The following is a 922746-nucleotide window of genomic DNA, read 5'->3' as shown; positions in this document are numbered from 1 at the left end:
GAATCTGTCGGTGCGCTGATCGTTGTGGTCATCGCCGCCACCGGGATTGTGAACTACCTCTTCATCGCTGGCCTGGAACTGTCATTGGGCACCTACGGTATTCTACTGTTCGCTAAAATCATGCTCTTTGGCGGCATGCTCGTACTCGCTGCCCTGAACCGCTTTCATTTGGGGCCGATTCTCAAACGCTCGATGCAAAATGGGCAGTATCGGGTGGCGGGCAACACCTTGCGGCGCAGCGTCATGGCCGAACTGATTGCTGCGGTGTTGATTGTGGGATTAGTGGCGTGGCTCGGAACCTTGAGCCCGGAAACAGACATCGGCGATCTGTAGCGGGTAGCCGATTTTCCTGAAATGTTCACTACACTCCCCCATTCAATACCAACCATCACAAAAGCCCAATAACAATGAAAAATGTCAAAAGCCCCCTGCTGCTCAGCGGCCTGCTCGCGCTATCGCTCGGCGTCCAGGCACAGGAAGGACCCTCGCACCTGGACAACGTCATTCAACAAGGCCAATTGCGCGTTTGCACCACAGGCGATTACAAACCCTACACCTACAAAGCCGAAAACGGCGAATACTCCGGCATCGACATCGCCATGGCCCAGTCCCTGGCCGACAGCCTCGGCGTCAAAGTCCAATGGGTGCAAACCACCTGGAAAACCCTCATGCCCGACATGCTCGCCGGCAAATGCGACATCGGCATGGGCGGTATCTCCGTCACCCTGGATCGACAGAAAAAAGCCTTCTTCAGCACCACCCTCGACGTCGACGGCAAAATCCCCCTGGTGCGCTGCGAAGACCAGACGCGCTATCAAACCATCGACCAGATCAACCAACCCACCGTTCGCCTGGTCGAACCGGCCGGCGGCACCAACGAAGCCTTCGTCCACGCCTTCCTGCCCAAGGCGCAACTGAAACTGCACGACAACGTCACCATCTTTCAGGAGCTGCTGGATAAAAAGGCGGACGTGATGATCACCGATGCCTCAGAAGCGCTGTACCAACAGAAACTCAAACCGGGATTGTGTGCGGTCAATCCGACGCAGTACATGCAGTATGGGGAAAAGGCTTACCTGCTACCGCGCGATGACATGACGTGGAAGTTGTATGTGGATCAGTGGCTGCACTTGGCCAAGGTGACGGGGAATTATCAGAAGGTGTTGGGGCAGTGGATAGCGGTGCCAGAGGGTAAGTAACCTTCAGGCTAGCAAGAATCTGTGGCGAGGGGATTCATCCCCGTTGGGCCGCGAAGCGGCCCCCTTGCGCCTGTCGCCACAAATTTAGAGGTCCAGGCTTAAGCAAATAGCATTGCTCCCTACCGCCGCCCTCTCCATTGCGATGTTAGACCGCTGGTATCCAATCAGTCGTCGTGCAGCAAACCCGAACTGTACTCACCAAAGCTGTTACCCAGCGCACTGCCATGGAAACTCATCTTCTCAGGGTTGTTGGAGGGCCCCGGGCCAAAGCCGCTAGAGGGTACGCGTTCTTCGGAATAGCGGCTTGCGGTACTCACCCCGGAACAAGCGCTCAACAGCACAGCACCGGCGATTAGCGTGGCTTTGGCGAGGTTTGAAATCATTTTCGGTGTCCTGTTGGGTGAAGGCGTGTTGGCTTGAATTTATGCCTCCATCCTAGGCTGCGGGGCGGGTGGGGATTATGAAACTTTGCTGGGGGACAGCGTTGGTTCAGGTGGGGTGGTTTCTTGAAGAATGAGCCACTCAGTCAAAAAGAGCACCGTCCTACACGACGCTAGGAATTGTCCGTACACTTGCGCATTGCTGTGCCTTTGTCATGAGACCTATAGTCCGAGCGCGCCCAAATGGCGTATCGGGTTTGGCGACTCGATGCCTTGGTACAGAAGCCTCCGAGTATTTCTCGGAGCGCTTTTGAACGCACTTGACTGCCTTTTTTTGGTGGCTGTGCGTGGGAGACCTTAGGGTCTGCCGGTTTTACCATGGCCCGGTTCGCCAACCCGCGTACAGCTACCACCCTATTGTTTGGCGACGATTGAGTGGTAGGCCTTTCCTCCTACATGGTGATCACTCATGAATGAATACATGGCTTTAACCAGCAACGCCGACGACCTCCCCTCCCTATACGTCAACACCACACAGCCGCTCCACTCCCTGCTCAGCACAGCCAGTTACAGAATTCGGGCCGTAACGCAGATCCTTGAAAACCTCGCGATGCGCGGTGACATCACCACCGACTCGGTGATTCTCAGTGACTTCGCGTTGCTGTGTTGTGTGCCGTTGCGTGATGGGTGCGATGTGCTGGATGTGATTGCGCGGCGTATGGATGCTGAGCCGTCCTGATGTGAAAAGGGGGCGTCCACAGCGGATGCCCCTTGACCCATCCCACAGAACCCATGCATTTCCTCCCCCCCTTTAACGTGCTTTATCGTTGGTTTTCCCAGCCTTTGTAATGCCACAGCCTGTTCATGGTGCAATTTTCAAGCAAACGTTGCGATGCAGATGAGCATGGAACGGGAACCGTCGAGATACACCGCGCGACAACCTGCTGGAAAAAAGGGGACGGATTTATTTATCCGTGAAAAAAATAAAAAAAAATCCGTCCCCTTTCCCCCCCTTTCCCCCTTAGTGTTACTGCGATCCGCCTGTGGTATGACCCTTGTCTTCCAAAGTGCTTGCAAGCAAAACCCTGTACCACGTGGACAGCCGGCTCGGCAGGGGTGATCGTAGAAGTGTATATCCAGCTTATTTAGCTATTGCGAATATTGCGAATTGATCAAAAAAACTGTCATATTTACCAGTCGAAGATTCTGTAGTAACACCGAATAATAATCCTTACGAAATCTAGCTCCACGTACCGTGGAGGGAGTTAAACGGTCTCTGAACGAAAGAAAAATGCTTACGTAACACCGTAGACGCGAATCAATGTTTGGTGCCGGTTACGAAGTGAAATCGATACGCGCTAGCAGATGCAGTTTAGCCATTCGATACGTATGTGGCGGTTGCCAGGCATCGCTCTGACAAATGAGGAATAGCATCGTGTCAAACTTCAAAATGAGTCCAATCCCACCTCACATACCATCTAGTCAAATCATCGAGATAGTCAAGTTTGCCGGGTTGAATTTCACCAACGCAGTAGTTTACTCCAACCCCAAACCAGCTATCGAGTTTAAAAATGCCACGTTTCGTGGTATGCCCTTGTCCGCGGATTCTATTGCCGAATTCGTGGGTGCTGTGAAGGAAGTTCTGCGGAAACGTGCAGAGGAAAGCGCGAGCCTGGCATCAACGAAGGCCCCAATGATTTCACCTACAGATGATGCAGTTGAGAGCGCGAAGAAGGAAATTGCATTGTGGTTCCCGGTAGGAGGTACAACATTTGAGTCCGCCCTTGAACCCTGGATCTACGAGTAGCGAAAGGTTCAGACAATAGAGGAGCAAAGGGGACACCCATTAGCCGGTCTCGAGTCAAGGTTAAAAGCAGAGCAAAGGGGATGGACTTTTTTATGAATTAATAAATCCGTCCCCTTTTCGCCCAGTCCTTTTCGCCCGAAATGTGCGGGTGTCGTCTTCCGACACATAAGCTTGCAGCGAGTCGGGATAGACGGTGGTGCTGGCGCCGAAGCAGATCGACCCGCAGCACCTAAGGCCTGGCTTGCCTGGAACGGTCGCCCAGGATTACTTCAGTTTCGCCACCATGGCCACGGCGACTGCCTTGGCCGACTGTGGGTTCTGACCGGAAATGACTTCGAGGTATTCGATCACGTTCTCAGCAAAGGGGACAGATTTATTTTTCGAAAGAGCACGTCACAGAAATTAATCTGTTTTTCCCCTTTACCGGTGACGCGCAAGCCCCTCGAGTAAACCGCAACGGTACCGTAATCAAGCAGACGCTGGCGGTCACAACCAGATCAGTGCCCTATCAGTTCTGCTAGTACGGAAGCCGAAACTATTGCTGTATAACCAAAACCATCTCCAAAATCCCCAGCAGGCCGATATCGATGGTTCAATCGATTCTATTGGCAACAAGCCAGAACCAATCCGTCCTAGCGGAAGTGATTCAGGGTGGCGTCAACCGATTGAAGTATTGCGCCTACGGGCATCTCAGCGCCGAGCGCCGAACGTCGAGTCATTTAGGCTTTAATGGAGAGCTTCGGGAGTCGTGCATACGCTGGTACATGCTCGGCAATGGCTATCGCGCCTACAACCCGGTACTGATGCGTTTTCACAGCCCTGACAAATGGAGTCCTTTTGGCGCTGGCGGTATAAACCCATACATGTATTGCGTTGGAGATCCAATTAATTACCGGGATCCAACAGGTCGTGCAGGGGTATTCAGTATTGGTTCGTCGTTTTTCAGAACCTTGGCAGCACCAACAGGTGCAATGGCGGCGACGTCAATCACCGCCGGGATAGCCGCGATGGCGGTAGAGATCAGCGACCCTGGATCACCTATCGGTACAGCACTCGTCATAGTCAGCGCGGCTGCAGGTTTAGGTGCGGGTTATAGGGCACTGGGTGGCTTACACAGAAAACCTGCAATGCAGAACAAAATACCTGGCCTCAACAATCTTGGCTCAAAGCCCATCCCCATCGAGCGTCCTCCCTCACATCACTCATTGTTTTCGGACTCATCGCCTGGTAGGCAACCAATCACAACAAAGACGCAAAGTACTCATGACTCTCGCACTCAACTAACCAGGGATACGCTTCAGGGCACAACTGCCAGAGAACGCAAAAATTATTGGCCTGACGCGCAAGCGCAAGAAAGGGAGCGCCAACGACTGCTGGAAATCCAACGACAAGAATTAGTCCGGCAACAGGAAGTGGCTGAACTCCAAGCTGAACTTAACCGTGTAACTGCGATGGAGGAACGAAATCGGATAAGAAATACAAGACCTCCCCTACAACGTCAAAACGCCAATATGCCAACGTAGAGCAAAGGGGACAGAATTATTTTTCGGCAAAAAAGCGGCAACAACGGAGACGGGTTTGTTTTTATGGATTAATAAATCCCTCCCCTTTTCGCTGGTCCCTTTTCGCACTTGGATTCTGAGCATTAAATGAAACTTCTTATTTTTGGCCAGCCCTATTTCTGATCCAAGACCGATACGTAAATATGCAGACCAACTTAAGGTGGTACACCCATTAGCCTTTGACTCGCGACCGGCTAATGGGCGCCCCTACTCACAGCCTACTTTCAGGCTACCAACGAGTTTCTAGAATTGTGCAGTCACTTTCACGCCTAATACAGGCTAACTCCAAAAGATGTAAAAGTGAAAGGCGGTTTAGTCGGAGGAGCCGCCACCGGCCGCTCCGATGGATTTGGCAGTGCTCCGGTGACAGTGCCTGCTACCGCCAATACTATTCCGCTTATGAAAAACTTAGGTGTAGGCATGAGCATGCCTTGCTCACTAGAGGTTTTCACAAAAAGATTAGCCACTTCACTTACCCGAACTTCTTTTGACCCTGCACCTGAATCAATAAGCACAAATGAGCCATCGTTACTATATGAAACTAACTTCCCAGCATGAATTTGACCGGATTTTGATTCGAGCTGAATCGAATCCCCTTTCTCCAAGTTCAATGTAACCTGCCCTTCGATCGACATTTTCACTTTAAGTGACCTCCAGTTTTCAAGCAGGCTTCAGCGTGCCTTCGTTATTGAAGTCTGCCTACTGTCACAAATAACAGGGCTTAAGATTTAATAGAAATAAAACTGTCTTTCTTATGGCGCAGGAAATCGGAGAATGGCCACTTATCTTGCAGTGATTCAGCCGCGTGCCGCTATTACTTAACTGTCCAAGCCCCATCCCCCCATTCCTGTTAAACTCCCCCACCTCCCAGCCTCACCGATTCCAGATCCCCAATGTCCGTAACCACCACAACACCCGCCCCACTCTCCCGCCGTTTCTCCGTCGCCCCGATGATGGATTGGACCGACCGCCACTGCCGTTTCTTCCTGCGCCTGCTGTCGAAAAACGCCCTGCTCTACACCGAAATGGTTACCACCGGTGCGCTCCTCAACGGTGATCACGAACGTTTCCTGCGCCATAACGAAGCCGAGCACCCGCTCGCGTTGCAGTTGGGCGGCAGTGTGCCGCTGGATCTCGCGGCGTGTGCGCGCATGGCCCAGGACCACCGTTACGACGAGGTGAATCTGAATGTCGGCTGCCCGAGTGATCGGGTGCAGAACAATATGATCGGCGCGTGCCTGATGGGGCATCCGCAGTTGGTGGCTGATTGTGTGAAGGCGATGCGCGATGCAGTGTCGATTCCGGTGACGGTGAAGCATCGCATCGGGATTAACGGGCGAGACAGTTACGAAGAGTTGTGCGATTTCGTCGGCACGGTTCGCGAGGCCGGGTGCACGAGTTTTACTGTGCATGCGCGGATTGCGATTCTGGAGGGATTGTCACCGAAGGAGAACCGGGACATTCCACCGTTGCGTTATGACGTGGCGGCGCGGTTGAAGGCGGACTTTCCGGAGTTGGAGATTATTCTCAACGGCGGGATCAAGACGCTGGAGGCCTGCCACGAGCATTTGCAGACTTTCGACGGGGTGATGCTGGGTCGCGAGGCGTATCACAACCCTTATGTGATGGCTGAGGTGGATCAGCAGCTGTTCGGCAGCACGGCACCGGTGATCACGCGTGCCGAGGCGCTGGCGCAGTTGCGGCCGTATATCGCTGCGCACATCGATGCGGGCGGTTCGATGCACCACATCACGCGGCATGTGTTGGGGCTGGGTACCGGGTTTCCCGGGGCGCGCAAGTTCCGGCAGTTGTTGTCGGTGGATATCCACAAGGCCAAGGAGCCGTTGGCCTTGCTGGACCAGGCGGCGCAGTTGCTCGAAGGGCGTTAGGGATTAATCTGCACCCGGTTGCGGAGTTCGCAGCCGGGTGCACATGTTCAGACCGCCGCTGCTTCAGTCCAGTTGATCCAACCGAATATCCAGGTCGCCAGGATCAGCAGACCGAATGCGATCCGGTACCAGGCGAATGCGGCGTAACTGTGGTTGGCGATGAACTTGAGCAAGCCACGAACGGCGATCATGGCGAACAGGAACGCCGTCACGAAGCCGAGGGCGAAGACTGGCAGGTCGCCGGCCTGGAACAGGTCCCGGTACTTGTAGCCGGAATAGACGGCGGCCCCCACCATGGTGGGCATGGCCAGGAAGAACGAGAACTCGGTCGCGGCCTTGCGTGACAGACCAAACAGTAGCCCACCGATAATGGTCGATCCTGAGCGGGAGGTGCCCGGGATCATCGCCAGGCATTGTGCGAAACCGACCTTGAGGGCGTCAGGCCAGCGCATATCGTCGACATGATCGACGTACACCACATGGTTGCGCTCTTCGGCCCACAACATGACGATGCCGCCCACCACCAATGCCATCGCGACGGTGATCGGATTGAACAGGTATTCGTGAATTTTATCGGCGAACAGCACCCCCAGAACAACGGCCGGCATGAAGCCAATCAATAGATTCAAGGTAAAGCGCTGCGCATTGCGCTGGGTAGGTAAACCGCTGACGACTTCGAGGATTTTGCTTCGGAACTCCCAGACCACCGCCAGGATGGCGCCCAGTTGAATAATGATATTGAACGCCATTGCGCGTTCACCACCGAAGTCGAGCAAGTCCGCGACAATAATCTGGTGCCCGGTACTGGAGATGGGCAAAAACTCGGTGAGCCCTTCAACCAACCCTAAAAACAACACCGATACAGTGGTCCACAGATCCATCAATCCCCCGTAAGACCCTCACGATAATCGCATGAAAGGCCTGTTGACTATTCAAACACCTTGAATTCACTGCAACAGGGCAAATTAATCCTGACAATGACCACTTGGCGAGCGCGAGAGTAGAACGCATCAAGCCGCGCGTTAAAACCCTTTGTTATCAAATGTCTAGCACCACAACTAACGGGAGAAAAGTTATATATCCGTTATCAGTGCGAAATACCTCTAACGGAAAAAGCCTGAGCTTATGCCAAAAAATTCAAAGTCTCAGGGGCTGATAATTTCCCGTAATAAATTACAATCGCCACCCGCTTTCAGCCATGCGTCAAGCTTATGGCGCCGGAAAACCGGGATATCGGGAAAAAGATGGCACAGTGCTATGCCGCTTTAATCTGCAAGATGGAGCTCAAGAGCATTTCCTCCCAAGCCTCAAGAATGCAAACGATCACGTCAGAGTCGCCCGCAATGTTAAAAAAACCTGTCGACCGCTTCAAATTTCGATGAAATGTTACCAATTGTCAGTCACAAATGAGAATCGGTGCTTTAACATCCAAACGTCAGCACCCAGCCGAGTCATAGCATGATGCTTACAGGGACCAAAACGACCTCATATCACAATCTAGCAAAGGAGCAGACAGGGATTCTCACTATTGGGCGTACCCACATGCTGGCAGAAGAATTCAGAGAACTACTCACCAAGCACACCGATCTCGATATACCCGTAGTAGCAACGTGCTATAGCCACTCGTTCAATAGACACAAACACCCGGAGTTGTACCGTGCGATTTTTGTGATTATTGATAGTCCACAGGCGGTTATCGACAGCATTGCCCTGATTGAGGATCTGCGCTCCGAGAATATGGGCTCGATCATTTTTGCGGCCATCACGGGGCCAGGCACCTACAACAAGATGAAATATTATCTTGCAGGCGCCGATTACTGCATCAAGTTCACCGGTACACCGGAGGAAAGCACCGAGGTATTTTCCGGAATTTTCAGTAGCCCGGAATGGCAGAAAAAAGACATTCTGCTTTTAGACCCCACGCGCATGTGCCTCATTGGGGACGATAAAAAGCTGGATGTATCGTTTGCGGAAATGCAGATTCTTGAGGCGTTCTCACAAACGAAAAGCCACATTTTGAGTCATGATGAAATCGCCAACGTCATGGGCCTTAATATAAATTTTTATGACCCAAGAGCCTTGGAAAAATCGATCAGCCGCCTTCGCGGCAAGATAAAAGGCATGTATGGCACCAACGCCATTCAGAGTATTCGCGGGCATGGATATCGCTTAATCAGGGGCTTGATTTCTACAACCTGATGACTATGCAACGGAGTTTTTGCATTATGAACGCAACTGAATGCGTGCCTCGCTTTGAGCGTGCGAATCACTATTTGTCTCGACAATTGATTCTTACACGCGATGACTGCCCCTTTGGCAGCGAGATCAGAATAAAATCTGACGACAGTCAGTTCCTGTCCGCCCTTGCCTCTTACGCACCGGCGACGAATGAGATGAATGCCATCTACAGTGAAGCGCTGATGCAGACCCGTCTGATCGCCTTCTCGCTGAAAGATCGCAATATCTCCAGCCAAAACAAATACCTCAGCCGCCGCTTTGTCTGCCTGGAGCAGTCAGCGCTCGCCGACGCCGCTCTCACCGAAGAGCTGATCCAGTGCAGCGAAGCCCTGCGTGGCTTTGGCCAGACACTGGTGGTCGCGTTAAATGAACTCCCCCTGCCAGCGGTCAACTTCAGCGATAAAAAGAAGATTCTCCATAACGTGTATCTACTAAAAGATCACGGCATCGAAATCGCGCTCGATGGTTACAATATCTACGATGAAAGTATCGAGATATTTACAACCTTGAATCTATTTGACTATATCAAGATATCCATATCGGCCCTAGACTTGAGCCTGAAGCTCACGAGTAACCCGGAACTCTTCAATCGCCTCTACGAGCGCATGACCGCCCAGGCTCATAACACCAAAGTCTGTTTTATAGCGGACAGAGTCGAGCATGCCGCCAGCCACGTACTGGCGCGAGCGTTGCCCTTTGATTACTTTCAAGGGAGCCATTACTCCCCTGCCGACAACCTTTAACCAATAAATCAGGCGTGCAATTCAGGAGAGCGACATGGAAAGCAGCACAAACCTCCCGAGAAAATATTTTGTCGTAGTAACTCATAGCCCCGCACTGCAACTTGAGCTGGAGGCACTGTTATCGAGCAAACGCTATAACTCGTTTGGTACTTCCCAGGCAAAAATGTTCGTTGAAGGCGTGACCCCACCCTCCTCAGCCCCCAAACTCATGGAGTTTATTTACCCGCACGTGGAAAGAATGGTTTCGCCTGTTATCAAGCATGATACACAGCGCATTCTTTCGACGTTCAATTCCCAGTGGCAAGCGGTTCAACCCACTACTCAGCGCATCAACATCACCTCGATTGCAGAGCAAGCCAAGGATGACGCCCCGGATCGCTCCGCCGACGAAGCCTGGCGCTTAAGCAATGGCAACGGCGCACTGATCAAGGATGATATCGAAATTGTCCTGACTGGCCTGGAAGCCACACTGCTCAAGAAAATGCTTCATCATGATGATCGCGTGGTCAGCAAGGATGATCTTATCCGCAGCATCGGCCGAGAACCTGAACACTATCGAGGTCTCGAAATGTGCCTGAGCCGACTGCAGGAGAAGTTCAAGAATGCCAGCAATGGAGAACGACTATTTCGGGCAGTCAGAAATCGTGGCTATTGCCTGATACAAAAGATCGTACGCGGGAAAAGCCTGACCTGAGCTAACAAAATGCTCACACTGGCCGTGCACTACAATAACAATAACGCACACCGGTTTCCCTCCCCCCTGCCTCCCCTTCCTTCTAATAAGTACCTCTATAGCCCAAGTCACATTGTCGACTTTTTATAACGCCTCCCCACTATATTAACCCGCGGCACTAATCTCCTCGTTAGAAGTCGTCAGACAGTATTCAAACCAATAACTTAATCTATTTACTGACGACACCGCCGCCCTGGCTCTTCAGTTCGTCAGCGCATGGCCATCTTATAAGAACAATAACGCTGCCAGATCAACTTTGGTTCTTGTCTGTCGACACGCAAATGGACGTATTTTGGGGATATCGCATGGTTAACAATCTTCGTATCAATCGAAATACCACTCTCAAAGGATTGACCTTCTGGGGACAGTGGGCATTGGGTCAGGGCTTTGTTGTCGCCCTGTTACTTCTATTGGTTTATAACCAGACGGGAACGGTAGAATTTTATTATCGCGTCTGCGCAGCACTTACAGTACTGGCATCTGTGCCAGCTTATACATGGTGTGGTGTTTACGCTAAAAAAGACAACTTCCTTGAAGGGCTGATCAGGCTATTGATGGGTTGGGCAATGACCTTGGCAGCGTTGGCTATTGTCGCCTTCCTGTGCAAGGCCAATGAACTGTTTTCCCGCCAGATCATTCTGGTCTGGGCTGTCGGCAGCTACATTGGGCAGGCACTGTTGTATGTCCCGTTGCAGGGTTTCTCGAAGTACTACCAGCGCTCGCTTCAACGCGAACGGAAAACACTCATCGTGGGTACGGGCGAGCTGGCTATGGGCTTGGCCAACAAACTTCGTTCCCTTGAGCATTTCCCGTTGGTGGGCCTGGTCAGTTCGGACGCCACTCCGCTGCTGGAGATGGGTGCGCCACCTGTCGTAGGTCCGCAAGAGGAACTCCTGGAGTTGATCCAGACCCACGATATCCGCCGCCTGTACATCACGCTGCCCCTGAGTGAAGCAGCACAGATCGAAGCCATGTATGGCGACTTGCTGGATGCCCACGTCGATGTTGTCTGGGTGCCGGACTTGAACAGTCTGACCCTGCTCAATCACTCGGTCAGTGACGTGGACGGCCTTCCGGCGATCCACCTGAATGAAAGCCCGCTGACCAGCCAACCCACCGCCGCACTGAGTAAAAGCCTGCTCGACAAAAGCGTGGCGCTGATGGCCATCATCGTCCTCAGCCCATTGCTGTTGGCGATTGGCCTGGCGGTCAAGCTTACCTCCCAGGGGCCGGTGTTTTTCAAGCAGGATCGGCATGGCTGGAACGGCAAGGTGATCCAGGTCTGGAAGTTTCGCTCGATGCGCGTACACGATGACCGCGAGGTGAAACAGGCCAGCCGTAACGACTCGCGGATAACGCCGGTAGGACGTTTTATCCGTCGCACCTCAATGGATGAGTTGCCGCAGTTGTTCAATGTCCTGCAAGGCCACATGGCCCTTGTCGGACCTCGTCCACATGCCATTGCTCACAACGATTACTACTCCGGCAAGATTCTCGCCTACATGGCTCGCCATCGAATCAAGCCGGGGATCACCGGGCTGGCTCAAATCAGCGGTTGCCGTGGCGAGACCGACACCCTCGACAAGATGCAGAAGCGCGTCGAGATCGACCTCAAGTACATCAACAACTGGTCGTTGTGGCTGGATCTGAAAATCCTGGTGAAGACGCCCTTCACCTTGCTGTCAAAAGACATTTATTGACGGCAGAACTCTATTTGATTGTACGCCAGCAGATTAATCAGGGGACGAAGGTCCCCTTTTCGCTTGATCTGGCGTAACTCGAGACCAACAACTGGCCATGTAAGGAAGACTCGGATGATCGCGAGTAAACAATATGCCAAGCCCGCCTGGTACCTGATTCACTGCAAAGCCAGGCAGGATGAGCGCGCCGAGGAAAATCTCCAGCGCCAGGGTTATCAATGCTATCGCCCGACCTATCGACGTGAACGTCTCCTTCGGGGCAAGCGGCAGACCCTCTGCGAGTCGCTGTTTCCCGGTTACCTGTTTATCCAGCTCAGCCTGCACGACAACTGGGCGCCATTGCGCTCGACGCGTGGTGTATTGAGAACGGTCAGTTTCGGCGGCCAGCCTGTAGCGATTGCTGATGACGTGATTGATCATCTGCAACTGCGCGAGCGCGAACCGTCGGCACAAACGTTGCTGACACAGGGCGACCTGGTGCGGATCAATCAAGGGAGCTTTGCAGAGCTGGAAGCGCTGTTTCTAGCGATGGATGGTGATGAGCGGGTTGTGTTGCTGATGAACTTTTTGCAGCGCGAGCAGCGTATCAACCTGCCGCTGTCGAGCATCACCAGACTGTAGGAACATCAAGGCGCTGTATGGAAGTGGCCGAGCGCAGGCAACTTCTGAACAGCGCCTCGCTCTTCGCATTCCCTTCCGACTGACGAAAAAAAGCGATCTGCAGAGTTTCTCTCCCCTGCAGATCGCCGATTTTTATTCAGTAATCTTCTCAAAGTTGCGATAGAACAGGTCACTGTCACGGCTATCGGTCATTGTGTGCAGCGAATAACTACGATTGAGCCGTGCACCACCGTCCCGGGTCAAAGGTGCCCAAACGATATTGGCGCGACGCATCGTCGACATGCTCATCAACTCGTCGAAAGGGATGGAGATGTAGATTCCCTTGTCGAAACTACCCTCGCCATACTCTTCTTTAGTCGCCGTGGTCAGCGTGACCCAACCACCGAATCGCACCCCGTTACTGAACTCACGGGACAGGTCGATCGTGGTGCCCCAGTCGCGAGCCAAGTACCGACCAACACTGACGGCCGCCTGGGCTTCGAAAGGCAGATCGGTGTAGCCAGTGATGTGCCCCGTGACGGTCGAGTAGTCACGCAAACCAAAACCCTGGTCGAAGTTTCGCTGGCGAACGAAGTTCAGGTCTGCGCCAACAGACCAGCGCTGACCAGCAGGACGAAACAGCACTTCACCGCCGACACCGGCAAACATGGACTCCAGATAGCCCCCATAGACCATGCCATACACGTCTTTATCCAACTGCTTGGCGTGGTTGAGCTGGAACGTTGGCATGGTGACGTCAGAGGTCGTCAGATACTGACGCAAGTCGGTGCGCACTCGAGGTAAACCGCTCGGAGCGTCGTAGGTAAACTTGTCAAAGTTATTCACCAAGTTGACGCTCAGCAAACCACTCCACCAGGTGTTACGGGTGAAGCGATACTCCGCGTCCGCATCGGCAGTGACCTGGTAGAGCAAGCCGTCAGGGCCACCGATGTTCTGCTTGTACCCCAGACCCAGTCCATAAGAGAAAGGATCACGCGCCTCGGTGTACAGCGTGGTCTCGGTATGCGGTACGGCGGCGTTGACCTCGGTTGCACGATGCAAGTCTTGCAGCGGCTCTTCGTTTTTGACCACCTCGCGGAAGGTATCGCGGGGCACACTGGTTTCTTCCAACGGCATGTCGTATCGCTTGTTCACCAAGGTGAACCAATCGATATCGTCGTTGACGCTGTTGTCGAGAATCCGGCTGGCGCGGCCGACAGCTTTAGCCGAATAGAAGTAACGGGACTGCTCGCCATACACCAACAATTCAGAGCCACGCTGGGTGATGCGCTCCACTTTATAGCCGGCGTTATTTTGCAGGCGTTGGGACACATTGGCCCAATTGACCTGATCCGCAGAGGTGACAGGCGCCTTGGCCGGGAGGGGTTCCGCGGGCGGGTCGTAGGTCTTTGCCGGCGACTTGCGGCTGGCAAAGTTGGTGTGCAGCGTGATACCAAACATGGCGGTATTGCCACGCTCCCAGGCAGCGCTGAGATCAATCGAGTCTGTCAGCTTGTACACGGCACCGATGTTGATGGGTGAGTCTTGTTTGATGTCGTTGTCACGCGGCTCGTTTTTATAGTCATTGCCTTCATATTCGAGTTTCAGACTGAGGGGTGCCCAAGGTGTTTGGTAAGCGACACCGCCGAACAAGGAAGGCGTACCTCTAAAATAATTCGCATTGAAGTCGCCCGTCCCTTCGCCGGGTGGACGTGTATCAAAGCGGTCATCGACCCACCCTAGAGGGTTTTCGAAATCGCCTCGATTCCCCATGTACCCCCACGCTACGCCGCCACTGAAGTCAAAGTTGCCAAAGCGTTTGTTGGCAACGAAATATTCACTGGAGAATAACCCTGTACCACCGATGTCCTGGAATCCTAGAGCCACTTGAGGAAGCCAATGACTTTCCTGCCACAAACGAACTTTGGCATCAACGGCCTTATCCTTGTAGCTTTGATCGCCACTGAGTGACTCGGGGCCGTATGGCCGGTTGGTAATGGCGGTATAACGAAACGAGCCCTCAAGCCATTCAAAGGGCTGTAGCGAAAGGCTATAACGAGTATAGGGTTCAGTTCGACTGGCATTGACACTCAGCTCGCCGGCAGGCGCCATGCGCGCAGTGGGTGTTTGCAACAAGCCCACGCCGCCGAAATCATTCTGGGTATAACGCGGTTCTCCATGAGCCAAACCACAAGGCAACAACAGGACCGCTGCAAAACGTAACTTCAAGGGGCCACCTCAGCCACAGGTTGAGTGGCGAGGAATTCGGCCAACTGCTGATTGAGTTCAGGTGTAGGCGGATCAAGGTCATCGCTCTTGATCGGCACCAGGATTTTGCTGCCGGCGGCGGGCCAGTGCCCTTCTTCCCGATTCCACAAGGCAATGCCTATCCGTTGCGTGTGACCATCGGGCTGGATAATCCACAGGTAATCCATCTCGGCTTCGGTGGAGGGCGGGCAGGATTGCAGATAATCACGTGCCTCTTGCATTGCGCGATAAGGCAGCCGGCAAGGTTTCGCGACCGCGCCCAACACTTCCACAGCATCGGGGCGAGATGGATACACAAGTTGGTCGCCGTCATCGATACGAGCGTTGAGGGCAAACCCGACCTCGACGGCAACAGGGTCAAGTACGGCAACCTGGCGCCCCGTAACCGGTAATTGCCCAATCTCTTCATAGAGCTGGTCGGCCAACGCCGCCCGGGCAGGCTTGCCAAACAGCAAGGCGCCACGCTGCAGTACTTTCAAATCAAACAATACCCCGACTTTCAGCCGGCGCTGTTCTTCCAGCAAGGGCTGGCGCAACCAGGCGGCACCCAACCAGTAACTTTCAGCATTGGGTTGCGAAGCAGTAATAACATCCAGCAAACGGGCTCCCGGCTGGATCTTGAATTGGCCAGGAGTGCGAACGTCACCACTGACAGTGACGTCGGCATGGCTCAGACCTGAGCCCGCTAATAACAAGCCGGCAAACACTATGTTCAGAGGCTTCAATGAGTAACTCCCTGTTCAGAACGCAACTGAATGACCTTCAGGGAAATGTGCGGCGTTATATGCTGCTCGCTCTGAATGACGAAACCATCCTGTGGCCTGACCCAGTAACGATTGACTGCGTGGAAATCTATTTGAGGCGCATCAATGCGCTCATCAACACGGAGCAAGGCATACGTCTTGTCCATCACCTTGATGTCCTCGATGCCTTCCTGGGTAAACCGGCTGGTCACGGCAATCCCGACGCGGTAGCCGTCATAGATATCGATCCAGCGGGTGCTGCTAAAGCCCTCGGGCAGCCGGTGCAGCCCATGCTTGAACGGCGACTCGCCCTCCCAGCGGGTACCATCGAGATTGATACCAAGCCCGACACTGCGCACGATCAACCCATCGCGCATCAACAACACCTGCTTGCCGGATGCAACCCAGAATTGCAGGTCGCCACGCTGGCGAATCATCGCCATCACGCCCTCACTGGAGGACGTGGTGACTTTAATTTGAGGATAGGGAACAGCATCCACCTGGGCCTGGGTCAACTCCAAAGACTCGGGCCCCACAGTGGACGCTTTAAGGGTATCGAAAGAGGCTTTCATCAGTGGGTTACACCCACACAGCATGAAAGCCATCGCCAGGAAGGCGCTCTTACGCATAATTATCACGCTGAAATGGGCCTTATCTGTTGCTGGCTTCGCTCAAGTTGTTCTGTGTCGCAGCACCGATACCGATGATGGACGCAGAAGGCACCAACTGGCTGATAAAGCGATTCCAGCGGGTAACGTTGGCAGGCCCGACATAGACCACATCCTGTGCTTGCACATCAAAACGCGTGGCCAACGCCATGGCGGAAGGTGATTCGGCTTCCAATTGAAAAATCTTCGCCGGTTCCTTATCGAGGTTTTCAACACCCCGGATCACATAAACGGCATTGCCATTGGAGGTTGCCTGATTCAAGCCACCCACCGTCCCCAACACATCGGACAGGTTCATGGTTTTGGTTTTGAAGCTCAGGGCCCGAGGCTGGGTAACTTCACCCATGACATAGATCCGCTTGCGATCGTTGTAAGGCAGATACAACTGGTCACCCGCCTTGAGATACACATTCGGCAACTGGGAGTTGTTCTGACGATTCAGCGCATCCAGATCCAACTTATATTCGCGACCATCACGGGTAAGGGTCAGGTTCGAAAGGTCAGCGTTCAAAGGATCGATTCCGGCGGCCCCCACAGCCTCCACAACACTCAGTTGCGTTGTGGTGAGTGGCTGCTGCCCCGCCCTCAAGACCGCACCGGAAACCACGATTTTCTGACTGGCGAACCGCAACACACTGACATCTACCTGAGGGCTTTCAACAAACTGCGACAAACGACTTGAAATATAGGCACGCAGCTCTTCGATCGTTTTGCCTGCAGCAGGAATATTGCCAACGTAGGGGTAAAAAAGATTGCCGTCCGGGCGAACAAGACGCCCGTTAGCATCGATTTGCTGTTGTGGTCCCGAAGGCGCCGTCAACTCTGGATGGTCCCAAACGGTGATAAACAGCAAGTCGTTGGCACCAATCCGGTAACTTCCAGGTGAGTAGCTCAAAAGCTCTGAGGGAATGGTTTCGCCCACCTGAGTGGCCGAGTTCATGGCAATCAACTTAGGCGTGATGGGGATCAGCTCAACACGACTGCTCTCAGGTGTCCCATCACGAACGATTTGACTAGTGTCCATATGTTGACCGGGGGAAAACATACAGCCTTGCAGAGTAATACTTGCCAGTATGGCAACAGAAAAATTACGAATCATATTGACACTACGCTAGTTGAGAGCACACCCAAAAAAACAAGGCCACCCAGGCAACCCTGTGTGACCTTGTCCAAAACGCTACTACAATTTCAATTAGTCGTCCCGGTAGTACCGGTGGTACCACCAGTACCACCAGTACCACCATTGGAACTTCCGCCACTGTTAGATGCAGCTACCACGCCGGCGACCACTGCAGCGCCGACCAGCAAGCTTGTACCGACAGTGACTGAACCCACCAACGGAGTGCTCAGTGTCAGCGGTTCTTCTGCCGCAATTACTGAGGTACTCAAGATTGTCAACAACGAGATAGCAAATAGCTTTTTCATATCAGACTCCTAATTTTAGATACAGGGTTTGATACTAAGTACCAAAAACGAAAGAGTGAGCAGACGCCGACAAATACAACCATCGAACGACTGCGACGCCCCTCCTTTTTTCCTTCTGTAGATCATCTCACCGAAAGATCATTGATACCAGTGATCGCGTCGAGCTCAATCAGTCGCGCAGAGCGAAGGTTAGTTTCAAAAACCAACGTTATCTCTCTTTTCTCCATAAAACTCAGCGATTTAGCAGCGGTTTTGTTACGTTTCACTAGAATATAACAGTCGAGTGTCGAGCGTAATGTTAATAAATGTCAGATTCAGGAACCGTGAAAACCCCCTGCATCATCATTAAATGCAAAACTAAAAAAACACCACCTTCCAATGGGTCGACCGGCGAACAGCCGAGATAAATCTTATAGACATCAGCTAGCACTTCCAAAGACACACAGCAATGTTATATTCATGATAAGAAACAGTTATCTATATTGCCGTTGTTATTTTTGGTCAGCAAAAATAATGACATACCAAAAAAAAAACATGTTAGAAATTAAGAGCATCGAAATTATATAAAGAATACTTTTCAAAGAGCATGACAAATGCCTCCAGGCACGTAAAATCTTTAGCCACACAAGTTAAGAGCAAAGATAACATTGCGAGCAGTAATTTTAACAACCGTCGTTAGAAACTGAAGCCCCGAATAGACGCAGGGGGTTCCTATAACATCGGATTAATAGCTTGGAGCACCCGACAGCTCCAGAGAGTTTTCAGGATTAATACTCTAGATCCTGGGGCGGTAGCATTCCTTTTTTTGAATTTATTCATATGCCCGCGCCCCACCTATACCCAAGCGCGACCTAAGTGATTGCGCCGATTGCGCCGACTCAAACCATGACTCACTTCAGCAGAGTAGCGATATGATTCCTATTATTTTATCCGGCGGGACAGGATCTCGCTTATGGCCCCTCTCTCGTCAACTGCGCCCAAAACAATTTCTTCCTTTGGCCAATGAAACATTCTCGATGCTGCAAGCGACTATCCAACGACTGGACGGATTAGACCTGCAAGCACCACAGCTCATCTGCAATGAAGCACATCGCTTCCTGGCAGCAGAACAACTGATCAAACTCGGGATAGAAGACTTTCGCATTTTGCTAGAACCTGTTGGACGGAACACAGCCCCTGCAATAGCGATTGCGGCCATACAAGCTGTCGCTACGAACAGCGACCCCATCTTATTGGTACTTGCAGCGGACCACTTGATCGAAGACATTACAGAGTTCCATGCAAGTGTGAAGGCAGCCATCCCACTGGCTGAAGAAGGTAAGCTTGTAACTTTCGGCGTGGTGCCTAAAACACCAGAAACGGGATACGGTTATCTCGAAATAGGCGAAAAAATTGGTGAAAAAGGGTATCGAGTAAAACGTTTCATTGAAAAGCCGGACGCGACCACCGCCAAAAATTACATCGAAAGCCAACGGTATCTTTGGAACAGCGGAATGTTTATGTTCAAGGCCAGCCGTTATCTTGAGGAACTGGCAAAGTATCGTCCAGAAATTTTATCCATCTGCCAATCCGCATTGAGCCGCGGTTCCAAAGATATGTATTTCACTCGTGTGGATAGTGAAATTTTTGCAACCTGCGCCGATGAATCCATTGACTACGCAGTAATGGAAAATACCACCGAGGCCGTGCTGGTCCCACTGGATGCAGGTTGGAGTGATGTGGGTTCCTGGAACGCTTTGTCGAAGGTTTCAACCAAAGATGAAGCAGGCAATACCTGTAAAGGGGACGTGTTGATGGAAGGCACTTTGAATACCTACATCCATGCCAACAATCGCCTGGTAGCAACGTTAGGCATTCAGGATCTCGTCATCGTAGAAACGAAAGACGCTGTGTTGGTGGCTCACAAATCCCACGAGCAGGACATCAAGAAACTGGTTGAACAACTGAAACACTCAGGACGGCATGAACACATTAATCATCGAGAAGTTTACCGTCCATGGGGAATGTACGACTCTATAGATAACGGCCCCCGCTACCAGGTAAAACGCATTACCGTACAACCTGGCGCAAAACTCTCAGTTCAGATGCATCATCATCGGGCAGAACATTGGATTGTTGTGAGTGGCACCGCGAAGGTTACAAACGGTGAAAAAACTTACCTCGTCGCCGAAAACGAATCCACCTATATCCCTATCGGCCAAATTCATGCCTTAGAAAATCCAGGTGTGATTCCGCTAGAGTTAATTGAGGTACAGTCCGGCTCATATCTTGGAGAGGACGACATTGTCCGCTTTGAAGATAAGTACGGCAGAGCTTAGCTTCACACGACTGCGTATCTATCTAAAATTTTTTAGAACACACTCGACATCTAAGCGTACCCGATCCGATAACCATCCAGGATGAGAGGCGAAAGCTGCCTTGTTTAAAAGTATTTTGATCGTCTGCACCGGCAACATTTGTCGAAGCCCCATGGCTGAAATAATGTTTGCACAGCTTTTAGAGGAAACTGATATAAAAATCAGTTCTGCCGGTTTAGGCGCGCTGGTCGACCACCCTCTTGAGTCAACTGCGTTAGCTGTGTTGGCGCAACACGGCCAAACGCCTCCGGTCCATAAAGCGCGTCAATTAACCCCTGCGCTGTTAGGGGATGCAGATCTTGTGCTGGTTATGGAAAAACGTCAGTTATCCAGTGTACTCCAACTGTCTTCCGAAGCTCGCGGAAAGGTCTTTCTGCTTGGCAAATGGCAAGATGAACGTGAGATACCAGACCCCTATCGCCAGGGACGGGCTGCATTTGAACATGCACATGCCTTGATAAAAGAGGCGGTACAAGCGTGGGCCACACGATTAACTCCGTGAAGTCCTCCTTCCCATACCAATATCATATAGAAGTCCATACATGCAGCAGCCGCCAATAAATACCGTTAGCCAAAATGAAAGCGAAGAAATTGATTTGCTTGATTTGTTAGGCACCCTGATAGACTACAAATTCGTTATCGCTGGAATCACCAGTGTATTTATGATTGGCGGATTAGCCTATGCAGTATTGGCCGCGCCTGTTTTCAGGGCAAATGCCATCATCCAGGTAGAACCCAAGAAAAATGATGTGCTCGGGTTCAATGATATGAGCAGCCTCTTGGGTGGAGAGTCACCTTCCGGAACCGAAATTGAACTTATCAAATCCCGATCCGTTCTGGGAAAAGCAATCGACAACTTAAAACTAGACATCCTGAGTGAACCTAACTACTTCCCTGTTTTTGGCAGATTCATTGCAAAAAAATATACGGGAGACACCCCCGATTCTATCGCCAAACCTTGGTTTGGTATGAATGGATATAATTGGGGGGGAGAATCGCTAACAGTTTTTAAGCTCGATGTGCCCCCGGGCTTGCTTGGAGAAGAACTTACACTGACATCAAAAGAGAAAGGTAACTACGATCTATTTGATGAGGACGGTAATCTTCTGGTGAGTGGACACGTTGGAACCAAAACAGAAAGCAATGGGATCGAAATCCTGGTTTCTGAGTTGCGTGCTAACCCGGGTGCTACTTTCTCTGTAATGCGTGAACCGCGCCTGAACAGTATTAAAGACTATCAGGAAGCTCTAGATGTGAGCGAGCGCGGCAAAGACTCAGGCATTTTAGGGCTAGCCCTGGAAAGTACCGACCCGAAAAAAGCAGTCAAAACATTGAACGAGATCGCACGGCTATACGTGCGTCAGAATGTCGAACGTACTTCCGCGGAAGCTGCAGCCAGTCTTGATTTTCTAAAACAACAGCTACCTCAGGTACGTAAAGATCTAGAGGAAGCGGAAGACGCGCTTAATAAATATCAGACTCGGAGCAAATCCATTGATATCAGTCTGGAAACCAAAGCCATCCTGGACCAGATCGTTGCGCTTGATACAAGTATTTCGGAACTGAAGCTTCAACAAGCAGAGATGGACAGAAAGTTCACTGCCCAACACCCTGCTTATAGAGCGCTACTTTCAAAAATTGATGAGTTGAGCAGCAAACAAAGCGGGCTTTCCAAGAGAGTCGAAAGCCTTCCCGCAACCCAACAAGAGTTGTTGAGTCTCACTCGAGATGTACAAGTCAGTACCGAAATATACACCCAATTACTGAACCGATCCCAAGAGCTAGATATTGTTCGTGCCGGCTCCGTAGGCAACGTACATATAGTAGACGATGCAGATGTTGATCTGAGAGAACCTGTCCGCCCCAAAAAAGCTCTTGTAGTACTCATGGCGACTCTATTGGGCGGTTTCCTTTCAATTATATTCGTAATGCTCCGCCGGGCAATCAACCGAGGGATTGAGAGTGCGGAATTGATTGAGCAGTTGGGATTGCCTGTGTACGCGTCTGTTCCATTCAGCACTTTACAAAAATCAGCAGAGACTAGTTCTAAAAAGACAAAGGCAGAATCTCACGCTCAGATACTTGCTATAAGTCAGCCCACGGATCTGGCGGTTGAGGCGGTCCGAAGCCTGCGCACCAGTCTGCACTTCGCCATGCTGGAGGCAAAAAATAACCGTCTTATGATCTCTGGCCCCAGTCCGTCTGTGGGTAAAACTTTTGTCTCTTCCAACCTCGCCGCGCTGATCGCACAGTCTGGGAAACGTGTATTGATTGTCGATGTTGATATGCGCAAGGGATATCTCCACAAGTCCTTCGGCAAACCAGCGGAAAAAGGTCTATCCGATATTCTTACCTCGCGTTGCAGTTTAAACAGTGCGCTTCATGAGACCGAAGTGCCAAACCTGTTCTTGATTAGCCGTGGGCAAACCCCACCGAATCCCGCAGAGCTCCTGATGCACAGGAACTTCACCAACTTCCTTGAAGAAGCCAGTGAACAATTCGATCTTGTCATTCTCGACACACCCCCCATCTTGGCGGTGACTGACGCGGCTATCGTAGGGCGCCACTCAGGAACGTCGATGATTGTTACACGATTTGGGATGAATCCGGTCGGCGAAATAAAACTTACGATCCGGCGATTCGCACAAAATGGAGTCGTCTTGAAGGGTGCGATTCTTAACTATGTAGAAAAACGAGCGACATCAAAAACTGGTTACAACTCGTATGGCTACTATCAATATTCCTATGTAACTGACAAAAAATAAACTTAGTTTCACTTTAACCTCACAAAACATTAATCGCCGCTACGCCAAATCGGCGTGCGGCGAACCACGCCTGCCATTTGAATCTCTGGTGCACAACAGTGTTCCGCGCAAGGCGCGTGGCCTGATAAATCTCGATCTTACCCCCCTTACGGTGAATAATATGAAAGTTACTGTTTTTGGCACCGGTTACGTCGGACTAGTACAGGGAGCCGTTCTTGCCGACGCCGGACACAACGTCATATGCATTGATGTTGACGCAAAGAAAATTGAACGTTTAAAACAAGGAATCATCCCAATATTCGAGCCAGGACTAGAAGAATTAGTTAAGAAGAATTTCAACGCGGGCACCCTCCAATTTTCGACGGATGCCGCACTCGGGGTAAGTCACGGAACCATTCAGTTCATCGCGGTTGGCACGCCTCCCGACGAGGATGGATCGGCAGATTTGAAACATGTGCTCGCTGTAGCCGAAACCATTGCCGAGAACATGGTTGAACACCGCATCATAGTAGATAAATCCACCGTCCCCGTAGGCACTGCACAACGCGTAAGTGACCGAATCTCGGAAGTGCTCGCTCGGCGCGACGTGAAAATTTCATATGATGTAATCTCCAATCCGGAATTTCTAAAAGAAGGTTCGGCAGTAAATGATTGCATGCGCCCTGACCGTATTATTATCGGAACAGAAAGCGAAAAATCCGAAGAGCTAATGCGCGAGCTTTATGCCCCCTTCAACCGCAACCATGAAAAAATAATAGTAATGGATGTGCGTAGCGCAGAACTGACAAAGTATGCGGCAAACTGCATGCTTGCAACGAAAATCAGTTTCATGAACGAAATTGCGAACTTGGCTGAAATGCTCGGGGCTGATGTCGAAATGGTCCGCAAAGGTATTGGCGCGGATCCACGAATTGGATATCACTTCATTTACCCAGGCGTAGGCTATGGTGGCTCCTGCTTTCCAAAAGATGTTCAGGCTTTGATAAAGACAGCCACATCTATTGACTACGACGCAAAGGTTTTGAAAGCTGTTGAAAATAGAAACAACGAACAGAAAACCACTCTATTCTCGAAAATTCATAAGCATTTCAAAGGCGATCTGTATGGCAAGACATTTGCCTTGTGGGGGCTGAGTTTCAAACCCAACACCGATGATATGCGTGAAGCACCGAGCCGAGTGATTATGGAAGCACTCTGGGCTGCGGGCGCAAAGGTCCAGGCTTTTGATCCCGAAGCGATGGAAGAAACACAACGGATTTATGGTGATGTTGATAGCTTGATACTTTGTGGCACCAAGGAAAGTGCTTTAAAGCAATCAGATGCGCTGATTATCGTTACTGAATGGCAAAACTTCCGGGCTCCTGATTTTGACATGATCAAATCTCAACTAAAAAACCCGGTTATTTTTGATGGCCGTAATTTGTTCGACCCTAAAGCAATGAAAAACAAAGATTTGACTTACTATTCCGTAGGGCGAGCGTGATGAAAATATTAGTAACCGGCGTCGCCGGTTTCATTGGCTATCATGTTACGAAAAAACTGATTGCTCAGAACCACGTGGTCTATGGTATTGACAACCTCAATGACTACTACGACCCACAACTGAAAAAAGACAGGCTCGTTGACTTACAACAACACTGCGAAATGCTTGAAAAAAGCAATAATTTCACATTTGAACTAATGGACCTGGTGGACTCGCCGGCCATCAACTCATTATTTGCAAATAATAATTTTGATCGAGTTATACATCTTGCAGCTCAAGCGGGAGTCCGTTACTCGATAGAAAACCCAAAAGCCTATATTGACTCGAACATTGTGGGCTTTATGAATATCCTGGAAGCATGCAGAGCACAAAATACACCGCATTTAGTCTATGCCTCATCCAGTTCTGTTTACGGAATGAACAACAAAATACCGTTTTCAACTACTGATTACACAGACAACCCCATTAGTTTGTATGCAGCCACAAAGAAATCAAATGAAATAATGGCGCATTCCTATAGCCACCTTTTCGATATACCGACAACTGGTTTACGCTTCTTCACCGTATATGGTCCATGGGGTAGGCCAGACATGGCATATTTCTCCTTCAGCAAAGCAATCTGCATGGGCGAGCCAATTAAAGTATTTAATAAAGGTAAAATGGAGCGTGATTTCACCTATATAGACGACATCGTCAACGGTATCGTTAAGGTCATGGATAAAATTCCGGCCGCGCAACCTAATACCAAAACACAATCCACTGCCAGATACAAAATATACAACATAGGAAATAACAATCCGATTACCTTGGAGAAGTTCATTTCTTCTATTGAGAACGCGCTGGGAAAAAAAGCGATAAAAAAAGAACTTCCAATGCAACCTGGAGATGTACCTCGTACTTATGCTGATGTAGACGACTTGATCAAGGATGTAGGCTTCAAACCTTCAACAACAATAGAAACTGGAATGGCAAAATTTGCTGATTGGTACTTGAAATATAGCACCGGAGAAAAGAGTAGCATCAATGAAAACTAGGAGCCTGATAAAATCAGACATCATTGCAGTCTATAGCACAATAAGTTTTAAAACCCTTATTAAATCATTTTTCAATCCAAGTATTCACGCATGCGTGCTAACACGATTAGTACGCAGCAAAAACAAGGTATTCAGTGCCATTATCAGAAACTTGCTGATCTCGAAGCACTCAATTGATATCAGCTCAACCGCCATTATTGGTCCTGCCTTGAGACTTCCCCACCCAATTGGAATAGTAATTGGAGACAATGCTGTTTTGCATGGCAACATTACAATATACCAGAACAGTACCATTGGCTCAAAAAACGGCTACCCCGAAATTGGTAATAACACAATCATTTACCCCAATAGCGTCATTGTCGGACCGATTAACGTTGGAGAGCATTGCGTCATCGGTGCTGGTTCCTTTTTAGACAAAAGCCTTACAGCTAACACTGTCTTTCATAGATAGTAAAAGCATGTCAGGCGCTGTAAACCGAAAATTGAGGGAACAATGATTAAGCACAGTGCAGCGTGGATGATGATGGGAAATGGTATCTATGCCATTAGCCAAGCCGCGATCTTGGCTATTCTGGCAAGACTGGTTAATGTCGAAGCGGTTGGAATGTTCAGCTTTGCTTTGGCGATAACTGCTCCCATTATGCTACTGTCCAATATAGGTCTGCGCACTCAGATCATTACCGACACGCAGAACTGTTACTCGCTTAGTCAGTATCAAAAACTTCGTCGGCTCTGTAGTGCCGTTGGTGCCAGTCTCTGCGTTGCTATCGCTGCAGTCATGTCATCAACAACAGAACTCATCATTGTCGTCATCCTGGTAGCCTTCTCAAAATCCGCGGAAAACCAATCCGAACTGTTTTACGGCGTCCTGCAAAAGCAATACAAGCACCGCATCGTTGCGATTTCTCTGGCCATCAGAGGCATCTTGGGTGCAGCAAGTCTTGCTGCGGGAACCTATTATTCAGGAAGTATAATCACGGGCGTTATTTGCTACACGATTACCTGGTGGGTAGTTTGCATATTTTATGATAAAAAATGGACAAGCCGAAACATCACTAGCACTGGTAATAGTGAACATACTCGATACGCAGATCTCATGCCACTTGTGTATGCAGGTCTGCCACTAGGTATCTCCGCACTACTTATAAACCTGAGCATCGGAATCCCACGAATTTTTATCGGCCAATCTGATGGCATGCATGCAATTGGCATATACTCCATCATGGCCTTTATAGTGCAAACCGGAAGTCTGGTTATCAACTCTACCGGACAGGCCATTCTTCCAAAGCTTGCAGTACAATTTAGCCAGAAAGACACTAAAGCATTCCTAACCCTGACAATCAAAGCTTCGCTTGTTGTACTACTCTTGAGTGCTTTCGGTACGTTGGGGTCATTTTTCTTCGCCGACTATTTTTTAGACTTGGCTTTCGGCAGCGAAGTTTCCAGCAATGCATACTTACTAACCTTGATGTTCGCTATCTCACCAGTTCAATACCTTACCAGCTTACTGGGATACGCCATCTCTTCTACGAAACGTAATATATCTCTGGTTACCGTACAAGCACTGGCATCTTTATCAGCGTTGATTGCATCGTTTATTTTGATTCCGCTGTATGGATTGCAAGGTGTCGTAGCCGCTACATTATTTGCAAATAGCGTAGCATTATCGGGGTATATCATAACGCTGATAACCGCTCTTAAATCTGAGTTCCCGAAAACCTCACAACAACTTTCCGAACAAACCAAATGAACAGAATATCTTCCTCAACCATATCGTTCATTTGCTGTGCAAGTGTCGCTTTCATACTGATAATTATATTCGGCGAATCAGCCATCGGAATCCCCTTGGCTGTGGGCGTATTAACATCCTCTATATTCCTCAAGGATACCGTCGACTGGGCTCGTGCGCGGCTGGATAGTTTTGACCCTGGCGCCATTCTTGGTCTAGCAGGTCTGATGTATTTCCTTATCAGCCCGGTTTCCCAAGTCTCGTGGGACTTCTGGCCATATTTACCAGCCCTGACTAACGATTCGAGCTGGATTTCGTTTTGGTCTGTGTTAAACCTGTTCGGCGCTCTAACTTATAAGTTTTTCTCGCGAGTAAAAATAAAACGCAATAGCCCGACATACGTAACACCAGCTACATTCAATCATAAAAGATTTATATTCTTATCTTTAGCGCTTCTAGCAATATGCGCTATTTGTCAACTCTACATATATGCAAGTTTTGGCGGCATTCTCGGATTTATTGCTACGTTTACCGCAAGACAAGCTGCGGGAATTGAGGACGAAGATCCTTTCGCCGGCATGGGCATGCTTATGCTTGTCGCCGAGAGCTTTAAATTTCTTATAGCCATGTTTGTAATATATTGCATAAAAGATAAAAAATGGGCAAAGAGCAACTACTGCTTTGCAATGATTATGACTGGCCTGTTGATAACCTTCATTCTATTTGGAGGGTTACGTGGCAGCAGGAGCAGCACTCTATTTTCCTTGGTATTTGCGGCAGGCATGTACCATTTCTGGATCAGGAAACTACCAGTTAAAATGTTATTGGTGGGTGTTGCTTTTTCACTAGCGTTTGCAACCTCCTATTATTGGTACAAAATCGCAGGTGCGGATGGACTGAGTGCCATTGTGGACACCAGTGCCCGTCAAAGTTTCCACAGCAGTCGTCAAAACGTCGACCAATACCTGGTAGTGAGAGACCTAGGGCGAATGGATATGCAAACCTTAGCTCTTAAAAAAATCGTATCGGGCGAACAACCCCTGTCCTTTGGCAGGACCTATTTGGTTAGTATCATTTCAAGCATACCAAAATCAATTTTGCCTTATATACCAGACCAAATAACTAAAGAAAAAACAGAACTTATTCATGGTCGCGGCAGTTATCAACGCGGTGAAGCCAGGCAGACTACACTTGTACTTGGGCAGTTTGGCGAGTCACTCGTTAACTTTGGCATTCCCGGCATTTTTATATTTTATGCAGCGCTAGGCCTGTTTGTCGGAAAAATCAGAAGCCTGATAAAGCACTTACCTGATCGTGATATTAGATTGCTACTGATCCCTGTAACATGTTTGATCCCCCTGCTAATGATTGGCACCGACATGAATGTGCTTTTAATGCAACTTGTTCGCTATTTGACAATACCGTTAATCCTTATAACTTTATGCCTGAAAATAAGGAAAAACAATAACGCTCCCTCCCCTATCAGCCTGCCTGCTCCTCTGGGCCATGTTGGATAGAACTCGCTACCACTTTGACTGCTGATTAATTTTAAGCGCGCACGTCAGTTAGGATATCCAGGACAAGAGCCTGATCCTACGTATGCCCTTTTATGTTTAAATTCGTACATGGACGCAAACGATGCTCAATACCCCCCCCAAAAACTTCCTTATATGCACCGCAAAATTCAGTGACAATCTAGGAGACGGAGTAATATCGGACTGCACTGAGTACTTAGTAAAAAGGGCCAGTCCGGGAGCATCTATCAACCATATAGATATCGCTGGTCGAGTCGAGTACCGCTCCAGCGCAAAGCAAGATATAAAAATCACTAAAAAGATCTTCTTTTTCATCCCCCACATCCTGCAACCACTCATGACATTTGTAGCGTGGCATTTGTTTATGAAAAAACGCCTGGATGCCGCATGGTCTAAAAACGCGCCGGAGGAGAGTTTTCTATTGCTCTTTGGCGGTGGACAGCTTGTTAGCGACCTGGCGCTAAATTTCCCATTGAAATTTCACCATCTTATTAGTAAAACAAAGTCAATAAACGCAAAATTGGCGACAAATGCAATTGGTGTTTCTTCCAAAATGTCTTCCTTGGGAAGGCGCCTGTATAACTCATCTTTTAGCTCCGACAAGTGGATTCATCTGAGTGTTAGAGATCAGGAAAGTCAAAAAGCGATGCAGACGCTCGTCAACGACTCTAAGAGTGTAGCCCTTACTGTCGATCCTGCATTATGGACAAAAGAGTGCTACAGCCTTAAAAATGAACGAACACGAGACAACTCTGAAAATATCGGTTTGGGCATTGCGCACCCAGTAGAACTTTCAGCTCACATCGAAAAAAATAAAAAAATACCTACTGACCTGACACTGAAATTCTGGACTGACTTAGCTATAAAACTTGTGGAAGCAGGCAAAAGCCCTATCTTATTTTCTAATGGTTCTGTGGAGGATGTTTCATTCTGCCAAGAGGTCTACTCAAACCTCGCACAGAAGGGATATGCCTCAAAAGTAGAGTTGAGCGCCACACCACTCAAGCCAGTAGATCTGGTCAAAAATATCAATAGATTTCACGCAGTAATCTCCCACCGCCTTCATGCGAACATCATTGCAAACTCCTTACTCATCCCGACAGTACAGTTGGGCTGGGATGCGAAAGTGAAGTCGTTCGCAAAAATGATGGGGCGAGAATCTTCCTGTTTTGAACAATTACCCAGCGCATCCGTAGCATTTGATGCAATCGAAAGCATTTTACAAACAGGTATAGATGAATCACATCTGAACAAGTTAAAGCAAATTTCATTAGACAATATAAGTGAAATTGTAAAAAGGTATGAGGCATGAAGATTTATCTCATCAGGGATGGGGTTTTTACAACAACTAATGGTCGCCCGGCCTCCAATCTACTACATTATGAATCCTACGGCCGACGGTACCTTTCAGTTTTCTCTGAAGTTATTATTGTAGGGCGACTTTTTGAAAAGCAAGACCCGACCGCCCTGCCTGTTGATGGTCCCAATGTTAGCTTTTTAAAACTGCCTGGAGGACATGGGCCAATCGGGTTAATCAAGAGCCTGCCTACAATCTTGAAAACTGTTTTTTCTACAACTTCTCCAGGTAGTGCTTATCTCTTGCGGGTACCTGCAAATGTTCCCAGCATCTACGCTTTTGTGCTCTGGCTAAAAAGAATCCCTTTTTGCATCGAGGTCTGCGCAGACCCATTTGATTCCTATAGCGCCAAAGCCTTAAACAATCATCCCCTTAGTAGTATCTTCCAAAAGTTTTTTGTTGGCTTGGTTAAATGGCAATGTCGAAAGGCTGTGGCGACGGCTTATGTTACAAGGAATGCTCTACAACTGAGGTACCCACCCGGCACATCCGCTACATCGTATTCATTTACGTCGATAGACCTCTTCGAGGAAGCTTACGCTTTAAAGGCCAAGAAAATGGATGTTCTCAAAACATCCGCCCCGCACATTGTCTTAACAGGCAACATGCAGGGAAAAATGAAAGGGCATGATACGTTATTAAACTCGTTAGCGATTATTCACACGAAAGGCATAAAAGCAAAGCTCACGATTATTGGATATGGCAACAATGAGCCACACTATAGGAAGATGTGTAAAGACCTGAACCTGGAAGACTATGTTACGTTTACAGGCAAAATGTCTTCCGGGGAGCCTATCAGGAACATACTGGACACCGCGGATTTATTTGTCTTGCCATCACGCCAGGAAGGATTGCCCAGGGCGTTGCTGGAGGCTATGGCCAGAGGTTTGCCAGCGATTGCAACGCGCGTCGGAGGAACGCCTGAATTGCTGGATGAAATTGCGCTTGTGCCTCCGGATGATGAAGATCTTCTGGCTCGTAGAATTGTAGAGTTCCTATCTTCTCCCGAACTCCTGCATGCTCAGTCTTCCAGAAATCTGGCAATTGCCAGAACTTACAATGCCACTGTAATTCAGAACGCGAGAAACAACTTCCTCAACACTATGAAGAAGCTATCAAGCGCAATTGCTTGAATAACAGAATTATTTAATTTTCACAAAGAGACTTACATATGAAAGTAGCCATTATTCATGACTGGCTGGTAACTTTAGGTGGCGCCGAAAAGGTGTTGAAAGAAATACTTTCGGTTTACCCAGACGCAGACATCTACACTGTGGTTGATTTTCTGACAACAGAACAACGCACAGAGATATTTAACAAAAAAACTACGACTTCATTTATTCAAAAATTACCGTTTGCCAAGAAAAACTATCGATCCTACCTGCCTCTGATGCCTCTTGCGATCGAGCAATTTGATCTATCTGATTACAATCTGATCATCAGTAGTAGCCATGCGGTCGCTAAAGGAGTCATCACGGGACCGGATCAACTGCATATTTGTTACTGCCATTCTCCAATCCGTTATGCGTGGGATATGCAAGCTCAGTATCTAAGAGATGCCGGGTTAAAAACGGGCATAAAGGGTTGGCTGACTCGTACGCTGTTACACCGCATCCGTATTTGGGATCATCGCACCTCAAATGGAGTTGACCACTTTATTTGCAATAGCGATTTCATTTCCAGAAGGATATGGAAAATATATCGCCGCAAGTCGACTGTCATTCATCCGTCAGTAGCAATTGAAAACTTTGATGTGATCGAGAAAAAAGAAGACTTCTATCTAACCGCTTCGCGCCTGGTACCTTACAAAAAAATCGACTTGATCGTAGAGGCGTTCAAACAAATGCCGGATCGAAAACTTGTCGTCATTGGCGATGGACCTCAATTTAATAAAATCAAGGAGAACGCAGCGCCAAATATTGAAATATTGGGGTATCAGGAATTCTCGGTATTGAGAAGCTATATGGAGCGTGCGCGCGCTTTTGTTTTCGCCGCAGAGGAAGATTTTGGAATTATTCCCGTAGAAGCGCAGGCCTGCGGTACGCCGGTAATCGCCTTTTCAAAAGGTGGAGCACTGGAAACTGTAATTGACGGTGAGACTGGCATCTTCTTTCCTACCCAGACCGTGGAGGCAATTCAGCAGGCTGTCGAAAACTTTGAAAAATCATTCATTTTCTCCCCCTCGCTAATCAGAGCAAATGCAGAAAAATTTTCCAGCCAGAATTTTCGTAACGATCTAAGAAACTTTATTAATCAGAAAATGACCCAGCCGATTCCAACAACTGCACCGACAGTGGAACAGATATAGTCAGTTTTCCCAGTTCATTCAGCACACCATTATCAACCGTCTCCCAGAACACCCAAGATCGCACTGATAGCAAAGATCTGTAACGCACGCCTCCATATTATTTACCTTGACAGAGTTTCTTGCGATCGCCCACATCAATTTCGGGACCGCCAAATAAATGAATACACTATCAAGATTCGGAGTAATCGTTACTTTCATTGTTTCCCAGTACTCAGCTCACGCATCCAATGCGCCCCCCAACTTGTCGTCGGATCAGAAAGCAGTACACGTATTAGAAAGATTGGGCTATGGCCCATCACCAGAAGACATACAGAATGTTTCAGCCATTGGTATAGAGCAATACATCCTCCAACAACTAAACCCCGAAAGTATAAAAAATCCTGATTGGCTCAGTGAGCGCCTATCCAGGATCGACGCTATCAATTTGGACCAAACAACAATATACAGAAAGTACAGCTCCCAGGCTTTCAAAGCAATTCAAACTGATACTACTGCGCGCAAGGCATTTATTCGAGACAGAACGAATTTCGTGAATCAGGTTCGAGACGCAAGAATACTTAGAGCTCTTTACAGCCCTGCGCAACTTCAAGAAGTAATGGTAGATTTTTGGTATAACCACTTTAATATCTGGGAAAGCAAAACCCCCACGAATGGTGCTATTCTTGGTGCTTACGAAAACGATGCCATCCGGCCCTATGCGCTTGGTAAATTCAAGGATTTACTTCTTGCAAATGCCAAACAAATGGCGATGCTTTACTATTTGGATAATTGGCGAAACAGGTACGCGCCCACCGGCAAAAAAGGTGTCAATGAAAATTACGCCAGAGAGGTAATGGAACTCCATACCTTGGGGGTTAATGGTGGTTATAGCCAGGCGGACATCAAGGCATTAGCGAGATTATTGTCTGGCTGGACCTACATTGCCGATCCCAACGCTCCAAATGCAGGAAATTTTCTGTTTGATTCAGAGCATCACGATCCCAACGAAAAGCAGTTTTTGGGTATTTCATTTCCTGCCGGCGGTGGTTATAGCGAAGGCGAACAAGCTCTGTTAAATCTCGCCCAGAGCCCAAAAACTGCACAACATATTGCTCATAAACTCGTTGAGCTTTTCGTCAATGACGCGCCACCTCAGCTACTCGTTAACAAGGTGGCTCAACGGTATATTGAAAGCGACGGAGATATTAAAGAGCTCCTTATAGTGATTTTTAAGAGCGATGAATTTTGGTCTCCGGAGAATTACAAGGTGAAATTCAAGACACCGTTTAGCTATATGCTCTCCAGTTTGAGGGTTGCGGGGCTACCTCCAATTCAAGACTCCAGGCTATTGCAGAGTTGGCTTAAACAATCGGGAAATGGGCTCTTTGCGTGGCCGGCACCGGATGGCTATAAAAATGTGGAGAGTGCGTGGTTATCTCCAGATGTCTTGATGAATCGGGCAAACTTTTCCTACAAATTGGCAGCAGGCTGGATGTCACTCTGGGGGCGGAACCCAGAAGGTGGCAATCCTCAACCCAATGACCAAAACTTGCTTTCAACTATCGGCTCAGGGATATCACCGGGAACAATAGCAAACATCAAGCGGGCTCCCCAAGATGTTCATTCAGCTTTGATTCTCAGTAGTCCTGATTTCATGTATCGATAATAAAATCCGAGGATTGCATAATGAATCGCAGGGGTTTTTGTAAGCTTTTCGGTGCCGTCGGATCCTATAGTTTATTCAACTCGTCGTTTGCAGCTCTTCCATCCGATTCGTCAGATTCAAAAGCACGCCTGGTTGTCGTAATGCTCCGTGGTGCTGTAGACGGATTAAGCATATTGATCCCTCACGCTGAAAGAAACTACTACCGACTACGAGAAAAGACAGCGATTGCTTTATCGGGAATGGACGGCGGAATGCATAAATTAAATAGTGCATTCGGCCTTCACCCAGCGCTTTCATCGCTGGTTCCTCTTTGGCATTCAGGGCAACTCGCATTTATTCCTGCGTCAGGGTGCCCAAGCGAAACCCGCTCGCACTTTTCAGCGCAATTTAATATGGAGTGTGGCATTCCAGATGCCGAGCGCTCAGTCGACGGTTGGATGAATCGCCTTGCTGTAGAAAACAGTATTGATTTGGATGAAATGAATGCTGTCAGTTTTGGTGCAACGGTCCCCCAGATTTTGTCGGGAAAAAAGCCTATCGCTGTCATTAACTCTCAAGACAATTACGGAACTCGTTTACCCGTTGACAGAACAGACTTTCGAAACTCCTTGGCATCACTTTATTCGCAGAATCCCTCACTACATCATGACTATATCCAAGGCTTGAAATTTCGCGAAGAAATAATTAAGTCCATCAATACACCTGAGCTAGACAAGGAGGCATTGATGGCAAACAATGGCGCAGCACCTCCTACGCTTTTCTCCAGAGACATTCATTTACTCAGCTCTTTAATCAACACTCAGCCAGATTTTCAGTTTGCTTTTATGCAGCTAAGCGGCTGGGATACGCACGTTGACCAAGGTGGTGCCAAGGGGGTTCTTGCGACCAACCTTTCCCAGCTAAGTTACGGACTTTCGCTCCTTCCAAAACTGCTTGGTGACAATTGGAGATCTACTACTGTAGTCGTCATGTCAGAGTTCGGTAGAACAGCCAAAGAAAATAGCACGGGTGGTACAGATCATGGCCATGGAAATGTGATGATGGTTCTTGGAGGGAATGTTGGAGGAGGTAAAATTTACGGTGAATGGCCCGGCCTTTCAGATGATGTACTTTTTCAACAACGGGATGTTGCCATTACCACTGACTTCCGACACGTACTCTCGCACATTTGCCAAGGCGGCTTAAAACTTTCCGATAATCAGCTATCTGCTATTTTCCCTAGATTACCTGACTTCCCCGCCACTTCTTTGAAAGGTCTAATCAACGGGTAGAAATCAGAGATCGAGAACCCCAAGTTCGGAATGAGTCGGACTGAGCGCGCCGATCAAACAAATGCTGAAAAATAACACTCTTTAGTTTTTGCCTAGACAAAACCTAACATTCCTCATTCTTTATATGCACCCTGACATAAGTTATGGTATTTGTTTCGCCACCCTCATTGATAGCAACGCAATAATGCAATGTTGTTATTTGTTTTTCTATCGCATAGTTAACAGGACCCCTACATGATCCGTAAATGCCTATTCCCCGCAGCCGGCTATGGCACTCGCTTTCTACCTGCCACTAAGGCCATGCCCAAGGAAATGCTGCCGGTCGTGAATAAGCCGCTGATCCAATACGGCGTAGAGGAAGCACGCGATGCGGGCCTCCAGCATATGGCTATCGTTACTGGTCGTGGTAAACGCGCTTTAGAAGATCACTTCGATATCAGCTACGAGCTGGAACATCAGATTCGCGGCAGTGATAAAGAGAAGTTTTTGTCGGGTACTCGCGAGCTGATGGAAACGTGCACGTTCTCTTATACCCGTCAGGTGGAGATGAAGGGGCTGGGGCACGCCATTCTCTCTGGTCGTCCGTTGATCGGTGACGAGCCCTTTGCAGTGGTGCTGGCTGACGACTTGTGTCTGAACCTGGAAGGTGATGGTGTGCTGTCCCAGATGATCGCGCTCTACAAGCAGTTCCGTTGCTCGATCGTGGCGATCCAGGAAGTGCCCAACGATCAAACGCACAAGTACGGAATCATCGCTGGCGAGCAGATTCGCGAAGGCATTTATCGGGTCAACAGCATGGTTGAAAAGCCTAAACCGGAGGATGCGCCGTCCAATCTGGCGATTATTGGCCGCTATATTCTGACGGCCGATATCTTTGACTTGATCGCCGATACCGAGCCCGGCAAGGGCGGTGAAATCCAGATCACTGATGCTTTGATGAAGCAGGCACAAAATGGTTGTGTGCTGGCTTATAAATTCGAAGGTCATCGTTTCGACTGCGGCGGAGCGGAAGGCTACATCGACGCAACCAATTTCTGTTACGACAATTTGTATAAGAACGGCTTGTAAACGTTACTTTTCAGCTCTTGGGTGCCGCGTTTCCAAGCGGCCGTAACCCTTTGCAAGGCGGATCACCATGAACGCATCCAGATCACCAATCGACGCTGCCTATACATCGCTGGATCCTTTTGCCTCCGGCAATATGGTTTTGGGGCAGAAGTTCACCGAGGGCAATAGTGGATTGATGACCTGGTTGCGGACGTACGAAAGTGGTACCAGTTCTTCTTCACCACAACCTAGGTTGTTGGTGGAACGCATCGGGCTCTTTCCTTCTTCGGGGGAGATTCGATGCGCAGTCCGCAGCCCGATTGCCGTCCTGGAGCATCTTTGGTCACTGTATGCCGATAAGGCACTGGACGCTGAAGAGAAAGGTGGCTCGGGATTAAACCTGACGTTCGCTGAATGGCGCTTCAGGATTCGTCTCTCGGAAAGTCAGCTCGAAATCCTGCTGAATGTTGAGAGCCGTGGCGATGTTGTGCTGATGCAGTTGAAAACTGCAGAACTGCTGGCTCGAATTGATGAGAAAAACAGCAGTGAGTCCTAGCTCCCTCCCCCAGGTCTTGCAATGAAGTCGGATCTACAACCTCGTCGCCTCGCCTGAAGTGCGCCAATGAGGTTGCATAAACGCTTTTTCGGCCCCCGACAAAGTCACGGCAACAGAGTTCAAGACACCCTCAGCCGTGTACTTTGGAATGCTCGTACTCAACATGATGACCGCAATCCCCACCACCAGAACTGGCAGGGGCATTTTGCGGATTTGCCTTTTCTCCAGCCTGAAAAGAAATACACAGGCCGCTGCTGATCCCACAACCGCCCCGGCAATAGCTTCTGACAGAGGATGGATCGTCTGTCCGACATACTGGACGCTGAACCACCAGGTCGACAGCAGCCCTCCACCAAGAGCCAGCCATCGAAGGCGCTGATCCAGTTGGCGCAACAGCAAACTCAGTACAACGGTCGACACCAGGCAAGCATTCATCGCATGGCCGCTGATCACCGCGATATCCAGGCTTTCCAGGCCGATTCCCCAGCCCTTGAAAAGCACTTTGCTGAGACCAACGACGGTATAGGCTACGGACAGCACGCTTAGCCACAACAGGGCGAGTTTTCTTGATGCGGTGCACCACAACCAACCGGCGACAACCAGCGCTGCCGGAAGCATCACCGTGATGCCAGCGTATTGCGCAATGTATAGTTTTGACTCCAACCTACTTCCTCTCGCCTCGTGCAGACTATTTTGGATATGAGCAACATGCTCGACAGATAAAAATCAACGATCCAAAAAGCACTTGAGGCGATTCTCTACAACAGCCACAGAATAGCTCGCGATGTGCATCGCCAGCCCCTCCTCCACCAGCGCCTCAAGCAAGGCAACTTGTGCCGCGAAGCGTTGGTCGCGTTTGAGCTTTCGAGCAGCGTGCATCTGATCGATCAATACATGAGTCACTTGATAAGGGGTGTTGACTCTGAGGCGCCCCAGCCAGACGGGAAGTCTTTTTTCGCTCCTGGTTCGCCTGATATCCAGTACGCCCGTCGCCTTCTCCGAACAGGTTTTCGACCCTTCCACGATTTCTTCAAATACGTCGGTCAACTTTTTTAATGCGTGGCCCAGAAGTAAGTCATCAAGCGCATCCAAAAAAATCTACCTCTTCACTTTGTGAAGTGACTTCCAGTCAATACATACTCGCCATTATCACACTACACGCTATTCTATGTGGTTATTTGACTTATTCTAACACCCCTTCGCCAGATAACATCTTCATCGACTGGACTGGCTTATATAAGTTGCATTGACGTTTTATAACATCATAAATAACAACCAGACTAAAATACTGCCTGGTATATACGTAATGACTACTAGCACTAATGGAATACAGGTGTCAGAGAAGCCCGATGCATGGGTGTTAACCGTCTGATGCGTTGAACCTGTGATCCCGCTTGGCATCTTATTCACGGATACACCGCCCCACCTTTCAAACACCTGTTTTCAGGTTGTTGCCACTGGGGCCACCGATACACGTTCACACCCTTGAGCAGCTGTCAGCGCTCGGGTAATGTCATCAGACCCATAGGACAGAGCACGCCCATGACTTCCAAGCTGGAACAACTCAAACAAATGACTACCGTGGTTGCCGACACCGGCGACTTCGAAGCGATCGCTCGCGTTAAACCGGTGGACGCTACCACCAACCCTTCCCTGCTGCTCAAGGCCGCGGCCATTCCCGCATATGGCGAATTGCTGAATGCTTGTGTCAGTGACTGCAAGGGCGATGTCGGGCTGGCAAGTGACCGTTTTGGCGTCGCGGTGGGGCAGGAAATCCTCAAGGTCATTCCTGGCCGTATTTCCACCGAAGTGGATGCGCGCCTGTCGTTCGACACTGACGCCGTATTGAAGCGTGCGCACCGTCTGATTGAGCTGTATGAAAAAGCCGGCATCGGTCGCGATCGCGTGCTGATCAAGATCGCCTCGACCTGGGAAGGCATCCGCGCTGCGGAGATCCTGGAAAAGGAAGGCATCCAGACCAACCTGACCCTGTTGTTCTCCTTCGCTCAGGCCGCAGCCTGCGCTGACGCCGGGGTGTTCCTGATTTCGCCATTCGTGGGCCGTATCTACGACTGGTACAAGAAAGCCACTGGCAACGAGTACACCGGTGCCGATGATCCAGGCGTGCAGTCGGTGACACGCATCTACAACTACTACAAGGCCAACGATTACAAAACCGTGGTGATGGGCGCCAGCTTCCGTAACCTGAGCCAAATCGAGCAGTTAGCCGGTTGCGACCGTTTGACCATCAGCCCGGACTTGATCGACAAACTGGCAGCGGATACCGGCAAGCTGGAACGCAAACTGGCCCCGGGGCATACCGGTGAAGCGCGCTTGAACCTCAATGAAGCGCAGTTCCGCTGGTTGTCCAACGAGGACGCCATGGCGACCGAGAAGCTGGCTGAAGGGATTCGTCAGTTTGCTCGTGACCAGGAGAAGCTTGAGGCGTTGCTGCAGGCCAAGCTGTGATCTGAGCCGTTGGAATGCAAAAAGGGCGAACCCGGGTGGGTTCGCCCTTTTTTGTGTCTGTCGCGCGGAGGGTTGGCTTTGCGCTGGAAGATGTGCCGGTAAGGCTGACGCCTTCGCGAGCAGGCTCGCTCCCACAGTGGATTTGTGGTGCTGCCCGGTTAAATGGTTAAACGAAGAACCTGCTCGCGAAGGGGCCACTGCGGCCCACATCACGTCAGCGGATCAATGCCGCTCCAGCGCATTCACCAGGTCGTGGAACGCTTCACGATTGGAATCGTTCAGGCCCATGAGGATCTTGTGCGCTTCAAGCACCTTGATCCGCACCACCTCTTCAGACTGGTCCTGATCCGGTAAGTCATCCAGGCATTCAGGGCAAGGCACAGGCTTGTCGACGATGTTAAACACCTGCTCGAAGCCCATGGACTGCAACAGACGGGTGATGTCTTCGTGGGTGGTGACGACGGTCGGCAGCAGGCCGACCTTTTGCCGCGACAGGATTGACAGCTTGGCCAACAAGCCAAGCGTGGTGCTGTCGATGCTGCGGGTTTCGGTCAAATCAATCACGATCGCGTTGAAATTCATCGCGGTGAAGATTTTCTCAATAGTCGCATCCAACGCCGAACACAGGGTCAGGCGAACTTCACCGACGAACTTGAGGACGAAAGTGCCATCCTGCTCGGCGAACTGGATTCTACCGGTACTCATTAAAGATTCCTGCTCAACACCAACAGGGCGATATCATCCGGCATCTCCCCTAGCGTGGCCAATCCAAAAACCTGCCGCAGACCATCCAGGCTGCCGCCCGCTGCCTTGACCCGTTGGGGCAATGCAGCTTCTTTTTCTTTGAGTGTGGGCTCTGGCAAAAGGTCCAGAATGCCATCAGACATCAGCGTCAGGCTGAACGCCGGTGGCAACTCCAGCACGTGGTCTTCGTAGGTAGCTTCGTTGAAGAGGCCCACCGGGAGACCACGCCCTTCCAGATAACGAACACTGTCGGGTGTGTACAACACAGGCAACGGTAAATGACCACCGATGCTATAGGTCAACAAACCTGTCTCCTCGTCGATGACTCCACCGACCATTGTGACGTGTTTACCCAGCTTACAACTGATCAGGCCCCGGTTGATATGACCAAGAACCTCTGAAGGCTTGAATTCTGGCAAAGTGCCGCTGCGCTTGGATTCGAACAGCAAGCGCGTGGTCATGAACTTCAGCAGCACGGTGACGAAGGCTGAAGAGGCGCCATGACCGGAAACATCCGCCAGGTAGAACGCAACCCGACGCTCGTCGACCCGGAAATAGTCGACGAAATCGCCCGACAGGTACAGCGACGGGATGATCTGGTGAGCAAACTTGAACTCGTCGATGGCCCAGGGACTGACCGGCAGCATGTTCATCTGCACCTGGCGACCGGCGTTCTGGTCTTCCTGGAGCAGGTTCAGGCTGGCGGCGAGCTCGCGGTTGGCCCTTTCCAGCTTCTCGCGGTAACGCTGGTTTTCCAGCAGCAGGCGCGCGCGATCCAGGGCCCGACGCACAGAATGCTCAAGCACAGCCAGGTCTTCGAGAGGTTTGATCAGGTAGTCCGCCGCACCCAGGCGCAGCGCTTCGACCGCATCGTTCATTACGCCGGCACCCGACACCACGATCACCGGTGTTTGCGGTGACAGCTCGGTTACCTGACGAATGAGTTCGAGTCCACCCATCTGCGGCATGCGCAGATCGCAGATGACCAAGTCGGGCTTGTCTTGCTCGAATACCTGAAGACCCTGCTGACCATTGCTGGCCTGCAAGACGCTGAAACCACTGTCTTCCAAATAGGCGGCGAGGCTCGCGCGCACTACTTCGTCATCATCGATTATCAGCAGCGTGGCACTGGTTTTTGGCATGTGGGCAAACGGCGCCAGAATTAGGTTGGCGTAGCGGCTCGGGTGTTGACCCGGCTCACACTACTGGATTCGCTTTCTAGCCTCTCTGTCGCACCGTTTTCGAGCGTTTGCCCTACACACATGTACACCAGAGGTGCCCTTCTAAGGCGCAGACGGTACTCCCATCCGCGAGGCGTTTCAAGCTCACGCCGATGGTCGCTTGACGTCTACACTCTTCAAAGCACCGGGAGTTATAAGAACCATCAAAACCGTAACCCAACGGAAGGACCAAGGCCATGAGTCAAACCAGTCGGGACTATAGCGAAAAGCGCGATTTCATCCGCATGCGGGTCGATGCCGATGTATCGCTGATTCATGAGGGGGATGAGGTACCCGCCGTCTGCATCGACCTTTCCAGCAGCGGGATGCAGCTGCAGGCGCCGCGTTTGTTCACGGTGGGCGACCGGCTTAGCGTGCGTATCGAATCCGAGCACGCCGCGCTCAAAGGGCTCGAAGCCGACACCGAAGTGGTGTGGGTGAAGGAGCAACTCGGCAGCGGTCAGAAACTTGGCCTTACAATCCTGAAGATGAGCTAACCCGTTCCAGACGAAAAAAGGCAGCCCGAAGGCTGCCTTTTTCGATATTTCGGTCAGGATCAGAAATCGTCTTCGACCTGGCCGTCCTTCACCTTGAATTCGCGGTTCTGCAGGTAGGCATTACGAATGAAGGTGTACTTGTCGCCTGTGATCAATTTCTCGGTGGACAGCAAGTTCGCCCGGGTATCAACAATGTTCAGCGCGAAAACCGAATTACGCACCGGCACATCGTTCATGTAGCGATACGGGCCGGTGTAGCTGTCGACAAGCTTCGAGGGCGCATCACGCAAGGTGCTAGGGCCAAGCAGCGGCAGCATCACATACGGACCGCTGCCTACACCCCAATAACCCAGGGTCTGGCCGAAATCTTCGTCGTTACGTTGCAGGCCCATCCGGGTGCCGACATCGAAGAAACCCAGCAGGCCGAAAGTGGTGTTGAAGATCACTCGGGCAGTGTCGACACCTGCTGCCGCGGGTTTGGCCTGCAGGATATCGTTGGCGAGGTTGGTCACATCGCCGATGTTGCGAAACATGTTGTGGATGCCATCTTCAAGGAACTGCGGCGTCACGAACTGGTAACCCTGGGCCAATGGCTTCAGTGCATAGGTATCGAGCACGTCGTTGAACTTGTAGATCGGACGGTTGATGCTTTCCCAAGGATCATCTTCCGACGCTGCCTGGGCAACGAACGGAACCAGCATCGCGCTGGCGCACACACAAAGCTGAGCTAGATGATTGCTCCAGCGCATAGAAAACTCCTTGGATTTGTACAGTCGCCGGGCGCTTGGCTCGACGCAAAGACCGCTAGTATAAGACGTAAACGCCGTTTAAGGCAGCATCGCAGCCGCGCGCCTGCGCATGATGCCTGTCGATTGTGAGCGATTCACATCCATGTCATGCAACTGTCACCGACGATCCCTAGCTTTGAGGCTATTTCAGGGACGTTGACATGCCGCACGCCGAAACATCACCTCAAACCGCGCTAAACCTGACCGCCGTGCTCTTCGGTCTCAGTGGTTGCCTGGTGGATTTCGGCGCGCGTACGCGTCTGCTTGAGGGCTATTCGATCGAGCACGCCGAAGCCACCCCTGGCGCTCTCGACAGTTTGCACAGCTTGCAGCGCCAGAAGATTCCCTGCGCCTGGCTCGATGAATTGCCCCCCGCCCTCAGCCATTCTCTGGCCGTAGCGCTGCCGGGATGGATCAAACCCTCGCTGCCATCGCAACAACTTGCAACAATCAATCCTTGGCCGGCTCCGAATGCATGCTGGCAAGCGCTGATGTCGCTCAACGTCGAGCGACTGGATGGCTGCGTGCTGGTCAGCGGCGAACCGCGCTTGCTGCAATCGGGACTCAACGCCGGCCTGTGGACAATCGGTTTGGCGTCCTGTGGCTCGCTCTGCGGGCTTTCACCCACGCAATGGCAGGCATTGTCTCAGCAGGAACGGGACATCAAGCGCGGCAAGGCCACCATGCAACTCTTCGGCCTGGGCGTGCATTCGGTGATCGATCATCTGGGTGAACTCGACACCTGCCTGGCTGATATCAGTCTGCGTCGGCTCAAGGGCGAAAAGCCCTGATCGCCGCCTCACACTTATGAAGGCATGCAGGTTGGGCGGGAGTGGATTAATCTTAGGGAAGCCATAGATCTTTGGCGTACTGCTGCGGTCTATGCCAGTGCCTATCGATAAAAGGAAGAACGCCATGTCTGCCCGCGAACTGCAAGAACAGCTCAATGCCCTGCGCGAGCAATTGGAACAGAATCCTCCGCTGACGGAAGCCGAGCGCGAAGACCTGCGCGCACTGATGCAACAGATCGAACTTGAGCTTGAGATCGAAACCAAGACCAAGGACGTCAACCTCGCCGATAACGTCAATCTGGCCGTCGAACGCTTCGAACTCGAACACCCGACCCTCGCCGGCACCCTGCGCCAGATTGGCCAGGCCCTGCACAGTATGGGGATCTGAATCCACCGGATGCAAAAAAAGCCCTGCTGGCAATAGCAGGGCTTTTTTATATCTGAAACTTCAAATGCCCCCCAGTGGGAGCGAGCCGGCTCGCTCCCACTGGGAATCACTGTTACTGACGGACCAGGCGATGGTTCGGCAACTGCACCTCTTCAGTACTGCGATACGGATTGATATCCAGCCCGCCACGCCGCACATAGCGCGCATACACCGTCAATTTCTCCGGTTTCAGCAAACGCTGCAGATCGAGAAAGATCCGCTCCACGCACTGTTCGTGGAAGTCCGAGTGCTGACGGAAGCTGACGATGTACTCCAGCAGACTGGCGTGATCCAGCGCCGCGCCGCGGTACTCTACCGCCACACTGCCCCAGTCCGGCTGACTGGTCACCGGGCAATTGGATTTGAGCAAATGGCTGTGCACGCTCTCTTCGACAACGCGCGATTCGTCACAACGCAGCAGCTCCGGACGCGGATGCTCGTAGTTGCTGACGCTGATATCCAGCTCATCGATGCACACGCCCGGCAATGCCACGACACCTTCGGCCTCGACATCCTTCAGGCTGCGAACACGCACGCCAACCGGTTTGCCGGCAGCCGCTGACAGGTCCTTGACCAGCGTCGCCTCAAGGCTCGCCGTGTCGGCAAACGGCGTCTGGTTCAGGGAGTTGAGGTACAGCTTGAACGACTTCGATTCGATGATGTTCGGTGAATCCGCCGGGATGCTGAATTCGCCGATTGCCACCACTGGCTTGCCCGACGGCAACAGCCACGACAGTTCGAAGCAGTTCCAGAAGTCCACGCCCTTATACGGCAGGGTTTCAGCCGTCAGGCCCAGCTCGGCCCACTTTGCGGTACGCGGGATCGGGAACAGCAAGGACGGTGTGTAAGTGGCGATGTATTCGCTGGATTTGCCCAGCGGCGAGTGTTCGGCTGCGGGATGCATGGCGGAAACCTGACTGAAGAATCAGCGGATTCTAACAGCCTTTGCTCCCGCCTTTGAGCGCTTACTGACTGACTGTCAGTTTGCCGACCATGCCGGCCTGGTAATGACTGGGGATATTGCAGGCAAACTCCTGGTTGGTGGCCTTGCTGAAAGTCCAGGTCAGCTCAGCGGTTTTACCCGGTTCCACCAGCACGCTATTGGGGTCATCATGCTTCATGCCATGCCCCATGGCACTGTGGTCCATCGCCTTCACGCCTGTAGACGTGAGCATGCCGCCATGCTGCATCTGCAGCATCTCCTTCTGGTGCCTGGCGTGCATCGCCGCGTCACCGAGGTTGAATTCATGTAACAACTGGCCTTTATTCACCAGCACGAAACGCACGGTCTCACCGGCCTGGATGGCGATGTCCCTGGGGGTGAACGACATATCGCCCATCACCACTTCGACACTGCGGCTCGCCTTGGCCGCCGAGGCAGGTTGGCCGAAGTCATAGGTATGCCCTCCTGACGCCCACACCGGTGAACTCAATGCCAACATACAGGCGGCCAGCGCCACGGTTTTGCGCAAAAACATCGTCTTACTCCAACAAAATAAGGTTCAGCCTGTGAAAAACTCTAAACTGCCACCGCTGCCCGCAACCTGACAGTCAGATGACAACTTTGTCAGGTTGGCCTGCACCGTCGCCACCCACGGTATAAAGCCTTCGTTCCATCAAGATGCCTGAGTCGCCCATGAAACTGCTGATCGTCGAAGACCAACCGAAAACCGGCCACTACCTGCGCCAGGGCCTGACCGAGGCCGGTTTCAACACCGAGCTGGTGGCTGATGGCAACACCGGCCAGCAACTGGCGCTAAGCGGCGAATACGCCCTGCTGATTCTCGATGTGATGCTGCCCGGTCGCGACGGCTGGCAGATTCTGCAAGCGGTGCGCGGGGCAGGTCTGGACACGCCGGTCCTGTTTCTGACCGCACGGGATGCCGTGGAAGATAGAGTTCACGGCCTGGAACTCGGTGCCGACGATTACCTGGTCAAACCTTTCGCCTTTTCCGAACTGTTGGCTCGGGTGCGCAGCCTGTTGCGCCGAGGCAGCGCTACGCCCCAGGAAACCACCCTGCAACTGGCCGACTTGCGTCTGGACTTGATCCGCCGTCGAGTGGAGCGCAGCGGCCGGCGCATCGACCTGACCGCCAAGGAATTCGCCCTGCTGGAAATGCTCCTGCGCCGTCAGGGCGAAGTGCTGCCCAAATCGCTGATTGCGTCCCAGGTCTGGGATATGAATTTCGACAGCGATACCAATGTCATCGAAGTCGCCATTCGCCGTTTGCGCCTTAAAATCGACGATGAGTTCCCCAACAAACTGATCCACACCGTACGCGGCATGGGTTACGTACTTGAAGAGCGCCTCGCCTGATGCGTCGACTTTCGCTGAGCAGTCGTTTGGCATTGCTGTTTGCGGCGTGTACGGCGGTGGTGTCGCTGTTCGCCGGGGTGCTGTTCAGTCGCGCCAGCGAAGTGCACTTCATTGAACTCGATCAGCAACTGCTGGATGGCAAGCTGATTGGTTTGCGGCGCGCGCTTCACGACATTCAATCAAGCGACAGCGACGTCAGACTGGCCGATGAGTTGAGCCGGCAAGCCGATCTGTCGCTGCGCATCACCGGTAGCGATGGTAAACGCTGGTATGACAGCTCGGCGAATCTGCCTGACATACTCCCGCAAAAACCCGGGCTATCGACACTCAACAACGACGGTACCGATTACCGCGTCCTAAATGCCCCCTTGTTTACCGACAAGCCTGATTCGCCGCAATTGACCCTGCTGCTGGACATCACCCATCACCAGCACTTCCTGCAGCGCATGCAGCATTTGATCTGGTTGACGGTGGGCTTGTCGGCCCTGGCCACCGCGTTGCTCGGAGCCTGGGCAGCCCGCAGCGGCTTGCGGCCGTTACGACGCATGAGCGCTGTCGCCAGTGGTGTTTCGGCGCAATCGCTCAACGCACGCTTGCCGACAGAAAACATGCCGCCGGAATTGGCGGAAATGGCCCACCATTTCAACGCCATGCTCGGACGTCTCGACGATTCCTTTCAGCGTCTGTCGGCGTTCTCCGCCGACATTGCCCACGAGTTACGCACCCCGCTGTCGAACCTGCTGACCCACACCCAGGTCACTCTTACCCGCCCACGCCCCATTGAGGACTATCGCGAAGCACTGCATAGCAACCTGGAAGAGCTGCAATGGATGGCGCAACTGGTCAACGACATGCTTTATCTGGCGAAAGCGGATCACGGCCTGTTGATGCCCAAGCGCGAACCGCTGGACCTGGGGGAGGAAGTGGATGTTTTACTGGAGTTTTTCGCGCCGCTGGCCGAAGACGCCCGGGTGAATTTGAGCCGTGACGGCAATGCGCGTATCGAGGGCGACCGCAGCATGCTGCGACGGGCGCTGTCCAATTTGCTGGACAATGCGTTGCGGTTTACCCCGGTCGACGGCGAGATACTGATTCGAATCGACGACCAGCCCAAAGGCTTGAGCCTGATAGTCGAAAATAGCGGTGACGGGATTTGCGAAGACTTGCTGCCGCGCCTGTTTGACCGTTTTTACCGGACTGATCCGGCGCGTCATGAGGGCAGCAGTGAGCATGCGGGGTTGGGATTGGCAATTACCCAGTCGATCATCCGGGCCCATGGTGGGCAGATTCGTTGTGAATCGGATCAGGGGTGGACGCGGTTCGTGATCGAGTTACCAAAGGCAGATTGAGGCCGGCGGGTCCGGCCTCTTCGCGAGCAGGCTCGCTTCCACAAGGATCGTGCAGTACCTGTGGGAGCGAGCCTGCTCGCGAAAGCGGTCTTGCAGCTTACGAATAGCGCAACGCAGTAGCCGGCTCGATCTTCGCCGCGCGCCAGGCAGGGTAAACGGTGGCCAGAAAGCTCATGATGAACCCCGCCGAGCAGATCAACAGCACATCCCCACCCTGCAATTCAGACGGCAAGTTGCTGACGAAATACACATCGGAGCTGAAGATGTGCTGGCCGCTGACCCGCTCGATCCAGCCCACCAGTTCACTCACGTTCAGCGCAGCGATCACGCCAAGCACACCACCGATCAGCGTGCCGACAATCCCGATCACCGTGCCCTGTACCATGAAGATCGCCATGATCTGCCGCGGCGTGGCGCCAATGGTGCGCAGGATCGCGATGTCCGCGCCCTTGTCGTTCACCACCATGATCAGGGTTGCGATGATGTTGAACGCCGCAACGGCAACGATCATCAGCAACAACAGGCCGATCATGGTTTTTTCCATCTTCATCGCACTGAACAGACTGCCCTGGGTGTGGGTCCAGTCGTCAGCCTTGTAAGCCTCGCCCAGGCCAGTGGCAATGGTGCTCGACACCTGTGGCGCGGCGTACAGGTCCTTTACCGCCAGACGCACGCTCTGCACCTGATTTGCTTCCCAGTGCTGCATTTGCGCGGCGTCGGCGACGTGGATCAACGCCATCGAACCGTCCAGCTCGGCACCGACCTTGAACACACCGACTACGTTCAGGCGTTGCATACGCGGGGTAATGCCACCCGGTGCAGTGCTGACTTCCGGCACGATCAGAGTGATCTTGTCGCCGACGTTCAAACGAAAGCGCCGTGCCGTGATTTCGCCGATCACCACACCAAACTCACCCGGCTTCAAGGCATCCAGCCGCCCCTGGACGATGTGCTTGGCCACGATCGACACCTGACCTTCCAGCGCCGGATCGACGCCACTGACCTGGATCGGCTGCATGGTGCCTTTGTAAGACAGCATGCCTTCCATCTCGGTGAACGGCACGGCTGCGGTAACTTCCGGATTCTTCATTGCAGCGGCGGCTACCGGTCGCCAATCATCAATCGGGTTGACGCCGACGATGGTCGCGTGCGGCACCATGCCGAGGATGCGCGAACTCATTTCGCGCTGGAAGCCGTTCATCACCGACAGCACCACGATCATCGCCAGTACGCCCAGGGCGAGGCCGATCATCGAGGTCATCGAGATGAAGGAAACAAAGCGATTGCGGCGCTTGGCGCGGGTATAGCGCGTGCCGATAAAGATCGATAACGGTCTGAACATTCGCTGGGGCACCGTATAAAAATAAAAGACCCGACGCCTTCTCAGGCGTCGGGTTTCGACCAATCAGATAGGGGTCAGGCAACCTTCCTGCAAATGCAGGACGCGATCCATCTGGCGGGCCAGGTTCATGTCGTGAGTCACCACCAGGAAGGCTGTGCGCATCGAAGTGCTGAGTTCCAGCATCAAATCCTGAATGCCTTCGGCGGTGTGTGAGTCGAGGTTGCCGGTCGGCTCATCGAGCATCACCAGGCCCGGATTGTTCACCAGGGCGCGGGCGATGGCCACGCGCTGGCGTTCACCACCTGACAGCTCCGCCGGCTTGTGTTCCAGTCGATGACCCAGCCCCACTCGCTCCAACAATGCGGTAGCACGCTTGCGAGCTTCCGGAATCGCGGTCTTGCCGATCAACAACGGCATGCAGACGTTTTCCAGTGCAGTGAACTCGGGCAACAGGTGGTGGAACTGATACACGAAGCCCAAGGCACGGTTACGCAGCAGGCCACGATTCTTTTCGCTCAGTGCCGAAAGTTCTTCGCCGTCGAGCCAGACGCTGCCCTTGGTTGGCGTATCGAGGCCGCCGAGCAAATTGAGCAAGGTACTTTTGCCCGAACCCGACTTGCCGACAATCGCCACGCGCTCACCCGGGTGCAGTTCCAGCTGCAAACCGGCCAGTACCTCCACCGACTCCGGGCCTTCCTCGTAGGATTTGCCCAGGTTGCGGCAGCTCAAGATTGCTTTATCACTCATGCCCGACTCACTCATAACGTAGCGCCTCCGCAGGCTGGGTGCGCGCGGCACGCCAGGCTGGATACAGGGTGGCGAGGAAACTCAGGACCAACGCCGCGGAGCAGACCATCACGACGTCCTGGCTCTGCACCTGCGACGGCAGGTAATCAATGAAGTACACGTCGGCGTTGAGGAACTTGTGCCCGATCAGGCCTTCCAGCGCCGAGATCGCGGCGCTGACATTCAGTGCGGCAAAGATCCCGACCACTGCGCCGATGGCCGTGCCGACTACGCCGATGACCGTACCCTGCACCATGAATGTGCGCATGATGGTGCCCGGCGTAGCGCCGAGGGTGCGCAGAATCGCGATGTCACCCTTCTTGTCGTTCACCACCATCACCAGCGTGGAGATGATGTTGAAGGCGGCGACGGCGACGATCAGCAACAACAGCAGGCCGATCATGGCTTTTTCCATGCGGATCGCCTGATACAGGTTGCCGTGGGTGCGGGTCCAGTCGCGGGCGTAGTAATGATCCTCACTCAGTTCCCGGGCGATGCTCCACGCGGTGCGCGGCGCCTGGAACAGATCGTCGAACTTCAGGCGAATACCCTGGACCTGATCCGGCTTCCAGCGATGCAACCGCGCCAGATCCTGAAGATTGGTGATACCCAGGTAGCCGTCGATTTCGCCGGCGCCGACGTGGAAGATGCCGACCACGGTGAAGCGCTTCATGCGCGGGAACATCCCGGCCGGGGTCACGGTGACTTCCGGTGCCACGAATGTCAGCTTGTCACCGACCGCCGCGCCGAGCTTGGCCGCCGCCTTGTCGCCGATGACGATGCCGAACTCGCCGGGCTTCAGGTCGTCGAGTTGGCCCTGCTGCATGAAGTGATCGATGATCGAGACCTGGCGCTCCAGCGCCGGGTCGATGGCATTGAGCAGGACTTTGGAAACCTTGCCGTTGTTGGTCAGCAAACCCTGCATCTGGGTGAACGGCGCCACGGCCGTCACCTGCGGGTTCTGCTTGACCTTGGTGGCCAGGCCTTGCCAATCGCTGATCGGCTCACCGGCCTCGATGGTCGCGTGGGGCACCATGCCCAGTACGCGGGTACGCATCTCATGATCGAAGCCGTTCATGACCGACAGCACCACGATCATCACGACCACACCAAGGGCGAGCCCGATCATCGAAGTCAGGGAAATGAATGACACAAAATGATTGCGACGCTTTGCACGGGTATAACGCGTGCCGATAAATACGAAGAGAGGTCTGAACATGTCGGGGCTTGTTCGGAGGGAAAAGGAACGTCCTTGTGGCGGGGGTCGATAACCAGCTTTACACTCAGACCACCGCCGCTACCATGGGTTCGCCATGTCGACATTAGATGAAGAAGATCGCCGCGAATACTACCGTATCGAGGACACGATCGCACTGGAAATTCGGCCCCTGTCCGCTCTCGAAGCCGCAGGCCAGGAAGTGTTGCAGGATGCTTCCCCACTCTTCAATGTGCTCAGCGAACTGCACCTGAGCGAATTCGAGTCGCAACACCTGTTGCGCCAGATCAGCGAGCGCGACCGAACCCTCTCGGCGTTCCTGAAATCCCAGAACAAGCGCATCGATTTGCTGAGCCAGGTGATCGCCCTCACCGTGCTCGGGCAGATCGGCGAGCCGCAACCGGTGATTATCTCGGAGGGTGGCATTGATTTTCAGCACCCCACCCCGATTGCCGCCGGCGCACGCCTGTCGGTCAAGCTGGTGCTGATGCCGCAAGCCCTGGGCCTGCTACTGCGCGCCCGCGTGACCCATTGCGACCGCAAAGGCGATGGTTACGATGTCGGCACCGAGTTCGAACACCTGACCGATGCCCAGCGACAATTGCTGGCCCGCCATATTTTGCAGAAGCAGGCCCAGGAACGACGCCAGGCCCGCGAACTACTCGAATCAGGCAATTAATTTAAGGAAGAACCGTGACCCTCATCTACGGCCACCGCGGCGCCAAGGGCGAAGCACCGGAAAACACCCTGACCGGTTTTCAGGAATGTCTCAAGCATGGCGTACGCCGCTGTGAACTCGACCTGCACCTGTCCAGTGATGGCGAGCTGATGGTCATTCACGACCCGACGCTCAAACGCACCACCGATCGACGCGGCAAGGTGGTGGAGCATACCGCGGCGGAACTGGTGACCTACGACGCGCGCAAGGGCGGGCCCGGCTGGATCAAGCCCTGCCCGATTCCAACGCTGGAAGAACTGTTCGAAAAATGCGATTTCGATCACTGGCAACTGGAGGTCAAAAGCGCTTCACGCACCCGCGCCGCGACCACCGTACTGGCCATCCGTGAAATGGCGCAACGGCATGGCTTGCTGGACAAGGTGACCATCACATCGAGTTCGCGCGAAGTGCTGAAAGCCGCCGTGGACCTGGTACCGGATGTGTCCAGGGGACTGGTGGCCGAATACGCCTGGCTCGACCCGCTGAAGGTCGCGGCAAGCTATGGCTGCGAGATTCTGGCGCTGAACTGGACCCTGTGCACGCCGGAACGCCTGCAGAAGGCGCAGCGACAGGGGCTGCATGTGTCGGTGTGGACAGTCAACGAGCCCGCGCTGATGCGCAGACTCGCCGACTTCGGCGTTGACAGCCTGATTACAGACTTTCCCGGTTTGGCCACTGCCACGCTCGAGAATTGCTGAAATCGGTCTCCCCGGCCGGCTCAGGCCACCGGCCGGAGCCACTCAAAAAAGCCGGTTGAGCCCGTCGTACGCCGCGACCCGATAGGCTTCGGCCATGGTCGGGTAGTTGAACGTGGTGTTGACGAAGTACTTCAGGGTGTTGAGTTCGCCCGGCTGGTTCATGATCGCCTGGCCGATGTGCACGATCTCCGACGCTTGATAACCGAAGCAGTGAACGCCCAGCACTTCCAGGGTTTCACGGTGGAACAGAATCTTCAGCATGCCTTGCGGCTCGCCGGCGATCTGTGCACGCGCCATGCTCTTGAAGAACGCCTTGCCCACTTCATAAGGCACTTTGGCCTGGGTCAGCTCCTGCTCGTTCTTGCCGATCGAGCTGATCTCCGGAATGGTGTAGATACCGGTCGGCACGTCATTCACAAAGCGCCAGCTGCCGTTATCGACGATGCTGCCGGCGGCCGAACGGCCCTGGTCATGGGCGGCACTGGCCAGGCTTGGCCAGCCGATCACATCGCCTGCGCCGTAGATATTCTGAATGCCGGTGCGGTAAGCCTCGTCGACTTCGATCTGGCCACGGCTGTTGACCTTCACGCCGATGTTTTCCAGACCCAACTGATCAGTGTTGCCGGTGCGGCCGTTACACCAGAGCAGGGCGTCGGCCTTGATCTTCTTGCCGGACTTCAGATGCAGGATCACGCCGTTGTCCACGCCTTCGACGCGGTCGTAGTCTTCGTTGTGGCGAACCGTGATGTTGTTGTTGCTGAAGTGATAGCTCAGGGCCTGGGAAATTTCCGAGTCGAGGAAGCTCAGCAACTGACCGCGGTTATCCACCAGCTCGACCAGAACACCCAGGCCGCTGAAGATCGATGCGTACTCACAACCGATCACGCCGGCACCGTAAACGATGAGTTTGCGCGGGGTGTGACCGAGGCTGAGGATGGTGTCGCTATCGTAGATACGCGGGTGGTGGAAATCGATGTCGGCTGGACGATACGGACGCGAACCGGTGGCGATGATGATGTGCTTGGCCACCAGTTTTTCGACCACGCCATTGGCGCAGACCACTTCGACGGTTTGCTCATCGGCAAAGCTGCCGGTGCCGAAAAACACGTCGACGCGGTTACGGGCGTAGTAACCGGTGCGCGAAGCGACTTGTTTGGAGATGACTTTTTCAGCGCTTTTCAGCACGTCCGGAAACGAGAACCAGCGTGGCTCACCAATGGCCCGGAACATCGGGTTGGTGTTGAACTGCATGATCTGCCGGACCGAGTGACGCAGTGCCTTGGACGGGATGGTACCCAGGTGGGTGCAGTTACCGCCGACCTGGCGACGGCTATCGACCATCGCCACCTTGCGCCCTGCTTTGGCGGCGTTCATTGCCGCGCCCTCTCCCGCCGGGCCGGAACCCAACACCACCACGTCGTAGTTGTAGACAGCCATGCGTACTCCTCAGAACAGGCCGTGGCGCCATCGGCACCTGCGGCTAAATCACGCCGATCTGTGGCGTGAAGGAACAATTTGGGGCCAGTGCAGAACCCGGACACAGTCTATAGAAGCGTCAACGCCGCGCACATTAACCCTTGGTCGCGTCGTAGGCTACTTTTGCCTGCACCAGAACGCCAGTTTTCAATGCTTTAACGCCGCAATCACTCGGTTTCCCCGCCGCTGAGGCGTGCAAAAGCGCGACTGGTGCGCGTGACGAAACCTGTGTCGGCACGAATCACAAAAAATGCGCCGATATCGTGTTTTTCTGCGTAATCCCAACCGCGCTCCGGGCCGAGAATCAGCAACACCGTAGATAAGCCATCGGCCATTAACGCAGAAGGATGAATCACCGTGACCGAGGCCAGCTTGTGTGAGACCGGTGAACCGGTCCGGGCATCGAAGGTATGGGAATAACGCCGCCCACCCTGCTCGAAATAATTGCGGTAGTCGCCGGAGGTGGACAGGCCATAACCGTCGATGGCGACGATGCGCTCGGCCACTTGCTGATCGTCGCGAGGTTCCTCCAGGGCAATGAGCCACCGAGAGCCATCGGGTTTCCTGCCAGCCGCCTTGAGCTCACCGGTGGCTTCAGCGAGGTAATTGTGAATACCCAGTGCTTCGAGCCTGGCGGCAATCCTGTCGACCGTATAACCGGCGGCAACGCTGTTGAAATCGAGTTCGACGGCGGCATCCTTGCACAGTTGATCGCCATCGATACGTAGATGTGCGTGACCCACTCGCTGCCGCACCTCGGCAAGCGCTTCGGCAGTCGGGACTTTTTCCTCGCGAGCCTGAGGGCCGAATCCCCAGAGATTGAGCAGCGGCTCCACAGTCAAATCGAACGACCCTTGGCTTTGCTCCGACAACAGCTCGCCAACGCGAACCAATTCGAGGATCGACGCGGGCATTTTCTGACATTGGTGGGCGGGAAGCTGGTTAAAGCGGGCGATATCGGAGTCGCTGCGGTAGGTCGACATTTGTCGGTCGATTTCAGTCAGGATTGTTTCGACTTCGACCTGGACTTGTGCAGGAGCGGGAAGACCGGCGTGGCGTACGTACTTGATTGAATACGTGCTGCCCATGGTCGGACCGCCGAAAGCCCCCAGGGAGTCGCTGTTGTCGCAGCCTGAGAGGATGCCAGTCAACGCTACTATTCCAAACAGCCGCCAGTTCAACGAACCTCCTCCCATGGAACAACTCCGGCACAACGCCAATTCCGACCATTATGCGATAGAAAGGTGGGAAGCCTGGGTAAGCGGCGTATCAGACACCCTCACGCCGGCTGAGATTTCCCCTTCGCGAGCCCGCTCGCGGAGGGGGTCGGGCCAAACAACACCCCCGTGGCTCCATCGCACAAACAAAAACGCCCCAACCAAAGTCGGGGCGTTTTCGTTTGCAGCTAGCTAAGGCTTAGCGCGGGAATGCTGGCGGGTTTACACCGGCCATGTCTTCCATCACGCGAACCACCTGGCAGCTGTAACCGAATTCGTTGTCGTACCAGACGTACAGAACAACGCGGTTATCTTGAGTGATGGTCGCCTCGGCATCCACAACGCCAGCGTGGCGCGAGCCAACGAAGTCGGTGGAAACCACTTCCTGCGAGCTGACATAGTCAATCTGCTTGTGCAGATCCGAGTGCATGGCCATCTGGCGCAGGTACTCGTTGATTTCTTCGCGGGTGGTGGCCTTTTCCAGGTTCAGGTTCAGGATAGCCATCGACACGTTCGGCGTAGGTACGCGAATCGCGTTGCCGGTCAGCTTGCCCTTGAGCACTGGCAGTGCCTTGGCGGCAGCGGTGGCGGCACCGGTCTCGGTGATTACCATGTTCAGCGGCGCGGCGCGGCCACGACGGCTGCCCTTGTGGAAGTTGTCGATCAGGTTCTGGTCGTTGGTGAACGAGTGAACGGTTTCGACGTGGCCATTGACGATGCCGTACTTGTCGTTGACTGCCTTGAGCACCGGCACGATGGCGTTGGTGGTGCAGGAAGCCGCCGAGATGATCTTGTCGTCCGGGGTGATTTCGCCATGGTTGATGCCATGAACGATGTTCTTCAGCGCGCCCTTGCCAGGTGCAGTGAGGATTACGCGGGCAGCGCCCGGGCAGGCCAGGTGCTGGCCCAGGCCGTCAGCATCACGCCATACACCGGTGTTGTCGACGATCAGAGCGTTTTCGATGCCGTACTGGGTGTAGTCGACTTCGGTCGGGCTCTTGGCGTAGATAACCTGGATCAGGTTGCCGTTGGCGGTAATGGTGTTGTTGGCTTCATCAATGGTGATGGTGCCATCGAACGGACCATGGACCGAGTCACGACGCAGCAGGCTGGCACGTTTGACCAGGTCGTTCTCGGCGCCCTTGCGGACAACGATGGCACGCAGACGCAGGCCGTCGCCACCACCGGTTTTCTCGATCAGGATGCGCGCCAGCAGACGGCCGATACGACCGAAGCCGTAGAGGACAACGTCGGTGCCTTTGCGGCCGGAAGCGTTCTGCTGACCCACCACGTCGGCCAGTTCTTCACGGACGAACTGCTCGGCAGTACGGCCATTGGCTTCGGCCTTGAATTTGGCCGCCAGCTTGCCCAGGTCTACCGAAGCGGCGCCGAGCTTAAGCTCGCTCATCGCCTTGAGCAGCGGGAATGTTTCGTGGACGGACAGCTCGCTGTCGTCGGACTGACGGTGACGAGCAAAGCGGTGAGCTTTGAGAATCGCAATGACTGAACGATTGATCAGGCTGCGGCCATAGATCGAACTCACCACGTTGTTATTGCGGTAGAGCTGACCGATAAGCGGAATCATCGCTTCTGCGAGTGCTTCACGGTCGATCCATTCACCAAGACACTGGTCGGGCTTCTGAGTCACGGGAACCTTCCACATGTAGGGGCAGAAAAAAGGGGCTACATTATGCCGCCCCGAGCCTCACGTAGCAATGCGCGCTTGTCGCACTGCCCGTAACAAAATCCTGTTCAAAAAAATTACGCTCCGCTGAAGCCCAATAAAACCGGGGCCTCCAGCATCGTCAATTTTTTGTGGGCAGCGCTACCTTGTCCGTAACCATCCGTAACACCGACTCGATTTACCACTACATGCTGGCTAATTTTCACGAATAATCGGCCTGATTTTGTCATTACCACTACATTTCGCTCCAGCCGCGTAATAGACACATCTGCAACTGACAGCCGGCACCCGAGACCGCTACAATTACCGACTTTGTCGCAACGCTTGGAGCTCAACCTTCCGTGCCCGTTCTGCGTCTACCGCATCTCCCTGCCGCGGCAGGTAAACAGCATTGGGGCAACCTGCCCGGTGCTTCCCTGAGCCTGGCCATCGCCGAGGCCGCCAGCGCTGCCAAGCGCTTTACCCTGCTGCTGACCGCCGACAGCCAAAGTGCCGAACGGCTGGAACAGGAGCTGAGTTTCTTCGCCCCGGATTTGCCTGTGCTGCATTTCCCCGACTGGGAAACCCTGCCCTATGATCTGTTCTCGCCGCACCAGGACATCATTTCCCAACGCATCTCGGCGCTCTATAGATTGCCGGAGCTGAGTCATGGCGTATTGGTGGTGCCCATCACCACTGCCCTGCACCGCCTCGCACCGACCAAATTCCTGCTCGGCAGCAGCCTGGTGCTGGATGTGGGCCAGAAGCTCGATGTCGAGCAGATGCGCACCCGGCTGGAAGCCACGGGTTATCGCTATGTCGACACCGTGTATGAGCATGGCGAGTTCACCGTGCGCGGCTCGCTGATCGATCTGTTCCCGATGGGCAGCAAGTTGCCTTATCGTATCGACCTGTTCGACGACGAAATCGAGACCCTGCGCACCTTCGATCCGGAAAACCAGCGCTCAATCGACAAGGTCGATTCGGTCAAGCTGTTGCCCGCCAAGGAATTCCCGCTGGAGAAGGAAGCCGTCACTCGCTTCAAGGCGCGGTTTCGCGAGCGCTTCGATGTCGACTTCCGTCGCTGCCCGATCTTCCAGGACTTGAACAGCGGGATTACCCCGGCCGGGATCGAGTACTACCTGCCGCTGTTCTTCGAGGAAACTTCGACGCTGTTCGACTACCTGCCTCAGGACACCCAAGTGTTCTCGCTGCCGGGCATCGAACAGGCCGCGGAAAACTTCTGGAACGACGTGCGCAATCGCTATGAAGAACGTCGCGTCGATCCCTCGCGTCCTTTATTACCGCCCGCCGAGCTGTTCCTGCCGGTGGAAGACTGTTTCGCACGCCTGAAAAACTGGCCGCGCGTGGTCGCCAGCCAACAGGACGTGGAAACCGGCGTCGGCCGTGAGCGCTTCCCCGGGCGCGAACTGCCGAACCTGGCCATCGAAGCCAAGGCCACCCAGCCACTGGCGGCACTCTCGGGTTTCCTCGACGAGTTCCCCGGGCGCGTGCTGTTCACCGCCGAATCCGCGGGCCGGCGTGAAGTATTGCTGGAGCTGCTGGAACGCCTGAAACTGCGGCCGAAGACCGTCGATAGCTGGCCGGATTTTGTCGCCGGCAAAGAGCGTCTGGCGATCACCATTGCGCCACTGGATGAAGGTTTGCTGCTGGACGATCCGGCCCTGGCACTGGTTGCCGAAAGCCCGTTGTTCGGTCAGCGCGTGATGCAACGCCGTCGCCGCGAGAAACGCGCCGATGCCAACAACGATGCCGTCATCAAGAACCTCACCGAACTGCGCGAAGGCGCACCGGTAGTGCATATCGATCACGGTGTCGGTCGCTACCTTGGCCTCGCGACACTGGAAATCGACAATCAGGCCGCCGAGTTCCTCGCCCTGGAGTACGCCGAGGGCGCCAAACTGTACGTGCCGGTGGCCAACCTGCATTTGATCGCCCGCTACACCGGCAGCGACGACGCATTGGCACCGCTGCACCGCCTCGGCTCCGAGACCTGGCAGAAAGCCAAGCGCAAGGCCGCCGAACAGGTGCGCGACGTGGCAGCGGAACTGCTCGACATCTATGCGCGTCGTGCTGCCCGCGAAGGCTATGCCTTTGCCGATCCGAAAGCCGATTACGCCACCTTCAGTGCCGGCTTCCCGTTCGAAGAAACCCCCGACCAGCAAACCACCATCGAAGCCGTGCGCGAAGACATGCTCGCTCCGAAGCCGATGGATCGCCTGGTGTGCGGCGACGTGGGCTTCGGCAAGACCGAAGTGGCGATGCGCGCGGCGTTCATCGCAGTGCATGGCGGGCGCCAAGTGGCGATTCTGGTGCCGACCACCCTGCTCGCCCAGCAACACTACAACAGTTTCCGCGACCGCTTTGCCGACTGGCCGGTGACCGTGGAAGTGATGAGCCGCTTCAAGTCGGCCAAGGAAGTGAATGCCGCGGTCGCGGATCTGGCCGAAGGCAAGATCGACATCGTCATTGGCACGCACAAGCTGCTGCAGGACGACGTGAAGATCAAAAACCTCGGTCTGGTGATCATCGATGAAGAACACCGTTTCGGCGTGCGCCAGAAAGAACAGCTCAAAGCATTGCGCAGCGAAGTCGACATTCTCACCCTGACCGCCACGCCGATTCCGCGCACGCTGAACATGGCGGTGTCGGGCATGCGTGACCTGTCGATCATCGCCACACCGCCGGCCCGCCGCCTGTCCGTACGGACTTTCGTCATGGAGCAGAACAAGAGCACGGTCAAGGAAGCCCTGCTCCGCGAGCTGCTGCGCGGCGGCCAGGTGTACTACCTGCACAACGACGTGAAGACCATCGAAAAATGCGCCGCCGACCTCGCCGAACTGGTGCCGGAAGCGCGGATCGGCATCGGCCACGGCCAGATGCGCGAACGCGAACTCGAACAGGTGATGAGCGACTTCTACCACAAGCGCTTCAACGTACTGATCGCCTCGACCATCATCGAGACCGGCATCGACGTGCCGAGCGCCAACACCATCATCATCGAGCGTGCCGACAAGTTCGGCCTGGCGCAGTTGCACCAGCTGCGCGGCCGGGTCGGACGCAGTCACCACCAGGCCTACGCGTATCTGCTGACACCGCCGCGCCAGCAAATCACCCCGGACGCAGAAAAGCGCCTGGAAGCGATCGCCAATACCCAGGACCTTGGGGCAGGCTTCGTCCTTGCGACCAATGATCTGGAAATCCGTGGTGCCGGCGAATTGCTCGGCGATGGCCAAAGCGGGCAGATCCAGGCCGTCGGATTCACGCTGTACATGGAAATGCTCGAACGTGCCGTGAAGTCGATCCGCAAGGGCGAACAGCCGAACCTCGATCAACCGCTGGGCGGTGGCCCGGAAGTCAACTTGCGCGTACCGGCGTTGATTCCCGAAGACTATCTGCCGGACGTTCATGCACGCTTGATTCTTTACAAGCGCATCGCTTCGGCCACCGACGAGGATGGCCTCAAGGATCTGCAGGTGGAGATGATCGACCGTTTCGGCCTGCTGCCGGAGCCGACCAAGAACCTGATACGCATCACCGCCCTGAAATTGCAGGCCGAGTTGTTGGGCATCAAGAAAGTCGACGGCGGCCCGCAAGGCGGTCGGGTCGAGTTCGCGGCGCAAACACCGGTCGACCCGCTGACCCTGATCAAACTGATCCAGAGCCAGCCAAAACGCTACAAATTCGAAGGTGCCACGATGTTCAAGTTCATGGTCCCGATGGAGCGCCCGGAAGAGCGCTTTAATACTGTAGAGGCGCTGTTCGAGCGCCTTATCCCGAAAACTGCTTGAAGGACGCCGCATGCGACTGTTTCGCTCACTGACCCTGTTGTTAACGCTGGTCGCCCCCTCGGTGTTTGCCGATGATCTGTATCAGATTGAAATGATTCTGGTGCGGCAGAATGCCGTGCCGGCGATTGTCACCCGCTCTGCGCCGGAAGACTGGGACGCCGGCGCCCAACACATCAACCCCGACAGCCTGCGCACGCCGAGCCTCAATAGCGAAGTGGAAAAGCTCACCGCCAGCAAGGAATACAGCGTGCTGCTGCACAAGGCGTGGCAACAGACGCTCGGCGAGACGCCGGTCAAGGTGGCGGTCAGCGACGGCAAGGAACAGTTCGGCCAGTACCCAATCGAGGGCACCCTGAACCTGACACTTGGGCGCTTCACCGATGTAGACGCCGATTTCTGGGTCAACCAGTTCAACGACGAAGGCCTGGTCACCGCCAGCGAGCGCCTGAAACAGGAAAGCCACACCAAGAACGGCCAGCTCAATTTCCTCGACAATGGCCACCTGGGCCTGCTGATCAAGATCACCTCGTTGACGGCGCCCGCTCCCCGGGAAGCCCCTGAAGTCGTCCCGGACTGATCGAGCCCCCCCCCATGTCCGCGACCCTGAGCAAACCCCTGGCACCTTCCTGGGTCAGCCGATTCAAGGAACAGAGCCTGGAGCGTGGTCGCCGCTACGCGCTGGAGAACCGCGTCAGGATCGTCGAGGCCGGCGACGCTACGATCATTGCGGCCTGCGAAGGCTCTGGCGGTAACGTTTACCGCCAGACCATTCGCTTGCGAGAGTCAGCCAAAGGCACGTTGCTGATGATCGACGCCACCTGCACGTGCCCGGTCCACAGCAACTGCAAACATTGCGCGGCGGTCTTGCTGCAAGTGCAGGAAACCCTCGCCTACCCCGCAGCGGCCAAAGACGCCGAGCTTCTGGAAAAACTCCAGGCCGTGCTGGAAAACCGCAGCCCCAAGGCTCCGCCGCAAGTGCTGGTGGACAACGTGCAACCGGTTCCGCGCCTGTGGCTGGCCAGCATCGAGTTCAGCGCCTTCGAACCGCGCAATGGCCGCATGCAGCGCTACATCCAGCACCGTGCGGCGTTGTCCTTCAGCTATCTGGATGAGTACGTATCCGGGCAGAAAAACGCCGACATCCTGATTCGTCAGGAGACCCAGACGCTGCGGATAAAACGCCACCCCGAAGTGGAACAGTCCTACAGGGAACAGTTACGCATCCTCGGCTTCAAGATCGCCACCCGCCAAAGCAAGGCCTTGCCGGAAAGTGCCGGCGAACTGTTCGAGATGGTCAACGACAGCGCCTGGCTGACCTTCACCCTCAACGAACTGCCGAAGCTGCGCACCCAGGGCTGGGAGTTGCAAATCAACGAGGACTTCGGCTTCGACCTGACCGCGGTGGATGACTGGTATGCCACAGTCGAACAGGCGCCGGAGCGCGACTGGTTCGATCTGGAACTGGGGATCATCGTCAACGGTGAGCGCCTGAGCCTGTTGCCGATCCTGTTGAATCTGATGCGTTCGCACACCGAAATCCTCAACCCGGAACGCCTGGCCCGACGTCGCGATGACGAACTGATTCTGGTGAACATCCCCAATCGACCGAATTCCGAGTTCGGCCCGCTGCAAGTCGCCCTGCCCCTCGGCCGATTGAAACCGGTGCTGGCGACCCTCGGCGAGTTCTATCTGCAAGAGCCGGGCGAAACCACGCTGCGCCTGAGCAAGGCCGACGCCACGCGCCTGAATCCACTGGAGGACTTACCACTGTTGTGGGAGGGCGGCGAACAGATCCGCACCTTTGCCCAACGCCTGCGCGACATCAAGGATTACACCGCCAGTGTCCCGGAAGGCTTGAACGCAACGCTGCGCCCCTATCAGCTGGAAGGCCTGAGCTGGATGCAGTCGTTGCGGCAGCTGGAGGTCGGCGGGATTCTCGCGGACGACATGGGCCTGGGTAAAACCCTGCAAACCCTGGCGCACGTGCTCAGCGAGAAAAACGCTGGACGTCTCGACCGCCCGTGCATGGTCGTGATGCCCACCAGCCTGATCCCCAACTGGCTCGATGAAGCAGCGCACTTCACGCCGCAGCTCAAAGTGCTGGCGTTGTATGGCGCCAGTCGCAAAAAGCATTTCGAAAACCTGGCCGATTACGACCTGATCCTGACCACCTACGCGTTGCTGCCCAAGGATGTCGAACGCCTGGCGGCGCAGCCGCTGCATGTCCTGGTACTGGATGAAGCGCAATACATCAAGAACCCGAACAGCAAGGCCGCCCATGCCGCCCGTGAGCTGAACGCCCGTCAGCGTCTGTGCCTGAGCGGCACGCCGCTGGAAAACCACTTGGGCGAACTGTGGTCGCTGTTTCACTTCCTCCTCCCAGGCTGGCTTGGCGATGTGAAGAGCTTCAACCGCGATTACCGCGTGCCGATTGAAAAGCGCACCAGCGAGGTACGACTTCAGCACCTCAACGGTCGGATCAAACCTTTTCTGTTGCGTCGAACCAAGGAACAGGTGGCCACCGAGCTGCCACCGAAAACCGAGATCATTCACTGGGTCGAACTCAACGAGGCCCAGCGCGATGTATACGAAACCATGCGCCTGGCCATGGACAAGAAAGTCCGCGACGAGATCACCCGCAAGGGCGTCGCGCGCAGCCAGATCATCATCCTTGAGGCACTGCTGAAACTGCGTCAGGTGTGCTGCGATTTGCGCCTGGTCAACGACGCTGCGCTGCCGGCTCGCGGTAGCACGTCAGGCAAACTCGACAGCCTGATGGAAATGCTCGAAGAGTTGTTCGAAGAGGGCCGCCGAATCCTGCTGTTCTCGCAATTCACTTCAATGCTGTCGTTGATTGAAGACGAGCTGAACAAACGCGGTGTTGCCTACGCCTTGTTGACCGGACAGACCCGCGATCGGCGCACGCCGGTGAAGGACTTCCAAAGCGGCAAACGTCAGATCTTTCTGATCAGCCTGAAGGCAGGTGGCGTCGGCTTGAACCTGACGGAAGCAGACACTGTCATTCACTACGACCCGTGGTGGAACCCGGCGACAGAGAACCAGGCGACCGACCGCGCTTACCGCATTGGCCAGGAAAAACCGGTGTTCGTCTACAAGCTGATCGCGCGTGGCACGGTGGAGGAAAAAATCCAGCATCTACAGAAAGAAAAATCCGACCTCGCGGCCGGTGTGCTGGATGGGCGTCAGGCCGGGGACTGGAAACTGCAGAGCGATGATATCGAGGCGTTGTTTGCGCCTTTGCCGGACAAGCTGGAAAAACGTTGAGTTCGTCAGTGCCTGGCAAACTGCTTTCGCGAGCAAGCCCGCTCCCACACTGGTTTTGTGTTGCCTCCATTTTCGGGGCATAACACAAATCCAATGTGGGAGCGGGCCTGCTCGCGAAGGGGGCGATTCGGTGTTATGACTGACTCAGCCCTTGAGCACCCGCGCCAACGTCGATTTCACCTTGCCCATCCCGTCATGCAGAGCTTGCTCGATCTCGGCCATGGTGATCACCGCCGTCGACTTGCCCGCCGCCGGGTTCACCACCAGTGCCAGACAGGCGTAATCCAGCTCCAGCTCACGGGCCAATGCCGCTTCCGGCATTCCTGTCATACCGACGATGTCGCAGCCATCACGCTCCAGGCGTGCGATTTCAGCGACGGTTTCCAGCCGTGGACCCTGGGTGCAGGCATACACGCCGTGACTGCTGTATCCAACGCCTTCAACCGCCAGTGCCGCGATCAATTGCTGACGCAGCGGTTCGCTGTACGGATAGCTGAAATCGATGTGCGTGACCTGTTCCAGGTCATCGGCAAAATAGGTGTGCTGGCGACCGCTGGTGTAGTCGATCAGTTGATGCGGCACGCAGAAATGCCCGGTGCCCATCGCCGCATGAATCCCACCCACGGCGTTGACCGCAATAATAGCTTCGGCCCCGGCCTGCTTCAGTGCCCAGAGGTTGGCGCGGTAGTTCACCTGATGCGGTGGAAAACGGTGTGGATGGCCGTGACGAGCGAGGAACAACACTTCCTTACCGGCATATTCGCCGATCTGCACGTCGGCCGAAGGCGCGCCGTAAGGGGTATCGACCGCCAATGACTGACGGATGCTCAGGCCTTCGAGCTGAGTCAGGCCGGTACCACCGATAATCGCGTAAACCGTCATAACGAACAGTCCTTAATCAATCAATTGAGCTTCTTTGAGCGCGCCGACGGCTGCCAGCCAGCGCGGATCCTGACGGTAATCGGTGCGCGCATACGACTGACCGCGCATCTTCGCAATCCGTGCAGACGGCTTGATCTTCATACGTTGCGCGGCACTCAGGGCCAGTTCGGCGGCCGCGCGATCATTGCACACCAGGCCCATGTCGCAACCGGCAGTCAGTGCCGCTTCGATGCGGCTGGCGGCATCACCGACTACATGAGCGCCGGCCATGGAAAGATCATCACTGAAGATGACACCGTCAAATTGCAGCTCGCCGCGCAGGATGTCCTGCAACCATCGACGGGAGAAGCCGGCAGGCTGAGCATCGACTTGCGGGTAAATCACGTGGGCCGGCATGACAGCTGCCAGCTGTTTGCTCAATTTAGCGAACGGCACCAGGTCGTTGGCACGGATTTCGTCGAGGCTGCGCTCGTCGTTCGGGATCGCGACGTGGGAATCCGCCTCGGCCCAGCCGTGCCCGGGAAAATGCTTGCCGGTGGCGGCCATGCCGGCGCTGTTCATACCACGAATGAACGCACCGGCCAGCAGCGCCGCACGCTCCGGATCACCCTCGAACGAGCGAGTGCCGACCACGGCACTGCGCTGGTAATCGAGGTCCAGCACCGGGGCGAAACTCAGATCCAGGCCAACAGCCAACACTTCGGTGGCCATGATCCAGCCGCATTGCTCGGCCAGATACTCGGCATTGGGGTTGTCGGCAATCGCACGCATGGCGGGCAGCCGTACAAAGCCCTGACGCAGACGCTGCACCCGTCCGCCCTCCTGATCCACCGCCAACAACAGGTCGGGGCGAATGTCGCGAATCGCAGCGCTCAATTCGCGGACCTGGCGCGGGTGTTCAATGTTGCGGGCAAAAATGATCAGACCGCCCACTTCGGGTTGGCGCAACAATTGGCGATCTTCAGCCGTCAGCCAGGTACCGGCGACGTCCACCATCAACGAGCCTTGCAGGCCAGCAGTCATAGAGATTCCTTGATAACAATGAATCCCGCCCACACGAATTCGCCGCCGCGGACAGTGCCCGGCAGATCGGCGATATCAATGGGAAACGGATTCAGAACGAGAGTCGGCATGGGCGGCTAGCTTAACGGATGTCAGCTGCCGCGCCCACCCGTGCGCGGTCAAACCTTGGCGGCAACCGGTGTCGATTTGCTGCGCGGACGCAGTTGCGCACTGGCCATGGCCGTATCGGTGACACCGGATTCGGCACGCATACCGGCCGCGAGGAATGGCACCATCAACCGCATGACCTGCTCGATGGAGGTGTTTACCCCGAAGTCGGTCTCGGCAATTGCACGCAGGGCCTTGATGCCGGACATGCTGAAAGCAGCCGCGCCGAGCATGAAGTGCACGCGCCAGAAGAGTTCGATCGGTGGAATGCGCGGTGCAGCTTCGTTAACCAGCATCATGTAGCGACGGAACACCTTGCCGTACATGTCTTCCAGATAACGACGCAAATGCCCCTGACTCTGACTGAAGGCCAGGCCCAGCAAACGCATGAAGATAGACAGATCGTTGCCGCTGCGCGGTTGAACGACCAGGGCCTGCTCGACGAGGATTTCCAACAGTTCTTCGAGCGTGGGCTTGATTTCAGGCTTGGCCTGACGTCGCTCCAGCTCTTTATCGAGGCTGATGCAGAACGGTCCGAGAAAACGCGAAAAGACCGCTTGTATCAGCGCCTTTTTCGAACCGAAGTGATAGTTCACCGCTGCCAGATTGACACCGGCCTTGCTGGTGATCAGACGCAATGAGGTTTCAGCGAAACCTTTTTCCGCGAACAACTGCTCGGCAGCATCAAGAATGCGTTCAACGGTTTCCGACTGGGCCATGGCTACTCCGCCTGACAAACACTTGTTTGAAACATACGTTTCAACCTGTGCCTTGTCAAGTCTGGCAGTTCGTTTTGGGAATGGTCGGTCAGACATTTAACCATACAACCGCACAGCTTCAATCAACTGGCTGTTCGACCGTCCGGCGGCGACTGAAAAAACGGGCATTGCCAAGATCGCTTCACTGTATATAATCCCAGTCACTGTATAAAAAAACAGAGCGATCAATATGCTAAAGCTGACGCCACGCCAAGCCGAGATCCTGGCCTTCATCAAACGCTGCCTGGAAGATAACGGCTACCCGCCGACCCGCGCGGAAATCGCTCAGGAACTGGGTTTCAAATCGCCCAACGCCGCCGAAGAACACCTCAAGGCGCTGGCCCGCAAGGGGGCGATCGAAATGACCCCGGGCGCATCCCGCGGGATTCGCATACCCGGGTTTGAAGCCAAGGCCGATGATTCCAGTTTGCCCATTATTGGCCGGGTGGCGGCCGGTGCGCCGATCCTCGCCCAGCAACATGTCGAAGAGTCCTGCAACATCAATCCTTCGTTTTTCCATCCGCGCGCCGACTATCTGCTTCGCGTGCATGGCATGAGCATGAAGGACGTGGGTATTTTTGACGGCGACTTGCTGGCCGTCCATACCACCCGCGAGGCCCGTAACGGCCAGATCGTGGTGGCACGTATCGGCGACGAAGTGACCGTCAAGCGCTTCAAGCGTGACGGCAGCAAGGTTTGGCTGATTGCCGAGAACCCTGATTTCGCCCCTATCGAAGTGAACCTTAAAGATCAGGAACTGGTGATCGAAGGCTTGAGTGTCGGCGTCATTCGCCGCTAAAGGAGGCTCCATGCAGTTCCCACACACATCACAGCAAGCCCAACTGCCTCTGCTGTTCGAAGCATTCCTGGCGCAGCCGCTGGCTCCGATCCTGCAGGAAGTGGTCGAGTCGCCATGGAGCACCGAACCCGAAGTCTTCAGTGAATTGTCCCTGCGTGGGGCCGCCGGGAACTGCCTGAACCTTTTGGCACCGATCCTGCGGGAGTTGAGCCAGGATCAAGATGCGCGCTGGCTGACACTGATCGCCCCACCCGCCAGCCTGACCCAGGCCTGGTTGCGGGACGCCGGCCTCAATCGCGAGCGCATCCTCCTGCTACAACCACGCGGCACCCAGAGCGCCCAGCAGCTGACTTGCGAAGCCCTTCGTCTTGGCCGCAGTCATACGGTCGTCAGTTGGCTCACCCCACTGAGCACAAGTTCGCGGCAACAGCTGATCAGCGCTGCCCGGACCGGGGACGCACAAAGCCTGAATATTCGACTGGGTTAACTGGCAAGTACGTGCACGCTAAACAGCGCAGGGGCTTCTCCAAGGATAGAGAAGCCGATCTGAAGCGGTATTCGAAAAAATTCGACGGACGGGAATCAATGAAGAACCCGCGCGCCCTCATCCTTCTCGAATTCGCCCTCAACCAGGCGTCCAGCCATCTGAACGCCGACGCTCAACATCGCTTTGGCGACCTCTACGTGCTGGCCTTGCAGGAATGCTTTGGCGTCCTCGGAGAAATCCAAAGTAACCAGAGAACCCTCGTCCTCAGCCCTACGCAGCTCGATACGGCCGTCTGGTAACTCGACAATTTCTAGAAAGGACGTTGGCATATAGGTTTGTTCTCCACGAAAGGCGGCGATTATATAGGCATCAGCAAGGCTTCGCTCGGGATCTTGACCAGATGCCATCACGAAGAGAAATTTCCGACAACATTCTTCCCGATACGGACCGCCTTGCGTGTCGTCCGTCAAAAATTCAGTCTTTCAGCACTCGTTCAAGCCTTCGCGAAAGCGGATCGCCAGGCTTTTGAGGTTCTGACGCCAACTCTCCAGCTCTTCTCGACTCAACTCTTCAGGCGCCTTTTCTTCATCCAGGTTTACCGCCAGGATCAAAGGCTGCGTTACATCGCCCTTGGGTTTGTGCGGCGCCCTAGGCGGTTGAAACAGCGCGGCATGGGCCGCCAGCAGCTTGGCCAGCCAGGTTTCCGGGTTGTTGGCCAGCTCGACCATCTCGGCCATTTCCGGAATGGCGATGCTTTGCAGCACTTCGCGGCTCAGCAATGATTCGGCCCGGGATGCATTGGCCTGGGGCAAACGATAAAAACCGGCGATTTCATGGCACAGCCCCAGCAACGCTCCGTACAGGTGAAACAACGCCGATTCGCGGCCAGCCTGAATCAGCGCCAGGGAATTCATCGCCCGCCCCTCTTCGGCCTTGGCGAGCGCTTCCAGCGACAGGCCGGCGAAATAAATCTTCTGGTTGGTACGGGTATAAAGTTCGTGGGCCATGACGGCAGCCTCCACAACGAAATAATTGCTTCACGCAGGTCAGACAGTGTCATGGATCATCCAAGTCGACCGCAAGCACAAAACAAAAAGGCCGCATGAAAACCCGAGGGTTTCATGCGGCCTTTTCCCTGTAGCGAAGGAGTTTGCTCCCATTGGCCGACGGGGTCGGCCCACTACAAGCTTGCGCGCTTAAGCCTTGGCTGCCGCACGCTTGTCTTCAACGGTCCACTTGCCACCGTCGAAATACGCCTTCCAGCCAGTCGGCTTGCCGTCGACTTCTGTCTGCACGTATTGCTCCTTGGTCTTGCGGCTGTAGCGAATCACGGCTGGGAGCCCGTCCGGATCCTTCTTCGGCGCGTCGCACAGGAAGTGGTATTTAGGATCGATCTCATCCTTGTGCGGGATGATTTCCATGACCAGCGGAGCACGAGTCTCGCGGTTTTTCGGGAACTGACTGGCCGCCAGGAACAGCCCGGAAGCACCGTCGCGCAGGATGTAGGTGTCGTTGACCTTTTCGCATTTCAGCTCAGGCATCTTCACCGGATCCATTTTCGGCGGTGCCGCATCACCACTCTTCAGCAGTTTTCGGGTGTTCTTACAGGTTGCGTTGGTGCAACCGAAGAACTTGCCGAAACGGCCAGTCTTGAGCTGCATCTCGCTGCCGCACTTGTCGCATTCCAGGCTCGGACCTTCATATCCCTTGATGCGATAGGCGCCTTCTTCGATTTCGTAGCCGTCGCAATCCGGGTTGTTACCACAAATGTGCAACTTGCGCTTCTCGTCGAGCAGGTAGGCATCCATCGCCGTGCTGCAGATTGGGCAGCGGTGCTTGCCACGCAATACCAGCGACTCCGACTCACCCTCGTCATCCGCAGCGATCTCATCGCCCGGCACCAGATTGACGGTAGCCTTGCAGCGCTCTTTCGGCGGCAGGCTGTAGCCCGAGCAACCGAGGAACACGCCGGTCGACGCGGTACGAATCTGCATCGGACGGCCGCAGGTTGTGCACGGAATGTCAGTCATTACCGGCTGATTGGCACGCATGCCGTTGTCCGGGCTTTCGGCCACTTCGAGTTTCTTCTTGAAGTCACCGTAGAACTCGTCGAGGACGTTTTTCCAGTCACGCTCGCCCTGGGCCACGTCATCGAGATGCTCTTCCATGCCGGCGGTGAAGCCGTAGTCCATGAGGTTGGAGAAACTCTCGGCCAGACGTTCAGTAACGATGTCGCCCATCTTTTCCGAGTAGAAACGACGGTTGTGCAGCGCCACGTACCCGCGATCCTGGATGGTCGAAATGATCGCCGCATAGGTCGAAGGACGACCGATGCCGCGTTTTTCCATTTCTTTGACCAGGCTGGCTTCCGAGTAACGCGCCGGCGGCTTGGTGAAATGCTGGGTCGGATCAAGCTTGATCAGCTTCATCGCGTCGCCCTGGGCCATGTCTGGCAGAACATCGTCATCGCCTGGCCTGGCGATTTGTGGCATGACGCGGGTGTAACCGTCGAACTTGAGGATACGGCCCTTGGCACGTAATTCGAAGTCGCCGGCACCGACGGTAACCGTGGTCGACAGGTATTGCGCCGGCAGCATCTGGCAAGCGAGGAACTGGCGCCAGATCAGCTCGTAGAGCCGCTCTGCATCACGCTCCATGCCCGACAGCTTGCTTGGCTCGGTGTTGGCGTCGGACGGACGAATCGCTTCGTGAGCCTCTTGTGCGCCTTCCTTGCTGCTGTAGACGTTCGGAGTTTCCGGCAGGTACTTCTTGCCGAACTCACCTTCAATATAGGTACGCGCCATCGCCACGGCATCGACCGAGAGGTTGGTGGAGTCGGTACGCATATAAGTGATGTAGCCGGCTTCGTACAAACGCTGGGCCATCATCATGGTCTTCTTCACACCGAAGCCCAGGCGGTTGCTCGCGGCCTGCTGCAGGGTGGACGTGATGAACGGTGCCGACGGCTTGCTGCTGGTCGGCTTGTCTTCACGCTTGACGATGCTGTAGCTGGAAGCCTTGAGCTTCTCCAGCGCGGCCATGGCCTGGGCTTCGTTGAGCGGCTTGAATGCTTCGCCCTTCTCGCGAGCGACGTCGAAACGCACGGTCGCGCCTTTGGCGGTACCGAGGTCGGCGTGAACCTCCCAGTACTCTTCCGGGATGAACGCGCGAATTTCACGCTCACGCTCAACCACCAGCTTCACCGCTACCGATTGCACGCGACCGGCGGACAGGCCACGGGCGATCTTGGCCCACAACAGTGGCGAAACCATATACCCCACAACGCGATCGAGGAAACGACGCGCCTGCTGGGCGTTGACCCGGTCGATGTCCAGCTCGCCTGGCTGGGAGAAGGCTTCCTGGATCGCCTTCTTGGTGATTTCGTTGAACACCACGCGCTTATAGCGGCTGTCGTCACCACCGATGGCTTCGCGCAGGTGCCAGGCAATGGCTTCCCCCTCGCGATCCAAGTCGGTTGCGAGATAGATGGTGTCAGCATCCTTGGCGAGCCGGCGCAGCTCTTCGATCACCTTTTCCTTGCCTGGAAGGATCTCGTACTTGGCTTTCCAGCCATGATCGGGATCGACGCCCATCCGAGCGACCAGTTGCTTGCGCGCCTTTTCTTTTGGCGACAAGGCCGGCGCTTCACCCGCAGCAGCCTTGCCGCGCTTGGCGGCTGGCTCTTTGCTGGCGCTAGCCGAACCGCTGGTGGGCAGGTCTCGGATATGGCCGATACTCGACTTCACCACGTATTCGTTGCCCAAATACTTGTTGATGGTCTTGGCCTTAGCCGGGGATTCCACAATGACCAGCGATTTGCCCATGGATCAGAAAATTCCTGAATTCTAGAAGTGAAAGGCGATTGGCGCCTGACGCGGCACCGCTATATATAGTGGCTACAAGGTGAGGTCAAGCGCAGGGTTTTGCGCGCACTCAGCTTATGGCTTGGTAAAAAGGCTCTCTTCGGCTTGCACCAAAGCAAAGCGTGGCACCTGTTCGCCGTCAACTTCGACTGACTCCAGGAACATGCTCAAGGGACGCACCCAAAAGCCGTAATCGCCATACAGGGCTTGGTAGAAGACCACTTCTTCCTCGGTTTCCGAATGCCGCGCGACACTGAATACGCGGTACTGCGGACCTTTGTAATGTTGGTAGAGCCCTGGTTGTATCGGCATGCTTTGGCCCTCACTCAAATTTTTTCAAAATAAAAACAAAAATAAATCCGGAAAAACAAAAACCGGGGCACTTGGCCCCGGCTTCCGTCAACGAAACGCTTAGACGCGTTCGAAGACGGTGGAGATGCCTTGGCCGAGACCAATGCACATGGTGGCCACCCCGAAGGTGCCGCCATTCTGCTTCATCACGTTCAGCAAAGTGCCCGAGATACGCGCACCGGAGCAACCGAACGGGTGACCCAGGGCGATCGCGCCGCCGTGCAGGTTAACCTTCTCGTTCATCTTGTCGAGTACTTTCAGATCTTTCAGCACCGGCAGGGCCTGTGCGGCGAAAGCTTCGTTGAGCTCGAAGAAGTCGATATCGTTGATGCCAAGGCCTGCGCGCTTCAGTGCTTTTTGTGTAGCCGGTACTGGACCATAGCCCATGATCGCCGGATCCACACCTGCCACTGCCATCGAGCGAATCACCGCCAGAGGCGCAATGCCCAGGTCCTGTGCACGCTGCGCCGACATCACGATCATGCACGAAGCACCATCGGTGATCTGCGACGAAGTACCGGCAGTCACGGTACCGCCTTTCGGATTAAACGCTGGCTTCAAGGCCGCCAGGCTTTCCAGGGTGGTTTCCGGACGAATGGTTTCGTCGTAGTCGAACAGTTTCAGGAAACCGTTCTCGTCATAGCCCTGCATCGGGATGATTTCGTCTTTGAACTTGCCTTCCACGGTCGCCTTGTGGGCGAGTTGGTGGGAGCGCACGCCGAAAGCGTCCTGTTGCTCGCGAGTGATGCCGTGCATCTTGCCCAGCATTTCAGCGGTCAGGCCCATCATGCCCGAGGCTTTCGCCGCGTACAGGGACATGTGCGGGTTCGGATCGACACCGTGCATCATGCTCACGTGACCCATATGCTCGACGCCGCCGACGACGAATACGTCACCGTTGCCGGTCATGATCGCTTGCGCGGCAGTGTGCAGCGCGCTCATGGACGAGCCACACAGACGGCTGACGGTCTGGCCGGCCGAAGTGTGCGGGATCTGGGTCATCAGCGATGCCATGCGGGCGATGTTCCAGCCCTGCTCCAGGGTCTGGTTCACACAGCCCCAGATCACGTCTTCGACTTCGTTCGGGTCGACCTTGACGTTGCGTTCCAGCAGTTTGCTGATCAGGTGCGCCGACATGTCTTCGGCGCGGGTGTTGCGGTGCATGCCGCCCTTGGAGCGGCCCATCGGAGTACGACCGAAGTCGACAATCACGACGTCTCTAGGATTCAAGCTCATAAGTTCACTCTCACTCTAGTTGGGGGCGCTTAACCGAAGAAGCTCTGGCCGTTCTTGGCCATTTCGCGCAGCTTCGCGGTCGGGTGGTACAGCGCGCCCAAATCAGCGTACTGGTCAGCCAGGGCAACGAACGCGGCGACACCGATCGAATCGATGTAGCGCAGCGCACCGCCACGGAATGGAGGGAAACCGATACCGTAGACCAGACCCATGTCGGCTTCGGCAGCAGTTTCGACAATGCCGTCTTCCAGGCAACGCACGGTTTCCAGGCACAGCGGGATCATCATCCAATTGATGATGTCTTCGTCAGTGACTTCGCGCTGTTCAAAGACGATTGGCTTGAGCACTTCCAGTACCGACGGATCGGCAACCTTCTTCTGCTTGCCCTTCTTGTCCGTCTCGTAGGCGTAGAAACCCTTGCCGTTCTTCTGACCCAGGCGCTTGGCTTCGTAGAGCACATCCACGGCCGAACGGCGATCGTCTTTCATGCGATCAGGGAAGCCTTCAGCCATCACGTCACGACCGTGGTGGCCGGTGTCGATGCCGACCACGTCCATCAGGTAAGCCGGGCCCATCGGCCAGCCGAATTTTTCCATGACCTTGTCGATGCGTACGAAGTCCACACCGGCGCTGACCAGTTTGGCGAAACCGCCGAAGTAAGGGAACAGTATGCGGTTGACCAGGAAGCCCGGGCAGTCGTTGACCACGATCGGGTTCTTGCCCATTTTCTTGGCGTAGGCAACGGTGGTGGCAACCGCCAACTCGCTGGACTTCTCGCCACGAATCACTTCCACCAGCGGCATCATGTGCACCGGGTTGAAGAAGTGCATGCCGACGAAGTTTTCCGGACGCTTGAGGGCCTTGGCCAGCAGACTGATGGAAATGGTCGAGGTGTTGGAGGCGAGGATGGTGTCTTCTTTGACCTGCTCTTCGACTTCGGCCAGAACGGCTTGCTTGACCTTCGGGTTCTCGACGACCGCTTCAACCACCAGGTCTACGTGACCGAAATCACCGTACGACAGGGTCGGGCGAATGCCATTGAGTACTTCAGCCATTTTCGCGGCGGTCATGCGGCCTTTATCAACGCGACCAACCAGCAGTTTGGCGGCTTCGGCCAGACCCTGCTCGATGCCGTGCTCGTTGATGTCCTTCATCAGGATCGGCGTACCTTTGGAAGCCGACTGATAAGCGATACCGCCGCCCATGATGCCGGCGCCCAGTACGGCAGCCTGCTTCACGTCCTTGGCGATTTCGTCGTAAGCCTTGGCCTTTTTCTTCAGCTCCTGATCGTTCAGAAACAGGCCGATCAGGCTCTGCGCGGCAGAGGTCTTGGCCAGCTTGACGAAACCTGCGGCCTCAACTTCCAGCGCTTTGTCACGACCGAAGTTCGCGGCTTTCTGGATGGTCTTGATCGCCTCGACCGGCGCCGGGTAGTTCGGGCCGGCTTGACCTGCGACGAAGCCTTTGGCGGTTTCGAAAGCCATCATTTGTTCGATGGCGTTCAGCTTCAGCTTTTCCAGCTTCGGCTGGCGCTTGGCCTTGTAATCGAACTCACCGGAAATGGCGCGTTTGATCAGTTCCAGCGCGGCGTCCTGCAGCTTCTCAGGCGCAACCACGGCATCGACGGCGCCGACTTTCAGCGCGTCTTCAGGACGATTTTCCTTGCCGGCGGCAATCCACTCGATGGCGTTGTCCGCACCGATCAGGCGCGGCAGGCGCACGGTACCACCGAAGCCCGGGTAGATGCCCAGCTTGACTTCCGGCAGACCGATCTTGGCCTTGGTGGACATGACGCGGTAGTCCGCCGCCAGGCACATTTCCAGACCGCCACCCAACGCGATGCCATTGATCGCGGCGACAGTCGGGACGTTGAGGTCTTCGAAATCGCTGAAAATCTTGTTGGCTTCGAGATTGCCAGCAACAAGCTCTGCATCCGGCAGCTTGAAGTTGTCGACAAATTCGGTGATGTCGGCGCCGACGATGAAGACGTCCTTGCCACTGCTGACGATCACACCCTTGATCGAAGCATCTGCCTTGATGGTGTCTACGGCCTGACGCAGTTCGTTCAGGGTTAGACGGTTGAACTTGTTGACGGACTCACCCTTGAGGTCGAACTTCAGTTCGACGATGCCACTTTCAAGAGCCTTAACCGTGATGGCTTTACCTTCGTAAATCATCAACTGATCTCCACGATATGGAAGCTGAACAGTACACGTCGGACGCAGGCGAATGGCTGGCAGGGACGTCAATCGTCAATGCTACGCCTATCCACCCGGCACACCCGCCAACGCGATAGTCGGGATTCTGTAGGAGCGTTCTGAAAAACAAACGCTCAATTCATACGCCCGTTTGATTTGGGTACGCCACCTTCACGGAATTTCCGACAATTGTCAATCGCCCAAAATGCGGGTTGAAAGGCGACTTTGCGGTCATTTCTGTAAGACGAAGGCCTGCAACACACGGCTGCATGTGGAGACATTCATAGGATCAATCTTTAGAAATGTCGCCCTAATTCACTGCAACCCGTGTTGAACAGGCTAAGCTGGCGGAACTTCAGGTAAAAATATGAACGCTTCAGGCGAATGCCAAGCGTATGATCAGCCCAAACCGAATTACCGGCCTGCCTGGCCACCCCCCGCCCGATGATGTTGTCGGGCTTTTTATTGCCTGCGAAAACAGCGATGCGCGTCTCTGTGGGAAGGTCGGAATCGGTTTCAGGCGAGGGCTTTGAGGGTGGCGTCGATGTGCTGCAGCACCTCTGCTTCGCCCTTTTCGCCCCAATACAAAGCGATCATTTGTTTGTCGGCTTCGACCTTGTAGACATTACCTGGCAATTTTTCGAAATGATTAAGCAGCGCTTGATCGTCACAAAGCTCCTGCCACTGGTTCACCCACAGACCTGGTGATTTTTGCCAGTAACTCCAGCAGGCAGGTTGAGTACCGCGTCGTGGCCGGTGGTACTGCGCGCACGGGTTTGGTGGCTCCTGACCGAGCCAGTGCGGCCATTCTTGAGGTGCCAGTTGCATGGCCAGCCCGATGCGTCGCGCCTCCATTCGCAGCGCCATTCGACCACTCTGGTGGCGGGACGGCCGCAACCATGCCAGCGGGCTGAGCACCACCAGCAGGATTGACACCACTATCCAGACCGTCATATCTGTACTCCCGATTCTTGATGGGCGTATTCAGTCACATTGAAACCAATACGCTTGAAACCAGCCATACTTACCAATAATGCAATCCTCAGGAGGAGCACCTCATGCCCTACAACCATATTCTGGTCGCTGTAGATCTAACCGAAGAGTGCGACCCTGTAATCCACCGTGCTCGCGAACTGTCGGTGAGCAATGGCGCGAAATTATCCCTGGTGCACATTGTCGAGCCGATGGCCATGGCCTTTGGCGGTGACGTGCCGATGGACCTGTCACAACTGCAACAACAGCAGTTCGATCAGGCCAGGGAGCGCCTCGACCGGTTGATCGTGAAATACCCGGAGCTATCCAAGGAATACAGCCACCTGACCTACGGCCAGCCACGCCAGGAAATTCACCACCTGGCCAAGGAGCAAGGTTGCGACATGATAGTGGTGGGCAGTCACGGCCGGCATGGCCTGGCACTGCTGCTTGGCTCCACCGCCAATGACGTACTGCACGGCGCGCCTTGCGATGTGCTGGCGGTGCGCCTGCAAAACAAAAGCTGACAGCCCTGCCCACTGTGGCAGCGAGCCTGCTCGCGAATGCGGAGTGACAGTCAACATATTCGTTGAATGTTGCACCGCTTTCGCGAGCAGGCTCGCTCCCACATAGGCTCTACAGCAGCCTGAAGATTGCATATGAAAAGCCCGGCGCTCATCACTGAACGCCGGGCTTTCTCATGGCCGGATCAATCAGGCATCCAGCTCGGCCCAGCGCTCGACCATCACATCCAGTTCAGCCTGCAACTGCGAAAGTTGAGCGATCACTGCAGCGGTTTCCGTAGCCGGACGCAGGTAGAAACCAGCATCCGCCATCTGCGCTTGCACGGCAGCGATCTGCTGCTCCATGACTTCGATCTGTCCTGGCAACGCTTCCAGCTCGCGTTGCAACTTGTAGCTGAGCTTCTTCTTCGCCACCGGCGCTTCGACAGTGGTCGCGACCGGCGCAGGCTCGGCCTTGACCACCGCAGAGTTCAAGTCGGCCTTGCCGGATTTGCTTTCGGTTACGCCCAGCAGGCGCGGCGAACCGCCCTGACGCAGCCAGTCCTGATAACCGCCGACATATTCGCGGACCTGGCCTTCGCCTTCAAAAACCAGAGTGCTGGTCACCACGTTATCGAGGAATGCCCGGTCGTGGCTGACCATCAGCACAGTGCCATTGAAGGTCAGCAAGACCTCTTCCAGCAGTTCGAGGGTTTCGACGTCGAGGTCGTTGGTCGGTTCGTCAAGGACCAGCAGGTTCGCCGGCTTGCTGAACAGCTTGGCCAGCAACAGACGGGCACGCTCACCACCTGACAGCGCCTTGACCGGCGTGCGGGCACGTTGCGGACTGAACAGAAAGTCGCCGAGGTAACTCAGCACATGGCGGCTCTGGCCGTCGATATCGATGAAGTCGCGGCCTTCGGCGACGTTGTCGATCACGGTTTTTTCCAGATCCAGTTGATGGCGCAATTGGTCGAAATAGGCGACGTCGATCTTTGTCCCCTCTTCCACCTTGCCGCTGGTTGGCTGCAAGCCGCTGAGCATCAGCTTCAACAGCGTGGTCTTGCCGGTGCCGTTGGCGCCGAGCAGACCGATACGGTCACCGCGCTGCAACACCATGGAGAAATCCTTGATCAGGAACGGTCCGCCCGGGTGAGCAAAGCTCACATTCTCGAGCACCATCACCTGCTTACCGGACTTGTCGGCGGTTTCCAGCTGAATGTTGGCCTTGCCGGTACGTTCACGTCGCTCGCTACGCTCCACGCGCAAGGCTTTCAGTGCACGTACACGACCTTCGTTACGGGTACGACGGGCCTTGATGCCCTGGCGAATCCACACTTCTTCCTGGGCCAGACGCTTGTCAAACAGCGCGTTGGCGGTAGCTTCGGCGGCCAGTTCGGCTTCTTTGTGCACCAGGAAACTGGCGTAGTCGCCGTTCCAGTCGATCAGCCCGCCGCGATCCAGCTCGAGAATGCGGGTCGCGAGGTTTTGCAGGAAGGAACGGTCGTGCGTGATGAACAGCACGGCGCCCTGGAAATCCTTCAGCGCTTCTTCGAGCCAGGCGATCGCACCGATGTCCAGGTGGTTGGTCGGTTCGTCGAGCAACAGCAGATCCGGCTCGGACACCAAAGCCTGGGCCAGCAGGACGCGACGACGCCAGCCGCCGGACAACTCGGCGAGGGTCTTGTCGGCCGGCAGTTGCAGGCGGCTGAGGGTGCTGTCGACCAGGGTTTGCAAACGCCAGCCATCGCGGGCTTCGAGGTCGTGCTGGACGTGCATCAGCTTGTCCAGGTCGGCGTCGGTGACGATGTTCTGGCTCAGGTGGTGGTACTCGGCGAGCAGCGCTCCGACACCGTCCAGGCCTTCGGCCACGACGTCGAACACTGTCCGCTCGTCGGCTACCGGCAATTCTTGCGGCAATTCGCCGATCTTGAGCCCGGGTGCGCGCCAAACGGAGCCGTCATCGGGCTTCTGGTCGCCCTTGACGAGCTTCATCATGCTGGACTTGCCAGTGCCGTTGCGGCCGATGATGCACACCCGCTCTCCACGGGCGATCTGCCAGGACACCTTGTCCAACAACGGCATAGCGCCGAAAGCAAGGGACACATCGCTGAATTTGAGCAGGGTCATGAGCTTCTCCAAAAACCGGGCGCGCATTCTACCTGAATCGAGGCTTCAGAAGGCCGGCAATTTCACTGTTGGCGCACTCTGCACTACAAATGTTGCGAACTGATGCAGACAGGTCCGCAAAGCTTTCGCCCGCTGCTGGCAAAAGGCTAAGCTACGGATAATCAGTGTGGGCATCGCCAGCACTTGTCATGGTTTTTCTGTCCGGACGTCTCATGCGCAGTCGCCTTCTTAATCTTTTGTCCTGTTTCTTACTTTCTGCCGCTGCCGTTCAATCCGCCCAGGCGGTGGACCTGTCTACCCAACGCCAATATTACGATGAAGCCAAGCGCGCTCTTGCCAAGGGCGATACCGGCCCGTATTTCCGTTACAGCAAGGCCCTGGCCGACTATCCGCTGGAGCCGTACCTGGCGTATGACGAGCTGACCGCGCGCCTGAAAACCGCAAGCAATGCTGAAATCGAAAAATTCCTCGCCGAACACGGCGACCTGCCCCAGGCCAACTGGATGAAGCTGCGCTGGTTGCGCTGGCTGGCCGATCGCGGCGACTGGGCGACCTTCGTCAGGTATTACGACCCCAAAATGAATTTCACTGAACTGGACTGCCTGAACGCGCAGTACCAGATCAGTCACAATCTCAAGTCAGAAGGCTACGCCAACGCCAACAAGCTCTGGCTGACCGGTAAATCCCAGCCCGAGGCCTGCGACGCCTTGTTTGGCATGTGGGCTGCCGAAGGCCAGTTGACTGAACAGAAACGCTGGGAGCGCGCCAAACTCGCCGCCCAGGCGCGCAACTATCCGTTGGCCAACAGCCTGGTCAATGGCCTGACCACCCTCTCCCCCCGCGGTCGTCTGTTGATCGATGTGGCGCAAAAACCCGAACTGCTCAACAACCCTTCGCGATTTACCCCGGCGGACGAGCCGATGTCAGATGTGGTCAGCCTTGGCCTGCGCCGTCTCGCCCGTCAGGACCCGGACAGGGCCATGGCGCTGCTCGACGGTTATGCCAGCAGCATGCACTTTTCCCGCGACGAAAAAGTGGCGATCGCCCGGGAAATCGGCTTGACCCTCGCACGCCGTTTTGACAGCCGCGCGCTGGATGTGATGACCAAGTACGATCCGGAATTGCGCGACAACACCGTGTCCGAATGGCGCCTTCGCCTACTCCTGCGCCTTGCCCGCTGGGACGATGCTTATGAACTGACCCGCCGCCTGCCCCAGGATCTGGCCACTACCAACCGCTGGCGCTACTGGCAGGCCCGCAGCCTGGAGCTCGCACAGCCGCAGAATCCGGAAGCGCTGACTCTTTATAAAAACCTCGCCCGCGAGCGTGACTTCTATGGCTTCCTCGCCGCCGACCGTTCACAGTCACCGTATTCGCTGAACAACAAACCGCTGGTACTGAGCCAGGCGACCATCAATAAGGTGCGCAACACCCCTGGCATACGCCGCGCCCTGGAGTTCCATGCCCGTGGTCAGATCGTCGATGGTCGCCGCGAGTGGTATCACGTCAGCCGGCACTTCAGCCGTGACGAAATGGTGGCCCAGGCAAAGCTGGCCTATGACCTGAAATGGTATTTCCCGGCGATCCGCACCATCAGCCAGGCACAGTACTGGGACGATCTGGACATCCGCTTCCCGATGGCCCACCGCCATGCACTGGTACGTGAAGCCAGGAACCGCGGCCTTCATTCGAGTTGGGTGTTCGCCATCACCCGTCAGGAAAGTGCCTTCATGGACGACGCCCGTTCCAGCGTCGGCGCCAGCGGCCTGATGCAACTGATGCCCGCTACCGCCAAGGAAACCTCACGCAAGTTCAGTATTCCGTATGCCTCCCCACAACAGCTGTTTGAACCGGACAAGAACATCCAGCTCGGTGCCGCATACCTGAGCCAGGTCCACAGCCAGTTCAACGGCAACCGTGTCCTCGCCTCTGCCGCCTACAATGCTGGACCCGGTCGCGTGCGTCAGTGGCTGCGCGGCGCGGATCATTTGAGTTTCGACGTGTGGGTGGAAAGCATCCCGTTTGACGAAACCCGCCAGTACGTGCAGAACGTACTGTCGTACTCGGTGATCTACGGCCAGAAACTCAACTCACCCCAACCGCTGGTGGATTGGCATGAGCGGTATTTTGACGATCAGTAACCGGTAATGCCGGTTACGTAGGAGCTGCTGCAGGCTGCGATCTTTTGATCTTGCTCTTGAAAATGCCCGTATCGTTTGATTCGGGCATTTTTGTTTCTGGGTTGAGAGATCGCAGCCTCGTATCACTCGACAGCTCCTACACAGCTCCTACACGTGAAGATCGAGTTCGGTCGTGCCATCACTGAACTGCAACGCCGCCAACCGCGCATACAACGCATTACTGGCAATCAACTCCTGATGCGTACCCACTGCCACCAGCTTGCCTTGATCCATCACCGCGATGCGGTCGGCGTTTTTGACCGTCGCCAGGCGATGGGCGATGACCAGGGTGGTGCGGTTTTTCATCAGGCTCGGCAGGGCCTGCTGAATCAGGTGTTCGCTCTGGGCATCAAGGGCGCTGGTGGCTTCGTCGAGCAGCAGGATGGGTGCATCCACCAGCAGTGCCCGGGCGATGGCCAGGCGTTGGCGCTGGCCACCGGACAAACCCAGGCCTGCGTCACCCAAGTGCGTTTGGTAACCGTTGGGCATGGCTTCGATGAAGTCATGGGCGTACGCAATTTTTGCCGCTTCCTGAACCTGCGCCAAGGTCGCCGTCGGATTGCCGTAGCGGATGTTGTCTTCAATGCTGCCGAAAAACAGCGCCGGGGTTTGCGAGACCAGAGCGAAACAGCGACGCAAGTCCAATGGATCAAGGCGGGTCAGTGGTACACCATCCAGCAAAATACGCCCCTCAGCCGGGTCATAAAAACGCAGCAGCAAGTCATACACCGTCGACTTACCGGCACCGGATGGCCCGACCAAGGCCAGGGTTTCGCCGGCCCTGACCGTCAGATTCAAGCCATCGACCGCGTAGCTTTCGGGGCGTGACGGGTAGGAAAAGCGCACGTCCTGCAGCAACAGATCGCCCTTTACCCGCGTGGGCAGTGTCACCCGATCGGAGACCGGTGGCAGGATAATGTTTTCCGAACGCAGCAATTCGGCGATCCGCTCCGCCGCGCCGGCCGCGCGCTGCAACTCGCCAATCACCTCGCTCAAGGTTCCGAACGCACTCCCCACAATCAGGCTGTAGAAGACAAATGCCGCCAATTCGCCCGCAGAGATCCGCCCGGCAATCACATCCATGCCGCCAACCCAGAGCATGACGCCCACTGCGCCTAACACCAGTACGATTACCAGGGTGATCAGCCAGGCCCGCTGGAAAATACGCTTGCGCGCGGTATCGAACGCCTGTTCCACGGTCGCGGCAAAACGCCTCTCGTCCTGGCTCTGATGGTTGTAGGCCTGCACGGTCTTGATCTGCGCAAGGGTTTCGGACACATAACTGCCGATGTCGGCGATCCGGTCCTGGCTCAGGCGCGACAGGTTGCGAACGCGGCGACCGAAAATCAGGATCGGCGCGATCACCAGCGGCAAAGCGACCACTACGATGCTGGTGAGTTTGGGGTTGGTGATAAACAGCAGGACGATCCCGCCGATGACCATCAGTAGATTACGCAAGAACATCGACAGTGAAGAGCCGATCACCGATTGCAGCAGCGTGGTGTCGGCGGTCAGTCGTGACTGGATTTCGGAGCTGCGGTTGTTTTCGTAGAAGCCCGGATGCAGATAAATCAGATGATTGAACACCTGGCGACGGATGTCAGCGACACAGCGCTCACCGATCCACGACACCAGGTAAAAACGCGAAAAAGTGCCAACCGCCAAACCGATCACCAGCAACATAAATAAGCCGATGGACTGGTTGAGCAGGTGCGGCGATTGGGTCATGAAGCCCTGATCCACCAGCAAACGAATCCCCTGCCCCATGGACAGGGTAATGCCCGCCGTGACGACCAGCGCGAGCAAGGCACCGAAAGCGTGCCAACGATACGGTGCGATGAAACGGCTGGCGAGGCGAATCGCGCGGCGGTGTCGAACAGAGAGCATTGGCATTATCCAGATGGGAGCAAGTGACAGGTTTACCCTACACCGCTCAATGGGGTGGAACTTGGTAAATCACAATGAGTCAGGTTAATTATGACCGTCAACACTAGGGCCTAGACGCTATTGGTCTAAAGTCCGGCTGGCAAGGACGCGGTATTTCTGGTGGACTGGTGTTGCCGCCATGAAACGATCGCAGGGAGTTGTCACGGCCCGGTCACCTGGCGGTTCTACAGTAAGCACACAACCTGATGAGGAGACAGGCCATGTCCTTGCAAAACAGCAGCGATGTCACCGTTCCAGTGATCCGCCCGAAACGAGATGAGTCTCTGGGTTGCTCGATTGTGGATGATAAGGGCCGCGAAGTACCGATCACTGAAGACATGATCCAGGAAGCCTGCCGCGACCTGGAGAAACGATTGGTCAAGCCTGCCGAACAAAAGTGATATAGCCACCGTCTTCTTGACCCGGCCCTGGTTGGCCGGGTTTTTTATGGGTGTTTCTGACAGATTTGTGGTGCGGCCCTTCGCGAGCCTGTTCGCGAAAGGGCCAACTCGATCTCTAGACTGCAGTCGCCCCCAACGCCGCCACAATCTTGCGCAACTGCGGCGCATCCCCGTCGATCCGCACCTGCAATCCGTCGATCTCGCGCCGCGACGGGTAGTTCTTGCGCAATACATCGAACGCCGCCCGCTGTTCGCTTACGCTGCCGACAAGACTGCGGCGGAAGTCCGCATCGTCACGGCGCGGGTCGTACACACCACGGCACAACATTGCCAGCGCCCAGGCCGGATCACTTTCAGCGTTCAACGTCACCTGCGACAACCAGGGGGCGGGCAACAGCTCGCTCAAGCTGACCCGGGCAGGTTGCCCGAGGAAATCACAATAGGCCTGATAGATCTGCGCCGTGCCGCGCTGCTTGCCATCCAGGCTGTACCCGGCAATGTGCGGCGTCGCCAGCACGCAGAGTTCAGCCAGCGCCACATCGACTTCCGGCTCGCCTTCCCAGACGTCCAGCACCGCTTGCAGATCTTCGCGCTCCAACAGTACATCACGCAGCGCGGCGTTATTGACCACCGGACCACGACTGGCGTTGATCAGCCAAGCGCCAGTCTTGAGTTGCTTGAGACGTTTTTCATCAAACAGATGCCAGGTCGGCTGATTGCCACGCTTGTTCAATGGCGTGTGCAGGCTGATCACGTCGCACTGCTCGATGATCTCTTCCAGGCTGACGTAATCTCCACCCTCGAAAGCGTGCCGTGGCGGGTCGCAGACCAATACCTTCCAGCCCAGCCCCTGCAAGACTTTGACCAGCCGCCCACCTACCTCGCCGGCACCGACCACACCGTAGGTACGTTGAGTCAGGTCAACGCCTTCGATTTCGGCCAGGGTCAGCAGACTGCCGAGCACATAGTCGACCACCCCCCGGGCATTGCAGCCCGGCGCGCTGGACCAGGTGATGCCGGCCTGCTGAAAGTAATCCAGGTCCAGGTGATCGGTGCCGATGGTGCAGGTACCGACAAACCGCACCTTGCTGCCTTCGAGCAGCGTGCGGTTGACGTTGGTCACCGAACGCACCAGCAGCACATCGGCCTGTTCGACGGTAGCTCGGTCGATGGAACGTCCCGGCACCCGGCGGATTTCGCCGAAACCTTCGAAGAAGGCATCGAGCAGGGGGATATTTTCGTCGGCAACAATCAGCATGGCAGGCTCCTTTGGCGGATCGGCAGTGTAGGCGGAGATAGCCGTAATGAGCCAGCAGGCATTGTTAGGACGCCACAGTAACGGTGTCCGGTACAAGGCATGACCGATGATTACAAATCCGCAACACAGTCTTTTCCTGACCGATACGTCAACGCGTAGAATGCGCTGCCTTGCGCATCAAAAACCTTGGACGCTTCGCTTGTGAATTCCGTGACTGAGACTACCGCCACAACCGCCACTGCGCGCACGACCCCGGTTCGCCAAGAACTCAAAGGCCTGCTCGGGCTGGCTCTGCCGATCATGGTCGCGCAATTGGCCACTACCGCCATGGGCTTCGTCGATGCCGTGATGGCCGGCCGTGTCAGCCCACGGGATCTCGCCTCGGTGGCCCTGGGCAACTCGATCTGGATTCCGGTTTACCTGTTGATGTCCGGCGTTCTGCTGGCCACCACACCCAAAGTCGCCCAGCGCTTTGGCGCTGCACAACTTGACGAGATCGGTCCTCTGGTCCGCCAGGCCATGTGGCTGGCGTTGTGTGTCGGGCTGATCGGCAGCGCCCTGCTACTCAGCGCCGAGCCGATCCTGCATTGGATGAAAGTCGATCCACAGTTGATCGAACCGAGCATGGGCTACCTGCACGGAATCGCCTTCGGTTTGCCCGGTATTGCTTTCTATTACGTACTGCGCTGCTACAGCGACGGCATGGGCCGCACCCGGCCGAGCATGGTCATCGGGCTGTGCGGGCTACTGCTGAACATCCCGCTGAACTATGCACTGATCTACGGCCATTTCGGCATGCCGGCCCTGGGCGGCGTCGGTTGCGGCTGGGCCAGCGGTATCGTGATGTGGTTCATGGCGTTGAGCATGGCCGGTTGGACCTGCTGGGCGCCCTTCTATGCCCGCACACGCGTGCTGGTTCGTTTTGACCGCCCGCAATGGACGGTGATCAAGCGCCTGGTGGGCATCGGCCTGCCAATCGGTATCGCGGTGTTCGCCGAATCCAGCATCTTTGCGGTCATCGCACTGCTGATTGGCAGCCTGGGCTCTACTGTGGTGGCCGGGCACCAGATAGCCCTGAACATTAGCTCACTGCTGTTCATGATTCCTTATTCCCTGGGCATGGCGGTGACGGTAAGGGTAGGTCAGGCGTTGGGCGCCGGTAATCCTTATCAGGCACGCTTCGCGGCGAAGGTCGGGCTGGGCGCCGCACTGGTGTTTGCCGCGTTCTCGGCCAGCCTGATCATGCTACTGCGCGAACCTATCGCTTCGATCTACACGCCTGACAAGACCGTGATCCAGATTGCGTCAATGCTGATTGTCTATGCCGCGCTGTATCAATTCTCCGATGCCATCCAGGTGATCTGCGCTGGCGCGCTGCGGGGCTACCAGGACACCCGGGTGACGATGATTCTGACGCTGTTCGCCTACTGGGGCATCGGCCTGCCGGTGGGTTATGTGCTGGGCCTTACCGATTGGCTCGGCCCGGCCAGCGGTCCGAGCGGGTTGTGGGAAGGTCTGATCGCAGGCCTGAGTTGCGCAGCACTGATGCTGTCGATCCGCCTGACACGCAGTGCCCGCAAACGGATTCGTATCAGCCGTTCAGTCGGATGAGACTCAATGGCTAGACAAAAACTGTGGGAGCGAGCCTGCTCGCGAAGAGGCCATGTCAGACGCCCTCACGGGTGACTGACAGACCGCATTCGCGAGCAGGCTCGCTCCCACATGTTTTGCATTGTTGTTAATCGGACTTCTTGCGAATCCAGTACAGGTAGGTACCGGCATCTTCGTGCTGCGCCACCAGTTCGTGGTCAAGAAACACACAGAACTTGGGGATGTCGCGACGGGTCGACGGGTCGGTGGCGATCACCTTGAGCAGGCCGCCAGGCACCAGGTCGCGGATGTGCTGGTGCAGCATCATCACGGGCTCCGGGCAATTGAGACCGGTGGCGTCGAGGGTGCCGTCAACCGGCGTGTCAGTCATTTCGCTCATGATTCACTCCTGAAACTTGCCGGCATTGTCGCGCATTGCCGGGTGTTCGGTCATCTGTGGCATTACGCCGCCCCCCTTGTGGGAGCGAGCCTGCTCGCGAAGGCGGTGTGTCATCCAACATAGATACTGACTGACCGGACGCTTTCGCGAGCAGGCTCGCTCCCACAGGGTATTCGCTGAGTGTCAGCGGGACTTGGGCTTTTTCACATCGAGCCGGCGAAGGTGGCAGGTCACTTCTTCACGGTCGTGGTACAGCTGCTTGCAACCAATCTCCACGCGAATGCCCCGCGCCTTGAAGCCGTCGGCGATGCGCTCCAACAGGCGCTTGACTTCGGCATATCGCTGTTTCATCGGCAATTTGAGGTTGACCACGGCTTCGCGGCAATGGCCTTCGCCGATCCACTCTTCCAGCATCGCGGCGTTGCGCGCCGGTTTCTCGACGATGTCGCAGACCATCCAGTCCACAGGCTGCTTGGGCTTGAAGGTAAAACCGTCGGCCATCAGATGCTGTACCAGACCGGTGTCCATCAGGCTTTCGGCCATCGGGCCATTGTCGATGGCCGTCACCAGCATGCCGCGATTGACCAGTTGCCAGGTCCAGCCACCGGGCGCGGCACCCAGGTCGACGCCCGTCATGTCGCTGTGCAGACGCTCGTCCCACTGGTCACGCGGGATGAAGTGGTGCCAGGCCTCCTCCAGCTTAAGGGTCGAACGGCTGGGCGCCTCGCGCGGAAACTTTAAACGCGCAATGCCCATCGGCCACATCGCCGAGTTGTTCGACTCCGCCAGGCCCATGAACACTTCGCGACCACTCTTGAAGGTTAGCAACAGGCGCGGCTTATGGGCGTCTTCCACCAGTTTGCCGGCGGTTATCAGCGCCTTGCGCAGGTGCACTTCGAACTTTTTGCAGAAGTTCGACAGTTCCTTGCCATCGTTGGTGTCGACCATTTCCAGCCACAGGCTGCCGCAGGTCGGGAAGTCCGCCAGGTGCGCGAGGATCACGCTGATGCGGTCGGTTTCCGGCAGGTCGATAAAGATCCCGCGAGCCCATTGGCGCGGGAAGATCAACTGATCGAAACGCTGGCCGCGCATCAGGCGTTCGGCGCCGTCTTCTTCGGTGCAGACAAACTCGGCGCAGGCGCTGGCGGTCTTGGCCTTGGCATAACCGGCCACGTTCAGCCGTGCGGCGAGGTCGGAAATCTCGGAACAGACTTCGCCTTCGAAGCCCGGCCGGCAATGCATAAAGAGGGTGTTCATTCTTACTCCTGGGCAGATGGCGAGACATTCGCCACTGCGCGATGCCCAGACTTGCGCTGGAGCAAAGCCTGTCACGAAAACCGGCGCATGATAGCCGACTTCGGAACCTCGAACTTAATGATAGAGTCCAGTTATTAGCCAGCTACCTAAAACAGGGCTAGGTTTAATGCTCTGCCCGTTCCCCTCAGTCCGTAGCCGTGCGGACGTAAAGGAGTGATCGTAATGCCGTCTCTCGATAGCTTGAACACCCTTAAAACCCTGCAAGTCGATAACAAGACCTACCACTATTTCAGCCTGCCGGATGCCGCCAAGAGCCTGGGCGACCTGGACCTGCTGCCGATGTCGTTGAAAGTGCTGCTGGAAAACCTGCTGCGCTGGGAGGATGAAAAAACCGTCACCGGCGCCGACCTCAGGGCGATTGCCGCCTGGCTCAAGGAGCGTCGCTCCGACCGCGAAATCCAGTACCGCCCGGCGCGGGTGCTGATGCAGGACTTCACCGGCGTGCCCGCCGTGGTTGACCTGGCCGCGATGCGTGCGGCGATGGCCAAGGCTGGCGGCAACCCGCAACGGATCAACCCGCTGTCGCCGGTGGACCTGGTGATTGATCACTCGGTGATGGTCGACAAGTTCGCCACCAGCAGCGCCTTCGAACAAAACGTCGACATCGAAATGCAGCGCAATGGCGAACGCTATGCGTTCCTGCGCTGGGGCCAAAGTGCCTTCGACAATTTCAGCGTGGTGCCGCCGGGCACCGGTATCTGCCATCAGGTGAACCTGGAATACCTGGGCCGCACGGTCTGGACCAAGGACGAGGACGGCCGCACCTATGCCTTCCCGGACACATTGGTGGGCACCGACTCCCACACCACCATGATCAATGGCCTTGGCGTCCTCGGCTGGGGCGTCGGCGGCATCGAGGCGGAAGCGGCGATGCTTGGCCAACCGGTGTCGATGCTGATTCCAGAAGTGATCGGCTTCAAACTCACCGGCAAACTCAGGGAAGGCATCACCGCCACCGACCTGGTGCTGACCGTGACGCAGATGCTGCGCAAGAAAGGCGTGGTCGGCAAATTCGTCGAGTTCTATGGTGACGGCCTCGCCGATCTGCCGCTGGCGGATCGCGCGACCATCGCCAACATGGCCCCGGAATACGGCGCCACCTGCGGCTTTTTCCCGGTAGACGACGTGACACTGGAGTATCTGCGTCTGTCCGGCCGCCCTCTCGAAACCGTGAAATTGGTCGAGGCCTACAGCAAGGCGCAAGGCCTGTGGCGCTTGCCGGGCAAAGAGCCGATATTCACCGACAGCCTGGCGCTGGACATGGCCAGCGTCGAAGCCAGCCTTGCCGGACCGAAACGCCCGCAGGACCGGGTTTCGCTGCCGAATGTCGCGCAAGCGTTCAGCGACTTCATCGGCCTGCAGGTCAAGCCCACCAGCAAGGAAGAAGGTCGCCTTGAAAGCGAGGGCGGGGGCGGTGTCGCGGTGGGTAACGCCGATCTGGCCGGTGAAGTGGACTACGACTTTGAAGGGCAAACGGTGCGGCTGAAAAACGGCGCGGTGGTGATTGCGGCGATTACGTCCTGCACCAACACGTCCAACCCAAGCGTGATGATGGCCGCCGGCCTGGTGGCGAAGAAAGCCGTGGAAAAAGGCCTGCGCCGTAAACCCTGGGTGAAAAGTTCGCTGGCCCCAGGCTCGAAAGTGGTCACCGACTACTACAAGGCGGCTGGACTGACGCAATACCTCGACGAACTGGGCTTTGCCCTGGTCGGTTATGGCTGCACCACCTGTATCGGCAACTCCGGCCCCCTGCCGGAACCGATCGAAAAAGCCATCCAGAAAGCCGATTTGACCGTAGCTTCCGTGCTGTCGGGTAACCGTAACTTCGAAGGCCGGGTCCATCCACTGGTAAAAACCAACTGGCTGGCCTCACCGCCGCTGGTGGTTGCTTATGCGCTGGCCGGTACCGTACGCATCGACCTCAGTCGCGAGCCCTTGGGCGAGGATCAGAACGGCAACCTGGTTTACCTGCGCGACATCTGGCCAAGCAGCCAGGAAATCGCCAATGCCGTGGACCAGGTCAACACCGCCATGTTCCACAAGGAGTATGCCGAAGTCTTTGCTGGCGACGAACAATGGCAGGCCATTGAAGTACCGCAAGCGGCCACCTACGTCTGGCAGGCGGATTCGACTTACATCCAGCATCCACCGTTCTTCGATGACATCGGCGGACCGCCACCGGTGGTCAAGGACGTGACCGGTGCCCGTATCCTTGCGCTGCTCGGCGATTCGGTGACCACCGATCATATCTCCCCGGCCGGCAACATCAAGGCTGACAGCCCGGCGGGTCACTACTTGCGGGAAAAAGGCGTCGAGCCTCGGGACTTCAACTCCTATGGCTCTCGACGCGGCAACCACGAAGTGATGATGCGCGGCACCTTCGCCAATATCCGCATTCGCAATGAAATGCTAGGTGGTGAAGAAGGCGGCAACACGCTCTACATCCCGACCGGGGAGAAACTGGCGATCTATGATGCGGCCATGCGCTATCAGGCTGCAGGCACACCGCTGGTGGTGATCGCCGGGCAAGAATACGGCACCGGTTCGAGCCGTGACTGGGCGGCCAAGGGCACTAATCTGCTGGGCGTCAAAGCGGTGATTGCCGAGAGTTTCGAGCGCATTCACCGCTCCAACCTGGTGGGCATGGGCGTGCTGCCGCTGCAATTCAAACTTGACCAAAACCGCAAGACGCTGAATCTCAGAGGCACTGAAACCCTGGCCATCCTCGGGTTGACCGGCGTCGAACTGACGCCACGGATGAACCTGACCCTGGTCATCACCCGTGAAAACGGTACCCAGGAGAAAGTCGAAGTGCTGTGCCGAATCGATACGCTCAATGAAGTGGAGTACTTCAAGTCGGGAGGGATTTTGCATTACGTGTTAAGGCAGTTGATTGCCTCGTAATTTAACGCTGACAACGACATCGCCTTCGGGCGGTGTTTTTGATTGAGCGCTAGACCTAACAATCGCCAACCTTATGCTCACGGTGTCATGCACAACATATAACCACTGTGGGAGCGGGCTTGCTCGCGAATACGGTATGCCATTCAGCATTTGAGTCGACTGACACGCCGCCTTCGCGAGCAAGCCCGCTCCTACAATGGACCGAGGTAAACCGTAGAATTTCAGATACAAGGATATTCAATGCTGACTCTGCCATGGACCCACCTGGCCCTCCTCTCCCTCGGCTACGGCATGGCGCTGGCTTACGGCCACCTTGGCGGGTTCACCACGATCTCCGTCGCGCTGTTACTGATTGCCGGTTTCTCCGTTCGCCAGCAAACACTTCCACTGGGCCGCTACCTGGGCCACGGTCTGTTCATCGTGCTGGCCCTGGCCTTGGCGACACACTGGCTACCCGGTTTCTACAACGGCCGCGTCATTGACCCGCAACGTTTCACCGCTGACGCCGTGCCGTTTTCCATGTACCTGAATCTGGACAAACCCCTGATCGGTTTCTGGCTGCTGCTGGTCTGTCCATGGATCGTCGGCCGGCGCTCGCTGCGGCTGTTCCTGTATGCCACCGCCCTGGCACTGATCCTGAGCGCCGTGTTGGCCCTGGGCGGTGCGCTGGTGCTGAATGTCATCGATTGGGCGCCGAAATGGCCGGAGCAGGCCTGGCTGTGGCTGCTCAACAATCTGTTGCTGGTGACGCTGGTCGAGGAAGCGTTGTTCCGCGGCTATATCCAGGGCGGCTTGAGCCGATGCCTGGGCCACCTGCCTTATGGCGAAAACCTCGCCCTGCTGCTCGCTTCGCTGGTGTTCGGCCTGGCGCATGTGGGTGCCGGCTGGCAATGGATATTGCTGGCGAGTCTGGCCGGTATCGGTTATGGCCTGGCTTACCGCTTCGGTGGGCTGGCGGCGGCCATCGCCACGCATTTCGGTTTGAATCTGCTGCATTTCAGCCTGTTCACTTATCCGATGCTTGCCAGCTGACGCAAGGGTCATTTTGCGACGCATAACTGATTACCGAAAAATAATCTCAACAAATCGCAATGGATGCCGATAGAGCACTTGAAAGCCTTGCGGATTAAAAAGCCATGCGTAACAACCAGCCAATTACACAACGCGAGCGGACCTTCCCGGCCCAGCAACGGTTGATTTCCACCACTGATGCCAAGGGCATGATCACCTACTGCAACGACGCCTTCGTCGAGATCAGCGGGTTTTCTCGTGAGGAACTGATCCGTGCGCCGCACAACCTGGTGCGTCACCCCGACGTTCCGGCCGCGGTGTTCGCACACATGTGGGCGACACTGAAACAAGGCTTGCCATGGATGGGTATTGTCAAGAATCGCTGCAAGACCGGTGACCACTATTGGGTCAACGCCTATGTGACGCCGATCTTCGAAAGCAATCAGGTGATCGGTTACGAGTCGGTGCGGGTCAAACCCTCCGCCGAACAGATCCGCCGTGCCGAAGCGCTCTACCAACGCATCAACCAGGGCAAGCCGGCCGTTCCCGCCACCGACAAATGGTTGCCGGTCCTGCAGGACTGGCTGCCATTCATTCTGGTCAGCCAGTTGAGCTTCATGATCGGTGCCTCGCTCAATTCCCAATGGGGATTTGCTTTGGCCGCCGGCCTTTCGGTGCCGCTTGGCCTGATGGGCCTGAGCTGGCAGCAACGCGGCATCAAGCGTTTGTTGCGGCTGGCCGAGCAAACCACGTCCGACCCATTGATCGCGCAGATGTACACCGACAGCCGCGGCGCCCAGGCGCGCCTGGAGATGTCGATCCTCAGTCAGGAAGCGCGCCTGAAAACCTGCCTGACCCGCCTGCAGGACACCGCCGAACACCTCACCGATCAGGCGAAACAGTCCGATGCCCTGGCACACAACAGCTCCACTGGCCTGGAACGCCAACGCGTCGAAACCGAGCAAGTAGCCACCGCCGTCAATCAGATGGCCGCCACCACGCAGGAAGTTGCCAGCCATGTGCAGCGCACCGCCGATGCGACTCAGGAAGCCAATCGCCTGACCGGGCGTGGTCGTGATATCGCCGGGGAGACCCGCGAAGCCATTCAGCGCCTGTCGGTAGTGGTCGGGGAAACCGGTCTGACCGTGACCCAACTGGCCAAGGACAGCGATGAAATCGGTGGCGTGGTCGATGTGATCAAGGGCATCGCCGACCAGACCAACTTGCTGGCGCTCAACGCCGCCATCGAAGCGGCCCGTGCCGGTGAGATGGGGCGCGGCTTTGCGGTCGTGGCTGATGAAGTACGGCAACTGGCACAACGCACCAGTGAATCCACTGGTCAGATTCATGCGCTGATCGCCAAGCTGCAGCAGACCGCCGGGACGGCGGTGCAAACCATGGAAGCCGGGCATCGCCAGGCTGAAGAAGGTGTGGCTCGGGTACTGGAAGCGGATCAGGCACTGGTGGGGATCAGCGAAGCGGTGGCCAACATCACCGACATGACCACCCAGATCGCTGCCGCGACCGAAGAGCAAAGTGCCGTGGCCGAAGAAATCAGCCGCAATATCAGCAACATTTCCGAACTGGCTGACCAGACTTCGGAACAGGCGCAGAACTCGGCTTTGTTGAGTGAAGAGCTGACCAAAACCGCGAATACCCAGTATTCGTTGGTGGAGCGGTTTAACCGCTGATCGATGCTGTAAATAAATAACCCGGACGGTGAAAACCTCCGGGTTTTTTATTGCCAGTCTTAAAGTGATGTTGTCTGTTCGGGCCTCATCGCGGGCGAGCCCGCTCCCACAGGGTTCTGCATTGATCACAAAACAGCGCAACACCGCCAATCACTGTGGGAGCAGGCTTGCCCGCGAAGAGGCCATGACCGGCACCGCAAATCTCAATGGAGAAATGCTGCAACCTTGCTCGCCGCAGCCGCCAGATGCTGTTCATGCGTAAACCCCGAAACCTTCAACGGCTTCAAATCATGATCCCCCGCCACCAGCCAGAACACCTCGATATTCGGCGATAACACATACCCTTCCACCGCCTGGCGATTGCCCAACGCATCCCGCTCGCCCTGCACGATCAACGTCCGCGTCTTCAATCCGGCCAAATGCTCGACCCGGGGTTTCTCGGGCTTGCCCACCGCATAAAACGGATAGCCCAGGCACACCAGCGCATCGACGCCTAATTCATCCGCCAGCAAACTGGCCATCCGCCCGCCCATGGACTTGCCGCCGATGGCCAGCGGCCCGGCGACATGGCGTCGCACCTCGGCATACACCTCGCGCCAGCATTCAAGCAGCTTCGGTGCCGGATTGGGTGGGCGCTTGCCGCCGTCAACACGCCGTTGCGCCATGTACGCAAACTCAAAGCGCAACACATTGACGCCAAGCGCCGCGAGGCGTGCAGCCATGTCGTTCATCCAGCCACTGTCCATAGGTGCGCCGGCGCCATGGGCGAGGATCAGCGTCGCCGACGCCGGCGCCACGGCGGCATTCCATAACCATCCATGATCCTGCACGCACCGCGCCCATTGATCCCCGTCAATACCGGCCTTGTGCTGTTTGTCCATGCTTGCCTCGCTTTTAGTCTGCCTATAACTCCAGGCGAAGGGTGCGCTGCCGGCGCTTCCTTCGGCTGAACCGTGGATGGGGAACCATGAACACTTCTATCAGTACCGCCTACAACTACAAGGTGGTCCGCCAATTCGCCATTATGACGGTGGTGTGGGGCATCGTCGGCATGGGGCTCGGGGTTTTTCTCGCCGCCCAGTTGGTCTGGCCCGAACTCAACTTCAATTTGCCCTGGACCAGTTTCGGGCGTTTGCGCCCGCTGCACACCAACGCGGTGATCTTCGCTTTCGGCGGCTGCGCCTTGTTCGCCAGTTCGTTGTACTCCGTACAAAGGACTTGCCAGACCCGCTTATATGCTCCCGCAGTTGCCGCGTTCTGTTTCTGGGGCTGGCAACTTGTGATCCTGCTGGCGGCTATCAGCCTGCCGTTGGGCTACACCAGTTCCAAGGAATACGCCGAGCTGGAATGGCCGATCGACATCCTGATCACCATCGTCTGGGTCGCATACGCCATCGTGTTCTTCGGCACGGTGATGCAGCGCAAGACCAAGCACATCTACGTCGGTAACTGGTTCTTCGGCGGGTTCATCATTACTGTCGCCATCCTGCACATCGTCAACAACCTTGAGTTGCCGGTGAGTTTTACCAAGTCCTACTCGCTCTATGCCGGTGCGACCGACGCCATGGTGCAGTGGTGGTACGGCCACAACGCCGTGGGCTTTTTCCTCACGGCCGGTTTCCTCGGCATGATGTATTACTTCGTGCCCAAGCAGGCCGAACGCCCGGTGTACTCCTATCGCCTGTCGATCGTGCACTTCTGGGCGCTGATCACCCTGTACATCTGGGCAGGTCCCCACCACCTGCACTACACCGCGCTACCTGACTGGGCACAGTCGCTGGGCATGGTGATGTCGCTGATCCTGCTGGCGCCGAGCTGGGGCGGCATGATCAACGGCATGATGACCCTGTCGGGTGCCTGGCATAAATTGCGCAGCGACCCGATCCTGCGCTTCCTCGTGGTCTCCCTGGCGTTTTACGGCATGTCGACCTTCGAAGGGCCGATGATGGCGATCAAGACCGTCAACGCCCTCTCCCACTACACCGACTGGACCATCGGCCACGTTCACGCTGGCGCGCTCGGCTGGGTGGCGATGATTTCCATCGGCGCGCTGTACCACATGATCCCGAAAGTCTTCGGCCGTGAGCAGATGCACAGCATCGGCCTGATCAACGCGCACTTCTGGCTCGCCACCATCGGCACCGTTCTCTACATCGCTTCGATGTGGGTCAACGGTATCGCCCAGGGCTTGATGTGGCGCGCGGTGAACGAAGACGGCACGCTGACTTACTCCTTCGTCGAAACCCTGGTGGCCAGCCACCCGGGCTTCGTCGTGCGGCTGGTGGGCGGGGCGATCTTCCTCAGCGGCATGTTGCTGATGGCTTACAACACCTGGCGCACCGTGCGGGCTTCGCAGCCTGCTGAAGTCGCCGCTGCCGCGCAGATGGCCTGAGGAGTCCGCCATGAAACACGAAACAATCGAGAAAAACGTCGGCCTGCTGATGTTGCTGATGGTCTTCGCCGTGAGCATCGGTGGCTTGACCCAGATCGTCCCGCTGTTCTTTCAGGACGTGACCAATAAACCGGTGGAAGGCATGAAGCCGTACACCGCGCTGCAACTCGAAGGTCGCGACATCTATATCCGCGAAGGCTGCGTCGGTTGCCACTCGCAGATGATCCGCCCGTTTCGCGCCGAGACCGAACGTTACGGTCACTACTCGGTGGCAGGCGAAAGCGTCTGGGATCACCCGTTCCTCTGGGGCTCCAAACGCACCGGGCCGGACCTGGCGCGGGTCGGCGCGCGCTACTCGGATGACTGGCACCGCGCGCATTTGTACAACCCGCGCAACGTGGTACCGGAATCGAAAATGCCCGCCTACCCGTGGCTGGTGGCCAATCAGGTCGACAGCAGCCATACCGAAACCAAGCTCAAGGCCATGCGTACGCTGGGCGTGCCCTACAGCGATGAAGACATTGCGGGCGCGACCGAATCACTCAAGGGCAAGACCGAGATGGACGCACTGGTCGCCTACCTGCAAGTGCTCGGCACTGCGATCAAGAGCAAGAGGTGACACATGGTCTTTGAAGTCAGTACTGGCATGATCCGCGGCCTGGGCACGGTCGTGGTGTTCGTGGCCTTCGTCGGCCTGACCCTGTGGGTGTTCAACGGCAAGCGCGGCCCGGAATTCGCCGAAGCACGCCTGCTGCCGTTCGCCGACGAGCCGCCCTCGCAAAGCAGCCCTCAACAAGAAACCGCCGCAAGGAGTACCCGGCCATGACCACCTTCTGGAGTACGTGGATCTGCGTACTGACCATCGGCAGCCTTATCGGCCTGACCTGGTTGCTGATCGGCACCCGCCGGGGCGAAACCAAGGGCAGCGTCGACCAGACCATGGGCCACAGCTTTGACGGCATCGAGGAATACGACAACCCATTGCCGCAATGGTGGTTCATGCTATTCGCCGGCACCTTGGTGTTCTCCGTCGGCTATTTGATTCTCTATCCGGGCCTGGGCAACTGGAAAGGCATCCTGCCCGGTTACGACAACGGCTGGACCGGCGTGCACGAATGGGAAAAGGAGATGGACAAGGCGGACGCGAAGTTCGGACCGATCTTTGCCAAATTCGCCGCCATGCCAGTGGAGGAAGTGGCCAAGGACCCACAAGCACTGAAAATGGGCGGTCGTCTGTTCGCCTCCAACTGCTCGGTATGCCATGGCTCGGACGCCAAGGGAGCATTCGGCTTCCCCAACCTGGCGGACAGTGACTGGCGCTGGGGCGGCAACGCCGAAACCATCAAGACCACCATCATGGGCGGGCGCATGGCGGCGATGCCGGCCTGGGGGGAAGTCCTCGGCGAGGCCGGTGTGAAAAACGTCGCGGCTTATGTGCGCCACCAACTGGCTGGCCTTCCTCTGCCTGCGGACAGCGGGGCCGACCTGCAAGCGGGGCAGCAAGCGTTCAGCACCACCTGCGTCGCCTGTCACGGGGCGAACGGCCAAGGTACTGAAGCCATGGGCGCGCCGAACCTGACGCACCCGGCCGGTTTCATCTACGGCACCAGCCTGACCCAGCTTGAACAGACCATCCGCCATGGTCGCCAGGGTCATATGCCGGCGCAGAGCGAACTGCTCGGTAACGATAAGGTGCAACTGCTCGCGGCTTACGTGTTCAGCCTTTCAAAAGGTGATGAGCAGCTGAGCGGCAAGCTTCAAGCTACAAGCGACAAGTAAGAGCAAAAGCACAAACCGCAAGCTACGAGCTCTAACTTGGAGCTTGTAGCTTGCGGCTTGCAGCTGCTTCTTTTTGTCGCACCCTCCATGAGTCTGCCTTTCGGTTCCCCGGATTCGGGTCTAAGCTTCCTGCGATGCGGACTGGCCAGTGCCGGTTCCAGGTCGACCCTGAACGATGTGTTCGACGAATCTGCCCGATGACAGGCCGCAAAGGCTGGTGGATACCGGCTGTCGCGCTAATTGCCCTCGGTCACTCAATCGTTGTGTTTGAACACACCCCGTTACATCCGACCTGACCCCCTCGCCTGATCAGTTTTCCGGGACGTTTTGTCCGCGGCCGATTTTGTCCTTACGCGGCGCATGGAAAGGCCGCAGAATCAGCATTTGAACGCATTGACCCAGGTCATGGCGCGTTGCAATGACCCTACGCTTTCTACATACTTGCGGCCGATTTTTAATCCTAATAAAACACCCAAACCGTGGAACCTTAGAATGAGCACAGCAATCAGTCCGACTGCTTATAACTATAAGGTAGTCCGCCAGTTCGCCATCATGACGGTGGTCTGGGGGATCCTTGGCATGGGGCTCGGTGTCTTCATCGCCTCTCAACTGGTCTGGCCGGAATTGAACTTCGGTCTGCCCTGGACGAGCTTTGGACGCCTGCGCCCGTTGCACACAAACCTGGTGATTTTCGCCTTCGGTGGATGCGCACTGTTTGCCACTTCCTACTACGTCGTGCAGCGAACCTGCCAAACGCGACTGATTTCCGACAGCCTCGCCGCCTTCACCTTCTGGGGTTGGCAAGCGGTGATCGTCGGCGCCATCGTTACCTTGCCGCTGGGTTACACCACCACCAAGGAATACGCTGAGCTGGAATGGCCCTTGGCTATTCTGCTGGCCATCGTCTGGGTCACTTACGGTCTGGTGTTCTTCGGCACCATCGTCAAGCGCAAGACCAAGCACATCTATGTGGGCAACTGGTTCTACGGTGCCTTCATCGTCGTGACGGCGATGCTGCACATCGTCAACCACGCTTCCCTGCCCGTCAGTTTCTTCAAGTCGTACTCGGCCTACTCGGGTGCGACCGACGCGATGATCCAGTGGTGGTACGGCCACAACGCCGTAGGCTTCTTCCTGACCACCGGCTTCCTGGGGATGATGTACTACTTCGTGCCGAAACAGGCCGAGCGTCCGATCTATTCCTATCGCCTGTCGATCGTGCACTTCTGGGCGCTGATCACCCTGTACATCTGGGCAGGTCCGCACCACCTGCACTACACCGCTCTGCCGGACTGGGCCCAGTCCTTGGGCATGGCGATGTCGATCATCCTGCTGGCACCGAGCTGGGGCGGCATGATCAACGGCATGATGACCCTGTCGGGCGCCTGGCATAAGCTGCGCACCGACCCGATCCTGCGCTTCCTGGTCGTTTCCCTGGCTTTCTACGGCATGTCGACCTTCGAAGGCCCGATGATGGCGATCAAGACCGTGAACTCGCTGTCGCACTACACCGACTGGACCATCGGCCACGTACACGCCGGCGCCCTGGGCTGGGTAGCGATGATTTCGATCGGCGCGATCTACCACATGATCCCGAAACTGTTCGGTCGTGCACAGATGCACAGCGTCGGTCTGATCAACACGCACTTCTGGCTGGCCACCATCGGTACCGTCCTGTACATCGCTTCGATGTGGGTAAACGGCATCACCCAAGGCCTGATGTGGCGTGCAATCAACGATGACGGCACCCTCACCTACTCGTTCGTCGAAGCGCTGCAAGCCAGCCACCCTGGTTTCATCGTCCGCGCCCTGGGCGGTGCGTTCTTCGCCGCCGGCATGCTGTTCATGGCCTACAACGTGTACCGCACCGTACGCGCCTCGAATCCGGCTGAAGCCGAAGCCGCCGAACAGATCGCTGTAGTTGGAGCTCACTGATGAAGCATGAAGCAGTCGAGAAGAACATTGGCCTGCTGGCCTTCTTCATGGTCATCGCCGTCAGCGTCGGCGGCCTGACCCAGATCGTTCCGCTGTTTTTCCAGGACGTCACCAACAAGCCGGTCGAAGGCATGAAGCCTCGCTCCGCCCTTGAACTGGAAGGCCGCGATATCTACATCGCCAACGGTTGCGTCAGCTGCCACTCGCAGATGATCCGCCCGTTCCGTGCTGAAACCGAACGTTACGGCCACTACTCGGTCGCCGGTGAAAGCGTCTGGGACCACCCGTTCCTGTGGGGTTCCAAGCGTACCGGTCCGGACCTGGCCCGTGTCGGCGGTCGCTACTCCGATGACTGGCAGCGTGCGCACTTGTACAACCCGCGCAACGTGGTGCCCGAATCGAAAATGCCGGCCTACCCGTTCCTCGTGGAAAACAAGCTCGATGGCAAAGACACCGCGAAGAAAATGGAAGTCTTGCGCGCGCTCGGCGTCCCTTACACCGACGAAGACATCGCCGGTGCCAAGGATGCCGTGAAGGGCAAAACCGAAATGGACGCGCTGGTGGCCTATCTGCAAGGCCTGGGCACCATCATCAAAAGCAAACGGTGATCTAAATGGATATCGGGATGATTCGTGGCCTGGGCACCGTTGTCGTGATGGTTGCCTTTATCGGTCTGGCCTTGTGGGTGTTCAGCCCCAAGCGCAAGTCGGAGTTTGAAGACGCGACCTTGCTGCCTTTCGCGGATGATCCCGAAGCCATCAAGCACGTCGAGCAAGCTTCTAGGAGTAACAAAGAATGACTACATTCTGGAGTCTGTACGTCACAGTCCTCAGTCTCGGTACGATCTTTTCCCTGACCTGGCTGCTGCTGTCGACCCGCAAGGGCCAGCGCACCGAGTCCACCGAAGAGACGGTTGGGCACTCCTTCGACGGGATCGAGGAGTACGACAACCCGCTGCCGAAATGGTGGTTCATGCTGTTCGTGGGCACCATCATTTTCGCCCTGGGTTACCTGGTGTTGTACCCGGGCCTGGGCAACTGGAAAGGCCTGCTGCCAGGTTACAACTACCTGGACAACGAGAAGCAGACCGCGTTCGCCAACGGCCAGACCGGCTGGACCGGTGTTCACGAGTGGGAAAAGGAAATGGCCCGTTCGGACGCCAAGTTCGGTCCGATCTTCGCCAAGTTCGCTTCCATGCCAATCGAAGAAGTGGCCAAAGACCCGCAAGCCCTGAAGATGGGTGGCCGCCTGTTCGCCTCCAACTGCTCGGTCTGCCACGGTTCCGATGCCAAGGGCGCTTACGGCTTCCCTAACCTGACCGACGCCGACTGGCGTTGGGGCGGCGAGGCGGAAACCATCAAGGCCACCATCATGGGCGGCCGTCACGCGGTCATGCCGGCGTGGGCTGAAGTGATCGGCGAGCAAGGCGTCAGCGACGTTGCTGCTTTTGTCCTGACCAACCTCGACGGCCGCAAGCTGCCGGAAGGCGCCAAAGCTGACCCGGTTGCCGGCCAGAAGCTGTTCGCTGCCAACTGCGTGGCTTGCCACGGTCCGCAGGGCAAAGGCACCCCAGCCATGGGGGCTCCTGACCTGACCCACCCTGGCGCGTTCATCTACGGTTCGAGCTTCGCTCAACTGCAGCAGACCATCCGTTACGGCCGTCAGGGCCAGATGCCTGCGCAAGAGCAAATGCAGGGCAACGACAAGGTTCACCTGCTGGCCGCTTACGTCTACAGCCTGTCTCACGGCGAGAAGGCTCCGGCGGAAGGTGCCCAGTAAGGCAAACGCTTGATGCAACAAAAAAACGGCCCCACCAATGGGAATTGGCGGGGCCGTTTTGTTTGAGCGATTGAGCCAGCCAACGCAAAACCGTCCATAATTCACAAGTCAATTGATACAGGTCATTACACGGTCAGTTGATTTCCACCAACGTGACCAAAGGTCGCACCCTTGGGCTAGAGCGACAGGCGTATCATTGCGCCACTGCAACACCCCTTTTTGACCGCGGTCGGCACGCACTGACCGAGGCATTTTTCCACTGCCGTGGGATGCAACCGATGAGCAACCAGATTCCGGTACACGACGTTACCCCGCCCGCCAAAAACGGGAACAACACCGTCGACCTCTACGCCTCTCGAGAAAAGATCTACACCCGTGCCTTCACCGGTATTTTCCGCAATCTGCGGATCGCCGGTGGTGCTGTGCTGTTCCTGTTGTATTTCGGTACGGTCTGGCTGAACTGGGGTGGTCACCAGGCTGTCTGGTGGAACCTGCCGGAGCGGAAATTCTTCATCTTCGGCGCTACTTTCTGGCCACAGGACTTCATCCTGCTGTCGGGCATGTTGATCATTGCCGCATTCGGTCTGTTCTTCATCACGGTGTATGCAGGCCGGGTCTGGTGTGGTTATACCTGTCCGCAGAGCGTCTGGACCTGGATTTACATGTGGTGTGAAAAGGTCACCGAAGGCGACCGCAACCAACGCATCAAGCTCGACAAGGCGCCGATGAGCGCCAACAAATTCCTGCGCAAGTTCAGCAAACACACAATGTGGCTGCTGATCGGTTTCGTGACCGGCATGACCTTCGTCGGCTACTTTTCACCGATCCGTGAGCTGACCATCGACTTCTTCACCGGCGAGGCCGATGGCTGGTCCTATTTCTGGGTCGGCTTCTTCACCCTCGCCACGTACGGCAACGCCGGCTGGCTGCGCGAGCAGGTGTGTATTTACATGTGTCCGTATGCGCGCTTCCAGAGCGTGATGTTCGACAAGGACACCTTGATCGTTTCGTACGACCCGCGTCGTGGTGAAGGCCGTGGCCCACGCAAGAAAGGCATCGACTACAAGGCTCAGGGCCTGGGCGACTGCATCGACTGCACCATGTGCGTCCAGGTCTGCCCGACCGGCATCGACATCCGTGACGGCTTGCAAATCGAATGCATCGGCTGCGCCGCCTGCATCGATGCCTGCGACGCCATCATGGACAAGATGGAGTACCCACGCGGCCTGATCAGCTACACCACCGAACACAACCTGTCCGGCCAGAAAACCCATAAACTGCGTCCGCGTCTGATTGGCTATGCCGTGGTGTTGCTGGCAATGATCAGCCTGCTGGTGACCGCGTTCTTCATGCGCTCGCTGGTGGGTTTCGACGTCAGCAAGGACCGTGTGCTGTACCGCGAAAACGCCGAGGGCCGGATTGAAAACGTCTACAGCCTGAAGATCATGAACAAGGATCAGCGCGACCACACCTATGTGCTGGAAGCCACCGGCCTGCCGGACCTCAAGCTGCAAGGCAGGCGCGAGATCAAGGTCGCAGCCGGCGATATCGTCAGCCAGCCGGCCGAGTTGTCCGTGGCCCCGGAACACCTGCCATCGAGCACCAACGAGGTGAAATTCATCCTCAAGGATGCCGACGACGCCAGCATTCACGTTGAAGCCAAGAGCCGATTCATCGGCCCACAAAATCGTTGAGAGAAGTGATCATGCCCGCAGCAACTGCCGCAAGTCCCTGGTACAAGCACCTTTGGCCATGGATCATCATCGGGATCCTGGCCTGCTCGGTGACCCTGACCTTGTCCATGGTGACCATCGCGGTGAACAACCCGGACAATCTGGTCAACGACAACTACTACGAGGCCGGCAAAGGCATCAACCGCTCCCTCGACCGTGAACTGCTGGCGCAGACCCTGTTGATGCGCGCCAGCGTTCACCTGGATGACGTGACCGGCGAAGTCGATCTGCGTCTGAACGGCAACAGCCAACCGAAAACCCTTGAGCTGAACCTGATTTCGCCGACCCAGCCGGAAAAGGACCGCAAGATCGTCCTGACCCGCAGCGAAACCGAACAGGGCCGCTACATCGGTCAGTTGAGCGACAAGATCGAAGGCCGTCGCTTTGTCGAATTGCTGGGAACTCAGGACGATCACATATGGCGCATGTTCGAGGAAGAACTGGTCAGCCATGACAAAGACCTGCTGCTCGGTGATGAACCGTTGCAGGGTGCGGAAGACCTGAAGAAGTAAAAAGCTGCGCTTCGCGCATTCGCGAGCAGGCTCGCTCCCACCGTTGATCACTGTCGTGCTTGATGTTTGAGTACACCGATGATCCATGTGCAAGCGAGCCTGCTCGCGAAGAGGCCCTTTCTGATGACCCGGATTCAGCGGTACCAGTGAATATCCAATGACCACCCCAACCCCCTGCTACCACTGCGCCCTGCCCGTCCCGGCCGGCAGCCGTTTCACAGCGGCGGTCCTGGGGCAAACCCGCGAATTCTGCTGTCCGGGTTGCCAGGCTGTGGCCGAGGCGATAGTCGCGGGCGGGCTGGAAAGCTATTACCAGCATCGCAGCGAAGCGTCGGCCAACCCCGAAGCGCTGCCGGTGCAATTGGTGGATGAACTGGCGCTGTACGATCGCGCCGATGTCCAGCAACCCTTTGTCCGCCATGAAGGCGAACTGGCCGAAACCACGCTGCTGATGGAAGGCATCAGTTGCGCCGCCTGCGGCTGGTTGATCGAGAAACGTCTGCGCGCCCTGCCGGCAGTGGCCGAGGCACGACTGAACCTGTCCAACCATCGCTTGCACGTACGCTGGGCGGATGCGCAGTTGCCGCTCAGTCAAGTGCTCAGCGAGCTGCGCCAGATCGGCTACGCCGCCCACCCTTATCAAGCCGACCGTGCCAGCGAACAATTGGCCAGCGAGAACCGCCTGGCATTGCGCCAGCTCGGCGTGGCCGGTCTGTTGTGGTTCCAGGCGATGATGGCAACCATGGCCACCTGGCCGGAATTCAACATCGACCTCAGCCCTGAGCTGCACGCGATCCTGCGCTGGGTCGCGCTGTTCCTCACCACCCCGATCGTGTTCTACAGCTGCGCGCCGTTCTTCAAGGGCGCCATGCGCGACCTGCGCACCCGTCACCTGACGATGGACGTTTCGGTGTCGCTGGCCATTGGCAGTGCCTACATCGCCGGGATCTGGACCTCCATCACCGGCGTCGGCGAACTGTATTTCGATGCGGTCGGCATGTTTGCGCTGTTCTTGTTGGCCGGGCGTTATCTGGAGCGCCGCGCCCGGGAACGCACCGCCGCCGCCACCGCGCAGTTGGTCAACCTGCTACCGGCCTCCTGCCTGCGCCTGAGCGGCGACGGCCAGAGCGAGCGGATCCTGCTCAGCGAACTGCGGGTGGGCGACCAGGTGCTGGTGCACCCGGGCGCAATCCTCCCGGCTGATGGCAAGATCCTCGACGGCCAGTCGAGCATTGACGAGTCGCTGCTGACTGGCGAATACCTGCCGCAACCCCGTACGCCAGGCGACGCCGTCACTGCAGGCACCCTGAACGTCGAAGGCGCGCTGACCGTGCAAGTCCAGGCGCTCGGCCAGGACACGCGCCTGTCCGCCATAGTCCGTTTGCTGGATCGTGCCCAGGCGGAAAAACCACGACTGGCGCAAATCGCCGACCGCGCCGCGCAATGGTTCCTGCTGCTGACGCTGATCGCGTCCGCCTGTATTGGCCTTTTGTGGTGGGAGCTGGACTCGTCGCGAGCCTTCTGGATTGTGCTGGCGATGCTCGTTGCGACCTGTCCCTGCGCCCTCTCCCTGGCGACACCCACCGCGCTCACCGCCGCCACCGGCACCCTGCACAAACTCGGTTTGCTGCTGACGCGTGGCCATGTGCTCGAAGGCCTGAATCAGATCGACACGGTGATTTTCGACAAGACCGGCACCCTCACCGAAGGACGTCTGGCGCTGCGCTCGATCCGCCCCTTCGGCCCCCTCGACAGCGATCAATGCCTGAGTCTGGCCGCCGCTTTGGAAAACCGCTCCGAACACCCGATCGCCCGCGCCTTCGGTCGCGCGCCACTGGCGGCCGAAGACGTCCACAGCACGCCGGGCCTCGGCCTTGAAGGACGGGTCGGCGAACAGCGCCTGCGCATCGGCCAAGCCGGGTTTGTTTGTGAACTCAGCGGTGCCATCGTGCCATCGATGCCGGATGAGCCTGGCCAATGGCTGCTGCTCGGCGACCAACAAGGCCCCCTGGCCTGGTTCGTGCTCGATGACCGCTTGCGCGTCGATGCCCCGGCCCTGCTGGCCGCCTGCAGGGCACGTGGCTGGCGCACATTGTTGCTGTCGGGTGACAGCTCGCCGATGGTCGCCAGTGTCGCCGCCGAACTGGGTATCGACGAAGCCCGCGGCGGCTTGCGCCCCGATGACAAATTAAAGGTTCTGCAACAGCTGCATCAGCAAGGTCGCAAGGTGTTGATGCTCGGGGACGGGGTCAACGATGTGCCAGTGTTGGCCGCCGCTGACATCAGTGTCGCCATGGGCTCGGCCACCGATCTGGCAAAAACCAGCGCCGACGCTGTGTTGCTGTCCAATCGCCTCGATGCACTGGTGCAAGCCTTCAGCCTGGCCCGGCGCACTCGTCGGGTAATCATCGAGAACCTGCTGTGGGCGGCGCTGTACAATGGCCTCATGTTGCCGTTCGCCGCCCTCGGCTGGATCACGCCGGTGTGGGCTGCGGTCGGCATGTCCATCAGTTCGTTGACCGTGGTGCTCAACGCCCTGCGCCTGACTCGCCTGCCGAGCGCGCCGGCTGTCGGTACCACGCCAGAAACCCGTCCGCTGCCGGCCTGAGCCGCGCGGGCATGGAGTCCAGATGCCAGCTCTTTACGTGATGATCCCGGCCGCGCTGCTGATCGTGGCCATCGCTATCTACATCTTCTTCTGGGCGGTCGACAGCGGTCAGTACGATGACCTCGACGGCCCGGCCCACAGCATCCTGTTCGATGATCAGGATCCGAAGCACACCGCCGCCGTCGATGAGGCCAGCGGCCATCCGGCCAAACCCGACGACAAGGCCCCACCCCATGCTTGAATTGGCGCCGTTGCTGGTGTCTGCGGTGATTCTCGGTCTGCTCGGTGGTGGTCATTGCCTGGGCATGTGTGGCGGCTTGATGGGCGCACTGACCCTGGCGATCCCCAAAGAGCAACGCAGCCGCCGCTTTCGCCTGCTGCTGGCGTACAACCTCGGGCGAATCCTCAGCTATGCCGCCGCCGGCCTGTTGATCGGCCTGGCCGGCTGGGCGGTGGCCAACAGCCCGGCGGCGCTGTTCATGCGCGTGTTCGCTGGACTATTACTGATTGTCATGGGTCTGTACCTGGCGGGCTGGTGGAGTGGGCTGACGCGCATCGAAAGCGTAGGACGCGGGCTGTGGCGGCATATCCAGCCGGTGGCCAACAAACTGCTGCCGGTGTCGAACGTCCCCCGCGCACTGCTTCTGGGAACGCTCTGGGGCTGGCTGCCTTGCGGTCTGGTTTACAGCACCTTGCTGTGGTCGGCCAGCCAGGGCAATGCACTGGACAGCGCATTACTGATGCTGGCATTCGGCCTCGGCACCTGGCCGGTCCTGCTTGCCACAGGGCTGGCGGCGGAACGGGTGACGGCATTGTTGCGCAAACGCAGCGTGCGCATGACCGGTGGATTGCTGGTGATACTGTTCGGTATCTGGACCTTGCCGGGGCCGCATCAGCATTGGCTCATGGGGCATTAGATCGGCGGTGCGCCCTTCGCGAGCAGGCTCGCTCCCACAGGGGAGCGCATTCCAAATGAGGGAGCGAGCCTGCGCGCGAAGAGGTCCGCACCAACGCCACAGATCCCGACCTTGATGCAAATCAAGATCCCCACACCTCCCGCCCCCTAGACTGGCCGCCACTGCCAGCCTATTCCGGGGGATGCCCGCATGATGCTCGACGCCATTCGTTGGGATACCGATCTGATCCGCCGTTATGACCTGGCGGGACCGCGCTACACGTCCTATCCGACCGCCATGCAGTTCCATGGCCAGGTCGGTACCTTCGACCTGCTCCACGCCCTGCGCGACAGCCGCAAGGCCCAGCGCCCGTTGTCGCTGTATGTCCACGTGCCGTTCTGCGCGAACATTTGCTATTACTGCGCCTGCAACAAAGTCATCACCAAGGATCGTGGCCGCGCCCTGCCCTACCTGCAGCGCCTGGAACAGGAAATCCAGCTGATCGCCTGCCATCTCGATCACGCGCAAAAGGTCGAGCAACTGCACTTTGGTGGCGGCACGCCGACGTTTCTCAGCCACGACGAACTGCGCCAGCTGATGGCGCACCTGCGCAAGCATTTCCATTTGCTGGATGACGATTCCGGCGACTACGGCATCGAAATCGACCCTCGTGAAGCCGACTGGTCGACCATGGGCCTGTTGCGCGAACTGGGCTTCAATCGGGTCAGCATCGGCCTGCAAGACCTCGACCCAGCCGTGCAGCGCGCAGTCAATCGCCTGCAAAGCCTGGAGGAAACCCGCGCGGTGATCGACGCCGCCCGCACCCTGCAATTTCGTTCGATCAACATCGACCTGATCTACGGCTTGCCGAGACAGACCCCGGATAATTTCGCCCACACCGTGGAAGAAGTCATCCGCCTGCAACCGGACCGGCTCTCGGTCTTCAACTACGCGCACCTGCCGGAACGCTTCATGCCGCAACGGCGGATCAACAGCGATGAGTTGCCGACGCCAGCGCAGAAGCTGGAAATGCTGCAGCGCACCATCGAACAACTGACCGGCGCCGGTTACCGCTACATCGGCATGGATCACTTCGCCCTGCCTGACGATGAACTGGCGATTGCCCAGGAAGAATCGACCCTGCAACGCAACTTTCAGGGTTACACCACCCACGGGCATTGCGATCTGATCGGCTTGGGCGTATCCGCCATCAGCCAGATCGGCGACTTGTACTGCCAGAACAGCAGCGACTTGAACCAGTACCAGAACGCGTTGGACTCTGCGCAACTGGCCACCAGCCGCGGCTTGTTGTGCAACGCCGATGACCGCCTTCGGCGTGCTGTGATACAACAGTTGATCTGCGATTTCAGTCTGGAGTTCGCCCAAATCGAACAAGCCTTCAACATCGATTTTCAAGGCTATTTCGGCGAACTTTGGCCGCAATTGCAGAGCATGGCCAAGGACGGCCTGATTGAGCTGGATCGCGAAAAAATCACTGTGTTGCCGGCCGGACGCTTGCTGGTGCGCTCGGTGTGCATGGTGTTCGATGCGTACCTGGAACACCACGCCCGCCAGCGGTTTTCACGGGTGATCTAGTGGTGCGACAAAAGCGCCATGCACTGGCCCCGGTATACTCTGCTGAGTTACCCTTACGTCTTATGTGTGTTCTCCCACAAGGATTGAAGAAATGTCCGAGCCAGTAAAACTGCGCGCTCATAACCAGGCCCATTGCAAGGATTGCAGCCTGGCCCCGCTGTGTTTGCCGCTTTCGCTGAATCTGGAAGACATGGATGCGCTGGACGAAATCGTCAAACGTGGCCGCCCGTTGAAAAAAGGTGAGTTTCTGTTCCGCCAGGGCGACACTTTCGACTCCGTTTACGCGGTACGCTCCGGCGCTCTCAAGACCTTCAACCTGAGCGATGCCGGTGAGGAACAGCTCACCGGCTTCCACCTGCCGAGCGAACTGGTCGGCCTGTCGGGCATGGACACCGAAAAGCACCCTGTCTCGGCACAGGCACTGGAAACCACTTCGGTCTGTGAAATTCCCTTCGAACGCCTCGACGAACTGGCCCTGCAATTGCCGCAGTTGCGCCGTCAGTTGATGCGGGTGATGAGTCGCGAGATTCGTGATGACCAACAGATGATGCTGCTGCTGTCCAAAAAGACCGCCGACGAACGCATCGCCACCTTCCTGGTCAACCTGTCGGCACGTTTCCGCGCCCGGGGCTTCTCGGCCAATCAGTTCCGCCTGAGCATGTCGCGCAACGAAATCGGCAACTATCTGGGCCTGGCGGTGGAAACCGTGTCGCGGGTGTTCACGCGCTTCCAGCAGAACGAGCTGATCGCCGCCGAAGGCAAGGAAATCCGCATCCTTGACCCGATCCAGCTGTGCGCTTTGGCGGGTGGTTCGATCGAGGGCTGATTCAAGATGTTGCGGCTGAGCATAAGGGGTCAGCCGCCGTTATAATGCGTCGTTTGCAGCCCTGCCAGGACACCCCCAACGATGGCCTTCGACTCTTTCGACATCAAAGCCCTTATCCGCCCCGTGACCGACTTCCCCAAGCCGGGTGTGATTTTTCGCGACATCACTCCGCTGTTCCAGTCGCCCACGGCCTTGCGCCTGGTGATGGACAGCTTCGCCCATCGTTATGTCGAAGCCGATTTCACCCATATCGGCGCCATGGACGCCCGTGGCTTTCTGATCGGTTCGGTATTGGCCTATCAGCTGAACAAACCGCTGGTGCTGTTCCGCAAGCAAGGCAAACTACCGGCCGATGTCCTGGCCGAAGGCTATGCGACCGAGTACGGCGAAGCCTTTCTCGAAGTGCACGCCGACAGCCTGTGCGAGGGCGACTCGGTGGTGATGTTCGATGACCTGATCGCCACGGGCGGCACCCTGATTGCGGCAGCGAACCTGATTCGCCGCATGGGCGCCCGGGTTCATGAAGCGGCGGCGATCATTGATTTGCCGGAGTTGGGTGGATCGCAGCGTCTCGAAGATATGGGGATTGCGACGTTCTGCCTGACTCAGTTCGCCCTTACCGACAAGTAAGTAACGTCTGTACTGACGTCATCGCCGGCAAGCCAGCTCCTACAGTCGACTTTTGTCATACGCAAAATATGTGTACGCCGAAGCGCCCCTGTGGGAGCGAGCCTGCTCGCGAAAGCGTCAGTAGTCACACCGCAAATCTCAAAGCCCCATCTGCTTGCTGATGATTTCGTTCATCACTTCCCGCGTCCCGCCCCCGATCGAAAGTATCCGGTTATCCCGGTACAGCCGCTCCACCAGACTCTCGCGCATGTAGCCCATTCCGCCCAGGATCTGCACCGCGTCGTGGGTAATCCTGTCCGCCGTGTCGGTGGCGAAATTCTTGGCCATGGAGATCTCTTTGATCACACTCTGCCCCGCAGCCATTTTCGCCGCCTGCCTGTAGGTGAATTCCCTTGAGACTTCCAGTTCTGTGGCCATTTCGGCGAGGCGGTGCTTGATCACCTGAAACTTGCCGATGGGCTTGCCGAAGGCCTCACGCGCCTGTGCCCATTTCAGGCTTTCCTCCAGGGCCAGCTGCGCCGTCATGTTGGCCATCAGGGCCAGCGCCAGGCGTTCGCTCTGGAAATTGCCCATGATGCAGGCAAAGCCCATGTTCTCGCTGCCGATCAGATTGCCCACCGGCACGCGGCAATCATCGAAGAACAGCTCGGCGGTGTCCGATGCCCACCAGCCCATTTTCCTCAACTGCCGCCCCACGGTGAAACCGGGGGCGCCCTTCTCGATCAACAACAGGCTGATGCCCGCGAAACCCGGCTCACCGGTGCGCACCGCGACCGTGTAGTAATCCGCGCGTACGCCACTGGTGATAAAGGTTTTGCTGCCGCTGACCCGGTAAACATCGCCGTCACGCACGGCGCGGGTTTGCAGGTTGGCGACGTCGGAACCGCCGCCGGGTTCGGTGACGGCCAGGGCGCTGATCTTTTCGCCGGACAACACCCGTGGCACGACGTGGTCACGGACTTGTGGCCTGGCCCATTTGAGAATCGGCGGCAGACCGATATCCAACGACCCCAGCCCCGCCACCAGGCCACCTGAACCACAGCGCATCAGCTCTTCGCTGGCGGCAACCTTGGCGAACAAATCACCCTCATGGCTCCCGCCGAGCGTTTCCGGGTAACCGATCCCGAGAATCCCCGCCGCGCCAGCCTTGAGGTAAAGCTCACGGGGAAAGCTTTCAGCTTCTTCCCACTGATCGATGTCAGGAAGAATTTCGCGCTCGACGAATCGTCTGACGCTGTCGCGGACCAATTGGTGGCTGGGATCGAAGTATTCCTGAAAGGCAGGCATCGGCGAACTCCACTGAAGGGTTCAGCGAAGTTAACCGAGCGCTTGCTTGGTTTTCAACAGGATTGTTTGAATCAGAGGGCCGAGGCGCACTCTTCGCGAGCAGGCTCGCGAAGGCGTCATAACAGACGACACACAAACTAAAGCGAAATCGGCTTACGCCCCGCAAACGAATGCGCCAGTGTCCCGCCATCCACCAGCTCCAGCTCACCCCCAAGCGGCACGCCATGGGCAATGCGCGAAGCGATCAGGCCTTTGCTGCTGAGCAACTGGGCGATGTAGTGCGCCGTGGCTTCCCCTTCCACCGTCGGGTTGGTGGCGAGGATCACCTCGGTGAACGTACCCGCTTCCTCGATCCGCGCCATCAACTGAGGAATGCCGATGGCTTCCGGGCCCAGGCCATCGAGGGGCGACAGGTGCCCCTTGAGTACGAAATAGCGACCGCGAAAACCGGTCTGCTCCACGGCGTAGACATCCATCGGTCCTTCCACCACGCAGAGCAGCGTATCGTCGCGCCGGGTATCGGCGCACTGCGGGCAAAGATCATCTTCGGTCAGCGTGCGGCACAAACGGCAATGGCCGACCCCTTCCATGGCCTGGCTCAGGGCCTGCGCCAGTCGCGAGCCGCCGCTACGATCGCGCTCGAGCAACTGCAACGCCATGCGCTGGGCGGTTTTCTGACCCACACCTGGCAAAACGCGCAAGGCATCGATCAGTTGGCGAATCAAAGGGCTGAAGCTCATGGGGGAAAAATCCGACAAAACAACGAGACGCGGTTTATACCCGCGCCTCTGTTAAGCGTCAAATTGCAGCATCAATTAATTCTGGGCGACCCGCACCACCAGTTTGCCGAAGTTGCGTCCTTCCAGCAGGCCGATAAACGCCTGGGGCGCATTTTCCAGGCCATCGACCACATCTTCGCGGAATTTCACCTTGCCGTCGCGCACCCACGGCGCCATGGCGCTGGCGAACTCAGGCTGACGGTCGCCGTAATCGTCGAACACGATAAAGCCCTGAATCCGCACGCGCTTGGTCAGCAGCGTGCGCTGCAATTGCGGCAGGCGATCCGGTCCGCTCGGCGCATCGCTGGCGTTGTAGGAAGCAATCAGGCCACACAGCGGAATCCGCGCCTTGGGGTTGAGTAACGGCACGACTGCGTCGAACACCTTGCCACCGACGTTTTCGTAATAGATGTCGATACCTTGGGGGCACGCTCGAGCCAGTTCATCGACGAAGTCCGGGCTCTTGTGGTCGATGCAGGCATCAAAACCCAGCTCTTGGACCACGTAGCGGCACTTGTCCGCGCCCCCCGCCACACCGACAACCCGCAAGCCCTTGATCTTCGCGACTTGGCCAACCACCGAGCCCACCGCACCGGATGCAGCCGCCACCACCAGGGTTTCACCGGCCTTGGGTTGACCGATGTCCATCAACCCCATATAGGCGGTCATGCCCGGCATGCCCAGGACGCCCAGGGCCATGGACGGGCTGGGCAGCGTCGAGGGAATCGGCATGATGCTGCGACCGTCATTGATGCTGTGGCTTTGCCAGCCCGTGGCACCGACCACCAGATCGCCTTCCTGAAACTTGGGGTTGAGCGAGCGCTCGACCCGACTGACCGCGCCGCCGGTCATCACCTCGCCGATTTCCACCGGGGTTGCATAGGACGGTGCATCACTCATGCGTCCGCGCATGTACGGGTCCAGCGACAGATAAAGGGTTTTGAGCAACACCTGACCGTCCGCCAGATCGGGTAGCGCGACCCGTTCCAGGCGAAAGTTCTCCGGCGTCGGCGCGCCGACCGGGCGCGAGGCCAGGACGATGCGTTGGTTGAGGGTCAATGGATCGGACATGTCAGCGTCTCCTTTGGTCGATGAGTTCGGGGTATGGGGAGCAGACCTTTGTGGCAGTGCGGTGTTCGATGTTTCAACTTTAAGACCGGGTTGTCTGCTTCGCGAGCAGTCTCACTCCCACATTGGAATTCGATCACCTGTGGGAGCAACCCTGCTCGCGAAGGCGATTTAACAGGCTATGCATTTCCAACAGCTGGAAATAAAAATGCCAGGCGCAATGCCTGGCACTTTCATGTAGCCCATCCGAAGCGCTTTGGCGAATCAGAACGGCAGTTTCATGCCCGGTGGCAGTTGCATGCCGGCAGTCATGCTGCCCATTTTTTCCTGGCTGTTGGCTTCGATCTTGCGCACCGCATCGTTAACGGCGGCAGCGACAACGGCTTCCAGCATTTCCTTGTCGTCTTCGCTCATGCCTTCAACCAGACTTGGGTCGATGCTCACGCTCTTGACGTCATGACGACCGGTCATCACCACGGTGACCATATCGCCACCGGCTTTACCGGTGACTTCGGCGTTGGCCAGCTCTTCCTGCATCTTGGCCATTTTTTCCTGCATCTGCTGCGCCTGCTTCATCAGGCCGGCCATGCCACCTTTCATCATGGTATTCACCTCAAAAGTACTTGGATTAAAACGGCGCCCGGTGCTTGTGGCCGCACGCCTTCAGTTATTAGCCCTGACTGACCAGGGCTTCGACAGGTTCAATAGTATCGTTACGGATCACCGCACCGAACTGCTGCATCATTTGCTGGATGAACGGATCGCCGTGGATCGATTCCTCGGCCTCGCGCTGACGGTCGGCACGACGGCGCGACGCCGCCTGGGCCGGGGTCTCCTGCTCGGGTTTGATCAGTTCCATGGTCAGGGTCAGGGTTCGCCCGTGATACTGGTTCAACGCATCGTTGAGGCGACGCTGTTGCGTGGCGTTGAACAGGGCGCTGTGGGCCGGGTCCAGGTGCAACAGCCAATGGTCGCCATCCACGGCGATCAAAGTGCAGTTGGCGGCGATACTGCCGGTCATGCCGGAGATCGACAGTTTCGGGAACAGTTCCAGCCATTGCAGGGCCAACCCCGTAGCCGGCGCGGCGGCAGGCTCAGGCTCGGGCTCCGGTGTCGGCTCGGCGGCATGTTCGCTGGCCAACTCATCCAGGTAGCTGTAAGCCGAGTCCATGTCCGGCTCGATGTAGTCCTCGTCCAGCGGCGGCTCGTCGTCCAGGTCCATGCCCGGTGTGGCGGCATCGACTTCGGCCACGGTCGGCTCAGGGATCGGCGCCGCGGCCCACTCTGGAGCGTCCGGTACCGCGCTGTCCGGCGTCGGCAACGGCATCGGCGGTAATTCGGGTTGTTCAGCGGCGGTTTCCAGCACGGGCTCGACCGCCGGCTGCTGGACCGGGGCCGGCTCGACCGGGTCGTTCCACGGCAGGTCGACGACTTCTTCGACCACCACTGGCTCGACCACCGCCTGCGCGATCACCTGCGGCACAACCGGTTCAGACACGGGCGCAGGCTCCGGTGTGACGACTGGCGCAGGTACGACGGGTGCAACTGCCGCAGCGACTACCGGCGCAACTACGGGCGCGGCAGCCACGGATTTGGCGGAATCAACTGTGGCCTGGCTGATCCCCACTGGCTTTAGCGGTTGCCTCGGGGCGTCCGCGGTGTCGGCGGGCCGGAACGCAAGCATGCGCAACAGCACCATTTCGAAGCCGCCTCGCGGGTCCGGCGCCAGCGGCAAGTCGCGACGACCGATCAGCCCCATCTGGTAGTAAAACTGCACGTCTTCGGCTGGCAGGGCCTGGGCCAGTGCCAATACCCGATCACGGTCGCCATGACCGTTGTCGACACCCTCGGGCAAGGCCTGGGCGATGGCGACACGGTGCAGCACGTTGAGAATTTCCGAGAGCACGCCGTTCCAGTCCGGACCCTGTTCGGCCAGATGACGGACCGCTTCGAGCAACGCCTTGGCATCGCCTTCGATCAACGCATGCAGAACGTCATAGACCTGACCGTGATCGAGGGTCCCGAGCATCGCCCGCACATCGGCGGCCATGACCTTGCCTTCACCAAAGGCAATCGCCTGGTCGGTGAGACTCATGGCATCGCGCATCGAACCGTCGGCGGCGCGGCCCAGCAACCACAGGGCATCGTCTTCAAACGGCACGTTCTCGACACCCAGCACGTGGGTCAAATGCTCGACCACCCGCTCCGGCGTCATGTTCTTCAGGGAGAACTGCAGGCACCGCGAGAGAATCGTTGCAGGAAGTTTCTGCGGGTCGGTGGTGGCCAGGATGAACTTGACGTAGGGTGGCGGCTCTTCAAGGGTTTTGAGCAGCGCATTGAAGGAATGGCTGGAGAGCATGTGCACTTCGTCGATCAGGTAGACCTTGAAGCGCCCACGGCTCGGCGCGTATTGCACGTTGTCGAGCAGCTCGCGGGTATCCTCGACCTTGGTGCGGCTGGCGGCGTCGATCTCAATCAGGTCGACGAAACGGCCCTCATCGATCTCGCGGCATACCGAACACTCGCCACAGGGCGTGGAAGTGATACCTGTTTCACAGTTCAGACATTTGGCGATGATCCGCGCGATGGTGGTCTTGCCGACCCCGCGCGTCCCGGTAAACAGGTAGGCGTGGTGCAGCCGCTGGCTATCCAAGGCATTGATCAGAGCCTTGAGCACATGGGTCTGGCCGACCATTTCGCGGAACGAGCGCGGACGCCATTTACGTGCAAGAACCTGATAACTCATCGAAAACCATCGCAACGAAAGAAGCAGAAGCGGCTAATGCTAGCGGAGCAAGGCCAAAATTGCATCCGGTGCGCTCGTCTAATCTGGGTAAGCTACGTTTTGCAGGCTTTTTGTTTGGAAGAAAGCGGAGCGTTTATGCGGCTGGCCTTGGTTGCACTGCTGTCGTTCAGCCTGAATGGCGTCGCCGCGCAAGCGCCGTTGCGCTTTGTGGTGCCTGACAGTTGGGCGATGCCGATGGTGCAGCTTGAACATGGCCGGCCGACCCAGGGCATTTTGTATGACGTGATGCTCAGCCTCGCGACCCAGGTTGGCGTCCCGGCGCAGTTCCACGTTTTGCCCCGAGGGCGCGTGCAAAGTGCCATGGAGCATGGCGAGGTCGATGTCCGCTGTTATGCCGCGCAATCCTGGTTGCCGAACCCGTCCGGCGACTATCTCTGGAGTATTCCGCTCTTCACTCAACCTGATTTACTGATCAGCCGCCCTGCCCCGCAGACTTCGGTGAAACCGCAGAACTTGCCGCGACAGTCCATCGGCACTGTGCTCGGCTACAGCTACCCGACCCTGCAACCATTGTTCGATGCCAATCAGCTGCAACGCGACGACGCCCGCAACCAGGAGCAGGTGCTGGAAAAACTTCACGCCGGGCGCAATCGCTATGCCGTCAGCAATCAATGGACGCTGGACTGGTTCAATCAGCGGCTGTTGCCGGGCCGACAACTGCAAAGTGTGGCGGTGCTGCAGAAGCAAAGCGTCGGTTGCTATGTACGCAATGATCCGAAGGTGCCGGTACAACGGATTCTGCGTACGTTGGTGCGCATGAAAATGTCCGGGGAGATTGATGACATCATTCGACTTTATATTGGTGGCAAGCCGTAATTCTGTGGGAGCGGGCTTGCTCGCGAAAGCGGTGTGTCAGGCACAATAATATCGACTGATACTCCCTCTTCGCGAGCAAGCCCGCTCCCACATTTGGTCTTCGTTACCCTTTCAAGCAGTTTGATCCAATGACCGCCACTGGGGCGGCGCAACAAACCCTGCCACCCAACCCGGCACTTCCACGGGCGGCATCGGCCGCGCAATGAAGTATCCCTGAGCCACTTCGCAACCCAGCTGCAGCAGCAACTCCCCATGCTCGACGCTTTCCAGCCCTTCGGCAATCACCTGCCGCCCGAATGCCCGCGCCAGGCCAATGATCGCGGTAGTCAGCGCAAGGTCGTCACGGTCATGCAGGATGTCGCGCACAAAAGATTTATCGATCTTGATGGTTTGGGTGCGCAGACGCTTGAGATAGCTCAGGGACGAATAGCCCGTGCCGAAATCCCCCAATGAGAACTGCACCCCCAGCGCCTGACAGGCCTGCAAGCAGTCGCTCACATGCTGGATGTTCTCGATGGCGACCGACTCGACAATTTCCAGGTCCAGCCGTTGCGGCGCAACCCCGACATGCCTTGCCAGCACACCCTTGAGCCGTTCGACAAAATCCGCCCGCTGAAAATGCCGCGCCGCGATGTTGACGCTCACCGGCCAGTCATGCCCGGCGTGCCGCCATTGCTCCATCTGCGCCAGCACCTGATCCATCACCCACTCACCGATATCAACGATCAGGTCGGTCTCTTCGACCACCGGTAAAAACTCACGGGCAGGTACGATGCCATTTTGCGGATGCTGCCAGCGCAGCAACGCCTCGAAACCGACGACTTCACCACGACGCATGTCGACCTTGGGCTGGAAATGCAGCCGCAACTCGTCGCAAGCCAGCGCCTGACGCACCTGCTCGACCGTCTGGTGGGTGGCCTTGACCTCTCGATCCCGGGACACATCAAATAAATGAAAGCGCTTGCGACCACTCTGCTTGGCCACGTACATCGCCTGATCGGCGTGGCGCAACAGCGTTTCGGCATCTTCATTATCATGGGGGAACAACGTGACGCCGATGCTGGCAAACACATTGATGTCCTTGCCACTGAGCGAATAAGGCGCGCAGATCGCTTCCAGCACCCGGTTCAGCGCCGCGTGCAATTCCGGCAAGTCGCGCACGTAACGCAGCACCAGTACGAACTCGTCACCGGCCAGTCGCGCCACCACATCTTCGCCACGCAGGATGCCACGCAATCGTTTGGAAACTTCCACCAATAACAGATCGCCGCTGGCATGCCCGTAGCCGTCGTTGACGGCCTTGAAACCATCGAGATCGAGCATGCACACCGCCAGCGGGATGTTTTCCTGCCGCGAGATTTCCAGCGCCTGGTCCAACAAATCCGAGAGAAACGCGCGATTGGGCAACCCGGTCAGCACGTCATGTCCGACCCGCCATTGCAGGGAATGCAGCAGTTGACGCTTTTCGCTGATATCGAAACGAATCGATAAATAACGCTCGATGCGTCCTGTGGTTTTATCGAGCACCGGCACCATGGTGCTTTCGACCCAATACAGGCTGCCATCCTTCGCGCGGTTGCAGATTTCGCCCTTCCAGACATTGCCCAAGGCAATAGTGCGCCACATTCCGGCGAAGAACTCGGCCGAGTGCATGCCGGAATTGAGCAGGCGATGGTTTTGCCCGAGCAGCTCCTCACGGCTGTAGCCGGAGATCGCGCAGAATTGATCGTTGACGTGGGTAATCCGACCGGTCGGATCGGTCTCGGAAAAAATCGCGGCGGCATCCACGGCCCTGCGGTACTTCTCATCCATGAGTCAGACTCGCTTTTGCTGGCGGTGGGACCCGTTTAAGGCAGCAGCACCAATACTGGTAATATTTTGCAAGGCTTCAGTGACAAGCTCGGGCTCTCACAACCCTGCGAGGGGGCGCGATAATGGCTCACTCGCATTGTTCGAACTTGCTGGAACAAGTCACTAAACCACCCTTTTGGGCGGCGATTCTACGAAACACATCACATTTTGCAAAGCAAGGTGATGGATCATGCAGTTGTCTAATGCAAAAATCTATCGTTAAGTTCTTGATTCTGAATGGGAATTGAGCGATGCAAATTTCAAGTTTGGGTCCGGCCATTCGGCGCTACCGCAAGGTCGCGGGGCTTACTCAGGCTGAACTTGGCGAAAGAACCGGTTTTGACCCCAAAACCATCAGCCGCTTCGAAACCGGCACCTACACCCCCAGCGTGGATGTACTGTTCTTGCTTGCCAATGTGCTGGGCGTGAAGCTGAAAGCCTTTTTCGTCGATCCGGGCGATGAAGATGAACAGCGGGCGTATCTGTTCGGTGTCATACATAAAGCCACCCCGAAGGATCTGGGAAAGCTGATCGCAGCGGTTGACCAGGCCTTGTCCAAGCCTTGATGCCAGAAAAGAAAAAGGAGGCCGACTTGTCGCACTGACAGATCGGACTCCTTTTTATGTCGCTACACAAACTGGAAGCGACAAAAACCGCAATGGACAAACTCCATGGCAGCGCAATTAAAATTCGGATAACGCGAGAGAGGACTCGCTTGGCGTTAAGGTGGCGACCCCACCAGCCACACCCCGGCACACAATGTCACCGCTGCGGCTGCTCCCTTCCAGGCCTGACCGGGTTCACGGCTGATCGTTGCGGGGGGACCGATGGGGTCACCATAACGACGCTCACCTGTCGGCGAGCCGCGCCATTGTACCTATCTGAGACGAAGTTACAACCGTTCGGGCGGATTAAAAAATATAGCTGCTTCAAGGACATGCAGAACGCCTGAAAGATCACGGCCTGCGGCCCGCCTTCACAGGTCCTGTACGACCTCATCCGCCCTGCCGCCCTCGCGCTGGATGACCAGATGAATGAAGTGCAGCTTGGCGATCACCGCCGGTGGCAGCACAAAGGGATAAAAATCCGGCTGCCCCATGCTGCGCGACAGTTCATTGAGCATGCCGGCCAGCTCGATCCAGGCATTGACGAAGGAGAGAAACGCCGCGCCGCCGGGATGCTGCGAATCGTAGAGGGTATCCAGCGGAAATGGCTGGTAGTCGAAGTCCATTTCCCGGGCACTCATGCCAAACCCCAATGCCGTATCTACCGCGTCCATCATGTGCAGGTAGTGCGCCCAGGTTTCCGCCCAGTCTTCCCAAGGGTGCATGGTGGCGTAGGCGCTGACGCAGTGCTGCTGCCAGTCAAGCGGAGCGCCTTGCTGATAATGCCGCTCCAGGGCGTCGGCATAGCTGGCGCGCTCATCGCCGAACAGCCCGCGAAACGGTTCCAGCCAATCGGTATTGGCAATCAACCGGTCCCAGTAGTAGTGCCCGACTTCGTGCCGAAAATGCCCGAGCAACGTGCGATAGGGTTCGTGCATCTGCACCCGTACCTGTTCGCGATGGGCGTCATCGGCTTCTTTGATATCAAGGGTGATCAGGCCATTGGCATGGCCTGTGGTGGGCGGCTTGCCTTCGAGGTCCACACCCATGAAGTCGAAGGCCAGCCCCGTCTCTTCGTCTACCGTCTTGGGGATTACCTGCAGACCCAGGCTGATCAACTGCGCGATCAGGCGTCGCTTGGCGGTTTCCACCTTGCGCCAGCGTTCGTGGTTCTCGGTGATCGATAGATCGGGAATGGTGCGATTCAGGCTACAGGCGATGCACAAGGCGTCCTGATCATTGGCGCGCAGCAGCCAATTGCAGGCGGCAGGGGAATCGAGGTTGGCGCAGCGGCGAAACAGGCCGGCGTCGGGATCGACATCAAGTGTCCAGGTATCCGATTGCACACCCGGCTGCAGAGAGGACAAGCGACTCTGCTGCGGCTGATAGCCCAAGACTGCCGAACAGGCCAGGCACTGACTGTTGCGAAAGAACAGCGACTGCCCGCAACGACAGGGCCAAACCTTGCTGTTGCGCGAGCTTTCACCCATGAAAGGCGCGGCGATGCGCGAGCTGAGCTGTTCGAAGAACCGGTACATGGCGATCTCTCCCTGGGGCTTGCCAAGACTAGATCATTCCCGAGAGGTGATCGTTCCCGTTTTTTGCGGGGCTGTTGAAATCACCTTCGCGAGCAGGCTCGCTCCCACAAAGTAACTGTGGGAACGGGCTTGCAAATGACGTCAGATCGAAATGCCGTGATCCTTCAGGAACCCGACAAACGCCTCTTCATCCAGCACCTTGAGCCCCAGCTCATTGGCCTTGGTCAACTTCGACCCCGCCCCCGGCCCTGCCACCACGCAATGGGTCTTGGCCGATACCGAGCCGGCGACCTTGGCGCCGAGGCTTTCGAGCTTGTCCTTGGCCACATCGCGGCTCATCAACTCCAGGGAACCGGTCAGCACCCAGGTCTGACCGGCCAGCGGCAAACCTTCCACGACTTTCTTTTCGCTGTGCCAGTGCATACCGAAATCGGCCAATTGCTTTTCGGCCGCGACCGCAAGCAGGCGATTGTCCTCGACGGCAAAAAACTCGCGAACCGAATTGGCCTGCTTCTCCGGCAGCGCCTGGCGCATGTCCAGCCAGTCAGCGTCGATCACTCCTTGCAACGAACCGAATCTGTCGGCCAGCTTCTGCGCCCCGCCCGGCCCGACCGAAGGAATGTGCAGCTTGTCGAGGAAACCACCGAGGGTAGTGCTGGCGGCAAATTCGGCGCCCAGTTCGCCCTGATCCTGAATCTGCAAGCCGTGCTTGAGCAGATCGGCGATGACTTGCTGGTTATGCGCATCCTCAAAGAAACTGTGAATCTCATGGGCCACTTCCAGGCCGACATCCGGCAAGTACGTCAGCACTTGCGGCAGCGCCTGCTGCACTCGCTCCAGCGAGCCCAGGGAGCGCGCCAGTACCTTGGCCGTCTCTTCGCCGACATCGGGAATCCCGAGGGCGTAGATGAAGCGCGCCAGGCCCGGTTTCTTGCTGTCCTCGATGGCAGCGAGCAGCTTCCGGCTCGACAGTTCGGCAAAGCCCTCCAGATCGACAATATCCTCGAACTTCAAGGCATAGAGATCAGCAGGCGAACTCACCAGTCCCTCATCCACCAGTTGCTCGACGCTCTTGTCACCCAGGCCTTCGATGTCCATCGCCCGACGGGAAACGAAGTGAATGATCGCCTGCTTGAGTTGTGCCCCGCAGGCCAATCGCCCGACACAGCGATACACCGCGCCTTCGCTGACCGTCTCGCGCCCCTTGCTGCGCTTGACCAGTTGCGTGCGTTCGACATGGGAACCGCAGACCGGGCATTGCTCCGGTATCTGCACCGGCCGCGCGTTTTCCGGACGCCGCTCGGTGACCACTTGCACCACTTGCGGAATCACGTCACCGGCGCGGCGAATGATCACCGTGTCGCCGATCATCAGCCCCAGACGCGCCACCTCATCCATATTGTGCAGCGTCGCGTTGGCCACGGTGACACCCGCGACCTTGACCGGTTTCAGGCGTGCCACTGGCGTAACCGCACCGGTGCGGCCGACCTGGAATTCCACGTCGAGCAATTCGGTGAGCTCTTCCATGGCCGGGAATTTATGGGCGATGGCCCAGCGCGGTTCGCGGGCGCGGAAACCCAGCTCACGCTGAGAGGCGATGCTGTTGACCTTGAACACCACGCCGTCGATTTCATAGGGCAACGCGTCGCGACGTTCGCCGATGTCGCGGTAGTAATCCAGGCATGCATCAATGCCGTTCGCCAGTTTCAACTCATGGCTGATTGGCAGGCCCCAGGCTTTGAGCTGCTGCAGATTGCCGATGTGCGTGTCGGCGATGTCCGCAGACACCTGGCCGATCCCGTAGCAGCAGAATTCCAGTGGCCGATTGGCGGTGATCTTCGAATCCAGTTGGCGCAGACTGCCCGCCGCCGCATTGCGCGGGTTGGCAAACGTCTTGCCGCCGACTTCCAGCTGTGTGGCATTGAGCCGCTCGAATCCAGCCTTGGACATGAACACTTCGCCGCGCACCTCCAGGGTCGCCGGCCAGCCCGTACCGTGCAGCTTGAGCGGGATGTTACGCACGGTACGTACGTTGACACTGATGTCTTCACCAGTGGTGCCGTCGCCTCGCGTAGCACCACGCACCAGCACACCCTCCTGATACAACAGGCTGACCGCCAGGCCATCGAGTTTGGGTTCGCAACTGTATTCAACCGCCGCACCGCCACCGAACAGGTCGCCGGCCGGCAGGTCCAGCCCCTCCGTTACCCGGCGATCGAATTCGCGCATGTCGGTTTCTTCGAAAGCGTTGCCGAGGCTGAGCATCGGCACTTCGTGGCGCACTTGGGTGAATGCCGACAACGCCGCACTGCCCACCCGCTGGGTTGGCGAGTCGCTGGTGATCAATTCCGGATTGGCGGCTTCAAGCGCCTTGAGCTCATTGAACAACCGATCGTACTCGACGTCCGGGATGCTCGGCTCGTCCAGCACGTGATAGCGATAGTTGTGCAGATCCAGCTCGGCACGAAGCTCTAGAATGCGGTTTTTGGCGGCGGTCATGGGTGTTCTCTCATAAAGCAAAAGAGCAGCCGAGGCTGCTCAATCTATTTTGCCGATCGTCCCGCGCCGGGCGCAGGGACAATCTTTTGAATCAACGCTTCTGGGTCAGTGCGCGACGCTCGAACTCAACGATGCGCTGACGGTAGTGCTCGATTGTCTGCGCGGTCAGTACGCTGCGCTGATCGTCTTTCAGTTCGCCGTTGAGTTCTTGCGACAGCTTGCGCGCCGCCGCCACCATCACATCGAAGGCCTGCTTCGGATGGCGCGGGCCTGGCAGCCCCAGGAAAAAGCTCACCGCCGGTGTGCTGAAGTGGTCGATGTCATCCAGATCGAAAACCCCTGGTTTGACCGCGTTGGCCATGGAGAACAGCACTTCGCCATTACCCGCCATGCTTTCGTGACGATGGAAGATGTCCATTTCGCCAAAGCGCAAACCGCTTTCCAGAATATTCTGCAACAGCGCCGGGCCTTTGAAACCTGCCGCATCGCGGCAAATCACGCTGATGACCAACACTTCTTCAGCTTGTGGCTGTTCTTTGTCGCTGACCGAAGGCGAAGCCTTGGTGTCTTCGACGAAATCATCGTCGCGGCTGCTGAAGCTTGGGCCGCCATCCAGATCGAGACTCAGATTCATATCGCCCTGGGACGGCTCGCCACCACGCTTGCCACGCTTGGAACCCGATTCACGAGGCTCGCGTGCCGGCATGCTCACCGACGGCAGATCCTGCTCGTCCAGCTGCGGTTCCTTGTGGTTGTCCAGCACGCGGGACGGGCCCAACAGCTCGGCGCTGGTGTCCTCGTCCGGCAGGTTGGACAGATTTCGGTCAAGACGGAATTTCAGTTTTCCCTTGCCGCCGCGCATGCGGCGCCAGCCATCAAAAAGAATACCGGCAATGACAATAATGCCGATGACGATCAGCCACTCGCGCAGACCGATTTCCATGTAATCCCGTGCCTCTATAAAAAATGCTGAAAAATAAGGGGTTTACAACCTGTAAACCGCTTTAAAACGTGGCGCCAACTCTATGTTCTGACAGGCGTTTTGCCCACGTATACGAAAAATTGACATTAAACTAGCACGACCAAAGGCAACTTTACACCGTCTGTCACTATGGCTTCAGCGAATATGTCGATTGGCCAGCAAGTCAGGACAAGTAAAAAAGTCCTATAAGCCCGTAGTATCCATCCTACAGATACAAATCAGGCATCCACCATCGCCATCGCCTCCTCGACATCCACTGCCACCAGTCGCGAACAACCAGGCTCGTGCATCGTCACCCCCATCAATTGTTCGGCCATTTCCATGGCGATCTTGTTGTGGGTGATATAGATGAACTGCACCGTCTGCGACATCTCCTTGACCAGCCGTGCGTAGCGTCCCACGTTAGCGTCATCCAATGGCGCGTCAACCTCGTCGAGCATGCAGAACGGCGCCGGGTTCAACTTGAAGATCGCAAAAACCAGGGCCAATGCCGTCAGGGCCTTTTCGCCCCCGGAGAGCAAATGGATGGTGCTGTTCTTCTTTCCGGGCGGCTGCGCCATGATCGTCACCCCTGTATCGAGTAGATCTTCGCCCGTCAGTTCCAAATACGCGCGACCTCCACCGAAAACTTTTGGGAAAAGCGCCTGTAAACCGCCATTGATCTGATCAAAGGTATCCTTGAAGCGGTTGCGGGTTTCCTTGTCGATCTTGCGAATCACGTTTTCCAGTGTCTCAAGCGCTTCCACCAGATCGTCGTTTTGCGCATCCAGATAACGTTTACGCTCGGATTGTTGCTGGTATTCGTCAATGGCCGCGAGGTTGATCGCACCGAGGCGCGCAATCCGTGCCGCTATGCGTTCAAGTTCTTCTTCAGCGGCCTTTTCGCTGGCCTCGGCGGTCAGCGTGGCGAGCACGCCATGCAGATCGTAACCGTCTTCTAGCAACTGGTCCTGCAAGGCTTTGCGTCGCACGGTCAGGGCTTGCCATTCCATGCGCTGATGTTCGAGCTGACTGCGGATCAACTGCGATTGCTGCTCGGCCTGGCTGCGGCGCTTCTCGGCGTCGCGCAGTTCGCGGTCGGCGTCTTCGAGAGCGATCTGCGCGGTCTTGAGTTCTTCGTCGACGGTCATGCGCTTGTCGAGCAACTCTTCAAGTTTCAGGCGCAATTCTTCCAGTGGTGCCTCGCCCTCCTCCAGATTGAGGCTCAACTGCTCACGCTTTTCGGTCAGGCGTTCGGACTGCATCTCCAGTCGCTCCAGCGCCTGACGCGTCGAATCGTGCTGCGCCCGCAGGGAGCCGAGGCGCACCGCCAGTTGATGGGCGTGATCCTTGTGTTGCCGCGCTTCTTGACGCACCCGGTCCAGCCGCTCGCGCAAGCTGTCGCGCTGGGCCAACAGTAACTCGCGCTGCTCGGTGTCCAGCGCCATGCTGTCGAGGGCTTCCTGCAATTGCAGGCGCGCTTCGCCGATGTGCTCGTGCTCCAGCGCCCGCTGTTCATTCAACTCGGCGAGTTCTTCATCGAGTCGGGTGCGGCGCAAGGTCAACTGTTCGGCCTTGGCTTTGCCAGCCGATAATTGGGCTTTCAATTCACCTTGCTGACGGGCTTCGTCTTGCAGCAATCGACGCAAGTGTTCGCGACCGTTTTCCTGCTGGCGCTGTTGCGCGCGCAGGTTTTGAAGCTGGGTTTCCAGGGCTTCGACGGCAGCTTCACGCTCTTCACGCTCAAGGCTCAACTGCTGGATTTCCTGCCCCCGGGCCAGAACGCCGCTTTCCGCTTCGCTGGCACGCCGCACCCGCAGGAAATGCCGGCCGACCCAATAACCGTCGCGGCTGATCAGGCTCTGCCCTGGGGCCAACTGACCACGCAAGGCCAGGGCTTGCTCAAGACTCTCGACCGGTCTGACCTGACCCAGCCACGGCGATAGATCAATCTGCGCTTCGACCTTGTCGAGCAAGCTGCCCGGCACACGCACGCCATCGCTGGCTGGACTGAGCAAACGCAGATCACCCTGGGTAAATCCGGACAGATCGAAAGCGTTGAAATCGTCCACCAGCACCGCTTGCAGATCGGCACCCAGCACGGTTTCCACCGCCAGCTCCCAACCGGCTTCAACGTTCAGACCTTCGGCCAGCCGAGGGCGGTCCGCCAGATGTTGATCGCGCAGCCACTCGGCAGTACCGGTGCCTGGATCGAGGGCCGCTTGCTGCAAGGCTTCCAGCGACGCCAGACGCCCGTTGAGCCGTTGCAAATCACCCTGGGCCTGTTGCTGCGCCGACAGGGTTTGCTGCAATTGCTGGCGCAGTTGCTCGAGCTTTTCGACCTGAGCTTCTTCACTGGTCTGCAGATCTTCCAGGGTCGCCTCGGATTCAGCGAGTTGCTCGCTGAGTTCCATGATCGCCGCGTCCTCCGGGTCCGCCGCAAGCAAGGCACGCTCTTCACCCAGACGCTTCTGGCGATCGGCCAGACGCTCAAGGCTGGTTTCCAGCTGCTGGATTCGCGATTGCTGAACTTCGGCCTGACGCCGCGGCTCGGCGGCGGTCAGGTTGAACGTATCCCACTGCTCCTGCCAGCCATGCATGGTGGTTTCGGATTCTTCAAGTGCGGCGGCGGCTTCTTCGGCAGCGGCGCTGGTGACGTCCAGCTCGGGGGTGAGCATGTCCAGCTCTTCACCGAGGGTCAGCAGCAAGGTACGGTCATGGCCCAGGTGCGACTCGGTTTCCAGGCGCGCGCGCTCGGCTTCTTTCAAATCGTCCTGCAGCTGGCGCAAACGCTGCTGACCGTGCTGAATGCTCTGCTCAACCCGGGCGATATCGCCACCGACCGAATAGAAGCGTCCCTGCACCAGATTGAAGCGTTCTGACAGGTCATGGTGCCCGTCCCGCAAGCGTTCGATACTGGCATCGGCATTGCGCTGCTCGGCCACCAAGGCTTCGAAACTGATTTCCTGGGTGCCGAAGATCCCCTCACGCTGGCCGACCTGATCGTTCAGATCCTGCCAGCGCAGGGCTGACAGTTGCGCTTTGAGTTGACGCTCCTCGCCCTTGTATTCCTGGTACTTCCTGGCGGCCTCGGCCTGGCGGTGCAAGCGTTCAAGCTGACGCTCCAGTTCTTCACGCAGGTCAGTCAGTCGCTCCAGGTTTTCATGGGTTCGACGAATGCGGTTTTCGGTTTCGCGCCGACGCTCCTTGTACTTGGAGATGCCCGCCGCTTCCTCGATAAAGTTGCGCAGGTCTTCGGGCTTGGACTCGATCAGCTTGGAGATCATCCCCTGCTCGATGATCGAATAACTGCGCGGCCCCAGGCCGGTGCCGAGGAAGATGTCGGTGATGTCACGGCGCCGGCATTTGGTGCCGTTGAGGTAATAGGTGGTCTGGCTGTCGCGGGTCACTTTGCGGCGAATGGAAATTTCCGCATAGGCCGCATATTCACCGAGCAGTGTGCCGTCGGAGTTATCGAACACCAGTTCGATACTCGCCTGACTCACCGGCTTGCGACTGGTGGAGCCATTGAAGATGACGTCGGTCATCGACTCGCCACGCAAGTTCTTGGCCGAGCTCTCGCCCATTACCCAGCGCACGGCATCGATGATGTTCGACTTGCCGCAACCATTGGGCCCGACCACCGCCGCCATGTTACTGGGGAAGTTCACCGTGGTCGGGTCGACAAAGGATTTGAACCCCGCCAGCTTGATGCACTTTAGACGCACGCTCAGGCATCCGTCAGGGCTGAGATCACCAGATCGCAACTGCGCTGGCCATAAGCCGTCAGCACTTGGCGAATCTGTGGAAAGTCACGGGCGATCACCGCGGCGAGCAGGCGTTCGAACAGCTCCAGGTACTCGCTCATCGAGGCCTTGCGCTGATCCAGCGCCAGGAAATAGGCACGGCTCATGGCCGGCTGCAGATTCTCGACGGTTTCCTGCAGATAAGGATTGTCGGCAAACGGATACGTAGCGCGCATCACGTTGAAACTGTCGTCGACGAAGGTATGGATGTCCTGACGTTCGTAACTGGCGGTCAGGCGCTGCTGAATCTGCACGAATGGCGCCAGGTCGGCCTGGACTTTCCAGCCAGTGGCCACGGCGTTGGCCAGCAGGATGTACATCTCGCTCATCAGCGCGCACAGGCTTCGCACCTTGTGCGCGGTGAGTTCGGTCACGTGGGCACCCCGTCGCGGCAGGATCGCGATCAGGTGGCGACGCTCGAGAATCAGCAAGGCCTCGCGGACAGAACCACGGCTGACGTCGAGCGCCTGCGTGACCTTCTGTTCCTGGATACGCTCCCCGGGCTTCATTTCACCGCGAATGATGCGTTCGGCGAGGTGGTGAGCGATTTGCTCGGCGAGGCTGTCCGGCGCCTTGAACGTCATGGTTGTCCTTCAAACTCTTCGATTTGCACAAGCGGCGCAGTGTAGCGCAATTGATACGTCATGGCGCAGGGCCCGGGCGGCGGTTTTTGGCACGATTCAAGCAAAAAGCAGCCTATCCCGCGAGGGTCAATACTGTAGGAACGAGTCGTTGATCGACGAAATGCATTTTCCTGACCTTTAAGTCAGAAAATCATTGACCGGAAAGTCAGACCTGCTAAATTCGGTTCAAGTCGGTTAACAACAATAATGAGTCTGCGAGGCCTTCCGTGATCCAGTTTTTACTAAACCAGGAACTCCGTAGCGAGCACGCCCTGGACCCGAACCTGACCGTGCTCAATTATCTGCGCGACCATGTGGGCAAACCCGGCACCAAAGAAGGCTGCGCCAGCGGTGACTGTGGCGCGTGCACCGTGGTGGTCGGCGAGTTGCAGACGGATGAATCGGGCCGCGAACTCATTCGCTATCGCAGCCTCAATTCGTGCCTGACGTTCGTTTCTTCCCTGCACGGCAAACAACTGATCAGTGTCGAAGACCTCAAACACCAAGGCGAGCTGCACAGTGTGCAGAAAGCCATGGTCGAGTGCCACGGCTCGCAATGCGGCTTCTGCACCCCCGGTTTCGTGATGTCACTGTTCGCCCTGCAAAAGAACAGCGATGAACCGGACTCGCACAAGGCCCACGAAGCCCTTGCAGGCAACCTGTGCCGCTGCACCGGTTATCGGCCGATTCTGGAAGCGGCCCAGCAAGCCTGCTGCGGCAAAAAACCGGACCAGTTCGACGCCCGTGAAGCCGAGACCATTGCCCGCCTGAAAGCCATCGCCCCCACCGATATCGGCGAACTCAACAGTGGCGACAAACGCTGCCTGGTGCCGCTGACCGTGGCCGATCTGGCCGACCTCTACGACGCTTATCCACAGGCACGCCTGCTGGCCGGCGGCACGGACCTGGCACTGGAAGTGACGCAGTTCCACCGCACCCTGCCGGTGATGATCTACGTCGGTAACGTCGCCGAGATGAAGCGCATCGAACGTTTCGACGACCGCCTGGAAATCGGCGCCGCCACCGCCCTCTCCGACTGCTACGACGCCCTTAAGGCCGAGTACCCGGATTTCGGCGAATTGCTGCAGCGTTTCGCTTCCCTGCAGATCCGCAACCAGGGCACCCTGGGCGGCAACATCGGCAATGCTTCACCCATCGGTGATTCGCCTCCCCTGTTGATTGCCCTCGGCGCACAGATTGTGCTGTGCAAGGGCGAAACCCGCCGCACCATAGCCCTGGAAGATTACTTCATCGACTACCGCGTCACGGCGCGTCAGGAAAGCGAGTTCATCGAGAAGATCATCGTACCCCGCGCCAGCGCCGAGCAACTGTTCCGCGCCTACAAGGTGTCCAAACGTCTGGACGATGATATCTCGGCGGTTTGCGCGGCTTTCAATATCCGCCTCGAAAACGGCGTGATTGCCGAGGCCCGCGTGGCTTTCGGCGGCATGGCGGCGATTCCGAAACGCGCCAGCGCCTGCGAAAACGTCCTGCGCAATGCGCCGTTCAACAGCGCCACTGTCGAACGCGCCTGCGCCGCCCTGGCCGAAGATTTCACCCCGCTCTCGGACTTCCGCGCCAGCAAGGAATATCGCCTGCTCAGCGCACAGAACCTGCTGCGCAAATACTTCATCGAACTGCAAACACCGCACATCGAGACTCGGGTGACCGCTTATGTCTAACCATCACGCCGTAGAGAAGACCCAGGCCGAACTGGCTGAACTGTTCGCCAAGGACCTGACCACCGGTGTCGGCCGCAGCGTCAAGCACGACAGCGCCGCCAAGCATGTGTCCGGTGAAGCGCAGTACATCGACGACCGCCTGGAATTCCCCAATCAGCTGCACGTCTATGCGCGTCTGTCGGACCGTGCCCACGCGAAAATCATCAGCATCGACACCTCGCCCTGCTATGCCTTCGAAGGTGTGCGCATCGCCATCACCCACGAAGACGTACCGGGCCTGAAAGACATCGGTCCGCTGATGCCCGGTGACCCATTGCTGGCCATCGACACGGTGCAGTTCGTCGGCCAGGTGGTGCTGGCCGTGGCCGCCCGTGACCTGGAGACCGCACGCAAAGCCGCCATGGCCGCAGTGATCGAATACGAAGATCTGGAACCGGTGCTGGACGTGGTCGAGGCCTTTCGCAAAAAGCATTTCGTGCTGGACAGCCATACCCATGAACGCGGTGATTCGGCAGGCGCGCTGGCGACGGCGAAAAATCGCATACAGGGCACATTGCACATCGGTGGCCAGGAGCACTTTTACCTGGAAACCCAGATCTCTTCGGTAATGCCTACCGAAGACGGTGGCATGATCGTTTACTGCTCCACGCAAAACCCCACCGAAGTGCAGAAGCTGGTGGCTGAAGTCCTGGACGTGTCGATGAACAAGATCGTCGTCGACATGCGTCGCATGGGCGGTGGTTTCGGCGGCAAGGAAACCCAGGCGGCGAGCCCGGCCTGCCTGTGTGCAGTGATCGCGCACCTGACCGGCCAACCGACCAAGATGCGTCTGCCACGGGTCGAAGACATGCTGATGACCGGCAAACGCCATCCCTTCTATGTCGAATATGACGTGGGTTTTGACGACAGCGGGCGCCTGCACGGCATCCAGCTGGAACTGGCGGGCAACTGCGGCTGCTCGCCGGACCTGTCGAACTCGATCGTCGACCGGGCGATGTTCCACTCGGATAACTCGTATTACCTGGGCGATGCGACCATCAACGGTCATCGCTGCAAGACCAACACCGCCTCGAACACCGCTTACCGTGGTTTCGGCGGCCCGCAAGGCATGGTTGCCATCGAAGAAGTGATGGACGCCATCGCCCGCCATCTGGCCCTCGATCCGCTGGCGGTGCGCAAGGTCAACTATTACGGCAAGACCGAGCGCAACGTCACCCATTACTACCAGACCGTCGAGCACAACATGCTCGAGGAAATGACCGCCGAACTGGAAGAAAGCAGCCAGTACGCCGAACGCCGCGAAGCAATCCGTCGCTACAACGCCAACAGCCCGATCCTGAAAAAAGGCCTGGCGCTGACCCCGGTGAAATTCGGCATTTCCTTCACCGCCAGCTTCCTCAACCAGGCAGGCGCCTTGGTGCATGTCTACACCGACGGCAGCATCCACCTCAACCATGGCGGCACGGAAATGGGCCAGGGCCTGAACACCAAGGTTGCGCAGGTCGTGGCCGAAGTGTTCCAGGTGGAAATGGACCGCGTGCAGATCACCGCGACCAACACCGACAAAGTACCGAACACCTCGCCGACCGCAGCGTCCAGCGGTGCGGATTTGAACGGTAAAGCTGCACAGAACGCTGCCGAGACCATTAAGAAACGCCTGGTGGAGTTTGCTGCGCGGCAGTACAAAGTCAGCGAAGAAGACGTGGAATTCCACAACGGCCATGTGCGGGTTCGCGATCACATCCTGACCTTCGAAGCGTTGATCCAGCAGGCGTATTTCGCTCAGGTGTCGCTGTCGAGTACCGGGTTCTACAAGACCCCGAAAATCTACTACGACCGCAGCCAGGCCCGTGGTCGTCCGTTCTATTACTTCGCGTTCGGCGCAGCGTGCTGTGAAGTGCTGGTCGACACCCTGACTGGCGAATACAAGATGCTGCGTACCGACATCCTCCACGACGTCGGCGCCTCGCTGAACCCGGCCATCGACATCGGCCAGGTCGAGGGCGGTTTCATCCAGGGCATGGGTTGGCTGACCATGGAAGAACTGGTGTGGAACAACAAGGGCAAGCTGATGACCAACGGCCCGGCCAGCTACAAGATCCCGGCCGTGGCGGACATGCCGCTGGACCTGCGGGTGAAGCTGGTGGAAAACCGCAAGAACCCGGAAGACACGGTGTTCCACTCCAAGGCCGTAGGCGAGCCGCCGTTCATGCTCGGCATCGCCGCGTGGTGCGCGATCAAGGACGCGGTTGCAAGCCTTGGCGACTACCGGCATCAACCGAAAATCGACGCACCGGCGACGCCGGAGCGGGTGTTGTGGGGCTGTGAGCAGATGCGCAAGTTGAAGGCGGTGAAGGCTGTCGAAGCCGAGACTGAGTTGGCTTCGCTCTGAGACCGAGATGCGGCCTTCGCGAGCAAGCCCGCTCCCACATTCGGAATGCAATCCCCCTGTGGGAGCGGGCTTGCTCGCGAAGAGTCCGGAACAGACAACAGAGATGTTGAGGTGTTTATGTACAACTGGATCGACGCCCTCGCCGACCTGCAAAACCAGGGTGAGCCCTGCGTCTTGGTGACCATCATCGAAGAGCTCGGCTCGACGCCGCGCAATGCCGGCTCGAAGATGGTCATCAGCGCCAGCCAGTCGTTCGACACCATCGGTGGCGGGCACCTGGAATACAAAGCCATGCAGATCGCCCGCGAGATGCTTGCCAGCGGCAAACAGGATACTCACCTGGAGCGCTTCAGCCTCGGTGCCAGCCTGGGCCAGTGCTGCGGTGGCGTGACGGTGTTGCTGTTCGAACCCATGGGCCAGGTCCAGGCGCAGATCGCCGTGTTCGGTGCCGGCCATGTCGGCCGGGCGCTGGTGCCATTGCTCGCCAGCCTGCCCTGCCGCGTGCGCTGGATCGACTCGCGGGACGCCGAGTTCCCCGAGCAGATCCCCCACGGTGTGCGCAAGATCGTCAGCGAAGAACCCGTCGATGAAATCGACGACCTGCCCGCCGGCAGCTACTGCATCGTCATGACCCACAACCATCAGCTCGACCTCGAATTGACAGCTGCGATCCTCAAGCGCAACAACTTCGCCTACTTCGGCCTGATCGGTTCGAAGACCAAACGGGTGAAGTTCGAACACCGCCTGCGCGACCGTGGTTTTGACAGCACGGTGCTGCAACGCATGCGCTGCCCGATGGGCATCGGCGAAGTCAAAGGCAAGTTGCCCGTGGAAATCGCCATCTCCATCGCCGGCGAGATCATCGCCACCTATAACGCGAATTTCGGCCAGCACAGCGCCAGCGCCGGATCGTCGATTGCCAAACTGCTGCCCGCTTCTCGCCGCAGCCAAGCCTCCAATTGATAAGCCTGAAAACCGGGAATCCCATGCCTCTGACTCGCAAAGCCTACCGCGCCGCCATCCTGCACAGCATTGCCGATCCCGCTGAAGTGGGTATCGAAGCCTCCTACGAGTATTTCGAAGACGGTTTGCTGGTGGTCGACAACGGCAAAATCAGCGCCCTTGGTCACGCCAGCGAGCTGCTGCCGACCCTGCCCGCCGAGATCGACATTACCCATTATCAGGACGCGCTGATCACCCCCGGCTTCATCGACACCCACATCCATCTGCCGCAAACCGGCATGGTCGGTGCCTACGGCGAGCAACTGCTGGACTGGCTCAACACTTATACGTTCCCGTGCGAAAGCCAGTTCGCCGACAAGGCCCATGCCGATGAAGTCGCGGACATTTTCATCAAGGAATTGCTGCGCAACGGCACCACCACCGCACTGGTGTTTGGCAGCGTCCATCCGCAGTCGGTGAACGCGTTCTTCGAAGCCGCCGAGCAGTTGGACCTGCGAATGATCGCCGGCAAGGTGATGATGGATCGCAACGCCCCGGACTACCTGACCGACACCGCCGAATCCAGCTACGTCGAAAGCAAGGCGCTGATCGAGCGCTGGCACGGCAAGGGTCGCCTGCACTACGCGGTCACCCCACGCTTCGCACCGACCAGCACCCCGGAACAGCTGACCCTGGCGGGGCAGTTGCTCAGTGAGTACCCGGATCTGTACATGCAGACCCACATCAGCGAAAACCTCAAGGAAGTCGAGTGGGTCAAGGCGCTGTTCCCGGAGCGCAAAGGCTACCTGGACGTCTACGATCACTACCAGTTGCTCGGCGAGCGCTCGGTGTTCGCCCACGGCGTGCATCTGTGCGACGACGAGTGCGCGCGATTGGCCGAAACCGGCTCTGCCATTGCCTTCTGCCCGACGTCAAACTTCTTCCTGGGCAGCGGTCTGTTCAACCTGCCGATGGCCGAGAAGCACAAACTCAATGTCGGCCTGGGCACCGACGTCGGTGGCGGCACCAGTTTCTCTCTGCTGCAAACCCTGAACGAAGCGTACAAGGTCATGCAACTGCAAGGTGCACGCCTGAGCCCGTTCAAGTCGCTGTACCTGGCGACCCTCGGCGGTGCGCGTGCGCTGCGCCTGGAAGACAAGATCGGCAACCTGCAACCGGGCACCGACGCCGACTTCCTGGTGCTGGATTACAACGCTACGCCATTGCTCGGGTATCGCTTGAAGCAGGCCAATAACATTGCCGAGACATTGTTTGTATTGATGACCCTGGGGGATGACCGGACGGTGCTGCAGACCTATGCGGCGGGGAATCTGGTGCATCAGCGATAAGGTTTTTCAGGCAAAAAAATCCCCCGTCGCTTTACAGCCCGGGGGATTTTTGTTGCCTGTCGTGCCGCCATCGCCAGCCTGCTGGCGATAGGCGCACCAAGGCCCATCAGATTTTCGCCGGCGACCGCCCTGGCTTTTTGCTCTGCAACAAATGCGAAAACACCGCATGCAAATCATCCGACGCACTTTCTTCGTCGAGGTTGAGTTTGCTGTCGATGTGATCCATGTGGTGCATCATCAAGTCCACCGCCAGCTCGCCGTTGCGCGCTTCGATCGCATCGATCAACTGGGTGTGCTCGTCGTAGGAGCAGTGGGAGCGGTTACCGGTTTCGTACTGGGCAATGATCAGCGACGTCTGGGACACCAGACTTCGCTGGAAACTGATCAACGGCGCGTTTTTCGCCGCCTCGGCCAGTTTCAGGTGGAACTCGCCCGACAGGCGGATACCGGCACCCCGATCGCCGCGGGAGAAACTGTCGCGCTCGTCGTTGACCATCTGGCGCAACTCGGCAATTTGCTCGGCGGTGGCGTGTTGCACCGCCAGCTCAGTGATCGCACGCTCTACCAGACGTCGGGCCATGAACACCTGACGTGCCTCTTCGACGCTCGGGCTGGCTACCACGGCGCCGCGATTCGGACGCAACAGCACCACGCCTTCATGGGCCAGGCGCGACAGTGCGCGGCGAATGATGGTGCGGCTGACCCCGAAAATTTCCCCCAGCGCTTCTTCGCTCAACTTGGTGCCGGGCGCCAGACGCTGTTCGAGGATAGCCTCGAAGATATGCGCGTAGACAATATCGTCCTGGGTACCGCTGCGGCCGGCTTTGCCTGCTCGCGGTTGTTTCTTGAGGGGTTGCAACTGTTCGTTCATGGGCACTCGAGTCGGGAGAACTGCGGCGAATTGACCGTGACTGTAATACGGCACAGTGGGTCGCTGGCAAGTATCGCGTAAAAAACACTGCAATTGTACACAATGGATGGTGGCAACACGACTGTACGGCTGTTTGTCGCTTCTGCTGTATAGCAACGGCTGCTTACATTTGAGTTTAGGCTAAACCCGAAATCCACCGTTCAACGCAATATCCCTGTGGGAGCGAGCCTGCTCGCGAAGGCCGCGTGTCAGTCAACGCAGTAGTCGGCTGATCCACCCCTTTCGCGAGCAGGCTCGCTCCCACAGGGCTCAGCGTCGATTCGTACATCTTTTTCAGAACCAGGAACGCGCTGTCATGAACGACGCCACGCACACCCAACTCCGCCCATTGGCCGATACCTCCCCTTCGGCCATCGTCGCCGGCTTCATCGCCATGATGACCGGCTACACCAGTTCCCTGGTTCTGATGTTTCAGGCCGGGCAAGCGGCGGGCCTGACCAGTGGGCAGATTTCCTCGTGGATCTGGGCGATTTCCATCGGCATGGCGGTGTGCTCGATCGGCCTGTCGTTGCGCTATCGCACGCCGATCACCATCGCCTGGTCGACCCCGGGCGCGGCATTGCTGATTACCAGCCTGGGCGGTGTGAGCTATGGCGAAGCCATCGGGGCCTATATCACCTGCGCCGTGCTGGTGACGATCTGCGGTTTGACCGGCAGCTTCGAGCGGCTGATGAAAAAAATTCCCGCGTCACTGGCGGCGGCGCTACTGGCGGGGATCCTGTTCAAGATCGGCAGCGAAATTTTCGTCGCCGCCCAGCATCGGACCGCGTTGGTGCTCGGCATGTTTTTCACCTACCTGGTGGTCAAGCGCCTGTCACCGCGCTACGCGGTATTGGCCGCGTTGCTGATCGGCACCGCGTTGTCGGGGTTCATGGGACTGCTGGACTTCAGCGGTTTTCGGCTGGAAATGGCCACGCCCGTCTGGACCACTCCGAGCTTCTCCTTCGCCGCAACGATCAGCATCGGTATCCCATTGTTCGTGGTGGCAATGACCTCGCAAAACATGCCGGGCATCGCCGTGTTGCGTGCCGACGGCTACAGCGTGCCGGCTTCACCGCTGATCACCACCACAGGTATCGCTTCGTTGCTGCTGGCGCCCTTCGGCTCCCACGGGATCAACCTCGCGGCCATCAGCGCGGCGATCTGCACCGGACCGCATGCCCATGAAGATCGCAACAAACGCTATACCGCAGCGGTCTGGTGCGGAGTTTTCTATGGGATCGCAGGGGTGTTCGGCGCGACACTGGCGGCCTTGTTTGCCGCACTGCCCAAGGAACTGGTGCTGTCGATTGCCGCTCTGGCGCTGTTCGGCTCGATCATCAATGGCTTGAGCATCGCCATGAGCGATGTAAAGGAACGTGAGGCGGCGCTGATCACCTTCATGGTCACGGCATCGGGGCTGACGCTGTTTTCCATCGGGTCGGCATTCTGGGGGATTGTGGCGGGGGTGGTGACGTTGGTGATCCTGAATTGGCGCAAGGCCTGAGGACCTCAAAAGCTTCGCGGGCAAGCCATGCACCAGAAAAAACAGGCATAAAAAAACGGCGACCCTCGGGTCGCCGTTTTTTCAAAACATCAAGCGACCGGATTGATCGGCTTTTCCGGGTACCAGACGTCCAGCAGCGGGCTGACTTCAACGCTGGTCAGCTCGGTGCGGCCCTTGAGCCAGGCTTCAACGGCAGCGCGCTGTTCAGCGCTGACCGAGCCACGCTTCTGCAGGCAAACCAGACCGTAGTCGTCGCCGCCAACATAACCCAGGCCGTTGGCTTCCATGGCTTCTTTGAGGAACGCATCGAGGAAAGCATCAATGGCTTCATCAGCCAAATCTTCTTTGAAATCCAGGTTCAGTTCGAAACCCAGCTCTTGAAATTCATCGACGCACAGTTTTTTGCGCAGACGCTGGGAACGGTTAGTCGCCATTGGAACAATCCTCATAAGTAATAACGGCCGGCACTTTAGCAGTTTAAGCCGCCGATTGCCCGCCTCTGAACGGCGCGCACCCTACCGCCGGTAAAAAAATAGCCGATAACAAGACCAAGGCACGGCACAAGCCACGACACCTTGGGGCATAATGCCGAAACTTTCATGACCGCTGAGGGCTTTTCATTTTCATGCCCTCGTCTTTTCTCCCTCGGCTGTAGGGTTTTATTTCACATGATCAAATCGTTGCGTCCACTGCTGCTGGCTGGCCTACTTTTCCCACTGGCCCTCCCCGTTTCCGCTGAACCGATCAACACCGCGCTATCGCCCAACGTTGAAAAAGCCCTCAAAGCCAGCAAGTTGCAGGACAATGCCCTGTCGTTGGTGATGATTCCACTCAACGGCCCGGGCACCCCGACCATTTTCAACGCCGACGTATCGGTCAACCCGGCCTCGACCATGAAACTGGTCACCACCTACGCGGCCCTGGAAATGCTCGGCCCGAACCACCAGTGGAAAACCGAGTTCTACACAGACGGCACCCTCAGCGGCGGCATCCTCAACGGCAACCTCTACCTCAAGGGTGGCGGCGATCCGAAACTGAACATGGAAAAACTCTGGCTGTTGATGCGCGATCTGCGCGCCAATGGCGTGACCCAGGTCACCGGCGACCTGGTGTTGGATAAAAACTTCTTCACGCAACCGCAACTGCCGGAGTTCAACGACGACGGCAACGATGAGAACAAGCCGTTCCTGGTCAAGCCCGATGCGTTGCTGGTCAACCTCAAGGCCCTGCGCTTCGTTGCCCGCAACGATGGCGGTCGAGTGCTGATTTCCGTGGAACCGCCGATTGCCAGCATCCGCATCGAAAATCAGGTCAAAGCACTCAATTCCAAACAGTGCACCGGCGGTGTGCGTTACAACCCGGTCACCCAGGCCGATGGCAGCGTGACCGTCACGGTCGGCGGTCAATTGGGCGAAGGCTGCAGCTCGCAGACTTACCTGTCGCTGCTCGACCATGCGACCTACACCGCCGGTGCCGTGCGCGCGATCTGGAAGGAACTGGGCGGCAGCATTCAAGGCCGGGACGTTCTGGCGCCAACGCCGAAAGACGCCAAGGTACTGGCCCGGGCATTCTCGCCGGACCTGGCGGAAATCATCCGCGACATCAACAAATACAGTAACAACACCATGGCCCAGCAGTTGTTCCTGAGCCTCGGCCAGAAATTCCGCACCGACGCCGATGGCGACGACGCCAAGGCTGCCCAGCGCGTGGTGCGTCAGTGGCTGGCCAAGAAAGGCATCACTGCGCCGCATCTGGTAATGGAGAACGGCTCCGGCCTGTCCCGCTCCGAGCGCGTCAGTGCCCGGGAAATGGCTTCGATGCTGCAAGCCGCGTGGCGCAGCCCTTACGCCGCCGAATACATCAGCTCGATGCCGATTGCCGGTACCGACGGCACCATGCGTAAACGCCTGAAGACCACCGCGATGCGCGGTGAAGCCCACGTCAAGACAGGGACCCTGAACACTGTGCGGGCGATTGCCGGTTACAGCCGCGACGTCAACGGCAACACTTGGGCCGTGGTGGCGATCCTCAACGACAAGGCCCCGTTCGGCGCCTCGTCGGTGCTCGATCAGGTGCTGCTGGACCTGTATCGCCAGCCGAAAACGCCGCAAACCGCTTCGGTTCCATAAGACACCACAGAACCACTGTGGGAGCGAGTCGGCTCCGGGCGGCGCTCCGACGAAGACGGCAGCACATTCAACATGGATGTGTCTGATAGACCGCTTTCGCGAGCAGGCTCGCTCCCACAGGTAAAGCAAGCTCGTGACTAGTTCATCTCTCCCTGCACCCGATCCCTTCCCGCCTGCTTCGCCGCATAAACCCCCGAATCCGCGCGCAGCAATAGCGCATCCGCGCCCTCGCCGACCCGCCAGCTGGCAATCCCGAAACTGGCCGTGACGACCCCCACTTCGTCGATCGGTGCATTGCGCAGGCTTTGCCACAATTCCACCGCCAGCAGATGGGCCTGTTCGCCGCCGATGTCCGGGCACAGCACCATGAACTCTTCGCCGCCCAGACGGCAGAACACATCTGTGCGGCGCAGTCGTTGACCAATGCGCTCACACACCGCCTGCAACACCCGATCACCCACCGCATGGCCGTGCTGGTCATTGATGCGTTTGAAGTGGTCGATATCGAGCATGATCACCGACAGCTCGCCGCCACCACGCTCCACCCGGGCCATCTCGCCGGTCAGGCGCTCCTGGAAATAGCGGCGGTTGTGGATACCGGTCAGGGCGTCGGTGACCGATAGCGCGCGCAGCTCTTCTTCCACCCGCTTCATGTCGGAAATGTCCGAGATGTAGCCATGCCACAGTACGCCGCCACCGGGGAGTTCCTCCGGCGTCGCCTCTCCGCGGACCCAACGCAGGCCTCGCTGGGGCAGTTGCACTCGGTATTCCTCGCGCCAGGGACTGAGGGTGTCCGCCGAAGCGCGGATCGACGCACGGACACGAGTCGTGTCCTGGGGATGAATGCGCGTGAAGATCGCTTCAGCATTGAGCAGCAACACATCCGGTTCGAGCTCGTAGATCTCGCGAATACCGTCGCTGGCATAAATGACGCTGAAACGACCGTCGAACTCCATCTTGAACTGGTAAATCCCGCCGGGCACATGGGCGCTGAGCTTCTTCAACAACAGGTCCCGAGCTGCCAACGCCTCATGCACGCGTTTGCGTTCGGTAATGTCGATGCATACCGCCAGGTGCCCAACCCACAGGCCTTGTTCGTCGAGCACCGGAGTGGCCAGCATGTTCACCATCAAATGGCTGCCATCACCCCGCACCAGCGTCCACTCCCGCGCTTCATACCCACCCTCGATGCTGTTCTCGACCAACATCGCGTGGCAGGGTGGCACCGGCTTGCCGAATCGCGCGCTTAACTCGGCCGAACGTGCGGCGAGTTCCCGGGGCAAGTGCAGGTTTTCCAGGGTCATGTGCCCCACCACTTCGGCGGCGGCGTAGCCGAGCATTTGCTCGGCGCCGGCATTGAAGGTGCTGATCACCCCGCGCAGGTCCGTGGCGATGATCGCCACCTGGGTGGCGGCATTCAGCACCCCGCGCAACTGACCATGGGTGCCGCGCAGTTCCTGTTCGCGGGCGCGCAGTTCCTCGGTCCGTTGCTCGACCATTTTCAATGCCCGTTGTCGCTGGCTGACCAATACGTAGAGCAAGGCACTGAGCAGCACACTGAGCAAGCTTCCCAGCACCACCAGGGTGGTCACCGACGAATGATTGGCCTGCAGGAATGCCTCGCTGGGCTGGATATCGACTTGATAATCGTGATCAGCCAGGCGCAACAGCCGGGTCGCGGACAACTCGCTGACGGCGGGAGCGTTCGGCGACTCGAACAGTACTTCGTGCTGTTCATCGGTGGATAAGTCGAGGATGCGCACCGACAGATAATCACGACCAGACTCCGGCAAGCCGTCAGCCAGCAGCTGACGCATGCTGATCACCGCCATCACATAACCGAACGGCTTTCCGGTTGCGCCATCCGGGTGGTTGCGCAGCATGACCGGCGCGACCAGCAGTACACCCCGGGCATAGGCCGGTTCGATGCTGACCAGGTGCATCGGTTGCGACACCGCCATGCGCCCGTGCCGGTCGGCCCGTTCGAGGGTGGCGCGCCGCATCGGCTGCGCCAGCAAATCGTAGCCGAGCGGTGCGCCGAGTCTGCTTTGTGTCTGGCTGTACACCACCACCACATACTCATCCCGTTTGGCAGCCAATTGCAGTTGGCCGTCGGCATTGAGTTCGCGCAGCGTAAAACCGCTCAGGCCCTCATCCTGCACACGGCGCTCGAACGCCGCCCGCTGATCGCCACTGACCCGTTCGGCGAATGAATACGCCTGGGTGCGATGCAACAGAGGTAGGGTGTAGCCGTTGAATTCTTCTCGGGAAACCGAATCGGAATTGGCGAAGAAGCGGCGCAGACCATCGAGGCGCTGCTCCTGATCTTCGAAACGTTCTTCGATACGGCTGTAACGTTCACTGGCCAGCAGCTGAAAACGTTGCCGCAATTGATGTTGAAACAGATTGAGCGTCGACCAGGCCAGTAATCCCGTGAGAATCCCGCCCACGAGCAATACCAGGAGCGCGACCAGCCAGGCCGAGACATCTTCGCGGATAAAACCCAGGATTTTTGGGCGCACGGCGTGCAACGACATAAATACAACTCAGAACGCCAGGTGCGGGAAAGCCCTTTGGCCTTGAGTTGAGTTATAGCTATTAGCCACTAATTTGACCAGCGCTGAAAGAATCCAAGAGCCTTTAAAAACAAGGCTCTGTGGGTCCAGTCTTTTCGGGTATCAACGGGCCGTGATTTTCCACGCGCGGTGGATCTTGGCGTTGCGCGCAAAATCCGGATCGATGGTCTGGGCGGTGATCTCTTCGATCGCATAACGCTCGCAAAGATTGGGTTCCAGCTCGAACTTGCGGAAGTTGTTGGAGAAGTACAAAACCCCACCGGTGGCCAGCCGCGCCATGGCCAGGTCAATCAATTGCACCTGGTCACGCTGCACGTCGAAGATGCCTTCCATGCGCTTGGAGTTGGAGAAGGTCGGCGGATCGATGAAGATCAGGTCGTACTCGTCACGGCTCGCCTCCAGCCAGGCCATCACATCGCCCTGCTCCAGACGGTTCTTGTCGGAGAAACCGTTCAGCGACAGATTGCGCCGTGCCCAGTCCAGATAGGTCTTCGACAGGTCGACGCTGGTGGTGCTGCGCGCGCCGCCCTTGGCCGCATGAACACTGGCGGTGGCGGTGTAACAGAACAGATTGAGGAAGCGCTTGCCGGCCGCCTCTTTCTGAATGCGCAGGCGCATCGGCCGGTGGTCGAGGAACAGGCCGGTATCGAGGTAATCGGTGAGGTTCACCAGCAGCTTCACGCCACCTTCGTTCACCTCGACAAACTTGCCCTGCGCCGCCTGGCGCTCGTACTGCCTGGTACCACTCTGGCGCTCGCGGCGCTTGACCACCACGCGGCTCTTGTCGATGTTCAACGCCTGCGGAATCGCTGCCAGGGCATCGAACATGCGCGCCGAGGCTTTTTCCGGATCGATGGATTTGGGGGCGGCGTATTCCTGGACGTGGACCCAATCCTGATACAGGTCGATGGCCATGGAATATTCCGGCATGTCGGCATCGTAGACGCGGTAGCAGTCGATACCTTCACGCTTGACCCACTTGCCCAGGGCCTTGAGATTCTTTTGCAGGCGGTTGGCAAACATCTGCCCGCCTTCGCTCAGGCGAGGCTGCTCGACCACCGGCGCGGGGGCCGGAGTTGGCTTGATCGGGTTGCCGTTCTTGTTGTATTTGCGCTCTTGCGGCTCGCTCGGCGCCTGATCATATTCAGCCTGCTCACGCTCGGCCTGACGCTGTTCCGGGGTGCGACGTTCGCCGGTGACGAATTGATCCGGCAGCACTTTGATCAACAGCAGTTTGCACGGCAAGGCGCCGTTCCAGAACGAATACTGCTTGTGGCTGCGGATGCCCATGCGCTTGCCCAGGTCTGGCGCGCCAGTGAACACCGCAGCTTCCCAGTTCAGACAGGCCTGACGCAGACGCTCGCCGAGGTTCTGGTAGAGGTAGAGCAGGCTCGCCTCGTCACCCAGACGTTCGCCGTAGGGAGGGTTGCAGATCACCAGGCCTTTCTGGTTCTGGTCCGGACGCGGCTCGAACGTCGCGACTTCGCCCTGGTAGATTTTGATCCACTCGCTCAGGCCGGCACGCTCGACGTTATTGCGACCCGGTTGAATCAGGCGCGGGTCGGCTTCGTAACCGCGAATCCACAGCGGTGGCTTGGCCAGACCGGCGGCGGCGCGCTCGGCGGCTTCTTCATGGAGTTTTTTCCACAGCGCCGGCACGTGGCCGAGCCAGGCGGTGAAACCCCATTGCTCGCGGCGCAGGTTCGGCGCGATATCGGCAGCGATCATCGCCGCTTCAACCAGGAAGGTCCCCACACCGCACATCGGGTCCGCCAGCGCGCCGCCTTCGGCCGCGATACGTGGCCAGCCGGAACGGATCAGGATCGCTGCCGCGAGGTTTTCCTTCAGCGGCGCCGCGCCTTGCTGCAAGCGATAACCGCGCTGGTGCAGGCTGTGGCCGGACAGATCGAGGGACAGAATGGCTTCGCCACGGTCCAGACGCAGATGGATGCGCAGGTCGGGGTTGAGTTTGTCGATGGACGGACGGTCGCCCTGCGGCGTGCGCAGTTTGTCGACGATGGCGTCCTTGACCTTCAGCGCACCGAAGTGGGTGTTGTCGATACCCGAGCCATGACCGCTGAACTCGACTGCCAGGGTACCGTCATTGAGCATATGGTCTTGCCAGTCGATGTCGAGTACGCCGTGATAGAGATCTTCGGCGTCTTTCATCGGGAAACGCTTGAGCACCAGCAGCACCCGGTTGGCCAGGCGCGACCACAGGCACAGGCGATAAGCGGTTTCCATGGTGGCCATGCCGCGCACGGCAGAGGTGTGCTCACGTGCTTCCTCAAGGCCAAGCCCGACGGCTTCCTCGATAAGCAGGCCTTCAAGGCCTTTTGGGCAAGTGAGGAAGAGTTCGAAATGATCGGACATGAGGATTTCTGTGCCTTTGGCTGAGTGAACCGGCAACGCATTGCCGGCCCGGTTTTCAATCAGGCGCTTTTCTCGAAGAGCGCCCGCGTGGCACGAAGGTGTGCCGTCCCACCCTTGCTGCTCGGGTTAAAAGAGCTTAGATGCAAGGACAGATAAAAAAGTTGATGCAACAAAATGTCATAAGTCGACCCTTCGTCGAATAATCCCCACTGCAACGCGAGGCATTCTCACCAAAGGATCAACCGCTTCATCCTGCGGGGGGCCGATCATACAGGGCTTTGATCAATAAATACGCGGCGAACATCGTGTTACTTATGGCCATACCACATTAACGGTTACGTGCTTATGACAAAACGATCATTCCCTCGATGTGACGCATTGGTTAGAACTCAATACAGGTTGGCGCCGCAATGACGTCAACACCTTGGCTCGCCACGCTGGCAGCGAGCCCCCAACGGCAGAGTTTTTCTGCCTGACCTCGATTGAGGTCGACGCGATAAAAACAGTCAACAAGTGAGGGCTACACCCTATGAGAAGACTTAAGCGTGATCCGTTGGAAAGAGCATTTTTGCGCGGATATCAATATGGCGTTGGTGGCAAATCCCGTGAGCTTTGCCCATTTACTCTACCGTCGGTACGCCAAGCCTGGATTAACGGCTGGCGAGAAGGACGCGGCGACAATTGGGACGGTATGACCGGCACTGCGGGAATCCACAGACTCAACGAACTTCACGCCGTCGGCTAACACAGGGCACAACACTCCGACATACAATCTGATTACGCAACGAATTAACCACGCACGTCCCATCCGGACGGCGGGCTACGGCCCAGGGGCTCCTTCGAGGAGCCCTTTTTTATGCCCGAAAAACTACAGATGCTCATTGTGGCGAGGGGATTTATCCCCGTTCGGCGGCGCAGCCGTCGCAAAACCTGCTTGCGGGGTACTGTTGAAGAAAAACAAGGGCCGCTGCGCGACCCAACGGGGATAAATCCCCTCGCCACAAAAGCCCCTTGCGTTAGCGCAGGGCGGCGATAGCGTCGACCGACTCGCGAATCAATGCCGGGCCTTTGTAGATAAAACCCGAATAGATCTGCACCAGGCTTGCGCCCGCGGTGATTTTCTCGGCCGCGTGTTTGCCTTCGGTGATGCCGCCTGCCGCGATGATCGGCAAGCGACCGCCCAGCTCGGCCGCCAGCACCTTCACTGTGTGGGTGCTCTTGTCGCGAACCGGTGCGCCCGACAGACCGCCCGCCTCGTCGCCATGCTCCATGCCTTCGACGCCCACGCGGCTCAGGGTGGTATTGGTCGCGATGACCGCGTCCATACCGGTCTCAATCAATGCCTGGGCGACCTGGGCGGTTTCTTCGTCGGTCATGTCCGGGGCAATCTTGATGGCCAGCGGCACGTGTTTACCGTGACGCAGCGCCAGTTCCGCGCGACGTGCAGCCAGGTCGGCCAGCAACTGCTTGAGCGAGTCGCCGAATTGCAGGCTGCGCAGGCCCGGGGTGTTCGGCGAGCTGACGTTGACCGTCACGTAACTGGCTTGGGCGTAGACCTTGTCCAGGCAAATCAGGTAATCGTCGACCGCACGCTCGACCGGCGTATCGAAGTTCTTGCCGATGTTGATGCCCAGCACGCCCTTGTACTTGGCCGCCGCCACGCGGGCCAGCAGGTGATCGACGCCGAGGTTGTTGAAACCCATGCGGTTGATGATCGCCTCGGCTTCCGGCAGACGGAACAGGCGTGGCTTCGGGTTGCCCGGCTGAGGACGCGGGGTGATGGTACCGATTTCGACAAAACCGAAACCCAACTGCGCAAAGCCGTCGATGGCTGCACCGTTCTTGTCCAGACCCGCCGCCAGACCTACCGGATTCGGGAAGTCCAGGCCCATGACATTCACCGGCATCTTCGCCGGTGCCTTGCACAGCAAGCCGTTGAGCCCCAGACGCCCGCCCGCGCCGATCAGGTCCAGGGACAGATCGTGGGAAGTTTCCGGGGAAAGTTTGAACAACAGCTGACGGGCCAGGGTGTACATGGGCGGGTTGGACTCAGGGCGGCGAAAAGTGGCGGCGATTATAGCCGGGCACAGGTCCACAGGCGAGGCGCAAGCGAAAAACAGCCGGCGATGGCATATGCCTTGCACCTCCTCAGTCATCAGCACCCATGCCAACGACGGGATGCGTGCCAGGACAATGGCGTCGTTAGCCGGACTTGCGTGTGCAAGGAACCGGGACGACGCTTTTTTTTGCAAGGTGAACACGTGATGAACGAACCGTCAGCCGGCCCTCTGGCCTGGGTCAATGGCAGCGATGCCCCGGAAAAGACAGACATCAATCTGGGCTTCATGGCCCTGAGCGACTGCGCCTCGGTGGTGGTTGCCGCCACCCAGGGGTTCGCCCAGCCCTACGGCCTGACCCTGAACCTGAAGCGCCAGCCGTCCTGGGCCAATCTGCGGGACAAACTGGTCAGCGGAGAGCTCGACGCCGCCCACAGCCTGTACGGCTTGATCTATGCCGTGCACCTGGGCATCGGTGGCGTGGCCGCGACTGATATGGCCGTGCTCATGGGCCTGAACCAGAACGGCCAGAGCATCAACCTCTCCCACGGTTTACAGGGCCTGGGCGTGACCGGTCCTGAGGCACTGCACCGACACGTGCACCAATCTCGCCCAAAACTGACCTTTGCTCAGACCTTTCCCACCGGCACCCACGCCATGTGGCTGTATTACTGGCTCGCCAGTCAGGGCATTCATCCGTTGCAGGACGTCGACAGCGTGGTGGTGCCGCCCCCGCAAATGGTCGCGCACCTGCAAGCGGGCCGCATCGACGGTTTTTGTGTCGGCGAGCCCTGGTCCGCCAGAGCGGTGCAACAGAATCTGGGTTTTACCCTGGCGACGACCCAGACCATCTGGCCCGATCACCCGGAAAAAGTCCTGGGCTGCACCCGCGCCTTCGTCGAGCAATACCCCAATACCGCTCGGGCGCTGGTGATGGCAATCCTGCAAGCCAGCCGTTTCATCGAAGACAGCGCCGAAAACCGCCGCAGCACCGCGCAATTGCTCAGCGCACCGCAGTACCTCGACGCCCCGCTCGACTGCATCGAACCGCGTCTGCTGGGCGACTACGCCGACGGTCTCGGCAATCGCTGGCAAGACCCGCACGCCTTGCGTTTCCATGCTGATGGCGAGGTCAATTTGCCGTACCTGTCCGATGGCATGTGGTTCATGACCCAATTCCGTCGCTGGGGGTTGTTGCGCGACGATCCGGATTACCTCGCGGTGGCCCGTCAGGTCCAGCAACTAGACTTGTATCGAGAGGCTGCCAGTGCCGTCGGAGTCGCTTCTGCGGGCGAAGCAATGCGCAGCAGCCAGCTGATCGACGGCAGGGTCTGGGACGGGTCTGATCCGGCCGGTTACGCCCGCAGTTTCAAACTGCATGCCATGAGCGACAGCTCGCCCCTTATCGCCAGCCGCTGACAGGAGACTGCGAATATGTTGCGTATCCTGCTGATCAACGACACCGCGAAAAAAGTCGGGCGCCTGAAAGCGGCCCTGATCGAAGCCGGCTTCGAGGTGATCGACGAGTCCGGGCTAACCATCGACCTGCCCGAACGCGTCGAAACGGTGCGTCCGGACGTGATTCTGATCGATACCGAGTCACCCGGCCGCGATGTGATGGAGCAAGTGGTGCTGGTGAGCCGCGACCAGCCACGGCCGATCGTGATGTTTACCGACGAACACGACCCCGATGTGATGCGCCAGGCGATCAAGTCCGGGGTCAGCGCCTACATCGTCGAAGGCATTCATGCACAGCGCTTGCAGCCGATTCTCGACGTGGCCATGGCGCGTTTCGAAAGCGACCAGGCCCTGCGCGCGCAACTGCACGCCCGCGACCAGCAACTGGCCGAGCGCAAGCGTATCGAGCTGGCCAAGGGGCTGCTGATGAAAATGAAGGACTGCAACGAAGAAGAGGCCTATACCCTGATGCGCCGCCAGGCCATGAGCCGTCAGCAGAAGCTGATCCAGGTGGCGGAGCAAATCATTGCCATGAGTGAGTTGCTTGGCTGAAACCTGGAGTGAATGTTCTATCGCCTTCGCGAGCAGGCTCGACGCAATTCTCCCTGTGGGAGCGAGCCTGCTCGCGAATGACCGCAACACGGTCTCAAACTGTTGGCACAAATCTCGCTAGGTAATCGCTACAGGTAACCAACGGCGGTTGCCCCACCTACGACAAAGACGTCGCTCACCCCATTTGCCCCTGGCGAATCGGGTAGCGGCGTTTTTTTGTTTTGGCCCCATAGCTCGGGGCCGGTGGTGCGGCCCTGAGGCGCCCCACCTGCATGAATCCCGTTCGAGACTCCTATCAGCTGAGGTGCGCGATGAATTCAAGCTTCTGGAAATCCGGCCATACCCCGACCCTGTTCGCGGCCTTCCTCTATTTCGATCTGAGCTTCATGGTCTGGTACCTGCTCGGCCCCCTGGCGGTGCAAATCGCCGGTGACTTGCACCTGACCACCCAACAGCGCGGGCTGGTGGTGGCCACGCCGATTCTGGCCGGCGCGGTGTTGCGCTTTGTGATGGGCATGCTGGCTGATCGCCTGTCACCGAAAACCGCCGGCATCATCGGTCAAGTGATCGTCATTTGTGCGTTGTTCGGTGCCTGGAAGCTCGGGATCCACAGCTACGAGCAAGCGCTGCTGCTGGGCCTGTTCCTGGGCATGGCTGGCGCCTCTTTCGCTGTCGCCCTGCCCCTGGCATCGCAATGGTATCCACCGCAGCATCAAGGCAAAGCCATGGGCATCGCCGGGGCCGGTAACTCGGGCACCGTGCTGGCCGCGCTGATTGCGCCAGTGCTGGCAGCGGCGTTTGGCTGGAGCAATGTATTCGGCTTCGCCTTGATCCCGCTGATCCTGACCCTGATCGTCTTCGCCTGGCTGGCCAAAAACGCCCCCGAGCGGCCGAAAGCCAAGTCGATGGCCGACTACTTCAAGGCGCTGGGCGACCGCGACAGCTGGTGGTTCATGTTTTTCTACTGCGTGACCTTCGGCGGCTTCATTGGCCTGGCCAGTGCCCTGCCCGGTTATTTCAACGACCAGTATGGCCTGAGCCCGGTGACCGCCGGTTACTACACCGCGGCCTGCGTGTTCGGCGGCAGCCTGATGCGTCCTTTGGGCGGCGCCCTGGCTGATCGCTTCGGCGGCATCCGCACCTTGCTGGCGATGTACACCGTAGCGGCAATCTGCATCGCGGCCGTGGGTTTCAACCTGCCAAGTTCCTACGCGGCCCTGGCACTTTTCGTCTGCACCATGCTCGGTCTTGGGGCAGGCAACGGTGCGGTGTTCCAGTTGGTTCCACAACGCTTCCGTCGGGAGATCGGGGTGATGACCGGCCTGATCGGCATGGCTGGCGGCATTGGCGGTTTTGCCCTCGCCGCCGGCATGGGTGCGATCAAACAAAGCACTGGCAGCTACCAGATGGCGCTGTGGCTGTTCGCCAGTCTCGCTGTTCTCGCCTGGTTCGGCCTGCATGGCGTGAAACGTCGCTGGAGAACCACCTGGGGCTCGGCCGCTGTAACCGCTGCGCGCGTCTGAGGCGCCCATGAGCCTGCAACTGAGTTTTGCCGAAGCCAGCGCCATCGGTCCGCGCGACGAAAACCAGGACGCCCTGCGCCTGGTGACGCCGGCCCCGGCGCTGGCAGCCAGCAAGGGTTACCTGTTTGCCATCGCCGACGGCGTCAGCCAGTGTGCCGATGGCGGCCTGGCCGCCCGCTCTACGCTGCAGGCCCTGGCACTGGATTACTACGCCACCCCGGAAACCTGGGGTGTCGCCCAGGCACTGGATCGCCTGCTGATCGCACAGAATCGCTGGTTACAGGCCAACGGCAGTGGGCAACCGCTGCTGACTACGGTCAGTGCCCTGGTCTTGCGTGGCCGGCGCTTTACCCTGGCCCACGTCGGTGATTGCCGGGTGTATCGCTGGCATGCCGATCAATTGCAGCGGGTCAGCGAAGATCACGTGTGGAATCAACCGGGCATGCAGCATGTGCTCAAGCGGGCGTTGGGGCTCGATCAGCACCTGGTGCTGGATTTTCTCGACGGTGAATTGCGTCAGGATGAGAGCTTCGTGCTGCTCAGCGATGGTATCTGGGCGGTTCTGGGCGATACCGCGATTGCCGCCATACTGCGTGATCAACCGGATCTGGACCGCGCCGCGCAGACGCTGGTGAAGGCCGCGCACCTGGCCGGCAGCCAGGATAACGCCAGCGCTTTGCTGGTGCGGGTCGATGCCCTCGGCGAAACCAGCATTGGCGACGCGCTGATTCAGTTGCAGCAATGGCCGCTGCCGCCGACGCTGAAACCGGGCCAGGACTTCGAGGGTTGGCAGGTCGAAGCCATTCTCGGCCAGAGCCAGCAGTCACTGCTTTATCGAGTGCGTGACAGCCAGCAACAACCCTGGCTGCTGAAAACCCTGCCCAGTGCTCTGCATGATGATCACTTGGCCGGGCAAGCCTTGTTGTCGGAGGAATGGTTTCTCAAGCGTGTGGCCGGGCGACATTTTCCCGAGGTCCATGCCGCCAGTCAGCGTCAGCATTTGTACTACGTGATGCGCGAGTATTCCGGCTCCACCCTGGCGCAACTGCAGGCGCGGATCGGGACGTTGCCGCTGCCCCAGTGGCAGGACCTGGCCGAGCGGCTGCTCAAAGCGGTCGGCCTGCTGCATCGACGCCAGATCCTGCATCGAGACATCAAACCGGAAAACCTGCTGCTGGGGGACGATGGCGAGTTGCGCCTCCTGGATTTCGGGCTCGCTTACTGCCCCGGCCTGTCCGAAGACCAACCCTCTGCCCTGCCCGGAACCCCCAGCTACATCGCACCGGAAGCGTTTCGTGGTGAAGCGCCGACAGCGCAACAGGATCTGTATGCGGTCGGTGTGACCCTTTACTACCTGCTCACCGGGCATTTTCCCTACGGCGAAATCGAAGCTTTCCAGCGCCCACGGTTCGGCGTGCCCGTCAGCGCCAGCCGCTACCGTCCAGACCTTCCGGAATGGCTGGCGCTCGGCCTGGAACGCGCGGTAGCGGCGGATCCGGCTCAGCGCTTTGAAACCGCGGAAGAATGGTTGCTGCAGATAGAACAGGGGGAGCGCCGCAGCTTGAGTGTGCGCCCGCGACCTCTGCTGGAGCGTGAGCCGCTGAAAGTGTGGAGAACGTTGGCGCTGGTGTCGCTACTGATGAATCTGGCGCTGCTGTTTGCGGTATTTCATGGCTAAGCCTGCTCGCGAAGACGAACTGAACGTCGCTGCAATTGTTTCGACCTGCTCTATTACCGTTTCACAATGAGGAAAACACGATGAACGCAAAAGTCTGGCTGGTCGGTGCAGGCCCTGGTGATCCGGAATTGTTGACGCTCAAGGCCGTGCGGGCATTGAGAGAAGCGGATGTTGTGCTGATCGATGATCTGGTGAATGACGCAGTCCTTGAACACTGCAGCAACGCGCGAATCATTCCCGTAGGTAAACGCGGCGGCTGCCGCTCGACGCCACAAGCGTTCATTCACCGCCTGATGCTGCGCTACGCGCGCCAAGGCAAATGCGTGGTGCGGCTCAAGGGTGGCGATCCGTGCATTTTCGGGCGTGGCGGTGAAGAGGCACAGTGGTTGCGCGAGCGCGGGGTTGAGGCTGAACTGGTCAATGGCATCACCGCCGGGCTCGCGGGTGCCACACAATGCGATATTTCGCTGACCCTGCGCGGTGTAGCGCGCGGCGTGACACTGGTGACGGCCCATACCCAGGACGGCAGCAGCCTGAACTGGCAGGCGCTGGCCCAAAGTGGTACGACCCTGGTGATCTACATGGGCGTGGCCAAGCTCAGTGAAATACGTGAACAACTGTTGGCGGGCGGAATGAAAGCCGACACGCCGGTGGCGATGATCGAAAACGCTTCACTGCCGCAACAGCGGGAATGTCGGAGCGATCTGACAGACATGGAAGAAGCTGCCCACGCCTTCGAGCTGAAAAGCCCGGCGATTCTGGTGATTGGAACCGTAGCTGCCAGAGCAACGCAATCCCTATGGGAGCGTGACTTGTCGGATCGCAGCACCGCCGCGATAAGGGCGGATCAGTCAGCCTGAATCATCCGGAGCCACCCTCTGCGTCACCAAATCCCAAATCGCAGACAAAGAAAAGCCCGGCCTAAGCCGGGCTTTTCTCAGAGCTGCGGGCTAATTACTTAGCTTGAGCTTCAACCTGCGCTTCTACGCGACGGTTTACAGCACGACCAGCGTCAGTGGCGTTGTCAGCAACCGGGCGGGATTCGCCGTAGCCAACAGACTGAACGCGGGACGATTCAACACCGTACTGGTTGGTCAGAACTTGCTTAACGGCGTTTGCACGACGCTCGGACAGTTTCTGGTTGTAAGCGTCAGGACCGACGGAGTCAGTGTGACCTTCAACAGTGGTGCTGGTGGATGGGTACTGCTTCATGAAGTCAGCCAGGTTTTTGATGTCGCCGTAGCTGTTAGGCTTGACTACCGACTTGTCGAAGTCGAATTTCACGTCCAGCTCTACACGTACGACTTCAGCAACTGCTGGGCAGCCATCAGCGTCAACGGTAACGTTGGCTGGGGTGTCCGGGCACTTGTCGACGTTGTCGCACACGCCATCGTTGTCGCTGTCGGAGCAGACTTCAGCAGGTGCTGGAACCGGAGCAGCGGCTGGCTTGGAGCCGCCACCGAAGTTCACACCGATACCGACGCTAGGAGCCCACTCAGTGTTGCCCTGGTCGATGTTGTATTGAGCTTCAACGCCGGCACGGGCGTAGAAGTTGTCGGTGAAGTACAGCTTGGCGCCGCCACCAACGTTGGCGAAAGTGGAACGGTCACGGCCGTTCGAACCGTTCTGGTCGATGCTCTGGTCGGAGAAACCGGCCGAGACGTAAGGACGCAGCATGTCGCCTGGGTTGTTGAAGTGGTACAGAGCGTCCAGAGCGGTGTTAGCGCCTTTTACGTTCTTACCGTCGTCAGCACGGACGTTGTGAACTTCGTCGTAGCCCAGACGCAGTTCAACGTCGTCGGTCAGGAAGTAACCAACCGAGCCACCGAACAGGTTACCGTCGTTTTTGAAGTTACGGGTGCTGTCAAAGTACTCTTTCTTGGCGAAGCCTTCGATTTCAACTGCGCCTTGGCCCTGTGCCAGAGCGCCGATCGAAGTGGCGGCAATAAGAGAACCAATGGCCAAGCCCAAGGTGTTTTTCAGTTTCATCCGTTAAATCCCCATCTGGTGATTGTGAAGCAGTCCCGCAAACCGGGGGACAACTCGGCGGCAAGTCTATCAGAACTTGCCTACACGTAAGAGATATTTGCGCCGAACTAAGTTTCGGCAACGCCTGCAAATTTCTCACGCAATTTATCTAGAGCGCGTTTGTACCGCATTTTTGTTGCACTCAAGCCCATGTGCATGATGTCTGCGATCTCCTGAAATTCCAGCTCTGCGACAAATCGTAGCACCAGAATCTCGCGGTCGATCGGGTTCACATACACTAACCAGCGATCAAGTCCGCCCTTCTCCTCGGGTTTCGGCGCCTTTTCTTCGGACGCTTCTTCGAGGGGGTCCAGACTCAATGCGTCCATCAAGCGACGCTTTCGCCGTTCCTTCCGATACTGTGTGATGCACTCGTTGTACGTGATGCTATATAGCCATGTCTTGAACTTCGATTTGCCCTCGAAGTTCTTCAAGCCATACAACACCTTCAACATCACTTCCTGACAGACATCGTCTGCATCGCGATCGTTCCCGAGATATCGTGCACAGACGTTAAATAATGTTCTCTGGTAACGCCGCATCAGTTCTTCATAGGCGCGTGTAACATGAAACAGCTCGGTATGCGAGCGCGCGACCAACTCCTCATCAGAGAGCTCGCGGGGGTCGTAGCGCGTGGATAACGATTGGGCTTTATTCAAAACAAGTCGGGCCGACAGTCAGGTCAATGTCCACCGCAGCCTGCGTCTGCAGGCTTTTTTGCGGCGGCATACATTAGCAGGGTTTGCCGGGTTAGCGGCTACTCACATGCTGCTCAAGGAGGATCCGATTGGAAAGAGAGACTAGCTCACCTTCATCGGTCAGCAATGTGGTTTTAACCGTGCCGATCTCTTCGATCTGCCCTTCGACCTCGCCAACACGCACTTGTTGCCCAACCTGGTACAACTCACGCACATAGATTCCCGCAAGAATCTGACCGGCAATTTCCCGGCTTCCCAACCCCATGGCCAGCGCAACCGCCAGACCAACGGTAATCAAAACGATGACGATCACATGGTTGAGCAGGTCAGTCTTGACCTCCAACTGGCTGATCGCTACCGAGATACTGATGATGATCACCAGGCCCTGGGCAATTCGTCCCAATCCGGAAGCGTAGTCCAGGCCTACGCCTTCCGCGGCGCCGCGCACCAGGCCATTGGCCAGTTGCGCCAGCAGGACACCCACCAGCAGCACCAGCGCTGCACCGAATACCTTCGGCAAATACAACGCAAGCATATCCAGCGTAGCTGAAACTCGCTCAAGTCCAAGGGATTCTGCGGCAGAAACCAGAAAAATCAGCAGAACGAACCAATAAACGATTTTACCGATCAGCGTGGAGATCGGCACCTGGAGGCCGGCGCGTGACAGCAGCTTGGTCAGGCCGGTACCGCCCATCAGGCGATCGAGGCCCAGTTTGGCGAGCAATTTGGACAGCAGCGTGTCCAGCAGCTTGGCCACGACAAAACCCAGCAGCAGCACAACCAGTGCGCCAAACAGGTTCGGAATGAAGTTCGCAACCTTGGTCCATAACGCAGTCATTGCAGTGACGAGGCTCTGTGTCCAGAGATCAAGTTCCATATTCAATCAGCCTTATCAGCAGTGCGAGCGGTAGGTTTACGAAGACGGGACACCGGCGTCACGTGGGCCGAGCCGTTATTCAGAGCAATCATCAGCGCGGGCAGCCAGCGGCCCAGCAGGCTGAACAGATCACCGGCGCCGACCTGGCGGTTGGCGGTTTTCAGGACGCGACCAAGGCATGCATCGTCGTCCCGGGTGGACGGTGATGCCTTGAGCATGTCACGCAAAGACTGTTCAAACGGATCGTGCATACGCACCTCTCGTGATGTCTGTGAAAGACGCGGTCAAATTTGGTCGGGTCACATGGGTCACTTTCAAACCCAGCGCAAACGTCGGAATAACCACCACTGCCCGAGCGCCACCGAAATCATCAGCAGGCAGGCGACGAGGAAGCCATAGGGGCTTTCAGAAAACGGAATGCCCCCGACGTTGATCCCCAAAAGACCGGTCAGAAAACTCATCGGCAGAAAGATCCCGGTGATGATCCCGAAGCGATACATCGTGCGGTTCATGCGCACGCTCAATCGTCGATCTTCAGCCTCCAGGACCAGCCCCACCCGCTCCCGGGTCAATTCCAGCTCCTCGAGATAGCGGGTCAGGCTGTTGTTCAATTCGTTCCAGTAATCGCCATCGTCTTCGACGAACCACGGCAATTTGATGCGCGTCAGTTGACCAAAAATATCCCGCTGCGGAGCGAGAAATCGCTTCAACGCAGCCGCCCGGCGACGGATCTGTAAAACCTCTCCATGCTCGGGTGTATACCGTTCGTCGGCATCCAGCTTTTCTTCTTCCTCATCGACCACTTCCGAGAGGCAACTGACCAGATCCTGCACCTTGTTGGTGAGGTACTGCGCCATATAAAGGATGAGTTCAGAGGCGGTTTTCGGTCCCTTGCCATCCGCCAGTTGCACCAGCAACTCTTCGGTGGCGCGCAATGGACGCAAACGCAGGGAAATCACCCGCTGGGCGGAGCCGAAGATCCGTACCGACACCATGTCTTCAGGCTCGGCGCCCGGATTGAGGTTTACCCCGCGCAAAAATAGCAGCAGTTCGCTGTCCGAAAGCTGTAGAAGGCGCGGACGGGTGTTTTCTTCCAGCAGGAGGTCGCAGCTGAACTCGCTCAGACCGCTGGTCTTGCGCAGCCAGGTCTGGGTTTGCGGGTGACTGCGATCCCAGTGCAGCCACAGGCTTTCATGGGCCTGCAGCTGCAAGTCATCGAGTTCTGTCCGGGCTATCGAACGCGCACCGCCTTTACCGTCCAGCACAAGGGCATGTACCAACCCCCACTGCGCGTTTTCTTCCTCAAACATCCGCATTCCATTCTTCAAAAAAGTCGGCTGAATCTTACTCAGGCATTTTCAGCGGGCTTGGCGAAATGATCACGCCATTGTTGTCCGCATAGATGTAGTGGCCTGGGTGGAAGGTCACGCCGGCGAAAGTCACGGCAACGTTGAGGTCGCCGATGCCGCGCTTGTCGGTCTTCATCGGGTGACTGGCCAGCGCCTGCACCCCCAGGTCGGTTTGCGCGATAACGTCGACGTCACGGATGCAACCGTAGATCACCAGCCCTTCCCAGCCGTTATTCGCCGCCTTCTCGGCCAGCATGTCGCCCAGCAGCGCCCGACGCAGGGAGCCACCGCCATCGACCACCAGTACCTTGCCCTTACCGTTGAGTTCGACCTGATCCTTGACCAGCGAGTTGTCTTCGAAGCACTTGATGGTCACGATTTCGCCGCCGAAGGAATCACGGCCGCCGAAATTACTGAACATCGGTTCCAGCACCTGCACCAGCTCCGGGTAGGCGTCGCACAGGTCAGGCGTGAGGTAATGGATCATCGAGAAACTCCTGTAAAGAGGAAGACGGGACGAACATCACTGATGATTCAATCATCAAAAATGACTGGAACAGCTCAATCCGTCATATCTTAGCCGCAAGCCGATCAGAGCGAAATGCCCCTGACAGAGCGTCCAGCTTAGATCGTCGTGGTTAAATCCGCTTGATTGCCCGGCAGCGGTGTTTGTTGGTCCGCCAACCAGCGGGCCACCAACGGCCAGACCTCAGCCTGGGCGGCTTTGCTGACCAGCATTTCCACGTGACCGAAATTGTCGCCGAAGCCCTGATCGCGACCCAGATTGATAAATTGCTTGTGCTCGGAACCCATCTGATCGAACAACTTGCGACAAGCCCAGGCCGGATCCTGATGATCGCCCGCGGCGCTCACTGCCAGCACCGGCAACCTGACCTCGGCCAACCCTGCCCACCAGTCCTTGTCGGCATCGCCAAAGCGACCGAACAAGCCGTACCAGCGCATGCTTTCCAAGGCCAGACCGATCGGCTCGTCTTCCGGGCCGCGCTTGAGTCGTGAACCGGACAGCTGGGCAAAACGCTTGAGAATGAAACGCCCGCTCCACTCGACCGGCGGAATTTTCAACGGCCAATAGGTGCGGCTGACTTGCGTGCCGAAAAATGCCGCGGACGCCACCACCGGCTCGCCAATGTAACCACCACCCAGCGCTGCCGCCAGGGTGATGCCGCCCAGCGAATGGCCGATCCAGTGCGGGACCTGGCCGCTTTGCTCGCGAACGAATGCGCCAATGGCCGGCAGATCGTAACGCGCATAGTCGGCAACGCGGTTCTTGCGATAGTTCTGGTTGCGCTGGGACAAGCCGTGACCGCGCATTTCCGGAATCCAGACATCGAATCCCAGGCGCGTCAGATAAGCCCCCAGCCCCAGGCCCTTGGGGGAAAACCAGAAGCGTCGATTGGAAAAACTGCCATGCAACAGAATCACCGGCACGCCGCGCACGGAGTGCTCATCGGCCATGCCCAGGCGCGTCACAGCCAACTCGACGGTACTGTCAGGGCTGTTGGCGGGCTTCAATCGATAGACATCTTCGCTCAGATCACCGCGCCGTTCGGCGCTGATCAGGGCGACAGGAAATAGGTGGCTGCTGCTTTGCATAGTCTCTTGCACAAAAAAGGGCGGCATCCGGATGGAGCCCGCCCTGCTTGAATCTCTAAAAACAGCCGCCCCCCTGTAGGAGCACAGCTTGCTGGCGATGGCGATTTTGAAGACGCCATCGCGGGCAAGCCTCGCTCCTACAGTGAGCGGGCCGTTCACACACGATCAAGCCGAAGCCTGACCCTCAGCCAGGAAGAACCAGGTTTCCAGTACGGAATCGGGGTTCAACGAAACGCTTTCGATGCCTTGTTCCATCAGCCACTTGGCCAGGTCCGGGTGGTCCGAAGGACCCTGACCGCAAATGCCGATGTACTTGCCGGCCTTGTTGCACGCGGCAATGGCATTGGCCAACAACTTCTTGACCGCCGGATTACGCTCATCGAACAGGTGCGCGATGATCCCGGAGTCACGGTCCAGGCCCAGGGTCAGCTGGGTCAGGTCGTTGGAGCCAATGGAGAAACCGTCGAAGAATTCGAGGAATTCTTCAGCCAGGATCGCGTTGGACGGCAGTTCGCACATCATGATGACGCGCAGACCGTTGTCACCACGGGCCAGGCCGTTTTCGGCCAGCAGATCCACTACCTGGCTCGCTTCGCCCAGGGTGCGGACGAACGGCACCATGATTTCAACGTTGGTCAGGCCCATCTCGTTGCGTACGCGCTTGAGGGCGCGGCATTCGAGCTCGAAGCAGTCGCGGAACGATTCGCTGATGTAACGCGAGGCGCCACGGAAGCCCAGCATCGGGTTCTCTTCTTCCGGTTCGTAGAGCTTGCCGCCGATCAGGTTGGCGTATTCGTTGGACTTGAAGTCCGACAGACGCACGATGACCTTTTTCGGCCAGAACGCGGCGGCCAGGGTGCTGATGCCTTCGACCAGTTTATCGACATAGAAGCCGACCGGATCGTTGTAACCGGCGATGCGCTTGTCGACGCTTTCCTTGATATCCTGCGGCAGGCCGTCGTAGTTCAGCAGCGCCTTGGGGTGCACGCCGATCATGCGGTTGATGATGAACTCCAGGCGGGCCAGGCCCACACCGGCGTTCGGCAACTGCGCGAAGTCAAAGGCGCGGTCCGGGTTGCCGACGTTCATCATGATCTTGAACGGCAGCTCCGGCATGGCGTCCACGGAGTTTTTCTTGATGTCGAAGCCCAGTTCGCCTTCGAAGATGAAGCCGGTGTCGCCTTCAGCGCAGGAAACGGTCACGCCCTGACCGTCTTTCAACAGCTGGGTGGCGTTGCCGCAACCGACCACGGCCGGGATACCCAGCTCACGGGCGATGATCGCTGCGTGGCAGGTACGGCCGCCACGGTTGGTGACGATGGCGCTGGCGCGCTTCATGACCGGCTCCCAGTCCGGGTCGGTCATGTCGGACACCAACACGTCGCCTGGCTGGACCTTGTCCATCTCGGACACGTCCTTGATGATGCGGACCTTGCCGGCGCCGATGCGCTGGCCAATGGCACGGCCTTCCACCAGCACGGTGCCGGTTTCCTTCAACAGGTAACGTTCCATGACGTTGGCCTGGGTGCGGCTCTTCACGGTTTCCGGACGGGCCTGCACGATGTACAGCTTGCCGTCGTCACCGTCCTTGGCCCATTCGATGTCCATCGGGCACTGATAGTGCTTCTCGATGATCATCGCCTGCTTGGCCAGCTCGCTGACTTCGGCGTCGGTCAGGCAGAAACGCGCGCGATCGGCCTTGTCGACATCGACGGTTTTGACCGAACGACCGGCCTTGGCCTCGTCGCCGTAGATCATCTTGATGGCCTTGCTGCCCAGGTTGCGGCGCAGGATCGCCGGGCGACCGGCGGCCAGCGTGCCTTTGTGGACGTAGAACTCATCCGGGTTCACCGCGCCTTGTACGACGGTTTCACCCAGGCCGTAGGCGCCGGTGATGAACACCACGTCACGGAAGCCCGATTCGGTATCGAGGGTGAACATCACGCCGGCGGTGCCGGTTTCGGAACGGACCATGCGCTGTACGCCGGCCGACAGGGCTACCAACTTGTGGTCGAAGCCCTGGTGCACGCGGTAGGAAATCGCGCGATCGTTGAAAAGGGAGGCGAACACCTCTTTGGCGGCGCGAATGACGTTTTCGACACCACGGATGTTCAGGAAGGTTTCCTGCTGACCGGCGAAAGAGGCATCCGGCAAGTCTTCGGCAGTCGCGGAAGAACGCACGGCCACGGCCACATCAGGGTTGCCGGCGGACAGCGCGGCGAATGCGGTGCGGATTTCAGTGTTCAGTTTTTCAGGGAACTCGGCTTCCATGATCCATTGACGGATCTGGGCACCGGTCTTGGCCAGTGCATTCACGTCGTCGACGTCCAGGGCATCGAGGGCATCGTGAATCTGCTGATTCAAGCCGCTCAGTTCCAGGAAATCACGATAAGCCTGAGCGGTCGTGGCGAAGCCACCGGGCACCGATACACCGGCACCTGCCAGGTTGCTGATCATCTCGCCCAGGGATGCGTTCTTGCCCCCCACATGCTCAACATCGTGTTTGCCGAGCTTATCGAGGGAAACTACGTACTCTACCAAGGTGATCTCTCCACTAACTGTGTTGGAAAAGCTCAGAAGCCGGTCGCTCGGGGGAGCGTTTGCCGGCTGTATGGCCTGGACCTGGAAAATAAGTGAGAATGCGGGCCATTGGCGGCCGACAAATCGCGCCTATCATATCCAAGAATGCTCATTAGCTTAAGGCCCAAGGTGCAAATGAAACGATCTGCTTTCTTTATCTCCGATGGCACCGGCATTACTGCCGAAACCCTGGGTCAAAGCCTCCTGGCGCAGTTCGAAAACATTACCTTCAGCAAAGTCACGCGGCCGTACATCGACAACGTGGACAAAGCGCGGGCCATGGTACAACAAATCAACAAAGCCGCCGAAAACGACGGTTTTCGCCCGATTATCTTCGATACCATCGTCAATCAGGATATTCGTGAGATCCTCGCAACTTCCAATGGTTTCATGATTGACATTTTCTCGACCTTCCTGGCACCTCTCGAACAGGAACTGACCGAGCATTCTTCCTATACCGTCGGCAAGTCTCACTCCATCGGTGCCAACACCAACTACATGGAGCGCATCGAGGCAGTGAACTTCGCCCTCGACAACGACGACGGCGCCCGCACGCACTATTACGACAAGGCCGACCTGATCCTGGTAGGCGTGTCGCGCTGCGGCAAAACCCCGACCTGCCTGTACATGGCCATGCAATTCGGTATCCGCGCGGCCAACTACCCGCTGACCGAAGACGACATGGAACGCCTGCAATTGCCCAGCGCGCTGCGCGCCCATCATCACAAGCTATTCGGCCTGACCATCGACCCGGACCGACTCACCGCGATCCGCAACGAGCGCAAGCCCAACAGCCGCTATTCGAGCTACGCCCAGTGCGAGTTCGAAGTGCGCGAGGTGGAAAACCTGTTCCGCCGCGAGAACATTCCGAACATCAACTCCACGCATTTTTCCGTTGAAGAAATCTCCGCGAAAATTCTGGTGGAGAAAGGTGTGGAGCGGCGGTTCAAATAAATCTCTATTGCCTGTTCCGGCCTCATCGCCAGCAGGCTGGCTCCCACAGTTGATTTGTGTTCACCGCATATCCCCTGTGGGAGCCAGCCTGCTGGCGATTGAACGATAACGCGGTCCCCTAGATAACAAACAAATCCACAAACCGATTCACCGCTGTCGCCTCAAGCTTCTGCTGATCCTTGCACAACGCAAAAATCTCCTCGCTGCGCTGCCCGGTGAATCGTGTCAGCAAGTTCGCCTTGAACTTGTCTTCCAGCAACGGAATGCCCTCGGCACGGCGCCGACGGTGACCAATCGGGTACTCCACCACCACGTTCTCGGTGCTGGACCCGTCCTTGAAAAACACCTGCACCGCATTGGCAATGGAGCGTTTGTCCGCTTCCAGGTACTCGCGGGTGTAACGCGGGTCCTCGACGATGACCATTTTGTCGCGCAGCACATCGATGATCGGATGCGCCTTGTGGAAGTCATCTTCGTAGTATTCGGCCACCAGATTGCCGAAGGCCAGCGGCACGGCGGTCATGTACTGGATACAGTGATCGCGGTCGGCGGCATTGGCCAAGGGGCCGACCTTGGAAATGATGCGGATCGCCGATTCGTGGGTGGTGATGACGATTTTGTCGATTTCGTGCAGGCGATTACGGACTTGCGGGTGCAGGGTCACTGCCGCTTCGCAGGCCGTTTGCGCGTGGAACTCGGCAGGAAAGCTGATCTTGAACAGCACGTTTTCCATCACATAGCTGCCGTACGGGCGAGAGAAACTGAAGGCACGCTTGTCGTCGGCCTTGAGCGCCAGATCGTTATTGGTGTGGCTGAACAACACGTCGTAGAAGCCCCACTGCCTGGCGCTCAAGACACCAGGAATACCCATCTCGCCCCGCATCGCGATGTCTGCCAGACGCACGCCACGGCTTGAGGCATCACCGGCCGCCCAGGATTTGCGTGAGCCGGCATTCGGCGCATGACGATAGGTGCGCAACGCCTGGCCATCGGCAAAGGCGTGGGACAACGCCGACAGCAGTTGCTCGCGGTTGGCCCCCATCAGTTTGGCGGTGACCGCGGTCGACGCGACTTTCACCAGAATGACGTGATCGAGGCCGACACGATTGAACGAGTTTTCCAGAGCGATCACGCCTTGAATTTCATGAGCCATGATCATGGCTTCGAGCACAACGCGTACAGTCAGCGGTGCATCGCCATTGGCCAGGCGTTTTTGTGACAGGTGGTCGGCCACCGCGAGAATGCCGCCCAGATTATCTGAAGGGTGCCCCCACTCGGCGGCGAGCCAGGTGTCGTTGTAGTCGAGCCAGCGCACGATGCAGCCGATGTCCCACGCGGCTTTCACCGGGTCCAGACGATAATGGGTGCCGGGAACCCGCGCGCCGAACGGCACGACAGTGCCTTCGACCACAGGTCCCAGGTGCTTGGTGCATTCGGGAAAGCGCAGCGCCAGCAGGCCGCAGCCCAAGGTGTCCATCAGGCAGTTGCGGGCAGTGTCCAGGGCTTCTGCGGATTCGATCTTGAAGTTGAGGACGTAATCGGCAATGTCCTGCAGGACCTGGTCATAGTCCGGACGATTGTTCAGGTCAACGTTGGCGCTCATGTTCGATTCACTCTGCAAGTGGTTCGTTGATGGGACCTCGGTTCAAGTCAATCTCAGTGGTGGCAAATTTTTATTGTTCACATGCAATCCACTGTGGGAGCGAGCCTGCTCGCGAAAGCGGTGTGTCAGTCGACATTTATATTGAATGTCAGTCCGTCTTCGCGAGCAGGCTCGCTCCCACATTGGTTCAATGTCGGATCAGAAAGAATCGCCCGGCACGCGAACGTAGCCTTCCATCAACACCCGCGCACTGCGACTCATGATGGCTTTGTTCACAGTCCATTCACCCTCGACCTGGCTGGCTTCGGCGCCGACGCGCAAGGTGCCCGACGGGTGCCCGAAGCGCACGGCATTGCGTTCGACACCGCCCGCCGCGAGGTTGACCAAGGTGCCGGAAATCGCCGCCGCCGTACCGATTGCCACCGCTGCGGTGCCCATCATCGCGTGGTGCAGCTTGCCCATGGACAACGCGCGTACCAGCAGGTCGACATCACCGGCGGCAATCGCCTTGCCGCTGGACGCCACGTAGTCCGCAGGCTTGGCGACAAACGCCACCTTCGGCGTGTGCTGCCGCTTGGCCGCTTCATCAATGTTGGAAATCAGGCCCATGCGCAGTGCGCCGTAAGCGCGGATGGTTTCGAACATCAACAACGCTTTCGGGTCGCCGTTGATCGCGCCCTGCAACTCGGTGCCGGTGTAACCGATGTCTTGGGCATTGACGAAAATGGTCGGAATGCCGGCGTTGATCATGGTGACTTTGAGCGTGCCGACGCCCGGCACGTCCAGATCATCGATCAGGTTGCCGGTGGGGAACATCGAACCACCGCCACCCTCTTCTTCCGCTGCCGGATCGAGGAATTCGAGTTGTACTTCGGCAGCCGGGAAGGTCACACCGTCGAGTTCGAAGTCGCCGGTTTCCTGCACTTCACCGTTGGTGATCGGCACGTGGGCGATGATGGTCTTGCCGATGTTGGCCTGCCATACACGAACCACGGCAACGCCGTTGTGCGGAATGCGACTGGCATCCACCAGGCCATTGCTGACGGCGAACGAACCGACCGCCGCCGAAAGGTTGCCGCAGTTGCCGCTCCAGTCGACGAAAGGCTTGTCGATGGACACCTGTCCGAACAGGTAGTCGACGTCGTGATCGGCCTTGGTGCTTTTCGACAGGATCACGGTTTTGCTGGTGCTGGAGGTCGCGCCACCCATGCCGTCGATTTGCTTGTCGTAGGGATCCGGGCTGCCAATAACGCGCAGCAACAGAGCGTCCCGGGCCGGGCCCGGAACCTGTGCCGCTTCGGGCAGGTCCTTGAGGCTGAAGAACACGCCTTTACTGGTGCCGCCACGCATATAGGTGGCGGGAATTTTGATCTGCTTGGCAAAATGAGCTGCGTGAGACATGAGTGCTCCTTCAAAAACAGGCACGGGACCAAAGTCCCATGCCCGTACAGCCTGTATTAGACGGCAACCGCCGACTCTTCGAGGAAGTCCTGGGCGAAGCGTTGCAACACGCCGCCCGCCTCGTAGATCGACACTTCTTCTGCGGTGTCGAGGCGGCAAGTCACTGGCACCTCGACGCGCTCGCCGTTCTTGCGATGGATCACCAGCGTCAGCTCGGCGCGCGGCGTGCGATCGCCGATCACGTCGTAGGTTTCGCTGCCGTCGATGGCCAGGGTGTGGCGGTTGGTGCCCGGCTTGAACTCCAGCGGCAACACGCCCATGCCTACCAGGTTGGTGCGGTGAATGCGCTCGAAACCTTCAGCGGCAATCGCTTCCACACCCGCCAGACGCACGCCCTTGGCCGCCCAGTCGCGGGACGAACCCTGACCGTAGTCGGCACCGGCGATGATGATCAGCGGCTGCTTGCGATCCATGTAGGTTTCGATGGCTTCCCACATGCGCATGACCTGGCCTTCCGGCTCCACGCGTGCCAGCGAACCCTGCTTGACCTTGCCGTTTTCCTGGACCATTTCGTTGAACAGTTTCGGGTTGGCGAAGGTCGCGCGTTGCGCGGTTAGGTGGTCACCCCGGTGAGTCGCGTAGGAGTTGAAGTCCTCTTCCGGCAAGCCCATTTTCGCCAGGTACTCACCGGCGGCGCTGTCCAGCATGATGGCGTTGGACGGCGACAGGTGATCGGTGGTGATGTTGTCCGGCAATACCGCCAGCGGGCGCATGCCCTTGAGCGGACGTGCCCCGGCCAGCGCACCTTCCCAGTACGGCGGACGGCGGATGTAGGTGCTCATCTCGCGCCAGTCGTACAGCGGCGCCACTTTCGGGCCGGTGTCTTCGTGGATGGCGAACATCGGGATGTAGACCTGACGGAACTGCTCCGGTTTGACCGACGCTTTCACCACGGCGTCGATTTCTTCGTCGCTTGGCCAGATGTCTTTCAGGCGGATTTCCTTGCCATCGACCACGCCCAGCACGTCTTTCTCGATGTCAAAGCGGATGGTCCCGGCGATGGCATAAGCGACCACCAGCGGTGGTGAGGCGAGGAACGCCTGCTTGGCGTACGGGTGAATCCGGCCGTCGAAATTGCGGTTGCCGGACAGTACGGCAGTGGCGTACAGGTCGCGGTCGATGATCTCTTGCTGGATCACCGGATCCAGCGCACCGGACATGCCGTTGCAGGTGGTGCAGGCAAAGGCCACGACGCCGAAGCCGAGCTGTTCCAGCTCATCGGTCAGGCCGGCTTCGTCCAGATACAGCGCCACGGTTTTCGAACCTGGCGCCAGGGACGATTTGACCCACGGCTTGCGGGTCAGGCCGAGCTTGTTGGCGTTGCGCGCCAGCAGGCCGGCAGCGATCACGTTGCGCGGGTTGCTGGTGTTGGTGCAGCTGGTGATGGCCGCGATGATCACCGCGCCGTCGGGCATTTGGCCGGGTACGTCTTCCCACTTCCCGGAGATGCCTTTGGCCGCCAGATCCGACACCGCCACACGGGCGTGCGGGTTGCTTGGACCTGCCATGTTGCGTACTACCGAAGACAGGTCGAAGGTCAGGCCACGCTCGTACTGCGCGCCCTTCAAGCTGTCGGCCCAGAGACCGACCTGCTTGGCGTAGTTCTCGACCAACTGCACCTGCTCGTCTTCGCGACCGGTGAGTTTGAGGTAGTCGATGGTCTGCTGATCGATGTAGAACATCGCCGCGGTGGCGCCGTATTCCGGGGCCATGTTGGAAATGGTGGCGCGGTCGCCGAGGGTCAGCGCGGAGGCGCCTTCACCGAAGAATTCCAGCCATGCACCGACCACTTTTTGCTTGCGCAGGAATTCGGTCAGCGCCAGCACCATGTCCGTGGCGGTGATGCCCGGCTGCAGCTTGCCGGTCAGTTCGACGCCGACGCTTTCCGGCAGACGCATCCACGACGCGCGACCGAGCATCACGCTCTCGGCTTCCAGGCCACCGACGCCGATGGCGATCACACCCAGCGCATCGACGTGCGGGGTGTGGCTGTCGGTGCCGACGCAGGTGTCGGGGAATGCAACGCCGTCGCGCACTTGAATCACCGGAGACATTTTCTCCAGGTTGATCTGGTGCATGATGCCATTGCCCGGCGGGATCACGTCGACGTTCTTGAACGCCTTCTTGGTCCAGTTGATGAAGTGGAAACGGTCTTCGTTGCGACGGTCTTCGATGGCGCGGTTCTTCTCGAACGCCTCGGGATCGAAGCCGCCACGCTCGACGGCCAGGGAGTGGTCGACGATCAGTTGCGTCGGCACCACAGGGTTCACTTGCGCCGGGTCACCGCCTTGCAAGGCGATGGCGTCACGCAGGCCGGCGAGGTCCACCAGTGCGGTCTGGCCGAGGATGTCGTGGCACACCACGCGGGCCGGGAACCATGGAAAATCGAGGTCGCGCTTGCGGTCGATGAATTGCTTCAGGGACTCGGTGAGCGTGGCCGGGTCACAGCGACGCACAAGGTTTTCCGCCAGCACGCGGGAGGTGTACGGCAGGGTGTCGTAGGCGCCGGGCTGGATGGCCTCGACCGCCGCGCGGACGTCGTAGTAATCCAGATGGCTGCCGGGCAGCGGTTTACGGAATTCTGTGTTCATCGGTCAGGACTCGGTCACGGTAAATACAAAAAGGGTGGGGCCTGGCACAGTTCCTGAAATGGACTCGGTCTAATGTGGGAGCGGGCTTGCTCGCGAAAGCGGTGTATCAGTCGACATCAATGTTGAATGTCAGTCCGTCTTCGCGAGCAAGCCCGCTCCCACAATGGCCACCGGTTCATTCAGTAACCAGCGCAGTTGCCCCCACCATTCAGCGTTGTTCGATTGGCACGAACTTGCGCTGTTCGACGCCGACGTACTCGGCGCTCGGGCGGATGATGCGGTTGTTGGCGCGTTGTTCGTACACGTGGGCAGCCCAGCCGGTCAGGCGCGAGCAAACGAAAATCGGTGTGAACAACTTGGTCGGGATGCCCATGAAGTGGTACGCCGAGGCATGGTAGAAGTCGGCGTTCGGGAACAACTTCTTCTGTTCCCACATGGTGGCGTCGATCGCTTCGGAAACCGGGAACAACACCTTGTCGCCCACTTCAGCGGCGAGTTTTTTCGACCAGCCCTTGATCACTTCGTTACGCGGATCATTGTCCTTATAGATCGCGTGGCCGAAGCCCATGATCTTGTCCTTGCGCGCCAGCATGCCGAGGGTGCCCTCGACCGCTTCCTCTGGCGACGAGAAGCGCTCGATCATTTCCATCGCCGCTTCGTTGGCGCCACCGTGCAGCGGACCGCGCAGCGAACCGATGGCCGCGGTGATGCAGGAGTACAGGTCCGACAGGGTCGATGCGCAAACCCGTGCGGTGAAGGTCGAAGCGTTGAACTCGTGCTCTGCGTAGAGGATCAACGACACGTTCATCACTTTGACATGCAGCTCGCTCGGCTTTTTGCCGTGCAGCAAGTGCAGGAAGTGACCGCCGATGGACGGCTCGTCGCTCACGCAATCGATGCGCTTGCCTTCGTGGCTGAAGCGATACCAGTAGGTCATGATCGCCGGGAACGCGGCCAGCAGGCGATCGGTCTTGTCGTGCTGCTCGCAGAAGTCTTTCTCTGGCTCCAGGTTGCCCAGGAACGAGCAACCGGTGCGCATCACGTCCATCGGATGGGCGTCGGCAGGGATGCGCTCCAGCACTTCTTTCAAGGCTTGCGGCAGGTCGCGCAGCTTGCTCAGCTTGCTGATGTAGGCTGCCAGTTGGGCTTTGCTCGGCAATTCGCCGTACAGCAGCAGGTAAGCGACTTCTTCGAATTGAGCGTCAGCCGCCAGTTCGCGAACGTCGTAGCCGCGATAGGTCAGCCCTGCGCCCGACTGGCCCACGGTGGACAGTGCGGTTTGCCCGGCAACCTGGCCACGGAGCCCGGCGCCACTGAGTACTTTTGCTTCGGCCATTGCTGCCTCCAATCTTGAATTTATTAGGGAGTTATTCGACTTACTTCTTCGCCGCAAACAACGCATCGAGCTTCTGCTCGAAGGTGTGGTAGTCGATGCGATCGTAAAGCTCCATGCGCGTCTGCATGGTGTCGATGACGTTTTGCTGCGTGCCGTCGCGGCGGATCGCGGTGTAGACGTTTTCCGCCGCCTTGTTCATGGCACGGAAGGCCGATAGCGGATACAGCACCAGGGACACGTCGGCAGCGGCGAGTTGCTCGGTGGTGTACAGCGGTGTCGCGCCGAATTCGGTGATGTTGGCCAGGATCGGGGCTTTCACGCGGCTGGCGAACAGTTTGTACATCTCCAGTTCGGTGATGGCTTCCGGGAATACCATGTCGGCGCCAGCCTCGATGCACGCCGCCGCGCGATCCAGAGCGGACTCCAGGCCTTCCACGGCCAAGGCGTCGGTGCGAGCCATGATCACGAAGCTGTCATCGGTACGGGCATCGACGGCCGCTTTGATGCGGTCGACCATTTCCTGCTGCGACACGATTTCTTTATTAGGACGGTGACCGCAACGCTTGGCGCCGACCTGGTCTTCGATGTGAATCGCTGCCGCGCCGAACTTGATCATCGATTTGACGGTACGGGCGACGTTGAACGCCGAAGAACCGAAACCGGTGTCCACGTCCACCAGCAGTGGCAGATCGCAGACGTCGGTGATGCGGCGCACATCGGTTAACACGTCATCCAGACCGGTGATGCCCAAGTCCGGGACACCGAGGGAGCCGGCAGCGACACCGCCGCCGGACAGGTAAATCGCCTTGAAACCGGCACGCTTGGCCAGCAGCGCGTGATTGGCGTTGATCGCGCCGACCACTTGCAATGGATGCTCGCTGGCGACCGCATCGCGGAAACGCTGGCCTGGAGTGCTCTTGTTGGAACTCATGACTCACCTCGTTTGGCTGTCGGATTGACGCCGTCCTGGTAGTGACGGGCGATGTTGCGTTTGGAAGCGCCGATGTGACGGCGCATCAACAACTCGGCCAGTTCACCGTCACGGTCGGCGATGGCATCGAGAATTCGGTGGTGTTCGGCAAAGGCCTGGTGCGGGCGATTGGGCGTGGTGGAAAACTGGATGCGATACATGCGCACCAATTGATAGAGCTCGCCACAGAGCATTTGCGTCAGGGTGCGGTTACCGCTGCCCTGGATGATTCGGTAGTGGAAGTCGAAATCGCCTTCCTGCTGGTAATAGCCTCGGCCAGCCTGGAACGCTTCATCGCGCTCGTGGGTTTCGAGGACGCGCCGCAGTTCGTCGATTTCTTCGACGCTCATGCGCTCGGCCGCCAGACGACAGGCCATGCCTTCGAGCGATTCGCGGATTTCGTAAAGCTCCAGCAGCTCCGCGTGATTGAGCGACACCACCCGTGCCCCGACGTGCGGTACGCGCACCAGCAGGCGCTGCCCCTCCAGCCGGTGGATGGCCTCGCGTAGCGGACCGCGGCTGATGCCATAGGTACGGGCCAGCTCCGGCTCGGAAATTTTGCTGCCAGGAGCGATCTCGCCCTTGACGATAGCCGCCTGAATACGCCGGAAGACGTTCTCGGACAGTGTTTCCGAATCGTCCTGGACGGTAAGCGGCGGATCGAGTTGCTCCAGCATATTGTCGACACCTTTAAAACCAATGCGGCAAAAACTAGCGAAAACAGCGGCCGCAGTCAAAGGATAAATAGATATTGTCGACAATCGTCTAATAACCGCTTGCACCAACACGATGCAGCAACTCTGGTTATAGCCGCCCGCCAGCGCTGGCGCCATCAAACCACCGTGCTAGAATGCCGCCCGCATTTGTTTGTCACATCTGCACTGTCTGTCATAAATAGCTGATAGGCATACGAGGAGCTTGCGCAGCAATGCCAGGGTCTTGAATCGAAATACAGACCGCTGCGCACCAGGATTTATGAGACTCAAGCCCTTCTCCACATTCCTTTGTTTTCTTTGCCTGCCCGGTTTTGCAGTGGCGGGGGAAAAGACTGTGTATGGCCTCAATGAGTACGCGTCGCTGGGTGGCATCGACCTTGAAGTCGCCGCCAAACTCGATACCGGGGCGAAAACCGCTTCCCTGAGTGCCCGCGACATCAAGCGTTTCAAACGCAATGGCGAATCCTGGGTACGCTTCTATCTGGCCATCGACGCCGCCCATTCGCACCCGATCGAACGACCGCTGGCCCGCGTCAGCAAGATCAAGCGCCGCGCCGGTGACTACGATCCGGAAGAAGGCAAGAAGTACACCGCCCGTCCGGTGATCGAACTGGATATCTGCATGGGCTCGGCCTTACGCAGCATCGAAGTGAACCTGACCGACCGTAGCGCGTTCCAATACCCGCTTTTGATCGGCTCCGAAGCGCTCAAACGCTTCGATGCACTGGTCGACCCCAGTCTTAAATACGCTGCCGGCAAACCCGCCTGCGCCACCGACGCTCATACCGCAGAGTAATTCCAATGCGCTCTCTTACCCTTCATCTGAAAATGCTGATCGCCATCCTGGTGGTGCTGGGCATTTCAGTCACGGCCTATCAGATCTTCGTGCTGGGCATTCCCGTGACCGAAGACGCCACCGACGACTTGTGGAACATCGACGCCAAGGTCGAGTTCGTCGCCAGTGCCAAGGACCCGGTCAAGATCCAGATGTTCGTGCCACCGTTGAGCCGCGACTACGTCAGCCTCAACGAAAGCTTCATCTCCAACAACTATGGGGTGGCGGTCAACCGCGTCGACGGCAACCGCAAGGTCACCTGGTCGGCACGTCGGGCCAAAGGCAACCAGACCCTTTATTACCGCCTGGTGCTGACCAAGCGCTACAGCGCCGAAAAAACCAAGATCAAGGGTCCGACTTTCCGCGACAGCATCGCCATCGAAGGCCCGGAAAAAATCGCCGCCGAAGCCCTGCTCGCGCCGATCCGCCAACACTCGGCCGACGTCGAAACCTTCGTCGGCGAAGCGATCAAGCGTGTCAACAATGTCAACGACGACAACGTGAAGCTGCTGCTGGCAGGCGATCCGTCCACCGCGCAAAAAGCCAGGATCGTTGAACTGGTGCTGTCCATCGCCCATGTGCCGGTGGAAAAGGTCCACACCATTCGCCTGGTGGCCGATCAACCGCAAACCCCGGAACTCTGGCTGCGCAGCTTCAACGGCACCGACTGGCTGTACTTCAACCCGGAAACCGGCGAACAGGGCCTGCCGACCGACCGCCTGCTGTGGTGGACCGGCGATGAAAACCTGATCACCGTCGATGGTGGCAAGAAAGCCACCGTCACCTTCAGCATGAACAACAGCGAAATGAACGCCATTCGCCTGGCCAAGCTGACCGACGAAAACACCGACGCCAACTTCCTCGAATACTCGCTGTACGGCTTGCCGCTGCAAACCCAGCAAACGTTCATGATCATGGTGATGATCCCGATCGGCGTGCTGGTGATCCTGATCCTGCGCAACCTGATCGGCCTGCAGACCCTCGGCACGTTCACCCCGGTGCTGATCGCCCTGGCCTTCCGTGAAACCCAGCTTGGCTTCGGCATCGTGCTGTTCACGATCATCACCGCCCTGGGGCTGTCGCTGCGCTCCTACCTGGAACACCTGAAACTGCAAATGCTGCCGCGGCTGTCGGTGGTGCTGACCTTCGTGGTGGTATTGATCGCGGCCATCAGCCTGCTCAGCCACAAACTCGGCCTGGAGCGCGGGTTGTCGGTGGCGCTGTTCCCGATGGTGATCCTGACCATGACCATCGAACGCCTGTCGATCACCTGGGAAGAACGCGGCGCCAGCCATGCCATGAAAGTGGCGATCGGCACCCTGTTCGCCGCCACCCTGTCACACCTGATCATGAGCGTGCCGGAACTGGTGTATTTCGTGTTCACCTTCCCGGCGATCCTGCTGATCCTGGTGGGTTTCATGCTGGCGATGGGTCGCTATCGCGGCTACCGCCTGACCGAACTGGTGCGTTTCAAGGCCTTCCTGAAAAAGGCTGATGCCTGATGTTCGGTTTCTGGAAGACCTGGAAGGCCCTGGAAGCCCGGGGCATCATGGGGATCAATCGGCGCAACGCAGACTATGTGCTCAAGTACAACAAGCGCAGCCTGTACCCGATCGTCGATGACAAGATCATCACCAAGGAACGCGCCATCGCCGCCGGTATCCATGTGCCGGAGCTGTATGGGGTGATCTCCACCGAAAAGGAAATCGACAAGCTCGACGAGATCATCGGCGAGCGCAGCGACTTCGTGATCAAACCGGCCCAGGGCGCGGGCGGCGACGGCATCCTGGTGATCGCCGACCGCTTCGAGGGGCGCTATCGCACGGTGTCCGGCAAGATCATCAGTCACGAGGAAATCGAGCATCAGATTTCCAGCATCCTCACCGGGCTGTATTCCCTCGGCGGACACCGCGACCGGGCGCTGATCGAGTACCGGGTGATTCCGGACCAGATCTTCAAAAGCATCAGCTACGAAGGCGTGCCCGATATCCGCATCATCGTGCTGATGGGTTATCCGGTCATGGCCATGCTGCGCCTGCCGACCCGCCAGTCCGGCGGCAAGGCCAACCTGCACCAGGGCGCCATCGGGGTCGGTGTCGACCTTGCCACCGGCCTGACCCTGCGCGGCACCTGGCTGAACAACATCATCACCAAACACCCGGACACCACCAACGCGGTGGACGGCGTGCAACTGCCCTACTGGGACGGCTTCATGAAACTCGCCGCCGGTTGCTATGAGTTGTGCGGCCTGGGCTACATCGGTGTCGACATGGTGCTCGACCAGGAAAAAGGCCCACTGATCCTCGAGCTCAATGCCCGACCAGGCTTGAACATCCAGATTGCCAATGATTGCGGCCTGACCTTGCGCACCCATGCGGTCGAGGCGCGACTGGAAGAGCTGAAAGCTCGCGGCGTGACCGAAACCGTCGAAGAACGCATAGCGTTTGTGCAGGAGATGTTCGGGCATATTCCGCCGGTTGAAGGTTGACCCCTGTACTTGTGAATTGATTTGGCTTTTTGTGGTGAGGGGATTTGTCCCCTCGCCACAGGTTTCTCATCACCGATCATACTGCCGCATCCGATCTACCAATCCCCGACATCCCCTCTAGGAGCAATTCCCCGAGGGGACTACAATCGCCACCCCGCCTCGATGGCCGATCCAACCCGCCCATGCTGACCTGTTCCGTACACCCCCTGCCCTATCGCGCCAACCCCGCCGACTATTTCGCGGCTATCCGTCATGCCCCCGGTGCCGTACTGCTCGACAGTGGCCGCCCCAGCGCCGAGCGTGGCCGGTTTGACCTGCTCAGCGCCTGGCCGCTGGAACAACTGACGGTAGCGCCTGACGAACGTGGCGGCAGTTTCCTGCAACGCCTGCGGGATAATCTGACTCGACTGGGTGAAGCATCGTTGCCGGCACCCTATGAGTTGCCGTTCGCGGGCGGTTTGATCGGCTACCTGAGCTATGACTTCGGCCGCCACCTGGAAAATCTGCCAAACCAGGCGCAGGACGACCTGCAACTGCCGGATGCGCGTTTCGGTCTGTACGACTGGGCGCTGATCAGCGATCACCACCAGGCCACCAGTCAACTGGTGTTTCACCCGACGCTGGCCGACAGTGAGCGCCAACGCTTGATCCAGCTGTTCAGCCAGCCCGCCGCTGAGGCCGTCGGGTCGTTCACACTGCAAGCGCCTATGCAGCCCGACCTGAGCGTTGATCAGTATCGGCAGGCCATCGAGCGCATTCAGCAATATATCCAGGCCGGTGACTGCTATCAGGTCAACTTTGCCCAGCGTTTTCGCGCGCCCTGTCAGGGTGACCCATGGGCGGCGTATTGCGCGCTGCGGCTGGCGTGCCCGACGCCGTTTTCCGGCTTCCAGCGCTTGCCCGACGGTGGCGCGGTGCTGAGCCTGTCACCTGAGCGTTTTGTCAAAGTCAGCGAACGTCATGTGGAAACCCGTCCGATCAAAGGCACGCGCCCTCGTGGCCTGACCCCGACTGAAGATGCGGCCAATGCCGCCGAACTGCTGGCCAGCCCCAAGGATCGCGCGGAAAACCTGATGATCGTCGACCTGCTGCGCAACGACCTCGGTCGCACCTGCCGCACCGGGTCGGTCCGAGTCCCGGAACTGTTCAGCCTGGAAAGCTATCCCAATGTGCATCACCTGGTGAGCAGCGTGACCGGCGAACTGGCGGATGAACGGGACGCGCTGGACCTGATCGCCGGCAGCTTCCCCGGCGGCTCGATTACCGGTGCACCGAAGATCCGCGCGATGCAAATCATCGACGAACTGGAGCCGACCCGCCGGGGGTTGTATTGCGGCTCACTGCTGTACCTGGACGTACGCGGCGAGATGGACAGTTCCATCGCCATTCGCAGCTTGCTGGTCAAGGATGGGCAGGTGTGTTGCTGGGGCGGTGGCGGGATCGTCGCCGATTCCGAGTGGCAAGCGGAGTATCAGGAGTCGATTACCAAGGTCAAGGTGTTGCTCGATACTTTACAGAGCCTTTAAAAGCATCGCGGGCAAGCCCGCTCCCACAGGGCAAACGTAATACCTGTGGGAGCGGGCTTGCCCGCAAAAGCGTCCTCCTGGACGACTACAGACTCAAGGTACGGTTCGACGCCTTGATGAACTCCTGCTTCAGCTCTTCAAAACTGTGCACCGCCGGAAACTGCGGGAACTCGCGAATCACGTTTTCCGGCGCATGGAACAGAATCCCCGCATCCGCCTCACCCAGCATCGTGGTGTCGTTGTAGGAATCCCCCGCCGCAATCACTCGGTAGTACAGGCTCTTGAATGCCAAAACCGACTGACGCTTGGGATCTTTCTGACGCAACTGATAACCAGTGACCCGCCCGGCATCATCGGTTATCAGGCGATGGCACAGCAAGGTCGGGAAGCCCAGTTGACGCATCAGCGGCTGGGAAAACTCGTAGAAAGTGTCCGATAGAATCACTACCTGGAAACGCTCGCGCAGCCAATCGACGAACTCGGCCGCACCGTCCAGCGGCTTGAGCGTAGCGATCACTTCCTGGATATCGGCGAGTTTCAGGCCGTGTTCGTCGAGAATCCGCAGGCGCTGCTTCATCAACACGTCGTAGTCGGGAATGTCCCGGGTAGTGGCCCGGAGGGATTCGATCCCGGTTTTTTCGGCAAACGCGATCCAGATTTCCGGGACCAGCACACCTTCAAGATCCAGACAGGCAATTTCCACAAGACACTCCCATTGTATTGTTTATTGAGTCGAGCGAGCCCGAACTCTAGCGGCTCCACCCCCACCGCGCAACGCAGAGGACGCCCCGGCCGGCGCAGCTTTTTGTTACCATCGACCCCATCTAGAGCGCCCAGCGCCACCGACCTGTAGGAAGCCGCCCTGATGAGCCCAACGTTCGACATCGTGGAACTCGCCACGACCTATGCCAACAAATCTGCCCAGGACATCCTGAAACTCGCGTTCGCCGAGTTCGGCGATGACTTGTGGATATCTTTCAGCGGCGCCGAAGACGTGGTGCTGGTGGACATGGCCTGGAAGCTGAACAAGAACGTCAAGGTGTTCAGCCTCGACACCGGTCGCTTGCACCCAGAGACCTACCGCTTCATCGATCAGGTGCGCGAGCACTACAAGATCGACATCGAACTGGTGTCGCCGGACTACACCAAACTTGAACCGTTCGTGAAGGAAAAGGGCCTGTTCAGTTTCTATAAGGACGGCCATGGCGAATGCTGCGGCATCCGCAAGATCGAGCCGCTGCGCCGCAAGCTGTCCGGTGTGAAAGCCTGGGCCACCGGCCAACGGCGTGACCAGAGCCCCGGCACCCGCAGCGCTGTCGCGGTGATGGAAATCGACACCGCGTTCTCCACCCCGGAGCGCACCCTGTACAAATTCAACCCCCTGGCACAGATGACCAGCGAAGAGATCTGGGGTTACATCCGCATGCTGGAGCTGCCGTACAACAGCCTGCATGAGCGCGGTTTCATCAGCATCGGCTGTGAGCCGTGCACCCGCCCGGTGCTGCCAAACCAGCACGAGCGTGAAGGGCGTTGGTGGTGGGAGGAAGCGACACAGAAAGAATGCGGGCTGCATGCGGGGAATATCATCAGCAAATCCAAGGCCTGATCCGGAACTTGTGATATCCAATGTGGGAGCGAGCCTGCTCGCGAAGGGGGCGGTACATCCAACATTGGAGTCGCCTGACATAGCGCCTTCTCGAGCAGGCTCGCTCCCACCGTTTGATTTTTCCGCCCTAGAAATGTGTACACACGAATGTCACCATCAGTGCCATTTATGTGTGCACTTTTTGTTTCCGCGCACCCAAAAGTTACATTTCCCCGCCTGACTTGCGTTGCTTCGCGCGCCTGAACATCCAACCGGCAAAATAAATACTTGGGCAATCGGTCAGCTTATATCGTCCGATTTTCAGCGCTTTAGCGCCTTTTGATAACAAAACGAAATGAGCAACGACATCCATAGATTCAGGACTGGCACAGATCTGGCTTAAGTGCATACATGTTTTGTATACAATCACCTCAAAACATAAAAACACTTTAGATCCGCAAGCCTGAAGCGCCCTATCCCGTACAGGCTGCAGATGCCCCGTAACCAATGATATTCGCCACCCGCGACGAAGATTTGTCGAGCCAACGCTCATGCACAGTCATCTCGGGTCGAGCATCAGGAGCCTGCCGGAATGCGTACAAGCCTCTCCAACAACAATATTGCGCTGGATCTGCCCTCCTCCCCTTCCACTCAAACCACCGGTGATCAAACACTGCAAAGCCCCGTTGCACTCAGCCCCCGCCTGCATAACAAAGACCTGGCGCCGACCAAGGCTGAAGGTCGACGCTGGGGCAAATACAGCATCTTCGCCCTGTGGACCAATGACGTTCACAACATTGCCAACTACTCGTTCGCCATCGGCCTGTATGCCCTGGGCCTGGGCGGCTGGCAGATTCTGCTGTCGCTGGGGATCGGCGCGGCGCTGGTGTATTGCTTCATGAATCTGTCCGGGTACATGGGACAAAAGACCGGTGTGCCATTTCCGGTCATCAGCCGGATCAGTTTCGGCATCCACGGCGCTCAAATTCCTGCATTGATCCGCGCCGTTATCGCCATCGCCTGGTTCGGCATTCAAACGTACCTGGCCTCGGTGGTCTTTCGTGTCTTGCTGACCGCCATCCATCCCGGATTCGCCGACTATGACCATGACTCGATCCTCGGTTTGTCGACCTTGGGTTGGGTGTGTTTCGTCGCGATCTGGTTCGTGCAATTGGCGATCCTCGCCTATGGCATGGAAATGGTGCGGCGTTACGAGGCGTTTGCCGGGCCGGTGATTTTGCTGACCGTCGCCGCCCTCGCCGGGTGGATGTACTTCCAGGCCAATGCGACCATCGCCTGGTCGATCCGCGAACCGCTGACCGGCGCCGAGATGTGGCGCAATATCTTTGCCGGCGGCGCACTGTGGCTGGCGATCTACGGCACCCTGATCCTCAATTTCTGCGACTTCGCCCGCTCCTCGCCGTGCCGCAAGACCATCAAGATCGGAAATTTCTGGGGCCTGCCGGTGAACATTCTGGTGTTTGCCGCCATTACCGTCCTGCTGTGTGGTGCGCAATTTCAGATCAATGGCCACATTATTGAAAGTCCTACCGAAATCATCGCCTCGATTCCCAACACCTTCTTCCTGGTTCTCGGTTGCCTGGCCTTCCTGATCGTCACCGTGGCGGTCAACATCATGGCCAACTTCGTCGCCCCGGCCTTCGTACTCAGCAACCTGGCGCCCAAGTACCTGACGTTCCGCCGTGCCGGCCTGATCAGCGCAGCCATTGCCGTACTGATCCTGCCGTGGAACCTCTACAACAGTCCGCTGGTGATCGTGTACTTCCTCTCCGGTCTCGGCGCCCTGCTCGGCCCGTTGTATGGCGTGATCATGGTCGACTACTGGCTTGTACGAAAAGGCCGGATCAACGTGCCGCAGTTGTACAGCGAAGACCCGAACGGTGCTTATTACTACAGCCGCGGAGTCAATTTACGCGCCGTGGCGGCGTTCATTCCCGCCGCCTTGATCGCCATCGTCCTGGCGCTGGTGCCTGGTTTCCACAGCGTATCGCCGTTTTCCTGGCTGATCGGCGCCGGGATTGCCGGAATGCTCTATCTGATCATCGCCAAACGCCAACCTCACTACGCCGACGTCAGTGGTGAATCCATCGCTGTCGACAACGTCAGCCACTGATCCCGACGCGGCCCGGCAGCGTCGGGCCGCAGAACTACCCCGTTATAAGGACTTCCCATGCGAATTCTCGTGGTTAACGTCAACACCACCGAATCCATCACCCAGGCCATCGCCCGTTCGGCACAGGCCATTGCTTCCCCCGGTACGGAAATCGTCGGCCTGACGCCGCACTTCGGTGCCGACTCTGTCGAAGGCAACTTCGAAAGCTACCTGGCCGCCATTGCCGTCATGGACCGAGTGATGTCCTACGACCAGCCCTTCGATGCGGTGATCCAGGCCGGGTACGGCGAACACGGCCGCGAAGGCCTGCAGGAACTGCTCAACGTGCCGGTGGTGGACATCACCGACGCGGCGGCGAGCACCGCGATGTTTCTCGGCCACGCCTATTCGGTGGTCACTACCCTCGATCGCACCGTGCCGCTGATCGAAGATCGCCTGAAACTGTCCGGGCTTTGGGATCGTTGCGCGTCAGTGCGGGCCAGTGGATTGGCGGTGCTGGAACTGGAACATGAACCGCAACGCGCGCTGGAGGCCATCGTGCATCAGGCCGAACTGGCGGTGACCCAGGACAAGGCCGAAGTGATCTGCCTGGGTTGCGGCGGGATGGCCGGGCTGGATGAGCAGATTCGTCGGCGCACCGGCGTGCCGGTGGTGGATGGCGTGACGGCGGCGGTGACCATTGCCGAATCGCTGGTACGGTTGGGGTTGTCCACTTCCAAGGTGCGGACGTATGCGACGCCCCGGCCGAAGAACATCATTGGCTGGCCGGGGCGGTTTGCCCGATAAACCGAGTCGTCCCCGTCGCGAGCAGGCTCGCTCCCACATTGGATCTGTGTCGCTCACAAATCCCCTGTGGGAGCGAGCCTGCTCGCGAATAGCCAGTGCACGACCCAGAGCCAGACTCAGATGGCACTGAACCGCCGCCCCAACCCCTGCTCTGCAAACTGCTCAATAATGAAATCGACAAACGCCCGGGTCTTGCCCGGCAAGAGTTTGTGCTCGGCGTAATAGATCGAGATATTGCCGTCATCGACATACCAGTCCGGCAGCACCCGCTGCAATGTCCCCGCCTGCAGATAGCCCACGGCGAACGGCATGCTCACCAGCGCAATGCCCAGGCCCTGGGTCGCCGTGGCGCAGGCTGCTTCCGAATCGCTCATGGTCATCCGCGCTTTGAGGGTCAAGGGGCTGTGCTGCTGACTGCGGCTGGTCAACTGCCAGGAACGCACGCGGCCCGTCTGCGGTGAGCGAATCAGGATGCCTTCGTGCTGCTGGAGATCATCCGGCTCATTGATCGTTTCACGCGCCGCAAGGTAGTCGGCAGAAGCCACCAACACACGATGGGCCGGCGTCAGTTTGCGCGCCACCACGCCTTGGGGCAGTTCGAACCCGCCACCAATGGCGGCGTCGAAGCCCTGGCCGATCAGGTCAACCTGACGATTATCGAAATGCCAGTCCGGGTTGATTGCGGGAAAGCGCCGCAAAAACTCCCCGAGCAGCGGCACGATGTACAAGCGTCCGAACACCGTGCCCATGCTGACTTTCAACGTCCCCGCCGGACGTCCCTCGGCGCTGGCAAGGTTGGCCACGGCATTCTGGATCGTGTGCAAACTGGCACTGACTTCGCCGAGAAACACCTGGCCGGCCTCCGTCAGCGTCAGGCTGCGGGTGCTGCGCTGGAACAGCCGCACCCCCAGTCGCGCCTCAAGCTTGGCCACGCTTTTGCCCACCGCCGCCGGGGTCAGGCTCAAGCGCCGGGCGGCTTCGGCGAAGCTGCCGACCTCGGCGCTGCGAACAAAGCATTCGATACTGCTGAAGGTTTCCATAGGCGCCACTATAAACTTCTGGTTTACACAGACTATCGCAATTACCGTCTACACAGCGTGCAATCGGATATCGATACTAGGCTCCATCAACCGGGACATCCTGCCTCGGGACTTTGGAGATCGATATGACTACTCAGAACCTCAGCGGCAAAGTGGCATTGATTCAAGGCGGCTCCCGCGGCATCGGCGCTGCCATCGTCAAACGTCTGGCCGCTGAAGGCGCGACTGTTGCCTTTACCTACGTCAGCTCCACGGCCAAGGCCGAAGCACTGCAGAACAGCATCATCGCCGACGGCGGCAAAGCCCTGGCCATCAAGGCTGACAGCGCCGACGCCGAAGCCGTCCGCAACGCCGTGAACGCGACGATGGAAACCTTCGGTCGACTGGACATCCTGGTCAACAACGCCGGCGTGCTGGCCGTCGCCCCCCTGGAAGATTTCAAACTCGAAGATTTCGACCAGACCCTGGCCATCAACGTCCGTAGCGTGTTCATCGCCACCCAGGCCGCCGCCCGCCATATGACCGAGGGTGGTCGAATCATCAACATCGGCAGCACCAACGCCGACCGCATGCCCTTCGCCGGTGGCGGCCCCTACGCCATGAGCAAGTCGGCGCTGGTCGGCCTGACCAAGGGCCTGGCCCGCGACCTCGGCCCGAAAGGCATCACCATCAACAATGTGCAACCCGGTCCGGTCGATACCGACATGAACCCGGCCGAAGGTGATTTCGCCGACAGCCTGATCCCGCTGATGGCCGTCGGGCGTTACGGAAAAGTTGAAGAAATCGCCAGCTTCGTTGCTTACCTCGTCGGTCCCGAGGCTGGTTACATCACCGGTGCGAGCCTGACTATCGACGGTGGTTTCGGCGCCTGATAACGGTCAGCCAACCACAACCCCTGTGGGAGCGAGCCTGCTCGCTCCCACAGGGGGTTTTATGTCAGGTCCAATCGAGCGCCGGCAAGCCACAGGCACTTGGCCTGAACGCCTTGAGCGTACGAAGAATCCCATCGGCGTGCGCGTACTTTTCATCAGCCATTGCCGCATCCGGGATGGCAATCGCCGTCATCCCCGCCGCCTTCGCCGCCGTGACACCAAACGGCGAATCCTCGAACACCAGGCAATCTTGCGGGGCGACACCCAGGCGTCGCGCCGCCGTCAGGAAGATATCCGGTGCCGGTTTGGCCGCGCCGACTTGCGGGTCATCCGCAGTGACGATGGTGTCGAACAGTGCGAACCAATCGCGATGCAAGGTGGTTTTCTGGCCAAACGACTGGCTCGACGAACTGGTTCCCACCGCGATGGGAATGTTGTTGGCCTTCAGATGCCGCACCAGCTCCTGTGCGCCAGGCATCGCCTGTGCGGTAGCAAAACGTTCGCGCATCAGCGGTTCGCGGATCACCAGAAACTCTTCGGCGCTGATCGGCAGATCAAGCGCCTCGACCACGTAACGCGCCAGGTCCCCGGCGCCACGACCGATGATGTTCTGCTTGATGCTCCAGTCGAATGTCCGCCCGTAGCGACCCGCAATGATGGACGTGACCTCGGTATAAATGCCCTCGGTGTCCAGCAGCAAGCCGTCCATATCGAAAATCACGGCCTTGATCGGGCCGAACTCATTGAGCGCTGCATTCATCGCATCTGATCCGTTTTCAATGACATCCCAGGCGGCTCGGGTGCGGCCGGCTCAGTGACTGATTAAAGGGTTCAGCAGCATAGCGAGCGCGGTTGGCATAGAGCAACGGGCAAAATCCGAGCGCTCTCGATGCGGTACCGATGATTTAACGAATCGCCCTACACGAAACACCTCCTTTCCCGACTTCTTTCCTGATTGATCCGCCGCAGAGTTTCGCGCTCCTTCATTCGAGCGAAACACTGCGCATGTTCGATCCTGACAAGCTGCTGGCCCTGAACAACACCATCGGCTTGCTGGTGGTCGCCGCGATGAACCCGGAACAACCGGACATCGAAGCGCTGCTCGGTGATTTTCGCCTCTGTCTCAATAACTACGAAGCCTGGGCGGAGAGCTTCTGGACCGGCGGCGCACTGGATGTCGAGCAGGTGTTCAAGGTCGGCAACGACGTTCGCCTCAGCGCACCGAAGCATTCCACAGCGCCCGTCAGCTCCACCGTCGCCCAGTGCCCCGCCAGTGGGCCGCTGACCCTGGTGCATCTGTTTGAAGCCGCACGCTTCATCCCCATCGGCAATACACCCGTCGTGCTCGAACCACTGATTTGCGAAGGCCCGGACGGGCCAGTGTTTGGCGCACCGATACACGACACCATCGGCCCCAGCGGCATCCTCGAAATCTCCGATTGCTGGCGTGGCAATCGTTATCGCATCACCTTTTTTCCCAACGTCACCAGCGATCACGTCAAGGCCCTGTATGCCTCTTACGCAGGCGTCGTCAGTGAGCTGGAAGGCTGGCTGCGCGAGGAGTGGGCGAGCGAGTTTCAACCGCTGTGGGACGGGTTTTCCAAGGCTGACTTCATTGAACGCTACGGCCAGCTGCGACAGGCCGATTGGCACGGTGTCGAGCACGCGTTGCACGGTTTGTGGGACGACGTGAAGCAGCTCTACGCCCTGGTCGCCGACCTGCAGGCCAACAGCGCAAAACTCCTTGAATACCTGACCGAGGCGGAACTTGAGGCGCTGCTGGCGGCTTCGTCCGAGTCCATCGCCAACCTGTTGCTGGTGCTGAGCGACGAGCCCTTGATGTTCATCCATCTGGCCGCCTTCACCAGTTGGTTGAAGCTGTTGCCGCCGCAGTACATCGCCGAAGTCGTGGCGGAAGTTCGTACGGAGTTGCTGATCAGTTTCCTGCTGGTGTGCTTGACCGGTCCTACAGGCCTGAAGCTCGGCATCAGCGCCAAAGTACTCAACAAAATGAAGTCCGAGCGCGCCAGACGCTGGCTGGCCGCGGCGGGTTTGCGGCTGGCGGAGCTGACGAGTCGCTCCGATCTGAGCGCTCACGCGGGCGTGCTCAAGCCATTGTCGGTGAATGCGCGGAAGGCACCGTCAAAGCCTGCACCCGCCATTCCATTGCAGATCAGCACGGCGGGGTCGACCGATCTTTTGGTCAATAATCCGGTCGCCATTGCCCGTAACAAATCTACTGCCACGACGCGTTTGAGCCGGCAGGAACCTCACGACGACGCGCCGAAACAGGCGAAAAACCTCAACGGCGACAGCGCCGACACCGCCGCCCACACCGCCACCCACGGCTGCCCGGTGTCGCTGGTCAGCGGCGAGGAACTGCTGACCCTCAGCGACGGCACCCTCGACGGCATCTTGCCCTTCGACTTCACCCGGCTGTACCGCACCAGCGCCGTGGAGCTCGACAGCGGCCTCGGCTTTGGCTGGAGCCATTCGCTGAGCCAGCACCTGGAGATCGACGGTGACATCGTCACCTGGGTCGATCCGGAAAACCGCCGCACGCCGTTCCCGCTGCCGAGCCTGGCCCGCCCGGCGATCCACAACAGCCTGTCGCGGACGGCGATCTACCTCGGCGATCAGCCCGACGAACTGATCCTGGCGCTGGCCGGCGAGTCGCCGCGTTTTTATCACTTTCACGACGGCCGCCTGAACGCGATCAGCGACGCCTACGGCAACCGCTTGAGCGTGCAGCGCGATCTGGCCGAGCGCATCCAGCGCCTGGACAACGGCGCCGGGCGCTGCTTGCGGCTGCGCTACGAGCGCCGCCATTTGATCGCCGTCGACTACCAGTGCTTTGACCTCGGCGATGACCAGCCAGCGGCCTGGGTGACGCAACAGACGCTGGTCAGCTACCGCTACGACGCCCGTGGCCGGCTGATCGAAGCGACCAATGCCGCCGGTGACAGCGAGCGCTACGACTACGACGAACAGCACGTCATCCTGCAGCGGCAACTGGCCGGCGGCGCGAGTTTCTACTGGGAGTGGGAGCGCGCCGGCAAGGCAGCCCGGTGCATCCGCCACTGGGCGTCCTTTGCGCAGATGGACACCCGCTACAGCTGGGATGACGACGGCGGCGTGACGCTCAAGCACGCCGATGGCAGCGAGGAAACCTACGTCCACGACGCGCAGGCGCGGCTGGTGCGCCGGGTCGAGGCCGACGGCGGTGAGCTGCTTAAGGCTTATGACCAGCAAGGCCGCTTGATCGCCGAGCAGGACGCCCTCGGCGCGGTCACCGAATACCGCTACGACGAGGCCGGACGGCTGATCGCGCTGCTGCCACCGGACGATGAGCCAACGTCCTACGAATACCGCAACGGTTTCCTGCACGCCCGTTATCGCGGCCAGGCCAAGTGGACCTATCGGCGCAATGCCCAGGGCGATATCACCTGGCTGATCGACCCCGACGGCCAGAGCACCTACCACGAGTACGACGCGCAAGGCCGCCTGCTGTTGATCCGTTACCCGGACCACAGCTTTCATCGGTTCGCCTGGAACCGCCTCGGCCAACTGCAGGAAGAAACCCTGCCCGACGGCGGACGCCGGCAGTATGCCTACGACGCGCTGGGGCGGCGGACCACGCTCGAGGACGAATTCGGTGGCGTCACCCGTTACCAGTGGGACGCCATTGGCCGACTGCAACAGACGATTCTGCCGAACGGCGCCCGCCGCACCGTCAGCTACAACGCCTACGGCCGGGTCACCGCCGAGCGCGACGAACTCGAGCGCGTCACCCGCTACGAATACGCCGACGACCTGCACCTGGTCAGCCGGCGGATCAACCCCGACGGCAGCGAACTGAAGTACCGCTACGACCACGCGCGGCTGTTGCTGACCGAGATCGAAAACGAGGCCGGCGAGCGTTATCGGCTGGACTACACGCCGGGCGGCTTGATCCGCCAGGAAACCGGCTTCGACGGCCGGCGCACCGCCTACGCCTACGACCTCAACGGCCGGTTGCTGGAGAAAACCGAGTTCGGCGATGACGGTTCGCAGCTGGTCACGGCCTATCAACGCGACAGCGCCGGACGCCTGCTGCTCAAGACCTTGCCCGACGGGGTCCAGATCGCGTACCGCTACGACCGCCTGGGGCGCCTGGTCAGTGTCGACGACGGTCAGGAACATCCGCTGGCGTTCGACTACGACGCCCATGACCGGCTGATCACCGAACACCAGGGCTGGGGCACCCTGCGTTACGGCTATGACGCCTGCGGTCAGCTGCAGCACCTGCGCCTGCCGGACAACAACCGCCTGAAGTACCACCGGGCCCAGGGCGGTGCGCTGACCGCCATCGACCTCAACGGCACACGCCTGACCACCCACAGCGTTGTCGCGGGTCGCGAACAGAGCCGCCAGCAAGGCGCATTGCTCAGCGAATACGCCTACGACGACCAGGGCCGCCTGCACGCCCACGCCGTCAGCCAACAGCAGCGCCCGCTGTACCGTCGCGACTATGCCTACGCCGCCAACGGCAACCTCCTGCAGGTCGACGACAGCCGCCACGGCCAACGCCGCTACCAGTACGACCCGCTCGACCGCCTGAGCCACGTCCGCCACGCCCGTGATCAGGACCCGGAACACTTCAGCCACGACCCGGCCGGCAACCTGCTGATCCACGACCGTCCCGGCCCCTGGCACCTCAAGGGCAACCGCCTGCGGCGCCACGCCGACCGCCATTATGACTACGACGCCTTCGGCAACCTGATCCGCGAACGCCGCGGGGATGCCGTCACCGAGTACCGCTACGACAGCCAGCACCGCCTGATCGGCCTCCAGCTGCCAGACGGCCGCCAGGCGGCCTACCGCTACGACGCCTTCGGCCGGCGCATCGCCAAGACCGTCGACGGCCACACCACCACCTTCTTCTGGCAGGGCGATAACCTCATCGCCGAAAGCAGCCCAACCCACTACCGCAGCTACCTCTACGAACCCGGCAGCTTCCGCCCCCTGGCGCTGCTCGACGGCAAAGGCCCGAAAAAAGCCTGCCCGTTCTACTACCAACTCGACCACCTCGGCACCCCGCAGGAACTCACCGACTACGGCGGCGACATCGTCTGGTCGGCGAAATACACCGCCTACGGCAAGCTCAGCCAACTGACCTACGGCGGCGGCGAACAACTCGAGCAACCGCTGCGCTTCCAGGGCCAGTACTTCGACACCGAAAGCGGCCTGCACTACAACCGCCACCGCTACTACCACCCGGACACGGGACGCTACCTGACCCCCGACCCGGTGAAGCTGGCGGGTGGGTTGAATGCCTATCGGTATGTGCCGAATCCGACGGGGTGGGTGGATCCGTTGGGGTTGAGTGATAGCTGTCCATCCCCAAACAAAAAAGGAAAGATAGAATGTCCTCTACCCGATGACGTGAGCAAAAGCTCAGTCAATGAAGGAAGTCCAATCCTTCCTAAACTATTGTCAAAGGAAGAGGCGAAGCGCCAAGTGCTGGCTTGGGAGAGGCAGTACGACATGCACACAGTTTCGAAACATGGACCTGAAATACCCGATGTGGCTCTAAAACAAAGGTCAATTGATGGCTCCCATCCAACTATAAAAGGTCGTAAAGAAGAGATTAATGCTAGTTCTCAATTTACTTGTTGGACTTTACAGTGTCAGGCCATTGGATATGCTTTATCTAAAATGGACAAAGATGTACCTGAGCCGACTGATTACGATAAAAAAGGCAATCCTATAGTAAGGGTTGAAATACTTGGAGCAGGACGAGGTTATAAGCCAAACCAAAAGGATTTGGATAACCCTAAGTTTGTCGAGGTGATGAATGGGGTCGAGGTTAGGTTCGACAAAAATAATATAAAACGGCCATTCACAGCTTTTCCAAGAAAATAAGGCGGGATTATGAAGTCACCCTTTAATAACGTAGATCTGCGATGGGAACCGCAGCTGTCATATCTGCTGGCGGGTATTGATGTATGTGATCGTGGCGAAGGAGTTAGAGAAAAAATTCGGAGGTATAATCCGAATTTCCGCCAGGACCGGAGCGAAGTAATTGAAAAAATAATATTGCCTGATTTGGACTATTTGAGCTATAGGCATCGTTTTGCTCTCCATAAATTGCTTGAGAGAACTTTGGCTGATAGCGAGTTCGAATTTTCGACGCTGTTTGAAGCTGATTACGATGAATACAGTGCTGTCGCATGGGATGAAACAGAGATAGAAGACCCCCGTGGTTTTTTTGAAGATATATTTAGGATGTCGGCTGAAAAGTGGAAGGATGATCTGCAAAAGGCAGGCTTGGAAGATCAATCAACTTGGTGATGAGAGCTTTTTCAGTCCTACGAAATTTCCGGTCAAAATCCTAGGAGATTTCCTTCAAGTTCTATCGGTTTCCGTGAGCTGGTGCGAGGCACATTCCATGGATAGTCTTTGGCTGCCCCCGCAAAAGCGGTGGCAGGGTGTAGGAACCCTTGAAGACTAGAAGAACGCTTTGGCGTCGGTATCTGAACTGCGGTTGGCAATGTGCATCCGTAAGATCATTTGCGGCGGCTGTGCGCGGGCACGCTTCGGTGTGGCCGAGTGCTCTGGTCTCGCGTATAGCTGCCACCCAGACCTGTAGGAAGGTCGGTGGGGCGTCCATTTCGCTACCAGAGGTTTGATCAATGAAAAATACCCATCTCGATCCACCCTACGAAAAACCAATCCCCCACCCCGAAAACCGCTTCATGGCGCTCACCAGCAACTGCTGCGAAATGCCCACTCTGTTCGTCGATACCCACGCGCCGCTCGACGTTTTGACCGACGCTGCCAACTATCGAATCCGCGCTGTCACCCAGGTGCTGGAAAACCTGTCCATGCGTGGATCGGTGGAGTGTGAGTCGTTCATTCTCAGTGATTTTGCGTTGCTGTGTGCCATTCCCTTGCGGGATGGGTGTGATGTGTTGGATGTGGTGGGGCGGCGGTTGCGGGGGCGGGCTTCAGGGGCTTAGTGGGGGAGTTAATCCAAAACATCTGCATTGGATGACACGGCCTCTTCGCGGGCAAGCCCGCTCCCACAGGGTTTTGTGTTGTACGCAAGGATAGTGAACCCTGTGGGAGCGTGGCTCGCCCGCGAAGAGGCCAGTGCAGTCACCGATGCCCTATCAGTATTTCAACTTCAGGCTCCAGGCACTGCAGGAGTTCGCCACCGCGGCCGCAGATATCGTTGAAGGGGCTATTTTGTGAAAAATAACATGTGACCTCTTCCGAAACTTTTATTCGTACATTAATCGAGTAATTGAGCTTAGCTAACGACTCGCCCCTTTTTTTTCAGTCGGGGTTATATTGAAACGAAAAGCATCAGATGTAACACCATGCTTTGAGGTGGTTTTAGTTTTTACATCGAGATAAGAGACTCCCTGATGGGTATCGAATATATACAGGATATGCAGAGAAAATGAGTACACGATTTCCAGCAGTATTTCAATTTTTGGCAGGACATTTCCACCAAGATTGGACTGTGGAACATCAAACGCCTGAGCAGGTGATTGATGCCTTTTTGACCGATTCTGGTTCACTTGAAGTGAGGAATGTACGACAAGAACTGGGAATGCTGCTTGAGCAGGGAATGGATGAACCGCTATTAAAGGAGTTCTTGTTGCGAGAATTAAGTTGTTACTACTGCTATTGGAATGAATGGGAGTCCGGCCAGTCTTGGTTACGACACATCTTTGATAGATTGAAGGGGGAAACTTGACCGGCGTTATTGACTGACAAACACAACGAAAAACTTCGAAAAAACCCTAGAAGATTTCCTCCAACTTGTTCCGCTCTAAAGGGCTCCGCAGATCTTAGTGATCTGTAAAACTGATCGCTTCCAACGAGCTTCCCATTTTAGTATTACAAGCCAAAAGCCCAGCGATCTGCCGGGCTTTTTCTCACGGACTTAATCAAATTACCCCCCTGAACTCTCCTCACTTCCCCCCGAACTACCTGATCCTCCAGACCCACTCCCAGAACCACTCCCCATCGAACTTCCACCGGTCCCTGCCCCTCTGCTCTCCCCCGCACTAGTACTACTCCCATTGGCATCCCCACCATTCCCACCACCAATAGTCCCCGGCGGCAGGGCAGTCTCGGGCCCCGAGCCCGCGTTCATTTCCGTGGATGGCGGCATGCCGCCCTTGTCGACTGGTGCATCGTTGCCGGCCAATGCCCCCCATGAACCGAGTGACAACAATCCGGCCACTGTCAGGGCCGTGAATTTTGACTTGATCATGGTGCGCTCCTTTCAAAGTGGCTTACCTGACTTCTGGCAGCAGCCACTTTTCAGGTGTGCCATTCAATCGACGGGCGGCATGGCATCGAGGGGCGCGAATCAACTGGGTTCGCTGGAACCCTCTTTATCGGCAATGTCCGGGTCTTCCGGGGTCCCCTCGACGTCGGTGCGTCTGACGTCTTCATTGGGGACTTGCTCGACACCCGCGTCCTCGTCGGGTGGACGCTGATCGCGGCTCAAAGGGTCGGTCGGTGAAGGCAGCGGATACTCGGGGGTATCGTCAACGTCGGTGTCTTTTGGATCAGCGCTCATGGTGCACCTCGCAAAGAGCCTTGAAGGCAGGCCCTGGAATTTCGAGGCGGCAGCGATGCTGCGCGTTCGATCAGGCAGACAATCGGTCAATCTTGCGACAGAAACGAAAAACCCGGCGCATGGCCGGGTTTCCGTTGTCGGCAATGCCGACTCAGTGGTGTTTATTTTTGTGTTTATGCTTGTGCTTATGTTTGTGGCCGCCACCGGAATGGCTGTCGTTGTCGCTGCCCAGGTTGTTGCCGACAGCGCCACCCGCTGCCCCACCCAGGCCCGCACCGATGGTCGAGCCGGTTGAGCCGCCGATGCTGTTGCCGATCACTGAACCGCTCGCCGACCCCAGACCACCGCCGATCGCCGCTTCAGTACGGCTGCCCTTGGAGGCGCCGACCGCACTACCGGCCGCGCCGCCCACACCGGCACCAATCGCAGCGCCGGTACTGCCGCCCAATTGTCCCCCGACCACATTACCCAGCGCTCCGCCGAGTCCACCGCCCACCGCTGCGGTGCCGTCACCGGCCGCCATCGCCAGCGGTGAGAGCAAGAGCCCGAATACCAGGGCAGGCAACATAAGACGTGGAGCCTGGTAGCCATTAACTTCCTTGCCTTTGCAATTCGCTGTCATAGCGTGCCTCGAGTTTCTCAGGGGTGTAGAGCTTTGAGCGGCTAAACACAAAAACGTTCGCTGAGCGGTATCAATCAACCCGCGATAGCCCGGTCGGCCGACAGTTTGCCAGCCCCTTCGATCAATACCGCGATGCTGCCACCGAGCAGGGCCAGGGCGAACTCATAGCCGTTGTTGGCCATGAACAGACCGTTACTGATGTGTACCGAGAAGATCGCCACCAGCGACAGGAACGTCAGGCCCAGGGCTGCCGGGCGCGCCAGCAGGCCGATGATCAGTGCCAGACCGCCGAAGAACTCGGTCCCGCCCGCCAGCGTCGCCATCAGGTAGCCCGGCGCCAGGCCGATGCTTTCCATGTACTGCGCGGTGCCGGCCAGGCCGTAGCCACCGAACGCTCCAAAGAGCTTCTGCGCGCCGTGGGCAGCGAAGATGATACCGACGAAAATTCGCAGAACGGTCAGGCCGTAGCCGGCGCGGGTAAACAGAACCTTGTTGATCAGTGTGCTCATGCTGTGTCATCCATTGGTGAGTGTGTGTTGGTTGGCCGCCATACTAATCAGTAAATATCATATTTAAAGCGCAAAAAACCGCTACAACACTTCAGTTTATTCGATCATTTACGCAGGACAACCTTTTGCCCCTGGGGCTCCAACGACTCCCGCTCCCGATCGAACGCCAAGTAATACTTGTTCACGCTATTAACATAGCTGACAGGTCCCATTCCCACCTGCTCCATCGCGACGCGCTCAACCTGAAAGAACCACTGATTGGGATTCAAGCCCCGCCGCCGCGCCTCGGCACGCATCCCCTGAACCCGCTCCGGGCCGATGTTGTAGGCCGCCAACACAAAGGCCATGCGCTCTCGCTCGTTGAGCTTGGGACTGGCGAAAAACTTGCGGCGAATCATCGCCAGGTACTTGGCTCCGGCCTGCACATTGGCATCGAGTTCGTGAATATTGCTGACCCCTACCCGCTGGGCCGCGGAGGGCGTGATCTGCATCAGGCCGGTCGGAGCGCCGCCGCTGCGGGCCTTGGGTTGCAGGCCGGACTCCTTGAACGCCAACGCCGCCAGATTCAGCCAGTCCATGCCTTGGGCGTCGGCGTGTTTCTGCAGCACCGGGCGTAGTTTTTCCAGACGCTGGCGGTCAGCCTTGGCCAAGGGATAATGGACTTGATAGAGACGCCGGTAGATCCGCAGAAAGGCCGCGTCCTGATCCGACGGCTTTTTGTAGCCGCCGAGGAATCGGTCAATGCTGGCCCGCAGCATTGATGCATCGCGGCGCACGAACCAGTACTCCTCGCCCGGGTCGCTGATCTGCACCTGCCGGTCCAGGCGCAACTTCGGCAGGATCTTGCCCCAACGCTCGGCGATCGGTTGCTCGACGATGGTCAGGTGAAAGATCCCGCCCTGGACCATCTCCAGCACATCCTCGACTGCCAGGCTCGGGTCGACCCATTCGATATTCACCGGCGGCAGCTTGTTCAGGGCCAGTTTCTGATTGATCTGGCTGACCGCATCGCCGGCGGCACTGCCGGTGGGCAGCGCGAGGGTTTTGCCCGACAGTTGTTCGAGGCGGGTGTAGCGACGTTCACCCTTGATGCCCACCAACACCAGGGGAATGTTGCTGGCAATCGGTTCACTGGTGCTGACGGCGAAACCCGGGCGCAGGTCGAGCAATTCCCCGGGAGCTACCAGGTCGCCCTCCCCGCGCTGCAATGCGCCGAGCAGTTGATCCTTGGCCTTGGGGATGATCTTGAGGGTGATTTCCTGACCGTCACGGGCGTGACCGTTGAGGTACTGTTCGAAGGCGCGCAAACGGTGATATTCGACGCCAATGGCCTGGCCCTGGACTTCGCCGGAACTGTTGCGACTCTGGTTGACCAGCACGCGCAACACGCGACTGCTGCGGATTTCCGTCAGGTCGCGCACCTTGACCGCCGGCACGGCTTGCAGCGGTCCGGGCAGACGCGCAACCGCCGACATCGGCAGCAGCAGCGAACAACACAGCAGGAGCAAAACCGAGGGACGAATCATCCACTCTCCGGAAAGAATTCGGGTCGATCGCATGGGTATGTTCATGCAATCAAAATGTCTGAAACCGGGCGCCTGAGACGCTGGCAAAGTGCGAAAGACTGGCACAGTGATGGCACCTTGACCATCCCGTCCTGTCTCGCGGAATCAAAAGACAGCTATAACTCGTTGTAGTTCTTGGTTTTTCTTATAAATCTACAGCTCTGATATGCTTTCCGGCCTTTGGTCCGAGGTAGCACCATGCAACTCATCGATATCGGCGTCAACCTGACCAACCCCAGCTTTGCCGACAAACACCAGGCTGTACTCGAGCGGGCCTATGCCGCCGGGGTCTGCCAATTGGTGCTCACCGGCACCAACGTCGAGGGCAGCGAGCAGGCATTGCAGTTGTGCCGGCAACTGGATGAAAGCGGGCAACGGCTGTTCGCCACCGCCGGCATTCACCCCCACGCCGCCAGCGACTGGAACGCCGACAGCGCCCGCCACCTGCGCAGTCTGCTCAAGGAGTCGAATGTGGTTGCCGTGGGTGAATGCGGCCTGGACTTCAACCGTGATTTCTCGCCCCGCCCGCAACAGGAAAAAGTCCTCGAAGAGCACCTGGCGCTGGCGGTCGAGTTGCAGTTGCCAGTGTTCCTGCATGAGCGCGATGCCAGTCAGCGACTGCTGGAGATCCTGCGCGACTACCGCGACCAATTGCCGGCGGCGGTCGTGCACTGCTTCACCGGGGAACAAAAGGCGCTGTTCAGTTACCTCGACATGGACCTGCACATCGGCATCACCGGCTGGATCTGCGACGAACGCCGGGGCACGCATCTGCATCCGCTGGTCAAAGAGATCAAGCGCGGACGCCTGATGCTCGAAAGCGATGCACCATACCTGCTGCCACGCAGCCTGCGTCCAAAGCCGAAAAATGGTCGCAACGAACCGGCGTATCTGACGGAAGTGCTGCGGGAGGTGGCGTTGCACCGCGCAGAGACTCAGGAAGACCTGGCGGCGCACACCACCACCTGCGCACGGGCGTTTTACGGGTTGCCGACTCTCCCCCAGTAAACGCTCCCACAATGGGAAGGCGCTGCCTGTTGATCCATATCAAGATTCGGCACCCCGAGCAGCGGCACAATGATGGCACCTTGCCAACACTGTTTCCGCTATCAGAGAAGACCTCCATGGGTGCCTGGCTTAGCCATATCTCGCTGAAATACAAATTCTGGGCGGTGAATGCCGTCGCCTTCGTCACGACCCTGCTGTTGGTGCTGTACGCCGTTCAACTCGAACAGCAGGCACGCAACCATGCCGCTCAGGCGTCGGCCCAGGCCCAGGCGCATTTGCTCAACGCCTGGCCTGCCGGGCAGCCTATGCCCAAAGCCGAGAACCTGTTGACCTTCAGCCGCGGCCAGGCACCGGTACTCGGCGGGCAACCCCTACCTGAGTTAACCAATGCAAAGGGCTGGGTCGAGATCGACGCCCTGCCGATTTTCGGTGACAACCTGCTCATTGGCGCCGAGGTATTCACACGCGCGGACGGCCAGCAGGTCGCGGTGATTGCCCGGGGGCCGAGCCTGAGCCAGGTGTTCGGCGAGCGCTTCACGAACTATGCCGTGGCGGTGTTCATCCTGATGCTGGCGATGCTCGGCGCGTCGCAATTGCTGATCCGCTTCCTGCTCAGCCAACTCAATACCTTGAAAGACGTGATGCTCCATGTCGAAAAAACCGGCGACCTCTCGGCTCGCGTGCCGCTGGCATGCAACGACGAAGTCGGGCAAATGGCCAATGCGTTCAATGCCATGCAGGCCGGTTATCAACGGGTGGTCAATACCGTCGCCAGCACGGCTCGTCAACTGGACGACGGCGCCGCACGGCTGGCGGCAAGCATGAATGAAGTGCGCCACGGTATGTTGGGCCAACAAAGTGAAACCGATCAGGCCGCCACCGCGATCAACGAAATGACCACCACGGTCCACCATATTGCCCAGCATGCCGGCGCCACCCGCGACCTCTCGCAATCGGCCGATACCCTGGCCGGCAGCGGGCAGGCGGTGGTCATGCGTGTACAGCAGTCGATTGCCGGCTTGTCCACCGGGGTGCAGCAGACTGCCGAGATGATTCAGCGTCTGGCCGAAGACAGCCAGAAGATCAACGGTGTGGTCAATGTGATCCACAGCATTGCCGAGCAGACCAATCTGCTGGCGCTGAACGCCGCGATCGAAGCAGCCAGGGCCGGTGAAATGGGCCGTGGCTTTGCGGTGGTCGCCGATGAAGTGCGCAACCTGGCCAAGCGTGTGCAGACGTCCACTGACGAGATCACCGTGATGGTGGCGGCGCTGCAGGCCGGCACCCGGGATGCCGTGGACTTCATGCAGGAGAGCTCGTTCAAGGCCGACGACTGCGTGCAACAGGCGCAAGAGGCTGGCACTGCCCTGGTGCAAATCACCGGGGCGGTGGCGCAGATGCGTGAAAGCAATACCCAGATCGCCGTGGCGGCCGAACAGCAGAGCCAGGTGGCGGAAGAGATGAACCGGGCGGTGGTGAGCATCCGCGATGTGACAGAGAACACCGTGCAGCAGACGGTCGCTTCGGCGATTACCAGTAATGAGTTGGCGTTGTTGGCCGGGGAATTGAGCAAGGCCATAGGGCAGCTCAAGCTGTAAGGGCCTGCTCGCGAAGGGGCCCGCCAGGTCAATATCAATATTGCCCATGGCCCCTATCACTTCGATAGCGATCCTTGATTCGCCGCCCGCATTGGCCGGGCCTATCCTTCAATCATGTAGTTCACATGGATTCGAGGATCAGCATCATGGGTAAACGTCACCCCAATCTTCCCGCCTGGCAATGGCGTGCCTACCCGAACAATCACCAGCACCCGACCAATCTGGTGCTGCACCTGATCGCCGTGCCGCTGTTTATCGTCGCGTTTCTGTTGGTTGTTTCCGGGGTGTTCGGCCTGAATCTGGCGAACGTCGCCATCGGCGTCATAGGCGTGATCGCCGCATTGGGGTTGCAGCGTCACGGTCACAGCCTGGAAGCGCAAGCGTCCGAACCGTTCAGTGATCGCAAGGATGCGGTGTCGCGCCTGATGGTCGAGCAGTTCCTGACCTTTCCGCGGTTTTTCCTCAGCGGTGGCTGGTGGCGCGCCTGGCGTGAGCGCCACCGCCGTCACTGATCAGGCAAAGACGGTCACCGTCTGCCGGCTCATGGCAATCAAGCGGCCTTCGACATCCCACAGATTCGCCGCGGCATGGCCGTAGCCGTCGGTGGCGTGTTCGGTTTCGACGAGGTATTTGCACCAGTCCAGCGTGCTCAGCTCCAGCAAGGGCTGGACGAATTCGATGGTCCAGGTCAGCGTACTGCCCATGGCCGGTTTCTTCAGGTGCGGCATCACGGCCGGTGGCCAGGCGTCCACCAGCGCCAAAATGTGGGCCTCGCTGATCGCCTCTTCCTTCACATCACCACGCAAGCGCACCCAGCCGCCCATCTGGCGCGAGGTGTTGCCGGTGAACGGCAGCCCGCCGACACTCCAGCGCATCGCCAGATGACGCATGAACTCCGGGATCACGCCTTCAATGAACGGCAGTTCCTGGCAGTCGTCCCAATGCTTCATTTCCGGCGCCGGATGCGCGGTCACGGCCACTTGCGAAGCCCGCGAGGCGCCGAAGCTGCCCTGGATCATGGTCACCACCTGCCCCTTCTGCATTGCCCGGCCCAGCACCTGGCTGACGGCCTTGCCCTCGCGCAACACATCGACTTCAAAACTGACCGGCACTTCGGGTTCCACCGGGCCAACGAAGGTGATCGCCAGCGAGCGCACCGGACGATCCGCCGGCACCTTTGCGCGCATGGCTTCGTACTGCAAGGCGGCCACCAGGCCACCGAAACTGGCCCGCCCCTGCGCCCATCCGGCCGGGATGGTCAGCTCCAGCGGTTGACGGCGGACAGCGTCGAGCAGATCGGAAAAGCGCATGGAAACCTCAGGGGCGAAAAAAGGATGACGGGATCTTAACCAGCCGGCGAAGGCTGTACAGCGCGTATTCCGGCCAAATTCACCGGCAGATGAGCCGCACCGCTACTCATGCCATACACAAAGATCCTGTGGGAGCGGGCTTGCTCGCGAAAGCGGTCTGTCAGTCACATCTAGTTTGGATGTGCCGCCGTATTCGCGAGCAGGCTCGCTCCCACAAGGGGAATGTGGTGGTATCAAGGTTTGAAACAGGCCTTGTCGAGTTTGTCGAGGACGCGGTCGGAGCGTTCTTCAGCCTCGGCCATTGTGGTTTTCCAGGTCGCGACGCAGGGATGCAAATCCGCTTCTTTCTCTGCCATGGCCAACCATTGCAGACAATCATGCCAGTCCCCCAAAGCGCCCTGCGCCGCCTTGAGCCTGGGCAACGCCGCTTTCGGCAAACGATCCAGCTCGGGATAGGCCTCGATGCCATAACGCACGCGTTTGATCAAAAGGCGTAAACGATGACGGTCGTGGGCCGGATCGTGCAGGGCTTCGTCGAGTTTTTTCCACTGTTTGGCCAGGCGTTTTTCGATGCGTTTGCCCAGGCCCTTGAGCATCCCCTGACGCTGGGCCGCCCGCAAGAAACGCGGAAAGGCGTCGAGGATCATCAGCAACTGCGCGAGCTCCGTGCTCGTCGCCACTGCCGGATACGCCTGGGCCATCTGCGCCATGCGCCGTTGCGCGGCTTCGGTTTGCTCATGCTCGAGCAGGTAGGCCGCCAGCACCTCGCGATCGCGCAATGGCGTGGTCAGGTCGCCGACCCCGGAGGCCGCCGTCTCCAGCTGTTCGACACCCGGCAAGCCGCGCAATGGCCGCAGCAGGCTGCGCAACCGGCGCACCGTGGTACGAAGGTCGTGCAAGGCTTCCGGATCGGTGCGGGCACTCAAGCGGGCCTGACACGCCAGCAGACGAACTTCCAGACCCAGGACATGGGCCACCAAGCGGTCAATCATGGGGTTTACTCCGTAAACAGCTGCAAGCGGCAAGCTTCAAGCGGCAAGTTCAATAGCAGCGCAGTGAAACTTGCCGCTTGTAGCTTAGAGCTTGTAGCTGCTTTTAGCGCCCCGCGCGGGATTCGCGAATATAGAAGCGCGCCTTCTCGGCTTTCTTGGTGCAACCTTCAAAGCCTTCGAATTGCTGTTGGGTCTTGGCCGCGGTCAACAGCGACAGGGCTTTGGAGTAGCTGACGGTCCCGGCGAACCCCTCGGCCTTGGCCAGGTCCAGTTCACGCCACGCCGCGTCCAGACTGCTGCCGCAGCTGTCGCGATAAGCGGTTTTACCGGCGCAACCGGCAAGTGCCAGGGCAATCAATGGCACACAGATCCAGGCTTTCATCACTCACACCTCAAAGATAAGAAACAGTCATGCAGGTAGGACGGTCCGGCACGGGAAAAGTGCCGTCCATCGCCTGCGCAAGCTATAGCGCTGGCGAGAATAATCAAGTGCCGCCATAACAATAAAACGACGCACTCGCTTCACTGAGCGACCTTGACGATTGAAGCGCGACCCTCGATGGGCGCATTGTTGAACCATTCAAACGAGGGCGATTCATGAAAAAGCGTGTCGCACTGGTGTTGGGCTCGGGAGGAGCCCGGGGTTATGCCCATATTGGCGTCATCCAGGAGATTGAACGGCGTGGCTACGACATTGCCTGCATCGCCGGTTGTTCCATGGGAGCGGTGGTCGGCGGGATCTACGCCGCCGGCAAGCTGGATGAGTATCGCGACTGGATCGAAAGCCTGGATTACCTCGATGTACTGCGCCTGGTGGATGTGAGTTTTCGCCTGGGCGCGATCCGCGGGGAAAAGGTGTTCGGGCAGATCCGAAAGATTGTCGGCGAGATCAATATTGAAGACCTGCGCATTCCCTACACGGCCGTGGCCACCGACCTGACCAACCAGCAGGAGATCTGGTTCCAGGAAGGCTGCCTGCACCAGGCCATGCGCGCCTCGGCTGCGATTCCCAGCCTGTTTACGCCGGTGATGCAGGGCAATCGCATGCTGGTGGATGGCGGCATTCTCAATCCGTTACCGATCGTGCCGGTGGTCTCGAGCCATTGCGACTTGATCATCGCGGTCAATCTCAACTCCACCAACCAGCGTCACTATCAACTGCCGGTAATCCAGCGTCCCGCCGCGTTCAAGACTCGCTTCGACAGCCTGATCAATTCGCTCGGTTCGAAGCTGCCCTTCCGGCGCAAACCCGCCGAGCAGCTGTTGCTGCTGGAAAAAGAAGCGTTGATGGCGCAAGCGGCCGACATCAACCCCTGGGTCGAATCCGCCGAACCCGAAGCCCAGCAACCGGCCGCCGCGCCTGAACACGACGGTGCGCCGAAATCCGCCACCGGCTCGTTCATCATCGACAACGTGGGACCTGCATCCTTGCTGGATCTGATCAACCAGAGCTTCGAGGTGATGCAGACTTCGTTGGCGCAGTACAAGATCGCCGGTTATCCGCCGGACATCCTGATCAACGTGCCGAAGCGGGTGTGCCGGTTTTTCGAGTTTTACAAGGCGCCGGAGCTGATCGCGCTAGGACGGGAGATTGCACGAGACACCCTTGATCGCTATGAGAATGATCGGGATTCCTGAGGTTCTCGAGTGAATGATTCAGCACAAACTTAAAGGCCACCCTCACTCAACAACCGATACCCCACCCCGGCCTCCGTCACGATAAACCGTGGTCGCGTCGGATCATCCGCCAGTTTCTGTCGCAAATGCCCGACCACGATCCGCAGGTAATGGCTGTCTTCGGTGTGGGTCGGTCCCCAAATGTCCTTGAGCAGTTGCTGCTGGGTGATGACCCGTCCCGGATGGCGCGCCAGTTGCGCCAGCACGGCGTATTCCTTGCGGGTCAGCGCGACTTCGCTACCGTCGAGCAACACTCGGCGATACGCCAGGTCCACCGTCAGCGGGCCGAAGCTCAGCGCGGCTTGCTGGGCTTCACCCACCGGTGCCTGTCGCAGCAGCGCGCGGATCCGCGCCAGGAATTCCTGGATACCGAAGGGCTTGGTCACGTAATCGTTGGCGCCCCCGTCCAGCGCTTCAACCTTCTGCCCTTCGCCGGCACGCACCGAGAGCACCAGCACCGGCGCCACCGACCACTCGCGAAACTCACGCAACACCTGTTGGCCGTCCATGTCCGGCAAACCGAGGTCGAGTACCAGCAGGTCCGGTTTGTTCAGCGCGGCCTGGGCCAGCCCTTCATTACCGGTGCCCGCCTCCAGCACTTTGTAGCCTTGGGACACGAGGCTGATGCGCAGGAATTTACGGATCTGCGGTTCGTCGTCGATGACCAGGATGGTCGCGGTCTGGCTCATGGATTCACATCAATCTGAAGAGGTGGAAAAGAGTAGCGCAAGCACCATCAGGCTTCACCTTCGGCACTTAACTTTCAAACGCCGGCTGAGCCTGCAGGGGCAGGTGCAAGGTGATGCAGGTGCCGCGTCCTTCGATACCGTCGGCGACGCTGATCCGCCCGCCGTGGGCACCGACCATGCCCTGACAGATTGCCAGCCCCAGACCGGTGCCCTGCCCGCCGCGATCGCCGCGTGCGGCGGTGTAGAACATGTCGAAAATCTTCTCCCGCTCCGCTTCCGGGATCCCGGGGCCTTCGTCACTCACCGAGAAAAACAGCTCGCTGTCGTCAGCCCCGGCGCTCAATTGCAAACGACCGTGGGCCGGCGAGAAGCGCGCGGCGTTTTCCAGCACATTGATCAATGCCTGTTCGATCAGTGCGGCGTGGACGTACAGCAACGGTAACTCCGCCGGCACCTCGACACTGACCTGCAACGGCGCCAGCACCGTGCGCAGGCGATTGAGCGCGCTGCCAACAATGTCCGCCGGTGATACCCAATCCCGCGACAGTTTCAGCGCGCCGTGACCGAGGCGGGTCATGTCCAGCAGATTCTGGATGTAGCGATCGAGGCGTTCGGCTTCATCACGGGTGCCTTCGAGCAGCTCGCGGCGATCCTCCAGCGGGATCGCCTCGCCAAGGGCCAGCAGGCTGTCGATGCTGCCGCGCATGGAGGTCAGCGGTGTACGCAAATCGTGGGATACCGAGGCCAGCAAGGCACTGCGCAGTTGTTCGGTTTCACCGTGCAGCCGCGCCGCTTCCAGGTCATCGGCCAGTTGCGCGCGGGCCAGCGCCTGTGCCAGTGGCTGGCTCAGTGCAGTCAACAAACGCCGACGCTGGCCGCTCAAGATCTGCCCCTCTTTCGCACAGACGCCGAGCAGCGCCAGCGGTCCCTCCTCCACCGACAACGGCCACCACCACCAACGGCCGAACGGCAAGGTGCCGGTGCCCGCGCCCGCCGGTTGATCGTGCTGCCAGGCCCAATCAGCGGCAGCACGCTCGGCTTCGGTGAATTCCAGCGGGCCACCGGTTTCGACTTTCCAGCCACTCTGGCCATCACGATTAAGCAGGCACAGTTGCAGATCGCTCCAGCCCTCTAGGTGATGAGCGGCGGCATTGATCACAGCCTGACGGTCAGTGGCGGCGGTGAGTTTGCGCGACAGGTCGAGCAGTTCGGTCGTTTCCTCCTGGGTGTCGCGCAAGGCCTGCAACTGGCGCCGTTGTCGTGCCGCGAGGTTGCCGGTGAGGGCCGCCATCAGCAGGAAGAACAGCAAGGTCAGCACGTCTTCTTCGCGCTGGATGTGGAAGGAAAAGTTCGGCGGAATGAACAGGAAGTCGTAAGTCAGAAACGACAACACGGCACAGGCCAGCGCCGGGCCGAGGCTGCTGCGCACCGCCACCAGCAAAACGGCGGCGAGGAACACCAGGGAAATATTCGGCAGCGGCAAGACACTCGCCACCGCCCAGGCCAGGGCGCTGGCGAGCACGGTCGCGATCAGCGCCAGTGCGTAGTCGAACCACACCAGCGAGTGAACCGGACGTAGTCGTGGCTGATCCTGTTCGTGATCGCTGTCGATGACGTTGATTTCCAGCCCGCGTGCATGACGCAACAATCGCGCCGCCAAACCACCACCGAACAGTCGACGGCGCAATCGCTGGCGGGACTGTCCGACCAGCACCAGGCTGGCGCGACGCTCGGCGGCGTGCTGGATCAGGGTCTTGGCCACTTCGCCGGCCCGCAGCAACACCACTTCGCCGCCCAGGCGTTCGGCCAGTTGTTGGGCACTTTGCAGGCGCAGGCGCGATTGCTCGTCACGCACACAGCCAGTGTCCACGTGCACCAGGCTCCACGGCAGATGCCGGCGCTGGGCGACGCGGCTGGCGTGGCGCACCAGACGCTCGGCCTGGGCGTCGCCATCGACGCCGACCAGCAAGCGCCCGCGCACGGCGGGCGCCGCCTGACCGAGCTGACGATACCCCTGGGCCAGATCGTTATCGACCTGAGCCGCAGCGGTTTGCATCGCCAATTCACGCAACGCGGTGAGGTTGGTCTGGGAGAAGTACGCATCGATGGCCGCCCGCGCCTGCTCCGGCACATACACCTTGCCGTCGCGCAGACGCTCAAGCAGCTCGCGTGGGGGCAAGTCGATCAACAGCAATTCGTAGGCTTCTTGAAGCACCCAGTCCGGCAGCGTTTCGCGGATCTGCACGCCGGTGATGCCACGCACCTGATCGTTGAGGCTCTCCAGGTGCTGGACATTGACCGTGGTGTACACATCGATGCCGGCGGCGAGCAGTTCCTGGATGTCTTGCCAGCGTTTGGCGTGACGACTGCCGGGGGCATTGGTGTGGGCCAGTTCATCCACCAGCACCAGTTTCGGTTTGGCGGCAAGCAAGCCGTCGAGGTCCATTTCTTCGAGCATCACGCCACGGTATTCCGAGCGCACCAGCGGTTGCTGCGGCAAGCCGCCGAGCAGCGCTTCGGTCTCGGCGCGGCCATGGGTCTCGACCACACCGGCGATGAGCTTCACGCCTTGACGCAGTTGAGTGTGGGCCGCTTGCAGCATGGCGTAGGTCTTACCAACCCCGGGCGCGGCGCCCAGAAAAACCTTGAGCCGGCCACGGCCGTCGCGGGGCAGGTTGGCTAACAGCGCGTCGGCGCGGCCGGAGTCGCTCATGTTTGGGATTCTCTTATTTCAGATGTTCATGTAGTGGCTGTTCTGGCGTCTTCGCGAGCAGGCTCGCTCCCACAGGGGTACGCATTCCCATGGGGGAGCGAGCCTGCTCGCGAATGGCCGCACCGCCGATCTACAACTTTTCCAGCGCCCTGTTCAGCGCCAGCACATTCACCACCGGCGGACCTACCAGCGGTTGTTCGATGTGGGCGTCCAGCAGGTTTTGCAGGGTCGCGACCGGCAGGTTGCGCGCCGCGGCGACACGCGCCAGTTGATAGGCAATCGCGGCCGGTGGCAAGTGTGGATCGAGACCGCTGCCGGAGGTGGTGACCATCGCCAGCGGCACCGGCCCCTGACCGGGCACCAACCGTTTGTTGGCGTCGTCGATCACGCGAGCGGCCAGGGCCGGGTTGCTCGGCGACAGGTTGCTGGCGCCGCTCGACACGGTGGCAAAGGCACCAGCCGATGGCCGTGGGTGGAACCAGGCGTCACCGACAAAATCCTGGGCAATCAGCGAAGACCCACGGACCTTGCCGTCGGCATCGCGGACCAGGCTGCCATTGGCCTGATCGGGGAACGCAACCTGGGCCACGCCGGTGACTACCAAGGGATAGGCAACGCCGGTGATCAGGGTCATCAGAACCAGCAGGCTCAGGGCCGGGCGTATCATTGTGGACATTTCAAAATCCTCGAATTCAGTGAACAAATACGGCGTTCAGTCAGATGCATCGTGTCGTGTTCTTCGCGAGCAGGCTCGCTCCCACAGGGCAATGCGTTGCTTTTTGCGGGAGCGAACCTGCGCGCGAAGGCGGTGTGTCTGGCACACCGCTCACGGGTCAAACCAGATGCAACGCCGTCAGCAGCATGTCGATGGCCTTGATGCCCACGAACGGCACCAGAATCCCGCCCAGGCCATAGATCAGCAGGTTGCGGCGCAGCAATGCCGCCGCGCTCGCCGCTTGCACCCGCACACCGCGCAATGCCAGCGGAATCAGCACGACAATGATCAAGGCGTTGAACACGATCGCCGAGAGAATCGCGCTCTGCGGGCTGCTCAGGTGCATGATGTTCAGCACGCCGAGTTGCGGGTAGATCGCGGCAAACAGCGCCGGCAGGATCGCGAAGTACTTGGCCACGTCGTTGGCGATGGAAAACGTCGTCAACGCGCCGCGGGTCACCAGCAACTCCTTGCCGATCTGCACCACATCCAGCAGTTTGGTCGGGTCGCTGTCGAGGTCGACCATGTTGGCCGCTTCGCGCGCGGCCTGGGTGCCGTCGTTCATCGCCATGCCGACGTCAGCCTGGGCCAGCGCCGGGGCATCGTTGGCGCCGTCGCCGCACATGGCGACCAGGCGACCGTCGTTTTGCTCGTGACGAATGCGCGCCAGTTTTTTCTCCGGCGTGGCTTCGGCCAGCACGTCATCCACCCCCGCTTCGGCGGCGATCGCCGCAGCGGTCAACGGGTTATCGCCGGTCACCATGACCGTGCGGATCCCCAGCTTGCGCAACTCGGCGAAACGTTCGCGGATGCCGGGCTTGACCACGTCCTTGAGGTGGATCGCGCCCAGCAGTTTGCCGTCGACGCAGACCAGCAACGGCGTACCGCCACTCTGGGCAATCCTGTCGATTTCCCGGGACAGCGGCGCGGCCAGATCGGCGCGTTTGAGACCGACGAAGGCCAGCAGCGAATCCACCGCGCCCTTGCGATAGACACGGCCCTGATAGTCGACACCCGACAGCCGGGTTTCGGCACTGAACGGCACGGCAGTCAGCAACTCAGCGGCCGGCTCAGGCTGCGGTTGAGTGCCACGCAGGTACTCGACGATGGATTTACCTTCCGCCGTGTCGTCAGCCAGCGAGGCAAACAAGGCGCCCTCGGCCAGTTCACGGGCCGTCACCCCTGGAGCCGGGACCACAGCGGTGCAACGACGGTTGCCGAAGGTGATGGTGCCGGTCTTGTCCAGCAGCAGGACATGCACGTCCCCCGCCGCTTCCACGGCGCGACCGGACTTGGCAATCACATTCAGACGCACCAGGCGATCCATCCCGGCGATACCGATGGCGGACAACAGGCCGCCGATGGTGGTCGGGATCAGCGTGACCAATAACGCCACCAGGAATACCAGCGGCAGGCTGCCGTTGGCGAAGTGCGCGAACGGTTGAAGGGTCACGACCACCAGCAGGAAGATCAGGGTCAGGCCGATCAACAGGATGTCGAGCGCCACTTCATTCGGGGTTTTCTGGCGTTTGGCGCCTTCGACCAGGGCAATCATGCGGTCCAGTGTCGACTCGCCGGGGTTGGCGGTGATCTTCACCAGCAGCCAGTCAGACACCAACCGGGTATTGCCGGTAACGGCCGAACGATCGCCGCCGGACTCGCGGATCACCGGTGCCGATTCACCGGTGATCGCCGCTTCATTGACCGCGGCGATGCCTTCGATCACTTCGCCGTCACCGGGGATCATCTCCCCGGCTTCGACGCGCACCACGTCGCCCTTGCGCAGGCTGGTGGCGGGCACCACCTGGAAGGTGCCGTTGCTGGTTTTGCGGCGCGCGCTCAAGCCTTCGCTGCCGGCCTTGAGGCTATCGGCGCGGGCCTTGCCGCGACCCTCGGCCAGGGCCTCGGCGAAGTTGGCGAACAGCACGGTGAACCACAGCCACACGGCGATCTGCGCCGCGACGAAGGTCGGCACTGCCGTGTCCGGGACGAAGCACAGAACGGTGGTCAGGATCGCCGTCAGTTCGACCACCAGCATCACCGGTGCGCGTTGCAATTGCCGAGGGTCGAGCTTGACGAAAGCTTGCAACAACGCCGGGCGCCAGAGGGCCGAGATTGCGGTTTTCGGTTGTTCCGGTGCCTTGACGACGGCGGCTTTAGTAGCGGGCATATTCATTTGTCAGATCCTCAGAAGCCCAGGCTCAAATGTTCAGCAATCGGACCCAACGCCAGGGTCGGCAGGAAGGTCAAACCACCCACCAGCAAAATGGTCACGGTCAGCAGGGTCACGAACAGCGGGCCGTGGGTCGGGAAGCTGTTCTGGCCGATCGGTGCGGGTTTCTTCATCGCCAGGCTGCCAGCCAGGGCCAGGACCGGAAGGATGTAGCCGAAACGACCGATCAACATGCCCAGGCCCAGCATCAGGTTGTGGAACGGCGTGTTGGCGCCGAAGCCGCCAAACGCGGAACCGTTGTTGGCACTGGCCGAGGTGTAGGCGTAAAGCAACTGACTGAAACCATGGGGTCCTGGATTGCTCACCGAGGCCACCGGGCCGGGCAGACTGGCGGCAATCGCGCCGAGCACCAGCACGCCGATCGGCATGACCATCAGGGTCACCACCAGCAATTGCACTTCCTTGGCTTGCAGCTTTTTGCCGAGGTATTCCGGGGTCCGGCCGATCATCAGGCCGGCGAGGAACACCGCGATCAACACGTTGAGCAACATCCCGTAGAGCCCGGCACCGACACCGCCAAAGATCACTTCGCCGACCATCATGTTGACCAGCGCCACCATGCCGCTGAGCGGATTGAGGCTGTCGTGCATGCCGTTGACCGAACCGTTCGATGCCGCCGTCGTGGTGACTGACCAGAGCACGGTGGCCGTGGTGCCAAACCGGGCTTCCTTGCCTTCCAGCGGCGCGGTCTGTTCGACGGCGACGTTGTTCAGGGTCGGGTTCGGTTGGTATTCGGCCCACAACGAAGTCGCACCACCGATCAGGAACAACGCCAGCATGCAGGCGATGATCGCGCGGCTCTGACGCAGGTCCTTCACGTAGTGGCCGAAGGTGAAGACCAGCGCGACGGGAATCAGAATGATCGACGCCAGCTCGAACAGGTTCGACCAGGCCGTCGGGTTCTCGAATGGATGCGCCGAGTTGACGCCGAAGAAACCACCACCATTGGTACCCAGTTGCTTGATCGCAATCTGGCTGGCGGCAGGACCGAGCGGGATCACCTGATCGACACCCTGCACCGTCACCGCATTCACGTATTGTGCAAAGGTTTGTGGCACGCCTTGCCAGACCAGGTACAGCGCCAGCAACAGGCACAGCGGCAGCAGGCCGTAGAGGGTGGCGCGGGTCATGTCGACCCAGAAGTTGCCCAGGGATTGGGCGGACTTGCGACCGATGCCACGGCAAAGCGCGACCAGCACAGCGAGGCCGGTGGCGGCGCTGACGAAGTTCTGCACGGTGAGGCCGGCCATCTGGCTCAGATAGCTCAGCGATGCTTCACCGCTGTAGGCCTGCCAGTTGGTGTTGGTCATGAAACTGATGGCGGTATTGAATGCCAGCGTCCACTCCTGGCCCGGCAGGTTTTGCGGGTTCAGGGGCAGATGGTCCTGGAACAACAGGATCGCGAACAGAAGGAGGAAACCCGCGAGGTTGAAGGCGAGCAAGGCCAGGGCGTACTTCTGCCAGCTCTGTTCGGCCTGCGGATCGACCCCGGCCAACCGGTAACAACCCCGTTCGACCGGACCGAGGATCGGCGTCAACCAGGTGCGCTGGCCTTCCATCACGTTGTAGTAGAAGCGCCCGAGAAACGGCGCCGGGACCAATACCACCGCGAAAAACGCGAGGATCAGCCAATAGTCATAACTGTGCATAGCCGCTCCTAGTTCCGGTCCGCGCGCAACAGCGCAACCAACAGATAAATGAACAGCCCCACTGCCAACAGCAGTGACACCCCGTCCAGAACGCTCATGGAAGTTCTCCGTGTTACGGCGTATTGCCGCGTGTGGGTTCATTGTCGGAAGGAAGGCTGTAAAGGAACGAGATCGAGGGCGCGCGCGGGGAATAAAGAAAGCGTAAAGAGTGGGATTACGCTGGGGTTACAGCGGTGTTTTGACGAGCTTTCCAGATCGGCCCTCGTACCGGTCAGCACTTTGAGCAAGAATGTGAGCCATCGCGCTTATTGCTGGAGAAACACCATGAATGTAATCACCACCGACCTGCCCGGTGTGTTGATCATCGAACCCAAGGTATTTGGTGATGAGCGAGGTTTCTTTTACGAGAGTTACAACGCAAAGGCTTTTGCGGATGCGACAGGACTAAGCCCTCGATTCGTTCAGGACAATCATTCGCGCTCTCGCAAAGGTGTGTTGCGAGGCCTGCATTACCAACTGGAAAACACCCAAGGCAAATTGGTTCGCGTGACAGCAGGTGAGGTACTCGACGTGACAGTAGATATACGCCGTAGCTCGCCACATTTCGGCAAATGGATCGCTGTGCATCTGTCCGCCGAGAATCGTCGCCAGCTTTGGATTCCCGAAGGGTTTGCCCACGGTTTCGTGGTGTTGAGTGATTTCGCCGAGTGCCTCTACAAAACCACCGACTACTACACACCGTCGGCTGAGCGCAGCATTCGCTGGAACGATCCGGACCTGGCCATCGACTGGCAACTGGATGAAGCACCGCAACTGTCCGCCAAGGATCAGGCGGCTGCGTTCTTCAGGGAGGCTGACGTGTTTTCCTGAGCCCGGGCATCTGCGTCTGTCAGAGGCTTGATGCTGAATTTGCCGCCGTCTTCGCGAGCAGGCTCGCTCCCACAGGGGATTTTTATTGCTCACAAATCCAGTGTGGGAGCGAGCCTGCTCGCGAAGGCGGCAGAACATCCACTGACGCCCCCAACTGGCGCACAACGAAGACACATCCAGCAACAAACATCCCCGATACGACGCCTTTTCACCCATAACGACGACGGTCACAACGCTGGCACGCCCACTGCACACGCCCTCCCCGAGCTTTCCAAACCGTTCAGGGAGTAAAGGCATGAACACACAACTCAAACCCACGCTGGGCACGCTACACCTGTGGGGCATTGCGGTCGGGCTGGTGATTTCCGGAGAGTATTTCGGCTGGAGTTATGGCTGGGGTGTGGCCGGGACGCTGGGCTTTCTGGTGACCTCTTTCATGGTCGCCACTATGTATACCTGCTTCATCTTCAGTTTCACCGAACTGACTACTGCGATTCCCCACGCCGGTGGTCCCTTTGCCTACGACGCCGTGCCTTTGGCGAGAAAGGTGGATTGATCGCCGGGCTGGCGACGCTGATCGAATTCGTCTTCGCGCCGCCGGCCATTGCCCTGGCAATCGGCGCTTACCTCAACGTGCAGTTCCCTGCCCTCGACCCGAAACAGGCCGCGGTCGGCGCGTACGTCGTATTCATGGGTCTGAACATCCTTGGCGTGAAACTGGCGGCGACCTTCGAACTGGTGGTCTGCGTGTTGGCGGTCGCTGAGTTGCTGGTGTTCATGGGCGTGGTCGCCCCGGCCTTCAGCTTCAGCAACTTTGCCCTCAATGGCTGGGCGGGTTCGGATGTGTTCGGCGCACCGGCGATTGCCGGGATGTTCGCGGCGATTCCGTTCGCGATCTGGTTCTTCCTCGCCATCGAGGGCGCGGCCATGGCCGCCGAAGAGGCCAAGGACCCGAAACGCACGATTCCCAAGGCCTACATCAGCGGCATCCTGACCCTGGTGTTGCTGGCCATGGGCGTGATGTGCTTCGCCGGTGGCGTCGGCGACTGGCGCACCCTGTCGAACATCAACGACCCGCTGCCGCAAGCGATGAAAACCGTGGTCGGCGAAAGCTCCGGCTGGTTGCACATGCTGGTGTGGATCGGCCTGTTCGGGCTGGTGGCGAGCTTCCACGGCATCATCCTCGGCTACTCGCGGCAGTTCTTCGCACTCGCCCGTGCGGGTTACCTGCCGGCCTCCCTGGCGAAACTGTCGCGATTCCAGACACCGCACCGGGCGATCATCGCCGGTGGCGTGATCGGCATCGCCGCGATCTACAGTGATGGTCTGATCAATCTGGGGGGCATGACGCTGACGGCAGCGATGATCACCATGGCCGTGTTCGGCGCCATCGTGATGTACATCATGAGCATGCTCAGCCTGTTCAAACTGCGTAAAACCGAACCGAACCTGGAGCGCACCTTCCGCGCGCCGTGCTACCCGCTGGTGCCGTTCATCGCACTGGTGCTGGCAGTGGTGTGCCTGGTGGCCATGGCCTGGTTCAACACACTGATCGGGCTGATTTTCCTCGGCTTCATGGCGGTGGGTTTTGTGTATTTCGTGCTCACCGCACAACTGCGTGCGGATGCACCGGCGGATGCGATGCTGACCGGGCTTTAAACAGTCGCAGTGCTGTTGGCCTATCAGGCATAGAATTGAACCACTGCGAAAATCATTCGCTCAAAAGTGGTAGGCACGATCGATTGGCGAAACCCGTCAATCGGCCTGCCCTTAAGGAGAACCCTATGCCTTGGTATGCCTGGTTGATTCTGATCGTTGCAATCGGCTCGATCGTTGGCGGCTTGATGATGCTACGTGACACCGCCAACAAGGTTGAACTGACCGATGAACAACGTAGACGCGTGGCTGAACGCAACGCGGAAGCGGACGCCAAGGATGCGCAGGACCGCTGAACAAAACAGTGAACCGGCCTTTTTGCAGGAGCATGGCTTGCCCGCGATGGCGACCTTGAGATCGCTATCGCGGGCAAGCCATGCCCCTACAGGGCCGAATTACTTTTCCCAATCCGCCTTGGCAATGTGCAAGCCATGCAAACCCTTGTACGCCGCACGTTCCGGCTGGCTCCAGCCCTCCAGCAACGCATCCTCCAACCGATAAATTTCCACCCCCAGCGGACGACATACGCTCAAAGGGTCCTGCGCATCCGGGCCCCACATGGCCAACGACAGATCACCGCCCGGGCAGGTCGAGAGCGCGCACAGCAGATCGATCTCGGCGAAGAACTCCAGATAGTCGCCCTTCTGCGCCGGACAGGCTTTCATGAAGTACATGTCGTCGTGATTCAGGCCCGTGCACTGAAAGATGTTCAGCACGTCGTGCACATCGAATTCAGTCAGGCCATGGGGCAGGACCGCGCGGGTCAGGTTGGAGTGGCAGTGATGATGGAAATCTTCGCCGGTGAGCATTTTGTTCACATAGGGATCGCAACGGGTGCCGAGCAAATCGTGCAGGCGACCGCCATGTTCATCGATGCCGTAACCCGCCAGGCTGTCATCGGTGATGGTCACCAGCGGCCGCAGAAAAGGCAGGTTCGACCACAACCGATCATGGGTGCTGACGTGCGCGCCCTGCAGCTGGCGAGTGCGCGAAGCCCACAGGCGTTCGCGCGGATCGTGGGCATTCCACACGTTGAAGTCGCCCACTTGCGGACCGACGGGCGTCGTCACCCTGAACACATGTCCGGCCGGAACATGCCAGGCGCGGCCGGTGCGAATGGGTACCTCGAACGACTCGATCAGCGTGCGCCCATCCTTCGTGTCGCGCACCCGCTCGTAAAAGGCCTTGTCCACCTGCAAGGCCGAGCCTTTGCTGACTTGATAGGCCGCCGGATAGTCTTTGTACATGGCACGAATCCTCGATCAGTGATGGGAAGAAGGTGTCAGCATTTGCAATAGCAAATGCTCGGAATCATCGAGATACAGGCTCATCGCCTCCTCGGCGGCGCGTTTGTCACCCTCGACCAGCAGCTCATGGATCAGTCGGTCGCGAGCCAGCCAAGGCGCTTGAAAACTCGACTCATCGGGAGCGGCGCAGAACACCAGACGCAATTGCGCGACAACGTTGGTGAAGAACTCATCGAACAACGGACTGCGCAGCAACCCGACGATGTGTTGATGAAAGGCCAGGCTGTGGGTACCGACGGCACGCCAGTCTTCGCGCTCCCGGGCCAGCTCGGTGGCTTCCAGGGCTTCGAGCATCCGGTCGGATTGATAGTCGCGCAGCGGGCGACTCATGTTGATGGCCTGCAGTTCCAGGGTGCGCCGAACCTTGAACAGATCCCGCACATCGTCAAAGTCCAAGCGGCGAACCATGACGCCTTTGTTGCGCACATAACGGGTCAGGCCTTCCTGCCCCAGGCGATGCAGGGCTTCACGAATGGTATTGCGCGACGCGTTGTAGGCCGACACCAGATCGTTTTCCACCAGCGCCATGCCAGGCAGCAAACGACCGCCGATAATGTCCGCGCGCAACTCCAACGTGATGTGATCGGCCAGTGAAAGTCCGCTGCTCATGCTCAGTGCCTCAGAATTGTTCAACAATCATGAAGCAATGAGTAGTCACTATTCGTGCCAGTATTTCTGCGCGTTTGAACCAAGTTCGACGCTTCTGCATGCTTTTTAGAAGTAGAAGTACAGTCACCATCCAATTTTCATTGGTTAATATGGCGCATTGATGTGGAGATATCAGATGCGTTACTCGCAGGACCATAAAGCCCAGACCCACCAACGCATCATCAAGGAAGCCTCAGAACGCTTTCGCCGTGACGGTATCGGCGCGACCGGCCTGCAACCTCTGATGAAAGCGTTGGGTTTGACTCACGGTGGTTTTTACTCGCATTTCAAATCCAAGGACGAGTTGGTAGAAAAGGCATTACAAGCTGCCGGCGATCAGGTCGCCGGCATTTGCGCCGAGCTGTTTGCCCAGGATCGCCCGCTTGAAGCGTTCATCGATGCCTATTTGTCTGAATGGCACCAGACTTCGCCCCACGAAGGCTGCCCGCTGCTGACCATGTCATCGGAACTCGGTATGCGCGGGCAGCCGAGCCCGACCTCAGACGAGGTACTGAACGCCCGGCTTCAACAGATACAAGGCACGCTTGAAGGTGAAAACGTGGTGGACCGAAGCATCGTCATCATGTCGACACTGGTGGGGGCGCTGCTGCTTTCGCGCAGCGTCGAGAATCCCGAATTTGCCCGGCAGATTCTCGACGTCACGCGGACTCACCTGAACGAGTCCCAGGCCTAGCCGTTCCAGCGCTTGAACAACACGCTGGCATTGACCCCGCCAAAGCCGAAGCCATTGGACAAGGCGTACTCGATGGCCATCGGCCTGGCCTGACCATGAACGATGTCCACACCCTCGGCAGCAGGGTCCGGGTTATCGAAGTTGAGCGTCGCCGGTACGACCTGATCACGGATCGCCAACAGGGTGAAGATCGCTTCAATCCCGCCTGCCGCGCCGAGCAAATGCCCGGTGGCGGACTTGGTCGATGTCACCGCGATCTTGTTTTGCGCACCAAACAGTGACTTGATTGCCGCCAACTCCCCCAGATCGCCAACCGGTGTCGAGGTCGCGTGGGCATTCAGATGCTGAACCTGCTCCGGCGAAACGCCGGCCTGAGCCAATGCCAGCGACATCGCGCGACGCGCACCGCTGCCATCCTCGGGCCCCGCAGTCAGGTGATAGGCATCGGCGCTGGTGCCGTAACCCACCAGCTCCGCCAGGGGTTTAGCGCCACGGGCCAACGCGTGCTCCAGGGACTCGATCACCAACAGACCGGCACCCTCGCCCATGACAAAGCCATCACGGCCACTGTCGAAGGGGCGTGAAGCACGCTCGGGGGTGTCGTTGTACCCACTGGACAAGGCGCGAGCGGCAGCAAACCCGGCCAGGCTGACCCGATCGATCGCCGCCTCCGCGCCGCCACACACCGCGATGTCCGCTTCACCGCAACGAATCAGCCGCGCCGCGTCGCCAATCGCCTGGACCCCGGCCGCACAGGCCGTCACCGGGGCACCCAGCGGCCCTTTGAAACCGTGCTGGATCGACACATGGCCCGCCGCCAGATTGACCAGAAACGACGGGATGGTGAACGGCGACAAGCGCCGAGGACCACGGCTGTCCGTGGTGCGCACCGCATCGGCAATAGCCCCGAAACCACCCACGCCGGAACCGATGATGGTTGCGGTGCGCTCCTGGGCATCGGCGCTCTGCGCCTGCCAACCCGCCTGCTCCAACGCCTGGCGCGCCGCTTCCATGGCGAAGAGAATGAAACGGTCCATCTTCTTCTGTTCTTTGGGCGGTGTCGCCACATCCGGATCGAACCCCGCTTCGGGATCCTCCTGAATCGTCGGCACAACGCCGCCGACCCGGGCCGGCAGATCGGCAATCACCTCATCCGGCAAATTACGCAAACCGGAGCGCCCGGCCAACAGACGCTGCCAGACCGCTTCGACTCCACTACCCAGCGGAGACACCAGGCCCATACCCGTTACAACCACTCGACGATCACTCATACCGCAATACCTCGTGCCGATTTATCGCGCTTCATTTGTAACGCGTAGCGGCTTTGCTTTTGGAAAGATTAGGCGCCATCACGTGACGGGCCGCGACAAAAGCATCCCAGTCAGCTGCATCCGGCAAGGACGGAATGGTGACCAACTCACCCTGATCCAGGCCCGACAGCGCGGCGTCGACCATCTCGCCCGCCTCCATGACCATCTCCGCCGGGATCTGCGAAGCATCAATACCGGAACGCTCCCAGATTTCAGTACGCGTTACCCCTGGCAACACAGCCTGGACCTTGACCCCGGTGCCATCAAGCTCGGCGTTCAATGATTGGGTAAGGCTCAACACGTAAGCCTTGCTGGCGCTGTAGGTGGCATTGAAACGCTCGGGAAACAACGCCACCACCGACGCGATGTTGACGATAGTACCCCGGCCCGCCTTGGCAAAACCGGCCGCTGCAGCCGAAGCCAGGCGCGTGACCGCTGTCACGTTCAACTGGATCATTCGCTCCAGCTGATCGGTGTCGGCATTGGCCAGCAAACCATCGGCCGCCACGCCGGCATTATTCAACAGCAGGCTGATACTCGAATCACTGCGCAACCGTTGCTCAAGCTTGAGCACATCATCCTTTTGCGTCAGATCCGCCTTGAGCACCTCGACCTGAACGCCATACTCGGCGCGCAACTTACTGGCCGCCTCGTCGAGCCGCTGCTGATCGCGAGCCACCAGCAACAAATCAAAACCACGCGCGGCCAGACGCTGCGCGTAAACCGCGCCGATGCCGGAAGAAGCACCGGTGACGAGGGCCGTACCTTGAGACTGGACAGAATTCATGACTTCGCTCCGCAGGAGATGCTTGTGGGAAGACCAGACGCCTGGGCTTTAGGGCACCAGGACGGGAAACTCATTTATTATAGGCATAATTTAATTTGCATATGATAGCCATAATTTTCATAAGGCCGATAGAAGGCAATGCCTGGTAGCGTTCGCCGCAAAGCAAAAAGGCCGGTCAATGACCGGCCCCTTGGCGTTGAATAATCAGCTTAGTTCACTTCCAGCTTCTCGCGATTGCGATCCAGAATCGCCTTGCCGATGCCTTTCACTTCCAGCAACTCGTCCACCGACGCAAACGGCCCGTTAGTTTCACGATACGCAACAATCGCTTTAGCCTTGGCCTCGCCGATACCGGACAACTCGCGCTGCAAGGTGGGCGCATCAGCGCCGTTCAGATCGACCTTGCCGCTCTGTGCCTTAGGCGACACTTCTTGCGTCAGCGGCGCATTACCCGCCTCCCCCTTCACTGCGGGCGCGGAAATGGCTGCCGTCGAGACACTGGTGAGCAGGGCGAAAACCAGAGAGTAGAAAAAACCAGTACGCATAATGAAGCTCCATGACATCGGTTGAGAAAGCAGCTTTTCCGAAGCTGCCTTCCAAACTTAGGCGATGTCTGGAGCCTGTCAAAAACGTGTCCGTTACAGGATATGAAACAATCAGGGTTCGAGGCGACGCTGTTGGTAGATCCAGTCTACGATCTCGCCATCAGGGGTGTAACCGCTGACGGTGTCGCGCAGGAGTTGACGGACGCGCGCGTAATCGTCCTGATCAACGGCGACCAACAACTCGCGCAAACGGCCCTTGAGTACATCCCAGGGCAAATGATCCTCGTTGGCGCTCATGATCATCGGATGCTGGGTTGCCGAAACGTTGTCGCCAATCAGCAACTCCTCGTAAAGCTTCTCGCCAGGACGAAGGCCGGTGAATTCGATCGAGATATCGCCTTGCAGGTTTTTCTCCGAACGCACACTCAAACCGGATAAATGAATCATCTTCTCCGCCAACTCGACGATCTTCACCGGCTCACCCATATCGAGCACGAACACATCGCCGCCCTGCCCCATGGAACCGGCCTGGATCACCAACTGCGCGGCCTCGGGAATGGTCATGAAATAACGGGTGATCTTCGGGTGAGTCACTGTCAGCGGCCCACCGGACTTGATCTGGCTATGAAACAGTGGAATCACCGAACCGGACGACCCCAGTACATTGCCAAAACGAACCATCGTGAAACGAGTCTTGTTGACCCGGGACACATTGGCCTTGTCGCCGAACAGCACCGGTGCGATCTCGCGGCTCAAGGCTTGCAGCGTCAACTCGGCCAGGCGCTTGGTGCTGCCCATCACATTCGTCGGACGAACCGCCTTATCAGTGGAAACCAACACAAAGTTGGACACACCCGATTGCAACGCTGCCTGAGCGGTATTGAGCGTACCAATGACGTTATTCAGCACGCCCTCGGCGATGTTGTGCTCAACCATCGGCACATGCTTGTACGCCGCAGCGTGATAGACCGTGTCCACACCCCAGGTCTTCATGACATCCAGCAGTTTGTCCTGGTGACGAATGGAACCAAGGATCGGCAACAGCTGGACAGGAACCGACTCGCGACAGCCGCGCTGCTCCAATTCCGTCAGAATGCTGTAGAGATTGAATTCACTGTGATCGAACAGCAAAAGCGTGGTCGGGCCAAGGGCGAAGATCTGTCGGCAAAGCTCCGCACCGATCGACCCACCGGCGCCGGTCACCATGACTGTCTTGCCTTTGATACAACGCTCCAGCAAATCCGGCTGCGCCGGCACTGAATCGCGCCCGAGCAAGTCGGCGATGTCCACTTCCTGGATGTCTTCGACCTTTACCCGGCCACTGGCCAGGTCAGTAAAGTTGGGGACGCTTCGAATGTGTAGCGGGAAACGCTCAAGAAAAGTCAGAATTTCCCGACGTCGAGCACGGGTAGAAGATGGCAACGCCAGAAGAATTTCCTGGGCACCCGTCTCATTGATCATTTGCTGAATGTGCTTGGGCTTGTAGACCTGCAAGCCGGCAATCGATCGATCCGCGATACTCGAATCATCATCGATGAAGGCCACAGGACGCATCACCCGGCCCATGCGAAGCGCGGCGACCAACTGATTGCCTGCCACACCTGCACCGTAGATCGCCACCTTGGTCAAGCCGTCATCGCGATTGGTAAACGGTACGTGGTGAGCCCCGGTGAACCAGTCGCCCATGAAATATTGACGCATGCATAGGCGTAGGCCGCCAATGATGACGAGGCTGAGCCACCAGTAGTTGAAGACGATGGAACGAGGTACGACGGTTTCGTGATTGCTGTACCAATACACCACGACAGCGAGAATTAGCGAAGAAAGACTGACCGCTTTGATAATGGCAATAAGCGCGTCATTGCCGAAATAGCGCATGACGGCGCGGTACATGCCGAAACGAATAAACAAGGGGATGGCAACGATCGGCGCACAAACGAAAAGCCAGAAATGCACCCTGATAGGGTTGTACATATCGTCCAGACCCAGGCGCACAATAAAGGCCAACCACAAGGCAGCCCAGACCAGCACAATGTCCGTCGCAACCTGAATCAACCTTTTTCGGCGTCGGGGGAGCCCTACCAGGTACCCTCTGATTTTATCCATAAATTCTTCAAACACCTCAATTACTCCTTTCAGCGGCCCCTAGCCGTTGTGATGTCTCAAGGGCGCTTCGCGGTCACTCTAAACCTAAATGACATACTAGTTACTGCTTAGTTCTTGGCCACTGGAACTTCCAGATCTCCGGCGCGGAACTTTATGGCCAACACGATCAACGGTACGTATGCCACTATCACCCCCATCGCCCCGTCCAGTCCAAATTGTGTGACGCCCACAGCTATCGGCAGCAACCAGAAAAGATTGATCACACCAACCGCAAGAGTCACTGGCAAGTGCTTGCCGAAGCGACGTGAAGCGAACTGGTAGGCATGACTACGATGCGCCTCATAGATTTTGTCGCCTCTGAGCAAGCGACGAAACAGCGTGAAAGTCGCATCGACAATAAAAACGCCTAGCAAGATCAACCATGCCCATAGCATCGGCTCACTCACCCAAGCGGCCTGTAGGGACAGCCCTCCAAGGATTATGCCGAGAAACCCGCTCCCGGCGTCCCCCATGAATATACGTGCGGGGGGGAAATTCCAGTACAAAAAACCGGCCACAGACGCTGCGAGTAGCAGCGGCCCCCAGATCAAGTTGCCCAGGTCGGACAACCAATAGAGCAAACAAACCCCAAGGCAGGCACAAATGGCCTCGACACTGGCGATGCCATCTATGCCATCCATGAAATTGTAGAGATTGAGCAGCCACACCAGATAAAACGCTGCCAGCATATGACCAACCCAGCCCAGATCGACGGAGGAACCAAACAGCTCTATTGGAGGCAACCCACCGATCCAGCCCAGTAACCAGATTGCAGCAGCGAAATGACCCAGCAATCGCCAGCGTGCGGCGATATGGCCGTGGTCGTCCATGAACCCGATCAGTGCAATCGCGATACCAGCGCCCGCATTCGCTATGAAAGCCGCAGTGAACATCTGCCCAGTGGCATACAGCCCTCCCAGCGACAGGACAAACGCCACGACAATTGCAACTCCACCACCGCGTGGTGTTGCAACTGTATGAGAGCTACGGGCGTTGGGAATATCGATCAGGCTCCGAGATATTGCATACCTGCGTAATGCTGCCGTGAGCAAAAAGGAAACACCAAAAGCCACCGGAATGAACCACCCGTAACTCATTGTTTGCGAGACTCCAGAAAATGCGCCGCCGTTGATTTCAATCCGTCATCCATGCTGCAGGGCGGTCGCCACCCCAGTAAGTCATGGTTTTTCCTGATATCGACCTGTAACGAACCGAATAGTCGTTGAGCTACCGCACCACGCCCCAACAAACTGGCCAGAGAAACCAATAGTGCTCCGGGAATGGGCAGCAACCAGGTTTTCGCCCCCAGAGCAACGACAAGGCGCCGCATCAACTCGGTCGTTGAAACATCTTCACCGTCGCTGACCAGGAAGACCTGATTCGCTGCACGGGGGTGATCAACACAGGTAGCGACAAGATCGACGACATTCGACAAAGATACAAGACTTCGCTGATTGGTCACCGCGCCAAATGGCAGAGGAATACCTTTTGAAAGCCAGTGCATCATCTGTCTAAAGTTCGCGCCTACACCGGGTCCGTATATAAGTACCGGGCGGATAATGACAACTTCAATTAATCCACTTTCTGCAAGTTTCAGCAGCTGTTGTTCGGCTTCGTATTTGGAAATCCCATAAGCATCCATAGGGAGCGCTGCGTCATCTGCCAAAAACGGCCGTCCGAACGGGGTAGTTTCCCCGTTGACTTTAATGGAACTGATAAAAATAAATCTTTTTACCCCGGCCGCGACAGCTTGATTGGCAAGCTGAAGCGTGCCTTTGACATTGACGGTGCGAAATTTTTCGAGCGATTGCTCCGCGCTTTCGTGCATGACATGCACCCGTGCCGCTGCATGCACAACTGTATCGACACCGGCCAGTGATGTACTCCAGTCGGTAGTTTCATCAATATTGGATATATAAGTCTTTTCTACTGAATCGGGTAACCCGCTATTGATATTTCTTAGCGGGGCCACAACCGATGTATCGGGTAAAGCGCAAAAACGTTGTATCAAGGCACGCCCAAGAAACCCCGTCCCTCCGGTCACCAGTATTCTTTTCGACATTTCAAACCGATTCAGAAAATAGATAGCAAAAGATTAATCTATCACGAAAGGCCTTGGTTTTGAGTGGTGATGTTGCTTTCCCCTTGCCCACTCAAGCCCCCGAATCCATTGCTGCCGACGCGTCCTCCCCTTCTATCGGGACGATTTGCCATCAGAGCTGTTGGAGTAAGGCCCCGGGGAAGATAGAATCCAACGTTATTTTTACTGAAAGCTCGCCTGGAATAACCTGGGGCACCTTGCCTGACCCGGTGACCGGAACATTTCGAGTCAAGGTAATACACCATATTCAGCGGATTACGCCTCGAAGGGAGCCTATCGATGCAACAAATCAACAACCTCAACGCGAAAATTGCAAAATTCCGGGATCAGATTGATGCCTCCATTCAGCGCGTGGTGTCCAGCGGCTGGGTGGTCCTGGGTCCAGAGGTCAAGCGTTTTGAAGCATCGTTTGCCGAATACCTCGGTGCCGCTCACTGCATCACCGTCGCCAATGGCACCGATGCGATCGAACTGGCACTCAAGGCACTGGGCGTCGAGAAAGGCGACATCGTCGCGACGGTGGCCAACGCCGGCATGTACACCACCACATCCGTGCTGGCCATTGGCTGCGTACCGGCCTTCATGGATGTCGACTTCGACACTCAAGTAGTAACCCTTGCCGAAGTCAAACGTGCCGTTGATGCCGGCGCCAAAACCGTCGTCGTGACCCACCTGTATGGTTTGGCCATCCCGGAAATCCAGGAGATCGCCACGTTCTGCGCAGACAAAGGGGTTGCGCTGCTGGAAGATTGCGCGCAGGCCCACGGTGCCCGCGTACACGGCAAGCGTGTGGGGACCTTCGGTGACGCTGCGAGTTTCAGCTTCTATCCGACCAAGAATCTTGGCGCCCTGGGCGACGGTGGGGCCGTGGTTACCAACTCAGCCACTATTGCCCAGCAGGTTGCGCAATTGCGCCAGTACGGCTGGTCCTCGAAATATTGCGTGGAGCTGGCCGGTGCCAGAAACAGTCGCCTGGACGAAATGCAAGCCGCCATCCTCTCCGAGTTCCTGCCGCATCTGGACGAGGGCAATGCGCGACGCCATCAAATCGCCGAGCGTTATCGCAATGAAATCCAGCAGACCGACCTTGTTCATCCGCAGGGCGACAACGATGCCTGGGTTGCTCACCTGTATGTCATCAAGAGCCCGAAACGCGACTCGCTGCAGCAGCACCTGCGCGGCCTGCAAATCGCCTCGGAAGTTCACTACCCGATTCCGGACTACCAACAACCCGTCTTCAAGAATGTCCATGCCGATGCCCACCTGGCCAATACCGAGCGCCTGGCCCAAGAAATTCTGACCTTGCCTTGCTACCCGGAAATGGAAGACGCCGAAGTCAGCGCGGTCATCAAAGCGGTAAATGGATGGGTTGCATGACCTACTCGATCATCATCCCGGTCTACAAAAACGCTGAATCCATTCCACGTTTGCTTCAGGCGCTCAGCGAAATCAATGAAACCCTGAACAACAAGATGGAAGCGGTGTTTGTCGTTGACGGCAGCCCGGATGCATCGTTTGCGTTGATTCAAAAAGAACTGCCAAACCTGCCGTTTGCCGCACAGTTGATTGCCCATTCGCGCAACTTCGGCTCATTCCCGGCCATCCGTACCGGCCTGATGGCAGCCAACGGCGAATACTTCGGCGTTATGGCCGCCGACCTGCAGGAGCCGCCGGAACTGCTGATCAGCTTCTTCCAGGCATTGGCGAACGATGAGTGCGACGTGGCCATCGGCACGCGCAATGCCCGCAAGGACCCACTGTTCAGCCGATTGGCCTCCTCGATGTTCTGGGGCCTGTATAGAAAGCTGGTCGTGCACGACATGCCGAAAGGTGGCGTCGATATCTTCGGCTGCAACAACGCCTTCAAAGAGCAACTGCTGAAACTGGAAGAGTCCCGCTCGTCATTGATCGCACTGATCTTCTGGCTGGGTTTCCGCAGAAAGTTCGTGGACTACGATCGCCAGGTTCGCCAGGAAGGCAAGTCCGCGTGGACCTTCAAGAAGAAGCTGGAATACATGATGGACAGCGTCTTCGCGTTTACCGATTACCCGATTCGCTTGTTGATCAAGATGGGGGCGATCGGGTCAATGATCTCGGCGGTTATAGGCCTGCTGGTCATCATTGCCAGGATACATGGCACGATCGCGGTACCCGGTTATGCCGCCACCATGGTCGTGGTCTTGCTCCTGGGCACCTTGAATCTGCTCGGCCTGGGCCTTGTCGGCACCTATGCCTGGCGAGCCTATGAAAACACCAAACAACGACCGTTGGCTGTCGTGAGTCTGCAATTGAACAATAGGGAGCAAATTGACCATGTCTAACCCGACCATCCATCCCAGCGCAGATGTGAAAAGCACCAGCATCGGTCAAAACACTCGTGTCTGGCAGTATGTTGTCGTCTTTCCCAATGCCGTGATCGGTGCAGATACGAACATCTGCTCCCATTGCCTGATTGAAAACGATGTCGTTATCGGCGACAGGACTACTATCAAATCCGGTGTTTACGTATGGGACGGCTTACGGATTGGCAACGATGTGTTCGTCGGTCCTAACGTCACGTTCACCAATGACAAATTCCCCCGTTCCAAGGTTTATCCAGAGGAATTTCTGCCGACGACGATTCAAGACAAGGCGTCGATCGGTGGTGGAGCCGTCATCCTTCCTGGTGTAACCATCGGGATGGGAGCGATGGTTGGAGCGGGTGCGGTGGTCACCAAGTCCGTGCCTCCGTATGCGATCGTCACAGGCTCACCGGCGCGCATTACCGGTTACGTAGAAAATACCGAGTCCAGTGAAAACAGCAATAAGCCAAAACGCCTTGCTGATTCGGTAGCGGAAGAAGGGATTACGCGAGTTGGCGTGGGTGACGTCACCCTTCACAACTTCAAGTACATCACCGACATGCGAGGTGATTTGTCGGTTGGCGAGTTTGAAAAAGAAATACCTTTTGTTCCAAAACGCTACTTCCTGGTGTTTAACGTACCCAGTCAAAAAACACGCGGTGAGCATGCTCATCATAACTGCCATCAGTTTTTGATTTGTGTGAAGGGCAGTTGCGCCGTAGTGGTTGATGATGGTCAAAACCGTGCAGAGGTAATGCTTGATGCGCCGAATAAAGGTATTTATCTGCCGCCTTTAACATGGGGTATTCAGTATAAGTATTCCGAAGATGCAGTCCTGTTGGTATTCACTTCGGATTACTATGATGCAGATGATTACATTCGGGATTATTCTAAGTTTTTGAAAATTACAGGTTCGAAAAACTAGTGGGCATTACCGTCTCAAAAGAAAATATACGTCAATGGGTTACCTTTCTGATAGGAGGGGGTCTGAACACCCTCCTGACTTATGGAATCTATTTACTGCTGAATATATATATAAGCTACCAAAAATCTTATGTAATTTCATACACAAGCGGAATCATCTTCTCATACTTGTTTAATGCGCACGTCGTCTTCAATGTAAAAAAATCATGGAAAGGATTGATAGCTTATCCTTTAGTTTATTTACTCCAGTATGCATTAGGCGCTTTGATGCTTGGCCTTATGGTGGAGAAATTAGAAATACCGAAAGAAATAGCCCCGCTTTTAATCATTGTCCTGCTTCTGCCTGTTACTTACTTGCTGAGCAAAACAATACTTAAAGCTACAGAGCAGCCCAAGATAGGAACGGACCAGTAGAGACCAAATGACAAACCTGACAGAGCAACTAACACCTCAAAAATTTTCTCCCCCTCACTCTTGTGTAGGAATGAAGTTCTGGATAGCGCAAATCTTACCCGTTGCTATTTTGGTCTTCGCACTGTGGTTACCCTTTGGGTTTTCGTTGATCGGCTTGATTGAGGAGTGGGGTTTGTTAGGATCGTTTACGACTAATGGACTCTTTTTCTTGACTGACACTTCTAGCCCCTTAGCCGCCCATGCGCTACGACCGTTGACAATCCTCCCGCAAGCCATCGCTTACTATTTAGACCCCTACTCGTTCAATTACTGGAATGCGCTCCTTGCACTCGCCTTGTGTGTTAAAGGATCAAGCCTGAGCTACATTACAAGTAACGTTACCGGCTCAGTGAAATGGGGAGTTATCGCCGGACTGCTAATCGTCATATACCCAGCCGATACAATGCAATTATCCTTTAGAGCGCTTCACATAAATTGGGCACTTAGTAGCGTATTGCTGGGAACCGCGATATTCATCGCTGCCCTGCAAGCAAAATCAAAAATCTTACCCTATGTACTAAGTTTCATATCCGCAGTGCTATTGCTGGCTGCCTGCGCAATGTATGAGGCATCATTATTGCTTACAGCGGTTCCTTTTATAGCGATACTTATTAAATCAAACTTTAGATCAGCTATTCCACAGTTTCGCCAACACCTATGGAAGCACATTATCTGGCTGATGGGCGCAATTACCTATATCGCCTACGTCATTCACACAGCGCCATTGGTTAATAGCTATCAGAGTGGAATCGCTGGGAGCACCAGCGTTATCACAACGCTCATGCACTCCCTTCCCAATTTATTCTCGATAGGCTTACTGAGAACGACCTTTGGGGGTTGGTATGATGCAACACGAATAACTGCAACGGAATTCAGCACTTACTGGTACATCGCAAGTGTGACCGCTGTAATATTTACAACCCTCTTTATATTGCTATTCGGTGACAAAAAAACGAAGCCCGCCGAAATTAAGGTCTCCGCAATAGTTTCGTTCCGACTATTTGTTGCCGGAATCATTTTAGTAATTGTGGGGTATGCGCCTTTTCTACTATCGACATCACATCAAGCCATCAGCCAACGCACGTTCCTGTTCGCAAGTCCTGGCGGCGTATTCGTAACACTCGCCGTACTGATTGCCATCAGCAAAGCCAGCAAAAATGTGGCAGGCCTGTGCGTCGCTCTAATTTTTTTTATCGGACTGTCAAGCCAACTCTATCAATTCCACCATTACATTAAAATATCGGACAGGCAACGTAATATTCTAAAAAATATCGTCGAAAACTTTGACGGTAAAATCGATAACAAAACACTGGTCGTCATCGACAAGACAAATCAAATCAATAACACATGGTTGTTTTTAAACGAAAACCTGCAGGCCACTCTTACCTACATCTACGGACATCCTTTTAGCGCGCTGGAGGTATGCCGCGAAGATGGCAGTGAATGGCAGCACAATGACAGTGTTGGCCGAAAGGGTACCTGTGAGGAGACCACCAATAACTGGATCTTTCACTACCCGACTTCTATAAGTGGCCCAGGGTTCGAACCCACCAAAAGGTTGGAAGACAAAAAGCTATCTAAATCTCAGACCATCTCTATTACTGTCAATCCAGACGGGACTCCGGAGGTAGATTCAAGCCGCGCGGAAATGTTACGCAATGACCAGGGCCGCACTGGCGCGATCTATCGTGGTTTTATCGACAAGCCTGACTATCAAAATCATTGGATTGGTTTCACTGACGAAGAGTTCAGCGAGCATTACTTTTGGGGGTTTGGTAACTGGTGGAGTATGGAATTGCCAATCGCAGGCTCTGGTTGGCGCGAAGCTGAATGGACTGTTGGCAAATTCCAGCATAACGCCACTGCTTGGAAAACCAATGAAAAAGCGTACCTCGACTTTAAGTTTAAACCTTTATCAGCGCATTATCGTTTAAAAGGGCAGTTTGATCCAATCGTCAATTCTTCAATAAAGGCCAGCATGAAAATTGAAATAAACGGCGTTGATACTCCACTCCAATGGAACGACGCCAATCAATTTGAAACCGAGCTCGTCAAAAATCAGCTCAGGGATGGGATCAACACCATTACCTTCATGAGTGACGTTGATGAAAACTACTACGGCTTCGCAGGAAGATTAGACTGGATTGAAATAAAAAAACACCCCTAAAAAACCAATAATCGTTATAGCAACATCAGAATTTACTCCCAGTAAGCACCCGAGTTAAGAACAAAGAAAAGGATAATCAATGGAAATGCTGTCAAAACTAGAGAGTAAATCCACTCTCTATTCGTCGCTCAATAGCCAACCACAGTTCTATTCCTTCTTCGCAGTATTTTTGGTGCTGTTCATAACTCACCAATTTTTTGGTATCGTCGACTATCCCTATGACTCGACAACCTATTGGAATCTAAGCACTCCTGCGTTCATTGCAAACTTCCCGGATATCGTTAGAGGCTACGTCTACGCCTACTTGCTCTTTCCAATACATGCCTTAACCGATGCTTTTAACGATACAGACCGTATCATTTTTAGGGTCAGCACCTCTGCGATCTATGCATACCTTTTAACTGGCCCGATAGCAAACTTTTTCCTGCAGTGCTTCGGTGGTCGCCTTACCGTGATACGCCGGATCGTATTCGCATTGCTCGTAATTGCAGTATTCCCGGGGTTATTCCTTTATCCTTTGTCCGATATGCCCGCAGCATTAGCCCTGATTATTGCAATTGCATTCGCAGACTGTGCAAAACGAAAGTACTGGCTAGCGTTCCTGGTTTTTTCCGGCGCAGCTGCTAGCGCAGCGTACAACATCCGCACCATCTACCTTTTCGCCTTCCTTGCGCTGCTGTTTTTCATTCCTTTTGTCTTCCTGCGTAGCAAATCATGGAGTTCTCGTGGGCTTGGGATGGTCGCTTTTATTTTAGGGGCTTTTGTTGTAGCTCTGCCGCAAATGTCCATAAACAAACGAATTCATGACGTCGCTACACCGTTGGTGTTCGCTACCGTCAAAGGCAAATCCTTGATGGCGACACAGTTGTATTGGGGAGTGACGATACAACGCTACGAAACCTATAATGGTGGAGACACGCCTGCACCTAGCCTCTACTATAGGGATCCCGCCGGAATTGCGTTGCGCTCACTTGATGAATCGCTATTCACAGACGATCCAACTATTGGCGGTTACATCTCGATGGTTGCGAAACACCCGATCCAATTTCTTGGCATCTACGGAAGACACTTTATTAATGGCATAGATGTTCGCGACGGGTTGGTTTACGTGACGAAGTCTTCGACCAATAAAAGTGTGATAGCGTTTCTCTGCTACAGCTTGTTCTTTTTTGGGGCACTGATTTTTTGTACAAGAAAGAAACCTGGATGGATTGAAGTCGCTTATCTCGCCCCTCTGCTTATCCCAGTGCTGGCGATTCTTCCAGGAGCAGTCGAAACCCGATTCTTCATGCCTCTCTATCTGGTTTTGTTTGGTGCGATCGCAACTCAATTTGAATGGGCAGACTTTTCTAATCTTCTAAAAAAGCATTGGTTGCCAATTCTCGCCGGTTATGCGTTGCTCGCTGCTTCGTTTCTGTCTGTAACCACCGCAGCCATGGCTTGTGTATCGTATAGCCTGCCTTAATCTATAATTGCGTCTGACGCATTGTAGTCATCGTGAACAATAGAGTTTTTCATGGAATCTTCTATGGCCACCTGATGGCCATAGAAGAAGGCAGCTAACCTACAACTTAAACGCACCAAGCAACCAAGCAACCAAGTAACTCAAATAATTCAAACAATCCAAACGAGGCAATCCAATTATACTTACTTGGTTTTTACTCTTAGAAAATACTGACTTGAAGACTTAATACTTCGAACCGCTATCACTTCCATGTAGCCTTCGCAATGACTTCTATCTAGAATAGATTTGATAGCAAGGCAATGGCAACCCTGAACTCTAACGAAGTTCACAATCACCTCACCTACTCGCATGTCAATGCTGTGTCTATTTTATTGACAATTCAGAAAAATCCCGATCTACAAAGAAGATATCCACACCATCATTGCTCTTGGCAAAATTTTGGCCAACTTTTTCAAAGGCATGAGTATTGCGACTGCCAACTGCACAATAGAGCGCCTAGTCATTTTTCTGGGAAAAATACTCGAAGCATATTGGGTCAACGATCGATTGCGTCAGATTACCTTTCACAACAAATTTCTGTAAAATACTGCGATTTAGGAGGCTAGGATGTCGACGCGAAACGAGAGATTCGAGACGATCTCAGCGCTTACTGGACTGAGATTCATTGCTGCGTTGATGGTGTTCTTTTCTCATTATCCCTTAATTGGGCTTGGTAGCTTCCCAGAGAGAATCATGGCTTCTGGGTATGCCGGAGTTACTTTCTTTTTTGTATTATCTGGCTTTATCATTACCTACAACTATATAGACAAATTCGAATCAAAACCTTTACATAATACCCCTATGTACCTCTGGGCGAGATTCAGCAGAGTTTATCCGCTATATATCTTGACCATGCTTTTTGTTTGGTTACAAAAAGATGCAGTCTCCCCGCTAACAATTTATCTTTTTGCCGCGCAAGCTTGGCACCCAGACGCTAGCGTAATAGGAGGCCTTAATAGCCCTGCCTGGAGTATTAGCGTAGAGGCTTTTTTATATCTATGTTTCCCAGTTCTAATTCCCTTATTCAAGCGCATAGGCATTCTCCGACCTAGCGTTAAAATGGCAGCAGCGGCCCTTCTCGTCGTTGTCGTCCAGCTATCTTTGGCGGGATACTTAGCGTTACCTCCAAGGCACGACTTACCTTTTACAGATCCCAATTCTGCACATCGCTGGCTGTATAACTTTCCGCTTACGAGAATTCTGGATTTCACTCTTGGAATTTTTGCTGCCGCTTATTTCTGCAGAAGCAACCAAAACAAAAATCATGAGAAACATTGGAGTTACGCTGCCTACAGCTCAATTATTTCCATAATTGCTCTGATGGCATCAAAGGCCAACTATCTATCTTCATTCAGCTGGGATGCATCATACGCCGGATTATTCGCCCTACTTATACTCGCAATAGCAAAAACAAGTGAAAGCTTTCTGAGCAGACTTTTATCAATCAAACCAGTTGTTTTATTAGGCGAGGCTTCGTTCGCCTTTTACTTAATACACATTATTGCACTACCTTTATTTGCATTGAACACCCACAGATCATTTTTCACCGGAATAGTATTTGAGTTTTTATTTTTGGGGTTGATAATCACCATGTCGATCGGGATGCATTTAACTGTAGAAAAACCATGTAGGTGGTGGCTGATGAAATTGGTGAGAGGTCGCGATGCGCAGCCTACTTTCGCTTCTAAAAACTCATTAACTGAAAACACCAAGCAATGACTCAAAAAATATTCGAGTTTAACTTGTACTTTTTAGTGGCAGTTAAAAACCACACAATAAATTTTCAGGGAACAGGGGAAACAAATCTTCAACCATCTAGCGATCCAAGGCACCTTCGGCAGTAGTGTACTGCTGTTAGTGCGTGTCTTCAGATGGTTATTTCTATAACCATGTACTTGTACGTGGCCTAGTGTTTTTATGGTAGAAAACTACCGCTCATGATTTTAGCCCGTTATAAAATACGGCATAGCGCGAGCAAAAATTTATTACATATAAACTCTTACTGCGCCTCGCATATTACTCCTATAGTGAATGATAAATTTCACTATAGGATTTGACCATGTCATCCGCCCTGAAATACTCCTCATAACGCATAAGAGCATTCTCTCCCATTTTTACGGCTCTCAATGGGTCCTCCCACAACTTCGTCATTGCATCTGCGAGAGACGCACTGTCTCCTGGAAGTGCCACGCAACCGGTTTCTCCTTCGATGTTGATGTAGGTCGTGCCCGTACCAATTTCACAGGAAATTAGCGGCTTTCCATACATCGCCCCTTCCAGCAAAGAAATACCGAAGGCTTCAGACCTTAAGTGAGAGGGGAATACCAAAGCAAAACATAACTTCAACAGGGCTGCCTTATCGTTATCAGGCAAGGCACCGACAAAAAAAACATTATTCAGATTCGCGTTCTTTGCCTTCTGTTTTAGCTCCATTTCCATGGGCCCTTTACCCATGATTACAATAGGCAGCTTTGTCTGCTGAGCAGCATCCAATAAAAAATCGAGCCCTTTGTAATAACGAAGTGCACCAACAAAAAGAAAAAACTTCTCTCCCAACGTTTCACGCCAATGATCCATTGATGTGCCTGTCACCTCAGGGTACGTGTTCCGATCTATGCCGATAGGAACAACCTTAACCTTGCTTTTGTATTTCGACAGCACATCACTGCTTGCAACGTAGTTAGGGGAAGTAGCAACAATCACATCCACACTACGAAGAAATGCATGCAGTAGTGGACCGTAGAGCTTGAGCAAGGACTTCTGTTTGACGATATCCGAGTGATACGTCACAACGGTTGGCTTCTTGATCCTTGTCAGGAAATGCACCATATCCATGAAAGGCCACGGAAAATGGTAATGGATAATGTCCGCTTGCTCTGCGAGCTCGGCGAAATCCTTGAAAGCTCCGATCGAGAATCCAGTGGATGCAAACTGAAAGTTTTCATATGAACGATGCGTTACATGGTTTGCGAGCTTTTCGTTACGCATAGCGCCACGAGGACTGAGGTACAAAACCTCAGACTCTATTCCGTTTTGTATGCCGCCTTCAGCGAGCTGAAAGATGACCTGCTCTACCCCGCCCATGGTGTCGGGGTAGTACGTCTTGAAAAAGTGCAGGACTTTCAACGTTTGCCCCCGAGAACCTTCGCAGGTACGCCCACATAGGTGCCGGCAACCTCAAGATTACGATGAGCACACGCGCCAGCTCCCAGCATGACATCGTCCGTTATCTGAAGGCCGTCGATTACCGTTGATCCGGCGCCCAGGAAACAGCGGTCGCCGACACGACTCCGACCGGCAACGACGGCGCCCACGGAAACGTGGCTGAATTGGCCCACGATGCACTCATGCTCAACGATAGCTCCAGTATTGATAATGCAGCCGCGCCCCACCGAAGCCATCGGCCCTACATGTGCATGATGAGCGATGAAACTTCCTTCGCCGATCAGCGCCCCGATGCCCACGGTTGCACTGGGGGCAATGAGTGTGCCCAATCGCCACCCCTGCTGAATGGCCCAATCGCATTGCTCCACTCGTTTCTTGTTATCTCCGGCAGCCGGAATAACAACCCAATCTGCGGGCAATTCAAAATCCATCGACGACTTGACTGGAAAAGAAGTAAAGGACTCACCCGGTCTGGCATTGTTGTCGATAAAGCACAGCTGTGATACCCCCGAGGCGAGCGCAACATCGGCCACGCTGCGGGCGTGACCACCAAATCCCAGAATAAGCATCCCTGTGATCGAAGTCATATATCGGCCTCTGAAGGACTAACATCACCCGCAGAAATAGTTTCAAGCACCTTTATGTGCTCATTTACAACATCCGTCCAGGTTCGCTGAATCAAATGCTGATAGATGTCTTTCTGTAGCAACAAAAGCTCATCTCGATGCGAAAGCGCCCATTCGATACGGCGCGCCATGTCTTCCCAGTCATAGGGGTCGAAAAATGTCGTTTCTTGAAGCTCTGGCTGATTGAGTATCTCTTCGGTAACCGGGATGCGAGCCATGACTACCGGGGTGTCGACCGAGAGTGCCTCGGTAAAAGTGAACGGACATCCACCTTCGCTCAGGCTGGGATTCACTGCCAGATCGGCCAATTTGTAGCAAGCCGCAAGCTCCTGCACGGTCAGGCCATGCAAACACAGAACATCATTTTCCAGGTTATGTTCTTCAATAAATTTTTTGACTGCCGGATAACGTTCCGGATCACCCGTCAATATCAGTTTATGGCTGATAAATTTTTTCCGCAAAAGAAACTCATACGTTTGCAACAGGACAAGCAGATTTTTATTAGGCCTGAATTGACTGGCATAAAACAAAAACTTGAATGATGTATTAGCGAATCCAACTGTATAGTTCTTATTAGAAGATTTACGCATTGCACTGGCCAGCAGCGTCTGGGCATAGTGGAGCGATGTAGCTTCCAGATCAACAAATCCTCTCGTAGTCACCCACTGGTTCAACATATTAGGCGCATGATGAATCACAGATACATCAGAAGCGCGTATTGAATATTGGTCGACCAATGTATCCCACTTGATTGCATTACTGTAGGTGACGTAATGCTGACCTGTCTGGATTGATTTTCGAACCTCCTCGTAGGTCTGGAAGAAGCGTTCCCCTCCCACATTTGAAAATCCAACAGGAAAATCTGAAAGCACCACATCCGGTACACACATAAGCCTTGGGCGATCAATTTTATTGAATGCGGGCCAAAAAGCGGTAGGGCTGTACCATGCTTTTACTTCTACCAGGTCATCAATCAATTGAAGCATACGCTCTGACTCGATTCGCTCCATCATCTTGTAAAGACGAAAGATGAATGCATTGTCTTTCGGTTCGTCCACTGCAACCTGAGCACGAGACGAATAGCGCCTGATAGGCCTCATCAACCTTCTTGCAACAAACCCAAACTTCATCAAGACCTGTATAAATAGACCCAGGATGAGAATGGGACTTAACAGACCAACAACACACGCTAGCAAAATACCCTCGAGGACAAGAAGTGAAAGTCCCGAGTACGTATTGGTAGTCACCAATCGATGCATTACATATTCAGCAACAGCTGTTTGCGCCTTTGTAAAACCATTGAGCAATCGCTTGAAGATACCTGGTTTGCGCTTGCGCTTTTTTCGAGCGACATAGGCCTCATAAACCTCAAGAATCATTGGCTTTTTGGCGGGACTAACCACTTCAAAACAATCTTTTGGAACACCTTCGCTCTTAAAAAGATCCTCAAGCCCCTCTTTGGACCAGCTCGGGCATACAAGTGTAAAGCGTACATCCTCTCGCTGACCTGCGCCCTTCAGAAAAGCGGCCAGATAGCGACCCAGACCTTCATGGCGCAGATCCAAACCTGGTGCGTAAGCCAGGTAAATACCGTATTTTTTTATAGACACTCTCGTATGACTCCCCAATACTCACCCGCCAACTGTTCAACGCCTTGTTTTGCCAAAAGCTCAGGCGATGGAAGCAGGGCCTTCTTGGATAAGTAAGTCAACTCCATTTCTTTTAATTTATGAGCCATTTCCATGTAGTCGCCGGCATCCATCCACGACAACTGTAATGAAAACTGCTCATCCATCTCACGCATCGCGGGATAGTTGCTACTGAGCGCAGGCACTCCGAGGCCAGCAGCCTCGACAACGCTGAATGTGCCGTTATCTATTTTCCCTGCGTGCCATACGAAAGTCGCACTCGCCAAGGCGCAGCGATACTCAAAGTCAGGAAGCTCACCTAGCCATCTGACTTTTGCCTTCAGCTTGTCGCTCGAACCAACAAGAGCCGAAAGGAATTTCAGATGCGGTAACTCACTCTCTAGCAAGTTGACCGTATTAACCCCTGTCACATGACACTCAAGCTGTCCTGACAGATTTTCGTAGTAAAACTTAAGAGCCTTGAATGCATTCTCGTGATTTTTATGTGCCCCTGCATTAGTAGCCCACAAAAAATAAGCTTCAACTGGAGGTGCCAGTACATCTGTGTCAATTTTAGAGAACTCGGGCGCCAACATAGGTACTTTTGCTATGCGACCGATCTCTACTCCGGCATATTGAATCGCATCCTGCTTCGTGAACTCAGTAGTTACCAGAACCTTTTGCGCTCTTCTGACCGCACTTATGAAATTCTGGTCACCCGCAGGAGACAGGACTTTTTCATAACGCTGAAGATAATCGTAAATCATGAAAATGCATGGTCGTACCGGTAACAACGGCGCAACCACTCGATCAGAAACCACGATCCAGGCATCACAATCCAAAAGCTGCTTTATACCGTCATCGGGAACGACATACCTTCCGGAGTCCGGTTCCCAGCCTTCGTGACCGGCGTACCGCATCGCTCTGCGCGCTGTCTGTGCATCAAGGGATTTCCACTGAAAAGAACGCTGTTGAATTCTTTCGTCTTTTTCCGATGGATCTTCTGAAGAGTCGATTGAAGACCTCAAGTGCAAGAGAACTACGTCAACATCTTCTCCCCACTGACGGCTCCCTGCATGCAACGCCTCAGCCAGAAGCCGGGCGCCTCGAAGACTCCCTCCCCTGTACTCGACCGGTACTACTACCGCTATTTTTTTACGCTTGGCTGGCCTTTCACTTTGCTCCAACCGACTTATTTCCAACTCTTCCAGTATCTCTTTGAAACTGTTCCGCCAAGCGGCTTCACAATTTTCTGCGCGCATGGGCTCGAGCATGACCGCCTGGCTACTGCGTACCTGCTCAATAAACTTCCAGTCATCCTTCAAGATACGACGGATCTTCTCCCTCGCTTCTTTGACCGTTTCACATCGACCAGGAAGCGTCAAACCGCCCATTCTATCGAGAATACCCCCGCCCATGAAAATAAGGGGCATGCCAACTCGAATGGCTTCGTACGGATGATAATGAATATGATTGGGCTCACTTGAGTGATAAAACATCACTCGAGACTCTCTCATATTATTTTCATGCTCTTCATTAGTCACGAAGCCCAATACATCTGGATCACTCACATCTATCGGTTGGGAGCCGCCGATTTTGTACGGAAACCCTTGCATATCCGAAACAAAATCTTCATAGACTTTTTTGTAATAGCTACTAAAACCGATATCCGGACATACGAAAAAAATATGTTTCTGGCTACCCTTCCAGACATCATTGACAGCGCAATTATTAAGACCCAGCGGTAAAAACGACTTTCTCTTTTGCAGATAAAGGGCCTCTGAGTCTGCAAGATGCTCGTATGCAATCCCCAGCCACAGGCGTCGACCCAGTTTTTTGACAGACTGAGTTCCCAGCGTGAGCACCTTAACTACTTCCGTGTAACTTAACGTTTTGTCCAATCCGTAAGCACGCCAAATGGCCGCACCGCTGAATGAACGAGAAACTTCATTCATGAATCCTTTGGAATGACAAATGAAAAAACAAACATCGAAATATTTATTGGCAATATCCCAAGCTTCTTTCGAAGGCGACACATACCAATTCTGCTCATTCAAAATTGCAAGATCCCCAGCGGGAATCGTAAGGTTGGCGTCTTCAGACCAATCGATACTTGCCGAACGAAAGCCGATCTCCTGCGGAAATGACTTTGGAAGAAAGAACTCGGCAATCCCAAGGGTTTTGAGCATCTGGAGTTCGAACTTTCTCGCAGATCCATGGTTCAGCAACCACATAACACGAAACGGTTTAGTTCGCATCAGCAAGTCCATTTATTTTTTTGTATTCAGCTATAGCGCTTGATATCTCACCGTCATACAACAGTTCACCATGGTGGAACACCAACCCACGAGTACAAATGGATTGCAAGGCTCCAAAGTCATGAGACGCCAACACGAGTATTTCAGCTTTCTCGATCAGGCTGGTAATGCGCACTTTGGCCTTCGCCATGAAATTTGCATCACCCGCACCGATCACTTCGTCCAACAGCAAAATATCACCACCGACAGTGGTTGAAATTGCAAACGCCAGCCGTACTTGCATCCCGGCCGAGTAGGTCTTTATCGGATAGTCGATGAACTCGCCAAGATCGGCAAAGGCTACTATTTCATCAATTTTCTCTCGCATGAATTTTGGGGACAGACCAAGCAACAAGCCGCGATAGAGAATATTCTCACGCCCCGTCGCATCTGGTTCGAAGCCCAGGCTCAAGTCGAACAAGGAACGAACCTGCCCCTCTACCACCAGTTCGCCACTGGAGATGGGGTACAAACCGGCCACAGTCTTCAGGAAAGTACTTTTCCCTGCGCCATTGTGCCCCAGTAACCCGACCCTCTCGCCGCTGACGATTTGAACGTTTATGTTCTTGAGCGCGTGAATATCGGCTACATGCTGGGTAGCCTGCTTTTTCGAGAACATATTTGCCATCAATGACTTCAGTGAACGCTCTTTATAAGCCGCAGATGCGTAATGAAGATTGACGTTCTTGACATTGATCTGATTGATTTTGTTGGTTCTCATAGGTAAAAAATCACCTTCCGCTCGGCTTTGTAACCCACGTACATCGTGATCAGCCCAAAGAACAGAGCGGTGCCCAAACTAAACGTGTAATTGGCAAGCGTTGGCCATTCGCCCTGCAACAGCGGCGCCCTGAACAACTGAAGAATGTGGTAAATCGGATTGTAGTCGACCAAGGCGTGGAGCCCGCCGTTTTGAAACATTTTCGCTTCAAAGTACACGGGGGATACGAACCATAATGATTGCATCACAAGTCCAAGAGCATGGGGCACATCACGAAAGCGAGTACTGATATAGGATAGGAGTGTGGACACAGGCCATGCTATCAATGCGACGACAGGAAATATTGTCAAAGTCGCTAGCCAACTCCATCCGAAATTCTGCGGCATCATGATCGCAACCCACACAAAGAGGGAAACACTGGCGAGCATGAGCACAATCGAACTACCGAGTACAGTTCGCAGGGTATAAATAGCCAAGGGATGATTACATTGCTTAATGTAGGCATCTGCTTGAACGAAAGACAATGAGCCGCCGATTGTATTAGCGGAAATGAACTCCCATACGATAATGCCGGAGAGAACATAGGGAGCGTAGGTCAGGACATCAGTATTGAACAGTCGGCTGAATACCAGCGTCAGGAGCAACGTCATACCCAGGGGCTGGATAATTGACCATGTCACCCCCATGAACGATCTGCGCCAGCGGGAGCGCAAATCGGCTAAAGCCAGATGCACCCAAAAATATCGGGCAGCCCAAACGCGAGAAAAATACGAAAACATTACTTCCCCTGAATAATTAAATTCGAAAGCCTGGACATTAATTGTCCTCTTTGAATTTTATGAGAATTGAGGCTGTCGCCAGCCTCAATTCCAAAGCAACATCAGCTGGCAAAGTAAGATCGAATTTCGTCTACTACTTGCTGTACCTGTTCGCGAGTCAGCGTCGGATAGCTCGGTAGGTTCATCCCTCGCGAACTAAGGTCCTGCGCGACCGGAAAGGTTTCATCCGTCTTGCAATGTGGCATGGTGTTAGCTGGAGCAAATAGCGGACGTGTTTCGATGCCTTTGCTCTTCAAATGATCACGCAGGGCCTGACGCCGGCTAGCGTCATCCAGCACCACCGAGCACATCCAATAGGAGTGACGGGTTCCTGGCTGCTCTGCATGCATCTGCAATGGAAGGCCTTCGAGCGCTTCACGGTACCAGTCCGCGACCTGCCGCTTGAGTGCGATGATCTCGTCAGCACGTTCCAATTGAGCAAGGCCAATGGCGGCGCAGATGTTGGTCATTCGGTAGTTGTACGCCAACTCGTCATGCCAGTATTCACGAGTCTTGGACACGCCTTGGCTTTTCAGGTGGCAGGCCCGATCGTGAACGTCCTTGTTCTTGCAAACCACCATCCCACCCTCACCGGTGGTAATGGTTTTGTTGCCAAAGAAACTGAAGGTAGCGACATCACCAAAGGTGCCAACATGCTGATCTTTGTACAGAGAGCCAAAAGCTTCTGCACAGTCTTCGATCAGCAGCAGATTGTGCTCTTTGCAAAGCGCGACGACTTCGTCCATGTCACAGCTCAAGCCGTACAAGTGCACGACCATGACAGCCTTGGTTTTCGGCGTGATACGACTGCGAATGTCAGCAACGTCGACGTTCCAGGTATCCGCCAAAGATTCGGCATACACGACTCTCGCACCGGTCTGCATGATGGTGTTGACCGACGCGACATAGGTCAGCGTCGGAACAATCACTTCATCGCCAGGCCCAAGCCCCAATGCCGCCATTGCCAGGTGAAGGGCAACGGTGCCGTTGCTCACTGTGGTCGCGTGTTCTGCACCAATGTAACGGGCGAACTCGCTCTCAAAACGGGAGATAAACTCTCCACGAGAAGAAATCCAGGTCGAATCGAGACACTGGTTTACATATTCCTTTTCGCGACCGCCCAGGAAGGGCTGATATACAGGAATCATCCCAGCCCCCTTTATTCCTGACCCTGGAAATATTTAAAGCCGTGTTCAGCGACCAGCTTGTCGCGTTTGGCTTCACGCAGATCTTCACGCATCATTTCTTCTACCAGTTCATTGAAGGAGGTAGTTGGTTCCCAGCCCAATTTGGCCTTGGCTTTGCTTGGGTCACCCAACAGCGTCTCAACTTCGGCAGGACGGAAATAACGCGGGTCGACGGCAACGATGCATTGGTTGGTTGCGACGTCGTAACCTTTCTCGTCTACACCGCTACCTTCCCAACGAATCTTGATACCGGCTTCATTCGCTGCAACTTCAACAAATTCTCGAACGGAATGCTGTTCACCGGTCGCGATCACGAAATCTTCCGGAGTTTCTTGTTGCAGCATAAGCCATTGCATTTCCACGTAATCACGGGCATGACCCCAGTCACGCAGGGCGTCCATGTTACCGAGGTACAGGCAATCTTGCAGACCGACCTTGATACGTGCCAAAGCGCGGGTGATCTTGCGAGTTACGAAGGTTTCACCGCGGATCGGCGATTCGTGGTTAAAGAGAATACCGTTGCAAGCATACATCCCATAGGACTCACGATAGTTCACAGTGATCCAATAGGCGTACATCTTGGCGACGGCATATGGGGAGCGTGGGTAGAAGGGCGTGGTTTCTTTCTGAGGAATTTCCTGCACCAGACCGTATAGCTCTGACGTGGATGCCTGATAGAACTTGGTCTTCTTCTCAAGACCGGCAATGCGGATTGCTTCAAGGATCCGCAGCGTACCCATGGCATCAGTGTCAGCAGTATATTCTGGAGACTCGAAGGACACCGCAACGTGGCTTTGCGCCCCGAGGTTGTAAACTTCATCCGGCTGTACTTCCTGCACGATGCGAATCAAGCTGCTCGAATCGGTCAGGTCGCCGTAGTGCAGATTCAGATCATAGCCTTTCTTATGCGGGTCATGGTAAAGATGGTCAATACGATGAGTATTGAACAGGGAGGCGCGGCGCTTGATGCCGTGAACCGAATAACCTTTCTTGAGCAGGAACTCGGCGAGGTAAGCACCATCTTGACCAGTAATACCCGTAATCAACGCTACTTTCTTGTCGCTCATTTTTTCACCAATTTAAATTAATCAATCGAACAGTAAGTCCCTATTAGAGAATCAGCTTATCGCCGATCCCCCACCTTCCCTCTGGAAGTGAGACCCATTTTTTTCATTCCATACATTTACTGTTCAGCAATCCCTCAATTTCTTTGACTTTTAACGCTACCAGCGCTGGATCCCTTCTGCTTTCCACATTCAATCTCAACAAAGGTTCAGTATTTGAACCTCGGAGATTGAACCGCCAGTCAGGAAAATCCAGACCAATCCCATCTGTTTGATCAAGGTGAGGCGCCTGAGGCAGGTAGTGTTTCAAGACCTCCTCCAGCGCCACAGCCACATTGCTCACTCGATAGTTGATTTCACCACTGCATGGGTAAGCGGCGATACGCTCATCAACGAGTTGGGATAATTTTTTGCCCGAGACAGACATCAGCGCAGTCACTAGCAGCCAGGGAATCATGCCGCTATCGCAGTAGGCGAAATCCCGGAAATAATGATGAGCACTCATCTCACCGCCGTAGATCGCATCCTCCAGACGCATACGCTCTTTTATGAAGGCGTGCCCGGTCTTGCATTGTACTGAAACACCACCCGCCAATCGAACCTGGTCGATCGTGTTCCAGGTCAGTCTCGGGTCATGAATGATCTTTGAGCCGGGGTTCTGCTTGAGCAGCATCTCGGCCAGCAAGCCCACCAGGTAATAGCCCTCGATGAAGCGGCCGTGCTGGTCGAAAAAGAAGCAACGATCGAAATCGCCATCCCACGCCAGCCCCAGATCGCAGCCACTTTCCAGCAGCGCTTGCCGTGTCAAGTTACGGTTCTCTGGCAACAGCGGATTGGGCACACCGTTAGGAAAGTTGCCGTCGGGCTCGGCATTGATCACCACCCATTCAAATGGCAGCTTTGGGATCAACGCTTGCAACACCGGTCCGGCCGCGCCATTACCTGCGTCTGCAAGGATTTTCAGCGGTTTCAAATCAGCCATGTTGACGTAGGTAAGCAGATGCTCAACGTATCGAGTCTTATCAAGCTCGAATCGAACCTCGCCGGGAGTTGACGCCAACGCCCCCAGATCACCACTCTCCACACGATCGCGTATGGCATTTAACCCTGTATCGCCGCTGATTGGCCGTGACTCGGCCTTCACCAGCTTCATCCCGTTGTAACCCTTGGGATTGTGGCTCGCGGTGATCATCACCCCACCGTCCGCTTTGAAGGCACTGGTGGCAAAGTAGACTTCTTCAGTACCGCACAAACCGATATCAATGACGTTCGCACCCGCTTCCAGCAATCCGCGAGTCATCGCCTCGGCCAGCATCGGGCTTTCGAGTCGCATATCTCGTCCCAGCACAATATTCTTGCCCTGCAACTCGGCAACCATGGCCCGGCCGATCCGGTACGCAACTTCTTCGCTGAGATCGGATGGCACTTGGCCGCGAATGTCATAGGCTTTGAAACACTGGGTCTTGATAGGGGTATTCATACCACTCTCTTACTGAAGTATGTGCGATGCAGGTGCCGAACCGGACCTCCATGCACGCGTCAGATGGAAATGCATCAGGTCTTGGCAAAAAGCAAAAAAGCCTGGTCGGTGAAAACCTCACCAACCCGGCTTGCGATGCGATGGAAACTGTTATTTGTCGGTGCGACCGTAATTGTCTTCGAAGCGCACGATATCGTCCTCACCCAAATAGTCGCCACTTTGCACCTCAATAAGCACCAGGTCTATGACCCCTGGATTCATCAGGCGATGCTGGTGACCAGCACGGATAAAGGTGGACTCGTTGGTGTGCAGCATCAGCTCCTGCTTGTCGTTGATGACCACAGCCGTACCACTGACAACGATCCAATGTTCGCTGCGATGATGATGCATCTGCAGGGACAGGGACGCCTTGGGTTTCACCACAATACGCTTGATCTTGAAACGCTCGCCGTTTTCAAGTGTCGTGTAAGTGCCCCAAGGGCGATGCACGGTGCGATGCAGCAAGTGGACCGTATGGCTGCAGGCCTTCAGCTGGTTGACGATATGCTTAACATCTTGGGCATGATCCTTATGCGCGATCATCACCGCGTCGGGTGTATCGATCACTAACAGGTCTTCAACGCCCACCAGCGCCGTCAGACGACCTTCGCTGTTCACGTAGTTGTTACGCGACCCGTGGGACAACACTTCACCTTCAAAGCGGTTGCCATTCTCATCAGGCTCCGTGAGCTCACTGACAGCATTCCAGGAACCGATATCACTCCAACCAATGTCACAAGGGATGGTCGCCACTTTGGATGAACGTTCCATCAACGCATAGTCGATGGAAATATCCGGAACCTCGGCGAAGGCGTCTGCATTGAGCGCAAGGCAGCGATACTTGGAAGATGAGGTGAGGCGCGATTGCTCGATAGTGTTGGCTACCGCCGCCACGACGTCAGGAGCATGTTCACGCAGTTCTTCAAGTACCGTTCCGACCCGGAAGCAGAACATTCCGGAGTTCCAGTAATAGTTACCAGCGCTGACATAACCTTGAGCCGTATCAAGATCGGGCTTTTCAACGAAGCGGGCGACCTTCAGCCCCCCCTTCAATGGTGCATCCTTTTGCGCTTCGATATAGCCAAACCCTGTTTCGGGGTAGGTTGGCTGAATACCAAAGGTAACCAACCATCCCTCGGCAGCCAGCGCAGTGGCATTGGCCACGGCCGCGGCAAATGCTTTTTCGTCTTTGATCAGATGGTCTGCGGCCAGCACCAGCATCTGAGCGTCCGGACCATGGGTGGCTTCCAATTGCAGCGCAGCGGCAGCAACAGCTGCGGCCGTATTACGACCGAAGGGCTCCAGAATGAATCCTTGAGCATGTTTGGCCTTATTGACTGCGCCGTACTCGTCTTCCGTCTTGAACAGGAGTTCACGATTGGTCACCGTAAGAATCTCCACAACACCTTCCAGGCGCGCAGCACGGAGGAAGGTCTTCTGGATGAGATTCTGGCCATCCGGCAGTTCCATGAACGGCTTCGGATGGGCTTCTCGAGAAACGGGCCACAACCGGCTGCCCACTCCGCCAGACAAAATTACGGGAATCAGTTCCATGCGCTAAATCCTTAATCCCCTTCTGGCAGATGCAACCAGTAAGCGGGGCTCAGTTATGTTTCCAGTCATTCCTGCATCGTGATCAATGCAAAATCTTGCTTGGAGCGACCACAAGGGGAATAGCTCGACTTCGATCCAAACCTGTCGGGCTTACCCTGACGCGTCTCACTGATCGATCCGTTCTACCAGTCATCGGAAATTGATGCCCTGCCCCTCTGCAACCAGAGGGCTATCCGATATTGAAGCTTTCCTGAAGGAAATCAGATCAATCGAGATTGAGATGCGATATCGAGCAGGATCAGACAATTCTTGTCGGCCATTCTACAGGGACTGCCGACATTTAATAACTAACGGGCCGACAGGAGACAAAAAATCATTTGAAAACAAATAAATACCTGCCATCAAAATAACATCAACTGTCAGCGCCCATCAAATTTCAGCGCGGGTGAGTCTCCAGAAGTTTTTCAAGATACTGACCATAACCTGTCTTCCCCAGACGCTCAGCCTGAGCGGCCAACTCGGTCGCCGTTATCCACCCCTTGTTGTACGCAATCTCCTCCAGGCAAGCCACCTTCAGACCTTGGCGCTTCTCGATGGTATGTACGAAGTGACTGGCTTCCAACAACGAATCATGGGTACCTGTATCCAGCCAGGCGAAGCCGCGACGCAGCATCTCCACCCTGAGCGACTTCTGCTCAAGGTAAACACGGTTGATATCCGTAATTTCCAGCTCCCCCCTTGGCGAAGGCTTGATGTTCTTCGCGATCTCCACGACCTGGTTGTCGTAGAAGTACAACCCCGTCACTGCATAGTTGGATTTTGGGTTCTGCGGTTTCTCTTCAATACTCAGGACCTGGCCGCCTTCATCGAATTCCACAACACCGAAACGCTCCGGATCGGACACGTGATAGCCAAATATGGTCGCACCATTAGCCTGATTGCCCGCCGAGCGCAGGTGCTCGGTGATCTGGCCATAGAAGATGTTATCGCCCAGGATCAGGCAGCAAGGGTCCTCGCCAATGAACTCTTCGCCAATGATAAAAGCCTGCGCCAGACCATCCGGGCTAGGCTGCTCGGCATAACTGAGCTTGATGCCATACAAGCTGCCATCTCCCAGTAATTTGCGAAAATTCGGAAGATCGTCCGGTGTGGAGATAATCAATATTTCACGCATGCCTGCGAGCATCAGCACCGACAGCGGATAGAAAATCATCGGCTTATCGTAGATGGGAAGCATCTGCTTGGAGACACCAAGGGTCAGCGGATGCAAACGTGTGCCGGAGCCACCAGCCAGGATGATACCTTTTCGATTCATCGTGCTCATTTATTCAGGACTTCCCTAAGCATTCGGGTTACACCACTTTGCCAATCCGGCAAGTGTAGAGAAAAATTGTCACGCAGCTTCTGAGTATTCAAACGAGAGTTCAGAGGCCGGCGTGCAAGTGTTGGATAGGCGCTTGTTTCAATCGGATTGATCGTCATCACGGCGAACTGCTCGCCATTGGCCCGGGCAAAATCAATGACGTAACTGGCATAGCCGTGCCAGGACACTTCACCACTCGCTGCCAAGTGGTAAAGCCCCTGCAGTTCAGGGCGCTGAAGGACTTGCTGAATTGCCAATGCGGATACATCAGCTATCAGGTCGGTACCGGTAGGTGCACCAACTTGATCCGCAACGATATCCAGCGTGACGCGCTCCTTGGCTAATCGCAGAATTTTTCTGGCGAAGCTTTCACCACGAACACCATAATTCCAACTGGTCCTGAATATCAGAAATCTACAGCCGGACTGAATAATGGCCTGCTCGCCAGCCGCCTTGCTAAGCCCGTAGCGATTCAATGGAGCAACGGCATCAGTCTCTGTCCAGGGCGTTGAGCCTTGGCCATCGAAGACGTAGTCGGTCGAGTAGTGAACCAATAAGGCATTCAGAGATACGGCCTCTTCAGCCATGACCTGACACGCTTGACCGTTAACCCGGTCCGCCAGTTCGATCTCGAACTCCGCATTATCCACAGATGTGTAAGCAGCAGCATTCACAATGAGCCCAGGTGCATATCGCCGGATTGCGGCACGCAAAGCACGTGGATCAGCAAGATCGACCGCACTGTGATCCACGGCGATCAGCTCGCCGAGCGGAGCCAGGGAGCGTTGAAGCTCCCAACCCAACTGACCGTTTTTTCCGAGCAGAAGGACTCTCATGCCTTGTTCGAGCGGCTCGCATAGTTCTGGTCGATCCACTGCTGATAGCTGCCACTTTTCACATGGGCAACCCATTCAGCGTTCTCGAGGTACCACTCGACGGTTTTACGAATTCCGGTTTCAAAGGACTCTTCAGGCACCCAGCCCAGCTCTCGCTGGATCTTGCCGGCGTCAATAGCGTAGCGCTGATCGTGGCCCGGGCGATCTTGAACGTAAGTGATCAGACTGGCATGGGGACGATGTGCCGAGTCGGGGCGCAGTTCGTCGAGCAGCGCACAGAGAGTATGCACCACCTCAATATTTTGCTTCTCGTTATGGCCGCCAATGTTGTAGGTCTCACCGATAACGCCTTCAGTCACGACCTTGTACAAGGCGCGGGCATGATCTTCAACAAATAGCCAATCGCGAACCTGATCACCTCTGCCATAGACCGGCAATGGCTTGCCTTCCAGTGCGTTCAGAATGATTAGCGGGATCAGCTTCTCAGGAAAATGGAAAGGGCCATAGTTGTTCGAGCAATTGGTCACCAGAATCGGCAGGCCGTAGGTACGACTCCAGGCACGAACCAGATGATCAGAACTTGCCTTGCTTGCAGAGTAAGGCGAACTCGGCTGATAAGGCGTGGTTTCGGTGAAAAGATCTTCTGGCCCCTCGAGATCGCCATAGACTTCGTCGGTCGAAATATGATGAAAGCGAAAGGTGGTTTTCCGGCTTTCATCCAGCGCGGCCCAATAGTGCCGCGCAGCCTCCAGCAACGTATATGTGCCAATTATGTTGGTCTGGATAAACTCAGACGGACCGGAAATCGAACGATCAACGTGGGACTCCGCAGCCAGATGCATGATGGCATCCGGTTGATGGTCGTGCAGGATACGGTCGATTTGATCGCGATTGCAGATATCGACATGCTCAAACACATAACGCGAATCATCACTAACACTGCTTAATGATTCGAGATTACCTGCATAAGTTAGTTTATCGACGTTAACGACAGAATCGTTAGTGCTGGAGATGATGTGGCGAATGACTGCCGAACCAATAAACCCGGCGCCACCGGTAACTAGAATTTTCACGCGGTACCATACCCTTGCGTCGCTGACAGAGCCACCAACTGCACGCTGCCTAATCCATGAATGCAAAAGCCATCAAGTCAGCCGAGGCTTTCGACCGAGACAATCTAAACCGATATGCGAATATGCCACTATCGAACAAGCACAGCATTTTACAGCTTAATGACGGTTTTACTATTGGATATAGACAAGCTGTGGACGGTTTGAGCGCTCCCACCTCCATGTGGAAGTCAAGCAAGGCGCCTGCGAGATGCTCTGGATGCACGTCCCAGAAACCAGCTGACAATCGGCCCGACCACCATGCCAATGAGCAAGGCAACCACCATGACCACCGATACCGGAAGTTGCGGACCGGCCCAGCCCAGGAATAGCAGGGTAACGGATTGCTGATTCTCGAGAACGAACGCCAGGATCACCAGAACCAGCAACAGGACGAACACCGCGATCAATACGCGCTTGAGGTTACGCATGAGCGGCTCCTTGTAGAGTGGCGACGATCAAAGCCCTTCCTCTTCTTCCTCGTTCACACGGTCGCGCAGTTCTTTGCCTGGCTTGAAATGTGGCACGAACTTGCCGTCGAGGCTGACGGACTGACCGGTTTTTGGATTGCGCCCTACGCGCGGTGCGCGATAGTGCAGAGAGAAGCTGCCAAAGCCGCGGATCTCGATGCGATCACCGGTGGCCAGACATTGGGACATTTGCTCAAGCATGGTCTTGATGGCCAGCTCCACATCCTTGGATGAGAGCAGCCCTTGATGGGTGACAATTCGTTCGATCAACTCCGACTTCGTCATATTTTTCCCTTCTTTTTCAAGCAGCTAGGAAAATCGCTCCCACGGTTTTAGCATGCCCTAACGAATTTGAACAGTCCAAGTTTTGACATCTCCCTGCACACCGCGCAATACCCGGTTTTCAGGCCCGCGAGCCATAGCGTTCACCTGCATATAACCAACATGGTGCGCGTCAGGTATCCCGCCGGATTGAAGCCGAAGGGGAAGTCATCCTCATCCTTGGCATCATCAGACCTTGTCACAACCTTGTAGCCGGCCCCCTTGCACTCCTTCGCCGCTCGTTTGCGGCACTTCTCCCAACCCGACCCCAGCCCCGAACAATCAACCTCAATACCACTGACCCCGCGCACTGCATGAGTCTTGGCACTGGTGGTGCACCCCGCCAGTGCCAGCATTGCTATCGCTACTACGAGCTTGTTCATTCACTTCCTTATGCCAGGCGCTCGGCCCGACCGTCGTTCGCTTCAGAATAAAGACTAGCTGTAATTAAACGATTGATCCCGCTAAAGAAAGAGACATCCTATAACGGCCGTTTGTTTCACGCTCAACCAAAGCCAGGCCATACACCCCATGACCCCGGTCAAATTCCAGGCATAAAAAAGGGCGACCGAAGTCGCCCTTTTTTTACAGAAAGTCAGAACTTAGTTCTGTTTTTCCGCTTGTGCAGCACGCAGCAGGTCACCCAGGGTGGTGGCTACTGGAGCGTCACCAGCTACTGGCTTGTCGCGCAGGCTCTGGATGGCTTCTTTCTCGTCTTCAACGTCTTTCGACTTGATCGAGAGCTGGATTACACGGCTCTTGCGGTCAACGCTGATGATCTTGGCTTCTACTTCTTCGCCTTCTTTCAGAACGTTACGCGCGTCTTCAACGCGGTCACGGCTGATTTCGGAGGCTTTCAGAGTTGCTTCGATATCGTCGGCCAGAGTGATGATGGCGCCTTTAGCGTCAACTTCCTTCACGATGCCTTTAACGATGGCGCCTTTGTCGTTCTCTTGAACGTACTCGGAGAACGGATCGCTTTCCAGTTGCTTGATACCCAGGGAGATGCGCTCGCGCTCTGGGTCAACCGACAGGATAACGGTGTCCAGCTCGTCGCCCTTCTTGAAGCGGCGAACGGCTTCTTCGCCCACTTCGTTCCAGGAGATGTCGGACAGGTGAACCAGACCGTCGATGCCGCCGTCCAGACCAATGAAGATACCGAAATCGGTGATCGACTTGATGGTGCCGGAGATCTTGTCGCCCTTGTTGAACTGGCCAGAGAAGTCTTCCCATGGGTTCGACTTGCACTGCTTGATGCCCAGGGAGATACGACGACGCTCTTCGTCGATGTCCAGAACCATAACTTCCACTTCGTCGCCGACTTGTACGACTTTCGAAGGGTGGATGTTCTTGTTGGTCCAGTCCATTTCAGAAACGTGTACCAGACCTTCAACGCCTTCTTCCAGCTCAGCGAAGCAGCCGTAGTCGGTCAGGTTGGTTACACGAGCGGTAACGCGAGTGCTTTCTGGGTAACGGGCTTTGATAGCAACCCATGGATCTTCGCCCAGTTGCTTGAGGCCCAGGGAAACACGATTGCGCTCGCGATCGTACTTCAGAACCTTGACATCGATCTCGTCGCCAACGTTGACGATTTCGGAAGGATGCTTGATACGCTTCCAAGCCATGTCGGTAATGTGCAGCAGGCCATCGACGCCACCCAGATCGACGAATGCGCCGTAATCGGTGAGGTTCTTGACGATACCTTTGACTTGTTGGCCTTCCTGCAGGGATTCCAGCAGAGCTTCGCGCTCGGCGGAGTTCTCGGCTTCCAGGACGCTGCGACGGGAAACGACAACGTTGTTGCGCTTCTGGTCGAGTTTGATGACCTTGAATTCCAGCTCTTTGCCTTCCAGGTGCGTGGTGTCGCGCACTGGACGGACGTCAACCAGAGAACCTGGCAGGAACGCACGGATGCCGTTAACGTCGACAGTGAAGCCGCCTTTAACCTTACCGTTGATAACGCCCTTGACCACTTCTTCGGCTGCGAAGGCTGCTTCCAGAACAATCCAGCATTCAGCGCGCTTGGCTTTTTCACGGGACAGCTTGGTTTCACCGAAACCGTCTTCAACCGAGTCCAGAGCAACGTGAACTTCGTCACCGACGTTGATGTTCAGTTCGCCAGCGTCGTTGTAGAACTGCTCCAGCGGGATCAGTGCTTCGGACTTCAGGCCAGCGTGAACGGTTACCCAGCGAGCCTGGTAATCGATATCAACGATAACACCGGTGATGATGGAGCCTGCCTGAAGGTTCAGGGTCTTTAGGCTTTCTTCAAAGAGTTCCGCAAAGCTTTCGCTCATTTTAATTCCTGTTGATGAGGGCGAAGAATACGCCCATCTCCACATCCCAGACGATGTGGGTCAGTTTCATTTAAAAGAAGCGCCACAGGACTATGACTGGTCCCCTGCGGCCCTCTTGGTCACCCGGCGATATCGCGAATGGCGATCTCGCTCATGATGCGTTCCAGCACCTGGTCGATGGATAATTCCGTGGAATCCAGCTGTATGGCGTCAGCCGCCGGCTTGAGCGGGGCTACCGCTCGCTGGGTGTCACGCTCATCGCGCGCACGTATCTCATCTAGCAGACTCGACAGACTAACACCATCGACTTTGCCCTTCAACTGCAAGTATCGACGGCGCGCACGCTCCTCGGCACTGGCGGTGAGGAAAATCTTCAGCGGCGCATCCGGAAAAACCACCGTACCCATGTCACGTCCATCGGCCACCAGGCCCGGCGCTTCCTGGAAGGCGCGCTGGCGCTGCAGCAGCGCCTCGCGCACCGCAGGCAATGCAGCCACCTGGGAGGCACCCGAACCGACGCTTTCCGTACGGATCACGTCGCTGACTTCGTCACCTTCCAGAATGATGCGTTGCAACTGACCGTCGGTCGCCGCAATGAATTGCACATCCAGATGAGCGGCCAGTTTCTTCAGCAATTCTTCATTGGTCAGGTCGACGCCGTGGTTATGCGCGGCGAACGCCAGCAACCGGTAAAGCGCACCGGAATCCAGCAGGTTCCAGCCCAGGCGCTTGGCCAGTATCCCGGCGACGGTGCCTTTACCGGAGCCGCTTGGCCCATCAATGGTGATGACCGGTGCAATGTTTTTCACGACTGAGCCTCTTGGGCAACGCGGATACCGACCTGCGCGCACAGCGCGAGGAAGTTGGGAAACGACGTCGCGACGTTGGCGCAATCATGGATGCGGATCGGCGCAGAGGCCCGCAGCGAGGCAACACTGAACGCCATGGCAATCCGGTGATCGCCGTGACCGTGCACTTCGCCGCCACCGATCAGGCCGCCATCGATAATGATGCCGTCCGGCGTCGGTTCGCACTTGACGCCCAGCGCCAGCAAACCATCCGCCATGACCTGGATACGGTCCGATTCCTTGACCCGCAGCTCTTCGGCGCCACGCAGCACGGTACGCCCTTCCGCGCAGGCGGCCGCTACGAACAGCACCGGGAACTCGTCGATGGCCAATGGCACCAGCTCTTCCGGAATCTCGATACCTTTGAGTTTAGCTGCCCGCACACGCAGGTCAGCCACCGGCTCGCCGCCGACTTCACGTTGGTTTTCCAGGGTGATGTCAGCGCCCATCAGACGCAGGATGTCGATCACCCCGGTGCGGGTCGGGTTGATGCCGACGTGTTCGAGCACCAGCTCCGAACCTTCGGCGATCGATGCGGCCACCAGGAAGAACGCCGACGACGAGATATCGCCCGGCACTTCGATGTGGGTCGCCGTCAGCTTGTTGCCGGATTCGACCGACGCGGTTGCGCCATTGACGGTGACCGGGTAGCCAAAGCCGCGCAGCATGCGCTCGGTATGGTCACGGGTCGGCGCAGGCTCGGTCACGGTGGTTTTTCCATCGGCGTACAGACCCGCCAGCAGCAGGCAGGATTTAACCTGGGCACTGGCCATCGGCATGGTGTAAGTCAGGCCTTTGAGCTTGTTGCCACCGCGGATGGTCATCGGTGGACGACCTTCAGCAGCGGTTTCGATCACGGCACCCATTTCACGCAGCGGATTGGCCACGCGATTCATCGGGCGCTTGGACAGCGAAGCGTCACCGGTCAGGGTGCTGTCGAAGTTCTGCGCGGCCAGCAGGCCGGACAGCAGGCGCATCGAAGTACCCGAGTTGCCCAGATAGATCGGACCCGGCGCAGGCTTCAGGCCATGCAGGCCGACGCCGTGAATGGTCACGCGACCGTGGTGCGGGCCTTCGATCACGACGCCCATGTCACGGAAAGCCTGAAGCGTCGCCAGGGCGTCTTCGCCCTCGAGGAAACCTTCCACTTCGGTGACGCCTTCGGCCAGGGAGCCAAGCATGATCGAACGGTGGGAAATCGATTTGTCACCCGGTACGCGAATCCGACCGGACAGGCGGCCACCAGGTTGAGCCAGGAAAATCAGATCGTTGGAATTCATAGCGTCCACATAGGCCCTGCGGGCCAGGATTTTACTGAAATGCTCGCGGGCAACCCGGGCGCGAGTGAAAACGCCCAACAATTGGTGCCCATCCCCTGCATCGACCGCGTCGCGCAAGGCGTCGAGGTCGCTGCGAAATGTATCGAGTGTGCGCAGGACAGCCTCGCGGTTAGCGAGGAAAATGTCGTGCCACATCACCGGGTCGCTTCCGGCAATTCTTGTGAAATCGCGGAAACCGCCCGCAGCGTAACGGAAGATCTCAAGGTTTTCATTGCGCTTGGCCAATGAGTCGACCAGGCCGAACGCCAGCAAGTGCGGCAAATGGCTGGTTGCCGCCAACACTTCATCATGGCGCTCGACCTGCATGTGCTCGACATCGGCGCCTAATTCGCGCCACAAGCGGTCGACCACGGCCAAGGCTGCCGGATCGGTCTGGTCCAGCGGCGTCAAAATCACTTTATGGCGACGGAACAGCTCGGCATTGGAGGCTTCTACCCCACTCTGCTCGGAACCGGCAATCGGGTGCCCCGGCACAAACCGCGACGGCATGCCGCCAAACGCTTCGGTAGCGGCACGCACGACATTACCCTTGGCACTGCCGACGTCGGTCAGGATCGCCCCGCCCAGCTTCATGCCTGCCAGTCGGGCCAGCAGTTTTTCCATGGCGAGGATCGGCACGGCCAACTGGATAACGTCGGCACCCTGGCAAGCCACTGCCAGGTCGTCTTCACAGCGATCCACCACGCCCAGCTCTACCGCCAGCTTGCGCGACTGCGGATCGAGATCGACCCCGACCACTTCGCGGCACAGGCCACTTTCACGCAACCCCTTGGCAAACGAACCGCCGATCAACCCGAGACCGACCACCACCAGGCGCCCGATCATAGGTTCAGCAGATTGCAACGCAGTGACATCAACCACGAGCCAGAACCTTGGTCAGCGCCTCAAGGAAGCGGCTGTTTTCCGCTGGCAGTCCAATGGTGATGCGCAAGTGATTCGGCAGGCCGTAGTTGGCCACCGGACGCACAATCACGCCTTCGCGCAGCAAGCCCTGGAACACCGGAGCGGCTTCGCGGCCGACATCGACACAAATGAAGTTGCCTTTGGAAGGAATCCAGCTCAACCCCAACTCACGAAAACCCGCTTCCAGTTGCTGCATGCCGGCTTCGTTCAGGCGACGGCTTTCAGCCAGGTACTCGGCGTCTTGCAGTGCGGCGCAGGCAGCGGCCAGGGCCAGGCTGTTGACGTTGAATGGCTGACGCACGCGGTTCAGCACATCGGCGACCACGGCAGTGGACAAGCCATAACCGACCCGCAGCGCCGCCAGGCCATAAGCCTTGGAGAAGGTGCGCGAAACCAGCAGGTTCGGGTACGCCGCCAGGAAATCCAGGCCGTCCGGCAAGTCGCTGCCTTCGGCGTACTCGATGTAAGCCTCGTCCAGCACCACCAGCACGTGCTCCGGAACGTCTTGCAGGAATTCGTCCAGCGCCTCGGTATCGAACCAGGTCCCGGTCGGGTTATTCGGGTTGGCGATGAACACCACACGGGTATTGGCATCGATCGCCGCGAGCATCGCCGGCAGGTCATGACCCCAGTTTTTGGCCGGGATGACCTTGGCCTGGGCACCCACGGCCTGGGTCACGATCGGATAGACCGCAAACGCATGCTCGCTGAACACCGCATTCAGGCCCGGGGCCAGATAGGCACGCGCAACCAATTCAAGGATGTCATTGGAGCCGTTGCCCAAGGTCACCTGATTGAGCTCGACGCGGCATTGCTCAGCCAGCAGGGTCTTGAGCGCAAAACCGTTGCCGTCGGGATAGCGGGTCAGGTCGGCCAGCTCTTCGCGGATGGCCGCCAATGCCTTGGGGCTGGCACCCAGCGGGTTTTCGTTGCTCGCCAGTTTGACAATGCTGGCCGGATCGATGTCCAGCTCGCGCGCCAGTTCGTCCACGGGCTTGCCAGGAACGTAAGGCGAAAGTTGTTGCACGCCCGGCTGTGCCAGAGCGAGGAAATTGCCACTCATTTGCTACCGCCCTTAGAGAACTGCTTTCGGGTAGGAACCCAGCACTTTGAGTGCTACTGCTTCCTGACTGATCTTTTCCAGCACACCTTTTACCAGCGGATCGCGGTGGTGGCCGACAAAGTCGATGAAGAACACGTAGGTCCATTTACCGCTGCGCGACGGACGGGTCTCGATTCGCGTCAGGTCGATGCCGTTATCATGGAACGGCACCAGCAACTCATGAAGCGCACCGGGTTTGTTGCTCATGGAAACGATGATCGAGGTCTTGTCGTCGCCGGTCGGCGGCACTTCCTGGTTGCCGATCATGAGGAAACGCGTGGAGTTATCCGGACGGTCCTCGATTTTCTCGGCCAGGCGGGTCAGACCGTACAAGCCGGCTGCCATGTCGCCGGCAATCGCCGCCGAGTTCCACTCGCCCTTGACCCGCTTTGCCGCTTCGGCGTTGCTGGACACCGCCACGCGTTCGACATTCGGGTAGTGCGCATCCAGCCACTTGCGGCACTGGGCCAGGGACTGGGCGTGGGAATAGATACGACTGATGCTGTCGGTCTTGGTGTTTTCACCGACCAACAGGTGGTGGTGAATCCGCAGCTCGACTTCACCGCAGATCACCATGTCGTGTTCGAGGAAGCTGTCGAGGGTGTGGTTGACCGCGCCCTCAGTGGAGTTTTCCACCGGAACCACGCCAAAGTTCACCGCACCGGCCGCCACCTCACGGAACACCTCGTCGATCGCCGCCATCGGCTTGCTGATCACCGCGTGACCAAAGTGCTTCAGGGCCGCCGCCTGAGTAAAGGTGCCTTCCGGGCCGAGGTAAGCCACTTTCAACGGCTGCTCGAGGGCCAGGCACGAGGACATGATTTCACGGAACAACCGCGCCATCTCTTCGTTGCCCAGCGGTCCCTGGTTGCGCTCCATGACGCGCTTGAGCACCTGAGCTTCACGCTCAGGACGATAGAACACCGGCACTTCGCCTTCGGCCAGCGAGGCCATCTTTACTCGCGCGACTTCCTGGGCGCAGCGCGCACGCTCACTGATCAGCTCCAGGACTTTCTCGTCCAGGGCATCAATGCGCAGGCGCAGTGCCTTGAGTTCTTGCTCAGACATTAGCCGTGTTCCTTCTCGAACTCTGCCATGTACGCCACCAGCGCGTTGATCGCGTTGATGTCGACGGCGTTATAGATGGAAGCGCGCATGCCGCCCACGGAGCGGTGCCCCTTGAGGTTCAGCAGGCCACGCTCGTCGGCGCCCGCCAGGAACGGCTTGTCCAGACGGTCATCCGCCAGGCGGAACGGCACGTTCATCCACGAGCGGTCCGACTTGTTGATCGGGTTACTGTAGAGACCGCTGGCATCGATGAAGTCATACAGCGTGCGCTGCTTCACTTCGTTAAGCTTGCCGATGGCTTCGACACCACCCTGCTCTTTGAGCCACTCGAACACCAGGCCGGACAGGTACCAGGCCAGGGTCGGCGGGGTGTTGTACATCGAGCCGTTATCGGCCGCGACCTTGTAGTTGAGCATGGTCGGGCACAGGGAACGGGCGTGACCGAGCAGGTCTTCGCGAACGATGTTGACCACGATGCCGCTCGGGCCGATGTTTTTCTGGGCGCCGGCGTAGATCATGCCGAAGCGCGAGACATCCATCGGGCGCGAGAGGATGTCCGACGACATGTCGGCCACCAGCGGAACATCACCGGTTTCCGGGACCCACTGGAATTCCAGGCCGCCAATGGTTTCGTTCGGCGCGTAGTGTACGTAGGCCGCGTCCTTGGACAGCTTCCACTCGTTCTGGCCGGGGATGGCGAAGTAGTCGTAGGGCTTGGCGGTAGCGGCAACGTTGACGTGACCGTAGCGCGACGCTTCTTCAATGGCTTTCTGTGACCAGATACCGGTGTCGATATAGTCGGCAGAGCCGCCTTCGGGCAGCAGGTTCAGCGGAATCTGGGCAAATTGCTGGCTGGCGCCGCCTTGCAGGAACAGCACTTTATAGTTCGAGGGGATATTCAGCAGATCACGCAGATCCTGCTCGGCCTTGGTGGCAATGGACACGAACTCATCACTGCGATGGCTCATTTCCATGACCGACAGGCCCTTGCCGTGCCAGTCGAGGAGTTCACCCTGGGCGCGCTGCAGGACAGCTTCGGGAAGCGCCGCAGGACCGGCGCAGAAGTTATAGGCTCTCTTGCTCACATCCAATCTCGCTCTGATTTGGTGGTATCACGCAATAAATCACATTATCAATCGACACCGGGTCCCTGCTGAAGCAGACAACCTGAGGGAGCGAGCCTGCTCGCGAATGCATCACCGCGGTGTTTCAGAGATACCGCGGCGCCTGCTTCGCGAGCAGGCTCGCTCCCACAGGGGATATCCATGGGTGTCGACTTTTTCCATGCGGACAAACAACAAGGGGGCGAATTTTCATCCGCCCCCTCATGTCCACTTACTCTTGTGGCTCTTCGTCAGCAGCGGCGTCGAGTTGCTGGTCTTCGGCAACGTCGTCATTCACGACCTCACCGACAAACCCGGCACCCTCTTCACCTTCAAAACCTTCACCTTCGAGTTCTTCACCCTCGACTTCCGACGGCTCCTGAACCCGCTCAAGGCCGACCAGGGTTTCATCCTTGGCCAGTTTGATCAGGGTCACACCCTGGGTGTTACGGCCCAGGCTGGAAACTTCATCGACACGGGTACGCACCAGGGTGCCCTGGTCGGAAATCAGCATGATCTCCTCGCCGTCGAGCACCTGTACCGCGCCGACCAGACGGCCGTTACGTTCGTTGCTGACCATGGCGATAACGCCCTGGCCGCCACGCTTGTACTCAGGGAACTCGGTGATCGCCGTACGCTTGCCGTAACCACGCTCGGAGGCGGTGAGGATCTGGCTGCCTTCTTCCGGGATCAGCATGGAAATCAGCTTCTGGCCTTCCGGCAGACGCATGCCGCGCACACCGCGGGCGGTACGGCCCATGGCGCGAACGTCGGATTCCTTGAAGCGCGTCACCTTGCCACCATCGGAGAACAGCATGACTTCACGCTCGCCATCGGTGATCGCGGCAGAAATCAGCACGTCGCCTTCATCCAGCTCCAGCGCGATCAGGCCGACGCTGCGCTGACGGCTGAAGGATTCCAGCGGGGTCTTCTTCACGGTGCCGTTAGCGGTAGCCATGAAGATGTAGTGACCTTCGGTGTATTCCTCGACCGGCAGCATGGTGGTGATGTATTCACCGTCATCCAGCGGCAGCAGGTTGACCAGCGGACGACCACGGGCCGCACGGGATGCTTCAGGGATTTCGTAGGTTTTCAGCCAGTACACCTTGCCCTTGCTGGAGAACAGCAGCAGCGTGGTGTGGCTGTTGGCAACCAGCAGGTGAGCGATGTAGTCCTCATCCTTGACGCCGGTGGCCGACTTGCCTTTACCGCCACGACGCTGGGCCTGGTACGCAGCCAGCGGCTGGGTCTTGGCGTAGCCACCGTGGGAAATGGTCACGACACGGTCTTCTTCCGGAATCATGTCGCCCAGTGTCAGATCGAGACGGGCGTCGAGGATTTCGGTGCGACGCACGTCGCCGTACTCGGCGCGGATCACTTCCAGCTCTTCGCGGATCACTTCCATCAGACGCGTGGCGCTGTTGAGGATGCGGATCAGTTCGCCGATCTGGTTGAGGATCTCTTGATACTCAGCCAGCAGTTTTTCGTGTTCCAGACCGGTCAGACGGTGCAGACGCAGTTCCAGAATGGCTTGCGCCTGTTCCGGCGACAGGAAGTACTTGCCGTCGCGCAGGCCGTATTGCGGATCGAGGTTTTCCGGACGGCACGAATCGGCACCGGCACGCTCGACCATCGCCACCACGGCGGAAGACTCCCAAGGGGTGCTGACCAGCGCTTCCTTGGCTTCCGACGGTGTTGGCGAGGCTTTGATCAGGGCGATGACCGGGTCGATGTTCGACAGGGCAACGGCCTGACCTTCCAGAATGTGTCCACGTTCACGCGCCTTGCGCAGTTCGAACACGGTACGACGGGTCACGACTTCGCGACGGTGACGGACGAAGGCTTCCAGCAGGTCCTTGAGGTTCAGGATCCGCGGGCGGCCGTCGATCAGCGCGACGATGTTGATACCGAACACTGCCTGCAGCTGGGTCTGGGCGTAGAGGTTGTTGAGGATCACCTCCGGCACTTCACCGCGGCGCAGCTCGATCACGACGCGCATACCGTCCTTGTCGGACTCGTCGCGCAGTTCGGTGATGCCTTCGAGTTTCTTCTCTTTGACCAGCTCGGCGATCTTCTCGATCAAACGTGCCTTGTTGAGCTGGTAAGGGAGTTCGGTGATGACGATCTGCTGACGACCACCGACCTTGTCGATGTCTTCGATGATCGAGCGGGCACGCATGTAAATGCGGCCGCGACCGGTGCGGTAGGCCTCGATGATGCCGGCGCGACCGTTGATGATCGCGGCGGTCGGGAAGTCCGGACCGGGGATGTATTGCATCAGCTCGTCGACAGTCAGCTCGGGGTTGTCGATGAGCGCCAGGCAACCGTCGATGACTTCACCGAGGTTGTGCGGCGGAATGTTGGTCGCCATGCCCACGGCGATACCGCTGGAGCCATTGACCAACAGATTGGGAATACGGGTCGGCATGACCGCCGGGATCATTTCGGTGCCGTCGTAGTTCGGCACCCAGTCCACGGTTTCCTTGTGCAGGTCAGCCAGCAGCTCGTGCGCCAGCTTGGTCATGCGCACTTCGGTGTATCGCATGGCCGCGGCGTTGTCGCCGTCCACCGAACCGAAGTTGCCCTGACCGTCTACCAGCAGGTAGCGCAGCGAGAATGGCTGCGCCATCCGAACGATGGTGTCGTACACCGCGGTATCACCGTGCGGGTGATACTTACCGATCACGTCACCGACAACACGGGCAGATTTCTTGTACGGCTTGTTGAAGTCGTTACCCAGCTCGCTCATCGCGAACAGCACACGCCGGTGCACGGGCTTCAAGCCGTCGCGCGCATCCGGCAGTGCCCGCCCGACAATTACGCTCATCGCGTAGTCGAGGTAGGACTGCTTCAGCTCGTCTTCGATATTGACCGGGAGGATTTCTTTGGCCAGTTCGCCCATGAGAAGCCTGATTCCTTTTTCTGGTGAAACCTCGTCACATCCATATGGGACGAACGAAGCTCGCCGCTGCAGGCTGAGTGCCATGCACCGACTTACGACAAATCAACGAGTTATGCCATGGATCTGCGCAGTAAAGGTCGCCCCATCGGGCAACCCTGGAAACCGCCGGATGTTATCACAAGAGCCGCCACGCACCTATCCCCCAGATGCGCATGGAGTGTAGTTAGTTGACTGATGGCAGGCTTGAAGGGGATCAGAGGGGCTTAGAGCGACTGCGAATGCAGAATCAGGAGCCGAATTACAGATGTTTATTGACTTTCAGGACCTAATCGCCAGCAGGCTGGCTCCCACGGTTGATCCGTATCAAGCACAAACTCAGCCTGCTTGCCCCCACAGTTGATCCGTGTCGATCACAAACCCTGTGGGAGCCAGCCTGCTGGCGATGGCGTCCTTTCGATCGCCACGCCCATCAATGCAGACGCTTGCGGCACATCAGTTGCGCCATTTTCGCCGTGTCCGGCCGCTCGACGATGCCTTTTTCGGTGACGATGGCATCGATCAGATCCGCAGGCGTCACGTCGAACACCGGGTTGAACGCATCGACTTCAGCCCCGACCCGCTTGCCGCCGACCTCAAGTAACTCACGGCCATCGCGCTCTTCGATCGGAATGTCGTCGCCGCTGGCCAGGTTCATGTCGATGGTTGAACTCGGCGCCACCACCATGAAACGCACACCGTGGTGCATGGCATTGACCGCCAATTGATAGGTGCCGATCTTGTTCGCCACATCGCCATTGGCCGTGATCCGGTCCGCACCCACGATCACCCAGGTAATGCCCTTGGTTTTCATGATATGGGCCGCGGCGGAATCGGCATTGAGGGTCACCGGGATCCCTTCGTTGGCCAGCTCCCAGGCCGTCAGCCGTGAGCCTTGCAGCCATGGACGGGTTTCGTCGGCGTAGACACGCTCAACCATACCCTCGATGAACGCCCCGCGAATCACCCCCAGCGCCGTACCGAAGCCGCCGGTGGCCAGCGCGCCGGTGTTGCAATGGGTCAGGATCGCCTGGGCATTGCCCTGGTGCTTGCGGATCAGATCGACGCCCAACTGCGCCATGGTCAGGTTGGCTTCGCGATCACTTTCATGAATGGCGATGGCCTCGGCCTCCAGCACCGCCAGCGGATCGGCATTGTCTTTCAGGCGATCCAGCCGGTCATGCATGCGATTCAAGGCCCAGAACAGATTGACCGCGGTGGGGCGGGAATCGGCGAGCAGCGCGAAATCCTCCTCCAGCGCGGCGTACCAGTCGCCCCCTTCAGCAATCCGGGTGCGGGCTGCCAGCACGATGCCATAGGCCGCACTGATGCCAATTGCCGGTGCCCCGCGCACCACCATCGAGCGAATCGCCTCGGCCACGCCAGCCGCGCTGGTGTAGGCAATCCAGGTTTCCTCGAACGGCAAAATACGCTGATCCAGCAGATACAGGGCGCCATCACGCCAATCGATGGCCTTCACCTTCTCCGCAGCCAACAGTCGATCGCGCATCCCACACCCCGCACTCATGAACAAAAGCCGACGATTATAGCGATCCCCCCGCGAAGACGCTCGGGTATACTTCGCCATCCTTTACAACAGCACTGGAACCGCCCCTCGATGCCGAACACTGCCGCTGCGCTCGACCTGTTATTGCTGCCGACCTGGCTGGTACCCGTCGAACCCGCCGGCGTTGTCCTCAAGGACCATGGCCTGGGTATTCGCGACGGGCGCATTGTCTTTATCGGCCCACGCGCCGCCGCCCTGAAGCTTAACGCAAGCGAAGTCCGCGAACTGCCGGACATGTTGCTCAGCCCCGGGCTGATCAATACCCATGGACACGCGGCAATGACCCTGTTCCGTGGCCTGGCCGATGATTTGCCCTTGATGACCTGGCTGGAAAACCATATCTGGCCGGCCGAGGCCAAATGGGTCGACGAGGATTTTGTACGCGACGGCACGGATCTGGCCATCGCCGAACAACTCAAAGGTGGCATCACCTGCTTCTCTGACATGTACTTCTTCCCGAAGGTTGCCAGCGAGCGCGTGCACAACAGCGGCATTCGTGCGCAGATCGCGATTCCGATCCTCGATTTCCCGATCCCCGGCGCCAGTTCGGCGGACGAAGCCATTCGTCAGGGCGTCGAGCTGTTTGGCGATCTCAAGCACCACCAACGCATCAAAGTTACCTTCGGCCCCCATGCACCCTACACCGTGGGCGATGAAAACCTGGAAAAAATCCGGGTGATCGCCGAAGAACTGGACGCCTCGATCCACATGCACGTGCATGAAACCGCCTTCGAAGTGCAGCAAGCGGTCGAACAGCGTGGCGAACGCCCACTGGCCCGCCTCGCTCGCCTGGGCATGCTGGGACCGCGTTTCCAGGCGGTTCATATGACCCAGATCAGCGATGAAGACCTGGCGCTGCTGGTAGAAAGCAACACCAACGTGATTCATTGCCCGGAATCGAATCTGAAGCTCGCCAGCGGGTTTTGCCCGGTGGAGCGCTTGTGGCAGGCCGGAGTCAACGTCGCCGTGGGTACCGATGGCGCCGCCAGCAACAACGACCTGGACCTGCTCGGCGAAACCCGCACCGCTGCGCTTCTGGCCAAAGCTGTCGCCGGCTCGGCCACCGCCCTGGATGCCCATCGCGCGCTGCGCATGGCCACCCTCAATGGCGCCCGCGCCTTGGGGCTCGAAGCCGAGGTCGGTTCCCTGGAGCTGGGCAAAGCCGCCGACATGGTGGCCTTCGACCTTTCCGGCCTGGCACAGCAACCGGTCTACGACCCTGTTTCGCAACTTATATATGCCACGGGCCGGGACTGCGTGAAGCACGTCTGGGTCGCCGGCAAGCAGTTGCTCGACGATCGTCGCCTGACCCGCCTGGATGAAGAACAACTGGTCACCAGCGCCAAGTCCTGGGGACTGCGCATCAGCGGCCGCACCGAATAACGAGGCCCCTTGTGCGGGGGCATCAGGATTTTTCAAGTTTTTCGAGGATTGAAACCATGAGCAACGTCGACTACGCCGAAATCGCCAAATTCGAGGCCCTGGCCCATCGCTGGTGGGACCGCGAAAGCGAGTTCAAACCGCTGCACGATATCAACCCGTTGCGGGTCAACTGGATTGACGAACGCGTCAATCTGGCCGGCAAAAAAGTCCTCGACGTCGGCTGCGGTGGCGGCATCCTCAGCGAAGCCATGGCCCAGCGCGGCGCCACCGTGACCGGTATCGACATGGGCGAAGCGCCGCTGGCGGTCGCACAATTGCATCAGCTGGAATCCGGTGTGAATGTCGAATACCGGCAGATCACTGCCGAAGCCCTGGCCGAGGAAATGCCGGAGCAGTTCGACGTGGTCACCTGCCTCGAAATGCTTGAACACGTGCCAGATCCATCCTCGGTGATCCGCGCCTGCTTCCGCATGGTCAAGCCCGGCGGCCAGGTGTTCTTCTCCACCATCAACCGCAACCCGAAGGCGTACCTGTTCGCCATCGTCGGCGCCGAATACATCATGAAGCTGTTGCCCCGCGGCACCCACGACTTCAAGAAATTCATCCGCCCTTCCGAGCTCGGTGCCTGGAGCCGCATGGCCGGCCTGACCGTCAAGGACATCATCGGCCTGACCTACAACCCCCTGACCAAGCACTACAAACTGGCGGCCGACGTGGACGTCAACTACATGATCCAGACCCTGCGCGAGGAGTAAGCCGATGCGAATCAGAGCAGTTCTTTTCGACATGGACGGTACCCTGCTCGACACCGCGCCGGACTTCATCGCGATCTGCCAGGCGATGCGTGCCGACCGCGGCTTGCCGCCCATGAACGACAAACACATTCGCGATGAAATTTCCGGCGGCGCCAAGGCGATGGTCGCGGTGACCTTCGCTATGGACCCGGAATCGCCGGGCTTCGAGGAGCTGCGTCTGGAGTTCCTCGAGCGCTACCTCGTGGGCTGTGCAGTCCACAGCAAACTGTTCGACGGCATGGGCGAACTGCTGGCCGACATCGAGAAAGCCAACCTGATCTGGGGCGTGGTCACCAACAAGCCGCTGCGCTTTGCCGAGCCGATCATGCAACAGCTTGGGCTGGCCGAACGTTCGGCGCTGCTGATTTGCCCGGATCATGTAAAGAACAGCAAACCGGACCCGGAGCCGCTGATCCTCGCCTGCAAGATGCTCGACCTCGACCCGGCCAGCGTGCTGTTCGTGGGCGATGACCTGCGTGATATTGAATCGGGTCGCGATGCCGGCACCCGGACCGCCGCCGTGACCTTCGGCTATATCCACCCGGATGATAATCCGCGGCACTGGGGTGCGGATGTGGTGGTCGATCATCCGCTGGAATTGCGCAAGGTGCTTGATAGCGCGCTCTGTGGCTGCTGAGAGCCGGTTTCTACCCGGGCAAGCCCGCTCCCACAGGGTATGTTGGTGGATACAAAATATGTGGACACCTTCAATCCTTGTGGGAGCGGGCTTGCCCGCGATCGGAAGCGCCGCGATCTGTCTTCTGTTTTGTGAGGTTTTTTATGTTTGATTATTCCGCCCGCCCTGACTTGCTTAATGGCCGGGTCATTCTCGTCACCGGCGCCGGTCGTGGCATCGGTGCAGCCGCCGCAAAAACCTTTGCCGCCCACGGGGCGACCGTGCTGCTTTTGGGCAAGAGCGAAGCCAACCTGACCCAGGTCTATGACGAAATCGAAGCCGCCGGCCACCCGCAACCGGCCGTGATCCCGTTCAACCTGGAAACCGCCCTACCCCATCAATACGATGAGCTGGCCGCGATGATCGAGAGCGAATTCGGTCACCTCGACGGCCTGCTGCACAACGCTTCGATCATTGGTCCGCGCACACCGATCGAGCAGCTCTCCGGCGAGAATTTCATGCGGGTGATGCAAGTCAACGTCAACGCCATGTTCATGCTCACCAGCACCCTGTTGCCGCTGCTCAAGCTGTCCCAGGACGCCTCGGTGGTGTTCACCTCCAGCAGCGTCGGCCGCAAGGGTCGTGCGTACTGGGGCGCTTACGGCGTCTCCAAGTTCGCCACCGAAGGCCTGATGCAGACCCTGGCGGACGAAGTCGATACTGTGGCGCCGGTACGCTCCAACAGCATCAACCCGGGCGCCACCCGCACCAGCATGCGCGCCCAGGCCTATCCAGGGGAAAACCCGCTGAACAATCCAACACCCGAGGAGATCATGCCGGTCTACCTGTACCTGATGGGTCCGGACAGCACCGGTATCAACGGCCAGGCATTCAACGCACAGTAATACCGTACGTCGCTTTTGTGCCGCGCCGACTTCCCGTCGCGGCATTTGAGCATCCTGTTCTTCTACAAAGCAGATTAAACTTGTGCGAAATGTCCTACGGGACTGACGGACCAGTATGACGCGCAGCCCAAAGCCGCTCTCACCCAGCTTGTAAGACAGTCTTACTGCTCAAGGGCGCGCGCCATATGAAATCACCTTCCCAGACCAACGCAATTGACTTCGACAGCGCCAAATTGCAACGCCTGGGCTTTGGTCAGCAGCAACCGACTCTGGAACGGCCAGTCAGTCTTGCGCAACTGCGCCAGCAACTGAGCATGCAGCTGCAAACCAGTCTGGAACCCCAACGCATTCTCGGGCTTTTTTTCCGTGAGGTTCAGCGCCTCGTACCACTTGATGCCTTGAGCTATGAGCACAAGAGCAGCGATCTGCGCCTGGAATTCGGCCAACGCGGTCACCACTCGATCAGCTACAGCCTCAGCCATGAAGGCGAACACCTGGGTGAGCTGGTGTTTCGTCGCAACCAGCGCTTCAGCGAGCAGGAACAGGGCAACCTCGAATCGTTGCTGGCCGCGCTGCTCTACCCGATGCGCAACACCCTGCTGTACCGCGCCGCGACTCAAAGTGCACTGCGCGATCCGCTGACAGACACCGGCAACCGCATCGCCATGGACCAGACGCTGCTGCGGGAAATCGAAGTCTCGCGGCGTCATCTGCACCCCTTGTCGCTGCTGATGCTGGACATCGATCACTTCAAGCAGATCAACGACACCCATGGGCACAGTGTCGGCGATGAAGTGCTTAAAGCGGTCGCCGCCTTGATCAAGCAACAGTTGCGCAACGTGGACATGGTGTTTCGTTTTGGCGGCGAAGAGTTCCTGATCGTACTGTCCAACACCAATCGCGAAGCGGCGGCCCTGGTCGGCGAGCGACTGCGTCTTGCAGTGCAGACCGAGGAGTTTGTGGCGGAGGGCCGTTCGATCGAACTGACCGTGAGCCTGGGTTGCTCGACCCTGCTGCCCGGCGAGTCTGCCGAGAGCTTGTTGCGAAGGGCCGATAATGCGCTGTACGTCGCCAAGCGCGAGGGGCGTAATCGGTTGACGATGGCGGGTTGAGTTTCAAGTAACAGCACAAAACAGTGTGGGAGCGAGCCTGCTCGCGAATGGTCTTTCAATCAACATCATTGTTGAATGTCAGATCGCATTCGCGAGCAAGCCCGCTCCCACAGTTTTTATTGCGTGTTATTCGGATCAGCTCTCGGCCAATGCCAATCGCTCACGGACTACCGGCGTTCGTTCCGCGTACTCCAACTGCATGCAACGCTCCAGAAACAGGTACATGTAGTCGTAGCTCTTGCACACGGCCTGACGCAATTCCACTTGCAGGGCCTTGCTCGGGTTCATGCCTGCCAGCGTGCAGATGATTTCCAGCGCTTCCCAGGGATGGGCATCGTCATACTGGGCGTGCATCTTCAGCCACTTCATGGCGCGCTTGCGATCTTCCTCGGGGAACGATGCCGCGTATACCCCATTGGAGCAGACCAGCGCCGACCACTCGCCGGTCGCCCCTTCAATGGCGTAGTTGGTCGCGGCAATGGCCACGATCAGCGAATCCGCCGAACTGGTGTGCCAGCACCAATGACTCAAGGCATGCAGTTCAGGGGCCACTTGTTGCGCTTGCAGATCTTCCAGGCTGACACCGTGTGCGCGGCTCCAGTTAACCCAATAATCGGCATGGTTCAATTCGACGCGAATGTTGCGCATCAGCCAGCGACGCGCCATGTCTTCGCCCGGATGACGGGCAAAACGGGTCTTGGTCAGGTTTTGTGCCATGTATAACGCGAACTGTTCGACCACCGGCCAGCCACCTATCAGGTACTGACGCATGGTCTTTGCACTGAGCTTGTTGTCACGCATGCGCTGATACAGTTCGTGTTCGACAACCCGGCGCTTGCTCTCGCTGCAATCCTGAATCAGGCGCTGGGCCCAGGCAGGATAACTTGCAGCTTCCATGAGGGGTCCGGTTCGGTTGAATGTGTCGATCACTGTCGAGCTCCTTTTGATTGTGATTGTTAGATCAGCGAAAGATTTCAACGGAACGTGCCAGGGGCCTTGAACAACAAAGGCTGGGGCCTGGCAGGACGACTTTGCAGGCTGTCAAAGGTAAACAATTGCGGGCGTTCTATGACATACCCTTGAGCGTAATCCACCCCAATCTCCAGCAATGCCTGCTCGATCTGAGGCGTCTCGACAAACTCGGCAATCGTACGTTTACCCATGACGTGACCGATGTGATTGATCACTTCGACCATGGCGCGGTTAACCGGGTCGTCCAGCATATCCTTTACGAAACTCCCGTCGATCTTCAGGAAGTCTACAGGCAAATGTTTCAGATACGCGAATGAAGACATACCGGCGCAAAAGTCATCCAGTGAAAAAAGGCATCCCAAGCCTTTGAGTTCATTGATAAAACGAATTGCACTGCCAAGATTGGAAATTGCACTGGTTTCGGTGATTTCAAAACAAATCATTTCAGGCGGAATGGAATAAGTAACGAACTGTTCCCGCAGGAAGTCTAGAAACGCCTCATCACCTATGGTCGTGCCTGACAGATTGATCGCACACATGGCCAGCGGCCCCTGACGTGTTTCGGCGCGGCATTGGGCAATGATCTTGAAAACATTCTGCACCACCCAGCGATCAAGGGATGTCATCAAGCCGTAGCGTTCGGCGGCCGGGATGAAACTGTCGGGAAGAATCATGCGGCCAGCTTCATCATGCAGGCGCAACAGGATTTCGATATGCCCGCTGCCCGGCTCGGTATGACCGAGGGGCGCAATTTCCTGGGCATACAGACAGAAGCGATCCTCTTCGAGCGCCATGTGCAAACGCTGCACCCAGGCCATTTCACCGAAGCGCAGGGACAACTCCGAATCGTCGGGGTGATAGACCTGAACCCGGTTACGGCCTTTTTCCTTGGCCATGTAGCAAGCCATGTCGGCAGCGCGCAACGACGCTTCGAGGGTGGTCGGATTGTGCGCGACATGCACCAGACCGATGCTCACGGTGGTCACGAAAGGCCGGCCCTTCCATACGAAATGCAGGTTTTGCACGGTCTGCCGCAACCCCTCGGCAATTTTCTCCGCCGCTTCCGGCGCACAGTTCTCCAGCAAAATGCCAAACTCGTCGCCGCCGAGCCGGGCCAGGGTATCGCCCTCGCGCAGTCCGGATTGCAGCAGTGCACAGATGTGCCGCAGCAACTCGTCACCCGCCGCATGGCCACAGGTATCGTTGACCAGTTTGAACTGATCCAGGTCGAGGAACATCAGGGCATGGCGCCCCGACTGCCGCGTCAGATTGTGCAACGCCTGTTCCAGGCGATATTCGAATTCGCGGCGGTTGGCCAGACCGGTCAAGGCGTCATGGGAGGCCTGCCAGGACAGATTGGCAATGTATTGCCGCTCCTGGGTCATGTCGTGCAACACCAGTACCGTGCCGCTGACCTTGCCGGCATTGCGGATCGGCGCGCCAACCAGCGTTACCGAGACCGTGCTGCCGTCCAGGCGTTGAATCAGTTTTGAATGCTCGCTGCCACCGCTGAGCTGACCGCTCAGTATGCGTTCGATCAGGGTGAAACCATCGGTCTGCGCGTTGTCGTCCAACAGATTGAACAGCGCCGCCAACGGCAAGCCGGTCGCCTGCTCCGCCTTCCAGTGAGTCAACGCCTCGGCAGCCGGGTTCATGTAGGCGATGGCGCCATCCACATCGGTAGTAATCACCCCGTCACCGATCGATTGCAGGGTGATCTGCGCCCGGTCTTTTTCCAACTGCAGGGCATCGGCAAAGGCGTGGCGTTGCTTGAGCAGTTTATGGGTACGCATCAAGGCCAATGCGATCAAGCCCAGGGCTGTGGCGAGGTTGATCGCCAGCAACAGGCGAAGAATCACCCGCGATCCCTCTCCCAAGGCATCACTGAAGGCTTTTGCCGCCGGGGTGACTTCATCGTTGATCGCGAAAATCTGCGCCTTCCAACGCTGGATGTCGGTATCGGAAGCCGGGCTGGCGGTGATGTGCCGGTGCATGTCGCGAGCAACGTCATCGAGCTGGACCAGATACGCGTCACCCACTGTCCAGAGGTCGATGGCTTTCTCAAGGTAGCTGAAGTGCCGGAAATTCAGGTACAGCCAAATCAGGCTGGATACATCGTCCGGATGATTGCCGCCCTTGAGGATCGCTGCGCGTGCCGCTTCGATATTCGGCGGCTGGTGGTCCAGCGCCACACGCAACTCGTGACCGCCCTGAGGCACGGCGATGGCGTTCTGGTATTTGAGAAAAATCCCTTCATCGCCGCTGTCGGCATAGAGATTGAGGTAATAGATGGCGTCTTTCTGGCCCTTGGACCACAGGCTTTCACCGGCAACGTAGCCACGGACCGCCGAAAGCACATAAAGGCTGACACCGCCCAGCAGGGCCTGAAACAGCACGACAGCGATAAATGGCCAGACGATGCCCAGCAACCGTGGCGTACCAAGAGTCCGCGTTTGATTCATGAGTTCCCTTGCATTAGCACTGCTTGATCGTCATCCGGACGAAATCGCTACCGCAAGACTAGGGGGCGATCCCGGTTCCGGCAAGCGGCAGATCTCATTGCAGTACAAACGCCAGGCCTATATATGCACTGCCAACGCAGTACCGAGGCCGTGGTGAGAATACCCACCATCGAGTGACACTGATCTAGTGCTGTTGTAAATGCCCATAAAGCTTGGCGTACAAACCACCATCGGCAATGAGTTGCTGATGGTCGCCATCTTCGGCAACTTGTCCGCCATCGAACACCAGCACCCGGTCCGCCTGTTTAACCGCTGACAGTCGATGGGCAATGATCAACGTGGTGCGGTGACTCAGGAACCGCGCCAAGGCCTGGTGCAGGTTGTATTCGGTGGCGGCGTCCAGTGCGGAGGTGGCCTCATCGAGGATCACCACTTTAGGGTCGGCCAGCACCATCCGCGCGATCGCCAGGCGTTGCCGCTGGCCGCCGGACAAACGCACGCCGGAACGCCCGACGATGCTGTCCAGGCCGTTGGGCAATTCACGAATCGTGGCGTGCAGCTGGGCGATTTCCAGCGCCTGCCAGCAAGCCTCGTCGCTGCGCTCGCGGCCCATGGTCAGGTTGGCACGCACGGTGTCATTGAACAGCGCCGGGTGCTGCAGGACCACGGCGACGTTTTCACGAACGGTTTCCAGACCGATCTCCTGCTGGGTCGAACCGCCGAAGCGGATGGTCCCGGCCAATGGCGTGTACAAACCCAACAACAATTGCACCAGCGTGCTTTTGCCACCGCCGCTGGCGCCGACGATCGCCACTTTCTCACCGGGGGCGATGGACAGGTTCATCTGGTTCAGTACCAGCTCGTCGCCGTAACCGAAACTCAGGCCCTGAACTTCGATACCCACGGTCTCGCGGCCGTTGAACGGGTCGACGCCATTGGGGTACTCAGGCTCATCGGCGCGGGACAACAGCTCGTTGATTCGCGACAGCGCACCGCCGGCGGCGTAATAGGCGTATTGCAGGTTCAGCAGTTGTTCCACCGGGCCGATCATGAACCACAGGTAGCTGAATACCGCGAGCATCTGGCCGATGGACAGGTCGGAAAACAGCACGGTGAGCATGGCGGCGGCGCGAAAAATATCGATGCCGAACTGGAACAGCAAACCGCTGGCACGGTTCGAAGCGTCGGTTTTCCATTGCGAACTGACCGCGTAATCGCGAACTTCCCTGGCGCGCAGCCCCAGTCGTCCGAGGAAAAACCCCTGACGGTTGCCGGCGCGGACTTCCTGGATCGCGTCCAGGGTTTCGGTCAATGCCTGGGTGAAGCGCGAGGTGCTGTCGTTCTCGAGCTTCTTCAGGTGCTTGACCTTTTTGCCCAGCTGCACCGTGGCGTAGATCACCAGCGGGTTGAACAACAGAATCAGCAGCGCCAGTTTCCAGTGCATCCACATCAGAATCCCTGCAGTGCCGACCAGTGTCAGCATGGCCACAAGGAAGCGACTGAGGGTTTCGCCGACGAATTTGTCCAGGGTGTCGAGGTCGGTCACCAGGTGCGTGGTCACCGTCCCGCTGCCCAGGCTTTCGTATTCACCCAGCGAGATGCGCTTGAGGCGTTCGATCAGGCGGATGCGAATGCGGTACACAATGTCCTTGGCCAAGGCGGCGAACAATCGCGCCTGCACCACGTTGAACAACAATGCCGCGCAACGCAGGGCCAGGGTCACCAGCAGCATCAGGCCGATATAGCCCGCGGCCTTTTGCCAGACCTCGGGGAGTGCGAGGTTCATGATTTTCAGCGCGGCGTCACCGTGTCCCAGCAGCACTTCATCCACCAGTAACGGCAGGAGCAACGGGATCGGTACGCTGCACAGCGTCGCCAGCACGGCCACGCCATTGGCGATCCACAGAGATTTCTTGTGATGAAGCGCCAGTCGGCGGATTTCCGCCCAGCTCAGCCGATCGACATGTTTTGCGGTTGCGACATCGTCGGGCAGGTCATGCACAGGCAGCGCGCTCCAGCCAGCGGCCGAGCAACGGAGACAGCACACTGAGCGGTTGATAGCCATTGGTCAGCAGTGCCAATTGACCATTGCGCTCAGCCAGCAAGGTGGGGAAACCGGCAATGCCCAGATCCTGGACCCAGGTGAAATCGGCTGCCGTTGCGGTGTGCATATCGGCACGGTCGAACGCGGCGGCGAATTCGATGCGCGGCAGACCGGCCTGTTCCGCCAGCTCAACCAGAACGCTGGCGCGGGTCACGTCGCGGCCTTCGGCATAAAACGCATGCTGAATCAGCCCGAGCAGCTTCCATGCACAATCCGGCGCCAGGCTGCGTGCCGTCACCAGCGCCCGGCACGCCGGCTCAGTGTCGTAGACAAATCCATCGGGCAAGGCACCGTCCAGTTTGAACGGCTGGCCGGTGGCCTCGGTAACCGCCTGCCAGTGCTCAAGGATGTAGCGCCGGGTCGACGGTTCCAGTGCCGAGCCGCTGCCGGTGCGCAAACCGCCCACCACCAGATGCACGTCCACACCCGCCGCTGCCGCCTGCTCGACCAACGCGTTGGCTACCGGAGCAAAGCCCCAGCACCAGGAGCACATCGGGTCCATTACGTAGAGCAGGCGGGCAGTCGTCATGGTATTCAGGCCTCGGAGGATGCTTGCTTGTAGTTGTAGCCGATCGGGTGAGGCATGTTGCGAGCCTTGGCCAGTTCGATCTGCTTTTGCCGATCGATGGCGCTGCGTCGGGTTTTCTCGCTCAGCGTATCCCAGCAATGCGGGCAACTGATGCCGGCGACGTAATGCTCGCAGGCGCGATCTTCGACACTGACCGGTGTGCGGCAGGCATGACATTGATCGTAGTCGCCTTCGCTCAGGTCGTGGCGAACCGTCACGCGGTTATCGAACACGAAGCAGTCGCCCTGCCACTTGGTTTGTTCCTGAGGCACTTCCTCGAGGTACTTCAGGATGCCACCCTTGAGGTGGTAGACCTCATCGAAGCCTTCGTTGAGCATGTAGCTCGACGCCTTTTCGCAACGAATGCCGCCGGTGCAGAACATGGCGACCTTTTTGTGCACGGCCGGGTCGAAGTTGGCTTTGATGTAGTCGGGAAATTCGCGAAAACTGGTGGTTTTCGGATCGATCGCACCTTCGAAGGTGCCGATCGACACTTCGTAGTCGTTGCGGGTATCGATCAACAGGACTTCCGGATCGCTGATCAGCGCGTTCCAGTCCTGCGGATCAACGTAGGTGCCGACCTTTTTATTCGGGTCCACGCCTTCAACGCCGAGGGTCACGATTTCTTTCTTGAGCTTGACCTTGGTGCGGTAGAACGGCTGCTCGTCGCAGTACGACTCTTTGTGGTCGATGTCGTCCATACGCGGGTCGTTCTTGAGCCAGGCCAACAGTCCATCGATGCCTTCACGGCTGCCAGACACGGTGCCGTTGATGCCTTCTTCGGCGATCAGCAGCGTGCCTTTGATGCCGTTGTCGACCATCGCTTGCAGCAGTGGCTCGCGCAGGGCGACGTAATCTTCCAGGGTGACGAACTTATACAGTGCCGCCACGACAATCTGTTGTGTCATGGGTAAATCTCCAGGTGGCTACCCTCGTAAGGGGTGAACCGGATGCGAAAAAAAACGCGCCGGGTAAGCGGCGCGTTTCCCATTCTATCAAAAACCCGAAGGTTAGAGGACTGGCAGATGCTTTTGTGGCGAGGGGATAAATACCCTTCTCACTGCAACCGTTCAAGCGCTAGTGCTTGCTGCCGCCGGCACAGGTCGGCGAGGCTGGAGCCGCGTCGATCTGCGCCCATTCCTCCGGCGTATAGGTATGCAGCGCCAACGCATGGAACTCGCCCATCAGCTCGCCGAGGGTGTCGTAGACTTTCTGGTGACGCTTGACGCGATTGAGCCCTTCGAACTGCTGGCTGACCACCACGGCCTTGAAGTGGGTCTGCAACCCGCGACTGTGCATATGGCTTTCATCCAGCACTTGCAGATGCTCGGGCTGAAGCAGGCCCAACGTCGATTCGATGCGTTGTTGCATGGTCATACCGAACTCCGCTTAAGGCTTTTTCTTGGCTGGAGCCGCTGCGTCTTTCGGCGTCAGCTCAGTGGTCATGTCAGCCAGCAGCTTGTTGACCACGGGCACCGCGCTTTCCAGCTTGGCCTGGGTCATCTGGGCCGATTGCTGAGTCAGCTGCGGCATTTTTTCCAGGACTTTCTTGCCCAGTGGCGACTTGTAGAACGCCACCAGGTCCTTGAGCTCGGATTCGGTGAAGTTGGTGGTGTAGAGCTTGACCATGTCCGGCTTCAGCTTGTTCCAGCCAATGGCCTGGTCGAGGGCGGCGTTGGCCTTGGCCTGGTAGGTTTCCAGGACGGCTTTTTTCGATTCAGGGGCTTTGGTTTGCTGGAAGCGCTGGGCGAACATTTGCTGTACTTGCATGTACACCGGAGTGCCCAGTTTGTCAGCATGAGCCAGGGTCAGGAAAGCCTCGGCACTGGCGTTGTGGCTGGCGGTATCGGCAAGAACCTGGCCGCTGGCACAAACCAATGCAACCGCGGTACAGATGGCACGAAGACGAGTCATCGAGTTTCCTTTTCTAGCAGGCGAGGTAAAACCCCAAGGACGTCCATTCTGCGCCTAAAAAAGTGTGTCACTCAACCCCAAGCCTTGTCGCGCCTGATTTAGAGGGGTTCAATGGACAGAATCGAGACAGATGGAACCCCGGCCGTCGATCACGGCCTAAACTGCGCAATCAGACCTACAGGAGTGTGACCGATGAGCCGTATCGAAACCGACAGCCTTGGCCAGGTTGAAGTCCCGGATGAGGCCTACTGGGGTGCTCAGACGCAACGCTCGCTGGTCAACTTTGCCATCGGCAATGAGCGCATGCCGCTGGCGGTTCTGCACGCTCTTGCGCTGATCAAGAAAGCCGCGGCACGGGTCAACGACCGCAATGGGGACCTGCCCGCCGACATCGCCCGCCTGATCGAACAGGCGGCCGACGAAGTGCTCGACGGCAACCATGACGACCAATTTCCGCTGGTGGTCTGGCAGACCGGCAGCGGCACCCAGAGCAATATGAACGTCAACGAAGTGATTGCCGGTCGCGCCAACGAACTGGCCGGCAACCCGCGCGGCGGCAAGGCCCCGGTGCACCCCAACGATCACGTCAATCGCTCCCAGAGTTCCAACGACTGCTTCCCAACCGCCATGCACATCGCCGCGGCCCAGGCGGTGCAGCAGCAATTGCTGCCGGCCATCGCCGAGCTGTCCGGCGGTATTGCCGAACTGTCGGCTCGACACATGAAACTGGTGAAAACCGGGCGCACACACATGATGGACGCCACGCCGATCACCTTCGGCCAGGAACTTTCGGGGTTCATAGCGCAACTCGATTACGCCGAACGGGCGATCCGCAGCGCCCTGCCGGCAGTCTACGAACTGGCTCAGGGTGGCACCGCCGTGGGCACCGGACTGAACTCGCCGCACGGCTTTGGTGAAGCGATCGCAGCGGAGCTGGCAGCGCTATCCGGCCTGCCTTTTGTCACTGCCCCTAACAAGTTTGCCGCGCTGGCCGGCCACGAGCCGCTGACCACCCTCTCCGGCGCGCTGAAAACCCTCGCCGTGGCCCTGATGAAAATCGCCAACGACCTGCGCTTGCTCGGCTCCGGCCCGCGCGCCGGTTTCGCCGAAGTGAAACTGCCGGCCAACGAACCGGGCAGTTCGATCATGCCCGGCAAGGTCAACCCGACTCAGTGCGAAGCGCTGTCGATGCTGGCCTGCCAGGTCCTGGGTAACGACGTCACCATCGGTTTCGCCGCGAGCCAGGGGCACTTGCAATTGAACGTGTTCAAACCGGTGATCATTCATAACCTGCTGCAATCGATCCGGTTGCTGGGCGATGGCTGCAGCAACTTCCAGCAGCATTGCATCGCCGGCCTTGAGCCGGACGCCGGGCAAATGGCTGAGCATCTGGAACGCGGCTTGATGCTGGTGACGGCGCTGAACCCGCACATTGGCTATGACAAGTCGGCGGAGATCGCCAAGAAGGCTTACAGCGAGGGGCTGACGTTGCGTGAAGCCGCGTTGCAGCTGGGGTATCTGACCGATGAGCAGTTTGATGAGTGGGTGCGGCCGGAGAATATGCTGGAGGCTGGGGCCAAGGGCTGAGATTTGTAGCGCCTGATACTCCGTCTTCGCGAGCAGGCTCGCTCCCACATTAATCTGTTGTGGGAGCGAGCCTGCTCGCGATGAACGATAATGCAGTCTAGCTGGCGGCCATCCGCACTTTCCGCGCCTTCAACCCGGCAATCAGCGACGGCCCCAACGCCACCAGCGCCGACCCCAGCACCACCAACACCGCCCCGCCATACCCCAGGCCATTGATCGTCTCGGCATGCACGTACTCCGGCCACCACCAGGCCGCCAGCGCCACGGCACCAAAAGTCACCAGCGGCGTAATCGCCAGCGTTGCGCTGACCCGCGAGGCTTCCCAATGGGCCAGGGCTTCGGCAAATGCGCCGTAGGCAATCAGGGTGTTCATGCAGCACGCCAGCAGCAGCCAGCCTTGCAACGGGTTCAGTTGCAGCGCTTCCAGCGGATGTACCCACGGCGTCAGCAACAGTCCGCAAAACAGGTAGATCACCATCATCACCTGCAGCGAATTCCACACCGTCAGCAGTTGCTTTTGCCCCAGGGCATAAAAGGTCCAGACCGTGGACGCCAACAACACCAGCAACACACCGGCGGTGTAATCGGTCAAGGAGGTGAGCAGTTCACTCAGGCGCTGATTGAAAAACAGCGCAAAGCCGATCAGCAGGATCAGCAAACCAATCCCCTGCCCCAGGCTGAAACGCTCCTTGAACACAAATACACTGGCAATCAGCAACATGATCGGGCCCATCTGCACCACCAGTTGAGCGGTGCCGGGGCTGAGCAGATTCAGGCCCATCAGATACAGCACGTAGTTGCCCACCAGGCCGAGCACCGCCATCAACACCAGCCAGCCGCCGCGCGCCCCCAGCACTTTGCGGCTTGGCAGACGCCTGGTTGCCGCCAGGTAAATGAACAGGCAGCCACCGGAGACCATCAGGCGAAACCAGGTCACGGTGACCGGGTCCATCACCAGCAATACCTGTTTGAGTTTGATCGGCAGGATTCCCCACAGCAACGCAGTCAACAAGGCCAGGAACAGACCGTAAACCCAGCGACCGGATGAAATGTGCATGCGAACCCCAAAGCCAAGTGCTTAGATCCGTCATTCTAGGCGCACTGCCGTGTAGCACACAGGGACAGTTTGCGTCTGGCCGCGAATGAAACTGTGCAGGTCGCAAGGAAGTTGTATTTCTGCATTCGGGAAAACACGCTGGAGGGACCGTTTGGGCGGGAAGTCCGGGCTTATATCGAGCGGGTGCAGTCTTTGAGTATGAATAGATAGACCGAGTCGCTGCCTTCGCGAGCAGGCTCGCTCCCACAGGATCCAATGTGGGAGCGAGCATGCTCGCGAAAGCTATCTATCAGTCAATGCAAAACCCAAAGTGTTTAGCGCACTGCTTCAAGCAACCCGGTAGCCCCCATCCCGCCCCCCACGCACATGGTCACGATGCCGTACCGCAGATTGCGCCGCTGCAACTCGCGAACGATGTGTCCGACCTGACGCGAACCGGTCATGCCGAACGGATGGCCGATGGAAATCGAGCCGCCATTGACGTTGTACTTGTCGTTATCGATCTCCAACCGATTACGCGCATACAGGCACTGCGAGGCGAATGCTTCGTTCAGCTCCCACAAATCGATGTCGCCAATCTGCAAGCCCTTGGCCTTGAGCAGCTTCGGCACGGAGAACACCGGACCGATGCCCATTTCATCCGGCTCACATCCCGCGACGGTGAATCCGCGGAAGAACGCCTTGGGCTTCAAGCCCAAAGCCAGGGCTTTTTCCAGGCTCATCACCAGGGTCATGGAAGCACCGTCGGACAGCTGTGAAGAGTTGCCGGCGGTGACCGAGCCGTCTTCAGCAAAAACCGGCTTCAAGCCGGCCAGGCTTTGCAGCGTGGTGTCGGGGCGGTTGCAGTCATCGCGATCAACAATGCCATCGAGGATCTGCACCTGACCGGTGGCTTTGTCTTCAACGCGGTATTTCACCGCCATCGGCGCGATTTCATCGTCGAACAACCTGTCAGCCTGCGCCTGGGCGGTGCGTTGCTGGCTTTGCAGGGCGTACAGATCCTGTGCTTGGCGGCTGACGCCGTAGCGGCGCGCGACGATTTCGGCTGTCTGCCCCATCGGGAAGTAGATGCCCGGCACCTGTTCCTTGAGCAGCGGGTTGATCAGGTGGTCGGTGTTGACGCTTTTCATGGTCAGACTGATCGACTCGACACCACCGGCGACGATAATGTCGCTGCAGCCCGAGGCGATCTGGTTGGCGGCGATGGCGATGGCCTGCAAGCCCGACGAGCAGAAACGGTTGAGGGTCATGCCGGCGGTGCCGATGCCCAGGCCCGACAGTACCGCAACATTGCGCCCGATGTTGTAACCCTGAGCGCCTTCGTTGGAGCCGGCGCCGACGATGCAGTCCTCGACGCTGGCCGGATCGATGCCGGTGCGCGCCAGCAAGGCGTCGACACAATGCGCCGCCATGTCGTCCGGACGGGTCATGTTGAACTTGCCGCGAAAGGATTTGGCCAGGCCGGTCCGCACGCTGTCGACGATCACCACTTCACGCATGGCATACCTCATTGTTGTTGTCGGTTAGGAATGGCCCGAGCATAAGCCCACTCAATTACCGACCGCGACAATCATTCACCCCGCGTATGCGCAACCATCGCCTCACTGCTTGCCTTTGCGCGCTCGCTTGTCGGAGTTTTCGAACGCTTCCTCCAACGCATGGTTGATCGTGCGCAAAACCTTGACCCGCGCCCAGCGCTTGTCGTTGGCCTCAATCAAGGTCCAGGGCGAGATCTCGGTGCTGGTGCGGTCGACCATGTCGCCGACAGCCGCGCGGTAGTCGTCCCATTTGTCGCGATTGCGCCAGTCATCCTCGGTGATCTTGAAGCGTTTGAAGGGGATTTCTTCGCGTTCCTGAAAGCGCTCCAATTGCGTCTGCTTGTCGATGGCCAGCCAGAACTTGACCACGATCACCCCGGCGTCGGCGACTTGTTCTTCGAAATCGTTGATTTCACTGTAGGCGCGCAACCAGTCCGCCGGACTGCAATAGCCTTCGACCCGCTCAACCAGCACCCGGCCATACCAGGAGCGATCAAACACGGTGAATTTGCCCCGCGCCGGAATATGCCGCCAGAAACGCCAGAGGTACGGCTGCGCCCGCTCCTCTTCGGTCGGTGCGGCAATCGGCACAATGTTGTACTGACGCGGATCCAGCGCCGCCGCGACCCGGCGAATCGCCCCACCCTTTCCCGCCGCATCGTTGCCTTCGAACACCGCCACCAGTGCATGGCGGCGCATGCGCTTGTCACGCATCAACCCGGAAAACCGCGCCTGCTCGGTAATCAATTGCTCTTCATAATCGTCCTTGGACAGACGCAGGTTCAGGTCGAGACTATCGAGCAGGTTCACTTGATCAACGCTGGGGAACACGGGCGCGGCGCTGACTTTCTCCGGGTGGATTTTCGGCCGTTTCAATGCGGCTTGCAGGCCTTCGAGCAGAATTTTGCCGACCGCCAGACTGCGATAGTTCGCATTCATCCCGGCGATCACATGCCAAGGCGCATAGTCACGGCTGGTGCGACGCAGAATCCGTTCGCCGAACTTCACGAACCTGTCGTAGGTTTCGGACTGCTGCCAGTCCAAAGGGCTGATGCGCCAGCTGTGCAGCGGATCATCAGCCAACGCCTTGAGGCGCGCCTTCATTTGCTTCTTGGACAGGTGGAACCAGAACTTGAAAATCAGCGCGCCCTCATCGCACAGCATTTTTTCCAGCCGCTCGGCACCGTTGATGCCTTGGTCCATCCGGGGATCCTTGATCACGCCATGGACCCGGGCCTGCAGGATCTGGCTGTACCAGTTGCCGAAAAAAATCCCCATGCGGCCCTTGGCCGGCAGCATCCGCCAATAACGCCAGGCCGGTGGTCGCGCCAATTCTTCGTCGGTTTGCTGGTCGAAGGTGCGGACCTCGATGAGACGCGGGTCCATCCATTCATTGAGCAACTTGACCGTCTCGCCCTTGCCGGCCCCTTCGATGCCGTTGATCAGAATGATCACCGGAAAGCGCTTCTGCTGCTGAAGTTCGAACTGCGCTTCGAGCAGGGCTTCACGCAGGGCCGGCACTTCGGCTTCGTAGGTTTCTTTGTCGATGGTGTGATCGATTTCGGCGGATTCGAACATGAGGGGCTCCCTTCCAGATCTGAGCAAGACTAGCGGATTGACCCTGTGGGAGCGAGCTTGCTCGCGATGGATTCAAGCGCATCGCGTTCATTCAGGAAGCCCCCGTTATCGTTAACGTCCATCGCGAACAAGCTCGCTCCCACAGGGCCCGGGGCGAACACCACGGCGCGATCGGCTAGAATGGCCGCCTTGCCGTTGCCGAGCCTGCCATGAAACCTGTAATGCCCCACGCCCAGCTCGACTGGGACGACCAAGGTCGCCCGTACTCGCGGGTGTTCGATGATGTGTATTTCTCCGACCAATCGGGGCTGGACGAAACCCGCTACGTGTTCATCGAACAGAACCGTTTGGCCGAGCGCTTTGCGGCGTTGCCGGATGGCGGTCGGCTGGTCATCGGCGAGACCGGTTTCGGGACCGGACTGAATTTCCTGTGCGCCTGGCAGGTGTTCGAACAGCATGCGACGGCCGATGCGCGGCTGCATTTTGTCAGCGTCGAAAAATACCCGTTGAGCCCTGTCGACCTGCAACGTGCCCTGGCGCTGTGGCCGGAACTCAAGGTGTTTGCCGATCAATTGCTCACACAATATGTGGCGATTCATCAGGGCTTTCAGCGCCTGACACTGGCCAATGGTCGGGTGACGCTGACCTTGCTGATTGGCGATGCCCTGGAACAGTTGCCGCAACTGGACGCGCAAATTGACGCCTGGTTTCTGGACGGTTTCGCCCCGGCGAAAAACCCCGACATGTGGACCGCCGAACTGTTTGCCGAGCTGGCACGGCTGTCAGCGCCGGATGCGACGATCAGCACCTTCACCAGTACTGGTTGGGTACGACGTCTGCTCAATGCAGCAGGCTTCAAGATGAAGCGCACGCCCGGCATCGGCCACAAATGGGAAATCCTGCGGGGCGCCTTCCTGGGCTGGCCCGATGAAGTTCCCATGCCCGCCGGGGCAAAACCGTGGTTTATGCGTCCGACGTCGCAGACCGGCGAGCGTCGTGCACTGGTGATCGGTGCCGGCCTGGCCGGTTGCGCAACGGCTGCCAGCCTCGCGGCGCGGGGCTGGCAGGTCTGCTTGCTGGAACGTCATGATGCACCGGCGCGGGAAGCGTCGGGCAATCCTCAGGGCGTGCTTTACCTCAAGCTGTCAGCCCATGGCACGGCATTGTCGCAACTGATTGTCAGTGGATTCGGTTACACCCGGCGCGTGCTCGAGCATTTGCAACGTGGCGTGGACTGGGACGATTGCGGGGTCTTGCAGCTGGCGTTCAGTGCCAAGGAAGCCGAACGTCAGGCGCAATTGGCGGCGGCGTTTCCCGAAGACTTGCTGCACACACTCGATCAAGCGCAGGCCGAGGCTCGCGCCGGTATCGCGCTGCCGGCGGGCGGACTGTTTTACCCCGAAGGCGGTTGGGTACATCCGCCTGCCCTGTGCCAATGGCAGGCAACGCAATCGAACATTCAAGTGCTGACGCATCACGATGTGTTGGAGCTGCGTCCCGTGGACGGACGGTGGCAAGCGTGGGATGGTGACAGGTTACTGGCCGAGGCGCCCGTGGTGGTATTGGCCGGTGCCGCCGAGATCAAGCGCTTTTCGTACAGCAGCGAGCTGCCGCTCAAGCGCATTCGCGGACAGATCACGCGCTTGCCCCAGACTGTTGAGAGCCAAAGCCTGAGCACCGTGGTCTGCGCCGAAGGTTATGTCGCGCCAGCCCGATCGGGTGAACATACCCTGGGCGCCAGTTTCGATTTCAACAATGAGGACCTGACACCGACAGAGGCCGAGCATGCCGGCAACCTGCAGATGCTCGAAGAAATTTCACTGGATCTGGTCGCCCGGCTCGGCGCGAACACCCTGCAACCTGAAGCACTCGACGGGCGCGCCGCATTTCGTTGCACCAGTCCGGATTATCTGCCGATCGTCGGCCCGCTCGCTGACGCGCAGGCTTTCGCCCTCGCCTACAGCGCCTTGAGCAAGGATGCCCGGCAAATACCGGACGTTCCCTGCCCCTGGCTGGATGGCTTGTACATCAACAGCGGCCACGGTTCGCGAGGACTGATCACCGCGCCGCTGTCAGGCGAATTGCTCGCTGCCTGGCTGGATAACGAACCGCTGCCATTGCCCAGGGCCGTGGCCGAGGCGTGTCATCCAAACCGCTTCGCCTTGCGCCGCTTGATTCGAGGCAAGGTCTGAGGTGTTTAATCCAGGGCAAAGCAAGTTTTCGACTCTTCAGCCTTTATGGCCGCCTCGGTCAAACGTCTCAATAAAGCGTTCTCAGCGCTGTTATATTCGTGGGTGATGCCATCGACCTGTGGACGATAGTCCATACCAAGGGTTGCTTCGTTTTTCATGGTTTTCTCCATCCGCACGTGAAAAGGTGCAGCAACGTCAGTGAACTGTCTTGCGTGATGTTCTCGCAAAAAATCGCTCCAGAACTGGCGCTCACTCATATAAGTCAGCAGTTCGGGAGAGTTTTCTGCGGTGATGATCTTGTTGCGGGCGGTGTCCAGGTCCGCAGGTGTCACGCCACCAAGCTCGGCATACCGCATGTGCCGGGGCTGGCCGACCAGATTGAGCGTCTCGGCAAGGCCGGTGCGAAAAGCCAGGGTAACTTCGACCGGATCGAGCGCAGCGTCGGCGCTTGCATGTTCCCGAGCGAGTCTGTCGAGGTAATCCAGGCGGAACAGGCGTCGCCCAAGACTTAACAGCCGGGCAGCCCGGTCATGGGCATTGGTGGCGTCTCGAATCACGGTGTGAAGATCCACTGCCACCTCAAGGTTACTGAAGATCGTCGCGGCGGCGTCATTGCAATTGGCCTTCACCGCCATCGACAGCAATTGATCGCGCAACGCCGAATCAGTCTGTATCGCCTCAATGACACGCCAGACCCGACGGGTCATGTCTTCGCGCTCAAAGCGGTTATCCGCGGTGCCCCCAACGTCTGCCAGCAATTCAAAGAACCCTGTCGAATGGGGTTCGTTTTTCAGCGCCTGCCAGGCACTGTTTCGACGGACATAGGCCTCTTCACGCTGACTTGGCATCCACAGGTCTCGAGCCCGTTGTTCATTGAGCACCGAGGCATCATCGTCGAGCAGCCCCATCCCGATACCCGTGTTGTCAAGAAAGGTTTCCAGTTTCACGCGACTCGCTGCGGATATCGGGTTATCCCGCAGGTTGATCGTTCGGGCGAATCGTGCAGTGACCTGGAACAGCCAGTCGGGCAACTCCCGGATCTGGTTACCCCGCAAGTCCACGATATTCAGATACGGCGGGCGGTTAAGGCCAACGGGCAGTTCCGTGATATGGGTATCGCGCAGGAACAGCGACTGCAAATCCAGCATTTTGCTCACATCGATCGTGGCCCCCAGGCGATTGCCGCCGAGTCCCAGCGTGCGCAGATTTCGCAGATCAGCCAGCTTGCGCAACGTGGGTTCGGTCAGTTGTATCTGATTGCCGTCCAGCCGCAAGTGCTCAAGGTGGGGCATGTGCGACAACACCTCGGGCAATCGTGTGAGTTTATTGCGATCCAGTTCCAGCGCGACAAGCCCCTTGAACGGCTTGAGGAAATACGCCAGTTCATCGCCGGCCTGCATGTCCTTGATGGACAGTCTGCGTACATGGGCGACATCCTGTTCGGTCAGCGTTGGCAATGGGCCCACCGGGTTGCGCTCCAGCGTGAGCGTTGAAGAAGGCTGATTTTGCCGCGCTACCCGCCGCCAGCAGTTTTCGATGGCATTGGCCACCTGACGTCGGCTGTTACGGACATCGTCGAGTTGCCCCGGCAGCTTCTTCATCTGCCCTACATCGTCACGCCAGGTATGCAGCACGTTACGCAGTTGCTTGAGTTGCTGCCCCAGCTCCTTGATTCGTTGTGCCCGCTGCATCTGGGTACTGCCGGCCTGGTCGAGAAATGACCTGACCTGGGTATCGGTGAACAGCGGATAGAGTTTTCTGACTTGACGTATCAAGCTCCTGGAATGAGAACTCGCATTGGGAGGGTCCGCCTGGACGCAGGCAGAAAGGTGTTCGAAGGTTTCAATGCGCTCCCCCCGCAGCACACGACCGGTATGCAAGCGATCGCCGGTGGCAGCCCTTGAGAGGCGTGAGCGTAGCGTCGCGACATCCAGGGTATCGTCGCCGGTGAGCCCCATGCCGGTACGTTGGGTGGCAGGCAATGCATCCAGTATTGACTGAAGCAGCGTTTCGCTCTGAAGCGTGGAAGACACATTGCCATTGGTTTGGGTGACCTGATAGCCGGTGGATGTCTTGACGATCACCCCGCGCGACTGAGCATTTGCTTCACCCACGCTGTCCAGCAATGCACCGGTGACTGACCCTTGTCGAACTTCAAGGCGGCAGTCGTCATTCCAACCTTGCACACGTTCCATCAGTCCGAGCGTCAGTTTATCGGTATCGGCATTGGCCAGCTGCGGGAGATACAAGCCCGTGAGTGCGCGATCCTGCCGCAAGGTGGCCTGCGACTCACTGATTTGTTGGGCGAGATCCATTCCAGGAATCTTGCGCTCACGCAGAAAATTGCGATCCCTGGCAGAGGCACTGTCCAGCAACTCCTGACACACCCGCACAGGAAGGTCGGGAGCGTGTTCACGCAATGTCGAAACGTCATCGGTGGCGGTGCCGTCCCAGGTTTTATAGAGCCCATCAAACAGTGGCTGGCGGTTACCCTTGAGGTGGCTGCCGATTTTTCTGGCCAACAGCAACGATTTCGATCCAGACGTCGCCTCCCCAATCATCGCTTCGACTTCTTTCGGATAGAGCCCTTCGATGACTGTTTCGAGCAATTGCCCTGAGTCCAGTTGCGCCCGGGAAACGTGCACACAGTTGATATTGTCATCCTTGGGCGCCGTTTCCGGGAAACGCGCGATAATCTCGTCCTCCTCGTCGAGCACTAGAATGAAGCGCTCCTGCGGCCAACCAGGCAGACGTGGCAGCGTATGCAGTTGCTCCTGAACAAAATCCGTGCTCGCGGTTTCTCCCCGTTCCATCGCCTCGATCACCTCGCTGACGCGTCGGTCGATTTTGAAGCGTTCTACGCAGTCATTCAGTCGCTGCGGCAATTTGAGGTTATTTTCATGGAGCTGGTGCAACTTGTCAGGCGTCATGTCGGTGATGTCGGCGATGGCTTCCAGATCAGTGCCAAGTTCGCTCAGGCGTTGATCAGTACGTCCCAGCGCATACGCACCGTCGTGCCACTCGTGCGCATGCTCATAAACATGCCGCCAGCCACCTTCCACGTTTCGCTCGACGGCAGGCTGGAATGCGTCAGTGCGCACAGCATGATTGAGGGTCCATGCCGTTCCCGCCGGGTTGCGAGAGACTTGATAGAGCGCTCCATCCATGACGATCGAGGTCTGTCCGGCGTGCCGATAGAGCCCTTGGGAATCAGGTTGCACGCCGGCAGGTAGCGTCCTGGTCTGTTTATACGGTTCGAGGTCGCGTTTCCATAATCCGGGTTTACCATCAGTGCGAGTGACGGCCTCAAAACCGTCGAAGAATGCCGTCTGCTCTTTCACGCCCTTACTGACAGTCGTGATAACTTTGCCGACTGCGGCAAACGCCACCAGCTGCGCAATGTTTTCCACAACATTGAGTAAATGGGACAAGGCCTCGGTCCGTTCACAGTGCGTCCAGTCCACCACGCCTTCATACACCTCGCCGACGATGTCGACGACAGCCGCCGCCAACATCAATTGGCCAATCACCGGTACGAAAAAAGCGGCGGCGTTCAACAGCAAGAGGCCGCCATCCAGCAGCATCTGTATGGTTTTTTCCCGTTGTTGTTCATCGACGTCTTCGGTCGGTACGGCAAGGATTCGCGCGTCTTCCTGAGTCTTTTTGACGAATGCACTAAAGAGAAAGTCGCCAAGGCAGGTGTCGGCGGGCGTGGCGGTTAGCGTACCCAAGACCTTGTCTTTATCGAATGAAGTAAAAAACCCGGTTTTATCGTGGCCGTGCAGGTACTGCTCGGCGAAAGATTTTCTGTAGCTTTGGGTTTGCAATTTGAGGGTGAGGTAAACCTTGAAATCATCCAGCGAATCGTATTCATACAGCGGTCGCCGGGGCTCGTTCGGCATGTAAACCACGCACCTGGCCTTGGGCTCGGTATCGATGGAGACCTTGGTAAATACCAGTGCCCCACAGATGCAAGTGTCATGAATCATCAGCCCTTGCCAAAGCACCGGCCCGCCATCAAACAGTGCGTCCCTGGCTTGACCCGCAGGGAGGTCCTGTTCGATCACCTTCAGCAGCATGGTGTAAGCGGCTTGGGTGATGTCCTTTTTCAGGTAGGCCATGTGGAGGGCGACCTGCAGGTCCAGCACCTTCAACCGCCGGATATCGGCGACAGAGGCCCGACCATCGACAGGCGCGCCTTTTTCGGGTTTGGCCGGCAACGCCAGAGCTTCGTCGATATGCTGCTGATAGCGCGCACCCAGATCGAGTTCACGACAGAGCGTTGCGAATTTCTCGGGGGTAATTTCAGATTCAGATTGGGGCTTTGCATCGATCCAAATCACTGAGCCCGCTGCCACTCCGCCGGTCTTCGCTTCCCCAGAGGTGAAGTTTTCCATGGCCGCGTGAAGCAGGCTGCGTGAGAGGATGTCCGCGTTGTTCAAATAGCCGAAAGGGAACAGTCCTGTTGACGAATATTCTTTTTTGGGAATATCCAGCCTGTCTCGCTCGACGTCGAAATCGAACGTCCATTTACCCTTGAGAAAAGCCGTCAGTTGCTCTTTGCAGAACTCGTCCAGCGGTTTGAGCTTTTCGAGCGCCGTCCTGGCCTTGGCTTGAGCCAGAAATGATTGCTCGAAATCGGCTTTCAGAGCCTGCACCACTTTCAGATCGGCATTGGCCAACCATTCAGGAATAGACGCCTGCAACACCTCGGCCTTGTCCAGATCGCCGGTGTGTTCCAACAATGCCTCGAGGCGTTGTTCTGGGGTCATGGGTACAGCCGCGGATGCAGCCTTGGGTAATTCAGGAGGCATGAGCAATATCCTTATTGCGTTAAGAGACCCCCAGTTTATGAAGCTCAACTGCCGATTAATAACTCGAATACCGGATCGAACCGGGGCGCTTCCAAGCAGCTACTCCAATGCATCACATCAATAGTTACCACCACTGAAATCCACATCTGTGCTGGGTTGGCCGTTCGGACGATAAAACCTGCTTATAACCGATCGATCTAAAACTCCCGCTACCGAGTCGGGTCAGTTTCTGAGTACCTGCCGTTTTGGCGCGGTATCGAGTGACCCTCCCCAACGGAAAAACCGGTAAGGAATTTATGTGCGGATTAGCTGGCGAGTTACGTTTTGACAATCAACCTGCAAACCTTGCAGCCGTTGAGCGAATCACCCATCACATGGCACCACGCGGCCCCGATGCCTGGGGTTTCCATAGCCAGGGGCCAATTGCCCTGGGCCATCGACGCCTGAAAATCATGGACCTGTCGAACCGCTCGGGACAGCCGATGATCGACCATCAACTGGGCCTGTCCCTGGCCTTCAACGGCGCGATCTACAACTTCCCGGAATTGCGCACGGAGCTGGAAAGCCTGGGCTACGCCTTTTACTCCGATGGTGACACCGAAGTGCTGCTCAAGGGTTTTCACGCCTGGGGTGAAGCGCTGCTGCCGAAACTCAATGGCATGTTCGCGTTCGCCATTTGGGATCGCGACGCCCAACGCCTGTTCATCGCCCGCGACCGCCTGGGCGTCAAGCCGCTTTACCTGTCGCGCACCGGCCAGCGCCTGCGCTTCGCCTCGTCCCTGCCAGCGTTGCTCAAGGGCGGTGACATCAACCCGATCCTCGATCCGGTTGCGCTCAATCACTACCTGAACTTCCACGCTGTGGTCCCCGCCCCTCGCACCTTGCTGGCCGGCATTGAAAAACTGCCGCCAGCCACCTGGATGCGTATCGACGCCGATGGCACTACCGAGCAGAAAACCTGGTGGACCCTGCCTTACGGCCCCCGCGCCGATGAGATGAATCTGACCCTCGAAGACTGGCGCGACCGGGTGCTCGACAGCACCCGCGACGCGGTGGCGATCCGTCAGCGGGCGGCGGTCGATGTCGGCGTGCTGCTGTCCGGCGGCGTCGATTCGAGCATGCTGGTTGGCCTATTGCGTGAAGTCGGCGTGGAAAACCTGTCGACCTTTTCCATCGGTTTCCAGGATGCCGGCGGCGAGCGCGGCGACGAGTTCCAGTATTCAGACTTGATCGCCAACCATTACGGCACGCAACACCATCAATTACGCATCGATGAAAAAGAGATCATCGAACAACTGCCCGCGGCATTGCGCGCCATGAGCGAGCCGATGGTCAGCCACGATTGCATCGCCTTTTACCTGCTTTCGCGGGAAGTGGCCAAGCACTGCAAAGTGGTGCAAAGCGGCCAGGGTGCCGACGAACTGTTCGCCGGCTACCACTGGTATCCGCAGGTCGACGGTGCCGACGATCCATACGCGGCTTATCGCGAGGCGTTTTTCGACCGCAGCTACGACGATTACGCCGCCACCGTACAACCGAAGTGGCTCACCGCGAATGACGCTGCGGGCGACTTCGTGAAGGAACATTTCGCACAACCGGGTGCCGATGCCGCCGTGGACAAAGCCCTGCGCCTGGACAGCACAGTGATGCTGGTGGACGACCCGGTCAAACGTGTCGACAACATGACCATGGCCTGGGGACTGGAGGCGCGCACGCCGTTTCTGGACTATCGGCTGGTGGAATTGTCAGCCCGGGTACCGGGCAAGTTCAAGCTGCCGGACGGCGGCAAGCAGGTGCTCAAGGAAGCGGCGCGGCTGGTGATCCCGAGTGAGGTGATCGACCGCAAGAAAGGCTACTTCCCGGTGCCGGGCCTCAAGCATTTGCAGGGCGACACGCTGAACTGGGTGCGCGACTTGCTGCTTGATCCGAGCCAGGATCGCGGCCTGTTCAACCCGGTCATGCTCGACCGACTGTTGACCGATCCGCAAGGTCAGTTGACCCCGTTGCGCGGCTCCAAACTGTGGCAACTGGCGGCGCTGAACCTGTGGCTCAGCGAACAAGGAATCTGATCGATGAAACCCCACGCCACGGCTATCAACCAACGCCTGTTGCGCGGTCAGGCGCCCTCTTACGAACGTCTGCAGGCGCGCCTGGCCGAAGACGGCAGCACACTGGGCGCGGCACCGATCGCGGTGCATTGCGGCTGGGGCCGGTTGCTGATCGGCCATACCTTTGCCGATGCGGCCAGCCTCGCCCACGAGTTGCTCAACGAGCAGCCCGGTGAACGCGACATCGCGCTCTACGTCGCCGCGCCCCAACAAGTGCTGGGCCTGGAACCGACACAGTTGTTCCTCGACCCGTCCGACACCTTGCGCCTGTGGTTCAGCGACTACCGCCAGGCTACCCGGGTGTTTCGCGGCTTTCGTATCCGCCGCGCGCAGAGCGACGCCGACTGGAACGCAATCAACCAGTTGTACCACGCACGGGGCATGCTGCCGGTCGATGCCACTTTGCTGACGCCGCGCCACTCAGGCGGCCCGGTGTACTGGCTGGCCGAAGACGAGGACAGCGGCGCGGTGATCGGCAGTGTCATGGGCCTCAATCATCACAAGGCGTTCAACGACCCGGAAAACGGCAGCAGTCTGTGGTGCCTGGCGGTCGATCCGCACTGTTCGCGGCCGGGAGTCGGTGAAGTGCTGGTGCGGCATTTGATCGAGCATTTCATGAGTCGCGGGCTGAGTTACCTCGATCTGTCGGTGCTGCATGATAACCGCCAGGCGAAAAGCCTTTACGCCAAGCTCGGCTTTCGCAACCTTTCGACCTTCGCCATCAAGCGCAAGAACGGCATCAATCAGCCGCTGTTTCTCGGCCCTGGTCCCGAAGCCGAGTTCAATCCTTATGCGCGGATCATCGTCGAGGAAGCGCACCGACGTGGTATCGACGTGCAAGTGGATGACGCCGATGCCGGGATGTTCACCCTCAGCCATGGCGGACGCCGGGTGCGTTGCCGCGAGTCCCTCAGCGACCTGACCAGTGCCATCAGCATGACGCTGTGCCAGGACAAGAGTCTGACCCACAAAGTGCTCAAGGCTGCCGGCCTGAACCTGCCCGCGCAGCAATTGGCGGGCAACGCCGATGACAACCTGGCGTTTCTCGACGAGTACCACAGGGTGGTGGTCAAGCCGCTTGACGGTGAGCAGGGGCAAGGCGTGGCCGTGGATTTGCAAACCATCGAAGACGTGCAGCAAGCCATCGAAACTGCCCGCCGGTTCGACAGTCGCGTGCTGCTGGAAAGCTTCCACGAAGGCCTCGACCTGCGGATTCTGGTCATCGGCTTCGAAGTGGTCGCCGCCGCGATTCGGCGCCCCGCCGAAGTGGTGGGTGATGGTCAGCATTCCATCGGCGCCCTGATCGAAGCCCAGAGTCGGCGGCGACAGGCGGCCACGGGCGGTGAGAGCAAGATCGCGCTGGACCCGGAAACCGAGCGCACCTTGAAAGCGGCCGGCTACGACTACGACAGCGTTCTGCCGGCTGGCGAGCATCTGTTCGTGCGGCGCACGGCGAATTTGCACACCGGCGGGACTCTTGAGGACGTCACGGCGATCTTGCACCCGACCCTGGTGGATGCCGCGGTGCGAGCCGCGCGGGCATTGGACATTCCCATGGTCGGCCTCGACCTCATGGTGTGTGCCGCCGATCAACCGGAGTACGTGTTTATCGAAGCCAACGAACGCGCCGGACTGGCCAATCATGAACCGCAGCCGACGGCCGAGCGGTTTGTGGATTTGTTGTTTCCGCACAGTCAGCCGGTTTCCTGACATTGATGTATTGCCCGTGCCATTGCCTTCGCGAGCAGGCTCGCACCCACAGTTAATCGCGCGAAGGCAATGGCACAGGCTACAAAAACTTTCCCTCATCGAAACCATCGATGCGCTCAACCCATCAGGAGTTTCCATGACTATTAAATATCCCGAACCGGACCTGACCTACCTGCAAAAAGTCCTGCTGGAAATGCTCGCCATTCCCAGCCCCACCGGTTTCACCGATACCATCGTGCGCTATGTCGCCGAACGTCTCGAAGAACTGGGCATCCCGTTCGAGATGACCCGTCGCGGCACGATCCGCGCCACCCTCAAGGGCAAAAAGAACAGCCCCGACCGCGCCGTGTCGGCTCACCTGGACACCATCGGCGCAGCCGTGCGTGCGGTAAAGGACAATGGCCGCCTGACCCTTGCGCCCGTCGGTTGCTGGTCCAGTCGTTTTGCCGAAGGCAGTCGGGTGAGCCTGTTCACCGACAACGGTGTGATCCGTGGCAGCGTGTTGCCGCTGATGGCGTCCGGGCACGCGTTCAACACCGCCGTGGATGAAATGCCGATCAGTTGGGATCATGTCGAATTGCGCCTGGACGCCTACTGCGCGACACGTGCCGATTGCGATTCACTGGGGATCAGCGTCGGCGACTTCGTCGCTTTCGACCCCTTGCCGGAGTTCACCGAAAGTGGCCACATCAGCGCCCGTCACCTGGACGACAAGGCGGGTGTCGCGGCGTTGCTGGCAGCATTGAAAGCCATCGTCGACAGCGGTGAACAATTGCTGATCGACTGTCACCCGCTGTTCACCATCACCGAGGAAACCGGGAGTGGCGCAGCGGCCGCGCTGCCATGGGACGTCAGCGAATTCGTCGGCATCGACATCGCGCCGGTCGCGCCCGGCCAGCATTCCAGCGAACACGCCGTGAGTATTGCGATGCAGGACTCCGGGGGGCCGTACGACTATCACTTGTCCCGGCATCTGCTGCGCCTGGCCAGCGACAACGAGTTGCCAGTGCGCCGCGACCTGTTCCGTTACTACTTCAGCGATGCCCACTCGGCGGTCACCGCCGGCCATGACATCCGTACCGCCCTGCTCGCCTTCGGCTGCGACGCGACCCACGGTTACGAACGCACCCACATCGACAGCCTCGCCGCCCTCAGCCGCCTGCTCGGTGCTTACATCCTGAGCCCGCCGGTATTCGCCAGCGATGCGCAACCGGCCACGGGGTCGCTGGACCGGTTCAGTCACCAGATTGAACACGAGACCCAGATGGAGAGTGATACGCGCGTGCCGTCGGTGGATAGCCTGGTGGGGCAGCGGGCCGATAACTGACCAATATATGTATTGTCTGGTCCGGCCCTTTCGCGAGCAGGCTCGCGAAAGGGCCGGATCAAACAATGCAACCCCGTAGGCTAGCGGCGACCTCCCATTCGCCGTAGCATCGCGCCATTGCTTAGCCGAGGTGCCCCATGCTGATTCCCCACGACCAACTTGAAGTCGACACCCTGACCCGCCTGATCGAAGATTTCGTCACCCGTGACGGCACCGACAACGGCGATGACACGCCACTGGAGACCCGCGTCCTTCGCGTGCGCCAGGCGCTGACCAAAGGCCAGGCGCTGATCGTCTTCGACCCGGAAAGCGAGCAATGCCAGTTGATGCTCAAGCACGACGTGCCTAAACATCTATTCGACTGATTTTTTCTCGCGCGGCAGTTTGAGCCGGATCCGCTCGTAGATCTCGCAACGGTGCACATTGATGTGCCGTGGAGCCTCGACACCAAAACGCACATTGTTTCCGTTGACGGCAAGGACGCGTATGGAAATGGTGTCACCGATGGAAATCAATTCGCCCACAACGCGACTGAGTACAAGCATGGCCTTCGTCCTTCAGGGGTACCGGACCTTGAAGATGCCCGGCTCAGGGCGGGCCTTCAAGGCAACGGCGGTAATCCAGACCGAACTGACAGCCAACGGCCAACTCCCCTGACGGAAATGTCTGACAAGTCATTTGAAGGAAGGCGAAATCCCTCAGGAGGCGGAGAAACGCGGACCGAACAGGATGACACTCGCCCCGATCACGCACAGCGCCACGCCGATCCAGTCCGAGCCCAGCGGACGGATCCGCTCGACCACCGCCAGCCAGCCAATCGAGGCAATGATGTAGATACCGCCGTAAGCGGCATAGGCGCGACCGGCGTAGGAAGCTTCAATGCGGGTCAGCAAGAGCGCGAACAAGGTCAGGCTGAGCAACGCCGGGAGCACCCACCAGGCACTCTTGCCCTGACGCAGCCACATCCAGAAGGCGAAGCAACCGGCGATCTCGAACAGCGCCGCCAGAAAAAACCACAGGTAATTGAGCATGCGAACGTCTCGCGAGGATGACCGATGGCGGCCACCCTAACGACGCTGTCGCTTGCGGGCAAGATCAGCCGGCGGTTTGTTTGGCCTTGGCGCGCATCTTGTCGGCCATCACGGTCATTTCGTTGTACAGCAGTTGCGGGTTTTTCTGTTTGAGTGCCCAAGCCATACGACCCTGCTCATGAGGCAGGATCATGAACTCGCCGGCAGCGACCTGTCGGTAGATGTAGTCGGCAATGTCGGCAGCGCTGATAGGCGAACTTTCCAGCAACTTGCCGACCTGGGCTTTCATGGCCGGGGTCGGACCGCGGAATGAGTCCAGCAGGTTGGTCTGGAAGAATGACGGGCAGACCACATGCACACCGACTTCCTGATGCGCCAGTTCGATCAGCAGGCTTTCGGACAACGCCACCACGCCGGCCTTGGCCACGTTGTAATTGCTCATGGCCGGGCCTTGCATCAAGGCCGCCATCGACGCGATGTTGATGATCTTGCCTTTGCTTTTTTCCAGCAGTGGCAGGAAGGCCTTGCAGCCTTTGACGACACCCATCAGGTTGATCGCGATCTGCCAGTCCCAGTCTTCCAGGGACAGTTCGCTGAAGAACCCGCCCGATGCCACGCCCGCATTATTGACGATCACATCAATGCCGCCGAGTTTCACTTCGCAGGCCTGGGCAAAGGCTGTCAGCTGACTGTAATCGCGCACGTCGCAACGCTGGGTAAATCCGTCGCCGCCGGCTTCACGCACCAGCTTCAGGGTTTCCTGCAAACCAGGCTCGCTGACGTCGGACAAGGCCAGTTGCCAGCCTTCACGCGCCCAGCGCAGCGCGATTTCGCGACCCAGGCCAGAGCCCGCACCAGTGATCATCATGCGATTTTGCATAGCAAACAGCCTTGTTGTTCCGGGGAAGATGCGTCGAGTGTAGCGAAGGATACTGCCCGACCCACGCTCCATCAGATTGCTGAATGGCCCGGGCAAACCCGGGAAGCGTCGCCGACAACTAATGCCCCTGGAAAGGAAATAATCCCTTGTTCGAAAAACATTAAAAAATTTGGAATTTTCTTCGATGCCCAACAGTCGGATTTTTTAAGCAGCTCGAATTAATCGCATTCCCGCTGACCACTAACGACTAGGTCATTCCTGAATTCTTACAGCAAGGAAATAGACATGGGCACAATTCTACTCATCATTCTGATCCTGTTACTGATCGGTGGTCTGCCGGTCTTCCCGCACTCCAGAAGTTGGGGTTATGGCCCGTCCGGTATCATCGGCGTAGTGTTGGTGGTGATACTGATCCTGTTGTTACTCGGCAAGATATGAACGTCTGAAAAACAAACAAAACCCGCAAAAAGACGATGCCAGTCAGTCAGCCTGACTGGCATCGTCTTTTTGCTTCATACGTTAGTGAATATCCCGCTGACCGGGTCGATATTGCCGCTATACGGCACACTCGTTCCGGCGGCCTTGGCAACAGTTGCCCAGATCCGCTGCATGTCGACGAAGTTCCTGCCGATGACCGGGTTCCCCGTATGGTGCGTACGATCAGCCTGCGACGTGATATTGAGATACCGCCCCGCACCGTCCCCGCTTTTCAATAGTCCGCTTGCCCCCCCCATAAGCACCAGCGGCATATCGATCATGTGTTCAGGGTCTCCATCGGCCATTTCGCTGGTAACTAAAACAAGCGTGTGTTGGAGCAATTTTTCGCTGGGCACATGTGGGTCCTGGTGCACGGCCAGTTCATCCATAAGCAGTTTCACCTGACGCACGTACCACTGTCTTGTTTCTCTCCAGAGCGCTTCACCCGCCCGACGGTGAGCACAATCATGGGGATTATTGGAAGGGCTGACATCAAGGATATTGAGCGACTCCGCCGAGCGCCCGATCTGTATCGTGGCGACGCGGGTAATCCCGCAACTCAAGGCGGTGGCCACCACTTTATGGTGCTCGGCCTGAGTGCGGGTGCGGTGCAAAGCCGAGCGATAATCCAGCTGCTCGGGGTATACAGGCTCGCACCCCACAGGTGGCCGAGTCTCTTCAAGGTCCTTGATGACCTGCTCCACCGAGTCCAGATGGATATCAAGTTTTTGCCGCTGCCCGGGGGAAAGTTTGCTTTTGATTTCCTGGATATCCGCCAGGGAGGCCTCCAGCAACTTTCCGGCCCCGGGTTCCAGCGCGCGACGAGTTTGAGCGGGCGACTTGAACAACGATTCAGCCATCAGCTTAGGGTCTTGATAGGGCATGCGCATCGTATTATTCATAAACGACACATTCCAGTTTGTGCCGTCAGTCCCGGCGTGGGGGCCGGAAAACAGACTGCGATGCGACGGTTCATTACCCGGCAGCGCTTGCCCCAGCAGAACGTCAATAGACGATTGGCTCCGTGCGTTATCACGCAAAGCCCAGTTCCAGCCGTCATGACCCACATTCCCCGGACCCAGAATAATCCCGCGCAGGTACAACGATTGGCTGCGATAAATCTCCAGCTCTTTACTGACGTCCTTCAAGGTAAAAGCCGTGGTATCCACCCCCTGTGCATCGGGATGCCACAATCCGCGTCCATCGCCAAATGGACCGCCTTGATAGGAGTCCGTTGCCAACCCATCGGGTACCACCACAAACAGGACCTTCAACTTGGGTTGCTGGGTTTGCCCCGCCAACGCCATGCGCGCCAACCCGAATTGGGTCAAGGGACCATAGACACCCGCTGCAGCCAGAGCCGCGAGAAAACGCCGACGACTTTTCAAAATGCCCATGATCAATTCCTCTCGGTCTTGTAAATGAACGCCTTGGAAGTCCCCAGGTTTCGCAGCATCTCTGTCAGTGAACCTGAGGTTTTCAAGCCATCGGCAACTGCCTTCACGGTGCCCGAGGTCTGTACATCCGATTTGTTGCCGAACACGAACCGGAAATAACTCTCGGCCATGCAGAACTGGGATGCCGGATGTCGTGGAATAATTTTGGCGATATCACGAACGTCATTGATGGGCTCGGTACCGGTCGAACTTATAAAGGGACCGGAGGCCTTGATCGGCAACATCTGTGGATATTGCTCATAGTTGTAGGCTTTTTCCTGGGTACGATAACGACCGGTCGCATCGTAGTGCTCCATCGAGGCGCCGGTGTCATTCATGAATTGGTGACATTGCCAGCAGCGCCCTCCTGACGCTTGCTCACCGTTGATCAAATCCCAGCGTTCACGGGTGGTATAAGGTCGAGCCGGAAAAACAGGACCTACAGGATCGGGCTCCACCGGGGCGCCAAACTCACGGCAGAACATCTGCTCGCGAATCATGATGCCGCGCTTGACCAATGAGGTGGCCTCGAAGTCCGACGTGGCCGCCAGAGTCCCCCCCAGATGCAACAGCCCTCCCCGTTTTTCATCCACCGCGACCTTTTGCATCGTGCTGCCCGTCACACCGCTGATGCCATAGTGCGCAGCCAGCGTTTGATTCAAATAGGTGTAACCGGGATTGAACAACTTACTCAGGGTGCCTGAACCCAGCATCATGTCTTTACTCAGCAGATACTGCTCCCGCGCCATGAGTTCAATCATTGGCTTGGTGAGTCCCGGTTTTTCCTGAACACCGCGAATGGTTTTGACGTAATAACTGATAAAGCGATTGAACTGCTCGATGCCGCGGTCCGTTTGCATCATTCGCTCAATCTCCGCGGAGATCTGTTGCGAGGTCTGCAATTCATTGCGCTGTGCCTTGGCTAACAGTTCAACATCCGGCGTCGTACCCAGGAAGCCGAAAGAGAGCGCGGTCGCGACTTCGAACGGCGTTAGTTGGTACACATCGCTTGCCATGGCTGTCGCGGTCCCCAGCTCCGAGCGATAAAGGAAATGCGGCGACATCAAGAGCGCGGTAATCAGGGCGGGCGCCCCCTTCTCGTCAAGCAGCGCCTGGTAACGCAAACGCTCCGCGTCAGTCACGGGTCGACGGAATAGCTGATAGCCCAGAGAAGTCACCAGATCGGTCCCGGCCCGGGAGATGGCCAGCGCCTTCAATCGTGCTGGTTGAGCCTTTTCGGCCACATCCAAAGCCACGTCGTACAACGCTTTGACGTCCTCTGCCTGCAGAACGCCCAAATCCGCTTCACCCGGGTATTTGAAGTCTTTTTTGGATTTGTCGGCCGGCAGCTTTTCGGGATTGATGTCCACATCCAGGATATCCTTGACGCTGGCGGTGTATTCACTCGGCGTCAGCAATCGCAATTGCCGTGCGCCATAGGACTCGCCCCGATCCAGGTAAGGTTTCCAGACCTTGTCGAACAGGTGATCGCTGATCTGGGTCGCACAGGTTAAATCGCAATGCCCTGATACCGGCATGGTCTGGATGTGACTGACCAGCGCGTCCCGCCCCGCCACGCTCCAGAGCAAGGCCTTGCTCGCACTGTCGAAATACTCGACCGAGTGACATTTCGTACAGGCGCCCGCCAGGACTGATTCGCCGAGGTTCTCGACATGTTGGTAGGCCAGGGCTGGAAGCTGCTGGTCCTCGCTGGACTCATCAATGGCCAACCGCTCCAGTTCCGGTTCAGGTTTTTCTTTTGGGTAAAACGGGTAGATGAACTTGAAGTTGCCATAGTCCAAGAGCTGCGTGGAACTGCCGCCCCATGGAACCTTTACGACCCGTGGTTCAGCATTGCTTTGGTTTTCGTCGACCAGGCTGAAGTGCCATTGAGTATCGGTGACCGAAGCAGGTTTGGCCGGTGCCTTGATCGTAACCTTGACCTCAAGCTTGACCGGCCGCTCGCGGTATTGCAGGTTGATGGACTGACTCTTGCTGGTTTCCGATAGCGTGACGGAGGTGTTGCGCACCACGGGAATCCAGTTTTTCACGTCATTGAGACGCAACTGATATTTGCCATAGGCAAGCCCCTTGAGCACCAGCGCGGCCTCGTTATCTGCCGGGTTCAATGACATCTGCACCAGCCGGCTATTGCCATCGGGTCCAATCAGGTAACCGCTGGCCATCTCGTTTTCCAGTCCATCGGGGGGCAACATCGGGCGCAACGCCAATTGAGTCGCCGGCAACCCGGTCGGGTCATAATGCACGCGGTAAATAACCCCGGCGACGTCGTCACTGATCAGCAGACTGCCATCGGCCAACTGAAGAAACTCGACAGGGCGGCCTATGCACGAGTTGTCCAGGCAATAGACATCAAAATTATTCGGATCCTGCACAAAGTCATTGATCAGCGGGATCTGGTTGACCACTCGTGAACTCTGAATGGTCAGCATCTGGATATCCATGCCCGGGCGGGCGGGAGAGCCCGCACCGTGCATCGCGACCAACAAATGTTGGGTACCGGGGGTCGTCGGGAAACCGCTCCAGAATTTGACGCCGAGCGGTGCCGTGTTGGTCCCCGACTCAAAAGCGGCGGGTACGTAATCAGAAGGGTTGATCTGTTCAAGCGACTTGTCGGAAACAATCGCGCCTGGCACCAGTGGTGGCTGGATCACACCCGGGTTCTGGTATTCCTCTTGGGTGAATCCGGGAGTGCCTTTGCCGAACCGATAAGGCACACCGAAATGCAGCTTGGGAACACTGATCACATTGACTTCATCAGGATTGGGAAAACCCTGGCGATTGTTGTCGCTGAACCATAGTTTGCCGTCCTGGGGATTCCAGTCGAAGCCAACAGAGTTACGCACCCCCGTGGCCAGAATCTCCGACTCGCCGGTTTCCGGGGAATAACGCAGGATTGTCCCATAACGCTCGTCGGCGGGGATCATGCACAGGTTGCAGGGAATACCGACCGCCGTATAAATCGACTTGTCTGTCGGATCGAGCGGGTTGATACGCAGGAGGTGTTTCTGGTGCCAGATGCGTGTGTTCGAACCCGACGCCAGGGGCGGCAACGGAAACACCTTGTCGTCTGCCGGAAAGTTGAAAACCCGCTCGGGTTTCGGGTCCTTGTAATTGTCATCCGCGTCACGCAAGACATACAGGCCACCCGTGGTCGAGTAATACAGATCGCCATCGCGATACGCCACGCCATGGGGTTCTTCCAGACCGCTGGCGATCACATAAATCCCCGTCGGCTTTCCCGCTCCATCCAGTGGCAGCGCGTAGATCATGTCGGCGATTTTTCCGTCATAGACGTACGACGGGATCGCGCTGGAACCGACATAGAGCACGTTCTTGCCCATGGCCATCTGCCGGGGCTGAACAAGACCCTGGGCAAACAGCTCGATTTTTATCCCTGGCAAACCACTGAGTTTGCTCACCTCCACCGGTGGCCGGTACTTCACCGTCACCGTTTGCTCTTCTCCCTGCGCCTCCTTGAACGAGACAATGCGCGGGGTGTTCAGCGGGATGTAGCCATCAGCGCTGTTCATGACCAGTTGGTAGTCGCAAGCTTTCAGATTATCGAGGTGGATCGTTTCGTTGGCCGTCGCGCTGATCGCAATCTCCTCGGCCTTGCAGCGCAAGGTACCAGTGACTATCTGATCGGCACGCGCAACACCGGGCACTGCCGGTTTCAGGGGCGCCTTGCCGCTGAGGGTGGCAAAACTCAAGGTCAGGCGATTGCCTTCGAAGCCGTCGCATTCACCGAGTTCTTTCCATGCATCCTTCCACGGACCGCCGGCAACCAATGGCTCATAGACCGGCAGCTTGCACCACTGCCAACTGCCGACGCCAAGTGGTGCCTCGTCATCTTTCCAGCATTCAAACTGCTGGCCGGCATGCTGAACCTGTTGCCCCTGCTCATAGAGCGCGCCCTTTTCATAATCGGGCGCGGTACAGGACTGAGGTGAGGGCGTTGGCTCTGATGTTCTGGCGAACACCACCAAAGCGATGACAGCGGCGAGTGCCACCAGCCCCACGAGCCACAGCAAACGAATCACACCGACAGACTTAGTCATGAAGCAAGCCTCACTCGTCAGCCAAGTGTTTCAACCCGTCGGACAAATCTGCTGATTCAGTGTCCCGCGGTGAACCACCTGAACCGAAGTGGCCGGCCAGAAAGAGCCAATGCCAACCCCGATGTTTCTATTGGAATGTCTTCCAATGCGGTTCCACTGCATGACCAAGACATGGCCCGAAAGCCATAGAGACAGGAACAGATCGACACTCATCCTTGCCACACTGCCCGCTATCAACGTCGCTGTTGCAAACGTCGGCTCAGGCGGCGCAAGCACCTGTATAAAACGCCCATCCCCCAGGGCTGTCTACTGTCAAAGTTGACAGGTACAAGCCTTGATTTGCCAAACACGACGTGCCTCAAAGGCATAAAAAATCCGATGCCCGGACAGGCATCGGATTCAGTTTTTCTGCTTTTGACGGTCAGGCGCAGAGGCTTGACTGATCGGTATCAGCCCCCGCGAAGCCTGACTTAGTCCGGCTTGCCATCGATGACACCGGCGGTGTTATCGATCAGGCTTTTGGTCGCCGTCTGCAGGAACGCTTCCAGTCTGGTTTTCATCTCGGCGGTACCCGGTGCATCCGGTACGACTTCGGCGTGCGGCTTGGCGCCCAGTTCGTAGCGATACATCTTCGGCGCCATGTCCTTGTCCCTTGGCAGCACCAGAATCTGGTCGACCGTCACGATGGCCGTGGTCTGCTCGCTGCCCGATGGCTTGATCACGCCAAAACCGGTATCGCCCTCAGGCAGGTTGAGCAGATCGCGCCCCCAGCACTGATGGCGCACTTCCCCGCCGATCCGGCCCATGATGGTCGGCACGATGTCGACTTGCGTGCCAACGGTGTGATCCAGCTTGCCGAACTTTTCCTGGATGCCCGGTGCGATCATCAGCATCGGCACATTGAAACGGCCCAGGTCCATTTCGGTGATCTGACGCTCGTTGCCAAAACCGTGGTCGCCAACAACGACAAACAGGGTTTCCTTGAAGTACGGCTCCTTGCGAGCCTTCTCGAAGAACTGACCCAGCGCCCAATCGGCGTAACGCATGGCGGTCAGATGTTCGTTCAGACTGCCGCGATCGGTCACACGCTCAACCGGCAATGGCGTCGGCAAGGCGTATGGGGTGTGGTTGGACAGGGTTTGCAGCAAGGCATAGAACGGTTTTTTGTCTTTGCCGTCGCGGGCCTTCAGCTCCTCCAGACCTCGATCGAACATGTCCTGGTCGGACACGCCCCAGGTCGGGTCGGAGAACACCGGATTGACGAAATCGTTACGCCCGATGAAGTTGGTCATGCCCTGGTTGCTGAAGAAACCCGACTGGTTATCCCAGGCGAAGTCGCCGTTGTAGACGTAGACATCGTCGTAGTCACGAGCGCTGAGCAACTGCGGCAGGCCAGACAACTTGTGGCTGCCCTCCGGCGTCTGCATCAGGTATTCGAAACCCGGCAGGTTCGGGAAGCACGCCATGGTGGCGAACATGCCCTGGTGAGTGTGGGTACCGTTGGAGAAGAAGCGGTCGAACAGCAAGCCTTCCTGCGACAGCTTGTCGAGGTATGGCGTGATGTTGCCGGGTGCGCCCAGTGCGCCTACCGAGTGACCGGCCATGCTTTCCATCAGGATCACGACAACGTTCTTGACCGGCAGGGTCTTGTCGGCCGGTGGCAGGTAATCGCGACGCACCGCCGCGGTCTCGCCGTCCACCAGTTTGTCGTCCTTCATCACCAGCATGTCGCGCACGGTCTGCTGTGCCATCGGTTGAGGCAGCGTGGCTTTCCAGATGTTGTCGCGATCTTCGGACATCCGGCTCTTGGCCGCCGCCACCAGCGACAGCGTGCCGTTGAGGCCCAGTTGGTTGGCGAAGTTGGAGTCGGTGGTGTAGACGTCCCCCCAACGCATCGGCGGCCCCTGACGCAAGGTGCCACGGGCCGCGACCACGCAGATCAGCAGGAAAACCACGAACACCGTGATACGTGCGTACCAGGGCGCGACCTGGCGTGTACTGATGCTGCCGCCGCTGAACGGACCACGGGGACGGGTGGCGCGGTCGGCGCCCTTGAACGCCAGGCTGAGGATCCAGGTACCTACGGCCCAGGCCAGCAGGTAGCGAACCACCGGAAAACCGTACCAGAGCATGCTCATCACGGTTTTCGGGTCTTCCTTCACATACTGGAAGACCAGACCGTTGAGGCGCTGATGGAACTCACGATAGAAGTCCATCTCCATCAGGCCCAGGAACAGCGCGACACTGGAGGCCACCGTCAGCCACAGACGGAAGAACCCGCGCGCCGCCATGGCCCGGGCACTGAACAGCGCCAGGATCAGCGGGATGCTGAGGTAGACCACCAGACGCAGGTCGAAACGCAGGCCGTTGGCGAACGCCTCGATAAAGGTCGAGGCTGGAGTATCGAGGATCATTTCACGGTTGTAGACCAGCAGCGCGAGGCGCAGCGCGGAAAACATCAGCATCATGACCAGAGCGCACAACAGCGTGTAGGCCAGATGCGATTTGACGGTCGGTTGCAGCAGGCGACTCGAGGCTCGCTGCTGACTCAGGGCGTCCGGGATTGCCATGTCGTATTAGGACCCATTGGAAGTTGAAGTTTCAAAAATACAGCTGCGCCCTGCCCTCTGTTGGCCAGTACTCGACCCCGGGGTTTGCGCGGTGCGCAAATGGTGCCCGATCAACCGCGGCATTGCCATTGATTAGTGTCCGGTATGTCGGCGCGCGCGAATTGTCTTGGAGTGTTTGTGAAAATTTTGTGCAACGTATATTCGGAAACAAATTAAAGGCTGTGGTTGGGTGGCGACCTGGGCTTTTGATGGTGTGCCTATCCGCGGTTGCCTTGTGGGAGCGAGACTGCTCGCGAAAAAAGCCCGGACACCGCGCTCGCTCAGACAGGGCGCGTTATCGTTGACGTCCTTCGCGAGCAGGCTCGCTCCCACAGGGCAATGAGCACATCTGCCAAAGCGAGGTTGGCTATCAGGCCGGCTCGCTTTGGCTTTTTGATCGAGGCCCCCGATCAAATCAAAACTTACTTCTCAGCCCGAGCCTTGAGCGCTTTCAAGGTATTGAACGGCGCATCCACCACAAACTTGTTGGCCACCATCGACGGCACGCTGCCACCCGGCTCGGTGTGCACCTGATAAGTCACTTCAACCTGATCGCCCTTCGGAACGAACTTCCAGAAGCCATCGACCTTGGCGACCCGCACAAAACCTTTTTCTTCAGGCAGATACTTGGGCACGCCTTCGAGCTTGCGGGTCAGACTGCCGTCGGCGCCTTCGAGGGTGGTGATATGCAGTACCGAATCACGCGGGGTGACCGGCCATGGGGTATTGAATTGGGTATACGTCCAGCTCTGATCACCTTCGTGCTTGAGCAACTTCTGGGTCTTGCATTCGTGAATCCAGGCACAGGCGCCCGACACGTCATCCTGCAATGCACGCAGTTTGGCGACGGTGGTTTTCATCAGGGTGACGCCCTGGTAAGCCTTGTAATCGGAACCGGCCACCTCACTCAGGGACACCTTGATGCCGTCCTCATTCTTGGCAACCTTCCAGTCTTCAGCCTGGACGATCGAGGTGGCCAATACAGCCGACAACCCACACAGAACAGCCATACGATGCAGCGAACCCATAGTTTTATTCCTTATTGTTGAAGTTCCGTGCGTAGAACACATCACGCGGCCGTCATTTGCTCCCACCAGCCAAGCAGCCGGATCGCTTCTTCGCTACTGCTTCCGCACACCTCGGGGTCGGCGTCGAATGCCGAACACACCGCAGGACGTTCCGGTTGGCCGAAAATGTTGCACAGGTTATCGGCAGACAGTTGCAGGCAACGTTCCCCGGCGGCTTTGCCATTGGGCATACCGGGAATGGGTGAACTGATGGATGGGGCAATGCAACAGGCGCCACAGCCTTCACGGCATTTCATGACGACGAGCTCCTCGCGACGGGCAATGTGTTAAAGGACGGGGCACAGAGTAACCGCTAAAACAGTTGTTTTAAATTACCGCACCGTGGGTTTTTCCCTGTTGGAGGTATGTGACTGACCAGTCTCCGACAAAGCGTCTGTCCGGCGGGTTACAAACGGACTGGATTCAGCGCTTGAACTCGAACTCCAGCGCCGCGCCTTCGACTTCCCGGCGCTCTTCATTGCGCAGTTGCAACTGCATTTCGTTGCTGATCAAGCGACCGTTGAGCTGGAACTGGCTGCTTTTATCACCGAACATTTGCGGCAACACCGGTTCGCGCTTGGGCAATGGCACCGTACCGACGGGTTTCAATTCCTCGACCATGTCCTCGGGCAGGCTCAGATCCAGGTTGGCCGAAGGAAGTCGGGTCTTCACCACCTCACTGGCCGGCTTAGACTTGGCGGCAATCGGTGGGCGCTTTTTTACCGCAGTCCCTTTCTTTTTGACCGGTGCAGTTTTTTTTGCGGGCGTCATTTTTTTCGAAGGCGTGCCAGCCGCCGGTTTCTCCTGAGCCGAAGCGGCCATAACGGATACCGGCTGAGCACTGACTAACAGGCAGATCAACAACCAGGCGGCAGTACGAATCGGTTTCATGGACCCAACGGCGCACATCGCGCAAACGACAGAGGGGACATATGCTCGCCTGTTGCAGGCGCCGTGACAAGCGCCGACAACAAGAACCCGCCCGCCCCCTCAAAAGCCGCTGGCCGTCTCCTGGCAGAGTTGGGTGGCCAGCATGCCCAAGGTCATCAACGCGCGCTCTGCCTCCCGGTTCCAGGGGATGCCACAATTCAGCCGAATACAGTGATTGAACTGCTCGGTGTTACTGAAAATAAGCCCTGGCGCGATACTGATGCCCTGTTGCAACGCACGCACGTGCAGCTCCTGGGTATTGACCCGTCCCGGCAGGCTCACCCACAGAATGAAACCGCCGGTCGGCCGGGTCATTTGTGTGCCTTCGGGGAAATATTGCTGCACTGCCAACTGGAAGGCGCTGAGATTCTTGCGGTATTCCTGACGGATGTAACGCAAATGCCGGTCGTAACCGCCATTCTCCAGATAGGCGGCAATGCCCATCTGCGTGACGCTGCAGGCCGAATGGGTGCTGAAGGTCTGCAAGCGCTGGATTTCCTGCTGATACTTGCCGGCGATCATCCAGCCGATTCGCACGCCCGGCGACAGGGTTTTTGAGAAGCTCGAACAATAGATCACCCGGTCCAGCCGGTCATAGGCCTTAAGCGCCTTGGTGCGCCCCTGCTCGAACATCAGCTCGCCGTAGATGTCGTCTTCGACCACCTGAATATCGAAATCCGATGCCAGGCGCAGCAGCTGTTTCTGCCGCTCTTCCGGCATGGTGCCGCCCAATGGGTTGCTCAGGCGTGTGGTCAGCACCAGCGCCTTGATCGACCACTGGTTGGCCGCCAGTTGCAGGGCTTCGAGACTCATGCCGGTGGACGGATCGCTGGGGATCTCGATGACCTTGAGCCCCAACAGATCGGCCAGCTGCAGCAGACCGTAATAGGTTGGTGATTCGGCAGCGATCAGATCGCCCGGTCGGGTCAGCACCCGCAGGGACATCTGCAAGGCGTCGACACAGCCATGGGTAATCACCACTTCCGACGGATCGACCACCACGCCGGCATCGCGCATGCGGATCGCCACCTGTCGGCGCAGCGGCTCGAAACCGGGGCTGAACATGTAGCTGAAGGCACGGGGGCTATGGAATCGGGTGACCTTGGCCAGTTGCTGATGCAACGCCCGTACCGGCAGATAATCGACGCTCGGCACTGCGGCACCCAGCGGGAATACACCTTCGCGGCGCGATTCGACCAATACCTGCTGGATGATGCTGCTGCGGGTGACCAGGCCAGGGCGCTCGACGCGGGCGATGTCCGGCGTCGGCGCGGTCAGGGCCGGCGTCTGGTGCACGTAGTAACCCGACTGCGGCCGGGCACGGATCAACCCTTGATCTTCAAGGTTGGCGTAGGCCTGTAATACCGTGGCATGGCTGACATTGAGCTGCGAGCTCATCTTGCGCACCGAAGGCACGCGCTCCCCTGGCTGATAGACACCTCGGCGGATGTCTTCGGCCAGTTGCTGAGCAATACGTTGGTAGAGCAAGAGATTGGTCATGACGCAGCACTCGATTTCACAGGCATTTTATTCTTGTCGGAAACGATACCGGAACAGTTTAGAAGTGTACTGGGACAGTTGCCACAATAGTCGACCGTACAGTGCAGTGTCAGCAAAATCTGTACTGCTTTTATCGGAAAGTAGACGTAAAAAAACCCGGCGCTGACTTGGCAGGCCGGGTTTTCCAGTGACGCAACCCTTAGCGAGCGGCGCCCAACTGGCCTTTTTCGTCCGAGAACACAATTTCCACCCGACGGTTCTGCGCACGGCCCCGCTCGGAAGCGTTGGCGTCCACCGGGTACTCATCGCCGTAACCTTCGACCTTGATGCGTTTGTCGTCGATGCCCAGGTCCATCAGCACATCCGCCACCGATTGCGCACGATCACGGGACAGCTTGAGGTTTTCCTGCTTGCCGCCAGTACTGTCGGCATAGCCTTCGATACGCACCACACGCTTGGGGTTGAGCTGCAAGAATTGCACGATCTTCAACACCACGCGGTTGGCGGAGTTTTTCAGCTCCGCTTCACCGGTGTCGAACAACACGTCGCCCAGGGTCATCACCAGACCACGGTCGGTCTGGGTGGTGGCCAACGCCACAATCTGTTCTTCAAGCCATTTGCCCTGTTGCTGCACGCTGAGCAGCTTGGACTCACGCAAGGCCAGTTGCAGGCGCTGCCGTTCCAGTTCGAGCTTCGCGGCGCGCTCTTCGTTGAGTACCTGATTGGTGTGCTCCCGGGCGATTTCGCTGTAGCGCTGGCTCAGGTAAGCGTAATGCGCCACGTCGGAACCGCTGCCCCAATAGCTGGACAGACGGTCGGCGCGGGCCAGGGACTCGCCGGCGCGAATCACATCCTTCGGCGCGATTCGCAATACATTGGAGTCTTCCTTGACCTTCTGGAAATCGGACCCCGCCTGCTGCAACGCCGCTTCGCTGTGCTGACCCGCGCAGCCGTAAAGGCTTACGCAACCTGCCAGGATCAAGCCACCGATAACTTTCGACCCGTAGCTCATTGGGCATCTCCCAATTGCTTGCGCAGGCGGACGATGCGGGTGTTGAGCACGTCCAATTGCGCCTCACTCTTGAGAGTCAGGACCCGAGCCTCAGCCAGACGCGCATCCAGCTCGGCCTGCTCGGCCCGCATGCGTGCGTTCCTGAAAGACTGGTCGTTCATGCTGCCCTTGGCACGGTTGAACTTGTCTTCGGCCAATTTCATTTCCGGTACTTCATCGGCCGTGGCGCCAACAGCCTTGGCTTGTTCAAGTGCCTGCTCGGTCAGGCGCATTTGTTCATTCGGCGCCGGATCGGCTGCACAACCCGCCAGAGCCAGAACGGCCAGGGCAGCGAAAAGAGGTCGAATACTCACTAAAAATCCCTACTGTTTTGGGGTACTGACAGATTGCTTCTGCTGCGCATTCCAACGTTCGATGTTGCGTTGCAGCACGGCCTCGGTCAGTCCGGACGCGGGCAATTCTGTCATCTTTTTGGCCAGCTGTCCGCGCAACCACGGATCGTTGCAGGCCGAGTTATGGGAAACCGCCAGATACAGTCCCGGCTTGTCGACCGGTTGCGCGCGAGGGACCAGATCGTTGGCCATACCCAGGGTCTGCGCCATTGCCATGCCCGAGTAGCGTCCCGCGAGGACAAATTCCACCTCACCCAAAAGCAATTTCTGAAAGGCCTGGGTCAAGTTGGCTGTACGGGACAGGGTCAATTGCTGCTCGGCGAAAGTGCCGAATGCCGAGGTCATTCGAGACTTTTCCGACAAGGCCCCGGTATGACCGTGCAGGTCCTGTACGTCGTTGTAGACCAGTGGCGAATCCTTGCGTGTCCAGACCAGGTAATCGTTTTCCAACAACGGTGGATGAATGTAGTCCAGGGATTGCAGCTCGCTGACCATCAACGGTGCATCGGCGAGCATGTCCATGCGGCCGCTGCGTACCTCGTCCAGGGCCTGAGAGCGTTTGCCGGCATACAGCAGTTCGACCTTGATGCCCAATTCCGCCGCCACGTGCTGCAACAGATCGGCACTGGCGCCAACCAGCTGCTTGGGGTTCTGCGGGTCTTGCCACAAGTAGGGTGGTGCATCCGGGCTGCCGGTGACCACCAGACGCTCGCACTTGCCCGCCGCGACGGCCAGTCCCGGCAGCAACGCCAACCCCGCCAGCATTGACCAGCCAGATACGCGATGCAGATCCATGGCGACAATCTCCCAATCAAATCCGGAACAAAAAAAAGCCCGACCAAAAGGTCGGGCTCTTTATAAGTGAAGCAGCCGGATTAGACCAGCTTCTCCAGCTCAGGGATGGCTTCGAACAGGTCCGCCACCAGGCCGTAATCGGCCACCTGGAAGATCGGCGCTTCTTCGTCCTTGTTGATCGCCACGATCACTTTGGAGTCTTTCATGCCGGCCAGGTGCTGGATCGCGCCGGAGATACCGACCGCGATGTACAGCTGTGGTGCAACGATCTTGCCGGTCTGACCGACCTGCATGTCGTTGGGTACGAAACCTGCGTCGACCGCGGCGCGCGAAGCACCCACGGCTGCGCCCAGCTTGTCGGCCAGGGCGTACAGGTGTTTGAAGTTGTCGCCGTTCTGCATGCCGCGCCCGCCGGAAACGACGATCTTGGCAGCGGTCAGTTCCGGACGATCGGACTTGGCCAGCTCTTCGCCGACGAAGCTGGAAGTACCCGCGTCGTGAGCAGCGGCAACGGCTTCAACGGCAGCCGAACCACCTTCAGCTGCAACCGGGTCGAAACCGGTGGCACGCACGGTGATCACTTTCACTGCAGCGTTCGATTGAACGGTAGCGATGGCGTTACCGGCATAGATCGGACGCTTGAAGGTGTCAGCGCTTTCTACCGAGATAATCTCGGAGATCTGGTCAACGTCCAGCTGAGCGGCAACGCGTGGCAGGATGTTTTTGCCGTTGGAAGTGGCGGCAGCCAGGATGTGGCTGTAGCCCTTGCCCAGCTCGGCAATCAGTGGCGCAACGTTTTCCGGCAGCTGATGCGCATAAGCGGCGTTATCAGCGTTCAGAACTTTGCTCACGCCAGCGATTTTCGCCGCGGCTTCAGCCACGGCGCCAGCGCCCTGGCCGGCAACCAGAACGTGAATGTCGCCGCCGATTTTGGCAGCGGCAGCCACGGTGTTCAGCGTGGCCGGGGCCAGCACTTTGTTGTCGTGTTCAGCAATAACCAAGATAGTCATTTAGATTACCTTCGCTTCGTTTTTCAGTTTCTCGACCAGTTCAGCCACCGACTTGACCTTGATACCCGCGCTGCGTGCAGCAGGCGCTTCGACTTTCACGGTTTTGTTGGTGGAGGCGGTGGAAACGCCCAAAGCGTCCGGAGTCAGCACTTCGAGAGGCTTCTTCTTGGCTTTCATGATGTTTGGCAGAGACGCGTAGCGCGGCTCGTTCAAACGCAGGTCGGTGGTGACGATGGCCGGCAGTTTCAGGGAAACCGTCTGTGCGCCGCCGTCGATTTCGCGAGTCACGGCAACCTTGTCGCCGCTGATTTCGACTTTCGACGCGAACGTGCCCTGACCGTAACCGCTCAAGGCAGCAAGCATCTGGCCCGTCTGGTTGTTGTCGCTGTCGATGGCTTGTTTGCCGAGGATCACCAGCTGAGGCTGTTCCTTGTCGACAACAGCTTTCAACAGTTTGGCAACGGCCAGGGAAGTCAGATCTTCGGCGGATTCGACGAGGATGGCGCGGTCGGCACCCAGAGCCAGCGCGGTGCGCAGTTGCTCCTGAGCGGTGGACGGGCCGACGGAGACGACGACGATTTCAGTCGCAACGCCTTTCTCTTTCAGGCGTACGGCTTCTTCCACTGCGATTTCGCAGAACGGGTTCATCGACATCTTGACGTTGGCAAGATCGACGCCGGAATTGTCCGCCTTGACGCGGACCTTGACGTTGTAATCCACAACGCGTTTGACAGCTACAAGAACCTTCATGGATTCCTCGTTACTCTCCGGTGAAAAGAAAGTCGCCTAGGCGAACCTGGCGGTTGATGCTCATGGGGCGCAAGGGCACCTCTAAAAACGCCGGCATTCGTGTCAAGTGACCATCGCTCACGATGCTCATGACCGTTCGTCAGGGGTGACCGACAAGTCATTCAATATCGCGGCGTGTAAACTGCGCGGCTAACCTGAACTGCGCATCACCTTGTACTGCCATCGCCCTGTCTTTAGAGGTGCTCTTGAAACCAATATTCAGCCTACGGCGAGCGCAAAACCGCCCGTATCTTGACCGGAACACCTATTCCGGTCAATACGGCAAAATAGCCGTTCATAACCCGCGTGACTTTGATTTCTCTGGCTTAGAGCCAATTCAAACAAACGTTTGTATTGGACCCTGAGAGTGGTGTAGATATAATGCGCCACCCAAAGAGAAAGGTGGTTGATCGATTGTCCGCTCCCGACGTTGCGCTGGGATTCATGGATGCGACACCAAACCTTAAAAATTAGAAAAAAACTGTTGAGCCTTGAGTAGGAGATAGCCTGTGGAACGCGAATACATGGAATTCGACGTGGTCATCGTCGGGGCCGGCCCCGCTGGCCTGTCCGCCGCCTGCCGTTTGAAGCAGAAGGCCGCCGAAGCCGGTAAGGAAATCAGCGTCTGCGTGGTTGAAAAAGGCTCCGAAGTCGGTGCTCACATCCTGTCCGGTGCCGTGTTCGAACCACGAGCCCTGAACGAATTGTTCCCGGACTGGAAAGAACTTGGCGCACCGCTGAACACCCCGGTCACCCGCGATGACATTTTCGTGCTGAAAAACGCCGAAAGCGCGCAGAAAATTCCGGACTTCTTTGTGCCCAAGACCATGCACAACGAAGGCAACTACATCATCTCCCTGGGCAACCTGTGCCGCTGGCTGGCCCAGCAGGCCGAGAACCTGGGCGTGGAAATCTACCCGGGCTTCGCCGCTCAGGAAGCGCTGTTCGACGAAAACGGCGTGGTTCGCGGGATCATCACCGGCGATCTGGGCGTTGACCGCGAGGGTCAGCCGAAAGAAGGCCTGTACACCCCGGGCATGGAGCTGCGTGGCAAATACACGCTGTTCGCCGAAGGTTGCCGCGGCCACATCGGCAAGCAGTTGATCAAGCGCTTCAACCTCGACAATGAATCCGACGTGCAGCACTACGGCATCGGCCTCAAGGAAATCTGGGAAGTCGATCCGGCCAAGCACCAGCCTGGCCTGGTGGTTCACACCGCCGGTTGGCCGATGGACATCATGGGCACCGAAAACACCGGTGGCTCGTTCCTCTATCACCTGGAAAACAACCAGGTCGTGGTCGGCCTGATCGTCGACCTGTCCTACAGCAACACCTTCCTGTCGCCGTTCGACGAGTTCCAGCGCCTCAAGCATCACCCGGTGCTCAAGCAGTACCTGGAAGGCGGCAAGCGTATCAGCTACGGCGCGCGCGCCATCTGCAAGGGCGGCCTGAACTCGCTGCCTAAAATGGTCTTCAAGGGCGGCGCGCTGATCGGTTGCGATCTTGGCACCCTGAATTTCGCCAAGATCAAGGGCAGCCACACCGCGATGAAGTCGGGCATGCTCGCTGCCGAATCCGTGGCTGACGCGCTGTTCGCCGACAAGGACGGCACCGAAGAACTGACCACCTACGTCGATGCGTTCAAGAACAGCTGGCTGCACGACGAACTGTTCGCCAGCCGCAATTTCGGCCCGGCGATCCACAAGTTCGGCGCCATCGTCGGCGGTGGTTTCAACTGGCTTGACCAGAACATCTTCGGCGGCAAACTGCCGTTCACCCTGCACGACACCAAGCCGGATTACGCTTGCCTGAAACTGGCGGCCGACTGCAAGAAGATCGACTACCCGAAACCGGATGGCAAGATCAGCTTCGACAAGCTCAGCTCGGTGTTCATCTCCGGTACCAACCACGAAGAAGAGCAGCCGTGCCACCTGAAGCTGGCTGACGCGAGCGTCCCGATCACCAAGAACCTGCCGCTGTACGACGAACCTGCCCAGCGCTACTGCCCGGCCGGTGTGTATGAAGTGGTGACCAAGGAAGACGGCGAGAAGCGCTTCCAGATCAACGCCCAGAACTGTGTTCACTGCAAGACCTGCGACATCAAGGACCCTGCACAGAACATCACCTGGGTGGCACCGGAAGGTGCTGGCGGCCCGACTTACCCGAACATGTAAGCCGAACGCCTGAACAACAAATGCCCCGACCTGTCGGGGCATTTGCGTTTCTGAAGCCTGCAAAAAGAAACGCCCATAAAAAATGCCCGTATCTCGCGATACGGGCATTGTCTTTTACTGACTGCTTATCGGGTTACAGAACCCACTACAGCAGCGCTTGCATCACGACGCTTGTTCTTGATGCCGTAGCAGATCCACATGAACACGACCCACACCGGAATCGCGTACACCGAGACCTGAATCCCCGGGATCAACAGCATCACGCCCAAAATGAACACCACGAACGCCAGGCAGATGTAGTTCCCGTACGGGTACCACAAAGCCTTGAACAACGGCGTCTGTCGGGTCTTGTTCATGTGCTGGCGGAACTTGAAGTGCGAGTAACTGATCATCGCCCAGTTGATCACCAGGGTGGCCACGACCAGGGACATCAGCAGTTCCAGCGCACTGTGCGGGATCAGGTAGTTCAGCAGTACCGCAATCAGTGTCACCGCGGCCGAGGCCAGGATCGAACGAACCGGCACACCACGCTTGTCGATCTTCGCCAGCGCCTTCGGTGCATCGCCCTGCTCGGCCATGCCCAGCAGCATGCGGCTATTGCAATAGGTGCCGCTGTTGTACACAGACAGCGCCGCGGTCAGGACCACGAAGTTGAGGATGTGCGCAGCAGTGTTGCTGCCGAGCATCGAGAACACCTGGACGAACGGGCTACCGCTGTAAGAGTCGCCGGACGCATTCAACGTCACCAGCAGGCTGTCCCATGGGGTCAGGGAAAGCAGGATAACCAATGCACCAATGTAGAAAATCAGGATCCGGTAGATCACTTGGTTGATGGCTTTCGGGATCACGGTTTTCGGCTTGTCGGCTTCCGCTGCGGTGAAGCCGAGCATTTCCAGGCCGCCGAAGGAGAACATGATGATCGCCATGGCCATCACCAGACCGCTGACGCCGTTCGGGAAGAAACCACCATGGGACCACAGGTTGGTCACCGATGCTTCCGGGCCTCCGTGACCGCTGACCAGCAGGTAGCTGCCCAGGCCGATCATGCCGACAATCGCCACGACCTTGATGATCGCAAACCAGAACTCGGCCTCGCCAAAGACTTTGACGTTGGCCAGGTTGATTGCGTTGATCAGCACGAAGAAGGCGGCGGCCGAGGCCCAGGTCGGGATCTCCGGCGCCCAGTAGTGAATGTATTTACCGACGGCGGTCAGCTCCGACATGCCCACCAGAATGTACAGGATCCAGCAGTTCCAGCCCGACAGGAAGCCGGCAAAGCCGCCCCAGTATTTATGCGCAAAGTGACTGAAGGAACCGGCAACCGGCTCTTCGACGATCATTTCACCCAGTTGGCGCATGATCATGAAGGCAATGAAGCCGCAGATGGCGTAGCCGAGGATCATCGACGGACCGGCGGACTTCAGTACCCCGGCCGAGCCGAGGAACAAACCGGTACCAATCGCACCACCGAGGGCGATCAGTTGAATATGGCGATTTTTCAGGCCGCGTTTCAGCTCGCCTGAATGCGAGTTTTGTCCACTCATGAAAAGGGTCTCACGCAAGGTTTGATGATGTTCTGTAGACGTTGCTGCTTGAAAAAGACGTTAAGCGGCACCGATCAAACCCCAGCGCAGGCACCAGGAGTTCAGCGTATTTACAACAGTCATGCGTCACCTGTTTGTTTTTATCTGTGACGAAATCGAACCCGACACGCTCGTGACGTGGCGGAGTGAACAAGGCGGATAGCCTTGAGGTTTGCGCAGATGCGCAGGAGGTCACAGGTAAAACGCGGCGCATTGTACACCGCCAACCCCCTGCTGCCAGACACCACGGATCAGTGAGTCGTTTGCCCGGATTGCCTGTGTCCGCCCCGAGAGGCTCGGGCGGCTGCAAAAAGGGAGTCAGGCCTTTGCGGGCCATTGACGGGATCGGTAACAAAACCGGCCCACGCTGAGAACTGGAAACGGATTGCGGCGTTCATTGCGCCTCCTTTTTCTTATGCACCTGCACGACAGGCATGGCGCGCATATCACCTTGCCGGGGCGAGGGAAACAAGCGGGTTAGAACGCTGCAATACATCGATGGATGACAGAGACGGAAGAATTTTCTTACAGCATTGGCAAGATGACGATTTCACAGGGGCAATCCATGGAATTCGTAAGTGTTTCTTTACAGGGCGTAACGCTGGTTTTCCGATCTGGACATGGTGGTGCTACCGCTGACGCCTTCGCGCGCAGGCTCGCGAAGGCGGACTGAAAAACACCACACCACTTAAGCCAGTCAAAAAAAAACGCCAACCCGAAGGCTGGCGTTTTTCACGTGTAGCTTACCGCTGCTTCACTCAGGCTTGCGACGCCCAAACCCCGGACGCTGACCAGAACCGGCCGGCGCACCGCGGCGCTTGCCCGACGGTTTGTCACCCTCGACCAGCTTGATCCCCGGACGCTTCGGCGCCGGCTTGGCCGGACGCTTGGTGTCGGCCGGACGGTCCGCTACCGGTGTACCGCGACCGGCTGGAGCGCCACGGCCTTCGCCACGCTCGGTGCGACCGTTGGCAGGACGCGGAGTACGTGGACCACGCTCACCCTCCTGGCGCGCGGCAGGCTTGCGACCCGGACGCTCGCCCTCGATCTGTGGCTCACGGTTTGATCGCGGGCTAGGCGCAGGCTCACCAGTGGCTGGGCGCAGGGTTCGCACACGATCCGTCTTGGCCATTGGCCGCGACGATTTACGCTGCATGCGCTCAAGCTTGTCTTTGCTCTTGGCGGTCATCTGCGGCATGGCCACCGGGGTCAGGCCCACTTCAGCGCTCAGAATGTCAACTTCGTACTGACTCATTTCGCGCCAGCGCCCCATTGGCAGGTCGGAGTTGAGGAACACCGGACCGAAACGCACGCGCTTCAGACGGCTGACCACCAGACCCTGGGATTCCCACAGACGACGAACCTCACGGTTACGGCCTTCCATCACTACGCAGTGATACCAGTGGTTGAAACCTTCACCACCGGGTGCCTGCTTGATGTCGGTGAACTTGGCCGGGCCGTCTTCGAGCACGACGCCCGCTTTCAAGCGCTCGATCATCTCGTCGTCTACTTCCCCACGCACACGCACCGCGTATTCACGGTCCATTTCGTAGGAAGGGTGCATCAGGCGGTTGGCCAGCTCACCGTCGGTCGTGAACATCAGCAGACCGGTGGTGTTGATGTCCAGACGACCGATGTTGATCCAGCGACCTTCTTTCGGACGCGGCATCTTGTCGAACACGGTCGGACGACCTTCCGGGTCGACACGGGTGCAGATTTCGCCATCGGGCTTGTTGTACATGATCACGCGGCGTACCGACTCGGCGGCCTCTTCGCGCTTGATCACCTTGCCATCGATGGTGATGGCGTCATGCATATCGACGCGCTGGCCGAGGGTAGCGTCTTTGCCGTTGACCTTGATTCGGCCATGGCTGATCCAGGCTTCCACGTCACGGCGCGAGCCGACGCCGATACGGGCGAGGACTTTCTGCAGTTTTTCGCCTGCTGGGCCGATTGGCTGGTCGTCTTTCTGATCGTTGATACTCATCTGGGCACCTCCCGGTGTGGTCTGTTCAGGCTGCGCCTGAAGCATTGAAAACTGTAACTTGGACGAGGGGATCGTCGAAGGGTCGCGAATCATACGCTCATGTCGGCGTTCGCGCATCAGAGACTAGCTGATCGATACAAGGTTACTGGCTTTTCCGCCGACCGGTGGGTTCAAAATCGATCCCTGTGGGAGTGAACCTGCTCGCCCCCACGGGATCGGTGTCAGTCGTCGAATTGGCGGCGTTCGGCTTCGATGGCTTCAGCCAGGGCTTGGGCTTCTGCTTCTTCGTCGCTCAATTCAGGCTTGGGTTGTTCAAGCGCAGCAACGGCGGCAAGCAGTTTTTCACGGGCCTCGGCAACGCCGAGGATGTCGTCTTCCTGCTCCGGTTCAATGTCGGGTTCTGGCTCGGGCTCAACTTGAGCAAGTTCTGCGTCCGGTTCAACGTCAGCCTGCTCCGGATCAACTTCAGGCACCTCACCATCACGCAACAGGTCATCGAAGTCGGTCTTGAGCCCCTCCTCCATGCTGTCCAGCTCCAACAGCAAAGTATGGAAGCTGGTTTCCTCCTTGGGCTCCTCCGGCTCGGCACTGGCATCCGCCAGTTCCTGCAACGAGGCCGGTACCGGCGCGTCGTCGAACTCAAGCACCGGATCAGGCTCCAGCTCGCGCAACTCGGCCAGCGGTGGCAAATCGTCGAGGTTTTTCAAGTTGAAGTGATCGAGAAACGCCTTGGTGGTGGCGAACATCGCCGGTTTGCCCGGCACGTCACGGTAACCGACGATACGAATCCACTCGCGCTCCATCAGCGTCTTGACGATCTGGCTGTTGACCGCCACACCCCGTACATCTTCGATTTCGCCTCGGGTGATCGGCTGGCGATAGGCAATCAGCGCGATGGTTTCGAGCATCGCCCGGGAATAACGTTGCGGACGCTCTTCCCACAAACGCCCGACCCACGGCGAAAACTTTTCGCGAATTTGCAGGCGATAGCCGGAAGCGACTTCCTTCAATTCGTATGCGCGGCCATCGCAGGACTTGCCCAGGAGGGTCAGCGCTTTTTTGAAAACCGCCGGCTCCGGCCGCTCGCCTTCTTCAAAAAGTTCGAACAGGCGCTCCAGGGATTGCGGTTTTCCCGAGGCCAACAGAAAGGCTTCAAGCAGCGGCGCCAGCTCGCGGGGTTCACTCAGGTTCATGATTCAACTCGTTATTCGGCTCGGGCCCGCACGTGGATCGCTGCGAACGGCTCATTCTGCACCAGCTCGACCAGGGATTCCTTGACCAGTTCGAGGACTGCCATAAAGGTCACTACCACGCCCAACCGCCCTTCCTCGGCAGTGAAAAGTTCGACAAACGGCACGAAACCGCCGCCCTTGAGCCTCTCGAGCACATCGCTCATGCGTTCGCGGGTGGACAGCGCCTCGCGACTGACCTGGTGGCTTTCGAACATGTCGCCACGGCGCAGCACCTCAGCCATGGACAGCAGCAATTCCGATAAACGCACGTCCGGCAACAGCTTGCGCGCTCGGGCTTCGGGGGCATCGAGCTTGGGCACCACAACATCGCGGCCGACCCGGCTCAGGCCATCGATGCCTTCGGCAGCAGCCTTGAAGCGTTCGTATTCCTGCAAGCGACGGATCAGTTCAGCGCGCGGATCTTCTTCCTCGTCCTCGACGGTTTCCGCCCGAGGCAGCAGCATTCGCGACTTGATCTCGGCCAGCATCGCGGCCATCACCAGGTACTCGGCGGCCAGCTCCAGACGCACCGACTGCATCAACTCGACATAGCCCATGTACTGGCGGGTGATTTCCGCCACCGGAATATCGAGGATATTGATGTTCTGCTTGCGGATCAGGTACAGCAGCAGGTCGAGCGGACCTTCGAAGGCTTCGAGAAAGACTTCCAGCGCATCTGGCGGGATGTACAGGTCCAGCGGCATTTCCATGACCGCCTGGCCATAGACCATGGCGAAGGGCAGCTCTTGCTGGGCTCCGGCCTGACTGTCGACGGGTTCTACTGCGGACATCTAGGCCTCGGCCATGAACGGCGCAGGGTCGCCGCAACCGACGCGGATCACTTCCGGCTCGCCGTCGGCGAGGCTGATCACCGTGGACGCCTTGATCCCGCCAAAGCCGCCGTCGATGATCAGCTCGACCTGATGTTCAAGCAACTGGCGCATTTCATAGGGATCGGTGAGCGGATCTTCATCGCCGGGCATGATCAGCGTCACGCTCATCAACGGTTCACCCAGCTCAGCCAGCAGCGCCAACGCGATGGGATGGCTCGGTACCCGCAGGCCGATGGTGCGTTTTTTCGGGTGCAACAGCAGCCGCGGGACTTCGCGGGTAGCGTTGAGAATAAAGGTGTATGGCCCCGGCAGATGCGCCTTGAGAATGCGGAAGGTGCCGGTGTCGATCTTGGCAAACAGGCCCAGTTGCGACAGATCGCTACAGATCAATGCGAAGTTGTGCTTTTCATCGAGCTGACGCAGGCGCCGAACACGCTCCACGGCAACCTTGTCGCCGATCTGGCAACCGATTGCGTAGGAAGAGTCTGTGGGATAGATCACCACCCCGCCGTTGCGGATGATCTCGACAGCCTGTTTGATCAGGCGCGCTTGCGGGTTTTCCGGATGAATCTGGAAAAATTGACTCACATTCTCTACCTGTTCAGACGGCGGCAATAATTGGGTCATGTTTGAACCGACACCACAGTGGTGGCAGATCTTCCGGGAGCGGGCGGTATTCACCGATCTCGGACCAGCCTCCAGGGCCATGAAAATCACTGCCGGCGCTGACCAGCAGACCGAACTCGCGGGCCAGAATCGCCAGGCTGCCCACTTGTTCGGCAGGCTGATGACCATTGACCACCTCGATCGCGTGGCCCCCTGCTTGAATATAGTCGGCAATCAGGCGGCGACGTTTGCTGCGGGTGAATTCATAGTGCCAAGGGTGAGCCAGACTGACCCAGGCCTTGGCCGCGCGCAGGGTTTCGACGGTTTCTTCCAGGGTCGGCCAGTGTTGCTTGACGTCCCCCAGCTTGCCGGCACCCAACCATTTGCGAAAGGCTTCGGCGCGGTCCTTGACGAAACCTTCGCGCACCATCCAGTCGGCGAAGTGCGGCCGGGCCGGTGCGTTGCCGCTGTCCCCCAGAGCCTGCTGGATTTCCCGGGCGCCCTCAAGCGCGCCGGGCATGCCCTTCAACGCCAGTTTGCGACTTATTTCTTCGGACCGAAGCCAGCGACCATCGTGCAATTTGGCAATCGCCTCGACCAATGGTGCGGCATTGACGTCGAAACCGTAGCCGAGCACATGAATGGTCGCGCCGCCCCAGGTACAGGATAATTCGACGCCGTTGACCAGTTGCATCCCCAGCGCATCGGCAGCGTGTCGCGCCTCATCGAGGCCTTCAAGGGTGTCGTGATCGGTCAGGGCCAGGACTCGCACGCCGTTCTCGAACGCACGCTCAACCAGAACCGCAGGCGCCAGGGCGCCATCGGAGGCCGTGCTATGGCAGTGCAAATCAACATTCACAGGGCTTTGTAACCTCAAATCAGCTGGCGCTATCGCGCGCCCATATGTTTGTTATTATGCCGCCACATCCTGCTTCTGGCTGCCACTGTGAAACAATTCATCGATTTCATCCCGCTCCTGCTGTTTTTCATCGTCTTCAAAATCGATCCACGGGTCGTCGACATTGCCGGCCATGAGGTAACTGTAGGCGGTATTTACAGCGCCACCGCGATGCTGATCATCAGTTCGCTGGTGGTCTACGGCACGCTGTTCATCAAACAGCGCAAGCTGGAGAAGAGCCAGTGGCTGACCCTTGTCGCCTGCCTGGTCTTCGGCAGCCTGACCCTGGCCTTCCACAGCGAGACCTTCCTGAAATGGAAAGCCCCGGTGGTCAACTGGCTGTTTGCCCTGGGTTTCATCGGCAGCCACTTCATCGGTGACCGCCTGCTGATCAAACGCATCATGGGCCACGCGCTGACCTTGCCGGAGCCTGTCTGGACACGTCTGAACATCGCCTGGATCGCCTTCTTCCTGTTTTGCGGTGCCGCCAACCTGTTCGTTGCGTTTACCTTCCAGAGCTACTGGGTCGACTTCAAGGTCTTCGGCAGCCTGGGCATGACATTGATTTTCCTGGTCGGCCAGGGCATCTACCTGTCCCGCCACCTGCATGACGCCGATACCACATCGCCTAAAACCGAGGACTGACATGCTTTACGCAATCATTGCCACAGACGTCGCCAATTCCCTGGAAGCCCGCCTGGCCGCACGGCCGGCCCACCTTGAGCGCCTGCAGGTGCTCAAAGGCGAAGGTCGCATTGTATTGGCCGGCCCGCACCCGGCGGTCGACAGCAATGATCCGGGCGCGGCAGGTTTCACCGGCAGCCTGATCGTCGCCGAGTTCGATTCCCTGAGCGCCGCCCAGGCCTGGGCCGATGCCGATCCGTACATTGCTGCCGGTGTCTACGCCAACGTTTTGGTCAAGCCGTTCAAGCAAGTCCTGCCGTAACTTTCTACTCGCAATCCTTCGCGCGGTGAACCTTATCGGTTCATCGTGCTCTCAATCGCTCATTATTCTCTTTTGCCGGCCGACAACTTCCCAATACTCGTATTGGAATCAGGAGTCGCGATGCGCAAAGGTCCGTTGTGTCTGATGTTGGTCACGTTGTCGATCATGGCCCCCGCCCACGGTGAAGAACACGCTGAGGGCGCCAGCTCCACGCCGCTGTCCTTGAGTGCGGGAAGCCAGATAAACGAATTGCAGCAACGCTTGAAGGAAAGCGAGCGGCAACGAGAAGAATTGAGCAAACAATTGCAGAATGCCGATAGCGAACGCGAAAGCGCCCAGCTGGCCCGGTTGCGCCAGGAAAACCAGCGTCTGAAGCTGCAACTGCGAGAAACCCAGGCCGGCAGTTCGATTCCGCGCTTGCTGACCGATCAGCAACAGTGGTTCGTCATCGGCGCCGGAGTTGCGCTATTGGCCCTGCTCTGCGGTATCTTCGCCAGTGGTGCAAGTCGAAAACGTCGACAATGGCTAAATTGAGTGAGTCATGAGCGAGCTGTTACTGATTGATGATGACCAGGAGTTGTGTGAGCTCCTGAGCAGTTGGCTGAGCCAGGAAGGTTTCCAGGTGCGGGCCTGCCACAATGGCCAAAGCGCCCGTCGTGCATTGGCCGAAACCTCCCCGGCAGCCGTGGTGCTGGATGTCATGCTGCCGGACGGCAGCGGCCTGGAGCTGCTCAAGCAACTGCGCAGCGATCACCCGGACTTGCCGGTACTGATGCTTTCGGCCCGGGGGGAACCGCTTGACCGCATTCTCGGCCTGGAACTGGGTGCCGACGATTACCTGGCCAAACCCTGCGACCCTCGGGAACTGACAGCCCGCCTGCGCGCCGTGTTGCGTCGCAGCCACCCGGCGGCGGTGTCCAGCCAGATGGAACTGGGCGATCTGTGTTTCAGCCCGGTGCGCGGTGTGGTCAGCATCGACGAGCAGGAGTTTACCCTCACCGTTTCCGAAAGCCGTCTGCTTGAAGCCCTTCTCAAGCAACCCGGCGAACCTTTGGACAAACAGGAACTGGCGCAGATCGCCCTCGGCCGCAAGCTGACCCTGTACGACCGCAGCCTCGACATGCATGTGAGCAACCTGCGCAAGAAAATCGGCCCGCACCCCGATGGCCGTCCGCGCATCGTGGCACTGCGCAGCCGCGGTTATTACTACAGCCTGTAGGTTTTGTCAGGTCCGCGGAAAATCATCTTTACCCAAGCTTTACGCTCCGCTGACCGCAGCTGACCTTGATCTCCGTAATCTGTACTCATCCGGAACGTACCGGGAATGAGACAAGGAGATTCACCATGCGCAAGACCCTTATCGCTCTGATGTTCGCCGCCACCCTGCCGACTGTTGCCATGGCCATGCCCGAAGGCGCCGGCCCTATGGGTGGCCCGATGGATGGAGGGCGCCACGGAGGTCAGATGCACGGCATGCACGGCAAAGGCCCCTACAGCCAGCTGGACCTGAGCCGCGAACAGCGCGAGCAGATCCGCAAAATCATGGGCGAGCAGATGCATGAGCGTAAGCAAGTGGTCGACAAGTACCTGGAAAAGCTCTCGCCAGCCGATCAGAAAGCCATGAAAGACGAGATGGCCGCCAACCACAAGAAAGCCGAAGCTGATGTGCGGGCGCTGCTCAAACCCGATCAACAGAAGAAATTCGACGAGATTCAGAAAAAACGAGCTGAACATCGCGCCGAATGGGCCGAGTTCAAGGCGTGGAAAGCGCAGCAGGCGCAAAAAGCGCAATAATGCGTTAACACGGGCCCAACGGTTGAACACCGTTGGGCCTGATACCACATGGATTGTGTTTGTTTGAGGATTTTCTGTGCGCTCATTGTTCTGGCGTATCCTGGCCAGCTTCTGGCTGGCCATCGCCCTGGTTGCAGGGCTGTCCATTTTGCTTGGGCACATGCTCAACCAGGATGCGTGGATTCTCAGTCGTCACCCAGGCCTCAACACCCTGCCCGAACAATGGACGCAGACTTATGAAACCCAGGGCGAAGACGCTGCCCAGGACATTCTGGAACAGCGCAAGCGCCAGTATCACATCGACGTTCAGGTACTCAATGAAAGTGGCGATCCGGTGGTACGCGGCACCTTCCCACGCCGTGCGGCGGCCTTCGAAGCGCGGCAGAACAATGATGACCGGCGCTTGCCATGGCGGCGTCTGACCGCTGAATACACCAGCGAGAAAACCGGCGATACCTACCTGCTGATCTACCGCATCCCCCACCCGGAACTCGATGCCTGGCACCGCGAAAGCCTGCTATGGCCGTTGAGTGCGCTGGGTATTGCCCTGGTGGTATTGACCTTGTTCAGCTTGTTGGTGACCTTTTCCATCACCCGCCCGCTCAGCCGCTTGCGCGGGGCGGTGCATGACCTGGGGCAAACCACTTACCAGCAGAACAGTCTGGTCAAACTGGCCAACCGCCGCGACGAATTCGGGGTACTGGCCAACGACTTCAACCGCATGGGCGCGCGCCTGCAAAGCCTGATTGGCAGCCAGCGGCAACTGCTGCGGGACGTGTCCCACGAACTGCGCTCGCCCCTCGCCCGCCTGCGCATTGCGCTGGCCCTGGCCGAGCGGGCTACTCCGGAAGAACGGCAAAAACTCTGGCCGCGCCTGACCCGTGAATGTGACCGACTCGAAGCGCTGATCAGTGAAATACTGGTGTTGGCGCGGGTCGATGCCGATAACGCCAGCGCCGAAGAGGTGGACCTGAATGCGTTGCTCACCGGGTTGCAACGGGATGCACAACTGGGTTCACCGGAGCAGAACGTTCGGCTTGAAGCCGAGCCGCAACTGAACCTCAGAGGCTGGCCGACCATGATCGAGCGCGCTGTGGATAACCTGCTGCGCAATGCCCAGCGCTTCAACCCGGAAGGCGGGCAACCGATTGAAATGCAGGCGTTGCGCCAGGGTGAGCGGATTGTGGTGACGGTGCGCGACCATGGTCCAGGGGTCGACGCCGAACATTTGAATCAGCTTGGGGAACCGTTCTACCGGGCGCCCGGGCAGACCGCAGCCGGGCACGGCCTGGGCCTGGCCATCGCCCGCCGTGCGGCGGAACGGCATGGAGGGAGTCTGGTGCTGGCCAATCATCCAGAGGGTGGGTTTATTGCCAGTCTGGAATTGCCGTTGGTGCCGGGGGCCATCACCCAACCCTGACCCCTTGTGCGAGCAAGCCCGCTCCCACATTTGGACGGCGGTACTCAGGCTTTGCCGGGCCAGGCGCTGACGAATTCCGCCAGGTCCACCTTCTCAGCTACACGTGGCTCCTTCTGCGGCGTGCCGAGGTAAAGGAACGCAATCACTTTCTCCCCTTCCGCCAGCCCCAACCCTTTAGCCACATGCGGCGAATAGGCCAGATCCCCCGTACGCCACACCGCACCAATGCCTTGTGCATAGGCCGCCAGCAAGATCCCGTGCGCCGCGCAGCCAGCCGCCAGCATCTGCTCTGACTTCGGATACTTGACGTGATCCTGCAACCGGGCAATCACCACGACCACCAAGGGGGCGCGCAAAGGACCGTTGCGCGCCTTGTCGATGGCCGCTTCGGTCACTTCGCTGTCCTGCAGCTTCGCCGCTTCAGCCAACAACTCGCCCATCTGCTCGCGCGCTGCGCCTTCGACGGTCAGGAACCGCCAAGGCTGCAAATGACCGTGATCCGGTGCCCGCATAGCAGCGGCAAACAGCACTTCGCGTTGCGCTTGAGTAGGTGCCGGCTCGATCAGGCGCGGGACGGAAACACGGTTGAGCAAAACGTCGAGAGCCTGCATCGGCCACCTCCTGAAAAAATTGTGCGGCTATTCTAGCTGTAACTACCGTGGCAATGCCCGTTTACATGCCCTGCCCCACAGGTAGAATGGCGCCCTTCCTTACTACAGCCGAGCGGATTACATGGCGTTGCCGACCTTGCGTCTCATTGGTTTCATCATCGGCATCTTCCTGATAACCCTGGCCATCGCCATGGTCGTGCCCATGGCCACACTGGTGATCTTCGATCGCACCGGCGACCTGCCGTCGTTCCTCTGGGCCAGCATGATCACCTTTGTCGCCGGTCTGGCGCTGGTCATTCCGGGGCGCCCCGAGCATGTCCATCTGCGGCCAAGGGACATGTACCTGCTGACCGTCAGCAGTTGGCTGGTGGTGTGTATCTTCGCCGCGCTGCCGTTTTTATTGACCCAGCACATCAGCTACACCGACTCATTCTTCGAAAGCATGTCCGGCATCACCGCCACGGGGGCGACGGTACTTAATCACCTCGACGACATGTCTCCCGGCATCCTGATGTGGCGCTCATTGCTGCACTGGATCGGCGGCATCGGCTTCATCGGCATGGCGGTTGCGATCCTGCCACTGCTGCGTATCGGTGGCATGCGGCTGTTTCAGACCGAATCGTCGGACCGCTCCGAAAAAGTCATGCCCCGTTCGCACATGGTGGCGCGGTTGATCGTGGCAGCCTACGTCGGCATCACCATTTTCGGCAGCCTGGCGTTCTGGTGGGCCGGGATGAGTCCATTCGATGCGATCAACCATGCGATGTCGGCGATTTCCACCGGCGGCTTTTCCACCTCGGACCTGTCCCTGGCCAAGTGGACGCAACCGGCCGTGCACTGGGTGGCCATCGTCATCATGATTCTCGGCAGCTTGCCGTTCACCCTGTACGTGGCGACCCTGCGCGGCAACCGCCGTGCGCTGATCAAGGATGAACAGGTTCAAGGCCTGATCGGCATGTTGCTGGTGACCTGGCTGGTGCTGGGCACCTGGTATTGGTGGACCACCCAGCTGCATTGGCTGGAGGCGTTGCGGCATGTGGCGCTGAACGTGACCTCGGTGGTGACGACCACCGGTTTCGCCCTGGGGGACTACAGCCTTTGGGGCAACTTCTCGCTGATGCTGTTCTTCTATCTGGGCTTCGTGGGCGGCTGTTCGGGTTCGACCGCCGGCGGGATCAAGATTTTCCGTTTCCAGGTGGCGTATATCCTGCTCAAGGCCAACCTTAACCAGTTGATCCACCCGCGCGCGGTGATCAAGCAGAAGTACAACGGTCACCGTCTCGATGAAGAGATCGTGCGTTCGATCCTGACTTTTTCGTTCTTCTTCGCCATCACCATCTGCGTGATCGCGCTGTTGCTGTCGCTGCTCGGCGTGGACTGGATGACCGCCCTCACCGGCGCGGCCAGTACCGTGTCCGGCGTCGGCCCGGGCCTGGGCGAGACTATCGGCCCGGCCGGCAACTTCGCCTCGCTGCCGGACGCCGCCAAGTGGATTCTCTCGTTCGGCATGCTGCTGGGCCGATTGGAGATCATTACGGTGTTTGTGTTGTGTATTCCGGCGTTCTGGCGTCACTGACCGGCGCAGGCATCTGCAACAACCGCACCCGGTACTCACCGGGTGTGGTGTCGAACCAGCGGCGGAAGGCGCGAAAGAAATTGCTCGGATCGGCGAAGCCCAGCAGGTAGGCAATTTCCAGCAGTGTCATGGTCGGTTGCGCCAGATACTGCTCGGCCAGTTCTCGCCGGGTGTCATCGAGCAACGTCTGAAAACTCGTGCCCTCTTCCTGCAAACGTCGCTGCAACGTGCGTTGTGACAGATGCAGAGTCTGCGCCACGGCATCACGCTTGGGTTCGCCCTGGGGCAACAAACGGCACAACACCTGGCGTGCCTTGTGGGTCACGCGACTTTCGGAAAACCGTGCCAGGTATTCACCGGCAAACCGGTCATGCAGCAGCGCCATTGCCTCGTTGGCGGTCGGCAGCGGTGCTTCCATGTCGGCGCGCTCAAAAATCAACGCATCGTATGGCGCATTGAACACCAGCGGTGCATGGAAGGCTTGTTTATAGGGTTCGATATTGACGGGTTCATCGCCCTGCACCAGCACCTTGCGCGGGTGCAGTGTGCGTCCGGTCAGCCAGCCGCACAGCGCCAGGGCGCACGCCAGCGAGGCTTCGGCGCTTTGACGGGTGGGCGGCAAATGATCGCCGTGCACCGTCAAAATCAGCGCGTAGCCCTCATCCAGCAGCCGAAAACTCAGATCGGCACTTTCGGCAATGATCCGCTGATAGCGCACCAGGCGCTGAAAGCCCTCGGCCAGGGTCTGGCTGGACATCAAGGCGTAACCGGTTACATGGAACTGCGCAGGTCGCACCACCTTGCCCATGTTCAGGCCAATCGCGGGGTTGCCGGACAGCTCAACCGCGCGCTGCCACAGCCGTGTCATGGAATCTTGCGGGAAGCGGGCATCCGGATCATCCAGTGCCGCGTAGTCGAGCCCCAGTTGTTTGAACAGAACCCGGCAATCCAGGCCGTCCATTTCCAGTGCTTTGACAATCCCCATCGCCCAGCTTGCAGAAGTCGTTCGTTCGCTCATGTCGGGTTCTTACATGATGAGCCGCATGTCACGGCCAATTTCCGAAGGATACTAAAGTGGCGCCGATTGTCACTGGCTGACACCTATGATCACTCTAGACTTAAATAAGCTACCCGCAGAACAACTTGCCGTCAGAACAATAACCACAGAGATCGCAGTCGTGGAAAACATCAGAAGATTCAACAGCTTCGCTGAGTTTTACCCGTACTACCTCAGCGAACACAGCAACAGCACCTGCCGCCGACTGCACTTCATCGGCACCACGCTGGTCATTTTCATTCTGGCGCTGACCATCGGCCGAGGCGCCTGGATGCTGTTGTGGGCCCTGCCGCTGGCCGGTTACAGCTTTGCCTGGGTCGGGCATTTCTTCTTCGAAAAAAATCGCCCTGCGACCTTCCAGCATCCCTTCTACAGCCTGCTCGGCGATTTCGTCATGTATCGGGACATGATTCTGGGGCGCGTACCGTTCTAGTTCTAAAGAGGATTGCCGATGAATGCCAATGCCCGTTTCACCCACATGAAGGATGGCACGCAGGAAGACTGGGCGATCATCGCCGCGGATTTCAGTGCCTACGCCCGACACTTGCCGTCAAGGATCGTGGCGCACCTGAAGCTACTGGAGGGTGATTTCGGTGGCTTCCCGGTGGACCGCCTGACCCACTCCCTGCAAACAGCCACCCGCGCCTGGCGTGATGGTCGCGATGAAGAGTACGTGGTCTGCGCGCTGCTCCATGACATCGGCGACACCCTGGGCTCCTACAACCACCCGGATATCGCGGCGGCGATACTCAAGCCGTTCGTGAGCGCCGAGAATTTGTGGATGGTGGAAAAGCACGGGATCTTCCAGGGCTATTACTTCTTCCACCACCTGGGCATGGACCGGCACCTGCGCGAGCAATTCAACGGCCATCCGCAATATCAGGCGACCATCGAGTTCTGTGCCAAATACGATGCGGCGGCGTTTGATCCGGCCTATGACACACTGCCGCTGAGTTTTTTCGAACCGATGATGACGCGGTTGTTTGCGCAGCCGAAGAACTCGATCTACAAGGCGGCGATGGAGGAGCATTCGCCAGCCTGATAGATCCAGCCGGACCGCTGCTCGCGAAGAGGCCCGTCCAGACGCCTTAACTTTTAAGCCAACTCCGCCACCTTCGCCGCCTTCAGCTGTGCCTCCCGCGCCTGGGCATCTGCCAGCCGATACAGCTCGATCGTGCCATCCCAATGCTCGATCAATGCCGTGCACGACTCCACCCAATCGCCACAATTGAGGTAGTCCACCTCGCCGACCTTACGAATCTCGGCATGGTGAATGTGTCCGCAGACCACGCCATGCAGCTCACGTTTGACGCATTCATGGGCGATGGCTTCTTCAAAGTCGCTGATGAAGCTGACTGCGGTTTTCACTTTGTGCTTGAGGTACGCCGACAGCGACCAGTAACCGTAGCCATAACGGGCGCGCCAATGGTTGAGCCAGCGATTGAGGGTCAGGGTGAATTCGTAGGCGGAATCGCCGAGAAACGCCAACCAGCGGTGGTAACGGGTAATCACGTCGAACTGGTCACCGTGGATCACCAGCAGATGCCGACCATCGGCGGTCACATGCACCGCTTCGTCCACCAACTGAATGTTGCCCAGGATCAGCTTCGAATAGCGGCGCAGGAATTCATCGTGGTTGCCGGTGACGTAGATCACGTCGGTACCACGCTTGCTCATGGTCAACAGGCGCCGGATCACGTTGGTGTGCGCTTGCGGCCAGTACATGCCGCCACGCAGTTTCCAGCCGTCGATGATATCGCCGACCAGGTAGATTTTGTCCGCGTGATAACCCTTGAGAAACTGCGAAAGGTGTTCGGCCTGGCAATCGCGCGTGCCCAGGTGAACGTCGGAAATCCACAAGGTCCGCACACGTTGCTTACGGCTGGGTTTGGCGAGCTCGGCGCTGGTCATGGGCAACCCTCAGGACAAGTTTTGGCAAGCTTGCGCCAGTCGGGTTAATCGACCATGACAGCGGCAAGTCAGTCCTGTGACAACGCGCGCAGCCCACCTCGGTGTAGACTGGCCCCTTGACCGGGAGACCTGCGATGCGCCCCATCCTCACACTTCGCCAGTACACCGAAGACCTGATCGTCCACAGTCACGAACACGCGCAACTGGTGTTCGGGCTGTCGGGTGCCCTGGATTTCGAGGTCGACGGGTGTGGCAGCCAGGTGGTTCAGCAGAGTTTCGTGGTGGTCCCTTCAGGGTTTCATCATGCGTGCGGCAGCGCCAACGGCAGCCGTTGCCTGGTGCTGGATGTGCCGGGTGATCAATGGCTTGGCCAATCCCTGGGCGATCATGCCGAGGCCAGTCGCCGCTTGCTCGATAACGCCGGCCGGTTATCGCTGGATGCCGGACAAAGCCAGTTGGTCCATTGGCTGGCCAACAGCCCGGTCGATGACCCGGTAATTGCGCAACAAGGCGCGGTGCTGTTGCTGGCCAGCCTCAACAACGCCAGGCCCGAGCATGTCGGTGGGCGGCGCCTGCCCTATGCGGCGCTGAATGCACACATCGACCAATACGCCGCCTACCCGCTGCAGGTGGCCGATCTGGCCCGCGTCGCCGGCCTCTCCAGCGCTCGCTTGCACGCACGGTTCGTGGCCGAATGCGGGCAGACGCCGATGGATTACATCCGCAGCCGACGCCTGCACAAGGCGGTGGGGATGCTGCGCGACTCTGCCCTGCCCATCGGCGAGATTGCCAGTCGAGTCGGCTACAGCTCCCAAAGTGCCTTTGCCGCCGCCGTGCTGCGCGAGTTCAGTGCTACGCCCGGTCAACTGCGGCGCGAGGCTGGCGACAAATAACGCGAGTCCGGCGACAGACACAACGGCGGCGGACGCGGTTAAATGGCCGGGTTCAATACGTTTACCAAGGATAGCCATGACTCCCCGCACCGCCCTTGGCGCTTTGCATATCGGCGCACTGATGTTCGGCCTGACCGGTGTGTTCGGCAAACTTGCCGCTGCATCACCGGCCATCATCGTCTTCGGCCGAGCGGCGTTCGCGGTATTGGCACTGGCGGTCTTTGCACGTTTGGCCAGTAACACCCGCTGGCAAAAACTCGAAGCCGTTGATTGGCGCCGACTGTTGCTCAGCGGCTTGTTGCTGGCCGGACATTGGGTAAGTTTCTTTATTGCGGTGAAGGTTGCCGGCGTGGCCATCGCGACCCTGGGCTTTGCCAGCTTCCCGGCCTTTACCGTCATCCTCGAAGGGCTGATCTTCCGCGAGCGGATTCGGGCCAATGAAATCTTGCTGGTGGCGCTGGTCAGTGTCGGACTGGTGCTCGTTACGCCTGAGTTCGATCTGGCCAGCGGCGCCACCACCGGCCTGCTCTGGGCGGTGGTTTCCGGCTTGCTGTTCGCCCTGCTGTCTCTGACAAACCGCGCCAGCTCCGCACGCATCCCGCCGGTGCAGGCGGCGTTGTGTCAGAACGTGGTGGTTGCCCTGTGCCTGTTGCCGGTGGCAGCACCGCAATTGAGTGCTGTGCGCACCATTGACTGGCTGTGGATCGGCCTGCTCGGGGTATTGTGCACCGGCGTCGCCCACAGCCTGTTCGTCGCCAGCCTGGCGGTGATCAAGGCGCGGACCGCCGCGGTGGTCTTCGCCCTAGAGCCGGTGTATGGCATCACCATGGCCTGGCTATTGTTCAATGAAAACCCGACCCTGCGCATGTTGCTCGGAGGCGCGCTGATCATCGTTGCGATCGTGGTGTCCAGCAGGCTCTCAAGTAGCTCGAGCAAGAAAGCCGTTGCCGCGGAAGCGGCATCTCACTGAGTACGGTCGTTGTGTCCCAGGTCACGGTCCGGATCGATGCGGTCGCGGACCCGCTGCTTGCGCACCTTGGCCTCGGGGAAACCGCCGTCGGCCTTGCGCTCCCAGATCTGCTCGTCGTCACAGAAAATGTGAAAAACCCCGCCAGTGCCGGGCACCAGAGACACTTTGCCGAGGTCGTCGCCAAAGGTACTGAGCAGCTCCTGGGCCAGCCAGGCTGCGCGCAACAGCCACTGGCACTGAGTGCAATAGGTGATGACGATTTCCGGTTTTGGGGCGGTCATGATCGGCGAAATTCCTGAGGCAGTGGGCACCATCATGATAACCGCACCAACCACTTTTGCTCCTACCGTTATCGGATGCTGACCAGCAAATTGCGGGTGGTTTGCTGGAGTTGGTCATCCCCCTCCCTGAGCAACTCGTTGAGCAGTTCGATGGCGCTGTCCATGTCACCGTCATCGATGCAGGTCCGGGCCTGTTCCAGTTTGCCCGCGTTACTGGGGTCGACCGGTCCCTGGCTTAGCGGCTCAAGCTCAAGTGACGATCCCGACGCCCTGAATTCGTCGAGAAAGCTGTCATCCAGAGGCCGTGCTGCTGGTTCGATTTCCCATTCGATTTCGGACTGCGGCAGTGCCGGTTCGCTGGATGGCGGGTTTTCAAACGGATCGACCAGGTCCCAATTCGCATCTATCGAGAGGTCATCCAGGTTCAACTGGAACTCGTCGTTGGGAATGGTCTCGGGTGTCAGGGTTGAGGGCAATGCGGTGGTGGCTGCGACAACGAGATGCTTTTGTGCATCAAACCCGGCGTTGTGCAGGCTGTTTTCTTGCACCTGCGCGTGCGGCACATCATTCGCAGGCGTCTCTTCATGCCGAGCGTGCATCGGTTGCTGCGCGAAAGCATGCTGTACCGGTTCTTCGCGACTGAACAGCGACTCATGCGGGGACGGCTGAGCGGCAGCCGATCCGAAGGTGGCCTGAACCTGTTGCCGTTGACGGCGAACCCATACAGCCAGCAACAGCAACGCCAAAAGCACCAACAGTCCGCCGACCAACAACCAGTCAGTCCCGGCTTCCTCGGCGATCACTGGTTCGGGAGTCACGGCAACGGGTGCTGCCGGTTCTGTTCTGGCTTGCTCGACCTCGGCCAATCGGGTTTGCAGCTCATTCACCTGCTTTTTCTCGACGGCGATCTGCTCATCCTGTGCCTGGAGCTTCGCGTTGAGTTGATCGACAGTTGACTGCAACTGCTGGCTTTGCAAGACACTCGCCGCCAATTGCTCGGCAAGAGGATCCGGCGCGGGTGCGGCGGCAGGTTTTGGCAGCGGTTCCCTGGGCGCAGGCGTGACGGCGGACTGGGCACTGGGAAAGGCAGAAGCCGGAAGACTGGCCAGCGGTTCATCGGCGGCAGGCTCGATGCCCGGCGTTCCCGGGGGATCGATTAAAACCGTGTACTCGCGCAGCAAGCGACCGTTGGGCTGATGGAGCTGCACGAGGAAATTCAGGAAGGGTTCGTTGACCGGTTTGCTGGACGTCACCTGGATCAGGCTGCGGTTGCCTCGCAGCACAGGTGTAAATTTCAGGTCGTTGAGGAAGAACACCCGCTCGACACCTGCGCGACTGAATTCCTCTGCCGTCGCCAGGCTGACCGACAGCTCGCCTTCCTCCAGACCCGAGGCATCCATCAGGGCAATGTCGGCGCGTAGCGGTTGATTCAGCGCCGAATGCAGGGTGATTTCACCCAGGCCCAGTGCTGGCGTCAAGGCCGACCAAGTGACAGCAGCACCGGCCAGTAACCACCTGACGCAACCCCGTACAACGACTAGCCGACTCTCAAGCATGAACATCCCTTAGGTAACCAGAACCAACTTGCACGTGATCGCACATCCGGTACGAACACGATATTGCGCAGTAGTTCTTATAGTCAGCTAAAAGCAGTCTCTCAAAAGTCTGGCCCGGCGTTGTGCCTCAAGATTTTTCCAGGTTGGCCAATATGTGCCCATGAACTCGCATGCAGACCTTCAAATCCGCCTCATCGACGCCTTCGAACAGTTCATGACGCAGTTGGGTAGCAATGGTTTCAATTTGTTCAATCAGAGGAAGTGCGGGAGCACAGAGGACGATTTTTTTCGCCCGACGGTCTTCCAGAACCGATTGGCGTTGCACCAGGCCCTGGCTTTCCAGGCTGTCGAGCAGGCGAGCCAGGGTTGGCCCTTCGACGCCGACGCTTTGCGCCAGTTCACGTTGGGTCGGGGCTTCGTCGAAACGCGCCAGGTGCAACAGCACCAGCCAGCGTGCCTGGGACAGACCGAGGCCAGCCAGACGGCGGTCCAGTTCGGCACGCCAGCCGCGCGACATCTGGGCCAGTTGCATGCCAAAGCGGTGTTGATCGGTTAACGGCATAAAACACTCATGGTTAGACTGAAACAGAGAAATACTAATTATTAGTCAGCTAAGCATGAGCCTCGACTGGAGGCAAGGCCTGTTCTGTACTGAATCGTTACATCAATGAGACGGGTCACTTAAATCTCGAATTCGGACTGCAGCGCGGCCCGAACACAGTACAAGACCCCCTCCGGCACTCGTCCTGCGAACAAGGCTGAAATCTCCGCCACCGGCGGCAACTCGCCTTCTCCGTCGAGGAATGCATCCTGGACTTCACCCATCAAGTCTTCGGGCAAATCCAGCGCCTGCTCCAGCGACAACTGCTGTTTGCCAATGGCCTCGGCGAGCATGGTGTAGACGTTTTTTTCCGAGCATTGCAACTGACCGGCGATTTGCACCGGTGTCATGCCGGCCCGCGCCAGGGTGATCAGCTCGTGGCGCACATCGGCCACCGGCTTCGGTGCTTCGACCTGACCGCCAAGTACTTCCAGGAAGGCCTCGCCATAGCGTTCCAGCTTGCGCGCGCCGACACCGCTGACCCGGGCCATTTCCGCCAGCGAGGTTGGCTGGCTGCGCAGCATTTCCAGCAAGGTCGAATCGGGGAAGATGACGTACGGCGGCACGCCATGCTCTTCGGCGAGCTTGCGACGCAAGGCGCGCAAGGCTTCCCATTGCTCGCGCTCTTCGCCACGCACCAATTGGCTGGCCTGGCTCTTGCTGGTTTTCGCCGTGGTTTGCGCCTTTAGGTCGCGGCGCAGTTCCAGGGTCACTTCCCCCTTGAGCAGCGGCCGGCACGTGTCGCTCAAGCGCAGGCCGCCGTAGCCTTCATGATCAACGTCGGCCAGGCCACGGGCCACCAACTGGCGGAACAGCGAGCGCCATTCGCTCTCGCCAAGCGCCTTGCCGACACCGTACACCGACAGGTGTTGATGACCGAAACTGCGTACCTTCTCGTTGTCCTTGCCCAGCAGCACATCCACCAGATGCCCCACACCGTAGCGCTGCCCGGTGCGGAAGATCGCCGACAACGCTTGACGCGCAGGCTCGGTGGCATCCCAGGTCTGTACGCCATCGATGCAGTTGTCGCAGTGGCCGCAAGGCTCTGGCATGTCTTCATCGAAATAGGCCAGCAGGGTCTGACGACGGCAGCGGGTTTCTTCGCACAACGAGAGCATGGCGTCGAGCTTGTGCTGTTCCAGGCGCTTGTGGCGTTCGTCTCCCTCGGAGTTCTGCAGCATCTGCTTGAGCATCACCACATCTTGCAGGCCGTAGGCCATCCAGGCATCCGCTGGCAGGCCATCACGGCCGCCACGCCCGGTTTCCTGGTAATAGGCCTCCAGGGATTTCGGCAAATCGAGGTGCGCGACGAAACGCACGTTGGGCTTGTCGATGCCCATGCCGAACGCCACGGTGGCGACCATGATCAGGCCTTCCTCGTTGAGGAAGCGTTTCTGGTGATAAGCGCGCAGCTCATTGGGCAGGCCGGCGTGGTACGGCAGCGCCGGGAAGCCTTGTTCAGTGAGGAATGCAGCGACTTCCTCGACCTTTTTGCGCGACAGGCAATAAACGATGCCGGCATCGCTGCGCCGCTCGGCCAGGAAGGCCAGCAACTGCTTGCGCGGCTGTTCCTTGGGCACGATGCGGTAAAAAATGTTCGGGCGGTCGAAGCTCGACAGAAAGCGCTCGGCGTTCTGCAGGTGCAGGCGGGTGACGATCTCTTCGCGGGTGCGCTTGTCAGCGGTGGCGGTCAAGGCGATGCGCGGTACATCGGGGAACATTTCCGCCAACTGGCCCAGTTGCAGGTATTCCGGGCGGAAGTCGTGACCCCACTGCGACACGCAGTGCGCTTCGTCGATGGCGAACAGGGCGATGTTCAGCCCTTGCAGGAAGGCCAACATGCGCGGTTGGACCAGGCGTTCCGGGGCGAGATAAAGCATTTTCACCTCGCCACGCCGGATGCGGGCCGCCAGATCGCGTTGTTGTTCGGCGCTGAGGGTCGAGTTCAATGCCGCGGCGGCCACGCCCAGCTCTTCGAGGGTGGCAACCTGGTCGTCCATCAAGGCGATCAACGGCGACACCACCACCGCCAGACCTTCGCGCAACAACGCCGGTACCTGGAAGCACAGGGACTTGCCGCCACCGGTAGGCATCAGGACCAGGGCATCGCCGCCACTGGCCACGCGCTCAATGATTGCACCCTGGCGGCCACGAAAACTGTCGTAGCCGAAGATGTCCTTGAGGACGCGTTGAGCCTGTTCGAGCATAAAAACTCCAAAAATCACCGAAACATCCCTGCAAAGGCTGGTTCAGAACCCGCAATGCTGCACCGACAAATCGTAAATGCGCATTGCATGACGCTTTACATTTCAGCCGTGACGCCAGCAGGGCATCACAAAACGCGCGAGTATACCCGAGCCCTGACCGGCAAAGGGCGCCACTGAGAAGACCCCCGAAGGCGATTGCCATGCAAAACCTGTGGGAGCGAGCCTGCTCACGAAGCGGTGGGTCAGTAAACATTAATGTTGAATGTCATGCCGCCTTCGCGAGCAGGTCGAATCGTCGCACCGTCGCTCCCACAGGGAATACGGTGCAAATATGCCGTGCGGCTGGCCCAAGCGCTCAAGAAGGCCTAGAATTCCCGCATCGAATATTCCCCAAGGTAGCCCTTTAATGTCCTTCGCTGAGCAACTAACCCGCCTGCAAGTCTTCCTCGACGCCGATGAACTGCATGACGAGGCGCTGGACTATGTGGCCGCCCACGGCTACCTCACCGCGCTGTCGATCTGTTCCGAAGCCGTTCCCGAGCGTGAGTGGATCGATGCCCTTTTCGCTGAAGAGCCGCATTACAGCAGCGAAGCCCAGCGCGAAGAGATCGAAGCAACATTGATCGGTCTCAAGGCGCATATCGCCCGTCAACTGGCCTCCGATGAAGAGTTCGAGCTGCCGTGCGATCTCGACCTGGGCGACGATCCGGACGATTCCGAACTGCGCGGCTGGTGCATCGGTTTCATGGAAGGCGTGTTCCTGCGCGAAGAAGCCTGGTTTGAAACCGCCGAAGACGAAGTCAGTGAAATGTTGCTGCCGATCATGGTCGGTTCGGGCCTGTTCGACGAGCAACCGGAGTTCTCCGACATTGCCGCCGATGCCAACCTGATGGATGACATGATCGTGCAGATCCCGGAAGCCCTGACTGCGCTGTACCTGCTGTGCAACGCACCAGACGAAAAACCGGCGATTCTCAAGCCTCGTCACCACTAAGGTCCTGCCTATGGACAACCCCATAGGCAACCGCCCCCTGATGTTGCGCTACGTGCTGCTGGCCATCGGCTGTCTGAGCGTAGCGCTGGGGGTGATCGGGATTTTCCTGCCGGTGTTGCCCACCACGCCCTTCCTGTTGCTGGCAGCCGCCTGTTTCGCCCGCAGTTCTCCGCGTTTCTATCAATGGCTGGTGCAGCATCCACGGCTTGGGCCATGGATTCGCGATTATCTCGAGGGTAATGGCATTCCGCTCAAGGGCAAGGTCTACGCCATCGGCCTGATGTGGATGAGTATTCTGCTTTCCTGTTATCTGGTACCGATGCCCTGGGCACGCGGGTTCATGCTGACCAGTGCGGTGCTGGTGACGGTTTATATTCTCAGGCAGAAGACGCTGCGCAGGTCTTGACCGCTGTTGATTGGGGGCATATCCGTTTCTTCGGTAATGGCGGCTGACGGTTTCGCTCTTACAGCGAGTCACTTGGAAGCGCCCCAAGTAACCGAGGGCTTTTGCCCCTTTCGTTCGGTGCCTCGCTCCGGCCCTGCTCCGTGGGCCCGCCGCGATCGGCCTCTCGAGGGGGCGGGCACCGCGAAAAGCCAATGCGAGGCGGCCTGACAGCCGACCTGGTTGCAGGCTTGACTGCGATCACATTGTGGGAGCGAGCCTGCTCGCGAAAAACGCCCGGACCACGCGATCCTCCAGACAGGGCGCCTTATCGTTGACGTCCTTCGCGAGCAGGCTCGCTCCCACAGGGGAATGAGCACATCCGCCAAGTCAGGTCGGCTATAAGGCCGCCTTGTTTTGGCTTTGGATCTGGGCGCCCCGTTAAACCACGATGGCCGAACGCAGGTATTGCTCCGGGGGTAAACCGGCAGGACGCCGGTTTAGCCGCGCTGGGCCAGGGATGGCCCATCGCGGCGGCCCACGGAGCAATGCCGGAGTGAGGGCATGCCGAGCCTAGGCGAGGCACCGAGTGGTGGGGCAAGAGCCCTTGGTTACTTGGGGCTTTTCCAAGTGACTCGCCGTAAGGGCGAAACCATAAGTCGCCGTTACCGCAGGAATGGATATGTACACCTTCAAAAACTACGTCGCCAGACACATAGCCTTCGCGAGCAGGCTCGCTCCCACAATAAGTCGGTGAACATCCTCAACAAACGATCCCTGTTCGCCGACGACCAGCCCTCCCCCAACCCAAACACCACCTAGACTTCACAAATCCGCACCCGAGCAGCCCGACATGCCTCGCAGTCCGCGTAGTCAAGGATGGCCAACGCCCCGGCTTGGGTTCGGCGGATGGCTGTTGCTGGCAGGTTTTCTGCTGAGCATGCTGAGCAGCGTCCGGGCCGACCGGGATTTTGCGCAGATCCTGCAAACCGCCGAAAAACGCTACGGCACCCTCGGCCCGGCACGGGAGCGAATCGAGGCCTGGAGCCAAATGCTGCAGGGCGAGCGCAATGCACCTGAGCGCGAGCAACTGAATGCGGTCAATCGCTTCTTCAATCAGCAATTGAGTTTTCAGGACGACACGCGCATCTGGCGCCAGATTGACTACTGGGCCACGCCCGTCGAATCCTTGATCAAGGGTGCCGCCGACTGTGAAGACTACGCCCTGGCGAAATATTTCAGCCTGCGTCGCCTCGGGGTTCCCAGCGAAAAACTGCGCATCACCTACGTCAAGGCGCTGACCCAGAATCAGGCGCACATGGTGCTGACCTTCTATGCCAGCCCCACTGCCGATCCGCTGGTGCTGGACAACCTGATCGGTGATATCCGTCCTGCCTCGCAGCGCAAAGACCTGCTGCCGGTGTATGCCTTCAACGCCGAAGGCTTGTACCTGCCGGGCGCCAATGGCGGTAAGCGCAGCAGCGATTCGAAAAAACTGTCGCGTTGGCAAGACGTACTGCAAAAGATGCAGACTGAAGGCTTCGCCGTGGGCGATGGCTGAAGACATCAGCAAGGAGCATTCCATGAAACTGCGCAACCAGTTGTTTCTCGCCATCTGTCTGTTCCTGCTGGTGGCGTTCAGCGGCAGTTTTTTTGTCAGCCTGGAAAGCTCTCGCGAACAGATGCTCGGCCAGTTGCGCTCCCACGCCCAGGACGCGGCCACGGCGTTGGGCCTGTCGCTGACCGCGCAGATCGATGATCCGGCCATGATGGAATTGATGGTCAGCTCGATTTTCGACAGCGGGTACTTCAACAGCATTCGAATCATCGACATCAAGGACGAGCAGGTACTGGTGGAGCGAAGCGCTCCGGCGCGGATCGAAGGCGTGCCAGACTGGTTTGTCAGCCTGGTCAACCTGCGTCATCAGGGCGGTGACGCGTTGATCATGCGCGATTGGGAGCAGGCGGCACGGGTCGAGGTGCTGAGCAATCCACAGTTTGCCCTGGCCAAGCTCTGGGACAGCACCCTTGGCAGCCTGATCTGGTTGGTCGTGTGCGGACTGCTCAGCGCCGTGTTCGGTGGCTGGCTGTTGCGTCGACAACTTCGTCCGCTCGAAACCCTGGTCAAACAAGCCGAAGCCATCAGTAAGCGCGAGTTCCTGAGCCTGCCGAAACTGCCCCGCACGCCGGAATTGAAACGTGTGGTACTGGCGATGAATCAGATGGTCGAGAAACTCAAAGCGTTGTTCAGCGAAGAGGCGGCACGCAGTGAAAAGTTACGCAGCGAGTCCTATCAGGACAGCCTGACCGGGCTGGCCAACCGACGCTTGCTGGATGAACAACTGGCGGACCATTTACTGGTCGCCGAGCAACATTGCGACGGTCATTTACTGATGTTGCGAATCAACGACCTGACCGGGCTCAACCAGCGCTTGGGCGGCCAACGCACGGATGCGTTGATCAGCGCGGTCGGCGAATTGCTCAAGCGTCTGACCCGCTTGCCGGAGCGACGAACCTGGTTGGCGGCGCGCAATCGCGGGGGCGAATTCAGCCTCTTGACGCCAGGCCTGGATGCCGAGGACGCCGCACGCCTGGCTGCCGAAATCAGTGCCACCCTGGAAAACCTGCGCCAGACCGGTGCCAGCGACTGCGTGCCGGTCGCGCATCTGGGCATCGTCGCCTACCACCCCGGCGAACCGGCCAGCGACGTGCTTGTACGACTGGATCAGGCGCTGACCCAGGCCGGTCAACACCCCGAGCAGCCCTGGGCGCTGCTGGACCACGGCGAGAGCGCACCGACCCCGACCCCGTACGAATGGCGCGGCTGGATCGACGACGCGCTGACTCAAGGCAAATTGCAGTTGTATTTTCAGCCGGTGGTGCAATGCGCCGATACCAGTGAGGTGTTGCATCACAAAGTCCTCGCCCGCCTGCTCGACCCGCAGGGGCAAGCGATTGCCGCCAGCCACTTCCTGCCGTGGATCGAGCGCCTGGGCTGGTCAGCACGCCTGGACCTGGCCATGCTCGAAGCGACCCTCGACTACCTTGCCGTCAATCGCTGGCCGCTGGCGCTGAGCCTGTCTGGCAGTACCTTGCGCGATCAATCGCAGTTGCAACTGATCCTCGAGATGCTCGAATCACTGCCGGAACTGGCGCCGTTGCTGACCCTGGAAATCGATGAACGTCAACTGCCGCCTCCTGAGCAACTGCAGCGGCTTAGTCATAGCCTGCTCGACACCGGCTACCGCATCGGCCTGCAGCATTTCGGCGGCAGCTTCAGCCAGATCGGCAACCTCACCCAACTGGGCCTGGCTTACCTGAAAATCGATGGGGCCTACATCCGGCATATTGATGAACAACGGGATAAACGGCTGTTCATCGAAGCGATCTTCAGGGCAACCAACAGCATTGATTTGCCATTGATCGCGGAAATGGTCGAGACCCAGGGCGAACTGGAGGCCATCAGAGAATTAGGGGTCTTCGGGGTGATGGGCCGGTTGATCGGGCCACCGGAGCCGATGTGATTTCGTCAGGCAGACCTGAGCGAGCCTGCTCGCGAATGCGATTGCACAATCAACAGTGATGCTGACTGAACCACCGCTTTGGCGAGCAGGCTCGCTCCCTCAGGGATTTGTGTGAGCCGGGCCCTCAGGTCATACGGTATCCACCTTCAACGAATGATCGTTGAGCATGCCGTTGATGATGGTTGCCGAGTCCGCACCGGAAATCACCCCGCCCGCCCCTGGGGTGACGCCGTAATGGCTGGCCAGGTTGACGCCTGCCAGGTCGATGGTCTGGTTCGGCGCAGCACCAGCCATGGCGCTGACGTCGATGCTGGTGACCAGTGACGCGCCGCTGCCGCTGACGGTGAAGTGCAAGTAGTCATCCAGCGAAGCCGCGGTGCCGTTTTCCCCTTGCAGCAGTTGCGACAAGTCGAGTTTATCGGTGCCTGGCGTGAAGTCGGTGATCACGTCATGGCCGCTGTTGCCCTTGAACCACTGGAAGGTGTCCGCGCCGCTGCCGCCGGTCAGGGTGTTGTTGCCCAGGCCGCCGATCAGGAAGTCGTCGCCACCCTCGCCCTTGAGGACGTCGTTGCCCAGACCGCCGGTGATGATGTTGCTGTTGTTGTCACCGGTCAGGTTGTCGTTGAAGCTCGAGCCGACGAGGTTCTCGATGCCTGTCAGGGTGTCAGTGCCGGCGCCCAGCGTATTCTGTGGCCCGCTCGTCCCCAGATTGACCGTGACGCCTGCTGTGGCATGGGCGTAGCTGGCGGTATCGTTGCCGGTGCCGCCATCGAGCAGGTCATTGCCTGCACCGCTGAACAGCAAGTCATTGCCGGCTCCGCCGTGCAGCTCGTTGTTGCCGGTGCCCGCGGTGAGGATGTCGTTGCCATCACCGGCATTGAGGATATTGTCGCCGCTGCCCGCCACCAGCGTGTCGTTGCCGGCGGTACCGGTGAGGGTATGGCCATTTTGGTAGCTGATGCTCACATTGGCGCTGTCGCTGCCGCCATGGTTGTCGTTGGCGGTATAGCTGCCGTGATAGTCCGGGGTGATGTCATGCGCCCCGGAGTAATCGAGCTTCATCGTCAGTTGGTAACCCTCGGAATTGTTGGCGCCACTGCCGCTGGGGTTGGTGAGGTTGGTGATGTGGATCTGGTACACACCGTCCGCCGCCGCGGTGATGGTCTGGCCATCCGCCAGGGCAATCCAGGCTCCGCCGTTGATGGAGTATTCCATCGCGACATGGCCGGCAGCCAGGTTGTGGTCCAGGTTGAGGGTTTCCCCCTGTTTGAGGTTGACGGTGATGCGGTCCTCATCGTTGCTGTTGGCTGCGGTGACTGGGCCCAGGTAGCCACTGATCACCAACAACGCGGTCATCGTTGCAGTATTGGCTACGAACGAACCGCGTACATTGGCCAGGCTCTGGTTGCTCGGTTTCACGCCGTTGCCGGAGAAGTCGATCGCACCGGTCCCGGTGAAGTCCGCGGCCTTGCCGACCCAGCCTGTGTAGTAGTTGCTCGGCGACGCGCTCAGCGGATCGCCATCAGGATCGGTGTCATTGGCCAGCAGCAATTCGCCCGGCACCGTGATGTTGCCCGAGAGTACGTTGGTGATGATGTGATCATCGGCGGCCACCGGTGGTGCATTCGGAATGACTTTGACCACCAGGGTCGAACTGGCGAGATCGCCGTCGTTGTCGCTGACGGTGAAGCCGATGTTTTCGGTGAGCACCACTGTGGTGGTTTTCTGCGATACGTAGCTGTATTCGCCGGTATCGAGATTCACCACCAGGGTGCCCTTGTTGTCGGTGGCGATGCTCAGGGTGTTGTTGGCCGTGTTGAAGGTGCCATGGTTGGCGCCACCGCTGAAGTTCAGTGAACCCTGGTTGCTGTTGCCTTTCGGATCGTAGGTGTAGGTGGTGCCGTCGACGGTGATGGTTTTGATGAAGCCACCATCGGCCCCGAACGTACCGCCCTCGCCCAGCAACGAACCGGTCACCGGTGCGCCGATGACCGTGCCGGAAAGCACCGAGTTGAGCTGGCCCAGGTCCGTGACGATCACCGCGTTGGTATTGGTGCCGGTGCTGCCGTCATACGCCAGCGGATCAAGGTTGGCATCGCTCACGCCGTTGCCCAGGCCAATCGCGTAGTTCTTGATGTCATTGGCCTCGAGGAATGCTTTCCACGCGGCCTCATCCGAGCTACCGATATCCCCTTCATTGGGTTTGCCATCAGAGAAGAAGTAGCCGACGTTCTGTGCGCCGGTCAATTTGCCGTTGGTGTTGAACGCATCCTGCGCCACGTCCACCGCGGCGTCGTAGTTGGTGCCACCGCCTGCCGTCAGGCCGGAGATAATCGATTTGGCCGTCGCTACATCGACCCATACCGAAGTCTTGTCGGTGGCGTTGCTGCTGAACGTCACAATCTGCACTTTGACGTCGCCCAGGTCATCGTACTTGTCGAGCAAAGCGCTGATCGCCTGCTTGGCCAGTTCCAGACGCGACAACCCCGGCACGCCGGATGCGTCGGCCATACTGCCGGACACGTCGATGACCAGAAGCAGGTTGGAATCGATCTCCACCGCTGCCACGGAACGCTCCGACGCTACGGCTTTAGGCACGTCATCGACGATGTTGACCACGATGGTGCTGGTGGTGCTGTTACCCCCCGCATCGGTGGCTTTGTAGGTGAAGCTTTCGCTCAGGGTGTTCGGACCATCGTTGGCACCCGTCGCGGTTTTCGGCGCCGAGGTCAGGGTGTAGGTGTAGGTGCCGTTGGGGTTGAGCAGGATCTGCCCGTACGTCCCGGTGGCGCTACCAACCAGGGTGTAGGTGACCGCACCGCTGGCGCCGGTGACCGAACCGACCAGGGTACCGCTGGCCGTTTCACCGGTATTGCCCGGTTCGCTGCCGGTGACGGTGCCGGCCGCCAGATCCTGTCCGTCCTTGCCCGTATCCAGGGCTTTTTCATAGACCGTCACGTCGCTGTCGGTGACGGCTTGGATATTGCTGTTGCAGACATCAATGGTGATGGTGGTGGTGCTTTGATCGCCATCGGCATCGCGCACGGTATAGGTGAACGTATCCGTAGCCCCCGGTGCAGCGACCGAGTTCGGGTTGCTGTGATAGACCGCGTTGCCGGCGGCGTCCAGGGTCAGGTAGCCGTAGTTGCCGTTGATCTGCGTATTGAGGCCACCCACTGCCGAAGTCGAGGTGTTGCTGCCGGCGCGCACGCCGATCACCGCAGCCAGGCCGTCGGCACCGCCGATGTCGTTGTCCAGCACATTGCCACTGACCGTGCCGCCTTCGATCACAGAGGCGGTGTCGGCTTTGGCGGTCGGCAAATCATCGACGATGTTGACGTTGATCTGTCCGGACGCCGTGCTGCCGTCGGTGTCGGTAGCGACCACGTTGAAGTTCTCGGTAATGCTGTTGGCACCGTTGGCATTCGGGTGGGTCTCGTTGTCCATCAGGGTGTATTTGTAGCTGACCACACCGGTGGCCGGGTCGTAGCCGGTGATGGTCAGGGTGCTGCCCAGCGGCGTGACGATCGATTGCGGAAAACCGGCGGCCACGCCTCCAGTGACCACGGCGATACCGCCGACGGTCAGGGTTTGCAGGCCATCCAGCGCGGTGACGGTGAACGTGCCGCTCTGGGTCAGCGCCGGTGCGTTGGGATGGGAGCCGTCGCTGAGGTTCTTTTCGTAGACCGTCAGCTCGCCACAATCGACATCCAGGCCCTTGATGATGACCAGGTCGTTGTTGTTATGGACGTTCAGCACCAGATTGGCGGTGCTGATATCGCCATCGGCATCCGTGAGGGTATAGGTGAAGGTTTCTGTCCCGTTGCCACCACCGTGCAGGGCTTTGAAATCCGCATCGCTGGTGTTGAGGGTGTAGGTGTAAGTGCCATTGGCATTGAGCACCAGGGTGCCGTAGGTGCCGACGAAGGTGCCAGGGGTGATCGGGCCACTGTGGGGGCCGGTCGCCACGGTATCGGCGCCTTGCACGTCGTTGGTCAGCACATTGCCGTTGAGGGTAAGCAACGACTCCGACGCCGTGTGGGCGTTGTTGTCATTCATCGCTTTGGGCACGTCATCGACGATGTCGACCACGATGGTGCTGGTGACGACGTTGCCCAGGGAGTCTGTAGCCTTGTAGGTGAAGGTTTCGTGCGTGACATTCGCGCCGTCATTGGCGTGCGGCGTCGTGCCTGGCGGGGAAGTCAGGGTGTAGGTGTAGGTGCCGTTCGGATTGAGGTGAATTTGCCCGAAAGCCCCGATAGCACTGCCGACCAGGGTGTAGGTGACCGCCCCGACGGCGCCGGTGACCGAGCCGACGAGGGTGCCGCTGGCGGTTTCGCCGGTGCTGCCGGGCTGGCTGCCGGCGACCGTACCGGCGGCCAGGTCCTGGCCGTCCTTGTTCAGGTCGAGGGCATTTTCGTACACGGTCACGTCGGTGTCGCTGACCGCTCTCAGGCAACTGTTGTACACGTCGATGGTGATGGTGGTGGTGCTTTCATCGCCATCGGCATCACGCACAGTGTAGGTGAATACGTCAGTCGCACCGGGGCCGCTCACGGCGTTGGGGTTGCTGTGGTAGACCGCATTGCCATTGGCATCGAGGGTCAGGTAGCCGTAGGTACCATTGATTTGGCTGTTCAAGCCGCCGATGGCCGAGGTCGAGGTATCCGACCCGGCACGCACGCCGACCACCGCACCGCTGGCGGCCGGACCGTCGGCGCCGCCGATATCGTTGTCCAGTACATTGCCACTGACGATACCGCCCTCCTGTACGGAGGTGGCATCGGCTTTGGCCGTCGGCAAGTCGTCGACGATGTTGACGTTGATCTGCCCGGTGGCGGTACTGCCATCGGTGTCGGTGGCGACGACGTTGAAGTTCTCGGTGAGGCTGTTGGCGCCGTTGGCGGTCGGGTGGGCCTCGTTGTTCACCAGGGTGTAGCTGTAGCTGACCACACCGGTGACCGGGTTATAGCCGGTGATGGTCAGGGTGCTGCCCAATGGCGTGACGATCGATTGCGGGAAACCGGCGGCCATGCCACCGCTGACCACGGTGATGCCACCCACGGTCAGGGTTTGCAGACCATCCAGCGCGGTGATCGTGAAGGTACCGCTCTGGGTCAGGGCCGGGGCATTGGGGCTGGTGCCGTCGCTGAGGTTTTTCTCATGGACCGTCAGTTCGCCACCCGACACGTCGAGACCGTTGAGGGTCACGCCATCGTCGTTGTTGTGGATGTTCAGCACCAGGTTGGCGGTGCTGGTGTCGCCGTCGGCATCGGTAAGGGTATAGGTGAAGGTTTCGGTGCCGTTGCCACCGCCGTGCAAGGCTTTGAAGTCCGCATCGTTGGTGTTCAGGGTGTAGGTGTAAGTGCCATTGGCGTTCAGCACCAAGGTCCCGTATTTACCGACGAAAGTGCCGGGGGTGATCGGGCCGGCATTCTCACCGACCGGCACACGATCGGCGCCTTGCACGTCGTTGGTCAGCACGTTGCCGTTCAGGGTCTGTTGGGTTTCAGATGCCGTGCCATTGCCGTCATCGACCGCTTTTGGCACATCGTCGGTAATGTTGACGTCCAGAGAACCGGTGGCGGTGTCGCCGTTGCTGTCGCCGGCCACCACGGTGAAGTGCTCGCTGAGGGTAGTGCCATCACCGGACGTATGGGTTTCGTTGTCGTTGAGGGTGTAGCTGTAGCTCACCACACCGGTAGTCGGGTTGTAACCAGTGATGGTCAGGGTGCTGCCCAGCGCAGTGGTGATCGACTGCGGGAAGCCCACGGCGACACCGCCGCTGATGACGTTGATCCCGCCGATGCTCAGGCTGGTCAGCCCATCGGGCGCCGTGACGGTGAAGGTACCGCTCTTGGTCAGCGCGCCGGGATTGCTCGCCGAGCCGTCGGCAAGGTTGGCTTCGTTGAGGGTCAGTTCGCCGCCTTTTACCGAGAGACCATCGAGGGTGACCGGATTGTTGACGACAGGCGTGATCACCGGGTCAGCGTCGGGGTCGACATCACCTTCGTGCCGCTCTTCGGGAAACTCGGGGATGCCATTGAAACCGGCGGTGGGGAAGCCAATGATCGGATCGACCCGCCCGCCCACTTCTTCAAGCAATACAAAACTGTGGCCCCCACCCAGTGCACCACCGGCCGGCCCGGTCGAACCCGGCCCGGCTGCCGTCGCTTCAGCGGTCTGCGTCGGGTCATCACCGGCAGCAATCGCTTTTTGCAGTTGTTCGACATCGGTGAGCTGTGCCTGGGTCGGTGTAACCGCCTCGGCCGTGTCCACACGGGAGGGCTGATCCGCCAATAACTGAGAGGTCATTTGCAGGCTGCTGCCCCGTCCAAGGGTCAGTTCCTGGCCATTTTGCAGATGCACCGCCACGGCCCCTTCGGCCCCGGTACTGAGCTGATCACCGGCGAACAATCGGTCGCCCTCGATCAGAACGCGACGGGTGCCGTCACCCCCTGTCGCGAACACCTGACCGATGACCTTACTGACGATACCGATGAGCGTAGCCATGTGCATTTCCTCCGTTGCCAACCGCTGTCGGCACCTTTTTTGTTGCGGAGAACATGCTCATGGATGGCTCAAACGGGTCGCCCGGCGGATCGTCTACCCGATCAGCGGCATTACCTGAGTAAGCCGCTGCCCCGGCGACGATCTCGCCCAGCGTGTTGCTCACGGGCGTCGTCTACGGTGGAAAAAAGCCCTTTGCGATCAATGGCATCGAGTTCCACATTCGAGACAACTTGCCCTGCGAGCGATGCGTAACGGTTCTGAATCACCCAAGTGACAAAAAACCGTCACCAAATTTCCGTTACACGTCCCTCCCCTCCAGCACCTCTCCGCCCTATGTCGATAAATGGATCGGAACTTTTCCCAAGCCCTGATGAGCGCCCTAAAGCTCATAAATCAAGGGCTTCGCAATTGAACAATGTGCTGGATTTTTCAGCGCGCATAAGTTTTTTTCGGCATAAGTCTTATGAGAAATACTTCTTAGATTCTCTCCAGAATGTTCTTAGCTCTGTTGTTAAAAGCATGAAACGGTTTGCCTATAAATGTCGTCAAATAATTGGCGACTCATAAAGCGCCATCAGGAATCAGGGAGATGTACCCATGCGCCTTTTAACCCCCCTCTACACCGCCATTTTATTGGCCATGGCCTGCACCTCTCAGGCTCAAGCCATGTCATTGACCGAAGCGATCCAGAGCACCATTGCGACCCACCCTGAGCTGGCGTCGCGGGTGGACAGCCGTCTGTCGGCCGATGAGGACGTGAAGGTCGCCAAGGGGGGCTTTTATCCATCGGTTGACTTGAACGCCGCCTATGGACGCGGGTACAGCGATAACACCAATACGCGCGCGTTCGGCAATCACCACACGGAAATCCTCAACTACACGCAATCGGAACTGCGCCTGCGGCAGATGCTCTTCGATGGCTTCAATACCGCCAACGAGGTCGAGCGCACCAAGGGGGTAGTCAACTCTCGGGCGTACTACGCCCAAGGCACCGCCCAGGATCTGGCCCTGCGCACCATCGAGGTTTATCTCGAAGTGCTCAAGCGCCGTGAACTGGTGACACTGGCCAAGAACAACCTGCAAGCGCATTTGCGGGTCAACGACCAGATCGGCCTGCGTACCGAACGTGGCGTCGGCAGTAACGCCGACGCCGATCAGTCCACCGCTCGTCGGGCACTGGCGGAGAACAACCTCGACACCGCCGAGGTAGACCTGGCCGACGCCGAGTCAAACTTCTACGCCGTCGTCGGGCGCATGCCCGATGAACTTGAAACCCCGCCCTCTACCCGCGGCGAGCTGCCGGCCAGCCTGCCCGAAGCCCAGCAGAGCATGGTGGAAAACAATCCCTATCTGAAATCCGCCCAGGCCGACGTGCAATCGGCCGAGAGCCAGTACGAGGTTGCCAAGTCGCCGTTCTACCCACGTTTCGACGCAGAGGCCGCGGTGGGCGCGAACAACAACATCGCCGGCGAAGAGGGCCATGACAATGAATGGCGGGTCGGGGTGGTGATGAACTACAACCTGTTCCGCGGCGGCAGCGACAAGGCGCGCCTGCAATCCAATGCACACAAGATCAATCAGGCCATGGACATCCGCAACAACGCCCTGCGCCAACTCAACGAAAACATTCACCTGGCCTGGAACGCCATGGTCAACGCCAAGAAGCAAACCCCGACCGCCCGCGAATACGCCGAAACCAGTAAACGCGTGCGCTTGGCCTATCAGGATCAGTTCGGCCTCGGCCAACGCACCCTGCTCGACCTGCTGGACAGTGAAAACGAACTCTACAACGCCAATCGCCGCTACACCGAAGTGCGCTACACCGAAGAGTTTTCGATGTACCGGGTACTGGCGAACATGGGCCAGTTGTTGAGCAAGCAGCGGGTGGTGTTGCCCGCCGATGCGATCGCCCAGACCGATGTGAAAAACGAAGCGCGTTTGCCTGAACTGAAGTAGTGCGAGGGAGCGATCAATGTGACCAGCATGGAACCTGGCAACACCGGTGTCGATCCGCGCCTGAGCTTCGATGACCCACTGCTGGACGGTCTGTTGATTCTCTGCAAACTCCATGGCGCGACGGTCAGTCGCGCCAGCCTCAGTGCCGGGCTGCCAATGGCACACCAACGCCTGAGCCTGGACCTGCTGCCACGCGCAGCGGCCCGGGCCGGTTTGCAGGCGCGCCTGCTGCGCCGCGACCTCAAGGATATTTCCCCGCTCAACCTGCCCGTCATGCTGCTGCTCAACGATGGTCGCACCGCGGTGCTGCGCCGTCATGGCGAAGACGGCCGATTGTTGATCCTGCCCAGCGAAGCCGACGGCGGCGAACAATGGATCAGGACCGAAGAGCTTGAAAAGCATTACGCCGGCCAGGCCCTGTTCGCCCGTCCACGGCATGAACTCGAAGACCTGCGCTCGCCATTGGTGCCGCGGGTTCAGGCCTGGTTTCGCGACACACTGAAACTGTCGAAATGGTTGTACAGCGACGCGGTCCTGGCAAGCTTGCTGATCAATCTGCTGGGCCTGATGGTGCCGCTGTTCGTGATGCAGACCTACGACCGCGTGGTGCCCAACCAGGCCACTTCGACCCTGTGGGTGCTGTCCATTGGTTTGCTGATCGGCACCGTTTTCGAGTTGGTGCTGCGCGTGGTGCGTGCGCACTTGCTGGACACCGCCGGGAAGAAAACCGACGTGATCCTGTCGGCGACGCTGTTCGAACGCATCACAGGCATGGCAATGAAAGCGCGTCCGGCGACCATCGGCGGTTTTGCCCAGAGTATTCACGACTTCCAGGGCCTGCGGGAGTTTCTCACCGCCGTGACCCTCACCAGCTTGATCGACCTGCCCTTTGCCTTGCTGATGCTGCTGGTAATCGGTCTGCTCGGCGGTTGGCTGGTGGTGATTCCGATCCTGGCCTTTCCGATCACCATCATTTTCGCCATGGTGATTCAGGCGCGCCTGCGCGACACCGTGCAAAAAAGCCTGACCCTGGGGGCCGAACGCCAGGCCCTGCTGATCGAAACCCTCGGCGGCCTGGAAACCCTCAAGGCTTGCAGCGCCGAAAGCGAGCGCCAGCACAAATGGGAAAGCACCCACGGCGCCCTCACCCGCCTCGACAGTCACGCGCGTAACCTGGCGGCGCTGGCCACCAACGGCACCCTGTTCATCCAGCAGTTTTCCGGCATGGCAACCATCGTCGCCGGGGTCTACAGCATCATCGCCGGCAACCTCAGTGTCGGCGCGCTGGTGGCGACCTACATGCTCGGCAGCCGGGTACTGGCCCCGCTGGGGCAAATCGCCGGGTTGATTACCCGCTACCAGCAAGCGCAACTGACCATGAAGAGTACCGACGCCCTGATGTCCCTGCCTCAGGAACGGGACGCCCGGCAACGGCCGCTGGAGCGTACACAACTGCAAGGCGCGCTGGACGTGATCGGCGTGACGTTCAATTACAACGGCCAGAGCGCCCCGGCACTGGCCAATGTCAGCTTCAGCGTAAAACCCGGTGAACGGATCGGCATCATCGGCCGCAGCGGCTCGGGCAAAAGTACCCTGGCGCGCCTGGTGATGGGGTTCTACGAACCTGCGGAAGGCCAGTTGCTGCTCGATGGTCTGGACCTGCGGCAACTGGACGTCGCCGACCTGCGCCATCAGATCGGTTATGTCGCCCATGACCTGCCGCTGCTGGCCGGCAGCCTGCGCGACAACCTGACCCTCGGCGCGCGCTACATCAGCGACGCGCGCATGCTCGAAGTGGCGGAACTGACCGGCGTCACCGAACTGGCCCGGCAACATCCGCAAGGCTTCGACCGCCCCGTCGGCGAGCGCGGGCAACTGCTTTCCGGCGGCCAACGCCAGGCTGTGCTGCTGGCCCGGGCCTTGCTCCTGGATCCGCCGATCATGCTGCTCGACGAGCCCACCAGCGCCATGGACAACAGCAGCGAAGACGTTCTGCGGCAAAAACTCCACGGCTGGGTCCAGGGCAAAACCGTGCTGCTGGTGACCCACCGCACCTCGATGCTGAGCCTGGTGGATCGGCTGGTGGTGCTGGATAACGGACGGATCGTCGCCGACGGACCGAAAGAAGCGGTCATCGATGCACTGCGCAAGGGCCGCGTCGGCTCTGCGGCGGTCTAGGAGTAGCCCATGTCTGCTGATCAAGGTTCGCGCGGCTACTTCAAAAGTTTTAACAAAAGCGCCGAAGTTGAATTCATGCCGGAAACGGCCGGCGCCTCGCTGCAGGATTCTCCGCGCTGGTCACGGGTCACCGTGTGGCTGGCGGCAGCGCTGTTGATCAGCGCGCTGCTCTGGGCCAAGTTCGCCGTGTTGCAAGAAGTGACCATGGGCGAAGGCAAGGCCATTCCGTCGAGCAAGGTGCAAGTGATCCAGAACCTGGAGGGCGGCATCGTCACCGAGATCTTCGTGCGCGAAGGGCAGATGGTGAACAAGGGCGACACCCTGTTGCGCCTGGATGACACGCGCTACCAGTCGAACAAGGGCGAAAGCGAGGCCGATCGGTATGCACTGACCGCGCAGGTCGAGCGACTGTCGGCGGAAGCCGAAGGCCGGCCCTTCAAACTGTCGGAAGAAGTGATCGCCAAGGCGCCGCAAGTGGCCGAAGACGAACGCTCGCTGTACGAACAACGGCAACGTCGACTGGCCAGCGAACAGCGCACACTGAGTGAACAACTTCGGCAAAAAACCCAGGAGCTGGCGGAATTTCGCTCGAAAGCCGGGCAATACAGTTCAAGCCTGGCGCTGGTCAATCAGGAGATGGCCATGTCCGAGCCGCTGGTCAAGACGGGCGCCGTGTCGCCGGTGGAGATCCTGCGACTCAAGCGCAGCGCTGTGGAAATCCGCGGTTCGCTGAATGCCACCACCCTGGCGATTCCCCGGGCGGAATCGGCAATGGCCGAGATCAAAAGCAAGATCGACGAATCGGAACAAACCTTTCGCTCGGAAGCGGCCAAGGAGCTGAATGAGAAACGCACCGACCTGTCGAAAATCACGGCGTCGAGCATCGCCATCGACGACCGCGTGACCCGCACTACGGTGACCTCGCCGGTCAAGGGCATCATCAAAGTATTGAAGGTCAACACCATTGGCGGCGTGGTCCAGCCGGGCAGCGATATGGTGGAAATCGTCCCCCTGGAAGACAACCTGCTGATCGAGGCCAAAGTGCGGCCACAGGACGTGGCGTTCCTGCATCCCGGGCAAAAAGCCATGGTCAAGTTCACCGCCTACGACTACACGATCTATGGCGGCCTGAGCGCCAAGCTTGAGCTGATTGGTGCCGACACCATTACCGACGACAAGGGCAACAGCTTCTACCTGATCCAGGTGCGCACCGATAAAAACCATTTGGGCGGGGATGCAAAACCGCTGCTGATCATTCCGGGGATGGTGGCGACGGTGGATATCATTACCGGGGAGAAAACGGTATTGGATTATTTACTGAAACCGGTGCTCAAGGCGCGGACTGAGGCGATGCGCGAGCGGTAGTTTCGATCAGATATTTTGGGTGATTGTTCTATCGCTTTCGCGAGCAGGCTCGCTCCCACAATGGAATGCGATCAAATGTGGGAGCGAGCCTGCTCGCGAAGAGGTTCGCACAGGCAACGACTATTTCGGCCCATGATTACGCTGAAAAACCTCCTGCCCCATCGCCGTAATCTGCCCTTCGATCAACGCCTCGAACGGCTTGAGCAACGGCTCGAATGAAGCCGGCGCTTCCAGCGTCTGCAACGCTTGCACAATCGCCTCCACCGTCGACAAGGCTCCCGGCCCCGGTGCCTTGCGCAGCCGATAACGGGACACGCCGCCCTCGGCCAGGGTCACCCTCGGCAGCGCCGCCAGCCGTGGATTGAGGTGCAATATCTTGCGCGCCTTGCGCCAGGTGCCGTCCGGTACCACCAGCAGCAACGGCTCGTCGGATGCGCTGTAAGCTTGCATCGGCTGCGCATCGTCGCCGGGAAACAGCAAACGCGCCTGGTACCCCGACTGATTCAACAACCTCGGCAAATCTTCGAATACCTCGCCGACGATCAACTCGGCATTGTTCAAGCCCAACGCCGCCAGCCGTGCGGTGTTCAACGCATGATTCACTTCGCTGGGATGTTGCAAGAGCAAGACTCGGGTGCGGCTATCGAGGCTGGGAATCAGTGGGCACAGGCAATGGCTTTGCGGACGCAGGCAGCGCGGGCATTGAATTCTGGACATCGTCTTAAACCTGATTGAGCTGCGCTTTGAGCAGATCGCGGAAAGTCTGGATCAGCGGCTCGCGGCTGCGGCCCCGGCGTACGATCATCGAAAACGGTGCCTGATAACCGAAGGTCGCCGGCAACAGCACACGCAAGTCGCCCTTGTCGGCCCAGGCCTGGGCGTAGTGCTCCGGCAAGTAACCGATGTAGGCGCCGGACAGCACCAGAATCAGCTGCGCCTCCATACTCTCCACCGTTGCGGCGCTGTGCTTGAAGCCATGGCGGGCCAGTTCAGCCTGGCTCCAGTAACCACGACCGACCATGCGCTGCTGGGTGATGACCTGCTCGGGAATGCGCCGCTCGTTGAACAGCGGATGCCGCGTGCTGCAATACAACCAGTGCTGCTCGCGGTACAGCGGCATGTACACCAGACCGCTCATGCGCGTGGAGAACGCGCCGATGGCCAGGTCGAGGCGGTTGTCCTGCACGCCCAGTTGCAGTTCGTAGGGGCTCATCACCGACAAATGCAAATGCACAGCCGGGTGTTCCTGGCTGTAGGCGCCGATGGCTTCGGCGAACGGCAAGGCCTTGTCGCTGACGGTGGAGTCGATCACCCCCAGGTTCAACGTTCCGCGCAATTCGCCCTTGAGCGCTGCTGCGTATTGTTCGAAGCCTTCCAACTCGGCCAATAGACGCAGGGTTTCCTGATGGAACAGCTCGCCCTTGCTGGTCAGGCTGAAACCGCCGCGGCCGCGATGGCACAGCACCAGGCCCAGCGCCGACTCGAGCTGGCTCATGTAGGTGCTGATGGCCGAGGTCGAGAGGTTGAGTTCTTGCTGGGCGTTGGCGAATCCCTGATGACGCACCACGCTGACGAAAATGCGCAATAGTTTCAGGTCGGGTAAAGCGTTGGCCATGGGGGCTCCGATTACAAGGTAGCGCGCGATGCTCCTGGCGATGGAGATCAACTGTGGGAGCGGGCTTGCTCGCTCCCACATGGGGTGCTGCATTCAACAACTGACAAGTCTATCTCCGTCACCCCCATTAGTTTAGAAAAATCTGAACTAAGTATTTGCCCGTAGCGATTCTTCCAGGCCACTACATTTCGCAGAATCGGCCCACAGCGGTGCCTGCGTCTGCCCGACCTGCGCAACCGACATAAATAAAACAACGACGATGAGGCCCTACCCGTGGACAAGATTCTTCACCAACCACTGGGCGGCAACGAAATGCCGCGTTTCGGCGGCATCGCCACCATGCTGCGACTCCCCCATGTTCCTACCGCTGCCGGCCTGGACGCTGCCTTTGTTGGCGTGCCCCTGGACATCGGTACCTCGCTGCGCCCCGGCACCCGTTTCGGGCCACGTGACATCCGCGCCGAATCGGTCATGATCCGCCCGTACAACATGGCGACCGGTGCGGCGCCGTTCGACTCGCTGTCGGTTGCCGACATCGGCGACGTGGCGATCAACACCTTCAACCTGCTGGATGCCGTACGGATCATCGAAGAGTCCTACGACAACATCCTCGAACACGATGTAATCCCCCTGACGTTGGGCGGCGACCACACCATCACCCTGCCGATCCTGCGTGCCATTCATAAAAAGCACGGCAAGGTCGGCCTGGTGCACATCGACGCCCACGCCGATGTGAACGATCACATGTTCGGCGAGAAAATCGCCCACGGCACCACCTTCCGTCGCGCTGTCGAAGAAGGCTTGATCGATCCGGACCGCGTGGTACAAATCGGCCTGCGTGCCCAGGGCTATACCGCTGACGACTTCAACTGGAGCCGCAACCAGGGCTTCCGCGTGGTGCAGGCCGAAGAGTGCTGGCACAAATCCCTGGCGCCGTTGATGGCTGAAGTGCGCGAGAAAGTCGGTGGGGGCCCGGTGTACCTGAGCTTCGACATCGACGGTATCGACCCGGCATGGGCACCAGGTACCGGAACCCCGGAAATCGGTGGTCTGACGACCATTCAGGCGATCGAGATCGTTCGTGGCTGCCAAGGCCTCGACCTGATCGGTTGCGATCTGGTAGAAGTCTCGCCCGCTTACGACACCACCGGTAACACCTCGCTGCTGGCCGCCAACCTGCTGTACGAAATGCTCTGCGTACTGCCTGGCGTGGTTCACCGCTGAGGATCGGTCATGAACGAACGTGATCAGGTTTTGAAAGCGGCTGCCGATCTGGTGTCCGCCTTCGCCCGAAACGATCGCGAAGCCTACTTCGGCGCGTTCAGCGCCGATGCCAGCTTCGTTTTCCACACCCTCGAACAACCCCTGTTGTCGCGCGACGCCTACCAGGCGTTGTGGGACAGCTGGTGTGCCGAGGATGGCTTCGAGGTGCTGTCGTGCACGTCGAGCAACGCTTTCGTCAGCGTGCAGGGTGACATGGCGATTTTCATCCATGACGTGGCCACCGAGCTGCGCATGCAAGGGGAGCAACACTTCAGCCAGGAGCGCGAGACGATTGTTTTCAAGAAACAAGCGTCTGGCCAAGAACAACAAGGCCTGTGGCTGGCCTGTCACGAACATTTGTCCGCTATGCCGGAAGGGCTGCCAACCCCTTAGCCAAACAGGTGACGCTCACACACGATGAGCGCGCCTTTATGATCGGAGCAGATCATGAATAACAACAACAACGAAAAAAGCCTTAGCAGCATCGAAACAAACGGGGTCGAACAGATCCCCGACAATGAACGCGACGCCCGGCCCAGTGACCTCTTTCGCTTGATCTTCGGCGGCGCGAACACCTTCGCCACCGCCGTACTCGGCAGCTTCCCGGTACTGTTCGGCCTGTCGTTCCAGGCGGGCGTCTGGGCGATTGTGCTGGGTGTGGTGCTCGGTGCATTGATTCTGGCGCCAATGGGCTTGTTCGGCCCTATCAACGGCACCAACAACGCGGTGTCCTCCGGCGCGCACTTCGGCGTACACGGGCGCATCGTCGGCTCTTTTCTGTCGCTGTTGACCGCTATCGCGTTTTTCTCGCTCTCCGTCTGGAGCTCGGGTGATGCACTGGTGGGGGGTGCCAAACGCCTGATCAATTTGCCGGAAACCGATCTGACCCTGGGCCTGGCCTACGGCCTGTTCGCGCTGCTGGTTTTGACCGTGTGCATCTACGGCTTCCGCTTCATGCTGTGGGTCAACCGCATTGCGGTGTGGGCGGCCAGCCTGCTGTTCCTGCTGGGCATTTTCGCCTTTGCTCCGGCTTTCGACAGTCAGTACGCCGGCACGGTGGCCATGGGGCAGGCCGGTTTCTGGGCAGCCTTTATCGGTGCTGCGCTGGTGGCCATGAGCAACCCGATTTCCTTCGGCGCATTCCTTGGCGACTGGTCGCGCTACATTCCGCGTGAGACGCCCAAAGGCCGAATCATGCTGTCGGTTATCGCGGCGCAACTCGCCACCTTGATCCCGTTCCTGTTCGGCCTCGCCACCGCCACTATCGTGGCGATCAAAGCGCCGGACTACATCGCGGCCAACAACTATGTCGGTGGTCTGCTGGCCGTATCGCCGAGCTGGTTCTTCCTGCCGGTGTGCCTGATCGCGGTAATCGGCGGCATGTCCACGGGCACCACCTCGCTCTATGGCACCGGGCTGGACATGTCCAGCGTGTTTCCACGGGTGCTGTCACGGGTCAAGGCCACGCTGCTGATCGGTGTGATGTCGATTGCCTTCATCTTCATCGGCCGCTTCGCAGCGAACCTGGTGCAGAGCGTGTCGACCTTCGCCGTGCTGATCATCACCTGCACGACCCCATGGATGGTGATCATGATCATCGGCCTGCTGGTGCGTCGCGGCTTCTACTGCCCGGATGACTTGCAAGTGTTCACCCGCGGCGAAAAAGGTGGCCGCTACTGGTTCACCCACGGCTGGAACTGGCGTGGACTGGGTGCCTGGATCCCGAGCGCGGCCGTCGGCCTGTGCTTCGTGAACCTGCCGGGGCAGTTCGTCGGACCACTGGGCGAACTGGCCGGCGGTATCGACATCAGTCTGCCGGTGACCCTGAGCCTTGCCTCGGTGGTGTACCTGGTATTGCTGAGCCTGTTCCCGGAATCGACTGCGGTGTTCGGCCCGAATGATCCACGCAGCAAGAGCACGGATTCGCTCGTTAAACCGGCGATGCGACAAGTCGCCTGAAATACCTGTGGGAGCGAGCAGGCTCGCTCCCACAAAGAGCAGCCCCACAGAAACGTCTTAGTTTCACCATAAAAAAGACAATCGGAGACACGCCATCATGGCTTTGGATTTATTCGTCGTACTCATCTACGCCGCCGCGATGCTGATACTTGGCTACTACGGCATGCGCAAGGCCAAGACCAACGAAGACTTTTTGGTTGCCGGTCGTAACCTCGGCCCGAGCCTGTACATGGGCACCATGGCGGCCACCGTCCTCGGCGGCGCGTCCACCGTAGGCACCGTGCGCCTGGGCTACGTGCATGGCATCTCCGGCTTCTGGCTCTGCGCCGCACTGGGTTGCGGGATCGTGGCGCTGAACCTGTTTCTGGCCAAGCCGCTGTTGAAACTGAAGATCTACACCGTTACCCAGGTGCTGGAGAAACGCTACAACCCGATGGCCCGCTCTGCGAGCGCGGTGATCATGCTGGCGTATGCACTGATGATCGGCGTGACCTCGATCCTGGCGATCGGCACCGTACTGCAAGTGCTGTTCGGCCTGCCGTTCTGGATCTCGGTACTGCTCGGTGGTGGCGTGGTGGTGATCTACTCGGCCATTGGCGGCATGTGGTCGCTGACCCTGACCGACATCGTCCAGTTCGTGATCAAGACCGTTGGCCTGATGTTCATCCTGTTGCCAATCTGCCTGTACCGCGTCGGCGGCTGGGACGAACTGGTGTTGAAACTGCCGGCGGCGAGCTTCAGCTTCACCACCATCGGTTGGGACACCATCATCACCTACTTCATGATCTACTTCTTCGGCATCCTGATCGGTCAGGACATCTGGCAACGGGTGTTCACCGTCAAGACCGCCAAAGTGGCTCAGGTCGCCGGTACGTTCGCCGGTGTCTACTGCATCCTCTACGGCCTGGCCTGCGCCCTGATCGGCATGGCCGCTCACGTGCTGATCCCGGATCTGGACAACGTAAATAATGCTTTCGCCGCCATCGTGAAGCTGTCCCTGCCGGACGGTGTCCGTGGCCTGGTCATCGCAGCCGCACTGGCTGCCATGATGTCCACCGCCAGCGCCGGCCTGCTCGCCGCCGCTACCACCCTGACCGAAGACCTGCTGCCGAAACTGCGTGGCGGTAAACAGTCGAGCCTGGGCCTCAACCGTGTCGTCACTATGCTGACCGGTGTTGTGGTGCTCGGCATCGCCCTGGTGGTGAACGACGTGATCAGCGCCCTGACCCTGGCCTACAACCTGTTGGTGGGCGGCATGCTGATTCCGCTGATCGGTGCGATCTTCTGGAAACGCGCCACCACCGCCGGCGCCATCGCCAGCATGGGCATGGGCTTCGCCACCGCCCTGCTGTTCATGGTCAAGGACGGTCTGGATGCCAACACCCCGATCTACTACAGCCTGGCTGTAGGTCTGGTGAGCTTCGTGGTGATCAGTCTGATGTCCCGTCGCCCGGCAGTGGTGGCCAGCGCCGCCTAAGCTGAACATAACAACTTGATGCTTTCTTCGACGGGTGTGGCACGGGGGTGTCCTCCCTTATTTCCTGCACCGCAGGAAATAAGGGAGGACACCCCCGTGCCACACCCGTTTTTTTTCGTCTGGAGGAAAGTTTTGATGAAGATTGTTTCTCGCGATCAATGGTTCGAGGTCAAGCAACTCAGCGACGGCATCCGCCTGATTCACGAGCCTTACATCCGCCCTTTCTACCGCTGCAACCTTTGGCATATTCAGGGCCGTGACAAGGATCTGCTGCTGGACAGCGGTTCCGGGCTCGTCAGCCTGCGCGAGCAATTGCCGTGGATCACCGAGCGGCCCCTGGTAGCGGTGGCCAGCCACTGCCATTTCGACCACATTGCCGGTCATCACGAATTTTCCGAACGCCTGGTACACCCGGCCGAAGCGCAGATCCTGGCTGCCCCTGACGGTGAAAACGATTTGAGCCGGGCATTTGTCGGCGACGACATGTTCGAGGCGCACCCCGATTGTCCATTGTGCTACGCCGAGTATCGGGTCAAGGCTGCCCCGGCAACGGGCTTGATCGAAGAAGGCGATGTACTGGACCTGGGCGACCGGGTTCTGCAAGTGCTGCACACGCCGGGACACTCGCCGGGCGGCATCAGCCTGTACGAAGCCGCGACCGAGACCCTGTTCAGCGGCGACATCATCTACGACGGGCCGCTGATCGAGGACGCCTACCACTCCAACCTCGATGACTACGCTCGCAGCCTGCAACGCTTGCGCGCCCTGCCGATCCGCACGGTGCATGGCGGGCATTTCGACAGTTTTTCCGGGGATCATCTACGCCACATGATTGACGAGTGGCAACGCTCACACGGCTGAAGCCTGCTGTACTCAAGCCCAGGGCCAATAAAACAACAACGCCCTTGAAGAGTCATCATGAACAAAGCCGCCATTCGCGCCGCCGTGCACCGCTACATCAGCCGCCTGCTGGAGGGTCAGGATGACTTCGACGACGACGCCAGTCTGGCGCAGTTGGGATTGGATAAAACGGATATCGAAGAGCTGATCTTCCATCTGGAAGATGAACTCGGCTTGACGGCGTTTACCGCCGAGGAAGACCGGATGCTCAAGACGGCCAGGACGGCGAATGACTTGAGCCGGTTTTTGATGGAGATTGGGCGGCATTGAAACCACACGCCATCACCGCCGCTACACCCTCTGTGACGAGGGAGCTTGCTCACGTTCGAGGGCGAAGCCCGCGCAAACCTGTCCAAGCGCCACAAATGAAACCGTGCAATGAAGAGGGGCCGCTTCGCAGCCCCGCGGGAGCAAGCTCCCTCGCCACAAAAGCACCCTCTCCCAACGCTTGTTCGCTTACCGGCGACGCTGCTGGCGTCGGCGTTGTTCGTCGTCGGTGCGAATTGGCACAGGTTGCAGAGGCGGTTCGATCAAACCGAGCGCGACACCCAGGTCATGCAGCCAGTTTTGGATTTTCTCTTTCATGATGCCCCCTTCAGGGTAGTGCCGAGCGACCGGAATTCTGTAGCCGCTTCGAACTGATAATAGTCCGAAGTCCTGAGCAATGCTCGCCCAAAGTGGCAATGATCTGTTACTGAATGGCTCACAATCCGACCGCATTAAATCATGCAATCGCCCGGGCTGGAATTTGCGCCGACGGATAGAGCGCCCGCTGCTCCTCGATCCACGCATTCAGGTTGGCCCCGGCCATGCCCTTGCGCCACATCAGCCAGGTCGTGGCCGTGGCAAACGGCTCAGGCAGAGGATGGACCGTCACACTTTCGCGGCCCGGCAGGCTGGCAAGCATTGACTCCGACATCAATGCCACGCCGGAACCGGCAATCACACAGGCGAGCATCCCCGGATAGGATTCGATCTCAATCGCCCGTCCCATGACCGCGTGGTCCCGGGAGTACCAGGATTCCAGGCGCATCCTGTAGGAACAGCCCTGGCGAAAGGTGAATACCGAACGCCCTTCCACGTCCCGCGCGCTGAGTACCGGCGGATGATCCGCCTCGCTGATCAGCACCAGCCGTTCCTCGCACAGCAACACACCATCGAGCATGGCCAGTTCGGGTGGACCGTCCACCAGCGCCGCATCGAGCCGGCCGGTGAGCAAACCTTCCAGCAATTCACCGCTGGGTCCGGACTGCACTTGCAAATTCACCGCCGGGTAACGCTTGTGGTAGCGCGCCAACAACGCCGGGAGGTGAATGGCGGCGGTGCTGTACATGGTGCCGAGCACGAAGTCGCCGGCCGGTTGTCCACCCTGCACCGCGGCATGGGCTTCATCGTGCAACGCGAACAGCTTGGCGGTGTAATCCAGCAGGACTTTTCCCGCAGGCGACAACTGCAAACGCTGACGCTCGCGAACGAACAGTTCGACCCCCAACTGTTCCTCCAGCTGCTTGAGCCGGGTCGACAGGTTGGACGGCACGCGGTGCAGGCGCTCGGCGGCGCGGGTGATGGACTCCTCTTGCGCCACCGCCTGGAAAATCCGCAACTGGCTGAACTCCATGACATTCTCCAAACAAGAACAAGTGGCTCACTATTGTTCTTTTTCAAAGAATGTCAATTCATCCGAGCGCGAAGGTGCTCAGGGCTGCCCAAGTGCTCTGCGCAACCGGCGACGTACCCACTGCTCAGCGCTGACAAAGGTGATGCCCAGCAGCACCAGCACCGCGCCCATGACAAAGTTCAGGGTCAGTTTTTCCCCCAGCAACACCACCCCAAACGTAACGCCAAACAACGGCGTCATGAACGAAAACACCGCCAGGTTTGCCGCCAGATACCGGCGCAGTAACCAGAACCAGATCAGGTAGCTGAAGAACGACACCACCACGCCTTGAAACAGCACACTGGCAATCGCCACGCCGGTCAAACTGACGTGGGTGATCTGTCCGCTGAGCAGCGCGATCAACAACAGACCGATGAAGCCGACGATCAACTGATAGAACAGCGTCAGGGTCACCGGCGCCTCCGACAATCGCGAAGCCCGCACCACCACCGTGGTCGCGCCCCACGCCGCACCGGCCAGCACGCCCAGCGCATCGCCCATCAACATCCGGTAATCGAGGTTGTCCCAGGACAGGCCACCGGCAAACGCAATGGCGATCCCGACGAACGCGAGGAAAATTCCCAGCCATTGCACAGGCCGCAAACGCTCGCTCGGCAATAGCCAGTGCACACCCAGCGCGGTGAAAATCGGTGCGGTGTAGAGGAATACCGACATGTGCGCGGCCGTGGTCAATTGCAGGCCTTCGGAAATGAAGAAGAACTCCAGACCGAACAAGGCGCCGGCCAACAAGCCACCTCGCCAGGTTGCACCGACCTGATTCCAACCGCCCCTCCAGCAGATCAGCAACCCCACCAGCAACGCAGACATGCCGGAACGCGCGGCCGCCTGCATGACTGGGGCAATGTCGGGCGCGGCCCACTTGATCATCACCTGCTGAACACCCCAGACCAGGCACAACCCCAACATCACTTGCAGGGCAAATCCATCGGCGCTACGCCGGGTGGCGCTCACCGGAAAACCTCGACAACGACACAATCCATGGCAGTGACTCGGCAGTAAAAACAAAACCCCGGCGCATGGCCGGGGCGAAAAAACATTCTATCGATTATTAACCAGATGGGCAGAAATTGCCCCTGTATGTGCTGCCCCAGGGGACGAAGATCAGCTCAATTCAATTCGATCAGCATGAATGACAATCTGGCCATTCTTGTACAGCGCACCGATGGCCTTCTTGAAGTTGCCTTTGCTGACGCCGAACATGCTACTGATTACGGTCGGGTCGCTCTTGTCGCTGACCGGCAGGGTGCCGTTGTTCTCGCGCAACTTGGCGAGGATCTTCGAGTTCAGGCTGGAGGCCGCTTCCTGGCCGACCGGTTGCAGACTCAGGCTGATTTTACCATCGGCACGAACTTCCTTGATGAAGCCTTTCTCTTCCTTGCCCGCACGCATGAACTTGAAGATTTCGTTCTTGTGAATCAGGCCCCAGTGCTTGTTGTTGATGATTGCCTTGAAACCCATGTCGGTGGCTTCGGCAACCAGCAAGTCGACCTCCTGGCCCGGAGTGTAGTTGGCCGGGGTCTTGTCCAGATAGCGGTCCAGGCGCGCCGTCGCGGTGATGCGACGGGTGTGTTTGTCGAGATAGACATGCACCACTGCGTATTCGCCGGCCGTCATCTGGCGCTTTTCTTCCGAAAACGGCAGCAATAGATCCTTTGGCAACCCCCAATCGAGGAACACACCAATACTGTTGACTTCAACAACTTTCAAACTGGCAAATTCACCGACTTGAACTTTCGGTTTTTCAGTCGTCGCGATAAGTTTGTCATCGCTGTCCAGATAAACAAAAACATTGAGCCAGTCTTCATCTTCGCTGGGAATATCTTTTGGAATATAACGATTAGGCAAAAGAATTTCGCCATCCGCGCCACCGTCCAGATATAAACCGAAGTTAGTGTGTTTAACCACTTGCAAACTGTTGTAACGCCCGACTAAAGCCATGTCCAATACCCTCATTGCATGGGCGGCATTCTACCCGGTTTTGCGGGCCGCGTTCGGCGGCCAGCCCACCGGCGCGAGAAATTCCTCTGCAGGCCTTGATTTTCCTGGGTTTACCGTGAGAGTCCCGCCGCTCGTCAGACCGCCCCGAGGATTTTCATCGTTGCCGACCCAGCACGGCATCCTGTTTTTGCGGACCACGTTTTTATTTAAAACAGCGACTTAGAGGCAATTATCTAATAATAATCCGCTCATTATCTCCATCCCCCTCGGTCATCCAGAGGATAATTACCAAGCAAATTGCAGGTAATTGCTGTACGATGCATGGCCAAGTTAATTTTCTACAGGTTAATGGCCGCCATGCGCGTAAAAGCATCCACCAGCAAAGCAAAGCCAGCTCCAGCCGTCGAAACCAGCGAATCGATCAACAACCAGATTGCTGCGTTCCTCAAATCCGGCGGTGAAATCCAGCAAATTGCCAAGGGCGTCAGCGGCCAGACGTTCGGCCCGTCCAAGCAGATCACCCTGGGCAAAAAATAAAAGCCCAAAAGTAATACCTCGCATCACCTGGTCCACAAGCGCTTTGAGCTTCGAAGCGCTTGGACTGGAACCCTCCCCCGCAACACCTCCCCCAAAAGACATGTACAGAAACAACGCCACAGTGCGCCGTCTATTGATCGGCTGAACTGCCGGGCTCATCCTGCGTTCACATGAGAATCAGTCCCCGAAGCCAGGCTTTCGCAAGGATTCGCCCATGTCCCGCAGGTTGAAACAGCTCGCTTTCGTGCTCACCGTGACGCTCGCTCTCGGCGCGTGCAGCCGTATGGGCCTGGCCTACCGCAACCTCGACGTAATCATCCCCTGGACGCTCAGCGATTACCTGGACATGAACGGCGAGCAAAAAGGCTGGTTGAACGAACGCCTCAAGGAGCACCTGACCTGGCACTGCACCACACAACTGCCAGGCTATCTGGACTGGCTGGATCGCTTGCAGACTATGGTCGCGACCAATCAGGTCACCGATGCCGCATTGCAAGCCCGCACCGAAGAAGCCGAACAGGCGATCGCCGAGACCGCGCGGGAAATCACCCCGTCCGCCATTGAATTGCTGCAAGGACTGGATGACCAGCAGGTCGCCGAAATGAACGAGGCCTTCGCCAATGACCAACGCAAACGCCAGGCGCTGTATCTCAAGCCGTCCCTTGATCAGCAGATCAAGGACCGAGGTGAACGCATGGAAAAACGCCTGGATGCCTGGCTCGGGCCACTCGCTCCCCCTCAGCAACAACGCGTCGTGGCGTGGTCCAACGCTCTGGGTGACCAGAATACGCAGTGGCTCGCCAACCGCGTCCACTGGCAGAAGCAATTCAGTGCGGCTGTTGCGCAACGTCACAGCCCCGAATTTCCACAGCGAATCGAGACACTTCTGGTGAATCGAGAGCGCTTGTGGACACCGGCCTACCGCGAAGCCTTCGCCAAAACCGAGGCCCAGGCGCGTTCACTGTTCGTGGACTTGATGGCGCAAAGCACGCCGCAGCAACGTGAGCGGTTGCTGACGAAAATCGAGGGAGTGCGAAAGGACTTCAGTGATTTGAAGTGTCTGAAGGCTGCACAACGAGGTTAAGCACAACATGGATCTAATGTGGGAGCGAGCCTGCTCGCGAAGCGGTTTTCCATTCAGAATCAATGTTGAATGGAATGCCCTCTTCGCGAGCAGGCTCGCTCCCACAAGGGGTACTTGTGGTTCTCAAGCAATCTGCGCCTTGGAAGCCACTTCATCAAACGTCATTTCATCCAGAGCATCTTCCTGCTCATCCAGCACCTGGCGCGGATGCTCATTACCGGGAATGCTGCCGTCGATCAGGCTCAATAACCTCGAACCGCGCATCGTCAAAATGTAATTGGAACCCGTACCCCCCTGATCCTCGGGCCGGGGTTCGATATAGCCTCGCGCCAACAGCAATTTTTCATACTCACCAGCCACAGCTTTCAAATGGTCGAGGTTTTCAGTGACCTCGCCTTCGGCTGTTTTGGCCGCCACGTATTGTTCAGCATAAGGCCGTGGCGTGAAGCTGGCTTCGCCGCGCTGCACTTCGTGCAATAAACGCTCAATCAGATCCCAGTTATAAGTCGTCATCCTGATTCAACCTCCGATGCCCGAGAGTGAGAGGGCTTCATAGGTTGTGACCGGCGTGGTCGGTAGCCGTTCAGCTCAGGTCCTTGCTACGACCGACCGGCGGTATGTCGAATTACCCCAGGGCCAAACGACTAGGCTGTGTAAGTCCCCTCCCAGCCCCACGCAGGAGAAATCACCATGAACATTCAGAATCATCCCGTCGTGTCCCGGGAAGAATGGCTCGCCGCCCGCAAACAGCACTTGGCACATGAAAAGGCCTTCACCAAGGAACGGGACAGACTCAGCGCCGAACGCCGCGCCCTGCCCTGGGTGAAAATCGACAAGGACTATCACTTCCAGGGGCCGCAAGGCGAACTGAAACTCGCCGACCTGTTCGGTGGCCGCAGCCAATTGATCATTTACCACTTCATGTTCGCCGAAGGTTGGGACGAGGGCTGCCCCGGTTGCTCGTTCCTCTGCGACCACCTTGACGGCGCCAATCAGCACCTGGCTCACCACGACGTGGCAGTAGTGGCGGTTTCCCACGCCCCGTTCGCCGAATTCCAGGCCTTCAAACGGCGCATGGGCTGGAAATTTGACTGGGTGTCATCTGAAGGCTGCGACTTCAACTACGACTTTGGCGTCTCGGCCCGAGCCGAAGACGTTGTCGCCGGCAAAGCCACCTACAACTATGAAAAGACCGACGGCTCCGAAGAAGAACTGCCAGGGCTCAGCGTGTTTTATCGCAATGAAGCCGGTGAGATTTTTCATACTTACTCGACCTACGCCCGTGGTCTGGACCTGCTGGTCGGTGCCTACAACTACCTGGACCTGACGCCCAAAGGACGCAATGAGGAGGAAATCATGGAGTGGGTAAGGCATCACGACAAGTATGAGGACGCGGTGAAATCCAGTTGCTGTCATGGCGAATAAACTGGGCGCACCGCAGGCGCTTTGTGGGAGCGGGCTTGCTCGCTCCCACAGTTGATACGTGGTGTTTTCAAACTATTGCTACGACCCAGACCAGTCGTGAGTATGAACTTTTTCAACCCTGGAGCCCTCAACCGGTTAACCCGCCTTAACCGGAACCGAGGCCTGACCGATGAAAACCCTGCTGAAGCTCACCCTCGCCGCCACCCTCGCCTGCGCCCTGCCCGCCTGGGCAACCTGTACGCCTGAAGAAGCCACCGTCAAGCGCGAACAGTTGGCCAGGGAAGTCACCAAATTGACCGAGCAGAACCCGGCCAAGGCCAAGGAAATCAACGAAGAGTTGCAGAAGATGGATCTGGAAACGGCCTCCAAGGATCTGCCGGATAAATGCCAGTTGATCGATCAGCGCCTGAAAGAGCTGGGTGTGGCTGAGAAGAAAGCCGAAACCTGACCTTTGCGTCTTATACCTTCAAACCCAGCTCTGACGACAACCGGGCCGTAACCCCCTTGATCAGGGGAATCAGCTCGGCCATTTTTTCCAGCGGCATGTAGGGCACGGTACTGGCAATGCTGATGCCGGCGACAATGCGCTTGCTGGCATCTCGGATTGGTGCCGCCACACAGCGGATCGACGGCTCGTTGTCTTCCAGATCGAAGGCGTAGCCACCGGCTACATATTCGAGCATGCGCTGCTGGAACTGCTCCCAGGACTGCTCCGGATGCTGCGGCCAGAACAGATTTTTCCCGCCTGCCGGCAGGCTGATTTCGTACAGCCGCTGCCACTCTTGCTGTGTGTCATCGAGCATCAGGGCCTTGCCGATCCCGGTGCGTGCCAGCGGCATGCGATGGCCGACCCGCGAACGCATTTCCGGGCCATTGCGCCCCGGGTTCTTGTGCAGGTACAGCACCTCATCGCCCTCGCGGATGGCCAGGTGAATGGTGTCGCCGGTCAACGCCGACAGCTCATCCAGATACGGCCCGGCCAGGGTCACCAACGGCAGCTCTTCCCGCGCCTGAAACCCCAGTTCGATCAGCTTCGGTCCCAGCAGATAACCGACTTGCGGCACTACCCGCAGATAACGTTCGTCCACCAGGCAACTGGCCAGACGATGGGTGGTGCTGCGCGTGGTGCCGATCAGCCGGGCGATTTCCTTGAGATCGCGGGCGCCACTGGCTACGGCCTGAACCACACCCAACCCGCGAAGCAGGGTCTGGGTGCCAGTCGGCGCGGCGTCCTTGGCGATTTTTGGGGCGTCTTCCTGCATATCCAGCCTTTACCGTTGAGCGAGGGAACGGGCGGCATTATGGTCGCCCGCATGCCAAGTCTACAACTTGATACGCTCGACCTTGCCCACCAGCAACACGTAGGAAAGTGCCCCCATCAACGCCAGTACCGAGATGTAGGTGATCGCCGGTGCGAATGAATCGCCCGTGGCGAGGAAACCGATGACGATCGGCGTGGCGATGGCCGACAGGTTGCCGATGAAGTTGAACACCCCACCGGTCAGACCCAGCAAGCGCGCCGGCGCCAGGGTCGACACCAGCGACCATGTGATCGAAGCCAGGCCGTTGCCGAAAAACGCCAGCGCGAGGAAGGCAATCACCAGCGGCGTCGACTCAACGAAGTTGGCACCGATGATCGAGGTGGAAATCAGCAGACCACTGATGATCGGTAACTTGCGGGCGAAACCTACCGAATAACCCCGACGGATCAGCAAGTCGGAGAAGAAACCCGAGCACAACACGCCGACAAAAGCCGCGAGAAACGGCAGCGACGCCAGCAGGCCGGACTTGATGAAGTCCATACCGCGATATTTCACCAGATAGGTCGGGAACCACGTCAGGAAAAACCACAGCGTCGAATTGAGGCAGAACTGACCGAGGTAGATGCCCCAGAGTTTGCGCTTGGTCAGGACAATGCCGAGGTCGGTCCAACTGAACTTGGCTTTGACTTTGGCTTGTTCGGACTGGATGTCGACGAGCCCACCGCCTTCGCGGATCAGCTCGATTTCGGCATCGTTGGCACCTTTGAAATCCCGGGGTTCGCGATAGACCGCGTACCAGATCACGGCCCAGATAATGCCCACCGCCCCCGTACTGACGAACACCATGTGCCAGCCATAGTGATGCTGCAGCCAGGCCAGTACCGGTGTCAGGAACGCCAGGCCGACAAACTGCCCGGAGGTGTAGAAACCGATGGCCGTAGCCCGTTCGCGCTCCGGAAACCAGGTGGTGACGACGCGGCTGTTGATCGGATAGGCCGGTGCCTCCAAGGCGCCTACCGCCATGCGCAGCACGAACAGCGCAATGAAACTGGCGGCGAAACCGAGCATCACCGTGGCCACCGACCACAGCAACAGTGCAACGCTGTAGAGAATGCGCGGCGGTACCCGGTCCACCAGCCAGCCACCGGGAATCTGCATGGCGGCGTAGGTCCAGCCGAAGGCTGAAAAGATCAGGCCGACGTGAATCGGATCGATACCCAGGTCGCTGGTCAGAGCCGGCGCGGCAATCGACAGGTTGCTGCGGTCCAGGTAGTTGATCACCACGGTGATGAACAGCAGGACCATGATGAAAAACCGCTTGCGGCTGGGCGTCACCAACGACGCCTGCCCGGTGAGGGTTTGCGGTTGCATGAGGAGAGCCTCTTCTTATGTTTATTGAGGTCGAAATCAGGGTTTATGCAGATCCCACTGCTAATGGAGATCAAACTGTGGGAGCCAGCCTGCTGGCGATAGCGGTGTCTCAGTCACCGTAAATGCTGAGTGTGCCGACCAAATCGCCAGCAGGCTGGCTCCCACAGGGGTCAGTGGTGTGTCAGGCACTCACCACTCGGCAAAACTGCCGTCGGCGTGGCGCCAGATCGGGTTGCGCCAGCGGTGGCCGACGGCCGCGCGTTCGATCACGTATTGCTCGTTGATCTCGATGCCCAGACCCGGGCCATTCGGGATCTTCACGAAGCCTTTGTCGTAGTCGAATACCCGTGGGTCCTTCACATAGTCGAGCAGGTCGTTGCTCTCGTTGTAGTGGATGCCCAGGCTTTGTTCCTGGATGAACGCGTTGTAGCAGACCGCATCCAGTTGCAGGCACGCGGCCAATGCAATCGGGCCCAACGGACAATGCAGCGCCAACGCCACGTCGTAGGCCTCGGCCATGTTGGCGATCTTGCGGGTTTCGGTGATGCCGCCGGCGTGGGACGCATCGGGCTGAATGATGTCGACATAGCCTTCGCTGAGCACGCGCTTGAAATCCCAGCGCGAGAACAGGCGCTCACCCAGGGCAATCGGCGTGCTGGTCAGCGGCGCCAGTTCCTTGAGCGCTTCGTAGTTTTCGCTGAGTACCGGCTCTTCGATGAACATCAGTTTGTAGGGGTCGAGTTCCTTCATCAGCACCTTGGCCATTGGCTTGTGCACCCGACCATGGAAGTCAACGCCAATGCCCACGTTCGGACCCACCGCATCACGTACCGCCGCGACGTTGGCCAGGGCCAGGTCGACCTTTTCGAAGGTATCGAGGAACTGCAACTCTTCGGTGCCGTTCATTTTTACCGCGGTGAAACCACGGCTGACCGCGTCTTTTGCCGCCCGCGCGGTGTCTGCCGGACGGTCGCCGCCGATCCACGAATACACGCGAATCTTGTCCCGCACCTGACCGCCCAGCAGGTCGCTGACCGACACACCCAACGCCTTGCCCTTGATGTCCCACAACGCCTGGTCGATGCCGGCCAGGGCGCTCATGTGGATCGCACCGCCGCGATAGAAGCCACCGCGGTAAAGCACGGTCCAGATGTCTTCAATGTTGCGTGGGTCTTTGCCGATCAGGTAGTCGGACAATTCTTCAACGGCGGCGGCAACGGTGTGAGCGCGGCCTTCGACCACGGGCTCGCCCCAGCCGGTGACGCCTTCGTCGGTTTCGACCTTGAGGAAGCACCAGCGCGGCGGAACGATGAAGGTGGTCAGTTTGGTGATTTTCATCTGGTTGTCTCTCTTGTTTTGTGCAGCGCGCTCGGCGCCGGAAAAGTCTTAACGCAGAGCGTTCCATGCAGCGACATAGGCCTTGGCATTAACCGACACTTGCTCAGGCGTCATACCCGGCTTGAACAAGCCGGAAGCCAGGCCGAAGCCTTTGACACCCGCGTCGATGAACACCTGCATGTTGTCCGGGGTGATCCCGCCGACCGGCGCCAGAATGGTTCCGGCCGGCAGCACCGCGAGCCAGGCTTTGACGACTGCCGGGCCCATCTGCTCGGCCGGGAACATCTTCAGCACATCCGCGCCTTCGGCCAGCGCCGCGAAGGCTTCGGTCGGCGTCGCGACGCCCGGCGACAGGTACAAACCGGCCGCTTTCGCCGCGCGCAGCACCTTGGGATCGCTGTGGGGCATGACGATCACCTGACCGCCCGCCGCCTTCACTTGCTCGACCTGCCCCGGCGTCAGCACCGTGCCTGCACCGATCAGGCAATCGGCGGGCAAGGTACTGCGCAGGATGCGGATACTTTCGTACGGCTCGGGGGAATTGAGCGGCACTTCGATGACGCGAAATCCGGCCGCGTACAGGACTTCTCCGATGGCGGCGGCTTCTTGCGGATGCAGGCCGCGCAGGATCGCGATCAGACCGTTTTGCGCCAGTGCTTGTTTGAGCATGTCAGGACTCCAGTCAGGTTTAACGGGATGGGCTGGCGGCAATCAGCCCGGCGGCGACCGCCAGTTGCCACAACCCGCGTTCGGTGGCCTGTTCGGCCAGGGTCACCTGGGCAAAACCGCAGGCGTCGAGGGCCCGGCTGTAGCGGCTGCACAGCTGGAAATTGCCGATCAGGATGATTGAAGGCAGGTGCACGCTATTGCGTCGGCGTCGTTGAACGTTGGCCAGGGCTGCCAGTTCATGTCCAATCAGCAGGCCGGACAGATAATCCGCCTGCGCGGTGGCGCTCAGTTCACCGGTCAGGCCCAGGCTGCGGGCACTGAACAGGGTCGACAGCACACCGATGTCGCCGTCCGCCGATAAAGCGACCTGCACGCCGCGATCGAAAGCCTCGCCATCGAAAGAGCCGCCGCGTTGCTGCGTGCGCCCCAGAATGCTGTGTTCGCTGAGCACGGCGAAGACTTCGCCGGTCATGAACGTATCGAAATGCACGATGCAGCCTTCGGTCACTTCCACCCATTTCGAATGGCTGCCCGGCAGGCCGATCAGCAGATCGGCGCCCGCCTCGCTCGACAGCGTTTGCAGGACGCCGAGTACCTGGGTTTCTTCGCCGCGCATGACGTTGGGCAGGTGCGAACGCTGAATCACCCCTGGCACGATGTGCACGTCGACACCGCGAAGGCTGCGCACGATTTGCAGGGAGGTTCCGAGACTGGCGACGTTCGCCGGTGTATCGCGGTAGGCCGCTTCGCGCCAGCCCTGGGCGCTGCCGACCATGCCGCAGGCAATCACCGGCAAATCGGGTTGGGCATCGAGCCAGTCACCGCAGGCCTCATCGAAGGCCAGTTCAAAACCATCGGTGCATTCGCGACCGTCGATGATTCGCGGCACCTTGGGCAGCTGCATGATCCCCGACGACAGCGAACGCTGCTCGAGCACCTGGCCACCCGCGGCAAGTTTGTAAGCACGTAATGAGGTTGTCCCCCAATCCAGCGCGATCAATTGCGCCCGCATCGCTTCACCTGTTCTGTTTTTGGCAGTGAGTGAGGCGGACTATAAACCTGGACACTTATAAATCTCAATATATAAATATCAATCCCATATATTGAGAAACAAGCAAAAAAATCGCAGCCTTCGACAGCTCCACATGGACCGCGATCCTGTTGGAGCAGCCGCAGGCTGCGATCTTTTACAAGCCGATCAATGACCTTCGGCGAACTCGCGCAGCACCTTGCCATCCATGCGATAGCGAACCCACTCTTCCTGCGGCTGCGCGCCCAGGGATTTGTAGAATTCGATGGCCGGGGTATTCCACTCCAGCACACTCCATTCAAAACGCCCGCAGTCATTGGCGCAGGCGATCTTGGCCAGATGCCGCAGCAAGGTTTTTCCCGCACCGCCGCCACGCTGTTGCGGGGTAATGTAGAGGTCTTCAAGGTACAGGCAGTTACTGCCCAACCAGGTGGAATAGCTGAAGAAGAACACCGCGAAGCCGATCGCCACGCCGTCGCGCAGGCAGATCAAACCATGGGCGGTGGCGCCTTCGCTGAACAAGCTGCGCTCGATGTCGGTCACGCTGGCAATGACTTCATGGCGGGCACGTTCGTAGTCGGCCAGTTCAGTGATAAACGCGAGAATTTGCGGAGCATCACTGGGGGTCGCCGGGCGGATTTCGATCGTCATGGACGTGCCTTGTCAGAAGTGGAAAACGCCATACTAATTCGACGCAGGATTTGTGGCGAGGGAGCTTGATCCCACATCTGCAGGAGCTTTTACTCCGGCCCGCGCTAACCCTGGCATCGCGAAGCTCGGACCTAACATAAGCGCGTTGCGTGATAGATAGATGACCTGCGCATTTATCAGGTCAAGGAACCGCGTCATGTCTACCGCAACACCTCCCGTCTCCAGCAAGTTGTTCGGCCAGTTTTGCCTGGCCAGTTACCTGCTGTCGCTGTCCTACGGTTCGACCTTTTTACTGTCGCTGCTGATCGGTTCGCACGGGGGTAACGAGCAGGATGCCGGCAGTGTGATTTCGGCAGCGATGCTCAGTACCTTTTTAGCCGTCATTGTCTGCGGTCACCTGTCCGACTTGCTCGGCGCGGCGCGTTCGGTGGCGCTGTTCGGCGTCCTGCTGGTGGCCGCCAGCCTGGGCTTTGCACTGACGCCGGGCTTCGGCAATCTATTGCTGTTTTTCGGGCTGTTGCTGGGCTTGGGCTGGGGCGTGTTTTACACCCTCGGGCCGATCATCGTCGCGAGCCTGGTCTCCCCCGCGCAGCGCGCCAAATACTTTGCCTTGCTGTCAGGCAGCATGATGGCCGGGATCGGCAGCGGCCCCTTGCTGGGGCGCGCAGCGAGTGCCTTGGGTTATCCGGTGACGGCGGCGTTCTACCTTGCTGCATTGGCCAGCCTGATCGGCGTGCTGCTGTTCTGGCGGCTGGATCGACACCTGGAAAAAGCCACGGCGCCGTCGACTGTCGTGTCGCGAATTTCCTGGCGTGCAACTGCGCAGGTGATGTCGTCCCGGGCGGTGTTGCCGATCATCATGGTCGGCCTCGGGGGGTGCGTTTTCGGTGGTCTTTCGAGTTTCCAGACCAGCTATGCAGCGGCCCGCTCGCTCGACTATTCGCTGTTCTTCCTTGGTTTCATGAGCGCCGCGATCAGCAGTCGCCTGTTGATCGCCGGCATCGTGGTCAAACGCGATCCGTTGCGCGCGTCGTGCCTGCTGTCGGGCCTGATGATGGGCTCGCTCCTGATGTTCGGCTTTGTGGTCGACGACGGCTTCAGCTACGTACTGGCGGCGGTGATGCTCGGGGTCGGTTACGGCCTGACCTATTCGGTGATCAATGGCCTGGCCGCCAACGAGGCACCGACCGGTACCACTGCACAGTCCTTGTTGCTGTTCAGCCTGTCGTACTTCATCGGCGTGTTTGGCTTTCCGCTGCTCGCCGGAAAAATCATCGTCGAGCATGGGATGGTGACGTTGCTGCTCACCCTGCTGGCGGTCGCCTCGCTCAACTGGTTGATCACCGTGGGGCGACTGATCTGGCGCCGGGGCACTAGGGCAAAGACCTTACAGCACGCCTGAACCGTTCGTCGTTCATCAGGCACCAATTCGAAACGGGGGTGGACCAACGTCAGGTAAGGACACTCAATCAAGGGAGACACCACCATGATCTCGTCCAGGCTGACCGCCCTCGCCCTCGCCGCCCTGCTGTCCCCGCTCGCCATCGCCGCGACCACCGCGTCCGGCACCGGCCCGACCAACCCGGTCGAAAGCCCCAAGGCCCCCGCCATCCAGAGCGCCCCCGGCATGAACACCAACGGCACGGGCGTCGACAGCAGCCTGCCGCCGTCCACCGGCACCGATCCACGGACACAGGGCAACGACACCGGTCGCCAAGGCGGGCTGAACCTGCCGGACACAAGGACACCCGATAACACAGGTTCTGGCGTCGGCTCGAAAACCACCACCGGTGGCTCAGGGTCCGAAGGTGGTGCCAGTCAGTAGTTCCTCGCAACACCTTCCCATCACCATGAAGAGGTAAGCATGAACGTCGATAAAAACCTGGAAAAAGAAGTCCTGACCCGCCTGTTGCACGCCCACCCGAGTGGTTTGGGCAAGGAGGTCCTGGACAATTACCGGGGGGAGAAAGTCGTGGCCAGTACCCTCGCCACACTGCAGGAACGCGGACTCATCCAGCACGGCAACGTGCAGTGCAACGAAGCCGGCGAGCACTCGCTGAACCTGCCGATCAAACTCAGCGCCGCCGGGGTTGAAGCGGCACGCAAGCTGGATGTTTGATTTATGTATTGAATATTAGGACCCCTTCGCGAGCAGGCTCGCTCCCACAAGGGATTGGCGAACGACACAAGTCCCCTGTGGGAGCGAGCCTGCTCGCGAAAGCAATGGATCAAGCGCTGAATGACTTGCTGATCAACTCATCCACCTCAGCAGGTCCCGGCGAAGTCGCCGGCCCCCACCGAGTCACCGCCAACGCCGCCGCCGCATTCGCCCGACGCGCCGCATCAAGTGCCGACAACCCTTGCGCCAATCCCGCCACAAATACTCCGGCGTGAGCATCGCCAGCACCATTGCTGTCCACTGCTTCAACCTTGAACCCCGGTACATGCCGACGCTCGGAGCCCCAGTTGATCCAACAACCTTGTGGTCCGTCACGCACCACCATCAAGACTTTCGCGGGAAGAAGCTCGGCCAGGCGATCCAGCGCTTCATCGATCTCCGACGCCCCGGTAAACCGCAGTGCCTCGACGCTATTGCTGGTCCACAGATCGATGCGCGGCAACAAGGCCTTCATCAGTGGCGCATCCGGTGAATCCACCAGCGGGCCCGGGTCGAATACCACGTTGATGTCGTCCGGTAACGTCAGCAGCCAGTCCACCAGCGCCTGCGCCTTGCCGACATGCAGCAGGCTGTAGCCGCTGACACAGACATAATCACCCGCCTCGGCCGGCACGCTGGCCAGGTCCTCGGCATTCAATTCGCCTTCAGCGCCGATGTAGGACACGAAACTGCGTTCGGCCGAAGCGTCCGTGATGGCTACGCACAACCCGGTATCGCGCTCGGCGGGATGGGCGATGCCGATGTGGATACCTTCGGTCAGCATCGCTGCGCGGGCCAGGTCGCCGAAACGCCCGGTGCCATGGCGACCGAGGTAGACCACCGGCAAGCCATTACGCTGCGCGGCAGCCATCACATTGAAGCCGCCACCGGCTTCGAAACTGGCCGATTGCGCCAGCGCGTCGCCCCCCGCTTGCGGCAATTGGTCCACCGCCATGACCAGGTCGATGATGACCTGGCCGGTGTACAGCATCTTAGGCATGAGCATTCTCGACCAGCGCAGCGCGACGATCCTTCGCCCCGCCGAGTACAAAATACAAGCCACCGGCAACCACAAAGGTCACGATCCAGCCGAGGCCGTTATGCCCCAGCCACGAGTCGGACAGGAAGCCCTTGAACCAGACGTTTTCTGCCGTGGTGCCGATGGTGGTGAAGCTGAACCCCAGCACGATCGCCACCGCCCAGGCACTGAACGCTCGCCACTCGACGCCACCGCGATACCAGTAGGCACTGCTCGGGCTGACGTCCAGAAGGTCCTTGGGGCTGTAATAGTGACGGTGGATCAGGTCAACCACGAAGATCCCGACCCACGCCGTGATCGGCACAGCCAACAGGGAAATGAAGGTGATGAACGGACCGTAGAAACTGTCGGCGATCAGCATGAAGTAGATGGAACCGGCGAAGATCGCGACGATGTCCACCACCACGGCGTAGACGCGTTTGACCTTCAGGCCGAGGGTCAAGGTGGTCAGGCCGGCGGAGTACACCGACAGGTTGTTCGACAGCAGCAGCCCACCGAATGCGGTGATCAGGTACGGCACGGCCATCCAGGTCGGCAGCATGTCACGGATGGCGATGATCGGGTCGGTGGCCTGGGCCAGGTCGTTGTTGCCCACCGACAGCAGGCCGCCGAGGGTGATCAACAGTACCAGCGGAATCCCCGCGCCGAATGCCGCCGACGCCACCAGGCGCACGGCTTTGACACTGCGGTGCTGATAGCGCGACATGTCCGCACCGGCGTTGGCCCAACCGATCCCGGTGCCAGCCGCCATGGTGCCGATCCCGATGATCATCGCGCTCATGGGGGCCGGCGTGGCGTTAAATACCGCACTCCAATCGATGGTGGCGCAGAGGAATCCGCCAACCAGAATGTTCAGCGCACCGAACACGTAGGTTGCCCACTTCTGAATCACCAGCAATGTCGCATGACCGAGGCCGGACACCGACAAAGTCAGCAGCACGAAAATCGCAATGAATACCAGGGTCAATACTGGAGCGCTTTTCGCTTCCACCGGCGAGCCGAACAGGATTGAACACAGCGACAGCAGCACGAAGGCGGCGGTGGTGGTGTTGACGGTTTCCCAGCCCAGGCGCGACATCAGCGACACCAGGGTCGGACCGATATTGCCCCGCACACCAAAGATCGCGCGGGACAGGGTCAGGCTGGGTGCACGGCCACGACGGCCGGCGATGGAAATGATCCCGACCACCGCGAAAGAACCGGCGGCACCCAGTATCGCAACGATGATCGCCTGCCAGATTGCCAGCCCGCGAAAGGCCACGAGGGTCGCGCCCAGCGGCAGCCCGAGGATGGAAATGTTGGCCGCGAACCAGACCCAGAACAGCTGCAACGGATGACCATTGCACTCGGCTTCCGGCACCGGCTCGATGCCGCGGGTTTCCAGTTGCCCGGCGCTCTGCCCGGCGTTCGATGAACTCATGAAAATGCTCCTGTTGCCATTTTTGTGTTTGTGGGCAATTAGGGAAATCGACACAACATCCCGGCCGTCCTGGCTGTGTTGGTGCGTTCCATTGCGGGTTATCAGATTGAATCGGCGGCGTGGCGTTCGCGAGCAGGCTCGCTCCCACGGCGGATTCATGTCACTTACAGACCCAGTGTGGGAGCGAGCCTGCTCGCGAAAAGGTCAGCCCAGTCAACGCAAGGCCAACAGCCCCTGCACCAGCGGCTCAAGCGCCAGATCATTAACCGCTTTGACCTTATCGATCAACGCCACCGGCCAACTCTCAAGCCCCAGACAAGCCCCAAGCATCGCCCCAAGAATCGCCGCGATGGTATCGGTGTCGCCACCCAGGCTCGCCGCCATGCACAGTGCTTCGAAGGCATTCATTTCGCCAATGGCCACTTGCTGGGCCAGGGCAAACGACACCACCACCGATTCTTGCGAAGCCACCGAGGTGCCGATCACGTCGTACAGCAAATCGGCGAGCATCGCCTTGTCGTTGTCGACGCTTATGGTCCGTGCCCAACTGATGCGCGAAGCGATTCGTCCGCCGGCCACCCAGTGGCCATGGCTTTCCGCTTGCTGGGCCATTTGCTGGCCAAGGTTCAACGCCTCGCCCAGGTCCAGGCCATTGATCCCGGCCGAGACCACCGCCGCCACCGCCGCCGCACTGGAAATGCCCAGCGTGGTGTTGTGGGTGACCTGACAGGCCTGCACCACGGCCTCGATGAAACGCTTGGGATCGGCGACATCCGAGGCAATCCCCACCGGGGTGATACGCATCGCCGCGCCATTGGTGGTGCCGTAGCGCCCCGCTTCTTCCGCCGAATGGCCAGCGAGAATCATCTCGATGGCGCGCTTGGTCGAAGGGCCGAGCAGATCCTGCGAGCCCCTGGCCTGCATTTCGGCTTCCCATTCGATCAGCCGTTGGGCGAGCAGCGCCGGTTCGATCCGGCCCTTGCCGTCGAGCAACAGCTGACCGACCAGGATCGCCTGCTCAGTGTCATCAGTGATCGAGCCTTTCGGCATGTTGGCGGCGATTGGTTGTAGAGGACCAGCGTCTTGCAGGTCGATGATTTCACCGAAGCGCACCTTGATCTCGGCACGGCTCAGGGATTGAGTCGGCATGCCCAGTGCGTCGCCCAGGGCCAGACCGTAGAACGCACCCAGGGCACGATTGAGCGCCGTCATTTCATCGTTCCAAATTGCAGGTGCATACGGAAATGCACGGGATCGAGCAGGCTTTCGACCTGCTCCATAAAGCGGTTTTGCCGGTCGTAGGTGGTGCGCAAGGCCTTGAGGAATACGGTACCGACCGGACGCCCCAACAGTTCGGCGTCTTCGGCGTTCAACGGTTCGGCGCCGATCCATTGATCGCCGCGTTCACCGATATAGCCGTAGGCGGCCAGGGTGATGGTCAGGGAGTTATCAATCAAACCGACCCGCGGCAGGCCTTCCAGGCCTCCAGTAGCGGGCATCAATGAACGTTCGAGGGAAACCAGCGTGCCGTCGTTGGAGCGGCGGCGACGGTCGAGGGTGATGAATTGGTCGGTGCCGAAACGCGGCAGCAGGTCAGGACGGGTCACCGCCTCCAGCCGCAACACTTCGGTATTGACCAGCGCGCCGCTGTCGGCCAGGGCCTGGGCCCAGCCGCTGCGCTGGTCGAGTGCCACACCGTCGAACGTGACGATAGAACCCACCCCGCTTTGCGTCGCGATGTAGTTGCGCCTTTTCAATTCGGCCAGGGCTTCACGCAAAGTACCTCGGCTGACTTTAAATTCTTGAGCCAACTGATGCTCGCCCGGCAGATGAAAGCCGTCTTCCATGAGACCACTTTCAATGCGCCGGATGAGCTCGTCGACCACCCGTTGTTTCTTGTCGAATCGTACCTGTCTAATCATGTACAAATTGATACCCGAAACGGGTTGTGGTGGGCAAGGAATTTTTGGGGGCAATGACGGAAGGAATGGTGTTTGGTTGTAACCCATGTGGGAGCGAACCTGATCGCAAAGACGTCGGCACATCCGGCATCAACGTGTCAGACCCACCGCTTTCGCGAGCAGGCTCACTCCCACAAGGGATGGAGGTCAGCGTTGCTTGAGGCGATCGATGACGACAGCCAGCAACAAAATCGAACCCCGAATCACATACTGGTAAAACGTATCGATGTTCTTCAGGTTCATCGCGTTCTCGATGATCGCCAGAATCAACACCCCGGCAATCACGTGCCGGATCATTCCGATCCCGCCGCTGAGCGACACCCCGCCCAACACGCAGGCCGAAATCACCGTCAGCTCGAAACCCTGGCCGATCATGGGTTGACCCGAGGTCATGCGCGACGCCAGGATCACCCCGGCCAGTGCGCCGATCAACCCGTGAACGGCAAAGATGATGATCTTTGTCCGGTCAACGTTGACCCCCGCCAACAACGCCGCTTCCTGGTTGCCGCCGATGGCCATGGTGTTGCGCCCGTAAGTGGTGTAGTTGAGCAACCAGCCGAAGAACAGGAAGCAGACGATGGTGATCAGGATCGGCACCGGCACGCCGAACAACTGGCCATTGCCGAACACGAAGAACGACTCCTGGGACACGCCCACCGCTTTGCCGTTGGCGAAGATGTAAGCCAGGCCACGCACGATCTGCATGGTCGCCAGGGTGGTGATCAATGCGTTGACGCGCAACTTGGCAATCACGATGCCGTTGATCAAACCGACGATCAGCCCCATCACCAGTGCCGCGCTGACACCGAGGAACACGCTATCGGTGTCGCGCATCACCACTGCCGCGACCACGCCGGCGCAGGCAATCACTGAACCCACCGACAAGTCGAAATGCCCGGACGCAAGGCAATACAACATGGTGCACGCGGCAATCCCCGTGGTGGAAATCGCCAGGCCCAGGCCGCGCATGTTCAACGGCGAGAGGAAGTTGTCGATCAGCAAGGTGCAGAGCACGAAGATCCCGACGGCCGCCAGCAGCATCACCCAGTCATCGAGAAAGCGCCTCAGGTCCATGGGTTTGCGTGCAGTCGGCAGGGTTTCGTTTTGGGTTGTCATCATAGTCACCTCTCAGTTCGCCACGCCGTCAGCGCGTTGGCGCGGCAAAGCCAGTTGCAGCAAGTTGGATTCATTGGCCTGTTCGCGGCTCAGTTCGCCGCGCATCGCGCCTTCGCACAGCACCAGGATGCGGTCGGAAATGCCCATCACTTCCATCAGGTCGCTGGACACCACGATCACCGCGATGCCACTGGCGGCCAGGTTGTGGATGATCTGGTAGATCTCGGCCTTGGCGCCGATGTCGATGCCACGGGTCGGCTCGTCGAGCAGCAACACTTTCATCGGCATCGACAGCCAGCGACCGAGAATCGCCTTCTGCTGATTACCACCGGACAGGAACTTGATCTGTTGCCCGGCGTGGGGCGTTTTCACTTTCAATGCCTTGATCTGCTTGTCGGCGTTGTCCTTTTCCCAGATCCCGCGGATCAGGCAGCCGAGGCTGGAGTGGGCACCGCGGGCACTGATGTTGATGTTCTCGGCGACGCTGGCCAGCGGGATAATGCCCTCCTTCTTGCGATCTTCCGGGCATAGCAGAATGCCGGCGGAAATGGCATCGCGAGGCGAGCGCAGTTTCAGTTCACGGCCACGCAACTCAAGGCGGCCGGCGGTGTTGCGTTCCAGACCGCTGAGCAGGCGAAACAGCTCCGTGCGGCCGGCACCGACCAGACCGAACAACCCGAGAATCTCGCCTTTGTGCGCCTCGAAACTCACCGGCTCGCGCAAGCCCGGCCCCAGCAGACCATCGACCCTCAACGCCACCGCGCCTCGCGGACGCGGGCGATAATCGTAAATGTCCTGGATGTCGCGACCGACCATGCACGTGACCAGTTGATCGTGAGTCAGCTCGCTCATGTCTTCGAAGGTGCACACGTATCGGCCGTCCTTGAACACCGTCACCGCGTCGCAGATACGGAACACTTCTTCCATGCGATGGGAGACATACAGCACCACTTTGCCCTCGTCGCGCAGGCGACCGATGATCGCCATCAAACGATCGATCTCCCGCGCCGAGAGGCTGCTTGTCGGTTCGTCGAAGGCAATCACATGGGCGCCACGGGACAAGGCTTTGGCAATCTCCACCAGTTGCCGTTGCCCGAGGGACAGCCGTCCGACTTTCTCCTGCGGATCGATCTCGTCCGCCAGGCCTTTGAGGCAGGCCAATGCTTGCTGACGCAAAGTGCGGCGATTGATCAGGCCGAAACTGGCCGGCAAGTGACCGAGGAACAGGTTTTCCGCCACAGTCATTTCCGGGACCAGGTGCAACTCCTGGTGGATCACGGCTACGCCGCTGCCAATGCTGTCGGCCGTGGACTTGAAGTCCATCGTTTGCTCGCCGATCTGCAACGTGCCGCTGCTCGGAATATAGGCCCCCCCGAGGATTTTCAGCAGCGTTGATTTGCCGGCGCCATTCTCGCCCATCAAGGCATGAACCTGCCCCGGATGGGCGACGAAATTGATATTGTCCAGGGCCTTCACGCCGGGAAAAGTCTTGCCTATCCCGTTGAAGCGCAAGCCGCCGCCTGGAGTCTGTTGCTGTACTTGTGTTTGCGCGTGCATAACCACCTCATCACACAGATCAGGCGGCCCCGTTGCCGAGGTCGCCGATGAAATCAACCGGCCTTCAGTTCCACAGGCCGATCTTTTCCAGTTCCTGCTTGAAGTTGTCGCGGGTGATCAGCGTCACGTCGTCCATGGCGGTGTATTTCGGCGGTTCTTTGCCGGTGGTGACCCACTCGTACATCATGCTGGCGGTGTTGTAGCCCTCGATGTGCGGGCTCGGCAGCATCGAGCCGTAGAAGCCGCTGTCGGGTTTCTTCAGTTCGCCAATGGCGTCGGTACCGTTGATGCCGATACCGATCACGTTCTTCGCCGCGAAACCGGCGCTCTCGGTGGCGCGCACGCCGCCCAGCACGGTGTTGTCGTTCATGCCGCCGATGATCAGGTTCTTCGCCGCACCCGGCAGTTTCACCAGCGCCGAGTTGGTGGCATCCATGCTGCCCGGCACATCGAGGGTTTTCAGGGCCGAGAACAGGATGTGGTCCTTTGGCATGCCGGCGTCTTCCAGCGCCTTGACCGAACCGTCGGTGCGTTTCTTGCCGGTATCGAGTTCGTTGTAGGTGTTGATGACCGCGTAGGTGTCTTTCCATTCCCAGCCGCGTTTTTTCGCTTCGGCGGCCATCGCACTGCCTTGCTTCTGCCCGACTTCGAAGGCGGCCATGCCCAGGTACGGAACGTCCTCCATGAACTTGCCACTGGCGTCGACGAAGCGGTCATCGACAGCAATCACCTTCAAACCGTTGAGCCTGGCCTTGGCCATGATGGCCGGGCCCAAGGATACATCCGGCGGGCAGATCACAAAGCCCTTGGCACCATTGGCCGCCAGGCTGTCGATGGCCGACAGGGTTTTCTCACCGTCCGGCACAGCGATCTTGATCAGGGTGAATCCCTTGTCCTTCCCGGCTTTTTCGGCGAACGCCCATTCGGTCTGGAACCAGGGCTCTTCCGCTTGCTTGACGAGAAAACCGATTTTCACTTCCTCCGCCGCCAGCAGCGTGCTGCTCAGGCTGACCGCGCTGACCGCCAAAGCGGCGCAGCACAGGGAACGGATTGCATGACGACGATTCATAAGCTGACTCCTTGTTATTTTTGTGAGCATTCTTCGAAAGCGTTCTTTGAAGCGGTGAAACCGTACTACCAATAGTCATATCGTATGATGATTGGATTTCAAGCGCAGTTGTGCACCTGACATCCCGCTTATTCAGTCGTGGTACATCACCGAGCGCCCCCCATCGATGGTAATGCACGAAGCATTGATGAACGGCGCCTCATCGCTGGCCAGGAACACCGCGGTCATCGCCACTTCGATCGGCTGGCCGATGCGGCGCGGCGGGTGCAGGTCGAGCGCGCGTTGACGCTCGGCATGGGGGTCGGCAAAACCATTCCAGTAGTCAACATTCAGTTGGGTTTCGATGTAGCCCGGTGCAATGGCGTTGACGCGAATACCCTTGGGCGCATATTCGATGCCCAGTGCACGGGTCAGGCCAAGCAGGCCGTGCTTGGCCACCGGGTACGGGAAGCAGCCGGGAATGATGTGGCTGGAATGGGTGGAAGCTATGTTGATGATGCTGCCGATGCCCTGTTCGATCATCTGCGGCAACACCGCCTTGCAACCGTACCAGGCGCCATCCAGGTCAATGGCGAAGCAACGACGCCAGTCTTCTTCGGTCATTTCCAGCGGGTCCCGGAACACGTTGACCCCGGCGCAGTTGACCAGCACATCAATCCGGCCGTGACGCTCCACCGCCAGTCTGGCCATGACCTGCAGGTCCTGCTGCTGCGATACGTCGGCCTTGATCGCCACGACATCGGCGCCCTTTTCCCGCCAGTGAGCCGCGACTTTTTCGACTTTCTCGGCCTGGATATCGCTGATGACCAGCTTGGCTTGCTGCGAAACAAAAGTCGCGACAATCGCTTCGCCGATCCCCTGGGCAGCGCCGGTCAGCAGTACGACTTTGTTTTTCAGGCGCTCGCCCTTGGGCGGCTCGGGCACCGGTGGCAAGGAAAGAGGTTCAGCCATGGATCAAGACTCCTGTTCGAAAGCACGACGAAAATCGGGCATCTGCGGATGTCCGGTCAAACAGCCTTGGGGAAAAACAGGCAGGCGCGAAAACGTTTCAGCACAGGGCCGTTCTGGAACGCTGGCTCCACCGGGGAGTGCGGGGACATATCGCTGCATCACTTCACCTGTTTTGTTTTTTTAAGTGTGAGTGCGTGTAACTGAGCGTGGAACGATGGTGTCGACTATAAACCCGGCTCGCGAACAATCTCAATATATAATTTATGATCCCATATTTAGGGATTTACCCGGCAAATCGGCTACAGAGTTTTCCGGGCACATCGACGCGAATCGCCAGGACCGCTCCATCCAGCGGACAATCGAGCGGACTGGCAGCGCTGGTGATGTACAGGGTTTTCAAGTCGCGATCGCCGAACACACAACTGGTCGGACGGCTGACGGGCAGCTCGATCACCCGATCGACTTTACCGTCCGGCGTCAGCCTGAGCAGGCAACTGCCGTCCCATCGGGCATTCCAGATAAACCCTTCGGCATCCATCGCCGAACCATCGGGACCGCCACGCCCATGCGGGCCAAACCAGGGCTGAGCGGGCTCTAGACTGCCGTCAGTACGAATGAAATGCCGGTACAGCGTGCCATCAAGGCTGTCGCCGAAAAACACGGACGTCGCGTCGTCGCTCCACAGCAACGTATTGGGAATACCCAGGCCACGGAGCAGCGGTGTCACCCGGGCATCGCGATCAATACGGAACAGCCCGCCGGAACGCCGCTCGATGGGCAGGTCTTCGCCCTGCTCACCGATGTTGTTTTGCATGGTGCCGAGCCAGAGCCGGCCCAGGGCATCGCAACGGGCTTCGTTGGCGCGGTTGCCCGGTTGCGGGTCGGCGACGCATAGCAATGTCAGTCTTGGTTCCAGGCCCGGTGAGTCCAGATCCAGTCGATAGACTCCACTGCTCAATGTCACCAGTGCATCGCCGCTTGCACAGGGAATGAAAGCCGATACGTGCTCCGGCATCTGCCAGATCTGCACGTTGGCACCGATCAACCGCAGCGCTTGCTTGCCGGCGATGTCCACCCAATACAGCGCCTGGGTCGGGGCATCCCAGAAGGGGCCTTCGCCGAGTTGTGCCCGGTGTTCGGTAACCGCGGTCCACGCCATGAAACCTCCTGCATTGTTCTTGTTTTTTGTGGGATCGAGCCTGCTCGCGAAAACGGAATCAGTCGACATCTATGTTTTGAGTGTGCCTGCCCCTTCGCGAGCAGGCTCGCACCCATAAGGCCTCTTCGTTGTCAGCCGGTTTTTTTATCGGCCATGACCTGCGGGTAATAACGTTTGATGGCCAGGTCGGCGTTATCGATCAGGGTCATGCAGGCCCAGACTGCCCGCGCGGTATCCCGGGCGGCAATGGCGTCGGCCATGTCCTTGTGAATGGGCAATGTGCGGCGTAACTCGTCCGGGTCGGCGGCAGACACTTCGAAACACACCGCCAGCAGCGCACCGAGGGCCGGGACCATTTGTTCGATGAATTGATTGTGGCTGGCGGCGAGGATGCACTCGTGGAACAACTGGTCGGCCCGGTTGTAATCGATGCCACTGTCCACCGCCCGCTCCAGGGCGTTGCAGGCCAACAGAATCGCCTCCACTTGCGGGGCCGTCGCGCGCTCGCAGGCCCAGCGCACCGCCATCGGTTCGATGGTGCGGCGCAGATCGAGCAAGTCATCGACGAAGTTTTCCGGCAGACCGCTGCGCGACAGCCAGCCCACGACCTGTGGATCGAACAGATTCCAGCGCCGAACCGGCAACACCCGCGTACCGACCTTCGGCCCGACTTCGAGCAGGCCCTTGGCGACCAGGGTCTTGATGGCCTCGCGGATCACTGTGCGGCTGACACCCAGCTGTTCGCCCAGATCTGCCTCGACCTTGAGGGTTTCCCCCGGCTTGACCTGGCCGGCAGCGATCCAGCAACCCAGCCAATCAACCGTCGACGCGTGAAAACTGCTGGACAATGGACACCTCAAAGTCGATCGCTAGGGATGGCCCACGCTAATCATCATACGATTGGGTGTCAAATTGATTTTTGAGGAACTACAGAAAATCCCCTGTGGGAGCGAGCCTGCTCGCGAAAGCGACTGCACATTCGACATCAATGTGTCAGATACACCGCTTCGCGAGCAGGCTCGCTCCCACAGGGATTGGTGTTACGGCTCAAGACCGATTCGGAAGAACTCGCCTGCGCTCCACACGCCGAGCCAACGCTGCCCATCGATTTCACGACTGACGGCCAGCTCCACCAGCTGATAGAACACATTGCGATGGATCAGCGCTTCGAGATTGCTGCGTATGTGGACGTAGGGAGCCGGCTCCAGTGTGTCAGGATCAATCACCACGCGTATCGGGTGTTCGGCACCCGCTTCGGCAGTCTCATCGACATTGGTGGTGAAGCGCAGGACCTGAGCCTCGCCCTCGCCTTCCACTTCCAGCGCAACGGCCACAAAGGGCGCGTCGTCGACTTTGATGCCGACCTTCTCGACCGGGGTAATCAGGAAATAATCATCGCCGTCGCGGCGAATGATGGTGGAGAACAGTTTGACCATCGGCTTGCGCCCGATGGGCGTGCCGAGGTAATACCAGGTGCCGTCGCGGGCGATACGCATGTCGATATCGCCGCAGAAGTCGGGGTTCCACAGGTGGACCGGCGGCAAGCCTTTGGTTTTGGGGATTTGCCCCAACAGGTCGTTGGCTTTTTGCGGGCCACTCATGGCGATCTCCTTGGATTACAGGTCGCTGAGCCCCAACAGACTGCGAGCATATTGCTCAAGCGGCGGGCCCATCAGGTCTTCTGGCTTTTCGTCGTGGAACGTCAGCAAACCGCCACGACTCTTGATACGTGCAGTATCAATCAAATACTGGGTGCTGGTCTCGATCAACATGATCTGAATCACACCGGTGTCGATGCCAAGACGGTCCACGGCTTCCTGATCCAGCCACTCATCCGAGTTGCCGATGCGGTCATCGGACTTGGCGAATCGGGTGTAAAGCAAGTAATGAGCACCGACGGCACGGGCTTCGCTCATGGCCTGGTCAAGGCCTTCCGGCGTGCGCGCGCGGCGGACCATCGGGAAGTATTCGACAAAACCGTCAAAGGCGACTTCAGCGATCACATTGGGACGCGGGTAAACAGCGCTGCCCGGCGGCACGAAGGCGCCTTGGGCAATGTAGACGAACGAATCGGGCTGAATGCGCAGGTTATTCACGCGGCGGCTGTCGCTGTGATCCAGCAGACCGGCGTCGCTCATATGGTAGCGAGTGCCTTCGGCCATATCGCTGACATTCATGCAGCCACCAAGCGCCAAAACGGCCAGCAGCAAAACCAGGCTACGCATCCTATCCTCCAGAGGCCGGTGACGGAAAACCGGCGAATGGCCGTGGGATGCAGCTTTTGCGCCAGCTTGTGACCAGCAACATGTCATAGACCTCTTCGCGAGCAGGCTCGCTCCCACAAAGATTTGCGCCAACCCTGTGGGAGCGAGCCTGCTCGCGAAGAGGCCCGATCAGCCGCCGATAATCTTCATGACTGTCGCACCGCCGGAAAACGCCACTTCCTGCTTGTCGCCCAAGGCTTTCACCAGCAACCTCTGCAACGCCGGCAATGCCTGATGACGCGGCTTGTCCAACAGGTCGCCGACGTAGTGGCGGTTACTCGACGAGAGACAGCCATGGAGCCATCCCGTAGAAGAAAGACGCAGCCGCGAACAGGTACGACAGAAAGGCACGCTTTCATTTGCGATTACACCAAAATATCCCCGCCCCGGTATTTCATAACGCACCGCCGTCGCGTCCACCGGCGCATCAGCCTGCAGATACTCATAGCGTTCGCCGATCAGGCCGAGTAATTGCTGAAGGCTGACGAACTGCTGCAGGAAGGCGTTTGAGTCGCTGGCCAAGTGGCCCATGCGCATCAGCTCGATAAAGCGCAGCTCATAGCCGCGTTCCAGGCAGTAATCGAGCAATGGCATCACCTGATCGAGGTTCTGACCGCGCAGCGGCACCATATTGACCTTGATCTTCATGCCGGCCGCGCGGGCCTGCTCCATGCCGTTGAGCACCGTTGCCAGATCGCCACCACGGGCAATGCCGCGAAATGCGCTGGCATCCAGGGTATCGAGGGAAACGTTGATGCGCCGAATGCCGGCGTCCACCAGCAACGGCAGTTTCTTCGCCAGCAATTGACCGTTGGTGGTCAGGCTGATGTCTTGCAAACCCATCCGCCCAACCGCTGTCATGAAGGTTTCAAGTTTAGGACTGACCAGCGGCTCACCACCGGTGATGCGCAGGCGCTCGATGCCCGCCGCCTCGATCAGATAGGCCACACCGCGTGCCATGGCCTCGGCCGACAGCTCATCCTGCGCAGCCACCAGCCGCTTGCCGTTGGGCACGCAATACGTACAGGCATAGTTGCAGGCGGAGGTCAGACTGACTCGCAAATTGCGAAAACGCCTGCCTTGACGGTCAACGATCATGATCACTCCGGCGAAAGAATATTCGGATCACTAAAACTTGACTCACAAATCAAGTTTTAGCAAGTCCCATGCCTGAGTATATTCCTGCGGTACTGCGCCAAGTAGCTAAATAATGGCGCAATCAGGTTGCTGAATGGTTTAGCTGCTCGGGGTGTCGGTGTCGCGCTTGCGCTTGTTGCCCATGCGCACACCGATGTCCATCAGGAACTGGAAGAAACCTTCCTGATCTTCCAGCACATTGCTCCAGAACGGCGAGTGATACAGCGCCACGGCACCGTGCACCAGCGCCCAGGACGCGCAGTAATGGAAGTAAGGCGGCACGTCTTCGAGCTTGCCTTCGCTGATCCGGCCCTTGATCAGCAGGGTCAGGCGCTCGAAGTTAGAAGCACGGATCTTGTGCAGCTCCTCGATCATCTCCGGTACCTGATTGCCCTTGACCACCTTTTCTTCCAGGCGGTCGAACAAGCGATAACGCTGTGGATCGCGCATGCGGAATTCGAAATAGGCGCGGGACAGGGCTTCCTTGTCCTTGTCGACGTCGGCGGAGTGCAACAACTCGTTCAAATCGCGCTCGTAATCGAGCATCAGGCGCAGGTAGATCTCGGCCTTGGATTTGAAGTGCTTGTAGATCGTGCCTTTGCCGATACCGACTGCATCAGCAATCATCTCGACGGTGACACTGTCTTCACCTTGTTCGAGGAACAGCTTGAGCGCGGTATCGAGAATTTCTTGCTCGCGGCGACGAAACTCACGGACCTTACGAGGTTCTTTATGCATAAGAAAAGGTCTGTAGGGGTCAAAATTCGAAGCCGCGTATTATGCCTAAATTACGCAAAAATGCACGGATCATCCGACCATATCTATGTTTCTTGAGTATTTCCTGCAGGGTGGCCTATTGATGAGAACTCTTCTGAAGCGCACGTATTCCAAATTTGTTTAAAAACCTTGGCCGACAAACTGGACTCGGCGAAATACTGATCAATACTTGAACTGTCGGCGAGGCATCTCCCCCAAGTGTCGCGCCGATATTGGTACCAATGGACCGCGTACCATTGTTTTACTCCTAATGGTCTTAACCCGGATTCACCCCCCAGAACCCGGGTTTTTTTTGCCTGCGATTTAACCTTTCACATGCGCCATCGGAAACAGGCGCTTGAAGTTTTCCGTCGTCTGCTCGGCAAATCGCTCGAAAGGCTCACCACGCAACATTGCCAGAAATTCCGCTACCTCACGTACGTATTGCGGCAGGTTCGGCTTGCCACGATAGGGGATTGGGGCCAGGTACGGCGAGTCGGTTTCCACCAGCAACCGGTCGGCCGGCACCTTGCTCGCCACATCACGCAATGCATCGGCATTGCGGAACGTGACAATCCCGGACAGAGAAATGTAATAACCCATGTCCAGCGCGGCCTTCGCCATGTCCCAGTCCTCGGTGAAGCAATGCAGCACGCCCGCCTGGGGCAACGCCGCTTCACGCAGCAGGTTCAAGGTATCGGCGCGGGCGCCACGGGTATGGATGATCACCGGCTTGCCCGTCTGCCGCGCGGCTTGCAGATGCAATCTGAAAGACGCTTGCTGCAATTCCGCCGCTTCCGGCTCGTAGTGGTAATCCAGGCCGGTTTCACCGATGGCCACCACCCGTGGGTGATTGAGTTCATGCAGCAGCCAGTCCAGCGCAGGTGCCGCCCCCGGTTGTACATCCAGAGGATGCACGCCGACCGAACAGTCGACATCCTCATAGCGCTCGGCCAGGGCTTTGACGTCAGCGGCGTTGTCGGCGCTGACACCGATGCACAGAAAGTGCCCTACCCCACGCTGGCGCGCCGCATCAAGAGCGGCGTCCAGGGAGCCTTCATGGGCGGCGAGGTCGAGGCGATCAAGGTGGCAATGGGAATCTACGAGCATAAAGGGCTGCAACTTACATCGTATGAGTGGGACGGTCGGACTTCGGGGCTCCGGCCAGATAGGTTTCGATTCGACTGCGCACGGGGACAACATGCCGTTGCGCGGCGCGAGGCTGACAGACTCATTCTGCTGACCTCCACTGCTGATACTCAGAGTCTAGGCCCGGACTGTCATCTCTGGGTAGGCAGGGAGGCCCATTGCACCAGCAGCGCCTCCAGTAGCAACACCCGATTGAGGTTGGCCTTGCTCAGCACCTTCTGGCGCTGGGCGAGGATCCAGTCCTGGATATTCAGGACTTTGTCCTGTCCGGTTTTCTGCGCCAGGTACTGAATGACTTTGCGCATGTCCGTCAACCCGAGCCCTTCTTCATCCTGAGTCAGCTGGTAGCGAAGGATCAGGCTCGACCAATCGCAGAACCAGTCGAACAGCAGCAACAACGGAATCGCGTTCCAGCCTTCAGCCAGTTGCGTCGGCGATTGCTGCTGCTTGAGCAACTTTTTCACCCCATCGACCACTTGCGCGCGTTGTTCGCGTACGCCCTGGGCGTGCAGGTTGACGGCGGCCAAAGGCGAACCGGCGGCCAGGGTCAGCAATTCGATGCGCTCTTCTTCCGAACAGTCCGGCAATGCCCTGGCCAGCCACGCCAGACTCATGGCCTCGCTCGGCAGCGGACAAGCCTGCTGTACGCAGCGGCTCTTGATGGTAGGCAAGAGACGACTGGGCTGGTGGCTGACCAGCAGCAATACCGTATCGCCGGACGGCTCTTCAAGACTTTTGAGCAAGGCGTTGGCGGCATTGATGTTCATCGACTCGACTGGCTCGATCAGTACCACTTTGCGACCGCCCAGTTGTGCGGTTTGAACCACGAAGCTGACCAGATCGCGGACCTGATCGACCTTGATCGCCTTGTCGGCCTCTTCCGGTTCGAGAATGTAGTTATCGGGATGACTGCCGGCCTTGAGCAACAAACAGGATTTGCATTCGCCACAGGCATCTTGCGACGTTGGGCGCTGGCACAGCAGGCTGGCCATCAAACGCTCGGCCAGCGCACGCTTGCCGATCCCGGCCGGGCCATGCAGCAAATAGGCGTGAGCATGCTGTGTACGGCCTGCCAGTTGCTGCCAGAGGCTGTCCTGCCAGGGGTAGGCTTCAGCCACGGGTCAGCTCCAGCAGACGCGGCAACAAGCCATCCAGGGAGTGCTGAACCTGCGCCAGCGGTTGCGCAGCATCGATCAGCACGTATCGAGCCGGCTCCGCGGCCGCGCGCTTGAGGAAGGCACTGCGTACCGCATCGAAGAAGGTCCTGCCTTCAAGTTCGAAGCGATCCAGGCGACCACGGGCACTGGCGCGAGCCAGGCCCACCTCAACCGGCAAGTCGAATATCAGCGTCAGGTCGGGACGCAAATCGCCCTGCACAAAGGTTTCCAGCGTGGCGATACGCTCCAGCGACAATCCGCGACCGCCGCCCTGGTAGGCGTAGGTCGAATCGGTAAAACGATCGCACAACACCACGGCACCACGGGCCAACGCCGGGCGAATCACTTCGGCCAGGTGCTGGGCGCGCGCAGCGAACACCAGCAGCAACTCAGTGTCCGGATTCATCACTTCGTCGACCGGCGCCAGCAACACTTCGCGAATGCGCTCGGCCAGAGGCGTACCACCGGGCTCACGGGTCAGTACCACCTCGATACCTGCGGCGCTCAGGCGCTCGGCGAGGTATTCGCGATTGGTACTCTTGCCCGCGCCTTCGGGGCCTTCCAGAGTAATAAACAAGCCAGTCACAGGCAGTCCTTAGTCAGAGTCATTGCGGGCTTTGCGGTGCGTTTGCTTCCGGCTCGGGGGCGGAAGCAGGTTCAGGTTCAGATTCTTGCGGCTGTACTGGCGCCAGAACCTCGGGCGCGGTATTGGGCGAAGCGGCCGGGATCGGCGCCTGGTCCTGTTCAGCCTGAGATTCGGAAGCGGGTGTGTCCGGGGCTCGAGATGTCGGCGCCTGCGCTTCCACAGGCGGGGATTCCTCTACCGGAGTTTGCGTTGTCTCGGACGCACCGACCGGCGCCGGGCTGGAGCGATAATCGGCGCGGCGCTTGAGTTGGAACTCTCGCACGGCGTTGTTATGAGCGTCCAGGTCATCGGAGAACACATGACTGCCATCACCACGCGCCACGAAATAGAGGCTGTTGCCCGCCACCGGATTCAGCGCCGCGTGAATCGCTTCGCGGCCGACCATCGCAATCGGCGTCGGCGGAAGCCCCGCAATCACATAGGTGTTGTAAGGCGTCGGTTCCTTGAGATGGGCGCGGGTCAATTTGCCGCTGTATCGATCACCGAGGCCATAGATCACTGTCGGATCGGTTTGCAACAGCATGCCGATCGCCATGCGCCGCACGAACACGCCGGCAATTTGCCCGCGCTCCTGTGGCACGCCGGTTTCCTTTTCCACCAGCGAGGCCATGATCAGCGCCTGGTAGGGCTCGGTGTACGGCACGTCGGCCGAGCGCTGGTTCCATTCCTTGGCCAGCACCTCGTCGAGGCGATCGTAGGCCGTTTTCAGCAACTCGGCGTCGGTCATGCCACGCACGAAACGATAGGTGTCGGGGAAGAAACGCCCCTCAGGGAAAATCCCGGCATGGCCGAGCTTGTCCATGACCTGGGTGTCGCTCAAACCCTTCAGGGTATGTTCGAGCTTCTCCTCTTTGGCCAGGGCCGCACGGACTTGATGAAAGGTCCAGCCTTCGACAAGGGTCACACTGTACTGCACCATTTCCCCACGCTTCCACAGGTCGATCAGACCTTCGACGGTCATGCCGGGAAGCATGCGGTATTCGCCGCTGTGCAGGGGCTGTTTAGGCAGGTTGAAGCGCCAGTAAACCCGCAGCCAGAAAGCATCCTTGATGAGGCCATCGGCTTCGAGTCGCAGGAAGGTGCGGTTGGGCGTGGTGCCTTTGGGCACCTCCAGCAGTTCTTCCTGAGCAATGTTCAGCGGCTGCACCAGCGCCGAATGAATTTTCCAGGCGCAAGTGCCCAACATCAGCCCCGCCAGAACCAGTCCGGTTTCCAGCAGCAGCAAGAATTTACGTCTCACGTATCAAGCATCCAGTAGCGCACAGGCAATGGTTTGGAGTTTACGGGTGAGCGGCCCAACCGGCCAGCTCAGTGCGGCATAGGCATGCACCGGCCAAACGCCATACACGCTGTTGCAGACAAAGACTTCGTCAGCCCATTGCAGCTGTTCAAGCGTGATATCAGTGATTTGCGTGGCAATACCCAGTGACTCGGCTTGAAACAATAATTCGGCACGCATCACACCCGCCACGCCACAGCGCTTGAGGTCTGCCGTGACGAGCACGCCATCGCGCACCAGGAACAGATTGCTGAATACACCCTCGATCACCCGACCGGCCTGATCGAGCATCAAGCCTTCGGCATGTTCGGTGTCTTGCCACTCGGAGCGGGCGATGACCTGCTCCAGCCGATTCAAATGCTTGAGACCTGCAAGCAGCGGCTGTTTGGACAACCGAGTCGTGCATGGAAACAGGCGAATGCCTTGCTCCGCATGAATCGCGGGATAAGCAGCGGGTGGATTGCCTTGCAGGATACGCCGGGCCTGAGCCGATGGATCAGGGGCATAACCTCGCAGACCGTCGCCGCGAGTAAGGATGAGCTTGAGCACCCCTTCACCCAGGGCGCCAGCGTAGGCCACCAGCTCGTTGCGGATCAGCCCGGGATCGGTAGCGATGGCCAGGCGCGAACAACCTTCTGCCAGACGCGACAGATGCCGGTCCAGCAACAGCGGTTTCCCACCGCGCACGGCAATGGTCTCGAACAGACCATCGCCGTAAGCCAGGCCGCGATCCTTCAGCGACAAAGCGTCAGCCGGCTGACCGTCGACCCAGCTGTCCATCAGCCTGCAAACCGGCGGAACACCAGCGAACCGTTGGTACCGCCAAAACCGAAGGAGTTGGACAGGACCACATCGATATCCATATTGCGCGCGGTGTGCGGCACGAAATCGAGATCACAGCCTTCGCCCGGCTCATCAAGGTTGATAGTCGGTGGCGCGACCTGACTGTTGATCGCCAGCACGCTGAAGATTGCCTCGACCGCACCCGCCGCACCCAGCAGGTGACCGGTCATCGACTTCGTCGAACTGACCGCCAGCTTGTAAGCGTGATCGCCAAACACCGATTTGATCGCATTGGCTTCGGCGAGGTCGCCCGCAGGAGTCGAAGTACCGTGGGCGTTGATGTACTGCACTTGATCGCCATTGACCTTGGCATCGCGCAAGGCATTGGTGATGCAACGCGCAGCACCTGCGCCATCGGCAGGCGGCGAAGTCATGTGATACGCGTCGCCACTGGTACCGAAACCGATCAATTCGGCATAGATGGTCGCGCCACGGGCCTTGGCGTGTTCAAGTTCCTCCAGAACCAGGGCACCTGCGCCATCAGACAGTACAAAACCATCACGGCCTTGGTCCCATGGACGGCTGGCACGGGTCGGCTCGTCGTTGCGCGTCGACAGTGCGCGGGAGGCACCGAAGCCGCCCATGCCCAGGCCGCAGGCCGCCATCTCGGCACCGCCGGCAATCATGACGTCGGCTTCATCGTACATAATGTTGCGGGCCGCCATGCCGATGCAGTGTGTACCGGTGGTGCATGCCGTGGCGATGGCGTAGTTAGGCCCCTGTGCACCCAAGTGGATGGACAGGAAACCGGAAATCATATTGATGATCGAGCCAGGCACGAAAAACGGAGATATCCGTCGCGGGCCAGTCTCATGCAACGTGCGGCTGGTTTCTTCGATATTGGTCAGACCGCCAATACCCGAGCCCATGGCGACGCCTATGCGCTCACGGTTGGCGTCGGTAACTTCCAGACCGGCGTTGCGTACCGCCTGAAAACCTGCGGCCAGACCGTACTGAATGAACAGGTCGAGCTTGCGAGCTTCCTTGACCGACAGGTATTCCTCGACATTGAAGCCCTTTACCGAGCCGCCAAAACGGGTGGAATAGGCAGAAAGGTCGGTGTGTTCGATCAGACCAATGCCACTGCGGCCAGCCAGAATGCCCTGCCAGCTGCTCGGCACATCCGTGCCCAGTGGCGACAACATACCCATACCGGTGACTACGACGCGTCTACGCGACACAGCACTCTCCTTTTTTCAAATGACGACTTTGCATCAGGCCTAAAGAAAAAACCGCACGCCATGTGGCAGTGCGGTTTTTCCATGACAGCGAGCAACGATTACAAACTATTACGCCTGGTGGGCAGTAACGTAATCGATAGCAGCTTGTACAGTAGTGATCTTCTCAGCTTCTTCGTCAGGGATTTCGGTCTCGAATTCCTCTTCCAGAGCCATCACCAGCTCAACGGTGTCAAGGGAGTCAGCACCCAGGTCTTCAACGAAGGAAGCAGTGTTGACCACTTCTTCTTCTTTAACGCCCAGTTGCTCGGCAACGATTTTCTTGACGCGCTCTTCGATGGTGCTCATACCTTGTTTTCACTCCTAATGGACAAATTCAGGCAGCTGGCCAGTGGGTAAGTGTATAGAAAGACTTTTCAGCTTTTCAACTGAAAGCTTCACTCCTCAAACCCGGTGACCCTCTGCCTATAAATAGATTGCAGCTTTATAACGGATTTTAGACAGCTCGTATGACATTTTTTTGAAGCAATCCGTCACATTTAACTTACATGTACATCCCGCCGTTCACCGGGATTGTAGCCCCGGTCACGTAGGCTGCACCGTCGGATGCAAGAAAAGCGACCACGGACGCGATCTCTTGAGCTTGCCCCAGACGACCCAGCGGAATCTGCGTCTGCAAGGCTTCACGCTGCGCTTCCGGCAATTCGCGAGTCATATCGGTGTCGATGAACCCTGGGGTTACCGAGTTGACCGTAATCGAACGCGAACCGACTTCACGCGCCAGCGCACGGCTGAAACCTTCCAGACCGGCCTTGGCGGCGGCATAGTTTACTTGGCCAGCGTTGCCCATGGCACCCACAACCGAACCAATACTGATAATTCGTCCCCAACGGGCTTTGGTCATGCCGCGCAAAACGCCCTTGGACAGGCGATACAGACTGTTCAAGTTGGTATCGACGACGTCATACCATTCGTCGTCTTTCATGCGCATCATCAGGTTATCGCGGGTGATGCCGGCATTGTTCACCAGAATTGCCGGTGCACCGAACTGCGCCTGAATGTTTGCCAACACAGCCGATACGGACTCGTCGCTGGTGACATTGAGCTCCAGGCCAGTGCCTTGAATGCCGTGTTCCTTGAGGGTGGCGGCAATGCGCTCAGCCCCCGAGGCGGAGGTCGCAGTGCCAACAACGATGGCGCCCTGACGACCCAGTTCCAGGGCGATAGCCTGGCCGATACCGCGGCTTGCGCCGGTGACCAGTGCAACTTTACCTTGCAGACTCATGCAAGTTTCTCCTGATTCAGGCCAGCGCTGCGCGGGCGGCAGCGAAAGCGTCTGGGGTATTGAGGTTGGAAGTCGATACGCCATCGGCGCAACGTTTGTTCAGACCGGCCAGCACTTTACCCGGGCCGCACTCGACCAGATTGGTCGCGCCCTTGGCTGCCAGCGCCTGGACCGACTCGACCCAGCGTACAGGCTTGTAAAGCTGTTCAAGCAGGTCGCGCTTGAGGATTTCCAGATCGACTGGCACATCGGCACTGACGTTCTGTACCACAGGAATCTGTGGTGCCTGCCAGTCGATCGCAGCGATCGATTCAGCGAAACGCTCGGCGGCCGGACGCATCAGCTCGCAATGAGACGGCACGCTGACCGGAAGCGGCATGGCGCGCTTGGCACCACGAGCCTTGCAGCCTTCGATGGCACGCTCGACCGCAGCCTTGGCACCGGCAATAACCACCTGACCCGGAGAGTTGAAGTTGACGGCACTGACCACTTCGCCTTGCGCCGCTTCGGCACAGGCCGCCAGAACATCAGCATCGTCCAGACCGAGGATGGCGGCCATGCCACCCTGCCCGGCCGGTACGGCTTCCTGCATCAGCTGACCACGGCGCTCGACCAGTTTCACCGCATCGCCCAGGCTCAGACTGCCTGCCGCGACCAGCGCGCTGTATTCACCCAGGCTGTGACCGGCTACATAAGCCGGGCGCGCGCCACCTTCCGCCAGCCACAGGCGCCACAAGGCGATCGAGGCGGTCAGAATGGCCGGCTGGGTTTTATCGGTTTGATTGAGTTGCTCTTCCGGCCCTTGCTGGGTCAGTGCCCACAGGTCGTAACCCAAAGCATCGGAAGCTTCTTTGAATGTTTCGAGGACAACCGGATGTTGCGCGCCCAACTCGGCCAGCATGCCGAGGGACTGCGAACCTTGTCCCGGAAAGACGAATGCGAGGGAAGCAGACATGTAACAAGCCCCTAATGATCTTGTCGTCGGAGAGTTGACGCCCCGCTCTGGGGACGCAAGAAACTGACAGTTGGATGGCCAATTAAACTGAGCGGTCACATTTAAGCATTGTCCGACGAAAACGCCTAAAGCAACAAATCCTCCAGACGACCGTGAATGCGTTCCGGCAGGTTTTCCTGTATCTCGATCAAGGCACGGGAAATTGCACTCTGAAACCCCAGCACCCCGGCAGAACCGTGGCTTTTTACCACAATGCCCTGCAAACCGAGGAAACTGGCACCGTTATGCCGCGCAGGCGCCAGATCGGCTTGCAGTCGTTTCATCAGCGGCAGGGCTAACGCACCGACCATGCGAGACGGCAGGCTTTTCTTGAATAGCGCTTCGATACGCCCGGCAATCATGGTCGCCAACCCTTCGCTGGATTTGAGCAGGATGTTGCCGACAAACCCGTCACACACCACCACATCCGCCTCACCACGATACAAGCCGTCACCTTCGACGAAACCGATGTAGTTGATACCACGAGCGCGTTGCAGCAAGGTTGCAGCGAGCTTCACTTGCTGATTGCCCTTGATGTCTTCGGTACCAATATTCAGCAACGCCACGCGCGGACGCACGATACCCAGGGTTTCTGCGGCAACCGAGCCCATCACCGCAAACTGCAACAGATGCTCGGCACTGCAATCGACATTGGCGCCCAGATCGAGTAACTGGCAATAACCCTTCTGCGTCGGGATCGCTGCGACCATGGCCGGCCGGTCGATCCCCGGCAAGGTCTTGAGTACGAATCGAGACAACGCCATCAGCGCCCCGGTATTGCCGGCACTGACACAAGCCTGGACCTTGCCGTCGCGCAACAGCTCAAGCGCCACACGCATCGAAGAGTCGGGTTTACCGCGAAGGGCCTGAGCAGGTTTTTCATCCATGGTGATGACTTCGGACGCCGGTGCAATCGACAGGCGCGAGCGATCCACAGCCGATTGGCCAGCGATCAATTCTTCAAGGAGGGAGGGTTGACCGACAAGGGTCAGGTGCAGCGAGGATGTAGCAGACAGGCAAGCAAGGCTGGCCTGAACAATGCTGCGGGGACCGAAGTCCCCGCCCATTGCGTCAATCGCGATGACTTGAGCGGACAAGTGATTACTCGTCAGCGCCCTTGTCGATCACTTTACGGCCACGGTATACACCTTCTGGCGATACGTGGTGACGCAGGTGAACTTCACCGGTGGTTTTTTCTACAGACAGGGTGCTAGCCTCGAGAGCGTCGTGCGAACGGCGCATGTCACGGGCAGAGCGGGATTTTTTGTTCTGCTGAACAGCCATAATTGATTAACTCCTAAACGTTTGGGTCACGCTTTAACTGCGCCAATACACTGAACGGGTTGGACCGCGTTACCTCGTCCTCGCTCGGTTCGGGCTCATCTGCTCCCGCCGGCTGCTGGCATTCTTCCGGATGATGAGCAGGCACAATGGGCAAGGCGAGCAGAAGCTCCTCCTCGATCAGTGACTGCAGATCCAATGGATCTTCGCCCAGTTCCAGCACGTCATAACCTTTCGGCAACGACTGGGTATTCGCACCCTCCTTCACCACAGCATAACTGCATTCGCTATGGATCGGCAGGGTGACCAGCTCAAGACAACGCTGGCAAACCATTTTGACTTCAGTGTCGATAAAGCTGTGGATGACCACAGATTTACGTTCATCTCGTTCAAAAACGAATTTAGCCTGCACCGTACCGACATTGTCGGAAAGCGGGTCGCAGAGTCTCTCCAAATCGGCCAGCAGCATTTCACCTTGAAGGGTGGTGCCACGATCAGCCAATTTGCGCGGGTCAACGTGAGGTGGAATCGGGTCATTCAACATAGGCGCAGCATTATAGGGATGCACCCGCCCATGTCAAAGGAAATTCAGCCCTGTCCGTCACTTGCAAGCCTCCGCTAGAATCCCCGCCTGCCCCCTGGAGATACCCATGCTGCCTTTATTACTCGCTTCCGGCTCGCTCTACCGCCGGGAATTGCTGGCCCGCCTGCAACTGCCATTCACCTGCAGCTCGCCGGATATCGACGAAAGTCATCGCCCGGGCGAGTCCGCCGTTGATCTGGTCAAACGCCTCGCCGAGGAAAAAGCACGAGCACTGGCCGGCAACCATGACGCCCATCTGATCATCGGCTCCGACCAGGTCGCCGTGCTCGGCGACAGGATCATCGGCAAACCCCACACCTTCGAAAAAGCCCGTGAGCAGCTGCTGGCCTCCAGCGGCGCCAGTGTCACCTTCCTGACCGGTCTGGCCTTACTCAACAGCCGGACCGGTCACTGCCAGGTCGACTGCATTCCCTTCACCGTGCACATGCGCACACTCGACACTGCAGGCGTCGAGCGCTATCTGCACGCAGAACAACCCTACGATTGCGCTGGCAGCTTCAAGGCTGAAGGCCTCGGGGTCAGCCTGTTTCAGAGCACTGAAGGCCCTGATGCCACCAGCCTCGTCGGTCTGCCGCTGATTCGCCTCGTAGACATGCTGCTGGTCGAAGGCGTGCAAATCCCCTGAAAAGCAAAAAATCGCAGCCTACTGCAGCCCCTACGATGGACGCGAATCCCTGCAGGAGCTGCCGTAGGCTGCGATCTTTTTCTGTAACCGGACCGTTAGCGCAACGATGGACCGTTAAACCCCATCCACATCGCCAAATGCTCAGCCACGCTGGCTCCGAGCTTTTTCGAGAAGCGATCGAACGGCGACTCCTGAACAGTGAAGTCCACCAGCTCTTTTTCGCCGATTACATCACGCGCAACATAACTGGCATTGCCCAGACCATCGATCAACCCAAGCGGCAACGCCTGTTCTCCGGACCAGACCAGCCCGGAAAACAGCTCCGGATGCTCCTTATCCTTCAGGCGTTCGCCACGCCCCTGCTTGACGCTGTTGATGAACTGCTTATGGGTCGTATCCAGCACCCCTTGCCAGAAGGCAGTTTCTTCAGGCTTCTGTGGCTGGAACGGATCGAGAAACGATTTGTGTTCGCCGGAATTATAGGTACGACGCTCGACACCCAGCTTCTCCATGGTACCGACAAAGCCATAACCGGCCGCCGTCACACCGATAGAACCCACCAGGCTCGCCTTGTCGGCGTAGATCTGATCAGCCGCACTGGCAATGTAATAGGCACCCGAGGCACCGAGATCGGAAATTACCGCGTACAGCTTGGTATCGGGATGCAATCCACGCAGACGGCGGATTTCGTCATAGACATAACCCGACTGCACCGGACTGCCGCCCGGACTGTTGATACGCAGAATGACACCCTTGACCTTCTCGTCGTCAAAAGCAGCCCGCAAACTGCCAACGATGTTGTCAGCGCTGGCCGGCTCCTTGTCGGCGATCATGCCGTTCACGTCGATCAGCGCGGTGTAGTTGCCGCTGCGTGCAGCCACTTTTTCCATGTCCATCAACGGCGAGAACAGCACCAGCGCAATAAACAGGTACACAAAGGTCAGCAGCTTGAAGAAAATCCCCCAGCGACGAGACCGGCGCTGCTCCTGCACACCGGCCAGCAGTGTCTTTTCCAGAAGCTTCCAGCTCTTTTCGTCACCGTTCTCTGCGCCCGCCTTGGCGGGCGCTTTCCATTCGTCGGCCATACCATCTACCCCGGCAAATAACCTGTTAAGCCCGCTGATTCAGCCAGGCATGCAATTCTGAAAAGCGATCAATGGCCAGCCGCGGCCCGAACAACTTCAGCGCTTCGATCGACTGGGCGCCATAACTGACAGCCACCGAGTCCATACCGGCATTGCGCGCCATCTGCAAATCGAAGGACGAGTCACCGACCATCAACGCCTGCTCCGGGCGGACGTCGCAATGAGCGAGGATCTGTTCAAGCATTAGCGGATGTGGCTTGCTGGCAGTCTCGTCGGCCGCGCGAGTGATGTCGAAGTAACCTTCCCAGCCGTGGGATTTCAGCACCCGGTCCAACCCACGACGCGCCTTGCCGGTCGCGACAGCCAGATGATAACCCTCGGCTCGAAACGCTTCGAGCGACTCGACTACACCCTCGAACAACGGCGAAGGCACGGCCTCTGACGCGATGTAATGATCCGCATAGTGCTGACGAAACGCCACCAGCTCTGCATCACCGATTTCGGGATACAACGTTCGGATCGCCTCCGGCAACCCGAGACCGATGATGCCCTTGACGGCGAAATCATCACGCAACGGGAAACCGGATCGTTCGGATGCCACGTGCATCGCTTCGACAATCCGACCAATGGAGTCGGCCAACGTGCCATCCCAATCGAAGATCAGCAGCTTGTAATCAGATGGGTGCACTCAGGCGCTCCACGGTTTTTGCCCACATTTCATCGACAGGCGCCTGAAGCTTCAGCTCGCCACCATCGGGCAGCGGCACGGTCAGCATATAGGCGTGCAGGAACAGGCGTTTACCGCCCAGATCACGGATTTCCTTGCTGAAATCGTCATCGCCGTATTTGGTGTCGCCGGCAATGCAGTGTCCGGCGTGCAGGGTATGGACGCGAATCTGGTGGGTTCGACCGGTGATCGGCTTGGCCTCGATCATGGTGGCAAAGTCACCGAAGCGACGCAGGACCTTGAACACAGTCACAGACTCCTTGCCCTCTTCCTCGTCGACCTCGACCATACGCTCACCGGAGCGCAGATTGCTCTTGCCCAGCGGCGCGCGGACTTGCTTGATCGAAGAGGCCCAATTACCACGAACCAGCGCCATGTAGCGCTTATCGACGCCATCGCCGCGCAGTGCTGTGTGCAAATGACGCAGCATGCTGCGTTTTTTGGCAATCATCAGCAGGCCGGAGGTATCCCGATCCAGACGATGGACCAGTTCAAGCTCCTTGGCGTCAGGGCGCAACTGGCGGAAGGCTTCGATAACGCCGAAGCTCAGGCCGCTGCCGCCATGTACCGCGATCCCGGCGGGCTTGTTGATCACGATCAGCGCCTTGTCTTCATAGACAATCGAGGCTTCGAGCCGCTGCAGCAGCCCTTGGGCCAAGGGCACCGGCTCGTCACGCTCAGGCACGCGAACCGGCGGCACGCGCACGATGTCGCCCGCCTGCAGCTTGTATTCGGGCTTGATCCGGCCCTTGTTCACCCGCACTTCGCCTTTGCGCAAAATGCGGTAAATCAAGGTCTTGGGCACGCCTTTGAGCCGAGCGAGAAGGAAGTTATCAATACGTTGGCCGGCATATTCCGGCGAGACCTCAAGCAGTTGTACGCCTGGAGTCGAGGGGGCAGTAGTCGTCATGGCGCGGATGATATCAATTTTTTATGGAATTGAAGCACTTAATCATTACTGCTATAGTCGCGAACGCCGCCAAAAGCGGCCTGGACAGCGGACCAACGGTCAAAAACCGACCCTGACCAACGCAATTCACCAGGACGCGAGGCCGTCCTACGGGGCTTTAGCTACGTAACGGTGGAGTTTGCAGGTGTAACGAGCGCAGGTGACATGAGGCCTGAATCACGCCGCAAAGCAGAGTTTTTCACTCGCCACGCGAGCCATATTCACGGCCAGTTCACAAAGTGCAGTCAGCTGCGAATGACCCCGAGCGAACGCTTCGGAAACAAACGCCTAAATTAGCCATGATGCGTGACCTCCCCTTTTCGGAGCTCACGGTAAATGCCAACCCGCTGCGGATTCTGCGCGCGGCAGCACCCGAATTATCAGGGATACGTGTAGGGTGGAGATGCACAACCGCTGGACTGTGTAGCAATAGGCTTTATCAAGACGCTTCATCTCGTCCACAGCCGCCGGTTGATTCCTCCTCCTGACTGAGTGCTTAAGTAGCCACAGCAAGCAGGACGCGTACGTCGCGATGCAGGCCCACATTGGCCGGACATCGCTGGACACGGGAATGGCCAACCACTCCCGACGCACCTGACACCGACCGTGAGAAGTCGTGTGTGCCGAACGCCGTTTCCGGCAGCCCGGAAACCGACGGTACTACATGAAAAGAATGCTGATTAACGCAACTCAACCTGAAGAGTTGCGTGTTGCACTGGTAGATGGCCAGCGCCTCTACGACCTGGACATCGAATCCGGTGCACGCGAGCAGAAGAAGGCCAACATCTATAAAGGCCGGATTACTCGCATCGAACCAAGCCTTGAAGCTGCCTTTGTCGATTTCGGCTCTGAGCGCCACGGCTTCCTGCCCCTCAAAGAAATCTCCCGCGAATACTTCAAGAAAGCCCCCGAAGGCCGCGTCAATATCAAGGACGTCCTGAGCGAAGGCCAGGAAGTCATCGTACAGGTCGAAAAAGAAGAGCGTGGCAACAAGGGCGCAGCCCTGACCACCTTCATCAGCCTGGCCGGTCGTTACCTGGTACTGATGCCGAACAACCCGCGTGCCGGCGGTATTTCCCGTCGCATCGAAGGTGAAGAGCGCAATGAACTGCGTGAAGCCCTGAACGGTCTGGTTGCCCCGGCCGACATGGGTCTAATCGTGCGCACTGCCGGCCTGGGCCGCAGCAGCGAAGAAATGCAGTGGGACCTCGATTACCTGCTGCAACTCTGGACCGCCATCAAAGAAGCGTCGCTGGATCGTTCCGCGCCATTCCTGATCTACCAGGAAAGCAACGTGATCATCCGTGCCATCCGCGATTACCTGCGCCAGGACATCGGCGAAGTGCTGATTGACAGCGTCGAAGCCCAGGACGAAGCCCTGACCTTCATTCGCCAGGTCATGCCGCAGTACGCCAGCAAGATCAAGCTGTACGAAGACAGCGTTCCACTGTTCAACCGCTTCCAGATCGAAAGCCAGATCGAGACCGCCTTCCAGCGCGTCGTCGAACTGCCTTCCGGCGGCTCCATCGTGATCGATCCGACCGAAGCCCTGGTGTCCATCGACATCAACTCGGCGCGCGCCACCAAAGGCAGCGATATCGAAGAAACCGCCCTGCAGACCAACCTTGAAGCCGCCGAAGAAATCGCCCGTCAGTTGCGCCTGCGCGACATCGGCGGCCTGATCGTCATCGACTTCATCGACATGACCCCTGCCAAGAACCAGCGCGCCGTGGAAGAGAAAGTCCGCGAATGCCTGGAAGCCGACCGCGCTCGCGTGCAAGTCGGCCGCATCTCGCGCTTCGGCCTGCTGGAAATGTCCCGTCAGCGCCTGCGTCCATCCCTGGGTGAAAGCAGTGGCATCGTTTGCCCTCGCTGCAGCGGCACCGGCATCATCCGTGACGTTGAATCGCTGTCGCTGGCGATCCTGCGCCTGATCGAAGAAGAAGCACTGAAAGACCGCACTGCTGAAGTGCGCGCCCAGGTGCCGATCCCGGTCGCAGCATTCCTGCTCAACGAAAAACGCAACTCGATCACCAAGATCGAACTGCGCACCCGTGCCCGCATCGTCATTCTGCCGAACGATCACCTCGAAACGCCGCACTTCGAAGTTCAGCGTCTGCGCGATGACAGCCCGGAAGCCGCCACCAACCAGTCCAGCTACGAAATCGCCGCTGCCGCTGCCGAAGTGGAAGAAGTCCAGCCAGCCGCTGCGACCCGCACCCTGGTTCGCCAGGAAGCCGCGGTCAAGACGGCTCCGGCCCGCGCCAACGCTCCGGTTCCGACCGAAGTCGTCGCTCCCGTTGCCGCACCGGTTGCCGCGCCAGAGCCAAGCCTGTTCAAAGGCCTGGTGAAGTCGCTGGTCAGCCTGTTCGCCACCAAGGAAGAGCCAGCCGCTCCGGTCGTGGTTGAAAAACCGGCTACCGAGCGCCCTGCCCGCAACGAAGAGCGCCGCAACGGTCGTCAGCAGAGCCGCAACCGTAACGGTCGCCGCGATGAAGAACGCAAGCCTCGCGAGGAACGGGCACCGCGCGAAGAACGCGCACCACGTGAACCACGCGAAGAGCGTCAGCCACGCGAAGTCCGCGAAGAAACCCCGGCGGTAGCTCGCGAAGAACGCGCACCTCGCGCGCCCCGTGAAGAACGTGCACCGCGTGCTCCGCGTGAAGACCGCAAACCACGTGGCGAGCGTGAAGAGCGTGTACGTGAACTGCGCGAGCCTCTGGATGCCGCTCCGGCCGCCGCTGCTACCGCTGAAGAACGTCCGGCCCGTCAGCCACGGGAAGAACGCGCTCCACGCCCACCGCGTGAAGAACGCCAACCGCGCGCCGAGCAAGCCGCTGCCGCCGTTGCCGAAGAAGAGCTGCCAACCAACGAAGAGCAACTGCAGGAAGAAGGTCAGGACGGCGCCGAAGGCGATCGCCCACGCCGCCGCTCCCGTGGCCAGCGTCGTCGCAGCAACCGTCGCGAGCGTCAGCGTGATGCCAACGGCAATGTGATCGAAGGTTCGGATGACTCCGAGTCGAGCGAAAGCAGCGAAGCGCCAAGCACTGCCGATCTGGCCGCCGGCCTGGCTGTTACCGCAGCCGTTGCCAGCACCGTGATCAGCGCTCCGGCCGAAGCACAGGCCAACGAGCAAGCCGAACGCGCCACTGCCGCCACCCTGGAGACAGCTCCGGTCGAAACGCCAGTCGTTGAAGCGACAACGCCGGTCGAAACCACCGCATCGCCGGAAATCGAATTGGCACCCGCGCCTGAGGCACAGCCAGTAGTTGAAGCTGCCGCCGAGCCTGCCATCGTCGCCGAAGCGCCTGCCGTAGTTGCAGAACCTGCGACCGAAGCTGTAACCGAAACCGTGACCGAAACCGTTCGTGAAGTTCGCGAAGAGCAAACCGCGTTCAACTGGGTTGCCGAGCCAGCTGTAGTCGAGTCACCAGCCGCTGAAGCCGAAGTGGCTGAGGCCATGGTCTCCGAGCCAGTGGTTGCCGCTGCCGAACCTGCTCCTGCCGTTGAAGCACCGGTTGTTGCCGAAGTGCCTGCTCCAGTGGTCGAAGTCGCGCCTGTCAGCGCCCTGACGCCAAGCGGCCGTGCGCCGAACGACCCGCGTGAAGTGCGTCGTCGCAAGCGTGAAGCCGAGCGTCTGCAGAAGGAAGCCGAACTGGCTGCCGCTGCTGCTTCGGTTGAAGCGGTTGTCGCTGAAGAACCGGCGCCAGTAGCTGCTGAAGTCATCGAGGCAGCACCTGCCCCGGTTGCCGAGGTTGCTGCCGAACCTGCTGAATCCGCGATCAACGAAGCCCCGCGCTCCGTTCAGGACGCGGTAGAGCAACACGAACAGGCCCAGGAAAAAGAGCACGAGCCTAAACCACTCGTCTGATTCCGTCGGCCACTAAAAAGCCCCGCCTGGTGAACCCAGGCGGGGCTTTTTTACATCCGCGGACTAAACACATTCCCAATGTGGGAGCCTGCTCGCGAAAGCAACATTACATTCAAAATAGATTTCGAGGGAGAGACCGCTTTCGCGAGCAGGCCCGCTCCCACAGGGATCTGCGATTACTTGAAAAACAGCTTTTCAGGCACATCCACATCCCACAACACACCGGGATCATCCACCGTTACTTCAACCACCCGCCCCTGCGCAAACAATGCCTTGGCCCCTCGGTCACCGGATAACGCCATCAACCCCGGACCAAAGTTGCGACCAAACCCCACGGGATGTCCGAATTCGCCCTCCTGCACCGGGACACTGATGCAATCATCGACAACTTGCGCCACGACCTGCCCAATGCTGGACGGCAGGATAAACGGCATATCCCCCAGCACCATCAACCAGCCATTGAGCTGCGCACACGCCGCCACCCCTGCCGCAATGCTGTCACCCATTCCGGTCGACTCGACCAGCACGATCTCGCAGCCATAGGCCTTGGCCATACGGATGACTTGCGGGCGATCCGCGGTGGTCACCAATACACGCTTGTCCAGTTCAGCCGGCAAATTCACCAGCACCTGCTCGATCACCGAACGGACAGCGCCATCGAGCCCCGTACAGTCCGCCAGCAACTTGTCCTTTTCATCGCCTGCAACCTGTCGAAACCGGCTGCCCTGCCCCGCCGCCAGAACGATGACACCGATGGGTTCGTTCATACGCCCTCCCGCAACGGCTTCTTCTGTTTCAGCTCCACACCATTCTTGATCGCCACAATCTCAGCCATCAGCGACAAAGCGATTTCCGCCGGGCTATGGCTGCCAATGTGCAGGCCAATCGGACCGTGCAGCCGCTCAATGGACTGCTGCGACAAGCCTAGTTGAGCCAGATTGTCCCGGCGTTTCTGGCTGTTGACCCGCGAGCCCAGCGCGCCGACATAAAAAGCCCTGGAGTCGAGGGCCGTGAGCAGCGCCATGTCATCCAGACGCGGGTCGTGGGTCAAAGCGACGATGGCCGTGCGTTCGTCTGTCTGAATATTCAGTACAGCCTCGTCGGGCATGCCTGAGACAAATCGGCCGTGCTGTTCTTCCCAGCCGTAGACAAATTCGCGGCGCGGATCGCAGATCAGCACTTCGAAATCCAGAAGCCGCGCCATCTCGGCGACATAACGGGACAACTGCCCCGCGCCGATCAGCAACAAGCGCCAGCGCGGGCCATAGATCGCACGCAGGGTCTGCCCGTCAAACACCAACGCATCCGTTTTGCTGGCGGGCAGCAGAACAACTTCCCCGCTTGCGATATCAAGCGAACGCGCCACGATTTCATGGGCCTCGCAGCGCATCAGCAACTCGGCGACCCATGCCGGGTCGCCTACGCACTCTTCTGTCAGCCGCAATGTGCCACCGCATGGCAAACCAAAACGCGCTGCCTCCTCGCGGGTCACGCCGTAGGTGATCAGTTGCACCGGTGGCCCATCGGCCGGGATTCGGCCGTCGTGCAACCGCGCAATCAGGTCATCCTCTACGCAGCCACCGGACACCGAACCAATCACCACGCCATCTTCACGCAACGCCAGCATGGCGCCAGGCGCCCGGGGTGCAGTACCCCAGGTCTGGACCACGCTGTACAACACCACCCGCTGACCGGCGCGACGCCACTCCAGCACGCTGCGCAAGACGTTCAGATCGACGCTGTCCATCAGGCTCCTGCCTTATTCCAGCCCTGCAGCTGGTAACGAACCGGCAGGTCGCGGATACGTTTACCCGTGGCGGCGAAGATCGCGTTGCACAGCGCCGGGGCAATCGGCGGCACACCCGGCTCGCCGACACCGCCCAACGGCACGTTACCCGGCGGTGTGACCAGGTGCACGGCGACTTCCTTCGGCGCCAGCGACATGCGCGCCACTTCATACATGTGAAAGTTGTCCTGCTGGACCTTGCCGTCCTTGAAACTGATCTCGCCCAGCACCGCATTGCCCAAGCCCATGACGCAAGCGCCCTCGAACTGCGCGCGAATCCGCTCGGGGTTGATCTGCGGCCCGCAGTCCACGGCGATATCAGCCTTGTGCACGATCAACGTGCCATCGTCTTTGACTTCAACCTCGATTACCGCCGCCACGTAGGTCACGAAGCTGTAATGCACTGCCAGACCCAGGCCCCGGCCCTTCGGCAACTCGCGCCCCCAACCGGCGGCCTTGGCGGCGGTTTCCAGCACCGTGCGCAACCGCGCGGTGTCGATCGGATAACGCTCGGGCGATTCGCCGTAGTTCCACTCTTCACTCAAGGTACGCGGATCGATCTGTCGGTCAGGGCCGAGCAGCTTGATCTGGTACTTGAGCGGGTCTTCCTTGGCCTTGTGCGCCAATTCGTCGATAAAGCTCTGAATGGCAAAGCCATGAGGAATGTTCGACACCGAGCGGTACCAGCCCACACGGGTGTGGACGGTCGCCTCGGGGTTTTCCAGGCGGATGTTGGGAATCGCATAAGCCATGTTGGTGAAACCCATGCCCAACTCGAAAGCTGCCTCGTGATTCATGTCTGGTGCGAACAACGCAGTGATGCTCGGTGCCACCGTACGGTGCAACCAGCCGGACGGCAGGCCATCCTTGTTCAGGCTGGCCTTGAGGTGTTCGACCGACACCGTGTGGAAATAGGAGCAATGGATGTCGTCTTCACGGGTCCATTGCACCCGAACCGCCTTGCCAGGGAATTCCTTGGCCAGGATGGCCGCTTCGATGATGAAGTCAGGCTTGGACTTGCGACCAAAACCGCCGCCAAGCAAGGTGACATTGAAGGTGACCTTGTCGAATGGCACGCCCAGGCGTTCGCCAATCCGTTCGCGGGTGACTTGCGGCGCCTGGCTCGGCCCCCAGGCTTCGCACACGCCATCCTTGTAACGGGCGATGGCGACCATTGGCTCCATCGGCGACTGTGACAAATGCGGCAGGTAGTAGGACGCTTCCAGCGTACTGTCGGCGTTTTTCATGGCTTCGTCGATGTTGCCGGCGTTGCGCACCACTTTGCCGGGTTTCAGGGACGCGGCTTCCAGCGCCTTGCGGTAGGCAATGGAGTCGTAGCTGGCGTTGGGACCGTCATCCCATTCGATTTTCAATGCCTCGCGGCCCTTGATCGCCGCCCAGGTATTGTTCGCCACCACGGCGATACCGCCCAGTGGTTGAAACTCCAATGGCAATGGTCGGCTCTCGATCTGCACGACCTTGACCACACCAGGGACTTTCATGGCCGCCGAGCCATCGAAACTCTTGACCTTGCCGCCATACACCGCCGGCCGGGCGATGGTAGCGAACAACATGCCGTCGAAATGCACGTCGGCGCCATACACGGCGCGACCGTTGACGATGTCGTCACCGTCGATGGCCTTGCTACCTTCCTTGCCGATGTAGCGGAATTCCGATGGCTGCTTGAGCCTCAGGCTGTCACGCGCCGGTACGGCCAAGGCACTGGCAGCAGCGGCAAGGGCGCCATACTCCAGCTCGCGACCGGAAGGTTTGTGGATGACTTTATGCAGCTGCGCATGGCATTCGCCCACCGGTACTTTCCACTGGTCGGCAGCAGCCTGTTCCAGCATGGTCCGCGCGGCGGCACCGCAACGGCGCATCGGTTCGAACCAGTGGCGCATGCTACGCGAACCGTCGGTGTCCTGGTTGCCGAAGCGTATCTCGTCGCCCGGCGCCTGCTTCACTTTGACCCGCGCCCAGTCTGCTTCCAGTTCATCGGCCACGACCATGGTCAGACTGGTACGAACGCCCTGGCCCATTTCCGAGCGGTTGCAAACCACAGTCACCGTGCCATCAGTGGCGATACTGACGTATACCTTTGGATCATCGATCCAGCCATTGGGCATACCGTCGGCGCCGAACTTCTTCTCTTTTTCTTCGGCAAAAACGTCTTGCCAGCCCCAGCTCGCAGCGACTACCAGGGCACCAGTGGCACTCACACCCTTGAGGAAACCACGGCGGCTGAGGTTGCTCAGGGCAAAATCATTCGGTAACCGGCTCATGCCTTGGTCTCCTTCAGGTGAGTGGATGCCTGGCGGATGGCGGTCTTGATACGGTTGTAAGTGCCACACCGGCAGATATTGCCGACCATCGCCTCTTCGATCTGTTCGTCGCTCGGGTTCGGATGGGTCTTGAGCAACGCGGTGGCGGACATGATTTGCCCACCCTGGCAATAACCGCACTGGGCCACGGCGGAATCAAGCCAGGCTTGCTGCACGACTTTGCCCACCGGGTCGGCGTGCAGATTATCGATGGTGGTGATGTTCTGCCCGACGACCGAACCGATCGGCGTGATGCAGCTACGCGCCGGAGCGCCTTCGATATGAATGGTACAGGCACCGCACAGGCCCATGCCGCAGCCGAACTTGGTGCCGTTGTAACCGGCCACGTCACGGATTGCCCAGAGCAGCGGCATGTCCTCGGTGACGTCGAGTTGATGGTCTTGACCATTGAGCTTCAGGGTAATCATGGGCACGCCCGCATAGTATTGGGTTATGGGGTCGAGCAATCTGCCGCCGGAAATCGGCGGTTGGCATCACGCAGATCGACTCAGGCTAAAGGGGCTCTCTTATGCCGACGGGGACGTCTGCACCGGGCCTTTGGTGGAACAAATGCATTGCATCGTTAGCTCGCTAAGTTAACGCAGCATTAACAAAAAAGCCCTGCACTTTTCATCAGTGCAGGGCTTTGGATTCAACCTTGAAAGCTTAGCTTCAATACCGGTTCGGCTCCATTTCCAGATCGACATGGAAACGTTCAGAAATGTCTTTCTGGATACGCTGCGCCAGGTCGAGTAATTGCAACCCCGTCGCGCTGCCGTAATTGACCAGCACCAGCGCCTGCAATTTGTGCACACCCGCATCGGCTTCGCGGAAACCTTTCCAGCCCGCTCGCTCGATCAGCCAGCCGGCGGCCAGCTTCATCTGCCCGTCCGGTTGCGCGTAAGCCACCAGATCCGGGTACTGGCCTTTGAGCCGGGCTACCAGCGCCGCCGACACCAAGGGGTTCTTGAAGAAACTGCCGGCGTTGCCGAGCACCGCAGGGTCCGGGAGCTTTTCGTTGCGAATGCTGCAAATGGCCAGGCTGACATCGGTGGGGGTCGGATGCTCGATACCTTGCTCGGTCAGGCGCTGACGCACCGGGCCGTATTCCAGATGCAGGTGTGCGGTGCGATCAAGGGTGAAACGCACGCGCAGGATCAACCAGCGCCCCGGCTCCTGTTTGAACAGGCTGTCACGGTAGGCGAAGTTGCATTCTTCCAGGGTGAAGTCACGCAACTCACCGCTCTGGCGATCGAGGGCAGTCAGGCCGGCGAAAACGTCCTTGATCTCTACCCCATAGGCGCCAATGTTCTGCATCGGGGCTGCACCCACGGTGCCGGGAATCAGGCTGAGGTTTTCCAGTCCCGACAGTCCATGCACCAGCGTGTGTTGCACAAACGGGTGCCAGGGTTCGCCCGCCTCGGCTTCAATCACCACTTTGCTGCCGTCGTCGCTCAGTACGCGAATCCCGCGTGTGGCCATGCGCAGCACCAGCGACGGGATATCGGCCGTCAAAAGCAAATTGCTGCCACCGCCAATCACCAGCAGCGGTACCTCATGCGCCTGTGCGTAGGCCAGGGCTTCGCGCACGTCGGCGTCACTATGGGCCTCGGCAAACAGGCGGGCCTGAACGTCCACGCCAAAACTGTTGTACGGTTTGAGCGAAACCTGCGATCGCACCTGCAAACTCATAACCGTCCCTTCAGTTCGATCACCAGCCGATCACTGGCACGCTCGATCAAGTCCAGCACCTGCTCGAAACCCTGGTCGCCGTCGTAATACGGGTCAGGGACTTCATCGACTTCAGATTCATAGCGGCGCAGGAACAGATCCAGCTCAGCCTTGCCCATGGCCGGCTGCAAGGCCTTCAGGTTGCGCAGGTTGCTGTTGTCCATCGCCAGGATCAGGTCGTACGTGGCGAAATCGGCGCGGGTGACTTGCTGGGCGCGCTGGGCCGACAAGTCATAGCCACGCAGCTTGGCTGCGGCCTGGCTGCGCCTGTCCGGTGCCTTGCCGACGTGCCAGTCACCGGTGCCGGCGGAGGCGACTTCGACTTGATCGGCCAGCCCCGCCACACGCAGTTTATGTCGCAACACACCTTCGGCGGTGGGTGAGCGGCAGATGTTGCCCAGGCAGACAAACAGAACCCGCATCAGGCCTCCAGCAGGCGACGAACGCGCTCTAGGTCTTCAACGGTGTCGACACCGGCCGGCGGCGCGATGAGCGCGTCGGCAACGTGAATCCGTACGCCATGCCAGAGTGCGCGCAGTTGTTCCAGGCATTCGGTATTTTCCAGCCAGCACGGTCCCCAGCTAACGAAGTCATGCAGGAAACCGGCGCGGTAGGCATAGATGCCGATGTGGCGACGGTAAGGCACGCCCTGCGGCAACTGTTCACGACTCTGGGCAAAGGCATCCCGCGCCCATGGCAACGTGGCGCGACTGAAGGTCAGCGCCAAGCCATTGATGTCGCTGACGACCTTGACCACATTGGGATTGAACAGGGTTTCAACGTCTTCGATCGGCTCGCCCAGGGTGGCCATGCGCGCTTCAGTGTGGACCGCCAGGTTGGCGGCGACCTGATCGATCACGCTCGGCGGGATCAACGGTTCGTCACCCTGGACATTAACCACGATGGCGTCTGGCGCCAGGCCCAGTTTCGTCGCGACTTCCGCCAGGCGATCGGTGCCGGAATTGTGATCCTCGCGGGTCATCACCACTTCGGCTCCGAATTCGATGCAGGCCGCGCGGATGCGTGCATCGTCAGTCGCAACCACCACACGCTGGGCGCTGCTTTTGCTCGCCTGTTCCCACACGTGCTGGATCATCGGCTTGCCGGCGATCGACAGCAGCGGCTTGCCCGGCAAGCGGGTGGAGGCGTAACGCGACGGAATGACAACGGTAAAGGCTGTGGTCATTTATCCAGACGCTCGTCGGTGGTCAAGGTGCGGGCTTCGGATTCGAGCATCACCGGGATACCGTCGCGAATCGGGTACGCGAGACCTGCGCCCTTGCTGATCAGTTCGGTCTTGTCGGCGCTGAGTTTGAGCGGGCCTTTGCAGACCGGGCAAGCGAGGATGTCGAGCAATTTGGTGTCCATGAACATTCCCTGGATAAATACGGTTTTAAGGCAACAGACGAGCCGGCAACAGGCGCATCAACTGTGTATCGAACCAGGCCACGAAGGCCGGCGACGGCACAGCATCGACCGCCAGGTACCACCAGTCGGCGGCGGCGAAGGCACGGCACTTCACCGCGTCCTTTTCGGTCATCACCAACGGCAATGACGGGGTGAAATTCAAGGCCTGCACGCTGTATTCGGCGTGGTCGGCGAATGCATGCGGGACTGGCTGCCAGTGTAGCGTTTCGAGGGTCTTGAAGAAACGCTGCGGGTTGCCGATCCCGGCCACGGCGTGCAGCGCCTGCCTTGGGGCAAAGTGGTCGAGGGGACGCCGTTCGCCGCTGCGCAGATTGATCAGTGCGGTCGGTTGTAACTGGAAGGCATAGCCACCCTCGCGGTCATCTGCAGCACCGTTGTAGAGTACCGCGTCGACGCTTTGCAGACGTTCGACCGGTTCGCGCAATGGCCCGGCCGGCAAGCAACGCTGGTTGCCCAAACCACGGGCGGCGTCGATCAACACCAGTTCCAGATCGCGAGCCAGGCGGTAATGCTGCATGCCGTCATCAGAGAGGATGAGGTCCAGTGGCTCGCTGGCCAGCAAGGCTTTGACGGCGCGGCCACGGTCCGGGTCGATCATCAAGGGCACACCCGTGCGCTGAACGATTAACAGCGGTTCGTCGCCGGACATTCCTGCGCTTTGATCTGACTCGACCCGCCACGGCAAGTGCGGGGGTTTGGCGCCGTAACCGCGACTGACCACACCGACCCGCAAGCCGCTGCGCTGGCAATGCTGGATCATCCACAAAATCAGCGGCGTCTTGCCGGTGCCGCCGACAGTGATGTTGCCGACAACGATCAACGGCACAGGCGGCTGATAGATGTCTCCCTCACCCGCCAGGAAACGCTGGCGCTTGTTGTTGACCACGCGCCGGTAGAGCCATTCCAGTGGCTGTAACAACTTCAAGGCCGGATGACCTCGATACCAGGCGGTGAGCAGACGATCGGACATGGCCATCAGGGCGCGGACGGCGCCGCCTCGACTGTAGTCATGCGCAAGTGGTTGAAGCCGAGCTTGCCGGCGGCGTCCATGGCGATGATCACAGACTGATGCTGGGATTTGCCATCGGCGCTGATGGACAGCGGCCGATTGGTATCGCCGTTGGATTCTTTCTGCAGGGCTTCCATCAAGCTGGCCAGGTCGCTTTTCGGCAAGATCTGGTTGTTCACCGAGAACACACCGTCGGCACTGATGGCGATGTCCAGTTGCTTGGTCTGATCTTCAGCCGGCGATCCGCTGACCGCTTCCGGCAAATCAATGCGCAACTGGGTTTCACGCGTAAATGTCGTGGTCACCACGAAAAACAGCAGCAGGATAAACACCACGTCAATCAGCGACGCGAGGTTGATGTCCACGTTCTCCCGTTGCTTGCGGCGGAATTTCACGCTTTGCCCCCAGCGAGATCCACATCTCGGTCGCCCTGGACGACTTCGACCAACTTGATCGCTTCCTGCTCCATGCCCACGACCAGCTCATCGATCCGGCGTTGCAGGAAACGGTGGAAGAACACCGAAGGGATACCGACCATCAGGCCCGCGGCCGTGGTGATCAGCGCCTTGGAGATACCACCGGCCAGTACGGCGGCGTTGGTGGCCATGCCCGTGCCCATGAACGCGCTGAAAATGTCGATCATGCCCAGCACCGTACCCAGCAAGCCCAGGAGTGGCGCCATGGCGGCGATGGTGCCCAGGGCATTGATGTAGCGCTCCAGCTCGTGGATGACCCGTGCAGCCGCCTCTTCGATGCACTCTTTCATGATCTCGCGACCATGCCTGGAGTTGGCCAGGCCCGCCGCCAGGATCTCGCCCAGCGGTGAGTTGGCGCGCAACTCCTTGAGTTTTTCTTTATTGAGTTGCTTGTCCTTGATCCAGACCCAGACCTGCCCAAGCAAGTGCTCAGGGGTCACTCGGCTGGCACGCAGGGTCCATAGACGCTCGGCAACTATCGCCATGGCCGCGATGGAGCTCAGGATGATCGGCAGCATCATCCAGCCGCCGGATTTGACCAATTCCCACACAGTGTCAGTCCCCTCGAAAAAGTGCGCCACTCTAACATAGGGGCTGGACGCACCGAAGACCGTGATGTCGCATCCGGTCGGCCTTTCATGATCCGCGGTCACTGCGCAGAGCGCCAGAAACGCGGTTCCTGGCGCATTGACCACGGCGGTTTGAAGTGCCCCAGTGCCAGACGGATGGCACCCTGCTCGGCGCTGTCATGGATCGTCATGCCACGGGCGCGGTATCGCGCAATGACGGCGGGATGGGGATGACCGAAGGAGTTTCCCTGACCGCGGGAGATCAGCGCCGCCTTGGGTTGCAACACGGCGAGCAGCGCCATCGATGACGAACTGCGACTGCCGTGGTGCGGTGACTGCAACCAATCGGTGGGCACGGCCAGCGGACCGTCAAGCAGCACTCGTTCGGCCGCAGCGTCGATATCACCGGTCAGCAGCAATCGCTCACCATTGGCTTCGATCTGCAGCACGCAGGATTTTGGATTGCTTTCCCGGGCATGCGCCCATCGCCAGAGTTCAAAGTTCACACCGTCCCACGTCCATTGTCGACCGCTCTCACATGCCCCGGCCTGCAGTTGCGTCGGCAACTCCTCGGGTTCGCCACTGATCACGTGCTTTACCGGCAGTCCCTTGGCGACCGCCCGCGCGCCACCGGCATGGTCGGCGTGGGCGTGGCTGATCAGCATCAGGTCGAGACCGTCCACGCCCAGTTTGCGCAGCGTCGGCAAAACTACGCGCTCGCCCAGGTCGTTATCACCCAAACGCGGCCCCGCGTCATAGAGCAGCGCGTGATGGCGGGTGCGCACCAGGATGGACAATCCCTGCCCCACATCCAGCTGCCAGATTTCGGCCATGCCTTCAGGCAGATTGGATCGGGGTGGACAAACCAGCAATAGCAGCAAAGGCCAACCCAACGGCCGCAGCGGAACACCTCGCGGCAACAAGAGCAGGAGCGCACCGAGTGCCCCCATGCTCCATACCCACCAGGGCACCGCCACGGGTATCCACGCGGGAACCTGCGCGGCTATTAACGCCAGGCCCTTGAAAAGCCAGTCGATCAGTCCACCGGCCAGCCACAGCAGGCCCTCCCCCACATAAGGCACGGGTAGCAGCAGGGTTCCGAGCAAGGCAGGTGGCAGCACCAGCAAGCTGATCCAGGGCACCGCCAGCAGATTGACGAGCGGCCCGCTGAGGCTGATCGGCAACCCCAGCGCCAGCAATAACGGCCCCAGACCAATGGCGATCAGCCATTGCGCACGGGTCCAGGTTTGCCACCATCGCCAGGGACCCAGGCGACCGCCGAAGGTGAAAATCAGTACCGCCACTGCCCCGAACGACAACCAGAACCCCGGTTGCAGACTGGCCAGTGGGTCCAGTAATAGAACACCATTGAGCGCCAGTAACAGCGGCCACCAGGCGCCGAGATGACGAAATCGCAAGCGCCATAACAGCACCAGGCCGACCATCAGACAGGCACGGCGCACCGGCACCTCGAAACCGGCCAACAACCCGTAACCGAGGGCGGCCGCGAATGCCAGGCCGCAAGCCCAGGGCAGCCACGGCAGACGGTTTGGCCACAGCCCATAGCGGGCAAGCCCGGCGATCAGCATATAGACCAGGCCCGCCAGCAACCCGATGTGTTGCCCGGAAATCACTAACAGATGCACGGTGCCGGTGTCCTGCAACACCTGCCAGTCTTCGCGACTGAGTCCTGTACCATCCCCCAGTACCAGCGCCGCCAGCACCCCCGTCCGCCCCTGAGCATCGACTGCCTGTAATTTCTGTCGAATGCCGTCACGCCAGGCCCCTCGCGCCTCGGCGAGTCGCTCACCGTCCTTGACGGTCCCGGTCGCGCCAATACCGCGCGCCAGCAACCAGGCCTCGTAATCGAAGGCATGGGGATTGAGCAGCCCGGCGGGTCGCTTCAACTTGACCGCCAACCGCCAGCGTTCGCCGCTGTTGACCGGCGGTCCGTCATACCAGGCCAGGCGCATAAGCGGCGGCACTTTTGCGCGCCGTGACCGGGCGTCGGCCAGTTCGAAACGCACGACGCCCTCGCCGTGCTGGGGCAGCCCCACAACACGCCCTTCGACCCAGCGAGTTTCGCCATCAAGCTTCGGTGCCAACCGATCATCCAGCGCCCATTGCGCCTGTGCACAGGCCCAACTCAAACCGAACAGGAAAAACGCCACGGGGTAGGTCCTGAACGGCAACAACATCAAACCCACCACCGGCATCAACAACCACAACCCGACCGGCGGCAACGCCGGTAAAAAACGCAGGGCCAGCAAACCCAGCGCCAACGCCACCATCCCTGTGCGCATACGCCCGTCCTAGAGAGTTCCGTCTCTAGTCATAGCGGTTTGAATGCACGACCGTCGTTATCAATTGTCACAAAGTCTGAATGGGCGGTTCATGGAATCCAGACATACTTGCCGTCTTAACCGACCGAGAAGCCCTATGCCCCGGCGCTTATTCAAACGTTACATGCCAGATCCGACCAGCATCAGGGAACACAAGTCCTTACGCTTTCTCGGCACACTGCTGCATGACCCGAACCTCTGGCACCTCAACCGCCATTCCGTCGCCCGTGCCATGGCGGTCGGCCTGTTCGCGGCGTTCCTGCCGATTCCATTGCAGATGCTGGTCGCCGCCACTCTCGCCATTTTCGTGCGCGGCAACATGCCGATTGCCGTCAGCCTGGTCTGGCTGACCAATCCGATCACCATGCCGGCCGTTTTCTTTTGCACCTATCAGACCGGCGCCTGGCTGATGGACGTACCCGCCCGCCATCTGCCGGACGAGTTGACCTGGGAATGGATCAGCGGCGAACTGTCGACCTTGTGGCAACCGTTCTTGCTGGGCTCGGTGGTGACGGGGCTGGTGCTCGGTGCACTGGCCTATTGTCTGGTGATGATGTATTGGCGCTGGTGGGTTGGACGTCAGTGGCGGCGGCGCAGGCAAAGCCGGATGTGAGAATGCAAAACGGCCTCCGATTGGGAGGCCGTTTTTTGTGGTGTCTGGAATAACGCCTTCGCGAGCAGGCTCGCTCCCACAAGAACACACGGGTACCTGCAGGAGCGAGGCTTGCTCGCGAAAAAGGCAACACGGTATTGCTTAGGTACGCATCCCCCGACCACTCACCAACAACCGCGCACAACCAATGTACAGAATCACCGTCGCCACCAACATGAACGCAATCGCCACGCTGATCCGGATATCGGAAACACCGAGGATCCCGTAACGAAACGCATTGACCATGTGCAACACAGGGTTGGCCAGGGACACGGTCTGCCAGAACGGCGGCAGCAGCGAGATCGAATAAAACACCCCGCCCAAATACGTCAAAGGCGTCAGCACGAATGTCGGAATGATCGAGATGTCATCGAAGTTGCGCGCAAACACCGCATTGATGAAACCCAGCAGCGAGAAGATCGTCGCCGTCAGCACCACCACCAGAATCGTCACGCCCAGGTGATGAACCTGCAAATGCGTAAAGAACAGCGACAGCAACGTCACGATAATCCCAACCATCAACCCACGCAGCACGCCACCCAAGGTGTAGCCGATCAGAATGGTGTGCGGAGAAACCGGCGACACCATCAGTTCTTCAATGGAGCGCTGGAACTTGCTGCCGAAGAAACTCGACACCACGTTGCCGTAGGAGTTGGTGATCACCGACATCATGATCAACCCCGGCACGATGTACTCCATGTAGGTGAAGCCACCCATGTCGCCAATCTGCCGACCAATCAGGTTACCGAAGATCACGAAGTACAGAACCATGGTGATGGCCGGCGGCAGCAGGGTCTGTGGCCAGATCCGGGTAAAGCGCCGGACTTCGCGGTAAACGATGGTATTGAGGGCTACGAGGTTGGGGCGCAGCTCGGAACTCATACCGCCACCTTCGACAGATTTTTCTCCACCAGGGACACGAACAACTCCTCGAGGCGATTGGTTTTGTTACGCAGGCTGAGCACTTCGATGTTCTGCTGTGCCAGCTGGGTGAACAGCGCGGTAATGCCCATGCTTTTGTCGACCTGCACTTCCAGGGTGTGACCGTCGAGCAACCGGGCTGGATAGCCGATCAGTTGCGGCGGCGTGCTCAGGCTATTCTTCAAATCCAGCAGGAAGGTCTCGACATGCAGTTGGCTCAACAACTGCTTCATGCTGGTGTTTTCGACGATGGTGCCGTGGTCGATGATGCCGATGTTGCGGCACAACTGTTCAGCCTCTTCCAGGTAATGCGTGGTGAGGATGATGGTGATGCCTTTTTTGTTCAACTCGGTGAGGAACGTCCACATCGATCGACGCAGTTCGATGTCCACCCCGGCGGTCGGTTCATCGAGGATCAACAGGCGCGGTTCGTGAACCAGTGCGCGAGCGATCATCAACCGGCGCTTCATACCACCGGACAGCGAACGTGACGGTACATCGCGCTTGTCCCACAAACCGAGCTGAGTCAGGTATTGCTCGGCGCGTTCCTTGGCGACCTTCGACGGGATGCCGTAGTAACCGGCCTGGGTCACGACGATGTCGAAGGTTTTTTCAAACTGGTTGAAATTGAATTCCTGGGGCACCACACCGATGCAACGCTTGAGCGCCGCCGGGTTCTTGTCCAGGTCGTGACCGAAGATATTCACCGTACCGCTGGTCTTGTTCACCAAGGTCGAGAGGATGCCGATGGTCGTGGATTTGCCGGCGCCGTTCGGGCCGAGCAAAGCGAAAAAGTCACCTTCGGCTACATCCAGATCGATACCACTCAGGGCCTGGAAACCGTTGCCGTAGGTTTTGGTTAGCTGCCGGATGGACAGAGCGGAACTCATATCGGATTTACGCACCAAGAAGGGAAGAAAGGGATAAATAGGGGCGGACGGCGATCAATGCAACCGCAACGCACTGGCACAATGGTGCTTGTCGCCGCCACACAAGTACAGTCAAGTGTGTCGATAGTGAGTATTAAGTCAACGCGGTCATGACCGCCTTGCGATACGCCGGACGCTGTTTCAACCGCGCGTACCAGGCCTCTAGATGCGGCAGTGACGCGCGCTCGATCGGCATCTCGAACCAGGCATAAATAAAACTGCCCAGGGGAATGTCGCCCATGCCGATCTGTTCACCGGACAGGTAGGGACTGGCCGCCAATGCCTGATCGGCCATTGTCAGCAGCGCGTCGCATTCCTTGATCGCAGCCTTGATGGCGGTCCAGTCCTGTTGATCTGGCGGGGTGCGCAGGACACCCCAGAATACGGTGCGAAAGGGACCTGCAAAACTGGAGGTGGTCCAGTCCATCCACTTGTCAGCGGTGGCTCGTGCTTGCAGATCCGACGGATACCACGGGGTATTCGCGGCATGCCTGGCCAACAGGTATCGAACGATGGCGTTGGACTCCCACAACACGAAACCGTCGTCTTCGATCACCGGAACGCGGCCATTGGGGTTCATGGCACGGTACTCAGGCGTATCGACGACACCAAAGGCGCCGCCCGCATCGATGGCTTCATAGGCCAGGCCTAGCTCCTCGGCGGCCCACAAAGGCTTTCTGACATTCGATGAATTTTTCCGACCCCAGATCTTCAGCATGACCGCCTCTCGATTGATGAATGCGCAGGCAGCATACGCCGGATCAGGCGCGACTCAAATCGCTCTGCATGTCCCCGAGTAGAGGTTGCAGTTGCTCGCCGAACAAGTGTGGATAGCACTTGCGCAGATGCTCGAAGAAGAACGCTTCGGGCACGTCCGTGAACTGGCCGTGATCGATCAGATACTCCATCAGTTTCTCGCCATCGCGATTGAAAGGATGGAAAACGCTATCGTTGATCCCGTCGAACTCCAGCGGCGCCACGTTGAATAAATCGCACAAGCCTTGATTGAACGCTGGCGTGGCCTTGACCCAGCGACCGTTCAGAAACAACTCGGTGTAGCCGTGCATGGCGAACACGTCGCTCTTGAGTAATTCGAGCAGACGCGGCGTCGACAAATGATTGCGCACGTCCGCCAGGCCTATCCGCGCAGGTATCGCGCAATGTCGCGCACAGCCCGCCAGCAGTGTGGCCTTGGGCACGCAATAACTCTCCCCGCTCGCCAGCGCATAACTGCCTCGCAGGGTCTGCGGATCGAGGCTGAAGGTGTACGGGTTATAGCGCACTGCCTCACGCACTGCGTAGTAAAGATGTATCGCCTGCTCGATCGGGTTGCGACGGTGGCCACGATGTTTTTCGGCGAACTCCATCACCGAGGGGTGGTCACTATCGATGAAGCGGCCGGGGCCTAGGTACTCGTGCATGCGGGCAATCTCCTGGAGAAGCCCCGAGTCTAGCGAGAGGCTCAGCACAGAGATAACGACGTTTCGGCCAAATATGGACGCTTTGTCGCCCGTTCGATGAACGATTTTTCACTGTCTGCCGCTCATCACGCCTACAAAATCATCCATGGTTTCCCACGTTTTCAATCACCCTGCTCTGACCAGCCTGTTTCGCGGATGCCGTCTAAGCTCTGTGGGTTGGTTCGCCCTGGTTTCACGGAGGATTAAATATGCTGCTGTTGTGGATACTGGTTCTGGTTGTCGGGATAGCTTATTTAGCCCACCGTCGTATCGCGCCACTGCCTGCCCTGGGCATCGTGGCTGTCTACCTGCTGGCAATGGGGGCCTTGAGCCACGCACCGGGTTGGCTGCTGCTGATTTTCTGGGTATTGATCGCCGCCGTGGCCGCACCGCTGCTACTGCCTGATCTGCGCCGCAAATTCTTCAGCGCGCCGATGTTCAACTGGTTCCAGAAAACCCTGCCACCCATGTCACAAACCGAACGCGACGCCATTGAAGCGGGCACTGTGTGGTGGGACGGCGAACTGTTCAGCGGGCGTCCGGACTGGAACAAACTGCTGTCCTACCCGAAAGCGCAATTGAACGAAGAGGAACAGGCCTTCATTGATGGCCCGACCGAAGAACTCTGCGCCATGGTCAGCGACTGGCAGCTCGGTCAAACCATGGACCTGCCGGCCGATGCCTGGACCTTCATCAAGGACAACGGCTTCTTCGCCTTGATCATTCCCAAGGAGTTTGGCGGCAAGGGTTTCTCGGCCTATGCCCACTCGCAAGTGGCCATGAAACTGGCGAGTCACAGCGGCGATCTCGCCTCCACCGTGATGGTCCCCAACTCCCTCGGTCCAGCCGAACTGTTGCTGCATTACGGCACCGATGAACAACGCAATCACTACCTGCCACGCCTGGCGCGCGGCGACGATATTCCCTGCTTCGCACTGACCGGTCCGCTGGCCGGATCCGACGCCGGCGGCATGCCCGACACCGGGGTGATCTGCAAAGGTGAGTGGGAAGGCAAGGAAACCCTCGGACTGCGCCTGAACTGGGAAAAGCGCTACATCACTCTCGGCCCGGTGGCCACCCTGCTCGGCCTGGCATTCAAGGCCTACGACCCGGATCACCTGCTGGGAGAAGAGGAAGACCTGGGTATCAGCCTGGCGCTGATTCCAACCGATCTCCCCGGTGTGGAAATCGGCCGTCGTCACCTGCCCCTGGGCGCAGCGTTCATGAACGGGCCGAACTCCGGCAAGGACGTGTTCGTGCCGCTGGAGTTCCTGATCGGCGGCCAGGACATGCTCGGCAAAGGCTGGATGATGCTGATGAATTGCCTCTCGGTGGGACGCTCGATCTCGCTGCCGGCAGTGGGCACCGGCATGGCCAAGTTCACCAGCCTGGTGACCGGCCAGTACGCGCAGATTCGCGAGCAGTTCAATGTCCCGATTGCGGCGTTCGAAGGCATTCAGGAAGCCATGGCCCGCATCGGCGGCAACGCCTGGATGATGGACGCCGCGCGCATGCTGACGGCCAACGCGGTAGATCTCGGCGAGAAACCGTCGGTGCTGTCGGCGATCCTCAAGTATCACCTCACCGAACGCGGTCGCGAGTGCATCAGTCAGGCGATGGATGTGCACGGCGGCAAGGCGATCATCGAGGGGCCGAACAATTACCTCGCTCGTAAATGGAACGGCGCGCCGATCTTCATCACCGTGGAAGGTGCGAACATTCTCTCACGCAACCTGATGATCTTCGGCCAGGGCGCGATTCGCTGCCATCCCTTCGTACTCAAGGAAATGGCGCTGGCTAACCGCGAGGACAAGGATCAGGCACTGATCGAATTCGACGGCCTGTTGCTCAAGCACATCGGTTTTGCCGTAAGCAACGCGGCCAGCACCCTGGTGCTGAATCTCGGTTTCGGTCATCTGGAACATGTGCCGGGCGACAAGCTCAGCCAAGGTTATTTCCGCGCCCTCAACCGCCAGGCTGCGGCGTTCGCATTGCTCGCCGACCTCAGCATGATGTTGCTGGGTGGCGAACTGAAACGTCGTGAACGGCTGTCGGCACGACTCGGCGATGTACTGAGCAACCTGTACCTGGCCAGCGCAGCACTCAAACGTTACAACGACCTCGACGCGCCGGCGTACATGGAGCCGCTGTTTACCTGGGCAATGGAGGAAAGCCTCGGACAGGCCGAACGGGCCATGGATGAACTGCTGAACAATTTCCCGAACAAAGTGCTGGCATGCCTGTTGCGGGTGATCGTGTTCCCGTTCGGTCGCCGCCACAAAGGGCCATCGGACAAGCTCGGTGCCGCGGTCTCAGCGGTGATCGGCCGCGCCAAGGGCGATCCGGCCCTCGAAGAAGTACTTCTGGGTTGCTACCGTCCGCAATCGAACGAAGACCCGGTCGGCGCCCTGCAACACGCCTGCAACCTGTTGAACGCTGCGCAGCCCTTGCAAAAGAAACTGCATGTGGCGCTCAAGAGCGGTCAGGTCAAACCGGTTGCCGGTGAGCACGTCATCGATGCCGCACTGGAAGCCGGCGTGCTGCAACCGGTGGAAGCGCACACCCTGCGTCAGGCCGAAGCGGCGCGGCGCAAGGTGATCGATGTCGATGATTTCAGTAAAGAGGAAATAGCGCTGACCGACGATAAGGTCCGCTGATCAAGCGAACACCGTACAGCATGTAAAAAAGGGCGCGGGAGCTTTATACTCCCGCGCCCGTTTTGCTCTTGAGGACTTATCTCGTGTCCAACATCGTTGCCGATCATCTCGTTTTGCTCGACCACCTGCGCAGCATCCTGGTCGCCGTGGGTGAGGCCGAGCAGGTTCCCGACGAAAGCCATGCCTTGTTCCTGGAGCGTTTTGACGAACTGCTTGCCCTGCTGCCGGTCGACCCGATCGAAAGCCAATACCTGGGCCAGGACATCCTGTGCCAGGTCATCACCCGCTACCCGCAAATCGCCCACCTGGTCCCCCGCGACCTGCTGTGGTACTTCGCCGGCGACTGCCTGCATTACATGCCCGATGATGAAATCGACCTGTACCAGGCGCTGGAAGAACGTCGCTTCGAAGCTGAACAGAACGACGAACCCTTCGACTGGAACCAGGAAAAACAGCTGCTGGCGTTATCGAACCAGGACAGCAAACACTGATCCTCACTCAGTCACGCCAAAAAGGCCCGCATGTTCAAGCATGCGGGCCTTTTTTATTGCCTTGCGCGCAACCCGTCAATTTCAGGCAACCGCACTGCGCAGCGAGCTTTCCTGCACCGCTCGCCCACCTGTTTCCAGCCTTTAAACCGATAGTTTTCTTTTTTACTCATGGCACTTTGGTTTGATTGAACTACCTTCAAACAATAAGAAGTCATAACGGCTCGAGTTTCAACGTTAGCTTCAGTGATCAGATAGCGGATTGGCAAAAGGAGTTACCTCACTATGATCCTGACAGGCACTTTCCGGCTCGGTACTTTCGTTGCCGGTAACTTTCCAGGGGAGCCACGTCGGCGGACAGCGCCGTCCATGGTCGCTTGCATCGCTCTGGCGGGCAGTCCAGGTTACCGGATCACTAAAAACCGTTTTAGCAAAGGTCGTTCGCTATCTACCTAGATCAGCGAGTTGTGCCCGTTTATGTGTGTGTCACGCAAAGAGTAAAGCCAGGGCCATGGATACGTGAGTCTGGCGCATTGGGGGGGATAGTCCGATCCCCGTGAAGTGATCAGACAACTGAGTCTGCCTAAAGATGGCCTATCCAGCGAGGATGTACTTTATGAGCTTTCGTACCGAGCCCGCTTTGAAGCGAATTATCCATGGCCTGTTTTGGATGGGCATCAGCGTGGATGCGGCTCAGGCCGCGACGGCCAACTGCCCGCAACTGGACAGTTGGCCGACGACGTTTGAGGTCGGCCAGGGGCTGCAGAATGAACTGCGCAGCCCCGTTCCGGTAACACAACTGGCGGTGGGTGACCCGAAAATTGCCGACGTGCAACCCAGTGGCAACAACGCTTTCATACTCACGGGTATTGCGCCGGGGACCACTAGCCTGATGGTCTGGACCGCCTGTTCGAAAACGCCGCGCCAAAGCATGGTGTTTGTCAGGGGTAAAGCCACGTCGGCGCTGACCAGCGTGCCGTCGGTACCTTCCGACGACCCGCTGTTGCCGAGCCAGGTGCAGACCGATATCCGCTTCGTTGAAGTCAGCCGGACCAAGCTCAAGGAAGCCTCCGCCTCGATTTTCGGAGTCCGGGGCAACTGGCTGTTCGGCTCGCCGAGAACCTTGCCCACCATCGGTGGCATTGTCACGCCGTCGATACCGGTGAACAACGACAACTTCAACCTCACGTTTGCGACCGGCAGTACCCTGGTGGCGCTCAACGCTCTGGAGGGCAGCGGCTTCGCCTATACCCTGGCGCGGCCAAGCCTGGTAGCGCTCAGCGGGCAGAGTGCGAGCTTCCTGGCCGGCGGCGAAGTACCGATTCCGGTGCCCAGTTCAGGCAGCGATAACGTTTCCATCGAGTACAAGGAATTCGGTATCCGCCTGACCCTGACGCCGACCATCATCGGGAAAAACCGTATCGCGCTGAAGGTGGCCCCGGAAGTCAGTGAACTGGACTTCACCAACGCCGTGAACATCGCCGGCACGGTCGTCCCGGCCCTGAACGTGCGCCGTACCGATACCAGCATCTCCCTGGCCGACGGCGAAAGCTTCGTCATCAGCGGCCTGATCAGCTCCCGCAACAACTCCCAGGTGAACAAGTTTCCGGGGCTGGGCGATATCCCGGTTCTGGGCGCGTTTTTCCGCGACAACACCATCAACCGTGAAGAGCGCGAACTGCTGATGATCGTCACCCCCCATCTGGTCCAGCCACTGGCGGCCAATGCACAACTACCGACATTGCCTGGCGAGCAGCTGCGCAATTACGACCCGAACTTCTACCGCATGTTCTTCCTGGAAAATGGCGACTTCGACAGTCTCAGTGGGCTTTCGCAATGAACCGAAACCTGAACCGGGTTAGCCTCGCCCTCACTCTTGACGGTGTCTTTGAACGCTTGTCGGGCCCGCCTTATTGCCATTGGCCAGGCGCTCAACGTGTTGTAGCCAGAGGACATTCGATGAAAGCAGTCATTGCAATAGCGGCGACATTAATGCTCGCAGGTTGTGCCAGCAATGGCATGATTTCGCGACCGCCCGAGTGTGCCAAGCCCGGTTCGGAGCAAGAATTGGCCCTGAACCTGGCCGACAACATGGCCAACGAAGGCCGTTTGTATGCCAGCCTGGCGAATCTGGAAGGATTGCCCGATAGCCTGGTGCAGGTTCGCCTGCGCAAGGCTCGGGTGCTGCGCTTGATGGGGCGTAGTGAGGCTGGGCCCTTGTACGTAAGCTTGCTCGGCACTTGCCTGGCGGCTGAAGGGGAACACGGTCTGGGCCAGTTGGCCGCCGCCAAAAATGATAACGCCACTGCTGCCACTCACCTTGAGCGTGCGGTGAAGATGGCCCCCACCGACGATAGAATGCGAAATGACCTGGGGGTCGTCTATCTCAATCAGCGACGGATCCCTGAAGCACGCTTTGAGTTCATGACCGCCATGGAGCTCAAGCAGGCAAACACACTGGCGGCACTCAATATGGTGACACTGCTGATCTACCAGGATAACTGGAAGGCGGCTGCCGAACTCGTGACCCGCGCCGACTTGAACCCCAAGCAAGTTGCAGAAGCTCAAACCCGCGCGGAAAAACTCAAAGCCACCGCGAAAAAAGTGGTGACTTCCGAAGGAGCTCGCACGACTGAGGTAGCCGATGCCTCTTCCAGTGCGATCAAGTAGAACGTACGAGGAATCGAGATGAAAACCAAAAGGCTGTTGATCGTGTGTATGGTTTGTCTGTCCACCACTGCCTGGGCTATTGAGCCGGGGCCCTCCTCGCCGTATCAACAAGGCACCGAGCAGTGGTTGCAGTTGCAGATTCGCGGTGTGGTTGCCTCCCCTAAACTGCAAACCGCCTCGGCCACCGAACGTGACCTGGCCATGCAGCGCTGGCTCAATAGCTTCAACTACCCGATTCCGGAATTTTATGACCAGGACACTGGGGGAGAAATCACTACCGGTAACTGAGGGATATCAATGGGTAATCAGCCTCTGGTGTAGTCCAGAGTGGCCTGGCTGTAAAGCCGGGCTTGATTTTGTGTGCAGGAAAGAGAGTTATCCAAACATTTTCCAACCCTGGCCGGATTACCCTGGAGCTGCCGCAGGCCGCTCCGGCAGGGGTGTGGATTCATGGCAGGAAAGTGTAGATCAGGCTCAGGTGGCAAGGCTGTCGCCGGCGACAGCCTCCGGTGTTTTTACCTCACCCGAATGCTTTGAGTACCCCGATCAGGGCCGGGCCGATAGCGACCAGAAAGAAACTTGGCCACAGGCAGAAGATCAGTGGAAATATCAGCTTGGTACCGATTTTCGCCCCCATTTCTTCGGCGGCCTGCGTACGCCGGTCCCGAAATTCATCGGCGTAGATACGCAGGGTTTCGGCCACACTGGTACCGAAGCGGATACTCTGCGCCAACAGGCTGACCAGTCCTTGTACGTCATCCAGGCCTGTGCGCACGGCCAGTTGCTTGAGCGCCTCGGTACTTGAAATGCCCGCGCGGATTTGCGCATTGACCAGGGCCAGTTCTTCAGCCAGTTCGACCTGACTGACCGACATCTCCTCAGCCACCCGTTCGATCGTCGTGGGCAGTGCCAGACCCGACTCAACGCACACCACCATCAGATCCAGCGCATCCGGAAACGCAGCTCGCAGCCGGCCTTGTCGCAACTGCTTGCGCTTGGCGACGTACAGCGCTGGCACCAACCATCCGATAGCGGCCACCATGAACACCAACAGCAGCCCCATGACCAGGGTAACCTTGGGAATCATCGGCAACAGCAGCAACGCAATACCAACCAATAACAGCGGCAATATCAAGCGCACTGCCCAGTACATCTGCACCGCCGACGAGGAACGGTAGCCTGCATGCATCAACAGGGTCTGGGTGGCTGACGTTTGAGCCGATTCGGCCGAGCCAAAGCGCTGGCCGACCCGCTCCAGCAACAGTTGCAGGTTACCCGGAGCTTCCTGCCCGGTCGTGCTGCCCAAATGACCACGCTTGATCAGCGCCAGACGACGCTGCACCGGATCCTGAAGCCCCAGCATCAGCAAGATCACGGCGAAAACCGCAAGCACCGTACTCAAACCGATCGCGCCGAGGAACATCAGGCGCGCCAACTCCTCGTTCCCTGCGACTCGACTGAACAACCCGAGCAAAAAGTCCATGACCTGTACCTCCCGGTAGCGAATACCGCTCAAACCTGAATTCGGATGATTTTTCGTATCCAGAAAATCCCGATCAACATGGCGCAGAACGCCCCGATAATGAGCTTGTGGCCTACGGGATCATTGATCAGCACAGGCATGTAACTGGGGCTGGTGATCAGGATCGCAATCGCCAGCACGAAGGGAATTGCCACCAGCACCCAGGCCGACATGCGCCCTTCCGCCGACAGGGTCTTGATTTTGCGCTGAAAGCGGAAGCGCCCGCGAATCAGCCGACTCAGACGCTCCAGCACTTCGGTCAGATTGCCGCCGGTCTCGCGATGGATGAGGATCGAGGTCACTAGCATCATCACCGTCATGCTCGGCATCCGCTCCAGCAGGCCGAGCATGGCCCGGCGCACATCGTTGCCATAGTTGATATCGGCGAAGGTCAGGCCGAACTCATGAGCGACCGGCCCCTTGTGCTCATCGGCTACCAGGCGCAGGGTTTCGTTGAATGGGTGCCCGGCGCGCAGGGCGCGGCACATGGCATCCAGCGCATCCGGCAGGCCTTCCTCGAACGCAGCGAAACGCTTGCCACGGTCGCGGGAGATTTTCAGTATGGGCAACCAGAAGGTCGCGAAACCTGCTATCAGCGCCATCCACCAGACTGACGAAACCGTCCAGATCAAGATTCCCGCCGCCCCCCCAAGCACCAGCCCGAGCAGCAATACCCGATAGGCCCGGTACTCGTGCCCGGATTGCTCAATCATTTGCGTCAATGCCTCCATAAAAGGCAGCTGCTCAAGCCTGGCCTCCAATGGCGATAAACGCGTCAGGTATTTCTGTCGCAACACGGTCTGCATGTTGGGCTGATTGTTGGCTTTCTCCAGTACATGCAAGCGGCCACGGATGCGCTTGCGCACCTTGCCGGCCTCGCCGAATACCGGCACCGCCACGCTCTGGGACAGGAGGAAGACGGCGATAAACACCATACCCAGGAACATCAGGATAAACTCACCAGGAATATTGTTCATGACTGCCGTGCCTCCATCCACTCAGGCCTGAACATCGCAAGCGGCAACTCGATACCGCGCTTGGCCAGCACATCGCGGAAAGCGGGGATCATGCCGCTGGGCCGAAAATCACCGAGTACTTCGCCGTTTTCGCCTACGCCGTGGCGCACGAAGGAGAAGATTTCGGTCATGGTGATGATATCGCCCTCCATGCCGTTGATCTCCTGCACGCTGACCAGGCGACGCTTGCCGTCCTCCTGGCGTTCCAGCTGGATGACCACTCCGATGGCCGAAGCGATCTGTTGGCGCATGGACTTGATCGGAAAAGTCGCCCCGGTCATCGACACCATGTTCTCGATTCGCCCCAGTGCATCGCGTGCGGTGTTGGCGTGGATCGTGGTCAGCGAGCCGTCGTGACCGGTGTTCATCGCTGTCAGCATGTCCAGCGCCTCGGCGCCGCGCACTTCGCCGATCACAATCCGGTCCGGCCGCATCCGCAGGCTGTTGCGCACCAACTCCCGCTGGTTCACCTCGCCACGTCCCTCGATATTCGAAGGCCGGGTTTCCAGGCGCACCACATGGGGTTGCTGCAGTTGCAGTTCGGCCGAGTCTTCGATGGTGACGATCCGCTCGTTGTGCGGAATGAAACTCGACAGCACATTGAGCATGGTGGTCTTGCCGCTGCCGGTACCGCCGGAAATCAGCACGTTCAAGCGTCCACGGACAATCGCCTTGAGCAGCAGGGCAATGGCCGGGGTCAATGCCCCCACCTGGATCAGGCTGTCGGTATTGAGCAGGTCCACGGCAAAGCGCCGGATCGACATGCTCGGGCCGTCGATGGCCAGCGGCGGAATAATCGCGTTGACCCGCGAACCGTCCTTGAGCCGCGCATCCACCAACGGCGAAGACTCGTCGATACGTCGACCCAGGCTGGAAACGATGCGGTCAATGATGTTCAGCAAATGCCGATCATCGCGGAAACGCACATCGGTGCGTTGCAGCTTGCCGAAGCGCTCGACATACACTGAGTCATGGCGGTTGACCAAAATGTCGGACACACTGTGATCGGCCAGCAGCGGTTCCAGAGGCCCCAGACCGAGCACCTCGTCGGTAATCTGCTTGATGATCAACTGGCGGCTGGAAGAACTCACCGGTGCCGAATGCTCATCGAGCAGGCGCTGGCAAATATCGCGAATCTGCCGCGCGGCCTCAGCCTGTTCAAGAGCGTCCAGCAAGGACAGGTCCATGACCTTGAGCAACTGCTGGTAGATTTTTTCTCGCCACTCGGCCTCCACCGGAGTGACCTGACTTCTGGTTTCATAAAGAATGTCCGGCGTTGAACGTTCCCACGCCATTATTTCCTCTACCGGATCCAGCAGGTCGTCACCCGGCTGGCCAGCCGACGAAGGGGCGGGTTTTCCGGATTGTTTGCGCAAGCGGTTACGAAAGTCACTGATCATGGGTCATCCCCCGAAAAAACGGTTGAAGGCACGTTTGAGCAAGCCTTTGTTTCCGGCCAACTGGTTGCCGACAAGGTCCTCGGCCATGTCGCGCAGGGCAGCGGTGATCGCCGCCCTCGGCGCATGCAGCCCCAACGGCACGCCAGTGTTCTGACTCTGGCTGACCAGGTTGAAGTCGTTGGGTAATTTCGACAGATTCGTGCAACGCAGCGCCTCGCCGATATCTTTGAGGCTGATCGCTGCCGCCTTGTCATAGCGGTTGACCACTATCTGCAATTGATCCCCACGCACGCCCAGGTCTTCGCGAAGAATCCGCACCAGGGAACTGGCATCGCGCAGATGGCTGACGCTCTGCTGCACGACCACATACACCCGATCCACCTGTTCCAGCACGGAGCCGGTGAGGTGGTCGATTTGCCGCGGCAGATCGATCACTACCCAGCCATAGCTGGCGCGAGCCAACTGCAACAGGGTGTCCAGTTGCTCGGGCTGGGCGTCCTGCGGCAGACACAGCTCACCGGCCCGGCCACCCAACACATGCAAGGTCGGGCTGAAGTGACTGCAAAAACCCCGTAGCGCGATGCTGTCCATGCCATCGATCTGATGCAACACCTCCAGATGGCTGTGCGTTTGCGCCACATCCAGGTAATGCGTCACGCTGCCAAATTGCAGGTCCATATCCAGCAACAGGGTACTGCCAGCCTTCGTGCTGAGCTGCTGAGCCAGGTTGCAGGCCAGCAAGGTTCCGCCGGAACCGCCCTTGGCGCTCATCACGGCGATCAATTTGCCTTCTGCCCCACTGCCGCTGCGAACATCCGTGACCAGGCGATTCAAGGCGGCGACCAGTTCCGCCTCGGCAACGGGCTCCGGCAGCACGTCACGGGCGCCGGCCTGCATCGCCAGGCGCATGCCTTCCTGTTCGCTCAACAGTCCGCACACCAACATCGGCGGACGCTCATGGACCGGGCGCTGCAACAGTGCAGCCAGCTCTTCACGCCACAGGTGGCTAACGCGCAACAACAACAGATCGGGCATCCGGTCCAGACCGTAAAGCGGGTCGACATGCCCGTTGCTCACCAGCCGAGTGCTCACCTCCAGGCTGGGCATGCGTTGGCAGACCCCCTGCAGGTCGCGCAACGACGCGGCATCACGGCTGCTGATCAGCAACCGTAGCCCGGCTTTGCTGGTCGAGGTGGAGACTGGAGTTTCCTTGGTATTCAGCATGGCGTGATCTCCCCAGAATCGGAATGACGCCCGAGGCTTTCGCGTGGCAACGTTGCCCTGAATGCGGGCAAGGTAATGGGCACGCCGAACCCGGGAATAAACAGATTGAAAACGAAGTTTTGCAGACTCAACTGGACGTAGCGGATGGCACGGAATCCATTGCTCCCACTCGTGTCGGTGGGATTGGCTACCAGCGCGCCGTTTGCGTCCAGATACCTCAGCGTCAGGTTGGTGGTGGCCAGACTGCCAATCAGCTGGCTCGTACCTGCATCGCTCGCGGCATTGAATATCGCCCGCCGTAGAATCACCGGATCGCTGACATCGCACACCGCCGCCAGGCGCGTACCACGCCGCACGGCTTCATCCAGCGCATTGACCGTAAAGTACAGGCGGCCCATTTCCACTACACCGAACAGCAATGTGAACACCAGCAGACCTACGATGGCGAACTCCACCGTATAGGCCCCGCGCATGTGTTTTCTATTCATCACAACGCCCTCATCACGGTAGTGGCGACCAGCGGAATGCTCAGCGCGATCGGATTACCAAAAAAGCCTGGAATCGATCCGGCGCAATTGCCGCCGCCAATCACCGGGCAGAACGTATATGTGATGGTGACCCGCACATGGTCGATGCCTACCGGAGCAACGACCACGTTGCCAGTCGTCAACCCTGACAACACAGCGGTCCCGGTGTTGGCAGGCACGCCATACACTGCTACGTTTTTTGTCTGGGTCTGCAGCGTACTGCTCAGAGCGACCGCACCAATCGTAGAGTTCCAGGCATTGCTGGCGACAAAACGGTTAGCGTCGCGGCTGGCTTGTAGCAGGATGTTGTACTGATAGAGCATGCGGCCGAACTCACCGAAGGCCAGCAACAGCAACAGCATCACCGGCAGGACCAGGGTGAACTCCACCATGGCCAGGCCTTGCTGGCGCTGCGGATGTTTAAATCCGTGAAGTCTCATGACGCCTCCTACGAGTCAGTGCTCGGAGTGCCGCTGCCGTTGAGATAGGTTTTGTAGAGCTGAATGATCTGCGGGCCGGAATCGGTTGACGGAGTGGGGCCTGCCACGTTGTCGCCTTCGCACTCCTGCACGAACTGGCCGAATATCTCCGCGTCCGTGCCGCCGCCACTCATGGGCTGCACCACGAAGTAGCAGCCAAAACCAAGGACCGGGATCGAAGTTGAACCACCCTGTTTGCCGGTGCAGTTACCCACCACGATTTTCAACATCCGGCGTTCGAACACCCCGTTGCTCTCACAGCCAGTGCCCCCTGCCACGCACGCGGCAACGCTCGCACGCCAATCGTTGTAATCCAGTATCGCGCTGCCTCCCGCCGTGAGGTCACCGTTGCTTGAGGTGACGGCTTGCCCCTGGTACTTGGCGACTGTGCCGTCGTAAGTGATCGCGGGGTTGCTTGAGGTGGTCACCATATCCGGCGGATAGTCCGCGGCACTGACCGGGCCGTTGTAGATGCCAAAGCGCGTATTCAGGCCTTGCGAGGTAGGGCCGACCTTGTTGCCAGGCGCGGTCTGGACATTTTGCCCCACATCGCGACAGATATTGCCACCTCCGGCCAGATCCTCCCTGACCTGACTGCCGCCCGAGCCAAAATCGAGCAACTGAAAGTTGCCTGGACCAATGGGCGACGAATTGCCGGCAGCCGTCTTCAATACCTGCAAATCACCAAATTGAAAGCCCCAGAACATGCCCGCGTCCGGGTCGTATTGAGTAGGGTCGCCACAGACCATCAAAGGTGCGAGATCGCATGGGCTGGTAGGGCTGGGTCCAGCGGTGGCGATGGCCGCCACCGCTTTGGTTCCCAGGCCGCCAGCGCCGAATATCTGGGCAAAGTTCCAGAAAAACCCAGTCAGGCCATAACTCGGCACTGATACCCGAACGTACTTGGCATCCGTCGGGCCGGGATAGGAGAACGGGCCATAGACGCTGCTTGCCAGTTCCACCACGGCAAATGCACCGGCGTTGCCTCCGACAGCGGTAGCCAATTCGTTGTTGCCTGTGGCATTGGCATTCTGTGTCAGCGTATAGAGCGCGGCGGTGCGCGTCGTGCTGGCACTGTTGACGCCCCCCTCCACCTGACTCAGGGTTTTGGCGCCACTCAGGGCGGCGGCGTCCACTGCATTTTGCAGGCGCGTTTTGTTCAGCATTATGTGCCCGCCGTCCAGAGCCAACGCCGCCATCATGGCCATCGCCGCCAACGCGATCACCATCAATACGCTCACCGATCCTTCCTGGCGCCTTGGCGTCGAAGAGAACGGCCGCTGAATACGAAGATTCATCATCAAGCCCTCGTTTGCCGATTCTGATCCGGATCGGCTCCGCCAATACCGTTATGCCGGGGAAGCCCTGCGCCGTGTCAGCGAATTTTGACCTGATTGGCTTCGGTCCCGCGGATAACGGTGATAGCCCCGCCAACCTCGCCACTGCTGCGCTGTACCACGCGTTTTGGTACCGCGACGGCGGCCACAGTCATGGCCGGCGCGACAGGGGCAACAGCTGCAACGGTCGCGGTTTTCTTCTCGAGGTTCAGTGGGTTACGCAACGCCAGTTGCAACTTGCCTTCCGTCTGCGCCGTGACCAGGGCTTCCGCTTCAGTGACCGACATCTCCAGCGTCACTGCGCGCACCACGACCGGCTGGGTCTTGTCGGTACCCGCTGTCTGATCCACCGCCAACACCCGCAGGTTTTCGAGGATGGTTCTGGAGGTGGCGCTGTTACTGCCGGCACTCGTGGTTTTGGTCGCCAGTACATCGACCCGGTTACCCGGCAACAGGAATCCGCCGACACCGACCACATCGTCCACGCGTACCGATATGGCGCGTTTGTCGGGGGCAATCAAAGAGGCCAGGGTGCTGCCACCCAGGTGTTCACTCAGACGCGCTCCGCGCACAATGTCGCCCCGTAGAATGTCGAACGTTGCGATCTTGCCCACGGCTTTTTCGCTGGCATCGAAGGCATCGTCCGGAACCGTATCCCTGGGCATGCGTACGGTCGTGACCTGCTGGGCCTCGACCATCTGCCCGAATGGAATCTCTACCGTGGCGACCACCACGCTTCGAAGGTTGTCATCCGGGCTGGCGTTAAGCCGTGCGCTCAGCCAGGAGTTGGCCATCCATGCAGCCCCAAGTCCCATGACCAGGGAAGCGCCTATCAGGGTAAGCGTACGAGAGCTCATGTCAGTATCTCCGTATCAAAGAAAGTCGAGCTGGACAAAGTAGTTGTGCCAGGCCCACTCCAACTCTTTCGGTGACAATGGTCCGGAACCGCCCATATAACGCTGACGATCGAGCGCCATGTTCAGGAGATCGCGGGGATGGCAAGGTACCAGGGGCATTCCTTCACTTGCATAAAGCCTTTGCAGCACATAACGCACCAGCAACGGGTCATAAGAAAGGCCCAGACGCTCGCTTTCCTGACGCCAGATCTTTTCGTACTCCTCGGGCTTCAGGTAACCGAATTGCAGCTTGTAGCCAATCCGGCGAAGGAAGGCCTCATCGGCCAGCTCCAGGGGATTGAGGTTGGTGGAAAACACCAGAATCAGATCAAATGGCAGCTCGCAATGCCGACCGCCGCCCAGGTTGAGGAAATCGCGTTTCTCTTCCATCGGTACGATCCAGCGATTCAGCAACTCGGCAGGTGCCATGCGCTGGCGCCCCATGTCGTCGATGATGAACAGGCCATTGCTGGCCTTGAGCTGTAAAGCGGCCTGGTATTGACGGGTGAAAGGGTCATAACGAACGTCCAGCTGCTCCATGCTCAATTCACCGCCAGTGATGACAATCGGGCGTTTGCAGCACAGCAGTCGACGGTCAATCCCTTCGTTGAGCATCAGAGTGTTCTGTTGAGCACTATCATCGAGCCGTTGATGCACCTGCGGATCATAGATCTCGATCACCGACTCGTTGATGACGATGGCATACGGAACCCAAATGGCCTCGGCGAACAGGCGGATCAACCGACTGCTGACATAGGTCTTGCCGGTACCCGCGGGACCATAAATCATGATGGCGCGCCCGGAGTTCATCGCCACACCCAACTGATCGAGCATCCCCTCCGTGAGCACTACGCCAGCCAGGGCATTGTGCATATCGTTGGCGTTGATACGACCATGGTGAATAGTCTGTAGCTTGATCAGGGACCGATAGGTACTCACCGGGAACGGTGCCGCGCCTATATAACCGCTACGTGACAGAGCATCGCGAGCGGAACTGCGACCACGTTCGGTCAGACCATAACGCAGCATTTGCTGGCCGCCCCCTTGCCCCATCTGGCCAAGCACTTCGACACGACCATCCTTGCGCAGAAATCCCAGGACTTCTTCAAGTACCGCACCGGTGAGCGCCAGGCGTTCCACCAGCCGCGACATGTCCAGCACGCCGGCGTCGTGCAAATGCTTGCACACCAACTCACCGAGAAAACTGTCGCTCAGACCCGTTTCGCGGATTGTGCACGGCTGAGGAGCCAGTCGTTGCACCGCTTTCCGAACGCTGGGGTAGGCATCACTATCAACTATGACGTGCATGTCTAACCTCCGAATCCACCGGCAACTTGCCAGTAGACGCTGTTCAAAGTGCCGATCAATATTGCAATCGAATATGGGAAAGGCTTGCCGGCTACTTCATCTGAAGTTGGCGCCAGATAAGCCTGCGCTCTTAGAATCAGCCGATAGCGCCCCAGGGTCTGAAGCAGTTGACCGCGAAACAGCACGATCAAAAAACCGCATACGCCACCGGCCATCAGGCTGAACATTGCAGCCCACAACGCGAATTGGAACGGTAGAAAGCTGCCGACCATGGCCATCAACTTGACGTCGCCAGCGGCCATGCCACCGAAGGCATACATCGGCAGAAACAGTGCAAAACAGATCAGGATACCCAACAGGCTGTCACCCAACCCACTCACACCACCTGAATAAGTCTGGCTGGCCAATCCCAGGACAAGGCCTAACAGGACCAATGAGTTGGGAATACGGTGGTGAAGCAGATCGCTCACCACCGCGACGCCCAGCAGTCCTAGCAGTACAACGGTCGATACCAGCAATTCCATGGACATGACGCGTCTCCCCACTGCTACTTATTATTATGGGCAAGCGTTCCCACCGTTGACCGCGGCGCACAGTGCCGTGATCTTGGTGTTGACCTGGCCACCAAGCGCCAGGAATGCAGCGGCAACAGCCACTGTAATCAACCCGCCGGCCACTGCGTATTCCACAATGGTCAGGCCATCCTCGTCTTTGACAAACTTCAGTACCGAAGTCTTGATTGCTTGCAGAGTCATTTTGATCACTCCAGCGGTCATGCCGCTCATAACGTAAGTTGGCAGGGAAGACGCGAAGCCCATCAAGAAAGTTGCGCAGTGCCCCATCAGTCATGGAGGCAGTCGGCTGTTCTTTGGGCTTCGCTACGTCCCCCAGTGGAAATTGTTTTCAGCACGCTTGACCTTTGACCGCGGCGCAAAGCGCATCGATTTTGGCATCTACTTGAGTTCCAAGCGCCAGGAAAGCAGCAGCAACAGCTACAGTAATCAACCCGCCAGCAACCGCGTATTCCACAATGGTCAGGCCATCTTCGTCTTTGACGAACTTCACTACCGAAGCCTTGATTGTCTGCATGATCATTTTGCCCACCTCACTCGAATGTTGTTTTGTCTGAGGCAGTACTTTCTGCGCTGCCTGATGCAACCCTAGTCAGGGACAAGGCATTGGCGTTAGGAAGATTTTGCACATCGTTAGGATTTTTTTGCTGGGCGGCCAAAGACGAGGCATTGGCCTTTACAGAGGTAACGGGAGGGGCAGACAAGGCATTGAAACGCAACGGCAATTGCCATTGATTCGCAAGCGACAAGCGGTAAAAGCCAGGTTTGTCGAATGCGCACCAACAAACACGCGACCGGAGCTGCCCCTCAGAAAACGCATAGAGCGAATAGAACTGAATACCGTCTTTTCTATCAGGATTAGTTCTACAGCGTAATAGCACATTGGCCATACTGCTGAGCAAAGAGAGGCATTAAGAACTCTGGAGTAAAAATAGAGACATGACGTCCCATTTCAACGGAAGGCCAACCCTACTATGGTTCGATCTGACACACGATCGGTCCAGCAAAGAACTCATCGAGCAGTTTGAGGGTACCTGCAACTGCAAAATGGCGAAAAACTCCGTGCTGCCCATCAGGGAACAGGCAGACATGATCTGCATCCATTTTGATCGCCCCGACACTTCGGGGTTGAGGCTATTGCTGGAGATCAAACGCACCACCCCCACCATTCCGATCACCATGTTCACTGTGCAGCATTCAGAGGAACTGGCTGTCTGGGCGATGCGCTCCAGCGTCTGGGAATACATGGTGCTTCCGTTCTCGGCCACCGAGAAGAAGCGTTACCTGACCGCGGTGATGCAGCTCTGCGAACTGCGCCGAAATGCCAACGGCCAGGGCAAATCATCGCAGATCGACCACTCCCCAACCCTACCGGAAAGCATCCGGCTGACCTCAGGACACCAAAAACACCAAGCGCTGAGCAGCATCATGCTGTACATCGAACAGCACTTTCGTGACAGCATCGATCAGAGGGATCTGGCGCAGCGCTGCGGCATGACGACATTTCGCTTCAGCCGCCTGTTCAAGGAAGCCAATGGACTGGGCTTCACGGATTACATCCTGGACAAGCGCATGAACTTCGCCAAAGAACTGCTCGACAACAGTCAGATGCCTATTACCAGTATTGGCTATGAGGCCGGCTTCAAGGACCCTTCCTACTTCGCTCGAGCCTTCAAGCAATTCGCAAATTGCACGCCCAGTGAATACCGTTTGGCACGCCAACTCAGAGCGGCTGCAGCTGCGCAACTGGTGCTGGATGAAAAAACCAATGAAGCGCTCGAAAGCCTGGTGCAAAGCCTCAGCGGTTGAGGCTGTTTTTTACGCACAAACAAAAACGCCGCTCAATGAGCGGCGTTTTTGTTAAATATGGAGCGGGAAACGAGACTCGAACTCGCGACCCCGACCTTGGCAAGGTCGTGCTCTACCAACTGAGCTATTCCCGCAAATGGCGTCCCCTAGGGGACTCGAACCCCTGTTACCGCCGTGAAAGGGCGGTGTCCTAGGCCACTAGACGAAGGGGACACGCTACCCGGAACACATGGTGTGTGTTTCGGTGTCCAGATCCGCATCCGAAGACTTGGTTCTGGTTTCACTCAGCCCTGCCCGAAAGCAATGCTGTTTAAAATTGGAGCGGGAAACGAGACTCGAACTCGCGACCCCGACCTTGGCAAGGTCGTGCTCTACCAACTGAGCTATTCCCGCATTGGCGTCCCCTAGGGGACTCGAACCCCTGTTACCGCCGTGAAAGGGCGGTGTCCTAGGCCACTAGACGAAGGGGACACACTACAACATTCACTCCCTGCTTCGTTTCGCTGTGTGCTTTACGCTGCAAGTGGCGCGCATTCTATGGATGGATTGAGAGGTCGTCAACCCCCTGTATTAAATTTATTTAAATCAATGACTTCGCCCTGCTTTAACGCCCCTAACCGGATTTTCCGCCACCCGGTGTTTGGCGCCTATATTCTGACACTCACCAAGGCGTTATAGTCGACGCCATCAATGATGGCGATCTGCTTCACTGTTGCCAGCATTTATAAAGCAGGACTGCGGCCGATACAGGTTGAGCCTTCTCGAACCAACTCGTCGAGCGGCCTTGGGCGCTTAAATGCCAAGCCACTACACTCGACTCGCACGCGAACCCTATAAAAGAGGTCTTACCGGTGACACCACTCATGATCACCCTGCTCGTCGTAGCCGGGATCGCATTATTGATCGCCATTGGCTACATCAACCATGTGGTGGAAAACAATAAGCTGGAAAGGGCCCGTACCAAGGTTGAGCTCAATGATCGCCTGCGACGTTGCGGAGAGATTACCGAGACCTTCCCAGGCCAGTTGATGACACCGGCGCTCAAGCTGCTGCTGACCCGCCTGGAATTGAATGTCTGCCAACGCCTGCTGAACCTGGAAAAAACCAGCGCCAACCTCAAGGCGCGGATTACCGAACTGACGTCGCTGGTTGCACAGGGCGAGTCGATACCGGTCAACAACCCGCCAGCACCGATCCAGACGGAAGCCAAGGCCAAGGACGTGCGTTTCCTGCTTGAAGCCCTGCACGGCCAGATCACCCGCGCGGCCCAGGACGGCTTCCTGCCGCCCAACGAAGCCAAGCGCTGGATCCGCGAGGTCCGTCATATTCTGGTGCTGTTGCACATCGAATTCTTCAACAACCTTGGCCAGCACTCCCTGCAACAGAACCAGCCCGGCCAGGCGCGCCTGGCGTTCGAACGCGGTGTGCAATACCTGCGCAAGCAGCAGGAACCTCAGATCTATGCCGAGCAGCTGGAGTACCTGGAAAAACTCCTGGCCCGTGCCAACGCACAAGTCATGGACCGCATCACCCCGGTGGAAGGCGAAGTGAACCAATTGACCGAAGGCCTCAAAGACGTCGAGGCCGATGCGGACTGGAAGAAGAAAGTGATCTACGACTGATCATTCGAGCAAAGTAGAAAAGCCACCAGATCAGGTGGCTTTTTTTTGCCTTGCAGGCGCAAAGCTTGCTGGCGATAACGATTGATCAGCTGTATCGATGTTGACTGACACTCAGTCATCGCGAGCAAGCTTTGCTACAGGGATCGACTACAACCGGCGACTGTCAGGCCGCCTTCGCGAGCAGGCTCGCTCCCACGGGATACGCAATACAGTTTTAAAGCCTGAAATGCCCCACCATCCCCTTCAGCTCAACCCCCAGCTGCGCCAATTCGATACTCGATGCCGCATTTCCCTGCATCGCCAACGACGACTGATCCGCACTGGCACGAATACTCGTGACACTGCGATTGATCTCCTCGGCCACCGAACTCTGCTCCTCGGCAGCAGCTGCGATCTGCTGATTCATCTGCTGGATCAACGATACCGCCGCCGCAATACTTCCCAACGCACTTTCAGTCTGCAGCGCATCACTGACCGCCAGCTTCACCAGTTCGCCGCTGCTTTGAATCTGCTGCACCGACGTCTGCGCCGCCGAGCGCAAGGCGCTGACCAACCGCTCGATTTCCTCGGTAGATTGCTGAGTCCGCTTGGCCAGTGCACGCACCTCATCGGCCACCACCGCAAAGCCCCTGCCCTGCTCGCCAGCCCTTGCGGCCTCGATGGCCGCGTTGAGCGCCAGCAGGTTGGTTTGTTCCGCCACGCTTTTGATGACACTGAGCACGGTACCGATGTTCTGGATTTCCGCGCTCAAACTCTCGATGCTCGAACTGGCCGAGGTCGCCGAATCCGCCAGTTGCTCGATGCGCGCCATGCTTTGACGTACTACGAGCTGACCGCTTTCGACCTTGCCGTCGGCTGTTTGCGCCGCCACGGCGGCCTCTTCGGCGTTACGCGCCACGTCGTGCACGGTAGCGGTCATCTGGTTCATCGCCGTGGCGACCTGTTCGGTTTCTTCTTTCTGGCTGCTGACTTCGAGGTTGGTCTGTTCAGTGACTGTCGACAGCGATTGCGCTGAAGTGGCCAGTTGTTCGATACCCGCCTGCAAACCGCTGACGATGTGGCTCAGTCCTGCTCCCATCTGTTGCATGGCCTGCATCAACTGACCGATCTCATCACGGCGGGTCACTTCGACCGTTGCGCTCAAATCCCCGGATGCAATCTGCTGCGCCACACGAATCACACTGCGCAACGGCCCGACGATCAATCGGGTGATGACCCAGGCTGCAATCAGTCCGACCAGCAACGCCAACGCTGAGGAGCCGATGATCAGCAACGAGTTCTTGTTCAACTCTGCCTGCATCGACTGATCTTCGGCGATATAGGCCTGATCCACCCGCTCCATCACTTGGGATGCGCGTTGGTGCAATTGCTGATAGACGGTCTTTTCCTGCTCCAGCAGACCGGTGTACTCGGCGAGCTTGTCGCTGAAACTGGCGATATGACCGATCACTTCATTGAGAACGGTCTGATAACCCTCATCCTTGACGGAAGTTTTCAGCTGTTCGGCCTGGGTCAACGCCTGGCTGGCCTGTTCGATCTTGCCTTGCCCCGCGCTGTCATCCCCCTTACGGCTCTGGTCCAGACGCACGCGCGCTTCGTTCATGGCTTGCAACATCAACCGTGACACCTGGCTGACCTGATTGGCCTGCTCGACGAATTGCGCACCGTCCTTGCCCTCGGATTCCTTCAGGTTGTAGGTACCGTCATCGGCAAGCCCGGACTGCAACACGTCAAGGTTATTGGCCACGCTGGAGACCGACCAACTGGCCATTTCCAGCGCCAGGTCCTTGGCCTGACTGAGCGAAACAAACTCGTCGAACGCCTTGCGATAGGCGCCAAGGGATTGCTCGACATCGTTCATTACCGGCACATTGGCGGCAGACGCAGCCTTGAGCTGATTCGCCAGGGCGATCAAGCCATCAACGCCTTCGCGCAGGGCATCGGCCGTTTTCGGGTTGCCGTGCAAGGCATATTCTTGCTCCAGCAAGCGTACCTTCAGCAATCCACTGTTGAGCGACGACATTTGCTTGAGCCCGTCGAAGCGCTGACTGATGGTTTGCAGGGACCAGACGCCGATGGCCGCCACCAGGGCGGTCAACAACAGCACCAGCACAAACCCGATACCCAGTTTTTTTGCCATACCGAGGTTGGCAAAACGTCCTTGCACGGCCGAAATCATTGCACTTAGTCCCCTGCCATTATCTGTAGATGGAGATTCGCAACGGGCCTGTGGCAACACAAGTCTTTGGCGTCGGAATAATGGCAAAAAGCTACGTTCGCGTCGTTTTCAGAACACTTGAGGTCGATTCGCAGCGCTAGCCTGAAAAAATGCCCGGGCTCGCGGATCACAAGCACAGGCCACATTGATACGCTGCCAATCAGTGGCCGCACCGGCGGGACTGAAGGCCGTCGGCGATGACAGCAACACACCGAAGCGCCGAGCCTGCGCCTGCAGCTGTGCGTAGTCCGCCATCCGCGATCGCGCCCAGATAAACAGACCTCCCACAGGCTTGCCGAACACCTCCCACTCGGCGTCTTCGAGCAACTGCAATGTGGCCTGTCGATCGCTGCCAAGGCGCTGCCGCTGCCGCTGCACCAATTGGCGGTAGGTACCATTGGCCAACAGCCAGGCCAGGATCGACTCACTGAATCGTGAGGTGCCCATGCTGCTGATCATCTTGACCTCGGCCAACCGTGCAATCACCTCGGCGCCGGCCACTACAAAACCGACCCGTAACGAGCTGCTGAGCGTCTTGGAATAACTACCGACGTAGATCACGCTGTCATCCAGTGAGGCAAGGCGCTTGCCGGAACCGTCGTACAGGTCTGCGTAAACGTCGTCTTCGATCACCCGTACACCATGCTCTTTGGCCAGTTGAAGCACTCGCTGCGCCACCCTTGGTGCCAGGCTGCAACCGGTCGGATTGTGATGAAAACCATTGATGAACAAGCCACAAGGCCGATATTTCAGCAGTAACGCCTCCAGCGCCACGATGTCCGGCCCCTGAGGCGTTCGCGGGACCTCAAGCAGGCTGACGCCTTGTAGCCTGAGCAAATCGAACAACACGGGATTACCAGGGTTTTCCACCACCACGCAGTCTCCCGGTTTGAGCAACGTCCGTATGATCAGGTCCAGCCCCTGACTGGCCCCCGCGGTGGTCAGGATTCGATTGTCCCCGACGTTGATATTCCGCTGTTTCAGGCACTTCAGAATCTGCTGGCGCAAGGCTGGTAAACCCAAAGGGGTGTTGTAGTTGAACAAGCCGGCCATGTCGGTGCGACTGACTTCCCGAATTGCGTAAACCAGGTCATCTGTTTCGCGCCAACTTTCGGGCAAGCCACCACTGCCCAATGGCAATTGGCACAAGGAAGCGCCCTGTTGCCGCACAGAGATTGAAGCCGGGGTAGCCACGACATAACCGTCAGCACGACGCGGCTCCAGCACCCCTTGTGCGACCAGCCGATCACAGGCTTCGACGACACAGGACTGACTGAGCAAATTGATTCGCGCGATTTGCCGCACCGAGGGCAAACGCTCACCTGGCACAACCTCGTTGCGATGGAGCCAGCAGGCCAACCCATCGACGATTTGCTGTACGACCGGCACCAATGCCTGTCGATCGATACTCAATTCCATGAGCGAGCAACTCCTGTCTGGTTTGCGCAAACCAGTTAATCACAGGAGTGTTCGCCGGGATGTGCGACAACGCCGCCAGAATCGCCAGTTTCAATCATTTGAAACACACTTCAGGTGGCTGCAATAAATATCCAAGGCAACAAAAAACCTGTGGGAGCGAGCCGGCTCGCTCCCACAGGTCCGGTGTTTACTCGTTAGCAGCGCTGGGTTTCAGAATGCGGTCACACCACCATCCACAGCCAGCGAATGCCCAGTGGTAAACGCCGCACCATCGCTGCAAAGGTAAAGCACCGCGCTGGCGATTTCCTCGACCTTGCCGATGCGGCCCACCGGGTGCATGGCGTTGGCGAACTCGCCCTTCTTCGGGTCGGCTTCATAGGCGCGACGGAACATATCGGTGTCGATCACCGCCGGGCATACCGCGTTGACCCGGATTTTTTTCTTGGCGTATTCGATGGCCGCCGATTTGGTCAAGCCGATCACTGCATGCTTGGAAGCGGCGTAGATGCTCATTTTCGGCGCAGCACCGAGACCGGCCACCGAAGCTGTATTGACGATGGCGCCCCCCCCCTGGGCCAACAGCAATGGCAACTGGTACTTCATGCACAACCAGACGCCTTTGACGTTGACGCCCATGATCGCGTCGAACTCCTCGGCGGTGCCTTCTGCCAGTTTGCCCTTCTCGATCTCGATGCCGGCATTGTTGAAGGCATAATCGAGACGGCCATAGGTATTGACGACCTCTTCCATCAGGTTTTTCACGTCGCTTTCTACTGTGACGTTACAGCGCACGAAGGTCGCTTCGCCGCCTGCTGTACGAATCAGCGCTACCGTCCCCTCACCGCCCGCTGTGTCCATGTCGGCCACCACCACTTTCAAGCCTTCGGCGGCGAACGCCTGGGCGGTCGCGCGACCAATGCCATTGGCTGCGCCCGTCACTACGGCGACCTGACCGGAAAACGTCATGCTCATTGTTATGCCCTCGAAGAGAAGTTTGCGGGGATCGGATTTTTTCAGTCTAGCCATGCGGCCCCTGACGCGGCAGCACTATCAGAAGGCCGGTTGGGCACCCATGAGTTGCAGTGATGGAACTGCCGTACCAACTATCACTGCACTGGATCAACCTGCATTCGCCGCATGAGCCAAACTTGCGACATCGCCCATGAAGGACTATCAACAAGGCTTCATTCATCTTGAGTCCCTGTCATGACTACCCAGACCAATCGCCAGTTCCTGCTCGCCAAACGTCCCGTCGGCGCGGCAACCCGCGAGACCTTCACCTATCAAGAAGTACCGGTCGGCGAGCCGGCGGCGGGTCAGATCCTGGTCAAGAACGAATACCTCTCGCTGGACCCTGCCATGCGTGGCTGGATGAATGAGGGCAAGTCCTACATCCCGCCGGTCGGCCTCGGTGAAGTGATGCGAGCCCTCGGTGTCGGCCAGGTCGTGGCGTCGAACAACCCCGGGTTCGCGGTCGGCGACTACGTCAATGGCGCTTTGGGTGTGCAGGATTATTTCCTCGGTGAACCGCGAGGCTTCTACAAGGTCGATCCGAAACTGGCACCGCTGCCGCGTTATTTGTCCGCGCTGGGCATGACCGGCATGACGGCTTACTTCGCCCTGCTCGACGTCGGCGCCCCCAAGGCGGGTGAGACGCTGGTGTTGTCCGGTGCAGCCGGTGCGGTGGGCAGCATTGCCGGGCAAATCGCCAAGATCAAGGGATGCCGGGTGGTCGGCATCGCCGGCGGCGCAGACAAGTGCAAGTTCCTGGTCGATGAATTGGGTTTTGACGGCGTCATCGATTACAAAAACGAAGACGTCATCGCCGGCCTCAAGCGTGAATGCCCGAAAGGTGTCGACGTGTATTTCGATAACGTCGGCGGCGACATTCTCGACGCGGTGCTGAGCCGGCTCAACATGAAGGCGCGTGTGGTGATCTGTGGCGCCATCAGCCAGTACAACAACAAGGAAGCGGTCAAAGGCCCGGCCAACTACCTGTCACTGCTGGTCAACCGTGCGCGCATGGAAGGCTTTGTGGTGATGGACTATGCCTCGCAGTTCGCCGCTGCCGGACAGGAAATGGCCGGCTGGATGGCCAAGGGGCAGCTCAAAAGCAAGGAAGACATTGTTGAAGGGTTGGAGACGTTCCCGGAGACGCTGATGAAGTTGTTCAGCGGGGAGAATTTCGGCAAGTTGGTGCTGAAGGTTTAACCCAACATTCGAAGTGCGCTAAAAAACATTGTGGGAGCGGGCAAGCCCGCTCCCACAGGTTTCGCGGAGTTTAGGCCAGCTCAGCTACAACGTTTGCCAGAGCTTTTGCAGGATCCGCCGCCTGGCTGATCGGACGGCCGATCACCAGATAGTCGGAACCCGCTTCCAGCGCCTGACGTGGAGTCAGGATGCGACGCTGGTCGTCCTGGGCGCTGCCCGCCGGACGAATCCCTGGCGTGACCAGTTGCAGCGACGGGTGCGCCGCTTTCAAGGCCTGGGCTTCCAGGGCCGAGCATACCAGGCCGTCCATCCCGGCTTTTTCCGCCAGGGCAGCCAGGCGCAGTACCTGTTCCTGCGGCTCGATATCCAGACCGATACCCGCCAGATCCTCACGCTCCATGCTGGTCAGCACGGTCACGCCGATCAACAGCGGCTGCGGACCACTGCGCTTGTCCAGTACTTCACGGCACGCAGCCATCATGCGCAAGCCGCCGGAACAGTGCACGTTGACCATCCACACACCCATTTCCGCAGCGGCCTTGACGGCCATGGCGGTGGTGTTGGGGATGTCGTGGAACTTGAGGTCCAGGAACACTTCGAAACCCTTGTCACGCAGGGTGCCGACGATTTCCGACGCGCAGCTGGTGAACAATTCCTTGCCGACTTTGACCCGGCACAGTTTCGGGTCCAACTGATCGGCCAGCTTCAGTGCGGCGTCACGGGTGGGGAAATCCAGGGCGACGATGATAGGAGTCTGGCAGGCGGACATGAGCGGGCTCTCAGGCAAGTCGAAATCGGCGCGCATTGTAGCGGAACCAGCGCCACTGCGGGACCCGATGATCGGTAAATCGTCGAGAACGCTCAGGCAAGACTAGCCTTTGCGGCAATTGTGTCGAGTTCGGTACATAGCTGACACGCCCACAACACCCTTGCCCGCTACCCTCGCCAGTCGCAACACGTCCTTACAGCACTTTGCGCCTGCGGGCCAGACGCCTATGCTGAAGCCACAACCTCGCCGCCTATCTTTGTGGTTGGCAGCCTATCCGGCAGATGAACACACGCATGCCCCCCCCACACACCTGTGAACGACGATCAAAAAGCGACCGGCGACGACAAACGCTGGAGCATTCGCGCCCTGATCGTCGACGATGACATCCCGATCCGCGAATTGATGATCGACTACCTGGTCCGCTTCAACATCCACGCCAGCGGCGTCACCGATGGCGCGGCCATGCGCCTGGCCATGCAAGCGGAGCATTTCGACGTGGTGGTGCTGGACCTGATGCTGCCCGGTGAAGACGGCCTGTCGCTGTGCCGCTGGCTACGTGCCGAGTCGGACATCCCGATCCTGATGCTCCCGCCCGCTGCGAACCCACCGACCGGATCATCGGCCTGGAACTGGGTGCCGACGATTACATGGCCAAGCCGTTCGAACCCCGGGAATTGGTGGCGCGCATCCAGACCATCCTGCGCCGGGTGCGCGACGACCGCACCGAACAACGGGCGAACATTCGCTTCGACAACTGGCGCCTGAACAGCGTACTGCGCCAGTTGATCGCAGCAGACGGCCTGGTGGTGCCGCTGTCCAACGCCGAATTCCGTCTGCTCTGGGTGTTCATCGAAGACCGTGCGCGGTGAAGGCTACCTGTTCGACGCCCGGGACATCGGCTGATGCGCGGGCGCTTCGATACGCTGTTCGGACGCCTGTTCGGCGTGCTGCTGCTGGCGATTATCCTGGCGCACCTGCTGGCCTTTGCCTGGTTTCATCATTACGGCCCACCGCCACCTCCGCCTCCACCACCGCAATTCTCCGAAGGATTCGACGGCCAACGCCCGCCGGATGACCCGCGCTTCGCCAATCGACCACCCCGGCCCTGGTTCGGTGGACCGCTGGTACCGCTGACCTTCCAATTTATCTCGCTGATCATTGCGGCCTGGTACGGCGCCAAACTGTTGAGTCGCCCGATCCAACGGCTCAGCGACGCATCATCGAGCAAGTGAAACAACGCTCGCGGATGCTCGGCGCGGTGTCCCACGACCTGCGCACGCCATTGTCACGGCTCAAGCTGCGGCTGGAACAGATCGACGACGACAGGCTGCAGGGCCAGATGCGCCAGGATCTGGACGATATGATCAGCATGCTCGACGCCACCCTCACCTACCTGCACGAACAACGCACCAGCGAGGCGCCGCAGTGGATGGACGTGCAGGCGCTGGTGGAGTCGTTGAGCGAAAACGCCCAGGACCAGGGCGCCGATGTCCAGGTCAGCGGCCACTGTGCACCGCTGCAAGTGCAGCCGATGGCGTTACGTTCCTGCGTCAACAACCTGCTGGACAATGCCCTGCGTTATGCCGGGCAGGCGCTGATTACCCTGGAGGATCATCGGGAAGAACTGTTGATCAGAGTGATCGACTACGGGCCGGGAATCGCGGCCGAGCAGCGCGAAGCGGTGTTTGAACCGTTCTTTCGCCTGGAGGGGTCGCGCAATCGCAACTCCGGCGGTGTCGGACTGGGCATGACCATCGCCCGCGAGGCGGCGGAACGTCTGGGCGGGCAGTTGAGCCTGGAAGAAACCCCGGGGGGCGGGTTGACCACCGTCATTCGCCTGCCGCGAGTTTGAATGACACCCCGACCCATTGTGGGAGCGAGCCTGCTCGCGAAGACGACGGCACATTCAACATCAATGCGGCTGACAGATCGCTTCGCGAGCAGGCTCGCTCCCACAGGGTTAGGGGTGAACCGCGGACTCAGCGCTTGCGCAGAATCACGCTACCGATCGAGTAACCGGCGCCGAACGAGCTGAGCACCGCCAGCGAACCGGCCGGCAGATCATCCTGATTTTTGTGGAACGCAATCACCGAACCGGCAGAGCTGGTGTTGGCGTAGGTGTCGAGAATCACCGGGGCTTCCTGCTCGGTGGCGTCTCGGCCCAGCAGTTTCTTGACTATCAAGTGGTTCATGCTGAGGTTGGCCTGGTGCAGCCAGAAGCGCTTCACGTCGCTGACGTTGAGCTGGTTCTCTTCCAGATGCGCACCGATCAGTTCGGCCACCATCGGGCAGACTTCCTTGAACACCTTGCGGCCTTCCTGGACGAACAGTTTGTCCTTGGCGCCGATGCCCTCTTCCGCCGCGCGGTTGAGGAAGCCGAAGTTATTGCGGATGTTGTTGGAGAACTTGGTCAGCAATTTGGTGCTGACGATGTCGAACTGGTACTTGGAGGTGGCCTGGTCGGCGCGTTCGATGATGACCGCGGTGGCAGCATCGCCGAAGATGAAATGGCTGTCACGGTCGCGGAAGTTCAGGTGACCGGTGCAGACTTCCGGGTTGACCATCAGGATCGCCCGGGCCTGGCCCAGCTGGATACTGTTGGCGGCGGTCTGGATGCCGAAGGTCGCCGAAGAACAGGCCACGTTCATGTCGAAACCGAAACCCTGGATGCCCAGCGCTTCCTGCACTTCAATGGCAATGGCCGGATAGGCGCGTTGCAGATTGGAGCAGGCGACGATCACGCCATCGATGTCCGCTGCGGTCTTGCCTGCGCGTTGCAAGGCTTGCTCGGCTGCGCCGATGGCCATCTGGCAAAGCACCGACCATTCGTCGTTGGTACGCTCCGGCAGGCGTGGCGCCATGCGTTGCGGGTCGAGGATGCCGTCCTTGTCCATGACAAAGCGGCTCTTGATGCCAGAGGCTTTTTCGATAAACGCTGCGCTGGACTCGGTCAACGCCTCGATTTCACCGCGCGCGATAGCGTCGGCATTATCGGCGTTGAATTGCGCCACATAGGTATTGAAAGACTGCACCAGCTCTTCGTTGGAGATGCTGTTGGCCGGAGTGTAAAGGCCGGTGCCGCTGATGACGACATTATGCATGGTCGTGTCTCTAATCTGTTCAGGCAGAAAGCATTGGTACCGACGTACCAATACACAAAGGGTCTATTCCCATCCTGGGGACGCAAACCTGGCATCGCTTTATTCCGTCGCGTGACCAGGTGAAGGCTCTAGTCCGCGAAACCGGCGTTTATGGTCGCGAAGTTTGCCATAAACCTTGGGTTTTGGCGCCTTTTGCAAGAACAAAGCGTTACTTGTGGGAGCGAGCCTGCTCGCGAAAGCGGTGGATCAGTCGCCGGTGGTGCCGTCTGAATTTACGCATTCGCGAGCAGGCTCGCTCCCACAGGTTCATGGCTCGACCTGGGCCCACTGCTTGCTCAGGCGCTTATCGGAAATCGGCACCTTGGTCCCCAATTGCTGGGCGAACAGCGAAACCCGGTATTCCTCCAGCCACCAGCGATACAGCTCCAGCTGCGGATCGCGCTTGCCTTCCTGAGCGTGTTTGTTGGCGCGGGTCTGGTATTGGGTCCAGAGATTGGACAATTCGCCACTCCAGACCCGGTCCTTCTGCACCTGGGTACCCAGTTTTTCGAAACGCTGCTCGATGGCCTTGAGATAACGCGGCAGCTCCTTGAGCCATTGCATCGGTGTTTCACGGACAAACCCCGGATACACCAGTTGGCTGAGCTGCTGCTTGATGTCGTTCAAAGCCACGGCTTGCGCCAGGTCGATCTTGCCCTTGAAGCGCTTTTGCAGGCCATGCCAGAGCTTGAGGATTTCCAGGGTCAACTTCGCCAAACGTTCGGCGTGTTCGGTCCAGACTCCTCGCTTGCGCTCAGCCAGCGACGCCAGTGCGGCACCGTCACGGGGCAGCGGGTCTTCGCCATCGAGAATGCAGCTATCGAGGCTGGCCAGCAGTATGTCTTCCACCAGCGCGTCGACGCGCCCCATGTCGCGGTACAGCAGGCCCAGTTCGGTCAGGCCCGGCAGCTTGCCACGCAGGAACTTCGCCGGCTCCGCCAACTGTTGCATCAGCAAGCGTTGTAACGCGCGGCGGTGCTGGAATTCGGCTTCGGCGGGCGTCGAAAAACGGCCTTCCTTGACGGTGCCACCCTCCTCCACCAGCGCCGGGTACACCGTCATCGACAGCCCGGCGATCTTCTGCTGGGTTTTCTCGGCCACGGCGGCGAATACTTTCGGCTCGACCGGTTGCTGGCTTTTCGCGGTTTGCGGCACGGCCAACGCGGCTTGGCTGGCCTCGGCGAAGCGCGCGGTAAGTTCGGCGAGGTCACGGCCTTCACCGAGGAATTTGCCCTGCGCGTCGACGATTTCCAGGTTCATCCGCAGATGGTTTTCCACCTGCTGCGCCGCTTCGGCCCAGGCTTCATCGCTGACCCGGGCGCCGGTCATGCGCAGCAGTTCGCGACCCAGTGCCTGGGGTAACGAACCTTCGGCGAAGGCCATGCGTTGCAAGGCGGCTTTGACGAAGTCCGGTACCGGTACGAAATTCTTGCGCAAGGCCTTGGGCAGGTTGCGCACCAGGGCAATGCACTTGGCCTCGATCACGCCGGGCACCAGCCACTCCAGTCGCTCCGGCGGCAGCATCGGCAACAGCGGTGCCGGTACGCGCAGGGTCACGCCGTCGCGCGGGTGGTTCGGCTCGAAGTGGTAGCTGAGCGCCAATTCCAGATCACCGATGTGCAGGGTGTCCGGGTAATGCTGGGCGGTGACTTCACTGGCCTCGCGGGCCAGCACGTCTTCTTCGCGCATGATCAGCAGCTGCGGGTCTTTCTGGCTGTTGATCCGGTACCAGCTGTCGAAGGTCGCCGTCTGGTGAATCTCCGCCGGCAGCCGCGCGTCGTAGAAAGCGAACAGGGTTTCTTCGTCGGCGAGAATGTCGCGGCGGCGGGCCTTGGCCTCCAGTTCGTCGAGCTGTTCCAGCAACTGCTTGTTGGCGGTCAGGCATTTGGCTTTCGACTGAATCTCGCCACGCACCAGCGCTTCGCGGATAAACAGTTCACGGGACACCACCGGGTCCACCGGGCCGTAGTGCACTGGCCGGCGACCGACCACGATCAGCCCGAACAGCGTGATCTGCTCGAAGGCCACGACCTGGCCACGCTTTTTCTCCCAATGGGGTTCGAAGTGGTTTTTCTTGATCAGATGCCCGGCCAGCGGCTCGATCCAGTCGGCGTCGATCTTGGCCACCATGCGCGCGTAGAGCTTGGTGGTTTCCACCAGTTCGGCGGTCATCAACCATTGTGGGCGTTTCTTGCCGATCCCCGACGAGGGGTGAATCCAGAAGCGTCGCTGGCGCGCGCCGAGGTAGTCGCCGTCTTCGGTTTTCTGGCCGATCTGGCTGAGCAGGCCCACCAGCACTGCTTTATGCAGCTTCGGGTAATCCGCCGGTTCTTTGTTGAGGCTCAGCTGCATGTCACGGCAAATCAGGCTCAACTGGCGATGGGAATCACGCCACTCGCGCAGGCGCAGGTAATTGAGGAAGTTCTTGCGGCACCAGTTGCGCAGCGGACTCGCGGTCAGCGCCTGGCGCTGCTCCTCGAACCCGCGCCATAGATTGACCAGCCCGGCGAAGTCCGAATCGGCGTCTTTCCATTGCGCGTGGGCCTGATCCGCCGCTTGCTGACGCTCCGGCGGACGTTCACGCGGGTCCTGGATCGACATGGCGCTGGCGACGATCAGCACTTCCTGCAAGCTGCCCAGCTTCGCCGCTTCCAGCAACATGCGGCCCATGCGCGGGTCCACCGGCAGCCGCGCCAGTTGGCGACCGAGCGGGGTCAGCTGGCTGTTGCGGTCCACCGCCGAGAGTTCTTGCAGCAGGTTGAAACCGTCGCTGATGGCCTTGCCATCCGGCGGCTCAATGAACGGGAACGCAGTGATCTCGCCGAGGCGCAGGTGCAGCATCTGCAAAATAACGGCTGCAAGGTTGGTCCGCAGAATTTCCGGATCGGTAAACTCCGGGCGCCCGAGGAAATCTTCCTCACTGTACAGACGCACGCAAATACCCGGCTCGACCCGTCCGCAGCGTCCTTTGCGCTGGTTGGCGCTGGCCTGGGAAATCGCTTCGATGGGCAGGCGCTGAACCTTGGCGCGGTAGCTGTAGCGGCTGATGCGCGCGGTGCCGCTGTCGATCACGTAGCGGATGCCCGGCACGGTCAGCGAGGTTTCCGCGACGTTGGTCGCCAGGACCACGCGACGCCCCGGGTGCGACTGGAAAATCCGCTGCTGCTCGGCCGGCGACAGGCGCGCATACAACGGCAGGATCTCGGTGTGCTTGAGCTGGGCCTTGCGCAGCATGTCGGCGGCGTCGCGAATCTCACGCTCGCCGGGCAGAAACACCAGCACGTCACCGGGGCTGCGGCGTTCGCTGCGTTCGTACGCGGCAATTTCGTCGAGGGTGGCGAGAATCGCCTGATCCACGGTCAGGTCGTCCTCGACGCGGTTGCCCTCTTCGTCCTGCTCCAGGGTCAGCGGGCGATACCAGGTGTCCACCGGGAAGGTGCGGCCGGAGACTTCGACAATCGGTGCGTCATCGAAATGTTTGGAAAAGCGCTCCAGGTCGATGGTCGCCGAGGTGATGATGACTTTCAGGTCGGGACGACGCGGCAGCAAGGTTTTCAGGTAACCGAGCAGGAAATCGATGTTGAGGCTGCGTTCATGGGCTTCGTCGACGATGATCGTGTCGTAGCGTTCCAGATAGCGATCGTTCTGGGTTTCCGCCAGCAGGATGCCGTCGGTCATCAGTTTGATCAGGGTGTTGGAATCGCTCTGGTCCTCGAAGCGCACCTGATAACCGACCAGCGCGCCCAGCGGCGTGCCCAGTTCTTCGGCGACCCGGCTGGCGACGCTGCGTGCCGCGATCCGCCGTGGCTGGGTGTGGCCGATCAAGCCATGCTGGCCGCGACCGATTTCCAGGCAGATCTTCGGTAACTGGGTGGTTTTACCCGAGCCGGTCTCGCCGGCGATGATCAGCACCTGATGCTTTTCCAGCGCCTTCTTGATTTCGTCGCGCTTGGCGGCGATGGGCAGGCTGTCGTCATAACGAATCACCGGCAGGCTGGCCTTGCGTGCCAGCACCTGATCACAGGACGCCTGCATGCGCGCCACCCATTGGGCCAGCTTGGCCTCATCAGGCTTCTTGCGCAGCTCAAGCAATTGCCGCCGCAACCGGTGGCGGTCGGCAAGCATGGCGTGATCGAGGTTTTTCAGCAGTTTGTCGATGGAGGGCGATTCGTCGGTCATCGGGTACGCAATTCAGTCGTCTAGTGGCGCAAGGTTGCGGATTGTCGCAGAAAAGCAGCTTCAAGCGGCAAACCTCACGCTACAAGATGAACGCAGCTTTATCTTGCAGCTTGAAGCTTGTGGCTTACAGCTGCTTCCTCCGATACGGGAACACATCAATTACCTTTCCCGCCCGAATCGCTTCCTGCAAACCCTTCCAGTAATCGGCGTTGTACAACTCGCCGTGCAGTTGATCGAACAACTTGCGCTGCCCGGAGTCGGCGAACAGGAACGGCGGAAACTCCTCCGGGAACACGTCCAGCGGGCCGATGGAGTACCAGGGCTCGGAGGCCATTTCATCTTCGGGTGTGCGCGGTGCCGGGATGTGACGGAAGTTGGCTTCGGTGAGGAAGCAGATCTCGTCGTAGTCGTAGAACACCACGCGACCGTGACGGGTGACGCCAAAGTTTTTCAGCAGCATGTCCCCGGGAAAAATGTTTGCCGCCGCCAGTTGTTTGATCGCCAGACCGTAATCGTCCAGCGCCTCGCGAACCTGCGCCTCGCTGGCGTTTTCCAGGTACAGGTTCAGCGGTGTCATGCGCCGTTCAGTCCAGCAGTGACGGATCAGCACCGTGTCGCCTTCGACCGATACCGTGGACGGGGCGACTTCCAGCAACTCCTCCAGGCACGCCGGATCAAACTTGCTCAGCGGGAACCGGAAATCGGCGAACTCCTGGGTATCGGCCATCCGCCCGACCCGATCGACGCTTTTCACCAGGCGGTACTTTTCGATCACCGTGGCACGATCGACGTTTTTCGATGGCGAGAAACGGTCCTTGATGATCTTGAATACGGTGTTGAACCCCGGCAGGGTGAACACGCTCATCACCATGCCGCGCACGCCCGGGGCCATGATGAACTGGTCGTCGGTGTTGGCCAGGTGATTGATCAGCGCCCGGTAGAACTCGGACTTGCCGTGTTTATAGAAACCGATCGAGGTGTACAGCTCGGCGATGTGCTTGCCCGGCAGGATGCGCTTGAGAAAACCAATGAACTCCGCCGGCACCGGCACATCCACCATGAAGTACGAACGAGTGAACGAGAAGATGATCGACACGTCGGCTTCGTCGGTGATCAGCGCATCGATCTGGATGCCGCGCCCCTCAAGGTGCAGCAGCGGAATCGCCAGCGGCCATTGCTCATCGGCGGTGTAGATACGTCCCACCAGGTACGCGCCCTTGTTGCGGTAGAGCACCGAGGAAAACAGCTCGACACTCAGCTGCGGGTCCTTGCACACCCAATCCGGCAGGTTTTCGCGCAGTTGCGCTTCAAGACGGCGCAGGTCGCCGGGCAGGTCGGCGTATTCCTCGCTGAAGCGGTAATCGGCAAAGATGCTTGCCAGCATGCCCGACAACTGGCCCTGGGGTTTGTAGGTACGGGTTTGCGCGGCCCTCGCCCGCCGCAGGCTCGGCCGGGTGGTGTGGATAAACATGCAGCCGTCGCTGATCAAGTCATGGCTGAACAGCCCACAGAAAATCGAGTTGTACCAGGTCTCCGACAGCTCATCGTCGAAGCGCAGGTCGATCAGGCTGATGTAGGCGCTTTTGACCAGCGGCCAGCAGCTGACGTCCAGCGTGTCGGTGTCGAAAGCGATGCGCAGTCGGTCGACCGTTTCGCTGACTTTCTCTTCGTAGAGGTTGATCCGCGCCGCCGAGGCGACTTGTGTCTCCTGCCACTGGGCCTGCTCGAAGCGTGCGCGGGCACCGTCGGTGATCTGCCGGAAGTGCTCGCGGTAATCGTCGAAGCCATCGAGGATCAAGCGGGCGATGTCGGCGGCTGGCCAATGCTGCGGCATGGTGAGACCTCTGCGGGAATTCGTGAGCCCTGAGCTTAGCCAGTGAAGCGGGTGCAGGAGAAGTGTAATTTTGCGCGCAGGTTATTTGCCCGTTTTCCGGTTGCCATGGATCAGCCGCTCGGCAACACTCTCGTCCCGATCAAGCAAGGAGAGCAGCGTGAACCCCGTCGATATAGTCCGTTTACTGTCACTGGCGGCCATCTGGGGTGCGAGTTTTCTGTTCATGCGCATCATCGCCCCGGTCATTGGCACGATTCCCACCGCGTTTTTCCGCGTATCGATCGCCGCCATCGGGCTGCTGGTGATTCTCGGATTGATGCGTATCAGCTGGGATTTCAAGGGCAAGCTCAAAACAGTGATGCTACTGGGGGTGATCAACTCCGGCATTCCCGCGACCCTGTATTCGGTGGCCGCGCAAGTGCTGCCCGCCGGTTACTCGGCGATTTTCAACGCCACCACACCACTGATGGGCGTGCTGATCGGCGGCCTGTTCTTCCATGAGCGACTCACCGGCGCCAAGCTCGGCGGCGTGTTTTTGGGGTTGTTCGGCGTTGGCGTCCTGACACGCGCCGGCCCCGTGGCGTTCGACATGGCATTGCTGCTGGGCGCCATCGCCTGCCTGCTCGCCACCACCTGCTATGGCTTCGCCGGCTTCCTCGCCCGCCGCTGGCTCGATCAGGCCGGTGGGCTCGACAGTCGTTTATCGGCGCTGGGCAGCATGCTGGGGGCGACCCTGTTCGTACTCCCGTTGTTCGGCTACAGCGTGATCAGCCAACCCCCGGTCAGCTGGGGTGGCTGGAACGTCTGGTTGTCGTTGTTGGGATTGGGACTGGTATGCACGGCGTTCGCGTACATCATTTACTTCCGCTTGTTGAGCTCGGTCGGCCCGGTGAAGTCGATGACCACGACCTTCCTGATCCCGCCGTTCGGGGTGTTGTGGGGGGCGTTATTTCTGGATGAGCCACTGTCGATGGCGCATATCTATGGCGGGGTGTTGATTGCGGCGGCGTTGTGGTTGGTGTTGAAGCCGGCGGTGAAGAAATCTGTTGAGGTGACGATCAGATAGCTCTGCGGTGCCGCTGATGCCGCCATCGCGAGCAGGCTCGCTCCCACAATGGATCTCCTGTGAACACAATACTTGTGAACACTGAGGTTAACTGTGGGAGCGAGCCTGCTCGCGAAAGCAATTGCCCAGACACTACAAGGCCGACTGACCCATCTCCCCATCCACCAACCGCCGAATCCCCAGCGGATTAGCGTTTTGCAACGCCTCAGGCAACAATGCATCCGGATAATTCTGGAAGCACACCGGGCGCAGGAAGCGGTCGATGGCCAGGGTGCCGACCGAGGTGCCGCGCGAGTCGGACGTCGCCGGATACGGCCCGCCATGCACCATCGCTTCGCACACCTCGACGCCGGTCGGATAGCCATTGAGCAGAATCCGCCCGACCTTCTCTTGCAGCAACTCCGCCAGCCAGCGGTACTCCAGCAATTCGCCCGCCTCGCCGATCAGCGTCGCCGTCAGTTGCCCGCGCAGGCCGTGCAGCGCTGCGGCCAACTGTGCGCGGTCCTCGACTTCGATGACGATAGTGGTCGGCCCGAACACTTCTTCCTGAAGCAATTCATCGCCCTTGAGCAGCAGGCTGACATCAGCCTTGAACACCTGTGGTTGCGCCTGATTGCCCTGTTGCGGCTTACCCGCCAGGTGCGTCACTCCTGGGTGTTCGTGCAGTTCGCCCAGGCCTCGGCTGTAGCTGGCCAGTGCGCCGGTGTTGAGCATGGTTTGCGCCGGTTGCTGGTTCATGCTGGCGCAAAAGGTTTGCAAAAAAGTGCTGAACTGCGGCGAACGCAGGCCGATGACCAGGCCGGGGTTGGTGCAGAACTGACCGCACCCCAAGGTCACCGAACCGGCCAGTTGCGCAGCGATCTGCTCGCCGCGCACGGTCAGCGCTTCGGGTAGCAGGAATACCGGGTTGATGCTCGACATCTCCGCGAACACCGGAATCGGCTGAGGCCGGGTCGCCGCCATGTGACTCAGGGCGTTGCCGCCCTTGAGCGATCCAGTGAAGCCCACCGCCTGAATCGCCGGATGCTTGACCAGCCACTCACCGACGCCAGCCCCATAGATCATGTTGAATACACCAGCCGGCATCTCGGTACGTTCGGCGGCGCGGATGATCGCGTCCGCCACCCATTCGGCCGTTGCCATGTGCCCGCTGTGGGCCTTGAACACCACTGGGCAACCGGCGGCCAATGCCGAGGCGGTATCGCCACCGGCGGTGGAAAATGCCAGCGGAAAGTTGCTGGCGCCGAACACCGCCACCGGACCTAGTGCGATACGGTACTGACGCAGGTCCGGGCGTGGCAGCGGTTGGCGATCGGGCAATGCGCGGTCGATCCGCGCACCGTAGAAATCCCCGCGACGCAGCACCTTGGCGAACAGACGCAACTGGCCACTGGTGCGACCGCGCTCACCTTGAATGCGCCCGACCGGCAACGCGGTTTCGCGGCACATGGTGGCGACGAACTCATCACCCAGTGCATCGATTTCGTCGGCGATGGCGTCGAGGAACGTCGCGCGTTTTTGCGCGCTGAGGTTGCGGTAGATCGGGTACGCCGCGGCAGCGGCTTTGGCGGCGGCATCCACTTCAGCTTCGCTGGCCTGAAAGAAACGGGCTGGCAAGGGTTCACCGGTGGTAGCGTCGAGACTTTGCAGTTGCAAGGTGCCGTTGGCGCTACGACGCCCGCCGATGTAGTTGTGTCCAAGTACCGATGTCATGGTTTTTTCCTTTGGAAGACTTAAAGCGCACGCACCTGACCGATTGGCAACGGTTGGGCACTTTCACCGATACCGTTTTCCAGTGGCGCACCAAACTCCTCGAGGCTGATCTGGAAACGATCACCAGGCCGGGTTTTCACGCTATCGGCGAACGACAGCGTGGCGGTGCCGAAGTAATGCACATGGACATCGCCGGGGCGCAGAAACTGTGCGTACTTGAAGTGATGGAATTCCAGGTTGGCGAGGCTGTGGCACATGTTGTCTTCGCCGCTGAGAAACTCCTTTTCCCAGAGTGTTTCGCCATTGCGGGTGATGCGGCTGGTGCCGGCCAGATGCCGAGGCAGTTCACCGACGCGCAGCTCCGGGCCATAGGCGCAAAAGCGCAGTTTAGAATGGGCGAGGTACAGGTAGTTGCGTCGCTCCATCACATGGTCGGAAAACTCGTTGCCCAGGGCATAACCGAGGCGATATGGCTGGCCGTCGTCGCCGATCACGTAAAGCCCGGTCAGCTCCGGTTCTTCGCCGGCATCCTCGGCAAACGGCGGCACAGGGAAATCCGCACCGGGACGCACGACGATGCTGCCGTCGCCCTTGTAGAACCACTCCGGTTGCGCGCCGGCCTGCCCGTGCGCCGGCTTTCCGCCCTCCAGGCCCCATTTGAACATGCGCATGGTGTCGGTCATGCCGGCTTCCACCGCGCCGTCCTGCTGGTGCATCTTGTCCCGGGCCGAGGCGCTGCCCAGATGGGTCAGGCCCGTGCCGCTGATCAGGCAATGGGCCGGGTCTTCATGGTCCAGGGGTGGCAGGATCCGGCCCTGCTGCAACAGTTGCGCGTAGTCAGGGCCCGGCTCGGTACCGCGCTGCGCGACCTCCTCTTGCAGGCTGCGTTTGGCGCGGATCGCCGCGAGTGCCAGTTCACGGGTGCTGCGAGTGTCACGCAGCACCTGAACCTGTGAGCCCTCGACGACGCCAACCTGGCGTTCACCGGCGGTGTTTTCAAATTGAATCAGGCGCATGACGGCCCTCCGGAAAGTCGTGGATTTGTGGTGAGGGATTCATCCCTCACCACAGGGTCACTCGATGATGTTGAAGTCGCTCAGGTACTCATCGGAGATTTCCAGGCCCAGGCCCGGCTTGTTGTCGTCAAGCTGGATGTAGCCGTTGACCGGTTGCGGTTCGCCCTTGAACACGTAGTAAAAGAGTTCGTTGCCGACTTCGACGTCGAACACCGGGAAGAACTCGGCCATCGGCGAGGCAGTGGTGGACATGGTCAGGTGGTAGTTGTGCATCTGTCCGGCGTGGGGAATCACCGGCACCGACCAGGCTTCGGCCATGGCGTTGATTTTGCGCGCGGCAGTGATGCCACCGACGCGGTTGGTGTCGTACTGGATGACGTCCACGGCGCGGCGTTCCAGCAGGTCCTTGAAGCCGTAGGAAGTGAATTCGTGCTCACCGCCGGAGATCGGCATGATCCCCATTTTTTTCAGCTCGATATATCCCTCGATGTCGTCGGCGATCACCGGTTCCTCGAGCCAGCGCGGTTCGAACTCGGCGAGTTTGGGCAACATGCGCCGCGCGTATTCCAGGGTCCAACCCATGTAGCACTCGAGCATGATGTCGACGTCGGGTCCGGCCAGTTCACGCAGGGCGCGCACTTGTTCGATGTTGCGACGCATGCCCGCCGGACCGTCTTTCGGACCGTAGCCGAAACGCATCTTCAGCGCGGTGAAACCCTGGTTCAGATAGCCCTGGGCCTCTTCGAGGAACAGGTCGAGGTTGTCATTGGCGTAGAGCTTGGAAGCATAGGTCCAGATCTTTTCCTTGGTGCGGCCACCCAGCAGTTTGAACACCGGCTTGTTCACCGCTTTGCCCATGATGTCCCAGATCGCGATGTCGATGGCCGAGATCGCCGCCATGCCGATGCCTTTACGACCCCAGGCGTGGCTCTGACGGTACATTTTTTGCCAGATGTATTCGTTGTCGAACGGGTCTTCGCCGATGGCGATGGGTGCCAGATACGTGTCGATGATTTCCTTGGCCACACGGGGCGCCAGCGCGCAGTTACCGATGCCGACAAGACCGGTGTCGGTCTCCACTTCAACCACCAGCCAACCGTGAAAACGGAACGAGCCCATGGCGTCGCCGCGCTCGAACAGGATGTCGCTGGCGTTAGTGCAGAAGTGCGCTTGAGGGGGGACGACTTTGCCTTTCCACTCGAAAACGCGGGTGCGGATTGCTTTGATTTTCATGGATACGGATTCCTTGCGCTGCTGGCTTCTTGTAGTTGTTGTTGAGTTGATGGAGCGACTTTAGCCAGCGCTCGGGAGTGGCGGATAATCACTTATGCGTATCCGGCGATAACCTGGGGTGATACCAAAAAACGGTTATTGGGTAGATCGAGTTATCGGGCACTCACAAACAACTGTGGGAGCGAGCCTGCTCGCGAAAGCGGCAAGACAGTCACTGCAATAGTGTCTGTCAGGCCGTCTTCGCGAGCAGGCTCGCTCCCACAGGGGTACTGCATTCGATCAGTCGCTGTTGCCCCCCATCCGGCAGGCGATCTCGAATGCCTGGCGAGTCGCGCCGACGTTGGCCTTGCCCTGCCCCGCGATGTCGAACGCGGTGCCGTGGGCCGGGGTGGTGATCGGGATCGGCAGGCCGCCCTGCACGGTCACACCGCGGGAGAAGCCCATCAACTTGATCGCGATCTGGCCTTGGTCGTGGTACATCGTGACCACCGCATCGAAAGCGCTGGCATCACCCTGGACCTTGAGGAAAATCGTGTCCCCCGGATACGGCCCTTCCGCTGCGATTCCCAACGCCTGGGCAGTGCGTACCGCCGGACTGATGATGTCCAACTCCTCGCGGCCAAAAGAGCCGTTGTCGCCGTTGTGCGGGTTCAGGCCGCAGACACCGATGCGCGGTCTTTCCAAACCGTTGCGCTTGAGTGCGGTGTCGATCAGTTGAATCGCTTCTACCACGCGCTTTTCATTCAGCAGACCTGAAACATCGGCCAGCGCCACATGGGACGTCACCCGTGAAGTCCAGAGGTTGTCGAGCACGTTGAACTCGCAGAATGGCCCGTGGAAATCCAGCAGCTCGGCGAACCAATGCAACTCGTCGCTGTGGGCCATGCCGGCCATGTGCAGTGAGGTTTTGTTCAGTGGCCCGAACAGCACCGCGTCAGTGATCCCGGCCTCGGTCAGGCGCAGGGCTTTTTCCAGCGTGTCGAGGCTGTAGCGACCGCCGATCACACTGGCTTGGCTGCGCGGGAATTCACCGATCGTATCGCCACGAAAATCATAGAACAGCGGCGTGTCGTCGACGAACGACAGCTGCTCGAGCGACTCCACGCGACGATAGGGAAACTCTGTCCCGGCGATGCGCATGCCACGACGCATTTGCGCCTCGTCGGCAATCAGGATGACATGGGCCTGGCTGCGCACTTCAGGCTCGCCGAGCAAGCGTGCGATCAGTTCCGGGCCAATACCCGCCGGGTCCCCCAGGACCATGGCGATGGTGGTTTTTTTCATGCTTCACTCCTCAGGGGTTCAGGCCACGCCCGGTCGATGGCGCAAGGTTCGCAGCGGTAAACCCGCTGCGCGTTGCTGTAGAACAGTCGCTCCTGATCGGCCACTGGCAGATCGGCGACGATGGATTTGAAACCGCTGTAAATGTCATCGAACGAGCCGCACAGGCTGTCCACGGGAAAATTGCTGGCGAACATTGCCCGTCGGGTACCGAACATCGCAATAATCTCGCGCACGACCCAGGCGTTGTCGATGGCGCGCCATGCCCGGCCAGCCTGGCCCAGGCCGGAAATCTTCACCTGCACGTTGGGCCACTCGGCCAGCCGCGCCATCGCAACCCGCCACCCCGCCAGGCCTTCAGCGCTGCGGTCGTTGGGTAATCCGGCGTGGTTGAGAATCAGGGTGATGCCGGGAAAGTCCCGGGCCAACCGTTCAGCTTCGGGCAGGTTCCACCACGGCGTCTGCAAATCGAAATGCAGCCCCAATCCTTCCAGCGCGGCGTAACTGCGCCGCCAGCGTTCGTCGCTCATCAGGCTTCGCACACGACCGAACTGCTCGGGTGACGTCGCGCCGCCGGGTTTATGCCGCACGCTGCGCACACACTTGTAACTGGCCTGTTCAGTCAACACCGCGATGGCGTCTGGATGGTCCAGCCAGGCTTGGGCGACGATCGCATTCGGCACGCCGTAGCGGGCGGCCAATTGCTCGATGAAACGGGTCTCGCCAATCGGGTCTTGCGGGTTCCATTCGGTCTCGACGTACACCGTTTGCACCACCCGGTGTTCACCGGCATCGGCGAAATAATCCTCGGGAAAATAGCGCCGCTTGATCGCACTGTAATCGCCATAGCGAAACGGGATGTTCGCCTGTGGCGCGAGCCACGGGTGATCGTTGATGGCGGGGTCCCAGAAGTGATGATGGGCGTCGATGATCGGGCCACTCCAGCGCTTATCCATGGCGTACCTCGTCGAGACTGATGAACAACGTGGCGAAGACAAACACCGCCGAACACGCTGCAAAGAACCCGAGTACAGGGGCAAATCCGCCGGTCACCTGCAGAATCACGCCCACCAGAATCGGCACCGCTATACCGCCCGTGCTGCCGGCCATGTTCATCACACCGCCGATCAGACCAACCCGCGCCGGAGCGGCCAGCAACGCCGGGAAGCTCCAGTAGAGACTGCCCCACATCAGGAAAAACGCGGTCATGGCCAACAACGCCACAGCGGCAAAAGGGTTGCTCAGGGTCGGCAACAGCAGGAATGCGCCGAGGGCCACCAGGCCGGAGAACGCCAGCAGGCTCTTGACTGCCACCCCGCGACTGACGCCCCTGCGGATCAAGCCATCGCACAGAAAACCACCGGTCAACGAACCCAACGCGCCGCAGACGAAAATCACGAACGTTGCCGCACCGATACCCTTGATATCAAAGCCTCGGGCCTGGGACAGATAACTCGGTCCCCAGGTCAGCAAACCGAAGTACACCATGGCCCAACTGGCCCGGCCGATCAGCAAACCGCTCAGGGAACGGGCAGCGATGCCCAAACCTTTTACCGGCACACGGGCGGCTTCGGCAGCCGCAGTGGCGCGTCCGGCGTTGATCTTCTCCAGCTCCTGAACATTGACCTGCGGGTGGCTGGCCGGGTCATCGCGCAGATAACGCCGCGCCAGCCAGGCCAGTACCAGTGTCGCGACACCGGCGATCACGAACGCCAGACGCCAGGAATCGAGCGAAGCAATCAGGTAGGCGATGATCAGCCCGCCGAGGGCCACGCCCAGTGGGCTGCCGCTGTCCATCAGCACCGCGCCGCGACTGCGCTCGCTGGGCGCCAGCCAGAGGGAAATCAACTTGCCGCCGGACGGAAACAACGGAGCCTCCGAAGCCCCCAGCGCCACTCGGGCGAACAGCAAAGACAAACCACCGGTAGCAAACGCCGCCAACACCTGGAACGTGCCCCACAGCCCGGTGGACCAACTGATCACCCGATGCGGTCCGAAACGATCGATCAGCCAGCCACCAGGAATCTGCAACAGGGCATAGGCCCAGAAAAAGCTGCTGAGGATCAGGCCCTGAGTGCTGGGCGACAGGGAAAATTCTTGGGCAATGGTCGGCATCGCGATGGACAGCGAGACCCGATCGATCAGGTTGACCATGGTCAGGGCGAAGATGATCGCGAAGATCCGCCAGCGCACATTGCTGGCCTTGACGGTGGAGGCCTGCGATGTTGCCGCAGCGGCGGGCGAAGCATCGGTGCCGGGCAGATGCAGGGAAGCACTGGGACGAGCCATGGTGCGTACCTCTTTATTATTTTTGTAGGGAACAACCTTATTGCAGTCTGTGGGAGCGAGCCTGCTCGAAGAATTCAAAAGCGCCGCGGTCAGTCAGTTAACAAGCGTTTTCGTTAACGACCATCGCGAACAGGCTCGCTCCCACAGACCGCGTTGGCGAGCACTATCGAAGGCTCGGTGATAACCGTCTAATCAAAACTTGAAATCAGGCGATAGCCTCGAGTTATGGCATACCGGACTTTCACTGAGCTTTCAGGGGACAGGTTCTGTTTCGACTTATTGCACATTCCGCTCTAGTCCGAAGCTTTGCGCCATTACCGCGGCGTTTGCTTCGGCGAGCTATAACCCCAGGCTATCGGTGTATGTATTGTTTTGAGTAGACGCGACGACGCAGCCTTCCCACACTCGGCCCAGGCTTGCGGCTTTACCGCACAGACAAGCCGCCCATAACAATTACAAAAACACAAAACGAGGCCCTTCCATGCGAAATGCATTCGTCCGTCGCACATCCCGTCTGTTTCTTGGCTGCACGCTGATCGCCGCAGGCAGTCTTCCCGCACTCGCTCAAGCCGCATGGCAACCTGACAAGAACATCGAAATCGTCGTTGCCGGTGGCCCCGGTGGCGGTACCGACCAGCTCGGTCGCCTGATCCAGTCAATCATCACTACCCACAAACTGCTCGACGTCAACACCATCGTCCTCAACAAGGGCGGCGGCAATGGTGCCGAAGCCTTTCTCGACATGAAGATGAACAAAGGCGATCCCGAGAAGCTGGTGATCGGCACCAATAACATCTACCTGTTGCCGCTGGTGTCCAAGCTCGGCTACCAGTGGCAGGAACTGACGCCGATTGCCGCCGTGGCCGAGGATGACTTCATTCTCTGGAGCTACAAGGGTGCGCCATGGAAAGACGCCAGGGGTTTCTACGAAGCGGCGAAGGCCGATCCCTCGAAGCTGCGCATGGGTGGCAGCCAGTCCAAGGATGTCGACCAGACCCTGACCTTGCTGCTGAACCAGACCAACAACAGCAAACTGGTGTACATCCCGTTCAAGAGCGGCAGTGAAGCCGCGACGCAATTGGCCGGTAAACATATTGCCGCCAACGTCAACAACCCCAGTGAAAGCATCAGTCAATGGCGCGGCGACCAGGTCGAACCACTGTGCGTGTTCAGCAAGGAACGCATGAACTACACCGATAAAGTCGCCGGCGATAAATCCTGGGCCGACGTGCCCACCTGCCATGAACAGGGGCTGGGCATCGATCAGTACCGCTTCCCGCGCACCGTGTTCATGCCCGGTGACATCAGCACCGAACAGCGCGCGTTCTACGTCGAGCTGATGCGCAAAGTCACCGAGACTCCGGAGTTCAAGGCCTACGTCAAGCAGAACGCACTGGTACCGACCTTCCTGGAAGGCGAACCGCTGACCGCCTACATCGAAAAAGACACGGCTCGCGTCACTCCGGTGTTCAAGGAAGCCGGCTGGCTGAAAAACTGAGTTGTTCACGGCCGTTCGCCCGCGAACGGCCTTCACCTGCTGGAGGTGATTCATGTCCCATTCTTCGGATTCACCGGCGCTGATCGGCACCCGCTGGGTTGAACTCGGCCTGACACTGTTCACCACCCTGATTGGCGTGGTGGTGATGTTCGGCAGCATCGAACAAGGTATCGGCTGGGGTGATGCCGGCCCCGAGCCGGGTTACTTCCCCTTCTATATCGGCCTGCTGTTGAGTGCCGCGAGTGTCGCCAATGGCGTATTGACGCTGGTGCGCTGGCAAACGCTCAGTGTTGCCTTTGTCAGTCACAGTGCGTTCAGCCAAGTGCTGTCGGTGTTCGTGCCGATTGCGTTGTTCGTCGGTGCGATGCCATTCACTGGCATTTACCTCGCTTCGGCGGTGTTCATCGCCTGGTTCATGTGGCGTGACACCACCCGCGCCAAGCCCTACGGCAAATGGATGATCGCTGGCGTGTCCCTCGGCGCGGTACTCGCCAGTTACCTGATTTTTGCGTTGTGGTTCAAGGTCCCGCTGGATGCCGGCCCGATGGGCGACTGGATTGCCCTGGCCGGGAGAAACTTCAAATGAGCGAATTCGATTCCCTGCTGCAAGGCATGAACCTGATCCTGACCCCGGGCCACATCGGCCTGATGGTGGTCGGCGTGCTGTTGGGCATTCTGGTCGGCGTGTTGCCTGGCCTCGGCGCCCCCAATGGCGTGGCTCTGTTGCTGCCACTGACGTTCACCATGTCGCCGGTGTCGGCGATCATTTTACTGTCGTGCATGTATTGGGGCGCGCTGTTCGGCGGTTCAATCACCTCGATCCTGTTCAACATTCCCGGCGAGCCCTCATCGGTGGCGACGACGTTCGACGGCTACCCGATGGCCCGTGAAGGTCGTGCCGCCGAAGCCCTCACCGCCGCGTTCAGTTCGGCACTGATCGGCGCTCTGGCCGGGGTCTTGTTGCTGACATTCCTGTCGACCCGGATTGCCGAGTTCGCCATGTCGTTCAGTTCGCCGGAGTTCTTCGCGGTGTACCTGCTGGCGTTCTGCACTTTCATCGGCATGAGCAAGAACCCACCACTGAAAACAGTCGTGGCAATGATGATCGGTTTTGCCATGGCGGCAGTCGGCATGGACACCGTGTCCGGCAACCTGCGCTTGACCTTCGACCAGCCGATCCTGATGACCGGCATCAGCTTCGAAGTGGCGGTGATCGGCCTGTTCGGCATCGGTGAAATCCTTTGCACGGTGGAAGAAGGCCTGGTATTTCGTGGCGAGCATGCGCGCATTACGCCGATGGTGATTCTGCGTACCTGGGCGAAACTGCCACGTTACTGGTGGACCATTGTGCGCAGCACCCTGGTGGGTTGCTGGATGGGGATTACCCCTGGCGGTCCGACAGCAGCCTCGTTCATGAGCTACAGCCTGGCACGGCGATTCTCGAAGAACCGTGAGAATTTCGGCAAGGGCGAACTCGAAGGCGTGATCGCCCCGGAAACCGCCGACCACGCCGCTGGCACCAGCGCCCTGTTGCCGATGCTGACCCTGGGCATTCCCGGTTCAGCCACGGCGGCGGTCATGCTTGGCGGCCTGATGATCTGGGGCCTGCATCCCGGCCCGACGCTGTTCGTCGAACAGCATGATTTTGTCTGGGGCCTGATCGCCAGCATGTACCTGGGTAATGTGGTAAGCCTGATCGTGGTGTTGGCCACCGTGCCGTTGTTCGCCTCGATCCTGCGCATTCCGTTCTCGATCATCGCCCCGATCATCATCATGGTGTGCGCCATCGGTGCGTACTCGGTGCACAACTCGTTTTTCGACGTGGTGCTGATGCTTGGCTTCGGCGCGCTGGGGTATCTGTTCAAGAAGCTTGGCTACCCGATTGCCCCACTGGTACTGGCCGCGGTGCTCGGCGACAAGGCCGAAGATGCATTCCGCCAGTCGATGCTGTTCTCCGACGGACAATTGGGGATTTTCTGGTCCAACCCGTTGGTGGGCAGTCTGACCACGGCGGCACTGCTGATGCTGTTCTGGCCATTGATTTCCAAGGCGCTGCAAACCCTGATGGGCCTGCGAAAATCCCCTGTCGCCAAGCCAAAATCGGTGCTTTGACACAGCAATGCTGGCAACGCCTGACATTTGTTGTCAGGCTTGCCGCAGTCTTTTCTGCGAGCGCGGCCCATGACCCGAATTCCTGTTGCCAATGTGATCCACAGTCGACTGCGTCTGCGCCAACTGCGCCTGATGCTGGCGTTGCAGGAATTCGGATCGTTGCGCCGTGCCGCCGACCACATCGGCATGACCCAGCCGGCGGCCACCAAGATGTTGCATGAAGCCGAGGACCTGCTTGGCGTTGAACTCTTCGAGCGCCTACCCCGGGGCATGCGTTCAACTCCGTTCGGGGAAACCGTCATCTACTACGCACGCATGGTCTTCGCTGAACTCAGCGGCATGCGCGAGGAACTGGTGGCGCTCGAATCCGGCAACCTTGGCCGAGTCGCCGTCGGTGCGATTCCGGCGCTGGCGTCGGGCCTTCTGACCCGCACCATCGCGACCTTGAAACAGAGCCATCCGCGGTTGTCCATGAGCATTCAGGTCGATACCAGCGACGTGCTGGTGCAGGCACTGTTGCAGGATCAACTGGACATCGTGCTGGGGCGGATTCCGGCCGGTGCCCGGGCCGAGGAATTACTGTTCGACAGTCTCGGCGAAGAAGCCTTGTGCGTGATTTGCGGCGCACAAAACCCGTTGGCGCAAGAAAAGCAACTGAGTTGGGCCGAGTTACAACATCAGACCTGGGTGCTGCAACAGCATCCCAGCCCGATGCGCTCGATCATCAATCAGGTGTTCCACAACGCACGGGTCGATATCCCCAGCAGCATCGTCGAAACCACTTCGATCATGACCTTGCTCTCATTGATCCAGCAGACCGACATGCTTGGCGTGACGCCGGTGTCGGTGGTCGAGGATTATCCCGGCCGCGATTTGCTGGCCGTGTTGCCGATCAAGTTCGAAGCGCGATTGCCCCCCTACGGGCTGATCACACGGCGTCACCGCATTCAATCGTCAGCGATGCAGGCGTTCATGAATTCGGTGCGGGCCGAGCATGCGCATTCGATCCCTTTGTAGGAGCGAGCAAGCTCGCTCCTACACACTCACACTGTTTTACGGAATACAAACACCAGACCGACGATGATCAACAGCATGCCCAGCATGCTCAACGTCGCCAAGCGATTACCGAAAAACAAGTAATCCATCACCGCCGTCACCGCCGGCACCAGGTAAAACAGGCTGGTGACATTCACCAGGTTGCCCCGGGCGATCAAGCGGTACAGCAGCAAGGTCGCCAACACCGACACCACCAGCCCCATCCACAACACCGGCACGATAAAACCGCTGCTGTGCTCGAAGTGAAAGGGTTGGAACGGTACGAAGATCCCGCACAGCAACAAACCAGCCAGATACTGCACCGGCAGCGTGCCGAGGGGATTGTCGGTGATGCGCTTCTGCATGATCGAACCGAACGTCATGCTCGCCAGCGCCAGTAAACCGAAGAGCATCCCGGCCCATGACATGCCGGCCAGACCGATGCCCTGGAAAACCACCATGATCAACCCGGCCAACCCAAGCGCCAAGCCAAACAGGCGGCTGGCTGATCGCTGACGCTCCATGATCACCACCGTGAGAATGGGTTGCACCCCCATGATGGTCGCCATCACACCGGGTGTGACTTTCAGGTCCAGGGCCAGCAGATAAAAAATCTGATAAGCCCCCAGCAACACGATCCCGGTGGACATCGCGTAGAGCATCGGCCTTCCACCCTTGGGCAACTTCAGCTTGAGCAATGGCACCAGCAACAACAGACCGCACAAGGCAATGACAAAGCGCACCAGCAGAAAGGCAAAGGGCGCCGCATGGGCCAGCCCCCATTTGGAGAAGATCGCCCCGCTGCTCCACAGCAGGACGAACAGGCTCGTAGAAGCCGCCGCGAGCGCGGACTTTTGAGTAAGGACAAACATGAGTACCACCTGTAGTCAGGCAATAAAAAGCCAACTCAGCCGAAGCTGAAATTCAGTAGTTGTGTTCAGGTGGGCGCGGGGGAACAGCAAAAAAGCTGATCAGCCCGAAACGCCAACGCCCGGCGGTGATACGACTGCGCACACCGGCGTGCTACTGACAGGTGGTGGGTAATGACTGATCTGCACAGGTTGCTGATTCCCGCACGGCACGACGCCAGCGTTGACCGCTGAATCGACTACCGCGTTGATCCGGGATGCAGGCATTGGGCTGATCTTTTGTAGAGGGATGAAAAAGTGGCTTCGGGAACTCACTGTGCGCCGACTATAACCAGCGCGAGACATGGATTGCAATGACTTGGTCAAAGGGCCAGCAACGACAGGCTTCGCTCGGATATCTAGGCTTGGGATTCACTGCAATGCCCAAGAGGGAAATGGAATGCAAGAGATCACATGCCAAGGGAACGGACTCATCTTCGGTATCAGTTGTACAAATCACAGGCCAGAAAGCTTGCCGGCATTGCCATTGCCCAGTTGCAAGATGAACTGGAACGAGCCTGCCCTACGACACTCGACTTATCGAAGGTGCGATTTGAACCGATCGACACACAGGCATTGGACGCAAGCGAGCGCTGGGATGATCCGCATTTTTCATGGCGTGAGATTGTTGGATGGAAAGCGAAGGAACCTTTGGCCCTGGATCTATCCATCTGGTTCGATGAACAACTGTGCGGGCTTTGCTTTGCCAATCCAAATAACAGTCGGCAGCGAATCCGCATCGTACGACTGGAGGGACGGCCAGGAGAGGTTCACCCTCTGAAAAAGCGTATCGCCACGCTGTCAATTCTGGTCATTGAACACTACGCGGCAATTATCGGGAGTAGATTTATTGAAGTGCAGGAGCCTCTGAAAGGTGCAATTCCTATCTATCAGCAACATGGCTTTTACTTCGATGCTGAACGACGACTTGTCAAAGCGTTGGAAAGCCTTGTATCGTAAAAACTGCTCAATTAACGATCAATAGCGGAGCGAAAATGAGTAAATCCAGTAAGAAATCTCCTTCAAAAAAACACTCATCCGCATTGGTCAGAAAGCAGACTGCTCTTGTGCTTACTGACAGCCAACGACGCATTCTACAAATACTTGCGACCGGCATCGAAGGCGAAGAACCTAACGTGCTCGCCGGACGTCGATGAATTCACAGCAAAAAACGCCCGAAAAGAGCGTTTTTTTGCTGTGATCGGACTCATCCAAACACCCAGTACCCCAACAACATCAGTACCACCACTGCCAACACCGGACGCAGCACGCGATACGCCTTGGGATTGCGCCGCTTCCATTGCTTGACCGCGCCACTGACTTTGTCACTGGAGTTCTTGCTCCACGCGTAAACCTGATTGATCCCGCCCACACGCTCGTCATCCAGGTTTTGCGGCGCAGTCGCACGGCCCAGAACAGCACTGATCGAGCGGTTGATGCGGGTCATGAAGCGGTTGCTCAGCGGCCGTTCGATGTCGCAAAACAGAATGACGCGGGTCTTGTCGGTTTCGTTCTTGACCCAATGCACATAGGTCTCATCGAACATCACGTCTTCGCCATCGCGCCAGGCATACGCCTGAGCGTCGACAAAGATGCGGCAATCGTCGGAGTTGGGGGTCGACAGGCCAAGGTGGTAACGCAGGGAGCCGGCGAACGGATCGCGGTGCGGGTTGAGATGACTGCCGCCCGGCAGCAGGGCGAACATGGCGCCTCTGACGTTGGGAATGCCGCTGACCAGCGCCACGGTTTTGGGGCACAGGAGTTCAGCTGAAGGCAATGGTTTGTCGTACCACTTGAGGTAGAAGCGCTTCCAGCCCTTCTTGAAAAACGAGCCGAAACCGGCATCGTTGTTCTTCTCGGCGGCGCGGATATACCCCTCGTCGAACAGGTGCATCGCTTCGTCGCGAATGACTTCCCAGTTGTCCTTGAGCACGTCAAGTTCAGGGAATTTGCTGCGGTCCAGATAGGGTTTGGAAGGCACGCGGGAGAACAGGTACATCAATGCGTTATAGGGCGCGAACAGCGCAGAATGGTTGACGAATTGACGCAAGACCGGCAACCGCACCTTACCGCGCAAATGCACATAAAGCGTACTGCCGAAGAACAGCAGCAACACTGACGTCTTCGCGGCAAACGAAAGGGTCATCAACATCTCCTTGATAATTGACACTTTGCACAACGCCATTTACCCGACGTTGCAGCCGGCATGATAAACACTACCCACTTCGGGAATAACCCGCCTCTTCCAACATTCAGTGTTAAGGATTGTGCAATAAACCCTTCTTGACACAAGGCGGCTGAACGTCCGCTGAACTGCATCACGCTATTGACTCAGAAACTGCTGCGCGGTCCATCGCGGGTAATCCTTGCCCGCAATGGCATCTGAATCGGCGCTGCGTACCCCAAGCGTTACTGCTGGTTCTCCTGCTCGGTAAACAAATCGCTGAACAGCATGCTCGACAAGTAGCGCTCTCCAGAATCCGGCAGAACCACCACGATGGTCTTGCCCTGCATTTCCGGGGTCTCGGCCAATCGAACCGCCACCGCCATCGCCGCGCCGCAGGAAATGCCGCACAGAATCCCTTCTTCCTGCATCAAACGCAGGGCCATGGCCTTGGATTCCTCATCGCTGACCAATTCCACCCGGTCGACCATCGACAGGTCCAGGTTCTTCGGCACAAAACCGGCACCGATACCCTGGATCTTGTGCGGGCTGGGCTTGATCTCTTCACCGGCCAAGGCCTGGGTGATCACCGGCGAAACGGCGGGTTCGACCGCCACCGAGATGATCGGTTTTCCCTGGGTATTCTTGATATACCGCGAAACGCCGGTGATGGTTCCACCCGTTCCGACGCCTGCCACCAGCACATCAACGGCACCGTCAGTGTCGTTCCAGATCTCGGGCCCGGTGGTTTTTTCGTGGATGGCCGGGTTGGCCGGGTTATCGAACTGAGCCGGCATGAAGTATTTGGACGGATCGCCGGCAACGATTTCACCCGCCTTTTCGATGGCGCCCTTCATGCCCTTGGCCGGTTCAGTCAGCACCAATTCCGCACCCAGAGCCTTGAGTACCTTGCGTCGTTCGATGCTCATGGACGAAGGCATGGTCAGCATCAGTTTGTAACCCCGAGCGGCGGCCACGAAGGCCAGGCCGATGCCGGTATTACCGGAGGTCGGTTCGACGATGGTCATGCCAGGCTTGAGTTTTCCGGTGCTTTCGGCGTCCCAGATCATGTTTGCGCCGATCCGGCACTTGACCGAATACCCAGGGTTTCGCCCTTCGATCTTGGCCAGGATGGTCACACCGCGCGGCGCGATTCGGTTGATCTGCACCAGCGGTGTATTGCCGATGGAATGGGCGTTGTCTGCGAAAATACGACTCATGGCTGGGTCCTTGATACAGCATTTATTAAGCGCATCAAGGTATGCCTGTTGCCCGCGGGCGTCCAGTCAGGTCGAACGTCCGGTTATCAGCGCAGTCAATGGCTTTAGATCGCCAGAGATTTGCCACCATGAAACGTCAATACAGCTGGCCCCTGTGGACACTCTGCGGCCTTGCTGTGCTGCTGATAACCCTGCACTTCGCCCTGCCCTGGCTGGTGCGCGACTACCTCAACGAAAAACTGTCGGACATGGGCGACTACCGGGGCCAGATTGCCGACGTGGACCTAGCCCTGTGGCGCGGTGCCTATAAAATCAACGGCCTGAAAATCGTCAAGGTCGACGGCAAGGTGCCAGTGCCCTTCGTTAATGCACCGTTGATCGATCTTTCCGTCAGTTGGCGTTCCCTCTGGCACGACCACGCCGTGGTGGCCGAAGTGCAGTTCATCAATCCCGAAGTGAATTTCGTCGACGGCGGCGCGAACAAACAGAACTCCCAGACCGGTGAGGGTACCGACTGGCGTGCGCAATTGGGAAAACTGTTGCCGATCACCTTGAACGAAGTGCGGATCAATGACGGCAAAATCAGCTTTCGCAACTTCAATTCCAAACCACCGGTGAACATGAACGCCACCAAGGTCGATGCCAGCATCTACAACCTGACCAACGTGGTCGACACCAAAGGCAAGCGCGACGCCCGTTTCGAAGGCAAGGCGCTGCTACTGGGGCATGCACCGCTGGAAACCACCGCTACGTTCGACCCGCTGAGCAATTTCGAAGACTTCGAGTTTCGATTGCGGGTCAGGGACATCGAGCTCAAACGCATGAACGATTTCGCTTCGGCCTACGGCAAGTTCGACTTCAATGCCGGCCACGGCGACGTGGTAATCGAAGCGAAGGCCCAGAAAGCCAAATTGACCGGTTACATCAAACCGCTGCTGAGGGACGTCGACGTATTCAATTGGCAGCAGGACGTGGAAAACAAGGACAAAGGGATTTTCCGCTCCATTTGGGAAGCCATCGTCGGTGGCTCCGAAACCGTGCTGAAAAACCAGGGCAAGAACCAGTTTGCCACCCGAGTCGAACTGAGGGGCAACGTACACCGGCGAGATATCAGCGCGTTCGAGGCTTTTTTGCAGATTTTGCGCAATGGTTTCATCGAAGCATTCAACGCGCGATATGAACGCCCCAAACCGGATACGGATTAGCATCGGTGTAACGTTACAGCCACCCGTTTCTTCGGTGACCGGTGGCAGCTGCAATTGCTGGCTTGCCCCCAGGCCGAGTCAAGATGTGACGCCCCATTCAGAGACTGAATAAGCCGTCTGCGTTCACAGTCGACCGGGCACCGCGTTATAGTCGGGCCTGACCATTTATTGCGCCCCGCCCTGCCTCGTTCAGGTAGGCGTTACCGTTCGAGGATTAGCAGATGAAGTTCGAAGGCACCCAGGCCTACGTCGCCACCGATGACCTGAAGCTGGCGGTCAACGCCGCCATCACACTGGAGCGGCCGCTGCTGGTCAAGGGCGAACCGGGCACCGGCAAAACCATGCTCGCCGAGCAACTGGCCGAATCCTTTGGCGCCAAGCTGATCACCTGGCACATCAAGTCCACCACCAAGGCCCATCAAGGTCTTTATGAGTACGACGCCGTCAGCCGCTTGCGCGATTCGCAACTGGGCGTGGACAAGGTTCACGACGTTCGTAATTACCTGAAGAAGGGCAAACTCTGGGAAGCCTTCGAATCCGAAGAGCGGGTGATCCTGCTGATCGACGAAATCGACAAGGCCGACATCGAGTTCCCCAACGACCTGCTGCAAGAACTCGACAAGATGGAGTTCTACGTTTACGAGACCGACGAGACCATCAAGGCCAAGAAACGTCCGATCATCATCATTACCTCCAACAACGAGAAAGAGCTGCCGGACGCCTTCCTGCGCCGCTGCTTCTTCCACTACATCGCCTTCCCCGACCGCGTCACGCTGCAGAAGATCGTTGATGTGCACTACCCGGACATCAAGAAGGACCTGGTCAGCGAAGCGCTGGACGTGTTCTTCGACGTGCGCAAGGTACCCGGCCTGAAGAAGAAGCCCTCGACTTCCGAACTGGTGGACTGGCTGAAACTGCTGATGGCCGACAACATTGGCGAAGCGGTGCTGCGCGAACGCGATCCGACCAAGGCCATCCCGCCGCTGGCTGGCGCTTTGGTGAAGAACGAACAGGACGTGCAATTGCTTGAGCGTCTGGCATTCATGAGTCGTCGCGGCAGTCGCTAAGCAGAGGCCAACGCCATGTTGCTCAACCTGTTCAATGAAATGCGTGCAGCCAAGGTCCCGGTTTCGGTGCGCGAGCTGCTGGACCTGATCAACGCGCTGAAACAGCGCGTGACCTTCGCCGACATGGACGAGTTTTATTACTTGTCCCGGGCGATTCTGGTGAAGGACGAACGGCATTTCGACAAGTTCGACCGTGCATTCGGTGCCTACTTCAATGGCCTGGAAAAGCTCGACGATCACTTGCAGGCACTGATTCCCGAAGACTGGCTGCGCAAGGAGTTCGAACGCTCCCTGACCGACGAAGAGCGGGCGGCGATCCAGTCCCTCGGCGGCCTGGACAAGCTGATCGAAGAGTTCAAGAAACGCCTGGAAGAACAGAAGGAACGCCATGCCGGCGGCAATAAATGGATCGGCACCGGTGGTACCAGCCCGTTCGGTTCCGGTGGCTTCAACCCGGAAGGCATTCGCGTTGGCGACGCCGGCAAGCGCCAGGGCAAGGCGGCCAAGGTCTGGGATCAGCGCGAGTACAAGAACCTCGACGATTCGGTGGAGCTCGGCACGCGCAACATCAAGGTTGCCCTGCGCCGCTTGCGTAAATTCGCCCGTCAGGGTGCGGCGGAAGAGCTGGACATTGACGGCACCATCGACCACACCGCTCGCGATGCAGGCCTACTGAACATTCAGATGCGCCCCGAGCGTCGCAACACGGTCAAGTTGCTGCTGCTTTTCGATATCGGCGGTTCGATGGACGCTCACGTGAAGATCTGCGAAGAGCTGTTCTCGGCCTGCAAGACCGAGTTCAAGCACCTGGAGTACTTCTACTTCCACAACTTCATTTATGAATCGGTGTGGAAGAACAACATGCGCCGTACCTCCGAGCGCACGTCGACCATGGATTTGCTGCACAAATACGGCGCCGACTACAAAGTGATCTTCATCGGCGATGCCGCCATGGCGCCCTACGAAATCACCCAGCCCGGTGGCAGCGTCGAACACTGGAACGAAGAAGCCGGTTATGTGTGGATGCAGCGGTTCAGGGAGAAGTACAAGAAGCTCATCTGGATCAACCCGTACCCGAAAGACACTTGGGGCTACACCTCGTCGACCAATATCGTCCGAGATCTGATCGAAGATCAGATGTATCCGTTGACGTTGCGGGGGCTGGAGGAAGGGATGCGGTTTCTTTCCAAGTAATCTCGTTGTCCTTTCGGGCGCCTTCGCGAGCAGGCTCGCTCCCACATTGGATCTTTGCAGTTCATGAGACCCTGTGGGAGCGAGCCTGCTCGCGAAGCTTTTAACGGTTGCCGAATCGGCGCAGATACGCGACTTGTTCGCGATGCGCCACTTCCTGCACCACCGGCCGCAAACGCACCTGCGCCCCCGGCAGGCACTGCGCCAACCGAGCCAATGCCAGCGGCGTCAACGCTCCCAACCGCGGATAACCGCCAATGGTCTGCCGATCATTGAGCAACACGATCGGCTGCCCGTCCGGTGGCACCTGGACCGCGCCCAGCGGGATGCCTTCGGAAATCATCGGTTTGCCCTGGTACTGCAACGCCGTACCCAACAGACGAATGCCCATTCGGTCGGCGCGACTGTCGAGGGTCCATACGCTATTGAACGCATCGAACAGGCTCTGCCCGCTGAACTCACCGATTTGTGCACCGAGCACCAGGTCCAAAGGTGAATCGAGGCTCAGGTCCGGTCTTTGTTCTGGCGACAACTCCCGCAGCAGCATTACCGAATTGCCCGAATAGCTCAAACACGCGCCTTTACTCAGCGCACGGCCCATGCCATCCAGACCGCCGAGTTCTTCACGGACCACCGTCGAACTGCTGCCCAATACCTTCGGCGCATCAAAGCCGCCCGGCGCGGCCAGATAAGCGCGAGCGCCGAGCAATGGCTGGGTGAATTGCAAAGCCTGACCTTTATGCAGCCTGAAGCTGCGCCACGGTGCCAGCGGCTCACCGTCCACCTGCGCGCCCAGATCCGCCCCGGCCAGCGCCAGCACGCAATCGTCTTGCGCCACCACGGTGAACCCGCCGAGGGTGATTTCGATGACCGGCGCATGCAGCCCGTTGCCCAGCAGCCAGTTGGCCCAGGACATCGAGCACCAATCCAGGCCGCCACCTTGGGTCACCCCCAAATGTCGCACGCCGAATCGCCCGGCATCCTGCAACAGACACAGCGGCGTACTCGCTTCAATCGTCAAACGGCTCATGCCAGGGCCTCCAGAGGCGTGTCGTCACCACCCAGGCTGATGAATTCGGCATGGCCGACCGCTTCAAAGCGCACAGTGTCACCCGGCCGCATCAAGCTATAGCCGTCACGGTTGCGGTCGAACAATTTGGCCGGGGTGCGACCGATCAGGTTCCAGCCGCCTGGCGATACCACCGGATAGGCCGCTGTCTGTCGTTCGGCGATGCCGACACTGCCGGCGGCGACTTTCTTGCGTGGCGTGTTCAAACGTGGCGCGGCGAGCACTTCCTCCACCAGCCCCATGAAGGCAAACCCCGGTGCGAAACCCAGGGCAAACACCTGGTACTCGCGCCCGCTGTGACGGCGGATCACCTCCTCCACCGCCAGTCCGCTGCGTTGCGACAACAGCGCCAGTTCCGGGCCGACGCTCAAGTCGTACCACACCGGCAACACATGGCAGGTGCCGCGGGTACGCGCGTTGGGCGACAAATCGATCAAGGCTTCGGCGATCAGATCCCGGGCCTGAGCCGGGCTCAACGCGGTAAGGTCGTAATGCACCATCAAGGTCGTGTAGGACGGCACCAGATCGATCAGGTGTCCAGCGAACGCGGCCCGCAGGCTTTCACTGGCCGCCAGCATCCACGGCATGTTGGCTTCGGCGATTTCATCGAACAGACGCACCATCAGGCAATCGAGCGCGACCACTTCCACCCGCAGCTTCATGGCGCACTCTGCGCATTCAACGCTTCACGAATGCGTCGTACGGCAGCCACCGAACTGGCGTTGTCGCCGTGCACGCAGAGGGTATTGGCCTGCAAATGCAGAGCGCTGCCGTCGCTGGCGGTGAGGTGGTCGCCGCGGGCAATAATCAACGCCTGCTCGATGATTTTCTCCGGATCGTGATGCACCGCACCTGGCAAGCTCCGCGAAACCAGCCTGCCGGCGCTGTCATAGGCGCGGTCGGCGAAGGCCTCGAACCACAGGGTGACGCCGTACTCATCGCCCAACTGCTGCGCCGCACTGTTGTCGCGGGTGGCCATCAACATCAACGGCAAGCTGCGGTCATAAGCGGCCACGGCCTGCAGGACCGCACGCAACTGCGCCGGGTTGGCCATCATGTCGTTGTACATCGCGCCGTGGGGTTTGACGTAGCTGACCCGGCCACCCTGGGCCCGGCAGATGCCGTCGAGGGCGCCGATCTGGTAATGCAGAATGTCCTGAAGTTCCTGGGTGGCATAGGCCATGGAACGGCGGCCGAACCCCACCAGGTCCTGATAAGCCGGATGGGCGCCAATCTGCACGCCGTGGCTGAGGGCCAGGCTGACGGTCTTGCGCATGATGCTCGGGTCGCCGGCATGGAAACCGCAGGCGATGTTGGCGCAATCGATGAAGGGCATGACTTCCGCGTCCAGACCCATGGTCCAGTTACCGAAACTCTCGCCGATGTCACAGTTCAATAGCAGGCGGCTCACGATGAACACTCCTGTAGGCTTTATTCTTTTTAGCTGCAGGACCTATCCGTTGGACAGGTCCGCAGGTTATCCGTTACTGAGCGTCGAGTTGCTTGCCACGGGTTTCCGGCAGGCTCAGGGCCGCGAGGATCACCACGCCGTAGGACACTGCCGCAAAGGCACCGATGCCCACACTCAGCGGCACGGTCTGGCTGAGCAGACCGATCAGCAGCGGGAACAACGCCGCCAGCGCACGCCCGATGTTGTAGCAGAAACCCTGGCCTGAACCGCGGATGCGGGTAGGAAACAGTTCCGTCAGGAACGAACCCATGCCACTGAAAATCCCCGAAGCGAAGAAGCCTAGCGGAAAGCCCAGCCACAGCATCACACCGTTGCTGACCGGCAATTGGGTGTACAGCAAGACGATGGTGAACGAACCGACGGCGAACAGGATGAAGTTCTTTTTGCGCCCGAGGATGTCAGTCAGATAGGCGCTGATGACGTAACCGACGTAGGAACCGACAATCACCATCGCCAGATAACCGCCGGTGCCGAGCACGCTCAGACCGCGTTCGTTCTTCAGAAAGGTCGGTAGCCAGGAGGTGATCGCGTAGTAACCGCCCAGCGCACCGGTGGTCAGCAACGAAGCACGGATCGTGGTGAACAGCATGCCCGGAGCGAAGATCTCATAGAACTTCGAGGGGTTGCTCGGGGCTTCCTTGGCTTTTGCTTCGCGATAGATTTCCGGGTCTTTGACCAGGCGGCGGACGAAGATCACGAACACCGCCGGCACGATGCCAAGGATGAACAGTGCGCGCCAGGCGTCCTCCGGTGGCATGACCGAAAACAGCAACGCATACAGAATCGCCGTCAGGCCCCAACCCAATGCCCAACCGGACTGGACCATGCCCACGGCCTTGCCGCGGTCCTTGGCACGAATCACTTCACCGATCAGCACCGCACCGGCGGTCCACTCACCGCCGAAACCGAAGCCCATCAGGGTACGCGCGATCAGCAGTTGCTCGTAGTTCTGGGCGAAACCGCAGAGGAAGGTAAAGAAGGCAAACCACAGCACCGTCAGTTGCAGCGTGCGTACGCGGCCGATGCGATCGGAGAGAATACCTGCCACCCAGCCACCGATGGCCGAAGCGATCAGGGTGCTGGTGTGAATCAGCCCGGCCTGCCCGGTGGTGATGCCCCACATGGCAATCAGCGTCGGCACCACGAAACTGAGCATCTGGGTGTCCATGCCGTCCAGGCCATAGCCGATCTTGCAGCTCCAGAAGGTGCGGCGTTCCTGCTGATTGATGTTGCGATACCAGTCGAAAGGTCCCGGGCGAGCCGTGGCTTTCGGAATGGCTGTGGTGTCGGGCGCACTCATGGCAAATCTCCGCGCTGATTTTATTGGTATTGTTCTGAGCCCCGACGACGCCTATCGTGGGAACCGGATGGCCTGATTCTTGGGCGCGTCGCCCTGCCGCGTCCAACTAATAAAAACCCGCCTTAGGCATAAGAAATCTTTATCCCATGAACCTGAAGTTTCTCGAGACCTTTGTCTGGGTCGCCCGACTCAAGAGTTTCCGCCTCACCGCCGACAAACTCTTCACCACCCAGGCGTCGATTTCCAGCCGCATCGCCGTGCTTGAAGGCGAGCTCGGGGTGAAGCTGTTCCTGCGTGATTCGCGGGGCGTGAGCCTGACACCCGAGGGTCTGAAAGTGCTCGATTACGCCGAGCAGATGATGGACACCATGCAGGCGCTCAAGCACTCGATTGAAACCCGTTCGAGCAAGGCCGGACGTGTGCGCATCGGCGTGATGGACACCGTGATCCACACCTGGCTCAGCCCGTTGGTCGCGCAGATGACCGATCACTACCCCTTGGTGGAAATCGAATTGGTGGCCGATACGTCGCTCAACCTCTGCGATCAGCTGCAAAAAGGCTTCCTTGATGTAATCCTGCAAACCGATCTGTTGCGCCAGGAAAGCGTGCGCAGCCTGGAGCTGGCCAGCCACCCCATGGGCTGGATCGTCGCCAGCAACTCGCTGTACAACCGTGAGTATTCAGGCGTCGCCGATCTGGCCAACGAGCGGATCATTACTTACTCGAAAAACTCTCATCCGCATCAGGAAGTACTCGCCCTGATGCAGGCCAACGGCGTGATCGCGCCAAGGCTCAACTGCGTGAACTCGGTGTCGGCGATTACCCGGTTGCTGCGCGATGGTTTCGGCATCGGCGCCTTGCCACCGGTGCTGGTGGCCGAGGAACTGGCGCGTGGGGAACTGACCTTGCTGGACATCGAGCAGCGCCCGCCGAACCTGCAGGTGGTGGTGTCATGGCGGGTAGGTGCGGAATGGGTCGAGGAGATTGTGGCGTTATGTCAGCAGGTGCTGGAGGGATATGCGCGCAGGGTGGGTGATAAATACATCATGCTGGCTGATTGATCGCATCGTGTGGCGAGGGGATTGATCCCTTCGCCACAAGAACCGCGTCATTCGTTACAACCCCCGCAAATCCCGCTCTTCGATCGGACGGCTCTGGCGCAGGCGTTTGCCGCCCAGCACCACCCAGTCGATCAAGCGGAACAGGCATTCGATCCCGAACGACAGCAGCAACGCACCACTCATGCCCCAGATCATCGCTTCGGGCGTCAACAAAATCTGGTAGCTGTAGCCATTCCAGGTTTCCTTGCGAATATCCGGATCAGCGGCCAGCACCACTTGCAGCAAGCGGATGTACCACGGTCCCTGCATTGCCTGGAACTGCTTGTCCAGGGCCTGCTGGCGGGTCAACAGGTTGTTCAGGCTTTCGGCGTCGCTGCGAAAGATCGGGTCTTCACTGGCACGATAATGAGCCACCAGTGCCTGCATATCGCCCTTGAAGAACTGATTGGCGGTGCCCTGGAACCCGCTCAGACCGGTCTGCGCTTCAATCAGATGCGCTTCGACGCGCTTGGCGTAATCGTTGATGAACCCTGGCACCTGGACACCGATCAACAGGCCCGCCGCGAACAACACCAGCCGTAGATAACTGAGCAACATGGGAAGCAGTCCTTATTCGGTCATGCCCTGACTGACGCATTCACCACGTCGCCACAGGCTCCATTGGCCCGGTTCGTAGCGGGTCCAGGTTTCGTTTTCGGTCAAAGGTTCGGTAGCGATCACCGTGACCACGTCGTTGGGCGTGGTTTCGGCCTGAAAGTCGACGATCACATCGACATCCTTCAAGCGCGCCGGGCCGAACGGGGCACGACGGGTGATCTGCGCCAGTTTGGTCGAGCAGTAGCAGAACAGCCAGTCGCCATCGCTGAGCAGGCAATTGAACACGCCTTTACTGCGGTATTCAGCGCAAGCGGCCACCAGGTCCGGCAACAATTCTTCGACCTCGACCGGCTCGGGGAATGCAGCACGCACACGGTTGAGCACATCGCAGAACGCCGCTTCGCTGTCGGTATCGCCCACGGGACGGTAGAAGCTGGCAGTCGGTTGAAAATCCGCCAACTGGCCGTTATGGGCGAAACACCAGTTGCGGCCCCACAACTCGCGCACGAACGGATGGGTGTTGGACAAACAGACCTTACCGACGTTGGCCTGGCGGATGTGCCCGATCACCACTTCGCTCTTGATCGGGTAGCGCTGCACCAGGTTCGCGACTTCCGACTCACTGCTGGCTGCCGGATCCTGAAACAAGCGCAATCCGCGCCCTTCATAGAAAGCGATGCCCCAACCGTCACGGTGCGGACCGGTGCGCCCACCGCGCTGCATCAGCCCGGTGAAGCTGAACACAATATCGGTCGGGACATTGGCGCTCATGCCCAGTAACTCACACATGCTTGGACTCTCGCTTCAAACCTGGGGCAAGGTTACAGACGGGGTTCGACCCGCATACGCTGGGGATTGCTCGGCACTGGCGGGCGACCGTAGCGATCATCGCCGGCACCGCCGAACGGGTGTTCTTCTTCCGGTTCGTCGACACGGGCGGCGGCTTTGGCGGCATCGGCCTGTTCCTTGCGCGCATTGGCGGCGCGTTCGATGGGGAAGCGGATGGCCACGAACACCAGGTAAATGCCGAAAGCGATCATGCCGTACATGAACAGATCGGAAATGGCCCGCCATGCGTTATTGCCGACCTTGAACAACAGGTCCAGGGCGGTAATGGCGATGGCCGGGGCGACCTTCTCCTTCACCGGGTCGATAATGGTCGGGCTGAACAGCAGCACCGCCATCAGCAACCGCAGCGGTTCACGCAGCCAACGCCACATCCAGCGGGTGATGCGCATCCACACCAACAGGCAGCCCAAAGCGGCAAAGGCGTAGAGGCCCCAAGCGATCAGATAGTCGTTCTCGGTCATGGTGTCCATGGCAAGGCAGGCAAAGAGGCGCTTATGATAACGGCTTTTCGCACGTCAGGCTTGCTCCAAGCGCAATCCATGTGGGAGCGAGCCTGCTCGCGAAAGCGGTGGTTCAGTCAACATTGATGTCGAATGTGATGACCTCTTCGCGAGCAGGCTTGCTCCCACAGGTTTCCAAGCCCACTTTTACGTACATTGATCGAGAGTCCTTCATGCCCCTATCCGCCAACGTTTCCGACGCCCCGATCGCCCGCAAGGCCGAGGGTGATGACCCGTATGCCTGGCTGCAGGAGCGCGACACCGATGCGGTGCTCGACTACCTGAAGGCTGAAAACCACTATCAGGAGGCGCAAACCGCCGATCAGGCCGGACTGCGTGAAACCCTGTTCGAGGAGATCAAGGGCCGGATTCTCGAAACCGACCTGTCCCTGCCCTCGCCGTGGGGACCTTACTTGTATTACACGCGCACCACGGCGGGTGACGAATACGCCCGGCATTACCGCTGCCCGCGTCCGGCCGACGACAGCCTGAAACTCGACGAAAGCCAGGAACAACTGCTGCTGGACCCGAACGCACTGGCCAACGGCGGCTTCTTTTCCCTCGGCGCGTTCAGCATCAGCCCGGACCACCAACGCCTGGCCTATAGCATCGACTCCACGGGTGACGAGATCTTCACCTTGTTCGTGAAGGAATTGTCCGACGGTCGCGTCAGTGAACTGGAGTTCCAGGACTGCGATGGCAGCATGACCTGGGCCAATGACAGCCTGACCCTGTTTTTCGGCGAACTGGACGACACCCATCGCCCGCACAAACTGTTCCGCTATCGCCTGGACGGCACGGCGGCCGAAGAAGTGTTCCATGAGCCGGACGGCCGCTTTTTCATGCATTGCTACCGTTCCAGCTCCGAGCAGCAACTGCTGTTGTCTGTCGGCAGCAAAACCACCAGCGAAGTCTGGGTACTCGATGCCAACCAGCCGCAGCATGCCTTTACCTGCATTGCGCCACGGGTCGAAGACCATGAATACGACGTCGACCACGGCGCGCTCGACGGCCAATGGACCTGGTTCATACGCACCAATCGCGACGGCATCAACTTCGCCCTGTACACCGCCGTCGATACCGGCGTCGCGCCCGTCGAATCCGCCTGGCACAACCTGATCCCCCATAGCGACACAGTGATGATCGAAGGCATGAGCCTGAACGCTGGCGCCATGACCTTGAGTCTGCGAGAAGGTGGCTTGCCGATCATTGAAGTCTACCCACAGGACTTGCCGAGCTACCGGGTGCAACTGCCGGACGCAGCCTACAGCCTGCACGTGCAGAACAGCCTGGAGTTCATCAGCGAGCGGATCCGCCTGCGCTACGAAGCGTTGAACCGTCCGGCGCAGATCCGCCAGCTGGAACTGGTCAACGGCGAACAGAAAGTCCTCAAGGAAACGCCGGTACTCGGCCCGTTCGACGCCGATGCCTACGTCAGCCAGCGCCTCTGGGCGACAGCGCCCGACGGTACGAAAGTGCCGATCAGCCTTGTGGTCAAACGCGAAGCGCTCGGCAAGCCGACGCCCCTGTACCTGTACGGCTACGGCGCCTATGGCGAAAGCCTCGACCCGTGGTTCTCCCACGCACGCCTGAGCTTGCTCGATCGCGGCATGGCGTTCGCCATCGCTCACGTGCGCGGCGGTGGCGAGCTGGGTGAAGCCTGGTATCGCGCCGGTAAACAGGAACACAAGCACAACACCTTCAGTGACTTCATCGCCTGTGCCGAGCACTTGATTGCCAATGGCTTCACCACCGCGCCACAACTGGCGATCAGTGGTGGCAGTGCCGGCGGTCTGCTGATCGGGGCGGTACTCAACCAAAGGCCGGAGCTGTTCGGCGCAGCAATCGCCGAAGTACCGTTCGTCGATGTACTCAATACCATGCTGGACCCGGATCTGCCGTTGACCGTCACCGAATACGACGAGTGGGGCAATCCTGAAGAACCGGACGTCCATGATCGGATCAAGGCCTACGCCCCGTACGAAAACGTCACCGCGCAAGCCTATCCGGCGACCTTGGTGATCGCCGGCTATAACGACAGCCGCGTGCAGTACTGGGAAGCCGCCAAGTGGGTCGCCAAGTTGCGCGCGACCAAAACCGACACCAATCCCCTGCTGCTCAAGACCGAACTGGGCGCCGGACATGGCGGGATGAGCGGTCGGTATCAAGGATTGCGTGACGTAGCGCTCGAATACGCATTTTTGTTCAAGGTTTTGGGGGTTGCCTGAGGAACTTGGCGCGGTACTCCGGTCTTAATTCCGGACACCGGGTCCGATGCAACAATGATCCCCTGTGGGAGCGAGCCTGCTCGTGAAGGCTATGTTTCAGTCGACATATGTGTTGAATGTAATGGCCACTTCGCGAGCAGGCTCGCTCCCACAGAAGGGATTGCGGTGATTTCAATATCAAGCCCGTAACAGACACATCAATAAAGACCGCCCGATATGTCAGAACCGACTCATCTGAACAACGAAATTCGAGACTGGCTGATGGACTGCGGCCTGTTCAACCAGTTGTTGCCAGCCGACTTCGCCGCGGCCTCGGGTTATTTCAGTATCAGCACCATTGCCCAGGGTGAAGAGATTTTCCACGAAGGCGATGCCGGCAGTTTCATGTGCATCATCCACACCGGTCAGGTGGCCGTGCAGAAGACCACCAGCGACGGGCAACTGGTGACCATTGCTACGCTGCGCAGTGGCCGCTCGTTCGGCGAAATGGCCGTACTCGATGGCGAACGCCGCTCGGCCAGCTGCGTGGCGGCGAGCCACTGTCAGTTGCTCAACCTGGGCAAGGATTCCCTGGAAAAAATGCTTAACGATGCGCCGAAAATCGCCGCCAAGATCATCCGTGCCCTCGCCGTTTCCCTCTCCAAGCGCCTGCGCATGGCCGACGGCCAATTGCTTGCGCAGCAGGTCTAACCGCCGGGCGACTTGACCTTCGGCGGATTCTGATCGATCCCTGGCACCGGCTGATCCTTGGTCGGCGGGCTGGGCATGTCGATCGGCACCAGTGGTGGACCGCCGCTGCCGGGGCCGACCTTGGGCAAGGGCGCAGGGGTGATTTGCGGATACGGCGTGGGTGTCGCTGTGCCAGGTGAACCGGGCATCGGTGCGGGACTGACGGGCGTGGTTTGCAGCGGTTGGGCCTGCACTGCAGTAATCGAGAGCGCGGCCAGTGCAATGACCGTTAGAATGGTGCGCTTCATCAATGGCTCCGTTGGCCTTGTTGTCATGTGCAGGCTACTCCCAACTGCGTCCGTTTGCCCTCCCCTCTGCCGCCATTTTCTCCTCAAGTGAGCCCCATGAAACGTTTCGTTCTACTCGACACCACCCCTATTCCCGAGAACGGCGGTGCCCTGTGCCTGTTCGAATACGGCGAGGACTTCGTCATCAAGATCCAGGGTGGTGACGGCGGACAACTGATGAACACCCGCATGCACGGCTCCGAGGATGCCTTGGCCGAGATTCCTTGTCGCAAGGTCGCAGGGCGCCCGCATTCGCGGGTGCTGATCGGTGGCCTGGGCATGGGTTTCACCCTGGCCTCGGCGCTCAAGCATTTGGGCAAGACGGCTGAAGTGGTGGTCGCCGAACTGGTACCGGGCGTGGTGGAGTGGAACCGCGGGCCATTGGGCGAGAAAGCCGGGAACCCGTTGCTTGATCCGCGCACCGTCATCCGCATGGCAGACGTGGCCAAAGTACTGCAAGCCGAGCCGCAAGGTTTCGATGCGATCATGCTCGACGTCGATAACGGCCCCGAAGGCCTGACCCAGAAGGCCAACAGCTGGCTCTACTCCGCCGGCGGCCTGAGCGCCTGCGCCAAGGCCCTGCGCCCAAAAGGCGTACTGGCGGTCTGGTCAGCCAGCGCAGACCGGCAGTTTTCCGACAAACTGAAAAAAGCCGGGTTCAAGGCCGAGGAAGTGCAGGTATTCGCCCATGGCAACAAGGGCACCCGCCACACAATCTGGATTGCCGAGAAGCTCAAGGGCTGAGCTAAACTCTGTTCATAACCGTCATTAGTCTTTTTACAAAGGTGAACCCATGAGTTCGTCCACCCCAACCAATACGTCGAAGCTGGACCGCATCCTCGCCGACAACCAGCGCGACAAGGAAATGGGTTACCGCGACAAGGCCTTGAAGATGTACCCGCACGTGTGCGGCCGTTGCGCCCGTGAATTCTCCGGCAAGCGCCTGAGCGAACTGACCGTGCATCACCGCGACCACAACCACGACAACAACCCGCAGGACGGTTCGAACTGGGAGCTGTTGTGCTTGTACTGCCACGATAACGAACACTCGCGCTATACCGACCAGCAGTATTTTGATGAAGGGTCGTTGAGCACGCCGAAGATCGCCAAGGCGACGCATAATCCGTTTGCTGCCTTGGCCGGGTTGATGAAGAAAGAAGACTGAGATTTTCAGTGACTGGGCGGGCCCCTTCGCGAGCAGGCTCGCTCCCACAGTGGTTTTGTGTACACCACATATTCCCATATGGGAGCGAGCCTGCTCGCGAAGGCGGCTGCCCAAACACCACCAATCTCAAACTGCCCCCCCTGCCCCAATCCCCGTATAATCGCGCTTTTTTCCCGAAAGGCACCCCGCTCGTGGCAGACAAACGGTACAGCTGCATTGGTTTGTATAACCCCAAGTCACCGGAGAACGTCGGTTCGGTGATGCGCGCCGCTGGCTGTTATGGCGTGGCATCGGTGTTCTATACCGGCAAGCGCTATGAGCGTGCTGCCGACTTCGTCACCGACACCAAGCGCGTCCACTACGACATCCCGCTGATCGGCATCGACGACTTGAAGAAAATCCTGCCGCTGAACTGCGTTCCGGTCGCCGTGGAGCTGGTCGACGGCGCCCGTCCGTTGCCTGAGTACACTCATCCGGACCGTGCGCTGTACATCTTTGGCCCGGAAGACGGCTCGCTGGATAAGGACATTCGAGACTGGTGCGAAGACGTGGTCTACATCCCGACCACCGGCTGCATGAACCTGGCCGCCACGGTCAACGTTGTGCTGTACGACCGTATGGCCAAGGGCCTCAATACCCGCTCGGGGCCGAAATTCCGCTGAGTTGCGGCCTATCCGATGGAACCGGCTGACCGTCCCGGCAGTCAGCTGACTATCCATTACTGAACCGAAGCCTGGAGACAGATCATGAGCGAACTCAAACGCGTAGAGCGCATCGAATCCACCCCGTTCCAGACGCATACCGACCACAACGTTCAAGGTTGGGAACGCATCGGTTCCCTGGCCGGTGGCGCAGTGATGGTGGGCAAGGGTCTGCGTCGCGGCGGCATCTTCGGCTTGATTCAAGTGGCCATCGGTGGTGTCGCCCTGGCACGCGGCATAACTGGCCACAGCTCGGCGAAAAGCCTGCTGGAAAAAAGTCGTCAGGACATGAACAACGTGCGGGCGAAAATCCAGCGCGCCGGTGAAGAGTTGAGCCAGTTGAAGGCCAATGCCGAGGCGGCGACCAAAACCGCGACCGTTACCGGGAATGAATCGTTGAAGTCGCCGAAAAGCGGGGGTTGATCCTGATAGTTCAGTGAGCCTGATTCGGCCCCTTCGCGAGCAGGCTCGCTCCCCCAAGGGATCCTCAGTGAACACATAATTTGTGAACACCAGGATCAAAGGCGGGAGCAAGCCTGCTCGCGAAGGCGCAATTACTGAAGCAACCCGGTATCAAGCACTCTGGAGGAGTCGCCAATCACGCTCTCCGAGAGCTGAACGAACTCCTTGGTATCCAGACTCCCCAGCCGCATCGCCCCGCGCAGTACATCATCCAGCGAACGCTTGTTACGAGTCTTCAGGCGAATCTCGCGATCCAGCTCCTGCATCAACACCACCGCTTTGGAAATCTGCGCCGGGCTGGCCTGCTCGCCGCGCAAAGTGGTGACTTTCTGACTGTCCTTCGCCAATCGTCCCTGCAAACTCTGGTAGCGCTCGTCACTCATGCCACCCGCGCGTCGCACCAGTTCGATGGCGTAGTACTCGGCAAAACCTTCACTGATCCAGTCACTGCGCTGCCGGTCGTTTATCCGCCCGAACAGCTGGGCCAACTCCCGCACCAGTGCACTGCTGCCGCTTTCACTGACCAGCGGCAAGCGGCTGTTCAGGTAGATCGACTCATGCGCGGCGAGACTGCCACGCCACATCGGATCATTGGCGCCGACGATCAGCAGCTTGGTGGGATGACGAGGGAATACGGCTTGCACTTGCGGCCATACGAACGTCAACAGGGTCAGCACATCCATTCGCCGCATACCCTGGCCTTGGGGCGACGCCACGGTGACTTCGGTTTCCCCCAGGCGAGTGCGGCGGCTGCCCAGATGACCGGCGAGCATCCAGCCGGTGGGCCGGTCGAACAAGCGGGAGACGTTGTCGATGCGGAACTTGTTCTTGCCGATTCGCGGCCAGGCGGTTTCGACGCTTTTCCAGCCGTTGGGCAACTCGAATTCAAGGCGTGACACCAATTCGATACCGTCTTGCTGGTCAAGCCTGGCGGCGGGTACCAGATCGTCACCGCGCAGTAACGCCCAGGTCGGGGTCATGCGCGTATCGAAGCTGCCGCTCTTGCGGCCTTGGCCGATGCGTACACGGTAGGTCAGACTGACCTGGTCGGCAGCCGGATGCCAGACACCTCGGGCGTGCTTGCCCGGTGTCAGTTGCCACTGGCCGTCGGCCTTGAAATCGCTGTATTGGCTTCCATCGCCAAGGTTGAAATCCAGACTGCGGACCGCCGAACCTTGCGCCAGCGTGAGGCGCACTTCAGCCTGGTCGCTTTGCGGCAACAGGCGTACGTGGTAATCCAGGTCGACCTTTTTCGCCGCCCACACCGGCGAACTCAAGGTCAGTAGCCCAACGAACAATGCCCGCTGCCATCCCCCAGCCATACACACTCCTTGGTGCAACATTAACTCGCTGGTCGATCAACCCGCCCGGAAAATCAGATGGTCTTCCCAGTCATCTTCGGGGACGCTGCCTTCGGCGAGCATGCGTCCTGACTGGGAAATGCGTTCGTGATGCACGGCATCGCGATCCCCGCACACCAGGTGATGCCACAACGGCAAGTCCTTGCCCTCGCTGACCAGACGATAACCGCAGGTCGGCGGCAGCCATTTGAATTCATCGGCCTTGCCCGGGGTGAGCTGGATGCAATCGGGCACCGACTCGCGACGGTTCGGGTAATCGCTGCACTGGCAGGTTTTCAGATCCAGCAGTTTGCAGGCGATTCGCGTGTAATAGACGCTGTTGTCGTCTTCATCTTCGAGTTTTTGCAGGCAGCACAGACCACAACCGTCGCACAGCGATTCCCATTCCTCTTGATCGAGTTGATCGAGGGTTTTGCGTATCCAGAACGGTTCGACTTTGGCGGCCATGGCTCAAGCATCAACATCAGGTGGTGAAAAGGCCGCCAGTCTAGTGCCCGCAGCCGCGCGGGCCAAGCACTGGCGACTGCCGGTAGATCGGGGCTTGTCAGTTTTGGCGTCGCCAAGTAGCTTTGCCAGTCGCAAGGAGCCCTACCCAAGTGCCATTAACGCGCGACCGCGTTGCATGACGGTGAACCGCCACGGCTCTCGACAGACCTCATCGCTCAGCCCAACTGCGCCCGCAGGTTCAGACGTCCCTCACATTCAAACGTAGCAAGGAATCTCTTGATGAGTGCAAACCCACGCGTTGCCGATTACGCCATCCACCCTCAGTTCACCGATCGCTGGTCGCCCCGCGCCTTCACCGGCGAAACCATCCCGCAAGAAACCCTGCTGAGCTTCTTCGAAGCCGCACGCTGGGCGCCTTCAGCGTATAACTCGCAGCCTTGGCGCTTTCTCTATGCACGTCGCGACACGCCGAACTGGGAGCGTTACCTGGGCCTGCTGAACGAGTTCAACCGCAGCTGGGCGCAACACGCCTCGGCACTGGTGATCGTGATCTCGAAGACCACCTTCGCAGTGCCTGGCGCCACCGAAGAAACCCCGGCCCTGTGGCACACCTTCGACACCGGGTCGGCCTGGGGTCACCTGGCGCTGCAAGCGAGCATCAGCGGCTGGCACACCCACGGCATGGCCGGTTTCGATCAGGAACTGACCCGCAAGGAGCTGAACATTCCGCAGGGCTACGCCCTGCACGCCGCCGTGGCGATCGGCAAACTGGGTGACAAGGCCACCCTGGCCGAGTACCTGCAAGCCCGTGAAGAGCCAAGCCCGCGTCGTCCGTTGAGCGAACTCGCTGCTGAAGGTGATTTCGCCCTGTAACCAACACCACAAAACCAATGTGGGAGCGGGCTTGCTCGCTCCCACATTTTGATCTTGGGTGGACTCAATACCCGCGTTCGAAATCCACTTCCCCGCGCAACGCCTCACCCGCCTGATACGCCCGCAGGTTCTCGACAAACAGCTTCACCATCAAGGATGGCGACGTCGGTGCCGAGCTGTGACCGGTCAGCAGCAGGCCCCAGGCCGTCCAGAACGGATGCCGCTGTGGCAGTGGCTCCTGACGGCAGACATCGATCACCGCCCCCACCAGATGGCCTTCTTTCAAAGCTTCCACCAGGTCTGCATCGACCACCGCCACACCGCGCCCGACATTGATGAACAACCCGGTCGGCTTGAATTGTTTGAACAGTGCTGCATTGTAGATATCGTGGGTGTTCGGTGTATTTGGCAGCAGATTGATCACGTAATCCACTTGACCAACCAAACGCGGCAAGTCGGACAATGAGCCGACTTCGACAAACGGCGCCTGTTCACGAGCCTCACTGGCGATGCCATACAACTCGACGCCAAAGGGTACGAGGAACTGCGCCACGGTCTGCCCGATGTCACCGGTGCCGACGATCAGCACCTTGCGCCCCGCCAGGCTCTGGCCATGGCGACTGTCCCACTTGCGCTCGACCTGGCTGACCAGCCGTGCCAGCACTTCTCGCTCGTGACCGAGCATGTAGGTCAGCACGTATTCGGCCATGACCTGGCCGAAAATCCCCACTGCGCGGGTCAGGCGATAGTGGCGTGGCAGACCGTCGGCCAACAGCGGCGTGATCCCCGCCCAAGTCGACTGCAGCCATTGTGGCTGGTGGCCTTGACGCAGCAGGGTCGCCAGCAGGTCGGGTTGGCCGAGCCAGACCGGACACTCGGCAGCCTGGCGAGCCAGTTCGGCGGAGTCACTGCTGGTCAGCACTTCCAGCTCCGGCGCGGCCTCGCGCAGGAGTTGGGCGTACACAGGGTGGTCGTGTTCGGCAATCAGAACGCGCATGCTTCAACCTTTCAAAAAACGCTGCAGACGGCCGCCGACGGAGCATCCCCGCGTCGAAGCGGCCATCGCCAAAATCATTCCAGTGTTTCACAAAGGCTCTGAACAGAGCCTGTCTGCCGGTTACATCGGGTCGTTGCGGCGCAACAGCTCTTCCGGCAAGTGCTCGATGTATTCCTCTTCGGCCGGCGGCATTTGCAGGTGATAGCCCTGCTTCTCGAGGTTTTCCAGGACGACGGTGATGTCCTCGCGCGACAGCTTGCGCTCGGGGGTCAATACCAGGTCGAAAGCGTGGATGGCTTTGCCGAAGGCGGCCATCAACGGTTCCGGTACACGCTCGAGTGCATCGCTTTTGAGCACATAGAGGTACATCTCGTTTTTCTTCGAACTGCGGTAGATGGAGCAAATACGTTTCAAGGCTGTTCTCCGGCGGTGGCCAGGCTGTCGAGCAGCGCCTGGCCCATCAATTCGCGGCGCCAGCCACGCAGCGAATCAGGCAATTGGTAGGGACCCTTGGGGAAGCCGCTCTTGAGCAGCGCTTCCAGGGTTTTCTTGCGCAGCATCAGTTCCGGTGCGATGTTCAGGCGCTCGGCCTCGGCCTGGCCGATGGCTTTCAACTGCTTGAGCAGGGCGGCGGCGTCCACCGGCAACGGCTCCGGTACGGCTGGCGGCCATTGATCTGGCGACACACTGCCAGAGCGCTTGATCAGATCAAGCAGAAACTCGCCGTCCTGACGCACGGTACGCGGGTGCATGTCTTCGATTTTCGCCAATGCGCCGAGATTGTCTGGCTGGGTGCGCGCCAGTGGCCACAGCGAGTGTTCGCGGATGATGCGGTTGCGCGGCAGGTCACGGGCACGGGCCTCAGTCTCACGCCAGGCGCAGAGTTCACGCAGCACGGCCAGTTGGGCGCGGGACAGTTTCCAGGCCAGCTTGGCGTCGCGATAGACCTCATAGGGGTCGGTCTCGCGGCGCAGGTTGGCCACCAGTTCGGCGCCGTCTTCCAGGACCCATGCATATTTATCGTCGGATAGCTTTGGACGCAGCTGTACGAAAACTTCCGCAAGGTGCACGGCGTCTTCAGCGGCGTAGCTGATCTGGGTCTCGGACAGCGGACGTTGCAGCCAATCGGAACGGGTTTCGCCCTTGGGCAGATCGATGCCGAGCACTTCCTGCACCAACCGCGAATAGCCCATGGAAAACCCCAGGTTCAGGTACGCGGCGGCCAGTTGAGTATCGAACAACGTCGCCGGCAGGCTGCCGGTCAGGCGCAGCAGAACTTCGAGGTCTTCGCTGCAGGCATGCAGGACTTTGACCACGGCCGGGTTTTCCAGCAGCGCGGCCAGCGGCTGCCAATTGTCGATGCTCAGCGGATCAATCAGATAGGCGCGCGTGCCATCGCCCACCTGCAGCAGGCCGGCGATCGGATAGAAGGTGTCGACCCGCATGAATTCGGTGTCGAGGGCAACGTAGGGCAACTGCTGCCACTCGGCGCAAAACCGGCCGAGGCTATCGTTGTCGCGAATCCAGTGAATATCGATGGCCACACGGCTCTCCCTTGAAGAATGGCCCGCAGTATATATCGCCCCCGACGATTTCCGCGCATCCACTGAACAAGAGCTTGAGCGAAAAAACCTTACACCGTGCTAGAAAAGCCGCCATTTGCCCGACACCAGTACATCAGCGACGTATTGAACGCTGTCACTCCTTGGCCAACACCCCGTCGATCACTGCCCCACGGCAACCGGAAAACATATCCAGATCCTGGTTGTAGGCCTTGCTGTTGACCTCCAGCAACCCCAGCATCGAATGAAACAGGTTGTCCTGGCTCAGGGGCTTTTCCCGGCTCAGTTGCAGGCAATGGGTGTCCACCGAAAACGACTTTTGATAGCTGTCGGAGAACCAGGCCAGCATGGCTACATGCTTCTGTTGCTCCGGTGCCAGCATGTAAGGCGTGCCGTGCAGGAACAGGTTGTATTCGCCCAGGGATTCACCGTGGTCGGACAGATACAACATGGCGGTATCGACCTTGTCCTGATTGCTGCGCAACAGGTCGATCAAGGTCGACAGCACGTGGTCGGTATACACCAGCGTGTTGTCGTAGCCGTTGACAATACTTTCGCGACTGCAATTGTTCAGCGCATTACTTTCACAGACCGGGGTGAAGCGTTCGTATTCTTTCGGATAGCGTTTGAAATACTCCGGGCCATGGCTGCCCATCTGGTGCAGCACCAGAACGGTGTCTTTATCGAGGTTGTCGATAAAATGCTGCAGGCCTTGCAGCAGGATCTCATCGCGGCATTCACTGTTGGCGCACAGCACCGGGTCTTTCAGGTTACTGACATCGTCGAGTGTCACCCGGTCGCAAGTACCCTTGCAGCCCGACTGGTTATCGCGCCAGATCACATCCAGCCCCGCCCGCTTGAGCACGTCCAGCAGACCTTCTTCATTCTTTGCCTTGCTGGCGTTGTAATCCTTGCGACCCATGTTGGAAAACATGCAGGGCACCGACACGGCGGTTTCCGTACCGCAGGAGTGCACGTCCGTGAAAGCGATCAGGCCGGCCTCTTTATCAAGTTTTGGCGTGGTATCGCGGTCGTAACCGAGGATACCGAAGTTCTCAGCCCTCGCACTCTCGCCCACCACCAGCACGGTCAGGGATTTGCGGCCATGGGTTTGCCAGGCGGGGTTTCGCTGGGCATCCTCACCGACTTTGACAAAAGGTTGTTGCGCAGAGGCGACCTGTTCGCCCAAGTAATTAAATGAGGCACCGATGTAGTTGCTGGGCACCAGCATCAAACGCAGTTCATGGTGATTACGAAACAACGACGAAAGACCTTGATAGTTAATCAATGCCACACCACCAATGACCGCAACCGATACAATACTTACCAGAACCTTACTTAATAATTCATGGTGCCAGCGACGGTAATTGATCGGCGTCACCCACACTAACCACGCCGGAAAAACACCGAGCAACACTATATACACAAGCAACTTTATCGACAGTAAGTCACGCACTTCCGTGGCATTGGTTTCTGCGAAGTTGCGCAGCATGCCTGCATCGATCAATACGCCATATTGACTCATGAAATACACAACGCCGGCGCTGATCATGAACAGCAACATCAGGACCGGCTTCAGGACAGGCCGGAATGCCAGCAGGGTCAACACTATATTGAAGGCCGCCAGGATCATTGCACCGAACGCAATGCGCATGACGATACCTTTACCGTCAGCCGCGGTGATTTCAAACAGGTGTTGCCACAACACCAGATTGAATGCGATCAATAAAAAGGCACTGGCAATGAGCGTCACCCACTCCGGGCGCACGGCTTTAATCTTCAACATGATGATCGACTGTTCCTGAAAAGAAGTGCCTTCGATAAATGTGAAAATTTCATTTACCGCAACAGCACTAACTCTAGGCAGCCAACCATCAATTTTTTGTGAAAAATAAGCCAACGATTAGTTGGCAATGGAAAAACGATTAAGACTTTCAGCTTATTTGAGAATGGTTCAGCTCGGGTTCAGCCCCGGGTAATATTTTTCTCCTCCACGCCCTGAGCCCGGCCGTTCTATCGGTAAACGGAATATTTGATTTCCAAATACCGGTGTGGACTTTTTGATTTGCCGCCTCCGGCAGGTGCGCGCCTAATCGGGTCCCTGCAAACCAGGAAATCCCACCATGAAACACAACGGTTTCGCCGTCGCTCACGCCGGCATGTTGCTTTGGGCCTTGCTGATCGCTGCCTCGTTTGCCGCTGCGGCGCAGGTCAGTCAAGCCATCGACCCGATCCTGCTGACTGGGTTGCGTCTGCTGTTTTGTGCCCTGGTGTTTTTGCCCCTGCTACTGATCAAAGGCGATAGCCCCATCACTGCCCGTGGTCTACTTGGCCATGGCGTGCTCGGTTTGTTGCTGGCGGTGTATTTCGGCTCGCTGTTTGAGGCGTTGCGCTACACCTCGGCGGTCAACACCGGAACGATGTTCACTCTGGTGCCATTGCTGACCCTGGCTTTTGAAGCGGTATTGATGCCCGACAGCCATCTGAAGCAACGGGTGGCACCTATGCTGATTGCCGCTGTCGGGGCCGTGTTGCTGGTGATGAAAGGCACCGGCCCGGGCGAACTGCCCTCGCCGTATGCATTGTCGGTGTATGGGGTTGGTTGCCTGGCGTTGGCGCTCTATTCGCCCCTGAGCCAGCGACTCAAGGCCGGCAGCCTCAAGGGGCGCGGACCGGTGGGCATGACCTTCTGGAACATGCTGTTCGGTGCGCTGTTTCTGCTGGTGTTCTGCGGCTCCAGTGGCGGCTGGCGTTCGGCGTCATTGCTGGCTATGAGTGATTTTTACTGGCTGGTGTACCTGGCACTGTTCGCCACCCTGGCGACTTTCTGGCTGCTGCACCGGGCCATTGGCGTGATCGCTCCGTCCTCGGTGATTTCCTATATCTACCTGAGCACGTTGTTTATCACGTTGTTTCACTGGTTCTGGTGGCGCCAGTCACCAATGCCGCTGGAAGTGGTGGGCGCAGCGTTGGTCGGGATCGGAATGCTGGCACTGTTGCTGTCCAGCCGACGCGCGATACCCGTCACGATCCAGAGTTGATTACTGACAGGACGTTTTCCTCGCTCCTGCATTCCGCTAGGATCAATCGCACAAGATTGCGCAGGTCAGCGCAACGAGCACTTCGAGACGGAATGGATGCTGAACAGTAACGTGCTAAGAAAGCTGGATATGCAGGACCTCATGGTGTTCGTCGCCGTGTACGAGCAAAACAGTGTCACCGAGGTTTCCGAGGCACTGTGTGTCAGCCAGTCCACCGTGAGCTACTGCCTGAAAAAACTGCGCAACAGCTTCGAAGACGAGCTGTTCATCAATACCCGCACGGGTATGCGCCCCACTTATAAAGCCGGCAGCATGTACCCCCACGTGCTGAAGATCCTCGAAAGCATCAACCTGTGCCACGCCGGGGCGTCAGCGTTCGATCCAACTTCGCAGCCAGTCACCTTCAACATTTGTGCCCCGGAATACTTCGAGCAGTTGATCCTGCCGCGTCTATTGAAGGACTTCGCCTTCGCCGATCTGCCGGTAATGATCAATATGCACAAGCTGGAAACCGACATCCCGGCCGAGGCACTGCGTGATGGCAGCCTCGACCTGGTGATTGGATTCGGCCCGAACTTTCATCGCAGCCACGGCGACTTCAACACCAGGACACTACTCAGAGATGACCTGGTTTGCGTCTTCGACCCACGCGCCACCCCGCCGGAGACGTGCTTGAGCCTGAAAACCTTTGTCGAGCGCCGGCATGTGTACCCGACCCCCTGGATGTCCACCACCAACATGGTCGACGGCTGGTTGGCGCAGCAAGCCCGGCAACGACAGATTGTCGCGCGGGCCAATAGCTACAGTGCGGCGCTGAAGATGATCACCGGCACCGATTTGATCCTCACGCTGCCGCGGCGTATCCAGCAATTGCTGGCCAAGGAGCCCCTCTTCGATCACCGTGAAGCGCCCAATGGCCTGCCGGGATTTACCCTGGACATGCACTGGAGCCAATGCGTCGATCAGGACAGCGCCAACACTTGGTTGCGCGGGAAAATCATCAAGGCCTGCGCCGAGCCGGAAATAACCTGAAACTCAAGGGCCGATGGCGGTCTTGGTGTATGACTCGCGATCGATGTCGAGGATTTCCACACAGAGCTGGACTTCAACCCCCGCCGGCCACTCACACAGATCCTTCACCACCGCCAGCAGGCTATCGGACAGCTGCTGCTTGATTTGCGGCGAGCGGCCACTCAAGAGCGCCAGCTTCACATGCACGAACGCCCGCTCGGCCAATGCCGTGCCGACCTTGAACGTATCGACCCTCACCGCCCGACTCTTGATGTCGAACTCGGCACCGAATTGACCGGAGGCCACCAGCGTATTGTTAAGCCGCATCAACGCCACATCGGTGTTCAGTTCAGGCAAGTTGGCGGTGTATTCCAGATGCAGGTGAGGCATGGCATAACTCCTGTAGGTCGGTGGAAAGTTCGTACGTGTAACACAAAGCTACCCAGTTCACTGGGACAGCGAGAAGAGATTGCGCTCCCCCATGAACGCCTCAAGTCGTGAACGCAGCCAGCGTTCGGCGGGATCGCTGTCGACATGACTGAGCCAGACCATGGATAACTCAAGGGTCGGGGTCTTGAACGGAAACGGTTCCTTGAACAATTGCCCAGATGCCGCCATCGCCTCGGCGGTGTAATCCGGCAGGCTGGCAATCAGGTCAGTACCGGCCAGCAACGCCGGCAACGAACTGTATTGCGGCACCGATAGCACGACCTGACGCGAACGGCCGATCTGCGCCAGCCACTCATCGGCAAAACCGCTGACATTGGCGATATGCGATACCAGCACATGCGGGCGCGAGCAATATTCATCGACGGTCAGCGGCGTATCAGAGGCATCGGCACGCAGCACGGAAGGATGGATGTGCCGCAACAATTTGCGCTTGGCGTTGGCCGGCAGACCGCGCGTCTGGGTGATACCGACCGTGATATCGCCCGCCGCCAGCAAGTCGGGAATCCGCCAGTAATCGACACTCTGCACCACGAACACCACCTTCGGCGCTTCCTGGCGCAACGCACGCAGCAAGGGCGGTAACAGCGCATATTCGACATCGTCCGACATACCGATGCGAAAGGTCATCGTGCTGCTGCTCGGGTCGAAATCGTGGGTCAGGCTCAATGCCACCGACAACGAATCCAGCGCCGGCGACAGGTGCCGAAAGATCTCCTCGGCCCGCGCCGTCGGCTCCATGCGGTGGCCGACGCGAATGAACAACGGATCATTGAACATCGTACGCAAGCGGTTGAGCGCCGAACTGATGGTGGGCTGACCAAGAAACAACTTCTTCGCCACCTTGGTGACATTGCGCTCAAGCATCAGCGTTTCAAACACCACCATGAGGTTGATGTCGGCCTTGCGTAGTTCATTGCGATTCATCCATTGGCCCCGCGCCCTTTAACTGCCGACAGTTTAGGGAGGTGTCGCAATCGGCGTCTATGCGACCTGAGCGAATCGCCTCAAGCATTTGCGTTTATTGCGAAAATACTCAATGAGAGCGCCCGACTGAAACGAAGCCGCTCTGATTGAGCAGCTTCACCACCGGAAGTCTAGATCTCCTTGACCGGGGTCTGATCGCAAGTCCCCTTGATCAAACTGATGGCATGCACGCAGTCAGACTTGTTGACGTAAGCCTCACCACTGGCAACCGTTTCATGATTCCCCGCCCGCAAACGCCACCGCCATTGGCCCTTACCATGCTGAACGGTGCCACGGGTTTGCCTGTAAATCTCAAAATACATTATTCGCTCCTTGCGATTACTGGTTACGGCAGATCAGTGATCTGCGAAAAACAGAGTAGCGGAGGATTTTTTGGGAGGGAGTGATTGAGTGTCAGGGGGTATTTCGGGGGGAAAGCCTGGATCGCAGGAAACCACGCACAACAAAAAAGCCCCGTAACTTTTCAGCTACGGGGCTTTTCAATGTATGGCGGAGAGATAGGGATTCGAACCCTAGGTACCGGTGAAGGTACAACGGATTTCGAATCCGTCCCATTCGGCCACTCTGGCATCTCTCCAACGGCGCGCATCATAACAACACTTTCGCCGGAAGCGAACCCCCTTTCGCGAAATATTTCTGTGCTATCAGATGCTTGCGTCGGTTAAAGCGGTACGCCCAGACGCTTGGCCACTTCTTCGTAGGCTTCGATGACGTCACCGAGGCCCTGACGGAAGCGGTCCTTGTCCATTTTCTTCTTGGTGTCCTTGTCCCAGAGGCGGCAGCCATCCGGGCTGAATTCATCGCCCAGCACGATGGAGCCGTCACTGAACACACCGAACTCCAGCTTGAAGTCCACCAGTAGCAGGCCAGCGTCGTCGAACAGTTTGGTCAGCACTTCGTTGACCTTGAGCGACAGTTCTTTCATGCGAACCAGTTGCTCAGCGGTACCCCAGCCGAATGCCACGACGTGGGATTCGTTGATGAACGGGTCGCCCTTGGCGTCGTCCTTCAGGAACAGTTCGAAGGTGTAAGGGTTGAGCTTCATGCCCTCTTCAACACCCAGGCGCTTGACCAGGCTGCCGGCAGCGTAGTTACGCACGACGCACTCGACCGGGATCATGTCCAGCTTCTTCACCAGGCACTCGTTGTCGCCCAGCAGTTTGTCGAATTGAGTCGGCACGCCGGCTGCTTCGAGTTTCTGCATGATGAAGGCGTTGAACTTGTTGTTCACCATGCCTTTGCGGTCGAGCTGCTCGATGCGCTTGCCGTCGAACGCCGAGGTGTCGTTGCGAAACAGCAGGATCAAGCGGTCAGCGTCGTCGGTCTTGTAAACCGACTTGGCTTTGCCGCGGTAGAGTTCTTCACGTTTTTCCATGATGGGCTCCGCTTGCTAAGTAGATGGGCTAGGCGATATGTCGCCAGTCGAGCCCTGAATCTTGATCGGCCAGTTGCAGCCAGTCCGGGTCGCACCCGAGGGTGTCGACAAAACATTGCCGGGCCAGCTGCGGCAGGTTGTTCTTGCTGCTCAGATGGGCCAGGACCAGGTGTTGCAGGCCTTGCCAGCCCAACTCGGCCACCAGGAATGCCGCCTGATGGTTGTTCAAATGTCCCAGTTCACCGCCCACCCGCTGCTTGAGAAAGTACGGGTAGTGACCGCGAGCCAGCATGTCACGGCAATGGTTGGCCTCGATCATCAGTGCATCGAGATCCCGATAGCCGTCCAGTACCCTGCTGCAATACGAGCCCAGGTCGGTCAACAGGCCGAAGCGCCGTTGGCCGTCACTGAATACATATTGCGTCGGCTCTTGCGCATCGTGGGCCACGGCAATGACGCCAATGCTCAAGTCGCCGATCTGCAGTTGCTCACCGCCCGCCAGAAAGCCCGCGGGTTCGACGGGTTTGCGCATCCCGCGCAAGGTGCCGCGACTGAGGTAGACAGGCAGATTGTAGCGCCGAGACAGCAAACCCACGCCATGCACGTGGTCGGCATGTTCGTGGGTCACGAGTATCGCGCTCAGCTGCGCAGGGTTCACACCCAGGCGCAGCAGGCGTTTTTCGGTTTCCCGCAGGGAGAAACCACAATCCACCAGCACGTACGTATCAGCGCTGGCTATCAGCGTGCCGTTCCCTTGGCTACCGCTGCCGAGAACGGCAAAACGCATGTGATCAGCCCAAATTGTCCTGAATCACGGTCAACACTTTGCGCGCCACGTCAGCCGGCGCCACGGTGTTGATGTTTTTCTCGACGGTGACCTGAACACTATCACCCACCTTGCTTAGGCGAACCTGATAGCGCTCGGCGCGGGCTTCGACTTCTTCCTTGTCCGGTTTGCTGCCGAACAATCCACTGAAGAAGCCTGGTTTGTCGTCCTTCTTCTCGGCTTTTTCCGCCAGGTTGATGTAGTACAGGCCCAGGCTGCGGTTAATGTCTTCAACACGCCACTCGCCCTGCTCCAGCGCACGACCGACGCTCGACCATGCACGATCCAGGTCGGAACCGACGTTCAGGACAGGGTTGCCACTGCCATCGACGTTCAGGCTGACACGGCTCGGAGTGTCGAAGTCACGGGAGGCCAGCATGGAGACCGAACCGCCCTTCTCCGAGATGCGGCTCATGCTCGCGAGCATGTCGTCGACCAGTGCCGCGTCCAGGCCGGTATTGACCGAACGATTGGTGAAAGCCACGTCGGCAGCACTGCCGGCAGGACGTTCGGCACTGACCACGTAGACTTCACTGGTATTGCGCTGAACACCCGGTTCGATACGTACCCGCACGCGAGTTTCGCTGTCAGTGCTGACGCCCGCCGCGCTCAGGCGCTTGGCCATGGCTGCCGACAGCTCGTCGGAACGCTGCCAGGTGGTGGTGAATTCGCCGGTTTGCGGGCGTTGCTCGTCCAGGCGGAAACCATTGTCCTGGAAGAACTGCACGGCCACGGGCCAGACTTCTGCCGGAGGGTTCTGCGCCAGGATCGAACGCGAATCACCGCTCTTCTGCAAGGAATAAGCGCTGGCGTCGGCGGCGGCCGACAATGGCTGTGGCCGAGGAACAACGTATTCACCCTTGGCAGTGTCATCGGCCACGTTGCGCGGGATCGGCAACAGCGGATCCAGACGCTTGGCGGTGCTGACATCCGGTGGCAGTTGCATCGGTGCAGTCTGTTGCGCTTCCAGGTAATCGCTACCACGGTCACGGAAATAACCTTCCGGGCCCCAGATCCATCCGCAGCCACTGGTGCTGGAGATAATCAAGGCAAGTGCGGAAAGTCCGGCCATTCGCTTCATGCGTAGTACTTCCTCAATTAAACCAGGACGCCGGACAGGCGCATGGCCTGGCGCAGCGGTTCGTGACATTCGGCGCTGAGCCAGGTGAGCGGCAGACGGATACCGTCCGGCATCAAGCCCATTTCATGCAGCGCCCATTTCACGGGGATAGGGTTGGATTCGATAAACAGGGTTTTATTGAGCGGCATCAGCTTTTCATGAATGGCACGCGCCTTCTCGGCATCGCCGTTGAGGGCTGCGATGCACAGGTCGGCCATTTCGCGCGGGGCGACGTTGGCGGTGACCGAAATATTACCCTTGCCGCCCAGCAGGATCAGCTCGACTGCGGTGGCATCGTCACCGGAGATCACCAGGAAATTGCTGCTGACACCGTCGATGATGGCTTTGGCACGCTTCAGGTCGCCGGTGGCTTCCTTGATGCCGATGATGTTCTTGACGGTGGACAGGCGGATCACGGTCTCGGCCTGCATGTCGCACGCGGTACGACCTGGCACGTTGTAGAGGATCTGCGGGATATCGACGGCTTCGGCGATGGCCTTGAAGTGCTGGTACAAGCCTTCCTGGGTCGGCTTGTTGTAGTACGGCGTGACCAGCAGGCAGGCGTCGGCGCCGGCGTTCTTCGCGTTGGTGGTCAGCTCGATGGCTTCGCGCGTCGAGTTTGCGCCGGTACCGGCGATCACCGGAATGCGACCATTGACCTGCTTCACTACACGCCGGATCACTTCGATGTGTTCGTTCACATCGAGGGTGGCCGATTCACCTGTAGTGCCGACCGCCACGATGGCGTGGGTGCCGTTTTGCAGGTGAAAGTCCACCAGTTTGCTCAGGCTGTCCCAGTCGAGATTACCTTGTGCATCCATGGGTGTGACCAGTGCCACCATACTGCCCGCAATCATGCAACCGCTCCTGCCGGAAAAAGAGAGCCGTAATGGTACTGGCGCCAAGATGCTTGTACAAGCGAAGTACTGCGCTGCCGCCATTCCCCTTGGCGTCGCTTTTCGCTACCCTTCAGACTTTGATCGGTACTGACAAGCTCGTACGTCGGGTTTGAGCCTCCATTTTCGGCATCACAAGCCCCATTCCAGCGTTGCCACCGCCCGCTCCTGCCATACTGGAGCACGTTGCAACCTGCGCCCGGGACTTTCTGAATTCGCATCCGCAGGCTCGCCCCCGGCAAAACAAGCCGATAGAAGTACCGACCGCTCATCGCTTTAGGAATGCTGCATGTCCACCCCCACAGTTCGCGAACAATTCCTTGTCATCAGTGCCCTCGGCGCCAACCCCATGGAGCTGACTAACGTCCTGTGCCGCGCCAGCCATGAAAACCGCTGTGCCGTGGTCACCTCTCGCCTGACCCGTCATGGCGAGTGCAGTGCGCTGGTCCTCGAAGTCTCCGGCAGCTGGGACGCCCTGGCACGCCTGGAAGGCAGCCTGCCGGTGCTGGCAAAACGACACGCCTTCACGGTCAACGTGGTGCGCAGCGCGGCCCTGGAGAACCGTCCCCAGGCCCTGCCGTACGTCGCTTATGTCAGTTCGGCTTACCGCTCGGACATCATCAATGAGCTGTGCCAGTTCTTCATGGACCACAACGTCGAGCTGGAAAACCTGACCTGCGACACGTATCAGGCTCCGCAAACCGGCGGCACCATGCTCAATGCCACCTTCACCGTGACCCTGCCGGCCGGCGTGCAGATCAGCTGGTTGCGCGATCAGTTCCTGGATTTCGCCGATGCGCTGAACCTTGATGCGCTGATCGAACCGTGGCGCCCACAAAACCCAATGTAAGGAAGCTTTCATGGCCGTTGCCATCGATCAACCGGTTGCCGACTTCGAAGCCCCTGCCACCAGCGGGCAAACCGTCAGCCTGGCGGCACTCAAAGGCAAGCAGGTGGTGATCTACTTCTATCCGAAAGACAGCACGCCGGGCTGCACCACTCAAGGTCAGGGCTTTCGCGATCAGCTTGAAGCCTTCAAAGCGGCCAATACCGAAGTGTTCGGCGTGTCCCGCGACAGCCTCAAATCCCACGAGAACTTCAAGGCCAAGCAGGCGTTCACGTTCGAGCTGATCAGCGACAAGGAAGAAGCGCTTTGCCAGCTGTTTGACGTGATCAAGTTGAAGAAGCTGTACGGCAAGGAATACATGGGCGTGGATCGCAGCACGTTCCTCATCGACAAAAATGGCGTGCTGCGTCAGGAATGGCGCGGTGTGAAGGTGCCGGGGCATGTTGATGCGGTATTGGCGGCTGCTCAGGCGCTGAACAAGGCCTGATTGATCGCACGCCCGCTCAGGCGCCTTCCCGGGCAGGCTCGGCTGCGCATTAGTGTTGTGTTCAACACAAACTTACCTGCTCGCGAAGAGGCCACGAACCTCACCGAACAAACCAGAGCCACCCGTTACAACAACGGCGCAACTATTGGCTCTTTGCGCGGCCACGCGTCCAGCACGGCCTTGAACAGGGTCGCCAGGGGAATCGCGAAGAACACCCCCCAGAACCCCCACAACCCGCCAAACAATAACACTGCACAGATGATCGCCACCGGGTGCAGGTTGACCGCTTCCGAAAACAGCAACGGCACCAGTACGTTGCCGTCCAGCGTCTGGATGATTCCGTAGACCGCCATCAAATAGATGAACTGATCGCTCCAGCCCCACTGAAACAGCGCGATCAACAGCACTGGAACGGTCACCACCACGGCCCCGACGTAGGGCACCACCACCGACACACCGACCAGCAACGCCAACAGTGCCGCGTAGTTGAGCTCCAGAACGACGAAGGCGATGTAAGTCACACCACCACAAATGAAGATCTCGATGACCTTGCCGCGAATGTAATTGGCGATCTGCCGGTTCATTTCATGGGCGACACGGGTGATCAGCGCTCGCTCGCGAGGCAGGTAGCCACGCACCCATTGACCGATCATCGCCCGATCCTTGAGGAAGAAAAACACCAGAATCGGCACCAGCACCAGATAGATCATGATGTTGACCAGCAGCGGCAGGCTCGACAACGAGAACGTCAGCGCCCATTGCCCAAACTTGCCAATCTCGCCCCGCGCCACTTCGATGGCTTGCAGCACCTGCTCGTCGGACACGAGATGCGGATAGCGTTCCGGCAGCAGCAATAATAGCGACTGCCACTTGGCGAGCATGCCCGGCAACTCGTTGAACAAGGTGATCAGCTGGTGCCAGAGCAGCGGCACCACGACCACGATGAACACCAGCAGCACGCCCATGAACAACGCAAAGACCAGCCCCACCGCCACCGCGCCCGGCACACGCAGGCGCTCCAGGGTCAGCACCAGCCCTTGCATCAGATACGCCAGCACCATCCCGGCCAGTACCGGCGCCAGCATGCCGCCCAGGGTCAGCACGGCAGTGAACGCCAGGACCAGCAGAACCGCCAGAACCACGGCCTCTTCGTCGGAGAAGTAGCGCTGAATCCAGTCGCGTAACACTTTGAACATCAATAATCCTTAAGAACAAATGCCGCAGGTTCAGGCTTTTTTCAACCAATAGCGGTACACGCCCGCCTCATCTTCTTCGCGAAGCAGCGTATGACCGGCCAATCGGGCAAAGGTGCGAAAATCGCGCTGCGAGCCCGCATCGGTGGCAATCACCTTGAGCACCGCACCACTGACCATACGGTTAAGTTCCATCTTGGCCTTGAGCAACGGCAACGGGCAATTCAAGCCACTGGCGTCCAGTTCAACGTCATGGGCTACAGCGTCGGTCATTGCATCACTCCGGTTCAGGTGGTTGAGCTGCCTAGAATATCTGGTCGCGAGGCTGGTGTCCGGCTACAGTAAGGTCTTTGTCGACTAAGGCTTTGTGCATGACTTTTTTGCGCCCTACCCTGCTGACGCTCGCTTGCCTGCTCGCCTCACCGGGCTTCGCCGACGACCTGCCGTCACTCGGTGACGCCAGTTCTGCCATCGTCTCGCCGCAGCAGGAATACCAATTGGGCCGCGCGTGGCTGGCCCTGTTGCGCAGCCAGGTGTCGCAGCTCAACGACCCCCAACTCAAGGACTATGTCGAATCCAGCGTCTACCGGCTGGTGGAGACCAGCCAGGTCAATGACCGTCGCCTGGAGTTCATCCTGATCAACAGCCCGCAACTCAACGCCTTTGCGGCGCCGGGTGGGATTGTCGGGGTGAACGGTGGCTTGTTCCTCAACGCCCAGACTGAAGGCGAATATGCCTCCGTACTGGCTCACGAATTGGCTCACTTGTCGCAGCGCCACTTTGCCCGTGGCGTTGAAGCACAGCAGCGCATGCAAGTGCCGATGATGGCCGCGCTGCTGGCCGGCATCGTGATTGCCGCGGCCGGTGCCGGCGATGCCGGGATCGCCGCCATTGCGGGTACGCAGGCTGCCGCGATTCAGGAACAGCGGCGTTTCTCACGCCAGAACGAACAGGAAGCCGACCGTATCGGCATCCTCAATCTGGAAAAGGCCGGATACGACCCGCGTTCGATGCCTTCGATGTTCGAACGCCTGGGCCGTCAATACCGCTTCGACGCCAAGCCACCGGAATTCCTGCTGACTCACCCGGTGACGGAATCGCGTATCGCCGACACCCGCAACCGCGCCGAACAGGCCAGACCGGGCGGTATCGAAGACACCCTGCGCTATCAGCTGATTCGAGCACGGGTCCAGCTGATCTATGAGGAAACCCCTGGATTGGGTGCCAAGCGTTTTCGAGCGCAACTGGATGAAAATCCGAAAAGCGATGTCGCTCGCTACGGCCTGGCAATCGCCCAGATCAAGGGTGGACAGTTGAACGAAGCCCGGGAAAATCTAAAGCTACTGCTGGCCAAATCGCCGAACGAGATCATTTACAACCTCGCGCAAATCGATCTGGACATCACCAACAATCGACTGGCGGACGCGCAAGGCCGGGTAGACCGAATGCTGACCCAGTACCCCGGCAACTATCCGCTCAACCAGGTGCGCGTCGACCTGCTGCTGAAACAGAATCGCGCCGCCGATGCCGAAAAAGCGCTGGAAGGTCTGCTCAAGTCGCGTCCGGACGATCCGGACGTGTGGTACCAGGTGGCCGAGACTCGTGGTTTGTCAGGCAACATCATCGGCCTGCATCAGGCACGCGCCGAGTACTTCGCTCTGGTCGGTGACTATCGCCAGGCTATCCAGCAACTGGATTTCGCCAAACGCAAGGCAGGCAGTAACTTCCCGCTGTCGTCGCGAATCGATGCCCGTCAGCGAGAGTTGATGGAACAGGAGCGGATGATCAAGGACATGATGGGCTGACGGCTTCGGAAATCATTGATTTTCATGCACAAAAAAACCGCCTCTTTCGAGGCGGTTTTTTATTTAGCCAGCAACCGGATTATTCAGCCAGTTTGAACGTAATGAAGCTGGCACGACCTTGGCGCAGAACCCGCATCGACACCGAACGATTCTTCGGCAACGCCTTGGCGATGTCGGTGAATTGCTGAGTGGACTCGATGGCCTGATTATTCAGGTGAGTAATCACATCGCCCGGCTGCAAGCCGATCATGGCAGCAGGACCGTCCTGAACTTCCTTGATTACCACACCGCCTTTGAGGTCAAAGGCTTTCTTTTGCTCCGCGGTCAGTTCGACGACGGAAACACCGAGACGATTACTGCTGCTCTCGACGCCCGATTTCGGTAGCGTACCCAGCTCTTTGTCTTCGTCTGGGATAGCGCCAACCGTCAGCTCGACGTTCTTGCGCTTGCCTTCACGAATCACTTCCAGGTTGGCCTTGGAGCCAGCCTTCAGCGCACCCACCAGATGTGGCAGATCGGCGGACATCACGATGGGTTGACCATTCATGGTCAGGATCACGTCGCCGACTTGCAGGCCACCCTTGGCTGCCGGGCCGTCATCCTGGATCTGGGCGACCAGGGCACCGGCCGGCTTATCCAGGCCGAACGACTCGGCCAGATCCTTGTTCACTTCCTGGATCACCACGCCCAGCCAGCCCCGGCTGACTTTGCCACCGCTTTTCAGCTGATTGGAAACGTCCATGGCCACATCGATAGGAATCGCGAACGAGACGCCCATGAAGCCGCCGGAACGGGTGTATATCTGCGAGTTGATCCCGACCACCTCGCCATTCAGATTGAACAGCGGCCCACCGGAGTTACCCGGGTTGATCGGCACGTCGGTCTGGATGAACGGCACATAGTTTTCGTTCGGCAGGCTGCGGCCGACGGCACTGACGATGCCTTGGGTCACCGTGTGGTCAAAGCCGAAAGGCGAACCGATCGCCACGACCCATTGACCGGCTTTCAGGTCCTGGGACTTGCCGAGTTTCAGCACTGGCAGATCCTTGCCTTCGATTTTCAGCAGTGCCACGTCGGAGCGCGGGTCGGTGCCGATCAACTTGGCTTTCATTTCGCTGCGGTCAGCGAGACGGACGAGAATCTCGTCGGCATCGGCAATCACGTGGTTGTTGGTCAGGATGTAGCCGTCAGGCGAGATGATGAAACCCGATCCCAGGGACTGGGCTTCACGCTGACGATCGCCGCGGGGCGTGCGCGGCTGTGGCGGCATGCCACGCTCAAAAAACTCGCGCAGCATCGGCGGCAAGCCTTCGAGATCGGGCATCTGCTGGTTCACCTTGCGGTCCGGCAGTTTCTGCGTGGTACTGATATTCACAACTGCCGGCGAAGCTTGCTCGACCAGCTGCGTGAAGTCAGGTAATTCGACCGCTTGTGCAGCGACCGCCTGACCGAGCACCAGCACGGTGGCAAAAATGGAGAGATAAGACTTCAAACGTGGTATCGACATACGGCTCCCGTTACGACGAGCATGGTTAAGCGATATGGATCAATGAACACCGGGAAAGATACGCCGGTATTTTTGTTCCGGGAACAACAAACAAGGCCAGAGCCGAGGGCTCTGACCTATAAAAAATTTGGGAGGGATTTGCAAACTGAAATGCTCACGAAACATTTCGATTTAAGCTCACTGCTTGCTGGCAGCGGCATCAGTACGCATGGATAACGCAATTCGTTCCGCGGTACCTGCCGGAATTTCGCCTACCACGGTCACCATCATCTCGCCTTGTGGTGTGGTCAAGCGCCTGGAAACCGCAACGGTGGGACCCAACTGAGTTCGAGTGTCAATGACGGCAGCGCCATTCAAAGGCTCCAGGAACACCGAAAAACGCGCCAGGCCATCATCATAGAGCAGGCTGCTGACCTGTGTTTTGGTTTGCGGATCCTTGCGCGCCGAACTGCTCGTCAGCTCAAAGCCGGGAGGCAACCAATCCGAATGCCAGACCTGTGCAGCTTTGATCGCCGAGGCCTTGTCGCTGGCAAGGTTGATTGGCTTGCAATCAGCGCCAGGCTGCAAGTCACTGTCGGAGGGAGCATCGACGGTATTGAGTTGCGTGAATTGGAAGCGCTCCAGCAACTGCCCTTTGTCGTTAAGTAGTAACGATTTGAGCGGCAGGCCGGTTTCCTTATCCAGATGCAGTTCAAACCCGTAACGGTGTTGATCGCGAGGCGTCAGTGAAACAATCACTGCCGCACGCCCGGCCACGCGCGACTTGCCGATGACAGCAAGGTCATACCAGTTCTTGAGCTTTTGTGGATCGAGTGCACGAGCTGCGGAGTTTGGCGAATCCCCCAGCCCGGCTATCAGGGTGCCGCTGACGCATTGAGTATGTCCATCAATGCGTACGACTTCCTGCGCTGAGCCGTCGAGCTGGAGCAAACGCTCGCGGACTTTGCCATCCTGGACGCGGTGCCAGATGTTATGGGTAGAAAAACTACCGTTACGCTCGTAGACAAAAGTACCGTGAAAGCTTTGCTGCTGCTCGGCCTGACCAAGACGGGTCAACCAGTCCTGAGCGTCATCGGCGTGGGCTGGAACAACAAACCAGCCACTAAGCAGAAGCGAAAGTAGAGGTATGGCGCGCATGATCCTCCTTAACGGTTTTCCAGGCTTGCTGCACGAGCGTAAGGCAGAGCGCTCTCAGTACCTTTCAGTGCAGCCTGTTGAGCGTGTTGGCGCAAGTAGCTCGGCAGACGTTGATCGTGCCAGCCCGGCTGACCTTGCAATACACCGCTGGCCATAGGGCCAGTGGATTCCGAACCCTCATTATAGCCTGCCAGAACGGCCGGGCCTTTTACTTGAGGAGCAGCCAGATTCTGTTGGGTGGACTGCTGCGCCAGTTCGACACCAGCGATCTCATCCTGATTGTACAGACGAACACCTGCCAGTACGGCAACGGTCACCGAAGCAGCCACTGCCAGGCGACCCAGGCTGCGCCATGGACCACGGGAGACTTTTGCCGGAACGGTTTCGTCAGCCAGAGCTGCAGAGACGGCCGCTGCGATATCCAGGCGTGGAAGCAACAGATCCTTGTGCATCGCTGCCCGAGCGATCTGATAACGAGCCCAGGTTTCACGGGTTTCAACATCGTCGCAGGCACTCAGTACCCGACGCAATTCCAATTCGTCCGCTTCGTTATCCATCACTGCGGACAGCGATTCCTGCAGGGCTTCCCGACTCATGGCGTTCCTCTCTTGGCTGTCGCCGCTGTCTTTAGTTTTCCTGCAACAACGGCTGCAGGGCTTTATCGATGGCCTCCCGGGCGCGGAAAATCCGGGAGCGCACGGTGCCCACCGGACATTGCATGACGCTCGCAATGTCCTCGTAACTCAGACCATCGAATTCACGTAAAGTTAAAGCCGTACGCAAATCTTCCGGCAGTTGCTGAATGGTTCGATGGACGGTGCCTTCGATCTCATCCCGCAGCAAAGCCCGTTCTGGCGACTCGAGATCCTTGAGGCCATGATCGCCATCGTAGAACTCTGCATCCTCGGAACTGACATCGCTATCCGGCGGCCGACGGCCGCGTGAAACCAGATAGTTTTTCGCCGTGTTAATGGCGATGCGGTAAAGCCACGTATAAAACGCACTGTCTCCGCGAAAATTTCCAAGTGCGCGATACGCCTTGATAAAGGCTTCCTGCGCCACATCCTGGGCTTCATGGGTGTCGTGCACGAAACGCACGATCAACCCGAGAATTTTGTGCTGGTATTTCAGCACTAGCAGATCGAAAGCACGCTTGTCGCCGCGCTGAACGCGTTCGACCAGTTGCTGATCCTCTTCCTGGGTTAGCATGAACACTCCTCGATAAGCTCGGAGGAGGCTTGCATCACTAAACGACCGGGCTTGCAAACATAGACTCGGGCTTTTCGCAAAAGTTCTCCCCCTCCAGGCAAGTTTCCTGCGGCCTCTGAACCGGCACACACGAAAAGCGCAGCGCGAGATGCCCCGGCTGCGCGAATAATCTTGTCATCGGATTCACAACAAGGATCCAATTGCAGACCCTCCACTGAAACCGACACTGTCCCTTTTATCAGGCAACCGTCTATTGATCTTGGGCCTTTGGCAAAAGTTCCAAATATTTATAGCTGTGCGAAACCGACATTGTGCAACCATGAAGCGAAAAAGACTGTTAAATCCACGATACAGTCTTCTAGTCGCCGAACGACCCATTATCCATCCGACGAAGCGTCCGGTTTTTTCCGTCACAGTAGTTTCACAATGCCATATGGACCCGGCTATTGTGCCGCTCCCCCCCTCTATATACTAGTGGGCTGTGCGGTTGCCTGACCTTGAATGTCCAGATGTCCAGCGCCTCCCCCAAACCGGGTCGCCTTGAGCGGAATCCTGAAATGAGCCAACAGTTTCAACACGATGTTCTGGTAATTGGCAGCGGTGCTGCCGGCTTGAGCCTTGCGCTGACCTTACCCGGTCATTTGCGCATCGCCGTACTGAGCAAAGGCGACCTCGCCAACGGCTCGACGTTCTGGGCCCAGGGCGGCGTTGCTGCCGTGCTGGACGACACCGACACTGTCGAATCCCACGTCGACGACACGCTCAATGCTGGCGGTGGCCTGTGCCACGAAGACGCCGTGCGCTTTACCGTCGAGCACAGCAAAGAAGCGATTCAATGGCTGATCGATCAGGGCGTACCCTTTACCCGCGATGAACAGTCCGGCACTGAAGACGGCGGATTCGAATTCCACCTCACTCGTGAAGGCGGCCACAGTCATCGACGGATCATTCATGCTGCCGATGCCACCGGCGCGGCCATTTTCAGGACATTACTGACCCAAGCCACGCAGCGGCCAAACATCGAACTGCTGGAACAGCGGGTGGCTATTGACCTGATCACGCAAAAGCGCCTCGGACTCGAAGGCGACCGCTGCCTGGGTGCTTATGTGCTCAATCGCGGCACCGGCGAAGTCGACACCTACGGCGCCCGTTTCGTGATCCTCGCTTCCGGCGGCGCAGCCAAGGTCTACCTCTACACCAGCAATCCCGACGGTGCGTGCGGTGATGGTATCGCCATGGCCTGGCGTTCGGGCTGTCGGGTGGCGAACCTGGAATTCAACCAGTTCCACCCCACTTGCCTGTATCACCCGCAAGCCAAGAGCTTCCTGATCACCGAAGCCCTGCGCGGCGAAGGTGCGCACCTGAAACTGCCCAACGGCGAGCGTTTCATGCAGCGCTTCGATCCAAGGGCCGAACTCGCCCCGAGGGACATCGTCGCACGGGCCATCGACCATGAAATGAAGCGTCTGGGCGTCGATTGCGTTTACCTGGACATCAGTCACAAATCCGAAGCGTTCATCAAGTCGCACTTCCCGACCGTCTACGAACGCTGCCTCGAGTTTTCCATCGACATCACCAAACAACCGATTCCAGTGGTGCCGGCGGCGCACTACACCTGTGGCGGCGTCATGGTCGACCAGCAGGGCCGCACCGACGTGCCGGGGCTGTACGCGATTGGCGAAACCAGCTTCACGGGCCTGCACGGCGCCAATCGCATGGCCAGTAACTCCTTGCTGGAATGTTTTGTTTACGCCCGTTCGGCGGCGGCGGACATCATGGAGCAGCTGCCGCAGGTTTGTGCCCCTGTCGCCCTGCCCGCATGGGATGCGAGCCAGGTGACCGACTCTGATGAAGACGTGATCATTGCGCACAACTGGGATGAACTGCGGCGTTTCATGTGGGACTACGTCGGCATCGTGCGTACCAACAAGCGCTTGCAGCGTGCCCAGCATCGCGTACGCCTGTTGCTCGACGAAATCGACGAGTTCTACAGTAACTACAAGGTCAGCCGGGACTTGATCGAACTGCGTAACCTGGCCCAGGTCGCCGAACTGATGATCCTGTCAGCCATGGAGCGCAAGGAAAGTCGAGGCCTGCATTACACACTCGACTACCCGAACTTGTTGCCAGTGGCCCTGGACACTATTCTGGTGCCGCCCACCTACGCCGACTGAACTTGAGCCGGACCCGCAGGCGTCGGTGCAGATCCGCCGCCTGCGAATCCCGGGGCACGCAAATGGCCCTGACTCGCCGCTCACCGCGCAAACGAAAACGCAGCACAACCAGCCATGGCAATGCCAGGCTGTCCGGCCTCATCTGCACCGGCTGCCACCCCGCTGCCTGACTCCATAGCTGCCAACCCTCGGCGTCGCGTCGCAAGCCACGGAACGCATGTGGATGCGTCAGCATTATCTGACGCGGCAGCGTCCAGGCGGCGTGCAGCAGGCAGCAAAAAGCGCCGGCCAGACAAGTCCAAAGCGGAATGGAAAGCAGAAACAACGACCCCAGCACAGACAACTGGGCCAAAAGATAGGCCGCCAGCAAATGCCGTGAGGCATGCCAGCGGCATTCGAACGAATTACTTGGGCTGGACACGATCCAGGATCATGCGAACCATGCGCTGAAGCTCTGGATCTTCCGATTCGGCACGCTCCATGAACCAGCCGAACATGTCCTGATCTTCGCATTCGAGCAACCTGACGTAGCAGGCGCGATCCACTTCGTTGAGGTGCGGATAAACCTCTTTCACAAACGGCACCAGCAACACGTCAAGCTCAAGCATGCCGCGGCGGCTGTGCCAGTAGAGGCGATTCAGTTCAACATCTTCGACCATGGAGCGCTCCTCAAATAGGCCGCAAGTATACAGCCCCGCGCCTCATCGAACAGTCGGCTTTGGTCGGTCACCGACGATCCTTTGTGAACTACCCATTTCGAGGGCGCCCCCTTATCATGTCCGCCAGACTCTTTACCCTGCGATGACCCATGGCCGATTCTGCTTTTTTCTGCACGCTGTCTCATGAAGGTGTTCTGGCGGTCCGCGGCGCGGACGCCGGCAAGTTCCTGCAAGGCCAATTGACCTGCAATCTCAATTACCTGAGCGACACCCAGGCCAGCCTCGGTGCGCGCTGCACGCAGAAAGGCCGGATGCAATCGAGCTTCCGCATTCTGTTCGAAGGCGATGGTGTGCTCCTGGCCATGGCCCGTGAACTGCTGGAACCGCAATTGGCGGACCTGAAGAAGTACGCAGTGTTCTCCAAGTCCAAGTTGACCGACGAAAGCGCCGCCTGGGTTCGCTTCGGCGTTGAACAGGGTGATGCAGCACTCAATAGCCTCGGGCTTGGGTTACCGGCAGAAACCGACAGCGTTGTGCGCCACGACGGACTGATCGCCATTCGCGTTTCGCCTGATCGTGCCGAGCTGTGGGTCGCCGCCGATCAAGCCGATGTCATCAAGGGCAAACTGTCCGCCTTGCTGGACGAAGGTGATTTGAACCAATGGCTGCTGGGCCAGGTCCGTGCCGGAATCGGCCAGGTGATGCCGGGTACCCGCGAGCTGTTCATCCCGCAAATGCTTAATCTGCAAGCCGTCGGTGGCGTGAGTTTCAAAAAAGGCTGCTACACCGGCCAGGAAATCGTCGCGCGCATGCAGTACCTGGGCAAACTCAAGCGTCGCCTGTATCGCGTGCAATTGGATGCCAGCGAACTGCCGGAACCCGGCACACAACTGTTTTCCCCAAGCCACGCCAGTTCGATCGGTGAAGTGGTGCTGGCTGCCAGCGCCGGTCAGCACATCGAACTGCTGGCGGTGTTGCAAGCCGAAGCGGCCGAGGCCGGTGAGATCCACGTCGGCGCGCTTGACGGCCCTGCCCTGCACTTGCTCGACCTGCCTTACCAACTGGACCGTGACCGCGAAATCCAGCGTTAACCGCAATACTTTGTTGCGACACCTAGAGAAACGAAATGAGTGAGCTGGCGGAAAAGGTCCAGAGGGATTTGGTTGAGGCCATCGATAATGATGACCTGGTTCTGCCGACATTACCGGAAGTGGCTTTGCAGATTCGCAAGGCCGCTGAAGATCCGGAAATCAGCATCAGCAGCCTGAGCAAAGTGATCGGCCGCGATGCCGCGCTGTCGGCGCGCCTGATCAAAGTGGTCAATAGTCCCTTGCTGCGCGCCACCCAGGAAGTCACCGACTTGCACACGGCGATCACGCGCCTGGGCATCAACTACAGCAGCAACCTGGCCATTGGCCTGGTCATGGAGCAGATTTTCCATGCCCGTTCCGAAGTAGTGGAACAGAAGATGCGCGAAGTCTGGCGCAAGAGTCTGGAAATCGCCGGCGTCAGTTATGCATTGTGCCGCAGCTATACCCAGCTCAAGCCCGATCAGGCAGCCCTTGGCGGGTTGGTGCATCAGATCGGTGTACTGCCGATCCTGACCTACGCCGAAGATCACTACGAACTGCTGTCGGACCCGGTCAGCCTCAACCATGTGATCGATCACATTCACCCGTTGCTCGGCGACAAGCTGCTCAGGGTTTGGGAGTTTCCGGACATGCTGGTGCAAGTGCCGCAGCTGTACCTGAATTTCAAGCGACAGTCCGGGCAAATTGATTACGTTGACCTGGTGCAAGTGGCCAGCCTGTATTGCCACAAAGACACTGAACACCCGATTTCGCGCATTGATCCTTTCAGCGTGCCGGCTTTCATCAAGCTCGGGATCGATCCGGACAACAAGACAATGTGCGCCGACCTGGAAGAAACGCGCTCGATGTTTTACTGATCGTTGCCCCTTCGCGAGCAGGCTCGCTCCCACAGGGATTGTGCTGCCACATAGATCCAGTGTGGGAGCGAGCCTGCTTGCGAAGAGGCCGCCTCACTCCCCGGCAATAAAACTCACCCGTACTTTCAACCCCGCCCGCTCGCCATCGTGCAGGCTGATCTGTGCCAGATGCGCGCGGCAGATCTCGCCGACAATCGCCAAGCCCAAACCTGATCCGGCCACTTGCTGGTTGCGGCGGTAAAAGCGCTCGAATACCCGGTCACGCTCATCCAGGGGAATGCCCGGGCCGTCGTCCTCGACCTCCAGCACCGCCGGCGCCGAGACCCGCAGAATGACGTTGCCGCCTGGAGGCGTGTGGGCCAGCGCGTTATCCACCAAATTGCTCAACAGCTCGTTCAACAAGGTCGGCTCGCCCCGCAGCCATACCGGCTCGTCCGCTTCCAGCGCCAGCGCCACGCCACGCTTATGGGCCAGCGGTGCCATCGCCATGCCCAGTTCACGCGCCAGTTGACTCAGATCCAGCAACTGCGCACCGCCCTCGGCAATCGCCCGGGCGCCATTTTCGACCCGCGCCAGCGAGAGCAACTGGTTAGCCAGATGGGTCAAGCGATCGGTGCTCTGAGCGGCGTTTTCCAGGGTACTGCGCCAGGTTTCGGGCTCGTTCGCCCGCAGGCCAAGTTCAAGTCGCGCCTTGAGGGCTGCCAGCGGCGTACGCAGTTCATGGGCGGCATCGGCGATGAATTGCGCCTGACGCTCGAATTGCTCACGCAGGCGTTCGGTAAAGTGATTCAGCGCACGCACCAGCGGCCACAGCTCACGCTGGACTTCCACCAATGGCAACGGGCGTAAATCATCAGACTGCCGCTCTTCCACGGCCGTGCGCAAGCGCTCCAGTGGACGCAGCGCGGCGCTGACGGCAAACCACACCAACAGCAGTGCACCGACCGCCAGCATGCCCAAGCGCAGCAAGGTATCCGCCGCCAGGCTGCGCGCCATGCTCACCCGCGCCTCATCGGTTTCGGCGACACGAATTTCCGCCATGCCATTCATGTTCGGTTCGCTGACCGGCTTGAGCAGGCTGACCACCCGCACGTTCTGCCCGCGATAGGTGGCGTTGTAAAAACGCGCCAGTGCCGGGTAGTCATCGGTGCGCGGAGTTCCGGGAGGGGGCGCGGGAAGGTTTTCGTAACCGGAAATGAGGTTCTGGTGGATGTCGTTGACCAGGTAAAAAATCCGCCCGGCGCTGTCGTAGGCGAATGTATCCAGTGCCACGTAAGGCACGTCGGCACTGAGCGTCCCGTCACGCTGTGAAACACCCGCCGCGATGGTCCGCGCCGAGGCCAGCAAGGTCCGGTCATAAGCGGTGTCGGCAGCCTCGCGACCATTCCAATAGGCGCTCAAGCCGCTGGCCAGCATCAACACCACCAGCAACAGCGCCAGGTTCCACAGCAAGCGCCAGCGCAGGCTGCTGGGCTTATGCATCGCGGCTTTCCAGCAAATAACCGAGACCGCGGAAAGTCACGATGGCGACGGGCTGACCGTCAAGTTTCTTGCGCAAGCGATGCACATAGATTTCGATGGCGTCGGGGCTGGCCTCTTCGTCGAGACCGAAGACCTGAGAGGCCAGTTGCTCCTTGCTCATCACCCTGCCGGGACGAGCGATCAGTGCTTCGAGCACGGCCTGCTCGCGGGAAGTCAGGGTCAGCAACTCCTCACCGAGGGTGAAGCGTCGGGTGTCCAGGTCGTAGGCCAGCACGCCACACCGTTGCAGCCGTTCACCGCCCAGCACGCTGCGACGCAGCAAGGCTTTGACCCGGGCTTCGAGTTCGGTGAGCTCGAAAGGCTTGGCCAGGTAATCGTCGGCGCCGAGGTTAAGGCCGTGGACACGATCCTTCACATCACTGCGTGCGGTCAGCATCAGCACCGGCAAGTTCTTGCCCCGCGCGCGCAGGCGCGCCAGCACTTCGAAACCATCCATGCGCGGCAGGCCGACATCGAGGATCGCCATGGCGTATTCCTCACTGCCCAGCGCCAGGTCGGCAGCTACGCCGTCGTGCAGCACATCCACCGTCAGCCCGGTGCTCTTGAGCGCCTGGGCGACGCTTTCGGCGAGCTGCAGATGGTCTTCGACGAGCAGAACACGCATGGATCTTTACCTCATTCAGGGATGGTCGACGCCATTCTTTGGCGCGGAGTTTACAGCCACCTCCGCTGCTGTGAAGCCCGCAAAGCCGTTAAAGCCTGATGAAAGGTTAGCGAAAGGTTGGCTGGTTAGAGTCGAGTTACGGAATGTTTCAAGTTCCGTCGCTGCTGCCACACAGCGATCCGAAAAACGCCTCGAAGCGTTTTCGACAAATAAGAACAATAAAACGGAGTACGTCACCCATGCAGTCCTTGCAGACCCAGGCTTTCGTGCCTGCCCGCCTCTCCCGTTTCAGCCACACCGCCCTTGCCAGTGCCGCCGCGCTTGCCGGCTTTTCGCCAATAAGCCAGGCCGATTTCATCGAAGACAGTTCCGCCACCTTCGAAACCCGCAACATGTACTTCAACCGCGATTTTCGCGATGGCACCAGCGCCCAACAATCCAAACGTGATGAATGGGCCCAGGGGTTCATGCTCAACCTTCAATCGGGTTACACCGACGGCACCGTGGGGTTCGGGGTCGATGCGTTGGGCATGCTGGGGGTCAAGCTCGATTCCAGTCCTGATCGTACCGGGACTGGCCTGCTGCCGACCCACGATGACGGGCGCGCGGCTGACGAATACTCCAAATTGGGCTTGACCGGCAAAGTGAAAGTCTCCGCCACCGAGTTGAAAATCGGCAGCCTGATTCCGGAATTGCCGATCCTCAAGCCAAACGATGGACGCATCCTGCCGCAGACGTTTGAAGGCGGCCTGCTGACGTCCAAAGAGATCAAGAACCTGACCTTCACCGGTGGGCGCCTGGAAAAAGCCAAGGACCGCGATAGCACCGATTTCGAGGACATCGCCCTCAACAACAAGAACAGCCGCTTCGCCGGTACGGTGGCGGGCAAGCATTTTGATTTTGGCGGCGTGGACTACAAGTTCACCGACAAAATCACCGGCAGTTACCACTTCGCGCAACTCGATGAAGTCTATAACCAGCACTTCCTCGGTGTGATTGCCTCGCAGCCGTTCGGGCCGGGGACCTTCGGCACCGATTTGCGCCTGGCCATCAGTGATGACGAGGGGGCAGCCCGTGGTGGCAAGATCGACAACAAATCCCTCAATGGCCTGGTGAGTTACGCCTTGAGCGGGCATAAGTTCAGCGCCGGCTATCAGCACATGTCCGGCGACAGCGCGTTCCCCTATGTGGATGGCGCCGACCCGTACCTGGTCAACTTCGTGCAAATCAACGATTTTGCCGGCGCCGAAGAGCGCTCATGGCAGGCACGTTATGACTACGATTTCGCCAAACTCGGTGTTCCCGGCCTGAGTTTCATGAGCCGTTACTTGAGCGGTGACAACATCAAACTCAAGAACGGTGACGAAGGCAAAGAGTGGGAACGCAACACCGAGATCAAATATGTCGTGCAAAGTGGCGCCCTCAAGGACGTCGCCGTCCGCCTGCGCAATGCCACTTACCGCTCCAATTATTCTGCTCGCGATGCCGATGAAGTGCGTCTGCTGGTGAGCTATAGCGTTGCCCTTTGGTAATTCAGTACGTCCATAACAAAAACTCCCAAGGAGACTTGAATGAACCTGTCAATGCGTAAAAAAGTAGCCCTCGCCGCCAGCTGCATGTTGTTCGCCGGCCAACTGATGGCTGAACCCAAGCGCCCGGAATGCATCGCCCCGGCGTCCCCTGGCGGCGGTTTCGACTTGACCTGCAAACTGGCGCAAAGCGCGCTGGTAAATGAAAAGCTGCTCACCAAGCCGATGCGTGTGACCTACATGCCTGGTGGTGTCGGCGCGGTGGCCTACAACGCGGTGGTTGCCCAGCGCCCGGCGGATGCCGGGACCCTGGTGGCCTGGTCCAGCGGTTCGCTGTTGAACCTGGCACAAGGCAAATTTGGTCGCTTCGATGAAACCAACGTGCGCTGGCTCGCCGCCGTCGGCACCAGCTATGGCGCCATCGCGGTGAAAAGCGATTCGCCCTACAAGACCCTGGACGATCTGGTACAGGCTCTGAAGAAAGACCCGAGCAAAGTGGTGATCGGCTCCGGCGGCACTGTCGGCAGCCAGGACTGGATGCAGACCGCCCTGATTGCCAAGGCTGCCGGGATCAACCCGCGTGACCTGCGTTACGTCGCCCTTGAAGGCGGCGGTGAAATCGCCACGGCCTTGCTTGGCGGCCACATCCAGGTCGGCAGTACCGACATTTCCGACTCCATGCCGCACATCCAGAGCGGTGACATGCGCCTGCTGGCGGTGTTCTCCGACAAGCGTCTGGACGAGCCGGAAATGAAAGACATTCCAACCGCCAAAGAACAAGGCTACGACATCGTCTGGCCGGTGGTTCGCGGTTTCTACCTGGGGCCGAAAGTCAGCGACGAAGACTACGCCTGGTGGAAAGACTCCTTCGACAAGCTGCTGGCCTCCGAAGACTTCGCCAAGCTGCGCGACCAACGTGAACTGTTCCCGTTCGCCATGACCGGCCAGGAGCTGGACACCTACGTGAAGAAACAGGTCGCGGACTACAAGGTACTGGCCAAAGAGTTCGGCCTGATCCAGTGATCGTCACTGTCTAGCGGCCACGGTCCCGTTTTGCGGGGCCGTGGCACAGGAGTTCCCCATGCTCTTACAACGCATTTTTGCTTCGGTGCTGTTGCTGGCCTGCCTCAGCCTGGTGCTGATGGCCTGGCCCTATCAGGCGCCTTTTTCCTACGAACCGATCGGCCCTCGGGCTTTCCCCTTGTTGATGCTGGGGCTGATGGGCCTGGCGCTGGTGTACATGGTGTATCGCCCCTCGCCGATCAAACACACCGATGAAGATCCACCGATGGACCGCGAGACACTGACCAAGATTGGTGTCTGCGTGCTGTTGCTGCTGGTTTTCGCCGGGCTGTTCGAACCGCTGGGCTTCATTCTCAGCAGCATGCTGGTAGGCATTCCGATGGCACGCCTGTACGGCGGACGCTGGTTGCCGGGCGTGGTGATCATCAGCCTGATGAGCGTCGGCCTGTACCTGCTGTTCGACAAAGTCATGGACGTGCCACTGCCTCTGGGCCTGCTCGACGTTCTGGAGAATTGATATGGATACGCTTGGTTATTTGAGTCACGGCTTCGGCGTCGCACTGACCCCTTACAACCTGGTGACAGCGCTCAGCGGCACGTTGATCGGTACGATCGTCGGTCTGTTGCCGGGGCTGGGGCCGATCAACGGCGTGGCATTGCTGATCCCGATCGCCTTCGCCCTTGGCCTGCCGCCGGAGTCGGCGCTGATCCTGCTGGCCGCGGTGTACCTGGGTTGCGAATACGGCGGCCGGATCAGCTCGATTCTGCTGAACATTCCGGGTGAAGCGTCCACCGTGATGACCACCCTCGACGGTTATCCGATGGCCCGCCAGGGCCTGGCCGGTGTCGCGTTGTCACTGTCAGCCTGGAGCTCGTTCATCGGTGCTTTCATTGCGACCTGCGGAATGGTGGTGTTCGCGCCGATGCTGGCGAAATGGGCGATTGCCTTCGGCCCGGCGGAATACTTCGTGCTGATGGTGTTTGCGATTGTCTGCCTCGGCGGCATGGCCGGCGACCGTCCCCTGAAGACATTCATTGCCGCGCTGATCGGTCTGTTCCTGTCGACCGTCGGCATTGATGCCAACAGCGGTGTGTACCGGTTCACCGGCGATAACATTCACCTTACCGACGGCATTCAGTTCGTGGTGCTGGTGCTCGGCCTGTTCTCCATCAGCGAAATCCTGTTGCTGCTGGAAAAAACCCACCGTGGCCAGGAAGCCTTCCAGGCCACCGGCCGGATGCTGTTCAACTTCAAGGAAGCCGCTTCGGTGTTCTGGGTGAACATGCGTTGCGGGGTGCTCGGTTTCATCATGGGCGTGCTGCCGGGAGCCGGCGCGACGCTGGCCAGCGCCGTGGCCTACATGACCGAGAAACGCATCGCCGGCCCGAACGGCAAATTCGGCCAGGGTGACAAGCGCGGCCTCGCAGCCCCGGAAACCGCCATCGGTGCCGAAGCCTGCGGCGCTCTGGTGCCGATGCTGACCCTCGGCGTTCCGGGTTCGGGCACCACGGCGGTGATGATCGGCGCGTTGTCGCTGTACAACATCACGCCTGGCCCGCTGCTGTTTCAACAGCAACCGGACATCGTCTGGGGTCTGATCGCGTCGTTGTTTATCGCCAACATCATGCTGGTGATCCTCAACATTCCGATGATCCGCATCTTCACCAAGATTCTCGCCGTGCCGAACTGGGCGCTGGTGCCGATGATCGCCATCATCACCGCCATCGGCGTGTATGCGGTGCATGCCACCACCTTCGATCTGTTCCTGATGATCGGTATCGGCATCTTCGGCTACATCCTGCGCAAGCTCGACTTCCCATTGTCGCCGGTTTTGCTGGGCTTCATCCTCGGTGGTTTGATGGAGCAGAACCTGCGTCGGGCCTTGTCGATTTCCAACGGTTCGCTGGATATTCTCTGGTCGAGCGGAATCACCATGGGTGTCTGGGGGTTGATCGTGGTCATGTTGCTGGTGCCGATTGTGCGCATCTGGCGCAAACGTTCGGTTGCTCGACGCGTTATCGCCGATGTCTGATCGGACACCGTTCAAAGCCTGGTGGGGCACACCACTGGTTGGCCTGCTGGGCGGTTACCTCGCCAGCCAGATCGGCTGGCCGCTGCCATGGATGGTCGGCTCGTTGCTGGCGATCATCCTGGTGCGCTGCCTGACGCCTTGGCAACTGGCGGAAATCCCTGGCGGCCGCAAGTGCGGCCAGTGGATCGTCGGCATCGGTATTGGCCTGCACTTCACCCCGGTGGTGATGGAGCAGGTTTTGAGTCATTTCGGCCTGATCTTCTTCGGTGCGTTGGTCACCAGCCTGTCCGCCGTGGTCGGGGTCTGGCTGATGCGGCGCACCGGAGAAGACCGCGCCACGGCGTTCTTCTCCAGCATGCCCGGTGGTTCCGGGGAGATGGTCAATCTCGGCGCCCGCAACGGTGCGGTACTCAGCCGGGTCGCTGCCGGCCAGAGTTTGCGGGTGTTGGTGGTGGTGCTGTGTGTGCCGGCGGCGTTCAAATATCTGTTGGGCGACGGCACGCCGATTTCCCACGCCGGCAGCATCGATTGGCGTTGGCTGGCGATCTTGTTTCCCGCAGGCGCATTGGCCGCCTGGACCTGGGAACGTTTGCGTCAACCCAACCCATGGTTGTTCGGGCCGCTGCTGGTGAGTGCAACGGTCAGCATCGGCTGGGACCTGCATATCGGGTTGCCCGACGGCGGCAGCCAGATCGGTCAATGGCTGATCGGCAGCGGCCTGGGCTGTCACTTCAATCGGCAGTTTTTCCGTCGCGCCCCGTCGTTCATGGGCCGGACGTTGGTTGGCACGGTGTTGACCATGTTGATTGCGACCGCGGCGGCATTGGGTTTGAGTGCCCTGACCCACCTGGATTTGCGCTCGCTGACCCTGGGCATGATGCCCGGTGGCATTGCAGAGATGAGCCTGACGGCGGAAACCCTGCAACTGTCGGTGCCGCTGGTGACGGCGATGCAGGTGATGCGGTTGCTATTTGTGTTGTTTCTGGCGGAGCCGTTGTTCAGGTACTGGAACCGGCAGCCTGAGTCCTCCTGATAGACCCAGTTGCCTCCTTCGCGAGCAAGCCCGCTCCCACATTGGATTTGCGGTGTTCACAAAACCAATGTGGGAGCGGGCTTGCTCGCGAAGGGGCCATCACAGGCAACCCATCAAACCGGCGGCAACCGCCAATCGATCGGTGTCTCGCCATTCTGTTCCAGGAATTTGTTGGTCCGGCTGAAGTGCCCGCAACCGAGAAAGCCGCGATAGGCCGACAGCGGTGACGGGTGCACAGACGTCAGCACCAAATGTTTGGTGGCATCGATCAGCTTCTGCTTGCTCTGCGCATGGGCGCCCCACAGCATAAACACCAGATGCGGTTGCTGCTGGCTGACCACTTCAATGATCCGATCCGTGAAAAACTGCCAGCCCTTGTCCTTGTGCGCGTTGGCGTTGGCGCGCTCCACGGTCATGGTGGTGTTGAGCATCAGCACGCCCTGCTCGGCCCAGCTCTGCAGGTAGCCGTGGTTGGGGATGTCGATGTTCAGGTCGCGTTTCAACTCTTTATAGATGTTCACCAGCGACGGTGGCGCCGGCACGCCCGGTTGCACCGAGAAGCACAAGCCATGGGCCTGGCCCGGGCCGTGATACGGGTCCTGACCGAGGATCACCACTTTGACCTTGTCCAGCGGCGTGGAATTGAGCGCGTTGAAGATCATCGGGCCTGGTGGATAGATTTCCTTGCCGGCCGCCCGCTCCTGTTGCAGGAAATTTCGCAACTCTGCCATATAGGGCTGGTCGAATTCCGCACGCAGTGCCTCCTTCCAGCTCGGTTCGAGTTTGATACGGTCGTCAGCAGTCATGGTCATATCCGGCAAAAACAATGGGGCGAACCCTAAGAAGCCTCTCCACGCTTGTCAATTGATCTGATGCAGATCCGGCACTTTCCCACACAGCGATCATACTTAACCCTCAAATTCCCGATCGAGGTCACGATGAATCTGCACTTCGAAGAACTCACCGGCACCGATGGCGCCCGCATCGGCGTTGCCACCCTCAACGCAGAAAAGTCGCTCAACGCCCTGTCCTTGCCGATGATCAACGCCCTGCGCGACCGACTGGACGCCTGGGCCAAGGAGCCACAAATCGTCTGCGTCCTGCTGCGCGGCAACGGCGCCAAGGCCTTTTGCGCCGGCGGCGAAGTGCGCAGTCTGGTGGAGGCCTGCCGTGCCCATCCGGGTGAAGTGCCGACGCTGGCCGCGCATTTTTTCAACTCGGAATACCGCCTGGACTTCAGCCTGCACACTTACCCCAAACCGTTGATCTGCTGGGGGCACGGTTATGTGCTCGGCGGCGGCATGGGCCTGCTGCAGGGGGCGAGTATTCGCATTGTCACGCCGAGCAGTCGATTGGCGATGCCGGAGATCAGTATCGGCCTGTATCCGGACGTCGGCGCCAGTTGGTTCCTCTCGCGCCTGCCCGGCAAGCTTGGCTTGTTTCTTGGCCTGACCGGCGCCCATATGAACGGTCACGATGCGATCGACCTGGACCTGGCCGACCGCTTCCTGCTTGATGAGCAGCAGGAAGCGCTGATTGAAGGTTTGTTGCAGCTGAACTGGCAGGAGCAGACGCCGATGCAGCTCAACAGTCTGCTCAAGGCCTTGCAGCAGGAAGCCGTCGACCAGATGCCCGAAGCCCAGTGGTTACCGCGTCGCCAGCGTATCGATGAACTGCTGGATGTCAGCGATGTGCGTTGCGCCTGGAAAGCCATCAGCGGGCTACGCGATAGCACTGACCTGCTGCTCAGCCGCGCCGCGCGAACCATGAGCGAAGGCTCGCCGCTGACCGCTCATCTGGTGTGGGAACAAATCATCCGCGCCCGGCATATGTCGCTGGCGCAGGTCTTTCAAATGGAATACACCCTGAGCCTCAATTGCTGTCGGCATCCGGAGTTCAGCGAAGGTGTGCGTGCGCGATTGATCGACAAGGATCAGAAGCCTCACTGGCACTGGCCGGATGTCAACAACGTGCCGGACGCGGTGGTGGAGGCCCATTTTCATAAGGTCTGGGAAGGTCGCCACCCATTGGCGGACTTGTCGGAGTACCAATAACAACTGTGGGAGCGAGCCTGCTCGCTCCCACAGGGAGTTGCGTTTACACCGGATTAACGGTGATTACCCCGGCCGTCGTGATCGCCACGCCCATTGCGGCCGCCTCGGCGATCGTGATTGTCGTTTCGTCCGCGACGATGATCATTGTCCCAGCCGCCACGGTTGCGACCGTCCCAACCCTGGTTCTGATGTGCCCTGTAGTCCGGCCGTGACTGATAGTGACGCGGCGCGTGCTGGTAGTAGCGCGGTGCCGGTTGATAGACCCGCGGCTGATGGTAGTAGCGCGGTGTCGGCTGGTAATACCGGGCAGGCGGCGCGTAATACCGGCGCGGTGGTGTGTAATACCCGCCGTTGTAGTAGTAAGGCCCGCCACTGGAGTAATAGGCCGGGGCCGGCGATGTATAGACTTCTGAACTGTAGTAACCGGCTCCTCCATCGGAATAAGGCACGCATCCACTCAGGAACAGACCCAACACAGCAATCAGTAGAATTTGGCGATGCATAGCGGCCTCCTGGACCGCGAGTGAGCCACACCAGCGACGCTGGCAGGCGACAGTTGAAGGTTGTGCAACTGTCGAAATATCTGACATCGATTTCGGAATCTGGTGCGAGCCGGCAACAAGTTGAAACATGTCGCCGATGAAAGGTTTTTCATCTATTCACGCGCTGATTAGTGGCGTCCCCCGCGATATCCACCGCCGTAATAACGTGGCGCGTGGCCACCCCAGTAGTAATAGCGATAGCCACCGTAAAAGCGTGGGCCATGGTAGTAACGCGGGCCGTAATAGTACGAATAAGGCGAATAACCGGGATAGTAATAAGGGGCGGGATACACGACGTCGTAGCCACCGGCGTAGTAATAACAACCGGACAATCCAAGACCCAACGCAGCACCGAGCAACAGTCGTCGAAACATGGCGGCCTCCTGAAAGACCCGCAGCCGGAACAGGCCGACTGACTCCTGTTTTGACTCACAATCCCCTATCAAGTGCACCGCCAGGCCAACCTTCGGATCAGTGGCCGAGACGTCCCATTGCGGTGCGCCGGCGCACCATCACAACGCATCCACCTGGGCCCCTGCCACTGCATCTTCCACCAATGCCCCGCGCCAGAGCACTTCAGCCGACTTGGCACGGCTCTCGCTTTAGCAACAGCGTGCAGGAGTCATCACAGGTTCGCGGCACCACAATTTGCAATGGCTGACTAGGGTTCCGGCTCGCAATCGCGAGTGACTGGTCCGAGAGTTGGCGACCTCCAGTTGAGGTTACACGGCGGGACAAAAGCCCGGGAGACAAGCCACCGTTCGCGGTGCCGCGTTGCCTCCTGCTCGCCCCTGATCAACTGGAGAACCACCATGTCCCAGCTTCGTTTACCCGCCCTCTTCGCCGCTGCCTTCGCAGCCCTTGTCAGTCTCTCTTCCCAGGCCGCGCCAAAAGACCACTTCAGTGTCTGCTGGACCCTCTATGCCGGCTGGATGCCTTGGGAGTACGCCGGCAGCCAGGGCATCGTCGACAAATGGGCGAAGAAGTACGGCATCAAGATCGATGTGGTGCAGCTCAACGACTACGTCGAATCCATCAATCAGTACACCGCCGGCCAATTCGACGGTTGCACCATGACCAACATGGATGCCCTGACCATCCCGGCGGCCGGTGGCGTGGACAGCACCGCGCTGATCGTCAGCGATTTCTCCAACGGCAACGATGGCATCGTGCTCAAGGGCGAAGGCAAGACAGTCGCCGACCTCAAGGGGATGGACGTCAACCTCGTGGAGCTGTCGGTGTCCCACTACCTGCTGGCGCGAGCCCTGGATTCGGTGGACCTCACCGAGAAAGACCTGAAAGTGGTCAACACCTCTGACGCCGACATCTCGGCCGCCTTCAACACCGATCAGGTCAACGCTGTCACCACCTGGAACCCGATGCTGTCGGACATCAAGGCCAAGCCGGCGGTGACCGAAGTCTTCAACTCCAGCCAGATTCCCGGCGAAATCATGGACATGATGGTCGTCAACTCGCAGACCCTCAAAGACAACCCGGCCCTGGGTAAGGCGCTGACCGGCGCCTGGTTCGAAGTGGTCGAGTTGATGAACGCGAAAAACGCCGCCGGTAAAGCCGCCCTCGAACACATGGCCAAGGCCTCGGGCACTGACCTGGCGGGTTTCCAGGCGCAATTGGACACTACCAAATTGTTCGCCACCCCCAAGGAAGCCCTGGCGTTCAGCACCAGCAAGCAACTGCCGGAAACCATGCGCAAGGTCGCCGAGTTCTCCTTCCAGCACGGTTTGCTGGGTGAAGGCGCCAAGGACACCAGCGCAGTCGGCATGGCTTTCGCCAACGGCGTAACCAGCGGCGACAAGGGCAACCTCAAGCTGCGCTTCGATCCGAGTTACGTGCAGATGGCCGCCGACGCCAAGTTGTAAGAGGAGAACTTGGCCATGCGCCTGATCAATCGCCACCCGGACCGCCCGAGTCGCCTGTTGCTGGTGATCCTGCCGTTCGCCCTGGTGCTGTTCGCCTACTTCATGGGTTCGGCCGAGCGGCTGACGGAAAACCCCAATGACAAGCTGTTGCCCAGCGCCGTACAGATGACCGACGCGTTGAAACGCCTGGCTTTCGTGGCCGACACCCGAACCGGTGAATATGTGCTGTGGCAAGACACCGCTTCCAGCCTGCGACGCCTGGCCATTGGTCTGGGTATCAGCGCGCTGGCCGGTCTGTGCCTGGGCATGGCGGCCGGTACGTTGCCGCTGTTCGGCGCACCGTTATCGCCTTTGCTGACGGTGCTGTCGATGGTGCCGCCGCTGGCGATCCTGCCGATTCTGTTCATCGTCTTCGGTCTCGGCGAGTTGTCGAAAGTGATGCTGATCGTGATCGGCATCACCCCGGCCCTGGCCCGTGATCTGGAACAGCGCGCCCGGGAAATTCCCGTGGAGCTGCTGATCAAGGCCCAGACCCTCGGTGCTTCGACCTGGACCCTGATGCTGCGGGTGGTGCTGCCACAACTGTTGCCGCGCCTGTTGATCTCACTGCGGCTGATGCTCGGCTCGGCGTGGCTGTTCCTGATTGCCGCCGAAGCCATTGCCTCCACCGACGGCCTTGGCTACCGGATCTTTCTGGTTCGCCGTTACCTGGCCATGGACGTGATCCTGCCCTACGTGGTGTGGATCACCCTGCTCGCCTGGCTGATGGATTGGGGGCTGAAACACCTGACCCGGCGTACGTTTCCCTGGTACGAAGGAGCACGCGCATGAGCTTCATCACCGTGAAAAACGTCTGGCAGCAATACGTCGATCAAGTGGTGCTCGAAGGTTTGAACCTGAGTGTCAACGAGGGTGAGTTCTGCACCCTGGTCGGCGCCTCGGGTTGTGGCAAGTCGACCTTTCTGCGGTTATTGCTCGGCCAGGAAAAAGCCAGTCGTGGCCAGATTCTGCTCGACGGCCAACCGCTGGCCGGTGAACCGGATGCCAGCCGTGGCGTGGTGTTCCAGCGCTATTCGGTGTTCCCGCACCTGAGCGTGCTGGACAACGTCGCCCTCGGTCTGGAACTGCCGCGTTCTCCATTGTTGGGGCGTTTGTTCGGCAGCACCAAAAAAGAGGCCCGCGAACAAGCCTCGATGCTGCTGCACAAAGTCGGCCTCGGCCACTCGCTGGACAAATACCCGGCGCAACTTTCCGGTGGCATGCAGCAACGGTTGGCCATCGCCCAGGCGCTGATCATGAAGCCGCGTGTGCTGCTGCTCGACGAGCCCTTCGGCGCCCTCGATCCGGGTATCCGCAAAGACATGCACGCCTTGCTCCTGGAGCTGTGGCGCGAGACGCAACTGACCGTATTCATGGTCACCCACGACCTGTCCGAAGGTTTCAGCCTCGGCACCCGCTTGCTGGTGTTTGACAAGATCCGCGTCGACCCGCATGCCCCCGGCGCCTATGGCGCGCGCATCACCTACGACATCCCTTTGAACAGCGACCGCCGTGCCCAACGCACCGCCGTCGACGCCCTGCCGGTGCAACTGGCGGGCACGCTTCGTACCGCTTGAGAGGATTTTTCCATGACTGATTCGACCCAACTGTTCCCGCCCTTCGCCGAGGAAATGCTTCCCGGTGGCGGCCATCGTTCGTTCGTGCTCAAACGCGGCCAATTGCTGCGCCTGACGGACATCCGTGGCGGCGCCAACGTCAGCCTGACGCTGCTCAACGCCAATGAAAAAACCGAGCGTCTGAACCTGCCCGACAGTCTCAAATGCCAACACACCGCCAAGCTCACCGCCGGCCATTGCCTGTACTCGGACATGGGCCGGGTGCTGGCCGCCATCACCACCGACACCTGCGGTTGGAGCGACAGCCTCGGCGGCGTGCTCTGCGCCGAAGAAGTCGCGGACAAATACGGTGCCGGCCGCTACCAGGAACTGCGCAACGGTTTCTTCCGCAACGGTACTGACAACCTGCTGGTGGAACTGGGCAAGTGGGGATTGGGCCTGTCCGACCTGTCGATGACGCTCAATCTGTTGAGCCGGGTGAACGTCGATGAAAGCGGACGTTTCCACTTTGTCGAAGGCAACTCCAAAGCCGGTGACTACATCGAGTTGTACGCGCCAATGGATACGCTGGTGGTGCTCACTGCGCTGCAACATCCAATGGACCCGGCGCCGGAATATGCTCCCAAACCCTTGAAACTCACCTGGATGAACGCCGACGCCAGCGTCGCCGAACACTGCCGTACCTCGCGCCCGGAAAACGAGCGCGGTTTCATCAACACCGACCGTCTGTTCGCTTGAGGATTGCTGCCATGTCACTCGCTATCGCCACCGTTCACAAGCAACCGGAAACCGCGATCTACCGCGCCACCATCCCCGCCGGCGAACCCTGGCTGATGGAGGTCAAAGCCGGCCAGACCTTGCGCATCCTCGACCTGGAAGGCAACCAGGCGGTCGACACCTTGTTCTACAGCCTCGCCAATCCGAAAGAACGTTACGACGTGCAACGCACCTTGCGTCGGCAAAACAGCGTCTACCTGAGCACCGGCAGCGTGCTGTATTCCAACCTCGGCAAGCCGATGCTGACCATCGTCGCCGACACCTGCGGCCGCCACGACACCCTCGGAGGCGCCTGTGCGCAAGAGAGCAACACCGTGCGTTACGCCTTGGAAAAACGCTACATGCACAGCTGCCGCGACAACTACCTGCGCGCCTGCGTCCACGATGGCCGACTGGGCAAAGGCGACATCGGCCCGAACATTAATTTCTTCATGAACGTGCCGGTCACTGCCGACGGCGGCCTGACCTTTGAAGACGGTATTTCCGCGCCGGGCAAATACGTCGACCTGCGGGCCGAGATGGACGTGATCGTGCTGATCTCCAACTGCCCGCAACTGAACAACCCGTGCAACGCCTACAACCCGACACCTGCGGAGCTGCTGGTATGGAACTGAATCTGAGCCGTGTGCGCCGCTGGCTGTTTGCCCTGTGCCAGGCCCGTTCCGGGCAGTGCCTCAAACCTCAAGAACACCACTAAACCCTATGGGAGCAGGCTCGCTCCCACAAGGGGGCCGGGGTGTATTTGAAATGAATTGCTTTTTCCGCCAGGGACGACCCTGGCGCTCATCGAAAAACTGCGGGACGGCCCGCATCCCCTCCAGGGGTTTTGCCATGTTCGAAAAAGTCCTGATCGCCAACCGTGGCGCCATCGCCTGCCGCGTCCTGCGCACCTTGCGTGAACTGCAGGTAAAAGGCGTCGCCGTGTATTCCGAAGCCGACGCCGCCAGCCTGCACATCCTGCAAGCCGATGAGGCTCACAGTCTCGGTGAAGGCGCGGCCGCCGGTACGTATCTGGCGGTGGAAAAAATCCTCGCTATCGCCAAGTCCAGCGGCGCCACAGCGATCCATCCCGGCTACGGTTTTCTCTCGGAGAACGCTGCATTCGCCGAAGCTTGCCAAGCCGTGAATATTGCCTTCATCGGCCCGACACCTGAGCAGTTGCGCGTATTCGGCCTCAAACACACTGCCCGCGCCCTGGCCAGGCAACACGGCGTGCCGATGCTCGAAGGCACCGAACTGCTCGACAGCCTCGACGCCGCCTTGATTGCCGGCGAACAGGTCGGCTACCCGGTCATGCTCAAGAGCACCGCCGGCGGTGGCGGGATCGGCATGCGCGTGTGCCGCAACGCTGCGCAGTTGAGCGAGTCCTTCGAAGCGGTGAAGCGCCTGGGCCAGAACAACTTCAGCGACGCCGGCGTATTCATCGAGAAGTACATCCAGCGCGCCCGGCATCTGGAAGTTCAGGTGTTCGGCGACGGTCAAGGTGACGTGATCGCCCTTGGCGTGCGCGATTGTTCGGTACAACGCCGCAATCAGAAAGTCCTTGAAGAAACCCCGGCGCCGAACCTGCCCGAAGGCATGGCCGATGAGCTGTGCGCGGCGGCGATCAAACTGGCCAAAGCCGTGAATTATCGCAGTGCCGGTACCGTGGAATTCGTGTTCGACAGCGATGCCGGCCGTTTCTATTTTCTGGAAGTGAACACCCGCCTGCAGGTCGAACATGGCGTCACCGAGCAGGTGTGGGGCGTCGACCTGGTGCGCTGGATGGTGCAATTGGCCGCTGGTGCACTGCCGCCATTGAGTGAATTGAGCATGGGGTTGAAAGCCGAGGGGCATGCAATTCAGGCGCGACTGTACGCTGAAGATCCGGGGCGGGATTTCCAACCAAGTCCGGGGTTGCTCACCGCGGTGAAATTCCCTGTCGCCGATGGCAAACAATTGCGCATCGACACTTGGGTCGAAGCCGGTTGCGAGATTGCGCCGTACTTCGATCCGATGATCGCCAAGGTCATCAGCTGGGCGCCGACCCGTGAAGAAGCGCGTGACGGTCTGTATCAGGCTTTGGGCGACAGCCTGGTGTATGGCGTGGAAACCAACCGTGATTACCTGCGGCAGATTCTGCTCGATGCACCGTTCGCCAACGGCCAGCCATGGACCCGCTGCCTTGAGGGGCTGGTGTATCAAGCCAACACCTTTGAGGTCCTCAGTGCCGGTACCCAGACCAGTGTCCAGGATTATCCGGGGCGCCTAGGTTACTGGGCAGTGGGCGTGCCGCCGTCGGGACCGATGGACAGTCGCGCGCTGCGGTTGGGCAATCTTTTGCTGGGTAATGACGAAGGTTCTGCCGCGCTGGAAATCACCATGAGCGGCCCCTTGTTGCGCTTCAATTGCGATGCGGTGGTGGCGGTGACCGGGGCGGTGATCCCGCTGACGTTGAACGGTGAAACCGTCGCCATGAACACGGCATTGCTGATTCCCGCTGGCGCGACCTTGAGCCTTGGCACCATCGCCGGTGCCGGCGCACGCAGTTATCTGTGCCTGCGGGGAGGACTGCAAGTACCGGATTATCTGGGCAGCAAAAGTACCTTCACCCTCGGCCAGTTCGGCGGGCACGGCGGTCGTGCGTTGCGCGCCGGCGATGTGTTGCATTTACCGGCCTTGAACGACCGCAGTATCGACCAGCAACTGGCTGAAAATCAGATCACCGAATTGCCCGATGTGCGGCAGATCCGGGTGATCTACGGCCCACACGGTGCGCCGGAATACTTCACCGAACACTACATCGGCACCTTCTTCGCCACGCAGTGGGAAGTGCACTTCAACTCCAGCCGCACCGGCGTGCGCCTGATCGGACCGAAGCCGCAATGGGTGCGTGCCGACGGTGGCGAGGCCGGGCTGCATCCATCGAACATTCATGACAATCCGTATGCGATTGGCGCCGTGGATTTCACCGGGGACATGCCGGTGATCCTCGGCCCGGACGGCCCGAGCCTTGGCGGGTTCGTGTGTCCGGTGACAGTGATCGAGGCCGATCTGTGGCAGTTGGGGCAGCTCAAGGCTGGGGACAAAGTGCAGTTCCAACCCGTCGATCTCAAAACCGCCCGCCGTCTGGCCTTGAAATGGAATCCCCCCTGTGGGAGCGAGCCTGCTCGCGAAGAGGCCAGACCTGACACCGCATCAACTTCTTCGCGAGCAGGCTCGCTCCCACAGGGGATTGTGTCGCCTGTGGTGTTGGATATCGGTCAGGACGATACGCGGTTGGTTGCGAGGCTTTCTGGGGATACGCATTTACTTATCGAAATCGGCGCCCCCGAACTCGACCTGGTCCTGCGCTTCCGCGCCCACGCCCTCATGCAAGCGCTGGAAAGCAAGGACCTGCACGGCGTGATCGACCTGACCCCGGGCATCCGCTCATTGCAAGTGCACTACCAACCCGAGCAGCTGCCGCTGGCCGATCTGCTGGGTATCGTTGCCGGCGAATGGGACGCCGTGTGCGCCGCCAAAGACCTGCAAGTACCGTCGCGCATCGTCCACCTGCCACTGTCCTGGGACGACCCGGCGTGCCAACTGGCGATCGAAAAATACATGACCACCGTGCGCAAGGACGCCCCCTGGTGCCCGAGTAACCTGGAATTCATCCGCCGCATCAACGACCTGCCAAACCTCGATGAAGTACAGCGCACGGTGTTCGACGCCCGTTATCTGGTTATGGGCCTGGGCGATGTCTATCTGGGCGCACCGGTCGCCACCCCGCTTGATCCGCGTCATCGCCTGGTCACCACCAAGTACAACCCGGCGCGCACCTGGACCGCAGAAAACTCGGTGGGCATCGGTGGCGCCTACATGTGCGTGTACGGCATGGAAGGTCCCGGTGGTTATCAGTTCGTTGGTCGTACCTTGCAGATGTGGAACCGCTATCGCGACGTCGCGGCGTTCGATGGCAAACCCTGGCTGCTGCGCTTCTTCGACCAGATCCGTTTTTACCCGGTGAGTGCCGATGAACTGCTGCGCATTCGCCGGGATTTTCCCCTCGGGCGCTTCGAGCTGAACATCGAGCACAGTCAGTTGAACCTGGCGGATTACCAGGCGTTTCTGGCCCGGGAAGCCGAGAGCATTGGCGCGTTCCGCCAACAGCAACAAGGCGCGTTCAACGCCGAGCGCGAACGCTGGATCGCCAGCGGCCAGGCGCATTTTGACAGTGAGGAACCGGCCCCCGAGGTGAGCGAAGACGCACCGCTGGCTAACGGTCAACAGAGCATCGACAGCCACATCGCCGGCAACCTCTGGCAAGTGCAGGTGGAAACCGGCAGCCGGGTCGAGGCCGGTGACGTGCTGGTGATTCTGGAGTCGATGAAAATGGAAATTCCGCTGCTGGCGCCCATGGCTGGCGTGGTGCGGGAGATTCGCGTGCAGCCGGGCTCGGCCGTGCGCGCCGGACAGCGCGTCGTGGTGCTGGAACTCGACTGAACCCATTGTTGAAGGATGAACACCATGAATTTGCAACTTGATGCCCTGCGCTCGGCCTACCGCACCGGCGAGACCACGCCACGAAAACTGCTGTTGGCCTTGCGGGAAAAAGCCGCCGCGCTGAACCCGGACTATCACCTGTTTATCCATTTGCTCAGCGCCCTGGAACTGGAGCCGTATCTGGCCGCGCTCGATGGCCGCGACATCGACAGCCTGCCGTTGTACGGCGTGCCCTTCGCGATCAAGGACAACATTGATTTGGCGGGCATTGCGACCACGGCGGCCTGCCCGGCGTTTGCCTACATGCCGCAGCGTTCGGCAACCATCGTCGAGCAACTGCTGGCGCTGGGAGCGATTCCATTGGGCAAGACCAACCTCGACCAATTCGCTACCGGCCTCAATGGCAGTCGCTCGCCCTACGGTGCTTGCCCTAACAGTGTGTTGCCGGAGTACCCGTCGGGCGGCTCCAGCGCCGGTTCGTCACTGGCGGTGGCGCTCGGTGTGGCGAGTTTTTCCCTCGGCACCGACACGGCGGGTTCCGGACGGGTACCGGCAGCGTTGAACAATCTGGTCGGGATGAAAGCCACCAAAGGGCTGATCTCCACGGCCGGTGTCGTTCCAGCCTGTCGCACGCTGGATTGCGTGACCACCTTTACTACTACCGCTTGGGAGGCCAGTCAGTTGCTGGCACTCACCGCGCACCTCGACCCACGGGACGAATACAGCCGCGGCAATCCATTGTGGAATGACGGCTCCGCGTTCGGCACTCCTCGCCCCTTCCGGTTTGGCGTGCCACGGGCGCAGGATCTGGAATTTTTTGGCTGCACCCAGGGTCCGGTGTTGTTCGGCGAAGCGGTCGAGCAACTCAAAGCCTTGGGGGGTGAAGCCGTCGAACTTGATCTGTCGCCGTTTCTCGAAGCGGCGCGTTTGCTGTACGAAGGCCCCTGGGTGGCTGAACGCTACAGCGTGGCGGGCGAACTGATGGAGCAAAATCCCGAAGCCGTGCTGCCGGTGATTCGCGCCGTGCTGGCCAAGGCTCCGGCTGTCAGCGGCGTGCAAACTTTTCGCGCCCAGTATCGATTGCAGGCCTTGAAAGCCCTGTGTGACAAGGCGCTGCAATCTCTTGATTGCGTCGTCACGCCGACCTTCGGCCGCCCTGTCACGCTGGCAGAGCTTGCGGCTGAACCCGTGCTGCGCAATTCGGAACTGGGTTACTACACCAACTTCATGAACCTGCTCGACTACGCCGCCGTCGCCGTACCCAGTGGCTTCATGGACAACGGTTTGCCCTGGGGCGTGACGCTGTTTGGCCGGGCGTTTACCGATCAGTATCTGTTGAGCGTGGCCGACGGCTTGCAGCGCCAGCAAGGTTTGGCAGCACCTGCGCCAACAGCGGTTGCACGCAATGATCGTGCGCGGCTGGTGGTTTGCGGGGCGCATCTGGACGGGTTGGCGTTGAACTGGCAGCTCAAGCAGCGCGGCGCCCGGCTGGTCGAATCCACATACAGCTCCCCCGACTATCACCTCTACGCCCTGGCCGGCGGCCCACCCTTTCGCCCGGGCATGGTTCGGGTAAAGGAGGGTGGCGTGGCGATTGCCGTGGAAGTCTGGGAATTGCCGAGCAGCGAGTTGGGCTCGTTCCTGACCGGAATCCCGGCGCCGTTGGGGTTGGGCAAGGTGCAACTGGCGGACGGGCGCTGGGAGAGCGGGTTTATCTGTGAGGCTTACGGCTTGGAGGGTGCAGTGGATATCAGTCATTTAGGTGGATGGCGGACGTACTTGCAATCGATTCGCTGAAAACGTTCAGAAGTCGAAAACCTGTGGGAGCGAGCCTGCTCGCTCCCACAAGGCCCGGGCACAATCTACGACCATTCAAGGCGCACATAGAGCAGTTATTCCCCGCCGTTGCCACTAGAATGCTTGCCATCGGACAACTGTCAACGGAACTGCCATGCCGCTTCGATCGCCGCTGTACTCTCAACGCTCGTTGGTTCTCACGCTGGTCGCATTGCTGGGCGCAGGTTTCCTGGCCACCTCCTTCCTCAGTTACTACGCGTCGCGGGCGTCGATCCGCGACAACATCGTCAACACCGAACTGCCACTGACATCGGACACCGTCTACTCGGAAATCCAGAAAGACCTGGTCAGACCGATCCTGATTTCCTCGATGATGTCCCGCGATACCTTCATGCGTGACTGGGTGGTAAACGGCGAACGCGACACCGACCAGATGACCCGCTATCTCAATGAGGTCATGACCCACTATGGCGCCTACACCGCCTTCTTCGTTTCCAACACCAGCCTGACCTACTACCACGCCAAGGGCGTACTCAAGCAGGTCAAGGCCACTGAACCCCGCGATACCTGGTACTTCCGCGTGCGCGACATGAAAGATCCCTATGAGATCAACGTCGATCCGGATCTGGCCAACAAAGACAACCTGACCGTTTTCATCAACTACAAGGTCTATGACTACAACGACCGTTTCATTGGCGCGGCGGGTGTCGGGCTGACCGTCGATGCGGTGATCAAGCTGATCGACAAATACCAGCAGCGCTACCAGCGCAGCGTGTACTTCGTCGACACGTTCGGGCGCCTGGTGCTGACCGGTGCCGAAGGTGGTCCGGAGGGTGCACGGGCCGGGCAGACCCTTGGCGAACTCGACAGCATGAAGAACCTGGTCAGCCAGTTACCCAAGCCTCACAGCGGCAGTTACGAGTATTCCGGCGAGGGTCAAGGACATTTCCTCAACGTGCGGTTCATCCCCGAACTGAACTGGTACTTGTTCGTCGACAAGCGCGAAGACGGTGATCTCAGCGACATCCGCCGCTCGCTGTACCTTAACCTGCTGATCTGCTTGATGGTCACCCTGACCGTGCTCGCCCTGCTCAACCGGGTGATCAGGCGTTATCAGAGCAGGATTCACGCCCAGGCGACCCTCGACAGCCTGACTGAACTGCCCAACCGCCGCGGCTTCGACCTGCTCGCCGCGCAAGCCATGCACGAAGCCCAGCGCGAGCCCAAGCCTCTGACAGCATTGCTGCTGGACCTGGACCACTTCAAGGCCCTGAACGACACCTACGGCCACCTGGCCGGCGATCAGGTGCTGATCGGCTTTGCCAGGGATCTGGAGAGCTGTCTGCGCCATTCCGATATCGTCTGCCGCTGGGGCGGCGAAGAGTTCATCGTGCTACTCAAGGACACCGACGGTGAGACCGGTCTGATGATTGCCGAGAAAATTCGTCAGCATGTGGAGCAACAGCTGTATGCCTACAACGGCAGCCGCTTGCATCTGACGGTCAGCATCGGCCTGACCACCCTGCAACCCGATGACACCTTGCATACACTGCTGTCGCGGGCTGATCATGCGATGTATCGGGCCAAGCAAAGTGGCCGAAACCGTACCTGTGTGGAAAAGCCTCACTCCAGCTATGAACCAGCCTGACCTCTGCCCCGCCTGCGGCGCCCCCAACGACTGCGCCCTGGCTGACCCGCGCACCGCCGATCGGGCGTGCTGGTGCTACGGCGTCAGCATTGACCCGGCGGTACTTGAAGCGCTGCCGGCCGAACTGCGCAACGCCTCCTGTCTGTGTCCGCGCTGTGCCAAAGTCGAGGCGCAGCTGCAAGCAGCGCCCCAGCCGATCAAGTAAGATGTGCGGCCCTGTCCTCACCGATCCTTGAGCCATGCGCGTCGACCGCTTCCTCAGCAACCTGCCCCGCTTCAACCGTAAGCAGGTGCGCCTGTTGCTGGTGGAAAAGCGCGTCAGCATCGACGGAACAGTCGTCAGCGACCCCCATGCCGAAGTCCGCGAGTTCAGCCGCGTCGAAGTCGATGATGAGGTCCTGCAAGCCGGCAAGCCGCTACGTCACTTCATGCTGCACAAACCGGCCGGTTGCGTCAGCGCCACCCGTGACCCGCAGCACCCGACCGTACTCGACCTGATCCATGAACCGGACAAGGACGAACTGCACATCGCCGGTCGCCTGGACTACAACACCACCGGCCTGATGCTGATCACCAACGACGGCAGCTGGTCTCGCCGCCTGACCCAGCCGCAGACCAAACTGCCGAAGGTCTATTACGTCGAAACCGAGCAGGACATCGGCCCGGAATACGCCATCCAGTTCACGCAAGGCCTGTACTTCGCCTTCGAAGACCTCACCACCCAACCGGCCGGGCTAGAGCTGCTGGGGCCGAAATCGGCACGCCTGAGCATCGTCGAAGGTCGTTACCATCAGGTGAAGCGGATGTTCGGCCATTTCGACAACAAAGTGATGCGCCTGCACCGCGAACGCATGGGGCCGCTGGTACTCGACAGCACGTTGAAACCGGGCGAATACCGCCCACTGAGCGACGAAGAGATCCGATCGATCTAAGCCGACGACCGCTCAGCAGAAATGTGTAGAACAATTTACCAACGGCACTTGCGCAATGATGTGACCCCTGCTTGAATCAGGACGTCGGCCGAAATGTGACCGATGAGTCACAAGATACATCCAAGAAACTTTTTGCCGGTAGGAACCCATGGGTTCCGGCCTCACCCGGCAGACTGCCCGCCAATAACAATACCCGTCGACCGGACTGCATTGGATCGACATGGGCTAGCAAATTCCAAGGCATATGCCTACCTGTCACAAAGCTCGTGCAATCTCTTTTGCGCGCATACCCGCTTGCCAGGAGTCTTATGACATGAGGCCAGAAATCGCTGTGCTGGATATACAGGGTCAGTATCGGGTTTACACGGAGTTCTATCGCGCAGACGCCGCAGAGAAGACCATCATCTTGGTCAACGGCTCGATGGCCACGACTGCGTCGTTTGCACAAACCGTGAAAAACCTTTATCCGCATTTCAATGTGGTCTGCTACGACCAGCCCTACGCGGGCAAGTCAAAAGCCCACAACCTGCATGAGAAAATGCTGACCAAGGAAATCGAAGGGCAGATCCTCCTCGAACTGATCGACCACTTCGCCGCCGAACACGTGCTGTCGTTTTCCTTTGGCGGTGCCGCGACCATGGTCGCGCTGTCCCAACGGCCACGACGCATCGAAAAAGCCGTGATCAGCTCGTTCTCCCCGGTGGTCAACGCGCACATGCTCGATTACCTCGAGCGCGGTGTCGATTACCTGGGCAGCCGGGACGGCGACCGGGTCGGCAACCTGGTGAACAGCACCATCGGCAAACACTTGCCGTCGTTGTTCAAGCGTTTCAACTACAAGCATGTCAGCTCCCTGGCTGAGCATGAGTACGGGCAGATGCACTTCCACATCAACGACGTGCTGCACAGTGACCGGCAGTGCTACCTGAACGCGGCGAAGAAGATCAACGTGCCAGTGCTGTTCATGAACGGCGAGTGGGACGAGTACACCGCCGCCGAAGACGCCCGACTGTTCGCTGGCCACGTGCAACACAGCACCTTCAGCACCCTGCAGGCCACCGGGCACTTTCTCGACATGGAACACAAAGCCGCGTGCCGGGATAGCCGCAATGCCCTGTTGGGGTTCCTGAAACCAGCGCAGCATGAAAGCCGACCGCGTTTCCACTACGTCCAGGACCACCATGCATTGGCCATCTGAAACAGTGTCTTCGCGAGCAAGCCCCGCTCCATAGCGTTAAACGCATTCCTGGAGCGAGGCTTGCCCGCGAACGACCGCCCTGCAGTTTTTGGGCTTGTTCCCTTGTGCCAAAGGCATGCAGCGCAAAGAAAAACTTCATTTCCATGCGCACATCTGGTACAAAGTCAGCCGCTCCGAGCGGGTGTCGTATAATGGCATTACTCCAGCTTCCCAAGCTGATAACGAGGGTTCGATTCCCTTCACCCGCTCCAATCGAATTTCAGTCTCACGTTGTTTTTTGACGGGGGATGCAGGTAAAGAAAAAAACCGGCCTTGAAGGCCGGTTTTTTTGTGTCTGGGGTTTGATTGGGTTGGGCTTGTGAGTCTGACGATTGGCTGGTAAACCTCGACTAAGTGGAGCTTTACTCACGAACAATACATGGCTTTAACCAGCAACGCCGACGATCTACCCTCCCTGTTCGTCAATACCAAACAACTCCTGCACTCCCTTCTCAGTACGGCCAGTTAAAGAATTCGCGCCGTGACGCAGATCCTTGAAACCTCGCGATGCGGGGGGACATCACCACTGACTCGGTAATCCTCAGCGACTTTGCATTGCTCTGTTGCGTGCCTTTGCGTGATGGTTGCGATGTGCTGGACGTAATTGCTCGCCGCATGGATGCAGAACCATCCTGATGATCCATCGGGCGCCTTTCAAGGCGCTCTTTATGTTCATAGACCCAGCAACTGCTTCCATGGAGGACGATAAACATGCTTTACCCGATCGCGATTTCAAAGGGCGATGACGAACACGCGTGGAGCGTAGAAGTCCCCGATCTGCCGGGTTGTTTTTCAGCCGATGAAGATCTGGATGATGTGATGGTTATGGCTCGCGAAGCCATTGAGGGGCACTTGGAGATACTCGTAGAGGACGGTGCCCCCATCCCGTCAGCCCATGACGTTTCGCTGCATGCAGCCAATCCAAAGTACGCGGGTTGTATATGGGCACTGGTGGAAAGCTCGCAGCCCAAGCAGCGCTTATCGAAGAACCAGAAGGATCGATGAGGCTGGTCAGCGCTCAGCACTGAGTGTTTCTTGCAGGTACTCGTATAGTTTGCGTATAGATCTCCACCCGCCCGTAAAGACTCCGTAGCGCACCGTTGAGCCCGACGACAGATGCCTTACTCTGCCGGCTCACCGTTCGCCAAGAGGTCAGCATGGACAGTTCAGAGTTGGGGATCATGATCATTTCAATGATCGGGTTGTTCGGCTTTGCTTCGTTTATCTTTGAATACTTGAGTGTCAGGCGCTCAAAGAAAAGGGGCGGATGACACGATCGTCATCCGGCCCCTTTTTCGCATTAGCGAGTCGCCACCAGAAACAACCGCGGAAACGGCAGCAGCACCGAACCATCGGCCAGCGCTGGGTAAGCCTGTTCGATGGCAGCCAGATACTGCTTCAAGTACTGCGCCCGTTCCACCTCATCCAGCGGATCAAGAAACGGCCGCAGACCACTGCCCTTGAACCACTCCACCACACCCGACGCACCGCCTGCGAGTGGATGGTGGTAGGTGGTGCGCCACACATCGACGCGGGTACAACAGGCTTTCAGGATTGAGTAATAGCCACTGGCATCGGCCATTTCCGTGCGTTGCCCGGTGGCGCCGGCAAGCTTGGCCGCCCAGGGTCCGTCAGCCGCCACTTCACGCATCAACCGGTGCGAAGGCTCATTGAGGTTGTCCGGCATCTGAATCGCCAGACTTCCACCCGGTGCAAGCTTGTTCACCAGCGAAGGCAGCAACGTGGCGTGGTCGGGCACCCACTGCAAAACAGCGTTGGCGAAAATCACGTCGAAGGGGCCGCTGTCATTCCAGGTATTGATGTCCGCGATATCGAACTGCACCTGCGGCAAGCGCTTGCGTGCGGCTTCGATCATGTCGGCCGAACTGTCCACCCCGCGCACCCTCGCACCGGCAAAGCGCTCCACCAGCAACTCGGTCGAGTTACCGGGACCACAACCAATATCGATAGCCCAGCGCACCTCTGCGGCGGGTATCGCCGCCAACAGGTCGCGGGCGGGACGGGTGCGTTCATCTTCAAAAGCGACGTATTGTTTGGCGGACCAACTCATTGCGTTCTCCTGTCGTGAGTGCCGAAGCATCTTAACCCATGGCCGACCCGCGCCTTTCCCAGTGGATGTGTAAATGTAAGTAGAATTTTCATCTCGCCCTCACTGTCAGAAAAAACAGGTACATCCCCATAAGGAAAACGGCCATGAAATTCGCAAAAATCGCACAGAAACTTGCCCTGTGGACCGGTAGCTCCAAGACGTTCCTGGGGGCGATCCTGCTGATTTTCCTGTGGGGGTTGAGCGGGCCGATTTTCAAGTTCAACGACACCTGGCAACTGATCATCAACACCTCGACCACCATCATCACCTTTCTGATGGTGTTCCTGATCCAGAATACGCAGAACCGCGACACGGACATTTTGCATTTGAAGGTCGATGAGTTGCTGCGGGTGACCAAAGACGCGCAGAACGCGATGCTCGGGCTCGAGGCGTTGGACCTCAAGGAGCTGGAGGCGTTGAGAAAGCACTATCGCAGCCTGGGCGAGGGACAGACCATTTCCATTGACGGCACGGTTGTTGAGGAGAAAGGCAAACAGGATCTGAATGAGTGTTGATCGACATTGCGCGGGTTGCCCGAAGTCACCCGCGCCCGGCCATGACTAGAGACTGGCCTGTAGAGCTCGGGCCATCTGCAAGTGATTTTGCAGTTTGGGCAAGGTTTCCTCAGCGAATGCCTTGATCTGCGGCACGTCTGTGGTTTGCGCCGTTTGCTCAAGCTGCTCGATGGCTTCCTGAGTGGTTTTGACCTGGTTGGCGGCGTAGGCCTCATCAAAATTCGCGCCGTCCATGACTTCGGGCATCAAGGCCTTGGCCTTATCCACCACCTCTTCACGCGGCGCCACTGGCAGGTCCAGCTGCTTGGCGATTTTCGCCAGGTGCTGATTGGCGGTGGTGCGGTCGTTGATCACGACAATGGTGTAGTCCTTGACCTCTTTGGATTCGGATTTCTGGTGCGCCAGGCGACTGGCTTCGATGTCGGCCATGCCCTTGGCCGAGGCCTCGTTGATGAATTCGGCAGGGGTCTGGGCAAAGGCACTGCCGGTGCACAGGCCCAGTAACGCGGCAAAACCGCAATTGCGTACTCGGGTGGCCATCCGGTTCATGGTCGCGCCCTCCTCTAAAAATTCAAACGGGAGCTTTCGCCCCCGCTTCTCAATCAAAACCACCTTCATCCACTAGCGGGATTTTTGCCCGCCTTGTCCGCCTTTACGGCCCATGTCGGGTTTCGCAGGTTCTTTATCGACCGTCGTGGTAGTGGTTTTCCCACCTTTGCGACCGGCTTCAGTCGCCTTGGTTCGATCGTTGGCGAAGTTTCCCGAGTTCGAGTTTCTTGAGTTAGGCATGATTCTCTACCTCTTGGTGATGTTCGCGGCGAGCTTGCGCCCGCATAGAATCTGAATTTACGCGTGCCAAAAGGTTTAGAAAAATCCGTTCATGCCGCGACGAACGGCAATCGATACTCAGACGAGCCGCAGGTGATGCTCGCGCTTGGCGCTGTACATCGCTTCATCGGCGTGCCGGAACAACTGCGCTTCTTCCGTGCCATTTTCAGGGTAATGCGCCACGCCGATACTCGGATGGATGTGCAGGCTGTGGCCATCCAGGCGCAGCGGCTGATCCAGCACCTGACGGATTTTCCCGGCCACGCAGTCGGCATCGCCCGAGGCGTGGATGCTGTGCAACAACACGACGAATTCGTCACCGCCAATGCGCGCCACGGTGTCGGTTTCGCGCACGCAGCCCTTGAGTCGATTGGCGACGGTCTGCAACAACATGTCGCCCACCGCATGGCCATGGGTGTCGTTGACTTGCTTGAAACGGTCGAGGTCGACATACAGCAGCGCCATGCGCCCACGATATTCACGCGCGGCCGCCAATGAGGCCTTGAGTCGGTCACGCAGCAGTTCGCGGTTGGGCAGTTGGGTCAACTGGTCGTACTGGGCCATGCGTTGCAATCTCGCGTGCAACTGCTTGCGCTCGATCGCTGTCGCGACCTGGGCACAAACATACTGCAACAGCTCTTTATCCTGCTCGGTATAGCGCTCGCCCCCGGGAATGCTTTTGACGATCAGTGCGCCAATGGTGCCGTTTTGCGAGTTCAGCGGCACACCCAGCCAACAAGGTGAATGTTGCCCGGACACCAGCGCTTCGAACCCGACGGGAGGCGCCTCCTGATCCGGGGTCAGCAAAATGGGCAGGCCGGTGCGGATAACCTCGGCACACAGGCGCCCGGTGATCGTACCGGGCTGCTCGGGCTGCGGCTCGTGGTCGTCGACGTGGTAGGGAAAACTCAGCTGCGCACAGTGTTCGTCATACAACGCCACGGAAAAATTCAGTGCCGGCAGCCATTCACCGATGATCAGATGGATGCGCTTGAACAGCGCCAACAAGTCCTCTGCCGCATGCGCCGCTTCGGAAATCGCGTAGAGCGCCGCCTGTCGGGACTCGGCCTGCTTGCGCTCGGTGATGTCGCGGGCCACGGCGATGCGCAGTTGATCGACTTCCGACCAGCGCGCCGACCACAGGATGTTCACCACCCGGCCATCCTTGCGCAGGTAACGGTTCTCGAAGTTCAGCTTGGGATCGCCGCCCATGATTTCTCGTGCGGCATCGAGGGTGCGCTGGCGGTCGGCCGGGTGTACCAGATCAATCATCTGCCGCCCGATCAACTCCTCCGGGGTGTAACCAAAAATGCGCTCGCAAGCCGCACTGACAAATACGAAGCGACCTTGTTTGTCGACCGCACAAACGGCGTCCAGCAACAGGTCGATGTAGCTCGCCAACGGAGCGGAATTTCTGGTGGTCATGGTGCCGAGAGCGTGTCCGAACGATACAGCAAGAAGAAACCATCCCTGACCAGTACGTGTGCCACTGATGCAACCCTGCAATCAGCGTCAAGCCTTGTTCGTCACCAGCCCCGGCAATGCATGCGCCAGGGCGTTGATGGCGAAACCGATGAACATCACTCCACACAGGCGGGTAATCGCCAGCTCATGGCGTTGATACATGGTGCGCACCCGGCGCGCCCCGACAATGCCGATGAGGATAGCGTAGGCGAAAAGGCCACCGACGAAGCTGAGGAAGATCAGCCACGGCAACATCGACCAGGTCAGCAACTCGGCGCGGCTTGAAAGCAAGGCAGTGAATGTCGCCACCGCCACCGGGTAAGCCTTCGGATTGGTCAGGCCAAACAGGATGCCATGCCAGAACGGTTGCCGCGCCGGCCCTTGCGGTACTTCGCCAGCATTGCGACGCGCCCGCACCGCTCGCCAGCCGAGCCAGAACAGATAGAGGCCACTGAGCACACCCAGCACATCGAACGCGGTGCTGCCGATTTCCCGCGCACCGACTATCGCCACCAGCGCGGTGCTGCACCAGATCACATCGCCCAGCAAATGCCCGCAGAGAAACCCGGCCCCCGCCCGCCGGCCATGCGCCGCACCTATCCCAAACACCGCCAGCACACCCGGCCCCGGGGTGATGCCATAAATGAAACCCGAGGCAAGAACGGCCATTAGCAGCGATGGGGTCATGGGAAGCCCTTTTGAACTGTTTGGTAAATGGTCGCCAGTCTATATCAGGTCATTGCAGGCCGAATGACTGATCGTCGAAGAACTTCATCACCGACTTGGGCTTTGAACATCGAGGATTCAGGGAAAGACACTGCCGGAGGCCCGGGAGTGAGAGGAAGGCGCCCGCGTGCAGTGACGGCGGGTCAAGGGAATGGTCGAAAGTACGATGGCGACTGTCCGTCAGTCTTCGCGAGCAGGCTCGCTCCCACCGGGGTAATGCAATCCACTGTGGGAGCGAGCCTGCTCGCGAAAGCGATCTGTCGGCACCGTAATGGATCGCAGGCTGCGCCAGCCCCTACGGGAATGCGTGGTCCCCGCACGGGCTGGCGCGACTTGCGAACGATTAAAACTTGTCCAGCGTACGCAGCTTCTGCGGCAGCCCCCACAGTAACAACGCGACCGCAATCAACGCGCAGACCCCGATAACGTACAGCGCCGGTGTGGTGCTGCCGGTCAGGTCCTTGATCCGCCCGACCATGACCGGGCTGACGATGCCACCGAACTGGCCCAGGGTGTTGATCACCGCAATCCCGCCCGCAGCCCCTGCGCCAGCGCCGGCCAGCAGTTTTGGCGGCAGAGTCCAGAAGCTTGGGATCGAGGCAATAATACCGGCACCGAGCAAGCCCAGGGCGACGATCAGGAACGTCGTGTGATTGGCGAAGATCCCCGCGCTGAAGAAGCCGATCGCACCGACCGCCACCAGTCCGGCGACAAACTTGCGTCGCTCGCCGGAAGCATCGGACAGGCGCCCGATCACCACCATGCTGATGGCGCCGCAGATGTAGGGGATCGACGTCAACAGACCGATCATCACCGGGCTCTCGGTACCGGCGCTGCGGATCAGTTGCGGTGCCCAGAAATTCAAGCCGTAGGACGCGACCTGAATCAGAAAGTAGATTAAACCGAGGGTCAGGAAGCCCGGAATCCGCAGCGCCGCGAGCAGCGACCCGCCACTTTTGTGCGGCTCATGGTGAGCGATGCGACTGGCCAGCAACGTCTTCTCCGAGGCCGTCAGCCAGTGGGCGTCTTCGATACGGTCCTTGAGCAGGGTCAGCACCAGCAAACCGAGGCCGATGCATGGCACACCGCCGAGCAGGAACAACCAGTGCCAGCCGCGCATGTCCATGAAGCCGTCGAGGTGTTGCAACACCAGCCCGGAGAACGGTGCGCCTACCAGCCCGGCGAAGGCCGACGACAGGAACAGCATCGAGGTGATGCGCCCGCGATAGTGCTGCGGGAACCACAGCGTCAGGTAATACAGGACGCCCGGCGCGAAACCCGCCTCCATGGCACCAATCAAGAATCGCAGTACGTAGAACTGCCATTCGCTGTTGACGAAGACCATCAGCGCGGTGGCGAGGCCCCAGGACATCATGATCCGGGCAATCCATCGACGGGCGCCGACCTTGTACAGCATCATGTTGCTGGGCACTTCGAAAATCACGTAACCGACCACGAACAGCCCGGCGCCGAGACCGTAAGCGGTGTCGCTCAGGCTCAGGTCAGCCTGCAACTGGAACTTGGCGAAGCTGATGTTGATGCGGTCGAAAAATGCGAACAGGTAACAGACCATGATCAGCGGCATCAATCGCCAGGCGACCTTGCTGACCAGGGCTTTTTCTTCGTCGTGGCTAACAGCCGGGCTCGCGCCGGCGTCCAATGCATTGAGGCTCATTGCGTTTCTCCAGGAGGACTTCCCTTGGGGTGTCCGATTGTTTTTGTTGTCTGGTGTGCTCTGTGTGGGAGCTTTTACTGTGGGAGCGAGCCTGCTCGCGAATACGGTCTGACATTCAACGATGATGTCGACTGATACTCCGCTTTCGCGAGCAGGCTCGCTCCCACAGGGGGTATCGGGTGGGTCAGGAGGGCACGGGGTGCAGGTCGCAATTGCGGCCGGCCTTGGCCAGTTGGCCGGGCACTTCGTGACCGAGCAGCGCGGGCAATCCTCGCGACAATGTCAGCAACAGCGGCAGATCGATGCCGGTGTGAATGCCGACTTCATCGCACAGGTTCACCAGGTCTTCAGTGCAGATATTGCCCGAGGCGCCCGGTGCAAACGGACAACCGCCGAGGCCGCCGAGTGCCGCGTCAAAACGTCGGGCCCCAGCCTCGTAAGCGGCCAGCACATTGCACAGGCCCAGGCCACGGGTGTTGTGGAAATGCAGGGTCAGGTCCGCTGGCGACACGCGCTGCAACACCCGCCGCACCAGGCGGTCGACCTGACGCGGGTTGGCCATGCCGGTGGTGTCGGCCAGGGTGATGCCTTGAATGCCGAGTTCCTGATAGGCCTCCACAATCTGCAACACCCGGTCTTCATCGATCTTGCCCTCGAACGGGCAACCGAAGGTGGTGGCGATGCTGGCGTTGAGTCGCACCGGCGAGTCGCCCACAAACTGGACGATCTCGCCAAACGCGGCCAATGAGTCTTCACAACGCATGCGCATGTTCGCCAGGTTGTGGGTCTGACTGGCCGACATCACCAGATTCAGCTCATCGGCGCTGCAGGCCAGCGCCCGTTGCGCGCCTTTGAGGTTGGGGATCAACGCGACGTAGATCACCCCCGGCTGGCGGGTAATGCCCTTGAACACCAGCTCGCCGTCACGCAAAGCGGGAATGGCCTTGGGCGACACGAACGAACCGCCTTCGATACGGCTGAATCCGGCCAGGGACAATTGATCGATCAGGGCGATCTTGTCGACGGTTTCGACCCAGGTCGGCTCGATCTGCAGGCCATCACGTGGGGAGACCTCCTGCACGATCAGGCTATCGGAATAGTCAGTGATCATTGCACCACTCCTTCGACTTTCAGGCGTTCGATGTCCGCCGGCGTCAGACCAAGCTGCGCGAGGATGTCGTCGGTGTGCTGGCCCAGTCCGGGTCCCGACCAGTTCACGCCACCGGGGGTTTGCGAGAGTTTCGGTACGATGCCCGGCATCTTCACCGTAGCGCCACCGGGCAACTCGGCATTGAGCAGCATGTCCCGCGCCTGGTAGTGCGGGTCGGCAACAATGTCGGCCACCGAATAGATGCGCCCGGCCGGAACTTCGGCGGCTTCCAGCGCCGCCAGCACGTCGTCGATCGGCAGGCTGCTGGTCCAGTGGGTGATGGCGGCATCGAGCAGATTGCTTTTTGCCGCGCGCCCATCGTTATGGGCGAATTCGGGTGCTTCGGCCAGATCCGCGCGGCCGATGGTGTGCATCAGGCGACGGTAGATCGGGTCGCTGTTGCCGGCGATGACCACGTAAGCGCCATCGGCCGTCAGGTAAGTGTTGGAAGGCGCGATGCCCGGCAAGGCACCGCCGCTGCGCTCACGTACATGGCCGAGCATGTCGTACTCCGGCACCAGGCTTTCCATGACGTTGAACACGCTTTCAGCCAGGGACACATCGACGATTTGCCCGCCACCCTGCCCGGTCTTGACCCGCAGCAACGACATCAATGCGCCGATCACTGCGTGCAGCGAAGCCAGCGAGTCGCCGAGGCTGACGCCAACCCGCGCTGGCGGCGAACCCGGTGTACCAGTGGTGTAGCGGATGCCGCCCATGGCTTCGCCGATGGCACCGAACCCCGGACGATCACGGTACGGACCGGTCTGGCCATAACCGGAAATCCGCACCAGGGTCAGGTTGGGGTTAAGGGCATGCAGCACGTCCCAGCCCAAGCCAAGTTTTTCCAGGGCGCCGGGGCGCAGGTTTTCGATCAACACGTCGGCGCTGGTCGCCAGTTGCTTGACCAGTTCAATGCCTTCGGCGGATTTCAGATTCAGCGCCAGGGATTTCTTGTTGCGCGACTGCAGGTACCACCACAGCGAAGTGCCTTCATGCAGCTTGCGCCATTTACGCAGGGGATCGCCCTGCCCCATGGCTTCGATCTTGATCACTTCGGCGCCGAACTCGGCCAGCATGCGTGCGGCAAACGGCGCAGCGATCAGCGTGCCGATCTCGATCACTTTGATTGCACTCAGGGGGGCAGTCATCGCGGGGTACCTCTTGTTCTTGGAATATGTGCCAAGGCTAGAGGACCGATGCCCAAGGAATCCAACCTTCAGTTGGCAAGGGGCGTTCGCGAAATGCGAACGCTCTGCCGGGAAATCGCCGCGGCCTCAGGTATGCCTTCGCGAGCAGGCTCGCTCCCACAGGGGATTGGTGAACGCCACAGATCAACTGTGGGAGCGAGCCTGCTCGCGAAGGGGCCGGCCTGATTGATAAATAACTCAGGCCTGTCCACGCAAATGCTCAAACAACATCCGGCTCACCGGCGACAGCAGCGCCTCATCGCGCACCACCAGGATCAACGCGCGATCCGACCAGTCATCGGTCAACGGCACTGCATGCAACCCCAACGCCCGACCAAACAATTCATAGGCCCGTTGCGGCAGAACCCCGATGCCCATGTTGGCCTGGATCATGCGACACATGGCGTCGAAGCCCGGGACATGGATGCGCACCCGCAAGACTCGGCCCGCCTGACGCGCCGCGGCGTGGGTGCGCATGTTGATCGAACTGGCCGCATGCAGGCCGACATAATCGCTGTCCAGGGTCTCGGCAAAGGATACGCTCGAACGACTGGCCAACGGGTGATCCGGCAACATCAGCACCATCAGTTTGTCCTGACGGTACAGCACGCTGTGCAAGCCCTTGATGTCGCTGTCGATGGAGCAGATCCCGAGGTCGGCCACACCATCGAGCACCCCTTGAACCACCCCGGCGCTGGGGCGTTCTTCGAGATCGGTCTTGACCTGGGGATGTTGTTCGGAAAAGTCGCGCAGGTCTTCGGGCAGGAACTGGATGATCGCCGAAAGGTTTGCGAGCATCCGCACATAGCCGCGCACGCCGTGACTGTGCTCGCCCAGTTCCAGGCCCATTTTCTCCACGTTGAACAACATCTGCCGGGCATGGTGCAGTAGCGTTTCACCGGCCGGCGTCAACGTCATGCCTTTGGCCTGACGCACAAACAGGCTGATCCCCAACGCCTCCTCCAACTCCATCAAACGCTTGCTCGCCGCCGACACCGCAATCGCTTCACGCGCGGCGGCGCGAGTCAGGGTGCCCTCCTCATGGACGGCGACGAACAGTTGCAGGGTGATCAGGTCGAGGCGGCGGATCAGGCTTTTGTGCAGCATCAGGGACTCGGCAATGTCGGTTCAGGCGAAGTCGCAGCATAACGTTCTTCATCCGCGTCGTGGCGGGTTGCAACGCGCAGCGGAAATTCTCGATGCCCACCGTGATAAAGTCGCCGCCCATCAGACCTTTTGCTTTGAGACTTTGATCGCAATGACCGATTTCCAGGATGTCGACGCTCACCTTGAAGACTGGAATGCACTGCGCGCCAGTGCTGCATTCGGCGGCCTGCTGGTAGGCAACGGCGCCAGCCGCGCGGTGTGGGACGACTTCGGCTACGACTCGCTGTTCGAAAACGCCCGTACCGTCGAAGAAAAGCCCCTGAGCCCGTCGGAGCTGAGCGTATTCGAGGCGATGCAGACGCGCAATTTCGAACAGGTGCTGAGCGCGCTGAAAACCACCAGCCGGGTCAACAAGGCCCTGGCCGTCAGCTCCGCCGCGCCGCGCAATCGTTACTACGCGATCAAGGAAGCGCTGATCAACACCGTGCACGCGGTGCATATCCCATGGCGGTTGGTGGAAGCTTCGACACTGGCGACGATCAGTCAGGAACTGGCCCGCTACCGCACGGTGTTCACCACCAATTACGACTTGCTCAGTTACTGGGCGATCCAGCAGCAACCGGACGCGATCAGCGACCTGTTCCAGGGGGACGAACCCGCCTTCGATCTAAGCGCCACCGCCACCGAAAAGACCCGTTTGCTATACCTGCACGGTGGCCTGCATCTGGTGCGCAATCAGGACGGTACGGCGCGCAAACTGATGTCGACCGAAGGCACGTTGCTGGGCAATTTCGCCATCAACAACACAATAAAAACCCTCGACGATGTGCCGCTGTTCGTCAACGAAGGACCCAGCGAGGACAAGCTCAAGACCATTCGCAGCTCGGACTATCTATCGTTCTGCTACGAGCAGTTACTCGGCCACAACGAGGGCTTGTGCCTTTTCGGCCATGCACTGAGTGAGCAGGACCGCCATATCGTTCATGCCTTGCGCCAGGCGAAACCGAAGGTCGTGGCGATCTCGATATACCCGCGCAGCAAGGCGTTCATCCAGCATCAGAAGCGGCATTACGCAAAGGTGTTCGAGGGGACGGGGGTTGAGTTGCGGTTTTTTGATTCGAAGACGCATGCGCTGGGGAGTACGAAGTTGTCGGTTCCCGTTGAAGTCTAGTGTTGGCTGAACCGGCGCTTTCGCGAGCAGGCTCGCTCCCACAATGGAATGCATTACCCCTGTGGGAGCGAGCCTGCTCGCGAAGCTTTCAAGCTCAAATCATTCCTCAGTGCTATGCACCACCACCAGCAACTGCGCCTGCACCTCGCCCACCGAGCGGATCCGATGCGGTTTCTGTGAGTTGAAGTGCAACGCATCCCCTCGGCTGAGCAGCACACGCTCATTGACGAAATCCACCTCGACCTGCCCCTCGTGGACGAACAGAAACTCTTCGCCCAAGTGCTCCTTGAAGGCTTTGTCGGTGAATTCCCTCGGCGGATAAATGATGAACGGCAACAGGCTGCGTTCACTCACCTGGTGGGCCAGCACCGCGTAACCCGGATTGTCGTCGCTGGCGCCCAAGGGCTGACGCTCGTGGCTGCGCACCAGGCTGTAGCTGTCGAGGCTGACCTTGTCTTCGGAAAACAGCTCCTCGACGTTAACGTTCAAGGCCTTGGCCAATTTCAGCGCAGCCGCAATCGACGGCGTGTTCAACCCGCGTTCGACCTTCGACAGGTAACTCTTGGTCATGCCGGATTTTTCGGCCAAGGCTTCCAGCGTCACGCCAAGTTTTTTTCTCAATAATTTCAAACGGATAGACATTTAGAACGATTAATCCATCAAGGAGGCGACGAATTGTCCTTGCTCATGACACAAAGTGTCATATAGCATCTTTCGTGTCATCTGCATGACCCACCCAAAGAGGACACCGATATGGCCAAGACATTAGCACTGCCCAAAGATCAACTGGTCAAGCAAGCGCTGAGCCAGATGCAAAATACCCTCGCGGATAATACGTGGACCGACCGGCAAAAGCTGGCCCTGACCTGCCGCATTCTGTTCGAGAATGGTCACGATTCAGGTCTGGCCGGGCAAATCACCGCCCGTGGCCCACAGCCGGGCACCTATTACACTCAACAACTGGGCCTGGGTTTCGACGAAATCACCGCGAGCAACCTGCTGCTGGTCAACGAAGACCTGGAAGTGCTCGAAGGCCACGGCATGCCGAATCCGGCCAACCGTTTTCACAGCTGGGTGTACCGCGCCCGGCCGGATGTGAACTGCATCATTCACACCCACCCGACCCACGTCGCGGCATTGTCGATGCTGGAGGTGCCGCTGCAGGTTTCCCACATGGACCTCTGCCCGCTCTATGAAGATTGTGCGTTTCTTGAAGGCTGGCCAGGTGTGCCGGTGGGTAACGAGGAAGGTGATCTGATTGCCGGCGCCCTGGGCGACAAACGCGCGGTCCTGCTTTCTCACCACGGCCAGTTGTCCACCGGCACCACCATCGAGGAGGCCTGTGTGATTGCCCAACTGATCGAACGCGCCGCCAAGTTGCAGCTGCTGGCGATGAGCGCCGGGACCATCAAGCCGATCATTCCCGAGCTGGGCCGCGAAGCCCATGACTGGATCGCCCGGCCAAAACGTCACGCCGCCGCTTTCAACTACTACGCCCGGCAGAACCTGCGTCAACACGCCGATTGCCTGAACTGAACCCAGACCCTTTTTTGTACGGAGAGACCCCATGTCCACTGCAAACATTCACGGCATCATCGGCTATACCATCACCCCGTTCACCGCCAACGGCGAAGGCGTTGACCTCAATGCCCTCGGACGTTCCATCGACCGCCTGATCGACGGCGGCGTACATTCCATTGCGCCGCTGGGCAGCACCGGCGAAGGTGCCTACCTGAGTGATGCGGAGTGGGACCAGGTTGCCGAATTCAGTATCAAGCATGTGGCCAAGCGCGTGCCGACAATCGTCAGCGTGTCCGACCTGACCACCGCCAAAGCGGTACGTCGCGCCCGTTTCGCCGAAGCCCACGGCGCCGACGTGGTGATGGTGTTGCCGACTTCGTACTGGAAACTCAGCGAAGCGGAAATCCTCGCCCACTACCGCGCCATCGGCGACAGCATCGGCGTGCCGATCATGCTCTACAACAACCCGGCCACCAGCGGCACCGACATGTCAGTGGATCTGATCCTGCGTATCGTCAAGGGTGTGGAAAACGTCACCATGGTCAAGGAGAGCACCGGCGACATCCAGCGCATGCATCAACTGCAACGCCTGGGCGAAGGCCAGGTACCGTTCTATAACGGCTGCAACCCGCTGGCGCTGGAAGCTTTTGCGGCCGGGGCCAAAGGCTGGTGCACGGCGGCACCGAACCTGATCCCGCAGCTCAACCTGGATTTGTATGAAGCGGTGTTGGCCAATGATCTGGGCAAGGCGCGCGAACTGTTCTATCGCCAGTTGCCGCTGCTGGATTTCATCCTCAAGGGCGGCTTGCCGGCGACGATCAAGGCGGGCTTGCGCGAAACCGGGCTGGAGGTGGGAGATCCGCGGTTGCCGGTATTCCCACTGGGTGAGACGGGGCTTGGTCAACTGCAAGACCTGCTGAAAGCCCTGCGCTGATCTCAAGACACAGATGTAACCCATGTGGGAGCGAGCCTGCTCGCTCCCACATGGGGATTTGCATTGTGTTTTCAGAGGACAGGCAGGGTCTTGTCCTTGATCACCTTGGTCGGCCCATTGGCCTTCACGCTGGCAATGCCTTTTTCCATGGCTGCCGCCGAGGCATACGACTCGCTGCTGCCGATGATTTCGTGGTTAGCGGCCTTGAGGTTGAAATAGGGATGGCCATCCTTGGTGGTTTTTTTCTCGTAGCGCTCATCCAGCGGGCTGTTGGCCTGGACCGATGCGATCCCTTTATCGGCCGCGGCGCGGGTGGTGTACAGCTCACTGGTCAGAATGGTTTCGGCGTTCGCCGCCTTCAGCACAAACCTGAACTGACCGCTGCTGCTTTTACTCACTTCGTACCATCCGGACATGCTCTTTCTCCTTGGCGAATGAGAGGTTGCGCGCTTCAGAGTAAAGACCAGCCCGGGATTTTTGTCGCCTGTACCGGCCCCCTCGCGAGCAGGCTCGCTCCCACAATGGATTGGAGTTCGCAAATCCACTGTGGGAGCGAGCCTGCTCGCGAAAGAGCCGCCAGGGTCACCCTACTTCACCGATGTCCGAACTACCGAAAGTTCAGGCACCTGACCCCGCCGCTGACTCAGATACCGCGTACAACTGACCCGCAAAAACGAAGCGAAATTCACCACCTCGCCGCGGTAGTCCATCACCTCTTCATACAGCTTGGCGATCAACTGATTGGTGGTCATGCCATCGACCTCGGCGATTTCGCTGAGGATGTCCCAGAACTCGTTCTCCAGCCGCAGGGTGGTGACGACCCCGCAGATACGCAGCGAGCGGGAGCGCGATTCGTAGAGAATCGGGTCGGCTTTGACGTAGAGCTCGCACATGGATCGGTTCCTCGTTACAGCGTGATTTTCGTGCCCAGTAACCCGAGGAAACCCGCGAGCCAGTTCGGGTGGGCAGGCCAGGCCGGCGCCGTGGCCAGATTGCCTTGGACATGACCGTCCGTCACCGGGATATCGATAAATGTACCACCGGCCAAGCGGACTTCCGGAGCACAGGCCGGGTAGGCGCTGCACTCACGCCCTTCAAGAATGCCTGCCGCCGCCAGCAATTGCGCACCGTGGCACACGGCAGCGATCGGCTTGCCCGCCTTATCGAAATCGCGCACCAGTTCCAGGACTTTTTCGTTCAGGCGCAGGTACTCCGGCGCACGACCGCCAGGTATCAGCACGGCGTCGTAGTCTGCAGCCTTTACCTTGGAAAAATCGAAATTCAGGGCAAACAGGTGTCCGGGTTTTTCACTGTAAGTCTGGTCGCCTTCGAAGTCATGGATGGCTGTACGCACGGTCTGTCCGACGGTTTTTTCCGGACAAACGGCATGCACCGTATGGCCGACCATCAACAAGGCCTGGAACGGCACCATCACTTCATAGTCTTCGACATAATCGCCGACCAGCATCAGAATTTTTTTAGCCGCCATGGGGAGGACTCCTCTGGAAAATGCGTGGGCATGCAGGAGTATTCAAGGTAGTCCTTATCCGATGAGTCGGGTAACAACCGGCTACTACCTGATGGACCGCGATGGCGTCCTTGAACTGTACGGATAACTCTGCGCCTATCTGTAGCAGCGTGAAACCCACAGTTTATGGCTAGATGAAGGCACTTCCCCTCACCCAGGATTCTGGTTGCCATCATGTCCTCCCGCGAAAACACCGGCATGGCCCTGGGCTTGCTCGGCGTCGTCATTTTCAGCCTCACCCTGCCCTTCACACGGATCGTCGTGCAGGAACTTCATCCGCTGCTCAATGGCCTGGGTCGTGCGTTGTTCGCGGCGGTGCCTGCGGCAGTGCTGTTGCTGTGGTGTCGTGAAAAATGGCCGACCTGGAAACAGATCAAAGGTCTGATGCTGGTGTCGGCCGGGGTGATTCTTGGTTTTCCGGTATTGTCGGCCTGGGCGATGCAAACCTTGCCGGCGTCCCACGGCGCACTGGTCAATGGCCTGCAACCGTTGTGTGTGGCGCTGTACGCCGCGTGGCTGTCCCATGAGCGTCCGTCGAAAGCCTTCTGGGCCTGCGCGGCGCTGGGCAGCGCGCTGGTGCTCGGCTATGCATTGATCAGCGGCGCCGGCAGCATTCAGGCCGGCGATTTGCTGATGCTCGGGGCTATCGCGGTGGGGGGGTTGGGCTATGCCGAAGGCGGCCGGTTAGCCAAAGAGATGGGCGGCTGGCAAGTGATTTGCTGGGCATTGGTTTTGTCGACGCCGCTGCTGATCGGTCCGGTGGTCTATCTGGCGCTGCAACACCAGGGCGAGATTTCGAGCAAGACCTGGTGGGCCTTCGGTTACGTCTCGCTGTTTTCGCAGTTCATTGGTTTCTTCGCCTGGTATGCCGGGCTGGCCATGGGGGGCATTGCCCGGGTCAGTCAGATTCAGTTGCTGCAGATCTTCTTCACCATCGCTTTTTCAGCGTTGTTCTTCGGCGAACAGGTCGAACCGATTACCTGGTTGTTCGCCGCCGGGGTGATTGTGACCGTGATGCTGGGTCGCAAGACGGCGATCAAACCACATGTGGGAGCGAGCCTGCTCGCGAAGACGGACTGACAGCCAACATTGATGCTGGATTTGATGGCCCCATCGCGAGCAGGCTCGCTCCCACATGTTCAGAGTAAGCCGTCGGCCCGAAGCAGGGTTTCCAGGCAATGTTCAGTGATGTGATAGAAATCCTTCAGCGCCTGGATTTTCGCCAACAGCTGAGCCGGGTCAACCGGTTCGGCGCGCTTGACTGCCAGAATCATCTTGTTCTTGTTGGTGTGGTCCAGCGAGATGAATTCGAACACCTTGGTTTCGTAGCCGCATGCCTCGAGGAACAGCGCACGCAAGCTGTCGGTCACCATTTCCGCCTGCTGGCCCAGGTGCAAGCCGTATTGCAGCATGGGCTTGAGCAGCGCCGGGCTCTGGATTTGCAGGCGGATCTGCTTGTGGCAGCACGGCGAGCACATGATGATCGACGCCCCGGAACGGATGCCGGTATGAATCGCATAGTCGGTGGCGATGTCGCAGGCGTGCAGCGCAATCATTACGTCCAGCTCGGTCGGCGCCACACTGCGAACGTCACCGCACTTGAACACCAGTCCGGGATGCTCGAGCTTGGCCGCCGCAGCGTTGCACAGGGTGACCATGTCTTCACGCAATTCGACTCCCGTGACTTCGCCCTCGGCCTTCAAGGTATTGCGCAAGTAGTCGTGGATGGCAAAGGTCAGGTAGCCCTTGCCCGATCCGAAGTCCGCCACTCGCACCGGTTTGTCCAGGGCCAGCGGCGAGGATGTCAGCGCATGACTGAAGACTTCGATGAACTTGTTGATCTGCTTCCACTTGCGCGACATCGCCGGAATCAGCTCATGCTGCTTGTTGGTCACGCCAAGGTCGGCGAGAAACGGTCGACTCAGGTCGAGAAATCGGTTTTTTTCGCGGTTGTGCTCGGCAGACGGTACTTCTCGCAATTGCTGGGGTTTGCTTTTGAACAGCGAACTCTTGCCCTTTTTGCTGTATTCAAGCTGTGCTTCGTCAGTCAGCGACAACAAATGCGCATTTTTGAACGCCGCAGGTAACAGATCGGCAATGGTCGCGACGCCTTCGGCCAGAGGCAGGTTCTTGGTGATGTCTCGGGTCTTGTAGCGATAGACCAGGCAAAGGCAAGGCTGTGCCTTGACCGTCACCGGTTTGATGATGATCCGCTGCAGGTCCGTTTCATCGCCAACGTACTTGGCCAGCACCAGTTTGATGAAGGCCTTTTCATCGAGGCTGGTTTGCAGCAGGTCGATGAATTGAGCGTGATGATCCGGCGCGAGGCGGGCGGGAGTAGCGGTAACAGACATGAAAAACAGCCTCGGGCGGTGCGAGTCGGGGAATGCCCGGTATTTTAGGGCGGACGAGGCGTTTGGGCACGGAGTTATTTTGCGGCAGGTCCTGGTCACGCAGCCCAAGACCTGAATACCCCGTTGAAATCTAGGGCTCCACAAGCCGAAGTTTACGATTGGTCGGCGAGTTGATGATGTATTTGACAATCAACCCTACCGGCACCGCCCAAGTCAGACCGTTGGCCGGATCAGTGACCACAGCGACGGTTTCGGAACTCGCGGCGATATCCAGACGCCGGCGATCATTGGTGGATTTGATGATTCCGTAGGCATGGCTGACCAGCTTCTCTGCCAGGTGCATCGGCACATCGATACCTTCCAGATGTTTCACGGCACGACAGAACAACACCTGGTCATCGCTCGATCCGTCGCTTTCATGACGGGCCAGGAACGCCTGAGCAATGGCCAACAGTTCCTCGTTCAATACTCCATTCTCATCAACGCCCTCCATACCTACGACTCCAGTTGTGTTTCCATCGACGTGGCACTTACGGCTACAGGCCTGGCATCGCGACGCAAGTCGGGGCTGGCGCTCGGCAAACGTACGGAGGGATTGGGCATTCCACTGGGCGACAGTTCGTGGGTCATTTCGAACTCGGCCCGAACCGACCAGCCACAAGCCTCGGAGGTACATTGCAAATAAGCCACCCGCAAGAAAATATGACGACCCTCGCTGGTGCGGATACGCATCTTGCTCAGGCAGTGAGGACACACCATTTTGTAAGTGCTCATGCTTGTTTCCCGGCAGTCATCTGGTGGTAATCGACTTGATCAGACGCAATACTGTTTGGCGCGTTGATCGCTGCGGTCCGCCCTTGCGAAAAACGTCTGCCGGACAAAAGGAAATGCAACGGGCAGCCGCGTAATGGGTTAGAGCCAAGCTCGTAGGAAATCACCCTGATACCATTAGGAAGTTTCGACATCGTATTCTTCTGATTCGTAGTTGATGATTGATTACTTACAAAAAAATAAGTACTCATTGCGCATACGCTAAGCACTCAAAAAGCATATGTCAAAGGGAAGAGGCTCAAATTGCGTAGCAAAAAATCACAAGCTGTCCTGGCTCGCCTGAAGCAAATCACCGGCACTAAAACCGATGCATCATTATCTTCCGCGCTGCAGATCAGCCCGCAAACCCTCAGCAGCTGGAAAGGCCGCGACAGCACGCCATACTCGTTATGCGTAGAAATTGCACAATCACGAGGCATCTCTCTTGATTGGTTGCTGCTCGGTGAAGGTCCGATTTTACGGCAGGCACCCAGCTCCCCCGTCGAGGGTTCTCAAGAAAGTACGGCCCGGGAAAACACTATTCTCGCGTTGTGGCGATTGCTGGACGAAGAGGATCGCTGTGCCATACAAAACGCACTGGAGGAAAAGAGACGCCTGCGTGACATGGAACTCAAACTGTCTGAAATGGCCACCCTCCTTTCTTCACTCGAACGAAATTTGAAGTCATAGCCATCCAACGTTCATCACTGCCCATCACCCGCGTCCTCTGAAGTGCCGGATGATTTCGCCAAGACCGGCACCATCGATCCATTGCATGACCTTGATACTGATGGGAATGACGATCAGCGCGCAGAAAAATGCCGTCACCCCCGCTGTCAGGAACGGGGTCATCTGCAGGGCGACCGGGGTAAAAAGATAGCCGACGCCCGCCGACAGCAACCAGGAACCGATTCGCTGCCAGGCTTTGAAGTTGATGCGGGTGGTGGTGACCAGCCAGGCGCCCAGCGACGCACCGAACAGCGCCTCGCCGTCAATCGCAGGCAGTGTCGCGACACCCAGTCCCAACAGGAGCCCACTGATACTGTTGTAGATCGAATCAGTCAGATTCATGGGCACCTCTCTCACCAGTCTCATCAACCCTGATGACTCCCGATTCAATGGCTTTGAGCAACGCGGCGCTACGGGAACTGACGGCGAACTTGCGGCGGATATTGGAGAAATGAAAGTTGACCGTGGCTTCCGAGCAATTCTGAATCCGGGCAATCTCCCAGGATGTCTTGCCTTTGAAGCACCACATTAAGGTTTGCTTCTCTTTCGCGGTCAGCCGCGCTGGCGGGGCTTTCCCACCGCCATCGGGTGCAGCCCCCGCAATAGAGTCGAGCGATTGATGCGTTGACATAAGAACTCCCTCTACGTCAGAACGCCCGTGGCAGGGCGCTTGCTGTTGGAGGGATGTTGAAGACAAGCCTGGCGCCGGACAACACGCGGCAGTTGTACCGTGGAGCGCTACAAACTCTCTGGAGCAACGTTGCGGGTCAGGAGTTAACCGAGCACCACCAAACGATTGGGCAGCTCGTTACGTACGTGCGTCACAGGAACGTGCACCTTGAGCAACTCGCCGCACGCCTCGATGCAGCTGACAAAGCCCTGCAACGTCTGCCCTTGCCGCACTTGCTGAGTGAACGCGGCAACAATCGCGTCCCAGTTCTTGTTGTCCAGCCGACTGGAGATCCCCTCGTCCACCAGGATTTCCACATAACGCTCGGCCTCGGAGACGAAAATCAACATGCCGGTGCTGCCCACGGTGTGGTGCAGGTTTTGTTCCAGGAACTGCCGACGCGCCAGGTTCGAGGCGCGCCAGTGACGCACCGAACGCGGGATCAGGTGGGTGGTGATTTTCGGTACCCGGAACACCAGGCACAGGACGATGAAGGTGATCCATTGCACCAGCAACAGGCTGTGCATGGTCAGCCAGCCTGTCAGGTAATGCACGATGCCCGGTACCACCAGCGCCAGCAGGCTGGCCCAGAGCAGCGGGATGTATGCATAGTCGTCGGCGCGGGCCGCGAGCACGGTCACCAGCTCCGCATCGGTGTCACGCTCGACCCGGGCAATCGCCTCGGCGACTTTGCGTTGTTCGTGTTCAGTCAGTAATGCCATGTCTTGAAATGCCCGATCATTATTGTTTTATTCACCAGCCGCCCGACGAACCACCGCCCCCGAAACTGCCCCCGCCGCCACTGAAGCCACCGCCTCCGCCTCCGCCGCCAAAACCGCCACCGCCGAAACCGCCTGATCCGCCCGAACCGCCGCGGCCGGCGGGAAGGATACCGAGCATCTGGCCTACAAAAAAAGTGAGGATGAACAACAACACCAAAAACACGAACAGCGCCGGATGCCGCGAAACGAAATCGTCTTGCGGGTCACCGCTGGATTCATACACTGTCGACGGTTCGTCCAGAGGGTTCCCGCCCAGCACCACCAGCATCGCCGCCACGCCGTCGCTAATGCCTTTGCTGAAATTGCCGGCCTTGAACGCCGGGGTGATGACCTGCTGGATGATCACCGAACTTTGAGCGTCGGTCAGGCGATCTTCCAGGCCATAGCCGACTTCAATCCGCAGCTTGCGCTCGTCACGGGCGACGATCAGCAAGGCGCCGTTGTTCTTGTCTTTTTGGCCGATGCCCCAGTAGCGGCCCAGTTGATAGCCGAAGTCGGCAATGTCGGTGCCTTGCAAGTCCGGCAAAGTCACCACTACCAGCTGTTCACCAGTGACCTTCTCATGGGCCTGAAGCTGTTGCGTCAGCTGGTCGCGCACCGATGGCTCGATCATCCGGGCGTTGTCCACCACCCGCCCGGTCAGCTCCGGAAACTTCAATTCGGCCTGGGCCGCCAGGGTAAACACCCACAGCCACAGCACCAGGCCCGCTTTCAACACGCGCATGGGCAACCTCAAAATTTGACTTCAGGCGGCTTCTCCGCACCCGGCGTAGCCTCGAAGGTTTCGCGAACCGGCAGGTTGCTGTACATCACGCTGTGCCACAGGCGACCCGGGAAGGTACGGATCTCGGTGTTGTACTTCTGCACCGCCAGGATGAAATCACGCCGGGCCACGCTGATGCGGTTTTCGGTGCCTTCAAGCTGTGACTGCAAGGCCAGGAAGTTTTGATTGGCCTTCAGATCCGGATAGCGCTCGGATACCACCATCAGTCGGCTCAAGGCGCCACTGAGTTGGTCCTGGGCTTGCTGGTACTGCTTGAGTTTCTCCGGGTTGTCCAACGTGGAGGCGTCGACCTGGATCGAGGTGGCCTTGGCCCGGGCCTCGATGACGGCGGTCAGGGTCTCTTTTTCATGGGCGGCGTAGCCCTTGACGGTTTCCACCAGATTGGGGATCAGGTCGGCGCGGCGCTGATACTGGTTCTGCACCTGGCCCCAGGCGGCCTTGGCCTGCTCATCGAGGGTCGGGATATTGTTGATGCCGCAGGCGGTCAGCAACGTGGCCAACACCAGCAATGTGGCGATTTTCAGGTTCGACCGAGTGGCGAGTCGTACATTCATCAGAGTGATGCTCCCTACACATTTCATGGAAAAAACAACCAACGACCCTCTCGGCCGGCTCTTGGGGCATAATCGGCCGCGCTACTGGATCGCATCGGGGCAATGGGCTAAAAAATGCCCTGCGCAAAAAACACATCCGGACTTCGGCTGTCGTTTTTCAATCAGCCCTCGAACAACAATAGACGCTCCCTAAATTTTGGCTGACCGGCGTATCGATCGCCGCTTGGGCCCTTGAGAAAACAATTCATGAAGAAGCTGTGTTTGCTGGGCCTGTTCGTCAGCCTGGCCAGTCATAACGTATTGGCCGCCACGACGCCCGCACCTCTGGAAAACAAGGACGCCTTCGTCAGCAACCTGATGAAGCAGATGACCCTCGATGAAAAAATCGGCCAGTTGCGCCTGATCAGTATCGGCCCGGAAATGCCCCGGGAGTTGATCCGCAAGGAAATCGCAGCCGGTAATATTGGCGGTACGTTCAACTCGATCACCCGCGCGGAAAACCGTCCGATGCAGGACGCGGCCATGCGCAGCCGGTTGAAGATCCCGATGTTCTTCGCCTACGACGTGATCCACGGCCATCGCACCATTTTCCCGATCCCGCTGGCCCTGGCGTCGAGCTGGGACATGGACGCCATTGGCCTGTCCGGGCGCATTGCCGCCAAGGAAGCCGCGGCGGACAGCCTCGACATCACCTTTGCGCCGATGGTCGACATTTCCCGCGACCCGCGCTGGGGCCGGACCTCCGAAGGCTTCGGCGAAGACACCTACCTGGTGTCGCGCATTGCCGGCGTGATGGTCAAGGCGTTCCAGGGTGTCGGCGCCAACGCCGCCGACAGCATCATGGCCAGCGTCAAGCACTTCGCCCTGTACGGCGCAGTCGAGGGCGGTCGCGACTACAACGTCGTCGACATGAGCCCGGTCAAGATGTACCAGGACTATTTGCCACCGTATCGCGCGGCGATTGACGCCGGTGCCGGCGGGGTGATGGTCGCGCTGAACTCGATCAACGGCGTACCGGCCACCGCCAACACCTGGCTGATGAACGACCTGTTGCGCAAGGAATGGGGCTTCAAGGGCCTGGCGGTCAGTGACCACGGGGCGATTTTCGAGCTGATCAAGCATGGCGTCGCTGCCGACGGTCGCGAAGCGGCGAAGCTGGCGATCAAGGCCGGCATCCACATGAGCATGAACGACACCTTGTACGGCAAGGAACTGCCGGGGCTGTTGAAATCCGGCGAGATCCAGCAGAGCGACATCGACAACGCCGTGCGTGCAGTACTGGACGCCAAGTACGACATGGGCCTGTTCAAGGACCCGTACCTGCGCATCGGCAAGGCCGAGGATGATCCGGCCGACACCTACGCCGACAGCCGCCTGCACCGCGCCGAAGCCCGTGACGTGGCGCGTCGCAGCCTGGTGTTGCTGAAAAACCAGGGCGAAACCCTGCCGCTGAAGAAAACCGCGAAAGTCGCCCTGGTCGGCCCGCTGGCCAAGGCGCCGATCGACATGATGGGCAGCTGGGCCGCCGCCGGTCGCCCTGCGCAATCGGTGACCCTGTTCGATGGCATGAGCAATGTCATCGGTGACAAATCGACGCTGATCTACGCCCGTGGCGCCAACATCACCAGCGACAAGAAAATCCTCGACTACCTGAACTTCCTCAATTTCGATGCGCCGGAAGTGGTCGATGACCCTCGTCCGGCCAACGTGTTGATCGACGAAGCGGTGAAAGCCGCCAAGGATGCCGACGTGGTGGTCGCCGCTGTGGGCGAATCCCGTGGCATGTCCCACGAATCGTCGAGCCGTACCGACCTGAACATCCCGGAAAACCAGCGCGCGCTGATCCGTGCCCTGAAAGCCACCGGCAAACCGCTGGTGCTGGTGCTGATGAACGGCCGTCCGCTGTCGATTCTCGAAGAGAACGAACAGGCTGACGCCATCCTGGAAACCTGGTTCAGCGGCACCGAGGGCGGCAACGCCATCGCCGACGTGCTGTTCGGCGACTACAACCCGTCGGGCAAACTGCCGATCACCTTCCCGCGTTCGGTGGGCCAGATTCCGACCTACTACAACCACCTGAGCATCGGCCGGCCATTCACCCCGGGCAAACCGGGCAACTACACCTCGCAGTATTTCGATGACACCACCGGTCCCCTGTACCCGTTCGGCTACGGCCTGAGCTACACCGATTTCAGCCTGAGCAACATGGCCCTGTCATCGACCACGCTGAACAAGACCGGCAAGCTCGACGCCAGCGTCACCGTGAAGAACACTGGCAAGCGTGACGGCGAAACCGTGGTCCAGCTGTACATCCAGGACGTGACCGGCTCGATGATCCGTCCGCTCAAGGAACTGAAGAACTTCCAGAAAGTGATGCTCAAGGCCGGCGAACAAAAAGTCGTGCACTTCACCATCACCGAGGACGACCTGAAGTTCTACAACACCCAGCTCAAGTACGCCGCGGAGCCGGGCAAGTTCAACGTGCAGATCGGCCTGGATTCCAAGGACGTGACGCAGCAGAGTTTTGAATTGCTGTAATCCTTCAAACACCACAATCCAATGTGGGAGCGGGCTTGCTCGCTCCCACATTGGGTCCGTGGTGTGGCGACTATCCCCGCCGATCCAACAGATTCACCACCAGCCGATCCACCCATCCCCACACCCGCTGCTTGACCCGCCGCCACATCGGTCGGCGTTGCCATGCCTCCAGGCTGACTTCCTGGCTCAGGGCAAAGTCCCTTTCGAAACTCGCCGCCACCGCCCGGGTCAGTCCGGGGTCCAGGGCTTCAAGATTGGCTTCGAGGTTGAAGCGCAGATTCCAGTGATCGAAATTGCACGAACCGATGCTCACCCAATCATCGATCAGGACCATTTTCAGGTGCAGGAAACACGGCTGGTACTCAAAGATCTGCACGCCGGACTTGAGCAGTCGCGGGTAGTAACGATGCCCGGCGTAGCGTACTGACGGGTGATCGGTGCGCGGGCCGGTCAGCAGCAGGCGTACGTCGACGCCACGGGCAGCCGCGCGGCGCAGAGAGCGACGGACTTTCCAGGTCGGCAGAAAGTACGGCGTGGCCAGCCAGATCCGCCGCTGGCCGCTGTTCAGCGCACGAATCAGCGATTGCAGGATGTCGCGGTGCTGGCGGGCGTCGGCGTAGGCAACCCGGCCCATGCCCTCGCCCATGGACGGCACGCGGGGCAGACGTGGCAGGCCGAAATGCGCGGCGGGTTTCCAGGCGCGACGATGACGGTTGGCGATCCATTGGCGGTCGAACAGCAGCTGCCAGTCGATCACCAGCGGGCCGGTGATTTCCACCATCACTTCATGCCATTCGCTGACGTCTTCCCCCGGCGTCCAGAACTCATCGGTCACGCCGGTGCCTCCGACCACGGCCATCGTTTGATCCACCAACAGCAGCTTGCGGTGATCACGGTAGAAGTTGCCGAGCCAGCGCCGCCAACTCAGGCGATTGTAAAAACGCAGCTCGACCCCGGCGGCCATCAGGCGCTGGCGCAAGGTCAGGGTGAAGGCGAGGCTGCCGTAATCATCGAACAGGCAGCGCACCCGCACGCCGCGCTCAGCCGCCTGGACCAACGCCTGCACCATGGCCTCGGCGCAAGCGCCCGCCTCCACCAGATACAGCTCCAGTTCGACCTGTTCTTCGGCCCGGGCAATCGCCACCAGCATGCGCGGGAAAAACTGCGGGCCATCAATCAGCAGTTCGAAGTGGTTACCTTCACGCCAGGGAAAAATTGCGCCGGCCATGTCAACGCGCCGTGAAGATCAGGACAGCGCCTACCGGCACCGACAGGCTGATGGCCGACAGCCCGGCGACCTTGCGCAGGGCTTCCAGGCCGGGCACCAGGTCGAAGTCTTCAGCATTGATCACCAAGGGTTCCAGGGTCACCACCTGGAAACGCCGGTCATCGAGGCGCGTGGCCAGCAGTTCGGCGTTGTAGGTGTGTTGTTTGCCATGCAAATCGACGGTCAGCGGCAGGCGCAGTTCCAGTTGCGCACCGGGGGCGAGGTCGTTGATCGGGCGCAAGTCGATTTGCGTGGTGATCAGCGCTTCGGGAAAGGTCTGAATCTCGAACAAATCCTTGCGCATGCGTTCGTCGCGCAATGGAATGCCGCTATTGATCGAGTCGAGCTCGACTTCCACCTGTGCCAGGCCCTTGGGATCGACCTTGCCGTGCAGCACCAGAAAGCGCTGCACTTCGGAAACATTGGCGTTTTTGGTGCTGACGAACGACAGCCGCGAGGATTCGCCGTCCAGATACCAATTGGCCCGGGCAGACAGCGAAGCGCCGGCCAACAGCAGGATGGCGAGGGTTTGGGTGACAGACCGCATGAACATAGAGACTCGTGGGGGCAGATAAACCTGTGCTGAACCTTAACTGGCCTGACACAGGTTGCAAACTTTCTGTTGCCTTGAGTCTATAACCCGCCACAAGTTCCGCTTAGGCCATCGCCTGCTGCACATCACCAATCGTTGCAGCCAGGCTGTTGAGGTGCAGGCTCAGCACCCGCTCCACCGGTGCCTGATCCATCGGCCAGTGCAGTGCCATGCTGCCGACCAGGCGACCCTCGGTATGAATCGGCAAGGCCACCGCGCGGATCAGGAACGGCAGGCGCACCGGGTATTCCCAGTAGCCTTCGGTACGCTGGCCGAAGCCCTGGTGCAGCGCCTCTTGGGTGGTGTTGTACAAGGATTCGTCGTTCAGCCGCTCGCGCTCGGCCAGGCGTTCCACCTCATGGCTTTGCAGTTTGCCCAGGCAAGCACGCCCCATCGCCGAGTGAAACAGGCTGGCGTGCTGGCCGACGATCTGGCAGTTATTCGGATAGCGCTTACGTAACACCGTGGGGATTGCACTTTCCATGACCTCCACCCGCTCGCCGTCAAAACACGACAAGTCCGCCACCAGCCCGGTGCGCTCGCTCAACTCCACCAGCAGCGGCGCGGCGTTTTCCACCAGGCGCCGCTTGAAGCGCTGCCGGCTGTCACCGAACAGGCGCTTGGCGCACAGGCGATAACGCCGGTCGCTCAAGCCGCGATAGACCCAGCCCTGCTCCTGCAGGGTCAGCAACATGCGCGACACGGTGGCCTTGGGCAGAGTCGTCAGGTAGTGCAATTGCTCAAGGCCCAACGCCTGATGCTCGCCCAGCAACTCGACAATCGCCAGGGCGCGCTCCACGGAACGCACGCTGCCGGTTTCTGCCTTGCTGTCCATGTGATCGACCTCCGTATGCCCGAAATGGATCATCGATTGATCGGTTTACAAAAGAAAGCAAATTACACGCCCGTGCGCAGTACTCAGGCATTTTGCAGACAACCGGGTGGCCGCCGTTTGACCCATTGCGTCAGTTGTTCATGGGCATAAGCCAGTTGCAGCACCGCTCGGTCGGCCTGGGCCGGGCCAATAATTTGCAGGCCCATCGGCAAGCCGGCCGGGTTGAAACCCACCGGCACGTTCATGCTCGGCAGTCCGGCCAGGGTCGGCCCGATCACCACTTCCATCCAGCGGTGATAAGTGTCCATGGCCTGCCCGCCGACGACGCGCGGCCAAGGGGTCTGTGCATCAAAAGGGAACACTTGGGCGGTGGGCAGCAACAGGAAATCGTAGCGCTCGAACAACTCGCCCAAGGCTCGATACCATTCGCTGCGGCTGATCGACGCCTGATAGACATCCGCCGCGGTCAGGCGCCGTCCGCCCTCGATCTCCCATCGGGCTTCGGCTTTGAGTTGCTCACGCTGCTGCGGATCGGCATACAGCGCGCCGAGGCCGCCTTGCACCAGCCAATGCCGGTGCACCAGCCAGGTTTGCCACAAACGTTCCATGGAAAAGACCGGCTGGCAGGCCTCGACCTTGCAGCCCAGCGCTTCGAAGTCCGGCAGCGCCGACTCGCACAGGCTCATCACCCCCGGGTCCATCGGCAGGTAGCCGTTGTAGTCGCCCAGCCAACCGAGCCGGACATCGCTCAAATCCTGCACCAGCGACTGATGGAAAATCTCCGGGTCCTGCGTCAGTGACAACGGCACACGCGGGTCGTAACCAGCCTGAGTGCCGAGCAAACGAGCGACATCGGTGACGGTTCGGCCCATCGGCCCTTCGGTGGCCAGTTGCTGGACGAACACTTCCGGCGCCGGGCCGTGGGGCACGCGGCCTTGGGACGGGCGCAATCCAAAGACGTTGTTGAACGCCGCCGGGTTGCGCAGCGAGCCCATCATGTCGCTGCCGTCGGCCACCGGCAGCATGCGCAAGGCCAGCGCCACCGCCGCCCCGCCGCTGCTGCCACCGGCGACCAGTGTCGGGTCGTAGGCGTTGGTGGTGGTGCCGAATACGCTGTTGTAGGTCTGCGAGCCGAGGCCGAATTCCGGGACGTTGGTCTTGCCGATGATGATCGCCCCGGCATTGCGCACCCGCGCCACGCTGATCGCATCCTGTTGCGGGACTTGCTCGGCGAACAGCGGCGAGCCCATGGTCGTGCGCAACCCGGCGGTGGCCGCCAGGTCCTTGATCGCTTGCGGCATGCCGTGCATCCAGCCACGGGACAAGCCCTGGTCCAGTTGCCGGTCACAGGCGTCGGCTTCAGCCAGCAGCTCTTCAGGCGGGCGCAGCGATACCAGCGCATTAACCTGCGGATTAAAGCGCTCGATCTGCGTCAGATAGGCCTGCATCACTTCGCGACAGGACACTTCGCGTGCGTGGATGGCCCGGGACAGCGCATCGGCGTCCAGTTCGACAATCGGATGGATGCTCAAGGTTTCACTCCAAGGTCAAGTTCAACGGATTGTCTGGCGCGCGGTGCTTCATGCATGCAGTAAGTACCCAGCAGCGTCAGTACACAAGCGAACAGCACATAGAAGGATGGCGCCACCGGCGTGGCCAACGCCTTGCTCAGCCAGGTGACGATCAGCGGGGCAAAACCGCCGAACACCATGACCGCCACGTTGTAGGCCACCGAGACCCCTGTGGACCGCACTTCGACGGGAAACTGCTCGGCCAGCGCCGTCGGTGCCGGACCGAAGAAACCGCCAATCGCGCTGCACAACAACAGTTGCATCACCAGCAAACGTTCCACCGACGGCGCTGCCGCCACCCACACATACAGCGGATACACCATCAGGAAAAAGGCCAGGGTGAAGGCCATCAACACCGGACGCCGCCCAAGACGGTCCGACAGCGCACCGGACAACGGAATCACCACAGTCATCAGCGCCACCGCGAGCATCTGCACCAGCAGCACCTGATCCAGCGGCAGGCCCAGGTTCTTGTGGGCAAAGGTCGGCATGTTCACCAGCACCACGTAGAACGACACGGTCGCGCCACAGGCCAGGCCCATCGATACCAGAATGCTGCGCCGATGTTCGCGAATCACTTGCAGCAAACCCGGACTTTCGCCCTTGGCCAGTTTGCGCGCCTCAAGGAATTCTTCCGGTTCCTCCATGTGCTTGCGAATCCACAACCCCACCGGGCCGATCAACAGACCGATGACGAACGGAATCCGCCAGCCCCAGCTGTCCAGCGCCTCGGGCGAAAGCAGATGTGTGAACAACGCCACCATGCCCGCGCCGGAAAATACCGCCAGGCATTGCCCGACCAATTGCCACGAACCGTACAGCCCCTTGCGGTGCGCCGGCGCGCTTTCCACCAGGAAGGCCGTGGCACTGGCGTATTCGCCGCCCGTGGCGAAACCTTGCAGCATCCGCGCGACCACGATCAACAGCGGCGCGCCCATGCCGATGGCGGCGTAGTTCGGCGCGAAGGCAATCAGCGCGATGGACACGGTCATCAGGCGGATGATCATCTGCATCGCCGCCTTGCGCCCTTTGCGGTCCGAATACATGCCCAGCAAAATGCCGCCCACCGGGCGCATGAAAAAGCCGACGCCGAAGGTCGCCAAGGCCATCAACAACGATGCGTATTCATCCTCGGAGGGGAAGAACTGCCGGGCGATGATGCTCGCCAGAAAGCCGTAAACGATGAAGTCATACCATTCCAGCGCGTTACCGATGACGGCGGCGACCACCTGCCGGGTACGCGAAACGCCAGTACTCGAAGTCTGCATGGGGAACTCTCCAAACCTGTTGGGTGATGCCGGGCGCGACATTACGCGACCGGTCCAGCGGCAGTAGAAAGTGAAAGGTCAGGCCGGCTTGAGCCAGCTCTCGGTCAGCGCGCCCCAGTACGCCGCGCCGGTCAGCAGGATGTCATCGTTAAAGTCATAGGCCGGGTTGTGCACCATCGGCCGCGATACGCCGTTGCCGATGAACAGGTAAGCGCCGGGGCAGCGTTGCAGCATCCAGGCGAAGTCTTCGCTGCCCATCAGTTTGGCGGTGTTGCCATCGACGGCGTCGGCACCGAGCAGCTCGACGCCGACTTGCCGGGCAAATTCGGTTTCGGCCGCGTGATTGACCAGTACCGGGTAGGCCGGACGGTGTTCGAGGGTCGAGGTGCAGCCGAAGCTGCGGGCCTGGGCTTCGATGATTGCGCGTACCCGCTCCAGGGTTTGTTCGCGTACCTGGGCGTTCAGCGCACGCAGGCTCAGGCGCAGGATCGCCTGTTGCGCAATGACGTTGGCCGCTTCCCCGGCCTGCAATGCACCGACCGTCACCACCGCCGCCTGCTGCGCATCGATATTGCGCGCGACCACGGTTTGCAGGGCCATGACTACGCTGGCCGCCGCCACCAACGGGTCCACGGCCAGATGCGGCATCGAGCCGTGGCCACCGACGCCTTCAATCGTCACCGTGAGCAGATCCTGCGAGGCCATCATCGGCCCTTCGCGAAAGCCCAGATGCCCGGCCGGCAGGCCCGGCATGTTGTGCATGCCGAACAGGGCGTCGCAGGGAAAACGTTCGAGCAAGCCATCGGCAAGCATCGCTTCGGCGCCGCCCTGGCCTTCTTCGGCGGGCTGGAAAATCAGAGTCAGGGTGCCGTCGAACTGGCGAGTCGCTGCCAGGTAGCGCGCCGCACCCAGCAACATGGTGGTGTGGCCGTCGTGCCCACAGGCGTGCATGCAGCCCTGATGCCGGCTGCTGTAGGCCGCACCGGTGTTCTCGATGATCGGCAACGCATCCATGTCGGCGCGTATCCCGAGCTTGCGCGGGCTGGTGCCGTTGCGCAGGACACCGACTACGCCGGTTTTGCCGATGCCGGTGTGCACCTCATAACCCCACTCTTTCAAGGATTGGGCGACCAGCGCCGAGGTACGGTTTTCCTCGAAGCCGAGTTCAGGGTGGGCGTGGATGTCCTGGCGGGTGGCGTGCAGGTCGCTGGCCACGTCGTTGAGCCAGGCAAGGATGTGCTGATGTCGGGTCATGACGATTGTCCTCGGGCCGGGTGTATTCCCGTTCTTTTTGTTCGCGGTGATTTCGCGACACATCAAGGCAGGTCGCGCTCACTGCCAGATAACCGCGAGTCGCGCGCCAGGACAATCGAATGTGGTTCCACGGTGTGGAACCTGAGGAGCCGATCAATCGAAATTCCCACAGGTGTTGTGTATCTGGAGTCAGGGGTCCAAGCGACAGCCCTGACGCTCGCCGATCCAGGTCGCGCTGTTGCTGCGCCCCAACCCGCTGACGGTGATGCGTTTGGTCGCGGCGTCATCGTTAAAGCCGTTGGTCGGCAGCCACTGTTTCACGTAGCTGTGGCAATACGCCGAGTCATTGTTCATCACATATCGACACGAGCAATATTCCTTGGCGGTGTAGGCGCTGATGATGTCCGGGAATGCCCAGAGCGCCACGCGCTCCTGCCAGCCCCATCCAAGCAAGGCGACCAGCAGAATCAACAACACCGTGCTGAACGGTCGTCGACGCACAAATGAACGACGGCTCATGGCTGCACCTTCCCGGCAAAGGCCTTGAGCGCGAGTTTGAGCAGTTCGTTGTGCCGGTAACTTCCATCACGGTCATCGCCGTAACGCACGATGACCAGGCTTTCGCTGGGGATCACGTACATCGCCTGCCCCCAATGGCCCAGCGCGGCGAAGGTATCGGCGGGGGCATCGGGCCAGGGTTGTGCCGCGCTATTCACCGCACGGTTCAGCCACCAGTGGCCGCCGGGCACCGCATCATCCTGATTGGCGCGATAGTGGACGAACGGTTCGCGGTTGAACGCAACCCAATCCTTGGGCAGCAATTGCCGATCGCCCCAGCGACCATCACGGGCCATCAATAGGCCGATGCGTGCCAGGTCGCGAGCGGTGAGGTAGGCGTAGGACGAGGCGATGAATGTGCCCGTGGCATCGGTTTCCCAGATCGCATGACGAATGCCCAGTGGCTCGAATAATACGGTCCACGGATAGTTCGCATAGCGGTCCGGGCCGACGATGGTTTTCAGCGCGGCGGACAACAGGTTGCTGTCACCGCTGGAATAGCGAAACGCCTGCCCCGGTGCGGCATAGGTGTCGTGAGCGGCGGTGAACGCGGCCATGTCCGGGTGGCCACGGGTGTAAAGCATGGCAACCACCGAGGACTTCAACGGTGCGTATTCATAATCCTCCTGCCAGTCGAAGCCCGATGCCCAGTGCAGCAGGTCGGCCAGGGTCATCTCAGGGTATTTTTTTAGCGGCGGATAGAATTGGGCAACCGGGTCCTGCAGTTTGAACCGGCCTTCGCCATAGGCCACGCCGAGGACCGTGGCCATCAGGCTCTTGCTGATTGACCAGGTCAGGTGCGGCGTCTCGGCGGTGGTCGGGCCGGCGTAGCGCTCGTAGATCAACTGGCCGTCGCGGATCACCAGCAAGGCGTCGGTGCGGATGCCTTGGTGAGTGGTGTCATCACGAGGTGGGAAGGCGTATGCCTCAAGTGCCTGAAGCGCCGGGCCGGTGATGGTGGGGCCGGTGGGCCATTGCTCGGCGGGCCAGTTTTCAGCGCGGGCTGTGAGGCTGAGCAAGAGGATGAAAAATAAGGACAAGCCTTTGAACATGGCGAGGGCTCAGGGTGAATAACCTGCTGAGCCTAGCCGAGGTTGATGACAGTTCCGGGATTTGTGTTGCCCTTGCTCGCGAAGAGGACCGTCAGATCGCCGCCAACGCCTTGGCCAACCGTTTCACCCGCGCGCCCGCAGCCAGATCCATCACCGCTTGATCGCGCTGCCACATCGCTGCCCACTCCGACGGTCCTTCGACCAGCGCCTTATTGACTTCAGCCTTGAGCCCCTCGAACTGCGCAAACAATCCACCCAGCAATACATGTCCAGCTTGATTGCCGGGCGCCTGGCGGCTGACTTCGGCACAACCGGCCAGCAGCGCCAGTAAACGCAGTTGCAGGGATTGCGGCCAATCGCTGTCCTGGCCGACGCCATATAGCCATGCCGTCATCGCGCTCAGCACATAAATGTCTTCCAGGGTGCGAAACGGTTTGACGTAGGCATCCCAGCCATCCCCCGCCAGCAATTCGCACAGCGCGTTATCCAAAAACAACCGACCGTGGCTGATGTCCGGCATCAACGGGATCGCCGGGAGTTTTTCCACCCGCACCCCCGGCTCATCGGGATAGACCACCGCCAGGCTCAGGCGAGGATTTTCGCCGGGTTGTTCGCAACGCGCAGCGACCAGCAACCAGTCGGCGGCGTCGCCCGCGGTGACGAAATCCTTTTGCCCGCTCAAGCGCAAATCCCTAAGGCGAGTCTGCATGCTTGCCACCCGCAGGCTGCGTTGTTCGGTGGCGCACAGGGCGCCGAGGCTGGGCGGCGCGCTCGGCCAGAGCATGCGCAACGCCGCCTGATACCCCACCAGAAACGCCAGCCCCGGCGTCGCCATCATGCGTCCACCGACCACCGCCAGTTCAAACGGGGTGACGTTGCCCAACTGCTGCAACAGAGTCGAGAAACCCTCGCCCAGGTCCGGGTAGGCGGGCAAGCGATCGCGGCGATTCAACAGGGTTTGCCAGGGCATAAGAGGCTCCTTGTGGGCTGTCATATAAGCATCACCAAAGCTTAACGGCGATGACACCGGGGCTACATAGCCTGACTTTGCACAACAAGGCTGGATAAAGAAAGTCGATCCGCTGTAACCCAAAGACGGGTGAGCAGCCCGCACGGAGATTCGCCATGACTCAGATCGCCCGCATCAGCGACACCGGCAACGAACGCCGCCTGCAAGCCGAACGCCTGGTGGGCGCCGAGGCTTTGCAAGAGGCACAGGCTTTGCGCTTCAACGTGTTCAGCGGCGAGTTCAATGCCAAGTTGAAAGGCGCCGAGCAGGGTCTGGACATGGACGACTACGATGTTCACTGTGCCCATATCGGTGTGCGCGACTTGAACACCGGGCGCCTGGTGGCGACCACCCGCTTGCTCGACCACACAGCGGCCAGCAGCCTGGGTAAATTCTACAGCGAAGAAGAGTTCAGCCTGCATGGCCTGGTCCATCTGCAAGGCCCGATCCTGGAAATTGGCCGTACCTGTGTCGACCCGGCCTACCGCAACGGCGGCACCATCGCCGTGCTCTGGGGCGAACTGGCCGAAGTGCTGAACCAGGGCGGCTACAGCTATTTGATGGGTTGCGCGAGCATCCCGATGCAGGATGGAGGCATCCAGGCCCATGCGATCATGCAGCGTCTGCGCGAACGTTACCTGTGCACCGAACACCTGCGGGCCGAGCCGAAAAAACCCCTGCCGAGCCTGGATATCCCCTCGAACGTCATCGCGGAAATGCCGCCGCTGCTCAAGGCCTACATGCGCCTGGGGGCGAAGATTTGCGGGGAGCCGTGCTGGGACGAAGACTTCCAGGTCGCCGACGTGTTCATCCTGCTCAAGCGCGACGAACTCTGCCCGCGCTACGCCAAACACTTCAAGGCGGCTGTGTAATGCGCCGGTTGCGCGTGTACGCGCGAGTCGCGCGAGTGCTGCTGGTGGTTGCGCTCGGCCTGGGCATGGCCACTGTGTTCGGCGTGTTCGAACGCCTGGGCCTGGCTCACTCGATGATCCGCCGCCAGCGCTGGTCGCGGTTTTTCATGGCGCGCCTGAGTAACGCCCTGCCCTTCGATGTCACTGTGCACGGTGAACTGCCGAGGGCGCCGATGCTCTGGGTCAGCAACCATGTGTCCTGGACTGACATACCGCTGCTGGGGATGCTCACGCCGCTGTCGTTCCTGTCCAAGGCCGAAGTGCGCACCTGGCCGGTGGCGGGCTGGCTGGCCGCCAAGGCTGGCAGCCTGTTTATCCGTCGTGGTTCGGGCGACAGCCAATTGATCCGCAAACAAATGACCCGCCACCTGCAACAGGCGCATCCGCTGCTGATGTTCCCGGAAGGCACCACCACCGATGGCCGTTCGCTGCGCACTTTCCACGGTCGCTTGCTGTCGGCGGCGATCGATTCAGAAGTGAAGCTGCAGCCGGTGGCAATTCGTTATGTGCGCGATGGCCAAGCCGATACGCTGGCGCCGTTCATTGGCGATGATGATTTGCTGTCGCACCTGATGCGGTTGTTTGCCAATGACCGCGGCGCGGTGGAGATTCATCTGCTCAAGCCGATCCCTTGCGAAGGCCGCGAGCGTGCCGTGCTGGCGTTCGAAGCGCAGCAGGCGGTGCACAAAGCGTTGTTTGGCGCCGTGGTCGAGCCTCAACAAGCCCCGATGCGTCCTGCGATTGCAGCCTGAACAAAGATCCCCTGTGGGAGCGAGCCTGCTCGCGAATGCAGTCTGTCATCCAACATTGATGTCGACTGATACACCGCATTCGCGAGCAGGCTCGCTCCCACATTAAATCTGCGGCCTTGCAGCAAATGCCTGAAGCTGCGGATAGAACAACCGGAAATCCTCGCTCAACGGCTCATACAACACCCGCAATTCCTGCATCGCGCCGGCCAGCTCTTCGGGTCGGGTCAAGCGCCGCGAAATCCCCCGCAACACCTGTTCCAGCACTTCAAACTCCTGATACGAACCCAACCAGTCATTGGCCACCATGTGCGGCGCGATCCGCGCCAGGCGCTCCGGCAGTTGCGGCTGGCTGGACAGCACCCGGTACACGTCAGAGGTGAACAACTCCAGCGGCCGGTCCGCGTACAAAGCCCAGTCCCGTGCCAGGCAGTGATCGAAAAACACGTCGAGAACGATCCCGGCATAACGCCGGCGGGTCAGGGAAAAACGCGACAACGAGGCATCCACCAACGGATGGCGGTCGGTGAACACGTCGATGCTGCGATGCAGCTGGATGGCCGCCTCGATCTCCGGGTCGAACTGCCCTTGCAGCCGTCCCTTGACGAAATCGCCATAGAGACTGCCGAGCAATTGAGCGGGACGCTGGCCACCGAGGTGAAGATGTGCGAGATAGTTCATCCGCGCAGCTTAGCACTGCGCCTTTGATTCTTTACAATCATCGCATCGTTATAACCCGATATACCGATTTATGCAGTCGTCAGATCGAAATCATATTGGTGTATCGCGAAATAACGATTTAAAGTTCGCTTCATCGCGATATAGCGTTTTACTAATCACGAGCCCCCGATCATGAACCTTGACCTCGACGAAATTATAAAAGCCCTGGCGCACCCGGTACGGCGAGACATCCTGCACTGGCTAAAAGACCCGACCGTCGAATTCCCCGATCAGTCTCACAGCAACGAGCACGGCGTTTGCGCCGGGCAGATCGATCAACGTTGCGGCCTGTCGCAGTCCACGGTGTCCGCCCATTTGGCGACCCTGCAACGCGCCGGCCTGATCAGCAGCCGCAAAGTTGGCCAGTGGCATTTTTTCAAACGTAACGAGGAAACCATTCAGGAGTTCCTCCGCATCTTCAGTAAAGAGCTCTGACCCTTAACGTCAGCCGGCTGACAAGGAATCAATCATGCCCCTCTCGCTACTCATCCTGGCGTTAAGCGCCTTCGCCATCGGCACGACCGAATTCGTCATCATGGGCCTGCTGCCCAACGTGGCGGCCGACCTCGGTGTGTCGATCCCCGGGGCCGGCTGGTTGGTGACCGGTTACGCCCTGGGCGTGGCCATCGGTGCGCCGTTCATGGCGCTGGCGACCGCCAGGCTGCCGCGCAAGGCCGCCCTGGTTACGTTGATGGGCATCTTCATTGTCGGCAACCTGCTCTGCGCGGTGGCCAGTGACTACAACGTGCTGATGTTCGCCCGTGTCGTCACCGCCCTGTGCCACGGAGCTTTCTTCGGTATCGGTTCGGTGGTAGCGGCGGGCCTGGTGCCGGCCAACAAACGCGCCTCGGCCGTGGCGCTGATGTTCACCGGCCTGACCCTGGCCAACGTCCTCGGCGTGCCGCTGGGCACCGCGCTCGGTCAGGAAGCCGGCTGGCGCTCGACCTTCTGGGCGGTGACCGTGATCGGCGTCATTGCACTGATCGGCCTGATCCGCTTCCTGCCGGCCAAACGCGACGAAGAAAAACTCGACATGCGCGCCGAACTGCGTGCCCTCAAAGGCGCCGGTATCTGGTTGTCCCTGAGCATGACCGCGCTGTTCGCCGCTTCGGTGTTCACCCTGTTCACTTATGTGGCGCCACTGTTGGGCGAAGTCACTGGCGTCTCGCCCCGTGGCGTGACCTGGACCCTGATGCTCATCGGCCTGGGCCTGACCGTCGGCAACATCATTGGCGGCAAGCTGGCGGACAAGGGCCTGGCCGCGACGCTGATCGGCGTCTTCATCTCGATGGCCGTGGTGTCCACGGTGCTGACCTGGACCAGCGTCGCGCTGATTCCGACTGAAATCACCCTGTTTCTCTGGGCCACCGCGTGTTTCGCCGCCGTGCCTGCCCTGCAAGTCAACGTGGTGACCTACGGCAAGGCGGCACCGAACCTGGTCTCGACCCTGAACATCGGCGCCTTCAACGTCGGCAACGCCTTGGGCGCCTGGGTCGGTGGCAGCGTCATCGCCCACGGTTTCGGCCTGACCAGCGTGCCCCTGGCGGCAGCGGCCCTGGCGGTACTCGCCCTTGTGGCGACCCTGATCACTTTCCGTCAGAGCGGTAATCCCGAACTGGCTCCTGCTACCTACTAACTCACTGATACCTCACGAGGGTGCATTTCATGACGACTATTTTCGATCCGATCAAACTGGGCGACATCGAGCTGGCCAACCGCATCATCATGGCCCCGCTGACCCGCTGCCGCGCCGACGAAGGTCGGGTGCCCAACGCGCTGATGGCCGAGTACTACGTTCAACGCGCCTCGGCCGGCCTGATCCTCAGCGAAGCCACCTCGGTGACCCCGATGGGCGTCGGCTACCCGGATACCCCGGGCATCTGGTCCAACGACCAGGTACGCGGCTGGTCCAACGTGACCAAGGCGATCCACGGCGCTGGCGGCAAGATCTTCCTGCAACTGTGGCACGTGGGCCGAGTCTCCCACGAGTCCTACTTGAACGGCGAAGCGCCGGTCGCTCCGAGTGCCATCCAGCCCAAAGGCCACGTCAGTCTGGTTCGCCCATTGTCCGACTACCCGACGCCACGCGCGCTGGAAACCGCTGAGATCGCCGACATTGTCGACGCTTACCGCGTCGGCGCCGAAAACGCCAAGGCTGCCGGGTTCGATGGCGTGGAAATCCATGGCGCCAACGGCTACCTGCTCGACCAGTTCCTGCAAAGCAGCACCAACCAGCGCACCGACCACTACGGCGGCTCCCTGGAAAACCGTGCCCGCCTGCTGCTGGAAGTGACCGATGCCGCGATCGAAGTCTGGGGCGCAGGCCGGGTCGGCGTACACCTGGCACCGCGCGCCGACGCCCATGACATGGGTGACGACAACCTGGCCGAAACCTTCACCTACGTCGCTCGCGAACTGGGCAAACGTGGCATCGCCTTCATCTGCTCCCGCGAAAAAGAAGCCGACGACAGCCTCGGCCCACAGATCAAGGAAGCCTTCGGCGGCCCGTACATCATCAACGAACGCTTCACCAAGGACAGCGCCAACGCCTGGCTGACCGCCGGCAAGGCCGATGCCGTCGCCTTCGGCATCCCGTTCATCGCCAACCCGGACCTGCCGGCACGCCTGAAAGCCGATGCACCGCTGAACGAGCCACGTCCGGAACTGTTCTACGGCAAAGGTCCGGTGGGTTACATTGACTACCCGACGTTGTAATCGTCAGCCGTTGAAATGCAAAAGCCCCGGACTCGTGAGAGCCGGGGCTTTTTTTTGGTTCTTCACGGATTACCGGGAAAGACGCTCTTGATCTTCATAAAGAAAAACTCGCTATCCCGGTAACCGTACGCCATCCGCTTGATGACCTTTATTCGATTGTTTATTCCTTCCAACTGACCGGTGTGCATCGGCCAACGAACCCGACTTACGATGCCCCGCCAGTAACCCTTTAGTCGTTTGGCAAATTGGATCAGGGCCGGAATTGCGCTTTCATGAGCATGGCGCAGCCATTGCTTCCAGGCCGATCTCCAAGCCCAGGCGGTACTCGGTGCCCAGAGTGTTTTGAGTTCAGCCTTCATCAAATAGACCGTCATCAGTGATTGGTTGGCTGCCAATAAATCCTGCAGGTGAACCTCTTGTTCAGGTGTTTTCAGATTCTGCGGATTGCGCAGCAACAGCCATCGCGCTTGTTTGATGACCTTGCGAGACGGCTTGTCGTGACGTAGCCGGTTGGCTTCGTCGACGCGGACCCGGTCAATGACCTCTCGGCCGTATTTGGCCACTACGTGAAACAGGTCGTAGACCACTCGCGCTTTCGGGCAGTGCTGACGAACTTCCAGGTCAAAAGCGGTGTTCATGTCCATCGCCACCGCTTCGATTTTGGCGCAACCTTCTGGCCCAAGTTCTTCGAAGAACGGTCTGATCGCCGCCCGGCTGCGGCCTTCGCCGATCCACAGAACCCGTCGTGTGTCGGCATCCAGAACAACGCTGGCGTAGCGATGCCCTTTGAACAGCGCGAACTCATCCATCACCAAACGTCGTGGTTGCGCCTTCGGCAGTTCGCTCAATACCGCCTGTAGGGCGCGACGTTCCAGCAATCTAACCGTGTCCCAATGCAGGCCAAACATTTGGGCCACGTGCAGAGTGGGAAGACGCTCGCAAGCCTGAATAACCGCATCGGCCAAGCGGCGCGTCATGCGCGCATAGCGATCCAGCCAACTGACGGCCTCCATGCGTTTGCCACAATCGCGGCAGCCAACTCGCCTGAGCAAAACGTTGAGGCGTACCGCACGGCCAAGAATGGGCAAATCACGAACGACTCGCTCGCAATACTCATGAGTGGTTGAACAGGTTTTTTGGCAGCCGCCACAGGAAGGGAATCGGGTGGCGTGGGGTGCTAGATCAATCTGGAGGGCGTCACCATCAGGCTTGATGTTGACGACAGAAAAGCCCTCCCAAAAAGGAAGGAAAGTATTAATATCGCGCATAAGAACGCCGGTTTGTTAGATGTGTTTGCTCGCACGAACATCATCAATCAAATCGGCGTTCTTGTTTCTGTGTTTCCCGGGATTCCGTGAAGAACCTTTTTTTTTGGGTAAAATCATCCAGGTAATACAAGCCTCGCATGACAACCTGAGGCTGCGGTCGTTGGCCGTAGAGCGCTTGGTCCACAAAAGCTCAAACTGTCCTCTGTCCCAGGACAAAGGACAGTTGCTAGCCGAGGACAGATGAACGATCAAGACGGTACGCTTGCTGATCAAAGAGGAATGTTTTTTCGCCTGATGTTTAGTTCCGTTTATTTAAGGTGTCGAAATATCGGATGACGCCTTAGGAGGTTGTAGGCAAACTCCGAATCTCGCTTTTGGGCACTTTGATGCCTTGTTGCGCTTTTCTTTGACGGGGTAGTCTCCGGGCGTCGCTGAACATTCAGCGATCGGGCTTGGAAACCCGTCGAGCAAAGCAAAAGCATGCCCACATGAGCGTAGCCGTTTTTCGGCTGCAATCCTCTGTCATGGCGGCTGTGCGTGGGACGTCTTCGGACGTGCCGGTTTTCCTTAGCTCCCGGTTTTCCAACCTGCGCACAGCTGCCACCCATTCGCTTGGAAACGAACGTGGTAGCTCCAAAAGCTTAGGAGTTACACCATGACCAAACCAAATCCGCCCTCACCCTCAGAACTGAAAACCGTCGGTTTCACCCCCTTCCTGTACCTCTCGAATCAACCCCTGCTCCACGTCTGCCGAGACGTCCCCATCGTAGACGCGCTGGCCCAAGCCTCTAATCTGTTGTTCCTCGCCAGGGAACTCACCGTGGATGCTGCCTATGCCAAAGACACCGACCGCCACGCCTGGGCGGCGCATTATCTGACGGCGATGAGTAAAGCCGTGATCGATGATGTGACGAAGGTGTTGGAGCGTGGGGCTGATCGCAATCGTAAGTAAGCCGTGTAATAGCGATAACTCATGAACTCGAAAGCTTCGACTCCAGAGAGCCGGGGCTTTTTATTGACTGGGTTTGGCGCAGCTTCTGTGGGAGCGAGCCTGCTCGCGAAATACCCGAGGGCGCTGCGGGGTATCTGGTTTTACGCGTTATTGCTCACGACCTTCGCGAGCAGGCTCGCTCCCACAGGAAATTGAGTAAACCCGCGAGAGTCAGATCGGCTGCCTGGCCGCCATCGCTGCGATGCGGCGACCCGACAAGCTCGCTCCCGCAGGGGACGGCGTACACCCACCAAGCAGGTCGAGTGTCAGCTCGCCTCGCTTGCTTTTGATTCACCCGCCCCTTCGGGAGGCTGAGTGGAGGCGTTTATCCGAGGAGTGGCGCGTAGCGCCGTTCGACGTAGTCGAACACGCTGCATGTAGGTGCAGCGAAGCCAACCGGAGGGCAGTGTCCCCGGATGAATGCCGGAGCGAAGGAACGCCGAGCCTTGGCGAGGGGCCGGACGCCGGGGCGAGACCTTTGCTTCCTTTGGGGCGTTTGCCAAAGGGAGTCGGCCGTCAGGGCGAAACCGCCAGTGGCCGTTACCGAAGAAATGGATACGTACCCGGTCAGCAAGAGACAAGTCGGCTATCAGGCCGCCTTCGCGAGCAGGCTCGCTCCCACAGGGATCGATTCTGCACCCGGCATTCGCGCTTTCTCACAGGGAGGACACAAAATCCCTACAAAATACCGAGCTTGCTACCTGTCAACCTGCCGAACAGGCGTATATAAAAGCACCCTTCTGCAGTAGCGCACGTGAAGAACCGTTCATCTTCGGCCTCAACGGTTGACCACGAGAAGCCGATTACGCATGTTGTTTCATTTACGCAAGCTGGGGCTGAAACGCAGCATATCCAGCCCGGTATCGACCCAACGCTCGGCCTCGGTGTGCAGCTGGAAACTGTCCGGCGCGAGCAACCATTGGTACAACAGGCCGTCTATATAAGCATGAATGCTGATGGCGGCACGGGCGGTGTCGAGATCTTCCGGCAGCTGCCCGCGGTTCACGGCATTGCGCAGGGTCAGGCCGATGCGCATGTTGCAGTCCAGGCTGGCGGTCCGGCGCTGCTGGCGCAGATCGCACATTTCATCGGTGAATTCGCACTTATGAAACAGAATTTCGTTGATGCGCCGGGTCTTGGGATCGAGCGCAACTTCATGAAACAAATGAATCAGCAGCCGGCGCATGCAGCCCAGCGGGTCGAGTTCGTCTTCGCTCTCCGCGGCCTTGGCCAGTTCATCAAGGGGTTCATGCAAGCTGTCGAGCATGGCCTGCACCAGATCGGCCTTGTTGCTGAAATGCCAATAGATGGCGCCACGGGTGACGCCGGCCAGGGTCGCGATGTCCGCCAGCGTCGTGCGGGCCACGCCCCGCTCGAAAAAGGCTTTTTCGGCCGCCTCGAGTATCTGGCTGCGGGTTTCTTGAGCTTCCTCTTTGGTGCGACGGACCATGGCAGTACAACCTCAATCAGGGTGCTTCAGCGATGTCTGAATATCAGCTGAATAAAAGTGGGGCGAGCGTTCTTGGGCATCGTCCCCGGGCCTACAAATCGAACCTTGCGACGGCTTCTGTAACAGCGAGGGTACACAGCCAAGGTATTTACAAACAACCGTGAATGTAAGTATATTCCTTAGCAAGCTACTTATCCACCCGGTACCCCATTTTTAACGTTCCATCTTTTCTTGTGCGTTTTTTGCGCGCCTGACCCGAGGATTTTCATGCAATTCAAGCCAGCTGTTACCGCTCTGGTCGCCGCCGTCGCCCTTGCATCGCTGCTCAGTGGATGCAAAAAGGAAGAAGCGGCACCCGCCGCACCACCGCCTCAGGTCGGCGTCGTCACCCTGCAGCCGCAAACGTTTACGTTGACTTCCGAACTGCCGGGCCGCACCAGCGCGTTCCGCATCGCCGAAGTGCGTCCGCAGGTCAATGGCATCATTCTCAAGCGTCTGTTCAAGGAAGGCGGCGATGTCAAAGCCGGCCAGCAGCTGTACCAGATCGATCCGGCGGTCTATGAAGCGACCCTGAAAAGCGCCGAGGCCAACCTGCGCTCGACCAAGTCGATCTCCGACCGCTACCAGCAACTGGTCAACGAGCAAGCCGTGAGTCGTCAGGAATACGACACCGCCGTGGCCAACCGCCTGCAATCGGAAGCCGCCCTGCAATCGGCCCAGATCAACGTGCGCTACACCAAGGTCTACGCACCGCTGACCGGCCGTATCGGTCGCTCTTCGGTAACCGAAGGCGCGCTGGTCAGCAACGGCCAGACCGAAGCCATGGCCGTCATTCAGCAACTGGACCCGATCTACGTCGACGTCACCCAGTCTTCGGTCGAACTGCTGCAATTGCGCCGTGAATTGGAAAGCGGCCGCCTGCAGAAGGCCGGCGACAATGCAGCAAAGGTCAAGCTGACCCTTGAGGACGGCAGCCATTACCAGCAGGAAGGCAAGCTGGAGTTCTCCGAAGTCTCGGTTGACCAGACCACCGGCTCCGTGACCCTGCGTGCCGTGTTCCCGAACCCTGATCACACCCTGCTGCCAGGCATGTTCGTGCACGCCCAGTTGCAGACCGGTGTGAACAGCGCGGCGATTCTGGCCCCGCAGCAAGGCGTGACCCGCGACCTCAAAGGCTCCCCGACCGCGCTGGTCGTCGGTCCCGACAACAAGGTCGAACTGCGCCAGCTCAAGGCCAGCCGCACCGTGGGCAACCAATGGCTGATCGAAGACGGCCTGAAGGCCGGCGATCGCCTGATCACCGAAGGACTGCAATTCGTCAAACCTGGCATCGAAGTCAAGGCCAGTGAGGCGACCAACGTTGGCGCAAGGAACCCGGCCCCCGCGAAAGCAGCTGAACAGGCTTCCGTCGGCAAAGGGGAGTAAACCATGTCGAAATTTTTTATCGACCGTCCGATTTTTGCCTGGGTAATTGCCCTGGTGATTATGCTGGTCGGGGCACTATCGATCCTCAAACTGCCGATCAACCAATACCCGAGCATTGCGCCGCCCGCGATCGCCATCTCCGTGACCTACCCGGGCGCTTCCGCGCAGACCGTACAGGACACCGTGGTGCAGGTGATCGAACAGCAGCTCAACGGTATCGACAACCTGCGTTATGTGTCTTCGGAAAGTAACTCCGACGGCACCATGACCATCACCGCGACCTTCGAGCAAGGCACCAACTCCGACACCGCACAGGTTCAGGTCCAGAACAAGCTGAACCTGGCCACCCCGCTGCTGCCGCAAGAAGTGCAGCAGCAGGGTATCCGCGTGACCAAGGCAGTGAAAAACTTCCTGTTGGTGATCGGCGTGGTGTCCCGTGACGGCAGCATGACCAAGGACGACCTGTCCAACTACATCGTGTCCAACATGCAGGACCCGATCTCGCGGACGGCCGGTGTCGGTGACTTCCAGGTATTCGGCTCCCAATACGCCATGCGTATCTGGCTCGATCCGGCCAAGTTGAACAACTACAACCTGACCCCGATTGACGTCAAAACCGCCATCGCCGCACAAAACGTCCAGGTCTCGTCCGGTCAGCTCGGCGGCTTGCCTGCCCTGCCCGGCACGCAGCTGAACGCGACGATCATCGGCAAGACCCGCCTGCAGACCGCTGAGCAGTTCGAAAAGATCCTGCTCAAGGTCAACAAGGACGGTTCCCAGGTTCGCCTGAAAGATGTCGCCGACGTCGGTCTGGGGGGTGAAAACTACAGCATCAACGCTCAGTTCAACGGCGCTCCGGCGTCCGGCCTGGCGGTGAAACTGGCCACCGGTGCCAACGCCCTCGACACGGCGAAAGCCCTGCGCAAGACCATCGATAACCTCAAGCCATTCTTCCCGCAAGGGATGGAAGTGGTGTTCCCGTACGACACCACCCCGGTGGTGACCGAATCGATCAAGGGCGTGGTTCACACCCTGGTTGAAGCGGTCGCGCTGGTGTTCCTGGTGATGTTCCTGTTCCTGCAAAACTTCCGCGCCACGGTCATCACCACAATGACCGTGCCGGTGGTATTGCTCGGTACGTTCGGCATCCTCGCCGCCGCCGGTTTCAGCATCAACACCCTGACCATGTTCGGTATGGTGCTGGCCATCGGCTTGCTGGTGGACGACGCCATCGTCGTGGTGGAAAACGTCGAACGGGTGATGAGCGAAGAAGGCCTGTCACCCAAGGAAGCCACCAAGAAATCCATGGGGCAAATCCAGGGCGCCCTGGTCGGTATCGCTCTGGTGCTGTCGGCAGTACTGCTGCCGATGGCGTTCTTCAGCGGCTCCACGGGTGTGATCTACAAGCAGTTCTCGATCACCATCGTCTCGGCCATGGCCCTGTCGGTACTGGTTGCGCTGATCTTCACCCCGGCGCTGTGCGCCACCATGCTCAAGCCGATTCCGAAAGGCGAGCACGGCACGCCCAAACGCGGCTTCTTCGGCTGGTTCAACCGTAACTTCGACCGTGGCGTTCGCAGCTACGAGCGCGGCGTGGGCAACATGCTGGCGCAAAAAGCACCCTACCTGCTGGCCTACATCCTCATCGTGGTCGGCATGATCTGGCTGTTCACCCGTATTCCGACGGCTTTCCTGCCGGAAGAAGACCAGGGCGTACTGTTCGCCCAGGTGCAGACACCGGCCGGTTCGACGTCCCAGCGTACCCAGGTGGTCGTGGACGAGATGCGTGAGTTCTTGTTGCGTCCAGGCAAGGAAGGCGGTGAAGGCGATGCGGTGAACTCGGTGTTTACCGTGACCGGCTTCAACTTCGCCGGTCGTGGCCAGAGTTCGGGCATGGCGTTCATCATGCTCAAGCCGTGGGATGAACGTAACGCCGACAACAGCGTGTTCAAGGTTGCAGCCCGCGCGCAACAGCACTTCTTCACCTTCCGTGACGCCATGGTGTTCGCCTTTGCGCCACCGGCGGTACTGGAGCTGGGTAACGCCACCGGTTTCGACGTGTTCCTGCAAGACCGCGCCGGTATCGGTCACGACAAGCTGATGGAGGCCCGTAACCAGTTCCTCGGTATGGCCGCGCAAAGCAAAGTGCTGACGCAAGTGCGTCCGAACGGCCTGAACGACGAACCGCAATACCAGCTGGAAATCGATGACGAGAAGGCCAGTGCCCTGGGCATTACCATCGCCGACATCAACAACACCCTGTCGATTGCTTTGGGCAGTAGCTACGTCAATGACTTCATTGACCGCGGTCGGGTGAAGAAGGTGTACGTGCAAGGCCGCCCCGGTGCGCGCATGAGCCCTGAAGACCTGCAGAAGTGGTACGTGCGCAACAGCGTCGGCACCATGGTTCCGTTCTCGGCGTTCGCCAAGGGCGAGTGGATCTACGGCTCGCCGAAACTGGCCCGTTACAACGGCGTGGAAGCGATGGAAATCCTCGGTGCCCCGGCACCCGGTTATTCCACCGGTGAAGCCATGGCCGAAGTCGAAGCCCTGGCCCAGAAGCTGCCGGCCGGTGTCGGTATTTCCTGGACCGGTCTGTCTTACGAGGAACGTCTGTCCGGCTCCCAGGCACCAGCGCTGTACGCCCTGTCGCTGCTGATGGTGTTCCTGTGTCTGGCGGCGTTGTATGAAAGCTGGTCGATTCCGATCGCGGTGATGTTGGTGGTACCGCTGGGGATCATTGGTGCGCTGATGGCCACCAGCCTGCGCGGTTTGTCCAACGACGTGTACTTCCAGGTGGGCTTGTTGACGACCATCGGCCTGGCGGCGAAAAACGCCATTCTGATTGTCGAGTTCGCCAAGGAACTGCACGAGCAAGGACGCAGCCTGCGCGAGGCGGCGATCGAAGCCAGCCGCATGCGTCTGCGCCCGATCATCATGACCTCGCTCGCCTTCGTTCTCGGTGTGGTCCCCCTGGCGATTTCCACGGGCGCAGGTTCCGGTAGCCAGCATGCCATCGGTACCGGTGTGATTGGCGGTATGATCACCGCCACCGTACTGGCAATCTTCTGGGTCCCATTGTTCTTCGTCACCGTATCGTCCTTGGGCCAGCGCAAAGTCGCCGACCAGGACGCTGCCATTGAACCTTCTAAAGAGGCTGGCTAATGAGCAAGTCGCTACTCTCCCTGGCAGTCGCCGCCTTCGTGCTCGGTGGCTGCTCGCTGATACCTGATTATCAGCAGCCGGATGCTCCGGTGGCAGGTCAGTACCCGCAAGGTCCGGCGTACTCGCCGGCCCAGGCGCCTGAACAGGCGGCTGCAGAGCAAGGCTGGAAGCAGTTTTTCCATGATCCGGCGTTGCAGCAGCTGATCCAGGTGGCCCTGGAAAACAACCGTGACCTGCGTGTCGCGGCCCTGAACATCGACGCTTTTGCGGCTCAATACCGCATCTCCCGCGCCGATCTGTTCCCGGCCGTTTCGGCCAACGGCACCGGCAGCCGCCAGCGTGTTCCGGCCAATGCTTCGCAAACCGGCGAGGCGGACATCACCAGTTCCTACTCGGCCACCGTCGGTATCAGCGCCTATGAACTCGACCTGTTCGGTCGGATTCGCAGCCTGAACGAAGAAGCGCTGCAGAAATACTTCGCCACCGAAGAAGGCCGGCGCAGCACCCAGATCAGCCTGGTGGCCAGTGTGGCCAATGCCTACCTGACCTGGCAGGCGGACAAGGAACTGCTGAAACTGACCCAGGACACCCTGGCCGCGTTCGAGGAGAGCTACAAGCTCACCGCCCGCAGCAACGAAGTGGGCGTCGCCTCGGCGTTGGACCTGGCGCAGTCGCGGACCTCGGTGGAGAACGCCCGTGCGCAACTGGCCCGCTACACCCGCCAGGTCGCCCAGGATGAAAACAGTCTGGTGCTGCTGCTCGGCACCGGCATCCCTGCCAACCTGCAAGCAGCCAAACCGCTGTCGGATGATCTGCTGAGCGACGTACCGCCTGGCCTGCCATCGGACCTGCTGCAGCGTCGTCCGGACATCCTGCAAGCCGAGTACAACCTCAAGGCCGCCAACGCCAACATCGGTGCGGCGCGGGCTGCGTTCTTCCCGAGCATCAGCCTGACCGCCAATGCCGGGACCCTGAGTCCGGACCTGTCCGGGCTGTTCAAGGGCGGTTCGGGCACCTGGCTGTTCCAGCCGCAGATCAACCTGCCGATCTTCAACGCCGGCAGCCTGCGCGCCAGCCTGGACTACTCGAAAATCCAGAAAGACATTGGCGTGGCGAACTACGAGAAGTCCATTCAAACGGCCTTCCAGGAAGTTGCCGACGGCCTGGCCGCCCGTGAAACCTACACCCATCAGTTACAGGCGCAGCGTGACTTCGTCACCGCCAACCAGGATTACTACCGCCTGGCCGAGCGTCGCTACCGCATCGGTGTCGACAGCAACCTGACCTTCCTCGATGCCCAGCGCCAGCTGTTCAGTGCCCAACAGGCGCTGATCACCGACCGTCTGGCGCAACTGGTCAGTGCGGTCAACCTGTACAAGGCATTGGGCGGTGGCTGGAACGAACAGACGGCGAAGAACGAGCCGTTGAAAGAAGAAGCGCCGAAGCTGAAGTTGTTCTGATAGCGCAGTGAAAACAAAGAGCCCACCGATTGGTGGGCTTTTTGTTGGTTGCGGGAAAAGTGTGTTGTTCTTTATGGCCTCATCGCCAGCAGGCTGGCTCCCACATTCGACCGCGTTCTTTCTGCAAGAACTCGGTTACCTGTGGGAGCCAGCCTGCTGGCGATGGGGCCGGCCAATACAGCACAAAACCCGGATCAATCTTACGTTCGATAATCGCCCAAAACCCGCTTTCAGCAATTGAACCATCCAGTACATTCCCCGCACCATCCGACCCACAAAACCAATAACAACAGGTTCGACACCATGCCCCCGCGCCCCGCCCTGTCCGGTTGATCCCAGGCTTCACCCCAGCATGTCGACTGCATGTCTGCACCTTTTCGGATGCGGCATTACCCCGTTTCATCCCCAAGAATTAGAGAGACCCGAACCCATGACGCCTTCCACCGCGCAGTATTTTGTTCCCAGCCTGATTGCCGTTGCCCTGGCCAGCACTGCCCTGCCCGCCCAGGCCGAGGAGCCGGGCTTTGTCGAAGGCGCCAAGGTCAACCTGAACCTGCGCAATTTCTACATCAACCGCAATTTCACCAACCCGACCAAGGCGCAGGGCAAGGCTGAAGAATGGACACAGAGTTTCATCCTCGACGCCAAGTCCGGGTTTACTCAGGGCACCGTCGGGTTCGGCCTGGACGTGCTGGGGTTGTACTCGGTGAAACTTGATGGCGGCAAAGGCACCGGCGGTACGCAACTGCTGCCGCTCGATAGCGATGGGCGCCCGGCGGACAACTTCGGCCGTACCAACGTGGCGTTCAAGGCCAAACTGTCGCAGACCGAAGTGAAGGTGGGCGAATGGATGCCGGTGCTGCCGATCCTGCGCTCGGACGATGGTCGCTCGCTGCCGCAAACCTTCCGTGGCGGCCAGATCACCTCGAAGGAAATCAATGGTCTGACGCTCTACGGCGGTCAGTTCCGCCAGAACAGCCCGCGCGACGACAGCAGCATGGATGACATGTCGATGACCGGCAAAGCCGCGTTCACCTCGGACCGGTTCAATTTCCAGGGCGGCGAATACCTGTTCAACGAAAAGCGCACCCAGATCGGTGTGTGGAACGCCGAACTCAAGGACATCTACAGCCAGCAATTCATCAACCTGACCCACAGCCAGCCCGTCGGCGACTGGACCCTGGGCGCCAACCTGGGTTTCTTCTACGGCAAGGATGACGGCAGCGCCCGCGCTGGCGAGCTGGACAACAAGACGATGTACGGTCTGTTCTCGGCCAAATACGGTGGAAACACTTTTTACGTAGGTCTGCAAAAACTCACCGGCGACAGCCCGTGGATGCGGGTCAACGGCACCAGCGGCGGCACCCTGGCCAACGACAGCTACAACTCCAGCTACGACAACGCCCGGGAAAAATCCTGGCAAGTGCGCCACGACTACAACTTCGTCGCCCTCGGCGTGCCAGGCCTGACCCTGATGAACCGCTACATCAGTGGCGATAACGTACACACCGGCACGATCACCGATGGCAAGGAATGGGGACGTGAAAGCGAACTGGGCTACACCGTGCAAAGCGGCGCGCTGAAAGACCTGAACGTGAAATGGCGCAACTCGACCATGCGCCGCGACTACAGCAACAACGAGTTCGACGAAAACAGAGTGATCATCAGCTATCCGATCAGCCTGTTGTAAACCCCACTGCCGCCATCGCGGGCAAGCCCGCTCCCACAGGTTTTGTATGTGCCACACGATCTGGGCATGACGCAAAACCTTGTGGGAGCGGGCTTGCCCGCGAAGACGTCAGCTCAAGCAACGAAAATCTCGAAGCTTACTCCCGCGATTCAACCCCCAACTCATCCCACACCGACTCCGCCAGGTGGAACGTCGCATTGGCCGCCGGAATGCCGCAATAAATCGCGCTCTGCATGATCACTTCCTTGATCTCGCCGCGGCTGACGCCATTGTTGGCGGCGGCACGCAGGTGCAGTTTGAGCTCACCCTCGCGGTTCATGCCGATCAACATGGCGATGGTGATCAGGCTGCGGGTGTGGCGCGGCAGGCCCGGACGGGTCCAGATGTCACCCCAGGCGTGGCGGGTGATCATTTCCTGAAACTCCGAGTTGAACTCGGTCAGGGTGGTCAGGCTGCGATCGACATGAGCATCACCCAGTACGGCGCGACGGACCTTCATACCCTCGTCGTAACGTTGTTTCTCGTCCACGGATTTTTCCTCAACGAGCCTGCAGAAAGGCCAGTACGCGATTGCTGAAATCCGCGCCGGCCTGAACGTTGGACAAGTGCGCCGCATAGAACTCGGCGTACTCGGCACCCGGCACGTGTTCCTGAATGAAATGCCCGCCGGACGGTGGCGTGACCGCATCCTGGGTGCCGGCGATCACCAGCAACGGCGTCTTGATCGAGACCAATTGATCGCGGAAATCGGCATCGCGCACCGCTGCGCAATTGGCCGCATAGCCTTGCGGTGAAGTGGCCGCCAGCATGTCGGTGATTTGCTTGGCCGCCGCCGGGTTGGCTTCGGAAAAGTCCGGGGTGAACCAGCGGGCAATCGATGCATCGCGCAGGGCGACCATGGCCGCCTTACCGTCACGCAGTACCGTTTCGATGCGCGGATTCCACACCGATGGATCGCCGATTCTCGCCGCGGTGTTGCACACGATCAGTTTGTTCAGGCGCTCGCCGGCGTTGATGCCCAGCCATTGCCCGATCAGCCCGCCCATGGACAGCCCACAGAAATGTGCGCGTTCGATGTGCAACGCATCCAGCAGCGCCAACACGTCATGGCCCAGTTGTTCGATGCTGTAGGGCCCCGGTGTCACCAGGGATTGGCCGTGACCACGGGTGTCGAAACGCAGCACGCGAAAATGTTCGGTGAACGCCGGAATTTGCGCATCCCACATGTGCAGGTCAGTGCCCAGGGAGTTGGACAGCACCAGCACCGGCGCATCCACCGGGCCATCGAGTTGGTAATGCAGTTCGCCCTCGGCGAGTTGTACAAAAGCCACAGCAATCTCCTTCAGGCAGTCAATGCAGAATGTTCAGCCACCGCTCGCTCGACCCAGGCACGGGCCTGTCCGAGGTAATAAGCGGGGTCCAGCAGATGATCGAGTTCTTCAGCCGACAGCTCGGCTGTCACTTGCGGCTCGTCGCCAAGCACGGCGCGCAGATGACGTTGTTCGGCCACGGCGCGTTTGCAACATTGTTCCAACAGGTGATGCGCGGCGTCGCGCCCGACCCGTTGTGCCAGGACGATGCTCACCGCTTCGGCCAATACCAGGCCTTGGGTCAGATCGAGGTTGCGGACCATGCGCCCGGCGTCCACTTCCAGCCCCTGCGTCACCAACAGCGCTTGCTTCAGGCTGCCGGACACCAGGCAGCAAATCTCCGGCAAGGTTTCCCACTCGGCATGCCACAGGCCGAGACTGCGCTCGTGTTCCTGTGGCATGGCGCTGAATAACGTCGAGAGCAAACCGGGTACACGGGTGGCTGCGCCGATCAACACCGCCGCGCCCACCGGGTTGCGTTTGTGCGGCATGGTCGAAGAACCGCCCTTGCCCGGCGCCGAAGGTTCGAACACTTCGCCCGCTTCAGTCTGCATCAACAGGCTGATGTCGCGACCGAGTTTGCCGAGGCTGCCAGCAATCAACCCGAGTACCGAGCCGAACTCCACCAGGCGATCACGCTGGGTGTGCCAAGGCTGATCGGGCAAGCTCAGTTGCAGCTCTTCGGCCAGCGCCTGGGCAATCGGCATCGCCTGCTCACCAAGCGCCGCGAGGGTGCCGGAAGCGCCTCCGAATTGCAGTACCAGCAAACGCGGCTTGAGCTCTTGCAGACGCTGACGACTGCGGGTGACAGCCCCCAGCCAGCCGGCGATCTTCATGCCGAGGGTGACCGGCGTCGCATGTTGCAACCAGGTACGTCCGGCCAACGGCGTGGCCACATAACGTTGGGCCTGGGTAGCAAGGGTCTGCCCCAGTTGCGCCAGATCGCTGTCGATCAGCGCCAGCGCCTGACGCAGTTGCAGCACCAGACCGCTGTCCATTACATCCTGACTGGTCGCCCCCAGATGCACGTAACGTTCGGCCTCGGCATCCTGCATTGCGATCTGCTTGCCCAATGCCTTGACCAACGGAATCGCAGAATTGCCGGCGCTGGCAATCGCGTCGCCGAGGGCGGCAAAGTCGAAATGCCCGGCCTGGCACGCGGCTTCGATCGGTGCCACCGCGGTTTGCGGAATCAGCCCGACCCGCGCTTCGGCCCGGGCCAGCGCGGCTTCGAAGTCGAGCATGGCCTGGACCCGGCCCTGATCGCAGAACACCTCGCGCATATCGCGTGCAGTGAAATAGGCATCAAACAATTGATTGCCCGGTCGCTGGTTCATAAACAGTCCCTGGAAGTGCGGGCCGGTCAGGCCCGCGGGTAGGAATCAAAGGTCGTGGTGCAAATACTTCGCTTGCTTGGGCAGGCGCAGGCTGAACAGGAACGCGATCGCCATCATCACCGTCACGTACCAGTAGAAGGAGTTCTCCATGCCCACGGCTTTGAGGCTCAGAGCTACATACTCCGCCGATCCGCCGAAGATCGCATTCGCGACCGCATACGCCAGGCCGACACCCAGTGCGCGCACTTCGGGCGGGAACATTTCAGCTTTCACCAGACCGCTGATCGAGGTGTAGAAACTGACGATAGCCAAGGCCAGGGTGATCAGCACAAACGCCACGAACGGGCTGCTGACACTTTTCAGGCTCAGCAGAATCGGCACGGTACACAGCGTACCCAGGGCACCAAACCACAGCATCGAACTACGTCGGCCGATCTTGTCGGCGAGCATGCCGAACAACGGTTGCATGCACATATAAAGGAATAGCGCGCCGGTCATGATGTAACTGGCGGTCTTGGCGTGCATGCCGGCGGTATTCACCAGGTATTTCTGCATGTAGGTGGTGAACGTGTAGAAAATCAGCGAGCCACCGGCGGTGTACCCGAGCACGGTGACGAACGCGGCCTTGTGGTCGCGAAACAGTGCACGGATGCTGCCGGCATCCTTGTTTTCACGCATTTCCTTGCTGGTGGTTTCTTTCAGCGACCGACGCAGATACAGCGACACCAACGCCGCCATGGCACCCACCACAAACGGAATCCGCCAGCCGTAGGCCCGCAAATCTTCTTCTGTCAGGAACTGTTGCAGGATCACCACCAACGACACGGCCAGCAATTGCCCGCCAATCAGCGTGACGTACTGGAACGAGGCGAAGAAACCGCGCTGTCCCTTGAGGGCGACCTCACTCATATACGTGGCGGTGGTGCCGTACTCACCGCCCACCGACAGGCCCTGGAGCAAACGGGCGAACAGCAGCAGGATCGGCGCCCAGACCCCGATGCTGGCGTAGGTCGGCAGACAAGCGATGAGCAACGAACCGAAACACATCATCAGAATCGAGATCAACATCGAATTCTTGCGCCCGTGCTTGTCCGCGACACGGCCGAAGATCCAGCCGCCGATCGGTCGCATCAGGAACCCGGCGGCAAACACGCCTGCCGTATTGACCAACTGCACCGTTGGGTTATCTGAAGGAAAAAAGGCCGGCGCGAAATAGATGGCACAGAAGGCGTAGACGTAGAAATCGAACCATTCGACGAGGTTGCCCGACGAAGCGCCGACAATGGCGAAGATCCGTTTACTGCGCTCTTCGCCGGTGTAGAGCGCGGGAATAGCCGTGGGAGTAGTCATAATTTTTCACTCTATGGGGACCGTGAGAGTCTAGACACATTTTGCAACAGTCCCGTTCCGCATATCGATCAGCAATACTGCTTCCTTTTGGGAGCGAGCCTGCTCGCGAAGCGGTGTGTCATTCCGCATTGATGGCATTGACACGACGCCTTCGCGAGCAGGCTCGCTCCCACAGGTATTGTTGTGCTCGATCAATAATCGAAGAACACCGTCTCCGCATCAGTACCCTGCAGAATCACGTTCCACCGGTAAACGCCCGACGCGTCCTGCTTTGCCAGCAAGGTACCGCGACGCTCGGCCGGCACACATTCGAGCAACGGATCGGACACGTTGGCCGGTTCGCCATCGAAGTAGATTCGTGTCAGCAAGTGCTTCACCAGACCACGGGCAAACACCAGCACCACCAGATGCGGCGCCTGGGTCGTGCCCTTGAGGCCTTCAACCGTGCCCGGCTTGATGGTGGTGAAACGGAAACGCCCTTCGGCATCTACCGGCACCCGGCCAAAGCCTTCGAAGTTCGGGTCCAGGGGTTTGTCCTGGTCGTCTTCGGGATGGTCGTACTTTCCGGCGGCGTTGGCCTGCCAGACTTCCAGCATCGCGTCATTGACGACATCGCCGTTGCCATCGACCACTTGCCCGGTGATCGCCACGCGCTCGCCCAGGGTTTGTTCGACGGTCAGGTTCTCGCGGTTCAGCCAGGTCAGGCCGATGTGGTAGTACGGCCCGACGGTGTGGGACGTGGTCGCAGTCAGCGTCATCTTATTTCTCCATCGGCGTGGCATCGCGGCCGCGCAATACGATGTCCCAGCGATAACCGAGGGCATAGGAAGGGATGGTTTTTTCCAGATCGAAACTGGCGATCAGGCGCTCTTTGGCGCGGGTATCGGGCACGCAGTTGTAAATCGGGTCGTACGCCAGCAGCGGGTCGCCCGGGAAATACATCTGGGTGACCAGACGCGTCAGGATGCTTGGCCCGAACAGCGAGAAATGGATGTGCGCCGGGCGCCAGGCGTTGTGGTGGTTACCCCACGGATAAGCGCCGGGCTTGATGGTCTGGAACTGGTACCAGCCATCGCCGTCGGTCACGGTGCGGCCGGTGCCGGTGAAGTTCGGGTCCAGAGGCGCGTCGTGCAGGTCGCGGGCATGGGCGTAACGACCGGCGGCGTTGGCCTGCCAGATCTCCACCAGAATTCCCGGCACTGGCAGACCGTTCTCATCCAGCACACGGCCGTGAATGATGATGCGCTCACCCAATGGCTCGCCCTGGTGCTGGGCGGTCAGGTCGTTGTCCTTTTCATTGACGCGCTCGGCGCCGATGGTCGGCCCGGTGATTTCCGACAACGAATGCGGCAGGAACACCAACGGCTTTGACGGCGAGCGCAGGTTGGTGGATTGGTAGGTCGGGTGCAGGTATGGCGGCTGGGTGCCTTCCTGCGGGCGACGGTAACCAGGCTTGTCAGTCATGAAACATTCCTCAGTTCTTATCAGTCTTCAGAACGCGTCAAACGCGTTCGATTGCCAAGGCCAGCCCCTGGCCGACACCGACGCACATGGTCGCCAGACCTTTCTTGCCACCGGTTTTTTCCAGCTGATGCAGAGCAGTCAGCACCAACCGTGCACCGCTCATGCCCAATGGATGACCCAGGGCAATGGCGCCACCGTTGGGGTTGACCTGAGGCGCGTCGTCCGCCAGGCCCAGTTCACGCAGCACTGCCAGGCCTTGGCTGGCGAAGGCTTCGTTAAGCTCGATCACGTCGAAATCGCTGACCGCCACACCCAGGCGCTCGGTCAGTTTGCGCACCGCCGGTACCGGACCGATGCCCATCACCCGCGGGGCGACACCGGCACTGGCCATGCCCAGCACTTTGGCGCGGGCGGTCAGACCGTGTTTCTTCACCGCTTCGGCCGAAGCCAGGATCAACGCCGCCGCGCCGTCGTTCACGCCCGACGCATTGCCGGCGGTGACGGTTTTGTCAGGGCCATTGACCGGCTTCAACTTGGTCAGCGCTTCCAACGTGGTGTCGGCGCGAGGATGTTCGTCCTGGCTGACCACGGTTTCACCCTTTTTGTGGGCAACGCGCACTTCAACGATTTCTTCGGCGAAAAAACCTGCAGCTTGCGCGGCGGCGGTGCGTTGCTGACTGCGCAGGGCAAAAAGGTCCTGATCTTCGCGAGACACTTCGTAATCGTCGGCGACGTTGTCCGCCGTTTGTGGCATCGCATCCACACCGTACTGGGCTTTCATCAACGGGTTGATGAAACGCCAGCCGATGGTGGTGTCTTCAAGTTTCATGTTGCGTGAAAACGCCGCGTCGGCCTTGCCCATCACGAACGGTGCGCGGGACATCGACTCGACACCGCCGGCAATCGCCAGCTCCATCTCGCCACTGGCGATCGCACGGAATGCGGTGCCGATGGCGTCCATGCCCGACGCGCAGAGGCGATTGAGGGTGACGCCGGGAATGGTTTCCGGCAGCCCGGCCAGCAGCAGCGCCATGCGTGCCACGTTGCGGTTGTCTTCGCCGGACTGGTTGGCGCAACCGAAGAACACCTCGTCCACGGCTGTCCAGTCCACCGATGGGTTGCGCTCCATCAGTGCCTTGATTGGCACAGCGGCCAGGTCGTCGGCACGAACCGTCGACAGGCCTCCGCCGAAACGGCCGATGGGGGTGCGAATGGCGTCGCAGATATAAACGTCACGCATCACGCTTCTCCGGGTGCTTGGCCGTGGGCCGCCGCGGTACGGGCTTCCAGATCGCGCAGAGCGGTCAGTTCGACCTCGGTCGGCTCGGCAGTGGTGTCAACGCTGTCGGCAAAACGAATTGGCCAACCGGTGGCGGCCGTCACTTGCTCGCGGGTCACGCCCGGGTGCAACGCGGTGACCACGAACTCATGAGTGCCCTCCTCCGGCTCCATGATGCACAGGTCGGTGATGATCCCGACCGGGCCAGCGCCCGGCAGGCCCAGACGCTTGCGCGAATCACCGCCTTCACCGTGACCGACCGAAGTAATGAAGTCGAGCTTATCGACGAAGGAGCGCGCCGATTGCTTGAGGATGATCAGTACGCTCTTGGCGGAACCGGCAATTTCCGGCGCACCACCGGCACCCGGCAGACGGACTTTCGGTGCGTGGTAATCGCCGACCACGGTGGTGTTGATGTTGCCAAAACGGTCGACTTGCGCCGCGCCGAGGAAACCGACGTCAATGCGCCCGCCCTGCAGCCAATAGCGAAAAATCTCACCGGTCGGGACCACGGTATCGGCGGTTTCCGCCAGTTCACCGTCACCGATCGACAGCGGCAACACGCTCGGCTTGGCACCGATAGGGCCCGATTCGTAGATCAGGACCACGTCTGGCGACGAAGTCAGGCGCGCCAGGTTGGCCGCTTTCGATGGCAGGCCGATGCCCACGAAGCACACCGAGCCGTTCTTCAGGCGACGGGCAGCGGCGACGGTCATCATTTCATTGGTGGTGTAAGTCATTACTTCGCCTCCGAAGCGGCGGCCAGTTTGGCCTGGAACTCGCTGAAGTCAGCGCTGCCATGGATGTACTCGTTGATCCACGCGGTGAAGGTTTCACGGTCGCGGGCAATCGGGTCCCAGGCCTGGTAGAAGCGGTTGTCGCGTTCGTTGTAACCGTGAGCGTAGGACGGATGCGCGCCACCCGGTACGTGGCAGACGGCACTCAAGGCCCAGGTCGGCAGCACACAGGAGTTCATCGGCGCGTTGAGATCGTCGACGATTTCTTCAACGGTGACGATGCAGCGCTTGGCAGCCAATGCGGCTTCCTTCTGCACGCCGAGAATGCCCCACAGCAGCACATTGCCCTTGCGGTCGGCTTTCTGCGCGTGAATTACGGTGATATCCGGACGCACCGAAGGCACTGCTGCCAACACTTCGCCAGTGAACGGGCAGGTCACGGACTTGATCAGCGGGTTGACCTTCGGCAAATCGGAACCGGCGTAGGCACGCAGCACCGCGAACGGCAGGCCCGATGCCCCGGCGACGTAGGCGTTGGCCAGGTCGGCGTGGCTGTGTTCTTCGATTTCCAGCGCATGGGGCCACTGTTTCTCGACCGCATCGCGCATACGGTGCAGAGAACCGACACCCGGGTTACCGCCCCAGGAGAAAATCAGCTTGCGGGCACAACCGGCACCGATCAACTGGTCGTAGATCAGGTCAGGGGTCATCCGCACCAGGGTCAGGTCTTTCTTGCCCTGGCGAATGATTTCGTGACCGGCGGCCGTCGGGATCAGGTGAGTGAAGCCTTCGAGCGCAACGGTATCGCCGTCGTTTACGAATTGCTTCACTGCGTCATGCAGCGAAAGAATTTCAGCCATTGGGGCAGGCTCCCATTTGTTATTAACCAACAGTGGTCGAAAAAGGCGCCGATGCGCAGCGCCGGAATGACTTGAAGATTAAGCCTGTGAAAAACCTCAAACAATCCGATAATCGACTGAGTGTTCGTTTATCGAACACATTGTTGCATACCTACCGATCCCAAAAGCTTGGCGAGCAGGCTCCTCCACAAGGGAACGTGATCAACTGTGGGAGCGAGCCTGCTCGCGAAGAGGCCATCAAAATCACCCGAGATTCTGGATCAGTCCTCAAGTCGCATCCGCATGACTGACCACACCCTTGATCACCACCGCCGCCGTCGCCAGCGCCGCCGGAATCACCAACGCCGTCAGCACTTGCTCAAAGTTCCAGCCCAGACCCAGCAGCGTGGCACCCATCCAGGCCCCGAGAATCGCGCCGAAACGGCCAATGCCGAGCATCCACGACACGCCGGTGGCGCGCCCCTGGGTCGGATAAAAACGCGCAGCCAGCGATGGCATTGCCGATTGCGCACCGTTGACACACATACCTGCCACCAGTACCAGAGTCGCCAACAGCGTGATACTGCCCAGGCTCTGCCCCACCGCGTAGGCAAACACCCCGGCCAGCAGGTAGAAAATGCCGATGACCTTGTGCGGATTGAACCGGTCCATCGCCCAACCCACGCCCACTGCGCTAAGCACACCACCGAACTGGAACAATGCACCGATGAAGGCCGCTTGCTCCATGCTCGCGCCGCTGTCGCGCATCAGGGTCGGCAGCCAGCTGGTCAGCAGGTAAACGATCACTAACCCCATGAAGTAGGTCAGCCACAACAGCAAGGTGCCGACGCTGTAGGTGCCGGAGAAGATCACTGCAAACACGTTGCGCGCCTTCACGGTTTTCTGTTCCGGCACGCTGAAGCTTGCGGCCTGGGCGACCACCGCCGGGTCGATGGGCGCCAGCGTCTTGCGTACTTTGTCGGTGCCCCGGTTACGCACGACAAGGTAGCGCGCCGATTCCGGCAGCCAGAACAGCAAAACGACGGCAAGGATCAGTGGCAGAATCCCGCCGATCAGCAACAGGCTGTGCCAGCCAAACGCCGGAATCAGCTTGGCCGAAATGAATCCGCCACCGGCCATGCCGAGGTTGAAGCCGCAGAACATGCTGGTCACCAGCAGAGACTTCTTGCGCTCCGGGGTGTATTCCGAGAGCAGTGTGGTGGCGTTCGGCATACCGGCCCCCAACCCAAGGCCGGTGAGGAAGCGCAGCACCAACAATTGATCGACATTGGTGCTGTAAGCCGAAGCCAGGCTGAACGCTCCGAACAACAACACGGCGCCCACCAGTACGACTTTTCGTCCGAAACGGTCAGCCAGCGGGCCGGAGCCCAGTGCACCGAAAACCATGCCGATCAATGCCGCACTCATCACCGGGCCGAGGCTGGCGCGGTCGATGCCCCAGTCCTGAGACAGGGCCGGCGCGATGAACCCCATGGCCGCGGTGTCGAGGCCATCGAGAAAGACAATCAGGAAACACAGGATCACCACGCGCCACTGGTAGCGCGAAATGGGTTGAGCATTGATGAAGGACTGCACGTCGAGGCAGTTTCCTACAGCAGACTGAGGCTGGTTCATTATTTTTATTCCATGGATCGCAGTCGAACGGGGCCAGCCGACGCTGGCGCAGCCGCGACAGTAATAATCCAGGGGAAACAGCGTCAATTCAGTAAACGCGACTCTGTGCGTTTATCGAACAGCTTAGGCAAACAGCTGCGCGCTCAGATCGCGGCTTGCGCTTAACAAACCGGGGAGAAACCGCTGCTCCAGTTCGTTACGGCTGACCCGTCCCGCATGAGTGCTGACGTTGAGGGCCGCGACCACCTGGCCGGAAGCGTCGTACACCGGAACGGCAATCGAACGCAGCCCCTGCTCAAGTTCCTGGTCGACGATGCACCAACCTTGTTGGCGTACCTCCTGCAAACATTCGAGCAATGCTTGGGGAGTATGAATGGTCCGGCTGGTCTTGGCCTGCAAGTCGGCGTGGTCGAGGTACTCCCCCAACGACGTGTCGTCCAGGGCGGCCAGCAGGATCCTGCCCATCGATGTGCAATACGCCGGCAACCGACCGCCCACCGAGAGGTCCACAGAAATCAGACGCTGGGTGGTCGCCGAGCGGGCTATATATAGAATGTCATCACCTTCCAGGGTGGCCATGTTGCAGGCCTCATGCAATTGCTCGCTCATGCGGTCCAGGTATGGCTGGGCAGAAACCGCCAGCGGCGTCGAGGAAACATAGGCATGGCCGAGGGTCAGCACTTTGGGCAGTAATGAATAGGTGCGTCCATCGGTGGTGGCGTAGCCGAGTTTGATCAGGGTATGCAGGCAACGTCTGACCGCGGCGCGGGGAATTTCCGTGCGGTGGCTGATCTGGGCAATGGTCAGGTGCCGCTTGCGCTCCTGGAACGCCTGCACAACGGCCAGCCCACGGGCCAGGGAGGTCATGAAATCCGGGTCACCAGTCAGGGCCTGAATCCGTTTGGCTGGCGATGCGACGATCGGCGGTGCCACTGAAGCGAAGGAATTGCGCAGTTGATCGTTCATATAAGGTCCTTTTCCCACACGGATCAGCGACTATTACAAGCGGCATGGGCCCGGCAAACAAGCCTGGCCGACCAAGAATGGGCGATTATCGAACCATCGACCGATAATCGCAATCGATCCACTCTACCTCCCAGCCTGCCAACGGGCCGGAAAACGCCCTTTTCGTATGTTTTCGCGCAAACCCCGAAGACCGATTTAAAGGCGCATCTAGTTGCCCTAAGTTGTTCGACTTAATGGCGCCAGAAAGGCAGCGTTGCACAATGACATCAGCCAATGCACTAGTTGCCTGTAAAAGTTGCGGCCAACCAAAACAATCACACATCAAGATCGACTTTTAACTCTTTGACGATAGTGTTCTGTGAATCGCTCGCTATAATGGAAATCAGTAGCCAGGCGATTTTTTACTCGCCGATCCCGCTACCCGGTGGCGCGATGTTCCATCGCTGCTGCCCCGGCAAGCGTCCGACGCTGACTGCACCCGCATCCGCCAACGCGCTCGCCGAAACAGGAAACTGATGCTACGTCAGCTATTTATCTCTGGTGCCGTGGCCGCCTGCAACATGGACGTACTGATCGCCTTGCCGTAAAAACGATGCCTTTGTGGGCCTTGTCCTTTCGACGAGTGTGGTCAATACATTGAACGCAGCGCGTTTCACCAGAATTCATCTCAACTCAATCAGGTAGCACTGTGACGAAAGACGAACTGCGCGCGGAACTTGAGCGCCAGGAACAACGTTACAAGGAAGTTTACGGCGGGGAAGTCACCACCTACGCCGCCCAGCCCGAACCGGAACGCAAACCCTGGCGTAAACGCGCCACCGTTCAGGATCAGGTATTCAAGCAAGAACTGGAAAAAATGGAAAAGGAACTCAAAGCCGAAGAGCCATAAGCACCTCGGCTTGAATCCCTCCAGGGTCTGCGTTTGCTCCCGTTAAAAGCGGGAAGTATTGATGTTGCCTTTTGCGCCCGCTACGAGCGGGCCGCGGCTACCTTGCCCATCTGACAGGGTAAAAAGGCTCATATCTGACTCTCTCTTCAGAAATTTCACACAAGCGTTCAAATCCCTCCTTCAAACGAGCGAAACCCTTGTGGCGACAGCGTTTCCAAAGAAATTCAACGACTTGCAAGCCCCGAAAAATCACCGGGGCTCAGGGCGCGGCTGCAAAATAATTCGTTGAAGAATGTTACCGATGAGCAGCTAGTGCATCGATTGACAGTCTTTTCTGGCATAATCGCGCCCCCTTATGACCGGGTCAGAAAACCTTCATGATCGATTTATTCAGCGGACTGGATGCGTGGGTGCTTGTGAGCCTCTTGCTCGCCCTGGCTTTTGTCCTCGCCTTCGAGTTCATCAATGGATTTCATGACACCGCTAACGCGGTAGCCACTGTTATCTACACCAAAGCGATGCCGCCTCATCTGGCGGTGTTCTTTTCCGGTGTGTTCAATTTCCTCGGCGTATTGCTGGGCGGCGTTGGCGTGGCGTATGCCATCGTTCACCTGCTGCCGGTGGAGCTGCTGATCAACGTGAATACCGGCCATGGCCTGGCGATGGTGTTCTCGTTGCTCGCCGCAGCCATCACCTGGAACCTGGGCACCTGGTACTTCGGTATCCCCGCCTCCAGCTCCCATACGTTGATCGGCTCGATCCTCGGCGTGGGCCTGGCCAACGCCCTGATCAACGATATTCCGCTGGCCGACGGGGTGAACTGGCAAAAGGCGATCGATATCGCGATGTCGCTGGTGTTCTCGCCAATGGCAGGTTTCCTGATCGCCGCGCTGGTACTGATCGGTCTCAAATGGTGGCGTCCGCTGTCGAAGATGCACAAGACGCCGGAACAGCGCCGCAAGATCGACGACAAGAAACACCCGCCGTTCTGGAACCGCCTGGTGCTGGTGATCTCGGCCATGGCCGTGAGCTTCGTGCACGGTTCCAACGATGGTCAGAAAGGTATCGGCCTGATCATGCTGGTGCTGATCGGTATCGTGCCGGCGCAGTTCGTTCTTGATCTGAACAGCACCACCTACCAGATCGAGCGTACCCGCGACGCCACCTTGCACTTGAGCCAGTTCTACAAGCGCAATGCCGACTCCCTGGGCGAGTTCCTGGCCCTGGGCAAAAGCGTTTCAGGCGATCTGCCGGAGAAATTCCGCTGCAACCCGCAACAGACAGAACCCACCATTGACGCCCTTCTGGGTACCCTCAAGGGTGTAGCTGACTACCACTCGCTGTCGTCGGAAAGCCGCATCGAAGTACGTCGCTACCTGCTGTGCCTGGACGATACCGCGAAGAAAGTCGCCAAGTTGCCTGGCCTCGCCCCCCGTGAAAAGGCTGACCTGGACAAACTGCGCAAAGACCTGACCACCACCACCGAATACGCCCCGTTCTGGGTGATTCTGGCGGTCGCCCTGGCCCTCGGCCTGGGTACCATGGTTGGCTGGAAACGCGTGGTACTGACCATCGGCGAGAAAATCGGCAAGCAAGGCATGACCTATGCCCAGGGCATGTCGGCGCAGATCACGGCCGCGTGCATGATCGGCATGGCCAACATCTTCAGCCTGCCGGTGTCCACCACCCACGTCCTGTCCTCGGGCGTCGCCGGGACCATGGTCGCCAACAAAAGCGGCCTGCAAGGCGGCACCGTCAGAACCATCCTGCTGGCCTGGGTACTGACCCTGCCGGCCACGGTCGCCCTGTCGGCCGGCCTGTTCTGGCTGGCTTCGAAGGCACTGGGTAGCTGATACGCCGCTGTACGAAAAAGGCGCGCTCCGTGAGGACCGCGCCTTTTTTATTGCTGTCTGTCACCACGAAACAACTGTGGGAGCGAGCCTGCTCGCGAAAGCGGTCAAACAGACGCCATTTTCATTGCGACGACTTCCGTTTTCGCGAGCAGGCTCGCTCCCACAGTGAACTCTGCGAAGGCCGATAGATTTTCGCAGGCAAAAAAAAGGGCAACCGAAGTTGCCCAAAATGCCTTGCGTGCTCAGTACGTCCAGAAAGACCTACGGTTTTTTCCGCTTGTGCGAATCCTTCCAGATAAAAAATCCGAACCCTGCAAAAAACACCAGCATGAGGCTGACGGTCAGCACTCCGGCGATCACCACGTTGTCGAAAAACATGACGCGTCTCCTGCAGTTGCCCTGTTGCGATGGGGTTAAGTTAACCAATCGGGCAGGAGAGAATATTGACCGGGATCAATGTTGCCCGGGACCGGGCATATAAGGAGGGGAAAACTGACCTGCATCAATCGATGCCGGGGGTTCAACGCTTTTTCGGCTTGCTCTTCGATTTGGTTTTTTGGCTTTTCTTCGATTTCCCCAACGGCATGGCCTGTTCGAACGCCTGGCGCACTTCATTCAGGCGTTTGTCGTTAAGGTCATGGATACGCTTGGCGCGTTCGGCGTTGAGGTCGATCAGCTTGTCGTCTTGGCTCATGGCGTTCAGTGCATCGCTGGAAATGAAATTCAGCTGCCGCATCGTTCGGCAGGGTTGCGCCAATAATGAGGTCTGGCGACGGCGCTGACCAGCCACACCCTCAAATCTCGATATCGACCCACAAACCTTGGCGCGGCTGGTCTTCCATCAGCGGCGCCACCGGTACGGTATTGTCGGCATTGAGTTCGTCACCGGGGATCGCCAGGTGCGCTTGGGGATCATCATCAGCTTCACGCCGGCGCTGCTCGCGCTCCTGCCGTCGGCGCTGTTCCTCGCGCAATAACAGAACGGCTTCTTCGCGGTCACGGTTTTTCAGGTCGATGGTGCTGTCGGTGGAACTCTCCTGCATCGGCACCACAGGCGCGATGTCCGGGCGCGGGCGAACCGGGTCGTGCTGGGAGGTGATCGGCACGGCACTCAGGGGGAGCATCGGTGGCAGCATATAAATGGGTCTCCTGTCAGCAGGCTGTCGGCTGCGGTAATGGCGACTTGAGCCATCGGTCGCAAACTGTGACCCAATTGGCACTCGTGGGTGCCGTAGTCCACACACCGCCTGTAAGTGGGCTAACGTAAACCCGAGAGTTTTTCTGAGAGTCCTTTGGCCCTGAAGCCCTCATTCCGTTAAGATAGCCCGCTTTTTCAAGGTGGGAGTCAGGCAGCATGGCGCAGCAGTATCAACCGGGGCAACGCTGGATTAGTGACAGCGAAGCCGAGCTGGGTTTGGGCACCGTTCTGGCACAGGACGGCCGCTTGCTGACCGTGCTCTATCCGGCCACTGGCGACACCCGCCAGTACGCGCTACGGAATGCGCCTCTCACTCGTGTAAGGTTTTCGCCGGGAGACAGCATCACTCACTTCGAAGGCTGGAAACTGACCGTTCGCGAAGTTGACGACATGGATGGCCTGCTGGTCTACCACGGTCTCAACGCCCAGAACGAAGTGGTCACCCTGCCGGAAACCCAACTGTCGAACTTCATTCAGTTCCGCCTGGCCAGCGACCGCCTGTTCGCCGGGCAGATCGACCCGCTGGCGTGGTTCTCCCTGCGCTACCACACCCTCGAACACACCAGCCGCCAGTTGCAGTCTTCGCTGTGGGGCCTGGGTGGCGTACGTGCGCAGCCGATCGCGCACCAGTTGCACATCGCCCGTGAAGTCGCCGACCGTATCGCGCCACGGGTTTTGCTGGCAGACGAAGTGGGCCTTGGCAAAACCATCGAAGCCGGCCTGGTGATCCATCGCCAACTGCTTTCGGGGCGTGCCAATCGCGTGCTGATCCTGGTGCCGGAAAACCTCCAGCACCAGTGGCTGGTGGAGATGCGTCGCCGTTTCAACCTGCAGGTCGCGCTGTTCGACGAAGAACGCTTCATCGAAAGCGATGCCTCCAACCCGTTCGAAGACACCCAGCTCGCGCTGGTTGCCCTGGAATGGCTGGTGGACGACGAGAAGGCCCAGGACGCGCTGTTCGCCGCCGGCTGGGATTTGCTGGTAGTCGACGAAGCGCACCACCTGGTGTGGCACGAAGATCAAGTCAGCCCTGAATATTCGCTGGTCGAACAACTCGCCGAAACCATTCCCGGCGTGCTGTTATTGACCGCAACCCCGGAACAACTGGGCCAGGACAGCCACTTTGCCCGTCTGCGCCTGCTCGACCCGAACCGCTTCCATGACCTGCACGCCTTCCGCGCCGAGAGCGAAAACTATCGTCCGGTTGCCGAAGCCGTTCAGGAGTTGCTGGAAAAGGGACGTCTGTCACCGCAGGCGCACGAGACCATCCACGGTTTCCTCGGCAACGAAGGCGAAGCCTTGCTGACCGCAGTCAACGATGGCGACACTGAAGCCAGCGCCCGCCTTGTGCGCGAATTGCTGGACCGCCACGGCACCGGCCGCGTGCTGTTCCGTAATACCCGTGCCGCGGTGCAGGGTTTCCCGGAGCGCAAACTGCACCCGTATCCGCTGCCGTGCCCGGACGAATACCTCGAACTGCCACTGGGCGATCACGCCGAGCTGTATCCGGAAGTCAGCTTCCAGGCCCAGCCGGACGCCAACGAAGAAGAACGCTGGTGGAAATTCGACCCGCGTGTCGAGTGGCTGATCGACCAGTTGAAAATGCTCAAGCGCACCAAGGTCCTGGTGATCTGCGCCCACGCCGAAACCGCCATGGACCTGGAGGACGCCCTGCGCGTGCGCTCCGGTATTCCGGCCACGGTCTTCCACGAGGGCATGAACATCCTCGAGCGTGACCGGGCCGCCGCTTACTTCGCCGACGAAGAATTCGGCGCGCAAGTGCTGATCTGTTCGGAAATCGGCAGTGAAGGCCGCAACTTCCAGTTCTCCCATCACCTGGTGCTGTTCGACCTGCCGTCCCACCCGGACTTGCTGGAACAGCGGATCGGTCGTCTGGACCGCATCGGCCAGAAGCACACCATCGAACTGCACGTGCCCTACCTGGAAACCAGCCCGCAAGAGCGCCTGTTCCAGTGGTACCACGAAGCGTTGAACGCGTTCCTCAATACCTGCCCGACCGGCAACGCCTTGCAGCATCAGTTCGGCCCGCGCCTGCTGCCGCTGCTGGAAGAGGCCGACGATGGCGAATGGCAAACACTGATCGACGAAGCCCGCACCGAGCGTGAGCGCCTGGAAGCCGAACTGCACACCGGCCGCGACCGCTTGCTGGAGCTCAATTCCGGCGGTGCCGGCGAAGGTGAGTCGCTGGTTGAAGCCATTCTTGAGCAGGACGACCAGTTCGCCCTGCCGATCTACATGGAAACCCTGTTCGACGCCTTCGGCATTGACAGCGAGGACCATTCGGAAAACGCCCTGATCCTCAAGCCGAGCGAAAAAATGCTCGATGCCAGCTTCCCGCTGGGCGACGACGAAGGCGTGACCATCACTTACGACCGCAACCAGGCGCTGTCCCGCGAGGACATGCAGTTCATCACCTGGGAACACCCGATGGTGCAAGGCGGCATGGATCTGGTGTTGTCCGGTTCCATGGGCAATACCGCCGTGGCGCTGATCAAGAACAAGGCGCTGAAACCCGGCACCGTATTGCTGGAACTGCTCTACGTCAGCGAAGTGGTTGCCCCGCGCTCCCTGCAACTGGGTCGTTACCTGCCGCCGGCCGCATTGCGCTGCCTGCTCGATGCCAACGGCAATGACCTGTCGGCCCGGGTGTCGTTCGAGACCCTGAACGATCAACTTGAAAGTGTCCCGCGCGCCAGCGCCAACAAGTTCATCCAGGCACAGCGTGATCAGCTGACGCCACGGATCAACGCCGGCGAAGACAAGATCTACCCGCGTCACGCCGAACGAGTGGCGCAGGCGCAACATCGCCTGGCGGCTGATACCGATGAAGAACTGGCACGCCTGACCGCGTTGCAAGCGGTCAACCCGACCGTACGCGACAGCGAACTGGTTGCCCTGCGCAAACAACGCGAGCAAGGCCTGGCCATGCTCGACAAGGCTGCGCTGCGACTGGAAGCGATCCGGGTATTGGTGGCGGGTTAACCCCCCCCTGCTCCACCGGCAAACAAGAAGGCCCGCAGCGATGCGGGCCTTTTTAATTTGCCAGAGTTTTGTAGTGCTGTTGATGACCCTTTCGCGAGCAAGCCCGCTCCCACCTTTGGAATGTATTCCCCTGTGGGAGCGGGCTTGCTCGCAAAGGCGGCTAGGCAGTCGCCGCAGAACCTTCAGGCTCAACCACAGCGACCAATCCCTCTTTCATCCGCTTGGCATCCCTTACAAAACACCGCGACGCCAGCACCAGAAACACCATGGTGAAAAACAGTGCCACCGGAATCAGGTACATCGCATCATGCAGACCGACCGCCTTGAACGCCTCGGTCATCTGTTCGGCACCCGCCGATAACATGGCCGTGTGTGCAAAGTGATCGGACAAGGCACCCACCACCACCGGCCCCAAACCACCCCCCAACAGATACAACCCGGCGAAGAACAGCGCCATGGCCGTTGCCCGCAGACGCGGCTCGACCACGTCCTGGATCGCCGTGTAAACGCAGGTGTAAAAGTTATAAGCGAACAACCAGCCCACACTGAAAACGGCCACGAACACCCCGATCTCGATCCGCCCCGAATGCAGCGCCCACGCGGTGCACAAGGTAGAAATAATCAGACTGAACGCGGCGAACAGCAGACGACCATTGGCCACCCGCTGGTGGATCTTGTCCGCGATCCAGCCGCCCAGGGTCAGACCGACCAATCCGGTTACGCCGACAATGACCCCGGTCGCCACGGCCGCTTCCTGCAATGGCATCAGGAAATAGCGCTGGAGCATCGGCACCAGAAACGAGTTACAGGCATAGGTCGCGAAGTTGAAGCACAGGCCGGCCAACACCAGCCACAGAAAGGTCGGCACCGCCAGGACACGACGAATAGGCCGGTCGACCTTCTCTTGCGACACCTGCACGCTTTCGGCGGCACCGCGCTTGGGTTCCTTGATGTAGAACATGAAGACCGCCAGGATCAACCCTGGCACCGCGGCGATGAAGAACGGCGCCCGCCAGCTGTCAAACGCCTTGACCATCGCGCCGATGGTGAAGAACGCCAGCAACAACCCCAACGGCAGCCCCAGCATGAAAATCCCCATGGCCCGCGCCCGGCGATGAGCCGGAAACAGGTCGCCGATCAGCGAGTTGGCAGCCGGCGCATAGCTGGCCTCACCGATGCCGATGCCCATGCGCACGATCAGGAAGCTCCAGAAACTGCCGACCATGCCATTGACCGCCGTCAGTCCGCTCCATGCCGCCAGGCCCCATCCCATCAGTTTGCTACGCGAACCGGTATCGGCCATCCGCCCCAGAGGCAGACCGGCGATCGCGTAAACGATGGTGAACGCCGTGCCGATAATCCCCAGTTGAAAATCGCTGAGGTGCCATTCCATGCGGATCGGCTCGATGATGATGGCCGGGATGGTGCGGTCGAAAAAGTTGAACAGGTTGGCCAGGAACAGCAGGAACAGAATGCGCCAGGCATTCGCCGCTTGGGTCGAGTTCTGCATGGGTCCGTCTCTTTTATTGTTATGGGGCTTCACTGCCAGCGCATCCGAGCCCGGAACCTGCAATCTAGTCAGGCTCGCCAATGCTGTCTGTAATTATTCGTAAAGCTGATACCTGCCCATGAAGTCCGGCGCTGCCCATGCAACATCTTATTTCCAAACGCTCTAATATTAATTCCAAAATAGTAGACACCAATTTGCCACTACTGCTGGCGATCCGTACCTGACCTCTATACTTCAAGACATTCGCCGGTGCTGCTTGCACCGGTCAGGGAAACGACATGGGGCATGCTATGGAGTGGCTTGGTCTGCATTTCATTACCGAGCAGCCAGAGAGCGGGCAGGTCATACTCAATTGCATACATGACCCTTTTCTGGTGCTACTGGCTTATCTGGTCGCTTGTGCCGGCAGCTTTGCCACGCTGGACATGGCCGAGCGCGTCGCTCATGCGGAAAAACCCGCCTCCCGGCGCTTATGGCGCTGGGCCGGGGCCGGGTGCCTGGCCGGCGGGATCTGGGCCATGCATTTCATCGGCATGCTGGCGTTCCAGGCGCCGATCAATGTGCATTACCATCTGCCCATCACCCTTGCCTCTCTGTTGATCGCCCTGCTCGCTTCATGGCTGGCGATGCACACACTCAGCCGCCCTGCCCTGAACATCTGGCTATGCCTCAAGGCTTCAATCTGGATCGGCCTGGGCATTGCCACTATGCATTACGTGGGCATGGCCGCCCTGCGCTCTCCGGCGATAGCCTACTATCAACCGACCTTGTTCGCGCTCTCCATCGTGGTGGCGATTGGCGCCAGCCTCGCGGCATTGCTGCTGGCGAATTACTTGCGCAACGGCGCCGGGATGTTCCATCAGTTGCTCAAGTACAGCGCCAGCCTGGTACTCGGGACAGGCATCATCAGCATGCATTTCACCGGCATGGCCGCCTTCAATCTGGTGCTGCCCACCGGTACCCTCGTGACCCAACCCGGGGAAAACAACCATCTGCAGTTGGGCCTGACGGTCGCGGTGATGACGCTGCTGATCATCGGCAGCAGCGTCAGTGCGGCGCTGGCGGATAAGAAGCTGCAACACAAGGAGCATGACCTGCAGCGGGTCAACTCACTGCTCACCCAACTGGATCAGGCACGCATGTCGCTGCAACAGGTGGCGCACTACGACCCTTTGACCAACCTGATCAACCGCCGCGGTTTCAACCAGCTGTTCGCCGAGAAACTCATCGAGAAAACCCATGGGGGCGGCATGCTCGCCGTGTTGTTCCTCGACATCGACCATTTCAAGCGCATCAACGACAGCCTCGGTCACGACGCCGGCGACGAGTTGCTCAAAGTGATCGCCAGCCACATCAAAGGCTCGGTACGCAGCCAGGAAGACGTGGTGGCGCGCTTTGGTGGCGACGAATTTTGCGTGCTCATCAACCTGCATGATCGCGAAGAAGCGCGGCACATGGCGCAGCGCATCATGTTGAAAATGAAGGAGCCCATCGAATTGGCCGGGCGGCGCATGGTCATGACCACCAGCATCGGCATCAGCTTGTTTCCCGATGACGGCAAGACCTGCGACGAGCTGCTGAAAAACGCCGACCTGGCGCTGTACCAATCCAAGGGCAGTGGGCGCAATGGCCTGAATTTCTTCAGTGCCAACCTCAAGGCCCGTGCCACGCTGGAGCTGCAACTGGAGGAAGAGCTGCGCCATGCCCTGCGCGAAGACGCCGGCCTGATGCTCTGTTACCAACCGATCTACGACTTGAAAACCGGCCAGGTGAGCAAGCTTGAAGCATTGATTCGCTGGCAACACCCGGTCCACGGATTCCTCGCACCGGACCGCTTCATCCCCCTTGCCGAGGCCAACGGCCTGATCACCGAACTGGACAACTGGGTGCTGCGCAAAGCCTGTGAAGACCTCGGTGAGTTGTCGCGCCAGGGATGCGAAGCCCTGAAGATCGCCGTGAACTGCTCGCCCCTGAGCCTGGCGCGCGAAGAACTGGCGGGGCAAATCGAACAGGCATTGCGCAGCGCGGGCGTCGCGCCGCAACGACTGGAGCTGGAGGTGACCGAAAATGCCCTGATGGGCAATATCGCCGACACGCTGGTGCTGCTGCAACAGATCCGCGCCTTGGGCGTGTCGCTGTCGATCGATGATTTCGGCACTGGTTACTCGTCCCTGGCCTATCTCAAGCGCTTGCCGCTGAACACGTTGAAAATCGACCGTTCGTTCATTCAGGACATTCCCAAGTCGACCCAGGACATGGAGATCGTCCAGGCGATTATCGCCATGGCCCATACCCTGCACCTGGATGTCGTCACCGAAGGTGTCGAAACCTTTGAGCAATACCAGTTTCTCGAATGCCACGATTGCGACTTTGTACAGGGTTACCTGCTCAGCCGGCCGGTGCCGCTGGCTGAATTACGTCCGGTACTGAACGAAATCAACCAGCGCAGGCACGCCTACCCCCTTACGTCGTTGAGTCTGGCCCACGGTACATCTGCACTAATGTAGACGGGTCTTTTTCCAGGAACCCTTGCCCGCCATGCAGCCGCATCAGCTGCGCCGCCAGGCCGCTGATCGGCGTCGCCGAACCCTGCTCGCGGGAAAACTTCACCGCCGTGTCCAGATCCTTGAGCAAGGTCCGCACATGCCATTTCACCGGTTCGAAACGGCTCTCGGCCATTTGCGGGGCGAGGATCTGCAACGGTTTCGAATCGGCAAAACCACCGGCCAGCGCCTCGGCGATCAGGCTCGCATCGACACCGGAACGCTCCGCCAGCGCCACCACTTCGGCAATCACCAGCGCATTGCAGGCGACGATCATCTGGTTGCAGGCCTTGGTCACCTGCCCGGCTCCAACTGCGCCCATGTGGGTCACGCGCTGGCCCAGGTTCAACAACACGGGCTTGATGCGCTCGAGATTCGCCGCATCGCCACCGACCATGATCGCCAGGCTCCCCGCCTCGGCACCGACCACGCCACCGGACACCGGCGCATCAAGCCAGCCCATGCCGGTCCGGCTGACAAGCTCTGTCGCCATTTCCCGCGTCGCGGTGGGTTCCAGGCTGGAAAAATCCACCAGCAACTGGCCGCTTTTCGCGCCTTCGACCACCCCGGTCGCGCCAAACACTACTTCACGCACCACCGTGGTATCCGCCAGGCACAACATCACCAGGTCCGCGTGCTGGCACAACTCTGCCGGGGTCGCGACCTGGCGGGCACCCGCCTCGACCAGCGGCGCGCATTTGGCCGGATTGCGGTTCCACACCGTCAGCGGATAACCCGCCGCCAGCAGGCGCCGACACATCGGCAGCCCCATCAGACCGATTCCGGCAAAACCCAACGAAGGTAGTGTTGACATCATTTTGCCTCTTTTTGATTAAAGATCGCCGAATATCGGCCGATTCATCATGACTCAGGAAAGGATTCCCCCGAGCGACGCTCAGGCCACGGCTCTGACGCTTGGGCCAAATACGCGCTGATAAAAGACGCGAGTTCTCATCCGTGACGGTTCGACGACAGCGTGTCGCCCGACCAACCAGCCCAGGTACATGGCGAACAATGACTTCCAAAAATAATCCGGCCACTGCGGTATCCGACCTGACTTTGAGCCCCGCGGCGAACAGCCCTTCATCGTCGAAGCCATTGCTCCCGTCACGCCCGCTGGCGACCCAGCAATACCTGTACTTCACCGAAACCAACACCGACCGCATCCTCGACAACCTCGACGGCCTGCGCGACATGGTGTTCCCGCGTCCTGCGCATCTGGAAGGCGACAACGAACAGCACAGCGACCAGGAATTCCCGTCAGTGTGCCTGATCGGCCTGGGCCGCTGTGGTTCGAACATCGCGCTGGATGTGGCGGAGCTGGTATACAACGCCCGCAAGTTCTACCTCAACGAATTCAACAGTGAAGACCGCCTGTCGCCGGACAAGCGCTATGCCGAAAAAGGCTACAGCCCGGCCCAATGGATTCGCACCAACCTGCGCCTGATGCCGAACAAGGCGACCAAACCGGTGTTCCTGGTAGAGCCGCTGGTGATGCTCGGCGACCTCGACAAAGACATCGCCGGTCGCATCCGTTTTTCGCGCAAGGGTGAAAAAAGCGGTTTCCTGCGCGACTACAGCAAAATGAAAATCATGGACTTGTCGGAAGTCCACGCCGGTGGCGCCGGTAACGCGCCGATCCTCGGCCAATACCTGGCCAAGATCATCCTGAACAAGGACACCCAGCGCTTCTCCAGCCCTGACTGGAAGATGATTCACTCGTACCTGATCGACAGCTGCGGCATCAAGGCCAACCAATCGCGCCTGTACTTCTCGATTTTCAGTGCCGGTGGCGGTACGGGTTCGGGCATGGCTTCGGAATTCGGCCTGGCCCAGCAACACTCGTACATGAACAAGACCTTCGACACCAAGCCGATGGATGAGCACGACAGCAAGAGCGGTCACTCCTTCGTCTTCGAGCCGATTTTCACCAGCGGCATCTGTGTGCTGCCGAACATTTCCGATCACCGCAGTGAAATGTCCGAAGCGTTGCACATCAACGCCGGTCGGCTGCTGTGTAAATACCTGTCGGAAGAGTGGGACTTCTCCTACAACTTCGCCAACGAAGACAGCAGCGAAGCCAGCGTCATGGGCCGAATCCGTCCGTGGAACGCGATGATGCTGATTTCCAACGACATCATGCGTTACGCCGAAGAAAGCGACGACGGCAACATCCAGAACATTGATGTCAATGCCATGGAGAAACACGCCAACCAGTACATCTCTCAGCAGATCTTCAACATTCTGACGGCGCAAGCGGTAACGACCGACTACGACCAGAACTATTTCCGTCGCGCCGGCATCGACATCGGCGAAACCATCCGCCTGGACGCCAACGACCTGTTCATGAGCCTGGCCGGCCCGGTGGCGATTGCCTACGCCGAGTCCGTGGTCCCGGAAACCCCGGCGCCTACCAGCGACAAGTTCAAGGTGTTCGAGAAAGAGCCGCAGCGCCTGAACATCGACGATCTGTTCTTCCGCTCCATCGACCTGCCGCACTTCAACAAGGTCACCCAGGCCATCGAAGGCATCAGCCTGCTGCCAATCGAGTCCAAGCGCTATCGTGCGTCGCTGGAGCAGTACAAGAATTCCGGCTACGACGCGGCGGCCCTGCACGACCTGCACTTCTTCAAGAACTGCTCATCGGTGGTGTCGATCGTTTCGCTGCCGAAGGACTACAAGCTGTCCTACATGGACCTGAACCGGTTGAAGACCCATCTCAACAACCTGTTCCCCAACACCACGCTCAAACGCTACGCACTGGTAATCGGTGCCTCGGCCAACCTGTCGCTGACCACCCTGATCGCCAAGAGCCCGTGCCTGTCGGACGACTTCCTGACGCTGATCGTGGCCTTCATCAAACGTTGCTTCGCACGCAGTCCGTACCGTTTCGACGAAACCCTGGATAACTCGATGCTGGACTTCATCGTCAACGAAGAGTTCGACGAAGCGCGGATTGATGACTTGCTCAACGAGTTCGAGAACCCGGCGAAGATCCTCGATACCAACTGGTACGCGATCAAACCGATGTACGAGAAGAAATACCGCGAGCTGATCAACGACAAGGACAAGTTCGTCTCGATCAACGACATTCGTTTGTCGCGCGATTGCGTGAAGAAAGCGATCAAATACCTGCGTGAGATCTACCGTCACCGCATCGGCAAGACCAAGGTTATTTCGCTGAATAACCACACAGGTAAAACCTTCTAAGCCGCGTCGTTCCCTTCGCGAGCAGTCTCGCCCCCACAGGATTCAGTGATGACTTGTGGGAGCGAGCCTGCTCGCGAAGACTTCCTCGTATTCACGCAACTCCAACATCCAGAAACAATTGAGCAGCCCTCAGGCAGCCCGCTCAACTGTTCCCGTTACGTTTACGTCACCGTGAAGCTGTGGCTTTTCTCTACGGCAACGTGCCATCACGCTACTCGGCTACACACTTTTGGCCAGCGGCGACGCGCACCAAACAAGTGCGCGCATTCAAGCCTTTGCTCTTTCCTGGATCAGGATCCACGGTGAGACCACCACGGCCCACAACTGCGGATCACGTTCGAAAAGATCCAGCGCCCGCGTTTCAGAGAGCTTGGCGACCTTGTCACAGGCCAGCCAGGCAGCCACTTTCTCGCCTTCGTCGGTGGCCACGGCCTCGGCGGCCGCGATCAAATCCAGGCCGGGGTCGACCCACAATAGGGCACCCTTGGCAAAGAACGGCTCCAACTCCTTCCAGGTAATAGATGCGGTTTCACCAAGCAGCTTGGCATAGAGGGTGCTAGGTTCTTCAGTCATGGGTCCGGTCCGGAAAAGAAATTGACGCGATGATAACGTCGGTGGTCTGGCAGAAAAACCCAGAAGCAATTTGCATCACTGAATGAAAAGAGCAGGAAAGCCAAGGAATGCACGGAATCTGGCTATAAGCCCGTCAACGCCCCGCCGCAATTCTGACTTTTTCTTTCATAAAAGCGACACCCCCAAGTTTTGCCCCCCGGCGCCAGCTTCCCAGGCTGACAATCGGCGCTCTACACTGTACCGGTACAGTTGCCGGGGGGCTTTTCCGGGGAATGTCGTAGATACTGACCCGGTTCTGCTGCCGACGGCGCCAGGACTATAAAAACTACAACAGTAAGAGTGGAGCACTATGACTAAGGCTACTAAGCAGATTTCCAAACTGTTTGCCGCTATGGTTCTGGCCGGGGTTGCCAGCCATTCGTTCGCAGCTGACACCATCAAGATCGGCATCGCCGGCCCTAAAACCGGCCCTGTAGCCCAATACGGCGACATGCAGTTCAGTGGCGCCAAAATGGCCATCGAACAGATCAACGCCAAAGGCGGCGTAGACGGCAAGAAACTCGAAGCCGTTGAATACGATGACGCCTGTGATCCAAAGCAAGCGGTAGCGGTCGCGAACAAAGTCGTCAACGACGGCGTTAAATTCGTGGTCGGCCACCTGTGCTCCAGCTCCACTCAACCGGCTTCGGACATCTACGAAGACGAAGGCGTGATCATGATCACCCCGGCTGCCACCAGCCCGGACATCACCACCCGTGGTTACAAAATGGTGTTCCGCACCATCGGTCTGGACAGCGCCCAGGGCCCTGCCGCCGGTAACTACATCGCCGATTTCGTAAAACCGAAAATCGTTGCTGTCCTGCACGACAAACAGCAATACGGTGAAGGCATTGCCACCGCCGTCAAGCAAACCCTCGAGAAGAAAGGCACCAAGGTTGCCGTGTTCGAAGGCATCAACGCCGGCGACAAAGACTTCTCCTCGATCATCGCCAAGCTCAAGCAAGCCAACGTCGACTTCGTCTACTACGGCGGCTACCACCCGGAGCTGGGTCTGATCCTGCGTCAAGCGGATGAAAAAGGCCTGAAAGCCAAGTTCATGGGTCCGGAAGGCGTGGGTAACGATTCGATCTCGCAAATCGCTCAGAAGTCCTCCGAAGGCCTGCTGGTGACCCTGCCGAAATCCTTCGACCAGGATCCGGCCAACGTCGCCCTGGCTGACGCGTTCAAAGCCAAAAAAGAAGACCCGAGCGGTCCGTTCGTGTTCCCGGCCTACTCGGCTGTGACCGTCATTGCCGAAGGGATCAAGGCTGCCAAGTCCGAAGACTCCGCCAAAGTGGCTGAAGCCATCCACAAAGGCACCTTCAAGACGCCAACCGGCGACCTGAGCTTCGACGACAAGGGCGACCTGAAAGACTTCAAATTTGTGGTTTACGAGTGGCACTTCGGCAAACCAAAAACTGAAGCCAAGCCTCAGTAAGGCCTTGCCTGACTGACTGCCAATAAAGCCCACGGCGTGCCGTGGGCTTTGTTTTACGAACGTACCTGGGCCGCGCTGGCGTGATCCGCTAGTCTCCCCACCTGAAAATCTCAAAACCGTCATCAGCGGTTCGCTGGCAAACCCCGAATTCGAAGTGGATGCAGATCCACGGGATCGGGCGGGAAAATGACTCCACCAGTGAAATGCGTATCAGGTTTTTAGGAGCGCTGTAATGCCTGACATCTATCACTTCTTCCAACAGCTGGTTAATGGTTTGACCATTGGCAGCACGTATGCCCTGATCGCCATCGGCTATACGATGGTTTACGGCATCATTGGAATGATCAACTTCGCCCACGGCGAGGTGTACATGATCGGCTCCTACGTGGCGTTCATCGCCATCGCCGGGCTGGCCATGATGGGACTCGACAGTGTTCCGCTGTTGATGACCGCCGCTTTCCTGGCGACCATCGTTGTCACCAGTGCCTACGGCTACAGCATCGAACGGATCGCCTACCGCCCCTTGCGCGGCAGCAACCGTCTGATCCCGCTGATCTCCGCCATCGGCATGTCGATCTTCCTGCAGAACACGGTTCTGCTGGCGCAAGACTCCAAGGACAAATCCATTCCCAACCTGATTCCGGGCAACTTTGCCTTCGGGCCAGGTGGCGCACATGAAGTGCTGATTTCCTACATGCAAATCGTGGTGTTCGTGGTGACCCTGATCGCCATGCTCGGCCTGACGCTGTTCATCTCCCGCTCTCGCCTGGGCCGCGCCTGCCGCGCCTGCGCCGAAGACATCAAGATGGCCAACCTGCTGGGTATCAACACCAACAACATCATCGCCCTGACCTTCGTCATCGGTGCCGCGCTGGCGGCCATCGCGGCCGTGCTGCTGAGCATGCAATACGGCGTGATCAACCCGAACGCCGGTTTCCTGGTCGGCCTCAAGGCCTTCACCGCCGCGGTACTGGGCGGTATCGGCAGCATTCCGGGCGCCATGCTCGGCGGGCTGGTACTGGGTGTGGCAGAAGCTTTCGGTGCCGATATCTTCGGCGACCAGTACAAGGACGTCGTAGCCTTCGGTCTCTTGGTTTTGGTGTTGTTGTTCCGGCCAACCGGCCTGCTGGGCCGTCCGGAGGTTGAGAAAGTATGACTAGGAATCTAAAACAGGCGTTTTTCAGCGCCTTGCTGGTGTGGGCCGTGGCCTACCCGGTACTGGGTCTGAAGCTGACCATCGTCGGTATCCACCTCGAAGTCCACGGCACCAGCACCGCGACGCTGATCACCATCGCCGTGTGCTCGGTGCTGATGTTCCTGCGTGTCTTGTTCGACCAGCAGATCAGCTCGGCGTGGCGCTCCTCGCCAGGCATGCCGCTGATCCCGGCCAAGGCCACCAACTTCCTGACCCTGCCGAGCACCCAACGCTGGTTCATCATTGCGTTGATCGCCGGTGCGCTGATCTGGCCGTTCTTCGGCTCTCGCGGCGCGGTGGACATCGCAACGCTGGTGCTGATCTACGTGATGCTCGGCCTGGGCCTGAACATCGTGGTCGGCCTGGCCGGCCTGCTCGACCTCGGTTACGTCGGCTTCTATGCCGTCGGCGCCTACAGCTATGCGCTGCTGTCGCACTACTACGGCCTGAGCTTCTGGATCTGCCTGCCGATTGCCGGCCTGATGGCGGCCACCTTCGGCTTCCTGCTCGGTTTCCCGGTGCTGCGTCTGCGCGGCGACTACTTGGCGATCGTGACCCTGGGCTTCGGTGAAATCATCCGTCTGTTCCTGCGTAACCTGACCGGCCTCACGGGCGGTCCGAACGGTATCAGCAACATCGAGAAACCGACGTTCTTCGGCCTGACCTTCGAACGTAAAGCCGCCGAAGGCATGCAGACGTTCCACGAGTACTTCGGCCTGGCATACAACTCGATCAACAAGGTGATCTTCCTTTACCTGGTGGCGCTGCTCCTGGCACTGGCTGCGTTGTTCGTCATCAACCGCCTGCTGCGCATGCCGCTGGGCCGCGCCTGGGAAGCATTGCGCGAAGACGAGATCGCCTGCCGTGCACTGGGTCTCAACCCGACCGTGATCAAACTGTCGGCCTTTACCCTGGGCGCCAGTTTCGCCGGTTTCGCCGGTAGCTTTTTCGCTGCCCGTCAAGGCCTGATCACGCCGGAGTCCTTCACCTTCATCGAGTCGGCGATCATCCTCGCCATCGTGGTATTGGGTGGCATGGGCTCGCAGCTGGGTGTGATCCTGGCCGCCGTGGTGATGATCCTGTTGCCGGAAATGATGCGTGAGTTCAGTGAGTACCGCATGTTGATGTTCGGTGCCTTGATGGTACTGATGATGATCTGGCGCCCTCAGGGTCTGCTGCCCATGCAACGTCCTCACATGGAGCTGCGCAAATGAGCCGCGAGATCCTTAAAGTAGAAAACCTGAGCATGCGCTTTGGCGGCTTGCTGGCGGTCAACGGCGTTGCCTTGAGCGTGAAAGAGAAACAAGTGGTTGCACTGATCGGCCCCAACGGCGCCGGCAAGACCACCGTGTTCAACTGCCTGACCGGCTTCTACAAGCCGAGTGGCGGCAGCATCCTGCTGGACGGCGAGCAGATCGAAGGCCTGCCGGGCCACAAGATCGCTCTCAAAGGCGTGGTGCGTACCTTCCAGAACGTGCGGCTGTTCAAGGACATGACTGCGGTCGAGAACCTCTTGATCGCTCAGCATCGTCACCTGAACACCAACTTCCTGTCCGGCCTGTTCAAGACCCCGTCGTTCCGCAGAAGCGAGCGCGAGGCCATGGAATATGCCGAATACTGGCTGGACAAGGTCAACCTGCGTGAGTTCGCCAACCGTCCGGCCGGCACCCTGGCCTACGGTCAGCAGCGTCGCCTGGAAATCGCCCGCTGCATGATGACCCGTCCACGGATCCTGATGCTCGACGAACCGGCCGCCGGCCTGAACCCGAAGGAAACCGAAGATCTGAAGGCGCTGATCAGCGTGTTACGTGAAGAGCACAATGTCACCGTGCTGCTGATCGAACACGACATGAAACTGGTCATGAGCATTTCCGACCACATCGTCGTGATCAACCAGGGCACGCCTCTGGCCAACGGTACGCCGGATGAGATCCGCGACAATCCTGAAGTGATCAAAGCCTACCTGGGGGAAGCGTAAATGCTGCAGTTCGAAAACGTTTCCACCTTCTACGGCAAGATCCAGGCCCTGCACAGCGTCAACGTCGAAGTCCGTCAGGGCGAAATCGTGACCCTGATCGGCGCCAACGGTGCCGGCAAGTCCACGCTGCTGATGACCCTGTGCGGTTCGCCTCGGGCCCACAGCGGCAGCATCCGCTACATGGGTGAAGAACTGGTCGGCCAGGACTCCTCGCAGATCATGCGCAAGAGCATCGCCGTGGTTCCGGAAGGTCGTCGGGTGTTTTCCCGCCTGACCGTGGAAGAGAACCTGTCCATGGGCGGTTTCTTCACGGCCAAGGGCGACTATCAGGAACAAATGGACAAGGTCCTCGGACTTTTCCCTCGTCTGAAAGAGCGCTTCAACCAGCGCGGCGGCACCATGTCCGGCGGCGAACAGCAGATGCTCGCCATCGGCCGTGCGCTGATGAGCAAGCCCAAGCTGTTGCTGCTCGACGAACCGTCGCTGGGCCTGGCTCCGATCATCATCCAGCAGATCTTCGACATCATCGAACAGCTGCGCAAGGACGGTGTGACGGTGTTCCTGGTCGAGCAGAACGCCAATCAGGCGCTGAAAATCGCTGACCGTGCCTATGTGCTGGAAAACGGCCGGGTGGTGATGACAGGGACCGGTGAAGCGCTGCTGACCGATCCGAAAGTGCGTGACGCGTACCTCGGTGGCTGAGCCTTTTCGGTAAACAAAAAGACGGCCTTCGCGGGCCGTTTTTTTTTACGCCAATCTCAATAGCGAAGTTGCTCCCCTGTGGGAGCGAGCCTGCTCGCGAAAGCGGTGGGACATTCAACTTTGATGTATCTGACACGCCCCCATTCGCCAGCAGGCTCGCACCCACAGGATGTGCGCTTGCGGTTTTACAGCCGATCCAGCGCTTCCCCACTGCGCCTGAACCACTCCATCAAATAATCCGCCAGCACCTGCGTGCGTTTCGGCAAACCGCCCTGATACGGATGCACCAGGTACATCGGCATGCTTCGAGTCTGATAGTCACGCAACAGCCAGCGCAAACGTCCGTCAGCCAATTCCGCCGGCAGCAGGTAAGACGGTAAACGGGCAATACCGGCGCCGGCCAGGGCAGCTTTCTTCAGCAGATTGTAATGGTTGCTGGCGAACGGCCCGGAGACCCGCACCCGCAGCAGTTCGTGTTGCTGGTGATACAGCCATTCCTCACGACCGCTGTAATGACTGTTGAGCAGGCATCGGTGTTCGGCTAAAGCACGAGGGGTCTGCGGTTCACCGTATTGCTCCAGATAGGCCGGGCTCGCACAGGTCATTTCGTGCCAGGCCAGCAGCGGACGCGCCACCAGTCGCTGGTCAATGGCCACGTCAGAGCGGATCGCCAGATCGAAGCCGTCGCGCACCAGTTCGCGGTAACTGTTGTTGAGCTCCAGTTCGATCTGCACCTCGGGGTATTTGGCCGAGAACTCCAGCAGCAAGCCATCGAAGAAGGTTTCTCCCAGCGACACCGGAACTGTCATACGGACCGGACCGGCGATATCGTCCTTCAATCGTGCCAAGGCCTGACGCGCCCTCTCCACTTGTATTACGAGCGCCTGGGCTTGTGGCAACAACGCCGCACCGGCTGCCGTCAGACTCAGGCGTCGTGTGGTGCGTTGCAACAACACCACGGAAAATTGCGTTTCCAGTTGGCTGATACGCTTGGACAGCTGTCCCTTGCTGCAACCGAGTTGCTGGGCGGCCAAGGTAAAACTGCCCGCTTCGACCAACACGGCGAACGCCGCCAGATCATCCATTTCACTCATGGATTGTTTCCATTTGAAAACCAAAGGTTGCCTATTAGCGCGGTTATCAGCAGAAAAAACCACTCTAAACTGAACCCACATTCAATCCAGCGGAGGAACGGCAACATGAAAATTCTTTTGATCGGCGCGAGCGGCACCATTGGTTCGGCCATCGACAAGGAACTGTCCCAACGCCACGAAATCGTGCGCATCAACCGCAAAAGCGGCGACTTTCAGGTGGACATCAGCGACAGCGCCTCGATTCGCAAACTGTTCGAGCAAACCGGCAAGTTCGATGCGCTGATCAGCGCCGCCGGCAACGTGACCTTCGCCCCCTTGGCTGAGATGACCGAAGAGAGTTTTGCCCTGGGCCTGAAAGACAAGCTGATGGGCCAGGTCAATCTGTTGCTGATCGGCCGCGAGTTTGCCAATGACGGCGCGTCGTTCACCTTCACCACGGGTGTACTCAGCCACGACCCGATCCGCAGTGGCGCCTCGGCAGCGCTGGTCAACGGCGCGCTGGACAGCTTCGTACGTGCCGCGGCAATCGAACTGCCACGCGGCCTGCGGGTGAACTCGATCAGCCCGAACGTACTCGTGGAAGCCATGGGCAAATACGCACCGTACTTCCGCGGTTTCAAACCCGTTCCTGCGGCGGATGTGGCATTGGCCTATGCCAAAAGTGTCGAAGGCTTGCAGACGGGTCAGACCTTTCACGTGGGCTAACAAAACACGCTCCCTGTAGGAGCGAGCTTGCTCGCGATGGGCGTTAACGATGGCGAGGGCTATCTGAATGAACGCGGCGCCTTCATGTTTTTCGCGAGCAAGCTCGCTTACAGGGCGATTGATACCCATCGCCAGGGTTGTGATGGAGGATCAGGCTGCGTAACGTGGCGTCACTTGTCAGGAGACCCCAAGATGCGTGTTGCCCGTTCCCTAGTCCTCGTTTCCCTGCTTCCGTTATTCGCCGCTTGCCAGTTGCTCGACGGCTCGCGTGAAAGTGCCTCCCATGTGGGCCAGACCCGCATGCAAGGCCAGTTGAGCGCCGCCGACGGCAAACTGTTGTTCCAGCCCTGCGGCGAGCAACGTCGTTATGCCGTCAACGACACGGGCGGCACCAGCGTCCTGCAACAGGCCGCGAGTCTGGCCGATGCCCAGGGCAAGTTGTTTGCCGATGTGCGCGGGCGGATCGTTTCCGGTTCCGGCGACGGTCAACTCGACATTGAACAGCTGTATCGCATCGAGCAGACAGGTCACGCCTGTGACGATCCCGACTTCAAAAAGCTGATCCTGCGCGCGACTGGCCATGAGCCCGAGTGGAGTGTGAGAGTCAGCGGTAAAGGCATGATCATCGACCGCGTCGCCCAACCACCCTTGGCCGTCCCCTACGTCGAAGAGCAACTGGGCGATGGTCGCTTCAATCTCAGTACCGAAGCCAATAATCAACACATCGAACTGTGGGTCGCGCCGCAACGCTGCGTCGACAGCAGCAGCGGCAGCGTCCTGCACATGAGTGCCGAGCTGCGGATCGACGGCCAGGTGCAACGCGGTTGCGGGTATTTCGGCGGATCACGCGACGACTGATCGTTTAAGCCTCACGGGACCCGGTCTTTGCGGCTTATAATCGCCGCCTTCAAACGCCCTGGCGCAGTTGTGCGCCCCGCGAACCCGGATCCCGTCATGTTACGAATCACTGAACTCAAGCTGCCGATCGACCATCCCGATGAAGACCTGCGCCCTGCCATCGTGCAACGCCTGGGCATCGCCAGCGATGATCTGCTCGATTTCACCTTGTTCAAGCGCAGCTATGATGCGCGCAAAAAATCCTCCGAACTGTGCTTCATCTACACCATCGACCTCAATGTTCGCGATGAGGCCTCGGTGCTGCACAAGTTCGCCGATGACCGTAACGTCAACGTGGCACCGGATGTCAGTTACAAAATGGTTGGCCAGGCGCCGACCGACCTGAGCGCGCGTCCGATCGTCGTCGGCTTCGGACCCTGCGGCATTTTCGCCGGGCTGCTGCTGGCGCAGATGGGCTTCAAGCCGATCATCCTCGAGCGCGGCCCCGATGTGCGCCAGCGCACCAAGGACACCTGGGGCCTGTGGCGCAAAAGCGTACTCAACCCCGAATCCAACGTGCAGTTCGGCGAAGGCGGTGCGGGGACGTTCTCCGACGGCAAGCTCTACAGCCAGATCAAGGACCCGAAATTCCTTGGCCGCAAAGTCCTGCACGAGTTCGTCAAAGCCGGTGCGCCGGAAGAAATCCTCTACGTCAGCAAACCGCACATTGGTACGTTCCGTCTGACCGGTGTCGTGGAAAACATGCGTGAAGAGATCCGCGCCCTTGGCGGCGAAGTGCGCTTCCAGCAGCGGGTCACCGACGTGCTGATCGATGACGGGCAACTGGTCGGTGTCGAACTCCACGGCGGCGAGCAAATCCATTCGAAACACGTGATCCTGGCCCTCGGCCACAGCGCCCGGGACACGTTCCGCATGCTTCACGGCCGCGGCGTGTACATGGAGGCCAAGCCGTTCTCGGTCGGTTTCCGTATCGAGCACCCGCAGTCGCTGATCGACCGCGCACGCCTGGGCAAGTACGCCGGTCACCCGAAACTGGGCGCCGCCGACTACAAACTGGTGCACCACGCCAAGAACGGCCGCTCGGTCTACAGCTTCTGCATGTGCCCGGGCGGCACCGTGGTGGCGGCGACCTCCGAGCCGAACCGCGTGGTCACCAACGGCATGAGCCAATACTCGCGTAACGAACGCAACGCCAACTCCGGGATCGTCGTTGGGATTACCCCGGAAGTCGACTATCCGGGCGGTCCGCTGGCCGGTATCGAGCTGCAGGAACGCCTGGAGTCCCACGCCTACGTGCTGGGCGGCAGCAACTACGAAGCACCGGCGCAACTGGTTGGCGACTTCATCGCAGGAAAGCCATCCACCGAATTGGGCAGCGTTGAACCGTCCTACAAACCTGGCGTTGCCCTGGGCGACTTGGCGCTGGCCCTGCCAGCCTTCGCCATCGAAGCCATTCGCGAAGCCTTGCCGGCATTCGAGAAGCAGATTCGCGGTTACTCGTTGCACGACGCGGTCTTGACCGGAATCGAGACCCGCACCTCGTCGCCACTGCGGATCACCCGCAACGAGTCGATGCAGAGCCTGAACGTGAAGGGCTTGTTCCCGGCCGGTGAAGGCGCGGGTTATGCCGGGGGGATTCTGTCGGCGGGTGTAGACGGGATTCGGATTGCCGAGGCTGTTGCCCGAGACATTCTCGGCATCGAGGCCTGATACAAATCCCCTGTGGGAGCGGGCTTGCTCGCGAATGCGGCAGATCAGCCAACATCTCTGTTGAAACTGAAACCGTATTCGCGAGCAAGCCCGCTCCCACATTTGTTCTTCAGTGTGTCAGATATTGGCGCGCAACACGCTCGCCGGCAGCGCCACACCCTGTTCGACGCTCGCCGCTACCACTGCCATCAACCCGCTCAACTCATACCCCTCGGCCTTGAGCCATTTCTGGTCATAGTAAGTCGTGGCATAGCGTTCGCCGCTGTCGCACAAAATCGCCACGATCGACCCCGTCTCCCCCGCCGCCGCCATTTGCTGCGCCGCCATCAGTGCGCCGATCAGATTGGTCCCGCTCGATCCGCCGACATGTCTGCCCAGCCGCTCGGCCAGGTAATGCATGGCCGCCAGTGACAGCGCGTCCGGCACCTTGACCATCGCGTCGATCACCTTGGGCAGGAACGACGCTTCCACCCGTGGCCGACCAATGCCTTCGATTCGCGAACCCTGAGCCAGGCGCAGGCTGGCATCGCCGGTCAGGTAGTAATCGAAGAACACCGAACGCTCGGCATCGGCACACAGCACGCGCGTGCAATGCTGGCGATAGCGTACGTACCGCCCCAGGGTGGCCGTGGTGCCGCCGGTGCCGGGGCTGGAAATCAACCAGCTCGGCTCCGGATGCTTTTCGAAGCGCATCTGCTGGAAGATCGATTCGGCAATGTTGTTGTTTGCCCGCCAGTCAGTGGCGCGCTCGGCATAGGTGAACTGGTCGATGAAATGCCCATCGTGTTCCCGCGCCAGGCGCTCGGACTCCGCATAAATCTGCGTCGGATCGGCGACCAGATGAGTCTGGCCACCGTAGAAAGCAATCTGCGCAATCTTCTCTTTGGACGTGCTGGCTGGCACCACTGCAATGAACGGCACCCCCAACAAACGGGCGAAATACGCCTCGGAAATCGCCGTCGAGCCACTCGAAGCTTCAATCACCGGCGCGCCGGGCTTGAGCCAGCCGTTGCACAATGCATACAGAAACAGGGAACGGGCCAGGCGGTGTTTGAGACTGCCGGTGGGATGGCTGGATTCGTCCTTGAAATACAATTCGATGCCCGGAAAACCCGGCAGCGGCAAAGGAATCAGGTGGGTGTCGGCGCTGCGCTGGAAGTCGGCTTCGATGATCCGAATGGCTTCGCGGGCCCACTGTCGGTTGTCGCTCATGTTGTTTTACTCGTTGGCTCGGGCAGGAGTCTGGCTCAATCACCAAGCTTAGGAAAAATCCTACATCCCGCACAGGTACAGCTGAGGTTCAATACGCTTGGCAACTGCTAGGCTCAGCTGCGTTGTAGAAAGACCGCTTGTAACGACATATAACAAAAAAGAATATAACTTTTGTTTTAACTTCTAAGGGCACGGGTTAGGGTGTTCGACCTTTTGAATCGATTAATGGAGAGCGACTTTGCCTCTGCGTAGCACTTTCACGCGTTTCTTTCAGCTGGAAGCTGCCAGCGGTCTTCTGTTGATCGCCGCAGCCATTCTGGCTTTGATCATCAACAATTCCTCGCTGTCGTGGCTGTACAACGGTTTGCTGGACACGCCCGTGGTGGCCCAGGTCGGTGCGCTGAAGATCGCCAAGCCGCTGCTGCTGTGGATCAACGACGGCTTGATGGCCCTGTTCTTCCTGCTGATCGGCCTGGAAGTGAAACGCGAAGTCCTCGACGGGCAACTGTCCAAGCCGTCGCAAATCGTCCTGCCCGGCGCGGCCGCCATCGGTGGCATGGTGGTGCCGGCGCTGATCTACTGGTTCCTCAACCGTGACAACCCGCCGGCCCTGAGCGGGTGGGCGATCCCGACCGCCACCGACATCGCTTTCGCCCTTGGCGTGCTGGCGCTGTTGGGCAAACGGGTTCCGGTATCGTTGAAGCTGTTCCTGATGACCCTGGCGATCATCGACGACCTGGGCGCAATCATCATCATTGCGATCTTCTATTCCGGTGCGCTGTCGACCCTGTCCCTGGCGCTGGCTGCGGCCTGCATCGCGGCGCTGATCGGTATGAACCGGTTCGGTGTGGTCAAGCTCGGACCGTACATGATCATCGGCCTGATCCTCTGGGTTTGCGTACTCAAGAGCGGTGTGCACGCCACACTGGCTGGTGTGACCCTGGCTTTCTGCATTCCGCTACGCACAAAAAACGCCGAACCCTCGCCACTGTTGACCCTGGAGCATGCCCTGCATCCTTGGGTGGCCTACGGCATCCTGCCGCTGTTCGCCTTCGCCAACGCCGGCCTGTCCCTGAGTGGCGTGACCGTCGAAAGCTTCACCCATCACGTTCCAATGGGCATTGCGGTCGGCCTGCTGCTGGGCAAAACCCTCGGCGTGTTCGGCCTGACCTGGCTGGCGGTGAAATCCGGCATCGCCGCCCTGCCCCAGGGCGCCAACTGGGGCCAGGTGCTGGGCGTGGCGATCCTCTGCGGTATCGGTTTCACCATGAGTCTGTTCGTCGGCTCCCTGGCCTTCGTACCGGGCGCCAGCGAATACGCCGGGATGGATCGGATGGGAATTCTGACCGGCTCGATCCTGGCGGCATTGATCGGTTATGCGGTGACGGCGGCGGCGAGTCGCAAGAGCGCGCTACAACAGGTTTAGCCAAAGACTCCGCCATCCCTCGCCACACACAAAAAAACCCCGACCAGTCACCCGGTCGGGGTTTTCTTTTACCTGTATTCCCGCTTAGTGCGTAACGCGGCTTGTACCGTCAACTGTGGCAATACGCACACGCTCGCCAACACGGAACACTTCGTTTTCCTGGACCTGCTGCACGTAGGCGCGCATGCTGCCGTCGTCTTCGCGTACGGTGATTTCGACACCTTGAGTACGGGTCAGGCCTTCTTCGGCCGCCGAGCCCACCAGGCCGCCGGCCACTGCACCGATGACTGCAGCCACGATGCTGCCTTTACCGCCACCGATGGCGCTACCACCGACACCACCAACCGCCGCGCCCGCCAGGCCGCCGATCGGGGTTTTGGTGCCTTCGATTTTTACCGGGCGCAACGCTTCGATGGTGCCCATGCGAACCGTCTGCACGCGACGCGCTTCGTCACGGGAGTAGGAGTCACCGGTCAGGCTCGATTGGCAGCCAGTGAGCAACATCGCCATCGTGGAAAAGGAAGCAACCAGCAAAACAGACTTACGCATAGCATCAACTCCAAAGGACAGGTAACCATTAAACTCTGCAGATTGACACCTGTCACGGCATCGTCCGGATAAAATTGTTTCGATTCAGGCCTTGTACAGGCACTTAAACGAATTCATCACACGGTAGCGGCAAATTTCGCAATTTGCGCTGCGGGCACAGGGTTTTCATGGATTACTTTATCATTGTCGTCACCACCGCCGCCGGTCTGTATTTCCACTGGTGGCTTTACGTGCGGATCAGACGCTGGATGGACCGCGACCTGGCGTTAGCGCTGGCTGGAGGTGACGAACGCAAAAAAGCGTTCATGCTCGAGCAACTGGCGAACGCTCAAGCGCAAAAGATCAAGCGTCGAGACCTGCCGCAATGGCTGGAAGCCGCTGCGGCAGGCTATCCCGACCGGTAGACGCCTCAGGGAGCCAGACGTTCAAGAATCCAGTCAGCACCTTGGGAGCGATAATTGAGGCGATCGTGCAGGCGGCTCGAACGGCCTTGCCAGAACTCGATGCGCTCCGGCAGCAAACGATAACCGCCCCAGTGTTCGGGGCAGTGAGGCTGGCTGTCGCTGAAACGTTGTTCGGTGTCCTTGAGCAGCGCTTCCAGCTCGGCGCGACCGGCAATCACCCGGCTTTGCGGTGAAGCCCAGGCACCAAGGCGACTGCCCAGCGGGCGAACCTGATAGTAAGCATCAGACTCTTCAGGCGTGACCTTCACCACTCGCCCTTCGATGCGCACCTGGCGCTCCAGGGTCGGCCAGAAAAAGGTCATCGCCGCGAACGGATTCGCGGCCAGTTGCTGGCCCTTGGCGCTGTCATAGTTGGTAAAGAAGGTGAAGCCCTGGGCATCCAGGCCCTTGAGCAACAGGATGCGGCAATGCGGCCGACCGTCCTGATCGACTGTGGCCAAGGTCATGGCGTTGGCTTCCACCGGTGCCTGCTCGGTTTTCACTGCGTCGGCGAACCATTGGTGGAACAGCGCGAACGGCTCGGCCGGGGCTTGCGCCTCGGTCAGACCATCACGGGTGTAATCGCGGCGCATATCAGCCAGGGCCTTGGTCATGGCGCATTCCTTTTGGTTAACAAATCACTTCTTTATGGTATCGGCGTCGGCGACTTTTTTCGTATCAGCTGCGGCTTTGGCGGGTGCAGTCTTTTTCGCCGGGGTCGCGGTTTTAGCCGGTGTCTTTTTTGCCGGGGCCTTGGCGGCTTTCTTGGCTGGCGCTTTTTTCGCCACGGGTGCAGCCGCTTTCTTCGCATCGGCGGGCGCTGGAGTCACAGGCTTGGCAACCGGCTTGATGTCCTGGGCAGCCACCATGCGCACAGGTGCCGGGGCTGGCATGTTGTACTTGCTGAGCAGGGCGACCATGGTGTTTTGCGGGGTCACCAACAGCTCCACGCGGCGGTTCAGGGCACGCCCTTCAACGCTGTCGTTGGCGGCACGCGGGGCTTCACTGCCCATGCCGCGCAGCATCAGACGGTCGCGCTGCAGGCCGCTGAGACGGAAAATCGCTGCGACCGACTGGGCGCGCTCCTGGCTCAGCTTGACGTTGGCCGGTGCGGCACCCGACGTATCGCTGTGGCCGAGCACCAGAACGGCAGTTTTAGGGTCGGCTTCAAGAATTTTCGCCACGCGGGTGAACGGACCCAAGGTGACTGGCAACAGCATGGCCGGGCGGTCCGGGTTGAACGACCCTTCGACCGGTGCCGTCACCACCAGCACGTTTTCACGGCGTTCCAGTTGCAGGTTGCTGTCCTTGATCGCTGTGCGCAGACGTGGTTCATAGTCGTCGAGCCAGGCCTGGGTGACTTTCGGATCCGGCATCGGCACGGCCTTGGCCGTACTTTGTTCTTTGCCGCCGAACGGCCACCACCACTTGCCGCCCGCCTCGGCATCCGCCTTGGCCACTTCAACCGGTTTGGCTTCAGGCTTCACTGGCGGCTTGGCTGCTGCCCTGTCGGCGAGTTTGTCGGTTTTGTCATCGGAGCCGAACGGCCAGTACCAAGGGCTGCTGCTTTCTACCTTGGCCACCGGAGCGCTCGCCGCAGGCTTCAAAGGTGCGGGAGCCGGTTCTTTGGTCGCGACCTTGTCGGAAGAACCGAACGGCCACCAGCTGCCGCCGTCCGCATCACTTTTCGGATTCTGTGCGCAACCGGTAATAGCGAAGCACAGTGCCAAGGCGAGGGTTGGTTTGGTTGACATTGGATATCCACAAAAATGAAGTCAAAAAATGATCAGGCCGATTCGGCCTGAATAAACAAATGATTTGAAACTAAAAAGGCTTTCCGGTTCCGGACCTGGGACCTTCAAGCGGGATTTACAGACAAGTGGCCAGTACCCGCACAAGCTTTTGTGCGCGCGGATCCATCAAGACGTACGGCCCCAGTGTATTTGTCACAAAACCGAAAGCCACATCGTGCTCCGGATCAGCAAAACCGATTGAACCGCCAGCACCCGGATGCCCGAACGCTCGCCGGCCAAGGCCGAAGGTGGCATTGGGCACATCGGGTTGATCAAGCATGCAGCCCAGGCCGAAACGGGTACGGGTCAGCAGAGTCTTGTCCTCGCCGAGGCTGTGTTCTCGGGTCAACTCGTCGAGCATTTCGCCTTCCAGCAGGCTGCCATCGAGCAAGCCTGCATAAAAACCGGCCAGACTGCGGGCATTGCCGTGGCCATTGGCCGCCGGTTGCTGCATGCGCCGCCATTCCGCCTTGTTGGTGCTGGTCAACACCGACGGCGGGTTGGTGAAGGCCCGGGTGGTCATAGCGGCCGGTTCGCGCATGGTCACTTGCAGCAGTCGCTGGGCCGCGGCATCGCCGGCGTTGCCCTTGCCACGGGCGATGTGCGCCACACGATGAAACTCTTCATCCGCCAGGCCGACGTGGAAGTCCAGCCCCAGCGGTTTGGCCACCCGGGCCACGATGGATTCACCCGGCCCGCGCCCGTCGGCACGCCGCAGTAATTCGCCGATCAGCCAGCCATAGGTGATTGCCGCATAGCCGTGCCCCTCGCCCGGTGTCCACCAGGGCGCTTCGGCAGCCAGGGCTCCGACCATGGTTTGCCAATCGTAAAGCGCTTCGGGAGCCAGTAACTCGCGCAACGCCGGTAGACCGGCCTGATGGCACAGCAATTGGCGCAGGGTCACGGACTCTTTACCGGCCGCGGCAAACTCGGGCCAGTAACGGGCAACCGGTGCATCCAGTTGCAGCTTGCCTTCGGCCACCAGTTGCAGGGCGGTGACGGCGGTGAAGGTTTTGGTGCAGGAGAACAGGTTGGCGATGGTATCGCTGTGCCAGGCCTCGGCGCCGTCCTTGTCGGCGGTGCCGGACCACAGGTCGAGAACGGTTTCGCCGCCGATGCGGATGCACAACGCCGCGCCACGTTCCTGAGGATCGTCGAACAACGCCGCAAACGCCTCACGCACCGCCTCGAACTTAAGCTCGTAATGACCCTGAATCTGCACCCGCAACTCCCCGGTAAACGCTTTACAAAGTGGCCCGCATTGTTCCAGCCCTGGAGGGTTTTGGGAACAGGGGCGGGCCGGGCGGTCATTCGCCCTCAGAACTGATCGAAAATGCTCGTCGTGTGTTCAGATGCCTTCGCGAGCAGGCTCGCTTCCACATTGGGTCTACGTCGCACCATAGATCTCTTGTGGGAGCGAGCCTGCTCGCGAAGAACGATAAGGCGGTCTCAGGTATTAATGACCACTACCTGAATGCCCACCCGCATGCCCGGCGCCCTTCCCCGGACCTTTGCCAGCTTCGGCCTTGCGTCCGCCTTCGGCGTCATGACGGGATTTATCCGCGTCGGCGCTGGCCTTGTGCGCCTCTTTGCCCAACTGATCGATGGCCGCAAAGTTACTTTTGCGCACACTGTCGACAAAGCCCTGGAATGGCAGATCGGTAATGCCCACCAGACCGAAATGCCCGTTTTCGCCATCCAGCAGGCGCCCGGTCACGGGTTGGTCGAGATACTGGAACCAGTGCACACCGACAATCGACGGCTCACTCAGCGCCTGTTTGAGGAAGTTCGCATAAGCAGGGCCACGGTCTTCTTCCTTCGGCAATTGCGTCACGCCACCCCAGAACGGACCGCGATCGGTCGAGCCGAAGTTGAACTCGGTGATCAGCACCGGCTTGTCGAGGCTGCGCAGTTTGGCGAAGTCGTAACCGTCCTGGGGCTGCAGGGTGTACATGTTGAAGCTCAACACATCGCAATACTGCGCGCAGGATTCAACGGCCTCCGGGGTGCTGATGGCAAAGCGGCCACCAAGCAGCATCTGGTTCGGTGCGTGCCATTTGAGCGAGTCGGAAATGGTCTTGAAGTAAGTGTCGGCGAAGACCTTTTGGAAGTATTTGAAGTCGGCCTCGATTTCCGGGTGTTCGGCACTCGGCAGGGGTGGCACAAAACCGGGGTCTTCCATCAACTCCCAGGCCGGCAGATCGATACCCCAGGCTTTGGAAAGCCCCGCCTGGTTACGGTACTTGTCGCGCAGTTGCTTGAGGAACGCGCGTTTGGCCGGTACGTCGGTGGTCATTTTCAACGTGCCGTAGGCCAGCGCGTAACGGGCTTTCGGATCGTCGCCAGGACCGGCCCAGGCCAGTTCATTGTCGGCGAAATACCCGATCAGCCAGGGATCGTCGCGATGGTCGCGGGCGGCGATGGCCACGGCGCGTTCGGTGGCCATGGCGAATCGCGGGTCGAACGGGTCAGGCATGCCGCCCCACCAGTCGTTGCCAGTACTGATGCTCGCGTAATCGCCGACGATCGACAGCGGCAGAGTGTATGGCACGCGTTCCGCGTCAGCTAGCGATGGTGCGCTCCAGTTGCCAATGGTGTTGAAGCCCCAGGCTTGCAGGCGATCAAGGGTGTGGCCGGCCCAGCGTTTTTCGTCGAGAGCTACTTTGCACGGTTCGGCCGGCGCAGGTTCGGCCGCTTTCGCCGCCGTCGCTTCGACGGCATCAGCCTTGGCGGCTTCGGCGACTCCGGATTCGTTCGATGCAACAACCGCCGGCTCGGCAGCCTTGCGCGCCGTTGCCTCTACCGCGTCAGCCTTGGCCGCCTCAGCTACGCCGGCCTTGGTGTTGCTGCCCAGCGCACAGGGATCGCCGTACAGACGCTGCAAATTGGCACCGTAGAAGTCGTACCAGCGCCCGAAATTGAAGCCTCGGCCCTGATCGACACCGTTGCCACCACGGTTATCGCCCTCACCGAAATGATTGGCCAGCGGCTCATCCGCCTTGGGCAGGGATTCGAACATCCCTTCGCGGCCGGCGATGTAGGTCTGGTTGACGTCCGCTGCGACGGTGTTGACGCCCAGCGAATAGAACGGATACCCCAGCGGAGTGACCAGATACCAGCGGCCATCGCGCTTTTCGCTGCGAAAAAAACCGCTGCCCTTGAATGCCGGGCCCTGAGTCCAACCTCCGAACTTGTCCAGCGATGCCTTATTGCGCTCGGCCAACCAGGTTTTCAGCTGTTGCTGTTCCTTGGCGGCGACGTTTTTAAGTTGCTCATCGCTGCTGACTTTTTCCGGCCATTTGGCCCGGGTCGATTGGCCGTAGGTGTCCACCAGCCCTCCGTAAACGGCTTTGGTGACCGCGTCGCCATCCTGTACGCCGAAACGTTCAAGCAAAATGCTTTGAGCCGCTTTCGGTTGATCCAGCGACAGGCTGACCGACACCACCTGGCTGCGATTGAGTTCACCGCTGCTGCTGGCCAGCAATACACGCTGCCCATCAACGGTCGTCGGCATCGGTGGCCCGGCCTTCATGCCCTGGCTCAGCGGCGAAGTCGGCACCAGCGGCACCAACAATGTCTGCGCCGGACCTGCCGGCAAGTCGATGCGGCTGACCAGTGTCTTGCCGTCGTTGCTCTGGATTTGCACATAGAGGGTGATCGGCCAGTTCATCGCGCTCTGGATGCGCAGGCTCATCATCCCGGATTGCGACCAGTCCCAGGCGCCGGCCTGCGGGGCCAGGCGCAAGGTCGGCCGGGCGACCGGGTTGAATGTCACCCGACGCAACACTTCGCCTTCGGCGGTTTGCTCGGCGTTGGCCTGCGGCAGGTCGGCGTTCTCGGTCGAGACGCGCACCACATCAGCGGGGCGAACAAAGTTGAACAGGGTCTGCTGACCGGCAGGCGCCGCCAACAATGGGCCAGCGAAGATCAAGGCGAAAACGGCAGGCAGCGAACGGCGAATCATGAGAACGAAATTCTCCCTAACGACCTCGATGGGCCAGTGGAAAAGCAATGACAGAGAGATAGACAACGCGGCGGGCAGAATTGCCCACCGGCGTATCAGGAAATTTCACGACGGAAAGGAGGCAGCGCATTGAGGATCGCCTTGCCGTAGCGCTGGGTGACCAGGCGTCGGTCGAGCAAGGTGATGGTGCCGCGATCTTCTTCGGTTCGCAGCAAGCGCCCGCAGGCCTGGACCAGCTTCAGCGAGGCGTCCGGCACGGAGATTTCCATGAACGGATTGCCACCGCGCGCCTCGATCCACTCGGCCAGCGCCGCTTCGACCGGATCATCGGGCACCGAGAACGGAATCTTGGCGATTACCACGTGTTCGCAATACGCACCGGGCAAGTCGACCCCTTCGGCGAAACTCGCCAGGCCGAACAGTACGCTCGAATCCCCGCCATCGACCCGCGCCTTGTGCTTGTTCAGGGTTTCCTGTTTCGACAGGTTGCCCTGGATGAACACCTGCTTGCGCCAGTCGCGATCGAGACCGTCGAACACGTCCTGCATCTGTTTACGCGAAGAGAACAGCACCAGCGTGCCTCGTGAGCCTTCGACCAGTTCCGGCAGATCACGGATGATCGCCGCGGTATGCGCGGCCGCATCCCGGGGATCGGCATTGAGGTTCGGCACCCGCAACACACCGGCGTCGGCGTGATGGAACGGGCTCGGCACCACGGCGGTCACGGCTTTTTTCGGCAGGCCGGCGCGCATGCGGAAGCGGTCGAAGGTGCCGAGTGCGGTCAATGTCGCGGAGGTCACCAATGCGCCGTAGGCCACGTTCCACAAATTGCGCCGAAGCATTTCCGCCGCCAGGATGGGACTTGCATTGACCTCGATATCGAACAGCGAACCGCTTTCCGCCAGGGTCAGCCAGCGCGCCATGGGCGGGTTGTCTTCCGGGTCTTCGACGGTGAACGCGGTCCACAACTCCCAGTTGCCCGAAGAACGGGACAGCAGGCTGCCGAACAGCGGATACCACTCCTCGGCCTGATTGCTGGCGATGCCGATATTGACTTCGCCGTCCATGCCTTCCTTGAGCAAATCGGTGAGGCGGGTGAACAGGTCGGTCAGGCGGGCAAAGCCTTTCTTCAGTTCGATGCCCATCTCGCGCATGTGCTCGGGGATCACCCCGCCGACGAATCGATGACGCGGCCGCTCGCGCCCCTCGACGTCTTCGCCGGGCTTGAAATCAGCGATCTGCTCGCAAGCGGTGAACATGAACTGCTGCTGAGTCTTGATCTCACGCGCCAGCTCCGGCACCTGCTCGATCAGCTTGCCCAAGTCCCCCGGCAGCGGGTGCTGGGCCAACAGTTTGGTGAGGTTCTTGGCGGTGGTTTCCAGCCAGTCGGCGGTGGAGCGCAGGCGCGTGTAATGGGCGAAGTGGCCGATGGCCTTGTCCGGCAGGTGATGGCCTTCGTCGAACACATAGAGGGTGTCGCGCGGGTCCGGCAGCACCGCACCGCCACCCAACGCCAGGTCGGCCAGCACCATGTCGTGGTTGGTGACGATGACGTCGACCTTGCCCATCCCTTCGCGGGCCTTGTAGAAGGCGCACTGGCCGAAGTTAGGGCAATGGCGGTTGGTGCACTGGCTGTGATCGGTGGTCAGGCGCGCCCAGTCGGCATCTTCCAGGGCGGTGGACCAACTGTCGCGGTCACCGTCCCATTTATTACCGGCCAGCTTCTCGATCATGCTGGTGAACAGCTTCTGGCTGGCCTCATCCACCTCGATCTTGAAGCCTTCCTCTTCGAACAGCTGCGCCGTGGCAGTTTGCGCGTGACCTTCCTGAAGCAGCATGTCGAGCTTGGACAGGCACATGTAGCGCCCGCGCCCCTTGGCCAGGGCGAAACTGAAGTTCAGACCGCTGTTGCGCATCAGGTCGGGCAGATCCTTGTAGACGATCTGTTCTTGCAAGGCGACGGTGGCCGTGGCGATCACCAGGCGTTTGCCGGCGGCCTTGGCGGTGGGAATGGCCGCCAGACTGTAGGCCACGGTCTTGCCCGTACCGGTGCCGGCTTCCACCGCGACAATCGCGGGTTCGCCACTGCGCCGGCCTTCGTCGTCGGTGTCGATGTCACCGAGAACCTTGGCGACTTCAGCGATCATCAGGCGTTGGCCGTAGCGCGGCTTGAGGCTCTTGGCTTCGAGAAAACGCGAATAAGCGCCCTGGATCGTGGTTTTGAGTTCAGTGCTGATCATGGATTGTCGGGCGCAAAAAACGCTGGATAAATTTTCAGTAGTTCGGATCGACCGCTATCATACCCCGCTAATTAATCCCGCGCAGAACGGAGTACCCGAATGACCGCTTTTAGCCTTCTTTATAGCCTGCATGTCCTCGCCGCGCTGGTGTGGGTGGGCGGGATGTTTTTCGCCTGGATGGTCTTGCGTCCCGCGGCGTTCAAGGCGCTGGAGGGTCCCGCCAGGTTGAAGCTGTGGCTGGAAGTGTTTCAAGGTTTTTTTCGCTGGGTCTGGGTGGCGGTGGTGCTGTTGCCCGTCAGCGGTGTGGGCCTGCTGAATCTGCACTTCAACGGTTTTGAACTGGCCCCGCGTTATGTGCAGGTGATGATGGGGTTGTACGTGGTGATGACGGCACTGTTCATCCGGATTCAGGCATTGATGCTGCCGGAGTTGCGCGCTGCCGTGGAGGCGCAGGATTGGCCGGTTGGGGCGGCGGTGTTGGGGAGGATTCGTCGGGTCGTGGGGATTAATCTGATTGTGGGGTTGATTGTGGTGGCGATTGCAGCGGCACGGCCCATGCTCTAAAGCCGGCCTGCCCTTTTGTGGCGAGGGGATTTATCCCTCGCCACAAAGGTTACTGGTGTTCTTATAACCGCTGCACCGTCACCGACCCCGCCGCTCCCGCAGGCCCCGGTTGCCCGTCAGCCCCAGGCTTGCCACTCTTGCCGCCATCGGCTTTATAGATAACGCAGCCCTTGGCCTTGCCGCCTGCACCCGGCTTGCCACCAGGTCCGGCCAGACCACCGGCACCGCCAGCCACCTGGACTTTGATCAGGTCCGCCGGGTAATCGCGTGGCACTGCCAGTTTGACCAACGCACCCGGCGCTCCTGGCTGACCGTCACTGCCGTCGCTGCCGTCAGCACCGCGACCCGCCTGACCCCAGGCACAACCCGGCGCCTGGCCATTGGCCCCGTCGAGTCCGACGAACCCAGGCGCACCCGCACCACCGCGAGCATCCACCAACAACTGCGGCGCATCCAGAGCCTTTATCTGCAGATTCAGATTGCGTCCTGAACGGGCAGCCTTCTGATAAGTGCCTGGCGCACCACGAGCGGTGATCTGGCTGCCCTCGGACAACTGGGCACGGCTGACCTTCAGCTCCAGCGCCTGTTCACTGGGCACGATCGCGATCCGCGCATCACGCCCAAGGCGCAGTTCACCGACGGTGACTTCGGTCACGTTGGAGGGAATCAGCAATGTGCCGTAGTCGGCCACTTCCAGGCGTTCCAGCTGCAAGGTGCTGGTGGTGTTGGGCAGGCGCATCAGCGAGTTGGTTTCGACGCTCACCACTTGGGCGCAGGCCAATGGGCTGATGAGTGCGGCGAGCAGACAGAGTTTACGCATGGGAAGCCTTAGGTGCGGTGGGAGCGGGAAGGGTTTGCAGGTGAAAAACGCCGAAAATGATGATCTTCAGCCGATCGCGCCACGGGTGAGCACGCCCCCTGAGACTGCGATAGCACAACAGCGCTTCAAGCAGATGGAGAGTCGCCAACAGGCCGCCGGCCAGGTTGACCAGCAAGTGCAGCGGATGGGTAAACGGCGTGAGCAGATTGACCAGCACCACCAACCAGAACAGCAGGGTCAATAGCTTCCCCAGCCCCCATAGCACCTTCATACCGCCCCCGATGAGAATTATTCTTTGCGCGCACAGTAACGGCTTCCACGCGGGATAAGCCAGAGGGCAAACGAAAATTCTTCATGAAGGCCGCCGAATGGCCGTCGCAGTGATGTGTTTTTTCATCCGACGGCTCTATTTCGCGGCTCAGCGATTGATGTGCAACTCCACGCGACGGTTTTTCACACGGCCCTCTTCTGTTTCGTTATCGGCCACCGGCTGACTTTCACCCTGGCCTTCGCTGGTGAGCTTGCCCGGCGCCACGCCCTGGCTCAATAGATACTGGGCAACGCTGCTGGCACGTCGTTCCGAAAGGGCCTGATTGTAGGCATCGGCCCCGACGCTATCGGTATGCCCCACCACCTTGATACTCACCACGTCGGCGTCCAGCAGTTTGCTCATGATCGAATCGAGCTGGCTCTGTGCGTAGGGGGTCAGGTCGGATTGGTTGAAGCCAAAAAACACGTCATTGCTCAACGTGATGACTTCAGGCTGTGCCGGCTCCGCTGGTTTCTCGCTGGCCGGGTATTGCGGCAGCGGGCAACCGTGATGTTCTACAGGGGTATTGGCCGGGGTGTCAGGGCAGCGATCGCGTCGATCGAAAACACCATCGTCATCTTCATCGCCGTCCTGGGCATAACAGATCAAACCACCGCTCAAGATACCGAGCGCCGCTCCACCGGCCGCCCAACCGCTACTTCCAATAGCGCCCAGGCCTCCGCCGACCAGCCCGCCAATGACGCTGCAGATCGGCCAGGTACGTTGATTGAGGGGGGCGGTGCCATCACTGTGAGTAGCGCAACCGGTCAACAGGCTGCCAAGCAGCAGAACCAGCAAGACGGTCCGTGTGAGTTTGGTCATTTTGAAAGCTCCTGTGTCACCGGCCAATGCCGGTCACACAGGAGTAAAGACCCGCATCCGCGACTGCACAAGCCGCGGATGCGAGGGACCTAACGCTCGATTTTGATTTCCGTGCGACGGTTCTGTGCACGGCCGTCGGCGGTTTTGTTATCGGCAACTGGCTGACTTTCACCGGCACCGGCAACCGACACGAAGTTGCTGCGCGGCACGCCTTGCTCGATGAGGTACTCAACCACCGAGTGCGCGCGCTTATCCGACAGTTTCTGGTTATAGGTATCGCTGCCCACGCTGTCGGTATGGCCAGTAACAGTCAACCGGGCTGTAGGGGCCTCCGCTTTCAAGCGAGTGGCGATCTTGTCGAGTACCAGTTTGTCAGACGGAGTGAGTGTGGCTTTGTCGAACTGGAAGTGAACATCGCGGATGACGATGGTTTCTTCCTTGACTACGACGACCTCTTCAACCACTGGAGCTGGAACTGGTGGAGGGCAACCATCGGCATCGACCTTCACGCCTCGAGGCGTGCCTGGGCACTTGTCGCGGCTATCCGGCACACCATCGCCGTCTTCGTCGCCATCACCGTGAACCCAGCAGTAGGCCGCCGCGGTACCGCCGACCACCAATGCTCCCCAACCAGCCCATGACGAACTTTCGATCGCACCAAGGCCCGCACCCGCCACACCACCAACCGCCGCACAGATCGGCCAGTCGGTTTTCTGCAAACCTGCACAACCAGTCAACACACTGGTTAGCAGAACCAGGGGTAACGCTGTCCGAACTATGCTCATCTAGTTTTCTCCTGAAGGATCGGCTTAGAACCGATTCAGGGAGTAAAGACCGGAGTTTAAAACTCCGCCAGCAATAGGCCATTGCTGTTTTGTCCCGTATTCACGGGGGAACGTCACTTTTACGGCAAACCCGCTCTAGGCTCGAACTGGCGGGCAGGCTAGTCTTGGCAGATCTGAGTGAGGATCTTCGATGATTGCAGGTATTTCTTCGCGCACGCCCCAACAGGCGCTGGCCGCTTTGCTGGATCGTTACGCCCCTTCGCGCCTGTTGTTGATTGGCGCCAGCGAGTTCCCCGCCCTTGAAGCCTTCAAGCTCGCGCACCCGGACAGCTGTGTGGCGCACGCGGCACCCGGGGTGTTGCCTGCCGAACTGGCTGCACGCCGGTTTGACCTGGCGCTGGTGGTCGACTGCCTCGAACACCTGCCCAAACGCGATGGTCTGAATTTGCTGGGCGGCATCCGCAACCTCAACGCTAGCCGTATCGCGGTACTGGCTGACTTGCCGGCCAGCGGCTGGCAGGAAACGGATTTTTTCTCCCTGGCCCTGCAAGCCAGTGAACGCTTCCAGCGCGACGATCAAGTACTGACCCTGTTCACCTATGATCTGCTTGATTACAAACAGGTGCCCGACTGGCTCAACTCGCGGTTCTGGGCCAATCCGGAAAATTTCGGGAAATATTGGTGGTAACGCAATGAGTACATCCATTTGCCCTTGCGGCAGCGGCACCCTGCTCGACGCCTGCTGCGGTCATTACCATGCCGGCCATCCGGCCCCTTGCGCCGAAGCCTTGATGCGTTCGCGCTACAGCGCCTACGTGCTTGGCCTGATCGATTATCTCGTGGCGACCACCCTGCCCGCCCAGCAGGCCGGGCTCGATCGGCAATCGATCAGTGACTGGAGCGCCCAAAGCACCTGGCTGGGCCTTGAGGTGGAAAGCTCCGAAGTACTCGGTGGCCAGCCGGAGCACGCTTTCGTCACTTTCACCGCACGCTGGCACGATGGCAGCGGTGAGCACAGTCATCGCGAACGCTCGTCGTTCGTACAGAACGCTGGCCGCTGGTACTTCATCGACCCCACCGTCCAACTCGACATCGGGCGCAACGACGCCTGCCCCTGCGCCAGCGGGCAAAAGTTCAAGAAGTGCTGTTCGGGGTATTTCGGCGGTTGAGGTGATGCGCAGCGTCCGGCAGCTCCTGCACAAGCTTTTAGTACACCTGCAGGGCCTGCCGAAGGCTGCGACCTTTTAACGACTAGACTGGGGATCAAGGAGGACAACACCACCATGATCACCCGGCGACTCACACACTATCTGCTCACCCTGACCTTTTGCCTGGGGCTCGGCGGCTGCGCGTCCTGGTTCAGCACCGATGAACCGGACCCCGAGGTGCATCTGGTCAAGGTTGAAGTGGTGCGAGCCAAGCTCATGGAACAGAAATTCGTGCTGCACTTTCGCATCGACAACCGTCGAGACAGCGACCTGACCGTGCGCGGCCTGGAGTATCGCATTCACCTGGCCGATATTCTGCTGGCCGAAGGCGAACATGAACACTGGATCACCGTCGGCCCCAAGGCCAGTCGTTTCTATAAGGTACCGATCCGCACCAACCTGTGGCCCAAGGTCAAAGACCTGGTCAAACAACTGAAAAGTCCCGAGCAGGCCATTCCCTATCGTCTGGAAGGTGAGATGGAAACCGGTTTATTCATCGCCCACTACGTGCACCTGACGCGTAATGGCGTAATAATCCCCGCCGATCTAATTCCGGAGCAACCCCGATGACCCAGCAACCCCATGTCCATGGCCCTGACTGCAACCACGATCATGATCACCATGATCACGACCATGGCCATGTCCACGGCCCGAACTGCGGCCACGCCCACCAGGAACCGGTGCGCAATGCCCTGAAAGATGTCGGCCGCAACGACCCTTGCCCATGCGGCAACGGCAAGAAATTCAAGAAGTGCCACGGCGCTTGATGCTTCGGGCGAAGAACTTCTTCGCCTGTTGAATCGCTTTCGCGAGCGAGCCCGCTCCCACATTGGTTTTGTGTACGACACGGATCTAATCTGGGGGCGGGCTTGCTCGCGAAGGGGCCATGAAACTCACGCTCGATTCAGAATCTGCGCAGTGCTGACCACGGTCGCATACTCCCCATGCAAATTCCCCAGCGACATCCCATGCACTTCCTCGGCTGACCGGGCATTACCGAAGTAATCGGCCTTGTCGAAGGTAAAACACGCGTCCTCCACCACCCACGTATCAAACCCCAGATTGCCCGCCGTTCGAGCCGTGGATTCCACTGAGTTGTGGGTCGCCACGCCCACGATGACCAACTGCCCGATCTTCGCTTCGCGCAACCCTGCCTCCAGTGCCGTCGAACAAAACGCATCCGGCACCTGCTTCTGAATCAGTTGCTCGCCAGGCAATGGCCGAAACCGCTCCTGAAACTCCACACCGGATTGCTGTGGCCAGAACACCGAATCTTCCGAGCGGGACAAGTGCTGCACGTGAACGATCGGACGCCCGCTGCGGCGCCAATGGTTCAACAGTTCCAGGATGCGCTCCTCGGCTTGAGGATTATTACGGCGACCGAGCCTGGGATGGAGAATGCCTTTCTGTTGATCGATGATGATCAGTGCTGCGTTTGTCTTGAGCTCCATGCCGACTTTTCTCACACTGATAAATTGAATTTTCGCACTTCACCATCACAATCCAGCGACAGGCAAGCCTGAAACGCAATCAGGATGACTTGGGCAAATCCTGAAATAAGATCTTCCCCCGCTTGCGCCGCCCCCTCCTGCTCACTAACGTAGCGACTTTATTGCGCTACCACCCCCGCAGGAGCTTTGCCATGGCCTCGCCAGCCCTTACACATTTTCTACCCCGGTTCGGCGTTGCCGCAGCAGTGGCGGGGGTTTTGAGCCTGACCGGCTGTCAGAGCTTCAATGCCCAGGACACCCTGCCGCCCACTGTGGGTGTACAACCATTAAAGGGGCTGGCACAGAACGTTTCGGTACGCCGCAATGCCATGGGCATGCCGTTGATCGAAAGCAGCACGTTCCACGATGCGCTGTTTACCCTCGGTTACGTGCACGCCAGCGACCGCATCACGCAAATGGTCACCCTGCGTTTGCTGGCCCAGGGGCGCCTGGCCGAAATGCACGGTTCGGACCTGCTGGATGCCGACCGTTACATGCGTGCAGTCAATCTGAAAAAAAGCGCCGCAGAGCTCTACAAGGCGTCTTCGCCACGCCTCAAGCGCTTCTTTGAAGTATACGCCCGCGGGGTAAACGCTTACCTGTTCCGCTACCGCGACAAACTGCCGGCCGACCTCGCCGCCAGCGGTTACAAGCCTGAATACTGGAAGCCGGAAGATTCGGCGCTGATTTTCTGCCTGCTGAACTTCAGCCAGTCGGCCAACCTGCCCGAAGAGATTTCTACGCTGGTGCTGGCCCAAACGGTTACCACCGACAAGTTGCCGTGGCTGACGCCTTCAGCGCCTGACGAAAAACTGCCGTTGGCTGAAAGCGAAAAGCTGCAAGGTTTAAAGCTCAACGGACAAATACCGGGCCTGGTGGAGATCAGCAAAGCCACAGGACAACTCTCTGATCTGAATCTGCTGGGCGCCACTTCCTCGAACAACTGGGCCATTGCCCCGCAACGCAGCCGCAGCGGTAAAAGCCTGTTGGCCAGCGACAGTCATGGCCCGATGGGCGTACCGTCGCTGTTCAGCTACGTACAGATTCGCGCACCAAAGTACCAGGCCTCCGGCGTAACCATCGCCGGTTTGCCGATGGTGCTGGGCGGGTTCAACGGCAAAGTGGCGTGGAGCATGACCACGGTCATGGGCGACAACCAGGACCTGTTCCTGGAGAAAATCAAACGCCAGGGCAATGGCCTGACCTACGAATCCAACGGTAAATGGACGCCGGCGATCGTGCGCAACGAAACTTATTTCGTCAAAGGCCAGCGGCCGATTCGCGAAGCGGTGTACGAAACCCGCCACGGCCCGCTGCTCAACAGCGCCCAGGGTCTGGCCCAGGGCAGCGGTTTCGGCCTGGCCTTGCAGACGCCGAACTTCACCGACGACAAAACCCTTGACGCGTTTTTTGACCTGTCCCGTGCGCAGAACGTCGAAAAGGCCTCGGATGCCAGCCGCGAGATCCGCGCCATCGCCTTGAACCTGGTGTTTGCCGACGCCAGCAATATCGGTTGGCAGGTCACCGGCCGCTACCCGAACCGCCGCGAAGGCGAAGGCCTGCTGCCCTCGCCGGGCTGGGAAGGTCGCTACGATTGGGACGGTTACGCCGACCCGATGCTGCACCCCTACGACCAGGACCCGGCGCAAGGCTGGCTCGGCACCGCCAACCAGCGGGTCATTCCCCATGGCTATGGCATGCAGCTGTCCAATTCCTGGTCGGCGCCTGAACGTGGCGAGCGCCTCGCCGAACTGGCCGGCGCGGGTAAACATGACACCCGCAGCCTGATTGCCATGCAGTACGACCAGACCACCACGTTCGCCGCCAAACTGAAAAAGATGTTCGAAGCGCCAGGCATGGCTCAACCGCTCAAGCAGGCCATCGATGCGCTGCCGGTTGCCGATCGCGGCAAGGCGCGCGAAGCCTATACCCGGTTGATGGCGTTCGACGGCAAACTCAGCCCGACCTCTGCCGACGCGACAATCTACGAGCTGTTCCTGCAAGAAAGCACCAAACAAATCTTCCTCGACGAACTGGGGCCGCAAAGCAGCCCGGCGTGGAAAGCTTTCATCGCCAACGGCAAGTTGTCCTACGCCGCACAAGCCGATCACCTGCTGGGACGCGAGGACAGTCCATTCTGGGATGACGCACTCACCGCGCAGAAGGAAGACAAGCCAGCCATCCTCGCACGCAGCCTGGCCGCGGCGATCAGCGCCGGTGACAGTCAGTTGGGCGGCGATCACAAAGCCTGGCAATGGGGCAAACTGCACCGCTATGAATGGAAGAACAGCAGTGGCCAGACCGTGCGCGGTCCGCTGCCGGCCGGCGGCGATCACACCACGCTCAACACCGCCGCGTTCGCCTGGGGCCAGGACTTCAACACCACGCTGGTACCGGCCATGCGCATTATCGTCGACTTCGGCCAAGCCGAACCGCTGACGGGCCAACTCGCCACGGGCCAATCCGGCAACCCGGTCAGCCCGAACTACCTGAACAGCATCGACCCATGGCTCAAGGGGCAGTACATGAGCTTGCCGATGCAGCCGCAGAACTTTGACCGGGTATACGGAACCAAGCGATTGACCCTGACACCGGGCAAATAAATATTGCCGCTATCTTTATGGGAGCGAGCCTGCTCGCGAAGGCGCCATGCCAGTCAGGATTGCAGGTGGCTGATCCACCGCTTTCGCGAGCTGGCTCGCTCCCACATTGATTAGATGTTCATCCCCCAAAAATCGATAGAACTTCTCGCCCCGCGCGAACCTCATAGCTAACAAGTGCCTCCAGTTGGGTAACAACATGGAACTGGTTATCGCGCGTCCCGAAGGTTTGTACTGTCCCCCGGGGGATTTCTATATCGACCCGTGGCGCCCGGTCGAGCGATCGGTCATCACCCACGCCCATGGCGACCATGCGCGCAGCGGCAACCGGCATTATCTGGCGGCGGCGCCCGGCGAAGGGATCCTGCGCGCGCGCTTGGGACAGGACATCAACCTGCAAACGCTGCCCTATGGCCAACGCTTGCTGCACCACGGCGTCACCTTGAGCTTTCACCCCGCCGGCCACGTACTCGGCTCGGCCCAGGTACGCCTGGAATACGGCGGTGAAGTCTGGGTCGCTTCCGGTGATTACAAAATCGAACCCGACGGCACCTGCGCGCCGTTCGAGCCGGTGCGTTGCCACACGTTCATCACCGAATCGACCTTCGGCCTGCCGATCTATCGCTGGCAACCCCAGGCGCAGGTGTTCGCCCAAATCAATCAGTGGTGGCAAGCCAATGCTGACGAAGACAAGACCAGCGTGCTGTTCTGCTACGCCTTCGGCAAGGCCCAGCGCATTCTTCACGGCATCGACACCAGCCTCGGCCCGATCCTGACCCATGGTGCGGTTGAACCGCTGAACCGCGTTTATCGCGAGAACGGCGTCTACCTACCGCCGACGATCTATGCCGGCGACGTCAAAAAGAGTGACCCCATCATGCGCAAGGCGCTGGTCATCGCCCCGCCCTCAGCTGGCGGCAGTACCTGGATGCGCCGCTTCGGCGACTACAGCGACGGTTTCGCCAGCGGCTGGATGCGTTTGCGCGGTACCCGTCGGCGCCGCGGCGTGGACCGCGGTTTCGTGCTGTCCGATCACGCTGACTGGCCGGGCCTGCTTTGGGCCATCGAGCAGACCGGTGCCGAACGGGTGATGGTCACCCATGGTTCTGTCGCGGTGCTGGTGCGCCACCTGCGCGAACAAGGCCTCGATGCCCACAGCTTCAATACCGAGTACGGCGATGACGAAGAAGAACCTCAAATCGCTGAGCCCGAGCACGTCGAGGTACTGCCATGAGGGCTTTCGCCCAGTTGTATGCCGAACTCGATGCCACGACATCGAACAACGCCAAACTGGCGGCCATGCAACAGTACTTTTCTCAGGCCGCCCCGGAAGATGCCGCATGGGCTGTGTATTTTCTGTCCGGAGGACGGCCCAGGCAGTTGGTCCCGGTGCGCATCCTGCGGGAACTGGCGGTGGCGTATTCAGGCCTGTCGCCGTGGTTGTTCGAAGAGAGTTATCAGGCCGTGGGCGATCTGGCGGAAACCATATCGCTGGTGCTGCCCGAGGCGCCACACACGTCCACCGACGGGCTGGCGCTATGGATTGAAGACAAACTGCTGCCATTGCGCGGCGCATCTCCCGAGGTGCTGGCCGAACAACTGCCCAGCCTCTGGTCGCAACTGGACCGCGCCAGCCTGATGCTCTGCATCAAATTGATCACCGGCAGTTTCCGCGTCGGAGTCTCCAAGTTACTGGTAACCCGCGCACTCGCCTCCATGGCTCATCTGGACAGCAAACGCGTGGCTCAACGACTGGTGGGTTACACCGACCTGTCCAACCGTCCGAGCGCGGCCAGCTACTTGAAGTTGATCGCCACAGAATCAAGCGACGAGCATGCCCAGCGCGGTGGCCAGCCTTATCCGTTTTTTCTTGCCCATGCCATGGCGCAACCGGTCGAACAATTCGAAGCACTGCTCGGCCCGGCCAGCCATTGGCAAGTGGAATGGAAATGGGATGGCATCCGCGCCCAAGTGGTTAAGCGCGCCGGGCGACTGTGGATCTGGTCGCGGGGCGAAGAGTTGGTTACCGAGCGTTTTCCCGAACTGGAGAGCCTGGTCCACTGCCTGCCCGACGGTACGGTGATCGACGGGGAAATCGTGGCCTGGAAAGCCGAACACCCCGAAACCGAGGACGCGTTCAACCCTCAATCGCCGACATCGCCCGCCGTGCAACCTTTCGCCTTGCTGCAGCAACGGATCGGTCGCAAAACCCTGAGCAAACAAATCCTGAGCGATGTGCCAGTGGTCATCCTCGCCTACGACTTGCTGGAATGGGCCGGCGAGGATTGGCGCAACCAGCCGCAGACCCGGCGGCGCGCGCAACTGGAGCAAGTCATCGCCCACAGCAACCACCCGGTGTTGCTCGCTTCGCCGTTGCTCACCGGCGATGACTGGTTCGACCTCGCCCGGCAACGCGAAGCCTCTCGCCGACTGGGGGTCGAAGGCATGATGCTCAAGGCCCGCGATGCGCTCTATGGCGTTGGCCGGACCAAGGATGTGGGCGTCTGGTGGAAATGGAAAGTCGACCCGTTCAGCGTCGACGCAGTGCTCATTTATGCGCAACGCGGCCACGGACGCCGGGCCAGCCTATACAGCGATTACACCTTCGCCGTATGGGACGGCCCGCCCGACGCCAGCACCCGCGCACTGGTGCCGTTCGCCAAGGCTTATTCGGGGCTGACTGATGAAGAAATGCGCCAGGTCGACAATATAGTGCGCAAGACCACGGTGGAAAAATTCGGCCCGGTGATCAGCGTCAAACCGAGCCTGGTGTTTGAACTGGGGTTTGAGGGGATTGCCTTGTCCAAGCGGCACAAGAGCGGAATCGCGGTGAGGTTTCCGAGGATGTTGCGCTGGCGGCAGGACAAAACGGTTGAGGAAGCAGACAACCTGGCAACGTTGCAGAACTTGCTCGGCTAAACCGCCCCCCTGTGGCGATCTGATCCATATCAGTGCAGGCTTTCCACCGCGCCCGTTTTCGTGCACTAATCCCATCCGGCAATTTCCTGAAAACCTTTTAAACGCTTGTTCGGCACTCTGGTTCGGAAATTGCTACTTTCATTAGGTCTTACGCTTACCAGTAACAATAATTCTGCGCCACAAGCGCTCATATTGGTTCTTAGGGATTGAATAATGAAAAAAGCATTGCTGACCCTTTCTGCACTGGCATTGTGCGTAGCTGCTGGCTCTGCGCTGGCAAAGGAATACAAGGAATTGCGTTTCGGCGTTGACCCTTCCTACGCACCGTTCGAGTCGAAAGCGGCCGACGGTAGCCTGGTGGGCTTCGACATCGATCTGGGCAACGCAATCTGCGCCGAGCTGAAGGTCAAGTGCAAATGGGTCGAAAGCGATTTCGACGGCATGATTCCTGGCCTCAAGGCCAATAAATTCGACGGCGTTATCTCTTCGATGACCGTCACCCCGGCCCGCGAAAAAGTCATCGACTTCTCCAGCGAACTGTTCTCCGGCCCAACCGCCTACGTGTTCAAGAAAGGCTCTGGCCTGACCGCAGACGTCGCTTCGATGAAGGGCAAGACCGTAGGCTACGAGCAAGGCACCATCCAGGAAGCCTATGCCAAAGCCGTGCTGGACAAGGCGGGCGTGAAAACCCAGGCCTATCAGAACCAGGACCAGGTGTATTCCGACCTGACTTCCGGCCGCCTCGACGCCGCGATCCAGGACATGCTGCAAGCCGAACTGGGCTTCCTGAAGTCGCCGAAAGGCGAAGGCTATGAAGTCAGCCAACCGGTCGACAGCGAACTGCTGCCATCCAAGACGGCGATCGGTATTAAGAAAGGTAACACCGAGCTGAAAGCGCTTTTGGATAAAGGTATCAAAGCGTTACACGATGATGGCACCTATGCCACCATCCAGAAGAAACACTTTGGCGATCTGAATCTGTACAGCGGCAAATAATGCCCGGCGCCCATCTCGCGATGGGCGCTTTTTTCATCCGATCAGGTTGCTGATTTATGTTCGAAAACCTCCTGCAAAATCTGGGGCTCTCCGCCTTCAGCCTCCAGGGCTTCGGTCCGTTGCTGATGCAAGGCACCTGGATGACCATCAAATTATCGGCGATGTCGCTGCTGGTGGCCGTGTTGATCGGTCTGCTCGGCGCCAGTGCCAAACTGTCGAAAGTCAAATTGCTGCGCCTGCCTGCCCAGTGCTACACCACGCTGATTCGCGGGGTGCCGGATCTGGTGCTGATGCTGTTGATTTTCTACAGCCTGCAAACCTGGCTGACGTCGCTCACCGACTACATGGAATGGGAATACATCGAGATTGACCCGTTCAGCGCCGGCGTACTTACCCTGGGCTTCATTTATGGCGCGTACTTCACCGAAACCTTCCGAGGGGCCATCCTCTCAGTGCCTCGCGGCCAGGTCGAAGCCGCCACCGCCTATGGTCTCAAACGCGGCCAGCGGTTCCGCATCGTGGTGTTCCCGCAAATGATGCGCTTTGCCTTGCCGGGCATTGGCAACAACTGGATGGTCATGCTCAAGGCAACCGCGCTGGTATCGATCATTGGCCTGGCCGACCTGGTCAAGGCCGCCCAGGATGCGGGTAAAAGCAGCTATCAACTGTTCTACTTCCTGGTACTCGCCGCCCTGATCTACCTGGTGATCACCAGTGCCTCCAACATCATTCTGCGCTGGCTCGAACGCCGCTACGCTGCCGGTACACGGGAGGCCGTACGATGATCGAACTCCTGCAGGAATACTGGAGAGCGTTCCTTTACACCGACGGTCAGAACATCACCGGCCTGGCCATGACCCTGTGGCTGCTGAGCGCTTCGATTTTCATCGGCTTCATCGTGTCGATTCCGTTGTCCATCGCCCGGGTTTCACCGAACTTCCTGATTCGCTGGCCGGTGCAGTTCTACACTTACCTGTTCCGTGGCACGCCGCTGTATATCCAGCTGCTGATCTGCTACACCGGGATCTACAGCCTGGCCTGGGTGCGCGAGCAACCGCTGCTCGACAGCTTTTTCCGCGATGCGATGAATTGCACCATCCTGGCCTTCGCCCTGAACACCTGCGCCTACACCACGGAGATTTTCGCCGGGGCGATCCGCAGCATGGCCCACGGCGAAGTCGAAGCGGCCAAAGCCTACGGCCTGACCGGCTGGAAGTTGTATGCCTACGTGATCATGCCTTCGGCCCTGCGTCGCTCGTTGCCGTATTACAGCAACGAAGTGATTCTGATGCTGCACTCGACCACCGTGGCGTTCACCGCGACCATCCCTGATGTGCTGAAGGTCGCGCGGGATGCCAACTCGGCAACCTTCCTGACCTTCCAGTCGTTCGGCATCGCCGCGCTGATCTACCTGACCGTCACCTTTGCGCTGGTCGGCCTCTTCCGTCTTGCCGAACGCCGATGGCTGGCCTTTCTCGGGCCGACCCACTAGGGTTTAACACTGCTTCAGGAAACAAGAGATGCGCCACCAGATCCATGACCTGCAGTCCCCCCTGCCGGGGACCGCACGCCAGATCCACAGCTTCCACTTCGGTCCGACCTCGGCCCGAGGCAAGATCTACATCCAGTCGTCCCTGCACGCCGATGAAATGCCCGGCATGCTGGTGGCCTGGCACCTCAAGCAGCGCCTGGCGGAGCTGGAAACCGCCGGCTGCCTGCACAGCGAAATTGTCCTGGTGCCGGTCGCCAACCCGGTCGGCCTGGAACAAGTGCTGATGGATGTGCCGCTGGGCCGCTACGAGCTGGAAAGCGGGCAGAACTTCAACCGCTGGTTCGTCGACTTGAGCGAAGAGGTCGGTAACGACATCGAAGGCCAACTCGGCGAAAATCCGCAACGCAACCTCCATCTGATCCGCAACAGCCTGCGTCAAGCATTGGCTCGCCAGACCGCCAGCACCCAGTTGCAATCCCAGCGCCTGACCCTCCAGCGGCTGGCCTGCGATGCCGACATGGTGCTGGACCTGCATTGCGATTTCGAAGCGGTCGCGCACTTGTACACCACGCCCGAAGCCTGGCCGCAGGTCGAGCCGCTGGCGCGCTACATCGGTTCCGAAGCCAGCCTGCTGGCCACCGATTCCGGCGGTCAGTCGTTCGACGAATGCTTCACCCTGCTCTGGTGGCAATTGAAGGAGCGCTTCGGCGAGCACTTCGATATTCCGCTGGGCAGTTTTTCGGTCACCGTCGAACTGCGTGGCCAGGGCGACGTCAATCACCCATTGGCCAGCCTCGACTGCCAGGCGATCATCGACTACCTGATTCACTTCGGTGCGATTGCCGGCGAACCGGCGCCCCTGCCCGACCTGCCCTACCCGGCCACGCCGCTGGCCGGTGTCGAACCTGTGGCCACGCCGGCCGGCGGTCTGCTGGTGTTCACCGCACTGCCGGGGGAATACCTGGAAGCCGGGCAACTGATCGCCGAAATCATCGACCCGATCTCCGACCGTGTCACACCGGTCCATTGCACCGCCGCCGGGTTGATGTATGCCCGTTCGCTGCGCCGCATGGCCACCGCCGGCATGGTGATCGCCCACGTGGCGGGCGCCGAAGCCTATCGCAGCGGCTACCTACTTTCGCCTTGAGGATGCTTGTTCCATGTACAAACTGACCATTGAAGGCCTGCATAAAAGCTATGGCGATCATGAGGTGCTCAAAGGCGTTTCGCTCAAGGCCAAAACCGGCGACGTCATCAGCCTGATCGGCGCCAGCGGCTCGGGCAAAAGTACCTTTCTGCGTTGCATCAACTTTCTCGAACAGCCCAACGACGGTGCCATGAGCCTCGACGGCCAGGCGATCCGCATGGCCAAGGATCGCCATGGCATGCATGTCGCCGATCCCGACGAGCTGCAACGGATCCGCACCCGTCTGGCCATGGTGTTCCAGCACTTCAACCTGTGGAGCCACATGACCGTGCTGGAAAACATCACCATGGCCCCGCGCCGGGTGTTGGGCTGCAGCAAGCAGGAAGCCGAAGACCGTGCCCGTCGCTATCTGGACAAGGTCGGGTTGCCGGCACGGGTGGCCGATCAGTACCCGGCGTTCCTCTCCGGCGGTCAGCAGCAACGCGTGGCGATTGCCCGGGCGTTGGCCATGGAACCGGAAGTCATGCTGTTCGACGAACCGACCTCGGCGCTCGACCCGGAGCTGGTGGGCGAAGTGCTCAAGGTGATCCAGGGCCTGGCAGAAGAAGGCCGGACCATGATCATGGTCACCCACGAAATGAGCTTTGCACGCAAAGTATCGAGCCAGGTGCTGTTTCTGCACCAAGGCCTGGTGGAAGAAGAAGGCGCACCGGAAGACGTGCTGGGCAATCCGAAGAGCGAACGCTTGAAGCAATTCCTGAGCGGTAACCTCAAGTAAACATCAACCCTGAGGGAGCGGGCTTGCTCGCGAAGGCGGTTTAACATTCAACATTTCCGTTGTTTGACACACCGTTTTCGCGAGCAAGCCCGCTCCCACATAAAGCAAAGCAGCGCCGGTCTTTCGTTCATCGCGAGCAGAACTCACTGCTGCAAAAAGACAAATCAAGCCACTGGCGCAGGTGGCGGCTCATCCGGCAGGGTGGGTTCACCTGGCTCGGTGGGTTGTTCGTTGGGGGTATCGGGATCAGGTTGGCCGGGGATGCCCCCCGCCATGCTGATCGGTGGGTGCGCCAACAAGGACCAGGCCAAAACGCCAACCTGATTGGGCTCAAGCCTTGCCAGTTCGGCACTTATCTTCGGGTCGATCTTCATATAGCACTCCTGAGCGAAGGCCCGATCCGCCTTGCGCGGATCGGGCAGTACACTCCATAGAGTGTACGCCCGCTCAAGAATTCCCACGGTTTGTCAGACGGTTGACTCAGGTCCGTGGCAGGGTCACGCCGCGCTGGCCCTGATACTTACCGCCACGGTCCTTATAGGAAACTTCACACTCTTCGTCGGATTCAAGGAACAGCATCTGCGCCACGCCTTCGTTGGCGTAGATTTTTGCCGGCAGGTTGGTGGTGTTCGAGAATTCCAGGGTCACGTGACCTTCCCACTCCGGCTCAAGCGGGGTGACGTTGACGATGATGCCGCAGCGAGCGTAGGTGCTCTTGCCCAGGCAAATGGTCAATACATTGCGCGGTATACGGAAATATTCGACGGTGCTGGCCAGGGCGAAGGAGTTCGGCGGGATGATGCAGACGTCGCTGTGGATATCGACGAAGCTGCCGGCATCGAAGTTTTTCGGATCGACGATGGCCGAATTGATGTTGGTGAACACCTTGAAATGATTGGTGCAACGAACGTCGTAGCCGTAACTCGACACACCGTAGGAGATCACACGGCTATCGTCGCTGCCGCGCATCTGGCGCTCGACGAACGGCTCGATCATGCCGTGTTCCTGCGCCATGCGGCGAATCCACTTGTCCGATTTGATGCTCATGGCGGTGTCCTGAATAGCGAGGTGGAAAAAACTGTCCGGCATCTTACCGGTGCGCGCCGCCGGGTTCAAAGTGCTCGGCACAATTCTCGACGATCACCCTGAATGTACGGACCTTCGAAACAATACGGTGCACCGTCGATCATGAAAACCGAGAAACCTTCGCAAGAAGCATTGGCACGTTCCTGAAAAAGGGTTAAGGTGGCGCCACTGTGCTGCTTGTGTCACTGAGAATCTCTACACGATATGTTGAATTTCGATCCAACCATCTACAAGAATTTTTCCTGCTCTTTGCACTCAGTCTCGGCCAGGGTTCTTCCTGAGTCGCAGTTATCTTTGTTCAAGGAGTTACACCATGTCTAATCGCCAAACCGGTACCGTTAAGTGGTTCAACGATGAAAAAGGCTTCGGCTTCATCACTCCACAATCCGGTGACGACCTGTTCGTTCACTTCAAAGCTATCCAATCCGACGGCTTCAAAAGCCTGAAAGAAGGCCAACAGGTTTCTTTCATCGCTACCCGCGGTCAGAAAGGCATGCAAGCTGAAGAAGTTCAAGTTATCTAACTTGTACTTGCTTTAGTAAAAAGCCCCGCCCTCAAAAGCGGGGCTTTTTTGTGCCTGTGTGTTTTTCGCCGGCAAAAAAGATCGCAGCCTTCGGCAGCGCCTGCTGGATGTACGTCAAACCAGGCAGGAGCAGCCGAAGAATGCGATCTTTTTTTTACGTGCTACCAGGTCACGCCAAAACCTGCGGTGTATCGGGTCTTGTCCAGGTCAGCATCGTCGGTACCGCTGATAATGTCCCGTTCGGCCTTGAGATTGAGCGATGCCCAATCGGTCACCTTGTAGCGCAAGCCCATCTCTGCATCCAGCGCATACTCGGCTACGCCCGACAGCGGTTTACCCACTTCGCCGTTGGTGAAGAACTCCACCTTCTTGCCGATCAGGTAGCGGTTGTAATCCCACTTCATCGCCACGGAATAGAAGTTCTCCTCGCTGCCATCGGAGAATTGATAATCCGTGCGGTTGATCAGCGAACCGAGGGAGAAAGCGCCCAATTCGTTATCCCAGAACTGATAACCAGGGCCAGTACCGACGGTGCGCTGACGGGAGAGATCTTCGACCTTGTCGCGCTTGTAGACCAGGCGACCTTGCCAGAACCATTTTTCCGTCAGGAAGCGATCGAGGGAGTATTCACCACGCCAATTGTCTGTGGTGGTCACGTCATCCTGGTATTCGCGGTTGTACTCGCCTTCCGCGATGTGGCGCCAACGACCATGACGCGCTGTGGTCTTGAAATCGATGTCGTAATCATCGGTATCTTTCTCGGCGCGCTGGTAATCCAGGGCCGCGTCGATATTCCCCTTCCACACCAGGTCCTCGACCACCGGCTTGGGCTTGAGGATCTGCTGGATACTGGCCAACTCGACGGTCTTGGGCCCATCGCCGTTGGCCAGGGTGACCTTGCCGTCATCCGCCGCGTGCAGCGCCTTGGCCTTTTCCCCTGTGTAGGCATCTTGCTTGACCAGCATCTGCTGATCGCTTTCCAGGGTTTTGACCTGTTTCCAGTCGATAGGCACGTCACCGGCGTACTCGGTCTTGATCAGCAGCTTGCCACCGTCGAAAAGAACGATCTTGCCGCTCAGCTTGTCACCGTTCTTCAACCAGACGGTATCCGCGAGCAAGGGAGAGGAAGCGCTGACGACAGCAAGGCACAGCAGAGTTCTGGACAACATAAGCAAATACAGACTCAAGATTGCGAAAAAAAGTCGGCATTATCCGCAGGAATAAGGCCCTAGCAAGGACTGACACGACTATTTCGAATGAGTTCATTTCTCAACACGCGATCCCCGAATTACTCTACAGACGGTACTGTGAATTTTTTCAGGGCTATTTTTCAGGAACATTGGACGTGAACGAACCCACCGCTGAAACCGAGAGTGCGGCGCACATCCGACGCACGGCGCTGTACCTGACCCTTGCGCAAGTGCCCGAAGGCAAGGTGGTGAGTTATGGCCAACTGGCGGAGCTCGCCGGCCTCGGTCGTGCCGCTCGCTGGGTGGGACGGACATTGAGCCAATTGCCCGGTGACAGTAAATTACCCTGGCACCGAGTACTCGGTGCAGGCGGACGTATCAGCCTGCCGGCGGGCAGCCCATCCGGGGACGAACAACGCGCACGATTGCGCATGGAGGGCATCAGTATCCTGAATAATCGTGTTGATATTCGGCGCCATGGGTGGCGCCCGGTAGAGCACAGCGGTTAGAGTGCGCGCTTTGTTTCCGTATTTCTTGAGGCAGACTCCAGCCCATGCCCCGTAAAACCTGGCGCGCCGCGCTCGCTGCCTATGCCAGCCCCTCGACGCTTGTACTGTTGCTGCTGGGTTTCGCCGCCGGCCTGCCCTACATGCTGGTGTTCTCGACACTTTCGGTCTGGCTGCGTGAAGCCGGCGTTGCTCGCGAAACCATCGGCTATGCAAGCCTTATCGGCCTGGCCTATGCCTTTAAATGGGTCTGGTCACCGCTGCTCGACCAATGGCGCCTGCCATTTCTCGGCAAGCTGGGTCGACGCCGCTCCTGGCTGGTGCTGTCCCAGGCACTGGTCATCCTAGGCTTGGTCGGGATGGGTTTCTGCGACCCGCAAAAACATTTGTCCTGGCTGATCGCTATCGCGGTGGTCGTCGCCTTTGCCTCGGCGACGCAAGATATTGCAGTAGACGCCTACCGCCTGGAAATTGCCGATGACACTCGTCAAGCGGCCCTGGCGGCCAGTTACATGTCCGGTTATCGGATCGCCGCGCTGCTGGCGACAGCTGGCGCCCTGTATTTTGCCGAAGGTTTCGGCTCCACCGGTTTCAACTACAAACATTCTGCATGGGCCGGCACCTACATTTTGTTCGGCGCCCTGATGGTCCCGGCACTTTTGACCAGCATATTCATGCGTGAACCTCCGGTTCCACTGCGCACTCAATTGCAGGCCGGGCGCTACAGTTTCGTGCATCAGCTGGCTTCGGTGTTCGTGCTGATTGTACTGCTGGTTTCCGTACCCGCCATGTTCACCCAGCTCTATAACACCGATTTCGCCAGCGTGCTGTTCGAAGGCGCGAGCCCGCTCGACCTGCTGCTCGAAGACCGAGCGTTCCTGCGCGCAATCCTCTACACCACGCTCACTGCCCTATGCCTCTCGGCCATGGGCCGTCGCGGCCTGGCACCGGTACTGACACCGGTCAACGATTTCATTCTGCGTTATCGCTGGCAAGCGCTGCTGCTGCTTGGGCTTATCGCTACCTATCGGATGTCCGACACGGTCATGGGCGTGATGGCCAACGTGTTCTATATCGACCAGGGCTTCACCAAGGACCAGATCGCCAGCGTCAGCAAAATCTTCGGTTTGATCATGACCCTGGTCGGCGCCGGCATGGGCGGCCTGTTGATCGTGCGCTTCGGCATCCTGCCGATCCTGTTCATCGGAGGCGCTGCGTCGGCGGGCACCAACATATTGTTCCTGATGCTGGCCGACATGGGGCCGAACCTGCAGATGCTGGTGGTCACCATCTCCCTGGACAACTTCAGCTCGGGCCTGGCGACCTCCGCGTTCGTCGCCTACCTGTCGAGCCTGACCAACCTGAAGTTCTCCGCCACCCAATACGCCCTGCTCAGCTCGATCATGCTCTTGCTGCCCCGCCTGATCGGCGGCTATTCCGGGGTCATGGTGGAAAAATTCGGTTACCACAATTTCTTCCTGATCACCGCCCTGCTGGGTGTTCCGACGCTGCTGTTGATCGCCTTGCACTGGTTCCAGGAGAACCGCCGCGAAGGCCCGACACCGACGCCTGACCCCGTGCCCACCCAGGTCGCGGAAGAATCGTAGGAAATATCTGAAGGACACGCTGTAAAGGGCGGCGAGATTGCCGCCCTGCTGCCATACCGCCGACCGCACGCCTGTACGACAGCGGATCTCGCCCGTACAATGCTCCGTCATTTCTCGTCATCAGCAATCGATAACGGCCAACCATGCGCACCAGTCAATTTTTGCTCGCCACACAGAAAGAAACGCCTTCCGACGCGGTCGTGATCAGCCATCAGCTGATGCTGCGCGCCGGCATGATCCGCAAACTCGCCTCGGGCCTGTATACCTGGCTGCCGATGGGCTTGCGAGTGATGCGCAAGGTCGAAGCCGTCGTTCGCGAAGAAATGAACGCCGCCGGCTCGCTCGAAGTGTTGATGCCGAGCACTCAACCGGCTGAGCTGTGGCAGGAATCCGGTCGCTGGGAAGAGTACGGCCCTGAGTTGCTGCGCTTCAAGGATCGTCACAATCGCGATTTCTGCGCCGGCCCGACCCACGAAGAAGTCATCACCGACCTGATGCGTAACGAGTTGAGCAGCTACAAGCAGCTGCCGATCAACCTGTACCAGATCCAGACCAAATTCCGTGATGAAATCCGCCCACGCTTCGGCTTGATGCGCGGCCGCGAATTCATCATGAAGGACGCCTACTCGTTCCACGCTGACCAGCCATCGCTGCAGGTCACCTACGACCGCATGCACCAGGCGTACTGCAACGTGTTTACCCGCCTGGGCCTGAAATTCCGTCCGGTTGAAGCCGACAACGGCTCCATTGGCGGCGCCGGCTCCCACGAATTCCACGTACTGGCCGAATCCGGCGAAGACGATATCGTCTTCAGCAACGGTTCCGACTACGCCGCGAACATTGAGAAAGCCGAAGCCGTGCCGCGTGAAACGTCCCGTCCGGCACCGACTGAAGAGCTGCGCCTGGTCGATACCCCAGATACCAAGACCATCGCCGCGCTGGTGGAAAAATTCAATCTGCCGATTGAGAAGACCATCAAGACCCTGGTGGTGCACGCCGAAGAGAAAGGCAAGCTGATTGCCCTGATCATTCGTGGCGACCACGAGCTGAACGAAATCAAGGCTGCCAACCAGCCAGGCGTCGCCAGCCCGCTGGTCATGGCTTCCGAAGCCGAACTGCGTGACGCCATCGGCGCCGGCGCCGGTTCCCTCGGCCCGCTGAACCTGCCACTGCCGATCATCATCGACCGTTCCGTCGAACTGATGAGCGACTTCGGCATCGGTGCCAACATCGATGACAAACACTACTTCGGCGTGAACTGGGATCGCGACCTGCCGGTTCCGACCGTTGCCGACCTGCGTAACGTGGTCAGCGGCGACCCTAGCCCGGACGGCAAGGGCACCCTGGAAATCAAGCGCGGCATCGAAGTCGGACACATCTTCCAGCTGGGCAACAAGTACAGCAAGGCGATGAAGTGCGAAGTGCTGGGCGAAAACGGCAAGCCGGTCACCCTGGAAATGGGCTGCTATGGCATCGGCGTTTCCCGCGTGGTCGCGGCCGCCATCGAGCAGAACAACGACGAGAAAGGGATTATCTGGAGCGACACCCTGGCGCCGTTCCAGATCGCCCTGGTACCGCTGCGCTACGAAACCGACCTGGTGCGCGAAGCCACCGACAAGCTGTATGCAGAACTGACTGCAGCCGGCTTCGAAGTGCTGCTGGACGACCGCGACAAGAAAACCAGCCCGGGCATCAAGTTCGCGGACATGGAGCTGATCGGCATTCCCCATCGCATCGTGGTCAGTGACCGCGGTCTCGCCGAAGGCAACCTGGAATACAAGAGCCGTACCGAGGCCGAGCCGCAAGCGCTGCCGGTTGCTGACGTACTGCCGTTCCTTCAGGCCCGTATCCGCCGCTGAAACCAGATAGAGACGTCATGTTCAAGCGAAACACCTTAGGCCTCGGTGGTGCCGCCCTGTGCGGCACCCTGCTGGTCAGCGGCTGTGCCAATCACATGTCACAACGCAGCGAGCACGAGGAACGTGTCGAGCGCAAACTGCTCGATCACAGCCTGCAGATCGATGTTGGTGAGCCCAAGGTGCTTGAGCTGCCGCAACGCCGGGTGAAAATCCACGAGCAGAAAACTTTCGAAGTCACTGAGTTCGAAGTCACGCGCCATTACGATCGCTACACGCCGTACCAACCCTGGCGGGAGGTCTACGAGATCCCGCTGGGCGCGGTGGCGGTGGTGGGTGGTGTCGGCGCGAACGTGGTCAACGTGTTTGCCCTCGGCAACCTTCCCGATAGCGTGACCCGGGACTGGTTCAGCTATGGTTTTGCCGGGCTCAATCCGTTCATGAACGTGCAATCGAACGGTCGCGCGCAACAGAACCTGGCCGGGATCGACGAAGTCCAGCTCGACAAGCGTACGGAATACTCGAGCCTGCCGTGGAGCGAGCGTCCGGTCGAGGTCAAGGCCGGCAAGGAAACCTTCGAACTGAGCACCGACAAAAACGGCGTTCTGCGCCTGAACCTGTTGGATAGCCCGTTCGCCGAACATGACCTGAACCATCTGGGCAAGCTGCAGATCAGTGTCGCGGACGGCAAGGATGACGTGCACACCGACTCGACCCTGGCGCTGAGCAGCAACTTGCGCGGCAAGCTGCTTGAAGCCCACGGACTGATTTACGACGACCTGGAAGATGACGAAGTGAGCCAGTGGGTGCACCGGGTCAAACGCCTGTCGGAACTGGGTCTGGAAGAAGAAGCGAGCGAACTGGAACAGAGCCTGATCGAACTGACCCGCAACGATCCAGAACTGCAGACCGAATTCCTCAAGTCCCTGACCAAGGACGCCGGGCGACTGGTGGCGGATCCGGGGCCGAATTGACGCCTAAAAGCTAAAAGCTTCGCAAGCAAGCTCGCTCCCACAGTTTCTTTGGCGTTCACAAATCCAATGTGGAAGCGAGCCTGCTCGCGAAGAGCCCCTGAAATTCACCACCACATCAAAACCTGCTACCGCTCAAACAACTCCATCTGCTCAAACCCGCCCCGTAAATCCTCCAGTCTCACCCCCACCCCCAACAACCGCACCGGTTTGCCGCCACGATTGAAAGCCTGGGTCAGCAACAACTGATAACTGCCCAGATCCCGCCCTGCCCCGGCCTGCTCCAGCGTGGTCTGGGTGAAGTCGTGGAATTTCACTTTGACGAAAGGCTTTCCAGGCCTGTAGCTGCTGTCGATTCGCGCCATGCGCCCGGCGAGGGTTTCCAGCAACTCGGGCAACTTACCCAGGCAACTCACCAGATCCGGGAGGTCGACGTCATAGGTATTTTCGACACTGATCGACTGCCGACGACTGTCGTTATGCACCTGACGATCATCGATCCCACGGGCCAGGCTCCAGAGTCGCTCGCCAAAGCTGCCGAATTCTCGCACCAGCGCCAATTTGTCCCACTCACGAAGTTGCGCGCAATCGAGGATGCCGAGCTTGCCCAACTTGTCGGCAGTCACTTTTCCGACCCCATGCAGCTTGCTCACCGGCAAGCCGCTGACAAAATCCTCGACCTGATCCGGCGTGATGACGAACAAGCCATTGGGCTTTTTCCAGTCGCTGGCGATCTTGGCCAGAAACTTGTTCGGCGCCACACCCGCCGAGACCGTGATATGCAGCTGATTCGACACCCGACGGCGGATGTCCTGAGCGATGCGTGTGGCGCTGCCGCCAAAATGCGCGCTGTCTGACACGTCCAGGTAGGCCTCGTCGAGGGAAAGCGGCTCAATGATGTCGGTGTAATCGCGGAAGATCGTATGAATTTCCTTCGAGGCTTCTCTATAGGCATCCATACGCGGCTTGACGATGGTCAGGTCCGGACACAGTTTCAACGCGTGCCCGGAGGACATGGCCGAACGCACGCCGTAAGCCCGAGCCTCATAATTGCAGGTAGCAATCACGCCACGCCGATCCGCCGCCCCGCCTACCGCCAGCGGTTTTCCGGCCAGGCGCGGGTCGTCACGCATCTCGATGGCAGCGTAGAAGCAGTCACAATCGACGTGGATGATTTTTCGCTGGGTCATATCAACGCGGTATTCATGGATGAAGAAATGGCGACATGTCGTGTCGGATAAGCAGTATCTCACCAGCACCTGTATATAGCACCAGTAGTCAGAAGGTTCTTTGCTATCCGTAGGGAAACGCCAAGATAAATTTATTTTCTCAATCGCAAGACAGCTGCTAATAGAGCTCAAAGCCTTGCCACACCTGCCTCTCAGGCCGAGAAGCACATTCATCAGCATGCTAAGCGATTGAACCTGAAGAGGTTTTACCAAAATTTGCGGTTGACACCCTGTCGATCCTCTGTAGAATGCCGACACACAGACGCGGGATGGAGCAGTCTGGTAGCTCGTCGGGCTCATAACCCGAAGGTCGTCGGTTCAAATCCGGCTCCCGCAACCAAACATCAAAAAAGGCTACTCGAAAGAGTGGCCTTTTTTGTGCGCGCTTGTTTTTCAAGCCTCCCGCCCTCTTCCCTGTGCACGAATGAGAATTCGTTCAGATTCCGAAACTTAAAACCAAGACTGCGACCGTTTGCCGCGCTTTTACGTTTATTTGACCAGGCTCAGTATTAACGGTTGACACCAAGGCGTATCTCTATAGAATGCCGCCACACAGACGCGGGATGGAGCAGTCTGGTAGCTCGTCGGGCTCATAACCCGAAGGTCGTCGGTTCAAATCCGGCTCCCGCAACCAAACATCAAAAAAGGCTACTCGAAAGAGTGGCCTTTTTTGTATCTGTTGAAAAAGTCCTTTCGCAACAATGATCTGTCACTGTGTAGTGAGCCGTTGGGAGTCACCAATGCGCCGAGTTCGGACTATGCTCAATCGCAGACCCAGCCCTCTCCGACTGAGGACGCGCCGTCGCGAACACCCAGCGGCAGGCGTTACAATTTGTGATTATTTTTTTCTACAGGGATTGGTAACTTGGCTGGATACCCCCATCCTGTCGCGCACAATCCAAGAGGTGATTGATGCGCGCCAACTCGTCTGCCCCACAAGACTCCGTCACAGCAACACAACCGATCAAGGCTGAGCGGCTGCGTTTGCTTGAACGCGTCAGCAAATACCGTCAGCCCATCGGCCTGGCGGTCACGCTGTTGTTGTTTGCGATGGCGCTGATTGCCTGTCGACATCTGCTGAGCGAACTCGATCTGGACGCGCTGCACGATTCGATTCTCGAAGTGCCCAAACCGGCCTTGCTCGGCGCATTGGGTGCCACCGTGGCTGGTTTCATCATTTTGCTGGGTTACGAATGGTCGGCCAGCCGTTACGCCGGCGTGAACCTGGCTCCGCGAACCCTGGCCCTGGGCGGCTTCACCGCTTTCGCCATCGGTAATGCCATCGGCCTTTCAATGCTCTCGGGCGGTTCGGTTCGCTACCGTCTCTATGCACGACACGGTCTGGGGGCCACTGAAGTCGCCCACATGACGTTGTTCGCCAGCCTCTCCCTCGGCTGTGCCCTGCCGCCGCTCGCCGCACTGGCAACCCTCAGCAATCTGCCCGGCGCTTCCGCAGCTCTGGGGCTTTCCGAGTCCTTGCTGGGCACCATCGCTGCGGTAGTACTGGTGTTGTTTGCCGTGCTGGCGATCGGCATTTACCGTCGACGTCTGCCGGAACAACCTTATGCCGACAATCTGTTGGTAAAGGTCGGCCGCCGCACCTTGCGCCTGCCGGGCCGGCGCCTGACCTTCCTGCAACTGGTGATTACCGCCCTCGACGTGGCCGCCGCCGCCACTGTGCTTTACCTGTTGTTGCCGCAAGCACCGCCCTTCGGCGCATTCCTGCTGGTGTATCTGCTGGCGCTGGCCGCCGGCGTGCTCAGCCATGTGCCGGGTGGTGTCGGGGTATTTGAAGCGATTCTACTCGCGGCGTTCTCCGACAAGCTCGGCGCCGCACCGCTGGCCGCCGCCCTGCTGCTCTATCGCCTGATCTATGTCGTCCTGCCGATGCTGGTGGCTTGCCTGCTATTGCTGGTCAACGAGGGGCAGCGCCTGTTCCAGACACGCCAGACCTTGCGTGCCGCATCGGGCCTGGCCGCGCCTATACTCGCGGTACTGGTGTTCCTGTCCGGCGTGGTGCTGCTGTTCTCCGGAGCCACCCCGGAAATCGACACCCGCCTGGAACATATCGGTTTCCTGATCCCCCATCGCCTGGTCGATGCCTCGCACTTGGGTGCCAGCCTGATCGGCGTGCTGTGCCTGTTGTTGGCCCAGGGCTTGCGCCGCAGACTGTCGGCGGCCTGGATGCTGACCACTATTCTGTTGCTGGTCGGTGCCCTGCTCTCCTTGCTCAAGGGTTTCGACTGGGAAGAAGCCAGCCTGATGGTCCTGACCGCCAGCCTGCTCGGCGTTTTCCGCCGCTCCTTCTATCGCCCCAGTCGCCTCACCGAATTACCGTTTTCGCCGCTGTACCTGGTGGCCAGCCTCTGTGTACTGGGTGCGTCGATGTGGCTGCTGCTGTTCGCCTACCAGGACGTTCCCTACAGCCATCAGCTCTGGTGGCAGTTCACCCTCGACGCCGATGCGCCCCGCGGTCTGCGTTCGCTGCTGGGTGCGGCGGTGCTGCTATTGGTAGTGTCCCTGACCTGGTTGCTGCGCACGGCGCGTCCGGTGATCCACCTGCCGACCCCCGAGGAACTGGAGCGCGCGAGCAAGATCCTCATGGCCTCTGCCCAACCGGATGGCGGCCTGGCCCTGACCGGTGACAAGGCGCTGCTTTTTCATCCCAACGACGAGGCGTTCCTGATGTACGCCCGTCGTGGCCGCAGTCTCGTGGCGCTGTACGACCCGATCGGTCCGGGCCAGCAACGAGCGGAAATGATCTGGCAATTCCGTGACCTGTGCGACATCCACCATGCCCGCCCCGTGTTCTATCAAGTCCGCGCGGAGAACCTGCCGTATTACATGGACATCGGCCTGACCGCGATCAAACTCGGCGAAGAAGCGCGAGTCGATCTCAAGCGTTTTGATCTCGAAGCCAAGGGCAAAGAGATGAAGGACCTGCGCTACACCTGGAACCGCGGCACTCGCGATGGCCTGTCACTGGAGATCTTCGAGCCGGGTCTGGCGCCGATGGAGGAGCTCAAGGTGATTTCCGACGCCTGGCTGACTGGCAAGAACGTGCGCGAAAAAGGCTTCTCCCTCGGCCGCTTCAGTGATGACTACCTCAAGCACTTTCGCATTGCGGTGATCCGTTTCGAAGGGCGCCCGGTGGCGTTCGCCAACCTGCTCGAGACCTACAGCCATGACCTGGCCAGTCTCGACCTGATGCGCGCGCACCCGGACGCTCCCAAGCTGACCATGGAGTTCATGATGGTCGGCCTGATCCAACACTATAAGAGTCACGGATACGCGCGCTTCAGCCTGGGCATGGTGCCGTTGTCGGGGTTGCAACCCCGTCGCGGCGCGCCATTGACCCAACGCTTGGGATCGATGGTATTCCGCCGTGGTGAGCAGCTCTACAACTTCCAAGGCTTGCGCCGCTTCAAAGACAAATTCCAGCCTGACTGGGAACCCCGTTATATGGCCGTGCCCGCCGGACTCGATCCGCTGGTAGCCCTGGCCGACACTGCCGCCCTGATCGCGGGCGGCTTGACCGGATTGGTGAAACGCTGATGATTCAACGCTCCTTGCGCTATGTACTGGGCACGCTGGTTGTGCTGGCCCTGATTCTCGGTGGTGGCTACTGGTATCTGAAACGCCCGGCCCCGGAACCGACCCTCGAACAACTGACGCCTGCCGACGGTGCTGCAATGACCCGCGTCATCCCTGGCAGCACGCCTCGCGCCCAGGTGCTGGTGGCAGTCAATGAAGACCAGAAACTCAGCGACAAACAATTGCTGACTCTCAGTCGCAGCGGCTCGGCGCAGATCGTTCAGGTGATCCTGCCCAAGGACTGCCTGCTGCAAAGCCGGGCGCTGCAAGCGGGACTCAGAGAACTCAAAGGCCCGGCGACCCTGGTCAGCGGTATCGGCCCCGGCGCCGTTCTGGCCTGGCGCTGGTTGTCCGAGCAGAAAGACGACAAGTCTCAGGCTGTCTCGGTGGACCTTGCCCTGGAAAAACCCGGCTGCACGCACTTGTTGCCAAAAAGCGCCGCCCACGGCCACTGGCTGGTGGCGTGGAACGACAACCCGGATGACACCAGCGCCGGTTTCGTGCGCGACCAACCGAATGCCGAAACCAGCATCAGCGACTACGACATCAACCTGCCGCAAGTACTGAACAACGAACTGCGCAAAATCCTCGTCGGTGGCGACAAAGCCGCGGGTGGCCTGCAGATTCCGGTGGTCGAAGTGCCAGCGGGCCAGGCAAAAGACACCGTGACCCTGTTCCTGTCCGGTGATGGCGGCTGGCGTGACCTGGACCGCGATGTCGCCGGCGAAATGGCCAAGATCGGCTATCCGGTGGTCGGCATCGACACCCTGCGCTACTACTGGCAGCACAAGAGCCCCGAGCAAAGCGCACTGGACCTCACCGAACTGATGCAGCACTACCGGCAGAAATGGGGCACCAAGCGCTTCATCCTGACGGGGTACTCGTTCGGTGCCGACGTTCTGCCGGCCATCTACAACCGCCTGCCCGAGTCCGAACAGCAACGCGTCGACGCAATCATCCTGCTGGCCTTCGCCCGCACCGGCAGCTTCGAAATCGAAGTCGAAGGCTGGCTCGGCAATGCCGGCAAGGAAGCCGCCACCGGCCCGGAAATGGCCAAGCTGCCACCCGCCAAGGTAGTGTGCATCTTCGGCGAAGAAGAAATCGACGAAAGTGGCTGCACCGACAAGACCGCCGTGGGCGAAACCATCAAATTGCCTGGCGGTCATCACTTCGACGAGAACTACCCGAAACTGGCCCAGCGGTTGGTGGATGTGATCGAGAAGCGTCAGACCAAGATGGCTGAAGAGTGATTTGAGCCTCTGACGCAAAAAAGCCCCCACAGCCATTGGTTGCGGGGGCTTTTGATGACGCAGGACTACATCTCCACCTGCGTCCCCAGCTCAATCACCCGATTCAGCGGCAGATTGAAGAAGCGCAGGTTGCCGTTGGCGTTCTGCAACATGAACGCGAACAGCGCCTCGCGCCAGCGGGACATGCCTTCGAGTTTGGAGGCGATGACCGTCTCGCGGCTGAGGAAGTACGTGGTGCGCATCGGGCTGAAATCCAGTTCATCGAGAGGACACAGTTTCAGCGCCTGCGGCACATCCGGCTCATCCGTGAAGCCGAAATGCAGAATCACCCGGTAGAAACCCTCGCCGTGGGATTCGACCTCGAAGCGCCGGTTTACCGGCACTCGCGGGATGTCTTCGTACACCACCGTCAGCAGCACCACTTGCTCATGCAGCACCTGGTTGTGCAACAGGTTGTGCAGCAGCGCGTGGGGCACGGCGTCCGGTCGCGCGGTAAGGAACACCGCCGTGCCCTGCACGCGATGCGGCGGTTGCACGGCAATACTGCTGATGAAAATCGGCAGCGGCAGCCCACCCTCGTCAATCCGCTCCACCAGCAACTGCTTACCGCGTTTCCAGGTGGTCATCAGCACGAACAAGGCGAAACCGGCAATCACCGGAAATGCCCCGCCCTGGATGATTTTCGGCACGTTGGCGGCAAAGTAAAGACCATCGACCAACAGGAAGCCGAGCAGCAACGGTACCGCGAACACAGGCGGCCACTTCCACAACAGCAGGATCACGGCCGACACCAAAATGGTGGTCATCAGCATCGTGCCCGTCACCGCTACGCCATAGGCCGAAGCCAGGGCACCGGAGGATTCGAAACCGATCACCAGCAGAATCACGCCGACCATCAATGCCCAGTTCACCGCACCGATGTAGATCTGGCCTTGCTCGGCGCTGGAGGTGTGCTGGATGTGCATGCGTGGAATGTAACCGAGCTGGATGGCCTGTCGGGTCAGGGAGAACGCACCGGAAATCACCGCCTGGGAGGCAATCACCGTGGCCAGGGTGGACAAGCCTACCAGCGGAATCAACGCCCAGCTGGGCGCCAACAGATAGAACGGGTTGCGCGCAGCCTCAGGATCGCCAAGCAGCAACGCGCCCTGGCCGAAGTAGTTCAGCACCAGCGCCGGCAGCACGAGAATGAACCAGGCACGGGCGATCGGCTTACGGCCGAAGTGACCCATGTCAGCGTACAGCGCTTCGGCACCGGTCAATGCCAGGACCACCGCGCCGAGGATCGCCACGCCCATGCCCGGGTGTACGATGAAAAAGCGCACACCCCATACCGGATTCACCGCTTGCAACACTTCCGGGTGCTGGAGGATGCCATGGACACCCAGCGCTCCCAGCACCACGAACCAGGTGACCATGATGGGGCCGAACAGAATGCCAATGCGCGCGGTGCCGTGGCGCTGAATCAGAAACAGCGCGACCAGCACCACCAGTGACAGCGGCACCACCCAGTGGTCGATACCCTCGAATGCAAGCCCCAAGCCTTCAATGGCCGACAGCACGGAAATCGCCGGGGTGATCATGCTGTCGCCATAAAACAGTGCCGCGCCGATCAGCCCGCAGACCACCAGCAAGGTACGCAACTTGGCGTGCCCCGCCGCCGCCCGCCGCGCCAGCGCGGTCAAGGCCATGATCCCGCCTTCGCCCTGGTTGTCGGCGCGCAGCACAAACATCATGTACTTGATTGAAACGACCCAGATCAGCGACCAGAAGATCAACGCCAGAATACCCAACACGCCGTCATGATTGACCGGCACGCCATAGTCGCCGGAGAACACTTCTTTGAGGGTGTACAGCGGGCTCGTACCGATGTCGCCATAAACCACCCCGACCGCCGCGACCAGCATGCCGATCGGCTTCGCCGCCGAATGCCCGGCACCGACCGCGTGACTACTTGCCTGACCCATCCAACACTCCTGATTCCCAGACCAGCTTCTTCGAACGGAGCACTATGCTTTGTAGTGCAGCATGCGCTGTTTTACTTGTTGTTACAGACGTTTTCTTGACTGTAAAAAATCTGTAAAGCTCAACGGCGCGAAGCATAGCGCAGCACTCGTCGCATTTCCCTGCATAAAGCTGGTCAAGTGAACGTCGCATCGCTAGAATTGCGCACTTTTTGATCAGAGGCGCAGTTCAAGCGCCCATCCGTCGGTTTTGCCCAGTCCGGCAAGCGGCGTCACAAAATACCGAGGTTAGACATGTCCACCACTCCTGCGCCAGCCAATCCAAAGGTTGGCTTCGTATCCCTGGGTTGCCCGAAAGCACTGGTCGACTCCGAGCGCATCCTCACCCAGCTGCGTATGGAAGGTTATGACGTCGTGTCCACCTATCAGGACGCCGATGTCGTGGTGGTCAACACCTGCGGCTTCATCGATTCGGCCAAGGCGGAATCCCTGGAAGTGATTGGCGAGGCCATCAAGGAAAATGGCAAGGTCATCGTGACCGGCTGCATGGGTGTCGAAGAAGGCAATATCCGTAACGTGCATCCGAGCGTGCTGGCCGTCACCGGCCCGCAGCAGTACGAGCAAGTGGTCAATGCCGTGCACGAAGTGGTGCCACCGAGGCAGGATCACAACCCGTTGATCGACCTGGTGCCGCCACAAGGGATCAAGCTGACCCCGCGTCACTACGCCTACCTGAAGATTTCCGAGGGCTGCAACCACAGCTGCAGTTTCTGCATCATCCCGTCGATGCGCGGCAAACTGGTCAGCCGTCCAGTGGGTGATGTACTCGACGAGGCCCAGCGCCTGGTCAAGTCCGGCGTCAAGGAGCTCTTGGTGATCTCCCAGGACACCAGCGCCTACGGCGTAGACGTGAAATACCGCACCGGTTTCTGGAACGGCGCGCCGGTGAAAACCCGCATGACCGAACTCTGCGAAGCCCTGAGCACCCTCGGCGTCTGGGTTCGCCTGCACTATGTTTACCCGTATCCGCACGTCGACGAGTTGATTCCGCTGATGGCCGCCGGAAAGATCCTGCCGTACCTGGACATCCCGTTCCAGCACGCCAGCCCGAAAGTGCTGAAGTCGATGAAGCGCCCGGCGTTCGAAGACAAGACCCTGGCGCGCATCAAGAACTGGCGCGAAATCTGCCCGGACCTGATCATCCGCTCGACCTTCATCGTCGGCTTCCCTGGCGAAACCGAAGAGGACTTCCAGTACCTGCTGAACTGGTTGACCGAAGCCCAGCTCGACCGCGTCGGCTGCTTCCAGTACTCGCCGGTCGAAGGCGCTCCTGCCAACGATCTGGATCTGGACGTGGTGCCGGATGACGTCAAGCAAGACCGTTGGGAGCGCTTCATGGCGCACCAGCAGGCCATCAGCTCTGCGCGCCTGCAAATGCGCATCGGCCGTGAAATCGAAGTACTGGTCGATGAAGTCGACGAGCAAGGCGCGGTCGGCCGCTGCTTCTTCGATGCCCCGGAAATCGACGGCAACGTGTTCATCGATAACGGAAGCAATCTCAAGCCGGGTGACAAAGTCTGGTGCAAGGTGACCGACGCCGACGAATACGACCTCTGGGCCGAACAGATCTAAGCGCAAAAAATATCAAAAGCCCCGCTCTCTTGACGAGATGCGGGGCTTTTTTACGGCTATCGTTTTGTGTGGAACGGATTCTCCTCTCTAACAACACAAGGGGCAGGCGGGCATGCGCCAACATTCGGTCATCCATACACCGAAACTGAGCGACTACGAAGAACTGACGCAGGTCTGGGAAGCGTCGGTGCGCGCCACCCATGACTTCCTGCCGGACAGCTACATCGAACTGCTGAAGAATCTGGTGCTGACCCGCTACCTCGATGCGGTGATGCTGATCTGCACCAAGGACTCGCATCAGCGCATAACCGGCTTCGCCGGCGTCGCGGCGGGCAAGATCGAAATGCTCTTCATCGACCCCGCACATCGCGGCCAGGGCCTGGGCAAGCAGTTGTTGCGCTATGCAATGGAACACCTGAATGCCGATGAACTGGACGTCAACGAACAAAACCCGCAAGCCCTGGGCTTTTATTTCAAACAGGGGTTCGAGGTGATCGGCCGCTCGGAAGTCGATGGCATGGGGCAGCCGTATCCGTTGTTGCATATGCGGTTTCGCCAGGCTCACCAGCTGTCGCGCAATGGCTGACACAAACCGGAACAAATGTGGGAGCGCCGCCCGGAGCCAGCTCGCTCCCACAAAAAGCAGCCACACTGAAATGGAACCGGGCTTAACCGGCGCCAGGCAGGTACAATGCTCCCCCCATTTTTGTTACGGCCCTGTCATGACTGACCCGATTCGACTTTCCAAACGCCTCATCGAACTCGTCGGTTGCTCCCGTCGGGAGGCTGAGTTGTTCATCGAGGGTGGCTGGGTCACCGTCGACGGTGAAGTCATCGACGAGCCGCAGTTCAAGGTCGGCACCCAGAAAGTCGAACTCGACAAGGACGCCAAGGCGACCGCACCGGAACCGGTGACCATCCTGCTCAACGTGCCCGCCGGCATGGACGCGGACAGCGCCATGGCAACCCTCAGCGCCGAGACCTTGAGCGAAGAACACCGCTACGGCAAACGCCCGCTCAAGGGCCACTTCCAGCGCCTGACCGCCAGCACCGACCTGCAAGCCAATGCCAGTGGTTTGCTGGTGTTCACCCAGGACTGGAAGATCCTGCGCAAGCTCACGGCCGATGCGAACAAGATCGAGCAGGAATACGTGGTCGAGGTCGAAGGCGACATGGCCGAGCATGGCCTGAACCGTTTGCAGCACGGCCTGACCTACAAGGGCAAGGAACTACCGCCGGTCAAAGCCAGCTGGCAGAACGAAAACCGCCTGCGCTTCGCCATGAAAAACCCGCAACCGGGGGTGATCGCCCTGTTCTGCCAGGCTGTGGGCCTGAAGGTCGTGGCCATCCGCCGCATTCGAATCGGCGGCGTGTCCATCGGCAAAGTACCTCTGGGGCAATGGCGCTACCTGTCCGGCAAAGAGAAGTTCTAAGACTTTTCACGCCGCCACACATTATGGCGCCGCGCCCGGTCGCGACGCCCACAGCTGAATATCAGGACTGCACACATGATTCATAACGACGTATTGCGCAGCGTGCGCTACATGCTCGACATCAGCGACAAGAAAGTCATCGAGATCATCAAGCTCGGTGGCATGGACGTCAGCCTGCAAGACCTGGTGACGTACCTCGACAAGAAAGAAGAAGACGAGGAAGGTTTCGTACGCTGCCCGGACGAAGTCATGGCGCACTTCCTCGACGGCCTGGTGATCTTCAAGCGTGGCAAGGACGAAAGCCGTCCACCACAGCCGATCGAAGTGCCGGTGACCAACAACATCATCCTGAAAAAACTGCGCGTGGCCTTCGAACTGAAGGAAGACGACATGCACGCGATCCTCAAGGCCGCCGAGTTCCCGGTGTCCAAGCCTGAGCTGAGCGCCCTGTTCCGCAAGTTCGGCCACACCAACTATCGCCCGTGCGGCGACCAGTTGCTGCGCAACTTCCTCAAGGGGCTTACTCTTCGAGTAAGAGCGTAAAGCAGTTGCAAGCTACAAGCCGCAGTAGACGGTGTCCCGCTTGTAGCTTGTAACTTGCAGCTGGGCCGAATGGCCCCCCATTCCGCGCAAAAATAGTGGCTCCGCTTACGGCGACTGACGACTAGGGTGTAAAGACCCTCAGCCCTCAGGATTCGCCATGCATCCCTACTTTTCCCTGCAAGGCCGCACCGCTCTGGTGACCGGCGGCACCCGCGGTATCGGCAAAATGATCGCCAAGGCCTATGTCGAGGCAGGCGCCACCGTGTACGTCTGCGCCCGAGATGCCGAAGCCTGCCAGCAAACGGCAGACGAACTCCGTGCATTTGGACGTTGCCATGGTGTGGCGGCCAATCTGGCCACCGAAGAAGGTGTACTGCAATTGGCCACGCGCCTGGGCGAACAGCTCACCCATCTCGACATTCTGGTCAATAACGCCGGGACCACCTGGGGCGCGCCATTGGAGAGCTATCCGATCAAGGGCTGGGAAAAGGTCATGCAGCTCAACGTGACGTCAGTATTCAACTGTATCCAGCAATTCCTGCCGCTACTGCGCAAAGCCGGCTCACCGGCGAATCCGGCGCGGGTCATCAACATCGGGTCAGTGGCGGGCATTTCATCTTTCGGTGAACAAGCCTATGCCTACGGACCGAGCAAAGCGGCCCTGCATCAACTGTCGCGGATTCTGGCGCGAGAACTGGTGACCCAGCACATCAATGTCAACGTGATCGCGCCGGGGCGCTTTCCGAGCAAGATGACGCAACACATCGGCAATGATGAACAGGCACTGGCAGAAGATACGGCGTTGATACCGATGAAGCGTTGGGGTCGGGAAGAAGAAATGGCAGCGCTGGCGATCAGCCTGGCGAGTACGGCCGGGGCGTACATGACCGGGAATATTATTCCGCTGGATGGTGGGTTCAGCCTCTAGATCGGTGGCGCGGCCTTCGCGAGCAGGCTCGCTCCCACAGGAATCTACTGTGCTCACAATACCTGCTCGCGAAGGGGCCAGCACAGGCACCACTGAATTCAGGTCGATCGGGTTATCATGCCCTCCTTTCCCCCGCCCCGACCGCCAACCATGACCTACAGCGTTTCCCCTATCGGCTTTGTGCGCTCCTGTTTCAAGGAGAAGTTCGCCATCCCGCGTCAACCGCAACTGGCCCCGGCCGCGCGTGGTGTTCTGGAACTGGTGGCACCCTTCGATCAGGGCGATGCGGTGCAAGGCCTGGAACAGGTGAGCCATGTCTGGCTGCTGTTCCTGTTTCATCAGGCGCTGGAAGAAAAGCCACGACTGAAAGTCCGTCCGCCTCGCCTCGGTGGTAATAAATCCATGGGCGTATTCGCCACCCGCGCCACCCACCGCCCCAACGGCATTGGCCAGTCCGTGGTCAAACTGGACAAAGTTGAAGCCAATCGCTTGTGGATTTCCGGTATCGACCTACTGGATGGCACGCCGATTCTCGACATCAAGCCCTACGTGCCTTACGCCGATATCATCGATACCGCCTCCAACAGCATCGCCAGCGCCGCGCCACACCTGATTCCCGTGCAGTGGACGGACAGTGCCCTGGAACAGGCTCACAGGCACGCACAACGCCTTGCAGAGCCGCTGATTGAGTTGATTGAGCAATGTTTGGCGCAGGATCCACGCCCGGCGTACCAGACGCCCGCGCCGGAGCGGGAATATGGCGCGCAATTCTGGGACCTGGATGTGCGTTGGCATTATCCGACACCAGAGATGATCCGGGTGCTCGAAGTCATTCCCGCAAAGGTGTAGTCGCCAGAAGCAACTGTGGGAGCGAGCCTGCTCGCCAAAGGGGTGTGTCAGTCAACATCAAGGCTGACCGGTACATCCTCTTCGCGAGCAGGCTCGCTCCCACAGATAAAGCAAAAGCAGTCGAACGGGATTGTTACTTCTCGACGAACGCACGCTCGATCAGGTAATCACCCGGCTCGCGCATCCGCGGCGAGACTTTCAGGCCGAAGCTGTTCAGCACTTCGCTGGTCTCGTCGAGCATGCTCGGGCTGCCGCACAGCATGGCGCGGTCGTCCTGCGGGTTGATCGGCGGCAGACCGATGTCGCTGAACAGCTTGCCACTGCGCATCAGGTCGGTCAGGCGACCTTCGTTCTCAAACGGTTCACGGGTCACGGTCGGGTAGTAGATCAACTTGTCACGAAGGGCCTCGCCGAAGAACTCATTCTGCGGCAGGTGCTCGGTGATGAACTCGCGGTACGCGACTTCGTTGACGTAACGCACGCCGTGGCACAGGATCACTTTTTCGAAACGCTCATAGGTTTCCGGATCCTGGATGACGCTCATGAACGGCGCCAGACCGGTACCGGTACTGAGCAGGTACAAATGTTTGCCAGGCTTCAAGTCGTCCAGCACCAGCGTGCCGGTAGGCTTCTTGCTGATGATGATCTCGTCACCTTCCTTCAGATGTTGCAACTGGGAAGTCAGCGGACCATCAGGCACCTTGATGCTGAAGAACTCGAGATGCTCTTCCCAGTTCGGGCTGGCAATCGAGTAAGCGCGCATAAGCGGGCGGCCATTGGGTTGTTGCAGGCCGATCATCACGAACTGACCGTTCTCGAAGCGCAGGCCCGGATCTCGGGTGCACTTGAAGCTGAACAGAGTGTCGTTCCAGTGATGAACACTGAGGACACGCTCGTGGTTCATGTTGCTCATGTACGGGGACTCCTGGAGATTGTCGGCGCATGCTCCGCATTCTGTGAGCGGCGCGCAATTGCATCGCATTCTAATAGCAGTGACAATATCTGTTAAATGGATTATTAAGATAAGGGTTATCGGTTATATCGATATGCGATTTACTCTCCGTCAACTTCAAGTTTTTGTCGCCGTCGCCCAGCAGGAAAGCGTGTCCCGTGCCGCGGGCCTGCTCAACCTGTCGCAATCGGCGGCGAGCACCTCGATCACCGAACTGGAGCGCCAGTCCAGCTGCCAGCTGTTCGACCGCGCCGGTAAACGGCTGAGCCTCAACGCCCTCGGCAAACAGTTGCTGCCGCAAGCGGTGGCGATGCTGGACCAGGCCAAGGAAATCGAAGACTTGCTCAACGGCAAGTCCGGTTTCGGCTCCTTGGCGGTAGGCGCGACCCTGACCATCGGCAATTACCTGGCCACCCTGTTGATCGGCGGTTTCATGCAGCGCCACCCCGAAAGCCAGGTGAAGCTCCATGTACAGAACACTGCCAATATCGTGCAACAAGTTGCCCACTACGAAATTGACCTGGGTCTGATCGAAGGCGATTGCAGCCACCCGGACATCGAAGTGCAGAGCTGGGTCGAAGATGAACTGGTGGTGTTTTGCGCGCCGCAGCATCCGCTGGCGCAACGCGGCACCGCGACCATGGACGAATTGAGCCATGAAGCCTGGATTCTGCGCGAACAAGGCTCGGGGACACGGCTGACATTCGATCAGGCCATGCGTCATCACCATCGCGCGCTGAACATTCGCCTGGAGCTGGAGCACACCGAAGCGATCAAGCGCGCGGTGGAGTCCGGCCTGGGAATTGGCTGTATCTCGCGGCTGGCGCTACGGGACGCGTTCCGTCGCGGCAGCCTGGTGCCGGTAGAGACGCCGGACCTGGACCTGGCCCGCCAGTTCTACTTCATCTGGCACAAGCAGAAGTACCAGACGTCGGCGATGCGCGAATTCCTCGACCTGTGCCGCGCTTTCACTGCCGGGGTCCAGCGCAGCGACGAAATCGTACTGCCGACAATCGCTTAAAGAAGAATCACGGCCCACACCAGCGCGATCATGGTCAACGCCACCAGTTGCGCGGCGCTGCCCATGTCCTTGGCGTTCTTCGACAGCGGGTGCCGCTCAAGGGAAATGCGGTCGATCGCCGCTTCCACTGCCGAGTTGAGCAACTCGACAATCAAGGCCAGCAGGCAGACTGCAATCAGCAGCGCCTGCTCGACGCGACTGACGTTCAGGAAGAACGACAGCGGAATCAGGATGACGTTGAGCAAAACCAGCTGCCGGAAAGCTGCTTCGCCGGTGAAAGCTGCGCGCAGGCCGTCGAAGGAATAGCCCGAGGCATTGAGGATGCGTTTCAGGCCGGTCTGGCCTTTGAAAGGGGACATAGAGTAGGCAACTGACCAAAAAAGGAATGAGAAAGCTAGATTAACCAAAGTCAAAAAAGCGTGAAGATGGCAACCCTTAGTGGCTTGAAATTGACTCAAGTTGTTGCAGGAGCAACGCAGCCTGGGTTCGGGTTCGCACGTTCAGTTTACGGAAAATCGCCGTCACGTGGGCCTTGATGGTCGCTTCAGAAACACCCAGTTCATAAGCAATCTGCTTGTTCAGCAAACCTTCGCAGACCATGGTCAACACCCGGAACTGCTGCGGTGTCAGACTGGCAAGGCCTTCGCTGGCCGCTTTGGCCTCATCGGAAACACTGACCGCTTCGAACGCTTGCGGTGGCCAGTACACATCACCTTCGAGTACGGCACGCACGGCTTTCTGGATCACGCCAAGGTCGCTGGACTTTGGAATAAAACCACTGGCACCGAACTCACGGGACTTGACCATCACCGAGGCTTCTTCCTGGGCCGACACCATCACGACCGGAATCTGCGGGTATTGACCACGCAACAGCACCAGTCCGGAAAAACCGTACGCCCCCGGCATATTCAGATCCAGTAGCACCAGATCCCAGTCGGCCTTTTCAGTCAGGCGGCCTTCCAGTTCGGCAATACTCGCCACTTCCACCAAACGGACATCCGGGCCTAGCCCGAGGGTCAACGCTTGATGCAAGGCGGAGCGAAAAAGCGGATGGTCATCGGCTATCAGGATTTCGTATGTGGCCATTTTTCAAATGATCCTGTTTTTTATGGGGTACCCGACATATTCGGGTATCGCCGAAACAACTCCAGGCACAGCCAGGCAGCTGCACCAACAGGGCACGTTCAACGCCAATCACGTAAAAAGCGGCGTATCAAACTTCGGCCGCGCCCTAATCGGCGCCAAGCATGCCCAGCGAAGTCGGGGTGGTCAAGCCGGATGGCCAGTACAGTCTTTTGCAGTATGGGCGACAATCAGCCCATGACAGGCGAGGTGTTCTGCACAAATGGCAGCAGCTCGGCATGTGCCGGTGTTTCCACGTTCATTTCAAGTTGTCGTTTGGCATCGAGGTAATGTTGACTGAACACATCGAAATAAGCGTCCAATGCCGATGCTGCCTGCGTATCGCCCGCCAAGTCCAGGCATAACGCCGCCACTTCAGCGGTGCACAGGTGTTCGCTGCGGGTCGATCGACGCAATTGGTAGCGCGAGAGTTTTTCGGGCAGCAGGCTAAGAATCGGCAATCCGTCGAAGTAAGGGCTTTTGCGGAATATCTTACGGGCTTCGGTCCAGGTTGCGTCCAACAGAATGAACAGCGGTCGCCTGGCGCTATCCACCGCGACACTGTGGGTCACCCGCTCGGGCTCGACATACTCCCCCGGAAACACCAGATAAGGCTGCCATTGCGGATCGGACAACAGCGCCAGCAACTGCGGATCGACGTCGGTCCGCGACCAGATGAACGCGTGGTTGTCGCGCACCACGTCAGCGATCAGCCAGCCGGTGTTGCTGGGTTTGAACACTTCCTTGCTGGTCATGATCAGGCATACCCCCGAGCGGGTATCGACCCGTGGGCGCCAGGCGCACAGGCAATGGCTCTCGATCACACGGCAGGCTCGGCAACGGGTTGCGCGCCAGCCTCGGGCCTGAATCGGCTTGATGCCTTCATCTTCGCGCTGATCGCGCAGGCGGGCGACGGCGTTGGGGGCATGGATCATTGCGGGCAAGACCGGCAGACAGAGGAACTCGACACAAATAGCACTCAGGGCAATAAAGACCGTCAGTTTACCAGAGCCCCCGGCGCAAGCCTGTACCGTCCAGACGGGCTCCCCTATAATTCGCCGCCACTGAACGCACAGTCATGTGGCTGGTCGAACCACCAGTCACTGAACCAGGAGAGTTTCATGCTGCGCCTTATCGTTCCCACCGCTGCCATTCTGCTGGCGTCGTCCTTCAACGCTCAGGCTGCGTCCTTGAGTGAGCAGAATCTGAATAGAGAGCTGCGCAACGTCGCCGCACAAAGCAGCGTCGGCACGCCACGGGCGATCAACGAAGACATTCTTGACCAGGGCTACACCGTCGAAGGCAATACGCTGATCAACCACTTGAGCGTGCAAAGCAGCCATGCCAACAAGATGCGAGCTGATCCGAAGGCGGTGTATTTCCAGCTTGGCGCCTCCGTGTGCAGAAACGAGGGTTACCGCAAGCTGATGAAGAAGGGTGCGATCATGCGTTACGACTTCACCGAGGTGAAGACCAATCGCGCGGTGGGCTCGGCAAGCTTCCAGGAATCGGATTGCCCGAAAGCCGCACCTGTGAAGAAGAAGTAACTATTTGGACTTGGCGCGCCGCTGTTCATCCTCGGCGCGCAGATCTGCCAACAATGCCTGCAAGTATCGCGAACGCCGCTCCGCCCCCTCCAGCCGTCGGCAGCACTCCTCCTCGAGACTCAAATGATTAGTCTCGGCCGATGACTTCAGTAATCGATACAGTTGCGTATCGATCTCTATTTCCAGAATGACTCTGGCCATCAATCCCGCCTCCTTGCACCTCGCTCTTGTTGAGCGATAAATCCTTCTACCGCCTGTACCGTGCGCCCTGCCGTTGACGCGAAGTTGTCGTGTGACACCTGTAACTTAGTAAATCAGAGTGCAGGACAAGCGGCGCGCCTTCAGACGAGCGGTGAAAGCACTTTGCAAATCGTCAATAAGCGGTTGCCAGGAAAGACTTTGCGGCGCAATGATCAAAGCAGCGCAAATCACCATCAGGGTCTAGATTTCAAGGTATCCATATTCACTTGTTCAGGGCTGGAAAGGGGCCGCCCGTTATGTATTGCGTTGTGCGAACGTTTCTTTCATCCAAGGGAAAAACAGAGCCTGTTTGGATGACCCGATGACCATTCGGGTCGAGTGGATCGCCCAGGCATGGGCTTGGGCAGGCAGCGACACAGGAGTGTCGTGGCGTCGACGCTTGTTTTGTCGAGGCCGAGGGTTCTGTGCAGAAGGAGAAGTTGAATGCCTTACCAACCGAATGACCTCCTGAGCCGTCATTTCGAAGAAAGCGGCCACGACCTCATCAGCAAGGTCGAAGAGCAACTCAACCTGGTTTCACCCAACAGCCCGAATATCCCTATTTACCGCGACATGATCCTGACCGTGCTGCGCATGGCCCAGGAAGACCACAACCGCTGGAATGCCAAGATCACCTTGCAAGCCCTGCGTGAACTGGAGCACGCATTCCGTGTGCTGGAACAGTTCAAGGGCCGACGCAAGGTCACGGTGTTCGGCTCCGCCCGCACCCCGATAGAACACCCGCTGTACGCAATGGCCCGAGAGCTGGGTGGCGCGCTGGCACGCTCGGACATGATGGTGATCACCGGTGCCGGTGGCGGCATCATGGCTGCGGCTCACGAGGGTGCTGGCCTGGCACACAGCCTGGGCTTCAACATCACCCTGCCCTTCGAACAACACGCCAATCCCACCGTCAACGGCACAACCAACCTGCTGCCGTTCCACTTTTTCTTCACCCGCAAGCTGTTCTTCGTCAAGGAGGCCGACGCACTGGTGCTGTGCCCTGGCGGTTTCGGCACCCTGGATGAAGCGCTGGAAGTGCTGACACTGATCCAGACCGGTAAAAGCCCACTGGTACCGGTGGTGTTGCTGGACTCACCGGGCGGCAAGTTCTGGCAAGGGGCACTGGACTTCATTCGCGAACAACTGGAAGAAAATCGCTACATTTTGCCCACGGACATGAAACTGGTGAATCTGGTCTACAGCGCCGAGGACGCTGTAGAACACATCAACAAGTTCTACAGCAACTTCCATTCCAGCCGCTGGCTCAAGCATCAGTTCCTGATCCGCATGAACCACAAACTGAATGACCGGGCACTCGAACACATGCAAGAGTCGTTTGCGGACCTGTGCCTGAGTGATCATTTCCACCAGCATGCCTACAGCGGCGAAGAACATGATGAAGCACAGTTCAGCCATCTGGCTCGACTGGCCTTCGCCTTCAACGCCCGTGACCATGGCCGGTTACGAGAGTTGGTGGACTACATCAACTTGCCGGAAAACTGGGCGCAATCCCAGCCTCAGGCACAACAACGCACACGGGAGTCTTCCAAGGTTACGTGAGGCACAAAAAAACGGCCCGCTATCGAAATAGCGAGCCGTTTCAGTTAATCATCCATTCCTCGGCCACTGAACAAGCGGCTGATCATTTCCATGGAAAACCCCCGATAGGCCAGGAATCTGCCTTGCTTGGCACGTTCCCGTGCGTCTATCGGTAAGTGCCCGGAGAACTTGCGCCGCCAGGTATCTTCCAGTTGTTCCTGCCAGTTAATACCGCACTCGCGCAAGGCAAGTTCGATATCGCCACGTTGCAGACCGCGTTGGCTCAACTCCTCACGAATACGCAAAGGGCCATAGCCGGAACGCGCACGGTAGGAAACGAAGCTTTCAAGGTAACGGGATTCGGAGAGCAAGCCCTCTTCCGTCAATCGGTCGAGTGCTGTTTCGATCATTTCGGGGAGCGCGCCGCGCTGACGCAATTTACGCGTCAGCTCGACTCGACCGTGCTCACGTCGCGCGAGCAGGTCCATGGCGGTTCGCCGCACCGCGACGAGTGTATCGAGTACGGCGGTCGTCATCGGAGCAATCAGATATCAGCGTCAGCCAGATCGTCTTCAGTCTCTTTGACTGCAGAAGCCTTGGAGTCCGCGATCACTGCCGGAGACAGCAACTTGTCACGCAGTTGCTTCTCGAGCGTTGCTGCAATTTCCGGGTTATCCGCCAGGAACTTGGCCGAGTTGGCCTTGCCCTGACCGATCTTGGTGCCGTTGTAGGCATACCAGGCACCGGATTTTTCAACGAAACCGTGTAGAACGCCCAGGTCGATCATCTCGCCATTGAGGTAGATGCCCTTGCCGTAAAGAATCTGGAACTCGGCCTGACGGAATGGCGAAGCCACCTTGTTCTTCACTACCTTGACGCGGGTTTCGCTACCAACGACTTCATCACCTTCTTTCACCGCGCCAGTACGGCGGATGTCCAGACGAACCGATGCGTAGAACTTCAGCGCGTTACCACCGGTGGTGGTTTCCGGGCTGCCGAACATCACACCGATTTTCATACGGATCTGGTTGATGAAGATCACCAGGCAGTTGGCGTTCTTGATGTTGCCGGTGATTTTACGCAGCGCCTGGGACATCAGTCGGGCTTGCAGGCCCACGTGCATGTCACCCATTTCGCCTTCGATTTCAGCCTTTGGCACCAGCGCCGCCACGGAGTCGACAATGATCACGTCAACCGCGTTGGAACGCACCAGCATGTCGGTGATTTCCAGGGCCTGCTCACCGGTGTCCGGCTGGGAAACCAGCAGGTCGTCGACGTTGACGCCCAGCTTGCCAGCGTACTCCGGGTCGAGGGCGTGTTCGGCATCGACGAATGCGCAGGTCGCGCCGGCTTTTTGAGCCTGGGCGATCACGGACAATGTCAGTGTGGTTTTACCGGAAGATTCAGGACCATAGATTTCAACAATACGGCCTTTTGGCAGACCGCCAATGCCCAGTGCGATGTCCAGACCCAGAGAGCCAGTGGAGATGGCCGGAATCGCCTGACGGTCCTGATCGCCCATACGCATTACGGCACCCTTGCCGAATTGACGTTCGATCTGACCCAGGGCCGCAGCCAAGGCTTTCTTCTTGTTGTCGTCCATTAAAGTCCTCACGTAATCAATAAGGCCTGACGGCCAACACCTGTATAAGTAGCCAGTATTATTCCACAGCGTTTGAGGATCGCCTACCCCTGATTTGAGATTTCTGCCGTGGTATATCGCAGCAGCCCCTCTAGCGCGGCCTTCACCGTTTGTCGGCGGACCTCGTCGCGATCACCCGGGAAGTGTTGCAACTCGCTGAACACCCGCTCACCCACGCCCCAGGCCAGCCATACCGTACCCACGGGTTTGCTCGGCGAGCCACCGTCCGGCCCGGCCACGCCACTGACCGCCACGGAAAAAAACGCACGGCTTTTGTCCTGGGCACCTTTGGCCATCGCCTCGACCACCTCGCGACTGACCGCCCCCACCGTGGTAAATAACTCCACCGGGACACCCAATTGCAGATTCTTCTGCAAATTGGAGTAAGTCACATAACCTGCCTCGAACCACGCCGAGCTGCCGGGGATACGGGTAATGGCTTCGGCGATTCCGCCTCCGGTACAAGATTCGGCCGTGGAAACATGGGCATTGAGCATCTGTAATTGCCTGCCAAGGTCAGCGGCCAGCTGGGTGATTACTTTCACGGGCATCTCCTGTTGGGGCGGAATGAGACCTACCGTACACGAGCGCATCGCGCTTGCAAGTTACAGGGTCGAACAAGATGTTAGCGGATGATCGTCCTGACATAGGCCTGACAGGCCTGCAAGGCAATCAATCCACGGTCGCCGTCATGGGTGATGGCGACAATTCGTCGAGCATGCGCCGGGTCAAGTCGGGCGCGTACGGCGCCATGATCCATGCCGCCGGTGCCGGCGGTGGCTGACACTGCACCTGCTCCGGCCTCAAGGAGGACTGACAGCCGCACATCAGCGGTGGCAAGACGATCGCGCAGGCGATCCTGATCACGCTGGACATCGCTCAATACTCGGTAATGGTTTTGTTCACTGATCGAAAGCCGTTGCTCAAGGGCCAGGCGCCTGTCCTGTTCGGCTTGTTGCCGGGTCGCTGCAGCCTGGGTCAGTTGATTCAGCGTTTCACCGTGCAACCTCGCCTGCTCTGCCAGTTGCCGGCCATAACGCCAATCCTGAATGCGCCAGGTCAGGCCACCGCCCAAAATGACCAGTACCACAACTGCACCGATTACTCGGTAAGGCGTCGCAATCAAACCGAAGGCTGACATAACACCGCCCTCGCCCGCGCCCAGAGCTCCAAGCGGTCCTGCAGCCCGTTCAGTCCACCATTGATGCGACGGGTGATGCTGTTGAACTCGCCTCGATCGGCCAGTTCATTGAGGCCGTTTTGCTCCCAGAACCAGGCTGCGGATTCCGCAGCCCACTGCGGTTGTTCCAGTAATTCTGGCTGGGCAAGCAGACGCTCGTCGCCGAACAGCCCGAGGCTGCATTGACGATAGTTATTGCGCCCCGTGATCTGAATCAGGCCACGGCCGCGATAGCGTTGCCCGTCGCCGTCGGGTTCCGGCGTGTTGCCCAGGCGCCCGGCGAGCGCCCCGGTGTCGTATTTGCTCAAGTACTGATCGCTGCCCAGTTCACGTACGTAGTGCAACTGACCCGACTCATGGCCGACCTGGGCGAGGAAGGCGGCAATGCGCGTGGGCGTATTGATGTTGCGGTGGGCCATGGCGGTGTCGAGAACGGAAATGAAAACGCCCGCTTGGGAGCGGGCGTTGGGGAAAATCTTGAGTAGTTGTTGCTCAGTGAGAGGCATCGCTCGGTCCGGTGAGTAAAGGTTGAGATTCACAAGTTGGGGATTGTTCGGCAAACACCTGCGCAATATTTCCTGCGACTGACAAACCCTGCTGGCACGAGGTTACCGTCAAGACGCGCGAGCGTGGCCTGTGCAATTGTTGCGTCGTGTTATGTCGCCGAACCCAGACAAGTTGCCGCGATTTTGCAGCGATAGCTGTCTTTTCGATTGCCACTGGCCGTGACCTTGTCGATTGACCAGCGCCCACGCATGAAATCGGGCCAGGTATCGTCCAGCACCACGACCCCTTCAGCTGAAAGGCCGGGATTGCCTGGACAATCAATGTTCACCTTGAGTGCTTCGCGCATCATCCGGCGCACTTCGCCTTCACAGGCTGCCAGGGCCTCCTCAGCATTCTGGCCTCGCCGACGCAGGGTCTTGAATGGCGCGATGCCGCTTTCGACACTGTGTTCCTTGCCTGCCGCCGCGTCCCACCAACTGATTTTGCAGCCCTGATACTTCGTCCGGGCGGTTTCATCGAGGGTAGCGGCGATGAAGGCGTGGTCGTCCGGGCGATTGTTCGTCGTCACCGACAATCGAACATTCGGCAATACCTTGCCCGACAGCGATTTGACCTGACCGCGTCGCCCCAACACATACAACTCGTTGATCGGCTTCGCTACCGCGTCATGCATATAGGCCAGACGCGTCAGAAAGCCCATGTCGGTTTCGTTGGATTGATCGATGTGTTCAATCTTGATCATGGCCAGATCGGGTGCGACACGGGGAGAAAATCCGTGGCGGGACGTCAATAGACGAAACAACGCGCCGAGGGTCGTCGGGCCGTGGCTGAGGGATCGGCGTAGCTTGAAACCCGTTTCGTCCGCCACACTGAACGGCGCTGCGGTGGCCACCAGTGTCAACGTCAGGGGAAACAGTTTGGGCGTGCGACGGCTGATCACGAACAGGCCTTTATCCACCAGCCCCGACTCCAGATAGCCAACCCGCAGACCGATTTTCCCACCCAGATCCGGCAACCCTTCCAGTCCGTGCAGATCGATCGTCAGCGTCAACTGATCGGACTCGATTCCCGACGCATCAATGTGCTGCCAACTGAGTAATCGCTCGTTGAGCAGTGCCGCATTGGCCCCATATATTTCCACTACCGGGGTAAATCCAAGAGCCATAGAGCCTCCTCAGTCCCAAGCCGATATCGGTCGGGTCGCAATGGGTCGGGAATCGATTTCCGGCAGGACCATCCAGACGCCCGCGGGCAATATGACTGCGTGTTCGGCCAGCGTCGGATTGAGGCGCCAAAAGGCTTCTTCTACTGCGTCGTCACTGCGACCCAACTGCCGAAACAGCAGCAGGTTCACCGAATCGCCGGCAATACTTCTGACTCTACGCATGGGTGTACTCCGCCAACTCGATCGTCCAATCAATCACCATCGCCGTGCCGTCATCGATAACCAGGCTCTGGTTCTCCGTTAAGTTGTTGATGCGCCACAAGCCCCAGTTACGGCCAATGCCGTCGACCAGCGGCAACGGCACGCGCAATGCCTGCAAGGCCCGCAACGCCTCTAGGCGTTCCATCGCCTGTGCGTACATCGACTTGCCGCCAATGATTAGAACCTGCAGGCCTTGCCCGGTCTGGCTGGACTTGGGCTTACTGGTCAGGATGTCGATGTTAGTCCAACCCCCGTCAGACTTACGCTGCAGGGTGCTGTAAGCGAAGTTTCCGGACAGGCCGAAAATGAAACTGCCCAGTGCCATTTGCTGGCGCATTACATACCTCCATCGGTCAGGGCCGCGTCACGGCGTACGGTGAGTGGATTGGTCACCAGCGGTAAAAATTCGCCATGCAATTGCCTGCGCAACTGCGCCATGACCTTTTCAACCAACTGTTCGGAGTCGGACGGGTTGGCACCACTGATCTGGATGACCGGGTTGAAGTTGACCTGTTGGTTCTGCGTCTGTGCGCTGCTCAGATCCTGGCTGACTTGCTCCGGGGGCTGGAGTCGGTCCTTCGCGGTATAAAGGGACTCACCCAGCGCCTCCCCACCCTCGCTGCCAAAGTAGCTGCCCAGCAAACCGCCGATGACCCCGCCGACCGCCGTCCCCAGGACAGGAACAGGAATGAAACTGCCGATTAATGCGCCGGCGTATCCTCCGGCCAAGCCGCCGACAGCCGACCCAGCCGCGCCCGCGGCGGCTTGGTAATCACCGGCCAGCAATGCCTTGAGTCCGTCATAACCGGCACTGGCCAGCGCCAGAGGGGCGCCCAGCCTGCCGGTGAAGGACTTGGCCCGGGCCGCCGACCCAACCAGCCGACTGCGAATCGTGGGACGCCCAGGCTGACCGTCACCGCCCACGCGCCTGCCTGGATTTCCCTCTCCGGGTGACTGGGTGACCGCCTCCGGCTTCAAAAGCGCCGAGGTGATGGACGACGTAACGGATGCCAGTCTGGACAGGATGGCATCGCGAAACGGTGTCGCGAGGGCCGTGCCGAGCAAGGTCAACCCGGCGGCGACTTTCGGAAATGATTCGACCAAGCCACTCAACCCACTGACCAGGCCATCGACACTTAGCATCGCAAGGTCAGTAAAGGGAGCTACCGCGTTGGCAATCGCCGTATCCAGTCGCGTCAGACTGGCATCCAGGGAATTCCAGCGTGCTTGCGAGGTGTTCCCCCGGGCTTCGGCAGTCTGCGCCATCGAACCCTCGTCACCGAGCGCGGACGTCGCGTACATACTCTTGTCGGACACCCGTGCAAAGGCTGCTTGCAGGGTCTTGGGTGCCTTGAACAACTGGCCGATGCCATCATCACCTTCGAACAGAGTCTTGAGTAACGAGGCCTGTTCCCCAGCCGTTTTTTTCTCCAGCGCCTCCTGCACTCTGGTGATCGCTGCCGGCGCGTCCTTGCGCATTTCGCTGGCCAGTTGCGCGGGGTCGAAGCCAAGCCGGGCCATGGCCATGCGCTGGTCCGCCGTGGCGTTATCACCCTGGCTCAATGTCGAACTGAGGGTTTTCAACGACGCGCCGGCTTCATCCTTGCCCACGCCAACGCTCAGAAGGGCCGCAGCGATTGCCGCCACCTGCTCGGGCTTCATGCCGGCGGCCATGCCCGACTCGCCACTGCGCTGCACAATCGATCCGATGTCTGCCGCTTTGGCATTCAAATCGACACTGTTGGCCAAGTGGTTACCCGCATCGGCCAAGTCGAGACGTTGAGCACGATCGAGGCCTGACGAGGTACGCCAGCCAGCCATTATTTCGCCGGCTTCCATCACGGAGATCTTGTACGCTGACGCCATGAGGGCTGCGTCGCCAGCAAAATCTTTCAGCGTTTTGCGCATGTCCTGCGATTGAACATCTTTGACCAGACCTGAATCGATTGCCGCCAGTTGGACCCCAGCCAGTTGCACACCTGTCGTCCCTGCAGGGGCAATCCGTTTCTCTCTCGTCAACTTCAGATTGTCATTGGCCATCTCCTGAAGTTCATCAGGGTCCATTCGCAGCTTCAGGCCGATATCGACCATCGCCGTCTGAATCGCCATGGCTGACTTCAAATCCTGCGGTGGCGGGCGTTGTTCAACCTCTGCCATGAGCCTGGATTTCGTCTCACTGGTCGAGGCCGGCGCGGCGTTCGTCCTGCCCGGCGAACGCAGTGACGACAAGACCGCCGTCAAGGTCGCCAGCGCCTCGCCAAGCTTGCCCTGTCCTTGCGTCAACAGACGGGTATCCAGACTGGCCATATTCAACGCCTGGCTGAGCTGCACCAAAGGGTCCTTGAACCCCGACAGCCCCAAGGCTTGGGATGCGTTGTTCAATGACGGCCATTCAATGCCTGCACCCGCCAGCAAATACTTGCTCTCAGCCATCCTCCTCTACTCCTTTTTCACGCCAAGGCGAGTGATCGCTATGTCGTAGCGACGCAACGCCTTTGCGACGTCCCACTCCAGAATGTCCGCTTCACTTACCGGGTAAATGAGCGGCACCACATCGAGGATCACTTCGATGTCGCGCTCCGAAAGAAGGCCGCCGGTTGGTTTAAAAAATCGTCGATGCGCACCTGCAGTTGAGTCCAGTCGGGAACGGTCAACAGGGCCAGGTCGGGAAGCATCAGGCCGGTGCAGTGGGCGGTGATGAACTCGGCGCGTTCCTTGGGCGTCTTGAGTTTTTTCATCGCCTTGGTGGCGCGCAGTACCGGCATTTCCAGGGTCAGCGAGGTCAGGGTGCGACCCGCCACGGCGAGCGGTTGCAGCAAGGTCACTTCAACGGGGGCGGCTGATGGTTGTTCCCCCTCGCCTACTTGCTCAAGAAAGTGCGAAGTCGGCAACGTCGACATCTCGTGTACGTATTGGGCGATGCTGACGTAGTCCGGGCGTTTGAGCTGGTCGAGTTCCTTGATCGACAGACCGGTGGCCAGTAGCGCCAGTTCGAAGAACTGATCGTCTTCATCATCGCCGGCACGGGCCAGGGCTTCTTTTTGCGCGGCGTAATACAAGGGGTTGAGTTGGATTTGCTCGATCTGCAAATTGTCGTCCGAAGTGATCGGCGACAGCAGGTCATGAACAGGAGGTGTCCAAGACATGGAATGAATTCCTTGGTGGTTCACGTGAGGGTCAAATTGCCAGGAGCCTTGTGGGAGCGAGCCTGCTCGCGAATGCAACCTGTCAGTCGACATCATTGCTGACTGATACAGCGCTTTCGCGAGCAGGGTGTGCGCCTTGGTTGGCCTTGAGGGTTACGGCAACAGGACGGCCCGGCGGGCGTCGCCGAGAATGTCGACGCCGTTGAGCACGAACTTCTGGGTACGCACATCGATGTCGATCACCGGGAGGCCGTTTTCCAGGCGGTTGTAGGTGCGGCAGGCAAGTTCCAGGGTGGTCTTGGGCTTTTCGCTCATCTTCAACGTGGTTTCCCCAAGGGATTTCAACTGACCGCCCACGGTGTGATACGTGAACCAGGTGTTGCCGTCCTGATCCTGACCGGCTTCGCGCACGTTCAGCAGGATGTCTTCACCCAGCTTCACGCCGAGGGCCAACATGACTTCCGGCCCCATTCCTTGCAGGGTCAACGTAGCGGTGAGTGCCTTGCCATTCTTGGCCATTTGCTCGGCGATAAAGCGTCCGCCGCGCATTTCTTCCATCTCGAATTCGATTTTCGGCGGAGTGAAATCCTCCACCGTCGCCGACAACGGAAGACCTTGCAGGGTGGCCGCGATGGCCTGTCTTACGCGGTTGGTAAACATTAGAGAACGTCCTCCAGGAACTGCTCGATGATTTCATCGCGGGCATTGAGTTGATAAACCATGTGTTCGTTCGGCGCATAACGGCCGTAGTCGATGACCACGTACCAGGTGCCGTTCTTGTATTTCTCGACACTGTTCAATTCCGGGTGCAGGTACACGCTGCCGCCTGGAATCGTTTCGTCGGCGACCAGGGTTTGCAGCCAGTCGTTGATGCGCTTGACCTCCTGGTCCATGAACGATTTGGTCAGGTTCTTGGCCATGGCTTTCTGGCCGGCCTTGACCAGCTTGCGGCTGATCGCGTCTTCGAGACCGACGTAGCTGATGAACTTGCCGGTGATCGAGCGGTTACCCAGCAGCGAGAAGCCACCGAGGATGGTGCGGGCGTAGTAGCTGATGCCGTAGCGGTTGAGCAGATCGCCTTCGGTGGAGGTGTCGAGGATGTTGTATTCCACCACCCGCGAAACGTCCTCGGCGTAGGTCACCTGGTTACCCGGGCTCTCCCACTGCTTGACCTTGGCCAGGGCCGCGATGGCCAGGCTCGATGGCGACAGGAAGACGTTTTTCTTCGCCGCCTTCGAGTACACCGACGGCATGTTGTGCACCAGCAGGCAACGGTCGAAACCCAGCTCCGCGCCGCCCAGTTCCTGGCTGTACGTCACCTGATCGGCGACCGCGGCATCCTTGCCGTCGAGCACCACCCGGGCCTTGATGCGTTTACCGAAGGAGGCAAACTCACTGGCCACCGCTTTGGTGCCGGTGAAGCCCGGCGCGCCGATAATGGTCAGGTCCTCGGGCACGCCGCTCAACGCCGCGAGGCCGAGCTTGCGACCGGTCAATGGATCGATGCCGCCGATGACGTTGTTCAGCGTGTCGGTCGGGGTCGCGCCCTCTTCGACGATGACCACGTAGACCGGCACCTTGACCACTTTCAGGATCTGGAACACCGCGTGATACAGCGTGCCTTCCTCGGTGCCGGTCGGATCGAGCAGCGCCTGGGAGGTGAAGCTGTTGATGCGGAACGGAGCGTTGCGCGCAATCAGCACATCGGCCTTCGGCGCCGTGCCGATCAGACCGATGACGTTGTCACCCAGGCCACCCATGGCCTCGGGGGATTCGGTGGCATTGACGGTAATGCCGTTGTGCTCGAAGTTCAAAACCTCAGCCATGGTTATTCAGCCTTCTTGGCAGCGGCCTTTTTGGCCGCGGTGGATGGAGAGGTCGACTCGGCAGCCTCGTTTTTTTTCAGCTCCAGGCGACCGGCACTGCGCAACGCACTGGCCTCCACATCGAGCAATTGCAGTTCCTGGCCGAGGCTCGACCAGTGACCACCCCCGATGGGAAATGGGCGGAGCACGGTGTACGTTTGGCGTTCTGCCATTTGGGTTTCTCCATAAATGAAAAAGCCCCTTAGGAAAGGGGCTATTGGGTGTTGCGTGTTTATTTGGCGGAAAAGAAAACGCCCCGGTGGTGCGGGGCGTTTATGACTCTTGCTCGACCAACCAAGAGGGTGACACTGGGCGATAGGCCACTTCGGGAAACCCCGTCGATATTGGCCAGTTACGCAACTGTCGGCGATAGGCCTGCACATCGTGGTATTGATCGTCGGTGAGAGTGGTTGCGACGCGCTCTTCCAACTCATCCCGGTGTCGGGTCACGACATCATCAGTCCCTGCGAGCCGGGCATCACGCCATCTCCGTTCAATGTCTGCCAATTGCTCAAGTGACATCGGCGGTCGATCCATCAACGTCGGCGGGGTAGTAGAAAAATCGATGATCTTTCCCGCCGCCTGACCTCGTAGATACACTTGATGTTGATCTCCAGAAATGGGACAAGCATCCTCTGGCAGCTCATTGATGGTGTCATCTAAAAAGCACCCTCGCGAAATACTTGAATATAGGGACATGCTTAAACTCTCTAAATGTATGAGCCCGCAAATCAGGCCCATAGGTCAGTGGTTAACACCCAAGTACCCATGCATAGCCACTTTGTACAGACGACCATGAGTTGGAAAACCTGATTTGGCTTAGGCTGTATGCATCGGCGCCGAATATGCCCGAGGGGCCGGGCACTGCGCTGATCATTACGCTCAGGATGTTGCTCGGGAAGGCAATGGGCAGCGTTGCATAGTTGTATCCGTTGCTGAATACCGTGGTGCTGATTGGCATCCACTGCAAAATCAAACCGGACGGAAAACGTATGTATCCACTGATGGAAAGCAACGCAGCAAACGGAGCGGTTTTCCCCATCACCCCTGTCCCCGCCAATACCCATACCCCACCACCGATATAGATCGCGTCAACATAAGTGTCAGGCGGAATACTCCTGACACTGTTCGATGCGACTACGCTGATCGCTTCCTGCATCTTGTCCGTGCCCTGAGCGGCTAGGGCAATGGCCAGGACCGACCAATTCTGAATTCGTACCGTTGCTCCAATGGCCAGCGCGTTTACCGCCGAATCCGGCAGGCTGTATGACGAGTTAGGACCGCTTGAGCAATGCACGATTCCACCCACATGCGCCAGAACGCCGGGTGTCGCGCCGACGAATCCGGTGACACTGGCGTATTGGAGCCCACGCGCCTGAACCGCCGCCATGGTGGCTAACTTTGTCGTCACATCAAACCGCCCCGGCGTCGGCGCAGTCGGCGTACCGGTTAACGCTGGACTAGCCAGCGGCGCCCGTGAAGTATCCGTAGGATGGCGATGGTCTTCCCGCGCCAGTTTGCTGCCTGTACCAACCGCCGCCGCACCGTCCATGAGCGGCGCTGCCGTGGCCAAGTCAGCGGCAATTTCCTGCTGGACAAAACCCGTGGTGGCGATCTGCGCGGTGTTCGCACCAGGCGCTGCCGTTGGCGCGGTTGGAACACCGACCAGAGCAGGCGATGCCAGCGGGGCAAAACCGTAAGTGATGTTCTGAAACATTAATGCAGTGGTGCCCAGAACAATCACGCCTTCGGTTACCAATTGCCAGCGACTGTCGGCCTGGGTTGCCCCCTGCTCGACTGCAACCTGCAAGGCCGATGTCACCTCGGCATCGATGCTGGCATCCTCTGCACGCGACCAGGGCCCCATAGCAACAACGTACAATCCATTGTCTTTTGCCACAGTCTGGTCTTTAACCAGTACTCGATCTCCCGCAACCACCGCGACGCCGTCAATGGTCTGCACGGTGCTCAAAGTGATGTTTGTGGTGGTCGCGACCCGTACCGAATGTTTGGTATCAAGCTTGTTTAGTTCAGCGGCTACATAATCCGTTACCCAAGCCCGCGTCGCCTTGACCACCGTGTCATCAATCAACAAGGTCACCAACGCTGCATTGCTGGTCTCGAAAATCGTTCGGATGTAGAACTCTTTCCCTGAACCGGAAGTCGCCAAAACCGGTTTGAACGACTCCGGGTATTTGACGATGGCATACAAGATCCCGGTGTCCGTCCAGAGCCCGGCCTCGCGCACGTACCAGCCGCCGACGTCGGGTGGAATCGTGACTTCAGCCAGCAACCAGCTCGGATTTTTCTCGTCCTGGAACAATGCGTTGAGCGGCCCGCGCCATACTTCGCGCTTGAGCGCAGTGGCAGTCGCCGCCGGGTTGTAGGCCGTGCCACCGCCGTCACCGACCGAAATCTGCGACAGTTTGATGGGTACGCCCGCCGCCTTGCAGGCGGTTTCGTAGGCAATCCCTGCACTCGTGAGCAGGGTGTAATAGTCAGCCATTCATGGCCCCCTGAGGATAAATAGTGGATGTTTCGAGGGTGTAGAGTCCGGCGGCCACGAAGGCCTCACCTGACGTTTCCAGCCCTTCGATGACAACGGGATAAACCGTGGTCAGCTCGCCGCACACCGTCGCCGCGCCAATCACGTGATTGCCGAACGCACTCAAGCCGACAGACACCGACAAGGTGTCGCGCTCGCTTTTGGCATCCGCCAGGCGACGGTCGAGACGCGCATCGATTTCTTCGCTGTAAGGCTGTTCGGTGAAAGCCCTGACGGAGAAGCTGTAGGGCTGGCCCGGTGGTGTCTGCTCGTACCAGGCCCGCACTTCTGGCCTCAGGCGCAAACCCTTGGCCGCATTTTCCAGCGCCTGCCGTGTGCCGGCCCGGCGTGCCGTGGGCCAGGCGAGTTCGACGGTCAAGCGCTTTTCCGCTTCGGCCGCATCGGTGCTCCACTCGCTGACACCCCGATCCGCCGCGAGATAGGGCAGAAACGCCGAGGGCGTGGCAGCGGGGTTCATCAGCTCGGGAAACGGTGGTGCGATACGATCGAGCAAAGTGCCGAACCCCAGATCGAGGGCTTTTTCCAGCGCCGAACTGTTGGCCGGCAACAGGCTCGGGCGAGGTTGTGGGTCCCTCATAGCGTGAGTACCTCCACCTCGATGTCGGTGCAGTAAGGTGCCTCGAAGGCCGTCGTCACGATCGGCTCGAGCGGTTCGAGAATTTCAAGCTGAACCGCGCCGGCGCTGTGCAGCGTGTAGTCGATCCAGCTCGGGTCGACCCGCCCTTCGAGGCGATGACAGCTGTCGGCATAGGCTTGCAATTGCTGCTCTGCGGCAACTTTCGTCAGTCCCGAGTCGGGGCCTGCGTTGATCCTGGCGAGCACCCGGATCTTGTAGCGCTTGATGTCGGCACCCTGCACCGTGACCTGATCCGTTTCCGGCCGCACATCCGGTCGGTCGAAATGCTGGCGCACCCCGTCGAGCAGTTCTTCGCTAGCCGTGCCATCGCCTTCCCGTGACAACACGGTGACTCTCACTTCACCGGGGGCTGTGCGCCGCCCATTGCCATCCTTGACCTGCGCGGCGTGACCATCGGGATCGAAGGTGTAAGTGACCGTCACCTCGCCTGGCGCAGCGGACTCCACCTTCACCACCGGACGCTCGCCAAGGGTGAACACCTCGCGGCGATACTGCATGCGTGAGCCAGCGGCTGGCGCATGCGGCGCCAGGTAGTAGCGCAATCGCGCGTCGTCGTCGCTTTCATGCACCGGCGCAATGGGCGGGAATGCCGCCGGATCGCCGGGGTCGAGCAACTGACGCTCTAGCCCCATGTCCGCCAGACGAGCATCGAGGTTGCTGCCCGTCGCCCACCACGCCAGCATCTGCTTGATGCGAGCGTTGTACTTGCGTTCGTGCAATTGCAGGCGCACACAAAACGCTTCGAGGGCCAGGGTCAGCAACTCGCTTTCGTTTTCCAGACTGACCTTCAGTTTGGCCGCGCTCTGCGGAGCGCGGGCGCCGACATATTCGACGACAAAGGTCTTGAACTCGGCCAGCAGATCTTCGAATGCGTCGACCGTGACGATCGCCGGCTCGGCCAACTGGTTCTGACCCGGTATCAACATGCTCATGTCACCACCTCGAACGTCTGATTACGATTTTTCCAGGTACCAGCGAAGCGCAGGAGCAACCCCACGCCCTGTCGACTGGCAACAATGACTTGCGGCTGGAAATCGCCGATGCCGTTCTGGCTGTTGTAGAACGCCTGTGCGGCGTGGCTCTGGGCCAGGATCAGCAAATCGTCGCCAAGGTTCTGCCCCAACAGATCCGGGATGGCGCAGCCATACAAGGGACGTTTTTGGCGTGTGCCCAAGGGGGTGGTAAGTGCCCGGGTCGCGCGCTGCACAAATTGCGGCCAGTCGTCGACCGTCGCACCGGTGTTTCTATCGATTCCAATCATGGGAAAACTCTTTTATGCGCTGCTGATCACGCGGCCCTGGTGATCCACCGACGGGCCGCTCAGGTGCACACCGGACGCGTCGAGTCGCAAGCCGACCGCGCCCAGTTGCAGTTCGATGGCCTCGGGGCTCATCGCCAGTCGCGCCGGGCCGATGCTCAGTTCGAGCGCTTCGCGATTGCCGTTGAACGCCGCCGGGCCGTTGTTCCAGTGGAGGGCATGACTGGCATCGTCGTAACCACTTTCAGCGCCGTCCCGATAGACGCGACGCGTCAGCGAAGCCTGGGTCGAGGGCGGGGGAAACTGATTACCGTTAAGCCCGAACAGCGCAACAGATTGCGCGCTGCCCTCACCGCCGCCATGGTTGAGCAATAGGCATTGCTCACCCACGGAAGGGATCCGCGACTCGCTTTGCGCCCCGGCACTGGGATTGAAAAAGCGGATGGCCGGCGTCAGCAACTCACCGTGGCTGACCCGGCACATATTGCCGGCCGCATCGACCTCCTGGCACACGCCGATTCGACAGATGCTGTCAGTGCGTCGGTACAGGTCCTCCAGCTCGGCCTCCATCTCGGCCAGACGCTCGATGATCGGGCCAAGCTGCAGACTTATAAGCGCATCGAACATGGCTCAGCCCTCGAGTTCTGTGTATTGGTCCGGGTCGTCGATGTCCGAGACCTCCCAGGTCCGGGCGAATTTCGGGATGCCCAACGGGTCGTCCAGCAGCGGTGGACCGAAGTACAGCGTTTGGGTGAAGGACAGGGTCCAGGCAGGGAACTCCTGCGTGCCCTCGATCAATAACGAGGGAATGGCGTCGAGGCGGGTCGGTAAATCACATTGATCGCCCGGCAGACCCCACCGGTTATCCATGACCAGGTCCTTGAGTGCACTGGCCAGATCGCAGGCTGCAAGGCTTGGGTTTTCTGACTCGGGACGCACCACGGCTTGCAAGGAAACCGTGAGCACATGAGCGATACGTCCATCACGGGCACGACAATCCGCGGCATCACGTTCAAGGGTGATCAACACCCAGGGCTGGTCGCCGACATCGGAGAAGTCTTCGCGACTCCCGACGCTGATCCCAAGCGGTAAGTTGCGCAACGTCGCGGCGATGGCCGTGAACAGCTGCGAAGGTTTTTCGATGACGGTGGGCATAAAAACTTCCTGTTCATGCGTCGAAGGATTCACTGTTGGTCGGGGCGAGAATCACGGGGCGGCACTTCGCATACCCCGATCCGCTTCGCAGCCCAACGCTCATAAAGCCCGATGGCCACGTCCGCTCCGGCCATTGCCGTGAGACAACCAAAGGCGCCCGCGGCCCAGATCGACACGCCGGCGGCGTACAACAGCAGGATGGCCGAGACCCCGCAGACCATGCAGGCGCCGGAGCGCAAGGCCAGCCGTCGCAACAATGACCAGCCCCGGGCGCCGTCCTTATCGGCTCGCCACATTTCGCCGGACACCCCGCCCACCAGGGCGAGGACGATGACGAGCCAGATCGGCATGTCCAGCAACGCTTGTTGCTCGTTTGTCATGTCACGCCTCCTGGGGGTGATTGATGTGTGTGGTTCAGACGTTGTCTGTTGATTGATGGAAGGCAGGCATTCCAAAAAGCCCGACTCGCATCAGGCTTTTCAGTAATGCGGTCCCTCGCCTTCGCCCAAAGGCGAGAAGTGAAGTCGACCTTTCGGCGCTACTGGCGCGGTACGGGCCCATTCAAATTGTTCCTCCGACCGCGGCCCCCTGCCCGCCGGATAACTGCTTCTGGTGCTTTACGCTGCACACCCGGGTCAGTTGCCAACCCTCTGAACCGTTGAGGCCGGTTCATCGCTGCCTTTTTTTTGGTGGACCTAAAGAGCTTCATTTCGAACCGCTTTGTTGAGCGGCTTGAGACAAAGAATATGCATGGATGCATATACAGTCAATGCACTTATGCATTTATTTACTCGAGATTAATGCACTGACGCATTAGATGCCTGTAAACACAGGCGCTGGCAGCTTTTGACAGGCGAAAAAAAACCCGCGTGATGGCGGGTTTTATCTGACAGTTGTGAGGTTAGCGGGCGTACATGCCCCACCAGAAGACGTGACCGAGGATGACGATTTGCTCTTCCTGCATTTCCTGGAAGCTGTAGTCCTCGTCCGGATGCTCATCACGGTTGAAGCTGCGTAGACGAATACCGGTAGGCAGACGATAAAGCTGTTTCACCCGTAACTGGCCGTTGTGATTGATTGCATAAAGGTCGCCATCGATGATGTCGCCAATCCCGCTCTTGCCGGCATTGACGCCGACCGTGGCGCCGTCGCGCAGCACCGGCAACATACTGTTTCCGCGCACGGTCACGCATTTGGCCTGGTCGAACTGCACCCCGTTATGGCGCAAACTGCGCTTGCCGAAGCGCAGGCTAGAGCGCTCGCTCTCTTCGATGACGAACCTTCCCGATCCTGCAGCCAATTCAACCTCGCGAAGAAAGGGGACCGACACCTCATCGTCATCGACGGGTGTATCGTCGTCCCACAGACTTATGTCCTTGAGTTCCGAATGCAATTGATCGCGCCCGCCACTGGCCGCCGGCGCGACTTCCGCGCGGCCGCGCAACTGGTCGGTGCTCACGGCGAAGTATTCGGCGATCTTCGAAATATGTTTGTCCGAAGGATCGACGATCTTCCCGCTGAGGATCCGCGAGAGAGTGGATTGAGGCACGCCGGTGCGACGGTGAAGCTCCGTGGGGGAGATCCCGTGCTGATCGAGCAGCGCTCTTAAGACGGTAGAAACATTGCGTTTTTGCATAACGCGCATAGTGCTTGTTCTTTTCGCAGAAGACAAATGCAGATTTGCATTATCAGTGCATAAACCAGCAGGAATGGACCACGCGGCGTTCATGCCTGCGTCCGGCAGACCGCCCATGTTAATCTTGCGCCCATTGCGGAAAAGCCGGGCCGATGCCCCACCTTTGCCCCACACCTTTCAACGAGTTTTCCGATCCCCGATGAATAAAGCCCTCTCCGACCTGTCCAGCCACACGCCAATGATGCAGCAGTACTGGCGCCTGAAGAACCAGCACCCAGATCAGTTGATGTTCTATCGCATGGGCGACTTCTACGAGATCTTCTATGAGGACGCGAAGAAGGCCGCCAAGTTGCTGGACATCACCCTGACTGCCCGTGGGCAGTCGGCCGGCCAGGCGATTCCGATGTGCGGTATCCCTTACCACGCCGCCGAAGGCTACCTGGCAAAACTGGTGAAGCTCGGCGAATCGGTGGTGATCTGTGAGCAAGTCGGTGACCCAGCGACCAGCAAAGGGCCGGTAGAACGCCAAGTGGTGCGGATCATCACGCCGGGGACGGTGAGTGACGAGGCGCTGCTGGATGAGCGTCGCGACAACCTGATCGCGGCCGTGCTGGGTGATGAGCGCCTGTTCGGCCTGGCAGTGCTGGACATCACCAGCGGCAACTTCAGCGTGCTGGAAATCAAGGGCTGGGAAAACCTGCTGGCGGAACTGGAACGGGTCAATCCGGTGGAATTGCTGATCCCGGATGACTGGCCGAAGGACCTGCCGGCGGAGAAGCGTCGTGGGGTTCGTCGCCGTGCACCGTGGGATTTCGAGCGCGATTCGGCGCTGAAAAGTCTGTGCCAGCAATTTTCCACCCAGGACCTGAAAGGTTTCGGCTGCGAGAACCTGACCCTGGCCATCGGTGCCGCCGGTTGCCTGCTGGCCTATGCAAAAGAAACTCAGCGCACCGCCCTGCCGCACTTGCGCAGCCTGCGCCATGAACGCCTGGACGACACCGTGGTGCTGGACGGCGCGAGCCGTCGCAACCTGGAGCTGGATACCAACCTGGCCGGGGGTCGTGACAACACCCTGCAATCGGTGGTCGACCGTTGCCAAACCGCCATGGGTAGCCGATTGCTGACCCGCTGGCTGAACCGCCCTCTGCGTGACCTGACGGTTTTGCTGGCCCGCCAGACGTCGATCACTTGCCTGCTCGACGCCTACCGTTTCGAAAAGCTGCAACCGCAACTCAAGGAAATCGGCGACATCGAGCGGATTCTCGCGCGGATCGGCCTGCGCAACGCCCGTCCTCGGGATCTCGCCCGCCTGCGCGATGCCCTCGGCGCCCTGCCCGAGCTGCAAGTGGCGATGACCGAGCTCGAAGCCCCGCACCTGCAACAACTGGCGACCATCACCAGCACCTACCCGGAACTGGCCGCGCTACTGGAAAAAGCCATCATCGACAACCCACCGGCGGTCATCCGCGACGGCGGCGTGTTGAAGACCGGTTACGACAGCGAACTTGACGAGTTGCAGTCGCTCAGCGAAAACGCCGGGCAGTTCCTGATCGACCTCGAAGCCCGGGAAAAGGCCCGCACCGGTCTGTCACACCTGAAGGTCGGCTACAACCGCATCCACGGCTACTTCATCGAGTTGCCGAGCAAGCAAGCCGAATCTGCGCCCGCCGATTACATCCGCCGTCAGACCCTCAAGGGTGCCGAGCGCTTTATCACGCCGGAACTCAAAGCCTTCGAAGACAAGGCATTGTCGGCCAAGAGCCGCGCCCTGGCCCGGGAGAAGATGCTTTACGAAGCGCTGCTCGAAGACCTGATCGCACAACTGCCACCGCTGCAGGACACCGCGGGGGCATTGGCCGAGCTGGACGTGCTCAGCAACCTGGCCGAGCGCGCGCTGAACCTCGACTTGAACTGCCCGCGCTTCGTCAGCGAGCCGTGCATGCGTATCAGCCAGGGCCGTCATCCTGTGGTTGAGCAAGTACTGACCACCCCGTTCGTGGCCAACGACCTGAGCCTAGATGACAACACACGCATGCTGGTCATCACCGGTCCGAACATGGGCGGTAAATCCACCTATATGCGCCAGACCGCGCTGATCGTGCTACTGGCGCATATCGGCAGCTTCGTCCCGGCGGCCAGCTGTGAATTGTCCCTGGTCGACCGGATCTTCACCCGGATCGGCTCCAGCGATGACCTGGCAGGCGGGCGCTCGACCTTCATGGTCGAAATGAGCGAAACCGCCAACATCTTGCACAACGCCACCGAGCGCAGCCTGGTGCTGATGGACGAGGTCGGACGTGGCACCAGTACTTTCGACGGCTTGTCCCTGGCCTGGGCGGCGGCAGAGCGACTGGCGCACTTGCGAGCCTACACGCTGTTCGCCACCCACTACTTCGAACTGACTGTCCTGCCGGAAGCCCAACCGCTGGTGGCCAACGTGCACCTCAATGCCACCGAGCACAACGAGCGTATCGTGTTCCTGCACCATGTACTGCCGGGGCCTGCCAGCCAGAGCTACGGCCTGGCAGTGGCGCAACTGGCCGGCGTACCAAGTGAAGTGATCGTGCGCGCCCGTGAGCATTTGAGCCGGCTGGAAGACACCGCCCTGCCCCATGAAGCGCCCAAACCTGTCAAAGGCAAACCGGTTGTTCCACAGCAAAGCGATATGTTTGCCAGCCTGCCACATCCGGTACTGGATGAACTGGCCAAACTGGATCTGGACGACATGACGCCGCGTCGTGCGCTCGAAATGCTCTATACACTAAAGACACGGATCTAACGCATAGGCTTGCAAGCTGTTAGAATCTCGCGCGGTTTGGGATGCTGCAGGCTTTTAGCCTGGCCTGCAGACTATCGCTCCCGAACCTTGCGACCCCTACGTGAAGGGGCGCAGCAAGCCGCGCCTGAGGAGAAAATTAGAAATGACCTTCGTCGTCACCGACAACTGCATCAAGTGCAAGTACACCGACTGCGTAGAAGTCTGTCCGGTGGACTGCTTTTACGAAGGCCCGAACTTCCTGGTGATTCACCCGGATGAGTGCATCGACTGCGCACTGTGCGAACCTGAGTGCCCTGCCGTGGCTATCTTCTCCGAAGATGAAGTCCCTGCCGGCATGGAAAACTTCATTGCGTTGAACTTGGAATTGGCCGAGGTCTGGCCGAACATTACCGAGCGCAAGGATCCACTGCCTGATTCCGCAGAATGGGATGGCAAGCCTGGCAAGATCGAACACCTCGAACGCTGATTACCCACGCGTTCCCGAAAAAGGCCCCACAAGGGCCTTTTTGTTTTTTACGGGCAAAAAAAAGGGGCGGTTTGACCCGCCCACATTTTTTCCCTATTCCCTGTGATCCTTTTCATCGTCCTGATGAATCGCTTCCTGCGATGTCCTTTCCCCTCGTCCTTGAAGGGCGTGTCTGTCCGTCGACACAACCCGAATACTAGAGTGTTCGTAGCCAAGAGCAATCGGCCCTGGGCGCTGAAATCGCCTGTCATATGCTGTTAACCAACTAAAATAAGCATATGAATCAGTCAGATAAAACAGATGCAGGCGAAATATGGCGGACTGCCACTGTGTAAAAATAACGAACACTTACGAAAGAGTAAGCGAAGACTTACAACGCAAAACAACAAACCCGAGGTAATGACACAGATGAGCGTGAGCCGGCGTCCACACAACAAAAAGCCCCGAACCGGTCGGGGCTTTTTGTTGCGTGTTACACGAGTCTGTTACTGAAACAACGACTCGCTCGACAGACCGTTTTTCTCCAGGATCTCCCGAAGACGTTTAAGGCCTTCAACCTGAATCTGTCTGACCCGTTCCCGGGTCAGGCCGATTTCCAGGCCTACGTCTTCAAGGGTACTGCTCTCGTGACCGCGCAGACCGAAGCGGCGAACAACCACCTCACGTTGCTTGTCGGTCAACTCCGAGAGCCACTGATCGATGCTCTGGGACAGGTCGTCATCCTGCAACAGTTCGCATGGATCGGTAGGGCGATCGTCGGTAAGGGTATCCAGCAGGGTTTTGTCCGAATCCGGACCTAGCGAGACATCGACCGAAGAAACCCGCTCGTTCAGGCCCAGCATGCGCTTGACCTCTCCCACCGGTTTTTCCAGCAGGTTGGCAATTTCTTCGGGTGAGGGTTCATGGTCGAGTTTTTGCGTCAACTCCCGTGCGGCCCGCAGGTACACGTTGAGCTCCTTGACCACATGGATCGGCAACCGGATGGTCCGGGTCTGATTCATGATCGCGCGCTCGATGGTCTGACGAATCCACCAGGTTGCGTAGGTCGAAAAGCGGAAACCGCGCTCGGGGTCGAACTTCTCCACCGCACGGATCAAGCCGAGGTTGCCCTCTTCGATCAGATCGAGCAGCGACAAGCCACGGTTGACGTAACGCCGGGCGATTTTCACCACCAGTCGCAGGTTACTTTCAATCATGCGTTTGCGCCCGGCCGGATCACCACTTTGCGACAGGCGCGCAAAATGAACTTCTTCTTCGGGGGACAATAGAGGGGAAAAGCCGATTTCATTGAGGTACAACTGCGTGGCATCGAGTGCCCGCGTGTAGTCGATGTACTTGTGTTGCTTTAACGAAGCGGAGTGTCTGGATTTGGCACGAACGGAAGGTGGAGCCGCCCCTTCATCATTCGACATCGAATCCGAATCGATGCCGGTCTCCATCAGGAGAACCTCATCGTCGATGTCAAACTCCGGCACTTCTTTACTGAGAGCCATTGTTATAGTCCTTTGGTGAGTTCGACCTCAAGCTCGAGCGGCGCCTTTATCCTTGGCAACGCTGGAGCCTGTCCCCTCTACGTGACGGAACAGGCTGGTAGCAATCAACGACGTGGCAGGAATTGCAGCGGATCTACAGGTTTACCTTGGCGGCGAATCTCAAAATGCAGTTTCACCCGGTCTGTACCCGTTGACCCCATTTCGGCAATTGTCTGTCCGACCTTGACCTGCTGCCCCTCCCGAACCAACAGCCTGCGGTTATGTCCGTAGGCACTGACGTAGGTTTCGCTGTGTTTGATGATGACTAATTCGCCGTAGCCCCTTAAGCCACTTCCGGCGTATACCACCGTCCCATCAGACGCAGCTAAAACAGGCTGTCCCAAATCTCCGGCGATATCAATTCCTTTATTCAAACTACCGTTTGAAGAGAATTTGCCAATCAAAATGCCATTAGATGGCCATCCCCAGCCGGTCGGGGCCGGACCGGGGGGAGGCAGTGGAGCGGGTGCAGGCTTGTTGGCGACGGACGGTACAACCACCGGAGTGGTCGTAGTGGCACCGTCGACCGGACGACGGAACACTGTGGTTTTACTCGAGGACGACGGTGTGGAGTTGGACGAGCTGACCACCGCTGTCGGCGTTGAACCACTGCGGCCATCGAAGCGAATCGTCTGGCCCGGACGGATCGTGTAGGGCGCAGCAATGTTGTTGCGTGCTGCGAGGGCCTTGTAGTCCCAACCGTAGCGAAAGGCGATCGAAAACAACGTGTCTTTGGGGCGCACGACGTACTGCCCCGTCGTCACTGCCGGACGCTGGGCGACGGCATTGTTGCGATCGACGACGCGAACATCGCTGGATTTGTTGCTGGAACAACCGACCAGCAAGGTGCTCATGACAAGGCCAGTCACCAGGCGCTGAAAGCTCGTTTTACCCATACGCTGCGCAATGACTGTGAGACTCACCCGCCGCTCCCTTTGTGGTGGCTGAAAATGTGATTTGCCGCGTTCCGGCATGAAGTGTCGCAAGTATAACGGGCCGTGCACTCTTTACCCTTAATGTAGCGAAATGGCTTCGCGCACACGTTTGCTGCCTGACAAAACAACCCGTTTAACCAATCGACGCCGCTGTAAGACAAAGGCCATCGAAGAGAATTCAGCGCGTTGAAATAAATGCTCAGGCCAGTGGCCCATTGAGCAGCGGGACGAAACGAACCGACCCAAGAACACGCCTGGAAAACCCATGTTCCTCGCGAATGATCAACATCAATTGTTGTACTTCACCGGACCCGACCGGGATCACCAGACGCCCACCGGGTGCCAATTGATCGAGCAACGCCTGAGGTACATCCGTCGCGACCGCCGTCACGATAATGCCGTTGTACGGCGCCAGCGCCGGCCACCCTTCCCAACCATCGCCCCAGCGAAACACCACGTTGCGCAGATTCAACTCGACCAGGCGTTCCTTGGCCCGGTCCTGCAACACCTTGATGCGCTCGACGGAAAACACTCGCTCAACCAGTTGCGACAGCACTGCGGTCTGGTAGCCCGAACCTGTCCCGATCTCCATCACCTTATCCAGAGGCCCCGCCTCCAGCAGCAACTCGCTCATGCGAGCCACCATATAAGGCTGGGAAATGGTCTGGTTATGTCCGATCGGCAGCGCCGTGTCCTCATAGGCACGGTGTGCCAGCGCTTCATCGACGAACAGGTGACGTGGTGTACGTCGGATGACTTCCAGCACCTTGGCGTTGGACACCCCTTCTTCATACAGACGCTGAATGAGGCGCTCGCGCGTCCGTTGCGATGTCATGCCGATGCCGCGACGCAGCATATCGTCTTGCTCACGAGACATTAGCGCAGCCCCTCCAGCCAGCCATCGAGACTTCTGAAGGCATCATTGAAGGTGCGATCCAGTTGCAGTGGAGTGATGGAAACATAACCCTGCATCACCGCGTGAAAATCGGTACCCGGGCCGCCGTCTTCAGCGTCCCCCGCAGCGGCAATCCAGTATCCGGACTTGCCACGCGGATCGACCACTTTCATTGGTGCGGCTGCGCGGGCGCGATGGCCCAGGCGAGTCAACTGGATCCCGCGGATGTGTTCCAGCGGCAAATTGGGAATGTTCACGTTCAGTACCGTACGCGGTGGCAGTTCGAGATCCGCATGGGCCTCGACCAGTTTGCGCGCAAAGTAAGCAGCCGTGGGAAGGTTATCGACCTGCCGCGAGACCAACGAAAAGGCAAATGCGGGACGCGTCAGGAAGCGTCCTTCAAGCGCCGCCGCCACCGTTCCGGAATACAGGACATCGTCCCCCAGGTTGGCGCCCAGGTTGATCCCGGAAACCACCATGTCCGCTTCGCGTTCCAGCAGGCCGTTGAGGCCCAGGTGCACACAATCGGTCGGGGTGCCGTTGACGCTGATAAAGCCATTGGCCAGCGTCTGCGGGTGCAACGGACGGTCGAGCGTCAGCGAACTGCTGGCGCCGCTTTTGTCCTGGTCCGGGGCGATAACCACGCATTCGGTGTAATCCGCCAGCGCAGCATAAAGCGCGGCGAGACCGGGTGCGGTTACCCCATCGTCGTTAGAAATCAGAATACGCATGGGCTGTCCGTCTGCCCCACCGGCACCAGATCAACAAGCTCGCGCACCAATACGGTAGCGAAGCATCCGGCCGGCAGGACGAATTCCAGTTGCAGAATGTCAGGCTCGGGATAATGCCACGTCAACCCGGCAATGGGCAGCCGCAGGATGCGACGTTCGTGGCTCATTCCGGCGTTAATCAACCAATCGCGAAGGTCTGCTTCACGCGCGGCGATTGCCTGCTCCAACTCATGGACAACGCCCGTGGCCGGCGAGTCACCTTCGCCCCACTGCGGTCCCGTCGGGTGCAGATCGAGAATCGCCAGGCGCGGATCGCTGCACTCGGCCTCACCGGCTGGGAAAAAGCTGCGGCTATCGGTGAATGCCAGCAGATCACCGACCTGTGCATGCTGCCAGCTGCCATCGGCAACCCGCGCAGCCAACACCTGATTGAACAGAAAACTGCGGGCGGTCGAAAGCAGGCGTGAACGAACGTTGCGCTGCTCCGGCAAGGCCTTGCGCGCAGCCCAGGCACGGGCGTCGACCACATTGCCGCCGTCATGCCCGAATCGCTGGGCGCCGAAATAGTTGGGAATGCCTTGTTTGGCGATCAGTTGCAGGCGTTCTTCGATGGCCGCCTTGTCGCCGGCGAACTGCGTCAGGCGCAAAGTGAAGCCATTGGCTGAATGCGCGCCGCGTTGCAGCTTGCGCTTGTGCCGGCTGGTCTTGAGGATTTTCAGTGTGTCGTTTTCTGCAGCCGACAGGTCCGGATCAGCCTTGCCCGGCAGCTGCACGCTGAACCACTGACGTGTCAGCGCCTGACGATCCTTGAGCCCGGCATAACTGACGGTGCGCAGCGGGACGCCAGCGGCCTTGGCAATCCGCCGCGCAGCTTCTTCGGTATTCAGACCACGTTTTTCCACCCAGATCCACAGGTGTTCGCCGTCGCCGCTCAAAGGAATATCCAGGACTTCGTCGACCTGGAAATCTTCCGCAATGGCTTTCAATACCGCAGTGCCGAGGGCGTCACCATAGGCCCGCGGGCCGAGCAATTGCGCTTCGTTCATGCGCGCAGCAACAAGGCAACGGAGTGTACGGCAATACCTTCTTCGCGACCGACAAAGCCGAGCTTTTCGGTGGTGGTAGCTTTTACGTTCACTTGATCCAACTCAACTTGAAGATCCGCGGCAATCAGCGCACGCATCGATTCGATATGCGGGGCCATTTTCGGCGCCTGGGCGACGATGGTGTTATCGACGTTGCCGACCTTCCAGCCCTTGGCGTGGATCAGTGCGACGACATGACGCAACAGCACACGGCTGTCGGCGCCTTTGAATTTCGGGTCGGTGTCCGGGAAGTGCTTGCCGATATCACCCAGCGCGGCAGCGCCGAGCAAGGCATCGCTCAAGGCGTGCAGCAGGACGTCACCGTCGGAGTGAGCGAGCAGCCCGAAGCCGTGTGCAATATGCACGCCGCCCAGAGTAATGAAATCGCCTTCAGCGAAACGATGCACATCATAGCCGTGGCCAATACGCATAAAAAAACGCCCCGATTTTTGTCAGGGCGTGATTCTACCTGCTATTGGTCAGCTAGTGTCCTGTCTCACACCAAAGCATGCGCGTGATGCCGCAAGTGATCATCGATGAAACTGGCGATGAAGAAATAGCTGTGATCGTAACCAGGCTGCAGGCGTAACGTCAGCGGATGCCCCGCCTGTTTGGTCGCCTGCTGCAAGGCTTCAGGCTTGAGCTGGGTGGCAAGGAAATCATCGCGATCCCCCTGATCGACCAGTAGCGGCAGCTTCTCGTCCACCTCGGCGATCAACGCACAGGCATCCCATTCACGCCACTTCGAGCGGTCTTCGCCCAGATACCGGGAAAAGGCTTTTTGTCCCCAGGGGCAGTCCATCGGATTGTTGATCGGCGAGAACGCCGACACTGACCGATAACGCCCCGGATTGCGCAAGGCACAGACCAACGCACCATGGCCGCCCATGGAATGGCCGCTGATGCCGCGCTTGTCCGATGCCGGGAAATGGGCTTCGACCAATGCCGGCAATTCCTGCACGACATAGTCATGCATCCGATAATGGCGCGACCAGGGTTCCTGGATGGCATTCAGGTAAAACCCGGCGCCGAGGCCGAAGTCCCAGGCACCGTCCGGATCACCCGGCACATCGGCACCGCGCGGACTGGTGTCCGGCGCGACGATGATCAGCCCCAATTCGGCGGCCATGCGCATCGCGCCAGCCTTCTGCATGAAGTTTTCATCAGTGCAGGTCAGGCCGGACAACCAGTACAGCACCGGCAGCTTGCCGCCCTGCTCCGCTTGCGGCGGCAAATACACAGCGAACACCATGTCGCAGCCGAGCACGTCGGAACGGTGCCGATAGCGCTTGTGCCAGCCGCCGAAACTTTTCTGGCAGGAGATATTTTCCAAACTCATAGCAAACTCCTCAGTAGCAGCCCAAACCTCAAACGCCAAGCTGATGCGATTTGCTTGCCGTTTGAAGCTTGAAACTTGCAGCTGCTTCTCAGAAATGAATGACGGAACGGATGCTTTTCCCTTCATGCATCAGGTCAAACGCCTTGTTGATATCTTCCAGGCCCATGGTGTGGGTGATGAACGTATCCAGCGGGATTTCGCCGGTTTCAGCCATTTCCACGTAGCTTGGCAACTCGGTACGGCCGCGCACACCGCCGAACGCCGAACCGCGCCAGACGCGACCGGTGACCAACTGGAACGGACGGGTTGAAATTTCCTGACCGGCACCGGCCACACCGATGATCACCGACTCGCCCCAACCCTTGTGGCAGCACTCGAGCGCAGCACGCATCAACTGCACGTTGCCGATGCACTCGAAGGAGAAGTCGACGCCGCCATCAGTCATATCGACGATGACTTCCTGGATCGGACGGTCGAAGTCTTTCGGGTTTACGCAATCGGTTGCACCCAGCTGCCTGGCAATCTCGAATTTGGCCGGGTTGATGTCGATGGCAATGATGCGCGATGCCTTCGCTTTGACGGCGCCAATGATTGCCGACAGACCGATACCGCCGAGGCCGAAAATGGCCACGGTATCACCGGGTTTGACCTTGGCAGTATTGAGTACGGCACCGATGCCGGTGGTGACACCGCAGCCCAGCAGACAGACTTTTTCCAGCGGTGCTTCCTTGGCAATTTTGGCCACGGAAATTTCTGGCAGCACGGTGTACTCGGAGAACGTCGAAGTACCCATGTAGTGGAAAATCGTTTCGCCCTTGTAGGAAAAACGCGAAGTGCCGTCCGGCATCAAACCCTTGCCTTGGGTCGCGCGAATGGCCTGGCACAGGTTGGTTTTGCCCGACAGGCAGAATTTGCACTGACGGCATTCCGGGGTATACAGCGGAATCACATGGTCGCCCACCGCGACGGACGTCACGCCCTCGCCGATCGCCTCGACAATCGCACCACCTTCGTGCCCGAGGATCGACGGGAAGATGCCTTCGGGGTCAGCACCGGACAGGGTGTAGGCATCGGTATGGCAGACACCGGAGGCCACCACGCGCAGCAACACTTCACCGGCCTTGGGCATGGCGACATCGACTTCAACGATCTCCAGAGGTTTCTTGGCCTCGAAGGCAACGGCGGCGCGTGACTTGATCATGGTGACTCTCCAGTGAATAAAATCGAGAGAAGGAGTGTAATACAGCGCCTAACGGTGAATAATCCGGACAAAAGCAAAACATTATTGCTATACAGGGATAATCCTAGATGTCGGAAAATCGCTGGGAAGGTATCGACGAATTCGTGGCCGTCGCCGAATGCAGTCAGTTCACGGCGGCCGCCGAGCGCCTGGGGGTTTCTTCCTCGCACATCAGTCGACAAATTGTACGCCTCGAAGAGCGCCTGCAAACCCGCCTGCTTTATCGCAGTACCCGCCGAGTCACCCTGACCGAGGCCGGGCAAACTTTCCTGCAACATTGCCAACGCTTGCAGGATGGCCGCGAAGAAGCGCTAAGAGCGGTGGGCGACCTGACCAGTGAACCCAAGGGTATGCTGCGCATGACCTGTGCCGTTGCCTATGGCGAACGCTTCATCGTGCCACTGGTGACGCGTTTCATGGGGCTTTATCCACAACTGCGGATCGACATTGAACTGAGCAACCGCCAACTCGACCTGGTGCATGAAGGCCTTGACCTGGCGATCCGTCTGGGGCGTTTGCAGGATTCGCGACTGGTTGCTACCCGCCTGGCACCCCGACGCATGTTCCTATGCGCATCACCGTCCTACTTGGAACGTTATGGACGCCCACACAGCTTGTCGGAATTGAGCCGTCATAACTGCCTTATTGGCAGTTCGGATCTGTGGCAACTGGAACAGAACGGGCGGGAATTTTCGCAACGGGTCCAGGGAAACTGGCGCTGCAACAGCGGGCAAGCGGTGTTGGACGCAGCGCTCCTGGGGGTCGGGCTGTGCCAGTTGCCAGACTATTACGTGCTCGAACATCTGAAAAGCGGCGCGCTGATTTCGCTGCTGGGAGCGCATCAACCACCGAATACGGCCGTTTGGGCGCTGTATCCACAGCAACGGCATTTGTCGCCGAAGGTGCGCAAACTGGTGGATTACCTGAAGGAGGGGTTGGCTGAGCGGCCGGAGTATCAGTGCTAGTGGTTTGCCGTGTCAGTGAGATATCGACTGTTTGAACCACCGCCTTCGCGAGCAAGCCTGCTCCCACATTCGACCGCGGTCCTTCTGACGAAACGCGATCAAATGTGGGAGCGGGCTTGCTCGCGAAGACAATCTGAAAGACACCGCAATAGCTAAAGGCGGTTAGCCCAACGCTGCCTCAACCACTCCAGGTCTTCGGGCCGAGTGACCTTTAGGTTGTCCGACCGGCCTTCGATCAGGCGCGGTGCCAACCCCGCCCACTCCATGGCAGACGCTTCATCGGTGATCACAGCGTCAGCCACCAGGCTGTCGGCCAACGCCCGATGCAAGGCACCGAGGCGAAACATCTGCGGCGTGTAGGCCTGCCAGATCACACTGCGGTCCACGGTTTCGACGACACGACCGCGTTTGTCGACCCGTTTGAGCGTATCCCGTGCAGGGACCGCCAGCAGCCCGCCCACCGGATCATCCGCCAGCTCAGCCAGCAAATTATCCAGATCGTCGCGACCGAGGTTCGGTCGCGCGGCATCGTGTACCAATACCCAATCTTCATCGCCGGCACCTTGCGCGTGCAAATGCAGCAACGCATTGAGTACCGATCCGGAACGCTCGGCGCCGCCTTCGACCCGGGTAATCCGTGGATCGCTGGCACAGGCCAGGTTCGGCCAGTAAGGGTCATCAACAGCAAGACTGACCACCACGCCCTTGAGGCAAGGATGATCAAGGAAACAGGCAAGGCTGTGTTCGAGAATAGTGCGCCCGCCCAGTTGCAAGTATTGCTTGGGACGGTCCGCGGCCATTCGGGCTCCGACGCCCGCGGCAGGAATCACGGCCCAGAAGGCCGGCAGATCGAGGTTCATTGGGCCAACTGGTAAAGGGTTTCACCGTCCTTGACCATGCCCAACTCATGGCGAGCCCGTTCTTCAACGGTCTCCATGCCCTTTTTCAACTCACTGACTTCAGCGTCCATCACCCGATTGCGCTCCAGCAATGTCTGGTTCTCAGCCTGCTGATCCGCGATCTGCTGAGTCAGCTCGGCCACTTGCGCCAGACTGCCATTGCCCACCCACAGGCGGTACTGCAGGCCAGCCAGCAGCAGGAGCAAGACGAGGAACAACCAATTGGGACTGCGCATCGAATATCAGGTATCCAGTGAAAAAAGACAGCCATACCAAAACATGAAGCTACTGATAGCACGAAGCCTGGAATAACCAGGCTTGTGCTGATAAGGCATCAGATTAGTGGCAAAAACGTCGCTGCTGCGATTTTTCCGACACAATCCGGTGTCTTTTTTTCCATTAGCCGCGGAATTCACCACGGCCGTTGTACTTGGCCTTGCCGTTCAATTGCTCTTCGATACGCAGCAGTTGGTTGTACTTGGAAACGCGGTCGGAGCGGCACAGCGAACCGGTCTTGATCTGGCCAGCCGAGGTGCCCACAGCCAGGTCGGCAATGGTCGAATCTTCGGTTTCGCCGGAGCGGTGCGAGATGACGGCGGTGTAACCGGCAGCCTTGGCCATCTGGATGGCTTCCAGGGTTTCGGTCAGGGTGCCGATCTGGTTGAACTTGATCAGGATCGAGTTGGCGATCTTTTTGTCGATGCCTTCTTTCAGGATCTTGGTGTTGGTTACGAACAGGTCGTCGCCTACCAGTTGGGTCTTCTCGCCGATCTTGTCGGTGAGGATTTTCCAGCCAGCCCAATCGGACTCGTCCAGACCATCTTCGATGGAGATGATCGGGTAACGCTCGGTCAGACCTTTGAGGTAATCGGCGAAACCTTCAGCAGTGAACACCTGACCTTCGCCGGACAGGTTGTACTTGCCGTCTTCGTAAAATTCGCTGGCTGCGCAGTCCAGTGCCAGGGTCACGTCGGTGCCCAGCTTGTAACCGGCGTTGGCTACGGCTTCGGAGATCACTTTCAGTGCATCTTCGTTGGACGCCAGGTTTGGCGCAAAACCGCCTTCGTCACCCACGGCAGTGCTCAGGCCACGGGCCTTCAGTACGGCTTTGAGGTGATGGAAAATCTCGGTGCCCATGCGCAGGCCTTCCGAAAAAGACTTGGCGCCAACCGGCTGAACCATGAATTCCTGGATGTCGACGTTGTTATCGGCGTGCTCGCCACCGTTGATGATGTTCATCATCGGAACCGGCATCGAGTAAACACCCGGGGTACCGTTCAAGTTGGCGATGTGCGCGTACAGCGGCAGGTCCTGGTCCTGTGCTGCTGCCTTGGCCGCGGCCAGGGAAACGGCGAGGATGGCGTTTGCGCCCAGGGAACCTTTGTTTTCAGTACCGTCCAGCTTGATCATCGCCAGATCGAGCGCTTTCTGGTCGCTTGGATCTGTACCTTTCAACAGGTCACGGATCGGACCGTTGATGTTGGCAACGGCTTTGAGTACACCCTTGCCCAGGTAACGGCTCTTGTCGCCATCACGCAGCTCGAGCGCTTCACGCGAGCCAGTGGAAGCACCGGACGGCGCGCAGGCACTGCCGATGATGCCGTTATCGAGAAGCACGTCCGCTTCCACGGTGGGATTGCCACGGGAGTCGAGAACTTCACGACCTTTGATGTCGACGATTTTAGCCATTGTTGTAAACACTCCAAAGTTGACGAAAACGACGCAGCTAGAGGAAATCTTGTATCGCCGGCAAGTGAGTTGCAGCGGGCAGACTTGCGGACGATAAGGCTCAAGCCCGAGGGCCTGAGCGTTTAATCGTGCGATACTTTACCGGAGAAATGAGGATTACGCGGTTTCTACCGTCGGAAAACTCTTCACCAGTTCGTCCAGAGCTTTGAGCTGGGCCAGGAATGGCTCCAGTTTGTCCAGACGCAAGGCGCAAGGGCCGTCGCATTTGGCGTTGTCCGGGTCCGGATGGGCCTCGAGGAACAGGCCGGCCAGGGACTGGCTCATGCCGGCTTTCGCCAGATCGAGGACCTGGGCGCGACGACCGCCAGCGGAATCAGCGCGACCGCCCGGCATTTGCAGGGCGTGGGTCACGTCGAAGAACACCGGGTATTCGAACTGCTTCATGATCCCGAAACCGAGCATGTCGACGACCAGGTTGTTATAGCCGAAGCTCGAACCACGTTCGCAGAGGATCAACTGATCGTTACCCGCTTCCACGCACTTGTTCAGGATGTGTTTCATTTCCTGAGGCGCGAGGAACTGGGCTTTCTTGATGTTGATCACCGCACCGGTCTTTGCCATCGCGACCACCAGGTCGGTCTGGCGCGACAGGAAGGCCGGCAGCTGAATGATGTCGCAGACTTCAGCGACGACCGCAGCCTGGTCAGGCTCGTGAACGTCGGTGATGATCGGCACGCCGAAAGCTTGCTTGATGTCCTGGAAAATCCGCATGCCCTCTTCCAGGCCAGGGCCACGGTAAGAGGTCACGGAGGAACGGTTGGCCTTGTCGAAGCTGGCCTTGAACACGTAAGGGATACCCAGTTTCTGGGTAACCTTCACGTACTCTTCGCAGACCTGCATCGCCATGTCGCGGCTTTCCAGCACGTTCATGCCACCGAACAGCACCATTGGCTTGTCGTTGGCAATCTCGATATCGCCTACACGGATGATCTTCTGCGCCATAAGGTTCAAGCCTTCTTCTGGTGTTGAGCCAAAGCTGCTTTAACGAAACCGCTGAACAACGGGTGACCGTCGCGTGGCGTCGAGGTGAACTCCGGGTGGAACTGGCAAGCCACGAACCAAGGGTGATCCGGCGCTTCTACCACTTCGACCAGCGCGCCATCACCGGAACGGCCGGAGATTTTCAGGCCGGCTTCCATGATTTGCGGCAGCAGGTTGTTGTTCACTTCGTAACGATGGCGGTGACGCTCGACAATGACGTCCTTGCCGTAGCAATCGTGCACCTTGGAGCCGGCTTCGAGCAGGCATTCCTGAGCGCCAAGGCGCATGGTGCCGCCCAGGTCGGACGCTTCGGTACGGATTTCGACGGCGCCGGTGGCATCTTCCCACTCGGTGATCAGACCCACGACCGGGTGACCGCTTGCACGATCGAACTCGGTGGAGTTGGCGTCTTTCCAGCCCATGACATTACGAGCGAACTCGATCACGGCCACTTGCATGCCCAGGCAGATACCCAGGTATGGAACCTTGTTTTCGCGAGCGTATTGAACGGCGGTGATCTTGCCTTCCACGCCACGCAGACCGAAGCCGCCAGGAACCAGGATCGCGTCGACGCCTTCCAGCAGCGCGGTGCCCTGGTTCTCGATGTCTTCGGAATCGATGTAGCGCAGGTTGACCTTGGTACGGTTGCTGATGCCGGCGTGACTCATCGCTTCGATCAGCGACTTGTAGGCGTCCAGCAGCTCCATGTACTTGCCGACCATGGCGATGGTGACTTCGTGCTCAGGGTTGAGCTTGGCATCGACGACCTTTTCCCATTCGGACAGATCGGCACCGCCACATTGCAGGCCGAAACGCTCGACGACGAAATCGTCCAGACCCTGGGCGTGCAGGATGCCCGGGATCTTGTAGATGGTGTCGGCGTCTTCCAGGGCGATGACCGCACGCTCTTCAACGTTGGTGAATTGCGCGATCTTGCGACGGGAAGAGATGTCGATCGGGTGATCGGAGCGGCACACCAGCACGTCGGGTTGCAAGCCGATGGAGCGCAGCTCCTTGACCGAGTGCTGGGTTGGCTTGGTTTTGGTTTCGCCGGCGGTGGCGATGTACGGCACCAGCGTCAGGTGCATCAGCATCGCGCGCTTGGCACCGACTTCGAAACGCAGTTGACGGATGGCTTCGAGGAACGGCTGCGATTCGATGTCACCCACGGTGCCACCGATCTCGACCATGGCCACGTCGGCATCGCCAGCGCCCTTGATGATGCGGCGCTTGATTTCGTCGGTGATGTGCGGGATCACCTGGATGGTCGCGCCCAGGTAATCGCCACGGCGCTCTTTGCGCAACACGTGCTCGTAGACACGGCCGGTGGTGAAGTTGTTGTTCTGGGTCATGGTCGTGCGGATGAACCGCTCGTAGTGGCCCAGGTCCAGGTCGGTCTCGGCGCCGTCGTGAGTGACGAACACTTCACCGTGCTGGAACGGGCTCATGGTGCCCGGGTCGACGTTGATGTACGGATCCAGCTTCAGCATGGTGACCTTAAGTCCCCGCGCCTCCAGGATGGCCGCCAATGATGCCGATGCAATGCCTTTCCCCAATGAAGAAACAACACCGCCCGTGACGAATATGTAGCGCGTCATGAAAAACCCTAGAAGTCTGCGTTAAAGCGGTCCGAGCCGCCGGGGAAAGCGAAGGAAGGCCGAAGCCCCCGATCACCTGCATTAATCACAGTGCACCTTTCAAAAAAACCGCCGCGTTGGGACAGACCGGAAGATGAAACACCGGTACGTTGCTCGCTACACATTTTTTGGAATCGCCCAGCAAAGACTGCTTGGTAATCGGCAACTCCTGCAATTCAGGCGAATCCACAGAAGTTGTATCAAGAAGGGAGCGTAGTCTACCGGAAAGCCCCTTTCAGCTCAAACCTTGATCTTCGCCCATTGGCCGCCAATGCAAATTCCAGTTACCCGACGCACTGCCATCCAGCCCGGGCAGGCTCGCCACCGCCAGCAATTGCCCACCCTTGAACAACAGCGGCAATCTGCCGCGCACGAACGGCGGCACCCCGCGTTCGTTGAGCAAACGTTTCAAGTCGCGATGCCCTCGACCCGGCAACTCCATCACCTCTCCCCCTTCACGATAGCGGATCTGCAAAGGACCATCGGGGATTTGCCCGGTGAGCGTGAGCACGCCATTGCCGGGCAACGTCAAGGGCAGCGAGGGCTCGGGCCATGCGGCAACCGGGGGCGAACCGCGCAACCAGCTTCCGGACAACCACCAGATCCGTCCACCCGCCCGATGCAATTCCCCCTCCGCCAGCCGCCAGATCGGCCGGGCATCACCGGAGGCATCGCGTAAATCTTCCCAACCCGACCAATGGTCGCTGTCCGGCAGTCGAGTCAGCGATTCAAGCCAGTGACTCAGTGCATTGCGTTGACGCGCGGCGGAAAGATTTTTGAGTGAGGCCAGCTCCAGCGACGGCAAACCCAGCCAATCGAACTCACTGACGGTGCGCGCCTGGCTCAGGTCGATCTGTGCCAGTTCATCGAGCAGCCCCTGCGCCTCACTCAAATGCGCAGCGCCGCGAGCCATGCTCGCCATCGCCTGCGGCCAGCGCGAGGTCAACACCGGGAACACCTGGTGACGCAGGTAATTGCGCGAGAACTGCCGATCCTGGTTGGAAGGGTCTTCGATCCACCTCAACTGATGCTCAGTCGCATAGGCCTCAATCTCGGCGCGGGTAATATCGAGCAACGGCCGAAGCAGCTGCCCTTTACCCAACGGACGCTGACGTGGCATCCCCGACAACCCCCTCACCCCAGCCCCGCGTAACAAGCGAAACAGCAAGGTTTCCGCCTGATCGTCCCGATGCTGGGCGGTCAGCAGCACTTCATTGGCCTGAATGACTTCGCTGAACACCGCGTAACGGGCATCACGGGCCGCACGCTCCAGGCTTGCTCCGGGCTGCACCTGCACACGAACGACCTGTAACGGCACTCCCAGCGCGTCACACACCGATCGACAATGTTCCGGCCACGCGTCAGCCACCGCCTGAAGGCCGTGATGGACATGGATGGCGCTCAGCGCCGGCAGGGACTGGGTTTTAGCGAGGTGAGCGAGAAGGTGCAGCAGGACGGTGGAATCAAGGCCACCGGAGAAAGCGATGCGCCAGGTTGCGGCATTGCGCCAAGGTTTCAGGTTCAGTAAAAGCTTGGCAGGCAGATTCATATCGATCACTTCACGCAAATCAAATGTGGGAGCGGGCTTGCTCGCGAAGCGGCTCAACATTCAACACTTTAGTTGACTGTAAGACCGCTTTCGCGAGCAAGCCCGCTCCCACATTGAAGCCGAGGTCAGATCAGAGACCGTAGCTCATCAAACGTTCGTAACGACGGTCCAGCAGTGCCTTGTGGTCCAGCTTCTTGAGCATCGCCAGTTGCGAGCTCAGCTCGGCACGGATCGAGGCCGCCGCCGCAGCTGGATCACGGTGCGCGCCGCCCAGGGGCTCGCTGATCACCTTATCCACGATGCCCAGGCCTTTGAGGCGCTCGGCGGTGATACCCATGGCCTCAGCAGCGTCCGGTGCTTTCTCTGCGGTTTTCCACAGAATCGAAGCGCAACCTTCCGGCGAGATCACCGCGTAGGTCGAGTACTGCAGCATGTTCAGCTGATCGCAAACGCCGATCGCCAGCGCACCGCCGGAACCACCTTCACCGATCACGGTGGCGATGATCGGGGTTTTCAGGCGAGCCATGACGCGCAGGTTCCAGGCAATCGCTTCGCTCTGGTTACGCTCTTCGGCGTCGATGCCAGGGTAGGCACCCGGGGTGTCGATGAAGGTCAGGATCGGCATTTTGAAGCGTTCGGCCATCTCCATCAGGCGGCAGGCCTTGCGGTAGCCTTCCGGACGCGGCATGCCGAAGTTACGGCGAACCTTCTCGCGAACCTCACGGCCTTTCTGGTGACCGATCACCATCACAGGCTGGTCATCCAGACGAGCAATACCGCCCACGATGGCAGCGTCGTCGGAGAAGTGACGGTCGCCGTGCAACTCATCGAACTCAGTGAAGATGTGCTCGATGTAGTCCAGGGTGTACGGACGCTTCGGATGACGCGCCAGGCGCGCGATCTGCCAGCTGGTCAACTTGCCGAAGATGTCTTCGGTCAACGTGCTGCTTTTGTCCTGCAGGCGGGAGATCTCATCGCCGATATTCAGCGAATTGTCATTACCGACCAAGCGCAACTCTTCGATCTTGGCTTGCAGGTCGGCGATCGGCTGTTCGAAATCCAGAAAATTCGGGTTCATAGGCGTCCGTCTTGGGTCGGCGTCCAAGGGAGCTTGGGCCGGCCGGTTGTCTATTCGCGCCCTACCATAAGGGAGAGGCGCGCTAAGGTCGAGATTAAAAAATTCTGTTCAAGTCCAGGGCTACGTAATGTGACCCTGACCTTAACGGTATTGGAGGAAGACGTTGTCTCGCCCGAACTGGTCACGCAGGGCTTGAATCAACGCATCCGCCGGGTCGATTCGCCAGCCTTCGCCGAACTGCAGCAGGGCTTTCGCATCGGGACTGGTGTAGTCCATGGTGATCGGGCATGCACCGCGGTGACGCTTCAACAGCTCACCCAGCCAGCGTAACTGATCGCCTTTGAGGTCCTTGGCATGCAACTTAAGGCGCAGGCTCTCGGCCAGGTTGGTGCGCGCATCTTCCATGCTCATCACCCGCTTGACCCGCAGTCGCAGGCCACCGGAGAAGTCGTCATTGCTGACTTCACCTTCGACCACCACCATCGCATCGGTCTGCAACAGCGATTGCGCTGAATGGAACGCATCGGCAAACAGCGACGCTTCGATCCGTCCAGAGCGGTCGTCGAGGGTGATGAACCCCATCTTGTCGCCCTTTTTGTTTTTCATCACCCGCAGGGCGATGATCATGCCGGCAACGGTCTGGGTATCACGCGCCGGTTTCAGGTCGATGATACGTTGGCGGGCGAAACGACGGATTTCGCCTTCGTATTCGTCGATCGGGTGACCGGTCAGATACAGGCCCAGGGTGTCTTTCTCGCCCTTGAGACGTTCCTTGAGGGTCAGCTCCTTGGCTTTGCGATGATTGGCGTAGACGTCAGCGTCTTCTTCCACGAACAGCCCACCAAACAGGTCGGCATGGCCGCTGTCGTGGGTCCGGGCGGTTTGCTCGGCGGCCTTGATCGCCTCTTCCATCGCGGTCAGCAAAACCGCGCGGTTACGGTCGATATTGGCCTGGTAGGCTTTGGCTTCGTCATGGAAGTACGGCCCCAGGCGATCCAGCGCACCGCTGCGGATCAAGCCGTCGAGGGTCCGTTTGTTGATGCGCTTGAGGTCAACCCGGGCGCAAAAATCGAACAAATCCTTGAAAGGACCGTCCAGACGCGCCTCGGTAATGGCCTCGACCGGCCCCTCGCCAACCCCCTTGATCGCACCCAGACCATAAATGATCCGGCCTTCGTCGTTTACAGTGAACTTGAACTCCGAAGTGTTCACGTCCGGCGCGTCGAGGCGCAGCTTCATGGTGCGCACTTCTTCGATCAAGGTCACGACCTTGTCGGTGTTGTGCATATCCGCCGAGAGTACTGCCGCCATGAACGGCGCCGGGTAGTGCGCTTTCAGCCACGCGGTCTGGTACGACACCAGGCCGTAGGCCGCGGAGTGGGATTTGTTGAAGCCGTAACCGGCGAATTTCTCTACCAGGTCGAAAATGTTACCGGCCAGGTCGGCATCGATGTTGTTGGTGGCGCAACCCTCAATGAAACCACCGCGCTGCTTGGCCATTTCCTCGGGTTTTTTCTTACCCATGGCCCGACGCAGCATGTCCGCACCGCCAAGGGTATAGCCGGCCATGACCTGGGCAATCTGCATCACCTGTTCCTGATACAGGATAATGCCGTAGGTCGGTGCCAGTACCGGCTTGAGACCTTCGTACTGGTAGTCCGAGTGCGGGTACGCCAGTTCGGCGCGACCGTGCTTACGGTTGATGAAGTCGTCCACCATGCCCGATTGCAGCGGGCCGGGACGGAACAGGGCCACCAATGCGATCAAGTCTTCCAGGCAGTCAGGCTTGAGCTTTTTGATCAGCTCTTTCATACCGCGGGATTCGAGCTGGAACACCGCCGTGGTTTCGGCTTTCTGCAGCAGGGTATAAGTCGGTTTGTCATCCAGCGGGATGAACGCGATGTCGAGCGGCGGTTCGTTGACCTTGGCGCGGTCGCGGTTGATCGTTTTCAGCGCCCAGTCGATGATGGTCAGGGTCCGCAGACCGAGGAAGTCGAATTTCACCAGGCCGGCCGCTTCGACGTCGTCCTTGTCGAACTGGGTTACCAGGCCGTCACCGGCTTCGTCGCAATAGATCGGCGAGAAATCAGTCAGTTTGGTCGGCGCGATCACCACACCACCGGCGTGCTTGCCGACGTTTCGCACAACGCCTTCAAGTTTGCGGGCCATTTCCCAGATTTCCGCGGCTTCTTCATCCACCTTGATGAAGTCACGCAGGATCTCTTCCTGTTCGTAGGCCTTCTCCAGTGTCATGCCGACTTCGAACGGAATCATCTTCGACAGACGATCCGCCAGGCCGTAGGACTTGCCCTGAACCCGCGCCACGTCCCGCACCACAGCCTTGGCCGCCATGGAACCGAAGGTGATGATCTGGCTGACCGCATTGCGACCGTATTTCTCAGCCACGTAGTCGATGACCCGATCGCGACCGTCCATGCAGAAGTCAACGTCGAAGTCGGGCATGGAGACCCGTTCCGGGTTAAGGAAGCGTTCGAACAGCAGGTCGTATTCCAACGGATCAAGGTCGGTGATCTTCTGCACGTAGGCCACCAGCGACCCGGCACCCGACCCCCGCCCAGGCCCCACCGGCACGCCGTTGTTCTTGGCCCACTGGATGAAATCCATCACGATCAGGAAGTAACCGGGGAAGCCCATCTGGATGATGATATCCAGTTCGAAATTCAACCGGTCAACATAGACCTGACGCTTGGCTTCGTAGTCTTCAGTGGTGTCTTTGGGCAGCAGAACGGCAAGACGCTCTTCCAGGCCTTCGAATGAAACCTTGCGAAAATATTCATCGATGGTCATGCCATCGGGGATCGGGAAGTTGGGCAGAAAGTGCGTGCCCAGCTTCACTTCGATATTGCAGCGCTTGGCGATCTCGACGGTGTTTTCCAGCGCTTCAGGAATGTCGCTGAACAGCTCCGCCATTTCCTCGGCGCTTTTGAGGTACTGCTGATCGCTGTAATTCTTCGAACGCCGCGGATCGTCGAGGGCGCGCCCCTCACCGATGCACACGCGGGTTTCGTGGGCGGCGAAGTCTTCCTGCTTGATGAAGCGCACATCGTTGGTCGCGACCAGCGGCGCACCGATCTTCTCGGCCAGGGCCACCGCGCCGTGCAGTTGCTCTTCATCATTAGGGCGGTTGGTACGCTGGATTTCCAGGTAGAAGCGGTCCGCAAACACCGCCATCCACTCACGCGCCAGGGTTTCGGCTTCGTCGGGATTGCCGCTGATCATGGCCTGGCCAATTTCGCCTTCTTTCGCCGCCGACAGCATGATCAAGCCTTCGTTGGCTTCGGCCACCCATTCGCGCTCAATGATGACCGCGCCATTGCGCTGACCGTCAATGAAACCGCGGGAAATCAGTTCGGTGAGATTGCGGTAACCCTGGGCATTCATCACCAACAAACTGATCCGGCTAAGCGGATTATCCGGGTCCTTGTTCGACAACCACAGGTCAGCGCCACAGATCGGCTTGATCCCGGCACCCATGGCGTTTTTATAGAATTTGACCAGGGAACACATGTTGTTCTGATCGGTAACCGCCACGGCAGGCATGTTCATGCCGACCAGGGTCTTGACCAGCGGTTTGATCCGCACCAGACCGTCGACCAGGGAGTATTCAGTGTGCAGGCGTAGGTGAACGAATGAAGCCGGCATAGTGATCCTGTCTGTGAGCTTGGAAACAACAAGGCCCGGATTGTACCGGGCCTTGCTAAAAAAAATCAGCCTCGCGATTAACTCTCGATCAGGCTTTCCCGTGCTTCATAAGCGAGGCGTACCGGGGCAAACGAACGCCGGTGAATCGGCGTTGGCCCAAGGCGGGCGAGCGCCTCCAGATGAACGGGTGTCGGGTAGCCTTTGTGACCACCGATGCCGTAGCCCGGATAGATCAATTCGAATGCCGCCATTTCGCGGTCACGACTGACCTTGGCCAGAATCGATGCCGCCGCAATGGCTGGAACCTTGCCATCGCCCTGCACCACGGCTTCGGCGCGCATTGGGAGTTTCGGACAACGGTTGCCGTCGATCATCGCCAGTTTTGGCTGCACGTGCAGCCCGGCCACTGCGCGCTGCATGGCCAGCATCGTAGCGTGCAGGATATTCAGCTCATCGATTTCTTCGACTTCCGCGCGGGCAATACACCAGCTCAGGGCTTTTTCGCAGATTTCGTCGTAGAGTTTTTCTCGGCGGGCTTCGGTGAGCTTCTTCGAGTCATTGAGACCGAGAATCGGCCGACTCGGATCGAGAATCACTGCGGCAGTCACTACTGCGCCACAGAGCGGTCCGCGACCGACTTCGTCGACACCGGCGACCAATTCTTCGACTTCAGCGACCAAGGTGAAATCCAGCCCCATTTGCATGCTTGTTTTACTCATTGTACTTGGCCGATCAGATTCAGCACGGCATCCGCCGCCTGATTGGAAGCATCCAGACGCAAGGTACGGTGGATTTCGTCAAAACCGCGGGTCTGCTCCTGCCCGTTCTCGATCAGGGGCGACAAGGTCTGCGCCAACGCCTCGACCGTCGCGTCATCCTGCAGCAGCTCGGGGACCAGCAAACGCTGGGCCAGCAGGTTCGGCAAGGAGACGTAGGGGCTTTTCACCATGCGCTTGAGAATCCAGAACGTCAGCGGCGCCAGGCGATAGGCGACCACCATGGGGCGCTTGTACAGAAGGGCTTCCAGCGTTGCGGTTCCGGATGCAATCAGCACGGCGTTGCATGCAGCCAGGGCCAGGTGGGACTTGCCATCAAGCAAGGTCAGCGGCAGATCGCGCCCGGCCAGCATTTCTTCAAGCTGCGCCCGGCGCTCGGGGCTGGCGCAAGGCATGACGAAGCGCACCCCGGGGCGCATGGCCCGCAGGCGTTGCGCAGTATCGAGAAACAGCGCACCCAGCCGGCCGACTTCGCCGCCGCGACTGCCCGGCATCAGCGCAACCAATGGTCCGTCGGGCAAGCCCAGCTCGGCCCGCGCGGCCGCGCGGTCTGCCTCAAGGGGAATCGCATCGGCCAGGGAGTGCCCGACAAAGCGCACCGGGACACCCTTCTCTTCATAGAATTTCGCTTCGAACGGGAACAGCGTCAGCATCAGGTCGCAACCTTCGCGAATCTTCAGCACCCGTTTTTGCCGCCAGGCCCAAACCGACGGGCTGACGTAGTGCACGGTCTTGATCCCGGCCTGACGCAGCTTGAGTTCGATATTGAGATTGAAGTCCGGGGCATCGATACCGATAAACACATCCGGTTTCGCGGCGATCAGGTCCGCCACCAGCCTCTTGCGGCGCGCCAGCAACTCGCGCAAGCGACCCAGCACTTCCACCAGCCCCATGACCGACAGACGTTCCATCGGGAAGTAGGACTGGAGGCCTTCGGCCTGCATCAGCGGACCACCGACACCGATGAACTCGACTGCCGGATGACGAACCTTCAGCGCGCGCATGAGGCCAGCGCCGAGAATGTCACCGGAAGCCTCACCCGCTACCAGCGCAATACGCAGATTGGCCATGATTAGCGGGTGATGCCGCGGGTCGAAGACTGGATGGAGTCACGAAATACTGCGACTTCCGGAAACTGCGCCGAGGCTTCGGCCAGTTCGGCAAGCGCCTGCTCGACCGTCAGACCCTGGCGATAAACGACCTTATAGGCACGCCGCAGGGCGTGGATGGCGTCTTCGCTGAACCCTCTGCGACGCATGCCTTCGAAGTTCATGCTGCGGGCCTCGGCCGGGTTGCCGAACACCGTGACGTACGCAGGAACATCCTTGCCGATGGCGGTTCCCATGCCGGAAAAGCTGTGGGCACCGATGTGGCAATACTGGTGAACCAGGGTAAAACCGGACAGGATGGCCCAGTCTTCGACATGCACATGGCCGGCCAGTGCGGTGTTGTTGACCAGAATGCAGTGGTTGCCGATAACGCTGTCGTGACCGATGTGAGCGTAGGCCATGATCAGGTTGTGGTCGCCGAGGGTCGTTTCCGAGCGGTCCTGAACGGTTCCACGGTGAATCGTCACGCCTTCGCGGATGACGTTGTGATCACCAATCACCAGGCGCGTCTCTTCGCCCTTGTATTTCAGGTCCGGCGTGTCCTCGCCTACCGAAGAGAACTGGTAGATGCGGTTGTGCTTACCGATTCGGGTCGGGCCTTTGAGAATCACGTGCGGCCCGATGACTGTTCCCTCGCCGATTTCCACACCTGCGCCGATGATCGACCACGGGCCGACCTCGACACCGTCAGCCAGGACGGCCGCCGGATCGATGATTGCGCGAGGGTCAATCAAACTCATAGCTTGCGTTCCGCGCAAATGATTTCAGCAGAGCAGACCGGCTTGCCATCGACCGAAGCCTGGCACTCGAACTTCCAGATCTGACGCTTGCAGCTGATGAACTTGGCTTCAAGGATCAACTGATCACCCGGCAACACCGGCTGGCGGAAGCGCAGCTTGTCGGAGCCGACGAAGTAGTAAAGGGTGCCATCGGCCGGTTTCACGTCGAGCATTTTGAAACCAAGGATCCCGGCAGCCTGAGCCATCGCTTCGATGATCAGCACGCCCGGCATGATTGGATGCGCGGGAAAGTGACCATTGAAGAATGGTTCGTTGATGCTGACATTCTTGTAGGCGCGAATGCGCTTGCCTTCCACATCCAGATCCACTACCCGGTCCACCAGCAGGAACGGGTAACGGTGAGGCAGGTATTCGCGAATCTCGTTGATGTCCATCATTTCGGGGGGAAGCCTATGTAAAGATTGGGAACGCGCGACTGACGCGCACTCCTCTAGCAAATCAAGGACGCAGTCTAGCGGCTGTGCACACTTGATATGGAAATGGTATCAGCCATCTGATGAAGCATTACCGCCAGGGGTCACTTCCCCTGCCTGCTTTTCCAGCTGTCGCAAACGTCGCGCGATGTCATCGAGCTGACGGATTCGTGCCGCGCTTTTGCGCCACTCGGCTGCCGGCTGCATTGCCGTACCGGAAGAATAGGCACCCGGCTCGGTGATCGAGTGGGTCACCATGGTCATCCCGGTGATGAAAACGTTGTCGCAAATATCGATATGACCCACCAGTCCTACGCCACCGGCGAGCATGCAGTGCTTGCCGATCCTGGTGCTGCCGGAGATACCCACGCACGCGGCCATGGCGGTGTGATCACCGACTTGAACGTTGTGAGCGATCTGAATCTGGTTGTCGAGTTTCACGCCATTACCGATGATGGTATCGGCCAACGCGCCACGGTCGATGGCAGTGTTCACGCCGATTTCCACGTCGTCGCCGACCAGCACACCACCGATCTGGGCAATTTTCTGCCAGATACCTTTCTCGTTGGCAAATCCGAAGCCTTCGCCACCGAGCACGGCACCGGATTGAATCACTACCCGCTTTCCGATGCGCACGTCGTGATACAGGGTGACCCGCGGTGCGAGCCAGCCACCTTCGCCGATCACGCTGCGAGCACCGATGAAGCAATGCGCACCGATGGTCGTACCCGCATCCACTCGCGCGCCGCTTTCGATGACCGCAAAGGCACCGATGCTCGCCGCTGGATCAACCACCGCGTCCGCCGCAATCACCGCTGTCGGATGAATGCCGGCAGCCGCCTTGGGCTTGGGATCGAACAGGTGGGAAACACGAGCGTAAGCGGCGTACGGATCAGGCACTACCAATGCATTCCCGGCAAAACCTTCAGCGTCAGCGGCTTTGAGCAACAAAGCTGCCGCGTGGCTGCCCGCCAGATACTTGCGGTATTGGGGGTTTGCGAGAAAGCTCAACTGAGCTGGGCCAGCCTCCTGCAAGGTGGCCAGCCCAGTAATTGCTGTTTCCGGGTCGCCTCGCAGGGTGGCGCCGAGGAACTCGGCCAATTGGCCGAGCTTAATGGTCGCGGTCATGGATTACTTCAGCTGATTCATGCGCTCGATAACCTGGCGCGTGATGTCGTACTGAGGCTTGACATCAATCACTGCACCACGCTCGAAGACCAGGTCGTAAGCACCTTTCTTGATGACTTCTTCCACAGCGCTGTCCAGTTTCGGCTTGAGCTGCTTCAGCATTTCACGGTCGGCAACGGCTTTGGCTTCGTTCAGCTCCTTGGACTGGAACTGGAAGTCACGAGCTTTTTGCTTGAATTCAAGCTCCAGACGCTCGCGCTCGCCTTGCTGCATTTTGTCGCCACCGGCCATCAGGCGATCCTGAATACCCTTGGCGCTGCTTTCCAGCGACTTGAGTTTGGTCAGTTGAGGACCGAACTTTTTCTCGGCATCCACAGCGTATTTCTTGGCTGCATCGGACTCCAGCAAGGCCATCTGATAGTTCAGAACGGCAATTTTCATGTCGGCAAATGCCGGACCTGCTACCAGTACGGAAGCCAGGAGAACCAATTGAGTCAACTTACGCACGATGCACTCCTACAAAATCCATTGTCGTTATCTTGGGTCAGACGCTTAGAACGTCTGGCCGAGGGAGAATTGGAACACTTGAGTTTCAGCGTCATCCGGTTTCTTGACTGGCATGGCCAACGCGAAACTCAGAGGACCCAGCGCGGTGACCCAGGTCACACCCACACCGACGGAACTTGCCAGGTTGCTCAGACTGATGTCGTTGCACTGAGTATTGGACTTAGTGCCATCGGCATTCACGACATCCGAGCATTTGGAGTCGAAAACGTTACCCACATCCCAGAATACCGAAGTACGCAGGGAGCGTTGATCCTTGACGAACGGCAGAGGGAACAGAACTTCCACACCACCTTGAATCAAGACGTTGCCACCAAACGGCAGTGGATCCTGGTCCGGGTCTGCCTGCGTTCCGGCATTGCCTGTAATAGCCTCACCGCGACTCGGCGTACTGCGAGGTCCCAAGGTGCTGTCCTTGAAGCCACGAACCGAGTTGAAACCACCAGCATAGTAGTTTTCATAGAATGGCAAGCCATCGGTCGAACCGTAACCATCGCCATAACCCAATTCGGTATGCAGGCGCATGGTGTAGTTTTCGGACAATGGCTGGAACAGCTGGCCACGGTAATCAAGCTTGAAGAACGACAGGTCGCTGCCTGGCGTCGTGGTTTCCAGCACCAGGCTCTGGGAATGACCACGGGTCGCCAGGACGCCCTTGTTCAGGGTGGACTCGGACCAGCCGGCCGACGCCTTGAAGTTCAGGTACTTATCGCCTTCTTTTTCTACGAAGTCGAAGATCTCATCTACGGTATAAACACCCGTTTTGATTTCATCCTGTTGAGCCGTCAGACCGAAAGTCAGACGCGACGTCTCGCTGATCGGATAGCCCACGCTTACGCCCGCACCCAGGCTGTCTACGGAATAGCTGGCTACGTCGACATCGAGATCGTCGTAGTCGGTGGTACGGTAGAACGCGTTGTAGCCCAGGCTCACGCCATCAGCAGTCCAGTAGGGGTCGACATAGCCGAAGTTGTAGCGGCTCTGGTATTCGCTGCGGGTCAAACCGATGCTGACCTTGTTACCGGTACCGAGGAAGTTGTTCTGGGTGATCGAACCACCAAGGATCAGACCCGCGCTCTGGGCGAAACCGACGCTCGCGGTAATCGAACCGGACGCTTGTTCTTCCACGCTGTAGTTGACATCAACCTGGTCGTCGACACCCGGTACAGCCGGGGTTTCAACGTTGACTTCCTTGAAGAAGCCCAAGCGCTCAAGACGGGTCTTGGATTGGTCGATCAGGTAGGTCGAAGCCCAGCCACCTTCCATCTGACGCATTTCACGACGCAGCACTTCGTCTTCCGACTTGGTGTTGCCGCGGAAGTTGATGCGGTTGACGTACGCACGCTTGCCCGGATCGACCGCGAAGGTGATATCTACGGTGTGATCTTCATCGTGAGGCTGTGGCACGCCGTTGACGTTGGCGAAGGTATAGCCTTCGTTACCCAGGCGACGGGTGATCAGCTCGGAAGTGGTGGTCATCAGCTTGCGCGAGAACACCTGGCCTTTCTGTACGAGCAGCAGCGACTTGACCTGGTCTTCAGGGACTTTCAGGTCACCGCTCAGCTTGACATCACGAACGGTGTACTTGTCGCCTTCGTTGATATTGACGGTGATGTAGACGTGCTTCTTGTCCGGGGTAATGGACACCTGGGTCGAAGCGATATCCATGTTGATATAGCCACGGTCCAGGTAGTAGGAACGCAGGCGCTCCAGGTCACCGGAGAGTTTTTCACGAGCATACTTGTCGTCGTTCTTGAAGAACGACAGCCAGTTGGTCGTCTTGAGTTCGAACAGATCAATCAGGTCCTCATCAGGGAAGACCGTGTTACCTACCACGTTGATGTGCTGGATAGCCGCAACGGTGCCTTCGTTGATGTTGACTTTCAAGCCTACGCGGTTGCGCGGCTGCGGCACGACTTCGGTGTCGACGGTAGCCGAGTAGCGGCCCTGCGCGACGTACTGGCGTTGCAGCTCGTTACGTACACCTTCGAGAGTGGCGCGCTGGAAGATTTCGCCTTCGGCCAGACCGGATTGTTTAAGGCCCTTCATCAGGTCTTCAGTGGAGATCGCCTTGTTACCTTCGATCTCGATACTTGCAACCGACGGACGCTCGACTACCGTGATGACAAGGACGTTGCCATCGCGGCCCAGCTGGATATCTTGAAAGAACCCGGTTTTGAACAGTGCACGAGTGGATTCCACCAGGCGACGATCATCCGCCTGTTCACCGACGTTCAACGGCAAAGCACCAAAGACGCTACCCGCGGAGACCCGCTGGAGGCCATTGACGCGAATATCAGAGATAGTGAAGGACTCGGCGTGAACTTCGGCGATCATCAATACGGTGAGAACCGCAGTTAGCAGCAGACGTTTCATGAAGTCCTTTCTTATTCCAACTGGCAATAAACAAACTGCCGCAAAATGCGGCAGATTCGCAATTCAGCGACGTTACAGACGGCCTAGATCATTGACCAGAGCGAGCAACATCACTCCGACCACCAAACTGATACCGATCTGTATCCCCCAACCTTGCACCCGATCCGACAAGGGACGACCACGCGCCCACTCAATCAGATAAAACAACAAATGCCCCCCATCCAGCACAGGAATAGGCAGCAAATTCAGAACCCCCAAACTAATACTCAGATAAGCAAGGAAATTCAGGAAATCAGCGACGCCCGACTGGGCCGAAGCGCCCGCCACTTTAGCAATGGTTATCGGTCCACTCAAGTTTTTTACCGAGAGCTCACCGAACAACATTTTCTTCAGTGAGTCGAGGGTCAGCAGGCTCATGGTCCAGGTGCGTTGAGCCCCCTCTCCAATCGCGGCCAAAGGACCGTAACTGACCTCGCGAATCATCTCCGGCGGCCAATCGACCGCTTTCACACCAGCCCCCAGATAGCCACTCGGTGCCTTTTTCTCGCCGCGTGCAGCCAGCGTGACAGGGACGTCGATTTGAGCACCATCGCGCTCGACCCGCAGCATGATTTTGGTATCAGGACGCATACGGACGGTATCGACCACTTGCTGCCAATCATCCAGCGACTTGCCATCGAGGGCCAGCAACCGGTCCCCCATCTTCAGGCCGGCGGCCTGCGCCGGGCCTTTCGGATCAAGTTCCGCCAAAACCGGTGGCAGCGCCGGACGCCAAGGACGAATCCCCAGCGATCGAATCGGATCAGGCTCGTCGGCGCCCTTGAGCCACTTATCCAGCGTCAGCTCTCGTGGCGAATCGATCGAGGAGCCCTGCTCACGAACCAGCACCTGCAGGGAACCACTTTCCCCCAGGCGACGAACCAGCTGCAAATTCACCGCCGCCCAGCCGGAAGTCGGCTCGCCGTCGATCGAGATGATTTCCTGGCCCGCGTTCAAACCGGCCTTGGCAGCAATACTGCCGGACTCGACAGCACCGATGACCGGGCGTACCTGCTCGCTACCGAGCATGGCCAGCACCCAGAAGAACGCGAACGCCAACAAAAAGTTGGCGATCGGCCCGGCCGCCACGATCGCGATGCGCTGACGGACCGATTTGCGATTGAAGGATTGATCGACCTGATCGACCGGGACCTCGCCCTCACGCTCATCGAGCATCTTTACGTAGCCGCCCAACGGGATCGCAGCGACCACAAACTCGGTGCCCTGCTTGTCGTGCCAGCGCAGCAGCGGCATGCCAAAGCCTACGGAGAAACGCAGCACCTTGACCCCACAGCGACGCGCGACCCAGAAATGGCCGAACTCGTGGAAGGTGACCAGCACGCCCAAAGCCACCAGGGTGCCGACAATCATATAGAGCGCGCTCATCTACTTTCTCCGCATTCCTATCTGGTGCTGCAAGGGCCAACGCATTGCAACACTTACCGCCCGTGACGACTCAGCCATTGCTCGGCCAGCACACGCGCCTTCGCATCTGCCGCGAACACTGCCTCCAGATCCTTCACTGCTACCACAGGCTCGAGATTGAGTGTTTCCTCGATGATACTCGCGATTTCCGGGTAACGAACCCGTCCGTCGAGAAACGCCGCAACGGCAACCTCATTCGCCGCATTCAGCATTGCCGGCGCGCTGTTGCCCGCCTCGGCGGCCTGACGGGCCAGACGCAGACAAGGGAAGCGTTCTTCATCTGGCGCCTGGAAGTCCAGACGGGCGACGGCAAACAGATCCAGCGGTGGCACACCCGAATCGATTCGCTCGGGCCACGCCAGCGCGTTGGCGATTGGCGTGCGCATGTCCGGATTGCCCAACTGGGCTAATACCGAGCCATCGATGTAATCGACCAGCGAATGAATCACGCTCTGCGGATGAATAACCACTTCAACCTGGGACGGCTTGGCATCGAACAGCCAGCAGGCTTCGATCAACTCAAGCCCTTTATTCATCATGCTGGCGGAATCGACCGAGATCTTGCGCCCCATGGACCAGTTGGGGTGAGCACAGGCTTGTTCGGGTGAGACATGCGCCAGCTCCGCCAGGGGTGTCTGACGGAACGGACCGCCGGAAGCTGTCAGCAAAATCCGACGCACACCGACCGCGCCAAGACCACGGGCAAAATCCTGCGGCATACACTGGAAAATCGCGTTGTGCTCACTGTCGATCGGCAGCAACACCGAACCGCTCTTGCGAACGGCCTGCATGAACAGGGCACCGGACATGACCAGTGCTTCTTTGTTGGCCAGCAGGATCTTCTTGCCGGCTTCGACCGCTGCCAGTGTCGGACGCAGCCCCGCCGCTCCGACAATGGCCGCCATCACCGCATCCACTTCAGGATCGGCAGCGACCTGACACAAACCTTCCTCGCCCACCAGCACACGGGTCGAAAGGCCTGCCGCACTCAAGTCATCCTGCAACGCGCGAGCGGCACCGGCCTCAGGCACGACGGCGAATCGCGGGGTGTGACGCACACACAGTGCCAGCAATTCGCTTAAACGGGTAAAACCGCTCAAGGCAAACACTTGATAACGCTCGGGATGACGAGCGATGACATCGAGGGTGCTCAGACCGATCGAGCCGGTCGCCCCCAGAACGGTAATCTGCTGAGGGCGGCTCACGGTGCAGCCATCCACAACAGTACGGCGAACACGGGAATGGCTGCGGTCAGGCTGTCGATCCGGTCCAGCACCCCACCGTGACCGGGCAACAGATTGCTGCTGTCCTTGATCCCGGACTGGCGCTTGAACATGCTTTCGGTGAGATCACCCACGACCGAAATAAACACGATTACGGCCGCACCGATCAAGCCCTTGAACAGCTCGGCAACGGTCCAGTCACGCACAAATCCGACAATGACGGTAATGACCAGACTCAGGACCAAACCGCCGTAGACACCTTCCCAGCTTTTGCCTGGACTGACCTGCGGCGCCAGCTTGCGCTTGCCAAAGGCCCGACCGGAAAAATACGCGCCGATATCAGCCCCCCAGACCAGCACCATCACCGCCATGATCAGCCAGTTGCCCAAGGGGTATTTCTTGATCTCTACCAGGCCTTGCCAGGCCGGTAACAGAATCAACAGGCCGATGACCAGTTTGCAGGCCGCGCTTGCCCATAACTCGCTGGAGCGTGGATACGTCAGCACCAGATAGCTGGCGACACCCCACCAAAGCACCGAGGCGCCCAACACCCAAGGCGCGAGGCCTGGCAGAAGGTGCATGACAAACAGCATCAATGCGACAACCGTGGCGTAAGCCACGCGCATCGGCTGGGCATTGAAGCCCGCCAGACGCGCCCACTCCCATGCACCGAGGGTCACGACCAACCCGATGAACAGCGCAAAACCGGACCCCTCGAGCAGGAAAAACCCGCACAAGGCAATCGGCAGCAGGATCAGCGCAGTGATGATTCGTTGTTTAAGCATTAAATCCGGGCTCCAGCCTCGACCTGCTCGCTCGTTTTACCGAAGCGACGCTGGCGAGATGCGAAATCGGCCAGCGCGTTACGCATGGCGTCGTGTTTGAAGTCCGGCCAGAAAAGGTCGGAGAAGTACAATTCGGCATAAGCCAGCTGCCACAACAGGAAGTTGCTGATGCGGTGCTCGCCCCCGGTTCGGATGCACAAGTCCGGCAACGGCAGATCACCTGTAGCCAGACAGGTTTGCAGCAGATCCGGGGTAATGTCCTCCGGACGCAAATGTCCGGCCTGTACTTCCCGCGCCAGCCGCTGAGCGGCCTGTGCGATATCCCACTGACCGCCGTAATTGGCAGCGATCTGCAGGACAAAGCGATTGGCGCCGACAGTCATCGCCTCGGCTTCACGCATGGCTGCCTGAAGCTCCGGATGAAAACGCGATCGATCGCCAATGATGCGCAAACTGATGTTGTTATCGTTCAGGCGCTTGGCCTCGCGACGCAATGCCTTGAAGAACAGATCCATCAAGGCACTGACCTCGTCGGCCGGCCGCTGCCAGTTTTCACTGGAGAACGCGAACAGGGTCAATACCTCGACCCCTTCTTCGGCACACACCTCGATAACCGCGCGAACTGCATCCACACCCGCTTTATGCCCGGCGACACCCGGCATAAAGCGTTTTTTCGCCCAGCGATTATTACCATCCATGATGATCGCGACATGGCGCGGCACCGCTGACGGTGCAGTCTGCTTAGTCTTATCCATTAAAAACGTGACCCTTATACGGCCATCAGGTCTTTTTCTTTCTGCGCCAGATCTGCGTCAATCTTGGCCACGAACTTTTTGGTCAAATCATCGATTTCGCCTGTAGCGCGACGCTCTTCGTCTTCGCTGATCTCTTTTTCCTTGACCAGATCCTTGAGCTGGCTGTTTGCATCACGACGGATATTGCGCACGGCAACACGAGCGTCTTCGGCAACATCGCGAGCCTGCTTGGTGAAGCCCTTGCGGGTTTCTTCGGTCAGGGCAGGCATGGAGATCAGCAACAACTCACCCAGGTTGGTCGGGTTAAGGTTCAGACCGGCGCTACCGATGGCCTTGTCGACGGCACCCAGCATGTTGCGCTCAAAGGCAACGACTTGCAGGGTACGGGCGTCTTTAACAGTGATGTTCGCCACTTGTTTGATGGGGGTATCGGCACCGTAGTAAGGCACCATCACACCTTCCAGAATGCTTGGGTGCGCCTGGCCGGTACGAATACGGCCGAAGTTGTGCGCCAGCGATTCCACGGATTTCTGCATGCGCTCTTGAGCGTCTTTCTTGATTTCATTGATCATTGTTGGCCTTCCTCGATCAGGGTCCCTTCAGCGCCGCCATGCACGATGTTCAGCAGGGCGCCGGGCTTGTTCATGTTAAATACGCGCAACGGCATCTTATGGTCGCGACACAGGCAAATGGCCGTCAGATCCATAACACCCAGCTTGCGATCCAGCACTTCATCGTAGGTCAGATGATCGAACTTCTCGGCATGCGGGTCTTTGAACGGGTCAGCGGTGTAGACGCCATCGACCTTGGTTGCCTTGAGCACGACATCGGCATCGATTTCGATCGCACGCAGGCAGGCCGCCGAATCCGTGGTGAAGAACGGGTTGCCGGTACCGGCAGCGAAAATTACCACGTCCTTGGAGTTCAGGTGGCGCATGGCCTTGCGACGATCGTAATGATCGGTCACGCCTACCATGGAAATGGCCGACATCACGATGGCCGAGATATTGGCACGTTCCAGCGCATCGCGCATGGCCAGGGCGTTCATCACAGTGGCCAGCATGCCCATGTGGTCACCGGTGACCCGATCCATGCCAGCCTTGCTCAGGGCTTCCCCGCGGAACAGGTTGCCGCCGCCGATCACCAGACCGACCTGAACACCGATGCCGACCAGTTGACCGACTTCCAGCGCCATGCGATCCAGAACCTTTGGATCGATCCCGAACTCTTCCGAGCCCATCAGGGCCTCGCCGCTAAGTTTGAGTAGAATGCGTTTATAGCGAGCCTGATAACCACTGCCCTGCTGAGCCATTGCGAATCTCTCCTGCGGCGTATTTTAAAAATTCTTTGCGAGCTGTTTTCAGCTGGCGCTCACTCTAGCGTGGCGCTGCTTCAGCGCCATCGGAACATGGCTTTGTAAGCCAGTTCCAATAGGAAACCAATAAAAATTGGCGGCCCATCTGAAAAGAGGCTGCGCGCGTGAGCGGGCAGCCTCTTCAGGGCGACAGTTATAAAACCGTCTTATTGCTTGGCGGCAGCCAGCTGTGCAGCAACTTCTTCAGCGAAGTTGTCAACTGGCTTCTCGATGCCTTCGCCAACCTTGAAGTAGGTGAAGGAAACGATTTCAGCGCCGGCTTTCTTGGCCAGAGCACCAACGGTGACTTCCGGGTTCATGACGAAAGCTTGCTCGACCAGGCTGGCTTCGGCCAGGAACTTGGTGATACGGCCAGCGATCATCTTCTCGACGATTTCAGCTGGCTTGCCTTTCATCTTGTCTTCGTTCAAAGACATGAAGACGCCCTTTTCGCGCTCGATGGCTTCTGGCGAAACCTGCGATGGCAGCAGGAACTCAGGGTTGCTTGCCGCCACGTGCATGGCGATTTCCTTGGCCAGCTGGACGTCGCCGCCCTTCAGGACAACAGCAACACCGATCTTGTTACCGTGCAGGTAGGTGCCGACAACGTCGCCCTCTACGCGCACCAGGCGACGGATGTTGACGTTTTCGCCAACTTTGGCCACCAGGGCTTCACGAGCCGATTCCTGAGCGGCGATCAGCGGAGCTGCGTCGGTCAGTTTTTCGGCGAAGGCTTTTTCTACGCTGGCAGCAACGAAGTTCTTGAAGTCGTCTTGCAGGGCCAGGAAGTCGGTCTGCGAGTTCACTTCCAGCAGTACGGCGGACTTGTCGTCAGCCTTGATGGCGATGGCGCCTTCAGCGGCAACGTTGCCTGCTTTCTTGGCTGCCTTGATGGCGCCCGAAGCACGCATGTCATCAATGGCTTTCTCGATGTCGCCGCCAGCCTTGGTCAAGGCCTTTTTGCAATCCATCATGCCTTCGCCGGTACGCTCGCGCAGTTCTTTGACCAACGCTGCAGTAATCTCTGCCATTTCAAAATTCCTCTTGGATAGGTTATCAACCATTCCACCCGATCGAACGGGCGTTCAATTCTTCCCGAACCACCCTTGTTAGCTGCCGCACATGACAAATAAGGCAGTGGGCGCCGACAAATGGTTTTCGAGGTGGCAAAAAGGGGGCCAAGCCCCCTTTTTGCTTACTGAGTCAACGCCAGGGCGTCAATTACTCAGCTGCAGCTGCCGGAGCTTCTTCAACGAACACTTCGGTACCGCCAGCAACGTTGTTGCGACCACGGATAACAGCGTCAGCCATCGAACCCATGTACAGCTGGATAGCGCGGATTGCGTCATCGTTGCCCGGGATGATGTAGTCAACGCCTTCCGGGCTGCTGTTGGTATCGACTACGCCGATAACCGGGATGCCCAGCTTGTTGGCTTCGGTGATCGCGATGCGCTCGTGATCAACGTCGATAACGAACAGAGCGTCTGGCAGACCGCCCATGTCCTTGATACCACCCAGGGAACGATCCAGCTTTTCCAGGTCACGGGAGCGCATCAGCGCTTCTTTCTTGGTCAGCTTGGCGAAAGTACCGTCTTCGGCTTGTACTTCAAGGTCACGCAGACGCTTGATGGAAGCACGGATGGTTTTGAAGTTGGTCAGCATGCCACCCAACCAGCGGTGATCGACGTACGGCGAACCGCAGCGTGCTGCTTCTTCAGCAACGATCTTGCCAGCGGAACGCTTGGTGCCGACGAACAGAATCTTGTTTTTGCCCTGGGCCAGACGCTCTACGAAAGTCAGAGCTTCGTTGAACATTGGCAGGGTTTTTTCAAGGTTGATGATGTGAATCTTGTTACGCGCGCCGAAAATGTATTTACCCATTTTCGGGTTCCAGTAACGGGTCTGGTGACCGAAGTGCACACCGGCCTTCAGCATATCGCGCATGTTGACTTGGGACATGATAGTTCCTTAATAAGTCGGGTTTGGCCTCCACGTATCCCAATGACCAACCAGCAGCATCAGCTGAAGGCACCCAGGTCATCGTGTCGACACGTGTGTGGATTTAGGCTTTTCGGGGCATCCCCGGAAAGCGGCGCATTTTATATCACAGGGCAGGGAAAAACGGAACCCGGATTCTGAAATCCAGGCGGGCGTGACATCCCGCCCCTTGGAATCGGCCCAGAATGCACCATTCTATAGGGAGAAGCGATGTACAGAGGCCCCGAATTGCGCTGCTCGTCTGTTAGAATCGCGTTTTTCAGGGCCGCGAATTCGATCGCGCAATGCCCATTCCGTTTGTAAAGCGCCGCCGAGCGCAGAGAGAGCCTGTATGACCGTCAACCTCAAAACCCCCGAGGACATCGCAAAAATGCGCATCGCCGGCAAACTGGCCGCCGATGTGCTGGAAATGATCGCCGAACATGTCAAACCGGGCGTGACCACCGAAGAACTCGACCGCATCTGCCACGACTATATTGTCAACGAGCAGAAAGCCATCCCTGCCCCACTCAACTACAAGGGCTTCCCAAAGTCCATCTGCACCTCGATCAACCACGTGGTCTGCCACGGCATCCCGAACGAGAAACCGCTGAAGGATGGCGACACCCTGAACATCGACGTCACCGTCATCAAAGACGGTTACCACGGCGACACCAGCCGCATGTTCCACGTCGGTACCGTGCCGGTCTGGGCCGAACGCCTGTCCCAAGTGACCCAGGAATGCATGTACAAGGCCATTCAACTGGTCAAGCCGGGCTGCCGCCTGGGCGATATCGGCGAAGTGATCCAGAAACACGCCGAGAAGAATGGTTTCTCGGTGGTTCGCGAGTTCTGTGGCCACGGCATCGGTAAAGTCTTCCACGAAGAACCGCAGATCCTGCACTACGGCCGCGCCGGCACCGGCATGGAACTGAAGGCCGGAATGACCTTCACCATCGAACCGATGATCAACCAGGGCCGCGCCGACACCAAAGTGCTGGGTGACGGCTGGACTGCAATCACCAAGGACCGCAAGCTGTCGGCACAGTGGGAACACACCCTGCTGGTGACCGAGACCGGTTACGAGATCTTCACCTTGCGCAGCGATGACACCATCGCGCGTGTATCGGCCTGATCCAACCGTACAGTTCCCAGCCCTATAGAGGAAAGCCAATCGATGCCGCAGGTGGATCCTGAACTCTTCGACCGCGGCCAGTTCCAGGCTGAACTGGCCCTGAAGGCAAGCCCGATCGCGGCCTTCAAGAAGGCGATCCGCCAGGCTCGCGAGGTCCTCGACGGGCGCTTTCGCAGCGGCCGGGACATTCGCCGGTTGATCGAGGATCGCGCCTGGTTCGTCGACAACATCCTGCAGAAGGCCTGGGAGCAGTTCAACTGGAGTGAAGACGCCGATATCGCACTGGTGGCGGTGGGCGGCTACGGTCGCGGCGAGCTGCATCCTTACTCCGACATCGATTTGCTGATCCTGCTGGACAGCGCCGACCATGAAGTTTTCCGCGACTCCATCGAGCGCTTTCTGACGCTGCTGTGGGACATCGGCCTGGAAGTCGGTCAGAGCGTGCGTTCGGTCGAAGAGTGCGCCGTCGAGGCCCGCGCCGACCTGACGGTGGTGACCAACCTGATGGAGAGCCGCACCATCACAGGGCCGGAGCACCTGCGCCAGCGCATGCTGGATGTCACCAGCACGGCGCACATGTGGCCGAGCAAGGACTTCTTCCTGGCCAAACGCGCCGAGCAGAAGGCCCGCCACCACAAGTACAACGACACCGAATACAACCTGGAACCCAACGTCAAAGGTTCGCCTGGCGGTCTGCGGGATATCCAGACGATTCTCTGGGTGGCCCGTCGCGAGTACGGCACCCTGAACCTGCGGGCACTGGCGGGCGAAGGCTTCCTCGTGGAGAGCGAAAACGCCCTGCTGGCCTCCTCCCAGGAGTTTCTGTGGAAAGTGCGCTACGCCCTGCACATGCTCGCCGGGCGCGCCGAAGACCGCCTGCTGTTTGATCACCAGCGCACCATTGCCAAGCTGCTGGGATTCGAAGGCGACGACGCCAAGCAGGCCGTCGAAAACTTCATGCAGCAGTATTATCGGGTGGTGATGAGCATTGCCCAGCTTAGTGACCTGATCATCCAGCACTTTGAGGAAGTCATCCTCGCGCCGGAAGATGAGGCGCCGCCACAGCCGATCAACTCGCGATTCCAGCTGCACGATGGTTACATCGAGGCGCGCAACGACAACGTGTTCCGTCGCACCCCGTTTGCCATGCTGGAAATCTTTGTGCTGATGGCCCAACAGCCGGAAATCAAAGGCGTACGCGCCGACACCATTCGTCTGTTGCGGGAAAACCGCCACCTGATCGACGACGATTTCCGCAACGACATCCGCAACACCAGCCTGTTCATTGAACTGTTCAAGTGCAAGATCGGCATCCACCGCAACCTGCGCCGGATGAACCGTTACGGCATCCTTGGACGTTATCTGCCGGAGTTCGGGTTCATCGTCGGCCAGATGCAGCACGACCTGTTTCACATCTATACGGTCGATGCGCACACCCTGAACCTGATCAAACACCTGCGTAAGTTGCAGTACACCCAGGTGTCGGAAAAATTCCCGCTGGCCAGCAAACTCATGGGCAAGCTACCCAAGCCCGAATTGATCTACCTGGCCGGCCTGTATCACGATATTGGCAAGGGCCGGCATGGCGATCACTCGGAAATCGGCGCCGTGGACGCTGAGGCGTTTTGCCAGCGTCACCAGCTCCCCGTGTGGGACAGCCGCCTGATCGTCTGGCTGGTGCAGAACCATTTGCTGATGTCGACCACCGCCCAGCGCAAGGATTTGTCCGACCCGCAGGTGATCCACGATTTCGCGCAGATCATCGGTGACGAAACTCATCTCGACTATCTGTATGTGCTGACCGTGGCCGACATCAACGCCACCAACCCGACGCTCTGGAACTCCTGGCGCGCCAGCCTGTTGCGTCAGCTCTACACAGAGACCAAACGCGCATTGCGACGCGGCCTGGAAAACCCGGTGGACCGCGAAGAGCAGATCCGCCAGACCCAAAGCGCCGCGCTGGACATCCTGGTGCGAGGCGGCACCGATCCGGACGATGTCGAGCAATTGTGGGCACAGTTGGGTGATGACTACTTCCTGCGTCATACCGCCGGCGACGTCGCCTGGCACACCGAAGCGATCCTCCAGCAACCAGCCGACGGCGGGCCGCTGGTGCTGATCAAGGAAACCACGCAACGGGAATTCGAGGGTGGTACGCAGATTTTCATCTACGCGCCGGACCAGCACGACTTCTTCGCCGTAACCGTGGCCGCAATGGACCAGCTCAACCTGAACATCCACGATGCCCGGGTCATCACCTCCAGCAGCCAGTTCACCCTCGACACTTACATCGTGCTCGACACCGACGGCGACTCGATCGGCGATAACCCGGCGCGGGTCAAGCAAATCCGCGACGGCCTGACCGAAGCCTTGCGCAACCCGGACGACTACCCAACGATCATCCAGCGACGGGTACCGCGCCAGCTCAAGCATTTCGCCTTCGCACCGCAGGTGACCATCCACAACGATGCGCAGCGCCCGGTGACAGTGCTGGAGCTGACAGCCCCCGACCGCCCTGGTCTGCTGGCGCGGATCGGCACGATCTTCCTGGAGTTCGACCTGTCGTTGCAGAACGCCAAGATCGCCACCCTCGGCGAACGCGTGGAAGACGTGTTCTTCATCACCGACGCCAACAATCAACCGCTGTCCGATCCACAGCTGTGCAGCCGCCTGCAGGATGCGATCGTTGAACAACTGAGCGTCAACCAGGAACCCGATATCAAACTGTCGCGCATCAGTATCTGAATCACCCCCACTTCTCCATTGTGGGAATGGGCCTATTTACCCAATGTGGGAGCGAGCCTGCTCGCAAAAGCGGGGGATCAGCACACAAGGATGTTGAACTGCCACCCTTCGCGAGCAGGCTCGCCCCCACAGGTTTTGCGCCCGGACTGACACTCGAGCAAGCCCGCTCCCCTACAAGAGGCCCCCATGAACAACGCTTTGTCCCAGCTCCAGCCCTACCCGTTCGAGAAACTCCGCGCCCTGCTCGGTAGCGTCACGCCCAACCCGGACAAACGTCCTATCGCGTTGTCCATTGGCGAGCCGAAGCACCGTTCGCCGAGCTTCGTCGCCGAAGCCCTGGCCAGTAATCTGGAAAAGATGGCGGTGTACCCGACCACCCTCGGTATCCCGGAGCTGCGCGAAGCCATCGCTGCCTGGTGTGAACGTCGTTTCAACGTCCCGAACGGCTGGATTGACCCGGCGCGCAACGTGCTGCCGGTCAATGGCACCCGTGAAGCCCTGTTCGCCTTCACCCAGACCGTGGTCAATCGTGGCGATGACGCACTGGTGGTCAGCCCGAATCCGTTCTATCAGATCTACGAAGGGGCAGCCTTTCTCGCCGGGGCCAAGCCGCATTACCTGCCGTGCCTGGATGAAAACGGCTTCAACCCGGATTTCGATGCGGTGTCGCCGGACATCTGGAAGCGCTGCCAGATCCTGTTCCTGTGTTCACCAGGTAACCCGACCGGCGCGTTGATCCCGGTCGAAACCCTGAAAAAACTGATCGCCCTGGCCGACGAACATGACTTCGTGATTGCCGCGGACGAGTGCTACAGCGAACTGTACTTCGACGAACAAACCCCGCCGCCGGGCCTGCTCAGCGCCTGCGCGGAACTGGGCCGCAAGGACTTCAAGCGCTGCGTGGTATTCCACAGCCTGTCCAAACGCTCCAACCTGCCGGGCCTGCGTTCCGGTTTCGTCGCCGGCGATGCGGACATCCTCAAAGGCTTCCTGCTCTATCGCACCTACCACGGCTGCGCGATGCCGGTTCAGACGCAACTGGCCAGCGTGGCGGCGTGGAACGACGAAGTGCACGTGCGCGCCAACCGGGCGCTGTATCGCGAGAAATTCGACGCCGTACTGGAAATCCTCAGCCCGGTCCTCGACGTACAACGCCCCGATGGCAGTTTCTACCTGTGGCCGAATGTGGCCGGTGACGATGCAGCCTTCTGCCGCGACCTGTTTGAGCAGGAGCATGTGACGGTGGTGCCGGGGTCTTACCTGTCGCGGGATGTGGATGGCGTCAATCCGGGTGCCGGGCGTGTGCGCATGGCGCTGGTTGCGCCGTTGGCTGAATGTGTCGAGGCTGCCGAGCGGATTCGGGATTTCATCCAGCGCCGAAAATAAACACGGACCTGCAGGAGCCAGGGTCAGGTGTTATTTCACCTGACCGAGGTTAGCCTCGCTCAAATCCAGCTCCGCCAACACCTCACGCAACACGTCATCGCCAATCTGGTGCTGGCGGCTGAGGCTGTACAATTCCAGGCGCTGCGCCCGCAGCGCCTTCAAGCGTAACCGCCGCTCCAGCAGATCCATCTGGAACGCCAGGGCCTGGGCTTCGGCAGAATCGTTGAACACTTCCAGTTGATGGCGATACTCGGACATGATCCGCGCCTTGAGTTCGGCCGCCAGCGCCGCCTGAGTGGCGTCCTGCGGATTGACCTCCTCGGCTTCCAGCGCATGGATGGCAGCCTCGGCGGTCTTGCGCCAGGCGTCGCGCACTTCGTTGCGGCGTTTGTCGTCGGGGCTTTTCTCGATACCCCGCAGCAGCAACGGCAAGGCGATGCAGGCGGCAATCAATGACAACAAAATTACCCCGGCGGCAATGAAGATCAGCAGATCGCGCTCGGGAAATGCGCCGCCGCCCATGAGCATCGGCACCGACATCACACCCGCCAGCGTCACCGCACCTCGCACGCCACCGACGGTCAGCAACCAGCAGGAGCGCGCGCTCGGCACCCGGGTGATCTCGTCCTTGCCGCGCAAGCGCCGAACAAAAATGGACAGGCGCCATATGCTTTGCACCCAGACAAACCGCAACACCAGCAATACCAGGAAAATCGCCAGCACATCCAGGCAGCGATAAAGCAGTGTCGGCCACAAGGAAGGTTCGTGACTGGCCACAGCCTTGATGATGTCCGGCAACTGCAAGCCCAGCAGCAGGAAGATCAAGCCGTTGAAGGCGAACTCCAGCAATGACCAAACGCTGCGGTTAAGCAAACGGGTATTGGTCTGGCGGGGAAGCAGATCAAGCCAGCTTTGCATCATCCCCGCCGCCACCGCCGACAGAATGCCCGATGCGCCCACGCGCTCGGCCAGTACGTAAGCGGCAAACGGTAGCAACAACATGAATACGACGTGGGTCGCCGGGTCATCCCAACCGCGGGCAATCATCCACGAGCGCAAGCGCCCGACCAGCCAGCTCAACGCCACACCGATGGCCAGGCCACCGACCGCCACCAGCACGAAGGTCACGCTGGCGTTGGTCAGCGAGAACACGCCAGTCACCGCCGCTGCCAGGGCAAACTTGAAGGTCACCAGACCGGAGGCATCGTTCATCAACGCCTCGCCTTGCAGCATGTGCATCAAGGGTGTCGGCAGGCGGTTCTGGGAGATCGCCGAAACCGCCACGGCATCCGTGGGCGACAACACCGCCGCCAGGGCAAACGCCACCGGCAGCGGGATGCTTGGCAGCAACCAGTGAATGAAGTACCCGGCACCGACCACGGTAAACAGCACCAAGCCCACCGCCAGCGTCAGGATTGGTCCGCGCAAACGCCAGAACTCACGCTTGGGCATGCGCCAGCCGTCGGAAAACAACAGCGGCGGCAGGAACAGAAAGAGAAACAACTCCGGATCAAGTGCCACATGCAGACCGAGCGTCGGCCAGGCAAGCAAGGCGCCAGCGGAAATCTGCACCAAGGGCAACGGCAGCGGAATCACCCGTCCGATCAGGCGCGAAACGCCAACCAACATGAGCATGATCAGGACGGTATAAGCGGTTTGCATAAAGCGGGGTTCCCGGAAAATCGACAGCATTGAGGCGTCATATTAGCCGCTTAGACTGCGCTCTGACCCTTGCACCAATGTCGCACGTGGTCACGGTAATCCCTATGGGGGCGAGCCGGCTCCGAGCAGCGTTCCGACGAATGCGAACTGAGCGCCACATTGAAGTTGGATGTGCCGCCGTCTTCGCGAGCAGGCTCGCTCCCACAGGTTTTATGCCTTGGCACAAATACAAACCCGACCACGGCCGCCGCGAAACCGTCCGGTCATGGCATAATCCGACACCTTTTTCTCCAGCACCTGTAAAGGGGGCGATTCCTTGACCGTTTCAAGCAAAACGTTGCACCTTTTCGGCATCAAAGCCTGCGACACCATGAAAAAGGCGCGCACCTGGCTCGATGAACACGCTGTCAGCTATGACTTTCATGATTACAAGGCGGTCGGTATCGACCGTGAACACCTGACCCAATGGTGCAACGAGCACGGCTGGGAAGTGGTGTTGAACCGTGCAGGCACGACCTTTCGCAAGCTCGACGACGAACGCAAAGCCGATCTCGACCAGTCGAAAGCCATCGAACTGATGCTCGCACAACCTTCGATGATCAAGCGCCCGGTGCTCGATCTCGGTGAACGAACCCTGATTGGCTTCAAGCCAGATATCTACGCGGCAGCTCTGAAGTAAGCGGCCCGTTTCAATTTGTTAGAGGTATCACCATGTCCACTACCCTGTTCAGCCTGGCCTTTGGTGTCGGCACTCAAAACCGTCAAGGCGCATGGCTGGAAGTGTTTTACGCTCAGCCATTGCTCAACCCGTCGGCCGAACTGGTCGCTGCCATCGCGCCGATTCTGGGTTACAGCGAAGGCAATCAGGCCATCGCCTTCACCACCGCCCAGGCATCGCAACTGGCTGAAGCCGTCAAAGGCGTCGATGCAACCCAGGCTGCCCTGCTGACCCGTCTGGCCGAGAGCCACAAGCCGCTGGTCGCCACCCTGCTGGCCGAAGACGCTCAGCTGTCGTCCACCCCTGAGGCTTACCTCAAGCTGCACCTGCTGTCCCATCGCCTGGTCAAGCCACACGGTCTGAACCTGGCCGGCATCTTCCCGTTGCTGCCGAACGTGGCCTGGACCAGCCAGGGCGCCATCGATCTGGCCGAGCTGGCCGAGCATCAGCTCGAAGCACGCCTGCGCGGCGAGCTGCTGGAAGTGTTCTCGGTGGACAAGTTCCCGAAAATGACCGACTACGTGGTTCCGGCCGGCGTGCGTATCGCCGATGCGGCACGTCTGCGCCTGGGCGCCTACGTGGGCGAAGGCACCACTGTGATGCACGAAGGTTTCATCAACTTCAACGCCGGCACCGAAGGCCCGGGCATGATCGAAGGCCGCGTATCCGCTGGCGTATTCGTCGGCAAGGGTTCGGACCTGGGTGGCGGTTGCTCGACCATGGGTACCCTGTCGGGCGGTGGCAACATCGTGATCAAGGTCGGCGAAGGCTGCCTGATCGGCGCCAACGCCGGTATCGGTATCCCGCTGGGCGACCGCAACACCGTCGAGTCGGGCCTGTACGTCACCGCCGGTACCAAAGTGGCGCTGCTGGACGAGAAAAACCAGTTGGTCAAAGTCGTGAAGGCTCGTGAACTGGCCGGTCAGACCGACCTGCTGTTCCGCCGCAATTCGGAAACCGGTGCCGTGGAATGCAAAACCCACAAATCGGCCATCGAACTGAACGAAGCGCTGCACGCTCACAACTAAGCGTTACACGACCAACTGTGGGAGCGAGCCTGCTCGCGAAGCTTTTCGGCGACCTCAAGGACGCCTTCGCGAGCAGGTTCGCTTCCACAGTGTCAGGCGTAAAGGCCGAACACCATGATGATTGCCTCCCCCTGGCGCGCCGATTTTCCGGCCATCGCCGCTCTGCAACGGCAAGACCAGACCTATCTGGACAACGCCGCCACCACGCAAAAACCTCAAGCCCTGCTGGATGCCCTGGCGCATTACTACGCCAACGGCGCGGCCAATGTGCATCGGGCGCAACACCTGCCAGGCGCCCACGCCACCCAGGCGTTCGAGGACAGCCGTCGCAAAGCCGCGCAATGGCTCAATGCCGGTGACCGCGGGCAGATTATCTTCACCCATGGCGCGACATCTGCGCTGAACCTCTTGGCTTATGGCCTGGAACCTCTATTCCATCCGGGCGATGAGATTGTCATCAGCGCCCTGGAGCATCACGCCAACCTGCTGCCGTGGCAGCAACTGGCCCACCGTCGCGAGCTGAAACTGGTGATCCTGCCATTGGATGCCAATGGCAGGATCGACCTTCAAGCCGCTACAGGGTTGATCGGCCCACGCACGCGCCTGCTGGCGGTCAGCCAGTTGTCCAACGTGATCGGCGCCTGGCAACCCCTGCCCGCGCTACTGGCGATGGCCAAGGCGCATAACGCCCTGACCGTGATCGACGGCGCCCAGGGCGTGGTCCATGGCCGGCATGACGTGCAGGCGCTGGGGTGTGACTTCTATGTGTTTTCCAGTCACAAACTCTACGGCCCTGATGGCCTGGGCGTGTTGTTCGGACGCAAAGAAGCCCTGCAACAGTTGCGTCCCTGGCAGTTCGGTGGCGAGATGGTGCTGGACGCCAACTACCAGGACGCCCGATTTCGTCCCGCACCGCTGGGTTTCGAGGCAGGCACGCCGCCGATCGCCAGCGTAATCGGCCTGGGCGCGACCCTGGATTACCTCGCGGGGCTCGATCAGGACGCCGTGTCTGCCCACGAAGCGGCGCTGCATGATTACTTGCTCAAGGGCCTGGAAGCGCGCAATGGCATCCGCCTGCTGGGCAAGCCGCAAGTGGCGCTGGCCAGTTTTACCATTGACGGTGTGCATAACTCGGATCTGGCGCATTTACTGACCGAACAAGGAATCGCAGTGCGCGCCGGCCATCATTGCGCTATGCCGCTGCTCAAAAGCCTGCACCTGGCCGGGGCGATTCGGGTGTCGTTGGCGTTGTACAACGATTCCGAAGATCTGGAACGGTTCTTTGAAGCGCTGGATCACGCGCTGGAGTTGCTGCGATGAGCTTGCCTGTCGAGGCCGTGAACGCATTGGAAGCCTTTCAGAAAGCACCAGGCTGGGAACAACGGACGCGCCTGTTGATGCAGTGGGGCGAACGTCTGCCCGCGTTGAACGATGTGGACATGTGCGAGGCCAATCGGGTGCACGGTTGTGAAAGCCAGGTGTGGCTGGTGGGCGAGTTGCAGAATGGCCGCTGGCTGTTCAGGGCCAACAGCGATGCACGCTTGATTCGCGGCTTGGTGGCGTTGCTGCTGGCGCGGGTCAACGGGTTGTCCGCGGCCGAGCTGCAGCAGGTGGATTTGGCGGACTGGTTCAATCAATTGGGGCTGGGTCGGCACTTATCTCAGTCACGCAGCAATGGCTTGAATGCAGTGCTTCAGCGGATGAATGAGTTGGCTGGATAATCGCCTTCGCGAGCAGGCTCACTCCCACAAGGGAAAGCATTCCTATGTGGGAGCGGGCTTGCCCGCGAAGAGGCCATCAGCCACACCCATCAAGCCTGAGGCTTGACCCGATCCGCCGGCCGCCGTACCCCCGCCACAATCTTGTCCACGGCCTTGGTCGCCGCGACCATGCCGAACGTCGCCGTCACCATCATCACCGCGCCAAAGCCTCCGGCGCAGTCGAGTTTCACGCCGTCGCCGACAAAACTCTTCTGCAGGCAAATGCTGCCGTCCGGTTTCGGGTAGCGCAATTGCTCAGTGGAAAACACGCACGGCACGCTGTAATGGCGGGTCACAGTTCGAGAGAAACCATAGTCGCGGCGCAAGGTGGAGCGTACTTTCGAGGCCAACGGGTCGTTGAAGGTCCGGTTCAGGTCGCAGACCTGGATCAGCGTCGGGTCGATCTGCCCGCCCGCGCCGCCGGTGGTGATGATCTGGATCTTGCGGCGTTTGCACCAGGCGATCAGCGCCGCTTTGGCGTTGACGCTGTCGATGCAGTCGATCACGCAGTCGATGTTCGGGGTGATGTATTCGGCCATGGTTTCGCGGGTGACGAAATCCGACACCGCGTGCACCGTGCAATCCGGGTTGATCCCGCGCAGACGCTCGGCCATTACCTCGACCTTGGGTTTGCCGACCGTGCTATCCAGCGCATGCAACTGACGGTTGGCGTTGCTGACGCAAACGTCGTCGAGGTCGAACAGCGAAATCTCGCCCACACCGCAACGGGCCATGGCTTCCGCCGCCCAAGAGCCGACGCCACCCACGCCAACGATCGCCACATGGGCGGCGCGCAGACGCTCGAGCCCTTCGACGCCATACAAACGGGCGATGCCAGCAAACCGCGGATCTTCTGTACTCATGACCATTACCTAAAAAACCGGCGCGCATTATAGGGCCGTCGGGCGTCAAGCACATCATTGCGCTATGACCGGATATCGTCCATGAAACTGCATCGAACGAAGATTTATCCTTCGAGCTCTAACGAAAGAACTTAAATCGACTTGGATTGCCCAATGTCCGGCATTTCCCTGTCCGATGTACGTTCAGTGAATTACCGGTGTAGGATGCGCGCCCTCTTGGCGGCAGCCGATCGTTCCCTCGTTCCACAGCCTTTGGAACCCGAAATAGCTATGTCATCGCGTAAATTTGGACTCAACCTGGTGGTGGTGCTCGCCATCGCTGCCTTGTTTACCGGCTTCTGGGCGCTGATCAATCGCCCGGTCACCACGCCCAACTGGCCTGAGCAAATCTCCGGCTTCTCGTATTCGCCGTTCCAGCAGGGTCAATTCCCTCAAAAAGAACAGTATCCGACCGACGATCAGATGCGTCGCGACCTGGAGATCATGAGCAAGCTGACGGACAACATCCGTACTTACTCGGTCGACGGCACGCTGGAGAACATCCCCAAACTGGCGGAAGAATTCGGCCTGCGGGTGACACTGGGGATCTGGATCAGTCCGGATCAGGAACGCAACGAACGGGAAATCACCCGCGCCATCGAAATCGCCAATTCTTCGCGCAGCGTAGTCCGCGTGGTTGTCGGTAACGAAGCCATTTTCCGTAAGGAAATCACCGCAGCCGAACTGAGCGTGATCCTTGATCGCGTCCGCGCTGCGGTGAAGGTGCCGGTGACCACCTCCGAGCAGTGGCACGTCTGGGAAGAACACCCGGAACTGGCCAAGCACGTCGACCTGATCGCCGCGCACGTTCTGCCTTACTGGGAATTCATTCCGATGGACAAGGCTGGGCAGTTCGTCCTCGACCGCGCCCGCGACCTGAAGAAGATGTTCCCGAAAAAACCGTTGCTGCTGTCCGAAGTCGGCTGGCCGAGCAATGGCCGCATGCGCGGCGGCGCCGACGCGTCGCCGGCGGACCAGGCGATTTACCTGCGAACCCTGGTCAACAAGCTCAACCGCCAGGGTTTCAACTACTTCGTGATTGAAGCCTTCGACCAGCCGTGGAAAGTCAGTGACGAAGGTTCGGTGGGCGCGTATTGGGGTGTGTTCAACGCCGCGCGCCAGCAGAAATTCAACTTCGAAGGCCCGGTGGTCGCCATTCCGCAATGGCGCGTGCTGGCCATCGGCTCGGTAGTACTGGCTCTGCTGTCGCTGACCCTGCTGATGATTGACGGCTCGGCCTTGCGCCAACGTGGCCGTACCTTCCTGACCTTTATTGCGTTCCTCTGCGGTTCGGTTCTGGTATGGATCGGCTACGACTACAGCCAGCAATACAGCACCTGGTTCAGCCTGACGGTGGGTTTCCTGCTCGCCCTCGGCGCGCTCGGGGTGTTCATCGTGTTGCTGACCGAAGCCCACGAACTGGCCGAAGCAGTCTGGATCCACAAGCGGCGCCGGGAATTCCTGCCAGTGGTCGGCGATTCGAACTATCGACCGAAAGTCTCGATTCATGTGCCCTGCTATAACGAGCCGCCGGAGATGGTCAAACAGACCCTCAACGCCTTGGCGAACCTCGACTATCCGGACTTTGAAGTCCTGATCATCGACAACAATACCAAGGACCCGGCGGTGTGGGAGCCGGTGCGTGATTATTGCGAAACCCTGGGCCCGCGCTTCAAGTTCTTCCACGTCGCGCCATTGGCCGGTTTCAAGGGCGGTGCACTGAACTACCTGATCCCGCACACCGCCAAGGATGCCGAGGTAATCGCGGTGATCGACTCCGATTACTGCGTGCATCCGAACTGGCTCAAGCACATGGTGCCGCACTTCGCCGATCCGAAAATCGCCGTGGTGCAGTCGCCGCAGGACTACCGCGACCAGAACGAAAGCACCTTCAAGAAGCTCTGCTACGCGGAATACAAAGGCTTCTTCCATATCGGCATGGTGACGCGCAACGACCGTGACGCAATCATCCAGCACGGCACCATGACCATGACCCGTCGCTCGGTGCTCGAAGAACTGGGCTGGGCCGACTGGTGCATCTGCGAAGACGCCGAGCTGGGCCTGCGGGTCTTCGAAAAAGGCCTGTCGGCGGCGTATTACCACGACAGCTACGGCAAAGGTTTGATGCCCGATACCTTCATCGACTTCAAGAAACAGCGCTTCCGCTGGGCCTATGGCGCGATCCAGATCATCAAGCGTCACACCCGCAGCCTGCTGCGCGGCAAGGACACCGAGCTGACCCGCGGCCAGCGCTATCACTTCCTCGCGGGCTGGTTGCCGTGGGTGGCGGACGGCATGAATATCTTCTTCACCGTCGGCGCATTGCTGTGGTCGGCGGCGATGATCATCGTGCCGCAACGGGTCGATCCGCCGCTGTTGATTTTCGCAATCCCGCCGCTGGCGCTGTTCGTGTTCAAGGTCGGCAAGATCATCTTCCTCTACCGTCGCGCGGTGGGCGTGAACCTGAAGGATGCGTTCTGCGCGGCACTGGCGGGACTTGCCTTGTCGCACACCATCGCCAAAGCGGTGCTGTACGGTTTCTTCACCAGCAGCATTCCGTTTTTCCGCACGCCGAAGAATGCCGACAACCACGGTTTCTGGGTGGCGATCTCGGAAGCCCGGGAAGAGCTGTTCATCATGCTGTTGCTGTGGGGCGCGGCGCTGGGGATCTTCCTGGTCAATGGCATGCCGAGCAACGACATGCGCTTCTGGGTGGCCATGTTGCTGGTGCAGTCGCTGCCTTACCTGGCGGCGCTGATCATGGCGTTCCTGTCGTCGCTGCCGAAACCGACCGCCGAAACCGAAACGGCGCCAGCGGTCTAAATCTTCACCGATGCACTAAACGGCGGCCAATGGTCGCCGTTTTGCTTTAAGATAACCGCCATTTTGCGGGGCTTGGCGTGATATCCATCCCTGTGGGAGCCAGCCTGCTGGCTTCCACATTCAGTCCGCGCCCATATTCAAGTTTTCCGGAGTTTTCCATGACGGCCCACGCCGACCTTTCGCCGACCCTTCAACTCGCCATCGATCTGATCCGCCGTCCGTCCGTGACGCCCGTCGACGCCGATTGCCAGAAGCAGATGATGCAGCGCCTGGGCGATGCCGGTTTTATGCTTGAGCCAATGCGCATCGAAGATGTGGATAACTTCTGGGCCACCCACGGCAAACACGACGGTCCGGTGCTGTGCTTCGCCGGTCACACCGACGTGGTGCCGACCGGTCCGGTGACCGCCTGGCAGATCGATCCGTTCAACGCCGTCATCGACGAGCACGGCATGCTCTGCGGTCGTGGCGCGGCCGACATGAAAGGCAGCCTCGCGTCCATGACCGTGGCGGCCGAGCGTTTCGTCGCCGACTACCCGGATCACAAGGGCAAGGTCGCTTTCCTGATCACCAGCGACGAAGAAGGTCCGGCACACCACGGCACCAAGGCGGTGGTTGAACGCCTGGCCGCGCGCAAGGAGCGTCTGGACTGGTGCATTGTCGGCGAACCGTCGAGCACCACCCTGGTGGGTGATGTGGTCAAAAACGGCCGTCGCGGCTCCCTTGGCGCCAAGCTGACCGTGCGCGGCGTGCAGGGCCACGTGGCCTACCCGCACCTGGCGAAAAACCCGATCCACCTCGCTGCCCCGGCTTTGGCGGAACTTGCCGCCGAGCATTGGGACCATGGCAACGATTTCTTCCCGCCGACCAGTTTCCAGATCTCCAACGTCAACTCCGGCACCGGCGCGACCAACGTGATTCCGGGTGACCTGGTGGCGGTGTTCAACTTCCGCTTCTCCACCGAGTCCACTGTCGAAGGCCTGCAGAAGCGCGTCGCCGACATCCTCGACAAACATGGCCTGGACTGGCACATCGACTGGGCGCTATCCGGCCTGCCGTTCCTCACCGAACCGGGCGCGCTGCTCGACGCGGTATCGTCGAGCATCAAGGACATCACCGGCCGCGACACCAAGGCGTCCACCAGTGGTGGCACCTCCGACGGGCGCTTCATTGCGACCATGGGCACGCAAGTGGTCGAACTGGGGCCGGTCAACGCGACCATTCACCAGGTCAACGAACGCGTGCTGGCAGCCGATCTCGATGTGCTGACCGAAATCTACTACCAGACCCTGATCAAGTTGCTTGCCTGATGCTCGCTTGCCCGATCTGCAACGAACCGCTCAATGCGGTAGACAACGGCGTGGCCTGCCCCGCCGGGCATCGTTTCGACCGTGCGCGCCAGGGTTACTTGAACCTGTTGCCGGTGCAACACAAGAACAGCCGTGACCCTGGGGATAACCAGGCAATGGTCGAAGCCCGCCGCGACTTTCTGAACGCCGGGCACTATGCGCCGGTGGCCAGGCGGCTGGCGGAACTGGCGGCCAGCTATGCGCCGCAGCGCTGGGTCGACATCGGTTGTGGCGAGGGTTACTACACCGCGCAAATCGCCGAGGCCTTGCCGGACGCCGATGGTTACGCCCTGGACATCTCTCGCGAGGCGGTCAAACGCGCCTGCAAACGCAACCCGCGGTTGACCTGGTTGATCGCCAGCATGGCCCGCGTGCCACTGGCGTCGAGCAGCTGCCAGTTCCTGGCCAGCGTTTTCAGTCCACTGGATTGGAACGAAGCCAAGCGTCTGCTAAGCCCCGGCGGCGGCCTGATGAAAGTCGGACCGACCAGCGGCCACCTGATGGAACTGCGCGAGCGGCTGTACGACGAAGTCCGGGAGTACACCGACGACAAGCATCTGGCCCTGGTGCCTGAAGGCATGGCGTTGAAGCACAGTGAAACCCTGGAATTCAAATTGACGCTTAGCAGCGGTCAGGACCGGGCGAACCTGCTGGCCATGACGCCCCACGGCTGGCGTGCCAGTGCCGAACGCCGGGAAGCGGTCATCGAACAGGCGGAGCCATTCGAGGTCACCGTCTCGATGCGCTACGATTATTTTGTTCTTCAGTAATTACACATTTTGGTCTTGGGCAATGGCCCAGGACCGGCTAAATCCGCGAATGGATTTTTCAGACACGCAGTGAGGACATCCATGCGCCAACCCGATATCGAGATTTACCTGAAAGACGCCGACGTCGATCACAAGGCCGTTTCCGCCTGGCTTGGCGAGGCATTGGGCCCGTGCACCGACTGGGTGCAGAAAGGCCAGACCTACAAGTGCAAGGCCGGTGACGTGCCGGTGACCTGGTTGCCCAAGGCCGTAGGAAAATGGAACAGCCTGTACCTGGAAAGTGACCAGACCCCGTGGGAGGACGACATCGCCTGCGCCCGCGCTGCGTTTGCCGCACTGAACGTCGAAGTGCGTTGCGCGCCGGGCAGTTGGGTCGAGGAAGAAGGTGAGGAGACGGCTGATCGCTGGATTCGCATCAGTGCCGATGGTGAAGAAGAAATCACCTGGAAAACGGCTTAAGACCGTACACAAACCAACTGTGGGAGCGAGCCTGCTCGCGAAGGCGGTGAGTCATTCAACATTGATGTCGACTGATCCACCGCTTTCGCGAGCAGGCTCGCTCCCACATTGTTTTTTGTGTTCTGAAGATTGGGTTTAAAGCCCCACCACATCCTCAGCCTGCAACCCCTTCTGCCCTTCCACCACCGCATATTCGACCTGCTGGCCTTCGGTCAGTGAACGGTGGCCTTCACCGCGAATCGCGCGGTAGTGCACGAACACATCCACCCCGTCCGCACGCTGAATGAAGCCGTAGCCCTTGGCGTCGTTGAACCACTTCACGTTGCCGGTTTCACGTGTTGCCATCTGTTCATACTCCCTTTTTATTATTGATCGGGCTTTTCGCAGGAAAGCCTCGGAACGTCAGCCTGCACATGCCGTCCCATGAAGGGCAGCGGCGACAGAGCGCCGAGTATATGTCAGACGTTTAATCTCTCAATAGCACTTTGATTGCCGCTTTTTTGCCGATTTTCGGCGAATCCGGCACACTAACGCGCTCCCGAGCAAACGCTCGGTTTTTTTCATTCACTCATGCAGATGCCGTATGACCCGTTCCCCGCTCCGCCGTCTAGTGTTTGGTACCCTGCGCCGACTGTTGTACCTCTGGGTTCGCTCGGAGACGATCAACCAGTCGTCGTTCACCCTCAACCTCGACCGCAGTCGCCCGGTGTTCTACGTCCTGCAAAATCCTTCGCTGACCGACCTCGCCGTGGTCGACGCCGAATGCAGCAAGGCCGGCCTGCCACGCCCGGTGCTGCCGGTGTCGGTGGGTAGCCTGCTGGAACCGGCGGCGTTCTTCTACCTGACGCCGGACCCGGACTGGCTCGGTCGCCAGGACAAACGCGGGGCGCCGCCGACCCTGACCCGCCTGGTCGGCGCCCTGAGCCAGAACGCCGCCGAAGACGCGCAGATCATTCCGGTCAGCGTGTTCTGGGGTCAGTCGCCGGACAGCGAATCGAGCCCGTGGAAGCTGCTGTTCGCCGACAGTTGGGCGGTTACCGGGCGTCTGCGTCGCTTGCTCAGCATCATCGTGCTGGGTCGCAAGACCCGCGTGCAGTTCTCCGCGCCCATCCATCTGCGCGAGCTGATCGAGCACAACAAGGGCCACGAGCGCACCGTGCGCATGGCCCAACGCATCCTGCGGGTGCATTTCCGCAATCTGAAAGCGGCCGTGATCGGCCCGGACATTTCCCACCGGCGCAATCTGGTCAAAGGCCTGGTCAACCAGCCGCTGGTCAAGCAGGCGATCCTCGACGAAGCCGAGCGCGAAAACATCTCCCCGGAGAAAGCCAAGGCCCAGGCCCTGCGCTACGGTAACGAAATCGCCTCGGACTACACCTACACCGCGATCCGCTTCATGGAAGTGGTGCTGAGCTGGTTCTGGAACAAGATCTACGACGGTATCAAGGTCAACAACATCGAAGGCGTGCAAAAGGTCGCCCCGGGGTATGAAGTGATCTATGTGCCCTGCCACCGCAGCCACATCGACTACCTGCTGCTGTCCTATCTGCTGTTCCGCAACGGCCTGACCCCACCGCACATCGCCGCCGGGATCAACCTGAACATGCCCGGGATCGGCGGCCTGCTGCGCCGTGGCGGCGCGTTCTTCATGCGCCGCACCTTCAAGGGCAACCCGCTGTACACCTCGGTGTTCAATGAATACCTGCACACCCTGTTCACCAAGGGCTTCCCGGTGGAGTACTTCGTCGAAGGCGGCCGCTCGCGCACCGGGCGCATGTTGCAACCGAAAACCGGGATGCTGGCGATCACCCTGCGCAGTTTCCTGCGCTCCTCGCGCATGCCGATCGTGTTCGTACCGGTGTACATCGGCTATGAGCGCGTGCTGGAAGGTCGCACTTATCTGGGTGAATTGCGTGGGGCAAGCAAGAAGAAGGAATCGATCTTCGACATCTTCAAAGTCATCGGTGCACTCAAGCAGCGTTTCGGCCAGGTGGCCGTGAACTTCGGCGAGCCGATCAAACTGGCGGAGTTCCTCGACAGCGAACAACCGGACTGGCGTAAACAGGAACTCGGTCCGCAGTTCAAACCGGCCTGGCTCAATGAAACCACCAACCGCCTCGGTGAAAAAGTCGCGCAGCATCTGAACGAAGCAGCAGCGATCAACCCGGTCAACCTCGTAGCGCTGGCGCTATTGTCCACCAGCCGCCTGGCGCTGGACGATCGCGCCATGGCGCGGGTACTCGACCTCTATCTGGCACTATTGCGCAGGGTGCCGTACTCGCCGCACACCACGCTGCCTGAGGGTGACGGTCGGGCACTGATCGAACATGTGAAGGATATGGATCTGCTGTCCGAGCAGAGCGATGCCCTGGGCAAGATTCTCTATCTGGACGAGCAGAATGCCGTCCTGATGACCTACTACCGTAACAACGTGCTGCACATCTTCGCACTGCCGGCGCTACTGGCAAGTTTCTTCCAGAGCGCATCGCGCATGAGCCGCGAACAGATCCTGCGCTACACCCGCGCGCTGTACCCGTACCTGCAAGCAGAGCTGTTCATTCGCTGGTCGCTGGACGAACTGGACGGGGTGATCGATCAATGGCTGGAGGCGTTCGTCGAACAAGGCCTGCTGCGCTTCGAGAACGACGTTTACCTGCGTCCGGCGCCGAGTTCGCGGCATTTCGTGCTGCTGACGCTGCTGTCGAAAAGCATCGCCCAGACCTTGCAGCGTTTCTACATGACCGTTTCCCTGCTGCTCAACAGCGGCCAGAACAGCATCAGCGCCGAAGAACTGGAGGACCTGTGCACGGTCATGGCCCAGCGCCTTTCGATCCTGCATGGCCTCAACGCCCCGGAGTTCTTCGATAAGAGCCTGTTCCGCCACTTCATCCAGACTATGCTCGATCTCGAGGTGTTCAAGCGCGACGAGGCCGGCAAGCTGGGCTACCACGAACTGCTCGGCGAACTGGCCGAGGGCGCGGCGAAACGGGTGTTGCCGGCAGAGATTCGCCTATCGATCCGCCAGGTGGCGTTGCATCGCAGTGAAGATGCGGCCGACCAACCTGTGGCAAAACCCGAGACCTGATGTAAATCTAATGTGGGAGCGGGCTTGCTCGCTTCCACATTAATTGGAGATCTGCGATGAAAAAACTCTCTCTTCTAGCCATGACTGCTCTGCTGGGAGCCTGCCAGTCAATGCAGCCTGCCGCTAAAGCCAGCCTCGACGGCGAAGTCTTCTACCTGCAACGCATCGCACTGCCACCGACGGCGGTCCTCAGCGTCAGCCTCCAGGACATCACACTCGCTGATGCCCCGGCCAAGGTCATCGATGAACAACGTGGCCCAGTCAAAGGCCAGGTACCGCTGCCGTTCCACCTGAGCTACGACCCTCAGAAGATCGAGCCCAATCACCGTTATTCGATCAATGCGCGCATTGAAGTCGATGGCAAACTGCTGTTCATCACCACCGAGAATCACGCCGTGCGACTGGACGGCACCGATCCACAGCCTGTGAAGGTCCGCGTCGACGCGGCTCGATAAGTCTTTTTGAAAAAGGAAGTTGCCATGCTCCGCCCTACCCTCCGCTTTGCCGGCTTGTGCGCAGGTTTGATGATCTGCGCCAGCGCGATGGCGCTGTCGCTCAGCGACCTGTCACAAAAAGACGCCACCGGCGGTCTCAAGGACGCTCTGACCCAAGGCGCGCAACTGGCCGTGAAACAACTCGGCACACCAGGCGGATTCAGCAACAACCCGGACGTGAAAATCGAGCTGCCAGGCAAACTGGGCAAAGTCGCCAGCAAGATGAAACAGTTCGGCATGGGTGACCAGGTCGATCAACTGGAAACCAGCATGAACAAAGCGGCGGAAACCGCTGTCGTCCAAGCCCAGCCAATCCTCGTCGATGCCGTGAAAAAAATGACGGTAGACGATGCCAAGGGCATCCTCAGCGGCGGCAACGACTCGGCCACCCAGTACCTGAACAAAACCAGTCGCGAACAGATCCGCGCCAAGTTCCTGCCGATCGTCAAACAAGCCACCGACCAGGTCGGCCTGGCCCAGCAGTACAACTCGTTCGCCGGGCAAGCTGCGACCATGGGCGTGATCGATACGAAGAATGCCAACATCGAAAGCTACGTCACCGAACAGGCGCTGAACGGCTTGTTCGAAATGATCGGCAAGCAGGAAGAAACCATCCGCAACAACCCGGCGGCTGCGGCGACCAGTTTGGCGAAGAAGGTGTTTGGTACTTTGTAATTTTTAGCTGATGGCAACACCACAATAGCCCGCTGAACCTGTGAAGGTCAGCGGGCTATTTCGTTGACTATTGCTGCGGATCAAGGTGATCCAGCACCTCGCTCACCGATAGCTGCGCCAGGACAATCATCTGTTGAATACCAAGCACCAGATTACACGTCGGGCCAGTCAGGCTGGACGACAATTCCGTCGCCATCACATTCGCCGAAGTAAGGGTTTCAAAGGCATGGACTAGAAGGGTTTCGGAGTTTACGCCTGGGTGAATGGTGAAAATTGGGCAGGGACGGCGAGGGGTTTTCACCAGCGGTTCGGAACTTGTTTCTGGGGGATTTGGGCTGTGTTTGATCATTGTGAAGCTCCTAACGAAAGTTGGAGCGGCCAGCATCACTTGCAGATGATGGGTGGCAGCTGTGTGCGGGTCTGCAAGACCGAGTCGTTAGGCAACCTCGGCAGACCCGAAGATCTCCCGCACACAGCCACCATAAATCAATGGACGCTGATTAAAGCGTCGCGATTATAGGTGTGCCTGTAGGCGCCTAACAAATTATCGGCGGGCTTGCAGTCCCGGTCGCTGAATGGCAGCGACGGACACAGGCTAGTGATCGAGGTTCCGACGGACAACCTGAAAGTGTTGTGGGAAGGTTCTGAAGATTTGATTGAGCGATAAACATCTTTGGCAGTGAGACCGTCTTCGCGAGCAGGCCCGCTCCCACCATTGGACCGTGTTCAACTGGGAGGGATTGGTTGGCTGTCAGACCGCCATCGCTGGCAAGCCAGCTCCCACAGAGATTGCGTGTATTCGTAAAAATCAGTCCAACTGTCAGGTCGCCATCGCGGGCAAGCCTTGCTCCTACAAAAGCAAAAGCAAGAGCAAACCACAAACACCACCCCCGCTCTTCACCACTCATCAGGCCGAGCGTTAGCTCGCCTTCAGCTCTTGATCTTGATCCACCCGCCCCTTCGGCAGGCTGAGTGGAGGTATTCATCCGGGGATTGGCGCGCAGCGCCGTTCGACGCAGTCGAACACGCTGCATGCAGGTGCAGCGCAGCAAACCGGAGGGCAGTGTCCCCGGATGGATGCCGGAGCGAAGGAACGCCGAGCCTCAGCGAGGTGCCGGACGCTCGGGGCGAGCGTTTTTTTGGTTACTTTTTTTAGGCGCTTGTAAAAAAAGTGACTCGCCGTAAGGGCGAAACCATAAGCGGCCGTTACCGCAGAAACGGATATGTACTCAATCATCCAGGAGCTTGGTCGGCCCGAAGGCCGCCAAGTCCACCCACTCAAGCCGATTCTTTCTTGACCCTGAACCAAGCCGCATACAAAGCCGGCAAGAACAACAGCGTCAACGCCGTAGCCACAATCAACCCACCCATGATCGCCACCGCCATCGGCCCGAAAAACACACTGCGCGACAACGGAATCATCGCCAGAACCGCGGCCAGTGCCGTCAACACAATCGGCCTGAACCGTCGCACCGTGGCCTCGATGATCGCCTGCCAAGGCTTGAGCCCGGCCGCGATGTCCTGCTCGATCTGATCCACCAGAATCACCGAGTTACGCATGATCATCCCCGACAAGGCGATGGTCCCGAGCATGGCGACAAAACCGAACGGCTGACGGAACACCATCAGGAACAGCGTCACCCCGATCAGCCCCAACGGCGCCGTCAGAAACACCATCACCGTGCGTGAGAAACTTCTCAGTTGCAGCATCAGCAAGGTCAGCACCACCACGATGAACAACGGCACACCAGCCTTCACCGAGTTCTGTCCGCGCGCGGAATCTTCCACGGTGCCGCCGACATCCAGCAAATAGCCGTCCGGCAATTCGGCGCGGATCGGATCGAGGGTCGGCATGATTTGCTGCACCAGCGTCGCCGGTTGCTCCTTGCCATAGATGTCGGCGCGCACGGTCACGTTGGGCAGGCGATTACGGTGCCAGATCACACCTTCTTCAAAGCCGTATTCCAGGGTCGCTATCTGCGACAGGGCGACGCTGCGACCGTTGTCGGTCGGTACTGCCAGGCTCGGCAGCAACGACAGTTCGGTGCGTTCATGCAAGGTGCCGCGCAAGAGGATCTCGATCAATTCGTTGTCTTCGCGATACTGACTGACGCTGGAACCGGTGAGCGAGCTCTGCAGGAACCGCGACAGGTTCGCCGTGCTCACGCCCAGCGCCCGGGCACGGTCCTGATCGACGTTCAGGTACACGACCTTGCTCGGCTCTTCCCAGTCCAGGTGAACGTTGACCACGTGCGGGTTCTCTCGAACCTTGGCCGCGACTTTGCGGGCCAGCGCGCGGACTTCCTCGATATGCTCGCCGGTCACCCGGAACTGCACTGGATAACCCACCGGCGGACCGTTTTCCAGGCGTGTGACCCGCGAGCGCAGAGCCGGGAATTGTTCGTTGAGCGTGGCGATCAACCAGGTGCGCAGGGTTTCGCGCTCCTCGATGGTCTTCGCCAGCACCACGAATTGGGCGAAGCTCGCTGCCGGCAGTTGCTGATCCAGCGGCAGGTAAAAACGCGGTGAACCGGTGCCGACGTAAGCCACATAGTTGTCGATCCCGGCCTTGTCCTTGAGCAACGCTTCGAGGCGCTTGACCTCCTCGGCGGTGTTGCTCAGAGAAGCGCCTTCGGCCAGCTTCAGATCGACCATCAACTCCAGTCGGCCCGACGCCGGGAAAAATTGCTGCGGCACAAAACGGAACAGGACCACAGAGGCGACGAACAAAATCACCGTCGCCGCGATCACGGTTTTGCGCCGACGCACGCACCACTCCACCAGCCGCCGGACCCGCTCATAAAACGGTGTACCGTAAGGGTCTGGCTGATCAGGACCGTGTTTGGCCGCGTGAATTTTCGCCAGATCCGGCAGGAGTTTTTCCCCGAGGTACGGTACGAACACCACCGCCGCCACCCATGACGCCAGCAGTGCAATGGTCACCACCTGAAAGATCGAGCGAGTGTATTCGCCAGTACCGGATTGCGCGGTGGCGATCGGCAGGAACCCGGCTGCGGTGATCAGCGTACCGGTAAGCATCGGGAACGCGGTGCTGGTCCAGGCATAGCTCGCTGCCTTGACCCGGTCGAAGCCCTGCTCCATTTTGATCGCCATCATTTCCACGGCGATGATCGCGTCGTCCACCAGCAAGCCCAGCGCCAACACCAGCGCGCCGAGAGAAATCTTGTGCAGGCCGATGCCGAGGTAATACATGGTGGCGAAGGTCATCGCCAACACCAGCGGAATCGCCAGGGCGACCACCATGCCGGTGCGCACGCCCAGGGAGAAAAAGCTCACCAGCAACACAATCGCCAAGGCCTCCACCAATACCCGGACGAACTCTCCGACACCGGTCTTCACCGCCGCCGGTTGATCGGAAACCTTGCGCAGCTGCATGCCGGCCGGCAGGTTTTTCTGGATGCGGGCGAATTCGACTTCCAGGGCTTTGCCCAAGACGAGAATGTCGCCGCCGTCCTTCATGGCCACGGCCAGTCCGATAGCGTCTTCAGCCATGAAGCGCATGCGCGGCGCCGGCGGATCGTTGAAACCACGGCGCACATCGGCCACGTCGGAGATACGGAAGGTGCGATCCCCGACGCGGATCGGAAAGCTTTTTATCTCGTCGACAGTCTGAAAATTCCCCGAGACCCGCAGCTGCAATCGCTCGCTGCTGGTTTCGAAAAAGCCGGCGGTGGACACCGCGTTCTGCTCTTCAAGCGCCTGCTGCACCACGGCCAACGGCAACCCCAAGGTCGCAAGTTTGACGTTGGACAGCTCGATCCAGATTTTTTCATCCTGCAAGCCGAGCAGGTCGACCTTGCCCACGTCCTTGACCCGTTGCAGCTGGATCTGGATGCGGTCGGCGTAATCCTTGAGCACGGCGTAGTCGAACCCGTCACCGGTCAAGGCGTAGATATTGCCGAAGGTGGTGCCGAATTCATCGTTGAAGAACGGCCCTTGAATACCCGGCGGCAAGGTGTGACGGATGTCGCTGACCTTCTTGCGCACCTGATACCAGAGTTCCGGGATGTCCACCGAGTGCATGGAGTCGCGGGCAATGAACGTCACTTGGGATTCACCTGGGCGCGAAAACGACACAATGCGTTCGTACTCGCCGGTTTCCATCAGCTTCTTTTCAATGCGTTCGGTGACCTGGCGCGAAACTTCCTGCGCCGTGGCGCCCGGCCAGTTGGTACGGATTACCATGGCCTTGAAGGTAAACGGCGGGTCTTCACTTTGACCGAGCTTGGTGTAGGACAGCGCGCCAACGATTGCCAGCAACAGCATCAGGAACAGTACGATCTGGCGGTTACGCAACGCCCATTCGGAAAGATTGAAGCCCATCGGGGATTACTCCTTGTCCGCCAGATTGACCACGCGGTTGGAGCGATCCACCGGGCGCACCTGCTGCCCGTCGAGCAACACATGGACACCAGCGGCCACCACCCAGTCGCTGGCGTTGAGGCCTTCAAGCACCGGAACGGTTTTCTCACCAAAAGCGCCGACCCGCACCGGGGTCTTTTTCAGGGTGTTGTTGGCGCTGACGACCCAGACGTAGGTCACGCCGTTTTCCGCGGTCAGCGCAGACAGCGGCACCGACAGCGGAACCACTTCGGCGGTCTGTACGAACACCCGGGCACTCTGGCCCAGCTCGGCGGGGACTTTGCCACCGGTAAACGCGATGCGGGCGGCGAAGGTGCGGGACTTCGGATCGGCAGAGGGAGACAGTTCGCGAATTTTCCCGGCAAAGCGCTGGTCCGGTTGCGTCCACAACTCCACCGACACAGGCTGGCCGACCTTGAAGCGACCGAAGTTCTGCTCCGGCAGGCTGATCAACACTTCGCGCTCGCCATCGGTAGCCAGGGTGAACACCGTTTGCCCGGCAGCCACCACTTGCCCGACTTCCACCGAACGCTTGGCTACCACACCGTCCTGGGGTGCACGCAATACGGCGTAGCTGGCCTGGTTACTGGACACGTTGAATTCGGCTTTGATCTGCTTGAGACGGGCCTCGCCGGAACGGTAAAGATTTTCATGATTGTCGTACTGCGAGCGGCTGACCAACTGACGTTCCATCAGGGTTTTGTAACGGTCACGCTCGGCACGCACCATATTCAGATTGGCTTCGGCGGCCGCGACCTGGGCGCGGGTGGCTTCCAGTTGCAGGCGCACATCTTGCGGATCGAGCTCAGCCAAGGGCTGATCGGCCTTGACCCGCTGCCCTTCCTCGACCAGTCGTCGACTGACTTTGCCGCCGATGCGAAACGCCAGGTCCGGCTCATAGCGGGCGCGAACTTCACCCGGGTAGCTTTCCGTCGCCTGGGCCGAAGGCTCTGGCTGAACCACCATGGCCGGGCGAACGCTGGTTTGGGGCGCCTCTTCGTGACCACACGCCGTCAAAAAAAACGCCAGGGCGACTGGCAACGCGAGGGGCAAGGCATAGCGGAACATGGTGAAGGACCTTTCGCTAATGGTGCTTGGAATAATTATACTGACCAGTATGTTATTAATAGCAAACTCACCAGTCCAGTAATAAAAGCGCATATGCCGAACAATCTTTCAGCACCCAGCGGACCCGGCCGCCCCAAGGATCTGGCCAAGCGCCAGGCGATCCTCGACGCAGCGAAGACGCTGTTTTTGACCAAGGGATATGCCAACACCAGCATGGACGCTGTGGCCGCGGAGGCGGGCGTGTCAAAGCTCACCGTCTACAGCCATTTCAACGACAAGGAGACGCTGTTCTCCGCCGCCGTGGTGGCCAAGTGCGAAGAGCAACTGCCGACGCTGTTTTTCGAGTTGCCGGACGGCGTGGCGGTGGACACCGTGCTGCTGAACATCGCCCGCGGTTTTCACCTGCTGATCAACAGTGACGAGTCGGTGAACCTGCACCGCTTGATCATGACCTTGGGCAGCCAGGACCCGAAACTCTCGCTGATCTTCTTCGAGGCCGGCCCGGAACGGATGCTGCACGGTATGGAGCGGTTGCTGAGCAAGGTCGATGAGAGTGGCGTGCTACGTATCGACAAACCGCGCAATGCGGCGGAACACTTCTTCTGCCTGCTCAAGGGGGCGGCTAATTTCCGGTTGTTGTATGGCTGTGGCGAGCCATTGACCGGGCAAGCGGCGGAGAGCCATGTGCGGGAGGTTGTGGAGTTGTTTATGCGGGCTTACAGGCCGGATTAGCCTGACAAATTTCGATCGACTGGTCTGACGCCTTCGCGAGCAGGCTCGCTCCCACACTGGTTCTATGTCGTAGATCCCCTGTGGGAGCGAGCCTGCTCGCGAAGAAGGCGACGCGGTCTCAGGGCTTGAGTGCCTTCTTCGGGTAGATGTCATACCGACTGGATTTGCCATCCAGCGCATGACTCGGCTTGGGCCCTTCAATGCACGGCGCCTTGCGCGGGCGTTTGACCACGACCCGGTGCGTGGCCAAGGCCAGTGCAGCCTCAAGCAATGCCGGTGCATCCGGGTCATCGCCCACCAAGGGTCGGAACAGGCGCATTTCCTTTTTCACCAGCGCGGTTTTCTCACGGTGCGGGAACATCGGGTCGAGGTAGATCACCTGCGGCGGCTCACCCTCCCAGTTGCGCATCACCTCAATCGAATTACCCTTGAGCAAGCGCATGCGCGCCACGATCGGGGCCACCTCGAAATCTTCCGCGCCACGGGCCAAACCATCCTCGAGCAACGCCCCGATCAACGGCTGACGCTCGATCAGGCTCATCTCGCAGCCCAGACTGGCCAGCACGAACGCGTCCTTGCCCAGCCCCGCCGTGGCATCCAGCACCCGCGGACGCACACCCTGGGCGATACCAACGGCCTTGGCGATCATCTGCCCACTGCCGCCACCGTACAACCGGCGATGGGCCGCGCCACCCTCGACAAAGTCCACCCGCACCGGTCCCGGTGCATCCGGGCCGAGCTGCTGCAGCTGCAAGCCCTGGTCGCCCACCTGCAACGCAAACTCACCGTCATCCACCTGCAGCGGCAGGCCAAGGCGCTCGGCCCAGTGTTCGGCCTGTGGCTGAAAGGTCGAGGCCAAGGCTTCGACATGGATGCGGCACGCCGCCGGTTGCTCAATCATGGGAAAACACGCTCAAAAAATTAATGATCGGCAAAAACTGCCGATAACAAAACTATCGAGCATTTTGCCAGAGCTGAGCGTCGACCGAGAGAAATGTCAGACATTCAACCCACATTCACAGGTTTTATCTCGCCCTACGGCGACTACAACCTGCGAAACACCCAGGCACTGAGCGGCGTCAGCCACATCTGGCAGGATTTCTTTGCCCGGGCGCTGGCCGAACAGTCGGGTGAAGTGCTGCCGCAATCGCTGAATTTTCCACCGGTGGATCTCGAAAGTCCGGTCGAACCCACGGTCGGCAGCGATCTGCTGGCACACATCATTTCCCAGCGCGAATGCGACGTGAAGGACACTGAAATTCGTCCGCCCGAGCCGCTGTTCCTGCCGATTGCCGAATTAGAAATGGACCTGGCCGACAAGCCGTTCCCACCGTTCCCGCCGGAAGAAATCGTCGCCCAGCAGAAACAGCAGGACTTCGAAAGCGGCTGGGTGCGTCCGATCGTACTGACCGCCGGCCAGCCTTTGCCGGAAGCCGGCCCGGCACCGCAACCGCGTCCGCTGCACTTGCCGATCGCCGAGTTCGAACTCGACCTGCTGGACAAACCCTTCCCGCCGTTCTCCCCCGAGGAGTTGGTGGAACAACAGAAACAACTCGATTTCGATAATGGCTGGGCGCGCCCGATCATCCTGCAGAACCTGCGCCTGGCGGCCTGATCATCGACAACGCCACCACGGTCCGACGTCCAGATGAAAGTGATTGCGATGGGCCGCGTTGTAATCCGGGCTCAACACCACGCTGAACAGACCACAGGCGCCATCGCGGACCCGCCTTAGAAACTGCGCATCCTGATTATCCTTGGGCCAATCCTTGAGCACGCTGATGGCTCGACCATCGGCCAGGCGGAAACCGGCAATGTCCAGCGCATTGGCCGACGCATGCTGGCTGAGCCTGCCATTCTCACGGCCATAGACGTTGCGGCAGGCAAAGCTGCCCAGATGATCGACCCGCGCGACCGCCTGCCCATAGACCGCCTGCGCCGCCGGTTGCAGGGCGTGATGTTCGAACAGTGCAAACGACACCGCCAGACGACAACTGGCGAGGAAACTGCTGCTCAGCGCCACATCGCCGCCCTGTACGCGCAAGGCATCGGTCAGCGGACACTTGGCATCGGGGCTGTCTGCCTGACGGGTCGCGCGCAATCCTGAACTGCTCAAAGCCTGTTCACACAGTTGCGGATCGTCGCGCAGGCGCATCAGTTTGTAGCGGGTCAGCAGATTCGGTGGCGCCTTCACATCCAGCGGCGCCCAGGGATTCCACTGCGGCGGCAGCGACACCCATCCTCGCCAGACACTCACCCCCGCCGCGCCGATGACCGACAGCATCAGCAACAGCCACCACCGAAACCGCATCGTCAGCCTTTATACAATTGATTGGCCTGCGCATAGGGCATGGACCGCGACGTGAACCCGAACGTGCCCGATTTCTGGATCTCTTCGGCGGCACGGTAAAACTCGCCCAGCGCCGCCAATGCCAGCGCCGAACCGACGCTGATGCGCTTGACGCCCATTTCGCCAAGCGCCTGCACCGTCAGCTTCAAGCCACCGGACATCAGCACATTGACCGGTTTCGGCGCCACGGCACGGACCACGGTCAGTACCTCTTCAGCGCTACGCAACCCCGGTGCATACAACACGTCCGCGCCGGCTTCAGCAAAGGCCTGCAAGCGACGGATCGTGTCATCGAGATCCGGATTGCCATGCAGAAAATTCTCGGCCCGGGCCGTCAGTGTGAAAGGGAAAGGCAAGCTGCGAGCAGCAGCGACGGCGGCCTCGATGCGCGCTACGGCATGCTCGAAGCAATAGATCGGGGTGTCTTCACGTCCAGTGAAGTCCTCGATGGAGCCGCCGACGGCACCCGCTTCGGCTGCCTGCACAATGCTTTTGGCGCACTCGACAGGATCATCGGCAAACCCGTTTTCCAGATCGACCGCGACCGGCAGGTGGCTGGCGGCGACAATCGCCCGGACGTTGGCCAGGGTGTCGTCCAGGGTCAACCCGCCATCGGGACGGCCCTGGGAAAAAGCGTAACCGGCGCTTGTGGTCGCCAGCGCCTCGAAACCCAGGCTGGCGAGCATTTTTGCCGAGCCGGCATCCCAGGGGTTGGGGATCACAAAAACGCCGTCGCGTTCATGCAAGGCTTTGAAGGCTTGGGCTCGAAGGGTTTGCGCGTCCATTGGCAGCTCCTGGAAAAAGGCGAACGAATCCGCTTTCAGAGCAGGCCAAGTTGCTCGGCGGCGGGCTCTCTGTATAGCTCAGGCAGCGGCGGCAAGCCAGGCAAACGCAGCATCAATCGGGCGTGGAAACGTTGCGCCAGCTTCGCCGCCAGCACGTTGTCAGCGGTGTGCAGGAAGATATAGGGCGTGCGCCCCTCCTCAATCCACAGGGCGATTTTCTCCACCCACGGCAGCAGAAACGGATCGTTGGCCTCAAGCATCGGGTGGCCGATGAAGCGCACTTGCGGGAACGGGGTAAACGCCGCCGGGCGTGGTGGGACCCTGGGCTTTTTCGATTGGGCGTGAAGTACTGAAGGTTCGGTCGAGGTGCAGCTGAACAATGCGCGCGGATCGAGGCAAATACGCTCGACGCCGCGATCCAGCAACAGGCGATTGAGCATCCGCTCGCTGTCGCCCTTGGCAAAGAAATCGTCATGCCGCACTTCCACCGCCAAGGGTCGCTGCAAGGCATCGATAAATCCGGCCAGCTCGTGCAAGCGCTGCGGCGTGAAACTTTTCGACAGCTGCAACCACAGCGGCGAGACCCGCTCACCCAACGGTCTGAGTAACTGGGTGAAGGTTTCGGCAGCGGTCAGTTGGTCGCGCAGGTCACCGCCGTGGCTGATGTCGCCGGGGAATTTGGCGGTGAAGCGAAAGTGCTCGGGCATGGTGTCGGCCCAGCGCTGCACGGTGCTGGCAGCCGGGCTCGCGTAGAAGGTCGTGTTGCCTTCCACGGCGTTGAACACTTGTGAATAGAGATCGAGAAACTCGGTGGGTTTGGCGTCAGGCGGGTACAGGTAATCGCGCCAGGCGTTTTCACTCCAGGACGGACAGCCGAGGTAGTAAGGCAGCATCAGATGTACAGGTCGAGCCCCATGACTTCCGCATCCCAGTCAACGAAACCGGCGGTGCTGAGATAGCTGGCCAGAGCCATCGCCACACTTTTGCTCATGGCGCGGTGGTAAAGCATGTCTTGCTGACGGGCGGGCAGATTGCTCAGGCGTTGCGCAGACGCTTTGGCGCGGGCGGCCAGTTGTTCTTCGGAGGGAAATTCCAGCTCGCCCTCGATATCGAGGGATTCATCTTCCACCACGTGGCCTTTGCGCGGCTTGCGTTTGATGGGGTAGGACTGAGAGGAAATGCCGTCTATACGCATAATTTCATGCTCGGTATCAGTGATGGCAGTTTAGTGGCGCACAACCCACTTCGCAAACCGCCGAGTGATAACTAGAACACATAAAAGACAAAAGGTTTAAAACCCGGGTTAGAAAACGACGATTGGTGTTTGCCCGCGATTGAACCCACTCCATTCTGAAAAACTAACGCGCTTTGGGCGTCGCCACTTTATCGCGCAGATAGACCGGCTGCGCCTCATCGGCGACGATCGCCTCACCGCGCTCCCAGGCAAACCGGGCCAGCGTCAGCAAGTCTTCGGCGTGAGGCAACATGCCCGCGTCCTGGCCGATAAGGCTGACGCCAATACGCTCGCCATAGCCCCAGCCGGTGCCTGCGCCGAACCATTCGCCGCTGGCATCGACCGGCAATGCAGCCGACTCGGGTGGCAGAACCGCCTCGGCACCGACCAGCCGCATCTCCCCTGCTGTCTCGCGGTAGCAACCCCAATACACTTCGTCCATACGCGCATCAATGGCAGCCGCCACCTGGCTTGCACCGTGTTCGCGATAAGCGCGCTGGGCCAATACGGCGAGGTTCGACACCGGCAGCACCGGACGATCCAGGGCAAACGCCAATCCCTGCACCACACCGATGGCGATGCGCACGCCAGTGAATGCACCCGGCCCGCGACCGAACGCAATGGCATCGACCGCCTGCAACGTGGTCCCGGCGTCGGCCAGCAACTGCTGGATCATCGGCAGCAGCTTCTGCGCATGCAGGCGCGGGATCACCTCGTAATGGCTCGTCACTTTGCCGTCATGCAGCAAGGCAACGGAGCAAGCTTCAGTCGCGGTGTCCAGGGCCAGCAAGGTGCTCATCGATGTTTCCGTAAGATGGGTGGTGAAAAGAGGGATCAGAAAAAAGTGCGTCAGTATAAACAACTACGGCCCGCAAGCGGGCCGTGGATGATGCAGCGAATCAGGTTTTTCAGCTCAGGGCTGCCAGCACCTTGGCGGTGATCGCTTCAACCGAACCGACACCTTCGATGTGGCTGTACTTCGGCTTGCCGTTGGCAGCCGACAACTTCTGGTAGAAATCCACCAGCGGCTTGGTCTGCGAGTGGTAGACCGACAGGCGATGACGCACGGTTTCTTCAGTGTCGTCCTTGCGCTGCACCAGCTCTTCACCGGTGATGTCGTCTTTGCCAGCGATTTTCGGCGGGTTGTAGACGATGTGGTACACGCGGCCGCTGGCCTCGTGGACACGGCGACCGGCGATACGTTGCACGATCTCTTCGTCTTCCACAGCGATCTCGACCACTGCATCCAGCTCCACGCCAGCCGTCACCAGGGCTTCAGCCTGAGGAATGGTGCGCGGAAAACCGTCGAACAGAAAACCGTTGGCGCAGTCGGACTGGGCGATGCGGTCCTTGACCAGGGCGATGATCAAGTCATCGGAGACCAGGCCGCCGGCATCCATGATGCTCTTGGCCTTGATGCCCAGCTCGGTGCCGGCCTTGACCGCCGCACGCAACATGTCACCGGTGGAGATTTGCGGAATGCCGAATTTTTCAGTGATGAACTTAGCCTGAGTACCTTTACCGGCCCCGGGAGCTCCCAGCAGAATGACGCGCATCGATGTGCTCCTCAATTTTTATATGGATAACGTCGGATTCGCCTCGTGGGGCCAATCTCAAAAAACAGGGTCGTGGCCGCCCAAACGGCCAAAGGCTGATCAAGATACACAGCAGGCTGCGCCCACACAAGCCGCCAAAAGTCGGAGAAACCGCCCCTTCCGGTGACCGTTCGGCGCGGTTTCCCAAGTCGCAACCCCATCATTAACTGTCGCCTGGCCGTACTTTTATAGCGACCGGTCATCGGCGTCCGACGTACGCATCGCACGCCTGCCCCCACGGCAAAAACCTTAGCCGGTATTTCGCAAACCGGCGGCAATCCCCGCCACAGACACCAGCAGCGCCTGTTCCACCGGGCTGCCCTGCGCTTGATCCCGTTGCCGCGAACGGGCCAGCAACTCGGCCTGTAATAGATGAAGAGGGTCGAGGTAGGTGTTGCGCAAGCGGATGAATTCCAGGGTGTCTGGGCTATGTGCCAGTAGCTGCGACTGACCGGTCATCCCCAGGACGATCGAGCACGCCTGCGACAATAGGTCGCGTAAGTGCGCACCCAAAGGCAGCAAGTCCGGCTCGACCAGACGCTCATCGTAGGAGCGGGCGATGTCCGCATCGGCCTTGGCCAGCACCATTTCCAGCATATCGATGCGCGTGCGGAAAAATGGCCATTGCTCGCGCATCTGCCCCAGCAGCTCACCCTCGCCGCGTTCCAGCGCCTTGCTCAAGGCTGCTTCCCAGCCGAGCCAGGCCGGCAGCATCAAGCGGGTTTGGGTCCAGCCGAAGATCCACGGGATCGCCCGCAGGCTTTCGATGCCGCCGGCGCGACGCTTGGCCGGACGGCTGCCCAACGGCAGACGCCCGAGCTCCTGTTCCGGGGTCGACTGGCGGAAGTACTCGACGAACTGAGGATTTTCCCGCACCACGGCGCGATAAGCACGGACACCATCGGCGGCCAATTCGTCCATCAGATGCCGCCACTCAGGCGTGGGCGGCGGCGGTGGCAGCAGGGTCGCTTCGAGTACAGCCGCCAGATACAGATTGAGGTTTTGCTCGGCGATGTCCGGCAGGCCGAATTTGAATCGAATCATTTCCCCCTGCTCGGTGGTGCGGAAACGCCCCGCCACCGATCCTGGCGGCTGCGACAGAATCGCCGCGTGCGCCGGACCGCCACCACGGCCCACGGTGCCGCCACGACCGTGGAACAACAGCAGTTCCACCTGTTGCTCACGGCAGATGTCCACCAGACGCTCCTGCGCCCGATACTGTGCCCAGGCCGCCGCCGTGGTGCCGGCGTCCTTGGCCGAGTCGGAGTAGCCGATCATCACTTCCTGCGGCCCTTGCAGGCGCGAACGATAGCCCGGCAACAGCAACAGTTTTTCGATGACAGGCCCCGCGTTGTCGAGGTCGGCGAGGGTTTCGAACAGCGGCACCACACGCATCGGTCGCAACACACCCGACTCTTTGAGCAGCAACTGCACCGCCAGCACATCGGAAGCAGCACCGGCCATGGAGATCACATACGAACCGAGGGACGCCCCGGGTGCAGCAGCGATTTCCCGGCAGGTGGCCAGGACTTCGGCTGTGTCAGCCGACGGCTTGTAGTGCGCCGGCAGCAGCGGCCGACGGTTGTTCAGTTCGCGCGTCAGGAAATCAATGCGTTCATCTTCGCTCCAGTCCTCATAACGACCAAGGCCAAGGTAATCGGTGATTTCAGTCATTGCCGCGCTGTGTCGCGACGAGTCCTGACGCACATCGAGGCGCACCAGAAACAGGCCAAACGTCACTGCCCGACGCAGACAATCGAGCAACGGACCCTCGGCAATCACGCCCATGCCGCACTCATGCAGCGAGTGGTAGCACAGTTCCAGTGGATCGAGCAGGTCGCGGTTGTCCTGCAGTACGTCGGCGGTGGCTGGCGTCGGTGTCGTCAACGCGGTGTGCGCCCAGTTGCGCGTGGCGCGCAGGCGCTCACGCAGTTGCTTGAGTACCGCACGATAGGGTTCCGCACTGTCGCCGGCCTTGGCCCTGAGCGCTTCACTGGCCTGCTGCATCGACAATTCAGCCGCGAGGTGGTCGACATCGCGCAGGTACAAATCGGCGGCCATCCAGCGCGCCAACAACAGCACCTCGCGGGTCACGGACGCCGTCACGTTGGGGTTGCCATCGCGGTCACCCCCCATCCACGAGGCAAAGCGAATTGGCGCGGCTTCGAGCGGCAAGCGCAGGCCGGTGGCGGCGTGCAAGGCCTGGTCGGCCTTGCGCATGTAATTGGGGATGGCTTGCCACAGCGAGTGTTCGATCACCGCAAAGCCCCATTTGGCTTCGTCGACGGGTGTCGGGCGGGTGCGGCGGATTTCTTCAGTGTGCCAGGCTTCGGCGATCAGGCGCTGCAAAGTCGACTTGATCTGCCCGCGCTCGGCAGTGGTCAGGTCTCGGTGGTCCTGGGCCGCCAGTTGCGCGGCGATGGCGTCGTATTTCTGGATCAGCGTGCGGCGGGCAACTTCGGTCGGGTGAGCCGTGAGAACAAGCTCGATCTCCAACCGCCCCAGTTGCCGCGCCAGGGACTCGGCGCCATGGCCTTCGGCGCGCAGACGGGCGAGCAGTTCCGGCAGCACCCGCGCTTCGAACGGCGCGCCTTGGGATTCTTCCCGACGGTGAATCAATTGATACTGCTCGGCGATGTTGGCCAGGTTGAGAAACTGGTTGAAGGCCCGGGCCACCGGCAACAATTCATCTTCAGTCAACTGGTTGAGGCTCGCGCTCAGCTCGGCGTCCATGGAGCCGCGCCGGTCGGCCTTGGCGCCTTTGCGGATCTGCTCGATCTTGTCGAGGAAATCGTCCCCGTACTGTTCACGAATGGTGTTGCCCAATAGCTCACCCAACAGGTGAACGTCCTCGCGCAAGCGTGCATCAATATCGGTCATCAGCAGTTCTCCAGCAAAAATCCGGGCGGCCAAGAAATTCATGCTCTTGAGCTAGAGAGTGCCGCTCCAGGCCGCTTCTTACAACCCAGACGACGAAGGGTCTTTAAAGCACCAAGGCAGAAGCTAGTCTGAACAATAGGCCGCACAACGGCTTTCGCCGGCCAATGCCGGAAATCTCCGGCCTGCCATGAGCAGGCGCGTCATGAGGTCATTATGAAAATTCGCGAGCTCGCACATCATTGGGAAGAAAACGCCAAGGGTCGCCTGACCGACACCGGCTACTCTATTCACCTGGATGTTGAAGCGGCTGCCAGGCTGGCGGCGATCATTGACATGTACCCTAAACGGCAACCCGAAGAATTGCTCGGCGAACTGATTGGCGCCGCCCTCGAAGAGCTGGAAAAGAGCTTTCCGTATGTAAAGGGAACGACGGTGGTAGCCACTGACGAAGAAGGCGATCCACTGTACGAAGACATCGGCCCGACCCCACGTTTTCTCGCCTTGTCCCGTCGTCATCTGCATGATTTGTCGGCCGGTCACGACAAGCAGAAACACTGAGCCCCTCCAGCGATCCCCTGTGATCCTCTGTGGGAGCGAGCCTGCTCGCTCCCACAGGGGGGCAAATCCACGCTCCAGAGCCCTCCCCATTCGGTCAAAAGTTTTCCGACGCCCGGCCAATTTCTCTGAACTTTTAAAAAACGCCCCGGGTCAACCCAGTAACCACGCCTGGGACGGCCGTTTCAAAATACCCCGGAAATGAAGGTTGCGGCTCCTTGCCCAGGATGGATTTTTTAGTTGTTCAGGAGTTAGCCCAATGGAGTTGAAAACCATGAAAACCCGCACTGGTAAATCCTCGTTCACCCCGCTGCATGGCCTGAAAATGGCGGCCCTGGCCATCGGCGGCAGTCTCGTGCTGGCCGGTTGTGCCGGCAACCCTCCCACAGAACAATTCGCCGTGACCGAGTCAGCGGTCAACAACGCCGTGAGCGCTGGCGGCACCGAATTCGCCGCGGTGGAAATGAAGGCAGCACAGGACAAGTTGAAACAAGCCGAAATCGCCATGCACGACAAACAGTACGCGCAAGCGAAAACCCTCGCCGAACAGGCTGAGTGGGACGCACGGGTCGCCGAGCGCAAGGCCCAGGCGATGAAAGCCGAACAGGCTGTCAAGGACTCCCAGAAGGGGGTGCAGGAACTGCGTCAGGAAAGCCAGCGCACCGTTCAATAACGGCGCGGCACGACGTATTTCTTACTCGACTTAAAAGGACGAAACCATGATGAATTCCAAACATTTGATGATCCCTGCCCTGCTGGCCGCCAGTGTTGCTTTGGCTGCCTGTTCCACGCCGCCCAACGCCAACCTGGAACAGGCCCGCAGCAACTACAGCGGCCTGCAAGCCAACCCACAGGCGAGCAAAGTCGCGGCACTGGAAACCAAGGAAGCCAGCGATTATCTGGACAAGGCCGACAAGGCTTATCTGGATAAAGAAGATCAGGCCAAGGTCGATCAGCTGGCGTATTTGACTAACCAGCGTGTCGAAGTGGCGAAACAGACCATTGCCCTGCGCACTGCTGAAGCCAACCTGAAAAACGCTTCGGCGCAACGGGCACAGGCGCGGCTGGATGCTCGTGACCAGCAGATCAAACAACTGCAAGACAGCCTGAACGCCAAGCAGACCGATCGCGGCACGCTGGTAACTTTCGGTGACGTGCTGTTCGCCACCGACAAGGCCGAACTGAAATCCAACGGTCTGATGAACATCAACAAACTGGCGCAGTACCTCCAGGAAAACCCCGACCGCAAGGCAATCGTCGAGGGCTATACCGACAGCACCGGTACGGCGTCGCACAACCAGTCGCTCTCGGAACGCCGCGCCAGCTCCGTGCGCACGGCACTGGTGAAGATGGGCGTCGATCCGGCGCGCATCGTGGCCCAGGGTTACGGCAAGGAGTACCCGGTAGCGGATAACACCAGCGTCTCGGGCCGGGCGATGAATCGTCGGGTGGAAGTGACGATTTCCAATGATAACCAGCCGGTTATGCCGCGGTCGGCGGTGAGTTCCAACTAAACTTTGCGTCGTAGCGTAAAAGCCCCGCCTGATTAACAGCCGGGGCTTTTTACGCTTTAAATCTAAAGGCATATCGATTTAAAAACACATCACAGACCAATCGCCAAAAGAAAATATCAATTGATACCTATCAGAAGTGATAGTAGCGAACGCCTTGATCAAGGCTTAGGCTATCCCGTAACACCCACCACCTGATCAAGGGGCCAATAAATTGAATAAAGCTTCAATACTTTGCTTATTGGCACTTTTTGCAGGTTGCACACAGTACCAAAGTCAATTATCAACGTCCTCATCAAACCTGAAAGCTTATGACGAGCGGGATGCGATAAGCAACGCCATACCCACAGCCAAAACACCCACTAATCAACACCCTGTAGTGGGTGTAAAAAAAGTTCTGATCGTTTTGATCGACTGGAATGACAAGACCACAATGGACCCTGTGCTGACTGACAAACTTGTCTTTTCGGGATCGGACTCGTTGAATGCATATTTAAAACATGCATCAAGAAACAAACTGAGTTTAACAGGGAAAATAATTACCCATAAATCCGGTGATCGCCCCCCTGAATGCCGACCCGGACCGCCTAGATATCCAGCTGTGCTGGCAAGAACAGAGGCAAAGAAGGCTGCCACGGCGCATGGACTCAAGACAGAAGATTTTGATTTTATATTCGCACATATAGATTGTAGAGATATGGGATCTGCACCCTATGCGGATAAATGGCTGTATGTCTATGGCCAGCCTGCTGGTCCATTTATTTACTATCACGAATTTGGACACGCACTCGGGTACGCTCATGGCAGCACATACACCGGATGTCCGAAAGCAGGAGATACGGTCTCTGCCCCGACTGGCTGCAAGAAGGTCCCGTATGGGGACCCTGGCAGCCCGGTATCAGGAGGGTTATTACCCTATAACGGGAAAGAACACTATTTCTCTGGGTGGCACTCTGGTGCTGATGCAAAACACATTACAAAAACGGGCTTATATAGCTTGGGCATACTGAGCGCCTCTGGGCCACAAGTTCACCTTATTAACCTTTCCACCGCCTGGCAGTTGGCGTTGGACTATCGGACAAGTGAGAGAATCCCGAAAGGTGCCTGGATCAGATACGCCAACAGAGCAGGAGTTTCTGAAACTATTTTAGTCGACAGTTCACCTGAAACACCGGCAGTTGATCCTACGTTTCAGCCGGGCCATACCTTCAAAGATATCGACGCGGGAATTTCCGTACACGTCTGTGGCTTGCCCCGGACGGGCAATGATTTGTTACTATCAGTAGGTATCAATGCTGAACGATCGCCAGATTGTACGTCCGAACTGGTCATGCAATACCCTCAAGAGGGAGACACTGTTAACCGTGACTCGATATTCAGTGGCTACACGCGATCCAGCGCAACGCCTCTTTATATATTCATGGAAGGAAAAAATGGCGAAAACATCGTCAGAAGAGTGTATCCGAAAGATGCAGGAAAATGGACATTCAAGTTAGATGACAGCATAAAACCCGGCAAGTACAACGTTTGGATGTTTCACACTCCGGAAGAAACAACACCCATTACCGTCACAGTAGAACAATCAACATACTAACAGACGATAAGATACGCGATTGAAGGGGTTCTCATTAGTAATGATTTACCTGATCAATCGGGCGGGGGCGCTTTTCGCAGGAGCAAAGCTTGTTCGCGATGTGGACAGCTGTTTTTTACAGACACTTTGCGTAATCGCTCATCGCTGGCAAGCCTGGCACCTACAGGATTGCTATTACTCCAGCTTCTGCGGGGTTTCCTGCCCCATGCAACGCACAGCTTTCTTGCGGTCGTTGATCAGCACGCCAGTCAAGCCTTTCTGCTCGGTATCAAACAGCACAAGCACCCCATCAATGCACTGCGCCACTTGCGCCGCCGGTTCCAGGGAGACTTTGTAGTCTTCGCCTGGCACGGTCTTGAGCATGGTGAATTCGTTGAGCAGCAACGCATCCTCAGGCTTGGCAAAGTGCAGGTAGCCGTACCACCACAGGGCACCGACGGTGCCGAGGATGCTGCAGATACCGGTGATGATCAGCGGGATGGCGTTACGTTCTTCACTCATTGCGGACTCTCTGGTGGTTCGTCTTCAGAATTTTTGGATGCCGGATAATTGGGAATTTCACCCAGGCGGCGCAGGCCGTCGAAATGCTGTGGGTCTTCGAGATAGCGCAGCATGACTTTGCGCCAGACCGGGTCGGCAAACGTCTGCACATGACCGCCTCGGGTCAGTTGCAGCACGCGCGGCGGCGGCGCAGCTTGATACAGTCGGATGCCGTTGGAAAGGGGCACGATCGGATCGTCGATGCTGTGGTAGATCAGTTTCGGCACGCCGTTGAGCCGGGCCATGGAGTTGATTGCGCTATCACCGTCCGGCACCAGCCATGACAGCGGTACCTGAAATGCCCAGAACACCCAGGAGTTACTCAGCGCATAGCGGCCGACGCTGCGGTAACTGGCGGGCACGCCGTCGAGCACAACCGCCTTGAGTTGTTTCTGCCTTTGCGGATGTTGAACCAGGTAGTGAACGGCCATCGAGCCGCCAAGGCTCTGGCCGAGCAGGATCAGCGGCTTGCCTTTGACCTCGGGTGCCTGGTCGAGCCATTTGAACGCGGCGTCGATGTCCTGATAAATCGCCGGCAGGCTCGGTTCGCCTTCGGACAAGCCGTAACCGCGATAATCCACCAGTAGCACTTGATAGCCCTGCTTGGGCAGCCACCAGCTCCCGCCCAGATGCATCGGCAAGTTGCCGCCGTTGCCGTGCAGGTGCAATACCGTGCCTTTGACCTCGACGCCTTTTTTTGCCGGTAACCACCAGCCATGCAGCTTGAGGCCGTCGGCGGTGGTCAGGGTGACGTCGCGGTATTCGAGCTTGGCTTTTTCCGGAGTGAACAGTTGGCCGGGTTCGGGGTAGAACAGCAGCGCGCTGCAACCGTTCAAGGCCAGGAGAATGCAGAGGATGCCGAGGATTCTCATCCGTTGAAACCTCGCGAAATAAGGGGGTAAACACAACACCCTATGGGAGCTCTCTCCCACAGGGGTTCTTGTTGCCATTAAAGGATGTTGGAGTAATCCGCCTCGATCCGGTCCAGGCTCAGATGGTTGAGGAAGTTGGAGAAGCACATCCACGCCGACAGCGCATTCATGTCGCGGAACTGTTCCGGCAAGTACTTGGGTGGCACCACCAGGCCTTCATCCACCAACTGGCGCAAGGTACGCATGTCTTCCAGGGTGGTCTTGCCGCAAAACAGCAGCGGTATCTGCTCCAGCTTGCCTTTGCGCACGGCCAACTGAATGTAGTTGTAAATCATGATAAAGCCCTTGAGGTAGGACAAGTCTTTGGTAAATGGCAGACCTGTCGGCACCGAACCGCGGAAGACGCGACTGGTGTTGCTGTAGCTCTCGGGCATTTCGAAACCCTGTTCGCGGAAGAACTCGAACACCTGCAGGAAGTCGGCCCCCTCCTCCACCATGTGGATGGCGCGGGTGCGGTTGGTCAGCTTGCGCAGGCGGCTGGGGTAAGAGGCGAAGGTGATGATTTCCATCAGGATCGCCAGGCCTTCCTGGGTCACCGTCGACGAGGGCGGCCCCTTGGACAGGAAGGTGCAGATCGGCTGGTTCAGGCCGTTGAGCGTAGTGCCGACGTGCACCAGCCCTTCATGGACTTCCAGGGCGCGCACGTCACGCTCGTTGAACATCGCATCGGTGCGGATCTTGATGTAGTCGGCACCGGCCGCCGCATCGGCAACGATCCCGTCGGACTCGAACACCCGAATGGTTTCCTCGGCCTCGCCGAACACCTTGCTCAACCGGTGTTGCAGCATGCTGACGGCATCCTTGGCGGTGAGGATTTTCGGTTCATCCTTGAGGTCGCCACGACCGTCGATGTTGTTCAGGTAATCGGACAGCATCAGGCCCAGGTCGGACAGCGTCGGGTCACCGGCGTGAAACGCGTCGGAGGCAGCGCCATACAATTCCTGGGAAATCAGGCCGAAATCCTCGGTGCCGCGCGCTTCGAGCATGCGCACTACCATCCGGTATTCCTTGCACATGCGACGCATGATCTGGCCGACCGGGTTGAACTGACCGAGCTGGCGGGTGATGTCGCGCTCGATGTTCTGGAACTCCAGCTTCACTTTGCTGGAATCGAACGACAGTGGCCGGTGGAGGTAATAGTCGCGGTCCACCTTCGGCATTTCCTTGCCCTTGGCCTTGAGGAAACCCTTGCGGATATTGTCGTCCCACTTGACCGCATCGAGGACGCGGATCGGCGTCTGCGCCAGCACAATGCGATTGGACAAAATGCGTATCGACTGCTGGTAATCGTCCACCCGAAACTCCTGTTGAAACCCTGATGTACTGGATTATTTGGCCTTGGCCTGACGCTGGTAGCGTACCGCTTCGACGAACACATCGGAATTGGCCGGATCGTCGAGGTAAGCGGAGACGTGATCCATGTGGCTGTCGATCAACACGCCGTCGCCATCGTCAGTCTGAAAACCTTGGCCACTGAGCGCTTCTTGCCCGAGGGCCTGCTTGATCTGGTCCAGGTCGAGGTTGTACACCACCAGTTCATGCTTGTCGGTGAGTTCAAACCCGGCAATGGTGTAATGCCCGCCAAACTGCGCCGGCACCTTCGCCGACAGATACCAGCGGCTGCCATGGCGTGACACGGTGAAGGGGTAGGCTTCGCGCTCCCTGGGTTTGGCCCGGAAGTAGCTGACCGCCTGATAGCGATTGACGCCGACGCGGGTCAGCTCCAGGTTAAGCGGTTCACCCCAGGCGTTGGTGCTGGTCCATTTGCCGAGCAACCCTTTGGGCGCCGGCTCGCTCGTGGGCAGCGGCTCCTTGAAGGTCACCAGGCAGCCACTGAGCAGCAGGCACGACAAGGCGATCACTACGACACGCCAGGCTTTCATTCAACACTCCCTTTGAACAGACACCCACCTGAAGTGGCCACTTATCCTGTGGGAGCGAGCCTGCTCGCGAAGGCGGAGTGTCAGGCAACGAGATGTTGAATGTCAGACCGTATTCGCGAGCAGGCTCGCTCCCACAGAGGTTAGCCTCCACATCGGGATTAAACCGAAGCCAGCACCAAATGCATATAACGCGTCAGTATGCCGAGCATTTCCTCTTCGGCGGCCGGCTCGGCGTCGTTGAGCAGGCCTTGATATTCCATCCGTCCGATTATAGCCGTCAACACTTTGGCATCCTGATGTGGCTCGCGCGAGCCCAATACCTGGAAAAGCTGGCAGGAGCCCTGCAGGAGGATTTGCTGGTGCGAACGCACCAACTCGGCCAGGCGCGGGTTCAGCAGCGCTTCCTGGCGGAACGCCTGCTCGGCCATCAAGTGCTCGCGACGGGTGACCAGTTGTCGGTGAACATAGTCGGTCATCAGCCGCGCAATATCGTCGGCCAGCTTCGAACGAGCCTGCGCACTGCCATCGCCACTGGCGATCATGTCCCGCAGCAGGCCTTCGTTGTTCACCCACAACTTGGCCATATAGGCCGCGCTGCGTTCCACATACTGGGCGAAGGTATCGGTGAGCAGGTCATCGATGTCCTTGAAGTAGTAGGTGGTGGCCGACAGCGGGACACCGGCCTCGGCGGCCACTGCCCGGTGACGCACGGCGCGCACGCCGTCGCGCACAACAATGCGCATCGCGGCATCGAGAATCTCCTGTCGACGCTGCTCGCTGCCCTGCCGGCTGGCCTTGCGACCCTGGTACTGAACACTTTCAGCGACCGCAGTGGCGATACCCGCTGCACCTTCTTGAGCCAATGCATGCTTCACGACAGGAATTCCTCTCTCTACTTCAAAATTAACCATTTGATACGTTTGTACCAGACAGGCAATAAAAAGCCGCCCATTTCAGGCGGCTTTTTAATTGAATCATTTACGCTTGCGGCCGCATGTGCGGGAACAGGATCACGTCGCGGATCGACGGTGAGTTGGTCAGCAACATCACCAGGCGGTCGATGCCGATACCTTCACCGGCCGTCGGCGGCATGCCGTACTCCAGCGCGCGAACGAAGTCGGCGTCGTAGTGCATGGCTTCATCGTCGCCGGCGTCCTTGTCAGCCACCTGTGCCATGAAGCGCTCGGCCTGGTCTTCCGCGTCGTTCAACTCGGAGTAGGCGTTGGCGATTTCACGACCACCGATGAACAGCTCGAAACGGTCGGTGACGTTCGGGTTCTCGTCGTTACGACGAGCCAGCGGCGACACTTCGAACGGGTACTGGGTGATGAAGTGTGGCTGCTCCAGCTTGTGCTCGACCAGCTCTTCGAAAATCATCACTTGCAGCTTGCCCAGGCCTTCGAAGCCCAGCACCTTGGCACCGGCCTTCTTGGCGATTTCACGCGCCTTGTCGATGTCGTTCAGGTCGTCAGCGGTCAACTCTGGGTTGTACTTGAGGATCGAGTCGAACACCGACAGGCGCACGAACGGCTCGCCGAAGTGGAACACCTTGTCGCCATAAGGGACGTCGGTGCTGCCCAGAACCAGCTGCGCCAGTTCACGGAACAGTTCTTCGGTCAGGTCCATGTTGTCTTCGTAGTCGGCGTAGGCCTGGTAGAACTCCAACATGGTGAATTCAGGGTTGTGACGGGTCGAAACGCCTTCGTTACGGAAGTTGCGGTTGATCTCGAACACTTTTTCGAAACCACCGACCACCAGACGCTTGAGGTACAGCTCAGGGGCGATACGCAGGAACATTTCCATGTCCAGCGCATTGTGGTGGGTTTCGAACGGCTTGGCTGCCGCGCCGCCCGGAATGGTTTGCAGCATCGGCGTTTCCACTTCCAGGAAGTCACGCTTCATCAGGAAGCTGCGGATGTGGGCGATGACTTGCGAGCGCACGCGGAACGTCTGGCGCACGTCTTCGTTGACGATCAGGTCAACGTAGCGCTGGCGGTAGCGCTGCTCGGTATCGGTCAGGCCGTGGTGCTTGTCCGGCAGCGGACGCAGGGACTTGGTCAGCAGGCGCACGCTGGTCATTTCCACATACAGGTCGCCCTTGCCGGAACGGGCCAGGGTGCCTTCGGCGGCAATGATGTCGCCCATGTCCCAGGTTTTCACCGCGGCCAGGGTTTCTTCGGACAGGGTCTTGCGGTTGACGTAGACCTGGATGCGCCCGGTCATGTCCTGGATCACCATGAACGAGCCACGATCGAGCATGATGCGACCTGCAACCTTGACCGGGATCGCCGCCTCTGCCAGCTCTTCCTTGGTCTTGTCCGCGTACTGTTTCTGCAATGCATCGCAGTAGTTTTCGCGGCGGAAGTCGTTGGGGAAGGCATTGCCCTTGGCGCGCTCGGCAGCAAGCTTTTCCTTGCGCAGGGCGATCAGGGAGTTTTCTTCCTGTTGCAGGGCTTGCGGGTCGAGTTGTAGGTCGCTCATGTCTTTAAATATTCCATCACAGGTTCGTTGCCCCCACCGATGGCAGGGGACTTGAGGTCGGACTGACGGCTTAAAGCCCGGATTTCAGGCTGGCCACCAGGTATTCGTCGATGTCGCCGTCGAGCACCTTGTCGCAGTCGCTGCGTTCGATGTTGGTGCGCAGATCCTTGATTCGCGACGCATCGAGTACGTACGAGCGGATCTGATGACCCCAGCCGATATCCGACTTGGTGTCTTCCAGCGCCTGGGAAGCGGCGTTGCGTTTCTGCATTTCCTGCTCGTACAACTTGGCCCGCAGCATTTTCATGGCGGTGTCCTTGTTGGCGTGCTGGGAACGTTCGTTCTGGCAGCTGACCACGGTGTTGGTCGGTACGTGGGTGATACGTACGGCCGAGTCGGTGGTGTTTACGTGCTGACCACCGGCACCGGAGGAACGATAGGTATCGATCCGCAAGTCCGCCGGGTTGATCTCGATTTCCACCTTGTCGTCGATCTCTGGCGAGACGAAAACAGCGCAGAACGAGGTGTGGCGACGGTTGCCGGAGTCGAACGGACTCTTGCGCACCAGACGGTGCACGCCGATCTCGGTACGCAGCCAGCCAAAGGCGTACTCGCCCTTGATATGCACGGTGGCCCCCTTGATCCCGGCGACTTCACCGGCCGACAGCTCCATGATGGTCGCGTCGAAACCGCGTTTGTCAGCCCAGCGCAGGTACATGCGCAGCAGGATGTTGGCCCAGTCCTGGGCCTCGGTACCGCCGGAGCCGGCCTGGATGTCCAGGTAAGCATTGTTCGGATCCATCTCGCCGCTGAACATGCGACGGAATTCCAGCTTGGCCAGATTTTCTTCGAGACGGGCCAGTTCGGCGACCACATCGCTCACCGCGCCTTCGTCGTTCTCTTCGACGGCCATGTCCAGCAGGTCGCGGCAATCGGCCAGGCCACCGGACAACTCGTCCAGGGTCTCGACGATCTGCGCCAGCGCAGCACGCTCGCGGCCCAGCTCCTGGGCGTATTCAGGCTTGTTCCAGACACCCGGATCTTCAAGCTCGCGATTGACTTCGATCAGACGCTCATGCTTTTGATCGTAGTCAAAGATACCCCCGAATAGTTTCGGAGCGCTCGGACAGGTCCTTGATGGTGTTCAGGATCGGGTTGATTTCCATGGCGGGCAGCACTCGTAGGCGAACTTTTGAAAGCCGGCGAGTATACCGTAAACAGGCTGTCACGGCAGCCCGCCTGGCGGCCATGTGTCGAAATCTAGCGTTCAGAGCGGCCCTGAATGCCAGTCGCAGACTGAAATTTTCGAGACGAGCCCATACAGAAGCTTCCGTTTTGTCAGACCTACACTACTTCATAGCACTTATTCACGACTTGATGAATAACTCGATAGAGCTGTAGGAAAAAACCTCAATAAAACCGGACCATTCCTACCTAGTTAGGAATTGCACGACACTTCTGCTCCCCCTATAAATATACAGCGCAAAAAATCACAGCAGAAAATAGCCTTCACCAACGCCCAACCTTCAGTCATAAATGCAGAACCTTTAAATTCCATACCTGCTCATGGACAAGCGTCATCACCACCGACAGATTAAAGGACCTTTTTATGAGACATACCGACAGAATAATAATAGTAGGTTTTGGCAGTATCGCCCAAGCACTTCTACCGTTACTGACAACGAATTACAACGCAGAAATCATTATTTTCGACAAAGAAATCGACCAGACCAGAAAAGATATCGCAAAAGAATATTCTGTAATTTTATACAGAAAATTCATATCCGAAGAAAATTTTCGAGAGATCTTATCGCCCCTCCTCACCAGCAGTAGTTTCCTTTTGAATCTAGCCGTATCAGTTTCAAGCACAGCTTTAATTGAACTGGCCCAACAACACAAAACAATATATTTAGATACCTGCATCGAACCTTGGGAGTACTATAGTCAAGAGAGAAACCTCCTATTGAGCAACCACACCCTAAGAGAGCATTTAAAAAAACAGGAAAAAATTCATACGGGAACAACAGCACTAGTTGCTCACGGCGCAAACCCCGGATTCATTTCAATACTACTAAAAAAAGCAATGCTTGAAATGGCACACATAAACAATATAAATGACACCCCAACAGAACAGTCTGAGTGGGCAAAACTAGCAGCCAAGCTAGGCATACAAGTTATACAGATATCAGAACGCGATACCCAAATGTGCTCAAGATCTCGCAAGCCAGATAACTTTATGTGCACATGGTCAGTTGATGGATTTATTACGGAGTGTTTGCAGCCAGCGGAGATGGGATGGGGATCTCACGAACGAGAAATACCCTCCGGCGCCACACTCAAAAACCATTCACTAGAGCTTTCCGATCCAGGCCGAGAAGTCAGTGTAAAAAGCTGGTCGCCTAACTACCTAGAGTTTACCGCATTTTTATTAACGCATAATGAGTCGCTATCAATTGCAGAGTACTTGACCGTAGGCGACCCATCAACACCAACGTATCGCCCAACTGTCTATTACGCTTACCACCCCTGCGACCAAGCATTAGACTCAATGAAACTTCTCAGCAACGGGAATGAAGATCTAATTGCATCTAGGGAGGTATTAAAAGATGACATAGTTTCGGGCATCGACGAACTCGGTATTTTTTTAATCAGCACAAAATATAAATCATACTGGCTCGGTTCAAATCTTTCGATAGGTAAGGCAAGAAAAATGGCGAAGCACAATAGCGCAACAAGCTTGCAAGTCACCTCGAGCATAGTTGCTGGAATGAAGTGGGCTGAGCAGAATCCCGAATCCGGGGTTCTGGAATCCGAGAATCTCGACTGGCAGTTCATTTACAACTTCGCAGAACCATACTGGCAACCTATAGTTACCCAGGAAACAGACTGGCGACCTAATAACTCTTGCAAAGAGTTAACATTTAAAAACTTTCGAACGCTCTCTCAAGACTAAAACAAAAAAAATCGATGGAGCTTAAAGAAATGAATGACATAAAAACAACTAGCGAAACCAATACCCGCTCTACCCCCGACGCTGCGGTAGTATTGGAAAACTTCAGATTCCCTCACACCCAATTAAGTGACATCCAACGGCTTGAATGGAAGGAAGTACTGTTCGATTCATTAATCACAGAGTACGATGCCCGACGCCTTTATTGGCACCTAAAAACGCAATATCCGATTTATTTCGCTTCATTGACAGATGTGCTAAATCCGTGGCTTAGGGATGAAATTGACCACGCTTATGGATTTTCCGTGATCTATTCATCTTACACCGGTATTCCGCTCGACCAAGTAGTAGTAGAAGCTGAAATCCGCCAACCGGATTTCAGCATAATTAATACAATTACTGACGACGCATTCAAGCTCCTTGTCATGTTGGCTTATGACGAAATTATTACTACTCACGTTTATCATCGCAGCACAATCAAATATGATCAATTCAACTGCGGACAGCTTTCGACCTGGATCAGAAAGACAAAAAAAGATGAAATCTCTCATTTTTTCTCTTTTGTAAAAAAAGCTAAAGAGCTATTCCCTGACAGAACAGATGAGACACCTTCCATACTTGAGGAAATTTTCAATATAGACTTTGAAAAAACCACTTACTCCGGAACATTTGTCCTCGATCACAATACTCCTGACTTCCCCATCTCCAAACATGAAATCAGGAGCCTAATAATACCCGCCATCGTAAAAAAATTTAACGAATGAGACATCATCCTTCAGGAGTTAAATAAATGAATCGAGCTTTTCTCGCAAAAAGACATTGGAGTTCAAGGACTCTTTTCAAGAACATTTCGGAAAGCGGTTGGAAAAACCCGGGAATCGAACTTAAGTACCAGAACTTTTTCATGGCGGATCTATTCTCAGAATACGACTCCGTGAACCTCTACCACCACCTACACCCTCGGAGGGGAAAATTTTCGTCCTATTTTGTACAGTACTTGGATTTATGGTTCGCAGACGAAAGAAATCATGCCGACGGCTTCTTTGAACTCAACCGCCTATTATTTGGCTCAAGCGAAGAACAGCTTATTGACCAACTTAAGATCAGAACTGCAAACTTCGAAAACATGGAAAAAATACTTTCCAGCGAATTCAGTCTTTTACTCATGTTCGCATACGACGAATATGCTTCGGTTAAAACATACAGAAAAGACACATTCTATAATGAGTTCGGACATCCTTTATTCAACACTTGGATAAAAAATCTAATAACAGACGAAGCAATACATTTTGGAAACGCGATTAAAATCCTTAAAAACAATCATGCAGCACAGTTAGGCATGGCTGAAGACACACTTAGAAGCATAGTAAAATTTGAAAATACAGCTTACCAGAACACCTTCCTTTTTGATCACGACGGCCCTCACTTCCTCCTTGACGCCGCAGAACTTGGGAACGCCATTATTGAAACTATATTATCAGCCTTGGCAAAAGGCCGAACATGAAAAACCACTCTTATATGGTAGCAGCCCTGACGCTTATGGTTATAGGCGAAATTCTAACCATCTACAGTGAGGTATACGCGTCAAAACTCTCCGGACACCCATCGGAAACTCCGTTAATATTTCTGAAGCCCATAATACTTATCAGCATCGCTGGCATATGCCTGATTTTTGCATACTGGCTTGGTTATCAAGCCACCGGAAACATCTGGATCGTGACAGTAGCTTCCCTAACGCTTCTGCTTATTCTTGAGCCTATTGTTATATATGCCATGCTGAAAGAGTTACCGGAAAGAGGCGCCCTGATTGGTTTCATTCTGGGCGCCACTGGGTTAATCGCTACCGTTGCTCTCTGAATAAATTAAAGGAAAAAAACATGTTGAACGAAAAACAGATAGCAAGCTGCACTGTGTGCGGATACGAGTATGATCCAATAATCGGTGATCCTGAAAACGGAATACCGCCAGGTACACTCTGGAAAGATGTTCATGATGATTGGCTGTGCCCGGATTGCCAGATGCCCAAAGCAGACTTTGAGCTTATGTCGCCAAACAGCGCACCAGTAGACAGTTAAATCATTGTCAAAAGCTGACAGAATTATTCCCAATCCACCGGAAATAATTTGTCAGCTATTCCTAACTAACTATCGATGATTTATATGCCCTGGCAATCCATGACAAAAACTCGTCAACCGATCCCCACCTGATTGCGCCCATTGTTCTTGGCCAGATACAACCCCTTGTCCGCCGCCGAGATCAACTCCCGGCAATGGCTGCCCGCTTTCGGTGTGATGGTCGCCAGGCCGATGCTGATGGTCAGGTTTGAACCTTCGGTTGGGGAAATGTGCGGAACCTGCAATGCCTCCACGGTCATTCGCAGTTTTTCCGCCACCAGCCGCGCCCCCCCCTGGGAGGTATTGGGCAAGACCAGGGCAAACTCTTCGCCACCGTAACGGGCCGGCAGGTCCGAAGGTCGGGCACAGGCGTCACGGATCGTCGTAGCGACCTTGCGCAGGGCCTCGTCGCCCTCCAGATGTCCGAAGTTGTCGTTGAAAGTCTTGAAGTAGTCCACGTCGATCATCAGCAACGACAACTGGCTCTGCTCACGCAGCGAACGACGCCACTCCAGCTCCAGGTACTCGTCGAAATGCCGGCGATTGGACAGCCCGGTCAGGCCGTCGGAATTCATCAGGCGTTGCAGCACCAGATTGGTATCGAGCAGTTGCTGCTGGCTGACCCGCAACGCACGGTAGGCCGCATCACGCTGCAACAGCGTCATGTAGGAGCGGGAGTGATAGCGAATACGCGCCACCAGTTCGATGTTGTCCGGCAGCTTGACCAGATAGTCGTTCGCCCCGGCGGCAAACGCCGCGCTTTTGATCAGCGGATCTTCCTTGGTCGACAAGACAATGATCGGAATGTCCCTGGTCGCCGGATGATTGCGGTATTCGCGCACCAGGCTCAGACCGTCAAGACCGGGCATGACCAGATCCTGCAGGATCACCGTCGGCTTGATGCGGACCGCATGGGCAATGGCCTGGTGTGGGTCGGCACAAAAGTGGAAGTCGATGTTTTCCTCGTTCGACAACCCGCGCCGTACTGCCTCGCCGATCATCGCCTGATCGTCCACCAACAACACCATGGCGGCATTTTCGTCAGTCTTGAAGTCGTCGAGCTGTAATTCATTCATGTGCGTTCACCTGAGAACTGCCTGTGCCAGGATTGCTGCTAAGCGTAGTCATTTTGGAAAGATCTCCAGCAATCGTGGCGCTATCTTTTCCAGCGGGCGTATTTCCACGGCGGCGTCGATGGCCGCGGCCGCCTTCGGCATGCCATACACCGCACTGCTGTTTTGGTCTTGTGCAATGGTCAGGTAGCCCTGCTGGCGCATGAGTTTAAGCCCCTGCGCGCCATCACGTCCCATGCCGGTGAGCAAAACGCCAACCGCATCGCCGTTCCAGTGACTGGCCACGCTCTCGAAAAACACATCGATCGAGGGCCGGTAGATTTCGTTGACCGGCTCGGCGGTGTAAGCCAGCGTGCCGTTTTTCAATAATCGAATGTGGTGATTGGTGCCGGCCAGCAACACTGTGCCGCTTTGCGGCGTTTCACCTTCTTTGGCCAGGCGTACGTTCAGGCCACTGGCAGTGCCGAGCCATTCGGCCATGCCGGCGGCAAACACCTGGTCAACGTGCTGCACCAGCACAATGGCGGCGGAAAAATCCCGTGGCAGGCCCTTGAGCAGGACCTCCAGCGCCGCCGGCCCGCCCGCGGAGGAGCCAATGGCGATCAGCCGCTGGCGCGAAGCCGAACTGCGCAGCGGGCTCGGTGTGCTGGGCGCCTGCTTGCCCCTATCGCCGATCAACCAGCCGATGTTAATGATCTTGCGCAACAACGGTGCCGCCGCTTCCTGGGCATTGCCCGCACCGAGGGCCGGGGTGTCGACCACATCCAGGGCTCCGTGGCCCATGGCTTCGAACACCCGGTGCACGTTCTGCTGGCGATCCACGGTGACGATGACGATGGCGCAGGGCGTTTCGGCCATGATCCGTCGGGTCGCTTCCACCCCATCCATCACCGGCATGATCAGGTCCATCAGGATCAGGTCCGGTGTCTGTTCGGCACATTTTTGCACCGCCTCCTTGCCGTTACCGGCAACCCAGATCACTTCATGCGCCGGCTCGAACGCCAGTGCGCGACGCAAGGCCTCTACGGCCATGGGCATGTCGTTGACGATTGCGATTTTCATGCCCGCGCTCCTCCTATGAGCTCAACCACTGCATCGAGCAGGGCGTCGTCATGAAAACTGGCTTTGGCTAGATAATAGTCGGCTCCGGCGTCCAGTCCACGACGGCGGTCCTCTTCGCGATCCTTGTACGACACCACCATCACCGGCAGCGATTGCAGGCGGTTGTCCCGGCGCAGTAATGACACCAGTTCGATACCGTCCATGCGCGGCATATCAATGTCGGTGATCAGCAGATCGAAATCCTCCGAACGCAGGGCATTCCAGCCATCCATGCCATCGACCGCCACGGCCACGTCGTAGCCGCGGTTGAGCAACAACTTGCGCTGCAATTCGCGCACGGTCAGGGAATCGTCCACCACCAGTACCCGCTTGCGGGCCACTTCAGCGGCGTGGTTACTGTGCCGGGCAATGCGCTCCAGGCGACCGGTATTGAGCAGTTTATCCACCGAGCGCAGCATGTCCTCGACATCGACGATCAACACCACCGAACCGTCGTCGAGCAAGGCTCCGGCGGAAATGTCCTGGATCTTGCCCAGGCGTTCATCCAGCGGCAGCACCACCAGGGTCCGCTCACCGATAAAACGCTCGACCGCCACGCCATAGATCGCATCCCGCTCGCGGATGACCACGACTTTCAACGTCTGCTGACTGCCCTGGCTCGCCGGGCGTTGCAACAGCTGGCTGGCGGCGACCAGCCCGACGTGCCGGCCCTCATGCCAGAAGTGTTGCCGGCCCTCGACCTGCACGATGTCCTCCGGCTCAAGATCACACATGCGCTCGATGTGGGCCAGCGGAAAGGCATAAGCCTCATCGCCGACTTCCACCACAAGGCTGCGCACTACCGACAGGGTCAGCGGCACTTCGAGGTGAAAACGACTGCCCTCGCCCGCCGTCTGCTCCAGCACCACCGCACCGCGCAACTGACGGACCATGTGCTGCACCGCGTCCAGGCCGACACCGCGTCCGGAGACTTCGGTGACGGTATCGCGCAGGCTGAAACCCGGCAGGAACAGGAACGTCAGCAGCTCTTCTTCACTCAACTGCGCGGCAGTCTCGGGTGTCGACAACTGGCGTTCGATGATGCTGCGGCGGACCTTTTCCAGATCGACGCCGTTGCCGTCATCGCTGAGTTCCAGCACCAGCAACCCGGCCTGATGGGAGGCGCGCAAGCGGATCAACCCTTCTTCCGGTTTGCCGGCCAACAGCCGCTGCTGCGGGCTTTCAATGCCATGATCGACCGCATTGCGCAGCAAGTGTGTCAATGGAGCTTCGAGCTTTTCCAACACGTCGCGGTCAACCTGGGTTTTTTCGCCCTCAATCTCCAGCCGCACCTGTTTACCGAGGCTGCGGCCCAGATCACGAACCATCCGCACTTGTCCGGTCAATACGTCGGCGAACGGCCGCATGCGACAGGCCAGGGCCGTGTCATACAGCACTTGCGCGCGCTGGCTGGCCTGCCAGGCGAATTCGTCCAGTTCAGCGTTTTTTTCCACCAGCAATTGCTGGGATTCGGCCAGCAACCGGCGCGCGTCATCGAGGGCTTCCCGGGCTTCGAGGCTCAGGGCATGGTCCTTGAGGTGGACGTTGAGGTTTTCCAGCGCCCGCAGCCCATTGTTTTGCATGCGCTTGAGACGCTGCATGGTGGCCAGGTGCGGTTTGAGCCGCAGGGTTTCCACCAGGGATTTGCTCGACAGATCGAGCAGGCTGTTCAGCCGCTCGGCCGTGACGCGCAGCACGCGTTCGCCGTTTTCGGCGGTGCGTCGAGTCTTTTTCGGCGCAGCCACTGACTCGCCAGGCAGCGACTCGACGACCGCAACGGGCTCTTCAACGTTGGGCGCGGGCGCTTCCAGTTGCAACTCAGCCATCAGCGGCGTGGCCGCTGCGATGGAGGGTATGGCAGCGACTGCCGGATCGAGCAAGTGTGCCATCAAGGCGACATACGCTTCGATGTCCACAGGCCCGGGCGCACTGTTCGGTGTCGCGATGCGCATCAGCAGATCGGTACCTTGCAGCAACGCATCGATGTGTTCGGGGCGCAGGTACAGCCGCCCTTCCTGGGCGCTGACCAGGCAATCCTCCATGACATGGGCAACGCTGACCCCGGCATCGACACCCACGATCCGCGCCGCGCCCTTGAGCGAGTGCGCCGCACGCATGCACGATTCGAGCTGATCGGCCAGGGTCGGGTCACGTTCCAGCGCCAGCAGGCCCGCGCTCAGCACCTGGGTCTGGGCTTCGGCTTCCAGGCTGAACAGCTCCAGCAAAGAGGCGTCACGCATTTGCTCGGGAGTCATGACAGGCTCCGGGTCACGGCGGACAACAGCTGTTCTTCATCCAGCCAACGCAGGCTGCGACCTTTGAAGGGCAGCACGCCACGGGTGTATTTGGCACTGGCCTGGGTACCGGAACGTGACGCCGCTTCGAGGATGCGCTCATCGATAGCGTGAATCCCGTCCACTTCGTCCACCGGAATCACCACCGGCCCTCCATTGGCAGCGATGATCAACATGCGCGGCATAATCCGCGTGTCGGAGGGCACGCTGCCAGCGCCGTCGAGCCCCAGCAACTCCACCATCGACAGGCACGCCACCAGCGCACCCCGTACGTTCGCCACCCCGAGCAAGGCCCGGGATCGCTGGTGCGGCAGCGAGTGAATAGCCTGCTGCGGCGCCACTTCCACCAGCGTGCGTGTGGCCAGCCCCAGCCATTCTTCGCCGAGGCGGAACATCAGCAACGAGCGGGTTTTCACCTCGCTTTCCACCGATGCGGACAGGTGTGCGCGATCGTCCTGCTGCAACGCGTAACGATCCAGCAAACGCGTCGCGGCGGCCGAGTACACCGCGCAATTGCGGCAATGAATGTGTTCGATCAACAGCGGGCAGGACTTGTCACCACGGATACCCATGCGGTTCCAGCAATCATCGATGGCCTGTGCATCTTCATGGGTGACGCTAAAGGTGTCGGAGGCGATCATCGTTTACGCTCACTGTCGGCGGCGCGCTCGCTACGGGCGGCGCGGTCCTGCAATCGTCTGGCACCCACGGTGTCACCCTGGGATTGCAGCAAGGCGGCCAGGTGCATCAACGCGTCGGGGTGTTGTGGTTCGAGGTACAACGCCTTGCGATAAAAGCCCTGCGCCTCCAGGGCGCTGCCGGCGACATCGCTGAGCAACCCCAGCCAATAAAACACCTGGGCCACGGGCTCATGGCTGCGCAGGTAGATCTCGCAAGCGGCACGGGCCTCGGCACTTTTTCCTTCGTTGGCCAGCGCGGCGATATTCGCCAGCAGTGCGGCGGCATCGGAACCACCCGGTTGCGCCGCAGGCGCGGGCCGCGCAATGCTCGCAAACGGGCGCCTGGCGACCGGTGGCGGCACCCCGTTGCGCACCGCTGGCGGCACCGGCAAGGGCACAGGTCTCGGCGTAGACAGATGCGTAGCCACGAATGCCGGCCCAGGCTCCGGGTCCACAGCACTCTGGCGACTGAAGGCAAAAGATTGCGGAATGCCGATCGAGCGCATGCCCAGACGCCCCAGAAGACTGCCTTCAGCCGGGCCGATAAATAGCACACCATCGAGATGGGTCAGACGCTTGAGGACTTCGAACACCTGTTTTTGCGTCGGCAGGTCGAAGTAGATCAGCAGGTTGCGACAGAACACGAAGTCATAAGGCGATTCATTGGCGAGCAGGCCTGGGTCGAGCAGATTGCCGACTTGCAAACGTACTTGCTCCAACACCCGAGCACTAAGGCGATAGCCGTCGTTTTCGGCAGTGAAATAGCGGTCACGATAGGCGATGTCCTGGCCGCGAAACGAGTTCTTTCCGTAGAGCGCACGCCGCGCCTTTTCCACCGACATCGGGCTGACGTCCATGCCTTCGACCTTGAACTGGTGCGGCTTGAACCCGGCATCCAGCAGCGCCATGGCAATCGAGTACGGCTCCTCGCCGGTGGAACACGGCAAGCTGAGAATTCGCAAGGCGCGCATGTTGTTGATGTCGGCCAGGCGCCTGGTCGCCAGTTTCGCAAAGGTCGCGAAGGATTCCGGGTAACGGAAAAACCAGGTCTCCGGGACGATCACCGCCTCGATCAGCGCTTGTTGCTCGTCGCGGGAGCCCTGCAAGGTGCGCCAGTATTCATCGGCCGTTTGCACTTGGGACGCGGTGCTGCGCTGGCGCACCGCGCGCTCGATGATTGCCGGGCCGACCGACGTCACGTCGAGGCCGATACGCTCCTTGAGAAAATCGAAAAACCGCTGATCGCTGCTCATGACAGTTCCTCCATCAGCGCCGGATCAAACGGTGGGGACGGAAACAGCAATGCACGCACCTGATCGTCCAGAAGATCGGCGACCCGCACCCATTGCAGCAACCCTTGCGCATCTTCACGAACAGGCCCGAGGTAGGGTGTCCGGGGATTGTCCAGCCCGTAAGGCTGAAATTCCGAAGGGTTGCAGCGCAACGTGTCGGTGGCCTGTTCCAGAATCAGCCCGAGCAATTGCGCCTGCGCACGTTCATCCGCACGGTAATGCACCAGCACCAGTCGAGTGCTGGTGCGCGCCCGGGCCGGCGTGCCAAAGGTCAGCGCGCTGAGGTCGATCACCGGCACCACCGCGCCACGCCAGGCGAACACCCCCGCCACCCAGTACGGCGCATGGGCAATCGGCTTCAAGGGCAGGCGCGGCAGCACCTCCGCCACTTCGATGGCCTGCAAGGCATAGCGCTCGCTGCCGATGCGAAACACCAGGAACAACGCATGCACCGCTTGCTTCACGGCAGTGCGTTTGGCGGTGAGTTCGCTCATCAGACTTTGAATCGCGAAACGCCGCTACGCAGCCCGACGGCCACCTGGCTCAGTTCGTCGATGGCGAAACTGGCTTGGCGCAGGGATTCGACGGTCTGGCTGCTGGCGTCGCCCAATTGCACCAGCGCGTGGTTGATCTGCTCGGCGCCGGTGGCTTGGGCCTGCATGCCCTCGTTGACCATCAACACCCGCGGCGCCAGTGCCTGGACCTGATGGATGATCTGCGACAACTGCTCACCGACCTGCTGAACTTCGGACATGCCGCGGCGCACTTCTTCGGAGAATTTGTCCATGCCCATCACCCCGGCCGACACCGCCGACTGGATTTCACGCACCATCTGTTCGATGTCATAGGTGGCGACGGCGGTCTGGTCGGCCAAACGCCGCACTTCAGTGGCGACCACGGCAAAACCGCGACCGTACTCACCGGCCTTCTCGGCTTCGATGGCGGCGTTGAGCGAGAGCAGATTGGTCTGGTCAGCCACTTTGACGATGGTCACCACGACCTGGTTGATGTTGCCGGCCTTCTCGTTGAGGATCGCCAGTTTGGCGTTGACCAGATCGGCTGCGCCCATCACCGAGTGCATGGTTTCTTCCATGCGGGCCAGGCCCTGTTGCCCGGAACCAGCGGCAACCGACGCCTGATCGGCGGCGGTGGACACTTCGGTCATGGTCCGCACCAGGTCCCGCGAGGTTGCCGCGATTTCCCGGGAGGTCGCACCGATCTCGGTGGTGGTGGCGGCGGTTTCGGTGGCGGTGGCCTGCTGTTGCTTGGAGGTCGCGGCAATCTCGGTAACCGACGTGGTGACCTGCACCGACGAGCGTTGGGCCTGGGACACCAGCGAGGTCAGCTCGGTCATCATGTCGTTGAAGCCGGTTTCCACAGCGCCGAACTCGTCCTTGCGCTCCAGGTTCAAGCGACTGCTGAGGTCGCCGGTACGCATGATTTCGAGGATTCTTACAATGCGGTTCATCGGCGCCATGATGGCGCGCATCAGCAATAGGCCGCACAGGCCCGCGGCCAGTACCGCGACCATCAGGGATATGCCCATGATGATTTTGGCGGTAAATACGGCATCATCGATGGCGGCTACCGCCGCATCTGCCACGGATTTGTTGTGGATCAGGATTTCGTTGAGCTTCTTGCGACCCTCTGTCCAGGTCGGAGTCAGTTGTTCGTTGAACATCTTGATCGCTTCAACTTCCTGGTTGCGTTTATGCAACTCGATCACTGCAGCCAGAAGTCTGTTGTACTCCTCATGGATATTTTCGAAAGCCGCGTATTCGACCTTGTCTTCGTCAGTGGTAATGGTCTCGCGGTAATGACCGATTTGCTCTTGCAGGCGAGCGGCATAACCCTTGAAGTTGGCCTCATCCTCGACACTGAAGCCCTGCCCTTCCTTCAAGCCGAGCATCTCCTGAATCCGCAAATAGCTGTCAGACCAGGCGCCGCGAATCATCGAGCTGTAATACACCCCGGGAAGCGCGTCTTCGCGAACGCTCGCTTCGCTGGTTTCGATCTTCAATAGCCGCGAGTAAGAAACGACCACCATCAGCAACATGATGGCGATGATGACCGCAAAACTCGCCAAAATGCGTTGGCGCAACGTCCAGTTCTTCACAGGCTGTCCTCGGGGGTGATTCGAAATGCGGGGGAGTATAGCCGAGGGCGGTGTTTCATTTATAAGACGGGTGCGCACCACTTCTCATCCTGCCGGAAAAAGGCAGGATTGGCTCTGGAAGGGGACTGTCCGCTAACTCGCAGGTGGTGTGCCAGTGGTGAATTGGCAGAATGGGGCCGTGGTTCGGCCATGGAGGAGAATGGCGCGGCGCAATACGCTTTCGCGAGCAGGCTCGCTCCCACAGTGGTCTTGTGTACATTAATCCATTGTGGGAGCGAAGGCGGTGTTGAGGTTTACACCGCAGCCAGCCTCACCTGCTTCTCCAGCTCAGCCTTCAACCCCGGCTCCAGCTTGAGTTGACGCGCCAGTTCGTCGAGGTAGGACTTCTCCATGAAGCTTTCCTCGTCCACCAGCATCACGCTGGCGATGTACATCTCGGCGGCCATTTCCGGGGTGCGGGCGGCGCGGGCGACATCGCTGGGGTCCAGTGGTTTGTTGAGTTCGGCGTGCAGCCAGTTGTGCAGCTCTTGATCGTTGTCGAGTTTGGTGAACTCACCTTCGATCAGCTCGCGCTCACGCTCGTCGATGTGACCGTCAGCCTTGGCCGCGGCCACCAGGGCTTTGAGAATCGCCTGGCTGTGCTGCTCGACTTGCGCAGCGGGCAAGCGGTCGAGCGTCTGCGGCTCTGCCTTCGATGCGCCACCCTGCTGGGCCTGCCAGTTTCCATAGGCTTTATAGGCCAGCACGCCCAATGCGGCGAGGCCACCATAAACTGCGACTTTACCGCCAACTTTTCGGGCTTTCTTGCTGCCCAGCAGCAACCCCATGGCACCGGCCGCCAGTGCACCGCCGCCGGCGCCCGACAGCAAACTGCCAAGTCCGCCCGAACCGCCGTTACCGCCTAGCAACCCGCCCAACCCACCAGACGCCTTGTTCTGCGCGCCACCGGCCTTGTTCTGCAACATGTCCTGGCCCGACTTGAGCAACTGATCGAGCAATCCACGGGTGTTCATTTTCTGCCTCCACTAAAAGGTTTTACCGAACCTTGAGGCCACCAGCCTAGTTCGAAAGTGCCCGAAGCCTGCCCGCGAGAGTGCTTCCAGATGTTGCTCCGCCATTCTTCAACTGTAATTTTGTAATAAAGATTGTACTAAAAAACCATTTATCTAATTGATTTTTCGTTAAGCTTCAAAAGTTTATTTGTAATAATGTTTGTACTTTTTTCTGTGGAGTTAAAAATTTTCATTTTAATAAAGTTTGTACACAGGAAAATAACAACACTCCTTGGTGTGCAAGCCACCGGCAGGTAGCTTGGCTAGAGGGTAAGCTTCCATTCCTAGACGTGTTGCAGCTGACTGAAAACTGACCCAGCAAAGTCTGTTTTGCCGGCTGAAAACTGACCCAGGTGTTCAACTGCTTCTGCTCGCTTTCGGAGCAGGAGAACACAGGGTGATCAGCATGGAAATGTTGGGGAAAATTCGGCGAATGTATTTTCTCTAACAGCAAAGGTTTCGAGCAGGAGCTTTCGTGCGAAATCGCGACCGACTGGAATGCCTCCGTTGGGTACACCCAGTTCAAAGCCGAGGATTCCAAGGGCAACGACGTCAACACCCTGTATCCGACCAAACTGTTGCGCACACTTACCACCTACCGGCTGCCAGGTTCTTTCAACAAGCTAGCCATCAGCGGCGGATTTAACTGACAGGACTCGATCTACACTCGTCACCAACCCGAATAGTAACTCCGAGAAGATTCAGCAAGATGCCTATGCACTGGTCAACCCGATGACTCGCTACGACATCACCGAAAACCTTTCGGCCCAGGTGAATGCAGAAATGCAGGCAAAATTGCAGATCAAAAGTACTTCGATGCCTACGGCGCCCTGACCTACGGTGTACCACGTAGTTTTACTGCTTCAGCGAAGTATCGTTTCTAAGTCACAACGTTGGGTAGCCAGCCACTTCAGTACAAGACCGGTGTTGCGCCGGTGTCGTACTATCTGCACATCGGAAAACCTGAAACCACTGAGATCAATTACATACGCCGTTACGCTTACCCTTAGGCGGAGTAGGATGGCGAAAGCCAAATCGAGGTGGTGTCATGGACAAAAAAGAGCTGCTGGGCAAAATTCGCGATAGAGAGCAGAAAATGCTCACTCAAGCAAAGGACGAAATTTTAGGGGGTGGCGATTTCCTACCTGTTAATCGTCTCGCAGAGCTTTTCAGCATTCGGATTGAAACGCTTACTCCGGCCTTGATTGAGTGGGAGGGAGATAATCGAATTTTTTCGATCGAACACGAAGGCTGCTATCTGTTTCCCCGCTATGCGTTCTCCACACGATCGGGCCTCACTCCACATCCTGCATTGAAAGAGGTTCTCTCTATCCTCTCTCCTACCAAAAGTAGTTGGTTAGTAGCGTTCTGGTTTTCTTCGTCAAATGGAATGCTGGGAGGTAAGCGCCCCCGAGATTTGATTTCCTCTGATGCGGTTCGAGTGATCCTAGCCGCGCAAAGCGAGGTCGATGGAGTCCTCCATGGCTAGCTGCCACCGCAACCGGCATTCATGAGATGGGGCTTAACCACTCGTAGACTCACCTGTTGAGCAGTCACCCTCCACCCTCTTTTGGCCACAACCTGCTAGACAACCAATGGGCTCAAAATCAGGCCCATGCGATAAGGCTGCGTCGAGAAAGCGGCTACGCCTGTCAGTTCGCTTAGCCAACACTGCTCGCGCCTCCGCTCGGGCGCGTGAAGATATCTGCACTCCCACTTTTCCAGTGTCTCTCATTGCTGTCCCTCTGCACGGCCTGTATCTACCTGATGTTACGGCTCGCCACTCATCACCAAAGACTTAACCGATCAACGGCAGGGGATGGACATTAGATTCAGCAATGATCGCCCGTGAGCAGCGGTATGCTGAAGCTTGATCTAGACCCATGGTTGGTATGGCTGATGAAGATTACCGGAAGCATTCAAATCGAAGCCGTCACAGATGTCGTTTGTGACATGTGCCTGTGCTCGACCAGCCTGCCCGGAGGGGGGCGTCAGTTTGCGACCTTTCAAGCTCACTGGGGGTATGGAACAAAACACGACGGGGAACGCTATGAACTGCACCTCTGCGAAAACTGCTTCTTTCAAACGCTCAGTTACGTAAAACAGGAGCGGCGCACACAGAATCTTTTTGACGATGATGACGGGGCTTTTGCGGGGGACGACTTCGGCTTAATAGCGAAGGATGATTTCTTCGGTGACGCTAAAATCCGCGACTAAATCCGTCACGCGAATTGGTCAGACCTCTCCAAATAACTTGTAGGAAAACATTCCGCACCAAGGTCGTCGAATGTGTAGGAGCTACGTGATGATTGCCGAAGCCCTTCCAGAGCAAGGATACGCCTCGTACCGCAAGACTCTCCAACAGTTAGTTGGCATTCCTTTTTCGGCAAATGACTTAGAGATTCACACGCTCATCACGCACGGTTTTCCCGCTTCAACGTTGCTAGACCTCGTTGCTGCCGGTTTAATTCCAGTGCCCCAGCGAAACCAAATAATTTCGCTGCGAGCGTTGAAAGGCCGAGCCCAAAAAGGGCAGTTATTGAACAGTCTTGAGAGCGATCGCCTGTTCACGTACGCGCACATTTTTTCCATGTCCAAGGCTGTTTTTGGGTGTTCAGATAAGGCACTACGCTGGCTCCATAAGCCTAAAGCACGTTTAATCGGCAAAACCCCAGCACAGATGTTGTCGACGATATGCGGCCTGAGCCAGGTAGAGCTGATGCTGATGCAGATAACAGAAGGCTACGCCTTCTAGGCTCAAATAGCTGCTCGCACATCACGCCAAAAAGGAGGTCAAGTGGAATGCAATTTCGTATCTATCGAAACGTCGATGATTGGCAGGAGCTTAATTATTGGCCCTCTTAGTTACAGTCCCGGTTGGCGTATGCCAGCCAGGACTCCAAGCCCAAATGTCGATGAAGGCCGATTACTTTACTGCTTGTTTTAAGCATTCAAGTGAGGAGTTGAGTACGAAAAGTATTCTTCCTCCGCAGTGCGTTGAATGTCCCACCGTCCATTATAGGCCAGCGGCCTTGCCCGAGTGCCTGCAAATGTGAGCGCCAAACGCCGCTTCGCACGTGACACACCCACGAAAAAAGCACAACGATTAGCATCTTGGTCGCCTAAGAAAATTTCATTGTCTACGGCAAGAATGTGACCGAATCGAATTCCAGTCCCTTTGCTCTTGTGGATAGTCAGAATTCTTACAGCTTGATCATCTGAAAATCGAAGGAGTGCTTTAGGGAGGTCAGGCGCAGGACGCCCTCTATGACCTGGCGATGGCGTTGCGTGCCGTCGCAGGCAAGCCTCGCGGCCGCAAGCGCCTGGATTACCGCTCAGCCGAACGCGCCAGAGCATTCATCCTGGAACATCTGTACTTGAGCATCACGCTGGAGATGCTCGAACATGCCAGTGGGCGCGAACGCTGGAGCCTGTCACGCGACTTCAGGACGCTCTACGACACCCAGTCCCTACCGGTTCGTCACCCTACGCCGTCTGGATCGCTTTCGCGGGTTGATCCTTGACGGTTTCACTGGACTCCGCCCCTCTCCGCTGGCTTTCACGATCAAAGTCACATGACCCGACATTTCACGCGTTGCTACGGCGTACCTCCCCTGCGTTGGCTGGAACGCTTGCGGCTCGCAAACTGACTTTCAGGATCGTACAAGAACGGGCGATTCACTGTTCTATAGGCTGATCACTCCCACTACAGAGGATCCGTCATGCCTGAGTCCCGTCAAAAAGCATCGTCCCCGATAAACCTAGCGCATAAGGCTACTCTGATCGAATACCAATGGAGCCTCAGGGTTATCGCGGAAATGGACGATTACCAGTTCAAGGTCGTGCGAATCGAAGGCGAATTCATCTGGCACTCACACCCGGAGACCGATGAAGCGTTTCTTGTGCTGGACGGCACCTTGCGCATCGACCTGCAGGAGGGCTGTGTCCATGTGAATCCAGGTGAGTTGTATGTGGTGCTACGCGGCGTGACGCACAGGACCGCAGCCCAAAGTGAAGCAAAACTGATGATGATCGAGCCACGAGGCATTTTGAACACGGGTTGAGAAATTGCACTCCACTTGACCACCCGTTTGCATTTGACCTGACCACTCATTTGCATTCGCTCTGACCAACGATTGCGTCGGATTTGACCAGCATGCTCTTTCACCATGACCGGCAGAGAACGGCCCAGAGCGTGTAAAAACACCTCCGCGAACCCTTGCTATGATTTCTGAGGATTTCATCGCAGGGATTGCCCATGAAGCGCTTCATCCAAGGTGAACATCGAGGCCAAGGCACCTTATTTCCCGAGAGCCTCGACGACTACGTCAGCGATACCAATCCGGTGCGTGTAGTCGACGTCTTCGTCGACGAACTGGACTTAGTCAATCTAGGTTTTGAAGGTGCCATTCCAGCCGATACTGGCCGACCTGCTTACCACCCCGCGATCTTGTTGAAGATCTACATCTACGGGCTATCTCAATCGCATCCAGTCGAGCCGACGTTTGGAGCGAGAAGCTCAACGCAATGTCGAGTTGATGTGGTTGACCGGGCGTTTGATGCCAGATTTCAAGACCATCGCCAACTTCCGAAAAGACAACAGCAAGGCCATTCGAGGCGTCTGTCGCCAGTTCGTTGTGCTCTGTCAGCAGTTGGGACTTTTCGGAGAAAATCTGGTTGCCATCGATGGCAGTAAATTCAAAGCAGTCAACAACCGCGACCGCAATTTCACCAGCGCCAAACTGAAACGGCGAATGGAAGAAATTGAATCGAGCATCAACCGTTATCTGACGGCACTCGATGCTGCTGATCGGCAAGAACCCACAGCCTCAGAGCCCAGCGCCGTGCGGCTGGCAGAGAAAATCGCCAAGCTCAAAACTCAAATGAAAGAGCTTCAAGCGATCGAAATCCAGCTCAACGAATCGCCGGATAAACAGGTCTCACTGACCGATCCGGACGCCCGCTCCATGATGACGCGCGGCACGGGAATCGTCGGCTACAACGTGCAAACAGCTGTCGATACCCAGAACCATTTGATCGTTGCTCATGAGGTCACCAACTTCGGTTCCGACCGCGATCAACTCAGCTCGATGGCGAAGCAGGCTCGCGATGCCATGGCGTCCGAAACGCTGGCGGTGGTAGCTGACCGAGGTTACTTCAAGAGTGAAGAAATTCTTGCCTGTCACGACGCGGACATCACTGCCTACGTGCCAAAGCCGATGACTTCAAGCGCCAAGGCGGATGGTCGATTCAACAAAGATGCTTTCGTTTATGACGCGACGAAAAACGAATACATCTGTCCGGCTGGAGAGGCGCTGCCCTGGCGCTTCTCCAGTATTGAGAAAGGCATGAATATGCACTGTTATTGGAGTTCGAAATGCCAGGGCTGCTCGCTGAAAACGCAGTGCACGCCGAGCAAAAATCGTCGAGTAAGGCGTTGGGAACATGAAGCGGTGCTGGAGGAAATGCAGCGTCGGTTGAACGATGCACCGGACATGATGCGAATCCGAAAAAGGACAGTTGAGCATCCCTTCGGGACGCTCAAACAATGGATGGGCTCAACGCACTTCCTGACGCGCAAACTGGTCGGGGTAAGCGCGGAGATGAGTCTGAATGTACTCGCCTACAACATGAAGCGGGTTATGAACATCATCGGTACAGCAGGCTTCCTTAAGGCGATGGCGGCGTAAAGCCTCGGTTTTCTCTGCCCCAGAAGGCGCTAAACCGCTACATAACCGCTTTGGAACGTCAGTAATTCTTATCACGGAAAACGCTTTGTAATCGCATCGCCCAGGAACGCTTGGTTGACGCACTCAATATACGAAAGCGTTTTTACACACTCTGGGCCAGAAGCAGACTTTCAGTCCAAGCAATGGCAAATGATCAGGACAGATCGGGGTTGTGGAGATCTTCCGTCTTTTGGGGGCGCGCTACACCAGCAAAGGAGACAAGAAACTCACCAATTTTGTGCGCTGCATTCCTTGATGGGAAGCAGCGCCAGAAACACTCGAGCTTCGGTTCGAAAACCCTTTATGACCAGAATCCTATATGCGGTTGGCTAGCCTCGGCTTCAAGCATCGGTCCCAATACGCTGACCTTGCGCTGGCCTTTGGCAAACACTTCGCGACACGGCAAAGCAAATGTCGGGTTCTCGGGATGATCCCCCGTCAGCCCCAGTAACGAGTGCTCAGATACGGAACCCGCGGTGATCGAGATTTCGCGGCGATCAGTGTCGGCGCCTCCTTCTGATCCTTACCAAAGGAATAACGCCCCATGCATATTCGTTGCGACTTTGCCGACACTACATACAGGCTGGTGCTCGGGACAGCGCTGCTGCTCTGCACGGCCATCGGTCCTGCTCTGGCGGCGAGTGAGCCGGCCAGAGCCTCTTCATCGAGTGCCTCAAGATACTCACGCACGGCGCGGGTGCTCAGGGCCGGATCGCTCCAGTTGACCGGTTCATCACCCGGTACACCGCGCTGCCGGCTGGCATCCGCCTTGATGATGCTGGCGTCCACGGCAAAGCCTTCGCCCTTTACCAGGCCGGCGTCCATGCAACGACGCAGCACTTCATTGAACAGCCAGCGAAACAGATCGCTGTCCCGAAAACGGCCGTGTCTATTTTTGGAAAAGGTCGAGTGATTGGGGACTTCATCTTCAAGGCTTAACCGGCAGAACCAGCGATAAGCCAGGTTCAAATTGGCTTCTTCGCACAGCCGACGCTCTGAGCGAATGCCGTAGCAATAGCCCACGATCAGCATGCGGATCATCAACTCAGGGTCAATTGAAGGACGCCCAATTGGGCTGCAAAAATCGGCGAGGTAATGGCGCAAGTCGCTCAGATCGAGACACCGATCAATGCTACGCAGAAGGTGATTGGCGGGGATGTGGTCTTCAAGGTTGAACGAGTAAAACAGCCGATCCTGTCCACTCGATAACTGTCCCATCATGCTGCGTGCTTCCCTGCTGGCCAATGCAGATATTTTGCCGCAGGCCAGATAGGGGAGCTACTTTTTCAACAGAATCGGTCGTTTTCAGCCGGTCACGACAGGCAGAAAACGGCCAGAAGGAGACATTCGGATTTATTTCGAATCTCTCCTTTAAGGCTCACGTTTGCGGTTTTAAGAGCGCGACCATGTTGATCGAAATTACACGCTGCGGTTTTGTGGCGATTCATTTTCCAGCAGATTTAAGGCCATTCAGCAACAGGTTCTAAGATGGGTGCTGCTGCCTGTGATGATGCAGGTTGAACGGTAGGCTTGCGGCGGCTCACCCTATCCACCAGGTAAACCAGCCCGTGATAGTCGATCCCACTATGTTGGGACAAGCCTATCTCACACGTGCGGCTGGTGGAGATGCCTTCGTCGCAGATTTGCACCGCCGCTTTGAGGTTGCGCAGCGCGTGGGTGTTCAGTTCGGGGGTGGTGAAACCCTTGTCACCGGCAAAACCGCAGCAATGGATGCCCTCAGGTATGACCACCTGCTTGGCACAACGCCGGGCGATGTCGATCAGCGCTTGGGCCTCGCCAAGGTGCTGAGTGCTGCAAGTGACATGCACGGCGATCGGTGAGGCCTGAGGCTCGAACTCTAGACGGTCGAGTAGATAGGTACGAATGAAGCGCACCGGGTCAAAGATATCGAGTCGTTCATCCGCCAGGCCCTGCATCAACCGTAGGGTGCAAGGGCTGGTGTCGCAGTAGATTGGGTCGAGCCCGCCGCGACTGGCCTTGAGTAAGGCATCTAGGGCTTCCTGGCGCTTGTGCTCGGCCTGTTCGGCGTAGCCCTTAGAAACAAAGGGTTGGCCGCAGCAGAGCGCGTTTAGGTCGTCCGGAAAAATCACTTGGTAGCCGGCCTTTTCCAGCAGGGCACAGGTCTTGTCGAATAGCGATTGCTGCTCCTGATCCTTCGCTGCCGGGCCCATGACACGGGACACGCAGGCGGCCAGGTACACCACCCGTGGGCGCTCATCCTGTGTGGCAGGCTTGGGTAGCTGCAGACGCTGTACGGGCTGCGGCATCGCCGGTGTCCACTGGGGTAGTTTACCCTGGCTGACCTTAGTCAGAGCCGCTGTGCTCTTGGCGAACAGCTGCGTGCCCAGCATCCGGTGTGCGGTGTTGGCCACATACAATGTGAAACGGGCCCCCAGCACGGCCGAGGCTAGATGCTCGGCCAGCCAGTTAGCCGCCCGGGGGCTATCCGCCTGTATGCCGCGCAGTTTTCTGATCAGATCGCCGGTATTGATACCTACCGGGCAGCGCTGAGCGCAGAGGCCGGTGGCTGCACAAGTGTCTAGACCGTGGCGCTGGTAGGCATGCTCCAGCTCACGGGTATCGATACCAGCACGCTTTCTTGCCTGGATGTCGCGCCAGATGACGATACGCTGACGGGGGGTCAGCGTCAGGCCGTTGGACGGGCAAACCGGCTCGCAGAAACCACATTCAATGCACTTGTCGACGATGTCGTCGGCGGCCGGCATCGGTTTGAAGTTTTTCAGGTGGATTTGCGGATCTTCAGACAGCACCACATCTGGGTTGAGAATGCCTCGAGGATCAAGAAGGCGCTTGATTTTCCACATCAGCTGGTAGGCTTCAGTGCCCCATTCGAGCTCGACGAAAGGCGCCATATTGCGCCCGGTGCCGTGCTCGGCCTTGAGTGCGCCGCCGTACTCCACGGCGACCAACTGGGTCACGTCACCCATAAACGCTTCGTAACGGGCCACCTGGAGCGGGTCATCGAAACCTTGGGTGAAAACGAAATGCAGGTTCCCTTCAAGGGCGTGGCCGAAAATAATCGCCTCGTCGTAACCATGTTTGTCGAATAATTCGAGCAGCCGGTTAACGCCTTCGGCCAGCTTTGCGAGCGGAAAGGTCACGTCCTCGATAATCACCGTGGTCCCCGGCTGGCGCATGGCTCCGACTGCCGGGAAGGTGTCCTTGCGGATCCGCCAGAGCTGGTTGTAGACCACCGGGTCGTCACTGAAGTCGACCTGCTTCTCCACCGGGAAATGCACGATGGCGGCCATGACTTGCGCCAGTTGCTCCTGCAACAGCGCAGCGCTCGCGGCACGTGACTCAATCAACAGGGCACAGGCGCCAGCAGAGAGTTCACGTACCCACGCGGGCATGCCGGCCATGTTCTCCACCGAACGCAGGCTGCGTCGATCGAGCAGCTCCACAGCCGCGACAGGCTGTTGCTTTAGCACCGGTACCGCATTGCAGCAGGTCCTCACGTCGGGAAAGACGATCAGCGCGCTGGCCTTGTGTGGGTGATCGGGGACCGTGTCATAGGTCACCGCGCTGATGAACCCCAGGGTCCCTTCGGAACCCACCATCAGGTGATTGAGAATATCCAGCGGGTCCTCGAAATCGATCAGGGCATTGATAGAGAAACCCGTGGTGTTTTTCAGTCGGTACTTGTGCCGAATCTTGCTGGCCAAGGGGAGATTGGCCCGGGTCTGCCGACCCAGTTCGGCAAGCTGCTCCAACAGCTCGCCATGGCTGGCGCGGAAGGCGGCGATACTGGATGGGCTTTCGCTGTCCAGCACGGTGCCGTCGGCCAGTACCAGGCGCAGGCCAGCGAGGGTGTGATAGGTGTTCTGGGCGGTGCCGCAGCACATGCCACTGGAGTTATTGGCGACGATACCGCCGATCTTGGCGGCGTTGATCGACGCAGGATCAGGACCGATCTTGCGTTTGAAGGGGGCCAGTGCCGCATTGGCCTGGGCGCCGATGACGCCGGGCTGCAGACGGATCTGCTGGCCATTGCCACGGATATCACGACGGTTCCAATGGTCGCCAAGCACGATCAGTACCGAATCGGAAATCGCCTGGCCAGAGAGGCTGGTGCCGGCGGCGCGGAAGGTCACCGGCACGTGCTCGGCATTGGCCAGTTTGAGCAGCGCGACCACTTCGTGCTCGGACTCGACCCGCAGTACCATCTGGGGAATCAGCCGGTAAAAGCTGGCGTCGGTGCCGAACGCGAGTGTCGAAAGCGGGTCATCGAAACGCCGATCACGAGGGATTAGCCGCTCGACTGCGGTGGTAAAAGTCGCCGGTAACATTGTCATCTCCATCAATCATTGCTGCGGCCAGACGCATGTGCGAGGCCGCATCGGCTGGTCAAACGGCTGAAGCCCACAGAGAACAGCCCGGAGTTACTCCATGGGCCGTGGTTGTGTCCACGGGCAAATCAGCGGTGCGATCCACGACCGCTGACTCTTCGATCACTTGACCAGCATGCTCCGGGAACTGCTCACCGAACGGGCCCGACGAGTCTCGATAAGCCGGGCGAACCGGCGCTTGCTCGCTTCAGGATTGATGAGCAATAAGCCGATGACACTGGTGACAATGCACAGCACGCCCGCGACCACGAAGCCCTTGTCATAGCCCAGCGCAGGTGTTGTGGCGCCTTGGATAAAAGCCCCCATCAGTGCAGGAGCGACCAGGCCGCCGGTGGTGGCCAAGGCGCTGTTGATGGACATCATCGAGGAGCGCTGACCGGCCGGCATGATCTCGGCAACGATCGCCGAACTCAGCACGAAGGTGATCTGCGGCAAGTTGCAACCAATCGCCAACAGGATGACCTTGAGCAGTGGATTTTGCACAGCAAAGACCGCGAGCAAAATCAGCGCACCGCCAACCAGCACCAGCAAGGAGGTCAACCAACCCCTTGCATACTTCGAGGCGAGTCCTGTTTTCAGCAGGCGCTGGGATACCCAGGAACCGCCAAGGACGATCGGGATGTTGAACGCAGTGAAGACCATGAACATCCAGCCGGCGTCAGTCGGGTCGTACTGCATCACCTTGCCCATATAAGACGGTACCCAGGTGAACATCACCGAGAAGATCCAATAGCTGGTCCAATACATCAGCATGTTGGCCAGAAAGGTTCTGTCGGTAATCAACTGCCAATAAGGCAGGCGGGGAGCGTCGGCATCGGCCTGCACCGAGCCTTGCTCAGTGACCTTGCCTTCGGCACCGAAGTAAGCCCACAGCGCCATCCACACGAGGCTGGCCACACCGAGCACCATGAACGCCGCATGCCAGCTCCACTTCACCACGACAAAAGTCAGTAGCGGGCCGGAGATCAACAGACCGGCAGTGACGCCCTGAAAGATCACCGCGGAGGGCAAATTGCGCTTGTCGTTGGGGAACCACTTGTAGCAGGCGTGCAGCGCCAGCGGATAAGCCGGCCCCTCCCCCATGCCGAGCAGGATGCGTGAGAAGTACAGCAGCGGGACCGAAGCCACGAAGGCCAGCGGAAATTGCGCCACGCCCCAGATGCCGGCACATACCAGCAATAATTTCTGCGATGACACCCGTTCGGCAATGAAGCCGAACCCGATGGCCGACAACGAGAATAGAAGGAAGAAGCTACTGGCGATCATGCCGAACTCAGCGGGAGAAAGCCCCAGATCGGCCATCAGGGGACCTGCGACAATGCCGAGAATCGCCTTGTCCATAAAGTTGATCACCATGAACACGGCAAGCAGGATCGTGACGACCCAGGCATGCGTATTGATACTTTTAAAGCGAGCCATATCCCACCTCAGAATTGATGTTGAAACCATTGGGTCGTCGTGATGCGAGCCGAATTGGGTTTAACTGGAACAATCTGAAACGTAGTGATCGGATGAGGTCCGGTCTTCGGGGCGGGGGCATCCAGACATGGAAAGGATAATATTCAAGGTAGCAGCAAACGTTGTGCTCACAGACATGACGTTCTCCAGGCTGACTGAAGGTACTTTGGCCCCAGTCGATTTTGTTTTTGTTTTTACCGCCGAATAACTATATAGCACTATAGCTAATTAGGTATAGAAAATTTATCTCCGGCCATCAGAAAACGCCCAGCGGTATTCGTCCGCCCGGGGTGCGAATCCAGTGTGTTCGTTGGTTCAGAATCGGCAGCATTACCGCAGGTTGTGTTGAACCTGCAGCGGGCCGGCCAAGGGACCTGGTGTCGTCGCACGGCAACGGCCATCGGCGCCAGGCAAGCGCGCGTTCAACCGGGACCAGGGGATGGCCCCGCTATGGAGAACCCGACGGGATCAAGGCTCTAGATTGGCGTCCAGACGCAGCCGGTAGTCGTTGGGCGGAATGAACGCTTCCTGGTAATACAGCGGCCGGCCATTGTTGCCCATGGCGAGAAACTCGAGCACCGCGCCGATCGTGCCCTCTTCAAGCGCCAACTGCTGGCACACCTCGTCCGGGAAACGCTCGCACCGCAGCTTCTGGTCCAGGCTGGCGATGCTGATGTGGTACCGGTCGAACAGCAGCGCCTTGAAGTTCGCCCCCGCGAAATCGAGCAACTCTGCCTCGGCAAATGCCGGGAAACGATCGCTGTCAATATAGAAGTGGGTGAAGCAGTGGAACAGCTCGTCCACTGCGAACACCCGGTCGACCTTGACCACGTTACGCACGTTCGAACCCAGCTTGTCGGCCCAATCCCTTGCGTCCAGCCCGGTTTCCTGACCCACCACTTCGGCATAGATCGGCAGGACTTGGCCGTCGCCGTCCTCAAAGCGCAAGTGCATCGGCGACATCATCGGCATCGCTCGCTCGGCCACGAAAGTGCCATGCCCGTGACGGCGCACGATCACTTTGGCCTGAACCAGCTCACGCAACGCCTTCTGTACCGTGCCCAGGCTGAACGGGGTGATGGCCGCCAGTGTGGATTCATTGGGCAACTGCGAACCCGGGCCCCAGTAGCCATCATTGATTGCCGCCAGCAGGGTTTCCCGCAGCTGCGCGTATTTGGGCAAGCCGAGCACTTCCTGTGACTGGTAACGATCGTAAAAATCGACCGTCTCTACTTCCGACATTTTTTGTCCTCCTTCAGACCCTCCGACGCTGTTGCCAGAGAGACGTTGACTAAAGCTATATAGCTTCATATTATAGCTCATGACACCTGGAGATGCTCCGCAGTGTCCGCCCGACCCGACACCCTCCCCACCGCCAACGCGAGCGGCAAGGACAGCAGCCGTGATACCGGCAGGATGATCCATGGAACTACACTCGGAACTGCACTCGCTGCTCATCATTCTTGTCGCCGTGGCCGTCGGCAGCTACCTGCAAGCGTTCACCGGGTTCGCACTGGGCATTGTAGTACTGGCGATTGCCGTACTCACCCACGCCGCCCCCATCGCCATCGTTGCCACCACTATCACTATCGTCGCCCTGCCCGGGATTGCCATCGCCCTGGTGCGCCACTGGCAGCACATCGATAGGGCATCGTTCTTCCAGACCCTCATCGGCCTACTACCCGGCACGCTGCTGGGCCTGTGGTTGCTTGGCAAAATGGGCGAAGAGCATACCGCGCTGCTGCAACTGTTGCTGGGCGGGCTGATCGTGGCCGGTGGTATCGCCCTGTTCATCAAACCACGACCTCATCCCTCCCGTTCAAGCCCCGTGAGCTTCGTCATGATGGGCCTGCTCGGCGGTCTGATGGGCGGCATGTTCAGCATACCGGGGCCACCGCTGATCTATCACTATTATCGTCAACCGGTGTCCATTCAGGCCATCCGCACCAGCTTGCTGGCACTGTCCGGCGCCATGTCCCTGATCCGCTTGATCATGCAGGGCCTGCAAGGGGAGTTGAACGCCGAGGTCATGTCGCTGGGCACCCTGTCGATCCCGGTCGCCATGCTGGCCAGCTGGCTGTACGTGCGTTTTCCGCCGCAACTCTCCGACCTGAGCATGCGTCGCGGCGCCTTCGCCCTCTTCGTCGCGATGGGCGGTTTCATCTCGCTCACCGCAGTGCTACCGAACGCCTTGGCCGCCCCTGTGAAGCCGGCCATGAGCGCGCGCTCAGGCAAAACCATTTCTGTTGTGTCACCGCAGTACTCAAAGCCTATGCCTTGAGTTTGTAGCTCCCTGCCCTAGAGATAAAAACAATGAAACATCTACGGTTAAGCGCACTACCTACCCCCTTGCTCGGCCTGTCCAGTTTCGCCTTGTGCTGCAATGCCTCGGCGGCATTCATTGCCGACAGCACGGCCAACCTGGACATTCGCAACTTCTACATGAACCGCGATTACCGGCAACCGGGTAGTCCAGAGACGCAGGATGAATGGACGCAGGGATTCGTCATGCATGCTGAATCCGGCTTCACCGACACGACCGTCGGTGTGGGGCTGGACGCCCATGCCGCGCTCGGCCTCAAGCTGGATTCGGCCCGCGGTCGCAGTGGCGACAACGGAACCCTCCCGCAAAGTTCCGACGGTACGCCCGTGAATGAATTCAGCGAACTGGGCTTCACTGGAAAACTCAAGGTATCCAAGAGTGTCCTGCGCCTGGGTACGCTTTATCCGACCCTGCCTGTGCTGAATTATAACTTCGGACGCCTGCTGCCTTCGAGCTACAGCGGCGGCATGTTGACCTCAAACGAAATCGACGGCCTGACCGTCAACGCCGGTCGCATCACCCAGGCCAACCTGCGCAACTCCAGCAGCAATGACCCCGTCACTTATTACCGCGGCGGCGTGGAAAGCGATCACTTCGACTTTGCCGGCGGCAGCTACAAGCTCACCCCGCAACTGACCACCAGCTATTACTACGGTGAACTCAAAGACATCTATCGGCAGCATTTCGTGGGCCTCGTCCACACCTTGGCGCTGAGCAAAAGCGCGAGCCTGCGCACTGACCTTCGGTACTTTCGCAGCAACGATGACGGCATTGCCAAAATGGGCCGTTTCGCCAATAACAACCTCAACGGCATGGTCAGCCTGACGCTGGGTGGCCACAAGTTCAGTGGCGCCTACCAGCGCATCTCCGGTGCCGGCGAATTTCCGTTCATCGGCAACGATCCCTACGTCGTCAACTTGTCCTTCTACAATACCTTCGCCCGAGAAGAAGAGGATTCCTGGCAAGCGCGCTACGACTATGATTTCGCTGCGCTGGGGATGCCCGGCCTGACCTTCATGACCCGTTACGTCAGCGGCGACCACGCGCTGGTCCAGGGCCGCGAGCAGGGTACTGAACGCGAGCGCGACATGGATCTTACCTACACGGTACAGAGCGGCCCGCTGAAGAACGTCTACGTGCAGATGCGTAATATCAGCTTTCGCTCCGGCAACGGACTGACCCGCGATGTCGACGAAAACCGCGTGCTGGTCGGCTATAAACTGGTGGTCTGGTAGGTAAACCCTCGGCGCGGGGCAATCCCGCGTCGGCTGGCAGGAACACGGGTTTGCGGTGATGGATTGCCGTGGTTTATCAGGATGACCCCATCATCGTTCATCGCCAGCAAGCTTGCTCCTACCCTACAGCCGGCCGAGTACGGCCCAAAGAGACACGGCGGCCAGGCAGGCCACCACCACGCCCGTAAACAACACCGATGCGACATCGGCCCGCAAACGGCCCGAATGGATGGCGTGCGCACTGCGCCGGTAGCGACGCCGCTGCGTCGTCCAGATGTATAGCGCGGCAAACACGCTGATCACCACCAGCACTGCACCCAGCCAACCCTCGGTTTGCATCCAGCGCAGGAAAATACAAGCCACGACCCAAAACACCAGCAAGGTGCGCCCCCAGGCCAGGGAAGTTCGTTCCGGCTGCAGCCCGGCGTCATCGTGTGGCGCCTGAAGCGCAGGCACGTCAGGGCGATGGCGTGTCATGGCTCAGTGCACCTGGCGCAACAGGAAGACGCCGATCAACGTCAGCGTCACCAGCGCACCACCGATCGACAGCAGCGGCACCAACAGTGGTAATGGCAACGGCGCCTTGTTGCGCAGTGCCCGTTCAACGTTCAGCCAGCGCAGGCAGGCCGAGCCGCTGATGAGCATCGCCATCAGCAACAAAGCAACCGAAAGCGTCGTGCGCACCACCGGGATAAACACATCCAGGGTAAAGGCTTCCACGGCAATGCCCCCGGCCAACAGTGCCAGCGCGGTGCGGATCCACGCCAGAAAGGTTCGTTCGTTGGCCAGGGTGAAGCGTGGATCGGGTTCACTGCCGCCCGCCAGCAGCCGTGAAGACAGCGGGCCGCGATCGACGCCATCGGTTTTGCTCAAGTCTTGCTGTTGTGCCGTCATGATCCTGTCTGCCTGCTGAGTGCCACAACCAAAAATGCCCTCGACGGCAGACTGCCGTGAGGGCCTTTTACTGCCGCCATGATTTGCTATGCCGTCATCGTGGGACTACCGGCGGGCGCAGCGGATGAAGCGCGGACCTTGGGACAACGCTCATCCTCCTTGATCATGTCCGCGGCTTTTTCGGCGATCATGATTGCCGGGGCGTTGGTGTTGCCCGAGATCAGCGTCGGCATGATCGACGCATCGACCACTCGTAGCCCTTCGATACCGTGAACCCGCAGCCGCTCGTCAACCACCGCTTCCGGACCGCTGCCCATTTTGCAGGTGCCTACCGGGTGGAAAATCGAGGAACCGTTGCGACGCACAAAGTTGAGCATGTCCTCCTCTGTCTGCACCGACACGCCAGGGTTGTATTCTTCGGCGATGTAACCGGCCATGGCCTGGCTCGCCGCGAGCTTGCGGGCCATTTTGAAACCACGAACCATGGTCTGCCGATCTTCTTCGGTGGCCAGATAGTTGGGCTCGATCCAGGGGGCGTCCTTGGGGTTCTTCGAACGAATCCGCAATTCACCGCGACTGCTCGGGCGTAACTGGCAGACCGACATGGTGAAGCCGGGCCACTTGTGCGGTTTACCGGCCGTCATGTCCGCACTCAGGGTACCGAAGTGGAACTGGATATCGGGTGTCTTTTCCTGCTCACGACTTTTGGCGAACATGCAGCCCTGCTGGATACCCACCGACAGCGGCCCCTTGCGCAAAAAGGCCCACTTCATGCCGATCAGTGCCTGACCCCAAAGTGTGCGCAATTGATCGTTGGTGGTGATTGGCTTGGTGCACTTGAACATGATGCGGATTTGCAGATGATCCTGCAGATTGCGGCCAACGCCCGGTAGCTCGTGGACGACATCAATGCCATGTTGCTCAAGCACCTCACGTGGACCGATCCCGGACAACTGCAGCAACTGGGGCGATTGTAATGCTCCCGCGCACAGCAGGACTTCCTTGCGCGCCTTGGCAGTCACCGGTCGCCCCGCTCGCTCGTAAGCGACCCCGACCGCACGCTTGCCGATCATCAGGACCTTGCTGGCCTGAGCGTCGGTTTCGACGGTCAAATTCTTGCGGTGGCGGATCGGCTTCAGGTAAGCCTTGGCCGCCGAACAACGCCAGCCGTTGCGCGTTGTGAGCTGGAAATAACCCACCCCTTCCTGCTGCGCGCCATTGAAGTCATCGTTACGCGGCACACCGATCTGGTTGGCGCCGCGGATGAAGGCTTCGACCAATTCGTTGGGCTCACGCAGATCCGATACATGCAAGGGGCCGCTGCCGCCGTGATAGGCGCTTTCACCGCGTTCGTTGCACTCCATTTTCTTGAAGTACGGCAACACGTGGCTCCAGCCCCAACCCTGGTTGCCCTGCGCTTGCCAATGGTCATAGTCCTGCGACTGCCCACGGATGTAGACCAGGCCATTGATCGAGCTGCAGCCGCCCAGGGTCTTGCCCCGAGGCCAGTAGATCGGACGGTTGTCCAGTGCGGGCACCGGCTCGGTATGGAAGGACCAATTATAGGTCGGGTTGAACATGGTCTTGCCATAGCCGATCGGCAGGTGAATCCAGAAGTGCCGGTCGCTCGGCCCCGCTTCGAGTAGCAAGACAGTGTGATTTGCGCCTTCACTGAGACGGTTGGCCAGGGCGCATCCGGCTGAGCCTGCGCCCACCACGATGTAATCGTATTCAGGTCCGTTCACGGGTGTTCTCCTCGCTTGGTGGCCGACAGGGCCCTGCACAGCCCGCCTTCGTTGGGTGAAAGCGGGCGACTGCAAGCACCTCCTTGTTCCAGCCTTATTGTTTTGCGCAGTCGAGGCAGCGCCTCAGTTGAAATCCACCGCCACCCCTGGAGGGGGCGAGTAACCCAGGTCACCACGGGCCACCACCGCTTCGCGGCCACCGTTAAGTTCCAGGAGCTCGGCCTGACGTTTTCTGGCGCGGGCATCCACCTCTTTCGGAATGCAGAGGGTTTCCATCTTCGCGCGGTACTCGGCGACGAGCGCCTCGTTTCCCGGGATCTCAGCCAGGTTGAGCAACTCTTCCGGGTCTTCCAACAGATCGAACAGATGCGGCGGGTAATCGACGTAGTGAACGTACTTGTAGCGGTCGTCGCGGATCATGAAGGCACCGGTAGCCGAGCCCATGCCGTGGTATTCGGCGAAGGCCAGACGGTCGCCATCGGGTTGATTGGCCAGCTTGAACAGGGACTCGCCGGACAATGTTTTCTCCTCTTCGGTGGGCGCAATGCCGACTGCTTCGAGAATGGTCGGGTAGACGTCGATGTGAGTAATCGGGGTCTTCTTTTCGACGCCCGCCGGGAGTCCGTCACCGGAGATGATCAGCGGTACGCCAACGGCCTCTTCGAACATCGTCGACTTGCCCCACAGACCCCGACTGCCCAGATTATCGCCGTGGTCGCTGGTGTAAATGATCCGGGTGTCGTCGCGCAGGCCGGCGCCTTCAAGGGCGCTCATCACCTTACCGATGTTCTCGTCGAGGAAGCTGACCAGGCCGTAGTAGCCCGCCAGGGCGCGACGCACCTTGTCTTCGGTGTCGAAGAAATCGTCATAGGCAAAACTTGAGGCGTAGTCCTTGATGAACGGATGATCAGGGCGCTCGGCCTTGTCGTACAGCTTTGGCCAAGGCAGGTCGTCATCCAGGTAGTAGCGATAGAAATGCTCGGGCGGCGCAGTCAGCGGGAAGTGCGGAGCGACGAAAGAGACGAACAGCACCCAGGGCTTGTCCTGGTGTTTCGGTGCCTCTTCACGCAACCAGGTCTGCGCAAGTGCAGCGATGTTACGGTCATACATCGTGTAAGACGATTCACCTGGCCCGGCCTGGCCGGCCATTTTCCAGGCACCGCCGCGACGCGGCAGGTCTTCGCGAACCAGGCCCATCAGGTCGCCTTTGCCTTCGATGACATGCATCGGCACGATTTCCTGGCTGAAACCGTTGTCGTCATCGATCGAGCGGAAGTGCAGCTTGCCGATCGAGACGCAGTGCTGCCCTTCATCGCGAACACGGTGGTGCCAACTGGTCACGGAACCATCGTAAGGGTCGGCGTTGTCCCAGAAGCCCATCTGGTGGATGTAACGACCGGTGGCGAAGGTCGCACGGGCCGGAATGCACACCGGAGAGTTGCAGTAGGCCGAGGTGAAGCGGGTACCGGTGGCAGCGATGGCGTCCAGGTTCGGTGTCTTGACGAAATCATTGCCGTAGCAACCGAGGGCTTTAGGGTTATGTTCATCGGACATGAACACGATGAGATTCTTGGCTTTAGTCATTTTGTTCTCCAGCGCTAAGTAGCTACGTAGCTTTTCTCAGGGAAATTTTTTACAGGTCCAGCACCAGCGTCGAGCTCTTGGAACGGGAGCAGCAGATCAGCAGGTGTTCCTGTTTCTCGTCGTCACTGAGAATGAAGTCGCGATGGTCGACCTCGCCGTCGATGAAACGGGTCTTGCAGGTGCCGCAGATACCAGCCTCGCAAGAGGTCTCGCATGGCAGGCCGGCTTCACGCAGGACTTGCGCAATACTTTTGCTGTTCGGTACATCAAGGGTCTGGCCGCTACGGGCCAGGGTGATCCGGAATTCACCTTCACTGACGGTGCTGGCGCTTGGCGGCAGTACCGGCGCAGCAAAGTGTTCGAAGTGCACCGTGCCTGCTGGCCAATGCTCGGCCGCCGCCTTGACGCCGGCCATTAACCCGCCCGGACCACAGCAATACAGGTGGGTACCGGGCTCGTAGTGCATCAGCAGTTCGCGGATGTCCAGGCGACGGGCCGGATCACCTCCGTCGTAATGGATGACGACGTGCTTGCCGAGCAGGGACGACAGGCGCTCCTTGAACGCGGTGCGCTCAGGCGTCTCGCCACAGTAGTAAAGAATGTATTGAGCGCCGCTCGCTTCAAAATGCTCGAGCATCGCCATCATCGGGGTCACGCCAATGCCGCCGCCGATCAACAGGTGCCGCTGCGCTTGGTCGACGACAGGGAAATGATTGCGTGGTTCAGATATCTGCAGCAGATCGCCAGCCTTCACATTGCTGTGCAGGCTGCGCGAACCGCCGCGGCCATCGACAACGTTCAATACGCCGACCACGTACCGGTCCCGCTCTTGCGGGCTGTTGCACAGGGAGTACTGACGAATGAAACCGCCGGGCAGGTGCACGTCGATATGCGCACCCGCGGTGAAAGGAGGCAATGGTTTGCCGGCCGGATCGACGAACTCGAAGGTGTTGATACCAGTTGCCTGGTTCTCGATGCACCGTACTTTGACTGTTTGCATGCTGCGCCTCGATCTTTTTGGTTGTCAGGGCGATGAATCGTCAGCGAGTCGGGCCTGGCCAGGCCCGACCACCCATTCAACCCTTGCGGAAGAGCTGCTGATCGTCGAGCTCATCGAGACGCTGGCGCACATAGGCGTCGCGCTCGCTGGCCGGGAAACGGTCCGCGTCCTTCATCACACCGATGACCTTGCGGTTGATTTCCATCAGCACTTCGCGATCGTCACGGGCCGGATCACGGGGGATTTTCAGCACCGAGTCCTGGGAGTACATGGCCAGCGGATCATCGCTGTCGAGGTCGGCACGCCCCACCGGTTTGCCTTCGGCCAGCCTGCGAGCAGCATCACGCAGCAGCTTGCGGCACAGGTAGACACCGATGTCCGAACGACCTGGGTGCTCCATGCCATGAATCGCGATTGGGCGCTGGCTGACCAGTGCTTCCCAATCACCCGGTGCACGCTGACCTTCTTCATAGGAGCGGCTGCCGGTCTGCCCTTCGAGGAAGTCGATCTTGTCGACACCACAATCTTCTTTGCAGCCCAGATGTCGCGGGTCCACTTCATCGTTGAAATGGCGCCAGCCGAACAGGATCGTGTTGGTGTCGTCCACCGGCACATGCCAGCGGCTCATGGCGACAGTGGAGTGACGCTCTTCGGCCGCCGACGGCACCAGCGAGCCGATCTGGCACAGGTGCGGGAACGTCATTTCGGTGATGCGGGTCCACACCTTGTCTTCACCGACGCGACGCCCGGCGACGAAGGCGACGCCATTGCCATCACGGGTCGGCTCCCAGTGCATGACCGGCATATCACCGAAGCCTTCCAGGGAAACACCGGCGGAGGTCGCTGCGTCCACGCCTTCTACCGTCATGTTGTTATGCAGCACCGCCGTGTGCATGTGGTCCATGATGTTCTCGAACACCTGCAGCCAGTTGCAGGGGTAGACGTTGGAGAACGCCACCAGCTCGGTACCGGCCGGCTGGGTGAAGGATTCGTACTCAGGGAACTTCGGCTTCTGATCCGGTGGGCCCATGTAGGCGAACACCAGGCCATGGCGTTCGAACGCCGGGTAAGCAGGCTGACAGATACTCTCTTTGAGCTTGCTGCCTTCAGGCTCGCAAGGGGTTTCCATCAGGGTACCGTCTACGCCCCACTTCCAGCCGTGGTAGCAGCAACGAATGCCGTTTTCCTGGATGATGCCGAATTCCAGCGAAGCACCGCGGTGGGCGCAGTGGCGATGCAGCACACCGATCTGACCGCTGCGGTCACGGAACGCCACCAGGTCTTCACCGAGAATCCGAATGGCCTTTGGCAGTTGCCCAAGCTCCTCGGACAGGCAGACCGGGTGCCAGAAACGGCGCATGTACTCGCCCATTTCGGTGCCTGGGCCGACACGGGTCAGCTCGGCATCTTCAGTCGGGATGATGTTGTAGTGGTAGCCACCGAAAGGGATGTTCTGCGCTTTACCATCTGCACGGCTCATGGTTCGATCCTCATCTTTACTATTGTTTTCAGGGTAAGCATCACTTCACGGACTAAACGGAACTCGCCTGGCTGATGAAGCGAGTCTGCAAGTAAGCATCCAGTCCTTCAGGGCCACCTTCGTGGCCGATACCGCTTTGTTTGGTGCCGCTGATGGGCGCATCGGCCAAAGCGGGGGTAAAGCTGTTGATTCCGATCCAGCCAGCATCGAAGCCTTCGCAAACAGCTGCTGCACGTTTGATTGAGTGGGTGAAGGCGTACGCCGCCAAGCCGAAATCCACACCGTTGGCGCGCTGCATAACTTCATCGAAGTCGCTGAATGGCATGATCGGCGCGACTGGGCAGAACGGTTCCTCATGCAGGATGCGCGAGAGTGGATCCAGATCGGTCAGCACCGTGGGCTGAAAGAAGTAACCGCGATCGAACATCCGACTGCCACCGGCGGCGACCGTGGCGCCTCGCGCTTTCGCATCGGCAACCAGGTCCATCGTCGACTCCAGGCGGCGAGCGTTGGCCAGCGGGCCCATGCTGATGCCGGCTTCGAGGCCATTGCCGACCTTCACTGCATTGGCGAATTCGACAAAGTGACGGGTGAACTCTTCATAAACCCGCTCATGCACGAAGAAGCGGCTGGCCGACACGCAGACCTGGCCGGCATTGCGGAACTTGAAGCCGGCACAGGCACGAGCCACGGCTTGCACATCCACATCGTCGAACACCACCACTGGCGAATGTCCGCCCAGTTCCATGGTGACGGGCTTGAGCTGCTTAGCTGCCAGGGTGCTGAGCAGACGCCCGACAGACACCGAACCCGTGAACGAAACCTTGCGGGTGATCGACGATGCAATCAGCCGATCGGAAACCTGACTCGGCTCGCCGAACAGCATGTTGATCACACCCTTGGGCAAACCAGCATCGATGAAGGCGCGGATGACACCGACGCAAACACCGGGGGTTTCTTCGGCGGGCTTAACGACCACCGAGCAGCCGGCAGCCAGGGCTGCAGCCACCTTGCGCGCCACCAGTACGGCAGGGAAGTTCCAGGGAGCAAAGGCCGCGACCGGACCGATCGGGCGCTTCACGGTTGTCTGCACCAGCTCAGGCTGACGCGGCGGCAGCAGACGGCCGTAGGCCCGCTTGCCCTCCTCCGCACACCATTTGATGGTCTCAACCACCCGGTCGATCTCGCCGCGGGCGTCAGCCAGCGGCTTACCGTTTTCCAGGGTGAGCACGTGAGCCAGGTTTTCGCGGCGCACCTGGATCAAGTCGGCGGCACGATTCATCACCAACTGACGATCCCAGGCCGAGACAGTGCGCCAGATGTCGAAACCTTCCTGCGCCGATGCCAGCGCGTCCGCAATGTCCTGCTCACTCGCCAGCGGAAGATGGGCCAGTACTTCTTCAGTAGCGGGGTTGACCACCGGGAGGGTGCGACGACCCTCGCCAGCGCGCCATTGACCGTCGATATACAGACCTAGCTCTACGTCATACATGGATCTTGCTCCTGCTGGTTGTCTGAGCGGTGAACCGAGGGCGGGTAGCACCTGTGCGTTGTCGTTTTCAACCTTTTCAAAACTATATAGCTATAGCTCTTAAAGTGTCAATCTATCAGCACAGGATTTTTTCACGGCATCAACAGACGGCCGAACGCCTTTGTGCAGCAAGCCATGTAGAAGAGATTACGAGGGCGCGCGTGGGCAAACCGCCCAAGGACCGAGAGATGCTTGTCCTTTGGGTGACTTGTGCAGGTACCCTAGGAAGCGCCGCAGCGGCATAAGCGTATGCCTAGCGCCCGTTACAGCCGTGGTACTGGCAAGGTTGAACCCTCTGCCTTGATACTCGGACTGGTGTCCTTAGGCATCGGTGTAGAGTCTTTGAGTGATCTGGGTATTTGATACCCAGACAAAGAAGGAGCAGGCAGCTGAATAGCCGCCCTCGGAAAACACTAGACTACGAAACACCCGCTGAACGATTTAGCCAATCTGTTGCATCGACCGGTTGAATCCACAGCCATTAGCAGTCATTCAACGACGCCAGATTCTTGACCAAAATGAGTATTGTCGAGGGAGTCTACAGACCACGTGAGTGGACACGCTGGCACACGTTTAGACCTCGCTATTAGCGACAGGTATTGATGATAGAAGAGTACAAAACACAAGCCTTCGGTCCATTGAAGGCCTAGTTGAAGAAATCATTGTCTAAGCGGTAGGCACGAATCAATTACCTCGATTGCCATCTGAAGCTTCTGTCTTAGCAGCGGCAGTTCTGCTGTATGCAACGCAAGCGGTCTCCCTGCCATACCCAGAAGCGCGGCAAGTGCAAAGTCAGAATGCTTCACCAGGGCCACTAAGTGGTCACCACGCGGGCCATTGCTTCCTGCCATCCAATTCTTAACCGTTCTTTCGTTGGCATTCGTCCAACGCATTAACGTTTTCGTCGCTTGATGCGTTTCACCAAGCTCGTTGTGAAGTGCGTGGGCGATGGCAGCCGCGTACTGTTCTTGGGCCAGAAAAGAATTACCCGTTTTCGTGAACATTTTTCCCTCCCCGATCTTCTACCTTCTTTAGAGCGATTCGAAAAACAAAGTGACTGGTCACGCTTGGTGTTAGCCGTACCCGTAGTTGGTAGGGCGAGGACGTTGTCGATGCAAAAGCTCACTGATGCATGTGGAGCTGGTAATGAGTCCAACACGACCCTGGCAGCCGCGTATGTCCGCATGTCCACTGAGCACCAGCAATATTCCACTGAGAATCAGCTCGACGTCATCCGCATCTATGCCGCCACTCACACACTAAAAATCGTGAAGGTTTACACGGATTTGGGTAAGAGCGGCCTCCGCCTAGAAGGCCGTGAAGCACTCAAGCAGTTGTTCTTCGATGTGGAAAGTGGCCGAGCTGAATACTCGACTGTCCTCGTTTATGACGTTAGCCGCTGGGGTCGCTTCCAGGATCCCGATGTCAGCGCCAGTTACGAGGTGCGATGCCGGCAGGCGGGAGTTTCAGTTCAATACTGTGCCGAGCAATTTACCAATGACGGATCGCCTGTCTCCAACATCGTTAAAAGCGTAAAGCGGATGATGGCCGGTGAGTACAGTAGGGAATTGTCGGTAAAAGTTTTCGCAGGGCAATCCCGACTCATTGAGCTGGGTTATCGCCAAGGAGGCATGGCTGGGTTTGGGCTCAGAAGGCAGTTGGTCGACAGCACTGGCTCGCCGAAAAATGAGCTAAGCATTGGTGAGCATAAAAGCATTCAAACAGACCGAGTGATATTGGTGCCCGGCCCTCCGGCTGAAGTCGAAATGGTGCTGAATATCTATCGACTATTTGTTGAGGAAGGCAGGAGTGAGCGTGAAATTGCCGAATGGTTGAACGCTAAAGGAGTGCTGACAGATCGTAACCGATTGTGGTCTCGGGGCACCGTGCACCAAGTGTTGATTAACGAAAAATACGTCGGAAACAACGTCTGGAATCACAACTCCTTCAAGCTGAAGCAAACACGGACTCAGAATCCGCCAGAAGAGTGGGTACGGGCCAATGCAGCGTTTCGACCTATCGTAAGCACGATCCTCTTTCAGGCCGCTCAGTCGATCATCCTGACACGTTCCTATCGTATGCCCGATGACGAGATGCTTAGCGTGTTGAAGAGCATTTATGAACGTCGTGGTTTTCTATCGGGGCTGGTCATCGACGAAGCTGAAGGGTGCCCATCGAGCAGCGCGTATCAAAGCCGATTCGGGAGCTTGCTCCGGTGTTACTCGCTGGTTGGGTACACACCCGCGAGAGACTATTACTACATCGAGGCCAACAAACGACTGCGCGAGATGCACCCCAAGCTTTTGCAGCAGACGATCACTAAAATCGCGGAGGTCGGTGGCCACGTCTCGGTAGACCCTCAGACTGACCTGATGATGGTTAACCAGGAACTAGCCATATCACTCGTACTGTGTCGCTGTCTGACAACTGTGGCTGGCCATAAGCGCTGGAACATCCGCTTTGATCTGGGATTGAATCCTGACATCACTGTGGCCGTTCGAATGCAAGAACTCGAAGATGCTGTACTGGACTACTACATCCTACCCACCATCGACATGCAATCTCCTAAGTTGCGCCTAGCGGAGAGCAATCAGGCCGATCTTGAGATCTACCGGTTCGACACGCTGGATATCCTCTCGGAACTGTCTCGCCGCGTTGAATACAGGAGGGTGGCATGACCGCGATCCTACCTCCGCATAGAGCACCAATGCATGTGGCAGAAGAGTCGATGATAAACCTCATCCCTCTCACCGATATTAGGGTGCTTAATCCCCGTATGCGCAACAAGCGGGTGTTCGCCAAATTGGTAGAAAACATCTCCGCGTTAGGCCTCAAACGTCCGATTACAGTCGCACCAACCACGACCGGTACCGAGCCCTACGAGATCGTGTGTGGCCAAGGTCGATTCGAAGCATTTCAAGCTCTAGGTGAGAAAACCATTCCTTGTATTGTGGTCAGCGCCACGGAGGCCGACCGTTACCTTATCGGCCTGGTAGAGAATCTTGCACGGAGAAAACATTCCAATCGTGAGCTTTTGACTGCAATCCAGATCCTTTCCGATCGCGGATATACGTGCCTTCAGATCGCGAATAAAACTTGCCTGGACTCAGGTTACATACAAGGAATTTTGACGTTGCTTCGGCAAGGTGAGGAGCGGCTGATCGCGGCTGTCGAGAAGGGATGGCTATCCATAAAACTGGCGATTGATATCGCTCGCTCTAAAGACAGCGACGTCCAGCAAGCCATGATAGACGCCTACGAAAGCGGGTTGCTCAGAGGCGAGCAGTTGATGAAGGTACGTCGACTGATTGATAGACGAAAAACGTTTGGCAAGAACTACAAAAGTGTTCCAGCGACGAAAGAGAAAACCACCCCTCAGAAACTGCTCAATGCATACCAGAAGGAGGTTCGGCGCCAAAAGGTGATGATCAAAAAATCGGACATCAATGAGCAGCGGCTTCTAATCATCGTAACCGCCATGCGAAAGCTGCTGGCTGATGAGTACTTCAGCACCCTTCTTCGTAACGAAGAAATACCTGACATGCCCAAACCGTTGGCAGATCGAATAACAGGGGATGTGCAATGACGAGCCAAGTAAAACAAGCCTTCGAACAGCGCGTCATTGCGGTTCCCTTGGATCGCATCCTGCCGTCACGCCAAGTCACGCATTTGATGGTTGGTAGTAAAAAATATGCCAGCATTTTGAGTTCAGTGAAGGAACTTGGTGTCGTCGAGCCGCTGGTTGTCCATCCCAAGCCGCTTATCGAAGATGGGATCGCTTCGTACATGCTATTGGATGGGCATCTTCGTTTTGAGGCGCTCAAGGCCTTGGGCGCAAAAGAAGCACTATGCCTGGTCTCGACCGATGACGAAGGCTTTACCTACAACCGACAAATCAACCGGCTGACTCCGATTCAAGAACACAAAATGATTATTTCCGCCATGAAGCGGGGGATTGAAGCGGAACGAATTGCCAAGGTGCTTGGAATCAACGTGGATCGTGTCCACGAGCGTGAAAACCTACTCAAAGGAATAGCGCCTGAGGCGGCCGAAATGCTGAAGGTGCGAATGGTCTCGCAAGATGTCTTTCGATCCCTACGAATGATGAAGCCGATCCGCCAAATCGAAACGGTGGAGATGATGATTTCGGCAAACTGCTTCACCAGGAATTACGCACGCATGGTGTTGGCCGCCTCCCGGCCAGAGATGTTGGTAGAGCCGAAGAAGAAGTCGACTTCTGACGTCAGTGCAGTAGACATCGCCCGCATGGAGCGAGAACTGGAAAACCTGCATCACGACTATAAGCAGGTAGAAGACACCCTGGGTGAGACGATGTTGGTTCTGGTCGTAGCCAAGGGGTATCTCATGCGGATCCTTCGAAATGAAAACATAGCTGCCTACATGACGCGTCATTACGCGGAGCTTCTGGAGGAGTTGGTTTCAATCATGGAAGCAGTGACTTCGGATGCCCGGCAGTTGGAGCGCGAATAACGCCAAGGCATAAAGAGGCTAAGCTGATCTTTTCCACGGAGGAATCGAGATGCCCAATGAAGACCTACTCCCTTCCCTGCTGTTCAAGCTCAATCAAAATCAGTTGGCCCTAGAGGCGGCCATAATGGAGCTGACACTCTGGGCAGAGAAACAGGGGGCAGCCGAAGTCTCCAGCAACGTACGCGGAGCACTAGCAGCCATTAGCAGAAACGAAGAGTTTATAAACATGACGCTCGCGGTGCTTATGACGCCGGAGTGAATACTAAAAACTGATAGCCTTTGTTGAAGTCTTTGCAAACCATGAATGTCTGCTTCGGGTCGATTCTGTTGAAAAAGTCGGATTTTCAGATCACCTGAACTCAGGCACGGCCACCACCGGAGAACCTACTCACCACATTGAGTGGTTTCTCGGCCCTTCGTTGACCTTTGTTGCTTTGTTATTGGGTTAGTTTGAGGTTTTTTGCTTAGCGCAGGCGCACCTATCCCGTGACTGGTGGACCTTGAGAGGTAAATTTGGCCAGCCGTCGCAGGTTCTGCACCGCAGCGGCCAGCGTGAATTCATCGGTTGCGCCGCTCATGCCACGTAGTCGCAAGCGATCCAGTTTCAGGATGCGCTTGAGGTGGGCAAACAACATTTCGACCTTCTTACGTTCGTGGCGAGAGCGCACGTACTCCGGCGTCGCTGCGATGCGTCGAGCCACATCACGAGCGGCCTCATGGACGCTACGGGCGATCTTGCGAATCGAAGTGTTCGGGCAGCACTTGGCTTTCATCGGACATGTCGCGCAGTCGGTCTGTCTGGATCGGAAGATGATGGTGTTGGCTTTTGTGACGTGCGAACGCGCATTCTTGAAGGCTCGCCATTCTCTGCGCAATGCGTTGCCGGCCGGGCAGCGGTATTCCTCGGCCTCTTCATTCCAGTGGAAATCGTTACTCGAAAAGCTGTCGTTCTTGCGCTCAGTTTTGTCCCACACCGGCACATGCGGCTCGATATCTTTTTCCTCCACCATCCAGGCCAGCATCGGCGCGGTACCGTAAGCGGTGTCGCCAATGAGGCGTTCCGGCATGATGTCGAACTGCGCTTCGACCCGATCGATCATCGTCTTGGTGCTCTCGACTTCTGCGGTTCGATGAGCCGGTGTGGGTTCCACATCCATGATCACGCCGTGCTCGGTATCGATCAGATAATTCGTGGAGTAAGCGTAGAACGCTGGGCCACCTGGAGCTGCGGTCCAGCGGGCTTGAGGATCAGTCAGCGACAGGCGCTTCGGTAGCGTTTCGGCCAGAGCCTCTTCATCGAGTGCCTCAAGATACTCACGCACGGCGCGGGTGCTCAGGGCCGGATCGCTCCAGTTGACCTGTTCATCACCCGGTACACCGCGCTGCCGGCTGGCATCCGCTTTGATGATGCTGGCGTCCACGGCAAAGCCTTCACCTTTGACCAAGCCTGCGTCCATGCAACGACGCAGCACTTCATTGAACAGCCAGCGAAAGAGATCGCTGTCCCGAAAACGGCCGTGTCTATTTTTTGAAAAGGTTGAGTGATTGGGGACTTCATCTTCAAGGCTTAACCGGCAGAACCAGCGATACGCCAGGTTCAAATGGGTCTCTTCCCACAGCCGCCGCTCGGAGCGAATACCGTAGCAATAGCCCACGATCAGCATGCGGATCATCAGCTCAGGGTCAATCGAAGGACGCCCAATTGGGCTGTAAAAATCGGCGAGGTAATGGCGCAAGTCGCTCAGATCGAAACACCGATCAATGCTGCGCAGAAGGTGATTGGCTGGGATGTGATCTTCAAGGTTGAACGAGTAAAACAGTCGTTCCTGCCCACTCGATAACTGTCCCATCATACTGCGTGCTTCCCTGCTGGCCAATGTAGAGATTTTGCCGCAGGCCAGACAGGGGAGCTACTTTTTCAACAGAATCGGTCGATTTCTGCCCCTCGCAGCAGGCAGAAAACGGCCAAATGCGGACCGTCGTCCGACTGCGCTTTAGGGGCCAATACTGAGCGATCAGCAAAGGCGCATTTTCGGCAGGTCCGCTTCTCTCACGCCCACCTTTTTCGTTCCCGAAGTTCACGATCATCGAAAAATGATTTGCAAGGTTTCCTCAGTTGGAGTAAAAATTTGGTCGTACGACCGAACAATTATAAAAATGCTACGGAGAATGAGATGCGAAGAATCGGAATAGACACCGGAGGTACCTTTACGGACTGTCTGTTGATCGACGACACCAGCGGGATCGTTATGGTCGAGAAGGTGCCTTCGCGACCCGACGCCCCGGATCAAGCCATCGTGCAAGGCGTCTTGAGTCTGATGGCAAAGGCCGGCCTTTCACCCGATCAACTGGATGCCATCGTGCACGGCACAACCGTTGCCACAAACGTTGTAATCGAGGGCAATTACGCCCCAACTGGTTTGATCGCTACCCGCGGTTGCCGAGACATTGTCGAGATCGGCACTCAGCAGCGCGAACAACTTTACAACCTGTTGCATCCGACCAGGACGACGTTGATCACCCGCGACCTGCGCATTGAAGTCAGCGGGCGCCTCGCCGCCGATGGCAGCGAAATCGAACCGCTGGATGTTGAGCAAGTGGAACACGCCGTTCGTAGCTTGCTGGAAAAAGGGGTCGAGTCCATCGCCGTCACCGGGCTCTTCTCATTCGAGAACCCCGCGCACGAGGAAGCCATTGCCGAAGTGATTGCTCGCCTGGCCCCGCACATCAACGTGGCCTGCTCCGCCCGGATTTCCAGAGAAGTGCGCGAATACCCAAGGTTCGCGACCACCGCGGTCAATGCGGCATTGGCCCCCACCCTCGATCCCTATATTCGGCGCCTGGAAGCGGCCCTGAAGAAAAATGGATTCGAGTGCCCGCTCTACATCATGCAAAGCAATGGCGGGGTCGCCACGGCGGCTCGCTCGGTCGGTGAAAAAGTTCATCACTTGGTGCTGTCTGGCCCGGCCGGTGGGGTAATCGGCGGCGAAAAGCTCTGCTCGGCCGAGCGCATCGCCTCGTTGGTAACCCTGGATGTGGGCGGCACGAGCGCTGACATCGGCATAGTGGTCGAAGGAAAGCCGCGAATTCACCAGAGCATGCGACTGCCCAATGGCATTCCGATCACCGTGCCCAACCTTGAAATCGAAACCATCGGCGCCGGTGGCGGCAGCATTGCCTGGATCGATCAAGGTGGCGCCTTACAGGTGGGGCCAAAAAGCGCCGGTGCGGTGCCAGGGCCTGCGTGCTTCCGTAAGGGTGGGACAGAACCAACTGTGACCGATGCCCAAGCCCTGCTAGGGCGCTTGAATCCGGCGGGTCTATTGGGTGGGACAATGGCGCTGGATATCGGCGCAGCTCGCACGGCGATTTCAGGCCTGGCCGAGCAGCTTGGACTGGGTGTCGAGGAAACCGCCCTTGGAATAATTTCGCTGATGGAAGCCAATATGGCCAGCGCGATTCAGCGCTCGGCCGCGCGTAACGGTGATGATTTGCGCGAGTTTGCACTGGTGGCCGCCGGTGGCGCGGGAGGTTTCAGCGTTGTCGGTCTCGCTGGCGCATTGAACATCCCGACCGTGGTGATCCCACAGTTCCCTGGACTGCTCAGCGCCGGGGGCTTGCTAGCCGCAAATCTTCGTCACGACGTCACCCTGCCCTTGCTACGCGACGCAGGTGAACTGACTGTACAGGAGTTGAAAAGCGTTCAGCAGACACTGGAACTGGACATGCTCAAGCGCCTGCAGGAAGACGGCATGCCCGCTGACCAATGCACCTTTGAACATGCCCTGGACATCCGCTACGCGGGTCAGGAATACGCAGTCACAGTGCCAGTCGATTCGGGCCAGGAGACCTTATCTGCCATTGAGATTTTCCACTCGCTGCATGAACGCACCTACGGCCACAGCGCACCGGGCACTGAGGTTGAAATTGTTGCAGCGCGGCTAACCGGTTGGGGGAAATTCTTGCGTGTCGAGGATGCTCTGCGCACCCAGCAGGTTTCCAAACCGCTATCTTCTCGCCCGGTCTGGTTCGCCGAGACCGTGGGTTACGTCGATACCCCCGTGTATTGGCGCTCAGACCTCAAGCAGGGCGAACAACTCCATGGCCCTGCGATCGTCGAACAGTTCGATACCACCACCGTGATCAATCCGGGTCACAGCGCCCATGTCGCCTCCAGCGGCTGCCTCATCATTTCGGAGACTGAACAATGACCGATGCCATTACCGTAGCCGTCGTCGGCAGTGCCCTGAAGGCTGTGGCCGGAGAAATGGGTGACTCGCTACGCCGCAGCGCCCACTCGCCGATCATTCGCGAAATGCTCGATTACGCTTGCGCGCTGTTCACCGCCAGCGGGGAGTCGGTGGCAGAAGACGCACAGATCCCGGCCCTGCTGGGATCGATGAGTGTCGCGCTGCCGTTCCTCCTGCAGGAAAACCCCATCGACAGCATCAAGCCAGGCGATATTTTTATCGGCAATGATCCGTATCGAGGCTGTACCCACACCCCCGACATCCACCTGTTCGCTCCCGTGTTCGCTGAAGGCCGTATCGTGGCCTGGGTCGGCAACCTGGCCCACCACACCGACATTGGCGGCACCAACCCCGGAACCGAGGGCTTCGCCAACCGCTCGGTGTTTGAAGAAGGGCTGCGCTTTCCATGGGTGAGGCTGGCCGTTGAGAGTAGCGAGAATCAGGCCTTGTTCAGTTACTTCGCCAACAACACCCGAGACCCGGATTCCAGTCTGGGTGATCTGCGCGCGCAGATGGCCGCGATAAAGCTGGGCATTCGACGCATGCAAGATCTGTTGGGCAAATACTCCGCCGATCTGCTGGAGGCGGTCATGGTTGAACGCCTCGACCAAAGCGAACGCCGCATGCGTTCGCTGCTGCGAGCCATACCCGAGGGCAGCAGTCACGCCGTGGGCTACCTCGACAACGATGGCATCAACCAGGAGCCGGTTCGAATTGAAGTCAGCCTGCAGTTGCTGGACGACAACATCACCATCGACTTCACCGGCACCTCCCCCCAGATGGCCGGCGGTATGAATTGCTCACGTACCGCGACCATTGCAGCGGTAATCTTCGCGGTGAAATCGGCGTTCGACCCTGAAGGCGACCAGACCGGCGGATGTCTTCGACCGCTCAATATCATCCTGCCGCCCGGCTCTGCCGTGAACCCGGCCTTCCCCGCGGCTGTCAGCCTGCGTCACCTGGCCGCTCAACGCATTACCGATACGCTGGTGCGCGCCTTGAGCGGCATCGTTCGGGACCTGCAAGTGGGTGGTTCATTCGTTGGTTTTTCAAGCCTGGCTGCCGAGTGCCGCCACCCACGTAACGGCAAAATGGTGGTGATGGCCGACGACCTCGGCGGTGGTATGGGTGGTAATGCTCGAAGTGATGGGCTGAGTGCAGTCGACCCCTACCTTGGAAACGTCGCCATGCTGCCGATGGAAATTTGCGAGCGCCAGTATCCGATCAGGATCCTGCGCACCGAGCTTGCACCAGATTCGGCCGGCAATGGCCAGTTTCGGGGCGGGCTGGGAATATGTCGCGAGTACGAGTTTCTCGATACCTGCGATGTGGTGTTCTACAGCGAACAGACTCGCGCCGACTTTGCGCCATGGGGCGCCGAAGGCGGTGAGGCAGGACGCCCGGCATCGCTGACACTGATTCGCGCAACCGGTGAGCACATTTCCATTACCAAGCAGCGAATGCTGGTGCACGCCGGTGACCGGCTTATCACGGTGACGGCCGGCGGCGGTGGTTGGGGCGCGCCAGATGCTCGCAATCCAAAGGCCATTGAGCGAGACATTGCTGAAGGGAAAATCAGCCGCAATCGCGCGTAAGCGGCACACGATTTATAGGCGAATCACGGCAGGTGACCACGTCTCTCTTACGCCTGTCGCCTCGAATCCCTGACCATACAAATATGAATTGACGAGCCCACTTTTCGAGAATATTTTGGGTCGATCGACCGATTAATAATAGCAATAGAATGGCCACCTTTGATGGCCAGCAGTTTTTAATGCCAAACCACTTTTTGTCCTAAGAATAAAAATTATCGGGAGCGAAAAAGATGTCGAGTACACACCAAACAGGTTTACGCAAAAACGCCATCGGCGTAGCAGGCATAGTGTTCTTTGTGGTCGCAGCGGCCGCGCCACTTACGGTCGTTGTAGGCAGTGTCCCCCTGGCGATTTCCATGGGTGGAGGGGTGGGCATTCCCAGCCTATTTCTCATCGCCGGGCTGATCTACCTGCTGTTTGCCGTCGGCTATTGCGCGATGAACCGACACATCGGTAATGCCGGCGCCTTCTACACGTTCGTAACCCGAGGGCTGAACCCGCAGTTGGGGGCGGGGTGCGCGCTCATGGCCCTGCTGGCCTATAACGCGGTGCAATTTGCCCTCTACGGCGGCTTCGGCTACTTCCTCAGCGAAGCACTGAAAAGCCATTGGGGCCTCGATGTGCCGTGGATCGCACTGGTGCTGGCAACCATCTGGCTGGTGCACTTCTGTGGATCTCGCGATATCGACTTCAGCGGCAAGCTGCTGGCCGTGCTGATGATCGCTGAAACGGCCATCGTCATCGCCATCGATGTCGCCATTATCCTCTCCAACGGAAATGGCCACGGCTTCACCGCTGCGCCATTTACCCCATCGCAGATTCTGGCGCCGGGCCTGGGCATTGGGATGATCTTCGCAATCTGCGCGTTCCTGGGTTTTGAAGCCACAGCGATCTTCTCCGAGGAAGCGCGCAATCCGGTGCGTACCATCCCTCGAGCCACCTATCTGGCGGTCATCTCCATCATGCTGTTCTATGGCTTCTCGGCCTGGGCAATCATCCAGGCCTATGGCGCAGACGGTGCGATGGAAATGGCAACCAAAGACCCGGGCAACCTCTGGCTGAAAATCTGCGGTGAGCTACTGGGCCATGGCGCTGCCACTCTGATGAACGTCCTGGTGCTGACCAGCATGTTTGCCGCCATTTTGGCCTTTCATAACTCCATCACCCGCTATCTCTTCGCCATGGGCCGCGAACAGCTACTGTGGAAGGGGCTGGCGCGCACCCATGGCGTTCACCAATCGCCGTACATTGCTGGGCGCGTACAGACGCTAACCGCATTGCTGGCAATGGGGGCTTTTGCTCTCTTCGACCAGGACCCGTATCTGGTGATCTACTCGTGGATGGCCGCGCTTTCCACCATCGGAATGATTACCGTACAGGTATTTGCGAGCCTGGCGGTCATCGGCTTTTTCTGGAAGGATGCCCGCGGTACATCGCTCTGGCAACGTCTGTTAGCACCGGCCGCCAGCGCGGTGCTGCTGGCCGCTTCACTGATACTGGTCATCAACAACCTGGCGTTGATGAGCGGTTCGGACTCCTGGGTTGTGCGCTCATTCCCCTACCTTGTCCTGCTGACTTGCGCGGCGGGCATGGCCTGCGCCATGCGGCTCAAATGGACCCATCCAGCGCAGTACCACGCCATGGGCCTGAGCCTGCCTGAAACCACACGCTGACTTGTGCCGGCAGGGCGTTACGCCCTGCCGGATCAGCCGTAGGTTTTCTGCAGGGAAGAGATCAGGTTGCGCACCGCCGACTGCGAGCGCTTGGCGTCGGGCGCTGCCAGCTCCAGCAAGATGATCCCATCGATTCCCGTCAACGCCAGTTGCGACAGATCGCGGATACGCTCGACCGCGGCGGCATCAGTAGTATCGATGTACTGGCTAAATACCTGCTCATGGGCATTGAGGTAATCTTCGTATTGCCCTTTGGCGAGCCAGTCCGCCTCTTTGGTCCGCAGGGCGAACAGCGTCAACTCGTATTGCACTGTCTGGATTTCACGGTTTTTCTGGGCAATGCTCCAGTCCGCCAGCAACACCCGTTCGATGCACTGTGCCAAGCTCCTGGACGGCGCCGCTTCGGCGCTGATGGCATCCTTGAGCTTTTTGGCCAGCCCTTCGAGTACGGCGAACAGCAGGCTTTCCTTACTCGAAAAATGATAATGCAGCGCCGCCAGAGGCACCCCGGCCTGCGCGGCAATCTTGCGCGTGGTCGCACCCGCCACACCGTCGGCGATCAAGCAGGCCAAGGCACCTTCAATGATTTGCTCTTTGGTCTTGACCGTCTTCTGGGTCATCTTGCGGGCTTTTGGCTTGAGGCTTTGCACTTCGCTTTGCGCGAGGGGAGCAACGTCTGGAGTAGCCACAGACTTCATGATCCTGATTCCATCTGTTTCGATTGATAGAACCGGAAGCTTACCGTCAGTGGGAGCGCAATGCTCGGAAATGTGGGGGTGGATGGCGATGTACACGCGCTGGCAAACCTCACAGGATCGCCAGCACGCGCTGGAGCTTGGGTCAGGGCTTCAAGTACCAGCCCCAAGGCTGATCACTGCAGTACTCGGTGATCTGCTTGGTTTCCTGATAATTACTCAGACCCCACGCACCCAGCTCTCGCCCGATGCCGCTTTGCTTGTAACCGCCCCAGGGCGCCTGGACAAAGGTGGGTTGTGAACAGTTGACCCAGACGATCCCGGCGCGCAGCGCTCGGCTGACACGGTCACAGCGCTTAAGGTCGGCAGACATCACCCCCGTCGCCAGACCGAAATTGCTGGCATTTGCAAGGCGAACGGCCTCTGCTTCGTCGCTGAAACGGCGCACCGCCAAAACCGGACCGAATATCTCTTCACACCACAACGCACTGTCCAGCGGTGTGTCGATAAATACGGTGGGTTCCACAAACCAGCCGCGCTGTAAATGCGCCGGGCGGCGACCACCGCTGACTAGACGCGCGCCTTCTCTGCAGCCTCGTTCGATCGCCTGCAGCACTTTTTCGTACTGCCCCTGGCTGACCAGAGGGCCAAGCAATGTGCCGGACTCCAGACCATTGCCTAGACGGATTTTGCGGGTCTCTTCAACCAGTCGCTCAACCAGCCGGTCGTGCAGTCGGTCTTGCACCAGCAGGCGAGACGTGGCGGAGCAGACTTGCCCCTGATTCCAGAAAATGCCAAACAGAATCCACTCGACTGCCGCCTCAATATCACTGTCGTCGAACACGATGAATGCTGATTTTCCGCCCAGTTCCAGGCTGACATTTTTGATGTCCTGGGCCGCCGCCTGCATGATCGCTCTGCCGGTTGGCACGCTGCCGGTGAATGCCAGTTTGTCGACGCCGGGGTGGATCGACAGCGTTGCGCCAGCGTCTCGACCAAGCCCCGTCACGACATTCAAAACCCCGGGCGGCAGCTCGACCTCATCGGCGATAGCGGCCAATTCCAGCGCGGTCAGCGGCGTCAGCTCCGAGGGCTTGAGCACCATGGTGCAACCAGCCGCCAGGGCCGGCGCGACTTTCCACGCAGCCATCAGCAAAGGGTAGTTCCAGGGAATGATTTGCCCCGCCACGCCGACGGGCTCGCGCAACACACGGCATCGGAAGCGATCGTCGGGCAACGTCACCAGCTCCCCGGCGTCATTGATTTGTTCTGCGAGCCCTGCGTAATACTCGAAGCAGCCAATCGCATCGTCGATATCCCATTGCGCTTCGGGCAATGGTTTGCCGTTGTCTTGAACCTCAAGGCGCGCCAAGTCATCGCGACGTTCGCGGATGCCCTCGGCAATCGCCCGCAGATAGCCTGCTCGCGATTCTCCGCTCAAGGTCGGCCAGACACCTTCATCGAAAGCTACGCGGGCGGCTTGCACCGCCTCATCGATATCTTCCGGACTCGCGGCCGCCACCTGTTGGATCACCGATTCGCTGCTGGGGTCATACACGTCGAGGGTGCGGCTGTTGCCGGCGGGCTGCCACGAGCCATTAATATAAAGTTGGTCACGCATGCTGCTCTCCTGATGAGCTCGCCACGATAGGTGAGCGTAATTGCCAGTGAGCAGAGCATAAAGTCAGAGTAGGAGCGGTGAGCCTGCCTTGTCATGCACGCGGGCCCGCACGCACTCAAACAGCACGGGCCGAACGCTCCAGATAGGCCTTTGGAGAGAGCCCGGTTTGTTCACGAAAACAACGATAGAACGTCGACAGAGAGCGAAACCCTGCCCCGCGCGCCAGTTCGTCGATGCGTGTTGTGGTAATGACGTTCTCCAGCTGCCCCAGCAAGTGGCGCAAGCGCATCTGATTGATGTGTTGGTAGAAGCTGCAGCCCATTACCTGATTAAGGAAGAAAGAGATCTGATTGCGTGTATAACCAGTGGCGGCCGCCACCTGCGCCATGTCCAGATCTGGGTTCAGGTACGGCTGGTGATCCTGGAAATACTGCAGCAGATCGCTGGTCAGCAAACTCAGCTGACGCGCTGACAAACCGAGGCGACTGGAGGCGACTCGCGAGGCCGACTTTGACCGTGTGCTGTTCTGTTGCCCTACCAGAACCGAGTGTTCATTGACTCGCACCACCCGCCCTGCATGAACGGTTAAGGCTTCGCACGCCTGGAACGAAACCAGCCCTTGGGTGCCGCGCAAGGTCACCTCGTACTGCAAGAAGGCGGTGTCACCGTCCACGCGCAAGCGATCGACGTAATGCTGCGTTTCATCCCCCGCCGCCGGCATGCTAGCCAACAGGTAGTCGCGCAGTTCGTGCGGGGCAATGCGACGGCCCTGGAAAAAATCGTTGTACTCCACCTGCGGATCAAGCAGCGTCAACAGCGTATCAATCTCGCGAAGGCGCCAGGCCTGGTGGTAACGCATGATCAGCGCATGGGTTTGCGCGCTGGCAGGGTCCTCCTGGAACGTCTCAGCGCCCAGAGAAACCCGTGTCGTCTGACACTCTTCACTCTTATTCATTGTCCCGCCATCACTTTGATTTTTCCGCGCGTGCCCGCAAGCAGCCGTCGGGCATTTTCCGGCCCACTGCAGGGGGTAACCTGCAGCCATCATCGTCCGACGCATCGCCGGAGCTTCTTATGAACGTCCCTCAGCTGCACGCTTCGCTGGCTAACGTCCAGCCAAAACCTTACTGGATTGACAGCATTTCACAACCCCCGCCCTGCCCGTCCGTGGCCGGTAACCTGCACTGCGACCTGGCCGTGGTCGGCGGCGGTTTCACCGGTCTCTGGACAGCCCTGCTGGCTCGCCAACGCTGGCCGTCCCGCAGCATCGCAGTCATCGAAGCCAGACGCTGCGGCGGCGAAGCCAGCGGCCGCAATGGCGGGTTCTGCGCGCCCAGCATTTCCCATGGCGTCTCCAACGCTTTGAAGCGATGGCCAATGGAGGCCGAACGTCTGATCCGGCTGGGCCGGCAAAACCTCGACGAATTGGCTAACGATCTTCAGCGTTTCGGCATGCACGTTGAGTTTGAACGCGAAGGAAAACTGAACCTGGCCAGCCATCCGTGGCAGATCGACGGCTTGCGCTCGATGCAGCGCAACTACGCCCGCTTCGGTATTGAATGCGAATGGCTTGAGGGCGACGCGCTGACCCAGCGTCTCAATTCCCCCGTCTATCATGCGGGCCTGTTCGAAGCGAACTACGCCCTGCTTAACCCAGCCAAAATGGCGGCAGAACTTCGCCGCGTTTGCCTTGAGCAAGGGGTTCAAATATTCGAGCAAAGCCCTGTGCGGGAGTTACGCCCTGAACAAGACGGCCTACTGTTACGCACAGCAGACGGTGACGTGCGCGCAGGTAAGGTTGCCCTGGCCACCAATATCGCGCCCCCTCTGCTGGGGCACCTGGCCTCCAGCGTGGTCCCGGTCTACGACTACACGCTGGTCAGTGAGCCGTTGAGCGAAGCGCAATTGCAAGCGATCGGCTGGAACGGTCGTTATGGCATTGCCGACGCTGGGAACCAGTTTCACTACCTGCGCAAGACGGCCGACAACCGGATTCTCTGGGGCGGCTACGATGCCATATATTACTTTGGCGGCCGCCGTGATGAAGAACTGACGCAACGGCCCGAGAGCTTCAATCGGCTGGCCGAGCAGTTCCGCAAGGCCTTCCCCGCACTGCGCCATATCTCTTTCAGCCATGCCTGGGGCGGGATCATCGACACCTCGGCGCGCACTACGCTGTTCACCGGTTGCGAACACCAGGGCTGCGTTGCCTATGCCTTGGGTTTCACTGGCCAGGGCGTCTCGGCGAGCCGCTTCGCCGCGCAGAACATGCTTGATTTACTGTCCGGTGAGCGCACCGAACGGACCGAACTGATGATGACTTCCAAAGCCCCCTTTCGCTTTCCGCCCGAGCCTTTGCGCTACGTTGGCGTAAAGATGGCGCAGCGCTCATTGGCGCGGGAAGACCGCGACGGCCATCGCGACCTGCTGCTCAAAACCTTCGATGCCTTGGGCATCGGTTTCGACTCGTGATCTGGAGAACACTATGACAACGGCACTGCCCAAGCACGTAATCGATTTCAAGGACCAGGCACTCGCTCCACTGGAGCGCGAGATCAATGACCCAGAGTTGGTCGATGCGCCTTACCGTAGCGCAACCTGGAGGCATTTCAACGAACTAGGAAAAAAGGCTATCGCTGGTATCTGGGAGGCAGGCCCTCACCTGGAACGCTGTGAATGCGACTTCGATGAGCTCTGCCATATTCTGGAAGGCACAGTGCGGCTGACTGATAACGAACGTAAGTCTCGTACTTTTGGCCCTGGCGATTCCTTCGTCATCGCTGCGGGATTTCAGGGTACTTGGGAGAACCTTACGGAGGTTCGAAAAGTGTTTTTCATCTTGGGCTGAATCCCTTGATCCCGCGCGATACATAGTAAAATTTACATCAGGGGCAAAAGGAAAAATCCCGTTTTCAGTTGTTGTGCTCACGGTCAGCTTTGGGTCGTTTTTTGCCGGTCAAGGCCACCCAGTGTGCTGGTCAAATCCGATTGCAAACGACTGGTCAAGTCGAATGCAAATGGGTGGTCAAGTCCATGCAATTACGCACTATAGAAATCGGCGAGGTTCTGGCGCAGGTCGCTCAGATCAAGACATCGATCACTGCTGCGCAGAAGGTGAGTGACTGGAATGTGATCTTCAAGGTTGAACGAGTAAAACAGTCACTCCTGCCCACTCGATAACTGTCCCATCATGCTGCGTGCATCCCTGCTGGCCAATGCCGAAATTTTGCTGGAGGCCAGCCAGGGGAGCTACTTTTTCAAAAGAATCGGCCGAATACAGCCGATCATTAAGTGGAGAACATCGCCCTTAGCGCTGAAGTCGGGTAGGTGACTTCGCCGGACGGTTACGCTGCACCCTCGTCTTCGATTCGTTGTGAAATCTTGATCCAAAAGGAGCGATTTAGAACCGAACCGGCATGCCAAAACCTGGTTAGTCGAATTGTGTGCCTTTTTGTATCAGTTCGACTTTGTACCCGTTGGGATCTTCAATGAAAGCGATTATCGTGCGTCCATGTTTCATGACACCTGCTGGCCGAGGAACGCGATATCCCAGGATTGCTGCGCGGTTGCACACCGCTTCTGCATCCTCAACCTCGATAGCGACATGCCCGTATGCATCACCAAGTTCATAGCTATCTTGTCCCCAATTTCGCGTCAGTTCCAAGACGGCAGATTCTGTCTCCGGGCCATACCCGAGGAAAGCAAGAGTGAATTTGCCCTCGGGATAGTCTTTCCGTCTCAAAAGGCTCATGCCGAGCACTTTGGTGTAGAAGTGAATGGTTTTATCCAGATCTACTACGCGTAGCATGGTATGTAGGATGCGCATCAGTTTCTCCGCTGCAGCATCGGCCCGCAAGGCCGACATCTCTTAGAAGGCTTTCTCGAACAGAGACGAAAGCCGTGCGTCCACGCCCTATCTATCGCGAGCCCTTGAGGCCCGAAGATTACGGTCATTGGATGCCTTTGCGAGGCCGATGTTAAGCTCACACTGGAATCACTAAAAGTGACAAAAAGTGAGCAGTGCCATCACAAAAGGAAAATGTCTTGAAGCTTTCACAGCTCGGTTTTTTTTGCGCCGTCGTAGAGCACGGCACAATAGCCGCCGCCGCCGTACAGCTGCATTGCGTACCTTCGAACATCACAGCAAGGCTACGAGAGCTTGAAGACCAGCTGGGTGTCGTCCTGTTCAACCGAGAAAAAAACCGGTTGCTGGTTACACCCGAAGGTAGGCTGGTCTACCGCAACGCAAAGTTGCTCGTCGATCTGGCGGCTGAAACACGCTCGCTTTTTTCGACCGATTCCATTAATGGTGTGCTTCGAGTCGGGGCGCTGGATGTAGCGCTGGCTAATCATCTGCCCCAGCGTCTCGTACGGTACCGTCTGGAGGCGCCGGGGGTAGATCTCCACATCCGTCCGGAGCACTCGCTACACTTGGAGCGACTATTGATCGATGGCGAGCTTGATCTGATCCTCACTGATGGCCCAATCGAGCATCCGTTGCTTGAAAGCCGCTTAGCCTTTCGTGAGCGCTTACTGAGAGTGGTACCGAAGGCTTTCTCCTCGCCCACCCCCGGAAGCTTGGCTGGACTTGAACTGTATGTATTTGGTCGCACCTGTCACTACAGATACCAGGTTGACAACTGGCTTGAAAGCAACGGCATCCAGCCTCGGGCGATTTTGGAAATCGAGTCGTATCCGAGTATTTTTGCATGTATAGCAGAAGGGTTAGGCTTCGCCTGTGTTCCGGAAAGTTATGTCGACCTTTACGCTAGCCAAGCGGATACATTTCAGGCCGATCATGTGCCTGGCCTGGACTCGAGCGATATCTATTTCGTCTGGCGAAAAAGTCAGCAGTCGCCCTTAATAAAAAACTTCATCGAGATAATTGATATTCAGAGCAATTAGTCGTTACCGAGTCCAAAAAGCCGCGCTGGTGCTGATCATGGTGGACGGTAAAGGGTACCCCGCACGTAAAAGATAATTTGTTTAGCAGAAACAGCGAATACCTTCCTGACGAAAACCAAGGGACGTTGCTACGATTCTTGTCAATGCCAAGACCCGGATCGACGCCACTTACCACAACCAATACCTGAACCACGGGCAGTTGGAACCGCCTTCTGCGCTGGCCAAATTCAATCCGGACGGTTCGCAGGAGGTCTGGCTGCCGAATCAAGCGCCGGACATGTTCCGTGCGGACATAGTCAAACGCACTGGTCTGGAGCTTTCCCGCATCACATTGCATTCGCCGCTGGTGGGTGGATTCTTCGGGCGGCATTTTCTGTACGATTCCGCCAGCCCGTACCCGCAGGCCATCAATTTGTCCAAGGCAGTGGGGCGTCCGGTGAAACTAATTTGGAGTCGCGAGGAAGGGTTCAGTGCAGGACGTGCCAATTTCCAGTATGGCGAACGCGATGCAGTGGTGGTGGTGGTGGTGGTGGATGAAATTGGCCGAGAAATTGCCTCGAGTCGAGAAGGCAAAGTCAGCCAACGGCGCCAATCTGATACTGTTTTTTATATTTGATCTGAGCCTTTTTTAGTGAGTCGGTGCTCTATAGGGTGCGCGTCCGACGCACCCAGTGAAGCATTGGAGATCAAGCCGATACGGGTCAACGTCGTCTCGTCAGGTGTCGTCGACACCCCGACTCGGGACTTCCTGAGCCGCGAGGATCATCAAGGTCTTCTCGAAAGCGTCGCGGGTAGCCTTCCGGTAGGTCGGGTCGGCCAAGCTGATGATCTTGCAGACGCTGCGCTGTCAATGATGGGAAATGGCTTCATCAAAGGCACCGTGCTCCACGTCGATGGTGGTGGTCGCATTACCTGACGCTAAGCCTTTCCACTTCACCATGAGGATTTTGAAATGAGCGATAAACACGTAGCACTTGTCGTTGGTTCCAGCGGGATCATCGGCAGCGCTTTGGTCGACACGCTGTTCAGTGCGCCTGAATGGTCCGTGCGGGCTTTGCGTAAAACGAACCTGCCGGGCGTCGAGGCCATCGATTGTGATCTAAGCGATGCTAAGGCAACCCGGTTAGCGCTCGAAGCCGCATCAGATACCACTCATGTGTTCTATGCGGCGTTGCAGACCGATCCTGAATTGGCGCGCGAGTCTGAAATCAACACCGTGATGCTTAGAAACGTTCTGGACGGGTTAAAGGCCAACGGTGCTCCGCTACAGCGGGTTGTGCATTATCAGGGGGCAAAAGTGTATGGCGTTCACCTGGGCGCAAGCGTCGCACCATTCTATGAAGATGACCCACGCCACGTGGCTGCCAATTTCTACTATGCCCAAGAGGATTTGCTCAGAGAAAGACAGGTCAGCGACGGCCTGGATTGGAGCATCCTCAGGCCAGATGTGGTGGTAGGCGACATTGCCGGCAACCCGATGAACATCGCAATGGTGATTGGTGTCTTCGCAGCGCTGAGCAAACAGGCAGGTGTGCCACTGCGTTTCCCTGGCTCCATGCGCACGTATCGAGAGGTCGTTGCTCAACTCACCGACGCGCATTGGCTGGCACGCGCGAGCCTATGGGCCGCACTCGCACCCACGGCCCGTAACGAAGCCTTCAACCTGGTAGGAGAGCCGTTTCGCTGGGAACGCATCTGGATCAAGATCGCCGAAGCGCTAAACATGGAGGTCGCCACGCCTCAGCCGTTTTCTCTCGCCAAGCACATGCCCGGTAAAGCCAAGGACTGGGAGCGACTGGCAACTGAGCATGAGCTCAGCACATTGCCCTATGACAAGCTGGTTGGCTGGCCGTTCGGTGACTTTATCTTCAACACCGGATTCGACATGATTTCGGACATGAACAAGATCCGTCGTGCGGGCTTCACGGAAGTGGTGAACAACGAAGAGATCATGGTTGATGCGTTGAAGTGGCTGGCAGAGAAGGGATTCTTGCCAAGTATTTGAGTTGATTTCGATGGGTTGAATATCTTGACTTGGTGGCTGCTGCTTCGACGGAGGTGGCTGCTATCGGCCAAAAGCAGTCCTTCATGATCGGCAGCTATCGGCCTTTACCGCGCTATCGAAACGCGGCCACGGTTTCACTTATAAAGGTCGTGAGTTCAACTCTGAGGCCGCGAGCCCAGGTTCACACCACTTACGGTAGATACCGTAGGACTCGAGTCAGTCAACGGAATAGGCTGATATTTTCGATTAACCAGTCCGATAGCGAGCGCGGTGGATGCCCTGTCAGTTGCTCAACAGTCAGGGTGCTTTCTGCCAGCGCCGACTCGTGAAACAGAAATTCCAGACCGATATACAGTTCAGTAACCATCGCAGGCGTACCGTCAGCGATCAAAGCTGCGCGATAGTCAGTCACAGAGCGGGAATTGTAAGTAACGGTACGCTTGAGCAGATGCGAGAGCTCCTGTGCCACTTCCTGCATCGTCCAGGCCCGCGGCCCGGTCAAGTGATACGCACGTTGTGATTTAGCAGTCACCTCTTCCAGCAGGGCGACCCGCGCCGCCTCGGCGACATCTCGAGTGTCTATGAAATTGACAGAGCCCTGGCCTGCAGTGCCTGCCCAAATCCCTCGCGCAACCTGAGGACCGGCACGTTTGAGCACGTCAGCGAACGTAGTAGGTCTCAGTACGGTTGACGCCACCGGCTGAGAGGCCAAATGCGCTTCGATAAGCATGTGCCAAGCGAATGGATTTAGTGGTGTCGCGGGTCCCATGACGGAAAGCTTGACTATATGGCGAACGCCTGACGCGACGGCAGCGTCAATCAGCGCGATTTCATTTTCTACCTGACGGTCTGACGTCCCATGCGCCACGAACAACTTATCGACGCCTCGCAGGGCCTCTCTGAGTGTTGGCGGCTGGTCAAAATCTACGGTCGCGACCGCGATCCTGGGCGAAAACTGAGTATTGGGGCTCTTTCGAGTCAGTGCGATTAGGCTGACAGGGTCGTCGACCAAAAGATTGATCAAGGTTGCCCCTACGCGGCCAGTGGCGCCCGCAATGGCTATACGGGGCGGGCGCCCGGCATCGGGATTCGGAGATGAAGTGGTCATGGAATGCTTCCTGACTGGCGAAAAGTAAAGTCATGATTTCTGGCATGAGGCTCAAGCCTTACATGCATTCAACCTTTCTGAAGATAGTGTTACGCAAGATCTAAATTTCAATGAAATCAACAATTGCCGTAATTACCTGCAGTTCGCCGAGGATCCTGCGATGCCCAAGCCCCTCTGTTACGACCAGCGTTGAGTTAGACCAAGCGGCATGCAGTGCTTGAGACTGGGAGATGTCTACGATTCGGTCACCGGCATCGTGAACAATAAGGCCCGGATGAAGTAGCCCTGATGTCAGTGCCGGGAGATCTGCTGAGTCCAGGCTCACGCGGGCGAAAGCTTCAGCCCAGTTTTTAAATACCAGAACTTCTTTTCTGTCGAGTCCATGGGCACGAGCAATACCCAAGACGACCTCTTTCATAGATGAGGGCCCGCAGAGGTGCACACTTTTTTCTACGGACAGTCCATTGGACAAAGCCCAAAGTGCAGCGGTTGATCCACCTGAATGGCTGATCAGGCTATGGACATCGCCCAATTTCTCGGCAAGAGCCAACGCTGTCCTCCCGGCATGAATCATGCTGGAGACGATTCCCTCGGAATCTCCATGGCCTGGTGCATCAAACAAGGCCACAGAGAAGCCTGCCGCAAGGATAGGCTCAACAAAACTCATGAAATGTGAGCCACGGCTGCACCAGCCATGCACAAGCAGCACGCGAGGCCCTTTCCCGAACGTCCAATAAACGATGTGTTGCGCGTCGACTTCGAGAGTGGATCGTTTCGCTCTGGCGAGAAACTCCATTTCTCGAGGAGATGCAGGCACTCTGTCCGGGACTGCGAATGCTCTGCATACAGCGTCCATGCCGGGACCCACCGACAGCTGCTCTTGGAAAGTACTCATAAAGTGAATCCTTGAGGCTTGATCCTATCCAGCGAATTATTCGGGCTTGGGAAAGTCGACGGTAGTGTCGTTGATTCGGTTGAACACGTTGGTGAATGTGATCACCGAGATCGCTAATCCAATGTGAACAATTTCTTCACCGCTATATCCAGCGTCCAGCAGCGCCCGTACTTGCGCTTCCGGCAGGGTGCCGGGATTACGTACCAGGTAGTAGACAAAGGTAACGAGCGCATCTCGCTTGCTACTACCTGTCGCCTGGCCTTCGCGCATCCGATGCATCGCGTCAGACGACAGCCCGACCAGTTTTCCGACCATGCTGTGGGCAGCAACACAATAATCACAGCCTGCAAGCTCACTGATGACGAGCTTGATGGTTTCCTGGTCCGGCTTGCTCAGAGGCCCTCCAGAGAGCACTGCATCGGCATTAAGCATCGCTTGAAGCGCAGCAGGGGCGAGGGTCGCGAGAGCCGCGTAGGCGTTAGGAACTTTACCCAGCGTTTTTTTAATACTTGCGTAGATTTCGGCCGTAGGGCCAGTTGCCTGATCCGCTAGCACTGATGTGAAACGAGCCATTCGTAAGTCTCCAGAAGTTAACGTTTTTTATCAGGCGTTGGTCATGCAAGCATCCACGAAAGCTCCAATGTGCCTTGCGGCAGCGCGCGGATACTGCAGTTGTGGACCATGCCCGGTGCTCGGAAAGGTGACGAGGTGTAGAGTCGGTAACTGATCGTTCAGGGCGTACCAGTTCTCTACGGGGAAAGCGATGTCGTGATCGGCGCCAAGATGCAGAACCGGTACATCAGTCGTTTTAAGGACATGAAGCACGGCGTCCACCGGGAAGATCGGGTTTTTCGGAGCATCGCCCAACTGTGCTCCAGCCCATTCATATGAAACCTCCGGGCTGGCGTCATCCCTCCTCGAGGCTAGCCGATTCCAAGAGCGCTCTGCTGCGGCTCTGCTGGAAGCTGACGAGGGTTCGAAAAACAAGCTGACGAAATCTTCGAAGTCGTTATCCCGCTTGGCCAGATCATAAAAAAGTTGCTCACCTGATTTGGCGAGATTGCCTGGAGGTGTCGTTGCAATAAGAACCAGATGGCTCAAGAGCTGAGGCGCTTGGGCGAGCACAATTTGCGCTGCTACACCGCCAACCGACCAGCCTGCGAGGACCACTTTACCCAACTTCAGGGCAGTGATCAGTTCGATGGTGTCCTTGGCCAATGAGGCTGGGTTATACGTTTTTTCACCGGTCGATCGCCCCAGCCCGCTGTAGTCGAAAATGGTGACCTGAAAACCTAGCTGTACCAAACTATCGAGAAACATCGGGTCCCAGGACTCCATTGTTCCGCGGAATCTAACGCAGAGCACGAGCGGCGTTCCGTGTCCGAATGTACGGTAAGCCAGAGTCCTGCCATTGACTTCCAGATAGTGGGTCTGCGCATGAAAACTTACGGATTGTTCAGTCATTGCGGCTTACTCTTGGTTGCTCAACATTCGAATGACCATCCGCTCAGAATTGTGCGAAATGGCCTGCTAATTCGGTTACGCGTAGGATGTAACACCGACCATCACTGTGACATTGTCACTCCATTCGTCATGTCAGCCATGTTCGATTCTGCTTGGTAGCTCCATCGTGCATCGCGGTGACTAGAATTTAAACGACATATACGGGCATGTTTTCGGACATGACACGGACGGAGTGGAAATGCATAGAATCGGTTACTTCTTGACGGAAGATTTCCAAATCATGGCCCTTGGAACCCAGTCGGTATTCGAGTTCGCCAACGTAGTAGCCAAGGAACAGGTCTACCAAATCACCAATTACTCGTTGACTGGCGGAGTAGTCACTTCCTCGATTGGCGCCTCGGTCAACACCGTGAAAGCCACCAGCGAATCGCAGGCAGACACTTGGATGGTGTCCGGAATCGTTGATCCCCTTGCCCGTGACAGCACTGTCGAGGAACTGAACTTCATCAAGACCGCTGCTGCCGGGGCGCAGCGAGTGGGAGGGATGTGTACCGGTGCGTTCGTACTCGCAGAAGCTGGCCTACTAGAGGGCCGGCGGGTAACGACTCACTGGGCCTATGCAGGTGCCCTCAAGCAGCGATTCCCGAACACCCACGTAGAGCCAGATCACATTTTTATCAATGACGGATCCATCTGGACTTCAGCCGGGCTATCTGCGGCGATGGATTTGGTGCTGGGTATGGTCGAAAAGGACCTTGGACATAAAATTGCGAACAGCGTCGCTCGGGTCCTTGTGATGTATCACCGCAGGTCGGGCGGTCAGTCTCAGCATTCGGAAATGCTCAAAATAGCGCCGAAGTCCGATCGGGTTCAGACCGCGCTTGATCACGCTCGGGCCAATCTTTCCGAGGATTTGAGCGCGGAAGTGCTGGCGAAGGTTGTTCACCTCAGTGAGCGGCAGTTCAGACGCGTTTTTCTCTCTGAAACTGGCTTGTCACCAGCAAAAGCGGTGGAACAACTGCGCCTGGAGACCGCGAGGAATATGATTCAGCGTGGTCGTCACTCGCTGGAAATCATCGCCAGAGAAACAGGGTTTCGGGATCGCCGCCATCTACGTGAGGTGTTTATCCGTAAGTTGGGAGTCTCCCCACAATCTTTCAGGCGCGAGGCGAGAGAAGGCGATGCTGGTGAATAATTCAAAGCAGCAGTCAGTGAAGGTATCGCGGCAAAAGCCCTGGCGGTAGCACAGAACGCTAATTGGATATTCATAGCGCTGGGTGCCAAGGACACGTCTTTTACATCCGAGAAGCAGCCACATATCGAAGTGGCGTCCAGGTATGAAGTTTAGGATCGGTGGCTGCACTCCTAATGATCGCGGTGGTCGATTGCTTCCATTAGTGAGAGGCTGCTTTTGGCCGGTTTCGGGCCCTCACGGAGGGCAGAAAACGGCCAAAAGCGGTCGGTCGTGTCCGTCTGCTGCGGGCCGATTCTGTTGATCACGGACCACACGCTCGGCGGGTAGCGACAGGTCGATTTCCAAACTCAACACCTCGCGATTGAAATCATGGAGCATTGAATATCCGAAAACTTCGTCCGTCGGATAATGGCGTGTGCATTAAGTCCAGTGACCAGCACTGGTTGATCGCTACTCGCGCGATGAGAGCTTCTGGCTTCTCCCGCACTATGCGTTCGCGCGGTTTGATCCGCATATTCAGCTCTAGTTCGCAATAAATCCGGTACACCAGTTTGTGGTGCCCACGGTGGCTTCACGTCACGCAGGTACAAGAAGCACAAGCCAAAAATCCAGTTACGTTGGTTGTGCTTCAGACGAATCAGGATGTCGGCAATCAGTGCATTCTCAGACGACCAACGCTTGCCGCGCAAGGAGCAGACGTTGGAGTTGGAGTACTTATGCCCTAAAGCGGACTTTCTGTTTCGGCAGTCTCTAAACGTGGTAGCTACGTGACTACTAAAGATAATCAATTCTTAAGTTCAGCCATTCGCCAAGCCCCTGCCACTGATAAAGAGAGGCCACGCAATGTCGATTGAAAATGGATAGCACCGCGCAGTCACTGACAGGAGGACATACGCGGGCCGAGATCTGAGTGAGCATCTATCTCAATAGAATTTAGCTGACCGTGCAAATCCTCAAGAATCGACTAATTTATTAATAGGAATGCATAGGTTCTTTTCGAAGCCCACGATGAAATTTCAAGGGTGAAATGGTTAGCAGAAAATGAACCAGGTACCAGATGACAATTGACAAAGGGAAAGTGCCATGCTTTCTAAACGCTTAATTGTAACCATAGCTTTATTGTTTTCTATTTGCTCGCAGGCTAGCGCTCACTACACATTCAAAAAGACAGGGAATACCACAGCCATAGTCTTTGTTCATGGAGTGATGGGTGACAGCACATCAACCTGGACAAACACGCAGACAAATAAATACTGGCCAAAAATGTTACAGGAAGATCCGGCCTTCCGTGATTCAGACATATATGTATATGATTATCCATCCTCACTGATCACGTCCTCTTATAGCATTGATGAGCTTACGGATGACATGAGATTAAGTTTTGATACTGATGACGTATTTGAACATAAGAATGTGGTTTTTTTAGTTCATAGCATGGGAGGGCTCATCACTCGCGCCTTTCTAGAGAAATATCGTGAGAGAGTTAAAAATGTTAGATTTATATATTTTTTTGCTACGCCCACTACTGGCAGTTCCGTATCTAGCCTAGCGAACCTCATAAGTAATAATTCTCAGTTTTCAGACATGACGTCCATGCAGTCCGGAAGCTATGTTGCAAATATACAATCCACTTGGTTGGCTGCACCAGATTTAACTAGCTTACCTTCTTTCTGTGCCTTTGAAACTCAGCCAACAAAGGGCTTATTAATAGTCCCTCAGCAAAGTGCTACAAATTTATGCAATAGGCGTCTCGACCCAATAAATGCAAATCATATAAATATAGTAAAGCCGTCGTCAGTTGATGATAAGCCTTATAAAGCCTTTAGAAGCGCCTACGTGTCAATATTCAAAGATCGATCCTCGTCATTACCCCCCCTTAGACTAGAGACTCAAGATGTATCGCAGTCCGTTGAGTCAATTGGCAACGAACCATTAATCATTGATGGAAATTCGATTCTCTGCGAGTCCGCAACCATGAATCTGGTGTTGGCTCTTCATGAAAAAAATAGCAACCCGATAATCATCAAGAAGATTTCGATAAAATCAGAACCAATTACATTCCATGAATTAAACCCTGGCCAGAAATGCAAGATAAACAGATTAAAATCGCGCCCTCATGGAATAACAGAAGTCAATACATATATTGTTACAGTTACTGATGAAGGACTTAATGCCAAGCTTATAAAGTCCGCCAGTGACGTTGTTCAAGTGAGTAGTGAGAATCTATTGAAAGTGGGTGCAAGGCAAAGCATGATAACTCTGAAGGCTGGAGAAGAACCAACAGCCTTTGCAATATACTTAGAAACGAAAACGAAAACCGCTCAGCGAGTGTGGATTCATGCCGAATATGACGCAGATGGAGAACAATCAATAGATTCGGAAAAACTGATCATGTGGAGGTAGTCATGCGTTTGACCACTAGACAAATCATTTATATTTTTCATTGCATAGTTCAAATCTCCTTAGCCTCAGTACTTTGCAGTATTACCGCGCCATCTATATTAGCGGATCAAAATGACGATGAGACTATAACGACAAATAATGGCAAGAGCTACACCCCTAAAGCTATATACGAAATCGATCAAAATCTCTCGAAAAAAAACTACCATGAAGCTATTCGACTCGCCACTAACTTAATAAATAACAAAAATATCCCTTTTATAACTCCCTCTTATCCGAACTATGTACGCTCTCTAGCGTACAACCGCCGCGCACAAGCACGCTCTCAAAACAAAGGAAGGCCAGATATAAATATTATTAATGATGATTATATCAAGTCTGCACTATTAGGAAATCTTGAAGCAGTACGAAAAATCGAGGTTGATTATTTAAACTCGATGGGAGCTTCAGGCGAGAATGGTGACAATAACTTTAATGTCGATCCGAACACAATAGATGACATACTCATAATCGGAGCGGATTTGGGGGACGAAGTCTCTTTTAAAATACTCTCAGAAAACAACTCACCCATCAAGCATGAGGCACTTGAAATTTTATATTGGGATTTACTCTATCGCGCATCAACACTAGACCCAAACACGATAGATGCAATCAATAAGTATAAAATTTCAGATATAAAAAATGCTTTAACACAATACTCAATTGTTGGTGACATAATTAACAGAGACGTTGCGCCAGAGCGAGACCTTCTTACGCATCTGTTATCAGAGCTAAGTATACGGCACGTTTTGGCAGATCTTCTAGGCGCGTTACCAAGAAAAGGTAAGCCAAAACCTGAAGAAGAGCCTACCGTTATCGACGGATTCCAAAGATCAAGAGTTGCGCTCGAGAAATCTGGTTTAACCTCTGCGTATTTACTGACTCCAGTAGATGTTGAAGAACCGGCGGTTGGTGTTATAAGTATAGATGCGAGTCGCGTAGCGACTTTCATAAAGCCTGGTGACAGCATCTCTGTTTCATGTGGTGCATTATCTCACATTGCGATGGTTTTTAATATCGATATTGATCATGATGAAATTTTGCTTGCAGACCCATTGTATCAGTATTGGAATCCCGCGGCTAACAGTTGTATAAAAAATTTTTCTCTAAAAGAGTTTAAGTACGGCTTGTATCTTTCAAGGTTAAAAATTAGCGAGATAACCCCAATGATTACCTCAATAACAACCCTCAGAAAGTACGAGCTTCCCGACTTCATGTTGAATATTCAACCCGCAAGAGCGTTTTCTTCGGATGAAACTGAAAAACCATGCCTTAATCCAAATCTTTCATCAGGACTGCTAAATACCAGTAAGGCCAACGCTCTAAATACTGATTTATTTACTTGGTTCAATTTTGAACTTGCAGAAACAAAGAGCCTAGATGCTGGTCGAAATAGGTTTATTTTTCGCCCAAAAGCATTAAGATTTCGCGGCTACACGGCAGTTTCGATGCAAACAAATAAAAATGGGTGTGTAGAGGCGATGTCGTTATTCGTTCGTGATGTTCGTCAAGATGATATGGAGACACTAATGATGCTGCGGGACCTTATTGAAAGTTTTTTAAAACAGGCTACAGGGGCAGATGATATATCACCATTATTCTCAAATCTTGAAGCGGGGAACGAGGAATTCGACTTTGAGAAGGCAAAAATTCAATTGCTGCACCAGAAAGACAACGGTGACGGAAACTGGAGTCAGATTGCTGTGTTCTAATACAAAATCCTACCGGTAGCAGGGATCGAGCTAGATACCCTCTAAATAGAACGTTTGCCGTTGGTAAATGCTAATTATCATTACAGGCAGCTTTTGGTCCAGGCTGTGTGAAAACCCCAACCAGAAATTGAAGTGCGCACTTCTGTGTGAAATCTGAAATTGATCGGCTCGTTAGTGAAGCCGGATTTTGCGTAGAAGCGCGGTTTTCAGCTCTATTTTTGGCAGTCGCTATGCTCACAAACGTTTTCACACAGCTTGGGTCGTTTTGAGCCTGGAGCGATAGGCTGAAAACGGCCAGGAGCAGTCAGTCAAACGCCCCGAAAGTTACGGCACTTGCATGCGTGACACTACTTTATAACAGACATGAAGAAATTACCTATATCCTGCCTGCGGCTGGTATGCCTTTGCATATTCTTACGTCGAAACTGCTCAACGAGATATGTTTGTGAATCGTCGAAAATATCCTAACAGCAAGAAACTCAATACCGTGGTGGGCGCCCCAGATGGCCGAGCCCGGCTGAGTGGGCAATTTGCCACGATAGTTTCCTGCGTCTCAGTGTTTATCGCTGCCCTAGCTTTCGTGCTGAATTACCAGGCGCAGGCAATAGCGGTTCGACAAGCTTGCATACAGCGCATAGACAATCAGGAGGCCGAGGCCACGAAAAAAACGGGTGCGTTTTTCGGGGCCCTGGCTGTGCTGTTGAGCAAAACTATCAACCCAAATGTCGCTGCGGCCAGTTATTACGGTGCGGGAGAGGAAGCAATACGTGCCGGGCGCGATCTAACCGCGTATGTGTCGGGTGAGTACCTGCATAGCATTGTAAGGGTGATTTGGGGAATCCAAGACGTCATGGAGATAAGTGCGCACCTGAAGGCTGAAGAGGCTGAGCGTAACGCGGTCAGGCAATTCAATTCTTTGAACTACTACTTTTCGGCTTTCAAAGCTAGTCTCGATATTCAACGAGAAGCTTGCGGAAGCAAGGAATCTCTGACTCGCAGCTTTGTAGAAAATTTTTGATCGTTACCAGGTTCGTTTGAAGAGCACCGTTTACTATTTGGACACTGTTTGCTTCTCGAGCAGGTAGGTGTTGAACGGCCGGAGGGGTGCCAGAATCACAACCGGTTTGTGGTGGCGTTTACGACCAATGCTCCTCAAAAGCCGCTGAGATTAATCGTAACCCTACCCACAACGAGAGCGGTGAACGGCGGTGTCCGCTTTGGGTCGGAAAGCGACGGTCTGCCGCAGACCGTCGCAGTGGAAGATTACACGTCTGTTTGCTCTGCCATTTCTAGAGCATCGTCTACCTCGATGCCCAAATACCTGACAGTGCTTTCGAGTTTCGTATGACCAAGCAAGAGTTGAACTGCCCTCAAGTTCTTGGTCCTACGATAGATCAACGAAGCCTTGGTTCGCCGTAACGTGTGGGTACCGTACATCGTCGGGTCCAGTCCAATGGCTGTTACCCATGCTTTGACTATTCGAGCGTATTGCCTGGTGGAGAGATGATCTGAGTCATGCAATCGCGTCGGGAACAGAAAGTCCTCACTGCGAAGATGCGCCTGACGCATCCAGGCCTCCAGAACTGTTCGTGTTTGCTCAGTAATTTCAAACTGCACTGGATGTTGAGTTTTCTGCTGCATCACGATGGCCCGTGACGAAACATGCTCCCCATGCGCAATGTCACGTACTCGTAGCTTGGTTAAGTCACAGGCACGCAGCTTGCTGTCGATGGCCAAGTTGAAGAGAGCCAGATCCCGTGTCTTCTCCGCGAGCTGAAGCCTGACTCGAATAGCCCAGATATCTCTGACTCGAAGCGGGGCTTTCTGCCCTACAAGCTTTCCCTTGTTCCAAGGCTGACGGCGATGTAAAGCGATAGTGTTCATGGCTTGTCCTCCAGGTTGAGGAAGGACAAGGGTGGATCAGTCGCAATGCGTGGAGGTCGCTAGTCGACCCATAGCTGCCGGTCAGCAGTGACCTAATTCGGCCATGAGCGGACGTTCGCGGGTGGTTGTCTACAGCCCATTGCGGAAAATATCAGCAGCCTACGTTCGATTAGGAGCATTAACTCGCTGCGGATCCACACTGCCTCAGTTGATGCCCTACGATAGACTGTGGTGAGGACTGCACGGGATCGAATACCCTGGAGCGGAATGTATCTGCTCTGAAGGGGGCTGGAATGGGGAGATTCAAAATTCACGATAATGAACCGAAAAGGGTTTGTGTAGGTTGCATAGGCGAGAACTTTTTGCAGAAGCAGATTGGAGTTGAGGCTGCCGGCGAGTGCTCCTACTGTGATGAAATTAATGCTCCACGCATTGACGTTGAAGAACTCGCAATTTGGGTCGAAGAGGCTTTCGAAGGCCACTACGAGCGTACCGCCGAAGAGCCAACTGCCTTCGAGTACGCCATGCATCGGGACAGTGAGATTGATTATGACTGGGAGCGTGAAGGCGACCCCGTCCTCGATGTGATATCAGATATAGTGGGATGTGAAGAAAGCATCGCATCCGACGTGCTAGAGATCCTAAACGAAAAACACGATCACCGTGACCCCAGCGACCCGTATGATGAATGCGAGTTCGCATTTGATTCCTACTACAGAAGGAAGAAAGCTTCCTCTGGAGATTGGGATGAGTTGTGGTTCCGACTTGAGCACGCGCTTAAGCATGAGAGCAGACTCTTCAATCAAGAAGCATTAACGATCCTCAACTCAGTCTTCGCCGGTTTGGACAAAACGCGCTCTCGCACCAAGGGGTTGGCCCTCGTCACAGCAGGCCCTGGCAAGAATATTTCTGCGCTTTATCGTGCGCGGGAGTTCTTCTCTGCAAAATCGTTGCAAAGCGCCCTGGTGAAGCCTGTCGAGGAACTCGGACCACCTCCAGGGCGACTAGCTAAAGCCGGCAGGATGAACTCATCCGGAATCGCGGTTTTCTATGGTGCTCTGGAAGTAGGGTCTGCGTTAGCTGAAGTCCGCCCTGTAGTGGGCAGCAATGTAGTAACGGCAAAATTCGACATCATTCGTCCAATCAATTTGCTTGATCTCCGTGCCCTAGTAGGCCTTCGTTGTGAAGGGAGCATTTTCGACCCGCGTTATGCAAAGGAGTTAGAGCGTCATGACTTTCTACAAACTCTCAGCAAACGCTTGGTACTCCCGGTGATGCCAAACGAACAGGATCACGAGTATCTAATCACTCAAGCCGTGGCAGACTATCTGGCATCGCTTCAGAAGCCCAACATAGACGGCATCATCTTCCCATCTGTACAGGATGGAGTCGGAGTCAACGTCGTCTTGTTTCACAAGGCGGCGCGAGTGGAATCGCTGGGGTTTCCGCCATCCACGGACTTCAGTGCTCAAGTGGTGGACTATGATCCAGACACCGGAGCTGATTACCCTTGGTATACCCTTCAAATAGATCAGCCCGCCGACCCAACTGAAAATGCTGATTTCATCTTTCCTTTTCCGAATACCTACGACTGGAGCCAGGTCCATGCCAAGCACCGAGAACCTTGCCTGAAACTCGACCTGCAAACATTGCAAGTTCACGCCATCAAAGCGGTAGAGGTGAAAGCGAAAGCTCAAAACGTCATGGTGAGGGTTGATGTTGCGAGGCCAAATGTAAAATCGCCATTCAGTGACAACGACTTCTGAAAATTTGACTACTGTCGGTCAATTGCTGCCGTTGGTGATGGGTGCTGTCGACCCATGGGGCACCTCACGAAGAGGTGGCTGGAGCCAATAAGTCGACAATCCTTTGCACGTTAGCGGTTTTGCGGTTCGCATCCAGCAAAAGCTGTCGTTCAGATGCGTCCACTGCGTCGTAAAAAAGTAATTGGTGCACTCAGCCAGCCCTTCCTTGCGCCTCAAGCGAAGGGGCTGATACAAAGCACCTTAGGTGTTTTTTAAGCACATGGACATGAGGATTGACTGATGAGTGCAATAAACGATGACTCGATGGAGCAGGTCGATCAACTGTTGAGTCGTCCAAATCAGATTTGGCTTTTGGGCGCAGGTATAAGTAAGGACGCAGGACTACCACTTATGGCCGCCCTGACGACTCGAGTACTTGAGATGTCCGAAGCAAAACCTCACAAAAATCTTCTCGAGTCCTTACGAGCAGAACTACCTGCGAATGCCCACATCGAACACCTGCTTAGCCATTTGGGTGATTACACCACACTCGCTCTACGCAACGCATCAAAGCAGGTCAGTATAAATGGTGGAATTTACGATGCTTCCGCGTTAGAAGATGCACACAAACTCATCGCTTCGGATATTGCCTATACGATTCGATGGGGATACAAAGTTGAGGATGGTTCTGCACCGCAAGCAGGGTCGTCAGAAACCCCAATCGTTTCTGCCGAATACCATCAGCGCTTCGTGCATGCGCTACTCGGAAAGCGTCAAGCGGGTATTTCAGAGAGACGCAAACCTGTTCCTCTATTTACAACAAACTACGACACTCTATTGGAAGACGCACTTGCGCTCGGTCAATATTCATACTGGGATGGCTTTTCCGGAGGCGCTGTGGCTTTCCGTACACATCGTTATGGACAGCGTGAGCCGGAGTCAGGATGTCGCGCAGCTGTCATCAAATTGCACGGTTCAATTGATTGGTTCCTTGGTGAGGATGGAAATGTCTGGCGTGTGCGAGATGTCGATCTATATCCAGCGCGAACAGGCAGGGTACTTATCTACCCACAGGCTACAAAGTACATAGCGACACAGCGGGATCCGTTCGCATCGCAGTTCTCTCTTTTTCGCGAAGCTCTCGCGAATTCGGGTGAGAATGTTCTGGCTATCTGCGGTTACAGTTTTGGCGACGAACACATCAATCAAGAAATAGAGCTTGCTCTGTCTTCGCCAGAAAACAAGACAACTCTAGTTGCCTTCTGTTGTGATTTTGGTTCTTTTCCTCAAATACTTAATACTTGGCGAGAGTCCACATGGGGGAGGCGGGTATACGTGCTGACAGAACGTGGTTTATACGCTGGCAGTCAAGGCCCGCTTTGCGAACCAGCTATCGGCGAGCGTAACTGGTGGACCTTTGGCGGTATGACTGCCTTTCTCGAAAGCGGATATGAGGGGGTTGTCTGATGTCCAACTTCGACTTACTTAAAGATTTAAAAATTGGGCACATTGTTGAAGTCGCTGGGACATCTGTCCGTGTCGAGCTCGATGGTGCTGTCACAGAACTTACGCGCACCCATGAGGGACGTGTGTATCCGATTGGACAGATGGCTAGCGTTGTAAAGGTTCACTTTGGACGTCGCATCGTTTTTGGTTTCGTTACACTTCTGCGGATGCGTTCAGAAGAGCTAATAGAACAGGGGCAAATGATCCCTCCAGAGGCTGACCAGCGAATAATGGAAGTTGAACTGTTCGCGGAGGGCACATGGCAGGCATCGAAAAACAGTCTTAAATTTACGCGGGGCGTCTCCACTTTTCCACTTCCGCACCAAGGTGTTTATCTGCTCACGCGTGACGAAACTAGCGCTTTGTATACCTCCGCCGAAGGGCAAAGAGTGGGTAATGAGGCTGATGCACTGGTTCCCTTTGGAACATATGTGGGGGCCGACTCCACAGTATGCAGAGCAAACATCGATAAAATGTTTAGCATGCATTGTGCAGTGCTCGGCTCTACAGGCTCCGGGAAATCGGGAGCAGTCGCAGCGCTTCTGCACAGTATCCTTGAACATAAGGCTAAGGATAATGAGGTCTGCCACCCTAGAGCCGTCATCATTGATCCTCATGCCGAATACGGCGAAGCCTTTGGTGATAGAGCCGTTGTGTACCGAGCTTACGATCCTATTGGACATGAGCAGAATCTAGGGGAGCCTATCTATCTACCCTATTGGTTGATGTCTGCAGAGGAATTTCGACTCCTCGCAATAGGTAAGACTGAGCATGAAGCCACCAGTCAGCACAACATAATCTATAAAGCTTTGACGCACGCCCGTATGGTGGCCGCCAATCTCGTTGATCCTGCACCCACCCAACACGGCACCGCAGCACCTGCAGATGGGGGCGATCCTGATACTCCTCGCCCAAAAGCTGGGGTCGATCAAGCTGACCTAGAAACATTTGACCGTGATAAACCTCGCCCCTTCTGTCTCGGTGAGTTTGTAAATCATATTGTGTATCTACAAGGCGCTAAAGCAGCCAGGGGTGTTCTCGAAAGCATTGCACCCAGCGAGTTCGCAAAGACCTACAAGTCTGTCCTCGACAAACTGGCGATTCTCCGTAGGGATCCTCGTATAAAATTCATGATGGCAAACTGGATTAACGGTGATCCAACGCTAGCTCAGATACTTCGTCAGTTTGTTGGAAACATCGCTGGCGGCGAGCAGAAGGATCTTCGCGTTCTGGATATATCTGGGCTCCCAAACGAAGTTGCCGGACCGCTCACTGCTGCGGTTGCCCGCCTTCTTTTTCGCTACAAGGTTTATCAGTCGCAAGATGAACGTGCAAAAGATCCGATCCTTCTAGTCTGTGAGGAAGCCCATCGCTATGTGCCTGATCGTGGAGAGGCCGAATACGCTGCTGCTCAAGGCGCAATACGGCGAATTGCGCGCGAAGGTCGAAAATACGGTATCGGACTAATGCTCGTCAGCCAACGTCCTGCTGATGTTGAAAGCACGGTTATTTCTCAATGCGGAACATGGCTCGTACTCCGCCTGACCAATCAAGCAGACCAGCAGCACGTTTCTCGCTTCCTACCAGACGGGCTGTCAGGTATGACCAAAGCACTGCCAAACTTGGCGCAACAAGAAGCCATCTTCGTCGGTGAGGGTGCTGCACTACCGGCACGGATTCGCGTAAGAGACTTAGCGCAAGCACAGTTACCAAGGTCGCATAACGCGCGATTCGCGGAAGGCTGGTCCGGGCCAAGGCTTAGTGATGATATGTTGGAAACCATCGCTAACCGCATGGCGGAGTAGGGCTTTTGACGGCAGAATCGACCCTTGAGTTCAGACACATCTGAACGTCTACTCTGGGTCGACTTCTGCCGGTCACAACTGGCCGGAGTCGATCGTTATCAGACGGTTGGAGTACGGAAAATATATCCATCCTCTTTTCTATTCGTTTCATTCACCCAGGACGGGCTAAGTCCCGCCATTAACCAAACATTGGATTCTTAAATGAGGCTTCTTCGATTTATTTTCAGTCTAGCCATTGATCTCTTCATTAAGAGTATTACTAGACCGCGCACGGTCTATACAAAACTTGCTGTTACCGCATTATTACTAAGCGGCGGGGCATTTATCACTCCTTTCTGGCAACAAGCCATTGCGGGTGTCTTATCAACATTCAGTTCGTATCAATGCGACACGCCAATTCCGTCAATTGCGTCCGGTTCATTGTTCCTAGCCCTTGCATTGTTATTTGCCTTTCTCTCACAGCGAAATTCAACTTACCCAACTGAATCAATCGTCGACACAAAGTCGATTAGCCCCCCAGTTAAAGTCGGATCCGCTAGTGTCTATTGCTACTGCGGATCGGTAATGGCCATTTCAGGAGTAGATGTTATTGTTACTTCGGAGAATACTAATCTCCACATGGGGAGCATTAGCGGCACTTCTGTTTCCGGGAGAGTTCGGCGTTTGGCAGCATCCTTTAACAGCGACGGAACGCTGAACACTGATCACCTACAAGAAAAAGTTGAAGAATGGAAGTCCAGTCAAATGCATGCTGGCCCATATGCATTAGGGTTATGTATTAGTGCCCATCCTTTCAATTCGGCACATTTGGGAGTTAAATCAATCATTCATGCGATTGCACTTGAGAAGCGGGACTCTGGCATAAATATTATCGAAGAGGCTGCCAATCGAAAAATCATCGATTTTGCTATTGAACATTGCATAAACAACAACTTTTCATCGATATTTATTCCAATTTTCGGACTTGGTAGCGGAGGCATCCCCAAAGATGAAGCCATCTCAAAGACATTGCTACCACTCATTGGCCAACTAAGCGAACTTGAACATTCTATAAATGTCTACATTGGCACTTATAGACTCACAGATGCCGCGCTTGTTGCAAGTAAAATATTGAGATCACAATGAGTGTATTCACGAAAACGCCAAAAGAAATCGTTGGGCAGCACCAAAAAGGTTCTAGTGAAATTGGCTATGCTTCAGGCGTTTTTGACCTTCTTCATCAAGGACATAGCAAGTACTTGAGTTCTTGTAGAAAGCGCTGCGACATCTTAATCGTTGGCGTTGACGACGATGCCTTGGTAAAAAAAAATAAAGGCGAGTGCCGACCGTATGAAACGATAATAAAACGACTTGAGGGCGTTTGGGAGACGAATTTGGTCGATGAGATCTTTATTAAAAATTCCAGCTCGGAAGAACTACTAAAAATATTGCAACCAAAAAAATATTTCATCCCAAACAATCGGCGATTGAGTGCTCCTAGAATTCAATTATTGGAGCATTTGTCGATTGAGCTTGTTGTAATATCTTATACAGAAGGTATATCCACGAGTATCATCGCCCAACAAGGCCCACCAGGGGATGCAATCCAAGCGGCATGCCCCAAAGCTCCACATAGAGAATGACTGCCGGGGGTCGAGGCTGCCCCCATATCCAAAGGATTTCGAGCCGCATCGCCGGTGCTAAGCTCCAACTATGGACAAACGAAGCATCAGTAGCGCTTGCCAGAAACGCCGCTACGCCGCCAACTCACGCAGCGTACAACCCCCAAAAATAGATATTGCTCGTATTGTCACGCTGAAGTTCTTCAACCGGTACACCATGGGCCGCCGAGTAGCCTACGAGTGCCGCAATGCCAGCAGGTAATGCGTACTTCAAGCCGAGGGCCGATCCTAGGTCGTGAACGCCACCGATGAAGTAATGCGGGTTATATGTTTTGCACTGATCCTCGAAAGTAGGTCGATCTTCGACATCGATATCGATGTAACCGACGAGTTTCGGATGGGCCGGGACCCCGATTTTGAGAGGCAGGCGGTCCGGGTGCGAAATCGCTCCAGCAATGACCTGAGGCATAAGCCGCCTCATTGTGGCAGCAGTTTCAGGCCAGCAGCCGCCGATGAGCCAAGGCGAGCGAAGTACTTCGTCAGTAAGGAGAAGGCGGGCTGCGACTTCCGCTCTTCGTATTTTTGGGGATAGGCGGGCTAAATATTCCCGAAGCCCGGACCGTGCCTTACGTGCCTCGGCATCCATAGCCTCCACGGCCTCGATTTCCGCGACCATCGCAATTGCACGCTGCTCGTCGACATGATCAACAGCGAATACAACGCTGGGATTGTTCTTCAGCTCCCAACTCGCCTCGGAACAAAATAGGGCGAGTTCTTCATCAGAGAGCATGATGTTCAACTCGCGGTCCAGCGGCAGGCGGAGAGCAGGAGGCAGAGGTGCCGTACCTTTGTCGGTCGTACTGAAGAACTCGGGGAAATGCTTGTGAGCGACCCATTGATGATCTTCAAGGATACGTAGCAGGTCGTCCCAGCCATGGTAGGAAACTGAGAACAAGTTCGACTGCTTGTGCTGTCTTGTAAGCGTTTCAGCGTAGCTCACGAGCTTCGCATCGTGGGGTGCTGTGGTAACGACCACCAGATCACTGATCGAAGGCGTGAACTTTTTTGCTCGGTCAACCTCGGCTTCTATGGTTTTTCGATCCAGCTTTCCTACTGCCTTGCACTGTAAGCCGATCAGGCGGTCGCCGCTGCGCACCACGACATCTACACCATTTTGCCCCTGTCCATTCCTGCCGTACAAAGTCGACTTCGAGCCCGGGTGCTGAGCCCCCCAGAGATCCAGGGCGAATTTTTCAAACATTGTGGAATCCGAGATTGCTGGTAGTCGTTTACCTTTGAAGCTACTCATCCTAAGTCATTACTCGTTCAGCCAATGTGGGTTTTGCTCAGAGGAAGCGGCCCGACATTAGCGGACCAGCAACGGCTGCTAACCGCCCGTCGTGTGCATGCCAATCGTAGCAAAATAATGCCAATGCTCCCCTCCCTCTTAATTCCGGCTATGGAATTGGGCAAAGCTTAACCGCGACCACACTGATCGTGGATGACCGCTTCTGGCCGACAGCCGCCCGCCACGATATGGCCAGACGCTGACGCTCGGCGGTATCTGGTGGCCCTCTACCGCTTTAGGTCCGCCCCAGGGACACTTAATGTATGCGTCCGGGCATCCCGTCTTGCGCAACTAAAGCGGTTGCCACTTATGCGTCCGACTATACAATTCTGCTGAGTCTTTATGTGACGTGACTTTCTGGATTACGCCTAAAGAGGCTTTGGTCACCAATAAACGCCGTAGTCCATGCGGGTAAGCAAATCGTCCACGAGTTCGTAGCCAACCCCGTTCGTAATCAGATTGATGGGCGTTTCTCCGCTTAGGCCCCGGGCTGGCTGGCTAATCCACTGCTCGGCAAGTTCGCTAGAGCCCAGGACTTTAATCGCCTTATCCATGATCTCGGCGCACAGTAGAGCTCGGGTACTTTGCTCAGCTGAAAGCGCCACTTCCGGCTCCTTAAGTCGACGGGCAAGAGTGCGGTCAGACTTGCCTACGATCTTGGACAGTACGCCGCCTCGCTTAAAAGCTTCGCTGGCGTCGATCATGCGCAACACACTCACTAGTGGCAAACCATCTTGGAGTGCCTTATAGACCTTCATGCGGTCGCCGAGATGGTCATTTAGTAAAAAATCGACCATCCGCGGTCTCTCACCCGCAGGCTACGAGCGTCCTTTCGGAGTGCGTAACCTAACCCTACAAGACGCCTTAGCAGGAGCGTCACTGATAGTACCGCCGCCGCCTTTAGCTTTTGACTTGGGGATCTTAGGGGCTGGATCATTTTTCGCCATGGAGCTCATGGATCACCTCCCTCACTTTCTACTGTAACCACATTACCTCTTGAACTGCTCAAAAGCGTTGTTGTTGCTACTAAACGGTAAGTCCGCCCGGCCTAGGTATCAGCCGAAGATTCATCCACCGAGAGCCAGGCAAAGGCCTACCAGCTTGAGGCTCGCTACGGGGACTGCCTTTAGCCATGGGAAATGCCAGCCACCTCGTCCTCCGCAGCTACAACAACCCTTGTCGGCTCGCTGTGAATAAGATCTAGAGGCCGCTTGCCCCCTAACAATCCACTCACCGAAATAAACCAAAAGGCAGGCGTCCAACTGCCCTTGTCGGTTGCAAAGACCTTCAGCACACTGGCGAACGAAGGGTGTGGCAGAAAATTCTGGTCAAAGATATAGCTAGGATAGTAGTCAGTCCCCTCATGCTGAATTGAAAAGATCTGATGCTCACGTTCCCATTTGAGCAATAGAGCGCCTGTCAGCTTTACAGTTGAATTTGTCCGCCTAGCAATATCATCGATGGTTAGCCAGGAATCACTGGTGAGAACGGCTTGCTTTGCCTTTGTTAGCATACGAGCTTCACGCAAAGCGTTTGATTCTAGGATTTTCACGCCACTGCCTCTATGCAACAAATGTGCAGGTCAGAAAAAAGTCAATTTAGCTATCCGCGTCAGCGCTTGCTGAACCAGCACACTGCTTGGGCATGCCAGGCTATGATGAAACGTGCCCCTGAGAGACCCTCGTCTAACCTTCTGATCGTCGAGATCGTATCGGGGGCGATCATGAAGCGATTCATCGAAGGGGAGACTCGGACGCAAGTGACGTTACTGCCGGAGTGCCTGGACGATTACGTTGCCGAAGAAAATCCAGTCCGAGTGGTCGACGTTTTCGTCGATGAACTCGACCTGGGTGCACTTGGGTTTGAAGGTATTGATCCTGCTGCAACGGGGCGTCCGGCCTACCATCCCGCGATCTTGCTGAAGATCTATATCTACGGCTACCTCAATCGGATTAAGTCCAGCCGCCGGCTTGAGCGTGAAGCCCAGCGCAACGTCGAGTTGATGTGGCTGACGGGGCGCTTGGCTCCTGACTTCAAAACCATCGCCGACTTTCGCAAAGACAACGGCAAAGCCATTCGCAGCGTCTGCCGTCAGTTCGTAGTGCTTTGTCGCAACCTCAATCTTTTCTCTGCATCGATCATCGCCATCGATGGCAGCAAGTTCAAAGCCGTCAACAATCGTGACCGTAACTTCACCCAGGGCAAAGTGAAGGCACGCATGCAGCGGATCGAACAGAGCATTGACCGTTATCTGGCGGCGATGGATTCGGCGGATCGGGCAACGCCCGAAGTGGCCGAGGCCAAGGCCGAGCGGCTGAAAGAAAAAATCGAAACGCTGAAAAAGCAGATGCAGAAACTCAAGGCTATCGAGGCGCAGCTCCACGACAGTCCAGACCAGCAAATCTCCCTCACAGATCCAGATGCACGCTCAATGGCCACGAGCGGCCGAGGCACCGGAACGGTCGGCTACAACGTACAAACAGCGGTCGACGACAAACACCATCTGATCGTTGCCCATGAGGTGACCAACGTTGGTAATGATCGTGGGCAACTGAGCAATATGGCGAACCTGGCGCGTGAAGAAATCGAGGCTGAAACGCTAACGGTGGTGGCCGACCGCGGCTATTACAAAGGTCTGGAAATCCTTGCTTGCGAGCAAGCCGGCATAACTACTTTCGTGCCGAAACCCCTGACATCAGGCAGCAAAGCCGAAGGCCGATTTGGTAAGCAGGACTTCATCTACGTTGCTGCATCGGACGAGTATCGATGCCCTGCGGGACAGTTACTGACCCGGCGGCATTCTTCGGTGGAAGACGGCATGCTACTGCACTGTTATTGGTTCTCGGGCTGCCAGTCCTGCGCAATGCACAAGCAATGTACGACGGGTAAGGAGCGCCGGGTAAAGCGCTGGGAACATGAAGCCGTAATCGATGCGATGCAGGTACGACTGGAACATGATCCAACGATGATGAGGCGTCGCCGACAGACCGTTGAACATCCTTTTGGAACGCTCAAATACTGGATGGGAAGTACCCACTTCCTGACCAAAACCCTACCAAGGGTAAGCACCGAAATGAGCCTTCACGTGCTCGCCTACAACCTCAAACGGATGATGAGCATCTTCGGCATATCAGGACTGCTTGAAGCGATCAGGTCGTGAATCCAGCCGTTTGATCGTCCGTGAGTGGCTGTTTTGGCCGCTGACGCGGCCCAAACAGCATTTACGAGCGCCTATGTAGCTGACGAGGGAAATTCGCGCTTCAGTCTGCTGGTTTCGCAGGCAACGCCCGTAGGTCTCAACTTTCGACGTATTCAGTGCGTTTTCACACAGCCTGGGTCGTTCTCAGCCGGTCATGGCCACGCAGTGTGATGATCAAATCCGTTGGAAATGATTGGTCAGGTCGAATGCAAATAGGTGGGCAAGTCTGTGCACTTATCCATTAAAGCAAGACCGCGTCAGCCCTAGCGATCATAATGCCGCAGTCATCCGGCTCGAAAGTCCCCTACCCTACACTCCTAGGGTCAGCACATAAGCTTGATACAAGGCATAAAAAAAGCCGCCAGAGAGGCGACAGCGACGAACAGAGACGTCTCTTTAACTCTCAAGCGCTAATGCGCATGCTTCCGCGGCCGCTGAGTATTGCCTGACCAAATGATCTTGGTCTGAGTATAAAGGGTCCTCCGAGGGCTTTTCTCATCTCATTGAAGAGCGGCGATCAATAGCTTCATCAGCTTGCTTTCAGAGTGCCTGCACATCTCCAAAAGCATGCAGCTCAAATGCATCCAAACCCAATTCTAAATGGGTTGAATTGCAAGTTGAGCTGAACTCCGATAAAGAATGCGCGAGGTCGAAAATGCTAAATCAAGTGTGAAACGGTATCCATAAAGTTTTCACTTCAACGTTCACGAAACCGGACTGTACTGTCAGCATTCTTAACGATGCAAAAATTTTGAGAGCAGATCGCGCCATTGGGTGAACCTTCGATCAGCGCCCGATTCCAGAAGCACAGGCATCTTTAAATTCCACAATCAACTGCTCTATTCGCGAGCGTTGGATGAAACGTATACCTGAGACTTTCATGATCGCGGCGGCAGTGATAGGCCTTCCGAGGCGAACAAACTGGTCGATGTGCCAACGAACCCTACGGGATTGGAAATCTTGGGTCGTTTCCACATAGCGACTAAGCACTTCAGCTGTTTTGGGCAAATGCTGCAAGCGTTTTCCTATCCGGCCTCCAACCGGCAACCGACGCTCGACCTCGACGCGAGAAATCCTAACGGGCGGCTGCTCTGACCTGATGCAATCTGCGATCAAGAGCACAGCATCACGCAACACCCTATCAATCGCGTCCCAATCCTCAACGCCTCCAAAGCAGGGACGACGGTAACCGGCGTCTGTAGCGTGATGTTCAGCTTCATAAAGGTTGATGATTCGCGATGTTGATAGTGTACGAGGGCTTCCAGCATGAGACAGGAAGACTTCCATCAAGGCGTGATCAAGTGGGTGGAAGCCTGATTTAGGCTGTCGGAGCATAGAGAGAATAGGGAAAAACCCATCTCTGCGCTCGCAAAAGCAGTCCTTCAGGTAGGGATATATTCCGCTATATACGTCACTCACCATAATGGCGAGCTTCTTATCGTCGACCATGGTAGTGCCTCTCATCAATCCCAAGGTTCGAATTTTGACCATGTAATCCGCAGCCCACTCGACGCGACTTTGATGACAGTCAGAGGCCTTCAAAAAGTCGGCTGAAATCCTAGCCAATTGCTGTGCTAACGGAATCACTTCCGGCGGCATGTCGCACACTAAGTGATCACGTGCTGGACATATAGCCATGTCTGCCGAGATAAAATCGAACCGTCCGAGCCTACATAAATCAACTGTGCTTAGGTAGAGTGGACACCCGTGATCGAGGCAAACTAGACTTCCAGGCAAATTATGTGCTCGTCGCCAGTATAACTCTCCGTAAGATGCACGCATAATTTCTAGGCATTTCGAGCAATAACGGAGTGCTTTTACTCTACCTATATTAGAAGTTGCAGAGCCTGCCCATATTAATAAACCTCTCTCTTCGCCACTGGCATACATTCGCCGACAGGACTCTGCCAGCGGAGCCTCTAGATGCCTTAGATAATAATTCAGTCCCGTATGATCATCAATGAGCGCATCAAGATCGCGCTGTGATGTTCCGTAGGTATTATAAGCTATGACATTTATACCACCGACCAGTTCAAAGTCGACAGGATGGAGTTTCCCGGCATATAACCACCGTTGAAACTGCACGGACGATAAACCACCTAAATGCGTCCGCAAACGTGCAAGAACGCTGTACAATGATTCATCCGGATACATCTCAGGAAAATATGCATACATTCTAGAGCCCTCACAACAACCGTACAATTATAGACGACGATTTCAGGAGCGAACGCATGCATAAACATAGAATATTTGAGCTGTTTTCCATGGAAGAACATGAGACGCACGATGAACTTTGGAGTAACTGCCTATTCAAAGTCCCGCGCTTTTTTGCTTCAAAAGGCAAGCTTGAAAGCACCCCAGATTTTAGCATTAAGACTAGCGACTCTGAATTGACCGGTGAGATCACTTACCACGGGTATGGAACGCAGAAAAACTCCAAGACAATTTTTCGCTACCCAGGAATTATGGAAGAAAATGTGGAAGATGCGCTAATACAACTAGCCTCCAAGCACTGCTACAATGACAACGGATTCATTTCAGTTTACTTCAGCCTCTACGAACTAAAAAACGAACTTAGCTCAACCAAGAAAACTTACTCAATTCGAGAGATACGCCTTGCACTGAATGTATTATTCGAAACAAGCGTGCAATTTCGCGGAACTTTTCAAGGCCAGCGATACGAAAATACCACTTATAAAGCTTTCGCACATCTATCAATTAGAGACTCGACAAGCGAATCGCGAGAAATCAAGTCTAGCGTGAAGTTTAGTAAGTTTACGTCCGCCCGCATCCTCTCAGGAGAGACAGAGCGTTTAAACTATCAAAAAGCCACAACAATGGGCGCACTTGCAAAACACATTTATAAATTCCTAGTCAGATTTCACAAAGAAATCACAAACCAAAAACTAGTATTGTCCGCCACTAATTTAATAAACTCTAGCCCAATCAAGCTTTCAGAGAGAAAGCCAGAGAACACAAGAATTATTAAAGACGCACTTACGCAACTGCATGATCACCAAATAATTGAAACATGGAGTTATGATTACTCTCAAAACAGCGATCAAATATCTTTAAGAATTATCAACGATAGTTTCATACGAGAGTCTCAAGCTTGAGAGACCACCCCAGCATAAGTATTAACAGAACTGGAATGCACGATTTCAGTAACAAAATGGACATCACCACGCTGTATGGATGAAATGGTCAGTGACAACTTTATAGGCGGCGGATTGAAAGATATTTTCTCGCACGAAGACAATTCTCCAATACTATCCCAAGCCCTGCGAACTTCATAATCAAATGCCAACCAAACATAGTGCTCAAGTCTCGTGACGTTCTGATGTTTTTTGGAAATCAAATTAGAAAATTCCGCACAGTATCGCCTCCCGTGTATTTCTAACTGTGGAGACAAAAGCAAGCAAAGCCCAGCGGGAGATATAACAACATCAGAAAGATAGGCATCGAGCGCAAAGAGCCCGCGGATTAACTCGGATTCTGGAATCAGATATAACTGGTGACCAATGGAGTACGCGAGGAGATCCTGTGAATACCGAGCCGGCATCGAGTACAATTCAGCTGGCACCCCACTAACTGGGACACGGGAAAAATCTGATGCATTAGATATCTCAACCGTGCTCAGCCCTCCTCGACTTACTCCCAAACGCTGGCCGTCCTTGTGCAGCGTTCCTATTATAATTCCAGAATACTCATTGAGTGGAGCAATGACCTCTTCATAAATTTGAGTTTTCGCTTTTCTGACAAGGAACTTTATCATCCAGCCAGTTGAATCTCTGATAACTCCAATCAACCAATGTATCTCGTAGCTGTAACCAGATAACAATAAGCTTTCCCACCTCCGATACATTACTCACCGACCTTAAAATCTATCAAGGGGCAGGAAATTACCCCCTGATCCTTGAGAGCGTGATATACCGATGGCAGTGCCCCAAAAGCGTTACGCAAATCACCCGCAACCTGAATTTCCTCCTGTTGCGCCTTCGGCTCATCCTGACCAAGGTTCTCAACGGTCATGCGCTTAGCTGTAATCGGCGTCGTAGAACTCGCCAAATTGCTCAATATGCTCTTTGCTTCTTCCTCTGAGACCCCCATCCTCATCAAAACTGCAAGTTTGTCGAGCTCTGGCGTGGGCGGATCAGCATACTCATTCGAACTCGAAGTGGCTGCAACCTGAGTGTATCGGGTTGATATATGCTCGTCAAAATCAAAAAGGTCATCATATTGGAAAATGGCCTCATAATCATTACGCCTTAGGGCATCAATCATTGGTTGAATCAGCTTGAACTCCTCGGACGCGACCCTCCTAATAAGTTCAGGAGTTATTTCTTCGCCTTGTGCTCGCGCCTCGCTAATACTTATGACTTTAAGTTGAGATAAAATCACAAGCTTTACCAAGACATCTAATATCCCCTGCGATTCGTCATATAGTGCTTCCTCAATTTCGGGTGATAGGGGCGTGTAAGTTTTAGTCCACTGATATTTCCACAGACGCTGAACTATATGTTTCCATTCGACATCGTAGGCGTAACGATCCCACTGTGCAGAACCAAAACCGGCCCCACGCCTGGCTTGACGAAAGTCTTTTTGGAGTATCGCTTTGGCGCTAAGCGTGCCAATTAAAACCACCGGCACGCCAATTGTATTCACCAGCGTTACCAGAAAATTCAGCAATTGGTCAGAGCCTGATGCATTAACAGATTTTTTGGATTTACGAAGGTGTTGTATTTCGTCTATTACGAGTAAGCCCAGCGCATGCAGATTTGCTACTTGGGCCATGTGAACCAGCATCTCATCCAGACTTTTACTCCCATACAGTCTGTCGTACTCAGTACCAAGTATCTTATCAATAGAGAAGAAGAAGTTTTTACAGAGTTGCTTTGGCGACCCCTGATGTGGGCAGTCTAATTTCAGCCACGGCACCTGTATGAGGCGGAATGGCTCCGAATGAGTAATTGTTTGAGGATATTGATGGAGAATTTTTTCAATTGCTCTCGACTTACCAACTCCAGAACACCCCACAACTGAAAAACTTGTAGCTGTATTCTCAACTACCAAAAAATTTTCCGCATACACATTCTTCTGAACTGTTCGCTTAAAATCATTCTGGAGATGTCTCACATAATCGTGAGTCAACGGATTGCGACCTATATAACCCTGACGCAAAATATAATCTAATCGTTCGGCCAACTCAACATGACGACTTACAGGCTCGAAAAACCGGGTCAACCGCAAAACGAAATGCTTTCGGTAGTGAGGAGGATAACCGCACTCGTCCTCAGAATACTCTGGCTTAAACTGTAGAGCACCAAATATCGCCTTCCGATCTTTTAACCGAGGTAACTTAGCGATGAATGGATTACTATCATACTCTGGAACCGCATAATAACGCTCATCACTCATCGCCGTCCTCCTCAAACCCTGAGAGCAATTCAGTAATGTTAGGTGAGGAATAATCCGGCTTATTAGGTTGGGAAAAATCCAGGACCTTTCCTGAGTCCAACCTAGTTTTATCACCTAACTTAAATGCTTCTGACAGCCGATTATGCTGCCTCTCCTCGGCCCGATTTTTCTGGATGGACTTTACAATCTCTCTGTCACTTACATTTCCTGCGGCGGCGACTGCTGCCTCCGTTTGCTCCGTGGCATTTTTAATAACATCTTGTATTCGCTTGTTTCGCGTAGAGTTTGCATCTGCGCGGTTCACTCGATTGTTTGCTGACTTTATTTTCAAATCTTCGAAAGATTGCCCAGACTCCCAGAATGAACCGGCCCTATAAGCACGGCTACGCTCACTAAGCGAGCACACAACAAACCCACCCGCTGCTTTTGGATAATGAAGATAAATAGTATCAGCAGACCTAGGATCGTAGGATATGGTAACCTTCCACTCACCTTTTTGACGGGCTCGGTCTAACCACTTATCTGATAAAACTTCCCGGCACACATAATACAGGTCAAAAATCTTAATACCGTGCACCGTCACCGTCGCTTGAGCTGTAGGCATCAGCGCAAATTTAACGGCTTCCGAAGGATAGGATCTCATTACCCCGCTTGCGTTCTGACATCCCCACTCCCACAGATCAATAGGGATGGCAGGAACGTCATCCCGAACCAGACCGACAGAGCGATCATACTCTTTGATATCATGGTTATTGTTATACGCCAGCACCGAAGTGATAACGATCTGAGTGAATTCATCCAAGTTTAGCTTCGCGTCTAAACGATGATCCCTTTCGCCTCGCTGCCTAGGCTGCGGCCGAACGTATCCTGGCGCATAGGGCTTGAAACTTAGCGGAATGGTGTCAAATTTTTTCTCTACAATACCTTTCCAATCGGCTCGATACGGGGCAGCGTTCTCAACAAACACATTAAAACTCTTTTCAAGCGTCTCAATGTTATGACTTGCAATCTCGCCCCGATCACCCAGCAACACAGCAGGCAGAGCCTGACATGGCCAATCAGCATGCTCGATCTGAATACCATATTTCGCGCAATACTCCACCTTATCCGATGCAGCATTAGCTAACGCCATCATCGCTGTGACCCACGATGGCCCCTCAATACCAACGTACAGCCCTACCACCATACGGCTGAAAACGTCTACCACAACGTATATCACAGGACGACCAATTACCTTTCTGCGATTAAGCTTTGAAACTATATAAACATCCGCTAATGTCGCATCGATTTGATATCTCGCCCCCGGCCCCCAAACCTCCGCGGCAGAAGTACCTGGTAACCCACGCATATCCTTATTGTACGCGTTATCACCAAGCCGTTTTCTCCGAATATCTAGGAGGTCAGCTTCTCGGCTCATCCAGTAATAGAACTGAGTGTAAGTAGGTGGCCCACTTTCTCGATACTGATTTTGAAGCAATACAATCTCTTCATCATTCTCATCTATAACGACATCTGAGAAAAAATCCTTGACCATGTCATCATAGGCTGCTGCAAGACTAAACTTTCCACCTAGCTGGGCAACTCTTCTCTGGATAGCTATCCTAAACAATTTCTTCAGGCTTTCATCCGTGTTCATTCCGGGAAGAGAACCAAATTGGACTGGACGCCCACGTTTCGCTGATGAGCTAGTAGCTATACGCTGTTTGCCTTTGCCACCCGAATTTCTATAATCAGGCAAGAGAGCGTTTATTGTCTGGCCTCTTGCCCAATACCTTCTCATCAACCGATAAAATCCGACGTGTGACATTGAGTTTTTCTTAGCCGCCTCGCTCACCAGTTTATGACGCTTCGTTTTGAGAAACACTGCAGGAACATCGTTAACAATGTCTTTAATGAGCAACCAATTGCTATCACGCTTGGACTTGGACTTATCACTAACATCCGTAGGATTGGCGATATTCAAAAGCGGATCAGAAATTATTTTAAGCTTACCTTCATTTATCTCTTCCAAGAGCACTTCCAGTTTGACCAGGACAGGAAACGCTTTAGGGTTAAAAATCTCAAAAGTTACAACATTATCACCCTTGTTTGAGATCCACAGAACTCGAATCCGACGTGAATCAAAGCATACGTATTCTAACACGTCATTGACGAATAACATTTGCAATCGCTCCGGCAGCATATTCACATCTATCAATAACAAAATGCTCAATCGGCAGATGCACATGCCATTCTTTGTTTAGATCAAACGAGATAACTTTATTTGCAGCCAAGTAACGAAAAACTGTTAATGCCTCTCCAACCTGAAAACCATGCTCAACTTCCAGATAATTAAAAAATTCTTTCAAAGTACAGTTGGATGTTTGCTGAAACTGACTTACAAATACAGATTCACGGTCCGCCCAATATCCTTCATAGGGGACAATTAGCCCATTTAGCGATCTCATCTCACTGAGAAATCTCAAATTTTTGACAAGTTCTTTTGGTATTTCGTTTTCAGTCACAATACCAAAGCTCACAGACTGAGAACTCCAGTAACGTCGCTCGATTTCTTGCTTTTCAAGTACCCGTTTTTTTTCAAGCTCTCCAGCAGGCTTCACGGATCTCGCGACCAACCATGTTTCGGATCCCTGCCGCATCGTGATGAGAAAATCGGTGGTAATTACAATTTCGTTGCCTGCCTTGGGCTCACGAGGATGCTTAACACCCATGCTGGCAGCAATTCGCTGCGTCTCTTCACGAGGTAGGGGGAATTGTTCTCGTATGTCGATCACTAGTGACGAGCGATCCAAGATCAGGAAAAGCCCAGTTTCGAGGTCGGAGAGGAGATGGTGGGTTCGTCCAGTGGTGCTACCAAGGGCTCGTGTTGATCGACCTGAGCTAGGAACATCTTGGATGGTCAGCCATGGAAGATAGTGAGCGCCCTCGCCGCGGCCCCTCCCCTCCTTAAGGAATTTCTGAATTTTTGCTTCATCAATCTCGTACCTGCGGCGCGCCATCACTCAACCTCAAACCACGGCGTGGGCTGCTTACCGGGGGCCTTCCAGGCCTCAGTCACGCCTTTACGTACATACTTTATTGCGAATGTACATACTTTATTATGAATGTACATACTTTATTAAAAACTTACATCAACTTGTCGTTTGAAACGTGCGGCTTGCAGCGGCTTTCAGAAATTTAGATATACACTCGAATAAATCGATAAAAACCGCCCACCGGTTACGCTCTCCATGATGACCTTGCGTCAGATCCGTCATTTCATTGCCGTGGCCGAGACCGGCTCAATCTCCGCCGCTGCGCAAACCGCGTTTATTTCCCAGTCCACCCTGACCCTGGCGATCCAGCAATTGGAGCAGGAAATCGGCGTTTGCCTGTTCAACCGCCATGCCAAGGGCATGACCCTGACCCACCAGGGTCATCAGTTCCTGCGCCAGGCACACCTGATTCTCGCCACGGTCGACAACGCCAAACGCAGCCTGCAACAGAGTACTGACCAGGTCGCCGGGCAGTTGATCGTCGGGGTGACCAGCCTGGTGGCCGGTTATTACCTGGCGGACTTGCTCACCCGTTTCCAGCGCGCCTACCCCAACGTCGAAATCCGCGTGATGGAGGACGAACGCCCTTACATCGAGCATTTGCTGGTCAGCGGCGAGATCGATGTCGGCGTACTGATTCTTTCCAACCTCGAAGACCGCCACGCCCTGCAGACCGAGGTATTGACCCATTCACCCCACCGACTGTGGCTGCCGGCCCAGCATCCATTACTGGAACACGACAGCATCAACCTCGCCGACGTGGCTCGCGAGCCGTTGATCCAGCTGAACGTCGATGAGATGGACCGCAACGCCCAGCGCATGTGGACGGCCGCCTTGCTGCAACCGCGCATCACCTTGCGCACTGCATCTACCGAGGCCGTGCGCAGCCTGGTGGCCGCCGGGCTGGGGGTGTCGATCCAGCCGGACATGACCTACCGTCCCTGGTCACTGGAGGGCGACATCATTGAAGCGCGGCCCATTGCCGATCTGAGCCAGACCCTTGATGTCGGCTTGGCCTGGCGTCGCGGCACCGCGCGCCCAGCGCTGGTGGACCCCTTCCTGACGGTCGCCCGTGAGCAGCCCCACGGCGGACGCAAGCCATCTATTTAATCGAACGCCACCTTCAGTATTTAGTATTTGTCGACAGCAGGACCGCGCACTAGTCTTGATCCATCTATAAGACGGCCGGCCACCCAGTCACAGGGAGCAGCATGGTCACACAAGAAAAGAGAACCCGAAAAATGGCTGGCGCGCAGACTCCGCTGTTTACCGCCTTGTTGATCGATGGTGAATTAGTCGCCGGTCAAGGCTTTGTCGAGCCGATCCTAAACCCGGCCACCGGCGAAATCCTGACGCAGATTGCCGAAGCCAGTAGCGAACAAGTCGAAGCCGCCATCAGCGCCGCCCACCGCGCCTTCACCCGTTGGTCGCGCACCACACCGCAACAGCGATCGAACCTCCTGCTGGGCATCGCCGATGCCATCGAAAAAAACGCCGACCTGCTCGCCCGCCTCGAAGCCCTGAACTGCGGCAAGCCGTTGCACCTGGCCCGTCAGGATGACCTGAGCGCCACGGTCGACGTATTCCGTTTCTTCGCCGGTGCCGTGCGTTGCCAGACCGGCCAGCTCAGCGGTGAATACCTGCCGGGGTACACCAGCATGGTGCGCCGCGATCCGATTGGCGTGGTGGCGTCGATTGCGCCATGGAACTACCCGATCATGATGGCCGCGTGGAAAATCGCCCCGGCCCTGGCCGCCGGCAACACTTTAGTGTTCAAGCCATCGGAGCACACACCACTGTCGATCCTGGCCCTCGCCCCGGCGCTGGCCGAGATCCTGCCACGCGGCGTGATCAACATTATCTGTGGAGGCGGTGAAGGGGTTGGCAGCCATTTGGTCAGCCATCCCAAAGTGCGCATGGTGTCGCTGACCGGCGATATCGTCACCGGCCAGAAAATCCTTCAGGCCGCGGCCAAAACCCTCAAGCGCACGCACCTTGAACTGGGCGGCAAAGCCCCGGTGATCGTCTGCAACGATGCCGACATCCAGGCCGTGGTCGAAGGCGTGCGCACCTATGGCTACTACAACGCTGGCCAGGACTGCACGGCGGCGTGCCGGATTTATGCACAGGCCGGGATTCACGACCGCCTGGTGGCCGAACTCGGCGCGGCGGTCAGCAGCCTGCGTTTCGCCGGCAAGCGCGATGCCGACAACGAAATCGGCCCGCTGATCAGCACCCGCCAACGTGACCGTGTGGCCAGCTTCGTCGAACGCGCCCTCGGCCAGCCGCACATCGAACGGGTAACCGGCGCAGCGGTGCATTCCGGCGCCGGGTTTTATTACCAGCCGACCTTGCTGGCCGGCTGCAAGCAGAGCGACGAAATCGTCCAGCGCGAAGTGTTCGGGCCGGTGGTGACCGTGACCCGTTTCGATGAACTGGAACAAGCGGTGGACTGGGCCAACGATTCGGAATACGGCCTGGCGTCCTCGGTCTGGACCCAGAACCTCGACAAGGCGATGCAAGTTGCCGCGCGCTTGCAATACGGCTGCACCTGGATCAACAGCCATTTCATGCTGGTCAGTGAAATGCCCCACGGCGGCCTCAAGCGTTCGGGCTACGGCAAAGACCTGTCCAGCGACTCACTCCAGGATTACAGCGTGGTGCGGCACATCATGGCGCGCCACGGACAGCATCTCTGACTACGCTAATAACAAGCCGCCAACGGCATGCTTCACCACGTTCACAACTGCCCCGACCATAATTAAAGAAGAGGGAAATTCCATGTTCGTGCACAAGACCGCACTGCTCAGTGCAATCACCACCGCGCTGCTGGCGAGCGCCACCCTCCAGGCCGCCGAGCCGCTCAAGGCTGTCGGCGCCGGCGAAGGTCAACTGGATATCGTGGCATGGCCCGGTTACATCGAACGTGGCGAAAGCGACAAGGCCTACGACTGGGTGACCGGTTTCGAGAAGGAAACCGGCTGCAAGGTGAATGTGAAAACGGCTGCCACTTCCGATGAGATGGTCAGCCTGATGGCCAAGGGGGGATACGACCTGGTGACAGCGTCCGGCGACGCGTCCCTGCGCCTGATCGTTGGCAAGCGTGTGCAGCCGATCAACACCGCGTTGATCCCGAACTGGAAAAACCTCGACCCACGCCTCAAGGATGCGCCGTGGTACGTGGTCAACAAGCAGACTTATGGCACCCCGTATCAGTGGGGTCCGAACGTGTTGATGTACAACACCAACGTGTTCAAGACCGCGCCGGACAGCTGGGGCGTGTTGTTCAATGCCGAAAACCTGCCGGATGGCAAACCGAACAAGGGCCGCGTGCAGGCTTATGACGGCCCGATCTACATCGCCGACGCGGCGCTGTACCTTAAATCCGCCAAGCCGGAACTGGGCATCCAGAACCCTTACGAACTGACCGAAGCTCAGTACAAGGCCGTGCTCGATCTGTTGCGTGCCCAGCAGCCACTGATCCACCGCTACTGGCATGACACTACCGTGCAAATGAGTGACTTCAAAAATGAAGGCGTGGTCGCGTCCGGCGCCTGGCCGTATCAGGTCAATGGCCTGGTGAACGAGAAGCAGCCGATCGCCTCGACCATCCCGAAGGAAGGCGCAACCGGGTGGGCCGACACCACCATGCTGCACACCGATGCCAAGCACCCCAACTGCGCCTATAAATGGATGGACTGGTCGCTGCAACCGAAGGTCCAGGGCGATGTAGCGGCATGGTTCGGTTCGTTGCCTGCAGTACCGGCGGCGTGCAAGGAAAGCGAGTTGCTGGGCGCCGAGGGCTGCAAGACCAACGGTTTCGACAACTTCGACAAGATCGCCTTCTGGAAAACCCCACAAGCTGAAGGCGGCAAATTCGTGCCCTACAGCCGCTGGACCCAGGACTACATCGCGATCATGGGCGGTCGCTAATTCGATCGCCCCTTGTGGGAGCGAGCCTGCTCGCGAAGAGGGCATCACAGTCAAATTGACGGCTGACTGATACACCGCCTTCGCGAGCAGGCTCGCTCCCACATTGGATCAGCGTCGTGCCGCTACCGCGCGCGGCCAACAGTTAAAAGATGTCGTTTTTTCAGAAGTCCAGGCAGGGCGGCTGCGACGGCCCTCGCCTTTTTGGAGCACCGCACCATGACGCTTGCAGTCCAGTTCACCAACGTTTCCCGGCAGTTCGGCGAAGTGAAAGCCGTTGACCGGGTTTCCATCGACATTCAGGACGGCGAGTTTTTCTCCATGCTGGGGCCTTCCGGCTCGGGCAAAACCACTTGTCTGCGCCTGATCGCCGGTTTCGAACAACCGAGCGCGGGCTCGATCCGGATTCATGGCGAGGAAGCCGCCGGGCTGCCGCCGTATCAGCGTGACGTGAACACCGTATTCCAGGATTACGCGTTGTTCCCGCACATGAACGTTCGCGACAACGTCGCCTACGGTTTGAAAGTCAAAGGCGTCGGCAAAGCCGAACGCTTGAAACGCGCCGAGGAAGCCCTCGACATGGTCGCCCTCGGTGGCTACGGCGAGCGCAAGCCGGTGCAACTCTCTGGCGGTCAGCGTCAGCGTGTGGCCCTGGCCCGTGCGCTGGTCAATCGGCCTCGCGTGCTGCTGCTCGACGAACCCCTCGGTGCGCTGGACCTCAAGCTGCGAGAGCAGATGCAAGGCGAATTGAAGAAACTGCAACGCCAGCTCGGCATCACCTTCATTTTCGTCACCCACGACCAGACCGAAGCGCTGTCGATGTCCGACCGTGTCGCCGTGTTCAACAAGGGCCGAATCGAACAGGTCGATTCGCCGCGCAACCTGTACATGAAACCGGCGACTACCTTTGTCGCTGAGTTTGTCGGCACCTCCAACGTGATTCGCGGCGACCTGGCCAAGCAGTTGAGCGGCAACCCACAACCGTTTTCGATTCGCCCCGAACACGTGCGTTTTGCCGAAGGCCCATTGGCCAGTCATGAAATCGAAGTCAGCGGTCTGCTGCACGACATCCAGTACCAGGGCAGTGCCACCCGTTACGAACTGAAGCTGGAAAACGGCCAGACCCTGAACATCAGCCAGGCCAACAATCAGTGGCTGGATGTCAGCGCCCAACATCAGACCGGACAGCGCATCAGCGCGCGCTGGGCCCGTGAAGCCATGGTCCCGCTGTTCGACACTGTTGCGGGCGGGGTGTGATATGAGCACGCTGGCCATCTCGCAAACCCCGTCCGGCGGCTCGCCGCTGCGCAGGTTTTCCAACCTGCTTTATCGCCGGCCGAACCTGTACCTGTCGATGCTGCTGGTGCCGCCGCTGTTATGGTTCGGCGCCATTTACCTGGGTTCGTTACTGACGCTGCTGTGGCAGGGCTTCTATACCTTCGACGACTTCACCATGGCGGTCACTCCCGACCTGACCCTGGCGAACTTCGCCGCACTGTTCCAGCCCTCGAACTTCGACATCATCCTGCGCACCCTGAGCATGGCCATCGTCGTGTCCATTGCCAGCGCCATTGTCGCGTTCCCGATCGCCTATTACATGGCGCGCTACACCACCGGCAAGACCAAGGCGTTTTTCTACATCGCGGTGATGATGCCGATGTGGGCCAGTTACATCGTCAAGGCCTATGCCTGGACCCTGCTGCTGGCCAAGGGTGGCGTGGCCCAGTGGTTCGTCCAGAACCTGGGGCTGGAACCGTTGTTGCAGTTCGTGCTGGGCATTCCGGGTGTTGGCGGCAGCACCTTGTCGACCTCGCACCTGGGGCGCTTCATGGTGTTCGTCTATATCTGGCTGCCGTTCATGATCCTGCCGATCCAGGCCTCGCTGGAACGCCTGCCACCGTCGCTGCTGCAAGCCTCGGCCGACCTTGGCGCCAAGCCGCGCCAGACCTTCATGCAGGTGATTCTGCCGCTGTCGATTCCCGGGATTGCCGCAGGTTCCATCTTCACCTTTTCGCTGACCCTCGGCGATTTCATTGTGCCGCAACTGGTGGGGCCACCGGGCTACTTCGTGGGCAGCATGGTGTATGCCCAGCAAGGCGCGATCGGGAATATGCCAATGGCCGCCGCCTTCACCCTGGTACCGATCGTGCTGATCGCCATCTACCTGTCCATCGTCAAACGACTGGGGGCCTTCGATGCACTCTGAGAAAGCTTCACTCGGCCTGAAAATCGCAGCCTGGGGCGGGCTGGTGTTCCTGCACTTCCCGATCCTGATCATCTTCCTGTACGCGTTCAACACCGAAGACGCGGCGTTCAGCTTTCCACCCAAGGGCTTCACCCTGAAGTGGATTGGCGTGGCGTTCTCGCGACCGGACGTGTTGGAAGCAATCAAGTTGTCGTTGCAGATTGCCGCCGTCGCGACCTTGATTGCCCTGGTCCTCGGTACCCTGGCTTCAGCGGCTTTGTACCGTCGGGACTTCTTCGGCAAGCAAGGTATCTCGCTGATGCTGATCCTGCCGATCGCCCTGCCGGGGATCATCACCGGGATCGCGCTGCTGGCAACCTTCAAGACGCTGGGCATCGAGCCCGGGATGTTCACCATCATCGTCGGCCACGCGACCTTTTGCGTGGTGATCGTCTACAACAACGTCATCGCCCGCTTGCGTCGCACCTCCCACAGCCTGATCGAGGCCTCGATGGACCTTGGCGCCGACGGTTGGCAGACCTTCCGCTACATCATCCTGCCCAACCTCGGCTCGGCGTTGCTGGCCGGTGGCATGCTCGCGTTCGCGCTGTCGTTCGACGAAATCATCGTCACCACTTTCACCGCCGGCCACGAGCGCACCCTGCCGTTGTGGCTGCTCAACCAACTGAGCCGTCCTCGGGACGTGCCGGTGACCAATGTCGTCGCGATGCTGGTGATGATCGTGACCATGCTGCCGATTCTCGGCGCCTATTACCTGACCCGTGGCGGTGAGAGCGTGGCAGGTAGCGGCGGCAAATAAATCAGAAACAGACAACCACTATCCCCTGTGGGAGCGGGCCTGCTCGCTCCCACAGGGGGCTGGTTTCAAAACAAGAAGTACTAGAAGAGGACAAAACCATGCAAACCCAACTTTTGATCAACGGCCAACTGCTCACCGGCGAAGGCCCCGCCCAACCGGTGTTCAACCCGGCGCTGGGCCGCGTGCTGGTGGAAATCAATGAAGCCAGCGAAGCTCAGGTCGACGCCGCCGTGCGCGCCGCCGATGCCGCATTCGACAGCTGGTCGCAGACTCCGCCTAAGGAGCGTTCGCTGCTGTTGCTCAAACTCGCCGACGCCATCGAAGCCCACGGCGAAGAGTTGGCCAAACTGGAGTCGGATAACTGTGGCAAGCCCTACAGCGCCGCGCTGAACGACGAGATCCCGGCGATTGCCGACGTCTTCCGCTTCTTCGCCGGCGCCAGCCGCTGCATGAGCGGTTCGGCCGGTGGTGAATACCTGCCCGGCCACACCTCGATGATCCGTCGCGACCCGGTGGGCGTGATCGCCTCCATCGCACCATGGAACTACCCGCTGATGATGGTCGCCTGGAAAATCGCTCCAGCCCTCGCCGCCGGTAATACCGTGGTGCTCAAGCCGTCGGAACAGACCCCGTTGACGGCGTTGCGTCTGGCCGAACTGGCGTCGGAGATTTTCCCGGCCGGCGTGCTCAACCTGGTGTTCGGCCGTGGTCCTACCGTCGGCAGCCCACTGGTCACTCACCCGAAAGTGCGCATGGTGTCGCTGACTGGTTCGATCGCCACCGGTTCGAACATCATTTCCAGCACCGCCGACAGCGTCAAACGCATGCACATGGAACTGGGTGGCAAGGCTCCGGTGATCATCTTCGACGACGCCGACATCGACGCCGCCGTGGAAGGCATCCGTACCTTCGGCTTCTATAACGCCGGCCAGGACTGCACCGCCGCCTGCCGTATCTATGCGCAGGAAGGCATCTACGAGAAGTTTGTCGAGAAGCTTGGTGCCGCGGTCAGCAGCATCAAGTACGGCTTGCAGGATGACCCGGCCACCGAACTGGGCCCGCTGATCACTGCGCAACACCGCGACCGCGTGGCCGGTTTCGTCGAGCGTGCCATAGCCCAGCCGCACATCCGCCTGATCACGGGCGGAAAAACGGTGGATGGCAACGGCTTCTTCTTCGAGCCGACGGTGCTGGCCGACGCTCAGCAGGATGACGAAATCGTCCGCCGCGAAGTGTTCGGGCCAGTGGTGTCGGTGACTAAATTCACCGATGAAGCCCAGGTACTGGGTTGGGCCAACGACTCCGACTACGGCCTGGCGTCCTCGGTGTGGACCGCCGACGTCGGCCGCGCCCATCGCCTGTCATCGCGGCTGCAGTACGGCTGCACCTGGGTCAACACCCACTTCATGCTGGTCAGCGAAATGCCCCATGGTGGTCAGAAACTGTCCGGCTACGGGAAGGACATGTCGATGTACGGCTTGGAGGACTACACCGTTGTGCGGCATGTGATGTTCAAGCACTAAAAAAAGCATCGCTGGCAAGCCAGCTCCCACAAGGGTCGCCACTGAACCTGTGGGAGCTGGCTGGCCAGCGAATGAGTCACCTCGGTTTCAAGGCAGAAACCGGCATTACGCACCACCAGGGCTCCACCCCAAAAAAGCTAAAACAATAACCACCGATCCGGGCGGCGCTCCCAAGGCCCCGCCACGGCATCGGCCATCCGAAATCTGCCGATTTTCCGGAGCAAACACATGAGTTCATCATCCGATCTCTCTGCCGTCGTTGCCGACAGCGATGCCGAGCAACTACGCAAACTGGGGTACACCTCCAACTTCAATCGCAGCATGAGCCTGTGGGAAAACTTCGCCCTGGGCTTTACCTATCTCTCACCGGTCGTAGGGGTTTATACCCTCTTCGGCCTGTGCCTTGCCGCTGGCGGACCACCGATGTTCTGGGCCTATCTGCTGGTCGGTTGCGGTCAGTTGCTGGTGTGCCTGATCTTCGGTGAAGTGGTCTCGCAGTTCCCGATTTCCGGTGGTGTGTACCCATGGGCCCGTCGCCTGGTGGGCAAGCGCTGGGCGTGGATGGTCGGCTGGATCTACTCCATCGCCCTGTGCGTGACCATCGCCGCCGTTGCCGTCGGCGCCGGTCCTTACCTCGCGGCGATGCTGGGTTTTGAACCGAGCAACAACACCAACATCGTCATCGCCCTGGTGCTGACCCTGTTCGCTACCCTGATCAACCTTAGCGGCACCAAGGTGCTGGCACGCATTGCCATGTTCGGTTTCCTTTGCGAACTGGTCGGCGCCGTGATTGTTGGCGTTTACCTGCTGGTTTTCGAGCGCCATCAGTCGATCAGCGTGCTGTTCAATACCTTCGACATCAGCATCAACGGCTCGTACCTGCCCGCCTTCCTCACCGCCTCGCTGGCCGGGATGTTCCTGTACTACGGCTTCGAAGCCTGCGGTGACGTGGCTGAAGAAACCCCGAACCCGAGCAAGAAAATCCCGGTGGCCATGCGCATGACCATCTACATCGGTGGGGTGGCGGCGATGTTCGCCTGCCTGGCGCTGATCCTCGCCGTGCCGGACATGCAAGCCGTGATCGACGGCACCGACAAAGACCCGGTCGGTACCATCCTCAACAATGCCTTCGGTCCGATCGGTTCGAAGATGGTGATGGCTGTGGTGATGATTTCCTTCATCTCTTGCGTCATCAGCCTGCAAGCGGCGGCAAGTCGTCTGCTGTATTCCTACGCGCGGGACGAAATGGTCATCGGCAGCCGACTGCTGAAAAAGATCTCGCCTCACACCCAGGTTCCCGTGGCCGCGCTGTTCGTGTCCGGCGTGCTGCCGGCGTTGATCATCATCCTCGGTTTCTTCCTGCAGGACGCGGTCGCCACCATCGTCAGCTTCGCTGCCATCGGCATCTACCTGGCGTTCCAGATGATCGTACTCGCGGCGTTGTATGCCCGCCTCAAAGGCTGGAAACCCAGCGGCCAATTCACCCTGGGCGCCTGGGGCTGGCCGGTGAACATCGGCGCGCTGGTCTACGGTGTCGGCGCAATCATCAACATGGCCTGGCCCCGGACCCCGGACGCCGCGTGGTACATCAACTACGCCATGGTCCTGAGCACCGCAATTGTCATTGGCCTGGGGCTGCTCTACATGTGGATCGCCAAGCCGTATGACCACGGGACTGCGCCTGCAGGGGATGCGTGGAAGATGAGCCGGTGACCTGAGTTGCCCCGGTGCCACATAGGTGCCGGGGCAATCTGGCCGTACAAGCAAATAAATACTCCGAGACAGTTCCCTCCCCCCCTGCCGGTGTATCCCCCCGCTAGAGTTGAGCAATATCGGGTGTCGTCAGCGCAGGTGCCGCCATCGAAATCATTTCAACGATATTGCAATCCTTCCAGCTGCCGGAGCAGTTTCCGGGCTCTGGCAGACCATCAGTAATGTCCGACATGCGAGAGCTAGAACTGGGTGGTTATCCATTCATTGCGCCCTATCGGTTTGTTCATGGCCAAATACAGGTATTGAGGGTGCTGCATCAACGTTCGGAACGTTCACAGGATTGGTAAACGGAGAACATCCAGCCGCAACAGGATTGCCACGACTGAATGCACCTTTTCTTCAAAACCTTGAAATACTCCTCATCGCATCCACCAGATACCGCATCGCAATCCGGTCGCTCTCCGACAATTCGCGATAACGTTCCACCAGTTTCATTTCCTCGGAGTTCAGTCGACGTCTTCGCCGGCCAGTGGATAGGCACGGAAAGATTCCCAATATTTCGGTGATGCCTTGTACTTTCGACATGGACGATGTCCTTCTCTACGTCAAAGAAAACTTCAGAAACCGCATCGCCCTATTCTTTTTTTCAGCAGTCCCTTGTGCCAACTGAACCGCACCGGCCCGAAGGGCATAAACCGGTCATGAGCACAGAATAGAAATATTCCGGGCGCTGAAAAGCGGTTTTTAGAGTAATTAATCGAAAAAAGCAGAAATGCCCTGTAAATCAGAATGCGCTGTCGGAATTGTTTCCCGACATGTCTTGTTTCACTCATGCGCTAGCGCCGTGCCATCAATCAATTTTGATCTGCCATCGAACGGTTTAAGCTATCGGGCATCTGTTTAAAGCCCTATGCGTTTGGCCGAAGGCATGTCCGAACCGTTATTTCTGATCCAGCACGTGCCAGGAACGGCGCGGGATTGTTCACGACAGGTTGAATTTATGCACCGCAGGAATTTGCTCAAAGCCTCCATGGCCATTGCGGCTTACACCGGTTTGTCCGCCACCGGCCTGCTCGCCGCCCGCGCCTGGGCCGCCACCGGGGCCGCCGATGGCGAGGCCCGGTCGTTCGACTTCGAAGCCTTGAAGATTCAGGCCAAGCAGCTCGCCGGCAATCGCTACCAGGACACCAAGCAAGTGTTGCCACCGACCCTGGCGACCATGACCCCGCAGAACTTCAACGCGATCCGCTACGACGGCGCCCATTCGCTGTGGAAAGAAAACAAGGGTCAGCTGGATGTGCAGTTTTTCCACGTCGGCATGGGCTTCAAGCAGCCGGTGCGCATGTACAGCGTCGATCCCAAGACCCGCATGGCCCGCGAGGTGCATTTCCGTCCGTCGCTGTTCAACTATGAAAACACCACGGTCGACACCCAGCAGCTCACCGGCGACCTGGGGTTTTCCGGTTTCAAACTGTTCAAGGCCCCGGAGCTGGACAAGCACGACGTGGTGTCTTTCCTCGGCGCCAGCTACTTCCGCGCAGTGGATGCCACCGGCCAGTACGGCTTGTCGGCCCGCGGTCTGGCGATCGACACCTACGCCAGGAAGCGCGAAGAGTTCCCCGACTTCACCAAGTTCTGGTTCGAAACCCCGGCCAAGGACGCCACCCGCTTCGTGGTCTACGCCCTGCTCGACTCGCCAAGTGCCACCGGTGCCTACCGTTTTGACATCGATTGCCAGGCCGAGCGCGTGGTGATGGAAGTCGACGCCCACGTCAACGCCCGCACCGCCATCGATCAACTGGGCATCGCGCCGATGACCAGCATGTTCAGCTGCGGCACCCACGAACGCCGGATGTGCGACACCATTCACCCGCAGATCCACGACTCCGATCGCCTGGCGATGTGGCGCGGCAACGGCGAGTGGATCTGCCGCCCGCTGAACAATCCGGCCAAACTGCAATTCAACGCCTTCGCCGACAAGGATCCGAAAGGTTTCGGCCTGGTGCAGACCGACCACGAGTTCGCCAGTTATCAGGATACCGTCGACTGGTACAGCCGGCGCCCAAGCCTGTGGGTCGAACCTACGACGGCGTGGGGTGAGGGCTCGGTCGATCTGCTGGAAATTCCTACCACCGGCGAAACCATGGACAACATCGTCGCCTTCTGGACGCCAAAGAAACCGGTGGCGGCCGGCGATTCGCTGAACTACGGCTACAAGCTGTACTGGAGCGCACTGCCGCCGGTCGGCACGCCGCTGGCGCGAGTCCACGCGACCCGCTCCGGGATGGGCGGCTTCACCGAAGGCTGGGCGCCGGGCGAACATTATCCGCCAGTCTGGGCTCGCCGGTTTGCCGTGGACTTCTCAGGCGGCGGCCTGGACCGCTTGCCCGAGGGTGCCGGCATTGAACCGGTGGTCACCTGCTCAAACGGAGAGGTCAAGGATTTCAGCGTGTTGGTACTTGATGACATCAAGGGCTATCGCATCCTGTTCGACTGGTACCCGACCAATGACAGCGTAGAACCTGTCGAACTGCGCCTGTTCATCCGCACCAACGACCGCACGCTCAGTGAAACCTGGTTGTACCAGTATTTCCCGCCGGCTCCGGACAAGCGCAAATACCCTTGATCCGGGGTTGCGCCCATTCAGCATTCGGTTTTCCGAACGCGACCTGTCGGTCGGTTCGGTTAACCGGATCATTCCGCGTTAAAAAACCCGCCATAAATAATTAATTTCTTTATAAATCAATTGGTTGATTCATTCAGTCTGGCCTGGCACGGGTCATGCTCTACACTTCTTCGATGAATGCCTGTTGTGCCAACACTTCAGGAGCCATCAGGCATTCGCAGCACAAAAGGGCCGATGAACTGGCTCCATAAAAAAAACAATGTCGAGGAAAATTTGATGCGCATCGTTCCCCATATCCTGGGCGCAGCCATTGCTGCCGCTCTGATCAGCACGCCAGTTTTCGCCGCCGAACTCACCGGCACCCTGAAGAAAATCAAAGAGTCCGGTGTTATCACCCTCGGGCATCGTGACGCTTCCATTCCTTTCTCCTACATCGCGGACGCTTCCGGCAAGCCGGTCGGCTACTCCCACGACATCCAGCTGAAAGTCGTCGAGGCCCTGAAAAAGGACCTGGACATGCCGAACCTGCAGGTCAAGTACAACCTCGTCACCTCGCAAACCCGTATCCCGCTGGTGCAAAACGGCACCGTGGACCTGGAATGCGGCTCCACCACCAACAACGTCGAGCGTCAGCAGCAAGTTGACTTCTCCGTCGGCATCTTCGAAATCGGTACCCGCCTGTTGTCCAAGGCAGACTCCAAGTACAAGGACTTCCCGGACCTGGCCGGCAAGAACGTCGTGACCACCGCCGGCACCACGTCCGAGCGCATCCTCAAGGCGATGAACGCCGACAAGCAGATGGGCATGAACGTCATCTCCGCCAAAGACCACGGCGAGTCCTTCCAGATGCTGGAAACCGGCCGTGCCGTTGCGTTCATGATGGACGACGCCCTGTTGGCCGGTGAAGCCGCCAAAGCCAAGAAGGCGAGTGACTGGGCCGTGACCGGTACTCCACAGTCCTACGAAATCTACGGCTGCATGGTGCGCAAGGGCGACGAGCCGTTCAAGAAAGCTGTAGACGACGCCATCAAGGCGACCTACGCGTCGGGCGAGATCAACAAGATCTACGAAAAATGGTTCATGCAACCGATCCCGCCGAAAAACCTGAACCTGAACTTCCCGATGAGCGACGAGCTCAAGGCCCTGATCGCCAATCCGACCGATAAAGCGGCTGACGACAAGAAATCCTGATTTCTGACTAACCTTATCTCCTGAGAGGGCCGCAGCCCTTTCAGGAGGTGTCACTTCCTGCTGGCATTTTTGGAAACACTCGGACCGGTGGCTGTCGAGCCGATCGCGTGTGCCTGCCCTTCAAGAGCAGGCGGGAACGGAGTTTCCCCCAAGCGGGTACTTGCATCGATTGATCTCAAGGGGAGACCCTAATGAATTACAACTGGGACTGGGGCGTGTTCTTCAAGTCCACCGGCGTGGGCAGCGAGACCTATCTCGACTGGTTCATCTCCGGGCTGGGCTGGACCATCGGCATCGCCATCGCGGCCTGGATCATCGCCCTGATACTGGGTTCGATCCTGGGTGTCATGCGCACCGTGCCGAACCGCATCGTATCGGGCATCGCCACCTGCTACGTCGAACTCTTCCGTAACGTACCGCTGCTGGTTCAGCTGTTCATCTGGTACTTCCTGGTGCCCGACCTGCTGCCGCCGGATTTGCAAGAGTGGTACAAGCAGGACCTGAACCCGACCACCTCGGCTTTCCTCAGCGTCGTCGTGTGCCTGGGCCTGTTCACCGCAGCCCGCGTTTGTGAGCAGGTGCGCACCGGCATCCAGGCACTGCCAAAAGGCCAGGAATCCGCTGCCCGTGCCATGGGCTTCAAGCTGCCGCAGATCTACTGGAACGTGCTGCTGCCCCAGGCGTACCGGATCATCATTCCGCCGCTTACCTCGGAATTTCTCAACGTCTTCAAGAACTCGTCCGTGGCTTCGCTGATCGGCCTGATGGAGCTGCTCGCGCAGACCAAACAGACCGCAGAATTCTCGGCCAACCTGTTCGAAGCGTTCACCCTGGCCACGCTGATCTACTTCACCCTGAACATGAGCCTGATGCTGCTGATGCGCATGGTCGAGAAGAAAGTCGCCGTACCGGGCCTGATTTCCGTAGGGGGTAAATGATGGAATTCGATTTCTCGGGCATCATCCCGTCCCTGCCGGGCTTGTGGAACGGCATGATCATGACCCTCAAGCTGATGGCCCTGGGCGTGGTCGGCGGGATCATTCTCGGCACCCTCCTGGCCTTGATGCGCCTGTCCCACAACAAACTGCTGTCGAACATAGCCGGCGCCTACGTTAACTATTTCCGTTCGATTCCGCTGCTGCTGGTCATCACCTGGTTCTACCTGGCGGTGCCGTTCGTGCTGCGCTGGATCACCGGCGAAGACACCCCTATCGGCGCATTTGCCTCCTGCATCGTGGCCTTCATGATGTTCGAAGCGGCGTACTTCTGCGAAATCGTCCGCGCTGGCGTGCAGTCGATTCCCAAGGGGCAGATGGGTGCCGCACAGGCGCTGGGCATGAACTATGGCCAGATGATGCGCCTGATTATTCTGCCGCAAGCGTTCCGCAAGATGACTCCGCTGCTGCTGCAACAGAGCATCATCCTGTTTCAGGACACCTCGCTGGTCTACGCCGTCGGCCTGGTGGATTTCCTCAATGCTTCGCGCGCCAGTGGCGACATCATTGGCCGCTCCAATGAGTTCCTGATCTTCGCAGGTCTCGTGTACTTCATCATCAGCTTTGCCGCCTCGCAGCTGGTCAAGCGTCTGCAAAAAAGGTTCGCCGTATGATCTCTATCAAAAACATCAACAAGTGGTATGGGGACTTCCAGGTGCTGACTGATTGCAGCACCGAGGTCAAGAAAGGCGAAGTGATCGTGGTGTGCGGGCCGTCCGGCTCCGGCAAGTCGACCCTGATCAAGTGCGTCAACGCCCTGGAACCGTTCCAGAAAGGCGACATCGTGGTCGACGGCACGTCCATTGCCGACCCGAAGACCAACCTGCCGAAGCTGCGCTCGCGCGTGGGTATGGTGTTCCAGCATTTCGAACTGTTCCCGCACCTGACCATCACCGAAAACCTGACCATCGCGCAGATCAAGGTGCTGGGCCGCAGCAAAGAAGAAGCCACCAAGAAAGGCCTGCAACTGCTGGAGCGTGTCGGCCTCTCGGCTCACGCCCACAAGCACCCGGGCCAACTGTCCGGTGGCCAGCAGCAGCGTGTGGCGATTGCCCGTGCGCTGGCGATGGACCCGATTGTCATGCTGTTCGACGAACCGACTTCGGCACTGGACCCGGAAATGGTCAACGAAGTGCTGGACGTGATGGTGCAACTGGCCCACGAAGGCATGACCATGATGTGCGTGACCCACGAAATGGGCTTCGCCCGTAAAGTGGCCGACCGCGTAATCTTCATGGACCAGGGCAAAATCATCGAAGACTGCAAGAAAGAGGAGTTCTTCGGCGACATCAACGCCCGTGCCGAGCGTACGCAGCACTTCCTCAACAAGATTCTGCAGCACTAAGCACCTCATACTTGTTGGATGCCACCCCCCCTTGTGGGAGCGAGCCTGCTCGCGAAGAAGCCCTTGCAGTCAACATTGATGTTGAAATGTCAGTGCGCCTTCGCGAGCAAGCCCGCGCCCACAGGGGATGGTGCTGGTTCACGATCAAGTGTTGTGGTTTGACCCAAGGCATCTGTGATGAAATGCGACCCCACTCTCTATCGCGCCGCGTCGCCATCACTCGCCGTGAAACCCCGTCTGATTCGCCATCTGTTCCTGCCGCCGCTGATCATCGCGCTGATGATCGGACTGGGTTATGCCGGCTTCTGGGTCAGTGAACACTATGGCGTCCGCAGCCTGAGTGAAAGCGGCCAGCGCCAGCTGGAACTTCACGCCCGCGCCGTCGAAAGCGAAATCAGCAAATACACCTACCTGCCCAGCTTGCTGGAACTCGAAACCAGTGTGTCGAAGCTGCTGGCCGACCCGACCCCGGAACACCGGCAAACGGTCAATGATTACCTCGAAGGCCTGAACCGGCGCAGCCGCAGTCGGGCAATCTATGTGATGGACACCACCGGTCGCGTCATGGCCACCAGTAACTGGCGCGATGTCGACAGTTACCTGGGTGAAGACCTGTCCTTCCGCGCCTACTTCCAGAATGCCGTGCGCGGTCAGCCAGGTCGCTTCTACGGCATCGGCAGTACCAGCGGCGAACCCGGTTACTACCTGGCCCATGGCCTGGAAGAACACGGCAAGATCATCGGCGTCGCGGTGGTCAAAGTGCGCCTGGAGGCCATGGAAGAACGCTGGCAACGGGCGCGCCTGGAAGCCTTCGTCAGTGACGAGAATGGCATCATCATTCTGTCCAGTGATCCGGCGCGGCGCTTGAAATCCGTGATTCCCCTGAGCGACGAGACCAAGGAAAAACTCGCTCGCAGTCTTCAGTACTACTGGTTCCCACTCAACGAGCTGCAACCGCTGGCCCGGGAAACCCTGTCCGAAGGCGTGGAAAAACTGACCTTTCCGGCCAACAGCGAACTGGTTTCCGACGAAGAAAACATCAGTTATCTGTCGCAAACCCGCAATTTGAGCGATACACCGTGGAATTTCACCCTGCTCACGCCGCTGCAGGATTTGCGCCGCGAAGCGATCAATCAGGGGATTCTGGTGGCGGTGGCTTTCGCGCTCGTGGCGTTCCTGCTGATTGCCTGGAACGAACGACGCAAGGTGATCGCGACCCGCCTCGCCGCCCGGGAAGCGTTGCAGGAAGCCAACAATCAACTGGAGCGTCGGATTACCGAACGCACCGTCGACCTGCGCGCCAGCAACGAACGCCTTAAAGGCCAGATACGCGAACGGCGTCACGCTGAAGAGACCTTGCGTCGTGCTCAGGATGAACTGGTGCAGGCCGGAAAACTCGCGGCGATCGGCCAGATGTCCACCAGCATTGCCCACGAACTGAACCAGCCGCTGGCGGCGCTGCGTACCCTGTCCGGCAATACCGTGCGCTTTCTCGAGCGCGGTCAACTGGACGTGGCCAGCACCAACCTCAAGACCATCAACGAATTGATCGATCGCATGGGCCGCATCACCGCCAGCCTGCGCTCGTTCGCCCGCCGTGGTGATGACAAGGGCCAGGCCTGCCTCGGCAAAGGTGTCGACGCGGCCTTACAGTTGCTGGGGGCCCGGATGGAAAACGTCCCTTTGCAAATGCACCGCCACTTCGATGATGTGCAGGTACAGATCGACCAGACTCGCCTGGAGCAAATTCTCGTCAATCTGATCGGTAATGCCCTGGATGCCATGCAGGCGCAACCGCAGCCGCAGTTGTGGCTCGAAGGTGAAGTCGCCGATGGCAAATATCGCCTGCGGGTACGTGACAACGGCCACGGCATCGACGCCGAAGCGCGCAAGCACCTGTTCGAGCCCTTCTTCACCACCAAACCCGGCGAACAGGGCCTGGGCCTTGGCCTGACCCTGTCCGCGAGCCTGGCCGCCGCTACCGGCGGTCACCTGGGTGTCGAGCACCCGGCCAGCGGTGGTACCACATTCGTCCTCAGTTTACCGTTGGTAAGCCTCACTCCCGCCGAGCCAATATGAACAACGACCTTAGTGTATTGATCGTCGAAGACGACCCCCATGTGCTGCTCGGCTGCCAGCAGGCCCTGACCCTGGAAGACATTCCCTGCATCGGCGTTGGCAGTGCCGAAGAGGCCCTGGAGCGCGTCGGTGACAACTTTGCCGGCATCGTCATCAGCGACATCCGCCTGCCAGGCATCGATGGCCTTGAATTGCTGACCCGGCTCAAGGCCCGTGATCGCAGCCTGCCGGTGGTGCTGATTACCGGGCACGGCGACATTTCCATGGCCGTGGGCGCGATGCAGAAAGGTGCCTACGACTTCATGGAAAAACCCTTCTCCCCGGAGCGTCTGGTGGATGTGGCTCGCCGCGCGCTGGAGCAACGCAGCCTGGCGCGTGAAGTCTCGTCATTGCGCCGGCAACTGGCGGAGCGGGACTCCCTCGAAGGCCGGATCATCGGCCGTTCGCCGGCCATGCAGAACCTGCGCGAACTGATTGCCAACGTCGCCGACACCTCGGCCAACGTGCTGATCGAAGGCGAAACCGGGACCGGCAAGGAGTTGGTCGCGCGCTGCCTGCACGACTTCAGTCGCCGCCAAACCCGGCAATTCGTGGCGTTGAACTGCGGCGGCCTGCCGGAGAACCTTTTCGAGAGCGAAATCTTCGGTCATGAGGCCAACGCATTCACTGGTGCCGGCAAACGACGGATCGGCAAGATCGAGCATGCCGATGGCGGCACGCTGTTTCTCGATGAAGTGGAAAGCATGCCCCTGCCCCTGCAAATCAAACTGCTGCGGGTGTTGCAGGAACGCACCCTTGAACGCCTCGGCTCGAACCAGAGCGTGGCGGTGGATTGCCGGGTGATCGCCGCAACCAAGTCCGATCTGGACGAATCGAGCAAGGCCGGCGAGTTCCGCAGCGACCTGTATTACCGCCTCAACGTGGTCACCCTGGAACTGCCGCCGCTGCGCGAACGCCGCGAGGACATCCTGCAACTGTTTGAATACTTTTTGCAGCAGTCGTCCCTGCGCTTCGACCGCATCGCGCCGGAACTGGATAACCAGACCCTGTCGAACCTGATGAGTCACGACTGGCCGGGCAACGTGCGCGAGCTGCGCAACGTCGCCGAACGCTTTGCCCTCGGCCTGCCGGCGTTCAAGAAGTCCGGTGCAGGCGGCAGCGCCCAAGGCCTGGCTTTCGCCGAAGCGGTGGAAGCCTTCGAACGCAACCTGCTGAGCGATGCCTTGCAGCGCAGTGGCGGCAACCTGACCCAGGCCAGCCAGGAATTGGGCATGGCCAAGACCACGCTGTTCGACAAAGTGAAGAAGTACGGACTGAGCCACTGATGGATCTGATTCTCAAAGCAACCCTGGGTGCAGCGGTGGTGGTGATCCTCGCCGCCCTGGCCAAGACCAGAAACTATTACATCGCCGGGCTGGTGCCACTGTTTCCGACCTTTGCGCTGATTGCTCATTACATCGTCGGCAAGGGCCGTTCGATTGACGACCTGAAAACCACCATCGTGTTTGGCATGTGGTCGATCATTCCGTACTTCATCTACCTGGCGACCTTGTACCTGATGGTCGACCGGATGCGCCTGGAGGCGTCCTTGGCAGTGGCGGCAGTGGCGTGGTTGATGGCGGCGACGGTGTTGGTCTGCGTATGGGTGCGTTTGCACGCCTGAACACCACCAATCTCCTGTGGGAACGAGCCGGCTCCGGGCGGCGTTCCGACGAAAGCGGAGTGTCAGCCAACATTAATGCCAACTGACACGCCCTCTTCGCGAGCAGGCTCGCTCCCACAGGTTCCATCGTTTCAGTGCGCGTAAACCTGCTGCAACTGCGCCTGGGTCAACGCATCTTCAAACGGCACCGGCACCGACTTCACCGCTCCGTAGAGGTTGCGATAGCGCCAGTAAGTACCGTTGTTGGCCAATTGATATCCGCGTTCGACCACCCGCTGGCCATCCAGCACATAACGCAAGGTTTCCTGAGCCGCCGCAGGGGGCGGCGGTTGCATCAGATCGGTGGCCAATACCCGCATGGACTCATCGATGCATTCATCGAGTACGGCGGTGACAGTCGCCAGTTCAAGCCTGCCGTCGTCGATGCACTGTTTGCCGCAGCGACGAACCGGCTGGCTGGCCACCTCGATCCGCATGCGGTACAGCGCTGAACCGGCGATGTCCTGAACCTGCACCTGATTGACCAGGATAAAACTGCCGCGATCCGGAGTCAGCATCAGTTTGGGCTCGATCAGCAAACGCGCGGTAACCCGGCCCTCGCCCTGCTTGAGTCCGGCCGTTTTCGAAGCCTGCTGAAAGCGTTGTTGCAAACGTTCCTGCAGCGGCACACCGGCGAGCAGATCAGCCATCGGTCGCGACTCTTTGAGCGCGGCTTTTTCCGCATCGCGCTGCAGAGTGCCGCTGCCCATCTGGGTGTTGATCAGACTGGCCAGCAAGATTCCGGCAAGCCCGGCGGTATTGCCCGAGCTCGCTATCAGGTTGTGGCTGGACGATGCCGCCTTCAGGGCCGCCTCGGAGTCGATCACCGTGCTGGCGCCGACAAACGCCTGCGGCAACTGCACGTCGACCTTGAGCCCGTGGGCCTGAACGTAGGGCAAGGCGCTCTGGTCTTGGAAACCGGCCTCGGGAGCCGGTTTCTGCGCGCAGCCCACCAGCATCAGCAGGGCCAGCGCGCCGGCCACTGCGAGTGGACGCTTCATTGGGCGAACGGGGTGATCATTTGCTGACGGCTGTTATCCACAGCCTGATAGAACGCATTGGACAGGTTGGTGTAGGTCGGCTCGTCCCATTCGCCCTGAGCGGCTTGCGTCACGACAAAAGGTTTGAACCACAACAATTTGTTATCCGCCAGGTCGACCACCATGCCCTGCCCACCCACCTGCGCCATCGGCACGCTGGTCGGAACGAACCCGTAGTAGCTGCGCGTGGCCCCGGTGGCGTACACATTCACCAACAGCAGACGGTCGACGCCATGGGTCGCCTTGACCGGCGTCAGGTCGCGGGTCATGTAGCCTTCGCGGAACGACGTTTCCTTGTAGACCTTCAGATCGACCGGTTCATCGATGCGTTTGACCTTGTAACCCTTGGCCTGCAACTTGGCGACGATCACGTCGGGCAAGGTGGTGAGGTCGCGTACTTGCCATTGTTCGACGTTGTCACTGAGTTTGCTGTTGACGCCCTTGTTGATGGCGTAATCGAGCAGCCCCTGGTTGCCGGTCAAGGCCAGCACCGGTGGTGGCACCACCGTGATCGCCACGCCGATGGTCGGCTCCCTGGCATCCCAGAACTGCTTGTCCAGTGGTACGGGAGGTTGAACGTGGGCACAGCCGGTGAGGGTCAGACAGGCCAACAGAGTCAGCACTGCCCAGGTGCGTAGAGCGCGGAAAGTCATGGATCATGTCCCTATGGTTTGAAATCATCACTGCCCGTATCGGCAGCAACGGTCAAAACAATAGTGGCATATTGACTCCTTTTTGACATCATTAGTTTTCAGCTCACGGTTCCGCCCTTCGACTCACTCATGATCTGGCGAATCGCCCCGACAAAAGCTTCCACCGGCTGTCCGCCCGTGACCGCGTACTGGCCGTTGAAAACCACGGTCGGTACCGAACTGACCCCGCGCGATAGCCACAGTTGTTCCTCCTGGCGGACCTGCTCGGCAAATTCATCCGACGCCAGAATCGACTCGGCCCGCTGCCGATCCAGACCGACGCTTTCAGCGATCTGCGCCAGTTGGGCGGGGTCGGACGGGTTGCCGCCATCGGTGAAATACGCCTTGAACAACGCTTCCTTCAATTGCAGTTGCCGCCCTTCCAGACCCGCCCAGTGCAACAAGCGGTGGGCATCGAAGGTGTTGTAGATGCGACTGTTGCCATCGGTACGAAACGCAAAGCCGACCTCGGCGCCTCGTGCGCGAATCATCTCGCGATTCTTTTGCGACTGCTCCGGTGTCGAGCCGTACTTCTCGGTGATGTGCTCGGTGATGTTCTGCCCGTCGGGTCCCATCTTCGGGTTCAGTTCGAATGGCTGGAAACGGATCTCGGCGCGGACTTCATCGTGCAGTATCTCCAAGGCCCGGGTCAGGCCGTACAGGCCGACGACGCACCAGGGGCATGACACGTCGCTGACGAAATCGATTTTCAAGGGGGAACTCATTGCACACCTCGCGGGCCCGGAAAAAATCGAACGATACACCCGACAATCCTTGGCTGGCAGTAGATCCATGTGGGATTCAGGGGTTAGAGGAGGTTATGTTCCGCCATCGGCTCGATCTGCGCCCAATGCGAAGTGTCCTCCCGATGCTCGCGCAAATACGGCAATACCGCCGCCAGCAATGGCGCCTTGAACGCTTCCTGAAAACGGTGGGCCAAACCCGGAATCAACTTCAACTGACTGCCCCGGATATGTGCCGCCAGATGCACGCCATGCATCACCGGCAACAGCGGATCGGCCGTGCCATGCACCACCAGTGCCGGCACCCGCAATTGATTGAGCAACGCCACCCGGCTGGGCTCGGCCAGGATCGCCATGATCTGCCGCTTCACACCTTCGGGATTGAAGGCCCGGTCATAGGACAGTGCCGCCTGATGCAACAGCGCCTGCCGATCATCGCTCACCGTCGGGCTGCCCAGCGCGGCAAGCAGGTCGGCCTGTTGCTCCAGCGCCACCTCGCGATTCGGCGCGCCACGGCGGGCGAGCAATTGCACCAGCGCCGCGTTCGGCGCGGGCAAGCCTTCGGCCCCGGAAGTGCTCATGATCAGCGTCAGGCTCTCGACCCGCTGTGGCGCCATGGCTGCCATGTGCTGGGCGATCATCCCGCCCATACTCGCGCCCAGCACGTGGAATTGCCCGATGTGCAACGCATCCATCAAACCCAGGCCGTCGTCCGCCATGTCGGTCAGCGAATACGGTGCCGACACGGGCAGCCCCAACTTGTAGCGCAACACCTCGAAGGTCAGGTTGGCCTCCACCGGTGCTTGCCGCCAGGTCGACAGCCCTGCATCGCGATTGTCGTAGCGAATCACTCGAAAGCCTTGCTGACACAGGGCGACCACAACCTCGTCCGGCCAATGGATCAACTGCCCGCCCAGCCCCATCACCAGCAGCAATGCCGGGTCCGAGGCACGGCCGATGCTCTGGTACGCCAGGCTCACCTGCGCCAGATCCACCCGTTCGGTCGGAACATTCACATCACAACGAGACGCCGCCATGGATGGCAGGCTGAACAATGCGGACAGAAAAATGGACGTCGATAAAAACAAAGCACGCATGACAAAACACCAAAACGCAGAACCCCAGTAGAGCGCGAGTCTGATGATGTTTGTTCAATCGCGCTGCCACAGTTCCATGACAGTTTGATGAAGAGTGCCGAGCGGTCGGTGCGGTAACTATGTAGTGCCAATGCCGGTCAGGGATTTCTTTAAATGGCCCGTACAAGGAGCGGACCCGCCGCTTCAGCACGGAGATTGTCTGGCCATGGCCGAAAAACTATTTCCCGACGTCCCTAACCCGACGTCGATTGTCTTCCCCGCCCCTTCCAGGTTGCCGCCGCCCCTCGACGAAAGCCTGTTCTCGAGCGCTTCGGCTCGCTGGCGCGAAAGCAGCCAGGGCTGGCGCGACCTGGTTGCCAGCAGCCCTGGACTACGCGACACCTTTGATCAATTGCTTGCACAGGAACTGGACCTGGACGGCCAACAAACCGGTTTGCTGTTCACCGCCACGGATCAGCATCCGCAGCGCTTCGTCTGCTTTACCGACGCCTGCGCCTTTATCCGGCAGCACCCGACACTGGAAACGACGCTGGATGAGCGCTGTCGAGTGAGCGGCCTGAAGCCGGGTCATGCTCTGTCGGCCCTGACCCCGTTGCAAATACTCGAACGACTCAAGGCGCTCGATCCGGAACGATCACACGCTGAACGCTGGCGAGCATTCTGGGATGCGCGCTCGCCCGGAACTGCGTTGTCGCGACAACAGCACGCCATACAGCTTTACCGCAATCATTTCGAAGCGGCCGTCGAGCTGGCCTTCGCTCAGCACAAGCTGACTGTGGATGAACTCAAACCGTTGCAACTGATCATTGACCCGCCCGCCCAGGTGCTGACACTGGATGGCCAACCCATTCATACCGAGCAACTGGCCCTGGTATTGAACAACAGCAGCAAAATCAAGCTGACCGGCGCATGGGTCATCACCACAGGCGATGCGACCAAGAGCCGCCAATGGTTGTATCTGCCCAGCCGGCCCGTGGCCATCCAGCTGTTCAAGCAGCGCAGCGACCTGGAAGACTGGCTGTCGCGACAAGGCCTGGTCCCCGCCGGACTTTCCGCGCAAAACCTGCGTTTTGAGTACACCGCGCAAACCGATCCAATGTCCGTGGGTGCAGGCGATTTGCTAGCCACTCGTCAACAGGCTCAGGTCACCGCTTTACGCAATGGAACACGCGGTAAGACCGGCATGGCTGAACACGGGGCGCAATCCCTCGACCAGGCCGACCAACTTGATCGGCAGCGCGGCAACATTAACCTGTTCGCAGCGCCGCCGAGACTTGAAACCACCGAAAGCAATATCCCGACAGATGACCTGACAGTGTTTGGCAGCCTGCATGCCGATACCCCCTGGTCATTGCGCCAGACGGCGGTGAAGCGACAGCGCGATGCGCTTGAAACACTGATTCAAGAGGTCGGCGATGGCGCCGGACTGCAACCGTTCAAGGACTCGGACAAAGCGTTGGAGGACGCAGAACAAGCGGCCGAAAAAGCCGCATCCGCCCTGCTGGGTCGATCGCGCACACTGGACCTGGCCACGTTCCAACGCGAATTCAGCGCCCTGCTCGACGCCCACAAGGCGGGCTTGCACGCCGAGGCGGCCCTGCAAATGGCCCTCAAACAACTGAGCAACGACGAGTACAACCTGCTCAAGGCCGTGCTGGACACGCCCGACAATCCAGGCCCCGACGCAGTGGCTGCCAGCCTGACGCTGTCGATGACCCGGCAAGAAGGTGACAAGGCCACGGTCAGCACCGAGGAGCTCAAAGGCGTATTCGTCATCACCCGTGCCGATACGCTCGCCGATGCCGAGTCCTCGCAAAGCCTGTTGCTTTACTGGGCGGGCAGCGGTGGTGGCCTGCAACGGTTCGCCAACCGCCGCGAGCTTGAGCACGGCATGTTCAAGGCTGATGCGAACGCCGGCCTGACGTTGACAAGAATCACTGGCGATGCGCTTCGGTACGGGCTGGACCAACTGACCAGCGATTTCGAAGATCAGGCGGCCGCTATCCGCCAACGCCTCGCCGAACCGGCCGATGCCGCGGAGCGTGCCGAGCAGCTGGAAGCATTATGCAAACGCGCCCTCGCTACATTGCAAGTTCCGGTGCACGCAGCCAGGAACCTGGCCTTTGCCCATCTACAGGAACAAGACCGCAGCAGCACCCTCGCCTCTAGCCTGCCGCAATGGCTAGACAAAATGAGCGCGGCTGATCGCAACGAACTCAAGGCGTTGATCGAGGCGTACACCCCCGCGATGCAACGCAGCCACGCACTCATGACGGTTGCCCTGGAGCCGCGAGACGAATTTACCCGCAAACACTTGCACGCCCGTTTGCGCAAAGACTTCTCTCTCAATGGGCATTTTACCGTACAGGTGGATCTACCCAATTCTGTCACCTGGGAAACACAGCATTCCTCGGGACCCGCCGCGCCGGTGCCGACAACGGTCATGGTGCCCAGTGCCACACGTAGCACGATGCCGCTCGAAGACCTGGCCCAGATGAACATCGACAGCGTTCAATCGATGCAACAAAACGCTCTATCCCAGCGATTGGTCTTCATGCGCCTGCAGATCACAGCGGCGGATGACAAAGACCGTGTGCGCCTGGCGAACGGCATCAATCTGACCTATTTGCGCAAAATCCTGCCGGAACTGGACTTGCCCCAAGCCTATGAGCAGTTGATTCTCGACACTTTCAAGGGATCGGCCACCGAACACCCGTTTATCCGGGAGCATCGCCGGGAGAGCCTGATCGAGCCTTGGCGCCTGATGCTCAAGTTGCAGGGCGAATGTGCGCGTCTGCAAAAACAGATCAGCGACGACGAGCTGAAAATTCTGAGCATCGCCACCGAAGCCGACACCCCGGCTGCGTGGAACGCCGACAGCAAGCGCATCGTCCTGCGGCCGGCCCGACTCAGCGCGGGGGGTAAAGACACACCCGGCGAAGGTCCGGCCACCTTATCGGGGGTGACCTTCATCGAAGAACAGACTGGCGGGACCACCCTGCTGTACTTGCCCGACAGCCCCGATGGTCGCTTCCTGCGCCGATACGACAATCTGGAAACGGCACGCAAGGCACTGTTCAATCTGTGTCATCAGGACTCAATGATCCACTACCTGTCTGGCCGGGCTTTGCACGGTGATGTGCGGGCCCATGAAAGGCGCATCAATACGGCTGTTCAGAAAAACTTCGATGCCATGATCGAAGTCGGCATGGCCTGGCCGGCCACCACGTCGTTGGCTGCTCACCTGCTCGATGCGCACATGGGCCGCTTGATTGCCGCCCACCGTGACACCTCTCGATCAAACTCCGCGCTGTACCTGGAACGGTATGCCCTTGAGGGGCCGCGCGCATTCAACTACATCAAAATGGCCCTGGGAATGATGCCCTTTGTCGGCACCGCCATTGCCCTCTACGATGCCTGGAGCGCCGCGAATCAGGCGGCCGCAGCCTTTCTGCGCGGCGAGGTGGGCGACGGGGTGGCGGAACTCAAAACGGTGTTGCTGTGTTTGATCGATGCGGCCATGGACCTTGTTCCGGGAGAGGCGGCAGTCTCTGCGCCGTCCCGCGCAGCCCGCTCACTGACCCGCACCCGTCAGCTGCGCAGGTTGGCCACCAGTGCCGCCGCCTTGCAAGTACCCACCTTGCGTGAGGCCCGGCATATCGCCGCGCGCTTCGCCGGCTACGACTATGAGCAACCGATTTCGTTGTCCGGGCTGCAGCCGGCCACCCATGGCATTTACCGCAATGTCTACCGGCATGCCGAAGGCGATTTTATCGTGCGCCAGGGGCGCATTTTTCAGGTGGAACTGGCAAAGGACTCACGCCAGTGGCGTTTATTCGGCAATTCGAGAAAAACCTATAAACAACCCATCGCCCTGGATGAGTCCGGCCACTGGGACACCCACTTCGGCGTATACGGCACGACGTTCGAAGGCGGCGGGCTCGGCGGTGGGAACATGATCGGGCATCTGGCCGATACACTTGAGCCGTTATGGCCACAGGCCTTGCGCCAGCGGCTGCCTCGCTGGTGGGTCGACCACGCTTTTCGGCGCCATCATGCCTTGACCGTAGCCGCCGATGACATCGCCTTGCGAATGGAACCACAACTACAACGCACCAACACGATTTTGACCACTTACAACAATACACCTGCCGATCAACGCGGAACGGCGCTGATTCTGGCTGCTGACTTGTCATGTGTCGCCGATATCGCCCTGGCACGCCGACATTACCACACACTGACCGAACTGCTGCCGTTGACCCACGGCAACAAAAGACGGGTGAATCTGGATTTCCAGAGCACAAGCGCCGCGCTGTTGACGGACAGGTACAAGCATCGGGTGTTTATCGCCAATCATCGAACCCATCCGCTGATGGACCGTATCGATGCACTGACAGTCGATCTGGATGCGCTATCTGCGAAAGCGCTTTCCGAGCGTCTGAAGGTGCTGGAGGACATCAGGAAGGTGCGGTTGCAACTGGTGCAAGAGTTGGACACGATCAATACCCTCATGGGCGAGCTCAACTTCTGGTATCAGCGCATCGCCATAAGTGCTTATAAAGCGGAGTTGACTCCGCAAGTCGCACCATTGCTCAGGCAGCTTAGTGAAGCAAACATCCTTTATCTGAAAACGGGCCATTTGCTGGAGCTCATGACACGCTACGAAACCAGCAACGATCTGTCCTGGTTCTATCTCCAGGGCCAGACAGGACCAATCAGACGTCTGGTCGACCGCTCGCTTTTCCTGCAATTCAGTCTCCAGGAAGTCAGTGCCACCAAGGCTCAACGCAACCAGATACTCCAGGGCTGCGTTGATAACTACACGCAAATGCGTCGTGAAATGAGGGTTTGGACCGCCAGCTATCCGCAACACTTTCATATGGACGCGATCGAGCCGCTGATGACCGGACTCGAAAAAATGACCGAACGGGCCCGCAAGGGCATAAGCGAACATCCGCCTGTTCCGGTGAGGACTAGCGGGGCATCGAACAAAAAAGTGTTCACTACCGAAAATGACCAGTTTCTGATCGGCGAGGAACGACGGGAAGCGACGACGCAAAAGCATCAATACGTCATGACCGGTAAAGGTGGACAGGAGGAAGTCTGGGAACAGGCCGGCAACGGAAAATTCCGGCTCTTGAATCCGCAATCCCCCGCATCGACGCCTCCATCCATGAGCCTTGCGACGCTAGTGGTCGATGCGCAAAAACGTCTGGACGCCCAGCCGGCGTATCTGACAAAAGTGCGGTCCTATGCAAATCAAGACATGCTGCCGGTCGACCTTGAACACATGATGGTCACCGAGGCCGATGACCTGACCCGTCGCGCCGTTGACATCGAAGCCCTGGCTGCACACGACCCGATGGTTGCGCTCTTGCGGGACAAGGCCAGCGAACTGAAAACCACCGGCCGGCAACTGCGTACCCGGCAATCGCTAAACAGCAAAAGACCCACCGACGGCATGCTGGACGACCTGGTCAGGCAAGGCGCAGTGGACGTCCGCAAAACCGCCCCCCTGAAAAACCTTGGCAAGCGAAAGGATGGCCGGATCGATCATATGCAGGAATACGAAGTGTGGGACTTGACCACCGAGCCCCCCCGCCTGCTGTGGTACGCGCATTTCCACTACACCAAAGCCGCCCCCCGGTTCGGCGAATTCGAAAAGGCCCATTTGAAACTGCCGGAACATCGGTTTTTGACCCACGCGGACAACGCCGACCTGCCTTATGCCGATATTGGTAAGAAGTCGGTCGCGTTGCCACATTTCGAAAATCTCTGATACCGACAGGTGCAACACACCATCCATGTGGGAGCGGGCTTGCTCGCGAATGCGATGTGTCAGTCAACATCATTGTCGACTGATACGCCCTCTTCGCGAGCAAGCCCGCTCCCACAGATTCCGCATCCAGCTTGGGCTTCCCAGACCTTGACGCGAATACTTTAGGCCAACTGACTGCGCAACTGTCGCGCCGCAGCGACCATGTTCACCAACGCCGCCTCAGTCTCCGGCCACGCCCGGGTTTTCAATCCGCAATCGGGATTGACCCACAGGCGTTCGGCCGGGATGCGCTGCACGGCCTTGCTCACCAATTTAACCATCTCGGCCGTGTCCGGCACCCGTGGCGAGTGACTGTCATAGACGCCCGGACCAATGTCGTTCGGGTAATCGAACGCCTTGAACGCCTCCAGCAACTCCATGTCTGAGCGCGAGGTTTCGATGGTGATCACATCGGCGTCCATCGCCGCAATGGCTTCGATCACGTCATTGAATTCGCTGTAGCACATATTGGTGTGGATCTGGGTTTCATCGCGCACACCGCTGGCGCTCAAGCGGAACGCTTCCACCGCCCAGTCCAGGTATTCCTGCCATTGCGCCCGGCGCAGCGGCAGGCCTTCGCGAAACGCGGCTTCGTCGATCTGCACGATCTTGATGCCGGCGGCTTCCAGGTCCACCACTTCGTCACGCAGGGCCAGCGCCAACTGCTGCGCCTGTACCTTGCGCGACACGTCTTCACGGGGGAACGACCACATCAACATGGTCACGGGACCGGTGAGCATGCCTTTGATGACCTTGTCGGTCTGGCTCTGGGCATAGGTGATCCAGTCGACGGTCATGGCTTTCGGACGGCTCAGGTCGCCATAAATGATCGCCGGTTTCACGCAACGCGAGCCGTAGCTTTGCACCCAGCCAAAGCGGGTAAAGGCATATCCATCAAGCTGCTCGGCGAAATACTCGACCATGTCGTTGCGCTCGGCTTCGCCGTGCACCAGCACGTCCAGACCCAGGCGTTCCTGGACTTGTACGGCATGGCGGATTTCGTGGTGCATGGCGTCGGTGTAATCGTTGGCCGACAGCTTGCCCTGCTTGTAGGCCTGGCGCGCCAGGCGAATCGAACCGGTCTGCGGAAACGAACCGATGGTGGTGGTCGGGAACGCCGGCAGTTTCAGGCGTGCACGCTGTTGCTCGATGCGTTTGGCGAACGGTGATTGGCGTTGGCTGTCGGTTGCCTCGATGGCGTCGATGCGTGCCTGCACCTCGGCTTTATGAATGCGCGGCGATTGCGTACGGCTGGCAACGATGGCGCGACTTTCGGCCAAGGCAGCCTGCACTTTCGGTGCTTGCGGATCGTTGAGGGCATCACGCAGCACAGCGATTTCGCCGCACTTCTGTACGGCGAACGCCAGCCAGCTTTTCAGCTCGGGATCGAGCTTGTCTTCGCGTTCCAGGTCCACCGGGCTGTGCAGCAGCGAGCAGGAACTGCTGACCCACAGGTTGTCGCCAAAACGCTCCTGGGCAAATCGCAGTTGTTCAAGCACGGGCTCCAGCTCGCAGCGCCAGACGTTGCGACCGTTGACCAGACCGACCGAGAGAATCTTGTAGATCGGCAAGCGATCCAGCACGTGCAACAGTTGATCAGGCGCACGCACGGCGTCGATGTGCAAACCTTGCACCGGCAGGCCGACGGCCAGGCCGAGGTTGTCTTGCAGGCCGCTGAAGTAAGTGGCCACCAGTTTTTTCAGCGGCGAGTACTGCAGGATGTGATACGCGCGTTCGAAGGCGTTTTTCCACTCCTGCGGCAGATCGAGGGTCAGGATCGGCTCATCGATCTGCACCCATTCCACGCCCTGGGTGGCGAGGCGACCGAGGATTTCGCCGTAGATCGGCAGCAGGCGCTCCAGCAGGTCGAGCTTGTCGAAATCGTTGCCTTTGGCCTTGCCCAGCCACAGGTAAGTCAGCGGACCGATGATGACGGGTTTGATGCTGTGGCCGAGGGCCTTGGCTTCTTCGACTTCATCGAACAGCTGTTCCCAGCTCAGCTTGAACAGCTGCCCAGCCGTGAATTCCGGGACCAGGTAGTGGTAGTTGGTGTCGAACCACTTGGTCAGTTCCTGAGCGTATTGCGCCTGGCCATGCTCGCCGCCGCAGCAGCTCGTCGTGGCGCCACGGGCCATGGCGAACAGGGTGTCGAGGGTCGGCAGGCCGCGCTCGTCACGGGTGCTGTCGAAACGCTCGGGGATCACACCGAAAGCCAGGGAATGGGTCAACACCTGGTCGTACCAGGCGAAGTCGCCGACCGGCAGCAAGTCGATGCCGGCGTCTTTCTGCCATTGCCAGTGGGTGGCGCGCAGTTGGCGGCCGACGTTCTTCAGTGCGCTCTGGTCGAGGTCGCCCTTCCAATAGGATTCAAGGGCTTTTTTCAGTTCGCGGTCGGCGCCGATGCGCGGAAAACCCAGGGTGTGTGCCACGGCCATGTCGAATGTGCTCCTGTGTAAAAGATGGCGCTATTGTCGACAGACAGGCCAACATGAGACAAACTCAACCTTTTCGTGTTGATCACAAGTTTTCCTCATGGAGCCCCACGGTGCTTGAAATCCGTCACCTGAAGACCCTGCACGCCTTGCGCGAAGCCGATAGCCTGGTGGATGCGGCCGACCGCCTGCACCTGACGCAGTCGGCGCTGTCCCACCAGTTCAAGGAACTGGAGGAGCGCATGGGGATGCCGCTGTTCGTGCGCAAGACCAAACCGGTGCGGTTCACCAGTGCCGGTTTGCGTCTGCTGCAACTGGCCGACGCCACCCTGCCGCTGCTGCGCGCCGCCGAACGCGACATCAGTCGTCTGGCTGGCGGCACCGCCGGGCGCCTGCACATGGCCATCGAATGCCACAGTTGCTTCCAGTGGCTGATGCCGACCATCGACCAGTTCCGCGACGCCTGGCCGGAGGTCGAACTGGACCTGGCCTCGGGGTTCTCCTTCGCGCCGCTACCGGCCTTGGCCCGTGGCGATCTGGACCTGGTGGTAACGTCCGATCCGGTGGACCTGGTCGGCATTACCTATGTGCCGCTGTTCACCTATGAAGCGATGCTCGCCGTGGCCAATCAGCACCGATTGGCGAGCAAGGCGTACATCGTCCCGGAAGACTTGCTCACCGAGACCTTGATCACCTACCCGGTGGAGCGTGATCGACTGGACATCTTCACCCGTTTCCTGGAACCCGCCGACGTCGAACCGGCCCAGGTCCGCACCTCGGAACTGACGGTGATGATGATGCAGCTGGTGGCCAGCGGACGCGGCGTGTGCGGCATGCCCCATTGGGCGCTGCATGAATACAGCTCACGGGGCTACGTGAAGGCCAAGCGATTGGGCGAGAAAGGATTGTTTGCGACGCTGTACGCGGCGATCCGGGCTGACATGCTCGATGCACCGTACATGCGCGATTTTCTGCTGACGGCCAAGGACACGTCGTTTTCGACGCTGGATGGCGTTAGCGCCGTCCGATAACGACACACCTCTCCTGTGGGATTTCGGTGATGGTTAGAGCTCGCGCCACATGTGGATCTTGTCGAAATACTCCTCACCCACCCGCACCGCCATCGGTTCCAGGCCGAACTGGATAAACCCATTGCGTCGGTACAGGTTGAACGCCGCATCGTTGCCCGCGGTGACGGTCAACTTGATCAACCGCAATGCCGGGTGCCGGCGCGCTTCGGCCAAAACCGCCTGCACCAGTTGATGGCCCAGCCCCCGCTGGCGCACGTTGGCGGACACGTACATGCCAAACAGCGTCGCCTTGTGCCGGGCCTTTTCCCGGGGTTCGAAGGCCAGCCCGACGATGCCCGCCAGCCGCCCGTCCTCGAACGCGCCGAACACCACATCGAGCTTGCCGGTCAGGCGCGATTCCCACCAACCGAGCGGCATTGAAGCCCGCTCGCGCACGCTGGAGGTGAATGCCTGCGGATGCCGGTCATAGGCTTCAAGCATCAGCGCCCGGTAGTCCAGGGCATGGCTGGCGTCCAGTCGCTGAATCCACATGCTCAGGCCATCCGGCGTTGTTCAAGCATCAGCCTCAGCGCCAGCGCCGACAGCACAAAACCCATGAAATAACGCTGCATCGCCAGCCAGGTCGGGTTGTTGACGAACCACGAAGCTATGCCGGCGGCAAACAGGGCGATCAGCAGATTGACGCTGAAACTGACGCTGATCTGGGTCAGGCCCAGCAGGATGCTTTGGGTGAACACCGAACCGTGTTCAGGGGTGATGAACTGCGGAAATACCGACAGGTAAAACACCGCGATCTTGGGGTTCAGGGCGCTGGTGAGAAAGCCCATGGTGATCAATTTGCGCGACGAATCCGGCGGCAACTGTTGCGCTTCGAACGGCGAACGCGCACCGGGTTTGACCGCCTGCCAGGCCAGCCATAGCAGGTACAACGCACCCGCCCACTTCAGCACTTCATAAGCCATCGGCACCGCCAGGAACACCGCGGTCAAACCGGCAGCGGCGGCGAACAGGTGCACGAAAAACCCGGCGACCACCCCCAGCAACGAAGTCACGCCGGCCTTGCGGCCCTGGCAGATCGAACGGGATATCAGGTAGATCATGTTCGGCCCCGGCGTCAGTACCATCAGCAACGCGGCGGCGGCGAAAATCAACAAGTCTTGCAGCGGGATCATGGCGGGTCCTTTGCTTGAATGATCAGGCGGTCGCGATCAGCGAAGCCCGATAAAACGGCAGGATCAGGTCCCTTGTCAATGGTGCCAGCGTGACGTCGCCGTCGGTGGCCGGATCGATCCAGATCACCTCTTCGATCTCGGCAGCCGGGGTGACGTCTGAATCAATACCCAACAGAAAAATCTCGGCCTTGACCACAAAGCCCGGTTCGTTGGCGGCGGGTGCCGAGAACTGGCCGAGGAAGGTGGCGTGCGCCGGATCGATGACCAGCCCCAGCTCTTCTTCCAGTTCACGGGCCAAAGCGTTAGCCGGTTGTTCATGGGCTTCGATCTTGCCGCCCGGCTGCATGAAGGCCTCGGTGCCGCGCTTGCGCACCAGTAGCGTTCGACCGTCAGGGCCAATCAACAGGGCGGCGGCGATGTGGATAAATCCGGTGGGTTGGGCAGAAAACGTCGACATGAACAAAGGCCTTTGACTCAAAAGCGGCAAGGATCACATGTCCGCCGCTGGTGAGCAAAGGCCTCCTGCACGGGTACTTACGCGGCTTCCTGGAAGTCCATCTCCGGTGGCTGACGACGGAAACCGCCGGTCAACACCGCCAGATACACCACACCAATCGCCAGCCAGCTCAGGCCGAGGTAGATCGCCAGGCGGTCAAGGCTGACCATCAGCCACAGGTCCGCCACCAGGCCGATGAAGGGGAAGATCAGGAACAGCACCCGTTCGCGCAGGCCTTTTTGCTCGCCACCGATCCAGTAATGGAAGATCACCGACAGGTTCACCAGGCTGAAGGCCAGGAACGCGCCGAAGTTGATGAACGAGGTCGAGGTGGTGACGTCGAGTTTCAGCGCCAGCAAGGCCACCACGGCGCAGAGCAGGATGCTGTTGATCGGCGTGCCGAAGCGTTCGTGCAGGGTGCCGAAAAACGATTTCGGCAGCACGCCGTCACGGCCCATGGCGTACAGCAAACGCGAACCGCTGGCCTGGGCCGACAAACCCGAGGCGAACTGGCCGACGATCAGGCCGATCAGGAAGATCGAGACGAACAGGTCGCCGCCGATGTTGCGGGCAATTTCATAGGCCGCCGAATCGACGCTGTCGAACTGGAACGACGGATGGGCGATCTGCACGAAATACGAGACACAGACGAAAATCAGCCCGCCGATCAGGGTGATCAGCATGATCGCCCGGGGAATGGTGCGACGTGGGTCGCGGGTTTCTTCGGTCAGGGTGCTGACCGCGTCAAAACCGAGGAACGAATAACAGGCGATGGCCGCGCCGCTCATGATCAACGGCATTTGCATGTCGCCGTTGAAGAACGGTTTGATCGACCACAGCGGTGTGCTTGCATCGCCGCCAACGTAATGCACACAGAGCGCGACAAAGGCCACCAGCACGAGGAACTGCACCAGCATCAGCAAGGCGTTGATGCCGTTGGCCAGTTTCAGGCCGACGATGTTGATCGCGCTGGTGATGCCAATGAACGCCAGCACCCAGACCCACTGCGGTACCGCCGGGAAAGCGGAGTTCAGGTAAGCGGCACCGATCAGCCAGATCGCCATCGGCAGGAACAGGTAATCGAGCAACACCGCCCAACCGGCGATGAAGCCCAGTTTCGGGCTGATGGCCTTGCGCACATAGCTGTAGGCCGAACCGGCAACCGGGAAGGCCGAGGCCATGCGCCCATAGCTCATGGCGGTGAAGAACATCGCCACCAGCGCCGCGAGATAAGCGGCGGGCACCCTGCCGGCGGTGGATTGGGCGAGAATGCCAAAGGTGCCGAGCACAATGATCGGCGTCATGTAGGCGATGCCGAACAGCACCACCGACCCTAATGACAGGGTGCGTTGCAAACGAGCCATGAGCGACTACTCCGGATGTTATTGGATTTATGGCAGAGCCGAGTTCGGCGCAGGGTTTTCGGGTGTTGCTTTGTTGTTCTTGGATAGGTCAAACAGGTGTGTTGGCTGTTGGGGCCTCTTCGCTGGCAAGCCAGCGATGGCGTCAGCCCGGTCAATACAGAATCCGGATCAACGCGCAGGAATCATCAACTCCCGCAGTCCACTGGCATGCTCAATCAATTCACCGGGCAACTTCAGCCGCTGATCATCCAGGTACCGATAATCCTGGCGCGCCGCCGTCAACCGGCTCAGGTCCAGTTCCACCGCAAACTGCCCCTCCTCACGCCCGGCCTCGAACAGCAGCGTGCCCAGCGGATCCACCAGTGCACTGCCGCCGGCGAACAGCAAACCGCCGTCACCCTCTTGCACCCGGTTGACCATCAGCGCAAACGCCTGGTTTTCCTGGGCGCGGGCCATGATCGCGGTGCGGTGGGTCGGGCCGTAGGGGTCCATGTTGCCGTTGGTCACCAGCAGCAACTCGGCACCCAGCTGCGCCAAGGCGCGGGCGGTTTCCGGGAATTCGATGTCGTAGCAAATCAGCAGGCCGACACGCACGCCGTTCCACAGGCAAGTGGTGTAGCGATCGCCCGCTTCAAAGACGCCGCGATCCGACGCCCACAGGTGCGTCTTGCGATACTTCAGCGCAATGCCTTCGGGGGTGATCAACAGCGTGGTGTTATAGAAACGGCCGTTGTCGCTCTCGGCAGTACCGACGACCACGGCGATGTTGCGTTCACGGGCGGCGGTGACAATCGCGCTGACGGTCGGGCCGTCCAGGGGTTCGGCGACCTCGGCCACCGACTCGGCCGACGGGAAACCCATCAAGTGGCTTTCCGGAAACATGATCAGTTGCGTATCGGCGGCGCAGGCATTGATGGCCGCCAGGGCGCGTTCGAGGTTGTAAGCCGTGTCGTTGTCACGGCCCGCCAATTGGGCGAGTTCGACTTTCATGGGTAGTCCTTGTTCTGAACGCCGGAAAGATTGCCCGGTCGCTGTCTGTGCGCCAGTATGCGCAGCAAGCGGGCGGCCCGGAAATCACGCCGCTGGGGTAACACGATAGGGGTAGATGCATGACACTCTCGTTGGAAGACATCGCCTGGCACCGTTCGGTGGGGCAACTGATCGACGCCCTGGACAAGCCCAACTTCTGGACGCAGCTTGTCCGATTGCTGGATCAATACGTGCCCTGCGACAGTTGGGTCGCGCTGCTGTTCAGCGCCGACCAGCACCCGCAAGTGTTCGCCGAATGCCCGGGCATTGACGGCAGCCCCGACCAGTTGTTCCAGGATTATCTGCGCGGGTTGTACCTGCTCGATCCGTTCTACATCGCCTGCCGCGAGCAGTCGCGCACGGGTTTATATCGTTTATCGGAAGTGGCGCCGGAGCATTTCGAACTCACCGAGTACTATCAACGATACTTTCGTGTGAATGTCGTGGCCGACGAAATCCAGTTTAATTGCCAGCTTGAAGGCGACCGCACGCTGTGCCTGTCCCTGGGCAGCAAGCAGCGTTTCAGCGCGCAGCAGATTGCCTTGCTGTCGCTGATTGCGCCGTGGGTGCTGGGCCTGCTGCGCCAGCGCCTGCCGTACGAGATCAACGAAGTGGTGGCCTTGGCGCCTGCCCCGGTACAAGGCGACTGGCGGGTACAACTGGAAGCCTCGGTGCAGCAACTCAAGGGCGCGCAATTGACCGCCCGGGAGCTGGATGTCGGGCGCCTGATGCTCAGTGGCTGCTCCAGCAAGGAGATCGCGCGCAAACTGGAGATCTCGATAGAAACCGTGAAAGTCCATAAGAAACACATGTACAGCAAGCTGGGGATCAAGTCCCAGTCCGAGCTGTTTTCGATTTTTCTCCAGGCACAAAATGCCTGACGGGCGACATCCGGTCACCCTACCGTTCATCTAACACGCGCAAAACCTGTTACTTCTGACAGTAGAAATCACCGCCCCCCCTCATGAACAATCAACGACACGGGTTGAACGCTCCACCACGATTTCCTGTGGTTGTATTCAGCCCTGCCTGGAGGCCGGGCACGCTCTGAAGTTACCCGCTCTGGGGTTCGAACCCTCAATGGCTCCATCATGCAGGACGCAGCGGTGTCATCCATTCTGCCCAACCTCAGCGATATCAGGACTCTTGATATCTGCCGCTACATTACATTCGCCATCATCGCAACCAGCCCCCCAATGGAAGCAGGTCAGGTTCATTCAGCCATTGACCCCGTCGGTGCTGACCGGGTCGAGCATCTGCTCAGACAAATGACACCGGAAGAGAAGGCAGGCCAGCTCACGCTGTGGCCGAGGTATAACAAATCCAACCCCATCAGAAACAATAAAGGGGATGACGATTATGTCCCGCCGGAAACCGGCGCCGTCATCGGGACCTACGGCGCCGAAGCTACGCGTCAATTGCAAGACAGGATTATTAAAGAGTCGCGTCTGCACATTCCGCTATTGTTTTCATATGACATGGTGCATGGCTTTCGCACTGTCTTCCCGATTCCACTTGCCGAAGCCGCGAGCTGGGATCCGGACCTGGCACAACGCACAACCCGTGCTGCCGCCGCGGAAGCTACAGCCAGTGGATTGCGCTGGACTTTGGCACCCATGGTCGATATTGCGCGTGATCCACGCTGGGGAAGGGTGACGGAAGGTGCGGGCGAAGATCCCTTCCTGGCTTCGGCACTGGCGGCAGCGCGCATTCGCGGCCTCCATGGCCTCGATGAAGAATCGGCACCGATGATGCTCGCCACCGCCAAGCATTTTGTAGCTTATGGAGCAGCAGAGGGCGGGCGTGACTACAACACAGTCGATATCTCGGAGCGCACGCTGCACGAAACCTATCTGCCGCCGTTTCGCGCCGCGGTGGAAGCTGGCGTCGATGCGATAATGGCGGGCTTCAACGAGATATCCGGAACACCGATGCACGCCAGTCAACCGCTAATCGAAGGGGTGCTTCGCCGCCAATGGGGTTTCGACGGTATTGTCATCAGCGACTACACCGGCGTGGTGGAATTGATGGAGCATGGCGCCGCAGCCCTGCCGGCAACTGCCGTCCAATTGGCGATGAAGGCTACGGTGGACGTAGACCTGGCTGGCGGCATCTTCGCGAAGAACCTGCCGATGTTGATAAAAAACGGTGAAGTGTCCCAGCGCTCGCTGGACGATGCTGTTCGACGCATACTCCAGGCAAAACAAAAACTGGGCCTCTTCGACGATCCTTTTCGCTACATTGATCCCGCTCCGGAACAAGCTCCGACTATCACACCCGACAATCGCGCCCTGGCACGGGCAGCCGCACAAAAATCCATCGTTCTTCTGAAAAACGAGGGAGGGCTGTTGCCTTTGAGCAAAAACATCCAACGGCTCGTTGTAGTGGGTGCACTGGCTACCGATTCGACGTCCTCGCTTGGTTCTTTCCCGGGCATCGGACGCGTTGATGAGACGATTACCGTACTGGAAGGTATAGAGCGGGCGGTATCACCAGACACCTATCTTGTTTATGTATCTGGAGCCTCTCCCGACAGCAATGACATTTCGGGAATCGACAAAGCAGTCATTGCCGCCCAGGCTGCCGACGTCACGATCGCCGTGCTCGGCGAGAGTTCGGACATGAGCGGCGAAGCAAACAGCCGCGCATTTCTGGGTCTGGCCGGAGCCCAGGAAACGCTCTTGACACGTTTAATCGAAACGGGAAAACCCTTGGTTGTCATCCTCATGAACGGTCGTCCACTGACGGTTCCGACACTGGACGAGCAGGTCCCGGCCATACTCGAAGCCTGGTTTCTGGGTTCCGAGATGGGCAATGGTGTGGCCGACGTATTATTCGGCGATGTGAATCCAAGCGGCAAACTCCCTGTTACTTTCCCCCGGTCGGTAGGTCAAGTGCCCATTTATTATGGGCACAAGAAGACTGGTCGCGCACCGAGAGCAGATTCATTTTTTACCTCGAAGTACATTGATCAACCCTGGACGCCCCTTTATCCATTCGGCTTTGGCCTGAGCTACACAACCTTTGCCTACGACAAACCGAAACTCAGTAAAACAGAACTGACATCCAGTGAAACCCTGTCGATAGACGTGACGGTCCACAACACCGGCCAGCGAGAGGGAGAGGAAGTTGTTCAGCTGTATTTGCGCGACGATGTCGCCAGTGTGACTCGCCCGGTACGCAGCTTGCGCGGGTTTACACGGGTAAGCCTGCAGCCGGGTGAAGCAGGCACCGTGCGTTTTATGCTTGATAAGGAAGACTTTGCCCTGTTGGACAAGGATTTTGTCCGAGTCATCGAGCCGGGAACGTTCACGGTGTTCGCTGGAGGCAGTTCCACCACTGAGAATCAGGCGCGCTTCAAGGTCAAAACAGGCGAACGGCTGCAAGGTTTCGGTTCGGCCATACCGCGTCTGCCACTAGTGTTTTCAACGAAGGACGAGAGGCTTGTATCGGGCGAGGACTGAGATCACGCCTTGTTCACGGTTTACCGACGAGCGCAGAATGCCTGGTGCAACACCTATTTGCAGAAACAAAGCTTGCTCGTGATTGTGATCATTCAATCAAAAATCTATTGCCTGACACGGCGCAATCGCGAGCAAGCTTTGCTCCTTCATAAAAGGGTGTGCCGAGTAAATTTGAGTCCGAATCCAAGGAAACCGTATGAGCCTGTCACTCCTGAGCCGCTACGCCTTCTTTGCCGTCTGCGTGATATTCACCCTCGCCAGCCTGCCTTTCCTCGAACACGACTGGCTCTGGCCAATCACCGCCATCACCGGCGTGCTCAGTCTGATCGGCATAGGCGACTTGCTGCAAAGCCCCCATGCGGTCCGTCGTAATTACCCGATCCTCGGCAACATCCGCTACCTGGTCGAAGGTATTCGCCCGGAAATTCGCCAGTACCTGCTCGAATCCGACAGCGATGCCCTGCCCTTTTCCCGGGCTCAGCGCTCGCTGGTCTATTCCCGAGCCAAGAATGAAAGCGCCGACAAGCCCTTCGGTACCTTGATCGATGTCTATCAATCGGGCTTCGAATTTATCGGCCACTCCATGCGCCCGGCACCCTTGAGTGACCCCAGCGGTTTCCGGGTCACGGTCGGCGGCCCGCAATGCACCCAGCCGTACTCCGCCTCGGTGTTCAACATCTCGGCCATGAGCTTCGGCTCGCTCAGCGCCAACGCCATCCGTGCGTTGAACCAGGGCGCCAAACTCGGCAACTTCGCCCACGACACCGGCGAAGGCAGCATCAGCCCTTATCACCGTGAACACGGTGGCGACCTGACCTGGGAACTGGGCAGCGGCTATTTCGGCTGCCGCACCGCCGACGGCCGCTTCGACCCGGAACGCTTCGCCGCGCAGGCGCAAACCCCGCAAGTGCGGATGATCGAAATCAAGATGAGCCAGGGTGCCAAGCCTGGTCATGGTGGCATCCTGCCCAAGCACAAGGTCACCCAGGAAATCGCCGACACCCGCGGCATCAACATGGGCGAGGACTGCATCTCACCGTCACGCCATAGCGCATTTTCCACGCCGATCGAGATGATGCATTTCATCCAGCAGCTGCGTGAGTTGTCCGGCGGTAAACCGGTAGGCTTCAAGTTCTGCCTCGGTCATCCGTGGGAGTTCATGGGCATCGCCAAGGCCATGCTGGAAACCGGTATTCTCCCGGACTTCATCGTGATCGACGGCAAGGAAGGCGGCACCGGTGCCGCGCCCGTGGAGTTCACCGACCACATCGGCGTGCCGATGCGCGAAGGGTTGCTGTTCGTGCACAACACCCTGGTGGGCCTGAATCTGCGGGACAAAATCAAACTCGGCGCCAGCGGCAAGATCGTCAGCGCCTTCGACATCGCCAGCGTCCTGGCCATCGGTGCCGACTGGGCCAACTCGGCGCGCGGCTTCATGTTCGCCATCGGTTGCATCCAGTCGCAGAGCTGCCACACCAACAAATGCCCGACCGGCGTCGCCACCCAGGACACCCTGCGCCAGCGCGCGCTGGTGGTGCCGGACAAGGCCCAGCGCGTCTACAACTTCCACCGCAACACCCTCAAGGGCCTGGCGGAAATGCTGGCGGCCGCCGGCCTTGAACACCCCTCTCAGTTATCGGCCAAGCACCTGGTGCGGCGCATGTCGGCAACCGAGATCAAACTGTTCTCGCAACTGCACGTGTTCCTCAAGCCTGGAGAGTTGCTGACCGGGGAAGTGAATGGCGAGTTCTACTCGCGGATGTGGCAGATGGCGCGGGCGGACAGTTTCGAACCCCATGAGATAGCAGCGGCATAACCCAAGGTTTCGGCGCTGAAGGTTCGAGTTGACCTCAGCGCTCGCCTTTCAAAATGTAGAGGCGTGCCTCAATGTCTACGCCCCTCAATGTCAGCGCATGCTTCCACTGTTTGGGGACATTTTCGAACCAGGGTTTGAAGGTCACCCACCACACTCGTTCGGAGCTGAATTTCACAGTGGAGACATCCTTGAAGAACACACCGTCATCCCGAGGAGGAACCAGCAACCAACCACCGTACTCAAAGGGTCCGTTATCATGGACAGGTGTCAACGGGTCAATGTAGAGCCTGGGTTTAATGCCTGTGGTGTTGTAGTAACTGTACGGCAAATACCTGAACAAGCCGTCTACAACGATGTCATCACCAGGCTCGGCGAGTCGGTTGACGCGTTCCGCGACGCTGTCCATCCCCACTTTACCCTCCTGCACATACAACCTGCGCAATCCTTGTACCTCTCCCGCGACGCACACGCTTAAACAGATGCACACAATGAACACGTGGCGCCGGATCAATCGGTCCAACGCCCCCCGACGACCATAGGTAAACCGGCCGCAGCAAATACCAGGTATCGGCCATAGAAAACCGGAACCGCCAATGACAACAAAAACACCCTGATCACGGGTATGTAGAAGTAATGAACAATCAGGAGGCGAGAGCGTCGATCATGATCTCCCTTCCATAACACCATCGCGCAAAAGACAATCATCAACATCGAGATGCTTAGCGCCCCTCTCAACCCGCCGTCCGTCGCCGATAGCATCACTGTGTATTGCGAGACAAGACCCGGCAACATGTCCAACGTGGTGGGCTCTATCCATTCAAGTCCTTTCCTGTGCCATGCCTGACGAATGAAATGCGGCAACCATGGCGAAAACAGCGCGACAATCACGGCATTGGCCATCAGCCATTTGCGGACAGGCAACAACGCAGAATCGCCACTCCCCAGTCCCGGCCAATACAGCCAATGCACCAGTACGCACAGTGCCGCAAAGTAGTGGGTGTAAAAAGCCGCCGTCATCAGCAGTACGTATATCACTGGGTAGCGTTTCAATCTCGGTTGCCGGCCCCAACAGACCAACGCCACCGTGGCCCCCATCAGCCAAAAGCCGAGCAAGGCATACATACGCACTTCCTGGCTGTAGCGAACCGATATCGGCAGCAACGCCAGCAATACACCCGCAAAACAAGCCGCTCTGCGCGTGGCGATCAGACTCATCAGCTTGGTACAGAGCAACAGTGTGCCGACATCGGCCAGCGCACTCAGGCTCCGTGCAGACAGCGCACTATTACCCAACACCTTCATCCAGAAATGCAGGATCACGTAATAAAGCGGCGGATGAACATCGCCCGCCGTAGTGGACCAGATCAGTGCTGGAGAACGCTCGCTCAGCAGCAGGCTGTAAGCTTCGTCATACCAGATCACCGGTATGGAGATGCCGTGGAATCGTACGATCAGGGCCAGCGTGATCAGGACGAGGATATCCAGGCGGTACAAGGACAGGTACCGCAGTCGCACGTGTACATCGGCCAGGCGTTCCGTCGCATTCATACGATCCTCTTCAGCGAAAGTCACTCGTCAGCGCTATTGACGATGTCCTTGCACACGACAAACACCGCGAAAAAAAAGCCGCAAAACAGGCTTAGCAATGAAAACGATGCAACGGTCACCCACCCGTGCAATCGCCAGATGTCAGCAACGTGCCCTGCGGCAAAACTCAATAAAGCCATGACGCCTAAAAACAGCAGATAGCGGAACAATGAAGCCCGTCCATCGAACGTAAAGAGCGCATTCATGTAGAAAGCAAAAGAGGCGGCAACGCAAAACGCTGCCAAGTTGCTGACAGCTTGGCTGAGCTGCGCAGCAGTGAAGAGCACAAAAAAGATCTGCCAATGAACAAACGTATTGATGGCGCCGACGGCCGCGTAACTACCGAATTTTTTCCATCGTGCATTCATGCCGGCTCCTTAAAACGCTCCTGTTTCAGGCGCCTTCAAACTAGAACCCCGTATCAGCTTGCGTCTACTGTCACAAATACCAGGCTATTCATCATTCTGACGAATGACCGTTCTATAAATGCGCAGTCGTCAGGGTCGAAATGCTGCGCTTCACCAACGAAGCGATTTGATCGGGGCCGGTTCTTTCATGACGATGAAACCGTAATCACCCAGCAAGTAAATCCGGTAGTAAGGGCTCTCCACCACCGGCGAATATTTCTGATAACCCACCCGCGTTGCATTGCGCCGATCCCGCTCCGCGACCACGTTGGTGATGCCCACTTTGGGCAGGTTTTCCGCCAGCATGTAGAAGTCGGTGTTCAGCAGATAGTGCAGTACCGGCAGCTGCTTGAACGAACCGGCGGCCCCGAGTAACCAGTAATCGGAATAGGTCACTGACATGTAAATACGCTTGGCTTCGCGCAAGGCGCGATGGCTGCTGATATCGCGCTCAAGGCTGAAGAGCGCGCTGGTGGCGAAGGTCTTCTGCACCGTCAGCACCCGGCCGTAGGCAAACGACAACGACAGCATCGCCAACAGCGGCACCAGCAACAGCAGCGGCAATCGTTCATGCACCGACGCCAGCGCCAGATGGCTCAAATAGAACAGCAGCACCAGCAGCACCGCAAATCCCATCAGGGTCCGGGCGCCTTCGTTGAAGTCGCGAAAGATCAACGCCACCCCCGACACCAACAGCAACACCAGCGGTACTGTCAGCACGCACAGCAGGCCGATCGACAACCGCTTCGGCACACTCTCCTTGCGCCCGACGATGTTCTTTCCCAACAGAACTGCCCCGGCAATGGCGCAAAACAGCAACACGGCGAACACCCAGATAAATCCGCCATGAAACAGCAGCATGACTTTTTCCAGCACCCGGCCGATATTGACATCGATTTGCAGCAACGGATGCGCCGACCCGTTGAGCAGCAACGTACGATTCTGGCCCAGGAACGGATAGGCCGTGGCGCAGTAAATCAGCCACCCCAGCAGCACCTGGGCAAGCTTCCAGCCGATCAAGGCGCCCCACTCAGGCCAGGGCACTTTTTCGTCGGCAGCCCTGAGCAACTCCAGACAACACAGCCCGAGAAACACATTCAGGCTGATCTGATACAACCCCAGCGCCAGCGCAATCAGAAACGAAGGCACCAGCCATTGCACGCTGCGCGAAGAATGCCGAAACGTTATGGCGTAGATCACCGCCACCAGGCTCAGGGCCATGGGCGCACCATCGTATTGATAGGACAGGTTTTGCAGGAAGAACGGGTTGTACCAGAGCGGCAACAGCACCAGGCAACAAGCGATGGTCGGCTGACGAAAATAATGAAACGTCAGGCTGGTCAGTGCCGAGGACATGGCCACGATGGCGATCAACAACGGCAACGGAAAGATATTCGGTGCCGCATCGGTGAAGGTCAGCGCGTTGTAGAACAACTGGGTGAACAACCGCCCCTGCTCCGCCCAGGCCATGCCGGCCGAGAGCGAACGCCAGTTGTCGTCGATGTAGGGGTAGTCCGCGAGAATCAGCGGCACGACATACACAAAGGTCGCCAGCAGAAAAAACAGCCAGACCTGACGGCGTCCCAGCTCCTTGACGAAAAAACCGCTGAACCTGCCCATGCTAAGGCTCACGTCGCGGTTTGCCGCCGACAATGTCTTTGACCACGTAGCGCGGCCGGTGCTTGGCCTCTATGTAGATCCGCCCGATGTACTCCCCCAGGATGCCGATCCCGATCAGTTGCACGCCGCCGAGAAACAGAATGGCGGTCATCAATGAAGGGTAACCGGGCACACTGTTGCCGTTGAAAATCTTGTCCAGCACCATGTACACCGCATACAGCACGGCGAAAATCGAGATCCCGCCACCGACATAGGTCCACAAGCGCAACGGCACGGTACTGAATGACGTCACGCCCTCCAGCGCCAGGTTCCACAGTTTCCAGACGTTGAATTTGCTTTTCCCCGCAACGCGCCGGGCTCGCTCGTACTCCACCACCACCGTGTTGAACCCGGCCCAGGACAACACGCCTTTCATGAACAATTGATGCTCGGGCAGGGTGCGGATCACATCGACCACCTTGCGGTCCATGAGGCGGAAGTCCCCGACGTTCTCTTCGATCCGGGTGTAGGAAATGCGATTCAACAGGTGGTAGAACAACGAGGCGCTGTGGCGTTTCAGGTAGCTGTCGGCATGACGGTCCTTGCGTTTGGCCAATACCACATCCGCACCGTTACGCCATTGTTCGATCAGTCGCGGGATCACGCTGATCGGGTCCTGCAGGTCGACATCCATCGGAATCACCGCGTCGCCGGTGGCGTACTCCAGACCGGCAAACAGCGCCGGCTCCTTGCCGAAGTTGCGGGAAAAATTGATCAGCATGACCTGATCGTCCGCTTGCGCCAGGGCCGTGGCGCGCTCTGCCGTCAGGTCGGTGCTGCCGTCGTTGATGAAGACGATTTCCACGTCGCCATCGTCGAGTTTCAGCTCTCGTCGCACGGCCTGATAAAACACATCGATCGCCTGTTCTTCGTTGAACACCGGAACGATGAGCGAGATCTTCATGTATTGCGCTCGCGAAAGACCACGTACTTGGAAAACAGGAAACCCAATACCAGACTCAACGCCGAAAACAACGCCACGGTCAGCAATCCGTGCAACCGCCACAAGTCACCGGCATGGCCAACGCCATAGCTCAACGCCCCCATCGCCGCCATGAACAACAGATAGCCGCCGACCGACGCCTTGCTGTCAAAGGTGTAGAGCGCATTCATGTAGAAAGAAAACGAGGCGGCAACGCAAAACGCCGCCAGATTGCTGACAGCCTGCCGCAGACCCGCTGCGACGCTCAGCAGGAAAAAGATCTGCCAGTGAATGAGGGTGTTGGCGACCCCGATCACCGTGTAACTGGAAAAGCCTCTCCACAACCGTCTCATGCTGACGATCCTGTGCTGGACGACGTTGTACTTCCCCATAAGTATTTGAGCTCGTCTACTGTCAGAAATCGCAGGCATGAGCACCTTTCAGACCAGCGGTTAAACGCCCCTTCAACATCCCGTAATACCCCGCCTTTGCAATTACCGGCGAATCGGGCCACCCTGCGCGCCGCCGATGTGCGGCGGGCAACCTGGCGCGCCTTCGGTTACTCCTTTGTTCAACACCTGTTTACGAGCTTGCCGTCATGACGATAGCGCGCGATCACCGGATCGATTTTTTTCGCGGCCTGGCACTGATCTTCATTTTCTGGGATCACGTGCCCCACAACCCTTTGGGTCAAATCACCCTGCGCAACTTCGGCTTCAGCGATGCCGCCGAAGTCTTCGTGTTCCTGGCCGGCTACGCGGCCGTGCTGGCCTACGGCAAAGTGCTGGCCCGGGAAGGTTTTCTGATCGCCTGCGTGAAAATCCTGCGGCGTGCATGGGTGCTGTATGTGGTGCACATCTTCCTGTTGGCGATGCTGATGGGCATCGTGTTCTTCGCCAACAGCCACGTGGAAACCCGCGACCTGGTGGAGGAAATGGGCATGCATCACTTCATCAGCGACCCTCAACAGGCGTTGATCGATGAATTGCTGCTGCGCTTCAAGCCGAACCTGATGGACCCGCTGCCGCTGTACATCGTGCTGCTGGCCGGGTTGCCGCTGGTGTTGCCGATGCTGGTGCGCAAGCCTTGGGTGGTGGTGGCGATGTCGCTGGCGGTGTACCTGATGGTGCCGTTGTTTGGCTGGAACCTGGCTGCGATCAAGGATGGCGTGTGGTACTTCAACCCGGTCGCCTGGCAGCTGCTGTTTGTGTTGGGCGGTGCCGCCGCGATTCATGCTCAGCGCCCGCGCCTGCCTGACACTCGATCGTTACTGCGCCAGCCATTATTCATGACCGCGGCGGTGTACGTCGTCGTTGCCGGGGTGTTGACCGTTGCGTGGCGCTGGCCGCAAATCCACGACGCGCTGATGCCGGCCAGCCTGAGCAATCTGCTGTACCCGATCAGCAAGACCAACCTGTCGCCCGTGCGCCTGCTGCACTTCCTGGCGCTGGCCTACGTCACGGCGAAACTGCTGCCCGATACCGGCTGGACGCAAAACTGGCTGGCACGGCAAAGCTGTCGCATGGGTCGCTTCTCATTGGAGATTTTCTGCCTGGGCGTGCTGCTGGCGCCGCTGGCGGACATGCTCAATGCCCTGACCGACGATGCCTTTGCCATGCAGATCTTTACTGCGTTGGCAGGCGCCGGGTTGATGGCGTTGCTGGGGGCGTGGCTGGAGTTCAACAAACGGTTGAATCGACCCTTGCAGAGCGCGCCCGCCTGAAATTGCAGGAGCGAGCTTGCTCGCGATGGTCGTTAACGATGACGCGTATTTACTGACTAAACGCGGCGCTCTTGAGTCCATCGCGAGCAAGCTCGCTCCTACGGTTCAAGAAACCGTACGAACCGCGCCTTGCGGCAAGTTGGTCGGCTGCAGCTTGAACACATAGAACAACACCGTCAGCAGCACCAGGAATGCCGGGCCGACATACAGCGCCACACGGGTATCCGGGAAGTACGCCATCAGGCCAACCACCAGCACCAGAAACGCCAACG

Annotated in this window: 820 protein-coding genes, 8 tRNA genes, 1 other RNA gene, 13 pseudogenes and 1 riboswitch (2 of these 843 running past the window's edge); of the genes and pseudogenes, 354 read left to right on the top strand and 488 right to left on the bottom strand. The window is 58.5% G+C overall.

Features of this window, described 5'->3' with window-relative positions:
* Positions 1-333: the final stretch of a copper homeostasis membrane protein CopD gene (gene copD, locus AC07ZE_RS10150; RefSeq protein ID WP_207263946.1), read on the top strand. The gene continues 585 nt to the left of window position 1, outside the view; the window shows 333 of its 918 coding nt (coding positions 586-918); its start codon lies beyond the left edge, outside the window; the stop codon is at positions 331-333.
* A gap of 74 nt (positions 334-407) precedes the next feature.
* Complete coding sequence (locus AC07ZE_RS10145; RefSeq protein WP_207263944.1) at positions 408-1199, top strand: transporter substrate-binding domain-containing protein; 792 nt, start codon at positions 408-410, stop codon at positions 1197-1199.
* 164 nt (positions 1200-1363) lie between these two features.
* On the opposite strand, the gene AC07ZE_RS10140 is transcribed toward AC07ZE_RS10145, so the two are convergent.
* Positions 1364-1582, bottom strand: a complete 219-nt coding sequence (locus AC07ZE_RS10140) for a hypothetical protein (protein WP_207263942.1) — start codon at positions 1580-1582, stop codon at positions 1364-1366.
* A gap of 466 nt (positions 1583-2048) precedes the next feature.
* On the opposite strand from AC07ZE_RS10140, the gene AC07ZE_RS10135 reads away from it, so the two are divergent.
* From AC07ZE_RS10135 to AC07ZE_RS10120, 4 genes are all read left to right on the top strand, one after another.
* Complete coding sequence (locus AC07ZE_RS10135; protein ID WP_207263940.1) at positions 2049-2318, top strand: short-chain dehydrogenase; 270 nt, start codon at positions 2049-2051, stop codon at positions 2316-2318.
* A 696-nt stretch (positions 2319-3014) separates the two neighbouring features.
* Entirely contained in the window at positions 3015-3386 is a 372-nt protein-coding gene (locus AC07ZE_RS10130; protein WP_207263937.1) for a nucleoside-diphosphate kinase, read from the top strand.
* A gap of 196 nt (positions 3387-3582) precedes the next feature.
* Positions 3583-3708, top strand: a complete 126-nt coding sequence (locus AC07ZE_RS10125) for a hypothetical protein (RefSeq protein WP_259331941.1) — start codon at positions 3583-3585, stop codon at positions 3706-3708.
* Between the two features lie 265 nt (positions 3709-3973).
* The gene (locus AC07ZE_RS10120; RefSeq protein ID WP_207263935.1) at positions 3974-4909 is read left to right on the top strand and encodes an RHS repeat-associated core domain-containing protein; all 936 of its coding nucleotides are present in this window, start codon (positions 3974-3976) and stop codon (positions 4907-4909) included.
* Positions 4910-5217: 308 nt separating this feature from the next.
* Here the strand turns inward: AC07ZE_RS10120 and AC07ZE_RS10115 are convergent, their stop codons facing one another.
* On the bottom strand, positions 5218-5589 hold the full coding sequence (locus tag AC07ZE_RS10115; RefSeq protein ID WP_207263933.1) for a hypothetical protein: 372 nt from the start codon (positions 5587-5589) through the stop codon (positions 5218-5220).
* 252 nt (positions 5590-5841) lie between these two features.
* Between AC07ZE_RS10115 and dusA the strand changes: the two genes are divergently transcribed.
* Positions 5842-6837 (top strand): tRNA dihydrouridine(20/20a) synthase DusA, encoded by a 996-nt coding sequence (dusA, locus tag AC07ZE_RS10110; protein ID WP_207263931.1) that lies wholly within the window; start codon positions 5842-5844, stop codon positions 6835-6837.
* A gap of 47 nt (positions 6838-6884) precedes the next feature.
* Here dusA and AC07ZE_RS10105 read toward each other — a convergent pair whose 3' ends face one another.
* Positions 6885-7718, bottom strand: coding sequence for an undecaprenyl-diphosphate phosphatase (locus AC07ZE_RS10105; protein ID WP_207263929.1), 834 nt, complete (start codon positions 7716-7718; stop codon positions 6885-6887).
* 577 nt (positions 7719-8295) lie between these two features.
* Here AC07ZE_RS10105 and AC07ZE_RS10100 point away from each other — a divergent pair.
* From AC07ZE_RS10100 to rfaH, 5 genes are all read left to right on the top strand, one after another.
* Complete coding sequence (locus AC07ZE_RS10100; protein WP_404940864.1) at positions 8296-9036, top strand: winged helix-turn-helix domain-containing protein; 741 nt, start codon at positions 8296-8298, stop codon at positions 9034-9036.
* Between the two features lie 26 nt (positions 9037-9062).
* Positions 9063-9818 carry an EAL domain-containing protein gene (locus AC07ZE_RS10095; protein ID WP_207263927.1) on the top strand — a complete coding sequence of 252 codons (756 nt, stop codon included), beginning with the start codon at positions 9063-9065 and terminating at the stop codon, positions 9816-9818.
* A 34-nt stretch (positions 9819-9852) separates the two neighbouring features.
* Positions 9853-10512 (top strand): winged helix-turn-helix domain-containing protein, encoded by a 660-nt coding sequence (locus tag AC07ZE_RS10090; RefSeq protein ID WP_207263924.1) that lies wholly within the window; start codon positions 9853-9855, stop codon positions 10510-10512.
* Between the two features lie 344 nt (positions 10513-10856).
* Positions 10857-12251, top strand: coding sequence for an undecaprenyl-phosphate glucose phosphotransferase (locus tag AC07ZE_RS10085; protein WP_207263922.1), 1395 nt, complete (start codon positions 10857-10859; stop codon positions 12249-12251).
* 114 nt (positions 12252-12365) lie between these two features.
* Positions 12366-12872 (top strand): transcription/translation regulatory transformer protein RfaH, encoded by a 507-nt coding sequence (gene rfaH / locus AC07ZE_RS10080; RefSeq protein WP_207263913.1) that lies wholly within the window; start codon positions 12366-12368, stop codon positions 12870-12872.
* A gap of 132 nt (positions 12873-13004) precedes the next feature.
* Here the strand turns inward: rfaH and AC07ZE_RS10075 are convergent, their stop codons facing one another.
* The 5 genes from AC07ZE_RS10075 to AC07ZE_RS10055 all read right to left on the bottom strand — a co-directional run bounded on the left by AC07ZE_RS10075 (position 13005) and on the right by AC07ZE_RS10055 (position 17955).
* Positions 13005-15080, bottom strand: a complete 2076-nt coding sequence (locus tag AC07ZE_RS10075; RefSeq protein ID WP_207263903.1) for a YjbH domain-containing protein — start codon at positions 15078-15080, stop codon at positions 13005-13007.
* Positions 15077-15844 carry a capsule biosynthesis GfcC family protein gene (locus AC07ZE_RS10070; protein WP_207263901.1) on the bottom strand — a complete coding sequence of 256 codons (768 nt, stop codon included), beginning with the start codon at positions 15842-15844 and terminating at the stop codon, positions 15077-15079. Before AC07ZE_RS10070 ends, AC07ZE_RS10075 begins: the two co-directional genes overlap by 4 nt.
* Positions 15841-16500, bottom strand: a complete 660-nt coding sequence (locus tag AC07ZE_RS10065) for a YjbF family lipoprotein (protein WP_404940863.1) — start codon at positions 16498-16500, stop codon at positions 15841-15843. Before AC07ZE_RS10065 ends, AC07ZE_RS10070 begins: the two co-directional genes overlap by 4 nt.
* 13 nt (positions 16501-16513) lie before the next feature.
* Positions 16514-17629, bottom strand: a complete 1116-nt coding sequence (locus AC07ZE_RS10060) for a polysaccharide biosynthesis/export family protein (protein ID WP_207263893.1) — start codon at positions 17627-17629, stop codon at positions 16514-16516.
* 89 nt (positions 17630-17718) lie between these two features.
* Positions 17719-17955 carry a hypothetical protein gene (locus tag AC07ZE_RS10055; protein ID WP_095196962.1) on the bottom strand — a complete coding sequence of 79 codons (237 nt, stop codon included), beginning with the start codon at positions 17953-17955 and terminating at the stop codon, positions 17719-17721.
* A gap of 911 nt (positions 17956-18866) precedes the next feature.
* Between AC07ZE_RS10055 and AC07ZE_RS10050 the strand changes: the two genes are divergently transcribed.
* The 15 genes from AC07ZE_RS10050 (at position 18867) to AC07ZE_RS09980 (ending at position 37042) form a co-directional block, all read left to right on the top strand.
* On the top strand, positions 18867-20273 hold the full coding sequence (locus tag AC07ZE_RS10050) for a mannose-1-phosphate guanylyltransferase/mannose-6-phosphate isomerase (RefSeq protein WP_207263891.1): 1407 nt from the start codon (positions 18867-18869) through the stop codon (positions 20271-20273).
* 100 nt (positions 20274-20373) lie between these two features.
* A complete protein-coding gene (locus AC07ZE_RS10045) occupies positions 20374-20814 on the top strand; it encodes a low molecular weight protein-tyrosine-phosphatase (RefSeq protein ID WP_207263888.1) in 441 nt (146 codons plus the stop codon).
* Positions 20815-20854: 40 nt separating this feature from the next.
* The gene (locus AC07ZE_RS10040; RefSeq protein WP_207263886.1) at positions 20855-23077 is read left to right on the top strand and encodes a polysaccharide biosynthesis tyrosine autokinase; all 2223 of its coding nucleotides are present in this window, start codon (positions 20855-20857) and stop codon (positions 23075-23077) included.
* Between the two features lie 160 nt (positions 23078-23237).
* On the top strand, positions 23238-24560 hold the full coding sequence (locus AC07ZE_RS10035; protein ID WP_207263877.1) for a UDP-glucose dehydrogenase family protein: 1323 nt from the start codon (positions 23238-23240) through the stop codon (positions 24558-24560).
* Positions 24560-25594 carry an NAD-dependent epimerase gene (locus tag AC07ZE_RS10030; protein WP_207263875.1) on the top strand — a complete coding sequence of 345 codons (1035 nt, stop codon included), beginning with the start codon at positions 24560-24562 and terminating at the stop codon, positions 25592-25594. Before AC07ZE_RS10035 ends, AC07ZE_RS10030 begins: the two co-directional genes overlap by 1 nt.
* Complete coding sequence (locus AC07ZE_RS10025) at positions 25584-26045, top strand: serine O-acetyltransferase (protein WP_207263873.1); 462 nt, start codon at positions 25584-25586, stop codon at positions 26043-26045. The genes AC07ZE_RS10030 and AC07ZE_RS10025 overlap by 11 nt, the downstream gene beginning before the upstream one ends.
* Positions 26046-26087: 42 nt before the next feature.
* A complete protein-coding gene (locus AC07ZE_RS10020; protein ID WP_207263871.1) occupies positions 26088-27344 on the top strand; it encodes a lipopolysaccharide biosynthesis protein in 1257 nt (418 codons plus the stop codon).
* Between the two features lie 95 nt (positions 27345-27439).
* A complete protein-coding gene (locus AC07ZE_RS10015; protein WP_207263863.1) occupies positions 27440-28840 on the top strand; it encodes a hypothetical protein in 1401 nt (466 codons plus the stop codon).
* A 121-nt stretch (positions 28841-28961) separates the two neighbouring features.
* Positions 28962-30170 carry a polysaccharide pyruvyl transferase family protein gene (locus AC07ZE_RS10010; RefSeq protein WP_207263861.1) on the top strand — a complete coding sequence of 403 codons (1209 nt, stop codon included), beginning with the start codon at positions 28962-28964 and terminating at the stop codon, positions 30168-30170.
* Positions 30167-31348 (top strand): glycosyltransferase, encoded by a 1182-nt coding sequence (locus AC07ZE_RS10005; RefSeq protein WP_207263859.1) that lies wholly within the window; start codon positions 30167-30169, stop codon positions 31346-31348. The genes AC07ZE_RS10010 and AC07ZE_RS10005 overlap by 4 nt, the downstream gene beginning before the upstream one ends.
* 38 nt (positions 31349-31386) lie before the next feature.
* Positions 31387-32523, top strand: coding sequence for a glycosyltransferase family 4 protein (locus AC07ZE_RS10000; RefSeq protein ID WP_207263857.1), 1137 nt, complete (start codon positions 31387-31389; stop codon positions 32521-32523).
* Between the two features lie 157 nt (positions 32524-32680).
* A complete protein-coding gene (locus tag AC07ZE_RS09995; protein ID WP_207263855.1) occupies positions 32681-34168 on the top strand; it encodes a DUF1800 domain-containing protein in 1488 nt (495 codons plus the stop codon).
* Between the two features lie 251 nt (positions 34169-34419).
* Positions 34420-35439 (top strand): DUF1501 domain-containing protein, encoded by a 1020-nt coding sequence (locus AC07ZE_RS09990; protein ID WP_494990428.1) that lies wholly within the window; start codon positions 34420-34422, stop codon positions 35437-35439.
* Positions 35440-35673: 234 nt separating this feature from the next.
* Complete coding sequence (galU, locus tag AC07ZE_RS09985) at positions 35674-36507, top strand: UTP--glucose-1-phosphate uridylyltransferase GalU (RefSeq protein WP_207263851.1); 834 nt, start codon at positions 35674-35676, stop codon at positions 36505-36507.
* Between the two features lie 67 nt (positions 36508-36574).
* Positions 36575-37042 (top strand): phosphohexomutase domain-containing protein, encoded by a 468-nt coding sequence (locus AC07ZE_RS09980; RefSeq protein ID WP_259331940.1) that lies wholly within the window; start codon positions 36575-36577, stop codon positions 37040-37042.
* 33 nt (positions 37043-37075) lie between these two features.
* Here the strand turns inward: AC07ZE_RS09980 and AC07ZE_RS09975 are convergent, their stop codons facing one another.
* Complete coding sequence (locus tag AC07ZE_RS09975) at positions 37076-37705, bottom strand: hypothetical protein (RefSeq protein ID WP_256590338.1); 630 nt, start codon at positions 37703-37705, stop codon at positions 37076-37078.
* A gap of 63 nt (positions 37706-37768) precedes the next feature.
* Complete coding sequence (locus AC07ZE_RS09970; RefSeq protein ID WP_207263849.1) at positions 37769-38134, bottom strand: hypothetical protein; 366 nt, start codon at positions 38132-38134, stop codon at positions 37769-37771.
* A 450-nt stretch (positions 38135-38584) separates the two neighbouring features.
* Between AC07ZE_RS09970 and tal the strand changes: the two genes are divergently transcribed.
* A complete protein-coding gene (gene tal / locus AC07ZE_RS09965) occupies positions 38585-39511 on the top strand; it encodes a transaldolase (RefSeq protein WP_095196978.1) in 927 nt (308 codons plus the stop codon).
* Between the two features lie 222 nt (positions 39512-39733).
* Here the strand turns inward: tal and rssC are convergent, their stop codons facing one another.
* On the bottom strand, positions 39734-40216 hold the full coding sequence (gene rssC, locus AC07ZE_RS09960) for an anti-sigma factor antagonist RssC (protein ID WP_095196979.1): 483 nt from the start codon (positions 40214-40216) through the stop codon (positions 39734-39736).
* The gene (gene rssB / locus AC07ZE_RS09955) at positions 40216-41397 is read right to left on the bottom strand and encodes a two-component system response regulator RssB (protein ID WP_207263847.1); all 1182 of its coding nucleotides are present in this window, start codon (positions 41395-41397) and stop codon (positions 40216-40218) included. Before rssB ends, rssC begins: the two co-directional genes overlap by 1 nt.
* A gap of 275 nt (positions 41398-41672) precedes the next feature.
* Between rssB and AC07ZE_RS09950 the strand changes: the two genes are divergently transcribed.
* Positions 41673-41972: a PilZ domain-containing protein gene (locus AC07ZE_RS09950; RefSeq protein ID WP_207263840.1), complete on the top strand. Its 300-nt coding sequence runs from the start codon at positions 41673-41675 to the stop codon at positions 41970-41972.
* 59 nt (positions 41973-42031) lie between these two features.
* Here AC07ZE_RS09950 and AC07ZE_RS09945 read toward each other — a convergent pair whose 3' ends face one another.
* Complete coding sequence (locus tag AC07ZE_RS09945) at positions 42032-42721, bottom strand: MlaA family lipoprotein (protein WP_207263838.1); 690 nt, start codon at positions 42719-42721, stop codon at positions 42032-42034.
* Between the two features lie 200 nt (positions 42722-42921).
* On the opposite strand from AC07ZE_RS09945, the gene pcrP reads away from it, so the two are divergent.
* Both pcrP and AC07ZE_RS09935 read left to right on the top strand, forming a co-directional pair.
* Positions 42922-43551 (top strand): HAD superfamily inactivated hydrolase PcrP, encoded by a 630-nt coding sequence (gene pcrP / locus AC07ZE_RS09940; protein ID WP_207263836.1) that lies wholly within the window; start codon positions 42922-42924, stop codon positions 43549-43551.
* 124 nt (positions 43552-43675) lie between these two features.
* Positions 43676-43939 (top strand): DUF4404 family protein, encoded by a 264-nt coding sequence (locus tag AC07ZE_RS09935; protein WP_095196984.1) that lies wholly within the window; start codon positions 43676-43678, stop codon positions 43937-43939.
* Between the two features lie 112 nt (positions 43940-44051).
* Here the strand turns inward: AC07ZE_RS09935 and queF are convergent, their stop codons facing one another.
* Both queF and copI read right to left on the bottom strand, forming a co-directional pair.
* A complete protein-coding gene (gene queF / locus AC07ZE_RS09930) occupies positions 44052-44882 on the bottom strand; it encodes an NADPH-dependent 7-cyano-7-deazaguanine reductase QueF (protein WP_207263834.1) in 831 nt (276 codons plus the stop codon).
* A 61-nt stretch (positions 44883-44943) separates the two neighbouring features.
* On the bottom strand, positions 44944-45456 hold the full coding sequence (gene copI / locus AC07ZE_RS09925) for a copper-resistant cuproprotein CopI (protein WP_207263832.1): 513 nt from the start codon (positions 45454-45456) through the stop codon (positions 44944-44946).
* A 158-nt stretch (positions 45457-45614) separates the two neighbouring features.
* Here copI and AC07ZE_RS09920 point away from each other — a divergent pair, with 158 nt between their 5' ends.
* Complete coding sequence (locus tag AC07ZE_RS09920; protein WP_207263830.1) at positions 45615-46295, top strand: heavy metal response regulator transcription factor; 681 nt, start codon at positions 45615-45617, stop codon at positions 46293-46295.
* Entirely contained in the window at positions 46295-47644 is a 1350-nt protein-coding gene (locus tag AC07ZE_RS09915) for a heavy metal sensor histidine kinase (protein ID WP_207263829.1), read from the top strand. The genes AC07ZE_RS09920 and AC07ZE_RS09915 overlap by 1 nt, the downstream gene beginning before the upstream one ends.
* A gap of 97 nt (positions 47645-47741) precedes the next feature.
* Here the strand turns inward: AC07ZE_RS09915 and AC07ZE_RS09910 are convergent, their stop codons facing one another.
* The 3 genes from AC07ZE_RS09910 to AC07ZE_RS09900 form a co-directional block, all read right to left on the bottom strand.
* Complete coding sequence (locus tag AC07ZE_RS09910) at positions 47742-48986, bottom strand: lipoprotein-releasing ABC transporter permease subunit (RefSeq protein ID WP_207263827.1); 1245 nt, start codon at positions 48984-48986, stop codon at positions 47742-47744.
* A gap of 63 nt (positions 48987-49049) precedes the next feature.
* Positions 49050-49733, bottom strand: a complete 684-nt coding sequence (lolD, locus tag AC07ZE_RS09905; protein ID WP_170948751.1) for a lipoprotein-releasing ABC transporter ATP-binding protein LolD — start codon at positions 49731-49733, stop codon at positions 49050-49052.
* A gap of 7 nt (positions 49734-49740) precedes the next feature.
* Entirely contained in the window at positions 49741-50991 is a 1251-nt protein-coding gene (locus AC07ZE_RS09900; protein WP_207263825.1) for a lipoprotein-releasing ABC transporter permease subunit, read from the bottom strand.
* Positions 50992-51085: 94 nt separating this feature from the next.
* On the opposite strand from AC07ZE_RS09900, the gene AC07ZE_RS09895 reads away from it, so the two are divergent.
* Positions 51086-51667: a PilZ domain-containing protein gene (locus tag AC07ZE_RS09895; RefSeq protein ID WP_207263823.1), complete on the top strand. Its 582-nt coding sequence runs from the start codon at positions 51086-51088 to the stop codon at positions 51665-51667.
* Between the two features lie 14 nt (positions 51668-51681).
* On the top strand, positions 51682-52404 hold the full coding sequence (locus AC07ZE_RS09890) for a glycerophosphodiester phosphodiesterase (RefSeq protein ID WP_207263821.1): 723 nt from the start codon (positions 51682-51684) through the stop codon (positions 52402-52404).
* Between the two features lie 42 nt (positions 52405-52446).
* Here the strand turns inward: AC07ZE_RS09890 and sthA are convergent, their stop codons facing one another.
* From sthA to AC07ZE_RS09875, 3 genes are all read right to left on the bottom strand, one after another.
* Entirely contained in the window at positions 52447-53841 is a 1395-nt protein-coding gene (gene sthA, locus AC07ZE_RS09885) for a Si-specific NAD(P)(+) transhydrogenase (protein WP_095196994.1), read from the bottom strand.
* A 206-nt stretch (positions 53842-54047) separates the two neighbouring features.
* Positions 54048-55076 (bottom strand): FAD:protein FMN transferase, encoded by a 1029-nt coding sequence (locus AC07ZE_RS09880; protein ID WP_207263819.1) that lies wholly within the window; start codon positions 55074-55076, stop codon positions 54048-54050.
* A 220-nt stretch (positions 55077-55296) separates the two neighbouring features.
* The gene (locus tag AC07ZE_RS09875; protein WP_095196996.1) at positions 55297-56760 is read right to left on the bottom strand and encodes a glyceraldehyde-3-phosphate dehydrogenase; all 1464 of its coding nucleotides are present in this window, start codon (positions 56758-56760) and stop codon (positions 55297-55299) included.
* Positions 56761-57122: 362 nt separating this feature from the next.
* Here AC07ZE_RS09875 and mfd point away from each other — a divergent pair, with 362 nt between their 5' ends.
* Genes mfd through AC07ZE_RS09860 form a run of 3 tightly spaced genes read left to right on the top strand, consistent with a single transcriptional unit; the run spans position 57123 to position 63857 of the window.
* A complete protein-coding gene (gene mfd / locus AC07ZE_RS09870; RefSeq protein WP_207263817.1) occupies positions 57123-60572 on the top strand; it encodes a transcription-repair coupling factor in 3450 nt (1149 codons plus the stop codon).
* Positions 60573-60582: 10 nt separating this feature from the next.
* Positions 60583-61149 (top strand): CsiV family protein, encoded by a 567-nt coding sequence (locus AC07ZE_RS09865; RefSeq protein ID WP_207263815.1) that lies wholly within the window; start codon positions 60583-60585, stop codon positions 61147-61149.
* 14 nt (positions 61150-61163) lie between these two features.
* Entirely contained in the window at positions 61164-63857 is a 2694-nt protein-coding gene (locus AC07ZE_RS09860) for a DEAD/DEAH box helicase (RefSeq protein WP_207263813.1), read from the top strand.
* Positions 63858-64001: 144 nt separating this feature from the next.
* Here the strand turns inward: AC07ZE_RS09860 and AC07ZE_RS09855 are convergent, their stop codons facing one another.
* From AC07ZE_RS09855 to AC07ZE_RS09845, 3 genes are all read right to left on the bottom strand, one after another.
* Positions 64002-64739: an S-methyl-5'-thioinosine phosphorylase gene (locus AC07ZE_RS09855; RefSeq protein ID WP_137807663.1), complete on the bottom strand. Its 738-nt coding sequence runs from the start codon at positions 64737-64739 to the stop codon at positions 64002-64004.
* A 12-nt stretch (positions 64740-64751) separates the two neighbouring features.
* Complete coding sequence (nagZ, locus tag AC07ZE_RS09850) at positions 64752-65762, bottom strand: beta-N-acetylhexosaminidase (RefSeq protein ID WP_207263812.1); 1011 nt, start codon at positions 65760-65762, stop codon at positions 64752-64754.
* A 158-nt stretch (positions 65763-65920) separates the two neighbouring features.
* Positions 65921-66628, bottom strand: coding sequence for a TetR/AcrR family transcriptional regulator (locus AC07ZE_RS09845; protein WP_095197002.1), 708 nt, complete (start codon positions 66626-66628; stop codon positions 65921-65923).
* Between the two features lie 229 nt (positions 66629-66857).
* Here AC07ZE_RS09845 and lexA point away from each other — a divergent pair, with 229 nt between their 5' ends.
* Together lexA and sulA are read left to right on the top strand one after the other, a co-directional pair.
* Entirely contained in the window at positions 66858-67466 is a 609-nt protein-coding gene (gene lexA, locus AC07ZE_RS09840; RefSeq protein ID WP_090318547.1) for a transcriptional repressor LexA, read from the top strand.
* A 10-nt stretch (positions 67467-67476) separates the two neighbouring features.
* The gene (gene sulA, locus AC07ZE_RS09835; RefSeq protein WP_207263809.1) at positions 67477-67953 is read left to right on the top strand and encodes an SOS-induced cell division inhibitor SulA; all 477 of its coding nucleotides are present in this window, start codon (positions 67477-67479) and stop codon (positions 67951-67953) included.
* A 95-nt stretch (positions 67954-68048) separates the two neighbouring features.
* Here sulA and AC07ZE_RS09830 read toward each other — a convergent pair whose 3' ends face one another.
* The 7 genes from AC07ZE_RS09830 to AC07ZE_RS09800 form a co-directional block, all read right to left on the bottom strand.
* Entirely contained in the window at positions 68049-68282 is a 234-nt protein-coding gene (locus tag AC07ZE_RS09830; protein WP_207267791.1) for a hypothetical protein, read from the bottom strand.
* A 153-nt stretch (positions 68283-68435) separates the two neighbouring features.
* Positions 68436-68960, bottom strand: a complete 525-nt coding sequence (locus AC07ZE_RS09825) for a DUF6586 family protein (RefSeq protein ID WP_207263807.1) — start codon at positions 68958-68960, stop codon at positions 68436-68438.
* A 189-nt stretch (positions 68961-69149) separates the two neighbouring features.
* Positions 69150-71777: a type I DNA topoisomerase gene (gene topA, locus AC07ZE_RS09820; protein ID WP_207263805.1), complete on the bottom strand. Its 2628-nt coding sequence runs from the start codon at positions 71775-71777 to the stop codon at positions 69150-69152.
* Between the two features lie 114 nt (positions 71778-71891).
* Positions 71892-72128 carry a DUF1653 domain-containing protein gene (locus AC07ZE_RS09815; protein WP_007986363.1) on the bottom strand — a complete coding sequence of 79 codons (237 nt, stop codon included), beginning with the start codon at positions 72126-72128 and terminating at the stop codon, positions 71892-71894.
* 99 nt (positions 72129-72227) lie between these two features.
* The gene (gene fadA / locus AC07ZE_RS09810; protein ID WP_137807668.1) at positions 72228-73403 is read right to left on the bottom strand and encodes an acetyl-CoA C-acyltransferase FadA; all 1176 of its coding nucleotides are present in this window, start codon (positions 73401-73403) and stop codon (positions 72228-72230) included.
* Between the two features lie 29 nt (positions 73404-73432).
* Positions 73433-75580: a fatty acid oxidation complex subunit alpha FadB gene (gene fadB, locus AC07ZE_RS09805; RefSeq protein ID WP_207263803.1), complete on the bottom strand. Its 2148-nt coding sequence runs from the start codon at positions 75578-75580 to the stop codon at positions 73433-73435.
* 537 nt (positions 75581-76117) lie between these two features.
* Complete coding sequence (locus AC07ZE_RS09800; RefSeq protein ID WP_137807671.1) at positions 76118-76555, bottom strand: hypothetical protein; 438 nt, start codon at positions 76553-76555, stop codon at positions 76118-76120.
* A gap of 104 nt (positions 76556-76659) precedes the next feature.
* Here AC07ZE_RS09800 and AC07ZE_RS09795 point away from each other — a divergent pair, with 104 nt between their 5' ends.
* A complete protein-coding gene (locus AC07ZE_RS09795) occupies positions 76660-77100 on the top strand; it encodes a universal stress protein (RefSeq protein WP_137807672.1) in 441 nt (146 codons plus the stop codon).
* 186 nt (positions 77101-77286) lie between these two features.
* On the opposite strand, the gene AC07ZE_RS09790 is transcribed toward AC07ZE_RS09795, so the two are convergent.
* Positions 77287-79206 (bottom strand): ATP-binding cassette domain-containing protein, encoded by a 1920-nt coding sequence (locus AC07ZE_RS09790; protein WP_207263801.1) that lies wholly within the window; start codon positions 79204-79206, stop codon positions 77287-77289.
* A 212-nt stretch (positions 79207-79418) separates the two neighbouring features.
* On the opposite strand from AC07ZE_RS09790, the gene AC07ZE_RS09785 reads away from it, so the two are divergent.
* A complete protein-coding gene (locus AC07ZE_RS09785) occupies positions 79419-81347 on the top strand; it encodes a transglycosylase SLT domain-containing protein (RefSeq protein WP_207263790.1) in 1929 nt (642 codons plus the stop codon).
* Between the two features lie 147 nt (positions 81348-81494).
* Here the strand turns inward: AC07ZE_RS09785 and AC07ZE_RS09780 are convergent, their stop codons facing one another.
* Positions 81495-83273 (bottom strand): ABC transporter transmembrane domain-containing protein, encoded by a 1779-nt coding sequence (locus tag AC07ZE_RS09780; RefSeq protein WP_404940862.1) that lies wholly within the window; start codon positions 83271-83273, stop codon positions 81495-81497.
* A 260-nt stretch (positions 83274-83533) separates the two neighbouring features.
* Here AC07ZE_RS09780 and AC07ZE_RS09775 point away from each other — a divergent pair, with 260 nt between their 5' ends.
* Positions 83534-83713 (top strand): PA1571 family protein, encoded by a 180-nt coding sequence (locus AC07ZE_RS09775; protein WP_207263771.1) that lies wholly within the window; start codon positions 83534-83536, stop codon positions 83711-83713.
* Between the two features lie 115 nt (positions 83714-83828).
* Here the strand turns inward: AC07ZE_RS09775 and pdxB are convergent, their stop codons facing one another.
* Positions 83829-84971, bottom strand: a complete 1143-nt coding sequence (pdxB, locus tag AC07ZE_RS09770) for a 4-phosphoerythronate dehydrogenase PdxB (protein WP_207263769.1) — start codon at positions 84969-84971, stop codon at positions 83829-83831.
* 201 nt (positions 84972-85172) lie between these two features.
* Here pdxB and AC07ZE_RS09765 point away from each other — a divergent pair, with 201 nt between their 5' ends.
* On the top strand, positions 85173-86582 hold the full coding sequence (locus tag AC07ZE_RS09765; RefSeq protein WP_207263767.1) for an MATE family efflux transporter: 1410 nt from the start codon (positions 85173-85175) through the stop codon (positions 86580-86582).
* A 127-nt stretch (positions 86583-86709) separates the two neighbouring features.
* On the opposite strand, the gene tusA is transcribed toward AC07ZE_RS09765, so the two are convergent.
* Both tusA and rlmM read right to left on the bottom strand, forming a co-directional pair.
* Positions 86710-86961: a sulfurtransferase TusA gene (tusA, locus tag AC07ZE_RS09760; protein ID WP_404940861.1), complete on the bottom strand. Its 252-nt coding sequence runs from the start codon at positions 86959-86961 to the stop codon at positions 86710-86712.
* 183 nt (positions 86962-87144) lie between these two features.
* Positions 87145-88218 (bottom strand): 23S rRNA (cytidine(2498)-2'-O)-methyltransferase RlmM, encoded by a 1074-nt coding sequence (gene rlmM / locus AC07ZE_RS09755; protein WP_207263765.1) that lies wholly within the window; start codon positions 88216-88218, stop codon positions 87145-87147.
* A 222-nt stretch (positions 88219-88440) separates the two neighbouring features.
* Here rlmM and acnA point away from each other — a divergent pair, with 222 nt between their 5' ends.
* From acnA to AC07ZE_RS09740, 3 genes are all read left to right on the top strand, one after another.
* Positions 88441-91182: an aconitate hydratase AcnA gene (acnA, locus tag AC07ZE_RS09750; protein WP_207263763.1), complete on the top strand. Its 2742-nt coding sequence runs from the start codon at positions 88441-88443 to the stop codon at positions 91180-91182.
* Positions 91183-91422: 240 nt separating this feature from the next.
* Entirely contained in the window at positions 91423-92214 is a 792-nt protein-coding gene (locus AC07ZE_RS09745; RefSeq protein ID WP_207263761.1) for a CPBP family intramembrane glutamic endopeptidase, read from the top strand.
* Positions 92215-92318: 104 nt separating this feature from the next.
* Positions 92319-93884: a methyl-accepting chemotaxis protein gene (locus AC07ZE_RS09740; RefSeq protein ID WP_207263759.1), complete on the top strand. Its 1566-nt coding sequence runs from the start codon at positions 92319-92321 to the stop codon at positions 93882-93884.
* Positions 93885-94087: 203 nt separating this feature from the next.
* Here AC07ZE_RS09740 and AC07ZE_RS09735 read toward each other — a convergent pair whose 3' ends face one another.
* Positions 94088-94765, bottom strand: a complete 678-nt coding sequence (locus AC07ZE_RS09735) for an alpha/beta family hydrolase (protein WP_207263758.1) — start codon at positions 94763-94765, stop codon at positions 94088-94090.
* Between the two features lie 86 nt (positions 94766-94851).
* Between AC07ZE_RS09735 and ccoN (AC07ZE_RS09730) the strand changes: the two genes are divergently transcribed.
* The 16 genes from ccoN (AC07ZE_RS09730) (at position 94852) to AC07ZE_RS09655 (ending at position 110570) form a co-directional block, all read left to right on the top strand.
* The gene (gene ccoN, locus AC07ZE_RS09730) at positions 94852-96276 is read left to right on the top strand and encodes a cytochrome-c oxidase, cbb3-type subunit I (RefSeq protein ID WP_207263756.1); all 1425 of its coding nucleotides are present in this window, start codon (positions 94852-94854) and stop codon (positions 96274-96276) included.
* A gap of 10 nt (positions 96277-96286) precedes the next feature.
* Positions 96287-96895, top strand: a complete 609-nt coding sequence (ccoO, locus tag AC07ZE_RS09725; protein WP_207263754.1) for a cytochrome-c oxidase, cbb3-type subunit II — start codon at positions 96287-96289, stop codon at positions 96893-96895.
* A 3-nt stretch (positions 96896-96898) separates the two neighbouring features.
* Positions 96899-97102 carry a cbb3-type cytochrome oxidase subunit 3 gene (locus AC07ZE_RS09720; RefSeq protein ID WP_207263752.1) on the top strand — a complete coding sequence of 68 codons (204 nt, stop codon included), beginning with the start codon at positions 96899-96901 and terminating at the stop codon, positions 97100-97102.
* A complete protein-coding gene (ccoP, locus tag AC07ZE_RS09715) occupies positions 97099-98055 on the top strand; it encodes a cytochrome-c oxidase, cbb3-type subunit III (RefSeq protein ID WP_207263750.1) in 957 nt (318 codons plus the stop codon). Before AC07ZE_RS09720 ends, ccoP (AC07ZE_RS09715) begins: the two co-directional genes overlap by 4 nt.
* Positions 98056-98547: 492 nt before the next feature.
* Entirely contained in the window at positions 98548-99990 is a 1443-nt protein-coding gene (gene ccoN / locus AC07ZE_RS09710) for a cytochrome-c oxidase, cbb3-type subunit I (RefSeq protein WP_095197331.1), read from the top strand.
* Entirely contained in the window at positions 99990-100598 is a 609-nt protein-coding gene (ccoO, locus tag AC07ZE_RS09705; protein ID WP_095197330.1) for a cytochrome-c oxidase, cbb3-type subunit II, read from the top strand. Before ccoN (AC07ZE_RS09710) ends, ccoO (AC07ZE_RS09705) begins: the two co-directional genes overlap by 1 nt.
* A 5-nt stretch (positions 100599-100603) precedes the next feature.
* The gene (locus tag AC07ZE_RS09700) at positions 100604-100789 is read left to right on the top strand and encodes a CcoQ/FixQ family Cbb3-type cytochrome c oxidase assembly chaperone (RefSeq protein ID WP_003175465.1); all 186 of its coding nucleotides are present in this window, start codon (positions 100604-100606) and stop codon (positions 100787-100789) included.
* Positions 100786-101769 carry a cytochrome-c oxidase, cbb3-type subunit III gene (gene ccoP / locus AC07ZE_RS09695; RefSeq protein ID WP_207263748.1) on the top strand — a complete coding sequence of 328 codons (984 nt, stop codon included), beginning with the start codon at positions 100786-100788 and terminating at the stop codon, positions 101767-101769. The genes AC07ZE_RS09700 and ccoP (AC07ZE_RS09695) overlap by 4 nt, the downstream gene beginning before the upstream one ends.
* A gap of 278 nt (positions 101770-102047) precedes the next feature.
* Positions 102048-103463 (top strand): cytochrome c oxidase accessory protein CcoG, encoded by a 1416-nt coding sequence (gene ccoG / locus AC07ZE_RS09690; protein ID WP_207263746.1) that lies wholly within the window; start codon positions 102048-102050, stop codon positions 103461-103463.
* A gap of 11 nt (positions 103464-103474) precedes the next feature.
* A complete protein-coding gene (locus AC07ZE_RS09685) occupies positions 103475-104014 on the top strand; it encodes a FixH family protein (RefSeq protein WP_095197325.1) in 540 nt (179 codons plus the stop codon).
* A gap of 157 nt (positions 104015-104171) precedes the next feature.
* Positions 104172-106622: a heavy metal translocating P-type ATPase gene (locus AC07ZE_RS09680; RefSeq protein ID WP_207263744.1), complete on the top strand. Its 2451-nt coding sequence runs from the start codon at positions 104172-104174 to the stop codon at positions 106620-106622.
* A 22-nt stretch (positions 106623-106644) separates the two neighbouring features.
* The gene (gene ccoS / locus AC07ZE_RS09675) at positions 106645-106863 is read left to right on the top strand and encodes a cbb3-type cytochrome oxidase assembly protein CcoS (RefSeq protein ID WP_007933363.1); all 219 of its coding nucleotides are present in this window, start codon (positions 106645-106647) and stop codon (positions 106861-106863) included.
* The gene (locus AC07ZE_RS09670; RefSeq protein ID WP_207263742.1) at positions 106856-107539 is read left to right on the top strand and encodes a sulfite exporter TauE/SafE family protein; all 684 of its coding nucleotides are present in this window, start codon (positions 106856-106858) and stop codon (positions 107537-107539) included. Before ccoS ends, AC07ZE_RS09670 begins: the two co-directional genes overlap by 8 nt.
* Before the next feature lie 192 nt (positions 107540-107731).
* Positions 107732-109114, top strand: a complete 1383-nt coding sequence (gene hemN / locus AC07ZE_RS09665; protein WP_207267789.1) for an oxygen-independent coproporphyrinogen III oxidase — start codon at positions 107732-107734, stop codon at positions 109112-109114.
* A gap of 91 nt (positions 109115-109205) precedes the next feature.
* Positions 109206-109940 (top strand): fumarate/nitrate reduction transcriptional regulator Fnr, encoded by a 735-nt coding sequence (gene fnr, locus AC07ZE_RS09660; protein WP_095197320.1) that lies wholly within the window; start codon positions 109206-109208, stop codon positions 109938-109940.
* Between the two features lie 81 nt (positions 109941-110021).
* On the top strand, positions 110022-110570 hold the full coding sequence (locus AC07ZE_RS09655) for an adenine phosphoribosyltransferase (protein WP_207263740.1): 549 nt from the start codon (positions 110022-110024) through the stop codon (positions 110568-110570).
* A 138-nt stretch (positions 110571-110708) separates the two neighbouring features.
* Here the strand turns inward: AC07ZE_RS09655 and AC07ZE_RS09650 are convergent, their stop codons facing one another.
* From AC07ZE_RS09650 to dnaX, 5 genes are all read right to left on the bottom strand, one after another.
* The gene (locus AC07ZE_RS09650) at positions 110709-111857 is read right to left on the bottom strand and encodes an acyl-CoA dehydrogenase family protein (RefSeq protein WP_207263738.1); all 1149 of its coding nucleotides are present in this window, start codon (positions 111855-111857) and stop codon (positions 110709-110711) included.
* A 137-nt stretch (positions 111858-111994) separates the two neighbouring features.
* Entirely contained in the window at positions 111995-112597 is a 603-nt protein-coding gene (recR, locus tag AC07ZE_RS09645) for a recombination mediator RecR (RefSeq protein WP_095197317.1), read from the bottom strand.
* 75 nt (positions 112598-112672) lie between these two features.
* Positions 112673-113707 (bottom strand): NADPH-dependent curcumin/dihydrocurcumin reductase, encoded by a 1035-nt coding sequence (gene curA / locus AC07ZE_RS09640; protein ID WP_207263736.1) that lies wholly within the window; start codon positions 113705-113707, stop codon positions 112673-112675.
* 261 nt (positions 113708-113968) lie between these two features.
* The gene (locus AC07ZE_RS09635; RefSeq protein ID WP_095197315.1) at positions 113969-114307 is read right to left on the bottom strand and encodes a YbaB/EbfC family nucleoid-associated protein; all 339 of its coding nucleotides are present in this window, start codon (positions 114305-114307) and stop codon (positions 113969-113971) included.
* A gap of 67 nt (positions 114308-114374) precedes the next feature.
* The gene (gene dnaX / locus AC07ZE_RS09630) at positions 114375-116450 is read right to left on the bottom strand and encodes a DNA polymerase III subunit gamma/tau (protein WP_207263734.1); all 2076 of its coding nucleotides are present in this window, start codon (positions 116448-116450) and stop codon (positions 114375-114377) included.
* A 135-nt stretch (positions 116451-116585) separates the two neighbouring features.
* On the opposite strand from dnaX, the gene AC07ZE_RS09625 reads away from it, so the two are divergent.
* Complete coding sequence (locus tag AC07ZE_RS09625; protein ID WP_207263732.1) at positions 116586-117326, top strand: substrate-binding periplasmic protein; 741 nt, start codon at positions 116586-116588, stop codon at positions 117324-117326.
* A 111-nt stretch (positions 117327-117437) separates the two neighbouring features.
* Here the strand turns inward: AC07ZE_RS09625 and AC07ZE_RS09620 are convergent, their stop codons facing one another.
* Positions 117438-119138, bottom strand: coding sequence for a putative bifunctional diguanylate cyclase/phosphodiesterase (locus tag AC07ZE_RS09620; protein WP_207263724.1), 1701 nt, complete (start codon positions 119136-119138; stop codon positions 117438-117440).
* Between the two features lie 290 nt (positions 119139-119428).
* Here AC07ZE_RS09620 and AC07ZE_RS09615 point away from each other — a divergent pair, with 290 nt between their 5' ends.
* Positions 119429-119743: a helix-turn-helix domain-containing protein gene (locus AC07ZE_RS09615; protein WP_095197311.1), complete on the top strand. Its 315-nt coding sequence runs from the start codon at positions 119429-119431 to the stop codon at positions 119741-119743.
* Positions 119744-119910: 167 nt separating this feature from the next.
* Here the strand turns inward: AC07ZE_RS09615 and ffs are convergent.
* The 6 genes from ffs to AC07ZE_RS09585 all read right to left on the bottom strand — a co-directional run bounded on the left by ffs (position 119911) and on the right by AC07ZE_RS09585 (position 129170).
* Positions 119911-120007, bottom strand: an RNA gene (gene ffs / locus AC07ZE_RS09610) — signal recognition particle sRNA small type.
* 146 nt (positions 120008-120153) lie between these two features.
* Positions 120154-121320, bottom strand: a complete 1167-nt coding sequence (locus tag AC07ZE_RS09605) for a zinc-binding metallopeptidase family protein (protein WP_207263722.1) — start codon at positions 121318-121320, stop codon at positions 120154-120156.
* 141 nt (positions 121321-121461) lie between these two features.
* Positions 121462-123819 (bottom strand): NAD-dependent DNA ligase LigA, encoded by a 2358-nt coding sequence (ligA, locus tag AC07ZE_RS09600; protein WP_207263719.1) that lies wholly within the window; start codon positions 123817-123819, stop codon positions 121462-121464.
* A 91-nt stretch (positions 123820-123910) separates the two neighbouring features.
* Positions 123911-124762 carry a cell division protein ZipA gene (gene zipA / locus AC07ZE_RS09595; RefSeq protein ID WP_207263717.1) on the bottom strand — a complete coding sequence of 284 codons (852 nt, stop codon included), beginning with the start codon at positions 124760-124762 and terminating at the stop codon, positions 123911-123913.
* 257 nt (positions 124763-125019) lie between these two features.
* Positions 125020-128508 (bottom strand): chromosome segregation protein SMC, encoded by a 3489-nt coding sequence (smc, locus tag AC07ZE_RS09590; RefSeq protein ID WP_207263715.1) that lies wholly within the window; start codon positions 128506-128508, stop codon positions 125020-125022.
* Between the two features lie 2 nt (positions 128509-128510).
* Complete coding sequence (locus tag AC07ZE_RS09585; protein ID WP_207263704.1) at positions 128511-129170, bottom strand: GntR family transcriptional regulator; 660 nt, start codon at positions 129168-129170, stop codon at positions 128511-128513.
* Positions 129171-129436: 266 nt separating this feature from the next.
* On the opposite strand from AC07ZE_RS09585, the gene xdhA reads away from it, so the two are divergent.
* The 4 genes from xdhA (at position 129437) to guaD (ending at position 135574) form a co-directional block, all read left to right on the top strand.
* Positions 129437-130891, top strand: coding sequence for a xanthine dehydrogenase small subunit (xdhA, locus tag AC07ZE_RS09580; RefSeq protein WP_207263696.1), 1455 nt, complete (start codon positions 129437-129439; stop codon positions 130889-130891).
* Complete coding sequence (xdhB, locus tag AC07ZE_RS09575) at positions 130884-133283, top strand: xanthine dehydrogenase molybdopterin binding subunit (protein WP_207263694.1); 2400 nt, start codon at positions 130884-130886, stop codon at positions 133281-133283. The genes xdhA and xdhB overlap by 8 nt, the downstream gene beginning before the upstream one ends.
* A gap of 117 nt (positions 133284-133400) precedes the next feature.
* Positions 133401-134246: a xanthine dehydrogenase accessory protein XdhC gene (xdhC, locus tag AC07ZE_RS09570; RefSeq protein ID WP_207263692.1), complete on the top strand. Its 846-nt coding sequence runs from the start codon at positions 133401-133403 to the stop codon at positions 134244-134246.
* Positions 134247-134269: 23 nt separating this feature from the next.
* Positions 134270-135574, top strand: a complete 1305-nt coding sequence (gene guaD, locus AC07ZE_RS09565) for a guanine deaminase (protein ID WP_207263690.1) — start codon at positions 134270-134272, stop codon at positions 135572-135574.
* A 106-nt stretch (positions 135575-135680) separates the two neighbouring features.
* Here guaD and AC07ZE_RS09560 read toward each other — a convergent pair whose 3' ends face one another.
* A complete protein-coding gene (locus tag AC07ZE_RS09560; RefSeq protein ID WP_207263688.1) occupies positions 135681-136445 on the bottom strand; it encodes a GntR family transcriptional regulator in 765 nt (254 codons plus the stop codon).
* Positions 136446-136800: 355 nt separating this feature from the next.
* Here AC07ZE_RS09560 and AC07ZE_RS09555 point away from each other — a divergent pair, with 355 nt between their 5' ends.
* Positions 136801-137991 carry a benzoate/H(+) symporter BenE family transporter gene (locus tag AC07ZE_RS09555; protein ID WP_207263686.1) on the top strand — a complete coding sequence of 397 codons (1191 nt, stop codon included), beginning with the start codon at positions 136801-136803 and terminating at the stop codon, positions 137989-137991.
* Between the two features lie 89 nt (positions 137992-138080).
* On the opposite strand, the gene AC07ZE_RS09550 is transcribed toward AC07ZE_RS09555, so the two are convergent.
* Positions 138081-138425: a YggL family protein gene (locus AC07ZE_RS09550; protein ID WP_007971486.1), complete on the bottom strand. Its 345-nt coding sequence runs from the start codon at positions 138423-138425 to the stop codon at positions 138081-138083.
* A 234-nt stretch (positions 138426-138659) separates the two neighbouring features.
* On the opposite strand from AC07ZE_RS09550, the gene dacB reads away from it, so the two are divergent.
* Positions 138660-140120, top strand: a complete 1461-nt coding sequence (gene dacB / locus AC07ZE_RS09545; protein ID WP_207263684.1) for a D-alanyl-D-alanine carboxypeptidase/D-alanyl-D-alanine endopeptidase — start codon at positions 138660-138662, stop codon at positions 140118-140120.
* A gap of 137 nt (positions 140121-140257) precedes the next feature.
* On the opposite strand, the gene AC07ZE_RS09540 is transcribed toward dacB, so the two are convergent.
* Both AC07ZE_RS09540 and rlmKL read right to left on the bottom strand, forming a co-directional pair.
* The gene (locus AC07ZE_RS09540) at positions 140258-142657 is read right to left on the bottom strand and encodes a sensor domain-containing diguanylate cyclase (protein WP_207263681.1); all 2400 of its coding nucleotides are present in this window, start codon (positions 142655-142657) and stop codon (positions 140258-140260) included.
* A 141-nt stretch (positions 142658-142798) separates the two neighbouring features.
* Positions 142799-145069, bottom strand: a complete 2271-nt coding sequence (gene rlmKL / locus AC07ZE_RS09535; protein ID WP_207263673.1) for a bifunctional 23S rRNA (guanine(2069)-N(7))-methyltransferase RlmK/23S rRNA (guanine(2445)-N(2))-methyltransferase RlmL — start codon at positions 145067-145069, stop codon at positions 142799-142801.
* 529 nt (positions 145070-145598) lie between these two features.
* Between rlmKL and rmf the strand changes: the two genes are divergently transcribed.
* A complete protein-coding gene (rmf, locus tag AC07ZE_RS09530; RefSeq protein WP_003223300.1) occupies positions 145599-145814 on the top strand; it encodes a ribosome modulation factor in 216 nt (71 codons plus the stop codon).
* A 271-nt stretch (positions 145815-146085) separates the two neighbouring features.
* Here the strand turns inward: rmf and AC07ZE_RS09525 are convergent, their stop codons facing one another.
* On the bottom strand, positions 146086-147105 hold the full coding sequence (locus AC07ZE_RS09525; protein WP_207263664.1) for a quinone-dependent dihydroorotate dehydrogenase: 1020 nt from the start codon (positions 147103-147105) through the stop codon (positions 146086-146088).
* Positions 147106-147333: 228 nt separating this feature from the next.
* On the opposite strand from AC07ZE_RS09525, the gene AC07ZE_RS09520 reads away from it, so the two are divergent.
* From AC07ZE_RS09520 to cobA, 5 genes are all read left to right on the top strand, one after another.
* Positions 147334-148545 carry a CmpA/NrtA family ABC transporter substrate-binding protein gene (locus tag AC07ZE_RS09520; RefSeq protein WP_207263662.1) on the top strand — a complete coding sequence of 404 codons (1212 nt, stop codon included), beginning with the start codon at positions 147334-147336 and terminating at the stop codon, positions 148543-148545.
* A gap of 15 nt (positions 148546-148560) precedes the next feature.
* Positions 148561-149136, top strand: a complete 576-nt coding sequence (locus tag AC07ZE_RS09515) for an ANTAR domain-containing response regulator (protein WP_175391245.1) — start codon at positions 148561-148563, stop codon at positions 149134-149136.
* Positions 149137-149447: 311 nt separating this feature from the next.
* Positions 149448-150659, top strand: coding sequence for a nitrate/nitrite transporter (locus tag AC07ZE_RS09510; protein WP_095197293.1), 1212 nt, complete (start codon positions 149448-149450; stop codon positions 150657-150659).
* 7 nt (positions 150660-150666) lie between these two features.
* Complete coding sequence (locus tag AC07ZE_RS09505; protein WP_207263660.1) at positions 150667-152337, top strand: bifunctional protein-serine/threonine kinase/phosphatase; 1671 nt, start codon at positions 150667-150669, stop codon at positions 152335-152337.
* Positions 152338-152417: 80 nt separating this feature from the next.
* Positions 152418-153197, top strand: coding sequence for a uroporphyrinogen-III C-methyltransferase (cobA, locus tag AC07ZE_RS09500; protein WP_207263659.1), 780 nt, complete (start codon positions 152418-152420; stop codon positions 153195-153197).
* A gap of 94 nt (positions 153198-153291) precedes the next feature.
* Here the strand turns inward: cobA and AC07ZE_RS09495 are convergent, their stop codons facing one another.
* The 8 genes from AC07ZE_RS09495 to ppsA all read right to left on the bottom strand — a co-directional run bounded on the left by AC07ZE_RS09495 (position 153292) and on the right by ppsA (position 161444).
* The gene (locus AC07ZE_RS09495) at positions 153292-154326 is read right to left on the bottom strand and encodes an OmpA family protein (protein ID WP_207263656.1); all 1035 of its coding nucleotides are present in this window, start codon (positions 154324-154326) and stop codon (positions 153292-153294) included.
* A 107-nt stretch (positions 154327-154433) separates the two neighbouring features.
* Entirely contained in the window at positions 154434-155024 is a 591-nt protein-coding gene (sigX, locus tag AC07ZE_RS09490; RefSeq protein ID WP_064678884.1) for an RNA polymerase sigma factor SigX, read from the bottom strand.
* Positions 155025-155115: 91 nt separating this feature from the next.
* The gene (locus tag AC07ZE_RS09485; protein ID WP_008048604.1) at positions 155116-155940 is read right to left on the bottom strand and encodes a mechanosensitive ion channel family protein; all 825 of its coding nucleotides are present in this window, start codon (positions 155938-155940) and stop codon (positions 155116-155118) included.
* A gap of 2 nt (positions 155941-155942) precedes the next feature.
* On the bottom strand, positions 155943-156191 hold the full coding sequence (locus AC07ZE_RS09480; RefSeq protein ID WP_207263654.1) for a CrfX protein: 249 nt from the start codon (positions 156189-156191) through the stop codon (positions 155943-155945).
* 63 nt (positions 156192-156254) lie between these two features.
* Complete coding sequence (locus tag AC07ZE_RS09475; RefSeq protein ID WP_095197288.1) at positions 156255-157250, bottom strand: zinc transporter ZntB; 996 nt, start codon at positions 157248-157250, stop codon at positions 156255-156257.
* A gap of 34 nt (positions 157251-157284) precedes the next feature.
* Positions 157285-157773 (bottom strand): ribonuclease E activity regulator RraA, encoded by a 489-nt coding sequence (gene rraA, locus AC07ZE_RS09470; RefSeq protein WP_207267788.1) that lies wholly within the window; start codon positions 157771-157773, stop codon positions 157285-157287.
* Positions 157774-157913: 140 nt separating this feature from the next.
* The gene (locus AC07ZE_RS09465; protein ID WP_207263653.1) at positions 157914-158903 is read right to left on the bottom strand and encodes an alpha/beta fold hydrolase; all 990 of its coding nucleotides are present in this window, start codon (positions 158901-158903) and stop codon (positions 157914-157916) included.
* A gap of 165 nt (positions 158904-159068) precedes the next feature.
* Complete coding sequence (gene ppsA, locus AC07ZE_RS09460) at positions 159069-161444, bottom strand: phosphoenolpyruvate synthase (protein WP_137806934.1); 2376 nt, start codon at positions 161442-161444, stop codon at positions 159069-159071.
* A 174-nt stretch (positions 161445-161618) separates the two neighbouring features.
* Here ppsA and ppsR point away from each other — a divergent pair, with 174 nt between their 5' ends.
* On the top strand, positions 161619-162437 hold the full coding sequence (gene ppsR, locus AC07ZE_RS09455) for a posphoenolpyruvate synthetase regulatory kinase/phosphorylase PpsR (RefSeq protein ID WP_207263651.1): 819 nt from the start codon (positions 161619-161621) through the stop codon (positions 162435-162437).
* Between the two features lie 118 nt (positions 162438-162555).
* Here ppsR and prpD read toward each other — a convergent pair whose 3' ends face one another.
* From prpD to AC07ZE_RS09425, 6 genes are all read right to left on the bottom strand, one after another.
* The gene (gene prpD / locus AC07ZE_RS09450; RefSeq protein WP_207263649.1) at positions 162556-164040 is read right to left on the bottom strand and encodes a 2-methylcitrate dehydratase; all 1485 of its coding nucleotides are present in this window, start codon (positions 164038-164040) and stop codon (positions 162556-162558) included.
* A 198-nt stretch (positions 164041-164238) separates the two neighbouring features.
* Complete coding sequence (prpF, locus tag AC07ZE_RS09445; RefSeq protein WP_207263647.1) at positions 164239-165441, bottom strand: 2-methylaconitate cis-trans isomerase PrpF; 1203 nt, start codon at positions 165439-165441, stop codon at positions 164239-164241.
* Between the two features lie 56 nt (positions 165442-165497).
* Complete coding sequence (gene acnD / locus AC07ZE_RS09440) at positions 165498-168092, bottom strand: Fe/S-dependent 2-methylisocitrate dehydratase AcnD (protein ID WP_207263645.1); 2595 nt, start codon at positions 168090-168092, stop codon at positions 165498-165500.
* A 208-nt stretch (positions 168093-168300) separates the two neighbouring features.
* Entirely contained in the window at positions 168301-169428 is a 1128-nt protein-coding gene (gene prpC / locus AC07ZE_RS09435) for a bifunctional 2-methylcitrate synthase/citrate synthase (protein WP_207263643.1), read from the bottom strand.
* Between the two features lie 40 nt (positions 169429-169468).
* Positions 169469-170359 (bottom strand): methylisocitrate lyase, encoded by an 891-nt coding sequence (gene prpB, locus AC07ZE_RS09430; RefSeq protein WP_095197279.1) that lies wholly within the window; start codon positions 170357-170359, stop codon positions 169469-169471.
* Entirely contained in the window at positions 170356-171072 is a 717-nt protein-coding gene (locus AC07ZE_RS09425) for a GntR family transcriptional regulator (protein WP_207267787.1), read from the bottom strand. Before AC07ZE_RS09425 ends, prpB begins: the two co-directional genes overlap by 4 nt.
* Positions 171073-171373: 301 nt before the next feature.
* Here AC07ZE_RS09425 and rloA point away from each other — a divergent pair, with 301 nt between their 5' ends.
* The 4 genes from rloA (at position 171374) to pabB (ending at position 175963) form a co-directional block, all read left to right on the top strand.
* Entirely contained in the window at positions 171374-171910 is a 537-nt protein-coding gene (gene rloA, locus AC07ZE_RS09420) for a retropepsin-like aspartic peptidase RloA (RefSeq protein ID WP_207263641.1), read from the top strand.
* 5 nt (positions 171911-171915) lie between these two features.
* A complete protein-coding gene (gene rloB / locus AC07ZE_RS09415) occupies positions 171916-173451 on the top strand; it encodes an osmotic stress tolerance membrane protein RloB (RefSeq protein ID WP_207263639.1) in 1536 nt (511 codons plus the stop codon).
* Entirely contained in the window at positions 173451-174437 is a 987-nt protein-coding gene (locus tag AC07ZE_RS09410; RefSeq protein WP_207263637.1) for an alpha-L-glutamate ligase-like protein, read from the top strand. Before rloB ends, AC07ZE_RS09410 begins: the two co-directional genes overlap by 1 nt.
* A gap of 182 nt (positions 174438-174619) precedes the next feature.
* Positions 174620-175963, top strand: a complete 1344-nt coding sequence (gene pabB / locus AC07ZE_RS09405; protein WP_207263635.1) for an aminodeoxychorismate synthase component I — start codon at positions 174620-174622, stop codon at positions 175961-175963.
* Between the two features lie 85 nt (positions 175964-176048).
* On the opposite strand, the gene thrH is transcribed toward pabB, so the two are convergent.
* Entirely contained in the window at positions 176049-176666 is a 618-nt protein-coding gene (gene thrH / locus AC07ZE_RS09400) for a bifunctional phosphoserine phosphatase/homoserine phosphotransferase ThrH (protein WP_207263633.1), read from the bottom strand.
* A 162-nt stretch (positions 176667-176828) separates the two neighbouring features.
* Between thrH and AC07ZE_RS09395 the strand changes: the two genes are divergently transcribed.
* From AC07ZE_RS09395 to AC07ZE_RS09385, 3 genes are all read left to right on the top strand, one after another.
* Positions 176829-177569, top strand: coding sequence for a phosphoadenylyl-sulfate reductase (locus tag AC07ZE_RS09395; protein WP_207263631.1), 741 nt, complete (start codon positions 176829-176831; stop codon positions 177567-177569).
* A gap of 571 nt (positions 177570-178140) precedes the next feature.
* Positions 178141-179682, top strand: a complete 1542-nt coding sequence (locus AC07ZE_RS09390) for an NCS1 family nucleobase:cation symporter-1 (RefSeq protein ID WP_207263629.1) — start codon at positions 178141-178143, stop codon at positions 179680-179682.
* A 57-nt stretch (positions 179683-179739) separates the two neighbouring features.
* A complete protein-coding gene (locus AC07ZE_RS09385; protein WP_207263627.1) occupies positions 179740-180468 on the top strand; it encodes an aspartate/glutamate racemase family protein in 729 nt (242 codons plus the stop codon).
* A 116-nt stretch (positions 180469-180584) separates the two neighbouring features.
* Here the strand turns inward: AC07ZE_RS09385 and AC07ZE_RS09380 are convergent, their stop codons facing one another.
* Complete coding sequence (locus AC07ZE_RS09380) at positions 180585-181508, bottom strand: LysR family transcriptional regulator (protein WP_207263625.1); 924 nt, start codon at positions 181506-181508, stop codon at positions 180585-180587.
* 125 nt (positions 181509-181633) lie between these two features.
* On the opposite strand from AC07ZE_RS09380, the gene AC07ZE_RS09375 reads away from it, so the two are divergent.
* Positions 181634-182380 carry a 3-oxoacyl-ACP reductase family protein gene (locus AC07ZE_RS09375; protein WP_207263623.1) on the top strand — a complete coding sequence of 249 codons (747 nt, stop codon included), beginning with the start codon at positions 181634-181636 and terminating at the stop codon, positions 182378-182380.
* 64 nt (positions 182381-182444) lie between these two features.
* Here the strand turns inward: AC07ZE_RS09375 and AC07ZE_RS09370 are convergent, their stop codons facing one another.
* Positions 182445-183140, bottom strand: a complete 696-nt coding sequence (locus tag AC07ZE_RS09370) for an HAD-IA family hydrolase (protein WP_207263621.1) — start codon at positions 183138-183140, stop codon at positions 182445-182447.
* A gap of 245 nt (positions 183141-183385) precedes the next feature.
* Between AC07ZE_RS09370 and AC07ZE_RS09365 the strand changes: the two genes are divergently transcribed.
* The 4 genes from AC07ZE_RS09365 (at position 183386) to AC07ZE_RS09350 (ending at position 190127) form a co-directional block, all read left to right on the top strand.
* Positions 183386-188284: an RHS repeat-associated core domain-containing protein gene (locus tag AC07ZE_RS09365; RefSeq protein ID WP_207263619.1), complete on the top strand. Its 4899-nt coding sequence runs from the start codon at positions 183386-183388 to the stop codon at positions 188282-188284.
* A 9-nt stretch (positions 188285-188293) separates the two neighbouring features.
* A complete protein-coding gene (locus tag AC07ZE_RS09360; RefSeq protein ID WP_219739392.1) occupies positions 188294-188713 on the top strand; it encodes a hypothetical protein in 420 nt (139 codons plus the stop codon).
* 341 nt (positions 188714-189054) lie between these two features.
* Complete coding sequence (locus AC07ZE_RS09355; RefSeq protein WP_207263617.1) at positions 189055-189381, top strand: hypothetical protein; 327 nt, start codon at positions 189055-189057, stop codon at positions 189379-189381.
* A 446-nt stretch (positions 189382-189827) separates the two neighbouring features.
* Positions 189828-190127 carry a contact-dependent growth inhibition system immunity protein gene (locus AC07ZE_RS09350; RefSeq protein ID WP_207263616.1) on the top strand — a complete coding sequence of 100 codons (300 nt, stop codon included), beginning with the start codon at positions 189828-189830 and terminating at the stop codon, positions 190125-190127.
* A gap of 621 nt (positions 190128-190748) precedes the next feature.
* Here the strand turns inward: AC07ZE_RS09350 and AC07ZE_RS09345 are convergent.
* The 4 genes from AC07ZE_RS09345 to AC07ZE_RS09330 all read right to left on the bottom strand — a co-directional run bounded on the left by AC07ZE_RS09345 (position 190749) and on the right by AC07ZE_RS09330 (position 193618).
* Positions 190749-190961, bottom strand: coding sequence for a hypothetical protein (locus tag AC07ZE_RS09345; protein WP_207263614.1), 213 nt, complete (start codon positions 190959-190961; stop codon positions 190749-190751).
* Positions 190962-191112: 151 nt separating this feature from the next.
* Complete coding sequence (locus AC07ZE_RS09340; RefSeq protein WP_095196538.1) at positions 191113-191529, bottom strand: glycine zipper domain-containing protein; 417 nt, start codon at positions 191527-191529, stop codon at positions 191113-191115.
* A 128-nt stretch (positions 191530-191657) separates the two neighbouring features.
* The gene (locus tag AC07ZE_RS09335) at positions 191658-192092 is read right to left on the bottom strand and encodes a DoxX family protein (protein ID WP_095196537.1); all 435 of its coding nucleotides are present in this window, start codon (positions 192090-192092) and stop codon (positions 191658-191660) included.
* Between the two features lie 104 nt (positions 192093-192196).
* Positions 192197-193618, bottom strand: a complete 1422-nt coding sequence (locus tag AC07ZE_RS09330; protein ID WP_207263610.1) for an MltF family protein — start codon at positions 193616-193618, stop codon at positions 192197-192199.
* 237 nt (positions 193619-193855) lie between these two features.
* On the opposite strand from AC07ZE_RS09330, the gene AC07ZE_RS09325 reads away from it, so the two are divergent.
* From AC07ZE_RS09325 to AC07ZE_RS09315, 3 genes are all read left to right on the top strand, one after another.
* Positions 193856-194665 (top strand): TatD family hydrolase, encoded by an 810-nt coding sequence (locus AC07ZE_RS09325; protein ID WP_207263602.1) that lies wholly within the window; start codon positions 193856-193858, stop codon positions 194663-194665.
* Between the two features lie 116 nt (positions 194666-194781).
* Positions 194782-196263, top strand: coding sequence for a methyl-accepting chemotaxis protein (locus AC07ZE_RS09320; RefSeq protein ID WP_207263600.1), 1482 nt, complete (start codon positions 194782-194784; stop codon positions 196261-196263).
* A gap of 146 nt (positions 196264-196409) precedes the next feature.
* Positions 196410-196775 carry an Mpo1-like protein gene (locus tag AC07ZE_RS09315; protein WP_207263598.1) on the top strand — a complete coding sequence of 122 codons (366 nt, stop codon included), beginning with the start codon at positions 196410-196412 and terminating at the stop codon, positions 196773-196775.
* On the opposite strand, the gene AC07ZE_RS09310 is transcribed toward AC07ZE_RS09315, so the two are convergent.
* The 3 genes from AC07ZE_RS09310 to AC07ZE_RS09300 form a co-directional block, all read right to left on the bottom strand.
* On the bottom strand, positions 196776-197573 hold the full coding sequence (locus tag AC07ZE_RS09310) for an acyl-CoA thioesterase (protein WP_207263595.1): 798 nt from the start codon (positions 197571-197573) through the stop codon (positions 196776-196778).
* A 233-nt stretch (positions 197574-197806) separates the two neighbouring features.
* Positions 197807-198565, bottom strand: coding sequence for a CHAD domain-containing protein (locus tag AC07ZE_RS09305; RefSeq protein WP_207263593.1), 759 nt, complete (start codon positions 198563-198565; stop codon positions 197807-197809).
* Positions 198566-198668: 103 nt separating this feature from the next.
* The gene (locus tag AC07ZE_RS09300) at positions 198669-198947 is read right to left on the bottom strand and encodes a hypothetical protein (RefSeq protein ID WP_095196530.1); all 279 of its coding nucleotides are present in this window, start codon (positions 198945-198947) and stop codon (positions 198669-198671) included.
* A gap of 215 nt (positions 198948-199162) precedes the next feature.
* On the opposite strand from AC07ZE_RS09300, the gene AC07ZE_RS09295 reads away from it, so the two are divergent.
* Positions 199163-200203: a patatin-like phospholipase family protein gene (locus tag AC07ZE_RS09295; RefSeq protein WP_207263591.1), complete on the top strand. Its 1041-nt coding sequence runs from the start codon at positions 199163-199165 to the stop codon at positions 200201-200203.
* Between the two features lie 29 nt (positions 200204-200232).
* On the opposite strand, the gene AC07ZE_RS09290 is transcribed toward AC07ZE_RS09295, so the two are convergent.
* From AC07ZE_RS09290 to kdpF, 6 genes are all read right to left on the bottom strand, one after another.
* Complete coding sequence (locus AC07ZE_RS09290; RefSeq protein WP_095196527.1) at positions 200233-200931, bottom strand: response regulator; 699 nt, start codon at positions 200929-200931, stop codon at positions 200233-200235.
* A gap of 67 nt (positions 200932-200998) precedes the next feature.
* On the bottom strand, positions 200999-203644 hold the full coding sequence (locus AC07ZE_RS09285) for a DUF4118 domain-containing protein (protein ID WP_207263589.1): 2646 nt from the start codon (positions 203642-203644) through the stop codon (positions 200999-201001).
* Positions 203645-203774: 130 nt separating this feature from the next.
* The gene (gene kdpC / locus AC07ZE_RS09280) at positions 203775-204320 is read right to left on the bottom strand and encodes a potassium-transporting ATPase subunit KdpC (protein ID WP_207263587.1); all 546 of its coding nucleotides are present in this window, start codon (positions 204318-204320) and stop codon (positions 203775-203777) included.
* A gap of 157 nt (positions 204321-204477) precedes the next feature.
* Positions 204478-206535, bottom strand: a complete 2058-nt coding sequence (gene kdpB, locus AC07ZE_RS09275) for a potassium-transporting ATPase subunit KdpB (protein ID WP_207263585.1) — start codon at positions 206533-206535, stop codon at positions 204478-204480.
* Between the two features lie 11 nt (positions 206536-206546).
* A complete protein-coding gene (gene kdpA / locus AC07ZE_RS09270; protein ID WP_207263583.1) occupies positions 206547-208241 on the bottom strand; it encodes a potassium-transporting ATPase subunit KdpA in 1695 nt (564 codons plus the stop codon).
* Between the two features lie 8 nt (positions 208242-208249).
* On the bottom strand, positions 208250-208339 hold the full coding sequence (gene kdpF / locus AC07ZE_RS09265) for a K(+)-transporting ATPase subunit F (protein ID WP_007899818.1): 90 nt from the start codon (positions 208337-208339) through the stop codon (positions 208250-208252).
* A 226-nt stretch (positions 208340-208565) separates the two neighbouring features.
* Between kdpF and rfbC the strand changes: the two genes are divergently transcribed.
* The 3 genes and pseudogenes from rfbC (at position 208566) to AC07ZE_RS09250 (ending at position 211063) form a co-directional block, all read left to right on the top strand.
* A complete protein-coding gene (rfbC, locus tag AC07ZE_RS09260; protein ID WP_207263581.1) occupies positions 208566-209111 on the top strand; it encodes a dTDP-4-dehydrorhamnose 3,5-epimerase in 546 nt (181 codons plus the stop codon).
* 295 nt (positions 209112-209406) lie between these two features.
* A pseudogene (gene eat / locus AC07ZE_RS09255) lies at positions 209407-210770 on the top strand (ethanolamine permease).
* 125 nt (positions 210771-210895) lie between these two features.
* Complete coding sequence (locus tag AC07ZE_RS09250) at positions 210896-211063, top strand: DUF2897 family protein (protein ID WP_096512793.1); 168 nt, start codon at positions 210896-210898, stop codon at positions 211061-211063.
* A 99-nt stretch (positions 211064-211162) separates the two neighbouring features.
* Here the strand turns inward: AC07ZE_RS09250 and AC07ZE_RS09245 are convergent, their stop codons facing one another.
* Both AC07ZE_RS09245 and AC07ZE_RS09240 read right to left on the bottom strand, forming a co-directional pair.
* Entirely contained in the window at positions 211163-212014 is an 852-nt protein-coding gene (locus tag AC07ZE_RS09245; protein WP_207263579.1) for an urea carboxylase-associated family protein, read from the bottom strand.
* Positions 212015-212029: 15 nt separating this feature from the next.
* On the bottom strand, positions 212030-212683 hold the full coding sequence (locus AC07ZE_RS09240; protein ID WP_207263577.1) for a GntR family transcriptional regulator: 654 nt from the start codon (positions 212681-212683) through the stop codon (positions 212030-212032).
* A gap of 175 nt (positions 212684-212858) precedes the next feature.
* Between AC07ZE_RS09240 and AC07ZE_RS09235 the strand changes: the two genes are divergently transcribed.
* Complete coding sequence (locus tag AC07ZE_RS09235; protein WP_207263575.1) at positions 212859-213416, top strand: TetR/AcrR family transcriptional regulator; 558 nt, start codon at positions 212859-212861, stop codon at positions 213414-213416.
* On the opposite strand, the gene fabF (AC07ZE_RS09230) is transcribed toward AC07ZE_RS09235, so the two are convergent.
* The 6 genes from fabF (AC07ZE_RS09230) to AC07ZE_RS09205 all read right to left on the bottom strand — a co-directional run bounded on the left by fabF (AC07ZE_RS09230) (position 213413) and on the right by AC07ZE_RS09205 (position 220265).
* Positions 213413-214687 carry a beta-ketoacyl-ACP synthase II gene (gene fabF, locus AC07ZE_RS09230; RefSeq protein ID WP_207263573.1) on the bottom strand — a complete coding sequence of 425 codons (1275 nt, stop codon included), beginning with the start codon at positions 214685-214687 and terminating at the stop codon, positions 213413-213415. The genes AC07ZE_RS09235 and fabF (AC07ZE_RS09230) overlap by 4 nt on opposite strands.
* 31 nt (positions 214688-214718) lie before the next feature.
* Positions 214719-215513, bottom strand: a complete 795-nt coding sequence (locus AC07ZE_RS09225; protein WP_207263571.1) for an SDR family NAD(P)-dependent oxidoreductase — start codon at positions 215511-215513, stop codon at positions 214719-214721.
* 209 nt (positions 215514-215722) lie between these two features.
* Positions 215723-216058: a ComEA family DNA-binding protein gene (locus tag AC07ZE_RS09220; RefSeq protein WP_207263569.1), complete on the bottom strand. Its 336-nt coding sequence runs from the start codon at positions 216056-216058 to the stop codon at positions 215723-215725.
* Between the two features lie 111 nt (positions 216059-216169).
* Positions 216170-218164, bottom strand: coding sequence for a polysaccharide biosynthesis protein (locus tag AC07ZE_RS09215; RefSeq protein ID WP_207263567.1), 1995 nt, complete (start codon positions 218162-218164; stop codon positions 216170-216172).
* Between the two features lie 107 nt (positions 218165-218271).
* Positions 218272-219300: an MraY family glycosyltransferase gene (locus AC07ZE_RS09210; RefSeq protein ID WP_207263565.1), complete on the bottom strand. Its 1029-nt coding sequence runs from the start codon at positions 219298-219300 to the stop codon at positions 218272-218274.
* Positions 219297-220265 (bottom strand): UDP-glucose 4-epimerase family protein, encoded by a 969-nt coding sequence (locus AC07ZE_RS09205; protein WP_207263563.1) that lies wholly within the window; start codon positions 220263-220265, stop codon positions 219297-219299. Before AC07ZE_RS09205 ends, AC07ZE_RS09210 begins: the two co-directional genes overlap by 4 nt.
* Before the next feature lie 318 nt (positions 220266-220583).
* On the opposite strand from AC07ZE_RS09205, the gene AC07ZE_RS09200 reads away from it, so the two are divergent.
* From AC07ZE_RS09200 to AC07ZE_RS09170, 7 genes are all read left to right on the top strand, one after another.
* Positions 220584-221681 (top strand): DegT/DnrJ/EryC1/StrS family aminotransferase, encoded by a 1098-nt coding sequence (locus AC07ZE_RS09200; RefSeq protein WP_207263561.1) that lies wholly within the window; start codon positions 220584-220586, stop codon positions 221679-221681.
* On the top strand, positions 221678-222625 hold the full coding sequence (locus AC07ZE_RS09195) for a glycosyltransferase family 2 protein (protein WP_207263559.1): 948 nt from the start codon (positions 221678-221680) through the stop codon (positions 222623-222625). Before AC07ZE_RS09200 ends, AC07ZE_RS09195 begins: the two co-directional genes overlap by 4 nt.
* Positions 222618-223571 (top strand): WxcM-like domain-containing protein, encoded by a 954-nt coding sequence (locus tag AC07ZE_RS09190; protein ID WP_207263557.1) that lies wholly within the window; start codon positions 222618-222620, stop codon positions 223569-223571. Before AC07ZE_RS09195 ends, AC07ZE_RS09190 begins: the two co-directional genes overlap by 8 nt.
* A complete protein-coding gene (locus AC07ZE_RS09185; protein ID WP_310650362.1) occupies positions 223571-223984 on the top strand; it encodes a GtrA family protein in 414 nt (137 codons plus the stop codon). Before AC07ZE_RS09190 ends, AC07ZE_RS09185 begins: the two co-directional genes overlap by 1 nt.
* A 7-nt stretch (positions 223985-223991) precedes the next feature.
* The gene (locus AC07ZE_RS09180) at positions 223992-226190 is read left to right on the top strand and encodes a hypothetical protein (RefSeq protein ID WP_207263554.1); all 2199 of its coding nucleotides are present in this window, start codon (positions 223992-223994) and stop codon (positions 226188-226190) included.
* Positions 226191-226269: 79 nt separating this feature from the next.
* Complete coding sequence (locus AC07ZE_RS09175; RefSeq protein WP_207263552.1) at positions 226270-227655, top strand: hypothetical protein; 1386 nt, start codon at positions 226270-226272, stop codon at positions 227653-227655.
* Positions 227656-228261: 606 nt separating this feature from the next.
* On the top strand, positions 228262-229413 hold the full coding sequence (locus tag AC07ZE_RS09170; protein ID WP_207263550.1) for an acyltransferase family protein: 1152 nt from the start codon (positions 228262-228264) through the stop codon (positions 229411-229413).
* A 303-nt stretch (positions 229414-229716) separates the two neighbouring features.
* Here the strand turns inward: AC07ZE_RS09170 and AC07ZE_RS09165 are convergent, their stop codons facing one another.
* The 24 genes from AC07ZE_RS09165 to mtnA form a co-directional block, all read right to left on the bottom strand.
* Positions 229717-230820, bottom strand: coding sequence for a glycosyltransferase family 4 protein (locus AC07ZE_RS09165; RefSeq protein ID WP_207263548.1), 1104 nt, complete (start codon positions 230818-230820; stop codon positions 229717-229719).
* Positions 230817-231446, bottom strand: a complete 630-nt coding sequence (locus AC07ZE_RS09160) for an acetyltransferase (protein WP_207263546.1) — start codon at positions 231444-231446, stop codon at positions 230817-230819. The genes AC07ZE_RS09165 and AC07ZE_RS09160 overlap by 4 nt, the downstream gene beginning before the upstream one ends.
* Positions 231443-233095, bottom strand: a complete 1653-nt coding sequence (locus AC07ZE_RS09155) for a glycosyltransferase (RefSeq protein WP_310650361.1) — start codon at positions 233093-233095, stop codon at positions 231443-231445. The genes AC07ZE_RS09160 and AC07ZE_RS09155 overlap by 4 nt, the downstream gene beginning before the upstream one ends.
* Positions 233086-235371 (bottom strand): glycosyltransferase family protein, encoded by a 2286-nt coding sequence (locus tag AC07ZE_RS09150; protein WP_207263544.1) that lies wholly within the window; start codon positions 235369-235371, stop codon positions 233086-233088. Before AC07ZE_RS09150 ends, AC07ZE_RS09155 begins: the two co-directional genes overlap by 10 nt.
* Positions 235361-236131: an ABC transporter ATP-binding protein gene (locus tag AC07ZE_RS09145; protein WP_207263542.1), complete on the bottom strand. Its 771-nt coding sequence runs from the start codon at positions 236129-236131 to the stop codon at positions 235361-235363. Before AC07ZE_RS09145 ends, AC07ZE_RS09150 begins: the two co-directional genes overlap by 11 nt.
* Positions 236128-236910: an ABC transporter permease gene (locus tag AC07ZE_RS09140; RefSeq protein WP_077046209.1), complete on the bottom strand. Its 783-nt coding sequence runs from the start codon at positions 236908-236910 to the stop codon at positions 236128-236130. The genes AC07ZE_RS09145 and AC07ZE_RS09140 overlap by 4 nt, the downstream gene beginning before the upstream one ends.
* A 101-nt stretch (positions 236911-237011) precedes the next feature.
* Complete coding sequence (locus AC07ZE_RS09135) at positions 237012-238097, bottom strand: DegT/DnrJ/EryC1/StrS family aminotransferase (RefSeq protein WP_207263540.1); 1086 nt, start codon at positions 238095-238097, stop codon at positions 237012-237014.
* An 11-nt stretch (positions 238098-238108) separates the two neighbouring features.
* Positions 238109-239203: a GDP-mannose 4,6-dehydratase gene (gmd, locus tag AC07ZE_RS09130; RefSeq protein WP_207263538.1), complete on the bottom strand. Its 1095-nt coding sequence runs from the start codon at positions 239201-239203 to the stop codon at positions 238109-238111.
* 103 nt (positions 239204-239306) lie between these two features.
* On the bottom strand, positions 239307-240680 hold the full coding sequence (locus tag AC07ZE_RS09125) for a phosphohexomutase domain-containing protein (protein WP_207263530.1): 1374 nt from the start codon (positions 240678-240680) through the stop codon (positions 239307-239309).
* A 150-nt stretch (positions 240681-240830) separates the two neighbouring features.
* On the bottom strand, positions 240831-242273 hold the full coding sequence (locus tag AC07ZE_RS09120; protein ID WP_207263528.1) for a mannose-1-phosphate guanylyltransferase/mannose-6-phosphate isomerase: 1443 nt from the start codon (positions 242271-242273) through the stop codon (positions 240831-240833).
* Between the two features lie 436 nt (positions 242274-242709).
* Positions 242710-243597: a glucose-1-phosphate thymidylyltransferase RfbA gene (gene rfbA / locus AC07ZE_RS09115; RefSeq protein WP_207263526.1), complete on the bottom strand. Its 888-nt coding sequence runs from the start codon at positions 243595-243597 to the stop codon at positions 242710-242712.
* Positions 243594-244472: a dTDP-4-dehydrorhamnose reductase gene (gene rfbD / locus AC07ZE_RS09110; protein WP_207263524.1), complete on the bottom strand. Its 879-nt coding sequence runs from the start codon at positions 244470-244472 to the stop codon at positions 243594-243596. The genes rfbA and rfbD overlap by 4 nt, the downstream gene beginning before the upstream one ends.
* Positions 244469-245545 (bottom strand): dTDP-glucose 4,6-dehydratase, encoded by a 1077-nt coding sequence (rfbB, locus tag AC07ZE_RS09105; protein ID WP_207263522.1) that lies wholly within the window; start codon positions 245543-245545, stop codon positions 244469-244471. Before rfbB ends, rfbD begins: the two co-directional genes overlap by 4 nt.
* A gap of 227 nt (positions 245546-245772) precedes the next feature.
* On the bottom strand, positions 245773-246012 hold the full coding sequence (locus tag AC07ZE_RS09100) for a LapA family protein (protein WP_207263520.1): 240 nt from the start codon (positions 246010-246012) through the stop codon (positions 245773-245775).
* Positions 246013-246039: 27 nt separating this feature from the next.
* Positions 246040-246336, bottom strand: a complete 297-nt coding sequence (gene ihfB / locus AC07ZE_RS09095; protein ID WP_007899751.1) for an integration host factor subunit beta — start codon at positions 246334-246336, stop codon at positions 246040-246042.
* A 140-nt stretch (positions 246337-246476) separates the two neighbouring features.
* The gene (locus AC07ZE_RS09090) at positions 246477-246755 is read right to left on the bottom strand and encodes a hypothetical protein (RefSeq protein ID WP_207263518.1); all 279 of its coding nucleotides are present in this window, start codon (positions 246753-246755) and stop codon (positions 246477-246479) included.
* Between the two features lie 219 nt (positions 246756-246974).
* Positions 246975-248669, bottom strand: coding sequence for a 30S ribosomal protein S1 (rpsA, locus tag AC07ZE_RS09085; protein ID WP_180206812.1), 1695 nt, complete (start codon positions 248667-248669; stop codon positions 246975-246977).
* A gap of 119 nt (positions 248670-248788) precedes the next feature.
* The gene (cmk, locus tag AC07ZE_RS09080) at positions 248789-249478 is read right to left on the bottom strand and encodes a (d)CMP kinase (protein WP_077047283.1); all 690 of its coding nucleotides are present in this window, start codon (positions 249476-249478) and stop codon (positions 248789-248791) included.
* Positions 249475-251682: a bifunctional prephenate dehydrogenase/3-phosphoshikimate 1-carboxyvinyltransferase gene (locus tag AC07ZE_RS09075; protein WP_259332016.1), complete on the bottom strand. Its 2208-nt coding sequence runs from the start codon at positions 251680-251682 to the stop codon at positions 249475-249477. Before AC07ZE_RS09075 ends, cmk begins: the two co-directional genes overlap by 4 nt.
* A gap of 28 nt (positions 251683-251710) precedes the next feature.
* A complete protein-coding gene (gene hisC, locus AC07ZE_RS09070; protein ID WP_207263515.1) occupies positions 251711-252823 on the bottom strand; it encodes a histidinol-phosphate transaminase in 1113 nt (370 codons plus the stop codon).
* Positions 252824-252835: 12 nt separating this feature from the next.
* Positions 252836-253930, bottom strand: a complete 1095-nt coding sequence (gene pheA, locus AC07ZE_RS09065) for a prephenate dehydratase (RefSeq protein WP_020800126.1) — start codon at positions 253928-253930, stop codon at positions 252836-252838.
* Positions 253930-255015, bottom strand: coding sequence for a 3-phosphoserine/phosphohydroxythreonine transaminase (gene serC / locus AC07ZE_RS09060; RefSeq protein ID WP_207263513.1), 1086 nt, complete (start codon positions 255013-255015; stop codon positions 253930-253932). Before serC ends, pheA begins: the two co-directional genes overlap by 1 nt.
* 250 nt (positions 255016-255265) lie before the next feature.
* Positions 255266-257935 (bottom strand): DNA gyrase subunit A, encoded by a 2670-nt coding sequence (gene gyrA / locus AC07ZE_RS09055; RefSeq protein ID WP_207263510.1) that lies wholly within the window; start codon positions 257933-257935, stop codon positions 255266-255268.
* 469 nt (positions 257936-258404) lie between these two features.
* Positions 258405-259481: an S-methyl-5-thioribose-1-phosphate isomerase gene (gene mtnA / locus AC07ZE_RS09050; RefSeq protein ID WP_207263508.1), complete on the bottom strand. Its 1077-nt coding sequence runs from the start codon at positions 259479-259481 to the stop codon at positions 258405-258407.
* 108 nt (positions 259482-259589) lie between these two features.
* Here mtnA and AC07ZE_RS09045 point away from each other — a divergent pair, with 108 nt between their 5' ends.
* From AC07ZE_RS09045 to AC07ZE_RS09025, 5 genes are all read left to right on the top strand, one after another.
* On the top strand, positions 259590-260921 hold the full coding sequence (locus AC07ZE_RS09045; RefSeq protein WP_207263506.1) for a TRZ/ATZ family hydrolase: 1332 nt from the start codon (positions 259590-259592) through the stop codon (positions 260919-260921).
* 56 nt (positions 260922-260977) lie between these two features.
* Positions 260978-261676 carry a bifunctional 2-polyprenyl-6-hydroxyphenol methylase/3-demethylubiquinol 3-O-methyltransferase UbiG gene (gene ubiG / locus AC07ZE_RS09040; RefSeq protein WP_007973655.1) on the top strand — a complete coding sequence of 233 codons (699 nt, stop codon included), beginning with the start codon at positions 260978-260980 and terminating at the stop codon, positions 261674-261676.
* 4 nt (positions 261677-261680) lie between these two features.
* Positions 261681-262352, top strand: coding sequence for an N-acetylmuramic acid 6-phosphate phosphatase MupP (mupP, locus tag AC07ZE_RS09035; RefSeq protein ID WP_095196485.1), 672 nt, complete (start codon positions 261681-261683; stop codon positions 262350-262352).
* Positions 262353-262495: 143 nt separating this feature from the next.
* The gene (locus AC07ZE_RS09030; RefSeq protein ID WP_207263504.1) at positions 262496-263236 is read left to right on the top strand and encodes a YciK family oxidoreductase; all 741 of its coding nucleotides are present in this window, start codon (positions 262496-262498) and stop codon (positions 263234-263236) included.
* Positions 263237-263421: 185 nt separating this feature from the next.
* Positions 263422-264348 (top strand): GGDEF domain-containing protein, encoded by a 927-nt coding sequence (locus AC07ZE_RS09025; RefSeq protein WP_207263502.1) that lies wholly within the window; start codon positions 263422-263424, stop codon positions 264346-264348.
* A 135-nt stretch (positions 264349-264483) separates the two neighbouring features.
* On the opposite strand, the gene AC07ZE_RS09020 is transcribed toward AC07ZE_RS09025, so the two are convergent.
* From AC07ZE_RS09020 to AC07ZE_RS08990, 7 genes are all read right to left on the bottom strand, one after another.
* A complete protein-coding gene (locus AC07ZE_RS09020) occupies positions 264484-265245 on the bottom strand; it encodes an iron-containing redox enzyme family protein (RefSeq protein ID WP_219739390.1) in 762 nt (253 codons plus the stop codon).
* A 77-nt stretch (positions 265246-265322) separates the two neighbouring features.
* Complete coding sequence (locus AC07ZE_RS09015) at positions 265323-267782, bottom strand: EAL domain-containing protein (RefSeq protein WP_207263498.1); 2460 nt, start codon at positions 267780-267782, stop codon at positions 265323-265325.
* 184 nt (positions 267783-267966) lie between these two features.
* Positions 267967-269784 carry an ABC transporter ATP-binding protein gene (locus tag AC07ZE_RS09010; RefSeq protein ID WP_095196480.1) on the bottom strand — a complete coding sequence of 606 codons (1818 nt, stop codon included), beginning with the start codon at positions 269782-269784 and terminating at the stop codon, positions 267967-267969.
* Positions 269777-270379 carry a DsbA family protein gene (locus tag AC07ZE_RS09005; protein ID WP_170948723.1) on the bottom strand — a complete coding sequence of 201 codons (603 nt, stop codon included), beginning with the start codon at positions 270377-270379 and terminating at the stop codon, positions 269777-269779. Before AC07ZE_RS09005 ends, AC07ZE_RS09010 begins: the two co-directional genes overlap by 8 nt.
* A 41-nt stretch (positions 270380-270420) precedes the next feature.
* Entirely contained in the window at positions 270421-271362 is a 942-nt protein-coding gene (gene trhO, locus AC07ZE_RS09000; protein WP_207263496.1) for an oxygen-dependent tRNA uridine(34) hydroxylase TrhO, read from the bottom strand.
* 169 nt (positions 271363-271531) lie between these two features.
* On the bottom strand, positions 271532-271831 hold the full coding sequence (locus tag AC07ZE_RS08995; RefSeq protein ID WP_207263494.1) for a BolA family protein: 300 nt from the start codon (positions 271829-271831) through the stop codon (positions 271532-271534).
* A 12-nt stretch (positions 271832-271843) separates the two neighbouring features.
* Positions 271844-272368 (bottom strand): DUF2059 domain-containing protein, encoded by a 525-nt coding sequence (locus AC07ZE_RS08990; RefSeq protein WP_137807916.1) that lies wholly within the window; start codon positions 272366-272368, stop codon positions 271844-271846.
* 192 nt (positions 272369-272560) lie between these two features.
* Here AC07ZE_RS08990 and AC07ZE_RS08985 point away from each other — a divergent pair, with 192 nt between their 5' ends.
* Entirely contained in the window at positions 272561-273955 is a 1395-nt protein-coding gene (locus AC07ZE_RS08985) for a class II fumarate hydratase (protein WP_207263492.1), read from the top strand.
* A 97-nt stretch (positions 273956-274052) separates the two neighbouring features.
* Here the strand turns inward: AC07ZE_RS08985 and AC07ZE_RS08980 are convergent, their stop codons facing one another.
* The 3 genes from AC07ZE_RS08980 to pap all read right to left on the bottom strand — a co-directional run bounded on the left by AC07ZE_RS08980 (position 274053) and on the right by pap (position 278128).
* Positions 274053-275012, bottom strand: a complete 960-nt coding sequence (locus AC07ZE_RS08980) for a DMT family transporter (protein WP_207263490.1) — start codon at positions 275010-275012, stop codon at positions 274053-274055.
* A 314-nt stretch (positions 275013-275326) separates the two neighbouring features.
* A complete protein-coding gene (locus AC07ZE_RS08975; RefSeq protein ID WP_207263488.1) occupies positions 275327-276511 on the bottom strand; it encodes a thiolase family protein in 1185 nt (394 codons plus the stop codon).
* A 102-nt stretch (positions 276512-276613) separates the two neighbouring features.
* Positions 276614-278128 (bottom strand): polyphosphate:AMP phosphotransferase, encoded by a 1515-nt coding sequence (gene pap, locus AC07ZE_RS08970; protein WP_207263486.1) that lies wholly within the window; start codon positions 278126-278128, stop codon positions 276614-276616.
* A 209-nt stretch (positions 278129-278337) separates the two neighbouring features.
* On the opposite strand from pap, the gene mnmC reads away from it, so the two are divergent.
* Complete coding sequence (gene mnmC, locus AC07ZE_RS08965; RefSeq protein ID WP_207263484.1) at positions 278338-280320, top strand: bifunctional tRNA (5-methylaminomethyl-2-thiouridine)(34)-methyltransferase MnmC2/FAD-dependent 5-carboxymethylaminomethyl-2-thiouridine(34) oxidoreductase MnmC1; 1983 nt, start codon at positions 278338-278340, stop codon at positions 280318-280320.
* 5 nt (positions 280321-280325) lie between these two features.
* On the opposite strand, the gene AC07ZE_RS08960 is transcribed toward mnmC, so the two are convergent.
* Positions 280326-285134 (bottom strand): NEL-type E3 ubiquitin ligase domain-containing protein, encoded by a 4809-nt coding sequence (locus AC07ZE_RS08960; protein WP_207263482.1) that lies wholly within the window; start codon positions 285132-285134, stop codon positions 280326-280328.
* A 296-nt stretch (positions 285135-285430) separates the two neighbouring features.
* On the opposite strand from AC07ZE_RS08960, the gene AC07ZE_RS08955 reads away from it, so the two are divergent.
* The 4 genes from AC07ZE_RS08955 (at position 285431) to AC07ZE_RS08940 (ending at position 290644) form a co-directional block, all read left to right on the top strand.
* Entirely contained in the window at positions 285431-287203 is a 1773-nt protein-coding gene (locus AC07ZE_RS08955) for an N-acetylglutaminylglutamine amidotransferase (RefSeq protein WP_207263480.1), read from the top strand.
* Between the two features lie 3 nt (positions 287204-287206).
* Entirely contained in the window at positions 287207-288952 is a 1746-nt protein-coding gene (gene ngg / locus AC07ZE_RS08950; RefSeq protein ID WP_207263479.1) for an N-acetylglutaminylglutamine synthetase, read from the top strand.
* Between the two features lie 136 nt (positions 288953-289088).
* Entirely contained in the window at positions 289089-290279 is a 1191-nt protein-coding gene (locus tag AC07ZE_RS08945; protein WP_207263477.1) for an osmoprotectant NAGGN system M42 family peptidase, read from the top strand.
* 137 nt (positions 290280-290416) lie between these two features.
* The gene (locus AC07ZE_RS08940) at positions 290417-290644 is read left to right on the top strand and encodes a YheU family protein (RefSeq protein ID WP_003199186.1); all 228 of its coding nucleotides are present in this window, start codon (positions 290417-290419) and stop codon (positions 290642-290644) included.
* Here AC07ZE_RS08940 and csrA read toward each other — a convergent pair.
* The 3 genes from csrA to AC07ZE_RS08925 all read right to left on the bottom strand — a co-directional run bounded on the left by csrA (position 290633) and on the right by AC07ZE_RS08925 (position 292190).
* The gene (gene csrA / locus AC07ZE_RS08935) at positions 290633-290824 is read right to left on the bottom strand and encodes a carbon storage regulator CsrA (RefSeq protein ID WP_207263475.1); all 192 of its coding nucleotides are present in this window, start codon (positions 290822-290824) and stop codon (positions 290633-290635) included. The genes AC07ZE_RS08940 and csrA overlap by 12 nt on opposite strands.
* 153 nt (positions 290825-290977) lie before the next feature.
* Entirely contained in the window at positions 290978-291310 is a 333-nt protein-coding gene (locus AC07ZE_RS08930; protein ID WP_207263473.1) for a YnfA family protein, read from the bottom strand.
* 64 nt (positions 291311-291374) lie between these two features.
* A complete protein-coding gene (locus tag AC07ZE_RS08925) occupies positions 291375-292190 on the bottom strand; it encodes an SDR family oxidoreductase (RefSeq protein WP_137804460.1) in 816 nt (271 codons plus the stop codon).
* A 279-nt stretch (positions 292191-292469) separates the two neighbouring features.
* On the opposite strand from AC07ZE_RS08925, the gene AC07ZE_RS08920 reads away from it, so the two are divergent.
* Positions 292470-292628, top strand: coding sequence for a DUF3309 family protein (locus AC07ZE_RS08920; protein ID WP_170948722.1), 159 nt, complete (start codon positions 292470-292472; stop codon positions 292626-292628).
* Between the two features lie 74 nt (positions 292629-292702).
* On the opposite strand, the gene AC07ZE_RS08915 is transcribed toward AC07ZE_RS08920, so the two are convergent.
* The 12 genes from AC07ZE_RS08915 to AC07ZE_RS08860 all read right to left on the bottom strand — a co-directional run bounded on the left by AC07ZE_RS08915 (position 292703) and on the right by AC07ZE_RS08860 (position 308250).
* Positions 292703-294064, bottom strand: a complete 1362-nt coding sequence (locus AC07ZE_RS08915; protein WP_207263471.1) for a DUF1552 domain-containing protein — start codon at positions 294062-294064, stop codon at positions 292703-292705.
* A 2-nt stretch (positions 294065-294066) separates the two neighbouring features.
* Positions 294067-298185: a DUF1592 domain-containing protein gene (locus tag AC07ZE_RS08910; RefSeq protein WP_207263469.1), complete on the bottom strand. Its 4119-nt coding sequence runs from the start codon at positions 298183-298185 to the stop codon at positions 294067-294069.
* Between the two features lie 470 nt (positions 298186-298655).
* Entirely contained in the window at positions 298656-300755 is a 2100-nt protein-coding gene (locus AC07ZE_RS08905) for an LTA synthase family protein (protein WP_207263467.1), read from the bottom strand.
* 461 nt (positions 300756-301216) lie between these two features.
* On the bottom strand, positions 301217-301822 hold the full coding sequence (locus AC07ZE_RS08900) for an START domain-containing protein (protein ID WP_207263464.1): 606 nt from the start codon (positions 301820-301822) through the stop codon (positions 301217-301219).
* Positions 301823-301863: 41 nt separating this feature from the next.
* Entirely contained in the window at positions 301864-302118 is a 255-nt protein-coding gene (locus AC07ZE_RS08895) for a YkgJ family cysteine cluster protein (protein ID WP_095196459.1), read from the bottom strand.
* Between the two features lie 166 nt (positions 302119-302284).
* Entirely contained in the window at positions 302285-302752 is a 468-nt protein-coding gene (locus AC07ZE_RS08890) for a translation initiation factor 2 (RefSeq protein WP_207263462.1), read from the bottom strand.
* Between the two features lie 99 nt (positions 302753-302851).
* Positions 302852-304291, bottom strand: a complete 1440-nt coding sequence (locus tag AC07ZE_RS08885) for an aminotransferase-like domain-containing protein (protein ID WP_095196458.1) — start codon at positions 304289-304291, stop codon at positions 302852-302854.
* 199 nt (positions 304292-304490) lie between these two features.
* Positions 304491-305303 carry an OmpA family protein gene (locus AC07ZE_RS08880; RefSeq protein ID WP_207263460.1) on the bottom strand — a complete coding sequence of 271 codons (813 nt, stop codon included), beginning with the start codon at positions 305301-305303 and terminating at the stop codon, positions 304491-304493.
* Positions 305300-305656 (bottom strand): DUF4398 domain-containing protein, encoded by a 357-nt coding sequence (locus AC07ZE_RS08875; RefSeq protein ID WP_207263458.1) that lies wholly within the window; start codon positions 305654-305656, stop codon positions 305300-305302. The genes AC07ZE_RS08880 and AC07ZE_RS08875 overlap by 4 nt, the downstream gene beginning before the upstream one ends.
* A 9-nt stretch (positions 305657-305665) precedes the next feature.
* Positions 305666-306490, bottom strand: a complete 825-nt coding sequence (locus AC07ZE_RS08870; RefSeq protein WP_207263456.1) for a substrate-binding periplasmic protein — start codon at positions 306488-306490, stop codon at positions 305666-305668.
* 80 nt (positions 306491-306570) lie between these two features.
* Positions 306571-307500: an electron transfer flavoprotein subunit alpha/FixB family protein gene (locus AC07ZE_RS08865; protein ID WP_207263453.1), complete on the bottom strand. Its 930-nt coding sequence runs from the start codon at positions 307498-307500 to the stop codon at positions 306571-306573.
* A complete protein-coding gene (locus AC07ZE_RS08860; protein WP_095196453.1) occupies positions 307501-308250 on the bottom strand; it encodes an electron transfer flavoprotein subunit beta/FixA family protein in 750 nt (249 codons plus the stop codon).
* A gap of 548 nt (positions 308251-308798) precedes the next feature.
* Between AC07ZE_RS08860 and AC07ZE_RS08855 the strand changes: the two genes are divergently transcribed.
* Positions 308799-310463: an electron transfer flavoprotein-ubiquinone oxidoreductase gene (locus tag AC07ZE_RS08855; protein ID WP_207263451.1), complete on the top strand. Its 1665-nt coding sequence runs from the start codon at positions 308799-308801 to the stop codon at positions 310461-310463.
* A 125-nt stretch (positions 310464-310588) separates the two neighbouring features.
* Here AC07ZE_RS08855 and AC07ZE_RS08850 read toward each other — a convergent pair whose 3' ends face one another.
* From AC07ZE_RS08850 to AC07ZE_RS08825, 6 genes are all read right to left on the bottom strand, one after another.
* Complete coding sequence (locus AC07ZE_RS08850) at positions 310589-312007, bottom strand: amino acid permease (protein WP_207263449.1); 1419 nt, start codon at positions 312005-312007, stop codon at positions 310589-310591.
* A gap of 793 nt (positions 312008-312800) precedes the next feature.
* Entirely contained in the window at positions 312801-314033 is a 1233-nt protein-coding gene (gene rluB, locus AC07ZE_RS08845) for a 23S rRNA pseudouridine(2605) synthase RluB (protein ID WP_207263448.1), read from the bottom strand.
* Between the two features lie 221 nt (positions 314034-314254).
* The gene (scpB, locus tag AC07ZE_RS08840; protein WP_207263446.1) at positions 314255-315226 is read right to left on the bottom strand and encodes an SMC-Scp complex subunit ScpB; all 972 of its coding nucleotides are present in this window, start codon (positions 315224-315226) and stop codon (positions 314255-314257) included.
* An 11-nt stretch (positions 315227-315237) separates the two neighbouring features.
* The gene (locus AC07ZE_RS08835) at positions 315238-316056 is read right to left on the bottom strand and encodes a segregation and condensation protein A (protein ID WP_095196447.1); all 819 of its coding nucleotides are present in this window, start codon (positions 316054-316056) and stop codon (positions 315238-315240) included.
* The gene (locus AC07ZE_RS08830; protein ID WP_207263444.1) at positions 316057-316686 is read right to left on the bottom strand and encodes an L-threonylcarbamoyladenylate synthase; all 630 of its coding nucleotides are present in this window, start codon (positions 316684-316686) and stop codon (positions 316057-316059) included.
* 13 nt (positions 316687-316699) lie between these two features.
* Complete coding sequence (locus tag AC07ZE_RS08825) at positions 316700-317563, bottom strand: PHP domain-containing protein (RefSeq protein WP_207263434.1); 864 nt, start codon at positions 317561-317563, stop codon at positions 316700-316702.
* 87 nt (positions 317564-317650) lie between these two features.
* On the opposite strand from AC07ZE_RS08825, the gene AC07ZE_RS08820 reads away from it, so the two are divergent.
* From AC07ZE_RS08820 to AC07ZE_RS08795, 6 genes are all read left to right on the top strand, one after another.
* On the top strand, positions 317651-318247 hold the full coding sequence (locus AC07ZE_RS08820; RefSeq protein ID WP_095196444.1) for a septation protein A: 597 nt from the start codon (positions 317651-317653) through the stop codon (positions 318245-318247).
* A 1-nt stretch (position 318248) separates the two neighbouring features.
* A complete protein-coding gene (locus AC07ZE_RS08815; protein ID WP_007984134.1) occupies positions 318249-318548 on the top strand; it encodes a YciI family protein in 300 nt (99 codons plus the stop codon).
* A 120-nt stretch (positions 318549-318668) separates the two neighbouring features.
* Entirely contained in the window at positions 318669-319082 is a 414-nt protein-coding gene (locus AC07ZE_RS08810; protein WP_207263432.1) for an SH3 domain-containing protein, read from the top strand.
* A gap of 7 nt (positions 319083-319089) precedes the next feature.
* Complete coding sequence (locus AC07ZE_RS08805; RefSeq protein WP_095196442.1) at positions 319090-319767, top strand: response regulator transcription factor; 678 nt, start codon at positions 319090-319092, stop codon at positions 319765-319767.
* Between the two features lie 125 nt (positions 319768-319892).
* Positions 319893-320342, top strand: coding sequence for an LTXXQ domain protein (locus AC07ZE_RS08800; RefSeq protein ID WP_207263429.1), 450 nt, complete (start codon positions 319893-319895; stop codon positions 320340-320342).
* Between the two features lie 76 nt (positions 320343-320418).
* Positions 320419-321762, top strand: a complete 1344-nt coding sequence (locus AC07ZE_RS08795) for a sensor histidine kinase (RefSeq protein WP_207263427.1) — start codon at positions 320419-320421, stop codon at positions 321760-321762.
* A 44-nt stretch (positions 321763-321806) separates the two neighbouring features.
* Here AC07ZE_RS08795 and AC07ZE_RS08790 read toward each other — a convergent pair whose 3' ends face one another.
* Positions 321807-322373: an NAD(P)H nitroreductase gene (locus AC07ZE_RS08790; protein ID WP_207263425.1), complete on the bottom strand. Its 567-nt coding sequence runs from the start codon at positions 322371-322373 to the stop codon at positions 321807-321809.
* A gap of 121 nt (positions 322374-322494) precedes the next feature.
* On the opposite strand from AC07ZE_RS08790, the gene AC07ZE_RS08785 reads away from it, so the two are divergent.
* Entirely contained in the window at positions 322495-323949 is a 1455-nt protein-coding gene (locus AC07ZE_RS08785) for a TrkH family potassium uptake protein (protein WP_137804481.1), read from the top strand.
* On the opposite strand, the gene AC07ZE_RS08780 is transcribed toward AC07ZE_RS08785, so the two are convergent.
* On the bottom strand, positions 323906-324967 hold the full coding sequence (locus AC07ZE_RS08780) for an AraC family transcriptional regulator (protein WP_207263423.1): 1062 nt from the start codon (positions 324965-324967) through the stop codon (positions 323906-323908). The two genes, AC07ZE_RS08785 and AC07ZE_RS08780, sit on opposite strands and share 44 nt — an antisense overlap.
* Positions 324968-325127: 160 nt before the next feature.
* Here AC07ZE_RS08780 and AC07ZE_RS08775 point away from each other — a divergent pair, with 160 nt between their 5' ends.
* Positions 325128-325439: an Mpo1-like protein gene (locus AC07ZE_RS08775; RefSeq protein ID WP_095196430.1), complete on the top strand. Its 312-nt coding sequence runs from the start codon at positions 325128-325130 to the stop codon at positions 325437-325439.
* 18 nt (positions 325440-325457) lie between these two features.
* Positions 325458-326048, top strand: a complete 591-nt coding sequence (locus AC07ZE_RS08770) for an HD domain-containing protein (protein WP_207263421.1) — start codon at positions 325458-325460, stop codon at positions 326046-326048.
* Positions 326049-326101: 53 nt separating this feature from the next.
* On the opposite strand, the gene AC07ZE_RS08765 is transcribed toward AC07ZE_RS08770, so the two are convergent.
* A complete protein-coding gene (locus AC07ZE_RS08765; RefSeq protein WP_207263419.1) occupies positions 326102-326917 on the bottom strand; it encodes a UDP-2,3-diacylglucosamine diphosphatase in 816 nt (271 codons plus the stop codon).
* 134 nt (positions 326918-327051) lie between these two features.
* Here AC07ZE_RS08765 and AC07ZE_RS08760 point away from each other — a divergent pair, with 134 nt between their 5' ends.
* Positions 327052-327810, top strand: coding sequence for a helix-turn-helix transcriptional regulator (locus tag AC07ZE_RS08760; protein ID WP_207263417.1), 759 nt, complete (start codon positions 327052-327054; stop codon positions 327808-327810).
* Positions 327811-327886: 76 nt separating this feature from the next.
* Positions 327887-328780, top strand: a complete 894-nt coding sequence (locus AC07ZE_RS08755; protein ID WP_207263415.1) for a DMT family transporter — start codon at positions 327887-327889, stop codon at positions 328778-328780.
* Here the strand turns inward: AC07ZE_RS08755 and AC07ZE_RS08750 are convergent.
* From AC07ZE_RS08750 to recQ, 4 genes are all read right to left on the bottom strand, one after another.
* Positions 328774-329061, bottom strand: a complete 288-nt coding sequence (locus AC07ZE_RS08750; protein ID WP_207263413.1) for an Rdx family protein — start codon at positions 329059-329061, stop codon at positions 328774-328776. The genes AC07ZE_RS08755 and AC07ZE_RS08750 overlap by 7 nt on opposite strands.
* A 68-nt stretch (positions 329062-329129) precedes the next feature.
* Entirely contained in the window at positions 329130-330617 is a 1488-nt protein-coding gene (locus AC07ZE_RS08745) for a motility hub landmark protein FimV (RefSeq protein ID WP_207263411.1), read from the bottom strand.
* A 127-nt stretch (positions 330618-330744) separates the two neighbouring features.
* A complete protein-coding gene (locus AC07ZE_RS08740; protein WP_095196424.1) occupies positions 330745-331179 on the bottom strand; it encodes a MarR family transcriptional regulator in 435 nt (144 codons plus the stop codon).
* Positions 331180-331298: 119 nt separating this feature from the next.
* On the bottom strand, positions 331299-333425 hold the full coding sequence (recQ, locus tag AC07ZE_RS08735; RefSeq protein ID WP_095196423.1) for a DNA helicase RecQ: 2127 nt from the start codon (positions 333423-333425) through the stop codon (positions 331299-331301).
* A 406-nt stretch (positions 333426-333831) separates the two neighbouring features.
* Between recQ and AC07ZE_RS08730 the strand changes: the two genes are divergently transcribed.
* From AC07ZE_RS08730 to lapD, 4 genes are all read left to right on the top strand, one after another.
* Positions 333832-334419, top strand: coding sequence for a UPF0149 family protein (locus AC07ZE_RS08730; RefSeq protein WP_207263409.1), 588 nt, complete (start codon positions 333832-333834; stop codon positions 334417-334419).
* Between the two features lie 10 nt (positions 334420-334429).
* A complete protein-coding gene (locus tag AC07ZE_RS08725) occupies positions 334430-334825 on the top strand; it encodes a YbaN family protein (protein WP_207263406.1) in 396 nt (131 codons plus the stop codon).
* Between the two features lie 829 nt (positions 334826-335654).
* Positions 335655-336362, top strand: coding sequence for a cysteine protease LapG (gene lapG, locus AC07ZE_RS08720; RefSeq protein WP_207263404.1), 708 nt, complete (start codon positions 335655-335657; stop codon positions 336360-336362).
* Between the two features lie 22 nt (positions 336363-336384).
* Positions 336385-338325, top strand: a complete 1941-nt coding sequence (lapD, locus tag AC07ZE_RS08715) for a cyclic di-GMP receptor LapD (protein ID WP_207263402.1) — start codon at positions 336385-336387, stop codon at positions 338323-338325.
* Between the two features lie 129 nt (positions 338326-338454).
* Here the strand turns inward: lapD and AC07ZE_RS08710 are convergent, their stop codons facing one another.
* On the bottom strand, positions 338455-344838 hold the full coding sequence (locus AC07ZE_RS08710) for a retention module-containing protein (protein WP_207263399.1): 6384 nt from the start codon (positions 344836-344838) through the stop codon (positions 338455-338457).
* A gap of 597 nt (positions 344839-345435) precedes the next feature.
* Between AC07ZE_RS08710 and AC07ZE_RS08705 the strand changes: the two genes are divergently transcribed.
* From AC07ZE_RS08705 to AC07ZE_RS08695, 3 genes are read left to right on the top strand one after another with little or no spacing between them, the layout of a single operon-like run.
* The gene (locus AC07ZE_RS08705) at positions 345436-346794 is read left to right on the top strand and encodes a TolC family outer membrane protein (RefSeq protein ID WP_207263390.1); all 1359 of its coding nucleotides are present in this window, start codon (positions 345436-345438) and stop codon (positions 346792-346794) included.
* 18 nt (positions 346795-346812) lie between these two features.
* Entirely contained in the window at positions 346813-348972 is a 2160-nt protein-coding gene (locus AC07ZE_RS08700; protein ID WP_207263389.1) for a type I secretion system permease/ATPase, read from the top strand.
* 9 nt (positions 348973-348981) lie between these two features.
* Positions 348982-350337: an HlyD family type I secretion periplasmic adaptor subunit gene (locus tag AC07ZE_RS08695; RefSeq protein ID WP_095196415.1), complete on the top strand. Its 1356-nt coding sequence runs from the start codon at positions 348982-348984 to the stop codon at positions 350335-350337.
* Between the two features lie 120 nt (positions 350338-350457).
* On the opposite strand, the gene AC07ZE_RS08690 is transcribed toward AC07ZE_RS08695, so the two are convergent.
* Complete coding sequence (locus tag AC07ZE_RS08690) at positions 350458-351054, bottom strand: tRNA-uridine aminocarboxypropyltransferase (RefSeq protein WP_207263386.1); 597 nt, start codon at positions 351052-351054, stop codon at positions 350458-350460.
* A 4-nt stretch (positions 351055-351058) separates the two neighbouring features.
* Positions 351059-351952, bottom strand: a complete 894-nt coding sequence (locus tag AC07ZE_RS08685) for a LysR family transcriptional regulator (RefSeq protein WP_095196413.1) — start codon at positions 351950-351952, stop codon at positions 351059-351061.
* Positions 351953-352225: 273 nt separating this feature from the next.
* On the opposite strand from AC07ZE_RS08685, the gene speB reads away from it, so the two are divergent.
* The 6 genes from speB to AC07ZE_RS08655 all read left to right on the top strand — a co-directional run bounded on the left by speB (position 352226) and on the right by AC07ZE_RS08655 (position 357821).
* Positions 352226-353176 carry an agmatinase gene (speB, locus tag AC07ZE_RS08680; protein ID WP_056853080.1) on the top strand — a complete coding sequence of 317 codons (951 nt, stop codon included), beginning with the start codon at positions 352226-352228 and terminating at the stop codon, positions 353174-353176.
* 9 nt (positions 353177-353185) lie between these two features.
* Positions 353186-353608 (top strand): YybH family protein, encoded by a 423-nt coding sequence (locus tag AC07ZE_RS08675; RefSeq protein WP_207263384.1) that lies wholly within the window; start codon positions 353186-353188, stop codon positions 353606-353608.
* Between the two features lie 54 nt (positions 353609-353662).
* The gene (locus AC07ZE_RS08670; RefSeq protein WP_207263382.1) at positions 353663-355174 is read left to right on the top strand and encodes a purine-cytosine permease family protein; all 1512 of its coding nucleotides are present in this window, start codon (positions 353663-353665) and stop codon (positions 355172-355174) included.
* Positions 355175-355271: 97 nt separating this feature from the next.
* A complete protein-coding gene (locus tag AC07ZE_RS08665) occupies positions 355272-356651 on the top strand; it encodes a sodium:solute symporter family protein (protein ID WP_207263380.1) in 1380 nt (459 codons plus the stop codon).
* Positions 356652-356786: 135 nt separating this feature from the next.
* The gene (locus tag AC07ZE_RS08660) at positions 356787-357512 is read left to right on the top strand and encodes an MBL fold metallo-hydrolase (RefSeq protein ID WP_207263378.1); all 726 of its coding nucleotides are present in this window, start codon (positions 356787-356789) and stop codon (positions 357510-357512) included.
* A 57-nt stretch (positions 357513-357569) separates the two neighbouring features.
* A complete protein-coding gene (locus tag AC07ZE_RS08655; protein WP_207263376.1) occupies positions 357570-357821 on the top strand; it encodes an acyl carrier protein in 252 nt (83 codons plus the stop codon).
* Between the two features lie 186 nt (positions 357822-358007).
* Here AC07ZE_RS08655 and AC07ZE_RS08650 read toward each other — a convergent pair whose 3' ends face one another.
* The 4 genes from AC07ZE_RS08650 to AC07ZE_RS08635 all read right to left on the bottom strand — a co-directional run bounded on the left by AC07ZE_RS08650 (position 358008) and on the right by AC07ZE_RS08635 (position 361167).
* A complete protein-coding gene (locus AC07ZE_RS08650) occupies positions 358008-358136 on the bottom strand; it encodes a PA1414 family protein (RefSeq protein WP_007914492.1) in 129 nt (42 codons plus the stop codon).
* Positions 358137-358275: 139 nt separating this feature from the next.
* Complete coding sequence (gene ptrR / locus AC07ZE_RS08645; protein WP_207263374.1) at positions 358276-359169, bottom strand: putrescine utilization regulator PtrR; 894 nt, start codon at positions 359167-359169, stop codon at positions 358276-358278.
* A 78-nt stretch (positions 359170-359247) separates the two neighbouring features.
* Positions 359248-360180, bottom strand: coding sequence for a DMT family transporter (locus tag AC07ZE_RS08640; RefSeq protein WP_207263372.1), 933 nt, complete (start codon positions 360178-360180; stop codon positions 359248-359250).
* A 150-nt stretch (positions 360181-360330) separates the two neighbouring features.
* Complete coding sequence (locus tag AC07ZE_RS08635) at positions 360331-361167, bottom strand: CvfB family protein (RefSeq protein ID WP_207263370.1); 837 nt, start codon at positions 361165-361167, stop codon at positions 360331-360333.
* A 348-nt stretch (positions 361168-361515) separates the two neighbouring features.
* On the opposite strand from AC07ZE_RS08635, the gene AC07ZE_RS08630 reads away from it, so the two are divergent.
* Both AC07ZE_RS08630 and AC07ZE_RS08625 read left to right on the top strand, forming a co-directional pair.
* A complete protein-coding gene (locus AC07ZE_RS08630; protein ID WP_028621608.1) occupies positions 361516-361704 on the top strand; it encodes a PFL_1563 family small protein in 189 nt (62 codons plus the stop codon).
* Positions 361705-361918: 214 nt separating this feature from the next.
* A complete protein-coding gene (locus AC07ZE_RS08625; protein WP_207263368.1) occupies positions 361919-362788 on the top strand; it encodes a DUF6279 family lipoprotein in 870 nt (289 codons plus the stop codon).
* Positions 362789-362911: 123 nt separating this feature from the next.
* Here the strand turns inward: AC07ZE_RS08625 and AC07ZE_RS08620 are convergent, their stop codons facing one another.
* Positions 362912-363301 (bottom strand): transcriptional regulator, encoded by a 390-nt coding sequence (locus tag AC07ZE_RS08620; RefSeq protein WP_207263366.1) that lies wholly within the window; start codon positions 363299-363301, stop codon positions 362912-362914.
* Positions 363302-363478: 177 nt separating this feature from the next.
* On the opposite strand from AC07ZE_RS08620, the gene AC07ZE_RS08615 reads away from it, so the two are divergent.
* Positions 363479-364213 carry a DUF899 domain-containing protein gene (locus AC07ZE_RS08615; protein WP_207263364.1) on the top strand — a complete coding sequence of 245 codons (735 nt, stop codon included), beginning with the start codon at positions 363479-363481 and terminating at the stop codon, positions 364211-364213.
* A gap of 169 nt (positions 364214-364382) precedes the next feature.
* Positions 364383-364661, top strand: a complete 279-nt coding sequence (locus AC07ZE_RS08610; RefSeq protein ID WP_207263362.1) for a hypothetical protein — start codon at positions 364383-364385, stop codon at positions 364659-364661.
* Between the two features lie 10 nt (positions 364662-364671).
* Here AC07ZE_RS08610 and AC07ZE_RS08605 read toward each other — a convergent pair whose 3' ends face one another.
* The 6 genes from AC07ZE_RS08605 to AC07ZE_RS08580 all read right to left on the bottom strand — a co-directional run bounded on the left by AC07ZE_RS08605 (position 364672) and on the right by AC07ZE_RS08580 (position 370534).
* Positions 364672-365475, bottom strand: coding sequence for an IclR family transcriptional regulator (locus AC07ZE_RS08605; RefSeq protein ID WP_207263360.1), 804 nt, complete (start codon positions 365473-365475; stop codon positions 364672-364674).
* 60 nt (positions 365476-365535) lie between these two features.
* A complete protein-coding gene (locus tag AC07ZE_RS08600) occupies positions 365536-366846 on the bottom strand; it encodes an MFS transporter (RefSeq protein ID WP_207263358.1) in 1311 nt (436 codons plus the stop codon).
* A gap of 189 nt (positions 366847-367035) precedes the next feature.
* The gene (gene dgoD / locus AC07ZE_RS08595) at positions 367036-368184 is read right to left on the bottom strand and encodes a galactonate dehydratase (RefSeq protein ID WP_207263356.1); all 1149 of its coding nucleotides are present in this window, start codon (positions 368182-368184) and stop codon (positions 367036-367038) included.
* Between the two features lie 48 nt (positions 368185-368232).
* Positions 368233-368853, bottom strand: a complete 621-nt coding sequence (locus tag AC07ZE_RS08590; protein WP_207263354.1) for a 2-dehydro-3-deoxy-6-phosphogalactonate aldolase — start codon at positions 368851-368853, stop codon at positions 368233-368235.
* A gap of 19 nt (positions 368854-368872) precedes the next feature.
* Positions 368873-369865: a 2-dehydro-3-deoxygalactonokinase gene (locus AC07ZE_RS08585; protein ID WP_207263352.1), complete on the bottom strand. Its 993-nt coding sequence runs from the start codon at positions 369863-369865 to the stop codon at positions 368873-368875.
* Between the two features lie 186 nt (positions 369866-370051).
* Entirely contained in the window at positions 370052-370534 is a 483-nt protein-coding gene (locus AC07ZE_RS08580; RefSeq protein WP_207263350.1) for a GNAT family N-acetyltransferase, read from the bottom strand.
* Between the two features lie 196 nt (positions 370535-370730).
* On the opposite strand from AC07ZE_RS08580, the gene AC07ZE_RS08575 reads away from it, so the two are divergent.
* The 3 genes from AC07ZE_RS08575 to AC07ZE_RS08565 all read left to right on the top strand — a co-directional run bounded on the left by AC07ZE_RS08575 (position 370731) and on the right by AC07ZE_RS08565 (position 372653).
* Complete coding sequence (locus AC07ZE_RS08575) at positions 370731-371936, top strand: MFS transporter (protein ID WP_207263347.1); 1206 nt, start codon at positions 370731-370733, stop codon at positions 371934-371936.
* A gap of 84 nt (positions 371937-372020) precedes the next feature.
* Positions 372021-372359, top strand: coding sequence for a hypothetical protein (locus tag AC07ZE_RS08570; protein ID WP_207263345.1), 339 nt, complete (start codon positions 372021-372023; stop codon positions 372357-372359).
* 39 nt (positions 372360-372398) lie between these two features.
* Positions 372399-372653, top strand: a complete 255-nt coding sequence (locus AC07ZE_RS08565) for a hypothetical protein (RefSeq protein ID WP_095195589.1) — start codon at positions 372399-372401, stop codon at positions 372651-372653.
* A 109-nt stretch (positions 372654-372762) separates the two neighbouring features.
* On the opposite strand, the gene AC07ZE_RS08560 is transcribed toward AC07ZE_RS08565, so the two are convergent.
* From AC07ZE_RS08560 to AC07ZE_RS08435, 26 genes are all read right to left on the bottom strand, one after another.
* Positions 372763-373692 (bottom strand): PfkB family carbohydrate kinase, encoded by a 930-nt coding sequence (locus tag AC07ZE_RS08560; RefSeq protein ID WP_207263342.1) that lies wholly within the window; start codon positions 373690-373692, stop codon positions 372763-372765.
* On the bottom strand, positions 373685-375151 hold the full coding sequence (locus AC07ZE_RS08555; RefSeq protein ID WP_207263340.1) for a purine-cytosine permease family protein: 1467 nt from the start codon (positions 375149-375151) through the stop codon (positions 373685-373687). Before AC07ZE_RS08555 ends, AC07ZE_RS08560 begins: the two co-directional genes overlap by 8 nt.
* Positions 375152-375364: 213 nt before the next feature.
* Complete coding sequence (locus tag AC07ZE_RS08550) at positions 375365-376363, bottom strand: ADP-ribosylglycohydrolase family protein (RefSeq protein ID WP_207263338.1); 999 nt, start codon at positions 376361-376363, stop codon at positions 375365-375367.
* Entirely contained in the window at positions 376360-377073 is a 714-nt protein-coding gene (locus tag AC07ZE_RS08545; protein WP_175389712.1) for a GntR family transcriptional regulator, read from the bottom strand. Before AC07ZE_RS08545 ends, AC07ZE_RS08550 begins: the two co-directional genes overlap by 4 nt.
* 186 nt (positions 377074-377259) lie before the next feature.
* Positions 377260-378228, bottom strand: a complete 969-nt coding sequence (gene araH, locus AC07ZE_RS08540) for an L-arabinose ABC transporter permease AraH (RefSeq protein ID WP_207263329.1) — start codon at positions 378226-378228, stop codon at positions 377260-377262.
* 12 nt (positions 378229-378240) lie between these two features.
* Positions 378241-379785 (bottom strand): L-arabinose ABC transporter ATP-binding protein AraG, encoded by a 1545-nt coding sequence (gene araG / locus AC07ZE_RS08535; RefSeq protein ID WP_207263327.1) that lies wholly within the window; start codon positions 379783-379785, stop codon positions 378241-378243.
* Positions 379786-379849: 64 nt separating this feature from the next.
* A complete protein-coding gene (locus tag AC07ZE_RS08530) occupies positions 379850-380854 on the bottom strand; it encodes a substrate-binding domain-containing protein (protein ID WP_207263325.1) in 1005 nt (334 codons plus the stop codon).
* Between the two features lie 132 nt (positions 380855-380986).
* The gene (locus tag AC07ZE_RS08525; protein ID WP_207263323.1) at positions 380987-381805 is read right to left on the bottom strand and encodes an SDR family oxidoreductase; all 819 of its coding nucleotides are present in this window, start codon (positions 381803-381805) and stop codon (positions 380987-380989) included.
* A gap of 283 nt (positions 381806-382088) precedes the next feature.
* A complete protein-coding gene (locus AC07ZE_RS08520; RefSeq protein ID WP_207263320.1) occupies positions 382089-382964 on the bottom strand; it encodes an SMP-30/gluconolactonase/LRE family protein in 876 nt (291 codons plus the stop codon).
* Between the two features lie 131 nt (positions 382965-383095).
* Complete coding sequence (locus AC07ZE_RS08515) at positions 383096-383812, bottom strand: FadR/GntR family transcriptional regulator (RefSeq protein WP_207263318.1); 717 nt, start codon at positions 383810-383812, stop codon at positions 383096-383098.
* A 192-nt stretch (positions 383813-384004) separates the two neighbouring features.
* Complete coding sequence (locus AC07ZE_RS08510; protein WP_207263316.1) at positions 384005-384565, bottom strand: DUF1285 domain-containing protein; 561 nt, start codon at positions 384563-384565, stop codon at positions 384005-384007.
* Positions 384566-384580: 15 nt separating this feature from the next.
* The gene (locus tag AC07ZE_RS08505; protein ID WP_207263307.1) at positions 384581-385189 is read right to left on the bottom strand and encodes a DUF4823 domain-containing protein; all 609 of its coding nucleotides are present in this window, start codon (positions 385187-385189) and stop codon (positions 384581-384583) included.
* A gap of 168 nt (positions 385190-385357) precedes the next feature.
* Positions 385358-386326 (bottom strand): GTP 3',8-cyclase MoaA, encoded by a 969-nt coding sequence (locus AC07ZE_RS08500; protein ID WP_207263305.1) that lies wholly within the window; start codon positions 386324-386326, stop codon positions 385358-385360.
* A 138-nt stretch (positions 386327-386464) separates the two neighbouring features.
* Positions 386465-387103 (bottom strand): TetR/AcrR family transcriptional regulator, encoded by a 639-nt coding sequence (locus AC07ZE_RS08495; RefSeq protein WP_034149949.1) that lies wholly within the window; start codon positions 387101-387103, stop codon positions 386465-386467.
* A gap of 342 nt (positions 387104-387445) precedes the next feature.
* On the bottom strand, positions 387446-388231 hold the full coding sequence (locus AC07ZE_RS08490) for a TatD family hydrolase (RefSeq protein ID WP_207263295.1): 786 nt from the start codon (positions 388229-388231) through the stop codon (positions 387446-387448).
* 170 nt (positions 388232-388401) lie between these two features.
* Positions 388402-389388, bottom strand: coding sequence for a DNA polymerase III subunit delta' (locus AC07ZE_RS08485; RefSeq protein ID WP_207263292.1), 987 nt, complete (start codon positions 389386-389388; stop codon positions 388402-388404).
* A complete protein-coding gene (gene tmk / locus AC07ZE_RS08480; protein ID WP_207263290.1) occupies positions 389381-390013 on the bottom strand; it encodes a dTMP kinase in 633 nt (210 codons plus the stop codon). The genes AC07ZE_RS08485 and tmk overlap by 8 nt, the downstream gene beginning before the upstream one ends.
* A gap of 19 nt (positions 390014-390032) precedes the next feature.
* Positions 390033-391313 (bottom strand): endolytic transglycosylase MltG, encoded by a 1281-nt coding sequence (mltG, locus tag AC07ZE_RS08475; protein WP_207263288.1) that lies wholly within the window; start codon positions 391311-391313, stop codon positions 390033-390035.
* A 3-nt stretch (positions 391314-391316) separates the two neighbouring features.
* Complete coding sequence (pabC, locus tag AC07ZE_RS08470; RefSeq protein WP_207263278.1) at positions 391317-392132, bottom strand: aminodeoxychorismate lyase; 816 nt, start codon at positions 392130-392132, stop codon at positions 391317-391319.
* A complete protein-coding gene (fabF, locus tag AC07ZE_RS08465) occupies positions 392132-393376 on the bottom strand; it encodes a beta-ketoacyl-ACP synthase II (RefSeq protein ID WP_207263268.1) in 1245 nt (414 codons plus the stop codon). Before fabF (AC07ZE_RS08465) ends, pabC begins: the two co-directional genes overlap by 1 nt.
* Positions 393377-393484: 108 nt before the next feature.
* Positions 393485-393721, bottom strand: a complete 237-nt coding sequence (acpP, locus tag AC07ZE_RS08460; protein ID WP_007987170.1) for an acyl carrier protein — start codon at positions 393719-393721, stop codon at positions 393485-393487.
* Between the two features lie 196 nt (positions 393722-393917).
* Positions 393918-394658 carry a 3-oxoacyl-ACP reductase FabG gene (gene fabG, locus AC07ZE_RS08455; RefSeq protein ID WP_207263260.1) on the bottom strand — a complete coding sequence of 247 codons (741 nt, stop codon included), beginning with the start codon at positions 394656-394658 and terminating at the stop codon, positions 393918-393920.
* Positions 394659-394674: 16 nt separating this feature from the next.
* Positions 394675-395613, bottom strand: a complete 939-nt coding sequence (gene fabD / locus AC07ZE_RS08450; protein ID WP_207263257.1) for an ACP S-malonyltransferase — start codon at positions 395611-395613, stop codon at positions 394675-394677.
* A gap of 125 nt (positions 395614-395738) precedes the next feature.
* Positions 395739-396749 carry a phosphate acyltransferase PlsX gene (gene plsX / locus AC07ZE_RS08445; RefSeq protein WP_207263248.1) on the bottom strand — a complete coding sequence of 337 codons (1011 nt, stop codon included), beginning with the start codon at positions 396747-396749 and terminating at the stop codon, positions 395739-395741.
* Between the two features lie 4 nt (positions 396750-396753).
* On the bottom strand, positions 396754-396936 hold the full coding sequence (gene rpmF / locus AC07ZE_RS08440) for a 50S ribosomal protein L32 (RefSeq protein WP_003179396.1): 183 nt from the start codon (positions 396934-396936) through the stop codon (positions 396754-396756).
* A gap of 13 nt (positions 396937-396949) precedes the next feature.
* Entirely contained in the window at positions 396950-397477 is a 528-nt protein-coding gene (locus tag AC07ZE_RS08435; protein WP_007942001.1) for a YceD family protein, read from the bottom strand.
* Between the two features lie 106 nt (positions 397478-397583).
* On the opposite strand from AC07ZE_RS08435, the gene AC07ZE_RS08430 reads away from it, so the two are divergent.
* Complete coding sequence (locus AC07ZE_RS08430; protein WP_207263246.1) at positions 397584-398162, top strand: Maf family protein; 579 nt, start codon at positions 397584-397586, stop codon at positions 398160-398162.
* Between the two features lie 95 nt (positions 398163-398257).
* Here AC07ZE_RS08430 and AC07ZE_RS08425 read toward each other — a convergent pair whose 3' ends face one another.
* The 3 genes from AC07ZE_RS08425 to rluC are packed head-to-tail and all read right to left on the bottom strand — an operon-like array spanning position 398258 to position 400884.
* Positions 398258-399247 carry a S49 family peptidase gene (locus tag AC07ZE_RS08425; protein WP_207263243.1) on the bottom strand — a complete coding sequence of 330 codons (990 nt, stop codon included), beginning with the start codon at positions 399245-399247 and terminating at the stop codon, positions 398258-398260.
* A 25-nt stretch (positions 399248-399272) separates the two neighbouring features.
* Positions 399273-399935 (bottom strand): HAD-IA family hydrolase, encoded by a 663-nt coding sequence (locus tag AC07ZE_RS08420; protein WP_207263241.1) that lies wholly within the window; start codon positions 399933-399935, stop codon positions 399273-399275.
* Positions 399922-400884 carry a 23S rRNA pseudouridine(955/2504/2580) synthase RluC gene (gene rluC / locus AC07ZE_RS08415; RefSeq protein ID WP_095195564.1) on the bottom strand — a complete coding sequence of 321 codons (963 nt, stop codon included), beginning with the start codon at positions 400882-400884 and terminating at the stop codon, positions 399922-399924. Before rluC ends, AC07ZE_RS08420 begins: the two co-directional genes overlap by 14 nt.
* Positions 400885-401587: 703 nt before the next feature.
* On the opposite strand from rluC, the gene rne reads away from it, so the two are divergent.
* Positions 401588-404794 (top strand): ribonuclease E, encoded by a 3207-nt coding sequence (rne, locus tag AC07ZE_RS08410; protein WP_207263239.1) that lies wholly within the window; start codon positions 401588-401590, stop codon positions 404792-404794.
* Between the two features lie 176 nt (positions 404795-404970).
* Here rne and AC07ZE_RS08405 read toward each other — a convergent pair whose 3' ends face one another.
* The 12 genes from AC07ZE_RS08405 to AC07ZE_RS08350 form a co-directional block, all read right to left on the bottom strand.
* Entirely contained in the window at positions 404971-405561 is a 591-nt protein-coding gene (locus AC07ZE_RS08405) for a nucleotidyltransferase family protein (protein WP_207263237.1), read from the bottom strand.
* Positions 405558-406541 (bottom strand): XdhC family protein, encoded by a 984-nt coding sequence (locus AC07ZE_RS08400; RefSeq protein WP_207263235.1) that lies wholly within the window; start codon positions 406539-406541, stop codon positions 405558-405560. The genes AC07ZE_RS08405 and AC07ZE_RS08400 overlap by 4 nt, the downstream gene beginning before the upstream one ends.
* The gene (locus AC07ZE_RS08395) at positions 406541-408862 is read right to left on the bottom strand and encodes a xanthine dehydrogenase family protein molybdopterin-binding subunit (protein WP_207263227.1); all 2322 of its coding nucleotides are present in this window, start codon (positions 408860-408862) and stop codon (positions 406541-406543) included. Before AC07ZE_RS08395 ends, AC07ZE_RS08400 begins: the two co-directional genes overlap by 1 nt.
* The gene (locus AC07ZE_RS08390) at positions 408859-409329 is read right to left on the bottom strand and encodes a (2Fe-2S)-binding protein (RefSeq protein WP_207263224.1); all 471 of its coding nucleotides are present in this window, start codon (positions 409327-409329) and stop codon (positions 408859-408861) included. The genes AC07ZE_RS08395 and AC07ZE_RS08390 overlap by 4 nt, the downstream gene beginning before the upstream one ends.
* Before the next feature lie 244 nt (positions 409330-409573).
* A complete protein-coding gene (gene murB, locus AC07ZE_RS08385; RefSeq protein ID WP_207263220.1) occupies positions 409574-410593 on the bottom strand; it encodes a UDP-N-acetylmuramate dehydrogenase in 1020 nt (339 codons plus the stop codon).
* Complete coding sequence (locus AC07ZE_RS08380; RefSeq protein WP_207263212.1) at positions 410590-411054, bottom strand: low molecular weight protein-tyrosine-phosphatase; 465 nt, start codon at positions 411052-411054, stop codon at positions 410590-410592. Before AC07ZE_RS08380 ends, murB begins: the two co-directional genes overlap by 4 nt.
* Entirely contained in the window at positions 411054-411818 is a 765-nt protein-coding gene (kdsB, locus tag AC07ZE_RS08375) for a 3-deoxy-manno-octulosonate cytidylyltransferase (protein ID WP_207263210.1), read from the bottom strand. Before kdsB ends, AC07ZE_RS08380 begins: the two co-directional genes overlap by 1 nt.
* Positions 411815-412000, bottom strand: coding sequence for a Trm112 family protein (locus tag AC07ZE_RS08370; RefSeq protein WP_003179363.1), 186 nt, complete (start codon positions 411998-412000; stop codon positions 411815-411817). Before AC07ZE_RS08370 ends, kdsB begins: the two co-directional genes overlap by 4 nt.
* A gap of 25 nt (positions 412001-412025) precedes the next feature.
* Complete coding sequence (lpxK, locus tag AC07ZE_RS08365; protein ID WP_207263208.1) at positions 412026-413036, bottom strand: tetraacyldisaccharide 4'-kinase; 1011 nt, start codon at positions 413034-413036, stop codon at positions 412026-412028.
* Positions 413036-413464 carry an ExbD/TolR family protein gene (locus tag AC07ZE_RS08360; RefSeq protein ID WP_207263199.1) on the bottom strand — a complete coding sequence of 143 codons (429 nt, stop codon included), beginning with the start codon at positions 413462-413464 and terminating at the stop codon, positions 413036-413038. The genes lpxK and AC07ZE_RS08360 overlap by 1 nt, the downstream gene beginning before the upstream one ends.
* A complete protein-coding gene (locus AC07ZE_RS08355; RefSeq protein WP_046817689.1) occupies positions 413461-414096 on the bottom strand; it encodes a MotA/TolQ/ExbB proton channel family protein in 636 nt (211 codons plus the stop codon). Before AC07ZE_RS08355 ends, AC07ZE_RS08360 begins: the two co-directional genes overlap by 4 nt.
* Before the next feature lie 98 nt (positions 414097-414194).
* Positions 414195-416417: a DNA internalization-related competence protein ComEC/Rec2 gene (locus tag AC07ZE_RS08350; protein WP_207263197.1), complete on the bottom strand. Its 2223-nt coding sequence runs from the start codon at positions 416415-416417 to the stop codon at positions 414195-414197.
* A gap of 136 nt (positions 416418-416553) precedes the next feature.
* Between AC07ZE_RS08350 and AC07ZE_RS08345 the strand changes: the two genes are divergently transcribed.
* Positions 416554-417069: a DUF2062 domain-containing protein gene (locus AC07ZE_RS08345; RefSeq protein WP_207263187.1), complete on the top strand. Its 516-nt coding sequence runs from the start codon at positions 416554-416556 to the stop codon at positions 417067-417069.
* A gap of 141 nt (positions 417070-417210) precedes the next feature.
* On the opposite strand, the gene AC07ZE_RS08340 is transcribed toward AC07ZE_RS08345, so the two are convergent.
* The 4 genes from AC07ZE_RS08340 to AC07ZE_RS08325 form a co-directional block, all read right to left on the bottom strand.
* A complete protein-coding gene (locus AC07ZE_RS08340; RefSeq protein ID WP_207263185.1) occupies positions 417211-417990 on the bottom strand; it encodes an ABC transporter permease in 780 nt (259 codons plus the stop codon).
* Positions 417987-418919 carry an ABC transporter ATP-binding protein gene (locus AC07ZE_RS08335; protein WP_207263183.1) on the bottom strand — a complete coding sequence of 311 codons (933 nt, stop codon included), beginning with the start codon at positions 418917-418919 and terminating at the stop codon, positions 417987-417989. The genes AC07ZE_RS08340 and AC07ZE_RS08335 overlap by 4 nt, the downstream gene beginning before the upstream one ends.
* 133 nt (positions 418920-419052) lie before the next feature.
* Positions 419053-419676 (bottom strand): glutathione S-transferase family protein, encoded by a 624-nt coding sequence (locus tag AC07ZE_RS08330; RefSeq protein ID WP_207263181.1) that lies wholly within the window; start codon positions 419674-419676, stop codon positions 419053-419055.
* A gap of 43 nt (positions 419677-419719) precedes the next feature.
* Entirely contained in the window at positions 419720-420379 is a 660-nt protein-coding gene (locus AC07ZE_RS08325) for a transglutaminase-like domain-containing protein (RefSeq protein ID WP_207263179.1), read from the bottom strand.
* Positions 420380-420627: 248 nt separating this feature from the next.
* Here AC07ZE_RS08325 and AC07ZE_RS08320 point away from each other — a divergent pair, with 248 nt between their 5' ends.
* From AC07ZE_RS08320 to AC07ZE_RS08300, 5 genes are all read left to right on the top strand, one after another.
* A complete protein-coding gene (locus AC07ZE_RS08320; RefSeq protein ID WP_207263177.1) occupies positions 420628-423075 on the top strand; it encodes an acyl-CoA dehydrogenase in 2448 nt (815 codons plus the stop codon).
* Between the two features lie 83 nt (positions 423076-423158).
* Complete coding sequence (locus AC07ZE_RS08315; protein WP_007972361.1) at positions 423159-423566, top strand: PA2817 family protein; 408 nt, start codon at positions 423159-423161, stop codon at positions 423564-423566.
* A 613-nt stretch (positions 423567-424179) separates the two neighbouring features.
* Positions 424180-425403, top strand: coding sequence for a type II and III secretion system protein family protein (locus AC07ZE_RS08310; protein ID WP_207263168.1), 1224 nt, complete (start codon positions 424180-424182; stop codon positions 425401-425403).
* A gap of 119 nt (positions 425404-425522) precedes the next feature.
* The gene (locus AC07ZE_RS08305) at positions 425523-426233 is read left to right on the top strand and encodes a tetratricopeptide repeat protein (RefSeq protein ID WP_207263166.1); all 711 of its coding nucleotides are present in this window, start codon (positions 425523-425525) and stop codon (positions 426231-426233) included.
* A gap of 18 nt (positions 426234-426251) precedes the next feature.
* On the top strand, positions 426252-426521 hold the full coding sequence (locus AC07ZE_RS08300; RefSeq protein WP_207263164.1) for a DUF3613 domain-containing protein: 270 nt from the start codon (positions 426252-426254) through the stop codon (positions 426519-426521).
* Positions 426522-426753: 232 nt separating this feature from the next.
* Here the strand turns inward: AC07ZE_RS08300 and AC07ZE_RS08295 are convergent, their stop codons facing one another.
* The 12 genes from AC07ZE_RS08295 to AC07ZE_RS08240 all read right to left on the bottom strand — a co-directional run bounded on the left by AC07ZE_RS08295 (position 426754) and on the right by AC07ZE_RS08240 (position 437037).
* Positions 426754-427716 (bottom strand): type II secretion system F family protein, encoded by a 963-nt coding sequence (locus tag AC07ZE_RS08295; RefSeq protein ID WP_207263161.1) that lies wholly within the window; start codon positions 427714-427716, stop codon positions 426754-426756.
* Positions 427717-427745: 29 nt separating this feature from the next.
* Positions 427746-428732, bottom strand: coding sequence for a type II secretion system F family protein (locus AC07ZE_RS08290; protein ID WP_207263159.1), 987 nt, complete (start codon positions 428730-428732; stop codon positions 427746-427748).
* On the bottom strand, positions 428729-430171 hold the full coding sequence (locus AC07ZE_RS08285; RefSeq protein WP_207263157.1) for a TadA family conjugal transfer-associated ATPase: 1443 nt from the start codon (positions 430169-430171) through the stop codon (positions 428729-428731). The genes AC07ZE_RS08290 and AC07ZE_RS08285 overlap by 4 nt, the downstream gene beginning before the upstream one ends.
* Positions 430172-430174: 3 nt before the next feature.
* Positions 430175-431395: an AAA family ATPase gene (locus AC07ZE_RS08280; RefSeq protein ID WP_207263155.1), complete on the bottom strand. Its 1221-nt coding sequence runs from the start codon at positions 431393-431395 to the stop codon at positions 430175-430177.
* Entirely contained in the window at positions 431389-431883 is a 495-nt protein-coding gene (locus tag AC07ZE_RS08275) for a TadE/TadG family type IV pilus assembly protein (protein WP_207263153.1), read from the bottom strand. The genes AC07ZE_RS08280 and AC07ZE_RS08275 overlap by 7 nt, the downstream gene beginning before the upstream one ends.
* Positions 431883-432362 (bottom strand): TadE/TadG family type IV pilus assembly protein, encoded by a 480-nt coding sequence (locus tag AC07ZE_RS08270; protein WP_207263151.1) that lies wholly within the window; start codon positions 432360-432362, stop codon positions 431883-431885. Before AC07ZE_RS08270 ends, AC07ZE_RS08275 begins: the two co-directional genes overlap by 1 nt.
* Positions 432363-432370: 8 nt before the next feature.
* A complete protein-coding gene (locus AC07ZE_RS08265) occupies positions 432371-433702 on the bottom strand; it encodes a TadE/TadG family type IV pilus assembly protein (protein ID WP_207263149.1) in 1332 nt (443 codons plus the stop codon).
* Positions 433703-433776: 74 nt separating this feature from the next.
* Positions 433777-434595 (bottom strand): Flp pilus assembly protein CpaB, encoded by an 819-nt coding sequence (gene cpaB / locus AC07ZE_RS08260; protein ID WP_207263147.1) that lies wholly within the window; start codon positions 434593-434595, stop codon positions 433777-433779.
* Positions 434596-434610: 15 nt separating this feature from the next.
* Positions 434611-435942, bottom strand: coding sequence for a DUF8689 domain-containing protein (locus AC07ZE_RS08255; RefSeq protein ID WP_207263145.1), 1332 nt, complete (start codon positions 435940-435942; stop codon positions 434611-434613).
* 2 nt (positions 435943-435944) lie between these two features.
* Entirely contained in the window at positions 435945-436472 is a 528-nt protein-coding gene (locus AC07ZE_RS08250) for an A24 family peptidase (RefSeq protein ID WP_207263143.1), read from the bottom strand.
* Between the two features lie 27 nt (positions 436473-436499).
* Entirely contained in the window at positions 436500-436697 is a 198-nt protein-coding gene (locus AC07ZE_RS08245) for a Flp family type IVb pilin (protein WP_207263134.1), read from the bottom strand.
* Positions 436698-436845: 148 nt separating this feature from the next.
* Complete coding sequence (locus AC07ZE_RS08240) at positions 436846-437037, bottom strand: Flp family type IVb pilin (protein WP_207263132.1); 192 nt, start codon at positions 437035-437037, stop codon at positions 436846-436848.
* Positions 437038-437453: 416 nt separating this feature from the next.
* Here AC07ZE_RS08240 and AC07ZE_RS08235 point away from each other — a divergent pair, with 416 nt between their 5' ends.
* Complete coding sequence (locus AC07ZE_RS08235) at positions 437454-438323, top strand: response regulator transcription factor (protein ID WP_207263130.1); 870 nt, start codon at positions 437454-437456, stop codon at positions 438321-438323.
* Between the two features lie 58 nt (positions 438324-438381).
* Here AC07ZE_RS08235 and AC07ZE_RS08230 read toward each other — a convergent pair.
* The 4 genes from AC07ZE_RS08230 to AC07ZE_RS08215 all read right to left on the bottom strand — a co-directional run bounded on the left by AC07ZE_RS08230 (position 438382) and on the right by AC07ZE_RS08215 (position 438794).
* A tRNA-Gly gene (locus tag AC07ZE_RS08230) sits at positions 438382-438457 on the bottom strand.
* A gap of 3 nt (positions 438458-438460) precedes the next feature.
* Positions 438461-438536, bottom strand: a tRNA-Glu gene (locus AC07ZE_RS08225).
* A 104-nt stretch (positions 438537-438640) separates the two neighbouring features.
* Positions 438641-438716: transfer RNA gene (locus tag AC07ZE_RS08220), tRNA-Gly, on the bottom strand.
* Positions 438717-438718: 2 nt separating this feature from the next.
* Positions 438719-438794, bottom strand: a tRNA-Glu gene (locus AC07ZE_RS08215).
* A gap of 392 nt (positions 438795-439186) precedes the next feature.
* Here AC07ZE_RS08215 and AC07ZE_RS08210 point away from each other — a divergent pair.
* Positions 439187-439945 carry a hypothetical protein gene (locus AC07ZE_RS08210; protein ID WP_207263128.1) on the top strand — a complete coding sequence of 253 codons (759 nt, stop codon included), beginning with the start codon at positions 439187-439189 and terminating at the stop codon, positions 439943-439945.
* Between the two features lie 214 nt (positions 439946-440159).
* On the opposite strand, the gene AC07ZE_RS08205 is transcribed toward AC07ZE_RS08210, so the two are convergent.
* The 4 genes and pseudogenes from AC07ZE_RS08205 to AC07ZE_RS08190 form a co-directional block, all read right to left on the bottom strand.
* A complete protein-coding gene (locus AC07ZE_RS08205; protein WP_404940887.1) occupies positions 440160-440864 on the bottom strand; it encodes a methyl-accepting chemotaxis protein in 705 nt (234 codons plus the stop codon).
* A gap of 204 nt (positions 440865-441068) precedes the next feature.
* A pseudogene (locus tag AC07ZE_RS08200) lies at positions 441069-441245 on the bottom strand (HAMP domain-containing protein); the annotation flags it as partial.
* 987 nt (positions 441246-442232) lie between these two features.
* Positions 442233-443582 (bottom strand): aminotransferase-like domain-containing protein, encoded by a 1350-nt coding sequence (locus AC07ZE_RS08195; RefSeq protein ID WP_207263123.1) that lies wholly within the window; start codon positions 443580-443582, stop codon positions 442233-442235.
* A gap of 210 nt (positions 443583-443792) precedes the next feature.
* The gene (locus AC07ZE_RS08190) at positions 443793-444554 is read right to left on the bottom strand and encodes an SDR family oxidoreductase (RefSeq protein WP_207263121.1); all 762 of its coding nucleotides are present in this window, start codon (positions 444552-444554) and stop codon (positions 443793-443795) included.
* A gap of 234 nt (positions 444555-444788) precedes the next feature.
* On the opposite strand from AC07ZE_RS08190, the gene AC07ZE_RS08185 reads away from it, so the two are divergent.
* Positions 444789-445793: an NADP-dependent oxidoreductase gene (locus AC07ZE_RS08185; protein WP_207263119.1), complete on the top strand. Its 1005-nt coding sequence runs from the start codon at positions 444789-444791 to the stop codon at positions 445791-445793.
* Positions 445794-445863: 70 nt separating this feature from the next.
* On the opposite strand, the gene pyrF is transcribed toward AC07ZE_RS08185, so the two are convergent.
* Positions 445864-446562: an orotidine-5'-phosphate decarboxylase gene (gene pyrF / locus AC07ZE_RS08180; RefSeq protein WP_170948692.1), complete on the bottom strand. Its 699-nt coding sequence runs from the start codon at positions 446560-446562 to the stop codon at positions 445864-445866.
* A 312-nt stretch (positions 446563-446874) separates the two neighbouring features.
* Between pyrF and AC07ZE_RS08175 the strand changes: the two are divergent.
* Both AC07ZE_RS08175 and AC07ZE_RS08170 read left to right on the top strand, forming a co-directional pair.
* Positions 446875-447416 (top strand): annotated as a pseudogene (locus AC07ZE_RS08175) (response regulator); the annotation flags it as partial.
* A 48-nt stretch (positions 447417-447464) separates the two neighbouring features.
* A pseudogene (locus AC07ZE_RS08170) lies at positions 447465-448414 on the top strand (sensor histidine kinase).
* 127 nt (positions 448415-448541) lie between these two features.
* Here the strand turns inward: AC07ZE_RS08170 and AC07ZE_RS08165 are convergent.
* The 3 genes from AC07ZE_RS08165 to aceK all read right to left on the bottom strand — a co-directional run bounded on the left by AC07ZE_RS08165 (position 448542) and on the right by aceK (position 455715).
* Entirely contained in the window at positions 448542-449663 is a 1122-nt protein-coding gene (locus AC07ZE_RS08165; RefSeq protein ID WP_207263117.1) for a beta-ketoacyl-ACP synthase III, read from the bottom strand.
* A 306-nt stretch (positions 449664-449969) separates the two neighbouring features.
* A complete protein-coding gene (hrpA, locus tag AC07ZE_RS08160) occupies positions 449970-453881 on the bottom strand; it encodes an ATP-dependent RNA helicase HrpA (RefSeq protein ID WP_207263115.1) in 3912 nt (1303 codons plus the stop codon).
* 124 nt (positions 453882-454005) lie between these two features.
* Positions 454006-455715, bottom strand: a complete 1710-nt coding sequence (gene aceK, locus AC07ZE_RS08155; RefSeq protein ID WP_207263105.1) for a bifunctional isocitrate dehydrogenase kinase/phosphatase — start codon at positions 455713-455715, stop codon at positions 454006-454008.
* A gap of 157 nt (positions 455716-455872) precedes the next feature.
* Here aceK and AC07ZE_RS08150 point away from each other — a divergent pair, with 157 nt between their 5' ends.
* Positions 455873-456781: a DMT family transporter gene (locus tag AC07ZE_RS08150; protein WP_207263103.1), complete on the top strand. Its 909-nt coding sequence runs from the start codon at positions 455873-455875 to the stop codon at positions 456779-456781.
* Positions 456782-456913: 132 nt separating this feature from the next.
* Here AC07ZE_RS08150 and AC07ZE_RS08145 read toward each other — a convergent pair whose 3' ends face one another.
* The 6 genes from AC07ZE_RS08145 to AC07ZE_RS08120 form a co-directional block, all read right to left on the bottom strand.
* Positions 456914-458494, bottom strand: a complete 1581-nt coding sequence (locus AC07ZE_RS08145) for an aldehyde dehydrogenase (NADP(+)) (RefSeq protein ID WP_207263101.1) — start codon at positions 458492-458494, stop codon at positions 456914-456916.
* Positions 458495-458514: 20 nt separating this feature from the next.
* Positions 458515-459510, bottom strand: a complete 996-nt coding sequence (araD1, locus tag AC07ZE_RS08140) for an AraD1 family protein (protein ID WP_207263099.1) — start codon at positions 459508-459510, stop codon at positions 458515-458517.
* Positions 459511-459567: 57 nt separating this feature from the next.
* Positions 459568-460743: an L-rhamnonate dehydratase gene (locus AC07ZE_RS08135; protein WP_007972458.1), complete on the bottom strand. Its 1176-nt coding sequence runs from the start codon at positions 460741-460743 to the stop codon at positions 459568-459570.
* Between the two features lie 279 nt (positions 460744-461022).
* A complete protein-coding gene (locus tag AC07ZE_RS08130) occupies positions 461023-462027 on the bottom strand; it encodes a 4-hydroxythreonine-4-phosphate dehydrogenase PdxA (protein WP_207263097.1) in 1005 nt (334 codons plus the stop codon).
* Positions 462024-462980 carry an amidohydrolase family protein gene (locus AC07ZE_RS08125; protein ID WP_207263096.1) on the bottom strand — a complete coding sequence of 319 codons (957 nt, stop codon included), beginning with the start codon at positions 462978-462980 and terminating at the stop codon, positions 462024-462026. Before AC07ZE_RS08125 ends, AC07ZE_RS08130 begins: the two co-directional genes overlap by 4 nt.
* Entirely contained in the window at positions 462973-464313 is a 1341-nt protein-coding gene (locus AC07ZE_RS08120; protein ID WP_259331937.1) for an MFS transporter, read from the bottom strand. The genes AC07ZE_RS08125 and AC07ZE_RS08120 overlap by 8 nt, the downstream gene beginning before the upstream one ends.
* Positions 464314-464794: 481 nt before the next feature.
* Between AC07ZE_RS08120 and AC07ZE_RS08115 the strand changes: the two genes are divergently transcribed.
* The 4 genes from AC07ZE_RS08115 to AC07ZE_RS08100 all read left to right on the top strand — a co-directional run bounded on the left by AC07ZE_RS08115 (position 464795) and on the right by AC07ZE_RS08100 (position 468940).
* Complete coding sequence (locus AC07ZE_RS08115; protein WP_207263093.1) at positions 464795-465811, top strand: Bug family tripartite tricarboxylate transporter substrate binding protein; 1017 nt, start codon at positions 464795-464797, stop codon at positions 465809-465811.
* Between the two features lie 52 nt (positions 465812-465863).
* The gene (locus tag AC07ZE_RS08110; RefSeq protein WP_207263092.1) at positions 465864-466397 is read left to right on the top strand and encodes a tripartite tricarboxylate transporter TctB family protein; all 534 of its coding nucleotides are present in this window, start codon (positions 465864-465866) and stop codon (positions 466395-466397) included.
* Positions 466394-467923, top strand: a complete 1530-nt coding sequence (locus AC07ZE_RS08105; protein ID WP_207263090.1) for a tripartite tricarboxylate transporter permease — start codon at positions 466394-466396, stop codon at positions 467921-467923. The genes AC07ZE_RS08110 and AC07ZE_RS08105 overlap by 4 nt, the downstream gene beginning before the upstream one ends.
* A gap of 69 nt (positions 467924-467992) precedes the next feature.
* Positions 467993-468940: a LysR family transcriptional regulator gene (locus tag AC07ZE_RS08100; protein WP_207263088.1), complete on the top strand. Its 948-nt coding sequence runs from the start codon at positions 467993-467995 to the stop codon at positions 468938-468940.
* A 26-nt stretch (positions 468941-468966) separates the two neighbouring features.
* On the opposite strand, the gene AC07ZE_RS08095 is transcribed toward AC07ZE_RS08100, so the two are convergent.
* Entirely contained in the window at positions 468967-469830 is an 864-nt protein-coding gene (locus AC07ZE_RS08095; protein WP_207263087.1) for a DMT family transporter, read from the bottom strand.
* Positions 469831-470280: 450 nt separating this feature from the next.
* On the opposite strand from AC07ZE_RS08095, the gene AC07ZE_RS08090 reads away from it, so the two are divergent.
* A complete protein-coding gene (locus AC07ZE_RS08090) occupies positions 470281-470826 on the top strand; it encodes a hypothetical protein (RefSeq protein WP_207263084.1) in 546 nt (181 codons plus the stop codon).
* Positions 470827-470861: 35 nt separating this feature from the next.
* Positions 470862-471023 carry a hypothetical protein gene (locus AC07ZE_RS08085; protein ID WP_207263082.1) on the top strand — a complete coding sequence of 54 codons (162 nt, stop codon included), beginning with the start codon at positions 470862-470864 and terminating at the stop codon, positions 471021-471023.
* A 50-nt stretch (positions 471024-471073) separates the two neighbouring features.
* On the opposite strand, the gene AC07ZE_RS08080 is transcribed toward AC07ZE_RS08085, so the two are convergent.
* Positions 471074-472012: an aspartyl/asparaginyl beta-hydroxylase domain-containing protein gene (locus tag AC07ZE_RS08080; RefSeq protein WP_207263080.1), complete on the bottom strand. Its 939-nt coding sequence runs from the start codon at positions 472010-472012 to the stop codon at positions 471074-471076.
* 263 nt (positions 472013-472275) lie between these two features.
* Complete coding sequence (cysK, locus tag AC07ZE_RS08075; protein ID WP_207263078.1) at positions 472276-473250, bottom strand: cysteine synthase A; 975 nt, start codon at positions 473248-473250, stop codon at positions 472276-472278.
* Positions 473251-473348: 98 nt separating this feature from the next.
* Here cysK and AC07ZE_RS08070 point away from each other — a divergent pair, with 98 nt between their 5' ends.
* The 3 genes from AC07ZE_RS08070 (at position 473349) to AC07ZE_RS08060 (ending at position 476716) form a co-directional block, all read left to right on the top strand.
* Positions 473349-474455: a DUF748 domain-containing protein gene (locus tag AC07ZE_RS08070; protein ID WP_494990427.1), complete on the top strand. Its 1107-nt coding sequence runs from the start codon at positions 473349-473351 to the stop codon at positions 474453-474455.
* Positions 474456-474676: 221 nt separating this feature from the next.
* Entirely contained in the window at positions 474677-475522 is an 846-nt protein-coding gene (locus tag AC07ZE_RS08065; protein ID WP_207263075.1) for an AAA family ATPase, read from the top strand.
* A gap of 15 nt (positions 475523-475537) precedes the next feature.
* Positions 475538-476716 (top strand): vWA domain-containing protein, encoded by a 1179-nt coding sequence (locus AC07ZE_RS08060; protein WP_095195517.1) that lies wholly within the window; start codon positions 475538-475540, stop codon positions 476714-476716.
* Between the two features lie 100 nt (positions 476717-476816).
* Here AC07ZE_RS08060 and AC07ZE_RS08055 read toward each other — a convergent pair whose 3' ends face one another.
* From AC07ZE_RS08055 to AC07ZE_RS08040, 4 genes are all read right to left on the bottom strand, one after another.
* Entirely contained in the window at positions 476817-477743 is a 927-nt protein-coding gene (locus AC07ZE_RS08055) for a 5-oxoprolinase subunit C family protein (protein ID WP_207263074.1), read from the bottom strand.
* Positions 477740-478444 (bottom strand): 5-oxoprolinase subunit B family protein, encoded by a 705-nt coding sequence (locus AC07ZE_RS08050; protein WP_207263073.1) that lies wholly within the window; start codon positions 478442-478444, stop codon positions 477740-477742. The genes AC07ZE_RS08055 and AC07ZE_RS08050 overlap by 4 nt, the downstream gene beginning before the upstream one ends.
* Positions 478441-479193 carry a 5-oxoprolinase subunit PxpA gene (locus tag AC07ZE_RS08045; RefSeq protein ID WP_095195514.1) on the bottom strand — a complete coding sequence of 251 codons (753 nt, stop codon included), beginning with the start codon at positions 479191-479193 and terminating at the stop codon, positions 478441-478443. Before AC07ZE_RS08045 ends, AC07ZE_RS08050 begins: the two co-directional genes overlap by 4 nt.
* A gap of 73 nt (positions 479194-479266) precedes the next feature.
* Entirely contained in the window at positions 479267-480553 is a 1287-nt protein-coding gene (locus AC07ZE_RS08040; protein WP_095195513.1) for an MFS transporter, read from the bottom strand.
* Between the two features lie 146 nt (positions 480554-480699).
* Here AC07ZE_RS08040 and AC07ZE_RS08035 point away from each other — a divergent pair, with 146 nt between their 5' ends.
* Positions 480700-481614 (top strand): LysR family transcriptional regulator, encoded by a 915-nt coding sequence (locus AC07ZE_RS08035; RefSeq protein ID WP_207263072.1) that lies wholly within the window; start codon positions 480700-480702, stop codon positions 481612-481614.
* A 54-nt stretch (positions 481615-481668) separates the two neighbouring features.
* On the opposite strand, the gene AC07ZE_RS08030 is transcribed toward AC07ZE_RS08035, so the two are convergent.
* Genes AC07ZE_RS08030 through AC07ZE_RS08020 form a run of 3 tightly spaced genes read right to left on the bottom strand, consistent with a single transcriptional unit; the run spans position 481669 to position 483530 of the window.
* Positions 481669-482211 (bottom strand): DUF2937 family protein, encoded by a 543-nt coding sequence (locus AC07ZE_RS08030; RefSeq protein WP_095195511.1) that lies wholly within the window; start codon positions 482209-482211, stop codon positions 481669-481671.
* A gap of 12 nt (positions 482212-482223) precedes the next feature.
* Positions 482224-483000, bottom strand: a complete 777-nt coding sequence (locus AC07ZE_RS08025) for a class II glutamine amidotransferase (protein ID WP_207263071.1) — start codon at positions 482998-483000, stop codon at positions 482224-482226.
* Between the two features lie 32 nt (positions 483001-483032).
* Positions 483033-483530 (bottom strand): MFS transporter, encoded by a 498-nt coding sequence (locus AC07ZE_RS08020; RefSeq protein WP_207263070.1) that lies wholly within the window; start codon positions 483528-483530, stop codon positions 483033-483035.
* A 203-nt stretch (positions 483531-483733) separates the two neighbouring features.
* Here AC07ZE_RS08020 and AC07ZE_RS08015 point away from each other — a divergent pair, with 203 nt between their 5' ends.
* Both AC07ZE_RS08015 and AC07ZE_RS08010 read left to right on the top strand, forming a co-directional pair.
* Entirely contained in the window at positions 483734-485788 is a 2055-nt protein-coding gene (locus AC07ZE_RS08015; protein ID WP_207263069.1) for a S9 family peptidase, read from the top strand.
* Between the two features lie 216 nt (positions 485789-486004).
* Entirely contained in the window at positions 486005-486478 is a 474-nt protein-coding gene (locus tag AC07ZE_RS08010) for a cyclic nucleotide-binding domain-containing protein (protein ID WP_207263067.1), read from the top strand.
* Here the strand turns inward: AC07ZE_RS08010 and AC07ZE_RS08005 are convergent.
* Positions 486475-486765: a hypothetical protein gene (locus tag AC07ZE_RS08005; protein ID WP_207263065.1), complete on the bottom strand. Its 291-nt coding sequence runs from the start codon at positions 486763-486765 to the stop codon at positions 486475-486477. The two genes, AC07ZE_RS08010 and AC07ZE_RS08005, sit on opposite strands and share 4 nt — an antisense overlap.
* 96 nt (positions 486766-486861) lie before the next feature.
* Between AC07ZE_RS08005 and AC07ZE_RS08000 the strand changes: the two genes are divergently transcribed.
* From AC07ZE_RS08000 to AC07ZE_RS07985, 4 genes are all read left to right on the top strand, one after another.
* Complete coding sequence (locus tag AC07ZE_RS08000; RefSeq protein ID WP_207263063.1) at positions 486862-487548, top strand: spermidine synthase; 687 nt, start codon at positions 486862-486864, stop codon at positions 487546-487548.
* 49 nt (positions 487549-487597) lie between these two features.
* Positions 487598-487969, top strand: a complete 372-nt coding sequence (locus AC07ZE_RS07995) for a YajD family HNH nuclease (protein WP_007898702.1) — start codon at positions 487598-487600, stop codon at positions 487967-487969.
* Positions 487970-488160: 191 nt separating this feature from the next.
* Positions 488161-488631, top strand: coding sequence for an RNA methyltransferase (locus AC07ZE_RS07990; protein WP_137804605.1), 471 nt, complete (start codon positions 488161-488163; stop codon positions 488629-488631).
* 84 nt (positions 488632-488715) lie between these two features.
* The gene (locus tag AC07ZE_RS07985; protein WP_207263061.1) at positions 488716-489093 is read left to right on the top strand and encodes a YgaP family membrane protein; all 378 of its coding nucleotides are present in this window, start codon (positions 488716-488718) and stop codon (positions 489091-489093) included.
* 131 nt (positions 489094-489224) lie between these two features.
* On the opposite strand, the gene AC07ZE_RS07980 is transcribed toward AC07ZE_RS07985, so the two are convergent.
* Together AC07ZE_RS07980 and AC07ZE_RS07975 are read right to left on the bottom strand one after the other, a co-directional pair.
* The gene (locus AC07ZE_RS07980) at positions 489225-490454 is read right to left on the bottom strand and encodes a hypothetical protein (RefSeq protein WP_207263059.1); all 1230 of its coding nucleotides are present in this window, start codon (positions 490452-490454) and stop codon (positions 489225-489227) included.
* A gap of 36 nt (positions 490455-490490) precedes the next feature.
* On the bottom strand, positions 490491-490940 hold the full coding sequence (locus AC07ZE_RS07975; RefSeq protein ID WP_207263057.1) for a YcgN family cysteine cluster protein: 450 nt from the start codon (positions 490938-490940) through the stop codon (positions 490491-490493).
* Positions 490941-491219: 279 nt separating this feature from the next.
* On the opposite strand from AC07ZE_RS07975, the gene AC07ZE_RS07970 reads away from it, so the two are divergent.
* A complete protein-coding gene (locus AC07ZE_RS07970) occupies positions 491220-491813 on the top strand; it encodes a nitroreductase family protein (protein ID WP_207263055.1) in 594 nt (197 codons plus the stop codon).
* A gap of 64 nt (positions 491814-491877) precedes the next feature.
* Here the strand turns inward: AC07ZE_RS07970 and AC07ZE_RS07965 are convergent, their stop codons facing one another.
* The 4 genes from AC07ZE_RS07965 to AC07ZE_RS07950 form a co-directional block, all read right to left on the bottom strand.
* Positions 491878-492810, bottom strand: a complete 933-nt coding sequence (locus AC07ZE_RS07965) for a D-2-hydroxyacid dehydrogenase (protein WP_207263053.1) — start codon at positions 492808-492810, stop codon at positions 491878-491880.
* A 120-nt stretch (positions 492811-492930) separates the two neighbouring features.
* Positions 492931-493224: a YcgL domain-containing protein gene (locus AC07ZE_RS07960; protein WP_207263051.1), complete on the bottom strand. Its 294-nt coding sequence runs from the start codon at positions 493222-493224 to the stop codon at positions 492931-492933.
* Entirely contained in the window at positions 493221-494354 is a 1134-nt protein-coding gene (gene rnd / locus AC07ZE_RS07955; protein WP_207263049.1) for a ribonuclease D, read from the bottom strand. Before rnd ends, AC07ZE_RS07960 begins: the two co-directional genes overlap by 4 nt.
* A 154-nt stretch (positions 494355-494508) precedes the next feature.
* Positions 494509-496158: a phosphoethanolamine transferase gene (locus AC07ZE_RS07950; RefSeq protein WP_207263047.1), complete on the bottom strand. Its 1650-nt coding sequence runs from the start codon at positions 496156-496158 to the stop codon at positions 494509-494511.
* Positions 496159-496495: 337 nt separating this feature from the next.
* Here AC07ZE_RS07950 and AC07ZE_RS07945 point away from each other — a divergent pair, with 337 nt between their 5' ends.
* Complete coding sequence (locus tag AC07ZE_RS07945) at positions 496496-497413, top strand: DMT family transporter (protein WP_207263045.1); 918 nt, start codon at positions 496496-496498, stop codon at positions 497411-497413.
* Between the two features lie 96 nt (positions 497414-497509).
* Complete coding sequence (locus AC07ZE_RS07940) at positions 497510-498445, top strand: LysR family transcriptional regulator (protein WP_207263043.1); 936 nt, start codon at positions 497510-497512, stop codon at positions 498443-498445.
* Positions 498446-498448: 3 nt separating this feature from the next.
* On the opposite strand, the gene AC07ZE_RS07935 is transcribed toward AC07ZE_RS07940, so the two are convergent.
* The 8 genes from AC07ZE_RS07935 to dapA form a co-directional block, all read right to left on the bottom strand.
* Positions 498449-498814: a 5-carboxymethyl-2-hydroxymuconate Delta-isomerase gene (locus AC07ZE_RS07935; RefSeq protein WP_207263041.1), complete on the bottom strand. Its 366-nt coding sequence runs from the start codon at positions 498812-498814 to the stop codon at positions 498449-498451.
* A gap of 57 nt (positions 498815-498871) precedes the next feature.
* Positions 498872-499798 (bottom strand): LysR family transcriptional regulator, encoded by a 927-nt coding sequence (locus AC07ZE_RS07930; protein ID WP_207263039.1) that lies wholly within the window; start codon positions 499796-499798, stop codon positions 498872-498874.
* 170 nt (positions 499799-499968) lie between these two features.
* Positions 499969-500160, bottom strand: a complete 192-nt coding sequence (locus tag AC07ZE_RS07925; protein WP_207263037.1) for a YegP family protein — start codon at positions 500158-500160, stop codon at positions 499969-499971.
* A gap of 185 nt (positions 500161-500345) precedes the next feature.
* Positions 500346-500435 (bottom strand) — tRNA-Ser (locus tag AC07ZE_RS07920).
* An 84-nt stretch (positions 500436-500519) separates the two neighbouring features.
* A complete protein-coding gene (gene purC / locus AC07ZE_RS07915; protein WP_095195488.1) occupies positions 500520-501233 on the bottom strand; it encodes a phosphoribosylaminoimidazolesuccinocarboxamide synthase in 714 nt (237 codons plus the stop codon).
* Positions 501234-501261: 28 nt separating this feature from the next.
* Entirely contained in the window at positions 501262-502020 is a 759-nt protein-coding gene (locus AC07ZE_RS07910; protein ID WP_207263035.1) for an MBL fold metallo-hydrolase, read from the bottom strand.
* A gap of 4 nt (positions 502021-502024) precedes the next feature.
* Positions 502025-503140 carry an NlpB/DapX family lipoprotein gene (gene bamC / locus AC07ZE_RS07905; RefSeq protein ID WP_207263032.1) on the bottom strand — a complete coding sequence of 372 codons (1116 nt, stop codon included), beginning with the start codon at positions 503138-503140 and terminating at the stop codon, positions 502025-502027.
* A 17-nt stretch (positions 503141-503157) separates the two neighbouring features.
* Positions 503158-504036 (bottom strand): 4-hydroxy-tetrahydrodipicolinate synthase, encoded by an 879-nt coding sequence (dapA, locus tag AC07ZE_RS07900; protein ID WP_095195485.1) that lies wholly within the window; start codon positions 504034-504036, stop codon positions 503158-503160.
* 328 nt (positions 504037-504364) lie between these two features.
* On the opposite strand from dapA, the gene AC07ZE_RS07895 reads away from it, so the two are divergent.
* Both AC07ZE_RS07895 and AC07ZE_RS07890 read left to right on the top strand, forming a co-directional pair.
* Positions 504365-504925 (top strand): glycine cleavage system transcriptional repressor, encoded by a 561-nt coding sequence (locus tag AC07ZE_RS07895; protein WP_056856013.1) that lies wholly within the window; start codon positions 504365-504367, stop codon positions 504923-504925.
* A 10-nt stretch (positions 504926-504935) separates the two neighbouring features.
* On the top strand, positions 504936-505409 hold the full coding sequence (locus tag AC07ZE_RS07890; protein ID WP_175390309.1) for a peroxiredoxin: 474 nt from the start codon (positions 504936-504938) through the stop codon (positions 505407-505409).
* Positions 505410-505534: 125 nt separating this feature from the next.
* Here AC07ZE_RS07890 and AC07ZE_RS07885 read toward each other — a convergent pair whose 3' ends face one another.
* Entirely contained in the window at positions 505535-506605 is a 1071-nt protein-coding gene (locus AC07ZE_RS07885) for an AI-2E family transporter (RefSeq protein WP_207263030.1), read from the bottom strand.
* 30 nt (positions 506606-506635) lie between these two features.
* Positions 506636-506875: a sulfurtransferase TusA family protein gene (locus AC07ZE_RS07880; protein WP_095195482.1), complete on the bottom strand. Its 240-nt coding sequence runs from the start codon at positions 506873-506875 to the stop codon at positions 506636-506638.
* 98 nt (positions 506876-506973) lie between these two features.
* Here AC07ZE_RS07880 and AC07ZE_RS07875 point away from each other — a divergent pair, with 98 nt between their 5' ends.
* A complete protein-coding gene (locus AC07ZE_RS07875) occupies positions 506974-508407 on the top strand; it encodes a M48 family metalloprotease (protein ID WP_207263028.1) in 1434 nt (477 codons plus the stop codon).
* A 79-nt stretch (positions 508408-508486) separates the two neighbouring features.
* Here the strand turns inward: AC07ZE_RS07875 and AC07ZE_RS07870 are convergent, their stop codons facing one another.
* The 4 genes from AC07ZE_RS07870 to rpoE form a co-directional block, all read right to left on the bottom strand.
* Positions 508487-509914 (bottom strand): DegQ family serine endoprotease, encoded by a 1428-nt coding sequence (locus AC07ZE_RS07870; protein WP_207263026.1) that lies wholly within the window; start codon positions 509912-509914, stop codon positions 508487-508489.
* Positions 509915-510091: 177 nt separating this feature from the next.
* Positions 510092-511051 carry a MucB/RseB C-terminal domain-containing protein gene (locus AC07ZE_RS07865; RefSeq protein ID WP_207263024.1) on the bottom strand — a complete coding sequence of 320 codons (960 nt, stop codon included), beginning with the start codon at positions 511049-511051 and terminating at the stop codon, positions 510092-510094.
* 8 nt (positions 511052-511059) lie between these two features.
* The gene (locus AC07ZE_RS07860) at positions 511060-511647 is read right to left on the bottom strand and encodes a sigma-E factor negative regulatory protein (RefSeq protein ID WP_207263013.1); all 588 of its coding nucleotides are present in this window, start codon (positions 511645-511647) and stop codon (positions 511060-511062) included.
* A 31-nt stretch (positions 511648-511678) separates the two neighbouring features.
* Positions 511679-512260: an RNA polymerase sigma factor RpoE/AlgU gene (gene rpoE, locus AC07ZE_RS07855; RefSeq protein ID WP_003172477.1), complete on the bottom strand. Its 582-nt coding sequence runs from the start codon at positions 512258-512260 to the stop codon at positions 511679-511681.
* A gap of 557 nt (positions 512261-512817) precedes the next feature.
* Between rpoE and nadB the strand changes: the two genes are divergently transcribed.
* Positions 512818-514434 carry an L-aspartate oxidase gene (nadB, locus tag AC07ZE_RS07850; protein ID WP_207263011.1) on the top strand — a complete coding sequence of 539 codons (1617 nt, stop codon included), beginning with the start codon at positions 512818-512820 and terminating at the stop codon, positions 514432-514434.
* On the opposite strand, the gene AC07ZE_RS07845 is transcribed toward nadB, so the two are convergent.
* Together AC07ZE_RS07845 and AC07ZE_RS07840 are read right to left on the bottom strand one after the other, a co-directional pair.
* On the bottom strand, positions 514403-514855 hold the full coding sequence (locus AC07ZE_RS07845) for a protein YgfX (protein WP_207263009.1): 453 nt from the start codon (positions 514853-514855) through the stop codon (positions 514403-514405). The two genes, nadB and AC07ZE_RS07845, sit on opposite strands and share 32 nt — an antisense overlap.
* Positions 514839-515093, bottom strand: a complete 255-nt coding sequence (locus AC07ZE_RS07840; RefSeq protein ID WP_007898624.1) for an FAD assembly factor SdhE — start codon at positions 515091-515093, stop codon at positions 514839-514841. The genes AC07ZE_RS07845 and AC07ZE_RS07840 overlap by 17 nt, the downstream gene beginning before the upstream one ends.
* A 149-nt stretch (positions 515094-515242) precedes the next feature.
* Here AC07ZE_RS07840 and ygfZ point away from each other — a divergent pair, with 149 nt between their 5' ends.
* Both ygfZ and AC07ZE_RS07830 read left to right on the top strand, forming a co-directional pair.
* Complete coding sequence (ygfZ, locus tag AC07ZE_RS07835) at positions 515243-516184, top strand: CAF17-like 4Fe-4S cluster assembly/insertion protein YgfZ (RefSeq protein ID WP_207263007.1); 942 nt, start codon at positions 515243-515245, stop codon at positions 516182-516184.
* Between the two features lie 35 nt (positions 516185-516219).
* Positions 516220-517041: an HDOD domain-containing protein gene (locus tag AC07ZE_RS07830; RefSeq protein WP_207263005.1), complete on the top strand. Its 822-nt coding sequence runs from the start codon at positions 516220-516222 to the stop codon at positions 517039-517041.
* A gap of 93 nt (positions 517042-517134) precedes the next feature.
* Here AC07ZE_RS07830 and AC07ZE_RS07825 read toward each other — a convergent pair whose 3' ends face one another.
* On the bottom strand, positions 517135-518523 hold the full coding sequence (locus AC07ZE_RS07825) for a sensor histidine kinase (RefSeq protein WP_207263003.1): 1389 nt from the start codon (positions 518521-518523) through the stop codon (positions 517135-517137).
* Positions 518516-519187, bottom strand: coding sequence for a response regulator (locus AC07ZE_RS07820; RefSeq protein ID WP_075947499.1), 672 nt, complete (start codon positions 519185-519187; stop codon positions 518516-518518). The genes AC07ZE_RS07825 and AC07ZE_RS07820 overlap by 8 nt, the downstream gene beginning before the upstream one ends.
* A 239-nt stretch (positions 519188-519426) precedes the next feature.
* On the opposite strand from AC07ZE_RS07820, the gene AC07ZE_RS07815 reads away from it, so the two are divergent.
* The 5 genes from AC07ZE_RS07815 to AC07ZE_RS07795 are packed head-to-tail and all read left to right on the top strand — an operon-like array spanning position 519427 to position 524805.
* Complete coding sequence (locus AC07ZE_RS07815; RefSeq protein ID WP_207263001.1) at positions 519427-520719, top strand: OprD family porin; 1293 nt, start codon at positions 519427-519429, stop codon at positions 520717-520719.
* 39 nt (positions 520720-520758) lie between these two features.
* Entirely contained in the window at positions 520759-521739 is a 981-nt protein-coding gene (locus AC07ZE_RS07810) for a Bug family tripartite tricarboxylate transporter substrate binding protein (protein ID WP_095195470.1), read from the top strand.
* Between the two features lie 58 nt (positions 521740-521797).
* On the top strand, positions 521798-522256 hold the full coding sequence (locus AC07ZE_RS07805) for a tripartite tricarboxylate transporter TctB family protein (protein WP_095195469.1): 459 nt from the start codon (positions 521798-521800) through the stop codon (positions 522254-522256).
* A gap of 1 nt (position 522257) precedes the next feature.
* Positions 522258-523772, top strand: a complete 1515-nt coding sequence (locus AC07ZE_RS07800) for a tripartite tricarboxylate transporter permease (protein WP_207262999.1) — start codon at positions 522258-522260, stop codon at positions 523770-523772.
* Positions 523765-524805: an AbrB family transcriptional regulator gene (locus tag AC07ZE_RS07795; protein WP_207262997.1), complete on the top strand. Its 1041-nt coding sequence runs from the start codon at positions 523765-523767 to the stop codon at positions 524803-524805. Before AC07ZE_RS07800 ends, AC07ZE_RS07795 begins: the two co-directional genes overlap by 8 nt.
* 113 nt (positions 524806-524918) lie before the next feature.
* Here the strand turns inward: AC07ZE_RS07795 and ung are convergent, their stop codons facing one another.
* Positions 524919-525611, bottom strand: a complete 693-nt coding sequence (ung, locus tag AC07ZE_RS07790; protein ID WP_207262995.1) for a uracil-DNA glycosylase — start codon at positions 525609-525611, stop codon at positions 524919-524921.
* Between the two features lie 132 nt (positions 525612-525743).
* On the opposite strand from ung, the gene dspII reads away from it, so the two are divergent.
* Positions 525744-526859 carry an enoyl-CoA hydratase/isomerase DspII gene (gene dspII, locus AC07ZE_RS07785; RefSeq protein WP_207262993.1) on the top strand — a complete coding sequence of 372 codons (1116 nt, stop codon included), beginning with the start codon at positions 525744-525746 and terminating at the stop codon, positions 526857-526859.
* Positions 526860-526912: 53 nt separating this feature from the next.
* On the opposite strand, the gene AC07ZE_RS07780 is transcribed toward dspII, so the two are convergent.
* Both AC07ZE_RS07780 and AC07ZE_RS07775 read right to left on the bottom strand, forming a co-directional pair.
* The gene (locus AC07ZE_RS07780) at positions 526913-527362 is read right to left on the bottom strand and encodes a hypothetical protein (RefSeq protein ID WP_207262991.1); all 450 of its coding nucleotides are present in this window, start codon (positions 527360-527362) and stop codon (positions 526913-526915) included.
* A 167-nt stretch (positions 527363-527529) separates the two neighbouring features.
* Positions 527530-527775, bottom strand: a complete 246-nt coding sequence (locus tag AC07ZE_RS07775) for a hypothetical protein (RefSeq protein ID WP_095195463.1) — start codon at positions 527773-527775, stop codon at positions 527530-527532.
* Between the two features lie 276 nt (positions 527776-528051).
* Positions 528052-528152, top strand: a riboswitch (guanidine-I (ykkC/yxkD leader).
* A 61-nt stretch (positions 528153-528213) separates the two neighbouring features.
* On the opposite strand from AC07ZE_RS07775, the gene AC07ZE_RS07770 reads away from it, so the two are divergent.
* From AC07ZE_RS07770 to AC07ZE_RS07705, 14 genes and pseudogenes are all read left to right on the top strand, one after another.
* Positions 528214-529281, top strand: coding sequence for a putative urea ABC transporter substrate-binding protein (locus AC07ZE_RS07770; protein WP_207262989.1), 1068 nt, complete (start codon positions 528214-528216; stop codon positions 529279-529281).
* A 15-nt stretch (positions 529282-529296) separates the two neighbouring features.
* Entirely contained in the window at positions 529297-530112 is an 816-nt protein-coding gene (locus AC07ZE_RS07765; protein ID WP_207262987.1) for an ABC transporter permease, read from the top strand.
* Positions 530109-530897, top strand: a complete 789-nt coding sequence (locus AC07ZE_RS07760) for an ABC transporter ATP-binding protein (protein ID WP_207262985.1) — start codon at positions 530109-530111, stop codon at positions 530895-530897. Before AC07ZE_RS07765 ends, AC07ZE_RS07760 begins: the two co-directional genes overlap by 4 nt.
* Before the next feature lie 12 nt (positions 530898-530909).
* Positions 530910-531635: an urea amidolyase associated protein UAAP1 gene (locus tag AC07ZE_RS07755; protein WP_207262983.1), complete on the top strand. Its 726-nt coding sequence runs from the start codon at positions 530910-530912 to the stop codon at positions 531633-531635.
* Between the two features lie 11 nt (positions 531636-531646).
* A complete protein-coding gene (locus AC07ZE_RS07750; protein ID WP_137804641.1) occupies positions 531647-532288 on the top strand; it encodes an urea amidolyase associated protein UAAP2 in 642 nt (213 codons plus the stop codon).
* Between the two features lie 217 nt (positions 532289-532505).
* Positions 532506-536141 (top strand): urea carboxylase, encoded by a 3636-nt coding sequence (uca, locus tag AC07ZE_RS07745; RefSeq protein WP_207262981.1) that lies wholly within the window; start codon positions 532506-532508, stop codon positions 536139-536141.
* 24 nt (positions 536142-536165) lie between these two features.
* Positions 536166-537938, top strand: coding sequence for an allophanate hydrolase (gene atzF / locus AC07ZE_RS07740; RefSeq protein WP_404940856.1), 1773 nt, complete (start codon positions 536166-536168; stop codon positions 537936-537938).
* A 154-nt stretch (positions 537939-538092) separates the two neighbouring features.
* Positions 538093-539586: a sensor domain-containing diguanylate cyclase gene (locus AC07ZE_RS07735; RefSeq protein WP_207262977.1), complete on the top strand. Its 1494-nt coding sequence runs from the start codon at positions 538093-538095 to the stop codon at positions 539584-539586.
* Complete coding sequence (locus AC07ZE_RS07730; RefSeq protein ID WP_207262975.1) at positions 539573-539791, top strand: cysteine-rich CWC family protein; 219 nt, start codon at positions 539573-539575, stop codon at positions 539789-539791. Before AC07ZE_RS07735 ends, AC07ZE_RS07730 begins: the two co-directional genes overlap by 14 nt.
* Before the next feature lie 34 nt (positions 539792-539825).
* Positions 539826-540518 (top strand): pseudouridine synthase, encoded by a 693-nt coding sequence (locus tag AC07ZE_RS07725; protein ID WP_207262973.1) that lies wholly within the window; start codon positions 539826-539828, stop codon positions 540516-540518.
* Between the two features lie 313 nt (positions 540519-540831).
* Positions 540832-541716 (top strand): alpha/beta fold hydrolase, encoded by an 885-nt coding sequence (locus AC07ZE_RS07720; RefSeq protein ID WP_207262970.1) that lies wholly within the window; start codon positions 540832-540834, stop codon positions 541714-541716.
* Positions 541717-541893: 177 nt separating this feature from the next.
* A tRNA-Gly gene (locus AC07ZE_RS07715) sits at positions 541894-541967 on the top strand.
* Between the two features lie 167 nt (positions 541968-542134).
* Positions 542135-542391 (top strand): annotated as a pseudogene (locus tag AC07ZE_RS07710) (short-chain dehydrogenase).
* Between the two features lie 75 nt (positions 542392-542466).
* Positions 542467-542751: pseudogene (locus AC07ZE_RS07705) on the top strand (type II toxin-antitoxin system HicB family antitoxin); the annotation flags it as partial.
* Positions 542752-543055: 304 nt separating this feature from the next.
* On the opposite strand, the gene tam reads toward AC07ZE_RS07705, so the two are convergent.
* Positions 543056-543826 carry a trans-aconitate 2-methyltransferase gene (gene tam / locus AC07ZE_RS07700; RefSeq protein ID WP_207262965.1) on the bottom strand — a complete coding sequence of 257 codons (771 nt, stop codon included), beginning with the start codon at positions 543824-543826 and terminating at the stop codon, positions 543056-543058.
* Between the two features lie 143 nt (positions 543827-543969).
* Here tam and AC07ZE_RS07695 point away from each other — a divergent pair, with 143 nt between their 5' ends.
* Positions 543970-544380: a low affinity iron permease family protein gene (locus AC07ZE_RS07695; RefSeq protein WP_207262963.1), complete on the top strand. Its 411-nt coding sequence runs from the start codon at positions 543970-543972 to the stop codon at positions 544378-544380.
* Positions 544381-544425: 45 nt separating this feature from the next.
* Here AC07ZE_RS07695 and AC07ZE_RS07690 read toward each other — a convergent pair whose 3' ends face one another.
* The 8 genes from AC07ZE_RS07690 to AC07ZE_RS07655 form a co-directional block, all read right to left on the bottom strand.
* Complete coding sequence (locus tag AC07ZE_RS07690; protein ID WP_207262961.1) at positions 544426-544929, bottom strand: DUF4142 domain-containing protein; 504 nt, start codon at positions 544927-544929, stop codon at positions 544426-544428.
* A 72-nt stretch (positions 544930-545001) separates the two neighbouring features.
* Positions 545002-545169 (bottom strand): KGG domain-containing protein, encoded by a 168-nt coding sequence (locus AC07ZE_RS07685; protein WP_207262959.1) that lies wholly within the window; start codon positions 545167-545169, stop codon positions 545002-545004.
* Positions 545170-545286: 117 nt separating this feature from the next.
* The gene (locus tag AC07ZE_RS07680) at positions 545287-546633 is read right to left on the bottom strand and encodes a sensor domain-containing protein (protein WP_207262956.1); all 1347 of its coding nucleotides are present in this window, start codon (positions 546631-546633) and stop codon (positions 545287-545289) included.
* A gap of 87 nt (positions 546634-546720) precedes the next feature.
* Positions 546721-547359 carry a LysE family translocator gene (locus tag AC07ZE_RS07675; protein ID WP_207262948.1) on the bottom strand — a complete coding sequence of 213 codons (639 nt, stop codon included), beginning with the start codon at positions 547357-547359 and terminating at the stop codon, positions 546721-546723.
* 382 nt (positions 547360-547741) lie between these two features.
* Positions 547742-549073, bottom strand: coding sequence for an MFS transporter (locus AC07ZE_RS07670; protein WP_207262946.1), 1332 nt, complete (start codon positions 549071-549073; stop codon positions 547742-547744).
* 184 nt (positions 549074-549257) lie between these two features.
* Positions 549258-550184 (bottom strand): hydroxymethylglutaryl-CoA lyase, encoded by a 927-nt coding sequence (locus tag AC07ZE_RS07665; RefSeq protein WP_207262944.1) that lies wholly within the window; start codon positions 550182-550184, stop codon positions 549258-549260.
* Positions 550181-551374: a CaiB/BaiF CoA transferase family protein gene (locus AC07ZE_RS07660; RefSeq protein WP_207262942.1), complete on the bottom strand. Its 1194-nt coding sequence runs from the start codon at positions 551372-551374 to the stop codon at positions 550181-550183. Before AC07ZE_RS07660 ends, AC07ZE_RS07665 begins: the two co-directional genes overlap by 4 nt.
* 237 nt (positions 551375-551611) lie before the next feature.
* Positions 551612-552520 (bottom strand): LysR family transcriptional regulator, encoded by a 909-nt coding sequence (locus AC07ZE_RS07655; RefSeq protein WP_207262940.1) that lies wholly within the window; start codon positions 552518-552520, stop codon positions 551612-551614.
* Positions 552521-552671: 151 nt separating this feature from the next.
* Between AC07ZE_RS07655 and AC07ZE_RS07650 the strand changes: the two genes are divergently transcribed.
* On the top strand, positions 552672-553691 hold the full coding sequence (locus AC07ZE_RS07650) for a DUF4917 family protein (RefSeq protein ID WP_207267782.1): 1020 nt from the start codon (positions 552672-552674) through the stop codon (positions 553689-553691).
* A gap of 99 nt (positions 553692-553790) precedes the next feature.
* Here AC07ZE_RS07650 and AC07ZE_RS07645 read toward each other — a convergent pair whose 3' ends face one another.
* Positions 553791-554333 (bottom strand): helix-turn-helix domain-containing protein, encoded by a 543-nt coding sequence (locus tag AC07ZE_RS07645; protein ID WP_207262938.1) that lies wholly within the window; start codon positions 554331-554333, stop codon positions 553791-553793.
* Between the two features lie 111 nt (positions 554334-554444).
* On the opposite strand from AC07ZE_RS07645, the gene AC07ZE_RS07640 reads away from it, so the two are divergent.
* On the top strand, positions 554445-555227 hold the full coding sequence (locus AC07ZE_RS07640) for an aldolase (RefSeq protein WP_207262930.1): 783 nt from the start codon (positions 554445-554447) through the stop codon (positions 555225-555227).
* A gap of 31 nt (positions 555228-555258) precedes the next feature.
* The gene (locus AC07ZE_RS07635) at positions 555259-556146 is read left to right on the top strand and encodes a dihydrodipicolinate synthase family protein (protein ID WP_207262928.1); all 888 of its coding nucleotides are present in this window, start codon (positions 555259-555261) and stop codon (positions 556144-556146) included.
* A 71-nt stretch (positions 556147-556217) separates the two neighbouring features.
* On the opposite strand, the gene AC07ZE_RS07630 is transcribed toward AC07ZE_RS07635, so the two are convergent.
* The 3 genes from AC07ZE_RS07630 to AC07ZE_RS07620 form a co-directional block, all read right to left on the bottom strand.
* Positions 556218-556562: a YegP family protein gene (locus AC07ZE_RS07630; protein ID WP_095195443.1), complete on the bottom strand. Its 345-nt coding sequence runs from the start codon at positions 556560-556562 to the stop codon at positions 556218-556220.
* A 171-nt stretch (positions 556563-556733) separates the two neighbouring features.
* The gene (locus tag AC07ZE_RS07625; RefSeq protein ID WP_207262926.1) at positions 556734-557039 is read right to left on the bottom strand and encodes a ribbon-helix-helix domain-containing protein; all 306 of its coding nucleotides are present in this window, start codon (positions 557037-557039) and stop codon (positions 556734-556736) included.
* Positions 557040-557053: 14 nt separating this feature from the next.
* Positions 557054-557635 (bottom strand): DJ-1/PfpI family protein, encoded by a 582-nt coding sequence (locus AC07ZE_RS07620; RefSeq protein WP_207262924.1) that lies wholly within the window; start codon positions 557633-557635, stop codon positions 557054-557056.
* 213 nt (positions 557636-557848) lie between these two features.
* Here AC07ZE_RS07620 and AC07ZE_RS07615 point away from each other — a divergent pair, with 213 nt between their 5' ends.
* Positions 557849-558754 carry a DMT family transporter gene (locus AC07ZE_RS07615; protein WP_207262922.1) on the top strand — a complete coding sequence of 302 codons (906 nt, stop codon included), beginning with the start codon at positions 557849-557851 and terminating at the stop codon, positions 558752-558754.
* A 59-nt stretch (positions 558755-558813) separates the two neighbouring features.
* Here AC07ZE_RS07615 and AC07ZE_RS07610 read toward each other — a convergent pair whose 3' ends face one another.
* The 3 genes from AC07ZE_RS07610 to AC07ZE_RS07600 form a co-directional block, all read right to left on the bottom strand.
* Complete coding sequence (locus AC07ZE_RS07610; protein WP_207262920.1) at positions 558814-560028, bottom strand: class I SAM-dependent methyltransferase; 1215 nt, start codon at positions 560026-560028, stop codon at positions 558814-558816.
* Positions 560029-560158: 130 nt separating this feature from the next.
* Entirely contained in the window at positions 560159-560521 is a 363-nt protein-coding gene (locus tag AC07ZE_RS07605; protein ID WP_207262918.1) for a hypothetical protein, read from the bottom strand.
* Between the two features lie 2 nt (positions 560522-560523).
* The gene (locus AC07ZE_RS07600; RefSeq protein WP_207262916.1) at positions 560524-560802 is read right to left on the bottom strand and encodes an Ogr/Delta-like zinc finger protein; all 279 of its coding nucleotides are present in this window, start codon (positions 560800-560802) and stop codon (positions 560524-560526) included.
* A gap of 300 nt (positions 560803-561102) precedes the next feature.
* Between AC07ZE_RS07600 and AC07ZE_RS07595 the strand changes: the two genes are divergently transcribed.
* Positions 561103-561528 carry a helix-turn-helix domain-containing protein gene (locus tag AC07ZE_RS07595; protein WP_207262914.1) on the top strand — a complete coding sequence of 142 codons (426 nt, stop codon included), beginning with the start codon at positions 561103-561105 and terminating at the stop codon, positions 561526-561528.
* Positions 561529-561552: 24 nt separating this feature from the next.
* On the opposite strand, the gene AC07ZE_RS07590 is transcribed toward AC07ZE_RS07595, so the two are convergent.
* The 5 genes from AC07ZE_RS07590 to AC07ZE_RS07570 all read right to left on the bottom strand — a co-directional run bounded on the left by AC07ZE_RS07590 (position 561553) and on the right by AC07ZE_RS07570 (position 564357).
* Entirely contained in the window at positions 561553-561909 is a 357-nt protein-coding gene (locus AC07ZE_RS07590) for a putative holin (RefSeq protein WP_207262912.1), read from the bottom strand.
* A complete protein-coding gene (locus AC07ZE_RS07585; protein ID WP_207262910.1) occupies positions 561896-562198 on the bottom strand; it encodes a helix-turn-helix domain-containing protein in 303 nt (100 codons plus the stop codon). The genes AC07ZE_RS07590 and AC07ZE_RS07585 overlap by 14 nt, the downstream gene beginning before the upstream one ends.
* Positions 562199-562341: 143 nt before the next feature.
* On the bottom strand, positions 562342-562959 hold the full coding sequence (locus tag AC07ZE_RS07580; protein WP_207262908.1) for a TPM domain-containing protein: 618 nt from the start codon (positions 562957-562959) through the stop codon (positions 562342-562344).
* Between the two features lie 31 nt (positions 562960-562990).
* The gene (locus AC07ZE_RS07575) at positions 562991-563743 is read right to left on the bottom strand and encodes a TPM domain-containing protein (RefSeq protein ID WP_207262906.1); all 753 of its coding nucleotides are present in this window, start codon (positions 563741-563743) and stop codon (positions 562991-562993) included.
* Positions 563744-563751: 8 nt separating this feature from the next.
* Positions 563752-564357: a LemA family protein gene (locus AC07ZE_RS07570; protein ID WP_207262904.1), complete on the bottom strand. Its 606-nt coding sequence runs from the start codon at positions 564355-564357 to the stop codon at positions 563752-563754.
* A 246-nt stretch (positions 564358-564603) separates the two neighbouring features.
* On the opposite strand from AC07ZE_RS07570, the gene bglX (AC07ZE_RS07565) reads away from it, so the two are divergent.
* Positions 564604-566895 carry a beta-glucosidase BglX gene (bglX, locus tag AC07ZE_RS07565; protein WP_207262902.1) on the top strand — a complete coding sequence of 764 codons (2292 nt, stop codon included), beginning with the start codon at positions 564604-564606 and terminating at the stop codon, positions 566893-566895.
* Between the two features lie 70 nt (positions 566896-566965).
* On the opposite strand, the gene AC07ZE_RS07560 is transcribed toward bglX (AC07ZE_RS07565), so the two are convergent.
* The 9 genes from AC07ZE_RS07560 to AC07ZE_RS07520 all read right to left on the bottom strand — a co-directional run bounded on the left by AC07ZE_RS07560 (position 566966) and on the right by AC07ZE_RS07520 (position 576262).
* Positions 566966-568123 carry a phospholipase D-like domain-containing protein gene (locus AC07ZE_RS07560; RefSeq protein ID WP_207262899.1) on the bottom strand — a complete coding sequence of 386 codons (1158 nt, stop codon included), beginning with the start codon at positions 568121-568123 and terminating at the stop codon, positions 566966-566968.
* 1 nt (position 568124) lies between these two features.
* Positions 568125-568715 carry a YceI family protein gene (locus AC07ZE_RS07555; RefSeq protein ID WP_207262897.1) on the bottom strand — a complete coding sequence of 197 codons (591 nt, stop codon included), beginning with the start codon at positions 568713-568715 and terminating at the stop codon, positions 568125-568127.
* Between the two features lie 103 nt (positions 568716-568818).
* Positions 568819-569589, bottom strand: coding sequence for an IclR family transcriptional regulator (locus AC07ZE_RS07550; protein ID WP_207262895.1), 771 nt, complete (start codon positions 569587-569589; stop codon positions 568819-568821).
* 83 nt (positions 569590-569672) lie between these two features.
* A complete protein-coding gene (locus tag AC07ZE_RS07545; protein WP_207267781.1) occupies positions 569673-571115 on the bottom strand; it encodes an amidase in 1443 nt (480 codons plus the stop codon).
* Positions 571116-571117: 2 nt separating this feature from the next.
* Positions 571118-572428 (bottom strand): citrate-proton symporter, encoded by a 1311-nt coding sequence (locus tag AC07ZE_RS07540; protein ID WP_207262893.1) that lies wholly within the window; start codon positions 572426-572428, stop codon positions 571118-571120.
* 78 nt (positions 572429-572506) lie between these two features.
* The gene (locus AC07ZE_RS07535) at positions 572507-573682 is read right to left on the bottom strand and encodes a M20 aminoacylase family protein (protein WP_207262891.1); all 1176 of its coding nucleotides are present in this window, start codon (positions 573680-573682) and stop codon (positions 572507-572509) included.
* A gap of 189 nt (positions 573683-573871) precedes the next feature.
* Entirely contained in the window at positions 573872-574201 is a 330-nt protein-coding gene (locus tag AC07ZE_RS07530; RefSeq protein ID WP_207262889.1) for an amidase, read from the bottom strand.
* Complete coding sequence (locus AC07ZE_RS07525; protein WP_207262887.1) at positions 574198-575292, bottom strand: serine hydrolase domain-containing protein; 1095 nt, start codon at positions 575290-575292, stop codon at positions 574198-574200. The genes AC07ZE_RS07530 and AC07ZE_RS07525 overlap by 4 nt, the downstream gene beginning before the upstream one ends.
* Before the next feature lie 91 nt (positions 575293-575383).
* The gene (locus AC07ZE_RS07520) at positions 575384-576262 is read right to left on the bottom strand and encodes an acyl-CoA dehydrogenase family protein (RefSeq protein WP_207262885.1); all 879 of its coding nucleotides are present in this window, start codon (positions 576260-576262) and stop codon (positions 575384-575386) included.
* 155 nt (positions 576263-576417) lie between these two features.
* Here AC07ZE_RS07520 and olsB point away from each other — a divergent pair, with 155 nt between their 5' ends.
* Positions 576418-577173 carry an L-ornithine N(alpha)-acyltransferase gene (gene olsB, locus AC07ZE_RS07515; RefSeq protein WP_137807082.1) on the top strand — a complete coding sequence of 252 codons (756 nt, stop codon included), beginning with the start codon at positions 576418-576420 and terminating at the stop codon, positions 577171-577173.
* A complete protein-coding gene (locus AC07ZE_RS07510) occupies positions 577173-577964 on the top strand; it encodes a lysophospholipid acyltransferase family protein (protein WP_207262882.1) in 792 nt (263 codons plus the stop codon). Before olsB ends, AC07ZE_RS07510 begins: the two co-directional genes overlap by 1 nt.
* A gap of 102 nt (positions 577965-578066) precedes the next feature.
* Here the strand turns inward: AC07ZE_RS07510 and AC07ZE_RS07505 are convergent, their stop codons facing one another.
* On the bottom strand, positions 578067-578642 hold the full coding sequence (locus tag AC07ZE_RS07505; protein WP_207262879.1) for an acyl carrier protein phosphodiesterase: 576 nt from the start codon (positions 578640-578642) through the stop codon (positions 578067-578069).
* Positions 578643-578813: 171 nt separating this feature from the next.
* Here AC07ZE_RS07505 and AC07ZE_RS07500 point away from each other — a divergent pair, with 171 nt between their 5' ends.
* From AC07ZE_RS07500 to AC07ZE_RS07490, 3 genes are read left to right on the top strand one after another with little or no spacing between them, the layout of a single operon-like run.
* Positions 578814-579116 carry an ArsR/SmtB family transcription factor gene (locus AC07ZE_RS07500; RefSeq protein ID WP_175392598.1) on the top strand — a complete coding sequence of 101 codons (303 nt, stop codon included), beginning with the start codon at positions 578814-578816 and terminating at the stop codon, positions 579114-579116.
* 34 nt (positions 579117-579150) lie between these two features.
* Positions 579151-580317, top strand: a complete 1167-nt coding sequence (locus AC07ZE_RS07495) for an MFS transporter (RefSeq protein WP_207262877.1) — start codon at positions 579151-579153, stop codon at positions 580315-580317.
* Positions 580318-580346: 29 nt separating this feature from the next.
* The gene (locus tag AC07ZE_RS07490; RefSeq protein ID WP_207262875.1) at positions 580347-581396 is read left to right on the top strand and encodes an alkene reductase; all 1050 of its coding nucleotides are present in this window, start codon (positions 580347-580349) and stop codon (positions 581394-581396) included.
* Positions 581397-581458: 62 nt separating this feature from the next.
* Here the strand turns inward: AC07ZE_RS07490 and AC07ZE_RS07485 are convergent, their stop codons facing one another.
* A complete protein-coding gene (locus tag AC07ZE_RS07485) occupies positions 581459-582664 on the bottom strand; it encodes an ISL3 family transposase (RefSeq protein WP_207262873.1) in 1206 nt (401 codons plus the stop codon).
* 655 nt (positions 582665-583319) lie between these two features.
* On the opposite strand from AC07ZE_RS07485, the gene AC07ZE_RS07480 reads away from it, so the two are divergent.
* Positions 583320-583616 (top strand): DUF3077 domain-containing protein, encoded by a 297-nt coding sequence (locus AC07ZE_RS07480; RefSeq protein WP_207262871.1) that lies wholly within the window; start codon positions 583320-583322, stop codon positions 583614-583616.
* A gap of 856 nt (positions 583617-584472) precedes the next feature.
* Here the strand turns inward: AC07ZE_RS07480 and emhR are convergent.
* The gene (gene emhR, locus AC07ZE_RS07475; protein WP_207262869.1) at positions 584473-585105 is read right to left on the bottom strand and encodes a TetR family transcriptional regulator; all 633 of its coding nucleotides are present in this window, start codon (positions 585103-585105) and stop codon (positions 584473-584475) included.
* 267 nt (positions 585106-585372) lie between these two features.
* Between emhR and emhA the strand changes: the two genes are divergently transcribed.
* The 4 genes from emhA (at position 585373) to AC07ZE_RS07455 (ending at position 592845) form a co-directional block, all read left to right on the top strand.
* A complete protein-coding gene (gene emhA / locus AC07ZE_RS07470) occupies positions 585373-586530 on the top strand; it encodes an efflux RND transporter periplasmic adaptor subunit (protein ID WP_207262867.1) in 1158 nt (385 codons plus the stop codon).
* Positions 586531-586533: 3 nt separating this feature from the next.
* Positions 586534-589695, top strand: a complete 3162-nt coding sequence (emhB, locus tag AC07ZE_RS07465; RefSeq protein WP_207262864.1) for an efflux RND transporter permease subunit — start codon at positions 586534-586536, stop codon at positions 589693-589695.
* Positions 589695-591155, top strand: coding sequence for an AdeC/AdeK/OprM family multidrug efflux complex outer membrane factor (gene emhC, locus AC07ZE_RS07460; protein WP_207262862.1), 1461 nt, complete (start codon positions 589695-589697; stop codon positions 591153-591155). Before emhB ends, emhC begins: the two co-directional genes overlap by 1 nt.
* A 430-nt stretch (positions 591156-591585) precedes the next feature.
* Positions 591586-592845 (top strand): OprD family porin, encoded by a 1260-nt coding sequence (locus AC07ZE_RS07455; protein ID WP_207262860.1) that lies wholly within the window; start codon positions 591586-591588, stop codon positions 592843-592845.
* Between the two features lie 136 nt (positions 592846-592981).
* Here AC07ZE_RS07455 and pcaC read toward each other — a convergent pair whose 3' ends face one another.
* The 11 genes from pcaC to pcaR all read right to left on the bottom strand — a co-directional run bounded on the left by pcaC (position 592982) and on the right by pcaR (position 603822).
* Positions 592982-593374, bottom strand: coding sequence for a 4-carboxymuconolactone decarboxylase (pcaC, locus tag AC07ZE_RS07450; RefSeq protein ID WP_007976697.1), 393 nt, complete (start codon positions 593372-593374; stop codon positions 592982-592984).
* 10 nt (positions 593375-593384) lie between these two features.
* The gene (gene pcaD / locus AC07ZE_RS07445; RefSeq protein ID WP_207262858.1) at positions 593385-594176 is read right to left on the bottom strand and encodes a 3-oxoadipate enol-lactonase; all 792 of its coding nucleotides are present in this window, start codon (positions 594174-594176) and stop codon (positions 593385-593387) included.
* 11 nt (positions 594177-594187) lie between these two features.
* Entirely contained in the window at positions 594188-595552 is a 1365-nt protein-coding gene (locus AC07ZE_RS07440; protein WP_207262856.1) for a 3-carboxy-cis,cis-muconate cycloisomerase, read from the bottom strand.
* 45 nt (positions 595553-595597) lie between these two features.
* Positions 595598-596902 (bottom strand): MFS family transporter, encoded by a 1305-nt coding sequence (locus tag AC07ZE_RS07435; RefSeq protein WP_207262854.1) that lies wholly within the window; start codon positions 596900-596902, stop codon positions 595598-595600.
* 191 nt (positions 596903-597093) lie between these two features.
* Positions 597094-597660, bottom strand: a complete 567-nt coding sequence (gene pcaG / locus AC07ZE_RS07430) for a protocatechuate 3,4-dioxygenase subunit alpha (protein WP_207262852.1) — start codon at positions 597658-597660, stop codon at positions 597094-597096.
* Between the two features lies 1 nt (position 597661).
* Positions 597662-598366 (bottom strand): protocatechuate 3,4-dioxygenase subunit beta, encoded by a 705-nt coding sequence (pcaH, locus tag AC07ZE_RS07425; RefSeq protein WP_207262850.1) that lies wholly within the window; start codon positions 598364-598366, stop codon positions 597662-597664.
* 37 nt (positions 598367-598403) lie between these two features.
* Positions 598404-599609 (bottom strand): 3-oxoadipyl-CoA thiolase, encoded by a 1206-nt coding sequence (gene pcaF, locus AC07ZE_RS07420; RefSeq protein ID WP_207262848.1) that lies wholly within the window; start codon positions 599607-599609, stop codon positions 598404-598406.
* Complete coding sequence (locus AC07ZE_RS07415) at positions 599606-600385, bottom strand: CoA-transferase subunit beta (protein ID WP_095195403.1); 780 nt, start codon at positions 600383-600385, stop codon at positions 599606-599608. Before AC07ZE_RS07415 ends, pcaF begins: the two co-directional genes overlap by 4 nt.
* A complete protein-coding gene (locus AC07ZE_RS07410) occupies positions 600385-601242 on the bottom strand; it encodes a CoA transferase subunit A (protein WP_207262846.1) in 858 nt (285 codons plus the stop codon). Before AC07ZE_RS07410 ends, AC07ZE_RS07415 begins: the two co-directional genes overlap by 1 nt.
* Positions 601243-601509: 267 nt before the next feature.
* On the bottom strand, positions 601510-602856 hold the full coding sequence (gene pcaK / locus AC07ZE_RS07405) for a 4-hydroxybenzoate transporter PcaK (protein WP_095195402.1): 1347 nt from the start codon (positions 602854-602856) through the stop codon (positions 601510-601512).
* A gap of 123 nt (positions 602857-602979) precedes the next feature.
* A complete protein-coding gene (pcaR, locus tag AC07ZE_RS07400; protein ID WP_207262844.1) occupies positions 602980-603822 on the bottom strand; it encodes an IclR family transcriptional regulator in 843 nt (280 codons plus the stop codon).
* A 688-nt stretch (positions 603823-604510) separates the two neighbouring features.
* Between pcaR and AC07ZE_RS07395 the strand changes: the two genes are divergently transcribed.
* Both AC07ZE_RS07395 and AC07ZE_RS07390 read left to right on the top strand, forming a co-directional pair.
* Entirely contained in the window at positions 604511-604711 is a 201-nt protein-coding gene (locus tag AC07ZE_RS07395; protein WP_008056863.1) for a hypothetical protein, read from the top strand.
* Between the two features lie 377 nt (positions 604712-605088).
* On the top strand, positions 605089-606564 hold the full coding sequence (locus tag AC07ZE_RS07390; protein WP_095195400.1) for an inorganic phosphate transporter: 1476 nt from the start codon (positions 605089-605091) through the stop codon (positions 606562-606564).
* A gap of 261 nt (positions 606565-606825) precedes the next feature.
* Here the strand turns inward: AC07ZE_RS07390 and ccoM are convergent, their stop codons facing one another.
* The 3 genes from ccoM to AC07ZE_RS07375 all read right to left on the bottom strand — a co-directional run bounded on the left by ccoM (position 606826) and on the right by AC07ZE_RS07375 (position 607700).
* The gene (gene ccoM / locus AC07ZE_RS07385; protein WP_008056860.1) at positions 606826-606942 is read right to left on the bottom strand and encodes a cytochrome c oxidase subunit CcoM; all 117 of its coding nucleotides are present in this window, start codon (positions 606940-606942) and stop codon (positions 606826-606828) included.
* A gap of 142 nt (positions 606943-607084) precedes the next feature.
* The gene (locus AC07ZE_RS07380; RefSeq protein ID WP_207267907.1) at positions 607085-607300 is read right to left on the bottom strand and encodes a hypothetical protein; all 216 of its coding nucleotides are present in this window, start codon (positions 607298-607300) and stop codon (positions 607085-607087) included.
* A gap of 58 nt (positions 607301-607358) precedes the next feature.
* Entirely contained in the window at positions 607359-607700 is a 342-nt protein-coding gene (locus AC07ZE_RS07375) for an aspartate-semialdehyde dehydrogenase (RefSeq protein WP_207262842.1), read from the bottom strand.
* Between the two features lie 218 nt (positions 607701-607918).
* On the opposite strand from AC07ZE_RS07375, the gene rapA reads away from it, so the two are divergent.
* Positions 607919-610765 carry an RNA polymerase-associated protein RapA gene (rapA, locus tag AC07ZE_RS07370; RefSeq protein WP_207262840.1) on the top strand — a complete coding sequence of 949 codons (2847 nt, stop codon included), beginning with the start codon at positions 607919-607921 and terminating at the stop codon, positions 610763-610765.
* Between the two features lie 160 nt (positions 610766-610925).
* Here the strand turns inward: rapA and AC07ZE_RS07365 are convergent, their stop codons facing one another.
* Positions 610926-612275 carry a spinster family MFS transporter gene (locus tag AC07ZE_RS07365; protein WP_207262838.1) on the bottom strand — a complete coding sequence of 450 codons (1350 nt, stop codon included), beginning with the start codon at positions 612273-612275 and terminating at the stop codon, positions 610926-610928.
* Positions 612276-612565: 290 nt separating this feature from the next.
* Here AC07ZE_RS07365 and AC07ZE_RS07360 point away from each other — a divergent pair, with 290 nt between their 5' ends.
* Entirely contained in the window at positions 612566-614782 is a 2217-nt protein-coding gene (locus tag AC07ZE_RS07360; RefSeq protein ID WP_310650390.1) for a putative bifunctional diguanylate cyclase/phosphodiesterase, read from the top strand.
* On the opposite strand, the gene AC07ZE_RS07355 is transcribed toward AC07ZE_RS07360, so the two are convergent.
* Positions 614739-615635 (bottom strand): NAD(P)-dependent oxidoreductase, encoded by an 897-nt coding sequence (locus tag AC07ZE_RS07355; RefSeq protein WP_207262834.1) that lies wholly within the window; start codon positions 615633-615635, stop codon positions 614739-614741. The two genes, AC07ZE_RS07360 and AC07ZE_RS07355, sit on opposite strands and share 44 nt — an antisense overlap.
* 197 nt (positions 615636-615832) lie before the next feature.
* On the opposite strand from AC07ZE_RS07355, the gene AC07ZE_RS07350 reads away from it, so the two are divergent.
* A complete protein-coding gene (locus tag AC07ZE_RS07350; protein ID WP_207262833.1) occupies positions 615833-618028 on the top strand; it encodes a hypothetical protein in 2196 nt (731 codons plus the stop codon).
* A gap of 267 nt (positions 618029-618295) precedes the next feature.
* Here AC07ZE_RS07350 and AC07ZE_RS07345 read toward each other — a convergent pair whose 3' ends face one another.
* Positions 618296-618601: a DUF2288 domain-containing protein gene (locus AC07ZE_RS07345; RefSeq protein WP_095195394.1), complete on the bottom strand. Its 306-nt coding sequence runs from the start codon at positions 618599-618601 to the stop codon at positions 618296-618298.
* A 349-nt stretch (positions 618602-618950) separates the two neighbouring features.
* Here AC07ZE_RS07345 and AC07ZE_RS07340 point away from each other — a divergent pair, with 349 nt between their 5' ends.
* The 5 genes from AC07ZE_RS07340 (at position 618951) to AC07ZE_RS07320 (ending at position 623953) form a co-directional block, all read left to right on the top strand.
* Positions 618951-620078: a branched-chain amino acid ABC transporter substrate-binding protein gene (locus AC07ZE_RS07340; RefSeq protein WP_207262831.1), complete on the top strand. Its 1128-nt coding sequence runs from the start codon at positions 618951-618953 to the stop codon at positions 620076-620078.
* A 232-nt stretch (positions 620079-620310) separates the two neighbouring features.
* Positions 620311-621234: a high-affinity branched-chain amino acid ABC transporter permease LivH gene (livH, locus tag AC07ZE_RS07335; protein ID WP_095195392.1), complete on the top strand. Its 924-nt coding sequence runs from the start codon at positions 620311-620313 to the stop codon at positions 621232-621234.
* A complete protein-coding gene (locus AC07ZE_RS07330; RefSeq protein WP_095195391.1) occupies positions 621231-622487 on the top strand; it encodes a high-affinity branched-chain amino acid ABC transporter permease LivM in 1257 nt (418 codons plus the stop codon). The genes livH and AC07ZE_RS07330 overlap by 4 nt, the downstream gene beginning before the upstream one ends.
* Positions 622484-623251 carry a high-affinity branched-chain amino acid ABC transporter ATP-binding protein LivG gene (livG, locus tag AC07ZE_RS07325; protein WP_095195390.1) on the top strand — a complete coding sequence of 256 codons (768 nt, stop codon included), beginning with the start codon at positions 622484-622486 and terminating at the stop codon, positions 623249-623251. Before AC07ZE_RS07330 ends, livG begins: the two co-directional genes overlap by 4 nt.
* The gene (locus AC07ZE_RS07320; protein ID WP_057716104.1) at positions 623252-623953 is read left to right on the top strand and encodes an ABC transporter ATP-binding protein; all 702 of its coding nucleotides are present in this window, start codon (positions 623252-623254) and stop codon (positions 623951-623953) included.
* A gap of 185 nt (positions 623954-624138) precedes the next feature.
* On the opposite strand, the gene AC07ZE_RS07315 is transcribed toward AC07ZE_RS07320, so the two are convergent.
* Positions 624139-625047, bottom strand: a complete 909-nt coding sequence (locus AC07ZE_RS07315; RefSeq protein WP_207262829.1) for a LysR family transcriptional regulator — start codon at positions 625045-625047, stop codon at positions 624139-624141.
* A gap of 105 nt (positions 625048-625152) precedes the next feature.
* On the opposite strand from AC07ZE_RS07315, the gene AC07ZE_RS07310 reads away from it, so the two are divergent.
* From AC07ZE_RS07310 to AC07ZE_RS07300, 3 genes are all read left to right on the top strand, one after another.
* Positions 625153-625752, top strand: a complete 600-nt coding sequence (locus AC07ZE_RS07310; RefSeq protein ID WP_207262827.1) for a short chain dehydrogenase — start codon at positions 625153-625155, stop codon at positions 625750-625752.
* A 192-nt stretch (positions 625753-625944) separates the two neighbouring features.
* Entirely contained in the window at positions 625945-626610 is a 666-nt protein-coding gene (locus AC07ZE_RS07305) for a COG3650 family protein (RefSeq protein ID WP_207262825.1), read from the top strand.
* A gap of 96 nt (positions 626611-626706) precedes the next feature.
* Complete coding sequence (locus AC07ZE_RS07300) at positions 626707-628320, top strand: NAD(P)/FAD-dependent oxidoreductase (RefSeq protein WP_207262823.1); 1614 nt, start codon at positions 626707-626709, stop codon at positions 628318-628320.
* A 117-nt stretch (positions 628321-628437) separates the two neighbouring features.
* Here AC07ZE_RS07300 and AC07ZE_RS07295 read toward each other — a convergent pair whose 3' ends face one another.
* Positions 628438-629532: a PLP-dependent cysteine synthase family protein gene (locus AC07ZE_RS07295; protein WP_207262821.1), complete on the bottom strand. Its 1095-nt coding sequence runs from the start codon at positions 629530-629532 to the stop codon at positions 628438-628440.
* Positions 629533-629770: 238 nt separating this feature from the next.
* On the opposite strand from AC07ZE_RS07295, the gene nhaA reads away from it, so the two are divergent.
* Positions 629771-630958, top strand: coding sequence for a Na+/H+ antiporter NhaA (nhaA, locus tag AC07ZE_RS07290; RefSeq protein WP_207262819.1), 1188 nt, complete (start codon positions 629771-629773; stop codon positions 630956-630958).
* Between the two features lie 84 nt (positions 630959-631042).
* On the opposite strand, the gene AC07ZE_RS07285 is transcribed toward nhaA, so the two are convergent.
* Complete coding sequence (locus AC07ZE_RS07285; protein ID WP_095195383.1) at positions 631043-631507, bottom strand: outer membrane lipoprotein; 465 nt, start codon at positions 631505-631507, stop codon at positions 631043-631045.
* Positions 631508-631674: 167 nt separating this feature from the next.
* Here AC07ZE_RS07285 and AC07ZE_RS07280 point away from each other — a divergent pair, with 167 nt between their 5' ends.
* A complete protein-coding gene (locus tag AC07ZE_RS07280; protein WP_207262817.1) occupies positions 631675-631911 on the top strand; it encodes a hypothetical protein in 237 nt (78 codons plus the stop codon).
* A gap of 5 nt (positions 631912-631916) precedes the next feature.
* On the opposite strand, the gene pdxH is transcribed toward AC07ZE_RS07280, so the two are convergent.
* The 5 genes from pdxH to dinG form a co-directional block, all read right to left on the bottom strand.
* Positions 631917-632564: a pyridoxamine 5'-phosphate oxidase gene (gene pdxH, locus AC07ZE_RS07275; RefSeq protein ID WP_095195381.1), complete on the bottom strand. Its 648-nt coding sequence runs from the start codon at positions 632562-632564 to the stop codon at positions 631917-631919.
* A 24-nt stretch (positions 632565-632588) separates the two neighbouring features.
* Positions 632589-633704, bottom strand: a complete 1116-nt coding sequence (locus tag AC07ZE_RS07270; protein ID WP_207262815.1) for an OmpA family protein — start codon at positions 633702-633704, stop codon at positions 632589-632591.
* Between the two features lie 115 nt (positions 633705-633819).
* Positions 633820-634965, bottom strand: coding sequence for a serine hydrolase domain-containing protein (locus tag AC07ZE_RS07265; protein WP_207262813.1), 1146 nt, complete (start codon positions 634963-634965; stop codon positions 633820-633822).
* 234 nt (positions 634966-635199) lie between these two features.
* Positions 635200-637707 (bottom strand): beta-galactosidase, encoded by a 2508-nt coding sequence (locus AC07ZE_RS07260; protein ID WP_207262811.1) that lies wholly within the window; start codon positions 637705-637707, stop codon positions 635200-635202.
* Between the two features lie 95 nt (positions 637708-637802).
* Entirely contained in the window at positions 637803-639947 is a 2145-nt protein-coding gene (gene dinG / locus AC07ZE_RS07255) for an ATP-dependent DNA helicase DinG (protein ID WP_207262809.1), read from the bottom strand.
* Positions 639948-640046: 99 nt separating this feature from the next.
* Between dinG and AC07ZE_RS07250 the strand changes: the two genes are divergently transcribed.
* Positions 640047-640511 (top strand): CopD family protein, encoded by a 465-nt coding sequence (locus tag AC07ZE_RS07250; protein ID WP_207262806.1) that lies wholly within the window; start codon positions 640047-640049, stop codon positions 640509-640511.
* A gap of 61 nt (positions 640512-640572) precedes the next feature.
* On the opposite strand, the gene AC07ZE_RS07245 is transcribed toward AC07ZE_RS07250, so the two are convergent.
* The 4 genes from AC07ZE_RS07245 to AC07ZE_RS07230 form a co-directional block, all read right to left on the bottom strand.
* Entirely contained in the window at positions 640573-641331 is a 759-nt protein-coding gene (locus tag AC07ZE_RS07245) for a collagen-like protein (protein ID WP_207262804.1), read from the bottom strand.
* Entirely contained in the window at positions 641324-641602 is a 279-nt protein-coding gene (locus tag AC07ZE_RS07240; RefSeq protein WP_207262803.1) for a DUF1145 domain-containing protein, read from the bottom strand. The genes AC07ZE_RS07245 and AC07ZE_RS07240 overlap by 8 nt, the downstream gene beginning before the upstream one ends.
* 147 nt (positions 641603-641749) lie before the next feature.
* Positions 641750-642463: a PA1041 family peptidoglycan-binding anchor lipoprotein gene (locus AC07ZE_RS07235; protein ID WP_207262801.1), complete on the bottom strand. Its 714-nt coding sequence runs from the start codon at positions 642461-642463 to the stop codon at positions 641750-641752.
* 89 nt (positions 642464-642552) lie between these two features.
* Positions 642553-643248 (bottom strand): PA1041 family peptidoglycan-binding anchor lipoprotein, encoded by a 696-nt coding sequence (locus AC07ZE_RS07230; protein ID WP_095195372.1) that lies wholly within the window; start codon positions 643246-643248, stop codon positions 642553-642555.
* 190 nt (positions 643249-643438) lie between these two features.
* On the opposite strand from AC07ZE_RS07230, the gene AC07ZE_RS07225 reads away from it, so the two are divergent.
* The 4 genes from AC07ZE_RS07225 to AC07ZE_RS07210 all read left to right on the top strand — a co-directional run bounded on the left by AC07ZE_RS07225 (position 643439) and on the right by AC07ZE_RS07210 (position 645223).
* Positions 643439-643936 (top strand): DUF6231 family protein, encoded by a 498-nt coding sequence (locus AC07ZE_RS07225; RefSeq protein WP_207262799.1) that lies wholly within the window; start codon positions 643439-643441, stop codon positions 643934-643936.
* A 4-nt stretch (positions 643937-643940) separates the two neighbouring features.
* Entirely contained in the window at positions 643941-644417 is a 477-nt protein-coding gene (locus tag AC07ZE_RS07220; RefSeq protein ID WP_207262797.1) for a YchJ family protein, read from the top strand.
* A 114-nt stretch (positions 644418-644531) separates the two neighbouring features.
* Positions 644532-645026, top strand: coding sequence for an LEA/WHy family protein (locus tag AC07ZE_RS07215; RefSeq protein WP_207262795.1), 495 nt, complete (start codon positions 644532-644534; stop codon positions 645024-645026).
* Entirely contained in the window at positions 645023-645223 is a 201-nt protein-coding gene (locus AC07ZE_RS07210; RefSeq protein WP_034146774.1) for an SEC-C metal-binding domain-containing protein, read from the top strand. The genes AC07ZE_RS07215 and AC07ZE_RS07210 overlap by 4 nt, the downstream gene beginning before the upstream one ends.
* A 126-nt stretch (positions 645224-645349) precedes the next feature.
* Here the strand turns inward: AC07ZE_RS07210 and AC07ZE_RS07205 are convergent, their stop codons facing one another.
* Positions 645350-645907: a cysteine hydrolase family protein gene (locus AC07ZE_RS07205; protein WP_207262793.1), complete on the bottom strand. Its 558-nt coding sequence runs from the start codon at positions 645905-645907 to the stop codon at positions 645350-645352.
* A 191-nt stretch (positions 645908-646098) separates the two neighbouring features.
* Between AC07ZE_RS07205 and AC07ZE_RS07200 the strand changes: the two genes are divergently transcribed.
* The 8 genes from AC07ZE_RS07200 (at position 646099) to AC07ZE_RS07165 (ending at position 655878) form a co-directional block, all read left to right on the top strand.
* On the top strand, positions 646099-648549 hold the full coding sequence (locus tag AC07ZE_RS07200; protein ID WP_207262791.1) for a penicillin acylase family protein: 2451 nt from the start codon (positions 646099-646101) through the stop codon (positions 648547-648549).
* Between the two features lie 196 nt (positions 648550-648745).
* Entirely contained in the window at positions 648746-649780 is a 1035-nt protein-coding gene (locus tag AC07ZE_RS07195) for a ligase-associated DNA damage response exonuclease (protein ID WP_207262789.1), read from the top strand.
* Positions 649777-651465 carry an ATP-dependent DNA ligase gene (locus AC07ZE_RS07190; RefSeq protein WP_207262787.1) on the top strand — a complete coding sequence of 563 codons (1689 nt, stop codon included), beginning with the start codon at positions 649777-649779 and terminating at the stop codon, positions 651463-651465. The genes AC07ZE_RS07195 and AC07ZE_RS07190 overlap by 4 nt, the downstream gene beginning before the upstream one ends.
* A 213-nt stretch (positions 651466-651678) precedes the next feature.
* Positions 651679-652461, top strand: coding sequence for a transporter substrate-binding domain-containing protein (locus AC07ZE_RS07185; RefSeq protein WP_207262785.1), 783 nt, complete (start codon positions 651679-651681; stop codon positions 652459-652461).
* Between the two features lie 56 nt (positions 652462-652517).
* On the top strand, positions 652518-653246 hold the full coding sequence (locus AC07ZE_RS07180; protein ID WP_207262783.1) for an ABC transporter permease: 729 nt from the start codon (positions 652518-652520) through the stop codon (positions 653244-653246).
* A complete protein-coding gene (locus AC07ZE_RS07175; protein ID WP_207262781.1) occupies positions 653243-653953 on the top strand; it encodes an ABC transporter permease in 711 nt (236 codons plus the stop codon). Before AC07ZE_RS07180 ends, AC07ZE_RS07175 begins: the two co-directional genes overlap by 4 nt.
* 28 nt (positions 653954-653981) lie before the next feature.
* The gene (locus AC07ZE_RS07170) at positions 653982-655100 is read left to right on the top strand and encodes a succinylglutamate desuccinylase/aspartoacylase family protein (RefSeq protein ID WP_207262779.1); all 1119 of its coding nucleotides are present in this window, start codon (positions 653982-653984) and stop codon (positions 655098-655100) included.
* Positions 655101-655113: 13 nt separating this feature from the next.
* Positions 655114-655878 carry an ABC transporter ATP-binding protein gene (locus AC07ZE_RS07165; RefSeq protein WP_207262777.1) on the top strand — a complete coding sequence of 255 codons (765 nt, stop codon included), beginning with the start codon at positions 655114-655116 and terminating at the stop codon, positions 655876-655878.
* A 164-nt stretch (positions 655879-656042) separates the two neighbouring features.
* On the opposite strand, the gene AC07ZE_RS07160 is transcribed toward AC07ZE_RS07165, so the two are convergent.
* The gene (locus AC07ZE_RS07160) at positions 656043-656252 is read right to left on the bottom strand and encodes a hypothetical protein (protein ID WP_095197445.1); all 210 of its coding nucleotides are present in this window, start codon (positions 656250-656252) and stop codon (positions 656043-656045) included.
* A gap of 106 nt (positions 656253-656358) precedes the next feature.
* On the bottom strand, positions 656359-656925 hold the full coding sequence (gene dcd, locus AC07ZE_RS07155) for a dCTP deaminase (RefSeq protein WP_007940589.1): 567 nt from the start codon (positions 656923-656925) through the stop codon (positions 656359-656361).
* Positions 656926-657277: 352 nt separating this feature from the next.
* Here dcd and AC07ZE_RS07150 point away from each other — a divergent pair, with 352 nt between their 5' ends.
* A complete protein-coding gene (locus tag AC07ZE_RS07150; protein ID WP_002554837.1) occupies positions 657278-657487 on the top strand; it encodes a cold-shock protein in 210 nt (69 codons plus the stop codon).
* 161 nt (positions 657488-657648) lie between these two features.
* Here AC07ZE_RS07150 and AC07ZE_RS07145 read toward each other — a convergent pair whose 3' ends face one another.
* On the bottom strand, positions 657649-658656 hold the full coding sequence (locus AC07ZE_RS07145; RefSeq protein ID WP_207262768.1) for a DUF481 domain-containing protein: 1008 nt from the start codon (positions 658654-658656) through the stop codon (positions 657649-657651).
* A gap of 176 nt (positions 658657-658832) precedes the next feature.
* On the opposite strand from AC07ZE_RS07145, the gene AC07ZE_RS07140 reads away from it, so the two are divergent.
* From AC07ZE_RS07140 to AC07ZE_RS07125, 4 genes are all read left to right on the top strand, one after another.
* A complete protein-coding gene (locus tag AC07ZE_RS07140; protein ID WP_207262765.1) occupies positions 658833-659186 on the top strand; it encodes an MGMT family protein in 354 nt (117 codons plus the stop codon).
* Between the two features lie 44 nt (positions 659187-659230).
* The gene (locus AC07ZE_RS07135) at positions 659231-660790 is read left to right on the top strand and encodes an AmpG family muropeptide MFS transporter (protein ID WP_207262762.1); all 1560 of its coding nucleotides are present in this window, start codon (positions 659231-659233) and stop codon (positions 660788-660790) included.
* Positions 660791-660933: 143 nt separating this feature from the next.
* The gene (locus AC07ZE_RS07130; RefSeq protein ID WP_207262760.1) at positions 660934-662649 is read left to right on the top strand and encodes a proline--tRNA ligase; all 1716 of its coding nucleotides are present in this window, start codon (positions 660934-660936) and stop codon (positions 662647-662649) included.
* Positions 662650-662666: 17 nt separating this feature from the next.
* Complete coding sequence (locus tag AC07ZE_RS07125) at positions 662667-663620, top strand: hypothetical protein (protein WP_207262758.1); 954 nt, start codon at positions 662667-662669, stop codon at positions 663618-663620.
* A gap of 125 nt (positions 663621-663745) precedes the next feature.
* On the opposite strand, the gene dinB is transcribed toward AC07ZE_RS07125, so the two are convergent.
* The gene (gene dinB / locus AC07ZE_RS07120) at positions 663746-664807 is read right to left on the bottom strand and encodes a DNA polymerase IV (RefSeq protein WP_207262756.1); all 1062 of its coding nucleotides are present in this window, start codon (positions 664805-664807) and stop codon (positions 663746-663748) included.
* Positions 664808-665109: 302 nt separating this feature from the next.
* Between dinB and AC07ZE_RS07115 the strand changes: the two genes are divergently transcribed.
* From AC07ZE_RS07115 to AC07ZE_RS07100, 4 genes are all read left to right on the top strand, one after another.
* Positions 665110-665186, top strand: a tRNA-Met gene (locus tag AC07ZE_RS07115).
* A gap of 217 nt (positions 665187-665403) precedes the next feature.
* Positions 665404-665480, top strand: a tRNA-Met gene (locus AC07ZE_RS07110).
* A 278-nt stretch (positions 665481-665758) separates the two neighbouring features.
* Positions 665759-668401, top strand: coding sequence for a bifunctional lysylphosphatidylglycerol flippase/synthetase MprF (gene mprF / locus AC07ZE_RS07105; protein ID WP_207262747.1), 2643 nt, complete (start codon positions 665759-665761; stop codon positions 668399-668401).
* A complete protein-coding gene (locus tag AC07ZE_RS07100; protein ID WP_207262735.1) occupies positions 668401-669690 on the top strand; it encodes a virulence factor family protein in 1290 nt (429 codons plus the stop codon). Before mprF ends, AC07ZE_RS07100 begins: the two co-directional genes overlap by 1 nt.
* Before the next feature lie 65 nt (positions 669691-669755).
* Here AC07ZE_RS07100 and AC07ZE_RS07095 read toward each other — a convergent pair whose 3' ends face one another.
* Positions 669756-671657, bottom strand: a complete 1902-nt coding sequence (locus tag AC07ZE_RS07095; RefSeq protein ID WP_207262733.1) for a potassium transporter Kup — start codon at positions 671655-671657, stop codon at positions 669756-669758.
* A gap of 291 nt (positions 671658-671948) precedes the next feature.
* Between AC07ZE_RS07095 and rimO the strand changes: the two genes are divergently transcribed.
* From rimO to tsaA, 6 genes are all read left to right on the top strand, one after another.
* Positions 671949-673286, top strand: coding sequence for a 30S ribosomal protein S12 methylthiotransferase RimO (gene rimO, locus AC07ZE_RS07090; RefSeq protein WP_150769726.1), 1338 nt, complete (start codon positions 671949-671951; stop codon positions 673284-673286).
* A gap of 112 nt (positions 673287-673398) precedes the next feature.
* A complete protein-coding gene (locus tag AC07ZE_RS07085) occupies positions 673399-673872 on the top strand; it encodes a GNAT family N-acetyltransferase (protein WP_137808013.1) in 474 nt (157 codons plus the stop codon).
* 136 nt (positions 673873-674008) lie between these two features.
* On the top strand, positions 674009-674719 hold the full coding sequence (locus tag AC07ZE_RS07080; RefSeq protein ID WP_207262731.1) for an rRNA pseudouridine synthase: 711 nt from the start codon (positions 674009-674011) through the stop codon (positions 674717-674719).
* Between the two features lie 75 nt (positions 674720-674794).
* Positions 674795-675262: a YehS family protein gene (locus tag AC07ZE_RS07075; protein WP_207262722.1), complete on the top strand. Its 468-nt coding sequence runs from the start codon at positions 674795-674797 to the stop codon at positions 675260-675262.
* A 157-nt stretch (positions 675263-675419) separates the two neighbouring features.
* Entirely contained in the window at positions 675420-676190 is a 771-nt protein-coding gene (locus AC07ZE_RS07070; RefSeq protein ID WP_137808016.1) for an SDR family oxidoreductase, read from the top strand.
* 150 nt (positions 676191-676340) lie between these two features.
* Complete coding sequence (tsaA, locus tag AC07ZE_RS07065) at positions 676341-677039, top strand: tRNA (N6-threonylcarbamoyladenosine(37)-N6)-methyltransferase TrmO (protein WP_207262720.1); 699 nt, start codon at positions 676341-676343, stop codon at positions 677037-677039.
* A gap of 133 nt (positions 677040-677172) precedes the next feature.
* Here tsaA and fpr read toward each other — a convergent pair whose 3' ends face one another.
* Entirely contained in the window at positions 677173-677952 is a 780-nt protein-coding gene (fpr, locus tag AC07ZE_RS07060) for a ferredoxin-NADP reductase (RefSeq protein ID WP_003443014.1), read from the bottom strand.
* 133 nt (positions 677953-678085) lie between these two features.
* Here fpr and AC07ZE_RS07055 point away from each other — a divergent pair, with 133 nt between their 5' ends.
* Positions 678086-679012, top strand: a complete 927-nt coding sequence (locus AC07ZE_RS07055) for a LysR family transcriptional regulator (protein ID WP_095197037.1) — start codon at positions 678086-678088, stop codon at positions 679010-679012.
* On the opposite strand, the gene AC07ZE_RS07050 is transcribed toward AC07ZE_RS07055, so the two are convergent.
* From AC07ZE_RS07050 to AC07ZE_RS07040, 3 genes are all read right to left on the bottom strand, one after another.
* Positions 679009-679371 carry a diacylglycerol kinase gene (locus tag AC07ZE_RS07050; protein WP_095197038.1) on the bottom strand — a complete coding sequence of 121 codons (363 nt, stop codon included), beginning with the start codon at positions 679369-679371 and terminating at the stop codon, positions 679009-679011. The two genes, AC07ZE_RS07055 and AC07ZE_RS07050, sit on opposite strands and share 4 nt — an antisense overlap.
* Before the next feature lie 76 nt (positions 679372-679447).
* Positions 679448-680098 carry a response regulator transcription factor ErdR gene (gene erdR / locus AC07ZE_RS07045; RefSeq protein WP_207262718.1) on the bottom strand — a complete coding sequence of 217 codons (651 nt, stop codon included), beginning with the start codon at positions 680096-680098 and terminating at the stop codon, positions 679448-679450.
* Positions 680099-680325: 227 nt separating this feature from the next.
* Positions 680326-681069 (bottom strand): tRNA-uridine aminocarboxypropyltransferase, encoded by a 744-nt coding sequence (locus AC07ZE_RS07040; protein WP_207262716.1) that lies wholly within the window; start codon positions 681067-681069, stop codon positions 680326-680328.
* A gap of 186 nt (positions 681070-681255) precedes the next feature.
* On the opposite strand from AC07ZE_RS07040, the gene AC07ZE_RS07035 reads away from it, so the two are divergent.
* Entirely contained in the window at positions 681256-681681 is a 426-nt protein-coding gene (locus AC07ZE_RS07035; RefSeq protein ID WP_095197041.1) for a PA3611 family quorum-sensing-regulated virulence factor, read from the top strand.
* Here AC07ZE_RS07035 and AC07ZE_RS07030 read toward each other — a convergent pair whose 3' ends face one another.
* Positions 681682-681882: a hypothetical protein gene (locus AC07ZE_RS07030; protein WP_095197042.1), complete on the bottom strand. Its 201-nt coding sequence runs from the start codon at positions 681880-681882 to the stop codon at positions 681682-681684. It lies immediately after the preceding gene.
* Positions 681883-682365: 483 nt separating this feature from the next.
* Between AC07ZE_RS07030 and AC07ZE_RS07025 the strand changes: the two genes are divergently transcribed.
* Positions 682366-683484 (top strand): LOG family protein, encoded by a 1119-nt coding sequence (locus tag AC07ZE_RS07025; protein WP_207262714.1) that lies wholly within the window; start codon positions 682366-682368, stop codon positions 683482-683484.
* A 44-nt stretch (positions 683485-683528) separates the two neighbouring features.
* Here the strand turns inward: AC07ZE_RS07025 and recX are convergent, their stop codons facing one another.
* The 22 genes from recX to AC07ZE_RS06915 form a co-directional block, all read right to left on the bottom strand.
* Positions 683529-683999: a recombination regulator RecX gene (recX, locus tag AC07ZE_RS07020; protein WP_207262712.1), complete on the bottom strand. Its 471-nt coding sequence runs from the start codon at positions 683997-683999 to the stop codon at positions 683529-683531.
* A gap of 8 nt (positions 684000-684007) precedes the next feature.
* On the bottom strand, positions 684008-685066 hold the full coding sequence (recA, locus tag AC07ZE_RS07015; RefSeq protein ID WP_095197045.1) for a recombinase RecA: 1059 nt from the start codon (positions 685064-685066) through the stop codon (positions 684008-684010).
* Positions 685067-685149: 83 nt separating this feature from the next.
* On the bottom strand, positions 685150-685650 hold the full coding sequence (locus tag AC07ZE_RS07010) for a CinA family protein (protein ID WP_207262710.1): 501 nt from the start codon (positions 685648-685650) through the stop codon (positions 685150-685152).
* An 80-nt stretch (positions 685651-685730) separates the two neighbouring features.
* Positions 685731-686246, bottom strand: a complete 516-nt coding sequence (locus tag AC07ZE_RS07005) for a lysis system spanin subunit (RefSeq protein WP_207262708.1) — start codon at positions 686244-686246, stop codon at positions 685731-685733.
* Positions 686228-686791, bottom strand: a complete 564-nt coding sequence (locus tag AC07ZE_RS07000; RefSeq protein WP_207262706.1) for a glycoside hydrolase family 19 protein — start codon at positions 686789-686791, stop codon at positions 686228-686230. The genes AC07ZE_RS07005 and AC07ZE_RS07000 overlap by 19 nt, the downstream gene beginning before the upstream one ends.
* Before the next feature lie 149 nt (positions 686792-686940).
* Positions 686941-687957: a phage late control D family protein gene (locus AC07ZE_RS06995; protein ID WP_207262704.1), complete on the bottom strand. Its 1017-nt coding sequence runs from the start codon at positions 687955-687957 to the stop codon at positions 686941-686943.
* A gap of 9 nt (positions 687958-687966) precedes the next feature.
* Positions 687967-688179, bottom strand: a complete 213-nt coding sequence (locus tag AC07ZE_RS06990; RefSeq protein WP_207262702.1) for a tail protein X — start codon at positions 688177-688179, stop codon at positions 687967-687969.
* Positions 688172-688555: a phage tail protein gene (locus tag AC07ZE_RS06985; protein WP_207262700.1), complete on the bottom strand. Its 384-nt coding sequence runs from the start codon at positions 688553-688555 to the stop codon at positions 688172-688174. The genes AC07ZE_RS06990 and AC07ZE_RS06985 overlap by 8 nt, the downstream gene beginning before the upstream one ends.
* A complete protein-coding gene (locus tag AC07ZE_RS06980) occupies positions 688555-690651 on the bottom strand; it encodes a phage tail tape measure protein (RefSeq protein WP_207262698.1) in 2097 nt (698 codons plus the stop codon). Before AC07ZE_RS06980 ends, AC07ZE_RS06985 begins: the two co-directional genes overlap by 1 nt.
* A gap of 128 nt (positions 690652-690779) precedes the next feature.
* Positions 690780-691364: a phage tail assembly protein gene (locus AC07ZE_RS06975; RefSeq protein WP_207262696.1), complete on the bottom strand. Its 585-nt coding sequence runs from the start codon at positions 691362-691364 to the stop codon at positions 690780-690782.
* 153 nt (positions 691365-691517) lie between these two features.
* Complete coding sequence (locus AC07ZE_RS06970; protein WP_207262694.1) at positions 691518-692024, bottom strand: phage major tail tube protein; 507 nt, start codon at positions 692022-692024, stop codon at positions 691518-691520.
* Positions 692024-693190, bottom strand: coding sequence for a phage tail sheath protein (locus tag AC07ZE_RS06965; RefSeq protein WP_207262685.1), 1167 nt, complete (start codon positions 693188-693190; stop codon positions 692024-692026). Before AC07ZE_RS06965 ends, AC07ZE_RS06970 begins: the two co-directional genes overlap by 1 nt.
* Positions 693191-693192: 2 nt before the next feature.
* Complete coding sequence (locus AC07ZE_RS06960) at positions 693193-693402, bottom strand: hypothetical protein (protein ID WP_207262683.1); 210 nt, start codon at positions 693400-693402, stop codon at positions 693193-693195.
* Between the two features lie 100 nt (positions 693403-693502).
* Complete coding sequence (locus AC07ZE_RS06955; protein ID WP_207262681.1) at positions 693503-693928, bottom strand: phage tail assembly chaperone; 426 nt, start codon at positions 693926-693928, stop codon at positions 693503-693505.
* Between the two features lie 52 nt (positions 693929-693980).
* Complete coding sequence (locus AC07ZE_RS06950; protein ID WP_207262679.1) at positions 693981-695735, bottom strand: phage tail protein; 1755 nt, start codon at positions 695733-695735, stop codon at positions 693981-693983.
* Positions 695728-696372 carry a phage tail protein I gene (locus AC07ZE_RS06945; protein WP_207262678.1) on the bottom strand — a complete coding sequence of 215 codons (645 nt, stop codon included), beginning with the start codon at positions 696370-696372 and terminating at the stop codon, positions 695728-695730. The genes AC07ZE_RS06950 and AC07ZE_RS06945 overlap by 8 nt, the downstream gene beginning before the upstream one ends.
* Entirely contained in the window at positions 696369-697364 is a 996-nt protein-coding gene (locus tag AC07ZE_RS06940; protein ID WP_207262676.1) for a baseplate J/gp47 family protein, read from the bottom strand. Before AC07ZE_RS06940 ends, AC07ZE_RS06945 begins: the two co-directional genes overlap by 4 nt.
* Positions 697361-697693, bottom strand: coding sequence for a phage baseplate protein (locus tag AC07ZE_RS06935; protein WP_207262669.1), 333 nt, complete (start codon positions 697691-697693; stop codon positions 697361-697363). The genes AC07ZE_RS06940 and AC07ZE_RS06935 overlap by 4 nt, the downstream gene beginning before the upstream one ends.
* Positions 697694-697705: 12 nt before the next feature.
* Positions 697706-698317, bottom strand: coding sequence for a phage baseplate assembly protein V (locus AC07ZE_RS06930; RefSeq protein WP_207262667.1), 612 nt, complete (start codon positions 698315-698317; stop codon positions 697706-697708).
* Positions 698318-698320: 3 nt separating this feature from the next.
* Positions 698321-698845 (bottom strand): hypothetical protein, encoded by a 525-nt coding sequence (locus AC07ZE_RS06925; protein WP_207262663.1) that lies wholly within the window; start codon positions 698843-698845, stop codon positions 698321-698323.
* Positions 698846-698874: 29 nt separating this feature from the next.
* Entirely contained in the window at positions 698875-699225 is a 351-nt protein-coding gene (locus AC07ZE_RS06920) for a phage holin family protein (protein ID WP_095197064.1), read from the bottom strand.
* A 521-nt stretch (positions 699226-699746) separates the two neighbouring features.
* A complete protein-coding gene (locus AC07ZE_RS06915) occupies positions 699747-700481 on the bottom strand; it encodes a LexA family transcriptional regulator (RefSeq protein ID WP_207267780.1) in 735 nt (244 codons plus the stop codon).
* Between the two features lie 199 nt (positions 700482-700680).
* Between AC07ZE_RS06915 and mutS the strand changes: the two genes are divergently transcribed.
* Together mutS and fdxA are read left to right on the top strand one after the other, a co-directional pair.
* Positions 700681-703260, top strand: a complete 2580-nt coding sequence (gene mutS / locus AC07ZE_RS06910; protein ID WP_207262662.1) for a DNA mismatch repair protein MutS — start codon at positions 700681-700683, stop codon at positions 703258-703260.
* A 142-nt stretch (positions 703261-703402) separates the two neighbouring features.
* The gene (fdxA, locus tag AC07ZE_RS06905) at positions 703403-703726 is read left to right on the top strand and encodes a ferredoxin FdxA (protein ID WP_095197066.1); all 324 of its coding nucleotides are present in this window, start codon (positions 703403-703405) and stop codon (positions 703724-703726) included.
* Positions 703727-704211: 485 nt separating this feature from the next.
* On the opposite strand, the gene rpoS is transcribed toward fdxA, so the two are convergent.
* The 8 genes from rpoS to AC07ZE_RS06865 form a co-directional block, all read right to left on the bottom strand.
* A complete protein-coding gene (rpoS, locus tag AC07ZE_RS06900) occupies positions 704212-705219 on the bottom strand; it encodes an RNA polymerase sigma factor RpoS (protein WP_095197068.1) in 1008 nt (335 codons plus the stop codon).
* 104 nt (positions 705220-705323) lie between these two features.
* Positions 705324-706181 (bottom strand): peptidoglycan DD-metalloendopeptidase family protein, encoded by an 858-nt coding sequence (locus AC07ZE_RS06895; protein WP_207262661.1) that lies wholly within the window; start codon positions 706179-706181, stop codon positions 705324-705326.
* Positions 706182-706392: 211 nt separating this feature from the next.
* Positions 706393-707028: a protein-L-isoaspartate(D-aspartate) O-methyltransferase gene (locus tag AC07ZE_RS06890; RefSeq protein WP_170948756.1), complete on the bottom strand. Its 636-nt coding sequence runs from the start codon at positions 707026-707028 to the stop codon at positions 706393-706395.
* A 41-nt stretch (positions 707029-707069) separates the two neighbouring features.
* A complete protein-coding gene (gene surE, locus AC07ZE_RS06885; protein ID WP_095197071.1) occupies positions 707070-707819 on the bottom strand; it encodes a 5'/3'-nucleotidase SurE in 750 nt (249 codons plus the stop codon).
* The gene (truD, locus tag AC07ZE_RS06880; protein WP_207262660.1) at positions 707807-708865 is read right to left on the bottom strand and encodes a tRNA pseudouridine(13) synthase TruD; all 1059 of its coding nucleotides are present in this window, start codon (positions 708863-708865) and stop codon (positions 707807-707809) included. The genes surE and truD overlap by 13 nt, the downstream gene beginning before the upstream one ends.
* On the bottom strand, positions 708862-709335 hold the full coding sequence (gene ispF / locus AC07ZE_RS06875) for a 2-C-methyl-D-erythritol 2,4-cyclodiphosphate synthase (RefSeq protein WP_207262659.1): 474 nt from the start codon (positions 709333-709335) through the stop codon (positions 708862-708864). The genes truD and ispF overlap by 4 nt, the downstream gene beginning before the upstream one ends.
* 65 nt (positions 709336-709400) lie before the next feature.
* Positions 709401-710243, bottom strand: a complete 843-nt coding sequence (fghA, locus tag AC07ZE_RS06870) for an S-formylglutathione hydrolase (protein ID WP_207262658.1) — start codon at positions 710241-710243, stop codon at positions 709401-709403.
* An 88-nt stretch (positions 710244-710331) separates the two neighbouring features.
* Positions 710332-711444 carry an S-(hydroxymethyl)glutathione dehydrogenase/class III alcohol dehydrogenase gene (locus AC07ZE_RS06865; protein WP_207262657.1) on the bottom strand — a complete coding sequence of 371 codons (1113 nt, stop codon included), beginning with the start codon at positions 711442-711444 and terminating at the stop codon, positions 710332-710334.
* Positions 711445-711551: 107 nt separating this feature from the next.
* On the opposite strand from AC07ZE_RS06865, the gene AC07ZE_RS06860 reads away from it, so the two are divergent.
* The gene (locus tag AC07ZE_RS06860) at positions 711552-712448 is read left to right on the top strand and encodes a LysR family transcriptional regulator (RefSeq protein ID WP_207262656.1); all 897 of its coding nucleotides are present in this window, start codon (positions 711552-711554) and stop codon (positions 712446-712448) included.
* Between the two features lie 152 nt (positions 712449-712600).
* Here AC07ZE_RS06860 and ispD read toward each other — a convergent pair whose 3' ends face one another.
* The 23 genes from ispD to rpsB form a co-directional block, all read right to left on the bottom strand.
* Positions 712601-713308 (bottom strand): 2-C-methyl-D-erythritol 4-phosphate cytidylyltransferase, encoded by a 708-nt coding sequence (gene ispD, locus AC07ZE_RS06855; RefSeq protein WP_207262655.1) that lies wholly within the window; start codon positions 713306-713308, stop codon positions 712601-712603.
* Positions 713305-713583, bottom strand: coding sequence for a cell division protein FtsB (ftsB, locus tag AC07ZE_RS06850; protein ID WP_008057335.1), 279 nt, complete (start codon positions 713581-713583; stop codon positions 713305-713307). The genes ispD and ftsB overlap by 4 nt, the downstream gene beginning before the upstream one ends.
* A gap of 163 nt (positions 713584-713746) precedes the next feature.
* Positions 713747-715036, bottom strand: a complete 1290-nt coding sequence (eno, locus tag AC07ZE_RS06845; RefSeq protein WP_095197077.1) for a phosphopyruvate hydratase — start codon at positions 715034-715036, stop codon at positions 713747-713749.
* Positions 715037-715192: 156 nt separating this feature from the next.
* A complete protein-coding gene (gene kdsA, locus AC07ZE_RS06840) occupies positions 715193-716038 on the bottom strand; it encodes a 3-deoxy-8-phosphooctulonate synthase (RefSeq protein WP_008019782.1) in 846 nt (281 codons plus the stop codon).
* 5 nt (positions 716039-716043) lie between these two features.
* The gene (pyrG, locus tag AC07ZE_RS06835) at positions 716044-717675 is read right to left on the bottom strand and encodes a CTP synthase (RefSeq protein ID WP_207262654.1); all 1632 of its coding nucleotides are present in this window, start codon (positions 717673-717675) and stop codon (positions 716044-716046) included.
* Positions 717676-717949: 274 nt separating this feature from the next.
* The gene (gene tilS / locus AC07ZE_RS06830; protein WP_207262652.1) at positions 717950-719263 is read right to left on the bottom strand and encodes a tRNA lysidine(34) synthetase TilS; all 1314 of its coding nucleotides are present in this window, start codon (positions 719261-719263) and stop codon (positions 717950-717952) included.
* Between the two features lie 130 nt (positions 719264-719393).
* Entirely contained in the window at positions 719394-720341 is a 948-nt protein-coding gene (locus AC07ZE_RS06825) for an acetyl-CoA carboxylase carboxyltransferase subunit alpha (protein WP_095197080.1), read from the bottom strand.
* 141 nt (positions 720342-720482) lie between these two features.
* Positions 720483-724004, bottom strand: coding sequence for a DNA polymerase III subunit alpha (gene dnaE / locus AC07ZE_RS06820; RefSeq protein WP_207262642.1), 3522 nt, complete (start codon positions 724002-724004; stop codon positions 720483-720485).
* Between the two features lie 77 nt (positions 724005-724081).
* Positions 724082-724708 carry a ribonuclease HII gene (rnhB, locus tag AC07ZE_RS06815; protein WP_207267779.1) on the bottom strand — a complete coding sequence of 209 codons (627 nt, stop codon included), beginning with the start codon at positions 724706-724708 and terminating at the stop codon, positions 724082-724084.
* 11 nt (positions 724709-724719) lie between these two features.
* Complete coding sequence (gene lpxB / locus AC07ZE_RS06810; protein ID WP_207262640.1) at positions 724720-725850, bottom strand: lipid-A-disaccharide synthase; 1131 nt, start codon at positions 725848-725850, stop codon at positions 724720-724722.
* Between the two features lie 2 nt (positions 725851-725852).
* The gene (gene lpxA / locus AC07ZE_RS06805) at positions 725853-726629 is read right to left on the bottom strand and encodes an acyl-ACP--UDP-N-acetylglucosamine O-acyltransferase (RefSeq protein WP_207262638.1); all 777 of its coding nucleotides are present in this window, start codon (positions 726627-726629) and stop codon (positions 725853-725855) included.
* Positions 726626-727066 carry a 3-hydroxyacyl-ACP dehydratase FabZ gene (gene fabZ, locus AC07ZE_RS06800; RefSeq protein WP_007940511.1) on the bottom strand — a complete coding sequence of 147 codons (441 nt, stop codon included), beginning with the start codon at positions 727064-727066 and terminating at the stop codon, positions 726626-726628. Before fabZ ends, lpxA begins: the two co-directional genes overlap by 4 nt.
* Positions 727067-727174: 108 nt before the next feature.
* Positions 727175-728230, bottom strand: a complete 1056-nt coding sequence (lpxD, locus tag AC07ZE_RS06795) for a UDP-3-O-(3-hydroxymyristoyl)glucosamine N-acyltransferase (protein WP_207262635.1) — start codon at positions 728228-728230, stop codon at positions 727175-727177.
* Between the two features lie 3 nt (positions 728231-728233).
* Positions 728234-728737 (bottom strand): OmpH/Skp family outer membrane protein, encoded by a 504-nt coding sequence (locus AC07ZE_RS06790; RefSeq protein WP_110966657.1) that lies wholly within the window; start codon positions 728735-728737, stop codon positions 728234-728236.
* Positions 728738-728782: 45 nt separating this feature from the next.
* Positions 728783-731170: an outer membrane protein assembly factor BamA gene (bamA, locus tag AC07ZE_RS06785; RefSeq protein ID WP_207262634.1), complete on the bottom strand. Its 2388-nt coding sequence runs from the start codon at positions 731168-731170 to the stop codon at positions 728783-728785.
* Positions 731171-731242: 72 nt separating this feature from the next.
* On the bottom strand, positions 731243-732595 hold the full coding sequence (gene rseP / locus AC07ZE_RS06780; RefSeq protein WP_207262632.1) for a sigma E protease regulator RseP: 1353 nt from the start codon (positions 732593-732595) through the stop codon (positions 731243-731245).
* Between the two features lie 53 nt (positions 732596-732648).
* A complete protein-coding gene (gene ispC, locus AC07ZE_RS06775) occupies positions 732649-733839 on the bottom strand; it encodes a 1-deoxy-D-xylulose-5-phosphate reductoisomerase (protein ID WP_207262630.1) in 1191 nt (396 codons plus the stop codon).
* A complete protein-coding gene (locus AC07ZE_RS06770) occupies positions 733836-734642 on the bottom strand; it encodes a phosphatidate cytidylyltransferase (RefSeq protein WP_207262628.1) in 807 nt (268 codons plus the stop codon). Before AC07ZE_RS06770 ends, ispC begins: the two co-directional genes overlap by 4 nt.
* The gene (gene uppS, locus AC07ZE_RS06765) at positions 734642-735397 is read right to left on the bottom strand and encodes a polyprenyl diphosphate synthase (RefSeq protein WP_095197091.1); all 756 of its coding nucleotides are present in this window, start codon (positions 735395-735397) and stop codon (positions 734642-734644) included. Before uppS ends, AC07ZE_RS06770 begins: the two co-directional genes overlap by 1 nt.
* A 14-nt stretch (positions 735398-735411) precedes the next feature.
* On the bottom strand, positions 735412-735969 hold the full coding sequence (gene frr / locus AC07ZE_RS06760) for a ribosome recycling factor (protein ID WP_095197092.1): 558 nt from the start codon (positions 735967-735969) through the stop codon (positions 735412-735414).
* Entirely contained in the window at positions 735966-736709 is a 744-nt protein-coding gene (pyrH, locus tag AC07ZE_RS06755; RefSeq protein WP_003222124.1) for a UMP kinase, read from the bottom strand. Before pyrH ends, frr begins: the two co-directional genes overlap by 4 nt.
* Positions 736710-736918: 209 nt before the next feature.
* Positions 736919-737782: a translation elongation factor Ts gene (gene tsf / locus AC07ZE_RS06750; protein WP_075946741.1), complete on the bottom strand. Its 864-nt coding sequence runs from the start codon at positions 737780-737782 to the stop codon at positions 736919-736921.
* 190 nt (positions 737783-737972) lie between these two features.
* Entirely contained in the window at positions 737973-738710 is a 738-nt protein-coding gene (gene rpsB / locus AC07ZE_RS06745) for a 30S ribosomal protein S2 (protein WP_008057307.1), read from the bottom strand.
* A 370-nt stretch (positions 738711-739080) separates the two neighbouring features.
* Between rpsB and map the strand changes: the two genes are divergently transcribed.
* The 3 genes from map to dapC all read left to right on the top strand — a co-directional run bounded on the left by map (position 739081) and on the right by dapC (position 743994).
* On the top strand, positions 739081-739863 hold the full coding sequence (map, locus tag AC07ZE_RS06740; protein ID WP_207262626.1) for a type I methionyl aminopeptidase: 783 nt from the start codon (positions 739081-739083) through the stop codon (positions 739861-739863).
* Between the two features lie 42 nt (positions 739864-739905).
* Positions 739906-742608 (top strand): [protein-PII] uridylyltransferase, encoded by a 2703-nt coding sequence (locus AC07ZE_RS06735; protein ID WP_207262624.1) that lies wholly within the window; start codon positions 739906-739908, stop codon positions 742606-742608.
* A gap of 186 nt (positions 742609-742794) precedes the next feature.
* Positions 742795-743994, top strand: coding sequence for a succinyldiaminopimelate transaminase (dapC, locus tag AC07ZE_RS06730; RefSeq protein WP_207262622.1), 1200 nt, complete (start codon positions 742795-742797; stop codon positions 743992-743994).
* Positions 743995-744024: 30 nt separating this feature from the next.
* On the opposite strand, the gene AC07ZE_RS06725 is transcribed toward dapC, so the two are convergent.
* Complete coding sequence (locus AC07ZE_RS06725; RefSeq protein ID WP_207262620.1) at positions 744025-745656, bottom strand: Na+/H+ antiporter; 1632 nt, start codon at positions 745654-745656, stop codon at positions 744025-744027.
* A gap of 370 nt (positions 745657-746026) precedes the next feature.
* On the opposite strand from AC07ZE_RS06725, the gene AC07ZE_RS06720 reads away from it, so the two are divergent.
* The 4 genes from AC07ZE_RS06720 to AC07ZE_RS06705 all read left to right on the top strand — a co-directional run bounded on the left by AC07ZE_RS06720 (position 746027) and on the right by AC07ZE_RS06705 (position 749123).
* Positions 746027-746335: an arsenate reductase gene (locus AC07ZE_RS06720; RefSeq protein WP_404940886.1), complete on the top strand. Its 309-nt coding sequence runs from the start codon at positions 746027-746029 to the stop codon at positions 746333-746335.
* A gap of 32 nt (positions 746336-746367) precedes the next feature.
* On the top strand, positions 746368-747402 hold the full coding sequence (gene dapD, locus AC07ZE_RS06715; protein WP_095197098.1) for a 2,3,4,5-tetrahydropyridine-2,6-dicarboxylate N-succinyltransferase: 1035 nt from the start codon (positions 746368-746370) through the stop codon (positions 747400-747402).
* Between the two features lie 114 nt (positions 747403-747516).
* Positions 747517-748722 (top strand): aminotransferase class V-fold PLP-dependent enzyme, encoded by a 1206-nt coding sequence (locus AC07ZE_RS06710; protein ID WP_207262612.1) that lies wholly within the window; start codon positions 747517-747519, stop codon positions 748720-748722.
* Positions 748719-749123 (top strand): SufE family protein, encoded by a 405-nt coding sequence (locus tag AC07ZE_RS06705; protein WP_207262610.1) that lies wholly within the window; start codon positions 748719-748721, stop codon positions 749121-749123. Before AC07ZE_RS06710 ends, AC07ZE_RS06705 begins: the two co-directional genes overlap by 4 nt.
* An 89-nt stretch (positions 749124-749212) precedes the next feature.
* Here AC07ZE_RS06705 and tcdA read toward each other — a convergent pair whose 3' ends face one another.
* Positions 749213-750031 carry a tRNA cyclic N6-threonylcarbamoyladenosine(37) synthase TcdA gene (tcdA, locus tag AC07ZE_RS06700; protein ID WP_207262608.1) on the bottom strand — a complete coding sequence of 273 codons (819 nt, stop codon included), beginning with the start codon at positions 750029-750031 and terminating at the stop codon, positions 749213-749215.
* 264 nt (positions 750032-750295) lie between these two features.
* On the opposite strand from tcdA, the gene AC07ZE_RS06695 reads away from it, so the two are divergent.
* The 4 genes from AC07ZE_RS06695 (at position 750296) to AC07ZE_RS06680 (ending at position 755465) form a co-directional block, all read left to right on the top strand.
* Positions 750296-752887, top strand: coding sequence for a glycosyltransferase (locus AC07ZE_RS06695; protein WP_095197102.1), 2592 nt, complete (start codon positions 750296-750298; stop codon positions 752885-752887).
* A 158-nt stretch (positions 752888-753045) separates the two neighbouring features.
* Positions 753046-754197, top strand: a complete 1152-nt coding sequence (dapE, locus tag AC07ZE_RS06690) for a succinyl-diaminopimelate desuccinylase (RefSeq protein WP_207262606.1) — start codon at positions 753046-753048, stop codon at positions 754195-754197.
* Complete coding sequence (locus AC07ZE_RS06685) at positions 754197-755006, top strand: putative RNA methyltransferase (protein ID WP_207262598.1); 810 nt, start codon at positions 754197-754199, stop codon at positions 755004-755006. The genes dapE and AC07ZE_RS06685 overlap by 1 nt, the downstream gene beginning before the upstream one ends.
* 81 nt (positions 755007-755087) lie before the next feature.
* Entirely contained in the window at positions 755088-755465 is a 378-nt protein-coding gene (locus AC07ZE_RS06680; RefSeq protein WP_207262595.1) for a hypothetical protein, read from the top strand.
* Positions 755466-755600: 135 nt separating this feature from the next.
* On the opposite strand, the gene AC07ZE_RS06675 is transcribed toward AC07ZE_RS06680, so the two are convergent.
* The gene (locus AC07ZE_RS06675; RefSeq protein WP_019647794.1) at positions 755601-755810 is read right to left on the bottom strand and encodes a cold shock domain-containing protein; all 210 of its coding nucleotides are present in this window, start codon (positions 755808-755810) and stop codon (positions 755601-755603) included.
* Positions 755811-756048: 238 nt separating this feature from the next.
* On the opposite strand from AC07ZE_RS06675, the gene plsB reads away from it, so the two are divergent.
* The 3 genes from plsB to AC07ZE_RS06660 are packed head-to-tail and all read left to right on the top strand — an operon-like array spanning position 756049 to position 759719.
* Positions 756049-758550: a glycerol-3-phosphate 1-O-acyltransferase PlsB gene (gene plsB, locus AC07ZE_RS06670; protein WP_207262593.1), complete on the top strand. Its 2502-nt coding sequence runs from the start codon at positions 756049-756051 to the stop codon at positions 758548-758550.
* 56 nt (positions 758551-758606) lie between these two features.
* Positions 758607-759005 carry a YbaY family lipoprotein gene (locus tag AC07ZE_RS06665; RefSeq protein WP_207262586.1) on the top strand — a complete coding sequence of 133 codons (399 nt, stop codon included), beginning with the start codon at positions 758607-758609 and terminating at the stop codon, positions 759003-759005.
* Between the two features lie 24 nt (positions 759006-759029).
* Positions 759030-759719: a DUF4197 domain-containing protein gene (locus AC07ZE_RS06660; RefSeq protein ID WP_207262584.1), complete on the top strand. Its 690-nt coding sequence runs from the start codon at positions 759030-759032 to the stop codon at positions 759717-759719.
* A gap of 67 nt (positions 759720-759786) precedes the next feature.
* Here AC07ZE_RS06660 and AC07ZE_RS06655 read toward each other — a convergent pair whose 3' ends face one another.
* The 3 genes from AC07ZE_RS06655 to AC07ZE_RS06645 all read right to left on the bottom strand — a co-directional run bounded on the left by AC07ZE_RS06655 (position 759787) and on the right by AC07ZE_RS06645 (position 765170).
* Positions 759787-760068, bottom strand: a complete 282-nt coding sequence (locus AC07ZE_RS06655; RefSeq protein WP_207262582.1) for a DUF6124 family protein — start codon at positions 760066-760068, stop codon at positions 759787-759789.
* Between the two features lie 929 nt (positions 760069-760997).
* Entirely contained in the window at positions 760998-764063 is a 3066-nt protein-coding gene (locus AC07ZE_RS06650) for an efflux RND transporter permease subunit (protein ID WP_207262580.1), read from the bottom strand.
* A gap of 6 nt (positions 764064-764069) precedes the next feature.
* Positions 764070-765170 carry an efflux RND transporter periplasmic adaptor subunit gene (locus AC07ZE_RS06645; protein WP_207262571.1) on the bottom strand — a complete coding sequence of 367 codons (1101 nt, stop codon included), beginning with the start codon at positions 765168-765170 and terminating at the stop codon, positions 764070-764072.
* A gap of 93 nt (positions 765171-765263) precedes the next feature.
* On the opposite strand from AC07ZE_RS06645, the gene AC07ZE_RS06640 reads away from it, so the two are divergent.
* Positions 765264-765902: a TetR/AcrR family transcriptional regulator gene (locus tag AC07ZE_RS06640; protein WP_207262569.1), complete on the top strand. Its 639-nt coding sequence runs from the start codon at positions 765264-765266 to the stop codon at positions 765900-765902.
* A 118-nt stretch (positions 765903-766020) separates the two neighbouring features.
* On the opposite strand, the gene AC07ZE_RS06635 is transcribed toward AC07ZE_RS06640, so the two are convergent.
* Entirely contained in the window at positions 766021-766803 is a 783-nt protein-coding gene (locus tag AC07ZE_RS06635) for a class I SAM-dependent methyltransferase (RefSeq protein WP_219739381.1), read from the bottom strand.
* Positions 766804-766896: 93 nt separating this feature from the next.
* Here AC07ZE_RS06635 and AC07ZE_RS06630 point away from each other — a divergent pair, with 93 nt between their 5' ends.
* Complete coding sequence (locus AC07ZE_RS06630; RefSeq protein ID WP_207262567.1) at positions 766897-767517, top strand: energy transducer TonB; 621 nt, start codon at positions 766897-766899, stop codon at positions 767515-767517.
* Here AC07ZE_RS06630 and AC07ZE_RS06625 read toward each other — a convergent pair whose 3' ends face one another.
* From AC07ZE_RS06625 to ppc, 7 genes are all read right to left on the bottom strand, one after another.
* On the bottom strand, positions 767518-768213 hold the full coding sequence (locus tag AC07ZE_RS06625) for an extensin-like domain-containing protein (protein WP_207262565.1): 696 nt from the start codon (positions 768211-768213) through the stop codon (positions 767518-767520).
* Positions 768214-768215: 2 nt separating this feature from the next.
* A complete protein-coding gene (locus AC07ZE_RS06620) occupies positions 768216-769037 on the bottom strand; it encodes an isocitrate lyase/PEP mutase family protein (RefSeq protein ID WP_207262563.1) in 822 nt (273 codons plus the stop codon).
* Positions 769038-769072: 35 nt separating this feature from the next.
* Positions 769073-769933, bottom strand: coding sequence for a DUF72 domain-containing protein (locus AC07ZE_RS06615; protein WP_207267777.1), 861 nt, complete (start codon positions 769931-769933; stop codon positions 769073-769075).
* Complete coding sequence (locus AC07ZE_RS06610; RefSeq protein ID WP_207262561.1) at positions 769930-770232, bottom strand: hypothetical protein; 303 nt, start codon at positions 770230-770232, stop codon at positions 769930-769932. The genes AC07ZE_RS06615 and AC07ZE_RS06610 overlap by 4 nt, the downstream gene beginning before the upstream one ends.
* A 163-nt stretch (positions 770233-770395) precedes the next feature.
* A complete protein-coding gene (gene tsaB, locus AC07ZE_RS06605) occupies positions 770396-771070 on the bottom strand; it encodes a tRNA (adenosine(37)-N6)-threonylcarbamoyltransferase complex dimerization subunit type 1 TsaB (RefSeq protein WP_207262559.1) in 675 nt (224 codons plus the stop codon).
* Between the two features lie 109 nt (positions 771071-771179).
* Entirely contained in the window at positions 771180-771827 is a 648-nt protein-coding gene (adk, locus tag AC07ZE_RS06600; RefSeq protein WP_093214773.1) for an adenylate kinase, read from the bottom strand.
* A gap of 288 nt (positions 771828-772115) precedes the next feature.
* Entirely contained in the window at positions 772116-774746 is a 2631-nt protein-coding gene (gene ppc, locus AC07ZE_RS06595) for a phosphoenolpyruvate carboxylase (RefSeq protein ID WP_207262550.1), read from the bottom strand.
* 213 nt (positions 774747-774959) lie between these two features.
* On the opposite strand from ppc, the gene AC07ZE_RS06590 reads away from it, so the two are divergent.
* From AC07ZE_RS06590 to AC07ZE_RS06575, 4 genes are all read left to right on the top strand, one after another.
* Positions 774960-775304 carry a pilin assembly protein gene (locus AC07ZE_RS06590; RefSeq protein ID WP_207262548.1) on the top strand — a complete coding sequence of 115 codons (345 nt, stop codon included), beginning with the start codon at positions 774960-774962 and terminating at the stop codon, positions 775302-775304.
* A gap of 256 nt (positions 775305-775560) precedes the next feature.
* Positions 775561-775974, top strand: coding sequence for a DUF4398 domain-containing protein (locus AC07ZE_RS06585; RefSeq protein WP_207262546.1), 414 nt, complete (start codon positions 775561-775563; stop codon positions 775972-775974).
* Between the two features lie 49 nt (positions 775975-776023).
* Positions 776024-776815 carry a lipotoxin F family OmpA-related lipoprotein LptF gene (gene lptF / locus AC07ZE_RS06580; protein ID WP_207267776.1) on the top strand — a complete coding sequence of 264 codons (792 nt, stop codon included), beginning with the start codon at positions 776024-776026 and terminating at the stop codon, positions 776813-776815.
* Between the two features lie 211 nt (positions 776816-777026).
* Positions 777027-778406 (top strand): transposase, encoded by a 1380-nt coding sequence (locus AC07ZE_RS06575; RefSeq protein WP_207262544.1) that lies wholly within the window; start codon positions 777027-777029, stop codon positions 778404-778406.
* Positions 778407-778580: 174 nt separating this feature from the next.
* Here the strand turns inward: AC07ZE_RS06575 and AC07ZE_RS06570 are convergent, their stop codons facing one another.
* From AC07ZE_RS06570 to prfB, 7 genes are all read right to left on the bottom strand, one after another.
* On the bottom strand, positions 778581-778907 hold the full coding sequence (locus tag AC07ZE_RS06570) for a PA3694 family proteiin (RefSeq protein WP_207262542.1): 327 nt from the start codon (positions 778905-778907) through the stop codon (positions 778581-778583).
* Positions 778904-779818: an alpha/beta hydrolase gene (locus tag AC07ZE_RS06565; RefSeq protein WP_207262540.1), complete on the bottom strand. Its 915-nt coding sequence runs from the start codon at positions 779816-779818 to the stop codon at positions 778904-778906. The genes AC07ZE_RS06570 and AC07ZE_RS06565 overlap by 4 nt, the downstream gene beginning before the upstream one ends.
* A 77-nt stretch (positions 779819-779895) precedes the next feature.
* Positions 779896-781173, bottom strand: a complete 1278-nt coding sequence (locus AC07ZE_RS06560) for a flavohemoglobin expression-modulating QEGLA motif protein (RefSeq protein ID WP_207262538.1) — start codon at positions 781171-781173, stop codon at positions 779896-779898.
* Between the two features lie 33 nt (positions 781174-781206).
* Complete coding sequence (locus AC07ZE_RS06555) at positions 781207-781761, bottom strand: hypothetical protein (protein WP_207262536.1); 555 nt, start codon at positions 781759-781761, stop codon at positions 781207-781209.
* A gap of 158 nt (positions 781762-781919) precedes the next feature.
* Positions 781920-782672 (bottom strand): TetR/AcrR family transcriptional regulator, encoded by a 753-nt coding sequence (locus AC07ZE_RS06550; RefSeq protein WP_207262534.1) that lies wholly within the window; start codon positions 782670-782672, stop codon positions 781920-781922.
* A gap of 67 nt (positions 782673-782739) precedes the next feature.
* A complete protein-coding gene (gene lysS / locus AC07ZE_RS06545; protein WP_207262532.1) occupies positions 782740-784242 on the bottom strand; it encodes a lysine--tRNA ligase in 1503 nt (500 codons plus the stop codon).
* Between the two features lie 70 nt (positions 784243-784312).
* Positions 784313-785408, bottom strand: a protein-coding gene (gene prfB / locus AC07ZE_RS06540; RefSeq protein WP_207262530.1) for a peptide chain release factor 2 whose coding sequence is annotated in 2 segments (ribosomal slippage) — positions 784313-785335 and positions 785337-785408 — 1095 coding nt in all. Because the reading frame shifts where the segments join, the coding sequence is not laid out codon by codon here.
* A gap of 443 nt (positions 785409-785851) precedes the next feature.
* On the opposite strand from prfB, the gene AC07ZE_RS06535 reads away from it, so the two are divergent.
* The 5 genes from AC07ZE_RS06535 to AC07ZE_RS06515 are packed head-to-tail and all read left to right on the top strand — an operon-like array spanning position 785852 to position 789267.
* Positions 785852-787195 carry a saccharopine dehydrogenase C-terminal domain-containing protein gene (locus tag AC07ZE_RS06535; RefSeq protein ID WP_207262528.1) on the top strand — a complete coding sequence of 448 codons (1344 nt, stop codon included), beginning with the start codon at positions 785852-785854 and terminating at the stop codon, positions 787193-787195.
* Positions 787196-787224: 29 nt separating this feature from the next.
* Positions 787225-787956, top strand: coding sequence for a ferritin-like domain-containing protein (locus tag AC07ZE_RS06530; RefSeq protein WP_219739380.1), 732 nt, complete (start codon positions 787225-787227; stop codon positions 787954-787956).
* Between the two features lie 26 nt (positions 787957-787982).
* Entirely contained in the window at positions 787983-788696 is a 714-nt protein-coding gene (locus AC07ZE_RS06525; RefSeq protein ID WP_259331936.1) for a hypothetical protein, read from the top strand.
* Positions 788693-789049 (top strand): hypothetical protein, encoded by a 357-nt coding sequence (locus AC07ZE_RS06520; protein ID WP_404940854.1) that lies wholly within the window; start codon positions 788693-788695, stop codon positions 789047-789049. Before AC07ZE_RS06525 ends, AC07ZE_RS06520 begins: the two co-directional genes overlap by 4 nt.
* A gap of 20 nt (positions 789050-789069) precedes the next feature.
* On the top strand, positions 789070-789267 hold the full coding sequence (locus AC07ZE_RS06515) for a rubredoxin (protein WP_259331935.1): 198 nt from the start codon (positions 789070-789072) through the stop codon (positions 789265-789267).
* A gap of 113 nt (positions 789268-789380) precedes the next feature.
* On the opposite strand, the gene AC07ZE_RS06510 is transcribed toward AC07ZE_RS06515, so the two are convergent.
* The 8 genes from AC07ZE_RS06510 to AC07ZE_RS06475 all read right to left on the bottom strand — a co-directional run bounded on the left by AC07ZE_RS06510 (position 789381) and on the right by AC07ZE_RS06475 (position 798875).
* On the bottom strand, positions 789381-790382 hold the full coding sequence (locus AC07ZE_RS06510) for a response regulator (protein WP_207262526.1): 1002 nt from the start codon (positions 790380-790382) through the stop codon (positions 789381-789383).
* Between the two features lie 48 nt (positions 790383-790430).
* Positions 790431-791441 (bottom strand): chemotaxis response regulator protein-glutamate methylesterase, encoded by a 1011-nt coding sequence (locus AC07ZE_RS06505; protein WP_207262524.1) that lies wholly within the window; start codon positions 791439-791441, stop codon positions 790431-790433.
* Positions 791438-793735 (bottom strand): hybrid sensor histidine kinase/response regulator, encoded by a 2298-nt coding sequence (locus AC07ZE_RS06500; RefSeq protein WP_207262522.1) that lies wholly within the window; start codon positions 793733-793735, stop codon positions 791438-791440. Before AC07ZE_RS06500 ends, AC07ZE_RS06505 begins: the two co-directional genes overlap by 4 nt.
* Complete coding sequence (locus tag AC07ZE_RS06495) at positions 793732-794415, bottom strand: chemotaxis protein CheW (RefSeq protein ID WP_207262520.1); 684 nt, start codon at positions 794413-794415, stop codon at positions 793732-793734. The genes AC07ZE_RS06500 and AC07ZE_RS06495 overlap by 4 nt, the downstream gene beginning before the upstream one ends.
* On the bottom strand, positions 794412-795707 hold the full coding sequence (locus AC07ZE_RS06490; protein ID WP_207262517.1) for a CheR family methyltransferase: 1296 nt from the start codon (positions 795705-795707) through the stop codon (positions 794412-794414). Before AC07ZE_RS06490 ends, AC07ZE_RS06495 begins: the two co-directional genes overlap by 4 nt.
* Positions 795704-796240 carry a chemotaxis protein CheW gene (locus AC07ZE_RS06485; protein ID WP_207262516.1) on the bottom strand — a complete coding sequence of 179 codons (537 nt, stop codon included), beginning with the start codon at positions 796238-796240 and terminating at the stop codon, positions 795704-795706. The genes AC07ZE_RS06490 and AC07ZE_RS06485 overlap by 4 nt, the downstream gene beginning before the upstream one ends.
* On the bottom strand, positions 796240-797862 hold the full coding sequence (locus tag AC07ZE_RS06480; protein ID WP_207262514.1) for a methyl-accepting chemotaxis protein: 1623 nt from the start codon (positions 797860-797862) through the stop codon (positions 796240-796242). Before AC07ZE_RS06480 ends, AC07ZE_RS06485 begins: the two co-directional genes overlap by 1 nt.
* 293 nt (positions 797863-798155) lie before the next feature.
* Positions 798156-798875 carry a tellurite resistance TerB family protein gene (locus AC07ZE_RS06475; RefSeq protein ID WP_095197136.1) on the bottom strand — a complete coding sequence of 240 codons (720 nt, stop codon included), beginning with the start codon at positions 798873-798875 and terminating at the stop codon, positions 798156-798158.
* A 1087-nt stretch (positions 798876-799962) separates the two neighbouring features.
* Here AC07ZE_RS06475 and AC07ZE_RS06470 point away from each other — a divergent pair.
* The 6 genes and pseudogenes from AC07ZE_RS06470 (at position 799963) to AC07ZE_RS06445 (ending at position 804604) form a co-directional block, all read left to right on the top strand.
* A complete protein-coding gene (locus AC07ZE_RS06470) occupies positions 799963-800403 on the top strand; it encodes a hypothetical protein (protein ID WP_207262512.1) in 441 nt (146 codons plus the stop codon).
* Positions 800404-800813: 410 nt separating this feature from the next.
* Positions 800814-801131, top strand: a complete 318-nt coding sequence (locus AC07ZE_RS06465) for a hypothetical protein (protein WP_207267771.1) — start codon at positions 800814-800816, stop codon at positions 801129-801131.
* 88 nt (positions 801132-801219) lie between these two features.
* A complete protein-coding gene (locus AC07ZE_RS06460) occupies positions 801220-801669 on the top strand; it encodes an antitoxin Xre/MbcA/ParS toxin-binding domain-containing protein (RefSeq protein WP_207262510.1) in 450 nt (149 codons plus the stop codon).
* Between the two features lie 493 nt (positions 801670-802162).
* Positions 802163-802564: pseudogene (locus tag AC07ZE_RS06455) on the top strand (helix-turn-helix domain-containing protein); the annotation flags it as partial.
* Positions 802565-802636: 72 nt separating this feature from the next.
* Positions 802637-802978 carry a cupin domain-containing protein gene (locus tag AC07ZE_RS06450; RefSeq protein WP_207262508.1) on the top strand — a complete coding sequence of 114 codons (342 nt, stop codon included), beginning with the start codon at positions 802637-802639 and terminating at the stop codon, positions 802976-802978.
* Between the two features lie 194 nt (positions 802979-803172).
* Positions 803173-804604: pseudogene (locus AC07ZE_RS06445) on the top strand (IS1182 family transposase).
* A gap of 340 nt (positions 804605-804944) precedes the next feature.
* Here the strand turns inward: AC07ZE_RS06445 and AC07ZE_RS06440 are convergent.
* The 5 genes and pseudogenes from AC07ZE_RS06440 to AC07ZE_RS06420 all read right to left on the bottom strand — a co-directional run.
* Positions 804945-805112 (bottom strand): annotated as a pseudogene (locus AC07ZE_RS06440) (nucleoside deaminase); the annotation flags it as partial.
* Positions 805113-805282: 170 nt separating this feature from the next.
* Positions 805283-805864, bottom strand: a pseudogene (locus AC07ZE_RS06435) (transposase); the annotation flags it as partial.
* Positions 805865-806103: 239 nt separating this feature from the next.
* On the bottom strand, positions 806104-808974 hold the full coding sequence (locus AC07ZE_RS06430; RefSeq protein ID WP_207262506.1) for an FAD-binding and (Fe-S)-binding domain-containing protein: 2871 nt from the start codon (positions 808972-808974) through the stop codon (positions 806104-806106).
* Between the two features lie 162 nt (positions 808975-809136).
* Positions 809137-810453: an MFS transporter gene (locus tag AC07ZE_RS06425; RefSeq protein WP_207262504.1), complete on the bottom strand. Its 1317-nt coding sequence runs from the start codon at positions 810451-810453 to the stop codon at positions 809137-809139.
* Positions 810454-810960: 507 nt separating this feature from the next.
* Entirely contained in the window at positions 810961-811734 is a 774-nt protein-coding gene (locus AC07ZE_RS06420) for a GntR family transcriptional regulator (RefSeq protein WP_207262502.1), read from the bottom strand.
* A 181-nt stretch (positions 811735-811915) separates the two neighbouring features.
* Here AC07ZE_RS06420 and AC07ZE_RS06415 point away from each other — a divergent pair, with 181 nt between their 5' ends.
* The gene (locus tag AC07ZE_RS06415; RefSeq protein ID WP_207262500.1) at positions 811916-812773 is read left to right on the top strand and encodes a TSUP family transporter; all 858 of its coding nucleotides are present in this window, start codon (positions 811916-811918) and stop codon (positions 812771-812773) included.
* A 32-nt stretch (positions 812774-812805) separates the two neighbouring features.
* Positions 812806-814050 (top strand): OprD family porin, encoded by a 1245-nt coding sequence (locus AC07ZE_RS06410; RefSeq protein ID WP_207262491.1) that lies wholly within the window; start codon positions 812806-812808, stop codon positions 814048-814050.
* Positions 814051-814173: 123 nt separating this feature from the next.
* Here AC07ZE_RS06410 and AC07ZE_RS06405 read toward each other — a convergent pair whose 3' ends face one another.
* From AC07ZE_RS06405 to AC07ZE_RS06370, 8 genes are all read right to left on the bottom strand, one after another.
* On the bottom strand, positions 814174-814527 hold the full coding sequence (locus tag AC07ZE_RS06405; protein ID WP_207262489.1) for a DUF202 domain-containing protein: 354 nt from the start codon (positions 814525-814527) through the stop codon (positions 814174-814176).
* Positions 814528-814530: 3 nt separating this feature from the next.
* On the bottom strand, positions 814531-814944 hold the full coding sequence (locus AC07ZE_RS06400; RefSeq protein ID WP_207262487.1) for a YidH family protein: 414 nt from the start codon (positions 814942-814944) through the stop codon (positions 814531-814533).
* Positions 814945-815030: 86 nt separating this feature from the next.
* Entirely contained in the window at positions 815031-816689 is a 1659-nt protein-coding gene (locus tag AC07ZE_RS06395; RefSeq protein WP_207262485.1) for a GMC family oxidoreductase, read from the bottom strand.
* A gap of 123 nt (positions 816690-816812) precedes the next feature.
* Positions 816813-818273, bottom strand: a complete 1461-nt coding sequence (locus AC07ZE_RS06390; RefSeq protein ID WP_207262483.1) for a sulfatase family protein — start codon at positions 818271-818273, stop codon at positions 816813-816815.
* A 49-nt stretch (positions 818274-818322) separates the two neighbouring features.
* Positions 818323-819273, bottom strand: a complete 951-nt coding sequence (locus AC07ZE_RS06385; protein ID WP_207262481.1) for a PDR/VanB family oxidoreductase — start codon at positions 819271-819273, stop codon at positions 818323-818325.
* A 76-nt stretch (positions 819274-819349) separates the two neighbouring features.
* A complete protein-coding gene (locus AC07ZE_RS06380; RefSeq protein WP_207262479.1) occupies positions 819350-820753 on the bottom strand; it encodes a Rieske 2Fe-2S domain-containing protein in 1404 nt (467 codons plus the stop codon).
* A gap of 52 nt (positions 820754-820805) precedes the next feature.
* On the bottom strand, positions 820806-822245 hold the full coding sequence (locus tag AC07ZE_RS06375) for an NAD-dependent succinate-semialdehyde dehydrogenase (RefSeq protein WP_207262469.1): 1440 nt from the start codon (positions 822243-822245) through the stop codon (positions 820806-820808).
* 698 nt (positions 822246-822943) lie between these two features.
* The gene (locus AC07ZE_RS06370) at positions 822944-823288 is read right to left on the bottom strand and encodes a hypothetical protein (RefSeq protein WP_207262467.1); all 345 of its coding nucleotides are present in this window, start codon (positions 823286-823288) and stop codon (positions 822944-822946) included.
* Positions 823289-823396: 108 nt separating this feature from the next.
* Here AC07ZE_RS06370 and AC07ZE_RS06365 point away from each other — a divergent pair, with 108 nt between their 5' ends.
* From AC07ZE_RS06365 to AC07ZE_RS06350, 4 genes are read left to right on the top strand one after another with little or no spacing between them, the layout of a single operon-like run.
* Positions 823397-824962: a recombinase family protein gene (locus tag AC07ZE_RS06365; RefSeq protein ID WP_207262465.1), complete on the top strand. Its 1566-nt coding sequence runs from the start codon at positions 823397-823399 to the stop codon at positions 824960-824962.
* Positions 824959-825870, top strand: a complete 912-nt coding sequence (locus AC07ZE_RS06360; RefSeq protein WP_259331934.1) for a ParB/RepB/Spo0J family partition protein — start codon at positions 824959-824961, stop codon at positions 825868-825870. Before AC07ZE_RS06365 ends, AC07ZE_RS06360 begins: the two co-directional genes overlap by 4 nt.
* Positions 825867-826775, top strand: a complete 909-nt coding sequence (locus AC07ZE_RS06355) for a plasmid partitioning protein RepB C-terminal domain-containing protein (protein ID WP_207262463.1) — start codon at positions 825867-825869, stop codon at positions 826773-826775. The genes AC07ZE_RS06360 and AC07ZE_RS06355 overlap by 4 nt, the downstream gene beginning before the upstream one ends.
* Before the next feature lie 49 nt (positions 826776-826824).
* Entirely contained in the window at positions 826825-827034 is a 210-nt protein-coding gene (locus tag AC07ZE_RS06350; protein WP_207262461.1) for a hypothetical protein, read from the top strand.
* A gap of 220 nt (positions 827035-827254) precedes the next feature.
* Here the strand turns inward: AC07ZE_RS06350 and AC07ZE_RS06345 are convergent, their stop codons facing one another.
* Positions 827255-828628 carry a transposase gene (locus AC07ZE_RS06345; protein ID WP_207262459.1) on the bottom strand — a complete coding sequence of 458 codons (1374 nt, stop codon included), beginning with the start codon at positions 828626-828628 and terminating at the stop codon, positions 827255-827257.
* A gap of 321 nt (positions 828629-828949) precedes the next feature.
* Here AC07ZE_RS06345 and AC07ZE_RS06340 point away from each other — a divergent pair, with 321 nt between their 5' ends.
* The 3 genes from AC07ZE_RS06340 to AC07ZE_RS06330 all read left to right on the top strand — a co-directional run bounded on the left by AC07ZE_RS06340 (position 828950) and on the right by AC07ZE_RS06330 (position 834293).
* Positions 828950-830986 (top strand): hydantoinase/oxoprolinase family protein, encoded by a 2037-nt coding sequence (locus AC07ZE_RS06340; RefSeq protein ID WP_494990426.1) that lies wholly within the window; start codon positions 828950-828952, stop codon positions 830984-830986.
* On the top strand, positions 830983-832620 hold the full coding sequence (locus AC07ZE_RS06335) for a hydantoinase B/oxoprolinase family protein (RefSeq protein WP_207262455.1): 1638 nt from the start codon (positions 830983-830985) through the stop codon (positions 832618-832620). Before AC07ZE_RS06340 ends, AC07ZE_RS06335 begins: the two co-directional genes overlap by 4 nt.
* 230 nt (positions 832621-832850) lie before the next feature.
* Positions 832851-834293: an APC family permease gene (locus tag AC07ZE_RS06330; protein WP_207262453.1), complete on the top strand. Its 1443-nt coding sequence runs from the start codon at positions 832851-832853 to the stop codon at positions 834291-834293.
* 32 nt (positions 834294-834325) lie between these two features.
* On the opposite strand, the gene AC07ZE_RS06325 is transcribed toward AC07ZE_RS06330, so the two are convergent.
* The 3 genes from AC07ZE_RS06325 to AC07ZE_RS06315 form a co-directional block, all read right to left on the bottom strand.
* Positions 834326-834991, bottom strand: coding sequence for a TetR/AcrR family transcriptional regulator (locus AC07ZE_RS06325; RefSeq protein ID WP_207262451.1), 666 nt, complete (start codon positions 834989-834991; stop codon positions 834326-834328).
* 142 nt (positions 834992-835133) lie between these two features.
* Positions 835134-836609 carry an aldehyde dehydrogenase family protein gene (locus tag AC07ZE_RS06320; protein WP_207262449.1) on the bottom strand — a complete coding sequence of 492 codons (1476 nt, stop codon included), beginning with the start codon at positions 836607-836609 and terminating at the stop codon, positions 835134-835136.
* 115 nt (positions 836610-836724) lie between these two features.
* The gene (locus tag AC07ZE_RS06315; RefSeq protein ID WP_259332010.1) at positions 836725-837468 is read right to left on the bottom strand and encodes an AraC family transcriptional regulator; all 744 of its coding nucleotides are present in this window, start codon (positions 837466-837468) and stop codon (positions 836725-836727) included.
* A 215-nt stretch (positions 837469-837683) separates the two neighbouring features.
* On the opposite strand from AC07ZE_RS06315, the gene AC07ZE_RS06310 reads away from it, so the two are divergent.
* Both AC07ZE_RS06310 and AC07ZE_RS06305 read left to right on the top strand, forming a co-directional pair.
* On the top strand, positions 837684-839081 hold the full coding sequence (locus AC07ZE_RS06310) for an NAD(P)/FAD-dependent oxidoreductase (protein WP_207262447.1): 1398 nt from the start codon (positions 837684-837686) through the stop codon (positions 839079-839081).
* A 13-nt stretch (positions 839082-839094) separates the two neighbouring features.
* The gene (locus tag AC07ZE_RS06305; protein WP_207262445.1) at positions 839095-839457 is read left to right on the top strand and encodes a cupin domain-containing protein; all 363 of its coding nucleotides are present in this window, start codon (positions 839095-839097) and stop codon (positions 839455-839457) included.
* Positions 839458-840039: 582 nt separating this feature from the next.
* On the opposite strand, the gene gloA is transcribed toward AC07ZE_RS06305, so the two are convergent.
* Positions 840040-840435, bottom strand: a complete 396-nt coding sequence (gene gloA / locus AC07ZE_RS06300; RefSeq protein WP_084321250.1) for a lactoylglutathione lyase — start codon at positions 840433-840435, stop codon at positions 840040-840042.
* A 218-nt stretch (positions 840436-840653) separates the two neighbouring features.
* On the opposite strand from gloA, the gene AC07ZE_RS06295 reads away from it, so the two are divergent.
* The 4 genes and pseudogenes from AC07ZE_RS06295 (at position 840654) to AC07ZE_RS06280 (ending at position 843519) form a co-directional block, all read left to right on the top strand.
* Entirely contained in the window at positions 840654-841514 is an 861-nt protein-coding gene (locus AC07ZE_RS06295; RefSeq protein ID WP_084321204.1) for a LysR family transcriptional regulator, read from the top strand.
* A gap of 121 nt (positions 841515-841635) precedes the next feature.
* A pseudogene (locus AC07ZE_RS06290) lies at positions 841636-841983 on the top strand (molybdopterin cofactor-binding domain-containing protein); the annotation flags it as partial.
* A gap of 210 nt (positions 841984-842193) precedes the next feature.
* Entirely contained in the window at positions 842194-842430 is a 237-nt protein-coding gene (locus tag AC07ZE_RS06285; RefSeq protein ID WP_207262443.1) for an SDR family oxidoreductase, read from the top strand.
* Positions 842431-842466: 36 nt separating this feature from the next.
* The gene (locus tag AC07ZE_RS06280; RefSeq protein ID WP_084321206.1) at positions 842467-843519 is read left to right on the top strand and encodes an SDR family oxidoreductase; all 1053 of its coding nucleotides are present in this window, start codon (positions 842467-842469) and stop codon (positions 843517-843519) included.
* Between the two features lie 220 nt (positions 843520-843739).
* On the opposite strand, the gene AC07ZE_RS06275 is transcribed toward AC07ZE_RS06280, so the two are convergent.
* From AC07ZE_RS06275 to AC07ZE_RS06260, 4 genes are all read right to left on the bottom strand, one after another.
* Complete coding sequence (locus AC07ZE_RS06275; protein ID WP_207262441.1) at positions 843740-844627, bottom strand: SDR family oxidoreductase; 888 nt, start codon at positions 844625-844627, stop codon at positions 843740-843742.
* A 100-nt stretch (positions 844628-844727) separates the two neighbouring features.
* Positions 844728-845522, bottom strand: coding sequence for an alpha/beta fold hydrolase (locus AC07ZE_RS06270; protein ID WP_207262439.1), 795 nt, complete (start codon positions 845520-845522; stop codon positions 844728-844730).
* Between the two features lie 36 nt (positions 845523-845558).
* The gene (locus tag AC07ZE_RS06265; protein WP_207262437.1) at positions 845559-846095 is read right to left on the bottom strand and encodes a carboxymuconolactone decarboxylase family protein; all 537 of its coding nucleotides are present in this window, start codon (positions 846093-846095) and stop codon (positions 845559-845561) included.
* Positions 846096-846125: 30 nt separating this feature from the next.
* Complete coding sequence (locus tag AC07ZE_RS06260) at positions 846126-846986, bottom strand: alpha/beta fold hydrolase (protein ID WP_207262435.1); 861 nt, start codon at positions 846984-846986, stop codon at positions 846126-846128.
* Between the two features lie 238 nt (positions 846987-847224).
* Between AC07ZE_RS06260 and AC07ZE_RS06255 the strand changes: the two genes are divergently transcribed.
* On the top strand, positions 847225-848181 hold the full coding sequence (locus tag AC07ZE_RS06255) for a GlxA family transcriptional regulator (protein ID WP_168232288.1): 957 nt from the start codon (positions 847225-847227) through the stop codon (positions 848179-848181).
* 303 nt (positions 848182-848484) lie between these two features.
* Here AC07ZE_RS06255 and AC07ZE_RS06250 read toward each other — a convergent pair.
* Positions 848485-848852, bottom strand: a pseudogene (locus tag AC07ZE_RS06250) (IS3 family transposase); the annotation flags it as partial.
* Positions 848853-849264: 412 nt separating this feature from the next.
* On the opposite strand from AC07ZE_RS06250, the gene AC07ZE_RS06245 reads away from it, so the two are divergent.
* The 3 genes from AC07ZE_RS06245 to AC07ZE_RS06235 all read left to right on the top strand — a co-directional run bounded on the left by AC07ZE_RS06245 (position 849265) and on the right by AC07ZE_RS06235 (position 853350).
* The gene (locus AC07ZE_RS06245) at positions 849265-850584 is read left to right on the top strand and encodes an alpha/beta fold hydrolase (protein WP_207262433.1); all 1320 of its coding nucleotides are present in this window, start codon (positions 849265-849267) and stop codon (positions 850582-850584) included.
* Positions 850585-850586: 2 nt separating this feature from the next.
* Positions 850587-852332, top strand: coding sequence for a hypothetical protein (locus AC07ZE_RS06240; protein ID WP_207262431.1), 1746 nt, complete (start codon positions 850587-850589; stop codon positions 852330-852332).
* Positions 852333-852777: 445 nt separating this feature from the next.
* Entirely contained in the window at positions 852778-853350 is a 573-nt protein-coding gene (locus AC07ZE_RS06235) for a hypothetical protein (RefSeq protein WP_207262429.1), read from the top strand.
* 245 nt (positions 853351-853595) lie between these two features.
* Here the strand turns inward: AC07ZE_RS06235 and AC07ZE_RS06230 are convergent, their stop codons facing one another.
* Positions 853596-854216 carry a tyrosine-type recombinase/integrase gene (locus AC07ZE_RS06230; protein ID WP_207262427.1) on the bottom strand — a complete coding sequence of 207 codons (621 nt, stop codon included), beginning with the start codon at positions 854214-854216 and terminating at the stop codon, positions 853596-853598.
* Between the two features lie 362 nt (positions 854217-854578).
* Between AC07ZE_RS06230 and AC07ZE_RS06225 the strand changes: the two genes are divergently transcribed.
* The 5 genes from AC07ZE_RS06225 (at position 854579) to AC07ZE_RS06205 (ending at position 860894) form a co-directional block, all read left to right on the top strand.
* Positions 854579-855982, top strand: a complete 1404-nt coding sequence (locus AC07ZE_RS06225) for an RES family NAD+ phosphorylase (protein WP_207262417.1) — start codon at positions 854579-854581, stop codon at positions 855980-855982.
* Between the two features lie 279 nt (positions 855983-856261).
* Positions 856262-857428 carry an SIR2 family protein gene (locus AC07ZE_RS06220; protein WP_207262415.1) on the top strand — a complete coding sequence of 389 codons (1167 nt, stop codon included), beginning with the start codon at positions 856262-856264 and terminating at the stop codon, positions 857426-857428.
* On the top strand, positions 857428-859272 hold the full coding sequence (locus AC07ZE_RS06215; RefSeq protein WP_207262413.1) for an ATP-binding protein: 1845 nt from the start codon (positions 857428-857430) through the stop codon (positions 859270-859272). Before AC07ZE_RS06220 ends, AC07ZE_RS06215 begins: the two co-directional genes overlap by 1 nt.
* A gap of 201 nt (positions 859273-859473) precedes the next feature.
* Positions 859474-860397: a macro domain-containing protein gene (locus AC07ZE_RS06210; RefSeq protein WP_207262411.1), complete on the top strand. Its 924-nt coding sequence runs from the start codon at positions 859474-859476 to the stop codon at positions 860395-860397.
* Positions 860394-860894, top strand: a complete 501-nt coding sequence (locus AC07ZE_RS06205; protein ID WP_207262409.1) for an adenylyltransferase/cytidyltransferase family protein — start codon at positions 860394-860396, stop codon at positions 860892-860894. The genes AC07ZE_RS06210 and AC07ZE_RS06205 overlap by 4 nt, the downstream gene beginning before the upstream one ends.
* Positions 860895-861018: 124 nt before the next feature.
* Here AC07ZE_RS06205 and AC07ZE_RS06200 read toward each other — a convergent pair whose 3' ends face one another.
* From AC07ZE_RS06200 to AC07ZE_RS06190, 3 genes are all read right to left on the bottom strand, one after another.
* On the bottom strand, positions 861019-862182 hold the full coding sequence (locus AC07ZE_RS06200) for a hypothetical protein (protein ID WP_494990425.1): 1164 nt from the start codon (positions 862180-862182) through the stop codon (positions 861019-861021).
* A 422-nt stretch (positions 862183-862604) separates the two neighbouring features.
* On the bottom strand, positions 862605-863018 hold the full coding sequence (locus AC07ZE_RS06195; protein WP_207262405.1) for an Xre family toxin-antitoxin system antitoxin: 414 nt from the start codon (positions 863016-863018) through the stop codon (positions 862605-862607).
* Between the two features lie 329 nt (positions 863019-863347).
* Positions 863348-863773 carry a hypothetical protein gene (locus AC07ZE_RS06190; protein WP_207262404.1) on the bottom strand — a complete coding sequence of 142 codons (426 nt, stop codon included), beginning with the start codon at positions 863771-863773 and terminating at the stop codon, positions 863348-863350.
* A gap of 171 nt (positions 863774-863944) precedes the next feature.
* Here AC07ZE_RS06190 and AC07ZE_RS06185 point away from each other — a divergent pair, with 171 nt between their 5' ends.
* Positions 863945-865381, top strand: coding sequence for an IS1182 family transposase (locus tag AC07ZE_RS06185; RefSeq protein WP_207262402.1), 1437 nt, complete (start codon positions 863945-863947; stop codon positions 865379-865381).
* A gap of 825 nt (positions 865382-866206) precedes the next feature.
* Here AC07ZE_RS06185 and AC07ZE_RS06180 read toward each other — a convergent pair.
* Together AC07ZE_RS06180 and AC07ZE_RS06175 are read right to left on the bottom strand one after the other, a co-directional pair.
* The gene (locus tag AC07ZE_RS06180; RefSeq protein ID WP_259331933.1) at positions 866207-867019 is read right to left on the bottom strand and encodes a TnsD family Tn7-like transposition protein; all 813 of its coding nucleotides are present in this window, start codon (positions 867017-867019) and stop codon (positions 866207-866209) included.
* Positions 867020-867127: 108 nt separating this feature from the next.
* Positions 867128-867574: pseudogene (locus AC07ZE_RS06175) on the bottom strand (TniQ family protein); the annotation flags it as partial.
* A gap of 77 nt (positions 867575-867651) precedes the next feature.
* Between AC07ZE_RS06175 and AC07ZE_RS06170 the strand changes: the two are divergent.
* Positions 867652-868536, top strand: coding sequence for a hypothetical protein (locus AC07ZE_RS06170; RefSeq protein ID WP_207262399.1), 885 nt, complete (start codon positions 867652-867654; stop codon positions 868534-868536).
* On the opposite strand, the gene AC07ZE_RS06165 is transcribed toward AC07ZE_RS06170, so the two are convergent.
* From AC07ZE_RS06165 to AC07ZE_RS06150, 4 genes are read right to left on the bottom strand one after another with little or no spacing between them, the layout of a single operon-like run.
* Entirely contained in the window at positions 868527-869228 is a 702-nt protein-coding gene (locus AC07ZE_RS06165) for a hypothetical protein (protein WP_207262397.1), read from the bottom strand. The genes AC07ZE_RS06170 and AC07ZE_RS06165 overlap by 10 nt on opposite strands.
* A gap of 56 nt (positions 869229-869284) precedes the next feature.
* Positions 869285-870838, bottom strand: coding sequence for an ATP-binding protein (locus AC07ZE_RS06160; RefSeq protein WP_207262395.1), 1554 nt, complete (start codon positions 870836-870838; stop codon positions 869285-869287).
* Positions 870831-872999, bottom strand: coding sequence for a TnsB C-terminal domain-containing protein (locus AC07ZE_RS06155; RefSeq protein ID WP_207262393.1), 2169 nt, complete (start codon positions 872997-872999; stop codon positions 870831-870833). Before AC07ZE_RS06155 ends, AC07ZE_RS06160 begins: the two co-directional genes overlap by 8 nt.
* The gene (locus tag AC07ZE_RS06150; RefSeq protein ID WP_259332009.1) at positions 872983-873837 is read right to left on the bottom strand and encodes a TnsA endonuclease N-terminal domain-containing protein; all 855 of its coding nucleotides are present in this window, start codon (positions 873835-873837) and stop codon (positions 872983-872985) included. The genes AC07ZE_RS06155 and AC07ZE_RS06150 overlap by 17 nt, the downstream gene beginning before the upstream one ends.
* Before the next feature lie 231 nt (positions 873838-874068).
* On the opposite strand from AC07ZE_RS06150, the gene AC07ZE_RS06145 reads away from it, so the two are divergent.
* The 9 genes from AC07ZE_RS06145 (at position 874069) to AC07ZE_RS06105 (ending at position 884391) form a co-directional block, all read left to right on the top strand.
* The gene (locus AC07ZE_RS06145) at positions 874069-874983 is read left to right on the top strand and encodes a LysR family transcriptional regulator (protein WP_207262381.1); all 915 of its coding nucleotides are present in this window, start codon (positions 874069-874071) and stop codon (positions 874981-874983) included.
* Positions 874984-875084: 101 nt separating this feature from the next.
* On the top strand, positions 875085-876572 hold the full coding sequence (locus AC07ZE_RS06140; RefSeq protein ID WP_207262379.1) for a gamma-aminobutyraldehyde dehydrogenase: 1488 nt from the start codon (positions 875085-875087) through the stop codon (positions 876570-876572).
* A gap of 82 nt (positions 876573-876654) precedes the next feature.
* Positions 876655-877806: a putative ABC transporter substrate-binding protein YdcS gene (gene ydcS, locus AC07ZE_RS06135; RefSeq protein ID WP_207262377.1), complete on the top strand. Its 1152-nt coding sequence runs from the start codon at positions 876655-876657 to the stop codon at positions 877804-877806.
* Between the two features lie 216 nt (positions 877807-878022).
* Entirely contained in the window at positions 878023-879060 is a 1038-nt protein-coding gene (locus AC07ZE_RS06130) for an ABC transporter ATP-binding protein (protein WP_207262375.1), read from the top strand.
* A gap of 1 nt (position 879061) precedes the next feature.
* Positions 879062-880009: an ABC transporter permease gene (locus AC07ZE_RS06125; RefSeq protein ID WP_095197140.1), complete on the top strand. Its 948-nt coding sequence runs from the start codon at positions 879062-879064 to the stop codon at positions 880007-880009.
* Positions 879999-880808, top strand: coding sequence for an ABC transporter permease (locus tag AC07ZE_RS06120; protein ID WP_095197141.1), 810 nt, complete (start codon positions 879999-880001; stop codon positions 880806-880808). Before AC07ZE_RS06125 ends, AC07ZE_RS06120 begins: the two co-directional genes overlap by 11 nt.
* 98 nt (positions 880809-880906) lie before the next feature.
* Positions 880907-882331: a gamma-aminobutyraldehyde dehydrogenase gene (locus AC07ZE_RS06115; protein ID WP_207262373.1), complete on the top strand. Its 1425-nt coding sequence runs from the start codon at positions 880907-880909 to the stop codon at positions 882329-882331.
* Between the two features lie 228 nt (positions 882332-882559).
* On the top strand, positions 882560-884044 hold the full coding sequence (locus AC07ZE_RS06110) for an APC family permease (RefSeq protein WP_207262371.1): 1485 nt from the start codon (positions 882560-882562) through the stop codon (positions 884042-884044).
* 116 nt (positions 884045-884160) lie between these two features.
* On the top strand, positions 884161-884391 hold the full coding sequence (locus AC07ZE_RS06105) for a type II toxin-antitoxin system RelE/ParE family toxin (RefSeq protein ID WP_207267768.1): 231 nt from the start codon (positions 884161-884163) through the stop codon (positions 884389-884391).
* Positions 884392-884443: 52 nt separating this feature from the next.
* Here the strand turns inward: AC07ZE_RS06105 and AC07ZE_RS06100 are convergent, their stop codons facing one another.
* Positions 884444-884629 carry a hypothetical protein gene (locus tag AC07ZE_RS06100; RefSeq protein WP_207262369.1) on the bottom strand — a complete coding sequence of 62 codons (186 nt, stop codon included), beginning with the start codon at positions 884627-884629 and terminating at the stop codon, positions 884444-884446.
* A 415-nt stretch (positions 884630-885044) separates the two neighbouring features.
* Between AC07ZE_RS06100 and AC07ZE_RS06095 the strand changes: the two genes are divergently transcribed.
* The 8 genes from AC07ZE_RS06095 to AC07ZE_RS06060 all read left to right on the top strand — a co-directional run bounded on the left by AC07ZE_RS06095 (position 885045) and on the right by AC07ZE_RS06060 (position 893943).
* Positions 885045-886670 carry a glucan biosynthesis protein D gene (locus AC07ZE_RS06095; RefSeq protein ID WP_207262368.1) on the top strand — a complete coding sequence of 542 codons (1626 nt, stop codon included), beginning with the start codon at positions 885045-885047 and terminating at the stop codon, positions 886668-886670.
* A 276-nt stretch (positions 886671-886946) separates the two neighbouring features.
* On the top strand, positions 886947-887861 hold the full coding sequence (locus AC07ZE_RS06090; RefSeq protein ID WP_095197163.1) for a glutamate/aspartate ABC transporter substrate-binding protein: 915 nt from the start codon (positions 886947-886949) through the stop codon (positions 887859-887861).
* Between the two features lie 191 nt (positions 887862-888052).
* Positions 888053-888799 (top strand): amino acid ABC transporter permease, encoded by a 747-nt coding sequence (locus AC07ZE_RS06085; protein WP_137804737.1) that lies wholly within the window; start codon positions 888053-888055, stop codon positions 888797-888799.
* Complete coding sequence (locus AC07ZE_RS06080) at positions 888799-889470, top strand: amino acid ABC transporter permease (RefSeq protein WP_095197145.1); 672 nt, start codon at positions 888799-888801, stop codon at positions 889468-889470. The genes AC07ZE_RS06085 and AC07ZE_RS06080 overlap by 1 nt, the downstream gene beginning before the upstream one ends.
* Positions 889467-890201: an amino acid ABC transporter ATP-binding protein gene (locus tag AC07ZE_RS06075; RefSeq protein WP_207262366.1), complete on the top strand. Its 735-nt coding sequence runs from the start codon at positions 889467-889469 to the stop codon at positions 890199-890201. Before AC07ZE_RS06080 ends, AC07ZE_RS06075 begins: the two co-directional genes overlap by 4 nt.
* A gap of 177 nt (positions 890202-890378) precedes the next feature.
* A complete protein-coding gene (aauS, locus tag AC07ZE_RS06070) occupies positions 890379-892280 on the top strand; it encodes a two-component sensor histidine kinase AauS (protein ID WP_207262364.1) in 1902 nt (633 codons plus the stop codon).
* The gene (aauR, locus tag AC07ZE_RS06065; RefSeq protein ID WP_207262362.1) at positions 892277-893605 is read left to right on the top strand and encodes a two-component response regulator AauR; all 1329 of its coding nucleotides are present in this window, start codon (positions 892277-892279) and stop codon (positions 893603-893605) included. The genes aauS and aauR overlap by 4 nt, the downstream gene beginning before the upstream one ends.
* A gap of 8 nt (positions 893606-893613) precedes the next feature.
* Positions 893614-893943, top strand: coding sequence for a GlpM family protein (locus AC07ZE_RS06060; RefSeq protein WP_207267767.1), 330 nt, complete (start codon positions 893614-893616; stop codon positions 893941-893943).
* 131 nt (positions 893944-894074) lie between these two features.
* On the opposite strand, the gene AC07ZE_RS06055 is transcribed toward AC07ZE_RS06060, so the two are convergent.
* The 4 genes from AC07ZE_RS06055 to AC07ZE_RS06040 all read right to left on the bottom strand — a co-directional run bounded on the left by AC07ZE_RS06055 (position 894075) and on the right by AC07ZE_RS06040 (position 897554).
* Positions 894075-894983, bottom strand: coding sequence for a hypothetical protein (locus tag AC07ZE_RS06055; protein WP_207262360.1), 909 nt, complete (start codon positions 894981-894983; stop codon positions 894075-894077).
* On the bottom strand, positions 894980-895675 hold the full coding sequence (locus AC07ZE_RS06050) for a hypothetical protein (protein WP_207262358.1): 696 nt from the start codon (positions 895673-895675) through the stop codon (positions 894980-894982). The genes AC07ZE_RS06055 and AC07ZE_RS06050 overlap by 4 nt, the downstream gene beginning before the upstream one ends.
* Positions 895676-895773: 98 nt before the next feature.
* Positions 895774-896439, bottom strand: coding sequence for a DsbA family oxidoreductase (locus AC07ZE_RS06045; RefSeq protein WP_207262356.1), 666 nt, complete (start codon positions 896437-896439; stop codon positions 895774-895776).
* An 83-nt stretch (positions 896440-896522) separates the two neighbouring features.
* Entirely contained in the window at positions 896523-897554 is a 1032-nt protein-coding gene (locus AC07ZE_RS06040; RefSeq protein WP_207262354.1) for an alpha/beta fold hydrolase, read from the bottom strand.
* Positions 897555-897759: 205 nt separating this feature from the next.
* On the opposite strand from AC07ZE_RS06040, the gene AC07ZE_RS06035 reads away from it, so the two are divergent.
* Positions 897760-903333 carry a dermonecrotic toxin domain-containing protein gene (locus tag AC07ZE_RS06035; RefSeq protein WP_207262353.1) on the top strand — a complete coding sequence of 1858 codons (5574 nt, stop codon included), beginning with the start codon at positions 897760-897762 and terminating at the stop codon, positions 903331-903333.
* A 161-nt stretch (positions 903334-903494) separates the two neighbouring features.
* Here AC07ZE_RS06035 and metE read toward each other — a convergent pair whose 3' ends face one another.
* Entirely contained in the window at positions 903495-905807 is a 2313-nt protein-coding gene (gene metE / locus AC07ZE_RS06030; protein WP_207262351.1) for a 5-methyltetrahydropteroyltriglutamate--homocysteine S-methyltransferase, read from the bottom strand.
* 110 nt (positions 905808-905917) lie between these two features.
* Between metE and metR the strand changes: the two genes are divergently transcribed.
* Positions 905918-906835: a transcriptional regulator MetR gene (gene metR / locus AC07ZE_RS06025; RefSeq protein WP_095197155.1), complete on the top strand. Its 918-nt coding sequence runs from the start codon at positions 905918-905920 to the stop codon at positions 906833-906835.
* Between the two features lie 33 nt (positions 906836-906868).
* Here metR and AC07ZE_RS06020 read toward each other — a convergent pair whose 3' ends face one another.
* The 5 genes from AC07ZE_RS06020 to AC07ZE_RS06000 form a co-directional block, all read right to left on the bottom strand.
* Entirely contained in the window at positions 906869-907366 is a 498-nt protein-coding gene (locus tag AC07ZE_RS06020) for a GNAT family N-acetyltransferase (RefSeq protein ID WP_207262350.1), read from the bottom strand.
* Positions 907367-907368: 2 nt separating this feature from the next.
* Positions 907369-908007, bottom strand: coding sequence for a LysE family translocator (locus tag AC07ZE_RS06015; RefSeq protein WP_095197157.1), 639 nt, complete (start codon positions 908005-908007; stop codon positions 907369-907371).
* A gap of 22 nt (positions 908008-908029) precedes the next feature.
* On the bottom strand, positions 908030-908464 hold the full coding sequence (locus AC07ZE_RS06010) for an NUDIX hydrolase (RefSeq protein WP_207262348.1): 435 nt from the start codon (positions 908462-908464) through the stop codon (positions 908030-908032).
* A 77-nt stretch (positions 908465-908541) separates the two neighbouring features.
* Positions 908542-909867: an APC family permease gene (locus AC07ZE_RS06005; RefSeq protein ID WP_207262346.1), complete on the bottom strand. Its 1326-nt coding sequence runs from the start codon at positions 909865-909867 to the stop codon at positions 908542-908544.
* A gap of 168 nt (positions 909868-910035) precedes the next feature.
* Complete coding sequence (locus tag AC07ZE_RS06000; protein ID WP_207262344.1) at positions 910036-910857, bottom strand: carbon-nitrogen hydrolase family protein; 822 nt, start codon at positions 910855-910857, stop codon at positions 910036-910038.
* Between the two features lie 119 nt (positions 910858-910976).
* Between AC07ZE_RS06000 and AC07ZE_RS05995 the strand changes: the two genes are divergently transcribed.
* The 3 genes from AC07ZE_RS05995 (at position 910977) to AC07ZE_RS05985 (ending at position 916176) form a co-directional block, all read left to right on the top strand.
* The gene (locus AC07ZE_RS05995; RefSeq protein WP_207262342.1) at positions 910977-911777 is read left to right on the top strand and encodes a helix-turn-helix transcriptional regulator; all 801 of its coding nucleotides are present in this window, start codon (positions 910977-910979) and stop codon (positions 911775-911777) included.
* 225 nt (positions 911778-912002) lie between these two features.
* The gene (bglX, locus tag AC07ZE_RS05990; protein WP_310650360.1) at positions 912003-914360 is read left to right on the top strand and encodes a beta-glucosidase BglX; all 2358 of its coding nucleotides are present in this window, start codon (positions 912003-912005) and stop codon (positions 914358-914360) included.
* Positions 914361-914556: 196 nt separating this feature from the next.
* Entirely contained in the window at positions 914557-916176 is a 1620-nt protein-coding gene (locus tag AC07ZE_RS05985; RefSeq protein WP_207262340.1) for an FMN-binding glutamate synthase family protein, read from the top strand.
* Between the two features lie 34 nt (positions 916177-916210).
* Here the strand turns inward: AC07ZE_RS05985 and AC07ZE_RS05980 are convergent, their stop codons facing one another.
* The 6 genes from AC07ZE_RS05980 to AC07ZE_RS05955 all read right to left on the bottom strand — a co-directional run bounded on the left by AC07ZE_RS05980 (position 916211) and on the right by AC07ZE_RS05955 (position 921104).
* Positions 916211-916582, bottom strand: coding sequence for a hypothetical protein (locus tag AC07ZE_RS05980; protein ID WP_259331932.1), 372 nt, complete (start codon positions 916580-916582; stop codon positions 916211-916213).
* A gap of 101 nt (positions 916583-916683) precedes the next feature.
* Complete coding sequence (locus AC07ZE_RS05975; RefSeq protein WP_259331931.1) at positions 916684-917724, bottom strand: glycosyltransferase family 39 protein; 1041 nt, start codon at positions 917722-917724, stop codon at positions 916684-916686.
* A 20-nt stretch (positions 917725-917744) separates the two neighbouring features.
* A complete protein-coding gene (locus AC07ZE_RS05970) occupies positions 917745-918131 on the bottom strand; it encodes a GtrA family protein (protein WP_207262338.1) in 387 nt (128 codons plus the stop codon).
* A gap of 150 nt (positions 918132-918281) precedes the next feature.
* Positions 918282-919790 carry a glucosyltransferase domain-containing protein gene (locus AC07ZE_RS05965; protein ID WP_207262330.1) on the bottom strand — a complete coding sequence of 503 codons (1509 nt, stop codon included), beginning with the start codon at positions 919788-919790 and terminating at the stop codon, positions 918282-918284.
* A 1-nt stretch (position 919791) separates the two neighbouring features.
* Positions 919792-920733 (bottom strand): glycosyltransferase family 2 protein, encoded by a 942-nt coding sequence (locus AC07ZE_RS05960; protein WP_207262328.1) that lies wholly within the window; start codon positions 920731-920733, stop codon positions 919792-919794.
* The gene (locus AC07ZE_RS05955; protein WP_095193713.1) at positions 920730-921104 is read right to left on the bottom strand and encodes a GtrA family protein; all 375 of its coding nucleotides are present in this window, start codon (positions 921102-921104) and stop codon (positions 920730-920732) included. The genes AC07ZE_RS05960 and AC07ZE_RS05955 overlap by 4 nt, the downstream gene beginning before the upstream one ends.
* Positions 921105-921349: 245 nt before the next feature.
* Here AC07ZE_RS05955 and AC07ZE_RS05950 point away from each other — a divergent pair, with 245 nt between their 5' ends.
* The gene (locus AC07ZE_RS05950; RefSeq protein WP_207262326.1) at positions 921350-922474 is read left to right on the top strand and encodes an OpgC family protein; all 1125 of its coding nucleotides are present in this window, start codon (positions 921350-921352) and stop codon (positions 922472-922474) included.
* Between the two features lie 105 nt (positions 922475-922579).
* Here AC07ZE_RS05950 and AC07ZE_RS05945 read toward each other — a convergent pair whose 3' ends face one another.
* Positions 922580-922746: the final stretch of an amino acid permease gene (locus AC07ZE_RS05945; RefSeq protein ID WP_207262324.1), read on the bottom strand. The gene runs 1255 nt beyond the window's last position; 167 of the gene's 1422 nt are visible here — the last part of the coding sequence; its start codon lies off the right edge, out of view — the gene reads right to left on this strand; its stop codon occupies positions 922580-922582.

This window comes from Pseudomonas sp. GW101-3H06 (assembly GCF_059424605.1).
The sequence above is the reverse complement of the archived record's forward strand: the minus strand, read 5'-3'. Positions and strand labels throughout refer to the sequence as shown.

Bases quoted from the DNA above. Each gene is read 5' to 3' on its own strand.
- AC07ZE_RS10145 (WP_207263944.1), top strand. From the start codon at position 408: ATGAAAAATGTCAAAAGCCCCCTGCTGCTCAGCGGCCTGCTCGCGCTA.
- AC07ZE_RS10140 (WP_207263942.1), bottom strand. From the start codon at position 1,582: ATGATTTCAAACCTCGCCAAAGCCACGCTAATCGCCGGTGCTGTGCTG.
- AC07ZE_RS10135 (WP_207263940.1), top strand. From the start codon at position 2,049: ATGAATGAATACATGGCTTTAACCAGCAACGCCGACGACCTCCCCTCC.
- AC07ZE_RS10120 (WP_207263935.1), top strand. From the start codon at position 3,974: ATGGTTCAATCGATTCTATTGGCAACAAGCCAGAACCAATCCGTCCTA.
- dusA (WP_207263931.1), top strand. From the start codon at position 5,842: ATGTCCGTAACCACCACAACACCCGCCCCACTCTCCCGCCGTTTCTCC.
- AC07ZE_RS10105 (WP_207263929.1), bottom strand. From the start codon at position 7,718: ATGGATCTGTGGACCACTGTATCGGTGTTGTTTTTAGGGTTGGTTGAA.
- AC07ZE_RS10100 (WP_404940864.1), top strand. From the start codon at position 8,296: ATGATGCTTACAGGGACCAAAACGACCTCATATCACAATCTAGCAAAG.
- AC07ZE_RS10095 (WP_207263927.1), top strand. From the start codon at position 9,063: ATGAACGCAACTGAATGCGTGCCTCGCTTTGAGCGTGCGAATCACTAT.
- AC07ZE_RS10090 (WP_207263924.1), top strand. From the start codon at position 9,853: ATGGAAAGCAGCACAAACCTCCCGAGAAAATATTTTGTCGTAGTAACT.
- AC07ZE_RS10085 (WP_207263922.1), top strand. From the start codon at position 10,857: ATGGTTAACAATCTTCGTATCAATCGAAATACCACTCTCAAAGGATTG.
- rfaH (WP_207263913.1), top strand. From the start codon at position 12,366: ATGATCGCGAGTAAACAATATGCCAAGCCCGCCTGGTACCTGATTCAC.
- AC07ZE_RS10060 (WP_207263893.1), bottom strand. From the start codon at position 17,629: ATGATTCGTAATTTTTCTGTTGCCATACTGGCAAGTATTACTCTGCAA.
- AC07ZE_RS10055 (WP_095196962.1), bottom strand. From the start codon at position 17,955: ATGAAAAAGCTATTTGCTATCTCGTTGTTGACAATCTTGAGTACCTCA.
- AC07ZE_RS10050 (WP_207263891.1), top strand. From the start codon at position 18,867: ATGATTCCTATTATTTTATCCGGCGGGACAGGATCTCGCTTATGGCCC.
- AC07ZE_RS10040 (WP_207263886.1), top strand. From the start codon at position 20,855: ATGCAGCAGCCGCCAATAAATACCGTTAGCCAAAATGAAAGCGAAGAA.
- AC07ZE_RS10035 (WP_207263877.1), top strand. From the start codon at position 23,238: ATGAAAGTTACTGTTTTTGGCACCGGTTACGTCGGACTAGTACAGGGA.
- AC07ZE_RS10030 (WP_207263875.1), top strand. From the start codon at position 24,560: ATGAAAATATTAGTAACCGGCGTCGCCGGTTTCATTGGCTATCATGTT.
- AC07ZE_RS10025 (WP_207263873.1), top strand. From the start codon at position 25,584: ATGAAAACTAGGAGCCTGATAAAATCAGACATCATTGCAGTCTATAGC.
- AC07ZE_RS10020 (WP_207263871.1), top strand. From the start codon at position 26,088: ATGATTAAGCACAGTGCAGCGTGGATGATGATGGGAAATGGTATCTAT.
- AC07ZE_RS10010 (WP_207263861.1), top strand. From the start codon at position 28,962: ATGCTCAATACCCCCCCCAAAAACTTCCTTATATGCACCGCAAAATTC.
- AC07ZE_RS10005 (WP_207263859.1), top strand. From the start codon at position 30,167: ATGAAGATTTATCTCATCAGGGATGGGGTTTTTACAACAACTAATGGT.
- AC07ZE_RS10000 (WP_207263857.1), top strand. From the start codon at position 31,387: ATGAAAGTAGCCATTATTCATGACTGGCTGGTAACTTTAGGTGGCGCC.
- AC07ZE_RS09995 (WP_207263855.1), top strand. From the start codon at position 32,681: ATGAATACACTATCAAGATTCGGAGTAATCGTTACTTTCATTGTTTCC.
- AC07ZE_RS09990 (WP_494990428.1), top strand. From the start codon at position 34,420: ATGCATAAATTAAATAGTGCATTCGGCCTTCACCCAGCGCTTTCATCG.
- galU (WP_207263851.1), top strand. From the start codon at position 35,674: ATGATCCGTAAATGCCTATTCCCCGCAGCCGGCTATGGCACTCGCTTT.
- AC07ZE_RS09980 (WP_259331940.1), top strand. From the start codon at position 36,575: ATGAACGCATCCAGATCACCAATCGACGCTGCCTATACATCGCTGGAT.
- tal (WP_095196978.1), top strand. From the start codon at position 38,585: ATGACTTCCAAGCTGGAACAACTCAAACAAATGACTACCGTGGTTGCC.
- rssC (WP_095196979.1), bottom strand. From the start codon at position 40,216: ATGAGTACCGGTAGAATCCAGTTCGCCGAGCAGGATGGCACTTTCGTC.
- rssB (WP_207263847.1), bottom strand. From the start codon at position 41,397: ATGCCAAAAACCAGTGCCACGCTGCTGATAATCGATGATGACGAAGTA.
- AC07ZE_RS09950 (WP_207263840.1), top strand. From the start codon at position 41,673: ATGAGTCAAACCAGTCGGGACTATAGCGAAAAGCGCGATTTCATCCGC.
- AC07ZE_RS09945 (WP_207263838.1), bottom strand. From the start codon at position 42,721: ATGCGCTGGAGCAATCATCTAGCTCAGCTTTGTGTGTGCGCCAGCGCG.
- pcrP (WP_207263836.1), top strand. From the start codon at position 42,922: ATGCCGCACGCCGAAACATCACCTCAAACCGCGCTAAACCTGACCGCC.
- AC07ZE_RS09935 (WP_095196984.1), top strand. From the start codon at position 43,676: ATGTCTGCCCGCGAACTGCAAGAACAGCTCAATGCCCTGCGCGAGCAA.
- queF (WP_207263834.1), bottom strand. From the start codon at position 44,882: ATGCATCCCGCAGCCGAACACTCGCCGCTGGGCAAATCCAGCGAATAC.
- copI (WP_207263832.1), bottom strand. From the start codon at position 45,456: ATGTTTTTGCGCAAAACCGTGGCGCTGGCCGCCTGTATGTTGGCATTG.
- AC07ZE_RS09920 (WP_207263830.1), top strand. From the start codon at position 45,615: ATGAAACTGCTGATCGTCGAAGACCAACCGAAAACCGGCCACTACCTG.
- AC07ZE_RS09915 (WP_207263829.1), top strand. From the start codon at position 46,295: ATGCGTCGACTTTCGCTGAGCAGTCGTTTGGCATTGCTGTTTGCGGCG.
- AC07ZE_RS09910 (WP_207263827.1), bottom strand. From the start codon at position 48,986: ATGTTCAGACCGTTATCGATCTTTATCGGCACGCGCTATACCCGCGCC.
- lolD (WP_170948751.1), bottom strand. From the start codon at position 49,733: ATGAGTGATAAAGCAATCTTGAGCTGCCGCAACCTGGGCAAATCCTAC.
- AC07ZE_RS09900 (WP_207263825.1), bottom strand. From the start codon at position 50,991: ATGTTCAGACCTCTCTTCGTATTTATCGGCACGCGTTATACCCGTGCA.
- AC07ZE_RS09895 (WP_207263823.1), top strand. From the start codon at position 51,086: ATGTCGACATTAGATGAAGAAGATCGCCGCGAATACTACCGTATCGAG.
- sthA (WP_095196994.1), bottom strand. From the start codon at position 53,841: ATGGCTGTCTACAACTACGACGTGGTGGTGTTGGGTTCCGGCCCGGCG.
- AC07ZE_RS09880 (WP_207263819.1), bottom strand. From the start codon at position 55,076: ATGGGAGGAGGTTCGTTGAACTGGCGGCTGTTTGGAATAGTAGCGTTG.
- AC07ZE_RS09875 (WP_095196996.1), bottom strand. From the start codon at position 56,760: ATGTGGAAGGTTCCCGTGACTCAGAAGCCCGACCAGTGTCTTGGTGAA.
- AC07ZE_RS09865 (WP_207263815.1), top strand. From the start codon at position 60,583: ATGCGACTGTTTCGCTCACTGACCCTGTTGTTAACGCTGGTCGCCCCC.
- AC07ZE_RS09860 (WP_207263813.1), top strand. From the start codon at position 61,164: ATGTCCGCGACCCTGAGCAAACCCCTGGCACCTTCCTGGGTCAGCCGA.
- AC07ZE_RS09855 (WP_137807663.1), bottom strand. From the start codon at position 64,739: ATGACGGTTTACGCGATTATCGGTGGTACCGGCCTGACTCAGCTCGAA.
- nagZ (WP_207263812.1), bottom strand. From the start codon at position 65,762: ATGACTGCTGGCCTGCAAGGCTCGTTGATGGTGGACGTCGCCGGTACC.
- AC07ZE_RS09845 (WP_095197002.1), bottom strand. From the start codon at position 66,628: ATGGCCCAGTCGGAAACCGTTGAACGCATTCTTGATGCTGCCGAGCAG.
- lexA (WP_090318547.1), top strand. From the start codon at position 66,858: ATGCTAAAGCTGACGCCACGCCAAGCCGAGATCCTGGCCTTCATCAAA.
- sulA (WP_207263809.1), top strand. From the start codon at position 67,477: ATGCAGTTCCCACACACATCACAGCAAGCCCAACTGCCTCTGCTGTTC.
- AC07ZE_RS09830 (WP_207267791.1), bottom strand. From the start codon at position 68,282: ATGCCAACGTCCTTTCTAGAAATTGTCGAGTTACCAGACGGCCGTATC.
- AC07ZE_RS09825 (WP_207263807.1), bottom strand. From the start codon at position 68,960: ATGGCCCACGAACTTTATACCCGTACCAACCAGAAGATTTATTTCGCC.
- topA (WP_207263805.1), bottom strand. From the start codon at position 71,777: ATGGGCAAATCGCTGGTCATTGTGGAATCCCCGGCTAAGGCCAAGACC.
- AC07ZE_RS09815 (WP_007986363.1), bottom strand. From the start codon at position 72,128: ATGCCGATACAACCAGGGCTCTACCAACATTACAAAGGTCCGCAGTAC.
- fadA (WP_137807668.1), bottom strand. From the start codon at position 73,403: ATGAGCTTGAATCCTAGAGACGTCGTGATTGTCGACTTCGGTCGTACT.
- fadB (WP_207263803.1), bottom strand. From the start codon at position 75,580: ATGATTTACGAAGGTAAAGCCATCACGGTTAAGGCTCTTGAAAGTGGC.
- AC07ZE_RS09800 (WP_137807671.1), bottom strand. From the start codon at position 76,555: ATGACGGTCTGGATAGTGGTGTCAATCCTGCTGGTGGTGCTCAGCCCG.
- AC07ZE_RS09795 (WP_137807672.1), top strand. From the start codon at position 76,660: ATGCCCTACAACCATATTCTGGTCGCTGTAGATCTAACCGAAGAGTGC.
- AC07ZE_RS09790 (WP_207263801.1), bottom strand. From the start codon at position 79,206: ATGACCCTGCTCAAATTCAGCGATGTGTCCCTTGCTTTCGGCGCTATG.
- AC07ZE_RS09785 (WP_207263790.1), top strand. From the start codon at position 79,419: ATGCGCAGTCGCCTTCTTAATCTTTTGTCCTGTTTCTTACTTTCTGCC.
- AC07ZE_RS09780 (WP_404940862.1), bottom strand. From the start codon at position 83,273: ATGCTCTCTGTTCGACACCGCCGCGCGATTCGCCTCGCCAGCCGTTTC.
- AC07ZE_RS09775 (WP_207263771.1), top strand. From the start codon at position 83,534: ATGTCCTTGCAAAACAGCAGCGATGTCACCGTTCCAGTGATCCGCCCG.
- pdxB (WP_207263769.1), bottom strand. From the start codon at position 84,971: ATGCTGATTGTTGCCGACGAAAATATCCCCCTGCTCGATGCCTTCTTC.
- tusA (WP_404940861.1), bottom strand. From the start codon at position 86,961: ATGAGCGAAATGACTGACACGCCGGTTGACGGCACCCTCGACGCCACC.
- rlmM (WP_207263765.1), bottom strand. From the start codon at position 88,218: ATGAACACCCTCTTTATGCATTGCCGGCCGGGCTTCGAAGGCGAAGTC.
- acnA (WP_207263763.1), top strand. From the start codon at position 88,441: ATGCCGTCTCTCGATAGCTTGAACACCCTTAAAACCCTGCAAGTCGAT.
- AC07ZE_RS09745 (WP_207263761.1), top strand. From the start codon at position 91,423: ATGCTGACTCTGCCATGGACCCACCTGGCCCTCCTCTCCCTCGGCTAC.
- AC07ZE_RS09740 (WP_207263759.1), top strand. From the start codon at position 92,319: ATGCGTAACAACCAGCCAATTACACAACGCGAGCGGACCTTCCCGGCC.
- AC07ZE_RS09735 (WP_207263758.1), bottom strand. From the start codon at position 94,765: ATGGACAAACAGCACAAGGCCGGTATTGACGGGGATCAATGGGCGCGG.
- ccoN (WP_207263756.1), top strand. From the start codon at position 94,852: ATGAACACTTCTATCAGTACCGCCTACAACTACAAGGTGGTCCGCCAA.
- ccoO (WP_207263754.1), top strand. From the start codon at position 96,287: ATGAAACACGAAACAATCGAGAAAAACGTCGGCCTGCTGATGTTGCTG.
- AC07ZE_RS09720 (WP_207263752.1), top strand. From the start codon at position 96,899: ATGGTCTTTGAAGTCAGTACTGGCATGATCCGCGGCCTGGGCACGGTC.
- ccoP (WP_207263750.1), top strand. From the start codon at position 97,099: ATGACCACCTTCTGGAGTACGTGGATCTGCGTACTGACCATCGGCAGC.
- ccoN (WP_095197331.1), top strand. From the start codon at position 98,548: ATGAGCACAGCAATCAGTCCGACTGCTTATAACTATAAGGTAGTCCGC.
- ccoO (WP_095197330.1), top strand. From the start codon at position 99,990: ATGAAGCATGAAGCAGTCGAGAAGAACATTGGCCTGCTGGCCTTCTTC.
- AC07ZE_RS09700 (WP_003175465.1), top strand. From the start codon at position 100,604: ATGGATATCGGGATGATTCGTGGCCTGGGCACCGTTGTCGTGATGGTT.
- ccoP (WP_207263748.1), top strand. From the start codon at position 100,786: ATGACTACATTCTGGAGTCTGTACGTCACAGTCCTCAGTCTCGGTACG.
- ccoG (WP_207263746.1), top strand. From the start codon at position 102,048: ATGAGCAACCAGATTCCGGTACACGACGTTACCCCGCCCGCCAAAAAC.
- AC07ZE_RS09685 (WP_095197325.1), top strand. From the start codon at position 103,475: ATGCCCGCAGCAACTGCCGCAAGTCCCTGGTACAAGCACCTTTGGCCA.
- AC07ZE_RS09680 (WP_207263744.1), top strand. From the start codon at position 104,172: ATGACCACCCCAACCCCCTGCTACCACTGCGCCCTGCCCGTCCCGGCC.
- ccoS (WP_007933363.1), top strand. From the start codon at position 106,645: ATGCCAGCTCTTTACGTGATGATCCCGGCCGCGCTGCTGATCGTGGCC.
- AC07ZE_RS09670 (WP_207263742.1), top strand. From the start codon at position 106,856: ATGCTTGAATTGGCGCCGTTGCTGGTGTCTGCGGTGATTCTCGGTCTG.
- hemN (WP_207267789.1), top strand. From the start codon at position 107,732: ATGCTCGACGCCATTCGTTGGGATACCGATCTGATCCGCCGTTATGAC.
- fnr (WP_095197320.1), top strand. From the start codon at position 109,206: ATGTCCGAGCCAGTAAAACTGCGCGCTCATAACCAGGCCCATTGCAAG.
- AC07ZE_RS09655 (WP_207263740.1), top strand. From the start codon at position 110,022: ATGGCCTTCGACTCTTTCGACATCAAAGCCCTTATCCGCCCCGTGACC.
- AC07ZE_RS09650 (WP_207263738.1), bottom strand. From the start codon at position 111,857: ATGCCTGCCTTTCAGGAATACTTCGATCCCAGCCACCAATTGGTCCGC.
- recR (WP_095197317.1), bottom strand. From the start codon at position 112,597: ATGAGCTTCAGCCCTTTGATTCGCCAACTGATCGATGCCTTGCGCGTT.
- curA (WP_207263736.1), bottom strand. From the start codon at position 113,707: ATGTCCGATCCATTGACCCTCAACCAACGCATCGTCCTGGCCTCGCGC.
- AC07ZE_RS09635 (WP_095197315.1), bottom strand. From the start codon at position 114,307: ATGATGAAAGGTGGCATGGCCGGCCTGATGAAGCAGGCGCAGCAGATG.
- dnaX (WP_207263734.1), bottom strand. From the start codon at position 116,450: ATGAGTTATCAGGTTCTTGCACGTAAATGGCGTCCGCGCTCGTTCCGC.
- AC07ZE_RS09625 (WP_207263732.1), top strand. From the start codon at position 116,586: ATGCGGCTGGCCTTGGTTGCACTGCTGTCGTTCAGCCTGAATGGCGTC.
- AC07ZE_RS09620 (WP_207263724.1), bottom strand. From the start codon at position 119,138: ATGGATGAGAAGTACCGCAGGGCCGTGGATGCCGCCGCGATTTTTTCC.
- AC07ZE_RS09615 (WP_095197311.1), top strand. From the start codon at position 119,429: ATGCAAATTTCAAGTTTGGGTCCGGCCATTCGGCGCTACCGCAAGGTC.
- AC07ZE_RS09605 (WP_207263722.1), bottom strand. From the start codon at position 121,320: ATGTACCGGTTCTTCGAACAGCTCAGCTCGCGCATCGCCGCGCCTTTC.
- ligA (WP_207263719.1), bottom strand. From the start codon at position 123,819: ATGACCGCCGCCAAAAACCGCATTCTAGAGCTTCGTGCCGAGCTGGAT.
- zipA (WP_207263717.1), bottom strand. From the start codon at position 124,762: ATGGAAATCGGTCTGCGCGAGTGGCTGATCGTCATCGGCATTATTGTC.
- AC07ZE_RS09585 (WP_207263704.1), bottom strand. From the start codon at position 129,170: ATGACGTTCAAGGCGCCGGACAGCCTCGCCGAGCAAATCGCTCACCAC.
- xdhB (WP_207263694.1), top strand. From the start codon at position 130,884: ATGTCTAACCATCACGCCGTAGAGAAGACCCAGGCCGAACTGGCTGAA.
- xdhC (WP_207263692.1), top strand. From the start codon at position 133,401: ATGTACAACTGGATCGACGCCCTCGCCGACCTGCAAAACCAGGGTGAG.
- guaD (WP_207263690.1), top strand. From the start codon at position 134,270: ATGCCTCTGACTCGCAAAGCCTACCGCGCCGCCATCCTGCACAGCATT.
- AC07ZE_RS09560 (WP_207263688.1), bottom strand. From the start codon at position 136,445: ATGAACGAACAGTTGCAACCCCTCAAGAAACAACCGCGAGCAGGCAAA.
- AC07ZE_RS09555 (WP_207263686.1), top strand. From the start codon at position 136,801: ATGAACGACGCCACGCACACCCAACTCCGCCCATTGGCCGATACCTCC.
- AC07ZE_RS09550 (WP_007971486.1), bottom strand. From the start codon at position 138,425: ATGGCGACTAACCGTTCCCAGCGTCTGCGCAAAAAACTGTGCGTCGAT.
- dacB (WP_207263684.1), top strand. From the start codon at position 138,660: ATGATCAAATCGTTGCGTCCACTGCTGCTGGCTGGCCTACTTTTCCCA.
- AC07ZE_RS09540 (WP_207263681.1), bottom strand. From the start codon at position 142,657: ATGTCGTTGCACGCCGTGCGCCCAAAAATCCTGGGTTTTATCCGCGAA.
- rlmKL (WP_207263673.1), bottom strand. From the start codon at position 145,069: ATGTCCGATCATTTCGAACTCTTCCTCACTTGCCCAAAAGGCCTTGAA.
- rmf (WP_003223300.1), top strand. From the start codon at position 145,599: ATGAGAAGACTTAAGCGTGATCCGTTGGAAAGAGCATTTTTGCGCGGA.
- AC07ZE_RS09525 (WP_207263664.1), bottom strand. From the start codon at position 147,105: ATGTACACCCTGGCCCGTCAGCTGTTGTTCAAACTTTCCCCGGAAACT.
- AC07ZE_RS09520 (WP_207263662.1), top strand. From the start codon at position 147,334: ATGAACGAACCGTCAGCCGGCCCTCTGGCCTGGGTCAATGGCAGCGAT.
- AC07ZE_RS09515 (WP_175391245.1), top strand. From the start codon at position 148,561: ATGTTGCGTATCCTGCTGATCAACGACACCGCGAAAAAAGTCGGGCGC.
- AC07ZE_RS09510 (WP_095197293.1), top strand. From the start codon at position 149,448: ATGAATTCAAGCTTCTGGAAATCCGGCCATACCCCGACCCTGTTCGCG.
- AC07ZE_RS09505 (WP_207263660.1), top strand. From the start codon at position 150,667: ATGAGCCTGCAACTGAGTTTTGCCGAAGCCAGCGCCATCGGTCCGCGC.
- cobA (WP_207263659.1), top strand. From the start codon at position 152,418: ATGAACGCAAAAGTCTGGCTGGTCGGTGCAGGCCCTGGTGATCCGGAA.
- AC07ZE_RS09495 (WP_207263656.1), bottom strand. From the start codon at position 154,326: ATGAAACTGAAAAACACCTTGGGCTTGGCCATTGGTTCTCTTATTGCC.
- AC07ZE_RS09485 (WP_008048604.1), bottom strand. From the start codon at position 155,940: ATGGAACTTGATCTCTGGACACAGAGCCTCGTCACTGCAATGACTGCG.
- AC07ZE_RS09480 (WP_207263654.1), bottom strand. From the start codon at position 156,191: ATGCACGATCCGTTTGAACAGTCTTTGCGTGACATGCTCAAGGCATCA.
- AC07ZE_RS09475 (WP_095197288.1), bottom strand. From the start codon at position 157,250: ATGTTTGAGGAAGAAAACGCGCAGTGGGGGTTGGTACATGCCCTTGTG.
- AC07ZE_RS09465 (WP_207263653.1), bottom strand. From the start codon at position 158,903: ATGCAAAGCAGCAGCCACCTATTTCCTGTCGCCCTGATCAGCGCCGAA.
- ppsR (WP_207263651.1), top strand. From the start codon at position 161,619: ATGAAACGATCTGCTTTCTTTATCTCCGATGGCACCGGCATTACTGCC.
- prpD (WP_207263649.1), bottom strand. From the start codon at position 164,040: ATGAGCGCCAACGTTGACCTGAACAATCGTCCGGACTATGACCAGGTC.
- prpF (WP_207263647.1), bottom strand. From the start codon at position 165,441: ATGTCTCACGCAGCTCATTTTGCCAAGCAGATCAAAATTCCCGCCACC.
- acnD (WP_207263645.1), bottom strand. From the start codon at position 168,092: ATGAACACAGAATTCCGTAAACCGCTGCCCGGCAGCCATCTGGATTAC.
- prpC (WP_207263643.1), bottom strand. From the start codon at position 169,428: ATGGCCGAAGCAAAAGTACTCAGTGGCGCCGGGCTCCGTGGCCAGGTT.
- prpB (WP_095197279.1), bottom strand. From the start codon at position 170,359: ATGAGTTCCAACAAGAGCACTCCAGGCCAGCGTTTCCGCGATGCGGTC.
- rloA (WP_207263641.1), top strand. From the start codon at position 171,374: ATGAGACTCAAGCCCTTCTCCACATTCCTTTGTTTTCTTTGCCTGCCC.
- rloB (WP_207263639.1), top strand. From the start codon at position 171,916: ATGCGCTCTCTTACCCTTCATCTGAAAATGCTGATCGCCATCCTGGTG.
- AC07ZE_RS09410 (WP_207263637.1), top strand. From the start codon at position 173,451: ATGTTCGGTTTCTGGAAGACCTGGAAGGCCCTGGAAGCCCGGGGCATC.
- pabB (WP_207263635.1), top strand. From the start codon at position 174,620: ATGCTGACCTGTTCCGTACACCCCCTGCCCTATCGCGCCAACCCCGCC.
- AC07ZE_RS09395 (WP_207263631.1), top strand. From the start codon at position 176,829: ATGAGCCCAACGTTCGACATCGTGGAACTCGCCACGACCTATGCCAAC.
- AC07ZE_RS09390 (WP_207263629.1), top strand. From the start codon at position 178,141: ATGCGTACAAGCCTCTCCAACAACAATATTGCGCTGGATCTGCCCTCC.
- AC07ZE_RS09385 (WP_207263627.1), top strand. From the start codon at position 179,740: ATGCGAATTCTCGTGGTTAACGTCAACACCACCGAATCCATCACCCAG.
- AC07ZE_RS09380 (WP_207263625.1), bottom strand. From the start codon at position 181,508: ATGGAAACCTTCAGCAGTATCGAATGCTTTGTTCGCAGCGCCGAGGTC.
- AC07ZE_RS09375 (WP_207263623.1), top strand. From the start codon at position 181,634: ATGACTACTCAGAACCTCAGCGGCAAAGTGGCATTGATTCAAGGCGGC.
- AC07ZE_RS09370 (WP_207263621.1), bottom strand. From the start codon at position 183,140: ATGAATGCAGCGCTCAATGAGTTCGGCCCGATCAAGGCCGTGATTTTC.
- AC07ZE_RS09365 (WP_207263619.1), top strand. From the start codon at position 183,386: ATGTTCGATCCTGACAAGCTGCTGGCCCTGAACAACACCATCGGCTTG.
- AC07ZE_RS09360 (WP_219739392.1), top strand. From the start codon at position 188,294: ATGAAGTCACCCTTTAATAACGTAGATCTGCGATGGGAACCGCAGCTG.
- AC07ZE_RS09355 (WP_207263617.1), top strand. From the start codon at position 189,055: ATGAAAAATACCCATCTCGATCCACCCTACGAAAAACCAATCCCCCAC.
- AC07ZE_RS09350 (WP_207263616.1), top strand. From the start codon at position 189,828: ATGAGTACACGATTTCCAGCAGTATTTCAATTTTTGGCAGGACATTTC.
- AC07ZE_RS09345 (WP_207263614.1), bottom strand. From the start codon at position 190,961: ATGAGCGCTGATCCAAAAGACACCGACGTTGACGATACCCCCGAGTAT.
- AC07ZE_RS09340 (WP_095196538.1), bottom strand. From the start codon at position 191,529: ATGTTGCCTGCCCTGGTATTCGGGCTCTTGCTCTCACCGCTGGCGATG.
- AC07ZE_RS09335 (WP_095196537.1), bottom strand. From the start codon at position 192,092: ATGAGCACACTGATCAACAAGGTTCTGTTTACCCGCGCCGGCTACGGC.
- AC07ZE_RS09330 (WP_207263610.1), bottom strand. From the start codon at position 193,618: ATGATTCGTCCCTCGGTTTTGCTCCTGCTGTGTTGTTCGCTGCTGCTG.
- AC07ZE_RS09325 (WP_207263602.1), top strand. From the start codon at position 193,856: ATGCAACTCATCGATATCGGCGTCAACCTGACCAACCCCAGCTTTGCC.
- AC07ZE_RS09320 (WP_207263600.1), top strand. From the start codon at position 194,782: ATGGGTGCCTGGCTTAGCCATATCTCGCTGAAATACAAATTCTGGGCG.
- AC07ZE_RS09315 (WP_207263598.1), top strand. From the start codon at position 196,410: ATGGGTAAACGTCACCCCAATCTTCCCGCCTGGCAATGGCGTGCCTAC.
- AC07ZE_RS09310 (WP_207263595.1), bottom strand. From the start codon at position 197,573: ATGCGCTTTTCCGATCTGCTCGACGCTGTCCGCCGTCAACCGCTGGAG.
- AC07ZE_RS09305 (WP_207263593.1), bottom strand. From the start codon at position 198,565: ATGATTGACCGCTTGGTGGCCCATGTCCTGGGTCTGGAAGTTCGTCTG.
- AC07ZE_RS09300 (WP_095196530.1), bottom strand. From the start codon at position 198,947: ATGAAAGCCTGGATCTGTGTGCCATTGATTGCCCTGGCACTTGCCGGT.
- AC07ZE_RS09295 (WP_207263591.1), top strand. From the start codon at position 199,163: ATGAAAAAGCGTGTCGCACTGGTGTTGGGCTCGGGAGGAGCCCGGGGT.
- AC07ZE_RS09290 (WP_095196527.1), bottom strand. From the start codon at position 200,931: ATGAGCCAGACCGCGACCATCCTGGTCATCGACGACGAACCGCAGATC.
- AC07ZE_RS09285 (WP_207263589.1), bottom strand. From the start codon at position 203,644: ATGAGCGACTCCGGCCGCGCCGACGCGCTGTTAGCCAACCTGCCCCGC.
- kdpC (WP_207263587.1), bottom strand. From the start codon at position 204,320: ATGTCCACAATGATACGCCCGGCCCTGAGCCTGCTGGTTCTGATGACC.
- kdpB (WP_207263585.1), bottom strand. From the start codon at position 206,535: ATGAATATGCCCGCTACTAAAGCCGCCGTCGTCAAGGCACCGGAACAA.
- kdpA (WP_207263583.1), bottom strand. From the start codon at position 208,241: ATGCACAGTTATGACTATTGGCTGATCCTCGCGTTTTTCGCGGTGGTA.
- kdpF (WP_007899818.1), bottom strand. From the start codon at position 208,339: ATGAGCGTTCTGGACGGGGTGTCACTGCTGTTGGCAGTGGGGCTGTTC.
- rfbC (WP_207263581.1), top strand. From the start codon at position 208,566: ATGAATGTAATCACCACCGACCTGCCCGGTGTGTTGATCATCGAACCC.
- AC07ZE_RS09250 (WP_096512793.1), top strand. From the start codon at position 210,896: ATGCCTTGGTATGCCTGGTTGATTCTGATCGTTGCAATCGGCTCGATC.
- AC07ZE_RS09245 (WP_207263579.1), bottom strand. From the start codon at position 212,014: ATGTACAAAGACTATCCGGCGGCCTATCAAGTCAGCAAAGGCTCGGCC.
- AC07ZE_RS09240 (WP_207263577.1), bottom strand. From the start codon at position 212,683: ATGAGCAGCGGACTTTCACTGGCCGATCACATCACGTTGGAGTTGCGC.
- AC07ZE_RS09235 (WP_207263575.1), top strand. From the start codon at position 212,859: ATGCGTTACTCGCAGGACCATAAAGCCCAGACCCACCAACGCATCATC.
- fabF (WP_207263573.1), bottom strand. From the start codon at position 214,687: ATGAGTGATCGTCGAGTGGTTGTAACGGGTATGGGCCTGGTGTCTCCG.
- AC07ZE_RS09225 (WP_207263571.1), bottom strand. From the start codon at position 215,513: ATGAATTCTGTCCAGTCTCAAGGTACGGCCCTCGTCACCGGTGCTTCT.
- AC07ZE_RS09220 (WP_207263569.1), bottom strand. From the start codon at position 216,058: ATGCGTACTGGTTTTTTCTACTCTCTGGTTTTCGCCCTGCTCACCAGT.
- AC07ZE_RS09215 (WP_207263567.1), bottom strand. From the start codon at position 218,164: ATGGATAAAATCAGAGGGTACCTGGTAGGGCTCCCCCGACGCCGAAAA.
- AC07ZE_RS09210 (WP_207263565.1), bottom strand. From the start codon at position 219,300: ATGAGTTACGGGTGGTTCATTCCGGTGGCTTTTGGTGTTTCCTTTTTG.
- AC07ZE_RS09205 (WP_207263563.1), bottom strand. From the start codon at position 220,265: ATGTCGAAAAGAATACTGGTGACCGGAGGGACGGGGTTTCTTGGGCGT.
- AC07ZE_RS09200 (WP_207263561.1), top strand. From the start codon at position 220,584: ATGCAACAAATCAACAACCTCAACGCGAAAATTGCAAAATTCCGGGAT.
- AC07ZE_RS09195 (WP_207263559.1), top strand. From the start codon at position 221,678: ATGACCTACTCGATCATCATCCCGGTCTACAAAAACGCTGAATCCATT.
- AC07ZE_RS09190 (WP_207263557.1), top strand. From the start codon at position 222,618: ATGTCTAACCCGACCATCCATCCCAGCGCAGATGTGAAAAGCACCAGC.
- AC07ZE_RS09180 (WP_207263554.1), top strand. From the start codon at position 223,992: ATGACAAACCTGACAGAGCAACTAACACCTCAAAAATTTTCTCCCCCT.
- AC07ZE_RS09175 (WP_207263552.1), top strand. From the start codon at position 226,270: ATGGAAATGCTGTCAAAACTAGAGAGTAAATCCACTCTCTATTCGTCG.
- AC07ZE_RS09170 (WP_207263550.1), top strand. From the start codon at position 228,262: ATGTCGACGCGAAACGAGAGATTCGAGACGATCTCAGCGCTTACTGGA.
- AC07ZE_RS09160 (WP_207263546.1), bottom strand. From the start codon at position 231,446: ATGACTTCGATCACAGGGATGCTTATTCTGGGATTTGGTGGTCACGCC.
- AC07ZE_RS09150 (WP_207263544.1), bottom strand. From the start codon at position 235,371: ATGCGAACTAAACCGTTTCGTGTTATGTGGTTGCTGAACCATGGATCT.
- AC07ZE_RS09145 (WP_207263542.1), bottom strand. From the start codon at position 236,131: ATGAGAACCAACAAAATCAATCAGATCAATGTCAAGAACGTCAATCTT.
- AC07ZE_RS09140 (WP_077046209.1), bottom strand. From the start codon at position 236,910: ATGTTTTCGTATTTTTCTCGCGTTTGGGCTGCCCGATATTTTTGGGTG.
- AC07ZE_RS09135 (WP_207263540.1), bottom strand. From the start codon at position 238,097: ATGATTCCTGTATATCAGCCCTTCCTGGGCGGTCGCGAAAAGGAATAT.
- gmd (WP_207263538.1), bottom strand. From the start codon at position 239,203: ATGAGCGACAAGAAAGTAGCGTTGATTACGGGTATTACTGGTCAAGAT.
- AC07ZE_RS09125 (WP_207263530.1), bottom strand. From the start codon at position 240,680: ATGAATACCCCTATCAAGACCCAGTGTTTCAAAGCCTATGACATTCGC.
- AC07ZE_RS09120 (WP_207263528.1), bottom strand. From the start codon at position 242,273: ATGGAACTGATTCCCGTAATTTTGTCTGGCGGAGTGGGCAGCCGGTTG.
- rfbA (WP_207263526.1), bottom strand. From the start codon at position 243,597: ATGAGCACGATGAATCGAAAAGGTATCATCCTGGCTGGTGGCTCCGGC.
- rfbD (WP_207263524.1), bottom strand. From the start codon at position 244,472: ATGAGAGTCCTTCTGCTCGGAAAAAACGGTCAGTTGGGTTGGGAGCTT.
- AC07ZE_RS09100 (WP_207263520.1), bottom strand. From the start codon at position 246,012: ATGCGTAACCTCAAGCGCGTATTGATCGCGGTGTTCGTCCTGTTGCTG.
- ihfB (WP_007899751.1), bottom strand. From the start codon at position 246,336: ATGACGAAGTCGGAGTTGATCGAACGAATTGTCACCCATCAAGGGCTG.
- AC07ZE_RS09090 (WP_207263518.1), bottom strand. From the start codon at position 246,755: ATGAACAAGCTCGTAGTAGCGATAGCAATGCTGGCACTGGCGGGGTGC.
- rpsA (WP_180206812.1), bottom strand. From the start codon at position 248,669: ATGAGCGAAAGCTTTGCGGAACTCTTTGAAGAAAGCCTAAAGACCCTG.
- AC07ZE_RS09075 (WP_259332016.1), bottom strand. From the start codon at position 251,682: ATGATCGGGCGCCTGGTGGTGGTCGGTCTCGGGTTGATCGGCGGTTCG.
- hisC (WP_207263515.1), bottom strand. From the start codon at position 252,823: ATGAGTGGCAATTTCCTCGCTCTGGCACAGCCGGGCGTGCAACAACTT.
- pheA (WP_020800126.1), bottom strand. From the start codon at position 253,930: ATGTCTGAGCAAGAACTCAAGGCACTGCGCCTGCGCATTGATGCCCTG.
- gyrA (WP_207263510.1), bottom strand. From the start codon at position 257,935: ATGGGCGAACTGGCCAAAGAAATCCTCCCGGTCAATATCGAAGACGAG.
- mtnA (WP_207263508.1), bottom strand. From the start codon at position 259,481: ATGCGCGATCGACTGTTGGCTGCGGAGAAGGTGAAGGCCATCGATTGG.
- AC07ZE_RS09045 (WP_207263506.1), top strand. From the start codon at position 259,590: ATGCCGAACACTGCCGCTGCGCTCGACCTGTTATTGCTGCCGACCTGG.
- ubiG (WP_007973655.1), top strand. From the start codon at position 260,978: ATGAGCAACGTCGACTACGCCGAAATCGCCAAATTCGAGGCCCTGGCC.
- mupP (WP_095196485.1), top strand. From the start codon at position 261,681: ATGCGAATCAGAGCAGTTCTTTTCGACATGGACGGTACCCTGCTCGAC.
- AC07ZE_RS09030 (WP_207263504.1), top strand. From the start codon at position 262,496: ATGTTTGATTATTCCGCCCGCCCTGACTTGCTTAATGGCCGGGTCATT.
- AC07ZE_RS09025 (WP_207263502.1), top strand. From the start codon at position 263,422: ATGAAATCACCTTCCCAGACCAACGCAATTGACTTCGACAGCGCCAAA.
- AC07ZE_RS09020 (WP_219739390.1), bottom strand. From the start codon at position 265,245: ATGGAAGCTGCAAGTTATCCTGCCTGGGCCCAGCGCCTGATTCAGGAT.
- AC07ZE_RS09015 (WP_207263498.1), bottom strand. From the start codon at position 267,782: ATGAATCAAACGCGGACTCTTGGTACGCCACGGTTGCTGGGCATCGTC.
- AC07ZE_RS09005 (WP_170948723.1), bottom strand. From the start codon at position 270,379: ATGTGCTCCTGGTGCTGGGGCTTTGCTCCGGTAGCCAACGCGTTGGTC.
- trhO (WP_207263496.1), bottom strand. From the start codon at position 271,362: ATGACACAACAGATTGTCGTGGCGGCACTGTATAAGTTCGTCACCCTG.
- AC07ZE_RS08995 (WP_207263494.1), bottom strand. From the start codon at position 271,831: ATGACCATGCAACAACGCATCGAATCGACGTTGGGCCTGCTTCAGCCC.
- AC07ZE_RS08990 (WP_137807916.1), bottom strand. From the start codon at position 272,368: ATGACTCGTCTTCGTGCCATCTGTACCGCGGTTGCATTGGTTTGTGCC.
- AC07ZE_RS08985 (WP_207263492.1), top strand. From the start codon at position 272,561: ATGAGCCGTATCGAAACCGACAGCCTTGGCCAGGTTGAAGTCCCGGAT.
- AC07ZE_RS08980 (WP_207263490.1), bottom strand. From the start codon at position 275,012: ATGCACATTTCATCCGGTCGCTGGGTTTACGGTCTGTTCCTGGCCTTG.
- AC07ZE_RS08975 (WP_207263488.1), bottom strand. From the start codon at position 276,511: ATGCGTGAAGTGGTGATCGTCGACAGCGTGCGGACCGGCCTGGCCAAA.
- pap (WP_207263486.1), bottom strand. From the start codon at position 278,128: ATGTTCGAATCCGCCGAAATCGATCACACCATCGACAAAGAAACCTAC.
- mnmC (WP_207263484.1), top strand. From the start codon at position 278,338: ATGAAACCTGTAATGCCCCACGCCCAGCTCGACTGGGACGACCAAGGT.
- AC07ZE_RS08960 (WP_207263482.1), bottom strand. From the start codon at position 285,134: ATGCCTCCTGAATTACCCAAGGCTGCATCCGCGGCTGTACCCATGACC.
- AC07ZE_RS08955 (WP_207263480.1), top strand. From the start codon at position 285,431: ATGTGCGGATTAGCTGGCGAGTTACGTTTTGACAATCAACCTGCAAAC.
- ngg (WP_207263479.1), top strand. From the start codon at position 287,207: ATGAAACCCCACGCCACGGCTATCAACCAACGCCTGTTGCGCGGTCAG.
- AC07ZE_RS08945 (WP_207263477.1), top strand. From the start codon at position 289,089: ATGACTATTAAATATCCCGAACCGGACCTGACCTACCTGCAAAAAGTC.
- AC07ZE_RS08940 (WP_003199186.1), top strand. From the start codon at position 290,417: ATGCTGATTCCCCACGACCAACTTGAAGTCGACACCCTGACCCGCCTG.
- csrA (WP_207263475.1), bottom strand. From the start codon at position 290,824: ATGCTTGTACTCAGTCGCGTTGTGGGCGAATTGATTTCCATCGGTGAC.
- AC07ZE_RS08930 (WP_207263473.1), bottom strand. From the start codon at position 291,310: ATGCTCAATTACCTGTGGTTTTTTCTGGCGGCGCTGTTCGAGATCGCC.
- AC07ZE_RS08925 (WP_137804460.1), bottom strand. From the start codon at position 292,190: ATGCAAAATCGCATGATGATCACTGGTGCGGGCTCTGGCCTGGGTCGC.
- AC07ZE_RS08915 (WP_207263471.1), bottom strand. From the start codon at position 294,064: ATGGGCATTTTGAAAAGTCGTCGGCGTTTTCTCGCGGCTCTGGCTGCA.
- AC07ZE_RS08910 (WP_207263469.1), bottom strand. From the start codon at position 298,185: ATGACTAAGTCTGTCGGTGTGATTCGTTTGCTGTGGCTCGTGGGGCTG.
- AC07ZE_RS08905 (WP_207263467.1), bottom strand. From the start codon at position 300,755: ATGGCAATCCCGGACGCCCTGAGTCAGCAGCGAGCCTCGAGTCGCCTG.
- AC07ZE_RS08900 (WP_207263464.1), bottom strand. From the start codon at position 301,822: ATGGGTTCGCTGCATCGTATGGCTGTTCTGTGTGGGTTGTCGGCTGTA.
- AC07ZE_RS08895 (WP_095196459.1), bottom strand. From the start codon at position 302,118: ATGAAATGCCGTGAAGGCTGTGGCGCCTGTTGCATTGCCCCATCCATC.
- AC07ZE_RS08890 (WP_207263462.1), bottom strand. From the start codon at position 302,752: ATGAAACCGATTCGTACTGCCGCCTGGTTGTTGATCTGCCTGTTAGTC.
- AC07ZE_RS08885 (WP_095196458.1), bottom strand. From the start codon at position 304,291: ATGACCAATCTCTTGCTCTACCAACGTATTGCTCAGCAACTGGCCGAA.
- AC07ZE_RS08880 (WP_207263460.1), bottom strand. From the start codon at position 305,303: ATGAGCTACGGGTCGAAAGTTATCGGTGGCTTGATCCTGGCAGGTTGC.
- AC07ZE_RS08870 (WP_207263456.1), bottom strand. From the start codon at position 306,490: ATGGATCTGCATCGCGTATCTGGCTGGTCAATGCTGGCGGGGTTGGCG.
- AC07ZE_RS08865 (WP_207263453.1), bottom strand. From the start codon at position 307,500: ATGACTATCTTGGTTATTGCTGAACACGACAACAAAGTGCTGGCCCCG.
- AC07ZE_RS08860 (WP_095196453.1), bottom strand. From the start codon at position 308,250: ATGAAGGTTCTTGTAGCTGTCAAACGCGTTGTGGATTACAACGTCAAG.
- AC07ZE_RS08850 (WP_207263449.1), bottom strand. From the start codon at position 312,007: ATGAGTGGACAAAACTCGCATTCAGGCGAGCTGAAACGCGGCCTGAAA.
- rluB (WP_207263448.1), bottom strand. From the start codon at position 314,033: ATGAGTATCAACGATCAGAAAGACGACCAGCCAATCGGCCCAGCAGGC.
- scpB (WP_207263446.1), bottom strand. From the start codon at position 315,226: ATGAACCTGAGTGAACCCCGCGAGCTGGCGCCGCTGCTTGAAGCCTTT.
- AC07ZE_RS08835 (WP_095196447.1), bottom strand. From the start codon at position 316,056: ATGTCCGCAGTAGAACCCGTCGACAGTCAGGCCGGAGCCCAGCAAGAG.
- AC07ZE_RS08815 (WP_007984134.1), top strand. From the start codon at position 318,249: ATGCTTTACGCAATCATTGCCACAGACGTCGCCAATTCCCTGGAAGCC.
- AC07ZE_RS08810 (WP_207263432.1), top strand. From the start codon at position 318,669: ATGCGCAAAGGTCCGTTGTGTCTGATGTTGGTCACGTTGTCGATCATG.
- AC07ZE_RS08805 (WP_095196442.1), top strand. From the start codon at position 319,090: ATGAGCGAGCTGTTACTGATTGATGATGACCAGGAGTTGTGTGAGCTC.
- AC07ZE_RS08800 (WP_207263429.1), top strand. From the start codon at position 319,893: ATGCGCAAGACCCTTATCGCTCTGATGTTCGCCGCCACCCTGCCGACT.
- AC07ZE_RS08790 (WP_207263425.1), bottom strand. From the start codon at position 322,373: ATGCAGGCTCTCGACGTTTTGCTCAACCGTGTTTCCGTCCCGCGCCTG.
- AC07ZE_RS08785 (WP_137804481.1), top strand. From the start codon at position 322,495: ATGGCGTTGCCGACCTTGCGTCTCATTGGTTTCATCATCGGCATCTTC.
- AC07ZE_RS08780 (WP_207263423.1), bottom strand. From the start codon at position 324,967: ATGAGCGAACGAACGACTTCTGCAAGCTGGGCGATGGGGATTGTCAAA.
- AC07ZE_RS08770 (WP_207263421.1), top strand. From the start codon at position 325,458: ATGAATGCCAATGCCCGTTTCACCCACATGAAGGATGGCACGCAGGAA.
- AC07ZE_RS08765 (WP_207263419.1), bottom strand. From the start codon at position 326,917: ATGACCAGCGCCGAGCTCGCCAAACCCAGCCGTAAGCAACGTGTGCGG.
- AC07ZE_RS08760 (WP_207263417.1), top strand. From the start codon at position 327,052: ATGCGCCCCATCCTCACACTTCGCCAGTACACCGAAGACCTGATCGTC.
- AC07ZE_RS08755 (WP_207263415.1), top strand. From the start codon at position 327,887: ATGACTCCCCGCACCGCCCTTGGCGCTTTGCATATCGGCGCACTGATG.
- AC07ZE_RS08750 (WP_207263413.1), bottom strand. From the start codon at position 329,061: ATGACCGCCCCAAAACCGGAAATCGTCATCACCTATTGCACTCAGTGC.
- AC07ZE_RS08745 (WP_207263411.1), bottom strand. From the start codon at position 330,617: ATGCTTGAGAGTCGGCTAGTCGTTGTACGGGGTTGCGTCAGGTGGTTA.
- AC07ZE_RS08740 (WP_095196424.1), bottom strand. From the start codon at position 331,179: ATGCCGTTAACCGATCAACACCGCTTTGGCATGCAACTGGCCCAGATG.
- recQ (WP_095196423.1), bottom strand. From the start codon at position 333,425: ATGCTCGAACAGGCTCAACGCGTCCTCAAGGACATCTTCGGCTACGAC.
- AC07ZE_RS08730 (WP_207263409.1), top strand. From the start codon at position 333,832: ATGTCCTTCGCTGAGCAACTAACCCGCCTGCAAGTCTTCCTCGACGCC.
- AC07ZE_RS08725 (WP_207263406.1), top strand. From the start codon at position 334,430: ATGGACAACCCCATAGGCAACCGCCCCCTGATGTTGCGCTACGTGCTG.
- lapG (WP_207263404.1), top strand. From the start codon at position 335,655: ATGCCTCGCAGTCCGCGTAGTCAAGGATGGCCAACGCCCCGGCTTGGG.
- lapD (WP_207263402.1), top strand. From the start codon at position 336,385: ATGAAACTGCGCAACCAGTTGTTTCTCGCCATCTGTCTGTTCCTGCTG.
- AC07ZE_RS08710 (WP_207263399.1), bottom strand. From the start codon at position 344,838: ATGGCTACGCTCATCGGTATCGTCAGTAAGGTCATCGGTCAGGTGTTC.
- AC07ZE_RS08705 (WP_207263390.1), top strand. From the start codon at position 345,436: ATGCGCCTTTTAACCCCCCTCTACACCGCCATTTTATTGGCCATGGCC.
- AC07ZE_RS08695 (WP_095196415.1), top strand. From the start codon at position 348,982: ATGTCTGCTGATCAAGGTTCGCGCGGCTACTTCAAAAGTTTTAACAAA.
- AC07ZE_RS08690 (WP_207263386.1), bottom strand. From the start codon at position 351,054: ATGTCCAGAATTCAATGCCCGCGCTGCCTGCGTCCGCAAAGCCATTGC.
- AC07ZE_RS08685 (WP_095196413.1), bottom strand. From the start codon at position 351,952: ATGGCCAACGCTTTACCCGACCTGAAACTATTGCGCATTTTCGTCAGC.
- AC07ZE_RS08675 (WP_207263384.1), top strand. From the start codon at position 353,186: ATGAACGAACGTGATCAGGTTTTGAAAGCGGCTGCCGATCTGGTGTCC.
- AC07ZE_RS08670 (WP_207263382.1), top strand. From the start codon at position 353,663: ATGAATAACAACAACAACGAAAAAAGCCTTAGCAGCATCGAAACAAAC.
- AC07ZE_RS08665 (WP_207263380.1), top strand. From the start codon at position 355,272: ATGGCTTTGGATTTATTCGTCGTACTCATCTACGCCGCCGCGATGCTG.
- AC07ZE_RS08660 (WP_207263378.1), top strand. From the start codon at position 356,787: ATGAAGATTGTTTCTCGCGATCAATGGTTCGAGGTCAAGCAACTCAGC.
- AC07ZE_RS08655 (WP_207263376.1), top strand. From the start codon at position 357,570: ATGAACAAAGCCGCCATTCGCGCCGCCGTGCACCGCTACATCAGCCGC.
- AC07ZE_RS08650 (WP_007914492.1), bottom strand. From the start codon at position 358,136: ATGAAAGAGAAAATCCAAAACTGGCTGCATGACCTGGGTGTCGCGCTC.
- ptrR (WP_207263374.1), bottom strand. From the start codon at position 359,169: ATGGAGTTCAGCCAGTTGCGGATTTTCCAGGCGGTGGCGCAAGAGGAG.
- AC07ZE_RS08635 (WP_207263370.1), bottom strand. From the start codon at position 361,167: ATGGCTTTAGTCGGGCGTTACAACAGTTTGCAAGTGGTTAAACACACT.
- AC07ZE_RS08630 (WP_028621608.1), top strand. From the start codon at position 361,516: ATGGCCGCCATGCGCGTAAAAGCATCCACCAGCAAAGCAAAGCCAGCT.
- AC07ZE_RS08625 (WP_207263368.1), top strand. From the start codon at position 361,919: ATGTCCCGCAGGTTGAAACAGCTCGCTTTCGTGCTCACCGTGACGCTC.
- AC07ZE_RS08620 (WP_207263366.1), bottom strand. From the start codon at position 363,301: ATGACGACTTATAACTGGGATCTGATTGAGCGTTTATTGCACGAAGTG.
- AC07ZE_RS08615 (WP_207263364.1), top strand. From the start codon at position 363,479: ATGAACATTCAGAATCATCCCGTCGTGTCCCGGGAAGAATGGCTCGCC.
- AC07ZE_RS08610 (WP_207263362.1), top strand. From the start codon at position 364,383: ATGAAAACCCTGCTGAAGCTCACCCTCGCCGCCACCCTCGCCTGCGCC.
- AC07ZE_RS08605 (WP_207263360.1), bottom strand. From the start codon at position 365,475: ATGCAGGAAGACGCCCCAAAAATCGCCAAGGACGCCGCGCCGACTGGC.
- AC07ZE_RS08600 (WP_207263358.1), bottom strand. From the start codon at position 366,846: ATGCAACCGCAAACCCTCACCGGGCAGGCGTCGTTGGTGACGCCCAGC.
- dgoD (WP_207263356.1), bottom strand. From the start codon at position 368,184: ATGAAAATCACCAAACTGACCACCTTCATCGTTCCGCCGCGCTGGTGC.
- AC07ZE_RS08590 (WP_207263354.1), bottom strand. From the start codon at position 368,853: ATGCTCAAACAAGCACTGGCGCAAAACGGTCTGATCGCGATCCTGCGC.
- AC07ZE_RS08585 (WP_207263352.1), bottom strand. From the start codon at position 369,865: ATGCGGGCGCAATTGATCGCGCTGGATTGGGGGACAACCTCATTACGT.
- AC07ZE_RS08580 (WP_207263350.1), bottom strand. From the start codon at position 370,534: ATGACGATCGAAATCCGCCCGGCGACCCCCAGTGATGCTCCGCAAATT.
- AC07ZE_RS08575 (WP_207263347.1), top strand. From the start codon at position 370,731: ATGTCTACCGCAACACCTCCCGTCTCCAGCAAGTTGTTCGGCCAGTTT.
- AC07ZE_RS08570 (WP_207263345.1), top strand. From the start codon at position 372,021: ATGATCTCGTCCAGGCTGACCGCCCTCGCCCTCGCCGCCCTGCTGTCC.
- AC07ZE_RS08565 (WP_095195589.1), top strand. From the start codon at position 372,399: ATGAACGTCGATAAAAACCTGGAAAAAGAAGTCCTGACCCGCCTGTTG.
- AC07ZE_RS08560 (WP_207263342.1), bottom strand. From the start codon at position 373,692: ATGCCTAAGATGCTGTACACCGGCCAGGTCATCATCGACCTGGTCATG.
- AC07ZE_RS08555 (WP_207263340.1), bottom strand. From the start codon at position 375,151: ATGAGTTCATCGAACGCCGGGCAGAGCGCCGGGCAACTGGAAACCCGC.
- AC07ZE_RS08550 (WP_207263338.1), bottom strand. From the start codon at position 376,363: ATGACGGCGCTCAATCGTGCCCTGGGTGCGTTCTACGGTCTGGCCCTG.
- AC07ZE_RS08545 (WP_175389712.1), bottom strand. From the start codon at position 377,073: ATGATTAGACAGGTACGATTCGACAAGAAACAACGGGTGGTCGACGAG.
- araH (WP_207263329.1), bottom strand. From the start codon at position 378,228: ATGACAACCCAAAACGAAACCCTGCCGACTGCACGCAAACCCATGGAC.
- araG (WP_207263327.1), bottom strand. From the start codon at position 379,785: ATGCACGCGCAAACACAAGTACAGCAACAGACTCCAGGCGGCGGCTTG.
- AC07ZE_RS08530 (WP_207263325.1), bottom strand. From the start codon at position 380,854: ATGAATCGTCGTCATGCAATCCGTTCCCTGTGCTGCGCCGCTTTGGCG.
- AC07ZE_RS08525 (WP_207263323.1), bottom strand. From the start codon at position 381,805: ATGGCTGAACCTCTTTCCTTGCCACCGGTGCCCGAGCCGCCCAAGGGC.
- AC07ZE_RS08520 (WP_207263320.1), bottom strand. From the start codon at position 382,964: ATGGCGTGGACCGCGGTTACCGAACACCGGGCACAACTCGGCGAAGGC.
- AC07ZE_RS08510 (WP_207263316.1), bottom strand. From the start codon at position 384,565: ATGAGTGGCCCGCAAAAAGCCAACGACCTGTTGGGGCAAATCCCCAAA.
- AC07ZE_RS08505 (WP_207263307.1), bottom strand. From the start codon at position 385,189: ATGCGTAGCCTGGTTTTGCTGCTGGCCGTTTTGGCGCTTGGTGGCTGC.
- AC07ZE_RS08500 (WP_207263305.1), bottom strand. From the start codon at position 386,326: ATGATCGTTGACCGTCAAGGCAGGCGTTTTCGCAATTTGCGAGTCAGT.
- AC07ZE_RS08495 (WP_034149949.1), bottom strand. From the start codon at position 387,103: ATGCATAAAGAACCTCGTAAGGTCCGTGAGTTTCGTCGCCGCGAGCAA.
- AC07ZE_RS08490 (WP_207263295.1), bottom strand. From the start codon at position 388,231: ATGCTCGTAGATTCCCATTGCCACCTTGATCGCCTCGACCTCGCCGCC.
- pabC (WP_207263278.1), bottom strand. From the start codon at position 392,132: ATGGACAGCTGGGTCGACGGTCAGCCGGCTGACGCTTTGTCGCTGAAG.
- acpP (WP_007987170.1), bottom strand. From the start codon at position 393,721: ATGAGCACCATCGAAGAGCGCGTCAAGAAAATCGTTGCCGAGCAACTG.
- fabG (WP_207263260.1), bottom strand. From the start codon at position 394,658: ATGAGTCTGCAAGGTAAAGTTGCACTGGTCACCGGCGCAAGCCGCGGT.
- fabD (WP_207263257.1), bottom strand. From the start codon at position 395,613: ATGTCTGCTTCCCTCGCATTCGTCTTTCCGGGACAAGGTTCGCAGTCC.
- rpmF (WP_003179396.1), bottom strand. From the start codon at position 396,936: ATGGCTGTTCAGCAGAACAAAAAATCCCGCTCTGCCCGTGACATGCGC.
- AC07ZE_RS08435 (WP_007942001.1), bottom strand. From the start codon at position 397,477: ATGTTGAATGACCCGATTCCACCTCACGTTGACCCGCGCAAATTGGCT.
- AC07ZE_RS08430 (WP_207263246.1), top strand. From the start codon at position 397,584: ATGCTGCCTTTATTACTCGCTTCCGGCTCGCTCTACCGCCGGGAATTG.
- AC07ZE_RS08425 (WP_207263243.1), bottom strand. From the start codon at position 399,247: ATGGCCGACGAATGGAAAGCGCCCGCCAAGGCGGGCGCAGAGAACGGT.
- rluC (WP_095195564.1), bottom strand. From the start codon at position 400,884: ATGACGACTACTGCCCCCTCGACTCCAGGCGTACAACTGCTTGAGGTC.
- rne (WP_207263239.1), top strand. From the start codon at position 401,588: ATGAAAAGAATGCTGATTAACGCAACTCAACCTGAAGAGTTGCGTGTT.
- AC07ZE_RS08405 (WP_207263237.1), bottom strand. From the start codon at position 405,561: ATGAACGAACCCATCGGTGTCATCGTTCTGGCGGCGGGGCAGGGCAGC.
- AC07ZE_RS08400 (WP_207263235.1), bottom strand. From the start codon at position 406,541: ATGGACAGCGTCGATCTGAACGTCTTGCGCAGCGTGCTGGAGTGGCGT.
- AC07ZE_RS08395 (WP_207263227.1), bottom strand. From the start codon at position 408,862: ATGAGCCGGTTACCGAATGATTTTGCCCTGAGCAACCTCAGCCGCCGT.
- AC07ZE_RS08390 (WP_207263224.1), bottom strand. From the start codon at position 409,329: ATGATTACCCTGAAGCTCAATGGTCAAGACCATCAACTCGACGTCACC.
- murB (WP_207263220.1), bottom strand. From the start codon at position 410,593: ATGAGTTTGCAGGTGCGATCGCAGGTTTCGCTCAAACCGTACAACAGT.
- AC07ZE_RS08380 (WP_207263212.1), bottom strand. From the start codon at position 411,054: ATGCGGGTTCTGTTTGTCTGCCTGGGCAACATCTGCCGCTCACCCACC.
- kdsB (WP_207263210.1), bottom strand. From the start codon at position 411,818: ATGACCACAGCCTTTACCGTTGTCATTCCGTCGCGTTACGCCTCCACC.
- AC07ZE_RS08370 (WP_003179363.1), bottom strand. From the start codon at position 412,000: ATGGACACCAAATTGCTCGACATCCTCGCTTGCCCGGTCTGCAAAGGC.
- lpxK (WP_207263208.1), bottom strand. From the start codon at position 413,036: ATGGCCATGTCCGATCGTCTGCTCACCGCCTGGTATCGAGGTCATCCG.
- AC07ZE_RS08350 (WP_207263197.1), bottom strand. From the start codon at position 416,417: ATGCGCACAGGGATGGTGGCGTTGGCGCTGGGTTTGCTGGCCCTGCGT.
- AC07ZE_RS08345 (WP_207263187.1), top strand. From the start codon at position 416,554: ATGCCCCGGCGCTTATTCAAACGTTACATGCCAGATCCGACCAGCATC.
- AC07ZE_RS08340 (WP_207263185.1), bottom strand. From the start codon at position 417,990: ATGAGTTCCGAGCTGCGCCCCAACCTCGTAGCCCTCAATACCATCGTT.
- AC07ZE_RS08335 (WP_207263183.1), bottom strand. From the start codon at position 418,919: ATGAGTTCCGCTCTGTCCATCCGGCAGCTAACCAAAACCTACGGCAAC.
- AC07ZE_RS08330 (WP_207263181.1), bottom strand. From the start codon at position 419,676: ATGCTGAAGATCTGGGGTCGGAAAAATTCATCGAATGTCAGAAAGCCT.
- AC07ZE_RS08325 (WP_207263179.1), bottom strand. From the start codon at position 420,379: ATGCACGAGTACCTAGGCCCCGGCCGCTTCATCGATAGTGACCACCCC.
- AC07ZE_RS08320 (WP_207263177.1), top strand. From the start codon at position 420,628: ATGCTGCTGTTGTGGATACTGGTTCTGGTTGTCGGGATAGCTTATTTA.
- AC07ZE_RS08310 (WP_207263168.1), top strand. From the start codon at position 424,180: ATGAGCTTTCGTACCGAGCCCGCTTTGAAGCGAATTATCCATGGCCTG.
- AC07ZE_RS08305 (WP_207263166.1), top strand. From the start codon at position 425,523: ATGAAAGCAGTCATTGCAATAGCGGCGACATTAATGCTCGCAGGTTGT.
- AC07ZE_RS08300 (WP_207263164.1), top strand. From the start codon at position 426,252: ATGAAAACCAAAAGGCTGTTGATCGTGTGTATGGTTTGTCTGTCCACC.
- AC07ZE_RS08295 (WP_207263161.1), bottom strand. From the start codon at position 427,716: ATGGACTTTTTGCTCGGGTTGTTCAGTCGAGTCGCAGGGAACGAGGAG.
- AC07ZE_RS08290 (WP_207263159.1), bottom strand. From the start codon at position 428,732: ATGAACAATATTCCTGGTGAGTTTATCCTGATGTTCCTGGGTATGGTG.
- AC07ZE_RS08285 (WP_207263157.1), bottom strand. From the start codon at position 430,171: ATGATCAGTGACTTTCGTAACCGCTTGCGCAAACAATCCGGAAAACCC.
- AC07ZE_RS08280 (WP_207263155.1), bottom strand. From the start codon at position 431,395: ATGCTGAATACCAAGGAAACTCCAGTCTCCACCTCGACCAGCAAAGCC.
- AC07ZE_RS08275 (WP_207263153.1), bottom strand. From the start codon at position 431,883: ATGAATAGAAAACACATGCGCGGGGCCTATACGGTGGAGTTCGCCATC.
- AC07ZE_RS08270 (WP_207263151.1), bottom strand. From the start codon at position 432,362: ATGAGACTTCACGGATTTAAACATCCGCAGCGCCAGCAAGGCCTGGCC.
- AC07ZE_RS08265 (WP_207263149.1), bottom strand. From the start codon at position 433,702: ATGATGAATCTTCGTATTCAGCGGCCGTTCTCTTCGACGCCAAGGCGC.
- cpaB (WP_207263147.1), bottom strand. From the start codon at position 434,595: ATGAGCTCTCGTACGCTTACCCTGATAGGCGCTTCCCTGGTCATGGGA.
- AC07ZE_RS08255 (WP_207263145.1), bottom strand. From the start codon at position 435,942: ATGCACGTCATAGTTGATAGTGATGCCTACCCCAGCGTTCGGAAAGCG.
- AC07ZE_RS08250 (WP_207263143.1), bottom strand. From the start codon at position 436,472: ATGTCCATGGAATTGCTGGTATCGACCGTTGTACTGCTAGGACTGCTG.
- AC07ZE_RS08245 (WP_207263134.1), bottom strand. From the start codon at position 436,697: ATGACTCTGCAAGCAATCAAGACTTCGGTACTGAAGTTTGTCAAAGAC.
- AC07ZE_RS08240 (WP_207263132.1), bottom strand. From the start codon at position 437,037: ATGATCATGCAGACAATCAAGGCTTCGGTAGTGAAGTTCGTCAAAGAC.
- AC07ZE_RS08235 (WP_207263130.1), top strand. From the start codon at position 437,454: ATGACGTCCCATTTCAACGGAAGGCCAACCCTACTATGGTTCGATCTG.
- AC07ZE_RS08210 (WP_207263128.1), top strand. From the start codon at position 439,187: ATGATCACCCTGCTCGTCGTAGCCGGGATCGCATTATTGATCGCCATT.
- AC07ZE_RS08205 (WP_404940887.1), bottom strand. From the start codon at position 440,864: ATGACCGCTACCGTGCACGACGTGGCGCGTAACGCCGAAGAGGCCGCC.
- AC07ZE_RS08195 (WP_207263123.1), bottom strand. From the start codon at position 443,582: ATGGAATTGAGTATCGATCGACAGGCATTGGTGCCGGTCGTACAGCAA.
- AC07ZE_RS08190 (WP_207263121.1), bottom strand. From the start codon at position 444,554: ATGAGCATGACGTTTTCCGGTCAGGTCGCCGTAGTGACGGGCGCAGCC.
- AC07ZE_RS08185 (WP_207263119.1), top strand. From the start codon at position 444,789: ATGACTACCCAGACCAATCGCCAGTTCCTGCTCGCCAAACGTCCCGTC.
- pyrF (WP_170948692.1), bottom strand. From the start codon at position 446,562: ATGTCCGCCTGCCAGACTCCTATCATCGTCGCCCTGGATTTCCCCACC.
- AC07ZE_RS08165 (WP_207263117.1), bottom strand. From the start codon at position 449,663: ATGCATAATGTCGTCATCAGCGGCACCGGCCTTTACACTCCGGCCAAC.
- hrpA (WP_207263115.1), bottom strand. From the start codon at position 453,881: ATGACCGACGAATCGCCCTCCATCGACAAACTGCTGAAAAACCTCGAT.
- aceK (WP_207263105.1), bottom strand. From the start codon at position 455,715: ATGCCGCAGCATTGGCCAGCCGCCGACATCGCCCGCTTGATCCTCGAT.
- AC07ZE_RS08145 (WP_207263101.1), bottom strand. From the start codon at position 458,494: ATGACATCGGTACTTGGACACAACTACATCGGCGGGCGTCGTAGCGCC.
- araD1 (WP_207263099.1), bottom strand. From the start codon at position 459,510: ATGCGCCTGATTCAATTTGAAAACACCGCCGGTGAACGCCAGGTTGGC.
- AC07ZE_RS08135 (WP_007972458.1), bottom strand. From the start codon at position 460,743: ATGAAAATCAAAGCAATCCGCACCCGCGTTTTCGAGTGGAAAGGCAAA.
- AC07ZE_RS08130 (WP_207263097.1), bottom strand. From the start codon at position 462,027: ATGAAAAAAACCACCATCGCCATGGTCCTGGGGGACCCGGCGGGTATT.
- AC07ZE_RS08125 (WP_207263096.1), bottom strand. From the start codon at position 462,980: ATGGATAAGCGCTGGAGTGGCCCGATCATCGACGCCCATCATCACTTC.
- AC07ZE_RS08120 (WP_259331937.1), bottom strand. From the start codon at position 464,313: ATGGCTCGTCCCAGTGCTTCCCTGCATCTGCCCGGCACCGATGCTTCG.
- AC07ZE_RS08115 (WP_207263093.1), top strand. From the start codon at position 464,795: ATGCGAAATGCATTCGTCCGTCGCACATCCCGTCTGTTTCTTGGCTGC.
- AC07ZE_RS08110 (WP_207263092.1), top strand. From the start codon at position 465,864: ATGTCCCATTCTTCGGATTCACCGGCGCTGATCGGCACCCGCTGGGTT.
- AC07ZE_RS08105 (WP_207263090.1), top strand. From the start codon at position 466,394: ATGAGCGAATTCGATTCCCTGCTGCAAGGCATGAACCTGATCCTGACC.
- AC07ZE_RS08100 (WP_207263088.1), top strand. From the start codon at position 467,993: ATGACCCGAATTCCTGTTGCCAATGTGATCCACAGTCGACTGCGTCTG.
- AC07ZE_RS08095 (WP_207263087.1), bottom strand. From the start codon at position 469,830: ATGTTTGTCCTTACTCAAAAGTCCGCGCTCGCGGCGGCTTCTACGAGC.
- AC07ZE_RS08090 (WP_207263084.1), top strand. From the start codon at position 470,281: ATGCCAAGGGAACGGACTCATCTTCGGTATCAGTTGTACAAATCACAG.
- AC07ZE_RS08085 (WP_207263082.1), top strand. From the start codon at position 470,862: ATGAGTAAATCCAGTAAGAAATCTCCTTCAAAAAAACACTCATCCGCA.
- AC07ZE_RS08080 (WP_207263080.1), bottom strand. From the start codon at position 472,012: ATGACCCTTTCGTTTGCCGCGAAGACGTCAGTGTTGCTGCTGTTCTTC.
- cysK (WP_207263078.1), bottom strand. From the start codon at position 473,250: ATGAGTCGTATTTTCGCAGACAACGCCCATTCCATCGGCAATACACCG.
- AC07ZE_RS08070 (WP_494990427.1), top strand. From the start codon at position 473,349: ATGGCTTTAGATCGCCAGAGATTTGCCACCATGAAACGTCAATACAGC.
- AC07ZE_RS08065 (WP_207263075.1), top strand. From the start codon at position 474,677: ATGAAGTTCGAAGGCACCCAGGCCTACGTCGCCACCGATGACCTGAAG.
- AC07ZE_RS08060 (WP_095195517.1), top strand. From the start codon at position 475,538: ATGTTGCTCAACCTGTTCAATGAAATGCGTGCAGCCAAGGTCCCGGTT.
- AC07ZE_RS08055 (WP_207263074.1), bottom strand. From the start codon at position 477,743: ATGAGCCGTTTGACGATTGAAGCGAGTACGCCGCTGTGTCTGTTGCAG.
- AC07ZE_RS08050 (WP_207263073.1), bottom strand. From the start codon at position 478,444: ATGAAGCTGCGGGTGGAAGTGGTCGCGCTCGATTGCCTGATGGTGCGT.
- AC07ZE_RS08040 (WP_095195513.1), bottom strand. From the start codon at position 480,553: ATGAGTGCGCCCGACACCACAGCCATTCCGAAAGCCACGGCTCGCCCG.
- AC07ZE_RS08035 (WP_207263072.1), top strand. From the start codon at position 480,700: ATGAACCTGAAGTTTCTCGAGACCTTTGTCTGGGTCGCCCGACTCAAG.
- AC07ZE_RS08030 (WP_095195511.1), bottom strand. From the start codon at position 482,211: ATGTTGCTCAGTTATCTACGGCTGGTGTTGTTCGCGGCGGGCCTGTTG.
- AC07ZE_RS08025 (WP_207263071.1), bottom strand. From the start codon at position 483,000: ATGTGTGAGTTACTGGGCATGAGCGCCAATGTCCCGACCGATATTGTG.
- AC07ZE_RS08020 (WP_207263070.1), bottom strand. From the start codon at position 483,530: ATGGACACCATGACCGAGAACGACTATCTGATCGCTTGGGGCCTCTAC.
- AC07ZE_RS08015 (WP_207263069.1), top strand. From the start codon at position 483,734: ATGCCCCTATCCGCCAACGTTTCCGACGCCCCGATCGCCCGCAAGGCC.
- AC07ZE_RS08010 (WP_207263067.1), top strand. From the start codon at position 486,005: ATGTCAGAACCGACTCATCTGAACAACGAAATTCGAGACTGGCTGATG.
- AC07ZE_RS08005 (WP_207263065.1), bottom strand. From the start codon at position 486,765: ATGAAGCGCACCATTCTAACGGTCATTGCACTGGCCGCGCTCTCGATT.
- AC07ZE_RS08000 (WP_207263063.1), top strand. From the start codon at position 486,862: ATGAAACGTTTCGTTCTACTCGACACCACCCCTATTCCCGAGAACGGC.
- AC07ZE_RS07995 (WP_007898702.1), top strand. From the start codon at position 487,598: ATGAGTTCGTCCACCCCAACCAATACGTCGAAGCTGGACCGCATCCTC.
- AC07ZE_RS07985 (WP_207263061.1), top strand. From the start codon at position 488,716: ATGAGCGAACTCAAACGCGTAGAGCGCATCGAATCCACCCCGTTCCAG.
- AC07ZE_RS07980 (WP_207263059.1), bottom strand. From the start codon at position 490,454: ATGGCTGGGGGATGGCAGCGGGCATTGTTCGTTGGGCTACTGACCTTG.
- AC07ZE_RS07975 (WP_207263057.1), bottom strand. From the start codon at position 490,940: ATGGCCGCCAAAGTCGAACCGTTCTGGATACGCAAAACCCTCGATCAA.
- AC07ZE_RS07970 (WP_207263055.1), top strand. From the start codon at position 491,220: ATGAGTGCAAACCCACGCGTTGCCGATTACGCCATCCACCCTCAGTTC.
- AC07ZE_RS07965 (WP_207263053.1), bottom strand. From the start codon at position 492,810: ATGCGCGTTCTGATTGCCGAACACGACCACCCTGTGTACGCCCAACTC.
- AC07ZE_RS07950 (WP_207263047.1), bottom strand. From the start codon at position 496,158: ATGTTGAAGATTAAAGCCGTGCGCCCGGAGTGGGTGACGCTCATTGCC.
- AC07ZE_RS07945 (WP_207263045.1), top strand. From the start codon at position 496,496: ATGAAACACAACGGTTTCGCCGTCGCTCACGCCGGCATGTTGCTTTGG.
- AC07ZE_RS07940 (WP_207263043.1), top strand. From the start codon at position 497,510: ATGCTGAACAGTAACGTGCTAAGAAAGCTGGATATGCAGGACCTCATG.
- AC07ZE_RS07935 (WP_207263041.1), bottom strand. From the start codon at position 498,814: ATGCCTCACCTGCATCTGGAATACACCGCCAACTTGCCTGAACTGAAC.
- AC07ZE_RS07930 (WP_207263039.1), bottom strand. From the start codon at position 499,798: ATGAATCGCAATGAACTACGCAAGGCCGACATCAACCTCATGGTGGTG.
- AC07ZE_RS07925 (WP_207263037.1), bottom strand. From the start codon at position 500,160: ATGTATTTTGAGATTTACAGGCAAACCCGTGGCACCGTTCAGCATGGT.
- purC (WP_095195488.1), bottom strand. From the start codon at position 501,233: ATGGAAAAACGTGAAGAACTCTACCGCGGCAAAGCCAAGTCGGTTTAC.
- AC07ZE_RS07910 (WP_207263035.1), bottom strand. From the start codon at position 502,020: ATGCGTTTTGCCGTTCTCGGCAGCGGTAGCCAAGGGAACGGCACGCTG.
- bamC (WP_207263032.1), bottom strand. From the start codon at position 503,140: ATGAAGCGAATGGCCGGACTTTCCGCACTTGCCTTGATTATCTCCAGC.
- dapA (WP_095195485.1), bottom strand. From the start codon at position 504,036: ATGATTGCGGGCAGTATGGTGGCACTGGTCACACCCATGGATGCACAA.
- AC07ZE_RS07895 (WP_056856013.1), top strand. From the start codon at position 504,365: ATGTCCACCCCCACAGTTCGCGAACAATTCCTTGTCATCAGTGCCCTC.
- AC07ZE_RS07890 (WP_175390309.1), top strand. From the start codon at position 504,936: ATGGCCGTTGCCATCGATCAACCGGTTGCCGACTTCGAAGCCCCTGCC.
- AC07ZE_RS07885 (WP_207263030.1), bottom strand. From the start codon at position 506,605: ATGTTCAAAGTGTTACGCGACTGGATTCAGCGCTACTTCTCCGACGAA.
- AC07ZE_RS07880 (WP_095195482.1), bottom strand. From the start codon at position 506,875: ATGACCGACGCTGTAGCCCATGACGTTGAACTGGACGCCAGTGGCTTG.
- AC07ZE_RS07875 (WP_207263028.1), top strand. From the start codon at position 506,974: ATGACTTTTTTGCGCCCTACCCTGCTGACGCTCGCTTGCCTGCTCGCC.
- AC07ZE_RS07870 (WP_207263026.1), bottom strand. From the start codon at position 509,914: ATGTCGATACCACGTTTGAAGTCTTATCTCTCCATTTTTGCCACCGTG.
- AC07ZE_RS07865 (WP_207263024.1), bottom strand. From the start codon at position 511,051: ATGCGCGCCATACCTCTACTTTCGCTTCTGCTTAGTGGCTGGTTTGTT.
- AC07ZE_RS07860 (WP_207263013.1), bottom strand. From the start codon at position 511,647: ATGAGTCGGGAAGCCCTGCAGGAATCGCTGTCCGCAGTGATGGATAAC.
- rpoE (WP_003172477.1), bottom strand. From the start codon at position 512,260: ATGCTAACCCAGGAAGAGGATCAGCAACTGGTCGAACGCGTTCAGCGC.
- nadB (WP_207263011.1), top strand. From the start codon at position 512,818: ATGAGCCAACAGTTTCAACACGATGTTCTGGTAATTGGCAGCGGTGCT.
- AC07ZE_RS07840 (WP_007898624.1), bottom strand. From the start codon at position 515,093: ATGGTCGAAGATGTTGAACTGAATCGCCTCTACTGGCACAGCCGCCGC.
- ygfZ (WP_207263007.1), top strand. From the start codon at position 515,243: ATGGCCGATTCTGCTTTTTTCTGCACGCTGTCTCATGAAGGTGTTCTG.
- AC07ZE_RS07830 (WP_207263005.1), top strand. From the start codon at position 516,220: ATGAGTGAGCTGGCGGAAAAGGTCCAGAGGGATTTGGTTGAGGCCATC.
- AC07ZE_RS07825 (WP_207263003.1), bottom strand. From the start codon at position 518,523: ATGCATAAGCCCAGCAGCCTGCGCTGGCGCTTGCTGTGGAACCTGGCG.
- AC07ZE_RS07820 (WP_075947499.1), bottom strand. From the start codon at position 519,187: ATGCGTGTTCTGCTCGTCGAAGACCATCTGCAGCTCGCCGAAAGCGTC.
- AC07ZE_RS07815 (WP_207263001.1), top strand. From the start codon at position 519,427: ATGCAGTCCTTGCAGACCCAGGCTTTCGTGCCTGCCCGCCTCTCCCGT.
- AC07ZE_RS07810 (WP_095195470.1), top strand. From the start codon at position 520,759: ATGAACCTGTCAATGCGTAAAAAAGTAGCCCTCGCCGCCAGCTGCATG.
- AC07ZE_RS07805 (WP_095195469.1), top strand. From the start codon at position 521,798: ATGCTCTTACAACGCATTTTTGCTTCGGTGCTGTTGCTGGCCTGCCTC.
- AC07ZE_RS07800 (WP_207262999.1), top strand. From the start codon at position 522,258: ATGGATACGCTTGGTTATTTGAGTCACGGCTTCGGCGTCGCACTGACC.
- AC07ZE_RS07795 (WP_207262997.1), top strand. From the start codon at position 523,765: ATGTCTGATCGGACACCGTTCAAAGCCTGGTGGGGCACACCACTGGTT.
- ung (WP_207262995.1), bottom strand. From the start codon at position 525,611: ATGACTGCTGACGACCGTATCAAACTCGAACCGAGCTGGAAGGAGGCA.
- dspII (WP_207262993.1), top strand. From the start codon at position 525,744: ATGAATCTGCACTTCGAAGAACTCACCGGCACCGATGGCGCCCGCATC.
- AC07ZE_RS07780 (WP_207262991.1), bottom strand. From the start codon at position 527,362: ATGCATCGCCAAATTCTACTGATTGCTGTGTTGGGTCTGTTCCTGAGT.
- AC07ZE_RS07775 (WP_095195463.1), bottom strand. From the start codon at position 527,775: ATGTTTCGACGACTGTTGCTCGGTGCTGCGTTGGGTCTTGGATTGTCC.
- AC07ZE_RS07770 (WP_207262989.1), top strand. From the start codon at position 528,214: ATGTCCCAGCTTCGTTTACCCGCCCTCTTCGCCGCTGCCTTCGCAGCC.
- AC07ZE_RS07765 (WP_207262987.1), top strand. From the start codon at position 529,297: ATGCGCCTGATCAATCGCCACCCGGACCGCCCGAGTCGCCTGTTGCTG.
- AC07ZE_RS07760 (WP_207262985.1), top strand. From the start codon at position 530,109: ATGAGCTTCATCACCGTGAAAAACGTCTGGCAGCAATACGTCGATCAA.
- AC07ZE_RS07755 (WP_207262983.1), top strand. From the start codon at position 530,910: ATGACTGATTCGACCCAACTGTTCCCGCCCTTCGCCGAGGAAATGCTT.
- AC07ZE_RS07750 (WP_137804641.1), top strand. From the start codon at position 531,647: ATGTCACTCGCTATCGCCACCGTTCACAAGCAACCGGAAACCGCGATC.
- uca (WP_207262981.1), top strand. From the start codon at position 532,506: ATGTTCGAAAAAGTCCTGATCGCCAACCGTGGCGCCATCGCCTGCCGC.
- atzF (WP_404940856.1), top strand. From the start codon at position 536,166: ATGAATTTGCAACTTGATGCCCTGCGCTCGGCCTACCGCACCGGCGAG.
- AC07ZE_RS07735 (WP_207262977.1), top strand. From the start codon at position 538,093: ATGCCGCTTCGATCGCCGCTGTACTCTCAACGCTCGTTGGTTCTCACG.
- AC07ZE_RS07730 (WP_207262975.1), top strand. From the start codon at position 539,573: ATGAACCAGCCTGACCTCTGCCCCGCCTGCGGCGCCCCCAACGACTGC.
- AC07ZE_RS07725 (WP_207262973.1), top strand. From the start codon at position 539,826: ATGCGCGTCGACCGCTTCCTCAGCAACCTGCCCCGCTTCAACCGTAAG.
- AC07ZE_RS07720 (WP_207262970.1), top strand. From the start codon at position 540,832: ATGAGGCCAGAAATCGCTGTGCTGGATATACAGGGTCAGTATCGGGTT.
- tam (WP_207262965.1), bottom strand. From the start codon at position 543,826: ATGAGTTGGTCCGCCAAACAATACGTCGCTTTTGAAGATGAACGCACC.
- AC07ZE_RS07695 (WP_207262963.1), top strand. From the start codon at position 543,970: ATGAAATTCGCAAAAATCGCACAGAAACTTGCCCTGTGGACCGGTAGC.
- AC07ZE_RS07690 (WP_207262961.1), bottom strand. From the start codon at position 544,929: ATGAACCGGATGGCCACCCGAGTACGCAATTGCGGTTTTGCCGCGTTA.
- AC07ZE_RS07685 (WP_207262959.1), bottom strand. From the start codon at position 545,169: ATGCCTAACTCAAGAAACTCGAACTCGGGAAACTTCGCCAACGATCGA.
- AC07ZE_RS07680 (WP_207262956.1), bottom strand. From the start codon at position 546,633: ATGACCACCAGAAATTCCGCTCCGTTGGCGAGCTACATCGACCTGTTG.
- AC07ZE_RS07675 (WP_207262948.1), bottom strand. From the start codon at position 547,359: ATGACCCCATCGCTGCTAATGGCCGTTCTTGCCTCGGGTTTCATTTAT.
- AC07ZE_RS07670 (WP_207262946.1), bottom strand. From the start codon at position 549,073: ATGAGCCTCAATGCATTGGACGCCGGCGCGAGCCCGGCTGTTAGCCAC.
- AC07ZE_RS07665 (WP_207262944.1), bottom strand. From the start codon at position 550,184: ATGATCACTGACTATTCCGATAGCCTGATCGTGCAGGAGGTCTCCCCA.
- AC07ZE_RS07660 (WP_207262942.1), bottom strand. From the start codon at position 551,374: ATGACTGCCCCCCTGAGTGCAATCAAAGTGATCGAGATCGGCACGCTG.
- AC07ZE_RS07655 (WP_207262940.1), bottom strand. From the start codon at position 552,520: ATGCTGCACAAAAGCCTGATCCGCCGCCTCGACCTGATCACCCTGCAA.
- AC07ZE_RS07650 (WP_207267782.1), top strand. From the start codon at position 552,672: ATGACCGATTTCCAGGATGTCGACGCTCACCTTGAAGACTGGAATGCA.
- AC07ZE_RS07645 (WP_207262938.1), bottom strand. From the start codon at position 554,333: ATGTCTATCCGTTTGAAATTATTGAGAAAAAAACTTGGCGTGACGCTG.
- AC07ZE_RS07640 (WP_207262930.1), top strand. From the start codon at position 554,445: ATGGCCAAGACATTAGCACTGCCCAAAGATCAACTGGTCAAGCAAGCG.
- AC07ZE_RS07635 (WP_207262928.1), top strand. From the start codon at position 555,259: ATGTCCACTGCAAACATTCACGGCATCATCGGCTATACCATCACCCCG.
- AC07ZE_RS07630 (WP_095195443.1), bottom strand. From the start codon at position 556,562: ATGTCCGGATGGTACGAAGTGAGTAAAAGCAGCAGCGGTCAGTTCAGG.
- AC07ZE_RS07625 (WP_207262926.1), bottom strand. From the start codon at position 557,039: ATGTGCGAGCTCTACGTCAAAGCCGACCCGATTCTCTACGAATCGCGC.
- AC07ZE_RS07620 (WP_207262924.1), bottom strand. From the start codon at position 557,635: ATGGCGGCTAAAAAAATTCTGATGCTGGTCGGCGATTATGTCGAAGAC.
- AC07ZE_RS07615 (WP_207262922.1), top strand. From the start codon at position 557,849: ATGTCCTCCCGCGAAAACACCGGCATGGCCCTGGGCTTGCTCGGCGTC.
- AC07ZE_RS07610 (WP_207262920.1), bottom strand. From the start codon at position 560,028: ATGTCTGTTACCGCTACTCCCGCCCGCCTCGCGCCGGATCATCACGCT.
- AC07ZE_RS07605 (WP_207262918.1), bottom strand. From the start codon at position 560,521: ATGGAGGGCGTTGATGAGAATGGAGTATTGAACGAGGAACTGTTGGCC.
- AC07ZE_RS07600 (WP_207262916.1), bottom strand. From the start codon at position 560,802: ATGAGCACTTACAAAATGGTGTGTCCTCACTGCCTGAGCAAGATGCGT.
- AC07ZE_RS07590 (WP_207262912.1), bottom strand. From the start codon at position 561,909: ATGAATCTGACTGATTCGATCTACAACAGTATCAGTGGGCTCCTGTTG.
- AC07ZE_RS07585 (WP_207262910.1), bottom strand. From the start codon at position 562,198: ATGTCAACGCATCAATCGCTCGACTCTATTGCGGGGGCTGCACCCGAT.
- AC07ZE_RS07580 (WP_207262908.1), bottom strand. From the start codon at position 562,959: ATGGCATTACTGACTGAACACGAACAACGCAAAGTCGCCGAGGCGATT.
- AC07ZE_RS07575 (WP_207262906.1), bottom strand. From the start codon at position 563,743: ATGCGCGTGTTGAAAGCGGGCCTGGTGCTGTGGCTGTGGGTGTTTACC.
- AC07ZE_RS07570 (WP_207262904.1), bottom strand. From the start codon at position 564,357: ATGAATGTACGACTCGCCACTCGGTCGAACCTGAAAATCGCCACATTG.
- bglX (WP_207262902.1), top strand. From the start codon at position 564,604: ATGAAGAAGCTGTGTTTGCTGGGCCTGTTCGTCAGCCTGGCCAGTCAT.
- AC07ZE_RS07560 (WP_207262899.1), bottom strand. From the start codon at position 568,123: ATGGCCGGCGCAATTTTTCCCTGGCGTGAAGGTAACCACTTCGAACTG.
- AC07ZE_RS07555 (WP_207262897.1), bottom strand. From the start codon at position 568,715: ATGTTCATGCGGTCTGTCACCCAAACCCTCGCCATCCTGCTGTTGGCC.
- AC07ZE_RS07550 (WP_207262895.1), bottom strand. From the start codon at position 569,589: ATGGACAGCAAGGCAGAAACCGGCAGCGTGCGTTCCGTGGAGCGCGCC.
- AC07ZE_RS07540 (WP_207262893.1), bottom strand. From the start codon at position 572,428: ATGCAGACTTCGAGTACTGGCGTTTCGCGTACCCGGCAGGTGGTCGCC.
- AC07ZE_RS07535 (WP_207262891.1), bottom strand. From the start codon at position 573,682: ATGACCCGACATCAGCACATCCTTGCCTGGCTCAACGACGTGGCCAGC.
- AC07ZE_RS07530 (WP_207262889.1), bottom strand. From the start codon at position 574,201: ATGAGCCGTCGTTCATTTGTGCGTCGACGACCGTTCAGCACGGTGTTG.
- AC07ZE_RS07525 (WP_207262887.1), bottom strand. From the start codon at position 575,292: ATGTTCAAAGGCTTGTCCTTATTTTTCATCCTCTTGCTCAGCCTCACA.
- AC07ZE_RS07520 (WP_207262885.1), bottom strand. From the start codon at position 576,262: ATGCCCTGGCAAACCCTGTTGAATCGCCGCGATCGCTTGCCCGCCTAC.
- olsB (WP_137807082.1), top strand. From the start codon at position 576,418: ATGACTCAGATCGCCCGCATCAGCGACACCGGCAACGAACGCCGCCTG.
- AC07ZE_RS07510 (WP_207262882.1), top strand. From the start codon at position 577,173: ATGCGCCGGTTGCGCGTGTACGCGCGAGTCGCGCGAGTGCTGCTGGTG.
- AC07ZE_RS07505 (WP_207262879.1), bottom strand. From the start codon at position 578,642: ATGAACTATCTCGCACATCTTCACCTCGGTGGCCAGCGTCCCGCTCAA.
- AC07ZE_RS07500 (WP_175392598.1), top strand. From the start codon at position 578,814: ATGAACCTTGACCTCGACGAAATTATAAAAGCCCTGGCGCACCCGGTA.
- AC07ZE_RS07495 (WP_207262877.1), top strand. From the start codon at position 579,151: ATGCCCCTCTCGCTACTCATCCTGGCGTTAAGCGCCTTCGCCATCGGC.
- AC07ZE_RS07490 (WP_207262875.1), top strand. From the start codon at position 580,347: ATGACGACTATTTTCGATCCGATCAAACTGGGCGACATCGAGCTGGCC.
- AC07ZE_RS07485 (WP_207262873.1), bottom strand. From the start codon at position 582,664: ATGCGCGATATTAATACTTTCCTTCCTTTTTGGGAGGGCTTTTCTGTC.
- AC07ZE_RS07480 (WP_207262871.1), top strand. From the start codon at position 583,320: ATGACCAAACCAAATCCGCCCTCACCCTCAGAACTGAAAACCGTCGGT.
- emhR (WP_207262869.1), bottom strand. From the start codon at position 585,105: ATGGTCCGTCGCACCAAAGAGGAAGCTCAAGAAACCCGCAGCCAGATA.
- emhA (WP_207262867.1), top strand. From the start codon at position 585,373: ATGCAATTCAAGCCAGCTGTTACCGCTCTGGTCGCCGCCGTCGCCCTT.
- emhB (WP_207262864.1), top strand. From the start codon at position 586,534: ATGTCGAAATTTTTTATCGACCGTCCGATTTTTGCCTGGGTAATTGCC.
- emhC (WP_207262862.1), top strand. From the start codon at position 589,695: ATGAGCAAGTCGCTACTCTCCCTGGCAGTCGCCGCCTTCGTGCTCGGT.
- AC07ZE_RS07455 (WP_207262860.1), top strand. From the start codon at position 591,586: ATGACGCCTTCCACCGCGCAGTATTTTGTTCCCAGCCTGATTGCCGTT.
- AC07ZE_RS07440 (WP_207262856.1), bottom strand. From the start codon at position 595,552: ATGAACCAGCGACCGGGCAATCAATTGTTTGATGCCTATTTCACTGCA.
- AC07ZE_RS07435 (WP_207262854.1), bottom strand. From the start codon at position 596,902: ATGACTACTCCCACGGCTATTCCCGCGCTCTACACCGGCGAAGAGCGC.
- pcaG (WP_207262852.1), bottom strand. From the start codon at position 597,660: ATGACGCTGACTGCGACCACGTCCCACACCGTCGGGCCGTACTACCAC.
- pcaH (WP_207262850.1), bottom strand. From the start codon at position 598,366: ATGACTGACAAGCCTGGTTACCGTCGCCCGCAGGAAGGCACCCAGCCG.
- AC07ZE_RS07415 (WP_095195403.1), bottom strand. From the start codon at position 600,385: ATGACTTACACCACCAATGAAATGATGACCGTCGCCGCTGCCCGTCGC.
- AC07ZE_RS07410 (WP_207262846.1), bottom strand. From the start codon at position 601,242: ATGGCTGAAATTCTTTCGCTGCATGACGCAGTGAAGCAATTCGTAAAC.
- pcaK (WP_095195402.1), bottom strand. From the start codon at position 602,856: ATGAACCAGCCTCAGTCTGCTGTAGGAAACTGCCTCGACGTGCAGTCC.
- pcaR (WP_207262844.1), bottom strand. From the start codon at position 603,822: ATGAACGATCAACTGCGCAATTCCTTCGCTTCAGTGGCACCGCCGATC.
- AC07ZE_RS07390 (WP_095195400.1), top strand. From the start codon at position 605,089: ATGATCGATTTATTCAGCGGACTGGATGCGTGGGTGCTTGTGAGCCTC.
- ccoM (WP_008056860.1), bottom strand. From the start codon at position 606,942: ATGTTTTTCGACAACGTGGTGATCGCCGGAGTGCTGACCGTCAGCCTC.
- AC07ZE_RS07380 (WP_207267907.1), bottom strand. From the start codon at position 607,300: ATGCGGCAGCTGAATTTCATTTCCAGCGATGCACTGAACGCCATGAGC.
- AC07ZE_RS07375 (WP_207262842.1), bottom strand. From the start codon at position 607,700: ATGCTGCCACCGATGCTCCCCCTGAGTGCCGTGCCGATCACCTCCCAG.
- rapA (WP_207262840.1), top strand. From the start codon at position 607,919: ATGGCGCAGCAGTATCAACCGGGGCAACGCTGGATTAGTGACAGCGAA.
- AC07ZE_RS07365 (WP_207262838.1), bottom strand. From the start codon at position 612,275: ATGCAGAACTCGACCCAAGCGGCGAATGCCTGGCGCATTCTGTTCCTG.
- AC07ZE_RS07360 (WP_310650390.1), top strand. From the start codon at position 612,566: ATGGAGTGGCTTGGTCTGCATTTCATTACCGAGCAGCCAGAGAGCGGG.
- AC07ZE_RS07355 (WP_207262834.1), bottom strand. From the start codon at position 615,635: ATGATGTCAACACTACCTTCGTTGGGTTTTGCCGGAATCGGTCTGATG.
- AC07ZE_RS07350 (WP_207262833.1), top strand. From the start codon at position 615,833: ATGACTTCCAAAAATAATCCGGCCACTGCGGTATCCGACCTGACTTTG.
- AC07ZE_RS07345 (WP_095195394.1), bottom strand. From the start codon at position 618,601: ATGACTGAAGAACCTAGCACCCTCTATGCCAAGCTGCTTGGTGAAACC.
- AC07ZE_RS07340 (WP_207262831.1), top strand. From the start codon at position 618,951: ATGACTAAGGCTACTAAGCAGATTTCCAAACTGTTTGCCGCTATGGTT.
- livH (WP_095195392.1), top strand. From the start codon at position 620,311: ATGCCTGACATCTATCACTTCTTCCAACAGCTGGTTAATGGTTTGACC.
- AC07ZE_RS07330 (WP_095195391.1), top strand. From the start codon at position 621,231: ATGACTAGGAATCTAAAACAGGCGTTTTTCAGCGCCTTGCTGGTGTGG.
- livG (WP_095195390.1), top strand. From the start codon at position 622,484: ATGAGCCGCGAGATCCTTAAAGTAGAAAACCTGAGCATGCGCTTTGGC.
- AC07ZE_RS07320 (WP_057716104.1), top strand. From the start codon at position 623,252: ATGCTGCAGTTCGAAAACGTTTCCACCTTCTACGGCAAGATCCAGGCC.
- AC07ZE_RS07315 (WP_207262829.1), bottom strand. From the start codon at position 625,047: ATGAGTGAAATGGATGATCTGGCGGCGTTCGCCGTGTTGGTCGAAGCG.
- AC07ZE_RS07310 (WP_207262827.1), top strand. From the start codon at position 625,153: ATGAAAATTCTTTTGATCGGCGCGAGCGGCACCATTGGTTCGGCCATC.
- AC07ZE_RS07305 (WP_207262825.1), top strand. From the start codon at position 625,945: ATGCGTGTTGCCCGTTCCCTAGTCCTCGTTTCCCTGCTTCCGTTATTC.
- AC07ZE_RS07300 (WP_207262823.1), top strand. From the start codon at position 626,707: ATGTTACGAATCACTGAACTCAAGCTGCCGATCGACCATCCCGATGAA.
- AC07ZE_RS07295 (WP_207262821.1), bottom strand. From the start codon at position 629,532: ATGAGCGACAACCGACAGTGGGCCCGCGAAGCCATTCGGATCATCGAA.
- AC07ZE_RS07285 (WP_095195383.1), bottom strand. From the start codon at position 631,507: ATGCGTAAGTCTGTTTTGCTGGTTGCTTCCTTTTCCACGATGGCGATG.
- AC07ZE_RS07280 (WP_207262817.1), top strand. From the start codon at position 631,675: ATGGATTACTTTATCATTGTCGTCACCACCGCCGCCGGTCTGTATTTC.
- pdxH (WP_095195381.1), bottom strand. From the start codon at position 632,564: ATGACCAAGGCCCTGGCTGATATGCGCCGCGATTACACCCGTGATGGT.
- AC07ZE_RS07270 (WP_207262815.1), bottom strand. From the start codon at position 633,704: ATGTCAACCAAACCAACCCTCGCCTTGGCACTGTGCTTCGCTATTACC.
- AC07ZE_RS07260 (WP_207262811.1), bottom strand. From the start codon at position 637,707: ATGATTCGCCGTTCGCTGCCTGCCGTTTTCGCCTTGATCTTCGCTGGC.
- dinG (WP_207262809.1), bottom strand. From the start codon at position 639,947: ATGATCAGCACTGAACTCAAAACCACGATCCAGGGCGCTTATTCGCGT.
- AC07ZE_RS07250 (WP_207262806.1), top strand. From the start codon at position 640,047: ATGACCGCTTTTAGCCTTCTTTATAGCCTGCATGTCCTCGCCGCGCTG.
- AC07ZE_RS07245 (WP_207262804.1), bottom strand. From the start codon at position 641,331: ATGCGTAAACTCTGTCTGCTCGCCGCACTCATCAGCCCATTGGCCTGC.
- AC07ZE_RS07240 (WP_207262803.1), bottom strand. From the start codon at position 641,602: ATGAAGGTGCTATGGGGGCTGGGGAAGCTATTGACCCTGCTGTTCTGG.
- AC07ZE_RS07235 (WP_207262801.1), bottom strand. From the start codon at position 642,463: ATGACCAAACTCACACGGACCGTCTTGCTGGTTCTGCTGCTTGGCAGC.
- AC07ZE_RS07230 (WP_095195372.1), bottom strand. From the start codon at position 643,248: ATGAGCATAGTTCGGACAGCGTTACCCCTGGTTCTGCTAACCAGTGTG.
- AC07ZE_RS07225 (WP_207262799.1), top strand. From the start codon at position 643,439: ATGATTGCAGGTATTTCTTCGCGCACGCCCCAACAGGCGCTGGCCGCT.
- AC07ZE_RS07220 (WP_207262797.1), top strand. From the start codon at position 643,941: ATGAGTACATCCATTTGCCCTTGCGGCAGCGGCACCCTGCTCGACGCC.
- AC07ZE_RS07215 (WP_207262795.1), top strand. From the start codon at position 644,532: ATGATCACCCGGCGACTCACACACTATCTGCTCACCCTGACCTTTTGC.
- AC07ZE_RS07210 (WP_034146774.1), top strand. From the start codon at position 645,023: ATGACCCAGCAACCCCATGTCCATGGCCCTGACTGCAACCACGATCAT.
- AC07ZE_RS07205 (WP_207262793.1), bottom strand. From the start codon at position 645,907: ATGGAGCTCAAGACAAACGCAGCACTGATCATCATCGATCAACAGAAA.
- AC07ZE_RS07200 (WP_207262791.1), top strand. From the start codon at position 646,099: ATGGCCTCGCCAGCCCTTACACATTTTCTACCCCGGTTCGGCGTTGCC.
- AC07ZE_RS07195 (WP_207262789.1), top strand. From the start codon at position 648,746: ATGGAACTGGTTATCGCGCGTCCCGAAGGTTTGTACTGTCCCCCGGGG.
- AC07ZE_RS07190 (WP_207262787.1), top strand. From the start codon at position 649,777: ATGAGGGCTTTCGCCCAGTTGTATGCCGAACTCGATGCCACGACATCG.
- AC07ZE_RS07185 (WP_207262785.1), top strand. From the start codon at position 651,679: ATGAAAAAAGCATTGCTGACCCTTTCTGCACTGGCATTGTGCGTAGCT.
- AC07ZE_RS07180 (WP_207262783.1), top strand. From the start codon at position 652,518: ATGTTCGAAAACCTCCTGCAAAATCTGGGGCTCTCCGCCTTCAGCCTC.
- AC07ZE_RS07175 (WP_207262781.1), top strand. From the start codon at position 653,243: ATGATCGAACTCCTGCAGGAATACTGGAGAGCGTTCCTTTACACCGAC.
- AC07ZE_RS07170 (WP_207262779.1), top strand. From the start codon at position 653,982: ATGCGCCACCAGATCCATGACCTGCAGTCCCCCCTGCCGGGGACCGCA.
- AC07ZE_RS07165 (WP_207262777.1), top strand. From the start codon at position 655,114: ATGTACAAACTGACCATTGAAGGCCTGCATAAAAGCTATGGCGATCAT.
- AC07ZE_RS07160 (WP_095197445.1), bottom strand. From the start codon at position 656,252: ATGAAGATCGACCCGAAGATAAGTGCCGAACTGGCAAGGCTTGAGCCC.
- dcd (WP_007940589.1), bottom strand. From the start codon at position 656,925: ATGAGCATCAAATCGGACAAGTGGATTCGCCGCATGGCGCAGGAACAC.
- AC07ZE_RS07150 (WP_002554837.1), top strand. From the start codon at position 657,278: ATGTCTAATCGCCAAACCGGTACCGTTAAGTGGTTCAACGATGAAAAA.
- AC07ZE_RS07145 (WP_207262768.1), bottom strand. From the start codon at position 658,656: ATGTTGTCCAGAACTCTGCTGTGCCTTGCTGTCGTCAGCGCTTCCTCT.
- AC07ZE_RS07135 (WP_207262762.1), top strand. From the start codon at position 659,231: ATGCCCCGTAAAACCTGGCGCGCCGCGCTCGCTGCCTATGCCAGCCCC.
- AC07ZE_RS07130 (WP_207262760.1), top strand. From the start codon at position 660,934: ATGCGCACCAGTCAATTTTTGCTCGCCACACAGAAAGAAACGCCTTCC.
- AC07ZE_RS07125 (WP_207262758.1), top strand. From the start codon at position 662,667: ATGTTCAAGCGAAACACCTTAGGCCTCGGTGGTGCCGCCCTGTGCGGC.
- dinB (WP_207262756.1), bottom strand. From the start codon at position 664,807: ATGACCCAGCGAAAAATCATCCACGTCGATTGTGACTGCTTCTACGCT.
- mprF (WP_207262747.1), top strand. From the start codon at position 665,759: ATGCGCGCCAACTCGTCTGCCCCACAAGACTCCGTCACAGCAACACAA.
- AC07ZE_RS07100 (WP_207262735.1), top strand. From the start codon at position 668,401: ATGATTCAACGCTCCTTGCGCTATGTACTGGGCACGCTGGTTGTGCTG.
- AC07ZE_RS07095 (WP_207262733.1), bottom strand. From the start codon at position 671,657: ATGGGTCAGGCAAGTAGTCACGCGGTCGGTGCCGGGCATTCGGCGGCG.
- rimO (WP_150769726.1), top strand. From the start codon at position 671,949: ATGTCCACCACTCCTGCGCCAGCCAATCCAAAGGTTGGCTTCGTATCC.
- AC07ZE_RS07085 (WP_137808013.1), top strand. From the start codon at position 673,399: ATGCGCCAACATTCGGTCATCCATACACCGAAACTGAGCGACTACGAA.
- AC07ZE_RS07080 (WP_207262731.1), top strand. From the start codon at position 674,009: ATGACTGACCCGATTCGACTTTCCAAACGCCTCATCGAACTCGTCGGT.
- AC07ZE_RS07075 (WP_207262722.1), top strand. From the start codon at position 674,795: ATGATTCATAACGACGTATTGCGCAGCGTGCGCTACATGCTCGACATC.
- AC07ZE_RS07070 (WP_137808016.1), top strand. From the start codon at position 675,420: ATGCATCCCTACTTTTCCCTGCAAGGCCGCACCGCTCTGGTGACCGGC.
- tsaA (WP_207262720.1), top strand. From the start codon at position 676,341: ATGACCTACAGCGTTTCCCCTATCGGCTTTGTGCGCTCCTGTTTCAAG.
- fpr (WP_003443014.1), bottom strand. From the start codon at position 677,952: ATGAGCAACATGAACCACGAGCGTGTCCTCAGTGTTCATCACTGGAAC.
- AC07ZE_RS07055 (WP_095197037.1), top strand. From the start codon at position 678,086: ATGCGATTTACTCTCCGTCAACTTCAAGTTTTTGTCGCCGTCGCCCAG.
- AC07ZE_RS07050 (WP_095197038.1), bottom strand. From the start codon at position 679,371: ATGTCCCCTTTCAAAGGCCAGACCGGCCTGAAACGCATCCTCAATGCC.
- erdR (WP_207262718.1), bottom strand. From the start codon at position 680,098: ATGGCCACATACGAAATCCTGATAGCCGATGACCATCCGCTTTTTCGC.
- AC07ZE_RS07040 (WP_207262716.1), bottom strand. From the start codon at position 681,069: ATGATCCATGCCCCCAACGCCGTCGCCCGCCTGCGCGATCAGCGCGAA.
- AC07ZE_RS07035 (WP_095197041.1), top strand. From the start codon at position 681,256: ATGCTGCGCCTTATCGTTCCCACCGCTGCCATTCTGCTGGCGTCGTCC.
- AC07ZE_RS07030 (WP_095197042.1), bottom strand. From the start codon at position 681,882: ATGGCCAGAGTCATTCTGGAAATAGAGATCGATACGCAACTGTATCGA.
- AC07ZE_RS07025 (WP_207262714.1), top strand. From the start codon at position 682,366: ATGCCTTACCAACCGAATGACCTCCTGAGCCGTCATTTCGAAGAAAGC.
- recX (WP_207262712.1), bottom strand. From the start codon at position 683,999: ATGACGACCGCCGTACTCGATACACTCGTCGCGGTGCGGCGAACCGCC.
- recA (WP_095197045.1), bottom strand. From the start codon at position 685,066: ATGGACGACAACAAGAAGAAAGCCTTGGCTGCGGCCCTGGGTCAGATC.
- AC07ZE_RS07005 (WP_207262708.1), bottom strand. From the start codon at position 686,246: ATGTCAGCCTTCGGTTTGATTGCGACGCCTTACCGAGTAATCGGTGCA.
- AC07ZE_RS07000 (WP_207262706.1), bottom strand. From the start codon at position 686,791: ATGCCTCTCACTGAGCAACAACTACTCAAGATTTTCCCCAACGCCCGC.
- AC07ZE_RS06995 (WP_207262704.1), bottom strand. From the start codon at position 687,957: ATGGCTCTTGGATTTACCCCGGTAGTGGAAATATATGGGGCCAATGCG.
- AC07ZE_RS06990 (WP_207262702.1), bottom strand. From the start codon at position 688,179: ATGCGTAGAGTCAGAAGTATTGCCGGCGATTCGGTGAACCTGCTGCTG.
- AC07ZE_RS06985 (WP_207262700.1), bottom strand. From the start codon at position 688,555: ATGCGCCAGCAAATGGCACTGGGCAGTTTCATTTTCGGCCTGTCCGGA.
- AC07ZE_RS06980 (WP_207262698.1), bottom strand. From the start codon at position 690,651: ATGGCTGAGAGCAAGTATTTGCTGGCGGGTGCAGGCATTGAATGGCCG.
- AC07ZE_RS06975 (WP_207262696.1), bottom strand. From the start codon at position 691,364: ATGTCTTGGACACCTCCTGTTCATGACCTGCTGTCGCCGATCACTTCG.
- AC07ZE_RS06970 (WP_207262694.1), bottom strand. From the start codon at position 692,024: ATGTTTACCAACCGCGTAAGACAGGCCATCGCGGCCACCCTGCAAGGT.
- AC07ZE_RS06965 (WP_207262685.1), bottom strand. From the start codon at position 693,190: ATGGCTGAGGTTTTGAACTTCGAGCACAACGGCATTACCGTCAATGCC.
- AC07ZE_RS06960 (WP_207262683.1), bottom strand. From the start codon at position 693,402: ATGGCAGAACGCCAAACGTACACCGTGCTCCGCCCATTTCCCATCGGG.
- AC07ZE_RS06955 (WP_207262681.1), bottom strand. From the start codon at position 693,928: ATGTCCCTATATTCAAGTATTTCGCGAGGGTGCTTTTTAGATGACACC.
- AC07ZE_RS06950 (WP_207262679.1), bottom strand. From the start codon at position 695,735: ATGGCTGACTATTACACCCTGCTCACGAGTGCAGGGATTGCCTACGAA.
- AC07ZE_RS06945 (WP_207262678.1), bottom strand. From the start codon at position 696,372: ATGAGGGACCCACAACCTCGCCCGAGCCTGTTGCCGGCCAACAGTTCG.
- AC07ZE_RS06940 (WP_207262676.1), bottom strand. From the start codon at position 697,364: ATGAGCATGTTGATACCGGGTCAGAACCAGTTGGCCGAGCCGGCGATC.
- AC07ZE_RS06935 (WP_207262669.1), bottom strand. From the start codon at position 697,693: ATGATTGGAATCGATAGAAACACCGGTGCGACGGTCGACGACTGGCCG.
- AC07ZE_RS06930 (WP_207262667.1), bottom strand. From the start codon at position 698,317: ATGTTCGATGCGCTTATAAGTCTGCAGCTTGGCCCGATCATCGAGCGT.
- AC07ZE_RS06925 (WP_207262663.1), bottom strand. From the start codon at position 698,845: ATGCCCACCGTCATCGAAAAACCTTCGCAGCTGTTCACGGCCATCGCC.
- AC07ZE_RS06920 (WP_095197064.1), bottom strand. From the start codon at position 699,225: ATGACAAACGAGCAACAAGCGTTGCTGGACATGCCGATCTGGCTCGTC.
- AC07ZE_RS06915 (WP_207267780.1), bottom strand. From the start codon at position 700,481: ATGCAAAAACGCAATGTTTCTACCGTCTTAAGAGCGCTGCTCGATCAG.
- mutS (WP_207262662.1), top strand. From the start codon at position 700,681: ATGAATAAAGCCCTCTCCGACCTGTCCAGCCACACGCCAATGATGCAG.
- fdxA (WP_095197066.1), top strand. From the start codon at position 703,403: ATGACCTTCGTCGTCACCGACAACTGCATCAAGTGCAAGTACACCGAC.
- rpoS (WP_095197068.1), bottom strand. From the start codon at position 705,219: ATGGCTCTCAGTAAAGAAGTGCCGGAGTTTGACATCGACGATGAGGTT.
- AC07ZE_RS06890 (WP_170948756.1), bottom strand. From the start codon at position 707,028: ATGACATCGCAACGGACGCGCGAGCGCCTCATTCAGCGTCTGTATGAA.
- surE (WP_095197071.1), bottom strand. From the start codon at position 707,819: ATGCGTATTCTGATTTCTAACGACGATGGGGTAACCGCACCCGGTCTC.
- truD (WP_207262660.1), bottom strand. From the start codon at position 708,865: ATGAACGAAGCGCAATTGCTCGGCCCGCGGGCCTATGGTGACGCCCTC.
- ispF (WP_207262659.1), bottom strand. From the start codon at position 709,335: ATGCGTATTGGCCACGGCTATGATGTGCATCGTTTCGCTGAAGGCGAT.
- fghA (WP_207262658.1), bottom strand. From the start codon at position 710,243: ATGAGTTTGGAAAATATCTCCTGCCAGAAAAGTTTCGGCGGCTGGCAC.
- AC07ZE_RS06865 (WP_207262657.1), bottom strand. From the start codon at position 711,444: ATGATCAAGTCACGCGCCGCCGTTGCCTTCGAGGCCAAGAAACCTCTG.
- AC07ZE_RS06860 (WP_207262656.1), top strand. From the start codon at position 711,552: ATGTCGGAAAATCGCTGGGAAGGTATCGACGAATTCGTGGCCGTCGCC.
- ispD (WP_207262655.1), bottom strand. From the start codon at position 713,308: ATGAACCTCGATCTGCCGGCCTTCTGGGCCGTGATTCCTGCCGCGGGC.
- ftsB (WP_008057335.1), bottom strand. From the start codon at position 713,583: ATGCGCAGTCCCAATTGGTTGTTCCTCGTCTTGCTCCTGCTGCTGGCT.
- eno (WP_095197077.1), bottom strand. From the start codon at position 715,036: ATGGCTAAAATCGTCGACATCAAAGGTCGTGAAGTTCTCGACTCCCGT.
- kdsA (WP_008019782.1), bottom strand. From the start codon at position 716,038: ATGGCGCAGAAGATCATCCGTGTAGGCGATATCGAGATTGCCAACGAC.
- pyrG (WP_207262654.1), bottom strand. From the start codon at position 717,675: ATGACGCGCTACATATTCGTCACGGGCGGTGTTGTTTCTTCATTGGGG.
- tilS (WP_207262652.1), bottom strand. From the start codon at position 719,263: ATGAATCTGCCTGCCAAGCTTTTACTGAACCTGAAACCTTGGCGCAAT.
- AC07ZE_RS06825 (WP_095197080.1), bottom strand. From the start codon at position 720,341: ATGAACCCGAATTTTCTGGATTTCGAACAGCCGATCGCCGACCTGCAA.
- dnaE (WP_207262642.1), bottom strand. From the start codon at position 724,004: ATGCCGGCTTCATTCGTTCACCTACGCCTGCACACTGAATACTCCCTG.
- rnhB (WP_207267779.1), bottom strand. From the start codon at position 724,708: ATGCAAATGGGGCTGGATTTCACCTTGGTCGCTGAAGTCGAAGAATTG.
- lpxB (WP_207262640.1), bottom strand. From the start codon at position 725,850: ATGGCCAATCTGCGTATTGCGCTGGTAGCGGGTGAGGCTTCCGGTGAC.
- lpxA (WP_207262638.1), bottom strand. From the start codon at position 726,629: ATGAGTTTGATTGACCCTCGCGCAATCATCGATCCGGCGGCCGTCCTG.
- fabZ (WP_007940511.1), bottom strand. From the start codon at position 727,066: ATGATGGACATCAACGAGATTCGCGAATACCTGCCTCACCGTTACCCG.
- lpxD (WP_207262635.1), bottom strand. From the start codon at position 728,230: ATGACCGCGACCATTAAGCTCGGCCAATTGGCCGAGTTCCTCGGCGCC.
- bamA (WP_207262634.1), bottom strand. From the start codon at position 731,170: ATGAAACGTCTGCTGCTAACTGCGGTTCTCACCGTATTGATGATCGCC.
- rseP (WP_207262632.1), bottom strand. From the start codon at position 732,595: ATGAGCGCGCTCTATATGATTGTCGGCACCCTGGTGGCTTTGGGCGTG.
- AC07ZE_RS06770 (WP_207262628.1), bottom strand. From the start codon at position 734,642: ATGCTTAAACAACGAATCATCACTGCGCTGATCCTGCTGCCGATTGCC.
- uppS (WP_095197091.1), bottom strand. From the start codon at position 735,397: ATGGATAAGACTAAGCAGACTGCACCGTCAGCGGTGCCGCGCCATGTC.
- frr (WP_095197092.1), bottom strand. From the start codon at position 735,969: ATGATCAATGAAATCAAGAAAGACGCTCAAGAGCGCATGCAGAAATCC.
- pyrH (WP_003222124.1), bottom strand. From the start codon at position 736,709: ATGGCTCAGCAGGGCAGTGGTTATCAGGCTCGCTATAAACGCATTCTA.
- tsf (WP_075946741.1), bottom strand. From the start codon at position 737,782: ATGGCAGAGATTACTGCAGCGTTGGTCAAAGAACTGCGCGAGCGTACC.
- rpsB (WP_008057307.1), bottom strand. From the start codon at position 738,710: ATGTCCCAAGTCAACATGCGCGATATGCTGAAGGCCGGTGTGCACTTC.
- map (WP_207262626.1), top strand. From the start codon at position 739,081: ATGACCGTCAACCTCAAAACCCCCGAGGACATCGCAAAAATGCGCATC.
- AC07ZE_RS06735 (WP_207262624.1), top strand. From the start codon at position 739,906: ATGCCGCAGGTGGATCCTGAACTCTTCGACCGCGGCCAGTTCCAGGCT.
- dapC (WP_207262622.1), top strand. From the start codon at position 742,795: ATGAACAACGCTTTGTCCCAGCTCCAGCCCTACCCGTTCGAGAAACTC.
- AC07ZE_RS06725 (WP_207262620.1), bottom strand. From the start codon at position 745,656: ATGCAAACCGCTTATACCGTCCTGATCATGCTCATGTTGGTTGGCGTT.
- AC07ZE_RS06720 (WP_404940886.1), top strand. From the start codon at position 746,027: ATGAAAAAGGCGCGCACCTGGCTCGATGAACACGCTGTCAGCTATGAC.
- dapD (WP_095197098.1), top strand. From the start codon at position 746,368: ATGTCCACTACCCTGTTCAGCCTGGCCTTTGGTGTCGGCACTCAAAAC.
- AC07ZE_RS06710 (WP_207262612.1), top strand. From the start codon at position 747,517: ATGATGATTGCCTCCCCCTGGCGCGCCGATTTTCCGGCCATCGCCGCT.
- AC07ZE_RS06705 (WP_207262610.1), top strand. From the start codon at position 748,719: ATGAGCTTGCCTGTCGAGGCCGTGAACGCATTGGAAGCCTTTCAGAAA.
- tcdA (WP_207262608.1), bottom strand. From the start codon at position 750,031: ATGGTCATGAGTACAGAAGATCCGCGGTTTGCTGGCATCGCCCGTTTG.
- AC07ZE_RS06695 (WP_095197102.1), top strand. From the start codon at position 750,296: ATGTCATCGCGTAAATTTGGACTCAACCTGGTGGTGGTGCTCGCCATC.
- dapE (WP_207262606.1), top strand. From the start codon at position 753,046: ATGACGGCCCACGCCGACCTTTCGCCGACCCTTCAACTCGCCATCGAT.
- AC07ZE_RS06685 (WP_207262598.1), top strand. From the start codon at position 754,197: ATGCTCGCTTGCCCGATCTGCAACGAACCGCTCAATGCGGTAGACAAC.
- AC07ZE_RS06680 (WP_207262595.1), top strand. From the start codon at position 755,088: ATGCGCCAACCCGATATCGAGATTTACCTGAAAGACGCCGACGTCGAT.
- AC07ZE_RS06675 (WP_019647794.1), bottom strand. From the start codon at position 755,810: ATGGCAACACGTGAAACCGGCAACGTGAAGTGGTTCAACGACGCCAAG.
- plsB (WP_207262593.1), top strand. From the start codon at position 756,049: ATGACCCGTTCCCCGCTCCGCCGTCTAGTGTTTGGTACCCTGCGCCGA.
- AC07ZE_RS06665 (WP_207262586.1), top strand. From the start codon at position 758,607: ATGAAAAAACTCTCTCTTCTAGCCATGACTGCTCTGCTGGGAGCCTGC.
- AC07ZE_RS06660 (WP_207262584.1), top strand. From the start codon at position 759,030: ATGCTCCGCCCTACCCTCCGCTTTGCCGGCTTGTGCGCAGGTTTGATG.
- AC07ZE_RS06655 (WP_207262582.1), bottom strand. From the start codon at position 760,068: ATGATCAAACACAGCCCAAATCCCCCAGAAACAAGTTCCGAACCGCTG.
- AC07ZE_RS06650 (WP_207262580.1), bottom strand. From the start codon at position 764,063: ATGGGCTTCAATCTTTCCGAATGGGCGTTGCGTAACCGCCAGATCGTA.
- AC07ZE_RS06645 (WP_207262571.1), bottom strand. From the start codon at position 765,170: ATGTTCCGCTATGCCTTGCCCCTCGCGTTGCCAGTCGCCCTGGCGTTT.
- AC07ZE_RS06640 (WP_207262569.1), top strand. From the start codon at position 765,264: ATGCCGAACAATCTTTCAGCACCCAGCGGACCCGGCCGCCCCAAGGAT.
- AC07ZE_RS06635 (WP_219739381.1), bottom strand. From the start codon at position 766,803: ATGATTGAGCAACCGGCGGCGTGCCGCATCCATGTCGAAGCCTTGGCC.
- AC07ZE_RS06630 (WP_207262567.1), top strand. From the start codon at position 766,897: ATGTCAGACATTCAACCCACATTCACAGGTTTTATCTCGCCCTACGGC.
- AC07ZE_RS06625 (WP_207262565.1), bottom strand. From the start codon at position 768,213: ATGCGGTTTCGGTGGTGGCTGTTGCTGATGCTGTCGGTCATCGGCGCG.
- AC07ZE_RS06620 (WP_207262563.1), bottom strand. From the start codon at position 769,037: ATGGACGCGCAAACCCTTCGAGCCCAAGCCTTCAAAGCCTTGCATGAA.
- AC07ZE_RS06610 (WP_207262561.1), bottom strand. From the start codon at position 770,232: ATGCGTATAGACGGCATTTCCTCTCAGTCCTACCCCATCAAACGCAAG.
- tsaB (WP_207262559.1), bottom strand. From the start codon at position 771,070: ATGAGCACCTTGCTGGCCCTGGACACCGCGACTGAAGCTTGCTCCGTT.
- adk (WP_093214773.1), bottom strand. From the start codon at position 771,827: ATGCGCGTCATTCTGCTGGGAGCTCCCGGGGCCGGTAAAGGTACTCAG.
- ppc (WP_207262550.1), bottom strand. From the start codon at position 774,746: ATGACCGATATTGATGCACGCTTGCGCGAGGACGTTCACCTGTTGGGT.
- AC07ZE_RS06590 (WP_207262548.1), top strand. From the start codon at position 774,960: ATGAAAATTCGCGAGCTCGCACATCATTGGGAAGAAAACGCCAAGGGT.
- AC07ZE_RS06585 (WP_207262546.1), top strand. From the start codon at position 775,561: ATGGAGTTGAAAACCATGAAAACCCGCACTGGTAAATCCTCGTTCACC.
- lptF (WP_207267776.1), top strand. From the start codon at position 776,024: ATGAATTCCAAACATTTGATGATCCCTGCCCTGCTGGCCGCCAGTGTT.
- AC07ZE_RS06570 (WP_207262542.1), bottom strand. From the start codon at position 778,907: ATGAGTGAAGAACGTAACGCCATCCCGCTGATCATCACCGGTATCTGC.
- AC07ZE_RS06565 (WP_207262540.1), bottom strand. From the start codon at position 779,818: ATGAGAATCCTCGGCATCCTCTGCATTCTCCTGGCCTTGAACGGTTGC.
- AC07ZE_RS06555 (WP_207262536.1), bottom strand. From the start codon at position 781,761: ATGAAAGCCTGGCGTGTCGTAGTGATCGCCTTGTCGTGCCTGCTGCTC.
- AC07ZE_RS06550 (WP_207262534.1), bottom strand. From the start codon at position 782,672: ATGGTTAATTTTGAAGTAGAGAGAGGAATTCCTGTCGTGAAGCATGCA.
- lysS (WP_207262532.1), bottom strand. From the start codon at position 784,242: ATGAGCGACCTACAACTCGACCCGCAAGCCCTGCAACAGGAAGAAAAC.
- AC07ZE_RS06535 (WP_207262528.1), top strand. From the start codon at position 785,852: ATGAGACATACCGACAGAATAATAATAGTAGGTTTTGGCAGTATCGCC.
- AC07ZE_RS06530 (WP_219739380.1), top strand. From the start codon at position 787,225: ATGAATGACATAAAAACAACTAGCGAAACCAATACCCGCTCTACCCCC.
- AC07ZE_RS06525 (WP_259331936.1), top strand. From the start codon at position 787,983: ATGAATCGAGCTTTTCTCGCAAAAAGACATTGGAGTTCAAGGACTCTT.
- AC07ZE_RS06520 (WP_404940854.1), top strand. From the start codon at position 788,693: ATGAAAAACCACTCTTATATGGTAGCAGCCCTGACGCTTATGGTTATA.
- AC07ZE_RS06515 (WP_259331935.1), top strand. From the start codon at position 789,070: ATGTTGAACGAAAAACAGATAGCAAGCTGCACTGTGTGCGGATACGAG.
- AC07ZE_RS06510 (WP_207262526.1), bottom strand. From the start codon at position 790,382: ATGAATGAATTACAGCTCGACGACTTCAAGACTGACGAAAATGCCGCC.
- AC07ZE_RS06505 (WP_207262524.1), bottom strand. From the start codon at position 791,441: ATGAAAATCGCAATCGTCAACGACATGCCCATGGCCGTAGAGGCCTTG.
- AC07ZE_RS06500 (WP_207262522.1), bottom strand. From the start codon at position 793,735: ATGACTCCCGAGCAAATGCGTGACGCCTCTTTGCTGGAGCTGTTCAGC.
- AC07ZE_RS06495 (WP_207262520.1), bottom strand. From the start codon at position 794,415: ATGATCGCCTCCGACACCTTTAGCGTCACCCATGAAGATGCACAGGCC.
- AC07ZE_RS06490 (WP_207262517.1), bottom strand. From the start codon at position 795,707: ATGAGCAGCGATCAGCGGTTTTTCGATTTTCTCAAGGAGCGTATCGGC.
- AC07ZE_RS06485 (WP_207262516.1), bottom strand. From the start codon at position 796,240: ATGAGCGAACTCACCGCCAAACGCACTGCCGTGAAGCAAGCGGTGCAT.
- AC07ZE_RS06475 (WP_095197136.1), bottom strand. From the start codon at position 798,875: ATGAACACCCGTGGATTGCTCGATCAGTTGCTCAAGTCGGGCCAGGAC.
- AC07ZE_RS06470 (WP_207262512.1), top strand. From the start codon at position 799,963: ATGGACAAAAAAGAGCTGCTGGGCAAAATTCGCGATAGAGAGCAGAAA.
- AC07ZE_RS06465 (WP_207267771.1), top strand. From the start codon at position 800,814: ATGAAGATTACCGGAAGCATTCAAATCGAAGCCGTCACAGATGTCGTT.
- AC07ZE_RS06460 (WP_207262510.1), top strand. From the start codon at position 801,220: ATGATTGCCGAAGCCCTTCCAGAGCAAGGATACGCCTCGTACCGCAAG.
- AC07ZE_RS06450 (WP_207262508.1), top strand. From the start codon at position 802,637: ATGCCTGAGTCCCGTCAAAAAGCATCGTCCCCGATAAACCTAGCGCAT.
- AC07ZE_RS06430 (WP_207262506.1), bottom strand. From the start codon at position 808,974: ATGTTACCGGCGACTTTTACCACCGCAGTCGAGCGGCTAATCCCTCGT.
- AC07ZE_RS06425 (WP_207262504.1), bottom strand. From the start codon at position 810,453: ATGGCTCGCTTTAAAAGTATCAATACGCATGCCTGGGTCGTCACGATC.
- AC07ZE_RS06420 (WP_207262502.1), bottom strand. From the start codon at position 811,734: ATGTCGGAAGTAGAGACGGTCGATTTTTACGATCGTTACCAGTCACAG.
- AC07ZE_RS06415 (WP_207262500.1), top strand. From the start codon at position 811,916: ATGGAACTACACTCGGAACTGCACTCGCTGCTCATCATTCTTGTCGCC.
- AC07ZE_RS06410 (WP_207262491.1), top strand. From the start codon at position 812,806: ATGAAACATCTACGGTTAAGCGCACTACCTACCCCCTTGCTCGGCCTG.
- AC07ZE_RS06405 (WP_207262489.1), bottom strand. From the start codon at position 814,527: ATGACACGCCATCGCCCTGACGTGCCTGCGCTTCAGGCGCCACACGAT.
- AC07ZE_RS06400 (WP_207262487.1), bottom strand. From the start codon at position 814,944: ATGACGGCACAACAGCAAGACTTGAGCAAAACCGATGGCGTCGATCGC.
- AC07ZE_RS06390 (WP_207262483.1), bottom strand. From the start codon at position 818,273: ATGACTAAAGCCAAGAATCTCATCGTGTTCATGTCCGATGAACATAAC.
- AC07ZE_RS06385 (WP_207262481.1), bottom strand. From the start codon at position 819,273: ATGCAAACAGTCAAAGTACGGTGCATCGAGAACCAGGCAACTGGTATC.
- AC07ZE_RS06380 (WP_207262479.1), bottom strand. From the start codon at position 820,753: ATGAGCCGTGCAGATGGTAAAGCGCAGAACATCCCTTTCGGTGGCTAC.
- AC07ZE_RS06375 (WP_207262469.1), bottom strand. From the start codon at position 822,245: ATGTATGACGTAGAGCTAGGTCTGTATATCGACGGTCAATGGCGCGCT.
- AC07ZE_RS06370 (WP_207262467.1), bottom strand. From the start codon at position 823,288: ATGTTCACGAAAACGGGTAATTCTTTTCTGGCCCAAGAACAGTACGCG.
- AC07ZE_RS06365 (WP_207262465.1), top strand. From the start codon at position 823,397: ATGCAAAAGCTCACTGATGCATGTGGAGCTGGTAATGAGTCCAACACG.
- AC07ZE_RS06360 (WP_259331934.1), top strand. From the start codon at position 824,959: ATGACCGCGATCCTACCTCCGCATAGAGCACCAATGCATGTGGCAGAA.
- AC07ZE_RS06355 (WP_207262463.1), top strand. From the start codon at position 825,867: ATGACGAGCCAAGTAAAACAAGCCTTCGAACAGCGCGTCATTGCGGTT.
- AC07ZE_RS06350 (WP_207262461.1), top strand. From the start codon at position 826,825: ATGCCCAATGAAGACCTACTCCCTTCCCTGCTGTTCAAGCTCAATCAA.
- AC07ZE_RS06345 (WP_207262459.1), bottom strand. From the start codon at position 828,628: ATGATGGGACAGTTATCGAGTGGGCAGGAACGACTGTTTTACTCGTTC.
- AC07ZE_RS06340 (WP_494990426.1), top strand. From the start codon at position 828,950: ATGCGAAGAATCGGAATAGACACCGGAGGTACCTTTACGGACTGTCTG.
- AC07ZE_RS06335 (WP_207262455.1), top strand. From the start codon at position 830,983: ATGACCGATGCCATTACCGTAGCCGTCGTCGGCAGTGCCCTGAAGGCT.
- AC07ZE_RS06330 (WP_207262453.1), top strand. From the start codon at position 832,851: ATGTCGAGTACACACCAAACAGGTTTACGCAAAAACGCCATCGGCGTA.
- AC07ZE_RS06325 (WP_207262451.1), bottom strand. From the start codon at position 834,991: ATGAAGTCTGTGGCTACTCCAGACGTTGCTCCCCTCGCGCAAAGCGAA.
- AC07ZE_RS06320 (WP_207262449.1), bottom strand. From the start codon at position 836,609: ATGCGTGACCAACTTTATATTAATGGCTCGTGGCAGCCCGCCGGCAAC.
- AC07ZE_RS06315 (WP_259332010.1), bottom strand. From the start codon at position 837,468: ATGCGTTACCACCAGGCCTGGCGCCTTCGCGAGATTGATACGCTGTTG.
- AC07ZE_RS06310 (WP_207262447.1), top strand. From the start codon at position 837,684: ATGAACGTCCCTCAGCTGCACGCTTCGCTGGCTAACGTCCAGCCAAAA.
- AC07ZE_RS06305 (WP_207262445.1), top strand. From the start codon at position 839,095: ATGACAACGGCACTGCCCAAGCACGTAATCGATTTCAAGGACCAGGCA.
- gloA (WP_084321250.1), bottom strand. From the start codon at position 840,435: ATGCGCATCCTACATACCATGCTACGCGTAGTAGATCTGGATAAAACC.
- AC07ZE_RS06280 (WP_084321206.1), top strand. From the start codon at position 842,467: ATGAGCGATAAACACGTAGCACTTGTCGTTGGTTCCAGCGGGATCATC.
- AC07ZE_RS06275 (WP_207262441.1), bottom strand. From the start codon at position 844,627: ATGACCACTTCATCTCCGAATCCCGATGCCGGGCGCCCGCCCCGTATA.
- AC07ZE_RS06270 (WP_207262439.1), bottom strand. From the start codon at position 845,522: ATGAGTACTTTCCAAGAGCAGCTGTCGGTGGGTCCCGGCATGGACGCT.
- AC07ZE_RS06265 (WP_207262437.1), bottom strand. From the start codon at position 846,095: ATGGCTCGTTTCACATCAGTGCTAGCGGATCAGGCAACTGGCCCTACG.
- AC07ZE_RS06260 (WP_207262435.1), bottom strand. From the start codon at position 846,986: ATGACTGAACAATCCGTAAGTTTTCATGCGCAGACCCACTATCTGGAA.
- AC07ZE_RS06255 (WP_168232288.1), top strand. From the start codon at position 847,225: ATGCATAGAATCGGTTACTTCTTGACGGAAGATTTCCAAATCATGGCC.
- AC07ZE_RS06245 (WP_207262433.1), top strand. From the start codon at position 849,265: ATGCTTTCTAAACGCTTAATTGTAACCATAGCTTTATTGTTTTCTATT.
- AC07ZE_RS06240 (WP_207262431.1), top strand. From the start codon at position 850,587: ATGCGTTTGACCACTAGACAAATCATTTATATTTTTCATTGCATAGTT.
- AC07ZE_RS06230 (WP_207262427.1), bottom strand. From the start codon at position 854,216: ATGAACACTATCGCTTTACATCGCCGTCAGCCTTGGAACAAGGGAAAG.
- AC07ZE_RS06220 (WP_207262415.1), top strand. From the start codon at position 856,262: ATGAGTGCAATAAACGATGACTCGATGGAGCAGGTCGATCAACTGTTG.
- AC07ZE_RS06215 (WP_207262413.1), top strand. From the start codon at position 857,428: ATGTCCAACTTCGACTTACTTAAAGATTTAAAAATTGGGCACATTGTT.
- AC07ZE_RS06210 (WP_207262411.1), top strand. From the start codon at position 859,474: ATGAGGCTTCTTCGATTTATTTTCAGTCTAGCCATTGATCTCTTCATT.
- AC07ZE_RS06205 (WP_207262409.1), top strand. From the start codon at position 860,394: ATGAGTGTATTCACGAAAACGCCAAAAGAAATCGTTGGGCAGCACCAA.
- AC07ZE_RS06200 (WP_494990425.1), bottom strand. From the start codon at position 862,182: ATGAGTAGCTTCAAAGGTAAACGACTACCAGCAATCTCGGATTCCACA.
- AC07ZE_RS06195 (WP_207262405.1), bottom strand. From the start codon at position 863,018: ATGGTCGATTTTTTACTAAATGACCATCTCGGCGACCGCATGAAGGTC.
- AC07ZE_RS06185 (WP_207262402.1), top strand. From the start codon at position 863,945: ATGAAGCGATTCATCGAAGGGGAGACTCGGACGCAAGTGACGTTACTG.
- AC07ZE_RS06180 (WP_259331933.1), bottom strand. From the start codon at position 867,019: ATGCCGCCGGAAGTGATTCCGTTAGCACAGCAATTGGCTAGGATTTCA.
- AC07ZE_RS06170 (WP_207262399.1), top strand. From the start codon at position 867,652: ATGCATAAACATAGAATATTTGAGCTGTTTTCCATGGAAGAACATGAG.
- AC07ZE_RS06160 (WP_207262395.1), bottom strand. From the start codon at position 870,838: ATGAGTGATGAGCGTTATTATGCGGTTCCAGAGTATGATAGTAATCCA.
- AC07ZE_RS06155 (WP_207262393.1), bottom strand. From the start codon at position 872,999: ATGTTATTCGTCAATGACGTGTTAGAATACGTATGCTTTGATTCACGT.
- AC07ZE_RS06150 (WP_259332009.1), bottom strand. From the start codon at position 873,837: ATGGCGCGCCGCAGGTACGAGATTGATGAAGCAAAAATTCAGAAATTC.
- AC07ZE_RS06145 (WP_207262381.1), top strand. From the start codon at position 874,069: ATGATGACCTTGCGTCAGATCCGTCATTTCATTGCCGTGGCCGAGACC.
- AC07ZE_RS06140 (WP_207262379.1), top strand. From the start codon at position 875,085: ATGGTCACACAAGAAAAGAGAACCCGAAAAATGGCTGGCGCGCAGACT.
- ydcS (WP_207262377.1), top strand. From the start codon at position 876,655: ATGTTCGTGCACAAGACCGCACTGCTCAGTGCAATCACCACCGCGCTG.
- AC07ZE_RS06130 (WP_207262375.1), top strand. From the start codon at position 878,023: ATGACGCTTGCAGTCCAGTTCACCAACGTTTCCCGGCAGTTCGGCGAA.
- AC07ZE_RS06125 (WP_095197140.1), top strand. From the start codon at position 879,062: ATGAGCACGCTGGCCATCTCGCAAACCCCGTCCGGCGGCTCGCCGCTG.
- AC07ZE_RS06120 (WP_095197141.1), top strand. From the start codon at position 879,999: ATGCACTCTGAGAAAGCTTCACTCGGCCTGAAAATCGCAGCCTGGGGC.
- AC07ZE_RS06115 (WP_207262373.1), top strand. From the start codon at position 880,907: ATGCAAACCCAACTTTTGATCAACGGCCAACTGCTCACCGGCGAAGGC.
- AC07ZE_RS06110 (WP_207262371.1), top strand. From the start codon at position 882,560: ATGAGTTCATCATCCGATCTCTCTGCCGTCGTTGCCGACAGCGATGCC.
- AC07ZE_RS06100 (WP_207262369.1), bottom strand. From the start codon at position 884,629: ATGTCGAAAGTACAAGGCATCACCGAAATATTGGGAATCTTTCCGTGC.
- AC07ZE_RS06095 (WP_207262368.1), top strand. From the start codon at position 885,045: ATGCACCGCAGGAATTTGCTCAAAGCCTCCATGGCCATTGCGGCTTAC.
- AC07ZE_RS06090 (WP_095197163.1), top strand. From the start codon at position 886,947: ATGCGCATCGTTCCCCATATCCTGGGCGCAGCCATTGCTGCCGCTCTG.
- AC07ZE_RS06085 (WP_137804737.1), top strand. From the start codon at position 888,053: ATGAATTACAACTGGGACTGGGGCGTGTTCTTCAAGTCCACCGGCGTG.
- AC07ZE_RS06080 (WP_095197145.1), top strand. From the start codon at position 888,799: ATGGAATTCGATTTCTCGGGCATCATCCCGTCCCTGCCGGGCTTGTGG.
- AC07ZE_RS06075 (WP_207262366.1), top strand. From the start codon at position 889,467: ATGATCTCTATCAAAAACATCAACAAGTGGTATGGGGACTTCCAGGTG.
- aauS (WP_207262364.1), top strand. From the start codon at position 890,379: ATGAAATGCGACCCCACTCTCTATCGCGCCGCGTCGCCATCACTCGCC.
- aauR (WP_207262362.1), top strand. From the start codon at position 892,277: ATGAACAACGACCTTAGTGTATTGATCGTCGAAGACGACCCCCATGTG.
- AC07ZE_RS06055 (WP_207262360.1), bottom strand. From the start codon at position 894,983: ATGAAGCGTCCACTCGCAGTGGCCGGCGCGCTGGCCCTGCTGATGCTG.
- AC07ZE_RS06050 (WP_207262358.1), bottom strand. From the start codon at position 895,675: ATGACTTTCCGCGCTCTACGCACCTGGGCAGTGCTGACTCTGTTGGCC.
- AC07ZE_RS06045 (WP_207262356.1), bottom strand. From the start codon at position 896,439: ATGAGTTCCCCCTTGAAAATCGATTTCGTCAGCGACGTGTCATGCCCC.
- AC07ZE_RS06040 (WP_207262354.1), bottom strand. From the start codon at position 897,554: ATGCGTGCTTTGTTTTTATCGACGTCCATTTTTCTGTCCGCATTGTTC.
- AC07ZE_RS06035 (WP_207262353.1), top strand. From the start codon at position 897,760: ATGGCCGAAAAACTATTTCCCGACGTCCCTAACCCGACGTCGATTGTC.
- metE (WP_207262351.1), bottom strand. From the start codon at position 905,807: ATGGCCGTGGCACACACCCTGGGTTTTCCGCGCATCGGCGCCGACCGC.
- AC07ZE_RS06020 (WP_207262350.1), bottom strand. From the start codon at position 907,366: ATGTGGATTCAGCGACTGGACGCCAGCCATGCCCTGGACTACCGGGCG.
- AC07ZE_RS06015 (WP_095197157.1), bottom strand. From the start codon at position 908,007: ATGATCCCGCTGCAAGACTTGTTGATTTTCGCCGCCGCCGCGTTGCTG.
- AC07ZE_RS06010 (WP_207262348.1), bottom strand. From the start codon at position 908,464: ATGTCGACGTTTTCTGCCCAACCCACCGGATTTATCCACATCGCCGCC.
- AC07ZE_RS06005 (WP_207262346.1), bottom strand. From the start codon at position 909,867: ATGGCTCGTTTGCAACGCACCCTGTCATTAGGGTCGGTGGTGCTGTTC.
- AC07ZE_RS06000 (WP_207262344.1), bottom strand. From the start codon at position 910,857: ATGAAAGTCGAACTCGCCCAATTGGCGGGCCGTGACAACGACACGGCT.
- AC07ZE_RS05995 (WP_207262342.1), top strand. From the start codon at position 910,977: ATGACACTCTCGTTGGAAGACATCGCCTGGCACCGTTCGGTGGGGCAA.
- AC07ZE_RS05985 (WP_207262340.1), top strand. From the start codon at position 914,557: ATGAGCCTGTCACTCCTGAGCCGCTACGCCTTCTTTGCCGTCTGCGTG.
- AC07ZE_RS05980 (WP_259331932.1), bottom strand. From the start codon at position 916,582: ATGGACAGCGTCGCGGAACGCGTCAACCGACTCGCCGAGCCTGGTGAT.
- AC07ZE_RS05975 (WP_259331931.1), bottom strand. From the start codon at position 917,724: ATGAATGCGACGGAACGCCTGGCCGATGTACACGTGCGACTGCGGTAC.
- AC07ZE_RS05970 (WP_207262338.1), bottom strand. From the start codon at position 918,131: ATGAATGCACGATGGAAAAAATTCGGTAGTTACGCGGCCGTCGGCGCC.
- AC07ZE_RS05965 (WP_207262330.1), bottom strand. From the start codon at position 919,790: ATGGGCAGGTTCAGCGGTTTTTTCGTCAAGGAGCTGGGACGCCGTCAG.
- AC07ZE_RS05960 (WP_207262328.1), bottom strand. From the start codon at position 920,733: ATGAAGATCTCGCTCATCGTTCCGGTGTTCAACGAAGAACAGGCGATC.
- AC07ZE_RS05955 (WP_095193713.1), bottom strand. From the start codon at position 921,104: ATGAGACGGTTGTGGAGAGGCTTTTCCAGTTACACGGTGATCGGGGTC.
- AC07ZE_RS05950 (WP_207262326.1), top strand. From the start codon at position 921,350: ATGACGATAGCGCGCGATCACCGGATCGATTTTTTTCGCGGCCTGGCA.